Source organism: Alteromonas sp. AWM4_230, from assembly GCF_056158305.1.
On sequence record NZ_JBSWTB010000001.1, the window covers coordinates 3,738,061 to 4,608,574 of the forward strand.

At 44.7% G+C, this 870,514-nt stretch carries 734 protein-coding genes, 9 tRNA genes, 2 other RNA genes, 4 pseudogenes and 2 riboswitches; of the genes and pseudogenes, 303 read left to right on the top strand and 446 right to left on the bottom strand.

All coding sequences use genetic code 11. The features are described 5' to 3' along the window. Positions 1-335 precede the first annotated feature (335 nt). From ACXACS_RS16120 to ACXACS_RS16160, 9 genes are all read left to right on the top strand, one after another. Entirely contained in the window at positions 336-1,829 is a 1,494-nt protein-coding gene (locus tag ACXACS_RS16120; RefSeq protein WP_474808071.1) for a carbon starvation CstA family protein, read from the top strand. A 122-nt stretch (positions 1,830-1,951) separates the two neighbouring features. Further along, positions 1,952-3,640 carry a LytS/YhcK type 5TM receptor domain-containing protein gene (locus ACXACS_RS16125; protein WP_474808072.1) on the top strand — a complete coding sequence of 563 codons (1,689 nt, stop codon included), beginning with the start codon at positions 1,952-1,954 and terminating at the stop codon, positions 3,638-3,640. 2 nt (positions 3,641-3,642) lie between these two features. Next, positions 3,643-4,371, top strand: a complete 729-nt coding sequence (gene btsR / locus ACXACS_RS16130; protein WP_474808074.1) for a two-component system response regulator BtsR — start codon at positions 3,643-3,645, stop codon at positions 4,369-4,371. A 518-nt stretch (positions 4,372-4,889) separates the two neighbouring features. Further along, the gene (locus ACXACS_RS16135; protein WP_474808076.1) at positions 4,890-5,084 is read left to right on the top strand and encodes a hypothetical protein; all 195 of its coding nucleotides are present in this window, start codon (positions 4,890-4,892) and stop codon (positions 5,082-5,084) included. After that, positions 5,081-7,873 carry a TonB-dependent receptor plug domain-containing protein gene (locus ACXACS_RS16140; protein WP_474808078.1) on the top strand — a complete coding sequence of 931 codons (2,793 nt, stop codon included), beginning with the start codon at positions 5,081-5,083 and terminating at the stop codon, positions 7,871-7,873. Before ACXACS_RS16135 ends, ACXACS_RS16140 begins: the two co-directional genes overlap by 4 nt. A gap of 284 nt (positions 7,874-8,157) precedes the next feature. Then, positions 8,158-8,613, top strand: a complete 456-nt coding sequence (locus ACXACS_RS16145; RefSeq protein WP_474808080.1) for a MarR family winged helix-turn-helix transcriptional regulator — start codon at positions 8,158-8,160, stop codon at positions 8,611-8,613. Further along, complete coding sequence (locus ACXACS_RS16150) at positions 8,610-9,683, top strand: HlyD family secretion protein (protein WP_474808081.1); 1,074 nt, start codon at positions 8,610-8,612, stop codon at positions 9,681-9,683. The genes ACXACS_RS16145 and ACXACS_RS16150 overlap by 4 nt, the downstream gene beginning before the upstream one ends. Positions 9,684-9,713: 30 nt before the next feature. Further along, positions 9,714-10,745, top strand: coding sequence for a DUF2955 domain-containing protein (locus ACXACS_RS16155; protein ID WP_474808083.1), 1,032 nt, complete (start codon positions 9,714-9,716; stop codon positions 10,743-10,745). Between the two features lie 162 nt (positions 10,746-10,907). Then, on the top strand, positions 10,908-12,665 hold the full coding sequence (locus ACXACS_RS16160; RefSeq protein ID WP_474808085.1) for a diguanylate cyclase: 1,758 nt from the start codon (positions 10,908-10,910) through the stop codon (positions 12,663-12,665). Here the strand turns inward: ACXACS_RS16160 and ACXACS_RS16165 are convergent. Genes ACXACS_RS16165 through ACXACS_RS16180 form a run of 4 tightly spaced genes read right to left on the bottom strand, consistent with a single transcriptional unit; the run spans position 12,660 to position 16,602 of the window. After that, a complete protein-coding gene (locus ACXACS_RS16165; RefSeq protein WP_474808087.1) occupies positions 12,660-13,595 on the bottom strand; it encodes an alcohol dehydrogenase catalytic domain-containing protein in 936 nt (311 codons plus the stop codon). The genes ACXACS_RS16160 and ACXACS_RS16165 overlap by 6 nt on opposite strands. 30 nt (positions 13,596-13,625) lie before the next feature. Continuing rightward, positions 13,626-14,462 (bottom strand): 2,5-didehydrogluconate reductase DkgB, encoded by an 837-nt coding sequence (gene dkgB / locus ACXACS_RS16170; protein WP_474808089.1) that lies wholly within the window; start codon positions 14,460-14,462, stop codon positions 13,626-13,628. A 21-nt stretch (positions 14,463-14,483) separates the two neighbouring features. Then, positions 14,484-15,392, bottom strand: a complete 909-nt coding sequence (locus ACXACS_RS16175; protein WP_474808091.1) for a TIGR03571 family LLM class oxidoreductase — start codon at positions 15,390-15,392, stop codon at positions 14,484-14,486. Positions 15,393-15,402: 10 nt separating this feature from the next. Further along, positions 15,403-16,602 (bottom strand): MFS transporter, encoded by a 1,200-nt coding sequence (locus ACXACS_RS16180; protein WP_474808092.1) that lies wholly within the window; start codon positions 16,600-16,602, stop codon positions 15,403-15,405. A gap of 192 nt (positions 16,603-16,794) precedes the next feature. Here ACXACS_RS16180 and ACXACS_RS16185 point away from each other — a divergent pair, with 192 nt between their 5' ends. After that, the gene (locus tag ACXACS_RS16185) at positions 16,795-17,691 is read left to right on the top strand and encodes a LysR family transcriptional regulator (RefSeq protein WP_474808094.1); all 897 of its coding nucleotides are present in this window, start codon (positions 16,795-16,797) and stop codon (positions 17,689-17,691) included. Between the two features lie 7 nt (positions 17,692-17,698). Here ACXACS_RS16185 and ACXACS_RS16190 read toward each other — a convergent pair whose 3' ends face one another. The 10 genes from ACXACS_RS16190 to ACXACS_RS16235 all read right to left on the bottom strand — a co-directional run bounded on the left by ACXACS_RS16190 (position 17,699) and on the right by ACXACS_RS16235 (position 25,619). Continuing rightward, on the bottom strand, positions 17,699-18,628 hold the full coding sequence (locus ACXACS_RS16190; RefSeq protein ID WP_039226449.1) for a DMT family transporter: 930 nt from the start codon (positions 18,626-18,628) through the stop codon (positions 17,699-17,701). Between the two features lie 228 nt (positions 18,629-18,856). Beyond that, positions 18,857-19,153 (bottom strand): 2OG-Fe(II) oxygenase, encoded by a 297-nt coding sequence (locus tag ACXACS_RS16195; protein WP_474808097.1) that lies wholly within the window; start codon positions 19,151-19,153, stop codon positions 18,857-18,859. A 128-nt stretch (positions 19,154-19,281) separates the two neighbouring features. Continuing rightward, complete coding sequence (rimI, locus tag ACXACS_RS16200) at positions 19,282-19,782, bottom strand: ribosomal protein S18-alanine N-acetyltransferase (protein WP_474808098.1); 501 nt, start codon at positions 19,780-19,782, stop codon at positions 19,282-19,284. A gap of 8 nt (positions 19,783-19,790) precedes the next feature. Continuing rightward, entirely contained in the window at positions 19,791-20,456 is a 666-nt protein-coding gene (locus ACXACS_RS16205; protein ID WP_474808100.1) for an alanine acetyltransferase, read from the bottom strand. 343 nt (positions 20,457-20,799) lie between these two features. Further along, positions 20,800-20,876, bottom strand: a tRNA-Trp gene (locus ACXACS_RS16210). 187 nt (positions 20,877-21,063) lie between these two features. Then, positions 21,064-21,924, bottom strand: a complete 861-nt coding sequence (locus ACXACS_RS16215; protein WP_474808102.1) for a phosphotransferase — start codon at positions 21,922-21,924, stop codon at positions 21,064-21,066. Next, positions 21,890-22,534 (bottom strand): nicotinamide riboside transporter PnuC, encoded by a 645-nt coding sequence (gene pnuC, locus ACXACS_RS16220; protein WP_474808104.1) that lies wholly within the window; start codon positions 22,532-22,534, stop codon positions 21,890-21,892. Before pnuC ends, ACXACS_RS16215 begins: the two co-directional genes overlap by 35 nt. Then, positions 22,534-22,797, bottom strand: coding sequence for a hypothetical protein (locus ACXACS_RS16225; RefSeq protein ID WP_474808106.1), 264 nt, complete (start codon positions 22,795-22,797; stop codon positions 22,534-22,536). Before ACXACS_RS16225 ends, pnuC begins: the two co-directional genes overlap by 1 nt. 17 nt (positions 22,798-22,814) lie before the next feature. Next, positions 22,815-24,905 carry a TonB-dependent receptor gene (locus ACXACS_RS16230; protein WP_474808108.1) on the bottom strand — a complete coding sequence of 697 codons (2,091 nt, stop codon included), beginning with the start codon at positions 24,903-24,905 and terminating at the stop codon, positions 22,815-22,817. A gap of 55 nt (positions 24,906-24,960) precedes the next feature. Then, positions 24,961-25,064, bottom strand: a riboswitch (TPP riboswitch). Positions 25,065-25,193: 129 nt separating this feature from the next. Then, positions 25,194-25,619: an acyl-CoA thioesterase gene (locus tag ACXACS_RS16235; RefSeq protein WP_025254437.1), complete on the bottom strand. Its 426-nt coding sequence runs from the start codon at positions 25,617-25,619 to the stop codon at positions 25,194-25,196. 59 nt (positions 25,620-25,678) lie between these two features. Here ACXACS_RS16235 and ACXACS_RS16240 point away from each other — a divergent pair, with 59 nt between their 5' ends. Next, positions 25,679-27,955 carry a GNAT family N-acetyltransferase gene (locus ACXACS_RS16240; RefSeq protein ID WP_474808110.1) on the top strand — a complete coding sequence of 759 codons (2,277 nt, stop codon included), beginning with the start codon at positions 25,679-25,681 and terminating at the stop codon, positions 27,953-27,955. A gap of 152 nt (positions 27,956-28,107) precedes the next feature. Here ACXACS_RS16240 and ACXACS_RS16245 read toward each other — a convergent pair whose 3' ends face one another. The 9 genes from ACXACS_RS16245 to ACXACS_RS16285 form a co-directional block, all read right to left on the bottom strand. After that, positions 28,108-29,373 (bottom strand): tetratricopeptide repeat protein, encoded by a 1,266-nt coding sequence (locus ACXACS_RS16245; protein WP_474808112.1) that lies wholly within the window; start codon positions 29,371-29,373, stop codon positions 28,108-28,110. 2 nt (positions 29,374-29,375) lie between these two features. Further along, a complete protein-coding gene (locus ACXACS_RS16250) occupies positions 29,376-29,987 on the bottom strand; it encodes an energy transducer TonB (RefSeq protein WP_474808114.1) in 612 nt (203 codons plus the stop codon). A gap of 1 nt (position 29,988) precedes the next feature. Next, a complete protein-coding gene (locus ACXACS_RS16255; RefSeq protein ID WP_012517737.1) occupies positions 29,989-30,387 on the bottom strand; it encodes an ExbD/TolR family protein in 399 nt (132 codons plus the stop codon). 11 nt (positions 30,388-30,398) lie between these two features. After that, positions 30,399-30,923: a MotA/TolQ/ExbB proton channel family protein gene (locus ACXACS_RS16260; protein WP_012517736.1), complete on the bottom strand. Its 525-nt coding sequence runs from the start codon at positions 30,921-30,923 to the stop codon at positions 30,399-30,401. Position 30,924: 1 nt separating this feature from the next. Continuing rightward, the gene (locus ACXACS_RS16265; protein ID WP_474808117.1) at positions 30,925-32,283 is read right to left on the bottom strand and encodes a MotA/TolQ/ExbB proton channel family protein; all 1,359 of its coding nucleotides are present in this window, start codon (positions 32,281-32,283) and stop codon (positions 30,925-30,927) included. Positions 32,284-32,289: 6 nt separating this feature from the next. Beyond that, positions 32,290-33,051, bottom strand: a complete 762-nt coding sequence (locus ACXACS_RS16270) for a DUF3450 domain-containing protein (protein WP_118489934.1) — start codon at positions 33,049-33,051, stop codon at positions 32,290-32,292. Between the two features lie 322 nt (positions 33,052-33,373). Next, complete coding sequence (locus ACXACS_RS16275) at positions 33,374-34,288, bottom strand: class I SAM-dependent methyltransferase (RefSeq protein ID WP_474808119.1); 915 nt, start codon at positions 34,286-34,288, stop codon at positions 33,374-33,376. Positions 34,289-34,392: 104 nt separating this feature from the next. Beyond that, the gene (locus ACXACS_RS16280; protein WP_474808121.1) at positions 34,393-37,035 is read right to left on the bottom strand and encodes a TonB-dependent receptor domain-containing protein; all 2,643 of its coding nucleotides are present in this window, start codon (positions 37,033-37,035) and stop codon (positions 34,393-34,395) included. Between the two features lie 497 nt (positions 37,036-37,532). After that, complete coding sequence (locus tag ACXACS_RS16285) at positions 37,533-38,624, bottom strand: tryptophan 2,3-dioxygenase family protein (protein ID WP_474808123.1); 1,092 nt, start codon at positions 38,622-38,624, stop codon at positions 37,533-37,535. Between the two features lie 323 nt (positions 38,625-38,947). Between ACXACS_RS16285 and ACXACS_RS16290 the strand changes: the two genes are divergently transcribed. Next, positions 38,948-39,253, top strand: coding sequence for a late competence development ComFB family protein (locus tag ACXACS_RS16290; RefSeq protein ID WP_179982700.1), 306 nt, complete (start codon positions 38,948-38,950; stop codon positions 39,251-39,253). A gap of 15 nt (positions 39,254-39,268) precedes the next feature. Here the strand turns inward: ACXACS_RS16290 and ffs are convergent. Both ffs and ACXACS_RS16300 read right to left on the bottom strand, forming a co-directional pair. Next, positions 39,269-39,365: signal recognition particle sRNA small type (gene ffs, locus ACXACS_RS16295), an RNA gene on the bottom strand. An 86-nt stretch (positions 39,366-39,451) separates the two neighbouring features. Beyond that, positions 39,452-40,510: a Glu/Leu/Phe/Val dehydrogenase dimerization domain-containing protein gene (locus ACXACS_RS16300; RefSeq protein WP_474808124.1), complete on the bottom strand. Its 1,059-nt coding sequence runs from the start codon at positions 40,508-40,510 to the stop codon at positions 39,452-39,454. Between the two features lie 319 nt (positions 40,511-40,829). On the opposite strand from ACXACS_RS16300, the gene ACXACS_RS16305 reads away from it, so the two are divergent. Continuing rightward, on the top strand, positions 40,830-41,297 hold the full coding sequence (locus ACXACS_RS16305; RefSeq protein WP_014948689.1) for an Lrp/AsnC family transcriptional regulator: 468 nt from the start codon (positions 40,830-40,832) through the stop codon (positions 41,295-41,297). A gap of 44 nt (positions 41,298-41,341) precedes the next feature. Here ACXACS_RS16305 and maiA read toward each other — a convergent pair whose 3' ends face one another. The 7 genes from maiA to pspA all read right to left on the bottom strand — a co-directional run bounded on the left by maiA (position 41,342) and on the right by pspA (position 47,745). Then, positions 41,342-41,995, bottom strand: a complete 654-nt coding sequence (gene maiA / locus ACXACS_RS16310; RefSeq protein WP_474808126.1) for a maleylacetoacetate isomerase — start codon at positions 41,993-41,995, stop codon at positions 41,342-41,344. A gap of 174 nt (positions 41,996-42,169) precedes the next feature. Then, positions 42,170-43,180: a fumarylacetoacetate hydrolase family protein gene (locus ACXACS_RS16315; RefSeq protein ID WP_474808127.1), complete on the bottom strand. Its 1,011-nt coding sequence runs from the start codon at positions 43,178-43,180 to the stop codon at positions 42,170-42,172. A 348-nt stretch (positions 43,181-43,528) separates the two neighbouring features. Continuing rightward, entirely contained in the window at positions 43,529-45,085 is a 1,557-nt protein-coding gene (gene tyrR, locus ACXACS_RS16320; RefSeq protein WP_474808129.1) for a transcriptional regulator TyrR, read from the bottom strand. A 214-nt stretch (positions 45,086-45,299) separates the two neighbouring features. Then, a complete protein-coding gene (phhA, locus tag ACXACS_RS16325; protein ID WP_474808130.1) occupies positions 45,300-46,100 on the bottom strand; it encodes a phenylalanine 4-monooxygenase in 801 nt (266 codons plus the stop codon). Between the two features lie 203 nt (positions 46,101-46,303). Then, positions 46,304-46,750, bottom strand: coding sequence for an envelope stress response membrane protein PspC (pspC, locus tag ACXACS_RS16330; RefSeq protein WP_474808132.1), 447 nt, complete (start codon positions 46,748-46,750; stop codon positions 46,304-46,306). Continuing rightward, positions 46,747-46,986 (bottom strand): envelope stress response membrane protein PspB, encoded by a 240-nt coding sequence (gene pspB, locus ACXACS_RS16335; RefSeq protein WP_025254416.1) that lies wholly within the window; start codon positions 46,984-46,986, stop codon positions 46,747-46,749. The genes pspC and pspB overlap by 4 nt, the downstream gene beginning before the upstream one ends. Before the next feature lie 75 nt (positions 46,987-47,061). After that, positions 47,062-47,745 carry a phage shock protein PspA gene (pspA, locus tag ACXACS_RS16340; RefSeq protein ID WP_474808134.1) on the bottom strand — a complete coding sequence of 228 codons (684 nt, stop codon included), beginning with the start codon at positions 47,743-47,745 and terminating at the stop codon, positions 47,062-47,064. A 221-nt stretch (positions 47,746-47,966) separates the two neighbouring features. Between pspA and pspF the strand changes: the two genes are divergently transcribed. From pspF to ACXACS_RS16370, 6 genes are read left to right on the top strand one after another with little or no spacing between them, the layout of a single operon-like run. After that, entirely contained in the window at positions 47,967-49,088 is a 1,122-nt protein-coding gene (gene pspF, locus ACXACS_RS16345; RefSeq protein ID WP_474808138.1) for a phage shock protein operon transcriptional activator, read from the top strand. A 3-nt stretch (positions 49,089-49,091) separates the two neighbouring features. Beyond that, the gene (locus tag ACXACS_RS16350; RefSeq protein ID WP_474808139.1) at positions 49,092-50,795 is read left to right on the top strand and encodes an ABC transporter substrate-binding protein; all 1,704 of its coding nucleotides are present in this window, start codon (positions 49,092-49,094) and stop codon (positions 50,793-50,795) included. Next, entirely contained in the window at positions 50,792-51,823 is a 1,032-nt protein-coding gene (locus ACXACS_RS16355) for an ABC transporter permease subunit (protein ID WP_474808141.1), read from the top strand. Before ACXACS_RS16350 ends, ACXACS_RS16355 begins: the two co-directional genes overlap by 4 nt. Then, entirely contained in the window at positions 51,810-52,703 is an 894-nt protein-coding gene (locus tag ACXACS_RS16360; protein WP_474808142.1) for an ABC transporter permease subunit, read from the top strand. Before ACXACS_RS16355 ends, ACXACS_RS16360 begins: the two co-directional genes overlap by 14 nt. A gap of 1 nt (position 52,704) precedes the next feature. Continuing rightward, the gene (locus ACXACS_RS16365) at positions 52,705-53,700 is read left to right on the top strand and encodes a peptide ABC transporter ATP-binding protein (protein ID WP_179982689.1); all 996 of its coding nucleotides are present in this window, start codon (positions 52,705-52,707) and stop codon (positions 53,698-53,700) included. Beyond that, on the top strand, positions 53,700-54,503 hold the full coding sequence (locus ACXACS_RS16370) for an ATP-binding cassette domain-containing protein (protein WP_118489956.1): 804 nt from the start codon (positions 53,700-53,702) through the stop codon (positions 54,501-54,503). The genes ACXACS_RS16365 and ACXACS_RS16370 overlap by 1 nt, the downstream gene beginning before the upstream one ends. A 52-nt stretch (positions 54,504-54,555) precedes the next feature. Here the strand turns inward: ACXACS_RS16370 and ACXACS_RS16375 are convergent, their stop codons facing one another. The 9 genes from ACXACS_RS16375 to ACXACS_RS16415 all read right to left on the bottom strand — a co-directional run bounded on the left by ACXACS_RS16375 (position 54,556) and on the right by ACXACS_RS16415 (position 62,622). Further along, a complete protein-coding gene (locus tag ACXACS_RS16375) occupies positions 54,556-55,686 on the bottom strand; it encodes a sodium ion-translocating decarboxylase subunit beta (RefSeq protein WP_214993825.1) in 1,131 nt (376 codons plus the stop codon). A gap of 3 nt (positions 55,687-55,689) precedes the next feature. Then, on the bottom strand, positions 55,690-57,504 hold the full coding sequence (gene oadA, locus ACXACS_RS16380) for a sodium-extruding oxaloacetate decarboxylase subunit alpha (RefSeq protein WP_474808146.1): 1,815 nt from the start codon (positions 57,502-57,504) through the stop codon (positions 55,690-55,692). An 18-nt stretch (positions 57,505-57,522) separates the two neighbouring features. Next, on the bottom strand, positions 57,523-57,798 hold the full coding sequence (locus tag ACXACS_RS16385) for an OadG family protein (RefSeq protein WP_474808148.1): 276 nt from the start codon (positions 57,796-57,798) through the stop codon (positions 57,523-57,525). A gap of 260 nt (positions 57,799-58,058) precedes the next feature. Further along, positions 58,059-58,135 (bottom strand) — tRNA-Arg (locus tag ACXACS_RS16390). A gap of 53 nt (positions 58,136-58,188) precedes the next feature. Beyond that, positions 58,189-58,265: transfer RNA gene (locus ACXACS_RS16395), tRNA-Arg, on the bottom strand. A 37-nt stretch (positions 58,266-58,302) separates the two neighbouring features. Beyond that, positions 58,303-58,394 (bottom strand) — tRNA-Ser (locus ACXACS_RS16400). Between the two features lie 554 nt (positions 58,395-58,948). Continuing rightward, on the bottom strand, positions 58,949-59,140 hold the full coding sequence (csrA, locus tag ACXACS_RS16405; RefSeq protein ID WP_012517705.1) for a carbon storage regulator CsrA: 192 nt from the start codon (positions 59,138-59,140) through the stop codon (positions 58,949-58,951). 134 nt (positions 59,141-59,274) lie between these two features. After that, complete coding sequence (gene alaS / locus ACXACS_RS16410) at positions 59,275-61,872, bottom strand: alanine--tRNA ligase (RefSeq protein WP_474808150.1); 2,598 nt, start codon at positions 61,870-61,872, stop codon at positions 59,275-59,277. A 300-nt stretch (positions 61,873-62,172) separates the two neighbouring features. After that, positions 62,173-62,622, bottom strand: a complete 450-nt coding sequence (locus ACXACS_RS16415) for a regulatory protein RecX (protein ID WP_474808152.1) — start codon at positions 62,620-62,622, stop codon at positions 62,173-62,175. A 119-nt stretch (positions 62,623-62,741) separates the two neighbouring features. Between ACXACS_RS16415 and ACXACS_RS16420 the strand changes: the two genes are divergently transcribed. Beyond that, the gene (locus ACXACS_RS16420) at positions 62,742-64,031 is read left to right on the top strand and encodes a GNAT family N-acetyltransferase (RefSeq protein ID WP_474808154.1); all 1,290 of its coding nucleotides are present in this window, start codon (positions 62,742-62,744) and stop codon (positions 64,029-64,031) included. Continuing rightward, entirely contained in the window at positions 64,021-66,093 is a 2,073-nt protein-coding gene (locus tag ACXACS_RS16425) for a M13 family metallopeptidase (RefSeq protein ID WP_474809313.1), read from the top strand. Before ACXACS_RS16420 ends, ACXACS_RS16425 begins: the two co-directional genes overlap by 11 nt. A gap of 240 nt (positions 66,094-66,333) precedes the next feature. Here ACXACS_RS16425 and betI read toward each other — a convergent pair whose 3' ends face one another. The 4 genes from betI to ACXACS_RS16445 all read right to left on the bottom strand — a co-directional run bounded on the left by betI (position 66,334) and on the right by ACXACS_RS16445 (position 71,961). After that, positions 66,334-66,909, bottom strand: a complete 576-nt coding sequence (gene betI / locus ACXACS_RS16430) for a transcriptional regulator BetI (protein WP_474808155.1) — start codon at positions 66,907-66,909, stop codon at positions 66,334-66,336. A 72-nt stretch (positions 66,910-66,981) separates the two neighbouring features. Then, complete coding sequence (locus tag ACXACS_RS16435) at positions 66,982-69,405, bottom strand: TonB-dependent receptor domain-containing protein (protein ID WP_474808157.1); 2,424 nt, start codon at positions 69,403-69,405, stop codon at positions 66,982-66,984. A gap of 256 nt (positions 69,406-69,661) precedes the next feature. Then, positions 69,662-71,296, bottom strand: a complete 1,635-nt coding sequence (locus ACXACS_RS16440) for a SulP family inorganic anion transporter (protein WP_474808159.1) — start codon at positions 71,294-71,296, stop codon at positions 69,662-69,664. A gap of 11 nt (positions 71,297-71,307) precedes the next feature. Continuing rightward, positions 71,308-71,961, bottom strand: a complete 654-nt coding sequence (locus ACXACS_RS16445) for a carbonic anhydrase (RefSeq protein WP_474808160.1) — start codon at positions 71,959-71,961, stop codon at positions 71,308-71,310. A 159-nt stretch (positions 71,962-72,120) separates the two neighbouring features. Here ACXACS_RS16445 and ACXACS_RS16450 point away from each other — a divergent pair, with 159 nt between their 5' ends. Both ACXACS_RS16450 and ACXACS_RS16455 read left to right on the top strand, forming a co-directional pair. Then, complete coding sequence (locus tag ACXACS_RS16450; RefSeq protein ID WP_474808162.1) at positions 72,121-73,089, top strand: hydrogen peroxide-inducible genes activator; 969 nt, start codon at positions 72,121-72,123, stop codon at positions 73,087-73,089. A 16-nt stretch (positions 73,090-73,105) separates the two neighbouring features. Next, on the top strand, positions 73,106-74,002 hold the full coding sequence (locus tag ACXACS_RS16455) for a LysR family transcriptional regulator (RefSeq protein WP_474808164.1): 897 nt from the start codon (positions 73,106-73,108) through the stop codon (positions 74,000-74,002). Between the two features lies 1 nt (position 74,003). On the opposite strand, the gene ACXACS_RS16460 is transcribed toward ACXACS_RS16455, so the two are convergent. The 38 genes from ACXACS_RS16460 to ACXACS_RS16645 form a co-directional block, all read right to left on the bottom strand. Next, on the bottom strand, positions 74,004-75,014 hold the full coding sequence (locus ACXACS_RS16460) for a M48 family metallopeptidase (protein ID WP_474808166.1): 1,011 nt from the start codon (positions 75,012-75,014) through the stop codon (positions 74,004-74,006). A gap of 5 nt (positions 75,015-75,019) precedes the next feature. Then, complete coding sequence (locus ACXACS_RS16465) at positions 75,020-76,243, bottom strand: YjgN family protein (RefSeq protein ID WP_474808168.1); 1,224 nt, start codon at positions 76,241-76,243, stop codon at positions 75,020-75,022. 90 nt (positions 76,244-76,333) lie between these two features. Further along, on the bottom strand, positions 76,334-76,618 hold the full coding sequence (gene ppnP / locus ACXACS_RS16470; protein ID WP_474808170.1) for a pyrimidine/purine nucleoside phosphorylase: 285 nt from the start codon (positions 76,616-76,618) through the stop codon (positions 76,334-76,336). A gap of 300 nt (positions 76,619-76,918) precedes the next feature. After that, entirely contained in the window at positions 76,919-77,509 is a 591-nt protein-coding gene (locus ACXACS_RS16475) for a DUF938 domain-containing protein (RefSeq protein ID WP_474808172.1), read from the bottom strand. A gap of 23 nt (positions 77,510-77,532) precedes the next feature. Beyond that, positions 77,533-80,157, bottom strand: coding sequence for a methionine synthase (gene metH, locus ACXACS_RS16480; protein WP_474808173.1), 2,625 nt, complete (start codon positions 80,155-80,157; stop codon positions 77,533-77,535). A 9-nt stretch (positions 80,158-80,166) separates the two neighbouring features. Next, positions 80,167-81,234 carry a homocysteine S-methyltransferase family protein gene (locus tag ACXACS_RS16485; RefSeq protein ID WP_474808175.1) on the bottom strand — a complete coding sequence of 356 codons (1,068 nt, stop codon included), beginning with the start codon at positions 81,232-81,234 and terminating at the stop codon, positions 80,167-80,169. Between the two features lie 3 nt (positions 81,235-81,237). Continuing rightward, the gene (gene metA, locus ACXACS_RS16490; protein ID WP_474808177.1) at positions 81,238-82,176 is read right to left on the bottom strand and encodes a homoserine O-succinyltransferase MetA; all 939 of its coding nucleotides are present in this window, start codon (positions 82,174-82,176) and stop codon (positions 81,238-81,240) included. Between the two features lie 120 nt (positions 82,177-82,296). Then, entirely contained in the window at positions 82,297-82,731 is a 435-nt protein-coding gene (locus ACXACS_RS16495; RefSeq protein WP_474808179.1) for a DUF2802 domain-containing protein, read from the bottom strand. A gap of 59 nt (positions 82,732-82,790) precedes the next feature. Beyond that, on the bottom strand, positions 82,791-83,282 hold the full coding sequence (locus tag ACXACS_RS16500) for a chemotaxis protein CheW (protein WP_136780770.1): 492 nt from the start codon (positions 83,280-83,282) through the stop codon (positions 82,791-82,793). A 17-nt stretch (positions 83,283-83,299) separates the two neighbouring features. Then, a complete protein-coding gene (locus ACXACS_RS16505) occupies positions 83,300-84,106 on the bottom strand; it encodes a chemotaxis protein CheW (protein ID WP_474808181.1) in 807 nt (268 codons plus the stop codon). Positions 84,107-84,113: 7 nt separating this feature from the next. Further along, a complete protein-coding gene (locus tag ACXACS_RS16510; protein WP_474808183.1) occupies positions 84,114-84,878 on the bottom strand; it encodes a ParA family protein in 765 nt (254 codons plus the stop codon). Positions 84,879-84,906: 28 nt separating this feature from the next. Further along, positions 84,907-86,037: a protein-glutamate methylesterase/protein-glutamine glutaminase gene (locus ACXACS_RS16515; protein WP_474808185.1), complete on the bottom strand. Its 1,131-nt coding sequence runs from the start codon at positions 86,035-86,037 to the stop codon at positions 84,907-84,909. 28 nt (positions 86,038-86,065) lie between these two features. Continuing rightward, entirely contained in the window at positions 86,066-88,342 is a 2,277-nt protein-coding gene (locus ACXACS_RS16520) for a chemotaxis protein CheA (RefSeq protein ID WP_474808187.1), read from the bottom strand. Between the two features lie 12 nt (positions 88,343-88,354). Beyond that, complete coding sequence (locus ACXACS_RS16525) at positions 88,355-89,110, bottom strand: protein phosphatase CheZ (RefSeq protein ID WP_474808188.1); 756 nt, start codon at positions 89,108-89,110, stop codon at positions 88,355-88,357. 34 nt (positions 89,111-89,144) lie between these two features. Beyond that, on the bottom strand, positions 89,145-89,528 hold the full coding sequence (gene cheY, locus ACXACS_RS16530) for a chemotaxis response regulator CheY (RefSeq protein WP_025254383.1): 384 nt from the start codon (positions 89,526-89,528) through the stop codon (positions 89,145-89,147). A 36-nt stretch (positions 89,529-89,564) separates the two neighbouring features. Beyond that, positions 89,565-90,296: an RNA polymerase sigma factor FliA gene (locus tag ACXACS_RS16535; protein WP_118489982.1), complete on the bottom strand. Its 732-nt coding sequence runs from the start codon at positions 90,294-90,296 to the stop codon at positions 89,565-89,567. Then, a complete protein-coding gene (locus ACXACS_RS16540) occupies positions 90,293-91,159 on the bottom strand; it encodes a MinD/ParA family protein (protein WP_118489983.1) in 867 nt (288 codons plus the stop codon). The genes ACXACS_RS16535 and ACXACS_RS16540 overlap by 4 nt, the downstream gene beginning before the upstream one ends. A 5-nt stretch (positions 91,160-91,164) precedes the next feature. Continuing rightward, on the bottom strand, positions 91,165-92,574 hold the full coding sequence (flhF, locus tag ACXACS_RS16545; protein WP_474808192.1) for a flagellar biosynthesis protein FlhF: 1,410 nt from the start codon (positions 92,572-92,574) through the stop codon (positions 91,165-91,167). A 29-nt stretch (positions 92,575-92,603) separates the two neighbouring features. Beyond that, positions 92,604-94,703: a flagellar biosynthesis protein FlhA gene (gene flhA, locus ACXACS_RS16550; protein WP_474808194.1), complete on the bottom strand. Its 2,100-nt coding sequence runs from the start codon at positions 94,701-94,703 to the stop codon at positions 92,604-92,606. 166 nt (positions 94,704-94,869) lie between these two features. After that, entirely contained in the window at positions 94,870-95,994 is a 1,125-nt protein-coding gene (gene flhB / locus ACXACS_RS16555; protein WP_474808196.1) for a flagellar biosynthesis protein FlhB, read from the bottom strand. Between the two features lie 6 nt (positions 95,995-96,000). Further along, complete coding sequence (fliR, locus tag ACXACS_RS16560) at positions 96,001-96,780, bottom strand: flagellar biosynthetic protein FliR (RefSeq protein WP_269915974.1); 780 nt, start codon at positions 96,778-96,780, stop codon at positions 96,001-96,003. Positions 96,781-96,792: 12 nt separating this feature from the next. Further along, complete coding sequence (fliQ, locus tag ACXACS_RS16565; RefSeq protein WP_012517675.1) at positions 96,793-97,062, bottom strand: flagellar biosynthesis protein FliQ; 270 nt, start codon at positions 97,060-97,062, stop codon at positions 96,793-96,795. Positions 97,063-97,070: 8 nt separating this feature from the next. Continuing rightward, positions 97,071-97,826, bottom strand: coding sequence for a flagellar type III secretion system pore protein FliP (gene fliP / locus ACXACS_RS16570; protein ID WP_474808199.1), 756 nt, complete (start codon positions 97,824-97,826; stop codon positions 97,071-97,073). After that, complete coding sequence (gene fliO / locus ACXACS_RS16575) at positions 97,819-98,268, bottom strand: flagellar biosynthetic protein FliO (RefSeq protein WP_474808201.1); 450 nt, start codon at positions 98,266-98,268, stop codon at positions 97,819-97,821. The genes fliP and fliO overlap by 8 nt, the downstream gene beginning before the upstream one ends. 28 nt (positions 98,269-98,296) lie before the next feature. Beyond that, positions 98,297-98,704, bottom strand: coding sequence for a flagellar motor switch protein FliN (gene fliN / locus ACXACS_RS16580; RefSeq protein WP_012517672.1), 408 nt, complete (start codon positions 98,702-98,704; stop codon positions 98,297-98,299). 17 nt (positions 98,705-98,721) lie between these two features. Next, positions 98,722-99,780 (bottom strand): flagellar motor switch protein FliM, encoded by a 1,059-nt coding sequence (gene fliM, locus ACXACS_RS16585; RefSeq protein WP_118489991.1) that lies wholly within the window; start codon positions 99,778-99,780, stop codon positions 98,722-98,724. Between the two features lie 27 nt (positions 99,781-99,807). Then, positions 99,808-100,347 carry a flagellar basal body-associated protein FliL gene (fliL, locus tag ACXACS_RS16590; protein WP_461851373.1) on the bottom strand — a complete coding sequence of 180 codons (540 nt, stop codon included), beginning with the start codon at positions 100,345-100,347 and terminating at the stop codon, positions 99,808-99,810. A gap of 227 nt (positions 100,348-100,574) precedes the next feature. After that, the gene (locus tag ACXACS_RS16595) at positions 100,575-102,920 is read right to left on the bottom strand and encodes a flagellar hook-length control protein FliK (protein WP_474808204.1); all 2,346 of its coding nucleotides are present in this window, start codon (positions 102,918-102,920) and stop codon (positions 100,575-100,577) included. 349 nt (positions 102,921-103,269) lie between these two features. Next, positions 103,270-103,716, bottom strand: a complete 447-nt coding sequence (fliJ, locus tag ACXACS_RS16600) for a flagellar export protein FliJ (protein WP_461851375.1) — start codon at positions 103,714-103,716, stop codon at positions 103,270-103,272. A gap of 72 nt (positions 103,717-103,788) precedes the next feature. Continuing rightward, positions 103,789-105,123 (bottom strand): flagellar protein export ATPase FliI, encoded by a 1,335-nt coding sequence (gene fliI / locus ACXACS_RS16605; RefSeq protein WP_474808206.1) that lies wholly within the window; start codon positions 105,121-105,123, stop codon positions 103,789-103,791. Continuing rightward, complete coding sequence (gene fliH, locus ACXACS_RS16610) at positions 105,116-105,898, bottom strand: flagellar assembly protein FliH (protein ID WP_474808208.1); 783 nt, start codon at positions 105,896-105,898, stop codon at positions 105,116-105,118. Before fliH ends, fliI begins: the two co-directional genes overlap by 8 nt. Positions 105,899-106,016: 118 nt before the next feature. Further along, positions 106,017-107,057 carry a flagellar motor switch protein FliG gene (gene fliG / locus ACXACS_RS16615; protein ID WP_025254367.1) on the bottom strand — a complete coding sequence of 347 codons (1,041 nt, stop codon included), beginning with the start codon at positions 107,055-107,057 and terminating at the stop codon, positions 106,017-106,019. 12 nt (positions 107,058-107,069) lie between these two features. Next, positions 107,070-108,764: a flagellar basal-body MS-ring/collar protein FliF gene (gene fliF / locus ACXACS_RS16620; RefSeq protein WP_474808211.1), complete on the bottom strand. Its 1,695-nt coding sequence runs from the start codon at positions 108,762-108,764 to the stop codon at positions 107,070-107,072. 12 nt (positions 108,765-108,776) lie between these two features. Continuing rightward, positions 108,777-109,112, bottom strand: coding sequence for a flagellar hook-basal body complex protein FliE (gene fliE / locus ACXACS_RS16625; protein ID WP_474808213.1), 336 nt, complete (start codon positions 109,110-109,112; stop codon positions 108,777-108,779). A gap of 243 nt (positions 109,113-109,355) precedes the next feature. Beyond that, complete coding sequence (locus ACXACS_RS16630) at positions 109,356-110,693, bottom strand: sigma-54-dependent transcriptional regulator (RefSeq protein ID WP_474808215.1); 1,338 nt, start codon at positions 110,691-110,693, stop codon at positions 109,356-109,358. A gap of 16 nt (positions 110,694-110,709) precedes the next feature. After that, entirely contained in the window at positions 110,710-111,849 is a 1,140-nt protein-coding gene (locus tag ACXACS_RS16635) for a sensor histidine kinase (RefSeq protein ID WP_474808217.1), read from the bottom strand. Between the two features lie 136 nt (positions 111,850-111,985). After that, on the bottom strand, positions 111,986-113,449 hold the full coding sequence (locus tag ACXACS_RS16640) for a sigma-54 dependent transcriptional regulator (RefSeq protein ID WP_474808219.1): 1,464 nt from the start codon (positions 113,447-113,449) through the stop codon (positions 111,986-111,988). A 163-nt stretch (positions 113,450-113,612) separates the two neighbouring features. Continuing rightward, the gene (locus tag ACXACS_RS16645) at positions 113,613-114,407 is read right to left on the bottom strand and encodes a flagellin N-terminal helical domain-containing protein (protein WP_474808221.1); all 795 of its coding nucleotides are present in this window, start codon (positions 114,405-114,407) and stop codon (positions 113,613-113,615) included. A 174-nt stretch (positions 114,408-114,581) separates the two neighbouring features. Between ACXACS_RS16645 and ACXACS_RS16650 the strand changes: the two genes are divergently transcribed. The 12 genes from ACXACS_RS16650 to ACXACS_RS16705 all read left to right on the top strand — a co-directional run bounded on the left by ACXACS_RS16650 (position 114,582) and on the right by ACXACS_RS16705 (position 127,532). After that, complete coding sequence (locus ACXACS_RS16650) at positions 114,582-115,037, top strand: FAD synthase family protein (RefSeq protein ID WP_474808223.1); 456 nt, start codon at positions 114,582-114,584, stop codon at positions 115,035-115,037. Positions 115,038-115,102: 65 nt separating this feature from the next. After that, entirely contained in the window at positions 115,103-116,197 is a 1,095-nt protein-coding gene (locus ACXACS_RS16655) for a hypothetical protein (RefSeq protein ID WP_474808225.1), read from the top strand. A gap of 22 nt (positions 116,198-116,219) precedes the next feature. Continuing rightward, positions 116,220-116,924, top strand: coding sequence for a pseudaminic acid cytidylyltransferase (gene pseF / locus ACXACS_RS16660; RefSeq protein WP_474808226.1), 705 nt, complete (start codon positions 116,220-116,222; stop codon positions 116,922-116,924). Further along, entirely contained in the window at positions 116,921-118,003 is a 1,083-nt protein-coding gene (gene pseG / locus ACXACS_RS16665; protein WP_474808228.1) for a UDP-2,4-diacetamido-2,4,6-trideoxy-beta-L-altropyranose hydrolase, read from the top strand. The genes pseF and pseG overlap by 4 nt, the downstream gene beginning before the upstream one ends. A 2-nt stretch (positions 118,004-118,005) precedes the next feature. Further along, positions 118,006-119,055: a pseudaminic acid synthase gene (gene pseI / locus ACXACS_RS16670; protein WP_474808230.1), complete on the top strand. Its 1,050-nt coding sequence runs from the start codon at positions 118,006-118,008 to the stop codon at positions 119,053-119,055. A gap of 1 nt (position 119,056) precedes the next feature. Then, a complete protein-coding gene (locus ACXACS_RS16675; RefSeq protein ID WP_474808232.1) occupies positions 119,057-119,965 on the top strand; it encodes a LicD family protein in 909 nt (302 codons plus the stop codon). A 27-nt stretch (positions 119,966-119,992) separates the two neighbouring features. Next, positions 119,993-120,943 carry an ATP-grasp domain-containing protein gene (locus tag ACXACS_RS16680; RefSeq protein ID WP_474808233.1) on the top strand — a complete coding sequence of 317 codons (951 nt, stop codon included), beginning with the start codon at positions 119,993-119,995 and terminating at the stop codon, positions 120,941-120,943. Further along, positions 120,940-121,596 (top strand): HAD family hydrolase, encoded by a 657-nt coding sequence (locus tag ACXACS_RS16685; RefSeq protein ID WP_474808235.1) that lies wholly within the window; start codon positions 120,940-120,942, stop codon positions 121,594-121,596. The genes ACXACS_RS16680 and ACXACS_RS16685 overlap by 4 nt, the downstream gene beginning before the upstream one ends. A 211-nt stretch (positions 121,597-121,807) precedes the next feature. Continuing rightward, positions 121,808-122,806, top strand: a complete 999-nt coding sequence (gene pseB, locus ACXACS_RS16690; protein ID WP_474808237.1) for a UDP-N-acetylglucosamine 4,6-dehydratase (inverting) — start codon at positions 121,808-121,810, stop codon at positions 122,804-122,806. Next, entirely contained in the window at positions 122,806-123,972 is a 1,167-nt protein-coding gene (gene pseC / locus ACXACS_RS16695; protein ID WP_474808239.1) for a UDP-4-amino-4,6-dideoxy-N-acetyl-beta-L-altrosamine transaminase, read from the top strand. Before pseB ends, pseC begins: the two co-directional genes overlap by 1 nt. A gap of 120 nt (positions 123,973-124,092) precedes the next feature. After that, complete coding sequence (locus tag ACXACS_RS16700) at positions 124,093-126,249, top strand: polysaccharide pyruvyl transferase family protein (RefSeq protein ID WP_474808240.1); 2,157 nt, start codon at positions 124,093-124,095, stop codon at positions 126,247-126,249. After that, positions 126,249-127,532 (top strand): glycosyltransferase, encoded by a 1,284-nt coding sequence (locus tag ACXACS_RS16705; RefSeq protein ID WP_474808242.1) that lies wholly within the window; start codon positions 126,249-126,251, stop codon positions 127,530-127,532. The genes ACXACS_RS16700 and ACXACS_RS16705 overlap by 1 nt, the downstream gene beginning before the upstream one ends. On the opposite strand, the gene ACXACS_RS16710 is transcribed toward ACXACS_RS16705, so the two are convergent. From ACXACS_RS16710 to ACXACS_RS16775, 14 genes are all read right to left on the bottom strand, one after another. Continuing rightward, on the bottom strand, positions 127,529-128,290 hold the full coding sequence (locus tag ACXACS_RS16710) for a phytanoyl-CoA dioxygenase family protein (RefSeq protein ID WP_474808244.1): 762 nt from the start codon (positions 128,288-128,290) through the stop codon (positions 127,529-127,531). The genes ACXACS_RS16705 and ACXACS_RS16710 overlap by 4 nt on opposite strands. After that, positions 128,277-129,053, bottom strand: coding sequence for a sulfotransferase domain-containing protein (locus ACXACS_RS16715; protein ID WP_474808246.1), 777 nt, complete (start codon positions 129,051-129,053; stop codon positions 128,277-128,279). Before ACXACS_RS16715 ends, ACXACS_RS16710 begins: the two co-directional genes overlap by 14 nt. 4 nt (positions 129,054-129,057) lie before the next feature. Next, positions 129,058-130,026, bottom strand: coding sequence for a GDP-L-fucose synthase family protein (locus tag ACXACS_RS16720; RefSeq protein ID WP_474808248.1), 969 nt, complete (start codon positions 130,024-130,026; stop codon positions 129,058-129,060). Positions 130,027-130,028: 2 nt separating this feature from the next. Then, positions 130,029-131,156 (bottom strand): GDP-mannose 4,6-dehydratase, encoded by a 1,128-nt coding sequence (gene gmd / locus ACXACS_RS16725; RefSeq protein WP_014978579.1) that lies wholly within the window; start codon positions 131,154-131,156, stop codon positions 130,029-130,031. Beyond that, positions 131,156-132,184, bottom strand: a complete 1,029-nt coding sequence (locus tag ACXACS_RS16730; RefSeq protein WP_474808251.1) for a glycosyltransferase family 2 protein — start codon at positions 132,182-132,184, stop codon at positions 131,156-131,158. Before ACXACS_RS16730 ends, gmd begins: the two co-directional genes overlap by 1 nt. Before the next feature lie 31 nt (positions 132,185-132,215). Continuing rightward, positions 132,216-133,238, bottom strand: a complete 1,023-nt coding sequence (locus ACXACS_RS16735; protein WP_474808252.1) for a glycosyltransferase family 2 protein — start codon at positions 133,236-133,238, stop codon at positions 132,216-132,218. Between the two features lie 3 nt (positions 133,239-133,241). Continuing rightward, positions 133,242-136,517 (bottom strand): motility associated factor glycosyltransferase family protein, encoded by a 3,276-nt coding sequence (locus tag ACXACS_RS16740; protein ID WP_474808254.1) that lies wholly within the window; start codon positions 136,515-136,517, stop codon positions 133,242-133,244. 104 nt (positions 136,518-136,621) lie between these two features. Further along, positions 136,622-136,936, bottom strand: a complete 315-nt coding sequence (locus ACXACS_RS16745) for a hypothetical protein (protein ID WP_474808256.1) — start codon at positions 136,934-136,936, stop codon at positions 136,622-136,624. Then, entirely contained in the window at positions 136,933-137,361 is a 429-nt protein-coding gene (gene fliS / locus ACXACS_RS16750; RefSeq protein WP_474808258.1) for a flagellar export chaperone FliS, read from the bottom strand. The genes ACXACS_RS16745 and fliS overlap by 4 nt, the downstream gene beginning before the upstream one ends. Positions 137,362-137,383: 22 nt before the next feature. After that, a complete protein-coding gene (fliD, locus tag ACXACS_RS16755; RefSeq protein WP_474808259.1) occupies positions 137,384-138,814 on the bottom strand; it encodes a flagellar filament capping protein FliD in 1,431 nt (476 codons plus the stop codon). A gap of 11 nt (positions 138,815-138,825) precedes the next feature. Then, on the bottom strand, positions 138,826-139,311 hold the full coding sequence (locus ACXACS_RS16760) for a flagellar protein FlaG (RefSeq protein WP_474808261.1): 486 nt from the start codon (positions 139,309-139,311) through the stop codon (positions 138,826-138,828). A gap of 94 nt (positions 139,312-139,405) precedes the next feature. Further along, the gene (locus tag ACXACS_RS16765) at positions 139,406-140,245 is read right to left on the bottom strand and encodes a flagellin N-terminal helical domain-containing protein (protein ID WP_474808262.1); all 840 of its coding nucleotides are present in this window, start codon (positions 140,243-140,245) and stop codon (positions 139,406-139,408) included. 711 nt (positions 140,246-140,956) lie between these two features. After that, positions 140,957-141,802: a flagellin N-terminal helical domain-containing protein gene (locus ACXACS_RS16770; RefSeq protein ID WP_071950965.1), complete on the bottom strand. Its 846-nt coding sequence runs from the start codon at positions 141,800-141,802 to the stop codon at positions 140,957-140,959. 775 nt (positions 141,803-142,577) lie between these two features. Continuing rightward, a complete protein-coding gene (locus ACXACS_RS16775) occupies positions 142,578-143,429 on the bottom strand; it encodes a flagellin N-terminal helical domain-containing protein (protein WP_474808263.1) in 852 nt (283 codons plus the stop codon). Positions 143,430-143,679: 250 nt separating this feature from the next. Between ACXACS_RS16775 and ACXACS_RS16780 the strand changes: the two genes are divergently transcribed. Continuing rightward, positions 143,680-144,645 carry a hypothetical protein gene (locus ACXACS_RS16780; RefSeq protein WP_474808264.1) on the top strand — a complete coding sequence of 322 codons (966 nt, stop codon included), beginning with the start codon at positions 143,680-143,682 and terminating at the stop codon, positions 144,643-144,645. Between the two features lie 5 nt (positions 144,646-144,650). Here ACXACS_RS16780 and flgL read toward each other — a convergent pair whose 3' ends face one another. The 13 genes from flgL to ACXACS_RS16845 form a co-directional block, all read right to left on the bottom strand. Next, a complete protein-coding gene (gene flgL, locus ACXACS_RS16785; RefSeq protein WP_474808266.1) occupies positions 144,651-145,874 on the bottom strand; it encodes a flagellar hook-associated protein FlgL in 1,224 nt (407 codons plus the stop codon). A 7-nt stretch (positions 145,875-145,881) separates the two neighbouring features. Then, complete coding sequence (gene flgK, locus ACXACS_RS16790; RefSeq protein WP_474808268.1) at positions 145,882-147,924, bottom strand: flagellar hook-associated protein FlgK; 2,043 nt, start codon at positions 147,922-147,924, stop codon at positions 145,882-145,884. Between the two features lie 40 nt (positions 147,925-147,964). Beyond that, positions 147,965-148,915, bottom strand: coding sequence for a flagellar assembly peptidoglycan hydrolase FlgJ (gene flgJ / locus ACXACS_RS16795; RefSeq protein WP_474808269.1), 951 nt, complete (start codon positions 148,913-148,915; stop codon positions 147,965-147,967). A 60-nt stretch (positions 148,916-148,975) separates the two neighbouring features. After that, positions 148,976-150,088, bottom strand: a complete 1,113-nt coding sequence (locus ACXACS_RS16800; protein ID WP_474808271.1) for a flagellar basal body P-ring protein FlgI — start codon at positions 150,086-150,088, stop codon at positions 148,976-148,978. Between the two features lie 20 nt (positions 150,089-150,108). Next, entirely contained in the window at positions 150,109-150,789 is a 681-nt protein-coding gene (gene flgH / locus ACXACS_RS16805; protein ID WP_474808273.1) for a flagellar basal body L-ring protein FlgH, read from the bottom strand. Between the two features lie 11 nt (positions 150,790-150,800). Further along, positions 150,801-151,589 (bottom strand): flagellar basal-body rod protein FlgG, encoded by a 789-nt coding sequence (gene flgG / locus ACXACS_RS16810; RefSeq protein WP_039223165.1) that lies wholly within the window; start codon positions 151,587-151,589, stop codon positions 150,801-150,803. A gap of 46 nt (positions 151,590-151,635) precedes the next feature. Continuing rightward, the gene (locus tag ACXACS_RS16815) at positions 151,636-152,379 is read right to left on the bottom strand and encodes a flagellar basal body rod protein FlgF (protein ID WP_474808275.1); all 744 of its coding nucleotides are present in this window, start codon (positions 152,377-152,379) and stop codon (positions 151,636-151,638) included. 225 nt (positions 152,380-152,604) lie between these two features. After that, positions 152,605-153,990: a flagellar hook protein FlgE gene (gene flgE / locus ACXACS_RS16820; RefSeq protein WP_474808276.1), complete on the bottom strand. Its 1,386-nt coding sequence runs from the start codon at positions 153,988-153,990 to the stop codon at positions 152,605-152,607. A 14-nt stretch (positions 153,991-154,004) separates the two neighbouring features. After that, positions 154,005-154,691, bottom strand: coding sequence for a flagellar hook assembly protein FlgD (gene flgD, locus ACXACS_RS16825; protein ID WP_474808278.1), 687 nt, complete (start codon positions 154,689-154,691; stop codon positions 154,005-154,007). A 31-nt stretch (positions 154,692-154,722) separates the two neighbouring features. After that, complete coding sequence (gene flgC / locus ACXACS_RS16830; protein WP_118490030.1) at positions 154,723-155,145, bottom strand: flagellar basal body rod protein FlgC; 423 nt, start codon at positions 155,143-155,145, stop codon at positions 154,723-154,725. Between the two features lie 2 nt (positions 155,146-155,147). After that, positions 155,148-155,582, bottom strand: a complete 435-nt coding sequence (gene flgB, locus ACXACS_RS16835; protein WP_474808281.1) for a flagellar basal body rod protein FlgB — start codon at positions 155,580-155,582, stop codon at positions 155,148-155,150. Between the two features lie 203 nt (positions 155,583-155,785). Next, positions 155,786-156,616, bottom strand: a complete 831-nt coding sequence (locus tag ACXACS_RS16840; protein ID WP_179982625.1) for a CheR family methyltransferase — start codon at positions 156,614-156,616, stop codon at positions 155,786-155,788. Positions 156,617-156,631: 15 nt separating this feature from the next. After that, positions 156,632-157,561, bottom strand: a complete 930-nt coding sequence (locus ACXACS_RS16845; RefSeq protein ID WP_179982624.1) for a chemotaxis protein CheV — start codon at positions 157,559-157,561, stop codon at positions 156,632-156,634. A gap of 274 nt (positions 157,562-157,835) precedes the next feature. Between ACXACS_RS16845 and flgA the strand changes: the two genes are divergently transcribed. From flgA to flgN, 3 genes are all read left to right on the top strand, one after another. Beyond that, entirely contained in the window at positions 157,836-158,567 is a 732-nt protein-coding gene (flgA, locus tag ACXACS_RS16850; RefSeq protein ID WP_474808284.1) for a flagellar basal body P-ring formation chaperone FlgA, read from the top strand. A gap of 103 nt (positions 158,568-158,670) precedes the next feature. After that, positions 158,671-159,000: a flagellar biosynthesis anti-sigma factor FlgM gene (gene flgM, locus ACXACS_RS16855; RefSeq protein WP_474808286.1), complete on the top strand. Its 330-nt coding sequence runs from the start codon at positions 158,671-158,673 to the stop codon at positions 158,998-159,000. A 71-nt stretch (positions 159,001-159,071) separates the two neighbouring features. Further along, the gene (gene flgN, locus ACXACS_RS16860) at positions 159,072-159,503 is read left to right on the top strand and encodes a flagellar export chaperone FlgN (protein WP_474808288.1); all 432 of its coding nucleotides are present in this window, start codon (positions 159,072-159,074) and stop codon (positions 159,501-159,503) included. Positions 159,504-159,644: 141 nt separating this feature from the next. Here the strand turns inward: flgN and ACXACS_RS16865 are convergent, their stop codons facing one another. After that, on the bottom strand, positions 159,645-160,130 hold the full coding sequence (locus ACXACS_RS16865) for an LPP20 family lipoprotein (protein ID WP_474808289.1): 486 nt from the start codon (positions 160,128-160,130) through the stop codon (positions 159,645-159,647). A gap of 295 nt (positions 160,131-160,425) precedes the next feature. On the opposite strand from ACXACS_RS16865, the gene ACXACS_RS16870 reads away from it, so the two are divergent. The 3 genes from ACXACS_RS16870 to ACXACS_RS16880 all read left to right on the top strand — a co-directional run bounded on the left by ACXACS_RS16870 (position 160,426) and on the right by ACXACS_RS16880 (position 164,395). Beyond that, positions 160,426-161,607, top strand: a complete 1,182-nt coding sequence (locus ACXACS_RS16870; protein WP_474808290.1) for a flagellar assembly protein T N-terminal domain-containing protein — start codon at positions 160,426-160,428, stop codon at positions 161,605-161,607. Positions 161,608-161,773: 166 nt separating this feature from the next. Beyond that, positions 161,774-162,454, top strand: coding sequence for a transglutaminase-like cysteine peptidase (locus ACXACS_RS16875; RefSeq protein ID WP_179982619.1), 681 nt, complete (start codon positions 161,774-161,776; stop codon positions 162,452-162,454). A 6-nt stretch (positions 162,455-162,460) separates the two neighbouring features. Continuing rightward, complete coding sequence (locus tag ACXACS_RS16880) at positions 162,461-164,395, top strand: bifunctional diguanylate cyclase/phosphodiesterase (RefSeq protein ID WP_474808292.1); 1,935 nt, start codon at positions 162,461-162,463, stop codon at positions 164,393-164,395. Here ACXACS_RS16880 and ACXACS_RS16885 read toward each other — a convergent pair. From ACXACS_RS16885 to ACXACS_RS16900, 4 genes are all read right to left on the bottom strand, one after another. Beyond that, positions 164,370-164,966: a helix-turn-helix transcriptional regulator gene (locus ACXACS_RS16885; protein WP_474808294.1), complete on the bottom strand. Its 597-nt coding sequence runs from the start codon at positions 164,964-164,966 to the stop codon at positions 164,370-164,372. The two genes, ACXACS_RS16880 and ACXACS_RS16885, sit on opposite strands and share 26 nt — an antisense overlap. After that, positions 164,966-166,333, bottom strand: coding sequence for an HlyD family type I secretion periplasmic adaptor subunit (locus tag ACXACS_RS16890; RefSeq protein ID WP_474808296.1), 1,368 nt, complete (start codon positions 166,331-166,333; stop codon positions 164,966-164,968). Before ACXACS_RS16890 ends, ACXACS_RS16885 begins: the two co-directional genes overlap by 1 nt. After that, positions 166,330-168,429 carry a type I secretion system permease/ATPase gene (locus ACXACS_RS16895; protein WP_474809315.1) on the bottom strand — a complete coding sequence of 700 codons (2,100 nt, stop codon included), beginning with the start codon at positions 168,427-168,429 and terminating at the stop codon, positions 166,330-166,332. The genes ACXACS_RS16890 and ACXACS_RS16895 overlap by 4 nt, the downstream gene beginning before the upstream one ends. Before the next feature lie 77 nt (positions 168,430-168,506). Then, on the bottom strand, positions 168,507-170,453 hold the full coding sequence (locus ACXACS_RS16900; RefSeq protein ID WP_474808298.1) for a TolC family outer membrane protein: 1,947 nt from the start codon (positions 170,451-170,453) through the stop codon (positions 168,507-168,509). A 248-nt stretch (positions 170,454-170,701) separates the two neighbouring features. Between ACXACS_RS16900 and ACXACS_RS16905 the strand changes: the two genes are divergently transcribed. The 4 genes from ACXACS_RS16905 (at position 170,702) to smrA (ending at position 192,469) form a co-directional block, all read left to right on the top strand. Further along, on the top strand, positions 170,702-191,197 hold the full coding sequence (locus tag ACXACS_RS16905; protein WP_474808300.1) for a BapA/Bap/LapF family large adhesin: 20,496 nt from the start codon (positions 170,702-170,704) through the stop codon (positions 191,195-191,197). Positions 191,198-191,389: 192 nt separating this feature from the next. Beyond that, a tRNA-Arg gene (locus ACXACS_RS16910) sits at positions 191,390-191,464 on the top strand. Positions 191,465-191,596: 132 nt separating this feature from the next. Then, positions 191,597-191,722: a hypothetical protein gene (locus ACXACS_RS16915; protein ID WP_474808302.1), complete on the top strand. Its 126-nt coding sequence runs from the start codon at positions 191,597-191,599 to the stop codon at positions 191,720-191,722. A 159-nt stretch (positions 191,723-191,881) separates the two neighbouring features. Beyond that, entirely contained in the window at positions 191,882-192,469 is a 588-nt protein-coding gene (smrA, locus tag ACXACS_RS16920) for a DNA endonuclease SmrA (protein ID WP_474808304.1), read from the top strand. 170 nt (positions 192,470-192,639) lie between these two features. On the opposite strand, the gene ACXACS_RS16925 is transcribed toward smrA, so the two are convergent. Together ACXACS_RS16925 and purL are read right to left on the bottom strand one after the other, a co-directional pair. Then, positions 192,640-192,780: a hypothetical protein gene (locus ACXACS_RS16925; RefSeq protein ID WP_162889815.1), complete on the bottom strand. Its 141-nt coding sequence runs from the start codon at positions 192,778-192,780 to the stop codon at positions 192,640-192,642. 257 nt (positions 192,781-193,037) lie between these two features. After that, on the bottom strand, positions 193,038-196,925 hold the full coding sequence (gene purL, locus ACXACS_RS16930; protein WP_474808305.1) for a phosphoribosylformylglycinamidine synthase: 3,888 nt from the start codon (positions 196,923-196,925) through the stop codon (positions 193,038-193,040). Positions 196,926-197,101: 176 nt separating this feature from the next. On the opposite strand from purL, the gene mltF reads away from it, so the two are divergent. Beyond that, positions 197,102-198,505 (top strand): membrane-bound lytic murein transglycosylase MltF, encoded by a 1,404-nt coding sequence (mltF, locus tag ACXACS_RS16935; protein ID WP_474808307.1) that lies wholly within the window; start codon positions 197,102-197,104, stop codon positions 198,503-198,505. 524 nt (positions 198,506-199,029) lie between these two features. Here mltF and tadA read toward each other — a convergent pair. Further along, positions 199,030-199,569 carry a tRNA adenosine(34) deaminase TadA gene (gene tadA / locus ACXACS_RS16940; protein WP_474809317.1) on the bottom strand — a complete coding sequence of 180 codons (540 nt, stop codon included), beginning with the start codon at positions 199,567-199,569 and terminating at the stop codon, positions 199,030-199,032. Between the two features lie 544 nt (positions 199,570-200,113). Between tadA and ACXACS_RS16945 the strand changes: the two genes are divergently transcribed. Next, the gene (locus ACXACS_RS16945; RefSeq protein WP_474809319.1) at positions 200,114-200,341 is read left to right on the top strand and encodes a hypothetical protein; all 228 of its coding nucleotides are present in this window, start codon (positions 200,114-200,116) and stop codon (positions 200,339-200,341) included. Between the two features lie 70 nt (positions 200,342-200,411). Here the strand turns inward: ACXACS_RS16945 and ACXACS_RS16950 are convergent, their stop codons facing one another. Further along, positions 200,412-202,379, bottom strand: coding sequence for a monovalent cation:proton antiporter family protein (locus ACXACS_RS16950; RefSeq protein WP_474808309.1), 1,968 nt, complete (start codon positions 202,377-202,379; stop codon positions 200,412-200,414). Between the two features lie 268 nt (positions 202,380-202,647). On the opposite strand from ACXACS_RS16950, the gene ACXACS_RS16955 reads away from it, so the two are divergent. Then, entirely contained in the window at positions 202,648-203,547 is a 900-nt protein-coding gene (locus ACXACS_RS16955; protein ID WP_474808311.1) for a GGDEF domain-containing protein, read from the top strand. A 169-nt stretch (positions 203,548-203,716) separates the two neighbouring features. Here the strand turns inward: ACXACS_RS16955 and tilS are convergent, their stop codons facing one another. From tilS to rpsB, 17 genes are all read right to left on the bottom strand, one after another. Next, positions 203,717-205,042, bottom strand: a complete 1,326-nt coding sequence (gene tilS, locus ACXACS_RS16960; RefSeq protein WP_474808313.1) for a tRNA lysidine(34) synthetase TilS — start codon at positions 205,040-205,042, stop codon at positions 203,717-203,719. Between the two features lie 293 nt (positions 205,043-205,335). After that, on the bottom strand, positions 205,336-206,292 hold the full coding sequence (gene accA, locus ACXACS_RS16965; RefSeq protein WP_012517579.1) for an acetyl-CoA carboxylase carboxyl transferase subunit alpha: 957 nt from the start codon (positions 206,290-206,292) through the stop codon (positions 205,336-205,338). A 68-nt stretch (positions 206,293-206,360) separates the two neighbouring features. Beyond that, positions 206,361-209,825, bottom strand: coding sequence for a DNA polymerase III subunit alpha (dnaE, locus tag ACXACS_RS16970; RefSeq protein ID WP_474808315.1), 3,465 nt, complete (start codon positions 209,823-209,825; stop codon positions 206,361-206,363). 4 nt (positions 209,826-209,829) lie between these two features. Further along, entirely contained in the window at positions 209,830-210,402 is a 573-nt protein-coding gene (rnhB, locus tag ACXACS_RS16975; protein ID WP_474808317.1) for a ribonuclease HII, read from the bottom strand. Next, positions 210,395-211,543, bottom strand: coding sequence for a lipid-A-disaccharide synthase (lpxB, locus tag ACXACS_RS16980; protein WP_474808319.1), 1,149 nt, complete (start codon positions 211,541-211,543; stop codon positions 210,395-210,397). The genes rnhB and lpxB overlap by 8 nt, the downstream gene beginning before the upstream one ends. Before the next feature lie 2 nt (positions 211,544-211,545). Then, complete coding sequence (gene lpxA / locus ACXACS_RS16985) at positions 211,546-212,316, bottom strand: acyl-ACP--UDP-N-acetylglucosamine O-acyltransferase (protein ID WP_269915916.1); 771 nt, start codon at positions 212,314-212,316, stop codon at positions 211,546-211,548. A gap of 1 nt (position 212,317) precedes the next feature. After that, positions 212,318-212,767 carry a 3-hydroxyacyl-ACP dehydratase FabZ gene (gene fabZ, locus ACXACS_RS16990; RefSeq protein ID WP_118490056.1) on the bottom strand — a complete coding sequence of 150 codons (450 nt, stop codon included), beginning with the start codon at positions 212,765-212,767 and terminating at the stop codon, positions 212,318-212,320. Positions 212,768-213,002: 235 nt separating this feature from the next. Next, a complete protein-coding gene (locus tag ACXACS_RS16995; protein WP_474808322.1) occupies positions 213,003-213,518 on the bottom strand; it encodes an OmpH family outer membrane protein in 516 nt (171 codons plus the stop codon). Positions 213,519-213,579: 61 nt separating this feature from the next. Beyond that, positions 213,580-216,057, bottom strand: coding sequence for an outer membrane protein assembly factor BamA (bamA, locus tag ACXACS_RS17000; protein WP_474808324.1), 2,478 nt, complete (start codon positions 216,055-216,057; stop codon positions 213,580-213,582). 58 nt (positions 216,058-216,115) lie between these two features. Beyond that, a complete protein-coding gene (gene rseP, locus ACXACS_RS17005; RefSeq protein WP_474808326.1) occupies positions 216,116-217,468 on the bottom strand; it encodes a sigma E protease regulator RseP in 1,353 nt (450 codons plus the stop codon). Further along, positions 217,462-218,649, bottom strand: a complete 1,188-nt coding sequence (gene ispC / locus ACXACS_RS17010; RefSeq protein ID WP_474808328.1) for a 1-deoxy-D-xylulose-5-phosphate reductoisomerase — start codon at positions 218,647-218,649, stop codon at positions 217,462-217,464. The genes rseP and ispC overlap by 7 nt, the downstream gene beginning before the upstream one ends. Then, entirely contained in the window at positions 218,649-219,512 is an 864-nt protein-coding gene (locus ACXACS_RS17015; RefSeq protein WP_474808330.1) for a phosphatidate cytidylyltransferase, read from the bottom strand. Before ACXACS_RS17015 ends, ispC begins: the two co-directional genes overlap by 1 nt. A gap of 54 nt (positions 219,513-219,566) precedes the next feature. Beyond that, entirely contained in the window at positions 219,567-220,349 is a 783-nt protein-coding gene (gene uppS, locus ACXACS_RS17020; protein ID WP_474808332.1) for a polyprenyl diphosphate synthase, read from the bottom strand. A 9-nt stretch (positions 220,350-220,358) separates the two neighbouring features. After that, positions 220,359-220,916 (bottom strand): ribosome recycling factor, encoded by a 558-nt coding sequence (frr, locus tag ACXACS_RS17025; protein ID WP_014948555.1) that lies wholly within the window; start codon positions 220,914-220,916, stop codon positions 220,359-220,361. A 23-nt stretch (positions 220,917-220,939) separates the two neighbouring features. Then, on the bottom strand, positions 220,940-221,677 hold the full coding sequence (gene pyrH / locus ACXACS_RS17030; RefSeq protein ID WP_069943865.1) for a UMP kinase: 738 nt from the start codon (positions 221,675-221,677) through the stop codon (positions 220,940-220,942). A 238-nt stretch (positions 221,678-221,915) separates the two neighbouring features. After that, entirely contained in the window at positions 221,916-222,788 is an 873-nt protein-coding gene (gene tsf, locus ACXACS_RS17035; protein WP_012517564.1) for a translation elongation factor Ts, read from the bottom strand. Between the two features lie 121 nt (positions 222,789-222,909). Continuing rightward, positions 222,910-223,641 (bottom strand): 30S ribosomal protein S2, encoded by a 732-nt coding sequence (gene rpsB / locus ACXACS_RS17040; protein WP_015066407.1) that lies wholly within the window; start codon positions 223,639-223,641, stop codon positions 222,910-222,912. Between the two features lie 411 nt (positions 223,642-224,052). Between rpsB and map the strand changes: the two genes are divergently transcribed. From map to dapD, 3 genes are all read left to right on the top strand, one after another. Then, a complete protein-coding gene (gene map / locus ACXACS_RS17045) occupies positions 224,053-224,847 on the top strand; it encodes a type I methionyl aminopeptidase (RefSeq protein ID WP_179982597.1) in 795 nt (264 codons plus the stop codon). A gap of 248 nt (positions 224,848-225,095) precedes the next feature. Beyond that, positions 225,096-227,747, top strand: coding sequence for a [protein-PII] uridylyltransferase (gene glnD, locus ACXACS_RS17050; RefSeq protein WP_474808336.1), 2,652 nt, complete (start codon positions 225,096-225,098; stop codon positions 227,745-227,747). After that, positions 227,744-228,568, top strand: coding sequence for a 2,3,4,5-tetrahydropyridine-2,6-dicarboxylate N-succinyltransferase (dapD, locus tag ACXACS_RS17055; RefSeq protein WP_474808338.1), 825 nt, complete (start codon positions 227,744-227,746; stop codon positions 228,566-228,568). Before glnD ends, dapD begins: the two co-directional genes overlap by 4 nt. A gap of 96 nt (positions 228,569-228,664) precedes the next feature. Here dapD and ACXACS_RS17060 read toward each other — a convergent pair whose 3' ends face one another. The 3 genes from ACXACS_RS17060 to ACXACS_RS17070 are packed head-to-tail and all read right to left on the bottom strand — an operon-like array spanning position 228,665 to position 230,365. Then, positions 228,665-229,114: a flavodoxin domain-containing protein gene (locus tag ACXACS_RS17060; protein WP_474808340.1), complete on the bottom strand. Its 450-nt coding sequence runs from the start codon at positions 229,112-229,114 to the stop codon at positions 228,665-228,667. 53 nt (positions 229,115-229,167) lie between these two features. Then, positions 229,168-230,028 carry a tRNA pseudouridine(65) synthase TruC gene (gene truC, locus ACXACS_RS17065; RefSeq protein ID WP_474809320.1) on the bottom strand — a complete coding sequence of 287 codons (861 nt, stop codon included), beginning with the start codon at positions 230,026-230,028 and terminating at the stop codon, positions 229,168-229,170. Then, positions 230,021-230,365, bottom strand: coding sequence for a YqcC family protein (locus tag ACXACS_RS17070; protein ID WP_474808342.1), 345 nt, complete (start codon positions 230,363-230,365; stop codon positions 230,021-230,023). The genes truC and ACXACS_RS17070 overlap by 8 nt, the downstream gene beginning before the upstream one ends. 238 nt (positions 230,366-230,603) lie before the next feature. Between ACXACS_RS17070 and ACXACS_RS17075 the strand changes: the two genes are divergently transcribed. Together ACXACS_RS17075 and ACXACS_RS17080 are read left to right on the top strand one after the other, a co-directional pair. Then, positions 230,604-231,656 carry a DUF3549 family protein gene (locus ACXACS_RS17075; RefSeq protein WP_474808344.1) on the top strand — a complete coding sequence of 351 codons (1,053 nt, stop codon included), beginning with the start codon at positions 230,604-230,606 and terminating at the stop codon, positions 231,654-231,656. Continuing rightward, entirely contained in the window at positions 231,657-231,959 is a 303-nt protein-coding gene (locus tag ACXACS_RS17080) for a DUF3301 domain-containing protein (RefSeq protein WP_474808346.1), read from the top strand. It abuts the gene before it with no gap. 981 nt (positions 231,960-232,940) lie between these two features. Here ACXACS_RS17080 and ACXACS_RS17085 read toward each other — a convergent pair. Both ACXACS_RS17085 and ACXACS_RS17090 read right to left on the bottom strand, forming a co-directional pair. Next, positions 232,941-233,588 carry a GNAT family N-acetyltransferase gene (locus tag ACXACS_RS17085; protein ID WP_474808347.1) on the bottom strand — a complete coding sequence of 216 codons (648 nt, stop codon included), beginning with the start codon at positions 233,586-233,588 and terminating at the stop codon, positions 232,941-232,943. A 215-nt stretch (positions 233,589-233,803) separates the two neighbouring features. Further along, positions 233,804-234,169: a DUF3192 domain-containing protein gene (locus ACXACS_RS17090; protein ID WP_474808349.1), complete on the bottom strand. Its 366-nt coding sequence runs from the start codon at positions 234,167-234,169 to the stop codon at positions 233,804-233,806. 373 nt (positions 234,170-234,542) lie between these two features. Between ACXACS_RS17090 and ACXACS_RS17095 the strand changes: the two genes are divergently transcribed. Then, on the top strand, positions 234,543-234,854 hold the full coding sequence (locus tag ACXACS_RS17095) for a hypothetical protein (protein WP_474808351.1): 312 nt from the start codon (positions 234,543-234,545) through the stop codon (positions 234,852-234,854). Positions 234,855-234,916: 62 nt separating this feature from the next. On the opposite strand, the gene syd is transcribed toward ACXACS_RS17095, so the two are convergent. Next, positions 234,917-235,459: a SecY-interacting protein gene (gene syd / locus ACXACS_RS17100; RefSeq protein WP_474808353.1), complete on the bottom strand. Its 543-nt coding sequence runs from the start codon at positions 235,457-235,459 to the stop codon at positions 234,917-234,919. A 162-nt stretch (positions 235,460-235,621) separates the two neighbouring features. Here syd and queF point away from each other — a divergent pair, with 162 nt between their 5' ends. The 7 genes from queF to ACXACS_RS17135 all read left to right on the top strand — a co-directional run bounded on the left by queF (position 235,622) and on the right by ACXACS_RS17135 (position 243,711). Then, complete coding sequence (gene queF, locus ACXACS_RS17105; RefSeq protein WP_474808355.1) at positions 235,622-236,482, top strand: NADPH-dependent 7-cyano-7-deazaguanine reductase QueF; 861 nt, start codon at positions 235,622-235,624, stop codon at positions 236,480-236,482. 74 nt (positions 236,483-236,556) lie between these two features. Continuing rightward, entirely contained in the window at positions 236,557-238,113 is a 1,557-nt protein-coding gene (locus tag ACXACS_RS17110; protein WP_474808357.1) for a GGDEF domain-containing protein, read from the top strand. 10 nt (positions 238,114-238,123) lie between these two features. Continuing rightward, positions 238,124-239,485: a nucleotide 5'-monophosphate nucleosidase PpnN gene (gene ppnN, locus ACXACS_RS17115; RefSeq protein ID WP_474808359.1), complete on the top strand. Its 1,362-nt coding sequence runs from the start codon at positions 238,124-238,126 to the stop codon at positions 239,483-239,485. A 197-nt stretch (positions 239,486-239,682) separates the two neighbouring features. After that, positions 239,683-240,057 (top strand): DUF3192 domain-containing protein, encoded by a 375-nt coding sequence (locus ACXACS_RS17120; RefSeq protein WP_269918820.1) that lies wholly within the window; start codon positions 239,683-239,685, stop codon positions 240,055-240,057. 11 nt (positions 240,058-240,068) lie between these two features. Continuing rightward, on the top strand, positions 240,069-241,679 hold the full coding sequence (locus ACXACS_RS17125; RefSeq protein ID WP_474808361.1) for a histidine kinase: 1,611 nt from the start codon (positions 240,069-240,071) through the stop codon (positions 241,677-241,679). A 373-nt stretch (positions 241,680-242,052) separates the two neighbouring features. Then, a complete protein-coding gene (locus tag ACXACS_RS17130) occupies positions 242,053-243,060 on the top strand; it encodes an isocitrate dehydrogenase (protein ID WP_012517475.1) in 1,008 nt (335 codons plus the stop codon). Between the two features lie 339 nt (positions 243,061-243,399). Further along, entirely contained in the window at positions 243,400-243,711 is a 312-nt protein-coding gene (locus ACXACS_RS17135) for a ComEA family DNA-binding protein (protein WP_474808364.1), read from the top strand. Between the two features lie 131 nt (positions 243,712-243,842). On the opposite strand, the gene galU is transcribed toward ACXACS_RS17135, so the two are convergent. The 4 genes from galU to wecA form a co-directional block, all read right to left on the bottom strand. Then, positions 243,843-244,736, bottom strand: coding sequence for a UTP--glucose-1-phosphate uridylyltransferase GalU (gene galU, locus ACXACS_RS17140; RefSeq protein WP_118490083.1), 894 nt, complete (start codon positions 244,734-244,736; stop codon positions 243,843-243,845). 296 nt (positions 244,737-245,032) lie between these two features. Next, the gene (locus ACXACS_RS17145; protein ID WP_474808366.1) at positions 245,033-245,905 is read right to left on the bottom strand and encodes a glycosyltransferase family 2 protein; all 873 of its coding nucleotides are present in this window, start codon (positions 245,903-245,905) and stop codon (positions 245,033-245,035) included. Further along, entirely contained in the window at positions 245,902-246,789 is an 888-nt protein-coding gene (locus ACXACS_RS17150; RefSeq protein WP_474808368.1) for a glycosyltransferase, read from the bottom strand. Before ACXACS_RS17150 ends, ACXACS_RS17145 begins: the two co-directional genes overlap by 4 nt. Before the next feature lie 113 nt (positions 246,790-246,902). Continuing rightward, positions 246,903-247,964 (bottom strand): UDP-N-acetylglucosamine--undecaprenyl-phosphate N-acetylglucosaminephosphotransferase, encoded by a 1,062-nt coding sequence (wecA, locus tag ACXACS_RS17155; protein WP_474808370.1) that lies wholly within the window; start codon positions 247,962-247,964, stop codon positions 246,903-246,905. Positions 247,965-248,483: 519 nt separating this feature from the next. Here wecA and ACXACS_RS17160 point away from each other — a divergent pair. From ACXACS_RS17160 to galE, 8 genes are all read left to right on the top strand, one after another. Next, a complete protein-coding gene (locus ACXACS_RS17160) occupies positions 248,484-248,882 on the top strand; it encodes a hypothetical protein (RefSeq protein WP_474808372.1) in 399 nt (132 codons plus the stop codon). 4 nt (positions 248,883-248,886) lie between these two features. Next, positions 248,887-250,716 carry a polysaccharide biosynthesis/export family protein gene (locus tag ACXACS_RS17165; protein ID WP_474808374.1) on the top strand — a complete coding sequence of 610 codons (1,830 nt, stop codon included), beginning with the start codon at positions 248,887-248,889 and terminating at the stop codon, positions 250,714-250,716. A 2-nt stretch (positions 250,717-250,718) separates the two neighbouring features. Further along, a complete protein-coding gene (locus tag ACXACS_RS17170) occupies positions 250,719-251,498 on the top strand; it encodes an ABC transporter permease (protein ID WP_474808376.1) in 780 nt (259 codons plus the stop codon). After that, positions 251,495-252,169 (top strand): ABC transporter ATP-binding protein, encoded by a 675-nt coding sequence (locus ACXACS_RS17175; protein WP_474808378.1) that lies wholly within the window; start codon positions 251,495-251,497, stop codon positions 252,167-252,169. Before ACXACS_RS17170 ends, ACXACS_RS17175 begins: the two co-directional genes overlap by 4 nt. A 12-nt stretch (positions 252,170-252,181) precedes the next feature. Further along, the gene (locus ACXACS_RS17180; RefSeq protein WP_474808380.1) at positions 252,182-253,300 is read left to right on the top strand and encodes a KpsE/RkpR family capsule polysaccharide export protein; all 1,119 of its coding nucleotides are present in this window, start codon (positions 252,182-252,184) and stop codon (positions 253,298-253,300) included. Between the two features lie 214 nt (positions 253,301-253,514). After that, positions 253,515-255,035: a peptide MFS transporter gene (locus ACXACS_RS17185; RefSeq protein ID WP_474808382.1), complete on the top strand. Its 1,521-nt coding sequence runs from the start codon at positions 253,515-253,517 to the stop codon at positions 255,033-255,035. Positions 255,036-255,148: 113 nt separating this feature from the next. Then, positions 255,149-255,451, top strand: a complete 303-nt coding sequence (locus tag ACXACS_RS17190) for a DUF6170 family protein (RefSeq protein WP_474808384.1) — start codon at positions 255,149-255,151, stop codon at positions 255,449-255,451. Beyond that, complete coding sequence (gene galE / locus ACXACS_RS17195) at positions 255,448-256,470, top strand: UDP-glucose 4-epimerase GalE (RefSeq protein ID WP_334057312.1); 1,023 nt, start codon at positions 255,448-255,450, stop codon at positions 256,468-256,470. Before ACXACS_RS17190 ends, galE begins: the two co-directional genes overlap by 4 nt. 190 nt (positions 256,471-256,660) lie before the next feature. Here the strand turns inward: galE and ACXACS_RS17200 are convergent, their stop codons facing one another. From ACXACS_RS17200 to ccmA, 10 genes are all read right to left on the bottom strand, one after another. Beyond that, positions 256,661-257,593: an MlaA family lipoprotein gene (locus ACXACS_RS17200; protein ID WP_474808386.1), complete on the bottom strand. Its 933-nt coding sequence runs from the start codon at positions 257,591-257,593 to the stop codon at positions 256,661-256,663. 2 nt (positions 257,594-257,595) lie between these two features. Beyond that, positions 257,596-258,885: a c-type cytochrome biogenesis protein CcmI gene (gene ccmI / locus ACXACS_RS17205; protein WP_474808388.1), complete on the bottom strand. Its 1,290-nt coding sequence runs from the start codon at positions 258,883-258,885 to the stop codon at positions 257,596-257,598. Further along, positions 258,882-259,433: a cytochrome c-type biogenesis protein gene (locus ACXACS_RS17210; protein WP_474808391.1), complete on the bottom strand. Its 552-nt coding sequence runs from the start codon at positions 259,431-259,433 to the stop codon at positions 258,882-258,884. The genes ccmI and ACXACS_RS17210 overlap by 4 nt, the downstream gene beginning before the upstream one ends. 2 nt (positions 259,434-259,435) lie before the next feature. Further along, entirely contained in the window at positions 259,436-260,092 is a 657-nt protein-coding gene (locus ACXACS_RS17215; RefSeq protein WP_474808392.1) for a redoxin family protein, read from the bottom strand. After that, entirely contained in the window at positions 260,092-262,149 is a 2,058-nt protein-coding gene (locus ACXACS_RS17220) for a heme lyase CcmF/NrfE family subunit (RefSeq protein ID WP_474808394.1), read from the bottom strand. The genes ACXACS_RS17215 and ACXACS_RS17220 overlap by 1 nt, the downstream gene beginning before the upstream one ends. A gap of 3 nt (positions 262,150-262,152) precedes the next feature. Then, positions 262,153-262,647: a cytochrome c maturation protein CcmE gene (gene ccmE, locus ACXACS_RS17225; RefSeq protein WP_179982566.1), complete on the bottom strand. Its 495-nt coding sequence runs from the start codon at positions 262,645-262,647 to the stop codon at positions 262,153-262,155. Positions 262,648-262,720: 73 nt separating this feature from the next. Next, positions 262,721-262,930: a heme exporter protein CcmD gene (gene ccmD, locus ACXACS_RS17230; protein ID WP_474808397.1), complete on the bottom strand. Its 210-nt coding sequence runs from the start codon at positions 262,928-262,930 to the stop codon at positions 262,721-262,723. Between the two features lies 1 nt (position 262,931). After that, the gene (locus ACXACS_RS17235) at positions 262,932-263,720 is read right to left on the bottom strand and encodes a heme ABC transporter permease (RefSeq protein WP_334048302.1); all 789 of its coding nucleotides are present in this window, start codon (positions 263,718-263,720) and stop codon (positions 262,932-262,934) included. Beyond that, the gene (gene ccmB, locus ACXACS_RS17240) at positions 263,720-264,385 is read right to left on the bottom strand and encodes a heme exporter protein CcmB (RefSeq protein ID WP_474808399.1); all 666 of its coding nucleotides are present in this window, start codon (positions 264,383-264,385) and stop codon (positions 263,720-263,722) included. Before ccmB ends, ACXACS_RS17235 begins: the two co-directional genes overlap by 1 nt. Next, complete coding sequence (ccmA, locus tag ACXACS_RS17245; protein ID WP_474808401.1) at positions 264,385-265,008, bottom strand: cytochrome c biogenesis heme-transporting ATPase CcmA; 624 nt, start codon at positions 265,006-265,008, stop codon at positions 264,385-264,387. The genes ccmB and ccmA overlap by 1 nt, the downstream gene beginning before the upstream one ends. 257 nt (positions 265,009-265,265) lie before the next feature. Between ccmA and ACXACS_RS17250 the strand changes: the two genes are divergently transcribed. Together ACXACS_RS17250 and ACXACS_RS17255 are read left to right on the top strand one after the other, a co-directional pair. Continuing rightward, positions 265,266-267,776 carry a flagellar hook-length control protein FliK gene (locus ACXACS_RS17250; RefSeq protein ID WP_474808402.1) on the top strand — a complete coding sequence of 837 codons (2,511 nt, stop codon included), beginning with the start codon at positions 265,266-265,268 and terminating at the stop codon, positions 267,774-267,776. Positions 267,777-267,787: 11 nt separating this feature from the next. After that, positions 267,788-268,105, top strand: a complete 318-nt coding sequence (locus ACXACS_RS17255; RefSeq protein WP_025254245.1) for an EscU/YscU/HrcU family type III secretion system export apparatus switch protein — start codon at positions 267,788-267,790, stop codon at positions 268,103-268,105. A gap of 60 nt (positions 268,106-268,165) precedes the next feature. Here ACXACS_RS17255 and ACXACS_RS17260 read toward each other — a convergent pair whose 3' ends face one another. The 4 genes from ACXACS_RS17260 to ACXACS_RS17275 all read right to left on the bottom strand — a co-directional run bounded on the left by ACXACS_RS17260 (position 268,166) and on the right by ACXACS_RS17275 (position 272,179). Next, positions 268,166-269,362, bottom strand: coding sequence for an ABC transporter permease (locus ACXACS_RS17260; protein ID WP_474808405.1), 1,197 nt, complete (start codon positions 269,360-269,362; stop codon positions 268,166-268,168). After that, a complete protein-coding gene (locus ACXACS_RS17265) occupies positions 269,346-270,167 on the bottom strand; it encodes an ATP-binding cassette domain-containing protein (RefSeq protein ID WP_474808407.1) in 822 nt (273 codons plus the stop codon). Before ACXACS_RS17265 ends, ACXACS_RS17260 begins: the two co-directional genes overlap by 17 nt. A gap of 305 nt (positions 270,168-270,472) precedes the next feature. Continuing rightward, entirely contained in the window at positions 270,473-271,519 is a 1,047-nt protein-coding gene (recA, locus tag ACXACS_RS17270; protein WP_179982559.1) for a recombinase RecA, read from the bottom strand. Positions 271,520-271,639: 120 nt separating this feature from the next. Further along, positions 271,640-272,179, bottom strand: coding sequence for a CinA family protein (locus ACXACS_RS17275; RefSeq protein WP_474808409.1), 540 nt, complete (start codon positions 272,177-272,179; stop codon positions 271,640-271,642). A 144-nt stretch (positions 272,180-272,323) separates the two neighbouring features. Between ACXACS_RS17275 and mutS the strand changes: the two genes are divergently transcribed. From mutS to eno, 3 genes are all read left to right on the top strand, one after another. Continuing rightward, positions 272,324-274,945, top strand: a complete 2,622-nt coding sequence (gene mutS / locus ACXACS_RS17280) for a DNA mismatch repair protein MutS (protein WP_474809322.1) — start codon at positions 272,324-272,326, stop codon at positions 274,943-274,945. A gap of 156 nt (positions 274,946-275,101) precedes the next feature. After that, entirely contained in the window at positions 275,102-276,733 is a 1,632-nt protein-coding gene (locus tag ACXACS_RS17285) for a CTP synthase (RefSeq protein WP_461851445.1), read from the top strand. Positions 276,734-276,792: 59 nt separating this feature from the next. Then, positions 276,793-278,085 (top strand): phosphopyruvate hydratase, encoded by a 1,293-nt coding sequence (gene eno, locus ACXACS_RS17290; protein WP_014975823.1) that lies wholly within the window; start codon positions 276,793-276,795, stop codon positions 278,083-278,085. 194 nt (positions 278,086-278,279) lie between these two features. On the opposite strand, the gene ACXACS_RS17295 is transcribed toward eno, so the two are convergent. Continuing rightward, on the bottom strand, positions 278,280-281,234 hold the full coding sequence (locus tag ACXACS_RS17295) for a TonB-dependent receptor (protein ID WP_474808412.1): 2,955 nt from the start codon (positions 281,232-281,234) through the stop codon (positions 278,280-278,282). 521 nt (positions 281,235-281,755) lie between these two features. Here ACXACS_RS17295 and ACXACS_RS17300 point away from each other — a divergent pair. From ACXACS_RS17300 to ACXACS_RS17325, 6 genes are all read left to right on the top strand, one after another. Further along, entirely contained in the window at positions 281,756-282,511 is a 756-nt protein-coding gene (locus ACXACS_RS17300) for a hypothetical protein (protein ID WP_474808414.1), read from the top strand. Between the two features lie 430 nt (positions 282,512-282,941). After that, entirely contained in the window at positions 282,942-284,501 is a 1,560-nt protein-coding gene (leuA, locus tag ACXACS_RS17305) for a 2-isopropylmalate synthase (protein WP_474808415.1), read from the top strand. Next, positions 284,502-285,599: a 3-isopropylmalate dehydrogenase gene (gene leuB / locus ACXACS_RS17310; RefSeq protein ID WP_474808416.1), complete on the top strand. Its 1,098-nt coding sequence runs from the start codon at positions 284,502-284,504 to the stop codon at positions 285,597-285,599. A gap of 9 nt (positions 285,600-285,608) precedes the next feature. After that, complete coding sequence (gene leuC, locus ACXACS_RS17315) at positions 285,609-287,009, top strand: 3-isopropylmalate dehydratase large subunit (RefSeq protein WP_474808418.1); 1,401 nt, start codon at positions 285,609-285,611, stop codon at positions 287,007-287,009. 3 nt (positions 287,010-287,012) lie between these two features. Next, positions 287,013-287,618, top strand: a complete 606-nt coding sequence (gene leuD, locus ACXACS_RS17320; protein WP_474808420.1) for a 3-isopropylmalate dehydratase small subunit — start codon at positions 287,013-287,015, stop codon at positions 287,616-287,618. A 345-nt stretch (positions 287,619-287,963) separates the two neighbouring features. Then, the gene (locus ACXACS_RS17325) at positions 287,964-289,160 is read left to right on the top strand and encodes an HD-GYP domain-containing protein (protein WP_474808422.1); all 1,197 of its coding nucleotides are present in this window, start codon (positions 287,964-287,966) and stop codon (positions 289,158-289,160) included. 77 nt (positions 289,161-289,237) lie between these two features. Here ACXACS_RS17325 and ACXACS_RS17330 read toward each other — a convergent pair whose 3' ends face one another. Both ACXACS_RS17330 and ACXACS_RS17335 read right to left on the bottom strand, forming a co-directional pair. Next, complete coding sequence (locus ACXACS_RS17330; protein WP_474808423.1) at positions 289,238-290,413, bottom strand: general secretion pathway protein GspB; 1,176 nt, start codon at positions 290,411-290,413, stop codon at positions 289,238-289,240. After that, on the bottom strand, positions 290,406-291,317 hold the full coding sequence (locus ACXACS_RS17335) for an ExeA family protein (RefSeq protein WP_474808425.1): 912 nt from the start codon (positions 291,315-291,317) through the stop codon (positions 290,406-290,408). Before ACXACS_RS17335 ends, ACXACS_RS17330 begins: the two co-directional genes overlap by 8 nt. Before the next feature lie 219 nt (positions 291,318-291,536). Between ACXACS_RS17335 and ACXACS_RS17340 the strand changes: the two genes are divergently transcribed. From ACXACS_RS17340 to hemW, 5 genes are all read left to right on the top strand, one after another. Then, entirely contained in the window at positions 291,537-292,667 is a 1,131-nt protein-coding gene (locus tag ACXACS_RS17340; protein WP_474808427.1) for a tRNA nucleotidyltransferase/poly(A) polymerase-related protein, read from the top strand. Positions 292,668-292,680: 13 nt separating this feature from the next. Next, on the top strand, positions 292,681-293,715 hold the full coding sequence (locus tag ACXACS_RS17345) for a WD40 repeat domain-containing protein (RefSeq protein WP_474808429.1): 1,035 nt from the start codon (positions 292,681-292,683) through the stop codon (positions 293,713-293,715). Between the two features lie 239 nt (positions 293,716-293,954). Then, complete coding sequence (gene srmB, locus ACXACS_RS17350) at positions 293,955-295,181, top strand: ATP-dependent RNA helicase SrmB (protein WP_474808431.1); 1,227 nt, start codon at positions 293,955-293,957, stop codon at positions 295,179-295,181. A 219-nt stretch (positions 295,182-295,400) separates the two neighbouring features. Further along, positions 295,401-296,003 (top strand): XTP/dITP diphosphatase, encoded by a 603-nt coding sequence (locus ACXACS_RS17355; protein WP_474808433.1) that lies wholly within the window; start codon positions 295,401-295,403, stop codon positions 296,001-296,003. Next, on the top strand, positions 295,996-297,135 hold the full coding sequence (hemW, locus tag ACXACS_RS17360) for a radical SAM family heme chaperone HemW (protein ID WP_474808435.1): 1,140 nt from the start codon (positions 295,996-295,998) through the stop codon (positions 297,133-297,135). Before ACXACS_RS17355 ends, hemW begins: the two co-directional genes overlap by 8 nt. A 124-nt stretch (positions 297,136-297,259) precedes the next feature. Here hemW and ACXACS_RS17365 read toward each other — a convergent pair whose 3' ends face one another. The 9 genes from ACXACS_RS17365 to ACXACS_RS17405 all read right to left on the bottom strand — a co-directional run bounded on the left by ACXACS_RS17365 (position 297,260) and on the right by ACXACS_RS17405 (position 305,017). Further along, the gene (locus ACXACS_RS17365; RefSeq protein ID WP_474808437.1) at positions 297,260-298,054 is read right to left on the bottom strand and encodes a YggN family protein; all 795 of its coding nucleotides are present in this window, start codon (positions 298,052-298,054) and stop codon (positions 297,260-297,262) included. A 268-nt stretch (positions 298,055-298,322) separates the two neighbouring features. Next, positions 298,323-298,859 (bottom strand): Lcl C-terminal domain-containing protein, encoded by a 537-nt coding sequence (locus ACXACS_RS17370; RefSeq protein ID WP_474809323.1) that lies wholly within the window; start codon positions 298,857-298,859, stop codon positions 298,323-298,325. A 38-nt stretch (positions 298,860-298,897) separates the two neighbouring features. Beyond that, a complete protein-coding gene (locus ACXACS_RS17375; RefSeq protein WP_474808438.1) occupies positions 298,898-300,676 on the bottom strand; it encodes an Lcl C-terminal domain-containing protein in 1,779 nt (592 codons plus the stop codon). Positions 300,677-300,788: 112 nt separating this feature from the next. Further along, positions 300,789-301,301, bottom strand: coding sequence for a PAS domain-containing protein (locus tag ACXACS_RS17380; protein WP_474808440.1), 513 nt, complete (start codon positions 301,299-301,301; stop codon positions 300,789-300,791). Continuing rightward, positions 301,301-302,296, bottom strand: a complete 996-nt coding sequence (locus ACXACS_RS17385) for a response regulator (RefSeq protein WP_474808441.1) — start codon at positions 302,294-302,296, stop codon at positions 301,301-301,303. Before ACXACS_RS17385 ends, ACXACS_RS17380 begins: the two co-directional genes overlap by 1 nt. 278 nt (positions 302,297-302,574) lie before the next feature. After that, a complete protein-coding gene (locus ACXACS_RS17390) occupies positions 302,575-303,285 on the bottom strand; it encodes an LrgB family protein (RefSeq protein ID WP_474808443.1) in 711 nt (236 codons plus the stop codon). An 8-nt stretch (positions 303,286-303,293) separates the two neighbouring features. After that, entirely contained in the window at positions 303,294-303,683 is a 390-nt protein-coding gene (locus ACXACS_RS17395; protein WP_474808444.1) for a CidA/LrgA family protein, read from the bottom strand. 84 nt (positions 303,684-303,767) lie between these two features. Further along, on the bottom strand, positions 303,768-304,553 hold the full coding sequence (locus ACXACS_RS17400; protein WP_474808446.1) for a LytR/AlgR family response regulator transcription factor: 786 nt from the start codon (positions 304,551-304,553) through the stop codon (positions 303,768-303,770). Positions 304,554-304,690: 137 nt separating this feature from the next. After that, the gene (locus tag ACXACS_RS17405; protein ID WP_474808448.1) at positions 304,691-305,017 is read right to left on the bottom strand and encodes a DUF3718 domain-containing protein; all 327 of its coding nucleotides are present in this window, start codon (positions 305,015-305,017) and stop codon (positions 304,691-304,693) included. A gap of 315 nt (positions 305,018-305,332) precedes the next feature. Between ACXACS_RS17405 and ACXACS_RS17410 the strand changes: the two genes are divergently transcribed. Then, on the top strand, positions 305,333-306,052 hold the full coding sequence (locus ACXACS_RS17410; RefSeq protein ID WP_474808449.1) for a hypothetical protein: 720 nt from the start codon (positions 305,333-305,335) through the stop codon (positions 306,050-306,052). A gap of 47 nt (positions 306,053-306,099) precedes the next feature. Here the strand turns inward: ACXACS_RS17410 and ACXACS_RS17415 are convergent, their stop codons facing one another. Together ACXACS_RS17415 and ACXACS_RS17420 are read right to left on the bottom strand one after the other, a co-directional pair. Beyond that, positions 306,100-306,429: a hypothetical protein gene (locus ACXACS_RS17415; RefSeq protein WP_474808451.1), complete on the bottom strand. Its 330-nt coding sequence runs from the start codon at positions 306,427-306,429 to the stop codon at positions 306,100-306,102. Positions 306,430-306,618: 189 nt separating this feature from the next. Then, a complete protein-coding gene (locus ACXACS_RS17420) occupies positions 306,619-307,428 on the bottom strand; it encodes an MbnP family protein (RefSeq protein ID WP_474808453.1) in 810 nt (269 codons plus the stop codon). A 479-nt stretch (positions 307,429-307,907) separates the two neighbouring features. Here ACXACS_RS17420 and ACXACS_RS17425 point away from each other — a divergent pair. Beyond that, a tRNA-Ile gene (locus tag ACXACS_RS17425) sits at positions 307,908-307,984 on the top strand. 109 nt (positions 307,985-308,093) lie between these two features. Further along, positions 308,094-309,032: a hypothetical protein gene (locus ACXACS_RS17430; RefSeq protein ID WP_474808455.1), complete on the top strand. Its 939-nt coding sequence runs from the start codon at positions 308,094-308,096 to the stop codon at positions 309,030-309,032. Here the strand turns inward: ACXACS_RS17430 and ACXACS_RS17435 are convergent. From ACXACS_RS17435 to ACXACS_RS17455, 5 genes are all read right to left on the bottom strand, one after another. Beyond that, positions 309,026-309,217 (bottom strand): hypothetical protein, encoded by a 192-nt coding sequence (locus tag ACXACS_RS17435; RefSeq protein ID WP_474808457.1) that lies wholly within the window; start codon positions 309,215-309,217, stop codon positions 309,026-309,028. The two genes, ACXACS_RS17430 and ACXACS_RS17435, sit on opposite strands and share 7 nt — an antisense overlap. A 313-nt stretch (positions 309,218-309,530) precedes the next feature. Next, complete coding sequence (locus tag ACXACS_RS17440; protein WP_474808459.1) at positions 309,531-309,794, bottom strand: hypothetical protein; 264 nt, start codon at positions 309,792-309,794, stop codon at positions 309,531-309,533. 103 nt (positions 309,795-309,897) lie between these two features. After that, entirely contained in the window at positions 309,898-310,467 is a 570-nt protein-coding gene (locus ACXACS_RS17445) for a LemA family protein (protein ID WP_474808461.1), read from the bottom strand. Beyond that, complete coding sequence (locus ACXACS_RS17450) at positions 310,467-311,450, bottom strand: hypothetical protein (protein ID WP_474808463.1); 984 nt, start codon at positions 311,448-311,450, stop codon at positions 310,467-310,469. The genes ACXACS_RS17445 and ACXACS_RS17450 overlap by 1 nt, the downstream gene beginning before the upstream one ends. A gap of 175 nt (positions 311,451-311,625) precedes the next feature. After that, the gene (locus ACXACS_RS17455) at positions 311,626-312,300 is read right to left on the bottom strand and encodes a site-specific integrase (RefSeq protein ID WP_474808465.1); all 675 of its coding nucleotides are present in this window, start codon (positions 312,298-312,300) and stop codon (positions 311,626-311,628) included. Between the two features lie 840 nt (positions 312,301-313,140). Here ACXACS_RS17455 and ACXACS_RS17460 point away from each other — a divergent pair. From ACXACS_RS17460 to ACXACS_RS17470, 3 genes are all read left to right on the top strand, one after another. Continuing rightward, positions 313,141-315,573 (top strand): YfaP family protein, encoded by a 2,433-nt coding sequence (locus ACXACS_RS17460; RefSeq protein WP_474808467.1) that lies wholly within the window; start codon positions 313,141-313,143, stop codon positions 315,571-315,573. 325 nt (positions 315,574-315,898) lie between these two features. Continuing rightward, positions 315,899-317,086 carry an MFS transporter gene (locus ACXACS_RS17465; RefSeq protein WP_474808469.1) on the top strand — a complete coding sequence of 396 codons (1,188 nt, stop codon included), beginning with the start codon at positions 315,899-315,901 and terminating at the stop codon, positions 317,084-317,086. 174 nt (positions 317,087-317,260) lie between these two features. Beyond that, a complete protein-coding gene (locus ACXACS_RS17470; protein ID WP_474808471.1) occupies positions 317,261-317,839 on the top strand; it encodes an outer membrane beta-barrel protein in 579 nt (192 codons plus the stop codon). 150 nt (positions 317,840-317,989) lie between these two features. Here the strand turns inward: ACXACS_RS17470 and ACXACS_RS17475 are convergent, their stop codons facing one another. From ACXACS_RS17475 to ACXACS_RS17490, 4 genes are all read right to left on the bottom strand, one after another. Continuing rightward, positions 317,990-319,096 (bottom strand): mechanosensitive ion channel family protein, encoded by a 1,107-nt coding sequence (locus ACXACS_RS17475; RefSeq protein ID WP_474808473.1) that lies wholly within the window; start codon positions 319,094-319,096, stop codon positions 317,990-317,992. A gap of 283 nt (positions 319,097-319,379) precedes the next feature. Continuing rightward, on the bottom strand, positions 319,380-319,787 hold the full coding sequence (locus ACXACS_RS17480; protein WP_474808475.1) for a hypothetical protein: 408 nt from the start codon (positions 319,785-319,787) through the stop codon (positions 319,380-319,382). Between the two features lie 79 nt (positions 319,788-319,866). After that, positions 319,867-320,796 carry a PA2778 family cysteine peptidase gene (locus tag ACXACS_RS17485; protein ID WP_474808476.1) on the bottom strand — a complete coding sequence of 310 codons (930 nt, stop codon included), beginning with the start codon at positions 320,794-320,796 and terminating at the stop codon, positions 319,867-319,869. Between the two features lie 4 nt (positions 320,797-320,800). Next, the gene (locus tag ACXACS_RS17490; RefSeq protein WP_474808478.1) at positions 320,801-321,181 is read right to left on the bottom strand and encodes a PA2779 family protein; all 381 of its coding nucleotides are present in this window, start codon (positions 321,179-321,181) and stop codon (positions 320,801-320,803) included. A gap of 580 nt (positions 321,182-321,761) precedes the next feature. Between ACXACS_RS17490 and ACXACS_RS17495 the strand changes: the two genes are divergently transcribed. Beyond that, a complete protein-coding gene (locus tag ACXACS_RS17495; protein WP_474808480.1) occupies positions 321,762-323,363 on the top strand; it encodes an esterase/lipase family protein in 1,602 nt (533 codons plus the stop codon). A gap of 99 nt (positions 323,364-323,462) precedes the next feature. Further along, positions 323,463-325,055, top strand: coding sequence for an ABC-F family ATPase (locus tag ACXACS_RS17500; RefSeq protein WP_474808482.1), 1,593 nt, complete (start codon positions 323,463-323,465; stop codon positions 325,053-325,055). 107 nt (positions 325,056-325,162) lie between these two features. On the opposite strand, the gene ACXACS_RS17505 is transcribed toward ACXACS_RS17500, so the two are convergent. Continuing rightward, positions 325,163-326,059 carry a hypothetical protein gene (locus ACXACS_RS17505; RefSeq protein WP_474808484.1) on the bottom strand — a complete coding sequence of 299 codons (897 nt, stop codon included), beginning with the start codon at positions 326,057-326,059 and terminating at the stop codon, positions 325,163-325,165. A 409-nt stretch (positions 326,060-326,468) separates the two neighbouring features. Between ACXACS_RS17505 and ACXACS_RS17510 the strand changes: the two genes are divergently transcribed. Next, entirely contained in the window at positions 326,469-327,236 is a 768-nt protein-coding gene (locus tag ACXACS_RS17510; RefSeq protein WP_474808486.1) for a MipA/OmpV family protein, read from the top strand. Between the two features lie 155 nt (positions 327,237-327,391). Here the strand turns inward: ACXACS_RS17510 and ACXACS_RS17515 are convergent, their stop codons facing one another. The 4 genes from ACXACS_RS17515 to hutC all read right to left on the bottom strand — a co-directional run bounded on the left by ACXACS_RS17515 (position 327,392) and on the right by hutC (position 332,176). Further along, complete coding sequence (locus ACXACS_RS17515; RefSeq protein ID WP_474809325.1) at positions 327,392-327,913, bottom strand: CreA family protein; 522 nt, start codon at positions 327,911-327,913, stop codon at positions 327,392-327,394. 90 nt (positions 327,914-328,003) lie between these two features. Continuing rightward, positions 328,004-329,596, bottom strand: a complete 1,593-nt coding sequence (gene hutH / locus ACXACS_RS17520) for a histidine ammonia-lyase (protein WP_474808488.1) — start codon at positions 329,594-329,596, stop codon at positions 328,004-328,006. A 2-nt stretch (positions 329,597-329,598) separates the two neighbouring features. After that, positions 329,599-331,353, bottom strand: coding sequence for a urocanate hydratase (gene hutU / locus ACXACS_RS17525; RefSeq protein ID WP_474808491.1), 1,755 nt, complete (start codon positions 331,351-331,353; stop codon positions 329,599-329,601). A 100-nt stretch (positions 331,354-331,453) separates the two neighbouring features. Beyond that, positions 331,454-332,176, bottom strand: coding sequence for a histidine utilization repressor (gene hutC / locus ACXACS_RS17530; RefSeq protein WP_474808493.1), 723 nt, complete (start codon positions 332,174-332,176; stop codon positions 331,454-331,456). A 165-nt stretch (positions 332,177-332,341) separates the two neighbouring features. Between hutC and hutI the strand changes: the two genes are divergently transcribed. Continuing rightward, positions 332,342-333,601, top strand: coding sequence for an imidazolonepropionase (gene hutI, locus ACXACS_RS17535; protein WP_474808495.1), 1,260 nt, complete (start codon positions 332,342-332,344; stop codon positions 333,599-333,601). Continuing rightward, a complete protein-coding gene (gene hutG, locus ACXACS_RS17540) occupies positions 333,594-334,562 on the top strand; it encodes a formimidoylglutamase (protein ID WP_474808497.1) in 969 nt (322 codons plus the stop codon). Before hutI ends, hutG begins: the two co-directional genes overlap by 8 nt. Before the next feature lie 11 nt (positions 334,563-334,573). Here the strand turns inward: hutG and sstT are convergent, their stop codons facing one another. The 4 genes from sstT to ACXACS_RS17560 form a co-directional block, all read right to left on the bottom strand. Further along, positions 334,574-335,794 (bottom strand): serine/threonine transporter SstT, encoded by a 1,221-nt coding sequence (gene sstT / locus ACXACS_RS17545; protein WP_474808498.1) that lies wholly within the window; start codon positions 335,792-335,794, stop codon positions 334,574-334,576. Between the two features lie 127 nt (positions 335,795-335,921). Then, a complete protein-coding gene (locus ACXACS_RS17550; protein WP_474808500.1) occupies positions 335,922-339,659 on the bottom strand; it encodes an AAA family ATPase in 3,738 nt (1,245 codons plus the stop codon). Positions 339,660-339,663: 4 nt separating this feature from the next. Further along, the gene (gene sbcD, locus ACXACS_RS17555) at positions 339,664-341,160 is read right to left on the bottom strand and encodes an exonuclease subunit SbcD (RefSeq protein WP_474808502.1); all 1,497 of its coding nucleotides are present in this window, start codon (positions 341,158-341,160) and stop codon (positions 339,664-339,666) included. 259 nt (positions 341,161-341,419) lie between these two features. After that, positions 341,420-342,712 carry a TMEM143 family protein gene (locus tag ACXACS_RS17560; RefSeq protein WP_474808504.1) on the bottom strand — a complete coding sequence of 431 codons (1,293 nt, stop codon included), beginning with the start codon at positions 342,710-342,712 and terminating at the stop codon, positions 341,420-341,422. A 208-nt stretch (positions 342,713-342,920) separates the two neighbouring features. On the opposite strand from ACXACS_RS17560, the gene ACXACS_RS17565 reads away from it, so the two are divergent. Then, entirely contained in the window at positions 342,921-344,219 is a 1,299-nt protein-coding gene (locus ACXACS_RS17565; protein WP_474808506.1) for a methyl-accepting chemotaxis protein, read from the top strand. 151 nt (positions 344,220-344,370) lie between these two features. Here ACXACS_RS17565 and ACXACS_RS17570 read toward each other — a convergent pair whose 3' ends face one another. Then, entirely contained in the window at positions 344,371-344,688 is a 318-nt protein-coding gene (locus ACXACS_RS17570; protein ID WP_136780592.1) for a DUF3718 domain-containing protein, read from the bottom strand. A gap of 328 nt (positions 344,689-345,016) precedes the next feature. On the opposite strand from ACXACS_RS17570, the gene ACXACS_RS17575 reads away from it, so the two are divergent. Next, complete coding sequence (locus tag ACXACS_RS17575; RefSeq protein WP_474808508.1) at positions 345,017-345,634, top strand: YigZ family protein; 618 nt, start codon at positions 345,017-345,019, stop codon at positions 345,632-345,634. 135 nt (positions 345,635-345,769) lie between these two features. On the opposite strand, the gene ACXACS_RS17580 is transcribed toward ACXACS_RS17575, so the two are convergent. The 3 genes from ACXACS_RS17580 to ACXACS_RS17590 all read right to left on the bottom strand — a co-directional run bounded on the left by ACXACS_RS17580 (position 345,770) and on the right by ACXACS_RS17590 (position 349,181). Continuing rightward, positions 345,770-346,306: a redoxin domain-containing protein gene (locus ACXACS_RS17580; RefSeq protein WP_474808510.1), complete on the bottom strand. Its 537-nt coding sequence runs from the start codon at positions 346,304-346,306 to the stop codon at positions 345,770-345,772. Positions 346,307-346,533: 227 nt separating this feature from the next. After that, entirely contained in the window at positions 346,534-348,480 is a 1,947-nt protein-coding gene (locus tag ACXACS_RS17585; RefSeq protein WP_474808512.1) for a M1 family metallopeptidase, read from the bottom strand. 272 nt (positions 348,481-348,752) lie between these two features. Continuing rightward, a complete protein-coding gene (locus ACXACS_RS17590; protein ID WP_474808514.1) occupies positions 348,753-349,181 on the bottom strand; it encodes an organic hydroperoxide resistance protein in 429 nt (142 codons plus the stop codon). A gap of 138 nt (positions 349,182-349,319) precedes the next feature. Between ACXACS_RS17590 and ACXACS_RS17595 the strand changes: the two genes are divergently transcribed. The 3 genes from ACXACS_RS17595 to ACXACS_RS17605 all read left to right on the top strand — a co-directional run bounded on the left by ACXACS_RS17595 (position 349,320) and on the right by ACXACS_RS17605 (position 351,110). Continuing rightward, positions 349,320-349,760, top strand: a complete 441-nt coding sequence (locus ACXACS_RS17595) for a MarR family winged helix-turn-helix transcriptional regulator (RefSeq protein ID WP_474808516.1) — start codon at positions 349,320-349,322, stop codon at positions 349,758-349,760. A 153-nt stretch (positions 349,761-349,913) separates the two neighbouring features. Beyond that, positions 349,914-350,570 (top strand): PAQR family membrane homeostasis protein TrhA, encoded by a 657-nt coding sequence (trhA, locus tag ACXACS_RS17600; protein ID WP_474808518.1) that lies wholly within the window; start codon positions 349,914-349,916, stop codon positions 350,568-350,570. 24 nt (positions 350,571-350,594) lie between these two features. After that, the gene (locus tag ACXACS_RS17605; protein ID WP_474808520.1) at positions 350,595-351,110 is read left to right on the top strand and encodes a protein-tyrosine phosphatase family protein; all 516 of its coding nucleotides are present in this window, start codon (positions 350,595-350,597) and stop codon (positions 351,108-351,110) included. Positions 351,111-351,168: 58 nt separating this feature from the next. Here ACXACS_RS17605 and ACXACS_RS17610 read toward each other — a convergent pair whose 3' ends face one another. Next, positions 351,169-352,077 (bottom strand): LysR substrate-binding domain-containing protein, encoded by a 909-nt coding sequence (locus ACXACS_RS17610; RefSeq protein ID WP_474808522.1) that lies wholly within the window; start codon positions 352,075-352,077, stop codon positions 351,169-351,171. 311 nt (positions 352,078-352,388) lie between these two features. On the opposite strand from ACXACS_RS17610, the gene ACXACS_RS17615 reads away from it, so the two are divergent. Further along, a complete protein-coding gene (locus ACXACS_RS17615; RefSeq protein ID WP_474808523.1) occupies positions 352,389-353,366 on the top strand; it encodes a universal stress protein in 978 nt (325 codons plus the stop codon). Positions 353,367-353,452: 86 nt separating this feature from the next. Here the strand turns inward: ACXACS_RS17615 and ACXACS_RS17620 are convergent, their stop codons facing one another. The 5 genes from ACXACS_RS17620 to ACXACS_RS17640 all read right to left on the bottom strand — a co-directional run bounded on the left by ACXACS_RS17620 (position 353,453) and on the right by ACXACS_RS17640 (position 360,387). After that, entirely contained in the window at positions 353,453-354,724 is a 1,272-nt protein-coding gene (locus tag ACXACS_RS17620; RefSeq protein WP_474808525.1) for an inorganic phosphate transporter, read from the bottom strand. Positions 354,725-355,064: 340 nt separating this feature from the next. Then, complete coding sequence (gene phoU / locus ACXACS_RS17625; protein WP_014948403.1) at positions 355,065-355,781, bottom strand: phosphate signaling complex protein PhoU; 717 nt, start codon at positions 355,779-355,781, stop codon at positions 355,065-355,067. A 54-nt stretch (positions 355,782-355,835) separates the two neighbouring features. Continuing rightward, entirely contained in the window at positions 355,836-356,642 is an 807-nt protein-coding gene (pstB, locus tag ACXACS_RS17630) for a phosphate ABC transporter ATP-binding protein PstB (RefSeq protein ID WP_179982483.1), read from the bottom strand. A 15-nt stretch (positions 356,643-356,657) separates the two neighbouring features. Further along, positions 356,658-358,217, bottom strand: coding sequence for a phosphate ABC transporter permease PstA (gene pstA, locus ACXACS_RS17635; protein ID WP_474808528.1), 1,560 nt, complete (start codon positions 358,215-358,217; stop codon positions 356,658-356,660). Then, positions 358,210-360,387: an ABC transporter permease subunit gene (locus tag ACXACS_RS17640; protein ID WP_474808530.1), complete on the bottom strand. Its 2,178-nt coding sequence runs from the start codon at positions 360,385-360,387 to the stop codon at positions 358,210-358,212. Before ACXACS_RS17640 ends, pstA begins: the two co-directional genes overlap by 8 nt. 209 nt (positions 360,388-360,596) lie before the next feature. Here ACXACS_RS17640 and ACXACS_RS17645 point away from each other — a divergent pair, with 209 nt between their 5' ends. The 3 genes from ACXACS_RS17645 to ppx all read left to right on the top strand — a co-directional run bounded on the left by ACXACS_RS17645 (position 360,597) and on the right by ppx (position 364,930). Beyond that, positions 360,597-361,103 (top strand): glycine cleavage system transcriptional repressor, encoded by a 507-nt coding sequence (locus ACXACS_RS17645; RefSeq protein WP_474808532.1) that lies wholly within the window; start codon positions 360,597-360,599, stop codon positions 361,101-361,103. A gap of 175 nt (positions 361,104-361,278) precedes the next feature. Further along, positions 361,279-363,351 (top strand): polyphosphate kinase 1, encoded by a 2,073-nt coding sequence (gene ppk1 / locus ACXACS_RS17650; RefSeq protein ID WP_474808534.1) that lies wholly within the window; start codon positions 361,279-361,281, stop codon positions 363,349-363,351. A 16-nt stretch (positions 363,352-363,367) separates the two neighbouring features. Then, positions 363,368-364,930 (top strand): exopolyphosphatase, encoded by a 1,563-nt coding sequence (ppx, locus tag ACXACS_RS17655; protein ID WP_474808536.1) that lies wholly within the window; start codon positions 363,368-363,370, stop codon positions 364,928-364,930. 112 nt (positions 364,931-365,042) lie between these two features. On the opposite strand, the gene ACXACS_RS17660 is transcribed toward ppx, so the two are convergent. Continuing rightward, positions 365,043-367,184 carry a S9 family peptidase gene (locus tag ACXACS_RS17660; protein ID WP_474808538.1) on the bottom strand — a complete coding sequence of 714 codons (2,142 nt, stop codon included), beginning with the start codon at positions 367,182-367,184 and terminating at the stop codon, positions 365,043-365,045. A gap of 299 nt (positions 367,185-367,483) precedes the next feature. On the opposite strand from ACXACS_RS17660, the gene ACXACS_RS17665 reads away from it, so the two are divergent. Then, positions 367,484-367,933, top strand: coding sequence for a hypothetical protein (locus ACXACS_RS17665; protein ID WP_474808539.1), 450 nt, complete (start codon positions 367,484-367,486; stop codon positions 367,931-367,933). Between the two features lie 85 nt (positions 367,934-368,018). Here the strand turns inward: ACXACS_RS17665 and ACXACS_RS17670 are convergent, their stop codons facing one another. The 4 genes from ACXACS_RS17670 to tkt form a co-directional block, all read right to left on the bottom strand. Further along, positions 368,019-368,918 (bottom strand): fructose bisphosphate aldolase, encoded by a 900-nt coding sequence (locus ACXACS_RS17670; protein ID WP_474808541.1) that lies wholly within the window; start codon positions 368,916-368,918, stop codon positions 368,019-368,021. A 321-nt stretch (positions 368,919-369,239) separates the two neighbouring features. Then, positions 369,240-370,415 (bottom strand): phosphoglycerate kinase, encoded by a 1,176-nt coding sequence (locus tag ACXACS_RS17675; protein WP_348669537.1) that lies wholly within the window; start codon positions 370,413-370,415, stop codon positions 369,240-369,242. Positions 370,416-370,532: 117 nt separating this feature from the next. After that, positions 370,533-371,543: an erythrose-4-phosphate dehydrogenase gene (epd, locus tag ACXACS_RS17680; protein ID WP_014948384.1), complete on the bottom strand. Its 1,011-nt coding sequence runs from the start codon at positions 371,541-371,543 to the stop codon at positions 370,533-370,535. Positions 371,544-371,561: 18 nt separating this feature from the next. Next, entirely contained in the window at positions 371,562-373,553 is a 1,992-nt protein-coding gene (tkt, locus tag ACXACS_RS17685; protein ID WP_474808543.1) for a transketolase, read from the bottom strand. Between the two features lie 396 nt (positions 373,554-373,949). On the opposite strand from tkt, the gene metK reads away from it, so the two are divergent. Both metK and ACXACS_RS17695 read left to right on the top strand, forming a co-directional pair. Next, a complete protein-coding gene (gene metK / locus ACXACS_RS17690) occupies positions 373,950-375,095 on the top strand; it encodes a methionine adenosyltransferase (protein WP_014948382.1) in 1,146 nt (381 codons plus the stop codon). Between the two features lie 243 nt (positions 375,096-375,338). Next, complete coding sequence (locus tag ACXACS_RS17695) at positions 375,339-375,809, top strand: hypothetical protein (protein WP_474808546.1); 471 nt, start codon at positions 375,339-375,341, stop codon at positions 375,807-375,809. Between the two features lie 76 nt (positions 375,810-375,885). Here the strand turns inward: ACXACS_RS17695 and ACXACS_RS17700 are convergent, their stop codons facing one another. After that, on the bottom strand, positions 375,886-376,389 hold the full coding sequence (locus tag ACXACS_RS17700; protein WP_474808547.1) for a 3'-5' exonuclease: 504 nt from the start codon (positions 376,387-376,389) through the stop codon (positions 375,886-375,888). A 317-nt stretch (positions 376,390-376,706) separates the two neighbouring features. On the opposite strand from ACXACS_RS17700, the gene ACXACS_RS17705 reads away from it, so the two are divergent. Genes ACXACS_RS17705 through ACXACS_RS17715 form a run of 3 tightly spaced genes read left to right on the top strand, consistent with a single transcriptional unit; the run spans position 376,707 to position 381,548 of the window. Continuing rightward, positions 376,707-377,882: an ABC transporter substrate-binding protein gene (locus ACXACS_RS17705; RefSeq protein ID WP_474808549.1), complete on the top strand. Its 1,176-nt coding sequence runs from the start codon at positions 376,707-376,709 to the stop codon at positions 377,880-377,882. Further along, positions 377,882-380,773 carry an ATP-binding protein gene (locus ACXACS_RS17710; RefSeq protein WP_474808551.1) on the top strand — a complete coding sequence of 964 codons (2,892 nt, stop codon included), beginning with the start codon at positions 377,882-377,884 and terminating at the stop codon, positions 380,771-380,773. The genes ACXACS_RS17705 and ACXACS_RS17710 overlap by 1 nt, the downstream gene beginning before the upstream one ends. Positions 380,774-380,783: 10 nt before the next feature. Next, positions 380,784-381,548, top strand: a complete 765-nt coding sequence (locus ACXACS_RS17715; protein ID WP_474808553.1) for a substrate-binding periplasmic protein — start codon at positions 380,784-380,786, stop codon at positions 381,546-381,548. A 19-nt stretch (positions 381,549-381,567) separates the two neighbouring features. Here ACXACS_RS17715 and ACXACS_RS17720 read toward each other — a convergent pair whose 3' ends face one another. Continuing rightward, on the bottom strand, positions 381,568-382,512 hold the full coding sequence (locus tag ACXACS_RS17720) for a DMT family transporter (protein WP_474808555.1): 945 nt from the start codon (positions 382,510-382,512) through the stop codon (positions 381,568-381,570). A 369-nt stretch (positions 382,513-382,881) separates the two neighbouring features. Between ACXACS_RS17720 and ACXACS_RS17725 the strand changes: the two genes are divergently transcribed. Then, positions 382,882-385,278 carry a TonB-dependent receptor gene (locus ACXACS_RS17725; RefSeq protein WP_474808557.1) on the top strand — a complete coding sequence of 799 codons (2,397 nt, stop codon included), beginning with the start codon at positions 382,882-382,884 and terminating at the stop codon, positions 385,276-385,278. Positions 385,279-385,442: 164 nt separating this feature from the next. On the opposite strand, the gene rnpB is transcribed toward ACXACS_RS17725, so the two are convergent. The 5 genes from rnpB to ACXACS_RS17750 form a co-directional block, all read right to left on the bottom strand. Further along, positions 385,443-385,793: RNase P RNA component class A (gene rnpB, locus ACXACS_RS17730), an RNA gene on the bottom strand. Positions 385,794-385,830: 37 nt separating this feature from the next. After that, positions 385,831-387,294 (bottom strand): potassium/proton antiporter, encoded by a 1,464-nt coding sequence (locus ACXACS_RS17735; RefSeq protein ID WP_474808559.1) that lies wholly within the window; start codon positions 387,292-387,294, stop codon positions 385,831-385,833. Between the two features lie 154 nt (positions 387,295-387,448). Further along, positions 387,449-390,013 carry a protein translocase subunit SecD gene (gene secD, locus ACXACS_RS17740; RefSeq protein ID WP_474808561.1) on the bottom strand — a complete coding sequence of 855 codons (2,565 nt, stop codon included), beginning with the start codon at positions 390,011-390,013 and terminating at the stop codon, positions 387,449-387,451. An 82-nt stretch (positions 390,014-390,095) separates the two neighbouring features. Continuing rightward, positions 390,096-390,410 (bottom strand): hypothetical protein, encoded by a 315-nt coding sequence (locus ACXACS_RS17745; protein ID WP_474808563.1) that lies wholly within the window; start codon positions 390,408-390,410, stop codon positions 390,096-390,098. Positions 390,411-390,644: 234 nt separating this feature from the next. Continuing rightward, positions 390,645-391,301, bottom strand: coding sequence for an NAD(P)H-dependent oxidoreductase (locus tag ACXACS_RS17750; RefSeq protein ID WP_474808565.1), 657 nt, complete (start codon positions 391,299-391,301; stop codon positions 390,645-390,647). 322 nt (positions 391,302-391,623) lie between these two features. Here ACXACS_RS17750 and ACXACS_RS17755 point away from each other — a divergent pair, with 322 nt between their 5' ends. The 4 genes from ACXACS_RS17755 (at position 391,624) to ACXACS_RS17770 (ending at position 396,382) form a co-directional block, all read left to right on the top strand. After that, positions 391,624-393,522: a putative bifunctional diguanylate cyclase/phosphodiesterase gene (locus ACXACS_RS17755; RefSeq protein ID WP_474808567.1), complete on the top strand. Its 1,899-nt coding sequence runs from the start codon at positions 391,624-391,626 to the stop codon at positions 393,520-393,522. Positions 393,523-393,682: 160 nt separating this feature from the next. After that, a complete protein-coding gene (locus tag ACXACS_RS17760; RefSeq protein ID WP_474808568.1) occupies positions 393,683-394,927 on the top strand; it encodes an APC family permease in 1,245 nt (414 codons plus the stop codon). A gap of 56 nt (positions 394,928-394,983) precedes the next feature. After that, entirely contained in the window at positions 394,984-395,931 is a 948-nt protein-coding gene (locus ACXACS_RS17765) for a DUF3034 family protein (RefSeq protein ID WP_474808570.1), read from the top strand. Between the two features lie 16 nt (positions 395,932-395,947). Continuing rightward, positions 395,948-396,382 (top strand): group I truncated hemoglobin, encoded by a 435-nt coding sequence (locus ACXACS_RS17770; RefSeq protein ID WP_474808572.1) that lies wholly within the window; start codon positions 395,948-395,950, stop codon positions 396,380-396,382. A gap of 73 nt (positions 396,383-396,455) precedes the next feature. Here ACXACS_RS17770 and ACXACS_RS17775 read toward each other — a convergent pair whose 3' ends face one another. Together ACXACS_RS17775 and zapE are read right to left on the bottom strand one after the other, a co-directional pair. Beyond that, positions 396,456-397,184 carry a YebC/PmpR family DNA-binding transcriptional regulator gene (locus ACXACS_RS17775; RefSeq protein ID WP_024015752.1) on the bottom strand — a complete coding sequence of 243 codons (729 nt, stop codon included), beginning with the start codon at positions 397,182-397,184 and terminating at the stop codon, positions 396,456-396,458. 305 nt (positions 397,185-397,489) lie between these two features. Next, on the bottom strand, positions 397,490-398,587 hold the full coding sequence (gene zapE / locus ACXACS_RS17780; protein ID WP_474808575.1) for a cell division protein ZapE: 1,098 nt from the start codon (positions 398,585-398,587) through the stop codon (positions 397,490-397,492). 255 nt (positions 398,588-398,842) lie between these two features. Here zapE and ACXACS_RS17785 point away from each other — a divergent pair, with 255 nt between their 5' ends. The 3 genes from ACXACS_RS17785 (at position 398,843) to ACXACS_RS17795 (ending at position 402,107) form a co-directional block, all read left to right on the top strand. After that, positions 398,843-399,280 carry a ZapG family protein gene (locus ACXACS_RS17785; protein WP_118490195.1) on the top strand — a complete coding sequence of 146 codons (438 nt, stop codon included), beginning with the start codon at positions 398,843-398,845 and terminating at the stop codon, positions 399,278-399,280. An 88-nt stretch (positions 399,281-399,368) separates the two neighbouring features. Beyond that, positions 399,369-400,730 (top strand): DegQ family serine endoprotease, encoded by a 1,362-nt coding sequence (locus ACXACS_RS17790; RefSeq protein WP_474809327.1) that lies wholly within the window; start codon positions 399,369-399,371, stop codon positions 400,728-400,730. 306 nt (positions 400,731-401,036) lie between these two features. After that, entirely contained in the window at positions 401,037-402,107 is a 1,071-nt protein-coding gene (locus ACXACS_RS17795) for a trypsin-like peptidase domain-containing protein (RefSeq protein WP_179982451.1), read from the top strand. A gap of 147 nt (positions 402,108-402,254) precedes the next feature. On the opposite strand, the gene murA is transcribed toward ACXACS_RS17795, so the two are convergent. The 7 genes from murA to mlaF form a co-directional block, all read right to left on the bottom strand. Next, on the bottom strand, positions 402,255-403,517 hold the full coding sequence (gene murA / locus ACXACS_RS17800; RefSeq protein WP_474808578.1) for a UDP-N-acetylglucosamine 1-carboxyvinyltransferase: 1,263 nt from the start codon (positions 403,515-403,517) through the stop codon (positions 402,255-402,257). Positions 403,518-403,529: 12 nt separating this feature from the next. After that, positions 403,530-403,787, bottom strand: a complete 258-nt coding sequence (locus tag ACXACS_RS17805; protein WP_012517351.1) for a BolA family protein — start codon at positions 403,785-403,787, stop codon at positions 403,530-403,532. A gap of 29 nt (positions 403,788-403,816) precedes the next feature. Continuing rightward, positions 403,817-404,125: an STAS domain-containing protein gene (locus tag ACXACS_RS17810; RefSeq protein ID WP_118490198.1), complete on the bottom strand. Its 309-nt coding sequence runs from the start codon at positions 404,123-404,125 to the stop codon at positions 403,817-403,819. Further along, entirely contained in the window at positions 404,122-404,787 is a 666-nt protein-coding gene (locus ACXACS_RS17815; RefSeq protein ID WP_474808581.1) for an MlaC/ttg2D family ABC transporter substrate-binding protein, read from the bottom strand. The genes ACXACS_RS17810 and ACXACS_RS17815 overlap by 4 nt, the downstream gene beginning before the upstream one ends. A gap of 118 nt (positions 404,788-404,905) precedes the next feature. Further along, the gene (mlaD, locus tag ACXACS_RS17820) at positions 404,906-405,379 is read right to left on the bottom strand and encodes an outer membrane lipid asymmetry maintenance protein MlaD (protein ID WP_012517348.1); all 474 of its coding nucleotides are present in this window, start codon (positions 405,377-405,379) and stop codon (positions 404,906-404,908) included. Between the two features lie 9 nt (positions 405,380-405,388). Further along, positions 405,389-406,165: a lipid asymmetry maintenance ABC transporter permease subunit MlaE gene (gene mlaE / locus ACXACS_RS17825; protein ID WP_179982447.1), complete on the bottom strand. Its 777-nt coding sequence runs from the start codon at positions 406,163-406,165 to the stop codon at positions 405,389-405,391. Next, complete coding sequence (mlaF, locus tag ACXACS_RS17830) at positions 406,162-406,962, bottom strand: phospholipid ABC transporter ATP-binding protein MlaF (RefSeq protein WP_474808584.1); 801 nt, start codon at positions 406,960-406,962, stop codon at positions 406,162-406,164. The genes mlaE and mlaF overlap by 4 nt, the downstream gene beginning before the upstream one ends. Positions 406,963-407,544: 582 nt before the next feature. Here mlaF and ACXACS_RS17835 point away from each other — a divergent pair. From ACXACS_RS17835 to mgtE, 12 genes are all read left to right on the top strand, one after another. After that, complete coding sequence (locus ACXACS_RS17835) at positions 407,545-408,501, top strand: calcium/sodium antiporter (RefSeq protein ID WP_118490202.1); 957 nt, start codon at positions 407,545-407,547, stop codon at positions 408,499-408,501. 2 nt (positions 408,502-408,503) lie between these two features. Next, positions 408,504-409,484: a KpsF/GutQ family sugar-phosphate isomerase gene (locus ACXACS_RS17840; RefSeq protein ID WP_474808586.1), complete on the top strand. Its 981-nt coding sequence runs from the start codon at positions 408,504-408,506 to the stop codon at positions 409,482-409,484. Beyond that, on the top strand, positions 409,485-410,033 hold the full coding sequence (gene kdsC / locus ACXACS_RS17845) for a 3-deoxy-manno-octulosonate-8-phosphatase KdsC (RefSeq protein WP_474808588.1): 549 nt from the start codon (positions 409,485-409,487) through the stop codon (positions 410,031-410,033). Then, on the top strand, positions 410,030-410,608 hold the full coding sequence (lptC, locus tag ACXACS_RS17850) for an LPS export ABC transporter periplasmic protein LptC (protein WP_269917291.1): 579 nt from the start codon (positions 410,030-410,032) through the stop codon (positions 410,606-410,608). Before kdsC ends, lptC begins: the two co-directional genes overlap by 4 nt. Further along, entirely contained in the window at positions 410,577-411,122 is a 546-nt protein-coding gene (gene lptA / locus ACXACS_RS17855) for a lipopolysaccharide transport periplasmic protein LptA (protein WP_474808590.1), read from the top strand. Before lptC ends, lptA begins: the two co-directional genes overlap by 32 nt. Positions 411,123-411,124: 2 nt before the next feature. Beyond that, positions 411,125-411,850: an LPS export ABC transporter ATP-binding protein gene (gene lptB / locus ACXACS_RS17860; protein ID WP_118490207.1), complete on the top strand. Its 726-nt coding sequence runs from the start codon at positions 411,125-411,127 to the stop codon at positions 411,848-411,850. Positions 411,851-411,923: 73 nt separating this feature from the next. Beyond that, positions 411,924-413,405, top strand: coding sequence for an RNA polymerase factor sigma-54 (locus tag ACXACS_RS17865; protein ID WP_474808594.1), 1,482 nt, complete (start codon positions 411,924-411,926; stop codon positions 413,403-413,405). A 30-nt stretch (positions 413,406-413,435) separates the two neighbouring features. Next, positions 413,436-413,723 (top strand): ribosome hibernation promoting factor, encoded by a 288-nt coding sequence (gene hpf / locus ACXACS_RS17870; RefSeq protein WP_012517338.1) that lies wholly within the window; start codon positions 413,436-413,438, stop codon positions 413,721-413,723. Between the two features lie 13 nt (positions 413,724-413,736). Next, positions 413,737-414,180, top strand: coding sequence for a PTS IIA-like nitrogen regulatory protein PtsN (ptsN, locus tag ACXACS_RS17875; protein WP_474808596.1), 444 nt, complete (start codon positions 413,737-413,739; stop codon positions 414,178-414,180). Between the two features lie 83 nt (positions 414,181-414,263). Then, positions 414,264-415,109, top strand: coding sequence for an RNase adapter RapZ (gene rapZ / locus ACXACS_RS17880; RefSeq protein ID WP_474808598.1), 846 nt, complete (start codon positions 414,264-414,266; stop codon positions 415,107-415,109). Continuing rightward, positions 415,109-415,381, top strand: a complete 273-nt coding sequence (locus ACXACS_RS17885; RefSeq protein WP_474808600.1) for an HPr family phosphocarrier protein — start codon at positions 415,109-415,111, stop codon at positions 415,379-415,381. The genes rapZ and ACXACS_RS17885 overlap by 1 nt, the downstream gene beginning before the upstream one ends. Positions 415,382-415,554: 173 nt before the next feature. Continuing rightward, positions 415,555-416,913, top strand: coding sequence for a magnesium transporter (mgtE, locus tag ACXACS_RS17890; protein WP_474808602.1), 1,359 nt, complete (start codon positions 415,555-415,557; stop codon positions 416,911-416,913). A gap of 54 nt (positions 416,914-416,967) precedes the next feature. Here the strand turns inward: mgtE and ACXACS_RS17895 are convergent, their stop codons facing one another. Continuing rightward, positions 416,968-417,720 carry a response regulator transcription factor gene (locus ACXACS_RS17895; protein ID WP_474808604.1) on the bottom strand — a complete coding sequence of 251 codons (753 nt, stop codon included), beginning with the start codon at positions 417,718-417,720 and terminating at the stop codon, positions 416,968-416,970. Between the two features lie 224 nt (positions 417,721-417,944). Between ACXACS_RS17895 and ACXACS_RS17900 the strand changes: the two genes are divergently transcribed. Further along, positions 417,945-418,760 carry a spondin domain-containing protein gene (locus ACXACS_RS17900; RefSeq protein WP_474808606.1) on the top strand — a complete coding sequence of 272 codons (816 nt, stop codon included), beginning with the start codon at positions 417,945-417,947 and terminating at the stop codon, positions 418,758-418,760. A gap of 12 nt (positions 418,761-418,772) precedes the next feature. Next, a complete protein-coding gene (locus ACXACS_RS17905) occupies positions 418,773-419,621 on the top strand; it encodes a spondin domain-containing protein (protein ID WP_474808608.1) in 849 nt (282 codons plus the stop codon). 274 nt (positions 419,622-419,895) lie between these two features. On the opposite strand, the gene ACXACS_RS17910 is transcribed toward ACXACS_RS17905, so the two are convergent. From ACXACS_RS17910 to rplM, 12 genes are all read right to left on the bottom strand, one after another. Next, positions 419,896-420,369 (bottom strand): ClpXP protease specificity-enhancing factor, encoded by a 474-nt coding sequence (locus ACXACS_RS17910; RefSeq protein WP_474808610.1) that lies wholly within the window; start codon positions 420,367-420,369, stop codon positions 419,896-419,898. Beyond that, on the bottom strand, positions 420,366-420,998 hold the full coding sequence (sspA, locus tag ACXACS_RS17915) for a stringent starvation protein SspA (protein ID WP_012517332.1): 633 nt from the start codon (positions 420,996-420,998) through the stop codon (positions 420,366-420,368). Before sspA ends, ACXACS_RS17910 begins: the two co-directional genes overlap by 4 nt. 167 nt (positions 420,999-421,165) lie before the next feature. Beyond that, complete coding sequence (locus ACXACS_RS17920; protein ID WP_014948333.1) at positions 421,166-421,900, bottom strand: cytochrome c1; 735 nt, start codon at positions 421,898-421,900, stop codon at positions 421,166-421,168. Next, positions 421,897-423,162 (bottom strand): cytochrome b, encoded by a 1,266-nt coding sequence (locus tag ACXACS_RS17925; RefSeq protein ID WP_110288466.1) that lies wholly within the window; start codon positions 423,160-423,162, stop codon positions 421,897-421,899. Before ACXACS_RS17925 ends, ACXACS_RS17920 begins: the two co-directional genes overlap by 4 nt. 5 nt (positions 423,163-423,167) lie before the next feature. Continuing rightward, positions 423,168-423,797, bottom strand: a complete 630-nt coding sequence (petA, locus tag ACXACS_RS17930) for a ubiquinol-cytochrome c reductase iron-sulfur subunit (RefSeq protein ID WP_118490220.1) — start codon at positions 423,795-423,797, stop codon at positions 423,168-423,170. Positions 423,798-424,147: 350 nt separating this feature from the next. Then, positions 424,148-425,665, bottom strand: coding sequence for an amidohydrolase (locus ACXACS_RS17935; protein ID WP_474808612.1), 1,518 nt, complete (start codon positions 425,663-425,665; stop codon positions 424,148-424,150). Between the two features lie 2 nt (positions 425,666-425,667). Beyond that, positions 425,668-426,864 (bottom strand): M14 family metallopeptidase, encoded by a 1,197-nt coding sequence (locus ACXACS_RS17940; RefSeq protein ID WP_474808614.1) that lies wholly within the window; start codon positions 426,862-426,864, stop codon positions 425,668-425,670. Positions 426,865-426,939: 75 nt separating this feature from the next. Further along, on the bottom strand, positions 426,940-430,065 hold the full coding sequence (locus ACXACS_RS17945) for a TonB-dependent receptor (protein WP_474808616.1): 3,126 nt from the start codon (positions 430,063-430,065) through the stop codon (positions 426,940-426,942). 67 nt (positions 430,066-430,132) lie between these two features. Continuing rightward, positions 430,133-431,122 (bottom strand): FecR family protein, encoded by a 990-nt coding sequence (locus ACXACS_RS17950; RefSeq protein WP_474808618.1) that lies wholly within the window; start codon positions 431,120-431,122, stop codon positions 430,133-430,135. Next, on the bottom strand, positions 431,122-431,685 hold the full coding sequence (locus ACXACS_RS17955) for an RNA polymerase sigma factor (protein ID WP_025256472.1): 564 nt from the start codon (positions 431,683-431,685) through the stop codon (positions 431,122-431,124). Before ACXACS_RS17955 ends, ACXACS_RS17950 begins: the two co-directional genes overlap by 1 nt. Positions 431,686-431,825: 140 nt before the next feature. Continuing rightward, on the bottom strand, positions 431,826-432,218 hold the full coding sequence (rpsI, locus tag ACXACS_RS17960) for a 30S ribosomal protein S9 (RefSeq protein WP_014948330.1): 393 nt from the start codon (positions 432,216-432,218) through the stop codon (positions 431,826-431,828). Positions 432,219-432,230: 12 nt separating this feature from the next. Beyond that, entirely contained in the window at positions 432,231-432,659 is a 429-nt protein-coding gene (gene rplM / locus ACXACS_RS17965; RefSeq protein WP_012517329.1) for a 50S ribosomal protein L13, read from the bottom strand. Positions 432,660-433,153: 494 nt separating this feature from the next. On the opposite strand from rplM, the gene ACXACS_RS17970 reads away from it, so the two are divergent. Together ACXACS_RS17970 and ACXACS_RS17975 are read left to right on the top strand one after the other, a co-directional pair. Beyond that, the gene (locus ACXACS_RS17970; protein WP_474808621.1) at positions 433,154-433,804 is read left to right on the top strand and encodes a tetratricopeptide repeat protein; all 651 of its coding nucleotides are present in this window, start codon (positions 433,154-433,156) and stop codon (positions 433,802-433,804) included. A 209-nt stretch (positions 433,805-434,013) separates the two neighbouring features. Next, a complete protein-coding gene (locus ACXACS_RS17975) occupies positions 434,014-435,180 on the top strand; it encodes a hydroxymethylglutaryl-CoA reductase (RefSeq protein WP_474808622.1) in 1,167 nt (388 codons plus the stop codon). A gap of 79 nt (positions 435,181-435,259) precedes the next feature. On the opposite strand, the gene ACXACS_RS17980 is transcribed toward ACXACS_RS17975, so the two are convergent. The 12 genes from ACXACS_RS17980 to djlA form a co-directional block, all read right to left on the bottom strand. Continuing rightward, positions 435,260-435,628 carry a YbaN family protein gene (locus ACXACS_RS17980; protein WP_474808624.1) on the bottom strand — a complete coding sequence of 123 codons (369 nt, stop codon included), beginning with the start codon at positions 435,626-435,628 and terminating at the stop codon, positions 435,260-435,262. A 301-nt stretch (positions 435,629-435,929) separates the two neighbouring features. After that, complete coding sequence (gene mazG, locus ACXACS_RS17985) at positions 435,930-436,880, bottom strand: nucleoside triphosphate pyrophosphohydrolase (RefSeq protein ID WP_474808626.1); 951 nt, start codon at positions 436,878-436,880, stop codon at positions 435,930-435,932. Beyond that, complete coding sequence (gene relA / locus ACXACS_RS17990) at positions 436,858-439,041, bottom strand: GTP diphosphokinase (RefSeq protein WP_474808627.1); 2,184 nt, start codon at positions 439,039-439,041, stop codon at positions 436,858-436,860. Before relA ends, mazG begins: the two co-directional genes overlap by 23 nt. A 12-nt stretch (positions 439,042-439,053) precedes the next feature. Beyond that, complete coding sequence (rlmD, locus tag ACXACS_RS17995; protein ID WP_474808629.1) at positions 439,054-440,514, bottom strand: 23S rRNA (uracil(1939)-C(5))-methyltransferase RlmD; 1,461 nt, start codon at positions 440,512-440,514, stop codon at positions 439,054-439,056. Between the two features lie 146 nt (positions 440,515-440,660). Next, complete coding sequence (gene acpS / locus ACXACS_RS18000) at positions 440,661-441,038, bottom strand: holo-ACP synthase (protein WP_474808631.1); 378 nt, start codon at positions 441,036-441,038, stop codon at positions 440,661-440,663. Positions 441,039-441,065: 27 nt separating this feature from the next. Continuing rightward, positions 441,066-441,803, bottom strand: coding sequence for a pyridoxine 5'-phosphate synthase (gene pdxJ, locus ACXACS_RS18005; protein ID WP_474808633.1), 738 nt, complete (start codon positions 441,801-441,803; stop codon positions 441,066-441,068). Between the two features lie 276 nt (positions 441,804-442,079). Then, positions 442,080-442,793, bottom strand: a complete 714-nt coding sequence (gene recO / locus ACXACS_RS18010) for a DNA repair protein RecO (RefSeq protein WP_474808635.1) — start codon at positions 442,791-442,793, stop codon at positions 442,080-442,082. 104 nt (positions 442,794-442,897) lie between these two features. Beyond that, positions 442,898-443,179, bottom strand: coding sequence for a hypothetical protein (locus ACXACS_RS18015; RefSeq protein WP_474808637.1), 282 nt, complete (start codon positions 443,177-443,179; stop codon positions 442,898-442,900). Between the two features lie 99 nt (positions 443,180-443,278). Continuing rightward, entirely contained in the window at positions 443,279-445,000 is a 1,722-nt protein-coding gene (gene recJ, locus ACXACS_RS18020; protein ID WP_474808639.1) for a single-stranded-DNA-specific exonuclease RecJ, read from the bottom strand. A 249-nt stretch (positions 445,001-445,249) separates the two neighbouring features. After that, positions 445,250-445,972: a bifunctional protein-disulfide isomerase/oxidoreductase DsbC gene (gene dsbC / locus ACXACS_RS18025; protein WP_474808641.1), complete on the bottom strand. Its 723-nt coding sequence runs from the start codon at positions 445,970-445,972 to the stop codon at positions 445,250-445,252. Positions 445,973-446,348: 376 nt separating this feature from the next. After that, a complete protein-coding gene (gene xerD, locus ACXACS_RS18030) occupies positions 446,349-447,275 on the bottom strand; it encodes a site-specific tyrosine recombinase XerD (RefSeq protein WP_474808643.1) in 927 nt (308 codons plus the stop codon). After that, positions 447,276-448,145, bottom strand: a complete 870-nt coding sequence (gene djlA / locus ACXACS_RS18035; protein WP_474808645.1) for a co-chaperone DjlA — start codon at positions 448,143-448,145, stop codon at positions 447,276-447,278. It abuts the gene before it with no gap. A 400-nt stretch (positions 448,146-448,545) separates the two neighbouring features. Here djlA and lptD point away from each other — a divergent pair, with 400 nt between their 5' ends. From lptD to ACXACS_RS18075, 8 genes and pseudogenes are all read left to right on the top strand, one after another. Beyond that, on the top strand, positions 448,546-450,804 hold the full coding sequence (gene lptD / locus ACXACS_RS18040; protein ID WP_474808647.1) for an LPS assembly protein LptD: 2,259 nt from the start codon (positions 448,546-448,548) through the stop codon (positions 450,802-450,804). A 49-nt stretch (positions 450,805-450,853) separates the two neighbouring features. Next, positions 450,854-452,146: pseudogene (surA, locus tag ACXACS_RS18045) on the top strand (peptidylprolyl isomerase SurA); the annotation flags it as partial. Between the two features lie 13 nt (positions 452,147-452,159). After that, a pseudogene (gene pdxA, locus ACXACS_RS18050) lies at positions 452,160-453,145 on the top strand (4-hydroxythreonine-4-phosphate dehydrogenase PdxA). After that, the gene (gene rsmA / locus ACXACS_RS18055) at positions 453,142-453,969 is read left to right on the top strand and encodes a 16S rRNA (adenine(1518)-N(6)/adenine(1519)-N(6))-dimethyltransferase RsmA (protein WP_474808649.1); all 828 of its coding nucleotides are present in this window, start codon (positions 453,142-453,144) and stop codon (positions 453,967-453,969) included. Before pdxA ends, rsmA begins: the two are co-directional and overlap by 4 nt. An 8-nt stretch (positions 453,970-453,977) precedes the next feature. Continuing rightward, positions 453,978-454,352, top strand: a complete 375-nt coding sequence (gene apaG / locus ACXACS_RS18060; RefSeq protein WP_474808651.1) for a Co2+/Mg2+ efflux protein ApaG — start codon at positions 453,978-453,980, stop codon at positions 454,350-454,352. A gap of 7 nt (positions 454,353-454,359) precedes the next feature. Continuing rightward, a complete protein-coding gene (locus ACXACS_RS18065) occupies positions 454,360-455,187 on the top strand; it encodes a symmetrical bis(5'-nucleosyl)-tetraphosphatase (RefSeq protein WP_474808653.1) in 828 nt (275 codons plus the stop codon). A gap of 283 nt (positions 455,188-455,470) precedes the next feature. Continuing rightward, positions 455,471-457,495 (top strand): HAMP domain-containing methyl-accepting chemotaxis protein, encoded by a 2,025-nt coding sequence (locus ACXACS_RS18070; protein ID WP_474808655.1) that lies wholly within the window; start codon positions 455,471-455,473, stop codon positions 457,493-457,495. 196 nt (positions 457,496-457,691) lie between these two features. Then, the gene (locus tag ACXACS_RS18075; protein WP_474808657.1) at positions 457,692-458,258 is read left to right on the top strand and encodes an SOUL family heme-binding protein; all 567 of its coding nucleotides are present in this window, start codon (positions 457,692-457,694) and stop codon (positions 458,256-458,258) included. Positions 458,259-458,336: 78 nt separating this feature from the next. Here the strand turns inward: ACXACS_RS18075 and lysC are convergent, their stop codons facing one another. The 6 genes from lysC to ACXACS_RS18105 form a co-directional block, all read right to left on the bottom strand. After that, entirely contained in the window at positions 458,337-459,686 is a 1,350-nt protein-coding gene (gene lysC / locus ACXACS_RS18080; protein WP_474808659.1) for a lysine-sensitive aspartokinase 3, read from the bottom strand. Between the two features lie 58 nt (positions 459,687-459,744). Continuing rightward, positions 459,745-460,194, bottom strand: a complete 450-nt coding sequence (locus ACXACS_RS18085; RefSeq protein ID WP_474808661.1) for a DUF192 domain-containing protein — start codon at positions 460,192-460,194, stop codon at positions 459,745-459,747. Between the two features lie 72 nt (positions 460,195-460,266). Further along, a complete protein-coding gene (acnB, locus tag ACXACS_RS18090; protein WP_474808662.1) occupies positions 460,267-462,879 on the bottom strand; it encodes a bifunctional aconitate hydratase 2/2-methylisocitrate dehydratase in 2,613 nt (870 codons plus the stop codon). Between the two features lie 380 nt (positions 462,880-463,259). After that, complete coding sequence (locus ACXACS_RS18095; RefSeq protein ID WP_474808664.1) at positions 463,260-464,234, bottom strand: DNA ligase; 975 nt, start codon at positions 464,232-464,234, stop codon at positions 463,260-463,262. A gap of 140 nt (positions 464,235-464,374) precedes the next feature. After that, entirely contained in the window at positions 464,375-464,632 is a 258-nt protein-coding gene (locus ACXACS_RS18100; RefSeq protein ID WP_474808666.1) for a DNA ligase, read from the bottom strand. A 129-nt stretch (positions 464,633-464,761) separates the two neighbouring features. Next, on the bottom strand, positions 464,762-466,474 hold the full coding sequence (locus ACXACS_RS18105) for an ATP-binding protein (protein WP_474808668.1): 1,713 nt from the start codon (positions 466,472-466,474) through the stop codon (positions 464,762-464,764). A 232-nt stretch (positions 466,475-466,706) separates the two neighbouring features. Here ACXACS_RS18105 and ACXACS_RS18110 point away from each other — a divergent pair, with 232 nt between their 5' ends. Next, complete coding sequence (locus ACXACS_RS18110) at positions 466,707-467,711, top strand: 5'-methylthioadenosine/S-adenosylhomocysteine nucleosidase family protein (protein ID WP_474808669.1); 1,005 nt, start codon at positions 466,707-466,709, stop codon at positions 467,709-467,711. 192 nt (positions 467,712-467,903) lie between these two features. On the opposite strand, the gene ACXACS_RS18115 is transcribed toward ACXACS_RS18110, so the two are convergent. Further along, positions 467,904-470,714, bottom strand: coding sequence for a bifunctional aconitate hydratase 2/2-methylisocitrate dehydratase (locus tag ACXACS_RS18115; RefSeq protein ID WP_474808671.1), 2,811 nt, complete (start codon positions 470,712-470,714; stop codon positions 467,904-467,906). Between the two features lie 392 nt (positions 470,715-471,106). Further along, positions 471,107-472,342 (bottom strand): PQQ-dependent sugar dehydrogenase, encoded by a 1,236-nt coding sequence (locus tag ACXACS_RS18120; RefSeq protein WP_474808673.1) that lies wholly within the window; start codon positions 472,340-472,342, stop codon positions 471,107-471,109. Positions 472,343-472,493: 151 nt separating this feature from the next. On the opposite strand from ACXACS_RS18120, the gene ACXACS_RS18125 reads away from it, so the two are divergent. The 4 genes from ACXACS_RS18125 to ACXACS_RS18140 all read left to right on the top strand — a co-directional run bounded on the left by ACXACS_RS18125 (position 472,494) and on the right by ACXACS_RS18140 (position 478,853). Beyond that, entirely contained in the window at positions 472,494-472,973 is a 480-nt protein-coding gene (locus ACXACS_RS18125) for a hypothetical protein (protein ID WP_474808675.1), read from the top strand. A 107-nt stretch (positions 472,974-473,080) separates the two neighbouring features. Beyond that, on the top strand, positions 473,081-474,649 hold the full coding sequence (locus ACXACS_RS18130) for an AMP-binding protein (protein WP_474808677.1): 1,569 nt from the start codon (positions 473,081-473,083) through the stop codon (positions 474,647-474,649). A 252-nt stretch (positions 474,650-474,901) separates the two neighbouring features. Further along, positions 474,902-477,790, top strand: a complete 2,889-nt coding sequence (locus ACXACS_RS18135) for an ATP-binding protein (protein ID WP_474808679.1) — start codon at positions 474,902-474,904, stop codon at positions 477,788-477,790. Further along, positions 477,774-478,853 (top strand): response regulator, encoded by a 1,080-nt coding sequence (locus ACXACS_RS18140; protein ID WP_474808681.1) that lies wholly within the window; start codon positions 477,774-477,776, stop codon positions 478,851-478,853. Before ACXACS_RS18135 ends, ACXACS_RS18140 begins: the two co-directional genes overlap by 17 nt. A gap of 151 nt (positions 478,854-479,004) precedes the next feature. Here the strand turns inward: ACXACS_RS18140 and ACXACS_RS18145 are convergent, their stop codons facing one another. The 11 genes from ACXACS_RS18145 to phoB form a co-directional block, all read right to left on the bottom strand. Beyond that, positions 479,005-480,330: a tetratricopeptide repeat protein gene (locus tag ACXACS_RS18145; RefSeq protein WP_474808683.1), complete on the bottom strand. Its 1,326-nt coding sequence runs from the start codon at positions 480,328-480,330 to the stop codon at positions 479,005-479,007. Between the two features lie 6 nt (positions 480,331-480,336). Continuing rightward, positions 480,337-480,945: an energy transducer TonB gene (locus tag ACXACS_RS18150; protein WP_014948290.1), complete on the bottom strand. Its 609-nt coding sequence runs from the start codon at positions 480,943-480,945 to the stop codon at positions 480,337-480,339. A gap of 3 nt (positions 480,946-480,948) precedes the next feature. Continuing rightward, positions 480,949-481,356, bottom strand: coding sequence for an ExbD/TolR family protein (locus tag ACXACS_RS18155; RefSeq protein ID WP_012517280.1), 408 nt, complete (start codon positions 481,354-481,356; stop codon positions 480,949-480,951). A 32-nt stretch (positions 481,357-481,388) separates the two neighbouring features. Beyond that, the gene (locus ACXACS_RS18160) at positions 481,389-481,907 is read right to left on the bottom strand and encodes a MotA/TolQ/ExbB proton channel family protein (RefSeq protein ID WP_014978335.1); all 519 of its coding nucleotides are present in this window, start codon (positions 481,905-481,907) and stop codon (positions 481,389-481,391) included. A gap of 2 nt (positions 481,908-481,909) precedes the next feature. Beyond that, positions 481,910-483,274 (bottom strand): MotA/TolQ/ExbB proton channel family protein, encoded by a 1,365-nt coding sequence (locus ACXACS_RS18165; protein ID WP_474808686.1) that lies wholly within the window; start codon positions 483,272-483,274, stop codon positions 481,910-481,912. A 13-nt stretch (positions 483,275-483,287) separates the two neighbouring features. After that, the gene (locus tag ACXACS_RS18170; protein WP_474806290.1) at positions 483,288-484,046 is read right to left on the bottom strand and encodes a DUF3450 domain-containing protein; all 759 of its coding nucleotides are present in this window, start codon (positions 484,044-484,046) and stop codon (positions 483,288-483,290) included. Between the two features lie 176 nt (positions 484,047-484,222). Continuing rightward, complete coding sequence (locus tag ACXACS_RS18175; RefSeq protein ID WP_474808688.1) at positions 484,223-486,871, bottom strand: TonB-dependent receptor domain-containing protein; 2,649 nt, start codon at positions 486,869-486,871, stop codon at positions 484,223-484,225. 117 nt (positions 486,872-486,988) lie between these two features. Next, positions 486,989-489,769: a hypothetical protein gene (locus ACXACS_RS18180; protein WP_474808690.1), complete on the bottom strand. Its 2,781-nt coding sequence runs from the start codon at positions 489,767-489,769 to the stop codon at positions 486,989-486,991. A 424-nt stretch (positions 489,770-490,193) separates the two neighbouring features. Next, positions 490,194-491,174 (bottom strand): PstS family phosphate ABC transporter substrate-binding protein, encoded by a 981-nt coding sequence (locus ACXACS_RS18185; RefSeq protein ID WP_474808692.1) that lies wholly within the window; start codon positions 491,172-491,174, stop codon positions 490,194-490,196. A 67-nt stretch (positions 491,175-491,241) separates the two neighbouring features. Continuing rightward, positions 491,242-492,543, bottom strand: coding sequence for a phosphate regulon sensor histidine kinase PhoR (gene phoR / locus ACXACS_RS18190; RefSeq protein WP_474808694.1), 1,302 nt, complete (start codon positions 492,541-492,543; stop codon positions 491,242-491,244). 101 nt (positions 492,544-492,644) lie between these two features. After that, on the bottom strand, positions 492,645-493,334 hold the full coding sequence (gene phoB / locus ACXACS_RS18195) for a phosphate regulon transcriptional regulator PhoB (protein ID WP_118490259.1): 690 nt from the start codon (positions 493,332-493,334) through the stop codon (positions 492,645-492,647). Positions 493,335-493,600: 266 nt separating this feature from the next. On the opposite strand from phoB, the gene ACXACS_RS18200 reads away from it, so the two are divergent. Continuing rightward, a complete protein-coding gene (locus tag ACXACS_RS18200) occupies positions 493,601-495,331 on the top strand; it encodes a sensor histidine kinase (RefSeq protein WP_474808697.1) in 1,731 nt (576 codons plus the stop codon). A 136-nt stretch (positions 495,332-495,467) separates the two neighbouring features. Beyond that, positions 495,468-496,379: a recombination-associated protein RdgC gene (gene rdgC, locus ACXACS_RS18205; protein WP_474808699.1), complete on the top strand. Its 912-nt coding sequence runs from the start codon at positions 495,468-495,470 to the stop codon at positions 496,377-496,379. Between the two features lie 202 nt (positions 496,380-496,581). Here rdgC and ACXACS_RS18210 read toward each other — a convergent pair whose 3' ends face one another. Continuing rightward, on the bottom strand, positions 496,582-497,151 hold the full coding sequence (locus ACXACS_RS18210; RefSeq protein ID WP_474808701.1) for a helix-turn-helix domain-containing protein: 570 nt from the start codon (positions 497,149-497,151) through the stop codon (positions 496,582-496,584). A gap of 185 nt (positions 497,152-497,336) precedes the next feature. Between ACXACS_RS18210 and ACXACS_RS18215 the strand changes: the two genes are divergently transcribed. Then, a complete protein-coding gene (locus tag ACXACS_RS18215; protein ID WP_474808703.1) occupies positions 497,337-498,527 on the top strand; it encodes a benzoate/H(+) symporter BenE family transporter in 1,191 nt (396 codons plus the stop codon). Positions 498,528-498,656: 129 nt separating this feature from the next. Here ACXACS_RS18215 and ACXACS_RS18220 read toward each other — a convergent pair whose 3' ends face one another. Next, positions 498,657-499,493 carry an HDOD domain-containing protein gene (locus ACXACS_RS18220; protein WP_474808704.1) on the bottom strand — a complete coding sequence of 279 codons (837 nt, stop codon included), beginning with the start codon at positions 499,491-499,493 and terminating at the stop codon, positions 498,657-498,659. A 445-nt stretch (positions 499,494-499,938) separates the two neighbouring features. Between ACXACS_RS18220 and ACXACS_RS18225 the strand changes: the two genes are divergently transcribed. Continuing rightward, positions 499,939-501,633: a dipeptidyl-peptidase 3 family protein gene (locus ACXACS_RS18225; RefSeq protein ID WP_474809329.1), complete on the top strand. Its 1,695-nt coding sequence runs from the start codon at positions 499,939-499,941 to the stop codon at positions 501,631-501,633. Positions 501,634-501,732: 99 nt separating this feature from the next. On the opposite strand, the gene ACXACS_RS18230 is transcribed toward ACXACS_RS18225, so the two are convergent. From ACXACS_RS18230 to folB, 4 genes are all read right to left on the bottom strand, one after another. Continuing rightward, positions 501,733-502,104, bottom strand: coding sequence for a histidine triad nucleotide-binding protein (locus tag ACXACS_RS18230; protein WP_118490265.1), 372 nt, complete (start codon positions 502,102-502,104; stop codon positions 501,733-501,735). 120 nt (positions 502,105-502,224) lie between these two features. Beyond that, entirely contained in the window at positions 502,225-503,025 is an 801-nt protein-coding gene (locus tag ACXACS_RS18235) for an undecaprenyl-diphosphate phosphatase (RefSeq protein ID WP_474808706.1), read from the bottom strand. 8 nt (positions 503,026-503,033) lie between these two features. Then, positions 503,034-503,528, bottom strand: a complete 495-nt coding sequence (gene folK / locus ACXACS_RS18240) for a 2-amino-4-hydroxy-6-hydroxymethyldihydropteridine diphosphokinase (RefSeq protein WP_179982380.1) — start codon at positions 503,526-503,528, stop codon at positions 503,034-503,036. After that, positions 503,528-503,881, bottom strand: coding sequence for a dihydroneopterin aldolase (gene folB, locus ACXACS_RS18245; RefSeq protein WP_179982379.1), 354 nt, complete (start codon positions 503,879-503,881; stop codon positions 503,528-503,530). Before folB ends, folK begins: the two co-directional genes overlap by 1 nt. Before the next feature lie 291 nt (positions 503,882-504,172). On the opposite strand from folB, the gene plsY reads away from it, so the two are divergent. After that, positions 504,173-504,775 carry a glycerol-3-phosphate 1-O-acyltransferase PlsY gene (plsY, locus tag ACXACS_RS18250; protein WP_474808709.1) on the top strand — a complete coding sequence of 201 codons (603 nt, stop codon included), beginning with the start codon at positions 504,173-504,175 and terminating at the stop codon, positions 504,773-504,775. Here plsY and ACXACS_RS18255 read toward each other — a convergent pair. Continuing rightward, a complete protein-coding gene (locus ACXACS_RS18255; protein ID WP_474808711.1) occupies positions 504,765-506,084 on the bottom strand; it encodes an alkaline phosphatase family protein in 1,320 nt (439 codons plus the stop codon). The two genes, plsY and ACXACS_RS18255, sit on opposite strands and share 11 nt — an antisense overlap. 193 nt (positions 506,085-506,277) lie before the next feature. Beyond that, entirely contained in the window at positions 506,278-507,303 is a 1,026-nt protein-coding gene (tsaD, locus tag ACXACS_RS18260; RefSeq protein ID WP_474809330.1) for a tRNA (adenosine(37)-N6)-threonylcarbamoyltransferase complex transferase subunit TsaD, read from the bottom strand. A gap of 521 nt (positions 507,304-507,824) precedes the next feature. On the opposite strand from tsaD, the gene rpsU reads away from it, so the two are divergent. The 4 genes from rpsU to rpoD all read left to right on the top strand — a co-directional run bounded on the left by rpsU (position 507,825) and on the right by rpoD (position 512,945). Then, positions 507,825-508,040, top strand: coding sequence for a 30S ribosomal protein S21 (gene rpsU / locus ACXACS_RS18265; RefSeq protein ID WP_012517258.1), 216 nt, complete (start codon positions 507,825-507,827; stop codon positions 508,038-508,040). A 179-nt stretch (positions 508,041-508,219) separates the two neighbouring features. Beyond that, a complete protein-coding gene (locus ACXACS_RS18270) occupies positions 508,220-508,666 on the top strand; it encodes a GatB/YqeY domain-containing protein (RefSeq protein WP_118490272.1) in 447 nt (148 codons plus the stop codon). A gap of 220 nt (positions 508,667-508,886) precedes the next feature. Next, positions 508,887-510,665, top strand: coding sequence for a DNA primase (gene dnaG, locus ACXACS_RS18275; RefSeq protein WP_474808713.1), 1,779 nt, complete (start codon positions 508,887-508,889; stop codon positions 510,663-510,665). 444 nt (positions 510,666-511,109) lie between these two features. Beyond that, positions 511,110-512,945, top strand: a complete 1,836-nt coding sequence (rpoD, locus tag ACXACS_RS18280; RefSeq protein WP_474808715.1) for an RNA polymerase sigma factor RpoD — start codon at positions 511,110-511,112, stop codon at positions 512,943-512,945. 173 nt (positions 512,946-513,118) lie between these two features. Here rpoD and ACXACS_RS18285 read toward each other — a convergent pair whose 3' ends face one another. The 5 genes from ACXACS_RS18285 to ACXACS_RS18305 all read right to left on the bottom strand — a co-directional run bounded on the left by ACXACS_RS18285 (position 513,119) and on the right by ACXACS_RS18305 (position 521,182). Beyond that, a complete protein-coding gene (locus ACXACS_RS18285) occupies positions 513,119-514,738 on the bottom strand; it encodes a methyl-accepting chemotaxis protein (RefSeq protein ID WP_474808717.1) in 1,620 nt (539 codons plus the stop codon). 157 nt (positions 514,739-514,895) lie between these two features. Then, complete coding sequence (locus ACXACS_RS18290) at positions 514,896-516,077, bottom strand: topoisomerase IV (RefSeq protein WP_474808719.1); 1,182 nt, start codon at positions 516,075-516,077, stop codon at positions 514,896-514,898. Positions 516,078-516,111: 34 nt separating this feature from the next. Continuing rightward, positions 516,112-516,516 (bottom strand): type 2 periplasmic-binding domain-containing protein, encoded by a 405-nt coding sequence (locus tag ACXACS_RS18295; protein WP_474808720.1) that lies wholly within the window; start codon positions 516,514-516,516, stop codon positions 516,112-516,114. A 495-nt stretch (positions 516,517-517,011) separates the two neighbouring features. Continuing rightward, complete coding sequence (locus tag ACXACS_RS18300) at positions 517,012-520,119, bottom strand: efflux RND transporter permease subunit (RefSeq protein WP_474808722.1); 3,108 nt, start codon at positions 520,117-520,119, stop codon at positions 517,012-517,014. Between the two features lie 13 nt (positions 520,120-520,132). Continuing rightward, complete coding sequence (locus ACXACS_RS18305; RefSeq protein ID WP_474808723.1) at positions 520,133-521,182, bottom strand: efflux RND transporter periplasmic adaptor subunit; 1,050 nt, start codon at positions 521,180-521,182, stop codon at positions 520,133-520,135. 318 nt (positions 521,183-521,500) lie between these two features. Between ACXACS_RS18305 and ACXACS_RS18310 the strand changes: the two genes are divergently transcribed. From ACXACS_RS18310 to ACXACS_RS18320, 3 genes are all read left to right on the top strand, one after another. Next, on the top strand, positions 521,501-521,965 hold the full coding sequence (locus tag ACXACS_RS18310; RefSeq protein WP_474808725.1) for an NUDIX hydrolase: 465 nt from the start codon (positions 521,501-521,503) through the stop codon (positions 521,963-521,965). 65 nt (positions 521,966-522,030) lie between these two features. Beyond that, complete coding sequence (locus tag ACXACS_RS18315) at positions 522,031-522,798, top strand: class II aldolase/adducin family protein (protein ID WP_474808727.1); 768 nt, start codon at positions 522,031-522,033, stop codon at positions 522,796-522,798. Positions 522,799-522,853: 55 nt separating this feature from the next. Continuing rightward, the gene (locus tag ACXACS_RS18320; RefSeq protein WP_179982367.1) at positions 522,854-524,038 is read left to right on the top strand and encodes a mandelate racemase/muconate lactonizing enzyme family protein; all 1,185 of its coding nucleotides are present in this window, start codon (positions 522,854-522,856) and stop codon (positions 524,036-524,038) included. A 172-nt stretch (positions 524,039-524,210) separates the two neighbouring features. On the opposite strand, the gene ACXACS_RS18325 is transcribed toward ACXACS_RS18320, so the two are convergent. Together ACXACS_RS18325 and ACXACS_RS18330 are read right to left on the bottom strand one after the other, a co-directional pair. Then, positions 524,211-525,086, bottom strand: coding sequence for an amidohydrolase family protein (locus ACXACS_RS18325; RefSeq protein ID WP_474808729.1), 876 nt, complete (start codon positions 525,084-525,086; stop codon positions 524,211-524,213). Between the two features lie 152 nt (positions 525,087-525,238). Then, the gene (locus ACXACS_RS18330) at positions 525,239-526,030 is read right to left on the bottom strand and encodes an SDR family NAD(P)-dependent oxidoreductase (protein WP_474808731.1); all 792 of its coding nucleotides are present in this window, start codon (positions 526,028-526,030) and stop codon (positions 525,239-525,241) included. A 276-nt stretch (positions 526,031-526,306) separates the two neighbouring features. Here ACXACS_RS18330 and ACXACS_RS18335 point away from each other — a divergent pair, with 276 nt between their 5' ends. Next, complete coding sequence (locus tag ACXACS_RS18335) at positions 526,307-528,067, top strand: acyl-CoA dehydrogenase family protein (protein WP_474808732.1); 1,761 nt, start codon at positions 526,307-526,309, stop codon at positions 528,065-528,067. A 95-nt stretch (positions 528,068-528,162) separates the two neighbouring features. Here the strand turns inward: ACXACS_RS18335 and ACXACS_RS18340 are convergent, their stop codons facing one another. Together ACXACS_RS18340 and ACXACS_RS18345 are read right to left on the bottom strand one after the other, a co-directional pair. Then, a complete protein-coding gene (locus ACXACS_RS18340; protein WP_179982362.1) occupies positions 528,163-528,708 on the bottom strand; it encodes a DUF3016 domain-containing protein in 546 nt (181 codons plus the stop codon). A gap of 118 nt (positions 528,709-528,826) precedes the next feature. Continuing rightward, positions 528,827-529,192 (bottom strand): hypothetical protein, encoded by a 366-nt coding sequence (locus tag ACXACS_RS18345; protein WP_474808734.1) that lies wholly within the window; start codon positions 529,190-529,192, stop codon positions 528,827-528,829. 481 nt (positions 529,193-529,673) lie between these two features. Between ACXACS_RS18345 and ccoG (ACXACS_RS18350) the strand changes: the two genes are divergently transcribed. The 5 genes from ccoG (ACXACS_RS18350) to ACXACS_RS18370 all read left to right on the top strand — a co-directional run bounded on the left by ccoG (ACXACS_RS18350) (position 529,674) and on the right by ACXACS_RS18370 (position 536,131). After that, positions 529,674-531,104 (top strand): cytochrome c oxidase accessory protein CcoG, encoded by a 1,431-nt coding sequence (ccoG, locus tag ACXACS_RS18350; protein ID WP_474808736.1) that lies wholly within the window; start codon positions 529,674-529,676, stop codon positions 531,102-531,104. Further along, positions 531,101-532,084 carry a serine/threonine protein kinase gene (locus ACXACS_RS18355; protein WP_474808738.1) on the top strand — a complete coding sequence of 328 codons (984 nt, stop codon included), beginning with the start codon at positions 531,101-531,103 and terminating at the stop codon, positions 532,082-532,084. Before ccoG (ACXACS_RS18350) ends, ACXACS_RS18355 begins: the two co-directional genes overlap by 4 nt. 104 nt (positions 532,085-532,188) lie before the next feature. Then, a riboswitch (cobalamin riboswitch) is annotated at positions 532,189-532,452 on the top strand. A gap of 91 nt (positions 532,453-532,543) precedes the next feature. Continuing rightward, a complete protein-coding gene (locus ACXACS_RS18360) occupies positions 532,544-534,466 on the top strand; it encodes a TonB-dependent receptor plug domain-containing protein (RefSeq protein ID WP_474808740.1) in 1,923 nt (640 codons plus the stop codon). Between the two features lie 363 nt (positions 534,467-534,829). Then, the gene (locus ACXACS_RS18365) at positions 534,830-535,462 is read left to right on the top strand and encodes a thiol:disulfide interchange protein DsbA/DsbL (RefSeq protein WP_474808742.1); all 633 of its coding nucleotides are present in this window, start codon (positions 534,830-534,832) and stop codon (positions 535,460-535,462) included. 78 nt (positions 535,463-535,540) lie between these two features. Continuing rightward, a complete protein-coding gene (locus tag ACXACS_RS18370) occupies positions 535,541-536,131 on the top strand; it encodes an HD domain-containing protein (RefSeq protein WP_474808743.1) in 591 nt (196 codons plus the stop codon). Between the two features lie 69 nt (positions 536,132-536,200). Here the strand turns inward: ACXACS_RS18370 and ACXACS_RS18375 are convergent. The 11 genes and pseudogenes from ACXACS_RS18375 to ACXACS_RS18425 form a co-directional block, all read right to left on the bottom strand. Further along, a pseudogene (locus ACXACS_RS18375) lies at positions 536,201-537,392 on the bottom strand (alginate export family protein). 166 nt (positions 537,393-537,558) lie between these two features. After that, a complete protein-coding gene (locus ACXACS_RS18380; protein WP_474808744.1) occupies positions 537,559-538,434 on the bottom strand; it encodes an ABC transporter ATP-binding protein in 876 nt (291 codons plus the stop codon). A gap of 16 nt (positions 538,435-538,450) precedes the next feature. Continuing rightward, entirely contained in the window at positions 538,451-539,446 is a 996-nt protein-coding gene (locus tag ACXACS_RS18385; RefSeq protein ID WP_474808746.1) for an ABC transporter permease, read from the bottom strand. 86 nt (positions 539,447-539,532) lie between these two features. Beyond that, entirely contained in the window at positions 539,533-540,942 is a 1,410-nt protein-coding gene (locus ACXACS_RS18390) for a CmpA/NrtA family ABC transporter substrate-binding protein (protein WP_474808748.1), read from the bottom strand. Positions 540,943-541,520: 578 nt separating this feature from the next. Beyond that, positions 541,521-542,837 carry a methyl-accepting chemotaxis protein gene (locus ACXACS_RS18395; protein ID WP_474808750.1) on the bottom strand — a complete coding sequence of 439 codons (1,317 nt, stop codon included), beginning with the start codon at positions 542,835-542,837 and terminating at the stop codon, positions 541,521-541,523. A 436-nt stretch (positions 542,838-543,273) separates the two neighbouring features. Continuing rightward, positions 543,274-544,260, bottom strand: coding sequence for a glycosyl transferase family protein (locus ACXACS_RS18400; RefSeq protein ID WP_474808752.1), 987 nt, complete (start codon positions 544,258-544,260; stop codon positions 543,274-543,276). Beyond that, positions 544,244-545,221 carry a uroporphyrinogen-III C-methyltransferase gene (gene cobA / locus ACXACS_RS18405; RefSeq protein ID WP_474808754.1) on the bottom strand — a complete coding sequence of 326 codons (978 nt, stop codon included), beginning with the start codon at positions 545,219-545,221 and terminating at the stop codon, positions 544,244-544,246. The genes ACXACS_RS18400 and cobA overlap by 17 nt, the downstream gene beginning before the upstream one ends. A 12-nt stretch (positions 545,222-545,233) precedes the next feature. Beyond that, positions 545,234-548,158 (bottom strand): nitrate reductase, encoded by a 2,925-nt coding sequence (locus ACXACS_RS18410; protein ID WP_474808756.1) that lies wholly within the window; start codon positions 548,156-548,158, stop codon positions 545,234-545,236. Positions 548,159-548,246: 88 nt separating this feature from the next. Further along, a complete protein-coding gene (nirD, locus tag ACXACS_RS18415; protein WP_474808757.1) occupies positions 548,247-548,615 on the bottom strand; it encodes a nitrite reductase small subunit NirD in 369 nt (122 codons plus the stop codon). Between the two features lie 77 nt (positions 548,616-548,692). Next, positions 548,693-551,242 (bottom strand): nitrite reductase large subunit NirB, encoded by a 2,550-nt coding sequence (nirB, locus tag ACXACS_RS18420; RefSeq protein WP_474808759.1) that lies wholly within the window; start codon positions 551,240-551,242, stop codon positions 548,693-548,695. A gap of 314 nt (positions 551,243-551,556) precedes the next feature. After that, on the bottom strand, positions 551,557-553,122 hold the full coding sequence (locus ACXACS_RS18425; RefSeq protein WP_474808761.1) for a SulP family inorganic anion transporter: 1,566 nt from the start codon (positions 553,120-553,122) through the stop codon (positions 551,557-551,559). A gap of 445 nt (positions 553,123-553,567) precedes the next feature. Between ACXACS_RS18425 and ACXACS_RS18430 the strand changes: the two genes are divergently transcribed. Together ACXACS_RS18430 and ACXACS_RS18435 are read left to right on the top strand one after the other, a co-directional pair. Continuing rightward, entirely contained in the window at positions 553,568-553,855 is a 288-nt protein-coding gene (locus ACXACS_RS18430; protein WP_014948232.1) for a hypothetical protein, read from the top strand. A 307-nt stretch (positions 553,856-554,162) separates the two neighbouring features. Next, positions 554,163-555,503, top strand: a complete 1,341-nt coding sequence (locus ACXACS_RS18435; protein WP_474808763.1) for a nitrate- and nitrite sensing domain-containing protein — start codon at positions 554,163-554,165, stop codon at positions 555,501-555,503. Between the two features lie 88 nt (positions 555,504-555,591). On the opposite strand, the gene ACXACS_RS18440 is transcribed toward ACXACS_RS18435, so the two are convergent. The 6 genes from ACXACS_RS18440 to ACXACS_RS18465 all read right to left on the bottom strand — a co-directional run bounded on the left by ACXACS_RS18440 (position 555,592) and on the right by ACXACS_RS18465 (position 558,994). Beyond that, positions 555,592-555,795, bottom strand: a complete 204-nt coding sequence (locus tag ACXACS_RS18440) for a helix-turn-helix transcriptional regulator (protein ID WP_014948230.1) — start codon at positions 555,793-555,795, stop codon at positions 555,592-555,594. Further along, positions 555,788-556,270 carry a hypothetical protein gene (locus ACXACS_RS18445; RefSeq protein WP_474808765.1) on the bottom strand — a complete coding sequence of 161 codons (483 nt, stop codon included), beginning with the start codon at positions 556,268-556,270 and terminating at the stop codon, positions 555,788-555,790. The genes ACXACS_RS18440 and ACXACS_RS18445 overlap by 8 nt, the downstream gene beginning before the upstream one ends. A gap of 375 nt (positions 556,271-556,645) precedes the next feature. Beyond that, positions 556,646-557,287 (bottom strand): nucleotidyltransferase family protein, encoded by a 642-nt coding sequence (locus tag ACXACS_RS18450; RefSeq protein WP_474808767.1) that lies wholly within the window; start codon positions 557,285-557,287, stop codon positions 556,646-556,648. A 2-nt stretch (positions 557,288-557,289) separates the two neighbouring features. Next, entirely contained in the window at positions 557,290-557,982 is a 693-nt protein-coding gene (locus ACXACS_RS18455) for a phosphatase PAP2 family protein (RefSeq protein WP_474808769.1), read from the bottom strand. A gap of 32 nt (positions 557,983-558,014) precedes the next feature. Next, on the bottom strand, positions 558,015-558,335 hold the full coding sequence (locus ACXACS_RS18460; RefSeq protein ID WP_474808771.1) for a BolA family protein: 321 nt from the start codon (positions 558,333-558,335) through the stop codon (positions 558,015-558,017). 5 nt (positions 558,336-558,340) lie between these two features. Beyond that, entirely contained in the window at positions 558,341-558,994 is a 654-nt protein-coding gene (locus ACXACS_RS18465; RefSeq protein WP_474808773.1) for an alpha-ketoglutarate-dependent dioxygenase AlkB family protein, read from the bottom strand. Positions 558,995-559,300: 306 nt separating this feature from the next. Here ACXACS_RS18465 and ACXACS_RS18470 point away from each other — a divergent pair, with 306 nt between their 5' ends. Together ACXACS_RS18470 and ACXACS_RS18475 are read left to right on the top strand one after the other, a co-directional pair. Next, positions 559,301-560,533: a methyltransferase gene (locus ACXACS_RS18470; RefSeq protein ID WP_474808774.1), complete on the top strand. Its 1,233-nt coding sequence runs from the start codon at positions 559,301-559,303 to the stop codon at positions 560,531-560,533. 74 nt (positions 560,534-560,607) lie between these two features. Beyond that, positions 560,608-561,216, top strand: a complete 609-nt coding sequence (locus ACXACS_RS18475; protein WP_474808777.1) for a peptidylprolyl isomerase — start codon at positions 560,608-560,610, stop codon at positions 561,214-561,216. A gap of 78 nt (positions 561,217-561,294) precedes the next feature. Here the strand turns inward: ACXACS_RS18475 and ACXACS_RS18480 are convergent, their stop codons facing one another. The 7 genes from ACXACS_RS18480 to efp form a co-directional block, all read right to left on the bottom strand. Then, positions 561,295-562,476, bottom strand: coding sequence for a dipeptidase (locus ACXACS_RS18480; protein WP_474809331.1), 1,182 nt, complete (start codon positions 562,474-562,476; stop codon positions 561,295-561,297). A gap of 60 nt (positions 562,477-562,536) precedes the next feature. Beyond that, complete coding sequence (locus tag ACXACS_RS18485) at positions 562,537-564,882, bottom strand: TonB-dependent receptor (protein WP_474808778.1); 2,346 nt, start codon at positions 564,880-564,882, stop codon at positions 562,537-562,539. 335 nt (positions 564,883-565,217) lie between these two features. Then, positions 565,218-565,730, bottom strand: a complete 513-nt coding sequence (locus ACXACS_RS18490; protein WP_474808780.1) for a GNAT family N-acetyltransferase — start codon at positions 565,728-565,730, stop codon at positions 565,218-565,220. Between the two features lie 39 nt (positions 565,731-565,769). After that, positions 565,770-566,393, bottom strand: a complete 624-nt coding sequence (locus tag ACXACS_RS18495) for a gamma-glutamylcyclotransferase (protein WP_474808782.1) — start codon at positions 566,391-566,393, stop codon at positions 565,770-565,772. A gap of 189 nt (positions 566,394-566,582) precedes the next feature. Further along, positions 566,583-569,072: a TonB-dependent receptor gene (locus ACXACS_RS18500; RefSeq protein ID WP_474808783.1), complete on the bottom strand. Its 2,490-nt coding sequence runs from the start codon at positions 569,070-569,072 to the stop codon at positions 566,583-566,585. Positions 569,073-569,250: 178 nt separating this feature from the next. After that, positions 569,251-570,219 carry an elongation factor P--(R)-beta-lysine ligase gene (gene epmA, locus ACXACS_RS18505; RefSeq protein WP_474808785.1) on the bottom strand — a complete coding sequence of 323 codons (969 nt, stop codon included), beginning with the start codon at positions 570,217-570,219 and terminating at the stop codon, positions 569,251-569,253. Between the two features lie 102 nt (positions 570,220-570,321). Next, positions 570,322-570,891: an elongation factor P gene (gene efp, locus ACXACS_RS18510; protein WP_179982333.1), complete on the bottom strand. Its 570-nt coding sequence runs from the start codon at positions 570,889-570,891 to the stop codon at positions 570,322-570,324. Positions 570,892-570,927: 36 nt separating this feature from the next. Between efp and epmB the strand changes: the two genes are divergently transcribed. After that, positions 570,928-571,953, top strand: coding sequence for an EF-P beta-lysylation protein EpmB (epmB, locus tag ACXACS_RS18515; protein ID WP_474808787.1), 1,026 nt, complete (start codon positions 570,928-570,930; stop codon positions 571,951-571,953). A gap of 1 nt (position 571,954) precedes the next feature. Here epmB and ACXACS_RS18520 read toward each other — a convergent pair whose 3' ends face one another. Then, on the bottom strand, positions 571,955-572,146 hold the full coding sequence (locus ACXACS_RS18520; protein WP_179982331.1) for a hypothetical protein: 192 nt from the start codon (positions 572,144-572,146) through the stop codon (positions 571,955-571,957). A gap of 278 nt (positions 572,147-572,424) precedes the next feature. Here ACXACS_RS18520 and ACXACS_RS18525 point away from each other — a divergent pair, with 278 nt between their 5' ends. Continuing rightward, on the top strand, positions 572,425-572,757 hold the full coding sequence (locus ACXACS_RS18525) for a hypothetical protein (protein ID WP_179982330.1): 333 nt from the start codon (positions 572,425-572,427) through the stop codon (positions 572,755-572,757). 98 nt (positions 572,758-572,855) lie between these two features. Here ACXACS_RS18525 and ACXACS_RS18530 read toward each other — a convergent pair whose 3' ends face one another. The 3 genes from ACXACS_RS18530 to ACXACS_RS18540 form a co-directional block, all read right to left on the bottom strand. After that, a complete protein-coding gene (locus ACXACS_RS18530; RefSeq protein ID WP_474808789.1) occupies positions 572,856-573,422 on the bottom strand; it encodes a hypothetical protein in 567 nt (188 codons plus the stop codon). Further along, positions 573,359-574,150, bottom strand: a complete 792-nt coding sequence (locus ACXACS_RS18535; protein WP_474808791.1) for a hypothetical protein — start codon at positions 574,148-574,150, stop codon at positions 573,359-573,361. Before ACXACS_RS18535 ends, ACXACS_RS18530 begins: the two co-directional genes overlap by 64 nt. Positions 574,151-574,339: 189 nt before the next feature. Continuing rightward, positions 574,340-575,044, bottom strand: coding sequence for an HAD family hydrolase (locus ACXACS_RS18540; RefSeq protein ID WP_474808792.1), 705 nt, complete (start codon positions 575,042-575,044; stop codon positions 574,340-574,342). 235 nt (positions 575,045-575,279) lie between these two features. Between ACXACS_RS18540 and ACXACS_RS18545 the strand changes: the two genes are divergently transcribed. Beyond that, positions 575,280-575,954: a hypothetical protein gene (locus ACXACS_RS18545; protein WP_474808794.1), complete on the top strand. Its 675-nt coding sequence runs from the start codon at positions 575,280-575,282 to the stop codon at positions 575,952-575,954. 107 nt (positions 575,955-576,061) lie between these two features. On the opposite strand, the gene parE is transcribed toward ACXACS_RS18545, so the two are convergent. The 5 genes from parE to nudF form a co-directional block, all read right to left on the bottom strand. After that, entirely contained in the window at positions 576,062-577,957 is a 1,896-nt protein-coding gene (gene parE / locus ACXACS_RS18550; RefSeq protein WP_179982326.1) for a DNA topoisomerase IV subunit B, read from the bottom strand. Positions 577,958-578,076: 119 nt separating this feature from the next. Beyond that, positions 578,077-578,658 (bottom strand): YqiA/YcfP family alpha/beta fold hydrolase, encoded by a 582-nt coding sequence (locus tag ACXACS_RS18555; RefSeq protein ID WP_474808796.1) that lies wholly within the window; start codon positions 578,656-578,658, stop codon positions 578,077-578,079. Between the two features lie 40 nt (positions 578,659-578,698). Then, a complete protein-coding gene (locus tag ACXACS_RS18560; RefSeq protein ID WP_474808798.1) occupies positions 578,699-579,526 on the bottom strand; it encodes a metallophosphoesterase in 828 nt (275 codons plus the stop codon). Continuing rightward, entirely contained in the window at positions 579,523-579,963 is a 441-nt protein-coding gene (locus tag ACXACS_RS18565) for a DUF1249 domain-containing protein (protein ID WP_474808800.1), read from the bottom strand. Before ACXACS_RS18565 ends, ACXACS_RS18560 begins: the two co-directional genes overlap by 4 nt. After that, positions 579,960-580,586 (bottom strand): ADP-ribose diphosphatase, encoded by a 627-nt coding sequence (gene nudF, locus ACXACS_RS18570; protein WP_474808802.1) that lies wholly within the window; start codon positions 580,584-580,586, stop codon positions 579,960-579,962. Before nudF ends, ACXACS_RS18565 begins: the two co-directional genes overlap by 4 nt. 296 nt (positions 580,587-580,882) lie before the next feature. Here nudF and tolC point away from each other — a divergent pair, with 296 nt between their 5' ends. Next, positions 580,883-582,280 (top strand): outer membrane channel protein TolC, encoded by a 1,398-nt coding sequence (gene tolC, locus ACXACS_RS18575; RefSeq protein WP_474808804.1) that lies wholly within the window; start codon positions 580,883-580,885, stop codon positions 582,278-582,280. A gap of 127 nt (positions 582,281-582,407) precedes the next feature. On the opposite strand, the gene ACXACS_RS18580 is transcribed toward tolC, so the two are convergent. Continuing rightward, on the bottom strand, positions 582,408-582,560 hold the full coding sequence (locus tag ACXACS_RS18580) for a hypothetical protein (protein ID WP_474808806.1): 153 nt from the start codon (positions 582,558-582,560) through the stop codon (positions 582,408-582,410). A 189-nt stretch (positions 582,561-582,749) separates the two neighbouring features. On the opposite strand from ACXACS_RS18580, the gene ACXACS_RS18585 reads away from it, so the two are divergent. Continuing rightward, positions 582,750-583,586, top strand: coding sequence for an ion transporter (locus ACXACS_RS18585; RefSeq protein ID WP_474808807.1), 837 nt, complete (start codon positions 582,750-582,752; stop codon positions 583,584-583,586). A gap of 164 nt (positions 583,587-583,750) precedes the next feature. Here ACXACS_RS18585 and prsT read toward each other — a convergent pair whose 3' ends face one another. Then, a complete protein-coding gene (gene prsT, locus ACXACS_RS18590) occupies positions 583,751-586,525 on the bottom strand; it encodes an XrtA/PEP-CTERM system TPR-repeat protein PrsT (RefSeq protein WP_474808809.1) in 2,775 nt (924 codons plus the stop codon). 305 nt (positions 586,526-586,830) lie between these two features. Between prsT and ACXACS_RS18595 the strand changes: the two genes are divergently transcribed. The 3 genes from ACXACS_RS18595 (at position 586,831) to ACXACS_RS18605 (ending at position 591,375) form a co-directional block, all read left to right on the top strand. Further along, complete coding sequence (locus tag ACXACS_RS18595) at positions 586,831-588,612, top strand: DEAD/DEAH box helicase (RefSeq protein WP_474808811.1); 1,782 nt, start codon at positions 586,831-586,833, stop codon at positions 588,610-588,612. A gap of 129 nt (positions 588,613-588,741) precedes the next feature. Continuing rightward, positions 588,742-590,127: a siroheme synthase CysG gene (gene cysG / locus ACXACS_RS18600; protein ID WP_474808813.1), complete on the top strand. Its 1,386-nt coding sequence runs from the start codon at positions 588,742-588,744 to the stop codon at positions 590,125-590,127. A gap of 270 nt (positions 590,128-590,397) precedes the next feature. Continuing rightward, positions 590,398-591,375: a hypothetical protein gene (locus ACXACS_RS18605; protein WP_474808815.1), complete on the top strand. Its 978-nt coding sequence runs from the start codon at positions 590,398-590,400 to the stop codon at positions 591,373-591,375. A 7-nt stretch (positions 591,376-591,382) separates the two neighbouring features. Here ACXACS_RS18605 and ccoG (ACXACS_RS18610) read toward each other — a convergent pair whose 3' ends face one another. The 4 genes from ccoG (ACXACS_RS18610) to ACXACS_RS18625 form a co-directional block, all read right to left on the bottom strand. Next, on the bottom strand, positions 591,383-592,756 hold the full coding sequence (ccoG, locus tag ACXACS_RS18610) for a cytochrome c oxidase accessory protein CcoG (RefSeq protein ID WP_474808817.1): 1,374 nt from the start codon (positions 592,754-592,756) through the stop codon (positions 591,383-591,385). A 232-nt stretch (positions 592,757-592,988) separates the two neighbouring features. Continuing rightward, entirely contained in the window at positions 592,989-594,386 is a 1,398-nt protein-coding gene (locus ACXACS_RS18615; RefSeq protein ID WP_474808819.1) for an aminotransferase-like domain-containing protein, read from the bottom strand. Between the two features lie 93 nt (positions 594,387-594,479). Continuing rightward, on the bottom strand, positions 594,480-595,877 hold the full coding sequence (locus ACXACS_RS18620) for a PhoH family protein (RefSeq protein WP_474808821.1): 1,398 nt from the start codon (positions 595,875-595,877) through the stop codon (positions 594,480-594,482). 308 nt (positions 595,878-596,185) lie between these two features. Then, complete coding sequence (locus ACXACS_RS18625) at positions 596,186-598,261, bottom strand: extracellular solute-binding protein (protein WP_474808823.1); 2,076 nt, start codon at positions 598,259-598,261, stop codon at positions 596,186-596,188. A 193-nt stretch (positions 598,262-598,454) separates the two neighbouring features. Between ACXACS_RS18625 and ACXACS_RS18630 the strand changes: the two genes are divergently transcribed. After that, a complete protein-coding gene (locus ACXACS_RS18630; protein ID WP_474808825.1) occupies positions 598,455-599,822 on the top strand; it encodes a gluzincin family metallopeptidase in 1,368 nt (455 codons plus the stop codon). Between the two features lie 9 nt (positions 599,823-599,831). Here ACXACS_RS18630 and ACXACS_RS18635 read toward each other — a convergent pair whose 3' ends face one another. Beyond that, positions 599,832-600,623 (bottom strand): DUF4019 domain-containing protein, encoded by a 792-nt coding sequence (locus ACXACS_RS18635; RefSeq protein WP_474808827.1) that lies wholly within the window; start codon positions 600,621-600,623, stop codon positions 599,832-599,834. A 335-nt stretch (positions 600,624-600,958) separates the two neighbouring features. On the opposite strand from ACXACS_RS18635, the gene rapA reads away from it, so the two are divergent. The 6 genes from rapA to ACXACS_RS18665 all read left to right on the top strand — a co-directional run bounded on the left by rapA (position 600,959) and on the right by ACXACS_RS18665 (position 609,817). Next, positions 600,959-603,820: an RNA polymerase-associated protein RapA gene (gene rapA / locus ACXACS_RS18640; RefSeq protein WP_474808829.1), complete on the top strand. Its 2,862-nt coding sequence runs from the start codon at positions 600,959-600,961 to the stop codon at positions 603,818-603,820. A 50-nt stretch (positions 603,821-603,870) separates the two neighbouring features. Then, on the top strand, positions 603,871-604,587 hold the full coding sequence (rluA, locus tag ACXACS_RS18645) for a bifunctional tRNA pseudouridine(32) synthase/23S rRNA pseudouridine(746) synthase RluA (RefSeq protein ID WP_474808831.1): 717 nt from the start codon (positions 603,871-603,873) through the stop codon (positions 604,585-604,587). A 145-nt stretch (positions 604,588-604,732) separates the two neighbouring features. Beyond that, positions 604,733-605,620, top strand: coding sequence for a DUF3530 family protein (locus ACXACS_RS18650; RefSeq protein WP_474808833.1), 888 nt, complete (start codon positions 604,733-604,735; stop codon positions 605,618-605,620). A 142-nt stretch (positions 605,621-605,762) separates the two neighbouring features. Next, positions 605,763-606,086 (top strand): hypothetical protein, encoded by a 324-nt coding sequence (locus ACXACS_RS18655; protein ID WP_474809332.1) that lies wholly within the window; start codon positions 605,763-605,765, stop codon positions 606,084-606,086. Between the two features lie 101 nt (positions 606,087-606,187). Further along, positions 606,188-607,534 carry an AmpG family muropeptide MFS transporter gene (locus tag ACXACS_RS18660; protein ID WP_474808835.1) on the top strand — a complete coding sequence of 449 codons (1,347 nt, stop codon included), beginning with the start codon at positions 606,188-606,190 and terminating at the stop codon, positions 607,532-607,534. 105 nt (positions 607,535-607,639) lie between these two features. Further along, a complete protein-coding gene (locus ACXACS_RS18665) occupies positions 607,640-609,817 on the top strand; it encodes a response regulator (protein ID WP_474808836.1) in 2,178 nt (725 codons plus the stop codon). 11 nt (positions 609,818-609,828) lie between these two features. On the opposite strand, the gene ACXACS_RS18670 is transcribed toward ACXACS_RS18665, so the two are convergent. From ACXACS_RS18670 to rppH, 7 genes are all read right to left on the bottom strand, one after another. Next, a complete protein-coding gene (locus ACXACS_RS18670; RefSeq protein ID WP_474808838.1) occupies positions 609,829-610,803 on the bottom strand; it encodes a GGDEF domain-containing protein in 975 nt (324 codons plus the stop codon). Beyond that, positions 610,800-611,870, bottom strand: coding sequence for a response regulator (locus ACXACS_RS18675; protein WP_474808840.1), 1,071 nt, complete (start codon positions 611,868-611,870; stop codon positions 610,800-610,802). Before ACXACS_RS18675 ends, ACXACS_RS18670 begins: the two co-directional genes overlap by 4 nt. A 9-nt stretch (positions 611,871-611,879) precedes the next feature. Then, positions 611,880-612,713, bottom strand: a complete 834-nt coding sequence (locus ACXACS_RS18680) for a thymidylate synthase (RefSeq protein WP_474808842.1) — start codon at positions 612,711-612,713, stop codon at positions 611,880-611,882. Positions 612,714-612,721: 8 nt separating this feature from the next. Further along, the gene (lgt, locus tag ACXACS_RS18685) at positions 612,722-613,534 is read right to left on the bottom strand and encodes a prolipoprotein diacylglyceryl transferase (protein WP_474808844.1); all 813 of its coding nucleotides are present in this window, start codon (positions 613,532-613,534) and stop codon (positions 612,722-612,724) included. Between the two features lie 4 nt (positions 613,535-613,538). Beyond that, positions 613,539-614,345, bottom strand: a complete 807-nt coding sequence (locus ACXACS_RS18690) for a sulfite exporter TauE/SafE family protein (RefSeq protein WP_474808846.1) — start codon at positions 614,343-614,345, stop codon at positions 613,539-613,541. A gap of 3 nt (positions 614,346-614,348) precedes the next feature. Beyond that, positions 614,349-616,640 carry a phosphoenolpyruvate--protein phosphotransferase gene (gene ptsP, locus ACXACS_RS18695; RefSeq protein ID WP_474809334.1) on the bottom strand — a complete coding sequence of 764 codons (2,292 nt, stop codon included), beginning with the start codon at positions 616,638-616,640 and terminating at the stop codon, positions 614,349-614,351. A 133-nt stretch (positions 616,641-616,773) separates the two neighbouring features. After that, on the bottom strand, positions 616,774-617,316 hold the full coding sequence (rppH, locus tag ACXACS_RS18700; protein WP_474808848.1) for an RNA pyrophosphohydrolase: 543 nt from the start codon (positions 617,314-617,316) through the stop codon (positions 616,774-616,776). Between the two features lie 113 nt (positions 617,317-617,429). On the opposite strand from rppH, the gene mutH reads away from it, so the two are divergent. Then, a complete protein-coding gene (gene mutH / locus ACXACS_RS18705) occupies positions 617,430-618,107 on the top strand; it encodes a DNA mismatch repair endonuclease MutH (protein WP_474808850.1) in 678 nt (225 codons plus the stop codon). Positions 618,108-618,135: 28 nt separating this feature from the next. Here mutH and ACXACS_RS18710 read toward each other — a convergent pair whose 3' ends face one another. After that, positions 618,136-619,215 carry a helix-turn-helix domain-containing protein gene (locus ACXACS_RS18710; RefSeq protein WP_474808851.1) on the bottom strand — a complete coding sequence of 360 codons (1,080 nt, stop codon included), beginning with the start codon at positions 619,213-619,215 and terminating at the stop codon, positions 618,136-618,138. A 59-nt stretch (positions 619,216-619,274) separates the two neighbouring features. Next, the gene (locus ACXACS_RS18715) at positions 619,275-620,780 is read right to left on the bottom strand and encodes a CYTH domain-containing protein (protein WP_474808853.1); all 1,506 of its coding nucleotides are present in this window, start codon (positions 620,778-620,780) and stop codon (positions 619,275-619,277) included. 172 nt (positions 620,781-620,952) lie between these two features. Between ACXACS_RS18715 and ACXACS_RS18720 the strand changes: the two genes are divergently transcribed. Then, positions 620,953-621,555 (top strand): TIGR04211 family SH3 domain-containing protein, encoded by a 603-nt coding sequence (locus ACXACS_RS18720; RefSeq protein ID WP_474808855.1) that lies wholly within the window; start codon positions 620,953-620,955, stop codon positions 621,553-621,555. Positions 621,556-621,702: 147 nt separating this feature from the next. Here ACXACS_RS18720 and ACXACS_RS18725 read toward each other — a convergent pair whose 3' ends face one another. The 6 genes from ACXACS_RS18725 to putA form a co-directional block, all read right to left on the bottom strand. Next, positions 621,703-623,037 (bottom strand): sensor histidine kinase, encoded by a 1,335-nt coding sequence (locus ACXACS_RS18725; RefSeq protein ID WP_474808857.1) that lies wholly within the window; start codon positions 623,035-623,037, stop codon positions 621,703-621,705. After that, positions 623,031-623,771, bottom strand: coding sequence for a response regulator transcription factor (locus ACXACS_RS18730; RefSeq protein ID WP_474808859.1), 741 nt, complete (start codon positions 623,769-623,771; stop codon positions 623,031-623,033). The genes ACXACS_RS18725 and ACXACS_RS18730 overlap by 7 nt, the downstream gene beginning before the upstream one ends. After that, positions 623,743-626,970 carry an efflux RND transporter permease subunit gene (locus tag ACXACS_RS18735; RefSeq protein ID WP_474808860.1) on the bottom strand — a complete coding sequence of 1,076 codons (3,228 nt, stop codon included), beginning with the start codon at positions 626,968-626,970 and terminating at the stop codon, positions 623,743-623,745. Before ACXACS_RS18735 ends, ACXACS_RS18730 begins: the two co-directional genes overlap by 29 nt. Next, the gene (locus ACXACS_RS18740) at positions 626,960-628,462 is read right to left on the bottom strand and encodes an efflux RND transporter periplasmic adaptor subunit (RefSeq protein WP_474808862.1); all 1,503 of its coding nucleotides are present in this window, start codon (positions 628,460-628,462) and stop codon (positions 626,960-626,962) included. Before ACXACS_RS18740 ends, ACXACS_RS18735 begins: the two co-directional genes overlap by 11 nt. Then, positions 628,459-629,907: a TolC family protein gene (locus tag ACXACS_RS18745; RefSeq protein WP_474808865.1), complete on the bottom strand. Its 1,449-nt coding sequence runs from the start codon at positions 629,905-629,907 to the stop codon at positions 628,459-628,461. The genes ACXACS_RS18740 and ACXACS_RS18745 overlap by 4 nt, the downstream gene beginning before the upstream one ends. A 274-nt stretch (positions 629,908-630,181) precedes the next feature. After that, positions 630,182-633,979, bottom strand: a complete 3,798-nt coding sequence (gene putA, locus ACXACS_RS18750; RefSeq protein ID WP_474808867.1) for a bifunctional proline dehydrogenase/L-glutamate gamma-semialdehyde dehydrogenase PutA — start codon at positions 633,977-633,979, stop codon at positions 630,182-630,184. A 452-nt stretch (positions 633,980-634,431) separates the two neighbouring features. Between putA and ACXACS_RS18755 the strand changes: the two genes are divergently transcribed. The 10 genes from ACXACS_RS18755 to rpoS all read left to right on the top strand — a co-directional run bounded on the left by ACXACS_RS18755 (position 634,432) and on the right by rpoS (position 644,038). Further along, positions 634,432-636,054, top strand: coding sequence for a methyl-accepting chemotaxis protein (locus ACXACS_RS18755; RefSeq protein WP_474808868.1), 1,623 nt, complete (start codon positions 634,432-634,434; stop codon positions 636,052-636,054). A gap of 331 nt (positions 636,055-636,385) precedes the next feature. After that, entirely contained in the window at positions 636,386-638,101 is a 1,716-nt protein-coding gene (locus ACXACS_RS18760) for a TIGR03545 family protein (RefSeq protein ID WP_474808870.1), read from the top strand. A 98-nt stretch (positions 638,102-638,199) separates the two neighbouring features. Continuing rightward, positions 638,200-638,490 carry a cell division protein FtsB gene (ftsB, locus tag ACXACS_RS18765; protein WP_179982290.1) on the top strand — a complete coding sequence of 97 codons (291 nt, stop codon included), beginning with the start codon at positions 638,200-638,202 and terminating at the stop codon, positions 638,488-638,490. 5 nt (positions 638,491-638,495) lie between these two features. After that, positions 638,496-639,254, top strand: coding sequence for a 2-C-methyl-D-erythritol 4-phosphate cytidylyltransferase (ispD, locus tag ACXACS_RS18770; RefSeq protein WP_474808872.1), 759 nt, complete (start codon positions 638,496-638,498; stop codon positions 639,252-639,254). Continuing rightward, the gene (gene ispF / locus ACXACS_RS18775) at positions 639,254-639,727 is read left to right on the top strand and encodes a 2-C-methyl-D-erythritol 2,4-cyclodiphosphate synthase (protein ID WP_474808874.1); all 474 of its coding nucleotides are present in this window, start codon (positions 639,254-639,256) and stop codon (positions 639,725-639,727) included. Before ispD ends, ispF begins: the two co-directional genes overlap by 1 nt. Further along, positions 639,724-640,809 carry a tRNA pseudouridine(13) synthase TruD gene (truD, locus tag ACXACS_RS18780; RefSeq protein WP_474808876.1) on the top strand — a complete coding sequence of 362 codons (1,086 nt, stop codon included), beginning with the start codon at positions 639,724-639,726 and terminating at the stop codon, positions 640,807-640,809. Before ispF ends, truD begins: the two co-directional genes overlap by 4 nt. 82 nt (positions 640,810-640,891) lie before the next feature. Next, positions 640,892-641,527: a protein-L-isoaspartate(D-aspartate) O-methyltransferase gene (locus ACXACS_RS18785; protein WP_014948160.1), complete on the top strand. Its 636-nt coding sequence runs from the start codon at positions 640,892-640,894 to the stop codon at positions 641,525-641,527. After that, on the top strand, positions 641,524-642,102 hold the full coding sequence (locus ACXACS_RS18790; protein ID WP_474808878.1) for a YqaA family protein: 579 nt from the start codon (positions 641,524-641,526) through the stop codon (positions 642,100-642,102). The genes ACXACS_RS18785 and ACXACS_RS18790 overlap by 4 nt, the downstream gene beginning before the upstream one ends. Before the next feature lies 1 nt (position 642,103). Continuing rightward, on the top strand, positions 642,104-642,973 hold the full coding sequence (locus ACXACS_RS18795; protein ID WP_474808880.1) for a peptidoglycan DD-metalloendopeptidase family protein: 870 nt from the start codon (positions 642,104-642,106) through the stop codon (positions 642,971-642,973). A gap of 72 nt (positions 642,974-643,045) precedes the next feature. Continuing rightward, positions 643,046-644,038 carry an RNA polymerase sigma factor RpoS gene (rpoS, locus tag ACXACS_RS18800; RefSeq protein ID WP_118490355.1) on the top strand — a complete coding sequence of 331 codons (993 nt, stop codon included), beginning with the start codon at positions 643,046-643,048 and terminating at the stop codon, positions 644,036-644,038. A 130-nt stretch (positions 644,039-644,168) separates the two neighbouring features. Here the strand turns inward: rpoS and folA are convergent, their stop codons facing one another. Further along, a complete protein-coding gene (gene folA / locus ACXACS_RS18805) occupies positions 644,169-644,666 on the bottom strand; it encodes a type 3 dihydrofolate reductase (RefSeq protein WP_474809336.1) in 498 nt (165 codons plus the stop codon). Between the two features lie 163 nt (positions 644,667-644,829). Here folA and ACXACS_RS18810 point away from each other — a divergent pair, with 163 nt between their 5' ends. Continuing rightward, a complete protein-coding gene (locus ACXACS_RS18810) occupies positions 644,830-645,195 on the top strand; it encodes a hypothetical protein (RefSeq protein WP_474808881.1) in 366 nt (121 codons plus the stop codon). Positions 645,196-645,353: 158 nt separating this feature from the next. Here the strand turns inward: ACXACS_RS18810 and cgtA are convergent, their stop codons facing one another. From cgtA to rplU, 3 genes are all read right to left on the bottom strand, one after another. Then, positions 645,354-646,532 (bottom strand): Obg family GTPase CgtA, encoded by a 1,179-nt coding sequence (gene cgtA, locus ACXACS_RS18815; RefSeq protein WP_474808883.1) that lies wholly within the window; start codon positions 646,530-646,532, stop codon positions 645,354-645,356. Between the two features lie 256 nt (positions 646,533-646,788). After that, entirely contained in the window at positions 646,789-647,046 is a 258-nt protein-coding gene (gene rpmA / locus ACXACS_RS18820; protein WP_012517170.1) for a 50S ribosomal protein L27, read from the bottom strand. 15 nt (positions 647,047-647,061) lie between these two features. Next, positions 647,062-647,373, bottom strand: a complete 312-nt coding sequence (rplU, locus tag ACXACS_RS18825; RefSeq protein ID WP_012517169.1) for a 50S ribosomal protein L21 — start codon at positions 647,371-647,373, stop codon at positions 647,062-647,064. Positions 647,374-648,357: 984 nt separating this feature from the next. On the opposite strand from rplU, the gene ispB reads away from it, so the two are divergent. Continuing rightward, positions 648,358-649,332 (top strand): octaprenyl diphosphate synthase, encoded by a 975-nt coding sequence (gene ispB / locus ACXACS_RS18830; protein WP_474808885.1) that lies wholly within the window; start codon positions 648,358-648,360, stop codon positions 649,330-649,332. Between the two features lie 111 nt (positions 649,333-649,443). Here ispB and ACXACS_RS18835 read toward each other — a convergent pair whose 3' ends face one another. From ACXACS_RS18835 to ACXACS_RS18845, 3 genes are all read right to left on the bottom strand, one after another. Beyond that, on the bottom strand, positions 649,444-650,160 hold the full coding sequence (locus tag ACXACS_RS18835) for a ZIP family metal transporter (RefSeq protein ID WP_474808887.1): 717 nt from the start codon (positions 650,158-650,160) through the stop codon (positions 649,444-649,446). 296 nt (positions 650,161-650,456) lie between these two features. Then, a complete protein-coding gene (pepQ, locus tag ACXACS_RS18840) occupies positions 650,457-651,788 on the bottom strand; it encodes a Xaa-Pro dipeptidase (protein ID WP_474808888.1) in 1,332 nt (443 codons plus the stop codon). 172 nt (positions 651,789-651,960) lie between these two features. Further along, positions 651,961-654,024 (bottom strand): transglycosylase SLT domain-containing protein, encoded by a 2,064-nt coding sequence (locus ACXACS_RS18845; protein ID WP_474808890.1) that lies wholly within the window; start codon positions 654,022-654,024, stop codon positions 651,961-651,963. A 495-nt stretch (positions 654,025-654,519) separates the two neighbouring features. Between ACXACS_RS18845 and fadB the strand changes: the two genes are divergently transcribed. After that, entirely contained in the window at positions 654,520-656,670 is a 2,151-nt protein-coding gene (fadB, locus tag ACXACS_RS18850) for a fatty acid oxidation complex subunit alpha FadB (protein ID WP_474808892.1), read from the top strand. Positions 656,671-656,688: 18 nt separating this feature from the next. Continuing rightward, a complete protein-coding gene (gene fadA / locus ACXACS_RS18855) occupies positions 656,689-657,852 on the top strand; it encodes an acetyl-CoA C-acyltransferase FadA (protein ID WP_014948145.1) in 1,164 nt (387 codons plus the stop codon). Between the two features lie 80 nt (positions 657,853-657,932). On the opposite strand, the gene ACXACS_RS18860 is transcribed toward fadA, so the two are convergent. Further along, positions 657,933-658,901, bottom strand: a complete 969-nt coding sequence (locus ACXACS_RS18860; RefSeq protein WP_474808894.1) for an integron integrase — start codon at positions 658,899-658,901, stop codon at positions 657,933-657,935. A 659-nt stretch (positions 658,902-659,560) separates the two neighbouring features. Here ACXACS_RS18860 and ACXACS_RS18865 point away from each other — a divergent pair. From ACXACS_RS18865 to ACXACS_RS18895, 7 genes are all read left to right on the top strand, one after another. Beyond that, complete coding sequence (locus ACXACS_RS18865) at positions 659,561-659,908, top strand: hypothetical protein (RefSeq protein WP_474808896.1); 348 nt, start codon at positions 659,561-659,563, stop codon at positions 659,906-659,908. A 281-nt stretch (positions 659,909-660,189) separates the two neighbouring features. Further along, positions 660,190-660,456 (top strand): hypothetical protein, encoded by a 267-nt coding sequence (locus ACXACS_RS18870; protein WP_474808898.1) that lies wholly within the window; start codon positions 660,190-660,192, stop codon positions 660,454-660,456. 459 nt (positions 660,457-660,915) lie between these two features. Next, positions 660,916-661,275 (top strand): DUF2513 domain-containing protein, encoded by a 360-nt coding sequence (locus tag ACXACS_RS18875; RefSeq protein ID WP_474808899.1) that lies wholly within the window; start codon positions 660,916-660,918, stop codon positions 661,273-661,275. 676 nt (positions 661,276-661,951) lie between these two features. After that, entirely contained in the window at positions 661,952-662,347 is a 396-nt protein-coding gene (locus tag ACXACS_RS18880; RefSeq protein ID WP_474808901.1) for a DUF2750 domain-containing protein, read from the top strand. A 131-nt stretch (positions 662,348-662,478) separates the two neighbouring features. Further along, on the top strand, positions 662,479-662,790 hold the full coding sequence (locus ACXACS_RS18885) for a hypothetical protein (protein WP_474808903.1): 312 nt from the start codon (positions 662,479-662,481) through the stop codon (positions 662,788-662,790). 131 nt (positions 662,791-662,921) lie between these two features. Further along, positions 662,922-663,347: a hypothetical protein gene (locus tag ACXACS_RS18890; RefSeq protein ID WP_474808905.1), complete on the top strand. Its 426-nt coding sequence runs from the start codon at positions 662,922-662,924 to the stop codon at positions 663,345-663,347. A gap of 109 nt (positions 663,348-663,456) precedes the next feature. Continuing rightward, positions 663,457-663,846 carry a hypothetical protein gene (locus ACXACS_RS18895; protein WP_474808907.1) on the top strand — a complete coding sequence of 130 codons (390 nt, stop codon included), beginning with the start codon at positions 663,457-663,459 and terminating at the stop codon, positions 663,844-663,846. Between the two features lie 27 nt (positions 663,847-663,873). Here ACXACS_RS18895 and ACXACS_RS18900 read toward each other — a convergent pair whose 3' ends face one another. Further along, positions 663,874-664,824: an IS110 family RNA-guided transposase gene (locus ACXACS_RS18900; protein ID WP_474806474.1), complete on the bottom strand. Its 951-nt coding sequence runs from the start codon at positions 664,822-664,824 to the stop codon at positions 663,874-663,876. A 344-nt stretch (positions 664,825-665,168) separates the two neighbouring features. Here ACXACS_RS18900 and ACXACS_RS18905 point away from each other — a divergent pair, with 344 nt between their 5' ends. The 11 genes from ACXACS_RS18905 (at position 665,169) to ACXACS_RS18955 (ending at position 671,611) form a co-directional block, all read left to right on the top strand. Then, a complete protein-coding gene (locus ACXACS_RS18905) occupies positions 665,169-665,510 on the top strand; it encodes a hypothetical protein (protein ID WP_474808909.1) in 342 nt (113 codons plus the stop codon). Between the two features lie 1,072 nt (positions 665,511-666,582). After that, positions 666,583-667,038, top strand: a complete 456-nt coding sequence (locus ACXACS_RS18910) for a hypothetical protein (RefSeq protein ID WP_474806093.1) — start codon at positions 666,583-666,585, stop codon at positions 667,036-667,038. Positions 667,039-667,149: 111 nt separating this feature from the next. Further along, a complete protein-coding gene (locus tag ACXACS_RS18915; protein ID WP_170870521.1) occupies positions 667,150-667,452 on the top strand; it encodes a hypothetical protein in 303 nt (100 codons plus the stop codon). Between the two features lie 118 nt (positions 667,453-667,570). Continuing rightward, positions 667,571-667,933: a hypothetical protein gene (locus ACXACS_RS18920; protein WP_474808911.1), complete on the top strand. Its 363-nt coding sequence runs from the start codon at positions 667,571-667,573 to the stop codon at positions 667,931-667,933. Between the two features lie 126 nt (positions 667,934-668,059). After that, on the top strand, positions 668,060-668,428 hold the full coding sequence (locus ACXACS_RS18925; protein ID WP_474808913.1) for a hypothetical protein: 369 nt from the start codon (positions 668,060-668,062) through the stop codon (positions 668,426-668,428). Positions 668,429-668,545: 117 nt separating this feature from the next. Beyond that, complete coding sequence (locus ACXACS_RS18930; protein WP_474808915.1) at positions 668,546-668,842, top strand: hypothetical protein; 297 nt, start codon at positions 668,546-668,548, stop codon at positions 668,840-668,842. A 566-nt stretch (positions 668,843-669,408) separates the two neighbouring features. Further along, positions 669,409-669,888 carry a hypothetical protein gene (locus tag ACXACS_RS18935; RefSeq protein WP_474808916.1) on the top strand — a complete coding sequence of 160 codons (480 nt, stop codon included), beginning with the start codon at positions 669,409-669,411 and terminating at the stop codon, positions 669,886-669,888. Positions 669,889-669,997: 109 nt separating this feature from the next. After that, positions 669,998-670,381: a hypothetical protein gene (locus ACXACS_RS18940; RefSeq protein WP_474806097.1), complete on the top strand. Its 384-nt coding sequence runs from the start codon at positions 669,998-670,000 to the stop codon at positions 670,379-670,381. Between the two features lie 138 nt (positions 670,382-670,519). Then, complete coding sequence (locus ACXACS_RS18945; protein WP_474808919.1) at positions 670,520-670,978, top strand: hypothetical protein; 459 nt, start codon at positions 670,520-670,522, stop codon at positions 670,976-670,978. A 149-nt stretch (positions 670,979-671,127) separates the two neighbouring features. Further along, entirely contained in the window at positions 671,128-671,364 is a 237-nt protein-coding gene (locus ACXACS_RS18950; protein ID WP_474808922.1) for a DUF4160 domain-containing protein, read from the top strand. Next, positions 671,345-671,611, top strand: a complete 267-nt coding sequence (locus ACXACS_RS18955) for a DUF2442 domain-containing protein (RefSeq protein WP_474808924.1) — start codon at positions 671,345-671,347, stop codon at positions 671,609-671,611. The genes ACXACS_RS18950 and ACXACS_RS18955 overlap by 20 nt, the downstream gene beginning before the upstream one ends. An 85-nt stretch (positions 671,612-671,696) precedes the next feature. Here the strand turns inward: ACXACS_RS18955 and ACXACS_RS18960 are convergent, their stop codons facing one another. Continuing rightward, entirely contained in the window at positions 671,697-671,999 is a 303-nt protein-coding gene (locus tag ACXACS_RS18960; protein WP_474808925.1) for a type II toxin-antitoxin system RelE/ParE family toxin, read from the bottom strand. Beyond that, on the bottom strand, positions 671,996-672,238 hold the full coding sequence (locus ACXACS_RS18965; RefSeq protein ID WP_014978218.1) for a type II toxin-antitoxin system ParD family antitoxin: 243 nt from the start codon (positions 672,236-672,238) through the stop codon (positions 671,996-671,998). The genes ACXACS_RS18960 and ACXACS_RS18965 overlap by 4 nt, the downstream gene beginning before the upstream one ends. 226 nt (positions 672,239-672,464) lie before the next feature. Here ACXACS_RS18965 and ACXACS_RS18970 point away from each other — a divergent pair, with 226 nt between their 5' ends. The 6 genes and pseudogenes from ACXACS_RS18970 to ACXACS_RS18995 all read left to right on the top strand — a co-directional run bounded on the left by ACXACS_RS18970 (position 672,465) and on the right by ACXACS_RS18995 (position 675,418). Beyond that, complete coding sequence (locus tag ACXACS_RS18970) at positions 672,465-672,641, top strand: hypothetical protein (protein ID WP_474808927.1); 177 nt, start codon at positions 672,465-672,467, stop codon at positions 672,639-672,641. Between the two features lie 100 nt (positions 672,642-672,741). Next, positions 672,742-672,969: a hypothetical protein gene (locus tag ACXACS_RS18975; protein WP_474808929.1), complete on the top strand. Its 228-nt coding sequence runs from the start codon at positions 672,742-672,744 to the stop codon at positions 672,967-672,969. A 935-nt stretch (positions 672,970-673,904) separates the two neighbouring features. After that, the gene (locus ACXACS_RS18980; RefSeq protein WP_474808931.1) at positions 673,905-674,189 is read left to right on the top strand and encodes a hypothetical protein; all 285 of its coding nucleotides are present in this window, start codon (positions 673,905-673,907) and stop codon (positions 674,187-674,189) included. 119 nt (positions 674,190-674,308) lie between these two features. Further along, positions 674,309-674,743, top strand: coding sequence for an energy transducer TonB (locus tag ACXACS_RS18985; protein ID WP_474808933.1), 435 nt, complete (start codon positions 674,309-674,311; stop codon positions 674,741-674,743). A 117-nt stretch (positions 674,744-674,860) separates the two neighbouring features. Further along, positions 674,861-675,064: pseudogene (locus tag ACXACS_RS18990) on the top strand (GNAT family N-acetyltransferase); the annotation flags it as partial. A gap of 24 nt (positions 675,065-675,088) precedes the next feature. Continuing rightward, the gene (locus ACXACS_RS18995; protein WP_474808935.1) at positions 675,089-675,418 is read left to right on the top strand and encodes a zinc ribbon domain-containing protein YjdM; all 330 of its coding nucleotides are present in this window, start codon (positions 675,089-675,091) and stop codon (positions 675,416-675,418) included. Positions 675,419-675,506: 88 nt separating this feature from the next. On the opposite strand, the gene ACXACS_RS19000 is transcribed toward ACXACS_RS18995, so the two are convergent. Continuing rightward, a complete protein-coding gene (locus tag ACXACS_RS19000) occupies positions 675,507-676,364 on the bottom strand; it encodes a LysR family transcriptional regulator (protein ID WP_474808937.1) in 858 nt (285 codons plus the stop codon). 246 nt (positions 676,365-676,610) lie between these two features. On the opposite strand from ACXACS_RS19000, the gene glyA reads away from it, so the two are divergent. After that, positions 676,611-677,867, top strand: a complete 1,257-nt coding sequence (glyA, locus tag ACXACS_RS19005; protein ID WP_474808939.1) for a serine hydroxymethyltransferase — start codon at positions 676,611-676,613, stop codon at positions 677,865-677,867. An 11-nt stretch (positions 677,868-677,878) separates the two neighbouring features. On the opposite strand, the gene ACXACS_RS19010 is transcribed toward glyA, so the two are convergent. The 4 genes from ACXACS_RS19010 to ACXACS_RS19025 form a co-directional block, all read right to left on the bottom strand. Then, positions 677,879-678,346 carry a hypothetical protein gene (locus ACXACS_RS19010; protein WP_474808941.1) on the bottom strand — a complete coding sequence of 156 codons (468 nt, stop codon included), beginning with the start codon at positions 678,344-678,346 and terminating at the stop codon, positions 677,879-677,881. 246 nt (positions 678,347-678,592) lie between these two features. Beyond that, a complete protein-coding gene (locus ACXACS_RS19015) occupies positions 678,593-679,864 on the bottom strand; it encodes an NRAMP family divalent metal transporter (RefSeq protein ID WP_474808943.1) in 1,272 nt (423 codons plus the stop codon). A 181-nt stretch (positions 679,865-680,045) separates the two neighbouring features. Next, complete coding sequence (locus ACXACS_RS19020; RefSeq protein ID WP_474808945.1) at positions 680,046-680,843, bottom strand: substrate-binding periplasmic protein; 798 nt, start codon at positions 680,841-680,843, stop codon at positions 680,046-680,048. A gap of 19 nt (positions 680,844-680,862) precedes the next feature. Further along, positions 680,863-681,981, bottom strand: a complete 1,119-nt coding sequence (locus ACXACS_RS19025) for a hypothetical protein (protein WP_474808947.1) — start codon at positions 681,979-681,981, stop codon at positions 680,863-680,865. Positions 681,982-682,324: 343 nt separating this feature from the next. On the opposite strand from ACXACS_RS19025, the gene ACXACS_RS19030 reads away from it, so the two are divergent. The 4 genes from ACXACS_RS19030 (at position 682,325) to ACXACS_RS19045 (ending at position 684,361) form a co-directional block, all read left to right on the top strand. After that, positions 682,325-682,579, top strand: coding sequence for a Rho-binding antiterminator (locus ACXACS_RS19030; RefSeq protein ID WP_239636104.1), 255 nt, complete (start codon positions 682,325-682,327; stop codon positions 682,577-682,579). Between the two features lie 45 nt (positions 682,580-682,624). Then, on the top strand, positions 682,625-683,014 hold the full coding sequence (locus tag ACXACS_RS19035; RefSeq protein ID WP_474808948.1) for a VOC family protein: 390 nt from the start codon (positions 682,625-682,627) through the stop codon (positions 683,012-683,014). 88 nt (positions 683,015-683,102) lie between these two features. Beyond that, positions 683,103-683,414, top strand: a complete 312-nt coding sequence (locus ACXACS_RS19040) for a hypothetical protein (protein WP_179982234.1) — start codon at positions 683,103-683,105, stop codon at positions 683,412-683,414. A gap of 233 nt (positions 683,415-683,647) precedes the next feature. Further along, positions 683,648-684,361 carry a YitT family protein gene (locus ACXACS_RS19045; RefSeq protein ID WP_474808951.1) on the top strand — a complete coding sequence of 238 codons (714 nt, stop codon included), beginning with the start codon at positions 683,648-683,650 and terminating at the stop codon, positions 684,359-684,361. Between the two features lie 438 nt (positions 684,362-684,799). On the opposite strand, the gene alr is transcribed toward ACXACS_RS19045, so the two are convergent. Continuing rightward, positions 684,800-685,876 (bottom strand): alanine racemase, encoded by a 1,077-nt coding sequence (gene alr, locus ACXACS_RS19050; protein ID WP_474808953.1) that lies wholly within the window; start codon positions 685,874-685,876, stop codon positions 684,800-684,802. 188 nt (positions 685,877-686,064) lie between these two features. Here alr and murQ point away from each other — a divergent pair, with 188 nt between their 5' ends. Continuing rightward, complete coding sequence (gene murQ, locus ACXACS_RS19055) at positions 686,065-687,060, top strand: N-acetylmuramic acid 6-phosphate etherase (protein WP_474808954.1); 996 nt, start codon at positions 686,065-686,067, stop codon at positions 687,058-687,060. Positions 687,061-687,115: 55 nt separating this feature from the next. Next, positions 687,116-688,582, top strand: a complete 1,467-nt coding sequence (locus tag ACXACS_RS19060; RefSeq protein WP_474808956.1) for an exo-beta-N-acetylmuramidase NamZ family protein — start codon at positions 687,116-687,118, stop codon at positions 688,580-688,582. A 146-nt stretch (positions 688,583-688,728) separates the two neighbouring features. On the opposite strand, the gene ACXACS_RS19065 is transcribed toward ACXACS_RS19060, so the two are convergent. Continuing rightward, positions 688,729-689,799, bottom strand: coding sequence for a mechanosensitive ion channel family protein (locus ACXACS_RS19065; protein WP_474808958.1), 1,071 nt, complete (start codon positions 689,797-689,799; stop codon positions 688,729-688,731). A gap of 89 nt (positions 689,800-689,888) precedes the next feature. Further along, on the bottom strand, positions 689,889-691,991 hold the full coding sequence (locus ACXACS_RS19070; protein ID WP_474808960.1) for a glycoside hydrolase family 3 N-terminal domain-containing protein: 2,103 nt from the start codon (positions 691,989-691,991) through the stop codon (positions 689,889-689,891). 220 nt (positions 691,992-692,211) lie between these two features. On the opposite strand from ACXACS_RS19070, the gene ACXACS_RS19075 reads away from it, so the two are divergent. Together ACXACS_RS19075 and ggt (ACXACS_RS19080) are read left to right on the top strand one after the other, a co-directional pair. Then, positions 692,212-693,588, top strand: a complete 1,377-nt coding sequence (locus ACXACS_RS19075; RefSeq protein ID WP_474808962.1) for a Na+/H+ antiporter NhaC family protein — start codon at positions 692,212-692,214, stop codon at positions 693,586-693,588. 76 nt (positions 693,589-693,664) lie between these two features. Beyond that, the gene (gene ggt, locus ACXACS_RS19080; RefSeq protein ID WP_474808964.1) at positions 693,665-695,383 is read left to right on the top strand and encodes a gamma-glutamyltransferase; all 1,719 of its coding nucleotides are present in this window, start codon (positions 693,665-693,667) and stop codon (positions 695,381-695,383) included. Positions 695,384-695,616: 233 nt separating this feature from the next. On the opposite strand, the gene ACXACS_RS19085 is transcribed toward ggt (ACXACS_RS19080), so the two are convergent. From ACXACS_RS19085 to ACXACS_RS19110, 6 genes are all read right to left on the bottom strand, one after another. Continuing rightward, complete coding sequence (locus tag ACXACS_RS19085) at positions 695,617-696,087, bottom strand: LabA-like NYN domain-containing protein (protein ID WP_474808966.1); 471 nt, start codon at positions 696,085-696,087, stop codon at positions 695,617-695,619. A 118-nt stretch (positions 696,088-696,205) separates the two neighbouring features. After that, on the bottom strand, positions 696,206-696,622 hold the full coding sequence (locus tag ACXACS_RS19090) for a VOC family protein (RefSeq protein WP_474808968.1): 417 nt from the start codon (positions 696,620-696,622) through the stop codon (positions 696,206-696,208). 11 nt (positions 696,623-696,633) lie between these two features. Beyond that, a complete protein-coding gene (locus tag ACXACS_RS19095) occupies positions 696,634-698,040 on the bottom strand; it encodes an aldehyde dehydrogenase family protein (protein ID WP_474808970.1) in 1,407 nt (468 codons plus the stop codon). Between the two features lie 314 nt (positions 698,041-698,354). Beyond that, positions 698,355-699,653: an adenylosuccinate synthase gene (locus ACXACS_RS19100; RefSeq protein ID WP_025256721.1), complete on the bottom strand. Its 1,299-nt coding sequence runs from the start codon at positions 699,651-699,653 to the stop codon at positions 698,355-698,357. A gap of 282 nt (positions 699,654-699,935) precedes the next feature. Next, on the bottom strand, positions 699,936-700,118 hold the full coding sequence (locus tag ACXACS_RS19105) for a DUF2065 domain-containing protein (RefSeq protein ID WP_071816877.1): 183 nt from the start codon (positions 700,116-700,118) through the stop codon (positions 699,936-699,938). A 145-nt stretch (positions 700,119-700,263) separates the two neighbouring features. Next, on the bottom strand, positions 700,264-701,442 hold the full coding sequence (locus ACXACS_RS19110) for an aminotransferase class V-fold PLP-dependent enzyme (protein WP_474808972.1): 1,179 nt from the start codon (positions 701,440-701,442) through the stop codon (positions 700,264-700,266). Between the two features lie 264 nt (positions 701,443-701,706). On the opposite strand from ACXACS_RS19110, the gene ACXACS_RS19115 reads away from it, so the two are divergent. Next, on the top strand, positions 701,707-702,126 hold the full coding sequence (locus ACXACS_RS19115; protein WP_474808974.1) for a hypothetical protein: 420 nt from the start codon (positions 701,707-701,709) through the stop codon (positions 702,124-702,126). Positions 702,127-702,184: 58 nt separating this feature from the next. Here ACXACS_RS19115 and trxA (ACXACS_RS19120) read toward each other — a convergent pair whose 3' ends face one another. Then, complete coding sequence (gene trxA, locus ACXACS_RS19120; protein ID WP_461853283.1) at positions 702,185-703,054, bottom strand: thioredoxin; 870 nt, start codon at positions 703,052-703,054, stop codon at positions 702,185-702,187. A gap of 252 nt (positions 703,055-703,306) precedes the next feature. Here trxA (ACXACS_RS19120) and ACXACS_RS19125 point away from each other — a divergent pair, with 252 nt between their 5' ends. Beyond that, positions 703,307-703,639, top strand: a complete 333-nt coding sequence (locus ACXACS_RS19125; protein WP_474808976.1) for an Mpo1-like protein — start codon at positions 703,307-703,309, stop codon at positions 703,637-703,639. Positions 703,640-703,948: 309 nt separating this feature from the next. Beyond that, entirely contained in the window at positions 703,949-706,057 is a 2,109-nt protein-coding gene (locus ACXACS_RS19130; protein WP_474808978.1) for a S9 family peptidase, read from the top strand. Positions 706,058-706,140: 83 nt separating this feature from the next. Here ACXACS_RS19130 and ACXACS_RS19135 read toward each other — a convergent pair whose 3' ends face one another. From ACXACS_RS19135 to purE, 6 genes are all read right to left on the bottom strand, one after another. After that, positions 706,141-707,310: a PQQ-dependent sugar dehydrogenase gene (locus ACXACS_RS19135; protein WP_474808979.1), complete on the bottom strand. Its 1,170-nt coding sequence runs from the start codon at positions 707,308-707,310 to the stop codon at positions 706,141-706,143. Between the two features lie 187 nt (positions 707,311-707,497). Next, positions 707,498-707,971: a Dps family protein gene (locus tag ACXACS_RS19140; protein ID WP_118490413.1), complete on the bottom strand. Its 474-nt coding sequence runs from the start codon at positions 707,969-707,971 to the stop codon at positions 707,498-707,500. A gap of 185 nt (positions 707,972-708,156) precedes the next feature. Further along, positions 708,157-708,702: a copper chaperone PCu(A)C gene (locus ACXACS_RS19145; RefSeq protein ID WP_474808981.1), complete on the bottom strand. Its 546-nt coding sequence runs from the start codon at positions 708,700-708,702 to the stop codon at positions 708,157-708,159. Between the two features lie 66 nt (positions 708,703-708,768). Beyond that, positions 708,769-708,844 (bottom strand) — tRNA-Thr (locus ACXACS_RS19150). Between the two features lie 60 nt (positions 708,845-708,904). Next, positions 708,905-710,041, bottom strand: a complete 1,137-nt coding sequence (locus ACXACS_RS19155) for a 5-(carboxyamino)imidazole ribonucleotide synthase (RefSeq protein ID WP_474808983.1) — start codon at positions 710,039-710,041, stop codon at positions 708,905-708,907. Then, the gene (purE, locus tag ACXACS_RS19160; RefSeq protein WP_474808984.1) at positions 710,038-710,532 is read right to left on the bottom strand and encodes a 5-(carboxyamino)imidazole ribonucleotide mutase; all 495 of its coding nucleotides are present in this window, start codon (positions 710,530-710,532) and stop codon (positions 710,038-710,040) included. Before purE ends, ACXACS_RS19155 begins: the two co-directional genes overlap by 4 nt. A gap of 276 nt (positions 710,533-710,808) precedes the next feature. Here purE and nhaA point away from each other — a divergent pair, with 276 nt between their 5' ends. Then, positions 710,809-712,083 carry a Na+/H+ antiporter NhaA gene (nhaA, locus tag ACXACS_RS19165; RefSeq protein WP_474808985.1) on the top strand — a complete coding sequence of 425 codons (1,275 nt, stop codon included), beginning with the start codon at positions 710,809-710,811 and terminating at the stop codon, positions 712,081-712,083. Here nhaA and ACXACS_RS19170 read toward each other — a convergent pair. From ACXACS_RS19170 to trxA (ACXACS_RS19185), 4 genes are all read right to left on the bottom strand, one after another. Then, the gene (locus ACXACS_RS19170; protein ID WP_474808987.1) at positions 712,045-714,861 is read right to left on the bottom strand and encodes a hybrid sensor histidine kinase/response regulator; all 2,817 of its coding nucleotides are present in this window, start codon (positions 714,859-714,861) and stop codon (positions 712,045-712,047) included. The two genes, nhaA and ACXACS_RS19170, sit on opposite strands and share 39 nt — an antisense overlap. Positions 714,862-714,883: 22 nt before the next feature. After that, on the bottom strand, positions 714,884-716,152 hold the full coding sequence (locus tag ACXACS_RS19175) for an amidohydrolase (protein WP_474809338.1): 1,269 nt from the start codon (positions 716,150-716,152) through the stop codon (positions 714,884-714,886). Positions 716,153-716,423: 271 nt separating this feature from the next. Beyond that, the gene (rho, locus tag ACXACS_RS19180; RefSeq protein ID WP_014948094.1) at positions 716,424-717,689 is read right to left on the bottom strand and encodes a transcription termination factor Rho; all 1,266 of its coding nucleotides are present in this window, start codon (positions 717,687-717,689) and stop codon (positions 716,424-716,426) included. Between the two features lie 271 nt (positions 717,690-717,960). Then, positions 717,961-718,287 carry a thioredoxin TrxA gene (gene trxA / locus ACXACS_RS19185; RefSeq protein ID WP_118490421.1) on the bottom strand — a complete coding sequence of 109 codons (327 nt, stop codon included), beginning with the start codon at positions 718,285-718,287 and terminating at the stop codon, positions 717,961-717,963. Positions 718,288-718,387: 100 nt separating this feature from the next. On the opposite strand from trxA (ACXACS_RS19185), the gene rhlB reads away from it, so the two are divergent. Together rhlB and ACXACS_RS19195 are read left to right on the top strand one after the other, a co-directional pair. Continuing rightward, entirely contained in the window at positions 718,388-719,677 is a 1,290-nt protein-coding gene (gene rhlB, locus ACXACS_RS19190) for an ATP-dependent RNA helicase RhlB (RefSeq protein WP_179982212.1), read from the top strand. Between the two features lie 36 nt (positions 719,678-719,713). Beyond that, positions 719,714-721,225 (top strand): Ppx/GppA phosphatase family protein, encoded by a 1,512-nt coding sequence (locus tag ACXACS_RS19195; RefSeq protein ID WP_474808990.1) that lies wholly within the window; start codon positions 719,714-719,716, stop codon positions 721,223-721,225. Positions 721,226-721,316: 91 nt separating this feature from the next. Here ACXACS_RS19195 and hemB read toward each other — a convergent pair whose 3' ends face one another. From hemB to tatA, 7 genes are read right to left on the bottom strand one after another with little or no spacing between them, the layout of a single operon-like run. Further along, complete coding sequence (gene hemB / locus ACXACS_RS19200) at positions 721,317-722,327, bottom strand: porphobilinogen synthase (RefSeq protein ID WP_474808992.1); 1,011 nt, start codon at positions 722,325-722,327, stop codon at positions 721,317-721,319. Further along, complete coding sequence (locus ACXACS_RS19205) at positions 722,324-724,222, bottom strand: sensor domain-containing diguanylate cyclase (RefSeq protein ID WP_474808994.1); 1,899 nt, start codon at positions 724,220-724,222, stop codon at positions 722,324-722,326. Before ACXACS_RS19205 ends, hemB begins: the two co-directional genes overlap by 4 nt. A gap of 12 nt (positions 724,223-724,234) precedes the next feature. Continuing rightward, positions 724,235-725,011, bottom strand: coding sequence for a TatD family hydrolase (locus ACXACS_RS19210; RefSeq protein WP_474808995.1), 777 nt, complete (start codon positions 725,009-725,011; stop codon positions 724,235-724,237). Continuing rightward, the gene (locus ACXACS_RS19215; protein ID WP_474808997.1) at positions 725,012-725,566 is read right to left on the bottom strand and encodes a hypothetical protein; all 555 of its coding nucleotides are present in this window, start codon (positions 725,564-725,566) and stop codon (positions 725,012-725,014) included. A 25-nt stretch (positions 725,567-725,591) separates the two neighbouring features. Then, positions 725,592-726,347 carry a twin-arginine translocase subunit TatC gene (gene tatC / locus ACXACS_RS19220; RefSeq protein WP_474808999.1) on the bottom strand — a complete coding sequence of 252 codons (756 nt, stop codon included), beginning with the start codon at positions 726,345-726,347 and terminating at the stop codon, positions 725,592-725,594. Next, positions 726,348-726,647 (bottom strand): Sec-independent protein translocase protein TatB, encoded by a 300-nt coding sequence (tatB, locus tag ACXACS_RS19225; protein WP_012517066.1) that lies wholly within the window; start codon positions 726,645-726,647, stop codon positions 726,348-726,350. Next, positions 726,647-726,892: a Sec-independent protein translocase subunit TatA gene (tatA, locus tag ACXACS_RS19230; RefSeq protein ID WP_232091269.1), complete on the bottom strand. Its 246-nt coding sequence runs from the start codon at positions 726,890-726,892 to the stop codon at positions 726,647-726,649. The genes tatB and tatA overlap by 1 nt, the downstream gene beginning before the upstream one ends. A gap of 177 nt (positions 726,893-727,069) precedes the next feature. On the opposite strand from tatA, the gene ACXACS_RS19235 reads away from it, so the two are divergent. After that, positions 727,070-728,131 carry a hypothetical protein gene (locus tag ACXACS_RS19235; protein WP_474809001.1) on the top strand — a complete coding sequence of 354 codons (1,062 nt, stop codon included), beginning with the start codon at positions 727,070-727,072 and terminating at the stop codon, positions 728,129-728,131. Positions 728,132-728,138: 7 nt separating this feature from the next. Here the strand turns inward: ACXACS_RS19235 and ACXACS_RS19240 are convergent, their stop codons facing one another. Next, positions 728,139-729,749 carry a cyanophycinase gene (locus ACXACS_RS19240; protein ID WP_474809003.1) on the bottom strand — a complete coding sequence of 537 codons (1,611 nt, stop codon included), beginning with the start codon at positions 729,747-729,749 and terminating at the stop codon, positions 728,139-728,141. 502 nt (positions 729,750-730,251) lie between these two features. Between ACXACS_RS19240 and ACXACS_RS19245 the strand changes: the two genes are divergently transcribed. The 3 genes from ACXACS_RS19245 to iadA are packed head-to-tail and all read left to right on the top strand — an operon-like array spanning position 730,252 to position 735,939. Further along, positions 730,252-733,227, top strand: coding sequence for a TonB-dependent receptor domain-containing protein (locus ACXACS_RS19245; RefSeq protein WP_474809004.1), 2,976 nt, complete (start codon positions 730,252-730,254; stop codon positions 733,225-733,227). A 45-nt stretch (positions 733,228-733,272) separates the two neighbouring features. Further along, complete coding sequence (gene yfcC / locus ACXACS_RS19250) at positions 733,273-734,772, top strand: putative basic amino acid antiporter YfcC (protein ID WP_474809005.1); 1,500 nt, start codon at positions 733,273-733,275, stop codon at positions 734,770-734,772. Beyond that, entirely contained in the window at positions 734,773-735,939 is a 1,167-nt protein-coding gene (gene iadA, locus ACXACS_RS19255; protein ID WP_474809007.1) for a beta-aspartyl-peptidase, read from the top strand. A gap of 120 nt (positions 735,940-736,059) precedes the next feature. On the opposite strand, the gene ilvN is transcribed toward iadA, so the two are convergent. The 10 genes from ilvN to orn form a co-directional block, all read right to left on the bottom strand. Then, entirely contained in the window at positions 736,060-736,557 is a 498-nt protein-coding gene (ilvN, locus tag ACXACS_RS19260) for an acetolactate synthase small subunit (protein ID WP_014975513.1), read from the bottom strand. After that, positions 736,557-738,275: an acetolactate synthase 3 large subunit gene (locus tag ACXACS_RS19265; protein WP_474809010.1), complete on the bottom strand. Its 1,719-nt coding sequence runs from the start codon at positions 738,273-738,275 to the stop codon at positions 736,557-736,559. The genes ilvN and ACXACS_RS19265 overlap by 1 nt, the downstream gene beginning before the upstream one ends. Positions 738,276-738,548: 273 nt before the next feature. Beyond that, on the bottom strand, positions 738,549-738,941 hold the full coding sequence (locus tag ACXACS_RS19270; RefSeq protein ID WP_474809012.1) for a MaoP family protein: 393 nt from the start codon (positions 738,939-738,941) through the stop codon (positions 738,549-738,551). A 216-nt stretch (positions 738,942-739,157) separates the two neighbouring features. Then, the gene (locus ACXACS_RS19275) at positions 739,158-739,619 is read right to left on the bottom strand and encodes a hotdog fold domain-containing protein (RefSeq protein ID WP_474809014.1); all 462 of its coding nucleotides are present in this window, start codon (positions 739,617-739,619) and stop codon (positions 739,158-739,160) included. A gap of 155 nt (positions 739,620-739,774) precedes the next feature. Next, the gene (locus tag ACXACS_RS19280) at positions 739,775-741,343 is read right to left on the bottom strand and encodes a tetratricopeptide repeat-containing sulfotransferase family protein (RefSeq protein WP_474809015.1); all 1,569 of its coding nucleotides are present in this window, start codon (positions 741,341-741,343) and stop codon (positions 739,775-739,777) included. A gap of 93 nt (positions 741,344-741,436) precedes the next feature. Further along, positions 741,437-743,908, bottom strand: coding sequence for a TonB-dependent receptor (locus tag ACXACS_RS19285; RefSeq protein WP_474809016.1), 2,472 nt, complete (start codon positions 743,906-743,908; stop codon positions 741,437-741,439). A gap of 471 nt (positions 743,909-744,379) precedes the next feature. Continuing rightward, entirely contained in the window at positions 744,380-745,165 is a 786-nt protein-coding gene (locus tag ACXACS_RS19290) for a hypothetical protein (RefSeq protein WP_474809018.1), read from the bottom strand. Between the two features lie 104 nt (positions 745,166-745,269). After that, positions 745,270-745,345 (bottom strand) — tRNA-Gly (locus ACXACS_RS19295). A 53-nt stretch (positions 745,346-745,398) separates the two neighbouring features. Beyond that, positions 745,399-745,474: transfer RNA gene (locus ACXACS_RS19300), tRNA-Gly, on the bottom strand. A gap of 101 nt (positions 745,475-745,575) precedes the next feature. Continuing rightward, entirely contained in the window at positions 745,576-746,121 is a 546-nt protein-coding gene (orn, locus tag ACXACS_RS19305) for an oligoribonuclease (RefSeq protein WP_474809020.1), read from the bottom strand. 86 nt (positions 746,122-746,207) lie between these two features. Here orn and rsgA point away from each other — a divergent pair, with 86 nt between their 5' ends. The 4 genes from rsgA (at position 746,208) to ACXACS_RS19325 (ending at position 750,113) form a co-directional block, all read left to right on the top strand. Beyond that, the gene (gene rsgA / locus ACXACS_RS19310) at positions 746,208-747,251 is read left to right on the top strand and encodes a small ribosomal subunit biogenesis GTPase RsgA (protein ID WP_474809022.1); all 1,044 of its coding nucleotides are present in this window, start codon (positions 746,208-746,210) and stop codon (positions 747,249-747,251) included. A 280-nt stretch (positions 747,252-747,531) separates the two neighbouring features. Next, complete coding sequence (gene asd / locus ACXACS_RS19315; protein WP_474809023.1) at positions 747,532-748,509, top strand: archaetidylserine decarboxylase; 978 nt, start codon at positions 747,532-747,534, stop codon at positions 748,507-748,509. A gap of 3 nt (positions 748,510-748,512) precedes the next feature. Continuing rightward, positions 748,513-749,388: a DMT family transporter gene (locus ACXACS_RS19320; protein ID WP_269918211.1), complete on the top strand. Its 876-nt coding sequence runs from the start codon at positions 748,513-748,515 to the stop codon at positions 749,386-749,388. A gap of 32 nt (positions 749,389-749,420) precedes the next feature. Continuing rightward, positions 749,421-750,113: a glycerophosphodiester phosphodiesterase gene (locus ACXACS_RS19325; protein ID WP_474809024.1), complete on the top strand. Its 693-nt coding sequence runs from the start codon at positions 749,421-749,423 to the stop codon at positions 750,111-750,113. A gap of 106 nt (positions 750,114-750,219) precedes the next feature. Here ACXACS_RS19325 and ACXACS_RS19330 read toward each other — a convergent pair whose 3' ends face one another. Further along, positions 750,220-750,648 (bottom strand): MerC domain-containing protein, encoded by a 429-nt coding sequence (locus tag ACXACS_RS19330; protein WP_474809026.1) that lies wholly within the window; start codon positions 750,646-750,648, stop codon positions 750,220-750,222. A 158-nt stretch (positions 750,649-750,806) separates the two neighbouring features. Then, positions 750,807-751,751, bottom strand: a complete 945-nt coding sequence (locus tag ACXACS_RS19335) for a divergent polysaccharide deacetylase family protein (protein ID WP_474809028.1) — start codon at positions 751,749-751,751, stop codon at positions 750,807-750,809. A 254-nt stretch (positions 751,752-752,005) separates the two neighbouring features. Here ACXACS_RS19335 and ACXACS_RS19340 point away from each other — a divergent pair, with 254 nt between their 5' ends. Beyond that, a complete protein-coding gene (locus tag ACXACS_RS19340; RefSeq protein WP_474809030.1) occupies positions 752,006-752,344 on the top strand; it encodes a hypothetical protein in 339 nt (112 codons plus the stop codon). Between the two features lie 22 nt (positions 752,345-752,366). Here the strand turns inward: ACXACS_RS19340 and ACXACS_RS19345 are convergent, their stop codons facing one another. Further along, positions 752,367-753,530, bottom strand: a complete 1,164-nt coding sequence (locus ACXACS_RS19345) for a murein hydrolase activator EnvC family protein (RefSeq protein ID WP_474809032.1) — start codon at positions 753,528-753,530, stop codon at positions 752,367-752,369. 265 nt (positions 753,531-753,795) lie between these two features. Here ACXACS_RS19345 and ACXACS_RS19350 point away from each other — a divergent pair, with 265 nt between their 5' ends. From ACXACS_RS19350 to gpsA, 4 genes are all read left to right on the top strand, one after another. Further along, positions 753,796-754,221 carry a rhodanese-like domain-containing protein gene (locus ACXACS_RS19350; RefSeq protein ID WP_179982192.1) on the top strand — a complete coding sequence of 142 codons (426 nt, stop codon included), beginning with the start codon at positions 753,796-753,798 and terminating at the stop codon, positions 754,219-754,221. Positions 754,222-754,233: 12 nt separating this feature from the next. Further along, on the top strand, positions 754,234-754,494 hold the full coding sequence (gene grxC / locus ACXACS_RS19355; protein ID WP_014948069.1) for a glutaredoxin 3: 261 nt from the start codon (positions 754,234-754,236) through the stop codon (positions 754,492-754,494). A gap of 61 nt (positions 754,495-754,555) precedes the next feature. Continuing rightward, positions 754,556-755,065, top strand: coding sequence for a protein-export chaperone SecB (gene secB / locus ACXACS_RS19360; RefSeq protein ID WP_269918203.1), 510 nt, complete (start codon positions 754,556-754,558; stop codon positions 755,063-755,065). A 10-nt stretch (positions 755,066-755,075) separates the two neighbouring features. After that, positions 755,076-756,113 carry an NAD(P)H-dependent glycerol-3-phosphate dehydrogenase gene (gpsA, locus tag ACXACS_RS19365; RefSeq protein ID WP_474809034.1) on the top strand — a complete coding sequence of 346 codons (1,038 nt, stop codon included), beginning with the start codon at positions 755,076-755,078 and terminating at the stop codon, positions 756,111-756,113. Between the two features lie 58 nt (positions 756,114-756,171). Here gpsA and ACXACS_RS19370 read toward each other — a convergent pair whose 3' ends face one another. The 5 genes from ACXACS_RS19370 to ACXACS_RS19390 form a co-directional block, all read right to left on the bottom strand. Continuing rightward, the gene (locus ACXACS_RS19370) at positions 756,172-756,564 is read right to left on the bottom strand and encodes an NAD(FAD)-dependent dehydrogenase (protein WP_474809036.1); all 393 of its coding nucleotides are present in this window, start codon (positions 756,562-756,564) and stop codon (positions 756,172-756,174) included. 171 nt (positions 756,565-756,735) lie between these two features. After that, positions 756,736-757,200 (bottom strand): tRNA (uridine(34)/cytosine(34)/5-carboxymethylaminomethyluridine(34)-2'-O)-methyltransferase TrmL, encoded by a 465-nt coding sequence (gene trmL, locus ACXACS_RS19375; protein ID WP_474809038.1) that lies wholly within the window; start codon positions 757,198-757,200, stop codon positions 756,736-756,738. A gap of 65 nt (positions 757,201-757,265) precedes the next feature. Continuing rightward, positions 757,266-758,234: an alpha/beta fold hydrolase gene (locus tag ACXACS_RS19380; RefSeq protein WP_474809040.1), complete on the bottom strand. Its 969-nt coding sequence runs from the start codon at positions 758,232-758,234 to the stop codon at positions 757,266-757,268. Positions 758,235-758,300: 66 nt separating this feature from the next. Then, on the bottom strand, positions 758,301-759,659 hold the full coding sequence (locus ACXACS_RS19385; protein WP_474809041.1) for an ATP-binding protein: 1,359 nt from the start codon (positions 759,657-759,659) through the stop codon (positions 758,301-758,303). Beyond that, positions 759,659-760,402 (bottom strand): response regulator, encoded by a 744-nt coding sequence (locus ACXACS_RS19390; protein ID WP_474809042.1) that lies wholly within the window; start codon positions 760,400-760,402, stop codon positions 759,659-759,661. The genes ACXACS_RS19385 and ACXACS_RS19390 overlap by 1 nt, the downstream gene beginning before the upstream one ends. A gap of 211 nt (positions 760,403-760,613) precedes the next feature. Between ACXACS_RS19390 and ACXACS_RS19395 the strand changes: the two genes are divergently transcribed. Further along, positions 760,614-761,444, top strand: a complete 831-nt coding sequence (locus ACXACS_RS19395) for a Spy/CpxP family protein refolding chaperone (protein ID WP_474809043.1) — start codon at positions 760,614-760,616, stop codon at positions 761,442-761,444. A gap of 60 nt (positions 761,445-761,504) precedes the next feature. On the opposite strand, the gene ACXACS_RS19400 is transcribed toward ACXACS_RS19395, so the two are convergent. Beyond that, positions 761,505-762,734: a flagellar assembly protein T N-terminal domain-containing protein gene (locus tag ACXACS_RS19400; protein ID WP_474809045.1), complete on the bottom strand. Its 1,230-nt coding sequence runs from the start codon at positions 762,732-762,734 to the stop codon at positions 761,505-761,507. Between the two features lie 13 nt (positions 762,735-762,747). Then, positions 762,748-763,497, bottom strand: a complete 750-nt coding sequence (locus ACXACS_RS19405) for a flagellar basal body L-ring protein FlgH (protein ID WP_474809047.1) — start codon at positions 763,495-763,497, stop codon at positions 762,748-762,750. A gap of 161 nt (positions 763,498-763,658) precedes the next feature. Here ACXACS_RS19405 and ACXACS_RS19410 point away from each other — a divergent pair, with 161 nt between their 5' ends. Then, positions 763,659-764,597 carry a hypothetical protein gene (locus ACXACS_RS19410; protein WP_474809049.1) on the top strand — a complete coding sequence of 313 codons (939 nt, stop codon included), beginning with the start codon at positions 763,659-763,661 and terminating at the stop codon, positions 764,595-764,597. A 53-nt stretch (positions 764,598-764,650) separates the two neighbouring features. Here the strand turns inward: ACXACS_RS19410 and ACXACS_RS19415 are convergent, their stop codons facing one another. Then, entirely contained in the window at positions 764,651-765,061 is a 411-nt protein-coding gene (locus ACXACS_RS19415) for a methylglyoxal synthase (RefSeq protein WP_461853264.1), read from the bottom strand. Between the two features lie 420 nt (positions 765,062-765,481). Between ACXACS_RS19415 and ACXACS_RS19420 the strand changes: the two genes are divergently transcribed. The 8 genes from ACXACS_RS19420 to ACXACS_RS19455 all read left to right on the top strand — a co-directional run bounded on the left by ACXACS_RS19420 (position 765,482) and on the right by ACXACS_RS19455 (position 773,591). Next, complete coding sequence (locus ACXACS_RS19420; RefSeq protein WP_259462663.1) at positions 765,482-765,607, top strand: hypothetical protein; 126 nt, start codon at positions 765,482-765,484, stop codon at positions 765,605-765,607. Positions 765,608-765,715: 108 nt separating this feature from the next. Then, positions 765,716-766,729 (top strand): N-acetyl-gamma-glutamyl-phosphate reductase, encoded by a 1,014-nt coding sequence (gene argC / locus ACXACS_RS19425; protein ID WP_474809051.1) that lies wholly within the window; start codon positions 765,716-765,718, stop codon positions 766,727-766,729. Beyond that, positions 766,726-767,571, top strand: a complete 846-nt coding sequence (gene argB, locus ACXACS_RS19430; RefSeq protein ID WP_474809053.1) for an acetylglutamate kinase — start codon at positions 766,726-766,728, stop codon at positions 767,569-767,571. Before argC ends, argB begins: the two co-directional genes overlap by 4 nt. After that, on the top strand, positions 767,568-768,479 hold the full coding sequence (locus tag ACXACS_RS19435) for an ornithine carbamoyltransferase (protein ID WP_474809054.1): 912 nt from the start codon (positions 767,568-767,570) through the stop codon (positions 768,477-768,479). The genes argB and ACXACS_RS19435 overlap by 4 nt, the downstream gene beginning before the upstream one ends. A 37-nt stretch (positions 768,480-768,516) precedes the next feature. Continuing rightward, positions 768,517-769,722: an argininosuccinate synthase gene (locus ACXACS_RS19440; RefSeq protein WP_474809056.1), complete on the top strand. Its 1,206-nt coding sequence runs from the start codon at positions 768,517-768,519 to the stop codon at positions 769,720-769,722. 74 nt (positions 769,723-769,796) lie between these two features. Then, the gene (argH, locus tag ACXACS_RS19445; RefSeq protein ID WP_118490460.1) at positions 769,797-771,179 is read left to right on the top strand and encodes an argininosuccinate lyase; all 1,383 of its coding nucleotides are present in this window, start codon (positions 769,797-769,799) and stop codon (positions 771,177-771,179) included. Positions 771,180-771,197: 18 nt separating this feature from the next. Further along, on the top strand, positions 771,198-772,508 hold the full coding sequence (gene argA / locus ACXACS_RS19450; protein WP_474809058.1) for an amino-acid N-acetyltransferase: 1,311 nt from the start codon (positions 771,198-771,200) through the stop codon (positions 772,506-772,508). A 186-nt stretch (positions 772,509-772,694) separates the two neighbouring features. Next, positions 772,695-773,591, top strand: coding sequence for an alpha/beta hydrolase family protein (locus tag ACXACS_RS19455; protein ID WP_474809060.1), 897 nt, complete (start codon positions 772,695-772,697; stop codon positions 773,589-773,591). 65 nt (positions 773,592-773,656) lie between these two features. On the opposite strand, the gene ACXACS_RS19460 is transcribed toward ACXACS_RS19455, so the two are convergent. Further along, positions 773,657-774,769: a DUF2855 family protein gene (locus tag ACXACS_RS19460; protein ID WP_474809062.1), complete on the bottom strand. Its 1,113-nt coding sequence runs from the start codon at positions 774,767-774,769 to the stop codon at positions 773,657-773,659. A gap of 16 nt (positions 774,770-774,785) precedes the next feature. Further along, complete coding sequence (locus tag ACXACS_RS19465; protein ID WP_474809064.1) at positions 774,786-776,201, bottom strand: NAD(P)-binding protein; 1,416 nt, start codon at positions 776,199-776,201, stop codon at positions 774,786-774,788. A 124-nt stretch (positions 776,202-776,325) separates the two neighbouring features. Between ACXACS_RS19465 and ACXACS_RS19470 the strand changes: the two genes are divergently transcribed. Next, the gene (locus ACXACS_RS19470; protein WP_474809066.1) at positions 776,326-776,904 is read left to right on the top strand and encodes a TetR/AcrR family transcriptional regulator; all 579 of its coding nucleotides are present in this window, start codon (positions 776,326-776,328) and stop codon (positions 776,902-776,904) included. A gap of 51 nt (positions 776,905-776,955) precedes the next feature. On the opposite strand, the gene ACXACS_RS19475 is transcribed toward ACXACS_RS19470, so the two are convergent. Beyond that, positions 776,956-778,431 (bottom strand): catalase, encoded by a 1,476-nt coding sequence (locus ACXACS_RS19475; protein WP_474809067.1) that lies wholly within the window; start codon positions 778,429-778,431, stop codon positions 776,956-776,958. A 509-nt stretch (positions 778,432-778,940) separates the two neighbouring features. Here ACXACS_RS19475 and ACXACS_RS19480 point away from each other — a divergent pair. Continuing rightward, positions 778,941-779,468 carry a hypothetical protein gene (locus ACXACS_RS19480; RefSeq protein WP_474809069.1) on the top strand — a complete coding sequence of 176 codons (528 nt, stop codon included), beginning with the start codon at positions 778,941-778,943 and terminating at the stop codon, positions 779,466-779,468. 136 nt (positions 779,469-779,604) lie between these two features. Here ACXACS_RS19480 and yghU read toward each other — a convergent pair whose 3' ends face one another. The 4 genes from yghU to ACXACS_RS19500 all read right to left on the bottom strand — a co-directional run bounded on the left by yghU (position 779,605) and on the right by ACXACS_RS19500 (position 785,741). Beyond that, entirely contained in the window at positions 779,605-780,462 is an 858-nt protein-coding gene (gene yghU, locus ACXACS_RS19485) for a glutathione-dependent disulfide-bond oxidoreductase (protein ID WP_179982168.1), read from the bottom strand. Positions 780,463-780,742: 280 nt separating this feature from the next. Further along, positions 780,743-781,000, bottom strand: a complete 258-nt coding sequence (locus ACXACS_RS19490; RefSeq protein ID WP_474809071.1) for a hypothetical protein — start codon at positions 780,998-781,000, stop codon at positions 780,743-780,745. Positions 781,001-781,307: 307 nt separating this feature from the next. Then, positions 781,308-782,999, bottom strand: a complete 1,692-nt coding sequence (locus ACXACS_RS19495; RefSeq protein ID WP_474809073.1) for an NAD-dependent malic enzyme — start codon at positions 782,997-782,999, stop codon at positions 781,308-781,310. Between the two features lie 78 nt (positions 783,000-783,077). Next, complete coding sequence (locus ACXACS_RS19500) at positions 783,078-785,741, bottom strand: penicillin-binding protein 1A (protein WP_474809075.1); 2,664 nt, start codon at positions 785,739-785,741, stop codon at positions 783,078-783,080. Positions 785,742-785,877: 136 nt separating this feature from the next. Here ACXACS_RS19500 and pilM point away from each other — a divergent pair, with 136 nt between their 5' ends. The 9 genes from pilM (at position 785,878) to ACXACS_RS19545 (ending at position 795,061) form a co-directional block, all read left to right on the top strand. Then, positions 785,878-786,945, top strand: a complete 1,068-nt coding sequence (gene pilM / locus ACXACS_RS19505; protein ID WP_474809076.1) for a type IV pilus assembly protein PilM — start codon at positions 785,878-785,880, stop codon at positions 786,943-786,945. Beyond that, on the top strand, positions 786,933-787,511 hold the full coding sequence (locus ACXACS_RS19510; protein WP_474809078.1) for a PilN domain-containing protein: 579 nt from the start codon (positions 786,933-786,935) through the stop codon (positions 787,509-787,511). The genes pilM and ACXACS_RS19510 overlap by 13 nt, the downstream gene beginning before the upstream one ends. 2 nt (positions 787,512-787,513) lie before the next feature. Next, complete coding sequence (locus ACXACS_RS19515) at positions 787,514-788,125, top strand: type IV pilus inner membrane component PilO (protein ID WP_474809079.1); 612 nt, start codon at positions 787,514-787,516, stop codon at positions 788,123-788,125. Continuing rightward, positions 788,122-788,649 (top strand): pilus assembly protein PilP, encoded by a 528-nt coding sequence (locus ACXACS_RS19520; RefSeq protein ID WP_474809081.1) that lies wholly within the window; start codon positions 788,122-788,124, stop codon positions 788,647-788,649. The genes ACXACS_RS19515 and ACXACS_RS19520 overlap by 4 nt, the downstream gene beginning before the upstream one ends. A 2-nt stretch (positions 788,650-788,651) precedes the next feature. Next, positions 788,652-790,427, top strand: a complete 1,776-nt coding sequence (locus ACXACS_RS19525) for a type IV pilus secretin PilQ (protein ID WP_474809083.1) — start codon at positions 788,652-788,654, stop codon at positions 790,425-790,427. A gap of 269 nt (positions 790,428-790,696) precedes the next feature. Continuing rightward, complete coding sequence (gene aroK / locus ACXACS_RS19530; RefSeq protein ID WP_118490478.1) at positions 790,697-791,212, top strand: shikimate kinase AroK; 516 nt, start codon at positions 790,697-790,699, stop codon at positions 791,210-791,212. Between the two features lie 30 nt (positions 791,213-791,242). After that, positions 791,243-792,310: a 3-dehydroquinate synthase gene (gene aroB, locus ACXACS_RS19535; protein WP_474809085.1), complete on the top strand. Its 1,068-nt coding sequence runs from the start codon at positions 791,243-791,245 to the stop codon at positions 792,308-792,310. A 121-nt stretch (positions 792,311-792,431) separates the two neighbouring features. Next, positions 792,432-793,949, top strand: a complete 1,518-nt coding sequence (locus ACXACS_RS19540) for an SPOR domain-containing protein (protein ID WP_474809087.1) — start codon at positions 792,432-792,434, stop codon at positions 793,947-793,949. A 227-nt stretch (positions 793,950-794,176) separates the two neighbouring features. Next, entirely contained in the window at positions 794,177-795,061 is an 885-nt protein-coding gene (locus tag ACXACS_RS19545) for a Dam family site-specific DNA-(adenine-N6)-methyltransferase (protein WP_474809088.1), read from the top strand. 73 nt (positions 795,062-795,134) lie between these two features. On the opposite strand, the gene ACXACS_RS19550 is transcribed toward ACXACS_RS19545, so the two are convergent. From ACXACS_RS19550 to ACXACS_RS19560, 3 genes are all read right to left on the bottom strand, one after another. Continuing rightward, entirely contained in the window at positions 795,135-795,332 is a 198-nt protein-coding gene (locus tag ACXACS_RS19550) for a DUF2970 domain-containing protein (RefSeq protein WP_474809090.1), read from the bottom strand. A 9-nt stretch (positions 795,333-795,341) separates the two neighbouring features. Further along, a complete protein-coding gene (locus ACXACS_RS19555) occupies positions 795,342-795,650 on the bottom strand; it encodes a hypothetical protein (RefSeq protein WP_039217648.1) in 309 nt (102 codons plus the stop codon). 175 nt (positions 795,651-795,825) lie between these two features. Then, on the bottom strand, positions 795,826-796,554 hold the full coding sequence (locus ACXACS_RS19560; RefSeq protein ID WP_474809092.1) for a TorF family putative porin: 729 nt from the start codon (positions 796,552-796,554) through the stop codon (positions 795,826-795,828). A gap of 397 nt (positions 796,555-796,951) precedes the next feature. On the opposite strand from ACXACS_RS19560, the gene rpe reads away from it, so the two are divergent. From rpe to ACXACS_RS19600, 8 genes are all read left to right on the top strand, one after another. After that, entirely contained in the window at positions 796,952-797,629 is a 678-nt protein-coding gene (gene rpe / locus ACXACS_RS19565; protein ID WP_269918168.1) for a ribulose-phosphate 3-epimerase, read from the top strand. Between the two features lie 37 nt (positions 797,630-797,666). Continuing rightward, positions 797,667-798,674 carry a tryptophan--tRNA ligase gene (trpS, locus tag ACXACS_RS19570; RefSeq protein WP_179982153.1) on the top strand — a complete coding sequence of 336 codons (1,008 nt, stop codon included), beginning with the start codon at positions 797,667-797,669 and terminating at the stop codon, positions 798,672-798,674. Between the two features lie 92 nt (positions 798,675-798,766). Continuing rightward, on the top strand, positions 798,767-799,351 hold the full coding sequence (locus ACXACS_RS19575; RefSeq protein WP_474809094.1) for an anthranilate synthase component II: 585 nt from the start codon (positions 798,767-798,769) through the stop codon (positions 799,349-799,351). 292 nt (positions 799,352-799,643) lie between these two features. Beyond that, on the top strand, positions 799,644-800,810 hold the full coding sequence (locus ACXACS_RS19580; RefSeq protein WP_474809339.1) for an HDOD domain-containing protein: 1,167 nt from the start codon (positions 799,644-799,646) through the stop codon (positions 800,808-800,810). 518 nt (positions 800,811-801,328) lie between these two features. Continuing rightward, positions 801,329-802,537 (top strand): aspartate aminotransferase family protein, encoded by a 1,209-nt coding sequence (locus tag ACXACS_RS19585; RefSeq protein ID WP_179982152.1) that lies wholly within the window; start codon positions 801,329-801,331, stop codon positions 802,535-802,537. Between the two features lie 20 nt (positions 802,538-802,557). Then, positions 802,558-803,595 carry an arginine N-succinyltransferase gene (gene astA, locus ACXACS_RS19590; RefSeq protein WP_474809096.1) on the top strand — a complete coding sequence of 346 codons (1,038 nt, stop codon included), beginning with the start codon at positions 802,558-802,560 and terminating at the stop codon, positions 803,593-803,595. A gap of 13 nt (positions 803,596-803,608) precedes the next feature. After that, positions 803,609-805,078 carry a succinylglutamate-semialdehyde dehydrogenase gene (gene astD / locus ACXACS_RS19595; protein ID WP_474809097.1) on the top strand — a complete coding sequence of 490 codons (1,470 nt, stop codon included), beginning with the start codon at positions 803,609-803,611 and terminating at the stop codon, positions 805,076-805,078. 117 nt (positions 805,079-805,195) lie between these two features. Then, positions 805,196-806,002: a 2-oxoadipate dioxygenase/decarboxylase family protein gene (locus tag ACXACS_RS19600; RefSeq protein WP_474809099.1), complete on the top strand. Its 807-nt coding sequence runs from the start codon at positions 805,196-805,198 to the stop codon at positions 806,000-806,002. 63 nt (positions 806,003-806,065) lie between these two features. On the opposite strand, the gene ACXACS_RS19605 is transcribed toward ACXACS_RS19600, so the two are convergent. From ACXACS_RS19605 to parC, 3 genes are all read right to left on the bottom strand, one after another. Then, entirely contained in the window at positions 806,066-808,234 is a 2,169-nt protein-coding gene (locus ACXACS_RS19605) for a putative bifunctional diguanylate cyclase/phosphodiesterase (protein WP_474809100.1), read from the bottom strand. An 11-nt stretch (positions 808,235-808,245) separates the two neighbouring features. After that, positions 808,246-808,785 carry a heme NO-binding domain-containing protein gene (locus tag ACXACS_RS19610; RefSeq protein ID WP_474809101.1) on the bottom strand — a complete coding sequence of 180 codons (540 nt, stop codon included), beginning with the start codon at positions 808,783-808,785 and terminating at the stop codon, positions 808,246-808,248. Between the two features lie 63 nt (positions 808,786-808,848). Then, on the bottom strand, positions 808,849-811,134 hold the full coding sequence (gene parC, locus ACXACS_RS19615; RefSeq protein ID WP_474809102.1) for a DNA topoisomerase IV subunit A: 2,286 nt from the start codon (positions 811,132-811,134) through the stop codon (positions 808,849-808,851). A 359-nt stretch (positions 811,135-811,493) separates the two neighbouring features. Between parC and ACXACS_RS19620 the strand changes: the two genes are divergently transcribed. Beyond that, positions 811,494-814,613 carry a hybrid sensor histidine kinase/response regulator gene (locus ACXACS_RS19620; RefSeq protein ID WP_474809104.1) on the top strand — a complete coding sequence of 1,040 codons (3,120 nt, stop codon included), beginning with the start codon at positions 811,494-811,496 and terminating at the stop codon, positions 814,611-814,613. A 29-nt stretch (positions 814,614-814,642) separates the two neighbouring features. On the opposite strand, the gene ACXACS_RS19625 is transcribed toward ACXACS_RS19620, so the two are convergent. The 3 genes from ACXACS_RS19625 to ACXACS_RS19635 all read right to left on the bottom strand — a co-directional run bounded on the left by ACXACS_RS19625 (position 814,643) and on the right by ACXACS_RS19635 (position 819,800). Continuing rightward, the gene (locus ACXACS_RS19625; protein ID WP_474809106.1) at positions 814,643-815,350 is read right to left on the bottom strand and encodes a DUF2982 domain-containing protein; all 708 of its coding nucleotides are present in this window, start codon (positions 815,348-815,350) and stop codon (positions 814,643-814,645) included. A 164-nt stretch (positions 815,351-815,514) separates the two neighbouring features. Then, a complete protein-coding gene (locus tag ACXACS_RS19630; RefSeq protein WP_474809107.1) occupies positions 815,515-818,661 on the bottom strand; it encodes an efflux RND transporter permease subunit in 3,147 nt (1,048 codons plus the stop codon). Beyond that, on the bottom strand, positions 818,661-819,800 hold the full coding sequence (locus ACXACS_RS19635; protein ID WP_474809109.1) for an efflux RND transporter periplasmic adaptor subunit: 1,140 nt from the start codon (positions 819,798-819,800) through the stop codon (positions 818,661-818,663). The genes ACXACS_RS19630 and ACXACS_RS19635 overlap by 1 nt, the downstream gene beginning before the upstream one ends. Before the next feature lie 129 nt (positions 819,801-819,929). On the opposite strand from ACXACS_RS19635, the gene ACXACS_RS19640 reads away from it, so the two are divergent. The 4 genes from ACXACS_RS19640 (at position 819,930) to ACXACS_RS19655 (ending at position 824,275) form a co-directional block, all read left to right on the top strand. Beyond that, positions 819,930-820,583: a TetR/AcrR family transcriptional regulator gene (locus ACXACS_RS19640; RefSeq protein ID WP_474809110.1), complete on the top strand. Its 654-nt coding sequence runs from the start codon at positions 819,930-819,932 to the stop codon at positions 820,581-820,583. Between the two features lie 150 nt (positions 820,584-820,733). After that, positions 820,734-821,747 carry an aspartate carbamoyltransferase gene (locus ACXACS_RS19645; RefSeq protein ID WP_474809341.1) on the top strand — a complete coding sequence of 338 codons (1,014 nt, stop codon included), beginning with the start codon at positions 820,734-820,736 and terminating at the stop codon, positions 821,745-821,747. 4 nt (positions 821,748-821,751) lie between these two features. Next, positions 821,752-823,032 carry a glutamate-1-semialdehyde 2,1-aminomutase gene (gene hemL / locus ACXACS_RS19650; RefSeq protein WP_474809111.1) on the top strand — a complete coding sequence of 427 codons (1,281 nt, stop codon included), beginning with the start codon at positions 821,752-821,754 and terminating at the stop codon, positions 823,030-823,032. Between the two features lie 166 nt (positions 823,033-823,198). Further along, positions 823,199-824,275, top strand: a complete 1,077-nt coding sequence (locus ACXACS_RS19655; RefSeq protein ID WP_474809113.1) for an adenylate/guanylate cyclase domain-containing protein — start codon at positions 823,199-823,201, stop codon at positions 824,273-824,275. An 85-nt stretch (positions 824,276-824,360) separates the two neighbouring features. Here the strand turns inward: ACXACS_RS19655 and ACXACS_RS19660 are convergent, their stop codons facing one another. From ACXACS_RS19660 to glnK, 4 genes are all read right to left on the bottom strand, one after another. Beyond that, positions 824,361-825,287: a Dyp-type peroxidase gene (locus ACXACS_RS19660; protein ID WP_474809115.1), complete on the bottom strand. Its 927-nt coding sequence runs from the start codon at positions 825,285-825,287 to the stop codon at positions 824,361-824,363. 181 nt (positions 825,288-825,468) lie between these two features. Next, on the bottom strand, positions 825,469-827,160 hold the full coding sequence (ggt, locus tag ACXACS_RS19665) for a gamma-glutamyltransferase (RefSeq protein ID WP_474809117.1): 1,692 nt from the start codon (positions 827,158-827,160) through the stop codon (positions 825,469-825,471). A gap of 252 nt (positions 827,161-827,412) precedes the next feature. Next, the gene (locus tag ACXACS_RS19670; RefSeq protein WP_118490503.1) at positions 827,413-828,660 is read right to left on the bottom strand and encodes an ammonium transporter; all 1,248 of its coding nucleotides are present in this window, start codon (positions 828,658-828,660) and stop codon (positions 827,413-827,415) included. A gap of 32 nt (positions 828,661-828,692) precedes the next feature. Then, a complete protein-coding gene (glnK, locus tag ACXACS_RS19675; protein WP_012516988.1) occupies positions 828,693-829,031 on the bottom strand; it encodes a P-II family nitrogen regulator in 339 nt (112 codons plus the stop codon). A 215-nt stretch (positions 829,032-829,246) separates the two neighbouring features. Between glnK and ACXACS_RS19680 the strand changes: the two genes are divergently transcribed. Next, a complete protein-coding gene (locus ACXACS_RS19680) occupies positions 829,247-830,128 on the top strand; it encodes a hypothetical protein (RefSeq protein WP_474809119.1) in 882 nt (293 codons plus the stop codon). 75 nt (positions 830,129-830,203) lie between these two features. On the opposite strand, the gene ACXACS_RS19685 is transcribed toward ACXACS_RS19680, so the two are convergent. Next, positions 830,204-830,944, bottom strand: a complete 741-nt coding sequence (locus ACXACS_RS19685; protein WP_474809120.1) for a helix-turn-helix domain-containing protein — start codon at positions 830,942-830,944, stop codon at positions 830,204-830,206. Positions 830,945-831,110: 166 nt separating this feature from the next. Between ACXACS_RS19685 and ACXACS_RS19690 the strand changes: the two genes are divergently transcribed. Beyond that, entirely contained in the window at positions 831,111-832,034 is a 924-nt protein-coding gene (locus tag ACXACS_RS19690) for a DUF808 domain-containing protein (RefSeq protein WP_474809122.1), read from the top strand. Between the two features lie 416 nt (positions 832,035-832,450). Then, entirely contained in the window at positions 832,451-832,735 is a 285-nt protein-coding gene (locus tag ACXACS_RS19695) for a hypothetical protein (RefSeq protein WP_474809123.1), read from the top strand. Positions 832,736-833,002: 267 nt separating this feature from the next. Here the strand turns inward: ACXACS_RS19695 and mrcB are convergent, their stop codons facing one another. Beyond that, positions 833,003-835,354, bottom strand: a complete 2,352-nt coding sequence (mrcB, locus tag ACXACS_RS19700) for a penicillin-binding protein 1B (protein WP_474809125.1) — start codon at positions 835,352-835,354, stop codon at positions 833,003-833,005. Between the two features lie 268 nt (positions 835,355-835,622). On the opposite strand from mrcB, the gene ACXACS_RS19705 reads away from it, so the two are divergent. Further along, on the top strand, positions 835,623-836,897 hold the full coding sequence (locus ACXACS_RS19705; protein ID WP_474809127.1) for a lytic murein transglycosylase: 1,275 nt from the start codon (positions 835,623-835,625) through the stop codon (positions 836,895-836,897). An 88-nt stretch (positions 836,898-836,985) separates the two neighbouring features. On the opposite strand, the gene ACXACS_RS19710 is transcribed toward ACXACS_RS19705, so the two are convergent. Beyond that, positions 836,986-837,798, bottom strand: a complete 813-nt coding sequence (locus tag ACXACS_RS19710) for a DUF4198 domain-containing protein (RefSeq protein ID WP_474809128.1) — start codon at positions 837,796-837,798, stop codon at positions 836,986-836,988. A 179-nt stretch (positions 837,799-837,977) separates the two neighbouring features. Beyond that, positions 837,978-840,701 carry an ATP-dependent RNA helicase gene (locus ACXACS_RS19715; RefSeq protein ID WP_474809130.1) on the bottom strand — a complete coding sequence of 908 codons (2,724 nt, stop codon included), beginning with the start codon at positions 840,699-840,701 and terminating at the stop codon, positions 837,978-837,980. A 186-nt stretch (positions 840,702-840,887) separates the two neighbouring features. Between ACXACS_RS19715 and thpR the strand changes: the two genes are divergently transcribed. Both thpR and purU read left to right on the top strand, forming a co-directional pair. Then, a complete protein-coding gene (gene thpR, locus ACXACS_RS19720; protein ID WP_474809132.1) occupies positions 840,888-841,541 on the top strand; it encodes an RNA 2',3'-cyclic phosphodiesterase in 654 nt (217 codons plus the stop codon). Between the two features lie 237 nt (positions 841,542-841,778). Next, complete coding sequence (purU, locus tag ACXACS_RS19725) at positions 841,779-842,633, top strand: formyltetrahydrofolate deformylase (RefSeq protein ID WP_474809134.1); 855 nt, start codon at positions 841,779-841,781, stop codon at positions 842,631-842,633. A 77-nt stretch (positions 842,634-842,710) separates the two neighbouring features. On the opposite strand, the gene ACXACS_RS19730 is transcribed toward purU, so the two are convergent. After that, a complete protein-coding gene (locus ACXACS_RS19730; RefSeq protein WP_474809136.1) occupies positions 842,711-843,190 on the bottom strand; it encodes a hypothetical protein in 480 nt (159 codons plus the stop codon). A gap of 22 nt (positions 843,191-843,212) precedes the next feature. After that, positions 843,213-843,731 (bottom strand): YgjV family protein, encoded by a 519-nt coding sequence (locus ACXACS_RS19735; protein ID WP_474809138.1) that lies wholly within the window; start codon positions 843,729-843,731, stop codon positions 843,213-843,215. 255 nt (positions 843,732-843,986) lie between these two features. On the opposite strand from ACXACS_RS19735, the gene ACXACS_RS19740 reads away from it, so the two are divergent. Both ACXACS_RS19740 and ACXACS_RS19745 read left to right on the top strand, forming a co-directional pair. Then, on the top strand, positions 843,987-846,176 hold the full coding sequence (locus ACXACS_RS19740; protein WP_474809140.1) for a M3 family metallopeptidase: 2,190 nt from the start codon (positions 843,987-843,989) through the stop codon (positions 846,174-846,176). A 383-nt stretch (positions 846,177-846,559) separates the two neighbouring features. After that, the gene (locus ACXACS_RS19745) at positions 846,560-848,470 is read left to right on the top strand and encodes a methyl-accepting chemotaxis protein (RefSeq protein ID WP_474809142.1); all 1,911 of its coding nucleotides are present in this window, start codon (positions 846,560-846,562) and stop codon (positions 848,468-848,470) included. 58 nt (positions 848,471-848,528) lie between these two features. Here the strand turns inward: ACXACS_RS19745 and ACXACS_RS19750 are convergent, their stop codons facing one another. Both ACXACS_RS19750 and ACXACS_RS19755 read right to left on the bottom strand, forming a co-directional pair. Continuing rightward, a complete protein-coding gene (locus ACXACS_RS19750; RefSeq protein ID WP_474809144.1) occupies positions 848,529-849,116 on the bottom strand; it encodes a hypothetical protein in 588 nt (195 codons plus the stop codon). Positions 849,117-849,307: 191 nt separating this feature from the next. Continuing rightward, a complete protein-coding gene (locus tag ACXACS_RS19755) occupies positions 849,308-850,162 on the bottom strand; it encodes a hypothetical protein (RefSeq protein ID WP_474809146.1) in 855 nt (284 codons plus the stop codon). Positions 850,163-850,375: 213 nt separating this feature from the next. Between ACXACS_RS19755 and ACXACS_RS19760 the strand changes: the two genes are divergently transcribed. Further along, on the top strand, positions 850,376-852,184 hold the full coding sequence (locus tag ACXACS_RS19760; RefSeq protein WP_474809148.1) for a cation:proton antiporter: 1,809 nt from the start codon (positions 850,376-850,378) through the stop codon (positions 852,182-852,184). A gap of 270 nt (positions 852,185-852,454) precedes the next feature. Here ACXACS_RS19760 and ACXACS_RS19765 read toward each other — a convergent pair whose 3' ends face one another. Then, positions 852,455-853,765, bottom strand: coding sequence for a 3-deoxy-D-manno-octulosonic acid transferase (locus tag ACXACS_RS19765; protein WP_474809150.1), 1,311 nt, complete (start codon positions 853,763-853,765; stop codon positions 852,455-852,457). Positions 853,766-853,894: 129 nt separating this feature from the next. Here ACXACS_RS19765 and ACXACS_RS19770 point away from each other — a divergent pair, with 129 nt between their 5' ends. Then, positions 853,895-854,968 (top strand): glycosyltransferase family 9 protein, encoded by a 1,074-nt coding sequence (locus ACXACS_RS19770; RefSeq protein WP_474809152.1) that lies wholly within the window; start codon positions 853,895-853,897, stop codon positions 854,966-854,968. Between the two features lies 1 nt (position 854,969). After that, positions 854,970-856,076 (top strand): glycosyltransferase family 4 protein, encoded by a 1,107-nt coding sequence (locus ACXACS_RS19775; protein WP_474809154.1) that lies wholly within the window; start codon positions 854,970-854,972, stop codon positions 856,074-856,076. A 95-nt stretch (positions 856,077-856,171) separates the two neighbouring features. Here ACXACS_RS19775 and rpsQ read toward each other — a convergent pair whose 3' ends face one another. From rpsQ to rpsJ, 11 genes are read right to left on the bottom strand one after another with little or no spacing between them, the layout of a single operon-like run. Continuing rightward, the gene (rpsQ, locus tag ACXACS_RS19780; protein WP_012516966.1) at positions 856,172-856,429 is read right to left on the bottom strand and encodes a 30S ribosomal protein S17; all 258 of its coding nucleotides are present in this window, start codon (positions 856,427-856,429) and stop codon (positions 856,172-856,174) included. Then, the gene (gene rpmC / locus ACXACS_RS19785; RefSeq protein ID WP_012516965.1) at positions 856,429-856,620 is read right to left on the bottom strand and encodes a 50S ribosomal protein L29; all 192 of its coding nucleotides are present in this window, start codon (positions 856,618-856,620) and stop codon (positions 856,429-856,431) included. Before rpmC ends, rpsQ begins: the two co-directional genes overlap by 1 nt. After that, complete coding sequence (gene rplP / locus ACXACS_RS19790; protein WP_012516964.1) at positions 856,620-857,030, bottom strand: 50S ribosomal protein L16; 411 nt, start codon at positions 857,028-857,030, stop codon at positions 856,620-856,622. Before rplP ends, rpmC begins: the two co-directional genes overlap by 1 nt. A 2-nt stretch (positions 857,031-857,032) precedes the next feature. Next, complete coding sequence (rpsC, locus tag ACXACS_RS19795; RefSeq protein WP_014947978.1) at positions 857,033-857,737, bottom strand: 30S ribosomal protein S3; 705 nt, start codon at positions 857,735-857,737, stop codon at positions 857,033-857,035. Positions 857,738-857,746: 9 nt separating this feature from the next. Continuing rightward, positions 857,747-858,079 (bottom strand): 50S ribosomal protein L22, encoded by a 333-nt coding sequence (rplV, locus tag ACXACS_RS19800; RefSeq protein ID WP_474809158.1) that lies wholly within the window; start codon positions 858,077-858,079, stop codon positions 857,747-857,749. An 11-nt stretch (positions 858,080-858,090) separates the two neighbouring features. Continuing rightward, positions 858,091-858,366, bottom strand: coding sequence for a 30S ribosomal protein S19 (gene rpsS, locus ACXACS_RS19805; protein WP_012516961.1), 276 nt, complete (start codon positions 858,364-858,366; stop codon positions 858,091-858,093). Positions 858,367-858,381: 15 nt separating this feature from the next. After that, entirely contained in the window at positions 858,382-859,206 is an 825-nt protein-coding gene (rplB, locus tag ACXACS_RS19810) for a 50S ribosomal protein L2 (RefSeq protein WP_012516960.1), read from the bottom strand. 14 nt (positions 859,207-859,220) lie between these two features. Next, entirely contained in the window at positions 859,221-859,520 is a 300-nt protein-coding gene (gene rplW, locus ACXACS_RS19815; RefSeq protein ID WP_012516959.1) for a 50S ribosomal protein L23, read from the bottom strand. Next, positions 859,517-860,122 carry a 50S ribosomal protein L4 gene (gene rplD, locus ACXACS_RS19820; RefSeq protein WP_118490523.1) on the bottom strand — a complete coding sequence of 202 codons (606 nt, stop codon included), beginning with the start codon at positions 860,120-860,122 and terminating at the stop codon, positions 859,517-859,519. Before rplD ends, rplW begins: the two co-directional genes overlap by 4 nt. A gap of 18 nt (positions 860,123-860,140) precedes the next feature. Further along, positions 860,141-860,779, bottom strand: a complete 639-nt coding sequence (gene rplC, locus ACXACS_RS19825; RefSeq protein WP_014947975.1) for a 50S ribosomal protein L3 — start codon at positions 860,777-860,779, stop codon at positions 860,141-860,143. A gap of 18 nt (positions 860,780-860,797) precedes the next feature. After that, a complete protein-coding gene (rpsJ, locus tag ACXACS_RS19830; protein WP_010179497.1) occupies positions 860,798-861,109 on the bottom strand; it encodes a 30S ribosomal protein S10 in 312 nt (103 codons plus the stop codon). Between the two features lie 430 nt (positions 861,110-861,539). On the opposite strand from rpsJ, the gene ACXACS_RS19835 reads away from it, so the two are divergent. Together ACXACS_RS19835 and ACXACS_RS19840 are read left to right on the top strand one after the other, a co-directional pair. Continuing rightward, the gene (locus ACXACS_RS19835; protein ID WP_474809162.1) at positions 861,540-863,756 is read left to right on the top strand and encodes a GspE/PulE family protein; all 2,217 of its coding nucleotides are present in this window, start codon (positions 861,540-861,542) and stop codon (positions 863,754-863,756) included. A gap of 42 nt (positions 863,757-863,798) precedes the next feature. Continuing rightward, on the top strand, positions 863,799-864,293 hold the full coding sequence (locus ACXACS_RS19840) for an SEL1-like repeat protein (protein WP_423078750.1): 495 nt from the start codon (positions 863,799-863,801) through the stop codon (positions 864,291-864,293). 52 nt (positions 864,294-864,345) lie between these two features. Here the strand turns inward: ACXACS_RS19840 and acnA are convergent, their stop codons facing one another. Further along, a complete protein-coding gene (gene acnA, locus ACXACS_RS19845) occupies positions 864,346-867,063 on the bottom strand; it encodes an aconitate hydratase AcnA (protein ID WP_474809164.1) in 2,718 nt (905 codons plus the stop codon). A 474-nt stretch (positions 867,064-867,537) separates the two neighbouring features. Between acnA and ACXACS_RS19850 the strand changes: the two genes are divergently transcribed. Further along, positions 867,538-867,999, top strand: a complete 462-nt coding sequence (locus tag ACXACS_RS19850; RefSeq protein ID WP_179982112.1) for a cupin domain-containing protein — start codon at positions 867,538-867,540, stop codon at positions 867,997-867,999. Positions 868,000-868,175: 176 nt separating this feature from the next. Next, on the top strand, positions 868,176-868,922 hold the full coding sequence (gene gpmA / locus ACXACS_RS19855; protein WP_474809166.1) for a 2,3-diphosphoglycerate-dependent phosphoglycerate mutase: 747 nt from the start codon (positions 868,176-868,178) through the stop codon (positions 868,920-868,922). Positions 868,923-868,992: 70 nt separating this feature from the next. Here gpmA and ACXACS_RS19860 read toward each other — a convergent pair whose 3' ends face one another. Next, positions 868,993-869,994 (bottom strand): branched-chain amino acid aminotransferase, encoded by a 1,002-nt coding sequence (locus ACXACS_RS19860; RefSeq protein ID WP_474809168.1) that lies wholly within the window; start codon positions 869,992-869,994, stop codon positions 868,993-868,995. Positions 869,995-870,514 lie beyond the last annotated feature (520 nt).

Below are 870,514 nucleotides of genomic sequence, written 5' to 3' on the forward strand. Positions count from 1 at the left end.
TTCGTTATCTATTATCCCTGTAAAACAATTATTTACAGGCGCGTTTTATAACGGATAAGCAATGCTTTTCCGCGCAAATTTAGTATTGCGGCAAAACGCTTGATACGGCTTGGTAGTTAATTGCGCGGATTTTAGCATTTTACTGCTCGTAACAGTAGAGCGAAATTACATACTCCCTACCGCTTAATTTGCTATGCGACCGCTCACTGCTTTTTTTCATGCATACACACTTTCATATCGTTAACCTATTTCAAACATTGTTGTACACAGCGTTTACAACATAAGCAACAGACTCATTTTATAAACCCTATTTATAAAAATAAGGACAATGCCCTGTGATATTGTTTTTGATTTGCGTAGCCGCGCTTATTGCTGGCTACTTTATATATGGCGCCTTTGTCGAAAAGGTATTTGGCGTCACACCTGCACGCCCTACTCCTGCACATAGCCAAAAAGACGGTGTAGATTTTGTTCCTATGTCTACGCCAAAGGTGTATCTCGTACAGCTACTCAACATTGCTGGTGTAGGCCCTATTTTCGGCCCTATCATGGGGGCGCTATATGGCCCGGCAGCAATGCTTTGGATTGTATTAGGCTGCATTTTTGCCGGTGCTGTTCACGACTACTTCTCTGGCATGCTGTCAGTTCGCAACAATGGTGAGTCAGTGCCTAGCTTATCTGGCCGTTATTTGGGCCGAGGCGCTAAACACTTTATGAACCTGTTCGCTATTGTGCTACTTCTGCTGGTGGGTGTGGTTTTTGTCTCAGCACCTGCGGGTATGATTACCAATTTAGTCAATGACCAGACATCATTGCAGGTTGAAGTTGGCACCATGGTAGCTATTATTTTCGCCTATTACATACTGGCAACCATAGTTCCAGTAGATAAGATTATTGGCCGCTTCTATCCGTTTTTCGGTGCACTTCTAATCTTCATGTCAGTAGGTTTATTAGCCGCAGCCAGCTATTCTGACCAGCACTCAATTTTAAGTCAGTTTTCAGCAAGCGATATGCTAACTAACCTTAACCCTAACGATATGCCGCTGTGGCCAGCGCTTTTCATTACTATTGCTTGTGGCGCTATTTCCGGGTTTCACGCTACCCAATCTCCACTAATGGCCCGCTGCATGGAAAACGAGAAAAACGGACGTTTCGTGTTTTTTGGTGCAATGATAGGTGAAGGCGTGATTGCCCTTATCTGGTGTGCGATTGCCCTTTCATACTTCGACAATTTAGAAGCGCTGTCTTCAGCCATCAGTGACGGTGGCCCAGGAAACGTTGTTTACGCTTCATCATTCGGACTGTTGGGCGTTGTGGGTGGCATACTTGCCTTTCTTGGTGTGGTAATTTTGCCTATCACGTCAGGCGACACCGCTTTTCGTTCAAGTCGCCTAATTATGGCTGAGTACTTTAACGTTGAACAAAAAGGTATACGTAACCGGTTATTTATGGCTGCCCCTTTGTTTGTTCTGGGCGGCATCCTCACCCAAGTCGATTTCGGTGTTATCTGGCGCTACTTCGGGTTTGCCAATCAGACAACTGCCGTCATGATGTTGTGGACTGCGTCTGCGTACTTACTTAGACACAATAAGCTGCATTGGATCACCACGGTGCCGGCTATCTTTATGACTGCCGTATGTGTAACTTTTATTTTAAATAACGACACATTGGGTTTCGGTATGGCGATGAATGTATCGACAATCATCGGGCTTGTTGCATCATTGATTACCGCAGTGTATGTCATTCGAATTTCTAAAGGGAAAGGCGAAGCCCCACTTGAACCTATGTCTGTAAGTACTGAAAAGCCCACCCAACCCGCGGACGCGTAACTTAATAATCGAAATACAGACAATATGATGAGCCGCCCTTTATATAGGGCGGCTATTTATTTTGTACTTCTGACATGGGTTATAATGAGGCTCACCTTTAACTGGCGGTAATATTGGCAAGCATGGAACTCATACTCTCACTACTTCAACAAATGTGTGTGTATCTTGTACTGGCGTACATGCTCAGTAAAACACCGCTTTTCCTTCCTATTCTCAGTATTTCCTCCCACCGCAAGCACCGCTATTTGGTGTACGTAGTTTTTTCTTCATTTTGTGTGTTGGGTACCTATTTTGGCCTGCAAATAGACGATGCTATAGCGAACACTAGGGCCATTGGCGCTGTCATAGGTGGGTTGCTAGGCGGGCCAATAGTTGGCTTTGCCGTAGGGTTAACCGGCGGCCTACATCGTTATTCATTGGGAGGTTTTACTGATGTTGCCTGCGCTATCTCCACCACACTAGAAGGCTTGATTGGTGGCCTAGTGCACGTTTACTACGTCAAAAAGAATAAGAGCTTGGATCTGTTTAATCCATGGAAAGTGGGCGTGGTTACCTTTGTCGCAGAGCTATTTCAGATGGGTATCCTACTTACTGTTGCAGAACCTTTCGAAAAGTCTTACGCACTGGTTAGTGCTATTGCCGCACCTATGATAATTGCAAATACTGTGGGGGCCGCACTTTTTATCAGTATCTTATCTGACAAGAAAACAATATTTGAAAAGTACTCTGCTACTTTTTCACGTAGGGCACTGTCCATCGCAGACCGCTCAGTGGGTATACTTACGTCTGGATTTACTCCGGTAAACGCAGAAAAAATTGCGCGCATTGTTTATGAAGAAACCAATGTAGGCGCAGTGGCAATTACCGATAAAGAAAAAATTTTAGCATTTATCGGAACGGGAGCGGATCATCACCTGCCAAATACGCCCATCTCATCGGCAAGTACCATGGAATCTTTGAACAATAACAAGATAGTGCATTTAGACGGCGCTGAGCTTCCTTATCAATGCACCCTAGACAAAAACTGTCCGCTGGGTTCCGTGTTAATTATACCGCTCCACTCTGGTTCTGAAGTTGTGGGTACCATCAAGCTTTATGAACCCAAACGGAAGTTTATGTCGACGGTTACGCTATCTATGGCAGAAGGCATCGCTCAATTACTGTCTAGTCAGATAGTTTACGGCCAATATCAACAACAAAAAGATCTACTCTCTCAATCAGAGATAAAGCTGTTACATGCACAGGTAAACCCGCATTTTCTTTTTAACGCGCTCAATACCATTAGCGCTATTATCCGCCGCGACCCCAAAAAGGCCAGAGAGCTCGTGCTAAGCTTATCGCGCTTTTTTAGAATAAACCTCAAGCAAAATACAGCAATTGTTACCCTCAAAGAAGAGATTGACCACGTTAAGGCTTATTTGGCGATTGAGAAAGCGCGTTTTGCGGAGCGTCTGCAAGTCACTGTAAAATACGACGAAGCAGCAATGTCAGCACTTTTACCTAGTTTTACGCTACAGCCATTAGTTGAAAATGCGGTCAAGCACGGCATCGCTCAGTGCATAGAGGGGGGGCACCTATCTTTAAATATACGATGTACAGCAGACGACCATATTCACATTCTTGTCGAAGATAATGCTGGCTTATATAAACCTAAGAAAGAGCAAAACGCGGGTTTAGGAATGGATATTGTAGATAAACGGCTTATTCATCAGTTTGGCCAACAAGCAGGCCTGGTAATCGAGTGTCGGACTAACCACTTCACCCGCATGTCTTTCTCTATCCCACATACCCTTCATTCTTATCAGAGCTAACCATGACCAAGAATTCAGTATTTCGGGCAATTGTTATTGATGACGAACCTCTCGCCAGAGATGAGCTTTGCCAGTTGCTAAACGAAACCAATGAGGTTCAAGTCTTAGCCGAGGCTGCAAACGCAATAGAAGGGTTGGCTTTAATAAAACAATACAATCCAGACGTTATTTTTCTAGATATAGAAATGCCTCAGCTCTCGGGGCTAGATATGTTAGCTATGCTTGACATAGACACCATGCCTTATGTTGTATTGGTTACCGCGTTTGAGCAGTATGCTCTTCAGGCATTTGAGGATAATGCGTTTGATTACTTACTAAAACCAGTAGAACCAGAGCGGCTCAATAAAACACTTACAAGGCTGAAAAAGAGAAGTTTTCCCCAGACTGGTATCGACACAATCGCCTCACCTACGTTGATACATATTCCCTGCGTGGGCCACCAGCGCATTTTGCTATTACCTGAATCAGATATTCATTTTGCATATAGTGATGTGGCGGGCGTACACGTAAAAACTTTAGAGCAACTAGCAGACACGCAACTCACATTAAAGACCTTAGAAGAGAGAACCGCGCTTGTAAGATGTCACCGGCAATACTTAGTGAGGTTATCATGTGTTGCGGAAATTAAACTCTTGGATAATGGCCTTGCTACGCTTCTAATGGCGACGGAAGATTCGATACCCGTTAGCCGTCGATACCTCAAAAAGCTGAAATCGTTGTTGGAACTATAATCTCTGTAAACAGTTCTTCCAAAAGCCAGTTAAGCTATTACCTGATGCTTTAAAACCCTGAAGTTACTTTAGTCAGGTAGATGGGACGTTACCAAAATGAATTTCTGAACACTACGACTTCTGACGCCATTTGTCAGAACTTGTCCGAATTTGTTAGTCATTTTCACTGAATTAGCGCTTAATTTATCTTTGACGCTGTTATGCAAAACAGCGAAAAAATTAAACTAGAGTATGAAGAATTAAATTGCCATTACTCTTTCCACTGCGCCACACTCGATAAAATTCTCGATTTCAACGACTTGCCTCGACCAAATAACTGTGCAAAAAAACCACAAAGCATAACGAAAAGTTAAACTTTTAATAAAATAACAATAAATATTTATTAAAAAGAACCGCTTCTTAGATTTTACGCATATATGCTATTGATAATATTCAAAAGTTGTGCAATACATAATAAGTGTCTAAAAAACACACTAAAAATAATTAAAGCAATAAAATTAAAGTCTAGGGAGACTACAATGTTTAAAAACCACAAACTGGCAAAGTCGGTGAGACTTGCCTGCGCCTTTGGCGCTGCCGCATCGTTGGCATTTTCTGGTAGTGTCTACGCCCAAGAAGAAGTTGAGTCAGAGGAAGAACCGGTGAAAAAATTGAAGTCACTGGTTCACGTTTACTTTCAAACCCCAATGTCGCAGCAGCCACACCTGTATTGAGTGTATCAGGCGCTGAAGCAGCCGCGCGCGGTAACTTACGTGTAGAAGATTTCGTTAACGTACTTCCACAAGTATTCGCGGGACAAGCATCAGAAGTTTCCAACGGTTCAACGGGTACTGCAACACTAAACCTCCGTGGTTTAGGTGCGAACAGAACGTTGGTATTGATTGACGGCAAGCGTCTCCCATATGGTTCTTCGGGAACCAGCGCAGCTAACGTCGACCTAGTTCCAACGCAAATGTTAGAACGTGTAGACATCCTAACGGGTGGTGCATCAGCGGTATACGGCTCTGATGCTGTTGGTGGTGTTGCAAACTTCATTCTTCGCGATGATTTTGAAGGCGTTGAATTTGGTGGTCAGTTCAGCACAAACTACGCAGATAACGATAATGGTTTGTATGAAGGCGTGCTTAACGCAGCCCAGCAGCCTATCCCTGGTTCAACCATGGACGGCGACGAAACGCTTATCTATACAATGTTTGGCGCATCTTCCGCCGACGGTAAAGGCAACGTAACCATTTATGCGTCATATGAAGATCGCGAAGAGATCGTCCAAGCTGATAGAATTTTTTCAGCGTGTACACTGGGCCAAAGCAGCGGTTCAGCAAGTTTCGAAGGGTTTGGTTGTGTAGGTTCAGCTAACTTCCGCTTGTTTGGTGGCCCTGGTGGCTTTGCGTTCCAGGAAGAAGACGGAAATATTATTCCTTACGCGGGCGGCCCGACTCAAACCTATAACTTTGGTGCAACCAACTTTTTCCAACGCCCTTCTGAGCGTTATCATTTCTATGCGAAAGGCAACTACGAGCTTGCAGACGATTTAGAAGCCTACGCTGACTTTTCCTACATCAACAACACCAGTGATGCTCAGATTGCACCAAGTGCCTCGTTTGGTATCGGCGCATACGACATCAACTGCGGAAACCCATTCATCCAAGGTAACAGCGGTTTAGCGTTCACTGATATTTTTGGTTGTTCGGCTGACGATATTGCAAACGATGTAATCGTAAGTGGAATCACAGCATCTCACCGTAACGTTGAAGGTGGCTCGCGTAACTCTCGTCTTGAGAACAGCGCATGGCGCTTCGTTGGTGGTCTAAATGGTTTCATCGATGATATCTGGGCGTGGAACGTATTTGGTCAAATCTCAGAAACTCGTGACCAAAGCTCAGCTACGAACGATTTCGTCGTCGCTAACCTACAGCAAGCGCTGTTAGCAACCACTGACGAAGATGGTAACGTAGTCTGTCTTGACCAGTCTGGCGGCTGTGTACCTTACAACATCTTCCAACGCCCTGGCGGTGAAAGCTCTGTAACGCAAGATCAATTAGACTTCATCCAAGGTATTGGTATTGTAAACGGTGAAACGTCACAAAAAGTATTTGGTGCTGATATCCAAGCTAACTTAGGCGATTACGGCATTAAGATCCCTACTGCTGATGATGGTATTGGCGTGTTATTTGGTATTGAATACCGTAAAGACGAACTTGCTTCGTCACCAGATGAAATTAGCCAAGTTCAAGGTGGTGGTTTCACTGGTGTAGGCGGTGCAACGCTAGCAGTAGCAGGTAAAATTGAAGTTCGTGAATTCTTCACCGAGGTTCAAATACCTCTTATTTCTGGTGCAGAGTTAGCTGAAGAGTTAGTGTTAAGTGCACAATATCGTTTCTCCGACTATGACGCGGACGGTAACGGCACGACAAACAGCTTTGACACGAATGCTTACGGGTACCAGTTAGCGTGGACACCAGTAGATGACGTTAAACTACGTGCGCAATACCAGCGCGCTGTTCGAGCGCCAAACGTAATTGACTTATTTACAGGTCAAAACACAGGTCTACCTAACCTAAGCCCAGCAGGTACCGATGCTAGCGGCGAACAGCTATACGATCCATGTGCCGGCGCCAACCCAATCGCGTCACTTGAAACTTGTGCGCGTACCGGAGTTACAGCTGCGCAATACGGCAATATTCTTGACGTTATCTCGGGTCAAACACAATCTCTAACAGGTGGTAACCCACAACTATCTCCTGAGACTGCAGATACTGTAACCTTTGGTGTTGTAATTACGCCAGCAAGTATTGAAGGTCTTTCGATTACTGTGGATTATTTCGACATCGAAGTAGAAGATGCGATTTCTGCTGGTATTCCAGCTCAAACTATCTTCGACAACTGTCTTGATTCAGGTGACCCAACCTTCTGTAACCTAATTACCCGTTCTTCTGCGGGTTCACTTGCAGCAGGCACATTTGGTGTTGGTTTCCAACAAACAAACCTAAACATTGCTACGCTTAAAACTTCGGGTGTGGATGTTCAGGTAGGCTATAACTTCGACACAGAGCTTGGTGATGTAAGATTCGACTACGCAGCTACGCTACTAGATGAACTAAGCACAGTACCATTCCCTGGTGGTGACACTGTTGAGTGTGCTGGCTTCTTCGGAAACGCGTGTGGCGCACCTAACCCTGAGTATCGTCATAGATTTATGGCAACATGGAATACCAACCTAGACGTTGATATTACTGCGACTTGGAGACACTTTGGTACAACTGATAACGATGATGACGGTGATACACTTGAGACTGGATTCAAAGCTATCAACTATCTTGATATCTCTGCCACTTATTTCATGAACGACAATTTAGAGTTCACGCTAGGTGTTCTAAACCTTCTTGGCGAGCAACCTCCAGTTTACTCTGGCGCAGGTCCAGCTCTTGGTAACGGTAATACGTATCCAACAGTTTACGACACTAGCACAAACTGGTTTGCTTCGTTTAGAGGTAAATTCTAAATCCAAATCTCCCTTTGGACCTAAGCCAAAAGCCGTTTATTCTTAATAAACGGCTTTTTTATTTTTTATGAATATTCCACTTCACCCTGTACTTGCTCAGTGCTCAACAGCACTTAGTTAAAGCCTATATATCTGTTACAAACACAGCTTTATATAATTATCCATTTACGCTTTTCCTAATAAGCGCTCAGCTTACAAAATATCATCCTCATCTCAATATTATTTACTTAGCATGCTAAACAATTAAACTAGTTAGCATGCTAAGTAAAATCAAGGATGCCGATATGTCATTTTCAGAACCCATGCCACTTCATCTTATTGCGCTTTTTGCCCGTACAGCGCAAAAGTGCAGAAGAGCTGTCACTGAATCTGTCGCACACCTCGACCTTACAGAGTCTAGATGGCGCGTAATGATTCATATGTCGTTACTTGGTGAAGGCTGTACACAGCAGATGGTGGCAGAAAGCTTGGAAATAGAAATGCCTAGTTTAACGCGCACCATCAAGCAGCTTGAAACTACGGGTTTAATCAAACGCGTTACAGATGATAACGACAAACGAAGTCGCTTGCTTTATTTCACAGATATGGGCAAAGGCCGAATGAATGATATCGAAAGTACGTTAATGGCACTTCGAGATGAAGTGTACGCAGGAGTATCGGACGAGGAATTACGCACTATGGCTAGATGTGTTCAGAAAATTGAAGCCAATGCAGCAAAATTGTTGGAGTCATTTAAGTGAGTCAACGAACACCAGATCAGGAATTTGCTAGGTATATAAAACTGTCTTTGGTCGGTTTCGCCATCTGTTTTGTCTACTTCATTATTGCAGATATACGCATGCCTATGACGCCACAGGCGAGGGTTTATCATCAGGTCACACAAATCTCACCCCAGATAAATGGGCCAATAAATGAGGTGCTTGTCAAAAATAATCAAACCGTAAAAGAAGGACAGGTTTTGTTCACTATTGACGAAACACCTTACCTAATTGCGCTTGAGAAGGCGCAGATTGCTTTGGCAAATGTTGAACTAGAAAATGCTCAAATTGATGCCAAAGCAGAAGCGATAAGAGCCAAATTAGAGGCAGCATCCGCAATTTACGACGAGCGTAACAACGAATTTCAACGGCTGCGTTCCCTAAAGCAGACCAAAGTGGTATCTCAACAAAACGTAGATAAAGCCTACGCTCAGCTTAAAAGCGCCGAAGCTGAAATTAGTACGCTTGAAGCCGAACTAAACCAGCAAGTTGTTGCTAGAGGTAAGCAAGGCGACAAAAACCTGAAATATTTAGACGCGGTAAATGCGGTCAAACGGGCAGAATTAAACTTAGCCTATACAAAAATTAAAGCACCGCATAACGGCGTCATGGCAAACATGCAGGTAACTCAGGGTACTTATGCTAAACAAAGTACGCCGCTTGCCTCGGTAGTCGATAACACGTTAGATGTGGTTGCAGACTTTCGAGAGAAATCGCTAATTAATGTAAAGAAAGGGATTCAAGCTAATGTGGTTTTTGATGCGCTACCTGGCAAAGTGTTTAAAGCGAAAGTGGCTGAGTTTGAAGCTGGTGTAAGTGACGGTCAACTCGCTGCCAACGGCACTCTTGCAAGCGTTGAGAAATCGAACCGATGGGTACGCGATGCGCAGCGCCAACGAGTCCATATTAAGCTTGATGAACAAAAAATATCGTTAAAACATCTCACCAGTGGTGCTCGCGCTACCGTACAAATTGTGCCAGACAATCCTGTTGAAAGGGCGGCAGCAAATATTCAAATTCACTTTATAAGCTTACTGCACTTTATTTATTAAACTTAAATTATGGTTTACTAGACATAAAATATGGAATCACAGCTAAGTAAAAATGATGTTCAGCAGATGCTTCGGATCGCGTCAGGTGCCACGTTAGGGTTTGCTATATCGAAAGCGTTGGATTGGCCTAATCCGATATTTTTCACCTTGTATCCAATTCTATTGCTTGGACTGGTGGCCGTTATAAACGGTCACATTGTTCGACAATTTCTTGCAGCAACCACCTTTCCTGCGGCTACTGTTTTAGTGATCTACGGCTTGTTCGGCAGCCACCCATTGCTGATCACACCGCTAATTGCCGCCACTTTTGCTTTTTTGTTTTGGCAGATGAGTAAAGGTACGCTGTATTTATTCGGGGCCTTTTCCCTTGTAGGACTATCGCTGCAACTTCATTTTGCCAGCTACAGTAGTGATGGAATAGATATCTATGCATTGGTCATATCAAACATAGGTGCAATTCTGTTGGCATTGATAATTGCATTCGCCTTGCATATTGTTTTTCCCGATGAAGCGCCGCGCACGCCTTTGCCCAAAGCGACAAAAGATAAAGCGAGTATTCGTCACGAAGTTATCTTATGTACGACAGTCGCCACATTATCCTTTGCTGTGTTTCAAACCTTTGACTTAGTAGATTCGATATCAGCACAAGCTGCGAGCGTCTTGATACTATTTCCACTTTGTTGGAAAGGCGCAACGATGAGTGGATGGCAACGGGCACTGGGTACACTCATTGGTTGTAATCTTGCCCTGCTCGCCCAGCTTATTTTGCTCAATTATAGTGATACGTTATTTTTCGCTAGTTTTAGCCTGTGGATATTGGTGTTTTTCATTAGCCGCCAACATGTCTTAGGCGGAGGTGGTGCTGGTACTGGCTTCGGTGTGCTAACGACCTTTGGCATATTGTACGGCCAGTCACTCTCACCTCAGCAGGATATTATTTATAGTGCGCTGTATCGCTTTTCATCGGTAGTGGTTGCCATTGCACTTAGCCTGTGTGTTATTTACGTTGTACATCGCGCTCTCAACGCCTATCAAGTGACACGACATCACACATTTTATTAGCTTCGAGTTCTCTAACGACCTTAATTAGTTATCCACGCTAAAAACGCAACAAGAAATAGGCGATTTACCTATAGTTATGTTTTATTTAATGCGTACTAAATTTTTGAAACTATGTGCTATATTGAGTTGTAGATAAAAAAACCAATAAAACAAGGACGGTGAATGCTGCGAATATTGCTCGCATGGCTTGTGATAGCATGCTGTTGCCAAACGGCCAACGCAGCTAATTTCAATAACTCACAAACTATGCTCTCTTTAGACAGCGATGTTGTTTTTGCGGTAAGTGACTCAGCTAGCATTAGGGGCGATGAAGAGTGGTTTTATAGCGCTGATGTTATTGATAGATCGCCTTCACAGTACTTGCATTTTAAAGTTCGCGTTTACAACCAATTAGATACGCAAGTTCCTGTCTGGTTTTCAATAAGCTTTCCTGCAATAAAAACACTAGTTGTCACCGACGGAACCCATCAATGGGAAACAGGAGACGATACACCTTACAGCACTCGTGCGGTTAACACGCCCAATTATCACTTTCCGTCTGTATTACCAGCTTCATCTTATACGGAATTTAGCGGCACCATGTCTGGCGAGATACTTAGATACAGCTTCTCTGTGGCTACACCTGAGTTTTATAGCAACCTTTACATGAAAACATTGCAGCGGGATATGGCATTTTTCGGCGCGATGGGGCTGCTTACTGTTCTTTGTACATTGGGTTTTATTGCAAGCCGCAATTTAGTTTTTCTTAGCTTTGCTTCGTTTATCTTTGCCACAACGTTTTGGTTCTTCCGAGTTTTTGGCTATGCATTTGAACTACTGTGGCCTAATACACCAAGTTTGAACGACATTAGCTATGCCGTAAGTATTTACTCTGTTTTGATTACCGCCTTTTGGGTATTGTTTCAGACACTGGCCAGAGACAACCATGAAGTGTACGGGGCAAATACGGTTAAACGTTTTTGCATAGTGCTGCCTTTTATGGGGATTTTACTTTGGCAAACGGTGGGGTTAGATATTGCTTTAAAGCTTCCTGTTGTCCTCTTTTTCCCTTACATACTGATAGCGGGTATTGTTATCGTCGTAGAGCACAAGCGGGGCTCTGATAGAGCCAAGTGGCTTGCTGCCGCTATGCTTCCCGTAACCTTCAGTACGCTAATTTTGACCGTCATTGCACTTTTTGAGGTCGAGCTTTATTTAGAGCCCATCGCCACTTTTATGTCTGGGCTAGTTATGACATGCCTATTTATGGTCGCACTTACTGCCAGCTATATGGTGAAAGTTGTTCAAAGAGAACGAGACGCACAGAAAGAAGCTGCACAATTAAAAAGTGAACAGGCATCTAAATTAGAAGCACTGGTAAAAGAACGTACCCTTGCGCTCGAACAAACGAATAGCACTCTAGCAGAACTGGCTTCCAAAGATAGTTTAACGGAGTTGCCCAATCGTCGTACGCTGGATATGTTCGTGGACAATACGTTTGATAAAAGCTTACACGATCATGATGCGCTAGCCATTGCGCTAATCGACTTAGATCACTTCAAAAGTATCAACGATACATTTGGGCACGATGTAGGTGACGAAGTACTAAAGGGCATTGCTAACATTCTTGCGCCGCTTAATGATGAGGGACAAGTAGCAGCGCGCTATGGTGGAGAAGAGTTTGCCATTGCAAAGCGCATTACAAAGCCTAATGATAGCCAGTCTAGTGAAGCCGAGGAATTTGCAGAGCAATTGGAAGCCCTCCACTGTGCCATCAACCAATTAACCATTGCATCGATTAATGACAGGAAGTTGGGAGCCTGCATTGGCTGGACATTATGTAAAGGCTCCGACGATATTGTCGAAGCCTTCAGGCGGGCTGATAAAGCCCTTTACGTAGCCAAAGATAAAGGAAGAAACCTAATCGTTCCGGCTCTATGACACGGTTACCACCGCCTTTCGCTTATCTTCTTTTGAAAATTGCAGCGCCTTGTTTAAATTATCAAATTCAAACAGGTTGGGGATCTCAACCACCAAAGATTGCGCAGCAACTTGTTCAAGTAGAGCCTCACCATCTTTCACCAAGCGCTGCCACTGTGGCAAATCGCCATAATCATGCAGCGCACCAAGGGCTATTTCATGATAAGAAATAGTGCGCGTAAAAGGCGCATCAATAGGCTCTTCGATACGACCTAAAATACTTACCACATGCCCATTAGCTTCGAGAAGCGGCACGAGTGACGCCGCATAGTCTGGACCATTTGCATCGAAAAGCGCGTAAAAGGTTTGCCCTTCAGGCTTATTGCGATGAATGGCTGTTACCCCCATCTCAGCAGCTTGCTCTTGAGTAAAGCTACCTGAGATAACATGCACACTAAAACCTGCTTGTGAAAGCATTTGTGCCAGCAGTTTGTTTACTGCTCCCATACCACTAACTAGCACGTCAGCGCCCTTTCTTACCGGTACTTTGCTGAAAGCTTGCCAAGCAGTAAGCATTGGACATGGCAAGGCAGCGGCCAATGCAAAATCCACACTTTCTGGCACTAGCATTACGCGACTTGCGTACACTTCACTGTGGTCGGCAAAGCTTCCGTTTTCACCTAAGCTATGATGGTAAGCCACACGCCTACCCAATAGGCTGTTATCAACGCCCTCACCTACAGCAACAACAACACCTGCGCCGTCTACACCAGGAATATGCCCTTTTTCCCAGTCGCGAGGGTTATCATCGATGAACTTCCAGTCTACTGGGTTAACGCCTACGGCGTAGTTGCGCACCATGATACGACCAGCTCCCGGTTCAGAAAACTCGTGAACGTTTTGTACCAGCGAAGCGCCAGCTTGTTCAAATTGCCAAACGTTAGCTTGCATAAAAGCTCCTTAACACAGTGATTTTTCCGATTAGTCCCACGCAGGTGAGAAATCTGGGTTGGCTTGACGGTCGCCACAATCTAGCGCGTCAATCTTTGCGATATCGTCAGCGTCTAAGCTAAGTTCAAGCGCTTTGAAATTGGTTTCCAGATTCTTGCGCTTAGTCGACGATGGAATAGTGACTAAACCATGGGCCAGCTCCCAGGCTACAACTACCTCAGCAGTGCTCACGTCATGCTTATCTGCAATTGCAATGATGGTCTCGTCTTTTAGCACTTTACCCACAGCAAACGGCATATATCCCGTCACTGTGATACCGTGTTTCTCGCACGCTGCACGCACTTTTTCATTAGTAAGATAAGGGTGCACCTCTACCTGATTCGTGGAAATAACGCCCTCGCCCAAGATACTCACTGCTTCTTCAATTTGTGCAACGGTAAAGTTAGAAATACCAATTTCTTTTGTCAGGCCTAGCTCTTTAACGCGCAGCAATTCACCTAGATACTCTTCCATGCTTTCGCCATTTTCCGGTGACGGCCAATGAATGAGTAGCAGGTCAACGTACGACAGTTGAAGCTTTTCCAAACTATCTTTTACGCTATCCACAAAGCTTGCTTTATTCAGCTTGTCGTTCCACACCTTGGTGGTGACGTAAAGGTCTTCACGTGCAACAAGATTGTTTGCAATAGCGTCTTTAATAGCGCGACCTACCGCTTCTTCATTGCCGTAAATTTGCGCCGTATCAATGTGACGGAAACCCACTTCAAGTGCCATTGTCACGCTGTTATAGGCTTCATCGTCTTTTAAGCGAAACGTGCCTACACCTAGCGAAGGAATTTTAGATTGTGACTGATTTACATTCGGCATGATGCCTCCTTGTTGGTTCTGTTATTTATGAAAGTGAGGTAATACGTTTTCAGCAATGCGCTGCATCGCGTCTTCTACTGGTTGCGTATTACGTCTGAAGTGCAGGCCAATATGATCAACCCCCGCTTCTTTCATCGCATTGAGTTCTTTGATAAGCCCGTTTACACCAGTTTCAACCCCGAACCGGTGGCGTTTTATGGGCGCTTCATCGTCTTCAACCAAGTTGAGATGAATAAAACTAACGTAAGGCTTATTGCCCGCGACATTTCGCCATAGTTCTACGCGCTTTGCATGGTCGTTTGGTGTACCTGGATACGCCAACCAACCGTCCATATTTTCTCCAACCCACTGAGGGCTTTGCTGAGCGAGCCCTGCAACGTACAAAGGCGGCGTGGTTGAGCGCGGTAACAGCGACATGCCAGGCTTAAGGGCATTCTCACCGTGCTTTACAATTTCAAGTGACTGCCTGAATTGCTCGCCGCGACTGTCAAAATCGACGTCGAACAACGGATATTCAACCGGTCTATCCCCACTGGCTACACCGAGTATAAGGCGGTCGTTACTTAGCTGCTGCACCGTTGCTGCCGCCTTTTTAACAAGCCATGGCTGCCTAAGAGGTAAAACAACAGCGGCTGTGCCTAATAAAATATTGTCTGTGATACCTGCTAAATAGCCCAAGTAAGTGAAGGTTTCGAAAACCTGAGCCGCGTCACCAAAGCTAGGATCGTAAACTGGTACATCTCGTACCCACGCTGCTTTAAACCCCAGCTTGTCGGCTAGCTGAATACGGCTGTGATGCTCGGTCATATCAGGTACGCCAAACGGCGTACCTTTTGTGGCGTCGAAATGCGCCCAGTCGTTATCTAGCGGAAGCTCTACACCTACAGAGAACGTATGTTGTGCAAGCTTATCAAAGGTATTTGTCGTCATTGTGACCTCCCTACGCGCTCGTTGCATTACTCGCCGTATTCGCAGTGCTAAGTGCGCGCTTGTCTAAATAGCCGCTGTAGCGAGTAACAAGTAACGCTGAGACAGAAATAAGCGCACCAATCCATGCGGTATCTGATAGCTCCATGCCATCGACAATTGCGCCACCTAAGATGGAACCCACTGCTATGCCAATGTTAAATGCCGCAATATTTAAACCTGATGCCACATCAACGGCATTAGGGGTAAACTTCTCTGCTAATTGAACAACGTAAACCTGTAGCCCTGGCACATTGCCAAAGGCAAATGCCCCCCACACTAAAACAGTAATCACTGCGGCAACTTTACTGCCCATGGTAAACGTCAGGGCAAACAAGATGACTGCAAGGGCTGAAAAGATGATTGTTAGCGCGCGGATTGGGCCTTTGTTGTCAGCAAGCTTGCCGCCATAAATATTGCCTACCGCGACAGATACACCGTAAACCAGCATAATTAAGCTAATGGCTGAAGGCGCAAAACCCGCCTCTTCCTGCAATATAGGAGCGAGGTAGGTGAATGCCGTAAACGTGCCGCCGTACCCCAAAATCGTCATTAGATACACTAATACCAGACGAGGCTGAACCAACACTTTCATTTGTTCACCCAAGGTGGCAGGCTTACTTTGTTTAAGATTGCTCGGTACCAACAACGCACTACCAATCAACGCAAGCGTACCTAGCGCAGACACCACGAGGAAGGTTGCTCTCCAACCGAAGTTTTGACCAATCCAAGTTCCCAAGGGTACACCGGTCACAAGAGCTACGGTTAAACCCGTAAACATAATGGCAATAGCACTGGCCTCTTTTTCTTTCGCCACAAGCCCAGTAGCAATAGTGGACCCTATGGAGAAGAACACTCCGTGGGCAAGGCCTGTCAGTATGCGGGCTAAAATTAAGCTCTCGTAGCTAGGGGCTTGCCAGGCAAGAATGTTACCTGCCACAAATAGCGCCATTAAGCTAAGCAGAACGTGCTTTCTATTCCACTTCCCCGTAAGGGCGGTAAGAACCGGTGCGCCAACGGCAACACCAACGGCGTACAAGCTTACCAATAAGCCTGCGCTCGGTAACGTAACGCCAAGATCGGTAGCAATGGTAGGCACAAGCCCCACTATCACGAACTCTGTTGTGCCAATAGCAAACGCACTTAACGTTAACGCAAATAATGCAATAGGCATTTCAATTATCCTCAAAAAGTAATTAACGAGATGGCTTGATTAACAACGCCACCATTGGCTTCTAGAACGAACAACTACACCGTTTTTTGAAAGCCATTAATAAAGTGCGTACAGTTTGACGATAAATTTATTTGCAAAAAACAGCACTAATGACAAAATACTTTTGCGATATTTGAAAATATAAGGTGTGCGATGCCAGTCTCATCAAAAACTGAAGATTTAGAAGCGTTCTTAACCGTTGTGGATACAGGTAGTTTTTCCAGTGCTGCCAATCTACTCAATCAGCAGGTTGCAAAAGTGAGTAGAGCGGTTACCCGTCTTGAAGATGGCTTAGATGTAACTCTATTGAATCGCACTACCAGACGGCTAGAGCTAACAGAAGAAGGTGAGCTTTTCCTGCAATATGCCAGAGACGGGCTAAATATATTAGAAAAAGGTGAAGAAGCATTACGACTATTAAAGCGCGCCCCTTCCGGAAAACTTCGGGTCGATGCTGCGAGCCCGTTTGTATTTCACCAGCTAGCGCCGTTAGTAGGCGAATTTCGAGAAGCATTTCCTGACATTACACTCGATATCACCAGTCACGACAGCATTATCGACCTGTTGGAGCATAAAACCGATATCGCAATACGTATTGGTGATTTAAGCGACTCTAACTTGCACGCTAGACGTTTAGGAAAAAGTAAGCTGCATATTGTGGCGAGCCCACAGTATCTTGAAAAATATCCTATATCTGAAGGTGAGGATGGAATTAGCACGCTAAACAAACACAAACTGATTGGTTTTAGCGACTCACCAAGTCTAAATAAATGGCCGCTCAAGCAAGATATCAACTTGCAATACAGTCTTCGTGCGTCAAGCGGCGAAACTATTCGCCAGCTGTGCTTGGCAGGTCAAGGTATCGCGTTACTTTCTCACTTTATGGTACACAAAGATATCAGTGCAGGTTCGCTGGTAGTGCTATTTCGCGACGATATTGTCAGTCCAAACCGCAGAGAGTCGGTACAAGCGGTATACTATAAAAATAGTGCAGTATCGTCTCGTATCTCTGCGTTTTTAGATTTTATACAGCCTCGACTAACCCTTTAACTTACCTTTATTTCGCGTGGCCTTTACCTAATATTTTTTTAAGTGTGCTTTGGGGGAGGCCATTTACTATTAGCGCGGCTATCATCAATATTGCACCGGCCATAACCATAGGCAGTAGCGTTTCTTTAAGCAATATCACAGAACTTACATAGCCCACTATCGGAGTGAGTGTACTAATAAGAACAATTTTATCTGGGGGTAATTTAGGCCCCGCCGCTACCATAAGGCCAAAACCGAGACCCGTTGCCACTGGCCCAATGTACGCCAATAGTAACCAATCGCTTATATCGTAAGCCCCAAAATTAGGTATTGGTTCAACTATCAGTGCAATAGCAAGCATGGCGAAACCTGCGATGGTAAACTGCCAGAAGACAGCTTCAATGACGCTTCCCTTCCACTTGTGAAAAGACACTCTTCGAATAGCGACCGCCCACAATGCAGATGCCAGCAACATACCAAAGAGCGGTAGCCACGCGCCCGGTTGTCCCGAAGCAAATAAAATCATTGCACAGCCAATGGTAGATATACCGGTTAGAATTAATCGCTTAGAAGGCGGGCGTTGCCGATACCATAGGGTGTCGATAAGCAGCATCCAAAGCGGTGTGGTGTAAATAAGAATACTCGCCGTGCCCGCGGGAATAAACTGCAGAGAGACAGTAATAAGCCCCATTGATAGGATAAACTGGAAAAAGGCAACGACAAACACCACCGAGCGATCTTTACGATTGAGCACCGGTAAACGTTTTTTGGTGATAAGTACAAACAGCGCGAGTACGGGAAGGCTTAACAAGAAGCGCAAGCACACCATCCATACAGGCCCTACAATCTCAAGCCCTAATTTCATGCCTGGCCAGTTAAGTCCTAAACACAACACCGCAACCAAAAGCATTTTAATGCCTTTTGATTGCTCTTTTTCCGCCACCGATGATGAAGACATGCGTTTTAAAAAATCCAATTAAACGAACTACGTTAAGAGAAGTTTCTGCCGCCCGGTAAGCTGAATGTAGGCGGAGAATTTTGAGGGCGCAAATATAAGTGAATTAGCAAGGGATTAAAACCTTCCTGACCGTGCAAACACGCCAATTTATCGACCAAATGGTCAACCTTTTAAAACCTTGTGGAAACTTTGCTATACGGGTGGCTAATCAATGATAAACACTATGACTTACAGGTACAATGCAACAGACAGCAGCTTCCGCTCCCCTTTTTCTATTTTGCTAACGCTGTGCATGTACTTATCTGGCCGAAAAAAGTAAATGCGATTAAAGAGGTTAAAGATAACTTTCTCTGCCCAAAATTGACCGCCACGCTTCGGCTTTTTTAGTACCACATTAAATTTAAAGTAACGCCCGCTGCCCATAGGGTCATTATGTTCTAACACTCTATGACCCTCTTTGTAGGTAACCACATTTATAGCAAATCGTTTTGAAGAGATTAAAGCCCTGTTGAGCACTTTAGCCATGCTATTTCTACCTTTACTGATGGGAACGTATCCTAATTTAAACACGCGAGGCTATGGTCTGGAAGCGTATGCTGAGTTCGGATAATGCTTTGATATACGCGAAACGTATATGCCTAGGAATACAAAAGCTAGGCTAAGGTGGGGTTTGTCCACTTCATGATTTTAGCGTTTTCTTTTTGCGCGCTGTTTCCATTACTTTTGTCTTTCCCGTCAACATTACTTTTTATGGTGTAATAATTTTTGCGGGTTTCTATATGCTCAAACCCCGAGCTCTCGTAAAGCGCAATAGCAGTATGGTTACTTTCACGTACTTCTAGCCACATTTCACGCATTGCATTTTTCACTGATGTCTCAATGACAAAATCAACTAAAGCGCGACCTATACCCTTGCCTCTAGCGCCACTGTCTACCGCAATATCCATCAGTGTAGCTTCATCAACAACTTCAAGCATAATGGCATAGCCAACAATCTTGTCATTATCAAAGGCAAACACCCCGTAATAGGGTTTGGTGAAACAGTCTGCGAAGGTACTTAGTTTCCAAGGCGACACTTGTGCCTCTTGATGGATAGCATGCGCAAGTTCAATGTGCTCGTTAAAGCCTTGTGGCGGTACGATTGTTAACTTCATCGACGCCACTACTGGCCGTTAGCGGAGTGGTTTAATGCGCGTGCTGCGCTGATAAGCTGCGCCCACAGCTCCCTTTTTTGCACAGTTGTGAGTTTTAGCGGTGTGGCTGGCAATATAATGGCCGTTTCGGATACCGATAGCGTACGGCCAATCATTATGGTGCTAGCCCACTGTGACGGTATACCCAACTGAACACAGGCTAGCTGCAAGTCTTTTAGCCATTGCTGTGATTTCGCTCTTTGCTCGGCGCTTAGTGGAATGCCTTCAGGTGATACTGGCCCTTTTGCTTCGCCGTGCACGAATTCTGATTTATTCGCGACACTTTTCTCAGTTGCCTCATTTGATGGCGCGTAACGAGTGGGCGTATTGGCAGTGACAGCATCTTTAGGCTTAGGTTTGTCTTTTGCTCCACTGCCTACATTTGCCCTTAATTGGGCAAGACGTGACTGTTTTTCTTCTTGTGAGATTGGCGCTGACGGCGGCTTATGTTCCTGACCGTTTTGGCTAAAAGATGTTTGCGGCGATGTACTAGCAGCTGCGCCATGCTTTGACGCTGAGGTACTGCCTTCTTTTAAGCCTTCCTGCTTTTTCATCTTCGCATGGGCGTCTTTAGTGATCCACACTGGGATCCCCATTTCCTGTAATACCGCCTGCTGATATGAAGTAAGAGACATTGCGTAAAAGACCTAAAGTAAATAAACCGTTGTTTGCCCAAGTTTACTAAAGTTGCTGAGCTGAATGAATAACTATCGCATTCTTTTACCTAAAGTGCGCTATGTAGTAAGCACACAAAGTTTAAGAAACCCTACCGTGAGTCCGTCAAACACCGGCACCTTTTACTTTACAAGTATTAGCTGGCGCATAGACTCTTGAGTATTTAAACCCAGGTTACAAAACACTAACGGTAAGCATTGCAAATCAAAATTACGAAAAGTAACTATGTAGAAAGAACTAGATAAGAAATTTACAAAGGAATATTTTTTATGTTTGAACTAAATTGTTCATAAGAAGAGAAAGTGGCAGGGGTGGAGGGACTCGAACCCCCAACCATCGGTTTTGGAGACCGCTGTTCTACCAATTCGAACTACACCCCTAGCGCGCTGTGCATTATACGGATGACATTAAAAAGGTAAAGCCTTTTTATCACTACCATGCACTGCATGCTTAATTAACACGCAATACGCTGTTTTTTCAATCGAATAACGTCAAATATGCCTGTTTAAGCTGACCATTGAACTAGCCCTACGCAAAGGCAAGCCTAAAGCGCTTCACGCTTTGCGTTTAATTACTTTTATTCGCATTGAGCGCAGCAAACCACAGGTCGTTTGTTATGTGAACAATGTCGGTATGTAACTCAAACTTACCCAATGCATCGCCTTCGTCTATATTCATAGCTTTTGCGTAGTGAGCAACTAATTCTTCGCTTTCATTCTTATTAAGTTTATTGATAAGGCAGCAGCTTGCTAAATCGAAGTAACGATTTCCCATTGCGGCATACTCCCAATCAATGACTTTTATCGAGTTGTTGGTACCAAGCAATAGGTGATTAATCAATAAGTCGTTGTGGCACAACACGCAGTCTTCATCGTCTTGCTCACTATGAATTACGTTGTTTTGAAATGCTCGTGCCCTCAAGTAAAGGTCACTGCTCGAATCAAGCTTTGCAACATCACAATAATGCTGCCATCTCGCAACTAGATTTAGTGGCCTTGCGGTAATAGACAACGAATGAATACGCGCGAGGGTTTCAGCCAACGTAAGTAAAGGAGGTTTAGTTGAAGAAAGCCCTGCGCTTGCACTATGACTTTCCCACTGTTCTACCCAGATTGTTTCATCATCGCTTAGCCAGATTGGCTGCGGCGCTATCCCAACTTCATATAATTGTTGCTGTAAAGCAAACTGATGTCTGCGTTCCACACCACTGAAATCATCATCGCCCAGCCACTTAACGGCTAAATCAATGGGGACATATTCAAGCTTTTGATGAACGGTTATTTGACGGTTGCTTTCACTTAAACTTGATAGGCTATTTGCTGGGTCTTGAACGCGATAAACACGGTTTACCGCGCCAGCAGGATGTACCGAAACATCTGCACTGTCGCTAAGATTAAGCGCCTTTTGCAGCGTGGCTTGGATATCCAACCTGTTCACCTTGTTTCTTATATTGAATAAGCCATTGATAGTATCCAAATACAGCAAAGCCTACGTAACCTAGGAACAGGCAGGCAGACAATGCATAGCCCACTTGCAGGTATAAATATGCCGAAGCTAAATTTATGAAAAACCAGTAAACCCAATTTTGCAGTATCTTATGGGCCACCATAAATGTGGTAACCACACTCAATAAATTGATACTCGCATCTAATAGTAGGTACTCACTATTGAACTGTGAGCTTGCCACTTCAGACAGAGCCCAAGCGAGCAGTAACATACTCGGCACAATGAGCAAATGAACCCACAGCGGCCAATGAAGCACTGGCTTTACCTCGCCATCTTCCGCCCCTTTAGACCACTGATAATAACCGTATCCCGCCATTATCATGTAAAAGAAATTAAGCGCAGACTGAAATGGCAACGTCACCTGCCAAAATAACCAGGTGTAAATTGCGGTACTTACAAAAGCGCACAGCCAACACCAGCTGTTCTGTTTCGCAGCTAACAACACATAGGCAACAGCGAGGACAACCGCTACCCACTCTAGCAGTGAAGTAGCGGCAATTTGAGAAGTGAACTCAGAAAAGAAGTTAGCCATTAAGATGACTTTCTAGAATGCATAGCGTCGAAGTTTAAAAACTTAGCAACGAAAATAGCCTGCCCTACTTCTTCATGGGTCCTTTGCATTTCTTCACCAAGTACTTTCATAACCACACCATAGTTACCTGTAACCTGCGTGCTGGTAGAACACGTTGTTACCGTGATATCACTATAGCTATTTAACCTATCGATAAAATCTTGAATAGGTGGAATATATTCGTTAACCAAAGGGTACAACGACAGTTCAACCATAACTTGCATGTCTGTTTCCTTTTATTTTAAAACGCGTATTTAACAGTGATACCAAACTGGCGACCGTTACCTATTTGGTAATATGGTTCGTTAAACGCATACTCATCGCGAGGGTCATTGCTGAAACCACCAAACCCTCGAGTGTAATACTCGCGGTCAAATGCATTTTGAACCCACAGCGAGGTCTGCCAATCACCGTGTAACACTACAATTTCAGAATTAACCAGTGTTGTGCTTGGCGCGGTTACATCATGGCCGTCAGAAAAACGGTATTCGCTTTTATAGTCTATATCTAAGCGCCATAGCATGGTGTCTGTAAGTGCGTACTCACTGTAAATGTTTGCGGTCCACTTTGGTGACTGAGCCTGTCTTTGCTCAGATACTTCAGTACCGTCTGCTAGTGTATATCCTTCAAATGTAGCGCTTAGGTAACCAACGCTTGCATCTAACTGCCATGCATCGCTAGCAAACCAACTCAGTTCTAGCTCGGCCCCTTTGTTTGTACCCAAATCAGCATTATCGATAATATCTACAAAACCTGCCGTGCCGTCATCGCGAGTGATAACGTCAAAATCACTTACCTGCGTATCTGTTCTATCCATGTAGAAAATTGCAGCGCGAGCAACTAAGTCAGGCGTTAGCAAGGGGCCTTTTACACCCACTTCATAGTTCCAGTTGTATTCTTCATCAAAGAAACGTTGATTATCGTTTACTCGGCTGTCGGGATTAAAGCCTGCGCCTTTAAAACCCCGTGAAATGCTGCCGTAGTAGAAGTGGTCGCCTTGCGTATACTGAAGCGCTACCTTTCCGCCAACCATGGTGGTGTCAAACGCGCGTGTAAGTTGGTTGTTATCGGCGTAATCGAAATCGTAGTTTTCTACTCTCAACCCGGCTACAAGCACTAAGTTGTCCTTCAAACGGCTTTCCGTCTGAGCATAGATAGCAGTAGTCGTTGGGGTATATTCACTGGCAAAGTCACTATCAAGGTATGTGTACTGACGCAGTAATTTTTCTTCTGTGTTTTTATAAAATACGCCTACCGTCCAATCTGTCATTCCATCGAAAAGCGCTGCACTGTCTGATGACACAAAACGCACCTCACCGGTTTGGGTTTCAACATCGCGGTAGTACGCATCAAAAGACGTGTAACCCCAAGGGTGAAAACCATCGAATGTCCAATCTTCATCGTAGCCATAAGCGATGTTATGAGCCGCATGAGTGGCAATAAGTATGAAGTCGCCCGCGGCTGTACTGGTTGTTGAACGTGCGCTTACTGCATGCGTTTGGTGTTCGTCAAAGCCTGGCTCGTCAGACAGTGTTTTGTTATCGTTATCGAGCGAAAATGCATCGTAGCCGTTGTCAATATCATACCAGCGGTAGGTAAGTGCAAGCGTGGTTCGTTCGTCTACGCTGCCTTCAACGGCAAAGCGCAATGCGGTCTCATCGATATTGTTAGTGTCGCTTCTATCTAGAAAGGTGTTTTCTACAAAGCCATCGCTACGGTTATGCACAAGTGCAACGCGATATCCCCAATCCGAATTAATTTCATCACCCGTTGCCCCTTCAATACGGTAGCTCTCTTTGTTACCAATACGGGCTTCTACGTAGTCTGGCGCGTCGCTACCTACGTTATTACTAGAAAGCTTAACCGCACCAGCGAGTGCGCCTGTGCCGTAAAGCGTAGCCTGAGGTCCGCGATAGACTTCTAGTTGCTTTGTATCAAAAATGATACCTGCTGCGGCTAAACCTGAGAAGTCGAACTCATCAACGATGAAACTTACCGAAGGGTTGATTGGTTCAGCGAACTGGCTACGCTCGCCAATACCGCGAATTTGCACAAAGCGACCACGAGAAGCACCCGCTGCAAAATTAACGTTTGGAATACTGTTTAACACACTGTCGATGTGACTTGGCTGCCTGCTGCGAAGACGCTCTTGATCTAAAATTGTCGCGCTAGCACTTAGCTGGTCAAGTGTAGTTTGTCGAAAGTCACCAGATACGACGACTCGTTCAATATCAGAAGGCGTGTTTTTTGACGTGTTGTTTGCTGCAGATTCTTGCGCAAAGGCAGCAACAGAACTTGCTAGCAATGATAGTGTGAAAAGTGTTTTATACATGGGATCTCTTGTTCTTATTTAAGAAAAAAGATCCGGGTCTAACGGCAGGTGATAAGGCTATGCTGTGAACCATCCCTACGCCGGTATTATCCGGATCAGGTGTAAGGGTTCCCACGTGTGTGGATCTCAGACCGTAAACGGACACCCCTTGGTATAGTGTTGGGCTACGCAAATAGCAACCTCAACGTATGCGACGGAGTCTACCAGTTAGATACACGCCGTCAAGCAGATAAGACATTAAGCTAAGATCATAATTTTTATATGATATAAGGCATTCAATGCCCAAAGCTATTCAGCGTTAATATTCATATTAAGTCGACGTACTTCATCGTCAGTCTGTGCTTTTAAGCCTTCTAACGTTTTGCCGTGAGCCGTTGGTTGGCGAGTATCTGGGTCAACCTTTACGAACACAATATCATCTGCAAAGCAGATAGTTTTCTTAGTGGCCTTGTTGCGCACTAGACAACTTACGGTAATAGATGACCGGCCTACGGCTTTGGTTTCCAGACCAAACTCTACAATATCACCTTGCATCGCTGGTGATTCAAAACTAATTTCGCCAATATGCTTAGTCACTAAACAATTGGTCTCTAACTGACAGATTGCCCAAATGGCAGCCTCTTCGTCTATCCATTCTAACGCGCGGCCACCGAACAAAGAATTGGCGTAATTAAGATCATTTGGCATAACTAAACGCCGAGAAAGAAAGCGCATTCGAATTCCTCACAATAAATCGCTACTATAGCGTTAGATTATACCGAAAAAACTGATTCATGGCGCTAAATCAATTACGCGAATGGCTTCTTGCCCCCTATAGTAAAAAAAGCTGCGACAATGCCTGCGAAAACAGCTCACTCTTATCAGACGTAACTTACCCACTTCACCGAAGAATGCTGGTAATTTCTGGTTATGATACGTTCTGTGAAGCCGCACTATCCATTATTCAAACTTTAGCTGATGACACTTCCACTTTAAGCGTAGCGACCTTTACTAGTGCAGAGCTAAAAGGAAAGAGACGGAAAAAAGTGCTTGGCAGCGAGTACGATATTGCGACATTGGATTGTAGGGATTCTTTTAAGCCTGGTGATGCAATGGCAGTGGCAGGCATAGTAAAACACCACGGGTGTTTAATACTTATCTGTCCTGAGTTGGAACAGTGGAGCAGCAATGCTTCAGTTTCTTTTCTTTCAGAAGGCTTTACACTCGCCCATAGCCGATACCTGGCACGCTTTATTGACTGCCTGCATGCCGAAACTGGAATAGCAATACTTACTGAATCCACAGCTAGACTACCGGATTTAGCAACCTATCGAGTAGAGAAGCCTCCCTTAGATAATGCCTATAGAGGTTCGCTATTTCGTTCCAAAGAGCAAGAAAGCGCATACGGCCGTTTGTACCAGTCTTACTCACTAAATAAGTTGAACGCCTTGATCACTGCTCCGAGGGGGAGAGGTAAATCTTCTTTGCTAGGTATATTTATTGACAGCTTAGTGAGGAAAGGTAAAAACGTGTTGCTTACTAGCGAGCAGCGTGAAAACGTTGCTAACGTAATGTCTCATCTTCACCACTTTGATGACAGCAAGAATACAGGCAGTCAGTTTCATCATACCGACTCTGTGAATCAAGAACACCGAGCGGTTGAAAACGGAAGAGGGTCCTTAGGCTCTTTAAAATGGGTACCGCCTGACAGCGAGCTGCTATACAACAAAAACCATACAGCGTATGACCTTGTTGTAGTCGATGAGGCCGCCTCAATGCCCCTTCCAGCCATAAACCGTATCATAGCAACAAACCCTCAGTGGATTTTAAGCACCACGCTGCAAGGCTATGAGGGTTCAGGAAACGGGTTTATTCATAAACTCGTTCCTAACTTGCCTAACGACAGCATTCATTTAACCCTGTCGACCCCCCTGCGATGGTTTGAGAACGATCCTGTTGAAGCATTTTTTGACAGCGCATGTTTATTTGAGGGCAGTTCTGCCGACGATAACATCACAGGTATTGAGTCAGAAGACAGCCTTGAATTAATAGAGAGATGCAAATTCTGTATAAGTTCTTTTGAAAACTTAAACGAAAGCACGCTTCAGCAAGTTATGTCTTTGCTTGCACTGGCGCACTACCAAACCACGCCAGACGATTTTATGCGTTTACTGGATAGTCCTGACGTAATGGTTGCCACACTGAAGTTGGGCACTTTTGTGTTAGCAGCCGCGATTATAAATATTGAAGGTGGGATTAGATTAACCCATGTATCAACCGGTATTGCTTCGGGACAGCGCCGTCCTAAAGGCCATTTAGCCGCGCAAAGGCTTACCCTGCTTTCTAGTACTCCTAAAGTTGCCACGTATAATTATTGGAGAATTAACCGTATTGCTGTACATCCGAAACTTCAGGGGAGAGGCTTGGGTAGTTATGTAGTTAATAAAGTCGTTAACGCAGCCCGTGAACAGTCCATAGATGCAACATGCACGTCCTACGGGACCACATTGAAGCTAGATAACTTTTGGACTCAAAATAGTTTTGACATAGTTGATTATGGCCGAAAACCTAACAAGGCCAGTGGTGAGACGAGCGCGTTAGCTGTGCTGCCCCTTTCCCCTAAAACAACTGAACTTGTAGCTAACCTTATGTCATTAAAAGCAAGTTTTGACGCCGCCAATGTGCATGAACTTTCCAAAACCGTGCTCGAAATCTATATAGCAAAGCTGAGTCATTTTATTCAGGGTACAAGAACGTTAGAAGATGTTTGGCCAATTTTGCATAAGTTGTCGAAAGAAGCGCAATCTAACGCTCAGTTTAAAGCGCAAAGTAATGCCCGAGATTGCCGCAATATGCCTAGAATAACTGGGGATACGCAGGAAAAGTTAGACCTACTGATAGAGGTGGTAAATGCAAAAAGCTACCTAACAACCCTATTCAGCAATTCGTTCATAGATATAAAGCGAATCGAGGGTGTTTTAATAAATAATGGCTTTAACGTAAATGGGTTGAAAGAAGCTACGTCATTAATAAGAACTGAGTTGCGCCCTGCTTTTGACCAGTTAAAGTAAAACCACTAAGCCTAACTATTAGTTTTTACAGGCGTGTTTTTTACTATCCTGTAGCCTTTTACCTTAACTCTCGTCTTACTTATCTTTTAAACACTACAAATTACTAGGCAAAAAAAAGCCTCCCGAGGGAGGCTTTTGGCTAAATCCGAATATTAGATATTAATACCGCGGTTTTTAGCTTTTTCCTTGATGTAAGGTTCCCACGCTGCCGCGTTACGGCGTAGCGAGCGATCTTTCTTAGCTTCTTGTACATGCTTGTATGCAGATCTAAAGTTGCCCGCGTAGAAATTCGCTTCCATAAGTGTGAAGTGAATCTTCTCAGGGTTCTCAGCGCCACGCTCTAGAGCATTCTCTAGTGCTTTGATAGCGCCTTTATAGTCTTCTGCTACAAGTAAAAGCGTACCTTGTTTACGATAATGCTCAGGGTCTGAACTCTTAGCCGCAGCTTGTGCATACAAGTTTGCCGCTGTTTTAAAGTTTTTAGCCTGGTGATATGCATTAGCAATGTTTGCAATCATATCAGCATCGTTCTTCAACAAGCCTTCTTTCATGTGCTTTTCAAGAAGCTTAGCAGCCTTATAAGGCATACCGTTACTTTGATAAAGCTGAGCAAGCGTTTTGATTTCTGAATCTTTTTCTAGATAACCCTGCATGTATGCAAGTTCTAGCGTTGAAAGACCCTTTTTGTAGTCTTCAACCAAGATATAGAAAAAGCCAAGACGCGACCACCAAGTCTTTTCCTGAGGGAAAGTAGTAACAAGATCTTCCGCTACAGAAACTGTTTCAGGGTACATCTTACGCTCGTAGTAAGAAGTTAGCTTAAGAACATAAGGGTTCTTGTTTGGCTCTTCATACAAAGCAATTGCCTTGTCTGCTGGCTCAATCATTTTAGCTAACTGCTTAGACTCAAAATAAGCTTGCGCTAGGCGAGTGTACACATCAGCATCTTCCTTACAGGTAAATTCCATCCACTTGTTATACCATTTGATGGCATCAGTGTACTTCTCTTCCTGCATGCTCAAATCACCTATCAGTTTAAGTGTTTGAGAGTGCTCTGTGTCGTTAAGTACTTTTGGCTCAACAGAGTCGACCAAATAGTTTAACGCCTTAACGCCCTGACCTTCTTGTGAAGCCAATAAGTTACCGATGAAACGTTTAACGTAAGCTTTATCAAAATCGTCTGAAGGGTCGATTTCATAAAGTACATTTAACGCTTCGGTAAGCTGGTCTTCATTATAGAATTCAAAAGCTTTTTGAACTTTCTTACCGGTACGCTCACCTACTAGCGTTGTTTTGCCCTTTTCATATCCAGGGCAAACAACAGGTGCCGACTGCGCTAGAGCAGCGGGTGCTGAAAGCACCGCACCTGCGCCTAGCACTAAAGCAACGGCTGACATTTTGAATGTACGTTTCATCATGATCATTGCTCCAGTTTAAAGTCTAGCTGTACGAACATGCCTGTCTGTCTAACTGGCTTGCCATCAACGATCTTAGGCTTGTATTTCCACTTACGTAGAGCACGACGTGCTTCACGGTCGAATACGCGCTTAGGTTCAGCTTCGATAACTTCGATATCTTCAACACCACCAACTTCGTTGATAGTGAAAGACAGTCTTACCCAACCTTCACGGCCATCACGGGCTGCATCAGGTGGATATTTCGGGTCGATACGAACGATAGGTGTAGCTTCACCGTCACGTTGCATTGCACCAACACCACCGATGTTTACACCAACACCACCTGTGTCGATAGCTGGAATAGCTAAGCTAAAGCCATCTGCATCAGGTTCCGCTGTTTCCGGCTCTACTTGCTCCATTTTAGGAGGCTGTGGAGGCGGAGGCGGTGGTGGTGGTGGAACACGAGTACGCGTTTGCGTCTGGTCGTCTGGTTCCTGCATTACAATATCGATAACCGGTGCAGGCGGAACTTCGTCTGCTGGTCTAGATGAGTTTTCAATCAACTTAGCCATTAGAACGAAAAGGGCAAATGCAACACCAGCACCTAAAAGTATAGATACAATTATACGTAACATCTTATCCCCTTGCCGCTACCGAGACTCGGTTAACGCCAGCGGCTTTAACCTGATCCATAATCTCAACTACTAAACCATGCTTTGCTTTAACGTCAGCTTGAATGATTACGTAGTCAGTTGGCTGCTCGGTAAGCAGTCTTTCAATATTCGCTCTTACGCTGTCCGGCGCTACTTCACGCTTATCTAGCCATACATTTCCGTCTTCAGTTACGGCGATGAAAATGTTTGCATTTTTGTGAAGAATCGCCTGGCTCGCATCTGGCTTGTTGACTTCGATCCCTGCTTCTTTAACGAAAACAGTGGTAACGATAAAGAAGATCAGCATGATAAACACGATATCCAACATGGGCGTCATGTCGATCTGTGCATCTTCTTCCTCGGTTCTGACTTTTCGAGCCATAATCTCTCTCTCTAATGATGTGGCAGGCTATCAACTAGCCCTTCTCTTGCCAGCTTCACTTTCGCTTCAAGACGCGAACTGATGAACAGTCCAGATAGCGCGGCTACCATTCCCGCCATTGTCGGGATAGTCGCCATAGAGATACCAGCCGCCATTAGACGTGCGTTGCTGGTGCCCTGTGTTGCCATTGTCTCGAAAACACTGATCATACCGGTTACTGTTCCAAGTAGACCGATTAGTGGACACATTGCAATAATGGTTCTGATAATCAGCATTCTAGCGTTTAGATCGTCTGACGCTTGAGAAATCCACGCGTCACGGATTCTATGCGCATACCATGATGTGGTATCTGCTCGGGCATCCCAATTCGCGATGATGTTTTTCTTCACCTTTGGGAAGACCGAGGTTAAATACCAGTAACGCTCAATCATTAAAACCCACATGAGAAAGAGCGCGGCAGCAACGAAGTAAAGTACGTCACCGCCGGTAGCGATAAAGTCCCTGACCGATTCGAATAATCCAATCAGGTAATTCATATTACGCTTTCTCCGACTCTGAGTGAGCAGCTACGATACCCGCAGTTTGCTCATCAAGAATGTGGATGATTGACTTGCTTCGAGAAGCTACGATGCTGTGAGTAAGGATTAGAGGCAGAGCCGCGATAATACCTTGAGCAGTAGTTACAAGAGCCATTGAGATACTTCCTGCCATCATACGTGGGTCACCAGTACCGAATAGTGTGATAGTTTGGAACGTCTCGATCATACCTAGTACTGTACCTAGTAGACCTAGTAGAGGAGCAATCGCTGCGAAAATCTTGATTACGTTGATGCCGCTTTCAATTTTAGGAAGCTCGCGAAGAATCGCTTCATCAAGTTTAAGTTCAAGGTTTTCTGCATCAGCAGTTTTGTTCTCTTGGTAAACTTTAAGAATACGACCTAGAGGGTTACCTTCAGATGGGCTGTTCACGTTTTTAAGCTGTGAACGCATTTTACCACCAGTGATGGTAAGCGTGATCATCTTATAAAGACCAATTAGTAGACCAACAGCTAGCATTAGCGTAATTGTGTAACCTACTGGACCACCCGCGTGATAACGCTCAGACATTGTCGCTTTTTGCTTCAATAGACCAAGGATACCGCCTTGAGAAGGGTCAGCGTAGAAAGGTGTGAAACCTGAAGTCGCGTCGATTAGATCTTCAGCAGACGCTACGAAGTGACCGTCTGGTTGACGACCTAGAGGCTGAACAACTTCAGACTCGGCGTCGTATGCTAAGTAACCATCTTCACCAACAAGGTTGAAAGTACCAATACGAACAACTTCTTGCTGTGAAGAACCGCCGTCTAGGTTAACTACTTCAGTAGTAAACTTAACAACTTCACCACCTTCAGTCATTTCTTTTTGAAGTGCGAACCATAGGTCTTCTAGTTCTTTAATGTTAGGAAGACCTTTAGAGTCTTCTGACATTTCCGCTAGGAACTGGCTGCGGCCAGGGAACTGTGCACTAACGATTGATGTAGAGATACGACCGTAAGCTTCAGAAGATGCTTGACGTACCACACCAAACATTTCACCAAGTGTACCAGTAGCTTGGTCAAGCTCAGCGGCTTTTTCGTTTAGTGCTACTTCGTTGTCTGAGAATTGCTTCTGTAGACGATCGCCACGGTCTTGCTCAGCTTTAAGGTTTGCTTGAGCTTTGCGTAGAAGCGCTTGCTTATCAGCACGTGCTGATTGGAACTCAGCTTCACGCTTTTTGTCTAGACGAGCTTCAGAAACACGGTTCTGTTGAACCTGGTCTAAAAGATCTTTCAGGCTCTTTGCTTCCTGAGCTTGCGCTCCGGTTGCCGCAACTGCAACTGTCGCAGCGGCTAAAAGAGATTTGAATACTGGTTTCATTAACAATTACTCCGCTGCGCTAATTGGTAGTTTAACAAGAGCCGCAGGAATGGTGCCGTTAGCCATTTTTACTGCGTCAATAGTTGAAGAAAGGTACTCATCACCTAGCTTCTCCCAAGTGCGGCTTTCATTGTTCCAAACCCATGCGTGCGTTTGGTCAAGAGAAAGAGCTAGTAAAGCTGTACGACCTAGGTTAAAGAAGTCAACAGTTACTTCAGTACCCGCATCATCGATAGTACCTTGGTAAGAATTGATCTTAGTGCCGTACTCAACTTCTACTAGGTAAGCTTCTAGTACCTGACGGAACTGCTCAGAAACAGTAACGTTAGAGTTAGCCATTAGGTCACGAAGACGCTCAACGCGCTGCAGACGCTCTTCCAAACGAATTGGACGGTCTAGCTTGATGAACTGCTCTAAGCTGTCAATCATACGGAACATAAGAGGAACGATGCCCTGCTTAGTTTGTTCGATGCTGTCGATTTGACGCTGTAGAGAGTCGATTCCACGCTGCTGGTCTGCAACAAGGCTAGCGATGTAATCGTTGTAGATTTTAAGGTTTTCTGTCTCATCTACTGTTTGACGATACTCAACAAGTAGTTCTTGAGACTGTTCAAACAACGTGTTGATTTTTTCTTGAGATTTCGCTGCAGCCGCGTGGATTTTCGCTTCTTCTTTATGAAGATCTTCAAGCGTATCTGCAGAGACTGCACTACCTGTTAGTGCGAAAGCACCCATAACAGTAGAAGCAATAAGAGTTCTCTTGCTCATTTTGGACATAGTTCCCAACCAAATTTCTTATTTGAATCCTCGCCGATAAGGAAAATATTCGGGCAAGGGGCGTATAAAACTTTCACAATTTTGTTTCAGGAATGTAGCTCTGACATTAATAGTCAGTACTACGAACGTGTTATATTCACATGGATTGCTCGGTAGAGTCAAGCTAGCAAAGTACTTGCAGCCGAGAAGTGGAGATTAATTGTTCACTCAGCGTCCAATTAATCACCTTTTATGCAATCTGTTTGTTAATAAATTAACCTGAAGGACATAATGCACATTAACATGCACAGCTAGCGGTTAAAAATACAACAAGTTACTGCCTTTTTATAGCACTAATAACTGTGCCTATTAAACCTCTTTTATCGGATATGTCTGAAACACTTATATCAACAAAATCGTTACACGTTAATTTACTTTTGAGTAACTTAATTTCTTCGGAATCGCTCGCAGCGTCGATTAAATCCGATAGTCTTACACCATGAGATGCTAATTCTTTATCGTACTCGACAAAAATCTTCTCTTTTTGTGCAATTGAAACTTTCGGATTTAAAACCGTCTTCAAAAGCTTCGGGAAATTTGTATCGTACAATGCTTGTTTATATTCACTGACGAGTTTTCCCACTTTTTCATTTAACTCTAACCGAATAGCTTCTTTATTCTGACTTGGCTTAGAAGATTCGTTTAACGCAGCCACTAATCGCTTTAGTGCCTCTAAAGGGCTACCCTTTTCTTGAAGTGTTTGTATAACTTTAAGAATTTGAAAATTTGGCTCAACAATAGCACTTTCTTTTCGGTGAACCACTACTCTTAATTTCCCACCCGGCCGTAATACCCGACTTACCTCATTTAATGTAAGATCCAAATTGCTGTATTCGATACCAAATTGGGAAACGACAGCTGTCACTTCATTATCTGAAAATGGGAGTGACTCAATATTCTGTTCTTGCAGGAAGGTGATATTAGTGTGTTTAAGACTATCGCCTATTTTTAAGGTTGCGTAATCAACACCGATATATTCGGGTTCGCGGAAATTACCTATATTTACGGCAAGATCGATAAGCGCGCCATTGCCTGTTGCAAGGTCTACGACTCTACCACCTTGAACGTTTGTCTCATCAAAAAACCTCAGCCATTGTTCAGCAAGCTCGCCTTCATAATTTTGACTTGTTGAATCGGCAAACGAGTTAACGTGACCTTGCTGCCAGTATTCACTCCAATAACTACTCATGAGAAGTACTCTTTAATCATATTAAAGACAGGATAAAGCTAATTTTCTTCCACCAAAATAAAAAAAGGCCGATTGCTCGGCCTTTTTTAAACTAGATTCTATGCTTAGAAGCTAACTTGGTAGTTAAGACGGTAGTCACGACCAAAGTTGTTGTACAGGTCTTGGTTATCCCATGTACCGCTTGATGAGAATACTGGATCTTCATCAGTTACGTTGTTAACAGCTAGCGTGATTGAACCGTAGTCAGCCATATCGAACGTATAAGTTACGTTATGGATTAACCAGCTATCAAGCTTACCGTTGATGTCGTATGGACCTACGATAGTGTTGCCGTCCGCATCTACAGGCGCTGTCTGGAACTCAGACGTGCTGTCTGTGTAAGTCATGTTCCAAGCAAGTGTATGCTCTTCAAAGCTCCAAACTGCAGTTGCAACTGACTTAAAGTCTGGGCTACCAGACCAACCAGCAATATCCTGAACGATGCCACCAACTTCCTGATCGTAAGAAAGTACAAAAGAGTTAACATTCTGGAAGCGGAAGTTACCGAATTCAGTTTCTAGGTTCGCATTAAGGGTGAAATCGATACCTTCAATTTCAAAACCTGCACCGTTGAAGTATGAAGTACCAGCTTCAACTAGAACACCAGATGCTGCACGCTTAAGGTAGAAAGTCTCGTCTGAGGTGTCTGTATCTACAGAAACCGCAGTGATTAGACCTGCAGCTTCGTCAGAAAGTAGATTCTGAAGCGTTTTCGCTTGAATTACGTTGTCAATCGATAGATTGAAGTAGTCAAGTTTAACACTAACGTTATCGTTAACGTCATATACAACACCAAAGTTTAGGTAATCAGACGTTTCAGCATCTAGGTCAGCGTTAGCTGTGTAATAAGTGTCGTACTGACGCTCAACAGTTGAACCGTTGTTATAGTCAATCGCATCTTCTGCAGAGAACGTACGAGCAGCGTTTAGAAGGTCAAGACCTGGTGCACGGAAAGACTCAGAGTATGAACCACGAAGTACTAGGCCATCAGCAACTTCCCAACGAGCAGACACTGCTGGTGACAGCTTGCTACCGAAGTCAGAGTAGTCATCGTAACGCGCTTTAATGTTTACTTCTACAGTATCAGATACTGGAAGAACAGATTCGAAGAAGATTGCTGTTACGTCACGGTCACCTTGAGATGAGTTACCTGCAGAACCACCGATTAGACCAGCTTCAGACTGACCGTCATAGATGTCAGCATAAGTTTGTTCAAAGAACTCAGCACCGAAGTAGTGAGCAACCATACCACCAGGTAGTTCGAACATGTCGAAACCGATACCCGCGTAGTATTGGTGGAAGCGTGAGCTAGACTCTTGAAGGGTCGTTGCTTTCATGTTTGCAACACCTTCGTCTGAACCTAGGTCGATACCATTTTGTTCGTTATATGCAAGGCCTGAGTAAGAAAGGTAGTACTGACCAACTGATTTGTTATCAGCCATGTTAAAGTGGTAGTAAACTTCCCACTCAGCATTGTTCCAGTCTAGCATGCCGCGAAGACCAGTTGTGTAGTCTTGGTTGTAGTCGTCTACGTTACCGTCTCGAGTACCGATACCAACCCAGCGGAATAGACCGTATGCACCGTCAACACCGTAAGGGTTGTGAGGGTTGTCAGCATCCATGTCAGTCCATGCAGCAGCAGGTGGAGCGTAACGACCAAATGATGAGTTTTGAACAACCATTGCTTGACCAAACCACTCAACATCTTCCATTACTTCGTAATCAGCACTTACATATAGTGTATTACGGTCAATTGATGCAGTGTTGTAAGATACGTTAGCGTACGCATACATACAGTACTCAGAACCTTCGCCCCAATCTTCATCAGCGTCTACACGGCGGAATGTATCTTCACCGTACTCAGAGATTAGGCTATCACAAAGAGGTGAAGCTTGAGCTTCTGCGAAGTCTGGAGACAATACAGTAGCACCGAAGTAAGACCAACCTACAGTATCAGCAGTGTATGCTTGGATATCGCCGTCGCCGTCGAAATCACCAATTTTTGCTTTGGTGTAGTCACGGTCTGCATCAGAAATACCTTCACGACGCTGGTGATCGAACGAGAAAGTTACGTTACCTTTGTCGTTAGAAATACCACCAACTACTGAGAACTCAGCAGAAGTTGTACCTTCGTCCTGCTCACGCATACCTGCGCCGATATTGAAAGTCAGGCCTTCGAAGTTGTCTTTAAGAATGATGTTTACAACACCAGCCATTGCGTCAGAACCATAGATTGAAGAAGCACCTTCAGTCATGATATCGATACGCTCAACCGCAGCCATTGGGATAGCGTTAAGGTTTGCAGAAGCACCACCTAGTGTAGGTGAACCTGGGAAGCGACGACCGTTAAGAAGTACTAGCGTACGACGAGAACCAGCACCGCGAAGGTTGATAGTTGCTTGAGACTGTGCAGAACTACCTGAACGCTCTGAGAACGAGCCGAAAGAGTTCAGTGAGCTTGAGCGAAGCGCGTCAGCAACAGTAAAGTCACCTTCAAGTTTAATATCAGCGGCTGTAATAGATACAACAGGAGCAGCGCCTTCTAGGTCACTACGCTTGATGCGTGAACCTGTTACTTCGATTTTTTCAACAGCAACAGCTTCTTGCTCTTCTTGTGCATTAACAGCACCTGAGAATGAAAAAGCGGACGCAGCACCAAACGCGCACGCTAGCTTGACTGATTTAGCCAGCTTAGAATTTGTAAACATGTATTGTCTCCCTGGACTTGAAAATACGTTTTAGCATTTCAGCATCGTCTTTATAACGATTTATTATTAGTAAGGTTTGGACCTCATAAAGATAATAAACATAAGCTCAATTCAGGGTCAATAAGGATCAGATAAACGGTTCTGAAAAGTTCAATTTTTTTTTCGAGGCCATAAAGAAAGTTGTAACAAAATAGCTACAAAAACGAAATAAAGTCTTTTATTACAATTAGATAAAATGTAAAAAATGCACCCAATTTATTTCTGATTATTTTTCATACCGCCCACCCAAACTGGTTATTATTTAACCTTCATAAGGTTAAATTTCGTACCGGAATTTAAATCCACAAGACAATTGAAAGGACACTTTATTTTTACTTAAAAACTTAAATTCAAATTTATTAGGCTAGACAACCCCAGATACTTCTTTTTACTTGGTCCCTACACGAACAGAAAAATGCTGAAGAAATCATAAGATAAAGTTAATAAATTAAGTTTGCTCATTGCTGTAAATAAAACCCCAAGTATTTACGTACCGCTTCAGGCAATTCAGGCAACGCACTTTTAGGTAATAAAAATGTTGCCATGTTGAAGAAATCTAGAAAGATACGATTGGACTCGGTGGTTTTCTTTAAATAGTGGTGACCAGAAGAGCCGCCCGTCCCTATTTTAGTACCTAGCATGCGCTGGACCATCATTGCATGCCGATAGCGCCATATCGTTAATTGTTCATCTACTTCAGTAAGTGCTGTGATAAGTTGAAAAGGAAGATTGAATATCGGCTCTTCCGAGTATTGCTTAATAAATAAAGCTGAGAGCATGGCCTTATGGCTTAAACGAAACTTATCTCCACCTCGAAGTTTTTCAAATCTAGTTTCATCAAACAAGGCATCGAAGTTTTCTCTAGTGGCTTTTAGGTCTTTCAGCTCCTGACGCTTTTCTGTCTGCGACAACATATCACTAGTAGAAATAGTGCTATGGTCATCTTTCAACATCTCGTCGGCAGCATTTTTATAGTATTGCCAAAAATCGAACCCTTCCGTTTTTAAAAGGGGCATGCGAGAAAGCCAATCATCGACCAATTCAAACAAGCTTGGTTTGCTTTCTAAACTTTCGAGCAGTGCCCGGTCCTTGTCAGTAAGCCGGTTATAAAAGCTTTGCTTGTCAAAATCGATCCTAAAGTCACGTTTTAAGCCGAGAGAAATTTCTAAACGTTTGAACTGGATACTCTGAAAGCCCGATGCGGGCACAAGATAATCTCGAAACGACAGAAATTGCTGCGGTGTCATGGTTTCCATAATGGCAATTTGGTCGTTCATAAGTTTTTGAATTTGTATGATTCGCTGCAGTCTGTGTACAACTAACGTTAACTGCTGATCTTTCACCGTTTCTTGGTTAAACGTATCAATAACGGCATTGAGTTCGTGAAGGACCTGTTTAAACCAAAGTTCGTAAACCTGATGTACGATAATGAACAACATCTCTTCGTGGGCCGCATCGCCGTATTTCTCACTTTGCAATTCTTGCGCGCCTAGTACCTTATCTAAATGCAAGTAATCGCCGTAGTAGCAGGGCTCTATATTTTTCTTCATTTTATTATTGCCTTATTACTGATTTGAACCGTGTAATACTAACACTGTCACCTCGACATCCCCAGAATACAAGCTATACATTATAAGGCGACATAGCTGAAGGTAATGTCGTATCGCTGTGGGCGTAAACGAATGTATCCATTACAAGTGTAAAGGCTTTATCTGAGCTAGAGGTTTTAATTAAGCTAAGGGTTTCTTAAAAGCTCAAAGGCTTTCTTGATCTGGGGCTCTTTTAAGCTTAAGGCTACTTGTGTAACGTATTGCTTGCATACTATTCAAAACGCTAAAGCACGATGCTTACAAAAACTATAAGGGGAACGAAGGTGAAACTAGACGACGATATTCACAATTATTACGAGCACTTGGTCTTAGAAAGAATTAGCAAACTTGGTCTTGATACGACCAAAAGCCCCGATTATTTGGCAGATTTGTGCTGTCTTGCGCTCAATCAGGTGCCGCCGCGTTATATTCGATACGAAGTTGATATGGCATTTTACCTGCCGCAAAGTGAACGCAATCAAATGGAAATGAATGTTGAGCACGCGATTAGCAAAGCACTGAAATATTTAGACGAAGCAGATAAAAGTAAGAAAGAAAATACGGAAGAAGGTATAGAAGAAGTAGAATAAGTGATTTGGGTGGCGGGCCTCCAGCCACATCCCGGCACATGAGTCGTCTGCTGCGGCTGCTCCCTTCCAGGCCTGACCGGGTTCACAGAGTATCATTGCGGGAGGACCAAAAGCCCACCATAGAAAATCGCATTCAAAGCAAAGTCATTCGCCCCTGCCTGAGTGCGGGGCGCATTATGACTATTTGGCCAAGAGTTTTCAACCCTTTATAGAAAATCTCTCTTCTGCAATTACGTTTGCGACACGGTTAGTTGCCGCCCCCTCTTGCTCAGCGCGGGTATAAATTTCTTTCAGCGTTTCGCCAATTTGTTCAATATGTGCGCGTAATGCTTCGTTCGAACTCGATTCCATACGCTGATGGAAGATATCAATAACACCGCCTGCATTGATCACATAATCTGGCGCATACAATATGCCGCGCTGTTGAAGCAGCTCTCCGATGTCTTCACGGGCAAGCTGGTTGTTAGCTGCGCCTGCAATCACTTTAGCTTTAATTGCCGGTAGCGTTTGGTCGTTTATTGCTGCCCCTAATGCACAAGGAGCAAGTACATCCACATCTAAACTTAAAATTTCCTCTGGCGCTACCGCAGTTGCGCCGAACTCACTCACCGCTTTCTCCACGCCTTCAGGATAAATATCTGCCACGTAAAGTTTAGCGCCATGTTCATGTAAATGCTTAGCAAGACGATAGCCAACGTGCCCCATTCCTTGAATGGCCACACTGACCCCATCCAAGCTGCGCTTCAAACCATATTCTACGGTAGCCTTTAAACCTACGAAAACGCCATACGCCGTGGATGGTGCTGGGTTTCCATCAGGAACTTCACCCGCATAGTGATACTGTGCTTTGACCCCCGCTATGTAATCAGACTCAGTTGCCATGGTTTGTAAATCTGTTACCGAAATACCCGAGTCTTCAGCGGTGAAGTATTTTCCACCCAGTGACTCGACAAATTTACCCATCGCTTTCATCATTTCCGGCGATTTTGCTTTTCGAGGGTCACCGATTATTACCGACTTGCCACCGCCAAGTTCTAAATTTGCCATTGCAGCTTTATATGTCATCCCTTTAGATAGTCTCAATACGTCAGTCAACGCCTCACCACTGTTAACATAGGGCCACATCCTACAGCCGCCAAGGGCTGGGCCGAGGTTAGTGTTGTGTACAGCAATAATGGCACTCAGGCCCGCTTTTTCCTCGTGATAAAACGCAACGTGTTCGTGGTTATCGAACTCTGGGTGATCAAAAACTGACATATTTTCCCTATTAATACTGTGATGAATTAAAACTTATCCAAGTCTGAGCTGTCACGAATTCTAGACGGTGCTCATTTGGAATGATGTGAGAGTCTGATAACAATTTGCGATACACTTATTGGTCTAGCGGCGGTACTGCAAAGATCATCGACATTTTGAAAAGTGTATCTGATAGTTCTGAGGACATGCCTTGCAAAGTTTGTTAATGAATTTTACAAACTGAAACGCAATAGAATTGAATACTATTTTTCTAGGATAGCTATCCTAGAATTTTTTTTGATATATAATAAACATCATAAAGACGACGGAAACAGTGTTAATGAAATTGGATAAGTTTGACCGTGAAATTTTGCGCGTCCTTCAGCAAGACGCCACGGTATCAATGGCAGATTTAAGTCAACGTGTTGGTTTGTCGCATACACCATGTTGGCGTCGCGTAAAGAGAATGGAAGCCGATGGAATCATCCTAGGTAAAGTTACTCTGCTAAACAGTAAGAAGCTTAATTTAGGTGTATCAGTTTTTATCTATGTCACGCTCAAAAACCATGACGGTGACTCGCTGACCGACTTTGAAAATGCGGTTCAAAACATTGATGAAATAGTAGAGTGCCACACCACAAGCGGTGAAAAAGACTATTTGCTGAAAGTGATAGTGGAAAGTATTGAAGAATACGAATTTTTACTTAAAACGAAATTGACCCACCTTCCTCTTGTGGACCACTTAAGTTCAACCTTCGCATTGAAGCAAGTGAAAAACACCACAGAGCTACCAATAAAACGTCAATAGCAAAAAGTTATGGGGTCAGAGTCATGACTCTGACCCCATACCATTCAAACTGCGTCGGTTTGACTCTCAGGTCTCGCCTTTTCAAATGCATTCAGCTCATTACAGTTGTTCGCTATTTTACTGATTAGCGGATAGCGGGTCATATCCACGTTAAAGCGCTGTGCGTTATACACTTGCGGTACTAAACAGATATCAGCAAGGGTAACGTCGAAGTCGAAACAATACCTACCAGCTTGGGTTTGCAGGCGCTTTTCAATTCCATCAAACCCTAACGCAATCCAATGCGCAGCCCAATTAGCCACATCATCCTGAGAGGCCTCAAAATTACCTTTAAGTGCATTTAACACTCGAAGGTTGCCTATGGGTTGAATGTCACAGGCAATATCTTGCGCTAACGCTCTTACTCTAGCACGCTCTGTTAAGTGCTCTGGCACTAGCCTGTGCTCACTCTCGTATCTCTCATCGAGATATTCAATGATAGCTAGCGATTGATTAAGAATGATATCTTCGTCTTCATCAACAAAAGTGGGGACAAGGTGTGCAGGGTTCAGCCGTGAATACTCACCGCTATGCTGCTCCCCGCCGTTATTGACAAGATGCACTGGCACATACTCGTACTCAACACCCTTTAAGTTAAGTGCAATTCGTGTTCGATACGTGGCGGTTGAACGCCAATAACCGTAAAGCTTGATGCTCATGGTAATACTCCATCAGTCAAACATGCAGCCGAGGAAAACGCTAATTGTTGCTATGCAACAACGCTTTACCCTCTATTAATGATTGGACGAAACACAACGACCAGCTTTACATATAAAAGCCTGTCAGTGAACAAAAAGCCGTTGCCCCTTTCGCCCCTTATCGATGCTTATTCTTTAGCTTAGCGGCTTTACCTGCTGCTCGATAGCACCGAATACTGAGTTACCCTTTGCATCTAGCATCTCAATTCGAATACGGTCACCAAACTGCATGAAAGGCGTAGAAGGTTTGCCATCCCGTATCGTTTCAATCATACGCACTTCGGCAATACATGAATAACCTACCCCACCCTCAGAAATAGCCGAACCATGATCTGTACCTTGCTTATTTGACACTGTACCAGAGCCAATAATTGCTCCCGCGCCCAAGTTTCTGCTCTTCGCTGCATGTGCAACTAGCTGACCAAAATCGAAGGTCATATCTTGTCCCGCTTCGGGCTTGCCGAACAATTCTCCGTTATAGGTTGAACGTAGCGGCAGATGAACTTTATTATCTTTCCAAGCATCACCTAACTCGTCTGGTGTTACTGCAACCGGCGAGAAGCTAAAAGCCGGTTTAGACTGAAAAAAGCCAAACCCTTTCGCTAGTTCACCAGGGATTAAACCTCGAAGGGATACATCGTTAACCAGCATAATAAGGCGGATGCGCTCTGAGGCTTGTTCTGGTGAACATGCCATCGGCACATCATCGGTAACAACGGCAACTTCGCCTTCAAAATCAATGCCCCAGTCGTCACTTGGCAGAATAATGTCATCAAAAGGCCCAATAAAATCGTCTGAACCACCTTGATACATGAGAGGATCGGTCCAAAAACTTTCGGGCATTTCTGCATTTCGTGCTTTTCTTACCAATTCAACGTGGTTTACGTAAGCACTACCGTCAGCCCATTGATACGCACGTGGTAAAGGAGACTCGCAGCGAGAAGCGTCGAACGGAACGCTTTCACAGGTGTCGTCATTAAGTGCTTGGTATTTCATTTGAAGCTGAGGCGCTATCTCTTTCCAATTATCCAGTGCGTGCTGCATTGTTTTTGCAATGTCCTTTGCACTGCAAGCGCGAGAAAGATCTTTTGACACTACCATCAGGCAGCCATCGCGGGTTTCATTTTTATAGGTCGCTAGTTTCATTGTTCGTTCCTCGACATATCTCTTTTGCTTGGCCCATTTGCCTAAGCTCTCGATTTGTATAATTTGAAATGAGAGTAGTCTTAAAGCGCCAGCAGATTGTAAGTATTATGTGAATACTGTTATGCCACTAGTTGGTACAACTTGAGAAGTGTTTGAGCTACGAAGTTTTGTTTGGCTGTAAGAAAGGGTGTACGCACAAAGTTGTTAATCGGTAACGAAAGGCGCGGATAGTCTGCTCTGCAAGCAATGTAAATTAATCGTAACGGATGCGTAGGGTTACTAGAAAGGCTCAAACTGTATTGCCCTTTGCCATTATGCGTGAACCAAAGGGCAATACTTTTTAGTTTGTTATAGTTTAACAGTCGCTTTGTTGATGCCATACTCTCGCAACTTATTGGCGATGGCAGTATGACTCAATCCTAGCTTTTTCGCTAATTGGCGTGTACTTGGATAGGAAGGGTATAAGCGCTTGAGCAGGTCCTTTTCAAACTTCTTCACTTCCTCATCTAGTGTTCCCTCGAAGTTCTCATCTATATAGGTAACACTAGGTGCACAGCTTGGCAGTTGAATATCTTCTTTGGTAATTTCCTTTCCATCTAGCAGTGATAATGCACGGTAAAGGGCATTTTGAAGCTGTCTTACATTACCAGGCCATGGATACTGCTGAAGGAAATCTACGCAAGACTTGCTAAGTTTTGCGGGACGGCGACCCAGTTTAGTACTGTGCTGTACAATAAAAGATTCGGCCAGCGGCACAATGTCCTGCCTTCTATCTTTTAAAGACGGCATTACTAAGCTCAACACGTTTAGGCGATAATACAGCTCTTTTCTAAATCGCCCCTCTTCCACCAGCTGACCTAAGTCTCGGCACGTAGTACAAATAAATCGCACGTCGACTTTCACCGGTTCCGAGTCTCCCACGCGTCTAAACTCACCGTCCTCTAAAACCCGAAGCAATTTGGCCTGAAGTTGTGAAGACATGTCGGCGATTTCATCAAGTAAAAGCGTACCGCCTTTTGCCTGTTCTAATAGCCCCACCTTAGCGCTTGGCTGGTTAAACGAACCAGCAGCGTAACCAAACAACTCAGTCTCTGCCACACTGTCGGGTAGCGATGCGCAATTGAGTGCTAAAAACGCCCCTTCACTGCGGCGGCTAGACTGATGACATGCTCTGGCAATCATCTCTTTACCCGTACCTGTCTCGCCGAAAATTAAAATAGGTGCGTCTAAATCTGCTATGCGCTTGGCTTCGTGAACCACTCGCTTCATAAAAGGTGACTGAGCAATAAAGCGGTCGAAACTGTCAGTTGGCGACTGGTGGAAAGCAGTAAACTGCTGGCCAAGGCGCATTTCCGATTTCAATATAACTACGGCGCCTGCCATAATCATATTTTGTTCACCATCTGGTACGGTGATCGGCAGCATATCGGCAAGATAATCCTGCTGAATAAACTTCACTTTTGAAGACTGTGGGCCTGGTGACTTTCCATCCATCCATTTAGTAAAGTTAAACCCCTTAACAATTTCACTAACTTCGGTACCGATGATTTCAGTGCTTGGCATTTCAAGCCCTGCGCTCACCGCTTCGTTACACAATAAAATATTGCCTTTTGCATCTATAGAGAAAACGGGATCAGGTAATGTTCTTAAAATTGCAGAAAGTTGGTTTTTCTCTCGCTCTCCCGGCATGAATAAAGTTGTTTTTACATCATCGATACCGTCGATGCGACGTATCTGAGGCATAAGATGCTGAAAATCAGCAAACTCAATGTTGGGAAAATTGAGGAAAATTTTACCTGCGGGATCAATTTCAATACCACGCAAATCTATTTCTTTGGTAACGAGGATATCTAAAACATCTTGAGTGATACCAAGACGGTCCTGACAGCTTATTTCTAGACGCATAGGGTGTTATAGCTTTATTGTAAACATATATGTACAGGATATCACACTTTTACAAAAAGATAACAAGATAAATGTTACAGAACTTTAAAATTGCGATAAGCAGCTTAGTTTGAGGCACAAACTACACAAGGACAAAGGACTAAACCCCAGAGACAAAAAAATGCCGCTTCGATGAGCGGCATCCTATATAAAACACATTTAATTAACAATAGCGTTAGCTGGCTTTTTTCTCTTTCGGTGGGAAAAGTGGGGAAAACAACCCTAACGATTTTGCTTTTTCCACGAGTGCCATGATGTCCATTTCTGCTAATTCAAACAAATGGTCGAATTCCGGCAGGATATAATAAAGAGGCTGCATAATATCGATACGATAAGGTGTTCGCAGAGCGTCGATAGCAATTAGTGGATTGCGTAACGGTGTGTCGCTGTCTAACGCATAAATAGTTTCGCCTGGTGAGGACAAGATACCCCCGCCATATATTTTTAACTTATCTTTGGCTCGCACTAGTCCGAATTCTACCGTGAACCAATAAAGACGCGCTAAGTAAACACGGTCTTCCTTACTGGCCGCTAGGCCCAACTTACCATATGTATGGGTAAAATGAGCAAAAGCTGGATTTGTTAAAAGCGGACAGTGTCCAAATACCTCATGAAAAATGTCGGGCTCTTGAAGATAATCAAACTCTTCTCGAGTACGAATAAAAGTAGCGACAGGAAATTGCTTGTTTGCCAGCAACCTAAAAAATTCACCAAAATTTATTAGCGCAGGCACTTCAGCAGTTTGCCACCCCGTTTTCTCCATCAGAACTTTATTGATGTCTGGCAACTGAGGAATTTCTTTTTCGTTCAATTTCAACAAATCAAGCCCGTCCAAATATTCTTGGCACGCTCTTTCTTTTACCAGTGGAATTTGTCTCGCATAAAGCTCCGACCAAATTTGGTTTTCTTCATCTGACCAATGAATAATGCCATTTTCATCAGATTCTCTCGACTGGTATTGCGTTGATTTTGGCATAACTTCTGTAACCAATAGGTGTGAAATAACTTACCTTTTAGTCTAATGAAATTCACGGCGCCGAAAAGTGGATGACCTCATGACAACTTCATATTTGCTGTAACAGGAATTTTACATAGGCAACTAAAGCGCTTGATTTAGATAATAAAAAACCGCCCATTGCGAGCGGCTTTCTTTTAGATTCTTGTGAGCTGTAAGGCCAGCTATAGACGGCTGATTTCTTTATTTAGCTGATATTCACGAGACGTCACATAGGTTTCCATTTTACGTAGACGAACTTCTGCTTTTTCAAAGCGATTGCGAATATCGTGAAACGCCTGTTTCGGTGGCTCTCCAGCCTGCCAAACTTTGGTTTTCACCTCAACTTTAGGGCTTTTTACCTGTCCAGCGTTTGGATTCGTCCAGCCTTTACCTTTTGAAAAAACCGGTGTTGTAGGCTTATCATCAAGGCCAGCAGGCTTCTTATCTAAAATGAACCAAGCGGCTATGTAGGCGACAAAGATAAACGGACCTGCAAGTAGAAAGAAACCGGTAACGACTAAGATTCTCACTAACCAGGTTTCCAACCCAAAGTATTCGGCTATACCTGAACACACACCTGCAATGCGTGCATTTTCGGGGTTGCGATAGAGCTGCTTACCATTTCTCATGCTCTATTCCTCCACTCTGGCGCCTCACTATCTAGAATGGCCTCTAATGTTTCAATACGCTCACTCATTTTTTCTGCCTTTTCAGCAAGATCTTGTAAAGAGGCGTGCTCCTCAACACTCAATCCTTGATTGACCTGCTTTTTGCTTCGATAGTGTAAAATTAGCCAAATGGGAGCAACAAATATTGAGAACACCACAAGGGGCATAACCAACACTGCAATTGTACCTTCGTCCATCTCAATGTCTCCTACAAACTCTGATGTAACTACCCTCTTCACGGTTTTCCATCAAGAGGGTATACCTTATTTTTATTATTCTGATTTTTCAGTGCTTTTATTTGCACCTTTTACCTTGGCTTTAAGCGCAGCTAGTTCGTCTTCCACTTTGTCACTGGCTTCTAGCTCTGCAAACTCATCTTGCAGCGTCTTTTTACCCAAATCATAAGCTTCCACCTGTGATTCAAGGTCATCGATTTTACGCTCGTATTGCTCAAAGCGCCCCATTGCATTATCTACTTTCGTACTATCTAGTGTCTTTTTGACTTCTAGACGAGAGCTTGCGGTTTTCTGACGCATAATAATGGCTTTCTGACGGCTCTTAGCATCGGCAAGCTTTTCTTGAAGCTGACCAATTTCATCCTGAAGCTTGCTGATTTGTTCTTCAACAACGGCCAATTCTTTACTTAGCGCTTCAGCAGCTTCTGCAGACTTTTTCTTTTCTTGCAGCGCAGCGCGCGCCAAGTCTTCTCTATCTTTGCTTAACGCAAGTTCTGCTTTTGCTTCCCAATCATTTGCATCGCTTTCATACTTTGCAATTTGATTAGCAATTTCCTTTTTATTCGCTAGCGTCTTTGCAGATGCAGAGCGCACCTCAACCAACGTGTCTTCCATTTCCTGAATGATTAATCTAACCATTTTCTCAGGATCTTCGGCTTTGTCTAAAATCGCATTAATATTCGAATTCACAATATCTGTAAAACGCGAGAAGATACCCATAATAATTACCTCTTGCTAAAAATGGTAAGTGTTAGAAAACACCACACTTGATAAATAGGTTACTCTTGGTATAGGTAGCATTCAATATACTTGCCAACTTTATTCAGATGCTAACCTATTATTTTATATACATTTTCCATGCGCTCAAATAATGCTCGTTTATCAATATCTTTTGTTCTACACTATTAATTGGTCGAAATGACTAATTTTTGAGGGATTTAATGAGTAGGTATCGACAGCAAGACAATTTACTTGGCCAAGCAAATAGTTTTCTAGAAGTTTTAGAGCAAATTTCACAGATTGCACCACTAGACAAACCCGTTCTCGTCATTGGCGAACGAGGCACTGGTAAAGAGCTGATTGCTGCGCGTCTGCACTTCTTATCAAAGCGCTGGGACCAAAACTACATTAAGTTGAATTGCGCGGCACTAAGTGAAAGCCTATTAGAAAGTGAGCTTTTCGGTTATGAAGCTGGTGCCTTTACCGGCGCTTCGAAACGTCGCGAAGGTCGCTTTGAAGTGGCGCATAACGGTACCCTATTCCTTGACGAACTCGCTAACACATCGGGTCTTATTCAGGAAAAGCTACTGCGGGTAGTGGAATATGGCGAATTTGAGCGCGTAGGTGGCAGTAAGTCAGTAAAAACCGATGTACGCCTTATCGCAGCTACCAATGAAGATTTGCCAGCCCTTGCCGATGCCGGTGAATTTCGCGCAGACCTTCTCGATCGTCTTGCTTTTGACGTTATCACCATCCCGCCCCTTCGCGAGCGTCGAGAAGATATCATGATGTTAGCTGAAAACTTCGCTATTAATATGGCCCGTGAAATGGAAATGGAACTGTTTAGCGGCTTCACTGAAAAAGCAAAACGCACTCTGCTTGATTATGATTGGCCTGGTAATATCCGTGAGCTTAAAAATGTGGTCGAACGTGCAGTATACAGAACGAATAACCCCCACCTTCCCGTCCATGAAATAGTGTTAGACCCCTTCGAGTCAGCCTACCGTCCGAAAGGTAGAGTTAAAACAAATGATAGAGTGAGCGCCACAGATTCGCCTAACCTTGTTGCGCAGCCAGACACGCCAGTGGTAGGTAAACGTGTTGAAAGTGCTGACGTTACACCACTCACCCCTGCTAAAACGCAGGAAATTGTCGAATATCCCATAGATTTGAAAGAACGCTCTCAACAACATGAGATAGATATGATAAAACAGGCACTTGCTGACAGTCAGTTTAATCAAAAGAAAACCGCTGAAAAATTGAGCCTGACTTATCATCAGCTGCGAGGCTATCTCAAAAAATATAACTTACTAGATTCTTCCGCTGAAAACGTCGAGGCGTAGAGCATGTCCCATGGTTTGGTGAAGCGTTTGTCATTATGTTTATGTACAGCGCTTCTTGTTGCATCCTGTGCTAAGCAGAATAAACAAGCGTTTTATAATACGGGTATTATTTATTGTTCAGAAAGCAACCCAGTAACTTTTAATCCGCAGCTTGATACATCGAGCACAACCTCTGATGCATCATCTCACCAACTGTACGATAGACTACTTGATTTCGACCCCGATTCTGGTCGCATTGTGCCAAGTCTTGCTAGTAGCTGGCTAGTCAGTGATGACGGGCTCACCTACGCCTTTCAGCTTCGCAAAGATGTTTGGTTTCACACAACGGACTATTTCAAGCCAACACGAAACTTCAACGCAGACGATGTTATTTTTAGCATCAACCGATGGCGTTTGCGCTCGCATCCCTACCATTATGTGTCGGGTGGGCGTTATCCGTATTTTGAAAGTATTGGTCTTGCTCAAAATATTGCGTCAGTTGAACGGGTAAACGGCTATCGCGTTGAAATTACGCTTAAGCGTCGTGACAGCTCATTTTTGTCTAATTTAGCCACAGACTTCGCCGTTATTCTGTCAGAAGAATATGCCGAACAACTTGCTGAAGCTGGAACACCTAGCAAAATTGATGAACTTCCCGTTGGCACTGGACCGTTTAAATTCAACAGCTATCGCAAAGACCACTTTATTAAATATTTACGCCATGAAAACTATTGGCGCACACAGTCATTTGGAGAAGGTGACAACAGCGATAGCAACATAACATCAGAGCTACAAAGTTTAAGCCAACAAAAAAAGCTAGAAACGCCCTTGGTTGAGCAGCTCATTTTTGACATCACTCCAAGAAGTTCATTACGACTAGCTAAGCTGATGACTGGAGAATGTGATGCAACTGCATTCCCGGCACAAACGGAACTTGAAGTGATTCGAACAGAGGACGATCTGACATTAGCGGAAAAACCTGGGCTAAATGTAGGCTTTTGGGCCTTTAATACTCAGCGCCCGCCGTTTGATAACCCCGATGTAAGGCGAGCGCTCGCCGTAGCTATTGATAAAAACACATTATTAGAAGCGGTTTACTTCGACAGTGCAACACGAGCAAAAACCCTACTGCCTGCGGCTAGCTGGGCATTTCAAAACGACGCCGATGATACAGCTTACAACCCTGTTCTAGCGCGTAAGTTATTGGCCGATGCAGGAATAGCCCCAGGGTTTTCAATGACAATATGGGCCATGCCGGTCGAGCGCGCTTACAACCCCAACGCAACGAAAATGGCCGAGCTGATTCAGCGATACCTTCGCGATGTGGGCGTAGATGCAACTATCGTTAGTTACGATTGGGCTACATTTAGACGTCATCTACAAGAAGGTCTGCACGACTCCGTATTAATCGGCTGGTCTGCCGATAACGGCGACCCTGACAACTTTTATCGCCCCTTGTTGAGCTGCGGAGCAATCCCATCTGGAACGAACCGGGCAATGTGGTGCAATGATAGTTATGACAAGCTACTTAACGAGGCGCTTCAAACCGATGACATTGACGAGAGAACGGCTATTTACAAGCAAGTAAATAGGCTATTATACGAACGTCTTCCTGTGGTCCCCATTGCACATGCCTATCGCTATCAAGCATATAGAAATGAGTTAGAAGGCATGACTATTAATCCCTTTGGCGGTGTGCGTTTTGGCGGGGTAGAGAAAGCACTGTGATCCAAATTCTCCTTAGATATTGCACATTATTCATATTAACGCTTTTAGTGTTGACGATTATTTCGTTCTCGCTGGCCTACCTTTTTCCAGGCGATACGTTGGAAAACCTGACCGGGCTTGTGCCACAAAATGAGATGCAGCGGGCCGCGTTAGAGAAACAGTTTAAGCTAGACCAGTCCTATATTTTTCAGTTTATTTACTATGTAGGTAATTTGCTGACTGGTGATTGGGGCTATAGTTTCACATCCGGTCTGCCCTTAAGAGAGGAAGTAGGTATAGCGATGCCAGCTACAATAGAACTGGCCACGTACGCAATGCTGATGGCCTTATTTATTGGCATCCCCTTAGGCTATTACGCCGGCATTCGCTGTTATTCAACGTCTGACCACTTAATAAATAGTGCGAGCATTACTACCTATTCTTTCCCTGTTTTTTGGTTCGCTCTGCTGCTTATTCTGGTATTTAGTTTGGAATTAGACGTGGCCCCATTGTCTGGTCGAATAAGTTTAATTTACGACATAGAGCCAGTAACCGGCTTTATTCTATTTGATGTTTTACTGTCGGATATCGAAAACAAATCCTTAGCATTTAAAGATGCACTATCACACTTAGCGCTACCTACATTTGCTATTGGCGCCATAACCACGGCCTCGATGGTACGCATAACTCGGCGCTCAGTTATAGATGTAAAACATCGCCCCTATATTGCTGCAGCCGTGTCTCGCGGGCTTTCTAGTTGGCAAATATTCTTTCGCCATATACTACGTAATGCACTACTTCCCATTTTGCCGCTGATGGCGATTCAAATTACTACGCTTATAACCAATGCAATGATTGTTGAAACCTTGTTTTCATGGCCAGGAATTGGCAACTGGCTAATTCAAGCCATCTATCAACGGGATTACCCTGCTTTACGTATTGGTATGATGGCGGTATCCACGGTAGTAATTACCCTGACGATTCTGGTCGATGTATTAAACCGTATGATTGACCCAAGTAGAGAGAAATACGAGCGTGCCACAGTTTAGTTTGTACGAAGAAGAATTCCATCCTTCCCCTTGGCAACGGACCTGGGCTTCGTTCAAGGCTAGCCACATTTCTATGCTGGGTTTAATTCTGCTAGCGCTATTTGTGGTGTGCGCCTTATTCGCCCCTCTCATTACCCCTTATGACGCTGTTGAACAGAACATCGACGGATTGCTAATTCCGCCTAGCTGGTTAGCGAATGGTTCTATTACCCATTTGTTCGGCACAGACGCGTTAGGAAGAGACTTATTTACCCGTATTATTTACGGCTGCAGAACAACGCTGGGCTCGGCCTTCTTAACCGTAGTACTTGCGATGCTAGTTGGTGTAAGTTTAGGTACGCTTGCTGGTATGTTACGCGGGGTTCGCTCAAGTGTTGCGAATCACTTACTCGATGCGCTTATGGCGATCCCTACCCTACTGATTGCTATCATCATAGTTGCAATACTTGGTACGGGTTTGGTCAACAGTATGTGGGCTATTACCCTAGCCCTTATTCCTCAATTTGTGCACCACACGCGCAGTTTCGTGCGCGCAGAAATGAAGAAAGACTACATTGTTGCGTCAACGCTTGACGGTGCAAGCAAATGGCAGCTCTTTGTTCACTCTATTCTACCTAATATGACGGAAATGCTTGTGGTTCAAGGAACACTGGCTCTTTCTATCGCAGTTATTGATATCTCGGCGCTTGGCTTTTTAAGCTTGGGGGCTCAATCACCGTTACCTGAATTAGGTGTAATTCTAGCTGACGGATTAGACGTTACTTACCTAGCGCCTTGGAATGTAGCGGTACCCGGTATGGCGATATTTTTTATTGTACTGTCTATCAATATCGTGGGTGACGGCTTGCGTTCATCACTGAGAAAAAGGGTGAGTCACTAACATGCCAATGCTTGATATCAAAAACCTCACCTTAGAAATGCAAAACGGTGACAGCACCATAAAGGCTCTGGACAAGGTAAATTTGTCAGTGAGTTCAGGCGAGATTCGTGCACTTGTGGGCGAGTCAGGTTCTGGTAAAAGCCTTATTGTATCGGCGATATGCGGAGCGCTTCCAAACCAGTGGAATTTAACCGCCGACCGCATGAGCTGGAATGGAGAAAACCTATTAGGTATGTCGGTTCAACAGCGCCGTGAAGTGATGCGCCGTGAAATTGCGGTGGTTTTTCAAAACCCGCAAGCGGCGCTTGACCCGTCGGCCACGCTTGGTGAACAGCTTGAAGAAAGCATTCCTGATGAATTTGTTGAAGGTAGCTGGTTTTGGCAACGTGCGCAGCACAGAAAGAAGATAGCGATAAGTACTGTACATAAGGTGGGAATAAAGCATCACAAGCATTACTTAAGTGCATTCCCTCACCAAATTCCCGCTGATATTGGGCAAAAGTTCATGATAGCGATGGCGCTAGTGTCTCAACCCAAATTACTTATCGCAGATGATCCCACTCGAGGTATGGAGCCCACAACCAAGACGCAGATCCTAAAACTCTTTACGCGTCTTAATCAAACTCGCTCTCTATCGATTTTGTTTGTCAGCCATGATTTGCTTGCCATTGCGAGTATGTCACATTCAATGACAGTTCTTTACGCGGGGCAAACGGTAGAATCGGGAAAGATGAAGCACATTAAAAAGCGCCCTCTTCACCCTTACACTAAAGCGCTATTAGACAGTGCGCCAAGCTTTAGAAAAGACTTACCGCCTAAGTCTGCGCTACCTACGTTAAGCGGCTCTATACCAACGCTACAACATTTGCCTATTGGTTGTCGTTTAGGCCCCCGCTGTCCACGAGCTCAGCGCGCTTGTGTGCAAACGCCCGCCGTACGCAAAATTCACGATCATAGCTACAGCTGTCATTACCCGCTACATATGGAGAAGCTGTGATGGACATTTTGCAGGTAAAAGACCTCACGTTTATACATAACGAAAAGAAGCGCTGGTTAAAGCGGCCTGAGGTATTTCAACTTGGTCCGGTTAATATGAGTGTTAAACGGGGGGAAACTATTGCCATCATAGGGGAAAACCGTTCGGGTAAATCCCTTCTTGCTAAATTATTAGTTGGCGCCCTACCTGCCGATGCGGGTGAAATTGAAATAAACACTCACAAGTATTTAGCCAAGTACCAGTCGAAAGACGGCCAACGCAAGCGGACCCACGACATTCGAATGATTCTGCAACACAGTGCGGAATCGATGAACCCATCGGTTCCGGTAGGAAAAATCCTAGACGAACCCTTGCGTTTGAATACAGGTCTTAGCGAAGCCGAACGCAAGCCTATTATCGAAGATATGTTGGTAAAGGTAGGGTTACTACGCGAGCATTATTATTTTTACCGGCACATGCTTTCTGACGGCCAACAGCAGCGCGTGGCATTGGCTAGGGCTATAGTACTAAAACCCAAAGTGCTTGTTGCAGATGAACCCTTTGCTGCATTAGACCCTACTATTCGCTCGCAGACTGTGAACCTAATACTGCAACTACAGCAAGAGCTGGGCTTAGCATTTATCTTCATCAGCCATAATTTAGGGATTGTCCGGCATATTGCAGATAGAGTTGTGGTGATGGAAGGCGGCGAAATTGTGGAGGAAGGTAAAACTGAAACTATTTTCAGGTGGCCGCAGCACACCCGCACAAAGAAACTGGTTACCGCTTACCAGTCGCTAGTGCCGCAAAATACAATCCGTTAAAGCGCTGAGGGCAGTAAACTGCCCTCTCAATATCAAATTTGCGTTACGCTAGTTAGCCAACCAGTGCTAGCAAAATACCTGCAGCGACCGCACTTCCTAAAACACCGGCTACATTAGGCCCCATTGCATGCATCAACAGGAAGTTATGAGGGTTTGCTTCTAAGCCAACCTTATTCACGACTCGCGCCGCCATAGGCACGGCAGATACACCCGCAGCACCAATGAGCGGGTTTATACTCCCGCCCGATAGCTTACTCATTAACTTAGCCATTAACACGCCAGCAGCGGTTCCTATACCAAATGCAATTGCGCCTAGGCCCAGAATACCCAAGGTTTCCACTGTAAGGAATGCCTCAGCTGATAGCTTAGAACCCACGGCTAAACCGAGGAATATGGTCACGGTATTGATAAGTTCGTTTTGGGCTGTTTTACTTAACCTGTCTACTACGCCACATTCTTTCATCAAATTACCAAAGCAGAACATACCTACGAGCGGCGTTGCGGCTGGTAAAAACAAAATCGTCATAAACAACACGGCGAGCGGAAAGATAATTTTTTCACGCTTTGATACAGGCCGAAGTTGGCCCATTTTAATTTCGCGTTCCTCTTTTGTGGTCAGCGCTTTCATAATGGGCGGCTGGATAATAGGCACCAGCGCCATGTAAGAATAAGCGGCAACCGCAATAGCACCTAGTAAGTCAGGAGCTAAACGTGAAGCAAGGAAGATAGCCGTGGGCCCATCTGCGCCCCCTATAATGGCAATAGCACTTGCATCTTTTAGCGTAAATTCGAAACCAGGAATAAGGTTTAACGCAATAGCGCCAAATAGGGTTGCAAAAATACCGAACTGTGCGGCTGCGCCAAGCAGCAACATTCTAGGGTTTGCAATAAGCGCGCTGAAGTCTGTCATTGCGCCTACTCCCATAAAAATGAGCAATGGGAAGACGCCTGTATCAATGCCAATTTTATAGATGTAGTGCAGTAAGCCACCCGCTTCTGAAAAACCAGCAATTGGAATGTTCGTAAGCAGTGCTCCAAAACCAATGGGTAATAAGAGCAGTGGCTCAAACTTCTTAACAATGGCTAAATAGAGTAAACCGAAGCCTACCGCCATCATGATGAGCTGGCCTGCTTCAAAATGCGCAAGTGCGGTGCTATCCCAAAGCACCATTAACTTATCCATGTATTACCCCAATAAGATTAACGGTTGACCGCTAGTTACAGCATCGCCTTCACCCACGGAAATGTCAGTGACCGTACCGGTATACGCCGAACGGATCTCTGTTTCCATTTTCATGGCTTCGAGGATCATCACTACATCACCTTCAGATACACTATCGCCAGTTCGTACTAATACTTTGAATACGTTACCCGCTAGTGGAGCATCAATTGACTGCGACGACGCAGCGGGAGGTGAAGCTGTGCTAACAGTTTGTGGCTGGGGTTGAGATGTATTGGCTGGCGTAACGCTTGTTAGCGTACCTGAGGGTGCCACTTCTACGCGATACACCTTGCCATCTACGTTTACATCATATGATTCAGCCGAGGTTGCACTTTGCGCGTTCGACGCTGTGCTAACTGGTTCTGGCGCAAGGGTATCACTAGCCTCTTGAGCGCCCGGTGCAGGTTCAAACGCATCAGGATTGCCGCGATTTTCGATAAACTTAAGGCCGATCTGGGGAAATAGAGCATAAGTCAGCACATCATCAATTTTATCATCTGACAGCGAAAGTTGTTTTTTCTCGGCCAGTTCATCTAGCTCTTTGCTCAGCGCATCAAGCTCAGGCGCAATGTTATCAGCAGGCCTGCCTGTTACAGGCTCTGCACCATCTAGCACACGCTCTTGCAGTTCCTTGTTTACTGGCGCTGCAGTAGCGCCATACTCGCCTTTAAGTACACCAGCAGTTTCTTTAGTGATACTCTTATAGCGCTCGCCTGTTAGCACATTAAGTACCGACTGCGTACCGACAATTTGCGAGGTGGGCGTTACAAGAGGGATAAACCCAAGATCTTCACGTACCCGAGGAATTTCTTTTAACACCTCTTCAAACTTATCTTCAGCACCCTGCTCTTTTAGCTGACTTTCCATGTTGGTTAGCATGCCACCTGGCACTTGGGCCAGCAGAATACGTGCATCTACACCTTTAAGGCTTCCTTCAAATTTGCTGTATTTCTTTCTGACTTCTCTAAAATAACTCGCAATTTCTTCCAGTTCAGGTAACGCAATACCCGTGTCGCGTTCTGTGCCTTCAACGATTGAGACCATAGTTTCCGTTGCGCTGTGACCGTAGGTCATGCTCATTGATGAAATAGCTGTATCGAGCATATCAATACCGGCATCAATGGCCTTTTGGTAAGTTGCCGTGCTCAACCCTGTTGTGGCGTGGCACTGCATGGCGATAGGCACATCGACGGTTTCTTTTAACCCTGTAATTAACGCTTCGCACTCATAGGGTTTTAAAAGCCCGGCCATGTCTTTTACACAGATAGAATGCACGCCGAGGTCTTCAAGTTGTTTAGCCATACCTAGCCACAGCTCTAGATTATGCACAGGGCTTACTGTATAAGAAATCGTGCCTTGCGCGTGAGCGCCGCTGTCTATGGTAGCTTTAATAGCAGTTTTCAAATTTCTGATGTCATTCATGGCATCAAAAATCCTGAAGACGTCTACACCGCTTTCGTGAGCGCGCTCTACAAAGCGAGTAACGACATCGTCAGCATAGTGGCGATAACCCAATAAGTTTTGACCACGCAATAACATTTGCTGTTTAGTATTGGGCATGGCTGCCTTTAACTTACGAATGCGCTCCCATGGGTCTTCTCCCAAGTAACGGATACAGGCGTCAAAGGTCGCACCGCCCCAAGATTCAACAGACCAAAAGCCTGCCTTATCTAACTTTTCAGCAATGGGAAGCATGTCCTCAATACGCATACGCGTAGCAAGAAGCGATTGATGGGCATCACGCAGGACCAGCTCGGTAAGGGCCAGAGGCTTAGACATGGTAACTCCTGATATGGATTATTTTTTAGAATTTTGGCGATGGGTATGAATTGCAGCAGAAATAGCAGCGATGACATTACCGTCTATTCCTGGTTGTACCGCTTGATCGTTTCGGCTCAACTTAGCTGAAGTAGCTAAAGGCTCTGATGTTTCACCTGGAAATGCTTCACAAAAACGTGCAATCAAATGAATGCCGACAATAAGCAGTCCCAAGAATGAAAAGACAAATACCATTCCTATGAGCATAAGAGAGCCTGCTTCAATGAGCAAACTAGCGACGGATTCCGAATTCATATTCAATCCTGTTGTTATTTTGTACCTGAATAAGTATCACGAGGTTTTTCAAAACACAACAAAACAGCATAAAAAACCACTTAAAATTGAATAAACCCCCACAATATGAAACTTAATGCATTATTACTTAATAAATTTGCAACATATGCATTGTATTTATATGAAGCTGGGGCTTTATGCGAAAGTAGCTTAGAAAGAAAAGAAGAATTGAAAGATTTAAGAAATGAAAAAGCCCACCTAAAAAGGTGGGCTCTTCAATATGGCGCGTGTGGAAGGATTCGAACCTCCGACCGCCTGGTTCGTAGCCAGGTACTCTATCCAGCTGAGCTACACACGCGTTAACTTGTTTACTTTTGAATATTACCTCAAAAGGTGACGCTTTAAAATAAGTGGCGCGTGTGGAAGGATTCGAACCTCCGACCGCCTGGTTCGTAGCCAGGTACTCTATCCAGCTGAGCTACACACGCGCAAAACTTGTTGTTGGCCGTCACTGCCAACGAATAATGGCGGAGAGGGAGGGATTCGAACCCTCGATACGCGTATATGCGTATGGTTCCTTAGCAGGGAACTGGTTTCAGCCACTCACCCACCTCTCCTTGACTGCGGGGTGCATTTTACGGATTCATTGGCCTGAGTCAAACCTTTTTTATAAAGAAATTGTTCACTCGCTGCCATTTTAAACGATTCGAACAAAAAACCAGTAAATTGTTCGCAATACAAACAATTAAATCAGATTTCATTTGTCACTATTAACCAATTTGTATTTGAAACTACAAGGCCCCTTTACCTTTGTCACCACTTTTTCTTTGTTAATGTGCTCAAATTATCAAAAATAATGTCAGTAATTTTTAAATTTTCTCGCCTCAATTCAGCTGCACTGCTGTGTATTGCTCGCTTGAGTTCTACTTACGCGCTTTAAGGCCGCTGATAAAAAGCTTTAGCAGGTTTTCTGTATCGCTTCTAGAAAAGGTATAGGTTAAAAAGCAGGCCATGCAAAGTGGACTGTCCAAGTTGCTACCTTTATGCCTAAAACGCTTGCTTGATGATTTTATGTTTTTCAATCGCTTCAAAGTTTTTGTTAGCGGGGAGTGCTAGAAAAACAAAAAAGGCCAGCAATAGCTGACCTTTTCCTATGAAGCGTATTATGCAATTATTCTGCAGAGCCTGGCTGACCGCCTTTTTCTGCCTGAATGCGCATATATATTTCTTCACGGTGCACAGAAACTTCTTTTGGTGCGTTAACACCTATACGTACCTGATTCCCTTTTACGCCTAGTACGGTAACGGTTACATCGTCACCTACCATAAGCGTTTCACCAACTCGACGAGTCAAAATAAGCATTCGCTTGCTCCTGTTCCTTAATACTGAACATCATCCATTAATATTTGCCAACCCAACGGCACGACCCGATGGTAGCGACAGTGATTCCCTGTTCCTGTGTCACTTCAAAAACTCACTGTTATACACAAAAATAATTATAGCTTATCTTGTAACCAAGCGTTAACCGAATCTAGTGCCTGGTTCAAGTTTTCAGGCTGATCACCACCTGCCTGTGCCATGTCAGGACGTCCGCCTCCTTTGCCACCCACTTGTGATGCAACAAAGTTAACCAACTCGCCTGCCTTTACTTTACCTGTGAGGTTTTTAGTAACACCAGCAATAAGATTCACTTTCGCATCGTTGGCCACACCTAGTACTACGATCCCTTCGCCAATTCGGTTTTTAATGTCATCCATCATTGAACGCAATGACTTCGCTTCAACACCTTCCAAATTCGCAACAAGAACTTTAACGCCATTTATCTCTACTGCATTACTAAGCATATCAGCACCTTGCTGACTCGCCAGTTTTTGTTTCGCAGAATTGAGCGCTTTTTCTAGTTCTTTAGTCTGATTTTGTAAAGAAACTACGCGATCGAGTACATTTTGGCTGTCAGTTTTTAGTAAACCAGACAACGAAGCCAAGGTAGCCTGTTGTGCTTGCACAACTTCAAGGGCTTGCTCACCTGTAACCGCTTCGATGCGACGAACGCCCGATGCAATACCCGCCTCACTGGTAATTTTAAATAACCCAATGTCACCTGTGCGCGTAACGTGTGTACCGCCACATAGCTCTACTGAGAATGGGCCCATGGTTACAACGCGAACTTTTTCATCGTACTTTTCGCCAAATAGCGCCATTGCGCCTGATGCTTTGGCTTCATCCAAATCCATTAGTTCAGTTGCTAACGTGTGGTTTGCACGTATTTCTTGGTTAACTCGCCTTTCAATCTCAGCAAGTTGCTCAGCCGTTACTGCCTCAAAATGCGAGAAGTCAAAACGCATGCGCGGCGCTTCAACCAATGAACCTTTCTGAGTTACGTGCTCACCTAAAATTTCACGCAGTGCTGCATGAAGTAAATGGGTAGCACTGTGGTTCTTTTTAATGGCTTCACGATTTGCTGCATCAATCGCTGCGGTTGCCGTATCACCTTTAGATACCGAACCTTTAGCAATACCTTTGTGTGCAAACGCATTACCCATTTTTTGGGTGTCGGTAACGATGAATTCACCGTTTGCCACGCGAAGTACACCTTTATCACCTGCTTGACCACCGCTTTCAGCGTAGAACGGTGTGCTATCTAATACCACAACGCCTTCCTGACCGTCTTCTAGCTTTTCTACGAATGCATTGTCGGCAATAAGTTCAACCACATTAGCCTGCCCTTCTACATCGGTATAACCTGTGAATGAGGTTGTGTGGTCAATGGCAAGTTTGCTGTTGTAGTCTGCACCAAAGTTACTTGCCTGCTGTGCACGAGCACGCTGTGCTTGCATAGCAGCCTCAAAACCTTCTTCGTCAATCTTAAGGTCATGCTCACGAGCCACATCGTTTGTTAAATCTGTAGGGAAACCATAAGTGTCGTAAAGCTTAAACACTACATCACCTGGTACTGTATCGCCTTCCAGGGTTTCCAGAGTATCGTTTAGAATAGCCATACCACGAGCTAGGGTTTTGCTAAACTGCTCTTCTTCAACGCGCAGTACTTTTTCAATAACAGGCAGCTGGTCTACAAGTTCTGGATACGCCTCGCCCATTTCTTTAGCCAGTGATGCCACCAGCTTATAGAAGAAGATATCGTTTGCGCCTAGCTGGTAGCCATGTCGAACCGCACGACGAATAATACGGCGCAACACATAGCCTCGCCCTTCATTGGTAGGCATTACACCATCACAAATTAAGAAGCTGCACGAACGGATATGATCGGCAATAACACGCAAAGATTTGTTTTCTAGGTCGTCAGTACCAACAATTGATGCCGCTGACTTGATCAAGTTTTGGAACAGGTCAATCTCGTAGTTACTGTGCACGTTTTGCAAAATAGCTGAAATACGCTCAAGGCCCATTCCCGTATCGATAGACGGTTTTGGCAGCGGCTCCATGGTACCGTCAGCTTGCTTATTAAACTGCATAAATACCAAGTTCCAGATCTCAATGAAACGGTCGCCGTCTTCTTCAGGCGTTCCCGGAGGGCCACCCCAGATGTGTGCACCGTGGTCATAAAAGATCTCAGAGCAAGGACCACAAGGACCAGTATCACCCATTGACCAGAAGTTATCTGATGTGCTGATACGGATGATTTTTTCTTTAGGCACACCGATGTGGTTTTCCCAAATGTCGAACGCTTCGTCGTCGTCAGAGTAAACGGTAACGAGTAACTTTTCTTTTGGTAAACCGACTTCTTTAGTTAGAAAGTTCCATGCAAATTCGATCGCTTCTTTTTTGAAATAATCGCCGAAACTAAAGTTACCCATCATTTCGAAAAAAGTATGGTGACGGGCGGTATAACCTACGTTTTCAAGGTCGTTGTGTTTACCACCGGCGCGCACACAGCGCTGCGAAGAGACTGCTCGAGTATAACTACGCTTTTCTGCACCTAAGAAGCAGTCTTTAAACTGGTTCATGCCCGCGTTGGTAAAAAGAAGTGTGGGATCATCTGCCGGCACCAGTGACGAGCTTGCCACTGCCTGATGGCCATGGCTTTTAAAATAATCGATAAACTTGTTACGTAAGTCAGCAGTTGATAATGTCATTGAAAACCTAACTTCCTTTATTCTATTTTTGAAACGTGCGAATTGCCTGTTTGATAAGACTTATAATCGGGACATTTCGTCATTACTCAATGTGCCACACCTTATTACCATTCTTTGAATAGTAAAAATGCGCACAAATTTGCGCAACAATACCACGGAAAGCGCAATTTTGTTAAGTGGCAAGGGCACGAGATACCGCCAAATTTTACCTTAATTTAGTAAAAAATAGCGGATATTCGTTTGGCTGATTAGTATGAAGGTGCGGAGCGTGGCAAAACTAGCCGAAAAGAAACGTTTAGTTTAATTAGCACTAACCGCATATTCGATGTGTTCCTGGTAAAAACCACGGTATTGCAAAAATTGTTTTTGCTTTTGCCTTAAGGCGAATTCTGTTTCATAAAACTCGCCAAACTTTTTTTCTTTTACTTTTTTCGCACTTTCAAACCAGTCAGCATCAATCTCTGCCATTGCATGCTCAGCGGTACCCTCGTCTACACCATATTGCTGTAAGTCTAGTTTTATTGCACGAGGCCCCTTTCCTTTTAGATACAGTGCGCGCGCTCGGCTTTCAGCAAACCTAGCGTCACTTTGAATATCAGCGTCTTTAAATTCCTCCAGAATAGGCATGAAAGCCTCACTCGCTATTCCTTTTTGCTGTAGCTTACGCACTACCTCGTTAAAGCTATGCTCTCGTCGTGCCAGCATGCGAGTAATCGCGTCGGTAATGATTTTTCGATCGAACTCTGACATTTTTGTGAACTTACTCTTCTGTATTAAACGTAGAAACCGCGTTATTTTAGCGCTAAATACTCGTATATTGCGACTATCTAAGCGTTTTACGCACAAAACCTCTACATGATATTAACTGCATGACAGCACCTGACTATCGCATAACAATAATAGATTCTATCGAAAAGCTTTCGAAAGAGCGTTGGCAACAACTTGCAAAAAATGCGGGCCCTTTTCTTTCCTATGAGTTTTTGCATGCATTGGAAAGCAGCGGTTCGTGTAAAAATGAATCGGGTTGGCAACCTTGTCATCTTGCTTTAAGTCATGATCAGGAAGAAAAAGTCAGCATCATTATTCCTGGCTTTTTGAAAACGCATAGCTATGGCGAGTATGTATTTGACCATGCATGGGCCAACGCATATGCGCAGCACGGGCTCGACTATTATCCTAAATGGATATCAGCAATTCCTTTCACCCCTGTTACAGGCCCAAGGATACTTTGCGATGATAGCGTTACTCTAACTCACACGCTTATGGAGAAACTGGAGCATACTTTGACAGAGTATGTAGCATCAGCGTTTGGGGAAGAGCTTTCTTCTTTTCACTACCTATTTCCCAATGAGAGAACGTCGGCACAACTTTCGGTTAACGGCGAAACGCAAGCTTCGGATTTAATCCATGCTGCAAGGCGATATTTAACCCGTTACGCCGTTCAGTTTCAGTGGCATAACTACGGGTATGGTGACTTCGACGATTTTCTTAACGCACTGACCTCCCGCAAAAGGAAAGACATAAAAAAAAGTCGCCGTAAACTCAGTGACCGAGGCGTTCGATTTACCCACCATACGGGAAGTGAAATTAGCCCAGAAACTCTGCAGTTTTTCACAAAGTGTTACAAAGCAACCTATTTAAAACGCAGCGGTCACGTGGGATATTTAAATGATGCGTTCTTTGAGCAACTTGTCGACACCATGAGTGACAACATGCTTATCGTGACTGCAATAGAAAATGAAGTTGCGGTAGCCAGCGCCCTATTTTTCTATGATGAAACAGGGCTGTATGGCAGATACTGGGGAGCACTTAAAGAAATAGACGGGTTACACTTTGCCTGCTGTTATTTTGAAGGCATCGAATTTGCGATTTCGAAAAAGCTAGAGTTATTCAACCCCGGAACCCAGGGTGAACATAAAATACTTCGAGGTTTCGAGCCTATTTATTGCCGTTCACACCACAAATTAAGACATGCATCGTTCCACAGTGCTGTAGCAGACTTTTTACAGCGCGAAACGCCGCATATCGCAAGCTATTTTAATCAGGCACGGAATGCTTTACCGTTTAACAAGGAATTTGTGCCTACTTTAAAAACAACGAGTGTCACTGCACCTAACGAAGACACTTATAATCACAACGAGAAAAATGATGAAACATAAACTTTTAGCCGTAGCGATTGCGGCATCTTTAGGCCTTGCAGGCTGCGGTCAGCCTGAGCAAGCAAAAGAACAAACTCAGGAAAGCACTGTTGAGGCGAAAGGTGAAGCAGAGCTAGGTTCTTTCGGCGTTGATTTAAGCGCGCGCAACGAAGCAGTAAAACCTGGTGACGACTTCTTTATGTACGCCAGCGGAACATGGTACGACAACTATGAACTTCCTGCAGATAAAACCCGCTATGGCGCGTTTACTGGTCTAGCGGAACGCAGTGAAGAGCAGGTTAAAAACATCATCGATGGGCTTATGGAGAAAACGTCTCTAAATGAAGAAGAGCAGCTTGTTCATGACTTCTTTGTTGCCTATATGGACACCGATACCATTAATGAAAAAGGTATTGAGCCAATTCAGGACGTACTAACTTCGATAGAAAGCATCGAAAATAGAACTGACCTAACCAAAGCGTTTGGTAATAGCTGGCTGGTGGGTTCAAGTACTCCTATTTATGGTGGCATGTGGTACAACCGCCTTGATCCGAACGAATACCAGCTAAGCGTTGGTGTAGGTGGTTTAGGCCTTCCTGATCGTGACTATTACTTAAGCGATAGCGAACGCTTTGTTAAGATCCGCGAAGCTTATGTAGCACATATTGAGGAAATGCTTAATTTTGCAGGCGAAGAAAACGCAGCAGAAAAAGCAGCGAACATTCTTGCTCTTGAAACACAAATTGCAGACATTCAGTGGCCTCGCGAAAAACGCCGTGACCGCGACCTAACGCTTAACCAAATTGAGCGTAGTAAATTGTCTGACGCATACCCAGGTTTTGATTGGGACACGTATTTTGCTCAAACCGGCTACAAAGTGCCTGAGCTGAATATTTCACAGCCAGAGCCTGTAAAAGACGTTATCAAAATTATTAACGAGGCTGACTTAGCTGACTGGAAATCCTATTTGAAGTATCACACTATTTCAAATAACGCTGGCTTCCTTTCAGAAGATATTTACTTAGCTAATTTTGACTTCTTCGGTCGTACACTTAGCGGCCAGCAAGAGCCTCGCCCTCGCTGGAAACGTGCGGTAAGCCAAATGTCTGGCACTGAATCTCTAGGTTTTGCTATTGGTAAGATTTACGTTAACGAATACTTCCCAGAAAGTTCAAAAGAGCAAATGGCGGAATTGGTTGAGAACTTGCGTACCGCGCTAGGTGAGCGTATTGAAAACCTAGACTGGATGAGCGAAGAAACCAAAGTTAACGCCAAAGAAAAGCTAATGGCGTTTAACCCTAAAATTGGCTACCCAGATGAATGGCAGTCTTTCGATGGCGTAACCATTAGCGACAAAGACTTAGTGGGCAACGTGCGCAACCTGCGTACTTTCTTCCAAGACCAGTCGGTAGAGCGCGAGCTAGAAAAAACTGACCGCAACCGCTGGGGTATGACACCGCAGCGCGTTAACGCCTACTACAATAGTTCGTTCAATGAAATTGTATTCCCAGCGGCTATTTTACAACCGCCATTCTTCGATCCTAATGCCGATGCAGCTGTTAACTACGGTGCTATTGGTGCGGTAATTGGACATGAGATGGGCCACGGTTTTGACGACCAAGGTTCAAAATCTGATGCAAACGGTATTCAGCGCAACTGGTGGACAGATGCCGACCGTGCAGCATTTGAAGAAAAAGCAGACATGCTAGCCGAGCAATACAGCCAGTACGAGCCTATCGAAGGTAACTTCGTAAACGGTCGCAACAGCTTGGGTGAGAACATTGGCGATGTAGGCGGTCTAGCAATGGCCTACCACGCCTACAAGCTTAGCCTTAACGGCAAAGAGGCGCCGGTAATTGACGGCCTAACAGGCGACCAGCGTTTCTTCCTTGCATGGGCACAAGTGTGGAAAGAAAAACGTACTGAAGAAAGCATGCTGAATCAACTTCGCGCAGGTACACACGCGCCAGGTCGTTATCGTGCACAAGCACCAAGAAATCATGATGCTTGGTATAAGGCATTTGATGTGAAGCCAGGTGATGCACTTTATCTTGCGCCAGAAGAGCGTGTAAGAATTTGGTAATTCGTTGAGTTAATCACTTAGTGAGCTCATGCTAGATTCTCGCGCCGGATAGCGACTTGTATCTGGCGCCAGCTACGCTAAAGCTCATTTAGAAAGTGTAGTTAATTAAAAAGGGCGGTTCGATTTATCTCGAACCGCCCTTTTTTAGATTTTCTACTCAGTATTCGCTCAGTGGTTTTTCTAAAGTAACAGCAAGTGCTTATTTATCTTGCGGTTACTTTTTATCTTCTCTATACGTGTTTATTTTCCGTATTGAGCCACTAAATCGCGAACGTACTGCTTACAGCGCACCACAGCTTCCGAAAAATCCCCGTTTCCTACGCTTCCCATAGAATAGCGCAGCCAATACCCATCAATGAGTGCGGCGGTGGACGCAGCAGCATTTTTAACCTGTTCCGGTTGAAGTAACATGCGGTAGCTAAACGCTAAGTTACGTTCTAAGCGTTTATGGTTAATAGTTTGCAAACGGTGCAGGCCTTCATTGTGTAGCGATAGCGCCCAAAAGTTAAACCAAGTATTGGTGGCTGAACTTGCCCCTTGCGTTTGCGAAAAGTTGTTCTCAATGATGAAGTCAATACGCTCTAGCGGATCATTAATGCGCTGCGAGATTTTAAGCGCATCAAGAAGGTGACGCATGGTTGCTTCAATTAACCCTTGCTTATCACCGAAATAGTGACTGATTATCCCTGAAGAAAGCCCAGCTCTTTTACTAATTAAGCTAATCGTTGTTCCGTGATAGCCCACTTCTGCCATCACTTCTAGCGTTGCTTCAATTAATTGCTTCTTACGAACTGGCTCCATTCCCACCTTGGGCATGCTACAACTCCAAACCTTAAATCTAAAAATAACCTGCAACAGCGCTATGCTGTCGCAGGTATGATATCACGATTAAAAGGTTAAGCGTGCGTTGACTGCAACAGCGCGAGGTGCGCCAATCCAAAATGCACCTGGGGCGATAGTAGACGCATAGTCTTCATCAAACAGATTGTTTACTGTTAAACGCACTTCCAACTCTTCAACACCTGGGCCAATGTTTTCGATAAAACCGCCAATATAGAAGTCGCTAACTATGTAGTCATCTACTTGTGCGGCATTATCAATATCCAAGTAGCGACTATCAACGTACTTTGTAGACAAACCAGCAAAGTAGTTATCGCGTGCCCAATCAAGGCTAATTACAGCCATAGTGTCAGGCGTACCGATAACCGTATTACCTTCAATAGCTACCAGTGACACTTCTGGGTTTTCAGGGTCAGCAATGGCTGCCAGCGCATCGTCAAGCGTATCGTATTCCGTGCCTGAACTTCCTACCGTAGCAACGTATTCAGAATCGCTTAGAGTGATAGAGGTAAACAATGAGAACTCATCGGTTAGCATAACGTCTGCTGAAATTTCAAAACCGCTAGACTCTATACCACCCACGTTTTTGTAACCACCAGCGGCCGCTTCAAGAAAGTCTATTCCCTCTGAAGTTTCGTTACTGGTAAATTGGATACGGTCGTTAAACTCAATATTGTAGTAGGTCACACTGGCATTGAAGCCTGGTGATGCATAGCGGAAACCCACGTCGATGTTGTCAGCGGTTTCTGGCTTTATAAAACGAAGGTCGGTATCGTTGCGCTCTAGCTGCGCGTCTTTAATTGCCGCAAAGTTTTCACCGTAACCAGCAAAGACTTCTAATCCTTCAAATGGCAATGGTGCGACAATACCGGCTGAAAACAGCGTATCTGAATCAGTATTCACCGATAAATTGTTAGCTGAATCAAAGTTGTCCGTTTTTTCAATATCGACGTTAAACTTCTTAGCACCCGCGCGGATGCGCGCAAAACCTAGGTCTAACTCGTCTTCCACATAGTACATTAATGTATCAACCGGGAATGTTCTGTCGTACTGCACCCAATAAGGTACGTTGTCATAATCTACACTGATAGATGAGTTGGTAATTTTGTGCCAGTCACGTGACTCATCACGATCGTAATCTTCCCACCAAATACCAAATCGAACCGTATTATCAAAATCACCAATCTTTGTGTACCAAACGGCATCAGCGTTAAGGCCTATACGCTGTTTGTTATAGTGGGTGTGACGATAAGAGCCCACTGGGATAGCCCCTTGTTCGTGACAGCCAGGATCGTACTGTGCACCCGCACCACCGTAAGGAAAGGTTAGTGAACTTTGACAACCTTCAATAGGACTTAGCTGATTACCTTGTCTATCCACAAAGTAAATTTGTCCGAGTTCTTGCCCGCCAAATACCGTGTTGCCAACAACTAGCTCTGAATGGCCTTCTGCGCCGTCATCAGTAACATCAACGATATATGGAGGCACCCACTCACCACGCCCTTCATTGTCGTGATAATACACGTTGGTCATAAAATCGACCTGACCAATCGTAAATTCTGCCTGTAAATAGGCGAATAAATTTTCGCGTAGCGTAGACCAACCGCGGCGATATGCCTGATCTTGATAAGGCACGCCTGTCCACTCGTCAGTTAACTGATCCCAGTCTGGGTTTTGCTCATACTGCGCTAAACCATAAATGCGCTGGTAGTTGTCTTCGTGGGTATCGTCGTAAGATAGATAACCAGTAAGTGATACATCGCTAACGGTAGAGATAAACTTCATAGCTAAATGGTCACGGGTATTTTCCGCCGCCTGCTGCATAAAGTCAGAGCTTTCTTGACTTGAAAGGCTAATCCAAGCGTAAGTGTCTTTAAATATTTCACCCGTTTCATAACGAACATAGTATTTTGACGCATCAAACTCACCAGCGGTAACGCTAGCGACTAAACCCTGCTCCATCGACGGGTCTATGGTGGTGAAGTTTAGTGTGCCGCCTAATGCTTCATGAGAACGAGAAGCGATGTCTGCAGTACCCTGTGACACTTCTACACCATTTACGTTTTCAGTATCGATATAGCGATTTGCTTTAGCGCCACCGCCGTAATTTGAGTTACCGTTGGCAATGCCATCTACCGTCATACCTATTTGCTGTTCGTTTAGGTTGACCTGAAACCCACGAATAACGATAGAGGTTGACCAATCATCAGCGCCAAAGGTATCGCCTTCGTTAATGAGTACGCCGGGTAAATTGTCCACCGCGGCTAAAACACTGCTAAGATTTGCCTGCTGTTTAAACATGTCGTCGCTGGTTGCGTTATTCGCGTAAGAAACGCTACGACCGACAACCGTAATCTCTTCTATGCGCTCTTCTTCTGCACGTTCCGCCTCTTCCGCCAAAACTTGTGACGATGCAGCCATAGATGAAAGGGCAGCAAGTATTGCTATAGATAATTTATTGTGTGATTTCATGTGTTTCCCAAAGTAGTTGTGTATTGTTTGCACACTACTTTAGGTGGGTATTGTTACACCTAGGTTAAATTTAATTGAACAATCAATTAATTAAATTGCAATATTCTTCCTGGAAGGCTGTGCTCAATTCGACTTGGAAGTTGTAAACTTTCCTTAATAAATCGCCGTGCTACAGGAAAAATTAAGCTATGGGCATAAAAAAGCCCTCCAGAGGAGGGCTAAAAAAGGGAAAGGTTTTGTTTACGTCAAACTCTTATTACGATTGCGTTGCGGCTTGAAAACTCGTGTTGCTTTCAGTCCCGGCTACTTGCTTTTTTGCATAAAGCAAAGCGTCGTGAAGAGTCTCGAAGTTAGGTATACCTGGATGGGCTTCATTTACGCCCTCAAGCACTTTGTTAACTTCAGCATTAGCTCCGCAAATTACAAGCTGTCGTCCAGCTGCAAGTGCGTCTGATGTTACCGTATCAACTGCCATTGCTGCCGATACATCCATAAGTGGAACACGCGAGAAGTCTAGTATGGTGACTTTAGAACCCGGCTTCACGCGCTCACGAACGTGGTGACCTAAATCGGCGGCAGCACCAAAGCTTAGTGGTCCACCAAAGCTAAAGATTGAAACTTTGTCTTTAAGTGACTCTAAAAGCTCATTCTCTTTAGGGTCGTTTAGCGACTCAGGGATCTTTTTAAGTTCTTCAATTTGAAGCTGCGCAATTTGCTTAACGTATGCAAGTGCAGCAAATACAACGCCCACACCAACCGCTGTAATCAAGTCTACAAACACCGTTAGTGCAAGCACCATAATCATTAGGCCGAAGTCCCAGCGCGGTCCTTTGTGTGCACGTTTCAGGTAGCTCCAGTCGATGATATCTAAACCAACTTTAACCAGAATACCAGCAAGTACTGCGTGAGGAATTTGCGCTGCTAACGGGCTAAGTCCTAATACGATTGCAAGCAATACAAGCGCGTGAACCATACCTGAAATGTTGTATTTACCACCGCTGCGGATGTTAACAACCGTACGCATGGTCGCGCCCGCGCCCGCGATACCGCCAATAAGACCAGCAAAGGTGTTACCAATACCTTGACCGATTAACTCTTTATTACTGTCGTGACGAGTACGTGTCATGTTATCAGCAACAAGTGACGTTAATAGACTATCGATAGCGCCCAGTACAGCAAGAATGAACGCTGCTTCAAGAATTAGCAGTGCCTTACTTTGGTCAAAAACTGGTAGGTGAAGACTTGGTAAACCTGTAGGAATATCGCCAAGAATTGGTACTGAAAGCGCCAAACTTACTAGCGTGCCTATGATTAACGCAGCAAGTGCACCTGGCACATACTTGCCTAATTGAGGTGGCCATTTGTAGGCAATGACTAATGTACCTAAACCTAATGCAAGGGTAGCAAAGTCAATATCAGCAAGGGCTGTAGGTAGGTAAGACAGTGCGCCAATGGTACCGCCCGGAGGCTCATGACCCAATAGTCTTCCTAATTGAAGGATAATAATGATGGCACCGATGCCCGACATAAAGCCCGAAATTACTGGGTATGGCACTAATCGAATGTACTGGCCTACGCCAAGTACACCAAAAACAATTTGGAAAATACCTGCCAATATCACCGCTGTGAATATAAGACTGGCATCGCCAGAAAGGCTTGCAAATAGACCTGCAAGTACCACCACCATTGGCCCTGTAGGACCTGAAATTTGCGCAGGCGTTCCACCAAACAGTGCAGCAAAAAAGCCAACGGCGATAGCACCGTAAAGACCAGCCATTGGGCCAAGACCTGACGCTACACCCAGCGCAAGCGCCAGTGGCAAAGCAACGATACCGGCTGTTAAACCGCCGGTAAAATCGCCTCGTAAATTAGAGAGATTAATTTTAACCATAGTGTTTGACCTTATTCACCGCGCGAAAGCTGTGCTTCAGCAGCGCTCTGGTCCATGGCTTCAAACTCACCGCTTTCAGCGTTGTAGCAAAGCACATCACCTTCGCCGATGTTGTAAACCCATCCGTGTAGCTTAACCTGGCCTGTAGCGATTTTCGCAGCAACAGACGGGTGAGTACGAAGATGCTGAATTTGTTGAACAACATTTTCTTTTGTTACCGCTTCTAAATCTTCTAGCGACAAATCTGAATGACCGCAGCGTTCTTTAACTACGTCGGTTGCCACACGACAATGGCCTAGCCACTCTTTAACGTGTGGCAATGAGCTCAAACCTTCTGGGTTAATCGCACCTTTCATCGCACCACAGTCGGTGTGACCACAAATAACAATGTGAGAAACGCCCAGTGCAGCAACTGCAAATTCGATAGATGCTGTCATGCCACCGGTTTGATTACTGTGAGGAGGAACGATATTGCCTGCGTTACGGCAAATGAAAAGTTCGCCTGGGTCAGTTTGTGTTACGAGGTTAGGGTCGATACGTGAGTCTGAACACGTAATGAAAAGCACTTCTGGGTTTTGGCCGTTTGCTAACTTTTGAAACGTAGCCTTTTTGTTCGGATAAACTTCTTTCTGAAATTTAGCCACACCAGAGATAACGTGATCCATATATAACTCCCAATTTTTTTAATAATTGTAATGATTATGTAATTACGCCAGTTTCACCTGATAGATTAATAGTTTAATATACTAACTCGCGATAGCTAAATACTATCACAACCAAAACATCATCAATTATAAGTCTAGTAAGAGAAGGCTATTTTCACCATGCAATTTAACGGAAAGACCCCGTCAATAAACCAAATCCGCTATTTTGTAGCTGTGGCTAAGTACTTGAGCTTCAGACAGGCTGCGGGAATACTAGGAATTAGTCAGCCTACTCTGACCAGTCAAATTAGTGCACTGGAAAACCTTTTAGGCTTAACTTTATTTGAGCGCTCACGCACCGGCACGCTTTTATCACCACAAGGTAAAGCGCTGCTAGATGCGGCTGAAGAAGTATTACAGGCCTCTCAGAGGTTCGGCGAAATTGCTCGTGACTTGTCTCAGGGGGAAACGGTGACATTCCGATTGGGTATTCCCCCAACACTTGGCCCTTATTTGCTCCCTTTCGTTTTGCCCGATTTACACAAACGTAAACCTGGCTTGCGTTTTTACGTACGTGAAGGCGCGCCTAATGCCCTACAGCATGGTCTTTTGCGGGGCGAGTATGACTTAATTTTATCGCCACTTTCGGGTGAGAACTCACAGTTGATAACCCAGCCACTTTTCAAAGAGCCGTTGAAATTTGTCACACCATCCGATCATAAATTAGCGGGTGAGGCCTATGTTAAACCAGAAGAATTAAGTGGTGAAAAAGTACTAACGCTAGAAGACCGTCATCATTTTCACCATCAAGTACAGCGTATTTGCGATGAAATTGGTGCCGATTTACAGCGTGATTACGAAGGAACCAGCCTAGATACTTTGCGCCAAATGGTAGTAATGGGGATGGGTGTGGCTTTTTTGCCTGGTCTTTACATACATTCAGAGCTACACAAACCTGAAGCACTGCATGTGTGTGAAATCGCAGATATGCCCATAGAGCGTCAGCACTCTTTGGCATGGAGAAACACGGCGCCAGGCAGGAAAACCTTTAGAGAGATCTCTATTATCATAAAGGAGATCATCGAATCTCGTCTTTCTGACGCAGTCACTATTGTTAGCTCCGCGTCTAGTTCACCTCAGAAACGTTAATCTAAATATAGCCACTATGATTGATAGACACCATTTAAAAATAGTACGAGCGATTGACGCTGAAGGTACCATGACGGAAGCAGCAAAATCGCTTTTTCTTACCCAATCAGCGTTAAGTCACGCGATGAAGAAATTAGAAGCGCATTTTGACGTGCCGCTTTGGAAAAAAGAAGGCAGAAGGCTAACGCTCACCCAAGCCGGTCAAAGTGTTTTAGGTCTTGCCCACAGGGTCTTACCACAGTTTGAACACACCGAAGCCCAGCTTCAAAAGTTTGCCGACGGAAAACAAGGCATATTGCGTATTGGGATGGAATGCTACCCATGCTTCGAATGGCTGTTAAAAGTTGTCGCGCCGTTTTTAAAGGCCTTCCCCGATGTTGATGTTGATGTACGCCGTGCATTTTCGTTTGGCGGATTACAAGCACTACACGGGTACGATATAGACATTTTACTTACGCCAGACCCACTGCATCTAGACACTATTACCTACACCCCCGTATTTGAATACGAGCAAGTACTGGTTATGGATAAACATCATAACTTAGCAGAAAAGTCATTTGTAACGCCAAAAGACTTAAGTAATGAAACCCTTATAACTTATCCGGTGGAGCATAGTCGCCTAGACATATTCACGCACTTTCTTACTCCCGCCAACTGCACGGCAAAACAGCACAAAACCATTGAAACCACCGAAATTATTTTGCAAATGGTAGCTGCTGGTCGCGGTATTACCGCTTTACCAAAGTGGCTTGTTGAGGAGGCAAAGGAAAGTGAATTGCTATGCACAAAATCTATGGGTGAAGCGGGCGTGACTAAAACTCTATATTTAGGCCATCGCAACGCTACTGACGCGCTGGGGTTTGTAGATGACTTTATCACGATGTCTCAAACACTTTCGCTTAGCACCTCATAGGTTATTTTGCCATTCGTGCATTATCAATACGGTCTTGTACAAGTGGATGGGAACTAAACCAGCTATCAACGTCTGACTGCTCTGTGGCTAACGTTTGGAATGCTTCCATAGCAGCCGCGAAGTCAGCGGGATCTTTACCCAATGCTTTTAATTGACCAATAGCGTAGTTGTCCGCTTCCCATTCATGAGCTTTGCTAAATTGATTTTGAACTACACTTGTTCCTACGCCTAGAACACCATCTAAAACGCCACTCAAGTCGCCAAAAACATAACTTATCGCAAGGGTTGCGAATAGTGATTCTGCAATAAGCTGCATGGAATGATTGTTTTCTACATGCCCTACTTCATGCAGAAAAATAGCATTTAATACGTCTTGATTTTCCTCAACCAAAGCGATGAGTTGGTCGGTAAACACAATAGTGCCATCAGGTAAGGCAAAAGCATTGGGACCTAGTACGTTAGAGTGGCGAAAGTGCACGCGGTAATTTTTATTTTCCGTATCTATTTGAGCTAATAGTGAATAAAAACTGTTAGCGTGCAATTCCTTTGATTCGGTACTAAGTTCGGATGGCTTAAGCAAAGTGCTATCGAGCGCGGCCAAGGTATGTTGAGAACCGATTTCTTTTATGCTGTAGGGAACATATTGAGAAAACGACACGGCAATTCGAGGAAGTGCTTGGGTGAATAGCCCATAAAGAAGTAAAGGCACAAGTATTATACTTGCCATTAAATACGACTTTTTCGACTCTAATTTACTCACCCCTACCAATTGATTTTTATCAAGCCAGGCATCTTCCTCTGGGCTAGACGACCACATAAGTAAATCACCGCCATCCAAAGACACTTCTCGTGGTAACCCCGCAAGTTTTGTGCGAGTTGTTATCTCTGACCTGTGTACCCGTTTAGAAGTGCCATTTTGGTCAAAGAAAATAACCAGCTCGTCGCCCTCAATATTACAGGTCACAATATCTGAACTAACACCGCTTGCGTAATAGTAATGTGATACCGACACGGCATTTAACCTAAAGCAACGTCTACATCAAATAAAGTCGCAGCTTCCTCTGCCACCGCACCAGCAGAACCAGAACTACCAACAAGTACCTGCTCAAAACCTTCAAGCACTTTTACTTCAGTGGCGTCGGCGAATAATTTTGCACTTCTCACTTTTGCCCAAGGAAGCGCCATTCCTAAAGTTAGAACAATCGCTAGCGCATTGACTAAGCGCAGTTTGATGAGTGCACCTGCTGCCAGCGACGAATTAAACTGAGCAACGTTTTCAAGTTGTGTGTTTTGGAAAATGTGATTCCTAATTCGAGCATTGTAGTAACCTGATACTACAGCGTAAGTTACTAAGTAAAACAAAACTAACAGTATTGGTGCTAAAGCTGAAACAGACGACGGTTCACCGTTAGACATTGCCACAGCGCCAATTCCTAAAACAAAAGACGAAATTAGCATTAAACAAAGAGAGATAAACAGCACACCAACTGATGTTCGATAGTATTTGCCCGTATCCAGCGTGGTGGAAAAGGACTTATTGCCAAAACATGATTCGTTTACTAAAAACGCATCAATCTTCTTTAATACCCAAGGCATAAGCAAGTACAGGGTAAATATGCTTGCAATAGGCAAGAGTACAAATAACGCAAAGGCTTCTCCCCACCGGCCTTTAAAAGAAAATCTAACGTTTCTATATGCCGTCATACGAAGCCTAAAACGCATACTCATAATAATTAAAGCAGGCGTTAACGCCATGAGAATAAGTGCGAAAATAAGCGCAGCAGCGGGGTTTATCGTAGTTAGAAAAAAATAACCACCGAATAAAATTACGGCAATTATCCGCCCCTTTAAAATTTGTAGCGGTTCAGCAAGGTAAGAAAAGCGATGACCATCAAGCTCTGTATTGCTATAGAAATAGCGTTTGGTACGCACCGTCGCCCATGCAGAATAAATACCTAAGGTAACAATACTTAGAAGTAAATTAACTATCCATATAGAAAAAAACTCACCCGCTTTACCATGAAACTTAATCTGCTCGGTACGGATTATTTTATCATTCGCTTTACTGATTGCTTCGTGTGATGCGTGCAACTTACTTTTTCTTTCAGCGATTAAGGCCGAAATCTTGGCAGCGCGTTCTGGATACTCAGCAGCGTCTATGGAGTTTAACGCTTGGGCAAGTTCTTCTAGACTATAACTTTCGTAGTCGGGCATGGGGGTATATGCATTGTCATCCGTCATGGCAACGTTTCATCCTTGATTTGTTTTTTTATAAAGCTACGCAATAATGAAGTAGATGGCAAGATCGCGTAGCTAGTTAATCATTAACGTCTAACTGTAAAAGCAAAGATAAGCGGTAGGCGTAGACACTTTTACGTCAAAAGATGCATCGGCAGGCACATTAAAACTGGTACCCGTTGCGAAAGATTGCCATTCGTCACTTCCCGGTAGCTTCACCACTAGCTCGCCTTCAACCACTTTCATCAGCTCTTTTTGAGAGGTAGAAAATGTGTATTCACCTGGTGACATTACCCCTGACGTACAAGGGCCGTTTGCAGATTCAAACGCGATCGAGCTCACTTTGTTGGCGAAATAATGGGGTATACCAATCCGCATAGATAATCACCCACTCAGAAGGCGCTGGCAAGTTTCCTAGCGAAGCGTGGGAATGCAGGAATGGCTGTTCCCTTTCAAATTCCCAGAATGAAGCTAGGAAGCTTGCCAGACCTTCCCGAAGGGCGAGTTTAAAATGTCCGTACTCTTTGTTGTGTCACCTTGATGTAGAACCACTATACCTGCGGTAACACGCCGCGATTACGAACATTTTAACTCTCGCTGAGTGGGTAATTAGCTATGCGGACTGGTATTGATTTAAAGCTCATAGCTACTCCTTTGATTGATGCAATTGATACTTCTTTAGCGCTTTTCCCAAATAAGCATATGGTTGTTGGCGGGCATATCGATAATATCTTGCAAGCTTAACTCGCCTGCCCAAGCGGTAAGCTCATTGATATCGCGGTAACCACCATAGCCGCGCGCTAAGAGCGAAGCGTGGAAGGCTTGGTTACTTTCAGAGGTAAATTTACCGCTGTGTGTAAAAGGGCCATACTGACAAAATATGCCCCCTTTAGGTAAGTGCAACGCTACTGATTCCATTAGTAGCTTTGCCTCTTCTTTCTGCATGATATGTGCGGTGTTTGCCGTAAAAACGCCGTCTACGTCGAGGTTGGGAAATTCATCTTGTCCCACAATGAATGCAACAGGGGGCTTCACATTACCCACATTTGCATCACTCAGCCAAGCGGCAATACCCTCGTGGTAGTGAGGTTGATCGCTTGTGTGCCAAATAAGATGGGGCAAGTGTTCAGCCAAAAATACGGCGTGTTGCCCCGTACCGCTTCCTATCTCTAAAACTTGTCGGCAGTTAGCAAATGTACGTTCAAGCACGCTCAAAATAGCGCGCTTGTTGTTTTCACAGGCCTGACTAAAAGGCTTTTCGATTTGCATATACCTTCCCTGCCTTATTAGTATTAATCACTTAGGTTAGGCCCTAACCACTTTTCAGCTTCTTCTAGCGTCCAGCCTTTACGTGTGGCGTAATCTTCTACCTGGTCGGCTTGAATTTTAGCAACAGCAAAATATTTCGAATCAGGGTGAGCAAAATACCATCCGGATACCGAAGCTCCCGGCCACATAGCATAGCTTTCGGTTAGCTTCATACCTGTGTGCTGCTCTGCTGATAGCAGATCCCAAATGAGCTGCTTTTCAGTGTGTTCTGGACACGCCGCATAACCTGGTGCCGGTCGAATACCCTGATACTTTTCGCGTATCAACTCTTCATTGCTTAGAGATTCGTCTGCGGCGTAGCCCCAGTAGTGCTTACGTACTTGTTCGTGTAGATATTCTGCAAACGCTTCGGCTAATCTGTCTGCCACCGCTTTAACCATAATACCGTTGTAGTCATCGCCTGCTTGAATATAGCTATCAGCAAGCTCGTCTTCCCCTATACCACCAGTAACGGCAAAAGCGCCCACATAGTCGTTTATGCCGCTCGATTTTTCAGCCACAAAATCTGCTAAACAATAGTTAGCGAATTTGTCTTTTAGCGTTTGCTGACGCAAGTGATGGGCAACGCCCTGAACCTCACTTCTAGATTCATCGGTATAAATCTCAACATCGTCATCAACGCGGTTAGCAGGAAACAAGCCGATAACGCCTTTCGCCTGAAGACTGTTCTCTTCGATAACTTTATCTAACATGGCGTTGGCGTCGTTAAACAGTGACTGTGCCTGCTCCCCCACCACCTCATCTTCAAGTATACGCGGGTACTTGCCTGCTAACGACCACGTTAAGAAAAACGGCGTCCAATCAATGTAGTTACGCAGGGTAGCTAAATCGGCGGTTACCGGTGTTACACCTAAGCTCGCAGGTTTTACTGGCAAAGTCTTAAAATCTGGCTTAAAAGCGTTTTCTCTGGCCTGAGTTAACGTCACCGGCTTGCTACGCGGTTTTTTACGGGCGTGCTGTTCACGTACCATATCGTATTCTTTTGCCAGTTCTTCTGCATAAATATCGCGAGACGCTTTGTTTAAAAGACGCTGGCACACGCCTACAGCTCTACTTGCATTTGGAACATAAGCTACAGGCGCATGGTAATTTTGCTCAATTTTTACTGCGGTATGCGCTTTTGATGTAGTTGCACCGCCAATAAGAAGCGGAATATCAAAGCCTTGACGCTCCATTTCTTTAGCAACGTGAACCATCTCATCTAGAGAAGGTGTAATAAGGCCCGACAGACCTATCATATCAACGTTTTCATCTTTAGCGGTTTGTAAAATTGTTGCCGCTGGAACCATCACGCCAAGATCAATCACTTCAAAGTTATTACACTGAAGTACCACGCCTACGATATTTTTACCAATATCGTGAACATCACCTTTTACCGTAGCGAGAAGAATTTTACCGTTGCTTTTAGCATCGTCTGACTTTTCTTCTTCAATGTATGGCTGTAAGTGGGCTACCGCTTTTTTCATAACGCGAGCCGACTTTACCACCTGCGGAAGGAACATTTTACCTTCACCGAACAAATCCCCTACCACGTTCATGCCATCCATTAATGGCCCTTCGATAACGTGTAACGGACGCTCAGCTTGCTGACGCGCTTCTTCGGTGTCTTCAATAATATAATCGGTGATGCCTTTAACAAGCGCATGCTCTAAGCGTTTATTCACTTCTTGCTCGCGCCAGCTTAAATCTTCTTTCGCGGCAGCCTTACCATCACCTTGATAATTAGGGGCAATATCAAGCAAGCGCTCTGTGGCATCACTTCTGCGATTTAGAATCACGTCTTCAACCGCATCTCGAAGTTCAGCGGGAATTTCGTCATATACCTCTAGCTGACCGGCATTAACGATTGCCATATCCATACCGGCGCGAATTGCGTGGTACAGAAACACCGAGTGCATAGCCTCACGCACTGGGTTGTTGCCCCTGAACGAGAAAGAGATGTTAGAAAGGCCACCAGAAATATGGGAATACGGACAGGTTTTACGTATCTCACGGGTAGCTTCAATAAAATCAACCGCGTAGTTATCGTGCTCTTCAATACCCGTCGCTACTGCGAAGATGTTAGGGTCAAAAATAATATCTTCAGGTGGAAAGCCGACTTCTTCTGTCAGCAGCTTGTAGCTACGCTGACAAATCTCAACTTTGCGGGCTTGTGTATCGGCCTGGCCGGTCTCGTCAAACGCCATCACTACGGTTGCAGCACCATAGCGCTTTATTAGCTTGGCTTGGTTTAAGAAGATCTCTTCCCCTTCTTTTAAGCTAATCGAGTTAACAATCGCTTTGCCCTGCACACACTTAAGCCCGGCTTCGATAATCTCCCATTTAGACGAGTCGATCATAATGGGAACCCGGCTAATATCTGGCTCAGAGGCAATCAGGTTTAAAAAGGTGATCATGGCCTGCTTTGAATCAAGCATGGCCTCATCCATATTAATGTCGATGATTTGAGCACCGTTTTCTACCTGCTGTCTTGCGACATCAAGTGCGGTTTCATAATCACCTTCAAGAATAAGACGTTTAAAGCGAGCAGAACCTGTAACGTTAGTGCGCTCACCGATATTAATAAATGTTGAAAATTCTGCGCTCATAATGCCCTCCTAGTGTACAAACGGCTCTAGGCCTGACAAACGCATTTTAGGTTTAAATTCGGGAATCTTGCGTGGCGCGAGACCTTCAACCGCACTGGCTATATCGCGAATGTGCTCTGGGGTACTGCCACAACAGCCCCCTACAATATTCACTAGCCCCGATTGCGCCCATTCTTTGATATGTTCGGCCATCTCTGGACCTTCCATATCGTATTCACCAAATTCGTTAGGTAAGCCTGCATTAGGGTGTGCGGATATAAAGCACTCACTAACATTGGCTACTTCATCTACGTATTGACGCAATAGGTCTGGACCAAGTGCGCAATTTAAGCCGAAAGAAAACGGGCTAATATGTCGCATTGAGTAATAAAATGCTTCCGCGGTTTGCCCCGAAAGCGTACGTCCTGAAGCGTCGGTGATAGTACCTGATACCATCACAGGTAACGACTTTCCGAGCTTTTCAAACACCGACTCTACGGCAAACGCTGCCGCTTTCGCGTTTAATGTATCGAAAATAGTTTCAAGCATGATTAAATCAGCACCGCCTTCAATAAGGGCTTCGGTAGATTCGCTATACGCCTCCACTAGTTCGTCAAACGTGACGTTGCGCTTACCTGGGTCATTGACATCAGGTGAGATTGAAGCGGTGCGGTTTGTTGGACCTAGTACACCGGCAACGAAACGGGGCTTCTCGGGGGTTTTAGCTGTGAATTCATCGGCAGCTTTACGCGCTAATTTAGCCGCGGCTAAATTGATATCGCGTGATTGAGCCTGCATATCATAATCGGCCATAGCGATAGTCGTGGCGTTAAACGTATTGGTTTCTATAATATCTGCGCCAGCTTCAAAATAATCACAGTGAATCTGATAAATAATGTCTGGCTGGGTAAGTACTAATAGGTCGTTATTACCCTTTACGTCGCAGTGCCAGTCTGCAAACTGTGTCCCGCGGTAATCTTCTTCTTCCAACTTGTGGCGCTGGATCATGGTGCCCATGGCGCCGTCTAATATAAGAATGCGTTTTTTAGCGGCTTCTGTAAGCGTTGCCTGCGCGCTAGAAATTTGTCTTTGGCTCACGTGCTACCTCTTTGGCTGTGACTTTTCAGCAAGCTGACTTAAATCGTAAGGCGTGGTCTGATAAACATAATAATTCAGCCAGTTTGTAAACAATAGGCTGCCGTGCGAGCGCCACTGTACTATAGGAGACTTGGCTGGATCATCCCCTTCAAAATAGTTTTTCGGCATTGCTGGAGTTTGACCCGCGGCAATGTCCCGTAAGTATTCGTCTTTAAGCGTATCAGGGTCATATTCTGGATGGCCTGTTACAAACACCATTCGCTTGTCTTCAGATGCCACAATATACGCACCTACATCATCAGATTCTGCCACAACACTCAGCCCATCAACACTGTTATACAGCGAAGTATCGATATGCCCATAACGAGAATGGGGAGCGTGAAACGTAGGGTCAAAACCTCTTAGCAGTTCATTGTTAGGGTCGTTCACTTTATGTTGAAAAACACCAGAAAACTTTTCGTCTCTGATCTCTCGGGTTATGCCATAGAAGTGATACATAGCCGCATGGGCAGCCCAACACAGGTATAAAGTAGAGTTAACGTGTCGCTGTGCCCACTCCAATATGGTGGTCATGGTGTCCCAATACTTCACTTCCTCATAGTCGATAAGCGCTAGAGGCGCACCAGTAACAATAAGGCCGTCGTATTTCTTATTCGCGACTGCTGAAAAGTCGTGATAGAAAGCATCCATGTGTGACTGGGGAGTATTTTTGGGTGCTTGATTATCAATGCGAATCAAGTCTACGTTTATTTGCAGCGGCGTATTCGATAACAGGCGAAGTAACTGTACTTCTGTTTCTATCTTGTTCGGCATCAAATTAAGAATGCCGACTTCAAGAGGACGAATATCCTGATTGGCAGCCCTGTCCATGTCCATGGTAAAAATATTTTCACCTAGTAGTACATTCTGCGCGGGTAACTGCTCAGGAATACGAATTGGCATAGAGGGCTCCAGTGATAAATTACAATACCTGTATTGTGTCTATAACTGGCAATATGTCAACATCTTTACGTCTAGACGTCTAAACGTTTCTTTTAAAGGCGAGCCTATCGATACAAACAACTAGCCGTTTTGCTTATGCACCATAACTAACATCTCAGCTTCAGCGCGAGGAATGTCACAGGCCTCAATAATTTCGTCGATGCTGGCACCTTGCTTAACTAAGTCTGCAGCACGTTGATATAGGCGTAGGGAAGGATCTTGAAGTTTGAGCTCTCGAAGCTGATTTTCAATATCAGTTTGTTTTTCGTCTAGCTCTTGAATGTGGCGAGTAATGACCAATGTGCGTGCTTGCGCCTCGGTTTGTTGGTTATTTGCATCTTTAGCGAGCGCTTCTGCTCGCGCAATTGCAGAAGCACTATTTTGTTCACTATCGCTTAAAGCTGTACGTAACTGCTTAACGTGCGAATATAGAATGCTTACCGTAACAGCAAGCACAACGATAAAGCCGCACAAAATAAGTTCAATTAAGGTAGGTGCAGCAAGCTGCCATTCCATGGACATAACCCTTGGGGAAATGGAGGCGACATAGACAATACATGCCGCCTAATCATTATTTAGATATTGCTAAGCTCATCCCACTCTTCGTCGCTGAGCAATTTATTTAAATCAACAAGAATAAGCAGTTCGCCATCACGATTGCTAACCCCTTGGATAAATTTAGCGCTTTCTTCAGTACCAACGTTAGGGGCGCTGTCGATTTCTGAAGATTTTAAGTACACCACTTCTGCGACACTATCCACTAAGATACCGACAACCTGTTCGTCCGACTCTATGATCACTATACGAGTGTTGTCTGTGATTTCCGTTGGTGGTAGCCCAAAACGCGCACGGGTATCAATGACGGTTACCACGTTACCACGCAAGTTAATAATACCAAGCACATAATCAGGCGCACCGGGTACAGGGGCTATTTCGGTATAACGCAGTACTTCTTGTACTTGCATTACGTTAATACCGTACGTTTCTTCACCTAAGCGATACGTCACCCATTGAAGGACTTCATCGTTACTGTCGCTAGCGTTATTATTCATTCTTTCATCGCTCATGAACCTGGCTCCCAATACTATGGCGTCTGGTCGTTACTGCCTAAGCCTTTGTTAAGCATAGATATTAATTCTTCAACGTCAATTAACGCACACATTTTTTCTTTAACCATCCCTGCTAACCAGGGACGTTTACCTGTGGACTCGCGCCATTTTACGTCATCGGTAGTCAAATTGACCGTGTTTACAAGCTTTTCGCTTGCTAGTCCCCACGCACTCTCTCCTAACATTATAAGATATCGGTAGTTGAGCGATTGTGCGAGATTTTCGTCGTATTTTTCTGGCATTACCCATTTTGCAGAGTCAACAACACTTAGTTTAGACTCTCTGTGCAACATTACACCCATAAACCAGTCAGGTTTTCCAAATAAAGGGCCTATTTTTTCAATTTGATGGATTCCCCCTAGCGAAGTTAAGGGAACCGCAAGCGTTAGCCCTGCAACCTCAAAGAATAGCGCCTGAAAGCGGAAACCGAGAGTATCCTTTAGTGGAGTTTTTAAACTCTTAGGAGTACTAACCTCACTTTCTTTTTCTGCCTGAACAGGTACGTCAACGTATGACTGCTGCTTTTCGCTATCAATTGTCTTTAAATTTTGACTTTCAATTAACGAAGAAACCTCTTCAGCTAACACTTCTTCTTTGTCGACGTGCGCTTCGCTATCGCTAGCCGTTGAGACAAGGGCTGACTCAGCCATCTGCTGAGAGGCCTGCTCAAGCAATTTTGCCGTGCGCGCAGTCACATCTTCCGGAGTTTCGGGCTCTTTCAGAAGACTGTCTAGGTATGCCTCCATCACTTCTTCACGGGCAAATGGCGATTGCTTGCTCATGGTCTTGTTATTTCTCCAATACGGCTAACAGTTTATTGTAGGCATTTACACCTCTTGTCTTTGGATACGCAGCAGAGATAGGAAGCTGCACCAAACTCGCATCCCTAAAATGAGTATCCACCGGGATAACACCTTCCCACACACGTTCACCGTAATCACTCATTAAGCGCTTTCTCGATGCTAATGCGGCGTTTGTTCGTTTATCGAACAAAGTAGGAATGATCAGAGTATCAAAAGACTTATTTAATGAACGCCCCATTATTTCCATAGTGCGTATCATTCTATCTAAGCCTTTAAGCGCCAAATATTCTGTCTGAGTCGGAACAATAACCTTATCGCATGCCGCTAAGGCATTAACCATTAACACGCCCAATACAGGCGGGCAGTCGATGATAGCAAAGTCGAACTCATCGGCTATTTTAGCAAGTGCTTTTTTTAGCACTAAGCCCATCCCCTGCTCGCTTCCCATGGTTCGGTCTAACGTCGCCAATGCCATGGTTGCGGGTAGCACATATAAATTGTCGAGTTTTGTAGGACTGAGACAGTCCATAACATTATCGGCAGTAATCTCGTTAGACTTAATAAAAATGTCGTAAACAGAATGGCTTGTCGCTTCTGCATCAATACCAAAATAGTAACTAAGCGATGCGTGGGGATCGGTATCTATCATGAGCACTCGCTTGCCCTTTTGAGCTAGCAAGCCGCCAAGGCTTACGGTTGTGGTAGTTTTACCTACCCCGCCTTTTTGATTTGCCACAGTCCACACTTTCATAATTACTGTTCCATTACTGTTCAAACTGCTATCGCATTTCGGTTTGAACGCAACTGCTTATATCATCGATATTAATATTTTTACTCGATATATTAGCCACAGCGACAGCCTGAGGCATACCGTAAACCACACAGGAGTCTTGGTCTTGCGCCCAAATAGTCGCCCCCTTATCCTTGAGTATCCGACAGCCCTCTCTACCGTCTGCGCCCATACCCGTTAAGATGATACCAAGCACGTCGCCACCATAAACTTTAGCCAACGAGCTAAAGGTCAGGTCTACGCTTGGCTTATAATTCACCTTATCAGACTGGCTTGCATCAACGATGGAAATTCGCTTGTTGCTACCGATAGATTCAAGCAACATTTGCTTTCCTCCTGGGGCAAGATAAGCGTGCCCTGGTGCTAAAATATCGCCATGCTCTGCTTCTTTCACTTTAATTTTACAGTTGCTATCTAAACGCTGTGCAAATGCAGTAGTGAAAGTCCCAGGCATATGCTGCACAAGTAAAATAGGATAAGGAAAATCTGCAGGTAGTGGAGAAAGCACTTTTTGAAGTGCAACAGGCCCACCTGTGGACGCCCCAATAGCTAAACATCTGTATTGCTTACCCGTTGCCCTCACTGAGGAAACGGTAGGCTGTTTGTCGGCGCCTTTATGGCCTGAAAGTAAACCCGATGTTTTGAAAAAAGCCTGTTTGGGCGCATTGTCAGGGAGTTTTCTCGTCTCGGCGGTGCGAAGAGATGGGCGCTTAACGCCTAACCCTCTTCGCGCGATCAACCTGACTTTAGTGCAAAGTAACCGCGAAGCATCTTTTCTATCTTGGGCTATATCTTCGAATTTCTTGGGTAAGAAATCGAGCGCGCCTGCTTCTAACGCATCTAGCGTTGCCTGAGCGCCATGATGCGTTAATGATGAAAACATTAAAATTGGCGTAGGACGTTTATCCATAATTGCCTTAACGGCGGAAATACCATCCATAACAGGCATTTCAACGTCCATTGTTATTACATCAGGCTTAAGAGCTTCCGCCTTGTCTAATGCATCACGTCCGTTTCTTGCTTCACCTACAACCTCAAGCTCTCTATCTCCTTCGAGAATTTCTCTTACTCGACGGCGATAGAAAGTCGAGTCGTCCACGACTAGGACTTTAAAGACCATGGATTATCATTCCTGTTAATTCATCGCCTTACTTTATAGGTTTACGCGCGTACCGTTTGAGCAGGCTAGGAACATCTAAAATTAATGCAATACCACCGTCTGAAGTAATTGTTGCGCCAGCCATACCAGGCGTACCTTGCAACAATGCATCGAGTGGTTTAATAACCACTTCTTCCTGGCCTATCAGCGCGTCTACGACAAACCCTACTTGTTGAGTACCAATTTGCACCACAACAACATGCCCCTTTTCTTTATTTATATTTTTGGGGCCTCGGATTAACCATTCACCAAGGAAGAACAACGGAATTGCTTTTGAACGAACTATCATTGTTAGCTGGCCATCTACCGTATTGGTCTTCTTGATGTCCATGTTTATTATTTCGTTCACCGCACCTAATGGTAACGCAAAGGTCTGTTTTCCTACAACAATCATTAACGTAGGTAGAATCGCGAGCGTTAGCGGTACCTTGATATCTAATCGTGTACCTTTTCCTAACTGCGAGTCGATATTGATGGTACCGTTGAGCTGGTTAATCTTGGTTTTAACCACGTCCATGCCCACACCACGACCTGAAATATCGCTGATTTCGGTTTTAGTAGAGAAGCCAGGTGCAAAAATAAGATTAAACGCTTCAACGTCAGACATGCGTGCTGCTGCGTCTGCGTCCAATACGCCGCGGCTAATTGCGATCTCTTTGAGCTTTTCGGCGTCCATACCCTTACCGTCGTCTTCGATAGTAAGAAGAATATGGTCGCCCTCTTGAGATGCTGATAGCTGAACCGTACCCATGCGAGGCTTACCGGCCGCTGCACGATCATCAGGCATTTCTATCCCGTGGTCGACAGAGTTTCGCACCAAATGCACGAGCGGGTCGGCCAATGCTTCAACCAAGTTTTTGTCTAAGTCTGTCTCTTCACCTACAAGATCTAAGGTAATTTCTTTCTTTAAGCTTCTAGCCAGGTCACGTACAACGCGAGGAAAACGGCCAAACACTTTCTTGATAGGCTGCATGCGGGTTTTCATTACCGCACCTTGCAAGTCTCCAGTCACTACATCTAGATTAGCAATGGCCTTTGACATGCTCTCATCGTTGCTGTTGATCCCCAAACTTATCAGCCGGTTTCTAACGAGTACGAGTTCGCCGACCATATTCATAATTTGGTCTAAACGCTTAGTGTCTACACGTACTGTTGTCTCAGCAGGTGGTGGAGCAGGAGCCCCTTTTTTATCATCTTTCTTGGCAGGCGCTTTTGGCGCAGCTGCTTTGCTCGTTTTAGCTGGGCTCGCTGCACTAGGTTCTGGCTTCGCCTTAGGCGCAGCCGGGGCACTCGACGCGGATTGCTTTGCTTTTTGAACAGCTTCGGTAGCCGCTTTGTCTACCGGAGGTTCAGGGGCCGCTGGAGCAGAGCCTTGTTTAGTTGGACCTTGACCAGAGCCGTGAAGCTGATCAAGCAGTGCTTCAAATTCATCGTCGGTAATTTCTTCATCTCCGGCACTACTTGCCGGAGCAGCTGCTGATACTGGTTCTGGAGCACTTTTTTCGTCCCCACCAAACTGACCTTTTCCGTGCAGATCATCTAACAGTGCCTCGAACTCTTCATCAGTAATGTCATCACTGTCAGTGCTCGCCGCTAGTGCTGACGTTTGCGCAGGCTCCGGTTTGGCGGGTTCTGTATTGGTTGATGCAGCTTGTCCTGGAGCACCACCTCCATGAAGCTCATCAAGGAGAGCCTCAAACTCATCTTCGGTAATTTCTTCTATACCACCGCTACTTTCACTGGTACCTGACGCTGCTGGCACTGGTTCATCTATAGCTAGTTCCGGCTCTTCTGCAACGACCTCGGGCTCAGCCGCGACAACTTCTGGCTCGGCCGCAGGCGCATTTGCATTGTCGAAAATGTTTTCATCTGGAGATTCTGGGCGACTGAGTTTGTGTAACAGGTCGACGAGGTGTGCATCTGCCGGCTCTAGCGGCTCTTGCGCTTTTACTCGTTCAAACATTTCAACGACCACATCAGTGGCTTGCAAAATGATATCCATTAACTCAGGCGTTAGCGTTCGTTGGCCATTGCGCATGACGTCAAAAACGTTTTCAGCACCGTGACAAATTTCAACTAACTCAGTAAGAGAAAGGAAACCCGCTCCCCCTTTTACTGTGTGATAGCCGCGAAAAATTGCGTTAAGCAAGTCCGCGTCTTCAGGATTGTTCTCAAGATCAACGAGCTGTTCTTGTAATTGTTCAAGTATCTCCCCAGCTTCTACTAGAAAGTCCTGTAATATTTCCTCGTCAACATCAAACGACATGCACCCGCTCCCCTAAAAACCTAAGCTAGACAGAAGATCATCTACATCATCTTGACCTGAAACGACGTCATCTCGTTTGTCAGCATCAATGATTGGGCCTTCTGCCTCTACACCATCAATCTTATCGGCCTTAACGCTGGAAGGTTTAGATTGTTCTGCACCGTCCCGTTCGCCAAACATAGTAAGCATGTTTACAAGGCTATCTTCGACTTCTTTAACCAAGTCGATAACGCGACGAATAACCTGTCCAGTCAAGTCTTGATAACCTTGTGCCATCAAAACTTCAGTAAGTAACTGTGTAAGTTTAGCCGACTGATTCGAACCGTCTTCCAACAATTCGTCTAAGTCTGCACATAAAACCTTAAACTCACCCAACTCGATTTGGCGGTTCATCAGCTTTTTCCACTCTGGCATAACCTTTTCGATCCGCTCCGATAGCAGTTCAGCGATGGGCATACTCGCCTCAACGGCATCCATAGTAGTATTAGCAGCTTTTTCGGTTTCTTCAATTACGTAGGTAAGGCGGGACTGGGCATCAGGGATATCGTCTGTAGCTAGATTTTTGATGCGGTCGTCTATTTGAAAGTTGTTTAATGCGTCGTGGAGTTGACGCGTTAACTTGCCTACTTCAGCGAATAGCTCAACGTTTTCTTTCATTGAGACGGCTTCAAGTAGTGCGTTAGCTGAAGCCTTGTCACCTTCTTCGAGAAAAGTGACAAGCTGCTTTGCTTCTTCTAACGATATTGGAACGTTTACATTCGTTGACATCCAGTAAACCTCATTTATCTGGTGAGCGTCTGGATCAACCTAAACGTTCGAATATTTTATCTAATTTTTCTTTAAGCGTTGCCGCGGTGAAAGGTTTAACAACGTAACCATTCACACCCGCTTGGGCGGCGGCAACGATCTGTTCCTTCTTCGCTTCAGCGGTCACCATAAGTACTGGCAAATGCTTAAGTTTGTCATCGGCTCTAATCGCGCGGAGCAAATCTATACCCTGCATACCAGGCATGTTCCAATCAGTAACAACAAAGTCGAAATCGCCTTGTTGTAACATAGGTAATGCAGTGCTTCCGTCATCCGCTTCCTGAATGTTGGCAAAACCCAAGTCTTTGAGTAGGTTTTTGATGATACGTCTCATGGTTGAAAAGTCATCGACCACGAGAATTTTCATGCTTTTGTCCAAAATAGCCTCCACTGAGGGGTTAATTGTTTTTAATTTCTATTCTTCGTCAGCTTGCCACGATTTCATTCGTGATTTGAGTTTTAACATGGCTTGACTATGAATTTGACTGACTCTCGACTCACTTACGTCGAGAACCTCGCCTATTTCTCTTAAGTTTAGTTCTTCATCATAGTAAAGTGAAAGAACAATCGCTTCTCGCTCGGGTAATGTCGTTATTGCATGGGCCAGCGCTTTTTGAAATGCGCCCTGCATTAAATCTTCTAACGGTGCATCACTGCCTCGACTTTGCTCGGTAGTGATCACATCTTCCGACACACCTAAATCTTCAATGCCGACCAACTTCCCGGCATTTACTTCATTGAGCATCTGGTGATAATCCTGCAAGCTCACATTAAGCTTGTCAGCAATATCGGAATCTCGTGCGTCGCGCCCAGTTTCACTTTCTACCTGAGATATCGCTTCTGTTATTGCGCGACCATTTCGGTGAACAGAACGTGGCGTCCAATCACCTTTGCGTATTTCGTCCAGCATGGCACCGCGAATGCGGATACCTGCGAAGGTTTCAAAGCTTGCGCCTTTTGACCCATCAAAGTTTCGAGCGGCCTCTAACAAACCAATCATGCCTGATTGGATAAGGTCATCAACAAGTACACTCGCAGGCAGGCGCGCCATCAAATGGTGCGCAATACGCTTAACCAGAGGCGCATGTCTTTCGACTAACTGCGATTTATCTGTTTGCTGTTGATAAGCGGCTGCCTTGCTGTTCAACGTTGACTTCCTACGGCTTTTTCTGCAACTAATTGTTCAATGAAAAATTCTAAGTGACCTCCAGGCTGCGCTGGAATAGGCCAAGTAAGCGCCCTGTTTGCTAGCTTGGTTATCGCTACGGCTGCAGGAGAGCCTGGAAAAGCATCAACAATAGCTGTTTGCTTACGCACAGCTTTGCGAATATTTTCGTCAAATGGCACCGTCGCCACTAATTCTAGTGCAACATCAAGAAAACGCCCTGTCACTTTGCTTAATTTGCTAAATAATTCCTGACCTTCTCGCACATCGCGAACCATATTGGCCACAACTTTAAAGCGAAAAACACCGTGCTCACGGTTAAGGATTTTTATCAGCGCATAGGCATCAGTTAGTGATGTTGGCTCATCGCAAACCACCACCATGATATCTTGGGAGGCTTTAGAAAAGCTTAATACCATATCTGAAATGCCAGCAGCGGTGTCGACTATTAATACGTCTATTTGAGAACGCAGCTCGCTAAACGCTCTTATCAAGCCAGCGTGCTGTGTGGGTGAGAGTTCCGCCATTGACTGCGTACCAGATGTGGCGGGCGCAATCTTAATACCGTGGGGGCCGGTTACTAAAACCTCGTCCAACGTACACTCGCCAGAGAGTACGTGAGATAGGTTTTTCTCAACTCGCAGGCCTAGCATCACATCTACGTTTGCAAGACCAAGGTCCGCGTCAAGAACCATTACACGCTTGCCCTGCTTCGCCATGGCGATAGCAGTGTTAAGCGTAATGTTTGTTTTACCGACGCCACCTTTACCACCGGTGACGGCGATTACTTTGATTAACCGTGATTGCTTCATTTTTCTTAAGCTACTCGCTTGATCGTCAATCATACTGCTTATGCTGTTTTAATTGCGTTGTTACCACTAGTATGATTCAAACCGTACTTTTTATAAAGCTTTGCAGCAGCGGAAACTAAAGATTTCGCTTCTGCAATCTTAATGTCTTCAGGCACTTTTTGACCATCGGTGACATAACTAACCGGTAGTTGGTATTCAACCGCTGCACTAAGTACCTCTCCTAAAGAGTAGCACTCATCTAACTTTGTGAAAATACAGCCACTTAGTTCAATATCGTCATACGCTTGAATGATTCTCTGCAAAGCCGGATATTGCGTATTGGCTTGCGCTACCAAATATTTTTTAACTTTTGGCATTTGGCCATTGTCGAACTGCTTAATTTGCTTAATTAATCGACTATCACGCTGACTAAAACCTGCTGTATCAATCAATACTAGTCGCTTATGACGAAGTTGGAACAATAAATCTGCTAGTTCTTCACTAGTTTGCGCTTTTCGCACAGTACAGCCAATAATTTTTCCGTATGTCGCTAGTTGCTCATAGGCTGCAATTCTATACGTATCAATAGTTATCATAGCTACCGATTCTGCACCGTATTTTTGCGCGTAGCGGGCGGCCAACTTTGCAACCGTGGTTGTTTTACCTGTACCAGTAGGCCCGACTAATGCAACGGCACCTTGTGAGCTTAGTATATCGTTTCCGGTAACATTTATGCGATTAGCCAATAGGTTAAGAAGATATACCCACGCGTCACGTTCGTTGTAATGAGCCGGTGTATAGCTAATCAACTGAGTTGCTAGTGCACTACTCAAACCCATATCGGTTAATCGCGTGACCAAGTATTGATGAACAGGTTTTTGACGCTTGTTCTTCGCTTCCATTAGGTCTGCAACTTGATACTGCAATACGTCGCGAAGTGAAGCTAACTCTTCTTTGATTTGAGCTAGTTCAGCAGACTGGGATACAGGAGTTTCACCCATACTTGACGCTTGATGCTCAGGAAAAGTCTGTTGCTCGATAGCATCTTGTGCTGGTGATTGTGTTTCAAGGTCGTCGATAAACGCTTCTGAAAAATCTAAGTGAGATGCAATTTCGTTGGCGTGCTTAGCGTTCGCTGACATTGGCTGTGCTGGTTGTGCAGAACTTTCTGCAACTGGGTTTCCACCATGCTGCTTTTCCAGCAAGGCTTTTAAGCTATCAGGGCCATCGTCGCCAATAATTTCACTTAAGCTAGGCACAGCCTTTTGGCTAGGCGTTTTAGCAGCGGTCTGTGGTGCCGCCTTAGGCGTGAAAAGCTTGGCTTCAGGCTCTTTGTCGTAGGCTGCTACAAGCTCGATACCGTCTGCGACTTTGCGATTTGACATGATCACTGCATCACTGCCCAACTCAGCTTTAACTTGGCTTAGCGCCTCACGCATATCTTTGCCGAAGAAACGTCTAATTTTCATTGCAACCTCTCCAATCACCCAGTGTCAGATTATTGACCGACCGAACTGACTATTTTTATTTGTTTGTCGTCAGGCACTTCTTGGTATGAAAGAACATGCAGCCCAACAACAGAATACTTTAAGAAGCGAGACAGCACGGGTCGTAGCATGCCTGAGGTAAGGAGTACTGCAGGTTCTCCCTCTAACTCTTGCTGCTGACTGGCTTGCTGCAATGATTTCTGCAGCTTGTCTGCCAGACCTGGCTCTATACCAGCACCGTCTTCGCCACCTGCTTGAAGAGACTGGTGCAACATCTGTTCCAACTCTGGCGCCAAGGTTATGACAGGTATCTCTTTTGCCCCCTGAGTAATTTCCTGAACGATTAAACGTTTGAGTGCTATACGCACCGCAGACACCAATACATCTGGGTCTTGGCTCCGTGTGCCGTACTCGCTAAGCGTTTGCACGATGGTGCGCATATCGCGAATAGGCACGCCTTCAAATAGTAAGGTTTGCAGCACTTTCACAACGGTACTAAGCGGCAGAATATCGGGCACCAAACCTTCGACCAATTTAGGGTGCTGTTTGGCCAGCATATCTAGAAGCTGTTGCGCTTCTTCATGCCCAAGTAATTGATAGGCGTTATTTGAAAGTAACTGACTTAGATGAGTCGCAACAACCGTAGCGGCATCAACAACCGTGTATCCAAGCGTTTGCGCGTGCTCGCGCTTATTAGGCTTAATCCACACCGCATCTAGCCCGAAAGCAGGGTCTTTAGTAGCCCGCCCCTCTAGCTTGCCAAACACTTGCCCTGGGTTAATGGCAAGCTCTTCGTCGTGACTTATAACGGAATCGCCAATTGTGACGCCGAGCATAGCGATGGTATAAGTGTTAGGCTCTAAGTCTAGATTGTCGCGTATATGAACAGGTGGAATAAGGAAACCCAGCTCTTGCGATAGTTTCTTACGTACGCCTTTAATTCGTGTCAACAACTCACCACCTTGAGATTTATCAACAAGCGGAATTAAGCGATAGCCCACTTCTAAGCCAATGGTATCCACCTGCTGAACGTCGTCCCATCCCAGCTCTTTAACTTCAGGTGCAACAGTTTCATCTTTTGAAATGTTCTCTGGCAATTGAGGTTCTTCAGCTTTCTTTTTAGCTTGAACGGTCTGCCAATATGCAAAGCCCGCAATCAAAAATGAAAAACCCAAGAATGCGATATGAGGCATACCCGGAATGATACCCATGACGAAAAGCACGCCTGATGCTATATAAAGCGCTTGATTATTTCCTAGCTGACCACGGATCTCTTTACCCATTTCTTGGGTTTCGTTTTCTCGAGTAACGATAATCGCCGTTGCTACAGAAAGTAGTAATGAAGGTATCTGCGCCACCAAACCATCACCAATGGTCAAAATAGTGTAGATCTCTATGGCACTTCCAAATGAAAGACCGTGCTGAATCATGCCTATGAATAAGCCGCCAACAATATTGATAAGCATGATAAAAAGGCCGGCAACTGCATCGCCTTTTACAAACTTTGATGCACCGTCCATCGACCCGTAAAAGTCAGCCTCTGCGGTTATTTCTTCACGACGCTGACGCGCCTGGTCTTGGTCGATATAGCCTGCATTTAAATCAGCATCGATCGCCATCTGCTTACCAGGCATAGCATCCAAGGTAAAGCGAGCACTTACTTCTGAAATACGTCCCGCACCTGCGGTTACTACCTTGAAGTTGATAATAAGAAGGATAGCGAAGACAACAATACCCACAGCATAGTTACCGCCGATAACAACCGCACCGAAGGCTTCAATCACTTTACCTGCCGCATCTCCCCCTTCGTGGCCGTACAGTAATACAACCCGCGTAGACGCAACGTTAAGCGCCAAACGCAGAACTGTCGCAATTAGGAGTACAAGTGGGAAAATACCAAAATCCACAGGGCGTTGGGTGAGTACCGCTACCAAAATGATGACGAGAGAGAGCGCGATATTAAAGCTAAACAATACGTCGAGTAAAAACGGCGGCATGGGTAGTATTACCATTCCCATGATTGCCAAAAGGACAATAGGCGCGCCTAAACCACTGGTAAAATTTTGCAGCTGATTTTTATCGAATCGCTGAAGATAACCGGATAACTGCATGGCTGGGTGTCTCTCTATCAGAAAATTGACGCTTTATGTAAATCTTCAATAGAGTTTTCAACTAACGTGCCAGCTTTATACGAAGCGGCATTTATGTACACCAATAGAGCTAAAGAGTATGCGGAAGGCATAAACTGGCCACAAAAAAGCCTGGTAAAAGAGTCACTTAGCGACGGTATTCTGGAGGGATAGGCAAATCTCGTTTAAGTGGTTTAGGACGCTTCCCCTTCCCTGCCCTATGTGCTTTAAGCTGATAAACATGTGCTAGCACCTGTGCTACCGCCATAAATAAGGCGTTCGGAATTTCATCGTCGACTTCTGTCGAATAAAAGATGGCACGAGCGAGCATAGGAGAAGGTATTAAGGGTACGTCATTGGCGGTAGCAATTTTTCTGATATGCATAGCCAATTCATCAGCCCCTTTTGCCACCACGACAGGTGCTCTTACACCCTGTTCGTCATACTTAATCGCTACTGAAAAGTGAGTCGGGTTAGTTACTACCACGTCTGCCTGTGGTACTTCCTGCATCATGCGCTTAGTTGCCGCCTGATACTGCAAGCGACGAATACGACCTTTTACCATAGGGTCGCCTTCCGCATTTTTCCGTTCGTCTTTCACCTCTTGCTTGGTCATTTTCATTTCTTTGTTGTGCTTATACATTTGATAAGGCACATCGATGAGCGCGATAGGGATCATGCCGCACACCAGAATAAGAAATGCCCACTTAAGCATGTCGAGCGCGTGAAAGATGTTTCCCGGATATAGCTCCATATCTAAATGCAGTGCTTCATCTTCGAAGAACAACAGCGCTCCTATGGCCATGCTGATGATAACCACAACTTTAGCGATGGATTTTAATAGCTCAACTAAGCCGTTCATGCCGAACATTCGCTTAAAGCCCTGAATTGGACTCATCTTGGAGCCCTTAGGCTTTGCACCTTCCCAGGTAAAATTAAAACCACCAAGTGCAATAGAGCCATAGATGCCGGCTATCATAGCTACCACCATATAAAGCAACACGGCAGGACCTACCGCTGAGAAAGCTTCACCCCATGCGCCAAACATGTGGGTGATATCATAGGTTTCGTCGCGAGAGAGAATAAACATTCGCTGGGTAAGTTTGAAAACAGATTCAGCAATCCAACTGCCCACAAACAAAAACATGAAGGCGCTGACAATAAGCACTAAAGTTGTGGATAGTTCACGGGAACGGGCCAGCTGCCCTTTTTTTCGGGCATCATCGAGTTTTTTCCCCGTGGGGTCTTCTGTTTTTTCGCTTGAATCTGCCATTTTTTCCTAACCACAAATGTTCAATAGTTCACACATAAACTGTTCGGCTCTAAACCATTGGGTTTCAAAGTGCGCAGTAAAGTTATCTAGCGTTATCCATATAATCAGTAATCCCATTACCTGAGCAATGGAAAAACCAATACTAAAAATGTTTAGCTGCGGCGCAGCTTTGGTCATTACACCAAATGCTAAATTCACAATAAGTAGTGACACTATGGGCGCTAGAGACAAGGTTACTGCCGATATAAACATCCAACCTCCCCAATGAGCAATATCGCGAAACTGTTCACCTGTCCACCACGCTTCGCCTATGGGAAACGCCTCGAAACTCATTACTATCATTTGGATCATGGACAAATGCCCATCCAAGGTCCAAAACAATAAGGTCGCTAATATTAGATAAAACTGACCAACTGCAGGTACGTTTATACCGTTTACGGGGTCAACAATAGACGCGAACCCTAAACCAGTTTGCATGGCTATGATTTGGCCTGCGAGCACGAAGGTATTGAGCACCATCATAGAAATAAAGCCAATAGCAATACCAATAAGCAGCTGCTGAATAACAATTAAAAATGTGCCCACATCCACCAAGTTTTCAATAGGTGATGGAGGGACTACTGGCATGATGATGAGCGTTAGCATTATACCCAGCAGGGCTCTTACCTGCGGGGGAATTGATTTTGCACTCAATCCAATCATGGCTACGAACAAACCGCTAATGCGCATAAAAGGCAGCAGCATGTCTGCTAGGAATTGATTGATGGTGGCGAGTTCTACTTCCACAGCGTCAGCCTTCTACCCCACAACCTGCGGGATCATATCAACCATTCTGAAAGTAAAGTCCATAAGCTGTTGCACCAACCAGTTGCCTCCCCAGCTTAGCGCGAGAAGCGTTACCAGTAAGCGGGGCAGGAAACTCATGGTCTGTTCGTTGATACTGGTGGCTGCCTGAAAAACAGCAACGACCAGACCTACAATCAAGCTTGGAACAATCACCGCAGATACCAACACGATAACCATAAACATGGCTTCTCGCAGTATTTCTACAAAGACTTCTGGTGACATAAGCCCTCCTAGACGCCCATACCGAAGCTGGTCGCCAACGTACCGAAAATCAGGTTCCAACCATCAACCAACACGAACAACATGAGCTTAAACGGCAAAGATACAATCATAGGTGAAAGCATCATCATACCCATGGCCATCAATATAGACGCTACCACCAAGTCAATAATAAGAAAGGGAATAAATAGCATAAAACCAATTTGAAACGCGGTTTTAAGTTCACTGGTTACAAAAGCCGGAATTAGAATGGTTAGCGGCACTTCATCCGTATCGGCATATTTTCCTTCATCTCCAGCTATCCGTACAAACGTTTCTAGGTCTTTTACCCTTGTTTGTGAAAGCATAAATGCGCGCATGGGGCCTTTGGCTTGCTCAAGAGCGTCTAAACTGGTGAGTTGCTCGTTAAGGTAAGGCTGTAAAGCTCGCTCGTTCACCTCTTCAAACACCGGCGCCATAATAAACATGGATAGAAACAAACTTACGCCAATTAAAATCTGATTTGATGGTGATTGCTGTAAGCCAATAGCTTGGCGCAAAATAGACAACACCACAATTATACGCGTAAACGAGGTCATCATCATGATAAACGCAGGGATCAGGCTTAGCGCTGTCATGATAAACAGCGCTTGAAGCGTCATTGTGTAATCTTGCGAACCGTCTTGGTTGGTCGTAACCGTTACTGCAGAAATCCCCTGCTGAGCATAAACAGGCTCCACAAGCAGCAATAACGGTAGGATAAAAAGTAGCCAGGCAAACTTACGCATCTTTCGACTCTTCCTTTTTTTCTTTTTCTAAGCTGGGGTTAAGCTTTCCCGCCATGGCAGCTACAAGCTTTTGTTTAAAAGCATCGGCACCATTTTGCTGCTCGCCTGTGGTTTTGTTTACACCCTTTACAGGCATATCGAGGTTTTTATCTAATTTACTCAAATGGGAGATATTGTGGCTGGTAACACCAATAAGGTGCTGCTCTTCGCCCACCTGAATCACCATTATTTTTTCTTTTGTGCCAACAACCATGCTGGCCGCCACTTTCATTTGGTTTCCGCCCATCGCAGTGACATTAAATCGACGCATTACGTACGCTAAGGCAAAAATAACGCCTACGACCACCAGCAAGGAAAGGAAAATTGACAGTATTGATGTGGGGTTGGTGATTGATTGGGTCGACTGTGCAAACGCAAGCTGACTAAATAAAAGGGGCAGCATTGCGCAACCCCTTAGTTTATAAGAAGTTTTACCTGAGCTTCTTGATTCTCTCAATTTGACTAATAACATCCGTTAATCGAATACCGAATTTGTCGTTGACCACTACTACTTCTCCATGAGCAATCAACGTGCCATTAACTAATACATCTAGTGGCTCACCGGCAACGCGATCCAGTTCCACCACAGAACCCTGGTTCAACTGTAGCAGATTTCGAATACTAATTTGACTACGACCGACTTCCATCGAAATAGTCACTGGAATATCTAGAATGGTATCTAGCTTTTTCTTCTCTTCTTGCGTAATTGGCGCATCATCTGTTAGCTCGTCAAGTTCAGCAACTTGCACGTCTTCGTTATCGCCAGCCTCTTGATCCGCTTCAGATTCGGCTTGCTCGGCCATTGCCGCAGCCCAATCGTCCATACCGTCTTCACTCATGGGAACTCCCCTCTACCTTACAGGTCTTCTTCGAGTACTTGCAGCTCTGCGTCATTATCAATAATGCGCCCACCGCGGGTTAATAACTGTAGCTCAGACTTCACTGAAGTCGGTCTTGCAATTTTCTCTACTATTTTCAGCGCCAAATTATCGCGACTACGACCTAGTTTGGCTCTGAATGTAGGTAAATCCTCAATTAATACTGTGATGGTTTCCGGCATTTCCACAGGAATGATATCACCGGGTTTAAACTCCATCACATCGCGAAGCGGTACATCCACATCTAGCATGTGCGTGGTTAAACCCACTTTCACATCCATAATTTCGTCGCGAAGCGCCTTACTCCAACGTAAATCTGTATCTTCTTTATCGCTTTGAACACCTGCGTCTAGGAGTTCGCGAATAGGCTCTAACATTGAGTATGGTAATGACACGTGGAAGTCTCCACCGCCACCATCTAGCTCGATATGAAACGAACTTATGACCACCACTTCAGTCGGACTCACAATGTTCGCCATGGCCGGGTTTACTTCTGAGTCTAAATATTCAAACGACACGTCCATGACAGGCGCCCAGGCTTCTTTATAATCTTCAAAGATTATTTTAAGAAGCATTTGAATAATACGACGTTCCGTGGGCGTGAATTCACGACCTTCGATTTTCGCATGGTATCGGCCGTCACCGCCAAAGAAGTTATCTACCAGAATAAACACCAAGCGAGCTTCCATGGTGATTAGCCCCGTACCTTTAAGTGGACGGAAACGCACCATGTTCAAACTCGTTGGAACGAACAGTGTATGAATATATTCGCCAAACTTGATCATCTGAATACCGTTAATCGATACTTCAGCTGAACGTCGCATCATGTTAAATAGACTAACACGCATGTGACGGGCAAAACGTTCATTCACAATTTCGAGCGTAGGCATACGCCCACGTACAATTCTATCTTGCGAGGAGAAGTCGTACTCGAGCGTAGAAGCATCAGAGTCGCTACTGCCGACCTCTTCCTCTTCTACATCATCTACCCCGTGTAACAGGGCATCGATTTCATCTTGAGATAATAAATCACTCACCGTCTTCTACCTTACTTAGTCGATGCATTACTGCATGACAAAACCTGTAAACAATACGCGCTCTACAACGTCGCTGCCCGTAATGTCTTTCAATGCTTTTTGTACTTCAGTTACCGCTTGCTCACGAAGCTCAATTTTACCTGCCTCGGTGACAAGATCATCTGCATTTGACGTACTAAAAGCTTGCAAAAGTGTACCTTCAATAAGCGGTATATGCGTCTTTGCTAACTCTTCGTTATCAGAACCACGTACTAATAGCTGTACTTTAATTTGGACAAGTCTGTCTCGTCCTGATCCGGGCACATTGAAGACGAAGGGTCTTGGCATAGCAACGTAAAGCGCCGTACCTATTTCAGCATTACCCGAACTCGCTGCCGGTGCACTCTCAGCGGCCGCCGCAGCGTCAGCTTCAGCCAGTTGTTCGGCCGCAGGTTCATCCCCTCCTGCAAACAGTAAGAAATAAGCGGCAGCTCCACCACCTACAAGAACCACAGCGATAATGATGATCAGCATCATTTTGCCTTTCTTTTTACCGCCTTCTTCTACCTGTAACTCTTCATCAGCCATGTGTAACTCATCAGTAATATTAAGAAAAAACGTATTATCAATGTTCCATCGCAAATGGCAATGCCATTATTCGTATCTACATCCACTTGATATCGTAACCGCAGCCATCAATTACTATTGAGCGGCGTTACATCGACCTGTTTAATCGGATTCAATTGAATACATCAAACATAGCAGTCTTAAAATAATCTCACCATGCTACCTATTGATAATAGTTTTGCTTAATTTTAAGCGTAGAAATCAATTCCACCCTTGGCTGCTCGCGTCACTGATTGCTCGATAATCCGCGTTTCGCCCATGTCGTCTAAACCGTCATTTTCTCCACGGTTTTCGGTGCCGTTTCCTCTGCTATTGTCGTTTGCAAGTTGCTGGCCATTTTCGTTACCTGACGAATTATCTTTTCTTACTTCAGCATCACCTAACTCAATGCCTTGTTCAGAAAGCATATCTCTTAACTTAGGCATGGCATCGGCTAGCGCTTCCTTTGCTTGTTGAGATTGAACAACAAAGCTTACGCTTGCTGCGTCACCTGCAACGTTTACTCGAACCTGCATGCTGCCCATTTCCGGCGGGTCGAGTCGAATCTCAGCCATGGTGTTGCGCGCATTCACCATCCAGCGAATTTTTTCGTTTAGCTGCTGCTGGCCTTCTGGCTTATGAATGTTGACCGCTTTATCAAAGCCTTCAAACTGCTGCTGAGATTTTGACGCTTCAGCGCGAAGCTGGGTGTTTTCCTGTATCACCGTATCGGTTTGTCCTACCATACTTGCGAAAGCTTGTTGGGCGCTGGCCTGTGTTTGCGTCATCAAGTTAAAGAACTGACTCGCTTGGCTATCGACCCTGGCAGTCATCGAAGCAATAACGTCGGTATTTACTGCTGCCTCTTTGGCGGCATCAGTCACAATAGCCGTTAAATCAATGCCAGGCTCTCTGCCTTGCTGAACTTGTTGCTGGAATTCATTAATACCAGCAATAATGTTTGTCTTCACAGCTTGTTGTTGTGCACCACTTGGCATTACTGTAACTACACGTTCAGCAAACGCCTCGGTAGCTTTTTGTGCAGTTTGTGGGGAAAGTTCACTTAATGCAGTTAATAAGTCGCTTTGTGGATCACCGGTCATTTCAAAGCCATTGTTTGAAGGTATAGCACTTTGGATATTCATCACTGGTGCTTTGTCAGTTACCTTATTTTTGTCTGCCCCGTTAGTATTTACATCACCATTTTCTAAGACAGCTCCGTCAACGGCTACTTCAGTGGTTGCGTCAGAATACAATGCTTCTAACTTAGAGTTGGTTTCATCTGTAGATAATTGTTGCATCGCTTTAAGCTCATCAGATAACAGACTTAACACGAGAGACTCATCTGATGCGTTTTTACTATCTGCCAGCACTTCCTCAGCTCTATTGCTTACACTTTGATCTGCATTGCTATCGCTTTCTTTTTGCTGCATGAGTTGGGTAATTAACGCAGAAAGTTCACTGACATTTGAATCTAATTTATCATTGGCAAGGATTTGCGATTGCTCAACGTTTGCTTCGCCGTTAGCACTATATTGTTCGCTGCCGGTACTATTTTGTTCGCTGCCGGCACTATTTTGTTCGCTGTCGGCACTATCTTGTTCGCTGCCGGCACCACTCTGCTCACTTTCAGCGCCGAGCAGTAGTGCGGTTAAAGCACTCAGTGTTTGTTGTGCGTCAGTCGAAAGGGATTCTATGGCGATTTCGCCCTCTTTGCTGTCACCATTAAGCTGAGAAAGTAGATGCGCCATCACCGAGGGCGCGTCGCTGGCATCAACACCGTCTGGGATCTTCCAAAGCTTTCCGTTTTCTTTTACAGAAAGAACATTCACCGTCTCATCTGAAACTTCAGAAATACCATTGGTTGTTCTGTTACCAGTTTGCCCTTGAGTTTGCTCTCTGTTATCAGTGTTACCAAAGCGATCGGCTAGGGTTTCAACATAGGCAACCCAGTCGGGTTCTTCATCAGTCTTGTCCGGGTTTCCATCAGGCGTACCAGGTGTGGTAATAACGCCTGCCTCAGCATCTTTTTTGCCGCCTTCTCCAATAACAAAATCTGCTTCGGTTACAGCTTTTTGCTCAATATCACCTTGAGCGTCATCTGCTTTCAAACTGGTCTTTTCTTCACCGTCTAAGTTGCGATGCGCTTCTATAGCTTCGGCAATATCTTTTTGGGCAATGGCAGCGTTTTCTTCTTTTGTACTGGGCGTAGACTCTGCTGGATTGTCTGTCACTTTCTTATCAACAGGAAGATCGGTATGGCCCGCATCCCGGTCTTTTCCCTTCTTTACCGTTTCATTAGAAACTGAAGTGTTAGCAGGTGAGCTGGTCGAACGGCTTCTATCCCGAGACTGAGAGTTAAATGTTTCTTTGTCATTTAAAACAAAATCTGATTTGCTTGACTTTGCTTCCTGATAAAGTCGATTAAATGCTTGGTTGTTTTCGCTATTCGCTTGCTGTTGCGTACCAATACCTGTTTCAACCGCTTTAGCTGTGCTAGAAGCAGAAAAAGGTAATGCGGCAATGTCTGTTTTATGTGCGGCAACTTGTTGCATATTGTCCTACCGTCCTACATTTATCTCGTCTTTCACCAAAAAGACGTTATGTGATGCGAATCAATCACTGGGCGTTATTTTTATACAGACCGAGAGAAGTAAATCGCAAACCCACCAACGCTTATCTAAATTTCAATCACTTAGCTCTACGCAGATAACCTTTATGGCTATCGTTTGGCATTAGGTTTTATGCTCGCTTTCGTTGAATTTCATACTTTGTAATAAGTGTAGAACTTCAAAAAACACTGTTAGAGCGTAATAACCATTGCATTAAAACTAAGGCGCGCTGTTACATTTCATATTGATTTAGCAAGGGTTGAGCCAAAGTGGCTTGAGAACATACTATTTATTAGAAAGGAGAGCGCTTAGCTCTGAAAAATCGTTGTGTGGCAAATTCATCCATCATGGCCTGCTCGGCTTTGGCTTCTTTTTTCTGCTCAGCCAACTTCTTCTTATCAAGCAACAAGGTAACAGCTTTGACTTTCTGCTGCTGCTTTAGCCATATTTGCTTGCGCTGATCCGCTGCCATCTGCGCACGAGCAATCACTTGCATCTGCTGCTCACACGCTTTATCTAATTTTCCGACGAAAGATAAGTGTTGTTGATAATAAGTCGCCGTAACGCCAGCTTGACCGGTTTGCTGAATACCTTTGATATAGTCAATACGGTACTGCTCGAGGCTGGTTAGCTTTTGCTTTTGCTGATTTACGTTTTGCTGAGCCTGCTGATAATAGCGAGCTTCTCGCTGCTCTTTTTCTTGCTCGAACTCGGCTAGACGCTCTAGTTGTTTAGACATTTTTAGCGCCCTTACTCAAGAGTTCTGATTTCTTCTTCACGAGCGTTTTATTACCTTTTACTAACAAAGCCATCATCCCTGCCCTAATCCTTTGGCTAGTGCTGCCATACCTTCTAGGCTTTCGTCATAAGGAATGACTTGCTTCATTCCTTGCTGCAACAAAGCATTGATTGCGGGCTCTGCACGAATTGCTAGATCAATGCGAGGGTCGGAGCCTTTTGCATAAGCGCCAATAGAAATAAGGTCTTGGTTTTGTTTGTAGTTTGAGTAAACCTGGCGAATACGACGAGCCATTAATTGATGCTCTTCACTTACCACCATTGGCATTACTCGACTTATCGACGCCTCAATATCAATTGCCGGGTAGTGGCCGCTATCGGCAAGGGTTCGCGATAAGACCACGTGACCGTCTAAAATGGCACGAGCCGCGTCAGCAATGGGGTCTTGTAAATCGTCGCCTTCAGTGAGTACCGTATAAAAGGCCGTGATAGAGCCTTGCCGCTCGCTGCCATTACCAGCTCGTTCAACTAATGCAGGTAACCGAGCAAAGACAGATGGCGGATAGCCTTTTGTTGCAGGAGGTTCTCCCACAGCCAGCGCTATCTCGCGCTGCGCCATGGCATAACGAGTTAACGAATCAATGAGCAGCAGCACCTTCATGCCTTTATCGCGAAAATATTCAGCAATGGTGACTGCAGTTTCACAACCCTTCAAGCGCATAAGCGGTGAAGTATCGGCTGGTGCAGCTACTACAACTGCACGTTGGCGCTCTTCTTCTGTGAGGATTTCGTGAATAAATTCTTTTACTTCTCGGCCACGCTCCCCGACAAGCCCCACAACAACCACATCGGCTTCGCAGCCCCGGGTCATCATACCTAATAACACACTTTTACCCACGCCACTTCCTGCAAAGAGCCCCATGCGCTGACCTACACCCACCGTATTAAGTGCGTTAATGGCGCGTACGCCTACATCCATCGGGGTATTTATGGGACGGCGGATAAGCGGGTTCATTGGCGGTCTAGTCGTTGGCGCGCGGGCCTCGGCATTTATCTCACCTAAACCGTCAAGGGGCTGACCATTGCCATCTACCACACGCCCTAAAAGCCCCATACCTACTGGCAAACCACTTTGTCGGTTTAACGGCATCACGCGGCTTCCAGGCACAATACCGCGCACCGCTTCAGTGGGCATTAAATAAGTTATATCATCGCCAAAACCAACCACTTCGGCTTCTATCTCACCTTCAATGGTCTGTACTAAACATTGACTGCCAACGGGTAGCTGACACCCCACCGCTTCGAGAGTTAAACCGATACCACGAACTAACTTGCCGGCAGCGACTACCGGCGGAGAAGAGACCTGTTTTGTGAGGGATTCAAAATGCGAATGCCAAGGGCTAGTCATCTGACAAACCTTGGTTTAGTAAAAATTTATCTATAACGTTACGACACCGGCGCTCAACAGACACATCTACAGCGTTTTGTGCAGTGGTAATATCGCAACCGCCACGTTCCATTGCTGGGGCTTCAACCAAACTCCACCCTTTTTTGGCAATTTCTTCGTCGCCGAAATGCGCTTTTACCAATTCAATATCGTCTGGGTTCATGTGAATTTGATAGTCTTCTTGATTAATGGGTAACGCCTTAATGCCTTCGCTTAACGCTTGAAGTACCACCTGTTGGTTAGTGCTAACTTCTGTTTTAATCACAGCTTTTGCAAGTGTTACGGCAAGTTTAACCAACTGGTCACGGGTTTCATCGTTAGCCTGAGAAAGTGGGTCGTGGAATTTTTCAGCAAGCATTTGCCACACTTCGGCTTGTTCAGCCATCTGCTGGCGACCTTCTTCTAAACCTTGTTCCAAACCTTCGTTATGACCTTGTTCTTTACCTTCGACCAAGCCTGTTTCAAGACCTTCAGCTTTACCTTCTTCAAAACCTTTTTCCTTGCCTTCCTGAAAACCTTCATCATAGGCAGCCTGGCGAATAGCTTCTATCTCTTCAGCAGTAGGAGGCTTGATTTCCTCTTCAACTTCAGGGGGCTCATACTTCCAATCTGAGCGTTTGTTCAGTGCGTTGGTTGTCTCGTCTTTTCTAGCTGCCCTTGGATCATCGACAAAAGGTAGATCCCACGCTTTAGCTTCGTTTATTTCGTTTTCACTGAAATTTTTATTACCAGACATTTTTAATTACCAGAGACTTTTTATTACGAGGCTATTTATTACAAGGCTCTTTATTACAAAGTTCTTTATTACGAGACTTGGTTCTACCTCAGCTACAGCGCTAAGGGCATCAGAGCGCTTACAAGAACTCTTCACCGCCACCGCCGCCAAGCATGATTTCACCTGAGTCAGAAAGTCGACGGGCAACAGAAAGAATTTCTTTTTGTGCGGTTTCCACTTCACTGATACGAACAGGGCCAAGAGCTTCCAAGTCATCGCCAAGCATTTCAGCAGCACGCTTAGACATATTGCGCATAATTTTATCTTTAAGCTCTTCGTCAGCACCCTTAATGGCCTTAAGCAGCGCATCTTGCTGCACTTCGCGCAATATTGCCTGAATGCCTTTGTCGTCTACATCGACCAAATTGTCGAAGACAAACATAAGGTCCTGAATTTGCTGACTCATCTCTTCGTCTTGCTCGCGAATAGCGTCCATTAGCTGGCCTTCTATCGCGGTATCCAAGTAGTTCATGATGTTCGCTGCAGACTTCAAGCCGCCCATTTTCGCCGCTTGCGTTCCCGCTTGACCAGCGAACTGCTTCTCCATAATTTCGTTTAGTTCTTGCAATGCTGCTGGCTGAACCTCTTCTAGATTCGCAATACGCATCAACAGATCAAGACGTACTTTTTCTGGGAATTGCGCCAAAATTTCAGCGCTTTGCTCAGGCTCTAGATAAGACAGTACAATGGTTTGGATCTGCGGGTGTTCGTTGCGAATAATGCTCGCCACCTGCTTAGAGTCCATCCATTTCAGTGAATCTAGACCTTTTGCGCCACTGCCCATTAGGATCTGATCGATTAGGTTTGCCGCCTTGTCTTCACCTAAGGCCGCAGTTAGTGCTCGCTTAACAAAGTCTTGGCTCTGGAAGCCAATAGTGCTGTAGTTCTGAATCTCTTCAATGAAGTGTTTGTGAACTGACGTGATTTTGGTTTGCGTCATATCGTCCACTTTCGCCATTTCAGAACCCAGCTTCTGCACTTGTTTTGGTTCAAGGTGTTTTAATATCTGCGCCGCATCTTCTTCAGATAAGCTAAGTAGTAAGATGGCAGCTTTTTCTACGCCTTCTAATTTACTGACGTCGTATGACGGTTCTTCAACATTGGCAAGTTCTTCAGCCATAATCTTATCTCACTACTCGTCTTGCATTAACCAGCCCTTAACTACCTGGGCTGATAATTCTGGTTCATTGGCCACTAGGGCACGTACGGCTTTAAGTACATCTTCGTCTTTGTGCAAGTCAGGTAGCATAAGTGAGCCATCTGGCGCAAAGCCTACCTGTCCTTCGTCAAAGTCAGACGTTAACATGCTAATTGTGTCATCGCCTAAGTCTAAGCCTTCATCAGCATCAAATTCATCTGCCTCGTTAGACTCATCTGGGTTGATAAGACGACGCAGCATAGGTCGAATCACAAAGATGATAAGTACTATTATAACCAAGCCACCAACAACTAGCTTAAGAATTGGCAGAAAACCAGGCTGTTCCCACAAAGGCGCATCTTCAATTTCGCCTGCATCCATACGGGTAAAGGGTACGCTAACCACTTCTAGCGAATCGCCGCGGGTAACGTCAAAGCCAATACCGCCCTGCAATAGTCTGCGAATATTAAGAATCTCTTCTTGTTTACGCGGCGTCGGTGTCATCGCGCCGTCTTCACCCGCCACTTGGGTATAGTCCACTGCCACCGACACACTTAGTCTGCGGATTACACCTGTCTGCTTTTTGGTATGACTAATGGTGGTATCAAGCTCGTAGTTGCGCGTCGATTCTTTTGCCGTGCGCCCTGGCATGCTTTGTTGACTGCCGCCCACAGCATTTTCTGGAATATTAGAATCAAGCGGAGGCTGATTTGATAATGCGCCAGGAATACCACCCACGCCGCCACCCACGCTGTTCTCTTCGACGATCATTTCACTGCGAACCGCAGGTAAGTCTGGGTTGTAGCTGCGCTGGGTTTGCTCCATTGCCGTGAAGTCCATTGTAACGTCAGCTTGCGCCGTGTAGTTACCTATGCCCAAAACTGGAATTAGTATAGCGTCAATTTTTTCAAGATACTCTTGCTCGCGCTGACGTTCAATTTCGTACTCTTTTCTTGCACGAGCACTCATTGAATCTTGCGAGCCGGAGTTAAGCAGACGACCATTGCTGTCTGTTACCGTTACTTTAGACGGCTCCATGTTTTGTACGGCAGACGCCACGATATCAACGACCGCATCAACCTCTTCACCAGCAATGACGGCACCACGTTTAGCCGTTAGCACAACGGTTGCCGACGCTTTCTTCTCTCTTCGAGCAAAAACGTTCTCTTTTGGCATAGCTAAAAGAACACGTGCTTTTTGAATACTTGCGATATCTTCAATGGTCGAGGCAATCTGCTGTTCACGAGCGTGTTTTAAACGCTCCATTTCAACACGCTGACTTACACCAAAACCCATATCCTTCATGATGATATCGGTACCTGCATCTGAGGTTTTAGTTAACCCCTGGCGTGTCATACCCAGGCGGATATTTTGGAATTCGTCACTTCTTACATAAACAATATTGCCTTCAAGCTTATAGTCGATTTGATTCGCATCCATATAATCGAGAGTTTCGATAAGCTCTTGGGTTTCCATTTTCGCAAGGGGGCGATAATCAGGTTCTTGCGACCAGATAAGAATAAAGATTGCGATGGCAACGCAGATGACCAAAACAACCACAAGGGCCATTTGGCGCATCATATCTGCACTGCCTAACGTATCCATGAAACCAGATTTATTCTCTGGCTCATTGTCCACTGCTTGATTTTGATCAGGAACCGTAAGGTTTGTACCTGTAGCTTCAGCCATAACCTACTCCACCTACACCGGCATATTCATTATTGTTTTATAGGCTTCAAGTACTTTGTTACGCACTTGAACAGTCGCTTCAAACGCAATGCCTGCCTTTTCTTTTGTCAACATGACTTGGGCTAAACTTAGGCTTGGGTCGCCCATTTCAAAGCGCTGTTGAGCATCTTTTGACTCAAGCTGCATACCGTTTACACCATCTACCGCGTTCTTAAGCATGGTCGAGAATTCGCTTGCCGAGCTATTAACTTCACTAAGCGGCTGTTGCTGAGGCTCGTTAACTTGAAGACGAGTTTGCCCAATCATGTTCTGCATTTCTTGATACAAACTATTGGCTTTAACGTCCATAACCACTCCTAGCGTTTCTTTGAAAACCGCCTGAACACCGGCGAATACATAATCTATAAGAGTGATTTAGCAAAGGTCTTGCCAACTTTAAAAAACCTTAAATTTCAATACGATAACAGCCAAATGAGAGGGTGAGCCAAATTTATGGCGTTTGATTTGAAGGGAGTAACAAAAAACCGCCGCCTTCTTTACTTCAGAGGCGACGGATAACGGGGATGAAACGAGAGATTCAAAACAGCAGTACTATGCTGGTACTTCAATACCATCTTCACGCATACGCGCTAGTTTATAACGAAGGGTACGAGGGCTTATACCTAGCTTTTCTGCTACGTCTTTGCGCTTACCATTACACGAGACTAATGTATCAAGAATAATTTGGTGCTCCTGATAACGAAGCTCTGAGCCCAATTTGTTATCTTCAACCTGCTCTTGTGTAACTTCAAGCGGGGCCGACATGTCTTCATCAATCATTAAATCGCCGGCATCTATTTCATTGTTTTCACATAAAATTAGCGCTCTCTGAACCACGTTCTCTAACTCTCGAACGTTTCCTGGCCAGCTGTATTGCGACAATTTATTGCGTGCTGCAGCACTTAACCTGATAGTACCCAAGCCCTGTGAACTGGCGTGACGCTGAACAAGATGCTCGGCAAGTGGCACAATGTCTCCTGGGCGTTCCGATAGCGGGCGCCATTCAATGGGAAATACGTTTAAGCGGTAGTATAAGTCTTCTCTGAATTCGCCAGCATCTACTGCTTTTCTCAAATCTCGGTTACTCGTGGCAATAACACGCACATTAAGTTTAACGGTTTTACGTCCGCCAAGGCGCTCTACTTCACGCTCTTGTAACACGCGCAGTAATTTAGCCTGCAGTGCCAAATCCATCTCAGTTATTTCATCAAGTAACAGGGTGCCGTCTTGGGCTTGTTCGAACTTACCCGGACAGGCCTGAATAGCACCGGTAAAAGCCCCTTTCTCGTAACCAAACAAAGTCGCTTCCAACATATTTTCTGGAATAGCAGCACAGTTGATGGCAACAAAAGGCGCATCGCTTCGCGGAGACTGGTCGTGAATATAGCGGGATAGCACTTCTTTACCCGACCCACTTGGGCCCATGACCATAACGGTAGCTTCAGACTTCGCAACTTTCCGCGAAAGCTCAAGTAGCTTCAAACTTGAAGGGTCGGCTACGATTGGTGTACGTGACTCAATTTTTTGTGCAGGCGCGTAGCGCCCCACTAAGTTAAGCAATACTTCTGGCGCAAAAGGCTTTGAAAGGTAGTCCGTTGCGCCATCGCGCATCGCCTGAACCGCATCATCAATGGTGGCGTAGGCCGTCATTAACAGCACTGGCATATTAGGGTATTTAGCTTTAATGCTTTTTAGCAACGTTAAGCCACTCATTTCGCCCATTTGTATATCGCTAACCACTAGGTCTACATTCTGAGACGACAGCATCATTAACGCTTCTTCTGCACAATCAGCGGCAATCACGTTGTAGTTACCTAATAACAGGGTGTCTAGGAGCGCCTCGCGTAAACCCGCGTCATCTTCAACAATTAGTATGGTAGTTTTAGACATTATTCTCTCCTATGACTTACGCGACATGAGTCAATGTTTGTGAGGTTTTAGCATTCGCTGAGCACGGTAATGACACGCTAAAGCATGCCCCGCCCTCGGGTACGTCAATTACATTGAGTGCGCCGCTATGCGCACTTACCACCGACTTCACCACAGCAAGACCCAAACCGGTACCGTGAGTTTTAGTTGTAAAAAAGGGTTCAAAGATTTTGGTTTTTAACCGTTCTGGTACACCTGGGCCTTTATCAATAACTGAAACATGTAAACGCTGATCGCTTACCGATGCCTGAACATGTACACACTCACCTTTCGGGGTGACTTGGCTTGCATTATGTATGAGATTTAACAATGCCCCCTGAAGAGCAGTTAAATTCCCAGTTATTGCTGCGTTTTGCTCAAAACCTGAAAACGTTAGCTTTTGCTGCGCTTGAGCTGTCATGCTTTGAGCATTACCCTCAATGGCACCGAATAATTCAGCGAGACTAATTTTGCTTACCACTTGCTCTTCGCCAGATTTAGCAAAAAGCAGCATGTCATTAACCTGACTTTCCAGCTCTTTAAGTCTGTCTGTTAGTTTGTTCGCAAACTGTGTTTGTGCTTCTTCCCCTAGCCCTTTACGCGTTAAGTTCGACGCATAAAGCATGGCTGCAGAAAGTGGAGTTCTGATTTGATGGGCTAGTGATGCCACCATTTTTCCAAGAGAAGACAACCGTTGCATGTGGCTAACCCGCGCTTGCAGCTGACGGGTTTCAGTTAAGTCTGTGATAACAATTAGCTGACCTGGCTCGTTGTCTAGTGGGGTAATTGAAAGCTTCACTCGTCTACCATCAACCAGCGATACTTCATGACCATCGTCTGCGCGAGGCTTGAAAGAGCGAGTAATAATACTGCGCCACACTTCCTCTTCCAGCGGTTCGCCTAACAATGCTTTTGCCTGCTCGTTGGCTTGGCGAACAATGCCCTTTCCATCAATAACAATAACACCCGCTGGCATCACTTGAAGTAAATGTTCGAGTCGACTCGCCTGCAATCTCAGTGATTCAATATCATCATTTTGCGACGTTTGATAATCATCTTGAGCTACCGCCGAGCCGCCGTTAAGTGCATAGGCAGATGCGAAATACTCTGTAGAATGTTGTGTGCTGTCGAAAGCCATATTATCCTCGTCAAATTGCAGACGCTGTTTAACTATGACTTAGATGAAGCAGAAGATATGCCAACTTGATATTGGCTTATTTATCAGTAGGATAGATGGTATTTTCAAAGAAAAGCATAACGTCAATTAGCTGACATTATGCTTCTTCAGTACGCTGGATATCGTATTTCCGCATTTTTTCAACGAGCGTGGTTCTGCGCATTCCAAGCTTGTCGGCGGCACGTGCTACCACCCAATCTTGGTTTTCCAGGGCTTGTTTTATGAGATTCACTTCAAGCTCAGAAAGGTACTCTTTGAGGTTAACACCTTCTGCAGGTAACGAGGAGGACACCATACCGTTTAGGCCGTCGTGACTCTGCTCGCTAACGTCTTCTTCTGGCTCTTGCGCTGCAGCCTCGGCAAATAGTTCATTAAAGGCTTCACGCTCAAGCATTTCTTCTGGATAGTCTGGTTCGTAAGCCTGAACATCACCGTACTGATACTTTTCCGGTAAATCAGCAATATCAACAATCTGCCCAGGGTAAAGAATGGTTAATCGCTCAACTAAATTTGAGAGTTCACGAACGTTCCCCGCCCACTCATGCTCCATTAGCGACGCAATGGCTTGCTCGGTAAAACGCACGCTTTCAACGCCATCCCCTTGAATTCGGCTATTCAATTCCTGAAGCAATAAGGGAATATCGTCTTTTCTTTGTCTAAGCGCAGGACTGTCGATTGGGAAAACGTTGAGTCGGTAGTACAAGTCTTCTCGAAACTTGTCTTCGCTGATCATGGTTTCCAAGTTGCGGTGCGTTGCCGCAATTATGCGCACGTTGCATTGAAGGGGCTTATTCCCGCCTACGCGTTCAAACATACGTTCTTGCAACACACGTAATAACTTAACCTGCATTTGAAGCGGCATATCACCGATTTCGTCGAGGAATAATGTGCCGCCCTCAGCTAACTCGAAGCGCCCTTTACGCGCACTGATAGCGCCTGTGAAAGCGCCTTTCTCGTGACCAAACAATTCACTCTCTAAAAGCTCGCCGGGAATAGCGCCGCAATTTACCGGAATGAATGGACCGTCTTTACGTTCAGATAAGAAGTGAACATTGCGCGCAACCACTTCTTTACCGGTTCCAGACTCACCTAAAATCAACACGGTGGCATCGGTAGGCGCGACTTGCTCAACTAAGCGCCGCACAATTTGGATTTGCTCACTTTTACCAATTAGGCTTCTAAATAACCGCGTTTTTGTACCTGCCGCTCGAGATAAGCCTGGTTTACGTCGAGAGTATTCTTGGCAACGATGTATAGCCTGCGTTAAAACAGGGTACGTTAACGGTGTTGCAATAACACTAACCAGATTACAGCTTGCAGACGCCTGTGTATTACTTTCAACTAAAGCGACAAACGGTATGTGTGGAAACTTTTCTACCAGATTACTTACAGCAGTGGGCGAGCGGTACTCGATAAGCACGGCGTCTGCACCACTTTCATGGAGGTATCGCTCGCATTCACTGAAGCCTCGTGACTGGCACGACTCTCCCATGAAGGTAACGATAGTTTCCAAGTTTTGAATAAGTTCCTGATTATCACTAATCAGCAAAATGTTCTTCATCAATTCCCCGAGAACGCTTTGTTATTATTTACAGTTTAGCGCATTTCTAAATTGTAACGACAAAAGATCGGAGCGCAACCGCTGTTTTGGGAAATATATCAATAAAAAAAGCAGGTTACCCTGCTTCTTTCGATTAAATTTAGCCTAAGCCACACCATCTAGTCTAGCTTAATAACGATAAAACTTGGCTTTGTTGTTGGTTCGCTTGGGCTTGAACGGTAAGTGCAGCCTGACCTATTACGTCATTTGATGCTTGTTGCGAAGTCGCTTGCGCAAAATCTAAATCTTGAATACGACTTCGCGCTTCCGCAGTATTTACGTTAGCTTGCGTGAGTGAGCGTGCTGCACTTTCAAATCGATTTTGCGTAGCGCCTAAATCGCCCCGTGCACTGCCGAGAGTTTCTATAGCCGCGTCTGCTGCCCCTAGCGCATCTTCAATACTGGTGCCTGAGGTAATATCGATAGATAGAACATCGTTTAGCTGCGCCGCAACATCCTGCGTGTTAACACTAATTGATTGACCAGGGCTAGAACCTGACTGAAATTCAAGTGAGCCATTTTCAGATAATAACGGCTTGCCAGCAAAATTTGTTTGCTCGATATTTTGCGAGATATTTTCTTGTAGCTGGGATATTTCAGACTGAATAGCACGGCGATCGCCACTGCTAAGCACACCATTACCAGATTGCAAAGTAAGCTCGCGAATACGGTTGACGTCGTCGTTTATGCTTCCGAGTCCGCCTTCTGCAACCTGCGCGACAGAGATGCCATCGTAGACGTTGTTTAATGATTGACGATTTCCCTCTACTTCCGAGGTCAGCCTATCGATAATTTGTTGGGCTGCTGCGCCGTCAGATGCATTGTTAACTTTTTTACCGCTGGCAAGCTTCTCCATCAAGGATTCTTGCTTCTCTTGTACTTGGCTGAGAAGTGAGGTCGTTGAGCTATTAACTTGCATGACAATTTCCTAAAATTCGTAACACACTAAGTGTAGCAGAAAGCTGAGCAAAATGTAGTCAGCCATTTGTATAACAGTCGATACGTTCAACCTCAACTCTATACGCTCATGGAATAGTTTGACTTGCCGATAAGTTATGAGTGTACAATTTGTTTATTTTCAGGGATTAATGCTATGACTACTGTGGTGACGTACGGCACCTTTGATCTTTTCCATATAGGGCATGTTAGGCTTTTAAAGCGATTACACAGCTTAGGCGATAGATTAGTGGTTGGCTTGTCCTCTGATGAATTCAATACGGTAAAAGGTAAAAACGTAGTTATACCTTATGAAGACAGAAAGGAAATTTTGCTCTCCTGTCGTTATGTTGACGACGTCTTTCAAGAAAACTGCTGGGAACAAAAGCGGGAAGACCTTGAACGAGAAGGTGCTGAAATATTTGCAATGGGTGATGACTGGATTGGCAAGTTCGATGACCTACAAGATATCGTTAAAGTTGTGTATTTACCCCGTACACAAGATGTTTCAACCACTGAACTTAAAACCGTTATCAGCGAAATTCAAAATGAGAAAATTCGCGAAGTGCAGAGTTTGACAGAGCATTTACGCACATTAGTACAAAGACTTTAGCACCTCTAATTAATGCTCCAATATTGTTATTCAAACGGACATAAAATCTACAAAGGAAAAGCACAATGCGAAGCTTAATACTTCTAACCCAAAACCAATATTCAGTGGTTTCGCATTTTTTTAGTGGTATTAAACTCGCCCTAGAAAACATGGGTTACGCCGTCGATATTCTTTATTGCGATAATCCAGAAACAATTGCTAAAGGGTTCGTAAAATTAGCCCCCATAGAAGCGTATGATCACATATTTAGTTTTAATGGTAACGGCTTAGGCAAAATAACGGATTCTTTCAACACGCTTGCATTTGCAAAGTTAAAGCCTGTCTACGTTTATTGTGTAGACAATCCAATTCACGTTATTCCTCGCTTTTATGGGCATCCAGTTACCGTGCTATGTGTAGCAGAAGAGCACGTGGCACTTATGCGGCAATTTGGACACAAGGCATCCTACTTTCCCCATGCAGTAATGGACAGCAAGAAGTGTTATCCCGCGCCAGAGATAGACAATAAAAACGAAAATATTCTTTTCCCGATATCTTTTATGAGCAGTGAAAGCGCAAAAAGTGCATTAACTCCCGTCTGGGAGCAATTAGGCGAAGGGATCGATGCATCAAATTCCGTAACAGACTTTTTACGAGTGATTGGCGTTGTGCCGACTGAAACATCGCCAGCGAGGACTAAATTTGACGAAAATATACGCCGAATTACCGTATTGGTTGATCGATTTCTTCGAGCACGTGAACGAGAACTGTGCTTGCTTTATTGCGCATCACGAAAAATAAAACTAAATGTAGTAGGTCGTGACTCGCTAAAATTTAGGGCACTCACTGATTATCACGACTATAACGAAGCCATCAATTTCTCAGATTTACTCAAAGAAATGTCTTTATCCCGGTGGGTTTTACACCAATCTCCAGGTTTCGAGGAAGGATTGCATGAACGTATTGTATACCCGCTTGTATGTGGGACTCCCGTTGTCGTATGGAAATATCCTCATGTACTAAGCGCGATGAGAAACAAAGGGGTTGTTGATTTTGCCGATTATGATGCGTTGAACAAAGAGGATTCTTACATTCAGTTACTTACCAAAGGAAAGCAAGAAGTCCTAGACCACCATACGTGGTCACAGAGACTATCTGCGTTATTGACCGACACCAAATAACATTCGACGATTGGAAAAAGAAATGAACGTAGCCATAATCCCCGCAAGGGGCGGAAGCAAACGCATTCCTAAAAAAAATATAAAACCGTTTTGCGGTAAACCTATGGTTGCCCATGCAATAGAAAATGCGTTGGCAAGCCCCTACGTAGACAAAGTCGTGGTTTCAACAGATGATGAATCAATTGCAAACGTCGCAAGAAATTATGGTGCTGAAGTGCCATTCATGAGACCTGCAGAATTGGCAGATGATTACACAGGCACTAGTCCTGTGGTTCGCCATGCATTGAGCACCCTGTTAGAAAAAGGCTGGGATATAAACTATTGCGCCTGTGTTTATGCAACATCGCCTCTTCTGACCACATCATTAATTAATTCTTGCTATGAAATGCTAATGAACGCTGACAATACAGACTACGTATTTACAGCGGCAAGATTCTCATTTCCAATTCAACGGGCGATATTACAAACCGAAAATGGCGGCGTAAAACCTTTTGACGAGTTTGGCATTACTCAGCGCTCACAGGATTTACCACCAGCCTTTCATGATGCAGGACAGTTGTATTGGGGCCATCACAAAACCTGGCTTGATACTACCAAACGTATTTTCGGTGCCAACTCTAAAATGGTAGTAATGCCAGACCACTTAGTGCAAGACATTGATACACCTGAAGATTGGGTTAGAGCTGAACTGCTTTACAAGCTTTTGCAGAGCGAAAACGTAAAGTGAGGATTGTTTTTAGGGTCGATGGTACGGCCCAAATAGGACTCGGCCACGTTATGCGTTGCTTAACCTTGGCCACACAATTACTTCCCTTACACAGCATAACATTTCTGTGTTGCGCGCTGCCTTTAACTTTACAACAACGGATACAGCGTGCTGGAATTACATTATTGAACACGCCACCGCTTCATAAGGGCGAACGGGAAAGTAATGCTTCGGCGGTCTTAAATGAAGTAGAACAAGCCTCTCATGCTGCTCACTGTATAGCGCTTCTTGACGATATTAACGATGAGCCTATCGACATTCTTATAGTGGACCACTATCAGCTATCGGCTTCGTTTAGTAAAGTAATGCGCAGTCGCTGCAAACATATTGCTGTCATTGACGATTTAGCGAACCGCCAGCACGACTGTGACGTGATTTTAGACCAAAACCTCTTTGAGGACTTTGAATTCCGATACGATCAGCTTGTTCCTCCTCATTGCCAAAAACTCTTGGGACCCGAGTTCGCTATTTTGAGAAATGAGTTTTACGGCTCAACACCAATGCCTAGAAATGACAGCCATATTCTGGTCTGCTTTGGCGGCAGCGATCCTATAAATTTAACGGAGCGCGTTGTTGATGTTTTAATTGAATTAAAGTCTTTAACTTTTTCTGCCGATATTGTTGTCGGAGCGGCTTATTCCGGCGTTAATGCGCTTAAAGCAAAAGTTAATTGCCTACCGAACGCGAAGCTTCACGTCGCTTGCGGTCACATATCCGAGCTTATGAAAGCGGCCAATACAACGATTGGCGCTGGAGGTTCGATGCACTGGGAGCGCGCAGCATCGGGGGTAGCAGGCATAATTATTACATTGGCTGATAATCAAGTTGAAACAACGCGGTGCCTGCACGAACGGCATTGCTGTTTGTGGCTAGGAGCATGTGACGAGGTCACTAACGAAGATATTAGCAAGGCCGTTGAATTTGCGATAAATTCGCCGCAAGAAATGCGTAAACTAGCAAACAACGCGGTATCTTTGGTGAGCGCAAACAAAAATCCATCTTTTGTAATGGATACTATATTGAACATTGTTACGAGGTAGTCATGAAACCAATCACAATCGGTGATATTCAAATTGGTCCGGGTCTCGCTCCCTTTATCATCGCAGAAATGTCTGGAAATCATGGACAATCATTGGAAAAAGCCTACCGACTCATTGATGCAGCTGCAGACGCTGGCGCACATGCCATAAAATTGCAAACCTATACGCCAGACACGATCACTTTGGATTGTCATGAAGGCGAATTTTTTATTGAAGACCCAAGTAGCCTTTGGAAAGGAAACTCTTTGTATAACCTCTACAAAGAGGCGATGACGCCTTGGGAATGGCACAAGGAGCTATTCGACTATGCCAAAGAGAAAGGCCTATTGGCATTTAGCACGCCCTTCGATTTAACCGCTGTCGACTTCCTAGAAACATTGAATCCACCTTGCTACAAAGTAGCGTCTTTTGAAAATACTGACCACGCTATCCTAGCGGCTGTAGCAAAGACAGGGAAACCCGTTATTGTCTCTACAGGCATGGCTAGCCAAGCAGAAATAGCCGAGTCTGTTGAAGTACTCCGTTCCAATGGGTGTGATGACATCATATTACTCAAGTGCACCAGTAATTACCCAGCAAACCCGGTAGACGCCAACTTAAAGACAATTCCTCATTTGAGCGAACTTTTCGACTGTCAAGTTGGACTTTCCGACCATACACCGGGGGTGGGGGTAGCTGTCGCCGCGGTGGCACTTGGCGCAACAGTAATTGAAAAGCATTTTGTTTTAGACAGAAGCGGTGGAGAGGTAGATGCAGAATTTTCTCTTGAACCCCATGAAATTAAGCTGCTTGTTGAGGAAACGGCGCGGGCAGCGGTAGCCATTGGCAAGGTGAGTTATGGCGCCACCGAGCGAGAAAAGGCCTCGTTGGTACACCGACGCTCTTTATACATTGCCAACGATATGAAAGCCGGCGATACATTAAATGCGGAGAATTTACGCTCTGTTCGCCCAGGGCTTGGGTTGCCTCCCAAATACCTTCCCCTTTTGCTTGGGAAGCAAATCAAGCGCGACGCACCAAAAGGTACCCCTATGAGTTGGGAGCTACTGTGAGATGAGAGCCATTCTGTTCGGTGCTAGTAAGGCCGGAGAAAACTACATTTCTAATCACCCAGATATAGAAGTCGTGGCATTCACGGATAACGATAGTGCGAAACACGGAACTCGTTTTATGGGTTATCCCATCATTGCACCCGCAGATATCAATACTCACGATGTCGACAGCATAATTATCACCAGTCAGTGGGTTGATCAAATCTATTCCCAACTTACCGAAGAAATGGGTATTGATGAGTCGAATATCATTGTACCGACTAAGCAGTCGGTAAAAGCTGCCCTGCCTTTCGAAGACCATGAAACGTTAGCCTTTGCCCAGTCCGTAATGCGTACGCTAAATCAATACTTCGTTTCCCACAACATTTCAGCGTGTCTAGATTCTGGAACTTTGCTAGGTGCTGTGAGAAATAAAGGGCTCATTCCTTGGGATGACGATATAGATTTAGCTGTAGATAAAGACAATTACGAAAGGTTACAGGCATCGCTACCTGAGCTTTATAAATTATTAAACACAAACTATGACATAAAGTGGAACATCGTCATCATCACGGTCAACGATATAGACTGTTGTATCAACCTAGAGTTTAGCAATTCATCACACACCCAATTAGTCCCTTTTGATATAAGCATACAGCGCAGAGAGTCGATAAGTGGTCTATCTGAGCTCTTGTCCTCGGGCGGGCTGTTTTTTGCCCCCGCTAAACATTTCGACAGCTACGAGCCAATCGAGTTTTTAGGTGAAACCTTTCTTGCCCCATTCGATGCAGAAGGCTTTCTCACATTTATGTACGGACATTGGCAAACGCCCAAAAAAACGACACAAATTACGGAATACGAAAATAGAAGAGCATCGATGTCAGCACCTAGAACAGGTATAAGCGTGCAAAAACGCACGCTTTCTCAATGAGCGTTTATACTAAGGTGTCAAATTAACGTGAACGTATTACTTTCAAGCGCCAGCAATAAAGTTCCACTATTAAAAGCGCTTCAATGTGCCGTCAAGCGTATCGATAAGAAGGGCATAGTTACGGCAGGCGATTTAAGTAGCCAAGTACTTACACGGCACTTTTGCGATGTATTTTGGCAAATGCCACCCACAAATCAAGACAACGTAGATGAGATTATTGCCCAGCTCAAGCATCGAAGAATTACTCATATTCTCCCAAGTAGAGACGGCGAACTGCTTTTTTGGGCAAGGCTAAAAAACGACCTAAAAAGCGCTAACATTCACGTACTTGTTTCTGATGAAAATGCAATAGAGCTTTGTTTGGATAAATTAAGATTCGGCCAATGCAGTATTCCTTTTATCATCCCTTCATTTGAAAGCATCGAAGAGGTGAAAACGGTTATTCAGGGCACTCCGCCATTGCACTATGTGGTCAAAGAACGTTTTGGTGCGGGTAGTAAAGCTGTTGGCCTTAATCTAAACGAAGACGACGCAGTGCAGCACGCCAAAGGTCTATCCTCCCCTATTTTTCAATTATACAAAGCAGGTCAAGAAATTAGCGTAGACGCTTGGCTAACAAAGGACCATTTGGTTAAAGCGGCGGTGTGCCGAGTGCGAGACCTAGTTGTTAATGGTGAATCCCAAATTACCTATACTTTACCGAATTGCCTTTTTACAGCACAGGTGACACAGACACTTTCCAAACTAGCGCTGTCTGGCCCCGTTGTATTACAAGGCATCATAAATGATGGAGTACTTCACATCATTGAATGTAATTCGCGATTTGGAGGCGCTTCAACGTTAGGTATCAAGGCGGGTGTTGATAGTCTTTATTGGAGCTTGTGCGAGAGTATAGGCGAAGATATTGACTCGTTGCCGGTAGATCTCGCATCCCATAAAATAACGCAGATTAGAGCTGCTACCGACTATTACCTATGATTTATATCTTCGACCTAGATGATACCCTTTATGATGAGCGCCAATACGTAGAGTCCGGCCTTGCAGCCGTTGCCTCATTTGTGGAAAAAAGCTGGAATGTTGATAAGCGAAGTGGCTTTCAAGAATTAGTTACTCTGCTTGATCGAAATGGTCGTGGCCGAATTTTCAATGATTACTTAGCTAACCACGGCATAGCAGTCAATAAGCGAAATGTACGTGCCTGCGTTTCAGCATATCGCTTACACCAGCCCACTTTGACTTTGCCCGACAATCACCTAACGTTGCTAGAACGTTTGCCCAAGCCGCTTTATCTCGTAACTGACGGAAATAAAGTGGTACAAAGTAAGAAAGTGGAAGCACTCAACATAGCGCACTACTTCAAGCGCGTGTTTGTCACTCACCGCTTTGGAGTGAAACATGCTAAACCTTCTACTTACTGCTTTGAAAAGATTAAACAAGCAGAGCAATGTCAGTGGCACGAAATGGTTTACATTGGTGACAACCCCGCAAAAGACTTCGTTAATTTAAATAAACTTGGAATGCCGACCGTTCGAGTGCTAACTGGGGTTCACAAAACAGCACTTGCCAAGCCAGGTTTCGATGCAAAGTTTACAATACAAAATCTGAATGAACTTCCAGCCCTCAGGCTTTGAACCTTATTAGGCAGCATCCCAGCATATTTAATAAAATAAAATCAATGCTTAACCTACCTACTGATAAACAACAAGTTCTACCTAAACACGAAGAAATCTACACCTTTAGGACTAATAATCCTCAGCTAAGCGCATAGATTCTAAAGCTTTATGGCAAAAATGCCGACACATGATATATTGTGTTTATAACCATAAAAACAGCGAGCAAGCTATGTTCGATGGAAAATCGATTCTCATAACAGGTGGAACGGGTTCATTTGGCCATAAGTACACTGAGACTCTGTTAGCGAGATACAAACCAAAGCGCTTAATTATCTACTCACGCGACGAACTCAAACAGTTCGAAATGCAGCAAAAATTTAACGCGCCGTGCATGAGATATTTTATTGGCGATGTTCGAGACAAAGAACGACTTAATCGCGCCATGCAAGGTGTTGACTTTGTTATACATGCAGCGGCCATGAAACAAGTCCCTGCCGCAGAGTACAACCCGACCGAATGTATTCGTACGAACATCGATGGTGCCGAAAATGTAATTAACGCTGCCATTGATAATAACGTTGAAAAAGTTATTGCGTTGTCTACAGATAAAGCCGCCAACCCGGTTAATCTATACGGTGCTACCAAATTAGCTTCAGATAAATTGTTCGTTGCAGCCAATAATATTGTTGGCGCTGGTGCATCTCGATTTTCTGTAGTTCGTTACGGCAATGTAGTGGGTTCTCGTGGTTCTGTTGTGCCCTTTTTCAATAAGTTGATAGCGGAAAACAGCGATCATATTCCTGTTACGCACAAAGACATGACCCGTTTTTGGATTACTCTTCAACAGGGCGTCGACTTTGTGCTTAAAAACTTTGAGCGCATGTTGGGTGGAGAGATCTTCGTACCTAAAATCCCATCTATTCGAATTACTGACCTCGCGACTGCAATGGCACCGGATATTCCAACCAAATATGTAGGGATTCGTCCAGGTGAAAAGCTTCATGAAATGATGTGCCCTGGCGACATGTCTCTGCATACATTTGAATTCGATGATCACTTTGTGATTGCCCCAGCTATTAAGTTTTTCCACCGAAGTAATAACTTTACTAGCAATGCACTTAACGAACAGGGAAAACTTGTAGACTCGGGTTTCGAATACGTTTCAGACACTAACGAACATTTCCTTAGTATTGAAGAAATAAAGAAGTTCAATGAGGAAGCGCAATAGTGATTCCTTATGGGCGACAACACCTAGATGAAGATGATGTAAAAGCCGTTGTCGAAACCTTAACATCAAATTGGTTAACGCAAGGCCCGGCTATTCCTAAATTCGAAACCGCTCTTGCTGATTATTGTGGCGCTAATTTCGGGGTTGCAGTTAATAGCGCAACGTCAGCTCTACACATTGCCTGCCTTGCACTAGGTGTGAGTGAAGGCGATAGAGTATGGACATCTCCGAACTCATTTGTTGCGTCGTCAAACTGCGCGCTTTACTGTGGTGCCAAGGTCGATTTTGTAGATATTGACCTTCACACCGGTAACATGTGCGTTGATGCTTTACGAAACAAACTTGCCCTAGCTGAATCCACCAACGCCTTACCAAAGGTGGTTATTCCCGTTCATTTTGCAGGTCAGCCCTGCGATATGAAAGAAATTCGTGCACTTTCAAAAAAATATGGCTTCTTTGTTATTGAAGATGCATCACATGCAGTAGGCGCAAAATACCAAGAGAAATTTGTAGGCAGCTGCGAATTCTCAGATATTTGTGTGTTTAGTTTCCACCCGGTAAAAATTATTACCACTATGGAGGGGGGAATGGCACTTACAAATAACAGTGAATGGGCTGAAAAGATGCGTATGTTGCGCAGTCACGGCATAACCAATGATCCAGAAAAGATGACTGAGGACAGTCATGGCCCTTGGTATTATCAACAGATAGCATTGGGCTTTAATTACCGTATGACTGACGTTGAAGCTGCGCTTGGTTTAAGCCAGCTAAAAAAATTGCCGGGCTTTTTAGAAAAGCGGAATACATTAGCTGCTCATTATAATGAACGTTTTGGTTCGAAAGAAAACGTCTCACCACTTAAGCAATCTAGTAATAGATATAGCAGCTATCATCTCTACGTTGTACGTGCTTCTGGACTTACTCGCAAAGAACATGCTTTTGTCGTCGAGCAGCTTCGCGATAAAGGCGTTTTTGCACATCTTCATTATATCCCGATTCACTGCCAGCCCTATTACAAGAATCTGGGCTTCAAGATAGGTGATTTTCCTAATGCGGAGCGTTATTACGAACAGGCAATAACACTTCCCCTTTTTCCCGAGTTAACTCGTGAGCAGATTAACTTTATTGTAGATACACTTTCTCGCATCCTAGATAGCTTAAATTAACGGTTGCTCTGGCGTTTTTTTTCCATCCATTAAACCTCAACATCTAAGTTAAGTTTTTTCGTTCAAAGCCGATAGGAGCAAAGATGTTTTTTAAAAGTCCAACCTTCGAATTACCGGTATATGTTAAAGAAAAAAGATATTCGTCACATCTACGATAGCTACTCGCAACTAAGAAAAATGAAGCGGGTGAATGAGCTTCGACCAGATAGTAAGCCGAAGGCCCTAAATCTAAATATTATCGATAGCTGCAATTCCAAATGCACAATGTGTAATATTTGGAAGAATGAAGAAAGCGTAGACATTACCCCTGAAGAACTCGGCCTAATTTTATCTGACCCGTTGTACAGTGAACTACAGCATGTAGGTGTAACTGGCGGTGAGCCAACTCTGCGCGAAGACTTACCCGATATTTATAGAACCATTATCGATACATTACCCTCCCTCAAAGGCGTGAGCATGATAACCAATGCCATTGAAGAGAGAGATGTAAAAAATCGAATTACGGCTATTTATGATATTTGCAAAAGCAGAAATATGAGCTTTTCTGTCATGGTTTCTATAGATGGCGTTGAGGGCGCTCACGACAGGGTACGTGGAATAAAGAACAACTTCGCGTCCGCTATCGCTATTTTCGAATTTTGCCGAACCACGTTAGAGATTCCGACTACGTTCGGGTGCACTATTTCTAAACAGAATGTATGGGAAGTGGATGACTTCCTTTATTATGCTAAAAAACACGACATGTATGGTAGGTTTCGTGTTGCCGAGTTTATCAACCGCCTATATAACGGTGATAGAGATAAGGTTATACGCAATTTCGATGAAGATGAAACCTATAACCTCTTATTATTTTTTGAGAAATTAAAAAGACAATACGAGCCTGGTTCCACGATCAAACGAACATATCGCAGTATTCAAAACATGCTACAAGGCGGCGAACGCTTGATAGGTTGCCCCTATCATAACGATGGTGTCGTTTTAGGTTCTAAAGGGCAGGTCAATTACTGCGCGCCTAAAGGTAGCGATATTGGCAACGCATTAGAAACCTCCTCGCAAGTTTTGTACAAAAACAACTTTGCGCAAAAAGAGGCTATCGCAGAACGCGACTGTAAAAACTGCATTCATGACTATCACGCAGGCATTACCTATGCAGAAAAACAAACGCAGCTTACCGAATTAACTCATCACAGGCTTCTGAATATTGACAATATTCACCTGATTAAATGGTTAGCGAAAACATTAAAAACCCCACATAAAAGGAAACCCTACCAAGTATTTATATTTGGCTGGTATGGCACCGAGACCGTGGGAGATAAGGCAATATTGGGCGGAATCGTTGATGAATACACGAAATTGCACGGCGACAATATTGAGTTTGTATTGGGAAGCTTATATCCATTTGTAACCAAAAGAACATGCAAAGAGCTCAAAATCAACGCTAAGGTTGTTTCTACAAAATCCCTTGATCTATTGCGACATTCGAAAAGTGCCGACGAAGTTGTTATGGGTGGCGGCCCCCTTATGGATCTACACGAACTTTATATCCCTTTGCTGGGATTTAAGGTAGCCAAAGACAATGGTAAGAAAACCGTAGTTTATGGCTGTGGCCTTGGCCCACTGCATGAAGATAAGTATAAAAGAGCAGTAAAGCAAATACTGGCGTTATCATCTGATATTAAACTGAGAGATAGAAAAAGCGTAGCCACTGCCAACGCATGGGGATTTGAAAAGGCCTCCCTTTCAGGCGATTTCGCGAAACCTTACATAGAGCGCCATTTTATTAAGCAGTCAATAAAATCCAACACGCCATTTATTGCTTGCTTCTTACGCGAGTGGACTTACGAATACTCTCGTGAGTTGACACTGGAAGAGTTTGAGGTTCATAAAAAAGCGTTTGAAGCCGGTATAGCTCGATTAATAAAAGAAAAAGTAAAGGAGCTGGGCGTAAATACGGTATTACTCGATCACATGCATAATTTTGATGTAGGTTATGACGATAGAGATTTCAGTCGTTACTTTATTGATACTTATTTCGCGGACGAACCTGATATCGATATCTCCTTTAACAAACGTTTATCGACTGTAGCGAGTGTTGTCCACACGATGCAGAGTGCGTCATTTAACATTTGCATGCGATTCCACTCAGTCTTGTTTGCGCATACGTTAGAAACTGATTTTTGTGCGATTGATTACACTAAGGGCGGTAAAATTACCAATTACCTTACTGACAACGACGAACTTAAGCGTATGTATTCGCCCCAAGAGCTTGCTCGCTAATGAATGTTTTACTTGTTAATACCTATGATAGAGGCGGAGCAGCGAACGCGTGTATCAGATTACATCTAGCATTGATCGATGCCGGGCATACTAGCCACCTTCTGACGCTAAATAAGACTAGAGACGATATCCCTTTCCATTTCGATTACAAATCATTTACTGGTATGGAGGCTGGAAATATCCTGAATCGTGTTTCCCATATTACTGTAAATAGCGTACACGAATATAAGACTCAAGATATCAAAGATATTTGCACTGCAGCGTCTAAATATACCGATGTATTCTCTTCAATTTATAGCGATTTCAGAATTGAAAATGCGCCGCAGATTAGTGAATATGACGTGGTAAACCTTCATTGGACTTCTCGGTTCTTGAACTGGCCAACCTTTTTCGCTTCTAAAAGTATAAAGCGGGTCATTTGGTCATTACATGACATGGCTCCGTTTACGGGTGGATATCATTATAGTGACGGGTTTGAAGGATATAAAACCGATGACAGTAATCCACATTTTTTAAGACAAACCAGTGATCCTGACTTTGCTAAAAAACTGTTGCTCTCGAAACAAGCCATTTTACGGAGCAGCGATATCCCAATTGCCGTAATTTCATTGTCGAATTGGTTACACGAATGTGCGGCATCTAGTACACTTTTTAAACACTACCCGATAAAGCGGATTGCCAATAGTGTCAATACAGACACGTACCGTTATATGGACAAGCGAGGATCCAGGAAACATTTAGGACTACCTGAGGATAAAGACATCGTCCTTTTTGTAAGTGACAGTGTTAATAATAAAAGAAAGGGTTTCCACTTGCTTGAAAAAGCAATCAATGAAGCAAATAACAGTCGAATTATGTTGTGCAGTGTAGGGAAAGATTTAAATAGCAACCTCCCCGAAGTTCATGACTTTTCCGAGGTTCATGATGAACATAAGCTTGCGCTAATCTACAGTGCAGCTGATGTATTTGTGTTACCAGCTTTAGAAGATAATTTACCTAATGTAGTTATTGAATCGTTATGTTGCGGCACTCCTGTGGTGGGTTTTAATATTGGAGGCATGCCAGATATGATTGAGGACAGAGTAAACGGAAGGCTTGCAAAAGATATCAGTGCAGAAGGGTTGCTAGCATCGCTTAACGACGTGCTGAATAACGGCGTGTCAAAAACATCAGGGCAAATATCACAACACGCGCGAAACACTTACTCTCAATCTCATCAGGCAGAGATGTTTAACCTATACCTCAATGATTTAAGAAGCAACACATCTTCCCGCAAACCTTAGTTTCTAGGTAAAGGCACGGCAGTGTAAAAATCTTCTGACTCAGTATGTATCATGATCATCGAGCCTCGCGGCAATGCATCGTCATCAAGTGCTTTATAGACAAACCGCAATGCTCGACGCGGTAAATCAGAGCTATTTTGAGCAGAGCTATGTATCAAGTAATTGCTAAACAATACGATGTCTCCAGGCTCAGTCTCAACAAAAACTTTATTACTCTCCTCATTTTTATCTAACACAATACGGTCATGATGCGTTGCACCTTCAACGTGAAACCATTTTCTAAATCCGCGCTTATGAGAGCCAGGTATAACCTGTAAACATCCATTTTCTTGCGTGGCGGAATCAAGAGAAACCCACGCTAACACTTTCTCGGTTTCATTAGGTCGATTAAGAAAATCTTGGTGCCATGGCACCTCATTGTCTTTGTCTGCAGGCTTATAAAGATAGGAGTTAACATACAGGTAAACGCTCCTATTAAAGTAGCTTTTCAAGAATGCCGTGACTTCAGGCACTTCAGCCGCTTTTCTAGCTTCTGGAAAACGCTGATAAACGTCGTAAAGCACGCCGCTATCAGTGCGATGAGTGAGGTACCATCGATTAGTAATATCTCTTGAAGACTGCGCTGAAATAACCTCTACGGCACGAGACAGCGTGTTACCTATCTCTTGGCAGACAGCTGGAGAAATTTGCCGCTTTAAAACAACAAAACCATCACGTTTGAATTGATTAATTAATTGGGGGATATCAATATCGCTCATAGCGTGCCTTCAATATTGCTGAACTACGGTCCCAAATATGTGTAGCTTGTTCTGGAGACATTTTGTCTTTCCATTGCGCTATCGACGCATTGCGAACAAACGTGAAATCTTCGTCAAAATTCACCGAGTGATTTGGTCTGGAATTCTCTTTTTCAGCCGCTTTTAATTTGTCAGGTTGTGAAAATAGAAGTGCTTTCTGAAGTAGTTCTCTTTGTATGTTAATTCCTAGGTCATCAAATACGTTGAGAAAACTCGCTAAAGGATCTTGCATTAGCGTTTCATAATCGAAAACCCAAGAAGCTTTGCTATACCAGCTTTCTATGTGCTTGTTGTAGGCATCAATACCAAAAGTATTATTCTCAACAAACTCGTCAAATGTACCTTCAAACCTGCCTTTTTTTCGCTTACTCGCATAGTAGTAAAACGAAATCATTGTATCTCTGGGATCTCTTAAAATATAGAGTGCTTTGGGTTGAGCATATAGCGGATTATCTTCAGCAAGTTGGTGAGTTTTCACTAGTCGCGGTAAGGGATCACCCTTCCAACAAAACTCGATAAGGTTATCTTTAAGACACTCCGGCATTATTTGCCCAAGATTGTAAAAATCAACAGGTTCCGAGTTTTTGTTGAGTAAATGAACAATATTGGCAAAAACAAAGCGTGTAAATGTAGAACCTGTCTTAGGAAACGAAACGATAAGAACATCTTCACTAGATAAGCCCTCCAACCGGTTCTCTGGGGGAATGGTCATCGTATGTCTCATTGCTCTAAACCCTACAATTGTTACTATTTTCTTGAAACCATTTCCAAGTACTGGATAGGCCATCGCGAAGTGAAATACTAGGTTTCCAATTGATAAGAGATTGAGCCAATGAAACATCCAGCCGTTTAACCGGCGTTCCTTCCGGCTTACTCGTGTCGAAAATAAGTTTCCCCTTAAATTCGGTTACTTCGCAAAGTAATTCAGCTAACTCTCGAATTGAGCAGTCTGTACCTGTCCCCATATTAATGTGTGAACTCATTGGTGGAATTGCCCCATTAAACTCAGCGTTTGGAAGGTTTGCTATTTGGATAGAGCCTCGAGCCAGATCAGAAACATGTAAAAACTCTCTTCTAGCCCTACCACTACCCCAAATGTTTACCGATGAAGCATTATTTTGCTTCGCCTGTGCGAACTTATTGATGAGCGCAGGAATAACATGACTGCCATTAAGCTCGAAATTGTCATAAGGGCCATACAAATTAGTCGGCATCACGCTTCGGTAATCTCTACCATATTGCCTGTTAAAGCTTTCGCAAAGCTTAATACCTGCTATTTTGGCAATAGCATAAGGCTCATTCGTTGGTTCAAGAGCGCCTGAAAGAAGCGACGACTCGTTAATAGGTTGCTCCGCAAATTTCGGATAAATACAGCTTGAACCCAAAAATAACAGTTTATTAATATCACTTTCGTGTGCCGCTTCAATCACATTTGCACTTATCATCAAGTTCTCGTAAATGAAACTCGCAGGCAAAGTATTGTTGGCGTGTATTCCCCCCACTTTTGCAGCTGCCAAGTACACCTCATCAACGTCATGACTTTTGAAAAACTGCTTTACCGAAAGCTGATTTGTAAGGTCAAGTTGATCACGACTTGCTGTCACTATTTCAATATTGCTATTTTTAGATAGCTCGCTAACTAGAGCACGCCCCACCATTCCCTTGTGGCCCGCTACATAAATTCGTTTAGCCGACATTATCAACCTTCCCCACTGATAGGGAGTTCAAACCCGTTCGCTTTTAAAAAAGCTAACCTACGCGCCTCTTCAGCATCTGACGCTACCATTTCTTCGCACATTTCTTTAGCTGATATTGTAGGTTCCCAGTTCAAGGTTTCTTTTGCCTTGGTAGGATCACCTAACAAGGAATCAACTTCGGCGGGCCTAAAGTACTTTTTATCTACCCTGACTATCACATCTCCTACACTCAGTGCTGGTGACAGTGCTTTGTCGACAGAAACTACCGTAGCAATTTCGTGAACATCTGAACCAGAAAACCTAAGCTCAATGCCCAACGCCTTTGCCGACCATTGAACAAATTGTCGAACTGAGTATTGCTCCCCAGTTGCTACAACAAAATCTTCAGGTTTATCTTGTTGCAACATTAGCCACTGCATGTAAACGTAATCTTTGGCGTGCCCCCAATCTCTGAGCGCATCTAAATTTCCTAAATGTAAACAACTCTCTAGGCCCTGAGAAATGTTGGCTAGTCCACGCGTGATTTTTCTCGTTACAAAGGTCTCTCCGCGGCGAGGTGATTCATGGTTAAATAAAATCCCATTACACGCATATAGACCATATGCTTCTCTATAGTTAACGGTTATCCAATACGCATACAATTTGGCCACGGCGTAAGGTGAGCGCGGATGAAAGGGCGTGGTTTCTCTTTGCGGCGTCTCGGCAACTTTGCCATAGAGCTCTGAAGTAGAAGCCTGATAGAACTTAGTTTTGTCTTTTAAACCCAGTAACCTAATAGCCTCTAGAAGCCGTAAGGTTCCCATAGCGTCGACGTCTGCAGTATATTCAGGCGAATCAAAACTCACCGCGACATGGCTCTGCGCTCCTAAATTGTAAATCTCATCAGGTTGGATCATTTGCACTAATTTAATAATGTTGGAGCTATCGGTTAAGTCGCCATAATGCAATATGAAGTTCCTATTCGATTCGAAGGGATCTTGATAGATATGATCTACACGCTGCGTATTAAATGATGACGCTCTTCGCTTAATCCCGTGAACCTCATATCCCTTCTCTAACAGGAGTTCGGCTAAATAGGAACCATCTTGACCGGTGATACCTGTTATTAAAGCCTTCTTTTTTTCAGGCATTACATATCTCTCCAACTTATCACTTTCGTTCCTTCGAGCTTATCCCTCAGCACTTCACTAATATCAAGTTCATGCTCACCTTCCACACCATTTATCACCATGGATAATGCTAAATCACGCGCTTCCTCTATGGATTTTACTGGCACGTCCATTATCTCATTTATACTATCTCGAGTGGATTGCAGGAAACATGAAACGAGGGCGCCATTCTGTCTGAGCGCATTTGCAATTAATATCGACAATTGCCGTGTACCAAATACGCCAACTTTCATTCCAGCATAACTTGCCAAAAGCTTCTCTTGATTGAGAACCTTCTCAAGAAGCAATTTTAAATCAATAACATTCTTATCAAGCTGAACTTCCTTACTAGAGGTCGTTTCTCCAAGCAATTGAGCAACAGCATCAGCTTCTCTTTTTAGTAGTAACCTACTGGCGCTGCTAGAACTTGCGCCTCCCTGGCGAAAATTAGCGGAAATCGCATCAATATAAGTTCCTTGATACCGTGTGATCGCAGTCTTCATGAAGAAACTGTCAGCATATAACTTAAAACATTCGCTAAAAGGGCCTATCTTGTTGAATAACGAGGATTTGCAGAAAAACCCCTGATGACAGGTATTTGCACGATTCGATATCTCAGTGTTAGCAAACCATACCTCCCCAGATTCCTCATCGAAACATCTGACTTTTGTTACCGCATAATCAATATTTTCACGCCCAAAAGCATCGAGAATGGTTTCAATAACCCTCGCTTCATAAAGCGAATCGTCAGCACCGAGAAAATAAATTATGTCGCCTGACGCTAATTCAACGCCACGGTTAAATGCATGATAAATACCTCTATCTGGCGCCGAAAAGACCTTAGCGACGTGTGGGTACTTACAAATAGTGGACAATGTTTTGTCAGTAGAGCCGCCATCGATAATTATATGTTCAATTTTATCTATTGCGGTTTGCTCGGCAACACTGCTAAGACACTCTTCTATTAAGTGAGCACAATTGTAGGTTGCCGTTATTATGGATATTTTCATTTCATTCTACGTTCATTCTCAGATGCCACTATTAGGCAAGGATCAAAAAATCTTGCCCATTATGCAGATTCTCACTTTCAAGAAGCTCGGTTAGCTCTTCCCTGACAGGTTGCGCAGCCACCACTAACGCGGCTTGGGAAACAGCCATATAATTAGCTAGTGAAATGACAGGAGTTTTCGTTCCGTTATCAGTTACTATATCTTGAGTGGGCGAAGTTTCTACAAACGCTTTCACCGTAATACCTCGATGCATCATTATTCTAGCAAACGCTTTTGCCATTTGGCCTGTTCCAAATACAAAGAGCGACTTGCCTGAAATACAATATGAAAGCCTACTCCACTTTTCTTCAACGACTAGAGACAGGCCATGCTCAAGATCTCGCGCTGATAAAGAAGCCGTGGTAGAGGAATCGCTTACCCTCATATTAACGAGCACTTTTTCAACGCACCCAAACTTAGCCTTAGCATTAAGCAGCCGCAAAAACAAAACGTAATCTTCAAACATTCTTAAGCAAGGATAACCAACGTTTTGCAACGACGTTGTTTTTGCAAAATAGGTAGTGTGAGGGAAACAGGGCCAATCTAATAGTGTTTTTTGGATAACACTTGGCTCAGATACGCTATTTAGTAATCCTTCTTTCTTAGCTTTAAACTGCTTAAAGCGCGCTGAGTCACGCACGTTTTCGTCATGAGGAAAATAAGAAAGGAAGCATTTAACCAAGTCAAAGCCACCTTCCTCAAGGTGATTTAGCTGCTCTTGGAATCGGGTAGACGAGCTGATGTCGTCTGCGTCCACTTTTGCAATGTATGGCGTGTTTACAAGGGATAATGCTTGATTTAGGCAATAGCCCACGCCTTTGTTCTGGCTGTTTGCAACAAGCTTTATGCGAGCGTCATCGAAACTATTAATAACATCTGTTGTGTTATCGGAAGAGCCATCGTCTATGATAAGCAATTCAAAGTCTTCATAAGTCTGAGACAGAACAGACGCAATAGAGGCGCCAACCCACCTTGAAGCATTGTAGGTTGTCATTAGCGCCGTCACGGTTGCCACTACCTATTGACCTCTAGCTAGTCTAATTTGATTTACTTTGGCCGCTTTTCGTTTGGAATATTCATCTTCACTAATAAACTCTCTACGCATGTCTATTGGCTTTAATCGTGGCATCAACACTAAGCGATCACCACTTTTTAAGACCAGCGCTTTCTCTGAAAGTGGTTCATCGCTAATAATAATGAAATCAGGCCCACCGTAACAATGCCTTCCCTCTCCAACCACAGTAAATTGAGATAGAAACGCTAAATCTAAACTAGGATGCTGCGTGTACTTCTGGAGGAAAATAACGTCCTCTAAGCCAGACATAATAGCAATTACAGCCAAGTCTACTCGAGACAAATCATTTGCTTGTAACGGCTCAAGCGGATTTTTAAAAGCCCCCGGAGATAGTACTGTTACTCCTTTTATAGGCTGCCCAACACACTGGGCTACATCCATCGCAATATTGCACACTGAAGCATCGGTTTTAACTTCTTCATTGTTAATAAGCCAGTTGATGACTATCGGTTTAGCATCCGTCTCTGCTCCCTTCTTAGCTAAATCAAACAAGGGACTAGAGATAAAATAATGAGCCGGCTGCATTTGTAGATTCAAAGGAGAACGACTGAATTCATTTGCTAGGATTTTCTGGCGACGCACTCCAGACAGAGACGAGACAGCATCCTGACCATATTGGTCGTCAGAAATAATCGTAAGGATATCATCAACGTATCGCGCCCAGATATCACTAAGCTCGTTTGCTGCACGTGTCGCAACTTGTTCGTCTGCAAGGTTAAGTAGCTTACTAAACATGCTGTTAATATAGTTGAACGTGCCGTTGAGGTAATAAAAAGCCAATGACTTTTTTCGTTGAAACGAAGAAACAATAAAGTCCCTTTGTTTCAATATGAATTCGTCTATGTCTTCCATAGTCGAAAAAGTCTTTTTTACGACCCCAGTCAAGGCGTTTAATTCCTCAATTAAGCTTTGTGTACTGTATCGATTTCCAAATTCATTGATAAACCAATCACTGTGCTCACTAGTAAATGCAAGGGTGTTTAAAGCAAACTTCGCATTAGCCTTCATTTCAGGAGCAGAGACAAGTAGCACATTCTCCTGTTTCAGTGGTTTGGCTCCAAGTATTCTCGCACCGTCGTTAAGGTTGTAGACCTCGCTAGAGGAAGAAGCAAATACTTGCTCTAAAACGCTTTTCGAAACTTTGAATTCGTATTTGGTTTTTACCCAAGGTTTAAAGTTGCCAGGAATCGCTAATGACATTGCATGGTTAGCTGAATAATCATATAACTCATTACCTTCTACATCGTAATATCCAGAAGACTTTGAGTGATGGTATGAATCACTAACAAAACCCATATCGGTACCAAAAAGATATATTTGGTTGAAACCGATAGTAGTGGCGATATCTGCAGCAAAGTTTGTAACTGTGGGATAGGAAAAGTTCAACGTTGTAAAACCGTGATCCTTCTTAAGCTCTGTGAAGGCCACAGTTGATGCCTCACCCTGCTTAAAGGCCAATAAGGTTTTTCCAAATAGAGCAGCTGCATCGGGATGAACACCGTTACAGCTTAGCAACGTAATTCGCTTTAGATAGTCATGATCATCAACTCTAGTGAGCCAATCGAAGGTAGAACGGTTTGTCTCAATTTCAGCATGATAGTCTGGGCAAATTCCCTGCCGATGTAGTGCTTGAAGCGCTGTTCCACATGATATTATGATCGCCCGTTCAGACTCTTCCTTTAGCGTACCCATTAGTCCGTCTAACGAAGGTCCATTCCCAACAATAAATACCGGAACATCCAACACTTCGGTCGGCAAGAGTTTCTTAACTCTTTTATTAAGAAAAGGGACTTTGTTTTTTAATGCCCATAAAGTATGAGAAATACCGTACTTTGCATTATCAAAGTAATCCCCCATCGCAATAATAACAAGCAATTGCTCACGCAGTTGGGCTACTGCATCAGTAAGCTTCTCATTTACATAGCTCTGATAGAAGAATGTATTTGCCAACACATAAGGGCCAACGGACTGAAATTGAATCAATAAATCATTGGTGAGGTTTGAGCCATCGTCACCAATGTTTAAGTAAAGGCGCTTTTTTCCATCATCAAACGAAGAAATGATATTTGCCCAGTCAATGGAAAATAATGAGGCATAAAAGAAATCTCGATTTGGCTCACAAATAAATAGCATACCAATATCGTGTTCTTTTACTAAGTAGTTAAGCCCATAACCACTGCCAATGCCAAACTGGATGATAGACTTGACCTGAGTGGGTAACGCACTTTGCTTTTCCTGAACATCTTTTAGTACAGACTCACACTCTTCGACAAGCTGATAGTGTAAATACCCTTTTAACTTCTTTCCTTTGTAGCTTAAAAGTAGACCATCTTTGTTCGGCTTTGATGCAAAGGATTTAAAATTTGTTTTCGCATCATCAATTGGTGCACTGGAAAACAGCGCATTAGTTGACTTGTGATAAAGATAAACATCCCCGTCAACGTTAGCGCTTGGCGCCCACTGCTGAGGCTCATAATTTACAAACTCTTCGTATAGGTTCGGGAAGTACTTTTTTAAAGCGACGAGATTACTATTCTTGCGCTCCTCATCTAAATTTGAAGAACGCAACTCCTTGTCATCTTTTAGCGGTGCCCACTGATGAAGGTAACTCTCGCTAATTGAAGTAGTGTTACGAGCAGGTAACCACGACTGCAGTTCATGCCAATCTGATGTCATTAGTTTGCTTTCGAGGTTATTGAACACCGGATTATGCAAATGCTTATAAAAATCTAGTTTATCTACTCCAATATGCTTTTTAAGCTCCAACATATCTTTAGCGAAGTTTGCGCCGTCAGAACCAATTTGAAGATACAAGGCGATGCTTCGTTCTTTCGCGATATTGAGCAATTCTCTCCAATTGAGACTAGACAGCGAACACACAAAATAATCAATATTAGGCTCATAGACCACTATATGTTGATAGCGGCCCTCTCTAATCAAATTCTCAATGTGGTAACCTAACCCCAGCCCCATAACAACCATCGCAGAAACAGATTTCTCATTATCACTAGATAATGAAATGGGAGCCGTGCGAGCGATGTATGCATTGTAGTGAGAGAGAACTTCTAGTTTTGGATGCTCACCATACAACACCTGCCCGGTGTTGTAGTTAATAATATTTAGCTCGCCAAATTTATTACACAGCAAGGTAGATACTGACGAATCATGTTTCTTAATTAGGTCTGCAAGGGTTGGAATAAACCGCTCAAATGCACTCATACTGAGTCGATAGTTTTCCCTAATCTCTTGCGCAAGCGCTCGCTCAATATTTTGCTGCTGTCGCTCATCTTCATGAACGTGAAACTGGATCTGCTGTAACATGGCTATTTATATTTCTTAACGGCTGCACGGCCTCTGGAAAATTTGACCGCTTCTTTTTTAGCGTTATTAAGCAAACCTTGCGCCAGCTCTTCAAGCTTTTGATTTATTTCGAGTTCTTCTTTAGCAAATTTCGATTTTGAGTCGTCGTCTAATCGACGCAGCGCTCGAACAACAACTTTATGGCGTATCTGGGAGAGGTAACGAAAGCGTTCTGTGGAGAACTCTTCACTGGACGACGACAAGCAAGCAGCTAACTCTGTGTTAACTGCCTGAAGGAAAGGTGGAGTTTCGCAATGGTTTAATATTGAATTTTTCAAACAGCTTGTCGTTTTTGACGCTGGGCCTCATACGCTTCCTGTTTCGCTTCTTCAGGAATCTGTACCCATGCATCGCGTATTGGTGTTAATAGGCTAGACACTTCATCCAACATATTCAAGTCGTTGTTAAAATGTGCCTCATTCAAACGTTCTACCATGTAATTGTATAATGCAAACATATTTTCAGCTACTTCACCACCAACCTCTACATCAAGCGTATCTCGCAAATGCATGATTATAGCGCTTGCTTTAGAAATGAAATCCGCCTTAGCCACCAGCTCTTTGCGCTCCATCGCCCCTTTTGCGTAAGCAACTCTATCAAGTGCCCCCTGCAAAAGCATAAGGGTAAGTTTATGCGGATCTGCATTTGCAACGTCCTGTTTTAAGTTCCCTTTACGATAGGCGTTTATACCTTTGAGTGACATAACAACTCCAACTCTACTTTATTTACAACGACGCTAATAACGCTGAACCAGTTTGGTTTAACTGTGCAACGGTTTGGTCGAGGTTTAAATATTTATCCCGAAGAATCTCTTCATAGTTAAGCATACGTAATTCGAGTGTTTCACGCTCATCGTACAGCTCTTCTCGCTCATCTTTAACAGAGCGCTCACGCAAGCTGATTAAACCACTATAAGATGTATATTCTTTTGAAAACTCGTATAAGCGAGTAGCAATACCTTCATCAGAATCAGTAAACAATTTGGCAATCTCGTCGAAGTTATCTTCTAGTGCATCTTCTAGACGATCTTCGCCTGATCCTAAACCAAAATCAGTCGAACCAATTTCTAATTTGCCTTCATCATCGAATTCAATACCAATCTGGAAAAGCCCACCAAGAGCAGAGGAGCTGACGCTATCACCAACAATTGATGCCAATCCGCTCTGGATCCCTCGTAGTAAAGAGTCACCAGCGAGTGCGCCGTCATCTTCTAGCTCAGATTCACCGTATTTGGTTAACGTACCTATTTCATCAATAAGCGCGTTATAGTTATCGACAAAGTCACGGATTTTTTTATCTAAACCTTCTTTGTCATAGCCGATGTCTAGTTTAGTTGCTTGAAATTCTCCAGCTGCGTCTTTCGGAGAAACCTCATTAACATCAAACGAGACGTTTTGAATAGTATTTTCAAACTCATTAGAACTGCTTTGAACTTCAATACCATCAACGTAGGCAATAGCATTACGGGCACTTTCTATATTTGCAGCGCTAATATTGTTAGTGCCACCCGTTGTTGATAGTCGATCTAACTCAGCGGCGCCTGTATCATTTGTGATGACAAGGTCATTACCATCGCCTGTCTCATCTGAGGAAAATACTAGACGAGGTCCAGCGCCTGTTCCGGTGTCAATAATATTGGCCGTAACACCAAAGTTATCATCTGCACTATTAATTTTTTCACGTAACGCTGTAAGTGACATACCTGCAGTAACATCAACAGTGAAACTTTCGCTTCCGCCAACGTCAAACGTAAGCGACCCCGTCCCAGATGTTAGTACTGGATCGCTGCTTGAAGAAAATGCACCTGCATCTGTTGTGATTCTGCTTCCAGCAGCAAGTTGTTCGACAACAATTTCATAGCTGCCGCGAAGCGCTGAATTTGATGCTTCTGCTGAGAGAACATCATCATCTTCGGAAGGATTAGTTATTGTAGGCTCACGACCATTAATTCCGTTGTCACTGCGTAACTCATCAACGGCATCTTTGAAGTCAGAAAGCTTGGATTTAATCTGCCCGAGGCCAGATATCTCAGCCTCTATACGTTCTTCTTTTGCGTTTAAACGCTCCTCTTTGGGCTGACGTTCTGCAGTAAGAAGTTGCTGTACAAGATCGTCAAGAGCAAGGCCTGACCCTACACCTAGAGACTGAATTGTCATACTTTACCTCGTTAAACCTGGTTGTTGATAAACACCCCTACACTGTTCCCAACATCCTGTTGCAGCTCTTGAATGCGTTCGGCTAGTTTTAACACTTCTTCTGAAGGTATCTGCCTAATAACATCACCAGACTGTGAGTCTTTTACCGTTACTACAGAGCGTTTTGTTTCATCGTCTATGGTAAAAGCTAAATCCCTATTCTGAACTTTAAGGAATGATTCAACTTTGGCGACAGCATCATCTAGCTGAGCACCGTTCCTCTCTACTTCCAGGTTATCGGCTTGTTGACTAGAAGCTTGAGCGTTATTTTGTTCGTCAAAATTTACACCTGAAGACTGAGCCTGGTTAGCTTGATTAGCAAGTTGACTTTGTTCTCTAGGTTGCTGCCCATTGCGATTAGCATTCAGTTCAGAAACCGAAGGCGATTCATTTCTCACTGGTGCCAATGGCGTAGTCGATGCAAAAGCTTGGCCACTTTGGGTATTTTGAATTTCCACGTAATACCTCCTTCCTGAAACGACAAAACGGGTCTTTGCCTATCATAGCAAACACCCGTTACATCTCAATCAAGGTAACTAATTAAAGTATAGCTTATCCAAGCAAAGACAGCGCTGTTTGAGGACGCTGGTTTGCCTGACTGAGAACAGAAACAGATGCCTGCTGAATAATCTGATTTCTGGTAAGTTCTGCAGTTTCTGCCGCAAAATCAGTATCACGAATTTGTGAACGAGCAGAAGACAGGTTTTCACTTATATTACTTAGGTTACGAATAGTAGACTGGAAGCGATTTTGCAGCGCACCTAAGTCGGCTCTCACGGCCCCGATTCCAGAGATAGCACCATCAATATCACTAAGTAGTGAAGAGGCGCCAGCTGCAGTCGTTACGTCGTTAGTCGTAATCCCAAGGCCTGTTGCACTAAAGCCGCTAATAGAGCCTAGGTTGCCTGAAGACAAATTAACCGAAATGGTTTGGCCCGCGTTTGCGCCAACTAAGAATTTAGCAGAAAAGTTACCGTCTAGGATGTTCACGTTACCAAACTGTGTGTCTGTAGCGATACGTGAAATTTCTGTACGAAGTGCAGAAACTTCTTTTTGAAGCGCCTGACGGTCGGCTGAACTGTTGATACCATTTTGCGATTGAACTGCCAGTGTACGAATACGCTGTAAGCTTGTAGTTACCTCGCTTAGGGCACCTTCAGCCGTTTGAGATAAAGAAATAGCATCGTTCGCGTTACGAACGGCTTGGTTCAAACCTTGAACCTGAGATGTTAGACGATCTGAGATCTGCAAGCCAGCAGCATCATCTGCTGCACTGTTGATACGGAATCCCGATGAAAGTCTTTCGAACGACGTGTTTAAGCGATCGCTTACGTCAAAAAGCTGACGCTGCGCGTTAAGCGAAGACACATTAGTATTTACAAATAAAGACATTAGATTACCTCCTAGGGATTCGATGGCAAATTTGCTATCATCAAATCCTTCCAGTTCAAATTAGCTGGGTCACTACTCCCAACTAACCCCTCTCTTAAAAGTAAAGTAGATTACCCCTCAACAATAGGTATCGGCAAAGTCTTTAGGTTCTTTAGCTTTTTTTTGTATTTTTTACTCCAATTTTCAAAATAAAAAGTAACTAATTGTTTTAAAAAGAAAAAAATCATCTAGAGCGTTTGAAGAAAATTAGTAATTTTTCGATACATAGCTAAAAGATATCGATAATTGATACTGTAAATAATGTCGGTAAGCGTTAACTAAGATTTCGAACGTGCAATTCAGGATATGAGGAAAGAACCATCAAATTTGCAAGAATGAAAAAGCTGGCACTGTAAATGCTTTAGGAATATCGAACCAACGGCGTTGCTCTACCGTAGTTTGAAATTGGCGAGATGTTTCGGTAAAAATAAAAAAAGGCCGAGACATTCAAATCTCGGCCAATTTGCTCATGTTAGGAGATTGAGCAAATTCAGTTTCTGTCGGCTGGCAGGGTTTAGTAGGATAAACTGGCCTCTCAACCAACACTTCTACACTCTCAGTTCTGTTAGTCGGCGTTTTCTCTAAGGGGCGGCCTAATTGGCCGCTTTCCTTGCTTCAGGGGATGGCCTCTCAACTCCTTCCCAAATTTACGCCTAAAACATGCTTAACGCGTTAGCCTAGTAGAGACAATGCTGCTTGGGGGCGCTGGTTCGCCTGGGCTAAAATTGTTGTACTTGCCTGTTGTAAAATCTGATTACGGCTTAACTCTGCCGTTTCTGTGGCAAAGTCAGCATCTTTAATGCGAGATCTTGCCGCTGAAACGTTTTCTGAAATGTTACTTAAGTTTCTGATGGTAGATTGAAAACGATTCTGTAATGCCCCCAAGTCAGCGCGTAAACCGCCGACAGCAGATATTGCAGTATCGACCGCAGTTAGAAGGCGAGAAGCGCCCTGCTCTGTAAGTACATTATCATCCAAAATTCCCATGCCAGTCGCACTGAAACCATTTATGCCGGCACGTGCTAGTGCTGAACTCGATAGGTTTACAGAAATTGTTTGACCGGCATTAGCGCCTACCAAAAACTTAGCCGAAAAGTCACCTGTTAGAATATCCACACCAGCGAATTGCGTTGTTGTTGAAATACGCGAGATTTCTGTACGCAGTGCAGAGACTTCTTTTTGAAGTGCTAAACGGTCTGCAGAGCTATTAATACCGTTTTGCGATTGAATCGCTAGCGTGCGAATACGTTGAAGTGCTGTCGTCGTTTCCGCCATTGCACCTTCCGCAGTTTGAGCAAGCGAAATACCGTCATTTGCATTACGTACAGCTTGGTTTAAGCCCTGAACTTGCGAAGTCATACGGTCAGTAATCTGAAGACCTGCAGCATCATCAGCAGCGCTGTTGATTCTGAAGCCAGATGATAAGCGCTCAAATGCAGTGCTTAAGTTGTTGCCAGTAGTGAACAATTGACGCTGTGCGTTTAACGATGACACATTGGTATTAACAAATAGACTCATGGGTCTCTCCTAACAGTTTCGAGTGTTGCGCTATTGGTTTTATTATCTGCGCGGTAGTTTAAAATTTTGGCATAACCTGTGCTTTATATAGGTGTCAGAGTAATCTGACGTTTTATCGGCACACTAACCGATGAAACTTGCTATATAGAGAAGTTATTTCTCTTTGCTGGCTGGCGAGTTTGATGTTCCAAACCTCAAACCTCTCACTACCTCCTGGCTTCATTCTCGCCTGTCAGCAGCTCCACCCTTAGCAAACCTTCCTATTTATCGCCACCCAAATCAATTTACTTTAGAACTTTTTGAAATTAATTTTTACACCGATAAAATATTGATTTTAATCACTTTAAAAATAAACAATATAAAATCATCTAGAAGCTTTACCCTTACAAAACCTGAGTTAACTAAGTTTTTTAAGGGATGGAGGATAATTAACAACTTTATCTCCCCTTTGTAATAGTTATCGTCACTTAGGGAAATTTCCTTTAGCTTTTTTTATAAAATTTTTAATTCGTTTTATTTACTTTACAAAAAGATAACTAATTCAATGAGATAGAGGGATTCTTCAATTGCTGGGTGCGTGTTACTAAGCGTTTCTATACTTGGAAGGGTTTTGAAGAATTTAGTAAAATAAAAGCTGTCGTTAAGTGAAAATACCTCTACAAAGTAGGAAGACACTGTGCTGATTATGATAGGCAAAAAAAAGCCGACAATTGTGTCGGCTTTTAGTAAATTAAGTTGAACTAGAGCACTACCTCCTGGCTCCATTCTCGCTTTTTTAACCTAGAAGAGATAGAGCTGCCTGTGGGCGCTGGTTCGCCTGAGATAATACGGTAGTGCTTGCCTGCTGTATGATCTGGTTACGCGTCAAGTTCGCAGTTTCTGTAGCGAAATCTGTATCTTTAATCTGCGAACGTGCAGCAGATACATTTTCTGAGATATTGCTTAAGTTACGAATGGTAGATTGGAAACGGTTTTGAAGCGCACCCAAATCAGCACGAAGGCCACCAATCGCTGAGATAGCGTTGTCGATAGACGCCATCATTGAAGAAGCATTCTCACTAGTTAATACGTCATTCCCTGATCCCGTGATCCCTAAACCAGTTGCACTAAAGCCATTTACGTTGGCTCGAGTTAACGCTTGACTCGATAGGTTTACAGAAATCGTCTGCCCTGCGTTTGCACCTACAAGGAATTTAGCAGAGAAATCACCTGAAAGGATGTTTACACCTGCAAACTGGGTAGTCGTAGAAATACGCGAGATTTCAGTACGTAGTGCAGATACTTCTTTCTGCAGAGCAACACGGTCAGCAGAGCTGTTAATACCGTTTTGTGATTGTACCGCTAGAGTACGAATACGCTGTAACGCAGTCGTAGTTTCAGAAAGCGCACCTTCAGCAGTTTGCGACAGTGAAATCGCATCGTTTGCGTTACGTACAGCTTGGTTAAGTCCTTGGACTTGTGAAGTCATTCGGTCGGTAATCTGTAGACCTGCAGCATCATCAGCAGCGCTGTTGATACGGAAGCCTGAAGAAAGGCGCTCAAAAGACGTACTCAAAGAATTACTAACATCAAAAAGCTGACGCTGGGCATTCAATGAGGATACATTGGTATTAACGAACATAGACATAAAGTCTCTCCTACACTCTCAGTCCAGCGTGCGCTGGCTGTCGGCATTGCCGACGTTTTGTTTTAGTAGTCATCAAGACCTGAGGGGTAATTGATGAACTGGCTCTCTCAGAGACTGTATCGACAAGATGTAAATTCCCTTTAGAAAAAATTACGTTTTTTGCCGATAAGCGGTAAGATATTGCCGCTACATTGAACACAATTCATTTATAAGTGGCGGATTTTTAAAGGAGATTTAGAGTGCAAAAAAAATGAAATTATTCGATTTAAAACGTATCTCTAAGCCTGCTGCGCATAGTGCCTTTACAGATCTCATAGAAAACCCCTTCGACGAAAGTAGAAAGACGTTACTGTGTTGCTATCGCCAAGCGACTAATCATATTAGCGCAGACGGTTTGCTGGTGGTGCTAACTGTCGATAAGAAAACTTTCCGAGTTTTAGCAAGAATTCGTATACAAGAACACAATGCTGATCTTAGAGATCCAAAGTTTTCATTTGATGGCAAACGGCTAATACTAAGTACCTACGCGAAAACCTATTTAGATAATGGAAAAATGGTGTCTAAAATGCGGACCTATTTTTCCACCACGGGCCTATCTTGGTCTGGAAGTAATAGTTACGGTAAAAGCGGTTGGTGGCTTTGGAATCATAATTGGTTGGGTAATGAAGCCTATGGATTTGCTTATAATCGACCATCCAATAAGTTGTCGCTCTACAAAGGCGATCCTACACGTACAATGCAACTGCATAAAGATGATGTTTTCAACTTGAACAAGCAAGGCAAAGGCTATCCCAACGAAAGCACCATTTTGTTTGATAATGAAGGTAATGCCTCTGTATTTTTAAGACGAGACGCCGATTCATTTAGCGCGCAATTTGGAACGTCTAAACCACCTTACACTAAATGGACATGGCATGATTTAGGGATATATATCGGTGGACCAGTGGCTGTAGCACTTAGCGCTAACATGTTTATTGTCGCTGGAAGACATGTCGACTGGGTGACTCGCAAGTTTTCCACCAAGATATGGTTATTTAACAAAGAATCAAAGGAACTCAAAGAACTACATACACTACCGAGTGGTGGGGATACGAGCTATCCTGGGCTAGTAGTAGAAAACGACAATCTGTATGTCTCCTACTACTCTTGCCATATCGACAATGAAGCGAGAGTGTACATGGCGCATCTAACAGGCGTTGATACATTAACCAATTAACACCTCTAGATATAATTAAATAGCGATAAGTTACTTACTTGAGGGAATGTCGCTAATGCAGCACTCAACGCAGTCTCTTGCTTCGCAAACTCTGTAGATGCTTCAGCGTAGTCCACATCTTGAATGGAAGATCGCTGTGCTTTCGCTGCGATTTCCATATCTAAATTACTTTCGTAGGTACTTTCTGCAATATTCAAGCGACTACCTATCGATGCGCGCTCTAAGGAAAGCTTTTCAAGCCCGTTATCTAGACCCACTAAGGCATCGGCTATCGATTCCTGAAGTGCTGAATTATCAATAGTAGAGTCCATTAGAATGGTTTGGATTTCGTGGATTGATTGCGCCATGCTTTTTTTCTCTGGCGCATCGAATGACAAGTCGATGCTATCACCAGGTGCTGCTGTAGCATTAAACTCCATTCCTTTAATAGTAAAGGGCTGCCCTGAACTATAGGCGACAGAATCAACTACGACACCGGTTCCTTGGTTGACTAATTCTGCTTGACCTGTAGCAAGAAAATTAATGCGATAATCATTATTTGCCGCATTGACCGGGTCGTAATTCTTGTCAAAAAAGGTATCAAATGTTCCTTGCTGCTTCACCTCAGCTGTATTTACAGTAGCACCGGTAGTGCCATCAACTGAAAACTTGAATCGCGATAGCACGTTTTCAAAAACTTCATATCCGTTACTGGTTGATTGAATCTTAGAGCTATTCGATAGCTGGACAAAGCTCACACCTGGGTCACCTGCAAACGTTATGGCATTTCCCGCTGCAGCAGGGTTATATTCGAATGCTTGATTACCCGACTGGTAACCTGCATACAGGTAATTTCCGTCGGCATCTTGTGTGTTCATTAAATCAAACACCTCAAGCTTAATTTGTTCTAATTCTGCACCAATTGCGCGCTTATCTGGATCAGACAAGATACCATTACCGGACTGAACTATCAGTGTGCGGGCGCGATTGATAGAGTCGGTAATGTTTGTAAGCACAGCCTCTTGCTGCTCAAGCGACCCGGTTACCAAATCATTATTACGTTGAAACTGGGTAAGCTCATCAATTTCTTCGGTTAAGCGCAGTACTTTCGCTGCCCCGACAGGGTCATCGCTGGGCGTGATTATGCGCTTACCTGAAGCGAGCTGCTCTTGGGTTTTCGCCAAGTCGCCCTGATTTTGCATAATCGAGCGCATGTTTTGATCATAAATTTGATTCGTTGATATACGCATAAATCACCTACCTTGCTGACTGCAAAATGGTATTAAATAATTCTTGAGCCGTAGACAAAATACGTGCTGCCGCCGCATAGCTTTGCTGATACTTTATCAAGTTAGCAGCTTCTTCGTCTAAGCTAACGCCCGACACTGACTCAAACCAATTTTCAGACTGTACTTTCATCGCTTCAGCCGAAGCCAATGAGACGCTAGCCATTGATGCATCTTCACCAATACGCCCAACCATAGACGCATAGGCATCTTGAAACGTTCTTGGCGTATTGGTTGCTTCACTACTCACCTGAACTTTGTTTTCATTTTGAAGAGCAGCTAAATTAAGCGCATTGCTGTTATCGTTGAAACCATCTGTATTATAGCTAATAGAAAAGCTATCGCCTGCTTTTGGCACACCGTCTAAGCTTAGATCAAAACCGGGATCAGGACTTATTCCCGCTTGACTGATAAGGTTCGTTAAATCCGTTGTACCCGTTACAGTAGCTAAAACCGTCCCGCTTCCATCTAACACTTCATAGGTATCTGCAGCCGTAAAGCTAATTTGAGCGGGCGCTGAATTTAAAAGGCCACCCGCTCCATCAAAAGCAGAGGTTCCCACTTCCGTATTTGAAACAGTTACATCTATTACGTTAGCGCTGCCTAGGTTTGTGCTGTCAGCCCCTGCTCTCATCGGATTAGCGAAGGCTAAATCTTCTGGGCGATTTGTATCTAAACTTATATTTGAAGCCACATCTTTAGTTGGTTGAATCAAAAACTCGTTACCCACGGTGTAGGGATCGCTTCCTGAAAAATCTATTTCAATGCCGCCAGGGAGTTCATTAAAACCGGAGGTTACTGCAAAGTTAGAGAAAATAATGTCATTGCCAGAACCGTCTTTTTTAGGCGTGCCGTCTGGGTTTAAAAACGTAATTTCAATTTCACTGGGTACACCAGCGGCAACGGCGGTGACTTCGATTTTATAGTCGGCGTCAGTTAATTCAGCGCCCTTGCCTTCAGTTATCTGTGCTGTAACTACGTAATCGCCATTGGTGTCTTCGTAGGCTAAGCCTCTGAATGAAGGAATGTCGAAAATGTTACCGCCAATTTGACCATCTAAATCCATACCCAGTTTATTTTGCGTATTCATTGCATCGGCAAAAGCGACAGAGAGCTGACCTACATCACGCATTGTTGGCCCTAACACTTCATTACGGTACTTGAACAAGCCACCTAAGGACCCGCCTAAGTCATCTTCTATTACACGTATCGACGTATCGTTTTTGGTTTGTGAGCCGAAATTTGTTTCCAGCTTGATTTCTTTGGTTGTTAGGTCTGCATTAGAACTTAACTCAAAAAGATTAAATGCACCGTTTTCAAGAACAAGCGACTCGCCCGATGTTAGGTTAATAGTAACGGCGCCATTTTGTGTAGTGCTCTCTTTAACCGTAATCCCCATAATTGAGGCAAGTTCGTCTATGGCCTGATCTCGCTCATTAAGTAAAGCGGTTGGCTGATCGCTCGTATTATTGCCATTTGCAATAACGATATTGCGATTCAGATCGCCAATATTTCCAATTAGCGTATTGGCTCTATTTACCATTGAAGTGACCTCTAAATTGAGCTCTTCTTCTTTTTCCAGCATGTAATCCGACAAGGTTCTCATGCGGTTATAGAGGGATTCAGATTTGCTTAGTACCTGTTCACGAGATGCTAGGTTTGTTGGATCATCAGCGGCGGTTTGTAGGGCTGAAAAGTATTCACTCAGGCCTTGAGAAATTGAGTTCGCTTCACTGGCTAGTAGGTTATCAATTGCTGTAGTTTTATTAGAAAAAGCTTCGAGTTCACCTACTGCGGTGATATCGCGGCGTAGCTGATTTTGAGCAAATACGTTGATAATACGTTCAGTATTGCCAATCTCAACACCAAATACTTGGCTATTTTGAAGCTCGGTGCGTTCGCGAACATAGCCAGGCGTGTTGACGTTGGCGATATTGTTACTTGTCGTTTGCAACAGCTTGCTACTAGCGTTTACGCCGCTTGTAGCTAATGAATATAAATCAACAGAACTCACTGTATTCTCCTCACCTATAACCCCTAACTATGGCTTTAAACTATGGCATCAACGAACTAAGACGTTCGCTGTTATACACGGCCATTATTTTGCTCGCGTAGTCAGGGTCGGTAGCGTAGCCCGCTTCTTGAAGCGCACTTGTATAGCGCGTAGCATCAGAAGCATTTTCCACAGCATGGCTATAGCGAGGCTGTGTGGTAATAAAACGTCCGTAATCTTCCATCGCATCTTCTACCGATGAGTAAGACCTAAACGCTGCTTTTTGTTTTTGAGGCAGCCCATTGTTAAATTCTAATGTATCCACCACAGCTTGCTCGCCTTGCCAACCTTTATTGGCCTTTATGCCAAACAGATTATGCGAACTAGTGCCATCGGATTTGTGAATAACAAATTTTCCCCAGCCTGTTTCTACAGCAGCCTGGGAAATGATTGCTTTTGGATCCATGCCGTATTTCTCCGCCACTTTCTCGGCAATAGGCATAAGGCTCTCAACAAACTGTTCTGGGCTTTCGAACATGGCGTCTTTTTGTGCCGACTGGCTTTTTATCGAGTTAGAGGAAAGCGCTATGTCTTGTGCCTCAGCAACCTTGTATTCACGATTCCTATTTAGCGATGAAATATCACCGTCACTTCTTATGACACTCGCTGGCGTATAGCTATCTTCGGTCTGACCCAGCTGTTTCACAATTACATCAGCTAAACCCAGGCCCCCGCCTGATGTTAAATCTGTAGCCAGCTGCTGGTCGTGCATATCGCGGTAAAACTTCACTTGTTGAGAATTGAACGGGCTATTCTCATCGGCAAGCGCATCTTGCGCTTTACGCATAGATTTCAACATCATTTGCACAAATATCGCTTCAAACTGCTGGGCAGCTTCTTGCAATACCGTCTCATCGCCTGACGCAATGGCTTCGCGCATTTTGTTAATACTGCCCATATCATGGACATTGCGCGCCATATCAAGCTGATTTTTTGTGCTAAGTGATTCCATCGTATTTATTCCGTTGTAACCCGTTTTATTCCCACCAGATGCTGTTAAAAACTGTTCGCTTTAGATAATTACAAGTTCACCGCGTAAAGCCCCCGCTTGACGCAGTGCCTCTAAAATTGCCATCAAGTCGCCCGGTGCCGCGCCTACTTCGTTAACTGCACGCACTAACTGGTCGAGGGTAACGCCAGGCTCAAACTTAAACATTCTGCTATCAGCCAAGTCCACATCAACAATAGATTGGGTGGTTATGGCAGTTTGGCCATCTGCAAATGCATTAGGCTGCGTCACCTGTTGATTCTCAGAAATAGTCACCGTTAAGCCGCCATGGGTAATTGCTGCTGGTAATAAGCGAACGTCACTACCAATCACAATGGTGCCTGTTCGGCTGTTTATCACTACGCGCGCTGGCGCATCAGCTGGTGTAAATTCAAAGTTCTCCAGCGTTGCCAAAAAGCCTACACGCTGACCTACATCCCGCGGGGCTGTAACCCGTACAGATGCGGCATCAATAGGCTTTGCAATGATGTAGCCATTTTCAGGTTGTGCGCCTAAGCGCTCGTTAATAGTGTCAGCTAGCGCTTTTGCCGTTGAAAAGTCTGGATAATGAAGGTTGAGGGTTAGGGTATCGCCATTGGCAAACCCGCTAGGAACCGATTGTTCAACCATGGCGCCGTTCGGAATCCTGCCAACCGTAGGTGTATTCACAACAATGCGAGAACCGTCTCCACCCTGTGCGCCGAAACCGCTCACTACCAAGCTTCCTTGTGCTACCGCATAGACTTTGCCATCTACACCACGAAGAAACGTTTGAAGAAGTGTTCCACCTTGAAGGCTTGATGCTTCGCCTACTGACGAAACCGTGATATCAATAGTTTGACCTGGTTTTGCAAACGCAGGCAATTCAGCATGAACAGCCACCGCCGCAACATTTTTGATTTTGGGTTTAGTATTAGCATCTAAACTAATACCAAAGTTACTCAGCATAGTTCTAAAACTCTGCTCGGTGAATGGACTTTGCTCCCCAGTACCAGGTAAACCGACGACAAGACCATACCCCACTAATTGGTTGCTACGTACGCCCTGTATGCTCGCTAAGTCTTTAATACGCTGCGCCGCTGCTTGCGAAGATAAAAGCAGTGCAAATACGGCTAATACGACTGAAAATAAACGCATGTCCACTCTCCTACCAAAGCCTAAAGAGGCCACCAAGTTGAATCAAAGAACTTAGTTAACCAGCCCTTTTCCTGTGCTCTTGCAAAAGTACCCGTGCCTGAATATTGAATGCGAGCATTGGCTACCTTCGTAGACACAATTTCATTTTCCGGGCTGATATCTGCAGGGCGAATAATGCCAGTAAGGCGAATATACTCATCACCATGATTCAGCGTTAGCCACTTCTCACCGCGAATAACTAAGTTACTGTTTGGCAGCACATCCACCACCGTAACTGAAATAGCACCGTCTAAGCTGTTGCTTTGGTTTGCTGCTGCATCACCGGTAAAATCGCGTGACGAGCCAATTCCTAATTGGATAGATTGACCGCCAATATTTACCGCTTGGCCGCCAAGCCCCGTTATCGTATCTAGATTTACATTGGTATCTTTGGCAGTAGAAGTATCTGCAGATTTACTCGCGGAAGTACTCTCGTTAAGGGTGACAGTAATAATGTCGCCTACTCTTCTCGCGGTAACATCCGAATACAAACTGTTAGCCATGTGGGAGCGGAATAGCGAGCCGTCTTCTACCACTGTCTCACGCGGGTAATCTGGCACTACTGGCGCAAACGAGGGATCATTTGCCTGAACAGGAGGCTCGTTTGTACTGGCGCAACCGCCAAGTAAAAGTAATGCAACAGATAAACCTAAAATACGCATGGCGCTACCTACTAAAGTTGCTGAATAACCTGACCAAGCATTTGGTCAACTGACGAGATAACTTTTGAGTTCATCTCATACAAACGCTGGCTTTCGATCAGGTTTACTAGTTCTTCGGTCACGTTCACGTTAGATGTCTCTAACGTGCCTTGAGAGATATAACCCAAACCTTGTAAGCCAGGGATCCCCTGAATAGGCGCGCCGCTTGACGCTGTCTCTACATAAAGGTTTTGTCCGGTAGGCTGAAGCCCCGTCGGATTCACAAAGTCAGAAATATTTAACTGCCCCAATACCTGAGGTTCAGCTTGACCGCGGATGCTCACGCTGATTTCACCATCTTGAGAAATAGTAATTTGCTGTGCATCTTCAGGAACTGCAATTTCAGGCTGAAGCAAGAAACCAGCGCCAGAGGTAACAATTTGCCCTTGGTCGTTTAAGGAAAATTGACCATTTCTTGAGTAAGCAATCGTGCCGTCGGGCTGCAAAATTTCAAAATAACCACGACCTTGAATTGACATATCCAACGCATTTTCAGTGGTGAGTAAGTTGCCCTGCGTATGTGCTTTTTGCGTAGCGACCACTTTTGAACCTGAACCAAGCATTAGTCCAGATGGTAGTTCGGTGTCAGCAGAAGAACGACCGCCTGGCTGATTGATATTCTGATAAAGCAAATCTTCAAATACTGCGCGGTCTTTTTTAAAGCCTACAGTTGATGCGTTTGCTAAGTTGTTAGACACCACTGCCACATCGGTTTGTGCGGCGTCTAGTCCGGTTTTACTTATCCATAGTGCTGGATGCATGTTAACCTCCGACGTTGCTCAAAGGGCAACGGTGTTTAAAATTCATTTACAGTATGCGCAGTAACTGGTTACCGCGAGTATCAAGCTCTTCCGCTTGCTTCATCATTTTGACTTGTAGTTCGTAGTGACGTTGAAGACTTATCATGTCTACCATCTCTTCAACGGCATTTACGTTAGAACCTTCAAGCATGCCAGACATTACTTTGACGTTGGCATTGGCTTGCGCTATTGAGCCATCTTCCATTCTAAATAAGCCATCGGTGCCGCGCTCCATATCCGCGTAGTTTGGAGAAACTAGCTTGAGACGTCCTACTTCCTCGATAACATTGGCTGGGGCGCCTAGCTGTCTCATGGACAAGGTGCCATCAGCGGCAATGTTTAGGTTATCAAGAGGCACAGGTAAAAAAATCGGCCCGTTGTCGCCTAGCACCACACGGTCGTGAATGTCTGTCAAAATTCCGTCATCGCCTAGTTTGAAGTTGCCATCACGGGAATAAGCTTCTTGACCATTTTGATCTTGTACCGCAAACCAACCATCCCCTTGAATGGCCACATCTAAATCTCGCTCCGTTTTAATCATTGGACCCGACTCATAATTGTTAGACGGGCTTTCAGTCATAGAAAACACGCGGGTTGGCAAACCTTCACCGTAAGCCGGCATCGATCTCGCTTGCTCTAATTGAGCTCTAAACCCGGTTGTCTGTGCGTTAGCTAAGTTATTGGCCCTAATCCCCGTTGCTAAGAGATCTTGGGATGCGCCACTCGATGAAATATAGAGAAGTTTGTCCATGACTGACTTTTGACTCTGATTAAACCTTAAACAAGATTTTGCAAAGGCGATGCCAATCTGTGGATTTTTAACTCAGGTAGAAAATATGAAAGGTATTAAATTGATATTTAAAGAAAAATAAAAGAGCCGCTGTTGTGCGGCTCTTGTAAATATCGGCAATAATGGAGGCCTTATACGCCAATGTATTGCCGCTTTTATATTCTAATAAACGGCGCTTTACCTTAACTATCGAATATTCAGAATAGTCTGGTTCAGTGAGTTATTAACTTCGAGCGCTCTTGAGTTAGCCTGGAAGTTACGCTGAGCAATGATCATGTCAATAAGCTCGGTTGTCAGGTTAACGTTGGCTTGTTCAAGGGCCGATGAATTAATTTCACCGAAAGTACCGGTGGTTGCTTCACCCGCTAGCGCCTCACCGGAAAGAATACTCTCTTTCCACTGCGTGCTACTTTCTTGCGTTAGTCCCTGCTCATTAGAGAAACGAACTAGCGCAACACGAACAATAGGCTCAGAGGTTCCGTTAGAGAAGGTAGCGCGAACTAAGCCATCAGGGCCGATATCGATACCTGTTAGGCGGCCCACTGGCAGACCATCTTGTTCTAGTGAGGTTACTTCAAAGGCTGAAGCAAACTGAGTCGGTTCATTAGGTGTAGCGCTATTTACATCAAGATTAAAATCTATGCTTATCTGCTGCGTAGGATCCGAACCATTTGCAAGAATACCCGCACCTAGTGCTTCAGTTTGCATTTTAAAGTCTAGCGTAGGTAAGCCATCTGGCGTTTCCATCCCAGAGAAATCACCACCTTGAGAGAAAATAAGTTTAGATGCGGTTACGGCATTGCCTGTATTACCGCCCACCGAGTTAACTGCTGTAGTAGGGTCAGTATCAGCGCCTGTAGAATCTGTCATATCGACGAGGGTATCGTCTATTGCAGTCGCAACGTACCACTCGTTATCAACCCCTACCGTGTTGTCTTTAATGAAGTAATACGTCATTACGTGACTATCACCTAAAGAATCATATACCGTCACCGATGTTGCGGCGTTGTAGGTAAGTGGATCTTCCGGGTCAAAATCTTGCGGATCTAACGCAGCATCCCCTGCAGGTAAGTTCATACGAATATCAACTTCTGTGGTTTGCGCAGGTGAACCTGATGAATCTGGAATTCGCACTGGTTCAGTCGTACTTAGTGCAACTGATGCGCTTGTACCGTCAGAGTTTACTGGGAACCCCAGAAGGTTGTCACCGTTACTGTTAACCACAAAGTTATCACTATCTAACTTAAACTGCCCGGCACGAGTGAACGAGAAATCCCGTGACGTAATTTCAGGTACGGTAGCAAAGAAGCCGTTACCCGTAATCGCAAGGTCAAGCGATGTATTGGTAAACTGAAGGCTACCTTGGGAAAATTGCTGTGCAACTTCTTGAGTAAGAACACCGTCACCCACTTTGGTTTTACCACCTGACAGCAGTGATGCCGCATAAACGTCGCCAAATTCAGCTCGTGATTCTTTAAAGCCAACCGTATTAACGTTTGCGATGTTGTTGGCGGTTACATCCAAATCTTTTTGTGCGGCCGATACGCCACTCAGTGCAATATTAAAAGACATTATTGATTCTCCTACTAACTGCCGATTTGGATGACGTCATCAAGATTGATACTGACATCACCATCCAAATTCAAAATTACGCCCTGACCACTGCCGGCCAAGCTGACACTTCCAACGTGACGATTGACGGCAGTATTCAGCTGAACACCTTCACCGTTTAGTTCGCCAGTGGCGCTGATAACATATTCACCAGGTTCCATTTGGTTGCCATGTTTATCTTTGCCATCCCATTCAAACTCAATGTTGCCTGCACTTTGTGTACCTGCATCAATGGTTTTAATTACTTCTCCAAACTGGTTCTCAATGTTTATTGTCATGTTTTGAACCGTTTGCTCGTTTACAATAACGCCTGAGAGCCCTTCCCCTTCGTTCGCCATGTAACCGACATTACCTTGAACTAGCACGTTTTGTCCGATGAGACTCGATGCCTGCAGTGCTTGATTAGATGTCATTGAAGCCGCAAACGATTCGAATTTCTCGTTAAGCTGGGAGATGCCGTCAGCCATCGTAAATGACGTCATCTGGGCCACCATCTGATCGTTATCAACCGGTGCCGTAGGATCCTGATTGGCAAGCTGTTCCGTCAACATCGAAAAGAAATCTTCTTGGGTTAGCTGCTGCTCGGTACCATCGGCAACTTTTACAGTTTCTTCCTGCCAGTACAGGTCCGTATTTAAGCCGGTGTTATTTATGGTGTTCACTGATTAATCCTCACATTATTCAAGCGGCAAATTACTGCCCTTGACCTAACTGAAGTACGCGGCGGAAGATTCGTTTGGTGGTATCCGCTACCTGTACGTTTGTTTCATACGCTTTAGACGCTGACATCATATTCGCCATTTCTTCCACAATGTTGACGTTAGGTTTGTAGATATAGCCCTCTTCGTCTGCCATTGGGTTATTAGGCGCATATTCCACCTGAAGTGGTGCATCACTTTCCACTATGCCCTTAACTTGAACACCTGCGCCCTTCGACTGATCTCGCATAGCGTCTTGTAATGCCGTTGCAAAAACTGGGTGGCGAGCTCGATAGGTTTCGTCATAGCTGCTGCTTACCGAGTTTGCATTAGCAATATTACTCGCCGTGGTATTAAGACGGACATTTTCCGCCTCCATACCCGTACTCGAAATTTGCATTACGTTAAATAAACTCATGACTATTGACCTCCTGAGCTAAGTGCTTTTTTCATGCCTTTAATTTTTCCATTCAAAAATTCAAGGCTTGCTTGGTAGCGCAATCCATTGTCTAAAAATCGGTTTCTTTCCGCTTGGACTTCTACCGTATTACCGTCGCCGGTATCCGGCTGGGTGGGAACGCGGTACTGCATGTCAAAATTTGCCGCAACAGACGAAGAGTTGCCGCCTAGGTGGCGTTCATTTGTCCGGACCAATCCGGAAGAAGCATGTTGTTTGGTTCCACTAGATGCTTCGCTCATTGCTGACTGCATGGCTTTGTTAAAATCAATATCTCTGGCTTTGTAACCAGGGGTATTCGCGTTAGCTAGATTCCCCGAAATAACCTCCATACGCTCTGTGCGTATCTTCAGTGCTGACTCGTGAAAGCCCACCAGCTTATCTAGGTTAATAGCCATAACATGACCTCTGACATACTTTAAAAACGTTTCGTGTAGACAAGCTAAACGGAAATATAAGCGTTAAACTTTTGCCGATTTACTGTCGTTTGTTTAAATAGTTAGCAAGGCAGATGCCACAATGGGATTTTGACGGAAAGTAAAGGGGTTGGTAAATCGGCTTGAGTTTTAAAAAACTTTATTTATCAAGCCGATAAGTTAGATCATTTTTTTTGGTAGTAAAGACCAGGGTGGCACTTCACCATGCTGTAGATATCACTGGCGGCACTTATAGACTCTGACGCGCCAAGAAATAGAACGCCGTTAGGCTGCAGTTGTCCGGCAATTTGTTGCAGGATCCGCTGCTTTACTTCTGCTGAAAAATAAATCAACACGTTGCGGCAAAACACAATATCAAACCGACCGAGCGCGGCATAACTTGTAAGCAGGTTCAAACTTCTGAAGCTTACCATACGGCGAACCTCTGGCTTCACCTGCATAAGTCCCTTTTCGTTTTGTTGGAAAAAAGCTTGTCTTCGCTGTGGAGATAACCCTCTGGCAAGAGAAAGTTCGTCATAAATACCTGATTCACATTTTTGCAGCATTTCTGATGATAAGTCGGTGGCCACAATCTCAACGCCCGCTCTCAAAGCGCCTGGACGTTGACGTTGATACTCAAGCACGGACATTGCGATGGAATAAGGCTCTTGCCCCGACGAACAGGCCGCACTCCAAATGCGAACCTTCTGATTTTTGGTAGATAAGGATGGCAATAGGTCCTTTAAAAGAAGATCAAAGGGATAGTTATCGCGAAACCATAATGTTTCGTTGGTCGTCATTGCATCGATAACACTTTGTAACAAGGTGCGATCAAAACCGCGTACAACAACGTCTATCAGTTCATCTGCAGATTCGTACTTATGCTTAAAAAGCAATGAAGCCAAACGGCTGCGGACGAGGTATTGTTTATTCTCCCCCAAAACTATACCGCATTGCTTTTCAAGAAACTCTCTGAACTTTTGGTAGCTCGCGGGCGAAACGTCTTTATTAGCCAATCCTTTCCTGCTCCGTTATTCGCACTCGGTCATCAGCCACTTCTGTACAGCAGTCGCTAATTCGTCTGGGTGAAACTTCGCTATAAAGTCGTCTGCGCCAACTTTTTGTACCATTGCTTGGTTAAATACCCCGCTTAATGACGTGTGTAGAACAACGTGGAGTTTTTGAAGTTCAGGAGTATTTTTGATTTCTGCAGTCAGGGTATAGCCATCCATTTCGGGCATTTCAATATCAGAAACTAGTACACCAACGCGGTTGGTTACGTCGCCATACTCTTCAGCAATTTGTTTAAGACGATTAAGTGCTTCAAGACCATTTTTAGCAAGCTCGATTTCAAGGCCTAATGACGTAAGCGCCTTTTTCACCTGATTTCTCGCTACCGCCGAGTCATCCGCAATGAAAATAATCTTGTTTTCTTGGCCTTCTGTGGTTAGCCCCTCGGCCACGTCAGCACTCACTTCAGCGTTCAGCGGAGAAATCTCATTGAGAATTTTTTCTACATCTAGTATTTCAATGAGTTCGTTTTCAACCTCAGTAACTGCCGTCAGATAGCTGGCGCGCCCCGTGCCCTGAGGTGGTGGCATGATGGCATCCCAGTTGGTATTGATAATGCGCTCAACAGCGCCAACCAAAAAACCTTGCACCGAGCGGTTGTATTCAGCAATAACGATAAACGCGTTAGAGAGGTCTTCAATTTTACGACCACGCGTAGCCATACTCAGGTCAATAACCGAAATAGTTTGGCCACGAATGTGTGCCACCCCACGAACTAGTGGATTTAGTTTTGGCATTGCCGTAAGCGGAGGACACTGCAATACTTCGCGCACTTTAAACACATTAATCCCAAACCGCTGACGGCCGTTCAGTCTAAACAGCAACAACTCTAAGCGGTTCTGCCCAACAAGCTGCGTTCGCTGGTTTACCGAATCCAAAATACCCGACATAGGTCACCTCTAAGTAATACTGGGCATGATCATTGCCTCTTATGATAAGAATAGACAATATCACTAAATTTTTGCAGGTCAAACGACAGAAAAATGACACTTAAGGTTTAATTAAGCTTTACTAGCGTTTTGTTTTAATACTGCCTATTAAATCTTGTCATGTTGAAGCGTGTACTTTTACACCTTGAACTAACTATTGTTGTAAAACTCGCTGTTTACAAACATAGATTTCACTAAGCATAGTCAATTAATCGCAAACTGAACACGAAATGTCATGATGAAAAAGATAAACGAAAAAATACGTACCAGATTCTCTCACTCATTCACCTGTTTAGTAGTTGGTTTGCTAGTCGGTTTACTAAGTAGGCACTGCTATGCGGCGGCGTCCAACCATGAACAAGTTGAAAGCGGTGCCAAGAAGTACTTATTGAACCAGCTTACTGATAACGCGCAGGATACTAACATTGATGTGGATATTGTGAAGATAGACGATCGGATAAAAATCCCAGACTGTCCAACCGGTTTCCAATATAATGCTTCACAGGAAGCGTTGAGCCAATCCTACATATCTGTTCGTGTAAGCTGTAAAAATAACGAGTGGTATTTGTTTACCAGCGGCCAGGTGACGCGAACTAAAGAAATTGTGGTGACTCAGGGCGCAATTAGCCCTGGAACTGTATTAACCTCATCGAATTTAACGAAGGCAAAAGTAGATGTGAGACGTTTACGCTATACCGCGTTTACCGATTTAGAATCGTTAATTGGCGCTAGAATGAAACGCCGCATTACCGATGGACAAGCAATACAGTCTAATATGCTATGCTTTGTGTGCAAAGGCGATAGAATAACTATTACCGCCGAGGTTGCGGGAATGGAAGTTAAGACTGCTGGAATAGCGCAGCAAGATGGTGTGGTTGGCGATAATATAAAGGTTATCAATGCCAGTAGCCAGAAGGCCATTATTGCCAGAGTCGCAAGCCCTGAAGAAGTCGTGATACACTTATAAAGGTGAGCGTAAAATATCTACTATTTTGTTCTCAATTTAGCTAAAGATATTAGTCTAAAGGCCGATATATATTACAGAGGCAAGAGAGTAGTGAGGACTAGATATGGCAATTAACAATATAAACAATGGGTTACCTAAAACGCCCGTTGATAATGGGAAAGTAGCGCAGCAGAACCAGACGCAGCAATCTCAACAACAAGCTTCAGCGCAATCGGCACAAACGGCCGCAGCGCCGAGACAAGATTCGGTTTCATTGACGCAATCTGCTCAGCAGCTGAATCAAGTCCAGAAAAAAGGGACTGAGGCTCCTGTGAATCAGGAAAAAGTTGATCGCCTTAAAAAAGCGATTCAAAGTGGTGAGTACAAGGTTAATCCTGAAGTGCTTGCTAATAAAATCTCGAAGCTAGAATCCGAGATTTTTGGTACTAAATAATTCGGCACTAAATAATCTGGTGTCAAATAACTAGTTAGAATTTATCAGACACGTTCAATGAGACAAGTATAGTGACAGAACAAGTAAGCCAGTTAACACAAGCATTATCACGTCAAGTGGAGCAAATGACTTCACTTGCGTCGCTGCTTGAAAAAGAACTGCAGCTTATTAGCTCGCGTGACGCCGAATCATTGATGAATTTGTTAGACGAAAAAACAGCCCTTCTGGGTTCTATTCAATCACTGGATTCAAGTATCGAAGATGCTATTGCTAACGAAGATGCGATGTCGGAAGACGATGAAGCATTAATGGCTAACGCCAAGAAGCTTCTGGAAGATTGCAAATATCGAACACAGGTTAATCAAAAAGCCGTAGAGCAAGGACAGCTACGCCTCACACATTTGCGGAATTTGATGATGGAAGTTCGAGCAAAAGAATCACTTACTTACGACAAAAAAGGGAAGCCGAAAGGCGGAACCTTAGGCTCTGGAGTAAGTGCATAGGCTTTTAAATAGCCTTGTATCGCCCTAAAGCGTTAACTACGCTGTGCATAAACCACATCACCAGTTATCCCACTCGATTATCGCGTATTTTTTAGCATCCCGCTGCAAAGTAATTAGCGCGAATCGCCTTTAACTTACTTCCTAGTAATACTTTACATCTTTTACTCGACGCGGCTTAGCAGTCGACAAATAAATATCGTAGACTTGCTGCATATCTAAAGAAAGCTCCGTAACGTAGGTATCCTCACCCACCGGATAAGTCTTAACGACCTCGGCGCCTCTTATTACTCCTTCCACAGACGCGCGTAACGTTTCACTGTCAACAACAAGACGTGATACAGATTGACTACCTTCGATTTTTTGACCATACACCTGCTCGGTTAACTCGCGGTATGCATCTAATTTTGACGCTTTCATCGCCATTATCAGCTTCATACTGTCAGACTCGCCTTTTTGTGATGAAATTGGCGCGTAACCAACCGCCTTTAAAACTGGGTAAGTTTCAGGCTCAACGGTTTCCCACTCGACGTGCTTATCGATAATGCCACATCCACTCAAAGAAACTGCCAGGCCAAACATAGAAGACCGCAAAAGTAGCTTTGAATTTTTTAGTCTATTCAACCACATAATTTAAAACCTCTGTGTGCATTAATAACGACTTAGTGACGTCTGATTGTTTACTTTCATTACCTATGTAGGCTAATAACCTTTGAGCAAAGCGTTATGAGGCGACTAAACTTTCATAACACATTTTGCAGTTTTAGACCTTGGTTAGAAGGAAATAAGCAATATATGCGCCCGTTTGCTTTTAAAGATAGCTTCCCACTTTAATTGGCACTTTTTTCGCATAGAACTCGCGTAGGTCTCGCATAGATTACGACATTATTTAACCGCAATAACTAAACAACCACAGAGGTGTCACGTGCGACAAGCAAGCAAAACAACGCTAATGGCATGTTTAAGCAGAGCAATGGCCGCTGTTTGCCTACTTAGCCTAATCGCTGGGCAAGCCCATGCCGTTTGGTATGAAGCCACAGGACAGGCTGTGGTAATGAACGGTAACAAGGAAGCAGCAAAGCGCGCAGCAACACAGGATGCGCTCAAACAAGCTATGTTATTTGCTGGGGCGTCAGTGCAAAGTGTAGCCAAACTCACTAATGGGCTTCTGAAAAACGAAGAGATGACAATTAGTTCAACGGGCGAAGTCGAACAGCTAGAGCTTGTGAGCGAAACTTACAACGGTGATGTAGTCACTGTTAGTGTACGTGCAGACATTTTTCCTAAAGGGGAAATATGCTCAGCACAGCAGGACCAAAAGCACTTTGCGACTACTCACTTTAGAATAAGAAACAGAGCACAACTGACTGAAGGAAATATTCCACACTTTGATAAGGCGTTTACGCAGCGTTTAGCTAAGGCAATGCAGGAACAGACAGACAATCTCAGTATTACTTACGTTGCTCCCCATACTGCAAAGTTTGATAGCCGATATACCGACAAAAACGTACGTACACTATCAGATCAAAGTAACACGCAATTCGTTATTGTCGGCGTTATTGATGATTTAAGCGTTACACAAAAAGAAGCATCCATGTTTACACCATGGCGAAGCAACACTTCACACCGTGCTTTTGCAATGTCTGTACAAGTTTATGACGGAATAAACGGCGGCCTATTGTTCAGTTCCTCTTACAATGCTAATGAAGAGTGGACGTTTGACAGATTTGAAGACATCGATGAATTTTCGTCCACTTTTTGGCAATCACGCTACGGTCAGGCGATTGATGGCTCAATCAGCCAATTAATAGAAGATATTAAAGAGTCGACAGCCTGCCAACCTGTAACGGGTCGTGTTATCAATATTGCGAACAATAAAATTTCGATATCTCTTGGACGAGATAATGGCATTTCTGAAAAAGATGAACTATATCTTTATCAGGCCAAAGAGGTGGTCGACAATCGCGGTAGAAAATATCTTCAATATACGCTCTACCCCGGTACGTTTGTTGTTGATAGTGCTTATGGCAATTCATCAGTGATAGTCAACGCTGAGTCTGGAATTACTGCTAACATTCAGGAAAATGATTTTGTAGTTAAGAAGTAAATTAGTTTTCACTTTATCAATGTAAGTCACTGGGGTTGAAATAACGGGGTTGGAATATCAGCAATGCCGTGATATATCTATAAGTACGTATAATATTCAATACTTAAACTTTAGTCAGAGGCAAGTACTCTTTCTTATACTTTAGTATGACCTACATAATAAAAATATGACCCTTTCTCTGTTTGCGTCGCACTGCTTAGCATTAGTGGCCTTGCTACTGGCTGGACAACAACTGAGGGATCACTATGTCATCGAGTTTCCAAAGCTCGAACAGGAAGTTAAAAATAATTTTGGGGCTGACAAAGCGTTACATGTCAGCGCACTAGAAACTAAACTTCACGACCTTGAAAATAAGGCTGTTAAAGAACAGCTTATCGGTGTAAACGCTTTCTTTGACGAGCATATCCAGTACGCTACCGACGATATCGTATTCAAACAAAAAGACTATTGGGCTACTCCTTCGGAGCTTTTTGGTCATTCTCGCGGAGATTGTGAGGATTATGCCATTGCAAAATACGTAGCTCTGCTACACTTAGGTATCGATAGTTCTAAACTTCGCCTAATTTATGTAAAAGCGAAAATTGGTAGAAGCCGAGTAACGCAAGCACATATGGTACTAGGATACTATGATTCCCCTTCATCGGATCCTTTGGTGCTAGATAGCTTAGTGTCTAATGTGTTGCCAGGTTCTCAACGAACGGACTTAATTCCTGTATTCAGTTTTAATGATTCGGGTATTTGGCAGCCGGGTAAAACTGCACAAGTTTCTTCGTCTACCAGCAGACTATCAAGGTGGCGTGATGTTATTGAGCGCATGAAGCAGGAGGGGATTAGCAGAAGGTCTTAGGAGTTTATGTCAATAACAAGAGAATTATGGCTAGCCATTGTAGTCGTCGTCCTTGTTGCAATTGCAGGTAGTGTCACAATTCATGGAATAACTACCAAGCAATACGTAGAAGAACAGCTATATTCAAAAAACTTAGACAACGCGAGTATGCTTGCTCTTACCCTAAGTGGGCTTGATAAAGACCCTGCTTCGCTCGATCTCTTCATAATGTCACAATTTGACATTGGTCACTACGCTTCCATTGTACTTCAAAAATCTGACGGTGAAATAGTTTCTGAATACACTCATGAAGTGCAGTTGGACGAAAATACGCCAAAGTGGTTTTCAGATAACTTTTCTCCCATAGTCAAACCAGGTATCGCTCAAGTAAGCGAAGGTTGGGGTCAGTACGGTACGGTTTATGTCGAAACAGATACCAGCTTTGCCGTTGCATCAATGTGGCGCGCCACTAAACGACTTATTTTTGGTTTATCTCTTGTTGGCATATTTTCAGGCTTTTTAGGGGGGTGGGCTCTACGCTTTATAATTCGTCCACTAGACGGTGTCGTGCGCCAGGCTGAATCATTTCAACAAATGCAATTTATTCAGCTGAAAGAGCCTCGTACGTTAGAGCTTAAGCGTGTAGTGCGCGCCATGAACTTTCTTGCTACCAATTCTAGAAAGATCATGGATGAAGAGAATACGCGCCTTGATCTCATGCGCTATAAAACCCAATTTGATGACGAGTCTGGCGTTGCTAATAGGGATTACTTCATTTCAATTTTGAAAGGGCAGCTGGCTTTTAGAGATACTGAAGGTGTGAACTGCCTTTTCTTCGTCAGATTTACCGAAGGCAAAGGCTTTTTGCGCTCACCGGCAAATATCAGAAAAAAGCGTATTCGAGATTTTGTTGAAGAAATTAACGATTGCCTTGCGTTACATCATCATCAATTTACTGACAGCCGAATTGCTAGAATGCAAAAAAACGAGTTTGCTATTTTGCTTACTGAAACCCATGATGCCGTAGCTATATCTGAAGCGGTTCATGGCGCCTGCCTAAGTGCATTCAGCGAAGTTGGCGATCCCAAGGTATTTCAGTCTGTTGTTAAACTTCGCCCAGATGATAGTTTCTCTGCTTTACTAATGCGTGCAGATGCGATGATTGATGAAGCAGAACTACTAGATATGGATGAACCCTTTATCGAGTCGACCCTTAAAGAATTTATTAGCTTGGTAGAGCAAAAACGCTGGGAAAAAGAGTTACAAAATACTATTGACGAATGTGGTGTAGAAACCTTTAACTTCCCGGTTTTAGATATTGACCGCAATTTGGTTCACTATCAGAGTTGGGCGGGCGTTACAATAGATGGTGAACTAAGAAAAAGTGGTTATTATACCCATTGGGCTCGCTATCTCGGGCTTCTACCCCAATTAGAGCTAACAACAATTACTAGCCTGATCAACTATATTAATAACACTAAAACAAACTCTAAATTTGCGTTTCTCTGTTCTGAGCAATTCATGCTCAACCCAGAGGTTCTTGCTCAACTTTATTATCAAATCGGTACCAACGAAAAGGCAGCGAAACAGTTGTGTTTTGAGGTGCGAGAATCTACCGCGACGCGCTTCCCTGATGAGTTTAGAGACTTTTGTACAACGCTAAAAGCCAAAGACAGCGAAGTGGGCTTGAAGCGAGTTGGAGAATCTTTCTCGCAACTGTTGAACGTGCAGGAAATGGGTTTAGATTATGTAAAAATCGATTCAGCGTTTATGGCAGATATCGATTTCAATCCTGCCAATCACGCCTTTATACGTGGGTTCTGCTCCCTTGCGCATACTTTTGGTATAAAAGTTTATGCAGACGGCGTTAAGCGCTCAGACCATCAAGAACTATTCATTGAATTAGGGATAGATGGTGTGGTTTCACACATTGAAGTTATAGAGCATCTTTTAGATGACTAAACTCACCTATACGAAGTAATAAGCTTATCCTGTCTTTCGCTTCAAACTTATGAAGGAGCGTACCAACATATTCTTTAACGGTACGCTCAGTAATGCCGTGCTTCCTTGCTACCTCCTTGTTGCTTAACCCCTCCAAAATACCATTTAATACATCTTTTTCTCGGTTGGTTAGCTCTCGCAGCACAGGGAAATTCCGTTTCGTCTGCAAATTAGCAGCGACATTTGATGTAGTCACTGTTAATAACTCGTTGGGCAACCACATGCCTCCAGCTTCTATAACACGGGCTACAGAAGATAGTAGAGATTGGGTTCCTAATGCATGACAATATGCTCTAGCACCCAACATTAGTGCTGTTTGCATCTCTAGGCGGTCATATTTGTAGGTAAGTAAAACAAGATTTTCAGCTTTTTGTTTTGCCTCAATCAGTAACTGACGCCAGTTATTATCGCTTGCCATAATCCATACGCAGTCACTACTATCGCACTTCAGTTCATTGACACTACTATAACTAGACCAAGAGTATTGAGTAAGTGCCCCTTGTAAGTCTTTTTCTGCAATGAAATGTCTCATTAACGCTCCCTCAGCGCAGAGGCTGTCACATTAAACAAAGGCGATAAAATGTAATTAAGAACGGTTTTCTTGCCCGTTAAAATATCTACTTGCACAATCATTCCGGGCAGAATATCTAAGGATTCATCTGCAATGCTTCGCTTTGTTTCAAGTCTGACAAGGTAATAGGTTTCATCTTTTTCATTGGTAATGGCATCTGCACTAATGTGCTGAACCTCAGCCGACATGCCACCATAAATAGTAAAATCGTATGCACTAAATTTCAGGATGGCCGGCTGCCCTTCTCTAATAAAAGCAATGTCTTTCGGTGAGACTTTGGCCTCAACAATGAGCTGGTCGTCTTGAGGTACTAGCTCGACAACAGCGCTACCAGGTGTAATAACGCCGCCAACCGTGTTGATAAGTAGCCGTTGAACCGTTCCATTGATAGGCGAACGCAAGTCCGCTTGCGACACCACATCTTCTAAACTTGTTTGAGACTGCTGTAGCATAGCCATTTCACCAGTTGCATCGGTCAATTCTTGATTCCATCGATTAACTAGCTTGAGGCGGGCTTCTTCCTTCTTAATAATTTCTTCTTCAATAGCATTTAACCCACGCTCTATTGCCACTTTAGATTTGCTGATGTTGCCTTCAAGCTCAACAATTTGGCGCTCTAATCTAAGAATTTCGATTTCCGACACAGCTCCTGATGCTAATAATGGTTTAGTCACCGCAAGCTCTTTTTTAGAAAGCGTCAGCACGTTTTGATATTGGGATAGATTAGCGCGCTCTTCTTCAACATCTTGTCGGCGTTGTAAAATGCGAGAGTCAGAACCTGCCGCGATTTCATCAAGCTCAGCTAAATTCGAGTTATAGAGTTTTCTCTCATTATCAACGATGGTAGGCGCTTCTTCTTGAAGCTCTCGGTTAAACCGCAACACCTCGCCCTGGGTAAGCGCAGATAAGCGCTGAACCTTTGCGGCAAGTGCTGCAAATTGCGTGGTATTTTCTTCCAAACTAGATAGGAAACGTGTTGGATCAACTTTTAATAGCACCTGTCCCGCTTCAACGGTTTGTCCTTCTCGTACTAAGATTTCTTGTACTATTCCACCATCGTATGATTGAAGTACCTGCAGCTGCTGTGACGGAATCACCTTCCCATCACCTTTAGCCACTTCGTCAATTTCGGCGAAATAAGACCATACCACTAACAAAAACAATACTATTAGCACGACATAAAGCAGGCCACGGGCTTTTACCGGCGTTTGCATAATGCGCGACCATTCTGCTTCTAACACCCAATCTTGACCTGGGGGCGGCGCAAGCCAGCCTCGCATTAGCCGCTGTAACCAGTCCTTTTTTTCACCATCACTTTTCAAAATCATGGCGCCCTCTTCAATACTTGACTGGGTTGTCTAAACTGCACGAGTACCTCTTCCTTTTTTCCATCGGCAATCACTTTTCCGTTTTCTACAACAATGACCCGTTCTACCAAGTCGAGTAATGTGGTTCTGTGCGTATTAATGATAAGAGTTTTACCTGCCGTTGCCGCCTTAATCGTTTCCTTCATCTGCGCTTCATTAGTTGAATCCATGGCTGAAGTTGGTTCATCCATAATGTAAATTGCTGGATCTCGCACTATGGCCCTTGCCATCGCCACAGCCTGACGCTGCCCACCTGAAAGCAAGCAGCCGCGCTCCCCCACATTTTGCTCTATGCCACTCGCACTTCCATTAACTAGCTTTGCCAAACCACATTGGGTAATGACTTCCCAAAACTCAGCCTCGTCAATATGTGTATCCTCTGGCAAAATATTGTCTTTTAATGAGCCGTGAAAAAGGCTCACATCTTGCGGTACATAGCCTATTTGTTTACGTAACAGCGTTGGGTCATACTGCTGAAGGTCTATCCCATCCAACAAAAGTTGTCCCGATTCAGGGCGATAAAAAGCCATAAGAAGCTTGTTTAACGTTGACTTTCCGCACCCGTTTTTGCCCAAAATAGCAACGTGTTCCCCTTGTTTAATAGAGAAGTTAATGTCTTTTAACGCGAGTACGGTTTCATCTGGATACTTGAAGCAAAGCTGGCTAGCGTCAATATTCCCTTTTAGCACGACATTGTTTTTAATCTGTTTGTTGCTACCTGTTTCACTTGGTAAAGACATAATGTCATCAAGGGCATTCTTTGCGGTTTCAGCGTGATGGAATTGCGCAAGCAATGCGGCAGCCTGAGAAACCGGCCCCATAGCTCGGCTTGATAATAAATAAGCGGCGATTAGTCCACCTTGTGTTATCACGCCCTCAATAATGAGGTAAACACCAGTGAGGATAATAACCACACCCACAGATTGCTGGATCCAGAGCGCAGCGTTATTAACCGACATTGATACTAAACGTAGTTTGGCGTTGACTTTGGCAAGGAAGATAGTCTGCTTTTCCCACGCACTTTGATTTCTACTTTGATAACCAAACGCTTTAACGTCCTCTAATGAGGTTACGCTTTCAGTCACAAGGGAGCTTTTACGAGAGCTGATTTCCATCGATTCTTCAGAAAGAGAACGCATTACCCGCTGCGCCTTCATCGCATAAAGAAAAAGCGCAGTAGCACCAATGAGTATTGGAATGATCAGATAAAAATCAATCATGGCGATAATGACTACAAACAGTAGGCCAAAGGGTAAATCAACCAGAGCCACTAAAGTGACTGAACCGAAGAACTGCCGAATACTTTCAAAAGACTGTAGGCTATTTATGAATGAGCCACTTTTAGCAGGTTTGCTGGCTAAATTTATAGACAGCACTTTTTCCATTATTTTCGCCGATAGCGTGACATCTAATCGACTCGCAGCTAACTCTACAAAGTACTGTCTAAGCATGCGTAATAAAAAATCTGCCGCTAGCACAAGCAAAACACCAATAGCGAGTGCCCACATGGTTTCTAGCGCAGCATTTGGCACTACCCTATCGTAAACATTCATCACGAAAAGGGGTAATGCGATAGAAAGCAAACTGATAAAAACGGACGCTAAAAGAACATCGCGATACAAGCCTTTTGCCGTTCTGATGGACGACCACAACCAATGCCCTACGGATGACTTGTCAATTTGCGCATTCGTTTCTTGTGCATTCATCTCGGGGCGAGCGAAAATGACATACCCTGTATAGCTAGCACTTAGCTCATCTCTTGGTACTTCGACCACAGCATCATCGAGTTCCGGGTATGAAACTCTGGCATGCGTTTTGTCAAGCCCATGTAGAACGCAGGCTTGCTTATCACTGAGCACTAAAACCGCGGGTAGTATTGCAGTATTGATATGATCTAGATCGCGTTTTACTGTTCTACTGGCGAGCCCCGCTCGTTTTGCTGCGCGTTCAAACCCCGTAGGAGACAACTCACCGTGGTCTAAAGGCAGTCCGCTAAGCAGGCTAACTCTAGATACATCCAAATGGTGGGCATGGCAGATTGTTATTAAACAATCCATCAATACGCCACCTTGTTTCTCAAGATATGATATGTCGCTGTCGACCTTTTTTTCCTTCATATAGGCCTACTACACCACTATTGCGTTGAAGGAAGCTGGATGATAGCCGCCTCAATTCTGCGATTACGGGCATTAGCCGCTTCTGACTCTTCATCGACAAGCGGACGAGTTTCCCCATAACCGACAGCGGTGATCCTTCTAGCCTCTATGTTTGCTTTTGTCATAAGCATTGATGCGACAGCTTTCGCTCTGCGTTCAGACAAACGCTGATTGTAGGCGGCGTCTCCATCTAAAGATGCATGACCGTGAATGATTACCCCAGAATTAGCGTCACTATTAAGCGCATCAATAACCTCTTGAAGCGAGTTCTCATACTCAGGTAAAACCTCGGTAGAATTAGAGGCAAACTCAATGTTTACGTTAAACGACTCTATTATATTTGCGTTGTCCAAAGTGAAGTCAGCAGCACTTGGTTCTGGCGCCAATTCAGGCTCTTTAGCTTCACAACCAAAGTCATCGACCATAGCGCCCGGCGTTGAATCTACACAGTCATCCCATAAATCAACAATACCGTCACCATCAGAATCGCGCTTTAGAATATTCAGTTCATCTTCAAAGTTAGTGCGAACTACAGGGCATACGTAATTAGGGTCGTAGCTAATTTTTTCTTCTGCTTTGCTTAGCACATCAGGTACGCCTTCCTTCGTTATACCTAACGTTTGCGCTAAGCTTCCCGATGCTGCAAGCAGTCTTACCCGTGCTTTTTCTAGCGTATATTGCGCTTCCAAGTAAGCACGACTCGATTCGTAGTACTCATTTTCTGAATCGAGCAAATCCAATAGAGAGCGTTCACCAATAGTGAATTGATCCATATATGCAGATTTCACCCTGTCCGAAGATAGTCTATGTGCATTTAGTGCAGGAAGTTGCTCTGTAATATTGATGATGTCGTTGTAGGCAATCTGTACCGTTTGTCTCATATCGATACAGGCTTTATCTCTTAAGTCTTTTGCTAAGTCCACCTGTGACAGTGCCTGTCTTATAGCCGCGCTATCCGACCCACCGTTATACAAGTTATAAGAAAAATTAACGCCGACACTCGCCTCGGTAATGGTATTATTCAATGCAGCTTGGTCTCGTGTTTGCGCACCATAACTTGCGGTCAAATTAACCTGAGGATGGTAGAGACTCTTTGCACTATCGACCGCATAACGCTGCGCATCTATGTTATAAATAGCAGCATTAAATTGTGGATTAGTGCCATACGCGCTAGTGAGTAAAGATTGTATATCTGTGACGTTTGCATCAACGAAAGCAGAGTTTATTGATACTGACTGTAGGTTTTGAGCAGGCTTTTCACCCACCAACCGCAAAAAGCGTGCGGTAACATCGTGCAAATTCGATAGCTCAGTAAGCACGTTAGACTCGGCAAGGGAAAGACGGCCGCTAATTTGCTCTAAGTCAGCTCTACGACCTACTCCAGCTTCAACGCTTTCTTCAATTTGTTTGAACACATCAACATGAGTAATCAGGTTTTCTTCAGCAAGCTTCAAAAGCTCTCGAAACAACTGTACGTCCATATAAGCAAGGGCGGTATCTAATGACTTCTGCTCAATTTCACCCATTAGTTCAAAAAATCGTACAACTTGTGCTTGCTTAAAACGCTTTACCTCACTGCTTGTTAAAAAACCGTCATATAACATCTGGGTAAGGGTGATTTGAGCAGTATGGCCCATGTATTCTCGATCTAAGCCATAATTTCTATCGGTGTACGCGCTGGACGCCAATACATCGACCTGTGGCCGAAAACCGCCTCTCGCGATGTCGACATCAGACATGGCCACTTGAAGTTGACGCCAGCTGGCTTGTACTTCAGGATTTTCGTTTACTACCTTGCGAACATAATCTTCCAAACTCACAGGCGAGTTATTTACACCATTGCCTTGAGCAATAGCAGTATGAGTAAGCACAGCGCTAGTTACTCCAAAAACAACTTTGGTAAGCACTGAATTAATCAACTTCATATATGCGTCTCACTATATAAAAACTAGGCGACATTTGTGTCGTTTCCTACATTTAAAAAGTAGACGCTATATGTATTTCTGCAAACCTAACCTTCAATTAAATAGACTAAATATTAATAAATTAGGGGTAACTACCTAGTCTTTATACCAAAGAATAAGTGCTCTCCGTACCACGGTCCGGTAACCGAACAAAAAACCTCTGCTACGCTTTTTGGTATAGCGTGATATTTATTGATTGAGAGGGAAATATGGCTGAAGTAATCATTGCAGAAGTAAATGGTGAAGCTTCTATTGTTCGTGGTGACACAGGCGAACAAGTTATTGCTACTGTCGGAATGACTGTTTATGAGGGAGATGTATTAGATGTCTCATCCGATGGTTATGTCACCGTTAGTGTGGATGGCGAACTTCGCACACTTCCAGCCGGACAAAGTGTCACTTTCCCGCTGCAATTAGATTTTACAGAAAGCAATTCTGACGATGAATTTGCCGTCTTCGATGAGAGTGTCGATGAGCTTGCCGCATTACTAGACGGTGTTGATGGCGCGGAGAGTGTCGAAGGGGAGAACCAAGCAGGCGATGCTGATTTTCTTGACGCGCTTGCTGGTGACGGCGACATCTTAGAGTCATTGGAAGCTACCGCTGCCGGCCTTGATGGAGGTGATGGAGCTGGCGGAAGTAACTTTGTTCGTGTTGACCGCATAAATGAAGATGTTGACCCAGCCGGTTTTCAGTTCGATCAAAATGCAAATGGCAATGACGATGTCACGCCCGTTGAGTTTTCTGAATCAGGTGAACAAGCACAAGATATTTCACTTACTCTTGACGCAATCGGGTTAACGAACGACACCACGCCAACCTTATCCGGTATTACTTCAGCTATTCCGGGTAGTACAGTCACACTAGCCGTTACCGACAGTGCTGGGAATATCCAAACTGTTACTGCTATCGTACAAGGCGATGGCACATTCAGCGTAGACGTACCAAACGCATTGGCCGATGGTGAATTTACTGTAGACGCTACAGTATTGGAACCTACGGGTAATACTGCGGATAGCTCTACCACTGGCGAAATTGATGCTACTGCCCCGACAATCACTATTAATGCGCCAGGTTCTGACAACGACACCACGCCTACCCTTTCAGGTACTACTGATGCCGTCCCTGGTAGTACAGTTACGTTAACCATTACCGATAGTGCAGGTAACACGCAAACTGTGACTGCAATCGTGCAGGCTGACGGCACGTATAGTGCGGACGTACCCGCTGAATTAGCCGAAGGCGAGTTTACGGTTAACGCCAGCGTTAGTGATGAAGCAGGCAATACCGCAACCGCTGATACCACAGGGGAAATTGATACTACTGCGCCATCAATTACTATTGATGCGATAGCTACTGACAACGACACCACGCCAACCCTTTCAGGTACCAGTGATGCCGCCCCCGGCAGCACGGTTACGCTAACCATTACCGATAGCGCAGGTAACACACAAACCGTGACCGCTATTGTGCAAGCGGACGGCACGTATAGTGCGGACGTACCGGCTGAATTAGCCGAAGGTGAATTTACCGTTAACGCCAGCGTGACCGATGAGGCTGGCAATACCGCAACCGCTGATACCACAGGGGAAATTGATACTACTGCGCCATCAATTACTATTGATGCGATAGCTACTGACAACGACACCACGCCTACCCTTTCAGGTACCACTGATGCTACACCGGGTAGCACGGTAACGTTAACCATTACCGATAGCGCAGGTAACACACAAACTGTAACCGCTATTGTGCAAGCGGACGGCACTTATAGTGCGGACGTACCGGCTGAATTAGCCGAAGGTGAATTTACCGTTAACGCCAGCGTGACCGATGAGGCTGGCAATACAGCAACCGCTGATACCACAGGGGAAATTGATACCACAGCGCCGTCTATCACCATCGACACCATAGCCACTGACAACGACACCACCCCTACTCTTTCGGGTACCACTGATGCTACACCGGGTAGCACGGTTACGTTAACCATTACCGATAGTGCAGGCAACACACAAACTGTAACCGCTATTGTGCAAGCGGACGGCACCTATAGTGCGGACGTACCGGCTGAATTGGCCGAAGGCGAATTTACCGTTAACGCCAGCGTGACCGATGAGGCTGGCAATACAGCAACCGCTGATACCACAGGGGAAATTGATACCACAGCGCCGTCTATCACCATCGACACCATAGCCACTGACAACGACACCACCCCTACTCTTTCGGGTACCACTGATGCTACACCGGGTAGCACGGTTACGTTAACCATTACCGATAGTGCAGGCAACACACAAACTGTAACCGCTATTGTGCAAGCGGACGGCACCTATAGTGCGGACGTACCGGCTGAATTGGCCGAAGGCGAATTTACCGTTAACGCCACCGTGACTGATGAAGCAGGCAATACCGCAACTACAGATACAACAGGCGAGATTGATACTACAGCACCGTCAATTACTATTGATGCTATAACAACTGGTAACGATACAACACCTACCCTTTCAGGTACCACTGATGCTACACCGGGTAGCACAGTTACATTAACCATTACCGATAGCGCGGGCAATACGCAAACCGTGACTGCCACTGTGCAAGCAGACGGTACTTATATTGCGGACGTACCGGCTGAATTGGCTGAAGGTGAATTTACCGTTAACGCCAGCGTGACCGACGAAGCGGGCAACACAGCAACTACAGACACCACGGGCGTGATTGATACTACCGCACCTTCGATCAATATCGACACCATCGCGACAGGTAACGACACCACGCCTACTATTTCAGGTACAACCGATGCCGCCCCTGGTAGCACGGTTACGTTGACCATTACCGATAGCGCGGGCAACACGCAAACCGTGACTGCTATCGTACAGGCTGACGGCACTTACAGCGCTGACGTACCGGCTGAATTAGCCGAAGGCGAATTCAACGTTAACGCCAGCGTGACCGACGAGGCAGGCAATACGGCGAGTGCCGAAGCACAAGGTGCTATCGACGTGACGGCGCCTACCATCGCATTAAATGATCCAGGTATAAATGGCGACGCTACACCCACACTTTCAGGGTTAACGGATGCCGTGCCCGGAAGCACAATAACGCTTACTGTTACCGATAGTGCTGGCGTTACTCAAACCTTTACCACCAATGTGCTTGCCGATGGTACCTTTACCGTTGAAGTTCCAAATGCGGTGGCAGAAGGTACATACAGCGTAACTGCCGAGGTGACAGATGGTGCGGGTAACACCGCACAAGCAACAGCAAGCGGCGATTACGATTCTACGAGTCCTTCGACCACCGTAAATCAACCTGCGCCAACGAACGATACTACACCAAACGTGTCTGGTGAAACCGATGCCCCTCCTGGCAGTGAAGTTGTCATTGTGGTAACAGATAGCGAAGGTAACGAGCAGACAATAGTTACCACTGTTGGCGGAGACGGCACATTCAACGAAGATGTGCCAGCGGAGCTTAGCGAAGGTGAGTACACGGTAGATGTTACTGTAACAACACCAGCAGGCAACAGTTCGACCACTACAGTGATTGGCGAAATTGACACCACGGCGCCGATTATCAGCCTTGATCCTATTGGCTCAACCAATGACGAGACGCCAGTGATAAATGGCGACACCGACGCAGAACCAGGTGCGATAGTAACGCTAAATATTGTACATTCAGATGGTACTACGCAAACCATTACTGCAACAGTGCAAGAAGACGGTAGCTTCAGTGCTGAAGTTCCGCAAGCACTCGCAAACGGCGACTTCACGGTAACCGCTACTGTGTCTGATGTGGCGGGCAATACTGCTTCAACGTCAATCGATGCGGTTATCAATACCCAAGGCCCTAATGTTGTTATTGAAACCGGCTCTCCTACCAACGGTAGTGAAGGTATAGGGGGTTCATCGGATGCACCTAACTCGGAGGTTGTGGTTGTTATTACCGATAGCGACGGCAACAGCCAAACAATAACGGGGACAACCGATGAGAATGGCAACTTCAATGTAGCATTCCCTCCTGGCTCTGAAGAGGGCGAATACGAGATTGAAGTGACGGTGACTGACGAAAATGGCAATAGCTCTACTGCCACAGCCACTACCGTACTTGATACCACGCCACCAGTTGTGAATATCGACCCGCAAACGGATACTAACGACACAACACCGACTATCTCAGGTAATACAGATTTACCCGCTGGCAGCGAGGTCGTTATTACCGTCACCGATAGTCAGGGTAATACGCAGACCGTTACCGCCATTGTTGATGAAAATGGTAATTTCAGCGCTGATGTCGAAGACGCGCTAGCAGAAGGCAACTATGAGGTTTCTGTCGAAGCAACTGATGCAGCGGGTAATACAACTACCGCGGTCGACAACAGTGGCAACATAGACACTACTGCACCAGCGCTTTCTCTAGACCCGCAAACTGACGGTAGCGACACCACGCCAACGATTTCAGGCTCTAGCGATTTACCGCCTGGTTCAACAGTAACCATTGTGGTGACCGACAGCGCTGGCAACACACAAACTATCGATGCCATCGTTGATGAAAATGGTAACTTTAGCGTCGACGTGCAAACACCGCTAACTGAAGGTGAATATTCCGTAGAGGCCAGTGCTACAGACGAGGCAGGCAATACAACGACTGCTACTGAAAATGGCGGCAACATTGATACGCAAGCCCCCACCATTTCACTAGAGCCACTTGGCACAGGTAACGACACAACACCTTCGATTAGCGGCGCTACAAACTTAGAAGCAGGCAGCACGGTTACACTTACCGTTACCGATAGTGCTGGAAACAGTCAAACGTTTACTGCCACAGTAGACGCGAACGGCGAATTTAGCGCAGACGTGCCTGCTGAACTCGCTGATGGTGACTACACGGTTGAAGCAACAGCCACCGATACTGCAGGTAATAGTGCTTCAACGTCACAAACTGGCACCGTGGACAGCAATGCGCCAAGCTTGACCCTTGATCCACTGGGTGATGACAACGACACCACGCCTACTATCTCAGGCACTACCGATTTACCCGCTGGCAGCACTGTTACACTGTCTGTTACCGATGCGCTTGGCAATACGCAAACATTTACGGCAACGGTAGATGGTTCTGGTAATTTCAGCGCCGATGTGCCCAACCCATTAGCGGAAGGTGAATATAGCGTAACGGCTACAGCGACCGACGCGAACGGCAATACCGCAACGGCAACGGAAACTGGCGGTAATATCGATATTACATCGCCGCTGGTTAATCTAGATGCTCAAGGCAGTACTAATGATACTACGCCAACCATCTCAGGTAACACAGACCAGGCACCGGGTAGCAGTGTATCAATCACAGTTAATGACAGTGCAGGCAATACGCAAACCTTTGACGCTCTTGTCCAAAATGATGGTACTTTCTCTGTTGACGTGCCGGCAGAGCTTGCCGACGGCAACTTTACCGTTACCGCGACGGTCACTGACGATGCGGGTAATCAAGACTCTGCATCGACACAGGGCAATATTGATACCGCAGCACCAACGCTATCGCTTGACCCACAAGACATTGGCAACGACACCACGCCACTTATTAGCGGCACGACAGATTTACCACAAGGTAGCACGGTAACACTAGTAGTCACCGATAGCTTAGGTAATCAGCAAACTATTGAAACCATTGTTGATGAAAACGGAAACTTTAGCGCTGAAGTACCTAGCGCATTAGCGGAAGGTAATTACTCCGTTACAGCAACCGCTGTCGATGAAAATGGTAATACCGCAAGTGTAACTGAAAATGGTGGCAGTATTGATACAACGGCGCCATCGCTTTCCCTCGACGCTGTGGGTTCTGGCAACGATACCACACCAACTCTATCGGGCAGCACCGATCTGCCTGAAGGAAGTGTTGTCTCGCTAATAGTCGTTGATAGCGCTGGTAACACGCAAACTATCAACACCTTAGTCGATGCTAACGGTAATTTCTCTGTCGACGTACCGCAAGAACTGGCTGATGGAGACTTTACGGTTACTGCTACAGCAGAAGACGAAGCAGGCAATGAAGCGTCAGACAATGCAACCGGTAATATTAACACCAATGCCCCAACGTTAGTGCTAGATGGACAAGACGAAACGAATGACAGCACGCCCGCTATTTCAGGCACTACCAACTTGCCTGAAGGAAGCACGGTTACCTTAACCGTGACGGATAGCACAGGTAACACGCAAACGATTACCGCGACAGTAGGTGCAGACGGAACATTTAGTGCGGATGTTACCACCCCACTCGCTGATGGCGCTTACACCGTTACCGCCAGCGCAACTGACGGCGATGGCAATACGACAACAGTAACCGACAATGGCGGCGTTGTAGATACCACCGCGCCTACGCTTACCTTAGAAAATCCTGGCAGCACGGGTGACACCACACCTACGCTTTCAGGCACCACTGACCTTCCTGAAGGAAGCACGGTTACCCTTGTCGTAACAGATAGCGCTGGAAACACGCAAACTATCAATGCCTTGGTCGATGTAGATGGTAGCTTCAGTGTAGATGTGCCAAACGCACTAGCTGACGGCGACTTTACTGTTACTGCCAGTGCAACCGATAGTGCGGGCAATACCGCGAATGCCAATACAACAGGTAATGTAGATAGCGAAGCGCCGCTATTAACCCTTGATACACAAGGCGCTACCAGCGATGTTACCCCAACTATTACAGGTACTACCGACGTAGCACCTGGCACACTGGTTACCATTACTGTGGTAGATGCCAACGGTAACTCGCAAAGTTTCCAAGCAGCCGTGCAAGCAGATGGAACATTCAGCGCGGACGTGCCTAACGCACTGGCCGAGGGCGACTTCACCGTTACGGCAACAGTAAGCGATGCACAAGGCAACACCGCGACGGCAAACGAAACAAATGGAACAATTGATACACAAGCGCCTATTGTTAACGTTAACCCGTTAGATTCAGGTAATGACACTACGCCGGTTATTTCAGGTAATACAGATTTACCTGAAGGCGCTGTTGTTGTGATCACCGTGACCGACAGCAATGGTGACACGCAAACCATTAACGCATTAGTTGATGCTGACGGCAACTTTGCAACAGAGGTATTGTCTCCACTACCTGAAGGAGATTACAGCGTCGAAGTTACTGCAACAGATGATGCAGGTAATTCAACAACCGCAACTGAGGACGGTAGCAATATTGACACCACCGCCCCTGTACTCACCCTAAATCCGCAGGGCACAGGCAACGATGAAACGCCTAACATATCGGGCAGCACTGATTTAACACCGGGAAGCACAGTCACGTTAACCGTCACAGATAGCGCAGGCAATACACAAACCTTTGACGCCATTGTGGACGCAAACGGTGACTTCAGTGTGGATGTTCCAAACGCTATACCAGACGGCAGTTACACGGTAACAGCAAGTGCCTCAGACGATGCAGGTAATACAACCACCACCTCTGATACCGGTACGTTAGATACCAGTGCCCCTGCGCTGACACTAGATGCGCAAGTTACGGTTAGCGATGATACACCAACCATTTCAGGTACGACTGACCTACCCGCGGGTTCAACAGTGACGCTTTTTGTCACTGACAGTGCAGGCAACACACAAACCTTTACTGCACTTGTTGATGCAAGCGGTAACTTTAGTGCTGATGTCCCCGCGCCTCTTGCCGAAGGTGATTACTCAGTAACAGCTACCGCTACTGACAGCAACGGAAATAGTGCATCTGTCACCGACAATAACGGTATCGTCGATACTGTCGCCCCCATTATTTCACTAGATGCCCTGGGTTCAAATAACGATACTACGCCGGCCATTTCCGGCTCTACGGACTTAGCAGCAGGTGAGAGCGTAACGCTATCGATCACCGATAACGCTGGCAATACACAAACTGTGACCGCAACGGTTGATACAAACGGCAACTTTACTGTGGCTGTACCAGCTGCACTCGCCGAAGGTGACTATACGGTTACCGCAACGGCCACCGACGATGCTGGTAACAGTGCGTCAGCCAATGAAACAGGCACCATAGACACCACAGCGCCTACCCTAACCTTAGACCCTCAAGGATTAGGCAACGACATAACGCCAACCATTTCGGGAAGTACAGATTTAGTCGAAGGCAGCGTGGTCTCTTTGGTTATCACTGACAGTGCAGGCAATATTCAAACGGTTACAGCAACAGTTGATGCTGCAGGAAACTTCACGGTTGATGTACCCGCGGCACTTGCTGAAGGCTCTTACAGTGTTGAAGCTACTGCCACTGATGAAGCAGGCAACAGCACGTCGGTTCTCGATAATTCAGGCGTTATCGACATCACGCCACCTGATCTAAATCTCGAAGAATTAACACCAGAGAATAACCTAACGCCAACTATTTCTGGCACCACAAACCTTCCTGCGGGCGCTATTGTCACACTAACAGTGGTCGACAGTTTGGGTAATACGCAAACCTTTGCCGCAACGGTACAAACCGACGGTAGTTTTGCCGCCAACGTACCTTCACCACTAGCTGAAGGAGACTATACGGTTACCGCAACGGCTCAAGACGCGGCGGGCAACCAAGGCTCTGACTCTGAAACGGGTGGTAGCGTCGATACCACAGCACCAGTGATTACCTTAGATCCATTTGGTACAGGTAACGATAACACACCAACTATTAGCGGTAGCACAGATTTGGATGCAGGCAGCACAGTAACTATCACAGTAACTGACAGCGTTGGTACTGTGCAGACGTTTACTGCAACTGTTGATGGTAATGGCGACTTCAGTGCAGATGTGCCTAATCCTATGGCTGACGGAAACTTCGACGTTACTGCAACGGCCACTGATGCTGCAGGCAATACTGCTACAGATACAGTGAGCGGCGACATAAACTCAGCCGCGCCTACCCTATCCCTCGAGCCTCTTGGTTCGGGCAACGACACGACGCCGACCATTTCAGGTAGCACCGACTTAGCGCCAGGTAGTACTGTAACGCTAACTGTGACTGACAGTGCTGGAAACACACAGACATTCAGTGCCATAGTGCAAGGTGATGGAAGCTTTACGGCTGATGTTCCTGCAAGCTTACCTGAAGGTGACTATTCTGTTACTGCGACCGCCACAGACGGCGCCGGCAATAGTGCATCGGTAACCGAAAATGGCGGTAACATCGATACCACAGCCCCATCAATAACCATCGATACACAAGGGCTTGGCAATGATGCAACGCCGTCTATCTCTGGCACCACAGACCTCAATGCTGGCGACACAGTTAGCATAAGCGTGACAGACAACGCTGGAAATACCCAAACATTCACTGCAACCGTTCAAAACGATGGCACTTACAGTGCTGATGTTCCTGCCGATTTATCTGAAGGCAGTTTCAGCGTGACTGTCACTGCGAATGACGATGCGGGTAATTCTGCAACGGCAATAGATAACAACGGTGTCATAGATACTGCAGCCCCCACCGTAGCGTTAGATGCACAAGGCCTAACTAACGATGCCACACCGACTATATCGGGAACCACCGACTTGGCTGCGGGCAACACTGTAAGCATCAGCGTGACCGACAGCCAGGGCAATACGCAAACTTTCACTGCCACCGTTCAAGCGAATGGTAGCTTTAGCGCTGATGTGCCCCTTGACCTTGCAGAAGGCGATTACACAATAGAAGTGACGGCGACTGATGATGCAGGTAATCAAAACACAGCGGTTGATAATAACGGTACAGTTGACACCACCCCACCTGTTATCAACTTAGATCCAGTGGCCAGCGGCAATGACGCAACACCAGTATTAAGCGGTACTACCGATTTGCCAGAGGGAGCAACAATTACACTGGTTGTCACCGATGCAGGCGGTAATGTACAAAACCTTACAGCTACGGTAAACGCGGATGGCACTTTCTCAGTTGAAGTACCCAGCGCGCTTGTTGATGGCGATTACGATGTAACAGCCAGTGCGAGCGATGCTGCGGGCAATAGCACGACAGTGTCAGATAGCGGCAATATTAATGCAAGCGCCCCGGACATTACCTTAGATGCCCTTGGCCAGACAAACGATGCTACGCCTCTTATTTCGGGCACAACTAACGCGCCAGTTGGTGCCACCGTCACTTTAACAGTGACAGATAGTGCTGGAGCAGTTCAAACCTTTACTACAACCGTACAAGGAGATGGTACCTTCAGCGCAAGCGTACCGTCAGACCTGGCCGAAGGTAGCTACACAGTTGTCGCAGAGGTGACTGACGGAGCCGGAAATACAGGCTCTGACTCTGAAACTGGCGGTGTGGTAGATACCACATCACCAGCTATTGATGTTGCAGATCCGGGTGTTGGCAATGATGCTACACCAACCATTAGCGGAACGACAGACCAGCCAGCCGGAAGCACAGTTTCAATTACCGTCACCGATAACGATGGCAATATACAAACCTTATCAGCAACCGTACAAAGCGACGGCTCTTTTAGCGTAGACGTACCCACCACTTTGGCTGAGGGTAGCTACACAGTTCAGGCTACCGTTGTTGATGAAGCAGGCAATACAGCGTCCGACGCTGAAACCGGCCTAATCGACACAATTTCACCTGTTATTACGCTGGACGAGCCAGGTACAGTTAACGACTCAACCCCAACCATAAGCGGTACTGCAGATTTACCGCAAGGTTCTACAGTGCAAATAACTGTTGTTGATAGTGCGGGTAATACCCAGGTGTTCTCTGCATTGGTTGGCGCGGGCGGCGTATTCTCTGCCGATGTACCAGCGGCGATGGCTGAAGGAAGCTTCACTGTATCAGCAACCGCCACTGATACAGCAGGTAACAGTACAACCGATAACGACGCAGGCGTAGTTGATACACTAGTACCTACACTTACTATAGATGTTGCCGATACCACTAACGACGCGACGCCACTCATTACCGGTACAACCGATGAACCTGCGGGCTCTGTGGTCACTATTTTGGTAACGGATAGCGCTGGTGCAACCCAGATCTTAAGCGCAGTGGTGCAGGGAGATGGGACTTTCTCTATATCCCCTGGTACCGATTTAGCTGAAGGCGACTTCACGATAAGCGCTAGCGTCAGTGATGAAGCAGGTAACACTGCAACAGCAAGTGATACAGGAAACGTAGACACTACAGCGCCATCTCTAACCTTAACACCACTTGAGGAAGGCAATGACACAACCCCTACTCTGTCTGGTAGCACTAACCTAGAGCAAGGCAGTGAAGTTACGCTTGTGGTAACCGACAGCGCAGGAAATGTACAAACCCTCACAGCGATTGTTGATGTAAATGGAAACTTTACAGTGGATGTGCCTGCGCCTTTAGCAGAAGGTGCATACAGTGTTGAGGCCACCGTAAGTGATGATGCGGGTAACAGCACCAGTGTTGAGGACAATACAGGCGTCATCGATACAACAGCTCCAACCCTATCGTTAGACGCACTTAACTCGGAGAATGACACCACTCCGACCATATCGGGTAATACTGACCTGCCTGCAGGTGCTACTGTAACGATTACGGTTGTCGATAACGCAGGTGTAAGCCAGACCTTCGATGCAACCGTTCAGGGAGACGGCAGTTTCTCGGCAGATGTGCCCAACCCAATGGCCGAAGGAGGCTATACCGTCACAGCCGTGACCCAAGACCCAGCAGGCAATGAGACTACTGTCACTGAAGAAAACGGTAGCGTAGACACTACCGCGCCGACGATCAACTTAGATGCACAAGGCACAGGTAACGATACCACGCCAACAATTACTGGCAGCACCGATTTAAGCCCAGGTAGTTCAGTGACCATAACCGTCACCGACAGCGCAGGAGCAGAACAGACATTTACGGCTATTGTCGATAGTAACGGAGATTTCAGCGCCGACGTGCCCAATGCAATGGCAGACGGAAACTTCGATGTTACTGCAACCGCCACTGATGCCGCTGGAAACTCGGCGTCTGATACTACCAGCGGAAATATTGACACCGCCGTGCCAACCCTAACCTTGGACTCGCTTGGTACAGGAAACGACACAACACCAACCATCTCTGGCACTACGGATGTTGCACCGGGCAGCATCGTGTCTATCAGCGTTACTGATAATGCTGGTAATACGCAAACCTTTGACGCCATTGTTCAAGCTAATGGCACCTTCTCTGCAGATGTGCCAGCGGCCTTATCTGAAGGTAATTATTCTGTCACTGCAACTGCCACTGATCCCTCGGGCAATACGGCAACTGCAAATGAAAATGGTGGAATTATCGATACTACTGCGCCTGCTGCACCTACTATTGATGCGGGCAATGGTACTGAAATTACCGGCACTGCCGAAGCAGGTGCTGTCGTAAACGTAGACGTTGACGGTGATGGCACACCTGATTTCACGGTGACTGCTGATAACGATGGTAACTGGTCAGTAACACCCACTACACCGCTAGCCGATGGCGTGGTTGTGACGGCAACAGCTACCGATGAAGCAGGCAATACAAGTAGCCCAGCGACTGACACAGTAGACGCTGTTGCGCCAATCGTTGTCTTTAATGACCTAACGACTAACGACACCACGCCTGCACTTACCGGTTCGGTAGACGATCCAACGGCCACGGTGGTCGTTAACATCAACGGTACAGACTATACCGCGACAAACAATGGTGATGGCAGCTGGACATTGGCTGACGATATCGTTGCCGCGCTGGCTGAAGGTAGCTATACCGCTACGGTTACTGCTACTGACGCCGATGGTAACACCGGAACTAACTCTGGTACTGTGGTTATTGACACCACTGCTCCAGCAGCGCCTACCGTCGATGCAGGTAACGGCACTGAAATTACGGGTACTGCGGAAGCAGGGGCAACTGTAAATGTAGACGTGGATGGCGACGGCACGCCAGACTTCACCGTCATCGCTGATGGCGATGGAAATTGGTCAGTAACACCCACTACACCGCTGGCCGATGGCGTGGTTGTTACGGCGACGGCGGTTGATGAAGCTGGCAATGTCAGTGCACCAGCGTCAGATACAGTAGATGCTGTTGCGCCAATCGTTGCAATTGATGACTTAACCACTAATGACGCTACACCAGAGCTAATCGGTACGGTTGACGATCCAAACGCTATCGTAGTAGTGACTATTGATGGCGTGGACTACACCGCAACTAACAATGGTGATGGAAGCTGGACCCTGGCTGACGATGCAGTGGCTGCACTTGCAGATGGTAGCTATACCGCTACCATTACTGCCACGGATGCCGATGGCAATGTGGGCTCAAATTCAGGAACGGTAGTGATTGATACTACTCCACCTGCCATACCTACTGTGGATGCAGGCAACGGCACCGAAATTACCGGTACCGCTGAAGCAGGCACAACCGTAAATGTGGACGTTGATGGTGACGGCACGCCTGATTTCACCGTCATCGCTGATGGCGACGGTAATTGGAGTATTACGCCTGATACTCCGCTTGCCGATGGCGTAATTGTGACCGTAACGGCAACTGACGCAGCAGGTAACATCAGCAACCCAGCCTCAGACACGGTTGACGCGGCTGCACCAGTAGTTGCCTTTAACGATTTAACAACAAACGATACAACGCCGGCACTTACTGGTTCAATTGACGACCCAACAGCCACGGTGGTTGTTACCATCAACGGTGCCGACTATACCGCCACCAATAACGGTGATGGCACGTGGACACTGGCTGACGATGCGGTGGCGGCACTTGCTGAAGGTAGCTATACCGCAATAGTTACTGCAACCGACCCAGAAGGTAATGTGGGTACGAATACTGGTACAGTGGTTATTGATACCACAGCACCAGCTGCGCCTACCGTTGAAGCGGGCAACGGCACTGAAATTACCGGCACAGCCGAAGCGGGCGCAACGGTAAATGTGGATGTAGACGGAGACGGCACGCCAGATTTCACCGTGATCGCTGATGGCGACGGCAATTGGAGCTTAACGCCAGATACACCATTGGCAGATGGTGTTGTAGTAACGGCAACAGCAACCGATGAAGCGGGCAATACCAGTGGACCTGCATCTGACACGGTAGACGCCGTGGCACCTGTCGTAACCATCAATGATGTAACGACCAACGACACTACGCCTGCACTAACGGGTACGGTTGATGACCCAACGGCTACTGTAGTAGTCACCATTGATGGCAACGACTATACCGCTACAAATAATGGCGACGGTACGTGGACACTGACTGATGACGTAGTGGCTACACTCGCTGAAGGTAGTTACCCAACATCTGTTACTGCAACTGACGATGCGGGTAATACCGATACCGACACTGGTACTGTAGTAATTGATACCACCGCGCCTACGGTTGCAATAAACGATCTGACCACCAACGACACCACGCCTGAGCTTACCGGTACGGTAAACGACCCGAATGCGGTTGTGGTGGTGACCATTGACGGCAATGATTACACCGCTACCAACAATGGTGACGGTACCTGGACACTGGCTGATGACGTCGTCGCTACGCTAGCAGAAGGCAGCTACCCCACGTCGGTAAGCGCAACAGACGCCGCGGGTAATACTGTTACCAATACAGGAACAGTGGTAATTGATACCACCGCGCCTACCGTTGCAATAAACGATCTGACCACCAACGACACCACGCCAGAGCTTACCGGTACGGTGAACGATCCGAATGCGGTTGTGGTGGTGACCATTGACGGTAATGATTACACCGCTACCAACAATGGTGACGGCACGTGGACGTTGGCTGACAACGCAGTTGCTACGCTAGCAGAAGGCAGCTACCCGACTTCGGTAAGCGCGACAGACGCCGCGGGCAATACTGTCACCAATACAGGTACGGTAATAATTGATGTCACCGCACCTACGGTTGCAATAAACGATCTGACCACCAACGACACCACGCCAGAACTTACCGGTACGGTGAACGACCCCAATGCGGTTGTGGTGGTGACCATTGACGGCAATGATTACACCGCTACCAACAATGGTGACGGTACCTGGACGTTAGCTGATAACGCAGTTGCTACGCTTGCAGAAGGCAGCTACCCCACGTCGGTAAGCGCAACAGACGCCGCGGGTAATACTGTCACCAATTCGGGAACAGTGGTAATTGATACCACTGTACCTACGGTAGGTATTGACGATCTCAACACCAATGACACCACGCCAGAACTTACTGGTACGGTGAACGACCCGAATGCAGTTGTGGTCGTTACCATTAACGGTACAGACTATACCGCTACAAACAATGGTGATGGCAGCTGGACACTGGCTGACGATATCGTTGCCGCGCTGGCTGAAGGTAGCTATACCGCAACGGTTACTGCTACTGACCCCGATGGTAACACCGGAACTAACTCTGGTACTGTGGTGATTGACACCACAGCACCAGCTGCGCCTACCGTTGAAGCGGGCAACGGCACTGAAATTACCGGCACAGCCGAAGCGGGCGCAACGGTAAATGTGGATGTAGACGGAGACGGCACGCCAGATTTCACCGTGATCGCTGATGGCGACGGCAATTGGAGCTTAACGCCAGATACACCATTGGCAGATGGTGTTGTAGTAACGGCAACAGCAACCGATGAAGCGGGCAATACCAGTGGGCCTGCATCTGACACGGTAGACGCCGTGGCACCTGTCGTAACCATCAATGATGTAACGACCAACGACACTACGCCTGCACTAACGGGTACGGTTGATGACCCAACGGCTACTGTAGTGGTCACCATTGACGGCGTTGACTATACCGCTACCAACAATGGTGACGGCACGTGGACGTTGGCTGACAACGCAGTTGCTACGCTTGCAGAAGGCAGCTACCCGACTTCGGTAAGCGCGACAGACGCCGCGGGTAATACTGTCACCAATACAGGTACGGTAATAATTGATACCACCGCGCCTACGGTTGCAATAAACGATCTGACCACTAACGACACCACGCCAGAGCTTACCGGTACGGTGAACGATCCGAATGCAGTTGTGGTGGTAACGATTGACGGCAACGACTATACCGCTACCAATAACGGTGACGGTACATGGACACTGGCTGACAACGTAGTCGCAACGCTTGCAGAAGGCAGCTACCTTACATCGGTAAGCGCGACAGACGCTGCTGGCAACACGGTAACCAATACAGGTACAGTGGTAATTGATACTACCGCGCCTACGGTTGCAATAAACGATCTTACTACCAACGACACCACGCCAGAGCTTACCGGTACGGTGAACGACCCGAATGCGGTTGTGGTGGTGACCATTGACGGCAACGATTACACCGCTACCAACAATGGTGACGGTACCTGGACACTAGCCGATGACATAGTTGCCACGCTAGCAGAAGGAAGCTACCCCACGTCGGTAAGCGCAACAGACGCCGCGGGTAATACTGTCACCAATACAGGAACAGTGGTAATTGATACCACCGCACCTACGGTTGCAATAAACGATCTGACCACCAACGACACCACGCCTGAGCTTACCGGTACGGTGAACGACCCGAATGCGGTTGTGGTGGTGACCATTGACGGTAATGATTACACCGCTACCAACAATGGTAATGGCACGTGGACGTTGGCTGATAATATCGTCGCCCTGCTTGCTGAAGGCAATTACACGGCTGTGGTTACCGCCACAGATGCTGTAGGCAATGTTGCAACTGACACTGGTACAGTCGTTATCGATACCACTATTGATGAAAACAATAATGGTCAAACAGTAACGTTCGACAGTATCTCAAACGACTCTGGCGTAGCTGGCGACTTTATTACTAGCGATAGCACACTTATCTTTAATGGTACGGTGGACCTTGGTGACAATACTACCCTAACCGTTACCGTTGATGGCACGTCCTATACCTTTGGCACTGATCCTGAACTTACCATTGATGGCAGCGGCAACTGGAGCCTTGATTTAACAGGCACAACGCTACCAGCAGGTACCTACGCGGTGGTAGCAACAGTCACCGACGAAGCAGGTAACTCGGCGAGTACAGCAAGCCAAAATGTTGTTGTACAGGCTCTTGATGCTATAAACGACGGCAACACCGTCGATATGGGCGAACCTGTGGTCACGGTCAACCCACCGGAAACTACTAGCAACGTAGATGTTATCGGCATAGCCGAGGCTACGGGCGGTGTTGATGCGAGTGCATCCTTTACCGTTTCCCCTAACCATGTAGGTGAAGTGCTAGTAGAAGTTGACCAAATAGCACTGGTTGCTGTTGCCGATGCCTACATTGTTGAAGTGTATGACGAGAGCGGTCAACTTGTTTACAAAGGAGTAAGCGCAAGCTCACAGCTTGCCGATGTCGGTGGCCTAGACATTTTTGATGTTACCGGCGACGAGACCATTTCGTTCACGTTGGCAGGCCTTGATGCTGGCAACTACAGTGTGGTGGTCCGCAATGATGAGAACTTACTTGAAGACTTGTTAGACAACGACAATAGTAACGATGTTAACCTTCAAGAACTTGGTTCAGCTGGCGTTGTACTTGGGCCAGACAATCAAGCTGTCGTCCTTGATACTATTGAAACAACGTTAAATACCGGCGTTTTAGGTATTCCAATTGGTACGGTTGGCACGCAAGTAAGGGGCGTATTAGAAGTACTTCTAGATACAACCACAGTAATTGGCGCAGGACAGCTTGTTAATTTACTTACCGCGCCTCTTGATGCGATTGGTTTAACTGGCTTCCTTGATGACATTCTAAGTGTCATTGCCGATGCATTGCTCAGCAATACATTAACCCTATTGCAAGACACTGATATCACCACCACATTAACCGAATACACCTATACGGGTGATTTGGTGGCCCAAGGCAACCTAATCGACGGTGATATTAGCGGCGTAGGTGCCGACACTATCTTAGACGGTGCCCAAGTAACGCTTGTTACCAACGCTTCTGGTGATAGTGTTGCTGTTCCTGCTACCGGTACCGTTACTATTCAAGGTAACTATGGCGTACTGGAAATTGCCGCAGACGGCACATACACCTATACCGCCGATGGCGATCGTAGTGCGATTGGCCAGGACGAAGTGTTTAACTACACCCTATCAGATGGTGAAACTTCTGATATTGCGGCGCTTACCATCAACATATCTGGCAGCGACTTCCCGCCAGTAGTAGCTCAAACCGATAACAATGACATGGAGTTGGGCGCACAAACGGCCATTGTAAATGCACCAGTTAGCGACAGTGACTTCCAAGTGCTTGGCTTAACTGAAGGCTCGCCAGCAGCGGGCTCGCCAGAGGCTAGCACAACGCTTACCGTTGATGCTGGTTTCTTTGGCGAAGTGGTTGTAGAAGTTAGCCAAACCGCCTTAGTCGCCGTCGCTGATTCGTATCGTATTGATATTATAGATGCCGATGGCAACGTGGTCGCCTCAGCTATGACTCCGGACAATCCGTTAATAGGTGATGTAGCTGGCGTAAACCTAATCGGAGTAACCGGTGACGATACACTGGTTGCGAAATTCTCTGGGCTACCTGCGGGTGATTACACCGTGGTCGTGCGCAATGATGAAAGTGCCCTTGAGACACTATTCGATCAAAATAGCGACGGCTCGATTACGCTAACAGAATTAGGTGATGGCGGCGTAGTGCTTGGCGAAGAAAACCAAGAGGTGGTGCTAACTGCTGTTGAGGACGCACTAAACGGCACTGAAGCCAGTATATTAAATGGACTTGGTTTGGGTACGGTTGTGCGAAACCTTGTGCTTGAGCCAGCCTTAAGCACCGCAGACGCTATTGGCGCCGGCGATTTAGTGAGTACCATTACCACGGGACTTAATCTATTAGGGTTAGGTGCACTGGTAGATACCGTATTAGATGCTGTTGCAGCGGCACTGCTAAGCAATACACTTACCTTGCTTCAGTCTACCGATATAACTTCAACACTAACGGAGTATCAGTTTGAAGGTAGCACGACAACATCGGGGAATGTTATCGATGCCGCTAATACTGGCGACGTAGCGGACAGCATTGCTGAGGGCGGCGTAGTGACGCAAGTTACCCATACCAATGGTGAGTCGGTGACTGTATTGGGCACTGGGCTATCGGGCATTACTATTGAAGGTGACTATGGCGACCTCACCATCTTTGAAGACGGTAGCTACACCTATGTAGCCAACGGCGTGCGCGACGGCTTAGGCAATACAGATAGCTTCAGCTACACCATTTCAGATGGTAGGAATACCTCTACTGCAAACTTAAATTTCAATTTATCAGGGCAAGGGGTATCGGCTGATTCAGCCCGCGCTGAATTAACTTATGACTTTGCTACTGATGCAGGCCTTAACGAAACTGATGCGCTTTCTCATGGATATTTATTGGGGCTAGGTGGCAGCTTTAACGATACCAGCAATACATTTGCCGTAGCGTCAAATACAACTCAAGATATAACGTTAAACGTTGACAATGGCAGTCTACTGTCACTGGTTTCAAGCCTTACTGTTACCGTAGAAAAGTTTGAAAACGGAGCATGGGAAGCGTACAGGGTTTTCCCTAACGGCGAGCTAATTAGCTTATTAGGCATTGATGGCGATACCGTCCTCACTGTCGACGGATTAACTGAAGGTTTGTACCGTTTGTCGATGAACGGTACGACTGGCCTTGGCGTAGCTGGCAGCATTAGTGTAGACCTATCCTCGACCATCAATTACCTTGACCAGTTTGAATTTAGCAGCGCGCAAACAGCTACAGGTAATTTGTTCGAAAACGATATACTGTTTGGCCCAACGTACGACGTTACCGTATCTGCTGATGGAACAATCTTCCAAGATGCCACTGGCGGCATTACGTTAGTTGGTGATTACGGTACGCTGCAAATTGACCAAACGGGCGCGTACACTTATACCCCGGACAACACGCTAGCCGTATTTGGCGGCACCTTAACGGATACCTTTACTTACCGTATCGAGTATCCAGACGGTACTGTCGAGCAGGCAGAGTTTAATGTGTTTGTGACGGCATCGGGTGAAGGTGTACCTGAAGTAGTAACAACCACTTCATCTGAATCTGTAAGTGCATCAGATAGCAGCGGCACCGTTGTAACTGACGAGCCTACAGCACCTGACGTTATTGACCTAACAGGGCAAACGCTTCAAACAGTTGACCTGAATGCTGGAACTCGATTGGTAACGCCAGAAAACGAGACTACTGCGCCGCTATTGAGTACAGAGCCTTCAGCGATAACCGAACCCGTAGAGAGCACGCCTGAAATCATTACGCTACCTGAAGAGGAAGTGAGCACGCTTGGTACTAATGTGGGCGATGGTTTTGGCGGTGGCGACACTATCGACCTGTCTGGTACCAAGCTTGATACGGTTGATATTGGCGGCCCTATACCCACCGCGCCGGACGAGGGTACAAGCCCGCTTTCGCCTGAAGCTTCATCGCCTGAAAGCACAGCGCCAGAACCTATCACCTCTGGAACATTACCAGAAGACACAATTACCCTTCCAGAAGAAGGCGATATTGTAACCGCTGGCCCAGTGACAGAGGTAACAGTTGATGTTGTAGATATAGATCTTCCACCAGAAGATTTAATTCTACCTTCAACTGAGCCTACATCCACTGATTCGGGCAACGAAAATACATCGTCTGATACTGGTAGTGACTTAGTGGGCGATTCGTCTAGAGAAGGTAGCGCTGATGTGACAACAGCTTCTCCGACAGAGTCTGAAGTGCTGAAGACAGCAATAGATAAACTTCCACCAACGGATATCTAGTTAACTCATGAAGTCAGCCTTAAGCCCTCGTCTTTAACGGGGGCTTTTTTATTATGTGCCTAGTATCACAAGATATTTAACAAGACATTTTAGCTGCATAAGCGCAGCGTGATAAACCTCTACACCTTGTTGATTAATCAAAGGGTTTCGTATTTTCTGGAACTACGTATAATAAAGCTTCCTACGCATTAGGTCCCCATAGTTTAATGGATAAAACAAGGCCCTCCTAAGGCTTAGATGTTGGTTCGATTCCAGCTGGGGACGCCATTTTAGCTGGCTTAAACCCAAAATAAAGTAAACCTTCCTATACATTTCACTCCCCTATCATCATGTTTATTTCTTCTACTTTGGTTGTAATTTAATCGTATTAAGCAATACTCTTCTAAACAGGAGAGCACAATGACTTTCGATTCGTCCCCCGAAGAAGAAACTGGCGATGATGTTGAAATACCTATCGATTCAACATTTACCGAAGAGGAATGGTTCGCCATAGAGGCACTATCTGAGCCCGGTGCCATCTTCTAACCGATGAAATTTCAAAATTAATCCCCACTTTTATAGCCGTTGCCTATTTTAAGCGTCGTCTTTCTGCGCATTTAGCTTTCCAATAAGTACACTTCGCATAGACCATCAGGCAAAAAATAACGTATAAATAATGATGTAGTAGTTAATACGGGGAATAGTATGAGCCAATTTGAAAACGACGATATCGATTCGTTTTTTGCTGAAATGCAAGATGTAAAACCCATTGCTTCAGATGATAAGGCTTTATTACACGATCCTGAAAAGGCGCTCGCCGAAAAGCAAAAACGAGCAGCCTTGAAGGTAAGTGTTCGCGACAAGCTTGCTAACCCGTTAAGCATGGAAGGTGTGAAGCCGGTACCGCCTGATGATTTTATACATTTCCAGCAGCCAGGCATACAAGACGGTGTGTTTAAAAAACTGCGTCTTGGCAAATATCCGTTGGAAACCAATGTCACATTATCAGGAAAAAACCTAGAACAAAGCCGCGACCTAATTTATAGCACCATTAAATCAAGTCACGAACGTGGGGTTCGTGCCCTGCTCATTAAACATGGAACGGGTGAAAATAGTAAGCCATTTCCTGCGCTGAAAAAAAGCTACGTAAATCATTGGCTACGTGAACTTGATGAGGTGATTGCCTATCATACAGCACAGCCTATGCACGGCGGATTTGGCGCTACCTATGTGTTGTTGAAAAAGCACCCTCAGCAAAAACTAATAAACAGAGAAAAAAATAAGAAAGGATAAAATGAGAGGCAAGAACTCGTTGAGTCAGCTTTGCTTTTTTGGGCTTCTCTTTAGATATAGCTTTTAGGCTTTTCTCATGAAGCGCTATATGCTGAACGTTTTTATTGTCCCCCAATGATTAACGCCCGTATCAAGTAACTTGATACGGGCGTTAGAATTTTTCTTTCAGACTACTTAACTGAAGACTGCACACTTAGCGTTGTTGGAGCTTCGGCAGATTTCGCAGATGTGCTAAAAACAGCAGTTACGAACATCAGCACTACAGCTACAGCCACTCCGGTTAAGCCAAACCCTTTTGAAGAACGATTCATTGGTCGTCTCTTATTATTAAAACCAGTAAGCAATTGCTAAACACTGGTACAACCCTAACTCAACTCCTGTAACCTAATTGCAATCCTTGCTTGCACTACAATAGATCAGTGACAAACTGATGACAAGGGCAAAAATCAGATTTTTGACACTTTGCCAAAGCTTTGACACCTATTTAAGGTATGCGCATTTATTAAACAGTATTTTTATAGAAAATAAACAGGGGTTTCCCCCTGTCTATCAAGGTCACACTGAAATATTAACCAACAAACTTACGGGCATTTCTAAAGATACGCATCCACGCACCATCTTCTTGCCAATCGTCCGGGCACCATGAGTTTGCAACTGCCCTAAACACACGTTCTGGGTGAGGCATCATAATAGTGCTGCGCCCATCTACAGACGTTAAACCAGTAATACCTTGCGGTGAACCGTTCGGGTTAGCCGGGTATTGCATTGTTGGCTTGCCATAGTTGTCTACATAACGCATGGCTACCTGACCGCTAACCTGCGATAGCGCGTTTTCATTTGCAAATTCAGCCTGACCTTCCCCGTGCGATACAGCAATCGGCATACGCGAGCCTGCCATACCATCTAGCAGCACAGACTTTGATTCCATCACTTCAACCATTGCAACGCGAGCTTCAAAGCGCGCTGACTGGTTAGTGACAAAGTGCGGCCAGTGCTCAGTGCCAGGAATCAATGATTTTAGGTTCGATAGCATCTGACAACCGTTACACACACCTAAACTGAACGTGTCATTGCGGTTAAAGAAGCCTTCGAACTGATCACGAGCTATACTGTTGAACAATATAGACTTCGCCCAACCTTCACCTGCACCTAATACGTCGCCGTAAGAGAAACCGCCACAAGCAGCAAGACCCGCAAACTGTTCAAGGGTAATGCGACCCGCCAGCACGTCACTCATGTGTACGTCGATAGCATCGAAACCTGCACGTGTAAATGCTGCTGCCATTTCAAGATGTGAATTAACGCCCTGCTCTCTTAAAATCGCCACTTTTGGCTTAACGCCTTTGGCAATGTAAGGTGCGGCAACGTCTTCGTTAACATCGTAAGATAGTGCTACATGCAAACCAGGGTCGGCAGCATCTTGCTTCGCTGCGTGTTCTTGTTCAGCACACTCTGGGTTATCACGAAGCTTTTGCATTTCAAACGTAGTTTGCGCCCAAGTCGTACGCATTGATACACGGCTATCCGCAAGTACAGCTACACCATCGCGATTAAACTCAATCATATCTGTGCTATTTAATGTACCGATATCGTGAGTCAACTCAGTTAAATCGAATTTAGCCAGTACCGCGTTCACGGCGTCTAGGTCGCTTTCAAGTACCTGAATAACACCACCTAATTCTTCATTGAATAGTACAGCAATGTCATTACCTTTAAGGCTATCAAGGTTAACGCTCACACCTGTTTTACCGGCAAAGGCCATTTCTGCCACTGTCGTAAATAGGCCGCCGTCTGAACGGTCGTGATAAGCACGCACCAAACCTTTTTCGATAAGCGTTTGCATAGCATCAAAGAAGCCTTTAAGGCGGGTAGCAGAAACCACATCTGCCGGGCTATCGCCAAGCTGTGTATAGACCTGAGCTAAACAGCTAGCGCCTAAGCGATTTTTACCTTCGCCCAAATCTAGTAGCAACAAGCGGCTTGCACCTTTGTCTGTACGTAGCTGAGGCGTTAGGGTTTTGCGAATATCTTTTACTGCACCAAACGCAGAAATAACCAGTGACAGCGGAGAGGTTACTGCTTTATCTTCACCGTTTTCATTCCATGCGGTTTTCATCGACATAGAGTCTTTACCTACAGGAATGGTTAAACCTAGCTCTGGGCATAGCTCCTCACCCACGGCTTTCACCGCTTCATAAAGACCTGCGTCTTCACCTGGATGTCCAGCTGCTGCCATCCAGTTAGCAGACAGTTTAATACGTTTAATATCACCAATGTTTGCCGCGGCAATGTTGGTTAGCGCTTCACCTACCGCAAGGCGCGCAGACGCACCGTGAGATAAAAGTGCCACCGGGGTGCGCTCACCCATAGTCATCGCTTCACCGTGATAAGTGTCAAATGCCGAAGCGGTAACTGCTACATCAGCCACGGGCACTTGCCATGGCCCAACCATTTGGTCGCGACTTACAAGACCAGTTACCGAGCGATCGCCTATAGTGATAAGAAATGTTTTCTCTGCCACAGTAGGCAATGACAGAATACGCGTCGCTGCATCACTTAAAGTAATGCCTGCGTCGTCTAATGCGGGTGAGCTAACCTTGGTTGAGCTCACGTCGCGATGCATTTTAGGTGGCTTGCCTAAAAGTACATCTAGCGGCATATCAATAGGTTTGTTGTCAAACTGACTGTCGTTCAGGTTTAGGTGCTGCTCGGCAGTGGCTTCACCCACTACCGCAAATGGCGCGCGTTCGCGGGCGCAAATCGCTTCGAATACCGGCATGTTTTCCGGTGCCACAGACATAACATATCGTTCTTGCGATTCGTTACACCATAGCTCCAGCGGCGTCATACCTGGCTCATCAGACAATACTTTTCTAAGCTCAAAGTTACCGCCACGGCCACCGTCATTAACCAGCTCAGGTAGTGCGTTTGAAAGACCACCTGCGCCCACATCGTGGATAAACTGGATAGGGTTGTTATCCCCTAGCTGCCAACATGCATCAATCACTTCCTGGCAACGACGCTCCATCTCAGGGTTGTCACGCTGCACGGAGGCAAAGTCTAAATCTTCATTTGACTGACCAGATGCCATTGATGACGCTGCACCGCCGCCAAGACCAATGTTCATTGCAGGGCCGCCAAGAACAATAAGCTTAGCGCCTACCGTGATTTCGCCTTTTTCAATATGGTCACGGCGGATATTGCCTAAACCACCGGCTAGCATGATAGGTTTGTGATAACCTCTCACCTCTACGCCGTTAAAACTATTAACTTCTTGCTCGTACGTACGGAAGTAACCCAGTAGCGCTGGGCGACCAAATTCGTTATTGAACGCAGCGCCACCTAAAGGGCCTTCAAGCATAATATCTAGAGCGCTCACGATGCGCTGTGGCTTGCCGTATTCGGCTTCCCATGGCTGCTCAGCACCAGGAATACGTAAGTTAGATACGGTAAAACCAACTAAACCTGCCTTAGGTTTTGAGCCACGACCTGTAGCACCTTCATCACGAATTTCACCGCCAGAGCCTGTTGCTGCGCCAGGGAACGGTGAAATTGCCGTTGGGTGGTTGTGGGTTTCTACCTTCATTAAAATATCGATATTTTCATGATGGTATTCGTATTGATGGGACTGAGGATTCGGGAAGAAGCGCCCTGCTTCCCAGCCTTCCATTACCGCTGCGTTATCTTTGTAAGCTGAGTAAACGTGATCAGGTAATAACTCGTAAGTGTTTTTGATCATTTTGAAGAGCGATTTTTCTTGTTCTTCGCCGTCAATGGTCCAGCTTGCGTTGAAAATCTTATGGCGACAATGTTCAGAGTTTGCTTGTGCAAACATATAAAGCTCAACGTCGGTCGGGTTTCTGCCTAGCTTGGTAAAGCTATCAAACAGGTAGTCAATCTCATCATCAGCTAATGCAAGGCCTAACGACACGTTTGCATTAACCAGTGCTTCTTTGCCTTCCCCTAATACATCTACACTAGTGAAAGTATTCGCTTCGGTTTGAGCAAATAGCACCGCTGCATCATCAGTATCGGTAAACACTGATTCAGTCATTCTATCGTGTAAGAAGCTAGCGATAAGTGCAAAATCATCGTCACTTATTGTATCTTCTGTTTCGATATAAAACGCGCATCCACGCTCTATGCGATTGATACTTTTTAAACTACAGTTGTGAGCGATGTCGGTGGCTTTAGAAGACCAGGGAGAGATAGTGCCGGGGCGAGGAGTAATAAGGAAGAGGGTTCCAGAAGGTGTTTGTGCTTGCCTCGCGGGGCCGTAAGTGAGCAGCTTCTCGAGTATTTCTATTTGCTGCTTAGATAAGTCACCTTGGGAATCGACTAGGTGAACATATTCGCTATATAGGTTTTTAACCCTAACGCCGGATTGACCCAGCTTTGCAATCAGTTTAGTTTGGTTAAACTCTGATAGTGCAGGAGCGCCTCGAAGGACCAACATATTGATTTACCTGGTTTGTTAGAAACAACGACCACCAATGCGACGCGTTGTCTCTTGGATTGATGAGTATTTCGGCGCGGATTATAGAGCAATTATGCACAGTAAGTAACCTCATAACGCGCTTACATGAACTTTTTTTTAAACTTAGACGGTTTAATAACAACAAGTAAAGGTCTATGCAGTCACAAGACTATAAAAAACGATTAAAACTACAATTAATAATCATTTTATCCATTGCTGTTATGAGTTGTGGCGTGCCCTCAGTCCCCACTGCCCTTTCCTCATTATTAGAACGGGAAACCATCCGCGTAGGAACCGTATACGGTGCAGGAACCTTTTATAACGGCGCTGAAGGGCCCCAGGGGTTTGAGTATGAGTTGCTGGCAGGGTTCGCCGATTACCTTGGCGTCACTCTCGATTTATACCCTTTTTACAGCTATGAAGTCATGCTCGAACAATTAGAAGAAGGTAACCTGGACATTGTCGCCACGGGCGATGCGGTGACACCTTCACTAAAAAACCGCTTCACTTATGGCCCTGCTTACCAACATGTCAAACAGCAGCTAGTATTTCAAGCAGGCACATCTAGACCTAGAGACCTTTTAGACCTCGATTCCCCTATAATTGCAGTAGCAGAAAGCAGCCAGGCTCACTTACTTTCTGATCTTTTAAGCGATTTAGGTGACGAAGCAACTGATACTGAAAAAGTAGCGATAAAGACCGAGTTAGTTACCACCGAAGATTCAGATTCTGAAGAACTGTTGCAACAGGTTGCTAATGGTGACATTGCTTATACGGTGGCCGACAGCAATCGCCTAGCGTTACAACGTAGACGCTACCCTAACCTCGCCGTAGCCAAAACACTTAACGAAGATATGCCGATGGCATGGGCCCTTCCTTTAGATCAAGACGACTCAGTGAAAGCAGCGCTCATTGAGTATTTTGGTACAGTGCATCAATCAGGCTGGTTTACGGTGTTAGAAGACAAGTACTTTGGACATATTCGCCAGTTCGATTACGTTGACAGTCGCGCATTTAACTACGCAGCTGAAAGTGCATTAGCTCAATATAAACCGTTATTCCAACAATATGCCGGTGATTTAGACTGGCGACTACTTGCCGCAATGAGCTACCAAGAAAGCCACTGGGACAGTGATGCTATTTCAAGAACCGGGGTTCGCGGCCTTATGATGTTGACACTTGATACAGCAAGTGATTGGGATGTGGATGACAGAACCAATCCAGAGCAAAGTATTCGCGGGGGCTCACGTTATTTTGCCAGTTTGCTAAGTCGCATACCTGCACGAATCAGCGAGCCAGATAGAACCTGGATGGCTATGGCATCATATAATATTGGGATGGGGCACTTGGAAGATGCAAGGGTGCTTACCGAGCAACAAGGGGGAAACCCTGATTTGTGGGTAGATGTTAAACGACGCTTGCCACAGCTAAGGCAAAAAAAGTATTACCGTACCACCCGCTATGGCTACGCGAGAGGTGATGAGGCTTTGCAATACGTAGAAAATATTCGCCGCTACTACGACAGCCTAGTTTGGTTAGATGAACAAGGAAAAATTTAATCTCGTTCGCTTTGCTTCTCTCTTGAAAACTGTCATTTCGGTGTCATCTTTACTCTGTACCCTTTGAACGAGTTAGTGATTAACTAACTCGCTTTCTCAGAACCTTAATTTTTCTAAAAGATTATTAACTCTAAAAGAACAGTGACTCTCGGAAAATGAGCGCTTAGTTCAAATGACAGAGCATTTTTCTTAATTGGAAAAATGGTCACAACGAGGGGAAAAATAGCCTCGCTGTGAGAAAGGAGAATAAATGAAAAAAAATCGCTTTATGAAAAAAGGAATAAAATTGAAAAACAACAACAGACGCAGACTTATGCTTAAGCGTTGCCACCAGAAAGTACTTCAACGTCGTAAGCTATTTGTAACGAGCGACATGTTCACTCAGTTGACTCGCAAGCCTAGCTAGAATACATATAAGCTGGTTGCTTTTATTGATAGGCATCAATTTATTGAGAACTCTCTTTGCAACCCAGCAAACCAAATAGGCGAATAAAGCACACCCCTTCAAGCCAGCAAAATAAGCATTAGCTTGAAGCATCCCCCTCTAGATGTTTTTTCGCCTTTTTGGCTGCCTTAATCTCTTTCCTGCGCTTGCGAAAAAAATCTGACAGTTTGTTAGCACACTCGTCTGCTAGCACATTAGAACCAATCTCAACCTGATGATTTAGCGCAGGATGTTGTAATAGATTCATAACCGAACCCGCAGCACCTGTTTTCGCATCTTTAGCACCAAACACCACCCGCTTTACTCGTGCATGCACAAGCATACCTGCACACATAGAGCAGGGCTCTAAAGTGACATACAAGGTAGCGTCAATAAGCCGGTAGTTTCGCAGTTTAGAAGCGGCCTCTTTGACAGCGCGCAACTCTGCATGGGCAGACGGGTCGTTATCCGATATTGGCGTATTGTAGCCTTCTCCGATAAGCTCACCGTTTAATACTACACAGGCACCTACCGGCACTTCCCCTATGGATTCTGCTTTGTCCGCCAGGGTTAATGCATGCTTCATCCACATCACGTCTTCTTGAGTAACCGTTTCATTAATAAGATTTTCCTGGCTAATGCCCTCTTTAAGAGGGTTCTCTTTAATTGCGTTCTCGTGGGGAATGCTTTCTTTTGAAGCGCTTTCTAATGCCAACTCCTCTTCAGCGGTAAGCTCCTCAGGCGCTTGCGCTGCGACATGTTCGGTGTTTTGCTCCAGAGCCTGTGTTTTTTCAGTGTCGATCTTTGATGCCGGATGGTCGCTATTTTGGTCACTCATTAGTCAATTTTGCTACTTTATTTAGTGAAATTAGTTAACAACAATTCTGCATAAACCTAGGTAAACATTCTAACTAACTAGAAAGTAATGACTTTTGTCACTTGGCAACCTACTTGCAATTTTTCATTATAACACTGCTGGTGTTAAGGGCTTAACTGGTTACACTTTTTATAGAAAACTTAGCGTAATAACCGTTATAGTACTCCAAGCGCAGCAGTTATTTTACTAATAAGTATTTAGCCTCTGTTTATTAGATATGGAAACTAAATACTAGGTGAATTAGGCAACTGACCACATTTTCACCTAAACTCTTTTTAAACCATTTGTGAGGGATACCACCGTGGACATGACAGCGATTGCAATAGTAGCCATTTGTGCTTGGGCGTTAGTTACCATTGTCGAAAGTGCGAAAGACAAAAGCAAAAAGAAACTTAGTAACAAAGAAACTGAAGCGTATAAACAAGAAATTGCAGATTTGAAAGAGCGCGTATCTGTACTCGAAAAAATTGTAACTGATGAACGCTACGACCTAAAAAAGCAGTTTGCCGATTTAGAGAAAGACCGCGTTGCTTAAGTTTAGTGAACTTAATTCCTCTGCCAGCGCAACCTATGCCTAAAGCTTAACCTGCGCTGGCAGTAAAACATCAATTCCCTTCTAAGAGTTTGCGCTCAGCTCGCTCTACTCGTCGGGGTTTACCTGCGATGACTAGTACATCATGGGCCTGTAAAATAGCGTCTTGGTCTGGATCTTTCACTTCATTACCGTTACGTCTTAAGCCTTTAATGGCCACACGCATTCTTGTGAAGTCGATATCTTTTATTGCTTTTCCAATGCAAGAGGCGCGTTCAGATAATACTACTGCATGAATAAACTCTAGCTTATCTTCCGTCCCGTAAGTGATTTCTGTCGTTTCTCCAGGATAAAAGCCGTGCATATGATCATAACGGCCTTTTCGCTCGGCCCGCACCCGCTTTAAAATACGTGACATAGGTACACCGGCGTAATGCAACACTTGCGAGACCAGCATCAAACTGCCTTCTTGTAGCTCGGGCACCACTTGGTTTGCTCCTGCGCTGTACAGGCTTTCTAACTGGTAGTCACGTTTGGTACGTACCATAACATCTGTAGTGCTCGTTATACTTCGTGTCTGCGTTATCACTTGTTTCGCCTTATCGACCTGATCAAATGTTACAAGCACAAGCTTAGCATTTTCTACATTAGCACTGCTCAGAATATCTTTTTGACTGGCATCGCCGAAGATTACGGGTTCACCCGCATTTCGGCTTTCATGCACCCTGACAGGGTCCATATCTATAGCGACAAAATGAATACCTTCAATTTTTAGCATGCGCGCTACCGACTGGCCCACCCGTCCAAACCCACAAATAATGACATGGTTAGTCAGCTGCCCGACATTGCCAAAGCTAGCGTTATCATCAAAGGAGATATCATTATTCACAATGCGTTTAGCGATAGTCACACTGTTGTTCATAAGCCAAGGCGTTAACGCCATACTTATCACACCCATACATACTATTAGCGATGATTGCTCAGTGGTTAATACGCCGTGGGTGGTGGCAAGCGCTGCGATAACGAAACTAAACTCTCCTATTTGGCATAGTTTTACGCCTGCGGACCAGCCGTCAATAGCGTCAGTTTTGACTAACATGGATGCAACTCTGACTAAGATAACTTTAACTATCATTAGCGCGAAAACACCAAATACGATTTCAAATAAGCTGTTCCAGAGCACGGTAAGTTCCAACTGCATACCCACGGTCACAAAGAACAAGCCCATCAAAATGTCGCGAAACGGGCGGATGTCGGCTTCAAGTTGATATTTGTATTGGCTTTCCCCTAACATCATCCCAGCTAAAAAAGCGCCTAACGCCATCGACAAACCAAAATAATAGGTAAGGCCGCCGGCTAACAGCGCGATCAAAATAGTGGTCAATACAAACAGCTCATCAGTTCTGGTTCTCGCAATTTCTCGAAACACCCAAGGAAGTAACCACTTACCTACTGACATTAAAAAAGCAATAACGAACACGCCTTTAAGAAGCGCTTCCCCTAGAGCAAGTGCAATACTCACCTCGCCTGTTTGGGCTAAAAGAGGAATAGCGATAAGAAATGGGACCACGGCTAAGTCCTGAAAGAGCAAGATACTGACGGCGAGCTGTGTACGCCTGTTATTGAGAATACCCATTTCGGTTGCTTGTTTAATAACAATAGCGGTAGAGCTTAGCGCAAGCGTACCGCCAATAATGATAGATGCACTAATTGGGATCCCCAAAAGAAGTGGTACGCAGGTAAATATCGCTGTAGTAAACAACATTTGCCCTAACCCCACGCCAAACACCAAAGAGCGCATAGCCAATAATTTAGGAAGGGAGAATTCTAGCCCGAGTGAAAAGAGTAGAAAAACAATACCCACTTCGGCCAATAAGTGCATTTCTTCGGGGTGAGCAAACACAGATAGCAGCTGTGGGCCAGCGAGTACTCCGGCAAAGAGATAAGCAAGGATAGGTGGAAGATGAATTCGTTTAAATAGGGCGACTGCGCATACCGATATGAACATCAATATCACAATATTTAAAAAACTCGTCCCCACATAACCTCCTAGAGCAACATCAACTTACGATTGTTAAATAAGCACAGTAATCAACTCTGCTTAACACTTAAACTAAAGACTAATGCGACAGATATCTTGTTGGCATTCAGTTTGCAAAATCCCCTATGTAAATGCAGATCCGGCAAGTTTTGCCGCTGTGATCGTCATAAATTTCGCGAAAATGCGGTTATGACCACAGAAACGTCAGAGCTTTGACACTGGTTTCATTTCTGCGGCATATCAACGCATTTTGTATAGGGGCACTACTGTGGATTTTTCAACGTCAGTCTACGATAGCACACAACACAACAATTTTTATCCTGCTGAGAGCACAGGTAAATCACTTTCTTTTAGTGAATTATCGGGCTTTGTAACACAGCTCCTGACTACGCTTGAACTTCAAGAGTTAGGAGGCGTGTATTTTCAGCAGCTTAATATGCTATTGCCTGTTGTCGGATTCAGTTTATCTGACTTCGACTCTCGTTGGGTCTACGGTAACGCAAAGATATCGTCAACGCTGATTGATTTACCACTACAAGGGGCGCGCTCTGTTAATGGCGAGCAAGCCCATGTCTATTATTACATTAGTTCACCCTTGTCGTTATCGCAACGGGAGAGCCTATTCCAACTTCATGATTTATTTGGAAAACAAGTAAAACACGCGTTATCTTTAATGCGTGTTCAGCAAATGGCAACCAAAGACGTGTTGACGAGTTTAGGCAATCGTGCGGGATTTCAGCAGTCTATGACAAGACAACTGGGGTGGGCGCAACGACACGATGAACCATTTGCACTTTTAGTTATCGACCTAGACAACTTCAAATATGTGAACGATAACTTTGGGCACGGTGAGGGCGACAAAGTACTGGTTCACGTGGCAACACATCTTGAAAATGTACTGCGCGATGAAGACGAAGCATTTCGCTATGGCGGCGATGAATTCTGCTGTTTATTAGACTGCCAAACACAGCAGCAATTAGCATGTGCTGCTCAGCGAATTCAGATGAGTATAAATAGCTCTGCCTACTTATCACGATTAGGTGTATCGGCAAGTCTCGGTGGCGCGATTTATCGAGACGGTGACAGTGTTGATAGTTTATTTAACCGCGCTGATAACGCGCTATATCGGGTGAAAAACTCAGGCAAAAACAGCTATGACGCTGCCTAACTAATCCCTTTTGCTTGTTTCCAAAAAAAGCGGCAATTCAATGCCGCTTTATCAATACATTCTGCCGAAAAAAATTGAAAACTCTAATGACTGGCTTTTCTACGCCGACTGATAAAGTGTTTTTGGCACTTTAAATCTTATACATAGTAATGGTAAGGCTAATTAGTGATTAAATTGGTTTAAAGGCTATATTGATACGCTCAACTTTTGGTTGTAGATAAACAACTTTCTCATCAATGATGATTGCCACAGGTGTTTCATTTAAAAAGATAGTAGGTACGCCATTTCGTTTCCATCTAGGTACACGCCATACTTTAAACCACTCTTTCAATAGCTTTGATACATTGGCGCCTTCAGGTTTCATTCGCAAATTACGTGCATTGGTTTGCAAAGAGACTGTATCGTTATTTTCTTCTTTCGTTACTGTTACCCTCACCTGCCCGTGTAACCAAGGAAGAGAATTGTACTGGTCTAACACTAACGCAAGACGCTCTGGAATCTCGCACGTGTCATTAACAACCCAGTAAAGGTCGTGGTCAAAACGTATAACCCTGCCCCACTTAAAGTTTACTTCAGGGGTAGCATCATGTTTCGCCCCCAGCATAGCAAGTACTTGGTCTGTCTGCGCTTTTGAAGGTGCAAGCTGCCCCTGCGCTTTAAACCAGGCGCGAATTACCATAGCCTGCCAAGGGATAGACAATGCAGCAAGCTTTTGTCCATCTAACCTGATATCAGCACGTTTACAGTCTTCGAAGTATTGCTGTGCAGATTCGCTGACTAGATCACTTTGCTCTGCACAAAGCTCAGCGCTTCGCCCCACTGTCTTAGTTAACTGGGGCCACCGCTCAAGCAAATGAGGTATTATCTCGTTTCTCAAGAAATTCCTGTCAAAGCTGTTTTGCTGGTTAGATTCATCCTCTACCCACTGCAACATTTCCTCTTCGGCATAAGCGATAATGTCGCTTTTCTCAAGAGCTAGCATAGGTCGCATTATTAACGTATCGCCGCGGTACTGCACTTCTCCCATACCCGCTAATCCCTGAGGGCCAGCACCGCGTTTAAGCTGAAGCAATACAGTTTCAAGCTGATCTTCGGCATGTTGCCCCAAAAGCAGTACACCGCCAATTTGTTCGCACACTTCTAATAGTGCGCTGTATCGAACTTTACGCGCCTCAGCTTCTAAGCTCTTTCTAGAGCTGGTATCAACGGCAACACGATATTGATGAAACTCAACATCTTCAAGACGGCACTGCAGTTCACAGTGGCGTGCCCAGTCATCCGCATTTTCGCTTAAACCGTGATGTACATGTACAGCATGTATCGGGCTATCAAACTGCTCCCTATACGCGACGACGGCTTGAAGCAGTACGGTGGAGTCCACACCACCGCTGTAAGCAACGACGAGTGGCGTTTGAAGTGGTCGCTTTACATTAGTCAGTGACGTGGCTATGCGGTTGACGATATGTTCAATAGTGGGGGATTGTAGAGGGGTCACAGACCAGTAATACCTTATTGTTTCAACTTTATGTTTTATTAGGGTTCAGCTTTGTATCTGCTGATTACTCGTTTTCTAATAACGCAAAAGGGTTGGTTACCAATGGTAAACAACCCTCTCGAACTAATCTGAATCGACATGAACTAAGCAAAGGCTTAATAGACGTTTACAACAAACATTTTTGCTAATCGTACACCGCTTCGCCTAATCGTACACCGCTTCGCCTAATCGTACACCGCTTCGCATCAAAACTTTACTATTCGCAGTTTTCGAACTCGTAGCCCTAACTAGAATTAGCAATAACCGAACGACATTAAACGCTCGTAGCGCTCTTCCATTAGTTTTGTTTTATCAAGCTCTTTAAGTTGATTAAGCTGCTGCTTAATGACGGCTTTCAAATTAGCTGCCATACCATTGTGGTCGCGGTGAGCGCCACCTAATGGCTCTTCAACAATGCTGTTAATTAGACCCAGTTCTTTAATTTGTGGCGCACTTACACCCATCGCCTCAGCAGCGAGTGGAGCTTTTTCTGCACTTTTCCACAAAATAGACGCACAACCTTCCGGTGAAATAACCGAGTAGGTAGAATATTGAAGCATATTAACGCGGTCGCCAACACCAATAGCTAATGCACCACCTGAACCACCTTCACCAATTACGGTACACACGATTGGAACAGTAAGCTCAGCCATTTCGAATAAATTTTTCGCGATTGCTTCACTTTGGCCGCGCTCTTCAGCGCCCACACCTGGGTATGCCCCTGGCGTGTCGATGAAGGTAATAATAGGCATGTTAAAGCGCTCAGCCATCTTCATAAGACGTAATGCTTTACGGTAGCCTTCTGGTTTAGGCATACCAAAGTTACGCTTAATTTTTTCGTTTGTGTCACGGCCTTTTTGATGACCTATAATCATCACAGGCTGGTCATCTAGCATTGCTGGGCCACCAACAATTGCCTTATCGTCCGCAAACGCGCGGTCGCCAGCAAGCTCGTCGAATTCTGTAAAAATACGAGGAATATAATCTAGCGTGTATGGACGCATTGGGTGACGTGCAAGTTGAGAAACTTGCCATGCGCCAAGATCAGAAAAGATCTTTTTAGTTAGCTCCGCGCTTTTGCCGCGAAGCTTATTGATTTCTTCTTCAATACCAACGTCAAACTCGCCACCTTGATTCACCAACCTAAGCTCTTCAATTTTTGCTTCTAGTTCGGCTATTGGCTGTTCAAAGTCCAAAAACTGTATACTCATTTCATGTCCTATTCGTACTACGCTCGTCTATGCAAACGCGAGATGTCCAATCTATCGAACTCTTAACCCTAATGGTAGAGAATTGAAACGGCTTTGTCTCCCAAACATTGCTTGAGATCGTGTAAAAGTTGGTCTTCAGGGGTAACGTACCATCTTGCGCCACACGCCAAGGTTACTTCAGCGTCTGGATGGGTTACCGCTAACTGAACAGGACAACTTCCACCGTTAAATGCCTGCAGGATAGATTGCATCTGACTCATTTTCTTCGGTTCAAGCAACTGGGTATCAATATTAAGTGCCAGCGCTCTCGCGTTTTTCTCTCGTGCCTGAACAATGTCCATTACATCACGGGCGGTGATTGTATTGCCCCCAGAGAAATCATCAAAGCTGACCTGTCCCTTTATAAGCAATATTCTGTCAGTTTCTAACACACTTTCGAACTGCTCGTACATATCGGGGAAGAAACGTACGTCTATTCTGGCACTCTTATCATCCAGTGTCACTATGGCCCAGCGACGACCCCGCTTGTTCGTCATAACACGAACGCCAAGTACCAACCCTACAGCACTGGCCATTTGGTCTTTGTTGGTTGGTTTTAAATCAACTAATCGACCGTCGGTGTAGTAACGCAGTTCTTCAGCGTACTGATTGATGGGGTGGCCGGTTAAATACAAGCCTAGGGTATCTTTTTCACCTTCTAGCCACACTTTCTCAGGCCATTCAGGCACGTCAGCAAATGCTTGCTTCACATCTTCAGGCTCGGTAGTCAGTAGGCCAAACATGTCTGACTGACCAAAAGACTCGGCTTTTGCATGCTGTCCAGCGGCGGCAAGGGCTTCGGGTAAACTCGCCATAAGACTAGCCCGATGCGGACCTAAGTTGTCCATTGCCCCCGCTAACACTAGCTTTTCTAGCACTCGCTTGTTTACCCGTTTAATGTCTATCTTGGCGCAGAAATCAAAAAGATCTTTAAATGCCCCTTGGGTCTCCCGCGCTTCAATAATCGCTTCAATTGGGCCTTCACCTACCCCTTTAATCGCACCGATACCGTAAACAATGCGACCTTCGCTATCGACGGTAAATTTGTATTTACCCGCATTTAAATCTGGCGGCAGTATTTCGATGCCCATGCGCTCACATTCATCGACAAGCGTCACGATTTTATCGGTGTTGTCCATATCTGCCGACATTACCGCAGCCATGAATTCCGCTGGATAATGTACTTTCAGCCAAAGGGTTTGGTAAGACACCAATGCATAGGCTGCAGAGTGAGATTTGTTAAAACCGTAACCCGCGAACTTTTCTACCAAGTCGAAGATTTTCATCGCAAGGTCCGGGTCAATATTATTGCCCTTCGCACCCTCAGCAAAGGTGCCGCGCTGCTTCGCCATTTCTTCAGGCTTTTTCTTACCCATAGCACGACGAAGCAAGTCAGCGCCGCCCAGTGAGTAGCCCGCCATTTCCTGGGCTATCTGCATTACCTGTTCCTGATACAAGATAATGCCATAGGTAGGCTCTAGAATTTCTTTCAAGCACTCGTGCTGATATTCAGCATCGGGGTAGGAAATTTCTTCACGTCCGTGCTTACGGTCGATAAAGTTATCTACCATGCCTGACTGCAATGGACCTGGGCGGAATAGGGCCACAAGTGCGATGATATCTTCAAAACAGTCTGGTTTAAGGCGTTTAATCAGCTCTTTCATGCCGCGAGATTCCAGCTGGAATACGGCTGTGGTCTCTGCGTTTTGTAACGTTCTAAAGCTCTTTGGATCTTCAAGCGGAATAGCGCTGATATCGACATCGACGTTCTTCCCTTCCTTGATCATATCTATCGCCCACTGAATGATCGTCAGCGTACGAAGACCTAAGAAGTCAAATTTTACAAGCCCAGCGGTTTCAACGTCGTTTTTGTCAAACTGGGTTACCGGGTTATTACCTTCGTCATCACAATACAGCGGCGAGAAATCAGTAATAGTGGTTGGCGCAATAACAACACCACCGGCGTGTTTACCCGCGTTTCGGGTGACCCCTTCAAGAATACGCGCCATATCGATAAGGTCTTTCACTTCCTCATCGCTTTCATAAACTTCTGGCAGCTGAGGTTCGGCTTTAAACGCCTTTTCTAACGTCATGCCAGGGTCAGGTGGTATTAGCTTTGAAATTCTGTCTACAAAACCATAAGGATGACCAAGCACACGGCCTACATCGCGCACTACTGCTTTTGCCGCCATAGTACCGAATGTAATGATCTGAGATACCGCTTGTCGCCCGTAGAGCTCAGCAACGTGGTCGATTACCTCGTCTCGTCTATCCATGCAGAAGTCGACGTCGAAGTCGGGCATAGATACACGCTCTGGGTTCAAGAAACGTTCGAATAGCAAGTCGAATTCTAGCGGGTCTAGGTCGGTAATTTTTAGGGCATAGGCCACCAATGAACCTGCACCTGAACCACGCCCTGGCCCTACAGGGATACCGTTATCCTTACTCCACTGGATGAACTCCATTACGATAAGGAAGTAGCCCGGGAACCCCATTTGGTTAATAACTTCAAGCTCAATGCGAAGTCGGTCATCGTACTCTGGCCGTTTGGCTTTGCGCACTTCCTCATCGGGGAATAGAAATTCTAGACGTTCTTCCAAGCCTTCCTCAGACACCTTAACTAAGAAGTCTTCGGTGGTCATACCGCCGGTTGGAAACTGAGGCAAGAAATATTCATTTAGCCGGACAGTAACGTTACAGCGCTTGGCTATTTCAACCGTATTTTCTATGGCTTCGGGGATATCGCTAAATAACTCAACCATTTCCTCGGCAGTGCGCAGATATTGCTGATCGCTGTAGCGCTTAGGGCGACGGTTATCATCTAAGGTATAGCCATCGTGAATACACACACGAATTTCGTGCGCGTCGAAACCCTCTTGGTCAATAAAGCATACTTCATTAGTGGCAACCACGGGTAAACCGCGCTGCTCAGCAAGCTCTACGGCATGGTGTAAATAATCTTCTTCGCCTTGTCTACCGGTTCTAATCAGCTCTAAATAAAAACGGTCGGGAAAATGGGTTTGATAAAACTCAAGCGCATCTTCAAGAAGCTTGGCGTTATTTTTCATTAAACCTACGCCGATATCGCCATGCTGTGCGCCCGATAAAACAATAACGCCTTCGCTATGCTCTGCTAACCATGCTTGATCAATGACTGCGCGGTGCGCCAAGTGTCCGCGAAGGTAAGCCTTGGAGATAAGAATAGTAATGTTCTTATATCCCTCATTATTCATCGCAATAAGGGTTAGTCTGAAAGGTTCATCGCCAAAAGCTTCATTAGTCACCCAAAAATCGGTGCCAATTATGGGCTTGATACCTAAATTATGTGCCTCCGAATAGAATTTTACCAAGCCACACATATTCATTTGATCTGTGATTGCCACGGCAGGCATGCCAAGCGCGGCCACTTTACCTAAAATAGGCTTAACCTTATTCAGGCCGTCCATCATCGAAAAGTCGCTGTGAACACGTAAATGAATAAATGGCGATGACATGATGTTATTTCTCTTCGAGTAGCGCTTTTACGGGTTTAAAACTTTTGCGATAGCAGTCTAAGATGCCATATTCGGCGATAGCTTCAAAATGTGCTTTTGTAGGGTAACCTTTGTGCCCGGCAAAGTTATATTGTGGGTAGGCCTCATGCAACGAAATCATATCGTTATCTCGCTCTACTTTGGCAATGATTGATGCTGCTGAAATTTCAGCGTGTAGGCTGTCACCTTTCACTACCGCTTCAGAGTCAAAATTCCAAGCTGGGACGCGGTTGCCGTCTACACGCACAAAGTCAGGTTTTACAGGTAAACCTTCCACTGCGCGGATCATAGCGAGCATGGTAGCGTGCAGTATATTAAGCTTGTCAATTTCTTCAGGGCTTGCTCTACCGATATTCCAGTAAAGCGCCTTCTCACGAATCTCTTGAGCAAGGGCTACACGTTTCTTTTCACTCAACTTTTTAGAGTCGGTAAGTCCTTCAATGGGGTTTTCTGGGTCTAGTATAACCGCAGCAGTAACCACATCTCCAACTAAAGGGCCACGCCCTACTTCATCAATACCGGCAATTAACTTATGCAAACAATTCCTCCACGACAGCTTTTGCTGCTGTTTTATCAGCATTGCATTTTAGCGTATGGTGGAGGCTGGTGAAACGGGAAATAAGCGCTGAATTATCACTTTCGAAGAAGTTAAGTAACTGATTGCTCATATTCTCTGCGTTTACCTCGTCTTGGAGTAACTCAGGAATAATTGCCTCGTTAGCCAAGAGGTTTGGCAACGTAAAGTAAGGCGCTTTGTACAGGCGCTGCATGATTTTGTAGGTGAGCGGCGCAAGTAAATAAGCGGCTACCATTGGGCGCTTACACAACATAGCTTCTAACGTCGCTGTACCTGATGCGAGCAAGATAACATCGCTTGCTATCATAGCATCACGAGAAGTGCCTTGAGTGACCTGAATGGGTAAGCGTGCTTCAGCATTATCAGCTTCAAGCAAGAGTGCTTTAATTTGCGCAAGGCGATGCTCATTTGCCGCAGGGATAAGAAATTGAATGTCGCTGCGTTTAGCATGAATAGCTTCTATGGTCTTCAGAAACACGGGAAGCAACGTATCCACTTCGCCTCTTCTTGAGCCGGGTAGTACAGCCAATATGGGAGCATTGCTATCTACACCTAATGCCTGCCTTGCCGCATTTTGGTCGGGCTCAATGGCTATAGCGTCAGCCATTGTGTGCCCCACAAAGGTGTAGGGAACGTTATATTTATCGTAAACCTGCTGTTCGAAAGGGAACAACCCCAGTACGCGATTAGCCGCTTTCGCTATCTTGTGAATGCGTTTCTCACGCCACGCCCACACCGTAGGACTTACATAGTGCATGGTTTTGATACCGCGGGCTTTGAGGGCTTTCTCTACTCTCAAATTAAAATCAGGCGCGTCAATACCTACGAAAATATCTGGCGGATTTTGCTCAAAATGAGTAAGAAGCTGCTTTTTAACTTTTAAGATGGCTGGAAGGTGGGATAGGACTTCAACAAGCCCCATAACCGACAAGGTTTCCATATCGAATAGACTATGGAAACCCGCTTTTATCATGTTTGGACCACCAATACCTTCGATAATAGCATCTGGGTATTGGCGTTTTAACTCGGCAACCATTCCAGCGGCAAGGATATCACCAGAGGGCTCTCCGGCAACCATGCCGATACGAATTGGTTTAGACATAATTAGCGAATAATGCCTCGCTTGGAGTCTTGTAAGAATTGAACCATTAGCGCCACACCATCAAACTTTTGTGCTGGTTCAGCAAGCTTGTCCACTGCTTCGTCAATAGTATTACCTTCACGATAAATCGCTTTATAGGCGCGCTTGATTTCAAGCACTTCTTCTTTTGAGAAACCACGGCGTTTCAAGCCTTCAGAGTTGATCCCCTGAGGAATATTCTTCTGACCACTCACCATAACAAAAGGCGGGACGTCACGCAGAATAATACCGCCTGCCCCTAAAAATGCATGGGCGCCGATTTTACAGAACTGATGAATGCCTGTAGCGCCGCCAATAATAACGAAATCATCAATATGAACATGGCCAGCCACAGCCACATTGTTGGCAATTATGATGTCATCGCCAAGAACGCAGTCGTGGGCAACGTGTGCATTAGCCATAAATAGACCACGAGAACCGATAATCGTTATGCCGTTGTCTTGGACTGTGCCACGGTGAACGGTAACCCCTTCTCTAAACTCGTTATCATCACCAATAACTAATTCGGTAGGCTCACCCGCATATTTTTTATCTTGGCAGTCTTCACCAATTGAAGAAAACTGATAAAACTTGTTGTTTTTACCGATACGCGTCGGGCCGCGTACCACCACATGTGATTTCAGAATACAGCCGTCGCCTATGGTGACGTTGTCGTCTACCACACAAAATGGACCTATGGTGACATTTTCACCAATCGTTGCACTTTCTGAAATTACCGCAGTAGGATGGATCACGTTACGCTATCTCTCTCATCGCACACATAAACTCTGCACTACAAGCAATATCGCCATCGACACTTGCAGTACCTTTAAATTTCCAAATCCCTCTGCGCTCTTTTACCAGAGCAACATCAAACTCAAGCTTATCACCCGGAACAACTGGACGTTTAAAGCGTGCGTTATCAATCCCTGCATACAAGTATAACTTATCATTGTTGCCCATGGTCTTAAAACCTAAAACACCGGCAGCTTGCGCCATGGCTTCTAGAATTAAAACACCCGGAAAAATTGGCTGTCCAGGGAAATGCCCCATGAAACATGGCTCATTGATCGTAATATTTTTGTAAGCCTTTACAGACTCACCCAGAACATAATCAGTAACACGATCAACAAGTAGGAAAGGATATCTGTGTGGTAGCAGTTCCAATATTTCCTGGATTTCGATGGTATTTAGTGAATTGGCCAAAAACTTTCTCCTGTATACAAGCATGACCTTTAGCTATTTCATACCAATACAGATGATACATTGGTATTTGGGTCAAACTCGCCGTAAAAACTAAAAACGGCGGCAACCATACGCTGTTAAACGCGAAAAACAAATCAGACCAACACCTTTAGAGGGGTTGGTCTGACAAATTTTATAACTGACCAGCGCCTGCTGAACTTTGATGAACAGCGAAGGCCGACACGTCTTAAGTTAATTAGTTAGTTTTGCTTACTTGCTGAAGTACCTGCTCAGATAAGTCGTGCTCTTCTTTAGCAAAAGCAACTGCACCCGCATTAAGTACTAAGTCGTAACCTTGCTTTGATGCAACAGAGTCGATAGCTTGCTTGATAAGGCCAAGCAGTTTGTTACGCTCTTCGTTGCTACGACGCTGAATGTTTTGTTGTAAAGGCTGACCTTTCTTAGATAGCTCTTCACGAACTGACAAGATTTTTTGTTCTAGTTCTTTCTTCTCGGTATCGCTCATTGTAGCTGCATCACGCTGAAGACGCTCTGCGTAGAACTGACCGTCACGCTGCAGCTGATTCACTTCTTCAAGCTGGTCTTTAAACTCAGCTTGAATAGCATTTTGAATCTCAGCCGCTTGAGGCATCGCTTGAAAAATACCTTGCACATCAACAACAGCCACTTTCTGTTCTGCCATTACAGATGTACTTACTAAAGCGCTACCCAACATTGCTCCTGCAACGATATGTTTAACCAACTGTTTCAAAGGGAACTCCTTTTGTGAATCTTATTATAGAGCGCGGTTAAAACGCGCTCGTTTTAATGTCTTAGAAAGTTTGACCAATATTGAAAGTGAAGAATCTAGCATCATCACCATCACGTTGCTGTATCGCTTTCGAGAAGCTAAATACCATCGGCCCCATTGGTGAAATCCACTGGACCGATATACCTGCCGAACTACGATACAGACTCCAGTCAGAATAGTCCAATAGCTCACCATTTTGAGTAGATGCTATATCAAACTGACGGTAGTAGTCATAATCAAACTCAGTATCCCATACGTTACCCACATCCACAAACAAACTTGTGCGAACAGAGTTATCCATTTCTTCTTCAACAAACGGCGTAGGCACGATTAGCTCAATACCACCGAGTGCCATAGCGTTACCACCTAGGCTTCGCGTCGACCAAGAAAGTGCAGCGTCAGCTGGGTCCGCCGGGAATACTTCCCCATCAGGACCAGAAATGGTGCCAGTGTTACCGAGGAAAATACCTCGAGGACCAACCGTATTATTCTCAAATCCACGCAGTGAATCTGAACCACCTGCGGTAAAGTTCTCAGTGAACGGCAATATTTGTTCGTTGCCATCGATATCACCGTAACCGTTACCGTATCCGAGACGAATTCGTGTTAGGAACGACCAGCGTTGATCACGTGATAATGGGAAATACCATTTACCATCGAATACAGTTTTAAAGTAGTTAACGTCAGAGTTTGGCGTAGTAATGCTAAAGGATGCACGTTGAGACGAGCCCGCCGTTGGGAATAGACCACGGTTTAGCGTGCTTCTACTCCAGCTTACGCTAGCAAGATAGCTATCGTATTTAATAGCCGCATCCGGATCTTCGCCATTGGTAAACTGGTTATAGAACTGCTCTGTTTGCTCATAATAACCACGGTTAAATAGCTCTACATTGCTATAGGTTAAACCGAAGTTGATACGATTAAATTCGTTAATTGGATAACCAATGTTCGCACCAATTGACCAACGTTTTGAGTTGTACTGGATTACGTTAAAGTCAGAGCCGTCGAACTCGCTATAACCAATGCTTCCACCCAAACTGATACCGTCAATGGTGAAGTAAGGATCGTTATAGGTGATTTGCGCACTGCGCTGATACGAAACCGTACTTAGGTTAAGGCCAACACGTTTACCTGTACCCAAGAAATTATCTTGTTGGATACCCGCCTGTAAGCTTAACTTGGTTCTGTCACCGTAACCGATACCTGCGTTAAACGAGCCCGAAGGCTGCTCTTTAACATTATAGTTAACATCAACCTTATCTTCAGAGCCTGGAATACGTACAGTTTCAAACTCTACTTCTTCCATGTAGGTAAGACGAGAAAGCTGATTTTTTGAAGACTCTAGCAAATTATTAGATAACCAGGTGCCTTCCATCTGACTTACGTTTTGACGAAGTACACTGTCGGCGGTTACCACGTTACCGTTAAACTTAATACGGTTAACATAAATACGCTTACCCGGGTCTACAGATAGCGTCAGCTTAACCGTTTTATCTTCGTCATTAATTTCAGGTACTGTGGTTACCGTTGGATAAGCATAGCCGAAGCGACCTAGGTATTTACTAATAAACTCTTCTGTGTAGGTGACTTCCGCTTGGTTGTATAGCTCGCCTTCTGTTAGCGGCAGTACGCGCTCGATGTATTCTTCATGGCCAAGTACATCACCTACGAGTTCTACTTCAGAAATGGTGTATTGCTCACCTTCTGATACGTTCATAGCAATGTAGATACCGGACTTTTCAGGGGTCATCGACACTTGAGTAGAGTCAACATTAAATCGTAGGTAACCACGATTTAAATAGTGGTTACGCAAGGTTTCCATGTCACCTTGTAACGTTTGTTGCTGATAGCGAGTCTCTGATAGAAAGTCCCACCAAGGCGTATCGTATTGTAGCTCAAACGCTTCCATCAGCTCTTCGTCTGAGAAAATTTCGTTACCTACAATATTAATTTGCTCGATTTCAGCGGCATCGCCTTCTTCAAAAAGTAGCTTCAAATCGACACGGTTACGCGGTAACGGCGTAATAATAGCCGTTACGTCAGCATTGTACTTACCTATGCTGTAAAAGAAGTCTTTAAGGCCATTCTCAATAGAGGTTAGTACGGTCTTATCAAGTGGCTCACCGATGCGAACACCATTGCCATCCAAACTTTCTTGAAGCTGCTCATCTTTAATATCATCATTGCCGTCAAAAATAATATTACTGATGGTTGGGCGCTCCGCCACACGAACCACAAGGGTATTGCCGTCGCGAAGAATTTCTACATTTTCAAAGTGAGTTGAAGAGTAAAGCGAGCGAATAAGCTGCGTTACCCTGAATGTATTAAGCTCGTCGCCAACTTGAACGGGCAAGTAGGTTAAGGCTGCACCAAGTGCAACACGTTGCAAACCCTCTACGCGAATGTCTTCAACAACAAATTCACTGTCTTGCGCCGCAGCATTGGCAAAGCTAGCACTGGAAAAAATGGCTCCGGCTGCTACTAACTGTTTTAACTTCATCTATTTTTCTTTTCCTGGCCGCGTTTTGTATTAGCTGTTTTGTACTTCCTGATTTGTATCAGGTTATGCGAGCGATATCGTTAAAAATTGCGATACCCATGATCATAAACAGAAGCACGCCACCTATTCTGTAACCCCATTCTTGCACCGCTTCAGGCACAGGCTTACCAGTGATCCACTCCACAATGAAAAACATGAGGTGGCCACCGTCAAGCATGGGCAAGGGTAATAAATTTATTATGCCTAAATTTACGCTTATTAAGGCAAGAAAACTCAAAAAGTACGCAAGTCCATACCCAGCACTTGTTCCCGCACCTTGAGCAATTGAGATAGGACCGCTCAAATTCTTCACCGAGACATCGCCGGTGATAAGCTTTCCTATCATTTCGACACTCAGTGTCATTAGACGCCACGTTTTGTCTAGCGCCTTCCCAATAGCCTCTATAATGCCATATTGATGAGTAAACACATACCCTTCAGGCCAAGGCTCGAATGTTGGGCTCACACCTAAATAACCACTTTGCCCTTGTGGTGTATCGCGGCGCGCTATCGTGGCATTTAACGTTAGTTGCTGTCCATCCCTTTGTATATCAAGAGAGATACTTTCACCGGGGCTTTCAACAATAACGTCAACCAAACCTTCCCACGACGTCAATTTAGCGCCATTTAGTGCGACAAGTTCATCACCGGGTTTCAACCCTGCTTCCTGCGCCGCACTTCCCTCACCAACAAACCCAACAGTTAACGTTGCATCCGGTCGGTATGGGGTTATGCCTAAGCTGCTTAATGGAGACTCACTATCTGGGTCAAAGTTCCAAGAACCCAGTGTAAATGTCAGTTCTTTTTCGACATTTGATGCATTTTTAACCGTAACAGTGGTTTTTTCTGACCCTATGTTAGAGACAACTTCTAAATTAACCGCTTCCCAGTCCGGTGTAATTCTGTCGCCGACCTTAATGATTTCATCACCAGGTTGAACGCCTGCTACAGCTGCAACACTTTGTGGCTCGACAGCTTTAACAACAGGTTTAACGGTTTCTAAACCGACAAGGTACATTAGCCAAAGAGCAAAAAATGCAAATATGAAGTTTACGCCAGGGCCCGCTGCAATTACCGCCATGCGCTGCAATACAGGTTTTTTATTGAAGGCTTTATCTTCTAACTCAGGCGGTACGTCATCAATACGCCCATCGAGCATGCGAACGTAACCACCAAGGGGAATCATAGCGATAACATATTCTGTACCGGACTTACTTAACTTTCGCCAAATTGGCTTGCCAAATCCAATTGAGAAACGCTCTACCTGTACACCGCATTTGCGAGCAACGTAAAAGTGCCCCCATTCATGTACGGCTACCAAAATACCTAAGGCGACAATGAATGCCCCAAGGCTCCATAAAAATGCTAGCACTGAAATTTACCTCGAATAATCTCGTTAGCTTTGGTTCTTGCTAGTGCGTCTTGTTCTAATATTTGTTGAATAGAACTTACCGATACGTGCGGCATAGCATTGAGCGTAGCGTCGTTTACTTTAGCAATATCACAAAATTGAATTTTGCCCTCTAAAAAAGCGTCTACAGCCACTTCATTTGACGCATTGACTCTTGTCGTTGCGCATTGCCCTTCCTTACATGCATCAATAGCCAACTTCAAATTAGGGTAACGCTCAAAACAAGGGGTCTGGAAACTGAAATTAGCCATATCCGAAAAGTCGAGGGGCTTCACACCTGCTTCAATTCGATCTGGGTGAGCCAAACCATATGCAATAGGTGTTCGCATATCTGGGTTACCCATTTGCGCTATTACAGAGCCATCAATGTACTGCACCATAGAATGGATTATGCTTTGTGGATGTATAACAACATCAATATCTTCAGCGCCGGCACCGAATAGCCAACAGGCTTCTATGAACTCTAACCCCTTGTTCATCATAGTTGCCGAATCGATTGTTATTTTTCGGCCCATTGACCAGTTAGGGTGAGTACTGGCCTCATCAATGGTAATTGAAGAAAAGCTACTAAGTGGTCTTTCTCTGAATGGGCCACCAGAACCCGTTAATAAGATTTTGTGGATACCTGATGCAGCAAAGTTACCATATTCGTAATCGTGCGGGAGACACTGGAATATGGCATTGTGTTCGCTGTCAATTGGAAGTATTTCAGCGCCACTTTGGTTTGCAGCTTCGATAAATAAAGCGCCAGACATGACCAAGGCTTCTTTATTCGCAAGCAAAACTCGTTTTCCTGCCTTAACCGCCGCCATTGTAGGCAAAAGGCCTGCTGCCCCTACAATTGCAGCCATGACAGCGTCAACTTCAGGTGCGCTTGATACCTCCTCCAATGCTTTGGTGCCTGAAAGAATTTCAGCATCTACACCGTATTGAGAAGCTAACTCGCAGGCGGCTTTATAGTGAGCATCGTTGGCGATCACTACATAACGGGGCGCGCATTTTTGCGCTTGCTCCATAAGCAGTTCAAGCTGAGAGTTACCAGTAATAGCAAAAACGCGGTATTTGTCTGGGTGGCGATTTATTACGTCGAGTGTATTACAACCAATGGAGCCTGTGGCCCCTAACACTGTTACTGTTTGCATTACGCCATCCAAGTTACATAGCAGAAGGCAAATACTGGAAATGCTGCAGTTAGGCTATCAATTCTATCTAGCACACCACCATGGCCAGGCAGTATTTTACCACTGTCTTTAATGCCAGCGCATCGCTTCAGCATGCTCTCGTTCAAATCACCAAGCGCAGAAACAGCAACGGTTATACCGCCAATTGCAAGGTGTAGCCAAATGCGCGACGGCTCAACCTGATAGTGCAGTGCAGCAAAAGCAATAATAGCGAACGAGGCAGCAATACCGCCTAACAAACCTTCTAAACTTTTACCTGGCGATACGTTAGGGCGTAACTTGTGTCGACCAAATTTAACGCCTACGAAGAATGCGCCTATATCAGCCGCCCAAACGATACCCAATACATAAAAAATCAGCGATGCGCCATAAAATGGATCAACATCATGCAGGCTAGTGCGAAGTGCAACTACCGCTACCCATGTTGGTATAAGCGTAAGTGCGCCAAATAGGGTTCTTACACTGCGACTGTCTTTCCAGAATCGTGAGTATTTCGGATAGGCAAGCACCATAAATAAAGAGGCTATCCACCACAACACAGCGATGGTTAAAATTGCGCGATACAGGCCATGCAATTGGCCCTGATACCAAATGGTGCTGGCATCAACGGTAAGCGATAGAGCAATACATATTGCAAAGGCTCCCGCCATGTAAATAAGTTTTTTAGGACGCTCGCACACGCCTGACATATTCGCCCACTCATAGGCACCAATGCCGACAACACCGGCTATGGCTATTTCAAACCAGAAAATAGGAAGAAAAAGAATAGCGTAGAGCGCCAACGGCGCGAGAATTAATGCAGTTATTATCCGTTGTTTTAGCATAATTTGCCCTTGGCTTTGGTTACCAGGGCTAGCCTGATAATTGCCTGCATGGTATTAACCATCGGCTGTGACTACCTGTTCACCGGTTAGACCGAATCTTCGTTGACGAACATTGAAATCATCTACGGCTAATTGAAACACGTCTTCATTGAAGTCGGGCCATAGTACATCGGTGAAATACAATTCGGCATAAGCACACTGCCACAGTAAGAAATTACTAATTCGGTGCTCGCCACCAGTGCGAATAAGAAGATCTAACTCTGGAAGGTTAGCTGTAGAAATGTGCGAACCAAGAACTTCTTCACTGATGTTATCTACATCAAGCTCGCCGCTTTTCACCTGCGATGCGAGTTGCTTGGCCGCATTTACGATGTCCCATCTACCGCCATAATTTGCTGCGATATTTAAGACCAAATCTTTGTTGTCTTTAGTCATGTCTTCGGCTTTGCGAATTTTTTCGACTAGCTTGGCGTCGAAAGCCTCAACATCACCAATAACCTGCAAGCGTACACCATTTTTGTGTAAGCGTTTTGCTTCACTATTGAGGACGAGATTAAACAACTCCATAAGGACGCTGACTTCTTCCTCAGGACGTTTCCAGTTTTCACTTGAAAACGCGAATAGCGTTAGTGATTCGATACCGTTTTGACGTGCAAAGCGCACAACAGAACGTACAGACTCTACCCCGGCTTTGTGACCGAAGGTACGAATTTTCCCTTTCTTTTGCGCCCATCGACCATTGCCATCCATAATGATTGCAACATGCTTCGGGCCAGCAGACTCTGCTGGCACCTCGGCTTTTTTCGATTTGGCTGCGCTTAAACGCTTTCCAATCATAATACTTACTTATACTTCCATTAGTTCTTTTTCTTTGTCAGCAAGCATGCTGTCAACTTTCTTAATGAAATCGTTAGTAATAGATTGAATGTTCTCTTCCGCTGCGCGGCTCTCATCTTCACTGATTTCTTTTTCTTTTAGAAGATCTTTGATGTCACCGTTAGCGTCGCGACGAATATTGCGGATAGCAACACGACCACCTTCCGCTTCGTTGCGTACAACGCGGATAAGGTCTTTACGACGCTCTTCTGTAAGCGGCGGAAGAGGAATGCGAATTGAACCGCCCGCACTCATTGGGTTCAACCCTAGGTCAGACTGCATAATCGCTTTTTCAACTGCTTGGATAGCGCTTTTATCGAAAACAGTTAACGCTAGAGTACGGCTGTCTTCCGCAACGACGTTAGCGACTTGCTTTAGCGGCGTGTCTACACCGTAATAAGGTACCATGATGCCATCTAGAAGGCTTGGATGCGCACGACCAGTGCGGATTTTGCTGAATTGGCCTTTTAGAGAAACTAGGCTTTTTTCCATGCGCTCTTGCGCATCTAATTCAATTTCATCAATCACGTTTTGTATCCTATTGTTCTTAATTAATCGTTGTCAGCGTGGCAAATGACGGTACCTTCTTTTTCCCCCATCACAACACGCTTAAGGCAACCCGGCTTATTCATGTTGAATACGCGAATTGGTAAGCTGTGATCTCGTGCTAGAGTGAAAGCTGACAAGTCCATTACTTTTAATTCTTTTTCCAGAACTTCCTGGTAAGACAATTGATCATACAATGTCGCTTCAGGATTTTTTACTGGGTCATCACTGTATACGCCGTCTACTTTAGTGGCTTTAAGTACCGCATCGGCTTCAATTTCGATACCCCGTAAGCATGCCGCTGAGTCGGTAGTGAAGAAAGGGTTGCCAGTACCGGCAGAAAAGATAACAACGCGGCCCGACTTAAGAAGGCTAATAGCTTCTGCCCAGTTGTAAGCATCGCACACGCCGTTTAATGGGATAGCAGACATCATACGCGCGTTTACAAATGCACGATGAAGCGCGTCGCGCATAGCTAGGCCGTTCATTACCGTAGCCAACATGCCCATGTGGTCGCCAACAACACGGTTCATTCCCGCTTTTGCTAGGCCTTCGCCACGGAACAAGTTACCACCACCGATAACAAGACCAACTTGAACACCAAGTTCAACCAGCTCTTTTATTTCTTGTGCCATTCTATCTAGCACTTTAGGGTCTATGCCAAAGCCTTCTTCGCCCATTAGGGCTTCACCACTAAGCTTTAACAGAATGCGTCGATATGCTGATTTTGGTGTGATACTCATAGTTTGAATTGTCCTCGTAAACCCGTTTTGTCCTATGTCTTTCAATAAAGCATTGACGTAAAAAACATAGGACAAAGCGCTTTCGTTTGTTTGGCAGGCGCACGCTTGTAACTCGCCTAGCTTCACACTTGCGCACTGCATTAGCAATACTAAAGAAATGCAGCTATAAAAAAGCACCTCCTAAGAGGTGCTTTGTAGTTTATCTAACTATTGCGTAATGCAAAAGATAAACGCTCAATTATTTCTTAGCAGCTTCCATTTGAGCAGCTACTTCAGCAGCGAAGTCTTCAGTCTTCTTCTCGATACCTTCGCCAACTTCGAAACGTACGAAGTTGATTACGTCTGCACTGTTGTTCTTAAGAAGCTCAGCTACAGAGATTGAAGGATCTTTAACGAAAGGCTGACCAGTCAAGCTCACTTCGCCAGTGAACTTCTTCATGCGGCCTGCAACCATTTTCTCAGCAATTTCAGCTGGCTTACCAGACTGAATAGCGATTTCGATTTGGATTTCTTTCTCTTTCTCTACAACTTCAGCCGGAACATTCTCTGGCTTAACAAACTGCGGGCTAGCAGCTGCAACGTGCATTGCTACGTCTTTTGCTAGCTCTTCGTCGCCACCAGTAAGGATAGAGATAACACCAATACGGCCGCCATGTACGTATGCACCTAGCGTGTCGCCTTCAACGTTGATAACGCGACGAGGAGAGATGTTTTCACCGATTTTAGCAACAAGTGCGTCACGAACTTCGCTTACTTTAGAACCGTTAAGTTCTGCATCGTTAAGTGCGTCGATGTCGTTGATGTTGTTAGCCGCTGCTACTTCTAGAAGCTCGTTACCGAACTTAAGGAAACCTTCGTCACGTGCTACGAAGTCAGTTTCACAGTTTAGTTCAAGCATGGTCGCGCGACCACCTTCAACTTTAGTAAGGATAACACCTTCAGCTGCGATACGACCTGCTTTTTTAGCCGCTTTCGCTTGGCCTGATTTACGCATATTTTCAATGGCTAACTCAATGTCACCATCCGTTTCAACCAGGGCTTTTTTACAATCCAGCATACCTGCGCCAGTACGTTCGCGCAGTTCTTTAACTAGTGCTGCAGTCACTGCCATTTTTCAATTCCTCAGCATTAAATATAAATTCGTTAGGTAAAAGGGGCGATATCGCCCCTCTCAATACGTTTCGTATTGTAGTACCGCCATATTATCTAGATATGACAGTAAGCAATCAGAATTACTCTGCCGCTTCTACGAAGTCGTCTTGCTCAGCTTGTACTTCAAGGTTGCTTTCGCGACCTGAGTTGATAGCGTTTGCAGCAGCATCCAAGTAAAGTTGGATAGCGCGGATAGCATCGTCGTTACCAGGGATGATGTAATCAACACCGTCTGGGTTAGAGTTAGTATCAACAACACCAACAACAGGAATACCTAGGTTACGAGCTTCTGTTACAGCAATGTGCTCGTGATCTGCGTCGATAACAAAGATTGCGTCTGGAAGACCGCCCATGTCTTTGATACCGCCAAGGCTGTTTTCAAGCTTGTCCATTTCGCGCTGAAGCATAAGTGCTTCTTTCTTAGTTAGCTTCTCAAACGTACCGTCTTGAGCTTGTTGCTCTAGATCTTTAAGACGCTTGATTGACTGACGTACTGTTTTCCAGTTAGTCAGCATACCACCTAACCAACGCTTGTTTACGTAGTACTGGTCGCACTTAAGAGCGGCATCTTTTACTGCTTCGCCAGCGGCGCGCTTAGTACCAACGAAAAGGATTTTACCTTTCTTAGACGCAACACCTGAAAGGTAGTTAAGTGCGTTGTTGAAAAGTGGAACCGTTTTTTCAAGGTTGATGATATGAACTTTATTACGAGCACCGAAGATGAAAGGCTTCATCTTTGGGTTCCAGTAACGAGTTTGGTGACCGAAATGCACACCTGCTTTCAGCATGTCACGCATAGAAACATTAGCCATTTTATTTTCCTCTTGGGGTTAGGCCTCCATATACCCCTTGTATCGATTCAGGCCAACTTACGTTGAACTGAACACCCCGATACGAAGTGTCGGTATATGTGTGTTTTAATAAAATAAATTTACCCTCTAAAACGGTGCTTGTTGCACATAGCAAAATGAGCTTTCCGTCAGGGCGCGCGCTTTATATCACAATACCACCACAGCCTCAAGTTTTAGCGTTAAAAAGCCAGGCTTTTAAGTATTTTTGCCAACCTTTATTAAAACGACCCACCCCATTGCTATCAGCCTTGGAAATCACCAATTAAAAACCATGAATATCAGCACCTTACTAAGAATGACCTGAATAGTGTTATACTGCGTAAGTAATTTAAATTCTTCACCAAACTAGTTTCAAACGATTTGAGAGGCGCTGTGACAGCTATTATCAAAACCCCAGAAGAAATCGAAAAAATGCGCGTAGCCGGTAAACTGGCTGCCGAAGTACTTACTATGATCGGGCCTTATGTGAAAAAAGGCGTAACCACCGATGAACTGAATACTATTTGTCACGACTATATAGTAAACGAGCAAAAGGCAGTGCCCGCTCCGCTAAACTATGGTCACCCACCATTTCCAAAGTCTATTTGTACTTCGGTGAACCATTGTATATGTCACGGCATTCCTTCTGACAAGAAGCTAAAAGACGGTGACATCATCAATATTGATGTAACTGTTATAAAAGACGGTTATCACGGTGATACTTCGAAGATGTTCGTTGTAGGTAAGCCATCTATTCTTGCCGAGCGCCTTATTCGCGTTACGCAAGAGTGCCTATATAAAGCGATTGAACAAGTGAAGCCGGGTATGCGTCTTGGCGACATTGGTCATATCTGTCAAACCCATGCTGAGGCGCATAACTATTCAATAGTACGTGAATACTGCGGTCACGGCATTGGTGCAAGCTTCCACGAAGAACCGCAAATTGTTCACTATGGAAAGCCAGGTACAGGCGACGTTTTAGAGCCTGGTATGTGCTTTACCATCGAACCTATGGTTAACGCAGGCAAACGTTACTCAAAAGTTTTGCCAGATCAATGGACTGTTGTAACTAAAGACAGAAGTTTAAGTGCCCAATGGGAGCACACTCTTTTAGTTACTGAGACCGGTGTTGAAATTCTAACGCTTCGCGAGGAAGAAAGCTTAGAGCGTGTTATTTCACACGGTTAATTTTTACATTGCGGCTGTTAAGCAAACGGCCGCTTTGTTTCCCCTTTGCCTCATCCAAAACCGCATACAAAATCTTTATTTTTAATTCTCATACGATGCGCCTATTTAACGGGCTACACACCTATAACAAAAAACCATAAATATTCACAATTCAACCTAACTTATGCATAAATTTGCTACTGCGAACTACTATCAATTCATGCTATTGTTCTTAGCGTTTTAATAGAAGTCTATTTCAAAGGTGCATTTTGACGCTGCAATCACTGATAAAGAATATCGACACAATTAACTCTGTTGATGAAATCCCCGTCATTAAATCATGCGTGGAAGCCAGTTACACTTGGATAACAGAGTCTTTCGACGCTACGCCAGTTAATCAGCTCGTTACCGGTCGTGCGCAGTTTGTCGACGCATTACTTTGTCACCTTTGGCAACTTTACGGCTTAGATACCGTGGACGAGCTTTCTCTTTGTGCGGTGGGTGGATACGGTCGCGGCCATTTACAACCCCACTCAGACATCGATTTGCTCATTGTCAGTAAGAAGAAGCTAAAGCCTGAAGTGCAAGAAAAAATTGGCATGTTCATCACCCTTTTATGGGATATCAAGCTAGATGTTGGACAGTCGGTACGCACCATTAAAGAAACGGTTAAACTGGCGAAAGACGATATTACTATTGCGACGAATCTCGTTGAAAGCCGTCTGCTTTGTGGCAGTGAAACTACATTCGACAAACTGTGGGATGAGGTAAACGGTCGCAATTCATGGTCGAGTAAATCTTTCTTCTCGGCTAAATATGACGAGCAAAAGAAGCGCCACGCCAAGTTCAACGGCACTGCTTACAACCTTGAACCAAACATTAAAGAAAATCCAGGATGTTTGCGAGACATTCAATCTATCGGTTGGGTAGCGAAAAAGCACTTTAAAGAGTATGACGGATGGAACTTGGTGGGACACGGTTACTTCACCGAGCAAGAACACAGTGAGTTAATCGCCTGTCGTATGCATCTGTGGAAAATGCGTTGTGCGCTACACTTGGTTGCTGGCAGAAGCGAAAACCGACTGCTTTTCGACTATCAACCCGATGTCGCACACATGATGGGATACGGTGAAGAAGGTAAGGCGTCTGTAGAAAAAATGATGCGTGACTTTTTCCGCACCGTAGCGCGCGTGTCTGAACTGAACCAAATGCTGCTTCAGCGCTTCAAGTACGACATGCTGAATCAAAGCGTGCAAAAAAGCGTAATCATAAACGAAGATTTTGAACTGCTCGACAATATGATTTCGCCACGTCACGAAACCGTATTTTCATCACCAGAGGCAATTTTAGACTTTTTACATTTGGTGGCAAACACGCCAGAAGTAAAAGGCTTAAGTACTATCTGTATTCGACAATTGCGTAACGCGCACCGGGCCTTTGAGGCCGAATATTACGTAGAACGTCCTCTATGCCGCGATAAATTTATGCGATTAATGAAGCAGCCTGAATTTTTCGATTTTGGTTGGGACATTATGCACCAGTACGGTATTTTACAAGCCTACCTTCCAGAATGGGATACCATTGTAGGTATGATGCAATTTGACTTGTTTCATGCCTACACGGTGGACGAACACACTCACCGATTAGTAAAGCATGTAAACTACTTTTTCTCGAAAGAGAACAAAGATTTTCCACGCTGCGGCAGAATTTGTCGAAACCTAGACAAACCCGAAATACTTTACATTGCTGCAATTTTCCACGACATCGCGAAAGGTCGTAATGGCGACCACTCCACCCTAGGCGCGCAAGATGTCGCTAAGTTCTGTGCACAGCACGACGTACCTAGTAAAGATGCAGAACTGATTGCATGGCTTGTAGAAAACCACCTGCTTATGTCAGTGGTTGCCCAACGCCGCGACATTTACGATCCTGATGTAATTAGTGAGTTTGCTGGAGCGGTAAGAAGCCACAACCACCTCAATTTACTTTATACGCTGACCCTTGCCGATATTCGCGCCACCAACGATAACCTTTGGAATGACTGGAAAGCGTCTTTGCTTCGCGAACTGTATTTAATGACGCAAAAAGCGTTAGATAATGGACTACAGTGCCAAGTTACACTCAACGAGCGAGTAACCACTCACAAACACCAGGCAAGACAGATTCTGCAAGAGCGCGCTATAGACCCTATAGCCATTGATGCGCTGTGGGCAAGACTTGATGATGATTACTTTGTTCGCTTTAAGCCTACACAAATTGCATGGCATACCGATGAAATTATTAAAGCCCAAGATGAATGGCTTACGCCAGAACATGATGGCCTCTTAGTAAAGGCTAACGATAACAGCGCTAAAGGCGGCACTGAAGTCTTTGTATATGGCAAAGATAGAAAAGCCCTGTTTGCTCAAGTCGCATCTGTACTAGATAGCCGTAATTGTTCAATTCACGACGCCCACGTTACCGTCACTAAAGATGGCTATGTGTTTGACAGTATGCTTATTCTTGAAAATGACGGCAGTCGTATAAGCTCAGAGTCGCGCATTGCATCTATTGAAAATGCTATTTCTGCACAATTAGAAAAGCCGGGACGCTCTCACGAAAACAAACGAAAGTTACCGCGCCAAATGAAACAATTAGACGTGCCAACCAAGGTTCGTTTTTTCAATATCAACGATGAAGCCACGCTTATCGAGTTAGAAGCCCTAGACGCACCGGGCATTTTAGCTAAAATTGGTCATGCATTCGTTGATACTAATATGACACTAAAGCTTGCAAAAATTGCCACCATTGGCGAGCGAGCCGAAGATATTTTTATCGTCAGCAATGAGGCTGGCATCGCATTAACCCAAGAACAACAGGTAAACCTTAAAAAGCGTATCCTGTTTAAACTCGACCAACTTGAAGATATCACAATACCATGAATGAATTGAAAGCCATTATTGAAGACGCCTTCGAAAATCGCGACAGCATTAGCCCGTCATCAGCACCTGATGAAGTAAGAGATGCGGTAGCGCAAGCTATCGACCTACTTAATAGCGGAAAAGGCCGCGTTGCAGAAAAAATTGCTGGCGAATGGGTAGTACACCAGTGGCTGAAAAAAGCGGTTCTACTTTTCTTCCGCCTTCACAACAATGATGTTATCGAAGGCGCAGAGAGCAAGTTTTATGACAAAGTACCACTTAAGTACACTGACTATACAGCTGAGCAGTTTGCAGCGGATGGCGCTCGTATTGTTCCTCCTGCAGCAGTACGCACAGGTACTTTTGTGGGCAAAAACGCAGTTGTTATGCCTTCTTACGTAAACATTGGTGCATTTGTTGATGAAGGCACTATGGTTGATACGTGGGCTACAGTAGGCTCGTGTGCGCAGATTGGTAAAAATGTTCACCTTTCTGGTGGTGTAGGCATCGGTGGCGTATTAGAGCCACTTCAAGCAAACCCCACCATTATTGAAGACAACTGCTTTATCGGTGCCCGTTCTGAAATCGTAGAAGGTGTTATCGTTGAAGAAGGCTCAGTAATTTCAATGGGCGTTTATATCGGTCAGAGCACGCGTATCTATGACCGTGAGACCGGTGAAGTTCACTACGGCCGTGTTCCAGCGGGCTCTGTAGTCGTTGCGGGTAACCTTCCTAGCGCAGATGGTAAGTACAGCCTATACGCAGCAATCATCGTGAAAAAAGTTGATGCAAAAACCCGCGCTAAAGTAGGTATTAACGCTCTACTTCGCGGCGTTGAGTAATAATTTATGCGTCGTTAGGTAATTAACGACGTTCGCAGATACTAAAAGAGGCGTCTTAGCGCCTCTTTTTATTTTTAACCCATGAGTCATCAACGCTTAAGACAAAAGCTTGTCCTTGATGGTGTTAACCCACTCCACCACGTCTTTTTCTGGCTCTAGGGTTTCAATAGCATCAACTTCTAACATATCAGCAACCGCGTTACCTTGCAGTTCAGCAAGTAATTCTTGGAATTGTTTACCAGCACCACAAAAGCTTTCTCCATAGCTGCTATCACCCAGCGCTGCAACAGCGAACGGCTTGCCCGTTAGCATAGGTGATTCGTCTTTTAAATCTGAAAACACAAACTCTAGGTTAGGTGGAACATCGCCCTGACCTGTCGTTGAGGTAATAATTAACAGTGCGTCAGCATCAGTAAAATCGGCTACTGAAGGGTCGCTTTCCAGTGAGCAATCAACTCCCTGCTCAGCTAAATTTTCTTCCACCTGCTCAGCTACGTGTTGTGCGTTACCGTATACTGTACCCGCAATAATTTTCAATGTTGCCATTTTTACCTCTTAAACCAATGATCGTCGCCCATGTCGACAGGCGGAAAGTATTTCTATCTTATCAAACTAAACGGTTTTAACCTGTTTACGAATTGTTGCATTTCATTGTGCATCTCACCATTAATCGTTATCCATTTACCACTAACAGGATGAGAAAAGCTCATATGGGTACAACTTAAGGCCAAATTATTAAAATTAAAGTGCTGCTTAGCGAATTTGTTTTGCTTCCCATCACCGTGAGTTGTATCGCCAATAATGGGGTGACGAATGTGTACCATGTGTCTTCGAAGCTGGTGCTTACGCCCAGTGCTGGGAGATAGTTTTACTAACGAATATCTAGCACTTTGGTATCTACCTACAGGCTCGGGCACTTCAAACTTTGCGAGCGGCTCATACATGGTGGACGCTGGCTGAGGTGCTTGCTGTGGTCTTTTGTGTTTGTCTGCAATTTTGTCATAACGATATTTAAGGGCATAATCAATAAAGCCGGTATGGTTAACGAAGCCTCTAACCACAGCGTGATACCCCTTAACCACCTGCTTATCCATCATTTGTTGGCCTAGCTTTGCCGCAACTTCTGAGCTAAAACTAAACACCAACACGCCTGATGTTGGCCTATCTAAGCGGTGAGCTGGGTAAACGTGCTGACCTATTTGATCTCGAAGAGTCTGCACCGCAAACACAGTTTCGTGTCTATCAATCGGGCTTCTATGCACTAATAGGCCTGGCGGCTTCTCAATCGCAATAATGTGTTCATCTTGGTACAACACAGGTAAATGAAGAGCGTTAACGCTATCTTCCTCAACACTGTCTTCCTCACCAATGTCTACCTTTCCTATTATTTGCTCATCTGAATGCACAGTTAATTGGCCTTTTAAATCATTCTTCATAGTGCGTTGTGTTTGCTCACCCAATGTTTCCACTGGCAATGTTATCAATTCTTTGTAGCTGAGACAGGGTGCGCTGATTCGCTGATGATAGGTATATTTCTGCTGCAGGCGTAATTTGCATAGGCGGTAGAGACTGTTCCTGTGTCAACAAAACGCGCATTTTTGGAATAAAAATAAAAGCCAACCAACTCTCAAACGCTAAACAGTCGACCGCAAAAGGAACCGCACTTTCCATAGCATTTTTTAGGTCGTGTTCCGCAGGCTCTTCATTTGGCCAAATGCCATCCTGATACATGTCTGTTTCTAATTGTAACAATGCTTTACTTAATGCTATGTGATGAGTGCTATTCGTTTTAATCACATCCTCTTCCCAATTCACAAACGCTTTAATTTTGAAGCGCGCAGTATATCAGGGGCTTAAGGTCAACATAAGTCTGCGTGTCTTATCGTTGAAATTCTTCTGCTGTGATACCATTAACGAGGTTTGCTGATGGCACAGAGCAAATATAAGTACACCTTAAATGCGGTTGATCTTTACTGAACATCGACGGCCGACGGGCCTAGCAACATTTAATTAAAGCAGTATTTTGGAACGAGTTATGAGCGCTAACAGTATCAATTCTATCAGTGAGTTTTTGTTACACGCAGGCACTGAATATCATGTTTTTGATTTAGGTCGACGTATTGAACCCACAGATAATCAAACGTTTCTAGAAATAGAAAGTGGCAGTGCTTACGCGCCCTACCCTCGTCAACAACATGCGTGGTTCGGTATTGTTTTTTGGAACAAAAATGCATCTTCGCAACACTATATTTGGTTTATAAAGCTGCCACTTGATGAGCAAGGCTTGGTCGTTGCCGCTGCTAGAAATCATTTTCTAGAAATTATTGTGGATGCATTAGGGAAGTCGATTGCAGAAGATACCGAAAATGCACAGCAATTGCCCGACAACCCTTACTCCTTCGTTCCGAACCAATCGCAACTTGCTCAGTTTAATGCGCTAGTCAAAAGCACCTTAAACCACCCCTTAAGCGAAGAAGCGCAGAAAGTTGAAGCTTACATCCAAGCCCCGCAGCTTGTGGATTGGCAACAAATATCTATGCAAAGCGTGGCAGATTTTATACATGGTTTCAGCAGGCACGCAAAGCGAGACGTGTTAGAAGAAGCAATTAAAGCCAATGTAGCACTTTACTCAGATGTGTTTGTTAATACGCTTATGGAAACAAGCGAGAGCGTTTCTTTGTCAGAAAACTTATTGGCGATGTATTTGAGCAAAATTGATGATGGCGACGACATCAATCTAGCGGCTTTGAGAGGCACGTCAGAAGGAAACTTCAACCCAGCGGTAAATAGTAAGCTACTAGACTTATTGAAGAATGAAAAAACGCAGCGCCTCGATATTTTAAGTGTTATTGCGGCACGGCATTTCGAGCAAATGGAACCGCTATTGCTGAGCATCTTTTTAGAACAAGCTGCAAAAGTTGATGAAAAAGAAGGTCATCAGGGTGCCTTATTTGCTGGTTTCTTTTCTGATTTAGTCCAAATCCCGAAGTTGCGTAGACAAGTACTTACGCTGCTGCACTCGGATGCTAACTCGGATGATATTCTCAGCAAGGCATTTCAGCGATTATTTGCGCAGGCGAGAAAGTAGATGACGTTACTTGAATTAGTCATATGGTTAACGATTGGTTTTACCGGCTATCAATTTTGGCGTATTCGGGCTATTTCAGAACGAACAAACGCTTATCTAAAGCAATATTGCGATAAGCATGGTTTGCAGCTGTTAAGTGTGGCTAGGGCCAAAACTCGGTTCTCATTTAAGTTTGGCAAACCGGACTGGCACAGCTTATTTAATTTTGAGTTTTCAAGTAATGGTGAAGACAGGTATACCGGCGAAGTCGAGTTGATAGGCGTGAGAGTTATGCGAACCGAGGTGCCGCCGCATAGGGTGTAAATGCTTACGCCCGGGGTTTTACAGGCTTTTTAGTACAAAGAAATAATTCTGAGAAAGCTGAAAATTAGGTTCCCCAAAACCACCAAAAAAAAGGGGAACCTGACGGCTCCCCTTTTTCCTGGAATTTTGAGTATCCTTCTCCGCGATCCTTTGCGACTAAAATCTTCCCGATTAAAATCCGTATACACCCCTTTCCATCTACTCTCGCGACTTCCTGTGCGAGCTACACTTCCATGCGTAGGTCCCTTTCCTTTTTTCCTTTATTACTGCACATCCTTCATGCAGTGTTCCTCATCCTGAGGCTGTCCTTGTCAGTCTCCGCTGACCTTCCCTTCCTTCGTCCTTTGTTCGCTGCACATCCTGCTACAGCTTTGCTAATCCTTCAGCATGTCCCTCTTTCATCCTTGGTTTGCTCGTCCATGCAAACTAGAAATTCCTTAAAGGCCGCCTTGCCCTTGGCTCCTTGCCACTAGCTCCCTGCTAGCTTTGTCCTTATCCATGCTACGTCCTGTCTGTGACATTCCTATCACACGTACCGTCCATGAAATCCGTTCGTTCCCTTCAGTCCTTTGTCACTTCCTTGTTTCGCAATTCCCTACTGCGTCCCTTCCTTTTACTCACAACCTTATGAGAATCTCTTCCTTAAGTTGTCCTAATTCATTCCTTTAATGAATTCCTGACTCAATCCGTGACTCGTCGTGTTTCCTTGTGACATGTTCATAGTATCCCTTCCAAATATTACCGCCATATTGAATTACAGAGATTTAAGAAAAGTTTTTGTACGACTTTTGGCTAACAAGAAAAAATCCTTAAAAAACAAAGGTCGTATACTTTAGTATGACTAATTCTTTCAGAATTTAGGTAAGATCACTCACAGCATTTGTAGGACATGTCTTACAAGCGCTGTAGTAAATTTGGCGTAAAGATTGGAACTGTTTTTGGCGATGTTCTGATAGGTACATTTTTTTGAATAAAAAAGCGTCACTTCTGTCTGAACATGACTTCCCCCTGAACATGGGAAAGGCTTAGTTGTCCGACAACCTGATAGTTATCATCGTTAAAAAAAGTACGATGTTTATCTACAGTCACAAATACCGAAACGCCTTCGCTTTTGTCGTCTTCTTCGACAACACTATCGATGGCGCCTAGCAATATATGCCCGAGACCGTGGTGTTGATAATCAGGATGCACCGCAATGAAACTCAGCATATGGAAATTATCTGCAGGTACTAGCGCTCTTACTTTCTCTTCTTTTTCCAGCATTTGTTTGGTGCCGAACAAACCTGCGGTTAGCAGCATTCTCAATCGCCAGTGCCAGTAACGCCCTGCACCAAAAGCCGCATCCGGTGCGGTAAGGCATGCCACCGCAATCAATCTATCGTCGTCAAATAAACCAATCATGGGCTGCTCTGCTACCCAAAATGCGTTAAGTTCCTCGCGAATGGCTGACCGAAGGCGACTTTCATAACCTTCTTTTTCCGCCTGAAAGATATCTATGAATAGGGGGTCATCTACATACGCATTGTAAAGTATAGACGCGGCAACTTTGAGATCGTCGACTGAAAGGTAAATCGCTTTGACAGTGTCTTGCAAGGGGGCCAACGCGTTGTTGTGGGCATCGGTGTTCATAGGGGCTCCATGTACGCAAAGCTGTTTAGTTACTCATACCTAGTACGGTAAAATAAGAAAAAGTGGGCAGTGGGGCACTCGCTTTATTTCCGCGCCCCACACACCCTGTCTAAACTTTAGCCTACTTGAAAACCCCTATCATGTTAACTTTTAATTAACATTTAGCTTTTTGACAAATTATCCATCGCTATACATTTGCCAGATCACACATTAAATTAATTCATCAGGCTGTATGCGCTATCGCCCCACCCTACTAAGCTGCTATTTCTAAAAACAAGAGGCGTACACTCATCTTTCGTCGTTATACCATCGCCCATTGTTTTTTGGGTGCGGTAATACAGTACGCGATATGTACCGTCTTGCTTTTCAAACAATTCGTTAAAGTCTGCAACGCCCATTTTTCTTAAAACACTTTCATAGCTCGTGCCCGTCTCAAGATTTGCGATATGTTTGCGATTATTAAACTCTCTATCTTCCCAATCAGCGCCATAGTGGCTATCTGACCCGCCCCCTACAGATACGACACAGCCAGAAAGCAAAACAGAAGATGCTAAAGCTACAGAAAGAAGAACCGTTTTCATGTGAATTCCTTAAATATGTGTGTTGTTTTTTATTTTTAAATTAAGAGCCTGATGGCCTTTCAGTTGCAAACCTTACAAATGCAAACATTGTCGATACATATAACCATGCAGAGTATTACGCCTACTATGTGAATCGACACTGAATGCAATGCACTGTCTATGTTTCATCCACTTAATGGTGTAAACAAACGTGATTCAAAACTAAGTAAACAAGAATAGTACCAAAAGCATATCCTTTTGATTTTTATAAACTTTATTTACCACTCAACTTTTTCACATTTGAAAAATAGTGAAATCAGCAACTTATTAGTGAAATTGACTATGTGAACAAGCTACACTAGCTATATTCGCGATTTAAAAACTCTTTACTCTTATGTCAAATTCGAACTTGCAGCAGCTTCACGTTTTATGTCTTCAAATGTATCAGGAAGGCAAAACGCCAACGGTAGGCATTTTAAGGTCTAAAGCCCCATTTAAAGTGTCAGTAACAGAAGCTATTGAAGCAATTAAACGATTCAATGCACATAAGCCTCAGCTTGACGCCACCGGCAAAGAAGCCCAATCTGCACAAAGTACTTCGTTAAATACACATCGACCAGACAGCCTTCAAGCGCGTGTGGAAACATTAGAAAAGGAAGTCGCTGAATTAAAACAGGCACTACTTAAATTGATGGATGCTCAGTAAACACTAATGCGAACAAAGAAAGTAATGACTGTTTGTAGGTAGGTTATATAAAGGCGCTATTTTCAAGCACGAGGAGTAAGTTGCTCAAGAAATACGGCTAGAGACGGGGCAAGTATTTTAGCAGGCTCTCTTCCTACTTGTTCTAATGCCACTTCACCGCTTTCGTTGACAACCGTTAATATAAAATCCTCTTCGTCTGTTAACCCGAAAAACAACGTAGGTGCTTGTTTGAGCCTTTGCTTCATTAACAAGTGGCCGATTAAATTCTGTTGTAGCCTTTCAAAGTCTTCGCTATTAAACACTTGAAGCAATTCGCAGTTACCTTGAGGTGCCACTGCCTTTAAATTGTCACTGTAATAACGAGTGAAAAACTGACAATAATCTGGGTTGAGCGTTAAGGTCAGTGCTTCTTCAACATTATCGAAAGAGTGTGGAGGAGATTGCAGCACGGGAGTCCAACTGACGAGCTCACCGTCATTCGCACTATTTTTATAGCAAGGCGATGGCCACTCTCTGTCAAATGCGATTTCTAATCCCTTACCTTCAGCTTGCTCGACATAAGATGATACAAATTTATCTAATTGTGCAGGAATTGTTAGAGCCATTTTGACGTTACCCTCGTATTTTTGGGGTACACTATACAACTAAACAGTTAAGTCAATACTCGGCTTGCTTAGGCTGTACTGCTAGTTCATAACGTACCCTTGTAAAATAACGCTGTAGCAGCACACCGGTTAGCACTTTAAGTAGATAGATGAAAGGTTCTTATGTCGACTGACAATTCGCCTCAAAAAATTATTATCTCCGCACCTGATGACCTATCTCTGGGCAAACAGGTTGACTATGAATTTGAATACAACCCAAGCTTATTGCAAGGGGTACCTCGCAGTTTAAGCCGAGATACGTTATCCCTTAACGATTCTGAATTACCGTTTGACGGAATAGACACTTGGACGGGATATGAACTTTCTTGGCTTAACGAAAAAGGAAAGCCTAATGTGGCAATTTTGGAGTGTCACGTTCCAATTACTTCCCCAAACCTTATTGAATCAAAATCGTTCAAGCTATATTTGAACAGTTTCAACCAATCAAAGCTTGCTTCACCAGAAGAGGTTCAAAAAGTTCTTCAAGCTGATTTATCTAAATGTGCAGGGGAGCAGGTTCAGGTAAAACTCATTCTTCCTCAACAGTTTACCGCATTGCAGTTTAAGGAATTCGAGGGAATTTTATTAGATAACCTTGATGTGGAAATCGAGCAATACTCACCTAACACACAATATTTAGCGGTTACCGAGAATAATGTCGATACCAAGGAGACTTTGGTTTCTCATTTACTTAAATCTAATTGTTTAATCACAAGTCAGCCAGATTGGGCTAGTATTCAGATTAGATATGAAGGAAAAGCCATTGATCGCGAAGGGCTTTTAAAATATCTGATTAGCTTTAGGCAGCACAATGAATTTCATGAACAATGCGTTGAGCGTATTTACAATGATATTATGCAGCATTGTAAGCCCGCTAAATTAACAGTGTGTGCCCGTTATACCCGACGTGGGGGGTTAGACATCAACCCATTCCGTTCGAATTTCGAAGCACCTTATGCTAACCATCGTCAGGCGCGTCAGTAATACAGCGATGAAGCACACAAACAAAAGCTAACTAAATCGCAACGGTAATTGCGAGTTAGAACAAAGACGAGATTATGGAAGCAAAACAACTACAAGCCCTAAAACAAAATAACGCGCTTCTTTGTCAATTTATCGTGAGGCTCTCAGCATTCTACGAGGGCTTTTCCGATAAAATAGATTCCGAACTCAAAGTGCTGCGCGGTCATCTTTCAGGTACGCCTAATTTTAGCCTTGCCGCTGTAAGCATTGAAAAGCTCAACAAATCTCTTCAGCGTCAAGAAATTACGTTAAGAAAGTACAGTATTGACACCGTTTCGACGCTAGAAGGTGCAATGAAACAGCTGCAAAAAGTTGTTTTTGAAGACAATGAATTGAAAGGCCTTACTACACAAGAGCTAATTAAACTTAACCAACCTGTAGGCGATATCTTCAGTATCTATAAGCTTTACGCCAAAGCCATTGCTCTTCATCGCATTGCGCTTAATAAAGAAATGATAGGCCTTGAGCCACCTGAACCAGTAGAAGCAAAACCAGAAAACAAAGAAAGCGCTACAGTTGGCTCAATTAAAGATGAAAACCCTCACTACCGTTCTATTTTAGTCGAGCTTAACCACCTAATTACTTCTTATGCTCAGAAAAAGCCGAGTGATCAGCAGCTCAATGATATTAAGCAACGCCTCGATGAAGGTATGGATAAAGAGCAGCTACTTAGGAGCTGCGTTGTAATTTTACGCATGATCGTGCAAGACGCAATGTCAGAGGCGAGCTTAACAGGGAAAGTGATTCAAAGCCTTCATCGCTCGCTAGGCGAAATCAGTAACGACGTAAATATAACCATTGAGGGTAGCCAAGCACAGTTTGAGCAGCGGAAAGCCGGTACAGAGCAGATAAAACGACACATTAGTCATATCGAAGAAACCGTATCAGAGAGTGACTCATTAGAATCACTGAAAGAGCAAACCCAACTTCGCGTAGAAAAACTTGTAGCAACCTTAAGCGAACAGCAAAATAACGATGAACAAGGGCAAGAAGCGCTTTTGGCGTTGCTATCGTCTATGCAATCGCGCATAGACACGTTGCAACAGCAAACCAGCGCTTATAAAAAGAAACTGGCAGAGCAAGCAATGCAGAGCCGCACCGATCCACTCACTCGCCTACCAAATAGACAGGCTTATAACGAGAAATTGGACGCCGCTTTTGCTGACTACAAGGAAAGTGGAACAACACTCGCCGTTGCCGTTTTAGATATTGACCATTTTAAATCGATCAACGATAGATTTGGTCACGCTGCCGGTGACAAAACCCTTCAAGTAGTAAGTAAGTTTTTGAAGCAGAACCTTTCTGAAAACGAGTTTGTCGCACGGTGGGGTGGCGAGGAGTTCGTGATGCTACTGCCTGAATCGCAAATGACAGAAATTGACGAAAAGCTTAATGAAATTAGAACTAAACTGGCTGCTATGCCGTTTAAGTTTAAGCAAGAAAAAGTCAAAATTACTGCTTCATTTGGCGCGACCTGCTTTGGTAAAGAAGACACGACAGAAACAGTTTTCGAACGCGCGGATGAATACCTCTACAAAGCGAAGCGAAACGGCCGCAATCTTGTAGTAACTGATTTAAGCACTGACTTATAAGGTGTGAAGTATGAAGAAAGTTCAGCTTAATCCCGTTGGCTCAATGAGTCAGCTTTCGCAAGTGGAAGTCTCTCGCCTCCAAGATGCAACAAATAGCGAGCTCTTCTCTATGTTTAGAAACTGCAGCCTTGCAGTATTGAACAGCGGAGTGGATGAAGACAATTTTGAAGCGCTTTTCGCCCCTTTTGAGAATTTTGAAATTAGACTCATCCGCCGTGAGCGAGGCGTAAAGATCGAACTTGTTAATCCGCCAGAAGTCGCATTCGTAGACGAAAAACTTGTTCGCGGTGTTCATGAACACTTGTTTGCTGTACTGCGTGATTTGCTTTACATGGGCAATAAGTATGCATTTCTTCATCAAACAGCGCCCGCTGAAGGAAGTGAGATCACCGACATGGTGTTTGACATGCTACGCCACGCAAAAGCCCTTGAAGGTAACGATAGCGTGAATACTATAGTGTGCTGGGGCGGTCACTCTATCAATCAAGTCGAGTATAAATACACCAAAGAAGTAGGCTATCAGTTAGGCCTGCGCGATATGAATATTTGTACTGGCTGCGGACCGGGCGCAATGAAAGGCCCAATGAAAGGAGCGACTATAGGTCATGCCAAGCAGCGTCACAAATCAGGTCGATACATAGGTATTTCTGAACCTAGCATTATTGCCGCAGAACCACCTAATGCGATTGTGAACGAGCTTATTATCATGCCAGATATTGAAAAGCGTTTAGAAGCCTTCGTTAGATTAGGGCACGGTATCATTGTATTTCCAGGCGGCGTAGGAACTGCTGAAGAACTGCTTTATTTACTTGGCATATTGATGAATGAGCGCAATGCGCAACAACCATTTCCTTTTATATTAACCGGTCCTGCAGGCAGCGAAGAATATTTCGAAGCCATAGATACCTTCGTAGGGGCAACGTTAGGCGCCCAAGCTCAATCAAAATATCAGATTATCGTGGATGACCCTGAAGAAGTCGCCCGTACTATGAGCAAACACCTTGAAAAAGTCAGAAAATTTAGAGGGGCAATGGGTGATGCTTTCAGCTTTAACTGGTCACTTAAAATTGAACAGGACTTCCAACAACCTTTCATTCCCACTCACGAAAGCATGGCAGCATTACAGCTACATCTAGATCAAAGTGAAAGCGATCTTGCTGCAAATTTGCGTAAAGCATTTTCAGGCATCGTTGCTGGAAATGTAAAGGCCGAAGGCATCGCACAAATCAAAGAACACGGTCCCTTCGAGCTTACCGGCGATAGTACACTTATGGACAAAGTGGATACATTATTAGAGTCATTCGTAAAACAGCACAGAATGAAGCTTCCTGGCAGTGCCTACGAGCCTTGTTATGTTGTAAAAAATGGCTAATTAAGCAAAATGAAAAGGTGACGCATTTGCTTACGTTTACTACTTATGTTTAATAGGCGTTTTAAGGTACACTTGCCTAGAGTATTGTTAAACAGAAAAATGTTACGAGCTGCAAGTTTACCTTTTTAAATGGTCATGCTTTTGGGCACTAATGTCCATCATTAACATTTTAGTATAGAAAACGAGAAGTAACGGTCATGAATACCAAGGTTATTCGTCTAATATTAGCTGGCGTTGCGTTATACGCGGTGTTTGTTTTTATGGTTATCGCCTTTTACCCTGATAAACCTGAAAATATGGATTGGAAAGACCGTGAAGAGTACAACCGCGTTCAAATTACTAAATTGAAATTGGGCAGTACTAGAGAAGAGGTACTTGCTTTACTGGGCTCGCCTGACATTACAGAAGCAAAACGGCAAGGTGCTACAGCGATTCAAGTTATGTTTTTTAGAACTCAGCACGTACGTGCAGACGGACTTACAACACAAGATGAGTGCACACCTTTGCTGTTCGAAAACGATAAGCTTATAGCTTGGGGTGAAGGGGCTTACTCTAGCTATCAAAAAAGTTAAAAGGATGGGGAGTGACCGACATCATTTCCACACTTAAACGCCTTGTTCATATAGGCGAAGCTGAGTTATCAGTCGAGCAGCGTATTAATCATTGGTTAAAAAACGCAAAACGCATATTGACGTTAGTTAATGCAAACCCAGCCCTAGCTGCAGCCACGCTTCATATTGATAACGACTTACCTAAAGACACGCAACAACTTTTGCTGCTGGCACTATTCGGCAAGCTGTGTCGATTCAACGATCATTATTTACAGCACGTTCTTGCGTCTTTACTTGCCACTTTTTGGCTATCAAGCGCTAAAACACCACGAGATAGCATTCCTGAAGTCATTCGCTTTTTGCGTAAACATAATCTGGCCATTTGGCAAGATACGGTAAAATTGCAAAAAGCCTTTCAGACGGGAAAATACATTAACTTTATTGCAGATAACCGACTAAATTTAGCGCAGAGGCTCAGTCTTCTCTCGGGTGTTTTCGCCTCAAACGCAAAAAAAGCCGATTACCAAACGGTGTTTACTCACATAGCCTGTCGCCTGCCTGCCCATCATCGCCATCATATCGCACCGCTTATTCAGCTATTCGAAGGTTTGCTTCCTGGAGCAAAAGTTTTTGCTAAGGGTGTACCCGGCGCTTTGGTAGATGTGCAGCAAAATCACGGGTATGTATTTACGCTCAGCAAGGATGACGAAGATGGCAAATGGCTTCCTTTATCGGCTATTCAAGCTCCGGTGCCTTTATCATTACCCTTTGAGCATTTCATAGCGCTGTATACAGACACCGCCAATGCCAGAGTGAACCAGGGCGGCACACCATACTTGCCTTCAACATTCGCTATCCAGCATCCTCCCAAAGCGCTTACTACCATTATCGATGAATTGCAAAAGCAAGATGTCGTGATTGAACAGCTGTGTGAAAAAATTGAAAAAGTCCCTACTTTTAACCACTTTTTGATGCACACAGCGAGTCAAGACAACAGGCTGCAACTGCCAGTGAAAAGTATCAAACAGGCAGTATTAACCTATGGTATAGAACGGGTGGGCGACATGCTTATTCAGTTTGCACTTTTAGAGCGGCTGACGCAGAATCACTTTCCACTGATGGGAATGTGTAAGCAAATAACCTTACTAGCGTGCTCATTTTCTAGCTACTTTGCACAAATTGTAGATTCGAAATTTACGCCGCAGTCGGCAGCCTTAACGATGACCTTCGTTTGCACTCCGCTATTTACTCTTCCAGGTTTCAAAGTATCAAAATCCTTGCCTGTCGACCTCGACAAAACCGTATCTATTAATAACGCGTTTAAAGTGAAGTCCGACACGCCTTGGCTAGCAATAGCGTCGGAACTCGCTGGTAGTTGGCATCAAAGTTCTACCTGGCGCGCGGTAATACATCAATGCGGAAAAGCGAGTACTGAGGTTCCAAAATCGATTCAAAAAGAACAGGCGATTTTAGTATTAAGTTTTGCTCTCGCGAAAGCATGTCTATTTCACCAAGATGTCTATTCGTTACTTCATGATATTAATGTGAAAACACTCATCAGCATTTTAAATATACAACCTAATGATGTTCATAATGCACTTGAGTCCAATGGACAGCTGCTCTATTGCCCTCTTTATCTTTAGTTACAAATAAGAGCTTTTAACCACACTCAAATCAATAAAAATGCTTTATTAGCCCTTGGTCTAGCAAGTGTGAAATAGTACACGTATCCGACTTATTAACTCATACCCTATGCCCGCTTCAATACTATTTAATAACTGGATCTGCGCGTAACGACAGATTAATCGCCCTATCACCTTAATTTATCTTTACGAATGGCTATAACTTGCGCCGGCTATCGTATAAAATACGGCAACTTTTGCGGTGCTTTATCCTTTTTCCCTACAATTTCAATTATAATAAGTAAGCAAGCAGAAATTGGCACCTCACGCGCCAAACCAAAAATTGAATAAACCTAACGATTTTGATAACAGAATTACCAGAGGATCCCTCCACATGACTCAGCAACGTATTACAGTCATTCGCGGTGACGGCATTGGCCCGGACATTATCGATGCGACCACAAAAATTCTAGATAAGGTTGGCTGTGACTTTGCCTATGACTATGCCGATGCGGGCTTAGTTGCACTGGAAGAACATGGCGAGCTTCTACCTCAAGAAACACTAGACCTTATCGCAAAAAATAAAGTTGCGCTTAAAGGCCCTTTAACTACGCCAGTTGGTGAAGGCTTTACGTCTATCAACGTTAGTCTTCGCAAGCAGTTTAAACTGTACGCTAACCTTCGCCCGGTAATGTCTTTTAAAGGCACAAAAGCACGTTACGAAGATATTGATATCATCACTGTACGTGAAAACACGCAGGGTATGTACTCTGGTCTTGGGCAAGTTGTTTCAGAAGACGGCAACGAAGCTGAAGCAATGAGTAAAATTACTCGTGACGGCGCTGAGAAAATCGTAACTTTCGCTTATGAGCTAGCACGTCGCGAAGGCCGTAAGAAAGTAACAGCGGTACACAAAGCAAACATTCTTAAATCGACGTCAGGTCTATTCCTAAAAGTTGCTCGTGAAGTTGGCGAGCGTTACCCAGACATCGAATCTGCTGAGATGATTGTAGATAACTGCTGTATGCAGCTTGTGATGAACCCTCACCAGTTTGACGTTATCGTAACCACTAACCTTTTCGGTGACATCCTTTCAGACCTGTGTGCGGGTCTTGTTGGTGGTCTTGGTATGGCACCAGGCGCAAACATTGGTGAAGACTGTGCGATCTTTGAAGCGGTTCATGGCTCTGCACCAGATATCGCGGGTAAAAACCTTGCGAACCCAACGTCTGTAGTACTTGCTGCAGCGCAAATGCTTGAATACCTAAACATGGGTGATAAAGCAGAGAAAATTCGCGCAGCATTGAAAGACGTTATTGAATCTGGCGACCGCACCACTCGCGACCTAGGTGGTGAAGCCGGTACAACAGAATTTACCCAAGCGCTTCTTGATCGTCTATAAGCGCCTTGTGCTGTAGCACTGTTATTATTTTAAAACGGGCTTTATAGCCCGTTTTTTTATGCATTACTTTCCACTTCCCGACTAAAAACTGTACTAAAACTGGACTACCGCTTTTTCAACCCGCCTCTATTATCTTGTTTGTACACACTAAAGTGCTTTGCGCTTTGTTACTAATCGCTACATCGAATAGAGTCTAATAGTTATGGACGAGTTAGTTTCGATAGTACTAAGACTAGAAAAAGTCAGTGCACTCTGGGTACATAAATTTAATCCCATTTAGCTAAGACGTAATGCCTCAATATTGGGTAGCGTACTTAGCAACACTTACAAGGAAAGATGATGAAAAAATTAATATCTGGCTTACTCGTTCTATCAGCGTTAGCTATTCAAGCTCCTGTGGTTCATGCTGAAGTAGAAAGTAGTAAGCAAACACAGCATAAAGAAACAAACCTGCAACAGCGCATCGACTTAAACTCAGCGACTGTGGAGCAGTTAATTTCGCTACCAGGTGTTGGTCAGTCTAAAGCAAAAGCGATTATTCAGTACCGTGAAGAAGTGGGACCGTTTCTTGAAGTCGCGCAGCTAACCCAAGTAAAAGGCATTGGCGAAAAAATGCTAAGCAAGATAGAAAATCATGTGCGTGTGAAGTAAATGACATTAGCTTAACGGCTTTAGATAACAACTTAATGGTTTGTCTAGCAGCGTACAAAAAAGTGGTTAAAAACAAAAATGCGCCAATATTGGCGCATTTTTATATTACTTGTAGCTTCCGAAATACTCTATTATTTCACTACAGACGCTAGGTATTCTTTAAACTCATCACCTAAAGAAGGATGGCGCAATGCGTATTCCACATTAGCCTTCATGTAGCCTAGCTTACTTCCGCAATCATGGCTCTTACCTTTCATGTAGTAAGCATCTACTTGTTCAAGCTTCATCAATGCATCAATAGCATCGGTAAGTTGAACTTCGCCGCCCGCACCTGGTGGTGTGAACTCTAGCAAATCCCAAATTTTTTCTGAAAGCACATATCTACCTACTACAGCTAGATCTGAAGGCGCTTCGTCACGAGGCGGTTTTTCAACCATTGCGTGAATTTTCGCTGAATCACCTGGAGTGATAGCCGCTCCATCAAGATCAGCAATACCAAACTTAGAAATATCTTCTTCTGGTACCTGCTCAACCATAACTTGGCTTACACGGCTGGTATTGAATTTAGCTACCATATCAGCAAGGTTATCCTTTTTAGGATCGCTTGCCACATCGTCAATGATCACGTCAGGAAGAACTACAGCAAAAGGAGCATCACCGATTAAAGGGCGTGCACACAATACCGCGTGACCTAATCCGTTAGCTACGCCTTGACGAATATGCATGATAGTTACGTCTTTCGGACAAATCGACTGAACTTCTTCTAAAAGTTGACGCTTAACACGCTTTTCAAGCGTTGCTTCAAGTTCAAATGAAGTATCAAAGTGGTTCTCAATGCTGTTCTTACTAGCGTGAGTTACTAGAATAATTTCCTTTACACCAGCCGCAACACATTCACTAACAACGTATTGAATTAGTGGCTTATCAACCACAGGTAACATCTCTTTAGGGATAGCTTTCGTTGCCGGAAGCATTCTCGTCCCAAGACCTGCTACAGGAATTACCGCTTTTTTAACCTGACTCATAAGTTAATATCCTTTTTTAAAATCCTAGTTACTCGCTCAAGTCGGCGCCTTGCCGTCAGTTATTTCTTAAGCTTATCTATATTCGCTATTATACAAAAGAGTAATGCAATCGATGTTCCAATTACCCTTTTAGAGCATTTATGTCTTGAAAATGGGCATTACGGTTATTTTCCACTCATTAATGCACAAAATTTGGGATAAATAATATCTAATGCACCAATTCAGTGAAAGAGCAGTGAGTATATTTTTCACTTTACTTACGATCCAATCGGTTAGAAGTAGCTGATTAGCGACGCTTATTTAGCCCACTTGTTTGATCGAATAGGACCGCCGTTACGCATAAAACCATCTTTTAACCCGTGACGCATATATTGACCTCTCGCTTTTCCCTGCCCAAAGCAAAATCGATTAACAAGATACCTTACGGGTATTGCACAAACATGACGGAGCTTCCAATAAAGCGGAACGTAGCTACGTCGGGCGAGAATAAGTACGTTGCGAAACTGATAGTAGAGTCTAATGGGAGCACCTTGCTTAAACATAACACCACATACCTTCACTCTATCGTCGCCTTGCCGATGAGGCATACAAGCGCTCAACGACTGGTAAATGACCATACCCTTAGCTCGAGCTCGCCAGCACCATTCATGATCGACACCATCTATGAAAAGTGCCTCTTCTTTTCCGCCCACTTTCTCAAAAGCACGACGAGAGATAAGCATGCCTGAGGCAATAATTTGTTTCACTTCCTTCAAGCTATCGGAGACCTTTTTACCCTTTTGAAGCACACCCTGATCAACACAATCAGAAAATTGACAGTAAATAGAGGGACCTATAGCGGCGATAGGCACTTCTTGCTCCAAAGTAGTAAACTGGCCTAATAATTCATTAGCAATGGTAGGTGTAAACTGGCTATCTTGGTCGAGCAGGAAAGCGTATTCAACACCTTTGTCAAAGAGCTTTTCCAAACCTATGTTTTGAGCTTTTGCAATACCTAGATTGGTTCCACAATGAATGTAAGTGCAGCTAGATATATTCAAACGTTCATCAGCATTGGCTGAATTATCAACCAGCACTAAATCCCATTCTGGCGCCGAAAAAGCCTGAATCACACTGGTAAGGTGGCCAATATCGGGGTTATAAAGTATTACGACAATCCCTGTTTTCAATGCTTACCAAACCTCTCTAACAAATGTCTGTCGAGCTTGTATGCTAATTTGACCACTTTCCCTGGCATCAATCGCAGTGATAAGACACCGCAAGCATAAAAAAAGTTATAGGGTGAAAACTGTTTTAATTTAGTGATCGCAAAGATGCGCGCTCTAAACTCATTGAGAGACTTGCTCAGCCCACGCCGCTTATAGAAGTTATTCACTCTTCTAAACTTTAATAATCTGTCCTTCAGGTTTCTAAAGATATAACCTTGTGAAGCTAGTGAAACCCAGAAAAAATAATCTTGTGTGTTAAGTAAGTCGCCATTGTATCTGTGTCCATCATGAAACACGTTGTAACGAATCACCACTGTAGGGTGATTAAGCGAGCAGCGCCTAGGTAGTATTCGGGTTATTTGTTTGTGTGAAGCAGGCATTACTCTCGCTCCGACTTTTTTCCCGCTTTCATTTATTTCAGTGAGCGCTGAGCCTAGAACCGAAATATTGCTATGCCGATTAAGGTAAGTGATTTGGCGCAAAAGTCTGTGTTCTTCGGAGATATCGTCTGCGTCCATTCTCACAAAATAAGAGGGGTTAAACTGCAAGCCAAAATCGATGGCAGAATTCATACTACTTGCAAGGCCGATATTTTGGCTATTTTGCGCCAATATAATTCTATCGTCATTTTTTGCAGCGTGTTGAAGTACTTGAGTAATGGGTCCTGGAACCGGCCCGTCGATAACAATGATAAAGAGAAAATCGGTATAAGTTTGGCCTGTTATACTCTTGATAGCCTCTCGCAACCATTTCGCATTGTCAGCTTGATAAACGGCCATTGCGACAATCGATTCAACATGCTTTTTTTTGTTTTCGTTGTGAATGACGGAGAATTGATTTATCAAGAATTATTTACCAGCAATAAAAGTAACAGAGGAAATAAAAGCGCTTTTACGCGCTTCTTTTTCGACAGTATGTTACAGAGATTTTATGCAACCTGCTATGGGTTTTACCGAATCTAGGTCCTGACTTGCTTAATAAAGCGAAGTACGCTCCATATATGCTGAATCACAAGACTATAGACGACTAGAAGCCCAATAAAACCATAGAACATAAACGCTTCAGGTACTTGATAAACTTCGCCTAATATACCGATAAAGCAATAGCACGCGCCTAGGCACAATATTGCAACCAGTGACTGCCTACTGCTTAACCCTGCTCGCATGAAAATGTTGTGAAGGTGCTGCCTGTCTGGTTTCAACATAGACTGCCCCTTGCGCGCTCGACGGTACATGATTGCAGCCATATCCATCAAGGGAAGCCCAACAAGCCACACCGCCGTTATAGGTCTAAACGCAGCCGTTTCACCTTGGGTGTGATCAACAAGTAGCCATACAATGGTGAGGCCGACAAACATACTGCCTGCATCGCCCATAAATATCTTGTTCCCTTTGAACCCTTTCCAACTCAGGTTAAACGCCAAGAAAGGAACAATAGCAGCCACAATAATAAGTGGCTCCATAATAGAGACGCCATTGCCAGTGAAAATTAAAAAACCTGCCACGGTAAGCAATATAACCAGGCTCATACCGCCTGCAAGACCATCAATGCCGTCTATCATGTTAAATGCATTGATAACACCGACAACACAAATGATGGTGAAGAAATAGCCTCCGAGGTCGAGAAGCACCTCGCCAGTGCCAAAGATATTGCCTAACGACGTAATATAATTTTGCGCGCTCCATGCCATAATGGCGGCCACACCAAATTGACACATGAGGCGACCTTTCGCACTTAAGTCAAAGCGGTCGTCCAGCATACCAAGCAAAACTACAAAAGCAGATGCGGTAAAGAACAACGGGTTATTCTTCATCCATACATCGGTAGCGACGCTTGCAACAAGTACGGCCATGAATATCGCCACACCACCGGTTAAGGGAACCAATCCAGCATGGCGTTTACGTGCTGTAGGTTGATCAACTAAACCAAACTGATGCGCTAGAGGCGTCATCACCACTAAAAGAATTAGGGCTACGAAAAATGCAGTAAAAAGCGGGACGAACTGCAAGTACGCTAGCATAAAACACACAACCTCTCGTCACCGGTTACCGAAACACGCGAGTTTTCCAGCCTGACCAATGCACTTGTAAATTTGTTTAAAAAGCTCAATATCGATTCCATATTTGTACAACTTCCATTTCTTCCAGCGCGGTGAGGGTTTATCGTTATAACTATGCGGGTCGAAAACTGCCATATGATATAAAACATTTGTTTAAGTAACCACCCCAATCGCAAAATTATCGTTTCAAAACATTTCGTAATAGTTACAGTTTTAACTGCGCTTACCACGCACAAATATTTCGCTAACTGCCACATGAAGCCGTTTCGTGACATCTCAGTTACTCGCAAATACAAAATGTAGACGTACCACAAGCGCAATTATTTCACTAACTATTAAATTTCCTACTCATTGTGAACTTTCCAATAACAATATAGTCATTTTGAAGTCTTAAACCTTAGCGCCACTGCGATAGCAAACATGCTTTTTTTAAAACTTATGTTATCCTAGCGCGAAATTGCTATATGGATATGAAAGCTAATGTTCAAACAATTCCAACGTTTAATTTTGCCGTTTGCACTAATTGTGAGCGCCGCAGGGTGTACTAACTCACCTACAGTTACCGAAGCCGACATACCCTTGGTGCACTCTTCTCTTGCATATTCCCTAGCACCGGAAAAAGAGTCTGCAATAAATATTCCAAAAGCCAATATTTATTTTGATAAAAAAGAATCTTTTTCAATACGCTTTGGTGGCTATGATTACGCAGCCACCAAACACTACGTTTCAGCCACCGGCAATAAGTGTATCCGCTTTTCTTTACAAGACAGTGACTCTGTTCAGACGGGCGCGCAGCGCAAAGTAACCACTTGCCAGCGGGATGGGCGATGGAAAGTCGTTTCTCCTCTCGTAGTTTCGGCAACCGCGCAAGGTGAATAAGTTAATGAAGTTTATGGATATAAAAAACACAATCAAAACGCTTTCAGTAACAGCATGTTCAGCAGTAGTTGGCTGCCTTCTTTTGCAACCTGTTTTCGCACAAAGTGTCGAACAACTACAGCAGCTAAGAGAAAGGGCTCAACAATCGCAAAGCGGAGGCGCTGCGCAGTCAGTCTCTCCTCTTAGTATCTCGACACAGCGAACTCTGCCGGGCGCCACAGGTACTGCAAACTCGATGGGGCAATTTTCCACTCAGCCGCGAAACGGTGTAAATTTACCTGGAGAACCTACTATTGAAACGGTTTTCCCTGCCCAACCCCCTATGGAAAATCCGCCATTTGCTGCGAACCTATTTATTGGTGGCTTTGAGTCAGAGCGCAGTTCAGGCTTGAACGACAATTATTTAGTGGCGCCGGGTGATAAAATAAATATTTGGCTATGGGGCGCGGTCAATTTCTCTAGCGTAGTTACCGTAGATAACCAAGGCAATATTTTTATTCCTAATATTGGCCCTATCCGAGTCGCAAATACACCAGCAGGAAGCGTTAACCAAACGGTTACAGCAAAAATCAGGCAGGTGTATACCAACGATGTGAATGTTTACGTAAACCTTCTTACATCGACGCCAGTGTCTATATTTGTATCAGGGCCAGTATTGCGCCCCGGTCAATACGCCGGCCTTGCTTCAGATAGCGTGCTTTATTATTTAAAACGTGCAGGCGGCATCGACTTCCAGCGCGGCAGTTTTAGGCAAATAGATGTCGTTCGCAACGGTAAGGTCGTCGCATCTGCAGACTTGTATGCCTTTTTTAGAAGCGGAAAGCTTCCAGAAGTATCCTTCAAAGACGGCGACACCATTTTAGTGCACCCAATTGGCAACACTATCGTTGTTGAAACCGGTGCTCGCAATAGCTTTACCTTTGAATTTTTAAATGAAGAGCTTAACGGTGGCGTGGTTAATTACTTTGCACGACCTGGTGAATTCGCTTCTCATGCCTCAGTATCAGGTGTTCGCAATAATAAACAGTTCGCACGCTACCTAGATTTAAAAGAGTTCGCTTCTTTAGAGCTAAGCGCAGGCGACACGGTAGAATACATTGCGGATCACGAGCCGCAAATATATCGAATTAATGTTGCTGGCGCCTTCGCAGGTGCATCGCAAATTATGGTTGATAAAGGCACACGCTTACTTGACGTGTTAGACCACATTGAAGCTGATACCACGCTCTCTGACACGCAAAATATCTACCTACTTAGAGAAAGTGTTGCCGTTAAGCAAAAGGAAATCATTGAAGAAGGTCTACAGCGTCTTGAGAGAAGCATGTATACCGCACCGATAAGCTCGACGGGTGAGGGTGCTATACGCGCTCAAGAAGCACAGCTTGTTGCAGACTTTATAGCTCGAGCAAGGCAAGTAGAGCCCCAAGGCCGTGTTGTTGTATCTGAAAACGGCGACATAGCGAATATTCTGCTTGAACCTAATGACACAATCGTCATTCCAGAAGTGACTGACTTGATACATGTAGGCGGTGAAGTACTACTACCGCAATCTGTAGTATTTAACCCAGATGCAACTACTGAAGATTACGTAGCTTGGGCTGGCGGCTTTACTGAACGCGCTGAAGACGAGCGTATACTTATTGTTCGCAAAAATGGGAACGTTACTTTTTCAAGCGTGAACGACTCATTCCTTTCAAGCGATGAAAGCAAGCTTGAGCCAGGGGATCAGATTATCGTTCTGCCTGCAATTGATACCAAAGTACTGCAAGCTGTTAAAGATATCACCCAAATCGTTTATCAAATTGCTATTGCAGCTAACGTTGCTACTAACTAAACATGGTAACGTTTAAAGACCAGCTCTACGCATGGAGAGGCGTGATATTCGCGCTTTTCCTGCGTGAGCTTCAAAGTAAATTTAACGATAAATTTGGCTTAGGCTGGGCATTTTTAGAGCCCTTTGCGTTTATTTTCGCGCTGTCCGCAATGAGAGGAATTGTAAGTGGTAACGAGATTCACACCATACCACTGTTTATATTTATGATGATCGGTATGGTAGGTCTTCAATCGCTCAATACATGTCTACAATCTGTGTCAACATCTATAAAGCGGAACAAACCCTTATATGCTTTCCGTCAAGTCCAACCGATAACATCCGTATTGACCGCTGGTTTTCTTGAGTTTTCAATCAAGGTTGTTGTAGTTTTATTATTAACGCTGTCTCTATTCCTGATGGATCAGACTTTTGTTATCTACGACCCTTTACTTTTATTAACTTTATTTTTACTTCTCTGGGTATTTTCAATTTCAATTGGACTGATTTTCGCTATTGCCTCAGCTTTCATTCCCGAAGTTGATAAAATTAAGTCAATTGCAACACGCCCACTCATGTTTATTTCGTGTGTATTTTTTAGTTTGCAGGACATACCTGAAGAGATGTGGCCATTTTTAACATGGAATCCGTTAGTTCACTTTATCGAATTGGCACGCTACGCTTGCTTTGAATCTTACGGCACTAAAGGCGTGTCTTTCAGTTTTGTCGTTGAAGTGACAGTGGTATTTCTTTTTCTAAGCTTGTCTATGTATCACATTACGTGGAAGAAGGTATTGTCTCGATGATAAAAATTGAGAATTTAACTAAGAGCTATCCCAGTAAAATGGGCCCTCAATATATCTTCAAAAATTTGAATTTTGATTTTCCTACGGAAAATAATGTCGCGATCTTAGGTAAAAATGGGGCGGGTAAGTCCACACTATTTCGGATGCTAGCCAAAAGCGAATATCCTGACAGAGGTCGTGTTTTAACCAACAAATCTATGTCCTGGCCAGTTGCGCTACAAACCGGCGTTCATGCTCAAATGACGGGGCGTGAGAATACGCGCTTCGTGGGGAGAATTAATAACGTCAAGTCGCTCGCAGAATACGAAGAAAAAGTGCAAGAATTTGCCGAACTCGGCGCACGTTTCGACCTCCCTGTAAAAAATTACTCTTCAGGCATGCGGGCCAAACTCGTATTTGCGTGCTGCATGAATATTAATTTCGATATTTATCTTATCGATGAAGCGACATCAGTAGGCGATCCGCTTTTCAGAAAAAAAGCACGGTTATCGCTCAAGGAGAAGAGTGAGCAGGCCGGGGTCATTATGGTTAGCCATGAACTTGACCAAATTCGCGAATTCTGTACTTCTGCCGTCATCATTGACGATGGAAAACTCACTTATTATCACGATCTCGAAGAAGGCATCGACGTTTATACGCAGGATGCAGACAATAAGAAATCACTTAAATAGGTTCAAATCACAGTGGAAAAATCTCTTACACAGCTCAATGCCCTTCTAAGTAAACACAAAATGCTGTTGCTTGTACTTCCATGGGTACTGTATGCCGTCTACCTTGTTCTATGGGCGGCACCACAATACGAAAGTAAAAGCCAACTTATCGTTAAATCAAGCGATGGCGGCAGCAGCTTTGACCCATCTTCCCTATTGATGGCTGCTGGTGTTTCTGGTGCATCAGGCGGCACAGAAAGTCAGCTTGTAGAAGCTTATATTCAATCTGCCGATATGATTAAGTATATAGATGAGACTATTGGCCTTCGAGAGCATTACATGTCAGACAAAGCTGATATGTTTAGCGGCCTGTCGTCTTCTCATAAGCAAGAAGACTTTTACCAGTTTTACTTAAATCATATTGAGGTAAGCGTCGATTCAGCGTCTTCTGTAATTAGCCTGCGTACCCGAGCTTTTGACGCAGAATATGCGCAAATAATCAACCAGGCTATTGTTGATAAGGCAGAAGAGTTTATTAATAACATCAATAATAACTTAGCGAAGTCTAAGCTTACGTTTGCCAAAGGTGAACACGAGATTGTTGAACAAAAGCTTCAGCAAGCAAAGACTGAAATTTTAGGTTTTCAATCTAAATACAACGTGCTTGATCCTACAGCTGAAGGCGCAGCGTTTCAGCAGATTGCTTTTTCATTAGAAGCAACCCTTGCCCAGAAAAAGGCTGAGCTAAGTACCATGTCGACCATGATGTCTAACGTTGCACCTGAAGTGATTAACATTAAGCGTGAAATAGCTGCACTTCAAAAGGAAGTAGAAAAGCAGAAAGAGCGAATCAGTACTGCTGAAGGTGAAAGCGAGGCACTGTCAGTGAGTGAGCTTATGGCACAATACAGCAACCTGCAGGTTCAGCTTCAGTTGGCTATTCAAGCTTACTCGTCATCGCTTATCACCCTTGAGAATGCGCGCGTAGAGGCATATCAAAAACTGCAACACTTGGTCACGGTAGAATCGCCTACCCTTCCAGACGATAATGCTTACCCAACGGTTATCTATAACCTGGTTCTTTTCGGTGTGTCATTGCTGCTTATTTACGGAATTGTAAGAATTGTAGTGGCGACCATCCGCGAACTTTAGGGACTCCTTTTCAGCAAACCCTTTTGTCAATTGGCTAAGTCGATTAAGACTTGGTCAATTGACACCGCATTAATGTAGTTTGTCGCCCAAATCTTGTGTCTTTAAGCTAGCTCTAGTATAAGAAGCTATCCGCCTTACGGACTACTATCAAAGAGCCTATCCTATAAGTGCTCTACAATAACAACCATAAGCAATATGGAATTAAAATATAATTATGAAACCATCTAACGATACTAGCTTTTTCGGCCATCCAGGGGGCCTAAGAACGCTATTCTTTACAGAAATGTGGGAGCGCATGAGTTACTACGGCATGCGCGCGCTACTTGTTCTTTTCATGACAGCAAGCTTACAAACCCAAGGGTTAGGTTTTACCGTTGCAACGGCTGGCGCTATCTACGGCCTATACACTGGCGCGGTATACTTTTTAGGGTTGCCAGGTGGTTGGCTAGCTGACCGCTTGATCGGTGGTAAAAGCGCTGTATGGTACGGCGGCATTATCATTTTCGCCGGTCACGTAGTGCTTGCGATAGACTTACAAAATTTATTTTTCGTAGGCCTAATTCTTGTAGCTTCAGGCACAGGCTTACTTAAACCCAATATTTCAGCCATGGTTGGTCAGCAATATGGTGAGGATGATGGCCGTCGTGACAGTGGCTATGCGCTGTATTACATGGGTATTAACATTGGCTCTCTTATCGCCTACCTAGTGACTGGTTATTTACAGGAAAATTGGGGCTGGCACTATGCATTCGGTGCAGCTGCTATTGGTATGGCTATTGGCCTAATTCAATATTACTTCAGCAACCGTTCGCTTTCGGCTGATTCTGTTGCGCCTGCCAACCCATATCAAGGTGCCGCTAAACAGCGTGCATGGATGAGCGTATGGGCAGTAGTTGCACTCGCAGTTGTTGTCATTGTACTTGCGCACATGGGTACCATCGTTATTGAGCCTGTTGCCCTTGCTCAACAGGTTGCCGTTGCCTTTACTGTTATCTTCTTCCTTTACTTCGGCTTTATTTATTTTAAAGGCCAACTAAGCGACAACGAGAAGAAGCGTATGTGGGCGCTGTTCTTAGTGTGTGTTGCATCAGCCTGTTTCTGGTCTGGTTTTGAGCAAGCAGGCTCTTCGTTAAACCTATTCGCACAGAACTATACCGACCGTGTGCTTGAAAGTGGTTCGCTTATTACGTCCCTATTCGGAATGGATGCAATTCCAACCGTATGGTTCCAGCTTTCAAACTCGCTATTCATTATCATTTTGTCGCCTTTCTTCGCCGCCCTTTGGATTAACCTTGCTAAGCGAATGATTGACCCGTCGTACACCATCAAGTGTGCTATTGGTATCGTCATCATGGCATCGGGCTTCTTGGTAATGTTTATGGCGTCACAATACGCTGCTCAAGGCCTTAAAGTTGCGCCTATGTGGCTTGTTACAACATACTTCTTGCACACGGTTGGTGAGCTTTGCCTAAGCCCAGTTGCACTAAGCGCCGTAAGTAAGCTTTCGCCTAAGCGTTTTGCAGGACAAATGATGGGGGTGTTTGTACTAACCTACTCTATCGGTAACATTATTGCTGGCCTGCTTTCTGGTAACTTTGATCCAGAGAAGGTTGAGCAGATGCCAGACCTGTATCTTCAAATTGCCCTATTTAGTATTGCCATTGCTATTGTGATTGGCTTAATGAGCTTTAAGTCTCGTTTCTGGGAAAAAGCAGGTATTGAAGAAAAAGCGTAATTTGTTGTTAGCATGTTTTAAGTGCTGACCAATTACCCTACAATAACCGCCGCAACGTAACGTTCCGGCGGTTTTTTATTTAAGGTTTCGAAATAAAGGCTTAGAGCAAACCTATGAAGTTTTATTTTTCTACGAGAGACATTCCTGCCTTACAAGGTCTTCCTTTAACAGAGCGCGTTAAGTTGCTCGACAAGGCAGCTAAACGGCTTACTGTTCCAGAAAAGACCTTACTGAATGTTCTAAAGCTACTTGTTATCGTGCCTGTGTTTGCTCTTATTCTTCAAACCGCATCAAATTGGACCTCGTTACTCTGGGCTTTTGTGGTATTTTTAGTTTATCCATTGGTTATAAAACCTATTCAATATTCCATATGCGCTAAATACATTGCGCAACCGTCTAGCAAGGAGAATGCATGAAGACCATCCTAGTCACTGGTGGTGCCGGCTATATAGGTAGCCACACAGTTCTACAGTTACTTGAACAAAACTACGGCGTTGTCGTACTGGACAACCTAGCCAATTCAAGTGCTGAGTCGTTGCGTCGCGTAGAAACACTGACAGGCAAGTCAGTGACATTTGTTCAAGGCGATATTCGCGACACTGCAGTCTTAGATGACATCTTCAGCGAGCATAATATTTTTGCCGTCATTCATTTTGCAGGGTTAAAAGCCGTAGGCGAATCTGTGCAAAAGCCCCTTTCGTATTACGAAAACAACGTGTACGGCACGTTGACGCTATGTAAAGCCATGCAGAAGCACAATGTAAAGAATATTGTATTTAGCTCCTCTGCTACGGTTTACGGCGACCCAGCATCGCTACCGCTACGCGAAGACATGGCTACAGGCCAACCGACAAACCCTTACGGTATGTCTAAGCTAATGGTTGAACATATGCTTAGCGATCTTTACGTATCGGACAACGAATGGAACATAGTATTACTTCGCTACTTTAACCCAGTTGGCGCGCATGAGTCTGGCCAAATTGGTGAAGACCCTAATGGCATTCCAAACAACTTAATGCCTTATATCTCTCAGGTAGCCACCGGTAAGCTAGAGCAGCTAAGCGTATTTGGTGATGATTACGATACTGTTGATGGCACTGGCGTTCGCGACTACATCCATGTTGTAGATCTTGCAAACGGTCACTTAAAAGCGCTCGATCGACTTAACCTAAATATGGGGCTAGATAAATACAATCTAGGTACGGGTCAAGGCTATTCAGTCATCGAAATGATTAAAGCTTTCGAAAAAGGTTCGGGTAAAACTGTATCTTATAAGATTGCCCCGCGTAGAAGCGGCGATGTGGCAGCCTGTTATGCCGACCCAACGAAAGCGGCCACAGAACTTAACTGGCATGCTGAAAAAGGCTTAGAAGACATGTGCGCAGACACATGGAACTGGCAGTCGCAAAACCCTATGGGCTATCCAAAGGACTAGTTTGTCGTTTGAACGCTGCTAATAAGCTTGTTCACATACCAATAATAACAAAGCCATGCTGTTGAGCATGGCTTTTTTGTTTGAGCATTATAGCTAGGATGACGTTGAAGTTGAGGTTGAGATTAGATAATACTAAATAACCCCTTCCCCCGAATTTTACCCGAATTCGTCCTATTTATTACTCTACTCTCTAATTGCCGTCTTTCGACTTCGAGTCTTTTTCTTTTAGCTTAGCTTTTTCACTGTCATCAGCTGACGCATCTTCTGAATCTGTAGGCTCGTCGACAGCTTCCTCTGACGCTTCTTCATAGCTATCAAAGTCATTGCCTTCCAGCATTGCTTCAAAATCAGCAAAGTCGTCTAGCTGCTCATCATCAATAGCTTTATCGCCGCTTTTTCCGTCGGTAACGCGAAACTCCAAGTTTTCAAAGTAAGCATTTTTCACAAAAGCATAGTCATCAACTGACTGCTCTAGCTGCGCCTCTTGATCAAGTAATTGCGCTCTTGTTTCCAGTACCGAAATACCAATGCGCGCTAAGTTTACGGAACCTTCGAGTAACGACATTGGAAACGCAAAACCGTCAACATAATCACCGGTAAAGCTTCGCGGATCGCTTGGGCCTAAAAAGGGCAGCATTAAGAAAGGCCCTGTATCAACACCCCACACAGCCAGAGTTTCACCAAACTGCTCGCGTTTACGCTCAATGCCAATTTTTGACGCGACATCAAAGGTGCCAACTAACCCTACTGTGGTGTTAATTAAAAAGCGAGCCAAGCTATCTAAGCCATCATCAACCTTGCCTTGAAACATATTATTCAAAAAGTTTGCAGGCTCTTGTAGGTTATCCGTGATGTTCACCAAACCAGTTCGTGCAGGCTGAGGCATCACGGTAACGTAGGTAACTGTGATAGGGCGTAAAATATAGGCATCCAATACATCCCAGTTGACGTCCCAAATCTCTCGGTTAACCGGTTCAAGCGGATCTCGTGGGTCTGATGTATCTACTACAGCAGTATTTGACTTAGCCTCCTGCGATTGAGACTGCGCATCATTGGTCGCACAGCCTCCTAGAAAACCTGCGGCAATAATCAACCCGGTCGCGAGTGATTTAGACAAGTCCATACTTATAATTCCTTATCAATAATAATGCTTAGTGAAGATAGCTGATTGGCAGTAACGCTTGCGTTTACACTTCCCTGCCACTCTCCCTCAGCTACCGCAACATTGCCATCTTCCGATAGCCTTGCGGTAACCACTACATCAGAAAGCGCAGCAAGTGTAAATTGTGGCATCATAGCGTTTTCGGTAGATAATGTTACAGAAACCGGAAAGTCATCTATTGGCAACTTAACCACTGCAGCAGGCATTCTATTATCTGAGTTGGCATCTTGAGCAAACACAATTAAAAAGCCTTCTTTAGGCGCGCTTGCTTCAGCGTTATCGGACAAATTAACGGTGATGGCAAAACCTGTAAGGGCTTGCTCGTTATCGCCTTGTATATCCGTCTCATCCGTAGGTTCTGCATCCGAGCGTTGTAACGCTACCATTTCGGTGGTATTTCCCTCAAGCTCTCTTATACGCGCAACTAAACGCTGGGCCATATCGCTATCTGCTGGCAGTTTACCTTCAACTTGCTGATAAAAACGGCGAGTATTATTAAGATCACCAAGTTGAGCCGACACCACTGCCATCATAAGCGCGAGATTATCATTCTCAGGGTTATCATTAAGCAAGCCTAATAAGATAGATTGCGCACGTTCCAAGTTATTTACATCACCCGTGGTCATTAAAGCCTGAGCAAGTGTAATACGGTTAGCTGAATTAGAAGGTGCCAAGCTCACAGCTTTATCAATAGCCTCAATAGCCTGCACTTCTTGCCCAACACTCAGCATCAATCTGCCAAAATACATCCAGCCTGTATCGTCTTCGGGCTCTTCTCGCAAACGCTGGCGTATAGCTAAGGCAAGGCTTGCGATATCTTGCTGAGTCAAATTGTTCGCGTTACCGCTGGCAAGTTGCTGACTCAGCTCGGGTAGCGCTTCAATAGACTGCTGGGCTTTCGCAACACGTTCCATCTGGTTAACTTGCGAATACACAATTGCTCCACATAACACAGCAAGTAGACCACCTATTGCCAGTGGCAATTTAGCGTTACCGGTTTTGTTTTGGTGAAATGCACTTTCATCCACTAGCGCCAGTTTAAGTTCATCAACCGCCTGACGCTTGTCGTGCTCACTAATAAGCCCTTCTTGCACCTCGCGGTCAAGTTCAGCAAGGCGCTGCTTAACAATTTGCGTATTGCTTAAACTGTCTTGTTTTGCGTGATTTTTATTGCGAAGCCATGGAAAAGCAACAATTAAAAGAACAAGCGTGATTAAGCCTGAAACAATAATATAAAACTCAGACCAACTCATTCTTTCTCTTGCTCCAACATTTTGTCTGCTTTGGCTAACTTAGCGGCCATATCTTCAGGTGGCGTTACCGATTTCCGGCGAATTACAACCAACAAGGCAATGAATATAAACAATACGGGGCCAGCCCAAAGCCACAGTGTCGCAGCCGTAACAGGCGGTTGGTAATGGACAAAGTCGCCATAGCGCGACTTCATAAATTCAATGACTTCCTGCTCTGTTTTGCCCTGTTTGAGTAAGGTGTATACTTTTCGGCGCATGTCGTGGGCAATCATGGCGTCGCTATCGGCAATATTCTGGTTTTGACACATAGGACAACGCAGTTCAGCGGTAAGTTTTAAAAAGTTCTCACGTTGCGCTGAAGTGTCAAAGGTAAATTTATCTTCAGCGGCGTGCACCGAGAAAGCGCCAACTATTAGCAAAAGGGCAAAAACGCTAGACACTAGCGTTTTGAAAATGGAAAAGTTGATAGTTATATTGTGAACAACGCGCACATCTGTATCAACCTTGTAGGCTCTACAAGGTATATGAGTAGCATTTCTAGCTAACATCCTCACTCACCTCCTTGAACACGTTGGCCATCACTCATTACAGCATCAACGTCCACTTTCCTATCCTCACTTACTTTGCCAGACGCTTCGGCAACAAGCTTATTGTAAAGCGGACCAATTTTTGAATTCCACACGCGCTCATTAATATCGCCTATGTGATGCATACGTATAATGCCTTCAGCATCAATCACAAAGTGCTCTGGTGCACCAGTAACGCCAAGATCAAGGGAAGTATCGCGATAAACATCAAAGATATTGTATGCGTAAGGGTTGCCATAGCGGCTGAGCATGTCGGTGACTTCTTGCTGAACGCGACTAAGTGTTTTTGTGCCAAAATCCGGGTCTAAATCCTGGTCGAAATACAACCCCACAATGTGAACATTTTGCTCATTCTTAAGCTGGGTAAGATACGGCATTTCGACAGCGCAAGTCACACACCATACACCCCATACATTCAAGATAGTCACCTTCCCTTTTAAATCTTCTGGGGTATAGGTTACATCTGGCTGCATAAGATCTGGCAGTGAGAAAGCAGGTAATGTTTTATCTTGAACTTGAGAGTCTAGCTCTCTAGGGTCAGAAAAAAGCCCTTTGAATAAGAAAACAACCAGCAAAGAAAACAACACTAATGGAATGGCAACAAGTGGAGCTTTTTTCATTACGCGTCTCCTTTCACTGAAGTATTTGAAACAACGGATGCTTGCTCATTGCCTGTCGATGAGTTCACGTCATTATTGCCACCAAATACTCGCTTTATCTTTTTCACCTTAGCCATACGGTAACGCTTGTCGCTAATGGAGAAAATGCCGCCTATCGCCATTACTACCGCACCCGCCCATAGCCAGATAACAAACGGTTTAATGTAAATACGAATAGCCCAAGCACCGTTATCTAACGGTTCACCCATAGCAATAAATAAGTCTCGTGCTAGGTTTGAATGGATAGCCGCTTCTGTCATTGGCATGCGCTGAACAATATACAAACGTTTCTCAGGCTCTAAATGCGCGATTAATTCGCCGTTTTTATAAACGTCGAATACGCCCTTGTCCGCTTCAAAGTTCGGGCCCTGTACTTTACGTACGTCTTTAAAGTTAAAATCATAACCACCTAGAGAAACGGTATCGCCAATGTCCATGCGAACATCCCGCTCCATTTCGTAGTTTGAAACAAGGGTAATACCGATAATGCAGATAGCAAAGCCAACGTGGCCCAACACCATGCCCCAGTGGCTTGGTGTAAGTTTGCGAAGTTTAGATAGTACCGATGCATTATCAGAGCTATTTGAAGGCATAGCTGATAAACGCTGCATGACTTCTTGCACTGTGGTGACGAGGATCCAAAACACTAAGACCATGCCCAACACGCCCATGTAAGTTGGCTCGTCGTAGGCAAAGTTCACTAGTACACCTGCGCTTAGCGCAATTCCACCTGCAACTAACAGTTGTTTTTGCAGTTCACTGGCTTTTTGCTGCTTCCAACGCGTTAGCGGACCAAGCCCTAGCATCAAGACAAAGGGCACAATCAACAAGGTGAACATTTGGTTAAAGAACGGCGCGCCTACAGAAATACTGCCTAAGCCTAATTCTTTGTGAACAAGAGGCAGTAGCGTACCGAGAAGAACAACTAATGTTGCTGCACATAAAAAGACATTGTTGCCCATTAACAGCACTTCTCGAGAAAAGGCTTGGTAGCGTCCAGGGCTTTTAAGCGAAGCCGCACGCATGGCATAAAGCAGCAATCCAAAACCGCTAAGTACAATCAATATGCCTAAGATGAACAAGCCTCGAGTAGGATCGCTTGCAAAAGAGTGCACCGAAACGATGACCCCAGAACGTACTAAGAAGGTACCTAATAAACTTAAACTAAATGCGGCAATTGCAAGTAGCACTGTCCATGATTTAAACGCCTTTCGCTTTTCGGTCACGGCTAGCGAGTGCATCAGGGCCGTACCTACCAACCAAGGCATAAACGAGGCATTTTCTACTGGGTCCCAGAACCACCAGCCGCCCCAGCCAAGTTCGTAATACGCCCACCAGCTACCTAGTGCAATGCCTACAGTCAGAAACGCCCAGGCAGAGATAACCCAAGGCCTTGACCAACGCGCCCAGGTTGAATCTAACTGACCCGAGATAAGCGCCGAGATAGCAAACGCGAAAGCGACAGAAAAGCCTACATAGCCCATATAAAGCATAGGCGGGTGAATGATCATACCAAAATCTTGCAGCAGCGGATTCAGATCTCGTCCGTCAACTGGGAAAAACGGCAGCATGCTGTTAAAAGGGTTTGAGGTAAGCAGCATAAATAAGTAAAAACCAATGCCTACCATGCCTAATACCGACAGTACTCTAGCGACCATAGCAAGAGGTATTCCCTTGCTGAATATCGCAACAGCCACTGTCCAGATTGAAAGCATCAATACCCACAGTAGGAAAGAGCCCTCATGACCGCCCCATACAGCGGTAATCTTATAATAAATAGGAAGCCGGCTATTTGAATGCTGCGCAACGTAAGCCACACTGAAATCATCGGTTACGAACGCATAGGTCAAGCACACATAGGCAATAAGCGTAAACGTAAACAAGCCAATGGCTAACGGTTTGGCGGTAGCCATTAACGTTTCATGCTGACGATGCGCCCCCCATAGAGGATAAACGGCTAATAAAATAGACAATACCAATGCTAACGTTAGCGCTATATTTCCAATCTCAGGCACCATAAATTATTTGCCTCCAGTGCCGTTAGACGACTCGTAAGAAGGCATGTTGTCAGGTTTAACGTGTTTAATGCCTTTCATTTTTTCTGCCAGCTCTGGCGGCATGTATTCTTCGTCGTGTTTAGCGAGGACTTCCTGCGCTTTGATATTCTTCTCGCCGGTAAGTATCCCCGTAGCCACAATGCCCTGACCTTCGCGGAACAAATCAGGCAAGATCCCCGTATAAGTTACAGTAACCGTTGGACCGGTATCGATTAGGTCGAAGCTCACAGCCAAACTCTCTTGATCCCGCTTCACACTGCCAGGTACCACCATACCGCCTATACGAAGACGCTGGCCAACCTGTGGTTTTTGTCCATTTTTGCCTTCAATAATTTCGCTGGGCGTATAAAAAAGGTCAATACTGTCGTTTAGAGCGTAAAGCATCAATCCAATTGCACTTACTACTAAAAAACCGATAATTCCTACTACGGTCAATCGCTGCTTTCGTCTCGGGTTCATGCAACTCTCACTTCGAAAAAACTAATAAACGATAAAAACGCAAATAGATGCCAAGTTAACTTTTAACGTTAAACTAGGCGTTGTTTTGCTGTTGCTGTCGCGCTTTTTTAATGCGCGCTTTGCGTTCTTTTTCCACCACCACCTGCTTTAAAAGGCCGCGATGCTTTATAAAACTTTGTACGGCGATTATGGCCATTGCCACAAAAGTAACGCCAAACGACAGCCATACGTAAAACGCATAGCCACCCATAGCTAAAAAATCGGCAAAGGACTCAAACTGCATCTTAATTGCCCTCTTTCTCAAATGTACTTGCCGTATCGCTTTGATGCTTTGACATTGCTTTCATTGCCAACGCTTGTACCCAAGGCCTGTGCATTTCTCGTAATACAATTTCATTGCGTAGACGCACTGTGGTTACAGCACCAATAAAGAAAGCAAAACCCAGTAAGTTAATTAACAGCGGCCACAACATTTCAGGCGCAATCGAAGGGTTGTCAAATTTACTGATTGTTGCGCCTTGATGTAACGTGTTCCACCACTCTACTGAGTAGTGAATAATGGGGATATTTACAACACCAACAAGCGCCATTACGCCTGCGGCTTTACCAGCCTGCTGTTTGTCTTCAAATGCACCGTAAAGGGCTATAACCCCCATATACAAGAAAAGTAGAATAAGCTCTGACGTCAGTCGCGCATCCCACACCCACCAAGCGCCCCACATAGGTTTACCCCAAGCCGCCCCTGTAAACAAAGCGATAAAGGTCATTACTGCGCCAATGGGCGCCATGGCAATCATGCTCATATAAGCAGTACGCCACTGCCAAACCATACCGACCAGGGCTGCAATTGCCATAGCAACATAAGTACCCATAGACAAAATGGCGCTAGGCACGTGAATGTAAATAATACGAAACGAATCACCTTGCTGATAATCTTGGGGTGCAAAGGCAAGCCCCCATACGGTACCTATGCTTAAACACACTAAAGCACCAACCCAAAACCAAGGCTGTAAAGTTAAACAAAGCTGGTAGGCTCGCTCTGTTTTTGCGTAGGGGTGTAACCACTTCCACATTAGTTTTGACTCACTTTTAAAGAATACGCGATGGCAAACGGTGCCAATGCCGCAGCCAATAAAAGCATGGCGGCAATAATAGCAAGTTGCGCATGATAAGGTAATTGCAGTGCGGCAGAATCCACAGCCGACGTGGCAAATATCAGTAAAGGAATAAAGACAGGGATAAGTAACAGTGCTAAAAGTACCCCTCCCTTTTGCAATCCAACGGTAAGTCCTACCGCAATAGCACCAATTAGAGAAAGTAGCGGCGTACCCAGCAGCAACGTTAAAACAAGCGCGATATACATATCTACTGTCAAATTCAAAAACATCGCTAATAAAGGGGAAAGCAAAAATAAGGGCACGAAGCTAACCAACCAATGTACGGTCACTTTCACCGCGCTTACCGCTGGCAACGCTATACCAGAAAGCATGTATTGCTCTAAAGAGCCGTCTTGAAAGTCATCGCGAAACAGCCTTTCCATCGCCATGAGAGAGGACAGTATGGCGGCAATCCAAATTACCCCTGGTCCAATGCGCTGAAGGGTATCGGGAGACGGACTAACGCCTAACGGAAACAAAGTCACTACCATGGTTAAAAACATCAGTGGTTGCACTAATTCCGCTTTTTGCTTGAACGCAATCTGCATGTCGCGCTTAAAAATACCTTGATAAAGTGACATTAGAAGCGGTACTCCAAGTCGAATACACGGTGTTCCCCAGCGGTTTCTGAAAGGGGTTGATGCGAAGTAGTAATGATGAGACCGCCGCGACCTACGTGCTCTTTCATGCTAGTTTCAAGCATGTGCACTCCTTTTACATCAAGTGCTGTAAAGGGTTCATCTAATATCCACACCTTTGCTGGCTTAAGCCATAGTCTTGATAGCGCTACACGACGTTGCTGACCTGCCGACAAATACCTAACAGGCACGTCTTCAAGACCAACTAACCCCACTTTTTCTAATACGTTATATAATGTATTAACTGGCACCGATACCTTGTGCTGAGCTAACCAGAACGACAGGTTGTCTAATGCCGAAAGGCTACCATTAGTGCCGCTTTTGTGACCTAGATAAAGGAGATCATGGTAATAGTCTGACTTGTCCTTAGATACGTCTATTCCTTGATAAAAAACGGTACCTAAATCAGGTGAGCTTAGCCCTGTGAGAATGCGAAGCAAGCTGGTTTTCCCCGCGCCATTAGGTCCACGCAAATACAGTAATTCACCAGCACTAACGGCAAGTGAAAGCCCCTCAAAAAGGGTTCTGTCTCGTTTGCTGCATGTTAACCCGCGCGCCTCTAACACTGCCTAGCTACTCCAACGTTCAGAAGAGGTTGTAAAAAATGGCGCTAGTCTACCACATGAACGCTTTTTCGCAGTCGCGAATTCCAATTAAATATGATTTACTTCAACGACAAAGGCATTTTCACTCAGGTTATCTTACCTTTATTGAAAGTTTCTCTCTTTCCTGTTGGTGGCATGCGTAAATTGAAAACAGCCCTTAATAGCTTCGCTATACTTTAATTAGTAAGGAAAAGCGCCACCGTGCCGATATTACAATCATGACAACACCATTATCATCAATATTGGCAGCCACTTCGAGTCCATCTTCTGGCTCGGCTTCAGCATCCTTATCACATACAGGAAGTGTAAACGCTGCGACTCAAGGGCAAAAAGGTGGTACGTCTCCCGCAATTACTAATGCCACGTTATCTCAGGCGGCCGCGTTAGATAATGCGGCAAAAGTAATAGTTGAACGCTTGCCCGAACGGGTATTAGCGATAAGCGCCCCGGTAAATAATATTCCATCAAGTAGTGCTGTTTCAGCTTCACAGACACTAAATATTGTTTTACCCGCCGAGACAGTTGCAAAACTGCCAAAACAAGTAATTAACAATGCTCAGCTTGCTCTTGTGCCTAAAAGTACCCTATCTGATCAATCTAGTGCTCAGCGCGCGTTACTGCTTTTTACAAGTTCCTCGCAACAGAACGCCGTATTAACGCCCCCTGATAGAGCGGATTTGTTCAAAGCCGTGGCAAAGGCGCTCGCTGCAAATAATGCTGCCGTGATCCTCAAAGGTGAACTCACTATTTCAACAAAAAGCGAGAGCTTCGGGCAGCTTCAAATTAATACCTCCAAAAGCGACGTTCTGGCGCTTAACGACATAAGCACTGCAAGGCTTGATAGTGCAGCTAAAACCGCACTTCAAAAGCTGCTTGGACAGCAAGTTGTCTTAAGGCTAAGTAGAGAAAGTAATGGCCATATCACACTTCAGGTTTCTCAGGGGCTTTCTAAAGCAGGCAATGACCCAAGAGTTAACGCCGGTAATCTCGCCACCATTACACACAAAAATATAAGTGCTAATTTAAAACAGCAGGTTATCGCAAGTTCGATTAGGCAAGGTGGCGTTGCCATTGAGCACAATTCTAATAACCCGCCAAGTCTTAATGCTGTTATAAATAGTACAGGCACCAAACCCGATGCATTAAAAGCAGTATCTGCGCTAACCTTGATTGATAGCAAGCTTTCAATACGTACAGTGCAACAAAGTCCGTTATTACAAATAAGCTTGCCTCAGAGTAGCTCATCTTCCTTAGCCATTCCCTCTTTAAACGCAGAGCAGGTAAACAAACTCGATCTGTCACAACTTCCCAAAGTAAACGCAAAAGGGGTCGAGACTGTCTCAGATAGAGGTGCTGGAAGTATCACATCTACTGTCGCACACATTGATAAAGAAGCCCCCACATCACTTAAAGGCTCGGATGTGCACAGGGCGATCACCGCCCTTTCTCGAGTCTTACTAAGCCAGACGGGCAATACAAACCAAGCGTTAAGCCAACTCGTCACTATTGTTGAAAATGGAAAGTTATCGCAAGATGGCGGTGCGACAAAAATAACCGAAGTACAGCATATTGATAAAATATTGCAGCAGCTAAAAGGCCTTGATGCCCTTAATGCCAAACCTTCGCAAGCCAGAGCTATTAATGGTGACTTTATCGGGCCTCCTAAGCCTACTATTGAGCAATTAATGGCGTCGGCAAATGCGTTAAAGCAACCCAAGAGCAATGGGTCTGAAGAAACGGTGGGAATCCAAGGAAAGGATAGTGGAAGTAAATCGCCCTCTGTATCACAGGTTTCACTTGCCTCCCTAGCTCAGTCCCTAAGCACACAAGCAAAAGGATTATCGAATAGTTTACTGAATAGTATTGCTCAACAATTGACTGCTATACAAAGTAAGGGCGCAGAAGTCCCTCCTATTATTTCTGATACCGATAAGCCTCTTGGCGACGTTAATAACGAACCTAAAAAACTCGCACTAGACATGAACGACCAAGGTTTATCCCAACGCTTGCAGCAGCTTATCTCAACACAAGCATTGGTGACGACTCCAATTAATTTAACATCGCCTGTAAGTTCATCAAGTTTCGTACAAGGCATGGTTGCGTTAATTCAGCTAGCGCTAGCAGGCCGTGCCATGCAAAGACAGCCTAGCTTAAAAACCCAAATAGATGCACCCGACTCTATCGTTTCTAAGACGCTATCGAATATGGGAGTGACCACCCAACCAAGTCGTGTTAGCCAAGACATGAACCAGTTAGACGGGCGACAGCAGTTGCTTTCTCAACTTAAAACCTTACTAAGCAGTCATCAGCAAAGTAAAGTAGCGAGTGTCGATTCCCGTATTCAAGGACAAGATAGTTTCTATTATGTGTTACCGTCGCTTTCACAACATCACAGTCCGCCTGAGCTCTTGATAAAGCGTGACCAAAGTGGGCAACACAATAGGCAAACACAAGCGGGTCAGCGCTCGCTTTGGAATATCACGATGAAACTAGACATTGGCGATAGCGGGCAAGTATTGGCGAAGTCAAAGATCGATAAAGACACGATTAACTTAGACTTATATGCATCGAACGATGAAATCCTTAGGCGTATTGGTGATACGCTACCCTACCTGCATAAACGCCTTTCCTCTCTCGGACTTGTGGTTGAAAACACAAGTTACCAGCGAGGCCATATTCCTGAGACGTTAAACACACGCCCCCATCAGATATTTGAAACTAGGGTATAGGTAGAAGGAGTATGACTGATTCTCAAAAGACAAAACGCGCTATTGGTCTAAAATATGATGGCGGCGACAAGAAAAATGCACCTAAGGTAGTATCTAAGGGGTATGGAGACTTAGCTGAAGCAATAATTGCCATGGCTGAAGAAACTGGGATACTTATTCATGAAGACCCTTACTTGAGTGAAGTTCTCACTACATTAGATGTAGGGCAAGACATACCCGAGTCACTTTATTACGTCATCGCTGAACTTCTTGCTTACTCATATGTTTTGCAGGGGAAAATTCCTCCTGGGTGGGAAGGTATTATCAAACGGGTAGATTTTGAAGTGTGAGGGTAAAAAAAGAGCCCGCGTTAAGCGAGCTCTTTTGCTATTTACTCAATACTTTTCAGATTATCTAAACAGTACTTTTTCTTTGTTGAACCAATGGATACAAAAGAAAATAAGACCTGCCGCGATGACTGCCGTAGACGTAAATATGCCAAATAGCGCGAAATAGTCCATGGTACCTTTAAACAGTTCTTTCATAGCAAGGGCAACGTTCGTCAGCGGTACCCAAACCCAGCCACCTTTAAGCTCTACGCCCGGCATCATCGCAATGATTACGGGGAAGATAACCACCATAATCAGTGACCCCATGTAGCTTTGCGCTTCTTTAAAAGAGCGAGCATAAATAGAAAGCGATAACAATACCGCCGCAAATACTGCGACCACAGGCACTAACATCAAGAATATCAGTAAGAAGTCTACAAGACCTATCATTGACATGATCTCTACCACAAATTCAACGGCCATGCCTTGGGATAGCACTAGCCCCCATATGGCCATGGAAGACACCGTTATTAGCGCAGTAACAATGCCTGCGGTGGCTACCGTAAAGAACTTACCCAATACCAATTTGTGGCGATCCATTGGCGATATAAGTAAGGTTTCTAAGGTACCACGTTCTTTTTCACCTGCGCCCAAATCTGAAGCTGGCGCCATTGCACCTTGTAGGCACAAGATGAATATAAAGTAAGGCAGCATACCGCCTAAACGTTCACCCCACACTTCGCGATCATCCGCCACATTTTGCTTTTCTATTTTGATTGGTTTTAGTAAAGCCTCTTGCTGAGTTTCGTCAAGGTTTAGCTGTGCAAACGCGCTTTGCTGAAACGCGTCTGTATATTCATCAATAATATCAGAAACACGCCCCATAACTTTGTTAAGGCCTGCATCATTTAAATAAAGCTGAATCTTATGTTGCCCTGAACTTAATACGTCACTATCGAAACTCTCTGGTATAACCAACACAAAGTCCAAGGTTTCGTTTTTAATGAGTTTGGCATAGTCAGTCTCATCGCCAATCGCAACCGATTCGAATTTATCAGAGGCATCGTTAAAAGACTGTACAATTGCTGGCGCATAAGCTTCACCAACTATCGCGTATTTCAACACTTCATTCTCTGCTTTATCCGCCGCTGAACTCATGAAAAAGAACGCGACACCGAAAATAGCTGGGAATAATAAAAGCGGTAAACCAATCATAAATATGATGGTCTTTTTATCCCTTAATAGCTCTTTGAACTCCTTTTTAAAGATTAACCACATTACCCATCTCCTCAGAATCCATTGAAAGTGTTTTTAGGAAGCTCTTATGCATTTGCCCTGCCTCTGCACCATTACCAGAAAGTGCACTAAAGGCGGCAAGCGAATCGTTAAATACTGTTTCTCCTTGATTAATGACGGTTACTTTGTCACAAAGAGTTTGTACTTCGTCGAGGTGGTGGGTAGAGAAGATTACCGGTGTACCTTTATCCTTAAGACGTTGAATGAATTCCATTACCGTACTGGTTGCCATAATATCAAGGCCAGTTGTAGGCTCATCGAGAACCACCAACTCTGGTTCGTGAATAACCGCACGGGCAATCGACACTTTTTGTTTCATGCCTGATGAAAAATTCTCCGCTCGTCTATCAAGGAAGGTTTGCATGTCGAGCAAATCAGCTAACTCTTCAATACGTGCATTAATTACATTTTTTGAAATGCCGTGTAGCTCACCGAAGTAGCTAATATTTTCACGCCCACTTAAACGGCCGTATAGACCTGTTGAACTGGAAAGAAAACCAATTTTCTTTCGCGCAATGTTGGGGTTAGAAAGTACGTCCTCGCCACCTATAAGCACTTTACCGCTGTCGGGTTTAAGCGCTGTTGAAAGCATACGCAAAGTAGTGGTTTTACCTGCGCCGTTAGGCCCTAGCAGTCCCAGAACCTGACCTTTTTCGCAAGTAAAAGACACATCCCTTACTGACTGAAAATAACGCCCTTTTAAACGCGGGTCCTTCTTCTCTTGTTCGCTAAGCTTTTTCGGGTTCTCCACCGTAAAGCGTTTAGCGAGACCTGATATTTCAATCATTCCCTTTTCCCTCTTGATGTAAGCTATTCTCAATATTAATTGTTGTTTAAGGCATTGTTTGCTGTAGCCGCAAATTTTCCTTATTTATATTCTGAAACGTTGAACCTTGGAAATACACCAAAAGCCAACCTTTCTTTGTAGTCTTCGCTTATCGTACTTTATTACAGCATTCCCTGTTTTTATTTTTTGTACAAGTTTCAAGCGGATATTAAGTGTTAGTAAATATTTCTTAATATACCCTATGTAGCAAGGGCATAAAAAAACCCACCTTTCGGTGGGTTTTTAAGATACTTGTAAAACCTATCTTATTCAGGAAGTACGTCGTCTTCGCCCTGTGGCAATGCTTCTTCAGCCTGCATGGTTTTAGAGAGCAATAGCTCTTGACGGATCTTTGTTTCGATCTCATTAGCCGTTTCAGGGTGTTCCTTAAGGTACTTCATTACGTTCGCTTTACCTTGACCAATGCGGTCGCCCTTGTAGCTGTACCAAGCGCCGGCCTTATCAACAAGCTTCTGCTTAACACCAAGGTCGATAAGCTCAGCTTCTTTACTAATACCTTCACCGTAGCGGATCATAAACTCGGCTTGCTTAAACGGAGGCGCAACCTTGTTTTTCACTACCTTAACGCGAGTTTCGTTACCTACTACCTCGTCGCCTTCTTTCACTGCACCGATACGGCGAATGTCTAAACGAACAGAAGAGTAGAACTTAAGCGCGTTACCACCAGTAGTGGTTTCAGGGTTACCGAACATTACACCAATCTTCATACGAATTTGGTTAATGAAGATACACAGCGTATTAGAGCGTTTAATGTTAGCCGTAAGCTTACGCAACGCTTGCGACATAAGACGTGCCTGAAGACCAACGTGAGAATCACCCATGTCACCTTCAATTTCCGCTTTAGGTGTAAGCGCCGCTACCGAGTCAACGATAACAACATCTACCGCACCTGAACGTACTAGCATGTCGCAAATTTCTAGCGCTTGCTCACCAGTATCAGGCTGAGATACCAATAGTTCGTCGATGTTTACGCCAAGCTTTTCAGCGTAAACTGGGTCTAGGGCGTGCTCAGCATCGACGAACGCACAGGTTTTACCTTTCTTCTGCGCTTCAGCAATAACCTGAAGTGTTAGCGTGGTTTTACCTGATGATTCTGGCCCGTAGATTTCAACAACACGTCCACATGGCAAACCGCCTATACCTAGAGCGATATCAATGGTAAGTGAGCCAGTAGAAATCGCTTCAATGTCCATGGCTTGGTTATCGCCTAAGCGCATGATAGCGCCTTTACCAAATTGCTTTTCAATTTGGCCAACTGCGGCGGTTAAAGCTTTTGATTTGTTATCGTCCACGTATATATCCTCTAGGATTTGCGGTTAAATTCTGTTTTGGTACTTTCAATATTTTGTATGAAGTTACCAAATAATGATCACATTCTATACTGTACAAGCATACAGTTTCAACCAGTGTTTTTAATTTTCACTCAAGATTTTAATTAACTGAGTAATAGCAAAGCTAATAGCGTGTTGCCGAACTTCGTCGCGATTGCCGCTGAAAACCTGTTTGATTTGCGCTTCTTGCTCTCCACACAAAAAACCAAACCACACAGTGCCCACCGGTTTTGCTTCGCTGCCACCGCCAGGCCCGGCGATGCCACTTACGGTCACAACTAGCTGAGCACCACTATCGCGTCGCACGCCTTCTGCCATTTCTTTTACCGTTTGCTTTGACACTGCACCATGTTCTTTAAGCGTCTGCTCGGTAACGCCTAATATGTCTTGCTTCGCATCATTCGAGTAGGTCACCCAAGATTGATTAAACCAGTCAGAACTTCCCGAAACACTGGTGAAAGCAAAAGCAATCCCCCCCCCTGTACAGGATTCTGCACTAGATACACTCCAACCTTTTGCTCTAAGTGCATCTCCTAGTGCCTGAACTTGCGCAGATAATGCGCTATCAAGCTTTAAAGGGCTGGCGTTTACCGTCGAATCAGTTGAAAATGTTGTGCTCATTTGGATATACCTAGTTACACCTGTTGTGCTTTATCAGATCTTCGCTTGATCTTAGTGGGCGTGAGTTTATCATTTATTCCCCTTAACAGGCATTAAACCCAGCAACAAATTCATAGAGGCATTTTTTTGGAATCACATACTCCTATGATGCGCCAGTACCTGACTATTAAGGCGCAGCATCCGAATATTCTACTATTTTATCGCATGGGCGACTTTTATGAGTTGTTTTACGACGATGCCAAAAAAGCTGCGGAATTACTGGATATATCGCTAACAGCAAGAGGGAAATCTGGCGGCGAGCCTATCCCAATGGCGGGTGTGCCCTATCATGCAGTGGAGAGCTACCTCTCGCGCTTAGTCAAGATGGGCGAGTCGGTTGCCATTTGTGAACAGGTTGGCGATCCTGCCACCAGCAAAGGCCCTGTTGAACGCGCAGTACAACGTATTGTTACGCCTGGTACAGTGACCGATGAAGCGCTACTAGAAGAACGTCGCGACAATATTCTTGCGGCAGTCTGCGGTCATAGTATGCATTATGGTTTAGCGACATTAGATGTTACAAGTGGCAGGTTCGTTATCTTTGAAAGCGATAGTGATGAAGGCCTATTGGCAGAGATTCAGCGCATTAACCCAGCAGAACTTCTTTATCCTGAAGGGTTTGAAAGTTTACCTCTTGTTGAAAACCGCAAAGGGCTTAGACGCCGTCCTGAATGGGAATTTGACATAGACACCGCCACAGAGCAATTAAACGCCCAGTTTGAAACCAAAACATTAGAAGGCTTTGGAATAAAAGGCGTCACTAAAGGCTTAGGCGCAGCGGGCTGTGTTTTACAATATGTAAAGGATACCCAGCGCACTGCTCTGCCCCACATTCGTCGCATTCAAACCGAACAGCAAGACAGCCGTGTGCAGCTTGATGCTGCCACGCGCAGGAACCTAGAACTTACCCATAATTTGTCGGGTGGGCAGGAAAATACGCTGTTTAGCGTGATGGATACCACCACCACGGCCATGGGTAGTCGTATGCTACAGCGCGTTATTCATTCGCCTTTAACAGACCAACATGAATTGCACAGCCGCTTAGATGCTGTTGAAACTTTCATTAACGACGACCCTGAAGATATTCGCACCGCGTTAAAGCACATTGGTGATATAGAACGTATTATGGCGCGATTAGCTCTTCGCTCTGCGCGTCCTCGTGACTTTGCTCGCCTAAAAAATGCGTTTAATGCATTGCCTGATTTACAAGATGCCTTAGCTAGGTTCGATACAGGGCAAGTCAGAAGTATCAGCGAAACCATTGGCACTTACCCTGAGCTTCAAGCCTTATTAAACGATGCCATTATTGATAATCCGCCAGTAGTAATACGGGATGGTGGCGTAATTGCCGAAGGCTACAACGCAGAGCTTGATGAGCTACGCAAGCTATCACAAGGCGCTACTGACTACCTAGACGCTATGGAGCAACGAGAGCGTGAGCGCACCGGCATTTCTACGCTAAAAGTGGGCTATAACAAAGTTCACGGTTTCTTTATTGAAATTAGCCGAGCGAACAGTGCTTTAGCGCCCGCTGAGTATATTCGAAGACAAACCCTAAAAAACACTGAACGTTATATAACACCAGAACTGAAAGAGCACGAAGATAAAGTATTAAGTAGCCAAGGCGCTGCACTCGCCCTTGAAAAGCAACTTTATGAAGCACTGTTCGACAATTTTGCGCCATACTTAAATAACTTAATTGAGACCGCCGCAGCGCTTGCCAAGCTTGATGTGCTGTGCTGTTTTGCTGAACGTGCCGTGTCACTTGATTGGTATCGCCCAAATCTAAGCCAAGAATGCGCACTTACCTATGACGCTGGTCGCCATCCTGTGGTTGAAAACGTAATGAAAGACCCTTTCATTGCCAACCCGCTTAAGCTAGATACCGAACGTCGCATGTTAATCATTACGGGTCCGAACATGGGCGGTAAATCAACTTACATGCGACAAACCGCGCTGATTGCGTTACTAGCTTGTATCGGTAGTTTTGTGCCTGCTGAAAACGCCCATATAGGAAAGCTTGATCGCATATTTACGCGTATTGGGGCATCGGATGATTTAGCCTCTGGTCGCTCAACCTTTATGGTTGAGATGACAGAAACGGCAAACATTCTAAACAATGCTACAGAAAACTCGTTGGTATTAATGGATGAAATAGGACGCGGTACCAGTACCTATGATGGTTTATCACTGGCTTGGGCCTGTGCAAGTTACTTAGCAAAGCAGCTCAATGCTTATACGCTTTTTGCCACGCATTACTTTGAACTAACTGAACTTCCAGAAACGCAAAGTGGCGTAGTGAATGTGCACTTAGATGCGATGGAGTTTGAAGATACTATACGCTTCATGCATACCGTATCAGAAGGCGCTGCGAGCAAAAGCTTTGGTTTACAGGTTGCCCAACTTGCAGGCGTACCGAAGGCGGTAATAAAAGCGGCACAACAGAAGCTTGCGGTGTTGGAATCATCACATCTTATGACCAGCACGGAAGATGGATCAGAGAAAGCCAACGATAAGTCTTTTGGAGCGAAGAGCTCGGTAAAAGGTGGAAATAAAACAAGCGCATCAGGTAAAGCCACATCAAATACCAAAGGCCAAGCTGAAATGCTATTCCCTGATAAGCCACATCCGGTTGTAGAAGCCCTTGAAAACTTATCGCCTGATGAGCTATCACCGCGCCAAGCGCTAGACCTTATCTACACACTAAAGCGTCTAAGCCAGTCTTAAACCAAGCTTAAGCGCGTATAAATTGCGCATCATGTGGGCAAATTGATTGTCTGCCCACATGATTTTGCGTATACTATCGCCCCGTCCAAAGTGTAGCTGGTTTTGTTCTAAACTCAGCCTATATTTACCATACAACCCAAACGTTCTAGGTTTCGCATGACAAATTATATTTTCGTCACAGGTGGTGTAGTTTCATCGCTAGGTAAAGGTATTGCTGCAGCATCGCTGGCCGCAATTCTGGAAGCTCGCGGTCTCACCGTAACCATGTTAAAACTCGACCCTTACATCAATGTCGACCCGGGCACTATGAGCCCTATCCAGCATGGTGAAGTATTTGTTACTGATGACGGCGCTGAGACCGACCTCGATCTTGGTCACTACGAGCGTTTTATTCGCACCCGCATGACAAAGCGCAACAACTTTACTACCGGTCGCGTGTATGAAGAAGTACTTAAGCGCGAACGTCGCGGTGATTACTTAGGTGCAACTATTCAGGTGATCCCGCACATCACAAACGAGATTAAGCGCCGCGTAATTGAAGGTGCTGAAGGTCACGATGTGGCTATTGTTGAAGTGGGCGGAACCGTAGGTGACATCGAGTCACAACCATTCTTAGAAGCAATTCGCCAGCTTGGTACAGAAGTGGGCCGTGAGCGCGCTATGTTCATGCACTTAACGCTAGTACCTTATATGCCAGCGTCAGGCGAAGTAAAAACTAAGCCTACTCAGCACTCGGTAAAAGAACTCCGCTCTATTGGTATTCAGCCAGATATTCTTGTGTGCCGTTCAGTGGGTGCATTACCAGCTAGCGAACGTTCTAAAATCGCGCTGTTCACCAACGTTGCTGACAAAGCGGTTATTTCACTTAAAGACGTAGACAGCATTTACCGTATTCCTGCTGCACTTAAAGCGCAAGGTATGGACCAACTGGTTGTAGACCGCTTTGGTTTAGAGTGCAACGAAGCAGATCTATCTGAGTGGGAACAAGTACTTTACGCTGAGTCTAACCCGACGGCTGAAGTAAACATCGGTATGATTGGCAAGTACGTTGAATTACCTGATGCCTATAAGTCGGTAAATGAAGCGCTTAAGCACGCTGGTCTTAAAAATCGTCTTACCGTGAACATCCATCACATCGACTCACAAGACGTGGAAAGCAAAGGCACACAAATTCTAGAGCAGTTAGACGCTATCTTAGTACCTGGCGGCTTTGGTGAACGCGGTATTGAAGGTAAAATTGCAGCAGCCCGTTATGCTCGAGAGAACAAGGTGCCTTACCTAGGCATTTGTTTAGGTATGCAAGTCGCACTTATCGAATATGCACGTAATGTGGCAGGTATGGAAAACGCGAACAGTACTGAATTTAATCCAGACACGCCTTATCCTGTTGTGGGTCTTATTACCGAATGGTTAGACGCTGCGGGTACCACTGAAGTACGTACCGAAACGTCTGATCTGGGCGGCACTATGCGCTTAGGTAGCCAGCTTTGCCACCTTATTGAAGGTACAAAAGTTCACGAGATGTATGGCGATGCAGAGATTTATGAGCGTCACCGTCACCGTTACGAAGTAAATAACAACCTGCGCGATCAAATTGAAGCGGCGGGATTAAAGGTAAGTGGTTTGTCCACTGACAAGCGACTTGTAGAAGTGGTGGAAATCCCTGATCATCCATGGTTCATTGCGGGCCAATTCCACCCTGAGTTCACATCAACTCCTCGGGATGGACACCCACTATTTACTGGTTTCGTTGCTGCGGCAGGAAAATACCAGAAAGAAAATCACTAATTTCTAATAAAAGGGGTGCTCTCTCCCGTTGCACCCCATTCAATTGTTGAGGAAAAAACATGGCGAAAATTAGTCGCATTATCGGACGCGAAATCTTAGATTCACGCGGAAACCCTACCGTAGAAGCAGACGTATATTTAGAATCGGGCGTAATGGGCCGAGCTGCAGCACCATCTGGTGCCTCTACTGGTAGCCGCGAAGCACTAGAACTACGCGACGGCGACAAGTCTCGTTACCTAGGTAAAGGTGTAACAAAGGCAGTTGCAGCAGTTAACGATACCATCGCGCCAGCACTTATCGGCAAAGATGCACTAGCACAAGCTGATATCGACGGCATCATGATTGACCTTGATGGCACAGAAAACAAAGAGACCCTTGGCGCAAACGCGATCCTTGCTGTTTCTCTTGCTGTTGCTAAAGCGGCAGCGGCTGAAAAAGGCGTAGCGCTTTACGAGCACATTGCAGACCTTAACGGTACATCTGGTCAATACTCAATGCCTGTACCTATGATGAACATCATCAACGGTGGTGAGCACGCTGACAACAACGTAGACATCCAAGAGTTCATGGTACAGCCAGTTGGCGCGAAGAGCTTCAAAGAAGCACTACGCATGGGTGCTGAAATCTTCCACGCACTTAAGAAAGTACTTTCTGCAAAAGGCCTTAACACAGCAGTTGGCGACGAAGGTGGTTTTGCACCTAACCTTAGCTCAAACGCTGAAGCACTAGCAGTTATCGTTGAAGCCGTTGAAAATGCCGGCTACAAAATGAATGAAGACATCACCCTTGCACTAGACTGTGCGGCGTCTGAATTCTACAAAGAAGGCAAATATGTACTATCTGGCGAAGACAAGAGCTTCGATTCAGAAGCGTTTGGCGACTACCTTGCTGACCTTTCTTCACAATACCCAATTGTATCAATTGAAGATGGCCTAGACGAAAGCGACTGGGACGGCTGGGCAAGCCTAACTAAGAAGATTGGTGACAAAGTACAGCTAGTTGGTGACGACTTATTTGTAACTAACACTAAAATTCTTAAGCGCGGTATCGATAACGGTATTGGTAACTCAATCCTTATCAAGTTCAACCAAATCGGTTCACTAACTGAAACCCTTAACGCAATCAAAATGGCGAAAGACGCTGGCTTTACAGCGGTTATCTCTCACCGTTCTGGCGAAACTGAAGATGCGACCATTGCTGACCTTGCAGTAGGTACAGCGGCGGGTCAAATTAAGACTGGTTCACTGTGTCGTTCTGACCGTGTTGCTAAGTACAACCAATTGCTTCGTATTGAAGAAGCACTTGGCGACGCAGCTACCTATAAAGGCCGTAGCGAAATTAAAGGTCAATAAGCTTAAGCCAAATATGGTTTAACTAGCTTTGTTGAAAGGCACCAGCGTAATTCGCGGTGCCTTTTTTGTTTGCCCAGCGATGCTGACAAACAAAAAAAGCCCTAACTGGCGTTAGGGCTAATGCACACATCACAACCACACTTTGTGATCCAGGGTGTAGCAACTGCCGCGTGTCACGGCAGTTGTTTTACAAATTAAAAACGATAGTTTGCACCTACAGTAATTCTTCGGTCAGTAAGACCTTGGAAGCACAGAAGTGAGCCTTCGTTAACACAGTACTGCTCTACTTCGGACTCAGTAATGTTTACTGCCTCAACACCAATATTAAGGTTTTCGTTAACATCGTAAGTCACGCTTGCATTTAACTGACCACGGTCAGCTTGTACCGCAGGGAAACCCCATGGGAAACTAGACGTACTACCGAAGTCATCGGTGCGATACGCTTCACGCCACGTGTAACGCATACGAGCAGATAAGCCAAACTTTTCGTAGTAAAGTGTAATGTTGTAGGCGTTCTCTGAAAGGTTTAGTAAGCCTTGAACTGCGCTAACCTCTTCATCGCTTCCAGTAGTAGCAGCAAAAACGTTAGCTGCACGGCTTGTAGCCGTATTCTCAGCTTCACCACCATCAAATTCTTGAATGGTATAGTTAGCAAGCACACCAAAGCCTGAAGCCCAACCTAGCTCACTTTCAAAGCCAGATAAATCATATTGAACCGCAAATTCGATACCTTTCTGGGTTGTTTCACCCGTATCGTTAATTTTCGTCTCTGTCCCTACACAAACGCCTGTACCAAGCTCAGGGCCAAACACGTTAATATCAGCAATTGGGTTAAAGACACCACCACCTTCACAAGGGTCAGTTAGGTCGCGATAGCCTGTCGTCGGGTCTTCAAATGGGCTTACAATTTGATCTACGAACAAATCTTTACGAGTTTTGTGGAAGATACCCACACTTACTACACTGGCTTCAGCAAAGTACCACTCGGCCGCTAAGTCATAAGAAATAACTTCTTCTGGCGTTAAGTTTGGGTTACCAATAGCCACATTAGGGTTAGGGCTTGTGCTGAAGGTCACTGACGTTGATAAGTCATTGAAGTTAGGACGACGGATATCTTTACCCGCACCAAATCTTAATACTACGTCATCAGTAACATCTGCCACTAAGTTGAAACGAGGTAGAATGAAGTCGTAATCGCCAGTGTTAGTCACTCGAGAAACCAACTCATTACCTTCATCGTCTACGGTTATTGAGTTACCTACAGACGTTACGTCTGTTTGCAGATAACGAACACCAAAGTTACCGCGGAACATTTCATACTCGAAGTTAGCCTGTGCGTACAATGCATGGGTTTCTTCTTCAATGTCAAAGAAGCCTGATGAGCTTGCCGTAGGAGCACTTAACGAACGTGTAGAACCATGTGCTTCCATTGCCGCTTGAAGCGTCGCTAGTACCGCATCAGGGTCAGATGACACTTGCTCTGGGTCAATTAACAGGAAGTCACTGACATAAAGCTCACGTCCGTCTGCATCGTTGAAGTTATCAGGGCCCGCAACCAACAAGTCACTAAATAAGCTGCCTCGAGGACTATCTTCCATTGTACGCAAGCCAACGCTAGTACCAATATCCTCACGTTTGCTACCAGATTTGTTGTAGCGGTAACCAAAATCCACTGACGTAATCATAGTATCCACGTAATACGTAAAATCTACGCGGAATGCATCTTCAAAGTTTTCGGTAGTATCACGACCAATATTTACATCACGAAGCACTACATTGTTCGGGTCAAGTAATTGTTCAACCGTAGGAGCATACTCAGCGCCTTCAGCAATACCAAACGTCAATGCGCCGCCTGTCAGGTCATAAGCAAAAGGAACAGAGTTATCGTTTGCACCTCCGGCATCTAACGGCGCGTTTGGATTGATAAAGTTAAGGGTTGTATTGAAGCTTGGCGTTGTAGTGTCAGATGTTGTTGATGCAACTTCCGCAAACACGCTCCACTTTTCGCCCTGCCATTCTCCACCTAGACGGAATATCTCGCTTTTAGTTACACGTGAATTAGTATCGCTTGAGAAACGTAAGTTAGGATCGTCGTCGTCGTTTTCCAAATTCACAGGGATAACACCACGCAGTGCTGCCTGTATAGAACCTAAGTTTGTACCACCTAATGAACCAAAGTTGATAGTTTCAAACTCATCAGGAACAGAAATGTCATTAAGCGCGCTTACCCCTGACGCTTGAACACGAGAACTCTCTTGCAGACGTTCTTGATCATTAATAATAGCGTCAAAGAAAAACTTGGTGTTGTCATTCGGCGCCCATTCAATGGTACCTACAAGGTTTTTAGTTTCGTACTCAAAGTTATCGTAGTCTTGAACAAAGAACTGGATAGGTAAAAAATCAAAAGACTGAGCACTTGCTACACCGCTATCTGAAGCAACTAGGTTATCTCTGTCTGCGCGAGGTCGAAATGCCGTTACGTCTTGCTGAGCATAACTACCACTTATTACCACACCAATGGTACCGTGGTCGGTATCCCAATTATCGCCAAACGTACCCGAAATACGAGGCTGAAAGTTACTGTCGGTGGTTAAGCTGCTGTTCTCACCTTGTACACGAAACGCTGCAAGCTGTTCATTAAGCTGTAAGGGACGGATTGTTTTCAAGTTAATCGTACCACCCACTGAACCTTCAATGGTTTTAGCGTCGGGCGACTTAGTCACTTCCAAGCCAGCAATAATCGCAGCTGAAACGTCCTCAAAGTCAATACCGCTTCGACCTGCACCAGAACCAACGGTGGAAACACCGTTAATTTCTGTACGGTTAGCATCGGTACCACGAATTTGTACGCCTGTACCAACACCTGCTTCACGAGTAATTTGAATACCGGTAATGTTTTCTAGTACTTCTGCTAAGTTTTGGTCTGGTAACTTACCAATGTCCTCTGCTTCGATAACTTCAACAAGGTTATTTTTAAAGCGTTTTTCATTCATTGCGCTAGCGAGTGACGCTCGGATACCCGATACCTCAATGACTTCAACATCTTCGTTTTGTTCTTGCTGTGTTTCTTGTGCGTTTACTGATGCGGTTAGGCTTAGTGTCGTAGCCGAAAGTACCGCAAGTGTAATCTTTGATAATTTGTGTGCCATGTGTGTTTTCCTCTTAAGGATTGAGGAATGTCTAATCACTCATTCCTTACCACTTAATTGATTTGCAACTTACCCGCCCTGCAAATTTGCCTTACACCTACTTTACAAGACAGTTACAAAAGTAAGACAAGTTTTTACATTGGTCAACACAAAATGTTAAAAAATGGTCAATTATATTTATATTTTTGGCATTACCAATATTGATAAAGGATGACTCAATAAGATTAAACGCCATAAGAAACAACAAATAACACTTAAAATACAGAAGCTTATATATTTAAAATGTATTTTCCGTCGTTTTTAACATTACTTACACAAGCGGTAAGCTTTGCAACATAATTGGTCATACAGGTTAGTTATCAATAAGTAGTATGCCAATCCATTGTTTAAAAAAAGGATGAAACTTAAATTTGGCGTTCGCTCAGCTCATTGGAGACAATACCTATTGAAATCGCTATGTGGCGCTTTTTGCCGTTTCTTGATACGGTTAAACAATAATCAAACACATGTGCAGATAAGTAATGACATCAGAGAAACCTTCTTCTCGATCTCAAACAGGCTTTTTCAGTGAATCGGGTGAATTAGGGGGAAGCCATGCGCAGTTCACCGAAATTTGTACTGCGCTCTATGAGAGAGAATTATTGACACTTGCTCATTTGAACACAAACAATGCTTCGATGATAAAACGTCGAATGGGTGGCCTGCCCTATCATATTCGAAGCGTTGCTCGCTTTATGGTTACACAACTTCAATTTTCCCCTCCGCTGAAAGTCGATACGCACAATGGAAGTTGGTTTGCTAAGCAACCGGGTAAGTGTCCTGGTTCAACGCAAGATAATGAAAAATGCGTGCAATGGTTCAAGAAGAATACGGATTACGGTTTAGTTGTTCCTGTACTCGTTCAAAGCATTGAAGGACTTACGATTGAACTTGATTCTATTGATATGTTTCGCGAGTCTAGGGATAAGATTCATTTAAATAAGCATGGTTGGTTCGATGTAGGCAAAGGCCAATTAACTAAAAAATGCGCGTCACAAGATGCTATTAACATTCAACCGATTGATGAACTATCAAAAAGCGTATTCTCTTCGTCCCAACTATCAAGCACAACACTTACGTTGCTAAAACCTACTAAAGCTATAATGAGTAGTGCTTGCTGCGGTCATATGTGGAACTATAAATCAAAATCTAGCCCGCGTTCTCTTTCGTTACGAGAGATGCGCTTATCCACTCGGCTCAATTGGAAAAATTTCACTTCAACACGCAGCAGGCAATAATTATTCACTTTTACTGCATGGTATTTCACTAATCAGAAAACCATCTTTTTAAGTTTTTTAGTATATGCATCCTAACAACCTGCTTAAGCGATATTAAGATTTACTTAATATTACGTAAAGTGTGAGGCACCTTAAACCTAAAGAGCGAATATTAGGATATCCATCCTAAATAATTAAAAGATAGCTTTTATATACGAAAAATATACTCATTATCGTAAACAATGGTTGACCTCTCCCCGTCACATGGGTACATTGTCGCTATCAACTTGGTCAGCAAAGAAACAGCAGCAAATGCGTATTCGTTTTCTTCTTCTATCTCTACTCCTTATGGCAGCCAGACTGCACGGGTAGATTGCGACCAGCGATTTAATTTCACAAAAACCCGTGCTCAGCACGGGTTTTTTTTTAACTATTCAACTGAGAGAGCGTCATGACAAATCAAGTGAAGATCTTTGATACCACATTGCGAGACGGTGAGCAGGCCTTACCTGCAAGCCTAAGTGCCAAAGAGAAATTACAGATCGCGCTGGCGCTCGAACGCTTAGGCGTAGATATAATTGAGGCGGGTTTTCCCGTGTCTTCTCCTGGTGACTTCCGCTCTGTACAAATGATTGCAAAAGAGGTTAAAAACTCTGTTGTTTGTGGCCTATCTCGTGCTTTGCCAGGCGATATTGATGCCTGTGGTCAAGCGCTAAGCGTTGCCGAACAATTCCGTATTCATACCTTTATTGCTACCTCCGAAATTCACGTTGGCGCTAAGCTTCGCAAGTCACAAGATGAAATTGTTGAAATGGCGGTGAAGGCGGTTAAGCATGCACGTCAGTACACAGATGACGTAGAGTTTTCGTGTGAAGACGCTGGTCGTACTCACATCGACTATCTATGCCGCATGGTAGAAGCTGCGATTAATGCCGGTGCAACTACCGTGAATATCCCAGATACAGTGGGCTACACCACACCTACAGAGTTCGGCGGTATTATCCAGCAATTATTCAATCGCGTTCCCAACATCGACAAAGCCACAATCTCCGTTCACTGTCACAACGACTTGGGCTTAGCGGTAGCAAATTCATTAGCTGCTGTTGAGCAAGGTGCAAGACAGGTAGAATGCACGATTAACGGAATTGGTGAGCGTGCTGGTAATGCATCGCTTGAAGAAATCGCGATGATCTTGCAAACCCGTAAGAGCATGTTGGGCATTGATACCAATATCAACTCAACCGAAATTTCTCGCACCTCTAAATTAGTTAGCCAGCTTTGTAATATGCCGGTTCAGGCCAACAAAGCCATTGTAGGTGCCAATGCGTTTAGTCACTCATCAGGTATTCACCAAGATGGTGTCTTAAAAGCGCAAAATACCTATGAAATTATGACGCCGGAAAGTGTGGGCATTAATAAGAATAATCTAAACCTAACGTCTCGCTCTGGCCGCCATGTAATTAAGCACCGCTTAACAGAGTTGGGTTACAAAGCAGAAGACTACGATTTAGAAGCCGTGTATGACGCATTCTTAAAGCTAGCGGACAAGAAAGGTCAAGTATACGACTACGACCTTGAAGCATTATTGTTCTTCGATAAGCAAAAGCACGACCAAGCGCACTTCCAGTTGCTTTATCTTCAAGCAAACTCAGGCCGTGAAATCATTCCAAGCGCTACGGTCAAAATGAAAGTGGGCGATGAAGAAATTACCCAGTCTAGCATTGGAAACGGCCCGGTAGATGCGGCTTATAAGGCCATCATGTCTATACTGGGTCACGAAGATTTAGAAGTTGTCGACTTTAAACTAGATTCAAAAGGTGAAGGTGCCGATGCCTTGGCGCAAGTGAGCGTTATTGCTACATATAAAGGCCGCCGTTTCCACGGGATCGGGCTTGCTACAGACATTGTAGAAGCCGGCGTAAAAGCTTTGATCTTCGTATTAAATAACACTTATTTAGCCGATCAGATTGATCAGCAGAAAAATCAACAAGAACGCGTTGCAGGAGTATAAATGAGCCAGTATTCAATTGCCGTATTAGCCGGAGACGGTATCGGCCCAGAAGTTATGCAGGAAGCCAATAAGGTTTTAGATGCTGTTGAAAAGAAGTTTAACGTTAGCTTAAACCGTACTGCATACCCTGTAGGTGGCTACGCCATTGATACTGAAGGTGAAGCTCTGCCCTCTAAAACCTTGCTGGGCTGCGAACAAGCCGATGCAATTTTGTTTGGCAGTATCGGCGGCCCTAAATGGGACACATTACCGCTAGAACAACGCCCTGAGCGTGCCGCATTGCTTACCCTTCGCAGCCATTTTGACCTGTTCAGTAACTTACGCCCAGCTCGCATTTATCCGGGCCTTGAAAGCCTGTCTCCCCTTCGTGAAGACATTGCTAAATCAGGCGTAGACGTTTTAGTTGTGCGTGAGCTAACCAGCGGCATTTACTTTGGTCAGCCAAAGGGCCGTGAAGGTGAAGGCGAAGAAGAGTTCGCGTATGACACCATGCGCTATAGCAAACGTGAAATTCGCCGTATTGCTATTGCAGCGTTTGAAGCAGCACAGAAGCGTCGCGGCAAAGTGACTTCAGTAGACAAAGCCAACGTACTGGTAACCAGCCGCTTATGGCGTGAAATTGCTGAAGAAGTCGCAACAGACTATCCAGATGTAGAGCTAGACCACATCTACATCGACAACGCCACTATGCAAATAATGAAGAATCCGGCGCAGTTCGATGTGATGCTGTGTTCAAACCTTTTTGGCGATATCGTTTCTGATGAATGCGCCATGATGACAGGCTCTATGGGCTTGTTGCCATCGGCAAGCATGAACGAAGAAGGCTTCGGCCTTTATGAGCCAGCAGGCGGTTCGGCCCCAGATATTGCAGGGCAAGGCATTGCTAACCCTATCGCACAAATTTTATCGGCCGCTATGATGCTTCGTTTCAGCATGAACTTAGGCGATGCAGCAGACGCTATCGAAAAAGCAGTGGTAGCGACACTAGAAGCAGGTGTACTTACAGGCGAGTTATTACCTGCCGATAAACGCAGCCAAGCGGCAAGCACGTCGCAAGTAGGCGATGAAATCGTTAAACAATTAATGGCGCAGGAGTAAAACAACCTCATGGCCAAGACCTTATATGACAAAGTGTGGCAAGCTCACATTATTGACCAAATCGGTGAAGACAGCTTAATTTATATCGACCGTCACTTAATTCACGAAGTTACGTCACCTCAGGCATTTGCTGGCCTTAATGAAAAAGGTCGTAAAGTACGACGCCCTGATCGCACGGTTGGCACCATGGATCACAGTATTTCAACTCGTTCATTAGCAATCGATGCCTGTGGACCAGCCAATGCACTTCAGCTACAAACCTTGGCAAAAAACTGTGAAGATCACGGCATTCAGCTATTTCCAGTGGGTCACCAAAAGCAAGGTATTGTGCACGTTATGGGGCCTGAATTAGGTTTAATTCAGCCTGGTATGACGGTGGTGTGCGGTGACTCACACACTGCGACTCACGGTGCATTTGGTGCGCTGGCGTTTGGTATTGGTACCTCTCAGGTAGAGCATGTTCTGGCTACGCAAACGTTGAAACAAAGCCGTGCGAAAAGCATGCTTATTAACGTAAATGGCAAGCTTCCTGTCGGTATTACCGCAAAAGACATCATACTTGCCATTATTGGAAAGATTGGCCACGCTGGGGCTACTGGCCATGTTATTGAATACGCAGGTGAAGCTATCCGCGGTTTAAGCATGGAAGAGCGCATGACAGTGTGTAACATGAGTATTGAAGCTGGCGCGAAAGCTGGCCTTGTTGCACCAGACGAAACAACATTCGCCTACCTTGAAGGTCGCGAATACGCACCGAAAGGCCAAGACTGGGAAGACGCAGTCGCTTATTGGAAGACCCTTTATACCGAAGAAGGCGCAACCTTCGACACTGTGGTTGAGCTTGAAGCAGCAGATATTACTCCTCAGGTTACTTGGGGTACCAACCCAGGCCAGGTCATTGGCGTAAACACACCGGTACCAGCCCCTGAAGATTTCAGCGACCCGATTGAAAAAGAAAGCGCGGTAAAAGCACTCGAATACATGGGTTTGAAGCCAGGCGAAAAGCTAGCTGACATTCCGGTAAACCACGTATTTATCGGCTCATGTACCAATGGACGCATTGAAGATATGCGTGCAGCAGCACAAATCGCCAAGCGCGGTAAAGTCGCCGATTCAGTAACAGCTATTGTTGTTCCGGGGTCTGGTAATGTTAAGCGCCAAGCAGAAGCTGAAGGCTTAGATAAAGTCTTTATCGATGCTGGCTTTGAATGGCGTTTGCCAGGCTGCTCTATGTGCCTTGGTATGAATGACGACAAGCTAGTAGCAGGCGATAGATGTGCCTCTACCAGTAACCGTAACTTTGAAGGCCGACAAGGCCGTGGTGCGCGTACTCATTTAGTAAGCCCTGCAATGGCTGCTGCTGCGGCAATTACCGGTCGCTTTGCTGACGTTAGAGATTATCAGGAGTAATTTATGTCTGAACAAGGTTTTACACAACACACAGGCATTGCTGCGCCGCTTGATCAGGCGAATGTCGATACCGACCAAATTATTCCAAAGCAGTTTCTAACCGGCGTAACGCGTGCTGGCTACGGCAAGCACTTGTTTCACGACTGGCGTTATTTGGATTTAGAAGAGAAAGAGCCAAACCCAGCGTTCGCGCTGAATAAGCCTGAGCACAAAGGCGCAAGTCTATTACTAGCTCGCGAAAACTTTGGTTGTGGTTCAAGCCGTGAGCACGCGCCGTGGGCACTTGCCGACTTCGGTTTTAAAACGGTTATTGCCACCAGCTTTGCTGATATTTTTTACGGCAACTGCATTAATAATCAGCTAGTGCCAGTGGCATTATCAAGCGAACAAATGGACGCATTATTTGCAGCTGTTAAAGCAAATCCAGCAACCCAAATTACTGTTGACCTTCCCGCGCAAACGGTAAGTTTTAACGATACAAGCTTCAGCTTCGATATTGCTGAGCATCACAAAAACAACCTTATTAAAGGCTTAGATGCTATCGGTCAAACGCTTGAACTCACAAGTGCTATAGAAGCCTTCGAAGATAAACAGCCCGCGTGGTTGTAAAGCGTGGGGCTTTAGCGCTTAACAAAGCCCTAGCATGACACATGGGTGCTGTCGCGAGATGGCACCCTGTTTATTTCTCTTATCTATGCCTTCACCTTAACTTCGCATCAAGACGCCTAATACCAATCCGCAATAAAAATATCAGTTCACCTGATTTGAGCCATAAGTAACTTCTCGGCATATTTACACGTCACACGTTTTCTCACGAATTCGGTAATCCTACATTCGCCGACTCTAGCTATACTAAAGACTAATAAACTCCTCACTTTTTTCACTGGAATATCGTACTATTCGTTTCTATTGTAATTGAAGGCTATGGCAACGTTGTGCCTCACAGGAGAGATAATGCTAGAACAGGTACCCATTGATGATTTGCAGCCAGGAATGTACGTCAATCAAGTACTTGAACAAACAGGTTCACTTAAAATGCGCTCTAAAGGCATTGTGAAAACTCAAGCCATTATTGATAGTCTAAAATCGAAAGGTATTTTAAGCGTCGAAGTAGATCTTGCGAAGTCTAAGCTGCCCGAGCCAACTGTGCCACCCGAGCCGGCGAAAGACAAAGAGCCTGAAGTGACTAAACCGGTTGTTAAGCCAGTGGGTCGTGATTCAATTAACGAAGCCAACGAGCTTTACAGCAGCGCAATTGCCATTCAAAGCAGCTTTTTAAAGTCACTTAAAAATGGGGCGGTAAAAGATTTGTCTCCCATGGAGTCGCTGTCGCAAAGCCTGATCGAAAGTGTATTTGATAATAAAGATGCGCTGAGCTGCCTGACTATGATCAAGGATACCGACCAGTACCTTCTTGAGCACAGTATTAATTGCAGTGTACTAAGCGGCATTTTCTGTGAGTTTCTTGGCTATGACAGAGATACCACAGAGCAAGTGAGTTTAGGTGCCCTATTGATGGATATCGGCATGTCTTCTCTGCCAGATGAAATTCGCAATAACACAGGCGAATTTTCCAGTGATGATTGGGAAGTGATGAAAACCCACGTTGAAATTGGTGCAGACCTAGTTGAACAGTGTGGCGATATTTCTGACCTATCGCTGCGTATCATTGAAGAGCACCACGAGCGCGTTGATGGAAGCGGCTACCCGAGAGGATTGGTTGGTGACGAAATTTCAGAGTTCGCGCGTATTGCTGCCATTGTGGATGCATACGATGCCATGACATCTAATCGTACGCACAAAAACAGTATCACGCCTACTCAGGCGCTAAAGCGACTAACTGCGACAGAGAACTTAGACCAAGAATTGGTAAAACAATTTATCCAGTGTATTGGCGTGCACCCTGTTGGCTCCTTAGTGAGGTTAAAGAGCGGTAAATTAGGTATTGTTAGCAAAATCAACCCTAAAGACCCCGTAAGCCCTCACGTTATGACCTTTTACAGCGTGACGTCGCAGCATTTCAATGAAGTGAAACGCGTTGATTTAAGTCAGTACGACGACGAGATTGTGTCAGGCGTTCGCCCCGAAGAGTTTAGTTTGAACTTACCAAAATTCTTTAAAGACGTTTTCATCAATCAGATGCCGCTGTAGAACACAAAGTATAACCAGCGAAAAGGCCCTTTTGTCAAAGGGCCTTTTTAGTGTTTTTTGGAACTAACAGATAGTAATTACCAATCGGTTAATGCTGCCATAGTAAAAATTTCATCTTCAAAAGAAAGTACCACGCGCTGCGCTTCAATATTCACAATTTGCACTCTATCGGCAATCCAATCGCCCTCGCCTATCTGACGGCCATTGACTCTCACCCACCTATCGGCAGGACGAGACGCATACATATGTGCACTAAAATTCATTGTAGGAAGGCGCGTTAGCAAGCGAACGGGCAATTGGTCAACACGAGGCAGGTCGTCCTTAACTGTAACTTTTGTTTCTTCTTCGGTGGGTTTATCGTCTTGCGCTTTCGAGTCTAATGCCGCCACAGCAGCGTTAAAGCGCGCCATAAGCTCCGGCGACACCGATACGTCAGATTGAGCTTCGGATTCGTTTAACACTTTGCCTTCGTAATCTTGCGAAGACAGAGTGTCACTTGAATTATCACCCTGTGTAGCTGCTACATTGCCACTTGCTTTATTGCTTCGCGTAATGTCGGGCTGAGTATTTGGCTCAATGGCAGCTTCGCTAGAAGCGGGCGTATTTGCAACTATATCCACAGCTTCTTCTTTAGGAACATTCGAACTGCCACTTTGTGTACCCGTCTGGTCTGTAGGTTGTGTTTGTTCACTTTTATTTTCCGAAGTAGCGGGCATTTCGCTACCGCTTTGCGTAGCGACAAGCTCCGAAGTGTCCTCGCTTTTGTCTTCCTTTTCAGCGCTGGTTTCGGATGCTGTCGTAGGTGCCGCCGTGTGCGCCGTTAACATCGGCCACCAGCGCTTGGCTGTGGCTGCGGAAAAGCCAATGCATAAGCCGCCAAGTACAACCACAGCAAAGAGCACTAGTTGCTTGGTGTACAGCTTCCACGCCGACGGTAACCCTTCTACTGTTGGCAAAAACAAGCTTCGATTAAACTGCTCGTTAAGGGATTTATCAAATTTGGCGGTAGTATCGTGCTCGCCTCGCAGCAAAGCTTGGGTTTGCGTTCTGTGGTGCGTTGTTGCAGGCGCTATTTCCACGGTTTGCTCAGGGTCTATTTCGACCTCTTGCACACCCATTTCAGAAAGGCCCTGCACCATGGCGTCGCTGGTCACTAAGCCCGACTTTCTAATTTTAACCGGCCCGTTCTGCTTGATGATTTGGACAATCACCATGCCGGGCGTTAGATTTTCAATGGCAACGATATTAGACATACAAGCTCCCTAACCCGTAACCGAAAATAATGGCCAAAACAAACGCCGATGCCAGATACCATTTACGCTGGCTTTGCACGCGCTGACTGACTACATCTTCACCTAGAATTTGCTCCGCCGCGGCCAAAAAAATAGGCTTTTGCACAACCGCATGCTGCTTCGTGAAAGATAAGGTTAACGCCCGGTCGCACAGCAAATTAATTACCCTTGGAATCCCACCAGTAATTTGATGCACCGCGCGCAATGTAGACTTACTGAAAATGCTGATGTCACCTTCAGCGACGCTTAAGCGGTGTGCTATGTAAGCACTAACTTCTGGCGCAGTTAAGGGCAGTAAGTGATACCTAGCAGTAATACGTTGAGCCAGCTGACGTAATTCGTTACGCTTTAACAACTGCTGTAATTCAGGCTGACCTATCAATACTACCTTTAACAGTTTTTCACGATTAGTTTCTAGGTTGGTCAATAAACGAAGTTGTTCTAATACTTCGGGCAGTAGATGCTGCGCTTCATCTACCATAAGCACCGTGTTGATACCTGCTTGGTGATTTTCGGCCAGCTTAGACAAAATCAAATCAGTAAAATACTTAAGGCTGGCTTTTTCAGGCGTATAAGCCAAGCCTAGTTCATCACAAACCGTTGCTAATAGCTCAAGGGCGGACAAGGTAGGATTCAAAATCATGGCTACCTGCGTATTATCGGGTAGCTGCTGCAACAGTTTTCTCGATACCGTTGTTTTCCCCGTGCCAACTTCTCCGGTGAGCATTACAAAACCACCGCTTTCTCTGAGGCCAAAGGTCAAATGGGCCAATGCCTCTTTGTGCCTTGGGCTCATATACAAATAATCGGGGTTAGGCGCAATCGAAAAAGGATTGTCATTTAACCCGAAGTAGTTCAAATACATGGTTGCTGAAGCGCCTATCTGTTTTAATTTTTAACGACGATTAAACTACCAGACGCAACCTTGAAGTGAAAGCGCATAACGATGTGGCGACGAATTTTATTTGTAACATTGCTATACTGCGCCTCTGTTATCTTGGGAAGGTTGATTTTCGTTACACGTCAAAAGTCGATGCATTCCCAATCTAAAAAGTATTACTGACTAAAAAATCGTTGGAAGAGCATGCAAGTATATCTCGTTGGTGGCGCAGTACGTGACGCACTGTTGAACAGAAAAGTTGTAGAACGTGACTATGTAGTGGTGGGCGCCACACCGCAAGAAATGCTTAGCCAGGGTTATACCCAAGTAGGCAAAGACTTCCCTGTTTTCTTACATCCAAAAACACAGGAAGAATATGCGCTAGCTCGCACAGAACGTAAATCAGGGAAAGGCTACACGGGCTTTGTGTGCGATGCATCAAGCACCGTAACTCTGGAAGAAGACTTATTGCGCCGAGATCTTACCGTTAATGCAATAGCCCAAGATAACCTTGGTAACCTTATCGACCCTTATGGTGGTAAAAAAGACTTAGAAAACCGTATACTTCGCCACGTATCAGAAGCCTTTAGTGAAGACCCTTTACGCGTATTTCGCGTTGCTCGGTTTGCAACCCGCTATGCTTATTTGGGGTTTACTATCGCCACTGAAACCATGGCTCTTATGCAGTCTATGGCGCAAAGCGGCGAGCTAAGCACGCTAAGTGCAGAGCGCGTATGGCAAGAAACAAAGCGAAGTCTTTTAGAGAAAACACCCCATGTTTTTTTCACTGTATTAAACCAAGCCCATGGCCTTAATGACTGGTTTGCTGAACTTGAAAGTCACTTAGATTCTGCTTTGGCAACATTAAAAACGGCGGTAGCGCTAGAAAAGGCTGAAAGCAGCGATTCAGAAACCGCTAGGCTGATAACAAGGTTTACTGCCCTGCTCACTCACCTCAATGAAGAAGAAGCGAAACTGTTATGCAGTCGGCTCAAAGTGCAAAACCAAGTTAGTGAAATTGTCAGCCTTGCCTGCAAATTTAAAGATCTTCTATTAAATACGCAGAACTCGCCCGCCGACTTACTCGCCTTGTTCAATGGCTGTGATGCGTGGCGAAGAGAGGAACGTTTCACATTATTGCTACGTGCTTTTGCGCCTTATGCACACAACAAAGGCGTAGATTGGCAACATCAACAGAAGCACATTAAAAATGCGTTGGCAGCCGCCAACCAAGTAAATGTGCAAGACATCATTGCCACAGGCGTTAAAGGCCCCGAAATAAAAGACGCACTCAACCAGGCAAAGCTATTCGCTATTGCCTCTATTAATACATAATTGTGCTAAAGCAATGATCGAAAGAAAAATGAACGGACGCTTTCTCTCACCTTTAACGTCACCACTTTCTTATTTACTTTTCATCGTACTCCTTATGCTTACTGGTTGCACTGAAGAGACGCGCGTATTACCTGTTCACGAGTTTCGCTTTACCCAAGAGCCAGTGAGGAAAGCTGCGCTTTCAGACGATGCCCGTCTTGCGGCATTCATTTTTGACGATTCCTCGGTGTCTGTTTGGGATGTTGATGAAAAACGAGAGCGCTACAAGTGGCATAATGACGTGTTTGATGAAGAGTCACTGCACCTCATTACGTTTTCCAAAGACAAGGCATGGTTAGCGCTCACAGGCTATTGGAGCACTACACTGATTAACTTGCACTCAGGTGATGTGGTAGGTAGTTGGCATTTTAGTGGTAAAGATCCCGGTGCCACAGCGTCATCAACTTCCCTATCCCACCATGGTGACAGCGCACTAGTTGGTATGACCGACGGTACCGTATTGCTACTAAATTTTGATAACGGTACTGCATTGCAATACCAGCACAATACAATGAAAGTGCTTCATGTAGGCTATTTTTCTGATGGCTATGCGTTTTCTGGAGGGATAGATAAACGCTGGTTTCTATGGGATTTAGACAAAAACGATGTGTTGCTGGAAAGGCAATATCGCAGTCGAGTTACCGCTTCAGTGCTAGACAATAGAGCTCAGCGAGCTTTTATATCCGATGCGCTAAACAGCCACGAAATTATTGATCTCGCCACCCATGAAGTGATGTCTGAACTGCAATTTATGGAACGTTTCCGCTTTTTCCGAAAAGGGTTATTTTTAGAAAACGGTGACTACCTAATGACAACATCACCCAAATCAGTGGTGACGCTATGGCATGCTAACTCTGGCGAAGAGATAGCCTCATGGGAAATTAAACGCTACTCAAGCGAAGCCACAACTCACGCTATTACACTTAACGAGAATGGTGATGTTGTTACCCTCTCCTCTGATGGCGTGCTTCAAAGCTGGGATTACCGCGCAATAGCCAACCCTCTTTAATTCCATTGGTCCAGAACTGTAAACTGACTACTACTTCGAAATTTCACGGGTTGAAAGTGAGGATAAAGTGAGTAAGCTCGATTTAACCCACTTGCATTTACTTAACGCCAACAGTGCCAACCCGTTAGCGTCAGAATATGTATTTACCTACGGTGTGCGAATTTAACGCCAGTTTTTCTCAATGTTTTGGTATAGCAATGCTACAATACGCCCCATTCATTTAGAGCGTTTTTTATACTATGACTTTCGAAGAACTCGAATTAGACGAAGCACTGTGTCACGCAGCTGCCGATATGGGGTTTGAAACTCCAACTAGCATTCAAGAACTGGTTATCCCGCATGCGTTGGATGGACGAGATATCTTGGCCTCTGCGCCTACAGGTACTGGTAAAACAGCCGCATTCTTATTGCCTGCGTGCCAATTTTTACTTGATTACCCGCGCAGACAGCCTGGTGCTACACGCATTTTGATCCTAACACCTACCCGCGAGTTAGCGTTACAGGTTTACGAACAAGCCCTAGCCATAACAAAGCACACGCAAATTGTGTGCGGCGTGATAACCGGCGGTATTAACTACGGTACCGATAAAGAAACCTTAAGCAAGAATCTTGATATTCTTGTGGCTACACCAGGTCGCTTGCTTGAGCATATCGAAAAAGAAGCCGCAGATTGCCGAGATATCGAGTGTTTAATTCTTGATGAAGCTGACCGCATGTTGGATATGGGTTTCTCAACGGTAGTTAACCAAATTGCTGCCGAAGCGCGCTGGCGCAAGCAAAACCTACTGTTCTCAGCCACGTTAGAAGGTAAAGGGGTTAAAACCTTCGCCCACGACATTCTTAACAACCCTGAAGTTGTGGAAGCGAACCCGTCACGCAAAGAGAAGAACAAAATTCATCAGTGGTATCACCTTGCTGATGACATGAATCACAAGCAAGCCCTGCTGGTAAATATATTAAAGCAAGAGACGACTACATCTGCTGTTGTTTTTGTAAAAACTCGTGACCGCTTACAGATGCTAAAAGATTTCTTAGCGTCTAAAGACATTCCAGTGTGTTGGCTACAAGGCGAAATGCCACAAGACAAGCGTAATGCAGCCATGGCTCGCTTTAAAAGTGGTGAGGTACCAATCTTATTGGCAACTGACGTTGCAGCTCGTGGTATCGACGTACCCAATGTAAGCCACGTTATTAACTTCGACATGCCGCGCAAAGCTGACATATACGTACACCGTATTGGCAGAACCGGTCGTGCTGGTGCCAAAGGTACTGCAATATCGTTGGTAGAAGCCCACGATTTTGACATGGTAGCCAAAACCGCACGTTACATGGGCGAACCGCTTAAAGCTCGCGTTATTGACGAGCTACGCCCCAAAAACAAAACGCCTAAGATTGGCCCCAAAAAGAAGAAAGTGAAGGCCAAAGACAAAGCCAAGGCAAAAGCTAAGCCTAAAAAGAAAAAGTAAAACTTGAGCACGTTAAGGGTGAGTGATGCGATGGCCGAAGGTTGGGAGTGGCTTTCGCAAACACGCGGTAAACACATCCATGTGCGCTCCACTGCCGCATCCCTGCGGCAGAGGGTTTGCTCAAACCACTCCCAACCTTCGTCCTGAATAGTCTCAAGCACTCGTTTAATGTATTCGAGCTTATTTCAGGAATAAAGAAAGAACGAGGAGTCTGGCACAATGAAGTTCCCAGAAAAAATTGTTTTAGCCACAGGTAATCAAGGTAAGGTGCGTGAGTTTGCATCCTTGTTTGCAGATTACGGTGTAGACGTTGTGGCGCAAAAAGAATTAGGTGTATCTGATGTGCCTGAAACAGGCACAACGTTCGTTGAAAATGCCATTATTAAAGCGCGTCATGCGGCAAAAGTAACTGGCCTTCCTGCTATTGCCGACGACTCAGGTTTAGTAGTCGACGCTCTTGGCGGTGCACCTGGTATTTATTCAGCCCGCTATGCTGGCGCTGATGCAACTGACGATACCAATATCGACAAGCTATTAACTGCCCTTGATGGCGAGAGCCAGCGTAAAGCGCATTTCTTCTGTACATTAGTGTTTATGCGCCATGCTGACGACCCAGTACCATTAGTTAGCCAAGGTAAATGGCAAGGCGAAATCTTAACTGCTCGCTCGGGTAACGACGGTTTTGGTTACGACCCTGTTTTTCACGTGCCAACTCATGGATGCACTGCGGCAGAACTAGAAAAAGCCGAAAAGAACCGCATTAGCCATCGCGGCAACGCCCTAGCGATTTTGCTTGATAGTATGAGAGCGACTTTTGCGTAATCCTCCGCTTAGCCTCTATATCCATATTCCTTGGTGTGTTCAAAAGTGTCCGTACTGTGATTTTAACTCTCACGGGCTTAAGTCTGACTTGCCCGAAAAAGAATATGTGGCGCATCTGCTGGACGATTTAGCCATTGATGCCAAACGCATTGGCGACCGTACTGTCGAGACAATCTTTATAGGCGGTGGCACGCCCAGTTTGTTTTCAAGCGAGGCCATGGCAGACATCTTAAACGGCGTTAAACAGCGGGTTAACTTAAGCGACACAGCTGAAATAACCATGGAAGCCAACCCAGGAACCGTTGAAGCCGGTAAGTTTGCAGGCTTTTATCAGGCAGGCGTAAACCGAATATCGGTGGGCATTCAAAGCTTTCAGCCGAAGCATTTAAAAGTCCTAGGCCGTATTCACAATGAAAGCCAAGCTGAAAATGCGGTAAAACAAGCACACAGTGCGGGGCTACCTACGTTTAATTTAGATCTTATGCATGGTCTACCTGAGCAAAGCGTAGAGAATGCTATGGCAGATTTAAAGCAAGGTATTGAGCTCGATCCTTATCACCTGTCGTGGTACCAGCTTACTATCGAGCCAAATACGCCTTTCTATTCCAAGCCGCCGGAGCTACCTGACGACGACATTCTGTGGGAAATACAGGAAAAAGGCCACAGCCTTTTAGAGCGTGCGGGCTATCACCAGTACGAGATTTCAGGCTACGCTAAAGCAGGGCATCAATGCCGCCATAACCTTAATTACTGGCGCTTTGGCGATTACTTAGGTATTGGATGCGGTGCACATGGGAAGATTACCGATGCCGCTAACGGCACTATTCATCGGACCGTCAAAGTGAAGCATCCAAGAGGCTATATGGAAATGAGCCGCCCGTATTTAGATACGCAAACGCTGGTTAGTGCAGACGATCTGCCGTTTGAATTCTTTATGAACAGGTTTCGTTTAGTTGAGCCTTGCCCGATGAGTGATTTTAATGACTTCACAGGTACTGAGTTAACGGATGACGTTAAGCGCGCATTGTCTGATGCTCATCACCAAGGGCTACTTTCTATTTCAGATAGTCACTGGCAGGTAACTGCTAAAGGACGTAGATATCTCAACTCCCTACTGTCGTGCTTCGTTTAAACCCGCTCTTTTAAGCTCTTTGCTTTCCTGGTTTCTATAAGGACTTAGAACGAAAAAGCCTGCTCGCGCAGGCTTTATTATTCTAATGATCTTTTAATAGATAGTATTACTCTTCTAACTGCGTCTAGTTTTCGCTTTCGTCGTGACGAGTAATGATATTGTAAGGTTTAAAGGCAGGTACGCTAGCGCGAAGGTTTTCTTCTGCAACGTCTAAGCGTTTGAGCTTTTCACAAAACCACTCTGCTTTTTTACGCAAGGTGGTGGCTTTGTCGCCTACATCCAGGTGCTCGCCCACGTTATTTAGCTGACGAGTAATTTCCGCTACTTTCTCTTGGTTAACCTCACCGCTTCCCGTATTAATGCCGCTAATTGCCGATAATATACCGCCTACTGAGGTAGAAATTGCTTCCTCAAGCTGTGCTTCTATTTCACTATCAACAAATTCGTCAACGCTTTCCAGTGACCCGGGGCCGATAAAATAATGATTACTGGCGTGCCTGAATTTATCTTTCACGCGATTTTGCACGCGCTTCATAGCAGCGTTTAATCGTTCATAGCTATCGTGGTCGCTACCAACTAAACCTAAATACACGTGTTCAATGGTGTCAATCGCCAAGTCGACACCTTCGGTAGCCAAAATAATCATTTTGGGAACCACATAGTGCAAACCTGAAGAATACTCGTTAAGCCACTGCTTTTCTTGTTCGCTTAAGGTTTGCCAACGCCCGCCTATGAACAGTTGGTTTTGGTCATTAATCTGAACTACGGTGCGGGTTTTATCCATTACACGAAGCTGCGCATTGTTTACGGCAATACCGTAGGCAAAATCGATGTTGCACGTATATTCAGCTTGCGCCGATGTACTGAGTCCAGCGAATAAACAAATTGTGAAGAGAAAAGCCTTAAGGCGCGATATCATTTTCATACCATCATTGTGGCTAGCTTACTAAGAAATAAAAAGCCATCATGAGTCTAACGTGCTAAAAATCAGGTTGAACATGTCGAGATGATCATTTTACGCAACGCGCAAATGGGTCATTAATGAGAACGATAAACATCTGTATCTTTAACGTTCAGACCTAAAACAACAAAGCACGCATTATAGAGCGTGCTTTGTTGATAAAAAGTCTCAGTATCAGATACTAGACGAAAGACTAATAAGAAAGGATGTAGATCTTTACCTACACCTATTCGTCGGTGTAGGTGCGTACCAAACGTACATATATGAATCGGTCTTTTTCTTTAATGGAATGACTAGCATTAAAGAACGCAACAACCCATGCTCGGTCTGGATCGTCCGCTGAAGGGGTAGAAGTCCAAAAGTCATCTGGCGGCGTTGCCGGAAAAAGTGAGCTATTAATGGCGGGTCGCACGCAGTCTCGTTCTGTTAACGTTGCCAACTCTTTAACGTTAGGCAAGCGCCACCCCAATAAATCATCGTTGCTCGCCTGCTGCGCAAGCTGTAAGGCCTGCTGCCACGTATATTTTACCGCTTCACCACTACACGTAGAGCCATCCCACGTTTGCCCTTCCGAACAACGCATCCACACCAAATCTGTTGTGGTATCTAGCAAGGTATTAGTGGTAACCGCTTCAAAATTATCGTTTGGCGTGGTTTCAAGCCCATCTGATAGACATTCTTGGGCATGAACTGAGGCCGAACCAACTAAAAGCAATGCTGATGCAGCGAACAGATTAACTGAAGTAATCATTGTTTTTTTCATCACTTTTTTGACGATCGTATTTACTAGCTTATTCATGACTATCTCCCCGCTCTTACTAAACGAACACGTGCGGCTGACGACTTGTTAAGAAAGTTATCTACGCCCGAGTCAAAATCTAAAGCCCAGGCATTTTGCGCATCGTCGCTATTCACCCCGTCTGCACTAGGCACGGATGTCCAATACCAAAGCGGTTCGGTAGAGACTGCGCCTGTATTAGGGAAATAATCTTCATCAATAGCAACATCGTCGGCAATGCCTAAGTGCATTAAAGAAAATAGTTCATGATGAGTAGGTAAACGCCAGTCGTAAAAACCACACAAGCCTTGCGCATTTACAGCTTCAACATACGCAGATGTATTGCAGTTAGTTAATAAGCACGTAGCATTCGAACCTGTTTCATCACCTTCAAATCCACCATTTACCTCGTCGCTATACCAAGAGTATGTATAGTCTTTGTCTTGAAATGCACCGTCGTCGGTTTTCACTTCCCATACTAGCCCGGTTACATTATCTCGAACGCACGACCATGTATCAGCACTGGCATCCTGCTCATCACCGTTAGCGTTTAAGCGCGTGAAGTCAAACCCAGCTTTACCACGCCCTGCTTTTTCTATTAAGCCGTTCTGCTCAATAATATCAGCGCCTCGTTGCCCGTCCTGCCCAGGAAAGTCGTTTTGCTGCGCTTCGGTTAATGCATTATTGGTCGCTTGCTGCAAAAAGCCTGTATCGTTCAAAAGCGGCGTTGGCATTGGGCGTATATTTACGTTAATCGTGTCTTCAACGCTATTGCCGTTGGCGTCGGTGACAGTAAGGGTATAGGCCACAACAGTAGAGGACGATACAGAAGGTGCTATAGCAAATGTGGATAGTGCATCATTGTCATCTACTGCGCTAATTTCAGCATTTGAAGCTAGCGTAGTGCTTGAGGAAACGTTATTACTGCGCTCCCATGAATAAGTAAGCGGCAAAGCACTAGGAATACTAGTGCTGGCCTCGCCATCTAAAATAACCACTTCTCCACTAAATACGCCTTGAGAATAACCCGCATCAACAACTGGTAAGGTTTCAGTTTCAGATTGAACAGAAATGGTGACGGTATCGGTATCAGTAGCCCCTTCACTATCGGTCACTTCTAGCTGAAAGGTAAGCTGCTGTGCATCGTTGGCGATGGGCGTTACGATAGTCAACGTAGAAAGGTTAGTTTCTACACCGGTTATCACATTGGTCCCGCTGGTTTGAGTCCACGTGTAATCGGCTATTTCGCCCTCTGTGGCAGTCGAATCTGAGTCACTACTACCAGTACCGTCAAAGACAATTTCTACCCCTCCAGGGAATGTATTAGCCGGCAAATCGTCCCATTCGGGCACTTCTATACTGGCTTCAGGGGCAATATTTACAGGCGCAACCGTAATTACTGTAAAGTCACTGGCCGTATTACCGCTCTGATCATTAACCGACACGGTCAGCGTATATTCAGTGGCACTATCCACCAGCGGCGCTTCGAAGCTAGCGGCAGAAGAACTCGTGTCTTCATGGGTGATGGTTAGTGACGGAGATGCGCTCCAATTATACGTGTAAGTGCCATCACCTCCGCTTACCTCCGCGCTAAGTGAGTAGGTTACGCCTTCTGTCACTGTGGCATCAGGGCCAGCATTTATCACTAAATTACCGTTACCCGATCCCCCATCGCTCGAGTCACCATCGCCGCCTCCGCCGCCACCGCAGGCAGCTAAAATAAATGCGCCGCCCAAAATGGCTAGTCCACGCGCCACAGTACGTGGTAAATAGCCTGAAAATGAAGACTTAATTAATTGCATACATACTCCCATCGCACTTAGTGCTGAAAAGCCCAGACGCAGCGCGTGAAAAAACTCGATATAGATGGATTCGCTAAGCGGCTTATGGCCTCTGTTGCGTTACAAATAGCGGTTAAGGTAAGGTGTGTTTCAATTTATTCGCGACTAATCTCGCTTCTTGCTCTTCGGACATCGTAACTTGCAGAGCCTCGAGTTGCTTTTTACCTACCGCCACATCAGTCATGTCGTAAATCATCATGCTAATGAAGTCCACCGTTCCTGTTGTGGAGGTAAGTGGAGATAGCGTGATGTTTTGATACATAAATGACTCACTACCTGTAATCGGCCGGTAGTTAGGAAACTTGAACAAATACGGGCGCTGCTCCCAGGTCATGAAAGCGCGAGTTTTTAAGTCGAAGACAGGCTTAGCTTTTTTCATAAACCAGTCTTGCTTAATTGAAGGGAAAAGCGAGAATAACGTTTTGTCTCTTACCTCACTCGGCAAAAGTCCACTGTGACTTTCCATAAAGCCATTCCATACCTGTACGGTAAAATTACGATCAAGTACAACGATCCCCACATCTACCGTTTGTAGCATGTCCATCATCCAATGGAATTCTTGTAACTCATCTAGATGCTGGCTCATTAGAAATCCTCCAACAAGTGGGCAAGCTTTGAATTCATCATTTTCATGGATTCTTCAGTGAACAACAAAATCAAATCGCATTGAACATTGTAGCCTTCAAGCCCATAGCTAAGCTCTATCGCCAATGTTCGCTTCCACTTAATTTGATTCATACCAATAATTTCAGTGATGGCACGGTGCTGACCAAGCACAATAGGGTGGCCTTGGCTGAAGTTAATATCCATTTGGTTTGCTAACCCCGTCAGGCAGGTTCCAATAAGAATACTCGCCGCATCCATAAGCAGCTCTAATTGAAGTTGGTCGTCTACTTCACCTTCAACGTTTAAAATCTTAGCAACATCATCAAAACTTGAATCACTTAAAATACACAGTGCTTCACCACTTACTCCGGGCCCCAAAAATCCTTGGCAAACAGCGGTAACCTGCTCGTGGCTTTCAATATCAGAAAGCATCATGTGAAGCTCTGAAACTTCAATGAGATTAACGTTAGGTATGGGAAGTTCTACGAACACATTCATGGTGCGCGCGAGGTGGTCGCCTGCTTGGCCCATTGCGATATTCGTTATCTCTTGGTAACAATCGCGAATATCAGGGTCAAGCGGCGTAATTTCTTCTCGCTCTTCTTCCTCGGCGTGAAGAATATTATATTTATCAAGAACCTCAGTAAGCTTCTTGGGGTCGACAGGCTTGCGGATAAAGTCTAACGCCCCCAATGATGTCACTCTTTCGTGCGCTTCCGGCTGAATATCGCCAGATACCACAATAACTTTGGTTTTAAGACCACGCTGTTTAATTGCCTCTAACGTACCGTATCCATCAAGAACAGGCATGTTCAAATCTAAGAGTAAAAGATCGCCTTTACCATCGGCGAGCGCAGTCAAAGCATCTTGGCCATTTTTTGCAAAGTGCACGGCTACGTCCCAATCTTGGGGGAGGCACTTAGCCACTTGCTTGCGCGCAACTAACGAGTCGTCACATACGAGTACTGAAAACATTAAGTTCTTTTACCACCTAGCTTTTACAACCAGCTGCCGCTGATATTTTCTAGTAATTTCAACTGTATCGGCACAACTACTGTGAACTGAAGTAATGATTTCTGCTTCAGGTACAGTAAGCGGTAGTGCCCTATCGGCGTTATAAACAGATAACCTGCATATGGTGATACGAAACACCTCACTAAGAAATAGCACTTTTGGGGAATATTGCCAGCGTGTTTTACATTTAACTATAAGCTTACAACATAGCTATAGGTTTGAAGTCTCGGACTGAAAGTTTAAACAAAAACGCCAAAGATTAGGGGGAGTATCAAAGCCGTAAATATTCCATTTACACAAAGCCCAAGGGTAGCCATAGCGGCGACGTCCTCACCCATTTGTATTGATTTGGCGGTTCCAATAGCATGTGCAACAGTACCTAAAGCAATGCCCTGCGCCTGTCGGTCACGTACGTCAAATACAGAGAACACGGCGGTCGCAACAATAGCACCCACAATACCTGTAGTGATAACAAAAACGGCTGCTAGCGCGGGAATTCCGCCGATGTGAGCACTGGCTTCCATCGCAAGAGGCGTGGTGATTGATTTAGCTAACATGGTCATTTTTAGCGCCGATGGTGCATCCAACGCAAAAAGCGTGAGCCATGCGGTAACAGGCGCAATTATTCCACCAAAGCCAATACTGACTATTAACCTCCATCCGTAGTGCTTTAAATACTGCCATTGCCGATAAATTGGTAGTGCTAGCGCAACAGTAACAGGCCCCAATAGCCAATGAAGTAATGATGCCGAGTTCTGATACTCAACAACTTCAGTATTGGTCAAATAAAGGAGTACAGAAACAAACGCAGCCGTAAAAATAATGGGATGCGCGATTGGGTGACCGTTACATTTCTTATTAACCCACAATGCGATAACGTAACCGACAACCGAAATGTAGAGCCACAACAAACCATTTAAAGTAAACGCTTGATTTAATGCATCAATCATTCAAGCTCCTATTCCTTTTGTGAAGCGCTGGAAGGTTTATTCAATTTGCTACAAAATAACTTCTGTGCAAACCAAGCGGTGACACCTAAGCTTAATGAGGTAGTAAGGATAATGGCAATGGAGATTGCCAGCGCATTGGCTTGAATATCGTCCCAGTAAATAGACACACCTAGTACTGCTGGGACGAAAAACAATGACATATGTTTTAAGGGAAAGGTGACAACCCTAGCTGTAGGTACTTCCAGTTTTGGAAAAGTGAAGAGCACAACAAGTAGCAGACAAAGCCCAACCAACGGCCCTGGAATAGGTAACGCCAACATGGTAACGGCGAAAAGCCCAGCATAATACGCAGCGAAAACCACTATGGCCCCCACTACTGCGTTACTAACATTTCGCACTTTCTGTCCTTGCTTTCAAGTATAAAGTACTAAGTGTAACGATTAGCGAGTTCTACCACCAGCGGGACTATGGTCTTATGGGCCTTATGTTCTTTCTTGATTTTCTTGGCCCTCGACATGCCAAAACTGATAGTAGTACTTGTGGGTTATTTTAAAGATCTCGCCATCTTGCATAACCACTCTTTGCTGATTTAGCCTTTGATCTAAATGCGCGACGTGCTTGGCATTTACTGCTACTGAGCGATTACAGCGCTTAAAGTACTGCTCGCCAAGACGCTTCAGTAATTCACACAAAGTTGTGCGAACTACATAACATTCAGACAGTGTTTGTACACACATGTAGTCTCCTGCCGCTTCTATCCATTTAATATCAGCGGGATTTAAGCAACACCACCCATTCTCAGTTCTAATACCGACCACATTAGGTTTGATACTCTTGCTTAACTGCTGGCGTAATGTCGCTAACAACGCGGGCTTAGATACCCCGTACTGTTTGCACAGCCCTTTTACCATTGTGTTAAATTGAAAATCACGTTCGAAACAGTCAAATTTGCTTTTAACGTATCCGATAGCACGTATTAGCTGGTCCTCTTCAAAAGGCGCTGTAATAAAACCAGATGCGTTGTACGAGAACGCCAGAAGTGCCTCTTCATCCTTGTCGCCCACCGCCAACCAATACTTTGAAGCAAGATTACGGCATGACTTTGAAACCGAATAGAAACCGATTGATTGAGGGTACTTTTCAGCCAAAGCTAAACAGTGACCCACCGACTCAGCTCCAAAAACATGGCTAAACAGATTTAGTTGCTTCAAGATTTTGCAAAGAGCGGCTTGCTTAGATGCAGATTGTAAGAATACTAATGAGATCATCTGCGCTCCCTTGCAATTTAATTGATGCTATGACTTTTTAGGCTTTATACCGCAGCTTTTTAAAGAACTAGCTGAAGAAAGATGGAAAAAAGGGGCTATGCATCACATAGCCCTAAGTCCAGGGCAAAAAACTCAAATTAGCGTTTAGCGGTCAATACGCTTGGGTTTGCATTTACTCGGCGCGCGATATGCTGAGCATTCTTAGAAGCGTTATGAGTAGCCGCAAAGGTCAACATATCTTGGCCATTACAAACCAAACCTTCGTGCAGGTCTCTCATATTTAAGCCTGTTGCTTTTACCGCGCGATGTAGTTTAAAGCGGCTATCGCTCTTTACGGCTTCACATACAGCAATTAGCTTATCTTCTATCTCAGCTGGGTAAGAGCCAGCATTAGCAGCAGTAGCAGTTAAAGAAAGTGTGGTTCCTAGTAAAGCGATTTGGGTAACACGGCGTAACGTAAACATAACAATTTCCTCTGATAGTATTAGGCAACGCGGTGACGACCTCTACTTGTCGCCGCACCCATAACCTAGTTAAGTTTTATGATGTTTACGCTACAGAAGCGTTAAAATACGGTTACCTGAGTTGTAGCGATAAGCGCACAAAAGATAAGGTTTAACTATCTGCCTAAACTGTTATTAGTCGTGCTTAAAACATATTTTGAAACAACCTAAAAATTTTAAAATTGCTAGCTATAGTTAAGACGCGCTAAGATATTATAAAAATAGAATTTAAAGTAGGCATGTCGTAAGCCAATAGCATTAATTCAAGGAAGAGAAATGTTAGAGCAGCAGCACTATCACCATATAAGAGAGCATATGCAGCCAGGCGACATCATTGCGTTTGGCGGAAACAGCGTGTTTTCCCGATGGACAAAACTTACTACGCGCTCAGCCGTTACCCATGTTGCCATAGTTACACAAACCAAAATTACACACACTAAAGCTACACATACAAAAGCTACGCATACCAAAGCTACACACACCATGCCGCACGACCAGGAAAGAAGCCGATATTACAATCACGTCATGGAAGCTACGTCGTTCAAGGGCAAGCGGGGCGTTATGACAAACCGGCTAAGCGAGCGTGTTGCATCGTACGACGGCGATATTTGGTGGCTGCCCTTATCAAACGCATCGCGCAGTATTTTCGAACAAAACAAACGCAAGTTCTTTGACTTTATGTGCGAGCAAGAAGGAAAACCCTACGACATACTTCAGCTATTCGGTTCGGCTGTAGACGCACTCGACGAGCACCCTCTATTTAGTAGTATTAGCTATAATAACGAGGATTTTAGCAGTTGGTTTTGTTCAGAGCTTATTTCTGAAGGGCTAAAGACCGCGGGTGTGGTTACAGGTGTAAACTCATCCGAGGTAACCCCAGTTGACATCTGTCGGTTCAATATCTTTAAAAAACGTTATGTGCAGCTTAAAGGGGAAGGCCGAGTTATCGCAGGCTTTAATTCTTTAGTGCCAGACAATTGGGGTCAGATTGCCTAACCCCACATAGCTAAAAGCTCGTTTACCTGCAAAAGGTAGTTCTGCCTTTAGAAAATGCTGTCTTGGTGAATTTTAATAAACATACCCGTACCAATTTTCGAGTAGTCAATTTTATATTCTTTTCCGTTTAGCGTTTGAATGAATACTAAAGTTTTTTCGTCGCCGAAAACATCGCTAGTCGTTACATCGACTAATTCCATATCCATCATTTTTGCATCACGCTTATTCTCAGGTACTTTACCTTCGTATTGCTTAATGCCTTTGTAGGTCACAATGATAGGCGGGTTTTCATCGCCATTGATAACCAATAGATCTAACTTTCTAATTTTATGAATGATGGTGTTTCGACCACTTGTAATGAAGGGTTTTTCAGTCATTCTCATCTCCGCGACCGCTTACCTGCTTTTTTTATAATTAACATAGATTGTGAACGTCGAGTCTATCACGATGTTAATAATCAGCACATAAGCATTTGGTTGATATATGTGTGCAGAGTATAAACATAAATTGCGAAATGTGAGCAATAAATCGCTAATTTTTAGTGTTTAATTATGTTTATTTCAATTTTACTGCCATTTTATCCACGGTCTATAAACGAGATTATGGATAAGCTTCTCACAGGGCTTAGTTTCTGGAGACTTAAAAACACAGCTTTCAGCTTCGTTTATATCAACTTGTGCCACTATGTTAGAAACAGAAACCTCTAAGTCTAAGTCAGTATCTAACTGATTCATTGGCAAAATAAATTCAACGCGATTAGTGAATGCACATGACTTTGCAGGTGGCGCAGACGCTGACTCAGATGAACACCCTACGCTTCCCAAATGATAAGACCATTTACGGGTTTCTTTACCACTTTTTGAAACATCCAGCCTTAAAAACTGGTGCCCATTTTGACGACTTGAAAACATCGTCTTATCATTCAAAGGCGTTTGTTGAGTAAGCGGGTCAGCATGGTTAACATCAAAAGGTAACCCCATAGTAAAACGGAGGTTAGTTGCTAACTTTAAGAGTTCCTCTGACACATCTAACACTATTTTGCTGTTAGCGTCGTCTGGGTTGCTACACTTATTGTGAAATTTCAACAGTGCTTCATTTGGCGTTTGCCATTGAGTTTGCTTGAACTTCACCCGTTGCCATTTTCCATCTATGCGCACTTCGGGTTTGCTAAGATAGAATCCGAAATAATCGATATTCCAACGCTGCGGGCCAATGCTCATAATCATTGGGCACGCGCCTGTGTCTACACCCACAAGTTTAAAGGGTATTTCTCCCGCTTCGCGTCCTTTAAGATTAATCACGTCGCATCCTACTAACGTAAGCAATGTAGAGAAAAGCAACGTATATATAGCTTTCATGCGAAAAGGTATTTTCATTTACTTCAATAATTCCTTCAAATATTTTGCAGCCAGAAACCGCTGCACTTTCACTCACCACATAATCGATAAAATGAGCGCACTACTATTAAACGCAATAGTGCTGCTTTTAGCGTTCGTGAGTCAAGGCGGACTAACATACAAAAAGAGTAAATAAGCGTTATTGGGCAAAGAAAGTATTAGCTTTTCTTCCAGTACTTTTCAGTAATGCTTTTTTCTAGCGCTTTCTTCTAGCGCTTTTTTCTAGTACTTTCTTCTAGTAATTAGGGGGGGTGGGAAGTATTGGATTTCGAATAATGTTTGCTAACGCTATTCATAAAACAAGCAAAACAGGAGCAAAATGAACAAAAATAAAGCAAACAATTCACAAAGCCATCAGCTAGGCGTGACAAGGTAAATAAAACTGCTTATACTTGCGCTCGCTTGTGGTTGTTATGCAAAACAATTTGCAGACAGAATTACACAGCACATCTCAAAATGGCCCCATAGCTCAGTTGGTTAGAGCATCCGACTCATAATCGGCAGGTCCCCTGTTCAAGTCAGGGTGGGGCCACCATTTCCCTCCATAGTTATTCCCTTGAACCATCATTTATATTTAGGTTTTTTACTGTCGTGTCTGGTGGTACTTTAGTTACTTACATTTACGTATCATATTCGGATAAGAAATGGATTTAACTCCCGATAAACTTGACTCTCAATTACAATTGGCCTTGTTGATAGATCTTATAGAGGTAATTCGTAAAGCTGCGGAAAAGAGTATATTTTTTGACAAGATATTACCTTTACTAATCACCATACTGATCGCTTTTATTACAGTGTTCTTCACCCATAAATTTGCAAAAAAGCAACAGGATCGGCAGTTCAAGCTAACTCAAAACATCGACCGCGAAAATAGAAAGATAGGGGCAATTAATCACACTGTACTGTTAGCCGAATCTTGTTTTACAAAGCTATTGTCGATCAAAGATAACTACAGAGGTTCACTTTCGAAAGATTACCCTCAAAGAATAATGGACTTACCAGAGATTATTGCGATGCAAGCGCAGCCAGTAGATTTGCATTTCATAGACTCTTTGACTTTTTTGTTGCCAAAGAACGATGGTGAAGATGAATCAAAATGGAGACAAATTAGCCAAGTTCACGCCCTTTTCTTTAATTACAATCATCTTTTGGCTGTATGGGAGAAGAGAAACGTGATGCGGGGACAAATAGAGGTAATGATTTTTGAGTCAGAGAAATTTGTAGAGTTTCTTGAGGTTAAAAATGATAGCCCTGTTCCTTTCCACCTTTTAATGAAATGCGCTCAATTAACAGAATACGTTATAAAGTTAACGGATGACTTAACTTATCAATTCAGCAAATTTCTTAGTGAGTTTCCAGTAGCCGCTCACGCATGTCTACGGTCTGACTTAGACAAAGAATTACTAATAGAAAAAGTTCATTTCCCAGAAGACGCCAATTACCATCGACTTTCGGGCATAACATACGAAATGCCAGGAAATATGAACCAGCTATTACAAAAAGTCTCGGACAAATTTGATACTTCAAAATTTGAGGAAAAATCCCAGTCCCCTTACAGAAAATCAAGATCTGAAAGTCAATAACAAACTGGCGCACCAGTCTTAACATTCGCTTTCAGGTGAGCTTGCATAGGTGCAGCAAGTAGTTCCCAATCTTCAAGTGACTTCCTAACAGGAAAAAGAGCATAAGGCTTGTTCAAGTCCTTATGCTGCTGATTTTCAAGTGCTGCAATTCGTTGCAGTACTTTTGTTTTAGCACTATGCCGCATTATCTTTACTCGGGAAGTAAATATCAGTAAGCATACATTTCATCTCCACAAGCTGGTTGTGATGTGGATAGCGAACAGCAGTAAAATTGGCAACCCCAAGCTCTGGTTCCGTAAAACTAGCAAGCTCATTTGCAGGTACATCACAGCGAATACAAGTAGCTGGAATGGTAATATCGCTGTAATCAAAAAGCGCTTCTATATGTTCCCGACACACCAACTTAAAGAGTAACTCTCACTTCTGGTTGAGATAGTACCCATGAGCAATTATCCTAAACACGATAAGTTAAGCTCGTCGTATTATACAGTTAAGCTTTTACGCATCTTGTTTGTTACTTTGATTTACCCAGAAATAACCGCTGTCTTTGCCAGAATCGTACTCAAACCTCGTTTTATACATACCGGCAACAACCACCATTACTGCGTTGGAAACGTTTTCAACCGCTATCCTTTTTTTGTCGTTACCAATATGCGTTGTCCAATCGTGGGTAAAATATTCACTGCCATTTAGGTATTTTATTGTGATTGAACCAACATTCTTATTTTCAAAGTCAGTTTTTGAAACAAGGGTTCCTTTCATCTCTAAAAACTACAAGCATAGTCAGTTTCTTTTGCAATAGAACTAAACCCTAGCGCTAAACTTAATAGTGATAAGTATCTTTATAATTTCACGAGTAATCCTTTTATGAAAAGTTCGGTTTATAGTCGTACTCATCTGTCACTCCAGATTGCGTGAAGGTATTAAGTTTGTCTTTCTTAGCTAATAGACCGTTAACAATGTTAATTGGAAACATTTCAACAGAATTATTAAACTGTTCAACGCTTCGGTTATAAATTGTTATTGCAGCTGCAACATTTTCACTCTTGTCTGCTATTTGACTAAGTAAATCTCTTACTACTTGAGTTGAACCAAGTTCTGGATAACTTTCCGCTGTAGCTTTAAATGTACTAAAGACTTGGTTAGATCGCGCTTCAATTTCGTTCAATTTTTCGATATCAATATCATCCTTAGAGATTGATGATATTGCCGAGCGCATAGCTGTAACCTGCTCTATGAAGTCTGATTCGAAAACTTTAAATTCTTCAGTAAGGCTTACTAATTTTGGTATCAACTCACTTTTTAGTTTTTCATAGGTTATTACATCCGACCATGCTCGCTTCGCCCGATTCATTCTTCCTATAATTGTGTTGTACATTACGATAATTGAGATGACAACTATCGCGATTATTACGTATGGGGCTATATTATCCATTAAACCGCTTCCTTTTTCATAACGCTTCTTGAGTTCGAATAATCAACAAAGTCTCTTAATACTCTAAGGGCTTCTATTTTTGGAGGGACTGACAAATACGATATGTACTCATCAGTTTTCTTGATATGAGGTACACCAAAGCTTTTCGGGAATATATCCCTTTTAGCAGATATACAAACATATGAAGAGGGAGTCATATCTAGGTAACGTATATTCTTAAATGACTCTTCAAATTTAAGTACACAAGCAGGATTGAAAAACTTTGCTGTTTCTACAGGATTGGAGCACCTTATCTTGAATTTTTTGTTGAATTCTTTGCTCGCCGAATCCCATTTTTCTTTGAACTGACCTCTCGTATTAATAGTCATCAAAGGCAAAGATGGCATATGGATAAGGACACCATATTCATAATGCGTAGTTCTTTTTTCGGTAGTTGTTTTGTTTCCGTCTGAGTCTTCGTCCTCTTCCTCTGTGACATCTACGTACTTGAATTCAAACAATTGGAAGAATGCTCCGTCTTCTGTCTTCCCGTCGTACAAGGCTGTAATCTCCTGACTTTCGTCGCCAGCTCTAAACACGCGGAATTGTCTTTTTAAATCTTTCCATAATTCTCGCCCGTTAAAAGCTTCATTAGGAACTAAATTATTCGCTAAAGCTAAAGCCGTATGCCCTAGGTTTCTTCCTACGTTTTTTACTTGCTTTTTCTTCGAGAAAAACGCAAAAACACTACCTATGAATACTATAAATGAAGCACCTGCTAGCATAAGCCCTTCATCAGAGGATGAATTTGCATAAATAATTAGGGTAAGGAAAAAGGAGATAAATAATAGATAGATAACAAACGGTTGTTGAAAGGTATAGGAACCTGATTTGGAATATTCTTTTATTTCTTCCACAACACTAGCTATATCATCCCTAGACTTTGCTGATATTCGCAAGTCTTCCAGTTTTGCTAGATGCGTTTTCAAAGCTTCATTGCTCATACTACTTCCTTGTTCTTGTTAGCGCTGATAAAAAATCTAGTTTTTTTATACGCACTTTATTATTTTCGACGAAGATTACAGATTTTTACATAAGGTGTCTAGTGCCCAAAGCTGACAAGATTGAACACGAAAACGCGCTATTTTCTAACGTTACTTTAGGGCACTAGCAGCTATTTTAATTTACATTGAAATTGTCAAACGCTCCGACAACTGAGTTTCTAATTTGATCGATATTGGCATATGCATAAACCATTGTATGTTTTAACGATGTATGGCAAAGAGCCTTCGAAACCACACTAACATCTGCGCCCGACTGAATCTGCCATGTTGCAAATGTTCTTCGGAGGTCGTGTGGTCTGGGGCGAATATTAGGGTTATCATGATACAGGCCTGCTCGTTTAATCGCCGCCTTCCACACCGAGTCGCCTCCTGTTATGTAGCCGTATTTTGATTTCTGCTTGAATGGAAATACAAAATGGTTACCTAGACAATTTCTTTGACTTTTTCTAAGAAGAGAAACTGCCAGCGGGTGAAGCGGAATTTCGTAAATCTGATTGTTTTTTGTCCGAGTCGCAGGTATTAACCAAACAGCGTTACTTAAGTTGATATCTTGCCATTCCATAGTCTTCACATTTGTCAGCCTAGCACCAGTGAAAAGTGCCATACGATATATATCAGCTACGTCTTGATTTGAGGCATGTTCTAATGCTTTCATCAACTGTCCAGCCTCTTGATGAGTAAGGTATCGGGTTCTCGTTACACTTGGCATCTTTTTAATGCGCTCAAATGGATTAAGTATTAATCCTGTATCTTCAAAATCGATGACATAATTACACGCTGCTTTTAACACTGATACCGCTTTGTTGTGAGCGCAATATCCCTTATCTTCGAGTTCTCGGAAGAACGAACTTCTTTTCTATCCAGCTGTGCAACAACAAGATGGCCGAGACTGGCTTTGACATGAAGATTATACGCAACTTCAAGAGCATGTTTTCTGCCAGCAACTGTGTTCTTCTATGTTTAAGTTCATTCTCTCGATACAACTCAAACATACAGTTAACAGTAAGACTTTAAAGACTGGTCGGTACTGCCCCCCTTTTTGGCTCTCGTTTTTGAATCCGGAATGCTGACTATCTGCAATTAACCTTGCTGTTGCTAAACTCATGGTCGAAGCATCACCTATCTTCCGCTTTAGGTCTTTCCCATTTTTTTTTTGCTCTGTAGTAAAAACTCTTAGCGCCGCTGGGCCGCACAACAAATTTCAAATAGGTTCTGTGCTTATCGCGAAAAATTTGGCTCGATGACTTCGGCTTGATATCACATAAAAACTTATCGGTTAGGTTCTTAATTATTTCTGGCATGTTCCACCTTTGTTCCACTTCGATTATTTAAATTGAGGTGGAACAGAGTGGAATAAAGACTGATAAAACGGGGGTTCGAGTGGCCCTCACACCGTTAAAAATGCCTAAATGGGCATAATTCTAGGAAGGGTGGGGCCACCATTTTTCCTTCATAGCTAGTCCCCTTGAATCGTCAGGCTCTACCCCATAAACGTGTGTCAGAATTCATCTTACCCTTTTGAAAACACCAACTGGTCACTTAGGCATTAGCGAGTAGTTTGACAGTCGACAAAGCATTGCTTATAGTTTTGTCAATAAACGGATTTATACTCAGAAAAAGGAAGTACTATATGAAGTACCCTCAGACCAGCTGTGCCTCATTAAAAGGCATTGCTTTACTAACTGCTGCTCTGTCTCTCACAGCTTGTGGTGGATCAGACAGCGACTCACCTGACCCAGAACCTAATCCTAATCCTGGCGGCACGACAACCTATAATGTATCTGGCACCATCGACAATCTGAAACGTGGTGACCTTACTGTAAGCGGAACTGCTAGTGGTTCAACAGAAAGTCATACCTTTACTGATGAGACGACATTTTCATTTGATGCCGATTACTCGGCAGGTACAGAGGTAACTTTTGAAATCACTCAACAGCCTACCGGTCAGGAATGTGAATTAAGCCAGACATCACTGATATTGAACAGTGATGTGACCGATCTGGCAATTACCTGTGATGACATAGAGTATAGCGTAAGTGGTACGTTTACAGGTGATGCGCCTGCTGAATTTTCTCTTATCGTTAGCGGTGACCGAGATATAAACGTATCCTTGGATGGTACAAGCGTGTTTACTGTAGCAGAAGACTTTATCTACGCGCAGTCCATAACACTTGCTATTAGCGATACTCCCGGATATGAATGTGAAGTGACACCAGCCGAGCTGACGATAACCGGTGATGTGACCGACGTGGCGATTGCCTGTGAGGCCATAGAGTATACCGTAAGTGGCACGGTTACCGGTGATGCGCCGGCTGACTTTTCTCTTATTGTTAGTGGCGACAGAGATATAACCGTACCGCTAAGTGGTTCAGGTCCGTTTACTTTAGCAGAAGACTTTATCTACGAGCAGTCCATCACGCTTGCTGTTGGCGATACTCCCGGATACGAATGTGAAGTCACACCAACTGAGGTAACTGTAACTGCCGAGATTGCTGATATCGCGGTCAATTGTTCCAGCATTGGTTCAGTAAGCGGTCTTGTTACTAATTTTATTTCGGGTGAAGTAGCTAGTGATGTAACGATTACAGCCTATAGCCTAAGCAATACCGGTGAGACCGAGTTTGGTTCGGTAACTACAGACGAAAACGGTCTGTACGAGATGATCGGCGTCGATACCACAGACATCTTTTATATTCGGCTGTCCAGTGCGGATTATGTAGTGGATGTTGAGCGTCATATTGCAAATGGAGAAACCGAACGTGTTCTGAATTTGAGCCTCCTGCCAATTGATTATTCAATAACTTTTGCTGCGAGTGATCCTATCAATATGGGCGAAAGCGCAGAAGCAACAGTCAACATCGTCGAGATCCCCGCGTCGACGCTGGAAACTGCTGACGGCAATGCTCCAAGTGGCGTCATCACCGCGACTATCACTGTGATCGATCCTTCGTTGTATGTTGAGGCGATGCCGGGTCTGTATACAACGTCTAACAGTGAAACGGGCGACATCGAGCCGATAGAAAGCTTTGGAGCTTTCTCGTTAACCCTAACCGACGAAGATGGAAACGACCTTGATTTAGTTGATGGCACAACCGCGACGGTGAGAATTCCTCTGGCGAGCGGCGTAACAAATCCTCCGGAAACAATCCCGCTGTACTATTTTGATGAATCGACAGCATTATGGGTAGAAGAAGGAGAGGCAACCTTAACAGCGATTGACGGTGCCTCGTTCTACGTGGGTACAGTAAGTCACTTCACCACCTGGAACGCAGATCAGGTATATAATACTGTCGAACTGTTCGGTTGTGTAGTTGATACTGAAGGTTTGCCAGTCGCCAATATACAGGTACTATCCGAAGGCACCAGCTACATTGGACGCAGTAGCGCTTACACTGATGACGAAGGCGATTTTGTCCTACCAGTGAGAAGAGATTCTTCGCTGTTGGTATTTGCTCGTGCCGGAAGTCAGACGAATACTGTTGTGGTTAATACCAGCGATGTTGACAGCGAGTTAGATAATTGCCTTGTAGTTGGCGAAAGTTCTGCCATTGTAAAGCTTACATGGGGTGCTAATCCTCGTGACCTAGATACTCACTTGACCGGACCTCAGGAAGGAACTGATACCCGATTCCGAGTGTATTACGCCAATAAGGACGAAACCATTGGCAATGTAACTATTAATCTAGATGTTGATGATACATCGAGTTACGGCCCGGAAGTACTCACTATTCCAAGCTTCGTATTACCTGGCCGTTATCGTTACAGTGTGTATCATTATTCTGGTTCAGGTACGATCTTCTCGTCGCCGACTCGTGTAGAACTGCGTCTGAACGACAGAACCTATGTGTTTAACCCTGCTGACGATGTAGATTCTGGGTCAAATAGCTTTAGAATGTGGGTGGCATTCGATCTAATCGTTGATGATGATTTCAATGTTGAGGTTGTTGAGATTAACCAGCATACAACGTATTCGGACGCTGAAACACTTGGTGTGGAAGCATTTAATGGGACTAAATTCTCTGCCGAAGCAGCGCAACCATTGCCACAAAAACAATACAAATAAGCGATAAATAGTGAAAACCCGGCCTATTTGGCCGGGTTTAATTATTTCTGCGATTAAATACAACAACGGGTTGCAAAAAGCTATTTGTTGGCCTATCGCTTCCGCCATTTTGTATCGTTAGACCCTGTTCTAATATGAGGTTAACTTAAGGAAGGGAAAGGACCACCATTTTCTCAGCGTCACCTGCTGATAACACCGCCCCTTCTCTAGGCTCTCCGTTGTGCACTACTACTTAAATTTGAAAAAGCGCCTTTATTTAAACTGTAATACCTCATCTGTAGCCTATATTTATTGTCAGTTCACCCATTTACCGGTTTCTAATTAGATGAAGCACACCATGTCGCGCCATGCGTTTTACTCGCTAACGGTTACCTTCACTATTTTGTCTGTTCTGGGCCAAGTCTCTACCAGCATTTATAGCCCCTTCTTTTTTGACTTAGCGACAATGTATGACAGTCAATTGAGCGTGATTGAGCAAAGCGTAGCTGTGTTTTTAGTCGCCTTCTCACTTTCACAGTTAGTGTCTGGCATAGTGTGCGACTACATAAACAAGAAAAAATTTTTGTTCTACGGAATCATAGTATTTATTGCAGGTACACTTATGGTGGCGCTTGCCAGTGAAGAGTCTACTTTTCTTATAGGTCGTGTGGTGCAAGGCTTGGGTGGTGGCGTTGGCGTATCAGTATCGCGAGGGTTGTCACGTCAAATATTTAGCGAAAAGCAGCTTAACACTTCACTTTCACTTATCAATATTGCCTTTGCTGTTGCCCCAGCAATAGCGCCTCTAGTAGGTACAATAATTGGCGAGTCTTTGGGTATTTCCGCTATTTTTTATTTCGTGGTGGTAATGGGGCTGATCGCCCTGTTTTTGCTATTCTCAGTCTCTACCATTCTTAGTCATTTTACGCCGCCGGTATCTGACAATGTTTTTAGTCACACGTTAGTACTTATAAAAAGCACAATAGTGAAGCTTGTCTCGGTAGGCATGGCCAGCGGGCTTCTGTATGGCATTGTGTTTTGCTTCATAACCATCGCGCCCTCTATGGTAATGCAGCAGTTTGGGCTTTCCAAAACCCTGTTCTCGGTATACTCACTGCTAGCCACCTTGTCTTTCGTTGTAGGCAGCGTATTTAATATTTGGCTGAAGTCTTTGTCGCCTTTGCAAAAATTCAGGGGATCTAGTCTTTGTTTAGCGGTATTTTCCGTGCTTTTTGCATTGACCGTCTTCTTAAACATAGATAGTGGGTTAGTCAGTATTTTGGCTTACTGCTATATCTCGTTCTTCTTCATCGGTATCGCTATGCCTTGTAGCGTAACTATTATGCTGGGCTATTCTGAAACATCTGCCGGTTTTTTAGCTGCTCTCACTGGCTTTTTTCATCTGACCGGGGCTGCCATAGGCGCTTACGCAGTAACGATGTTAACGCTAGAGCCTACCGCGTCTTTTAGTGTAGCGGCTTGTGCGCTAAGTATTGCCAGTATCGCTATTTGCTTCACATTGAAAAAGGACTAGTTAATCATTCTTTCGATAATGCAATTGCAATCACGCGTTAAAAACCGCGTGGGCTATAGCCAATAAACGAAAACTTCTTGTACTAACCTATTTGGTTTCTCAAAACTCATCCCCATAATGTTGAAGCTTCCAAAAGTGGTTGGAAGTTTTTTTGTTAAAAGGATATTAGAAACAATGAAACGTACTATTCTCGCCAGTATCTTTGGCGCGCTTTCTTTAAATGCATTCGCAGCTTCGCCTTCATATGACTTCGTTAAAGCTGGATATGTACAAGCAGATATTGAAGACGCAGGCGACTTCGAGCCAACAGGTTTTCAAATTCAAGGCTTCAAATCACTTAATGAAAATGTATACCTGACAGGTCGTTATGGTCAGTTAAGTGAAGACGAATATGGTGTTGACGGTGAACTTGACTATATCTCTGCAGGGGTTGGTTACCGCTATGGTTTAACTACAACAACTGACTTTTTTGGTGAGTTAACGTATGAGTATGTAGATGTTGACCTAGATTCAAGCTTCGCTTCTGCGGAAGCTGACGATAACGGCTATGGCATTACTGCCGGTATACGCTCAAAGCTTACAGAGCAGTTTGAGCTTCGCGGTGCGATTCGCTATATCGACATTGAAGAAGATGATACTGCTTTTGAAATTGGCGCAGACTATTTCTTTACGCCGCAGTTTTCACTCGGCGCAACTTATGTCATCGCTGACGAAGTAGACCTACTAGGTGTATCAGCGCGTTACACTTTCTAATACGCTAACAGTAAGAAGGCGTAAACGCATCAAAGCCACGTTTTTTGAACGTGGCTTTTTTATGCTTATCGGTTATTGACACTCACCGATGACATAACGCGATACGAATCTGCAATTTACAAAGTGCAACGTTAACACCATTGCTTTTGCTCAGCCTTGCGGCCTTCCTTGCTCATGTGCTGTCGACAACACATTAGCCGCGCCTTCTTGCTCCATATTAAGCGCAGTAATTGGGAACGGTATTACAATACCCTCTTCATCAAATCGCTTTTTCAGCATTTTGATAAAGGCGCTTTTAATAAAGAAGCGGTTAAAATATTCGCGGGTTCTCAGCATTACGGTTAAGTTAATACTCGAATTGTCGAAGGTGTGAAACAACACAAAAGGTTGATAGGTTTCAACACCAAACTCATGCTGCTCTAAAATAGTATTGGCCACCTCTAAACAGACCTTTTCAACATGCTCTAAATCAGAGCTATAGTGCACGCCCACTTCAACGGGTACTGAAAGTTCGCGTTCAGGATAGTAGTAGTTAATCAGTTTGGAATTAGAGAGCTTGCTGTTCGGCATAATAACGATGTTGTTAGGCAGCATTCTTACCCACGTAGAGCGCCACCCTATTTTCTCGACAAACCCTTGTTCCCCTGAATCCAGTTCAATGAAATCGCCTATACGAATGGGCTTATCCATCACTAGTTGAATGCCTGAAAAGAAGTTTTCAAGCGTGGGCTGAAGGGCTAGAGCTACTGCAAGTGACGTAATACCTAATGAAGCAACGATGGGCGTTATCGATACTCCCATTGTGCTTAAAATGATTAAAATGGCGAGTACGGCAAACACTGCTCTTACTGCACCACCAGCAATAGCGCTGGTGTTTTTTACAATGGTTGATTGGTCGCGATAACGACTTAGAGAATAGGTAACAAAGCGCTCGAAAAAGAGAAACAGGGTAATTATAAGACCTGCTTCAATAACAATAGTTAACGCCTCAATAGCCCTTTCATCTTCTATCTGAAACACTGAAACAATACTTTTCACTAACAGCAGAAAGATAACCCAAATAAGCAAATTCAGCGGGGCATTTAGCGATAGAACTAGCACGCGATAAATATCAGACATGCTGCTGCTTTCAGAACGCGCCTTGGCTTTTAAGCGCACCAATATAAGGCGCTTAATGATGAAAAGCACAATAACAACGCCGATTAATCCGGCTATTGCAAGTACCTGCTTATTTTCAAGAAGTTGGGTGCTATCCACGGCTGACGATGCTCCTGCGTAAAAAATATGCTGCTTTTTTAATTAGCTATACGCTAATACGGCAAAGAAGACGCAAAAGGTACACCAGTTATTTACTCACAATGCTCATCCAACTTGACAGCAATCAAACTAACGCCATAAAAAACGTGCGATTCTCACAACATAGGGCTTGGTTTTATAGGGCTCTAGCAAAGCGCCTATTTACAGTTAGTGGTTAACTGCACCAACCAAATTTGAGAAATGAGACAGTTGAGCGTGTGATTAGCTTATTTCTGGCTTAGTACTAATCAGAAAGAAGAGTTAATTTGCGTTCATGTTCGCGAGACAACCATGAAGAAGCGTCTTCAATATCCGTAAAAAACAGATAATCCATATTTTTGAGTTCGGGGATCCTCTGAAACATTATTCCGCGTATAACAGGTCCTCGATAGACATAAGCTTTCGCTATTAACCCCATTTCAGGGAGGCGTTTTATAATACGTTTGAGTATGTCGAAGGCCTCAGGAGTCGCCCCCTCGACTTGGCTGATGTCCGCCAGAAGGGAAAAGGGCTTTTTATTAAGTCCTACGACTAATTTAAACAGACTTTCACTATATTCTTCGGCACTTTTTTCATTGAAAGCGCCATGGAGTCGACTGAAGATTATTCCATTTTGATATGAGATTGTTGATGAGCTTAGTTTTTTCGACATTGCCTACCTTCACGGTTACTTCCTAAATTAATAGTAGCCGATAAATTGTAGGAAATGCGAACTCACTCGAGATTTAAAATTACTTATCAGTCAATTTCAAAAGTGCTTCATTGTTAGGAAATCGCTCAAGCCCTTGCTTTAAAATAGCATTTGCTTCTGTTTGCAGATTATTTTGTCGCAAAGCTAATACGTAGTTGTGAACATAAACATGTTGGTTCTGCCCCACTTCATAGCCTTTCTTAAACCAAGCCACTGCTTGGTTGTCGTTTTGCTCTAAGTAATAATTGGCAATCAAGAAGTAACTTAACCAGTACGTTGGCCATGTATGCGACGCGGTTTCCAAAAACGCCAATGAACGCGATTTATCTCCCACTTTAAGCATGTCGTAAGCCGCACTTACATAAGTGAACGGTGTCATCTCAGGCGAGGTTACATTAGGAGGAACTGGTGCCAAATACCAGTAATTTCCCCTCGCCCACGTTCGTTCAAAAAGTTCAAGCGACATTTCGTGATTAGGCGTAAGGCCCGTATGTAAAGTAACCGTTCCCTTATCACTATCGAACCCGATAACAACGGCGTAGTGCCACTGGGGTATTAATTGAATGGATAAATTTTGAAAAACAATCACTGGGATATCGTCTTTAACTAACGACATAATAGACGATAATGTTCCTCGCTCAGTGTATGGCAAGAAACCAAATTGTCGGGTAGCGCTGATCATTTCGAGCTGCAGACTTCCTTCTTTGTTCGGAATGAACAACTTAGGCGCAATGTCCTCTGGAGAGGTACTTTCACCATAGTAACCAAACACTTCAGACAGTGTAGTTGGCCCGCAATAAAACTGTTCTTGGGGGAAAAATGGTACAGATTGAATAGTGTGTGATTCCGGCAAAGAGGCAAGTCCCTCTTGCCTTAGCTTGTCAGCTTGAGGTGTGGACTGACAGCCAGAGAGTAAGAACAAAAAAGCAAGGCCTGCTAACACGCAGACCTTTTTAACAATACTTTCCATTCAATTAGCTATTTACTGGACGAATAAACGGGTAAACGTCAGTGACACCAATAAGATCCAGGATTGCGACGATAGCAAGTACGGTAAGTACCGCACCCACAACACCACCTGCTGGCGCTTGGTTGATTTCATCATTTAGTTGCGCGATCTCACTGTCAGTCATGCCGTTGATTCTGGCGATCGCTTGATTGCTATCTACACCTAAGCTAACTAGTTTACTTTGCACGTCTGCTCGGTTAACCATGTCAATAAGCTGCTGCTTATTGTAGTGAGCGGCTTGAGTTTGCATTACGGAATCTGAGCTAATTGCTTCTGCATGCACGCTGCCAGACATTAAAACCGTTGCCGAAAAGCAACCAATCGCAATTTTTTTCAAAAATTTCATGATGTTTCCCTCTTTAAAATGCCCAGTTTTATTCTTCTTTTGCGTTACCTAACTCACGATAAACTAGAGTGAAATAAAACTTCGCACTGATTCAGCAGACGCATATCGCTCTGCGGTTTATTTTCAGTAGATAAGCACAGCAAGATTAAGACCAACTAAAAAGGCCTTTTTTTCATAATAGACAAGGTTCCATTTTTCTCTTTAAAATAACGATTTAAGTGACCTTTATACGAAGAATGCTGCTCAAAGCTTTGTTCGTTAATTCTGCATTGATGCATCACGGCGCGCTGACAGTTATGTAATATTTTCTTTATGCTGGAATTATTTGCTTGCCACTAATATAAAAGAAGCAACAAACAAAAAGGGGCAATCTGTAGAATGAGCGGGGGATTCGAAACGCTTGTTTCACGCCTCATACCATATGGAGTTAAGTTTCAGGTGCAATTTTTGACAAAAACACGCTATAAAAGGTTAATACTTTTTTTAGCGTTTGGGTGAAATGCGCATCAAGCAGAATCTCATTTATTGGGTATTGGTAGCGACTGTCTGCTGTATTAGTGCATGCAGTTCAGATAAGTTTATGCGTAAAAAAGTATCCCCTTTGTCTTTGCCCGGTGCATACGGATATGGCTATTTGCCCGACTTAAGTCACTTCGACAACATACAACTAGCTGCTCGGTGCACGTCGTACGAGCAAAGTACTACATTAGATATCGCGCTTGCGCTCGATTGCTACATTACCTTGTTAAAAAGAGACAGTCTTTCCGATGCGCATCGTGCTATAGGGATCGACGGGTATAACCTCGCAGTAAACAAGTTATTCCGTCTTAGACATACAACTGACAACTTAATTCAGGTTAACTACTCGGGCCCAAGCGAGCTCGATTTAGTTTCAGAAATAGAAGCCTTAGACGCTCGCCTCTCTCCTAAGGTATTTGGTGAACTTGGCGGTGCTGCAGTGGCTCGAATTAGCAACCAAGCACAGAATGGCCGTAGCCTTGACCTAAACTATCCACTAGAAGGTATCTACTCGCCTTACACCCTTCAAGTTGAGTCGGTTGCATTGAAAGGGCTTAGAATTCACATATCCTTGCAAGCCCAACACGTCGATGTGCCTACCGAAATACTGATTGGAAACAACACATACACGCAACGGTACTCACCTGCTGCCGCTTACCTTTTCCTATTACAAAATGCCGACATCCACAATTTCAGCTGGCTAGGATTTATTAATGCACAAGACGCTGAAAAGAGAATGGGAGTCTTTAGTATTGGAGAGCTTTCTTCAGTCAAAACCCCGATTATTATGATTCATGGCCTCAATTCAGACCCGCTAATTTGGCGGTATCTCACAATGGCTATTTTCAATGACGAAGAATTATCTCAACACTATCAGATATTGCACGTGTACTACCCATCAGGCCCTCCTCCTTTCTATAACGCCATGCGAGTTCGCAATTTACTGTACAAGCTAAACCAGCGGATAGCATCACCGGAAGGCGCTTCTTCATCTGCGGTATTGATAGGGCATAGTATGGGCGGCGTAATCGCAAAGCTGATTTCAACGCATTCAGATAACACGTTATGGGATACTACTTTCACAGAGCCTCCAGAAGCGCTACTTGCTAAAGGCGATGAAATGTTGCGAGATATATTTATATTTAATCCTGTGTATAAAGAGAATACGGTGTTTTTTCTCGACACGCCACACCGAGGCTCAGAAATAGCTAATAGCCTTATAGGATCGTTAGGCTCTTCACTCATCACACTCCCTTTTAGTTTTAAAGCGCTATTTAAAAACTTTATCGAAAAAGTAGGCGTGAGCAGATTAACCGCTGCTATGCTTCCTTTCTTGCAAAACTACGGGCCAGATAGCGTCCAAGTGTTGCGCCCCAATCACCCGCTGATGACAGCGTTAGCCGACATTCCTGTAGAAGGCGAGAGCTATTCTATTATTGGCTCAACCAGTACCTTGTATTGCCAGTCAGAAACAGAATGCGCTGCTATAACTGACTCTGTCGTCAGTTATAGCAGCGCATATTTACCTGAGGCAAAAGACACAACAATTGTTAACTCGTCACATAACTCATTCAAAAGCCCTCAGGCAATCGAGTTTATACTTGATAAGCTTCGCCAAAAGCACATCAGCGCAAAAACTGTTCAAAATTCCCTCGACATGTAGCCCTCAATTCCTTATAGTGCGCGCGCTTTTATATATTAGTGAAGTGACAACCGCTGTCGCTACTATCTCTTCTCATCGTTTTACCCCTGGATACCTGTTTTGATTACCACCGCAAATATCACAATGCAGTTTGGCTCTAAGCCATTATTTGAAAATATTTCCGCAAAATTCGGCAACGGCAACCGATACGGCCTGATTGGCGCAAACGGTTGTGGCAAGTCTACCTTTATGAAAATTCTAAGCGGTAAACTAACGCCAACCTCGGGCAACGTCTCAATGGCTCCGGGTACGAAACTAGGTATATTAAGTCAGGACCAATTTGCGTTCGAAGAGTTTAGCGTAGTCGATACCGTGATCATGGGTGACCGTGAATTATGGGAAGTTAAACAAGAGCGTGACGCCATTTACAGCAAGGCTGAAATGAGTGAAGAAGATGGTATGCGCGTAGCAGACTTAGAAACTCAGTTTGCCGAAATGGATGGTTATACAGCTGAAGCCCGCGCAGGAGAAATACTTACATCTGCCGGTATCGACGAAGACTATCACTTCGGGTTGATGAAGGAAGTGGCCCCAGGTAAAAAAGTACGTGTACTTTTAGCCCAAGCCCTATTTGCCGAGCCTGATATTCTGCTTCTAGACGAACCAACTAACAACTTGGATATTTACACCATCAGTTGGCTTGCAGAAGAACTTAATAAGCGTAAATCGACCATGCTTATTATTTCGCACGACAGACACTTCTTAAACTCTGTGTGCACGCATATGGCCGATATCGACTACGGTGAGCTGCGCGTTTATCCAGGTAACTACGACGACTACATTCAAGCTGCCATGCTAGTTCAAGAACAGCTTCATGCAGAGAATGCTAAAAAGTCAGCAGAAATTGAAGAGCTACAGAGCTTCGTAGCGCGATTCTCTGCCAACGCATCGAAAGCGAAACAAGCTACTTCCCGCGCACGTCGTCTTGAGAAAATTGAACTCGCTGAAGTAAAGGCGTCTAGCCGTCGTAAGCCTTATATTGTGTTTAAGCAGCACAAGAAACTACATCGCCTTGCAATCACCCTTGAAGACTTAGGACACAGCTATCCAGACCTTCCGTTATTCGACAATGCGAACTTACTGTTGGAAGCGGGACAACGTTTAGCCATCATCGGTGAAAACGGCGCAGGTAAAACTACGCTGTTAAAGTGCCTAGTGAATGACATTGAGCCTACCGCTGGTAGCTATAAGTGGGCAGAAAATGCCGCAATTGGCTACATTCCACAGGACAACGCCAAATACTTTGCTGAAGATATCACTATGTTTGAGTGGATGAGCCAATGGCGCAGCCCGAAACATGACGACCTGCAAATTAAGGGCATGTTAGGCCGTTTATTGTTTACTTCTGATGATTTCAATAAACGTGTTCAGGTATGTTCTGGTGGTGAGAAAAACCGTTTGTTATTTGGAAAGCTTATGCTTGAAGACATCAACGTATTAGTAATGGACGAGCCTACCAACCACATGGATATGGAATCGATTGAAGCGCTGAACAATGCACTCTACAAGTTTGACGGCACAGTGATTTTCGTTAGCCACGACCGCGAGTTTGTTTCATCACTGGCTACACAGATCATTGAAATAAAAGACAAACAGCTGAACCACTTCGATGGAAACTACGAAGAGTTTTTGGCCCATAAAGAAAACGCGTAAAAAGCGCGTACGCGCCGCTAAGGTCACCTACACACCCTTGAGGTTTTGATAGTAAACCTAAAAAAACGGGCACTTGATTAAGTGCCCGTTTTTTGTTTTTTTGAAACTTATTGATTGGAAAAATACTTAGCCGCCGTTTCAGCTAAACGTTCAAAATAGCTCATTATTGAATTTTTAATAGGCGCTAGTTCTTTTTCTGTAACTTCATCAAAGTCTTCGGGTGGAACGAACTCTTCAATGCGCACGTTCTTCATGGCGTCATCTTGTAACTCTTTAAACAAAGGTTTCGAAGCAATGTCTACGGGCTTGTCTAAGCTTTCAATGCTGATATCAAAACTTGCGGAGGCGATGTAATAATCGGTTCCCAAGAAGCTCCGAGTAAATAGACCAAACCCTTCACTTTGATGGTCTGAGCAACCATAAGTGCCGCATTCTGTGATGGCTACTGTTGGTGCCTCTTGAACGATAATAATTTTTATAACACCGTCAGCTAACAGCGATTTTCTAAGTGCATTTTGATTTTCATTAAAAGACCAATTATTGTCTTGCTTCACCACGAAATCAAGCTGCCATGCTCCTTTAACTTTGGGTGATACGTCCACCACTTCAAAGCGGCTTGATTGTTCTATTGCCGTTTTAAGTTTAGTAAAAAGCGTAGATGCTATCTGCCAGTCGTATGCATACTCCTTCGTGAAGTTATTAAACTTAGTCGTACCAACATGGGTGTGCGATGGGAAACCATTCGCATTGATAAAAACGCCTATTTTTTGCTTTGGTACTTCTATCGGTTCTTTAGCTTCATCGGCTTCGTCCTCGCTCGCTTGCTCTGAACCATCAACCTTCTTATCTACCGCATCATTGTTTGTTTGATTACCTGAACTTGATTTATCGTCATTAATCTCGGTAGGAACACTTTCACTTGAATCCATACCTCTTTGCGTTACGCACCCGGTTGCCAGCATTGATATAGCAACCAGCACACTAAACTTTGTTACAAACTTCATAACATTTCCCTATTTCAAAGCTAATGAGCTTAATACTGAATTTAGACTATTATGGTTTTGCACTAAACCTCCTCTCAGTGTATTACAAGCAATCTTCCCTATCGATAAAAAGTTACGTTAAGCATTCTCATGCACAGTTTAACTTTCCAAATCACTTTAAATTTACCTGTAACAAACAACCTTCACACTGCTTCCAGTGATTTCTTTTTCTCATGAAAGAAAAGCTAATAATAGAGATGATTACCGCTGCGATTTGTAAACGGGGTTAGTTGGCCTACTCACTACACGCTTTAAAAAATATAGCCCTTTTGGGTTACACCTTTGAATAAGCACTGTATGTGAAGAGCGGGCAAAGAATTGATCGAACCTGAAGTTTAGTCTGTATTGTGATTAAAAAGGAAATTAATTAATGACTCTATTAAAGTGTTTAGGCTCAGTAAGCCTGTCAACATTACTCGTGTTCTCCTCCACCGTTTCTGCACAGCAGTCAGCAAGACCACAACAGCCTCAAGGCTGGATGTGGGGTTTTGGTGTTGCAGCATCTCAAGACGTTTATACCGACTTCGATAACCGCATTGTGCCTATTCCTATTATTGGCTATACAGGTGAAAAGCTTAGGGTTTACGGGCCATTCATAGGCTACGAGTTATACAGAGAAAAGGGCCTCACCCTTGATGCCCAACTTGTGCCGGTATTTGCAGGTTATGAAGAAGATGACAGCGCCGTGTTTACAGGTATGGAAGATAGAGACTTTAGCTATGCGGCTGGCGTTGGCCTCAACTATAATGCGGGCAGCTGGGTATATTCATTATCAACCAATGCGGATATTCTGGGTAAGTTCGACGGCTATCAAGCGTCTGCTCGAATAGGCAAACAGTTTAGAGTAGATAACTTCATGATAGAGCCATCGGTCGGGGTTACCTACCAAGACAGTAATTATGTCGACTACTATTACGGTGTACGTCCCGAGGAAGCTACTGCGTTTCGAAACACATATAACGGCGATAGCGCACTTAATACAGAAGTCCGCATTGCTGTTTCTACCCGCCAGTTTTTAGGCGGTATGACGCGTTTAGAGGTTGGCGCTACTTTCTTTGACGATAGCATTAGCGATAGCCCGCTAACCGACGATGACACCGCATTAAGTGCCATGCTGGTTTACACGCGCTTTTTCTAAGCGATTGCCACCTTCTCACCAAAGATGTGTAAAGTTTCATAGCTGAGCTTCCTTTACTAGTACATAAACGCTATCACGCTTAGCCTTAAAAGCTATGAACATCATTAAAAATGCCCTCACTTTCGAGGGCATTCGCGTTATTTACACATTAGTACTTACGTTGACTTTTTAAAGGCTAGCGTCTCCCACAATGGAACAGTAGAAAGGCTGTGTTTATAGCTGCCTGATGTTTCTTTAGTGCTGTAAGACAGGTAAATCAGCGTTTTTGAATCGGCGTCATAAATTCGTCGAAGCTTCATGTTTTTAAAAAACACGCTTTTAGATTTTTTGAATATCACTTCACCGGAATCTGACTTATCAATAGCCTCTAGCATCTCTTCTGTGATTGGGCCGGTTTGTCTGCACGCAATAGAACTGTCTGATGGATCAGACAAATCTAAATTCGCTTCAATACTTGAAATATGACAGGTAACGCCAGTGACAACAGGGTCTTGAAGCGCATCAATTTTGATGTCTTTTGTGGTAAAGAGCCCAAGTGACACGTCGCCAACTTCGCTATCACTACAGCCTGCTAGCGTAAAAAGCGAAGCAGTGAGTAGCCCAAGTACAGAACCTTTGAAAGCGGTGCTTTTTATTGAAACCTTATTTGAAAAAGCACGGTGTTTTTTGAGCTTCATCCAACGTCCGCTTGTTTTCATACCTTTATCGCCTCTATGCTAATTATAACCTTTTATGTACCTACTCGAATTACCGAGTCTGTGATCATTTTAGCCTAACAGGTTAAGCTGTATTTTATCCATAAGCGCATGCTGTTTTATAAGTTGCTTGGCTTTTTCAATGTCCGGCGCGAAATAGCGATCTTTGTCGTAAAAAGGCACTTGCTTTCTTAGCAACTGCATTAATTCCTGCAGCTTTTCACTCGTTGTTAACGGTTTTCTAAAATCTAAACCTTGGCAGGCCGCTAACCATTCAATGGCTAAAATGCCCGCTACGTTGTCAAAAATGTCTCTTAATCGCCTTGCCGCAAATGTAGCCATAGACACATGATCTTCTTGGTTAGCAGACGTAGGCAAAGAATCGATGGATGCTGGGTGCGCCAAGGTTTTATTTTCACTAGCAAGTGCCGCACAGGTCACCTGCGCAATCATAAACCCTGAGTTTACACCACCGTTTTCAACCAAAAATGGCGGCAAGCCGCTTAAGTGAGTATCTATCATTAGCGACATTCTACGCTCTGACAGTGCGCCAATTTCAGACAGCGCAATAGCCAGCATGTCTGCTGCCATCGCCACCGTTTCCGCATGAAAGTTTCCGCCAGACAAAATATCGCCAGCGGTAGCATCGTCAACATTCGAACCATTACTGCTTTCAACAAAAACTAGCGGGTTATCGCTAACGCCATTTGCTTCAGTCACTAGAATATCTTGGGCGTAGCGCATTTGCTGTAAACAAGCCCCCATTACTTGTGGCTGGCAGCGCAATGAATACGGATCTTGCACTTTTTCACATCTTTGATGTGAATTGCCAATCTCTGAGGTATCTAGCAATGCTCTAAAAGCCGAGGCTACATCGCACTGGCTTTTATGGCCTCGTACTTCGTGAATGCGCGGGTCGAAGGGCACCCGAGAGCCTAACGCGGCTTCAACCGTAAGCGCACCAACACCGATAGCACTATGAAGTGCATTTTCAGTGTAAAATAACCCCTGAAGTGCAAACGCTGTTGATGCCTGTGTACCGTTTAACAGTGCTAAGCCTTCTTTGGGTGCCAGCGCAATTGGCTCCATGCCCGCTATTTCTAATGCTTTAGCCGCACTTATACGTTCTCCTTTGTAGAAGGCTTCACCTTCCCCTAAAAGCACTACACTCATGTGTGCTAAAGGCGCTAAGTCTCCACTAGCCCCTACCGACCCTTTTTCTGGAATGGCTGGATAAACCTGAGCGTTAAATAAAGTAATCAGCGCCTCTATTACGCTCAACCGAATTCCCGAATAACCCCGTGATAGCGAATTAATCTTTAGCAGCATAAGCAAACGCACTGTATCTTCTTGCATAAATTCACCAGTACCGGCCGCATGAGAAAGTACTATACTGCGCTGTAATAATTCCAATTCATCGACATTAATACGGGTATTAGCCAATAACCCAAAGCCGGTATTGATACCATAAACAGTACGATTTTCTTTAATCACGTTAAGCACTGCTTGCTCGGCAGCGTTTATGGCAGGTATCGCATTTTCCACCAGCGACAAGTGAATGTGGTTTCGATGCACTTCTCTTAACTGTTCTAGGGTCAATGTGCCAGGGACCAGCATTAGCTTTTTAATACCTTCTTGCTCAGTGAAAAAAGACGTTTGGGACATAACTACGCCTCCCCGTCTAAGCTTTGGTGTGAGCTATTTTCGAGTGAACTATAATTTGAACCTTCATTGCCAACCCCTTGATTATTAGCCACGGAACTCATCATAGGGAGGTCAAGGTCATGTTTGGCGGCACAATCTTTTGCAATGTCATAGCCAGCATCCGCATGACGCATTACGCCTGTGGCGGGGTCGTTATGAAGTACCCGAGCTATACGTTCGGCCGCTGCATCAGTACCGTCACAAACAATAACCACGCCTGAGTGTTGGCTGAAGCCCATTCCTACACCACCACCATGATGTAGGCTCACCCAAGTCGCACCACCTGCTGTATTTAATAGCGCGTTTAATAACGGCCAGTCCGAAACCGCATCTGAACCATCGAGCATAGCTTCAGTTTCTCTATTTGGTGACGCTACCGAACCAGAGTCGAGATGATCTCGACCGATCACTACCGGTGCGCTTAACTCGCCACTGCGCACCATTTCGTTAAAGGCAAGTCCAAGCTTTTGTCTTTCACCTAGACCAACCCAGCAAATACGCGCAGGCAGGCCCTGGAATTGAATGCGTTCTTTGGCCATATCTAGCCAGTTATGTAGATGCGGATTATCGGGTATAAGCTCTTTAACTTTAGCGTCCGTTTTATAGATATCTTCTGGATCGCCAGATAAAGCTGCCCACCTAAAGGGGCCAATGCCCTGACAGAACAGCGGACGAATGTAGGCGGGTACAAAACCCGGAAAATCAAAAGCATGCTCAACGCCTTCTTCCAGGGCCATTTGTCTAATGTTGTTGCCATAATCGAGTGTTGCCGCACCTGCCAGTTGAAAGCCCAGCATGGCTTTAACCTGTAATGCCATCGACTGCTTCGCTTTTTTAACCACGCAAGCTTCGTCTTTTGTACGCTGCGCTTCAGCTTGATCTAGCGTCCATCCAATCGGCAGATAGCCATTAAGCGGATCGTGAGCACTGGTTTGATCGGTTACGACATCAGGAATGATCCCTTTATCTAGCATATCGGGAAATACCTCAGCAGCATTGCCGAGCAAGCCTATAGAGACTGGTTTGCCGTTTTGTTTGGCTCTCTCTAATAGTTGCATAGCTTCTTCAAGGGATTGGGCTTTTTTATCTAAATAGCCTGTGCGAATTCTGAAATCTATGCGGGTTTCATCAACTTCCACTGCCACCATTGAAAAGCCAGCCATGGTAGCCGCAAGTGGCTGTGCTCCACCCATACCGCCTAAGCCGCCCGTTAAAATCCAGCGCCCATTAGCGTTGCCGTCAAAATGGGTTTTGGCCACGCTCACAAAGGTTTCATACGTGCCTTGCACAATGCCTTGCGAGCCTATGTATATCCACGACCCTGCCGTCATTTGCCCGTACATCATCAAGCCTTCTTTATCCAGCGCGTTAAAGTGCTCCCAGTTAGCCCAGTGCGGAACAAGGTTAGAGTTTGCAATTAATACTCGAGGTGCGTTTTCATGGGTTGGAAATACGCCGACCGGCTTGCCTGACTGGATAAGCAATGTTTCGTCAGTATTTAAGCGCTTAAGCACTTCAACAATTTTGTCGTATGACGCCCAATCTCGGGCCGCTCGCCCAATGCCGCCGTAAACTACCAAGTTTTGTGGATGTTCCGCCACTTCTGGATCTAGGTTATTCATTAACATGCGAAGCGGCGCTTCGGTTTGCCAACTCTTTGCGTTTAACGTACTGCCTCTTGGGGCACGAATTTCTCTTGTAGGGTCGAGGCGTTTCATAAACTTCTCCTAGGCATCTTTTACTGAAACATTTTTGTTATAAGAAGCTGTATCTTTATAAAAGGCGCCTTGAGAGCTAGCGTCTTAGGCGCGTTTACACTTAAAACTCCAAGTGTCCTCCCAGTCGGTATCTACTGCCAGGGTGGAACAACACAGCGTGGCTAACCACAGCGGCTGACCCATTTCCGTTCCCCGTCACCTGGGAAAATGTTCTTCGAGTAATCTTCAGGCACGGCTCTTTAGGCTTTATCAGTAACGCTTGTGCAATATCTTTTTCAACAATTACAGCTTCAACGCTGTGGTCCGCCTGAGAAAGCGGCGCGACTTGATTCAGATAAAAGTTTGCGGTTTGCGCTTTAAAATCCTTATCTAAGTAGTCGTTAATCCAAGCTGGATTAACCCACCTTTCTTCATACTGAACGGGCAAGTTGTTCTCGCAATGCACAATAATGCTGTGAAATACAGTTTCTCCCACATCAACGGCTAGGCGCTGTGAAATAGCATCACTGGCAGGCGCAGTTTCAAGCACCAATATCTCGTTAGTGTATCTATGCCCCCGCCTCTCAATTTCATCGCGAATACTTTTGATTTCTAACATTGAACTCATAGGGCGGCTGTCTGACACAAAAGTGCCTATTCCCTGACTGCGCATTAAGATTCCTTCATCTACCATCTCACTTAACGCACGCCGCGCTGTCATTCGGCTAACACCATGTTGCTGGGCAAGTTGGTTTTCTGAGGGCACCTGACTACCCGGCTTCATTTCACCGCTTTCAATGGCATCCAAAATTGCCGTTTTGATAATCCTGTATCGAGGTTGCATATCGTGGGTTCACAACTAAATTGTTAATAATATGATAACAGCATACTTGTATATACAAGTATGCACAAGTACACTGACTTTTAAAATTGCACTATGTTTCAGTGAAGACACTGGGTAAAACTAGGCAAAGAGCTAGACAGTAGGTGACTTAGGGTTGAGCACATTATGGGTTATCAGTACGACACGCTTATTTACAACGTTCGCATTGCATCTATGCAAAACAATGGGTTGCCTAATGGCGAATTACCTTCACATGCCATTGCCCTAAAGGACGGGAAAATTGCTGCACTAATTCCCTGCGATAACTCATTAAGCGAAGTGCTTAAGCAAGCTAGTAGCGTGATAGATGCCACTACCCTAGTTCCGCAAAATGAAGGTACAACGCCCAAACACCCGTGGCTATTGCCTGGCTTCATCGATTGCCATACGCATCTAGTGTACGGCGGTAACCGCGCTGAAGAGTTTGAGATGCGTTTGCAGGGAGCAAGTTACGTTGACATAGCCCAGCGAGGCGGCGGCATTAAAGGTACAGTGGAAAAAACTCGATGTGCTGATGAGCGCACTTTGCGTAATACCGCGATAAAGCGAGCAAAGCGACTATGCGAAGAAGGCGTTACCACCATTGAGGTGAAATCAGGGTACGGATTGGATTTAGACACTGAAGTGCGCATGTTACGCGTGGCTAAATCCCTTGAGCAGCATCTTCCTGTAAGTATTAAAACTACCTATTTAGGCGCTCACGCCCTGCCCAATGAATTTGCTGACGACTCAGAAGGATATATCGATTTCGTTTGCAACGAGACACTTCCTTACATTGCTTCGCAAAACTTAGCTGACGCCGTTGATGTATTTTGTGAAACTATCGGATTTTCAACTTCACAAACAGAACGGGTGTTTAGCTGCGCACAGCAGCACGGTTTACCCATTAAAGCTCATGTAGAACAGCTTAGCGACAGCAAAGGTGCTGTTTTGGCGGCTAAATACGGTGCACTATCGATAGATCACATCGAATACTTAGCTGACAGTGACATCCCCTTACTTGCCCAAAGTGGTACCGTAGCCGTATTGCTTCCAGGCGCGTTTTATTATCTGAGTGAAGTGCAAAAGCCGCCGGTAAATGCACTTCGGGCCCATAATATTCCAATGGCGATAGCGACAGACTTTAACCCTGGCAGTTCACCGTTAGCCTCTATACTTACCGCGATGAATATGAGTTGCGTGTTGTTTCAGTTAACCCCAGAAGAAGCACTTCGCGGTGCCACGATACACGCGGCGAGCGCACTTGGGCTACATGACCGAGGTGTTATTGAAGCAGGCAAGCTTGCTGACTTAACACTGTGGGATATCGAAACGCCCGCTGAACTTGCTTACTGTATTAATGGTCATCGCCCTATTGCTGTGTTTAAGGAGGGGAAACATGTTTAAGTGGCAAGGCAGAATAGACAGCGAAGATGGTGCTGGTGGAATGCGCTGGCATCAAAAAGTTAACGAAATTGAGGATGGTGAAGATAGCGACTTGACCAACACCACTACTCTTATTGGTTTTGAAAGTGACTTGGGCGTGGCATTTAACAAAGGCCGCGTAGGTGCAGCCGCGGGCCCAAATGCTATTCGCCAAGCACTTGCAAACTTGCCCTGGCACTGGCCAAGCGCAGGATTGGCTGATTTAGGGAATGTTACCGCTAAAGAGAACTTAGCCCAAGCACAAACCCAATATGCCGACGCCATTTGTTATGCGCTCAAGCAACATGATGGATTGGTCATTGGGCTGGGAGGGGGACATGAAATTGCATGGGGTAGCTATCAAGGCGTTTTTAATGCAAGCCCAAAAACGTCTCGTATTGGTATTATTAATTTCGACGCCCATTTTGATTTAAGAAAACCTTCTCCAAACACCAGTTCAGGTACGCCGTTCAGGCAAGTGTATGAGCACTGCCAGTTACACGACACACCGTTTCATTATGCCTGTTTGGGCGTATCGAAAGCAGCCAATACACCAGCACTGTTTGACTTTGCCAACACGTCTAACACGCGCTATTTGACCGACGTAGCATTAAGTGATGAATCGCTTTGTATGCAGCGAATAGATGAGCTGCTATCTCCGATGCTAAAAGACATCGATGAGCTTTACGTCACCATATGTTTAGATGCATTTCCAGCAGCACAAGCACCTGGTGTTAGTGCACCCTGTGCATTGGGGATTTCTCCGGCTCTTGCTATCAACACGCTCCACTTTTTAGCTCAGCACCAAAATACTTACGGGTATCAATGGAGGCTGTGTGACGTTGCGGAAATGAACCCGAATTATGATATTGATAGCCGTACAGCAAAGCTGGCTGCACGGCTAATTTTTGAGGCGGTAGATGCAATAAGCTCGCACACTTAACGATTTAACATTTACTTGCCACCCGCCCTTTCACACGCAGCGGCGGTAAACAAGACATCAGTGGAGCTATTTAGTGCGGTTTCAGCAGAGTCTTGCAATACGCCAACAATAAAGCCCACCGCAACCACCTGCATAGCCACTTCATTCGGTATATTAAACAGGCTACAGGCAAGCGGAATAAGCAATAGCGAACCGCCAGCAACACCTGAACTTCCGCATGCTGATACCGCAGCAATAACACTTAACAGTACAGCAGTAGGGAAATCTACAGAAATACCTAAGGTGTTAACCGCAGCTAGTGTAAGCACCGTGATGGTGATCGCAGCCCCAGCCATATTAATGGTGGCGCCTAACGGAATGGATACCGAGTAGGTATCTTCATCTAGCTTTAAGCGTTTGCACAACGCCATGTTTACCGGAATATTGGCGGCAGAACTACGGGTGAAAAATGCCGTGATACCGCTTTCTTTTAAGCATTTAAACACCAAAGGATACGGATTCTTTTTCGTTGCCAAAAAGACTAACAGCGGGTTGGTCACAAGTGCGATAAATAGCATCGCGCCAATGAGTACCGTTAATAAATGAGAGTAGCCAAGCAAAGCTTCAAAGCCCGTTGTAGCAATGGTATTAGCTACCAAGCCGAAAATACCGAAGGGCGCGAGTTTAATAACAAAACCTACCACGGTTGTTACGCTATCTGCCATATTTTGCAGCAGTGCTTTCGTTGCCTCGCTAGCGTGTCGAAGGCCTAAACCTAGACCTACAGCCCAAGTAAGAATACCGATGTAGTTTCCATTTACTAGCGCATTCACCGGGTTATCCACCATGTTATAAAGTAACGTGGTAAGCACTTCCGACACCCCTTTTGGTGCAGCTTGGCTAATGTCAGAGGTCACTAAACTTAAACTTGTGGGAAAAGCGAAGCTTGCCAATACGGCGGTGAGTGCGGCCAGTAGTGTGCCCAACAGATAAAGCACAAGCACGGGTTTGATAAAAGTTTGCTCGTTTTGCTTGTGGTTGGCAATGGACGCCATGACCAAAACAAAAACTAATAGAGGAGCAATCGCTTTTAGGGCCTTTACGAATAAGCTCCCCAACAGCCCTACTGATTGAGCAGCTGAAGGTGAAAAACTCGCTATCGCAATACCGCATACGATACCAATGATAATTTGCAGTACCAAACTGCCATTCATGTAGCGCTGAAACAGACTAGGGCGTGACGTTGAATCCATAAATGTTGGTCCATTATTATTTTTGACGACGCACCATAAAGTATTACGCCCAACAAATGAACCAGTTTGGTCTTAGTTACTCGCAAATTACCGTGTGCTTGCCGTTTATAAGGGTTTACGCGGTGGGTCACCCCACCGCGTAAGGCTTTTCTAGTGCACTTAAGCCCACACCGTTGCGTTTAATCACTTTAAGCTGAGTAGGAATACGCTCTTTCATGGCTTCAATATGGCTTATCACGCCAATCATCTTTCCGCTGGCATTTAGGTTGTCTAGTGCATCAAGGGCCACATCTAAGGTTTCAGCATCAAGGGTGCCAAAGCCTTCATCCAAAAACAGTGAATCGATACTGGTTTTGTGGCTGACTAGGTCAGATAACGCCAAGGCTAGTGCAAGGCTTACCAAAAAGCTTTCTCCGCCAGACAGGGTCTTGGTGTCTCGCACTACATCACCTTGCCAGGTGTCTAATACACTTAAACCCAACCCTTCGTTTTCTTTTCGCATTAGCTGATAGCGACCGTGCAATTTATCAAGCTGCTGATTTGCAAGCTGCACTAAGTTGTCTAACGTAAGCCCTTGGGCAAACCGTCTGAATTTGTCGCCGCTTGCCGAACCAATTAATGAATGCAGATAAGTAATATCGTCATAATAGGCCTCAAACGCGGCCATCTCATCCACAAGCTGCTGCTGCTTTTCACGGGCTTGATTGTTAGCGCTTAGCTGCTGTTCAATTTGCCCTAAAGAAGATAACAGCGCGTCACGCTGCTGAGCTTGCTGGGTAATTTTCGAATCGAGCCACTGTGCACCGTGCTCTTCTAACTCGCTCTGCCACTGCGCTGCATTAGCATGGGATTTTAGCGATTGTTCGGTAGCTAGCGCGTTTTCTAGCTTTAAGTCCGCTTGTTGTTTTTGCTGAGCTAATCGCTTTTGCAGTTCAAGCAGGGTGTTGCGAGTTTCTTCGTCTAAAAGTGCATTGCTGAACGCTTGCTCATCGGCAAATGGGCTGCTCGTCAACTGACGGTTAAAGTGCTCTGTTGCCTCTGTAAGTGCCAGTTCTTTCTCGTTTAGTTGCTCATTAAGCTGGGCAATTTCGGCCTCTAAACGAGACAAAATAGTGTCCGTTTGTTGCAGGCGAGTTTTGCATTCATTTACATTTCGCTCAGCGTGGTCTTGGGCTTCGCTTGCGTTATTTCTGGTTTCAGCAATATCACCTTCAGGGAATACGGTTTTGCGTGAGTCTCGCAGCGCCTTTAAACTATTATCTAGCTGCACAAGCTCTTCGGATACGCCCTTAAGTTGGTTCTCAGCGCTTTCGATATCACGATTGACCACAAGCAAGGTGCTACTTACCCCTTGCAACTCATCTTTAAGTTTGGCGTGTAGCTGATGATTGTGTTTATAGGTTTTAAGCGCTTCGGCTTTTTCATTTAACCACGTGGCAATTCCATCAATAGACAGGTTGTGAATATCAGCACCGTGCGCCGTCATAGTCTCGCTGAGCGCTAAAATACCATCGTTAACCCCTTTTGTTTTATTCTCTAACTCTGCACTACGTTCGGTAAATTGCTTTTCCAAGGTTTCGCGCTGCTGCAGAGAAACTGCAAGTTCTGACTGCTTGCCTTGTAATGCCTGTTGCGCTTCATTTTTAGCCTGCAAAGCAGCATTTAGAGCTTGCTCGCACTCTTCTAAACGGGTTAATTGGGCACTAATATCATCGAGACGAGTTTTAAACTCCTGGGTAAATTGGGCGACGCTTTGCGATGTATTCATGTCGACGTTTTCAAAGCTTGGTATATCAGCGCTAAGTACGCTTGAGATCTGCTGCCACTTTTCTAACAGCGTATCTCGTTGCCCGCTTGCCTGTTCCAACTGCTTATTAACCTGAGCAAGAGTGAATTCAGTCTGTGCAACGCTTTCTTTTGCTCGCGCCCCTCGCTGCTCAATATCATCTAACTGCTGCTTTAGGCTATCTCGCTTTTGAATAGTTTCAGGTACATCAATAACCACGCTAGACGTGGTGTGCTCGTTTGCCCCACAAACAGGGCATGGCTCGCCATTTTTTAACTGTGCGCGAAGGTGCGCCACTTCAGCATCCAGGGCGATAATCGCTTCTATGTCTTTTAAATTACTACGAACTTGCCTGTAAGCATCAACCAAGGCTTGACGGTCAGATTGCTGCTGAGCTAGTTTCTTCGCTAAGTTTTCCTTTTGCGCACCCAGCGATACTCTGTCTTGCTCTAGTGCTAAATATTGCTGTTGAATATGCCCTATCTGTAACACGTTATCCCAATGATGGAGCTTGGTATCACGCTCTTGCTGAAGGCTTGCTTTGCTGGTTGCATTAGCACTATTAGTATCACTTGGTTTGTCAGATAGCGCGGCCTGAAGTGCCTCTTCGCACTTGGCCACTTGCGCGTTTTTGTCATCGAAGGTCTGCGTTAACGCGCTTAACGACTCATTTGTTTTTGCGATAGCGTCATCTAGGGATGAAAGCGCCTGACGATGATTATTTACGCTTTGTGTCAGTGTTTCTAACTGCTTTTTATCGTGTTCAATATGACGCGCCGTTTCGCTCCAGCCACTTATAAATTCAGCTATGCCGCTAAGTGAGTGATGTTCATGTAAGTAGGTTTCCAGTTCAACAAGCTTGGTCTTGTTATCTGCCGAAGCGTTTTCGATTTCTGTGCGCTTTAGCGTTAGCGCGTTTATTGACTGCCTTAAACGTGCCGCGTTTTCGTTTGCTTTTTGCTGTTCAGTAGTGAGTTGCGCTATTTGGTTATCTAGCGGAACTACCTGCTCATTTATGCGCTTTTCAAGCTTACTGCTTTGTTGCTTTGTAAGAACTAACGCTTGTTCGGCGTTGGTCACTTCTAAACTGAGCTGTGCCTTTTGCGTTTTTACGTCGGGCAACTGGGCTGCTTTCTCTTCAAGTTTTTCTTTATAACGGGTTACATCTTGCTGAAGCCCGTTTCTTTGCAAAAATGGCAGGCGAAGCTTTTCAGCTGGCTCGCTTTGGGTTAGGAGTTCAAGCTCATGCTTTGCCTCATTGATGGCGCTATTCGCAGCCTGCTGTGCTTCACTGGCTTCGTTAATGGCTAGCTCGTTTGTGTTAAACGCATGTTGCCACTGCTGTTGCTTTTGTAACTGAACAAGTGTTTGGTTAGACGTTGCGACTTGGCTCTTGGTTTGTGCTTGCTCTTCTTCAAGCTGGGTAATTTGCTCGTCGCTAAGCAAGGTTACGCCTTCCAGCTTTATCGCAAACTCTTTTTTCTTTTGTTTAGCGTCACTAAATTGCTGATGTACTGCCTGTGATATCTGCCCGTAAATTTCGGTACCGGTTAACTCTTCAAGCAACTCGGCTCGATCGGCCTCGTTAGCATTTAAAAACGCAGCAAAATCCCCTTGCGACAACATCATAGACTTGGTGAAACGAGCAAAATTAAGGCCAGTCAGCTTTTCAATCTCTTCGCTTTTCGGCCTAACTTGGGTAGCCAATACCTTGCCGCTTTCAACTTCGGCCAGCTCAACATCGGCACTTTGCAGGTTACCGTCAACTTTCCCTCTGGCCCGACGCATACTCCAAAACGCACGGTATGCTTTCCCCTTAATATCAAACTCAACCTCCGCCAAACACTCCGCCGTGCCGCGGGTCATGATGTCGTTGTTAGACGTTGAAATTGGCCCCAAGCGAGGGGTTTGGTGATAAAGCGCTAAACAAATGGCATCAAGCAGCGTGGTTTTACCCGCCCCCGTTGGGCCTGTGATAGCAAACAGCCCATTGTCGATAAACGGAGACTGGGTGAAATCTATCTTCCACTCCCCTTTTAGAGCGTTTAGGTTTTTAAGGCGTAAGGTCAATATTCTCATTGTGTTACTCGCCTTTGTTTTCTGTCTTGTTTGCCAATGATGCCTCTACTGGCGCTTCAGCATCTTCATCATTGGTATGCACTCGTTCTAGCGCTTCATTAAACAGCTGCCTTATCCGGTTGATGCGTGAAGCGCTTTTCTCTGTCCCTGCTTCTACCTTTCCTCTGGCGCTTTGGTCATCATCTAGCAGGGTTTCTTGTGCCGACTCACTTGTTGTATTATCTTCTATGCTCTCCAATGCCAAACGCGCTTCAAATACATCGTTTACTGATAGTTCGCTAAGCTGGACGTTTTGCTTTTCCGTTAAGCTATTTACTGTTCGCTTACGCTTGCGTTTCAACTGTAAAATCTCAGCGTTTTTTCCTTCTAACAAGCCCTGAATACGCTGTTGCAAATCAGTTAGGTAGTCTTGTGTTTCAACTTCAATGCATAACCACACAGGATCTTTAGGACTAATGGCGTTATCCGTTGCGCTAAGGGGTTTATTTACCTCGCTAAGGGCTTTATCCACTTCGCTAACGGCATCACCTGTTTGAGAAGAAGCTAGCGCGATGGCTTCGCTTTCATTAATGTCCGCCTCAATCGCTTTTAAATCGCCTTTTATTACTTCCATGGCCTGAAAGCGCGGTACCGGAAGCGTTGAGATAGTTGGCGTTGTGCTTTCAGATTCAAACGAGACTAACACCACTTGTTTTTGTGTGTTTAGTTCATCAAAACTTAGCGGTATTGGCGAGCCTGAATAGCGAATGTGTTCTGTCTTTGCGACTTTCTGTGGCCTGTGAATATGCCCAAGTGCAATATAATCAGCAGGCGGAAATCCCTTGGCGTCAAAGCCTTCAAGGGTGCCAATGTAGATATCGCGCACACTTTCTGACTGACTCACGCCTAAAGCGGTTAAGTGCCCTGTAGCAAGAATAGGAATGGCTGCGCTATTTTCACTCCCCTCTTTTATTCGCTTTTCTTCAATTGAGGCGCGCAGTGACAGGGCTTCATTGTAAAGCTTTCCGTAATGCTGCTTTATCGCGTCGCCCAGCGCTCGGCGCTTGTCAGTGCCGCTTTGTCCTGCCTCACTAACAAGCACATCACGTGGGCGAATGAACGGTACGGCACACAGTACGGCACTGGGCTGCCCCTTGCGATCGTTAAGCGTAATGACTTGTTCACTTAATTCGCCATAGGTACTGGCTATTACGTGGCTATTTAAGTATTTCAGTAGCGCCTTACTTTCGTTTAACACCGACACTGAATCGTGATTTCCTCCCAGCACCACCAATGTGCACTGCATGCCCTGTAGTTCACCGATAAACGCATGGTAGAGCTCTCTGGCGTAGCTAGGCGGCGTGCCCGTGTCAAACACATCACCCGCGACAATAATCGCATCTATTTGATGCACTTCTACTTGTTGAAGAAGCCATTTAAGGAAAGCGGCATGTTCGTTTTTGCGACTTTTCGTAAAAAAACTCTGACCTAAGTGCCAGTCAGACGTATGCAATATTTTCATGTAGAAGTGAACCAGGCTTGTTGCATTGGAGATAAAGATGCGCATTCAGTGCAATGCGGTTGCTGCCAAGGTGTGTACATAGCTCTACACACCTTAAGGCAACTATAGAGATTTTGTGCTTTTATGACAACGGTTTGAAACTTCCGTTGCCGGTCTTATTTTTTTCCTTAGCCTCGTTTATTTAAAACCAAAGGCGTCGCAAAGGATACCAGATGAAATAACCTAGCTTGGGCAATCTGCTAGACGGTACAAGAAACAATCAAACAGGCTGATAAATATTATCCCAGTAGTCATCAAGTATCTTCACAGCATCGTTAAGCGCCCGCGCCACAAAAATATCGCCGTATTGTTCGACTAGTTCCATGTCCACCAGCTTATTAATAGCGTCAGTAACGTCGAAATCGAGCGCACAATCAAGCTCTTTTGAAAAGTAACTTTCTATTACACTATCGAGCGTTGCCAATGTCATTCCACCAGCGGCAATCTCGCGCTCTGCACGCACCGCGCAGAATGCAGCACCACCTTCTACAGACACTTCACTACATTTCAGCAAAAATGTATAAGCCAACAAAGCCTCTTTGCAGTCTTCTTCCTCTGCCGCGTCAATTAACGTATGAAACACGCCAGCGTTATTGTCCAAATTCTTAAAATACAGATTGTCAGACAAGGCCTTCATAAACCGAATTTTTCGGTTTTTAAACTTTGTCCATTCCTTAAAGATAAAGCTGCCGAATACACCCATGCCAATACCAAAAGTTATTAGGCTTTGCTTAGTCAATTCCACTTCTTCGTCTTTAAAGCCAAGCCAAAAGGCCAGAAAAGATGCCATGAGAAGTAGCGATGCGCCTAATTTAGTCACTAGCACCACGGTGCCACCTATTGCCGCCGATGCACTAATGATCAACTTATCTAGCGGACGCATTTTGACTTCGCTATTGGGAAACAGCATCTCCAAGTCTGCTTTAGGTACGTTTTGGAAAAGCTTTACTATGGTGGAACCAGGTTTAAAGGTAACTGGCGTTTGCCCTTTCTCTTTGAAGTAGGCTTCATCTTTAAAAGTGATATAAACAGCCACTTTGTCGTAATTTGTAAACGACACCTGCTTTTTGCGTAGTCCGAAAAAGGTACGTACGGTTTCCGTTTTTACCGACTCGCCCCGTCGATAAAACACCACATCTTCAAAGTCATTGAAACTTACCGCGAGACGCACTTTGAACAAGGATTCCTCATTCATTGCAGCTTCCAAATCATCATCTGTGACTTTCTCAAAATTAGCTGCGTTTAAGAGGCTGGCAAACCCCTTGGCAAACGCTTTTTGGTTCTGTTTGAGTGCCCTTTCATCTGAAGGCTGCAATTCACGTGTGTCTTTATTTGGATCGAAATGGCTATAGCTATTTTTCAGCGCTTCTAGTTGTTCGTGGTACTGGTAATGTATACGGCTGAATAACAGCGTAGAGAGAGTCCGCAAACCTTCGGAATCGTAAAAAAGTAACCCCTCACATAAAGTAGCGACATCATGCTTACGAAAAGGAATAAATCGTTCTAATGGCATCAGGTGGTCTTATCAGTTTTATTAATTCTTGTTCAATGCGGATAGTTACTGCACTGTAATAAAAATACAACCATTCTTGGCGGAATTAAGCCCAATGGATAATACCTAGCTCGTGAAATCCGCTAAATGTTTAAACGAAATATTTCTTCAACAAAGAGCATCTATACTGCGCGCATTTAAAAATATGCATGTAACTTAAGGAGACATTATGTTTGTATCAAGCTCTCGATACAATAATGACATATCGGCTCTTAGGGACGAGAGTCAAGGTTTGCTTGGTACGCTGGATGCGTTTAAAAATAATACGGCTTATGCCATCTACAATACTGATGGACAGTGCACCTATGCCTCTTCAGCATTACTTTCCATTTTGAATTATCCAAACTCCACAGTAGCATCGTTTTCTCATGCCACGATGCGAGTTGAAGGGGTTGAAGCTGAACCCCAATACAAAACGTTTTGGCAACAGCTCGTTAATGGTGGCAGTTTCAGCGGAACGGTTGCAAGAAAATCAGCGCTCGGTGAAACCAAATGGCTTAAAGCAAGCTATGTTACTGCAAATAAAAACGGTAGTGTGGAAGTACACGCTATTTATCACGATATTACTGAACACGAAACGGCGTATTTTGAAGGTAAAGCAGTCACTGATGCGTTAAACAAATCGATGGCGGTTATCGAATTCGAGCCAGACGGCACTATTATCACAGCGAATGACAACTTCACGGCCACAGTCAAATACAGTTTGACTGACATTCAAGGTAAACATCACCGCATGTTCTGCCGCGATAAGTTCTATCAAGAGAACCCCAATTTTTGGGATAACCTTGCTCGAGGCAATTTCTCTTCGGGTCAGTTTGAGCGCGTAGATTCAAACGGTAATGCACTGTGGTTAGAAGCAACCTACAATCCCGTGTTCGACGCTTCAGGTCGAGTAGTGAAAGTGATTAAATTCGCATCTAATATCACCGATGCAGTGAATGAGAAAGATGCCATTGCACAAGCAGCTGAATTAGCAGTATCAACCGCTGAAGAGACTTCACAAATTGCTGCGGATGGCGCCTCTTCTTTGCAGCGTAGCGTAGAAACTTTCGACGCTGCTCTTTCTGAAGTTGAAGAAACCAACCAGCTAATGCATGAACTCAGTGAACAGTCACTTAAGATTGAAACTATTGTGACAACCATTAGTGGTATTGCTGAGCAAACCAATCTGTTAGCACTAAACGCTGCCATTGAAGCAGCACGAGCTGGCGATCAAGGCAGAGGTTTTGCCGTTGTAGCCGATGAAGTAAGACAGCTTGCGCAGCGAACTAGTGACTCTACAGTGGAAATAGAAAGCGTGGTTGCAGAGAACAGAAAGCTTGCTGACAAGTCGACGAAGAAAATGTCAGGCGTAAAAGATAGCGTAGACCAAAACAGTCAGCAAATTGCACAAGTTCAAAGCATAATTGATGAAATTCAAAAAGGCGCATTAAATGTATCAGAAACCGTTTCCGGTATATTGCGTTAAGAGACCTAGATAAAGATTAGAGAGGGCTGTCATTGTACACAGCCCTCTTTTCTTTAACCTGCTCTTCTAAATTTATTGTACTTCTCTAAATTTACTATAATTTGAAGGTATACAAGCACTTAGAGCAATCTTCTGAATTGGCGCTTTCGCTCTATTTAGTGTGAGCTACATTAGCAATGTGCTGCTGTTGAATATTCAGATATTTTTTAATGCTATCTCCATTTTTACCGTACTGGTCTACAAAAGCCGAGACCGTAAGACCATTACAAGTCATCTCTTCTGCTACGTATTTTTTATCTAACGCTGACGCTTTAATCTGGTTGTGAAACTTCCATTTATTTCCAGTTGCAGCCGTTACACAAAGGTTAGACGTTACTGAATCGTCAGTAGGGATGAATTCGACAGAAGCGAGAGCACTTCCAGTGAATAGTGATGCAAGAGCAACAATAGCAATAGTACGTGATTTCATAGCATGATTTCCTTATTGGGACGAAGTTACCTGTTAGTGGCATTACGTCTTAGCCACATTCACAATTAATATTGTTATTACAATCACTACGCCAACTTTAAAAAAACCATTGAACTTAATAACTTAACGACAAACACAACAGAAATCACTTATCTGTAGCGCATGAGAAAAACCACCTTTCAAGATAATTAGCCAAATAGTAGCATTTTTGACCACCCTATTTTTATAGGTGCCTATTGCTATTGAAACAATCCGTTATTTAGCGATAGATTGCTTCATCTGACTGATTAAGCTTAAATAAAAAATGCTCTTGGCTTACAATGTGCCAATGACTTATCCCGTTCCCGCCAAACAGGTTGAAACCCTGTACGAAATTAAGAAAAGCAAGTTCATTGCTTGCGCCGGCTTTGCCAATTCTCGTGAAAGTGCAATGGCACTTTTAGAAAGCGTCAAACAACAATATCCCGACGCCAGACATCACTGCTGGGCTTATGTGTTTGGAAACCCCAATGCGCCCAGTAGTGCAGCTATGGCCGATGACGGCGAACCTAGCGGCACAGCAGGAAAGCCCATATTGAATGTGCTTCAGCACAAAGATATTGGCGATATTATGGTTATTGTTACGCGGTATTTTGGTGGCGTTAAATTAGGTGCAGGAGGCTTGGTTCGCGCGTATTCCGCTGCTGCTCAGCAAGCCATTGACGCTCTTGAAGTAAGACAAGAAATAAAACTAGAACCGGTTTGTGTAGACATTGATTTCAAACATGAGCAGTTCGTCCGTCATTTAGTGGAACAAGCTGATGGCAAAATTGCCAACTGCAGCTATGGAAGCAGTGTTGAAATAGATATTGAGCTGCCCTTAAATGCACTAAGTGACTTTAGAAAGCAGATGACGCCCATTGCTTTTTCCGTATCTGCGGAAAACGAGCAAGCTAAAGAAAATTAAAAGGCCTGAGTCCGATACAATATCGAAATCAGGCCTTGGTTGCCGTTTAAAAAATGAGTCCAACTGTATGGGGTCATTTCATAAACACTAGAGCCTCACTTTTGAACGACATATCACTATTACTGACTCGCAATCTTAGCCTTTAAACGTACCGCGAATAGGATAGTTATTCTCTGGGTTGCGAATAAACTCTAGACCCGATACTAGCTGCTCTAAGTCTGGACGAACGAACGGCGCGTTGGCGATTTCAGCAATGTGAATTTCGTTATCACCGTTAAGCACAAACAACGCGGGCTCTGCGAAATTGTGATCGGTTTCTTTTTCTGAACGGGGCTCAGAAATATATAGACCTAGTTTTTCCATGTCGCTTTGCGACAACCCGTAAGCAATCGGGAAGTTGATAGACAAGTCGTTTAAGTGTTCTTCAAGCTGCTCTTTACTATCGCCGCTTACCGCGACAACATCAATATTGAGCTCACGTAGTCGACCTGTGAAATCTTCAAGTTTGTTTAAGTATTTGGTACAAATCGGGCAGTGCTTGCCACGATAAACAACTACCATCTTCCAGTCACATCCTTCGCCCTTGTCAGCCAGCGATATTGTCTCGCCAGTTGATAACGTCGCTTTTACTTCAGGAAAAGTAGTAGCTGGGTGCATCTTTTGTGTATACATAAAAACTCCTTAACAATTAATTCGAATCCTTCAGCGTGCGGCTAGCAAATAAGCTGCTCAGCTGCACTTTAATTACAGTTAAATGTTGATACGCTCGTCCTAACTTTAAGATCGCCTTTCTGAACAATCGTTCAAATTTTCGTACAAATAATGCGCTTGGTAAAAATAAAAAAGCAGCGCCTAATGCGCTGCTCTACTTGTCACTAACTTAACAGAACGACTGATGATTAATTCACATAGCCTTCATTCGCTTTCACCGTAAGTGGGTGATAGCCCGGTTTAGCTTCTTCAAATGCGCGTTTAGCAAACGCCTTGCCTTCAGGTGTTTTTGATAGCTCGCGATAAAGGGGCTTAACAAGCTTATTGCGCCCTATCGACACCAAGTAGCTATACAAACGATCATAGGCAGGCTGATAGTTATTCTCTACTGCGATCATCAACCAGCTATGAGCAATTTCGTTGTTTTTAGTCGAGGTGAGTGAAAACGCTGAATCTAGCTCAGCAAGCTGAGCTTCGCTTAACGTTTCAGGCATGTTGTTTAGAAAATATAGCCACTCGTGTACAGTCCACTGCGCGGTTTCAATATCCGCCGCTTTCACTTCGCCAGAAAGCCAAGCGCTTCGTGTGTCATCGATTTTAGTGAACGCATCAGATTCTGGCTGTGGCGCTCCCTCGGGAATGCCTGGTTCAAAAATCCACGTTTGGATGCGCTTCGCGTCTAGCTTATCTGGATACTGCTTCAATAACGTATCGTCTAAGTAGGTGATAAATGTATCAGTGGTAATACTCTTAAAGGCAAAGTCTTTGAAGTATTGCATTAAGAACGCGTCAAAGTTCTCTCGACCAATCCTTTGTTCAATTTCACGTAAGAAAAGAGCGCCTTTTTCGTATGGTATGTTGGAGAAAACATCGTCCGGATTACGACCACGAAGATCGATAGCAAGGATTTCATCATTCTCATCTAAAGCTGCAATATCCTTTTCTAAGTCTTGATAACCCAGCACGGCTTCTTTTTTGAAACGATCGTGGCCGTAGATCATCTCCATAATGCGGTAAGTTAGATAAGTCGTGAAGCCTTCGTTTAACCAAAGGTCGCGCCATGTAGCATTGGTGACGGTGTTACCAGACCAGCTATGCGCCAGTTCGTGAGCTATTAACGAGACCAAGCTTTTATCCCCTGCGATAACTGTCGGCGTGATGAACGACAAACGAGGGTTTTCCATACCGCCAAACGGGAACGACGGCGGGAGAATAAGAAGGTCGTAACGGTCCCACTGATAAGGACCATAAGTTTCTTCAGTTACCTCCAACATGGCTTCAGTATCTTCAAATTCTTTTGCGGCGCTTTCAAGAAGTGCGGGCTCTGCATACACACCCGTACGCTCGCCCATGCCTTTAAATTTCAAATCACCTATTGCTAACGCAATAAGATACGAAGGGATAGGTTGCGGCATGGTGAACTCATATTCTCCATCGCGCGCAGTGGTAGGGTCGTTCGACGCACTCATCACCGCCAATAGCGCTTCAGGTGTTTTAATGGTTGCGTCATAAGTTACCCGTACTTGTGGAGAATCTTGAAGCGGAATAAAGCTTCGCGCATGCACTGCTTGTGCTTGAGTGAACAGGAACGGGTGCTTTTTACCCGCAGTTTGCGCAGGCGTTAGCCATTGTACGCCAGACGCGTCGGGCGAGGTTGAATACGCTACCGTCACCGAGTCTGCCGCGCTAGGTAGTGTAATTGTAAGAGGCGTACCTAGATCAGCGTCCGTCTCCCCCATTTCAAAAGGAACGATTTCACCGTCAACGGTTACACTCTTAATATCTAGAGCGCGGGTATCTAGGACCAATGTATTGTTTTCAGGCTCTGTTCGCTTTATATCAAGAGTCACATCACCAACTAGCTGCTGGGTCTCAAAGTTTGCTGTTAGGTTTAGACTGAGATGGGTAACCCGAATCTCATTAGGGTTCGCGAAGGAGTGATAATCTACCCCAGAGGCAATGGCTGCATCGGCGTGATTTTCTACCGAAGCTGTTTTTGCTTCAGTGTTTGAATCTGAGCTTACGCTGACGGCTTGATCATTGTCTGTCTTGGCTGCGTCTACATTGCTGTTATCGCTGCACGCAAACAATATAGGCGCACATACGAACGTAGCCAGTAATCCGTATTTTTTCATATAACTTCCTAAAGGATGATTGATACGATCTCAGTGTATCAATCTGTTATATGACTGGCGACTCTAATTCGAAGAACTGCTATTTACATGCGCTATAATTTAAAACCTTATATTTCTATAACCGTACAGTGAAATTTGATGCATCATTTCAGTATCAATTGCTTTAGCCTAACGCTGGAAACTGCCGCATAGCTTTTAAAGGGTAGCAGTGTTCAACACATATAATTGCGCCCGCTAAGGCGGGCGCAATTGCTGAATCTGCTATTTTATGATTATGCTAAGCTAATATCTACTTCAATGTTGCCACGGGTCGCGTTTGAATATGGGCATACCTGATGGGCAGTATCGACTAAGCTTTGTGCTTGTGCTTTGTCCATATCACCTAGATCAACTGTTAGTTTAACCGCAATAGCAAAGCCTTGCTCGATAGGGCCAATTGAAACGTCGCCCGTTACGCTAATGTCATCAGCTAGCTTAATTTTTTGCGATGCTGCCACATGCTTTAACGCACCAATAAAGCACGCCGAGTAGCCTGCCGCAAACATTTGTTCAGGGTTAGTACCTTCACCACCAGCGCCACTCAGTGCTTTAGGGGTAGACAATTTAAGATCTAAATTACCGTCGCTGGATTTTGCTGTACCTTCGCGACCACCGGTTGCTGTTGCGGTTCCGGTATAAACGACTTGTTGAAGCTTATGCATGTTGCTCTCCTCAATAATGAACTGCTAATTTACTTTGCATGCAAAATAAATTAACACCAAACTCAGTTGCGGATCAAGTATTTTGTATGCAAAATATAAATAGCATTCGGAGACTAGTATCAACAAGGGTTAAGTGTCATGTCAGAATTATTAAAGTTGGAAAATCAACTTTGTCATCGTTTTTATACGCTGTCGAATGCATTCACTCGCGCTTACCGCCCACTTCTTAAAGCGTTAGATATTACCTACCCTCAATATGTAACTTTAATGGCCCTGTGGGAAACCGATAACATCACTATTGCTCAGCTTCTGGACAAAACAGTGATTGACGGTGGTGCCATGTCTTTGATCTTAAAGAAGCTGGAAGAAAAGGGCTTTCTAATTGTTACTAAAGACGAAATCGACAAACGCGTTAAGCGCGTACAGCTTACAAAAATGGGTAAGGAACAGAAAGCCGTAGCAGAAGAAGTGCCCGCGCAAATGCTTTGCAAGTTCAATGGTATGAGTACAGAAGAAAGTCGCACATTAAAACACCTTCTGGATAAATTGGGCGGCTGCTTCGAAAACACCGATTTATAAGTTCCTTTGTAATCTTATCGTCATCAGACTATCGGCGTTTTCTGTTAATATTTTCATATTGAGCGAACAAGTGTGCGCTATAATTGTCATAGATATGCGGAAAGATAAATAAGAGGTGTGCATATTTCTACTGATTGCAAAACAGGAAACGTGATGACAGACGTGAAGGAACAAACAAAAGCTATTTCTGCCAAAGCTTACTCCGTTTTAGAAGAGTGGTTGAATAGTATTACTCACGGCATTGGCTTTATAGCGGCTATCGTGGGTTTAATATTTATGCTGTACCGCGCTGAAGATACATTAGCGCTAACCACAGCCGCCATTTACGGGTCTACCCTAATTCTCGTTTTTTTAAGTTCTACGCTTTATCATGCCATTTCGCACCAAAAAGCTAAGGGGTGGCTTAAGTTATTCGACCACAGTGCAATATATTTATTGATAGCAGGTACTTACACACCATTGTTACTGGTTTCGATTGGTGGCGTCTTAGGTATTACCATGACTGCTATTATTTGGAGCTTAGCGCTAGGTGGCGTCGCGTTTAAACTTATCGCTCAGCACAAGTTTCCAAAAGTGTCGGTAATGACCTACCTATTAATGGGCTGGATTGCTCTAGGCCTAATTTACCCGCTCTATGTTGCCCTGCCAGGCGCTGGACTCTGGTTACTGGTAGCAGGTGGGCTGTGTTTCAGCGTAGGCGTGTGCTTTTACGTGGCAAAAAAGGTAAAGTACACCCATGCAATTTGGCACTTGTTCGTTATTGGCGGATGTAGCTGCCATTACTTTTCTATTTATTACTTTGTCGTTTAACAATAGGTTTTAGATAACGCAGCTATGCAAGACGCTGAGAAAAAAGAAGACAGCACAACAGCAAAACCGAATATCGCGTGGTTTTCACTACGCGCAGGTCAAATATGCTTGGGGAAAAAGCCCGTAGAAAGCGATTTTAAACGGCTTAAGTCACTGGGTGTTACCCATATTGCAACGGTGCAAACCAGTGAAGAAAAAGCTCCGGTTATTCGCGATAGCTCGAACGCGGCAGGGTTAGAATGGTTATGGGTTCCCTTTTTACACCCGTCGTCAGAGTCACCCACCGAAGATGTACACCTTCATCAATACCTTCATGAGCTATCTCAAATGCTGACTGAGGGAGCCAAGATATATCTACACTGCGACGGTTCACAGCACCGCTGTAGTCTTTTGTTCTATGCGCTTTGCCACTATTGCCGTGTTCCATCTAACAGCGCTTACAATGCGCTGCACAGCTTTGGCGCTAGTGCGGCAAATAATCTTAAAAGATCCGAACTCACCTGGGCTGCAGAATTAGGGCATATCGCACCTAAAATGTAGGCCATTAAAAACGCGCGGCAATAAAAATTACTAAACCGCGCGTGTTGTTAAGCAAAAACTATTTCAACGTAGGCTTTGGCAGCAGAGGCGAGATGATTTCACCAATACGACGAAACAACTGCATACGCGTTGTGCCTGAACGCCATACTAACCCAATCTCTCTAAAGCCCTGTTCTTCGGCTGGGAAGCTTTTAAGTCCAGTGTGCTCAAGAATGGATTGATTGATCGCGAGCTCAGGTAAAAAGGTATAGCCCATTTTGCTGTTCGCTAGTTGCACCAAGGTATACAGGCTGCTTGCCGCCACACTGCTAATTTGGTCGCTATGCTGAAGGTTACACGCGCTTACGGCGTGTCCTGTCATACAATGTTCTTGCTGTAATAAGAAAATACTCTTTTTAGGCAAGGTCGAAATATCCACTGGGTTAGGCAGTTGCTCGGCCATATCTTCGTGAGCGATGAGGTGGAACGGGTCGTGCCCCAAAACCATTTGTTTACACCCTGGGGTTTCCATTGGAAGCGCTAAGATCAGTAAGTCTAATCGGCCGTCAGTCAATTGCTGTAGCAGTTTTTCGGTGGTGTCTTCCTGCATCTCTAAATTGATCTCAGGTAGAAACGTAGAAAACGCACCCATCATGCCTTCAAACAAAAACGGTGCGATGGTAGGAATAACGCCTAACTTTAAGGTCCCTCGTTGCCAGTTGCCCGCGTTTTGCGCGTATTCAACTAGCTCACCGGCTTCTTGTAGCAGCACCTTACTGCGCTCAACAATATCTAAACCTAGTGAAGTAAACACAAACGTTTTGTGTTCACGTTCTAGAAGCTGACTTCCAAAATGTTCTTCTAAGTTCTGAATGGCCGTACTCAGTGTTGACTGACTTACATTACAGCGCTGGGCAGCACGATGAAAATGTTGCTCTTGATGTAGCGTCACCAAATAGTGCAGGTGCTTAAGATTAGGCCATTTCATGGATATCTCACAATGATTCAAAAAGGGATTAAAAAATATTGGATTAATCTAACATAAAGATTAAATACAGCCTAGGGCTGTTGCTTATGCTTAACCACACTCACAACCTATTATCTAGGGTTGCGTTTATTTATTCGTCCGTTTACTTCGTTTTATAAGAAGCTTTTAAGAATTTGCCATTCCCAACTGGAAAGCCTTTATAAGTAGCGTTAGGATCAAAAAAATGCATCAATTACCACATGTTTTTACAGCAAAGTAAGACCCGCTCTTGTATCATTCAATCAATTAAGCGAACTACTATTGAGGGCAGTATGAAAGGACATTATAAAAACATTTTATGTGTGTTGAGCGACTCACATCGTCAAGATGACACAGTTGCTCAAGCACTGCATATCGCCAAAGCTCACCAAGCCTCGCTTACCATAATGCTTTCTCTTGAATCACTACCGCCTAATGCGAGTATGGTCATGGAGTCATTCTCTTACGTGGACTCTCAACAAACCATGGAAACTCAGGCTCAGCTTTGGTTGAAGCAGCAGGCTGAAAGCTGGAGTAAACAATATGAAGTGTCGACAGCCGTAACGGTGGGGCACCCGTTAATTGATATCGTTCGCTATGTAATGAATAACAATATCGACTTAGTCATAAAGCGAGCAGAAGAAAGCTTTTTAGATAAACTGTTTGGCAGTTTGGATATGCAGCTGTTTCGCAAATGCCCCTGCCCTTTGTGGGTTATAAACCACAAACCTCGCAGCCAATACAAGAACGTAGTAGCCGCACTAGATCTTAACTATCATTACCCGAACCACGAGGTTTCAATAAGACGCGACCTTAACCGCGATATACTGCGACACGCTAGCCAAATAGCCTTATTAGAATTTGCCCAGCTGCATATTGTTCACGTGTTTGATGCGGTACCGGAAAATATAGCCAGAGATGGCTTTATTACCGTTGATAACGATAGAATGGAAACTGATCTAGCGAAAATTCACGCAGAGCGTGAAAAAGAATTAGAGAAGCTACTTTCTGAGCTTTCTGATGAACTCGACGACAATGTCTGGGAATACTTACAGCCTAAGAACCATATTGTGCATGGTTACCCACGTCGAGAAATTGCAGCTACAACTACATCGTTAGATACCGATGTAATCGTTATGGGCACAGTATCTCGTCTTGGCGTGCCTGGCTACATCATGGGAGATACTGCCGAAGAAACTATTCACCAGTTGAAGTGTGCTGTGGTAGGTGTTAAACCAAGAGGATTTGAATCGCCAATCTCACGAGATTGATACGGTTAATCAGCTATCGATTTATACTAAAAGGCCGCGCTTCATTGAAGCGCGGCCTTTTTGAATATAACAATAGGGCAAGCTTACTAAGCTACGCCAAATGCTGCCTTCAGTATAAAGAAGAAAACAATTGAAAGCAGTGCACCTGCTGGCAAGGTCACAATCCAAGACACAACGATATTTCTAACAATACCTAAGTTAAGTGCTGAAACACCACGTGCCAAACCTACACCTAAAACTGCACCCACTAACGTTTGCGTCGTTGAAATAGGCAAACCAGTACCTGATGCAATAACTACCGTACACGCTGCAGCTAGCTCTGCGGCGAAGCCACGGCTTGGCGTTAAATGTGTAATGCCTTGGCCGATGGTTTTAATAACGCGATGACCAAATAAAGCAAGACCTGCAACAATACCTAAACCGCCTAGTGGTAAAATCCACCAAGCCAGTGTGGCGCTTGCGTTAATCTCACCGCCACTGGTGACAACACTTACTACAGCCGCAAGAGGACCAATTGCGTTCGCTACGTCATTAGAACCGTGGGCGAATGCCATACAGCACGCAGTTACTACCATAAGCAAAGCAAATACTTTTTCAACGTTTGCTGCCTGTAAGTCTGCATCTTCAGAACCGCTGAATTTCATACGGCCTATGAACCATTTACCCAAGAAACCAAGTGCTACAGCTATCCCAATTGCTAGCAGATAACCGTTAAGAGCGCTAAGTTCCAAGCCTACGTGCTTAAGCCCCTTCTTAATAGTAACAAGCGACATCACAAAGCCCGCTAATGCCATATAAAACGGCACATAACGCTTGGCATTGGCAAACGGAGAAGCAGTTTGGAAGATGAGCTTATGAGCGCTCATAAAGATAAGGTAAGCAATGATGCCCGATATAGCCGGTGTTACTACCCAACTACCTACAATACCACCCACTTTATCCCACGCTACTGCGTCCATACTGACGCCAGTTGCCGTAAAGCCGATGATTGCACCAATAATAGAGTGCGTTGTAGATACAGGCCATCCCAACCAAGACGCTACCGCTAGCCATATTCCAGCCGCAAGTAGTGACGAGATCATACCTAATACTAGGTATTCAGGTATGTCTATAAAAAAGGTTGAGTCGATAATCCCTTTTCGAATGGTAGACGTTACTTCGCCACCTGCTAGGTAGGCGCCAGCAAACTCAAATATCATTGCAATGATAATGGCTTGTTTTATGGTTAAAGCTTTAGAACCCACTGACGTACCCATTGCGTTGGCAACGTCATTCGCTCCAATACCCCATGCCATGACGAAACCGACGCCGGCGGCAAGGATTATAAGAATTAGGCCATAACTTTCAAAAAATTCCACGGATAATCGCTCCCGATCTAAACGCGATTTAGGCTGGACGCTACTTGAGTAAGTAGCATGATCTCTTCACCCCAAAGGTTAGAGAAAGAAGTTAAAGACAAATTGTGTTTTATCATAAGGTTCGATTAAATTTTGCACGATCTGTTCTTGGCTGCGGCGCATGATAACGTAATCGTCATAGAAGCCATAGCGAAAATCACTGAAAAACGATAAAAGTATACGGAATTATTTGAATGCGATGATAAATCCACCAAATATTGCATTTTTATGACAAATAAATTTCACAAATATTCATATTTATTCACTGATACGCAAAATAACACTGACCATTTGGACAGGATTACGTCAAATCTTCCAGTTTTTGCTGCATGTTTTCCAGCGGCGTATGCCTTACGTCTGTACCGCGAGTAAGATAAACCACATATTCGCACACGTTTTTACATCTATCACCAATGCGTTCCAACGAGCGCATTGCCCACAACACATCTAGCCAATCCTGCATATCGTCGGTGCTTTTCTGCATTTCTGAAGTGGTATACGACAGTAGCCGCTTGTACTCACTGTCAATGCGATTGTCTTGGTCGTACACTTCTAATGCAGCAGCTTCATCCTGACGGGCAAAGGCGTCGAATGTGCCACGCATCATAGCCGCTACCCTTTCACCAATAAGCAACATACTGCTTTTAATAGTATCTGAGCTTGGCAGCTTATTGCGCGTTACTAATTTGGCAATACGTTCAATCTCATCACCCATTCTTTCTATATCGGTAATGGCTTTTGAAATGGTCATAATTAAACGTAGGTCGCTGGCGGTAGGATGACGTTTTGCAATAATACGCAGGCATTCTTCGTCAATTTGAATTTCCATGGAGTTAATTTTTAAATCATTTAACACCACTTTTTCAGCCAGTGCGGCATGGTTGTGCTTTACCGCTTTTAACGTATCCACCAACTGCTGTTCAACTTCACCGCCCATGGTTAATACCGAGTTACGCAAGTTTTCTAACTCAATATTAAACGTACCTGAGATGTGCGTATTTAAGGCTACTTGTCGCATGGTGAATTCTCCTCGCGGCATAATTCGAAATTAGGACACCCGTTCACTGATACTTTATCCATATCGCCCCGTTATATAATCTTCGGTTTGCTTTTTAACCGGCATAGTAAACAGAGTGTCACTGTCGGCATACTCTATCAGCCTCCCCTGATGGAAAAAGGCAGTATAGTCGCTTACCCGAGCCGCTTGTTGCATGTTATGCGTCACAATAATAATGGTGCACTGCTTTTTTAGCGAGTCCATCAGCTCTTCGATAAAGAGTGTGGTTAAGGGGTCAAGCGCTGACGTGGGTTCATCTAACAAAAGTATGTCAGGTTTTAGCGCCAACGCTCTGGCAATCACTAAACGCTGCTGCTGTCCGCCCGATAGAACATGGGCAGATTCAAATAAGCGATCTTTTACTTCATCCCACAATGCAGCTTGTTTTAATGCGCCTTCAACGGCATCGTCTAAGTGTCGGCGAACCTTCACCCCTTGAAGCTTGAGCCCGTAACACACGTTTTCATAAATGCTCATGGGAAATGGGTTGGGGCGCTGAAATACCATACCCACATTAGATCTAAGGCGTGATACGTTTACTTTACGGCTATTGATATTTCGACCGTCTATTATAATCTCACCCTCATATTTACAACCGTCATACAAGTCGTTAAGGCGATTAAAACAACTTATTAGGGTTGATTTGCCGCAACCACTTTGACCAATTAACGCCGTAATTTTGTTTTTGGGTATTCGCATGCTGATGTCATTTAACACATGCTTATTACCAAACCATAAATTGAGGTTTTTCACCTCAACTGCAGTTTGTGCTTCACTAATATCATTAACGTTTAGCGTATTGTGTTCAAACAACTTCAACATGTTATAAAACCTGTATTATCCTTTGATATAGCGTTTGCGCAGGCGCGCTCTAAGTACCACTGCCAGTATGTTTAATACAAAGACCACGACGAGTAAAAGCAAGCAGGCAGCAAACATCATACTTGCACTTTTCCCATCGGTTTGGCTGTGGAAAGCACCGTCATAAATAAGCACGCCCAAATGCATAAACTGTCTATCAAGGTGAAGATAAGGAAATTCACCGTCTATGGGCAGCGTTGGCGCAAACTTAACCGCCCCTACAAGCATTAAAGGAGCAACTTCTCCTGCCGCCCTTGCAATAGCTAAAATTACGCCAGTCATAATGCCAGGAGACGCAATAGGCAAAACGGTACGCACTATGGTTTCAATTTTAGTTGCACCTAATGCGTAGCTGCCTGCTTTCAACCCTTCTGGTACACGGCGCAAGCCTTCTTCTGTAGCAACAATAACCACAGGCAAAGTCAAAATTGCCATGGTCAACGCCGCCCAAAACACACCTGGACTGCCCATGGTTGGCGCGGGTAGTGTTTCGCTAAACAATAGCTCATCAATACTGCCACCTAGGGTATAAACGAAGAATCCAAGTCCGAATACCCCGTATACTATCGAAGGTACCCCCGCCATATTACTTACGCTCACACGAATAATGGTAGTTAGCGCGGTATTGGGCGCATACTCACTTAGGTAAATAGCGGCTAGCACCCCAAAAGGCGTTACAATTATGGTCATTAAAAAAACCATGAGGACAGTGCCAAACAAGGCGGGGAATACGCCGCCAGAAGTATTAGCTTGCTTAGGGGAATCAGTAAGAAACACGCCAATTTCTGAAAACACTACCTGCCATTTTTCGAATGTACTCAAACGGCTTACGAAATCCACATCTTGAATGCTTGAAATAGGGATAACAAAGGGCGCACCATCTGCGAAACTCACCAGCAAGGTATATTCAGCTCGAGTGTCTTCGAGCGCTTCTACTCGTTTTTGGTACTCGTTAAATGAAGCAACTAAGCGCTCTCTTGCCGGCGCGTCTTCCACCACGTTACGTTTATCAAACTGAGACAGCGCTTCGTGTATAGGCGCAAGATGACGGGTATTGAGCGCTTCAATTTGTGCACTAATCTGTGCTACTTCTTCGATTACTGTATCAATATTATCTAGGGCTTGAGGCGGCTTGGACGGTACAACGATATATTCAGGTACCGCCAAAACACGCCTACCATCTATCAGCTTAATTTCCGCGCTCTCTTTCGCAAGTCGCGTATCATTCACCTGACTGCGGGATAACTGAACTTGAAAACCATAAGGATGCTGAGCATCCGAATACTTAAGGGTAACGTTGTTATTTGATTGCTCTTCAAAGAGGTTCGCGAGTACTGAGAACGTGGAGCCGTCTTGATACTTGCCCTTCACAGTGTAGATAGGCTCTGGCCAAAAATAAGCGGTACCGCGAAAACTAATCAGTATAAGTACACTCACGAGAGCGATCAGCAATAGACTAGTGAAAAAAGCGGTTAAGCTGATGACTAGCGATTGGCGTTGGACCGGATTAAATCCAAAAGATGCTTGATTAGCCATAGTACGCCCTTCTTCTTATACGCTGCCGCAAAAGCTCTGCTACTGTGTTTACTATGAAGGTAAACACAAACAAAATGCATGCAGTGAAGAATAAAATCTGGTAATGCGCTGATGAAACATCAGCCTCAGGAAGTTCAATTGCCAAGTTAGCAGTAAGCGCTCGCAAACCTTCTATAAGTCCCCAGCTGGAGATTGGTGTATTTCCCGTTACCATAAGTACTATCATAGTTTCGCCAAACGCGCGCCCGAAGCCTAACATTATTGCGGCAACAATACCTGGTAGGGCAACATGTAGCACAACATACAGCAAAGTTTGTAGCCGGGTCGCTCCCAATGCGAATGAAGCATGTTTTAAGTCGTTAGGCACACCATTGATGGCATCTTCAGCTAGCGAGTAAATACTGGGTGAAATAGCTACCCCCAACGCTAGGGCTACCACTATGGTCGTTTTTCCAATAGGACTATCTGATTCCGCCGCTAGCAACGTAAACCCATCAATCCCCATCAGCGAGAAGATGAGCGATGGCGCATATTCCACACTGACATAACCTAAAAGGAACACACCACTAATAGCAAAAAACAGCTCTGCACCATGCCTAAACTTCTTTGGTAAATGTTCTGCAACGGGGCGCTGCACTAGAGCAACCGCGATAAGCACAAAGGGAATAACAATCAGAAAAAATGCAAAAGAAAACAAAAACTGTTCAGCCTTTGGCGATAACCAAATGGCCGCAATGAAACCAATAAGAACACTGGGGATAGCTTCAAGCAATTCGATGGCAGGTTTAACGATGTTGCGCAATCGGCTTTTAGCGAAAAACGCGGTGTAAATTGCAGCGCCGATAGCAACAGGTATCGCAATAAGCAGCGCTAAGAGGGAAGCTTTGATACTGCCGATTAAAAGCGGGGTTAAGCTGAATTTTGCCTCTTGAAAGTCAGAGGCACTGGTAGTTTGCCATACAGTTTCTTCCGTTTCATATCCCTCATAGTGCTGAGGTTCAAAAAGCGATGCCCACGTAGTAATACCACTTAAATGCTTGCCCTCCCACACCGACAAGGTGTTGTCAGAGTAGCTGTAAAGCTTATTCCCATACCAAATGATATTATTAGCGGCCCGTTCTATTTTTTGAGAAGCCACCACATCGCCAGATACCCGATTTACTAGCAATACACGTGCTTTGTCAGTTAGCACGGCCACTAAGTTCATACTGGCATGTTCTGTCACCGCTTTTACTTTTTCACCTGGAACCGCTATCTGATAAGTCTGCTCAAAGGTGAGACCTTTTTCACTTTTACTGAGCACCCAACGTGTCAGTGTTTGATTTTCTGAGTTCATTAGAAAGAAGGTGCGGTCTTTGGCTAGAGGAAAAATAATCTTTTCATCTAATGACGCAGAGATGCCACCAGCTATGGGAAGTAGTAAAGTGCCTTTATCATCAAGTCTGTTAAGGTAAAGGGCGTCATCTACTTGAAGCAACACACTCTCGCTGCCCGGTAGCAACACTAGCCTGTCTATATTATGAAATCGTTTATCTACCACCTGCGTAGGGCGATGCCGATTAACCCAACGGATGAAAAAGCTGTCGTCTTGAGCGATAGAGGCTACAGCCCACTTAGAAGACAGTGCTATGTTCCAGCTACTGCGTTTATCCCACTCATCTTTGGGAAGCGCGAACGTAATGCTGTTCGACAGGGCTGTTTGTGGAGCGTTAGCGGCGATATTCACTTCGCTACTGCCTGTCAGATTAAAAGACCTTACCGGTAAGACCCGTACCTGCGCATTGGGCGAAACGTCGACAATATAGTTCTCCCCCATCACACTGTGAGCCGACAATCTATGCTCGCATGGACGAATATATTCGTGGTTACTTACCAGATCTTTGCCTTGGAGCAATTTAAGACCTAATCGACAGTCTGATTTTCTAACCAGCATAGGCTGGCTATTGATAATGTCACCTGCACTTATCACCTTTTCATCGTCTGGTGTTTCAACACTTAACTGATGATGTAAGGTAGGAGTGTAAGCTAGGGGAAGCGCTTGGCTAATGAGATGGGTAATAAGAATAACCAGGGTCAACAAAACAAGGCCGCCAAAGCCCGTCACTACATAGCGTGACCAACTATCTCTGCGCTGGCGTTTCTTGTTTATGCTTTTGCTGTCGAAAGTCATGGGGCTGTTTAATAATTCTTATTTTCGAAATTCTTCTTTTTTAAGAAGAATAACCCTAAATTGCACTGGTGAGCAGTGTAAGTTTTGTTATGCTAATAGCAAGTGAAAGTTTATGGCATTACCTTCGCGCAACCTATTCTGCGCCTATGGTATTACCCTACAGGAAGACGATCAAAGTTTTTCTCTACACGCCCAATAAGGAGCATTACATGCAATCATTGGTTATCAGCATTATGGGTAAAGACAAGCCTGGTTTGGTAGACGCACTCGCGAAGTGTGTATACAAGCATGAAGGCAACTGGCAAGGGTCAAGCTTTGCGCATATGGCGGGTATGTTTACTGGCTTTGTAGAAGTACATGTTGCCGACGAGAATAAACAAGGCTTAATCGATGCACTAGACGCCATTAAAGATTTGTCGGTGCAATCAGTAGCGGTTGCCAACAATGAAAATAACAACAATACCAAATTAACGGTTGATGTAATGGGCAATGACAAAACTGGCATCGTCCAAGAACTCACATCTGTTCTCAACCAATTCAACTTGAATATTCTCACCTTTGCTTCTCATTGTGAAAGCGCGCCTAACTGGGGTAGCCTAATTTTCAAAGCAAAAGCTGAAATTGCGGTAACGGAAGACTTCGACGACGGAGCATTACAAGATGCACTAGAGTCGTTAGCTAATGACTTAGTCGTAGATATTACTGCAACGCGATAAATATAGGGGCATGAGTGCGCGAGGGACTATCGCAGTGTCTCATAGTCATGCCCATAGGTAACGGAATCACCGCAACGTATTACGTAGGCTTTAGTGCCAAAATACGTGTTGTCACAGTAGTGTCACTGACTGGTGGCAGTCTTTGACCATTTTTATGAACGTGAATTGAGACATTATGGATAACGACGTTTTATATTATCCCAAAGAGCTAAGCTGGCTATCGTTTAACGAACGCGTATTGCAAGAAGCCGCGGATAAAAATAACCCTGCAATAGAACGCATTCGCTTTCTTGGTATTTACTCTAATAACCTTGATGAATTTTATCGGGTACGCGCGGCAGATGTTAAACGCCTTATCACTATCGCCCAAAATGACGGAAACGAAGAAGAAGCAGAGCGCCTCACCGAACTTATGGCGCAGATACAAAAGAAAGTAGTACAGCTTTCTGAAAAATTTGACCAAATCCATAAAGACGTCGTCAAAACCCTTGCCCGGTACAATATTCATATCCTGCGTAAAGATGACTTAGACGATTATCAGAAGCAGTGGGTACGCAATTATTTTATCAACAAAGCATTGCGCCATATTGCGCCTATTCTTATTGATAAGAAAACAGATCTGCTAAGCCGCTTAAACGGAAACTCTGTCTATTTGTATGTTGCGTTACGAAGAAAAGAACGCAACCCTAAATTCGCCGTTATTCAAGTTCCCACTTCTGAAATGTCGCGCTTTATGCTGATCCCTCCGCAAAAGAGCCGTAAGAAAAAGAGCATTGTTATGCTCGATGACATGATTCAGCTGTGCATTGAGGATATTTTCCGCGGTTTTGTGAAATTTGACGAAATTGAAGCCTTTTCATTCAAAATGACCCGTGACGCAGAATATTCGATTAACGAAGAAATTGACGAAAGTTTCGTAGAGAAAATGTCAGAAAGCATGAAGCAGCGTCTCATTGCTGAACCGGTGCGCGTTATCTACGACACTGACATGCCAGAAGATATGCAGTCAGACCTTCGCAAACGTCTTAAAATAACCAAACTTGATACCATGCACGCTGCGGGACACTACCGTAACTTTAAAGACTTCATTGGCTTCCCCAACGTGGGTCGAGAATATTTAGAGCACACTCCACTGCCGGCCATCGACAGCAAAGCGTTCTCTCAATACAACACGGTATTTGATGCAATTACTGCACGGGATATACTGCTATATTACCCGTATCACCGCTTCCTGCACTTCACCGAATTCGTTCGACAAGCGGCTTTCGACCCAAATGTAAAAGCTATACGCATCAATATTTATCGAGTGGCGAGTAACTCCCGCATAATAAACTCGTTAATTGACGCGGTAGATAACGGCAAGAAAGTAACCGTAGTGGTAGAGCTTCGCGCACGTTTTGACGAAGAAGCAAACATAGAATGGTCTAAGCGCATGACAGATGCGGGCATTCGTGTAGTGCTTGGTGTGCCCACCCTAAAAATTCACTCTAAGCTGTGTATTGTAACCCGCGAAGAACGGGGCAGTTTGGTGAATTATGCCCATTTCGGTACAGGTAACTTCAACGAGAAAACCGCGAAAATTTATACCGACTACAGCTTATTCACCCGCAATCAAGAATTGGCCAATGAAGGGGTAGCGGTATTCGATCTTATTCAATACCCTTATAGACGTTATAAATTCCAGCACCTACAAATATCGCCGTTAAACGCGAGAACCAAAATTCAGTCGCTAATTCGCCAAGAAATTCAGCACCTAAACCAAGGTCAAAAGGCTCAAATCACCTTCAAGATTAACAACCTTGTTGATAAAGAACTGATTGATGATTTGTACCGAGCCAGCCAGGCTGGCGTCAAGATCCGCGGAATAGTCCGTGGTATGTGCTCGCTTAACCCTGGGATAAAAGGAATAAGCGAAAACATCGAAATCATTTCTATTGTTGATAGGTTCCTCGAACATCCTCGCGTAATGATTTTTGAAGGCGGCGGCGAGAGAAAAGTGTATATTTCATCTGCTGATTGGATGACCCGAAACATGGACAACCGCATAGAAGTAGGCTGCCCGGTTTACGATAAAGGTCTTCAACAGCGCATTGTTGATATAATGGAACTACAATTTAAAGATACCCTGAAAGCTCGAGTGATTGACAAGGATCAGAGCAACAAGTACGTTGCGAGGGGAAATCGTAAAAAACTTCGCTCGCAAATAGAAATATACGACTATTTGAAGAAGCAAGAAGACACTATGTAGGATATAAGATTAGTACATGACCCAGCACGAATCAGTTTTTAATGACGTGGAAACCCGCGAAGTCAGTAAAGTCGCAGCACTCGATATTGGCTCGAATAGTTTTCACTTAGTAGTAGCACGTATTGTTGCTGGGTCTGTGCAAATTCTGCATAGAGTTAAACAAAAAGTTCGCTTGGCCGAAGGGCTCAACGAAGACGACGTATTGTCTGATGAGGCAATGGAGCGCGGGCTGTCTATGCTTAAGGTAGTAGCAGAAAGCCTTAAAGGGTTTGAGCCTGATTCAGTCAGAATCGTTGCCACTCATACGCTGCGCAAGGCCCGTAACGCACGAGACTTTATCAGCGCAGCAAGAGACATCCTTCCCTACCCTATAGAAGTGATTTCAGGCGTAGAAGAAGCGCGTCTTATTTACTCTGGCGTTGCCCATACTAATCACGCAGACGGTCAACAACTGGTCGTTGATATAGGCGGTGGTTCAACAGAATTTGTTATTGGCGAAGGGTTTACCCCTTTGCTTTGCCGCAGCCTTCAAATGGGGTGTGTTAGCTATACCAAACGGTTTTTCCCTGACGGTGAGCTAAAGTCCAAAGCGTTCAATCGCGCCATAACTGCTGCGCAGCAAGAACTTGAGTTAATTGACAATAAGTATCGCAGACTTGGCTGGGTCCAATGTATTGGTACGTCAGGAACTATTCGTTCGCTGTTCACTCTTTGTCAGCAAGACAGGCCCAATGGCCACGATATCCCGGTAACGCTTAAAAGTTTACGCAATTTGATGAAGCAGTTCATAAGCGCAGGCCATATAGACAAATTAAGCTACCCAGATTTAAGTGAAGACCGTCGTGTTGTTATTGCAGGCGGTCTCGCTATTCTTATTGCTGTTTTCAGAGCGCTAGAAATTGAAGGCTTGGTTTACTCGCCTGCCGCCTTGCGCGAAGGCGTACTTTATCAGATGGAAGATGAGTTACATCACGCTGATATTAGAGGCAGAACCGCGAGCAGTTTGGCCACCCGCTACGATGTAGATACGTCACAAGCAACCATGGTGCTTAATACAACGCTGTCACTTTTCAATGATGTTGAAAAAGAATGGAAACTTAAAGGGCGTGACTTTAAAAGTATGCTGGGTTGGGCTGCTTTACTTCATGAAGTAGGCATGCAAATTAACTCTCGGGGTATTCAAAAACACAGCGCCTATATTCTTGGCAACGTGGACATGCCTGGATTTACGCAGGAACAACAGTTACTGCTAGCTACACTCGTGCGTTTTCACAGAAAGAAAATTCGAACCAATGAACTCCCCACGTTCAACCTTTTTGATGAGCAGTCGGTAAAGCATTTAATTGCACTACTGCGTTTGGGTGTGCTGCTTAATATTAAACGCCAAGAGGGTTTTGTACCTGATCTCGTTGTTAAGGTAGAAAAGAATGAACTGGCCATTACCTTTCCTGAAGGCTGGTTAGATGAAAAACCTATAATCTCTGCTGACCTACTACGTGAAAGTCACTACTGGAAATCCCTTGATTTGAAGCTTTCTGTTTTTCCTGATATCGAGCAACTTCATCCCACGATAGAATAAGAAAAACGTCAGGCTCGGATTATAAAAATGGGGCATTGAACCGATTGGCTCGGAACAATAGCCCCATTTATCTCTAGCCTTGCGAAACTAACGTATCTAAACGTTGATTCAATTACTCGGCTTTGGCTTTGGTATCATCAAAGTGCGCGCTGTCGTATTTTTTGAACCACGCCAAAATGTTTTCCACTTTACCAATCATTCTAGAAGGTTTAGAGGCAATACCATGAGGTGAGCCGGGTACTTTCACGAGTACACTATCAACCTTTTGAAGTTTTAACGCTTGATAGAACTGCTCAGTTTCAGACATTGGCGTGCGTTTATCTTCCACTCCAGTAATCAACATGGTGGGGGTAGTTACATTGCCCACGAGCGATAATGGCGAGCGCTTCCAATAGTGTTCTACGTTATCCCAAGGCTTGCCAGGGAATTGGAAAGGTATCTGGTACAGGCCCGAATCGGCAGTCAATACCTTCGATAACCAATTAATAACGGGTTTTGCAACCACGGCTGCTTTAAAACGGTTTGTAAGTCCAATGGCATAGGCTGATGCAATGCCACCTGCAGAGCCACCCGTTATAAATAAACGCTCTGGATCGGCAATGCCTTTTTCAATCAGCGCGTCTACTCCAGACATATGGTCGGCAAAGTCGTACTCAGAGCTATATTTCCCCTGAAGTAGCAGTGCAAAGCGCTCACCATAACCCGTACTGCCTCTGTGATTATCATAAAACACCACATATCCCTCGGCTGCCATGCGCTGAAGTTCAGCCGTAAAGACAGGGCCATAAGCGAGATTAGGTCCACCGTGAATTTCTAAAATTAGCGGATAGGTTTTCGAGCTGTCATAGTTTGGCGGAAGAATATACCAACCTTGAATTTCTTCGCCGTCGATAGAAGATTGATAGACTATTTCCTTAACTTCACCTAATTTTTTGTGGCCTAAAACATCTTCATTAAGCGAAGTAAGCTGTCGCTCGCTTCGGGTGGTGACATATAAATCGGCGGGTCTGTCTGTACGCCCTTTAGTATAAGCCACAACATCGTTAACAGCGTGATAAGTACCAAATACGTAAGGACGCCCTAACGTGGTGCCGCCAAGCCCTCTAGCTACGGCTTTTACACTGCCAGAAAGCGATACCACATCCACCTGCGCTAAACCGCGAACCGACTGCTGAAAATAAACGTGCTTATTATCTTTCCAGTAAAAATTAGACACCGAGTTATCAATGTCTTTCGTTATGTTTCTTTGGTCAGAGCCGTCGCTATTCATTACATACAGATAGCTATTTTTGTACATCACTTTTTCGTCGTCACGGTACGCATAAGCAATATGCTTTCCGTCCGGCGATACAACAGGTGACGATTCTCGCCCTTTATCCTGCGTCAATTGTTCAATATTCCCCGTCATATCAACAGAAAATATATCGGCCTCAACTGGTTCATACTCCCAGTTATCACTGCGGTTAGCAGAGAAATAGATTTTGTCACCATCGAGGGAGAAGCTTAATCGCCCATTGTGGTGGTAGTTACCTGAAGTCAGCTGGCGTGCTGTGCCTCCATCGGCAGGAACGATAAAAATATGGGTATAAGCTGGCTCAAGAACACCGCGCCCATCGGCTTGATAGCGCGCCTTAGTGATGTATTGGAATTTAGGCGACCACTTTGCGCCTTCCGGCTTCTTCGGCATTTTAACGTCAAGCGGCTTTTCCTTTGCATCAACGCTCATGGTGAAAGCAATGTATTTACCGTCAGGCGACCACGTAATGTTACTGGGACTTGAAGTAACGTTGGTAACTAACGCCGTTTGCCCCGTGTCCATCCAGCGCACATAAAGCTGAGGTTTGCCCTCTTCATTGGATAGATAAGCCAATCGGCTTCCATCAGGTGACCAGCGAACAGAGTAGTAATTCTTTTTTGATGAAAGTAAGGGGCGGTTTGACTTGCCATCAACCGACGCTAGCCACACATTTGCCCGGCTACTGTCTGACATAATGTCGTTTGAACGACGCACATAGGCGATATTTTTACCGTCTGGAGATATCTGAACATCACTCACGTATTCCAAATTAAAGATATCTTCCGATTTAAAATACTGGCTATCGTCTGTATCGGTAATTTCAGCTTCAGTATTGGCAAAGACTGTACTGGGTAACACCGTATTTGATAAAGCAAAGGCGCCCCCGTAAAAAAGTGCAGTTAATACTGCCTTACGCATCATTACAGACGAGCATCTGAGACTGCTATTTCTAAACATACCTCACCTTATTTTTCGTTATATGGACCCGTAAACCTTTGCGGAACACTTTAAATCAGGTCCTCTCTTTTTGCTTTTTGGCGTAATCACTTTTGCGTGATGTTAGTGTTATTCCAGTATTACTGAATAAATATTCTCAATAAAGAGTAAACGCTGAACGCCCTCAACAAGACGACTAAGCGCAAACTAATAGACCTAACACCACAAATATTACATGTTAGTACATTTGTTAGCCTTATGGTTAGTTGCAGATAAACGTCAGAATGCTAACGTTTATACATGGCAAAAAGGTATTAACCATGAATAATCCACACGGTGAATTTAAAAGTAAAGCGAACGGTCAGTTACTGATGTTCGCGGCGCGCGGTCCATGGAATGATGAAACCATGAGAAATGGCGTGATTAAGATGTCGTCCGATATCTCTACATTCGAACAAGGTAGACCATGGATACAGTTAAGTTGTCTTTATGGTGAAAGCCTGATGCCTCCCTCCACCTTTGATATTTTTGTAAAGCAAACACGCGTAAGGAAAGCCCGCGGCCTGTCATTTCTTGCTGTGGTGATATTAGATACCGATATTATGCTGACAACTAAGCAACAGATCTCTCAGTGTTATGACGCTGCTGAGGTTCCTTATTGCTTTTATGATTCTGTGGAAGATGCTTTACAAGCGCTAACGAAAATGGGCTATGACTTTGGTAATAAAGACGCTGAACGCTTTTTTACCAAGTTTGACTTTACCCGCTAAAAAATCAGCAAAACAGTGAATAAATAGAAAGAGCGCCAGTGGCGCTCTTACAACTTTATAATGAAGATTGTACCAATGCTTTTTGTTACGCTTTAGAAGCTTGGTAAATACCTTCAATCGCTTTATCTAGTGTTGCTTCAAACTCTTCTTGAGATTGCTGTGCAGATACGCCTTCGGTCAATGCTCGAGAGAAGCTCGCGATCATTCCTTGGTTTTCTGCCAGTTTCGCGTTTGCGTCGTCACGGCTGTAGCCGCCAGAAAGTGCAACCACTTTAAGTACGCGAGGGTGATCAACAAGCTCTTTATAAAAGTTGGCTTCGGTTGGTAGCGTTAGCTTAAGCATCACTTCTTCACCTTCGCTAAGAAGATTAAGCTGGGTTAGGATCTCTAACTTAAGTAGCGCTTCAGCTTCTGCTTTTTGCGGGCTGTGTATATCAACCTCTGGCTCGATAATTGGAACCAGGCCAGCAGCTAAAATTTGCTTACCAATTTCAAACTGCTGAGCAACGACATCTTTAATACCTTGATGATTCGCAAGCTTTACAACACTGCGCATCTTAGTGCCAAATACGTCTTGTGCTACCGCTTTAGCAAGCAGTGCATCAAGCCCAGGCATAGGCTTCATCACTTGAACGCCATTGCTCTCTTCAGCCAATCCTTTATCAACTTTTAGGAAAGGAATAACACGCTTTTTCTGCCACAAGAAGTGCGCAGTAGACATGCCTTCAATTTCTCTATCAAGGGTGTTTTCAAATAAGATTGCGCCAATAACGCGCTCGCCGCTAAAAGGGGTGCTGGTGATAATGCGCGTACGCATTTCGTGAACTAGATTAAACATCTCTTCGTCTGAGCTGTATTCAGACTCTTCAATGCCATATAAGCGTAACGCTTTCGGTGTACTACCGCCGCTTTGATCTAACGCTGCAATAAAACCGGTTTGTGTTTTCAGTTTATCCAACATTGCCTGCTGAGCTTGTGATGCCATTGCAACACTCCTTTTGTATATTACTGCCTTAATAGACAGGTGTAGGGTTTATTGTTATACCAATTCTATTAAAGATCTGTTTGTCTCAGACTCGGCACGCCGACACCTTAAGTAAACACATCTGTAATAAGATTGGTATTTATGCCTGCGTACTTCACTGTTTCGCAGGTGTAATCGTTTCCGATTATAGGGTCACGCTCAAAAATGCTGTTACTGAGCGTGACGCATGTTGGGGCAACTTTGCACTAGGCCTTAGCTTTAATGAGCTTCTATGAACTCTTATTCGCTATAGCACGCTGCTTTCATGTGCAGCGCTTTGGCTTATTTGTTTTTTTCTTCTAGTACTGCTACCGCTGGTAGTGTTTTACCTTCCAAGAATTCAAGGAACGCGCCACCACCTGTCGAAATATAAGAAACCTTATCGGCAATTCCGTATTTATCAACCGCTGCTAGTGTATCACCACCACCTGCGATTGAGAATGCGTCGCTTGCTGCAATCGCTTCTGAAAGCGCTTTCGTACCTGCACTGAACTGTTCAAATTCAAAAACGCCTACAGGGCCATTCCAAACAATGGTGCCCGCATTCTTAATAATATCTTCTAACGCTTTTGACGAGTCTGGACCGATATCAAAAATCATATCGTCGTCTGCAACGTCACTGACTACTTTAAGCGTCGCTTCGGTATTCTCATCGAACGCTTTGCCTACTACTACGTCAGTCGGCACTGGAATATTACCGCCATTTGCTTGTGCTTCATTCATAAGCTGCGTAGCTTGCTCAGTTAAGTCCATTTCAACCAGAGACTTACCTACATTGTGTCCTTGCGCCGCAATAAAAGTATTAGCAATACCACCGCCAACAATCAGCTGGTCTACTTTTTCAGCCAATGTTTTCAACACAGTCAACTTGGTAGATACTTTAGAGCCACCCACAATAGCAACCATTGGGCGCTTAGGGTTGTCTAGCGCTTTACCCAGTGCATCTAATTCAGCAGCAAGTAATGGGCCAGCACAGGCTTTTGGCGCGAATTTAGCAACGCCATGTGTAGACGCTTGTGCACGGTGAGCGGTGCCAAAGGCATCCATGACGAAAATATCGCAAAGTGCTGCATACTGTTTCGCTAACGTCTCGTCGTCCTTCTTTTCGCCGTTATTAAAACGTACGTTTTCAAGGATAACCAATTCGCCTTCGCTAAGCTCAACACCGTCTAGGTAGTCTTTAACAAGCTTAACCGGTACGTCTAGGGCATCATTAAGGTAATCAACAACAGGTTGAAGAGAGAATTCGTCCGCAGGCTCGCCTTCAGTAGGACGGCCAAGGTGAGACATCACCATAACTGCTGCACCAGCGTCTAGTGCTGCTTTAATCGTAGGAATAGATGCTTTGATACGCGCATCTGAAGTTACTTTGCCGTCTTTTACCGGCACATTTAAGTCTTGTCTAATTAGTACGCGCTGACCATTTAGGGCCATATCGCTCATGCTTGGAATTGCCATCGTCTTTCCTATGTTAATTTAAATTCAGTAGAGCGTGTTTCAACAAGTCAAACACGCTCAAATTAACTGTGAAAGCTGCGCGGGCTGGTGCCACCACCCCTTGGCAGCATCAATGCTTTATTTTGCGTCGAACATCACTTTAGCGGTATCGAGCATACGGTTTGCAAAACCCCATTCGTTGTCACACCACACCAGTGTTTTAACCAGCTGTTTGTGACTGACTCTTGTTTGTGTGCCATCTACAATACACGAGTGAGGGTCGTGATTGAAATCTACTGACACCAAAGGCTCTTCGGTGTAGTCCAAAATGCCCTGTAAACGCCCCGCTTTTGCATTGCGAAGGGCTTGATTCACTTGCTCAATAGTTACCTTAGACTGAAGCGTTACACTTAAATCCATGGCAGTAACATTGATAGTAGGCACTCGAACCGCAATAGCTTCAAACTTGCCCGCAAACTTAGGCAGAATACGCTCTATACCGGCAGCGAGGCGGGTATCAACGGGAATAATCGACTGACTCGCGGCGCGGGTTCTGCGCAAATCTTCGTGATAAGCGTCGATAACTTGCTGATCGTGCATAGACGCGTGAATGGTTGTGATCGTACCACTTTCGACACCGAACGCAGCATCTAGCGCTTGAATAACCGGAACAATACAGTTTGTGGTACAAGAGCCGTTAGAGACTAATTTTTGTTCACTGGTCAACGTGTCTTCGTTGGTTCCAAAAATGACCGTATTGTCTAAATCTGGTGAACCGGGTGACGAGAAAAGCACTTTGCCAGCGCCAGCATCTAAATGCGCTTGCCCCGATGCTCTGTCATCAAATTTCCCCGTACACTCAAGCACAATATCAACGCCCAAGTCTTTCCAGGGTAGGTCTTTAATATCGCTTATCGCGAGCAGTGTAATATCGTCGCCTGCCACATTAAGCGTATTGTTTTCTAAGGCCACATCAAAACGGAACCGCCCGTGGGCGGTATCGTATTTAAGTAAATGTGCTATGCCTTCGGGTTTAGCAATGTCGTTAATGGCCACTACGTTGAATTCGTTGTTGCGCCCGCTTTCATACAGCGCACGCAACACGTTGCGACCAATGCGACCAAACCCATTTATGGCAATATTTACCATAGGCTTATCTATTACCTCTTACAGAGACAGTGCAGCCTCTACTACAGCGTCAGTGGTAATGTTGAAGTGCTTAAACAAATCGCCAGCAGGCGCAGACTCACCAAAGGTGTCCATGCCCACGATAGCGCCATTAAAGCCAACGTACTTGTACCAGCTGTCTTTAGACAGCGCTTCAACCGCTACGCGTTTAACAACGCTAGAAGGCAGTACGCTTTCACGGTAATCAGCAGATTGACGGTCGAATACGTCAGTTGATGGCATAGACACTACGCGAACGGCTTTGCCTTGCTCGGTAAGTTTCTCTGCGGCTTCAACGGCTAGCTGAACCTCAGAACCGGTACCAATAAGAATAAGCTCTGGCGTACCTTCGCAGTCTTTAAGTACGTAACCGCCTTTCGCGATATCGGCCACTTGTTGAGCCGTTCTTTCTTGCTGCGCTAAGCCTTGACGTGTGAAGATCAGCGTTGTTGGGCCGTCAGTGCGCTCAATAGCAGACTTCCACGACACAGCAGACTCAACCTGATCACAAGGACGCCAGTTATCAAGGTTAGGAGTCGCACGTAGCGCAACCACCTGCTCTACCGGCTGGTGGGTTGGGCCGTCTTCACCTAGACCAATTGAATCGTGGGTGTAAACGAAAATTGCAGGCTGCTTCATTAGCGCTGCCATACGTACCGCATTACGTGCATATTCCATGAACATTAGGAAGGTTGCACCGTACGCCTTGAAGCCACCGTGAAGGGCAATACCGTTCATCATGGCCGACATACCAAATTCACGTACACCGTAATAAATGTAGTTACCTGATGCATCGCTTGCTTCAACGCCTTTGCTGCCTTCCCAAATAGTTAGGTTAGAACCTGCAAGGTCGGCAGAGCCACCTAATAGCTCTGGAAGTAGCGGCCCAAATGCATTTAATGCATTTTGTGACGCTTTACGTGAAGCAATGTTTTGTGGGTTAGCTTGAAGTTCAGCAATAATTGCATCTGCTTTATCGCTGAAATCTGCTGGTAATTCGCCATTTACACGACGTTTGAATTCTGCTGCAAGCTCTGGGTAGGCGGCTTCGTATGCAGCGAAAGCGTCGTTCCACGCGCTTTCCGCTTTTGAGCCTTTCTCTTTGCCATCCCAGCCCGCGTAGATATCGTCTGGAATTTCGAACGCGCCGTGGCTCCAGCCAAGCTTTTCACGTGTAGCGACAATTTCGTCATCACCTAACGGTGCACCGTGGCAAGACTCAGTACCTTCTTTATTAGGCGAGCCGAAACCAATGGTGGTTTTACAACAAATAAGTGTAGGCTGCGCCGTATTCGCCTGCGCCTTTTCAATGGCAGCTTTTACTTGTTCAGCATCGTGACCGTCAACGCCTTCAATCACTTCCCAGCCGTAGCTCTTAAAGCGTGCTGGAGTATCGTCGGTGAACCAGCCTTCAACTTCACCATCAATTGAAATGCCGTTGTCATCCCAAAATGCGATTAACTTACCAAGGCCTAGTGTACCGGCCAGTGAACACGTCTCGTGAGAGATACCTTCCATCAAGCAGCCATCACCTAGGAACGCGTAGGTGTGGTGGTCTACGATAGTGTGACCGTCTTTGTTGAACTGTGCCGCTAACACTTTCTCGGCAAGCGCCATACCCACTGCGTTACTGATGCCCTGACCTAGCGGGCCAGTGGTGGTTTCAACGCCTGGCGCATAACCATATTCTGGATGGCCTGGCGTTTTTGAATGCAATTGACGGAAGTTCTTTAACTCTTCAATTGGCAGTTCGTAGCCTGAAAGGTGAAGAAGAGAGTACAACAGCATTGAGCCGTGACCATTTGAAAGCACAAAGCGATCGCGGTTAGCCCAAGATGGGTTTGCAGGGTTATGTGATAAGAAATCACCCCATAGTACCTGTGCGATATCAGCCATCCCCATTGGGGCACCTGGGTGACCAGATTTAGCTTGTTGAACGGCGTCCATGCTTAATGCACGGATAGCATTGGCGAGTTCACGACGAGAGGGCATGTTGTCTCCTGATTTATTTTGTATCTTTTGGTACCACGGTAGTAATTGATGTGAGCACTGGGGAACATCAATTGTCTGCTCTTGCTCTACTTCTAGGCACTTTTGAATGTGAGGCTATTCTTACCCATGCCACCTTTCAGTTCAATGGATTTTCATTGCCATTATCGAAAGTAAATCCAAAAACATCAAAGAAGCTTACAAAGCCCACGGCATTACCGATAACACTTATATGTCTTTGTCTTTGTTATACATCGAAATAACCCCAAAAATGATCGGGTTATGTCAACTATTCGTAACAAAGAGACTTTTAGACGTCTAGAAGTAAAGACTGGTATTTATAACTTGTTTTAGTACAATATACGACTATTTTGATAATTTAACGCTTACGGAGCATTTATGGCCACGCATTTATTCACATCCGAGTCAGTGTCTGAAGGACATCCGGACAAAATTGCTGATCAGATCTCAGATGCGGTTCTTGACGCTATATTAGAACAAGATCCTCGCGCTCGGGTGGCCTGCGAAACGTATGTAAAAACCGGTATGGTTTTAGTAGGTGGTGAAGTAACCACTTCTGCATGGGTAGACATTGAAGAACTTACCCGAAAAACTGTTAAAGAAATTGGCTACACGCATTCAGATATGGGCTTTGACGCCGATTCATGTGCGGTATTAAACGCAATCGGTAAACAGTCTCCTGATATCAATCAAGGTGTTGACCGCGCAAGCCTAGAAGAACAAGGTGCGGGTGACCAAGGCCTGATGTTTGGTTACGCGAGCGACGAAACTGATGTATTAATGCCGGCGCCTATCACGTACTCTCACCGCCTTGTTCAAAAACAAGCGGAAGTACGTAAATCTGGTAAGCTAGACTGGTTGCGCCCAGATGCGAAAAGCCAAATTACTTTCAAGTATGAAAACGACAAGCCTGTAGGCATCGACGCGGTTGTACTTTCAACTCAGCACTGTGATTCAGTAAGCACTGAAACAGTACGTGAAGCGGTAATGGAAGAAATCATCAAGCCAGTACTACCAAGTGAATGGATTGATGGAAATACGCGCTTTCACATCAACCCAACAGGTCGATTCGTTATCGGTGGTCCAATGGGCGACTGTGGCTTAACAGGTCGTAAAATCATCGTAGACACTTACGGTGGTATGGCTCGTCACGGTGGTGGCGCGTTTTCTGGTAAAGATCCATCTAAAGTAGACCGCAGTGCAGCATACGCGGGTCGTTACGTTGCTAAGAACATTGTTGCCGCGGGCCTTGCTAAGCGCTGTGAAATCCAAGTGTCTTATGCAATTGGTGTGGCAGAGCCAACGTCTATCAGCATCGATACCTTTGGGACTGGCGTTGTAGATGAGAAAACACTCGTTGCATTAGTGCGCGAACACTTTGATTTGCGCCCTTACGGCCTTATCCAAATGCTAGATCTTGAGCGCCCAATTTATCGCCCAACAGCTGCATACGGTCACTTTGGTCGTGACGAATTCCCATGGGAAGCAACAGATAAAGCGGAAGCGTTAAAAGCATCGATTTAATACGATAAGCCATTAACGCTCTTTGAAAACGCCGTTAGCTTGTTACGCTTTACATTGAAGCTATGCAACCTAGCGGTGTTTTTTGTTGAGTCTTTCAGGTGAGACAAGCTAGCCCCCTAAATTAAATACGGTAAAGCCTATTTCCATCCTTTGTTTTTGCAGCTATGCTTAAATAACGAACACACTATCGCTTGTAGTTTCTGGTTGTTTACAAGCCATGATAACAACAACTTGGGCTCTTCCATGAATGTAGTTTCCGGTACTCTTATAGCGTTCACGCTGGCTGTCTCAATAACAGCCTTACCTGTGTTCGCGAATGTAAATGATACCCTCTACAGCCCAATTCAATTTAAGAGCAAGAAGATAGCTCGGTGGCAGCTAAACAGTATGTACCGCGTTCAATCTACGACCGAAACCTACCTTTACGACAACAGTTATACCTATCCAGCGGGCTCACAAGGTATGTTTAGCGCCAGCCGGCGTTTTAACACCTGGGTGCCTCAAAAGGTTTATGCGACCTACAAAACAAACAATACCGCTTTTCAACATTATGCTGAGTGGCTTTATTTACCGCACGATGTGGGTACTTTTACGCGATTAGGCTGGCTACTTGGCCAAAGCGAAGGGTTAAATATGGCCGTTGAGATTGAGCATAGACAAGTTGGAGAAGAAGAGAATATGGCGCTTTCATTAGGTGTTAATTACCTGTTCTAGAAATATCACTACCTTTAGCTTTTCGAACGCCTCGATACCAAAATTGACGCACCCTAACAACAAATGCAATACAGAATCATTTCTGAGTGAGTGCCATTGTTTTAGCATAGGTTTGCTGAATTATCATTGCATCTGAACTCGCCCGATGACGCTTAACGTCTAGTTCAGCGGAAAGACTATTTTTTACGTCATGCCAGTTATCCATTTGAGACTCACTCAATATATATTCAAGGGCGCGGCAGGTGAACGACATTTCAATTTGCGCAGCCGAGAACAGCTTTATAAGCCAAGGGTTATCTACCACCCACCCGTCACTGTATACAACTGTATTCCCCAGAAAATTATTAAGCTCAACGCACACCTTATGAGGTTCCTCGCCTCGTGCTTGTAACATTTGTTGAGAGATGCCATGAAGCGATTCTGCTTTTGTATCCCAGTGTACCCAAGAGTCAAATGGCCTTAGTAGCTTGCACCACTTTGCACCATCATAGCGCACAATGCCTATTTCTATGGGGTAACTTGCCGCCCCAAATCCACTTGCTTCCACATCTATAATTGTAGGCAATGTTGTATTTCGCACTTATACTCCAAACTACTGTTCTCCTTAATTTGTGTTAGCAAAAGAGAATATCCTTCTCACTGGCACAGGTATTTTTATTTTTCATCGTGCTCTGCGCTCTCACATAGCTGCTCACCTAACAAACATTAAGCTTCACTCCTTGTGTTTAATAGCAGAATCGTGCCACATTGGTTATTCCAAAAAGGAGAGTGAACGCAAACTCATAGAAAGACTGCTTACATAACAAGCAAATTTAGACTAAAGGATAATGCGTAAATAATAAAACGCCCTGCACATTGCTATACACTTTTAAGAGTAGTCAATCAGGTAGCTAATTCATGCGTGTATATCTTCTTCTATCAGCGCTCCTCTGCTTTATATCCTTTAATTCATGCCGAGCTGACAGTACTCAAGAGCCTTTAATTATTGGTATTGATGCAGACCTCTCGGCGGTTGCTGTAGAGGGAGGCGTTGCTATTACTCGAGGCGTAGAGCTAGCCGTTGAGGAAATTAATGCGAATGGAGGGATACTTGGCCGTACACTCAAAGTGATTGCGAAAGATCACCGAGGAAATCCTGCTCGCGGTATTTACAACATTGAACAGTTTGCGCAAATGCCAAACTTGCTAGCCGTCGTTGGTGGGGTACATACTCCCGTGGTGCTTGCGGAAATTGATATTATACATGCTAAAAATATTCTCATGCTGGTTCCCTGGGCCGCCGGCACGCCCATAGTAGACAATGCTCACTCACCCAATAATGTTTTTCGAATCTCAGTACGTGACGCTGAAGCAGCGTCTGTACTGATAGACTTTGTAAAATCCAGAGAGTTATCTAATGTCGCTTTGATCTTGGAGCGAACAGGATGGGGACGTTCCAACCTTGAGTCTTTAACTAAAGCGGCACAGGAACAAGGGGTGAACATTAGCGCAACCTATTGGATTAATTGGCAACAGAAAGATTTTTCTGAAGATGCTAAGGCGATAAAAGATTCGAAGGCGGACAGTGTAATATTAGTTACCAACGTACCTGAAGGTGTGGTTGTTGTAGATGCATTGGCTGAACAAGGCCTAAGCTCGCTCCCTGTTGTTTCTCACTGGGGTATAGCGTCAGGTCAGTTCGCATCTCAATTAGCCAACCCTATCAATCAGCACGACATATCAGTTCTTCAAACGTTTCACTTCCACCATCAGAAAAATAACAAGGCTAAACAATTATTAGAAGCCTATTATAATAAATATGGGCTTATTGATGCAGCAGCTATTGAAGGTGTCACAGGTTTAGCCCATGCATATGATTTAATTCACTTAATTGCTATCGCTGCCGATAAAGCTAATAGCATACAAGTTAACGATTTACGCAATGCTCTAGAATCGCTTAAAGACATCCAGGGTGCTGTAAAATACTATGAAGCTCCATTCACTAAAGAAAGGCATGATGCACTTTGGTCAAAGGATTATTTTATGACGAAGATTAATGATAAAGGCCATTTGGTAACAACGGGCAAGAAATAATGCAGCATGAACCTATGAGGCTGCGTTCTTTATTGCTTTCAAGCATGATCCCAAGGCTAGCGCTATTAATAGCAGTGCTGTCTATTACGCTAGTTGCCCTTTCCTTTCATTTCATTGTTAAGCAAAGTAATGCCCTTCAGCAGCAGTCGGTAGAAGGGCTCGAGCAAGATATTAGCTTCATTGTTAGCGATACAACGCGTCAGTTAGCCGATCTAGCGGCAAACGACATTATTATTAATTCGCTGGTTGATTTACAGCAGCGAGATAATTACCTACCTATGTTTTTTCGCTCTTTAAATCTTACCCAGGCAAAAACTGTAGAATTTGCACTGTTTGATTTTGCAGGTGAGAAAGTTATCGACAAAAACTGGAGTGCTACGCTTCCTGAGTCGTTAAGCAGTGCTTGGCGTCAGCAAACGCTTGGCTCATCAAACACCTTTTCGTCCGTATCTAAATACGGAGTAGTCATCAGCGTCCCCGTTCTGCTCAATGGCGTCTCTGAAGGTGCCCTTGTCATGTACGTCGATAGCCTTCAATCATTGCTCGCGCCCTACCCTAGACTGACTAACCAGTTAGTCACAGATTCAAACGGAAACGTACTATTTAGTAGCGAGCCCTCTTTAATAGCGCCAAACTCAAGCTTTTTAGCGTTTAACCAAAGTGGCTATTCTATTAAGCAAACCAGCTGGAAGAACCTTCAGTTATATAGCGTTAAACCAACTATTACTGCATACAGAGAGGTTGCCTGGACAGGCATTGTTTTATTAGCAATGGTTGTGGGGTTCATTTTCATTATATTGCATATGGTGAGTATGACCGGAACCTTGGCCGAGCGAACCCTTTCAACACTGTATAAAGATATTAAAAATCGCCTTAATAGTGACAATACAACGTCTTTAAACAATGAGTCTCAAGTTGAGGCAAAAGAGTTAGCCGACATTCGAGCCGCTTTCGATAAGCTTATTTGGGATTTGACCGAGGTCTCAATGTCTAACGAACAGTTTTCGAATGTATTAGAATCGATGGGCGACATGCTGGTCGTGGTCGATCAGAATCAAGAAATTCTCATTTCAAACAAACGCTTCGACATTTTTTGCGATGACCAATACGGTGAAAAGAGTGCAATATTAAAGCTGATAGTACGGAAGCTAGCGACACAACTAAGCGATGAGCTGACGCACTTTTCAGTGAATTCGGGCAAAGAACGTTATATTCGCTGGACAAAAGCCTCCCTTGCCGATGCAAATGGCAATATTCGTGGTGATATATATGTAGGAAATGACGTTACCGAGCAGCGCGCATTAGAAAGCCACGTAAATGTGCTTACCCATGCCATGGATGAAGCAACTGTTTCAATTATTATTTCTGACGTTAAACGGGTCGGACAGCCAATTATTTATGTAAATAGTGCATTTGAAGAATTAACTGGCTACAAACGAAGTGAAATGATTGGGCACAACTGTCGCTCTATGCAAGGTGATGAAACCAGTAAGCAAACTGTTGAGCAAATTCGTAAAGCCATTGCGACACGTGAGCCTATTGAAACTACACTACTTAACTACAGAAAAGACGGCAGCGCCTTTTATAACCGACTAAATTTAACACCAGTTAAAACCAATGGCGAAGTGACTCATTACATCGGTTTTCAGCAAGATGTTACGCAGCAACGACAAACGGAGCAATACCTTCAAGAAGCGAGAGAGAAAGCCGAAGAGTCTGCTCGACTGAAGTCTAGCTTCTTAGCAAGTATGAGCCACGAAATACGCACGCCTATCCACGGTATATCTGGTGTTTTGCAGCTAATGGCAAACTCTGAACTTACCGAAGAGCAGAAGCATTACCTTTCACTCGCTAAGTTTAGTATTCAAGGCCTTTTACATATCGTAAATGACATTTTGGACTTTTCTAAAATTGAAGCAGGTCAGCTACAGATTGAAGAGAACCCTTTCGACATTTTAGAGTCCCTTGAGAACCTTCAAAGTCAGTACGCCATCATGTGCCAGGAAAAAGGTCTTGAGCTACACTTCCACTTTGATCTACAAGGGTTCCACGTTGTACAAGGTGATGATGTACGTTTCAGGCAAATTTTGTCGAACTTGCTGGGCAACGCCGTCAAGTTTACTGACTCTGGATGCATTGAAGTTACCACTAGCATTAAACAAAACGCAGACGACAGCCTTACACTTTTATGTAGCGTAAAAGACACGGGAATAGGTATTGCGCAAGACAAGCAAAGCACTATTTTTGATGTCTTCACGCAAGAAGACTTATCAACCACCCGCAAGTTCGGCGGAACCGGTCTGGGTTTATCAATTAGCAAACAACTTTGCGAACTTATGGGTGGCAACATTAAACTTGAAAGTGTAAAAGGTCACGGAAGTACGTTCTCTTTTACTATTTCTCTTGAGCCCGCGGATGAAACTTTGCTGGTCCCTGTGCACCACGCCTCTTCGTTAAAACGAGAAAAAGGTAAAAAACGTAAAGTACTTATTGTTGAAGATAACGATATTAATCAAATAATCGTGAAACAGCATCTCAGCAACCATACTACCCTTAGCGCCAAATCTGGTTTAGAAGCACTAGAGGCTCTGAATAAAATGAAGGTGACCTTTGATGTCATCTTGATGGATTGTCAGATGCCGGAAATGGATGGTTTTGAAGCAACTAAGCGCATTAGAAACGGTGAAGCTGGAGAGCGTTACCTCAACGTTCCGATTATCGCCCTGACCGCAAATGCAATGAAAGGTGATAAAGAGCGCTGTGTTGAAGCGGGAATGGACGATTATTTAAGTAAGCCCTTCGATGCTGAAGACCTTATCGATAAAGTCGATCATTGGGCAAGTATTGAAAGAAAGACTAAAGAAAGCGTAGTTCATAACCTATTATATTAGGACATCTTGAGTGTATGCATTAACAGTATTAACACCTCTTATCCAAATAGTTGTTTCGTTAAGTTTATTGGTTAACGTTTCGTTTTTTTGCGGTGGCGCGACTGCCGATGAAGTATTGAGGTATAATCTTGGAACATCAGGCAGCTCTATCCCGTACGAAAATGCTGTCGACGAAGATAGGGCCGGTATTCTAGTTGAAATTCTCCCCCTTATTATGAATAAAGCAGGTATTAAGACGGAAAAAGTCATGCTGTCTACCAAACGCGCCATGCTTGCATTTAAAACAGGCGATCTTGATTTCGACTTCTTCAGTCCAAGCTGGCTGTCTAAAGATGAGCCCGCAGCCGACTTCACTTTCTCAGATCCCATTATAGACATCACAGAACACTTTATTACTCTGCCTGAAAACCATAGCCGATACCAAACCGTCGCCTCTATCTACGGTGAAACTGTAGGGATGATCTCCGGCTATGTGTATTTTGATTCTGATAAGTTCGTCAGAATGGATTTTCAAGCCGAGAGCAACCTTATCTTAGCCCTAGGTGCAAAAAGGGTAGATGTCATCATAATGGAGGAGGCATCGGCCCGTTACTGGTCTTCAATTCACGAAATGAAAATTGCCTTGGGGCCCATCCATACCGCGGGCAAAATGGCGTTGCGTGTTCACAATCGACATAAAGATAAGCTTCCTGCCATAAACCGTGCTATCGCTGAACTAAAACAAACGGGTCAAATTGATAGAATACTTGGAAAGTATTCTGACTTCTCATTATAAGCTGCACGCTATTTCGACATTACGCCGCTGCTTTTCTGCCATAGCGCTTTAGAGCAAAAGGAAATTTAATCGACTGGATTAAAAGGCAAAGACACACTAGCGTCATGCCAACCCACCCCACCGGCTTGAACACTTCACCAATCAGGAAGATAGCGAAAAGTGTCGCAACCAGTGGTTCTATTAGTGTAATAAGCGTAGCTTTACTGGCTTCAGTAGTGCGAAGACCATAACCAAACAGCAAGTATCCAAGAAACATGGGTACTACGGCCATATAAAGTGAAACACTAGTGTGGATAGCGTTAGTAAACAGGTTATGACCGGTAAACCAAAGTGAGGGCAGTAGGACAATTGCAGCGCAGCCGAACAGCCCGGCCATAGCAGACTTTGAGTTTGCGCCAGTGTCAATGTGTTGTTTTGCAGCCCACGAATATCCCGCATAAGTTAAACCAGCAATTAACCCCAAAATAACGCCGAATACCTGATTATTTTTAGATGCTGATAGCTCCACTGCCCCCTCTGCTTTGCCCATAGCTAACAGGCCAATTCCCAATGCGCCGAATATAAAGCTTATAAACCATTTTAAAGATACAGGCCTTTTACTTAGAAAATATTCTAAAAGCGCCGCGAATAAAGGTGCGCTAGCGATAGAGACTACAGTACCTATGGCTACACCTGACAAGCGCATAGCGCTGTAAAAAGCGAGCGGATAGATTGCTACGCAAGCACTACCAAACAGAAAGGTAAGTGGTTTAGCCAATAGGACTCGGGCATCTTCTACTAGAGATTTTCTAGCACTTAAGCAAAGCAGAACGCCACCTATTCCCATTGCAAATGCACCGATGGCCAATGGGCTGATTTCGGGCGCAAACTGTGCTGCAGTACCTGTTGTCCCCCACAGAAAACTTGCAACAACAATTGCTAGCATACCTTTTAGTAGTTCATTGGCTTTTACTGGCTTTTCCATTGCACCTCTCTCGTATGACTTTCGTTTTCGCTCTTCTGCTTAGGTAAGGGGTTTGCACTTTGAATATCTTTTCATCAGCCGTTTGCTAGAACTAAGATATTTTTATGTAAAAGCTAAACCTCATCTAAGCGGGATCATACCTAGATTACTTACGATGTAATTAGCCTGATAGACACTTATTTTGACCTTTTAGACGCATTTTCAGGTCACAACAACAGTTAACAAAAAAGTAACACGAGAAAATTGAAATCACCCCATACTACTAAAGTAGAAATATTTGTTTCTCCAGATATAGAAAAAGACAACTTTTTTTGCCACATTACACCCTTGCCTAATAACAAAATAGAAACAACCACCTTGGATGGACTTATGTTTAAAATAAAAAAACCTTCGTTTAGACGAAGCACACTTAGCATTGCGGTAATGGGGCTGCTTAGCTCTGGTGCAATTGCACAGGACACACAACAAGCGGATGACGATAACTTTGAGCAGATTATAGTAACCGCTACAAAGCGCGCTGAATCCATTGAAGACATTCCTTTTTCAATTAACGCACAAACCCAGCGAGACTTTGAACGCAGCGGCGCGGGTAACTTAGAAGATGTAGCTAGAAATGTGGCAAGCGTCTCTATTCAAAATTTAGGGCCAGGCCAAAGCCAGGTTTCAATGCGTGGCGTATCGGCAGGGCAAATAGTGCGTGACCAACCTGGCGTTAAAGAGCAAGTAGGCGTCTATCTTGATGAAAGCGTTATTTCGCTATCGCTGTTTACCCCAGATCTCGATCTTTTTGATCTTAACCGCATAGAAACTCTACGTGGACCGCAGGGTACACTTTTCGGATCTGGCTCTATCGGCGGGACCCTTCGTTACATTACCAACCAGCCTGAGTTAGACACATTTGAAGGTAAGTTTGAAGCTAACCTTAATAGTGTGACAGACGGCGGCGTGGGCGGTCACGTAAAAGGCATGGTAAACGTGCCAATTTCAGATACAGTTGCTATGCGCGCAGTGGTATATCGTACCGATTATGCGGGGTTTATTGATGCGTTAGGTGAAAATGGCGCGTTTAACGAAGACGTTAATGACGGTGACAGAACCGGTGGACGCGTAGCGTTTATTATCGCACCTAACGATAAACTCACCATAACACCGCGACTAATCTACCAAGAACTCGAGATGAACGGGTTTAACAGGGAAGAAGTCTATAACGTGTTTGCAAACCCTTACACTACGACTCGCCCTGCTATTCAATTGGGTGAGCGCGAACAGTACTTACTGCTTGAGGAAGGGTTTACTGACGAAACCTTGATAGCTGACGTAACCGCTGAATATCAAGCTGATGTTGCCGACTTTACTTTTGTTTATAGCTATACCGACCGAGATATATTGGTGAGCCGTGATGCCAGCGCGCTTTCGGGCTCAGTAAGTATCGACTTAGGTTTTCCGGATGCAGCCGTATTATTACCGTCGAACCTATTAGACAGAACCGAAGTAGAGCAAGACACCTTTGAGCTTCGCGCCGCGTCTAATGGCGATGGCGCACTAGACTGGTTAGTTGGCGCTTTCTACTCTTCAACTGAACGCGTTTACGATCAATCACTTCCTACCCCCGGCTATGATGCGTTTACAGATGCTACATTAGGTGAAGGCACGTCAGCAGCGGTTGCTAATGGCTTTGAGGCCGATTCGCCGTACAACGCTTATTTACCTTACGACTTAAAGCAACTTGCTGTGTTTGGTGAAGTGAATTATCAAGTTAACGATGACTTCAAAATGACCGTGGGCTCTCGCTTTTACGATTATGAAGAAGAGCGTCAGTTTATTTCCGGCGGCTTATTCGCCAACGGCGACAACCAAACTGATTCGACAGAGTCAGACGGCTTCACATCACGCGTAATTGGTCAGTATAGCCTTAACGAAAACGTGAATTTAAATGCCCAAGTATCGCAAGGCTTTAGACTTGGTGGTGTAAATGACCCGCTAAATAGAAGCTTGTGTACCGACCAAGACGAAGCCATCTTTGGTTCGTTCCAAGACTATGACGATGAAAAGCTCACTAACTATGAGATAGGCATGAAGTCGTCAGGACGGGGCTGGACAGCAAACGTTTCAGCTTTCTATAACGATATTGAGGATCTTCAGGTTACATTGGATGCCGGTTCTTGCTCGTCACGTGTGTCATTTAACGTACCTGAAGCGCATACTCAAGGTATTGAATTTGAACTTACGCGTCAGTTTACTGACCAGCTCTTTTTCTCATTAACTGGTAGCATCATTGAAGCTGAGTTCGATTCAACCGTCGTTGACGGTGATGGTGCGGTGCTGGGTGGCGTTGAAGATGGCAACCGTTTGGCGTCAGTACCAGAAGAAAGCTTCGCTATCGCATTTACCTATGATTTAGCGCAGCCTTTATTCTCGTCAAACAGCACCTACTTCCAAGGCTCTTACCAGTATGTAGGTGACCGTATTACACAACCTAGTGACCAAGTTGCGGGTGCAGGTATATTCACTTCAGGACTTGCCTTTGGTGGTGCAACCGGCACTGAAACAACGGAGTTAGATTTATTGCTAGACGACTACGGTACAATGAACATGAGCTTTGGTCTTACCTACGATGACTACGAAATCTTGCTATACGCCAACAACCTGTTTGATGAAAACGCACAGCTTTCGTTTGATAGAGAACGTGGTGGACGTGCTCGACTTGGGTTTACGGTAAACCAACCTCGCACAGTAGGCGCAACGTTCCGCTATTTCTTCCAGTAACGAGCGATATATGTCTCTGCCTGAGGGAATGTCCCTTCAGGTAGAGGCTTCACCCGTTATAGAAATAACCTTCACCTGCTAAAGGAATAGCCTTCATTTACTTTAGGAAAAGTATCGTCTAAAAGCGGCACAATAAACATGCTTTGAGAAGCTATCAAAGAAAAGAGTGGAGTTGGCCGTAAGCCGGGTTCTGTCGTGGGCAACCATTCCTCTAGATCAGCAATCGCTCACTGATTCAAGCAACCTACCCGATCCCCATGCGGGCCACACGTTGAGGGATCCTATTTGGTCTTGCTCCGGGTGGAGTTTACCTTGCCACACTCTGTTACCAGAGGTGCGGTGCGCTCTTACCGCACCCTTTCAGCCTTACCGGCATGTAAACATGCTTAGGCGGTCTTCTCTCTGCTGCACTTGTCGTCGGCTCACGCCGCCCAGACGTTATCTGGCACCCTGCCCTTTGGAGCCCGGACTTTCCTCCCCTTTCTTACGAAAGCGGCGATTGCCTGGCCAACTCCGCGGCGCATTCTACATGAAGTGCCCTACAATAGCACCCTATTCCTGCTCGTTGTAAAAGCATTGTTCAACGGCGTTTTTATCGAGCAGTTTTGTGATAATAAAAATCTGATCACCCGTTTCTATCTTAGTGCTTCCTTTGGGTATAAGAGTTTCTTCACCACGGGCAATCATGGCCACTACAGTATTGTCAGGAAGCGATAATTCACTGATAGTTTTATCTAGCGCCGGTGATAACTTAGAAACTTCTATTTCTATAAGCTCTCGTTTACTTTTGGCAACTTTCACAATTTCCAGCGTGCTCGATTCCTTTATCTGGTCTTCTAATACTAAACCTAACTTGCGCGCCGCGTAGGGCAAGGTTGAGCCCTGTAGCAGGGCTGAGATCAGCACAATAAAAAACACCACATTGAAAATTAGCTCTGCGTAAGGCATACCGAATATCAGCGGGAAAATAGCCAAGATAATTGGCACCGAACCGCGCAATCCTACCCATGATATGAGTAATGATGCTTTGAACGAGAATTTTGAGAGCAACAAAATAGGCATAACCACCAGCGGACGGGCAATAAAAATAAGCACAAACGCAATGAGTAAGCCTTCCTTCCAGTTTACGAAAAGCTCAGTGGGTGTAACGAGCAAGCCGAGAATAACAAACATGGCAATTTGCCCCAACCAAGCCAGCCCGTCGAGAAACACAAAGGTATTACGCTGATACGCAAAACGACTGTTGCCCACTATTACGCCAGTAATGAAAGTAGCGAGGAAGCCACTGCCGTTTAAATTCGCAGCAAGGCCAAAAGACAATACACCAAATAACATCACAAAAACGGGATACAAACCTATCGCCATTAAGGTGACTCTTCTGAAAAGCCACACTGCGATCCCGCCAATGGTTAGGCCCACTATCGCTCCCACCCCCATTTGACTGGCAAACAGGGAAAGTAAGTCCACTGGCTTAGTGGTGCTGTCTTGAATAAGCGTAATAAGACCAATAGTGAGGAATATGGCCATAGGATCGTTCGACGCACTTTCAAGCTCCAGCGTCGACTTTATCTTAGCGGGAATTCGTATTCCTGCATTGCGCAAAACCGAAAATACCGCAGCAGCATCTGTTGACCCCACAATAGCGCCAAGCAATAAGCCTTTATAGAGCGGTAAATCAAGGATAATCATGGCCGCCACACCAGTAAGCACCGCTGTACCCACAACGCCAAAGGTAGCAAGCAAAGCTGCTGGCTTCCACGCTTGAATTATAGACTTTTTGGATGTTTGAAGACCGCCATCAAATAGAATAAGGATAAGCGCGAATGTACCTATAGCATGGGCGGCATCGGCATTATCAAAGAAAATTCGGCCTATACCATCTTCACCCGCAAGCATACCTACACCGAGGAATAGCACCAAAACAGGTACACCAAAGCGCGGAGATAGCTTACTGGCCAGCACACCTAAGATGGCAAGCACTGCGCTAAGTAAAATAATGTGATCAACTGCAAACATTATACGTTCCTTATTGCCACTAATGCATGCTTACGAAAAGCTGGAAGCACGTATCAAGGGTTCCTGTTAATACTGCTACCTTACCGCGTTTTTGTTCCAAAGTATTGAGGTGCAAAAACGCGGCAGGGTAATAAAGTTAAGGAACTAGTGTCGCCTAAGGGATGTGCGACAACGAAGCCTTAATTTCTTCCGCAGTGGGCTTTAACTGTGCTTTCCCCTGTTTCTCTCTTCTACTACCCAACAAGTACAATAATGTAGAGGTGATGAACAAGGTTGAAGACGTTCCAATTACGACAGCGAAAACCATAGGCACTGCAAAACTTTCTACTGCGTCACCACCAAATAAAGCCATTGGAAGCAGCGCTAACAGCGTGGTAACGGACGTAAATACCGTTCGACTTAATGTGCTGTTTACCGCTTCGTTGATGGTATTTGCTAAAGGTTTGGTTGGGTCTAAACGTAATAGTTCGCGGATACGATCAAGCACCACCACTTTATCGTTTATCGAATAACCAATCAGCGCCAATAACGCTGCAACCGCTGTTAAGTTAAACTCGATACCGGTTAACGCAAAAAAGCCTATGGTTTTGGTTAAATCCAGTAACACGGTAAGCAGTGCTGCCGTCGCGAAATGCGCTTCAAAGCGCGCCCACAAGTACATCAACATGCCGCCACCTGCGATAAGCAGCGCAAGAATTGATAGCTCTGCGAAGCCTCCGCTGACTTTGGGTCCAACCATATCAATTTTATCAAAACTTACCTGCTCGTCAGCCTGTGAAATCGCACGTTTTAGGGCATCAGTCTGCTTTGCATTACTATTTTCAAGCTCGCCACTGCTATCCAGAACAGGAGCTCGCAACAAATAGTGATGCTCACTGCCGTATTCTTGAATGGCTATCTGATCAAAGCCATTACTTTCAATGACATTGCGCAGCTCATCGGTAGAAAGGCTTGGTGCGGTCAACTCAATCATGGTGCCGCCGGTAAAATCGACACCATAATGTAAACCTGGTTTGGCAAATAAACCAATTGAGAGCACTGTTAGCACTACCGAAATAGCTAATGCAATCTTACGTTTAGCCAGAAAATTAATACCGCTTAGCTTATCACTCAACCGCAGTAGCGGTGATGAGAAGCGCATGGGCGTGCGATCTCTCGTGTTTCTTTTTTTCAACTTAACCGCTTTTAGCATCAACATTTTAGTTAAGGCAACTGCAGTAAATACTGAAGATACAAGACCAAGGGCAATGGTGATAGCAAACCCTTTGATAGGCCCACTACCAAACATAAACAACAAGCTTACCGCTATGAGCGTAGTGAAGTTTGAATCTACTATTGTCGCGAAAGCTTTTTCAAAGCCCACTTCTATTGCACTGGCTGCAGTGCGGCCTTTTTTACTTTCCTCACGAATACGTTCATTAATCAAAATGTTCGCATCTACCGCCATACCCATGGTCAGAATCAAGCCTGCAATGCCAGGTAGAGTCAGCGTTGCACCAAATAAGGTTAACGCGCCAAACACCAATGCCATGTTTATACACAGAGCAAAGCTTGCAATAGCCCCCCACCTGCCGTAAATCGCTACCATAAATGCTAAAACCAGCAACGCACCTGCTATGCCACTTTCTACACCGGTTTGAATAGCGTCGCTACCTAAATCAGGCCCAACCGTACGCTCTTCTATAATATTAAGGGGCACAGGTAACGCACCAGTGCGAAGCATTAATGCGGTATTACCAGCCTCTGGCAGCGTAAAGTTACCGGTAATTTCTCCACGACCACCTGGGATCACGCTGTTAATAACCGGGGCGGTCACCACTTTATCGTCAAGAACAATAGCAAGCACTCGGCCAATGTTGTCACGGGTCATAGTAGCAAACTGCTTAGCACCTGCACTGTCTAAACGAAACGTCACTACTGGCTGACCGGTTTCGCTACTTAAAACACCGGTCGCATCAGTGATATGTTCGCCTTCTAGCGCCACTTTTTGTTCTAGACGGTAGGAATTACCCGCCGCATCTTGTTTGCTCATTACTTGTTCTGAGCGACTGTTTGCAGCCCAATGAAAGGTCATTTGTGCTGTAGTACCCAGTAGCTTTTTAACTTGGGTCGGGTCAGACATACCTGGCATCTGCACTAAAATCGCATCTTTACCCTGTAAGGTAACACTGGGCTCAGTAAGCCCCGTTTCGTTTAAACGCTTCCTTACAACCTCAACACTTCGGCTTAATGTGTCCTTAACTAATTGCTCTGAATAGAGTTCGCTAAGTGTAAGAGTGACGGTGTTTTGCTTAATCGCAACATCAAGTGCGCTTGAACCATTTGGCTGAGCGGAAATTTGATAGGCAATATCGTTAACCTTTCTAGCATCGCCTGCATTGCGCAAAGTAAATACAACGCTTCCAGTACTATCTTCACTACTCGCCTTTGAAGAAAGCGAGTGAGATGTTCTGGTATAGCGTACGTTTTGGGTACGTAATTCGTTAAGTACATCGCTGGAAAAACTGCTGAGTTGCTTCTCAAACAACGCGTCGGTGTCTGCGGCTAAGAGCAGATGCGAGCCACCTTGCAAATCTAAGCCTAGAGATAGTGTTGATGTGGTGTACCACGAAGGTAACTGCTGTTTAACTGATTGTGGCAATATGTTGGGCGCAGCGCTCAGTAAACCGAGCATAACGATGAGCACATACACAAAGCCACGAAATGAAAATCGTGCCATTTTAAATCCTGAATAATTAAGTTTTAAAGCGCTTTAACGAGAAACAAGAGGTTTTGCTTTCACGTTAGCGGGTGTAAAAGGGTTAACTCAGGATGGAAGGTGGACCTCGAGGGCTCGCTTTTACCCACGTTTTATCAGTAAAGAAAGGGCCTGCTGATGGCACCTTGGTGGATGACAAGTTGTAAAAGGCAAAGTTTAGCAATGCCGATATTAAACCTGGCGGCTCTGCGTCGGTAGGCTTTTCGCCTTTATCACCGGTTAGCTTAGTTGCGCTAAACCTAAGGGAGTAGCTTTGCGTACTGTGAACAAACTTGGCCAGCGGAGATTGCGAGGTAACTTCAGCATCACTCGCTACATCAGATGTCTGAAAACCCGTGCTAACAATTAGATACGACAATACCCACGCCACAAAAAACGGCGTAAATGAAGAAGGGTAAAAGCGTTTTATAAAAGCGCGCACGATATTTAGGCTGGTTTGATTAACAATACAATTTCAGACAAGCCAGTGAGATGGGGGCAAACAGATTACTTTCAACGCTATCTTGGACGAGCATTACAAATAAAAAAGCGCCGTTAAAGGCGCTCTTTTGCAATTTATACTTATTTGAAACAGCTGACTGTTCTATGAGGGTTAAACCACTGCAATCACGTCTTCTTTTGGTAAACGTGCTTTGGGTAAACCGTGGTTCCAGTCTTGCTCAGTGTCAGGGTACCCCATCGCTAACGCGACTTCACAAATGTGACCGTCTAGCTCGTCAGCGAACAGTTCACCTAACATATCAGGGTCAACCCCTTCCATCGGTGTAGACGCAATGCCCAAACGAGCCAACGTGTGCATAACATTGCCGAGAGCAAGATAAACCTGCGCTTTAGTCCACGCTGCGTTGTTACCATTTTCATCGGTGTTCGCTTCAGCGAAGGCATAAGCCCCCATAAAGTTTTCACGCATATCTTCAGGTAAATGACCAGAAGCGACTTCTGCATCTACGCGTTTAACAAACTTTTCTTTGGTGAATTTAGGGTCGTAGGCAAACAAAATAGTATGCGATGCTTCTTTAGCGTGATGTTGGTTAAACTGATGCTTATTTTCAAAGCTATCGTGCAAACGCTGCTTTGCTTCATCGCTTTCTACTACAACAAACTTCCAAGGCTGAGAGTTGATAGAAGACGCTGATAGACGCAAAGCTTCAAGAATGGTAGCAAGGTCGTCCGCTGAGATGCGTTTGTTTGCATCGTACTTCTTAACCGTATAACGCTTGTTTAAATCTTCAATAATTGGATGAGACACAACTAACTCCTCAGAACATTAAATAGGGAAAACTCAAAAGTTGTGTGTATGGTATAGATTCAGCTTTTCAATGATAAGCCCGATAAAAAATGAATCAGTTTCAAAATATTTTTGAAACTGAACTGGCATTGTAAAAATTCGTTCAAGGTTTATACAGCTAAGCTAAGTGGTCGTTGTAATTCCAGCCCAATTAGGTAGCGCACTTTGTTTCATTTTGAATTGCTTAGTTTTGTGGTCTATTATTTTGATAATTGTAATTTTTCGCCAGTTAGATTCTTATAAGCCTAAAAGCCGATATTCTTACCATGGATCCTAGGTAACCTTGACAACCACTTCATCATCTCAACAAACCACTGCGGGACATCAAGAAATGAGGGCAGTACGCCAAAGTAGGCGTTACACACTGTGCTATGTTCTGACCACCATTGGCGTTATTTTTTTATGTGCATTAGGCGGATTCAGTTTATACGATGGGTCTGTACTGTTAGGTAGTATCCTCCTTGCCAACGCGGCAGTTGGGTTATTTAACCTTTATCTATTAAAGCGCAGCAATAATGTTGAACGCGCAGCTATTGTTTTAAGCGGCATTTTATTTACTCTATCAATGACCCTGCTGATTACGGGGGGTAAGGATAATACAGGTTTACTTTGGGTTTACCCTATTGCTGCAATTAACCTTTTTATCAACCGCTTTTGGCCTGCAGTCGCTGTATTTGCTATCTTCACTGTGACTAGCACTTTACTGTTGTTTACACCATTATCTGCGTTGCTAGTAACTAGTTACACACTTGTTGAATCTATTCGTTTCATCCTTACTACACTGGCTCTTAATACAATATGTCTCGCGGCATTGAAGTCTGAAGAACAATCTTATCAAACCATTATGCAGCTTCATGATGACGATATTCGTCAGATGGCCTATTACGACACATTAACAGGTCTACCTAATCGCTGGAGTTTTAAAACAAATTTAAATCGAATGCTAAGCCGGGCTGAAAAAGATAAACAGCGTATAGGGTTGTTATACATAGACCTCGATAATTTTAAGCAAGTAAATGATCAATATGGTCATGACGCGGGAGATCGCTTGTTACTCAAATTTAGTGAACGCCTGTGGGAAGCGATTCGCTCAACAGATCGAGTATTCAAAAGTAGTTCAGAAAGTCTAGCTAGGCTCGCTGGGGATGAGTTTGTAGTATTATTGCCTAACATCAAAGAACCTACAGATGCCGCAACCGTTGCCTCACGTATTTTGGAGGTGTTCAATGGAGGCTTTGAAGTTGATGGTATAAAGCATATGACTTATGCGAGCATAGGAATCGCTGTTTACCCAGACGATGCTACTGAACCTTCAGGCCTGATCAATCACGCTGATGCTGCTATGTATAACGCAAAACACAGTGGTAAGAATTGCTTCAGATTTTTTACACAAGATATTGCAGATAGCTTACGAGATCGCCAACAAATAGAGCAGGGTCTCAAACGCGCGTTAAGTGAAGAACAATTTTCTTTAGCATTTATGCCAATATACGACTGCCGAAATAGCTCGATAGTTGCTGTTGAAGCCTTGCTTAGGTGCCATACGCCAGACCTCAAAGGAATAGGCCCCGATCGCTTCATCCCTGTCGCGGAAGCAACTGGGCTTATAAAAGATATCGACCTTTGGGTCATCAATAATGCGTTGAGGGCACTCGTTAATCTTCAGTCGGAACATGGCTTCAACGGTAAAATCTGTATCAATATTTCTGGCGTAGAGTTACATAACGAACTTTTCCCTTCCCAAGTTAAAGCCTTACTGGAAACCTACAATGTATCACCCGAATACATTGAGCTTGAAGTAACAGAAACTGCTTTTGTTGCAGGAGATACCGCCTGTATAGCAACGCTAAAAGCGTTAGAAGCACTGGGAGTGTCACTAGCGTTAGATGATTTTGGAACCGGGTACACTGCGTTTAGCCAATTGATCAATTACCCTGCTGACTGCCTGAAAATAGACCGTTCATTTGTGAATGATTTATTCTCTGAGCGAGAAGCCAGACAAAAAATGGTTATGATCATACAGAGTTTAGCTAAGTTGTATGGGCTACGTGTAATCGCTGAAGGCGTTGAGACTGAAGAACAACTCAAATATCTAAAAGAAAGTGGCTGTGATTGGGCACAAGGTTATTACTTGTCTAAACCGCTTAACTGGAACGATTTGATAAAAACGTTGAGCGTGTAGGTAAACGATTGCATCAATACAATTAGCTCAGTCAAAAATTTCACCAAATATCTACTTCCATGAGAAAAGAGATACGTCGATGGATTAACACTATCACACTTTTCAGCTTCAATTCCTACTCAGCGCAGCCTTCTATCTTTTAAACGGGGTTCAATATTTAATGACACAAAACACTCACACCATGCTTTCAAAAACCACAGGGTTGTGGGGCGCATTGGTAATCGGGCTAGGCTCAATTTTAGGCACGGGCGCTTATGTCAGTGTTGGCCTAAGCTCAACCTTCGCTGGACATTTTTTAGTACTTGCCATAGCTATAGCCGCATTAACGGCATTGTGCAATGGGCTATCATCTGCGCAGCTTGCCGCTGCACACCCTGTAAGCGGAGGGACGTATGAATATGGCTATCGCTACCTTAACCCGATTAGTGGAAAACTTGCTGGCGGGCTTTTTGTGGTAGCGAAAAGCGCATCGGCGGCCACCGCTGCGCTTGCTGTCACAGTGTTTACTTTACACGTTTTCGAACATGTTATGCCCTCTACAGTAAATCTAAACACTGTTTTTGTAAGTGCACTGTCAATTGGGCTGTTACTACTTTTTACCTTTCTTGTGCTAAATGGTGTTAGACGTACCAACTGGCTCAATACGCTACTTGTCCTTATTAGTGTCGCTGGGCTGCTAACCTTCATTATCGCTGCAATGTCTTTAGATCTTCGCACCGCATCACATCAGGTCACTGGAAGCGATAATACGGTACATGAGCACTTAGAGGTCTCTTGGCTATCTGTTTCTCACGCCGCGGCCTTAATGTTTGTCGCATTCACAGGATATGGACGCATTGCCACCATGGGAGAAGAGATTATTGCTCCTAGACGCAATATCCCCCGAGCTGTGGTTATTACCCTGACCATCATCAGCTTGCTTTATGTTCTACTAGGGCTAGCCATTCTGCGCATCGACACTGGGCAACTTGTCAATAATAACTACAACATCGCTTATTTATTACCTGATAGTATTTGGCAGAAAATTGTACTCTTCGGAGGCATCACTGCCATGTGTGGGGTCATCTTAAATCTACTATTAGGAGTGTCGCGGGTAATCTTAGCCATGGGTAGACGAGGTGACTTACCCAACACGTTTGGCAAACTAAGTAACGACAATCAATCTGCGCCCGCTGCAACCTGGGCTACTTTTGCCGTTATTTCTGTAATCGTTGCCTTGGGAGGTATTCAATTTGCGTGGACATTAAGTGCGCTTACGGTACTTCTGTACTACGGCATTACAAACCTTGCTGCACTTAACGTTGAGAAAAGTAAGCGTTTTATTCCCCGGTGGGTATCGGTAATCGGACTATTAAGCTGCTTCAGTTTAGTAGTCTTATCAATAATTTCACAATTATTTGTCTAGCCGCTATGCTTTGAACTAGTGGAAAGAATCACACAAAATAAAATTAGGACTTTGTTATGAAAAGGCTTTTGCTGCTACCGCTACTTTTTACTTCATCGTTCGCGTTAGCAGACAGTGGTTCTCGCTTAATCGCCTCGGGTGGAATTACCGGCTTTGAAGGTACCGCAGGTGGCGGCATAACCCCTTGGGCATTTATCGGCGGATACACGAGTAAAGAAGAAATCAGCTACTCTGCCAATATTCAATACTTGAGCCTTAACGATTACTCTCTCACTACCGCTGGTGCAGGCATAAGTCTTTTTGACCGCGTTGAAATTAGCATACAGCGTCAGCGTCTAGATATTTCAGCCGGGTTAACCAGCAATGTTTTTGCGCTACTGACTGAAGGTGCGGTGACCAATGCTAACAGTACAAATATCGAGCAAGATATTGTGGGGGCAAAGGTTAAATTGTTCGGTGATGGCGTTTTTACCCAAAACTCATGGGCCCCGCAAATCGCTTTAGGCGCCCAGTACAAGAAAAATAGAGATGTTGATAGTTCGCTTTCATTACCAGATGGCACCGTTCCACTTCCTGAAATAGGAGTACCTTTACTGTTAGGTGCGAAGGACGACAGCGGTACTGACATCTACCTTTCGGCGACTAAATTATGGCTAGGCATACCGTCAGGCTATAATTTACTCACTAATTTAACCGCTAGGTACACCAAGGCAAATGTGTTTGGTCTATTGGGTTTTGGTGCTGAAGGTAACGACAGTGAAAAAGTTGAGTGGGAAGGCTCCGTTGCAGTATTAATCAGCCCCACCACGGCAATTGGCACTGAGTTTCGAACGCAAACGAATCGGTTAGGTGGGCTAGCCGAAGAGGACACGGTTATTGATGCTTTTATTGCTTACTTTCCAAATAAGTCTATTTCAATTACCGCTGCCTATGTGGATTTAGGTAATTTACCGCTGCAAGAGAGCTCAAGTGGCTTCTACCTAACGGTAAATGGCAATTTTTAATGGGGAGATATCACATATGAAATTGTTGAAAAGTATTCCTATTGCAGCACTAGCGCTACTAAACATTTTGCTTTCTGGTTGTGCAAGTACTGAAAAGCAAAGTCTGTATGATGAAATTGGTGGCCATAAAACGCTGAACACTGTCTATGGTGTAGCTATCACCCGTATTTACACTGACCCTGTAATTGGTCACTACTTTAAAGGGGTGCCAAAAAAGCATCTACGAGACCAGCTCGTCTTGCAAACCTGTGAGCTTATTGGGGGCCCTTGCGAGTACGATGGTAAATCAATGTTAGAGTCTCACAAAGGTCTTAACATCAAAGAGCGTGAATTCTATATTTTGGTTGAGTATGTTCAAGGCGCTATGCGCGATGTAGGCCTTACCTATCAACAGGAAAATCGTATTTTGAAAAAGTTAGCGCCGATAAAGTACGAAACGGTTTATCTTTAAACGCCGTTAAACGTTTGAGCACATAAAAAAACCTCGCATTGGCGAGGTTTTTTGTTCATGGGGTTTGCGCTTTTTAGTTACTGCTCGGCGTAATCGCGTTGTGGTAAACGTCTTGTACGTCGTCACAGTCGTTAAGCATGTCCATGAATTTTTCAAACATCGGCATATCTTCTTCGCTGATCTCAGTTTCAGTCTGAGGCATCCAGCTCATCTCATCGGCAATGAACGTGATATCTGGATAAGCTTCTGTTAGCGCTGTTTTTACTTGATAGAATTCAGTATGCGGCGCATAAACCGTCACTTTGCCGTCTTCAACTTCAACATCAGTTACGTCTACGTCTGCTTCCATTAGCACTTCTAAAATGGCGTCTTCGTCGTCACCTTCAAACTGGAATACCGCTTGGTGATCGAACATGTGCGATACCGCACCCTGCGCACCTAGCTTGGCATTGGTTTTCGTGAAGCAGTTACGAACTTCAGTAATAGTGCGGTTTGCATTGTCAGACAAGCAGTCAACAATAACCATACAGTTACCCGGGCCAAAGCCTTCGTAACGCATAGGCTGGAAGTCTTCACCAGCACCACCAGCGGCTTTATCAATGGCTTTTTCAATAACGTGGCTTGGTACTTGGTCTTTCTTCGCCTTTTCCATTAAACGACGAAGTGAAAGGTTAGTGTCTGGGTCGGCACCACCATTTTTTGCGCACACGTAAATTTCTTTACCGTACTTAGAATAAACCTTTGTTTTTGCGCCGGCAGTTTTTGCCATGGCGGCTTTACGAACTTCGAATGCTCTTCCCATCTTAAAATTCTCTTTCTCGCAATTAGAAATGCTGCGTTGGGTTTTATCGGGGTACTATTTGCCTGAACCTTTTTCAGGCTGTGCCGCTTTGTCTTATCTGGAGTTAATGCGAAACGAAGCATTGCAAAAATTGCTGACTGCTATCTTTCACAAACTAAACGCTGACTTAGCGACACAGAAAAATTGTGCGAAATTCTACCTTAATTTTCGTGTAATACCAATGTGAACGCCCCTAGAAAGGGTTTAGGTTGGTATCTTTCACATTTTCGATGAGGTCAAAATGTACTCTGACCCCATATTTATGCTTACGGTAGATGTTCGGTTGCCAGGTAATCGTGTGACTGCATTTCCTTTAAGCGGCTAAGGCAGCGTCTGAACTCGAAGTTAAGAAGTCCTTCGGTATAAAGGCTTTCCAGTGCAACTTCTGCCGAAATGATGAGTTTCACGTTACGCTCATAGAACTCGTCTACCATAGCAATAAAGCGGCGCGCCACATCGTCGTTATGCTGGCCCATTTCCGCGACATTGGCTAAAAGCACCGAGTGATAACAGCGGCTTAACTCAATGTAATCGCTCTGGCTACGGGGCCCGCCACACAAAGCTTTAAAATCTATCATCAATACACCGTCAGCGTTTCTAAGCGTTGGTATTTTGCGATTATTCACCTCAATTTCTTCGCTTTTGGTGCCTTCTTCTGGCGCTAATTGAGAAAAGTAGCTATGTAAGTTTTCTGTGGCTTCCTCATCAAGTGGATAGTGATAAATTTCGGCTTGCTCTAACGTTCTTAGACGATAATCGATACCGCTATCAACATTTACCACGCGGGTATTCTGATTTAGTAAGTCGATGGCTGGTAAGAATCGCGCACGCTGCAATCCGTTTTTATACAAATCGTCAGGCACTATGTTAGAGGTTGCCACCAGCACAATACCGTGACCAAATAACTCTTCCATTAACGTGCCTAAAATCATGGCATCAGTAATATCGGATACGAAAAACTCGTCAAAACAGATAACTCGTGCTTCTTTTGCCAGCTTTGCCGCCACCAACTTCAAAGGATCTTGTTCGCTTTTAAGCTGCTTAAGTTCGTCGTGCACGCGATACATAAAGCGGTGAAAATGCACGCGCATTTTCTTTTCAAAAGGCAAGCAATCGTAGAAGGTATCTACTAAATAGGTTTTACCTCGCCCTACCCCGCCATAAAAGTAAATGCCTTGAATACCTGGCTTGGCATGTCCTTTCCCAAATGCTGATTTTAACTTTACCCGCCAAGTCATTTTCTTTTTGGGCTCGGTCAGTTCATCGTACAAACGCTGAAGTTCTTTAACTGCATTTTCTTGTGCCTCGTCATAATGAAAATCAGACGACTGAAGATCTAGCTGATATTTTTCCCATGGCGTCATCGCCGAAACCACTCCGTACAAAAGTCAATAGCGGCGCTTGCTGCACCGACCTGCTTGAATTTCTCAATTATGACCTTAATTTTAATGGAAATCACGGTAGAATCTCACATTGAAATTCGACATACACTGAATAAATGAAACTATGTATGCGCTTTTCGGGTTTGACCTTGCTATATTCAGCATATGGTCGAAAGCAGCTTTTAGACCGTAGAAAGAAAGGTCGGCTGCACGACGTAGATTTATTCGGAGAATATAATGGAATTGTTAGTATCTCTTGCTTTGTTAGTTGTTGGTTTAATTATTGGCTTTTTCGCTGGTCGCTTTCTTCAACAAAAGCAAGGCGCAGGTAATGCTGCACAAACTGAGAAGCAAGTTAAAGAGATCCTCGCACAACAGGCGCAGCATCATATACATCAAACTCGTCAAAGCTTAGAAAGCATTGAGAGTCAGTGTGAAACGCTAAAACAACAGATAGAAGAATACGAAATGCTGCTTGAACAAGGCAGCGATGAAGAAGACAGCAAAGTTCCTTTTTATGGGGAGCAAGCTACCACCTATTTACGCAATAATTTGAAAGGGACTGACAAATCTAAAGTAAATCGTGTTTCTGATACTCAACCAAAAGACTTTGCGAATACAGGGTCTGGGTTGTTCGTCGGCGGTTCTGAGCAGAATAACGCAGAAAAACAGTAACATCGGGAACTTTATTCCAGCGTCAGACTCTTTTAGTGAAACCATGCTATGTCGCATATAACATGAAGGAGTGTAAGCGAACATGAAAATGTCTTTCCGCCATTGTCTATTGGCGTCTGCCGTTGTTGTAAGTTCACTGGGCTTTACTGCTAGTACGCAGGCGGCGTTACCGTTCTTTTCTGATTCAAAAGACGAAGTGCCGTCTTTAGCCCCTATGCTCGAAGAAGCGACACCTGCGGTAGTCAGTATCGCAGTGGAAGGTACGCAAACTTCTACACAGCGCGTACCAGAAATGTTTCGCTACTTCTTTGGTGCACCGCAAGAGCAAGTTCAAGAACGTCCTTTCCGTGGTCTTGGTTCTGGTGTCATTATTGATGCTGACAAAGGTTACGTAGTTACCAACAATCATGTTGTCGATAACGCGGACGAAATCACCGTTAAATTAACAGACGGACGCGAGTTCAAAGCGAAAAAGTTGGGCTCTGATGAGCAAAGTGATATCGCTTTGCTTAAAATTGAGCCGGATGATTTGAAAGCGTTGCCGCTTGCCGATTCTGACGTACTACGGGTTGGTGATTTTGTAGTCGCCATTGGCAATCCTTTCGGTCTCTCTCAAACGGTAACCTCAGGCATTGTAAGTGCTTTAGGCCGTTCAGGCTTAAACATAGGCGGTTACGAAGACTTCATTCAAACTGACGCAGCAATTAACCGGGGTAACTCAGGTGGCGCATTAGTTAACCTTCACGGTGAGTTGGTTGGTATCAATACCGCTATTTTTGGCCCTAATGGCGGCAACGTGGGTATTGGTTTTGCTATCCCTGCCAATATGATGAAAAGCCTTGTTGATCAAATTGCTGAATATGGTGAAGTACGCCGTGGTCTTCTGGGTATTCTAGGTAGTGATATTGATGCGGGCCTTGCTGAAGCTATGAATGCCGAAGTTAATATTGGTGCGTTCGTAAGCGAAGTACAGCCTGACTCGGCTGCAGAGAAAGGCGGTCTTCAAGCAGGTGATATTATTACGGCGATTAACGGTCGCAAACTTCACAGCTTCCAAGAACTGCGTGCAAAAATTGCGAGTATGGGGGCTGGCGCAGAGGTTGAGCTAACCGTTATGCGTAAAGGCAAGAAAATGAACGTAGACGTTGTATTAGACGATGCTACTGATACCACGGTGACTGCGGCTCAGATTCACCCAGCCCTAGAAGGCGCCACACTGTCTAATGGCACAGACGATGCTGGCAATGCTGGTGTAGTCGTATCTGAGATTGAGCGTGGTGCACCTGCCGCGCGTATCGGCCTTCAATCTGAAGATGTGATCATTGGCGTTAACCGCGTTCGCACATCAACGGTTGCGGAGTTCAGAAACGCGCTAGACGAAGCCAAAGGCGTTATCGCACTTAATGTAAAACGCGGTAACTCTACCCTTTACTTGGTTATCAGACAGTAGAGCTCAGTTCTCAAAACTATTTATTCCTAAGCAGGAATACATGTTGAACGGCGCTTTTAAAGCGCCGTTTTTTATTGAGCTAAACTATCCCCTTAGCCCTATCCACATTAGCTTACTTTCCAACCATCTTTTCTTTCGTATTGAGTTACACAAAATTTGCGCTTCATTACGGTAGTTTAGTGAATAAAGTGATATCCTTTACATTAATAACGATAAATTCAGATTGTTGCGCTTTTAATTTGTGAAGTAGTACCTCAATAACGGTACGTATGGAGTAAGTGCAACAGACAACAATAAGTGTGACTTGTGACTGGCCGCTCAATATTTAACTTCTTACTAAAATCTATCATCCTAGGCGTTGCCGTTGCGGCTCTACTGTTGATTTTTTTGCCAGAACTTAGGCAAGGTAAGGGGCTCGCCCAAGGCTTTTTTAATGAGCCATCTGTTAGCGCCAGTCGCGAAAGCTATTTTTCAGCGTTGAGCCGGTCCGCACCAGCTGTCGTGAACATTTATAGTGTTAGTATCGAAAACGGCTCAGGTCTATTTCGAAATCAATCTCGTGGGCGTACCAATTTGGGCTCTGGCGTTATCATGACAGAGAATGGCTACCTGCTTACCTGCCACCACGTTGTAGCCAATGCCGACAGTATTTACGTGGCAGTGCAAGACGGTCGTATTTTAGAAGCACAAATTGTAGGTACCGACCCACTCACTGACCTTGCCGTATTGAAAGTCACGGCTGACAACCTGCACATTATTCCTCAAGTTTCAGAACCCGATACCCATGTCGGCGACGTAGTAATGGCAATAGGCAACCCCTTCGACTTGGGGCAAACCATAACTCAAGGGATCGTAAGTAGAGCAGGTCGCAATGGCCTTTCGAACTATGTGGATTTCATTCAAACCGATGCTGTATTAAACCAAGGAAACTCGGGTGGTGCTTTGGTAGATAGTAATGGCATTTTACTGGGTATCACCAACGCCAATTTCCAGGTGCTAGATTCTAACAATCGCGCACGCAATGTAGATGGAATTAACTTCGCTGTTCCTTATGAACTGGCTAAGCGCGTTATGGATGAAATTATCAGTAATGGCCGGGTTGTGCGCGGTCAGCTTGGCTTTGTAGGCGGAGAGAACCGCAACCGACCAGGCATTGATGTACAAGCGGTAGCTAAAGGCAGTCCTGCCGACATCGCAGGTATTCGCCCGGGTGACATCATAGTAGCCATTGATGGTGTGCGTTTAGAAAGCGCATCAAAAACGCTGGATATGATTGCTGAAACAGAGCCTGGTACTGAGCTTGAAATTGAACTTAGCCGCGATGGGCAATCAATCACGTTGACTGCAACTGTCGGAGAACTCCGAGCGGGGCAATAGCCTTAGTAGCATTTACCAACAGTTAACGCTTAAACTTCTATAACGCTTGTAGAAAGCATCTGCGAAAAAATTAGGTAGTAAATTTTTATATATAAAAAAGCGCCGCATTGACAAATGCGGCGCTTTTTCTTGTGCAAGGTATAAGGTTTACTCTTTAACTCGCTCGATGATGGCTCCTAAGCCACCCAATTTCTCTTCTATCGATTCATAACCACGATCTAAGTGGTAAATACGATTTACGTGAGTCTCACCGTCTGCGATAAGGCCAGCGATAACCAAGCTTGCTGAAGCGCGAAGGTCAGTAGCCATTACTGGCGCCCCTTTCAAGCTTGAACTACCCTTAGACACGGCTGAGTTAGCTTCAAGTGCGATTTCTGCGCCCATGCGTTGTAACTCTGGCACATGCATAAAGCGATTTTCAAAAATCGTTTCGGTAATTACGCCTGTACCTTCGGCTACGCAGTTTAGGGTAACAAACTGAGCCTGCATATCAGTAGGGAATGCTGGGTGTGGTGCAGTTTTAACACGCACAGCCTGAGGCTTACGCCCTTCCATATCTAGCTCAATCCAGTCTTCGCCTAAGGTGATTTTCGCACCAGCTTGCTCTAGTTTGTCTAGTACTGCATCTAACGTATCTGGTGCTGCATGGGTACAGCGAATTTTGCCGCCGGTTACGGCAGCCGCTACCAAGAAAGTACCGGTTTCAATGCGATCTGGCAGTACGGCATAATCACAACCGTTTAAGGTTTCTACACCTTCAATGGTAATTTTATCGCTTCCTGCACCTTTGATTTTGGCGCCCATCTGAATAAGACAGTTAGCCAAATCAACAATTTCAGGTTCACGCGCGGCGTTTTCTAAAATAGTCGTGCCGTCTGCCAACGCTGCTGCCATCAGAAGGTTTTCGGTAGCGCCTACACTCACCATATCCATAAAGATACGAGCGCCCTTTAGACGACCATCAACTTCAGCACGAATATAGCCTTCGTCTACTTCAATCTTTGCGCCCATCTTTTCAAGGCCAGTTAAATGAAGGTTTACAGGGCGTGCACCTATGGCACAACCACCGGGCAAAGACACATTCGCTTTACCCTGCTTAGCTAACAATGGGCCAAGTACCAAGATAGACGCACGCATAGTACGTACTAACTCATAGGACGCCGTAACGCTTTGTAACGTACTCGCATCGATAACGATATCGTTAGGTGCGGGTAGTGCGACTTCAACACCTAACTCACGCAAAAGCGCCGTGGTAGTGTTGATATCACGAAGCCGAGGAACATTAGTATAACGACAAGGGGAATCGGTAAGTAGGCTGGTCATTAACAGCGGCAATGCCGCGTTCTTGGCACCTGATATACACACTGTACCGTTAAGCGCAGGGCTCTTTTTAATTACGAGTTTATCCACGAGCAGCGCCTATTATTGAGGAATGTTGAACTGGCGCTCGCGCTCCCAGTCTTTTACTGAAAACGTCTTGATGGTAATTGCATGCATGCTGCCGTCTGCAATTTTATCAGCTAAAGGCGCGTACACTGCCTGCTGGCGCTTCACTCGGCTCATTTCGTTGAATGCATCGCTTACCGCAATGATATTAAAATGCGAACCTTCACCTTTTACGTGGACTTCGTGAAGATCTAACGCATCTTTCAAGATTTTTTCAATTTCAGACAATTCCATAACTTACTTCTTAATTCGCTTAATGGTGTTTATTCTACGGGTAAAAAGCTATCCGCGTCGCTAATTTTCGCAAGCTTTTGTAGCTTCTCGGGCATTTTATACAGGGTCATGCTAACACCATTTTGCTTTGCATCCCTAACAGCATTAATAAGCCATGCTAAACCTGCACTGTCTGCACGCTCCACATCGCCTAAATCAACTTGGCACTTTTTATTACTAACCAATGTGCTACGTTGGTTGCCGCTCAAACTTTCCCAAAAATTTTTCGACAGCGTTTCACGGTCTAATTGACCGTGAACCACTATTCTACCCGTATCATTTACCTCGAACAGGCTCACTCAGCCTCTCCTTCGATTTCAATTGGCTCACCTTGCTTTAGCTCTACCGGCTTGCCAATTTTATCGCGCATTAGTGCGATAACTGCATCAATGCCATCTTGTCGAAGAATTGATTCAAACTCACTGCGCTTACTGTTTAGCATGCTGATCCCTTCGGCAACCATATCATAGGCTTTCCATTCGTTTGTTTTGCTATCTTTACGAACCTTAAACGCAATTTTAATTTCAGGGCGGCTTGGGTCTTGAACGACCGCGCGCACGGTTACTGATTTTTTGTCATCAAAAGAAGACTCAGGCTCAAAGATAACTTCTTGATTGTCGTAGTAGCCCATTGCTACAGCATATGTAGTTACCAGATATTGACGGAAAACACTGATGTACTCACCCATCTTTTCTTGAGGCACAGATTTAAAATGTTTACCTAGTACCATAAATGCCGCGAATTTGTAGTCAATGTGCGGCACCAACTCTTCTTCCATAATAGTGCGTAGCATTTCAGGGTCAGCTTTAATTTCAGCCTGATTCGCTTTAATTCGCTCAAATGTGCGGTTAGCCACATCCTGAACCAACTCATAAGGGTTTTGTTCATTAACTTCTTGCGCATTAGCCATACCGGCTATAGACATCATAAAAATGCCAATTGCTACGAAAAACTTTTTCAAAATAACTCTCCTAACTTCAAACTCTTTTAAGCAGACCTGATAATGAGGTATTTAGTTTCATCAGGCCGCTGGAATTGATTGACGACTTCGTTATATACGCTCAGTCGCTATGTTGCGATTAGTCTTCGTCGCTACCGCGGTTAAATAAGAACTGCCCGATAAGGTCTTCAAGTACCAACGCTGACTTCGTATCCTGTAGGTAATCACCATCTTGTAAATTGGCGACACCGTCAAAAGAAAACCCTGGCTGGAAACCTACGTATTGCTCACCTAATAAACCCGAGGTCAAAATAGACACCGAGCTTGTTTCAGGGAAGCCGTTGTATTCATTTAAAATAGATAGCTCTACTACCGGTGTGAAATCTTCTTGATCGAGAGAAATAGATGACACTCGACCTACGGTTACGCCACCCACTTTCACAGCAGAGCGAGGCTTTAGCCCGCCAATGTTGTCGAACTTCGCATATAAGGTATAGGTATCGCCTTCGGTTGCGACCGTTTGGTTTGCAACTTTAAGTGCTAACAATAACAAAGCACCTATAGTAAGCATGACAAACACACCAACCATTACTTCCGTTTTATACTTACTCATTCCAATCCCCTACTCGATACCAAACATAAGGGCGGTAAGCACGAAGTCCAGCCCTAATACTGCTAATGATGAATAGACCACCGTCTCGGTAGTCGCTTTGCTGATCCCTTCCGATGTTGGAATAGAATCGTAACCTTTAAATATGGCAATCCACGTCACAACCAAGGCAAAAACGAGGCTTTTTATTACGCCGTTTATAACATCTTGATTCCAGTCAACGGTTGACTGCATGATTGACCAGTAGCTGCCTGCATCAACACCTAACCAGTCTACGCCAACTAAATGACCGCCTAAAATACCAATGGCACTAAAGATAATGGCTAGCATAGGCATAGCTAACATTCCCGCCCAAAAACGAGGAGCAACTATGCGCCTTAGTGGGTCTACTGCCATCATTTCCAAACTACTTAACTGCTCGGTGGCTTTCATAAGGCCAATTTCAGCGGTCAACGCTGACCCGGCACGCCCAGCAAAAAGCAATGCGGTGACTACCGGACCAAGTTCTCGTAAAAGAGAAAGCGCAACCATGGGGCCTAAGCTACCCTCTGCACCGTAATCCACTAGAATGGTATAGCCTTGCAGCGCCATTACCATGCCAATAAATAGGCCAGAAACCATGATGATCAGTAACGACTGAACACCCACTACATAAAGCTGTTTGATAACCAGCGGAACATTTTTAACTCGGGGAACAGCGATGAGTGCGCCAAACAGCATGAGTGCTGCTCGACCAATCGCAGTAACTTTCCCTATAGTTTTAGCGCCTAATGATTGGAAGAACTTCATTTATCTGCCCCCAGAAAGCTTGCTTTCAGGTCTGGCGCTGGGTAATGAAATGGAACCGGGCCATCTGCTTTACCTTTTAAGAATTGCTGAACCAATTCGGAATCGCTTTCTTTAATTTGCTGCGCAGTACCTTCACCAATGACGCGTTTATCCGCCAATATGTAAATATAATCAGCGATGGTCAGCACTTCCGTTACGTCATGGGTCACGACAATACTAGTTAAGTTAAGAGCATCATTGAGCTCTCGGATAAGCTTTACCAGCACCCCCATGGATATGGGGTCTTGTCCCGCAAAAGGCTCATCGTACATAATTAAATCGGGGTCTAGCGCTATTGCCCTAGCGAGCGCGGCCCTGCGCGCCATTCCACCAGAAAGTTCGCTCGGCATTAATTGCGCGGCGCCTCTCAGACCTACGGCCTGTAGCTTTAAAGCGACAATAGTAGCTATCAAGTCTTCAGATAGCTCAGTATGCTCGCGAAGCGGAAACGCCACATTGTCGAACACGCTCATGTCAGTGAATAGCGCACCACTTTGAAATAGCATGCTCATTCTACGACGGGTTTCGTAAAGAGACTTTCTCGACATAGAGACAATTGAATCGCCGTCGAATTTTACGTCGCCCTCATCTGGCGTTAACTGCCCGCCAATAAGGCGCAGCAGCGTGGTTTTACCTATTCCGCTTGGCCCCATTACCGCAGTAATTTTGCCCTTAGGTACCTTCAATGAAATCCCATCATAAATGATACGATCTGCGCGTTTGAAGGTTAGGTTATCTACTTCAACTAAATGATCCATAGTTACTTAAATGTCGACCCCTGACGCTGGATTAATTTCGTTTTTAACGGCAAAATCAATCCACTTAGAAAATATTAAAAGTGTATGAGCGATGTGCATATTCAATTTCTATGCCTTCACACACATAACTCATAAAGTTTACTGAACAGTTTACTTTTAAGAGCCAACAAATTCAAAAAAGTTTACTCTGCAGTGTAGTTTTTTATGTTTACAGGCTGGCTTGTCCAGTAGACATACCTTATGGGCCGTGTAATTTGGAGCCATTGTACGCTTTTTCAAGAGCCTCGCCAAAGTCAAAAAGTTACAAGTTATGTTCGATTAAGACGAATAATAGGTATCCCGCGCTGAAGTGATGCCAGTGCCTTAACTAATTCCCACGGGTAGTTCCAGTCCCCATCCTATTTCGTTGTTTATTAACTGAAACTGAATGCTGACCAGCAGTATGTTCAAACTGCAAGAGTGCTTGATAAGTGGAAATTCACAGCAAATAGCAATTTTTGGTGAAAATAAAGCAACGCTAGCATAGGCAAATGGCACTCTTTTTGCGACAATCTATCGAAATACTAACTATTACAGGTTGTTGTGCTTTTAAACATTGTCATTTTTCTGGTTGGGCTGATTGTCTTAAGTTGGAGTGCAGACCGTTTTGTGTACGGTGCTTCCGCACTAGCAAAGAACATCGGCATCTCTCCTATGATGATCGGATTAACGATTGTCGCTATGGGCTCTTCGGCACCTGAAATTGTGGTTTCCGCTATTGCCTCTGCCAATGGCAATATGAACACAGCCGTGGGTAATGCCCTTGGTTCAAATATAACTAATATCGCGCTGGTGTTGGGTGTAACCGCCTTAGTGAAACCACTGCTTGTTTCGTCTACAACGCTTAAACGTGAACTTCCTGCGCTTCTCATTATCTCATTAATCGCAATCGGCTTTATGTTCGATGGCGAGCTGAAGTCTTACGAAGGGATAATTTTACTGGGCCTTTTTATTTTTGTTTTGGCAATGATGGCTTGGTTATCGCTACAAGTAGATAAAGAAGACCCGTTGGTAGCTGAGACCGCAGATGAAATCCCTAAAGGCGTTTCTAATACCTCAGCGCTTATTTGGATTGGTGTTGGCCTTGTCGTATTGCCTTTAAGTGCCCACTTTCTTGTAAACTCAGCCGTTGAAATTGCCAGATACATGGGCATTTCTGATTTGGTTATTGGGTTGACGATTATCGCGTTTGGCACAAGCCTTCCTGAATTAGCAGCAAGTGTCGCAGGTGTGCTTAAAGGTGAAGATGATTTAGCACTTGGTAATATTATCGGCTCTAATATTTTCAACTTGCTAGCCGTACTTGGTATGCCAGGTTTAATTGCCCCAGGTCTGCTAGACCCTGACGTTTATAATCGAGACATGTACGTTATGCTCGGTTTAACCTTGCTGTTGTTCTTGTTCAGCTTTGATTTAATTGGAAAGCGTACAATATCAAGAACCAATGGATTTATACTTCTGGCTTGCTTTATCGGCTACCAATATTGGCTGTTCGGATAATCATGAATACACAAACTCAGATGCACTATATCGAATCGGCAAAGCGCGTTATCGACATTGAAACGCAGGCTATTGCTAACCTTGCTGAGCGCTTAAATGGTGACTTTATCACTGCATGCAACATTCTCTTCAACTGTAAGGGAAAAGTGGTTGTAAGCGGTATGGGAAAATCTGGACATATCGGTAATAAAATTGCGGCTACGCTAGCCAGTACAGGTACTCCAGCGTTCTTCATGCATCCCGGTGAAGCCAACCATGGCGACTTGGGTATGCTAAGCAAGGGAGATGTTCTATTAGCCATCTCTAACTCTGGTGAAACCAATGAATTAGTTAACTTGCTGCCCGTTGTTAAGCGCTTAGGTATACTGGTAGTGGCAATGACCAACAGTGCCGATAGTTCGCTAGGCCAACACGCAGATGTAGTGCTGGATATTAGTGTAGAAAAAGAAGCGTGTTCATTGGGTCTGGCGCCCACATCAAGCACAACGGCCACACTGGTTATGGGTGATGCCCTAGCGGTAGCCCTACTTGACCAAAAGGGTTTCACTTCAGACGACTTTGCGCTGTCGCACCCCGGCGGTAGCTTAGGTAGAAAGCTGCTGCTTAAAGTGAGTGATATCATGCTAAGTGGCAGTGATATCCCACTAGTAAATTTAAATGCAACTGTTGCTGATGCACTTTTAGAAATTTCCAAAAAGGGCCTAGGCATGACTGGTGTTATCGCACCCGATGGTTCGTTAACAGGCGTGTTTACTGATGGTGATTTACGCCGAATACTTGATGCCCGTATAGATGTGCATAGTGCGACAGTAGAAGATGTAATGACCAAAGGCGGCAAAACAACCACAGCAGAGCAGCTAGCTGTAGAAGCCCTAAACCTAATGGAAACCCATAAGATAAGCGCACTGATGGTTACCGATGAAAAGCGCAACCCTGTCGGAGCCTTTAATATGCATATGCTTTTGAAAGCGGGAGTACTCTAAATGACGACGACTCTATACACCGATTTAGACCAAGCGCTTTTTGAGCAGTTGGCGCACATTAAACTACTGGTGTGTGACGTGGATGGCGTATTTTCAGACGGTCGCATTTACTTGGGCAACGACGGTGAAGAGCTTAAAGCCTTTCACACCCGCGACGGATATGGCGTGAAAGCCTTGGTAAGTAATGGTGTTAACGTCGCCGTGATAACAGGACGACGTTCAGCAATTGTAGAAAACAGAATGAAGGCGCTAAACGTAGCACACATTGTTCAGGGTGAAGAAAACAAAGCTGACGCCCTCGGCGAATTAATGAAAAGCCTAGGGTTGAACTCAAGCGAAGTTGCCGCCGTAGGAGACGATATGCCCGATACAGGTATGTATCAGCACGTAGCGGTAAAAATTGCGGTTGCCGATGCTCACCCTTTTGTTGCAAAGCAAGCGAACTGGATCACCACACTTCCGGGCGGATTTGGCGCAGTTCGAGAAATATCAGACACCATTTTGCAAGCTAAAGGCGTTGCAAATGATATTTTCGGAGCTAGTGTATGAGCCAGTTTGGCTTCAATCGCTTAGGTTTAAGTATATCGGCGCTATTTATCTTAGCTATGCTTATGTACATCCCAACGTGGATGGAAGAGCAGCCTGAAACTCAAGGTAGTAGCGAAAATGATGCGCTCAAGCCTGCCTACAAGGCCAAAAACTTAACAACAACCTTGTACAACCAAGACGGTGAGTTAAATCACAAAGTCTTTGCAGAGTCGATGGAGCATTACGACCAATTAGGCTTTGTTTTATTCCAGCAACCTAAATATACCCTTTATACAGAAAGCGCTTCATCACCTTGGGTTGTAACTGCCGAGGAAGGAACGCTTTATAACAATGAATTAATTCAGCTTGAAGATAGCGTTGTTATTGAAAATCAAACCAGCGATGATTTTGTCAAAAGTTTATCCACGGAATACATCCAGATAAATTTAGACACGAAACAAATGACATCTGATCAACCCGTTGAGATACTGGGTACGCAATATCTTATTTTAAGCAATGGGTTTAACGCGAATTTACGCACACAAGAATACGAGCTTTTAGATCATGTACAAACGACTTATTCCCCTAGCAACTAGCCTTCTACTTGCCATCGCTAGCGGTGCGGTAATAGCCAGTGAAGAAGATTTTTCACAACCCATTAAGATAGGGTCAAACACCCAGTTTATTGATGGTAAAAACAAAACCGCGCTGTACAAGGAAGATGTACTTATTACCCAAGGTTCACTCCTAATCGAAGCTGATGAAGTAGAAGTAATAGCTACAGATGGCAGCGGCCGTGAAATATTTATCGCCCGTGGCAACCCTGCAAGCTATTCTCAATCACTAGAAGACGGTACACCGGTATCAGCGAAAGCCAATGAAATTCGCTATGAAGTAATTAATCGCACTATTTCTCTGGCGGGTAATGCTGAGCTACAGCAAGATACCAGTAAAGTGCAAGGTGATAAGATTACGTTCGATATGATTACTGAACAATTGCTTGCAACGGGTGGTGCCGGTGAAGATGGTGAAGGTCGTGTAACCACAGTATTTACTCCTGACACCATTCGTAAAACATCGTCTAAGAAAGACAACGAGGACAATGAATAGCAATGGCAACTTTGAGCGCTAAAAACCTTGCTAAATCGTATAAATCGCGACAGGTTGTTCGCGATGTAAGCCTTTCAGTGTCTACCGGTCAAATTGTTGGTCTTCTCGGCCCTAACGGCGCTGGTAAGACCACCACTTTTTACATGATTGTAGGCTTAGTCAACTTAGACAAAGGCAAGATCGAAATTGATGATAATGAGCTTACTCACCAGCCAATGCATGAGCGCGCTCGCCGCGGTATAGGCTACCTTCCGCAAGAGGCATCAATATTTAGAAAGCTTACGGTACATGAAAATATCATGGCCATTTTGCAAACCCGTAAAGATTTAAATTCACAACAGCAAGAAGAAGAAGCAGACGCCCTACTTGATGAATTTAATATCAACCATATACGTAATAGTACGGGGATGAGTTTGTCAGGGGGAGAACGGCGTCGCGTAGAGATTGCCCGCGCTCTGGCAGCAAAACCACAATTTATTTTGTTAGACGAACCATTTGCCGGTGTTGATCCAATATCAGTTAATGATATAAAGAAGATAATACAGCATCTGCGAGATAGGGGTATTGGTATCCTTATCACGGACCATAACGTACGCGAAACATTGGATGTTTGCGAAAAAGCGTACATTGTGAGTCATGGCGAGCTTATTGCGCAAGGAACTGCGGAACAGGTTTTAAGTAATCAAAAAGTAAGGGACGTATACCTAGGCGAACAATTCAGGCTATAGTTAGTGTAACCTAATTGTCATTTTTCAGTTTCGCTCTGGTATATTTAATTTAGAGCATTTAAATAAGACGTAGATGAAACCATCTTTACAGCTAAAATTTAGCCAACAACTTACAATGACACCTCAGCTTCAGCAGGCCATTAAACTGCTGCAGCTTTCTACGCTTGATCTCCAGCAAGAGATACAAGAAGCCCTCGATTCTAATCCGCTTTTAGAAGTGGAAGAAAGTAACGACGAGCCACAAGTAGAAAAGAACAATGTCGATAGTGACGATAGCGCTGCTGAAGCGACCGCTTCTGCATCAAGCGATACGCTAGAAGCGGGAGATGCACTGGAGAAGAATGATCTTCCCGATGAGCTACCTATCGACAGTACTTGGGATGAGTATTATTCGGCTTCTTCCGCGCCTGCACCTGGCCCATCTAATGATGATGAACAAATCTTCCAAGGTGAGACCACAGAAGACATTCAAGAACATCTTCTTTGGCAAATGCGCCTCACTCATTTTTCAGATACTGACCGCGCTATCGCTACAGCAATCATCGACTCAATTGACGAATCAGGTTATTTAACCGTTACTCTTGACGACATCTTAGAAGCGGTCAACGACGATGATCTAGAAGAGCCTATCGAAATGGACGAAATAGAGTGTGTACTTAAGCGCATTCAAATGTTCGACCCCATTGGTTCAGGTTCTCGTACACCTCAAGAGTGTCTTATGGTGCAATTGCGCCAGTTTTCAGAAGACACACCGTGGCTTGCTGAAGCGAAGCAGCTTATTGAGGAATATTCAGACTTACTGAGCAGTAAAGACTACCGCACGCTAATGCGTAAGAGCCGATTGAAAGAAGATCAGCTGCGCGAAGCAATGCGTTTACTTCAAACCTTGAATCCTCGCCCAGGTAGTGCTTTAGTTACTAAAGAGCCTGAGTACGTTATTCCTGATGTCTCAGTAACCAAGAAAAATGGCCGTTGGGTGGTTGAGCTGAACCCCGACAGTCTGCCTAAATTAAGCGTAAACCAACAGTACGCAGCGATGAGTCGTCGTGCCAAGAACAGCAGCGATTCACAATTCATCCGCTCACACATGCAAGAGGCCAAGTGGTTCATAAAGAGCCTTGAATCTCGCAACGATACCTTAATGAAGGTTGCAAATTGCATTGTGCAGCAGCAAATGGGCTTTTTTGAGCACGGCCCGGAAATGATGAAACCAATGGTGCTAAATGATGTCGCAGAAATGGTAGATATGCACGAATCGACTATTTCGCGTGTAACAACGCAGAAGTATATGCATACGCCCCGTGGCATCTTCGAATTGAAGTATTTCTTCTCAAGCCACGTAGCAACAGAGTCAGGTGGTGAGTGTTCATCTACAGCGATTCGTGCATTGATCAAGAAGTTAGTGGCTGCGGAAAATCCTAGCAAGCCGCTAAGTGATAGCAAGATTGCTTCATTGTTGGCCGAGCAAGGCATAAAAGTCGCTCGGCGAACAATAGCAAAATACCGGGAATCATTGTCGATCCCGCCGTCGAACCAACGCAAAAGCCTTATTTAAACGGGCTTAATAATATAAGGAAGACGAAATATGCAAATCAACCTTACTGGTCATCATGTCGAAATCACCGACTCTTTGCGTAATTATGTCGATACGAAGTTCAGCAAACTTGAACGTCACTTTGATCACATTTCTAATGTGCATGTCATCCTGAACGTTGAAAAATTAAATCAAAAAGCTGAAGCGACTGTTCATTTAAGTGGCGCTGAAGTATTCGCATCCTCAGAAAATACCGACATGTATGCGGCGATTGACAGCATGGTTGATAAACTCGACCGGCAGGTAATCAAGCATAAGGAAAAACTGAAAAAACATTAGTAGTTAATTGAGCATGGATATACAAGCCATCGTAAGTCTGGACCGCACCGAGTGTGCGGTTCAGTGTAATAGTAAAAAGCGAATTCTTGAGATCATCGCTGATATCGCTGCCAAGCATAACGACAACATCGACCAGGCAACGGTTCTAAATAGCTTGATGGCTCGAGAACGTATGGGTAGCACGGGTATTGGTAACGGGATAGCACTGCCTCACGGTCGCTTGGCTGGCCTTGAGAAGGTAATAGCAATCGTTGTAACAAGTACACCAGCTATCAACTTTGATGCCCTAGACGAAAAGCCCGTAGACATATTCTTTGCTCTTCTCGTTCCCGAAGAGCAAACCGAAGGACACCTTCAGACACTGGCTACCGTAGCCGGTAAGCTAAGCGACAAAGAAACGATTAAAACAATACGTCGTGCAACAACCAGCGACGAAATTATTTCTGCATTAAGTTAAACAATAAGTGCCTACACCTCATAGGTAGGCGCTTTATTTGACAACTCGCATGTGATGAAACCAGAATATAAGGGAGAATTTAGGTGAAGCTGATCATAATCAGTGGTCGTTCGGGGTCTGGTAAGTCTGTCGCACTTCGCGCATTGGAAGACTTAGGTTACTACTGTGTTGATAATATCCCAGTAAATTTGCTTCCCACCCTCACCCATACTGTTGTTGATGAATACGATCAAGTTGCGGTAAGTATTGACGTTAGGAACCTACCCAAAAACCCTGACGACTTGGTAGAGATTCTAGACTACCTGCCTTCTTCTTGGTCGATGACTATAGTGTACATTGACGCAAGCGATGACGTTCTGGTTAAGCGTTTTAGCGAAACTCGCCGTCTTCACCCTTTAGCTAAGCTAAATAAGTCTCTATCGGAGGCTATTAGGGCGGAGTCTGCGCTTCTTGCGCCAATTACTGAACGCGCTGATTTATACCTAGATACAGACAAGCTAACAATACATCAACTCGCCGAACTGATCCGTGAACGTATTTTGGGTAAGAAAAGTTCACGCCTTGTTCTTGTCTTTGAGTCGTTTGGTTTTAAACACGGCATACCTAAAGATGCTGACTACGTTTTTGACGCGCGTTTTTTACCTAACCCGCATTGGGAGCCAGACCTTAAACACTTAACTGGGTTAGATGCCCCCGTGGAAGTATTTTTAGGCTCACAACCCGTAGTAACCAAATTTATTTGGCAGATTCAAAACTTGATGACTACATGGCTTCCTCACTTAGAGCGCAACAATAGAAGCTATGTGACTGTGGCTATCGGTTGCACTGGCGGCCAACACCGCTCTGTCTATATTGCCCAAACCTTGTCGAAAACCTTCAGCGAAATACATCCTGATGTTCAAATTCGTCACAGAGAGTTGAACCAGTAATGACTATTCAAAAAACGCTTACAATCGTCAATAAACTAGGCTTACACGCGAGAGCAGCCACCCAATTAGTTAAGCTTGCTAATCAGTTTCATGCCAAAATCATTTTGAAAAAAGGCGATAAAGAAGCCGATGCAAGCAGCGTATTAGGCTTGATGATGCTGGAAAGTCACCAAGGTGAACAGGTAGATGTTATTGTCGATGGTGATGATGCGGTCGATGCACTTGCTGCCATTGAAGAGCTGATTGAGGGCAGATTTAACGAAGACGAATAGTCTCAACCCGAATATCTCTTGACGAATTAATCAACAGCTAGCTTAGTAATTCCAAATTCTTGCGTAAAAGCCACGCAATTATCATGACAGACTTAATATAATTGCGATATTCTACGCACACTTAGGCTACACAGCCTTTATTTTCCATATCAGCTTAGTAGGAATAACGCCTTATGGCAGAAGCGCTTGTTTCTAAATACGTACAAACCCAATTACGTGCACTTAACGCAGCGTTGATAAACGGTCAATTTGTATCTGTACGTAAGCTTCTGCTTGAACTTCCCCCTTCAGACGTTGCGCATATTCTCGAATCTAGCCCTAGCAGGACCCGTGATGAGTTGTGGGAGCTAATTGATAGCGACTTTCACGGTGATATTTTAGAAGAACTCTCTGATGATGTTCGAAACGGTATTATCACAAAGATGCTCCCCGCCAATGTGGTTGATGCACTTGAAGAAATGGATACCGATGACTTGGCAGAAACGCTGAGTAGCCTTCCTGAACCTGTGCTGGCAGACATTCTCGATTCAATGGATGCACAAGACCGCGTACGTGCAGAGCAGGCGCTGTCTTACGGTGAGGAAACCGCTGGTTTCATCATGAACACCGATACCATTACCTTGCGTCCTGATGTAACCATTGATGTGGTTCTTCGCTACATTCGCTTAAAAGGTGAGTTACCGGAAAATACAGACACCTTCTATGTGGTCAATAGAACCGATAATCTGGTCGGTATCATCCCGGTTGCCCGTCTACTCACCGCGGATACCGACGACAAGGTGTCTGATGTTATGGACGAAGAGTCAGAGGCCATTCCGGTAAACATGCCCGACGATGAAGTGGCAAGCCTGTTTGAGCGTTATAACTGGCTTTCAGCGCCGGTAGTTGATGAAAATCATCGCTTAGTTGGGCGAATTACCATTGATGACGTGGTTGATATCATTCGTGAAGACGCCGAACACTCAATGATGAGTATGGCGGGTCTTGATGATGATGAAGATACCTTTGCACCGGTTATGCAAAGTACTAAACGCCGCTCCGTCTGGCTGGCAGTAAATTTAGTGACTGCGCTAATGGCAGCAATGGTAAGTGACTTATTTGAAGCCACGCTAAGCCAGCTTGCCGTATTAGCTATATTAAATACTATCGTACCGAGCATGGGCGGCGTGGCTGGTAACCAGACACTAACCCTTGTTATTCGGGGTATGGCGCTCGGTCATGTAAATGCCAGTAACTCGCGTTGGCTTATCAGTAAAGAAATCTCGATTGGCTTTTTAAATGGGGCAATTTGGGCAGTGCTTATTGCCTCTGTTATCGCACTTTGGAAGCAAGATTACATGCTGGGCGTTATTATCGCCTTTGCGATGATGGTAAACATGATTGCGGCAGCGCTTGCCGGCGCAACTTTACCCATGATCATGAAGCGCCTTAAAATAGACCCAGCGCTTGCTGGAAGCGTTATTCTAACTACGATAACAGATGTAGTTGGTATCTTTGCCTTTTTAGGTACGGCAACGCTGTTTTTAATTTAAGCCTAAAAAATAATCATCCTTAATTAGGATCTAGCGATTTTTGATATTATGCGCTCAGGCAATTAACGAATTGGCTGTATACCCATTAATATTCAGTTTGTATCCGACACCCCATACGGTTTGTACTAGCTGTCCGCCATTTTCAATACTGTTAACCTTATCGAGTTTACTGCGTAGACGATTGATATGGGTGTTTACCGTATGTTCGTACCCTTCGTGATTATAGCCCCACACCTCGCTAAGTAGTTGGTTGCGAGAAAAAACTTGATTGGGATGACGACAGAAATAATTCAACAAGGTAAATTCTCGTGCTGTTAGTGTCAGCAATTGCCCATTAATCGTCACGCTGTGATAACGCAAGTCGACGCTAAGCGGGCCTATCTCGATACGCTCGTCACTACCACCGGAAGCTCTCGTGTTTTCATGGTTAGGCATACTTCTACGCATATGAGAGCGAATACGTGCCGAAAACATGCGTTCGTCAAACGTACCAGTAAGGTAGTCATCAACACCCGCTTCATAATAATTTGCTTCATCTACCTCCGAGCAGGCCGTATCTGTTGTCGACATCTCACTTTCGACAGCCACTACCCAGCTTTCGGAGTTAGCGTCTACGAGAGTTTTAATACGCTGCAGGCACATCTCGTTTCGTACTGATTCAACGATTATAAGTGAATAATGTTGTGCTTTTAGCAAGGATTCTGCTGATTGAAAATTAGAGACTGCGTCATAAAGAAAACTATGCTTGCTCAAACATTGCGATATGTTTTGTTGAAACTTATTCCCGCTGTAGATGATAAGGATCATAACTCGCTCCTAATTCGCCGATAAAAAACAAGACCCGACCCTCCGTGTTTTTATTTCACATTAATAACAATTTTTTTGATTGATAAATAAGCACTAAAAATTTCTAACAATAGTGTTATTCATCGATACAAATCTGTGCGTTTTTTGTGATAGTTCTGTGATGAATTAAAAATTTTACTGCCCTAAATTTTTATGCGAATTAAGCCATAAACAAGGACAATAAGATGAAATTCACTAAACTTGCTAGCGCTACCCTACTGTCGCTAGCAACAATTTCAGTAAGCCAAGCCGTTACCTTAGATGTTGAAATTACTAATTTAACCCAAGCGCAAAGCTTTACGCCGCGCCTAGTTATTGCGCACGATGACACCGTTGACGCTTTTGAAGTGGGCCAGCCAGCTTCATCGGCGTTAGCCTGGCTTGCTGAAGCGGGGGTTATTGATGATGAGCAAAACGCTGATTCAAGCGGCGCTAACTTTGAGGCGTTATTGGGTCCTGTCGATACAGACAATGGCTCAAACACATGGCATCGTTTTGGCGGTCTTCTAGCCCCGAAAGCAACATTAAGTTATCCCTTCGACACAATGGACAAGCCTTATCTTTCACTGCTGTCTATGCTGATACCGACCAATGATGCCTTTGTAGGTATGGACAGTATTGAAATCCCTACTGAACCTGGCACCTATACGTATTATTTAAATGCTTACGATGCCGGTACTGAGTTAAACGATGAGCTAAATAGTGCTCGTACTGACGTTGTTGAAGCTGGGACAGGAAATGCGCTTGGTGGATATGGTGTTCCTGGTGTTGCCGGTGGCGGTGCACCTACTCGTATCGTTGATTTAGGTACAGGTGGCACTGGTGTGGGGGCACAGGTAGTTAATGGTGAAATAGAAGATGGTGAAGATGGCCCAGTGCACATTCACCGCAATGCGCTTGGCGATACTGATAGCGCCGCTGGTGCCAGTGATCTGGACTCTACCGTACACCGTTGGTTGAACCCAGTAGCACATATAGTTATTACTGTTCCTGCATCTTAAGGAGCCAATACAATGAATAATCCAATAATTAAACTCAGTACGTTATTGATGCTATCAGCTCTTTTAGCGGCGTGCGGCGACGATGGTGATACAGGCCCTCAAGGACCCGCTGGCCCACAGGGGGAAGCAGGTACTGACGGACAGGATGGCGCAGACGGCCAAGACGGTTCGGACGGGCAAGATGGTATCAATGGTAATTCAGCGGTTTATACCGTACAAATTACCAACTTAACTTACTCTCAGCCCTTTGCTCCTGCCGCCGTCATCTTGCATGAGTCAGGCTTCCATTCATTTAGTGAGGGCGAGCCAGCCAGCATGGGCATTGAAATTATGGCTGAGGGCGGTGACCCGTCTATGGTCATTACTGAAGCCATGGACTCCACGGACTTTTTGGATGCGCAAAACTCTGGGGGCATATTGGGCCCTCGTTCAATGGGCACAGAACTAACCCTTGTGGTTCCAGAACTCGACGCTGACGACCTGCGTCTTACAGTAACGACCATGTTGGTTAATACCAACGATGCGTTTACTGGCTTAAATGCAGCTAACGTAAGTAACATGGCAGTGGGTGATGCGAAAACATTCATGACAGTGACTTGGGACGCAGGTACAGAGGCCAATACAGAAACAGCAGCCACAATGCCGGGCCCTGCCGCAGGAACAGCAGGTGGTGGCGGAGAGGCAGCGGGTTATGATGTAGTTAGGGACGATCTCGCAGATGCAGTAAGGCTTCATCAAGGTGTGGTAACTAGTGCAAACACGAATGACCCAAGCCGTGAAGGGTTGTCAACGTCTGTACTAACCGAAGCCCATCGCTTCGATTTCCCGACAAGTCGTGTTGTGATAACGCGAACTCGTTAATAGATCGATAGCGAATCAGCCGCTTTAGCGCCCTATTACCTATGAGTAATGGGGTGTTTTCGTTTTTAATTAGGCACGATTTTTGTAAATAGACACTTAATTGCGAGGTAACAAATACTAGCTTCGAAGTGAGAGTAAAGCATTAGGTGAGGCGAGTGTGAAGATAATAGCTGGCTCTGCTTAAGCGAACAGCTTTGCAAAGCCAGACTACGTCAATACACTGAAAGTTTTTAAATAGCGGCCATGAAAATGGCCCAGTTAGCTACTTAATTAGCTATTTAATAACCTTTAGGCTCGGCTTGCCTTTTTTAGGCGGAACCGGCGCATCTTGAATGTCGCCTGAGTCAGCATCTTCTAGCGGCGTTGGTCCGCTCGGTTGAGACACATCTTCAGATGTTTCAGTACGCTCTTGCTGCGCACGAGCCACATCTTCTTCGGTGGCAAATACAGTACCTGCACCGTTTTCCCTTGCGTATATAGCCATCACAGCTTCACAAGGCATACTCAATCTTCTGGGCTGCCCAGAAAAACGTGCTTGAAAAGACAAGCCGTCTAAATCAAGAGAGAAGTTCACACATGCGCTTGGCGATACGTTTAAAACAATTTGGCCGTCTTTAACAAATTCTTGCGGCACTTCAACTAATTCGTTAGTTGCATCAACCACAATATACGGCGTTAAATCGTTATCAACAATCCACTCATAAAAAGCCCTAAGCAAATAGGGCTGGTTAGACGTCATAGATGTCATAGCGGGTTGTGGATCTCACGCTCTTGGTCAGTCAAAGACGCTTTAAATGAGCTACGAGAGAAAATGCGGTTCATGTAAGCGTTAATTTCTTTGCTGCCGGCTCCGTTTAGTTCAATACCTAGTGCAGGTAAACGCCATAATAGCGGAGCAAGGTAGCAATCAACTAAGCTGAACTCTTCGCTCATGAAGTAAGGCATCTCACCAAATACAGGCGCAAGTGATAGCAAGGCTTCACGCAGCTCATTACGTGCTGCTTCTACGTCACCTTCACCACGGAAGATACGAGCAGCAAGCGAGTACCAATCTTGCTCAATGCGGTGCATCATAAGACGGCTTTGGCCACGTGATACAGGGTAAACCGGCATTAGTGGTGGATGAGGGAAACGCTCATCAAGGTATTCCATAATGATATGCGACTTGTAAAGTACAAGCTCGCGATCAACTAGAGTTGGAACAGTACCGTAAGGGTTAAGCTCCAACAGATCTTCAGACAGGTTGCTAGGATCTGTGTAGCTGATTTCAACACCCACACCTTTTTCTGCCAACACAATGCGCACCTGGTGGCTATAAATATCAATTGTGTCAGAGAACAACGTCATAATAGAACGTTTATTCGCGGCTACGGCCATTCAATTTCCTCCGTCGAGAAACAAGTTTACGCTTACAAACGGTAAGCTTATTACGATAACTCGTGCTACCTGAACACTCTATACAAAAGGGTTTTCAGGTAGCACGAGTAAATACCAAAAAAGGGGGCGAGAAGCCCCCTTTTCATATTATACATAAATCTGTGCGATTAGTGCACTTCTCGCCAGTATTCTTTCTTCAGTAAGTAAACAAATACAAACAATACTGCGATAAAGATAAGTACCCACTTGCCGATTTTGTGAGATTCAAGTTTTGAAGGCTCACCCGTGTACTCTAGGAAGTTCACGATATCGGCAACAGCTTGGTCGTACTCGTCAGGAGACATTGCGCCAGTACCATCTGACTTAATGCCTACATAACGCTTAACCATCTCGCCATCAACCATTTGCTCTTCATATGTACGCGTTGGCGTGCCTTGAAGTGGTTGAAGTACGTGTGGCATACCCACTTCTGGGAATACTGTGTTGTTCACACCAAACGGGCGGCTCTCATCTACATAGAAAGAACGCAAGTAAGTGTAAATCCAGTCTTCACCACGAACACGCGCCACTAGGGTTAGATCTGGTGGAGCAGCACCAAACCAGCCAGCAGCAGCTTCTTCAGGCATTGCACGAGTGATATAGTCAGACACTTTTTCACCCGTAAACTGCAGGTATTCTTGGCCTAGTTCGTCAGGAATACCCAAATCTTGGAATGAACGCTGATAGCGCTGGTACTTCATTGAGTGACAGCCTAAGCAGTAGTTCATGAACAATTGTGCACCGCGTTGTAAAGACGCCTTATCGGTTAAATCGATAGGCGCTTTGTCTAGGTGTACGTTCCCGCCTGCCGCAAGCGCTACGCCAGGTAGGAAGAAGGCTAAAAAGCACATCATTTTTTTCATTTAGAAATCCTCTCTGGCACAGGTTTAGTGTTTTCGTTTTTGCTGTACAAGAACAATGCAATGAAGAAACCGAAGTACATTACTGTAGCAACTTGCGACGCAATGATTTTCCAGTTTTCTTGTGGCGTACCACCTAGGTAACCTAGGAAGATAAACACAATTGCAAACACAATAAGGTTTACTTTGTGCAGACCACAGCGATAGCGCCATGACTTAACGCGACCACGGTCTAACCAAGGCAGAGCGAATAGCGCAGCAATTGCACCGAACATAGCTAGTACACCGAACAACTTATCAGGTACCGCTTTCAAAATTGCGTAGAACGGCGTGAAGTACCACACTGGGAAGATATGCTCAGGTGTTTTCAACGGGTTAGCAATTTCAAAGTTAGGGTGCTCTAGGAATTTACCGCCCATTTCAGGGGCAAAGAACAGCACATAAGTAAATAGCGCTAAGAAAATACAGAATGCCACAAGGTCTTTAAGTACGATGTGTGGGAAGAACGGCAATACGTCATCAGCAATGTCGTACTTGCTTGTGTAGTATTCATGAATTTCATATTTAGTCTTTTCAGACTCTGGCAGTGAACCTTTCTTGTGCTTGATAGCAATACCATCAGGGTTGTTAGAACCCACTTCGTGAAGTGCGATAATGTGAAGGAACACAAGAATAACGATAACCAATGGCAACGCAATAACGTGTAATGCGAAGAAACGGTTTAGAGTTGCGCCAGAGATAACGTAGTCACCCTGTAGCCAGATTACCAAGTCAGGACCTACAACAGGGATAGCACCAAATAGCGATACGATTACCTGCGCCCCCCAGTAAGACATCTGTCCCCAAGGTAGTACATAACCCATGAAAGCTTCTGCCATGAGTGCTAGGTAAATAAACATACCAAACACCCATAAAAGCTCACGAGGCTTCTGATAAGAGCCGTAAATCATGCCGCGGAACATGTGTAGATATACCACAATAAAGAACGCCGATGCGCCAGTACTGTGCATGTAACGAATGATCCAACCGTAGTCGATCTCACGCATGATGTATTCAACAGAAGCAAATGCACCTTCTGAAGATGGAACGAAGTTCATGGTCAACCAGATACCAGTAACAATTTGGTTTACCAAAACGATAGTAGCTAGAAAACCGAACACATACCAAAAGTTCATGTTCTTTGGAGCAGGATATTGAAGAGCGTGCATATTCGCAACGCGCATCATTGGGATGCGTTCTTCAATCCAACCTAGGAAAGCATTCATAATAATTAAGCCTCCGCTTCTGAACCGATGATGATGTTATTGTCATCAACGAATTGATATGGCGGTACAACTAGGTTTAATGGTGCCGGTACGTTTTGGAATACACGTCCTGCCATATCAAACTTAGAACCGTGGCATGGGCAGAAGAAACCATCTGGCACACCCTCAACCACTTCTTCGAAAGCGCCGTCTTTAAGGTGCTGTGGAGAGCAACCTAGGTGCGTACAAATACCCACTAGAATCAGGTATTCTTCTTTCATCGAACGGAAACGATTTTGAGCAAAAGTAGGTTGCTGCTCAGCTTCAGAGTTAGGATCTTTCAGCTTATCTTCGTGTGTGCCTAGTTCTTCAAGAATCTCAGGCGTACGACGTACAATCCATACAGGCTTGCTTCGCCACATTACACGTACTAATTGTCCAGGCTCAATCCCGCTGATATCTACTTCAACGTCAGCACCGGCTGCTTTCGCTTTGGCGCTTGGATTCCAGGACGCAATAAAAGGCACAGCAGCACCAACGACACCTACACCACCAACTACCGACGTGGCAACGGTCAAGAACCGACGACGAGTGTTGTTTTCTGGCTGGTTTTCATTGTGTGCAGACTCTGTTGCATCTACAGATACATTGCTCATCCACATTTCTCCAGGTTTGGATAATTATGATGTGTAACCCAAGCTTATACTGGTTTTATCACGCTTGCGTCATGCATCATATGGCTTGTCATGACAGCAACGTAACAGCAAAAATTTACTGGTTTACGAGGTCACGAAAGTTTTCAAAATTTTCGACCGCAAATGATAAAAGAAAAGCCCTTATAAACACAAGGTTTTACTGATATTTAAGCGATAAATTAATCTGGGGTCACCGTTAAAAATTAGCGAGTGATCGGAATAGAATCAAGAATTTGACCGAGATTCGGCCAAACCTCTTAGTTACATTACAAGATTGTTATAAACCTCTGACGCAGTACTACGACAATATTCTACTTACGATAATCAAGTGCTGGTGCTCTCTGCCCAAGCATGGATTCATAGTTCAACGTACTTTTTCGTTGCTGAAACTCTTGCTTCGCTTTACTGATATTTTCAGGTTCAGAGAAAAGGGATATCGCAGTTTGCGTGATGACCTCACTGGCCAAGTACATACCTTTGTAACCAATATCAGTACCACTCATTGCTGAAGCCTGCCAAGTATGGGGTGGCGTTCCTTTTACCCAGGTTGCGCTAGATACTCCTACGGTAGGCACTTGCCAACTCACATCACCAACATCAGTTGATGCCGACCAAACAGTAATCTTTTCATCGAAGGGCTCTGGTGTGCTGTGAGCATTGTGGTCAAAAGCCTGCTCGCGGGTGCGACTTATTTCGCTAGCAAACTGTTGCTCGCTTTTAGTCAAAATAATCGGAGGTGCGGCGTCAATATGCTTGTGCATTAATTTTGATAAGGTCACATTAGGTAATACATTCCACACACCACCAGTGACTTCCCAATTAACACGGGTTTCGGTGCCAAGTGCCGCTCCCTCCGCCGCTTTTTCCAATCTTTCCCACAGTGACAGCACAACAGCTGGCTGTGCTGAACGCACGTAATAGTATACTTCGGCGAAATCCGGCACTACGTTGGGCGCCGTTCCGCCGTTAGTGATGACATAGTGAATTCTCGTGCCATCCGGTACATGTTCACGCATTAAATTTACCATCATATTCATAGCTTCTACGCCATCTAATGCCGAACGCCCTTTATCTGGCGCCGCAGCAGCATGCGCGGCAGTCCCATAAAAGCGAAACTTACCACTTTTGTTGGCCAGCGAAGATGATGGTGAAGAAGTCGTGCTATCCGATGGGTGCCAATGAAGGGCAACATCTACGTCTTCAAATACGCCAGCTTTCACCAAATAAACTTTCCCTGAGCCTCCTTCTTCAGCGGGTGCGCCGAAAACCTTCAGAGAGCCTTGATTTGGATGGGAGTCGAGATAATCAGCCAAGCTAAGCGCAGCGCCTATTACCCCGCCGGCAAACAAGTTGTGTCCACAAGCATGACCTGCGTGAACATGACCGTTAGTGCTAATCGGCTGTTTATCAGACGTATTTAAGACCCCCATGCTGGGTAAGGCATCCATTTCGGCAAGCAAGCCGATAACCGGCTTATGCTCACCATCTTCTGTCTGGCCTACTTGGTTGTATTGCGCAATGAATGCAGTGGGCATACCCGCAATACCGGCCGTTACTTTGAAGCCACGCTCAATCAGCGTCTGTTGCATTAATGCGCTACTGTTGTACTCTAGAAAACCCAGTTCAGGTTTTTCCCACATAGTTTTAGCAATATGCTTCATTGTGCTTTGATGAACAAAAGTAAACGCGGCTTTAGAGTCTATCGCCGAAACATCAGTTTGCTCTATACTTTGAGCCTTAACAGTGCCTGCAACACTAATCAAGGACATGAGTACTGCGATAGCAAGTTTATGGCGAAGCGCTTTGGGTTTATTTGTGCGTAAATGCATAATCATTGCTCACAACTTGCTGCTTCGTCTGCACACGCTTTAATATAAAATTCTTCAGCAGGGGTGGCAATTAACGTATCGATAAGCGTATTGGCAGCATGTTTAGCAACGTAGCGAGTTTTCTCATTCGGCTCATTATCACCGACTTCATAGGTAACACCATGCACGTGATAAACATCAGCAAAAAACTGTTTAAAAACGCCTTTCCCTGGCGAAGTGCCAGGTTTGTCTACGACTTTAAATACGCCTTTGGTTTGCGTTTGCAAGTCGGCCAACCAACCTACAACCATGTCCCTAGGGGCGATATTTTCATCTACCGGAATGGTATAAAAAACATTATTGTGGGTAGAGTGAAAGTCCATACCCATTACAATTTTCCCACCAGCATTCGTTATTTTATCTAGATACGTTTTCACGGCCTTGGTCTCTGGTTGAGAGAATACATTCCAATCGCGGTTTAGATCTTTATGCCCAACACTATGTCGCCAATGACCATTGGCTACACCATCAGGGTTTATGTTCGGAACAACCAGCACATTAAAGCGCGACAAAAACGCACTGTTTTCAGACGTAATAGTTAAGAATTGATTTAGAAAAGAGAACATGGCTACCGCGCCTGTTACTTCCGGTGGGTGTTGACGACCAACGAAAATAACCCACTCGGTGTTCTCGGGCTTTTCAAGAGCAAATGCAGAAAGCGTGCGGCCTTCGGTAGATTTGCCAATCGTAAACGGCTTAATGCTAAAGTCTTGCTCTGCTTGTTTTAGCCAGTTTGTGTAAACTGAATTTGGAATAGGACGCTGGGCTGCCACATACAGTGGCTGCTTTGATACCGGCAAAGTTAGTGTCATTCCCTGCTCTGTGGTATCAAACGCGGTTATCTTCCAGCTTTTTTGATCGTAACTCACTTTAGGTAAATACCTTGGAGCATAACCGTCAAAGGTCAGCACTACGTCTACTTTTTCAGCTTGTTTTGACGATGTATCACCTGCTGCGGTAACACTAAAGTAATACCAAGGGCTAGGATTTATGGGCTTATCTTCTGGTAAGAAGCTCAATACATAGGTGCCGTTTTCGTCGACTTCACAGGAATCTAACTTACCGGCTTCAAAATCTGCAGAAAAAGTAACGCCTTCGAATTCACACGCCAATGTAAAAGGGGAAGCAAATGCCAGTGCAATGAAAAGTAATCGGAACATGATATCTCCATGAAATAAGCGCCCACCTAATGGTAAGCGCCTTTTTATGATGTGAAAATAGATTTAGTGTTTAACTTAGAATTTATGATTTAGAGTTACGTAGGTATAACGGCCAATTGATGAATGAAGGCTACTGCTGAAACCAAAAGTTTCATCGGCAAACGGCGGTTCTTCGTTAGTCAGGTTACGCATGCCTACGGTCACTTTCGTTTTTCCGCTAAACAATGCATCTTTACTAAAGCGGTAACTTACGTACGCATCTAACGTTGACCAATCATCAATGACGTAAGTCACTAAATCACCTGAATCGTCGGTATAATTTAAGCTAGTGTCTTCAACATCACTAACGTAACGATATTTAAGACCGGCACGCCATGCATCTCGAGAATAGGTTAGCGATAAATTAGCCCGCCATTCTGGGCGTTCGTTTTGACGAATAAGGTCGCCATCGCTACCAAATATGGCAACTTGCTCACCTTCGTACAATAACGCTTCGTTTCCAGCTTCTTGCGCTGCAACCACTAGGTCTGTGATATCGTCAGATCCTTGATCAAATTTTCTTAAATTGGCGGCATTGAGCTTAATGGAAAAATCACCTACTTCAGTTTCAAAACGGTAATCAGCACTGTAATCGATACCAGAAATGTCTCTTGGTAGTAAGTTAGTGTAATCATTTCGAATATATATAATTTCGTCATTTTCATCACGAACCACATTTTCATTCGAGCTACCCTGGCTACGTAATAGCGCATCATACAAGATTTGTGTTTGGCTATTTAAAATACCCACCGTATTCTCTTGTTTGATTTGCCACCAATCGACTGTGAGGGTTAACGCTTTGGTAGGGGTAAGTACTACGCCAAACGAGTAATTTTCACTTTCTTCGGGGCTTAAGGTATCGCTACCATTTCGAAGTTCTAGCGTACCACGATTCGTTTGTGTCAACGGATCGGTTCTGGTATTAGAACGGGCAACATCTACTGCTGTGGTTTGTGGCAATCCTGGCGCTTTAAAGCCCCCTGAATATGCACCACGAATTAATGCGTTTTCATTTACCGTCCATGCAAGGGCAAATTTAGGTTTAAATACACTGCCTACGTCAGAGAAATCTTCGTAACGCCCGGCTACCTGTAAATTTAAACTTTCAACAAACGGTTTATCGGCCAACAATGGAATAGCAAATTCCGCGTACGCAGATACCACATTACGACTTCCGCTAGCATCTGGCGTAGGGCTGCTTCCTAATACTTGGCTAGCAATTTCGGATGAAGTGCCACCCACTAAATCACTGAAAAACAATGTGCCATTCAAATCATCGGTACGTTTGTCAAAAAAGCTTTCATAGCGATATTCAATACCTGCGGCAAAACCTACATCACCGGCGGGTAAACTAAATAAATCTGATCGAGATACTTTGGCATCAATTGAAGCAAGTTCTGTTTCTGATTCCCGCTCAACATCCACCATAAAGCTGTCGATAACACTTTGAGATACCGGCGTTTCATCGACCGTATTTGGGTTAGTTACACTGGCGCCGCTAAAAATATTGTAAGCCGTGCTTTCGTCAGTACTATTAACCGCTTGTTGGAACAAGGTGGTGTTAATTCGATTTGCGGTATCGATAGTATTGGCTTTTGAATACAACACGGCGGAATCGAAGTCCCAATCGCCGATATAACCACGAGAGCCTGCTAATAAACGATAGCTGTAATCATCGACTTCGATATTTCGAGGGCCTGTATCAATGGGACGATAGCGACGAACAGTCACGTCTTCACCAAAAGGGTTGTAAAATGCATCAGCAGAAACTGTAAAACGCTGTGCTGTTAAATTGCCCGATTGTTCACGAATACGTTTTGCTGTTGCTGAGTAGTAAAGGGCTTCACCGTATATCTCAACATCATCATTAATTTGGTGATTCACCAAGGTGTATAGATTGAGCCTATCAACTTCCGAGCTCAAGCTACGCTGTGAGTTTGAGTCGAAGCGCATATCTCGAGGCGTTGATCCAGAAGACGCGCACACATCGCCATTAACTTCCGCAACACAATCGTCGTATGACGCTGGCTCAAGGTGAAAGGTGCCTAGACTGTCTGAGGAAAATTCACCCCATGGCGTTACCGTTGAGCGATTATCTAGTTGTGTATCGCCAACAAAATCAGCAGGCACTTCGCTGTAGTTACGTAAGTCAGAACTGGCAGAATAATCCCGCTCACTCGCCATAACCATATCCCGATGATAGTACCCACCACTAAAAGTAACGTGGGTTTTATCATTGTTAAATAACCAACCACCAGCGCCTGATAAATTGATTTGGTCACGACCTGTACCCTGACTACTGCCATAGTGGGCTTGAAGCTCACCACCCGTATACTTGTCGTCTAAAACATAATTTACTACACCTGATATGGCATCAGTACCGTAAATAGCCGCAGCGCCATCGCGTAACACTTCAACGCGTTTTAGTCCTTTAACTGGGAGCGTATTTGAATTCACGGTAGTAACAGGTACTAAGTTTTCGGCTTGCGTACCTGGGTGTAGCACTAATCGGCGACCGTTCAACAGCGTAAGCGTATAACCTGTGCCTATACCACGTAGGTTTACTGATGAGACATCGCCACGTGCGTCGTTAACACCACCAACTACACGCTCGCTGTTAAAATTTACAGCACCTTGTTGCGGTAACTCCGCTAAAATTTCAGCGCCACTGCTTAAGCCTAAACCGTCAATATCTTCAGACGACATCATGGTGACGGGCAATGCGCCAGTATCTTGCATCCCACGGATGTTTGAGCCAGTAACCTGAATACGCTCTACACTTGCTTCTTGTTTCTGAACGTCAGCAGTAACGGGAACGGCAGAAGGGTTTTGTGGTTGGTTTTTCTCTTCGCTACCAATCGGTGTAACAATATAGGTACTTTTAGAGGTTTGCTTGTAGGTGAAGCCAGTGCCTTCAAGCAAGGTAGAAAGTGCATCTTGCACATCCATACTACCTTCTAGCTTAGGGGCTAGTTTTTGCTTTATTCTAGCGTCTGAAAACAAGATTTGAACTTCACTGTGCTGTGCCAGTGAGAGTAATGCGTTATCAAGTGTAGTAGCTTGAATTGAAAGGTTATCTATTTGCTGTGCTTTTAAGCCTGAGCTTAGTGACAATGCGACACACAGGGCTAACGTACTTGTTGTGGTTTTTGGCAACTTCATGGCTGCTCCTATAGTATTTTAATGTGTTCCCTTTTAGTTAATACGCAGCCAAAAACAAAACCCTCCGCTATTTCTTCACTAGTTTTATATTTTCTTCATCTCTTTTCGCTTCTATCGGCAAGGTTGCTTCAAGTGCCGTTAAAATCGCATCTCCATCTGACAGCTTAAAAACGCCACTAATACGCAAATCGGCTACATCCTGACTAATCACTATTTTTTTGCTTCTATAGCGGTTAAAACTGGCAATAACTTTATCTAACCGTTCTTCATCAAAACGTAAGTAACCCGTACGCCAACTTTGCGCTTTTACTACACTGTCCACATTTTCTTTTGCGATAAGTGCACTGGTATCATTGAATGATGCAACTGCGCCGGCTTCCAATAACACTTGGGTATCACCTTTCGCTGGTTTGTCGGTGTTCGACTCTGCCTTTTCTTCAATGGCAACGATACCTTCTTCTACGGCTATATCAAACCCAGACTGTGACAGCTTAATATTAAACTTCGTCCCTACGACTCTCACGGTTTTATTTACGGTATGAATTAAAAATGGACGGGAGCGATCTTTAGCAATATCAAAAAATGCCTCACCGTGTTCTAGCCAGAGCTCTCTGTGCGCTTCGCTAAACTTTATATTAATGCGGGTATCTGTATTTAACGTAATGGTAGAGCCATCTGGTAATCCAACATTGCTCACCTCGCCGATGGCAGTGGAATAACTATTGGCAAGCTCACTGTTAGCAATACGTTGGTCAGGCGCATCATAATGCGTGATGAGTAAAAAGCAGAATGCTGCTACAACAATAGATGCGGCTAGATAGCGCATGCGATAGAAACGTTTTTCCAACTTTTGGCGCCACCCTATATGAGGCGCAATGTGAGCAGAGCTCTCCCATACTAAAAGCGCATCGTCAAAAGCTGCTTGATGGGCGGCTTTTGCATCGCACCATGCAAGGATCTCACTTTCTTCTTTAGCTGTCAGTTCACCAGAGTAAAGACGCACAACGTAATCACTTGCACGTTTATTGATTGAATGCTGGTTCAAAGCCGTAGCCATTAATCTTGCACCTTATTTCGAATAGCCGTCAATGCGGCCGAAATGTATTTTTCTACTGTACTAACAGAAACGCCTAATATATCGCTGATTTCCCGATAAGCTTTACCTTCAACACGGCAAAGTACAAACGCAGATTTGTGATGAGGATTAATATTTTCAAGCACACTTTCAATTTCAATGAGTTTCTCAGCTATCCCTGCGTGCTTCTCGGGTTCATTGCTCCACGTAGAGTATAGGGTATCAGAAAATGGTTCATGCGCTTCATGAGCACGTACCTTTGCTCGCCGTTCTCTATCGATGATTAAATTGGTGACGACGGTAAACAAAAAACTTCTAAACGTATCTTGGCGCGCTTCAATCTTTTGAGCCATTCCATCTAGTGAAAACAGTTTGGCGTACATTTCTTGGAGAATATCTTCCACTTCCGAGGAATTAGCTCGTGCCCTTACTCGAATAAACCGACGAAGTGCCGGTTCATGCTCAGAAATGAGGTGGTAGAGCGTAGCGTTGTCGCTTTGAGATTGCGCTATAGCTGATTGAGTATTTAAATAAACAACTTTCACACTGATTCTTCATTCATTTCTGGCCTACTTATTAATACGCAGTGAAGCATAAATCCCTCCACCTTTTTTCATTTTATTTTCTGGCTAGAAATAAAAAACCCGGCATAAGCCGGGTTTTTGCAATACAAAAAACGTAAAAATTAACGCTTTGAGAATTGTGGACGCTTACGCGCTTTGTGTAGACCAACTTTCTTACGTTCAACGCGACGTGCATCACGAGTAACGAAGCCAGCTTTACGAAGTGCTGGACGTAGTGCTTCATCATACTCCATAAGAGCACGAGTAAGACCGTGACGGATTGCACCCGCTTGACCGTTAGAACCACCACCTTTAACAGTGATGTATACGTCAAACTTTTCAGTCATTTCAACAAGTTCAAGTGGCTGACGAACAACCATGCACTCTGTTTCACGACCAAAGTACTCGTCAAGAGCGCGTTGGTTTACTTTAATGCTACCTGTGCCTGGACGTAGGAACACACGAGCAGTAGAACTTTTGCGGCGGCCTGTGCCGTAGTATTGAGTATCTGCCATGTTAATAGCTCCTTAAATGTCCAAAACTTGTGGTTGCTGTGCTGCGTGAGAGTGTTCTGCACCAGCGTAAACTTTCATTTTACGGAACATTGCGCGGCCTAGAGGGCCTTTTGGCAACATGCCTTTAACTGCTTTTTCAAGAACCATTTCTGGCTTGTGAGCAATTAGTTTTTCAAAGTTTGTCTCTTTAAGACCACCTGGGTAACCAGAGTGCGCATAGTACATTTTGTCTTGCGCTTTACGGCCTGTAACCGCAACTTTTTCAGCATTGATTACGATGATGTAATCACCAGTGTCCACGTGAGGTGTGTACTCTGGCTTATGCTTACCACGAAGGCGTAGTGCGATTTCAGAAGCCAAACGGCCTAGAGTTTTGTCTGTGGCGTCTACCACATACCAGTCACGTTGTACCGTTTCTGGCTTAGCAACAAAAGTTTTCATTTTCAAATTCACCCGAATAATATCGTCGTTACTGATTTCTGAACACCAGAAATCACCTTAAAATCAACACAAAGACCCCTTCGAGCCGGCTGATTCTTCCACCTTCCCAAAGGTGGGCGTAACTGGGCAGGGCGCGAATTATACAGGAATTGAAGGAAATGCGAACCCCTAACAACAAAAAACATGGATAAAATTCCATCATCAGCCGATGACACAGAAACTGAGTTAATGTACTGTACGTCCGTTGCATTCAATTCTTCTAATAACTCTAATGAAAAGACCCCACTTTGTAGCTTCAGTTTTTATGCTGCTCACACTAACAAACCTATCGATCAGTTATTCCCTCCCCTCTAGAAAACGGGACAAGCAAACCGATATTGTTAACAATGGGTTGAACCAACTTCAGTATTAAATGCAGCCTTTCTTCACCTTTAGTGGCCAAGCACTAATGGCCATATTATTTATCTAATTAAACTCTTTTATCTGGTATTTTCATGACAATAAAAAAACGACTTTCCCCACTTGTTATCGCAGGATTAGCATCAGCGGCACTTATCACTCCGGTAGCGGCGTCAGCCGACGAACTGCTTAAGCTTCAACAACAGTGGGCATCCGTGAACTATCAATTAGAGGGCGACGCGCAACTTAGCGCCTTTTCAGAACTTATCGAACAAGCTACAAAACTCGTGGAGCAATCTGAGAATAGTGCAGAGTCTCTTACTTGGCTGGCTATTACTCAATCCAGCACAGCAAGTGCCAAAGGAGGATTGGGCGCCTTAGACTTTGCTAAAAGTGCGAAAGAAAATTTAGAGCGCGCCATTGAAAAAGAAGAATCAGTTCTAGACGGAACGGCATTAACCGTATTAGCCGCGCTTTATCACAAAGTGCCGGGCTGGCCTGTGAGCTTTGGTAGTGACAAAAAAGCTGAAAAGCTATTTAAGCGTGCACTGGAAATCAATCCTCAAGGGATGGACCAAAACTTCTTTTATGCCGAGTTTCTTTTCGACGATGGAGAATATGAAGAGGCCCAAGCGTTTTTAATCCGCGCTCAAAACGCGCCTGAAAAAGCCAACCGCCCTCTAGCAGATAAAAAACGCCGAGAAGAGATTGCTGTACTTCAAGCAAAATTGACTCAAAAAGCATAGCATCATCAGCAGTATGCGGCGCAGTCTCGCGTCGCTAGTGAGTTCGAAATAAGCAATGTCCTCTGTTTTTTTTGCGTGTAGAAAGGTGAATTTACTGCCTTTCTACATAAAAAGCGCATACATAGGCGGCACTTATCGCCATGTATAAATTGTAAACAGTTCTCATTCGGTATCAGCACTCCTATTATGAAAAAAAAAGGAGTGGCCCAATGCCTAAAATCCCACGTTCCTCAGACAACGACTATACCGATGACATGAGCCGAACACGCCGCGAATTTATTGCGCGCGAGACCGGCACTCAGCTAAACCACTTAGGACACTATTCCATACCGCCCGAAACCTTGTCGGGAAACATAGAAAACTTCGCAGGCGTTGCACAGGTCCCTATCGGCTTTGCAGGCCCGATGCTAGTGAACGGAGAGCACGCCAAAGGCGAGTTCTACGTTCCAATGGCTACAACAGAGGGTACACTAACAGCCAGCTACAGCAGAGGCATGCGCTTAACGAGAGAAGCGGGCGGCATAACCACCACAGTTATTGACGACGCTATGCAGCGAGCGCCTATGTTCGCGTTTTTTAACGCAAGAGAAGCCCTCGAATTTGGCAAGTGGGTTGAGCAAAACTTTGAAGCCATTAAACAAGCCTGTGATAGTACCACCAGCGTAGGTAAACTTCGGGATATAGAGCAATATGCCGCCTCTAAGCTTCGCTGGCTTAGGTTCAACTTTACCTGTGGTGATGCTGCTGGGCAAAACATGGTAAGCAAAGCTACCAAAGCAGGCTGCGAGTGGATACAGACAAACTATTCGGGCCCTATTGAGCACTTTGTGCTGGCAGCAAATCTTGATACTGATAAAAAGCACTCTCACTTAAACTCGCTGCATACCCGCGGTAAGCGCGTTGTCGCAGAGATAACCTTGCCTAAACAACTTATGACAGACATTATGCATTGCCCGCCAGAGGCTTTGTTTAAACAGCGTCAATATTCAAATATGGGCGCGTTGATGGCCGGTAGTGTTAACAATGGTGCCCACTTCGCCAACGGCATTACCGCTATCTTTATTGCTTGCGGGCAAGATGTTGCTAACGTAGCTGAGTCGTCGGCGGGGTTTACCTACGCCGAAATTACGCCAAACGGCGACTATTACTTCTCTGTTACTATTCCATCGCTAATCGTTGCTACGTACGGTGGTGGAACCGGCTTAGCTACACAAAACGAATGTTTAAGCGTACTTGGCTGTACAGAAAGAGGTAGCGTTAACAAGTTTGCGGAAATTGTTGCGGCGACCGTGCTATGTGGCGATCTGTCTCTGGGCTCTGCTGTGGTAGCAGATGAATGGGTAAGCAGTCACGAGCGACTAGGTAGGAACCGTTAGAGCTAATGGATTGTCACAATTCGATTTCTTCAATTACGGGATATTCACTTGTGAAGGCTTATTGAGCTTCGGTACAGCTCTAGATCGCTGGGATACTGGGGCGCGTAACTACGAAATATGCGCCTATTCCCATAAACATTGCGATGCCTATGTAAGCGGGGATCGGCATTGATGCAAATAGACAAATAAGAATAAAACTTACCAGCATACTGCAACAGGCTATGCATTTTACCTTTTTAGATATTGCACCGTGTTTACGCCACGCAACCAGACTAGGCCCATATTTGGGGTGCTGAATAAGCCAACTCTCAAGGCGCGGTGAAGATTTAGTAAAACAAAAAAGCGCACCTATCAAAAATACCGTGGTTGGCATTACTGGTAGGAAGGCACCAATAATACCCAAACACGTTAAAAACAACCCTAACGATAAATACAGTACTTTTTTCATAAAACGGTTGCGCCCAATTCAGTCCAACTCCTTGGTCAGTGTTGTCTGTTAACACCGGCTAAGCACCATTCCAACGTGCTAGTTTAGTACACAGATTATAGACAAAATGGATCTATATGCCCTTGTCGTAAATCAAACCTACTTACTAAACATATGACAAAATGGCAAAGTTTCCATCTACATTGGTCTAATTTTTTGACCTTTGTGCGTGATGTATTTATACACAAGTAGCCCAAAATCTTTGAGACAAACTAGACGTTGAATAACCTGTTACTGTGTTTTTAAAGCGTAGCTAAACAATTCACTTAGTATTAGAAGATTGTTTAACCTGCTGCCACAGTGCTTCCATTTCATCTAAAGTCAATGCGTCAAGCTTCTCACCCTGCTCTGCCGCTAAACGCTCTACGCCTTTAAAACGGTTGGCAAACTTGTTACTGGCGTTGCGAAGCGCAGTATCAGCATCTACCTTGCAGTGCCTTGCCAAATTAACCATGGCAAAAAGCGCATCGCCAATTTCTTCTTCGATAGCCAGTTGGTTATCATGCATAACATTGCTTGAAGGCTTTTTGTCAGTACTGTTTTCACATAGAAGGCGTTGCTTCGTATCAAGCTCTTGCTGAATCTCTTCTACTTCTTCGCGTACTTTATCAATAACAGGTGCGGCGTCAGGCCAGTCAAAGCCTACCTTTGCACAGGCTTTTTGCAGCTTTTGCGCGTACATAAGTGCCGGCATACCTTTGGGTACGTTATCTAAAATACTGGTATCTACTGCTTCGCCGACTTGCTTTAAGCGCTGCTTTTTAAGCTGCTTTTCTTGAGCTTTAATTGCATCCCACTGCGCGTTTAAAGCGCTGTCGTTCAACTGGGTACGTTCGCCCGTGACGTTTTCAGTTGTATCGCCAGCGCTCTCAGATGCAAGCTGATTAGCAAAAACATGAGGATGGCGACGCACGAGTTTTTCGCTAATGCTTTGTGCCACATCGTCAAAAGAAAATGCACTCGATTCACTAGCGATTTGCGCGTAAAACACCACTTGAAACAACAAATCACCGAGCTCATCTTTGATATCGTGCATATCACCAGCGGCAACAGCATCAGCCACTTCGTAGGCCTCTTCTATGGTGTAGCGAGTTAGGCTTTCCATGGTTTGTTTCACATCCCACGGACATCCAGATTGCGGGTCGCGCAGCTGCGTCATAATGTCCAGCAGCCGCTGCATTTCGCCAAGGCTAGCTTTGCTTGCGTTTTGCATCTGTCACGCCTTTAAGTTGTCGCAATTGGGTTAACACTTTTGACACTCTTTCAAGGTCATTAACTTCGATAGATATGGCAATTAGTGCCGTCTGCCTGTTTTTATCACTTAAGCTGTTTACGCCTAAAAGCGGTACGTTTTCATTTGCCAACACAGTAGTAATGTCGCGCAACAGGCCGTTTCTATCGTGGCAAAATATATCAATGCCCGTCTCAAAACCCACTTTAAGCTCATGTGACCAATTCACTTCGATCTGACGCTCAGGGTGCTGTGACAACAAGTGCTGCAGCTGACTGCAACTTTCTTTGTGAACGCTTACGCCACGGCCTTGCGTGATATAGCCTAAAATAGCTTCGCCCGGAACTGGCTTACAGCAGTTAGCCAGCTGACTCATTAAGTGCCCCACGCCCTGCACGACTACGGCGTCTTTTTTGCCCGTGCCTGCCGCAGTCTTGCGTGTTTTCACCTTAGGGCTAATTTCAGGCTCAGGGGCTGGAGGTTCTTGCAAGTGATGAATAAAGTTAATCACCTGCATAACGCGCACATCACCGGCACCTACCGCAGTGTACAAGTCATCAAGGGTTTGTAAGTTAAACTTCTCAAACGCCTCGTTAGGTACTTTGGCCGGCAAATGAGCACGCTGAAGTTCGCGCTCTAGCAGTTCTTTACCGGCTGCAAGGTTTTTATCTCTGTCCTGCTTTTTAAAGAAGGAGTGGATAGTGGCGCGCGCTCGCGAAGAATGGACGTAGCCAAGGCCCGGATGCATCCAGTCCCGACTTGGATTCGGCTCTTTCCCGGTTAATACTTCTATTTGGTCGCCACTTTGCAGCAAGTAAGTAAACGGCACTATGCGCCCATTCACTTTTGCGCCAATACAGCGATGTCCCACATTACTGTGAATATAGTACGCAAAATCAAGGGGCGTAGCGCCTTGGGGAAGGTCAATTACGTCGCCTTTCGGTGTGAACACGTACACTCTATCGTCAAACACCTGGCTGCGAAGTTCTTCAACCAAATCGCCAGATTCCGCTACTTCTTCTTGCCATGCAAGTATGCGACGAAGCCAGTTTATACGCTCGTCATAGCCTGACTGCTTGCCCGTACTGCCTTCTTTATATTTCCAGTGCGCAGCCACACCAAGTTCGGCGTCTTGATGCATTTTCTGGGTACGAATTTGAATCTCAACCGACTTCCCTTCAGGCCCCACAATAACTGTATGAATTGACTGATATCCATTGGGTTTAGGCGTTGCGATATAATCGTCGAATTCGTTAGGTAAATGTTTATAGCTTGCGTGAACGGTACCAAGCGCTGCGTAGCAATCTTGAAGTCGCTCGGCAATAATACGCACTGCACGAATATCAAAAAGCTGCTCGAACGTTAGGCGCTTTTTCTGCATTTTCTTCCAAATGCTGAAAATGTGCTTTGGGCGGCCATAAACTTCAGCGCGGATCTCTTCACCATCAAGTAGGCCTTGCAAGTCGCCCACAATAGTTTCTATATACTCAGCACGCTCTCTGCGTTTACCGTCTAACTGCTTGGCAATTTGTTTGTAGGTAATGGGGTGTAGGTAGCGAAACGCGAGATCTTCAAGTTCCCACTTTAACTGTCCGATACCCAAGCGGTTTGCCAATGGCGCATAAATACTGGCGCACTCGCGAGCCACCATAACACGGGTTTCTTCGTCAGCTTTTTTAACCTGTTGTAGTGCACAAATACGCTCGGCCATCTTGATAACAACGGCGCGTACGTCTTCTACCATCGCCAGCAGCATGCGGCGAATACTGTCTATATGCTGCTCGTCTGATCTTTCAGCAAAGCCAGAGCCGTTCACTTTACGGGCATGTAACGACTTGATGGCATCCATTCGACGCACGCCAACGATAAGGTCTCGAATCTCCCCACCAAATTCATCAACAATATCTTCTTCACTTAAAGCGTGCTGTTCGCAATAAGGAAACACCAAGGCAGCCTGAAGCGTTGCATCATCCATATTAAGCTGACACAAAATCTCAACCATTTCTTGACCAACCAATAGTCGCTCAGGAATGGAAGACACAGCACTTAGCTTATCTTTTGTTTCTGCACTCAGCTCAAGACTGTCTAGCCAGGCTTCAAAGGGGGGCCGGTCTGCTTCGTGGACCTTTCTTGTTGATACCATATCCTTTACTCGTTACTGCTGCTTTCGCGTAAACAAGGCCATCATTTCCATGTGATGGGTGAAGGGGAACATTTCTGCTATGCCCGCTTTTTCCATTTCATAACCTCCGTCTATCAACACTTTTGCGTCTCTAGAAAACGTACTTGGATTGCAAGAAACATACACTATCGTTTTTGGTAGTGCTTTTACAAGCGCATGACAAACGGTCAATGCCCCTTCTCTTGAAGGGTCAAGCAGTACCTTAGCAAAGCCCTGCTGTAATGAAGCCTCGACGTTGGTCTTATCTGCCAAATCTAAATGCAGCCACTCGACATTTTTAATGCCCTGTCGCTGTGCATTGTCTTTTGCGCGGCGCACCATTTCTGCCACACCCTCTACCGCTTGTACCCTTGCACCTGACTTAGCAATAGGTAAGGTAAAATTGCCCAGCCCGCTAAACCAATCGGCAATACGTTCGTTGGGCTGTGGGTTTAGCCAACCTATTGCCTGCTTAATCATTTTATCGTTAACCACTTTATTTATTTGAATAAAGTCATTAGCACTAGGGGAAATAGAACAGTCATTTATCGTGTTAATGACCATATCAGTACCACGCCCCACACTGCGTATTTGCCCTTGCTTATTTTCAAGCTTTAACTCAATACCGTGGTCGCCAACCGAAGAACTCGTGTTGACCAATTCGCTCACCGCATCAATAAGCTCTGCCTCAAGGGCTTTAATATGTTTAATAACAAGGTGCGAGATATTATCACCGGCGATAAGGCTGATATGTCCAATGTGTCGAGCTGACTCGAAGCCTGTAAGCGCGTTTTGTAAAGGGCCAATGATATTAGATAAAGGGTCGACCAGTATTGGGCAACTTTCTATATTAACGACGTTGTTGCTATTCGCTTCACGAAAGCCTAGTTTAATTTGATTCGGGTTGCGGGCATCGATAGCCAACCTTGCTTTTCTGCGATATTGGGGGCGAGGACCCACTAAAGGAGCTTGCCAAACATTTGGCTTCATCGCCAATTGACGTTCCATCACCACTTTAAGGGCATTGTCTCTTTGCGTAAGGGCCGCATCGGGCTTTATATGCTGCAGCTGACATCCACCACATGAATCAAACACTGGGCAAAAAGGCGCTTGTCTTGCTTCACTTGGCGAATGAATGTTTGTCGCCTTCGCGTTAATCACTTTCTTTTTGCTAGATAGCACCTCTATGTCGCAGGTTTCCCCAACAAGGGCACCTTCAACAAACATCATGGGGTTACCGCGCACTATCCCATGGCCCATCCAGTCGATATCTTCAATGGTAACCGTATTGGAATTTTGGCTTTTATTGCCTTGTGAGGCTTTATTAGCTTTTCCAAATCGAAGTCCTGCGACTTGCGCGTTGGCGCTAGCATTACCTTTCTTTGCATTGCCACTTAGGCGTGAAGACGTTTTGCCTTTTTGCTTGCTGCGTGATTGTTTAAAAAGGTTTGCCAAGTGTGACTCCGGTAACTTGCTTTGCGTGGTTTGATATTTGTAGCGTTTTTTATAAACGCAGACCAGATAGATGTCATCTACCTGGGCTTCATTGAGTCTGCGTTTTCGTAGTGCGCGTTTTAGTTAACGCCCGCTTTAGTAAATGATTAGGATTCTAGTATAACGGTGGCGACGGCGTAATGCTGCTCATCTGAAATACTGATCACGCTTCGAGTAATGCCCCGTGCCTCACACATAGCAGCAAATTCACCAGAAAAATGAAGTTCTGGCGCCCCTAGGTCGTTGTTACGCACCTCTATGTGTTGCCAACTAATTCCATTCCCAATACCGGTACCAAGGGCTTTCACCGCGGCTTCTTTCGCGGCGAAACGTTTTGCTAAAAAGCGCACTGGTGTAGCGTGTTCACTAAACGTCTGCCATTCGAAAGGCGTAAGTACACGCTTGGCCAAACGTTCGTTAGCGCTCTCGCCTTTACCAAGGCGAGCAATTTCTACAATGTCAGTACCTAGCCCTGCAATTGCCACGTTATCTACACCCTTTTGAATCTAAGCTTAAATGCCCGCGCGAGCTTCAAGCATCAGCTTACGCATATCAGCCACTGCTGTGTGAAGACCGTCAAACGCGGCGCGAGCGATGATAGCATGACCAATATTAAGTTCGATTAGCTGAGGAATAGCGGCAATTGGTTTAACGTTGTGATAGTGCAAGCCGTGACCCGCATTCACTTTAAGCCCTAAACTGTCAGCATACTCAATACCTTCAACTAAGCGAGCCAGCTCTTTTTGCTGCTCATCTTCACTGGTAGCTTCTGCGTATTGTCCGGTGTGAATTTCAATATAAGGCGCGTTACATGCTGCCGCTGCATCAATTTGCGCTTTATCTGCGTCGATAAACAAAGACACTAGGATGTTTGCATTCGCAAGACGCTCGCACGCTGCTTTGATGTTCTCGAAATTGCCCGCTACATCGAGTCCACCTTCGGTAGTCAGCTCTTCGCGCTTTTCTGGTACTAGACAGCAAAAAACAGGTTTTACTTCTTCTGCAATGGCCAACATTTCATCGGTTACTGCCATTTCCAGATTAAGTCGGGTGTTAATGGTTTGCGCTAAAATACGTACGTCGCGATCTTTGATATGACGGCGATCTTCACGTAAGTGAACGGTAATGCCGTCTGCACCTGCACGCTCAGCAATGTCAGCAGCATGCACTGGATCTGGATAATGTGTACCGCGCGCATTGCGAAGCGTTGCGATATGGTCGATGTTAACGCCTAATAGAATCGTGCTCATTTCACCACCTAACCTGTAAGAGCGAAAGAAGATGCCTGCTCTTCATGTTTAATACATTATTTAAAGGGCGCAAACACCCTTCCTTAGAAAGTGGAGATTGTAGCAAATTTTTTTATAGAAGGTGCTGTTTAAGCATTTGAGTTAAGAGAAAATAATTTAGAGAAACTGACAGTGATGACAGGTTTACTCAAACACATAAATACTCATAGAACAGTGCGTTTGAAAGATAAGTTCTCAAATGCGTTAGGATGTTAGCGATTTTAACTTATTTATGCCCTAACGTGGTTTTGGCATAAATAGTTCGCGGCTTTTAAGCGGCTTGTCGCCAATGAGCGGTTTAAGCAAGTCGCGACAAAGCACTTTAGCAACCTTCTTGCTAAGCGGGGTAAACTCTCCCTGTGACAAACTAAGCAATGCTCGCCCGGGAAAGCCTCGCATACCCCTCGTGCCAGCCATATCTTCGGGAATAGGCACAAAGCCCGCATCTATTTGAAAGTTATAGCTACCTGTTTCTTCTATTGGCATTTCGTATTCTACGTCAGTAGTGAAGTCGGGAAGTAACCCCATTTCATCAAGTAGTGCAAATTCGAACTGTCGCAAGGTCACTTCTATGTCGTTATTATCACGAAGGGACAGTAATGCATTTTCATAAGCGTTGTGTACGCCATCGCTGGCAAGGCCGGCGGGCATAACGCGATTGGTTAGCTCGTTTACATACATGGCACAAAACAACGCTGTGCCTACAAGATTGATGGACGGGGCGACGCTTTCAACGTGACGTAGGTTTTTTAACTCTGACTTTCCACTTAACTGTAGGCGAAGATGCTGGAAAGGTTGAAGCAGGCTCTTTTTATCTGATTTACTGTTTTTCACGCCTTTAGCTACCGCACTAACACGCCCCTCTTCCAGGGTGAAAAAGTCAACAATATAGCTGGTCTCCCTGTAAGGGCGTCTATGCAGTACATAGGCATTTAACCATTCATTATTCATTGTTGTTCACTATGGTTTAGCACCGAATCGGTAGCTATTTAGGTGCAAGTTAAAAGGTGTAAGTCAAAAAAGGTTTATCTTAGCGGCAAGGGCTAGTTAACAATTTAGCTGCGTTTAATTCTTACCACTTTCATGGTTTCAAATTCAATGCCGGCCACCTCTTCTACATGGCGATAATAGGTTACGTTTACTCTTGCCCCTTTTAAGCTTTGATATTGCTGCTTTCGCCGGTAAATAAAAGGGACATCAATGCCTTCAAGCATAATAGTATGGCGTATCCAATCGCTGTCTTTTTCTTCACGCTGAACGTGAGAAATTACTTTAACGTTATCGGTTTGATTAAGCTGACTATGCTTTTCCACCAGCTTCTGTCGTTCGCTTTTCACCCTTGCCTCTTTTTTCTTATTTTTTAGTTCTTTAACACGTATCGCTTTTTGACTAGCTAGGTTTTCTAAGACTCAATGTTGTACCTAAATCAACTTCGCTTAAACCGCTTCTATTTGCTCAATAATAAGCTGTACAGTTTCTTGCCCTCTGAAAACATTGATATCCAGGCGGTAAGCGATATGTACACGCTTTACCATGGCATTAGGCCATGCTTTTAAATCAACGTTAAACGCAATAGCGTCTACTTCATTGGCGCCGTCACTTTTCAACACCATCTTAAGGTGCTTTTGTCCCACTAGGCGCTGATCGAGAAGCGTAAATTCTCCATCAAATAACGGTGATTCAAAGCCCTGCCCAAACGGACCAGCCTGGCGCAATAAATGCGCAAAAGGCAAACACAATTCTTCTGAAGATAAATCACCATCAGAGAGCAATGCATGATTGCCATCAAGCTTTTCCATATGGGTACGAGCAACATCAACAAAAGCTCGTTCAAAATCTGGAAGCTTTGCGACAGGCAAGCTCAATCCTGCGGCCATGGCGTGCCCACCAAATTTCTCGATAACGCCAGGGAAGCGTGTGTTTACTTCATCAAGTACATCGCGAATGTGCACACCAGGAATTGAACGCGCTGAGCCTTTAATAACAATATCGTCTTGATGGGCAAAAGCGATAACGGGCTTAAGATACTTCTCTTTCAAACGCCCTGCCACAATCCCAATCACGCCTTGGTGAAAGTCTTCGCGATAAACTACCAGCGCGCTTGGCATATCGCCTTCATCCAGCGCCATTTGCTCTAGTAAAGTCTCGGCTTGCGCTTTCATGCCGGTTTCAATTTCACGGCGCTCCTTGTTAAGAGCATCGAGCTCTGCCGCTATCATTCGCGCTTGAATGGTTTCATCTTCTAATAAGCAAGCGATGCCTTGCGACATATCGTCTAAGCGACCAGCGGCATTAAGTCTTGGGCCTACTACAAAACCCAAGTCGGTCGAAGTTAGATGGGCACAATCGCGGCTTGCCACTTCAACTAGTGCCTTGATACCAGGTCGACACTTACCAGCCCGAATACGCTGAAGCCCTTGATGAACTAAAATTCGATTATTTTTATCTAAAACCACCACATCGGCCACGGTGCCAACAGCAACAATATCTAACAGAGACGCTAAGTTAGGTGGTGCAATACCTACTTTCTCAAAATACCCTTGTTGCTGTAGCTCAGCTTTAAGCGCGAGCATGATATAAAATGCCACACCCACGCCCGCTAAGTTTTTAGACGGGAATTCACAGCCAGGTTGGTTAGGGTTCACTATCGCATCAGCTTGCGGTAATGTATCACCTGGCAAGTGGTGATCGGTCACCACAACCTGCATACCTAAGGATTTTGCATGGGTCACACCGTCAATACAGGATATGCCGTTATCCACGGTTACAATAACCTCGGCACCTAGTTTGGCTGCCTCATCGACAATAGGTACGCTAAGCCCATAACCAAAATCAAAGCGGTTAGGTACCAGGAAATCAACGTTGTAATAGCCCATGGCTCGAAGCGCCAGTATACATACCGACGTACTGGTAGCACCATCGGCATCAAAATCGCCCACTATGATAACGCGCTTATTTTGCACAACGGCATTAGCAAGGATTTGCGCGGCTTGGGGCATCCCTTTTAATACGTTGAAATGCGTAAGCCCTTTAAGGCCATTCTCCAAGTCATCCATATTCGCAATATTGCGACCGCGATAAATTCTGTCGATAACAGGGTGTAAGTCGGAACTTAACGAGGCGCCGGAGACCTCACGGCGAACAATAGGCAAAATCATGAAATACCACTAAACCATTACTGTGATTGCAGTTGTCTTAAACAGTTAATACGAATCAAGTTTAGGCAAACTTAAATTGAACATATTCGATAAAGAATGAAAATTTTCAAATAGAAGTTCTGCGCTAACTGCAAAGTGAAACCATACGAAAGAACGTAAGAAAATAACGCGATGAATCATACCGCAGAAAACAAAAAAACGCACAGTGCGTGCGTTTTTTTCATGTCAGAAACTATGGAGTTTAGATGACTACTCTTCGCCTTCCAACGCTTTTGCGAGCAATGCGGCTGGCTGGTAACCAGGAATCAACGAACCGTCGGGCAACACGATATTAGGTGTGCCGTTCACCCCTAGCTTTTGACCTAGCATATATTGCTCTGCCACTTTGTTTTTGCAGCTTGCGCTTGCCACATCACTGCCTGCCTTAGCTTTAGTTAACGCTTTTTGCGGGTTTTCAGCGCACCATACTGACACCATATCTTCATAATTCTGGCTATTTAGCCCAGAACGTGGAAACGCAAGGTAATGAACCGTAATACCGGCATCGTTAAGCTCGTCAATTTCGTTATGGAATTTGCGGCAATATCCGCAGGTGATGTCTGTAAACACGCTAATTTCGTGCTTTTCGTTTTCCGCTTTAAACGTAATAGACGACGATTCCATTGATGCAACGCCCTCTTTACGCAAGCCTGAAAGGGCCATCTCTGTTTCGTTGCGCATTTCTTCATCAATGTTAAAAACGCGAGCCTGAAGCAAATATTGTCCATTTTCACTTACATAAAACAAGCCACGGTTTGTAGATACTTGAACTAAGCCAGATACAGGAGAATCGGCAATGGTTTCTACATCTAGCCCAAGCATTGACGTTAATTTATCGCGGATAGCGGCTTCGTCAGCAGCTTGCGCGCTTAACCCTAATAGAGAACCTGCCGCTACTACGCTGGCAAACAAAATTTTCTTTACTGCTTTCACTAAATACTCTCCATTTTGCCATTTAAGCTTGTTTGTACTCACTTGGCTTAGATTGTAGCTGCCTAAACATGTATTTTTAGGCAGCCACTAAACATTTTCATACTCATTACTTTCAGACCGACGAACTTAGCAAAAAATTGCACTTTTCACGCTAATTTTTTGCTTATCTGTGCATTACGCCGCGACAAAATGCCATTAAGGTAACCACGAGGTTAATAAACTACACACCTCAGTATTAGCCTACTACGCTTAATCTAAAGTAATTCTTCGGCTATATCCTATCACACCCCTTTTCATTTGATATATGTATAAGCAGAGGCTCGTCGTACACAAGGCTCAGTTTGTAGCATTCTCACTCAATGTGTTTTTTGACTCGTTAGCCTCGGGGGTGATGACTATGAATAAGCGTCTGCAGTCGCTCTGTCGCTACATGGGTATAAATTTGGGTTGTCGATAAATCGCTATGACCTAACAACATTTGCACTACCCGTAAATCTGCACCGTGGTTTAACAGATGCGTAGCAAAAGCATGGCGTAATGTATGGGGGGATAGATGTTGTTCAATACCTGCTTTCACTGCATAGTATTTAATGCGATGCCAAAATGTTTGGCGCGTCATTTTTTGTCCGCGCTTGCTTAGAAAAACGACGTCAGAAGTCTTTGTGGCAAGAATAGGCCGCGCAGTTTTTATATAGGTTAATAACCATTCAATTGCATCTTCCCCCAGAGGGACTAAACGCTCTTTGTTTCCTTTACCTACCACTCTTACCACACCTTGTTGAAGGCTAACTTGATCCATCGTTAACCCTATTAACTCACTCACACGCAGGCCCGTAGCATAGAGGACTTCAAGCATACTTTTGTCTCGGCATTCAATTGGGTCGTCAGTTAAAGGGACATTAAGTAAATCTTCAACCTGCTGCTCGCTTAAAGAAGAAGGTAAGGCCTTTGGTGTTTTGGGGTTGGACAACGCAGAAACAGGACTATCTACGCGAATTTGTTTACTTATAAGAAACACAAAAAAGGCGCGAATGGCGCTAAGCGCGCGTTGCGTACTGCGAGTAGACAGGCCTTTATCATGGCGATAGGCAAGGTAATCTTGGAGCTGTTCAGTAGTCAGCACAGCAATATCCTTAACACCTTGATTGTTGCTGTAAATGGCAAGCTTAGTGAGGTCGGTGCGATAGCTTTGCTGAGTATGTTCTGACAGCCCTTTTTCGAGCCACAACATTTCAATAAAACCATCAATATGTGCCTGACTTGCCGCAGGCACATAGGTTAACTCACGTTCACTTTTTGCCATTTAGAAGCCACGCTTTTGCTTAATCAACTCGTAAGCTGACTGAATATCTTGCGCTTTCTTTTTGGCAATCTCCATCGCCTGTTCCGGCAAGCCTTTAGATACAAGCTTGTCTGGATGATGTTCAGCCATGCGCTTTCTGTAAGCTCGCTTTATCACTTTCTCATCGTCAGATGCAGCTACGCCTAGAATGCGATAGGCATCATCTAAGCTTTGCTGTTCTGAATAGGCCGATTGCTGACCACGGTGCCGCTGTCCTGATCCCGAGTGAGCACGTTGCCCCGCACCTGAGTGTGCCCGCTGCCTGAATCGAATTTCAGCTTCATACATTGAAATAAGATAATCTAAATCACGACGCCTGAAACCCAGTGGTTTCGCCACTTTTTCCAATACATTGTATTCTTCTTGAGAAAGCTGACCGTCGGCAAACGCGGCTTGAATAAGAATTTCCAAGAACACTTGCAGAATATCCCGACGACCGTGGCTGGCATCATAGAAGCCTTTTAACGTATCAACTAGTGGGAAGTCTCGTGCTTTGCCCTCTCTGAATGCATCTTGCGCTTCGCGGCGGGCATCGCCTGTCAGGCGCATTTCGTCCATTAACGCTGTAGCAATTTGAATTTCTTTATCAGTCACTTTACCGTCAGACTTAGCAAGATGACCTAATGCGCTAAACAAGCTATGGAAGAAAATGGCTTGCTGCTTCAAATTGTCCTGATCAGTAAAAAAGCGCCCAAAGCCACCTAGCTGATTAAAGTCTTGGCGGTAGGCTTTATCAAAAAAGTGTCCGACTATCAGCCCTAGGATCGCTCCTGGTATTTTTAAAAACATAAAGCCGAACAAGGCGCCGAGGACTTTTCCCCAAATTGACATCGCGTCATTCTCCGTTGGTGCACTGTTTAGAAAGTTGATGTTACTGTCGTTAGTTCACGCCGTGCACTGCGCGTTAAGTACATCATCATATCAAATACATAAGTTAATTAACTAGGGCTTAAGCAGAACGAAATCAAGCTTACTGCCGCTGTCTTTGATGTGTTGACCATATAAAAGTGCATTTTTTTACCTGAATGGTTGGTAATTGCGACAGAAGCGCTTAGAATTGAGCGCTTGAATAAAATAGTAATAGCTAGTGAGCTCGACGCTTTATTACAGTGAAAGAAATAAAGAGCGCGATCACTGGTTTTTTTAATCGTTATGTCGAACTAACCGAGACGCACGTCGTCTTACTTGGGTTTAAAAGCAACATACAACAAAACAGGCCACCCATTTACGCATGAAAAACACCTGCGCCATGCTTGTTTCCGCGACTCTTTTGCCTACGGTCGCGTTTGCACAGGAAACGACAGCTTCAAATTCTCAATCAATCTCAGATGCAGCCCCTCTCGCATTTTGCTCAGTCGAACCTGTTACTTTTAGTAGCCAAGCATTGATGCCTAAAGGCCATGTTAAAGTTGAAGCTAATCGTACAGAAATCATTCAAGACACTGTAGCCTTGTTTTCTGGCAATGTAGACATAACGTCAGACACCGCAATAATTAGTGCCTCTCAGGCACAAGTTAATGGAACCGGTAGTGGCCGCGACCTTATAGCAAAAGGCGATGTAACCTACCAAGATGCGCAGCTGAAAGTGGAAAGCGATGCGGTAACCTTGCGTTCTGAAGAAGAGCGTTTGGAGATGCAAAATACCCGCTATAAGCTGACTGGGTTTGTTGGACAAGGTGCAGCCGAAGATATTCTATTAGATACAGATACCGGCATAGTACTTAAAGAGGTAAGTTTCTCTACTTGCCCAGAAGGTGATGAAGACTGGATGATTCGCGCCAGCGAAATCAGCTTGGAAAAAGGGACTGTATGGGGACAAGCCAAACACACCCGTTTCTACATTGCCGATGTGCCAGTATTTTATCTGCCTTATTTTGCGTTTCCAGTAAGCAATGAGCGACAAACCGGCTTATTATTTCCCGAGCTGACAAGCTCTAGTCGAACTGGCGTAGACTACACTCAGCCTTTTTACTGGAATATTGCGCCTAACTACGACATGACCATTTCCCCCCGGTTAATGTCATTGCGCGGCCTTCAGCTAAATACCGAGTTTCGTTACCTAACAGAACGCAGTCAAGGGACCGCCTACGTTGAATATTTACCTAGCGATTCGGATATTTCAGGTAACCCAGACCGATATTTTTACCGCCTTGAACACCAAGGGTTAATTGCCGACAACTGGTTGCTCAATATTGATTTTAATGGCCTAAGTGACGACAACTACATAGTAGATCTTGGGTCAGACTACTACAGCCGCTCCGATACCCATCTATACCGAAATATTGGGTTGAGTTACTACTCTCAGAACCTTTCAGTCAGTATGCAGGTTAAAGATTTTGAAGTATTGGGTGATACTGCCGACAGCTATCGCGCTGTTCCAGAAATTAAAGTTAACTACAACAAAGCACTAGGCGAATACTTTGAGTTTAACCTTGATTCAGAAGTCGCTCATTTTGACAACACATTAGATACTGCGCCAACCGCAACGCGATTTCACATTGCGCCAACGCTTGCCATGCCATTTCGCGCGGCATGGGGAGAATTTGTTGCAGAGACTTCATTATTTCAAACTGTGTATCAGCAAGACAATGTGGAAGGGACTGATTTAGAAGAAGATGTAGAGCGTACCCTTGGTCAGGCTCGCCTTTACGGTGCACTGTACTTTGAAAGAGATACATCTTGGTTTAGTGACGATATGTCGATGACCCTTGAACCAAAAGTTCAGTATCTTTACACGTCTTATGAAGACCAAACTGCCATCGGCTTTTATGACTCAACACCTCTGTTAACTGACGTTGAAGGCTTGTTTCGAGGACAGGAATTTACTGGTCTCGATAGAATTAGCGACAACAACCAGATTACCCTTGGTGCCACCACTCGCATGTTAGATAAAAACAATCGGGAACAATTCGTTCTTAGTGTGGGTCAGATATTCTATCTTGAAGATAATAAAGTGGTTGCGGCAACTAAAAACCAAGATCGATCAGCCCTTGCCGCTGAGGTAGATTGGCGCTTTAACCAAAATTGGTTTTTCCATTCTGATGTGCAGGTCACCACTGACACAGACAAAGTTGACCTGAGCAGCGTGGGCATTGAATACCGTAAAGATGACGCGCGCTTTATTCAATTAAGTCATCGCTACGTTCGCGACCTTAGTGGTGAAACCATTAATCAAATAGGTATTTCAGCAAGCTGGCCAATTTCTGAGAATTGGCAATGGGTTGGCCGTACTTACCGTGATTTAGAGCGCCATCGAAGTGTAGAAACCTACGCAGGTATTCAATATGAGTCTTGTTGCTGGGCAGTTCGACTTGTCGCCCAGCGCAGTTTGAACAACCGCTACAACGACAGTGGCGTTCAGACAACGGATGATTTCGACTCTGGTGTGTCGCTACAGTTTATTTTCAAAGGTATAGGGTCATCTGGAACCCAAAGAAGCATGCTTGAAGACGGTATGTTTGGCTATCGCCAGCCTTATAGTTTAAATTAACCCGCAATTGAGCGCCTAGCAGCGCTTAAAAGCATTAACCAATAATAAAAGAGTGTGTATGAAGTTCATTATCCGTGCATTGATGTTAGGTGCCCTACTCTCGTTTAACAGCCTAGCACAAGAAGTGATGCTAGACCGCGTAGCTGTGATTGTTGATCAAGGCGTTATACTTGAGAGTGAAATTAAAGCCCTTGTACAAGACGTTAAGCGCAACGCTGAAGCTAACAACCAACAGCTACCTTCAGACCGCGCGCTTCGTACACAGGCTATTGAGCGTTTAATTACGAAGAGCCTTCAGCTACAAATGGCTGAGCGTATGGGTATTCGTATCAGTGACCCTCAACTTGAGCAAACCATTGGTAATATCGCGGCCAATCAAAATGCGACCGTAGAACAACTTCGCGCTCAATTGGCCGCTGAAGGCATTGCATATGATGACTACCGCGAAGATATACGCGAAGAAGTTATCATGGGTGAAGTGCGCCGCGCGAACGTACGCCGCCGCGTTTACATCACACCTCAAGAAATAGATACGCTGATTGATCTTATGGAGCAACAGGGTGCAACGCAGGCCGAATACCGTTTAGGTCATATCCTTATTGGCTTCCCACCTGAACCAACAGACGAGGACATTCAGGCAGCACGTGAACGCGCGGACAAAGTAATAGCCTTGTTAGAATCAGGCTCTGATTTTGCTAAAATCGCCATTGCCTCATCATCGGGTAACGAAGCGTTAGAAGGTGGTGATATGGGCTGGCTTAATATTAACGCTATGCCAACGCTTTTCGCAGAAGCAATTCAGGACAAGGATAAGGATGCGCTTGTTGGTCCTATCCGAAGCGGCGCAGGCTTTCACATACTTAAAGTACTAGATACTCGCGGTATTGAGAAAGTTACCGTTGAAGAAGTGAACTCACGTCATATCTTGGTTAAGCCATCAATTATTTTGAGCGAAGAAAAAGCAAAAGAGATGCTAGTGCGCTTCAAAGAAGAATTGAAAAACGGTGAAGCGGACTTTGCAGAGTTAGCTAAAGAATATTCAGAAGACCCTGGCTCGGCCCTTCGCGGTGGCGAACTAGGTTGGTCTGACCCAGGTAATTATGTACCTGAGTTTAAAGAAGCATTATCACAGCTTGAACCTGGCGAATACAGCGACCCAGTGCGCACTGTTCACGGCTGGCACTTAATTCAACTTAACGACCGTCGCATGGATGACGCAACGGATAAACGTAAAGAAGATAAAGCATATCAGCTTATCTTTAACCGTAAATTTTCAGAAGAAACCGAAAACTGGTTACGTGAGATGCGTGATGCCGCTTACGTCGAAGTTGTCGAATCTTAATAATAAGTTATTCATGAGCACACCAATTAAAATAGCAATAACGCCGGGAGAACCGGCCGGTATCGGGCCAGATTTGATCATTAAACTGGCCCAAGAAACATGGCAAGCCCAGCTTGTCGTGTTTGCCGATGGCGACATGCTAAAAGCACGAGCAAGCGCCTTAGGGCTTCCGTTAACACTAATCGATTACGATGCAAATAACCCGCAGATTCAAGATGCGGGTTCGTTGTTTATAAAGCAGATAGACAAAACCGCTGATGTTATTCCCGGAACTCTTGATAGTGAGAACGGGCTTTATGTAGTCGAAACCTTACGCCAAGCGTGCCAGGCCAATATGGACGGCGACTTTGACGCTGTTGTAACTGGCCCGGTACACAAAGGTATTATTAACAAAGCAGGGGTGTCATTCAGCGGACATACTGAGTTTTTCGCTTATCAGTCTAATACCATTGATGTGGTTATGCTGTTAGCTACAGAAGGTTTAAATGTAGCGCTAGCTACGACTCACATCCCTCTTGAATACGTGGCAAAAGCGATAACCCGTGAGCGCCTACACAAAGTTATTCATATTATTAATACTGACCTGAAACTTAAGTTTGGCATCAATGAGCCTCACATTTACGTATGCGGATTAAACCCGCATGCGGGTGAAGATGGCCATATTGGTACTGAAGAGATCCACACTATCGTCCCAGCGCTAAATGAGCTAAGAGACGAAGGCCTTAAGATCACCGGCCCCTGCCCGCTGACACTATATTTCAGCCTAAATACCTAGAAAATGCCGACGTTGTGCTAGCTATGTATCACGACCAGGGCTTACCCGTGCTAAAATACAAGGGTTTTGGGGCGTCAGTGAATATCACATTAGGATTACCTTTTGTTCGCACTTCAGTCGACCACGGTACTGCATTAGATTTAGCAGGTACAGGTGAAGCCGACGCCGGTAGTTTCAGAAAAGCATTGGAAAAAGCCATTGAGCTTGCACATCATCAACAATGAGTAAAACACATTTAGGCCATACGGCCAGAAAGCGATTCGGGCAGAATTTCCTACACGATGACTACGTGATAGGTAAAATTGTCGCAGCCATCGCGCCAAAAAATGAACAAAACCTGGTAGAAATTGGACCCGGTTTAGGCGCATTAACAGACCCTGTTTGTGAAGAAGTTGACGCACTAACGGTTATTGAACTTGACCGCGACCTTGCCAAACGTCTGCGACATCACCCATTTAACGGCGAAAAACTAACCGTTATTGAACAAGACGCGATGACGATGGATTTCGGCGCACTATGCAAAGAAATGCCAATAAAAGACAAGAAGCTTCGCGTATTTGGTAACTTGCCTTACAACATTTCAACGCCGCTAATGTTCCACCTTTTTGATCATGCTCATTGCATCGAAGACATGCATTTTATGCTTCAAAAAGAGGTGGTGAACCGACTAGCTGCTGGACCGGGATCTAAAAATTACGGCAGGCTTTCAGTAATGGCCCAGTACTATTGCCACGTGATCCCTGTTTTGAATGTTCCGCCAGGTGCCTTCAAGCCACCTCCGAAGGTAGACTCGGCCGTTGTAAAACTAGTTCCACATCAAGCTCCACCCGTTGATGTTGAATCAGTAAATACCCTTGAGCGCGTTTGTGCACAGGCTTTTAATCAACGCCGAAAAACTATTCGTAACTCACTGAAAGACAGCTTAAGTGAGGAAGAAATCCGTGAGTTAGGGTTAGATCCAACTTCTCGCGCAGAAGTGTTATCGCTTAACGACTTTGCCACTATAGCTAACGCTGTATCGGCAAAAGAGCACCAACAAGAGCAATAAGTTCCTCTATGGATGTACTTGATATAAAGGTGCGGGTGAAAACCCGTCACCTTCCTGACCACCTGCCCTCAGATTCTAAGCAGTTCGCGTTTGCCTACCAGATTACTATTGAAAACAATAGTGAGCATACCGTCCAACTGCTTAGTCGCTATTGGAAGATAACCGACGCTAACGGTAAAACGTCAGAAGTAGAAGGTGATGGAGTGGTAGGAAAACAGCCTATAATGAAAGCTGGTGAACATTTTGACTATACCAGTGGCGCAGTCATTGACACACCGGTTGGCAATATGGAAGGCTACTATGTAATGGAACTAGAAAGCGGTGAGCGTTTTCGCGTTCCTATAAACGTATTTCGCCTAGCCATTCCAAGCATTCTTCATTAAGGTTTCTATGTCTAAAGGTAACACCTACGTCGTTGGCGATATTCAGGGCTGTTATGACGGTCTTCGTCGCGTATTGGATAAAGTAAAATTTGACGAGACAAACGACAAGCTGTTTGCTGTCGGTGACTTGGTTGCAAGAGGAGAAGATTCGCTTAGCACATTGCGCTTTCTGAAATCTCTTGGCAGCCAGTTTAATAGTGTTTTAGGTAACCACGACCTGCACTTACTTGCCGTTGTAAACGATATTCGCAAAGCCAAAAAGTCAGATAAGTTAGACCCGCTTCTTAACGCTTCGGATTTAAACGAACTGGTTGATTGGTTGCGGCAGTTTCCTCTAGCGATGAATTTAGATGAAAACTCTGTGATGGTCCACGCGGGACTTTATCCTAAGTGGTCTATTGATGAATGCGTTTCACTTAGTGATGAAGTTAGCAACATCCTTAAGTCCGCTGATTACGCCACTTTTCTTTCAAAGATGTACGGTAATACACCTGACAACTGGTCAGATAAACTCGAGGATGACGAGCGACTGCGTTTTATTGTGAATGCCTGTACGCGCATGCGGTTTGTTCATACCGATGGCACCCTCGACTTTGACAATAAGTCTCATCCTAGTACTGTTTCTAGTAGTGCTAATAGCACCCTAAGGCCTTGGTTTGAAGTAGACAATACAAAGATCACAGCTAGCCAGCGAGTTATTTTCGGACACTGGGCCGCCCTTTCAGGCCAGACAAACAACTCGCAGTTTGTTGGGTTAGATACTGGCTATGTATGGGGGCAAAGTATGACGCTATTGAATTTAGATACCTCAACTTTGGTTAGCGTACCAGCGTAGAATCATTGTTATATTCACGTCTTCAGATATGAAATTTGCCCGAATAAGAGCCAGCTTATCCCGCTCCAACTGGTTGTACCAGTAATAACAATTAGACTTAAGTGCTAAATAAAATAAACATTAAGTCACTGTAGCCGATACACTTACTTGTGAAAGTAACGATGATGTTTCGTTACCTGCTCAGCATTCAAGCATGCATCACTTTATAAGTGCTATATTTTGTTAGCTGAGGCGGGTAATATCGTTAGGGATAAAAATAAAAAACACTCATCCAGGAGTTCCGATGAAAATAACGGTAGCCACACGCGTAATCGGGGGGTTTGTAGCGATTAGCGCACTTCTAATCGTTATAAGTGTTGTGTCACTTTATAACCTCAATTCTATAGGCTCTGCAACAGAGGAAGTAAACGACGTTGCCTTGCCCACCGTAGCAGGCAGTAATGCACTCAAAGCAAGCTTCCTAAATATGGGTCGACTTACCTTCGAAAGCTATATCGAAGAAGATTTAAGTGATCTTAAGGACAAGAGAGCGTCATTTGGCACTGCCAAAGATACCTTTGAAAATGAGTACAATAAGCTAGCACAAGCCGTTAGTAACGAGCCAGAGCTTAGAAACACGCTAAACAGTGTTCGTGAATCTTATGATGCGTATATTACCAATGTTGAGGCTATGTACAAAAATCACCAAATGTACCTCGACTTGCGAAACAATATACAAGACAAACTAGGTGATGCTGAAGATAACGCAGACGATGCCTCTACTTACCTTCTGGATTTTTCAGACCTAGACGAGGTTCAGCGCGATCCCAACCTCAGACGTGCTGCTGAGATCGGTGGTCAACTTGAAACTTCGCTTCTCTCTCTTCTTACTGTTTCATACGAGTACATTAAAACCGAAACACTGGTGCGTTCACAGACGCTCGGTAACGAGGTCGACCTTGTAGTTGAAAAAGTAGTTACCCAGCTAAGCGAAATGGTTGAAGCTGCGGGGGGTCGTGATGACTCAGGTACACTTGATGATATTAACGACTTAGTTAATGACGCCATCAACGCCATAAAAGCTAACGACGGCGTTGTGCAGCTTCATGTCGACCGACTAGAGCGCAGAAATGACGCTGAACAAGCACTTAACGCATCTGATTCAAATATTACGCAGGGTGTTGTCGCACTTGAAAACCTGCTGAATCTTGCTGATAAGAAAGCATCTCATATAGAAAATCAGGTGAACGGTGCTATTACAACAGGCAACACCTTTGTTATTGTTGTTGTTCTCATCTCTATTGCAGTAGCAGCCTTCATTGGCTACGTCACAGTTCGCGCTATTACACGCCCGCTTTATCGCGTAAACGAACTACTTACTGTTGCGTCATCAGGTGACCTTACTCATCGCCTAGACGATTCAGCGCAAGACGAGTTTGGGCTACTAGCAAGAAACTGTAATACGCTAATTGGCAACCTGAAAGAGCTGATTACTGCCATTAACGTTCGCGCAGAGCAGCTAGCTGCAGCGTCGGAACAAACGTCGGCAGTGACGGCACAAACCACCCACTCTATTCAGGATCAGAAATCACAAATTGGCCAAGTCGCAACGGCGACAACGGAAATGCACTCAACGTCGCAGCTTGTTGTGCAAAATGCCGAAGATACGCTTAGCCAAATTCGTCATGCAGATGCCGAAGCTGAAAATGTTCGCCAAATCTCGTTAGAGAACAAGAACACTATTGAGATCTTGTCTCGGGATGTTCAAGAAGCAGCCGACGTGATTAATAAGCTTCACCAAGATAGCGCAAGCATTGGCGGCATTCTTGATGTTATTCGCGGTGTCGCCGACCAAACTAACTTACTTGCATTAAATGCCGCGATTGAGGCTGCACGCGCCGGTGAACAAGGCCGAGGCTTTGCGGTAGTTGCAGATGAAGTAAGAACCCTCGCGAGTCGCACACAGGAGTCGACACAAGAAATCAACGCCATGATTGAAGTGCTTCAAGCTGGGGCTGAAAAAGCGGTGTCTGTGATGGACCAAGGTAAAGAGCAAACCGCCGCCTGTGTTGCACAAACCGAAAAAGCCACGCAAGCGCTCGATATCATTACTGATGCGGTTCACAAAGCTCATGACGTTAGCTCTCAAATTGAGCAGTCAGCCCGTGAACAAAATACAGTCTCGCAAGAAATTAGTGAAAAGCTTGAAACCATTGTGGGCATTGCTGAAGAGACGACAGCGGGTGCCCAGCAAACGTCTGAATCTAGCCATGAAGTGGCACGTCTTGCCGAAGAGCTACAGCAGTCTATCAGGCAGTTTAAAGTTTAAACACTGCTTACACACTATTTATGAAAGGGGCTCACGCCCCTTTTTTTATGCCTGTTCCGAAAACACTTAGCAACACTAAACTGAGCATTAAGTGGCTTTTTTACGTATAAGCAGTACAAATAACAAACTTAAAAATTCTATGCTTACTAACTTTTACCGTCTGTCACTTTTTATTGCTACGATACTGATATCCACCATGAGCCAGTCTGAACCAACATATTACAAAGATACAGAAACACTGCCCTATACAGTTACCAAAACACTGGCTGATGATATAGAAATCAGACATTACAACCAAGCTGTTGGCGTTATGTCTAAAGGAAACGAAGATACAGGGGCATTCAACCTACTTTTTAACTATATCTCTGGTGAGAACAAAACGAATAGTGATATCTCTATGACTTCCCCAGTGGAAGTTGGTAAGGGTTCACAAGAAATTGCGATGACTTCGCCTGTTGAAGTGTCGTCATCAGAAACTATGATGTTTTTCTTACCCAGTAAATATGACATGCAAAGTGCACCTACCCCCACCAACGAAAATGTATCTCTTGTTGCCGTACCTGAGAGAACAGTGGCGGCTATCCGCTATTCAGGCTTTAGTAGCGATAGTGATAAAGAGGAATATACCCGTAGACTGCGCAAAGTATTGGAAGAAAACAATATCGAAGCAGCGGGTTCACCTAGCTACATGGGTTACGACTCTCCATTCACCCTGCCTTGGAATAAGCGCCATGAAATTATTATTCCGGTAGAAGCTCCCTAGCTACTTGTACTTGTCTCAAAACAAAAACGGCCGCCCTAGGGCGACCGTTTCTTTTTACGCTTTACGTAAACCTAATACTTATTCAAACAATGCCGAATGCAGCTTGCGAACCACGTCATCACTGTCGGTCTCGTTAACCAAGAACGATAGGTTGTGTGGGTTAGCCCCAAAGCAAATCATGCGCAGGTTAAAATCAGAAACCGCAGATAGAATCTTACTTGAAACTCCAATAGCCGTTTGCATGTTATTACCTACAACGGTGACAAGGTCATAACCTTTTTCTACTTTAACGTCACAGATAGTTTCAAGCTCGGCAATAGTCTCTTTATTCAAACGCTGGGCTACAGAGTTCGCGGGGTTATCAAGAGTAAAAGATACCGAGATTTCCGATGTTGTTACCAAATCAACACTCAGCTTATGCTTAGCGATGATAGCAAATACCTGCTGTAGGAAGCCTTGCGCGTACATCATTTTCGGTGTTTTCACTGTCACCATTACTTGCTCTTTACGGCGAGTAATAGCACGGTACGGTGGTTCGTGCTCACAATCACGCACAATCCATGTACCACCCTTTTCAGGCTCTTTGCTTGACCCTACAAACACTTTAATGTCTTTACGCAGGGCAGGCTCCATAGTGGCAGGGTGTAGTACCTTGGCTCCAAAGGTGGCCATTTCCGCCGCTTCTTCAAAGCTCAATTCAGGCAGCGGATGAGCAGCAGGAGTAATGCGCGGATCAGTTGTGTACACACCCGTTACATCAGTCCAAATCTCGCACGATTCTGCATCAAGCGCTTCAGCAAGTAGTGCAGCCGTAAAATCAGAGCCACCACGACCTAACGTTGTAGTGCGGCCTTCTTCATCTGCACCAACAAAGCCTTGTGTAACTACAATAGCGTCTTTAATTTCGGGCGCCAGCAACTGTTTGGCAAGTTTTTCAATTTCTTCTATTTGAGGCGCGCCTTCACCGAATTCGCTGTCAGTACGAAGTACTTTGCGAACATCAAAGTTCATGGTTTTCACGCCTTGCTCTGCAAGTACTGATGAGAACATCAATGATGACATTCGCTCACCCATAGATAGCAGCTGATCTTTCAAATCATCGCGGTGAAGAATTTCTTCGTGAAACGCTAAGCTACGCATTTCTTCTAGCAAATCGCTAAGTTTAGGCTCTACTGCATCTTTGTCATTAAGCTTATTGAGAATAGCCTGTTCTATATCCACAATGGCTTGGCAGGTTTCTTCAATTTGCTGTTGCGTCATTGGCGTATGCGCTAGGCTAACAAGGTGATTTGTAACCCCAGCTGAAGCACTCACTACCACGATGCGTGTTTTTTCATTACCGGCAACAATTCGGGCGCAGTTTTGCATTACTTCGTAATTCGCTACGCTAGTTCCACCGAACTTAGCTATCGATAAGGCATTTGTCACTATATTTAACTCCAGAATAAAACTAGCTTTTCGCTAGCAGCAACCGCGCTCTGCGCGGTTAATCAATCGTTATTTGGTCGCCTACTTTTATATTATTCTCGGCAAACCACCCTTGGTTCATTTCCAACGCGTAAAGTACCTCTTTCGAAGATCCGACCGACTCCAAACTATGGGGAGTGAGAGGTTTTATATCCGTTATTACGCCATTTCTGTCGATAAATGCTACGTCTAGGGGAACAAAGGTGTTTTTCATCCACATGCCCGCAAATTTGGGGCTAGAAAACTTAAAAAACATACCACAGTCTTCGCACAAGGCTTTGCGAAACATAAGGCCCTGCGCGCGTTGTTCAAAGGTTTTGGCATACTCAACTTCATATTGCTTGCCGCCAATCTCCAGTGTAATAGATTCGAAGTTCACTGAATTCAGCGACGATACAGGGTCTACCTGCGCTTTTGCACACCCTAAGGTTAATACAAGTGCAGCAACAATAAAGAAAGATTTTCCCATTAGACATTCCTTTTCGCCATAAAAAAAGCCGGTCACCACTAAGGCAACCGGCTTTGTAGTTTATACACTATTTTAAGCAACATTCAACGTTGGAATAATGCGCGCCTTAGCTTCTTCTTCCGCCTTTTTAAAGCTAGGCATTTTGTCGAAGTTTAAGTAGCGGAATACTTCACCCGACATTGCATTAATTTTGCTGGCGTATTCCATGTACTCTTCGGCAGTTGGAATGCGCCCCACTATTGCACCAACAGCGGCAAGCTCTGCTGAGGTCAAATAAACATTCGCCCCATCGCCCAAGCGGTTAGGGAAGTTACGAGTAGACGTTGAAAGCACAGTAGCGCCTGCATCAACTCTTGCTTGGTTACCCATACAAAGTGAACACCCCGGCATCTCGGTGCGTACGCCTACGCGTCCGTAAATGTTGTAATACCCCTCTTCCATTAGCTGGGCCTTATCCATCTTAGTCGGTGGCGACATCCATAAACGTGTTGGAAGTGTTTTATTGTATTGCTCTAGCAATTTGCCGGCTGCACGGAAGTGGCCAATGTTTGTCATACACGAGCCAATAAAGACTTCATCTACCTTATCACCTGCAACGTCAGATAAAGTTTTCGCATCGTCAGGATCATTCGGGCAGCACACGATAGGCTCTTTTATGTCGTTAAGGTCAATTTCAATAACCTCGGCATATTCAGCATCCGCATCGGCGCGCATTAATTCGGGGTTAGCTAGCCACTCTTCCATTTTCTGCGCGCGGCGCTCTAGCGTACGAGGGTCGCCATAACCTTCATTAATCATCCAGCGAAGCATGGTAATGTTTGAACGCAGGTATTCAGCTATCGACTCTTCAGAAAGGTTGATAGTACAACCTGCAGCTGAACGTTCTGCCGACGCATCCGATAACTCAAACGCCTGCTCTACAGTAAGGTTTTCCAACCCTTCGATTTCTAAAATACGGCCAGAGAATGCATTAATTTTGCCTTTTTTCTCTACCGTTAATAGCCCTTGTTTAATGCCATATAGCGGAATGGCATGTACAAGGTCACGTAAGGTAATGCCCGGCTGCATCTCGCCTTTAAAGCGCACCAATATAGACTCAGGCATATCCAGTGGCATAACGCCCGTTGCTGCTGCAAACGCCACCAAGCCAGAGCCGGCAGGGAACGAAATACCTAATGGGAAACGAGTATGCGAATCACCACCAGTCCCTACTGTGTCAGGCAGCAGCATGCGGTTTAACCAGCTATGGATAATGCCGTCTCCGGGACGAAGCGATACCCCACCTCGATTCATAATAAAATCAGGTAGCGTGTGCTGGGTTTCAATATCCACCGGCTTTGGATAAGCAGCAGTATGACAGAAGGACTGCATAGTTAAATCGGCAGTAAAACCAAGACAAGCAAGGTCTTTAAGCTCATCGCGGGTCATTGGCCCAGTGGTATCTTGCGAGCCCACGGTTGTCATTTTAGGTTCGCAGTAGGTGCCTGGGCGAATACCTTCAACGCCACACGCTTTGCCCACCATTTTTTGCGCTAGCGAGAATCCCGCGCCGCTGTCTTTTGGCTGCTCAGGCGTACGAAATAAATCCGTTGGGCCTAAGCCTAGTGTCTCACGCGCTTTCTCGGTAAGACCGCGCCCGATGATCAGGTTAATACGTCCGCCGGCACGAACCTCATCTAAAATAACTTTCGACTTATAGCTGTATTCAGCAAGTAACTCACCAGTCTCGTGATTAGTAATTTCTCCTTCAAATGGGTAGATATCAATCACATCTCCCATATTCATTTTTTCAACGTCGGCTTCAAATACTAATGCGCCCGCGTCTTCCATGGTGTTAAAGAAAATAGGTGCGACTTTGGAACCGATACATACGCCACCACCCCGTTTGTTAGGCACACCCGGCAAGTCCTCACCAAAGAACCACAAGACAGAGTTAGTCGCCGACTTACGCGATGAGCCTGTACCTACTACATCACCAACAAAAGCTACGGGGTAGCCCTTGCTTTTGACTTCTTCTATTTGCGCCATTGGCCCTTTAACACCTGGCTCCTCTGGCTCTAGCCCTTCACGAGGCATTTTGTAAGCTGCAAGAGCGTGTAACGGTATATCTGGGCGAGACCATGCGTCAGGGGCTGGCGACAGATCATCAGTATTGGTTTCACCTGTAACCTTAAACACCGTGTAAGTAATTTTATCGTCCATTAACTTGCGCGATGTAAACCACTCGCCTTCAGCCCAAGATTTAATGATGTCCGTGGCGTACTCATTACCCGCCTTGTGCTTTTCTTCCACATCGTGATAAGCATCAAACATCAACAACGTGTGTTTTAATTCTGTGGCAGCCAATGACGCGAGGTTTTCATCGTCAAGTAGCTCTACTAACGTTGCAATGTTATAACCGCCGTGCATATTTCCCAGCAATTCAACAGCTTTCTCTTTTGAGATAAGTTCACAACTGTCTTCGCTTTTTGCAATAGCACTTAAAAAACCAGCTTTGACGTAAGCCGCCTCATCAACCCCCGGTGGCACACGCTCTGAAAGCAACTCTAATAAGAATTCTTCTTCACCTGCTGGCGGGCTTTTTAACAAATCGACAAGGGCTGCTACCTGTTCTGCATTAAGAGGTTTTGGGGGGATATTTTGGGCTGCACGTTCTTCAACGTGATTGCGATAGTCTTGTAACACAGTCTCTTCCTCTAAGTTAGCTTGCGCAATGGGAGTAAACGGTCTTGTACGCACTTGACGCAAGGAGTGTTTAATTAATCATCAACAGTATAACTTCACGGGCTAAAATTTAAAATTTCTAGCCCCTATTTTCCGCTTATAATCGCTATTCATAACATTTCTTTTGAACGCAAAAAGCGATTAAAGGACGGTGCATAAAGTGACAAAAACAATTACTGGTTAAGTAAGTTATAAGGTTTTATATGCTGAAGACAAGGGGGTAGCTTTATGTGAGATTTGCTCAACTGAAGCGCATCGTAAAGGATAGATAACAGTTATTTAAAAGTTCGATACTGAGGCTATTTCGCTTATTAATAACCGTACTATTTTGATAAGTTGAGCTATTTTGATAAGTCGGCGTCGGGTCTAGTTCGAAGGTAGCTGGCAAATCTTGGCTTACCGTTTTTCGTTACACCGTAAAACTTGAAAGTTACCCAGCTACCTACCGCCGGAGGCGCTTGCCGGTCTTTCTTAGAAAACCCCGTTCCCAGTTTAAATCGAATGCCGGCAGATGTTTCTACCAGCAGTGAACCCATCATGCCTTTAAATTTTCCTTTCCCTGGAAGTTGCGCCAATACTTTCGCTTCAGCATCTTCAAAATGTTTTACCTTTAGTAGGTTGTCACTACGCCCTGTTTGGTAAAACGCCCTCCCGTGATGAAGCATCAGCCCTTCACCACCGTCTTTAGTTACTTGTTTAAGTTCTTCTTCAAGCGCGGTTAGAGACGAAAGCTTAAACTGGGGGATCACGGCAAATGTAGGATTGGGTGTGGCCTTTCTAAGACTATTAAGCTTGTTCAGTCTGCTGTCAAAACGCTGGCCTGCTACAGGCATGTCGAAGGCCATAAACCTAACCTTAGCCCAGCGTGTGTCTGATATAGACGCTGCTGCAATGTCGTACGCGGTAGTTTCGGCGCTGTTTTCGGCGCTAGTTTCTGCCCCAGACAAAGAATTAGCGACAAGGTGCGACTTCCCTTCCGTTAACTTAGAAAGCACGATGGAAGCAGTAAGTTCAAATTGCCCTCTTTCTATCCAAAGTTCACCGTCGATAGTCGCTTTAGGCCAATGGGCGGTAAACCAAGCTGGCGCAAATATTTTGTTGTTGTTTCGGGTCCTAAGTTCAGTGCCATCCCATCGTGCCCGAATACCGTCTAACTTTTCGCTCACCCAGTAATCGGTGATGTTTATATCTTGGCGGCTGCGTTCATACTGCTTGGCACGCTGCAAACCGTTCACAATATCAAGCTTGCTCTGTGCACTAACGTGAGTAACTGCAGTAATCAAAAACACACAGACAAATGTCAGAATATAACGCATTGGCTCTTTCCATAAGTTATTAAACGGAGTCCGTTAAAGCCATTAAAAAGAGACTAAAACGACAAAGGCAGAGTAAATTACTCTGCCTTTGGATGTTTTTTAACTGTACGTAAGAAGGTTTTTATTTGGCTAAAAAAATCTTAGTCAGTGATGATATCAAGAACAGAGATGAGCACATCCTCGGCTAATGCCTCACCAAAAGTTCTCTCTTCGTCACGTCTCTTTTGGTAGGTCTCTAAACATGCGTTTAGCCGCTCATCAGCAGTATTCACTTCATAAACTTCAGCGCGATTAGCTTGCTCAATACAGTGTTCAGTTTGCGCTGTTGAAACCGAACTGCATCCGCTCGTTAAAGCAAAAAGCAGTAGGGCTATAACAGTCGCTATTTGTGAGTTCAAACTTAAATCCTTTTATAAGACGCTCTTCTTTTCAACGTAATACTATTCACTTAATAGGAGCAAGCGCGTTTTAATTTTAATTTTTCTAAAACAGGGGGTTATTTGGAATCTCGACACCTTTAACCCACGTTACTCTGTATAAGCCTCTTTAGCAATATAGGAACTTTCTGTAGACATTTCTCCGCCCAAATATTTTGTCAGTACAGCGTGTAGTTCCGTTTTATTGACGGGTTTTGTGAGATATCCATTCATCCCGTATGCTAGTGCTTTATCTATTTCTTCGGCAACTACCGCGGCAGTGAACGCTATAATGGGAATAGTGATGTTTGCTTGTCGCAACGCTAGAGCGGCTTCAGAGCCGTTCATTTCAGGCATGTGTAGGTCCATTAAAATCAGGTCGACTTGCTGCTTTTGTGCGACTTCCACTGCCTCTTTGCCGTTATCTGCTATCACGACTTTTAATCCTGTGTCTTCTAACAAGGATTTTGCGACAACTTGGTTAATGTCATTATCTTCTGCAACCAAAACAGTAAGGTTTGAAAACGACGGTGTGCTGTTCTGTTCTTTAGTGCCAATTACACTATCTGTAATCTCAAACGGTAATTCGAAGTAGAACTCACTCCCCTGGCCAACAGCGCTTTTTAGATACACGGTACCGCCCATTGCTTCAACTAAACTTTTTACTATCTGTAATCCAAGTCCAGTACCTCCGTGTACGCGATTTATGCTGCTGTTCGCTTGAGTAAATGCGTCGAATACGCGCTCTTGCTCATCAACGTCAATCCCCTCTCCCGTGTCTTTTACCGAAAATCTTATAAATTGGTGGGTCTTCGAAGCTTCACCTTTCGATAGCCCGAGGGTTACACTGCCCTTATGTGTAAACTTGATCGCGTTACTCACTAAGTTGTTTAACACTTGTGAGAGGCGAGTAGCATCACCCACCACATTGGTATTCAATGCCTTGTCTACGTTTATTCGTAATGAAATTCCTTTGTTCTGCGCCAATTGCGCATAAAACGCCACACAATCTTTCGCAGTACTTTTTAGATTAAAAGGAATGTTCTCCAGCGCAAGCTTACCTGCGTTCAGTTTAGAGAGATCTAATATGTCGTTCAAAATACGGTTAAGCGATAACCCTGAACGCTGAATCTTCTCCAGATTAGGCCGTGCACTTTCCGATACCTCATGAGATAGCACTACATCGGTTAATCCCAAAATACCGTTTAATGGCGTGCGAATCTCGTGTGACATGGTGGCAAGAAATCGTGATTGTGCAGCCGACGCTTGCTTTTCGTTCTCAAGCGCCCTGTTTAACTCGAGGGTTTTCTTTTTACTTTCTAGTAAAGCTTTCTCCAATTGGCTCGCTAAAACATAGATGATTAGGGAAACAATCACGTTTGTTAGACATAACCTTAACCAAAGACCTTCATCGTAGGGTTTATCGTAGAAAGGGACCAGAAAAGTGCAGCTTGCGAGCACCACCATTGCAACACCTCTCCAGCTATTAGAAAGCAACAAAATAGGAAATATGGTGGCAATAGGTGCAAGGGCTGCGGGCATAAGTCCATTGCTTATGACCAAATAAGGGGCCACTGGAATCGTGAGTAAGGCCCATAACTTTGCTAATAGCTCCTGTTTTTTAGGAAAGGTGAGACCTACTACAGATATAACACACCACGAGAGACCAAAAAACGACGCCACATAAACGTTATCGGGTTGTTTAATAGCAATAACCACGAGTATCAGTAGAGAAAAAACCAGCAAAATTTTAAACCCTGCGCCTCGCAAGGTCATGGTGACTTCGCCAAAAGATTCAGTTGCTGTGGTGTACTGCTGCGACATTAGCGTTCTAGAGATAAACAATTGATAAGACAGTATAAGTACTAAACAGCGATTTTGCATAACAATAATAGGGTCAGAGTCGCGACTCTGACCCTATTATTGGCCCGAACCTTGCCAACATATTTAATATTGTTGTCTTGAGCCTTGCCTATAGCACTCCAAGGCCTTTAGACTCGTTCTTTTTTCATTGTCCGCACCTGTTTGGTGCATAAATAGGTTAAATAAGGTCACTATGCGCTTAAGTAGTTTTGTTTTATTCGTGTGTATATCATTTTCGTGTCTCGCTAAAGAAGATAGCAGCCAATATGGTCCAAAAGATTTTTCCAATGTTACAAACAAATGGACAGCCGTGGTTGCTGCTTACGAGCCAGAAATTGAAGCCATTGACACCGCGTTTGCGACTATGGACGACGCTCAAATTACGCAAACGGTTTATATTAAAGGGGTTAAGTACCAGCTAGGCACCTACAAAGGTGAGCCCATTGTTGTATTTAGTACGGGGGTCAGTATTACCAACGCAGCAATGACTGTGCAGATGGCGTTGGATTACTTCCCTATTGATAAGCTGGTTATGATGGGTATCGCAGGGGCCATAAACCCCAAATACACGCCTGGCGATATCGCAGTACCTGAACGTTGGTATTTTCACGACGAGTCAGTCTATATCAACCCGAAGAAAGATGACGCCAACGCCTACGAGCTTCCGGACTATTACGCTAAACAGCTTGAGTATTACAAAGCACGACGGGAGTCAGATAAGCACGCACCCAACTACAAAAACATTGGTTTTATTCACCCTACCGAGGTGGCAGTAGTTAAAGAGGGTTGGGACACCCGCAGACGAATGCCTTATTTCACTGCCGATAAGGCATTGTTAGAGATGGCAAAACGCGCGCTCACAAAGATCTCGCCTATCACTATGCCATCAGGTAAGGAAATACTGGTTGATATAGGTGGAAATGGAGTAACAGGTTCAGTATTCGTAGACAACGCTAAATACCGTGAGTGGCTGCGTGACGTTTACACGGCTGATGTTGCGGAAATGGAATCAGCGACCGTTGCACAGGTGAGCTTTGTTAACGACGTAGACTGGTTAATTATCCGATCAATTAGCGACTTAGCGGGCGGTCAGCACGGTAAAAATGTTGAGAATGTATTTGACGCAATAGCCTCTGGCACCGGCACCAAACTACTACTTGGCATACTTGACGAACTCGTAGCAACCGATGCCGAATAACAAATAAATAGGGTCAGAGTACATTTTTCGGCATTTAAGCAGAGTAGGTTTCAAAGAAATGTACTCTGACCCCAATCTTCTTAGTTTATGTACTCTGACCCCATTATTTTGTACTTTGACCCCATTATTTCGGGTATAAAAAAGCCCCAACCATGGTTGGGGCTTTTTAATGTCTTGTTTAGCGGTAAGTGCTTATACGCGCTTAACGGCTACATCTGCTTCGAACTTAGGCTTAACTGCCAAGTCTTCAGAAGGTGGAGCAAACTTAGTTAGGTCAATGCCTGCAACTGCTTGCTTGTACTCTTCTGTCGTTGGGAAACGACCAAGAACCGTTGAAAGTACTACTAGCGGCGTAGAGCCTAGTAGTGATTCACCTTTCTTCTCAGCAGAGTCAGCTACAACACGACCTTGGAAAAGGCGTGTAGAGGTAGCAATTACGGTATCGCCCGGCTCAGCTTTTTCTTGGTTACCCATACATAGGTTACATCCAGGACGCTCTAGGTAAAGAATGTTGTCGTACTTAGTACGCGCTGCTTCTTTAGGCTTAGCATCGTCGAATTCAAAGCCTGCGTATTTTGCAAGTACTTCCCAGTCGCCTTCTGCTTTAAGCTCGTCAACGATGTTGTATGTAGGTGGCGCAACAACAAGTGGCGCTTTGAACTCTACAGAGCCGTTAAGCTTCTCTAGGTTACGCAGCATTTGCGCGATAATTTGCATGTCGCCTTTGTGCACCATACAAGAACCCACGAACCCTAGGTCTACTGGCTTACCATCGTAGTAAGAAACAGGACGGATTACGTCGTGGGTATAACGCTTAGATACGTCTTCGTTGTTTACGTCTGGGTCAGCGATCATTGGCTCATCGATTTGGTCTAGGTCGATAACCACTTCTGCGTAGTACTTAGCGTTGTCATCTGGTGCAAGCGCTGGTACTTCGCCAGACTTGATTTCAGCAATACGCTTGTCAGCAAGGTCAATTAGACCCTGAAGCATGTTCGCTTCGTTATCCATACCCTTGTCGATCATGATTTGGATACGGCTCTTAGCAAGCTCAAGTGACGCAACCATAGTCTCATTGTCAGAGATACAAATTGACGCTTTCGCTTTCATTTCTGCAGACCAATCAGTGAACGTAAACGCTTGGTCAGCAAGTAGAGTACCGATTTGTACTTCAATTACACGACCTTGGAACACGTTCTCGCCAGCGAATTGCTTAAGCATTTGAGCTTGAGTAGCGTGAACCACATCACGGAAGTCCATGTGCTCTTTCATGCTACCTTTAAAGGTCACTTTCACAGACTCTGGAATTGGCATTGCCGCTTCACCCGTTGCAAGTGCTAATGCAACCGTACCTGAGTCGGCACCGAATGCTACACCTTTTGACATACGAGTGTGCGAGTCACCCCCAATGATGATGGCGCGGTCGTCTACGGTGATGTCGTTAAGCACTTTGTGAATAACGTCAGTCATTGAGTGGTAAACACCTTTAGGATCACGTGCTGTGATTACGCCAAAGTTGTTCATGAATGACATTAGCTTAGGAATGTTAGCCTGTGCTTTCTTATCCCATACTGACGCCGTGTGACAACCAGACTGGTATGCACCGTCAACAGTAGGTGAAATAGTTGATGCCGCCATAGACTCTAGTTCTTGGCAGGTCATTGGGCCAGTAGTGTCCTGAGAACCCACAATGTTTACTTTAACGCGAACGTCAGAGCCCGCGTGAAGCGGCGCATCTGAATTTACGCCTACTGCATTGCGGTTAAAGATTTTCTCTACAGCAGTAAGACCTTGGCCTTCGTGTGAAACTTCTTTCGATTGCGCGTAAACTGCTGGCGCTTCAACACCAAGTGTACGTGCAGCAAAAGATTGTAGCTGCTTACCGAATACTACAGCGTAAGAACCACCCGCTTTCATGAACTCCATTTTCTGAGGTGTAAATGAGGCAGATACGTCAGCCAGTTCTTCTGAACCGTTGAAAAGCTTCTTCGCTTTGGTATCAATAGTCAGTACCGTACCAGTTGCAACAGAGTAAGCTTCTTCAAGCACTGGGTCGCCATTTGCATCGCGAACCACTTCGCCATTTTCGTCTGTTTTCTTAACCCAGTTTTTAAGGTCAAGACCAATACCACCAGTTACGTCTACAGTAGTAAGGAAGATTGGCGCGATACCGTTAGTACCAGCAACAATTGGCGCTTTGTTTACAAAAGGAATGTAAGGGCTTGTTGGCTCACCGGCCCAAAGTGCAACGTTGTTCACACCAGACATACGTGAAGAACCTACACCCATTGTGCCTTTTTCAGCAATAAGCATAACTTTTGCGTTAGGGTGCTTTTTACCTAGCTCAACAATTTCTTGCTGCGCTTCAGGAGAAATCATGCACTGGCCGTGAAGTTCACGGTCTGCACGAGAGTGCGCTTGGTTACCTGGAGAAAGAAGGTCAGTTGAGATATCACCTTCAGCAGCGATATAGGTCACTACTTCGATTTTCTCTGGAACGTCAGGAAGCTTGGTAAAGAATTCAGCTTTTGCGTAGCTTTCTAGCACGTCTTTAGCAATCGCGTTACCTGCTTTAAATGCCGTTTCAAGACGCTCAGTATCGGCTTCGTATAGATAAACCTGAGTTTTCAACACTTCAGCTGCAGGCTTGGCAACGGCTTCATCATCAGAAAGAGCAAGATCTAGAAGTGCTTCTACAGACGGACCACCTTTCATGTGTGAAAGTAGCTCAAGTGCAAACTCTGGCGTGATTTCTTCTACTTTTTCTTCGCCAAGTACAATTTCTTTCAAAAATTGTGCTTTAACACCAGCGGCAGGCGTCGTTCCTGGCAAGGTGTTATAGATAAAGAATTTTAGAGAGTCTTCGCGGTGCTCGTTTGTTGTATCTTTGATTTGAGCAATAATTTCAGACAGCAGTTCTGCACTGTCAATTGGCTTAGGGTTAAGACCTAATTCCGTTTTACGGGTTTCGATCTCTGCCAGATATTCTGAATACAAACTCATATAGTTCTCTCGGTCTTAGTTTTACTTGGGCGTAGTGTTAAGTCGGTCTTAGCTATACGCATATAAAAATGAGGGATATTTTAACTGATTTTTAGCAGTTACGTAATGACTGAAAGTAATCAGTTGGTTATACAGCCGCTTAAACCAAAGTAAAATAAACCTCAAAGAGCATAGGTGCAAAAAATGACTTTTTGAAAAAAATGCGCAATGATTATTAAATTCAGTTACTTACAAAGATAAAGACTGAAGTACAAAATCATTTTTAATAAGAATGGTTTGACCAATAAAGATAAATAATAGTGTTGCACTTATGATAAAGATTCATTCTATTTATGGTGCTACCAGTACAAATTACCTTCAAATTTGAAACAAAATTTCAGTTTATTGCTTTTTTATTGTGCATTGTTCTGTTTAGGTGAAACTTTTACTACCTTGGCATTCTCACCGTCAGTTAAAAGTAGAAGGTTACCTTGGTGATCAACCGCTATATCTCTTAATCGCACTTCTAGTTCCTCATAAATTTTCGTAGAAACATATTTATTCGGTATTTTATGGACCGCATACAAGGCTTTCGCTTTCAAACTGGTAACTAGTAATGTATTGGTCAACATTGGATACTGATCATGCGCGTAGTAAACCATAGATGACGGCGCGATGGACGGTGTCCAGTCCACAATGGGGTCTGTCATATCTGGGTAAGTTGAAAAAGGTGAAATTCTTGCACCTGAATAGTCTTTCCCTAACGTAACGACTGGCCAACCGTAGTTCGCGCCTTTTTGAAGTAGGTTCACTTCGTCGCCGCCATCAGGTCCGTGTTCATGCAGAAATATTTGCCCTTTAGGCCCCTGCACTAACCCTTGAGGGTTGCGATGTCCCAAAGTGTATACATAAGGGCTTTTAGAGAAAGAAGGATTCGTTAACGGTTCACCTGATAGTGTAAACCCTAGCACTTTACCTAACTGTGAGCTAACAACCTGTGCTTGCTCTCGGTAATCAAATCCGTCACCGGTAGTGACTAGGAAGCCCTGTTCTTGGCTTGCATCACTAGTTCTAAGCTGAAGAAGCTTCCCGCCATAGTGCACAGGCGTATCTTTTGTTTGCGCTACTTCAATTACGGGTTCAATATTATTAATGCCATAAGTGAGAGAAAGCTCACCTTTTACTACAGCAAGACGGTTAGCATCATCACTACCCTTGGAATAACTAAGCAATACAGTGGAATTGGCGGGGAACTGGGAAGGGATAAGAATATCTAGCACACCTCCCTGCCCTTTTGTATATAAGTTATCAAGAGCCAAAGAGAACTTAGATGCTTCACCGTTATTATCAACAATAACGAGTTCACCGTCTCTTGTTACTATTAATAGATGCGTAGTTGCTTTCTCTTGGTCTACAAAGGTTGTTAACGCCTTTGGAAACGCTAACGAGGTTACCAAGTTTTCGGTTACTACGTTACTAGCAAAACGTTTTAAAGACGCCGGCACATCGCTTATATCTGCATGCTTTTGGGAATTACGTGTGGGCTCAACTTCAGTGTCAGAAACGATAGTTGACGCAAGAGCATGCGAAATAGCCCCACTAGCTAACGCGAAAACCAAAAACTTTCTTACGATACGCTCTAACTTCATTGTTATTGTCCTCGAAGACCTTAGCTAAGCTAATTTAAGCTATAAAGATATGCTTGGTTATTAAGCGCAATATAACTACATTCAGTGTTCTTGTTGCGCTTTGTTGATAGTTAATACATGGTAATAAAAGACGAACCTCGGAATGTGATACATGAGAAACCTAACTCGCCGCGCTATTTTTCATTTTGTCCCATCTTGGGCAGTCGGTTTCCTACTTGCAAGTCTATTTCATTCAATTTCTGTTTTGATGGGCTTGGTTCAAATTGGCGTCGAGTTAAACGTTAGCGATTGGCTTTCCATGATATGGCAGGACGCTTTAGGTCTTTTACCCACTTACGGTGCTATTATCGCCATAACTTTGCTGTTAGCTTTTTCAATAACACATTTTATCGTTAAGCAACTCAACCTTAACGAAGCAAAAAGTGCGAACAGCACTAGTCGAACGGTTCTCTTCGCTGCTGCAGGCGGCCTTTCTTTCCTACTGATGTTGCTAGCCATGCAGCCTATTTTAAATGTCACCCTTATTGCAGGTGCTCGCTCGACACTAGGACTTGCAGCACAGTGTTTTGCAGGCGTCTGTTCAGGGTTTCTCTATCGCCAATTCAGTGATAGTTTCAGCCACCATCAATAACCAAAACTTATACTACTAAATAAGCCAACACTGATGTAAATAAAAAGTTAAGTTTGCTAATGTAAGGAGCATACCTTACATCTTTTGCCTTATTAGGAATAAGCAACATGATAACTTACCCAGATAATGTGACATGCCTAGCCGACTATATTGAAAGTGTTTTAAAGAAGTTCGCAGATAGACCTGCATATACGGCTCTTGGACAAACTCTCACGTTTGCCGATATCGACAGTAAGTCGTCTGCGTTAGCACGTTATTTCGTACACGAAGCAAAACTGACTCCTGGTACAAAAGTGGCCATTCAGCTTCCCAATCTTATCCAAAACCCTATTGTCGTTTATGCCGCACTCCGTGCAGGTCTTGTCGTAGTAAATACTAATCCGCTATATACTGAGCGGGAGATGAAGCATCAGTTTACCGATAGCGGGGCAAAAGCCTTAGTTATCTTAAGTGACTTACTTCCTAAGTTTACCAACATTAAAGATGACACTGGTATCGAGACAGTCATTACGACTTCGGCAACAGAGTTGCTAGACCCTAGTACAGCGCCAACGCTTGACGGGACGGTTTCTTTTAGCAAAGCAATTGAAGTAGGAAGTGCACTGCCTTCGTTCTCTCGTCCTTCAATAGCGTTAGACGAGCTCGCCATGCTGCAATACACCGGAGGTACGACCGGCGTCTCTAAAGGCGCAGCACTTAGCAATAAAAATGTAATGGCTAATTGTATTCAAATGCTTGATCGCATTGGTGAAGGCTTTAAAGACGGCGAAGAAGTGTTGGTGTGCCCGTTGCCGCTCTATCATATTTATGCGTTCACGGTCGGTATGATGGCGCTATTTGCGAAGGGCACGCACATTATTCTTATCCCTAACCCGAGAGATATCGACGGTTTCATTCAAACACTCAAGCCCCATAAAATTTCCGCCTTTATGGGGATAAATACGCTATTTGTCGGTCTTGGACGACATCCAGAATTTGCAAAACTCGATTTTTCTAATCTTCATCTCACTATGTCTGGCGGTACAGCGCTCACCCAAGCAGCTGTGTCAATTTGGCGAGATGTAACGGGTAATACCATCACTGAAGGCTATGGCCTGTCTGAAACCGCCCCCGTCGTTTCATTCAACATTCCAGGAAAAGAAGAAATAGGCACAGTGGGCCATGAGCTAGAAGACACTGAGGTAGCGCTTCTTGATAGTTATGATAAGCCAGCTTCAGAAGGTGAGTCGGGGCAAATAGCAGTGCGCGGACCGCAGGTTATGATGGGCTATTGGAATCGAGATGATGAAACGGCAAAGGTAATGACCGAAGACGGCTTCTTCAAAACCGGTGATATCGGTATTCGCACAGAATCTGGCGCAATTAAAATTGTAGATCGCTTAAAAGACATGATTATTGTTTCAGGCTTCAACGTTTATCCGAACGAAATAGAAGATGTGCTAACGTCGCACCCCAGCGTGATGGAAGCCGCCGTTGTTGGCAAGCCTGATGATAAAACAGGAGAGCGAGTGTGTGCTTACATTACGCTATCTGGTGATGTATCGACAGAAGACGTTATCGAACATTGCAAGACGCAGTTAACTAACTACAAAGTTCCGAAGTCAATCACAATATTAGAAGAGCTACCCAAATCAACAGTGGGTAAAATACTCCGTCGAGAACTACGTTCTGCCTAAAAACACAAAACAGCACAAAAAATAGCAACTGAAAAAAAAGCGCATAGTGTCAAAACCTATGCGTTTTTTTATTTTAAATATCAGACAACTGCTACCAAAGAATAAGCTTAACGTGTTGAAAAAATCGCGGTTCTGTCATTAACTTAAACAAACCCCAATCACTTTCGTTGCACTTATGCAATTTACGACATTACCTGTCTACCCGCTGTCTTGCTCTAGATTAACTTTACGCCTTCCAAAGGGCTTTTGGTTGTGAACCGCCCGTTGCTAGAACGTCAGGCTATGGACAAGCATGGCATGGTTGCAACTATGGATGTAAAAGGGAATATCCTTAGTGCTAATGAAAAGTGTTGTGAATTCTCAGGGTTTTCTGAGAAAGAAATAGTGGGTGAGAATATCACCGCCTTCGACATCACCAATATTACAGCCGATGAAAAGCAAGAGATCTTCAGCTCACTTTCACTAGGCAAAATATGGCAAGGCGAAGTTCACAGCATAAGAAAAACGGGTGAACCTTGGTATGTATTTGCCACTGTGGTTCCAGTTGTTAAAAAAGCAACCCTTGTCGACCACCTTATTGTTATTGGGACAGACATTTCTCAACAGAAGCGTTTAGAAAAGCGTCTCTCTGAAGGACGCGCTTTTTACCGCAGCATTACCGATAGTATTGGAGAAGGGGTTTATGCAGTAAATGCAGCGGGTCAAACACAATTTCTCAATCCTGCCGCTTCTCAGCTTCTAGGGTGGACTTTAAAAGAACTTCAAGACCGTCGTTTTCACGATACCGTCCATTACCAAAAGGGAGACGGCACTCTCCTCCCTAGAGAGCAGTGCCCAGTAAACCTCGCTATTCGCGAAGGAAAGTCTTATACCTCATATGAAGACTTTTTTACCGATAAGCGAGGTAGGCTATTCCCCATTTCTATCGTTGCGGTACCGCTGATGAATAACGAAGGTGAACCAGACGGGCATGTGGGTGTATTCAACGATATTAGTGGTCAAAAAGCCATTGAACAGAAGCTGCAAAAAGCCTATGACGAAGCGCAAAGTGCAAACAAAGCTAAAACCGACTTCCTTGCTACAATGAGCCACGAGATAAGGACGCCGATGAACGCCATCATTGGTTTGACGCATTTGGCCTTAGAAACAAACGATAATGAACAGCGCCAGCAATACTTAGAGAAAGTTCAGCGAAGTTCAAATGCGCTGCTCGAGTTGATGAATAGTATTTTGGACTTTTCCAAAGTTGAAGCCAATAAAATAGACATTCTCGATGAACCGTTTACTTTAAGTAGAATGATAGAAAAGCTGGCGCAGGTGTTTCAAGTAAAAGCACAGCAAAAACATCTTCAGTTACTTTTTGATATTCGCTGCAATACCAACACACCATGCAAGGGCGATAGCGAAAAAATCTACCAAGTTTTGTTGAATCTTTTAAGTAACGCTATCAAGTTTACAGAAAAAGGTTACGTTCTACTTAAAGTTGATAAGCGGAATAATCACCTTTTCTTTAGTGTAAGCGATACCGGAATGGGAATTAGCGATGCGGGCAAAGCAAAGCTTTTCAATGCCTTCGAACAGGCTGACGCATCCATTTCTCGAAAGTTTGGTGGTACTGGGTTAGGGCTTGCAATTTGTAAGCGACTTGTAGAATTCATGGGCGGAGAGCTGACCCTTGAAAGCCAAATCAATGAGGGAAGTTGCTTTGCATTCTCGCTTCCCGTTTGCCTTGATGACGAGAAGCCTGCTGAGGCTTTACTTCCTGTCTCGGTCCCCTCGGAAGTACTTTGCATTCAGACACACGAAAGCGTGGAGCAAGGATGTCAAATTCTTTGCCAAACGTTAGAAAGACTCAACATCAACTGTCAAATTGTAGATCAGGCAGAAGGGCTATTACCACAGCAGGCGCCCTTTAGCATCGCTTATTTACCTATTGATGAATCGAGCTGGAAACGCTTTGCCAATCACATGCAATTTGGTGAATACCGCGACTTAAACGTCAATGTTCTGATCACCCCATTTTGTCGAGAAGACGTTTGTAAGCGATTCGGAAAAACCTTTCCTAGCGATGTTCGAATTATTGAACTTCCATTTACAGAAAGCGAAATCATTTCCGCTTTATCACCTTTGCAAGTGCCAACAAATCAGGAGGCAACCGAAGGTCTTGAAAGCAAAAAGTGGCGAACCAATCGATTGGCAGGTAAACGAGTATTAGTAGTAGACGATGACCTAATAAGTGTGGAAATAAGCCAACAAATCCTAACTGACTTAGGCATAAAAGTGTTAACGGCAACAACGGGAGAGTATGCGCTGGCACTGTGCAACTCGAATACCTTTGACGCCATCTTACTTGACTGCCACCTACCAGACATATCTGGTTACGACATCGCAGAAACACTGACGCAAAATGGAAACTGGTTCACGCCAATTATCGCGCTAAGTGCTGATGAAACCAATGAAGCGTCAGAAAAAGCGCTAGCGGCTGGTATGTGCCATCACTTAGTCAAACCCGCCACAGCAAACGAAATTGTTCATACCATTGATATTCATATTCACTCTGGCTACGTTGAAATCATGCGGTTGGACGGATCCAATAAGTTCTTCACTGCACTACTAGATTTCTACAACAAGTATAGTCAACGAAGCGTAATGTCGGACCTGCTCAATATTCTTCATACGCCGTCCTGCACAAGCCAGCTATTAATAAATTTAACCGCAGATGCTCAGAGGATTGGGGCAAGTACGCTAGAACGACATTTACAATGTATTGCAGACGTTCAACAACGTCCGGATTCGGTTATTGCCAAGTACATTGCAAAGCTTTCTTTCGAACTAGATGCGACGCTGCGTTTAATTGCACATACCATAGATAAAACGGGCACAATCAATAGGTCGATTGAAAGTAACAATTTGGGAGCAGCGACACTGTTCTCTTCGTTAAAACAGGTGAAAGCTTTTCTTGAAGCGTATGATGCAAAGGCGCTTGACCATATTACTAAAGTTGCGGCTTGCCATTGTGATTCAATTCATTCACACAGCATAAATCAATTAAAACAGCTCGCCTCTGTGTATGATTTCGAAGGTGCTTTAGCTGTCGTACAAAAAATCTTAGATGAAATAAAGCATGAACAAGCAGAATAAAGTAGCACAAAAATTCAGTATCCTGGTTGTAGACGACGAGCCAGCCAATATTGATATATTGCTTGGAATACTAAGCCCTTATTATGATGTTAAAGTCGCGCCATCCGGCGCGGTTGCCCTCAAAATAGTTCAGCAGTTTACGCCAGACCTAATACTGCTAGATATTATGATGCCAGGTATGGACGGGTTTGAAGTATGCAAACAATTAAAAACTGACAGATTGCTAAGCCAGATTCCGATCATTTTTGTCACAGCGTTGACCCAAGGAGAAAACGAGGAGAAGGGTTTCAAGCTTGGCGCCGTCGACTACATAACCAAGCCAGTATCTCCCAGCATTACACTAGCGCGCGTGAAAACACATATTAGTCTTGCTCATCAAATGCGTACTACCGAAAACTTGGTGTCAAAACGCACTGAAGAGCTTAGCAAAAGCCAGCAAAGTGCCATTACTATGTTAGCGGCAGCAGGACACTACAATGACACAGACACAGGACACCACATTTGGCGCATGGCTGCCTACAGCAAATGTTTAGCTATTGCCTGCGGCTGGTCCTATGACGACGCTTGCTTGTTGGCGCAAGCTGCGCCTATGCATGACACAGGTAAAATCGGTATTCCCGATGCAATTTTGAAAGCGCCTCGTCGCCTTATAAACAGCGAAATGGAGGTGATGCGCACCCATGCACAAATTGGCCACAAAATTCTTTCGCAGTGCGATACACCTTTGTTTAACCTTGCGGCGGAAATAGCATTATGTCACCACGAAAAATGGAACGGTACAGGCTACCCCGAAGGCTTGGCGGGTGAAGACATTCCCGAAAGCGCGCGCATTGTCGCCATTGCCGATGTATTCGACGCCCTTACGATGAAACGCCCTTATAAAAAAGCATGGTCTGACGAAGAAGCATTTGAATATATTCAGAAGGGGGCAGGGAAACATTTCGACCCCAAACTAGTAGAGTGTTTTTTTTCAATCAAACAGGAAATACTAGATACTAAAAGCCATTGGAATCAGCTAGAGGCAGAAGGCCAAATGGCATCAGTATCAGATCTAAACCCCTAATTACTTCTAGTCACTTATAGCCACTATAAAACGCTATCTGACAAACCAAAAGATTCGCGACTTCTAATTAAAGATATTGCGCATGAAGATATAAAAAAAGGTCGATATTTTATCGACCTTTTCAATTAACGCTTGCATTCAACCGCTAGCTTTAACTGGCACCAAGCTCGGCAGCGATAGCGTCAGCTTGGCGTTTTTCGCCCTGCACAAACTGCTTCCATTGCTGTGCCATAGCACGGCTTTTCTGATGCTTTTCAGCTTCTGCAAGCTGATTAAGCGCAAGGGCATATTGCTTTTTATTGTAAAGTGCCATGCCTTTTATCAAGTAAACCAAACCAGGGTTTCTTAATTCGCCTTTTTCAACAGCACGGTCTGCAGCAGCGATTGCATCGTCAAAACGCTCTTCATTAAGAAGAATTTGCGCTAACTGTGCATCTAACTCACCGTCTTCAGACAGTTCAGCCGCTTGCATCATAACGGGAATGGCTTTGTCTTGCTCTTTAGCAAGTGACCAGCTTTGACCTAAGAACTTAAGGTTGCGCAAGTTTTTCTCAAGCACACCGTCGTTCATTGCCTGTTCCATCAACTTAGCACCCTTATAAGGTACACGGTGATAGTAATAAAGCTGTGCCATGTTAAATACATCAGCTGACGTATTAACAAATCCACGTTGGTAAGCGGTTTCCATGATGGCCAATTGCTTGCGCTCTTCACCTAGCTCACCGTACATGCCAGCTAGCTGGATCCAATACTTAGGCTCGTCAAACAACTTAACCATTTTAATAAGAACGTCTTTAACCTTTTGAGGCTGCTTGAGTTCGTAAAAAATAGCACGTTGAAGAATTAACCACCCTTCATCAGGGATCATGCCTTCTGCTTCGTGATCGGCAACGGCTTCAGAAATCCACATTGCAGCTTCGTCGTACTTCTTATTCTGATAGTACGCTTGGGCTTTTATCACTTTATTTTTAACCGGTACAGGGCCTGTACTAAGACTTTCCCAACGCTCTAGGTAAGTAATGGTGTCGTCGTAATTACCCTGCATAAGGTTAAGCTGGGCCAGACTGAAAAGCGTGGTCATTTCGAACTTTTCAGGAATTGGCTGCTGCTCTACCACTTTGGCAAACGATTCCAATGCTTTTGCATAGTCTTCGTTGTTGTAATAAATGAAGCCGAAAAAGTTGTACATCATGGCTTTTTCATAAGCGTTCATTGAGTCAGCCTTATCTTCTACTTCTTTCAAAATAGCGATAGCTTCTTCAATATTACCCGCTTCATCTGCTGCCGTTTGGGCCCGGGCTAACTGCTCGTAAACCTTGCCGCGAAGTGTAGGTACACGGCGAGTTTTCTTCTCGCTGGCTTTTTGCTCTTGCGCAACAGCATCATTGGCAACCAACATGCTAGGTACAGATACCGTGGCCGATGCAAATGCAAACGCCAGTGCACTAAGCAATGTATTCGTCTGTTTTTTCATCATGTTCTGTTACCCGTCAATTTGGAACGTAATACGGTTTTGTACACCAGACACTTCCGTTGCTTCGCCATTTACTACTCGAGGCTTATATTTGAACTTCATTGCCGCATCTATCGCCGCTTGTTCAAAAATACCAGAAGGGTTAGCTTCAACAACAATCGGGTCGCGTACTGCGCCTTGCTTAGTTACCGTAAATTCAACGATAACGAAACCTTCAATACCCCGCTGAAGAGCACGTCGTGGATATACCGGCGCAACTTTAACAATAGGCAGATATTCACCGTCACCAGATTCAAGAGCCAAACCGCCCTCTAGCGAGATGTCGTCTCCCACTTCAGCACCAAAGTCCATTGATGTACCTTCTGCATCTGGAGAAGGCGAGTCCATTTGAGGCTGCTCCATTTGCGGTGGCGGCTCTTCTGGCTTAGGTGGCTTCTTCGGCTTACGATCTTTTTTCTCAACCTGTTCATCCTGCTTAACCCTTACGAAGTCAAGCACGCTTCCTTTAGGCGGCTCAGTTAGTGCGCTGCCACCCATCTTGATAAGCGATTGCATCAAGAAGAACAGGCCTAACGTGATCGCAAGGGAAATAACAAATGCGATTAAATATCGTGGCATGATTTATTGCTCTTGGGCTGCAATCGAAACATCGTAAACACCAGCGGCTCGCGACGCGTCCATAACCTTAATTAAGGTTTCTGTTGTGGCCTTTTTGTCAGCCTGAATAACAACAGTACCCTGTGGGTTTTCAGCGTGTAGGCGCTCGATGTTCGCCTGTACTGCGCGAACGTCGATACGACGTTTGTTAATCCAAATTTCACCTTTATCTGAAATAGCGATAAGGATATTAGCGCGATCCTTTTTCACAGCGGTGGCTGCTTCAGGACGGTTAACATCGATACCGGCTTCTTTCACAAATGACGCAGTCACGATAAAGAAGATCAACATGATAAATACAACGTCCAGCATGGGCGTCATGTCGATGTTTGCTTCTTCCTCATCGACTAGGTTTTGAAAGTGCTGCTTCATAATAAATACCTTACCTTAACGCTTAGCTAGCATTAACGTTGAATAATCAATGCATCCTCAAGATGCGTGCGTTCTGATTTCACCATACGAGTTAACCAGGTAGCGGCGAATACGCCTGAAAGTGCGCCAACCATGCCCGCCATTGTCGGGATAGTGGCTTTCGATACACCTGATGCCATTGAACGAGCATTACCTGAACCCGCAATCGCCATTACATCGAACACTTCAATCATACCGGTAACCGTTCCCATCAAGCCTAACAGCGGACAAAGCGCTACCAGTGACTGGATAATTGGGATGCTGCCGTTAAGGCGCATGGTCAACTGTGAAATTGTTTTCTGACGAACTTGCTCAGCGAACCAAGAAGAGCGGTCGGTACGTGCTGTCCACATTGCTACCGCTTCTTTCTTGGCTTGCTTGTGCCAAACCATCAGATACATCGCACGTTCGAGGATCAAAAGCCACATAACGAATATCAGCAGACCGATGACCAGGAGAACCTGGCCCCCTGTTTCTGTGAAATCGCGAATTGCTTCTAGAAACTCGATCATGATTAGCCTCGCTCAGCGCGCTCTGCAATTACGCCAGACGCCTGTTCTTGTAGGATGTACACAATGTTCTTAGAACGTGTGTTTAGCATTGCGTAAAGCAGTGTCATTGGAATCGCTACAACAAGACCTAGTACTGTTGTTACAAGTGCTGTTGAAATACCACCAGCCATCAGTTTCGGGTCACCTGTACCAAACAAGGTAATTGCTTGGAAGGTGTTAATCATACCCGTTACCGTACCTAGTAGACCCATAAGCGGCGCAACTACTGAGATAATCTTAATGATAGTTAAGTTACGACCTAGCTTAGGCACTTCGCCCAAAATCGCTTCTGTAAGGTGAAGCTCAAGCGCTTCAACGTCAGCGTCTGGGTGCTCGTCACGGACTTTAAGTACACGGCCAAGCGGGTTGTTAGTGTTAACTTCTTTGCTCTTAAGCTGCTTGTTCACTTTCATGCGCGTTAGCGTAAGCGTTACAAGACGCTCTAGAGCAAGTAGTAAACCAAACGCACCAACGATAAGAATGATATAACCTACAACACCGCCCTGCTCTACACGCTCTTTAAGGTTTGGCGCTTGAACAAGAAGACCTAGGATAGAACCACCTGTTGGGTCGATACCAAATTGAACTAACTCGCCATTTGATGCTTGAAGCTCTGCCGCAGAGTCATTGTAACGATCAGCAGGCTGACGTACTAGTTCAGACACTGTGCCGGTTACACCGTTGTAGTCTAGGTATTTACCGTCGGCAACTAGCGCGAACGGACCTACACGCACAACAGATTTGTTCACTTTCTCGCCACCAGCTTCAACAACGTCAGTGGTAAAGGTAGTCACCTTGCCTGATTCAGTCATTTCACGCTGCATTTCAAACCACACGCGCTCAATCTCTTCAATTGAAGCAAGTTTTGAGCTTGAACCCATATCTTGTGCCATTTGGTCAAGGAACTCTGAACGGCCTTGAATTTGCGCAGATATTACTGAGTTATAGAATTTGTTTTTGGTGTCGCCCGCGATTTGCTGCAGCACACCGAATAGCTCTTTTAGTGAACCAAGACGCGTGTCTAGTGCACCGTTTAAGTCAGCCAGTTTGAATTCGTTTTCTTCAAACTGAGTTTCAAGCTGCTCAGATTGTGCAAGCATTTGGTCACGCTTTTCACGGGTTTCGCGAAGAATGCGATCTTGCTCTGCACGTTGTGATTGGAAATCACGCTCGCGCTGTTTGTTTTGCTGAGACTGTGCGAACTGACCTTCTTCTAATTGCTTTAGAAGTGCATCTAAGTCCATCGCACGGTCGCTTTGTGCGAAAGCACCAACGCTGATGCTAAGGGCTGCTAGACCAACAGCGATACGTTTTACTGTGTTAAACATTCTCATCAACCTCTTAGTCTGTAATTGCCACTGGCAGCATTAGCAAGTCTGGTGCAAGTTGCTTCTTCGCCATGCGCAGACCTTTTGTAATTTGTGTACGGTAGCTGCTATCAAGCTCTTCCCACTGACGGGTTTGCTTGTTCCAAACACCCTGCATGCTAGCATCACGTGTTTGATAAATTAGCGCTGTACGACCAAGGCGTAGGAATTCTACATCACGCTCTTGACCGTTAATTGAATGAATACCGCTATACGCTTCCATAGTGCGGCCGTAATCCATCTCTACTTGATACGCTTCCATAACGCGGCGGAATTTTTCAGATGCAGCAACATCGGCGCGGTCCATCATGGCGCGAAGGTCAGCGACGCGGTTAGCGCGCTCTTCTGGAAGGAAAGGTACATCTAAAGCAACAAACTGCTCTAGGCCGTCAATCATACGCATCATAAGTGGCGTGATTTGGCGTTCAACAACAGACACTTCGTCAATAGCTGAGTTCAGATCTGCCATTTCTTGTTCTTGGTTATTGATTTGCTTACGAAGCTGAGTGTTATAAACCTCAAGGCCTTCGATTTCTTTCATCAATGTTTTGAACTGTTGAAGTTTGCTGTCAATTTGATCGGTAATACCGTTTATTTTTTCTTGCGATTTTGCCGCTGACTCATTGATTTTCGCTGCCTCATCGACAACGGGTTTTAAGACTTCATCGTCTTGTGCCAGTACCGGTGTCGCTGTAAGCGCACCTGCAACTAACAAAGCATTGATAAGCTTCATACATTCAAACCTTTAAAGTTAAAAGAAATCGGTTGTATCCGACTATAAATTTCTGCGCGTAGGATAGAGTTTTTCTGTGACAGTTTTATTACGAAACTGTCATATTAGAACCGAAAGTGTCATGTTTAACTCATAAAAAAGGCCGCATGTAGCGGCCTTAAGGATAAGTTCAGTTTTTAGAAGTCATATTTAAATGACAATCTAATACCTGTACCTCGTGTCTCAGACCTAAGCAGGGTATCGTTAAATTCAATTTCACGATCTTCGCCTAGAATATTCTGAACACGTAATGTGACAGTGCTATTAAAGTCTGGGTAGTACTTGTATACCATATCCAATGAATGAAATGGTTGCTCGAAGTTATCGTCGAAACCATCAATACCCGGAATTAGAATACGCTCACCGAATACGTTATAGACTAATGATGCAGTGTGTTCACCGTTATCAGAGTCATAACCCAACTGCATGTTAAGTACATACTGAGAGTGGCCGGTCATTCGGCGCTCAACATTAGTAATTGCCGCAGAAACACCCGTTTGTTCAACGATATTCTGACGATCTAATACGATTTCAGAATCACTGACAGTGATGTTACCTGTAGTAAACAAGTTGTCCCAAATACCGTCGCCAATAAAGGCTAAGTCTTGTAGGAATTCAACTTCAACTCCGTAAACCTCGCCAGATTCAGCGTTAGCAATACGAATTAGGGGTGGACCATCCTGAGCCGGAGACTGTACCGATTCAATCGGCGCCTCCATGTCTTTATAGAATAGGCCTACAGACACGTTGTTACCTGCTTCGCGATACCACTCCCAACGTAAATCATAGTTAATGATATCTGTTGTGCTTACACCAGGTGTACCAGCAATCGGGAAGTTAGTTAACGGGTCTAAGTAAGTCGCCGAAGAAACCTCACGAAGATCGGGACGTACAACCGTTTGACCGATACTTGCACGTAGCTGCATATCGTCTTCTAAGAAGTAAGTCACTGCAAGTGCTGGATAAAAACCGTCTTCTTGGAACGCAAGCTGCGAACGATCCGCTTCGTCACTCAAGTCAAACTGGTTTGTGCGCGGGTCTAGCGGCGCCACTACCTGACGGAAGTCTTCATAACGTGCACCACCAGTGAAACGCCACTTGTTGTCATAGAAGAAATCAGCTTCTAGATAGTAAGCATCAATTTTCTGGCCCGCTACATAGTCATCACCGGCAATAGTCGTATCACGAATAATGGGTCGGCTAGACAAAGATAGGGTGTCTAGAACACTGTCGCTGAAAATTTCGCTAAAGTCGTTACCGTCTAGAATTGAACGGTCTTCAACACCAAGTGTATTGATGTCGAAACGACGGTTTTCAGCAGTACGTGTTTTGGTTACAAAGCTTGCACCCACTTTGTACTCAGTTTCCCACTTACCCATTGTCATTGGGTAAGTCACGTTATAACCAAAATTCTCCAAGCGGTCGTGAAGGTCTTGAAACGTATATCGAGCCGCAGTTTGTGCATCTGACAAGAAGATTTCGTTTTCATCATCGAAGATGCCGTCTTGGTTCACGTCTTCCATTACGAAACGCGCATTGAAGTTACCCGGCGCATGACGTACAGAGCGACCCAACGAGTAAGTCCAGTCAATACCCATGAAGTTTAGTTCTGGGATGGTGTGCTGACCTTTAATCTGATTGGTATAAAGCGAGCGTTCTTCGTACTGAACGTCGATATCGCGAATACGCAAACCTTCTGCTTGGTTTAAGTTTTCCGTGTTACCAAACATTTCGCGAATTTCATCGCGAGTGTCGTTTAGTACAATAAGGCTGTAATCAATACGATGTTGACGGTTGTAGTCTACACCTAATGTTAATAGTGAAGACCAAGTCACCGTTTGCTCAGTACCTTGAATATCGTCAAAGAAGCGTACATTGATAATGTCATCGCCCACTAAGTCAGGGTCTTGTAGCTCGTATTCTTCAGAAGAGCGAGTTTGGGCTGAGTAACGTGAAGTTACCAAAAAGCCAAAGCGCCAGTCGTCATCGTAGTCGTAACTGTCACCATAGGTAACGTTAACGCGCATATCTGGGTCAGCAGATTCTCTCTCAAGCCCATATTCTCTGTTAACGCCCTTGAACAACTCTAGCGCTTCCTCGGGCTCTAGGTCGTCTAGGAAATTCTTTGAATCCCAACGCTCTTGGATAGCAGCAGAGGCTGCGCGGGTTCCGTCGTCTTCACCTGTCCAGTCGCGTCCGCCACCAGCATAATCCAGGACATCGCCAGAGTTTTCCGTATCGATACCAACCGCAGCTGATACGTTGAAAACACGCTGTGAAGGTATAGATTTCAATCGGATATTTACGTTACCGCCACCGAATGCCGCAGGCATGGAAGGCGAATACGATTTTTGAACCGCAAGGCTTTCTATAATGCTCGACGGGAACAAGTCGAGAGGTATTACGTTACGCGTTGGATCTGGGCTTGGCACGATTGCGCCGTTTAATTGTGTTGATGAGTAACGCTCACCAAGACCACGTACGTAGATGAAACGACCATCTACCAGTGTTAGACCAGTTACACGGCGAAGTGCACCCGCAGCATCACTGTCACCAGTACGAGCAATCTGCTCAGCACCCATGATATCAGCTACGAAGGCTTGATTTTTACGTTCTTCCATTACTGCTGTCGCGGTGCCTTTTAAGCGCGTACCGGTAGCGACAACCTCCTCAATCACTTCGTCTTCATTTGATTGAGCGTTGGCTATAGACGCTGGAAGCAAAATACTTGCTGCAACGGCTAAGCTAATGGGCTTTAGAAGAAACCTGTTAGCAGGTCTGTTCATGATGAACCTCTTTAGAAAGGAATACATTCACGAAAATAATTCGTGTCTTACAAACTTAAAAGCAAGTGCGCCACTTTTGCAACGCACTTGCTTGTTTTTAGCTATGCGAACTGGGTCTTATTCAAGACCAACAGTCCATCCCGCAGTCCAGTCGTTATCAGCGTCTTTAACTGCGCCGATAAAGTCTACTGAAGAGAAGAAGCTGTCTAGCGTCGATACGTCAGTCGCAGCAGTTGCGTCTACTGTGTAGATACCGTTAAGTACTGTCGCAGTATTATCAAGTAGGCTGTTACCTGTTTGTGCGGTGAACCAGTCTTCTTGGCTAAAATCACCAGAATCTTTGATGTTTTCCGCACATGCTAGTACAGACGTTTCAAAAGTAAGTTGTGGGTCGTTAGTGCCGTCCATGTTAGCAAGTAGCGTAGTGTCGCCATCGCTTAGGTCAGCTTCGAAACATTCACCCATACCCGCTGGGCCAGTAACTACGAAGTTATAAAGCTGTGCATTTGTCTGGTCGCGAAGAAGAACGCCTTCAGAATCAGAGTCAGCAGTATCGAACTCGTTACCAATGATAGTCATGTTAGCAACCATTGGGTTAGAGAACGCAGTACCGTCACCGCCGTCACCGTCGCCTTCAATTGCGCGGTTAGCATCAGAGTTGTCTTCTGCGTGCTTAACAAGAACAAATTGTAGTTTACCTTTGTAACCGTTATCCCAGTCTACAGAGTCATCTTGGATGCCTGTTAGCGTAAGATATTTAACGTTTACTGCGCCACCGAAGAACTCAACACCGTCGTCTGCGTTTTTGTGTACTTGTACATACTCAACAGTAGTACCAGAACCCACACCACCAAACGTAATACCGTTTAGTTCGTTATCTGGGGCGATTTCGAAACCACCGTGCATTACGCGAACGTAGCGAAGCGTACCTGAACTGTCAGTGTTATCTGTACCACCGAACACTGCACCTTCTTGTGCACCTTCAACTTGAAGTGAACAGTCAGTACCGTCTTGAGGGCACTTAGTAGATTCGCCGTTACCTAGAACAATCATGCCGCCCCATTGACCAGCTTCACCCGCTTCAAGACCGCCAACAACGTGGTCACGTGAAGTGAATGTGATTGGGTCTTCAGCAGTACCGTTTGCATTAATTTCTGAGTCACGGCTGATTACTAGGTAGTCGTTACCAGATGCGCCATAAACAGTTACGCCTGGCTCAACAGTAAGCGTTGCGCTGTTTTCTTTGTCGCCACCTACAAATACTGCACCTGAAAGCGCGTAGAAGTTACCTTCTGTAAGCGTTAGGTCAGACGTGATGGTGCCAGACACTTCACACGTAGTGGTTGAACCGTCTACTGGTGTGATAGAAGTAGTACCCGATGGGCAGCCAGAAGCAGATTGTGCTAGTTCGATGTTACCGCCACCGAAGCCAAATGCCCAACCTTGACGCCAGTCATCTTCACCGATAGCACCGATGAATGTGTTTGCTTCAAAGAAAGTATCAAGCAACGTAGATGCGTCGCCACCGGCGGTAAGAAGGTCGCTTTGAGCTGTTAATGTGCCATCTGGGTTAAGACCAAGATTTGCGCGGTCTTCAAAGGCGATTAGCTGGTTGCCTTCTTGACCTGTAAACCACGCTTCTAGGTCAACTGCACCTTCTGGCGTGTTGAACGGCTCAGAACAAGCGATAGCTGAGTAAGTCATGGTTAGGTCACCGTCAGAAAGGTTAGCTTGAACCGTTTCGTCTGTGTCCATTTCTAAACACTCGCCCATTGCTTCTGGACCAGTGATAAGGAAGTTCATTAGGTTTGCGCCAGTTTGGTCGCGAAGTAGTAAACCTTCAGAATCTGCGTCAGCTGTGTCGAAAGTGTTACCGATAACTGTCATGTTTGCGATCATTGGCTTAGAGAATTCTAGGCCGTCACCACCGTCGCCGTCACCTTCAATACCGCGGTTTGCGTCAGAGTTGTCAGCAGCGTGCTGAACGTAAACATACTGAAGCTTACCTTTGTAACCGTTGTCCCAGTCTACTGAGTCATCTTGGTTAGCTGTTAAAACTAAGTGTTTCGCGTTTACCGCGCCACCGAAGAACTCTACACCGTCATCAGCGTTGCTGTGTACTTGTACATAGTCAACTTCTGTACCTGAACCAACACCACCAAAAGTGATACCGTTAAGTTCGTTGTCTGGCGCAATTTCAAAACCAGCGTATTTAACAACTACGTATTTAAGGATACCAGAGCTGTCTGTATCGTCTGTACCACCAAATACTGCGCCCTCTTCTGCACCTTCAACCTGAAGCGCACAATCAGAACCGTCTTGCGGGCATTTAGTTGAAGTACCGTTACCAAGGATAACTACACCACCCCATTGGCCTGCTCCAACTTCGTCACCTACAACGTCGTTGAAAGATGTCATGATGATTGGAGAAGATGCTGTGCCTTCTGCTTCAATTTGAGAGTCACGGCTAACTACAAGGTAATCTGCACCAGTGCGACCAAAGATGATTGTACCTTCTTCGATTGCTAGCGTTACGCTGTCTGCTTTGTCGTTACCAATAAATACTGGACCTTCAAGTGCCCACACTGTGTCATTAGTTAGCGTGATAACGCCTTGATCGTCAGCATCATCAGCTGTTAAACGACCAGAAAGAACGCGTACTTCAACCGACTGGCCGAACGCATCAGAAACTTCACCACTTAGGAAAGAGCTTACTTCACCTGGAGCTGTATCATCTGAACCAGTATCGCCACCAGTATCGCCACCAGTGTCGCCACCATTGTTATTAGTTACGCTGTTATCAATATCACCTTCACTGATATTAATATCGCCACCACAGCCAGCTAGCACAAGCGCTGTAGCAATAGCTGAAGCTTTGAAAAGTTGCTTAAGTTCCATGTGTTTCTCCAAGTACGGTATAATTATGGATTTTAAAAACGCGGAAACTTTAACTGAGGTAGATGACACATTTGTTACATTAAGGCACTGTAACAAAAGTTTCACATAAAAAGTTCAATTTTGAGCTAAAAAATCACACAATTAATGCTTAAAGCTCTATGGGACTTTATTTTTTGCTTATTTTCAGATAGTTGCAGAACTCACATTGGCCAAATTGGCTGAGATAAGTCTTTTATTCTTCATTGAAAATTGATCTTTTGTCTAAGATAAACCTGGTATTCATGAAGTTACATTACTGTTTTGTGACAAAATCATGACCACTCAAGGTTATTGGCACATGTGTTTTGGATAGTGCTTATTCAGTGAATAACCATGAAATCGTACGGCAACGCCGAAACGATTTCATCACATAAATTTGGCTTATTTATTCACCAAGTAATCGACGCTGGCGCACCAATACATCTTCACGAATAGGGAAATAGCCATCTCTTAACACCTGCTGCTGCCCTTCCTGTGACAAGATATAGCGCAAAAACTCCCGTTCTAAAGTAGGTAAAGGCTCGCCGGGCTTTTTATTTATCACTAAATAAAGAAAACGGGCAAAGGGGTAGGTTTCGTTGCGCACAGTGTCAATAGAAAGAGGGATTAAGCTATCTAGCGATTCACCTAGTGGCAGAGCGCGAACCCCGGCGGTTTTGTAACCGTAAGCGGCATAGCCAATAGCGCCAGTTCCACTAGCAACAGATAACACCACCGATGCAGAGCCAGGTTGTTCATTAACCGTATTTTTAAAGTCCCCATCACACAGCGCCATCACTTTAAACAAGCCATAAGTACCCGATACTGAATTCCGGCCGTACAGCCTGATGGGAGAACGGTAGCCTATATCGTTAACGCCGAGTTGAGACCAATTGGTTATGGCGGTATTGCTGCCACAAAACTGGGTTTCAGAAAATACGGCATCTACTTGCTCTAACGTCATACCTGGAAGTGGGTTTCGTCTGTCCACAAAGATTGCGATGGCATCCATCGCAACTTTTAAAACAGTGGGTGGGTAACCATGAACTCGCGTGAAGTCGCGTATTTCACTGGGTTTTAATTCCCGGCTCATGGGACCTATGGTGGCAGTACCTTCAATAAGTGCCGGCGGAGCGGTAGATGAACCAGATGCCTGAATTTGAAAGCCGACCTGAGGGTAGAGAGTTTTGAATTCCTGTGACCAAAAGGTCATCAAGTTTGCCAGTGTATCTGAGCCCACTGAGGATATTTTCCCTGCAACACCGGGCTTGCGTTCATAGGCGGGCACTTGATAAGTGCTTGGAACAGAAGAAGAGCTTTGCATAAGCTGAGTGCTGGCGAGTAATTTAAGTGGCATCAACAAGCTTATTACCAACAATAAGCTCATGAAACTATGGCATAGCCCATTCACTATGTTATGACGTTTGCTCACCAAGGTTTACTGCCTCTTAAGATTACAGCTGCTCTGCAATTAACTCGTTATCCAACACGAAGGAGAAGTTACTGCCCTCGCCCAACGTACTGGTTATCTCTAATCGAGAATTATGATGACTTAGCACGTGTTTTACAATGGACAACCCCAAGCCTGAACCACCGGTTTTACGGGAACGGGCTTTATCCACACGGTAAAAGCGTTCTGTTAAGCGATTAAGATGGTTCTGTTCAATGCCCTCACCGTTGTCTACAACAGAAAACTGCGCGCCACTCGTACCGCGGCGCCAATATACGTTTATCTCGCCACCAGCGGGGGTGTAATGAACGGCATTAAACACCAAATTAGAACAGGCACTGCGTAGTTCGGTTTCCACACCAAAGACATATAGCTCTTTGTCAATATGGAAGTTTATCGTGTGATTTTTTTCTTTATTCAGCGCTTGAGCTTCTCGTTCCACTTGCGCGAGGACCACGGGTATATTAACGGTATTTTCATAAATACGTTCCGAACTTGCTTCAATGCGCGATAGCACTAATAAGTCTTCAATTAAGTTTTGCATACGCTGGGTTTGCGATGTCATTTCTTTCATCGCTTTGTGCATAAACGGGTCTGACGCTTCATCAACCGGAAGAATTTCTAAGTACCCATTTATAACCGTGAGCGGCGTGCGAAGCTCGTGAGATACGTTCGCCACAAAGTCTTTACGCATTTCTTCAAGCTGAGATACACGCGTTATATCACGAGCAATCAGCAGAAGGTGCTCGTCGCCATAAGGCATTATCCGATATTCGAAAGTTTTATTGGGGTTCGTTGGCGACGGTACTTCAATAGGGTATTTATAGTTACCCGCGTGAAAATACTGAATAAATTCTGGGTGACGCAATAAATTGTCGATTCTACGGCCTGAGTCTTGAGGCCATTTCAACCCAAGATCTAAACGTGCAAGACGATTACACCAAATAATACAAGCCTTTGAGTCAACCACTACCGCTGCATCTGGTAAGGCTTCAGACCCCTCTCTAAAGCGTTTTACTAACTCGCCAAGCTCTTTACGCTTGTTGCGATTTCGACGCTGAAGGTAATAGATACCTTCATAAATATGCTCCCATACACCTCGCACGGTAGGAGGAGACATTTTGCGACTATGCCACAGCCAGCGATTCAGCTTATAAAGGTGCCAATAGTTAAACAGCAGTAACAAAGTCGCACCTATGGCGACAGCGAATAACATATCATCCAGGTACCACCCGACCAGCGCAAAAACCACAAGGAATAGCACTAAGCGCAAAGTACTTCTCAACCAAGAGAAAGGGTAATACATGAAATAGCTCGCGTTGTTGAAAGTGGAAATAGGCGTACGTTCAGATGGCACACAGACGTGAAGGGAATGGCGTCATACCACTCCCTAAACACCATATCTTATTAAAGCTTAGTAGAAAAACGGTAGCCTGCACCGCGTACAGTTTGGATCATAGCATCATGTCCGTGACGAGAGATAGCTTTGCGCAAGCGTCGAATATGTACATCTACCGTCCTGTCTTCAACGTAAACATTGGTGCCCCACACGTTATCAAGAAGAAGCTCTCGGCTGTATACTCGCTCTGGATGAGTCATGAAAAAGTGCAATAGCTTGAACTCTGTGGGCCCCATATCTAATGGCTCTTCATTGGCCATAACGCGATGCGATACAGGCTCAAGTTTAAGTCCGTTAAACTCAATGGGCTCTTCGTTTGATGTGGGCGTGACTCTGCGCATTACCGCTTTAATTCTTGCCACTAGTTCCTTCGGCGAGAAGGGCTTAGTCACATAATCGTCGGCACCAGCATCCAAGCCGCGAATTTTATCTTCTTCTTCACCACGGGCTGTTAGCATGATAACGGGAATGTCACGAGTAAACTCGTGTTGCTTTAAACTTTTAGCCAGTTGTACACCGCTTCCACCCGGTAGCATCCAATCCAGTAGAATCAAATCTGGGTAAGGCTCGCAAATTTTTTCTTGCGCGATGTCGAAATCTTCGGCTTCAATAATATTAAAACCAGATTGCTCAAGTACGAACTTAAGCATCTCACGGATAGGCGCTTCGTCCTCAACCACCAACACTGTACGAGACATCGTAATATTCCTGCTCATTTATAAACGCCGTTATTATTAATGTGGTCTGTGACAGTTTTATTAAAACGATTACATTAATGTGTCAAGTTTAATACGGTTTTAAAACACGCTTCGTCCAAAGTTTATACATACAATCTTGTTTATTCATACAATTGCGCATATTCTTGAATTGTCAAAAATATCTACATGTATGTAATTCAAAATGGTGCTTTCACCACAAGTGGGAGAATCATGCAAAGTCCGAAGTAACAGGGGTGTGTTTTTCTATGGCTGCGGTCAAGACAGGGTTATCAAGGAAGCTCTTAGCAAGGGTATTATCGGTATACTTTGCGCTCACACTTATTGTGACAGTAGGACAAATTTTCACAGAATATCTCAGCACCAAAAATCACGTTGAAAGCGAGCTTCAAACGTTAAAAAACACCTTTTCTTCTAGTCTTACTCGCGCGCTATGGGAGCTTAACAATGATCAAGTCCGAGCCATCGCTGAAGGGTTAATGTCGCTCCCAATAGTTGAAGGTCTGCAAGTTCGTGGTGAAAACGGTAACTACATTGCCGAGTACGGCATTCGGGTCCAGCGCTCTCCCGCGCCTGTCGACCAAGAGCTGATAGAGGATCATCCCGGAGGCGTTTTTAGCTATAGCTTCCCGCTTGTTTTCAAATTCTCTGGCCGTGAGTCTACCGTCGGCGATGTTACTTTATACTCAAGCTTCGACACTATATTTAGCCGTATTGAAGTAGGTGTTTTCTTTCTTATCGGCAACGCGATAGTGAAGACAACCTTCCTTGTTTTCTTATTTATGACAGCCTTTCGCACCATGCTCTCTGAACCCTTACAGTCCATCACTGAGCAAATGGGCAATTTCAACCCTCAGCACCCGGAAGAGAGTAAGTTCAACATCAAGCTGGATGATGATAACGAGCTATTGCAGCTTAAAGAATCGTACAACAATGTTATTGATGACCTTATCGCTTCAAATAATAAGTTGAATAATGCGCAAAGCGAGCTAACGCTTGCCAATAAAAAGTTAGATGATCAAAACCTTATTTTAGAACAGGAAGTGGCAAAAAAAACCGCGTCTTTGTCGCAAATCATGCTTGATTTAGAGCAGCAGAAAGATGAGCTTGTTGCTCACCAGCGAGAGCTGCGCCAGGAAAACGAAAATCGCCAGTATATAGAAGCAGAGCTTCGCAAACGTAACCAAGAACTCGCAAGCTCAATGGATACCCTTCACCAAGCGCAAGAGCAGTTAGTAGAGTCAGAGCGCATGGCTTCACTTGGCGGCCTTGTTGCCGGTATTGCACACGACGTAAACACGCCGTTAGGGGTGAGCGTCACCGCAGCCAGTTTTCTGCAAGAACGACTTAATAACTTAAAGACTGATTTTGAAGATAAAAGCCTGACCAGTAAAAATATGGCAAGCTTTATTGACGAAGCCGAGCAAACTGCGCTTTTACTTTTGAGTAACTTAGAGCGCGCATCAGACCTTATCGCCAGCTTTAAACAAGTGGCCGTTGACCAGACCAGTGAAACCGAACGCGAGTTTGTATTAGGCGATTACATCAACGAAATCATCCAGTCCCTAAAGCCGAGTTTCAAGCAAACCGAACATCAAATTAACCTAACCTGCCCTGACAATTTAGTAGTAACCTGTGCCCCCGGCGCTATTGCACAGATTGTTACAAATATGGTCGTTAACTCGCTTATGCACGGCTTTGAAGGCAAAAACGCAGGCACGGTAACCCTCGATGTAAAAGAAGAAGGTGATAATGTTGTTCTTTACTATAAGGATGACGGCAGGGGCTTAAGTGAAGAAGAATTAAGTCAATTGTTTGATGCTTTCTTTACTACTAAACGAGGCCAAGGTGGCAGCGGTTTGGGCACACATATTATGTATAATCTAGTTACGCAGTCCCTGCATGGCCATATTGAAGCCGACAGTACACTCGGCAACGGCTTACAGTACATCATTCGTTTTCCCAAAAAGAGTGTGTAAGCCTTTTTACTATTTTCAATTTGGGGCGCGCACTGCAAGCGCCCTTTTATGTATTTAACAACCCTTTATTCAATTGCACCGCAAGTCTTACGTTGGTACGCTTGCGCCCTATTTTTATTAAGAGAATGCTTACACTATGTGGTTTAAAAATGTAAAAGCCTATCAAATTACTCAGCCGCTATCGCTAGACGAGGGTGATTTAGAGCGAGTCTTAAACGAACATGCTTTTCGCCCGTGCGGCAGCCAAGATTTGGCAACCATGGGGTTTGCCTCTCCGTTTTCTCAGGCTGGTAAGCAAGGCACCATGTTTCATGTTGTTCAACAGCGTTTTTGGATAACGCTAAAGAAACAAGAAAAGATTTTGCCCGGTGCTGTGGTCAATGCCGAGCTTGACGAGATGGTAGCTAAAATTGAAATGGAAACCGGTTCACCAGTTGGCAAAAAAGCCAAAGCTGACCTTAAGCAAGAAATTCAGACACGCTTGCTGCCACAGGCCTTTACCAAAAACACCTACACCCACGGTTTTATTTCGCTTTCCGACAACTTGGTAGTGGTTGATGCGTCGTCTGACGGCAAAGCCGAAGCCTTTTTGGCCATGGTAAGAAAGGCCATAGGTTCACTTCCAGTAGTGCCGTTTACGCGTAGAAGCCTTCAAAGCGAACTTACGCATTGGGTTACTGAGTCAACACCAGAAGGCGTTGGGCTACTTGAAGAAGCTGAGCTTAAATCTACCGACGACACGGGCAGTGTTATTCGCTGTAAGAACCAGCCGCTTGATAGCGAAGAAATCAGTATTCACCTAGATGCCGGTAAGCTGGTTCAAAAAGTCGCGTTTGAATATGCAGAAACCCTAACGGCTATTATGTGTGAAGATGGCGCCATTAAGCGTATTAAGTTCACCGACCGCATTAAAGAAGAAACTGACGACGTACCAAAGGATCAGGTAGAAGCTCGCCTTGATGCAGAGTTTGCGCTAATGTCAGCAGAGATTTGTACGCTGCTGAACTTCCTTCGCGGTGCGCTTAATCTTAACGACGATAGTTTATAAGCGAACGGTAAGTAAATAATAAGCAAATGATAAAGGTAGCCTAGCGCTATCGAAAAGCCTAATTACCTAAGGGTCGTTAGGCTTTTTATTAGGGCCTGTTAATTAAGTTGCATGTTTGAACTGGCAACCGTCTCGAAGCGCAAATACTTCCTAGCTTTTTTAGCCCTTTTCCTAGCCTTTGCAAGAAAGTTGTCCAACCGCTTTAGGTGTAAGTTGGATAGTGAATTACCACAATAAAGCTCGTCTCTCCGGCTTCGTCTCGATAACCGTGGGGCTGGTCTGCACGCAATATACATTGCTCCTGAGCCTGATAGCTTTTCCACTGTCCATCTTGCAAAACCCCTAACTTTCCTTGTAGTACGTGAATATGTTCGGTGACACCAATTTGGTGAGCTGAAGAGTGCTGCTCATGAAAGCCTGTTAAGCATAGTTCGAACATCTCAAACTGAGTAGCTGAGTTAAACGGAAATAGCGTCTTTATGGTTACGTTTGGGTCGTTAGCGAACTTGTTATCGGCGTGTTGAGACGAAGGTGCTGTTTCGTCACCAGATAAGAAAGAAGAAAATGAACACGCAAGACCTGTGGCTATTTTCCACAGGGTAGCGATGGTTGGGCTAGACTCACCTCGTTCTATTTGCCCAAGCATAGCTTTCGATACCCCCGTCAACTTCGCTGTTTTATCAAGCGAAAGCCCCCTTGCTTTGCGAACAGACTGCAGGTGCTGTGCAATACTCCTTGAAATAGCAGAAGGCTGCCCATTTGCTTTTGTCATGTAATGAAGGCCTTTTATTTTGTCGCTGATGTTAATAAAGCAGTTGTGCGCTATAACGCACAAATGTTAAGTTATCCATTGTGCGTTATAGCGCACGAATAGGTAGAGTAGCACATTCGAAAGACGCTAAAAGCGTATTTTTATCGCTCAATCGTTTCCAATCGAATTCCATCACGAGGGTTTTCATGAATAAATGGAAGTTAAGTCATATCAGCGCAGGGCTTACCGCCGTTACGGTAGGTTATAGTAGTTCTGTTGTCATTATCATTGATGTTGCGCGCAAAGCCGGCGCTAGCGATGACATGGTAATAAGTTGGTTATTCGCGCTTGGTCTAGGAATGGGCATTACCTGTATTCTGTTTTCGTGGCTATCCAAACTGCCCGTTGTTACCGCTTGGTCTACCCCTGGTGCGGCTTTTTTGTTAACCAGTATCGGCGACTATAGTTTAAGTGAAGCCATTGGTGCATTTGTAATATGCGCAGTGCTTTCACTGATAACAGCGCAAAGTCGGACTTTACTTAAACAAATTAGTCGCATTCCTCCGGCCATTTCATCTGCACTTTTAGCCGGTATTCTTCTGCCTATATGCCTTGCTATATTTACCGATGTTAATGAAGCGCCGCACCTAGTCGCGTTATTTATTTCCGCTTATCTAATAGGAAGCCGACTATTCCCCCGCTATCTGATGCTGTTGTTACTGATTATGTCGGTGGGCATTAGTTTGTTTATGGGTAGTGCCAGCGGTGTTGTCGCTTTACCAAGTACCTCATCAGGGCTGCCATCAATAATTACTCTGCCCGAGCCGATTTGGGTAACGCCCACTTTCTCTCTCAGCGCCGCCATTGGCTTAGCCTTTCCTCTTTTTCTTATCACCACGCTTTCTCAAAACTTGCCCGGCATAGCTATTCATCACGCCCACGGCTATGCACCCGACCATAAGCCTATCTTATCAGGCATTGCCGTTATACAAGGTCTATTAGCACCGTTTGGTGGCTTTACTTTTAACCTAGCCGCTATCACAGCAGCACTTTGCATGGGTGAGCAGGCGGATAGAGAAAAATCACAGCGCTATAGAGCTGCCATAGCGGCCGGCGTGGCGTATTTATTTATGGGGCTGTTAGCGTCTGTGATCGTTACGTTATTTGTTAGCATGCCCAGTATCATTATTCATCTACTTGCAGGGCTCGCACTTTTAGGTACGCTGCAAGGGTCGGTGGTTCGCGCTATGGAAGTAGAGCATCACAGAGCCCCAGCACTGCTCACCATGCTGTGTACGGCGTCAGGCTTTAGCTTATTTTCTATGACTTCAGCGGTGTGGGGATTGGGTCTAGGTTTACTATTGCTGTTTGTTCAAAAGAAACCTGCTAACGCATAGTGTTGCTTATTATGCGCTGTACGTGTAGCTAACCTATATAACAAAAAGGCCGATACGTTTTGAGGTTTCACTTCTGTATCGGCCTAACACTACGGTGTAGATCTGAGGGGTAGCTTAAAAGCTTAACTGCTATAAGAAAATTTGCTTCGCGGCACTTGTGAGCTCTTCGAACTCATCAGAGTGAAGCTCGCCCATATCTTCGACCACACCACGCTGAATAGCTAAGTTTAGCATTGCGTCTTTTTGACTACCTGCCGCTCCCGAGACTGCCGCACCTACGCGAACAAAGTCAATATAGCTTAGCTCATCAGGAAGATAGCTTAAGTCTTTCCAGTTTTTCGCTACATTTACGAAGCTTTCACCAAAGCCCCATTCTCTCATTATGCTTGCACCAATGCGGCCCGCTAGTTTATCGATTGCCACTTCAAGGAAAGAAGGGTTTGCAAAAACTTCAGGGTGGCGCTCAGCTTCGGTCAAAATAGGCAGTACACCAATATTATGTACCAATGCAGCTAAAGTCATAGTATCCATGCTCATTTCCCGCTTTTTAGTGCGGGCTATATAAAGCTGTAATACCGCCATTGCACTGGCAACTATGTTTACCGTATTCGCCCATTCCTGTTGCAAATAACGAGCAACTACATCATTTTTAGATACAAACAGCTGCTCCATTGCTAGCGCGGTAGAGATATTCTTAATTTGTCGCAAACCAATACGGGTTACCGCCTGACTGATAGAGGTTACTTTAACACTGCGCCCCATATAAGCACTGTTTGCAATTTTGATCATTCTTGCACTAAGTGATGGGTCTTGTCCGATTACCTCGCCCATAGCATTAAGGTTAATGTCAGGGTCATCTGCTGCTTTACGGACTTTTAATGCGATAGCAGGAAGTGTAGGAAGGACCAGTGTGTCGTTGTTTATCTTTTCAACCAAGATGGTTGAAAGCGCGTTCTGTGTAGACATATTTCTACCCTTAGAAAGTTCCAAATTGCCTTGATAAGGCGATAGTTTGCGTTACCCGTTATCCACATAGCTAACATCAATCCTGATGCGCCAAATAAATCGAGTATTTGTGCGTTGCATTCCCTGCGCTTATTCACATAGGCCTCTATGTTTCACGCTAAAATACAAACCGTTTATTGTTTTATTATGGTATTTCTATCACCATACTATAGTAGCTCTTTAGTTTCGACCAACTAAAAAAGACAGGCTTAGTGCGAATGTTTAACGACCGCAGAAGCACAAGAGCTTAATCAAAGTATAGACAACAAGCAGCAAACCACTATTGATATTAAGCAAATAATTTTCATACTTTTGTATAAAATCAAAAGCATAGCTATAGTGAGTTACGCAAACACCTCCCCACATACTTAAATCAATACGGGAAAACGACACGGTAAACCTTATGATTAAAAAAACGACTTCAACTTATTCGCCTATTGCTGCTGCAGTAGCAGGGCTATTTATGCTGACCGCCTGCAGCAAAAGTGCCGATACAACGCAAACTCAAACGGCAAAGCCTGAAACCGATACAGCGCAAACCTTACTTGTAGACGAGTCCCGCTTGTCTATTTATCACGGTGTAGACCTTACCAGTGATTTATCACACCTTAATGACAACCAGCATAAAATGCTTTCGCTTTTAATCGATGCGTCGAAAATTATGGATGACCTGTTTTGGAAGCAGGCATTTTTTGAAGATAAAGATGCATTTCTTTCCTCGATAAGCGATGAAAAGGTACGTCACTTTGCAGCGATTAACTATGGTCCTTGGGATCGCCTAAATGGCGACACGCCATTTATTAGCGGCTATGAAGATAAAGCCCTAGGCGCTGAGTTTTATCCTCACGACATGGAAAAGGAAGAATTTGCTACGGCTGAGTTTGCCGACAAGCAAGGCTTGTATTCTATAGTGAAGCGCGATGAAGCAGGTAACCTTTATTCAGTGCCTTACTCTGAAGCCTTTAAGAGTGAGTTAATGAAAGCATCTGACCTACTAAAAAAAGCGTCAGAGCTAGCTGAAGATGAAAGCTTCAAGCAATACCTGCAACTGCGTTCTGAGGCATTGCTGTCTAACGATTATCTTGCCTCTGATATGGCCTGGATGGATATGAAGACTAACCCAGTAGAGCTGGTTATTGGCCCTATTGAAAGCTATGAAGACCAGCTATACGGCTACCGCACTGCCTTTGAAGCCTACGTGCTTATTAAAGATTTAGCATGGAGTGAAAAGCTGGCGAAGTACGCTGCTTTCCTACCTGAGCTTCAGCAAGGCCTTCCTGTTGCCGACGCTTACAAAGCTGAGATGCCAGGTTCTGATGCAGACCTTAATGCTTATGACGTTATCTATTACGCAGGCCACTCTAATGCTGGTAGCAAAACCATTGCGATTAACCTGCCAAATGACGAGCGCGTTCAGTTAGAAAAGGGAACCCGCCGTCTTCAGCTTAAAAACGCAATGCGCGCAAAGTTCGATACTATTTTGGTACCTATTGCAGATACGCTAATTGTGCCTGAGCAACGTGAGCACATTACGTTTGACGCCTTTTTCGCCAACACCATGTTTCACGAAGTGGCTCACGGTCTTGGTATTAAAAACACCCTAGACGGTTCGGGTACCGTGCGCGGTGCACTTAAAGAACATGCCTCAGCCCTTGAAGAAGGTAAAGCGGATATTCTAGGTTTGTACATGGTACAAAGTCTTCTTGAAAAAGGTGAAATTACCGAAGGTACACTAGAAGATTATTACGTTACCTTTATGGCCGGAATTTTCCGTTCTGTGCGTTTTGGAGCAAGCTCTGCTCACGGCAAAGCGAACATGATTCGTTTTAACTTTTTTGCACAGCAAGGTGCGTTTGAGAAAACAGAAGACGGCATGTATCGCGTAAATATGCAAAAGATGGGCGCCGCGGTAGAAGCACTTTCTGAATTGATCCTTACCCTTCAAGGCGACGGCGATTACGACGGTGTCGCAAAACTTGTAGAAACTATGGGTGTGATTAAGCCTGACCTTGCGTCAGATTTAGCGCGCTTAGAAGCAGCCAGCATCCCGGTTGATATTCACTTTAATCAAGGTAAGAAAGTGCTTGGGCTTGCTGAATAAGTCAATCGATTTCACTTATTTACCTCATTTATCTGCAGCGTAAATAAAAATGCCGCCCTTTGAATAAAGGGCGGCATTTTTTATCTTTAAGCGCAAACGTTACTCTACGTGTTGCTTCATATTTTCAGTATACGGAGGCCAGCCTAGCGGTTTGCCCGCCAACACGTGAAGGTGAATGTGATATACGGTTTGCCCACCGTATTCGTTACAATTCATGACAGTACGAAAGCCTTGGTCGGCAAAGCCTTGCTCCTTGGCAATTTTTGCTGCTACATATGACAAGTGCCCCACTACTTCGCGGTCTTCTTCAGCAATATCGTTTACCGTGGCAATTTGCTTTTTCGGAATAACCAGAAAATGAGTCGGAGCCTGAGGGTTTATATCTTTAAACGCCAGCGCCAGTTCGTCTTCGTACAAAATCTCTGCTGGAATTTCCTTGCTGATAATTTTATCAAAAATTGTTTCTGCCATGTCTCACATTCCTTTTTAATTAGGTGTTTAACTATTGCGTTAGCGAACGATGATGGTTCTCTCACCAACGCAATTACAAAGTCTTAACTACAGTGTTTTTACTCGGCTCGATGCCTTGTTTTATGCAAAAACAAACCATAGAAGTATTACGCCTAACGCTAAGCGATAGATAACAAAAGGCAGCATGCCTATACGGGATATCCAGCTTAGGAATAAATAAATACAAAGGTAGGCACTTACGAATGAAAATGCTGCACCATACAGCAATGCATACCAGTCGACGGCTTCATTTGCTTTAAGTAAATCTAAGGTGGCTAGCAACCCTGCACCTAAGATGACAGGTATAGACAGTAAGAAAGAAAAGCGCGCACAGGCTTCGCGTTTTAATCCTAGCATCAAGCCAGCGGTCATCGTTATACCCGAACGAGACGTCCCAGGAATCAACGCTAACACTTGGGCTAAGCCGATATAAATGGCTTGTTTTAGCGTTAGGCCTTCAAGTTCTTGTTCCCGCTTTGCTGTCGAGTCGGCATACCATAAAAGCAAACCGAAAATGATGGTGGTACCTGCGATCACCAATGCTGTACGTGCATTGTCTTCTATCCAGCTTTTCATCAAAAAACCAATGATGACCGCAGGAATAGTCGCCACAATAACGTACCACGCCAGTTTACTGTCGGTAGATTGCTGCTTGCTGAAGCCTTGAGTCACCCATGCTACTGTCATCTGCCCTATTTCTTGACGAAAATAGATCATAACTGCAAGAAGACTTCCCACATGTACTGCTACGTCAAACGCCAAACCTTGGCTTACCCAACCGAAAAGCTCAGCGGGTAGCAGCAAGTGCCCAGAGCTACTGATTGGAAGAAATTCAGTCACGCCCTGAATAATTGCTAAAATAATGATTTCGAAAAGTGTCATTCCTTTGCTTAACTCCAAGTAAAGTCAATTGGCCATAATTGCTGTTTCTGTTTATCAAAGTTTTGCCACATTTGGGCATAGGTTTCTTGCGTTTCAGGGTGAATGTCGTCGGGAACAAGTTCAGCTAACGGCCAAAGCACAAACGCGTTGTAACAAATCTCTTCGCGAGGCAAAACCACAGGGGATGTGGTTACCTTACTATCATAGGTAAGCAAATCGAGATCAAGGGTTCTTGCGCAGAATTTTTTGTCGGTATGCACTCTTCCATTGTCTTTCTCAATTGCCTTTAGTATTGCACACACCTCTTCAACATTTTTTGATGTTGTCGCCCGTGCGGCAGCATTATAAAAAGGACTGCCGTTGAAGCCTACAGCTTCGCTTTCATAAACGGAAGACACTGAAACATCTGAGAAGTGTTGTTTTAGGGCAACCAAAGACTGCCTAGTGTAATGCTCACGCTCAATATTGGAACCAATGCTGATTAAAATGGTATGTTCAGGCATTAGTTGCGCTCTTTTCGCATTTCAACGGCAACAGTTTGCGCATTAGGAAGAATATTAGGTTTAACGATTTTAAGCGTTATTGTTGAAACCGAGAAGTGAGCAAGTACGGTATCCATAACCTTGCTTCCGAAAGCCTCAAGTAGTTCGAACGTACTCTCTTTACCTACTTCCACGATGCACTCGGCTACTTTGGCATAATCTACCGTATCGGCAACATCATCACTTTGCATCGCCGCGCTTAAGTCAACATCAAGTGTTACATCGAGAAGTAGCTGGGTGGTTCTTACTCGCTCCCAGTCATAAACACCAATCAGGGTGTCTACTTCAAGCCCTGTTATATAAATTTTTCCCATGGAATTTTTTCATCTTGTCTGTTATCAACCCAGTTTATTGCCTTACTTTCCGGCTTCAATACTGGTCTTACTACTGCGCTTTCAACCACATATTGCTGGTAAACGGTGGTATATCGCGTTTGGATGGAGTAGCTTTACGCTTGTGTGGCACAACTATACCGCTGTATGACAACTGGGGGCAACCAAGGTTTTGTAATTTAATAGGACACAAGCCTTAACCCTCCTACAGGAGAAGTAAAACCCGACAGAAGGTAGTGCTTCTAAAACGCTTTTGATAATTAGAATGAAAAAATGATTTCGCTAACGCTTTTAATGGCTGCTGTTGCCTACCTCTTCGGTTCACTATCAAGTGCAGTGGTTATAAGCCAATTATTTGGTTTACCCGACCCAAGGACCGCTGGCTCTAAAAACCCAGGAGCAACCAATGTGTACCGCTTAGGTGGTCGTATTCCTGCGCTACTTGTACTTGTTATGGATATACTAAAAGGCACTATTCCCGTTTACGGCAGCTACTTTTTGGGTATAGAGCCAATAATGCTGGGCATAATTGCTATCTTTGCCTGTTTAGGCCATATATTTCCGCTTTATTTCGGTTTCAAAGGCGGTAAAGCCGTCGCTACCGCTTTTGGTGCCATGCTGCCTATCGGGCTCGATTTAGCAGGGCTGCTTGTTCTAAGCTGGGTAGTAGTGGTTTTTCTTACCGGCTATTCTTCGCTAGGTGCGCTCATTGCAGTGTCGCTAGCGCCACTTTTCACATTATTAATCAAACCTTTGTACACTGTGCCGGTAGCTATGCTCTCGCTGCTTATTATTTTACGTCATAAAGACAACATTGCCCGCCTGTTAGCAGGCAATGAAAGTAAGGTATGGGATAAAGGCAAAGTTAAAGAGTAAGTGCCTGCTGTAGTACATCCAGCTTTCCGTCTATAGGCGTAACAGGCGAAATACCCAATATTTTAGCCAGCGCTGGATAAACTTCTAGGTTGCTAAATGTAGGAATAGTGGTGTTCGTTTTAAACGCCGGCCCCACTGCAACAAAGGTCGCTCCCATATCGGGTACCGTATTTACGTAGCCATGGCCACCTTTACTCACATGCGTACTGTTAGCGTTTTTGAAACGGGCCGGTGGCGCAATTTCCAAAATAATATCGCCCGTTCTGTTTCCCACTTCCATGTGCCGCTGAGCGCGCTGGGTATCATTAAGCACAATGAAGCGGTTTTCGGCTATATGGGTAAGACGTTCTATTTCTTCGTTGATTTGTTTATCAGACACACCTTCTTTGGCATACAAGTGTACTTGGGCCCCTTCATTTTCAATAATGAAGCTATCAGGAATGGATAAAGACTCAACCTCTATAAGCTGGCTTTCATCAATAGGCGTCATGCCGTGGTCAGACACCACTACCAGATTTACTGGTAAGTCTAATGCATTAATACGCTTATAAAGTTGACCGATAAGCGCATCCACTTCCTGCACCGCATCATTGGTTTTATCGGCAAAAGGGCCTTCATCGTGTCCTACCGAATCGGTAAGCGAAAAATAGCTCGCGATAAAACGAGGGCGCGATACCTCGGGCAATTTTAGCCAGTTGATGATCTGATCAATACGCATCTGGTAGTCAGCATATTTTGAATAATGATAGAAATAAGTCGGAGAAGCACCCGATATGCGTGCGTCAGACTCTGGCCAGAAAAAGGTAGCAGCCTTCATCCCATGGTATTCCACTAAATTCCATAGCGGTGTTGCCGTGATCCAGGTGCTATCCATTTTGCCATAGCCTAACTGATATTTTGCATAACCGTCTTTTGTAGGACGTGATTTATCATAAAAGCGGTTATTCACAATACCGTGGTGTTTAGGAAGCAGCCCTGTGATCAACGAAATATGGTTGGGAAAGGTATTCGACGGATAAACAGGGGTCATTGATGACGCCCTTACGCCTTGCTTTGCAATGGTGCCAAGGTTCTCGGCGTTGTGTAACTCGATATAGTCGTGGCGAAAACCGTCAAGAGAAATTAACACGACATACTGGTCTTGCTGACTCCGTCGCTTTGTCTCTTTTGCTGATTCATTTGAAGGATTTTTACTTGAGGCAAGTGCATTAGGCGTGGCGAGCGCTGCAAAGAAAATCAAAATAAATAACGACAGCGCTAAAAATAATAGCGATGCATTTTGTTTTGTACCGTCTGTTGCTAAGCGCATGGTTTTTTTACGTCCTTACTCAAAGTTCATTTTGGTAAAATAAAAGGCAATGGGACGCGCTCCCATTGCCTTTACTTTTTGTTTGTCTATTTTGCCCGCTTGCTATGCTTGATATCTGCCTTTTGCACATCTTATGCATACGTTGATAAGCAGTATCAATTTCACAACATCATTTAAAACCCAGTCGGCGTTTTTAAATTGCTGATAAGGTATCAAGAGGCCATCGCGGTTTGGCTTGTGACGATAACGCCAAGGTTTCGCCTGCTTTTAGACGCTGCATTCCCGCATAGGCAATCATGGCACCATTATCAGTACAATACGCTAAGCTAGGGTAAAACACCTCACCTTTTAGCTCTTGCATCAGGGCTTTCATCTCACTGCGCAGCATTGTATTTGCACTTACGCCGCCAGCAATAACCAAACGCTTCATACCCGTCTGCTTCAATGCTCGCTTACATTTAATGATAAGCGTATCCACTACGGCTTCTTGAAACGCGTAGGCAATATTCGCTTTAATTTGCTCTGCATCATCACCGGTTAGGTCAGCATCGCGGATGGTGTTCGCTGCAAAGGTTTTAAGACCGCTAAAGCTGAAATCTAGCCCTGGTCTGTCGGTCATCGGGCGAGGAAACTTATAATGCCCCGCTTCTCCCTTTTCGGCCAATTTTGCTAAGAGAGGGCCGCCAGGATAATCAAGACCAAGTAACTTGGCGGTTTTATCAAAGGCTTCACCAGCGGCATCATCGATAGACTCGCCGAGTACTTCATACTGGCCAATGCCTTCTACTTTAACCAACATCGAGTGACCGCCCGACACTAATAGCGCAACAAAAGGAAATTCTGGCGCATCGTCTTCAAGCATAGGCGCTAATAAATGCCCTTCCATATGATGAACGCCCACAGCAGGTACATTCCACGCATAGGCCAATGAACGCCCTACTGACGAACCCACTAATAACGCCCCTACTAAACCTGGGCCTTGAGTAAAGGCAACGCCGTCGATATCTGATGGCTGGGTATTCGCATCTTCCATGGCTTTTTCAATTAAAGGAATGATCTTTCTTACGTGATCCCGTGAAGCAAGCTCGGGCACCACACCGCCATAATCAGCGTGTAGCTTTACTTGGCTGTATAGTTCGTGTGACAACAAGCCTTTTTCATCGTCATAAACGGCGATGCCAGTTTCGTCACAAGATGTTTCTATTCCTAAAATACGCATGGGGAGCAACCCTTTTACTACTAACTTCAATGCCTAGTTTCTGAATTTGCTGTCATCTTTTTATCACAACAAGTGTCCACACAATTGTTGTGAGTCAAGATAACTAAGCGAATACCAAAAACTGAGAAAATAATTCTGGCGATCTGTGGCGATCATCTTTATGATCCCGCCGCGATCATAACACTACCCTAGTCAGGATCGTTTGCTTTCTACTTTTGATCACAAAAATATATCAGAAGAAACATGAGCAAAAAGCATTCTGAAAAGGGCGCTTATACAAGCCGCGTTAAACAACACGGTGCTTAACGAGCGCAGAGTTTACCTTTTATCCTGCATTCATGGAATGCCAGTGAACAGGTAAATGAACGGTAAATGCACAATATTGGCTATTTTTTGGCAATTCATCCTTTACTTTCTCTGTAGATATGATTAGAATTTCGCACCATTTTTAACCCGGGTGGCCTTTTTAGCGCACAATTTTACCCGGATTTACACAGTAAAAGTTTTGAGGTGAGTGTTTAATGCCTATCGTTAAAGTTAGAGAAAACGAGCCGTTTGATGTGGCGCTGCGTCGTTTTAAGCGTTCTTGTGAAAAAGCAGGTGTTCTTTCTGAAGTTCGTCGTCGTGAATTCTTCGAAAAGCCAACTTGGGAACGCAAGCGCAAGAAAGCTGCCGCTAAGAAGCGTCATCTTAAGAAGCTAGCTCGTGAAAACGCACGTCGCGTAAAACTCTACTAATATAGGGTTAAGTAACGAGTCTGAAAGGTGTTGCAATTGCAGCACCTTTCGCGTTTCTGGGCCTCTATTTTTTTGGCCTTATTCTTAACGACTCCATTTTTTCCTTTTCAAATGGTTGCATTTGATTTTCAACCTGGGGCTTAATAAGCTCAATCTACTAATAAAAATCAGGAAACATCATGGCACTAATTGATGATTTAAAAGCAGCGCAAAAAGATGCGATGCGTGCAAAAGAAAAAGTACGTCTTGGTACTATTCGCATGGCTATGGCTGCCATTAAGCAAAAAGAAATCGATGAACAAATCACGCTAGACGATAGCGCAATCTTAGCGGTATTGACCAAAATGGTTAAACAGCGTCAAGACGCGGCAGCGCAATACGACGCAGCCAATCGCGAAGACCTAGCGAGCAAAGAGCGTGAAGAAATCACTTATATTGAAGATTTCTTGCCACAGCCTTTGACTGACGATGAACTCAATGCCCTTATCGACGAAACCATGGCTGCGACTGGCGCGTCGGGTATGCAAGACATGGGTAAAGTCATGGGCGCATTGAAGCCTAAAGTTCAAGGCCGCACCGACATGGGCGCTTTGAGTGCAAAAATTAAGGCGCGTTTGAACGCTTAAGTACTGCCCACGTGTAACAGTGAATCGCGCAGAAGGTGGGCATTGTCTCACCTTCGTTATTCTCATTTAACCACTTCCCTGTTACAGTACTTCACTGTTTTCATGATGTTGTAGCCTGTCGTTTAAAGCGCAGCTAAGACTATGCTTTTCTCTTTATTTTTGAACTCATTCTTTTTTAACTAACTCTTTTTTTTAACTAACTTTTGTTGAAAGTACCCTCATGGCTGGAAAGATACCTCGCGATTTTATAGATGACCTGCTGTCACGTACCGATGTGGTAGAAGTGGTAGATAGCCGAGTCAAACTCAAAAAAGCAGGTAAGAATTACCAGGCGTGCTGCCCTTTTCATAACGAAAAGTCACCCTCTTTTACTGTTAGTCAAGATAAGCAGTTCTATCACTGTTTCGGATGCGGCGCTCACGGTAATGCTATCTCATTTATTATGGAATTCGACCGCTTAGAATTTGTCGAGGCGATTGAAGAGCTAGCCCGTTATCACGGGCTTGAAGTACCTCGAGAAAAAGGCAGCCGGCCTGCCATGAGCGAAGAGAAAAAACAGCAACAGCAAGACGACTATGCAGTAATGGAACAAGTCACACGCTTTTTCCAGCATCAGTTGCGCCAAAACGGTAATAGTAAAAAAGCCATCGACTATTTAAAGAACCGTGGGCTCAGTGGTGATATCGTCAAGCAGTGGGAAATTGGCTATGCCCCTGACAGCTGGGACGCACTGCTAAATACCTTTGGTAAAGATCCCCAACGCATCAAGCAGTTGGTCGATTTAAAACTGGTCAATAAAAACGACCAAGGACGTACCTACGACTTCTTCCGCGACCGCATCATGTTTCCAATTAGGGATAAACGGGGTCGCGTGGTCGGCTTTGGCGGTCGAGTATTAGATGACGGCGGTCCTAAATACTTAAACTCACCAGAAACTCGCATTTTTCATAAAGGCAGCGAACTTTTTGGGTTTTATTCAGCGCGCCAGAACAATCGCACTTTAGATACGGTTGTCGTTGTTGAAGGCTACATGGATGTGGTGGCATTGAGTCAGTTCGACATTAATATTGCTACCGCTGCCTTGGGTACGGCTACCACACCTGAACACATTCAAATGCTGGTTCGCGCTACTTCGCACATTGTGTGCTGTTATGATGGTGACCGCGCTGGGCGTGAAGCTGCATGGCGCGCGCTAGAGAACGCCTTACCGGCGTTAAAAGACGGCGTGCGTATATCTTTTTTATTCTTACCCGATGGCGAAGACCCAGATACCATGGTGCGTCAGGTGGGCAAAGATACGTTTATGGAAATGCTCGATAGCGCGACGCCTTTGTCTCGTTTCTTTTTTGAGAACTTGCTAAAAACTCACAACGTGGGTACGCCAGAAGGTAAGATTGCCCTTAAAAAAGCGGCTATGCCACTGATTGAAAGCACCTTAGGTGATGACCAAAAGCAAATGTTGCTGGAAGAGTTAGCCAAGCACACTGGCGAGTTCGATAGGTTTAAACTTCAACAAGATATTACCAAAGCGAATCAAGGTTCAAAGCAAGCTTACTCCCCTAATCGCAACCAGGTAAACAAACCTAAACTATCGCCACTTCGCATGCTGATACGCTTACTGCTTGATAAGCCAGAGTTAGCCGCACATTGCGAAGATGTGCAGATAGATATATTCGCCGGTAGCAATGCTGCCGGTATGGATTTGTTGCGCGATATTCACAGCTATTGTGTCAATCACCCTCACGCAAAAACTGCGCAGCTTGTTGAAAATTTCCGCGACCATCCCCATTCTTCTACTATCGCGAAATTATTGTTGCAAGAACACTTAGTCAAAGATGAGGATGCTGAGCGTGTATATAACGACAGCTTCGCTCGCTTACTAGACGGGCATTTCGATAGCCGCATTGAAACCTTAATTTCACGCTCGCGGGTTCAACCGCTGACTCAAGCGGAAAAACAGGAATTGAACCTGCTTATGAGGGAAAGACAGAAGAGTTAACCCAGGGGAAAATGAACTTTGGGTTGGTCTGTTTTTGCGTAGTAAGCTTTACGTTTAGCTCGCCTTCGCCTTGCAGTTGTGCACTATGCAAGTAGTAAAGGCGGAAATGTAAAAAGCATTGACTAAAAAATCGGCCGTCAATCTGGTAAAACCACCGCTTATTCTGCTATACTGGCTAATTCGCTGCGGGCATGTTTGAACATGGTTCACACTTTTCATGTGAACAAAAATGCAGCAACACGAGTAGCAAAGATATAGCCGAACATAACGGGCAGAACCGAACCCGAGCAGATGTGCATCGTAAATATATTGGTTTACACCAGCGTGGCATCTAGCATTAACGGCCTTGATACAAATGCAGTACTACAGCAGAACAGGGAACATACTTAGGCGTATGTTGTCTTTTCTATTGCAAACTAATTGAATGTGAGAAGTGTAGGTTATATGGCGCAAAGCAAGCAGTCTCAGATTAAACTCCTGATTGCAAAAGGTAAAGAGCAAGGTTACTTAACCTTTGCAGAAGTAAACGACCACCTGCCGCAAGATATTGTCGATTCTGATCAAATCGAAGACATAATCCGCATGATTAATGACATGGGAATTCAAGTTTCTGAATCAGCTCCTGATGCAGATGAACTTCTCATGCAAGAAGCGAATGCTGATGAAGATGCTGCAGAAGCGGCAGCTCAAGCACTTGCTACTGTAGAAAGTGAAATTGGCCGTACGACTGACCCAGTTCGCATGTATATGCGTGAAATGGGTACCGTTGAACTTCTTACACGCGAAGGCGAAATTGAAATCGCTAAGCGTATTGAAGACGGTATTAACCAAGTACAGTGCTCGGTTGCTGAATATCCAGAAGCGATCACTTATCTGTTAGATCAGTGGGATTTATACGAAGCCGAAGAAATTCGCCTAAGTGACATTATCTCGGGCTTTGTTGATCCTAACGATGATCAAGATCTCGCGCCAACTGCAACGCACGTAGGCTCTGAGTTATCTGAAGAAGAGTTAGATGACGAAGATGGCGATGATGATGATGACGACGACGAAGATGAAGACGATAGCGGCGTAGACCCAGAGCTAGCGCGCGAACGTTTCGCAGAACTTCGTGAACAGTACATCAAAACTCGTGATGTTATCGAGAAGAAGGGTCGTTCACATGCTGATTCTCGTACACAAATCAACGCACTAAGCGACGTATTTAAAGAGTTCCGTCTAGTTCCTAAGCAATTTGATCGCATGGTTAAAAACATGCGTGCAATGATGGACAAAGTACGTATCCAAGAACGTCTTGTAATGAAGTTCTGTGTTGTTAATGCAAAAATGCCTAAGAAAGACTTTATTAAAGCTTTCGCGGGTAACGAAACGTCTACTGCATGGTTACACGAAGCAGTTAAATCAGGTGCGCCTTATGCAGCTGAACTTGCAGTTAACCAAGAAGAGATTGAGCGCTGCATTAGCAAGATGAATCAAGTTGAGCAAGAAACTGGCTTGGTTATCGCTGATATTAAAGATATTAACCGTCGCATGTCGATTGGTGAAGCGAAAGCGCGTCGTGCGAAAAAAGAGATGGTTGAAGCTAACCTTCGTCTTGTTATCTCAATTGCGAAGAAGTACACCAACCGCGGTCTTCAGTTCCTTGACCTTATCCAAGAAGGTAATATTGGTCTGATGAAGGCGGTAGATAAGTTCGAATATCGTCGTGGTTATAAGTTCTCAACTTACGCTACATGGTGGATTCGTCAGGCGATTACTCGTTCAATTGCTGACCAGGCGCGTACTATCCGTATTCCTGTGCACATGATTGAGACGATTAACAAGCTAAACCGTATCTCTCGTCAAATGCTTCAGGAGATGGGACGTGAACCTACACCTGAAGAATTGTCAGAGCGCATGCTAATGCCTGAAGACAAGATTCGTAAGGTACTTAAGATTGCTAAAGAGCCAATCTCGATGGAAACACCTATCGGCGATGATGAAGATTCACATCTTGGCGACTTTATCGAGGACAGCACTATTATTCAGCCCCTCGATTCAGCAACTGGCGGTAGCTTAAAAGGCGCAACACAAGAAGTACTAGCAGGCCTAACGGCTCGAGAAGCGAAAGTACTACGTATGCGTTTCGGTATCGACATGAATACCGACCACACGCTTGAAGAAGTAGGTAAGCAGTTTGACGTTACCCGTGAGCGTATTCGTCAGATTGAAGCTAAAGCACTTCGCAAACTTCGCCACCCTAGTCGTTCTGAGCAGCTACGCAGCTTCTTAGACGAATAGAAAAGCATTGCTTTGTTTATAAATCCCCGGCCTTGGCTGGGGATTTTTTTGTCTTAACTTCCCGAAGTTCTCTCCATAAAAAGCTGCACCTCGTTGTTTCAATATTTTGCTGCACACATAAAAAAGCCCCCGTCAGGAGGCTTTCAATACGCTTTAGAAAGGTTAGTTAGAGCTTACACTCTAAACTGCTTAGCGATTGATTCAAGGTGCTGCGCAAGGTCAGCAAGCTCATTACACATAGTCCCAAGTTCGCCTGAACGGCTTGCAGTTTGCTCTGTTCGCTCATGAATTTCATCCACGTGACGTACAATATCGACCGCAACGGTGCGCTGGTCTTCCGTATTGTGAGCAATCTGTTCATTCATTTGGTTGATGCGACCGATAGTACTGGTAATGGTCTCTAAGCTGCTGCCCGCTTTATTGGCGGTTTCAACGCTATTTGTGGCTTGTTCGGTACCACGCGCCATTACTTCAACTGCTGAATGCGCTGCGCTTTGAAGCTGCTCTATTGTGCTTTGAATCTCTTCTGTAGATTGCTGCGTGCGCGACGCTAGCGTTCTAACTTCGTCAGCGACTACTGCAAAGCCTCGCCCTTGCTCACCGGCCCTTGCAGCCTCGATAGCCGCGTTAAGTGCAAGCAGGTTGGTTTGTTCCGCTATGCCCTTGATTACATCTAGCACTGAACCGACTTTGTTTGAGTCAGATTCTAAGCGCCCAATAACATCAGCTGTCTCACGTACGTTTTCAGCAAGCTGCTGAATGCTAGTTACGGTTTGCTGCACAATTTGACGACCTTCGCTCGCCGCTGTGGTAGCTTCATTGGCATCGCTTGCCGCTTGCGCTGCACTGTGTGCAACACCATCTACAGAGCCGCTCATGGTATCTACTGCACTCTTAGCATTAGTTGCAGACTTTTGCTGTACATCAATGGTACGCTGAGTTTCTTCTGTAACGCCGCGTAGGTTTTGCGCTAAGTTCGATAGCGGTAAACTCGCCTCAACCACATCACGCACTACGCCTTGTAGCTTATCCATAAATTGATTGAACCAGTAAACCAGCTCACCAATTTCGTCTTCACTTTTCGTATCAATACGTACCGTTAGGTCGCCATTTTCTTGCGCAATATCTTTAAGAGAGCGAACAACATCATCAATACTCTGCTTTATACCGCGAACAATAGGTACTGCGGTTGCAAACAATAAAATGGTTACAACAATAGCTAAAATAACGCCCGTACTAATAAGCGATGTATTTGCGCTATCTGTGTTTTCAAAGGCTTTCTCGAATGCAGCTTGCTGTGCATCACGAAATTGTGACATAGCGGCAATAGCCCCATCGTAAGACTGATTCATTTGAGCAGACAGTTCACCTAGGCGACTAAAGTCAGCTGTGCCGTCTACCATGGATTGTGAAACTTCGTAGGCGACGTCAAAGTATTCGTCGAAACCTGAGGATATACGCGAGATATCTGAACGAAACTCCGGGCTGATATTCGCGATTTGATTAAGCCCTTTCTTCGCTTCTTCTGCCAATTCTTGCGCCACAGTAAGGGTATCTTGATCACCTGTTGTTACTGCACTTGCTAGGGTGTCACGCACTTTTTGCATGTCGACCAGTGTCGATGCCGATAGCTGTAATGCTGGGAACTGAACTTTCTGTACTTTTTCTAGCGTTGCGCCATTATTGAGCGCGGTGTAGATAGTGATAAGCAAATAAATAATAAAACTTAGCGCTGCGATCCCCGGTATAAGGAAGATCTTAGTCGCAATTGGCATTTTCTTTAGAAAGTTCATCAACTATCCCACTATTTTTTATGATCGTGCAACTGCCTTTCACTTAACTTTTCAAAAAGCGCTGCACTTTGTTTGGTCTACCTAATTTATCTACCTATTAGTAAAAAACTTTAACGAAATTATGGCCTCGCACAAGTACAAGGCCATAGATAGGTAGTTAGAACGTATAATTTACGCCAACTTTAAGTAGTGTTGCATCATTCAGATCATTTAGGTCGTCTGAGTACCAAGTTACATCGGTTTTAAGTGCGAAGCCTGGCTCCACGTCGTAGCGTAGGCCCACAGTAACTGCCGATACATCTAGCTCTTGTTGAGCTGCAATGCCAGCAGCACCTTGATAGATAGAAGCCCAAGTCGCATCAGTAACCGCGTCTCCAGTAGAGATAGTTGATGGAAGTGCTGCTACATGGCCAAGCTGATTAGCGTTATCCGCTTCTTCTACTTCATATGTGATGTGCGGCGTAAACTTACCGAAGCGCATGCCTGCAGTTACGTACCACGCTTTATTGTCAGCGATAACAGAACCATCAACTTCTGTCTGAGTAAATTCTGCACCTACAAACCAATCATATTTGTCGATATCAACCGCTACTTCAAAGAAGGTTCCCGTGTCGTCATTAACGCTGAAACCTTCAGCTGAAGTGGCTGCAGTTGGAATAACCGCGCCAAACGCAGACATGCCATCTATAAACGTATCAAAATCTTCGTTTGCAGCGCTAGTCGAACCACGTGCAAATAATGTACGAGCACTGAACCAGTCACGCGTTGCTTCAAAAGAAACAGCCACTACATTCTTTAATTCTAGCGCCGCAGGCGTACCTGAAATCGTCGTGTCAGCCTCTACACGACCCATGGTAAGCTGAGCGCCATACTCCCAATCACCAGAGTAATTCATATAGTCAATACGTACGCCATCGATGTTGTTAAAGTCGATACCGTAAACAGCGTCAGGTGGCGTTAGCCAGTGATAAGAATAACCAATATCAAGTGATGCAGAATATTTGAAAAGAGGCATACGTAGGCGACCGGCACTGATGTTGACGTTGTTGTTCAACATGTAAGTCATGTAAGCCCACTCGAAATCTGCGTCGTAGTCTTCACTTCCGCGGCCAACTAGCTGCGCAGTTGCAGAAAGTTTATCGCTAACGTCACCGCGAACCTGTAGACCAAAGACGCTGGCTGGGTCGAAGTTAAAATCACTGTCGTAGCCGTATACTGACTCGTCATCATCTAGCGTCATTCCGCCAATAAGGTTTGCAAAGCCGTTAATTTGAATGTCGGCAAGTGCTGGAGTAGCTAAAAGGCCAGCAATAGATAAGATAGCTAATTTGGTTTTCATGCGTGTTCCTTAAATTCTTTGTATTAACGGTAGGTTAGAAGGTAGCGACAACACGTACGCTATCGTTTACCGCGCCAGCGTCGACATAGCCAATAGCGCCTGGGTTGCTTGCAACTGCAGATATAACGTCTGCGTCACTACCTAACGCTTCAGGAGGTTGACCTTTACCCGTAAAAACAAGTTTTGACCAAAACGCAGTAAGTTGAGCTGCAGTTTTGTTTAAGACCTTGCCGTTGAATTCGTCTGTAGCAGATTGACCTTCAGCTAACGCAACAGGCTCTGCTTTTGTACCGCTAGGGAATGCTTTGGCCTTGTTTAAGAAAAGACGGCTTATACTATCTTTATCTAGTGAATCGCCATTGCTAGGATGCACGATGACTGCTACATCAGCAATCGCCACGTTACAGCACAGTCCGGCTGCAAGTATCCATTTTTTCATCATATGTCCTCTGGAGTCTTTTTGGATGCTAGCCCATCGCTCTTCACTTTCTTTGAAGGCGCTAAAAACGACATTTGCGTGTTAGAGCGATATGAAGCAAACAGGTGCTTGTGTGTCCAAACATTTACAACGAGATAAGTATTGGTCACAAACGCAATATTCGCCACTTTGAGCTTTAAATATTTATCTTATATAAATTAATAGCTTATATAAGTACTTGGGAATGGCGCGCAGTGTAGTGAAAGTAGAAAGTTAAACAACTATACGATTGTCTAATACATACCGTTAGCGCTTATAAGTATCAATAAAAAAACTAAATGCATAGCAAAAAAACTTAACTAGCCTATATATATCAGCCACTTAAAAAAGTTAAGCATTGTGATGGAAGTGATAGAAACTCATATTAGAGTATGAAAGAAGATACCTGAACTTTTGAACCCGCCCAACTGGCATTGGCGCGGGCCCAAGAGTAAACAATAGTCTATAAGCGAATACCTATGACTCACCTTTCTTGTAAGGAATCGTTTTTTCCAGCGCTTCGATTTCGTTGGTTCGCTGCATTGGAGAGCCTGTTTTCCTTGCAAGCCAGCTATACGCTGTAGGAACAACATAAAGGGTCATAAATGCTGAAACAAGCACACCTGAGAAGATAACCATACCGATTACCATCCGGCTTTCAGCGCCAGGTCCTGATGCAAGCACCAAAGGTAAAGAGCTAAACACGGTGGTAAACCCTGTCATTACGATAGGGCGCAAACGCTGTGCGGCAGCACGCTTAAGTGCGAGTTCAAACTCCATACCTGCATCACGAAGTTGATTAGCGAACTCTACTATTAAGATGCCATTTTTTGCGGCAAGCCCGATAAGCATAACCAAACCAATTTGGCTGTAGATATTAATCGTCATGTCACTAAAAAACAGCCCGATGTATGCCCCAACGAGAGCTAAGGGCACGGTAAGCATTATAACTAAAGGGTGCACCCAGCTTTCAAACTGCGCGGCCAATATTAAGTAAGTGACCGCAAGCGCTAGCATAAAGACATAAACAAAAGAGTTGCCTGCTTCTTGATAAAGCTGTGACTCACCTTTGTAATCGATAGATACGTTATCGGGCAGTTCAGTAGCCACAATATTTTCTAAGTAGGAAAGTGCCTCACCTAGTGTATAACCATCTGCTAAGTTAGCCGATATAGTAACGGCCCGCATTCTGTTATAGCGGTTTAGTCTTGCCGAGGTAGCCTGCTCTTCAAAGGTGAGTAAGTTGTCCATAGGGATAAGCTCACCGGTACGAGATGACCTCACGTATAAATTTTCAATACTGTTAGGGCTTCTAAAGTCTTCTTCTATGCCTTCCATAATAACGTCGTACTCTTCACCTCTATCGAGGAAAGTAGACACCCTACGCTGACCAAGCATGACCTCTAACGTGCCGCCAATATCGCTAATTGATACGCCAAGGTCAGCCGCTCTGTCCCGATTTATTTTGACCAACAGCTGTGGTGACGTTTCCTTATAATCGGAGTCTAGGCGAATTAATCCCGGGTTTTGCGCTGCTTTTTGTAACACTATGTCGCGCCACTCTACAAGGTTCTCATAGGTATCACCTTGTAAGACGAACTGAACAGGACGCCCTAGCCCACCTCCTGATATCCCGCTTCGCATGATCGCAAACGCGCGAACATCAGGTACGCTGTTAAGCTTGCCGCTGATTTCATCCATTAGTGAAAATGTACTGAAATCACGCTCATCCCAATCTGCAGAACCGACGATTGCTATCCCCGCGTTTCCGCCGAAACCCGGTGTTCTCACCAAAAGACGATTAATTTTACCGCTCTCGCGATAGGGCATTAATATGCTTTCTATTTGCTCTAAATTTCTTGCGTTACTTTCAAAGCTCGCCCCTTCTTGAGCGTTCATTAAGATGAAAAAGTTACCTCTATCTTCTTTAGGAACGAACTCACTAGGTACTTTCTCTGAAAGTTGGACTAACGCAACAACCGCAATAATAAGCATGATCAGCATAAGGAAAGGTTGGTGTAAGGTTTTACCCAACGTATTGAAGTAACTGCTTTCAAGCTTTGAAAACCGCTTATCCATCCAGCTTCCGAAGCCTGATGAACGAGGGCGTTTTTTAAGTATTTTTGACGCCATCATGGGCGACAAAGTAAGCGCGGTAAAGCTTGAAAATGCCACTGCTGCAGCAATGGCCAACGCAAACTCGGTGAAAAGTCTGCCTATATTGCCTTCAAGGAAAACCAAAGGAACGAACACAGAAATAAGTACCAGAGTAGTGGCAATTACGGCGAATCCGACCTCTTTGGCACCGCGATAGGCAGCCAAAATAGGCGGTTCTCCCATCTCAATGCGCCGATATATGTTCTCAAGTACAACAATAGCATCGTCTACCACTAGGCCAATCGCTAATACCATAGCAAGCAGAGTTAGCAGGTTTATTGAAAAGCCCAGCGCATACATCACAATAAAAGCAGCAATAATAGAAACAGGTACGGTAACCGCAGGAATTAGCGTGGCGCGAATATTACCTAGGAAAAGGTATATTACGATCACTACCATGAGCATAGCGATCCCCAAGGTCTCATACACCTCAACAATTGATGCCTCAATGAAAACTGATGAGTCGTAACTTGGCACAATAAAAATGTTATCTGGAAGGGTCGCTTCTATTTTTTCAATCTGCGCTTTCGCTGCGCGGGCTACTTCGAGAGTATTGGCTTTAGACTGCTTGATAATGCCTAGGCCTATCATATTGACGCCATCACCCCGAAACTCTGTCTCGTCATCTTCGGCGGTTAGCTCAACGTGGGCTATTTCGCCTAGACGCACCAGATAGCCGTTATCCCCTACTGCAACGGTTAGCGCTGCAAAATCATCCGGCGTTAGAAACGTTCGCGCTACCCGTACTTCAAAGTCACGATCTTTACTTTCTACTTCACCAGCAGGCAACTCTACGTTTTCGGCGCGGATCACTTGCTCTACATCGCTAACTGTTATGCCTCTAGCCGCCATAGCATTGCGGTCTAAAAACACTTTCATGGCGTAACGTCTTCCACCACCAATTTGAATTCTAGCCACACCGTCCACAATGGATAGCCTGTCAACCAGCACACGTTCTGCGTAGTCGGTCAACTCCATAGTATTGAGGTTGGTGCTTCGTAAGTTGTACCACACCACGGCACTTTCATCTGAGTTCGCTTTAGATACTTCAGGGGGATCGGCTTGATCGGGCAAGTTATTTAACGCGCGACTGACGCGCTCGCGCACATCGTTAGCTGCCGCATCAATGTCTCGAGAAAGTTTAAACTCGATTGTGATGTCTGAACGACCATTGCGAGATGTAGAGGTAACATTCTTTATGCCTTCAATACCCGAAATTCTGTCTTCAAGAAGCTGGGTAATTCGGGTCTCGACTATGTTTGCCGAAGCCCCTGTGTAGTTTGTATTAACCGAGACAATGGGTGGGTCGATGTCGGGGTATTCCCGTAAACTCAACATGGAGAACGCGACAATACCAAAGATAATCAACAGTAAATTGAGTACGGTTGCAAAAACCGGGCGCTTTACAGAAACGTCTGACAATAGCATAACTGTATACTCCCTAGCGGTTTAATACATTAACCGGAGATTGGTCACGTACGCGAAGTGTACCTTCGGTTATTACTTCATCTCCTTCACTTAAACCGCTGACAATCTGCACTTGTCCTGGCCGACGCTCACCAATTTTTACCTCAGTTTGATGTGCGACATTATCTTTAACCACATAAACAAACTGTTTGTCTTGCACTGGCACCAGTGCCTTTTCTGGCAAGACTAAAGCGCTAAGTACACGTTTTTCTACCACAACGGTTAGCAGCATACCCGGGCGTAGACGACTGTCTTGGTTATCAATAGTTGCGCGCACGCGAATGGAGCGACTAATGGGGTCCAAGCGCGTATCAATATTGGTAATTTTTCCTGTAAACTCTTCTCCAGGGTAAGCAACTGACGACGCACTTACGAATTGCCCTTTAGCCAGGCTAGCCAGGTGGTTTTCAGCGATACTAAAATCAACTTTGATTTGGCTAATATCATCTAACGTGGTGATAGAGTCGCCTGGCTGAATTAGTGAACCGATACTGATCTCTCGGTTGCCTAGCAACCCATTAAATGGAGCGCGTATTTGAAGGTCGTTAAGCTGAGCTAACGCGACATCTAACTGGGCTTGTAATGCTTTCACTCGAGCTTGCTGCTCATCGAGAAGCTGTTCAGAAGTAGCATTTGACTGACGTAAGTCGGCTATGCGGGTAAACTGACGCTTAGCCTCGTCAATGTTCGCTTTTAGCTCTTCTACCCTAGCACGCTCTTCAGTGTTATTAAGCTGCACCAAAAGCTCGCCTTCTACGACTTTATCGCCATCATCGAAATTTATCGTTTTTACCGTATCGGTAACTTGAGCGGTGATATTTACAGACTCGTTAGCAGTAGCTGTGCCGAGCGACTCGATAGTGATAGGAAATGCCTGTGACGAAACAACTGCTGTTTTTACTGGTGTGGCTCTAGCGCCAGCGCTTGCTTTACTTTCTTCCTGTGGCATATTTAAATATGCAACAACACCTGCAAGCAACAGCACGCCAAGTACTAAGGGCGATAACGAGAATCGAGAAGACATAACCTTTCCTATTGGTAAAATAGCATTGCGCTGAGCGTGAACTTTTTTAAAAACTCATTGAATGCTTCAGTACACAAAGTTCGCTTTATTTAAGCGCAAACTTTCCCAAACATTTTTTTGTGTACCGCGTTATTATTGTTAGTTGTGTTATTTTTATTTTTGCGTAGAGTCTGCTTGATAATATTGATTACTTTTAAAGCAATCGCAAACACCCGCTAGAGTATTTTACCCAAATCAATGGTCATCTTATTTCGCTTATCAGCTATATTCGCTGTTTTAACGCTTTTCGCATGTTCACCGTCAACGCCTAGTTCCCCAATGTGCCGTGTTTCTGATGCACTGTTATCTAAGTATGTTCACGATGAAGTAAACGCTCAAGGTTCCCCCGTTGGCGCGGCCTGTTTGATAAAAACTGAGGGCAAAGTGTTGCTGGTAAAGCACCGCCTGTCTGGCAAATTAGACTTCCCCGGCGGAGGGATAGTCGAAGGTGAATCACTTGCCTGCACAGCCCATAGAGAAACGTGGGAAGAAACAGGTTTTAACGTTGAAGTAAAAGAATATCTATCGACGACAGCTAATGGCTTAGTCATATTTGGCTGTCATGTAGATGCAGGAATTGAAAAGTTTCCTAACACTTTCGATGCACCACCGTGGGCAAAATTAGAAGTTGTCAGGCTCGTTAAGGCAGACCCATTTATGCTCGACCATGATGCGTTGCGTTATGCTGATGATCTTATTCCCTTGCGCGATGGCTACACCCAATTCGTTATAAAGCAGCACTGACAAAGCATTGTTCAATGTGTCGGGGATTGGTAAATTGTCCCAACTGAATAAACAGGAGAAGTGGCTTGTTTTCACTGCCAACATTAAGCCTAAAAGGCAAAGTATCTGAACTAGAATGGCAAACCCGTGTTGATTTAGCGGCGTGCTATCGGTTAGTTGCCGATATGCGATGGGGCGATCTTATCTATACCCACATTTCCGCCAAGGTACCGGGCACAGACCATTATCTTGTTAATGCCTTTGGGCTTACCTTCGATGAAGTTACGGCTTCTAACTTGGTAAAAGTCGACTTAGACGGCAATATACTTGACGACACACCCTATGGAATTAACCCGGCCGGATTCACTATTCACAGTGCCATTCACGAAGTGCGCCACGACGCCCAGTGCGTCATCCACCTACATACATTAGCTACCATCTCTGTGGCTTCGGTGAAAGGCGGATTGAAGCCGTGGAGTCAGTATTCAATGTTTTCGCTTCCTTCGCTTTCTTATCACAGCTATGAAGGCTTGGCCGTAGACGATAGCGAAAAGAAGCGTTTGCAAGACGATCTTGGTGATACGAATCATATGCTTTTGCCTAACCATGGCGGTTTAACCCTTGGCCCAACTGTTGGCGACGCCTTTATGCGCTTTTACGATTTACAGCGTGCGTGCGAAATTCAGCTTGCATTAATGCAATCTAACGAATCAGTTATCGAAATACCGCAAAGCATTATTGATGGTATATATGCTCAGGCAAATGTTGTTCACAGCGGCGAGACTGGCGGTCAAAAAGCATGGCCTGCTATGTTGCGCAAAGCCTATAAATTAGATCCAAGTTTTTGCGAATAATTAAGCCTATTTAGCTAAACGCCAACTCATTTTTAAACAGGAATTGTTTTAACACATGAAAGTCACCAAAGTAGAAATTTTTGATATCGAATGCCCTAAACGCCCCCAGTGGAACCCTGTTTTTGTGCGTGTTTATACCGATGAAGGCATTACTGGCGTAGGTGAAGCAGGGCTTGCTTATGACTGGGGTCACAGCGCCGCAGCGCATATGATTAAGGAAATTGCCGAAGCCATGCTAATTGGCTTTAACCCTTTCCACACTGAGCTGCTTTGGTCGAGAATGCTGCGCGAAGGCTTTTGGGGACTAGGCGGCGGCCCGGTAATTTATGCCGCAATGAGCGCCATTGATACCGCGCTTTGGGATATTAAAGGCAAAGCACTTGGCTTACCTGTTTACGAACTACTTGGTGGTAAAACAAATGGCAAGCTCCGCAGCTATGCCAGCCAGCTACAGTTTGACTGGGATAAAGAAGTCACCAAACTTAATGACCCAGCAGATTATGCTCGCGCTACTGAAAAAGCCCTGAAAGACGGTTACGACGCCGTGAAAGTTGATCCCATCGTTTACGATAAAGATGGCAACACTCACTTTGACAGAACTAAGCTGTTTACTAAGCCCGAGCTTAAACTTTTCAAAGCTCGCCTTCAGGCAATTAGAGACACCATGGGCGAAGATGGCGACATTATCTTTGAATGTCACAGCTTGTTAGGTGCATCAACGGCCATTCAGCTCGGCGATATCGTAGAAGAAATTGGCTGCTTGTATTATGAAGAGCCGGTTAATTACCTTAACTCTAAACTTCACGACAAAGTGGCGAAGAACGTCAACGTGCCGATTGCGGGCGGTGAACGCTTGTATCACCGCTGGGACGTACGCCCGTACCTTGAAGACCAGTCTCTTGATGTACTTCAACCTGACGTTGGCCTTTGCGGTGGATTCACAGAAGCGAAAAAGGTATGCGACTATGCCGACATTTACGACGTTCGCATTCAGGCTCACGTTTGCGGCGGCCCAGTTGCTACGGCGGCAAGTCTGCATCTAGAAACGGCTATTCCAAACTTTTTAATTCACGAGCATCACACCTATGCCATCAAAGACTGGAACCGTGAGCTTTGTATTCAAGACCCTCAGCCAGTTAACGGCTTTATAGAAGCGCCCGACACGCCTGGAATCGGTATTGACCTAAACGATGAGGTGGTTTACCGCTCGCCACATATGACGGTAACGGAACTTAAATAGCAAAGTGACATACAGGCACACTGGTAAGCCTGCACGGTCCCTACGCAAAGCACCTGTGTAAGGTATCTGTGCAAAGTATCTGTGCTAGGTATCTGCGCTAGGTATTTATGAAAGATACCTGCGCAGATTCACAACGCCGAAATAAGCTGTGAAGTTTGTTTCAGGTTAGCGCTTAAGCGATGTCATACCATTGCTTAGCGTTTATAGATAACAGCGCCGCTTTTTGAGTTTCAGAAAGCGGCGTTATCATATTCGAGAACCCTCGCCAAAGCGCTGCATAAGGCATTCGCCACTGGCACAACGGGAAGTTGCTCGCAAACATGACCTGATTTGTGCCAACTGTGTTCAATAAGGTTTCAAAAATATAGTTGGCTCGCTGCCAGTGCCACCTCCGCTCTTGCATTTCTAACCCTGAAAACTTAAACGCAACCTGCCCGGTTTCATTCAAGTCGCGGATATTCTGCCGCCATGTTCTAAACGCAAAGCTATTTATATCAAGTGGCGCAATAGCGGCGTGGTTGATTGCTACTTTCAAAGCTGGGTTTTGTTCTAATACATTAAGTAATGCAACTACGGCGTTAGTATCCGCAATATTTAACTGAGCATCAAAAGACAAGCTTTTAGAAGCCATGTGACTAATCGCCCATTTTACTCTAGGGGCGCGCAAAAGCGTTGCAGCGTCGTCATCTAAAATATGGCGAAGTCCACGTACAGAGGGGTAAAGTTCTAGCTTGTCAATATGACTGCCAACACTATAGCCAGCTAAATCTATGCAACCAACCGAGCGAAATGGCAGCGTACAATGACGCTCTAGAAAGGCAATTTCTCTCCACGGTCTACTGTTATCGTAGCCAGCTTCAATATGCACAAACCCATAAAGCTGTCCTAGAGAAGCCCGATGAAGCATCGCCTCTGTGGTATTTTTGGCAATATTTTTCTTATCAGCCCAAAAAGGCGCATTAGTGGGTTTTAGCCAATCGTACTGCCCTTCATCTAAAGCAAAAAGATGAATATGAGGGTCTACCCACCTTTGTGAATGCTGAATCATTTTTTATTCTTTAACCCAAAGTTTGTACGGTTAACTGTGGCGTTTTTTACATCACCTACTTGCTGTGTTCCTATTTCGCTCTCACTAGTGAGCTGCGCCTTCTGTGCCTCTTTTTGCGCCGCTTGTGTTGAGCTCTATTTATCTCGCCCTTTCTATTGAGCCGTGTAGCCCCCATCCACAGCATACAAACTTCCTGTGATGAAAGACGCCTTGTCGCTACATAAAAAATAGGTCAGTTCCGCTACATCCTCTGGCTGACCTAATCGCCCAATGGGCTGGGCTGCAGCTTCTTCAGCTACTACATCGCTTTTATTTACACCAGAGCGAGCTACATAATTGTCAATCGCGTTATGAAATAAAGGGGTTTCAATGGTTCCTGGGCATACCGCGTTAACGCGAATGTTGTATGGGGCATAATCAAGTGCCGTGGTTTTTGCGATAGACGCCAGCGCACCTTTACTTACCCCGTAGGCAAAGGAGTTTCGCTTTCCTACAAACGACTGATCAGATCCCATCACCACAATGGCTCCACTTCCCTGCTTTTTCATCGTCGGCAAGCAAGATTTAATTGCGCCATAGGCGCCTTTAACGTTCAGGCTAAGCACCTTATCAAGCAAGGTTTCGTCGGTATCCTCAATAGTTGCAGACACGTGGATACCAGCATTACACACTAACGCGTCTATGCGTTGATAAGCCGTCATAACTTCATCGATTGCAGCTTCAACGTTACTTACCACGCTTACATCACAAGGCTTCCAAATAGCGTTAGGCACAGCTTGCTCAAAGTCTCTTATATCTAAGTTAACCACTTGATAGCCGTTTTCGCTAAACAACTTGCATACTGCAAAACCGATACCCAAGCTTCCCCCCGTGACTATACAAACCGGGGCCTGCGCTTCATTACTACTATGCTCAAGGTTTTTCTTCGCGCTATCTGAATTCATGACTTTATGTACCGTGTTGCTGGTGCGTATGTGTTATTTCAATGTAGGCTAAGCATGCCACTGAGTATGTGAATTGCAAGCAAGCTAAGCATTTGTGTTCACCATTCTATATTAACAGTGGCACACGAGACATCATCACCAGCATTTCCATGGGCTGCTCTCATTGCCACATCATCCAAATTTATTATTAACTTTCCTTTAACGGACTATTCGGACTACGCTTTTTGTGACTATAATAGGCAAAATTAAAACACTTGTTTGAAAAAGGAGTCATCCATGCCTCTGTACCACGCCCCTACAACTGATTTTCAGTTCTTATTAAAAGACTGGCTTGGACTTGATGCTCACTACGAAAAGCTCGGTATCAGCGACTTTGATAGCGAACTAGCCAATGAAATTATTGCGCAAGCCGCAAAGTTTGCCTTGGATGTGGTTGCCCCTCTTAACCGTGAGGGCGATGAGGAAGGCTGTAAGCTTGAAAACGGTAAAATTACCACACCTAAAGGCTTTGCAGATGCTTATCAGGAATATGTTGCTAACGGCTGGAACGCAATGCTAGGCACTGCCGAGTACGACGGGCAAGACTTGCCGTACACTATGGCGGTGCCTGTTCACGAAATGCTAAACGCGGCGAACTTAAGCTGGCGCTTAACCACCATGCTTACCGAAAGCGCCACGCTTGCTGTTACTAAGCACGCCAGTAAAGAATTGAAAGATATCTACCTTGCTAAGCTAATCAGCGGTGAGTGGACAGGTACAATGAACCTGACCGAGCCTCACGCGGGAACCGATTTGAGCTTGCTTAGCACTAAAGCTGAGCCACAAGGCGACGGTAGCTACAAAGTAACCGGTAACAAGATATTTATTACTGCTGGTGATCAAGACTGGAGCTCGAACGTTATTCACCTTGTGCTAGCTCGCCTTCCTGACGCACCAAAAGGTGTTAAAGGTATAAGCCTGTTTTTAGTGCCTAAATTCCTTCCAGATGCTAGCAATGAGCCAGGTGAGGCGAACAGCCTTTCAGTAGGAAGCATTGAACACAAAATGGGGATCAAAGCGAGCCCGACATGTGTGATGAACTTCGACGGCGCAACAGGCTACCTTGTCGGTGAAGAAAACCAAGGTTTAGCATGCATGTTCACTATGATGAACGATGCTCGGTTCCAAGTAGGCCTGCAAGGCTTAGGTGCAGCAGAAGCCTCGTACCAGGGCGCGCTAACCTACGCACGCGAACGTGTGCAGTCTCGCGCACCTCAGGGTATCCAAAACCCAGAGGGCAAAGCAGACCCAATCGTTTTTCAACCTGACGTAGCGCGTATGCTACTTACACAGAAATCATTGATTGAAGGTTGCCGTGCACTTTCACTTTTCTACGCTAAATTTATGGACGTAGAAAAACTTGGTGAGGGCCAAGAAAAAGAAGATGCCGACAAAATACTTCAGTTTTTAACGCCTATCTGTAAAGCCTTTATGACCGATATGGGCCTTGAAACGACTAGCCTCGGTGTACAGGTATTCGGTGGTCACGGTTTTATTCGTGAGTGGGGCATGGAGCAACTTATGCGCGATGTGCGCATTGCAATGCTGTACGAAGGAACGAACGGTATACAGGCCCTAGACCTTATCGGCCGTAAGCTTACCCGCGATGGCGGACAAATGATGGAAGCTACTTATAAAGCGTTTAGTGCATTAGTTAGCGACATTCAAGACAGTGAAGCGAAAGGTCTCGCTCAAGGTATTCTTGATGATTGGCGTGCATCTTCAGCCGATTGTTTAGGTATGGATGCAACTACCGCGGCGGCAGCTGCCTGTGATTACTTAGCATACAGCGCCTATTCATTGATTGGTGTACTTTGGTACAGCATGGCTGATAAAGCTCAGGCATCGGGCAATATGGTACTTGCCGCCTCAAAGATGAAAACACGTGACTTCTATATGGAACGTATTTTAGTACGCCGTGACGCACATAAAGCCGCTTACAAAGCAGGCCCTGAAAGCACACTCGCTATTTCGGGCAATGAATTTGATTACCTGTAAGCTATACACGCTTTCTTAGCCCAACAAACCTGGACTAAAAACACAAAAAAGGTCACTACACGTGACCTTTTTTATTACCTTTTTAAAAAGGTGTATTAATCGTTTGCCGCGACTTGCGTGGAGAACGTATCAGCAAACCAGTCGTTTAGCATGGCTTTCTCGTACGATAACGACTCGGTGCGGTTGTGACGGATATTCGACTCCATAAAGTCCATGTCTTTAAGCTTCACATCCTCACCACTTAAAATGACCTGACCATCAGAATTAGATAGCGAGTAGCTGAACGTCATTCTTGGAATATCTATGCGTTTAATTATTCGCACATCGCTGCCAGCCCCGCTGCCAAAACCTACAAACTGGCTCGGCCAAACTTGACCAGCCAAATCAACGTTTGTCACCGTCATCGACAGTACCTGTGATTCGGGCAGGTCGCTAGCTAATTCTGTAATGTGTTCTTCTAAGTCTTTTAAAGTTCGCTCACGAAAGCGTTTACGAGATTCATTGGCTGGCCTGACATCGCTGTAAGATTCTGGCTCTTCCCATGTTATCTCTACCTCAGCGGCTTGGGTTGGCGCAAAAACAACTAGAGCCCCTACGGCTGCGGCGCAACTTAAACAAGAAAAAGTACGTAATTTATTCACTTTCATGCTCCTAAATTCAGTCGTTTAACCTTAAGTTAGCAAGCGTTGAGAAAGTTATTAATCAAAAAAACATTAGAAAAGTTTTAGATTTAACTTTTTCTTACTCAAAAAGCTAATGTCACTTTGAAACTTGCATAACCGGCGACTGCTTAATGATTAGGCACAGTTTTGCGCGTTTAGTTCCCGTAAAATTAGGGTTTATATCATCGTTTTCACAATAGGTGTGGTGAAAGCGTTTTACGCTTGCAGCATCGGCGGTAATTAGTTTAACGTAGCTTTGCTGGTAAGGTTTCAAAGGGCTTAGTTCAATATTTATTTTATCTTGCAAACTACGTAACTCTTTTCGCTCTGGAAGGGTGGCAATGGACACCAGCCAGTCAGAGACAGAGTTTTGAATATCTTCAAATAAATACTGGACAAAAGGAGAGCGCAGCACTATTACCAAAACAATAATTTCCGCAGCGATAATAAAGAACCGTAACATAACTTCTCAGCTAACTTTGATAGGGGTTTACAACAAATAGCGCCTACTTTGTGCGCTTTTCACCAACAATATACTTAATAAATGCTTTGCTAATTTGTATTACAACAAGGTTCACTGTACATGATTTGGACACTTATTGGCCACATAATTGCGCTGCATGGTAGTGTGTTATCTAACTTACTGTAAACACGATAGTTTATACTAAGGTATAACTTGTATACTTTTTCGACCGACACTTTTTAGGGCTAACCATTTATTCAATTTTACGCTTATTAGCCATGTCGCTGTATGTAGAAATTTACAAAATGACATAATGCAAAAGAAAAATAACAAGCCACCAGCATTATTTTCTGAACTTTCAGTATTGACTGAAAGTTTAAAAAGATAGACCATACGCCGCATTATTGATCTATATTAAATATGACGTGTTGAACGCGGTTATACTGCACAAGCAGTTTGTTACGTCACATAAGGTTAAGCTATGAATGAACAAATACCGGTCAAAAACGTAACACCGGTAAAAGTACATAAACCCAAAGGAGCCACAGAGGGTAAACGTCACGACTCCCGTAGCCGTATTTATGTGCGCGCCGTAAAGGGCCCCTTGGAAACGTTTAGACGTTTCTTCGGTCTTTTCTTTTTAGCCCTTTTTGCCATCATTCCATGGATTCAGTACAACGGCCATCAGGCCGTACTGCTTGATATTGGCGAGCAACGTTTTACTATTTTCTCGCTTACCTTGTGGCCTCAAGACCTTACCTTACTGGCCTATATATTCATTGTTTCCGCTTTTGCATTGTTTTTTGTCACCACCTTCGCAGGTAGAGTGTGGTGTGGCTTTATGTGCCCACAAACGACATGGGTATACATATACACATGGTTTGAAGAGAAGTTCGAAGGCCCGCGTAACAAGCGTATAGCGCTAGATGCGCGTAAAATGGATGCAGATAAATTTTTGCGTAAAACGGCGAAGCATACCGCTTGGGTATTGGTAGCCCTATTAACTGCGCTAACCTTTGTCGGCTACTTCACGCCAATTGATGCTCTGTTTGTTGATTTCGTCACATTCGATACCAGTTTCTGGGCAGGGTTTTCTGTTATTTTCTTTGCAGTTTGTACCTACGGGAATGCAGGCTACATGCGTGAAATCATGTGTACCCACATTTGCCCTTATGCACGATTCCAATCTGCCATGTTCGACAAAGATACATTTACCGTATCTTACGATGCAAAACGCGGCGAACAGCGCGGCCCACGCCCTCGAAAGCTCAGTCACGAACAGGTGCAGGAAAAAGGCTTAGGTGACTGCATTGACTGTAATTTATGTGTTCAAGTCTGCCCTACCGGTATTGATATTCGCAACGGCCTTCAATACGAGTGCATCAACTGCGGTGCCTGTGTTGATGCCTGTAATGGCGTAATGGATAAAATGGGCTACCCCAAAGGCTTGATAAGCTTTACCTCAGAGGAAGAACTTGCTGGTGGTAAGACTCACGTTTTTCGACCTAAACTAATTGGTTACTTTGTCGTTCTTCTGGTGATGACAGGTTTGTTGTTCGCCAATATTTGGACACGCAGCCCAACTGAAGTCGACATCATCCGCGACAGAAACTCACTGTACCGCGAGACCAATGAAGGGCTTATTGAAAACGTATATACCATAAAAGTGCTCAACAAAACCCAGCAAGAGCAAACGTATACTATTGCTGTAAAAGGTCTTCCTGACTACGAATACATAGGCGAGCAAGAAGTAACAGTTAAAGGTGGTGCGGTTTACAGTACGCCGATTTCTGTTGCAACGGACGCTTATAATCTGGAAGATACGGTTACCGATATTTTTATCAGTGTAACCACCACTATTGATGGGGAAACGGTTACGGTTGATGAACCAACGAAGTTCCTTTATCGATGACAGATTTTTCTTTTTCTGGGCTTAGCCCAGACACCATATTAGATGCCCTGGAAAGTCAGGGCATTTTTCTTCAAAGCGGCCTGCTAGCGCTCAACAGCTATGAAAACCGCGTTTATCAATTTTTGGCTGAAGACGGTCAGCGCTATGTGGCAAAATTCTATCGCCCAGGTCGATGGACAGATGCGCAAATTCTTGAAGAACACGCGTTTGCTGCAGAGCTAATGGATAACGAAATCCCATTGGCTGCACCTTTAGCTTTAAACGGTAAAACACTCCATCATCATACGGTGGCAGAGACTGACTATCGATTTACGCTATTCCCTTCGGTAGGCGGTAGACAATTTGAAAACGACAACCTTGATCAGCTCGAATGGATGGGGCGTTTTATTGGTCGTATCCATCGCGTTGCGTCAGCTAAAGAGTTTGCAGATCGCCCCTCAATTGACATTGAAAGTTACCTTGATGAGCCCAAACAGGTTCTGTTGCAAAGCACACTGCTACCCGAGCATTTAAAGACGGCCTTTTTTGCCATACTCAATCCAGTTATTGAGGCCACCCAACAAGCGTATAAGCCAACATCGAATATTCGTTTACACGGTGACTGCCATCCAGGCAATATACTATGGCGCGACGGTCCAACCTTCGTTGACTTAGATGACTGCCGTATGGGACCCGCTATTCAAGACTTATGGATGATGTTAAGTGGCGACCGCCAACAGCAGCTTTTGCAGCTAGATACCCTAGTAGAGGCCTACGAAGAATTTCACGAATTCGATACGGCTCAGTTAGCGCTTATCGAACCGCTTAGAGCAATGCGCATGGTGCATTACATGGCGTGGCTTTCTCGTCGGTGGGAAGACCCTGCGTTTCCTCGTGCGTTCCCTTGGTTTGCTGAAGACAAATATTGGGAAGGCCAAATACTTGCCCTTAAAGAACAGCTATCTGCACTCCAAGAGCCCCCGTTGAAACTAGGTTACTGATCCAACTTTTACATCACTTATCAAAGCGCTTTTTCGATATTTTTATACAAATCGAAAAAGCGTAATTTATAAGAAACCGTATTCGCTATCACTTTTTAAGTTCTATATAATCGCGCTGTGTAGGTGCTTTTGTCGCGCTCCATAACTACTACTGTGACAATAGTTAAACGGGAAATCAGTGAAAAGCTGATGCTGCCCCCGCAACGGTAAACTCAACGCATTGTCGTTTTCTTTTCATTCGCCACTGTCTTTTATACGTCAACGCGCTTCAGCGCAATCAGACGCCACTAGATGGGAAGGCAAAAGAGCCATTACCTTATCGGTATTGGCGAGTAAGCCCGGATACCGGCCTGTACTTCATGGTGTCGTTTTTTGCTCCTATTCAAAAGAATAAGTAACAACGTGCACTTTCACTCATCATGTGCTCGGGTGGAGCGCATCAAAGATAATATAAAAACCATGCGTACACATTTTACTAAAGCAGCCCTTAGCGCTGCAGTTATTTCGTGCTTAAGCACATCTGCCTTCGCGCAAACTTCAAACCAAGATATTGAAACGCTAACCGTCACCGGCACCCGTTTACCTATTTCGCTAACTAAACTGCCTGGCTCAGTATCGGTGCTAACTGAAAGCGACATTAAAGCTTCGGGCGCACTTCAACTTACTGACCTCATTCGCGGCCTACCGGGCGTTAGCTTGTCTCAGTCAGGCAGTCCTGGTGGCTTAACAGAGCTGCGCGTGCGCGGCGGTGAAACCAACCATCTACTTGTTTTAATTGATGGTGTTGTTGCCAACGATGTAGGCCAAGGGAGTCTTGTTGACCTTGCTCATCTTACTAGCGCCAACGTAGTGCGCATTGAGCTACTTCGCGGCCCGCAAAGTGCGAGGTGGGGTAGCGGTGCAATTGGTGGTGTACTGAGCATTACCACTAAATCTGGCCAGTTTGCCGACAATGGTTCTCACGTAGATTTTTCAGCTGGCATTGGCTCTCAAGGTACCCTTCAGGGCAGCATGAATGCGCGCTCACAGAGCGATGACGTGGGAGTGTCTGCCTACGCGAGCTATATTAGGACTGACGGAGATAACGTATCTCGCGTTGGTAACGAAGACGATGGCTATGACAATATGACTGCTGGCATAAACCTCAATTATGCCGCCACCACCGAGCACACCTTCATCGCGAATTTACGTACTGTTCAATATGAAAATGACTATGACGGTACTGACTTTGTCATAACCGGCCTTCCCGCTGATACAGATAACGTGACAGATGGCACACAAGTTAGTGCGAAATTAAGATGGGAATTTGCCCCTGAAAACACAGGCTACCGTTCGGCATTAAGTGCACACTATCGTAAAGATGAAAACGATAATACTGAATCGGGTACGGATACAGGCGGCACCACGGGTGAGCGTATTGAATTAAACTGGACCGGTTTTTACACCATCGACAATTGGGATTTTGCAGGCGGCGTTGAATATCTACAGCGCCTTTTTGACCAGCGCGGCCCTATTGTATTTGGCGATCCTAACCAAAAACAACACGACAACACCTACAGCGTATTTGCAGAAACAAACAGTCAGTTTACCGAGTCGCTAACGGCAACATTAAGCGCAAGGTTCGACAACAATAGTGAGTTCGACAATGCCGTAAGTTATCGCGGCGGTTTGACATGGCAACTTAACGACCACTACGCTGTTTTCACAAGCTATGGTAGAGCCGTTAAAACACCAACCTTTACTGAACGCTTTGGTTATTTCCCAGCGAGCTTCATCGGAAACCCTAACCTAGAGCCTGAAACCAGTGAAGAGTGGGAAGTAGGTGTTAAAGCCAACTGGCAATCGCTTTCTGGTCAAATCAGTACCTATACCACCGATCTTGAAGACGAAATTAACGGCTTTGTTTATGTTTCTGACTTAGGTGCGTTCAGTGCGGATAATATCGATGGTGAAAGTTCTCGGGAAGGCATCGATGTAGAGCTAGACTGGGACAGTGGCTATGGGGACCTTACCGCCGCCTACAGCTACCTAGACGCTGAGCAAACTGACAGTGGTATCACAAGCACAGAGTTACGTCGTGCTCGCCATCAAGGCTCGATAACTTATACCACTGACTTTGGTACAGAAAAGTTTAGCTTTTACACCAAGCTGGCCTACACCGGAAGCCGTTACGACACTTTCTTCCCACCATTCCCTGAGCCGTCTCAAACGTTAGCGCTTTCAGCTTATACCCTTGCTACCGTTAACGTAGGTTATCAAATCGATAGTCAGTGGCAGGTCTCGCTGAAAGTCGACAATGCATTCGATACCGACTATGAAGATATTGTAGGTTATGCGGGGCAGGAGCAAAGAGCACTGCTTTCTGTTAACTATACTATGTAGTTAATTTAGGCCAAGCCTAGCAATTCAATCGGCTACACAGTGGTGTAGCCGTTTTTCGTTCAATAGTTTGGCGTCTATTTTATTATTGTAGCTTTTACTTCTACTTATCATCGCCCTTCTTTGCCGCAGGCTTAAACTTCGGCACATTTTTTTATCTCCCCCTACTCTAGCCGTATCAGTAAATGCTATTCATATTCTATTCATGGTAAGAGGTTTATTCTGCGACAATCGCTTATCCCATCGCAGGTAATGTTAACCCCATCGCGTACTAAGACTTTGTTGCGAAACAGGTCCTAGTTAAGCAAACAAGCCTGTGATAATCTCAACATCGATAATCGTTTTTTTAATACAGGATCATAATCCATGAAAAAGTTTGCAGTAATGTTTGTCATGGCAATGCTTTTGCCATTAACAGCTTGCGCTCAAGAGCCAGCGTCTAAATGGAAAGAAGGCACGCACTTTAAAGTGCTTGATAAAGAAGCCACAGATAAACCCGTAATTACTGAGTACTTCTCATTTTGGTGCCCGCACTGCTTCCAGTTCGAGCCAATCGTTGCACAAATTAAAGAAAAGAAAAGCGACGGTACTAAGTTCAATAAAGTACACGTAAACTTTATGCGCTTCACCGGCCCAGAAGTTCAGGACGATGCGACTAAAGCTATGCTAATTGCCCGCGCAATGAAGCAAGAAGATGCAATGAACGGTGCTATCTTTAACTACATTCATAAACAGCGCGCGTCTATCACAGGGCTGAAAGACCTTCGCAACATCTTCGTGGTTAATGGCATAGACGGTGCAGAATTCGATAAAATGGCTAAGAGCTTCGGCGTTAATAGCATGGTGCGCAAAAACCAACAGCAAATTGATGAGTACCGTGAGCACCTAACAGGTGTACCTAGCTTTATTATTAACGGTAAATATCAGCCAACGTTTACCGCTGATATGTCATACGATGACATCGCTGACCTTATCGTGTGGTTGTCAGAGCAGAAGTAATTTGGTTTAACAACCAATAACACCTTTAATTATGAAATGGGCGCTCTTGCGCCCATTTTTACGCCTAGGAGCCCCCGAATGCGAGCAGTAAGCAACTTTGCCGAATTCATTTGTGAACTTGATCAACTCAAAGCGGTTAAGCGTCAGATTACGCTTCCAAGTGATAACTATCGCCAAGAAAACTCCGCAGAGCACAGCTGGCATGTTGCGTTAATGGCAAATATGTTGAGTGAATATGCAGCCAAGCCAATTGATATCACGCGAGTTATTCGCATGATCCTTATTCACGATATCGTGGAAATTGACGCTGGTGATATGTTCGCGTTTAACCAGCAAGCCGACCATGACGCACAAGCTGAGAAGGAACTCGCGGCCGCAAAGCGCATTTTTGGTTTATTGCCAAGCCCACTTGATAGCGAACTGCTCAATTTATGGCTTGAGTTTGAAGCCGCAGAAACCGCCGATGCAGAATTTGCTAAAGCCATGGACCGAGTACTTCCTGTATTTCAAAATATGAAAGACAATGGAGGAAGCTGGAAGCGTCACGGTATTGCAAGAGAGAAAATTGAGGCGCGAAATGCACACTTGAAATCGTGTGCGCCAGCACTGTGGGACTATGTTATGCAGCAGCTAGATATAGCCGTTGAAAAAGGCTGGCTAAGTCAATAACGACTTAGCCAATCTAGTTTCGTGAAGCTATAACGCTAGGTTAGATCTGAGCGTTAATTCGCATAGCAATTAAAAACGCGTACCAACCCACATCCAAAAGCGATTAGCGTCTACTTTTATATCGCCCGCGTCGTAAGTACCGTACTTGATGCCGAAATTGTACTTACCCGCAAATTTCTTGGTGTATTGAACATTGAATTCACTACCTAAATCATCAACGCCATTGCTGCTGTCGTCAGCGCTAAAATCATGATAAGCCAAAAGCCACTTACCACCGGCTGAGGCCGCCAGAAAGTGAAAACTTAAGGTCTTGTAAGCCTTGTGCTGGTGTCCCCAAAAACTGATCGGTCCAACCGTTGAACTTGTGTAGAGTAGCAAGAGGTGTAGCAAACCCGTACAGTCCATCATCTGAACCGAGTACTTCATAATCGACTTTAGCGGTTACACCAGAGAAGGTTGCGGCTAGATAGGCGTTTAGGTAAGACGTGTCGAAATCAGTGGCTGTCTCTCCTGCGCCAGCTTCGCTCGATTGCGTAGCAAACTCAGCGCCATAAGCCCAATTTATGCTGTCACCTTTCATTTTACCATCGTAGCTTACGCCATACGTATCCAGTGCATTGTCTGTATCATTATCTACTTCTAATAAATACGCGTAGGCCACAAACTTACCTATTTTCGACTTATAAGTAGCGTGAAGGATATGATCTTTTGAATCTAAATCAGCAGCTTCGGCAAAAATACGGTTACGCTTATATAAGTAGCTATAGAAAAGCTCTAGATTGTCAGTTGCCGCATATTTTGCGCTTATGGCATCAAAGGTCTGACGGTCTTGTCTCCAACCAACGTGACCAACAAATCTGTGGTCATCTAGCGTAATAACCTGGCGACCAACCTTGGCGGTAAAGTCATCTGTTTTGTATTGAATAAAGGCTTGGTCAACTTCCGTTGTTTCAGGGTCGGCAATTACCGAGTATTCACCCACATTGAAGCCAGTAGGCCCTACGGTGAACTCATCTTGCCCCATTACAATGCGGCTATCTTCAACTTCGGCGGTAAACGAGAAACCATTAACACTCCCCGAGCTAAAGCCTAAACGGGTACGTAAGCTCAGTGCGCTTGCATCTTCTAGCGCGTTGTCTTGATCTACGGCCTCATAACGCAAGTTTAGATCTGCCCATGCTTTTGAGTCGCTTAGCGCGGTATGAATATCAGCTGCCATTGCGCTGCCACCTAAAACTGCCATAACAGAGGCAGCTAACATATTAATGCTTAGTTTTTTAAACGTGTTCATGCGTGTTCCCTATCGGTTTTGATTTTAATTTTTTATTAGCCAACACTTACCCAGCCAGCATGAAAATGCCGGTTAAAAAGTGAAAGTTATACGTTGTAGGCGGTAAAGCTACCGCTCTTATCAGATGCCGATAGTGCTAGGCAGCATCTGATTTTTTAGTGTCTTTTTTTTCAGATGTCACCCCGCTGGGTTTTGATGATGCGTTGTTAGTACGTGAAGTAACGGTTTCAACCTTCTTCTGTTTGTCGTAAAGGAAGGTTAATACCTCATGTCGGTAGTGGTTATATTGTTTGTTGTCGGCAAGCGCTAATCGATCACGCGGGCGAGGCAACTCAATATCTAGAATTTCACCAATGGTGGCGGCGGGCCCATTGTTCATCATTACGATGCGATCAGATAGCAATACTGCTTCATCCACGTCATGGGTAATCATGATGACGGTGTTACCCAAATCAGCATGAATTTCCATTAAAGAGTCTTGAAGGTGTGCACGAGTTAATGCGTCAAGCGCGCCAAACGGTTCGTCCATCAATAACACTTTAGGTTCCATTGCCAGCGCGCGCGCAATACCTACTCGTTGTTTCATACCCCCGGAGATTTCACTTGGCAATTTGTCGAGTGCGTGAGTCATGTGTACAAGCTCTAAGTTGTGCATGATCCATTCGCGCATCTCGCCTTTACTCTTACCTCGCATGGTGGATTTAACGGCCAACTCAACGTTCTTATATACCGTAAGCCAAGGCAATAGCGAATGGTTTTGAAATACTACGGCGCGCTCTGGTCCGGGCTGCTTCACTTCAGCGCCATCTAATATTACGCCTCCTGAAGTCGCTTGGTGTAAACCCGCGATAATATTCAGCACTGTCGATTTTCCGCAACCAGAGTGACCAATCAATGAAACAAATTCACCTTTGCTAATTTTAAGATTTACATCTTGAAGCGCAGTAAAGGGGCCCTTTGGAGTTGGGAAGTCGATACCTACCTGCTCTAATTCTAAATGTTTAGTATGCATAAATTTCTCCTCAAAATTAGCGTAATACGCTCGACTTATCCCAGCTTACCGCGCGCTGAATTGATAACATTAGACGGTCCAATACAAAGCCGATGACACCAATAGTTAATACTGCCACCATGATTCGGGCTAAGGATTCTGAGCTTCCGTTTTGAAACTCATCCCAGACAAACTTTCCTAACCCTGGGTTTTGGGCAAGCATCTCTGCTGCTATGAGTACCATCCAACCGATACCAAGCGATAATCGAAGCCCAGTGAAAATCATTGGAATTGAAGATGGCAGTACTATTTTCGTAAGGTGCGCAAAAGGCGTAAGACGCAGCACTTTGCTCACGTTAATAAGATCTTTTTCAATGTTTGACACCCCTACCGCTGTGTTAATAAGGGTTGGCCATAGGCAACAAAGCGAGACCGTGAAGGCAGAAGTCACAAACGACTTTGAAAACGCTGGGTCTTCACTGACATAAAGCGCACTTACTACCATAGTAACTAGTGGCAACCAGGCTAGTGGCGAAACGGGCTTGAATAACTGAATAAGTGGGTTTATAGCCGTGTATGCTGATTTACTTAAACCACACAAAATACCCAATGGAACTGCGACTACTGATGCAATAAAAAATCCAACCATAACGGTGTAAAGGCTGGTCCAAATTTGATCGAAGAAAGTGGGTGCACCGGTAAAGTCTCGTATCTTAGGCTCATAAGTAGGGTCTTGCGCCACACGCGCTGCATTTCGTTCTTCCTGACGTTGATAGAAAGCATCTGCCTTTTCACGCTGGGCGACATGCTCGTCTATTAAAGCACCCGCTTGTTCAAAAACTTGTGCAGGGCCTGGAAATTGGCCTAACGATGTATCGATACTTTTTGCAACGCCATTCCAAATGGCCAGAAACATCAGCAAGCCGATTACAGGCAGCAACAACGCAGGCGTGGATTGATATAAACGACTCAATAAAGAGTTTGCGTTTGACGGCGATGATGGAAGGCGAAGAATGGTTGTCATCTTGCTCATTGCTTGCTCCTGATATTTAATGTGCGCTATTGCGCTTTGAATGCCCCGTCTCACCTGAGGGTCGACGAGGCAACTTTACGAGACACTTACAGAACAGTGTCGCCTTTAAGACCAATATCAAATTGCTCTAAGTAAGCGTTAGGCTTGCTTCCATCAAACGTTACGCCATCAATAAACTCGCTCTGAGGCGGCTTATAACCTGTTTCCGTTCCAAACTCAGGGAAATCAGATGCCTTTGCTTTACCCTCAGCGATAAGCGCTTTAGCAGCTTGGGCATAAACTTCTGGCTTGTAGACCTTTTTGGCCGTTTCCTTGTACCAATCGTCAGACTTAGCTTCTGAAATTTGTCCCCAGCGGCGCATTTGTGTGAGATACCAAATTGCATCACTGTAGTACGGGTAAGTAGCGTTGTAGCGGAAGAACACATTGAAGTCTGGCACGTCACGCTTGTCGCCTTTTTCGTATTCAAAGGTGCCCGTCATGCTGTTAGCCAGTACGTCTTCGTCTGCGCCAACGTAGTTGCTTTTAGCAAGAATTTTTACTGCTTCAGGACGATTAGCATTGTCGTTTTCATCCAACCACATTGCTGCACGAATTAAGGCTTTTACCACGCGTATGTGAGTATTTGGATACTTTTCAGCCCAACCTTGGCTTACACCAAACACTTTTTCAGGGTTGTTTTTCCAGATCTCATAATCGGTAATTACAGGTACACCGATACCTTTAAACACCGCTTGCTGGTTCCATGGCTCACCTACGCAGTAGCCATAAATAGTGCCTGCTTCCATAGTCGCTGGCATTTGTGGTGGTGGCGTTACAGACAATAGTGCTTGTGCATCGATTTGGCCTGCGGTATCACCTTTATGAGGAGCGTAATAACCTGGGTGTATGCCACCTGCTGCTAGCCAATAACGCAGCTCGTAGTTGTGGGTAGAAACAGGAAATACCATGCCCATATTGAAAGGTTTACCGGCGTTGCGGTATTCATCAACAACCGGTTTAAGATAATCAGCTTTGATTGGGTGTACAGGCTTGCCATCTTCCTGTGGAATGTGCGCCTTCATTTTCTCCCAAATCTCGTTTGATACGGTAATGCCATTTCCGTTTAGGTCCATGCTAAACGCAGTAACTACATGGGATTCCGTACCAAAGCCAATAGTCGCGCCAAGCGGTTGACCTGCAAGCATGTGAGCGCCATCTAGCTGGCCATCAATAACCCGGTCTAGCAGCACTTTCCAGTTTGCTTGCGCTTCTAATGTGACGTATAGCCCTTCATCTTCGAAAAAGCCTTTTTCATACGCCACAGCAAGCGGCGCCATATCAGTCAGTTTAATAAAACCAAACTTCAGTTCTTCTTTCTCTGGCCAACCTACTGCGGGCGCTTGTGCTGAAACAGATGGTGAAAATGTTGCTACAGAAACGACAAGTGCAGCACAAACGCTCGCGCCCACCGTTCTAAAGCGTTTTAGTAATGATGTTGTCTTTAACCCAGTCATACGTGTTCCTCGTAGCCAAAAAAAAACCCACCAGCTATAGACATTTGCATGTCTAGCACGGTGGGCTTCGTTGCCGTGTTAGTAACATCGGAGTAATTACTAACGCATCAAGTTGTTATTGGTAAGTCAGGAATTCCCGCTCACACACCTCATCTTAAAGGGAGGTTATAAAAAAGCTTTAGCTTAATAAAACCATCTTTTCTTATTATTATCATTTGCCATAAATGCTGGAGAAGTAGGAGCTTCCTTACCGTTCTCCACTGATTCCTAATAATTTTTCTTATTCACACTATGGAAAATGTTGTGCATTACACGATGCATAAGCAGTCGTGTCGCATTCGCAGCCTTGTATGGCAACGTTGTTTTGCACGTATGTATTTGCAGCCAACGTGCCAAAAATTTAACCATATGATTATTAAAGGAATACTTAAAAATATAGCTAGGCACTTTCAAACTAAAGAAAGGTTTTGTGCACCAAAACGGGGGAGGTGTTCAACCATGGTGCGAGCAAACAAGCACCACGATTGAGTATATTTAAACGTATAAACACGCCTAACACGAATGATAGACGCTTTGCTCTATAGACGTTTAGTGAACTGTCCGATAGCGTTGACTACCTCATTCGCTCCACTTTGAATTTCACCCATCGCGTTACCTGATTGCGTTGAATATTCAAGTGCATCGCGGGCTTTTTCCTGTCCTGCTTCAATAAGCTGAACGGCATTTTCAGTAAGTTTTCTGTTCTCTACAACAACGTTGACTATTTCTTCTGTAGCACTGCTTGTTCGTGAAGCTAACTGCCTTACCTCATCGGCAACAACAGCAAACCCTCTACCTTGGTCACCTGCGCGAGCGGCTTCAATAGCGGCGTTAAGCGCGAGCAAATTGGTTTGATCAGCAATTCCACTGATACTTTGTACCAAATCGGCAACTTTTTGTGATTGCTCATCGAGGTCTTTGATGCCTTCGCTCGCATTGCCCATTTGAGTGGTGAGCTCATTCATTGCTTTCACTGTGGCATTAAGCACTTCATTTCCTTTGCGGGCTTGCTCTCCTGTCTCTTGCGAGATATTAAATGCCACATTAGCCGCTTCAGAAATTGCAAACTCACGCTGCATTTGCTCAGTAATGACGGTGGCAAACTTAACGACTTTATAAAGGTTTCCGTCTTCATTTCTAATTGGGTTATACGACGCTTCTAACCAAACTTCGTTGCCCCGGCTATCTATTCGCTTAAACCTACCTGATTCTAATTTCCCTTCAGCTAAGTCCCGCCAGAAATGTTTATATTCTTCTGAATTAGCTTCTTGTTCGGTACAAAACATTCTGTGATGCTTACCTTCTATCTGCTCTAGGGTGTACCCCATACCTTTAAGAAAGTTGTCATTCGCTGTTATTATCGTTCCATCTAAATTGAACTCAATCACAGCAGATGAGCGGTGAAGCGCAGCAATCATATCGCGCAGTTCGTTGCTAAGAGTGATGTTTCGCGTTTGTTCTGCCATGTAGAAGGCGATATATTTTACGTTACCGTTCGCGTCATCAACGGGCTGCACAATACCGCGTACCCACATTTCTTGACCTTTCGCATCTAAAAAACTGACTGCTCCATGCCAATGACGATGCGTTTTAATCGCACCGAGCATATCCTGTCCAGCAGGTTTTCTAAGCGCACTTTGGCTCATCAATCTCTCTAGAGACTTTCCCTCTAATTCACCTATTGAGTAACCAGTTGCCTGAGAACACAAGTCGTTGATAGCATTAACCCTACCGTCAGGGTTTAATTCTATATAAAGCATCTCTTCGCGCAGCTCCTCCTGAACTGTTTGATATGCCTCAATCTCCTTTTTCAAACGTGAGTTTTCAGCTATTACCTCTTTATTTTTGAAAAACATCCTCTGCTCCTGATGAACTAAGCGCGCTTATTCGTCAGCCAGTAACCCTTCGGCGATGCAGCACATTTGAAATAGTACGTGCTCCGTCACTCGCAATTACGGTTAGTGTCAGGAACGATAAGCTAATTTTTTCGGTTTTGATTAAAGATAGCAGAGGAAATCGAGATTATTAGGAATTAACAAAAATAAAAGCATTAATATTTGTTGGTCTATGAAAGATCTTACCCTGTGAACCAGAACAAGCAAACTCTGGGCTTGCTCAGCCTCACTTTACGGAAGCGATGTATATACGCAGCGATTAAGACAATACGACGATTGGCAATTTTTCGTCAATCAACAAGCTTTTTATGCTCTGATAAATTTCATGTTTAAGCTGGTAGTTCGCGATCAATTAAGCGTGGTCTCTAATAAAGTAAATGGTCATTACACCAAGTCATTAGAATGGCGATGCGTTCTTATCTCGCTGCGCCCAAAGCTGTCGTGCTTGCGACAAGGCATCTGCAGCATCACAATTTTGAAGGAGCACCAAATAACTGGCAAGTGTGCTTAAAATAGCCTGTTCACCGTAAAGGCTGTTCGCTTCACCCTTCCACACGTCGAGCATATCGTCTACGTTCATATCTTTGTCTTTTAGCGCCCACTTGTCAGCAACCACCGGCATTATTACTTCGTCAGTTTTACCATTACGGGTAATGAAAAGTTCGGTTTCTCGTTCTCCGTTAACCTCGGGGTCGCCACCATCGCCGCGAAAACAAAGGGCGTTTATTGACGGGTAATTTTCATTAACGCGACAATGCTTATGGTCAAGGTGCATGTGGTAAACCCCCTGCACACAAAACTCTGCGCTGGTGGGGTTCAATAGCCTGGCTAGGGTGTTGGCACAAGAGCGTAGCCCAAACACTTCGCGTAGCTTAATGATGGTATCTAGCGAAGGTAATAAGTAAGATAAATCGAGATAGGTTACGCTTTTATCAGCAAGCTGCTGGTTTGCCTCAGCGATACTGGTGACTTCAGGTAGTCCCAACTTTGGCAATGCTATACTTGCATAAAGACGACCCGAACCGGGTTCATGGGCACCGTGAAGCATAATGGAATAACCGTTGTTGGCTAGTACGGCTACGGCCAGTAAGTACCAAGGAAGCTGACGACGTTTTCCTGCATAACACCCAATATCTAACGTTGGGGTAAGTGTCTTAACCTCTGGCTCAATCAATTCTCGACATGCATCAACAAAACCAATTACTTCTTCTGGTGTTTCTTCACGGGTGCGAAGTAACATAAGAAATGCGCCCCGTTGATCGCCGGTCACTTCATTGGCCAATACCATTTTCATGGCATGATAAGCTTCATCACGGGTGAGGCTACGCCCCCCTTTTTGACCCTTACCAATAATTTTTATGTATTCGCTAAATGGTTGCTGCATGCTCGGATGAATGTAGTAGAAGTGTATTTACCTGTTGACGAGACTCTACCACCTTTCCAAATATAAGTAACGTAGGCCCAGTTAAATTTGCAGCCTTTACTTTGCTATGAATATTAGCAAGCTCGCCAGTAATTACGCGCTGTTGAGGCGATGTAGCATTTTCAATTGCCGCTACCGGCCACGTGCTTTGCACCTTGTGCTGCATCAAGCCTTTGCAAAGCCCCTCAAGGCGGCTTAGCCCCATATAAACCACCATGGTTTGCTTTAATACATTCTGCGCCATCGGCGCCATTTCAGGCCATTGTTCAGCATCTTTAAAATGTGCAGTCATAAAACTCACCGATTGGGCACAGCGCCTGTCGGTAAGAGGAATACCCGTATAAGCAGACACGCCCGATGCCGCAGTAATACCAGGAACAATAGCAAAAGGAATGTTAGCTTTTGTTAGCGCATCAGTTTCTTCGCAGGTTCTCGCAAACAAGGCTGGGTCGCCACCTTTTAGTCGCACCACGGTATGGCCCAAACTGGCAAGTTCAACCACCCGCTTACAAATAGCGTCTTGGGTAAAACTATGCTTTTTGCATCGCTTTCCTACGTACTCTTTCGCTACACTAGATGGAATAAGCGAAAGAATATCTTCGCTTACAAGTGCGTCAAACAATACCACATCGGCTTGCTGTAAAAGGCGAAACGCTTTTAAGGTAAGTAGCTCTGCATCGCCAGGACCTGCGCCTACAATAAATACTTGGCCCTGTTTTTGACGCCCATCACCAAGGTTTGCTGTTTTCAGCCACTTGTTGAGGTACGCATACTTAGCTAATGATTTAAAAGTGTCGTTACACTTACGAGTTGTCGAAGCCTTATTCGAAGTTGCATCGCGATAAAAAAGATTAGACAGAGGTTTCTGCTGTTTGAATAAGGTGCGCAAAAACGGTAAAGACCAACTAGATGCAATTGACATAATTTAACGCTCCTAAACAGATTGGGTTTCTATAACTAAATGCTTGTCTATAAGCTCGGACAAGGCGGGCTTGCAAGAACCACAGTTAGTGCCGCATTTTAACTGCTTACCAAGTTCGCTTACCGATAAACAGCCTTTGGTGATGGCATCTGTAATCGTCTTTTCACGTACTTCAAAACAGCTACAAACTACATCGCCTTTTAGAAATGCGTCATCCACTTGTCCTCGCAATAAATTGCGTTGTGACTCAGTGGAAATCGCCGTATTTAATAGGCTGGCAAGCCACGCATTCGGAACTGACCAAGTGCTTTTTGTCTGTGCCGCCACATGAGCCGAGCCTGTTTTTTCTGGCTCATCGCCCAGAAATGCGGCGAAGCACAGTAGGTCATCGACAAGCGCAAGGCATACTGAAAAAGTGTGATGGTGAAACTGTAATAGCACCGCGTTTTGCGGTAACTGTGGTATCAAGCTTTGCGTAAATTCTCGACGTCCTTTGTTCGACGCTACGTTTAATACTGATAGCGCTTCTTCAGAACTACTTCCGCTTGATGTAGCGCCTTCGGCCTCAAGCGGTGTTTTATTCCAGTAATCACATACTTTCTTTAGCGCATCGTGATTTTCAATACTGGGATTATCGATGCTAGGATTATCAATACTGGGGTTATCAATGTTGCTTTTTGAGTCGTGTGACGATTGTATTTTTGATGATAAAAAGAGCTTTCCATACGTAGCGTAACGTACAGGTGCAATAGCCACTGCAGCGTGTTTTAGTTCGGGCTGCCCTGAAATCGGGTCTACCGCGCTCGCGTAAAGTGCACCTAGCTTACTGTGAGAACCCCATTGCGCCGACCAGTGTATGGGTATAAACACTTCTTTTTTGCGCATGTCCGCATCTGTTTTTACCGGATAGATAGCTGGGGCGTCTTGACACACCGCACTTGCCAAAGAAACGAGGTCATTATTTGCAACACCTAACTCAGCAGCGTCTTTTGGGTTTATGTAGACAGAGGCGCTCGGCATATGGGCGAGTAACTTTGCGGCTTTACCCGTGCGCGTCATGGTATGCCATTGATCTCGAGCTCGACCGCTGTTAACGACAAAAGGGTATGCATCTGAAGTAACCTGCAGTGGAGCTTTATAGGTTACGGGAATCAGTTTAGCCTTACCGCTAGGCGTCGAAAACTGCTTATCTTCAAAAGGACGCTTACTGATAAGGTTGGGCTTAGTGTTTGCGTTAAGCTTGGTACCGGATGAGGGAGTATTCAAAACCGCGCTCTGAAAAGGCCACTGGATAGGTGATAGAGCGTTGTACTGCGCTTCACTTAGCATTTGCAAAGGTGATAAGTCTAACTGGCGTTTGCCATTATTGTGATAGCCAGTTAAGCCAGCGTATTCGCAGAATATTTGCGACGGATGAGTAAAGCTAAATGCCTCGCCAAAACCCATTTTAACCGCCACGTCGCACATGATTTGCCAATCGTGTTTTGAATTTCCAGGCGGGGGCAATATGCCGCGCTGACGTGATATACGGCGCTCTGAGTTTGTCACTGTGCCGTCTTTTTCCGACCACCCTGTGGCAGGAAGGGCAATGTGGGCGTAGTTAAGCGTATCGTTAGATTCAACAATATCAGACACCACCACCATGTCACATTTTGAAAGTGCGCGCTCAACTTGGCCGCGATTGGGCATACTGACAACAGGGTTAGTCCCCATTATCCAAACGAATTTAACCTTGCCACTCTCTATTGCGTTAAAGAGGTCTACAGCTTTTAGCCCCTGACCTTTGGGCATAACGGGTGCATGCCAGTAGGCCTTTACTGCTTCGATATGCTCAGGGTTTTCTAAATCCATGTGGGCAGCTAGCATGTTAGCTAAGCCACCAACTTCACGCCCCCCCATGGCATTAGGCTGACCTGTGATAGAAAACGGACCACAACCGTCTTTGGCAATTAAATCTGTAGCCAGGTGGCAGTTAATAATGGCTTGGGCTTTATCTACGCCAGCGGAAGACTGATTAACGCCCATAGAATAAAAAGTAATGGCGCTGGATGCTTCACAGAATGCGTCGAAAAAAGCCTTAACCTTGCTTTTTTCTATATCGCATACGCTAGCCACGTCATCCAGCGTTAAGCCACTTGTACTTTCAAGCGCTTCATCAAGCCCCTCGGCATAGGTTTCGACGGTGGTTCTATCTATTCTACCTTGTGCGTCTGCATAGCTAAGTAAGCCATTAAACAGCGCAACATCGCTACCTGGTTTTATAGGAAGGTGTAAGTCGGCTATCGTACAGGTTTCAGTTTTGCGCGGGTCGACAACGATGACCTTCATATTTGGGTTTTTCAGCTTTGCTCGCTGAATGCGCTGAAAAAGCACAGGATGGGCCCACGCCGTATTACTTCCCGTAATTACCAATAAATCTGTACACTCTAAGTCGGTGTAATCGCAAGGCACCACGTCTTCACCAAAGGCGCGCTTATAAGCAGCTACCGCTGATGACATGCAAAGTCGAGAGTTGGTATCTATATTGGCACTGCCGATATAACCTTTCATAAGCTTATTGGCAATGTAGTAGTCTTCAGTAAGAAGCTGGCCTGAAACATAAAAAGCAACGGCATCCGCGCCATACTGCGCAATGGTAGATGTGATCTTATCCGCAATCACATCGGTGGCCGTGTCCCAATCCACCGATTGACCTGCTATGGTTGGGTGAAGCAAACGTCCATTTAGGTCGTTTGTTTCAAGCAGGTTTGTTCCTTTAACACACAATCTTCCATAATTGGCGGGATGCTCTGGCGTGCCTTTAACAGTGTCCAGGGTTGTGGCACGCTTGCTAACGTTGCAACTGATATCTACACCACACCCTACGCCGCAGTATGGGCATGTTGTTTGTCTTAATTGTTCAGACATCATGTCGGGTTGTCGTGTAGCCATATTCATTTCATTACCTTTTTCGATTTCGAAATAATTGAATGCGTTTTTGCAAGAAGGCTTTATTCATGTGGGCATTCAAATACTGGCAGTTCGCTTAAACGCCTACAAATACCTTCTCACCCTCTACTTTCACAGGGTAAGCCGTGACGAATACATCATCGCGTTCTTTACACAGCCCGGTTTCCAAAAAGTAATGCTCTTTGTACAACGGCGAAGCGACAACTGGCGCACCGCCTATCGACCCCAAAAGGCCGCGATAAAGCACATTTGCTTTACCAATAGGGTCGTAGTTACTAATGGCAAAAACCTGAGTTTCGCCCTTTATTTTCAAGCAGAAAATGGCCACTTGCTGTGAGTCAACAAGGGCGCAAACGCCGCTGTTTGTCACAAGGTCCTTCGTCTCACAAACAAGGTGCCATTGCACTGCCTGTTCTGACGCTATTACGTTTTGCGCAGCTGTCATAATTTGTATCTCCTAACAAGGTTGATAAGCCAGTGGCTACACCATTAAATCAGTGGCTACACCATTAATTTTGTGAACTACACCATAGAGATGGGAATAAACTGATCTTTCCCTGCTACTTTTTCAGCTTCAGTAGCTGGACGAACCTGCCCCCGCTCTGAAACAAACTGAATATTGGTGTCGCTGGCACTACTGTTTACAAATTGACGGAAACGCTTGCGCGACTCAGGATCTTCAATGGTGGTTTTCCATTCGCACTGATAAGCGTCGACCACAGCATCCATCTGTGCTTCAAGCTCTTCATTGATGCCAAGTGCATCGTTAATCACAACATCTTGCAGATAAGCTAACCCACCTTCTAAGTTGTCCATCCACACTGATGTACGCTGTAAGCGGTCGGCCGTTTTCACATAAAACATCAGCACGCGGTCGATGTATTTAACTAGCGTTTCCGTATCTAGGTCGGTGGCGAACAAGTCTGCATGTCGTGGCTTCATACCGCCATTTCCGCACACATAAAGGTTCCAGCCTTGCTCGGTAGCGATAACACCAATGTCTTTGCTTTGAGCCTCTGCACACTCACGGGTACAACCCGATACGGCAAATTTGATTTTGTGCGGTGCACGTAGGCCTTTGTATCGGTTTTCTAAATCAATAGCCGTGCCTACTGAGTCCTGCACACCGTAGCGACACCATGTACTTCCCACGCACGATTTCACTGTACGCAGCGCTTTCGCATACGCGTGACCGGTTTCAAACCCACCGGCTACTAGCTTTTCCCATATATCAGGTAAGTGCTCTACGCGTGCGCCAAATAAATCGATGCGCTGCCCACCAGTGATTTTGGTGTAAAGGTTGTATTCTTTCGCCACTTCTCCTAACAAAATGAGCTTATCGGGCGTAATTTCTCCGCCAGGAACGCGAGGCACTACAGAATAGGTACCGTCTTTTTGCATGTTGCCAAGGTAGATATCGTTGGTGTCTTGTAGAGGAAGATGTGAAGCTTTTAGGATGTAGTCGTTATAAACTGATGCCAGAATAGAACCCACAGCAGGCTTACAAATTTCACAACCTAAACCTTCACCATGCTGTTCAAGTAGCTCGTCGAAGGTGCGAATGCCGTTTACCTTAACAATGTGAAACAGCTCTTGTCGGGTGTAATTGAAGTGCTCACAAATCGCTTTTGATACTTCAACACCGCGCTTTTCAAGCTCGCTATCTACTACGTTTTTAAGTAGTGCGGCACAGCCTCCACAACCAGTACTGGCTTTAGTTTCACCTTTTACATCGCCAACGCTGCAACAGCCACCTTCAATAGCTGAAACAATGTCGCCCTTAGTCACGTTTAGGCATGAACAAATAGAGGCTGTGTCTGGAAGTGCATCGGCACCTAATGCTGGTGCAGCATCAGAAGATGGCAAAATCAGGCTTTCTGGGTGTTCAGGTAATTCGATGCTGTTAAGCGCATATTGTAATAGCGTGTCGTAGTCGCTGGTATCGCCAACGAGTACAGCACCAAGCACGTACTTTTGCTCGCTATCTACCACCAGCTTTTTGTACACGCCTTCTGGCTGATTTAAATAGGTGTAGCTAAGCGCACCGGCTGTGCGTTCATGAGCATCGCCAATTGAGCCCACTTCCACACCCATTAGCTTGAGTTTGGTACTCATATCTGCGCCAGCGAACTCGGCATCGCCGCCGGTTATATGACTTACAGCTGTGCGCGCCATGGTATAGCCCGGTGCTACCAGGCCAAAGATTTTGTTATCCCACAGCGCACATTCGCCCACCGCGTAAATGTTTGGGTCAGACGTCACGCAGTGATTATCAATGACAATACCGCCGCGCTCACCCAATGTTAGCGCTGACTTTCTGCCGAGCTGGTCGGAAGGTCGAATACCGGCAGAAAATAAAATCATGTCAGTTTCTAGCGCAGTGCCGTCTGCAAATACCATTTTATAGCGGCATGTATCACCAGCTTCAATAGTTTGGGTTGCTTTTTGGGTATGAACGGTTACGCCTAAATCTTCAATTTTGTCTTTAAGTACGGTACCACCGGCTTGGTCTAGCTGCACCGCCATAAGCTGTGGCGCAAATTCGACCACGTGAGTGTCTAGCCCAGCTTGCTTTAATGCGTTAGCGGCTTCTAAACCCAACAGCCCACCACCAACAACAACCCCTACTTTGCTCACTGCTGCTGACGCTTCAATAGCGAGTAGATCGTCTATGGTGCGGTACACTAAGCAATGCTCTTGGTCGTTGCCAGGGATGGGTGGCACAAATGGGTATGAGCCCGTAGCTAACACAAGCTTATCGTAGCTAAACACCTGCCCTTCAGAAGTCGTCACTTTATTATTGTCACGGTCAATATCGGTCACTAAGGCATTGGTGACTACGTTTACGCCCCATTCGGCGTACTGAGCGGGTGTAGTAAGCGCTAGGTCATCAGCACTAGCGCCACTAAAAAATGATGACAGATAAACGCGGTCGTATGCGAGGCGAGACTCGCCACATAAAACGGTTATTTCTACATTGGCATCGCTTTGGTGAAGCTGCTCAACAAAATGATGCCCCACCATGCCGTTGCCTACGACGACAATTTGCGTTTTTGAGTCCAATGAAGTCATGGTATTCCCCTTTTTTCGGGACAAAAAAAAAAGCCCGCTTCAACTTTCGTTGATGCGGGCTTCGTTGCCTATTTTGCCAACGGATTAGGTCGGCTAACACATTTTACGGAGTGTTATAAATCACACAATTTTCAGCGATTGACACAAATCACCAAAACACACTTTACGCTAATAGCTATCCAAGTTCAGTGCCAAAAACGTAATCTATTGTTTTTATTTGATTTACTAAAAAATAGGCATTATTCAAATTTCATAACTGCACCAAACAAACGCAAATCTGTGTTCACTTGGTGCATTAAGCGCTATCAAATAACTTATGCCAGTTTATCCGTTGCTACGCGGTAGCGAGGGTCTTCAACTACGTTAATTTCAACAAATTTGTCGGCCTTGCGAAGCAGTGAACGACACTCATCGCTGATATGACGAATGTGTAGCTTCTTACCTTGCTCTTCATATTTATCTGCAAGGGTATCTAGTGCGTCGATACCTGATGAATCCCAGATACGAGAGTCTTTAAAATCGATAACTACATCTTGTGGGTCGTTAGCGATATCAAACAAGTCTTTGAAATGCGATACCGAGCCAAAGAAAAGCGGGCCGTCTAGTTCATAGACTTTCCAACCGTCGTTATCAATGTGCGACTTCGCTTCGATATGACGGGCGTGTTTCCATGCAAACACAAGGGCAGAAACGATAACACCGACAACCACCGCAATGGCAAGGTCAGCAATAACCGTAACGCCTGTCACTAGAAATAGTACAAAGGCATCTTCTTTGTTTACGCCGCGTATAATTCTGAATGACGCCCACTCAAATGTAGCGATAACCACCACGAACATAACGCCAACAAGAGCAGCAAGCGGGATCATTTCAATAAGCGGTGCTGCAAATAGAATGAAGCCCAATAGTACAAGTGCGGCAGTAATACCGGATAAGCGACCACGGCCGCCAGAGTTAATATTAATCATACTTTGACCAATCATGGCACAACCGCCCATACCGCCAAAGAAACCGTTAACGGTATTTGCAACGCCCTGACCAACACACTCTTTATTACCACGACCACGGGTATCGGTCATTTCATCAATTAATGAAAGAGTAAGAAGCGATTCAATAAGACCCACCAAGCAGAGAATCACTGAGGTTGGTAGTACTATCATGAAAGTTTCCCAGGTGAACGGCACCATAGGAATAGCAAAGCTAGGAAGCTCTCCCGCTAAGGTTGCGGTGTCACGCTGGTCAGCCGGTAACAGGTCACGAACAAAGTCGATTACCGTACGTGCTTCTAAGTCGAGGCCGTGTACTAATGCTGTTACCGTAACAATCGCTACTAGCGACGCAGGAACAGCTTTGGTTAGCTTAGGCAGTAAATAGATAATGGCCATGGTTAACGCCACGAGCCCTAGCATCCAGTATAGCAGCGTACCTTCCATCCACTGTAATTCTCCAGCAGCGTTAGTCACTTTAAACTGGCCTAACTGAGCTAAGAAAATAACGATTGCAAGACCGTTTACAAAGCCAAGCATTACCGGATATGGCACTAAACGAATAAACTTACCGAGCTTGAATATACCGCACATAATTTGCAGTAAGCCCGCTAAAATAACCGCGGCGAATAAATATTGCACACCGTGCTGGGCAACCAGTGCCACCATTACAACGGCCATGGCGCCGGTAGCACCAGAAATCATTCCAGGGCGACCGCCAATAGCAGAGGTAATCAACCCCATCATAAAGGCCGCGTATAGACCAATCATTGGTTCTACGCCGGCTACAAATGCAAATGCGACGGCTTCAGGGACCAGGGCTAGTGCCACTGTAATACCTGATAGCACGTCGTTCTTAACGTTGCTGTCTTTACTGGTAATTAAATCGAACATGTTCTCTCAGAAGCTAAGATGTTAAACACAACAACCCACCGTGGCGTAAACCGCGTGATAGCAGTACACCAAGTAGGCAGGATGATTTTTCGGCGATTCTACCACCATTGTAGCTTAAAATCTTTTAATAGATTGTTACTGACGCACAAACACAGTTCAGAGGGGGCAGCGGCAAGACAACAAAAGCAAAAGCCATTTAGTTTCTTGTTAACGCCGCTTCTTGGTTTAGTTTCAGATGCGCTAAATTTTGGGGCCTTTGCTGACAAAAGGCATCTTACGTGGCATCGTATTGCAGTATTTTATTAACCTAGCCCATCGTTGCGCTTAGCTCTTAGCAGGAGCCCGTAGCATTAGCTCGTATTATTGGCCCGCTACTTCGCGCTAATTTGCACTTAATGATGTGGCAATGATGTAAGGCATAGGTCTTATTTAACGAGGAGTTTACGTGGTACCTTATATTCTTACCATTTTGTGCGTGCTAGTTGCAGGCGCTATTCATTGGATGTCGCCAAAGGCTTATTGGAAAGCCACCATTATGTCTACCGCCGTTATCTTACTATTTTCTGTTGCGGCTCTGTTTATCTTCAAGGCTTCAGGAATGCTGGTAAGCGAACATACCGGGGAAAATGCAGACTTCTCAGGACAGATGCTCACCATAACTACGATGATTGCCTTCTTCGGCTTCTTGATTTCTCTCTTTGTCGGTTGGTTTCTTCGCGTAGTAAGAAACTAGCTTTTGAAATTAAATCTAAGTATCTACAGGCGGATTGCACCACTAAAGTGCAATACCGCTTACGATCTCTCCTAAAATGCCCGTCATTTTTAACTCATCAAATAGTAATTAATTTTGCGTTACACCTATAAAAGTCACGTCTGTTAAGCATTCGGCGCATTACTCCCCCATCCAGGCTTTGCCTAACTCCATTCTGATAAACAGGGCATAAGTGTTGCTTAATTCAACGTGCTTTAATGCAATACTTCGCAAAAAAACTATCAATAAAAAAGCGAATTGCGTAAACCAACATTTAGCAGGGCCTCTTATGCTACACGAACCTGAACAAACCATTGCGCTTTGTAGCGATGCCACGAAACGTTTTTTGCTGGCCGCAAAACACGCAGAAATCACTGTGTTAGAACAGCTTTCTAGTAACTGTCGTATTGTTATTGCGGTTCGTGAGCTTATACATGAACTGCAAAAAGAGCGCGGAGCCAGCAATATCTTTCTTGCGTCTAAAGCCGAGCGCTACAAAGCTGAGCGAATGCAGTATGTCAGTGCTAGTGAACAAGCTGAGTCAATGCTAAAGAGTCATTTGAAATCTCTTTACTTAACTGATGAGATTACTTCAGGCAACCCACGTTTATTGAGCAGTATCACGCTTGCCATGCAGGCTACTGACTACCTACCTCGCTTAAGAGAACAAGTCAGTAAGCAACAGTTAACGCCACTGGAATCAACACGAGCCTACAGCCGCTTAGTGGCAAGTTTACTTACTGTCATTTTTGAAGCAGCAGACATAGCAAGCGACCCAACCATTACCCGTTTGCTGGTTGCTTTGTTCAACTTCATGCAGGCCAAAGAGTATGCTGGGCAAGAACGTGCGTGGGGTGCAATTGGTTTTGCAGAAACCCATTTCGACGCGCGTCTATGTGAAAAGCTTGCTGCGCTTCAGCAAGCCCAAGAACATCACTTCAATATATTCTGTGAGTTTAGCTGTAAGCCGCATAAGGACGCATTGGATGCTTTAAATAAAAGCCCAGCGGCAATAGATATTACCCAGCTTAGAAATATGATTGCACAACTAAGTGACGGCAGCCCTATTTCCGGTGAAATATCCGAAGTTTGGTTTGATGTTGCGACCCGTCGTATAGATGCAATGCAGGATATCGAAGTGGCACTGACCGAAGCCTTAACACAGCAAGCTAACAGTAAAGTTGCCAATGCAAAAAATGAAATGGCCAATCATCAACAGTTGCTCACGCGCTTTAACGATGAGCACGCCAATGATGGCTCGCCGCTCACCTTACTGTTTGACCCCAGCATGCCCGGCTTAGCAGAAGATACAAAAGACGACGAGATTAAAACGCTGTCACTCGATGAGCAGACTAAAACCTTATCGGCCCACCGCTCTTTTTACGACTTACTGCGTTCACAAGCCCAGCATATAGAAGACATGGGGCGAGAGCTTGAAGAGGCTAAACGTGCAATTCAAGATCAGAAGCTGATAAGCCGAGCAAAGCTGGTAGTCATGGAACAATTTGGACTAAGCGAAAACAACGCGTATCGCCGACTACAAAAACAAGCTATGAGCGAAAATACGACCATAGCGTCTATTTCCGCTAAAATCGTTGATATTGCATCGAAAAACTCGGCCAGAAGATAAATTCCGGCTCGTACTAATTCAACCGTATAATACAGCGCTATCTAATATGACAATCATTACACTATAATTCCAGCATAACGCTACCTATTTACTTAAGTGCGAATACTTGCTCAACTGGAATGGCAAAATATTCGGCAATTTTTAGAGCAATAACTACCGATGGTGTAAAGCGTCCGGTTTCTACTGTGCTAATAGTCTTCCTGGAAACACCAATAGCGTCAGCTAATTCTTGCTGAGATATTTTGTGTTGCAATCGTAGCTTATGAATGTGGTTATCTAAATCTTCATTCATCTAGGTCTTCCTCACGCAGCTTCCATAAAATGGATGTTCCATGCGCAGCCGCGGCTACACCGAGCAAGACTTGAAGAGCATTGGTGATCTCAAAGGGGGCCATGAGATCTACAAACCATCTGCTGTCGCCCCAAAAAGCAAGAACCAACGCACCAAATAACATGATGTGACAGGTAATGCGCAAGCTAAACGAACTGACATAGTCCACATACTCATCGTTAAATTTCAGTGTCCAATAACCCAAACGCGATATATTTTTTGTGAATTTCATCGTTTTAACTGATAAAACAACGCAGTAAATCGCACTTGCCGCTGCTATCAGATCTAGTAGTAAGTTAACCACTGAGCCAGTGTCGTTGACCACAGCCAACGCAGCCTTACTTAGTACAATAAGAGCAAGGCAAATACTAATTTTTCCAGTTATTGTTAAATACTCTTGCTCCGTCTCTGGTGTTACTAAAATTGATGTTGCCATTTTTAAATTCCTTATTATTAACGGCGCATTGATGCCGTATAAAGCTCACTGCGTTTTTTTGTCTCGTTTGATACCTAAACAGATCATATGTAACCCATAGGTATCAATAATAACCAAAGGTTACACAAGTGCAAGTTTTTTGTGCAACTCAAGTGTTACGCGTTTACTGTGACAGCGCTCTTTCGTAACTTTATGGATGATAGGTACAAAGGCAATACCGAGATAAAATGGTTATTGAGTAATGCTTTGCTGCTGGTATAAAAGCAGAAGAACAACGAATTGTTGTGCAGAAGAATGTTTATTATGGCTTTGATTAACTAAAATATAGTCTCAAACATTGCGTGCCGATTCTTACAAGTACGTACTGTTTTCCAGTTATTTCTGAACTGTCAGCGAAGGCCAAACAGTAAGCCAATTCTTAGAAGCAAGTCGCTGTTTAAAAACATCAGGTCTTGGATATTTTGGGTTAATACTTATGATGCCGACGAAGTTTGCTTCCAAACCAAATGGCGCGAGTATGTCTAAATCATCGTTGGCTAAAAGACGAACCGCAACACAGGTTTCTCGTTCTATCCAATAAGAAATAGCGTCGTGGCAATTTTGATAGGGAGCATGTCCGTGAGACAAATGCATACGTGCTTGGTTTTTCACCTGCCAATTAGCTTGGGGCACTATTTGGGTTAACTGGCGTTCAATGGCCTTTTCTTGGGTTTTTATTTCTGATTTAGCGTCTGCAGTTATTAATGAGTGCTCTTGTTGTTGAAATGCTAGTTCTGTTGAAGTCTGGGCTATTACAACATTCTTAGACGCTGTGACTTCATTACTAAAGTAAATCACATCAATATCGTTAAGCGGCGTTGGTTTAACCCTTTCGTGCAAATCATCCCATATAGCATTTCGCACAAATCCTGCACCTATGTGGCCTTGTGGTAAATCGAGCGACCGCAAGGCATGAAGGCAATCCATTCTGAAAGGATCACGCTTGATAATATCACCAAGCCGTTTAGGTTCTTGCACGCTTAACCTTTGTCTTTAATACGCAGCTTTCGCTTCCACTTAATCACGTAAAAGCAAAATGCAGCCATGCTTCCGCCAGCAAACCAGCCTGCGATAATATCACTAGGCCAGTGTACACCCAGTAAGACACGGCTAAGGCCAATGCAAAATACCAGCAGAGTAGTCGCAAGGTGTATCCATACTCGTACCCGCGTACTTTGCGTTAAATGTGTAAGCAAATGAGCTACATAAAAGTAAACCAAGGTTGATAGCGTGGCGTGAGCCGAAGGAAAACTTTGGGTATACACATCAACATGTTGCATGTTCAGCGATGGACGCGGCCTGTCGATCCCCGCTTTAAGTAGAAAAGTCATCGCAATTCCCGCCGCAACGGCAATGATAAAGGTAACAGCCTTTTTCTTCTCTCCCGCCATACCCAAAGCACCAGCGACTGCTGCCACAACAAAAACTAGCACCGTATTACTACCTAGCGCTGTGGCATCTCTAAGCACATCACGCTTCCAGCCCGACACATTGCCTAGCTCGCTAATTGTGTTAAACAATGCTTTATCAAATGACGTTAAAACGCCCATGTAAACAAACAGCATCATTAACAAAAAGCCTGTTCCAAGTAGTAAAACCTGAATAGCGGGTGTTTTTATCATGCTTAGATAATCGGCGATGGCGCCATTTTTTGTCTTTTTACTGCTTGTCATGTTTCTACTTCCATTTAGTACGATTGAGGGTACTACTTATCGTGCTTGCTGCCGCCTAAACAGTTAGGCGATGCTAGCGCCTCTCCACCTCTCGCTTCCCACTCGGCCGGTGTATACGTGTGAAGCGCCAAAGCGTGAACAGGCCCTTGAAGCGCTTCTGCCGCAAGCCCGTTAATTTCCCTGTGCCTTGCTATTAAACGTTTACCTTCAAAGGCGTCGCTCACAACTGTAACTTTAAAGTGACTCTGCGCACCGTCTGGCACATTGTGCATGAAGCTTTCATCTACCACCTCGAGATAACTAGGGCTAAGTGCCGCTTCAATCGTAGTTTCTAGAAACGCTTTTACTTGCATTTGGCTTACCTTGCTCTTTGAATAAGATGTCGAAATGTAAGATTAATTCTACCACCGATAGGCTTAGCCGTCTTTGCAATACCGTGCACATAATGGCTTTGTGTTGTGCCTGCCATAATCAGTACGCTACCGTGTTCAAGTACCTGCGTATGCTTTTCCTTTGTTTCTTTATGCTTAAAAACAAAGGGTCTTGCCTCGCCTAGGGTAACTGATGCAATCACGGGGTTGATGCCTAACTCGGGCTCATCATCGGAATGAAAGCTCATACTGTCTTGACCATCTCGGTACCAGTTGGCTAGCACGCTGTTGAACCTTGCTTTGTACTGTGACGCGCACGATTTTTCACACAGTTGCTCACAGCGCGCTTTAATGTCTGCAAGACTTTCCGTCCAAGGGTTCGGTGACATGGTTAAATTTGAATAGGTGTAAGTACATTCGGGATCGCCGTGCCAGCTTTGAAGCCGAGGAATTTTTACCGGCTTGCCAAACAGCCTAATCGTATCCTGACGCCAGGGTAACTCTTCTTGCAGTTTTGCAAAAAAGGTATCTGCAGTAGCCTGCGATAGCGCGTTAGAAAAGTAAGTGACATCACCTTCAACTAACGGGAGCTTATAAGACGTGCGCTTGTCTTCAGCCGTGTCGAACAGGGAAAATTGCATGTGTAAAAACTATAATTCCTTTGATATTCAATACTAACTATCTACATAGTGGTTGACGGTGCCAATGCCCCCTTTAGAGCTTGTGTAATTACACCTTATTTTCAATGAGTACGCATGCATTTCCAGTGCGGATTGCTCTGTCATCGTTAAATATCGTGCTTCATACAAGGTGCATCCAATACCGAAGAATAACGGGTTATTCGCTAGAGCCAAGTGGTTGATATGATAAGATAGACATTAGCACGTAAATTAAATGAGCATTCCCTAGTAGATAATGCTTTGAGCCTTCTCTAAAAACAGACCCCAATGAATACAGAATTTATATTTGCCGACCGCCAGTTCTCGCTGATTCGCTACCCTGAAAAGCACCAGCATGTAAGTCTTCAAGCATGGGATAGCGCAGATGAGCTTGCTATTGAGCACATCGAAACTTTATTAAGTGAAACATCACTCTCAGTTGGCAGCGATGAGAATGATGGGTCAATGATGATCTTCAATGATGACTTTGGTGCGTTAGGCTGCTGGTTTTCCCATTTAGCGCCTTACTGGGTGTCCGATTCGTATATTTCATTGCGTTCACTGTCTGAGAACTTGAAAGCCAATCAGTTACTCAATGCATCAGTAGATGACAGTACAAGTGAGCTAGCGACCGCACCGCTGCAAACGCTAACCAGTGTGCAAAGCTTAACGTTTAAACCAGAAACTGCACCTAGCCTTATCGTCATAAAGGTCCCTCGCGCCCTCGCTTTGCTAGAACAACAGCTTATCGATTTACAGAAATATGTTACGCCTGATACTCGCATCGTCGCAACGGGTAAAGTGAAGGCCATTACGAAGTCGGTACTTAACCTGTTTGAGCGATATATTGGCCCTACCACCACCTCCCTTGCTAAAAAGAAGTCTCGGCTTGTTTTTGCAACGCCTCGTGAGTCTCTGAAACTCGCTGACTCTCCCTACCCTACGCGCTGGCAGTGTAAAAGCACCATGGGCGTAGAGCTTACTATCGATAACCTTGCCAACACATTTGCTCGGCAGTCGCTGGATATTGGCGCGCGTATTATGCTTGAGCACATGACGGTGAGTGCCAATGACGTTGTGGTAGATTTAGGCTGTGGTAATGGTGTACTAGGTGTAAACGCGCTGTCTCTCGCTCCTGACGCCAAAGTGATATTCGTGGATGAGTCTTACATGGCGTTGGAAAGTGCCCGACTCAACGTGTTAAACAACTTTCCGGATAAAATCGACCAGTGCGAGTTTGTGGCAAGTAACTGCTTAGAAACACTCTTAAATCGCGAAAACAAACCAGCTGTTACTAAGATTTTGTGTAACCCTCCGTTTCATCAGCAAAACGCGATCACCGATCATATTGCATGGCAAATGTTTACAGATTCTCGTGAATTGCTGATTAAAAGTGGTCACTTGGTAGTGGTTGGCAACCGACACCTCGATTACCACATTAAACTTAAAAAGCTGTTTGGTGGCGCCAAGGTACTTGCGAGTGATAAAAAGTTCGTTATCTTAGGCACTGCAAAACGCTAAGCGCAAAGAAAAGTGCATAAAGAAAGCTGCGCAAAAAAGCGCTCGAATCAAGGAATACATTTAAAGGCATTTTTATGAAGAAAATACTTTTATCACTCATCACCGTTGTTATGCTGATTGGCAGCAGTTCGTCGGTTATGGCTAAGAAAGATGATGGGTCTCAGGTTCAGCCAGATAACTATTACCCACGGGTGAAAATAGAAACGACCATGGGCGATATCGTGGTTGAGCTAGACAGAAGACGCGCGCCAATTACGGTAAATAACTTTCTTCGCTACGTAGATAAGCGCGCTTATGAAGACACGATATTCCATCGCATCGTGCCCGGCTTTGTTGTGCAAGGTGGAGGCTATACTGCTGACTTCAATGGCAAATCAAACTTCCCCGATATTTTCAATGAATCAGGTAACGGTTTAACCAACGACCTACACACCATTGCAATGGCAAGACAAAATGACCCACATACCGCTAACCGACAGTTTTTCTTTAACGTGAACGATAACAGTAGCTTAAACCCAGGAAGAGACTGGGGCTATGCAGTATTTGGTGTGATTGTAGAAGGCGAAGATATTGTTGATGCTATGTCGGAAGTAGAAACTGAATACTCGATTCGCCTTAACGCGAATAACGTCCCCATTGAGCCAATCATTATTAAAAAAGTGACCGTTTTACCACCGCTTTAAAGCTCCCAACTAAAATTAGCGTTAACTTTGAAGACATTAATGTCCCTATCTTGTAAAGATAGGGACATTATTTACGGTTTATTCTAAAGATTCGGCGTAGTCTTGTGCTTGAGAGAGCAATCGTAAAACGTTGTTTCCCCAAATATCTGCTAAATCTTCTTTGGTATATCCTTCGGCCAGAAGCCTTTCCGTTATAAGAGGCAGTGCAGCAACGTCCATCATGCGCTCAACACCTCCCCCTCCGTCCCAGTCTGCACCTACACCAGTATGCTTAGGCCCCGCTATCGCTAGAATGTGAAGGAAATGCGCCATATAATCTTCGAAGGTAGCTCGAACCGCTGGGTGCTCCATATCAATTTGTTTTCGCTTAAGCTTTAACGTCGAGACTTCTTCAGCAGTCATCTCGGCAATATTACCCATTTGCTTAAACAACTCTCCATATGCTTTTTTGCGTTCTGGGTCGCTGGGTAGCTCTGTAAGGTAAGACCCATAAGCGTTTACATGAATAACACCGCCGCTTTCAACTAACTTTTTAAGTAGCTCGTCGTCAATATTTCGCGGATGGTCATAGACCGACTTAGTGCCAGAGTGAGAAAGAATCACTGGTGTTTTGGACAATCGAATCATGTCTTCTAAGAGTTCATCATGAGCGTGCGAACCATCTAGGATAATTCCTAGCTCATTTGCCTTTTTAACCAACTTCTCTCCCAAGGGAGATAAGCCTCCGTATTGTTGGCCATTGGGGTCGGTTGAGCTATCGCCAAATTGATTATTCTTAAAGTGCACAGGCCCAACCATTCTCAAGCCCATCTTGTAGAAGGTTTCTAAGAGACTTAAGTCTTCTCCTAGTGGGTAGGCGTTTTCCATACTGATATAGACAATCTTCTTCCCTTCATCAGTAATCGCTTTTGCATCGCTCGGGTTAGTAGCAAGAGCAAAAGTGCCAGGGTTGGCTTCGACCATTTTATGAATTGCCATCGCTCGCAGCAGCGCCGTATCTCGAGCAGACTTGAATCCTTCTACAGTTACGGGCCCTTGTGGTGTATATATAACCCAAAAACCACCATCTAGACCTCCGGCATCCATCCTTGGCACATCGACCTGAGAGAAGTCTCCATCCACCGTATGGGCATGCATAATGTCAAAGCCCGGCTGCACGAGTAACGCTGGCGTGTCTAAATGGGTGTCCATTACAACCATGGATTCATGAAACGCTTGAGTTTTAGACTCATTACCAGGCGACTGTGCATAAACATACATTGAAGATATGGATAAAGAGAAAGCAATCGCACTTAACTTCATACTTTTAACACTCATCATTTAAAAATCCACCGTTACTGTTGCTTGGAATGTACGGGGGCTTAAAGGTCGTCCAAACGAAGAGCCCGTAAAACCGAAAGACATCACTTCTTTATCAAACACGTTATCTACATTAAAACGCAGTCGAACATTTTCTGGCATCCCAAAATTATTCGGGCCTCCAATATCAACGTAAGCTTGCGCCACCAAATAGCTTTCTAGCTCATACGTTTCACTGAAGTCGGTATAGCGGATATCTGTATACTTCGCTGAGAAGTTAGCAACCAACCACTCAGTAGGTTCATAAGTTACGCCACCTGTCATTAGCCATTCAGGGCTATCGGGTAATTGACTACCAGCAGGATTGCCTGCAAAACCATCCACTAACTCTGCTTTTTTATACGAAACATTTGCATTGAAATAGAGTTTTCTATCGAACATTTCTGGCTGAAAAACACCACTAAACTCAATACCATAAGCTTTCGATGCACCAGCATTCACATAAAAGGTTTCTGGCTGACCTGTAGCAGGATTGATGACGCTACTTGCAATCAAACGATTATCGAAACGTGTGTAAAACAGCGCAACAGCCCCGTTGTAATGCTCGCGATTAGTTCTAAAACCCAGTTCATAGTTGTCTGCTTCCTCACCTTGTGGTGCTTCCACATCAAAGCCTACCGCGTTATCAAAGATGTCGTCGGTTCCCGCAGGCAATGCGAAATTTTGCGCATATGATGCAAAAAGCTGATCAGTATCGTTAAGACGGTATACAGCCCCCACCATTGGTAAGAAATTATCGGTGTATTCAGCGTCTACTGACTGTGGCCCATAGCCAGGCTCTCCATCAATTTCATAGTCGTCATAATCGCGATAGCCATCTAATGAATAATTTATAGACAGTGACTTAAAGCCAACCTCCAACAAAAGGTCGTCATCCATCATGCTAAAGTTATCTTTTATAAAGAGTTGCGTAGTATCACGAACTGCAGTGTAGTCGCGACGATAGTACGCTACCTCATCATAAATAACTTCACCATCAGCACTCCCCCCGGTTTTATTGAGGCGGGCTTGTGTTCGGTTATAAGTATCCTCTTCAATCCAACCACCTGCTTCTAATTTATGATCTCCCATGAACCAGGTCACACTTCCAACAAGACCTTCACGCTCACCACCAACTGTCGATAGGCCGTACTGGACTCCCCTAGGGTGAACTACATCTAGACCTGCGGCAGCTTGGTCAGTATAAATACTTAGTGTGTTGGTGTAGCTATCAGGCGAAACTCCATAGCCATTTTTATCTTCATAGTAAGCGGTAACTTCAAGCTGTACTTCGTCAGTTAAGTAAGTACCAAAGCCTAATGAATAAAGCTTGTCGTCGCGTATATTAATTCTGTCTTCGTAATAGCTAGTGCAGTTTGAGCCTGTGAACACAGGCGTAAAATCAGTATCGTCTATAGTCCCATCGCCATTGAAGTCATATACTTCAGGCTGCGCTTCTATACACCCTTCAGGGATGCTGTCTAAGTAACTATAGTAATAGTTATCTTCGAAGACTGACGCAGGCGCAGAAGGAGAGTCGTAATCAAAGAAATCATTGGCAACATAGGTAGCTTGTATATAGCTGCTGCCAAACTCGTAGAGCGCTTTAGCTTCAATGTGTTCACGATCAATTGTGCCAGGGCCGCGCCATAACTCTGAATCGGTTTTTGAGCGGCTTACGTAAGCTTTAAATCCGTCAATGTCACCAGTTTCTAGTTTCACGAAAGTTCGCTGTAAATCGAAGTCTCCTGCGGTCACGGCTACCATGCCGCCCATTTCATCTGAAGGTCTTACCGTATTGTATTGCGCAATAGGTCCAAGTGATGCGTAGGTTGGAGCAGATACATCCCCCGCCCCTGGAGAGGCAATTACAGCCCCTAAATTTTCGTTATCAACATAACGAAAGATAGGACTACCCCCGAAGGCATCAGAACGTCCCATAGGAACACCATCAAGAACAAAACCCATCTGACTGAGTTGAAAAGCCCTTACCTGCACTGAGTTACCGAACTCATAAAGGCCCAGTGCACCATCAGTTTGCACGTTAAAGCCTGGTAAGCTTTCTAGCATTTTCAAGCCTGATATACCCGATGGCGCTGAAAGCAATTCTTCGCGGCTTACCGCAAGTGTATTAGTTGCTTCATCAGTACCAATAGCGATATCGGTTTGTGAAACGCGACGCCCAGTTACGACGATTTTCTCTTCAGTTTCGGTTTGCTGAGCAGTTGGCGCTTGCTGCGCGTGCACGTGCGGTGAGACTAATACTTGGCCGATGACGCCAGCTAGAAGTGAGTATTTAAAGCTTTTTTGTGTACGTCTTGTGTTCATAGTTGCGCTCTTCTTTATCTGTTTTATTGTCTGATTAGCAACCCTATTTTTATTCTACGCGCTTCCTTGTGCGGTGATGACTAAGGTGTTTTCAACAGCTGTACCAAGACGAAGTTAGGAAGATAAAGATTGGACGAAGTAACATTAAACGGAGATAAGTGACGTTTTAAGAAAAGCTAGATGGAAACAATGGAGGATTAATAACGTTTTCATAACAAAAAGATGAAAAGGGATATTTACAAAAAGGGCACTTCAAAAAGGCAATGCACCAAATTAGACAAAAGTATAAGGCTCTTTAGGTGGACTGCCCGATTCTGTTAGATCGCCGCCAAGTTTTACAGCTCAAGTCTAAACAAATGCTGTTTTGGGAACGTTTTGTCGAAGTAAAAGCCCTGCTTGTTAAATCCTAAGCGCTGTAGAAGCTTCTGCGACGCCTTATTGTCTGGGTGCGTCATAGCGGTTAAAAAACCATACCCTTCAGCAGTAGCCCAAGCTATAACCTTCTTGCATGCCTCGTGGCACAAGCCGCTTCCTCTTGCTTCAGGCAACATGGCGAAGCCCAAGTCTGGGCATTCAAATGCAAAGCGATTAAATAACCCACAAACTCCTAACGGTTGTTTAGTGTCATTTAACTCAACAGCAAGTAAACCGTAACCCCACTCTTCTCGTTGCGCATTGGTTTTTCCAATGTAGTCGCAGGCGTCATCTAATGTGTTTACATTCTTACTTCCAATGTACTTAAGCCACAGCTCGTCTTGCTGTAATGCTAGTACCCAATGTTGATCATCAAACGTGAGCGGTCTTAAAGTAATTCTATCCGAGGTTAAAATTGATTCTTCAGTATTCACACTAAACTCTCTGCCTAAAGGCGTTTGTTACTGCTAAAACTAGCGCTTCGCTAGAATTCTGTCTATATGCTCAATAGTTTCATTATTTACTTTTGCCGCACGTGGGTATTTTGGTTGTGCTCTGTCGTTTACTCTCGGGTGTTCCCATAGCGACGTGTGCATTACAAATCGCTCCGCTTCTTCAATGCCACCGTGTTCTAAACAACCGGCTATACAAGTATCAACATAGGTTTGGCTAACAGGAAAAGCTTCGCTTGCTGGCTCGCAGGCGAGTGTTTCACAAATCCAGAAAGTGAACTGCGCCAATCGCTCATTTAACGCGTCTGTTACCTCACCTTGGTGAAGTTGAAAACTAAGCGCTTTAGGACTAACTTCCACAAATCGATAGTCTTTCTCGCGTTCTTGTAATGCGGGGTTAATTTGCGTGGGGATAAGCTGAGCGTTCAGCTGGCTATGAGCGTTGGCTACGGCACCTACATAGGTTTGTTCTTCATGGATACTGCGCGTCACCCAAGCTCGCTCGAACCCTGATACGGTTACAGGGATCCCTTTTGTGAAAATGTTCGAGTAGCGCTCTCGACTATCTTTGCTGAGTAAGCTTCCGTAACCTAAAACCATATGTTGTTCGGTTTGCGTACTTAGCCAATTCGCTATCTCATTCATTTTCACCTCTACTTCATAGCTGCTTCATCATCACTATTTTAGGGCTGTTTATCTTTACTTTGTATAGCCCTAAGAAAAAATTGCTTTACGCATTTTTTCAAACTGTATAAATATTTTTTCACGCTTCATAAATGATAAAGGCGGTGTAACACGTTACACCGCCTTTGCTTACTACAGTAACGTCGCTAATTAAAACAAGGCTCGCACACCCATAGTAAAGTTTCTACCTGGAAGCGGTGCTTGGTCTTTCAAGAAAGATGTATGAACACGAGCTTCTTCATCAGTCAGGTTTTCACCACGAGCAAATAGCACCCAATCGATACCTTGCGAACCAAATTCGTATTGAACGCTAGCATCAACCAAGGTGTAGCCATCGGTTGAGGTTTCGAACGACGCCACTTCATCTTGGTCGTCGTACCATGTAAAGCCCACGTCAGCACTTAAACCATCGTTCACATAGCTTATTTCACTACCAAAGCGCATAGGTGGCGTGCGTGGAAGGTTGTCATCTTCTACTTCTGCGCGAATATAGTCGCCAAATACAGTCAAGCGTAGCGTGTCTGTTAAGTCTACGTAAGTTTCTGCTTCAAAGCCCCAGATGTCAGCGTCAGCTTGTTGGAAATAATAAACCGGCGTGCCCTCTTCATCGCTGTGTTCTTCATGTTCGTCATGCTCTTCTTCAAGCTCGTCGTGCTCTTCCTCATGTTCGTGCTCGCTCAAGGCAAGTAAACCCGTACTCGACTGGAAGATATAGTCATCAGCCTGATTGTAGAAGAAAGATGCGCTGTAACCCCAGCTTCCGGTAAATTTACGGAAAGTAATATCTAGGTTGGTGCTAACTTCTTCGTTAACGCTTCTTAAGTCTTCTTCAATATGGCCTTCTTCGTCCATATCGAATACCAGACCCACTTCGTAGCTTTGAGTTGCTAAGTGCTGACCTGCAGAGAAAAGTTCTTGCTGGCTAGGCGCGCGTTCGCTGCGTGATAAGGTCACTGCAATTGAGTGGCCTTCCTGGTATTCCCAATTGGCGCCCGCTGAAAGCGACAGGCTGGTGAAGTCATAATCAGGGAAGTTGAAAGCCACAGCGTGCTCTTCGTGCTCTTCCCCCTCATGCTCTTCGCCTTCGTGATCCTCGTGCTCTTCGCCTTCGTGCTCCTCATCTTCATGTAAAACGTCAAGCTCTACTTCGCTTGCTTCAGCATCCAAGGTTGTGCGTTCAAGTCGGCCACCCAACTCAAAGGTAACGTCACCTACTTTTTTCTGCTCAACGACATAAAGTGCATAGCTTGAGGTGGTATTGGCTGGCGTGAAAGCTTCTTCGCCGACAGCATTGTAATCGCTATGGTTAAACTGTAGGCCGAATACGCCGTGCCATCCGTTTATTTCTTCATGATAAGCCGACAAGCGAATGTCGCTTGATTCGTTTGTGAATACAGTACCCGGCTCGCCGTCTTCAATTTCTGCGTGCTCATAATCGGTATAAGCCGCGGCAAATTTAAGGTTAGTTAGCCCCTCGAAAGGAGAATGCCATTCACCGGCTGCTTGGTAGCGAGTCATATCTACATCAAGTAGCACGCCTTCTTCTTCATGATCGTGATCGTCTTCGTCGTGATCACCATCAAGCTCATCATGCTCGTCTTCGTCATGCTCTTCTTCGTGCTCATGGCTGTGGCCTGGCACGCCATATTCGTTGTCTAGTTGCTCAACCGCAAAACCGAAGTAACCTTCTTCTGCCACGTAAGAAAGACCTGCAACAACGTTACGGGTCTCCATGGCGCTGCTTTCTAATTCACCGTAAGGTTCATCTTCATCAGGTTCGATAGACGCGAAGCCTGGGATGTCAGCATTATCTGTGTCGCGATAGAAACCGTCTACATGCCACACAATATTGCCACTACCGCCAGTCACATCAGCGCGAGTGTACGAACCATTGTTAACCGTGCTGTAGCTAGTTTCTGCTTCGCCTTCTACGCCGTCTATTTGGTACTGGGGAATGCGTTTATCTACTACGTTAACCACACCACCGATAGCACCGCTGCCGTATTGAAGTGTTGCTGGGCCGCGAAGCACTTCTACCTGGGTTGCGCTTGAAAGCGTAGTCGCTACGTTATGGTCTGGCCCAACGCGCGATACGTCAGAAACATCTAAGCCGTTTTGAACTATCTTTACGCGAGGACCATCGTTGCCGCGAATAACTGGGCTACTTGATACTGGACCGAAATACGTGCTGTGTACACCCGGCGCGTTTTTAAGGGTCTCGCCTAGGGTTGGCGCTTCAATTTTACGTAGTTTATCAGCTCCGATAACAGTTACAGGTGTAACCGATTCAAGTACCGATGATTGAAGCGCATTAGCAGTTACAACAATATTTTCAACAGATGCGGGCTGTAAAACAAAGTCGACGTTTTGATCTGCGTTTACGTCGCCTAGGTCGTTATCACCATGAATGTAGTTAGAAGAATAAACATGTAAATGAATATGTGGCTGCTTAACATCGTCAAAACGGTAAACGCCATTTTCATCGGTGTAAGCCACGCGACGGCTACCTTCAATTTTAACTTCTGCACCAGCAACTGGTTGGCCAGCAGTATCTGTTACTTTTCCCGTTACTGTAGTGGCATACACAGGCGCACTTAAAAGCCCTGCTATGGACAAACTTAGCAGCGAACGCATTTTCATGAGGTTTCCTTCAAGGAAGTTATAACATTATCTAGTGATGTTATAACATTTTTCAGCATTGACCTGCTTATGTCAACCGCGGGCTAGCGTAACTTCCCTTTGTTCTAACGTAATTTAATGTTTTGTGACTATTTAGGTGCTTAGTTAACACTTTTCGCCCCAACATACGCAAAAGTGCTTAAGCTCTACTTACATTAAAGTTAATGACTTCTTTAATATGTGACGCGCCTGTTTTCAACATCAGTAACCTGTCGACACCTAAGGCTACGCCTGCACATGCAGGCAACCCAGCATCAAGGGCACTTAAAAAATTCTCATCAATGGGCTTTGTTGGCAACCCGTTTTCTTTGCGCTTTTCGTTATCTGTCTCAAAGCGAAGCCTTTGCTCCTTCGCCGCACTTAGCTCATGAAAGCCGTTGGCCAGTTCGGCGCCTTGGTAATACACCTCAAAGCGTTCAGCAACCCGCTCATCAGCAGAACTTAACTGTGCAAGCGCAGCCTGAGAGGCCGGAAAGTTGTAGACAAAACAAGGCCGTTCAATACCGATTTCAGGCTCGATAACATAGCTAAATAACAGTTGTAATTTGCTGTCATAGCTAAGGCTTTGTGGCGCATGAATATCTATATGGTGCTGCTCCATTGCGCTTAGCAAAATTTCATCATCAGCGCTTAGTGGGTCAATATTTAGATAGTGCTGAAAGGCTTGCTGATAAGTCATTTTATCGGCTGAGGCGGTGTTTAAGGTTTCTTGCAATAAGGCGTCAACCTCGTCCATTAAAGCGAAGTGATCAAAGCCTAAGCGATACCACTCTAGCATGGTAAATTCTGGATTGTGCCAGCGCCCTTCCCCTTCATGGCGAAACGCTTTACAAACTTGATAAATACTGCCGCTATCAGCGCACAGTAAACGCTTCATGGCGTATTCTGGCGAGGTCTGAAGATACAACTTACTTGGCTTACCAGATGAGGCAAAATTAAACCGTGTATCAAACGCATCTAGGTGTTCGTCAGTAACTGTGCCGTTTGAAAGTAAAGGCGTGTCTACCTCTAACACGTTTCTTGCGTAAAAAAACTCTCGGATGGTTCTGAGTAATTCTGCACGCGCTACACGCGCATCATGTGTGGTAGTCGGCTGCCAAGGTTGCATGTATTAAAACCTAAATAGTAAAGCTTAAACAAAAAACCGGTACACAAGGCACCGGCTTTTATACGTAAACAATATGCGCGTATAGCGCTTTAGTTTTCGCTATTATTTTTGTGCACGAGACACATATTCGCCAGAGCGCGTATCAACGCGGATAACTTCACCTGTTTGTACGAATAGAGGAACGCGAACAACTGCACCAGTGCTAAGTGTCGCTGGTTTACCGCCCGTACCTGCTGTATCACCTTTAAGACCTGGGTCCGTTTCAGTGATTTCTAGCTCAACAAAGTTAGGTGGCGTTACCGTAATAGGAGAACCATTCCACAGTGTAATAGTACAAACGTCGTTTTCTACCAACCACTTTTGGTTCTCGCCCACCGCTTTTTCGTCTGCAGCGATTTGTTCGAATGTATCGTTGTTCATAAAGTGGTAGAATTCGCCGTCGGTGTACAAGTAGGCAAGCTCTGTATCCATTACATCAGCGCCTTCTACTGATTCACCTGAGCGGAAAGTTTTTTCTAAAACTTTACCTGAAATAAGCTTGCGGATTTTTACGCGGTTAAACGCTTGGCCCTTACCCGGCTTTACGTATTCGTTTTCTAGAATGTTGCAAGGTTCGCCGTCCAGCATGATTTTCAGGCCGCCTTTGAACTCGTTAGTGCTGTAATTAGCCATAATTCCTCTGTCTAAACATAAGGTACAAAAAGTTTCGTGGAACAAATAATACCTAAAAAACCGATTTCTGTAGAGCATAACTGGCAAAAAGAATTAGCAAGTAGCTACACCGATCCTGCAAAACTGTTGCAGCACTTAGGTTTAGACCAAGAAAAATACGCTCAACATATTAAAGCGCGCCGTCTGTTTCCTATGCGTGTTCCACGGCATTTCGTTAGCCTTATGGAAAAAGGAAACCCTAACGACCCTCTGTTTCTACAGGTCATGCCGCTTAGCGACGAATTTCTCACTTCACCGGGCTATAGCGAAGATCCGTTAGATGAGCACGACACAGCAGGTAAAGGCATACTGCACAAATACGATTCTCGCGTGTTGTTAATGGTACGCACTGGCTGTGCTGTAAACTGCCGTTACTGTTTTCGTCGCCACTTCCCGTATGCCGACAATTCGGTAAGTAAACATCAGTGGCTTGATGTACTTGAATACCTTCGCAGTAACAGCAAGATTAACGAGGTGATTTTTTCCGGCGGCGACCCTCTTATGGCGAAAGATGATCATTTGGCGTGGTTAGCCAATGAAATTGCAGCCATTCCCCACATAAAACGCCTGCGTATACATAGCCGCTTGCCTGTGGTACTGCCAGAAAGAATTAGCCATGACTTTATTGAATGGTTTACCGCATTGCCTCTTCAAAAAGTGCTGGTGCTGCACGCGAACCACGAGAATGAAGTCTCTGAGCCCTTAAAAAGGCGACTGCACACATTGCGAGACAAAGGTGTGACCTTGCTCAATCAGTCGGTATTACTTAAAGGCATTAACGATTCTGGCGAGGCCATCAGTAACTTAAGCGAGTCACTTTTTGAAGCGGGTGTCCTGCCTTATTACTTACACGTATTAGATAAAGTGCAGGGTGCAAGCCATTTTTATGTCAGCGACGATGAAGGTCGCCTGATTATGGAAGAAGCGATAAAGCGTCTGCCAGGCTTTTTAGTGCCAAAACTGGTGAGAGAAATTGGCGGTCAACCTGGCAAAACGCCTATCGACTTACATTTGCATCCGTAACTTACGCGTAGGTATCGATGTTGGCGCCTAACGCGGGGTTTGAAGATGACGGTTTTGGTACGTCAGCGGCTGATTCCAGCAGCTGAAGCGACGCTTTACCCTCTTGCTCTTGTTGGCTTTTTGCCAACTTAAGAGAGGCCAACTCAAGTGACGCACCGGACGCTCCAGAGGCACTAGCACCTTGTAGATCCATACCATTTTCCTTTGTTGCTTGTAGCAAAGTAAAAAAATGGGCAGAATTGCCCACCCTTACGATGTGTTGAGCATTACGTAACCAACATGTTCTTTAGTGAACCGTAGGTTTTGTAATTTACAACATCGTTAAGTTATCGGCCTTGAAAGGCGAAACTTTAACCATTATTTACCGTAATACATTTTACGTGGCAAAAAATAATTGCGACGCAAACCATATAAACTTAGGTGTGCAGGTAGTAAGCACACCTAATCACATTAGAAATAAAAGGCGTGACTATGCAACAGAGCCAAGAGATGCAAGCTGTCCATCAACAACTTCAAGAAACACTTCAAACGCTGCACCGCAAAGCCGTTGATGCCGACCAAGTTTTAGATAACTTACAGCGCGATCAAAAAGGTAAGTTTGCAGCCGTATTCGCTGACGATAGCGGTTTTACCACATCAGCCAAGCGCTTTGGCCCCTATGTACAAGAGATTGCGAATGACTGGCAATCGCTAAAGGAACTGGATGATGATGCGGCCAAACAAGCCCTAGCGCCATTGGTTAAAAAAATAGAGTTGGCTCTAGTAACCATTGCACAGTTTCAGCAGTCTCTTGCTAAAAAGTAGCGTAGAACGGCAAGTGAGTAAAACAAAGCCCGCTTTAACAGCGGGCTTTTTTATAGATTAGCGTCTTAGTTTCGGCGCACTCTTACATTCCTTAGCGCTTATTTTTGGTAAAGCGGCAGCAAGCTGATTCTACGCTTAATTTCCTTTACTTCTTTTAAATAGGCTTCACTGTCCACGCGCTGATATTGTTCAGTGAAGGCTTGCTTACTCAAGCCTTCAGGCAGACCTTCAATAGGCGGGATGATTTCAAGTTCACTTTGAATGCGCGCCATGGCGTTTTGTACTTCCATTGCGGTGTTAGGATTTGTAGCAACCTTCGCAAACTCAGTACCCGACATATCTGCGGCTAAATCTACAAAGCTATAGCCCGAACCACCGTTGCCCCTGTCCATTAGCTCTTTAAACTCGCCGATTGCCAAAGACATACCTTGTTCAGCCATTAGCTCTAACGCCGCAGAAATAATAAAGTGGCGAGCCAAGTCATTGCGATTATGAAGTACCGCGCCCCTGCGCGGCTTTAACGCCCTATCGGGATCTGGCTGGATATCGCCAACCAGTGCACCCACGCGGTGATGACCCACGTAAACCGCTAGCGCGAGAATTACAGCATTGTTGTGGAGTACGGCATCTTGCGACGTTTGACTTTGCTCTCGCGCTCTAGCCATCCCTTCACGCAAGTATTCAGTAAGAGAAACCGGTTGTTTGATAAAGCTATTTCTCTTCCCGATAAATAACGAAGGTAATAGGCTGATAGTTGCTGAAGCTCGGTTTGTTCGCTGACTGACATATTTGAAGTCACAACGTTTAGCTCACTTAGTAGCTCGTCTAAGCGCCCAACATCAAGGGTTAGTTCACCACGCCCCATTGTTACTCGCTCTACCCGAGACAGCGCAATAGTGGCTATTTCTGATTGGGTATAAGAGTTCACCGTGCGTTCTAAAAAGCCAAGTAAAAAACGGCCTGGAATGGTTAAGTCACCTACTTGAACTTGCTCTATACGCAAGCTATCTCCGGGTAATACTAATGCCGAGGCATTAATGTAATAGCCTGTATTATCAATGGCGTAAGTAACATTTACAGTACCACCCAATGGGGTGATGTTTACTACGCCTTTAAACTCCGGTAAGGCCCGCTGTAACACGCCCACCAGGCTTTCGACTTGCGTTTCGGTAAGCGTAACTTGATGACCTTCTTCTCGGCGTGAAAATGCCTGTTTAAGCTGACCGAGCAGTTCGTTAACACTGTCAGCACCATCTAGTTGTGTGGGCGCTGTCGATGCTACCAAGGGCGCTTTTTGTACAGCCATAACGGTAACCGTAGCCACGCCTACTACAAGCAGAACAAGGATGATGGCGATAGTTATTAAAAGCCATTTGAGGCTACGCAAAATCATAAGAAATCAGCTTTACCTGTAATTACAACTAATAAAAAGGAATTAGCGCCTAAATGCGTTGTTGTGAAACGGAACACAATAGGCGCTAAGATGCTGGTTATACTACGTTATCTATTTTCGCGCCACCAGTGACAAGTGGAATGACAAGTTGGTCGTATATAACCTTTTTAATTAACGTATCTTTATTAATCAACGTGTCTTGAGCTCACTATCGCTCCACTCTTTCAAGCTATCGTAACGCACAGTAGCACGGGATAAATCGTGATGCTGCGATAAGTCTGTAGGTATTACAATACAAGCCAACTTTGCCTCAAGTGCCGCTGTCATGCCGGTTTGCGTGTCTTCAATGGCTACACACTCGCTAGGCGATTTACCTAACTTATCCATTGCAAGGGCATAACAATCTGGGGAGGGCTTACTGTTTTCTACGTCCTCTACGGCCACCACACAGGAAATATAATCACTCAACTCATATTGAGATAACGTTTTTTCTACTGCCTTTTTACTTCCCCCAGTCACAATACCAATAGTAAATCCCTTGTCTGCACATTGTGTAATGGTCTCCCTAGCAAATGGCATCAAAGGAAAAGCTTGCTTATCGAGGTAGTCGCTCACGCTTTTATGTTTCTGCTGAGCCAGCAACTGCGGTTCTATATCAATATTAAAATGCTCAACCAAGTCCACTGCGTTTTGTTTAACCGGTATCCCGGCCATTACTTCGCAATAAAAATCCTTGCTTAGCTCAACATCATATTTCAATAAAATGTCTTTCCAAAGGTCAAAATGTATGGTTTCTGAGTCAATCAGGGTACCATCGTGGTCAAATAATAGCGTTGTGGTGTTATCGCTCACCGCTAACTGGCGTGTAGATGAAGAAACTGAATGCAATGCCAAAATAAACCTCCTTGCTATTAAAACTAAATTTCGATGTTGAGAATACATAGAACGCTATCGGCACCGAAAAACCGATATCATCCTGTCTCTGTCTATTGTCCGTTATTTCATTTCGAGAAGGTGAAACAACCTAGTCATTACCAATGACAAATGATGCAGAGACTAGGCCAGCTACTCCTGTGGTACACTGAGAGCCTCTCACCAGTTTGAAATTTTTTTACGTGGAGCTAACTGCGTGCTTTACCACATTTTAGGCTTTGCCAGTGCCGCGCTTTTTTTACTGACATGGTTAGGCTTATGGTCACAAATTAAAGCTATGACGCACCACCAAGTGCACGTTGCGAGCGAGCAAAGTGATGCGAACCACAGCCTGTCGCTAAACCAGTTTGGATCTAGCTATTTTGCGTTTTTCTCTATTTTCCTTTTCGGCATTTCGGTAGAGCCTTTTAACCATTACTTGGTTTGGACGCGTTTTGGCGCGCTCATTCTTACGCTCATAATAATTTGGAAGATATGGCAACATAGGCGCACTACTATTTCAGGCTACGTTGCCGCTATTGCTTTGCTTGCGCTTGTTGGCGGTACCCTTTCCATTGCTTTTCGCCCCTTCCCAACGTTTGCGCAACTTGGCGCAAACACGTTGATGCTGGTAGTCACCGTCATCTTATTTCAAGGGTCACTGCATCAGTGGCTTGTGTTACAGCGCAGACAAAAAGTAGGCTCGCTGTCCTTTGCGTTATTTCGAAACATCTTGATTAAAGACGTTAGCACCTTAATGTTTGGCTTAACAATGCCGTTAAGCCAAAGCTGGCCGCTACTCATCTTAAACGGCACCAGTGTTATAATGCGTGGCAGTATTTTGTTGCAGATGCACAAACTAAAACGCCGAGAACTCCATGTTTCAGGATAGTCTCTCGGCGTTTTCTATTCACTTTTTGACGTTTTGCTTTTTGACTAACTTTCAAAGCATCGACGTTTATTCTGCGCGTTAGCTCTTACAAGCGCTAGAGCCGTGCGCTATAGCGCAACTTCTGCCATATTTCCTTTGCTTTCAAGCCACGTTTTACGATCGCCAGAACGCTTCTTAGCAAGCAGCATATCCATTAGCTCCATCATCTCTTCAGCATCTTCAATAGTCAGCTGAACAAGGCGACGGGTGTTCGGGTCCATGGTCGTTTCGCGAAGCTGTAGCGGGTTCATTTCACCCAAGCCTTTGAAGCGCTGTACGTTCACTTTTCCGCGTTTCTTTTCCGCTTCAATACGATCCAGAATCCCCTGCTTTTCACCCTCATCTAAGGCGTAATACACTTCTTTGCCTACATCTATTCTAAATAGCGGCGGCATAGCGACATACACATGGCCTTGCTCTACTAAGGTTCTGAAATGACGTACAAAGAGTGCACATAGCAAGGTTGCAATGTGTAGCCCATCCGAGTCAGCATCGGCAAGAATACAAATTTTACCGTAGCGTAAACCAGACAGGTCTGTTGAATCTGGATCTATACCCAGCGCCACAGAAATATCGTGAATTTCCTGTGATGCCAGCACCTGAGAAGAGTCGACTTCCCAGCTATTTAAGATTTTACCGCGCAGGGGCATAATTGCCTGAAATTCTCGGTCACGCGCTTGTTTAGCCGAGCCACCTGCCGAGTCACCCTCTACTAAAAACAACTCAGAGTAAGAGATATCTTGTGACGAGCAGTCGGTTAATTTACCCGGTAATGCAGGGCCTTGAGTAACCTTTTTACGGGCGACTTTTTTCACCTGTCGAAGACGACGCTGTGCATTGTTAATACACATTTCAGCCAGCGCTTCAGCAATTTCAGTGTGCTGGTTTAGCCACAAACTAAATGCGTCTTTCACCACACCCGATACAAACGCACTGGCCTGACGTGAAGATAAACGCTCTTTGGTTTGACCGGCGAACTGAGGGTCCTGCATTTTAGTTGAAAGGATATAGGCGCAGCGGTCCCAAATATCGTCCGGCGATAGCTTGACGCCACGGGGCATTAAGTTTCTAAATTCGCAAAATTCGCGCATCGACTCCAGTAAGCCTTGGCGCAATCCATTAACGTGTGTACCACCTTGCGCGGTAGGGATAAGGTTAACGTAGCTCTCGGTGACCAAATCACCACCTTCGGGCAGCCACATCACAGCCCAATCCGCGGCTTCCGTATTGCCACTGAACGTGCCTACAAATGGCGTATCTGACGGTAAAGTTTCGAACTCTTCCACCGCTTGGTAAAGATAGTCTTTTAGGCCATCTTCGTAATACCACTCTTGGCTTTCTTTGGTAATTTTGTTGTCAAAGCGAATACGTAAGCCAGGGCTTAATACCGCTTTAGCACGCAGATTATGAACAAGACGACTAACCGAGAACTTTGCAGAATCAAAATATTGCGGGTCGGGCCAAAAATGAACACGGGTACCTGTGTTGCGCTTGCCACAAGTATCGATAACCTGTAAATCTTCTACCTTGTCGCCGTTTTCAAAGGCGATTTGATATACGTTACTATCTCGTCTTATCGTCACCTCAACGCGGGTTGAAAGCGCATTAACTACCGAGATCCCCACCCCGTGAAGACCACCAGAGAAGGCGTAGTTTTTATTTGAAAACTTACCGCCTGCGTGAAGCTTACATAATATAAGCTCTACGCCTGATATTCCCTCTTCAGGGTGTATATCCACCGGCATACCACGACCATCGTCAATAACTTCTAACGATTGGTCTTCATGCAAAATAACTTTGATATTAGAGGCATGGCCGGCGAGCGCTTCATCCACACTGTTATCGATGACTTCCTGCCCTAAATGATTTGGGCGGGTGGTGTCGGTATACATACCAGGACGGCGTTTTACGGGGTCAAGGCCGTTTAAAACCTCGATAGCTTCTGAATTATATTGATTTGACATAGTTATGGTTGTTATTTAAGCCAGCGATAAGGAAAGAAAGCACGCACTACTGTCAGTAATTACAGCACTGCACGGCGTATATTTGATGTTAGCAGGGCTAGTAAAGACTGGCAATGCGCTTATTTTAACAAAAACTCTGCGATAGCAGGTAAGTGGTTTTCGTAACCAACAAAGCTGTGATCACCACCCTCTTCAATAAGTAAGTGACTTTTCTGGTACTTCTCTGCAGCCAAGCGATAGTCTAGGGTTTCATCTTCAGTTTGAAGCAGCACTTTGTAACTAGATGGCTGTTTAATTGAAGCAGCCTCTAAGGCTTTTATCACCCCCATATCGCTTTCTACTATCTCAAATTTTTCTCTGCTGTATGGGTTCTCATGAGAGCCTATGAAGTTTTGCAGCAGTTCATAGGGGCGTACCGCTGGATTTATTAATACGGCTTTACCACCGAACTTCTCAAGTAAAAAGGTAGAGAGATAGCCGCCCATTGAGCTACCAATCAGTTTAAGCCCGTTTTCAAGCAGTGCCGGGGTGCTATCAATAAGCTCAAGCAGCTGACTTTCAACTTTACTTGGAAAGTTAGACAGTTCAGGAATATGTAAGGTGACGTTTGAGTGATGCTGCTCAAAATATTGTTTAGTGGCTTGGGCCTTGATGGACTTCGGCGAGCTCAAAAAGCCATGGAGATATAAGATGTGCTGCATACTGTTCTCTACTGTGTTGTTCTCTGTATTTTGGACTATTTCAAACCCAGACCTCGGCAACCCTAACGTCTACCGTTCCATTATCCATTAAGTTAATCAGCTGATACCCAGGTGAGTCTTCGCTTACACCGAATTCAGCACGCATTTGCCACTGCCAGCAGGTAGAAGGGCTCCCGTAAGAAGGCGTGCTATTCGTTCCTATTTCTTGGCGCAATGGCGAATGAATATGACCGTGAATTAACGCCTTTATTTGCGGATATTCATTAATAAGCAATTCAAGGTGCTGCGCATTAGCCAAAAAATGTTTATCCATCCAGCTTTTCGAAGGCAATATATGGTGATGAAGCGCAACAAGATGATTAACGTGAGAAGATGCATCTAGCGATTGCTTTAACGCAATTAAATCGCCGCTTTTTACTTCGCCCGCCGCCGTGTGCATATTGCCTGAAGCGCGGGTATCCATACCGTGTATTTGCCAGTTTGAAAAGCTTATCGGGTTGGTGCTTTGTAAGTGACGGCTACCAAGATAGCTTTCGAAATGCGGATTATTGTCGTGATTTCCAGCAAGAACGAACCAGTCTACATTTTCTGGCTCGATGTATTGCTCCATCAATGCGGTAAAATGTTGATAGCTTTCGGGGGAGTTATCGCCGCTGATATCACCAGTAACCAACACTATCACTTTCTGTTCTTGCCCGTTGTTGCCTTGATTAGCGCTCTGTTTTTTTGAGTCAGCAATATCAGTAAGGTCCTCTCGAACAGCGACAAGCACTCGCGTCAATGAATGATAAGGCGCTATACCTGCGTAACCAGTCTTGTCTTTATCCTTAAATAAGTGGCAATCACTTATCTGTATTAGTGATATCACGCTTCAGAGGTAACGTTTGTTGAATGTTGCAGGCAAAAGTTTAGCCACTCAGCTAAAAAGATATTTACCATATGCTTTTCGTTGCGCTGGCGCATCTTCAAATTAGGGTATTCGTAGGAAGGCTCAAGGGCCCCTGTATTTTGGCTGTTTATCACTTCAGCCATGCGCGCATCATGATATAGGCGAACCGTCATACTTGGCGTTAGGTACGTCGGCATGTCTTTAGTGGTTTGTTTTATGCTCAACGTGCTGGTGTAGCGAGCAGAGTCCACTATCCTGATCTCATAGGCTAATCCCACGCCAACAGAAAATTCATAACTCAAATCTTCCGTATCGCAGTCAGGTAGCATTCTAAGAACATAAGCATAGTTCAGTTCGCAAAGCGCCTGCATTGACGGAAGATGAGGGATGTATTTTCGTTGATTGCGTTGTGTCACGATGTCTGCCACTGCTCCAGAAGTTGTGTTTTATGCATAAAGAACCATTGTAGCGCAATTACTGCTGCGGCGTTGTCTATATGGCCATTTTCCAACCATTCAAGAGCGGTATTCTCTTTTACGCGATGCACTTTGATATCTTCAGACTCGCTTTCAAGCCCGTGAATTCCTTTTGCCAAGTTAGCATCAGTCTTTGCTATAAATATATGTAATCTTTCCGTGGTACCACCTGGACTCGATAAATAGCTTAAGGCCTTAGTCAAGTTTTGTAACTCTATTCCCGCCTCTTCCATGGACTCTCTATGGCATACATTTTCTGGAGTCTCACCTTTATCTATCATGCCTGCGATAATTTCTATTAACCAAGGGCTTGAAGATGTAGCTAACGCCCCAATTCTAACTTGCTCAATTAGCACGAATTCTTGCAGAATAGGATCGTAGGGCAAAACGCCCACCGCATGACCGCGTTCAAAAATTTCGCGTGTAACCGTGTCGCTCCATTCTCCATTGAAACACTTGTGCTTAAATTGATACTGATTCATGGTAAAGAAACCACGATACACTGGCTTAATGTCGGTAATTTCGACGTCATTTGAGGTAAATGAAAGGAATTCCTTGCTCATTTGCTGACACTTATGGTTCAAATAGATTTATCATACATAGTACATTTACACACCAGCCATGTATACGCATGAAAAATGCGATGTTGAGTGTGTACGAATAACAGAAAACTCATATTACAAGTCGTCTATTACTATAAAAATTGCGTGGGTAGATCACATATTCTGTTACAGTTAATCGAATACTGTTACGAGTTTGGACTTTCGGTTTGTGGTTGAATTTTCATACACTTGGTTTTAATAAGTCGTCTTAACGAATAAATGACGACGCAACTTGAAAACAACAGGAAGACGTAAGCATGAAACGAACACTTCTGTCGCTGGTTATCGGTGTTTCGATGACAACTGGTGCACTAGCCGATGACCTAATGCAGGTATATCAACAAGCACTGGCGAACGATCCATTGGTAAACCAAGCGAAAGCGCAACGTGATGCTGCGTTTGAAGGAATTAGTATTAGCCGTGCAAGTCTACTACCGCAAATATCGGGCTCTGTGGGCTACACCATGTCAGATTCTGAACGCTTTCAACAAGCTGCTGGTGACAACGGCCTTCAGGTTTTTACCACAGATACAGAAGTAGACACCATCGATTACGGCTTAACGCTTTCGATGTCGCTGTACGACCACGCTAATTGGTTGGGCTTAGACCGCGCTGAAAAAATTGCTGAACAAAGCGATGCGCAGCTTGCAGCAAGCATGCAGGATGTAATTGTACGTACAGTTACTGCTTACTTTGACGTATTGCGTGCCCGTGACAACGTAGAGTTTGTAGGTTCAGAAAAACGTGCGATTGAACGTCAACTTGAACAAACACGCCAACGTTTCGAAGTGGGCCTTACGGCGATTACTGACGTGCATGAAGCGCAAGCAAACTACGACAGCACAGTCGCTCAGGAAATTCAGGCTAAAAACGAACTTGAATTTGCCCTTGAAGCGCTGCGTGTGATTACAGGTAAATATCACGACCGTCTTTACGGATTAAACAAAGATAATTTCTCAGCCACTATGCCGGTACCTGAAACCGTAGATAGCTGGCTAGAAACCGCCCAAGACAAAAACCTAGCATTGTTGGTAGACCGTTTAGCCATGGATGTGGCGAAAGAAGACATCGCAATCGCACGTTCGGGTCACTTGCCAACGTTATCTTTGTCAGGCAGCTATGGCCGTTCGAAAGACGATGTAGACGCCGAGATTCTTAACGACGATGGCTCAACGACCCCATTTGGTTATGAAACGCCGTACTTAAACAGTCAGTCTATTGGCGTGACATTGAGTGTACCTATTTACCAAGGCGGCAGTGTTAGCGCACAAACATCGCAAGCGAAGTACAACTATGTAGCAGCAAGCCAAGTTGCTGAGCAGACGTACCGTCAGACCGTACAGTCGGTTCGTAGCTCGTTTAACAACGTAAAAGCGTCTATCTCTACTATTCGCGCTCTAGAGCAGTCTGTTGTGTCGGCAGACAGCGCCCTTAAAGCAACAGAAGCTGGATTTGATGTAGGTACACGTACTATCGTTGATGTACTTGATAGCACACGTAACCTGTTTGATGCGCGTCGTAACCTTGCTGGTGCTCGCTATGACTTCATTCAGTCTGTGATTACACTTAAGCAAGCAGCGGGAACCCTTACAGGTGAAGATGTAGCTATGATCAACCGCGGTCTCAAGCCGGTCGAGAGCAATAACGACCAATAGGTTGTTTTATACCGCTAAGTAAGCATTTGAGTACGACATAAAGAGGGTGGCGACTGGCTGCCCTTTTTTGTGCCTACTCCGGTATTTGAAAATTGGTGATTTGAGGTTTAGCAGGAATATCTACTCGCTATTTTGCGCAAGAGAACTTCTTTAATGCGCCCAACAACTGCCGATATTCATCACATAATGCTTCAGCGTTTTGTTTAGTCATTACAAAATTAGATAAACGCATTGAAACGACGCGTAATTTCTCTTGCAACAGCTGTAACTCATCATCCATGATTATGCCCTTTAGATTTGTCTCTATTTTTAATGATGTTGTTTTTGCCGGGTTTAAGGCTTTAAAGTCGCCTTTTTGCCCCTACATTTTGGCGCATAAAGTGTGCGAACAACAACTTTAGTATAACGCCAAGTAAGCTTACGACAAGCCTCTTGGTTTATTGTTTTTTTTCTTGAGTGATAAATAAAAATGCAAGCCTCTGAACTACAAAATAAATTTGAGCGCATAAGAGCAAATAAATGGTTTGAAGCCTTTGTTATCAGCGTCATCGTGATATCGGCGCTATTAGTCGGTGCGAAGACCTATGAACTACCTACCGGCATGTCATCTGTTACGTTGTTTTTAGACTGGTTTATCAGCGCTTTCTTTCTAACTGAAATCACAATTCGCTTTTTAGCGGAAAAGCAAAAGCGTTACTTTTTCAAAAGTTTCTGGAACTGGTTTGATACCCTCATTGTAGTTATAAGTCTAATCCCGGCAGACGACACTGAACTTGCGCTGATTGCGCGTTTAGTGCGGGTCTTCCGCGTGCTTCGTATGATTTCAATCATCCCAGAGCTTCGAATATTACTTGTTTCTCTAGTGAAAGCTCTCCCTCAGCTAGGCTATGTCATGCTGCTGATGTTTATCATCTTCTATATATATGCAGCGGTAGGCAGCACACTATTTGAAAACATTAATCCGGTGCTGTGGGGCGATATCACTATTTCTATGCTGACACTCTTTAGGATCATGACCTTCGAAGATTGGACAGATGTGATGTACGAAACTCAAGAAGTGTACTCACTCAGCTGGATTTTTTACTTAACCTTTATCTTCTTTACCGCTTTTGCTTTCCTCAACATGGTCATTGGTATTGTGGTCAATGTGATGGAAAGAGAAAACGAAAAGGCAAGAGCAGAAAAAGAAGCTGCCTTACTTGAAGAGCAAATCGCACAAGGCAATATCGAACCTACACTGCATGATGTGCTCAAAGAGTTGCGAGAGCTAAAAGCGCAGGTCGCGTCACAAAATAGCAGAGAATAACTGCCAGAGGCTGTCTAGACACAGGTAGTAAATCAGAAGCTACCCAAGCAGACAGGCAACCATAAAGAGAAGGCCACGATAAGTGGCCTTCTTTCATTTCAGTTTTTGTTACTAACTAAAACTAACAGCGTCAGATAAATAGCTAAAACCTTTATCAAAGCGCCTTACACGCCGTACTGCTGCTTTAGGCTTTCTACTCTTTGCTTTGCAGCTTCAGAGGTGAACTCCCTACTTGCTAGGCGTCGCTTCGCTAAGGCCTTTTTATCGAGTTCAAGCAACAAAGCTACGTGATTTAAATACACTTCATCGCTAGCAATGGGGCCTGTTGATATTTGCTCATACAGGGTTAGCGCTTCTTCTTTCTCACCTTTAGCGATATAAATCTGCGCTAATGTGTCTACAGCATCAGCATTTTCACGCTGCAGCGATACCGCTTTTTTCGCTAGCTCTTCAGCTCGCTGAAGGTCTTTATCTTCAAACGCTAAATACGCCAGGTTGTTAAGCACTACAAAATTATCAGGCGTTTTAGTAAGTATAAGCTCGTAGGTATCGATGGCTGCGGCTCTATCATTACCAATTTGACGCTCAGCTAACAACATTGCACTTTGTACGTCGTTATTGTGCGCATTTACGTGCTTTTGTAGAAAACTAAACGCTTGCTCTTTTTTACCTGACATCTCAAGGGCGGCAACAAGCAGCAAAGCATTGTCTGAGTTTGAAGTAGCATCATAAGCGGCCTTCGCGTGGTCAACGGCCTGCTCAGGGGCTTTATCGATAAGATGTAAGCGGGCGATGACGCCTCTTACAAACGGCAATGCCTTAACCTCGTCAGAGACATTGTTGATGATCTCCCATGCCGGTTTTGACTGACCAAGACGGCTATGAAAATAAGCTTTCAACAGCGTTAATTGAGCGTCTGGGCGCTTAGACAATACCTTGTTTGTTAACTCTAATCCTTGCTTGAATTGCTTTTGAGAGTCGACGATAAGTAGCTTGCCCAATACCGCATTTTTATCTTGTGGGTAAAATGATAACCAGCGATCAAAGAAGGTCGTTGCATCTTTTACGTTATTAGTAGCAATAAGTGCCTGGCCTTTTAGATTCCAAAAGGTCTGAGGCGATGACTCGTCACCTTCAACAGCCGTCAACAGCGAGACAGTTTTATCTAGCTGGTTATTAAGCGAATACATTCTTGCAAGTAAAAGGCGCAGGTTAATATTGCCCTTATTGGTATTAAACTGTGCTTGAGTATGTTTAACAACGTCGTCGGCATCACCACTTTCCATTGCCAACGCAAACCACAGCGCCAGTGCTTGGACGTCAGCAGGGTTCTCGTCGATAAAAGCGCGAATAAACGCAACTGCATTTTCTTTCTTGCCCTCGGCAACAAGCAATTTAGCTCTCGAGTACGTAACCTCGTTACCAGCGTCGCTAAGCTCACTCGCTTTGTCTAAGTACTGCGCCGCTTCTTGATAAGCGCCTTCTGCCGTTGCAATGTTTCCCAAGTAAATTAAGGGAGCGGCAGTCTGTGGCGACGCTTCATGCCACTCTTTTGCCGCACTTTTCGCCTTATCGAGTTGGTTAGTCGCTATGTAGGCGCGCAGTAAGGTTGCTTGTGAAGTAACAGACTCAGGCGCTTGCTCAACCGCCTGTTCAAGATTTACTAATCCATCAATGTCGTTTAATGAAAGTTGTAACACACCTAAACGAGATAAGTCTTCGGCTGTAGTGCTGACCCCTTCTGATTTTTCTACCATTTGCTGAGCGCCAACGACGTTGCCTTCTCTAAGCAATTGGTAACTGGCTTTCGAAAACAACGCCGCATCAACACCCTGCTCACCTTCAACTCTTGCTAATACTTCAAGCGCCTCATCGTTTTCACCTAGTTGGAGCATACTGTCTGCAAGCATTCGAAGGCCAGGGTGATTATCAGGCAAGCTAGACGCTACCATGGTTAAGTGGCGCTGGGCCGCTTCGAAGTCTTGAATTTGATACGCACTAAAACCCGCAACCAAACGCACAACCTGATCGCTCCTACCGTTTTGAACGGCAATTTCCAAGTGTTCAAGGGCTTTCGCGTAATTTTCGTTGGCCGACTCAATAATGCCTTTGAAAGTATTTAGCAGCGGATGGTTTTCGTTTAGCACCAACAAATCATCCACAATAGGCTGAGCTTTATCTAGATCTCTTATTTCAATAAGAAGCGCGGCATACGCAAATTTACTGGTAACGTCATCTGGAAACTGGCTAACATAAACGCCGTATACCTCTGCGGCTTTTTCAGGTTCGCCATTTTGCAGGTAAATTTTGGCAAGCTGTTGCAATACGTCTTTGTTGGTTGGCGCTTGCTCACGCAAGGCTTCTGTTGCGGCTAATGCGCCTTCCATATCGTTTTCTAGCACAAAGGCGTAACTATCAATAAGGCCTTTGTAAACCGAACTGGTATCTAGGGTGGAAAGATCGGCTAGAAGTGCTTGCGCCTCTTCATTTTTACCAAGTTGCATAAGGGCTTGAAGCTTATAAAATCCCACTTCTGCTGATTCAACCGCGGTCATTCCTTCTGCGCGATAATCTACTTCAGCGAGGGCGTTTTCTGCTCCTGACTGTTGATAGGCCACAGATAACAATGGAATAACTTGGCTCACGGGATGGCCTAAATCCATTGCCTTGTTAAGTTCTTTTTCTGCCGCCGCATAATTGTTTTGCTGTAGATACAGTTTTCCTAGCTCGAAGCGAGGCTCTGCCGCATTAGGCCCCTTTTGAATAGCGTTTTTGTATTCAACGATGGCGGCATCAAGCTGCTGTTGAGAGGCATAGTTTCGTGCATCAGCCAAATGGCTTTCCATCGACTTCTCGCTACACCCTGACAAAAGTGCACTGGTTAACATAACGGCTAACGTGGTGCGTTTAATTAATGTATTAGTTCTCTGCTTTGTCATTGTAATTCCTTGCCCTTCCTCAGATTTTTGTCGTCACATTCCTGCTCTTTGTCAAAAGCACTGACCAAACTGCTTATTATTTCATCGAATTTGTGCAATTTCGTGGCAACCTGTCCATTATTCGAATATAATACTGTTTTTTGCAACACTGCTGGCAAGCATATCGCGAAATACGCTAAGAATACGCTTCATTAACTCGCCGGACAGGCCAGTTCAACGCTGTATAGCGTCTTGCGATAATAAACCGAAAAAGTACGGTTTAGTCGTATGCCGCACCCTCCTTACTTAATGCACCAGGACCCTTAATGACAACAACTGTCGACATGACATTTAAAGACCTCAATTTACCAGAACCAATCTTACAAGCCCTTGAAAAAGTTGGCTACGAGAAACCGTCTCCTATTCAGGCTGAGAGTATTCCTCTTATTCTAGAAGGACACGATTTACTCGGTCAGGCACAGACAGGGACAGGAAAAACCGCTGCGTTTGCCCTGCCTATGTTGGCAAATATCGATCCTGAGCAACGTAAGCCGCAATTACTGGTATTGGCCCCAACCCGTGAACTAGCTATTCAGGTTGCAGAGGCGTTTCAGGTTTATGCGAGCTTTAGTCAAAAAATTAAAGTACTTCCAGTATACGGCGGTCAGTCGTACGACAACCAAATTCGCCAGCTTAAGCGCGGCGTTCAAGTGGTTGTGGGTACACCAGGCCGTATCATCGACCATATAAAGCGCAAAACACTAGACTTAAGCGAACTTAAGTTCTTAGTGTTAGATGAAGCTGACGAAATGCTTCGCATGGGCTTTATTGATGACGTTGAACTTATTCTTAGCCACGCACCAGAAGAGCGCCAAACCGCGCTGTTCTCGGCAACTATGCCTGGTCCAATTAAGAAAATTACTCAGCGTTACTTAAAAGACCCTAAGCACGTTAAAATTGCGTCTAAAGTAAGTACAGCTAGCACTATTCGCCAGCGCTATTGCCAAATTGCACCACACCATAAACTTGAGGCGCTAACCCGCATCATGGAAGTGGAAGTGTTCGACGGCATGATCATTTTCGTACGTACGAAAACCGCTACTGTTGAATTAGCAGATAAACTGTCTGCGCGTGGTTACGATGTAGAGCCGCTAAACGGTGATATTCCTCAGGCCGCCCGTGAGCGTACTGTTGAAAAGCTTAAACAAGGTAAAATTGATATCCTCGTTGCTACTGACGTAGTAGCCCGTGGTCTTGACGTTGAGCGTGTAAGCCACGTTATCAACTACGATATCCCATATGACAGTGAGTCATATGTACACCGTATTGGTCGTACCGGTCGTGCGGGTCGTCAAGGTGATGCAATCTTATTTATCTCTCACCGTGAAAAGCGCTTGTTGTTCTCTATCGAGAAAACCACTAAGCAGCCTATTGAAGCGATGCCTATTCCTTCAATTAGCGAAATCAATGAGACCCGTTTAAGCCGCTTTAAGCAGTCAGTTGCCGAAGCAACTCAAGACGATAGCATTGAATCATTAATGCCTATTGTTGAGATGATTAAAGAAGAAAACGAAGCATCGCCTGAAACCATCATGGCTGCGCTACTTAAAATTGCGCAAGGCGACGAGCCGTTAATTCTTAAAGAATCAGATCGACCAGACATTAATAGCAAGCCTCCGCGCGAAAACCGTGATAGAAACTCTCGTGATGGCCGCGAAAGAAAGCCAAGAGTACCACGTGGTAACCGCAAGCCAGAAGAAGGCATGCAGCGCTTCCGTATTGAAGTAGGTCATGTTCACGGCGCTAAGCCTGGCAATATCGTAGGCGCTATTGCGAACGAAGCAAACATAAACTCGAAGCACATTGGCGCTATCGAAATTTATGACAACTTCAGCACGGTAGACCTTCCTGACGGCATGCCTAAGGAAACCCGCGATACGCTTCAAGGCACACGTGTTGCAGGTCAGCGTTTAAATATTCGCGAATGGTCTGATACGCCACCAGCTAAGCGTGAAGGTCGTGGTAATCGCGGCGACAGAGCACCTCGCGGCAACCGTGAAGACCGAGGCAATCGCGGAGACCGCGAAAACCGTAAGCGTAAGAACTAAATAGCAACACATTCAGCCTTTATATAACTAATTGCAATATGAAGGCTGTTTTCGTTGTTTTCTTATTAAAAAGAATTGGCGCAAAATAGTGTCAGTTCTTTTTTTGTATTTAAAGCTAAGAAAACCTTTATGGATTACTTTCCGCTATTCCTAGACGCTAGAAAACTCAATGTCCTTATTGTTGGGGCCGGTGAAGTGGCAGCCCGTAAGCTAGAGCTTATTATGAAGACGCCTGCAACCATTACCGTGGTTGCACCTTGGGTTTGTGACACGGTTAAGCAACTAGCGTTAAATGAGAAAGTCACGCTGATAGAACGTGAGTTTGAAAATAGCGACCTTACCCATAAAGACATGGTGTTTATTGCCACCGACAAAGGCGATGTTAACCAGTATATTCACGACTTAGCTCGCGCCAACAAAGTGTTGGTTAATGTGGTAGATAACACGCCACTATGCCAATTTATTACCCCTTCTATTGTTGACCGTTCCCCTATTATTATTGCTATGAGTAGTGGCGGTGTTGCGCCGGTTCTGCTGCGTTATTTACGACAAAAATTAGAGACTGTTCTGCCGGCCAATTTAAGTCGATTGGGCGCGTTTTCTGAAAAATTCCGCGAAAAAGTGAAACAGACGCTTAACGGTGTAACTGCAAGACGCTACTTCTGGGAAGACGTGCTCGACGGCGACATTGCAGAAATGGTTGAAAAAGGCCAAGACCAAAAAGCTGATGAGGCCTTTGAATTGGCACTACAAGCCGCCGCCGAAGACAAAAAAGTAGAAGGCCAAGTATATCTGGTGGGGGCTGGCCCTGGCGATCCAGACTTACTTACCTTTCGCGCCCTTCGCTTAATGCAAAAAGCTGACGTTGTTGTTTACGACCGCTTAGTTTCCCCACAAATTCTTGAGCTTGTGCGTCGCGATGCGGAGAAAATCTATGTAGGTAAGGCTAAAAGCAATCACACGCTTCCTCAGGACGATATTAATCAGCTGATGGTTGATGAAGCAAAAAAAGGTAATCGCGTGGTGCGTTTAAAAGGCGGCGACCCCTTCATATTTGGGCGTGGTGGAGAAGAAATTCAAACTCTTATTCAGCACGGTATTGAGTTTCAGGTTGTTCCCGGCATTACCGCAGCAAGCGGCGCATCAAGCTATGCAGGCATTCCACTTACTCATAGAGACCATGCGCAGTCTGTCGTGTTTGCTACAGGCCATTTAAAAAACGGCACTATAGAACTTAACTGGCCTGCTCTTGCCCAGAGAAATCAAACCGCTGTGTTTTATATGGGGCTAACAGGTTTGCCTATCATTTGTGAAAAAATGATTGAACACGGACTTGATGCCTCAACGCCAATAGCACTGGTTCAGTCAGCCACCACTGAGAAGCAGCAGGTGTTAACCGGTACACTTGAAGACATTGTCGTTAAGCAGGAAAAAGCGCAGCTTCAGCCACCTACACTCATTATTGTGGGTAGCGTAGTAAGCCTTCACGATGAGTTGAACTGGTTTCAAGAATAGGCGACATAAGTCACCTCAGATTGATGATAAACCCCTTTTTTCCGGAGGGGTTTATTTGTTTTAGCAGCCGAAGGCTGCGTTTTATCCAAAGAACACCTTAACGTGGCTTCGTCTCTCAATCCCCTTAGACCAAATTCAGCATAAACTTGTTTTTTACACATAGGCGCGCATACTCAGTAATGTGATGAATATGTGGGAAATGATGTGGTAAACAATGTGAAGGGTGGTGCACATACAGCGATTAGAAATGCGTTGAAAAGATATGTATTCGTGTCTCAATTTCGCGCGTTTAGCACATTAAAACCAGCCAGCATGCTTATGCTGTTTTCTAGCCTCTGTTTAGTAGCTGCTGCACACGGCGAACAACTCCAATACAGCAAAGTTAACACGGATACTGGGGTAAATTTTAGCTACGAATGGCTGGATAACAATGACACGCGACAATCTATTTCTTTTGAGTTATCTAATAGTGCATTAAAAGAAGCCCCCTCTCAGCAAGCTAATTACAAACCGAAAATAGCACAGCGATACATCATTGTTGCATTAACCAAAGAAGCCAAAAAAATAGACCCTAAAGTTGCGCGTGTGAAGATAACACCCAAACGAGAGTCTATTGATATTCAGGTTACAGGCTCAGATGAAGAAAAAGTTGAAGAAATACTCAGTAAACTAAAAGCTATTCAGCAGCAAGAGTACGATAAGTACTTGCGAGACCATTACTTTACCCGCTTTACAACCTTGTTTAATCAACAGGCAATAAAACCCGATCATGTGCGATATGTTGCCGAGTCGGTAAAGCCTTTAATAGCAGCATCGCAGGCGTTTTATGAAAAGGTGAACGTACAGTCAGACTACAGAGAATATTTTTCGCTCATTCTTAGCTGGCTTCAAAGTATCCCTTACGACACCTTAGAAGATAGAGTAGTGAGTAATGGTTCTGGCTATGCGCCGCCTGTCAGCGTACTTATGCAGAACCTGGGTGATTGCGACAGTAAAGCAGTATTGGCATCGTCAATGGTGCGTGCATTTTTACCGTCAACCAAAATGATCATGGTATTTTTACCTAATCATGCCCTGCTCGGGGTTGCCTTGACGCCCATGGCCGATGACAGAACTATAGAGCACGAGGGCGACACCTACGTGCTTTACGACCCCACTGGCCCGGCACTTATTCCATTTGGACAAGTATCTAAAGATACCGAACGCCACATTGTCACCGGGCGCTATCAAGTGGAAGTAGTAGAGTAAGTTCCATCTACATTTGCCTGTTATTCCCTGAATAGAACATCACTTCATTGCCAATCACACTGTTGGTAGATTTATCGATAATAACAAAGCTAACAGATTGCATGGTATTAGCCATTGGCGATAATGCCTCAACTGAAAACGGCACATTTCGCTTTTCGCCTGGTGCTACGTTTATAGTCGGTACGTTAATAAGCTGCATATCAGATGGCGTATTTATAGCAATATCATAGGTTTTGGCCACGCGGGATTTATTTAAAACGGTTAACGTATAAGTGTTTTCAATGTGTCCCGCGTTGTTCTCTCTGTAAAGCGCGTTGCGGTCACGGCTAATTGAAACCTCGAAGTCCTGCCTGTCGATAGCCCACTCAACCATTGCGAGCAGTATGGCAATGATTGCTGCGCCGTAAAGGTAGTTAGTGAATTTACGCCCAGAACTTCTGCCGGCTCGGGTAAAGTTTATAAGTTTGAGTGGATAGCCAAATTTGGCCATGACCTTGTCGCATGCGTCAATACACAGGCCACAGTTAATGCACTCGTACTGAATTCCTTCACGAATATCTATGCCGGCTGGGCAGACTTGTACGCATAAATTACAATCGACACAATCGCCCAGGTCTTCGTGCTGTGAAAAACGCTTCCTTGGTCCGCGACTTTCTCCTCTCGTTTCGTTGTAAGTGACCAATGACGTACTGTTATCAAACATCGCAGCTTGAAAGCGAGAATAGGGGCACATATGCGTGCACATTTTCTCTCGAAGCCAACCTGCATTGGCATAAGTGCAAACGGCAAAGAACATTGTCCAGCCTGAGATTAACGCTGGCGCAGAGAAAGTGAAAAACTCCGTATATAGACGAGATGCCGGATAGAAGTAAGACATAAAAACCAGCGCAGTAATTAGGCTCAATGCTAACCATGCACTGTGTTTTGCCCCCTTCACGACTACTTTTGTTAGTGAGCTAGGCTGCTTATCTAAAGCCTTGCTTTGATTGTGCGTACCTTCAATACGGCGCTCTACCCAATTGAAAGCGAGAGTCCATACGGTTTGAGGGCAAGTAAAGCCACACCATACTCGCCCGTAATGACGGGTTACTAAAAACAAAACAAAAGCCGCAAGAATAAACAGAAAGGCAAAAATCATGAGGTCTTGTGGATACAACACCCATGCAAAAAGCGTGAGGGTTTGACGCCCCACATCAAACAAAATCGCCTGCTGTCCTTGGTATTGAATAAAGGGGAGCGCAACAAACAGCGTCACTAATACTACATTCAAGTATCGACGTGTTTTTTGAAAGTGCCCGGTTTCCTCACGGATATAGATTTTTTTGCTTTCTACGGGTGTACAAGCAATGATGTCTTCTTGCCGAATTTTAACTGCCGTCATTAGCTTTCTCCGAAAATTTTGCGCTAATGGTAGGGATTTAGGGCCGTTAAAATAGAAACAGATTAGGAGTTTCTTTATAGATCAGTTGCTATACTTTTTAAGGCGTAGATATTTAAGGTATAGGCTTTGAAGGCGCAGGTTTTTAGGTCTATGTTTTTCTTATTTCAAACCTGCGTCCTATACAGAATGTAGAAAAACTTCGTTTGCGTTACACATAGAGATAATGCGTTATTTATGAAAGGCTTTTTATAAACAAGGAAAGCTTTAGCAGTTGATTGTGCTTCGCTTCATTCAGAGCAAACGACGCGTTTAGACGAAAGCAATGGTTAAACTCATTGGTTAAGCTAAACAGTTTTCCAGGCGCAATGGTGATGTGTAAACGCAACGCTTCTTTATAAATAGCCATTGCATCAACATTCCCTCGGCATTCCACCCACAAAAAATAGCCGCCGCTATGTGTATGAATAGTCGCAACGCCTGATAGAAGGTCGATAAGCAAGGCCGTTATCGCCTTCTTACGAGCGATGAGTTTTTTTCGCAGCTGCTTTAAATGAGACTCGTAATTTTTTGTGGATAAATAATCTACAAGCGCAAGCTGGATCGGTGCGCTGGTTGCCAATGTACTCATGAGCTGCTGCTTTTGAATTTCAAGGGCACGCTTACCTGCGGCGACCCACCCTATTCTGTATCCTGCCACTAAAGACTTGGAGAACGATGAACACAACATGCTATCTCCCTCTTTCATAAAATGCTTAATAGGTAGTGGTGGACGCTTATCAGCATAAAGCTCGGCATACACATCATCTTCAATAAGGGCAACATTGTACTTATCGAGTAACGCGGCCACCTGCTGTTTTTCACCGTCACTCAATGAGTATCCAACAGGATTTTGAAAATTGCTCATAAGCCAGCAGGCTTTCACATTATGATTTTTAAATGCTCGCTCAAGTGCAGCTACATCCAGGCCAGTGTTGGGTGATACCGTTACAGTAATCACTTTTAGACCTAAACGTTGAAGCGCCTGCAGCGTTCCATAAAAAACCGGCGACTCGACCACCACCCAGTCTCCTGGTGTGGTGCACGCCTGCAAACTCAAATTCAGCGCCTCTAGCGCACCAGCGGTAATAATGATTTCATCAGGCGATATATTCACACCTTTGGCGGCATAGCGCTTAGCGATAATTTTTCTAAGGTCCAGGTTACCTGGAGGCAAGTTATCCATGGCGCTGGTCAAGGAAATTTGCTGGGCGGCAGCTGCAATAGACTTATTTAAATGTTGCCTTGGATAAAGGCTTGGGTCGGGGTAAGCAAATCCTAAACTGAACATATGAGGGTCGCGAGAGGCCTGCAGCACTTCATACACAAAGTCGTTAATGCTGACGGCTTCTGTGGCCTGTACACGCTCTTTTGAGGCATTGTTCGCTTTAGCTGTTACCAGAAAGCCCGAACGTTCTTGGGAGCTTACTATGCCTTGGCTTTCTAACATCTGATAGGCGTGCAGCACTGTCATTAGGCTGAAGCCAGTTTGTGCTGCCTGTTTGCGAAGCGATGGGAGTTTTTCATTTTCTACCCACACGCCGCGCTCAATCTGCTCTTTAAGTTGGTGAGCTAAAACTTCGTATTTAGCCACGTTATACTCCGATAGTTCCCACCAGCGGAGTATAACAGTGAGGACAGTTTTCTGTTATAAAAACAATACTGCCAATTTACGCATTATCTTAGGTTATAGATTCTCTTCAGCAAAGCTCGCTAGTCGACTTCTTACAACGCCATCTAGATTAATGGTGGCACTGCCCGAGAAATCTTTAAATTTCTCAACTAGATAGGTCAGGCCCGAAGTCACAGCACTTAAGTAGTTACTGTCTATTTGCGCCAAGTTACCACCTACAATGAGCTTCGTTCCTTCACCACAACGGGTGATGATAGTTTTAAGCTGTGATGCCGTTAAGTTCTGCGATTCATCCAAGATTACGATCGCGTTTTGAATGCTTCGCCCCCGCATAAAGTTTACCGACTTATACTGGATATTGGCCTTTTCCATGATGTAGTTCATAGAGCCTTTGGTGTTTTCATCATGCTTGTGAAGCACTTCAAGCGAATCAGTAATCGCCGCCAACCAAGGCAGCATTTTTTCTTCTTCAGTACCCGGTAAGAAGCCAATAGACTCAGCGATTTCTGGCGTGCTTCGCGTAACAATGATTTTGTCATACATGTTGCGCTCTACCACCATTTCAAGGGCAGCCGCTAGCGCAAGTAACGTTTTACCGCTGCCTGCAGGGCCTGTGAGAATAACCATATCAATATGCGGGTCTAGCAAGGCGTGAAGCGCCATTGCCTGTCCTATATTTTTTGGTGTAATGCCCCAGGCATGGCGACCCATTAAGCGTTCGTAACCTAAATCCAGTACTTCTAAATGATCGTCGGTGATCTCTTCCACAAGGCCTGCAAACTGTTTTGTTTCATCGAGTAAGAACTCGTTTACATACGCCTCGGGCAACATGGATTTTGGTATGGTGTGAATGGTGTCTCGACCTTCACTGCGGCTATCCACGCTTTTTACGCTGTCCCAGAAATTTCCCTCAAAGGTATGGAACCCGCGAGATAAATATTTGATATCGGTAATAAGCTGGTCGGTTCGATAGTCCTCAACATGAGCAAGCCCTGCCCCTTTCGCTTTAAGGCGCATGTTTAAGTCTTTGGTTACCAACACCACTTTTTGCGGCGCAAAGGTCTTTTGCAAGTGCAGCGCTACGTTAATAATGCGGTTGTCGTTCTCATTGCTGGTGAAGACTTGCTGGGCTTCGACCATATTAAGGTCGGCAAAGATAGATAGGCTACCTGTAGGTGCCGTTTGCCCCGCGCCCAACCCTTCCATCGATACACCCGCTAGCATATCTTCTGGCGTTGCGTCGTGGAGTAAATCCTCCATCGCCCGAATGGATACCCGTGCGTCGCGCGCCACGTCTTTCTTACTGTCTTTTATGTAGTCGAGTTCTTCCAATACGGTCATTGGAATAACAACATCATGTTCTTTAAAGGAGAGAAAAGCGTGAGGTTCGTGCAGCAGAATATTGGTATCGAGGACGTAAATCTTAGTATCGGTAGAATTTTTTTTTGGCATCCTTCACTCCGGTAAATAAAGCCAGGTTAGGCGTATAGTTCGTTTATGAACCCGCGCACTAACAAGCTACAGTTACGGTTGTAGGAGAATGCCGCTCGAAACAGGACTTCTTCCCCTACTCGCGTCGACTGAGAAGCAGTACTACACTTTCTGCCTCAAAGGTTCGTCAGTTGAATTAGCGAACCCTTAATTCCACCATAATCCAGTTTTTAAGATTTAGCACTGTTTTTTCTTTTTTTATTTTCATTTAGAACAAATGTAAAGCGCAATCGTCTTAGCCTTTTTTCACATACGCAATGCTAAACAAGCTAGTTTCCTTTGTTCGTGAAGTACCCAGCGCGCTCTAAAATTATCTCTGTTTGGTTTTGGGCATTGTCTAATGCCGCCTTCACGCTTTTTTTACCGGTAACCACGTCATTAATTTGTGCCCCTACTGCGTAGCCAATAGCAGTAAACTCTGGGATAGGGATAAACTGACTGCCTATCATAGAATTGCTCAAGTCATCGCTTGAAAGTAACTTCAATGCTTGGTGTTCAAAAGCTGCATAAGGCACAGCTTGCTGATAGGCATTCGAATACGTAGAGTGCCTAGTACCTGAAGGGGCCGCGTATTCACCGCTAACTTTCTTGAGGTCATCAATAAAGGTTTTTGATGTTAAAAAATGCGCAAGTTGCTGGGACTCCTTCACATAGCGCGATTGTTTTGGAATGGCAAAATTCCATGACCAAAACCACTGCGCCCCTTTCTGTTGCGTTCCGAGCGGCGCATAAGTAACGCCAGTGGATTGAGTAACCTTAGAGAAGTTTTTATCAAATAGCGCCCCGCCTAAAGAAGAGGCATCAATGAAAAACGCTAATTTGCCTTGAGCAAAAAGTTTTTGGTTCTCTTGCCACCCCATATCTTCATTTCTTGGGGGGCCAACGTTCTTTGCAAGGTCAGCGTACATATTCACGGCATTAAGCCACGCTGTGCTGTCTAAGGTAGGTCGCATTTTTTCATCTAACCACGATGCCCCATAGGTATTAGCCATGGTACTCACTAATGCCATATTCTGTCCCCACCCCACACGCGTTCTAAGCCCTACGCCGTAAATTTCTTTTTCGGGCATATGTACTTGTTGAGCTAGCGCTTTAACGTCGGTATATGTAAGCACTGAGGGAAGGCTTAAATTAAACTTATCAAGCAGATCCTTTCGGTAGAAAGTCAATGTTGTTTCAGCGACAAACGGTAACCCGTAAAGTTTTCCGTCAACGGTGTTTGCATGAAGAGCAGCAGGAATGACGTCATTAATGTCATAATCGTCAGGATGCGTGTTAAAAGGAACGAGAATATCCCGCTTCGCCCAAATAGGAAGCCCGTAATTACCAATGAGTACCAAATCAAAGCTATTTTCATTAACTGAAAAATTACCGAGCAATCGGCGGCGTAAAACGGTTTCATCCATTATTCGCCATTGGATATTTGACTGTGATAGAGGGGAGCCGTATTTATCCAGGTATGCTTTTGCATTAAAAACACCATTAATATCTGGCGCGCCAACAATTAATGCATCTTCGTTTTGTGAGGTGTTATATACACCATACTTTTCGAGTGTGTGCGCCAAAAGCCCATTCTGTTTTTGTTTCTGTAACGCTAGGTTGAACTTCTCAATTAGCTTGGAAGACTTAGGGTTTTGTTTTGAAAGCGCTAGATGAAAAGAGCTTTGCACTTCCTCCCCAGGGATAAATATAAACTCACCTTTGAGGCTAGGTCGCTCGTTAACTAATGCTTCCTTGGCGCTATACTTATCAATAAATAAAACATCAATTCTCTCTCTTCCAAGTAAATCTAATAGATTAACCGTAGACTTTCCTGGGTACATATTGAAAAACGCTTCATTTGATAAAAATTGCGGCGCTACTGTGCCTCTGAGGTACCCAATTCCTCGCAAGTTTTGTCGTTTGAGCCATTCAACTAGATTAGGTATTTCACTTCTATTCTTAAAGTCTTTCGTCCTAATTAGGAACCCACTTGCTCCCGCTGGGATAGCATCAGATAGAAGAAATGCGTCATTAAAACGCTCGTAGTCATGAACAGGAAAGACACCGTCTACGGCGCCCTTTTTCGCCAACATTAAAGCCCTAGCATGAGGGTAACGCTCTACATTAAGCGGCTCGCCGAGCTCTTCAAAAGCTCTTATTACCACTTCATTCACATAGCCTTTCGACACGTCTTGGCTGTCGCTAAAGGGGCTTACCTCTGATGTTGCAAGCGTAACAGGGCGTGCATAGGTGAAATTGGTGCCAAGTAGAAAAACCAAACATAGTAAGTACAACCCTATCGCCTTTTTAGGTACCCACGTACGGGTAAAAAGGGAAACAACATCACCCGCTATATTTGGCATTATATAAGTTCCATTATTCATTAGATGTAAGTTTAAATAGCAGATAAAAACAAAACGTGCGTTACTATCAGTAAATAAATTAACATTATTTTAACCCTGATTGCGAAACACACGCGTAGACGCTGATATTAGCTAAAGTTGAAATACGCGAAAGTACGCCTTTATCACTGCACTTAAAAAGGATCTTTTAGTTGTGACAAACGCCCTAAGAACTATAGCTCATCCCTTTCTTACCCTTTTAGTGTTGATAGTCACTAACTTTACGAGTGGCGTAAGTCTCGCTAACCAGGTCGACACCGTAATTGAAAAAATTCAGACAGAAAGCGGTGCTACTTGGGAGCTAAGCTATACCCTTGACAAGCCTTCACAACAGCTAGTATTCGTCCGAAATCCTGACGCTTCTAGAACCACTCGCTGGCTACCAAAAAATAGTGACATTGAGATTGCCTACGACACCACTTCACAACAAGAAATTGTGCGATCTAAAACGGGAAAACCTATTGCTAAGGTTTCTTTTGTACTCACCCCCACTTACAAACATTTGGGCAAAGACTATGCGCCGTTTTCGCCCTTTTCGAACGGTGGCAATGCTTTTCATTCTGGTCGTCTGTTTGCTTGTGCTAATACTTGTGAAGAAGAACATAATGAATGGCCTATCACCCTTATAGTGCCAAGTGGCGAACACATCGTTTTAAACGGAAAAGTACTTAGAGGCAGCGCTTCATGGGTGGATAAAAATAATGGCAGACAGGTTTATGAAGGTACGCAGCAACCTATTATCACAGACAGCGCCGTTGCTCTTATTGACCCCGCCCTACCTGAGAGCATACAAGCGAAGCTTAAGTACGACATGCCCAATCTCATGGCTTATTTCTCTCACTCTCTTAACTCACTTGCCACTGAGAAACCTATGCTATTTGCTTCTTACGCCATGGTTGACGGTCATTCCTCACAAGGCGGCACGTTGCCAAATCAAATTTTTATGCACTGGAACCGAAATGACTTGGACAAACGCGCTGAGAATATCGACTTTGCCAATAAGACGTTGTGGTTCTTTGCCCATGAAGCAGCACATTTATATCAGCCAGGTAATACCGACGGCGTCTCAGAGAATGACGAACAGTCATGGTTACATGAAGGTAGCGCCGACTACTTTGCGGCACTAGCCATGAACTACCTTTATGAAGATGCCAATAGCTATGTGGATAGGCGTATAACCCACGCCTTTGAAAGCTGCACGCAAGGTTTAACGCAAAGCACGCTAGCCAACGCTTATAAGAACGGACGCTTCAATCTTTATTACTCGTGCGGAATGGTAATGCACCGCGCCATCGATAGCGTGGTGCAGCAAAAAACGTTAGGTGAGGAGTCGCTGTTCACCGTATGGAAGCGACTTCAAAAAGTAGTGAATAGTGGCATGCCGCCTGGCACAGCGACCTTCTTAGCATTACTTGAACCTTATAACGCACCTGAACTTATTGACGCCATTAACAATGCAACTAGCGACAACGATAAAAAGGCGATACTGGGCTTACAGACCCTGTATCGCATGGGTGAGTGATAAAAGGGTCTACTTGATGAAGTACCCTATTGCTTTATATTCACCATTTACCTCTACCATAGAGAGTGTTTCTACATTCATAGAGGTACTTTCAGTGAACTGGGTGCTGAATGATAAGATTAGGTAATTGCCTTTTGGCAACCCTGGCAGTGAAGAAGGCGCTTGAGCTAAAGAAAGCTCTCGATTTTTTAGATCGCCTAGAGGCTTTCTAGCAAGCTGAAGAGCTTCAGCCCATTTCGCTTGGGAAATATTACTTCTGAATATAGCCGCACTCTCTTGCCAGCTTTGTTCATATTCACCGCTATCAATCAGCTGCAACCAATTTGTAGCATTTTCAAGGGCTTCGCTACTTACATTCACTGGTTTGCCAGCTTCGATTACTTGGTTACTACCGTTATTTGCATTGACTGTTTGTGCATAGTAAATAGCTACAAACAAACTGATAGCGAGCGCTAGCGTGATCCAAAGAACATGTTGGGGATTCAACGACGTTGGCCGGTCAAGCTGCTGTTTAATTGCATGATGAGCTGCGGCATTCTCGCCCGCAGTAGAAGTTTGCGAGGTTGGCTGCCCTTGAGCATGACTTGTAGTGGCGAGGGGTTCACCCATTAAAAGTGCATCGGGCGTCGTTTCGAAAACCGAAGCAAGTGCGCCTATTGAATCGTGTGATGCAGATTGTGTTTTCTCAATTCGCTGAATAGTACGCAAACTCAATCCGGACACATCTGCCAGATGCTGCTGACTCCATGCCTTAGCATTGCGAAGTTGTATAAGCTTTTGACTGTCTACTTTCATATCCATCTCGCGCTTCCTCCTGTTAGCTGCGCTTCACATACGTTAAAAACGTAACGCGGTTAACAGTAAGAAATATCCATGGTCAGTGATACGACAGTTTTACGTCAACCCTGTGACAAAGCAAGCCTGATGGATACGTTAACGTTCTTATTCTTTTGCTAACCAGCATTCTCGCTGTGAAGTAATGAAGGCACTACTCGTGCTCATCGTCTTATTGACGCAGAGGCATAGTTACTCAATCACGTCCCCCACCTGCAACCGTAAATCAAATAAGCTAGTATTAATGACTTATCACAACGCAATGCGTACAATACCGCCCCCGAAAAACAGGTTGGTGATTTATGAGTTCAGATAGTCAATTTTTAGTTGGTCAGCGTTGGTTAAGCAACACCGAAATAGAGCTGGGGCTGGGCGTGGTTATCGGTAACGATTTCCGCTCAGTTGAAGTGTTGTATCCGGCAACAGGCGAAGCGCGAAAATACACAAAGCAGGACGCGCCGCTTACGCGACTAATATTCGAAATTGGCGAAACGGTCAAAAGCCAAGATGGCTGGGAAATGACCATTACTGAAAAAGAAGAAAGCCAAGGTTTATTTATATATCACGGGCTTCGTGAAGATACCAAGGCCCAAGTGCGTTTACCTGAAACCATGCTAGACAGCCACATTCGCTTAAACCAACCTGAAAAGCGCCTGTTCAGCCAGCAGCTAGACAATCCGAAATGGTTCGACTTACGTGAACGCGCCCTAGATCATCAATACGAATATTTGCGTTCAAGAACTATCGGCCTTGCCGGTGCCCGTATATCGCTTATCCCGCACCAGCTACACATAGCGTCAGAGGTAGGCGGAAGACACGCGCCTCGCGTATTGCTTGCCGATGAAGTAGGTCTTGGTAAAACTATTGAAGCCGCGTTAATTATTCACCAGCAGCTTAAAACAGGCCGTGCAGAGCGCGTGCTTATCTTGGTTCCAGACTCGCTCATGCACCAATGGTTAGTTGAAATGCTGCGCCGTGTAAATCTTCCCTTCGCCATTTACGATGAGAGTCGCTGCGAAGCGATAGAAGAGAGCGAAGGTCTAGAAGATGACGATACAGCTGACACAGCCGCTGTAAACCCATTTGAAAGCGATCAGTTGGTACTTTGCAGTATCGACTTTCTCAGTAAGAGCGAAAAACGCCAGCAGCAAATTCAAGCCGCAGGTTGGGATTTAATGGTTGTCGATGAAGCCCACCACCTTGCGTGGTCAAGTGAAGCTCCTTCTGCCGAATACCTATGTGTTGAAGCACTAGCGAATCAAACGCCTGGCGTATTGCTACTTACCGCAACGCCCGATCAACTTGGTCACGAGAGCCACTTTGCACGCTTACGCCTACTCGACCCGGCTCGCTTCCATAGTTACGACGCTTTCTTAGATGAAGAATCGAAATACAGCCAGCTCGCCGATGCGGTAGCGCCATTACTTTCAGACGCCGAGCCGAACGACAAACAGCGCAGCAAACTCGCAGAATTTGCGCCTGACGTAATGGAACATGCGGGAGACCTAAACTCGCCGGAAAATCGTCATGCGTTGCTGCATCAACTTATCGACTGTCACGGTACAGGTCGCATGCTGTTTAGAAACCGTCGCGCCAATATCGAAGGCTTTCCGGAGCGTAAACTAAGTGCATATGAATTGGCGTTGCCGGAGGTTTATTCAGAGGCAGTGAGCGGCGGCGACCTAACCTATTCACTATACCCTGAGCGTATGGCAAGTGTTGTTAATAGCTGGACTAAGCACGACCCTCGCGTTGAGTGGCTGCTAGATTTTATGCAAAGCGTTAAGCCAGAAAAAATTCTGCTTATTTGCGCCAGCGCTCGTACTGCACAAGAACTAGGCGAAGTCATTCGCACGCAAACCGGCATACGCCACAGTGTATTCCACGAAGGCATGAGCATCGTAGAGCGCGATAAAGCGGCCCATTACTTTGCTGACGAAGAAGACGGCGCACAAATTCTACTGTGTAGTGAAATTGGCAGTGAAGGCCGTAACTTCCAGTTCGCTCACCACTTGGTTCTGTTCGACTTGCCTATTACGCCAGACCTGCTTGAACAACGTATTGGTCGACTTGACCGTATTGGCCAAACTCAAACTGTACAAATTCACGTTCCGTATTTAGCGAAAACCGCGCAGCACGTCTTACTAGATTGGTATCACGAAGGACTTAATGCCTTTGAGAAGACCTGTCCGACCGGCTCTGGTGTGTTTGACGACGTTAAACCTTTGCTTATTGGTGCCTGCTTGCACCCTGACGATATGAGTGCCCGTGACGAGCTTGTAAACATGAGCGTTACGCTAAATAGCCAACTGGTGGCTCAACTTGAAGCCGGTCGCGATCGACTTCTTGAGCTTAATGCTTCTGGAGAAGGCCGTGTAGAGCAACTGCTTGAAGACATTATTACACTTGATAGCGAACAAGATTTGTCGCGCTTTATGGGCCGTGTATTTGACGCTATCGGTGTTCAGCAGGACGAAAAAGGCAATGACTGCTTTATCCTTATGCCAACCGAATCCATGGTAAGCCAGCTTCCAGGGCTTGACCCCGAAGGCATGACGGTCACTTACAAGCGCCGTGTTGCCACCACGCTTGAAAACGTACAGTTTCTTAGCTGGGACCACCCGCTAGTACATACCGCGATTGATGTAGTACTCACCGACGTACACGGAAAAAGCAGCATGGGCTTTATTGCCGAGCCATCTTTACCGAAGGGCGCCTACTGGATAGAAACCCTTTTCGTGCTGCATGCACAAGCGCCGAAAGCGCTTCAATTAGGCCGTTTCTTGCCACAAACGCCTGTGCGGGTATGTTTAGATGCGCAGGGCAATCCTTCTGAGCTAAGTTTTGATGTTAAGCGTAAAATTGGCCGCAAAATTTCTTCTCAACTTCTAAAAGCACTGCAACAGCCGCTTGAACTTGCAATCGAGAAAGCACGTAAGCTTGCCCATCATGAGGCTAACCAAAAGCAGCATGATGCCCTTAACGATATGCATAGCACATTGAATGATGAAATACAGCGCTTGCGCGATCTTCAAAAGCGCAACCCTGCTGTGCGCGATAGCGAAATTGAATTTATTGAAACGCAAATGAATGCGCTCGATAAGGTCATTCAGGAAGCTGATGTTCAGCTAGACGCAATACGTATTGTGGTGAACAACCCGTAAATGCAAAATGTTAAGCACTGAAAGAGCAACGTTGAAGTAACGAGTACATAATGGCAAACCCGAGTTTTGTTTATAACCCGCCTATGACGCCTTATCTTGATATCCTGTATCAAGATGAGGATATGCTGGTAGCGCACAAGCCTAGCGGGCTGTTAAGCGTGCCAGGAAAGGCCTTAGAGCACCGAGACTCGCTCATTAGCCGTGTTAATTGTGTTTACCCCACCGCCACTGTGGTTCATCGGCTAGATATGGCAACATCGGGTATCTTAGTGCTGGCACTGAATAAAGAGAGTCATCGCCATATATCAAAACAATTTGAGCTTCGACAAACTAAAAAGCGATATTTTGCCCGAGTACATGGGCATGTAACACAAGACAGTGGAGAGGTGAATTTACCCCTTATTTGCGACTGGCCGAACAGACCTAAGCAAATGGTAGATTTCGAGCGCGGTAAGAAAGCAGTGACGCATTTTGACGTTGTCGAGCGTAATCATGATGAAAATGGATTGCCCTACTCTTTAGTTGCCCTTTATCCCATCACAGGTCGCTCTCATCAACTGCGCGTGCATATGCTTGCTTTAGGCCACCCTATTTTAGGGGACAGACTTTATGCCCATGAAGAAGCGCTATCCATGGCCTCTCGCTTACAGCTACATGCAGAAAGCTTAAGCTTTTCCCATCCTACACTCGGACATTGGCAGCATTTTCACATCCCTATCCCCTTTAGCCAGTACCAACCCAGAGCCCTTTCTGAAAGTATTGAGTAGTTAGCGGTTCTTTATTTTATCTATGGACTTCATTTCAGTTTTATAAGGTTCTGCCGATAACCTTCGTAGAATAATTGGTGTATGAATTGATTTGATGCTGCCGTAACCGCGCAAATCAAAAATAGGTAAAGGCAAACCGTTTTTTATGAAAAGGCACGCTCTTCTTATAACATTTGCAGTTATCGTATCGCTGCTGCCTGTAACGGCGCATTGTGATTTTTTCACAGATGTAAGTAATGCCTATTTGCCCGGAGAAGTGGACGCGTTAATGGTGGGCGAAGAGAAAGCCCCTGTTATTATGGTTGAGGCACAAACGCCACTCCCTTTGGGTGTTGCAGTGGTTCTCACTGAGCCCTTTCCATCTAGCTTGACCCTTGCAGAAGGTAACAGCCTAGCGAGTATGCTTGCTGAAAAAGGATGGAGCGTAGTTATCAGCCCATTTAATTTGGCGACAAACTCACCATCGGCTCTAACTAGTGAAGAACAAACCCGTGAAGCCCAAGCAGAAAGCGCACCTTCATCGATGGAAAGCGAATCAGTCATCCACCCTAGAAGTGATCAACTGACTCAGTACCTTGATTTTAAATCAACAACGACTGCACTAACGATGCAACTCAGTGCTTTAGATAATTATTTGCAAGATAGAACCGGGTACCGCATGGTCATTGCGCAAGGAATGCTTGCAACGGCCTACTTGTCTGCAGTAGAAATGCAGCCTGGTTTACAACCAGACTCGTTTGTCGCTATATCGCCATTTTGGCCACAAGAAAAAACAAATAACTTAGTGATTGATACTATCGCGAAAGCCAGCTTTCCTGTGCTCGACTTATCCCTCAGCGACTTCAATGACTGGGAGGGCATCACCACAATGAAAAGAAAAGTTAGAGCAAAAAATGAACTAAAGTTGCACTACAGGCAAGTTATCATTCCAAATAATTCTTCAACCTTTAGTATAAAGGCGATTGAAAAAACATCTTATATTCAAATGGTTGCAAATAGAACCATAGGCTGGACACGGCATCTAGGCTGGTAATTACGTCATCTTGAGATTACGCTAAATTAGTACCCAAAACAGTTACCTACCCGCAATAAAGCGAACAGCGGGCAAATGCAGTCAATGGTAATTATGTAATGGACTATACTAATTTAAGCAAACAAAGATGGTTGAGTTACTCGTGGATGTTCAGGATTTTGTAGATAACAAAGCGAAGCAGCTGTGTTTCTATTTGAGAGCATTTTGGCAAGGAGAGCTTCCGGTCGAGGAGATCGAGCTATTCTTTTGGGATAGCATGGAAGAATGGGGTCAAATTGAATGCACATTAACACAGCCTTATACGCAAAAGGAACGCGTATTTTGGCACTTACTGCACCAAGTGCATTACTGGAGTGAAGAAAAATTGACAAAAGATCAGTTTCTCGTTGACGAGCTTACTAACTGCGTCAATTTCCTTGAAGGTTTAGGGCACTGTCCTCTGGATTGCGTCGGGATCCGCCCCTAACTTTCACTCACTTACAGCGTTATTCTCTCCCTTTGGGTTATAAACGTTTCGCTTAAAAGTTCATCATGCCTTCACAGTTTTATTGCTAATCACAGTGGTTCGTGGCTCAATGTACTTTTGAGTTACCGCTGAAGGCCGAAGTATTGCTTACTGCATTAAAAACGTTTAACGACAAACGCTACCTAACGATTTTTCTGTTTGGCATTTCCAGTGGCTTTCCTTGGATCATGATTGGTTCAGTGTTATCGGCTTGGCTAAAAGATGAAGGTTTATCGCGTTCGGCTATTGGTCTTTTCGGTATCATCTTCGCCACCTACTCATTTAATTTTCTATGGTCGCCCCTTGTCGATAAGCTTAAGCCACCGCTGTTAGGGCAAAGACGCGGTTGGATCTTTTTGATGCAAAGCGTTGTTATTTTACTGTGTCTGGCCATGTCCCAACTTACCGCAAACCAAGACCTATTCTACGTTGCCCTAATTGGTTTACTCATTGCCATTGCTTCTGCCACCCAAGATATTGCTATTGATGGCTTTCGTATTGATTGTATTGAAAAAGAAGATAAAGATGGTATGTCTGCTGCATCATCAGTAGCAACAGCTGGATGGTGGACGGGCTACGGTGGCCTTGGCGCTATCCCCTTTTTCTTAGCAGACCTCACTTCCTGGACTTGGCCAGATATTTACTTATTACTTGGCGCTATCATGGCCTCTTTGGCAATAGCTACCTGGTTTGCTAATGAACCCGCAGTTAATAGGGAAGCTTTGCTTGAGCAAGTAACGGATGTAGACGCAAACAGCTCTGCAGCAATTAACTGGATAAGAACAACTCTCATAACACCATTTTCGGAGTTCTTTAACCGCAATGGCATCAAGCTGGCTGCTTCATTCTTACTGTTTATTTTTCTTTTTAAAATTGGAGAAGCGTTTTTAGGTCGTATGAGCATCGTCTTCTATAAAGAAGTGGGTTTTTCAAATAGCGATATCGCCACTTACTCAAAGTTACTTAACTGGTGGGTGACCATTATATTCTCTTTACTTGGCGGGTTAGTGAACATCCGCTATGGTATTTACCGAGGACTGATGATTGCTGGTGTTGCCATGGCAGCCTCAAACCTTCTGTTTGCTCTTATCGCACAAACAGGACCTTCAACTTCACTTTTAGCCATCACTGTAATTGTCGATGGTTTTACCGGAGCATGGAGCACTGTTGCCATGGTCGCCTTTATATCGCTTTTATGTAACCGCGCTTTTAGCGCAACTCAATATGCACTTATGGCCTCTCTGAGTGTTGCAGGACGAACATTAGTTGCTTCTAGCAGTGGTTTAGTTGTTGATAGTCTTAATGGAAACTGGAGTTTGTTTTTTGTTTTGACGGCTGTCATGGTGATCCCTAGCCTTTGCTTTTTATACTCCATAAGAGACCACATAAAGCGCGTCGAAGCGCCATAAATTCCTTACTCTCTGTTGCAGTCTGCATTTAATTACCTTGCAAGTTTGGATTAGTTGCCTACATTTAAAGAAGGTAGTTAATGCAAACTCTTGCAAGGAAGAAAGTTGAGCGTAAACAAGGCTGATCCACCGCAACGCAAGTCATCTTTGGTATCCACCGCTTTTACCTTTTCAAAAGTAAACGCCACGGCTATGTTTTTCGCTGCCATTATTATCTCAGTCTTGTTTGTGTTAAACACCAAACAGCAGTCTTCCATTACTAACCTTAAGCAAAAGAGTGATTTAGTAGACAGTATAATTACCGCTGAACATCGAATTCACCAATTCAACAGGCAAACTCAAAGCGATAATGGCAATCATACCGCTCTAGCCCATCAGTTACAGGTAACGTACCAGGGGTTACATCGATATTTACAAGACAGATGGAGGGTCAGCGACGCTCCTGCGCTCGTTTCTAAAGAAGAGTTTAAAAAGGCATATAAAGATTTACATAGAGCCGCAGCAGAAGAAAGCGCCAAAACAACGCGAATATTGCTTTATACACTTGTGGCGCTCCCCCCTACAGAAATAAAGCCCTATATCGATGATGGCTTTAGCCTTCTTCCTCTTCTAAGCACTTTACAAGCGGAAGAAAATTCGGCGTTACTCCGTGTACAAGCACTGCGGCAAAAGATGTTGATAACCACTTTATTTGGCGCAGTTGTTCTGGTTCTTTGGTATCTTGGTGCGTGGACTATTAGTAAAAGCTCACCCAAGAAATCTCTGCGAAAACTCAACAAGTCAAATGTACGGCTTGCTATTGCTGATAATGATCAAGACCTACAGAACAAAGAGTTTTTACAGCTTATCAGCCATGAGTTTAGGGCCCCGATTAGCGCCATAATTAGTGCCTTAGAGCTTATTCCTAATTTGGAAGATCAGCGTACTCGGTTAATTCAACAAGCTGAGCAATCAAGCTATAGACTGCTAAATTTAACCAACAACCTTACTGATATACTCAATAATCACATAGAGGATGACCTTCAACTTTCAAAGGTGGACTTGATCAGCTTGTTAGACGAATGCATATCCCCTTTTTCGGTAAGGATTAAAGACAAAAAGCTCGAATTTAACATGCACTGCAGTCATAGCGTGCCAAGTTATGCTGAAACCGATGCTATGGCCCTTTCCAAAGTCATAATGAATATTCTCGATAATGCCGTGAAATTTACTTCAACGGGTTTAATTGACGTGACCGTTACAACGCTAGTTAAAAACAAAAAAGTTTTTCTAGTAATCATTATTAACGACACCGGCATTGGCATTGATGATAGTACGCAAAAACGTATGTTTGAGCGCTTTTATAGAGGAGAGCATTCGCAAAGTCAGCGCTACCCAGGGGCGGGAATTGGGCTATCGGTTGCCAAACGCAGTATTGATAGACTTGGCGGTACACTTCAAGTCAACAGTACCGCTGGCGTCGGATCTGAATTTAAAATATCGCTGCCCATTAAGCCAGTAGAAGATTCTCCATTGGTGTCGTCTACCCCTTCATATGCCAAATTCGCGGTTGTCGACGATTTAGAAATCTCAAGACTTCACCTACAGTCCATTATTACCAACGAAGGGTTTAGCGTAAGAACGTTTTCGTCTGGCGCTAACCTTTTGAACCTCCACGAAGAACTGCTTCAATTCTCGGGCATCATTGCCGATTTATATATGCCAGGGATGAATGGACTTGAACTTGTAAAAACACTGCGCGCCATCTATGGAGAACGAGTGCCACCAGTCATCGTATTGTCTGCAACACCGGATATCGCCAATATTATCGCCAAAAGTGAGCTACCCATATATCAGAGCTTTGTTAAACCTATCGACCGAAACCGGTTTGTAGACGCCATTCATCAACTAACGGCAAATAATGCAAAAGTCATAAAAGATGTAGCCAAGGCCAACATATTAGTTGTTGAAGATGAGCCGATTAACGCCGAGATGGTGGAGTATATGCTACAAAGTATGGGTCACAATGTGACGGTGAGTTATACCGGCGACGATGCAATTAGCCGAGTTAACGAAACCGACTTTGACTGCGTGTTGCTCGACATTCAATTGCCAGATATTAACGGCTTGGAAGTAGCAAAAATAATGAAAGAAGGGCACCCTAACCTCCCTATAATTGCACTTACCGCTAATGCCCACAGAAACGATAAAGAAGCTTCACTGCAGGCAGGTATTCGATATCACCTTGTGAAGCCCGTTACCTTTCAGGAACTCAAAAATACCTTACGTCTTGCACTTTTATAGATGGTGTTTTTCTAAGTATAGATACGGTACTGATTTCGACCGTTTTCTTTTGCCTGATAAAGCGCTTGGTCGGCACACTCAAGCCATGCCATCGACTCCTTAAAGTCGGGAGAAAACTGGGCAAGCCCAAGGCTTACAGTGAAGTTTATCGATTCGCCCTCATGCTCAACCACCAAACGCTGTGCAAATTGTCGAATACGCTCGGCCACCGCTTTCGCATCGTCTACCGTTGAATCGTTAAGGATAATTGCAAACTCCTCACCGCCATAACGCCCCGCCAGATCGGTTTCCCGCACACAACGTTTAATCAGGGCAGCAAGCATTTTTATGACTTTGTCGCCAGCTTGGTGCCCGTAGGTATCATTAACCCGCTTGAAATGATCGATATCTAGCATGAGTGCGGTACTGGGCTTTCCTCGTCGAACGCATAGTTTGTGCATTTCATCAAAGCGTTCTTGCCAATAGCGGCGGTTAAATAGGCCTGTAAGCCCATCGACTCGGCTTGCAGTTTTCAACTCTTCGTTAAGATGCTGCATTCCCAGTTTGCCCAGGGCCTGCTCGGTCACATCGTAAACCAGCATACAGAACCGCTCTACACGTCCGCTTTTATCTACAATAGGGAACATGGTCACGTTTTGGTACATAAACTCAGCGGCGCAGGTAACCGGACGATTACAATCGAACTTCAATAAGTAAGGACGCTGCTCCCAAATGATAAACACCGGACTTTTTAAATTAAATACAGGGTCAACTTTGGTTCTGAGCCACTTCTCTTCTATTTCTGGGAAGTGTGTAAACAAGCTAGTTCCAACCATAGCTTTCGCTTTCTTAGCGCTATGATCCTCAAGAAATTTATTCCAGACCTGCACGTTGAAGTTGCGGTCAATTACCGCAATTCCTACTTCAATTGAGTCGAGTAATCCTGCAGGCACGTGAGGTGAACTAACGAGAGCTTCTGCAGCGAGTGTACCAGTTGAAGCATTCATAGACTTTCCTTGTCTTGTTTTATCGAACCATCATCGAACAACCGTGCATAAATGTGATTCATAGCATCACCGGGAAACAACAATAGAAGGTCGAAGGAAATATTTCTCGACTTTATCGCATACCCAATTTCAATGGCCATTAATTTTCCCCAGCGCTGTACGTTATCACTTAAAAGGGTTGATAGGCCTTGGTGCTGTCCCAGTAGTACAGGATGCGTATGGCTAAAGGCAACATTAAGCTGTTCTGACAAACCGTTCAAACAAGCGCCTATAAGAATATTTGAAACGTCCATGAGAGCTTCAAGAGCAAGCTTGTCTGACGATGCCGACGAAGGGTATTTCAACAATTCAACAATATTTTGCGTATTTGTATCGTTAAAGATAACCAGGGCTTCACCACTTATACCTTCGCTAATAAACCCTTTTGAAACCGCGGACACGCTGTCATTACGATTAATCTCGGCAATCGCCATAGACAATTCGTTGCTTTCAATTAAGTTAACATTAGGTATGGGTAAGTCAATAAACTCACCTAGCAGCTGGGCTAGATTTTCTCCTGCGCGCCCCATGGCAATATTGACCATTTCACGGCATGCGTCTAACTGCTCTTCATTACTCGCTGGGCCCTTGGCTTTAGGCGCACTTGACTCACTTTGCCCCTGGGCCTTTTGTAAGTTAGCCCCTGATGAATGGCTCTCACCGCTATAAATGCCGTAGGAAGATAAGATATGACTAAGCTTATCATTATCAATTGGCTTTCGAATGAAATCTAAAGCACCGAGTGCGAGCATTTTTTCCCGCGCTTGCGCCTGAACATCACCAGACACTACCACCACTAAGCACGGCAAGTCCTGTTGACGAATGGCTTCCATAGTTTGATAGCCATCCATTATCGGCATGTTTAAATCGAGAAAGACCACGTCGCCCTTACCTTCTTTGATAAGAGCTAGGGCTTGTTCACCATTCTCGGCAAACGAGACATCTACATCCCACCCGTCGGGTAAACTGCGCGCCATTTGCCGCCTTGCGAAGCCCGAGTCATCGCAAATCAATATTGGAGTACTCATGGTAACTCCTTAAATAGCGACAGGGGCTTTAATATGTGGGTGTGACTGGTAATTCTTTAGCGTGAAGTCATCGTATGAAAAACCAAAGATATCTTTAATATCTGGGTTAATTTCCATCGTTGGACGGGCAAACGGTTCGCGACTAAGCTGAAGTTCTACCTGTTCAAGGTGATTTGAATACAAGTGCGCATCACCTAGCGTATGGATAAAATCACCCGGCTCTAGGTCGCATACTTGTGCAATCATCATGGTAAGCAGTGCGTAGCTTGCAATGTTAAACGGAACGCCAAGAAAAATATCACCGCTACGCTGGTAAAGCTGGCAGCTTAGCTTGCCTTCTAAAACGTAAAACTGAAAAAGCGTATGGCATGGAGGTAACGCCTGCTTGCCCATTGCCGCATTTTCTTTGGGTGAATAGCTAGTATCAGGTAAGACCGCAGGGTTCCAGCCGCTAACGATAAGACGACGTGAATCAGGGTTATTTTTAATTTGCTCTACCACTTCGGCAATTTGGTCAACCGAGGTACCGTCACCGCGATCCCAACTACGCCATTGATGGCCATATACAGGGCCAAGCTCGCCTTCATCGGTAGCCCATTCATCCCAAATTTTGACGCCATGCTCTTTTAAATAGGCAATATTTGTTTCGCCTTTTAAGAACCAAAGTAGTTCGTGAATGATTGATTTTAGGTGACACTTCTTTGTTGTCACCAAAGGGAAACCTTCCTGTAAATTAAAACGCATCTGATAGCCGAATACACTTAATGTACCTGTACCAGTTCGATCTTCCTTTTTCACACCCGTATCACGTACATGGCGCATTAATGCGAGATATTCTTTCATCGTTATTCTTATATTTTTTGTTGTTCAACACGGTCTTTTCCGCGCATGTAAGCACGGACCATTAATCCTATTCCTAAAGCTATCATAGGTAAACAAAGAAGTTGCCCCTGGCTTAGGCCCATTTGGTATAAGCCAATATGAGCATCAGGCTCTCTGAAGTACTCAACGATAAACCTAAAGCTACCGTAACCGAACAGGAATAAGCCACTGACCGCCCCTACCGGGCGCTTTTTGGCAGAATAAAGCCATAGGATAATAAAGAGCAGTACGCCCTCTAAAGCAAACTCATAAAGCTGTGAAGGGTGGCGAGGCACATAGCCTGCGTTAGGGAAAATGACAGCCCAAGGTACGTCAGTGGTGCGCCCCCATAGTTCTGCGTTTAGGAAATTGCCAATTCGACCAGCCCCCAAACCAATGGGTACAAGTGGCGCAACGAAATCTCCTAAACGTAGGAAGGTCGTATTCATACACTTTGCGCGCCAAAACAGGGCTGCTAATACCCCTAACAAGCCGCCGTGGAAAGACATTCCACCCTCCCAAATTTTAAACAGATACAGAGGGTCGTCTAAGAACATGCCAAACTGGTAGAAGAACACATAGCCAATGCGCCCCCCCAAAATCACGCCCACAAAGCTCCAGAAAAGCAGGTCGCTTAACTGTTCTCTGCTCCAGTTAGTTTGCGATAGGCGCTTTTGTGCTAACAGATACGCTGCAATAAAACCTACCAAATACATTAAGCCGTACCAGCGGACACTTAATGGACCGACACTGAAGATAACGGGGTCGATACTGGGAAACACCAGATAACTGCTCTGTTCCATTATTTTATTCAATTCCTAAAATCATTCTAATGCTTACTAAAACAAGTAAACATGCCAACATCGCTTTTAACACACGTATATTAACGCGCTGCCCAAGCTTCGCACCTATGTTTGCGGTAAACATGGAGGTTGCAACAATACCAGCTGTAGCAGGCAGATAAACATAACCCATACTGTATTCTGGTACATCTATCTCACCCCACCCAGCGATAATAAAACTGGTGGTACCAAAAACGGCAATAACAAGCCCGCAAAAAGCGGCGCAACCTATAGCCGCGCGTACATTAACACGAAACCACACTAAAGCGGGTACAAGTAATGCGCCACCGCCAATACCCATAAGCGCACTTAGCATGCCTGCTCCACCGCCAACAGCAGCCAGTGAACCTTTAGAGGCTTCGTTCTCAGACGCTTTTTGTTTGCCAAAAATCATTTGCAGCGCTATCAATATAACCAGTACGGCGAACACATCTTTAAGCACTTCGCCCGAGATATGACTTGCCACCTGCGCACCGGCAATTGCACCAAACGCGATCCCTAATCCCGTATAAAGCACAATATGACGCTGAATATTACCCAGTTTATAATGTGCTAAAGCCGACGACATACCCGTGAAAATAATGGTAGATAAGGATGTTGCGATAGCGACAGGCATAACCGTTTCGGTGGTCATGCCCAAAAAGTGGATAAGCAAATATGACAGCGCGGGTACGATAATTAAGCCGCCACCGATACCCAACATACCTGCAAGAATACCGACAACAGAACCTAAGATCAGACAGCTGGCAACAATTACAACGAGTGGATCCATTTTTTAAGCACCTGCTCGGATAAGGCCTCCTAGGCCCTTAGTTTCAAGATACTGATTCAAGTGCACAAAAACTTCTTCTTGGCTAACAGAAGTTAGCGCTAGTGAAAGTAACTGCTTACACTCATCAAGCGTTACTTTTCGAATAAGCCAGTTTATCTTTCTTAAATTGAAACCATTCATACTCAAACGGCGATAACCCATTCCCATTAGCAGCAGTGCCCCTGCTGGCTCCCCCGCAATTTCACCGCAGATAGTCACGGGCACTTGATTTTGGTTAGCTTTTTGAACCACATCGTAAAGCGCGCCTAGTACGGCTGGATGATAGCTATTGTAAAGCCCAGCCACCCGCGTATTGTTTCTATCGACTGCTAATAAGTATTGGGTTAAGTCATTGCTGCCAACTGAAAAGAAATCAACATGCTTGGCGAGCTGAGGTAGTTGATAAAGTACCGATGGCACTTCAAGCATAATGCCTAGTTTTGGTTTATTAAGGGTTTGCCCTGATTCTGCAATTTCGTCAGATATCTCATAAAACGCCTGATTGATAAGACGCTTAGACTCCTGCACTTCAGATACCGTAGATATCATGGGCAGCATAATTTGCAGGTTGCTTAGCCCTACGCTTGCCCGAAGCATAGCGCGAACTTGAACCAAGAATATTTCGGGATGATCAAGGGTAAGTCGAATACCTCGCCAGCCTAAAAACGGGTTCTCTTCGTTAATAGGAAAATAGGGTAGCGGCTTATCGCCTCCCACATCCAAAGTACGCATGGTGATGGGTAACGACGGCGCAGCCTCAAGGACTTGGCGATACAGCTTTACCTGCTCTTGTTCCGAAGGGAATCGCTCACGCAGCATAAAGGGAATTTCGGTGCGGTATAAACCCACGCCAGCCCCAATCTGCTCGGCGTTTAGCTCTACTTCAGCAGAAAGGCCCGCGTTGATGTATAAGGACATTCTGCAACCATCAACGCTTTCACACGGTTTATCCGCCTCTGCGTCGATTTTATCCGCAATGGCCGACTCTTCTTCAATAAGCTGAATAAATTCGGTCTTAATGTTGCGCTCTGGCGAAATAATGACTTCCCCAGAATAGCCATCAAGCAGTATTTCTTTGTCTTCAAGTAGCGCTGGTGTAACGTTTTGACAGCCCATTACGGCAGGCACGCCCATAGCCCTTGCTAATATGGCTGCGTGAGAGTTGTTCGAGCCCCGAATAGAGATAATGCCTTTGAGCTTATCTCGCGGAAACTCAGCAAGCATGGGGGCTGACACTTCATCAGCGACTAAAATACTTGCCTCAGTAATAACCTGCTCAGAAACTTTTTGTCCGTTCGCTTCATACAAAATATTGGCTAATATACGATCTGATAAATCGACAATATCAATAGCACGCTCTTGCATGTAAGGGTCGTCCATAGCCTGAAAACGGGCTGCGTAGCTTTCGACTACCATTTTCAACGACGAGGCAGCGTCCCAACCTTGGCGAATTTTTTCTTCTACCTCACGCCCTAAACTATTGGCATCTAAAAGGTGATGATAGAGCTGAAAAATTGATTTAACGTCGTCGGGGATTCCGTCATCCAATCGCTGAGACAGGGCGTCAACATGGCCTCGTGTTACCTCAACACCTTTGCGGTAAAGCTGAATTTGCGTTTGTGGTGATTGAGTGCGCTTAACCACCCAGTTTTTGAGGTTGATAGACTTATCGGGTGAGACCCCTTTACCTATAGCTAAACCAGGCGAGCCTGCAATGCCACGCACATTTTTTTGCCGAGCAATGTTGTCGGTGGAGTTAGAGAGAGTTAAAGCACCGCGTATATCAGCATTAGTGATCTCTAGCGCTAACTGTGCAGCGAGGGTAACCAAAAACGCCTCTTCATCTTCGCTAAAGCGTCGCATCTGAGATTGCTGAAGTGTGATAACACCCAGTACGCGCCTTTGATTGATAATGGGCGTACCTAAAAAAGCATTATACTTTTCTTCTTTTACTTCGGGATAGTGTTTGAATCTAGGATGGTTGTGCGCGTTTACGATATTAAGCGGTTCTTCCCGTTGACCAACTAAACCGATAAGACCTTCCGAAAAACCAATGCGAACTTGTTCTACCGCATCGGGGTGAAGGCCGTCAGTGGCTTTAAGGATAAATTCTTGCGTATCGTAATCGGCAAGGTAAATAGAACATGAGTCAACACTAAGCGTATGCTTTACACGTGAAGCTAGCCTAAACAACGCGGTATCAAGTGCAGGAATTTGATTCATTTCCTGCACGATACGTTTTAATGTAGTTAACATTGCGCCTTGTTGGCTCTGAGGGCTCACCGGTTTATCCTTGTGTAATTGCAGTTTGCTCGTCGCTTACTGTTGCACATCGCTGCCTCTAACACCTTTAACATCTCTGCCCCTTTACACTTTTTCCATTAGCGGCTTAACCGCGCCTGCGTTTTTTACCACGCTTGTGCGGGGCTACATTTTGGCGCTGTTGAGGTCGATGTTGCGCAGATATTACTACAGGCGAGAACTCTTTCATTACTCGTCTGTATACATCTCGCTTAAACGATACAACATTTCTAATGGGATACCAGTAACTTACCCACCTCCAGTCATCAAATTCAGGATGGCCTGTTTTAAGCACATTAACGTCGCGCTCGTTGCAGTCTAGCTGCAACAAGAACCACTTTTGTTTTTGCCCTATACAAACAGGGTTGCTGCCTTGTCGAATTAATCGCTTTGGTAGCTTATATCTAAGCCAGTTACGGGTAACACTTAAAATGGTGACATCTTTCGGTGTCAGTCCTACTTCTTCGTGAAGCTCGCGGTACATAGCTTGTTCAGCAGATTCCCCTTCATCAATTCCGCCTTGAGGGAACTGCCATGAATGTTGACCATAACGTCTTGCCCAAAATACTTGACCCATTTTGTTGCAAATCACTATGCCCACATTCGCACGGAATCCATCGGCATCTATCACATAGACTCCCGGGCACACTATACTTGTATATGTTTTCATTCTTCCACAAACTATGCTCCAATCATAGTCTTAATGTTCGCCTTCGCTTTCAAACAGGAAATTAACCACTTTTTATGCAGCCTCCTTCATCGCCTCCATCTTCGCCAGATAGTCTTTTAGCGCGGTGTCACGCTATTGCAGGTTTAACCTTAGGAGAGTTAGCTGACATGGCCAATGTTGCCATCCCAGCCAATTTGCAGCGTCACAAAGGATGGCCAGGCATGCTTATTGAAAAATGGCTTGGCGCCAGTGCAGGTTCAAAGCCTCAACAGGACTTCCCCGAGTTAGGTATAGAACTTAAAACCATACCCATCGATGCTAATTTTTCCCCACTGGAAACCACGTATGTCTGTTTTGCGCCCCTTTTGATGGCGCCGGGTATCACGTGGGAAACATCCAATGTGCGAAACAAGCTACAGCAGGTGTTGTGGCTACCCATTGAAGGTGACAGAGCCATTCCTTTAGCGCATCGTCGGGTAGCTACGGGGTTTTACTGGCGACCAAATGAGCATGAAGACGCCATGCTTAGACACGATTGGGAAGAATTGGTAGAACAAATTGCCACGGGACAGGTGGAATCGATTACCTCTCGACAAGGAGAGGCGCTTCATATTAGACCTAAAGCGGCCAACGGTAAGGTGCTTACCGATGCGCTAGGGCCAGAGGGCCAACGTGTTAAAACTCGCCCTAGAGGCTTTTATCTGCGCAAGACCTTCACCCATCAAATACTGCGCAATGCATTTGGTGTTTGAAGTAAGCTGTACGAAAAGAAAATGTTTTTCACTTCGTAGGAGCAGCATTCAAATGTTTAACAAGGTATTCGCTTAAGAACTTTTCTGAATTAACGCCTAGTCGTTTTGCTACAGCCTCTAATTTAGCATCGCTATGGAGCAGCACTTTTTTCGCATACTCCAGGCGGTAGTGAAATATAAACCGCCTAAAGTTTTTCTTTTCAGTAAGCTGAAGCGCAATAGCCAAAGATGTAGGGTCGATATCAGCCCCTTTGCAAAACTCACTTAGCGTAAGGAAACGGGTTTTATAGGCTTTTGACTCAATGGTATAGCGTTCTGCTTTAGAAATAATACTGCTTATTTCATACGGTGTGGCTTTGCCTTCGTCCAGTCGCTCGTAGTTCAATGGCGACGGCGCTGTTCGGCGAATAAAGGTTAGTGAAAACAATACCACTAACAGTGCACAGCCAATCATTAAGTGATGAAAGCTTTCCCAAAAAGGTACGGGGAAAAAACCAAAGGTTGCGGCGGTAACAAGTAAAATACTCATAAAGGCAACACCGACCAAGCTTCCCATTACTCCGGCAAGCTTAGGCATTTTTAAGTTTTTAATGTCCACCGCCTGCTCAGGTAAATGTCGGTGGTACATTTGAATGTGTTCGGTAATAAGAATACCAATGAGCAATACACTAAAGCCTGTAAGTAGCGAGGCACAATAGGCTGGCCATAGCAATAAAGGCTCGCCGCTCGGCGACGATGAAAGCCATTGTTGTTTGTCACCCACTGGAATAAGTAAAACGGTACATTGAAAAATTGCCGTTACCACGGCAGGCCACCATAGCCGCTTTCTTGCCGTAGGATAAGCCAATAACATGGGCTTTATGGCACGATAACAACAAGTAATTGCGATGACGGCAAATACATCTGATAAACCATACAAGATAGCTAATGAGCTCGCTTGTGCTATTCGCAGCCATTCATCTAGCATAAATAGTGGCCAGCAGATAAAGGCACCAACTAGCCAGCGCATGCTGGTTAAGTTTACTTTTTGAACGAACAGACGCGCAAAACAGAAAATATAAACGCCTAGTAGCGAATAAAGAAAATAATCATAGTAGCTTGAAGTCATCAGCGTCCTCCTTCCCTGAGATAAAATTTGCTAACGCAATACGTGTCCACCGACATGGGTTACCAGTAGATTTCACGTTGCATAGCCACAGTGCGCGTTCGCTCCATAATTCGAATTAACGTACTGAGTTTCTCTGCTGTCCATTTGCGTACCTCATCGTGAGAGTCCACTTCCGCATCGTCTATTGATTGCTTCAGCATGAGCAATGCGTTTAATTCATCAATGCCAGTAAGTAAATCTAACCAAGGCGCACGAAAGTTACCTCGCTCTTCAACAAATAGGTCACCAAGCAAAAAACCACTCCACAGGGTTTGTCTTAGCATTATTTCCGCTGCACTGTAATTAGCTGGCCCCATGGTTTTATTGAGGGGCATACTCTGCTGCACGGTTTGCCACCCTTGCGATAACCATCCTTTTGCATGGTCAAGTACAGGGTGATCAAACCCCGTTGCTACCTTTTGCCAAGGCTTATTCTGTATAAGACTTATAGCGTGAAGCTTAATGTCTGTAGCATCATTGTCGAAAAATAGTTTTTCAGGCTCATGGGCCTGCATTAAACCTGTCTGGCGCCCTTGCAGGTAGCTTACTACCGCTGGGTGCTTGCTTAAGGTTTTGTTAAACATGCTCTTTTTAGAGAGCAAATAGCGCAAACTTTGTAAATCATCTTGCCAGCCCCACTTTTGCGCATGGGTTACCAGTTTTTTGTGCAAGGCTAATAGCTCTGGGCACTGCAATACGGGTAGATAAAGCGACACACTCTGCAGTAGCAACCTAACGCTTTTAGCAACCTCAGCCAGCGTTTTTATAGAGCCACTCTCGCAGAAGACATGCTCGTGATGCTGCCAATGTGCCAAAGCGGTTTGCACTGCTTGGCCGAATGCCTCTTCTGTGGTGGTGGTCTCTTCAAGGGCTAGAAAGTCTGGTAGGTGGCGAACTTTAGCGTTAAAGCCGTGTAGCAACTGATAGCCCTGAGCGGCTTTTGATACATCGCTTAGTCGCACCGGCATATTGTCGTTTATAAGCACAGCCAACGAAAACAGACTGTTGATGTCACCTGACATCAATTCAAGCTCAATCTCATTGATGGGGGAGTTGGCTTTATCCGTACTAGCTTGACCGCAGTCTAAGACAATTTCAACTTGGCTATCGCCTAAAGCAACCACATAGGCATTGCGCGTAAAGTGTGTACTAAACTGTTTAGAAAGGCTCGCATTCTTTGTTGTAATGTCCCAACCTTCGGGCCACACATTCGACTCGAATAACGTGAGATCCGGCCTTGCGTTATCAAGACTTACGTTATATTCCATGCGTTTGTGCAAGCCACCGCTTACTACACCGTTGGTTTTTAAGGTTTGTTCGTACTCGCCATTATTACCACGTACTCGAAAGCCCATTTTATTGTTTTGAAAATCGAGCTGATCCGTATCGTAATAATCGTTCTCTAAGCGCATTTCGCGATGAGAGTTAACCTGGATATTGTGTTTTTCAAAAAGAGGGAGTACACGTTGGGTAAACGCCTGGTGAGCATTGTCACCCGTTACAAATTTTAATTCTATTTCTGACATGGTTGCGCTAAGCACAGCTTATGATGCTGACACCTTACCCTTGTCGATCACTTTTCGCAATGTTGCTGCTGTTAAACAAGTCGCTTAAATTAGACAAAAGTGGAACAAACTTGCCTTTATCGCGGTCAACCAATACCATCTTCACGTTTTAAATTCTAAAATTGGACTCCATATGATTCGAAAGTGGTTAGCAGCAGCCCTTATTGCATGCTCTTTTCAAGCATTTTCGCTACAAGATACCGCTGATTTAGAAGCGTCTTCTTCGCACTACATAAGAGATGACTTGTTTATCTTTATGCATACTGGACCTGGTCGTAACTATCGTATCCTAGGTTCAATTGAAGCTGGCACCCCTATTACGGTAATTTCGCGCGACAATGATGCTGAATTCACGCAGATTACCGACGATGAAGGACGTAAAGGCTGGGTGGAAAGTAAATTTGTGTCTAACACAATGTCGCAGGCAGAGCAGTTGCCTATAGTTAGTGAGAAGCTTGCTGAGAGCCAAAGTGGTCTGCAAGCTGCACAGTCAGAAAACGCCAGACTTCGTCAGCAGCTTAACGATGCTCGTCAAAAGGTGTCTAAACTTACCACTACAAACGACGAACAAGCGTCTCAAATCATTCGTTTAACCGCCAAGGTTGAAAGCGCGAATAAAGATGAGCTTGTTACTTGGTTTACGCGCGGTGGCATAGTGGCAGGCGTGGGGATATTGCTTGGTGTAATGCTCACTTACCTTCCTAAGCGCAAACGTAGAAACAGCGAATGGATGTAGTGCTAGCATTTATAAAAAATGCTTAAACAGAAAAAAACGCCGATGTTAAACATCGGCGTTTTTTGTAGATGCATTTAGAGGGTCTAATACAATCTTTCTAAGAACAGTCCAGCAATAATAGTATATTAACTCTGCCCTGTTTGCAGGCTACTGCAGCTCAAGCACAACACTATACCCCTTCGCCACAGAGTCCATATATTCTCGGTTACTCGGTGTATCGCGAGCAATGACCTTCTTGTGTGAATAACCCCATTCCAACTTCGTACATAGCTTATCGATAAGCTTTAAGCCTATTCCAAAACCGCCATCTAACTCACTATTTGGCGTTACCGATAATGAGGCACTTTCGTTTTGCTCAATGCCACCTTCTTCATTAAGTACGGTAAGCGTTGCACCTGAAAGCGTGATAGTGACGTTACCTTGCTGGGTATGCTGGTAAGCGTTTCGAATTACGTTTCCAATCACTATTTCGCTTGCGGTTTTAGGCAGCATCAATTCACACTCATTCAGGTACAATTGCACATTCACATTTTTGCCTGACAGCAAATACATTAAGTCTTGGCTAAGTGCCTCAACCATAGCTTTTAGATTCACTTTTTCTTTAGGCAGCGCAGTCTCTTCATTTCTTCCTAACCACAGTAATGTTTCTGTCAAATCCGCCATGGTTTTTGAGGCATGGTCCACCCGCGCTAGAGCGTTGTTGCCTTTGGTATTCTCACTATCTATCACTCTATGCAGCAAAGCCGCACTGCTTCTAATAACGGCAATAGGCGTTCTAAGCTCATGGCTGGCATGATTAACAAACTCCCGCTCTCGGTTAAGCGTAGTACGTACGTTTTGCAAGCTACCGTGAATTATCGCCGCAAGCGCGTTAAGCTCTTTGTAGCGAAACTCAGGAATAGGCTTATCGAGCTCTTTCTCATCAAGAGAGGCTGCCCAGCGTTGTAATGATTCTATAGGACGAGACACGCTGCGCATTAAAAATAGTAGTGCGACAGAAAAGGAAATAAGTGCGACAAAACCTACAATAGCACTGTAGATAACATGGTTAATTCTAAAGTGCTTTTGACCATCTGAGGGCGGCGCTCGGAACACTTGGGAAACGTATCGAAGCCTTCCATCATCCAGAGGGACCAACACAGCAAAGTGCGCCGAAACTGGGCGAGAAAACCAATCTGGCTTGTTGATATCTTTTAATAGGATATATGGCTCAAAGCGCTCTTTGGAAAAGCTTTGCTTCACTTCATCAGGCAAGTCATTGTAATGAGCATAAACATGTAAATCGAGGATCTGCGCATGATTACTTTTATCAAGCTCTGCACTTTGTGCCGCCCGAACCATGGTATTTCTGAGCATGCCGTCCATACCATCAAAAAAGCTATCGCTACTTTGTATAGAAAACAGCACAATAACTATTGTCGCTAAACTTAGTAACGACCATAAGACATAGCGTCTTAAGCTGATGCGAAGGCCGTTTACCATTGGTCAGTGTCCTTACTTTTATTTGACGACAATGTATTATCAAAGCCCTCGCTCGACGTTTGGTCACTTTTTAGCGCAGCACAAAAACCTGCGCCTGGTACGGCTTTAATTTCTATGTTTGCCTTAGCTTGAGCCAACGATTTGCGCAAATTGTGAAGGTGGACTTTTAGCGCATTACTTTCGGGCGCGTCCTCCCCCCACACCGCATTGAGTAAACGCTCCCGTGGCATAACCTTTCCTTGCTGCTGCAATAAGGATTTTAGCAAGGTAAAGCCAGTAGGACTTAGCTTAATTGGCGTGTTATCAACACTTGCCACTTCACTACCTAATTCTAAGCTCATATTACCGAAGTTTAGCCTTTTCACTTGCGATGAGCGCCTGTGCGCCAACACGGAAACTCGTGCTACCAGTTCAGGCATATCAAAGGGTTTTACTAAATAATCATCAGCACCCTTTTGGAACCCTTCGAGCTTATTTTCTAGCTGGTCACGGGCCGTTAGCATAATGATAGGTGTATCGTTGCCGTCACCGCGCACTTTTTCGCATACGCTTAAGCCATCAAGTCTTGGTAAATTGATGTCTAAGACCACAACGTCATACGGATTAGTTTGCATAAATGTTAGTGCTGCCACGCCATTAGCAGCGTGGTCGCACACCATATCTTCAAGCTCTAAATAGTCAATGATATTGCCGGCTAGGCCCATATCATCTTCCACTAGTAACACGCGGATCATTAACCGTACTCTCCGTTAAAGGTTTTACCAAATACTTTGCCATTAAACGGCTTACATCTTCATAAATTAACAGCAATGCCGGAATTAATAAAAGCGTGATAAGAGTGGCGAACAAAATACCGTAACCCAATGAGGCAGCCGCCGGAATTAGGAACTGCGCCTGTACCGAGGTTTCCCCTAATATGGGGTATAAACCTACAAAGGTAGTAATTGAAGTTAAAAGCACAGCACGTAAGCGACTGGTGCACGCTTCAATAACCGCCGCATGCGCAGGCATGCCATTTTCACGTAACGCATTAAATCGCGAGACCAATAACAAGCTATCGTTTACCACTACGCCGCTAAGCGCCAATATGCCGTTTAACGACAGTAGGCTTATCATAAGGTCATTTGACCAGTGCCCAAGAATGGCTCCCACAATACCAAAGGGAATTGCAGTCATTATAATGAGCGGCTGCACATAGGATTTAAGCGGTATCGCTAATAATGCAAAAATAGACAATAAAGCAAGTATGAACACGCTCTGCATTGAGCTTTGCGTTTCCGCTTGCTGCTCGGCTTCACCGGCAAAATAAAGCGATAAGTCTTGGTATTGACGTTCTAACTGGGGTACAAAATCACTATTGAGATAGTTAACCAATTCTGTAGAAGTAATAACATCGCTATCCACCGAGGCACTTACCGTTAAAGCGCGCAATCCATCAATACGTACTACCTGTTTTTCTTGTACATCTTGAATAACATTCGCCACTACGGAAATTGGTACCACTGTGCCATCATCCAGGCGCACCTGGGTATTCATTACATCTGACGGGTTCATCCTATCCTTTTCAGGGTAACGTACCCGCACTTTCACTTCGTTTTTATCGCGCAGGTAGCGCTGAACAATTTCTCCACCGAACGCTTTTAACAGCTGCTGCGATAAGCTTTGGGTATTTAATCCCAAGGCTCGTCCTTCGGGAGTAAGTTCAAAGCTCATCATGGCTTCGCCGGGTGTAAGCGAGCTTTCTACTGCATATACGCCATCAATATTGTTAAGCACTTGAACAAAAGCGTCATTCGCCGCCGTTAAGGTATCGTCGTTAATGCTTTTTATTTCAACATTGAACCCGTCGACCATTTCTCGTCGAGAGCGTATCTTTAAGCTTTTTACGCCTTCTAAACTGCCAGTTAAGGCATTCCAGCGTGCAGACAACTCATCCAAAGAATAAGGCGAGTCTTCATCAAGTGATATGGTGATTGTGCCGCTTTGATCGCCACTTGCCGTAACCTGTAAACTACTAATCCCGCTTTGATCTACGCCATTTTCTTCGGTTAGTTGGCGATCTGCTTCAAGCGCATTTTTCTCTAGCAGCATTAAGTTGCGTTCGTTTTGCCCGTAGCTAGCATCGCTGTAAAGGGACATATTCGCCGAAACAGTATCACCTTGCATGCTGGGGAAAAAGCTTACTCGTACTGCGCCCGTTAGCGGTAAACTAACAACGATGACGAAAAGCGCGATAAACAATAAAACGGCTGCATAGCGGTAGGCTACCGTGACCTTCAACATGCGTTGATAGACTCGGTAGTTAAACCATTGAAGTCCACCATCTGCTTTTTGCTGCACTTTGTTCCACATGCCGCCTATCCCCTTTCGGGTTTTCTGTTTGGTTGGAAGGTGGGCTAAATGCGACGGTAGAATTAGCTTTGATTCCACCACCGAAAGCAGTAAACACAAAGTAACAATAGTGCCAAACTGCGAGTACAAGGTACCTAAGCCGCCCGATACGTTCGATAGCGCGAAGAAGGTTGCCACCGTTGTCAACACCCCAAACAGTGTGGGCACCGCCACTTTATGCGTACCTAAAATGGTATTATGCAACGTATCACCGTGCTGTTTTCGCGTGGCGTAAACGCTCTCTCCTACCACTACGGCATCGTCTACCACTATGCCAAGTGCCATTATAAAGCCGAACGTGGTCATCTCGTTTAGCGTCATTCCCGTGTAGCTATCGGTCATGAAGTACAAGGTGCCGAAGAAAATAAACGGCAAGCCAGCCGCCACCCAAAATGCCACACGCAAATTAAGAAACACAGCAAGGGTAACAAACACCAACACAATGCCCATTAGTGCGTTACTGGTAAGCAATTCCAAGCGCTCGGTAATGAGCGTGCTTTTGTCATACCAGGTTTCGAGTTCGACACCTTGAGGTAGTAAACCTTTATCGTGCCACGCATCTACTACCTCGTGGGCCTGTTGCACCATTTTCGTTACGTCGCCATATTCATCCATTAGCACCTGAATACCATATCCATTGGTTCCGTTGTAACGAGACAAGTGATAGCTGTCATCGGCAAAAGTATCGCGTACCGTCGCCACATCGCCAACAGAAAGTATTACGCCACTGGTATCGGCAATAAGGGGGATGTCAGCAAAATCTTTCGCCCAGTAAGACTGCTCAGAGGCTTTTAACCGAATTACTTTTTCTTTGTTACGCAAACTGGTTGTAAGGGCGGTATTAGACTCTTGGTTTACCGCATCTGCCACATCAGATAGCGTTAAACCATAGGCCTGAAGCTTGCCCTCGTCTATTTCAATAGACATCATGGGGTCAACAAAACTACCCGCGCTGACCTCCCGAATATCCTCTTTGGCCAGTAAATCTCGCTCTAATTGCTCTCCCAAGTACTGCAGCGTAGCGTGGTCGACATCACCATAAAGCTGCACCCAAATAGCATGCTCTTGACGGCGCGCTTTGCTGATAACCGGGTTTTCAGCATCTGACGGGAAGTTAGAAATACTGTCTACTTCGGTTTTGATGTCGTTGAAAAGCGTGTCTAAATCGTATTCGGTTTCCTTTTCTACCTGCACACTGGCGCCGCTGGCATTTGAGGTAGACGTAATTCGTTTAATACCGGGAATGGCCTCTAGCGCAGTTTCAATTTTGATGGCAATGCCTTCTTCGGCTTGCTTGGGGTCACCGCTATCATATGTCATCGATATGGTAACAAAGCGTGGCTCCATGCTTGGAAACGCCTCTTTGCGGATATCGTTCATGGAAACTAAACCCAGTACGATAAGACTGACCATCAGTAAATTGGCCGCCACCGAATTTTGTGCAAACCAAGCGATAATTCCCCGAGGACTTTTCCCATTATGTCTATTACTTTTAGGCTCTTCGCTGCCATCAAAAGGCCCGCCGTTTCGGTTATTTGTCATTGGCTTGCCCTCCCGTTTGTCCTTCCACAACAGGCTTAACTTTCGTGTTGATCAGGTAACTGTTTAAAGGGCGCGCAACGACCATCGCTTGGCGAATTTCCCCTTCAAGTTCCGGCTCGGCTTCACTGCTCGTATTGCTCCTAGACTCATTGGTAATGTCGCCAGTAATATCACTCGCCTTAGGTGGAGTGATGTAGGCATAGCCATCGCTTTCAAAAAGCACTGAGGGAGTAAACTTCGCTAGCTGCCCAGTGGCCGGCATTACCAACCATACTTCTTGTTTTTGTGAAATGGCAGAAGCCGGTAGTTTCCATACATTTTCGAGCTGTCTTCCTTCAATTTCTGCCTGCACAAAGCTGCCGAATAAAAGCGGATTTGCTTGATCTAATGGCTTTTCAATAACCGCAATAGCGTTGCGCTGGCGCGTTGTATCGCTTTGATGCCATTCAGCGCGGACGATATTGGCACTCCATTCATAACCTGTGGTGGTATCGGTCAGCGTTACCGACCAATTGAGAGGAGTATCATTAGATAACTGCGCTCCAGAAACCGAAGGTAACTGAGTCCATTGGCTTGGAGACAGCCCTATCGCTACTTCGGCAACATCAGTAGAATAAAGTGTTGCAACAGCACTGCCGGCCTGAACAAAGCTTCCCTGCGCAATATCACGATTAACCACCAATGCGTTAAAAGGGGCACGTAACGAGGTAAACGCCAAGTCTCGCTTGGCTGAGTTTACCGACTGCTCGGCTTCATCCAAGGTCGCCTGCGCGGCTTTAAGCTGTGGCTCTCTTAAAACCAACGCGGATAGCGGCTCGCCTTCAAGCCCCGAACGTGTCCATTCATCTTTAGCTTGTGTTCCCTGTAAGCGCTCTTCTTCTAGGCTTACTACAGCTGCCTGATAGGTCGCATTGGCACTTGCTAATGCCTGCTGATAGCTGGTGTCATCAATGCGCGCTAAAACTGTGTTACTTTCAACTAACGCGCCAGTCTTAAAAGTTGATGATACGTGAGTAACTTGCCCGCTAACCTGTGCGACTAAGCTCAAGCTATCTTGAGGAACTACCTGACCATACCCCTTTACTTTGGCCTTGTAGCTGTTGGCGGTTACCTTAATAACCCCTACTTGAGCTAGCTGAGAATCAGCACTTTGTTCTACTTTTTGGCTTCGGTAAGAAGGGCTATCTGCAGATGGCCTTTTACCTGATTCTTTAGCTACTTCATTCTCATTTCCCCTAGATGGACGAAGCTTAGTACCTTCAGCCGTGTCACCTCTTGACGGTCTTCCACCACCTGCTGGTCTCATTGTTGAAGCGTCACCTTTTAATTGCTCAGCATCATCGGGTAATGGCGAAGCTGGCGGGGGTGATTCAGAGGCCCCTTGCGGCCTAGCGCCAGGATGCTGAGCCCCCATGTTCATCATGGTATACATGACTGCCAGCGCAATACTAGCAGCAGCGATTAAGGTTACGATAATTCGTTTATTTCTCATTGCGACACTCCAAGGCCAAGAGCCAGACCTAAGTCAATTCGGTTTTGTAATTTTTGGGCGTGAAGCTCAACAGCTTGAGCTTGTAAGTCAAAGTGCGTGTCATACACAGAAAGTAAGTCCAAGATATCAGCAAGACCTTGTCGATATTGACCTTCAATGGTAGCTACACTGCGCTCTGCATTAGCAAGTGCCACATTTGAATGGCCAATTCGCGCGCTGTAGGCAGTTTCATTATCCAGTGCGTTTTGGGTTTCCTGCACCGCAGTTAATAGCGTTTCGCGATACTGCCACCAAGCATTTGCTGCGGTAAGTTTTGCGTCTTCTACTTGGGCCCTCAATGCGCCTCCCTGAAAAAGAGGTGCCGTCATCTGTCCAAGCAATGTCCATACAGGGTTTGTAAACAAAGCTTGTGAGGGTGTAGAGGCAGAATCAGATAGCGATGCCGATAAACTAATACTGGGCAGTAAAGCTTTATAGGCCACATCAACTTCAAACTCTGTTGCTTGTATCGTGTAGAAGGCCGCCTGAAGGTCAGGTCTGCGGGCAAGGTCTTGTTTTGGCAAATTAGTAAGCGGCAACAGGATATCTGGAAAATTCACCTGCGTATCAAGCTCGCTTAGCGATTGGTCCTGCCTGCCTAGGAGTACTGCCAATGTGCGCTTGGCTGATGACAGAGTATATTCATACTGGGCAATAGAAGCTCGGGTATTTGCACTGCTTGTACGCGCGGTATCTAAATCGTCTAGGCTTCCAAGCCCGGTGCGATAGCGCGTTAAGATCACTGCTTCGTTGTTTTCTAGTACCGATAACCGAGCCTGTTCGATATTTAGTAATTGCTGTTGAGTAAGTACATCGATATAGCTTCTTATTACGCTAGCAACCAATGAATCTCTGGCCGATTGATAGCTGGCTCTGGCGCTCGCGGCATCTAAGTTTGCAGCACTTATGCCATCGCTAATTTTCTGCCACAAATCGAGCTCCCAACTAACGTTTAAACTTGCGCTATAGCTTGGGTTGTTTAGCTGATCACTTGTATTTACGTCCGTATTAGTAGATGAACTGCTGCCTGTAGTTTCACTTTTTGATGCTGAGAAACTTGTGTCCACATTCAGGTTTCTGTCTGCTTTTGCACTATCAATGGCAACTTGTGCTTTACGAAGTGTAATTAGCGACTGCTGCAGGTTTGCATTGGAAGACAGGGCCTCTTCAATAAAGTCTGCTAAATGCGGAAGCTGATTGAGATCTATTACGTCGGTTAACCCAGTGTCTGAATTCAACACTAGGGTTTGCGCTGAAACTTGTTGCTGCGCTTGGGACTGCCACACAACATCATTTCCCGTTGTAAGGGATGCTGATTCACTTAACGCTCTGTCATCAGTACTTGTGCATGCAGACAATAAAATACAAAGGGTAATACTATTTACCGTCAGTTTTATCTTGCCCATTACTTATGCCTATTGCTTGGCGCATAGCTTACTTTTTAAGGCCTATACGCAACTTGTTTAAATTAACTGACGCTAGTATTACAAACGCAGGGTTAAGGCAGGGTTAAGGCAGGGTTAAGGCATGAGAAAGGGATAAGAAAAAGAGGAGAAAGGCATGAAAAGGCTTAGATGAAGCCCAGAGTAAGTCAAATAAAAAAGGCCAGCGTCAAGCTGGCCTAAGATATTGGTACAATAGCTATTTAATGAATTAGCTATTTGCAGCGAACGCTACCGCTTATTCATCATCTTCAACTAAGGTCATCAACGACGTGTTGCCGCCTGATGCCGTTGTATCAATACTAATAGTTTTTTCAGTCATCAAACGCTGAATAAGGTTATCGTTATATTCCGCGGTAATTACCGGCAAAATAGCCCCTTCACGAGAAGACAGCATGGCCGAGATTCTCGCCGTACGTTCAGTACTCGAATCTACTACAACACCCGATAAATCTTCATCCATCAACAGGGTATCTAAGTGGGCAAGGCGCGCTACTTGGAATAAGCCTTTTGGTGCGCCTGTCGATTCAAATTTGTTCTGAATTTCTACGGCTTCATCATAGAAGATTTCAGACACAACTGACACTACAGGGTTGCCGGTTGAAAGTGCTGTTACAACAGAGAGTAACCAATATTCAAAGGTTACTTCTTTATCGGCAAAACATACCAAGATACCGCGCGGCTCTAAGTAAAGTTTGTTCGACTCACCTGTTGGCCCCGGCAGAACTTGTGGTTTTGCTAACTTGCGCTCAACGCTGATCAGCTGCTGACGCGCCGTCGCAAGCGTACGATTTAAGTCGTCGGCTAGCTCGTCAACAATGTCTACTTTCGCAATTTTCGCTAGAAGTTGGCGTACCATAGAGATCCGGTCGTTCAACGGCGTATGACGCCACTGCACTTCCACTGCCTTTGCTCTATCCATCATAACGTGTGCACGTTCGGCAATCTTTTCATCACCTACAAGTGCAGTATCAGTACCGTCTACATCGTCAATATGTGAAGGCTTAGGCGTAGCACGCTCCATCATCAAGCGAGACAAATAGTTAGGACCACCTGCTTTTGGACCCGTACCAGATAGCCCACGGCCACCAAACGGCTGAACACCCACGATAGCGCCAATGATATCGCGGTTAATATAAACGTTACCTGCGCGACTTTTTGCTGCAATTTCATTAGCACGCTCTTCAATGCGCGAGTGAACACCCATTGTTAATCCATAGCCCGTGCCGTTAATTTGCTCTAGTACGCCATCAAGCTCTTTCGACTTAAAGCGCACAATATGAACTACTGGACCGAATACTTCCTTTTCCAACACATCAATGTTCTTGATTTCATACAAAGTCGGTGGGAAGAAGGTACCGTTTTCGAATTGCTCAGGCAATGATGAGCGATAAAGTAGCTTTGCTTTATCTTCCATTGCTTTTTGATGGTCTGTTAGGCTTTTAAGTGCCTTCTCATCGATAACAGGGCCCACGTCGGTTGCTAGCTGCGTGGGGTCGCCTACTGTTAACTCCTTCATTGCACCAATAAGCATTTCAGTAAGGTCATCTGCAATCTCTTCTTGTACATAGAGCACACGAAGCGCAGAACAGCGCTGACCAGCACTCTGGAAGCCTGAGCGAATGACATCGTCAACAACCTGCTCTGGCAGTGCCGTCGAATCGACAATCATACAGTTTTGACCGCCCGTTTCTGCAATAAGCGGTACCTGTTCGCCTCCGCGCTCTGCAAGCACTTGTGAAATCAACGTACCCGTTTGCGTTGAGCCCGTAAACATTACCGCTTTAATGCGCTCATCAGGCAATAAGGTTTCACCCACTTCTTTACCTGGCGATACGATAAGCTTTAATGCATCTTCCGGTAAGCCTACTGAGTGCATAATGTCGATTGCACGCTGTGCAACAATGCTGGTTTGCTCAGCAGGTTTAGCAATAACCGTATTGCCCGTTGCTAATGCCGCTGTAACCTGTCCAAGGAATATGGCCAATGGGAAGTTCCATGGGCTAATACAAAGTACTACGCCACGAGGCTTTAAGCGCTGGTCTTCAGCAAGCTCTTCAGCGCGCACTGCATAATAGCGACAGAAGTCTACCGCTTCGCGTACTTCATCAATGCTGTCTTGCGCAACTTTACCCGCTTCGCGCATACAAATGGCAATAAGCTCAGCCATATGGCGCTCAAGCGCATCTGCCGTACGATTCAGGATCTCTGCGCGTTCGCTTACATCACGCTTAGACCAGGCATCAAAACCTGCATCAGCGTCATCTAACGCTTTACGCATTTCGTCGGGCGTTGCGTAGTGGTGGTAGCCCACAATATCGTTGTGATCTAGAGGGTTTACAACAGGTGTAGCGCCTGCAGGAATGTCGCCTTTCGCCTTGTAGTAATCCTGCCAGCGTTCAAGTTCATGTTTAAGTGCTGTTACCGCATTAGTGTCGGTAAGGTCTAAACCGCGCGAGTTGTCGCGCTCTGGCGCATACAGCCCACGTGGCGTTTTAATTAACTTGTTATAACGCACCTTCAAGCGCTGCGTTTTCTCTACAGGATCTTCAAGCAAAGCTTCAACTGGCTTTTCATCATCAACAATGGCATTCACGAATGAAGAGTTCGCACCATTTTCAAGAAGACGGCGCACCAAGTAGGCCAAGAGGTCTTCGTGTTCACCAACTGGCGCGTACACGCGACACTGAATTTTATCTTCGGTTACCACCTGGTCGTAAAGCGTATCACCCATACCGTGCAGGCACTGGAACTCGAAGCCTTCTTTGTCATCGCCAGCAAGCTCAACAATAACAGATGCTGTGTAAGCATTATGCGTAGCAAACTGCGGATAGATGGTATCGCGGTACTCAAGTAAGCGGTTCGCACAGGCGTGGTATGACACGTCGGTTGAAGACTTACGGGTAAACACAGGGAACTCTTCAAGACCCGCCTGTTGGGTCAGCTTAATCTCAGTATCCCAATATGCGCCTTTAACCAAACGCACCATTAGCGGTCGACCTACTTCGAGAGTAAGCTCACGCAAATGTTCGATAACATGGATTGCACGCTTTTGGTAAGCCTGCACCGCCAAGCCAAAGCCCGTCCAACCGTTTAAGTCTTCGTCGCGAAATACTGCTTCGATGATGTCTAAAGAAAGCTCAAGACGGTCGGCTTCTTCCGCATCTACCGTTAAACCAATATCGTATTCCTTCGCCATCATACACAGTGCTTTTAAACGCGGCGGTATTTCTTCCATGGCGCGTTCGCGATGTGAAAATTCAAAGCGCGGATGAATAGCAGAAAGTTTTACCGAAATACCCGGTGAACGCTTAGGCCCACGACCATTGGCCGCTTTACCGATAACTTTAATGGCTTTCACGTATGCATCGTAGTAGCGCTCAGCATCATGCATGGTACGTGCGCCTTCACCAAGCATATCGTAAGAATACACATATCCTTTGGTTTCTTTCTCTTTGGCGCGATCCACCGCATCTTCAATGGTTTCACCCATAACGAACTGACGGCCCATAACGCGCATGGCAATGTTCATTGCACGGCGAATAACCGGCTCACCTAAGCGGCCAAGGGTTTGTTTTAACAAACCAAACTGTTCTTTCTTACGCTTGTCGGCATAGTTCACCATATTGCCAGTGAACAACAAGCCCCAGGCAGATGCGTTTACAAACAACGACTCTGAATTGCCAAGGTGTGGCGTCCATTGACCTTGAGACAATTTGTCACGAATAAGCTCGTCTTGAGTGGCTTTATCTGGAACACGCAAAAGGGCTTCAGCCAAGCACATCAATACCACGCCTTCGGCAGTAGACAACGAGTACTCGTTTAAGAGTGCGTCTACGCCACCGTGACCTTCTTGTTCACGACGAATTTGAAGTACCATCTTGCGAGCGCGTTCCCATGCACGACTTCGTGCACGCGGGTTGACCTCGGCGATAGGAAGAATTTGATCCACAGCCACCGACTCACTAATGCGATAGTAGTCTCTTATACGCTGGCGTAGGGGTGAAGTTGTATGAAGTGTGTCATTAATGAGCATTGCAACCCTTTCATAGAAATAGCTGTAACAAAAAGCGTTCCCGCCGTGTATGACTGCCCACGGTTACATGGAAGCGGCTAAAAAACAAGCAAAGTCGAAACCCTGCGTTGATCTATCGTTATTCTTTTAACTTTATACTTTTGGATGAAGATCACGACAGAGCCAAATTTGCGTGGATGGTAGCACACAAAAGCGCCCTGCCAAGCCCCGTCAGCAAAGTTTTTCAATTTCTCTGTCAAGCTACGTATTCAGTGCGTTAGATGACATATACTACCCTTTCAAAGCTCCTCCAGCTTTAGTTAATCAGTCCGTTAACTCACTACGCCAAAGCTCGTAGTAAAAGCTCGTAGTAAAAGCTTGTTGAAAATGATGTATTTTTAATCGCAATAAAAAGCGGCTAACTAAAAACCGACTACACTATAAAAAAACAAAATAATAATTAGGTATTGCCAATGTGGTTACGAAAATTTAGCTTAATTCAACGACTGGGCATTATTGTTGCTCTAATTACTCTGCTGTTTGTATTGCTAACTGCTGTTGTTTTAAACAGGCACTACGAAGCTTTAAAGCAAAAGTCCTATGACGAAAACCAACACTTGGTCGAAGTGGTTCATACCATGCTAAGTAGCTTTGAAGCGCGTACCGACGTAGATGAGGCTACGGCTAAACAACAAGCGCTAGCAGCGGTAAAAGCGCTGCGATATGACGGCAGCAATTACTTTTGGATCCAAGACCAAACCCCTTCTATGGTTATGCATCCCATCAAGCCGGCGCTCGACGGTAAAGACCTAAGAACGTTTAAAGACGGAAACGGCAAAGCCTTTTTTATAGAAATGGCGCAGAAAGTTAAAGCGCAAGGTGACGGCTTTGTTGATTACGTGTGGCCTCTTCCCGGCGAAGAAACCCCTACTGACAAAATTTCTTATGTAAAAGAATTTAAACCGTGGGGCTGGACTGTAGGTTCTGGGATCTACCTTACAAACCTTGAAGAAGAGTTCGCACACCTTCGCAATCTAATTTTGGTATTTTGCCTAGTAAGCATTGTGTTGGTTGTATTGCTGGTTTACATAATAGGTGGAAGCATTGTAAAACCTGTCCAAGAAGTGTCTGAACGGATGAAAGGTATTTCTCAGGGAGAAGGCGATCTGACTCGCTCTCTTCCTGAAACTGGGCAAGACGAAGTTACTCGGTTAGCCCGCTACTTTAACGAGTATACCGATAAAATGCGTCAGTCTTTACTGGGTATTCGCGAAAATATTAGCTCTCTTACCCAGCAAGCTGAACTCGTAGAGTCATCCAGCCAAAATAGTAATGCACAAGCGCAAACACAAAACGAGAATATGCTCCAAGTTGCCGCAGCAATGGAAGAAATGACAACACAGATTAACGATGTCAGTAGCAATGCGGATTCTGCGGAAAAGAGTACAAGTAGTGCTCGAGGGAACGTTCAAAACGGCGCAGCTGTAGTAGACAGTACGGTGCAAGATATCCGCTCGCTGACCTCTAATATAGAAAGCGTGAGCAACGTAGTGACTGAACTTGCTGCGCAAACAGACAGTATCGGAGCTGTGCTTGACGTAATTCGAGGCATTGCGGAACAAACCAACTTACTCGCCCTAAATGCTGCGATTGAAGCTGCTCGAGCCGGTGAACAAGGAAGGGGCTTCGCCGTTGTCGCTGATGAAGTTCGCACCTTGGCAAGTCGAACTGGACAAAGTACCGATGAAATTCAAGCTATGATAGAAAAGCTACAGACTAATGCCAAAAGCGCAGTAGATGCTGTGAAAGTCAGTCAGGCTGCGTCAGCCACAACAGTAGACAATGCTATTCAAGCAAACCAGAATCTTCAGGAGGCTGACCGTTTAATGACGGAAATTGCTGACATGAGCAGTGAAATTGCCCGGGCTACTGAACAGCAAGCAGAAGCCGCCACTGAAGCGAATATGCGAATAAATGCATTATCGGGGGCTGCAGATAGTAGCTTGAAAACAGCAGATGAACTGGCTGCTGCAAGCCAAGCACTAAAAAGCAGTTGTTTGGCAATTATGGATATAGCTAACCGTTTTAAGCTGTAAACTTCTTACCGACCGCGGCCTAAAGAACCCGTGAAGCAATTCGCGCGTGTTCAGGCCGCTTACACCTTTCTTTATATCCTTCCTTGTTTTAACTCAAACTTTAAATGCGATTGTTTTCGATACTAATAACGAAACTTTGTAGCATTTAGACGCTCTTAAACCATCAGCGACAAGCTCTGCCTGTGGAACAAAATGCCTGAGTGCATTACACTCAGAATCACATTAAGTGGCCGAGTGCCGATTTCTTCTAGGTAATCGGCTGTGCTATCGCAATTTGGCAATGGCTTAAGCGCTTGTAACGTTAGACGCGTATCAAATCAAGGAGTTGAATATGAGTAGTGGTTCTAAGGGGAAGCCTATTTTAACATGGGTAGCCGGTTTTTTTGTGTTGTTATTCTTGGTGTACTTTTTGTTCGCCAACACCATTATAAAATCTATTCTTGAGTCAAAATTAGGTGAGTCATACGGCGCAGAAGTGAACATCGACGAGTTCGACCATTCTCTTTTCCCCACTACCGTTACGCTGAAAGGCATCGCGCTAACCAACCCAACCAAGCCATCTCACAACCAAGTTTTTGTGGGTGAAGCGAATGCCGACGTAGAGTTAAAGCCACTGCTTGATGATCAGGTTATTGTTAATAACCTAAACCTACTTAAAGTACAGTTTGATACTGAGCGTGAGTCTGAAGGTGAAGTGTATCGCGTCCCAGAACGCTCCCTGTCGTTTGATGAAATCAAAACGAAAGCGAAAGAGGCCGTGCCTACGGTTGATGAGCTTCTTGCACGCAACCCGCTAAAAACGACCGCAGCCATCGAAAATGCAAAGGCTGCTTACGATACCTATGGCAAAGGTTTGAAAGACGACTATGAATCTTTGCCTGATAAATCACGCATTGAGTACTACAAAACACAGGTCGCTGAGCTAAAAGAAACGGATTACAAAGATCCTCAAGCGTTGGTTCAAGCCAAGTCAGCATTCGATAAACTGAAAGAAGAGATGCAGGCAGACCGCGCGCTTATCAGCAACTTCACTGAAAAGGCTAGCGATGCAAAACAAGCTTTAAGTGAAAGTGTTGAAGCGCTCAAAAAAGCACCTCAGGAAGACTATGCTTTACTTAAAGGTGTTATTGCTGGCGATCAGGCCGCCCTTTCTCAGGTAACCTATTTTGTATTTGGCGATAAAGCAGCGGAATACACTGAGTATTTAATGGCCGCAATGCAAATAGTTATGCCGCTTATTCAGGGCGAAGAAAAAAGCGAAGCGCCTGCTGACGTACCCTCAATTTTAGTAAAAGAGGCTAATGTCTCTGTACTATGGCAAAACGAATCTATCACTAGCAAATGGAACAATATCACTAACGTTCACGAAGTATTTGGTAACCCAACCACCTTCACTATTGAAGCGGCTGGCGAGTTATTAAAGTCGTTTACTTCTAGCGGTGAGTTTTGGATTGATGGTGAAGGTGTTGATGCTAGCCAGGTATGGGAACTAGCCGGCGTGAATATGTCTGACATTTCTTTTAGCGGCAATGAAACACTTAATGCGGTGCTTAAATCAGCGCTAATGAAAACAAACGGGTCGATGAAAGTCACTGATAACATGCTTACCGGTACCGGCGAAGTCGATCTACAGCAGCTTGTCATGGAAGCAACGGGCACCAGTGATATTACCAGTGCTATAGCCCAGGCATTGCAAACACTAACCAGCTTGAACATGACTATGCTGCTTGATGGTACCCTTTCGGACCCTGGCTTTAATATCAAGTCTGACCTTGATAATAAGTTAGCTAAGGCGGCGCTTTCCCAGCTAACTGACAGCCAGAAAGACAAACTTGATGAATTAAACAATAAGCTCAATAGCATGATAAGTAGCGAGCAATCACTACTGTCTGGTGAGCTCGTTGACGTTAACAGTATGCTAAGCGCAGCCCAAGGCGACAGTGCAGCCCTTCAGGAGCTACTTCAAGCTCAGCTTAACAACGTTGTAGAGCAGCAAAAAAGTAAACTGTTTGATAAATTGAAGGGTAAATTTGGTCAGGGTGAATAATGCACCTTTGACTCGGCGCTGCTTCGCGGCATAATACAACACAGCAGAGGCATAGCGCCTCTGCTTTTTTCCGCTTAACCATATTGTCAGGTGAATCTGTGTTACAAGGTAAATGGCTTCCCATTGTGTTAATAGTACTTCTTGGTCTATTGCAATACAGACTATGGTTTGGAAAAAATAGTATTCCCGATTACTTCAACCGAAAACAAGAAGTTCATACACAAGCCCTTCAAAACGCAAACCTTGCTCAACGCAATGCGTTACTTAAAGCTGATATCAGCGATTTAAAAATTGGTTTAGAAGCCATTGAAGAAAGAGCGCGAAATGAACTCGGTTTGATTAAAAAGGGAGAAACCTTTTACCGTATTTTGCCCGCAGATGCTAAGTGAATAAAATGACATCGCCCCGCGTTGTTGCGGTTATCCCCGCAGCCGGAGTTGGCAGCCGCATGAAAGCCGACCGTCCCAAACAGTACCTTACCTTAAACGGTAAAACCATTCTTGAACATACCATAGACGCTTTGTTAACCCACCCATTAGTTAACGAGGTTGTAGTGGCCATTAGCCCAGGCGACGCATATTTCGATACCTATGGACTGCGGGAAAAACCGATTCACGTGGTAGACGGTGGCAAGGAACGGGCAGACAGCGTACTCAATGGTATCATGTCTTTAGGAGAGCATGACTGGGCTTTGGTGCACGATGCAGCTCGCCCCTGTATTGAAAAGAGTGATATTTCGGCGCTTATCGCCTTAATAGACAATAAGTCGGTTGCCGGCGGTATTCTGGCAACGCCTGTTAGAGATACCATGAAGCGAGTTGCGCTTGATACCAATACTGATACCAGTATCATTTCTCACACCGAGGACAGAGACGGCCTATGGCACGCACTAACGCCACAGTTCTTTCCCGCAACACTTTTAAAGCAGGCCCTTCAGGACGGTTTAGCAAAAGGCGCAGCGATTACTGACGAGGCGTCGGCTATGGAACTTGCTGGCTACAAGGTAGCTATGGTTAATGGAAGCCCAGCAAATATAAAAATAACTCACCCAGCCGATCTTCCTTTGGCAGAATTCTATCTTAAGCAAAAATTTAGCGCGCAAGGCAACAACCTACAAAGCCATAGCGCACAAGATCAAAAGGCAAACTTATAATGCGAATAGGACACGGTTTCGATGTACACAAATTTGGCGGCGAAGGTCCCATCACCATAGGTGGCGTGCGCATCGACTACGAACAAGGCCTAGTGGCACATTCTGATGGCGACGTATTGCTTCACGCACTTTGCGATGCAATGCTAGGTGCAGCAGCACTTGGTGATATCGGCAAACATTTCCCGGATACAGACGATGCCTATGCAGGTGCAGACAGTCGCGTACTGTTACGTCACGTTGTGAATGTAGTAAAAGAAAAAGGCTACAAGCTAAGTAATGCTGATATGACCATTGTGGCGCAAGCACCTAAAATGGCACCGCATATTTCTGCTATGCGCGAGATTATAGCCGAAGACTGTAATGTCGCGCTTGACGACATCAACGTAAAAGCTACGACGACGGAAAAACTCGGTTACACCGGCCGCAAAGAAGGCATTGCCTCTCACGCTGTCGTGCTATTGGAAAAACTATGAAGCCCTTAAACACTGATCACTGGCAGTACTATTTCACAAAGCCTGTATCTACTGGCATATTTAAATTCCAAGCCGACGACTTTCAAGTTGTCGAGGATTTGGGCTATACCCCCTGTGGAGAAGGCGAGCACCAGTTTGTGTTTATTGAAAAAACCAACACAAATACCGCATTTGTTGCTGAGCAACTGGCGCGCTTCGTTAACCTGCCACTACGCCAAATTACTTATGCTGGTCGTAAAGATAAATACGCAGTAACACAACAGTGGTTTGGCATACACGCCCCAGGCAAACCAGATTTCGATTTTAGCAATTTCGAACTGGAAGGCGTTAAAGTACTCAAACAAATGCGTCACAACAAAAAGCTGCGTACGGGTCAGCTTAAAGGCAACCACTTTACTATTACCTTGCGTCAGGTCTTGCACCCAGAAGCTATTGAAGAGCGTTTGCAAGAAATAGCAGCACACGGGGTACCTAATTACTACGGCGAGCAACGCTTTGGGGTAATGCGCTTAAATGATATGGGTGAAGTGCAGCGTGGCGGAAACCTGGTAATGGCCGAGCGCATGGTCAATGGCGAAACCATTAGGCATCGTAACAAACGCTCTATGGCGCTTTCAGCTCTGCGCAGCTGGCTATTCAATGAAATGCTTTCTACGCGCCTTGAAAAAGGCACATTTGATAAAGTAAACCATGGCGATGCACTGGTGCTTTCCGGGTCTAATAGCTTTTTCATCAACGAAGGTGCTGAAGGCTCAGAACAGCAACAAGATGCTCAACGTCGCTTTGCTGCCAAAGACGTGTGTCCTTCAGCGCCGCTTTGGGGTAAAGGTACACTTGTTACGCAAGCAGATTCCTTAGCTTTGGAACAGTCCGTTGCTGCGCAAAATAGCGAAGTTATCGATTTTCTAAGTCAATGCGGGTTCGAACAAGAGCGCCGAGCGATAAAAATTTGGCCTTCGCAGCTTGAATGGCAGAGTAAGGGTGATACATTTACTATCTCGTTTGCGCTTCCAAGCGGCTGCTTTGCAACCTCGGTCCTTAGAGAGTGCGTGGAGACCTTATCCCCCATTAACCGGGTTTAACAGTATTGATAGAAAAGTGTGGCGCGCAACAGTTTTAACCTCGCGTAGCTGTGAATAAAAATAAAGGAAAGTACGCAACATCATGAGAGCTTCTAGAAAAGGAGACGCGTTAGCACAACTGCTTTATAACGAGGGAATACGTTCGCAAGCAGTATTAAACGCCATTGCTGGTACGCCGCGGGAGAGCTTCTTGCCCGACGCGCTAAAACATAAGGCTTATCAAAATACGGCATTGCCGATAGGCCAGGGCCAGACAATTTCGCAGCCTTATATCGTTGCGAAAATGACAGAGCTATTGCTTGATAGCCCAAACAAACCTGAAAAAGTGCTGGAGATAGGCACAGGCTCAGGTTATCAAACGGCTATTCTTGCACAGCTTTTTGCGAAAGTTTTTAGTGTAGAACGTATTAAATCATTGCAGTTTCAAGCGAAGCGTCGAATGAATCAACTCGACCTTCACAATATTGCAATGAAACACGGCGATGGTTGGAAAGGCTGGGCGTCAAAAGGCCCATATGACGCCATTATTGTTACCGCTGCCGCTGCTAGCCTTCCGCAAGACTTGTGCGATCAGCTAAAAGAAGGTGGGCGACTTATAATTCCCGTGGGTAACGAACAACAATCGTTGCTGTGTATTGATAGGATTGAAGGGGAACTAAAAACGTCGACCATTGAATCGGTTCGATTTGTTCCTCTTGTAGCAGGAGAGCTAATGTGAAGCTTTTTGAGCCGTGTTATGACATGGCGTTACGCTGGGCGAGGCATCGCCACGCAACTAAATATTTAGGTGGGTTAAGCTTCTCAGAGTCAGTTTTCTTCCCCATTCCCCCTGACGTGATGCTTGCACCAATGGCCTTGTCGCAGCCTAATAAGGCATGGCAGTTTGCTCTAATTACTACCATTGCCTCTATTTTGGGTGGTATTGCTGGCTACTGGCTTGGTTACTTCGCGTTTGATGCTTGGCTAGCTCCGCTTATAGAAAGCTGGGGGTATACCCATAAAATTGAAACTGCAATGCAGTGGTTTAAAGATTATGGTGTATGGGTAGTCTTCTTAGCGGGTTTCTCACCCATTCCTTATAAGATCTTCACCGTTAGTGCCGGTTTTTTACAGATGGCTTTTCTTCCCTTTGTGCTTGCATCCGCCATTGGGCGCGGCGCGCGATTTTTCTTAGTTGCAGCTCTTATGCGCTGGGGAGGAGCCGCAATGGAGCAAAAGCTAAGACAGTACGTAGAAGTGCTTGGGTGGGCAGTTGTCATCCTTGCAGTAGTCGCCTATTTACTGCTGCGATGATATGCATAAGCCTCTTTTTTATATAGGTTTTTTGTTATATTTTTGTGTACTTATCGGGGGATGCGCAGGAAGAAGTGCTCCTGCCCCCGTTGTTTTATTAAATAGTCAAGTTTCAGATGGAAGCGAAGAGTACACAAAAAAAACCTATAAAGTACAACGAGGCGATACACTTTACGCAGTAGCTTGGTACACCGGAAACGACTATCGCGATTTAGCAAAATACAACCAGTTATCAGCCCCTTACACCATTTTTCCTGGTCAAATTTTAAAGGTTACACCACCCTCAAATGTAGCCGTAGCCCCCGTAAAACCTAAGGCGAAGACCAAACGGTCAACAACTCCGACCACCTCAAATGTAGACAAAAGTTTGGTTGACCGCCCATCGCCACCAGCGTATCGTGAAAGTGAAAAAGTTGTTAAGCCACAAAAAGTTACGACTGTCAAGAAGCCGTCACAAAGCGTCAAAGAACAAACGCCAACGAGCTTCCCAGGCAAAGTACAAAAGTGGGTTTGGCCTGCAGAAGGTAAGTTAGTTGGTACCTTCAGTAAGTCAGAGTCAGGCAATAAAGGAATTGATATCGCTGGTGCCAAAGGCAGTAAAGTCGTCGCAGCAGCAGATGGAAAAGTTGTTTACTCAGGGAGTGCCTTAAGAGGTTACGGTAAGTTAGTTATTATCAAACACACCGATACTTTCTTAAGTGCTTACGCCTACAACGACACTATTTTAGTTAAAGAACGAGAATGGGTGTCAGCGGGGCAGCAGATTGCAACCATGGGTGATAGCGGAACAAATTCGGTAAAACTTCACTTTGAAGTTAGGTATAGAGGGAAATCATTAGACCCGATGAAATACCTGCCAGTATTAAAATAATAAAAATAAATAACAATAAAAAAAGACAAAGGAGAAACGTCATAAGGTAAACCTTGTAGCAGGAGATTCATGATGGGTAAGTCAAATAAAGCCTTGGAATCAAAACCGCAAGATGACTTAGATGTCATCGATATGCCAGCTGATATGAAAGCTGACGAAACCTTAACCAACGACGCTGAACTAGAAAATGACGATGCCATTTTCAGTCAGGATGACCAACCTAAAAACCTAGATGCCACACAGCTTTATCTAGGCGAGATTGGTTTTTCACCACTGCTAACCGCAGAAGAAGAAGTTTATTTTGCGCGCCGCTCACTGAAAGGCTGCGAAGCCTCTCGCAAACGTATGATTGTTAGCAACCTTCGCCTTGTTGTAAAGATTGCTCGCCGTTATAACAACCGTGGATTAGCACTTCTCGATTTAATTGAAGAAGGTAACTTGGGTCTAATCCGTGCCGTAGAAAAGTTTGATCCTGAACGCGGATTCCGCTTTTCAACGTATGCAACCTGGTGGATTCGCCAAACTATCGAACGCGCTATTATGAATCAAACGCGTACTATTCGTTTGCCAATCCACGTAGTAAAAGAGCTAAACGTTTATTTACGTGCTTCTCGTGAACTTTCACAAAAGCTTGACCATGAGCCAACTGCAGAAGAAATTGCGGCGGCGCTTGATAAGCCAGTGGAAGATGTAACAAAGATGCTTCGTTTAAATGAACGCATTACCTCTGTCGATACGCCTATTGGCGGAGAAAATGACAAAGCACTGCTTGATATAATTGCTGATGAGAAAGAGTTTAGCCCTGAAGAGAGCTTACAAGACTCTGATATCAAGAGTAATATCGTAACTTGGCTTGAAGAGCTAAATCCTAAGCAGCGCGAAGTGCTCGCTCGCCGTTTTGGCCTTATGGGATATGAGCCTTCAACCCTTGAAGATGTTGGTGCAGAAATTGGCTTAACACGTGAGCGTGTTCGTCAAATTCAAGTAGAAGCACTTCGCCGTCTTCGCGATATGCTGGGTCATCAAGGTCTTTCATTAGAAAACTTGTTCGACCAAATGAAGTAGCTACTACTCATATTGCAGAGTAATGCTAAAATGCCAGTGTTGTGACGCTCTTAAACGAGCGTTTCAACACTGGCATTTTTTTATTTTAAATTCAAAGTAACCTAGCAAGCTTCTACTAGTTCTGACTATATTAGTTCTTTTCAAGCGTCACAAAAGTATAATCATGCGCATTCTTTTCATCGGCGCTATGTGCTTCTCGCGATACTTCATTCCAACTTGCTGCTGCCTCATAATCTGGAAACTGGGTATCTCCCTCTACTGAAAGATCAATATGTGTAAGGTACAAGGTATCCGCTCTATCTAAAAATGACTGGTAGATAGTACCGCCACCAATAATCATTACTTCGTCATTCTGTCCATTACTGTTACTTAGCGCTTTTGCGACCTCAAATGCTGATTCCGGCGAGTCGACCACAGTAGCGTCAGATAAACTGTAGTTAGCATTAGTGGTAATGACGATATTTGGCCTACCCGGAAGCGCCCTACCGATTGATTCGTAGGTTTTGCGCCCCATGATAACTGCCTTGCCCAAGGTGATAGCTTTAAAATGCTTCAAGTCAGCGGGTAAATGCCACGGCATATCATTGTCTGCACCGATAATTCTGTTTTTTGCCATAGCAGCAATCATCGCTATTTTCATTTTTTACACCTTCAGACTAAGTTCTAATTCTTCAAGGCAAAGTATATCAACATCAGATAGGAAATGCGCCAACACCTTAAAGCAAACAATAACAATTATCATTTGCATGCATTGTAAAAGTAATTTAGTGTAGAGTTAGGAGGTGGCTACCATGCTTATAAATTATTTATGCCCTAAACATGCAGACTGGGTTTACAACAATCCAGAGCAAGCGCTACACGTAATGGCACGGGACGAAATGCAGGGCACTATGCTTATGCAAAGTGGCCAGTTAAGTGAAGCGATTCCCTATCTTGGTTGTGCATTTGATATCGCCGTCATATTGCTTGAAGTTGATGGTGGCGAAAACAGCGCTATGACGACTAAAATTATGAGTTTGACCAGTTTACTTGAAGATATTTATTTTCATTTAAGACTTACCCATCACAGAAATGCCATAGTAGACAGAGCCCACACAGTAATAGAAGCTTCTAACAATATTGTAAACAACGAAATACCGCTGCGATTTGCGGTGTAGAAATGGTGTTCACCTTACAAAAAAGCTCGCACTTTGCTTTGGCAAATGTACGAGCTTAATGTTTTGTGAGTTGATTGCTAGTGACTGCTTAAATCACTAACTCACAGAAGCTATCTTCGACCAGTGCTTCTGAATGGCTGTTAGTCAGCGACTGTTTCTCAGCGACGATACTCAACTTCCACGTCGTAGTCGTCTTCGTCCCAGTCGTCATCATCGAGATCGTCACCCAAGTCGCCTTCGAATTCATCATGAGCTTCAAGCGTATTCTTGTGGTAGGTGTCCCACTTGAACTCCACTTCTTTCTTCTCTTCTTCTTCTTCCAGTTCTGCTGGAAGGGTCTCGATGAAGTCCATAATGTCATTACACAAAGGATCTAGATTCATCTTTTGGAACGCAGAGATTTGGTAAACTGGGCCTTCCCATTCTAATGCGTCAATAACATGCTGACAGCGCTCTTCAGCTTCTTCTTCAAGCAGCAAATCGACTTTATTAAATACCAACCAACGGGGCTTTTCTGCCAATTTAGGGCTGTATTTTTCAAGCTCTTCAATGATCGCTTTTGCATGTTCGGCAGGATCGGTTTCATCAACAGGGAAAATATCTACCACGTGAAGCAAGATACGACAACGCTCTAAGTGCTTTAAGAAGCGTATGCCTAATCCAGCACCATCGGCTGCACCTTCAATCAAACCAGGAATATCAGCGACAACGAAGCTACGCTGTGAGTCTTGGCGAACCACACCTAAGTTAGGCACTAGCGTAGTAAACGGGTAGTCAGCCACTTTAGGTTTAGCTGCCGATACAGAGCGGATAAAAGTTGATTTACCCGCGTTAGGCATACCGAGTAAGCCAACATCGGCTAGAAGCATAAGCTCTAGCTTAAGGTTGCGAATTTCACCTGGTGTACCATTGGTCTTTTGGCGTGGGGCACGGTTTGTGCTGCTTTTAAAGCGAGCATTACCTAAACCGTGAAAACCACCTTGTGCCACTTTAAGCTTTTGACCATGACGAGTTAAGTCGCCTAGCACTTCACCCGTATCGCTATCAGTGGCGCGTGTTCCCACAGGCACCATTACAGTAAGGTCTTTGCCTTTCTTACCGATACAGTTGCCGCCTTGCCCATTTTGGCCGCGCTCAGCACGGTGAAAGCGCTCGAAGCGATAATCGATCAATGTATTTAGGTTTTCATCGGCTTGTAAGAATACGCTGCCGCCGTCACCACCGTCGCCACCGTCTGGGCCACCTTTAGGTACGTATTTTTCCCTTCTAAAGCCAATGGTACCGTTGCCGCCGTCACCGGCTTCAACGCGAATTTCAGCTTCATCTACAAATTTCATTTATCACTCCGGGCTGTAATGCCGTGGGTTGTTAACTTTTTAATGCGAATACTAAGTTTACACCAAATTACCCATTGGCGCTTTTGTGTCTGCTCAGCATTCTAAAAAACGAGAAGTAAAACCTTGCCTAGCGTTAATTCGTTCTAGAATTTACACGCTACAAATAAGAACAGTAAAAGAAAGAAAGGTTTCACAAAACAAAAAACCCCGCTTGCGCGGGGTTTTTCTAAGCCTGTTCGGCGAGAAGCTTTCGCGCTTACTCAGCTACGATGCTTACAAATTTACGGTTCTTCGGTCCTTTAACGTCGAACTGAACTTTACCGTCTTTTAGTGCAAACAACGTGTGGTCTTTACCGATACCCATGTTGTCACCAGCGTGGAAACGAGTACCACGTTGACGAACAATGATGTTACCAGCAAGAACAGATTCGCCACCAAAGCGCTTAACACCTAGGCGTTTACTCTCTGAATCACGACCGTTTTTGGTACTACCACCAGCTTTTTTGTGTGCCATGTGTTCGTGCTCCTATTATGCGTTGATACCAGTGATTTTCACTTCTGTGAACCACTGACGGTGACCCGCTTGCTTACGAGAGTGCTTACGACGACGGAACTTAACGATTTTTACTTTATCGCCACGACCGTGTGTAACAACCTCAGCAGTCACCTTACCACCAGCAACGATTGGTGTGCCGATTTTTACGTCGTCACCGTTGCTTACCATTAAAACTTTGTCAAATTCAACCGTTTCGCCTGGGGCTACTTCGATTTTTTCAAGACGAACGGTTTGGCCTTCGGCCACACGGTGTTGTTTACCGCCACTTTGGAAAACCGCGTACATAGTTAACTCCGCTCTGCGTCCACTGACGCTTCAATTCAAAAAACAGGGCGCGAATTGTACGTGAAACATCCGTAAATCACAAGCCCGATTCGCAGAAAAAATGATTATTTTTCCAACATGGGGCGAATTATGCCTCAATTGCTTATTTGATGCAGCTTCAAATGCTCAGAAACTATTAAAATTTCACAAATTATTTCGAGAAATCAGCAAAAAGTAGGATCGCTAACTATAAAAACTTGGGCTATTTCCAAAGAATATTGACAAAAAGTGCGAACAAGACGACAGCGAACTCATAAAGGCCGCTGGCGGTTTGACTTGCAGCGCTAGCGATCAGGCAAAAAGCAATAAGCGATCTAATAGAGGCATTTGCGATCGCCCAAGTGAGATCCTGAATAGTTCGGCACTATCGGTAAAAGGATAAAAGAGCGTTTCTTACCAGATAAGCTGCGCTCCTATTTACTATCTAGTCCTAGTACTACTTTTGTAGTTTGGCTTTTCGATTGTCTATTGGATCGCAAAGTTAGATCGTCACGTTCCCTTATCGGCTTGATGTGGGATCCGTGAATTTCTGTAACTGGTCATCCGCTCTAGTTGCTTGGCTAAATAGCTAGCTTTAGTAGCTAGTAATGCGCATTACATCTGCACGTAAAAAGTAAAAAAATCGCCCTTTGAAAGGAAAAACAATTAAGAGTGCCTATAATTACAATTAATTGCATAAGGAAGTATTAATGGGCAAAGCTCAAGTAAGCGAATAACGCAAATTGAACACTATTGAAAAAACAATGTTTAAAAGAGTTTCGAATCTCTGATGAAAAATGCTTTTGTGCAATTTCTAAAACAAGTTTAAGCGTAATTAAGAAATTACACGTAAATACGTTAAGCCGTCATTTTTTAAGACAATTTGGTGGATAGTACAGATGATTAAGGTACAATCGCCAGCAACCATTGCCCAAGACGTAAGAGTAAGTATTTATTGCCATGCCTATGGATATAGATCAAATCCGCGCCCTGTCTAATGATGATATGCAGGCGGTTAACCAACTGATTCAACAACAAGTCGATTCTGATGTTGCCCTAATTAATCAGCTTGGCTTTTATATTGTAAACAGTGGCGGCAAACGCTTACGCCCTCTACTTACCGTGCTAAGTGCGCGGGCAATGGGCATAGGTAACAACGACCATCATACCCTTGCAGCCATTGTAGAATTCATTCATACCGCAACCCTGTTGCACGACGATGTGGTTGACGAGTCGACCATGCGCAGAGGTCGAGAGACTGCGAATGCTATCTTTGGTAATCAGGCCTCAGTATTAGTAGGTGACTTTCTTTACACCCGCTCTTTCCAAATGATGGTAAGCCTAAAGCGCATGCGCGTTATGGAAATATTGTCGGAAGCCACGAACCAAATAGCCGAAGGCGAAGTGTTGCAGTTGATGAATTGTAACGATGCCAGCACTACAGAAGCACGTTACTTTGATGTTATCTACGGTAAAACGGCACGTTTGTTTGAAGCGGCAACACAGTTAGCGGCTGTTTTGACTGATCAAGACGAGCACATTGAGCACGCTATGCAAGAATACGGTAAACACTTAGGCACAGCCTTTCAGCTTGCTGACGATATTCTGGATTATATGGCTGACAGCGAAGAAATGGGTAAAAATGCTGGCGACGACTTAGCCGAGGGTAAACCTACCCTGCCATTACTGTACGCTATGTGGCACGCTAAGAATGACGACGATAAAGCACTTATTCAAGAAGCCATTGAGCAAAGCAATGGCCTGCCACATTTAAACCGTATTCAAGGTATTATGGAAGAAACCGGCGCTTTGGACTACACACGAGAATGTGCCCAAAAAGAAGTGCAAATGGCCATTGATAGTCTAAACGCTGTCGAAGATTCTGAATACAAAGAAGCGCTTATTGCACTGGCGCATATTTCAATTGAGCGTACGAGCTAACTAGCGATAAATAAACAATTGTCAATAAGTGATATGAGTAGGCGTGTTGTAAGCAACACGCCTTTTTTATTGGCGTTAACCAATTACTAAAACTAACTACTTATTGAAACGCTAACCTTCAAGCATAAAACCTACAAGACCAACTAAGAAGCCAAGAATACCGCCTAGGGGTGGTAACCAATGGTTTTCCATACGAATTTGCGGTGCTATATCCTGGAACACTGAATAAAGAATACCGCCTGCAGCAAACAGCATAATCCCGCTCATAATCACTGGGAACTGGGCTAAGTAGTAAAAGCCTAGCAAACTGAATAACGGCCCGAGTAACGCCATCAGAACAAAGATAACAATGAGTTTATTGCTGCGCTGTTTGTTTTTGGGCAACATTTCTCTGTAGGCGTTAAACCCTTCAGGTAAATTTTGAACCGCAATCAATAGGCCTAATAGCATGGTACCTCCGCCTAAAGCTGCCGTGGTACCAAGGGCGATAGACTCTGGCACAAAGTCACTGAGCATAGCGGCTAACTGGCTGCCTGCGGTTTTCTTTTTCGCTAAATAAATATCAAGGGCCATAAAAGCTAAGGCGCCACCAATAAAACACAATATGGCAGCAAATACCGATACGTCTTTTATCCCTTCTGGCACAAGCACAAGACCTACCGCCGAAATAAGCGCCCCTGCCCCAAGCGCTAAAATGCCGTGGCGTAACTCTTTTTCTAACCACTTAGGTTGAATACCTTGGTACGTTGCTAAAATAGCGCCCGCAGGCATGGCAAGGCCTGCTACCGTTGCCATTACCAGTAAACCTACAATATCGCTTTGTGACATAAAGACTCCTTTCTCGCTTTTGTCAGTACATGTTTATTTATTAATTACTTCACACAGCACCATTGGTTTACAAGTAATTCCAATCCGCATAGATAATTGCCCACTCAGAAGGCGCTCGCAAGCTTCATAGCGAAGCGTGGGAATGCAGGAATGGCTGTTCCCTTTCAGATTGCCAGAATAATTTAAAATTCAGAGCCTTTTTCTAAACGCGTAACAAAAAAGAGCAGCCTAAGGCTGCTCTTTGCATTCATGAAAATAGTTTGAGGTTGCCGTTAGCTATGCTCAGAAAAGCCCGATTAATTTAAATCTAAATCTCGGGTCATATTTTCGTTCTTATCGCGATGCACAATAATATTGTCTTCAATACGAATACCGCCAAACGGCTTGTATGCATCAATAGTATCCCAGTTAATGTATTTAGACGCAGGCGTCGCTTTTAGGTCTCGAAGCAAGCTTTCGATGAAGTACAAGCCAGGTTCAATAGTGAAAACCTGACGGGCTTCAACCATACGCGTACAGCGCAAGAACGGGTGATCATCAGGAGCAGGCTTAGGCGTACCGCGATCGTCGTTTACAAGACCGCCAACATCGTGCACCTGAAGGCCTAAGAAGTGACCAATGCCGTGTGGGAAGAACGTGCGCGTAATCCCCATTTCTACGATTTCTGGCGGCGTTAAATTCACCATGCCGGTATCGTGAAGAATTTGTGCAATGCCGTCATGGGCTAGCAAATGAATGTCGGTATAAGCTACGCCAGGTTTCAACGAATCGACCAAGGTCAGCGTTACCTTGTCTACTGCCTGAATAAGGTCGCGAAACATCGCTGAATTCTGAACACCGTCTTGAGCATAAGTACGCGTAATATCTGCCGCATAGCCATGGTAATTCGCACCCGCATCAATCAAAAACGAACGGGATTCTTTTGGCGCTACTGTATCGCACTGCATATAGTGAAGAATTGAAGCATGCTCGTTAAGTGCCACAATACTGGTGTAAGGCACATCGTTATCGCCTTGTCGGCTTGCCGTTGCATAAGCAAGGTTAATATCTAACTCGCTTTTTCCTTCACGGAAGGCTTGCGCAGCCGCTTTATGCCCTGCTACCGCTAACTTGTTAGCTTCGCGCATACAATCTAGCTCGTAATCGGTTTTATAAGCACGTTGATAGTGCAAATAATGTAACACGCGGTCTGGGTTTACGTTATCAAAGCCCAGCGCTTTGGCCACCTCAATGTATTCGCCTACATAAGCCAAACGGCTTTTGTCATAAGGCAGGAATTTCTCTACTGCATCGGCCTGTTGAAGCAATTTAATGTCGAAGCTGTCAGTCCAGAAATCATTTGGCTCTGGCGGCACTTTGTGCCAGAAGTCTTCGGGACGGTAGAAAATAAGCGTAGGCTTGTCTACACCGTTCACCACCAGCCAACAGTTAGGGTTATCAATAACTGGCACCCATGCTTTGAACTGCGGGTTTACCTTGAATGGGTAATGATTATCGTCTAAGAAAAGGCGCTTGCCTTGCCCCGAGTGAATCACTAGCCCGTCGAGTCCTTCTCGCTGTAATGCTTCGCGAGTACGAGCTTGAAGCTCTTCGATATGCTGTTGGTAGGTTGCTTGATGTTGCGACATAGCCCCTCTTATCTTTTTAGTCGTTAGATGTAACACTTTATAGTGTATCACGAGGTCAGTATAACGTGCATGCTGACCCCGACCACTGCGCTGTGGTTTACGTTAAATCGCCAGTGCTCGCCCCCACGCAAGGTAAACCCAGGCGTACCTGTGTACGCCCACCCTCACGTTACTAACGTGGCGCTAGTTGAAGAGTTCCTGTTACTGGGTGTGTACTTACCGCGTCTGCGGAAGGGATCATATCCTGGGTAAGTTGAGGGAAGATATTCTCGTTTCCACCTAGCTGGTGGTCGTAGATATGCTGGTACGCCATTACCGCTTTTACGTAGGCGCGAGTTTCTTTATAAGGGATATTCTCAATCCAGATATCGACCGGAAGCGCTTCATCAGCAGGCAGCCATTCCAACACTTTACGCCATCCCGCGTTGTAAGAGGCAGAAACCAGCACCGGGTTATTATTGAGCTTGTCCATTAAGTAACGAAGGTACTGCACACCATAATCAACGTTGTCGTCCACTTTGAACAGCTTGTTTCTACTTACTTTCTCTTTTGCCACGTAACGCGCTGTTCCTGGCATTAGCTGCATTAAACCTGCCGCTCCAACAGGCGAGATAGCGTCACTTCTAAACGAGCTTTCGCGGCGTGCAATAGCCATAGCTAGCGACTTCGAAATGCTATAGGCCTGAGATTTTTCGCTGAATACATCGCTAAACGCTAGTGGGAACCGGCGCTCAACGTCGTCCCAATAGCCGCTTCTTGCGAAGCTGGTAATTGCTTGGTCGTATAACCCCCACTCGTACGCCAAAATACCCGCATCGGTTACTTTTGATTTGGGTAAATGTGACAGTAAATAGAACCACTCACGGCGCGCTTCTGTGGTTCTGTCTAACCTGAAAAATTCTACAGCGCGCATGGTAGCGGGGGTTTTAGCCACACTGGCTATAGCTGCCGTGTCTCTTGGCGCTGGCGTATGCGCAAGCGATGGAATTTCGCCTACATGTGCACTGGCCATAAAGCCATAATAATGGCGTTCTTGCGCAAGTTCTTTGTACAACACTGTAGCCTGCATAGTTTGACCAAGCGCTTCTAAAGCACGGGCCTTCCAATAACGATAGTTTTCTTCTTGCTGCAGGCTGGCGGGGGCGCTTTCAATAACATTCACCACTTCCTGCCAATTCTTCATGCGCAACAAATGAGAAACGTGCCATAGCTTTACATCATCACTGGCGCCGTTAACATCAGCTAGCTCTAGCCACTGATGGGCTTGGGGAAGGCGGTCTAGTGTGTAGCTAAGCGCTATTGCTCTTCGCATAACGTGTTGCTGGGCTTTGGAAAACACGTTCTTATCGTTGTAGCGGTTAAATACCTTGCCCGCTAAATCAGGGTTTCGCCAGGCTAGTTTTTCTATTGCCCACACTATTACCTCAGCTTCATGCGAAGTATTTTTAAGTGGGAAAAGCGCGGTTTTATTAACGCGGCTGGTGTCGCGGGTTACCGATAACCATGCGTCTGCAATGTATTGCTTATCGCTGGGAAGTTGGCGTTTTAGGTAAGAGATAATACTTCGGTTGTCTTCTTTTGCCGCAATTTCAATGCGTTTTATCACCATGTCTGGTGTCATCATGCCCGCTTTTTTCCACTTCGCAAAAAGCGGATCGCATTCGTCAGGCTGGGACTGACCATGAAGCCAAAGCGCATCCACTTCATGGAGAATATCTTGTTCGCTTTCACCTTCTTTTAAACGGTAATTAAGCGCAACACAGGTAAGCCGCGCGCCCATACCGGGGCGATAATTTTCTAGAAAGGTGCTGCGGTAATCTTTTTTAGCTAAGTAGTTGAGCCACTTGTAGCGCACCCCGTAGCTTACTGGCTGACCGTTAAAGTCGTCCAAAAACTGACTAACTTCGCGCTTTGTTTTGATTGACATGGTGCGCTCTAGTTTAAGCCGTAGCAGATACGGATAAAGTGGATAATGCGCTAACTCATAAATGTCGTTATCAAGGTGTTGAAGGCGGTGTTTCGAGTAAGTAAGTAGCTTCTTTTCAACTTCTAAATAGCGGGCACGATCGCTTTCGAAAATATCATTGGGTAGCGTTAACGGCTGTGCAGCCCATGCGCTGATAGAGAAAACTGAAGAAAGCGAGCAAACTAGTGCCCCCACTAGCGTGGCGAGTAATTTATTGTTTTTTGTCAGCGAGCGCTGACCTAACCTCGAACTAAAATTAAAACCAGACACAATAGAACTCCTACCCTGCTCTACACTCGAACGCTTATGAGCGCTGGCAACTTTGCCTAATCGAGCTGATTGTAAAATGTTGCTGATAAAGCAGCATTACGACTGACCCACTACATTTGTTTTATAAACAAAGGGAAAATTTCAGTCTGGCTCCGTGCCAAAGAAGATGTTGTGCCAGCTGTCGTTAGCTATGCTTTACAAACATAGTTGACATGATTGTAGATTATTCTTTTGCTGGATTGGCGCTTTGGGCCAATAACGCTCATTATACAACCACCAATACCGAAATGAAGTGTGAATTCGATATTTAGACTTGAATTTAAGTCATCGGACCACTACCTTAGACAAATTGAAACGCTTGTTTGATTTTTTGTTGAAATTTTGTGTGGCTTTGTAAAGAATCTAGCCACCCTAACGCGTTAGTGAATGCATACGACCCTACAAATTAGTTGGATTACTTCACTAACATCCTGGCCAATGCCGAAGGAGATGATAATGATATACACAGGCAAAAGTCTTTCCGTCAGCCTGTTAGATGACGGCTTTGCTGAGCTGGTATTCGACGCCGAAGGTTCAGTAAACAAGTTCGACCGCCAAACCGTGAGCGAACTTGATGAAGCAACTCAAGCCCTACTTGCTAAAGGCGATGTTAAAGGCTTAGTAGTACGCAGTGCAAAACCTGCATTTATCGTAGGTGCAGATATCACCGAGTTCACTGGCCTTTTCGCTATGGACGATGCCGAAGTACTACAGTGGGTTGCCAATACGTCACAAGTATTCGACCGCTTTGAAGACCTACCTTTCCCTACCATTGCTGCTGTTAATGGCTTCGCGCTTGGCGGTGGCTGTGAAATGGCATTGGCGTGTGACATGCGTATTGCCGACACCACCGCTTCAATTGGTTTGCCAGAAGTTAAGCTAGGCCTTATGCCTGGTTTTGGTGGTACGGTTCGTCTACCTCGTCTTATTGGTGCAGACAATGCCCTTGAGTGGATGACCACTGGCCGCGACAGAAAAGGCGCGAAAGCCCTTGCTGAAGGTGCAGTTGATGCAGTTGTAGCACCAGAGGCGCTAGTTGAAGGCGCGCTTTCAATGGTGAAAGATGCCGCTGACGGTAAATTTGATTGGCAAGCACGTCGTGCGGTTAAAAAAGCCCCGCTACAGTTAAACAAAAACGAAGCCATGATGAGCTTCTCGACAGCTCAAGCTATGGTATTTGCGCAAGCTGGCAAACATTACCCAGCTCCTCACAAAATGGTTGAGACTGTTCAAAAAGCAGCGGGCCTAGACCGTGAAGGTGCGCTTAAGCTTGAGAACGAAGGCTTTGTAGCCCTTGCGAAAACCGACGCAGCGAAAGCGCAAATTGGTATTTTCCTAGCCGACCAGCTAGTTAAAAGCAAAGGTAAAAAGCAAGCGAAAGCAGCGACTAAGCAATCTAAGCTTAACGCTGTGCTAGGCGCAGGCATCATGGGCGGCGGTATTGCATACCAAAGCGCAGTGAAAGGCACGCCGGTAATTATGAAAGACATTAACCAAGGTGCACTAGACCTTGGCCTTTCAGAAGCTGCGAAAATTCTTGGCAAAGGTATGCAGCGCGGTAAAGTTGATGCGACTAAAATGGCGCAAACACTTAACGCTATTACGCCTACCCTTGAGTACAGCACACTTAAAGATGCAGACCTTGTTATTGAAGCGGTTGTAGAAAACCCGAAAGTAAAAGGTATTGTACTTAAGGAAGTAGAAGACAATGTAGCGGACGACGCTATCATCACTTCAAATACTTCTACTATCTCTATCAATCAGCTCGCTGAAAGCCTAGACAAGCCAGAACGCTTCTGTGGTATGCACTTCTTTAACCCAGTGCATCGCATGCCGCTTGTTGAGATTATTCGTGGCGAAAAAACGTCAGAAGAGACCATCAATGCAGTAGTAGCGGCAACCCTTAAAATGGGTAAAACCCCGATTGTGGTTAACGACTGCCCAGGGTTCTTGGTAAACCGCGTATTGTTCCCATACTTTGCGGGCTTCAGTAAGCTACTTATCGACGGCGCTGACTTTGTTGCTGTTGATAAAGTAATGGAAAAAATCTTCGGCTGGCCTATGGGCCCGGCTTACCTAATGGACGTTGTAGGTATCGACACTGGCGATCACGCAGCAGACGTTATGGCAGCAGGTATTCCAGAGCGTATGGCTCGCCTAGACAACGACCCTGTAACCTTGTTCTACAAAGAAGATCGTTTAGGTCAGAAGAACGGTAAAGGTTTCTACAACTACGGTGTTGATAAGCGCGGTAAGCCTAAGAAAACACCTGCTGAAGAAGCATACGCACTAATGGCGCCACACGTAGCTGAGAAGACAGACTTCGAAGCTGACGACATTATTGCACGCCTTATGATCCCTATGGCAAACGAAGCAATTCGCTGCCTGGAAGAAGGCATTGTAGATAGCGCAGCTGAAGCAGATATGGCGCTACTTTACGGCTTAGGTTTCCCTCCATTCCGCGGTGGTATTTTCCGTTGGATTGAAACCATTGGCTTGGCGAACTTTGTTGCGATGGCAGACAAGTACGCTGAACTTGGTCCAATTTATCAGATTTCAGATGGCGTTCGTGAAATGGCCGCTGCTGGTAAATCCTATTTCGCATAAGACCCGGAGGAAAAACTAATGAAAGAAGTGGTCGTAATCGATTGCGTACGTACCCCTATGGGTCGTTCAAAAAACGGTGTTTTCAGAAATGTGCGTGCAGAAGACTTATCTGCTGCGCTAATGACCGCGCTACTAGAGCGTAACCCTGGCGTAAACCCAGCGGAAATTGAAGACATCATTTGGGGCTGTGTTCAGCAAACTAAAGAACAAGGCTTCAACGTTGCACGTAACGCGCAACTACTAACACAAATTCCACGCACAACAGGCGCGGTAACAGTTAACCGTTTATGTGGTTCATCAATGCAAGCCCTTCACGATGCAACAAGTGGCATCATGAGCGGCCGTGGTGACATTTACATGATTGGTGGTGTTGAGCACATGGGTCACGTACCGATGAACTACAACATCGACTTCCACCCTGGCCTTGCTAAGTACACAGCAAAAGCGTCGGGTATGATGGGTATGACTGCCGAGCTACTTGGCCGTCAAAACGGTATTACTCGTGAGCAACAAGACGCATTTGGCGCGCGTTCGCATCAGCTAGCGCACAAAGCACACCTTGAAGGCCGCTGGGCTAACGAGATTGTGCCTGTTGAAGGTCACGATGCAAACGGCGTATTAAAGCTAATTGACTACGATGAAGTAGTACGCCCAGAGAGCACTGCTGAGAGCATGGCGGCGCTTCGCCCAGTGTTTGACCCAGTAAACGGTACAGTTACTGCGGGTACGTCTTCTGCGCTGTCTGACGGTGCATCTGGCATGCTGCTTATGTCAGCAGACCGTGCGAAAGAGCTTGGCCTAACGCCACGTGCGAAAATTCGCTCTATGGCAGTGGCTGGTTGTGATGCGGCAATTATGGGTTATGGCCCAGTTCCAGCAACACAGAAAGCTCTTAAGCGTGCTGGCCTTACTATGGACGATATTGAACTTGCTGAGTTTAACGAAGCGTTCGCGGCGCAGGCACTATCGTGCATTAAGCAACTAGGTTGGATGGACCACCTAGATACTAAGATTAACCTTAACGGTGGTGCGATTGCACTTGGTCACCCACTAGGTTGTTCTGGTTCACGTATCTCGGGTACGCTTATCAACCTAATGGAATCGCAAGACGTAAGCCTAGGTTTAGCGACTATGTGTATTGGTTTAGGCCAAGGTATTGCTACCGTATTTGAGCGCGTATAAGCGTTTATATAAGCGCTTTTAAAGCTAAATTTTGAAAGGGCCTTCGGGCCCTTTTTTGTTGGCTTTAATTACTTTTCAGGTTACTTCAAAACACGAGATAAAGGACTTACCACACCCTGCGCACCTTGCTGAAGCACATGAGTATAAATTTGCGTAGTTTTCACGTCTGAATGACCTAACTGTGTTTGCACCGTTCTAATGTCAGCACCCGATTGCAATAAATGCGTTGCAAAAGAGTGGCGCAGCGTGTGAGGCGTTACTTTTTTCTTGATGTCGCAGGCTTTAGCCGTGTTTCGAATTGCTTTTTGTATACTCGATTCATCAATATGATGCCTTCGCACTTTTTTGTTTTCAGGATCGACAGACAATCGAGAAGATGGAAATAAATACTGCCATCCTAACTCTCTGGGCGCGTTTTTGTATTTCAAACGTAATCGGTGAGGTAGATAAACGCCTGCGTATTTAGGATTTTCTAAATCAGCCGCCAAGAAGCTTTCTACCATAGCGATTTGTCGAGTAAGACCCGGTTTTAGTTCCGCAGCCAAGGTTACAATGCGATGCTTACCGCCTTTCCCATCCCATATGCGAATAGCGTTGTAGTCAAAATCAATGTCTTTAACTCGTAGTCTAACCGCTTCCATTAGTCGCAGCCCACTTCCGTATAGCAAAGATATGGGTAATTTTAAGTTGGCAGGGATTTGCTCGAAAAGAGAAACGACCTCTTCCTGCGTTAATACAACTGGAAGCTTGGCTTGCCGACGACTTGAAACAAAGTTGAGTTCGCAAGAAAGTGGACGTTCTAATATATCGCGATACAAGAACGCCAGTGCATTTAGCGCGCTAGCCTGAGTAGCTGGAGCTACGTTTTTAGCGTTAACTAGGTGAGACAGAAACACTTCAACTTCTTGGTCTCCCATTTCAGATGGGTGCCTATTGTTGTTGAAGCGAATAAAGCTAATTATCCATTTACTATAGAGTTCAATCGAACGCTTCGCATAGCGACGGTTGTGCATATGCTCTATCACCATTTGCATGAACATTGATTTCATTTTTTTGATTTTAATTACTGTAAATAAATACAGAATTACGGTTTTTGATGCGACCGTAAAATGAAAAGGAAAGATTCCGTACTTAAGTACAGCATTTTCAGATACTAAGTGTAGGTTATTGATGAAAGGGTATTTACGTGCGAAAGTAAGAAAACTATAAATGTGATATACGGAAATTATCCACCTTGCATAAAGGATTTTTTCCTTACACTAAATTGTTAGAAGGCGTCAGCCTAAACTACGTTTGGCTTTGTAAAAATCTCAGTCCAACTACCCTCACCTGTTTTTACCAGCATCGCTTTAGCTTTTGGTAGTTTTAATATCGCCGCATTAACTTCAAAGGTTGCGCATTAGGCGCTTTATCGCCAAGTTCTTATTCTCAGTCAGCAAGCGCCAATGCGTTTCTTAGTTCAAATGGCGGCTTACTTCAGTCAAATCAAAAACATTACCACGCTGTCGTTTTACTTGTTTGTGTTAATAATCAATCGTATGCTGGCTGCATTACCTTTTAAAAAGGCCAACGGAACAGGCTCTGCTTCTAACAAAACGCTCAAGTCGTTCCCTTCGGTCACTGGGACGCTTACACGTGGGGCCACTTCGTTATTATGCCCCACGCGTAACCGCCCCTTAGCTTAAAGTTAGGTTTCAGGAAGAAAATTTTGAAGACAAAGGCTGTTTACATCTCTTTTTCGCTAATCGTGGCATATTCGATATTTTCTTATTTTGCTCCCGAATACATTGCAGATAATGTTCTTAGGCTTAATGAAACCAGAAAGCAATCACAAGTGGTTTATGAAGAACTAATCAAAGTAATTCAGGAAGCAGGCGAACCATTGACTGAAGATATGGCAATAGCTCTAGTGACTGAAAAGTTAAACTCTGAAACAGCAAGAATAGATGATACATACGCGCTCGTTGACCTTCTCAAATCAAAAAATTTAATATTGTTTGGACTCCTACTAATTCACATTTCAGCGTTGGTCAATGCACTTCGGTCAAGCAAATGAAACCTAACAACCCAATCAACACACTCACTTCGTTCGCTGGGACGCATACACGCGGGGCGGCTTCGCCATTATGCCCCACATGTCTGCGCCCGTTATTGGAAAGTTATAAGGCGTCAGCCTAAACTGCGTTTGGCTTTATAAAAACCCCAGTAAAACTACCCTCACCTGTTTTCATTAACATCGCTCTAGCTTGTGGCAGGTTTAAATCCGCCGCGTTCAATTCAAAGGTTGCGCATTAGGCGCTTTGTCGCCAAGTTGTTATTTGACGTCAACAAGCGCCAATGCGTTCGACAGTTCAAATGGCAGCTTGCTCCAGTCAAATCAAAACCATCACTGCTCAGTCGTTTTGCTTGTTTGTGTTAACAATCAATCGTATGCTGGCTTTAACAGTTTTTAAACAGACCAAAGGAACTGGCTTTGCTTATAACAAGGCGCTTAAGACCGCTCCCTTCGGTCGCTCGGACGCATTTACGCGGGGCGGCTTCGCCATTATGCCCCACGCAACTGCGCCGCTTAGCTTAATGTTAGGTGACAAGTGGAGAGTCTAAGGACAATTCTTTTTTTATGTGGCGCTTTCTCTTATTTGTATTTTTTGTATAAGTACGTCAATGCACTCGACCTAGTTTGCAAAGAATTAAAGTCGCAAGACAATTTAAAGGTTTTTGGTATAACGGTAGAGCCGACAAAGTTAATTTTACTTGCAACTCCCAAGCTGACTTTTACATTGATAAGCCGATCGTATATGAAAGGTCGACAAAGTGATTCGAGTTTTGTGCACGCTCATAATTTGGCAAGGAAATACTTTTTAGGTATGGCCTTCTCTGCGCTTGCTTCGTTTTTATTGTTAGTTTTGATCAAGGATGTTTGAGATGTCACCTAACAAAAAAATTAAGTCGCTCGCGGGCTCGCTGGGACACAAACATGGCGGCTGTGTCACTTCGTTCCGATTATAGCCGCCATGTTTGCGCCCCTTATTTAGGTGTTAGGCATCAGGGAGATATCGAAAGATGAAAAGAGACTGGGACATCATCAGAGACTTATTGCTTAAAACAGAAAACCTAAATCCAAATGAAACACTTTCATTAAAAGACTTTGAAACGAACACGCAATTTGAAATATCTTATCATGTCCAACTTTTAGAAAGTGCTGGGCTAATTAACGCCTCAATCTCAAACGAAATAAGCCAAAGTCCCACTCACTTCTTTCTACGTTCTTTAACATGGGAAGGCCATGAATTTTTAGATTCAATAAGAGTTAAAAGTACATGGCAAAAGGTTAAATCAATTATCGCAGAAAAAGGAGGTGTCATGACTTTCGATGTCATAAAAGCCGTTGCTACAACACTTGTTAAATCAAGTTTGGTGTAAATGCCTAACAAAAAAATTAAGCTCGCCCGCGGCGCGGGCTGGGACGCAAACATGTGGGCTGCTCACTTCGTTCGAATTTTAGCCCACATGCCTGCGCCCCTTATTTAAAAGTTAGGTACTCATGAATAAATTTCAATTCTTGAGTGAAACAGAAATCAAAAATTTCAGACTGATTTTTGTTGGAATTTTCGCTTTCTGCTTTCTCATGTTTATAGTAGCTGGGCTTTATAAAATTTATTACTTTGAACAAGCTTTCAATAGTCACGAGCGATATAACGTTAGCGGACCAATAACTGATATATTTGGTCCAAGTAGCTACACCTCATTTAATGTGTCTGGGGTGATTTTTCGATCTGAGTTTATGTTTGGCCCATGCTTGGATATCAGGGGTGAAGTTCAAACGAATAGAATAGTTGATATTGAATATATAATGATCGAGGATTGGTTATACACTAAGCGGGACTATGGCTGTATCCTAAATATCAATTATCTCAGCCCCAAAATTAATAGGTATCGTGGACAAGCATCGAGGAATAATTAGCACGTACCTAACAAAAAAATTAAGTTCGCCCGCTGCGCGGGCTGGGACGCAAACATGTGGGCTGCTCACTTCGTTCGGATTTTAGCCCACACGTCTGCGCCCCTTATTTAAAAGTTATGTTTCAGGGAGAGTTCAGTGCCCTATAAGATGAATGAAAAGCAGTATGAAGCTGTTTTGGCATTAGATAGCTTTGATAGATACGATCACTTCATCAGTAAAGTCGCGGACTGGCAGCAACTATGGGGTGTCAAAAGTGAGGAAGGCTGGCTCGTCCCAGTCGCACCTGAAGACTTTGAATATTTTCCATTATGGCCACATTACGAGTATGCCCAGAAAATCACAGATGAGAATTTTCCGGGCCACACCGCAATAGAAATTAGCCTAGAAGAATTACTTGATTATTGGCTTCCGCTATTTGAGCAAGATGACATGAAAGTTGCTGTCTTTCCGAATCAAGAGTGGACCTTTTGGTGTATTGAGCCGCAAGACCTAAAAGAAGAGTTGCTAAATGAAATGGCCAAATACGAGTAAAAACATAACAATCACATTAAGCCGCTCGCAGGCTCACTGGGACAGTAACACGTGGGCTCTGTCGCTTCGCTCGGATTTTAGCCCACGTATTACTGCCCCTTATGTGGGTGTTATGTTTCATATGAATTCAAATGACTAAGATTCGTAAATCAGGAATTGCCCTTTATCTCGCACTCATTGGTTTTTCTCTATCTAAAATCATTGGTTTGTTTTTGGGAGCTATAATTGGTGCCTTAGTGGCAGCGGCAACCGCTGAAACAAATAGTCCATCAATTATCGAATATTTTGTATGGTGTGGTGGCTTTGCTTTGTTGGGTATTTTTGTAGGCTCCATCGCAAATATGCCTCATAAGAATCCGGATAAATCAAAGAGTGACGTAGGTTCAGCCGATCCCAAAATGTCAGCCCCAGATGACTTTGGCGGAGGCGGTGGTTGTGACTAAGCAACATAACAAAAAAATTAAGTACGCCCGCTGCGCGGGCTGGGACGCATACATGCGGGGCGGCTTCGCCATTATGCCCCACATGCCTGCGCCCCTTATTTAAAAGTTAGGTAACGGTGTAGGGATTTGACTTGTTTAAGATTGGTTTAGCGTTTTTTATCTTTGGCCTAGGCTCTCTAACAGCAGATGTATTTAGCGATTGGACGCTTTTCTCTGCTTGGATTAACGGCAAAGAAAGTTCTTTTCAAGTGTCCGAGAAAGCTTTTACGGACCCTAATCAAGGGTTTCGCGCCAACGGCCCTGAATTATTCATCCACCACACTAACCCACCAACTGGTATTTTGGTTTACTCGCAAAAACTATTGCCCGCTCAAACCACTGTAGAGTGTAAGCTTTCTGGTAATATCTGCTTTTCAAATACTTATTCTACTCTAAGCTTTCTCAATCAAAGTGTTGTCACTGGTATTTATTTGCATATATTGTTGTTAGCTCTTGGTGTTGGTTTTATCGGTGCTCACTTTCTTCGTAGAAAGCCGTCACCTAACAATCCGCTGTAGTCGGTCGCAAGCTCCCTGGGACAATAACACGTAGGCTCCCTGCGCTTCGCTTGGTATTTTAGCCTACGTGTTATTGCCCCTAAGCGGGGCGTTAGCTATTTTGGTGAACATGCTATTTTCATTTGCTATTTTTTTACTCTATTTGTCGCCAATTGCCTTTGTATTCCTTTACTCAAAATATGAATATCAGCATTCATTAGCGACCAGTTTTAAAAGGTGGAGAAACTCCAAGATTATTGGCATTGTATTCTTCACTGTGTTGACCTTTTTCATAGCTACAACTGAAGGGACTAGCTGGAGATTATCAACTTATTGGTATTTACTATGGGAACCAGGTTTAAGTATTAGTCTTATCGTATTTTCCAAACCTGCCAGTGAAATTATAGAAGGCTTTTCGTCACTAGATTATTTCGGCGAGGACTTTGGGCATATTTTAGGGTGGTTCGGCCTTTTATCCGTATCATGTGTACTTGGGGTTGAAGTTTTAAGGCATAGCTAACAAACGACTATGGCGTCAACCCTGATTTTAAGCTGCTTTTTCTTCCCACACGACACCATCTCTTACCATCGAATTGAGGATGATAATCATCTTCCTGACGCAGGCAATTATGGCGACTTTCTTAGGTTTGCCTGCCTCGACTAATCGGTTGTAAGTACGCTTAAAAACCGGATTACACTGCATCGCTGACATCATTGCCATGAACAGTACGGTGCGAACCTGACTACGCCCACCCTGGATAGCCTGCTTGCCTTTGTACCTACCACTTTCTTTGTTCATCGGTGCAACACCTACCAGGGCTGCGATTTCTTTGCTGTTGAGCAGTCCGAGCTCTGGCAGGTAACTAATCAGCGTCGCGGCTGATACTTTTCCTATTCCCGGCATGCTTTGCACAAGATCGCTTTTGGCTTTGTACTCTGGACAACTTTCTATCAGTTTGCCCAGTTCATCATCCATTTTTTCTATTTGCTTTTTGATAGTCAGGAGTACAGATTTAATACTAGACTGAGTAGCTTTCGGCATAATTTGAAGTCTGTTCTTCTCGCTGGTCTGTATGTCTAAAAGCTGGTTCCGTCGTGACACCAAATCTGCCATAAGCCGCATTGTTTCCGGCTTCAGAGATGATAGAGCAGGTTGTATGGCCTCACTGTAATGCGCGATAAGTTCAGCATCCAGCTTATCTGTTTTGGCTTTTCTGCCAATTGCGCCGGCGAAGCGTTTTACATGTATCGGGTTTACCATACTGAACGGTAAATTGGCTTTCGCACATGCTGTAATAAATGCGGCTTCGTAACGGCCGGTGGATTCAATCACAATGCGTTCAGGGCTTATTTTTTTCAGCCGTTTAATTGCTTCAGATATGCCTGTTTTATCGTTACTGACCTGAAAATATTCATGTGACGGACGAACATGGATGTCCAAGAATTGTTTGCCTGTGTCTACGCCAACGTTAATTCTTTGCGCTGCTGATTTATTCATAATAAGCTAACTCTGGTTTGCTAAATGCGAGCTCGGGGCCCAGTCGACTATTCGAGTATGTTGCTTGGAGCACTGTGTGGTGTTCATGTTTGTTAACGGTCTCTCAACTGAGGAGCCATCGCATAATCGAACTGCCACGCAGCCAACTTTGGTTGCAGCCAAAGTCTGGGCCTCACTTTACCCATTTTTGAAAAAGTTGTGGGAAATTTAAGGAAGAATTATCCATACAAACGCATAAACTCGCTCGCGGGCTCGCTGGGACAAAAACACGTAGGCTCCCTTCGCTTCGCTCAGTATTATAGCCTACGTATTTTTGCCCGTTATGCGGGCCGTTAGGTACTTCAATGATTGTCAAAGGCTTTCAATTTATCGGCTTACTATTTCCTATCTTTGTAGTCGCGCTTGGTAAGTACTTTTTTAGAGATATATCTGCCGATACGCCTCTTTATGCTGGTGCTGCGGTAACCATGGGATTTTTAGGTATGCTTGTTATAGTTTTTGCGGTGTATTCCATTACCGTAATTCCTACTTCATTGATATTGCTAGAAAAGCAGAATAGAGAGCACTTTAGGTTTAAATCTATCGGTTGGCGGGCAGTAATGTATTTTAATTGGGCGGTTATAGCTATTTGTGGTCTTTGTGTTTTTTTAATTGCAGTGCTTGGATTCATAAAAACTCTCATGTAGTTTTATTGAGAAACTACCAGTCTCCGATTCTGCCAAAACAAGTATGGCTCTTTTAGACACGTACCTAACAAAAAAATCATGTCGCCCGCAGGCGGGCTGGGACACAAACAGGCAGGCGGCTTCGCCATTGTACCCTCCCTGTTTGTGCCCCATATTTAAGTGTTATATTTCAAAGTTGGAGATGAGCTATTTTTCGCAGTTTTAAGATAATCGCTTGGATTTATATTACGTTTGGTAGCATTGCTGCGTTGACTGGACTCGGCTACGTACTAGCTGCTACTCATAATGGTTTCGGTAACCCTACAGGTGCTTTGGTGCAGGTTGCATTGTCTATCTGCTTGGTTATAGCCAGTATATTCTTCCTTAAAAAATCAGCGCGCGCACTGTTAGCTTTAAAGCTTCTCACTGCAGTAACTATTGTATTTCTGGTATATACCTCTGCCGCATCAGAGTTCATATCAATTCCAGCTAGTATATTTGGCTTAATTTTCTATATTGCACCTCTAGCGGTAATAATGTTTAAACTCTGTTCTTCGAGCGCTAAGCTCTTCGTTGACACAAATGAAATATAACAAGTCAATAAACGCGCTCACTTCGTTCGCTGGGACGCATACACGCAGGGCGGCTTCGCCATTATGCCCCACGTGCCTGCGCCCGTTATTGAAAAGTTATGTGCCAGTCGGATATTGAGTAAATGAGCTTTTATGAGTTAAAAAATGTTTCTAAAAAGGCCTTGTGGGCCGCAGTCACATTTTACCTAAAAGTGCTGGTCATCTTATTGCCTTTGTCTCTGTTTATGTATTGGCCAGAAAGTACAGAATTCAGCATCGAACTACTGTCTAAAATCTTAGTGGCATTTTTCATAAACCCATTAACAGTCATCATGCCCAGTATTTTATTTTTCTTATTCTTGTTTATCGGTATAGCAGGTAAAAGGGCTAATCAGTAATGTCACATAACAAAAAAATTATGTCGACCGCAGGCGGGCTGGGACACAAACAGGCAGGCGGCTTCGCCATTATCGCCTACCTGTTTGTGCCCCATATTTAGGCGTTAGAAGCCAAGGAGAATCATGGCTCGTCGTTCAGAGTTCAAAGGAATCGTAAGAAACTTTGCTCACATGCTAAATAACCGCAATAACGATCATCTTGGTTACTGGGCTACAGGACAACTATGCTTGCTCGCACAGAAACAGAACATCTCTTCTATATCAATCAATCTGTTAGAAATAGAGCATAACAGCGTAATAAACCACCTCGAACCTTTTGCTAAAAGCATTCGAAAATCACTCATTAATATGCTGAACTCTCATAAAATCCCCTCATCATGGCTTACGTCAGCTACTGTTACTTTTAGCTTTAATGAACAATATCAAAAGCAGTATCACTATTGGCGTTCGGCTCTGGGCTCACCCTATCTGGTAACGTTGGAAATCAAGTCAGACTTGGGCAAGGTGTATAAACAAACATTTGGTGGTAATGTAAATCCACACGATCCTCTTAAGGAACAACGGCGTGCAGGCTTCTAACAAAAAAATTAAGTCACTCACTTCGTTCGCTGGGACGCATACACGCGGGGCGGCTTCGCCATTATGCCCCACATGTCTGCGCCCCTTATTCAAAAGTTATGTGTCATCACTATGAAGCGAATATTTATAGTTTGGTCGCCAGCAATATTGGGGCTCTTTTTAATCATTGTCGCAAAAGTTGACCTTTATCAGTTTGAAAGAGAAGCAATTGATATTCACACTATGCTTTCCCGTGAATTACCGATTCTCGTTGCTGGCGGTTTTCTCTCAGTTGCTATATTTTTTAGTAGCTTTTATTGGTTATATAAGAAACACTGGTCAATAGCTATACAGTCATTCTTAAGCTCAATGATATTTGTACTGTTTTTCATTATTGGCGGCGCTATTGGTGCGTCTTATTTAAATGCCACATAACAACCCAATCAACACACTCACTGCGTTCGCTGGGACGCATACACGCGGGGCGGCTTCGCCATTATGCCCCACATGTCTGCGCCCGTTATTGGAAAGTTAGGTGCTAAAAGGAAAAATTGTGAAATCATGGAATGAATTAACTAATCTACAACGCGCAGTTATCGGCATCGCAATGGTTGTTGCGGCCGCAGTTTTGCCAGAGATAGCCTTCTTAGTTCAATTAGGCGGTGTGGAAATCGCATTTGCTCTCGTTTTTGCTAGCCTTGCTCCCATCATTTCTTGGTTCTCAGCTAAATACCAAGCGATTAAAGAATGTTTAAAAACCTCAGTAGTAGCTCTTAGGCATAGTGCATCCGCTAAACCTTCCGTCTTTTTCGTTCAAGCTTCTTTTTGTGCAACCGCACTTCTATTTACAGGTTCGGGCTTATTGGCTTTTTACTTTTTTATGCCTAGTATGCTGCTAAATGGGGTCTTGGCATGAGCGCACCTAACAACCCAATCAACACACTCACTACGTTCGCTGGGACGCATACACGCGGGGCGGCTGCGCCATTATGCCCCACATATCTGCGCCCGTTATTGGAAAGTTATAGCCTTCAGGTAAAGAATGGAATTTATTGAACTGAACCAAATTCTTAATACCGATACTGATATAGAGCTTTCGGTTAAAAATTCTGATTGGTCAAAAGTAATCCGCTCAATTACTTCTTCGACAGGGTGGCTCAACAAAAGTGAATTCAACTCCCTTTTTTCGCCATACCTCAACCAACAAGTTTTTGCCTTCGAAACATTTGAGCGTGTGTCAAAAAAAACAGGTATAAAAAAGCGCATTAACTCAAATTTTTCTCTAACTTGGGATAACTTTGACACGTTTCAAAAGAGTACAGATATTTTGTTTTTGTACTTAGTATCCAGTAAGTTAAATTGGGTGTTTTATGCCAACAGAGATCAGTGGGAATTTTCGGCGCGGCCATAACAAGCCAATCAACTCACTCACTGCGTTCGCTGGGACGCAAACACGCGGGGCGGCTGCGCCATTATGCCCCACGTGCCTGCGCCCGTTATTGGAAAGTTATATTTACAAGGAGGTTCAGTGTTCCATTTTAAGCTGTATGAAGACAAAAGATTAAAGAATCTCAAGCACAGTAAGAAAGTTGAGATTGTGAATAATGCTGTAAAGCTCTATCGACAAGACGCACCGTTGAATGTGAAAAGTCGAATACTGACAATTTTAATTTGGTGCGGTATTCCCGCTTTAATTCTATTTTGGGTATTCAACTATGGTTTTGCTATTGGTTGGTTTGCTCTTTCTATCTTCATTCTGGAGGTTAAATCAGCTAATGATGAAAGCGGAAATATAGAACCGTACTTAAGCCAAGTATTAGAGTAATGTAAATATAACAAGCGCATTAACTCAGTCGCTGGCGCTCCTTGGGACAAAAACACGTAGGCTTCCCTCGCTTCGCTCGGTATTATAGCCCGTTATGCGGGTGTTATGCACTACAGAGTCTTCTAAAAGGAATTATTGTTTTTAATGCCAATTAAATTTAGCAATTGTCACACTTTCTTTGAGCAAGCTATCTTTCTAATCGCAGTTCTGGGAATATTGCTAACAATTTTCAGTGCTTTCGCAGTTTTCTCAAATGAAAGAAAACAAGAAAAATTTGATTGGTATATCGAAGTTCTTGGTCCTTTTCACATTCTAATAAGCTCCAAGGGGCTTAACTCGGTTGGGACAAAATGGAGGCCAGTTCTTTTGCTCGCAATTATCGCAACAATATCTTCGTTTATTGCTTTAAGCTATGGAGATCTGTGTCATGCACGTGCATAACAAACCACTCAAGGCTCTCGCTTCGCTCGCTGGGACGCTAACACATGGGCTGCGTCACTTCGTTCCTAATTTTAGCCCATGTGTTATCGCCCCTTAGTGGGGCGTTATGTGCCAAGGGAGTTAACGTGAGAATTATTTTTTTAGCTCTTATACTGTTAAGTGCCAAAGCTTATTCGGAACAAGATAGCCATGATTCATTTACTGTTTCCTCTTTCAGCTTTCAAGAACCATGGGAACACTACAGGGTTTCAATTTTTGGCGATGGTACCACCGTATTAATCATAGAAAACGAATCTGCAACAATTCGCAGTTTCAAACTGCCAAACACATCGGAAACGTTTATCGAAGTTTTAGAGTTATTGGACAGGTATCAATTTAGTACCTTTTCGGACAGCTATGGTCTTGAAGAGGATGGCGTAGATCCTCAATGCCAAATTCAAAGAACTCACCATGGAATCAGTATATTGTCACTTCAATATGCAGGGGAGCATAAAACTGTTCGCATAAATCATGGATGTAAGGGTTTTATTAGGGAAGAGGAACTCAACATTTTAACTAAAAGAGCTAAAGACATATTAGGTTTAATGGACTATGTTGGCACATAACAAGTGCATTAACCACTCGCTGCGCTCGCAACGGACACAAACGCAATGCGCCTTCGGCATTATCGCATTACGTTTGTGCCGGTTATGCAGAAGTTAGGTGCCTTTGAGTATGGATGAACCAAATTTCGCATCTTATACATTGGAAGAACTAGAAGATGTCTTGACGCAAATAGATAAAGCTCAGTTCCCCGATAGAGTTTTAACAATTAAGAAAGAAATAGCACGAAGGAGAAGCGGTGTTCCTGCTGAAAATCACAGCCCATTGGATACTACCAACTCTTCACCGCACAACACCAAAAATGGAAAAAAATCAGCACGAGGAATAGTGCTCGCTGTATGGCCTGCCACTGTTGTTTTTTCAGTTTATTTTGGAAAAATCCCTTCGCGAAACGGCTTTATTTATTACGCTGAAGAACCTCGCTTATTCATAATATGCTTATTAGTTTTTATTGGCGTTGGGTTTTACTTTTATCATAGTAGGGACGACACCTAACAAACCACTCAAGGCTCTCGCTCCGCTCGCTGGGACGCTAACACATGGGCTGCGTCGCTTCGCTCCTAATTTTAGCCCATATGTTATCGCCCCTTAGTGGGAAGTTATGTTCAATCAAGGATGAATTAAATTCAGAATATGAAAAAGATAGCTTTAAATTTTGTGATATTGGCCTTAAGCGTTCTTCTTGCATACTTCTGCCTTGAATCCATTGGAAATAATGAAGAGTATTTTTCAAGACACAACTCTCCGACAACCATATTCATCACTTCGTTGGTAGTAGCCAGCTGGTCCGGATTCAGCGTGGCAACAAGCCTGTTTAGTGTATTTCTGCCCGAATCAAATTGGTTAAACAGAGAGCTTTCAGAGATACTAAGACTATCAGAAGGTCAGCGGCCGTATTTGGAAGCTATAGGATATATTTTTCTTGGCGTATTTTTTATCTTTGCTTCGGCGCCATTTATGGGCGATAGCCACTCATTGTTTATAAATCAGCATTTGATTCTGGCCTTTGTCCTAATGGTTGGAGTAGTTTGCTTTATCTGGGGTTTGCTAAAAGCCTTTTTGACATTAATAAGGTTACCCGATGAAAATTGAACATAACAACCAAATAAAGTCACTCGCTGTCGCTCGTTGGGACGCTAACACGCAGGGCCGCTTCGCCATTATGCCCCACATGTCTGCGCCCGTTATTGAAAAGTTATCTTCCAATTGGCATATGTGCTCTTCTGCGATAATCTTACTGTATGCCGACAGTATTAAGATTAGGGCCTTATCGTTTCTTCTTTTATAGTAATGAAAACGGTGAACCCGCACACATTCATATTCAGCGAGAGAAGATGCTTGCTAAATTCTGGTTAAAGCCTGTTGCTTTAGCTAGCTCTACTCGTTTTCCACCGAAAGAGTTAAGAAAACTCGAGCAAATGGTGGTCGAAAATAAAGAAACATTTTTGGAGGCTTGGAATGGCTATTTTAGCAGTTGAACATCACCCTCTTGCTCACTCAGTTAGTTTTGACTCAGATTCACTTATTATCAGTCTAATTGATGGCCGCTCTCTTTCTGTTCCTTTAGCTTGGTTTCCATCGCTTTCATCTGCGACTGCAGATCAACTTAAAGATTGGGAGATACTGGGTGATGGCGAAGGTATTCATTGGCCTCAATTGGACGAGGACTTAAGTGTTAATGGTCTTCTTTTGGGCAATCAAGGAAAGAAGATAACAAATCAATAAACACACTCACTGCGTTCGCTGGGACGCATACCCCCAGGGCGGCTTCGCCATTATGCCCTACGTGCCTGCGCCCGTTATTGAAAAGTTATGCGCCAAAGCGTACAGGATTTACATCCATACTTTTATGAAGGATTCTTATGATCAGAATTTCCTGACTGCCCGTTTGTTTGTAGAAAATAACATGGCTACCTTGAGGAAATTTTCTGTATCCATCTCTTATTTCGTCGCAGCTTTTACCAATATCAGGATTTTCTGACAACATCCAAAATGAATCGTCGAATTGTTTAAGATATACATTACGCTGTTGTCGGCCCCATTTCCGTTGAGTAAACAATGCAATATCTTTGAGATCTGATTTTGCTAGTACGGTTAACTTAACCGGTTTCACTCTTTTAATTCACCGTCTAGTTCTGATATCAGATGCTCAAGGTCGTATTCAGCTTCGCCGCTTTCTTCACCTGCTACAAGTAATTGACGCAGCGTGTTTAATTTGGTTTCCTGTGTTTCTAGCAAGCGAAGAGCTGAACGAATCACCTCGCTTGCTGAACCATACCGACCAGTTTGAATTTGGCTAGCAATGAAGCCATCAAAATGGTCTCCAAGGGTAATGCTGGTGTTTTTAGCCATCTGCTTTCTCCAAGTACCAATATATACCTAATTATGGTACTTACGCGTTGTAAGTCAATAGCGCATAACAATCACATTAAGCCGCTCGCAGGTTCGCTGGGGCGCATACATCTGGGAAGGCTTCGCTATTATGCCCCACATACCTATACCCGTTATTTAAAAGTTAGGTACTTCTTGGTTAACCCCAAAAATCATTTTCATTATTTAAGAAAGGGAGCCTATTTAAATGGAACATAATTTTGCAACTCAGGGCATGGTCAGTTTCTTATTTGGTATTTTTTGCGCATACTGGGCTCAAGAGACTGGCAGGAATGCTTGGCTCTGGTTCTTCTTTGGATTATTTTTGTCCCCATTGCCGGCATTGTTTTATGCATTAAAAATAGCAGTGATAAAAAAGAAGTAATCTCGTCTTTGCCACCGCATTTGGCTCAAAGAATCAAACCACGAGAAAAGGCGATGAAGTAATGTGCTACCAAAATTATCACAAGTAGAAGGAATTATTTATGAATATCAACGCGACACTTTTCGGTCAAATCATAATCGTTTTAGCAATACTCATGACTGTAGCTGGCTATTATCTCGGAAAGCGTAAAACCACCACACCTGTCGTAACCTCCGTGATTGGTTTTTTCACGGCTTTTATCCCGCCCCTATCGCTAATATTTTTAATTGTTTTGGTTCTTAAGAAAGATGTAGAAGAAAACGGTCATTTCATGAGTTCACCGAAATAAAGCAATCGACACACTCGTTTCGCAAGCGGGGAGATGTACTCGTGGGGCGGTTTCCCCATTATGCCCCACACGCCTACGCCCGTTATTTAAACGCTATGTGGCTATGAAGCTTTGCATTATGTAGAAGGACTTTTTATGAAACTTTACCCTTACCAAACGATACAAACTGTAAACCTACCCACTCTTTTATTCGCAGCTAGAGCTCTTGGTATTTTCGCTTATATATTCTCTTTTTTTACTGTTCTACTATGGGGCGCAGCTTTTGTCGTCGACCCTAGAGTTAGAGAAACTTGTTTATTCGTTAGCATAGGCACATTTTCCGCTACTATTTGCTTTCTAGTTGTTAGCGGCTTATGCGCTGCGGTTGTTTCTTGCGAACAAAAATACACTCAAGGATAGAAGGCTACATATCAAATCAGTTCTGCGGGGCATTAGCTGTATATGGAAGATCCTATAGTCTCAATTCATCGCACTATGTTAGATGGTTAAGAGATCTTCAATCTATACATAACTGCCCCTTAGTGGATGTTATAAGTGCTATTAGGATTTATTCGCAATGGAATACGAAGCAATTAAAGTCCAAAGGGCTGCAATTTTAATCAAAGTAGCTATAGCAGCCGTAATTCTTATAGAAGCAGTCGCTTACCAAAACACTAAGACACTGAACTTCGGTTCTATCACCATGACATAGGGCGTCTTATGTTTATTACGCGGATTGTTGTTATCGCCGTATATGTTAACCATGCCAGTAAAGGTTTGGTTTAAACAAAATGTAAGCTTCAACTCAGTGAGTAGTAAATATTTTCTTTGCGCTTTTTTACTTTTGTGTGCTGGCTCAATAATGTATGCATAACAAAAAGCCTAGTTCCCCCTCTTTGTGGGCTAGGCGAAAATATGTGCTAATCTGTGTGACGAGAGATAAAAGGAATTATTTGATGAAATTACTCGCGTTTTTAATTTTAAGCATGCCTTTGCTAAGTGCTTGTGTAGTCGTTCCAGAAACCGATACGGCTAAAGTGAACAAGTGTGAGATATCATCGGACCGCAAAACCCTTAAAGTTATTAATGGATTTAAGGATACCAATACCTTCTATTCAATTAGTGGCCTTGTACTACTCCCCATAACGGGTGTTGTTTCTGGCACATACGTAGCTATCAATAATGTCTACCATCTGGGTGAAGAAACATTTGTCTGTGGGTCTGACAATGCACGCACGTAACAATAAAGTCTCTTCGTAAACTGACAAGCTACATTAGACTTCGCCCCATCGCTCCAACCATAGAAGCCGTATTTGAGTTTTTTATGCGAATGTTTTTTGAACCCACTAAGGAAGGTTGTATGAACTATAAGAATTTACTCTTCGTCATCTATTTTTTATCTACTGGCACACTCGCAGCAGTTAATTATGCTTCTGTGGAGTTAACACATCTAAAGCCAACAATTACTGAAACCACTTGGTTGAGAGAAAAGCAGTTTATGCCACGCTACCCCGTTGAATTAGCAAGAAAAGGCATTGTTGGCTGCGGAGTATTTAAAGTAATAGTGGACGAAAGTGGTTTGACCGAAAGCATTGAGCTTATAAGTTCAGTACCTAAAAAGGTTATTTCTAAGCCGGTAACGAAAGTTATTCAAGATTGGGAGTGGACATTGGCTAAAAGCAAATCTCCGACCCGCGAAGAAAAGCTATTGAGGTTAGATTTCTGCATGGGTGGTAATACAGAGGCAGAATCTATTTCAAAGTGTAAGAAACAAGCCGCAATGGCTTGCGAATAGCGACTGGAGGATATACCGATGTTTATCGTTATGTTTGAGTTTGTAGTAAAAGAGGAATTTGAGGTGTAGTTATAACTATGAAAATTACTTTCTTTCGAACTACAAACCTTCAGAGGATGTGGTGTGGCGTCTCAGTTATTACTTTTTGCCCTAGAACATGCGAAAATGAAAGGGTTTAGTTCGGTAAGTTTAGAAACAGGAACGCAAGACTACTTTTTAGCGGCCAGAACCCTATACAAAAAGTTTGGTTTTGTTGATTGCGGTCCATTTGGCAGTTATTCAATCGATCCCAACAGCCACTTTATGACCCGAGCGCTTTAATTTAGTATTTTAAGAGAATTCCACATGTCGTTACCTCCTTGCCCGCATTGCCAATCAGAATATGTATACGAAGACCAGTCTCTACTTATTTGCCCTGAATGTGGACACGAGTGGAACCCGAACGATGTTGAAGAAGAAGTCTCTGCAAAAGATTATAACGGTACGCCGCTAGTTGCTGGTGACAAGATAACGTTAGCAAAAGATTTGAAAGTAAAAGGCAGTTCGCTGGTACTTAAAATTGGTACCAAAGCGGTTATCCGTCATGTGAAAGATGCCAAAGACCACCAGCTAGACTGTAAAGTAGATGGCGCTGGCGAGATGATGCTTACCGCACAGTTTGTAAAAAAGGCATAAACGGCGCTTTATTGAAAAGCTTCATTTCCTTTTAGCGCGCTTACTTTTTTGTTAACCAAGCGCGCTAGCTAAAGCAATCTATCACTTTTTAAAAATTTGCGACCTCATTAGTAATGGTTTCAGTGAGCAGGCTAATCGCTTTAGATGACACTTTTTGAGGGTTAACTAAGCAAACGCCTACATGTCCAAGTTCGGGCAAGTTTTCTGAATTAGATAAAATGTGTAATCCTGACGGTACTGAGCTTTTTGCCAGTACCGTAATGCCTAGCCCCTCATTAATAGCAGTTTGAATACCGTTTAAATCTGCAATGGTGTATACCACCTGCCACGGCTTTTTGATTGCGGATAAAAGGTTAGTGGCGCGTTTGCGATAAATACACGGTGAGGGGGCTGCAATAATAGGGAGCTTAGCAGGCACACTGTTAACAAAGCGCTGACTGCCTACCCATACCAGTTGATCTGAGATGATGAAGCCATCCTGCTGTGGATCTGGTGTTTCCTGTAATGACAAAATTAAGTCGAACTGGCTTTTCAGCGGTTCGCTCAACAAATCTTTGCTTAGCGCGCAATGCACCTCTAGCGATATTTCCGGGTAAGTTTGAGTGAACCGCCGAATGATTTTAGGCATAAGCGTGGTGCTAAATTCACTGGGAATACCTAACTTAATATTTCCGGTCACTTGAGGCTTACCGAACTCAGCCATAGCTTGGTCATTAAGCGCTACTATTTTCTCACCATATGACAACAAGCGACTACCAGCGCCAGTAAGCGCTAAACGATTTTTGTCGCGAGAAAATAACTTCTCCCCAATCATTTCTTCTAGTTTTTTAATTTGAAGGCTTATTGCAGGTTGTGTCCGTTGCAGCTGCTCGGCGCACTGTGTATAGCTTCCCGTCTGTGCGATAAGCACGAACGAGCGTAGGAAATCTATGGACAAGTTCTTCATTACTTTGCTTTACACCTTCTTTATAGCGTCAACTATACACTGACCTTTCACTAGTGAACTTTAAAGGCTCACTCTGTTAGCCGCTCTATTACAGACAAACACAAACGCGCCGTGCTGTGCTGTGCTGTGCCAAAAATGCAGCCGCATGCATTTAATAAAATTATAACACCATATTTTTTATTAATTTTATTTATTCATTTTGCACTTCTAGTATCGAATACACAACAATGAAAATTAGGAGGCAGCATGAATACGCTAAACCAAAACCTTAACCAGCAAGACCCAGATATCGCCGAATTTATTGCGCAAGAAGACAAGCGCCAAGAACATCACATTGAACTAATTGCTTCAGAAAACTACACCAGCAAAGCCGTTATGCAGGCGCAAGGTAGCCAACTGACGAACAAGTATGCAGAAGGCTATCCGGGTAAGCGCTATTACGGTGGCTGTGAAGCCGTGGATAAAGTTGAACAGCTTGCTATCGACAGAGCCAAAGCCCTGTTTGAAGCTGATTATGTTAATGTTCAGCCCCATTCTGGTTCGCAAGCGAATACTGCGGTTTACATGGCGTTGCTAAGCCCTGGCGATACCATACTCGGGTTAAGTCTTGATCATGGCGGTCACCTAACCCATGGCGCAAAACCTAATTTTTCAGGCAAGCTATACAACGCCATTCAATATGGGTTAAACACCGATACCGGTGAAATTGACTACGACCAAGTACAAGCGTTAGCTAAAGAGCATAATCCAAAGATGATTGTGGCAGGGTTTTCAGCTTATTCTCGCGTTGTCGATTGGCAAAAGTTTAGAGACATCGCCGATAGTGTAGGCGCGTATTTGCTGGTAGATATGGCACACGTTGCGGGTCTTGTGGCTGCGGGTGTCTATCCCTCTCCAATTAACGCCGCGCACGTGGTTACTACCACTACCCACAAAACACTACGTGGCCCTCGAGGCGGGCTCATTATGTGTAAGTCAAACCCTGAACTTGAAAAGAAGTTTAACTCACTTATTTTCCCGGGGATTCAAGGCGGCCCGCTGATGCACGTTATCGCGGCTAAAGCTGTTGCGTTTAAAGAAGCCATGACAGCCGAATTTAAAGCGTATCAAAAGCAAGTGGTTACCAATGCACGCGCTATGGCAGACGTATTTATGAAGCGTGGATTTGATGTGTTATCTAACGGAACTGACAACCACATGTTTTTACTAAGTCTGGTTAGTAAGGGGATGACGGGTAAAGAGGCAGACGCTATTTTAAATAGTGTGAATATCACTGTTAATAAGAATACTGTGCCTAACGACCCACAGTCGCCCTTTGTTACAAGTGGCATTCGGATAGGTACGCCAGCGGTGACTTCTCGTAATTTTAGCGAATACGATTGTGCCCAGTTAGCTAACTGGATTTGCGATGTGTTATCGGAACCTGAAGACAGTAATCTTATTCAGCAAGTTAAAGATAAGGTTGCTACGCTAACTGCTGCCCGCCCTGTTTACACTCAGTAAAACCTAGCGGTTTACAAAGAGCGAACTCGTGCGTTGCAGGTAGCGACCATTACCCGCCACACGAGTTTAGCTCGTTCGTTGAACTCAATAATTTGAACGCCCCACGCTTCTTCCATTGCGTTTTGCCACACGTCACAGGTTTCGATTGTGTTGCTATACAGTGGTGCTAGCGACAAACTTATTCTTAATGACTCTAGCCATTCGGTAAATAGAGGGTCGTGCTGCCCTGTCTTGCGAAGCTGGGATAGCTTAAGCGATGCTTGCTGTTTAATGCCCTGCAAACGCTTATAAATTTCTCTCGGGTCATCCTGCTGCCCTAAAAGGTGAAGCTCCCTTTCAATATCATAGGCATTGTTCCATTGTATGGATTTCGGCTCATCTTTTGTGCATCCCCACATCGTCATACATACGAAGCAAAGCAATACAAAGCTTATGTATTTACCTGAATGTAGTGTTGGAAATAATTTTAGTTTACGCACCGAATAGCCCACTCCTTTAGCAGCGTCGCTTTTAGTATAGATGAGTCTTAAATGAATACTTGCATTGGTATAAGTAATTAAACTAATTTACTACTGCTTGAAGAAGTGAAGCGTCAACCTAGGGCTCTCATGCCTTTAGGCGCTTTCAAAAGATTCGTATTAAATTGCGGAAGTGGGCCGGCTAGCAATAGCAGTAACCGGCTGTCAAAGGTGGGGGCGAGTGAGGCTATGTTCTGGGGTAAGCCGTTAGCTAAACCACTTCCACCAAACAAATACCAAAAGAAACCCAAACAGGTAAATTAGGCCTAGCAAACTAAGTAACTTTACTACCTTATTAGGCGCGGCATCAGGGTGCAGCTTAGTTTGTGCCACCAGCTTATGATTAAGCCAAGCAAACATGGGCGTGGTTACAAAAGCTAACGTCATCGCAAAGCCTAGCATGGCTAATAAAGCGGACTTGAAAAAAAGCACGATAATAAAGCTGAATATTGCCATGAAAAGCAATACTGGTGTTACAAGTGTATTTCGGGCGGCTTTATCCTTGTTAAACAATAGCGCAATTGCTTCGGCAACCACTCGCGCATAACCGTCATATACCGTCAACGCCGAGCCGAAAATACATAGAAACGCCACTATCGCGATAAGCAGATGCGCCCACTCCCCGATGGTTGACGAGTACATGCTTATAAGCTGATGAGAGAAGCCAATTCCACTAGTGCTGAGCTCTGTGCCGCTGCCATACAGAATTAACGCACCTAGCCCTAAAAACAGCAGAGCAAGTAATACGGTTACCGCATAGCCCAAGTTAAAATCGAAAAGGGCCGACTTCGGGGTCACCGCTTGACCTTTGCACTGACGCTTTAACCAAAGAGAAGTAATAGAGGATATTTCAATAGGTGCAGGCATCCACCCCATTGTTACCACTAAAAAACCGAGCGTGGCGAGCGTCCACGGCGAAGGCTGCTCTTCGGCAGGCACCATTGGCGCAGTATAATTACTAAGTGCAACGATAAACACTGCTATGGTTGCCACCACAAGCACGCCCATTATGCCTTTGGCAATGTTGTCTAGCCCTTCAAAATGCCCTGCCAGTAAAATCAGTAATATGAGCGCTAAAACTACTGAGGCAGATACCGCTATGGCTATATCAAATGGAATAAAATACGACAATAAACTTGCTGCAAACAGTAACAGTGCCGCAGCATTGACTACCGATGCGATAGTATTTAAGCACAAGGCAATGGCTAGGTAGCGTTTCCCCATCTCTAAATAGCCTTGCTGCAGGGTTTGCTTCGTGCTGATGGTGTAACTTACGCCTGCCCTGAAAAACGGGTATTTAAGTAGGTTGACCAACAATATGAGAAGCGCTAACTGCCATCCGAACTTTGCACCCGCCTGAGTTGAGGCCACCAAATGGCTTCCACCTACCGCCGCCGTCGCCATAAGCACACCAGGACCGAGTAATTTTAGTAAGGCGGTAATGCGAGCAAGGAATGGTGTTTCAGCTGAGTACGACAAGGCAACCTCTAAATGGGCATTAGAAAATAGCCGTTAACCATATCAGTTTAGTAATCAGCAGAAAAGACACTAAGTGATGAGAAAGTGGCATGAATAAAGGTTGCGAACCGCGTTTGGCTCGCAACCTTTTTTTCAAATTGAAAAGTCGTGGATTAGCACGCGTTTAGAACACGGTTGTGTGTTAGCGTCGGTCGAAATTTACCTTCTTCTGCGGGTGCTGATAATAGCCTTCTTTTAGCAGTCGCTTAAAGCGAGTTAGTTTACCTTCCAACGTTAGCTCTTCTAGTCCTTTATTGAATAAGGACAAAATAAGCTGGCTATCGCCTTGCCCTTTAGGCACTAACAAATGCGTGGTTACCGTAGAGATAAAAGGTTTAATAGGCATAACATCACGACGGTCGCCACTGTTGAAGTCTCGCTGTAGCAAATACCAACCGGTAAGTTCATCAATGGGGAAAACATCGATATCACCGTTTATTAGCGCTTCTAGGTTCGCTTTATCAGTCTTGCGCTCCTCTACGCTTTCGTTACCTTTAATGAAAGCAGCAAGCTCATCGTTATATAAATACCCTTCTGTGATCCCCATTTTTAGACCTTGCATATCGCTAAGGTCACGCCAACTATCGGGGCCTTTTTCGGCGTTAACATAAAACACCAGGCTCTCTGCGCTTATTGGGTTACTGTGAAAAAACTCGCTTTCTCGAGAACGTACAAAGTTGCCGTAAGAAACTGCGTCGTATTCACCTTTTAAGGTTGCTTCTAAGGCTTCTTCCCACGGTAAAGATACAAACTCCACTACAACGCCCGTCTCTTTGAACGCATCGGCGATAATATGGTTTATGTAACCTTCGTGCTGCATGTCGGTTGACGTGTAAGGCGCATACTCTGTGGTCGCTATACGCAGTTTCATCCATGAATGGGCAAAACTTTGCATTGGAATTAGCGCTAGTATCAATGTCGCTATAAGTAGTAATCGCATGTCAAAGTCCTGTTATTAATTAGAAGTAAATACCAAGGTTTATGTTCAACCGGTGGGTAGTTTCTTGTCTACCGCCTAAGTCTAGCCCTACGCCAGGGCCGCCTGAAAACCACATGTTTTTGCCTTGGATACTATCTACATATACAAACAATTTATCCCAGCCAAAGCTACAGCCATTTATCCACTGTGAAGAGTTTTTCCCTTCATTTCCTTCGCCTTTGGCAACACTGTATTCTGAATAGCAGGTAAGTGATTCTATATGCGTAAACTTATAGGGCACCGAGTACACGAGGTTTGCTGAATAAGTTTTGCCGTCAGCAGCCGCCAGAAATGGAAAGGTAAAAGACGATAGTGCTATACGGTCGTCAGCCTGCCCTTCAGGTGCAGCCAGGTCGTATTCATAGTCGATATACTGTAGCTCAACTTTTACGTCACCTTGGGTATGACGCATATGAACGGCATAAGCATTCATATCACCATCGTCTAACGTATCTAAGTTTAGAATGTTACCGTACTGATACGACACACCGATATCGGTAGTCGCACCGCGTATAAAATTCGCTGAGTAGTTAGCACGTAGATTGTACTGCCCGTCTTCTTTATTTCGGTATTCCCCGTCATCTGCCACATCAAATGAGTAACGACCAAACTCAGCTGCGTCATTGTACTCATCGTTCATAAAGTAAGCGGCTTGAAAATCCCATTTACCCCAGTCGTGATTAATTTTGACCCCAGCATCGTAGTCATCTTCGAAGCCAAGATAGTAGTTAACTGAAAACCAAAAGTTGTTACTGGCAAAGGGCTGTAGACCAAACGGGGTTTGCGTTATACCTGCGGTAATTTCGGTTTTATCGTCAAAATGATAAGTAAGATCAGCGAAGCGAACGGTATCAAAATCAGTATTTTCGTACCAACGGTATTCAGCTTTGTAGCTAAACTGGTCTGACTCGCCCGATACGCCAAGCTTGAATGATTCAAACTCAAAACCATCTCTAAACTCGGGAATTTGCCAATCTTGATGTCCGTAATTAACCCTCACGTGACCGCTTAAATTAAAGGGGAGTTCGTCGGCTTTTACGCCGCTCGAAGCGCATGTAGCAATTGAAACTAAAGAAAATGCGGATAGTAGCTTGTTCATTACTGTTCCTGTATTGAATTTTCGGCGGGAACCCTTTGCTAAAAATTGCCTCTAATGAGTAAAGGGGCGTTTAAGCGCTTAGGAATTTCGTGCACCAAAATAAATCCTTCAGTACTTACAATACTGAGCAAACCTTAAAAAAAGATCATTTGTTAAGGTCAGACTTCTGTGAATTAAGCTGAGAAACTTCGCCGCCCCGATAGGCGGCGGCATTTAAACATTGGCAGTCGAATGTTTAAAGTGAAGTGGAATGAATGTACGGTAAATAAAGAAGTTTTTGCCGTGAACGCCAGGGCTTATCTAAAATTTGAGCAACGCTTTAAAAGCAATTATAGGAAAACCTGTGAATATAGCCTGTCAGCTTTATGACTACATAGAAATAGCCTGCATGTATAAACTTGAGGTAAGCGCCGTATTAAAAAGTGGGGAACTAAAAAACGGCAAGGCACTAAATACAGTTATAGATAAACGCAATGACGCGCCAACAGAATGTATACAAATGCGCATTAACGGTAATGTAGAAAACATTGCCCTTAATGAAATCGCTCAACTTCATGCAATAACTGATAACCCGCATTTCAGCTCGGTGAGCTTTTAGGTAGTATGCCAAGTTCACTTAACCATTTTGGACTAAACCACATTTATGACACAACACCTTTCGGCGATTACCTTCTTCGTAGACGACTACGACAACGCAATTAAGTACTTCACAACGGTTTTAAATTTCACCTTAACTGAAGATAAAGCAACCGGTGAAGACTCGCGCTTTGTGTTAGTAACGCCGCCAAACAGTTCAGCCAGCTTGCTGCTAGCGCAAGCTAAAAACGACGTTGAATTAGCGCTTATTGGTAACCAAGCCGCAAACAAAGTATTTTTAATTTTAAATACCAATGACTTTTGGCGCGACTTTAACGAAATGCAAAGTAAAGGCGTGGTGTTTTTAGAAACTCCCCGTGAAGAAGTTTATGGTACGGTAGCCATCTTTAAAGATAAGTTCGGCAATAAGTGGGATTTGATTCAAACCACTGAATAGCACTTTATACAAGTGCACCTTGCTTATAGCGCATTCTGTATCACAAGGTTTAATCACCCACAGTAAAGACGTAGAGGAGAAGTAAAACGTGCAGGCCATGAAACGTTCTATTATTGCAGATGTTGTTGCAATAGCGGCGATAGCACTGTTGATCACCACTACCTTTTACTGGATTGAAGCAAGACGTGAGGTCATTATTCTTTGCGACAACTTTACGCCAGGGGTTTCGAAAAAAAGCGTTGAACGCCAGCTTAACACCGCAGACTTATTGTTGTGGGATACTGAGTTTGTTGCAAATGGCAGCAAGATTGAAGCATATAGTCCACTGCACTTAGGTATCATGAAGTGCAGTGTAGAATTTAATAAGCAAGATATTGTGGTGTTCTCTATTGTGGAATAATCATTCAACCTTCAAATATTAGGAACGCATTAAGCTCTTGTAGCCATAAAGCTGAACCACCTTAGTGCAACGTTTACATCGCCGCAACACCTTATTCACCGAAGCGCTAAAAGTCGTAAAGGCAAACTTACCTTCTTACTTTTATCATGCTGAGTTAACTTTTCATCTTGCTGTCACCGAATGTGCTGTAAACGTATAATTACGCTGTGTCTTCTTAACGCAAACTCTTTTTTATGCAAAAAACAAAACACAGTGTCGTCGAGGATGTTTTCGCCCTGATAAGCGCCGGCTTGTTTGTTGCTTTTGGCGTATATTTGTTTCAGTCGCAAGATCTAATGGTAGGTGGCGCAGCAGGTCTTGCGCTATTAGGTACCTATGCTTTCGACATGGACTTCGGCTTGTTATTCTTTTTGATTAACCTACCTTTCTATACCCTAGCGTGGACTCAAATTAGTAAACGTTTCACCATCAATACGTTTATCTCTGTAACCACTGTTTCGGTGTTAACCGAGCAAATTCCGGCATTTGTAGATATCAGCCACGTTAACCCGTTTTTCGCAGCGGTATTTGGCGGAATTTTAATTGGTGTAGGCATGCTGATGATGTTCCGTCACAGCTCTAGCCTAGGCGGCGTTGGTATTATGGCCTTCTACTTACAGCAACGCTTTAATATCAGAGCTGGGACTTTCCAGTTAACTGTAGATAGCTGCATATTGCTTAGCGCACTGTTTTTTATTTCGTGGCCATTAGTGCTTATCTCGATACTCGCGGCGTTTTGTTTAAATATGGTAATTTCGCTTAACCATAGACCTGAGCGTTACTTCCCAGTACTCGGCGAAGACAGTTCAGACAAGGCTAAAACAGAATCAAAAAAGGCTGACGCGAAGCGTGTGGATAGCAATGAGCACAGCAGCATAGACAGCGAGCTTCGCGCCCAAAATGGCTAAGTTGGTAGTCAGCGCCTAAGGTTTTACGTTTAGGTTTAAAGGCTTGGGCGTCTAAACAGATACTGGCAAGCTGAAAGTACTTAACCGTTCATATAAGTAGTTAATAGAAAGCCCGGTTAGGCAAACCTAACCGGGCTTTATTGTATCTTTTATTTGTATTCCTTGACGCCTACAACAAACCTATTGCTTCTTTTGAACAGGTCTTGACGGTCGACTAACTACTCCACGATTCACTCTCGGACGAGAAAACGAAGTACGCATACAAACCTCACTTATGAGTTGATGCTCAGAACAGTTGAAGGCGAAATATTCGCCGCAATCCCATCACTAAGCCACAACAGTAAAGCCCAGATTAGGGGTAAAAGTCTCATTCTTTTAATGAATAGTGCTTTATTAAAACTTATATAAAATTTAGCCAAACTGGCACTGCGTTGATAACTAAAGGTATTTCACAATGCGCGGTACACGCTGAGAAACTCGTGTCATTAATTCGTAGTCGATAGTGTCGGCATTGGCTGCAACTTCCTGAATAGATACATTCTGTCCCCACAGCTCTACTTCATCGCCCACTGCTACGTTGTCGATATGGGTCACATCAATGGTGATCATGTCCATAGATACGCGGCCTGCCAAATAAGCGCGCTTACCCCTAACCATGACTGGCGTACCGTTTTTGCAGTGCCTTGGATAGCCGTCGGCATAACCAATACCTACGGTTGCAATTTTGCTGGGTTTATTCGCCACCCAGGTTTGCCCGTACCCGACCCCCTCGCCTGCGGGTATAGTTCGCACAGCCAGTACGCTTGAGCGAAGGGTCATGGCTGGATACATTTCAACATCAATGTTTTGCGAGGTTGAAACCGCACCACCGTAAACGCCCACTCCCAACCGGTTCCACGCATTTCGACTTGCGGGCCAATTGACCGTAGCCGGAGAGTTAGCCACGCTAGTAGGTAGGCCCAGCTTTCCAGCAACCTGATTAAACCCATTCATTTGAGCATGGGTGAAACTGTTATCCACGTCATCGGCACACGCAAAATGTGTAGCAATAACCGTGTTATCACTTAATAGGTGTCGATATTTGTCAGTAATCTCTTCGATTTTTGTAAGAGCAAAGCCCAAGCGATGCATACCGCTATCTACTTTCAACCAAATGTGGGGGCGTTGCTGTTCAGGGCATTTTTCTAGCCATGCAAGCTGTTCTTCACAATGCATAACCAAAATGCAGTTATGCTGAAACGCCATTTGGCACTCTTTTGCCTGATGAGCCCCTTCTAAAACAACGATTGGCGCGGTAATTCCCGCATCGCGAAGGGCAATAGCTTCTTCGATAATAGCGACAGCAAAACGCGAAGAAACATGCTGAAGAATACGCGCCACATTTACGGCTCCATGACCATAGGCATCAGCTTTCACCACCGCCATAGATTGACTTGATGGTGCTAAAGCGGCAAGAGCTTTGAAATTATGTAAAATGGCGTCAGCATGAATAATAGCTTGCGTTTGTCGGCTCACTGAAAAACACGTTCCTTAAATGTTTAATGGGGAAACATATAAAACCGGAGTGTACCACGAGAAACGCATTGAGGGCGCAGGATTAATATTGAAAAAACGACTGTCTAACGCAAGGTTTCTTATGGTTTAAAATACCGTTATGCTTTGCGCTCGCTTGTTATAACAATTTCGTCGCTTCAAGGTTTATCATGTCTTCGCACAACCCTTCTACTTCAGATTCGCCCGCAAACAGCCGTATTAAAAACAACGCGGCAGATAATGCTCCCACCGTGAATGAATTAGCTAAATCACTGAATAAAGTTGTCTCAGAAGGCAGAAATCCCAATACCTTGGATATAGACACGTTAAGTACCCAAGGCATTCTTACCCGCCTTAACAACGAGGATGCTAAAGTCGCAAACGCGGTAGCACTTCAAATACTCCAAATAGCGAAAGCGGTAGATGCCGCTACTACTAGCATTAAAAATGGCGGAAGGCTTATTTATATTGGTGCTGGGACCAGCGGCAGATTAGGCATACTAGACGCTGTTGAGTGTCGCCCTACCTTTAGCGTCCCCGATGAAATGGTTGTGGGTGTAATAGCGGGCGGAGAGAAAGCCGTTCAGCACGCGGTTGAAGGTGCGGAAGATAATTTTGATGCAGGTCGCACCGACCTTGAGAATTTATCCTTAACCCAAACCGATACAGTTATTGGTATTTCGGCCAGCGGCCGCACGCCCTATGTAAGTGGAGCATTGGAATATGCCCGTTCCCTTGGCTGCTTTACCGGCGCCATTGCTTGTAGCCCTAACGCTGCTATTTTTGAGAATGCTGACACGGCCATATGCCCCATTGTCGGCCCTGAAGCACTTACCGGCAGCACACGCATGAAGTCGGGTACGGCACAAAAGCTTATACTTAATATGATTAGCACTAGCGCTATGATTAAGCTGGGGAAAACCTACCAAAATTTGATGGTAGATGTGAATGCTACTAACGAAAAACTAAAAGCTCGTGCCCTTCGCATTGTTATGCAGGCTACCGACTGTAGTGAAGATGCCGCTTTAGCAGCACTTAGCGCATGCAACAACAAAGCAAAGGTCGCCATTCTAATGGTACTAACAGGGCAAACCGCAGAGCAGGCAGCCGCACAGCTAAGTGCTAACGATGGCTACTTACGTAAAGCCGTAGAAGAAAGTGAATAGCTAAGGCGCTTCTCTGCAATAAGGGACTGCAATAAGGGGGTTCGGTTTAGTCACTATGAGCACAAATATTACACGTTATACAAAGAGCGTATTAATCATCGCGTTTATCTTGTTGGTCAGTTTTTTCTTCTTGACCTCATGTGCGAAAAACAGCTTATCTACACATGTATATACAACCAATAGTGACAGTTTAAAAGCAAAACAAAGTGGGCTGGTCAATGAAGACTTAAACGCCAATCAACTTGCTGTAGGTGCTGAACGCTATTCAAAATACCTCCCTTTGTTAGAAGGTAAGCGAGTTAGTTTGGTAGTGAACCAAAGCTCTTTAGTTAGAAATGATTTGGTTAGAAATAACCAGATAACTGGGCATTCAGGACAGATAAAAGCAAACCAACCCTATCAGCATTTGGTAGATGCCCTATTGCAACGTAACATTGACCTAGTAAGCATTATGTCACCCGAGCACGGATTTAGAGGTGATAAAGGCGCAGGTGAAAAGGTAAATAGCGATATTGATGCTAAAACAGATTTACCTATTCATTCGCTTTACGGGGCAACTAAAAAGCCCACAACGGCTATGCTGGAAAATACCGACGTAATTGTTTTCGATATTCAGGATGTGGGCGTACGTTTTTACACGTACTTAAGTACGTTGCACTATGTAATGGAAGCTGCCTTTGCCGAAGGCATTCAGGTTGTGGTGCTAGATAGACCAAACCCTAATGGTCGATATGTCGACGGCCCAGTGCTAAAGCCAGCATTTTCATCGTTTATTGGCATGCACCCTATTCCCGTTTTGCACGGCATGACATTAGGTGAACTTGCCCAAATGATCGTGGGAGAGCGCTGGTTAGATATCGAGGCAACTAACTACAACCAAGCAAAGCTTACCGTAGTGCCGGTAGAAAACTACAAACGCACTGCGCACTATTCCCTGCCGGTGGCACCCAGCCCTAACTTACCAAATGATTTGTCTATCCAGCTATACCCCACGCTATGCTTTTTCGAGGGAACCGATGTGAGCATTGGCCGTGGCACTGATTTTCCATTTCAGCTTATTGGTCACCCTAATATTGCATTTGGTGAAAACCAAATACCGGTAAAAGCAAATAGTGCAGCGCCCCACCCTAAACATGAAAACACCGTACTAAATGCACACGTTTTTACCCGCGCAGATCTTATCGACGCTGAATATATGGACTTGGAAAACTCAAGCCTTAAGTTACAGAATCGAGAAGGTTCACCAATTAGTGGATTAGAAATAGAAACCTTGATTGATGCCTATTCTCGCTTTTCTGAAGACAACCGTATTGCCACCGCCAGTGGAAGTTCTACAGAAACATTTTTCACCCGCCCAGAATTTTTCGATAAATTAGCGGGTACTGATGCACTACGAAAGCAAATCCGAACCGGGAAAACATCTGCTGAGATTCGCCACAGCTGGCAAAAAAGTTTGAGTGCGTTCAGAGGAAAAAGAAAGCCATATCTACTTTATGAAGACACCGAACGACGTCAAGAATAACTCATGTAGGCTTGCCAATTTAACGAACTGGTAGAAAGACAAAATGGAGAGGAACTGCTATTAACCTTTGGATGATTAAAGGTGAAAGTAAACACTTACTCAGCTTTTAGAGCTTATATCATAGGTCCCAAAAAAGTTAGTAAAAACTAACCTTCCTCTGTTTTAGTTTTTACTAGTGTTGCAAGTCTAGCTTCTGCTGTGGCTTTTTGTTGCTTTAGCTCATCTCTATTTTCACTTTCAGCCTCTGCGATTTTTGCATCAATATCGGCAATGGTCTGCATCAGCATTTCTTTATTCTTTTCTTTCTGCTCCGCCTCTTCAGCCTTGTCAAAAATCACGTCTTCTGGAGACGCTTCTTCTTTGGTGGTTTGGCTGGGCGATTTAGCAATCATTTTCAAACCATCGGCCTGAGGACGCTGGTTCATGAAACTAGGCGAAACAATTTCAATATCAGAATTGTGCAAGGCATCAAGTACAGCTTTATGCAGCCTTGAGCGAGCGCTCAGCAAGCTCTTTACTTCGGTTAGCAACCCGGAAATACGATAGCTTACAGAGAAATCGCCTAGCCCCATGACCTGTACAAAAGGCTCTGCCAGCTTTGCATTTTCGGCAGCAGCAAGTAGATGCTTTTCAATAACGCTGTGGTGAATATCATAGCCTAAGCTAATATCCACGCTAACAATTGCACCAGAAGCACGCGTGACCGAAACAGGCGAATTCACCATAAGCGTGTTGGCGAAGGCAATAAGTTCTCTGCTCTCGGTTTGAATTTCAACATCAAGCAACCCCATTTCGGTAACGCGACCACTATAGCCTTCTACTTTTATGAAGTCACCGACCCTAAAGGGGCGGTTTACCCGAAGTACTATTCCTGCCATCAAATTACCCACCATTGTGGTAGATGAAAATGCAATGACACCAGAAATGAGTACACCGATAAGTGCTATAACTTGATTTCGCGTACTTTCACTTACTGGAAGAGTCATTGCTATAACAACCGCCCCAATGATAGTAAGCACTAACATGCCAACTTGACGAGGCAGTTTCTGTTCGCTGGTAAGGTGGCTTTGTTTAGCAAGCAAAAGGTAATGTAGAGTAATGAGTGTACTTACAACCAGTGCTATAGCAACAAGTAAAGGAACAAATGTAACGAACGCACTTAACACAGAGTCCATTAGTGATGCTCGCGTAGTACCTGATAAGTTTTCTGTATTCACATGTTTTCCTTTAAGGTTGTCTAAAGAAGCACCTTTAAACTAGCCTTTCACATTGTCGGTCAAACTGGCGCTTTTAGGTATAGTGAAAGCTACTCTAACGAAACGGGTGCACGACCTTCAGCAACTGAATTACCAACTAAAACATCAGCCAGTGCGTTCAGACTATAGCTGGTAACTTTGTTACCGTCCTTATCACCTTGACTGTCTATGCTTATTGCATAACTAAATGTCGCAATAGCAATGTCTGCCACATTTTTGAGGTCATTTGCATCATACGGCATACGTAGGGGAGCAAAAACCACGGTTTTGTTCTGTGTTTTCGCAGCAGTCATAATCATTTTGCTAAATTCCATCACATCAGTTTCACTTGCGCGCTGCTTCACATGTTCAGGTAGATCAAGCCCACCTAACTCATAGTTCGCGTGAAGCGGACTAATATTACCCACCACTAGCACTTCTGCCTGTTTTAAAAGCATCATAGCAAGCTGTTTTTTTGGCAATGCCGTCAAGGCTAAACAAGCAAATTCTAGGGGCTTATTAGTACTCTTTGAACTTGCTCGTATCAGTGCACTTTCAAAGGCTAAACACCTTGCGGCATCAGGCATTAGCGCAAGCCAACGCGTTGATGTTAGCGGAAGTTTCCCCTTTCCGAACAGCACCGAAACCGAAGCCTTAGAAAGCGCTTTCTCAATTTGAATTCCTTTATTTTTTAGACTGTTAGGGTTATCAATCGATGCGTTTTCTTTTGCTTCATTAAGCCACCAAGATACAGGCTTGGATACGAATTTTTTTAAAGTAAACTGTTGTTTTACTTTAAGAATGCGGTTATAGGAAGACATCAAGAAAGCGCTTTCCAAGAATGGGTCTGATGACTTATTTACAAGTCTTACTGCCACATTATCTAAAAGCTTTGAGAATGCGTTGATATCTGTTTTATTTCTTATGGTGAAAGGCATGAGCGCAATATCCGCACCGGCACTAAATGCGCGAACGAGAGCTTCTTCATGTGAGAAGAACTGAGTAATACCAGCCATATCTAAAGCATCTGTAACGACCAGGCCTTTATACCCTAGCTGCTTGCGAAGCATGTCGGTTAAGATCTTTTTCGACAAGGTAGCGGGAACAATTTGTAGCTTGCCATTTTTATCTGCAATTTCAGTATCATCTAACGACGGATATTGAATGTGTGCGCTCATAACCATTGCAGGCGGGGTTGCACTGTTTATGATATTAGCAAAAGGAAGAATATCCCCCGACATAGCCTGAGCTTTGGTATGGGTGACTTGCGGTAAGCCACTGTGGCTGTCCACATGGGTATCACCGTGACCTGGGAAATGTTTAATAGCAGCCAAGACTCCCGTACTTTGCATTGCACTTACAAACGCTTGTCCGAGTGCCGCCACCTGCTCTGGCTTTTCAGAAAAACTGCGTACGTTTATAACCGGGTTCTTTGGCTCACTGTTTACATCCACTGACGGCGCAAAATTAGTATTACCCCCTAGAGGTAACAGCGTTTGGCCAATGTGCGATGCTACGCTTTGGGCAAAGGCATGGCCCCGCTGATGAAAGGTAGCACCTATAGCCATGTTACCTGCAAACGGCGAAAGCATATCTGAAGGCAATCTCGCTACTCTTCCTCCTTCTTGGTCTACAGCAATAAATAGCGGCTGGCGACCTGCTTTTACCATATGCTGCTGCATGGTGTAATTAAGCGTAATTAACTGCTCGGCATTTTGAATGTTTTCCGAAAACAAAATAACACCGCCTATGTTGTGTGTACTGAGCACACTTAAAAGCGAAGGAGGAATTTCGGTCATAGGCGTGCGACAGCGCGATGATGGTGTGCCGTCTTCACAAAAATAGCGAAAATCCAAAATAATCTTTTGCCCAAGCATGTTCTTTACTGCACTAATAGCTTCGGCACTAATAGCTTCGGCACTAATCGTTTTCGCGCTAGTCAATTCCTCACTAGCCCCGTCATCGCCAGCCTTTTTAGCGCTGACCTTCTTGGTATTAATTTTGGGCAACGCTGTATTTACGGCACCCGGATTTGATGCGTCAACGCTTAATGAGTTTGCCGTTGCGCTAGCAGCAAAAATGCCGACACTAAATAAAACTAAAATGCCTGAAAGAAAATGACTTAAGCCCAATACAGAAGCACGCTTTTTACAAATAACTTGCTGGAATAACAATGTTTATCTAATCCTTGGTAACACAGAGCACAATACGGTACGCTAGCATAAATGAGAGAAGCATGTTCGCCAACTTTGAACTGTATTCACTCCTTCTCTTACGCGTTAGTTTATATAATATGCGACGTGAAAAGACATACCTGTAGGACACGCTGAATTTAAGAAAACAATCTAAAGCAGCAGGTCCTAAGCACACATAAATTTAAGTTTGGAAAGAAGTATGGATTGGATGTCAGTCATCCCCCCTCTTGTGGCTATTGCCGTCGTTTTTTGGAAAAAAGAAGTTATCTTAGCATTGGCGCTGGCCGTACTGTCTGCTGAAGCCTTAATTTTGGTCAATGCTGATATCGCAACTAGCTATATGGCCCCTATTAATGCCATAGAACGTGTGGTTGATACCGCTGCTAGCCCAGGTAACACGCGGGTGCTTATTTTCTCTGTTCTAGTAGGCGCATTACTGGCTTTTATTCGTGATTCTGGTGGCGTAACGGCAACCGTTAACTTTCTGGTTAATAAGGGCGTAGCGAAAAGCCGTAAACAAGTAGGCGGTTTAACCATGTTTACTGGTATTGCAGTATTCATAGAATCGAATTTGAGCGTTCTTACTGCTGGTATATTCGCCCGAGGGTTATTTGATCGTTTCAACATGAGCCGCGCACGTTTAGCTTACATCATTGATTCCACCAGCGCGCCTGTTTGTATTTTGATTTTATTAAACGGTTGGGGCGCTTTTATACTCAGCCTGCTAGATGCCTACGAACTACCCGCTTCGTCAGCTTCCATTTTATGGGGCAGCGTATTTTTTAACTTTTATGCTATTTTCACCTTACTTATTGTGGCTTATACAATTTCGGCTGATAAAGTGCACGGCCCTATGGCTGAAGAAGAAAAAGCACTGTCTCATGTTGAGGTAAATCACACGACTGAGCCTGCCACTAAAGCGCGATTTATGCTGGTTCCGCTGCTAGTGATGGTATTGAGTATGGTTGGCTTCATGTTCTGGACAGGCAACGGCGTTTTGTCTGAAGGCAGCGGCAGTAAATCAGTTCTTTATGCTACGGCTCTTGCCACTGCTATTGCCTACGGTCTGCTTCTCGTCCATAAACGTTTTACTCATAAAGAAGCGGTAGACATCGGTTTTAAAGGGATGGGTGAACTACTCCCCCTAGTTACCATAGTGTTACTTTCATTAACCTTAGGCAATAGCCTTAAGGTGCTAGGAACAGGCGTATTCGTGGCAGGAATAGTGGGTGAATACCTTCCAATGGTGCTGATTGTTCCCATGTTGTTTATTGCTGGCGGGATCATGTCGTTTACCACAGGCACGTCGTGGGGTACGTTCGCCATCCTTATACCTATTGGTGTACCACTAATTCAGAGTTTAGGGTTGCCTCCTTCTTTGGTTATTGGCGCTATATTGGGTGGCGGTATATTTGGCGATCACTGTTCGCCTATTTCCGATACCACAGCCGTATCTTCGCTAGCTGCGGGTACTGACGTATTAACGCACGTTAAAACACAGTTCCCTTATGCACTATTTGCCGGCGCACTTACGCTTATTGCCTATTTTGTTGCAAGCTTAGTCATGCTTGGCTAAACACGTGACTAACGTTTGTTGGTAGCCGATTGCTAATATCAAGGTGTTAGCAATATCTGTAGCAAGGAGTTTTTTAATGAAAAGACGGATAGCAAACATCGGGTTTATCTCGATGATAGTGGCATTTATTTCAGTAGTGGCAGCATGTTCACATTCGCCAAACGACACTGTTAATACTGTTGGAGAAAATGCCGTAGGCTTAAGTCAGCAGGCCGTTGCCATGCCTGACAGCTATAGCGCCGATGCTGCGATGCAGGTACTTCAGGAAGGCGGCAACGCCGTTGATGCGGCTATTACTGCTCAGTTTGTTTTAGCCGTAACATTGCCAGAGGCGGGTAACGTTGGCGGCGGCGGCTTTATGACAATAAAGTTTGAAGATAGTACCGACTTTCTTGATTACCGTGAAATGGCGCCTGAAAAAGCTCACCGCGATATGTATCTTGACGAGCAAGGTGATGTAAAACCGTATGAGTCTTTGTTTGGGGCTAAAGCGTCTGGCATTCCTGGTACCGTTGCAGGTATGTGGGCCGCGCATAAAAGATACGGCACATTGGATTGGGAGCGTCTACTCGCACCAGCCGTTGATTTGGCTGAACAGGGCTTTGTGGTGCATGAAAAATTAGCAAACAACATTGCCCGCTATATTTCGCGCACCCAAGAAAAAGGCATCGACAACAATTTCAGTGAATACTTTGCAGATGCAAAAGCGGGCGCTACTTTTAAGCAGCCTGAGCTAGCAAAAACACTTAAAGCTATTCAGCAACAGGGAAAGGATGGCTTTTATAAAGGCGATGTAGCAAAACATATTGTTGATTTTATGCAGCAAAATGGCGGCCTTATTACCTACGAAGATTTGCAAGCTTACAAAGCCGTGTGGCGCAAACCTCTTCACCTAAACTGGCAAGGTTATGAGCTGGTGACCGCACCTCCTCCAAGTTCGGGTGGTGTTGCCGTAGCGCAATGGATTGGCATGCTAGAAGCCTATGATGCAAACCACGATTTGCCTGCGCAAAACAGCACTGAATATATTCACGTTATGTCTGAAATAGGCAAGCGTGTGTTTGCCGATCGCGCTGAATACATGGGCGATCCTGACTTTGTTAGTGTTCCGGTAAAAGCGCTCACTGACGCTAACTACATTATCGAACGCGCAGCAGATATTCAGCCTGACAGCATTTCTGATACGCCAAGCGTTAAGCCGGGCTTGAAAGAGAGCGAAGATACTACTCACTTCTCGATTATGGATAGATGGGGTAACGCTGTTGCCAATACCACAACCATCAACCTTACTTTTGGTAGTGGCGTTGTTGTGGCTGGTGCTGGCTTTTTGTTGAATGATGAAATGGACGATTTTAGTGCTAAGCCTGGTGTGCCAAACTTTTTTGGTGCTGTAGGTGGTGAGGCGAATGCTATTGAACCTTACAAGCGCATGCTGTCTTCTATGACGCCAACACTGGTCACTAAAGACGACCAAGTGGTACTGGTAACAGGCTCTCCTGGCGGCACTACCATTATTTCGTCAGTAACTCAGTCGCTATTGAATGCCTTGCTTTACGATATGAGCGCTGAAGAAGCCGTGAACTCACCACGTTTTCATCACCAGCTATTGCCCAAAGACACCATTCGTATGCACGACGGGTTTACAGAGGCAACGGTAAATGAGCTTAAAGCAATGGGCTATACCATAGATAACCGTCGCTTTGGTGATGTGCATTTAATTAAGCGTACTAAAGAGGGTGTAGAAGCCGCATCTGAAAAAAGCGGACGAGGTAAGAGCCTTGTCCAGCCTTATTAGCACAGCAGTATTAATGTAAGCCATATTAGGGTAAGCCGTATTTGCTCAGCGCTTTAAAGGCGAAGCAATGATGACTGAGAACTTATGGCTACTAGCTAAAGGGCTGATGGAAATGTGGAACTTCAAGTGGTTTCAGTATTCATACAGCCCTTTTTCAGAGGAGATAGCTGTGGAGTATTCCACAGTTGGCCTATTTAAATATCGCATCAACTCTGGCGAAACTGCTAGTGTGTTTACAGCAATAATGCAGCGTCGATTGGAACATACTTAGACGCCACTTTTTGAATACTTTCAGCCGTTAGTGCAGGAACACCGTACACCGTTACGGTTTTCCCTTTTCCTTTAAGGGCGTTTACAAGAATATCGAAATCGCCGTCGCCCGACACCAGAATGATCTCATCAACATCGTCGGCGTGTTCAAGTGCATCTACCGTTATACCCACATCCCAGTCACCTTTTGCCGAGCCGTCGGCGCGCTGAATAAAAGGCTTTAATTTTACTTCAAATCCAATAGCGCGAAGAATGTTTTGAAATTCTCGCTGCTTGCTGTCGCCTCTGTCGATGGCATATGCAAAAGCATGGGTTATATCTAAGTTGTAGCTAAGTTCACGCCAAAACTGGTTGTAATTAAAGTTACGTTTGTACGCCTGACGGCACGTGTAATACACGTTTTGTACGTCTACCAGTACTAAAGCTTTTTTCAAAACCACTCTCTTTATCGATTTACTCGGTTAATGTTTTCTGATGTTATAGCCTTTTGCTAGTAAAACCAAAAACCAAAGTGGAAAAAGCGCTAGCTTTTTCTAAACGAAGAGAAAAGTTTTACTTAGCGAAAAGCTGAGAAATATCGGCGAACGCTTTGAACTCTAACGCGTTGCCGAAAGGGTCTTTGAAAAACATAGTGGCTTGTTCACCGGGCTTTCCTTTAAAGCGAATATAAGGTGCAATAATAAACTCAGTATTTGAGGCCTCTAGCTTACTTGCTAGTGCTTGCCAATCATCCATGGTTAGCACAACGCCAAAATGCGGCACCGGCACGGCATGATCGTCTACCCCGTTATAGGCAGGCGGCGACGGCATAGCTTCTACACAGTGGGTCACTAGCTGATGTCCGAAGAAGTTCCAGTCTATCCACTGGGTGTCACTGCGGCCCTTTTCACACCCCAACAACTCACCGTAGAACGCTTCTGCGTCGGTTAAATTAGTGACCGGAATGGCAAGGTGAAAAGGTTGAACCATGAAAACTCCTGTTATAAAAACTTCTTAAGTAACGATAGCTTAAACTTTGAAAACGGCGCATATCGAAAGAATACATCGAGGGCGAATGAACGTTTCATTACCGTTTTAATATGACTGAATGTATCAAAACCTGCTTGGCCATGATAGTTACCCATGCCGCTATTCCCTACGCCACCAAACGGCAACTCAGGATTAGTCATAAACAGCATAGTGTCATTAGTACACACACTGCCTGAACTGGTTTTGCTGATAATATTATCAAGTACATCGTCCTTATCACTAAATGCATAAAGGGCAAGTGGCTTAGGCCTGCTGTTCACAAACTTAATGCCCGCCTCCATGTTGTCGACAGTGATGATAGGTAGGATAGGGCCGAAGATCTCTTCTTTCATTAGCGGGCTATCTAACGAAGGCTCTAGTACAAGGGTAGGCGCCATGGCTGGACGAGACTCATCTAGCTCGCCGCCATACACCACATTGACGTTTTCAAGGTAACTTTCAAGACGCTTTAAGTGACGATGATTAACGATATTGCCGTAATCTCGTGACGATAAAGGCGCTTTGCCGTATTGCTTTTTCAGCTCTTTTTTAACCGCATCAATAAGCTTTTGCTCAAAGCCCTTTTCAACAATGACATAGTCAGGCGCAATACAGGTTTGCCCTGCATTCATCCATTTACCCCACACTAAACGGCGCGCGGTAACGGCAAGATTTGTATTCTTATCTACAAAGCAAGGGCTTTTACCGCCAAGTTCAAGGGTTACAGGCGTTAAATGTTTGGCCGCGGCGCTCATGACAATTTTGCCCACCACTTCACCACCGGTGTAAAAAATATGGTCCCATTTGCAGGCAAGAAGCGCCGTCGCTTCATCTTTACCGCCTTCTATTACTGCAACGCATGAATTATCCATATATTGAGGGATAAGCTTAGCCACCAGCGACGAGGTTTCTTCAGCCAATTCAGAGGGTTTCAATACTGCACAGTTCCCCGCTGCGATGGCAGCAATGTAAGGGGCAAGCAGTAACTGGAGCGGATAATTCCATGCTCCGATAATAAGCACAGTGCCAAGGGGTTCTGGCTTTCGAAAGCTTTTGCCTGGCCACGCCACCATAGGCGTAGATACTTTGCGCGGCTTTGCCCATTTGTCCAAGTGTTTAAGGGTATGCTTAATATCAGAAAGCAGAAAGCCTTGCTCAGCCACCATAGCTTCGGTTTTACATTTGCCCAAGTCATTTTTAAGGGCCTGTAAAATGTCGTGCTGGTTGTCTTTCAGTAAGGTTTCCAATGCCTTTAACTGGCTTTTTCGCCACTCAAGGGACTGAGTTTTCCCTGTATCGAAACTATCATTAAGTTTATGAACAACATCAACGAAACACACACCGGTTTCCACTGCGTGAAGAGAAGGTTTATTTGGCATAAGAAGGCTCCGATAGCATAACACCCACTGCAACAATTCGATGACTCTCTTTGATATTGTTGACGGGTAAAGCAGCGTAATAATTAACTGATACTATCTTATATTAATAGGGATGTTCGAAGACAACGCAACTAAATTGTTAATTAATGTTTAATGCGACTACATATTAGAGGGTACAAGTAGATTTTATATGCGTGAAATGCAGGCGCCGAAAAATGAGGCGTGATAGAGGCAAGTGAAAAAGAGGTAAATTTTGTCAGCAATAAAAAAGCCCAGTAAACACCGGGCTTTAGACAGTATATAACGCTTTGCTATTACGCGTCGTAAGGGCTGCGTAAAACGATAGTTTCGTTTCTGTCAGGGCCTGTTGAAACGATATCAACCGGCACACCTGTTAGCTCTTCAAGACGCTTAATGTAGTTTTTCGCCGCTTGTGGAAGGGCTTCAAACTCAGTTACACCAAAGGTGTTGTCTGTCCAACCTGGCATTTCTTCATATACTGGCGTTACTTTTTCGTAACCGTCAGCGGCCATAGGTGGAACGTCTTTCACATTACCGTCTGCATCTTTGTAGCCAACACAAATTTGAAGGCTTTCAAGACCGTCTAGTACGTCAAGCTTCGTTAAGCAGAACCCGGTAATAGAGTTAATTTGTACTGCGCGCTTCATTGCAACTGCGTCGAACCAACCAGTACGGCGCTTACGCCCTGTAGTTGCACCAAACTCGTGGCCTTTAACACCTAAGTGTTGACCTACTTCACAATCTAGTTCCGTAGGGAAAGGGCCTGAGCCTACACGCGTAGTGTATGCTTTTACGATACCCAATACGTAATCTAGCTTAAGCGGACCGAAACCAGCACCTGTTGCGACACCACCAACGGTAGTATTAGACGAGGTTACATAAGGGTACGTACCGTGGTCGATGTCAAGAAGTGTGCCTTGAGCACCTTCAAACATGATAGGTAGACCTGCATTGTGCGCTTTGTCTAGTTCGTCAGTTACATCAACGACCATTGCTTTAAGAATGTCAGCAACTTCCATTGCACCTTTCAAGGTTTCATCAAAGTCTACTGCTTCTTCGCCATAGTATTGGGTAAGTGTGAAGTTATGCACATCTAGTACTTCTTTCAGCTTTGCAGCGAAGTCTTCGGCGTTGAATAAGTCGCCTACGCGTAAACCGCGACGAGCTACCTTATCTTCATAAGCAGGACCGATACCACGACCCGTTGTACCAATTGCTTTTGCGCCACGGGCTTTTTCGCGCGCTACGTCAAGTGCAATGTGATAAGGAAGAATAAGCGGACAAGCTTCACTAATCTTTAATCGCTCGCGCACTGGAACGCCACGCTCTTCAAGCATAGTCATTTCTTTCATTAGTGCGTCTGGGCTAAGCACGACACCGTTACCAATAATACAGGTAACATTATCGCGTAGGATGCCTGATGGAATTAAGTGAAGTACGGTTTTTTCACCGTCGATTACTAGAGTGTGACCTGCATTGTGTCCGCCTTGGTAGCGAACAACATATTTTGCGCGATCAGTGAGTAGGTCTACGACCTTGCCTTTACCCTCGTCACCCCATTGAGTGCCGAGTACCACAACGTTCTTTGCCATGAATCATATGTGTAAGAAAATTAGGCGGGGATTCTACAAAATTCTAGGGCAAGGATCATCTCTTTTTCGAACAAAAATACGACTATTTGATTTTTATTTTTGAAAACATAAAGATGCCCAACCGTCGCCGGCGGCTTTTTAAAATAAGGCTTGGCTTATTGTTTTATAAAACATATTTCCTAAAGCGCTAATTTTTATAGCATTCTAAAGTTTAGCTAGCGCAAAACCTGAACAGGCGGTCAACCTTAAACTGCGCAGCTCAGAAAAAAGCTTCTTCCAACATTAACTGAAATAAAAAAGCAGTAGCGCGCCAATTATCACAAGGGTACCGCCAATTTGACGCAATTGATTACTCGGTTGCTGACTAATTTGAAGCAAATAATTACGCCACTTATTCGGAAAAAGCAGCGGTCCTATTCCCTCGATTATAAGTACCAAAGCGAAAGCGGGTAATAGCCACTCCATAAATTTATCCTTAAAGCCGTGAAAGTACTGTGCTCTTAAAGAGCATGCTTTCAATGAGCATGTCGTTGATAACTGCGCTGTTAATGAGTTCGCCACATCTTTCGCGACATTGTTTGCTGCCTTTCCTGTAACGAACTAACACCTTTTAAGGTATTTCCGAAAGCGCGCGTAAATCAATGTATTCGGGTGTATGGTATAGGCCAAAACCAAAGCGTAACCGGTTACCTCTGAAGTCAGTAAGAATATGATGTGCTTTAAGCTTTGAAGCAAGGGCTTTTGTCACATCGGCATTATCTAATTCAAAGGTAAGGAAATGACCCCGATTCATTTCATTGTTAACGGCTAAGTGCTTTTCATTGAGTAACGGATGATTGCAGCCAGCAAGCTTTTTTAAAAATGTTCGCTGCATGCGCATTACGTAATCATTTATCGCGGCAACATCTAAACTATTTTCTTCAAACATGCGAAGTACAGCTCTTAACCTGTAGAGCGCCGTAAAATCCATAGTGGCACCGGCAAAGCGCATACCATCTAAACTATATTGAACGTCATTTTTACCGCCCGTCTCGCGGGGTTTGTCTAACTCGCCAAATTCGGCAAACCAGCCGGTATACGTGGGTCTTAGCTTACAGCCCAACGGTACGTGGGCAAAGCACGCCCCCTCTCCCGCCTGTGCGTATTTGTAACTACCTGAAAGATAGAAAATACGATGAGCAATATCGGCAAGGTCAGTAGGCTTTGCCATAAAGCCGTGATAGCCATCAACTACTACGAGGGTACTGTCGTTAGTCACACTATGTACAATATCTGAAACGTCGTTTACCACATAACCAGAATTGAAAAAGACCTGACTAAAGAAAACTAGCTCGGGATCGTGTTCGGCAATGGCGGCCTTAAAGCGCGACGCAAACGTATCGTAGGGTTTAGTAGATACGGTAATAAGTTCTATCGCACCCTGCTCTTGCATCCTACTCGCTTGGCGCTGAAAACTGTGAAACTCGCTGTCTGTCGACACCACTTTATAAGGGGCAGCACTATCGATGCAGCTCATAATACGATAAAGCAATTCATGAGTATTTGGCGCAAAAACGATTTGCTGAGGCGCGCCAGTATTCAGTATTTTGCTAATGCGCTGCTGTAGTTCCGGTACTAAAGTTTGGAAAAAATACCCCCACTTTTCGTCTACGTATTTAGCGCTGTCATCCCAATAATCAAGCATTGCCTCGCGCGTACAGTCTGGCCAAAAATAATGGCTGTGACACGCATAATGCTGTTTACCTTTGCTAGCGTTGAGAAATCCTGTATAAAACTGCTGATATGCCATGCTTTATTGCCTAAAATAAAAACCGCTTAAACCCTATCAAACTTCAGCATACTTCGCATGAACCTGCGCCTACAGCAAAACATTTATTTACAAAATAGGTGTAAATAGTTTTGCCCAAATCCTTGCGCTTAATGTTATTTCTTATATACATACGCCCACTGCAAAACTGGAAAACTCTGCTATACCCTATAGAGGTGAGTTAGTTTTGTAAGTCTAGTTAGCAAGCTCCATCTGTTCCACGCAGACACACATTAAAGGTACTTTATGCGTTTCCCTAAATACGGAAATTATTCATTGGATGTCTCAGGTAACGTTCTTGAGGTGTTTGCTACTGGGGCGTGGAACCTTAAAACAACCGAGTATTTTATTGAAGAGATGCATGCGCTTATTGATAGGTTCGACAATAAGCCTTGGGCTGCCTTAATGGACGGACGCCGTTGGGTATTATCTACGCCGGAATGTCAGACCCGTTTAGCGGATGCAATAAAGGTGAATATTTCGAAAGGGCTTAGTCGCTCAGCGTATGTGCTAGATAGCGGAATGGTCAAGCGTGCTCAGCTGGAACGCACCCATCCATCAAACCAACGTGATTTTGAAACGAGCAACTATGAACGGGAGTATTTTGAAAAATACTTCGAGGCACTTAACTGGCTGCATAAAGAAGGGTTTTCACCTATTTGCTAGTTTTCTAGCCCAAGGAGATGGTTTTAGCGTTACGGTGAACGCTAAAACCCGAATAGGCTTAGTACAACAAGCTATAGACTTTACGACGATACTCTGACTTAAGCGGGTCGCCGTCAGCGAGTGCGTTCATCATATCCATCATTAACTTTCTGGCATCGCCAAAGCCAAGCTCTTTCTTTAATACAGTATAAAGAAGCTCTAGGGCATCTTGTGCTTTGTTCGCTTGCTGCAACTGTACAGCTAAGTCAACCTTAAGCTGCAGGTCATCAGGGTTCGCTTCTACTGCCGCTTGAAGCTGGCGTATTTCAGGCGTATCTGCAGCTTGTTCTGCAAGTTCAATTTTGCCCGCCAAACTCTTATAGCGAGAGTCTTGATCTACCAGCTTAATCTCTTCAAGCAAAGCTTTAGCTGCATCGATAGAGCCCGTCTCAACGTAGCAATCAATAAGCATATACTTAGCGTTTACGTTATCAGGGTTAAGCGTTAAGGCTTCTTTTGCCGCTGGCAATGCTTCTGCATAATCCCCTTGTTGGATTGCCTTGCCTGCAGTGGCAAGTAGATCATCTTCTGGGTTTGGCAAATATTTATCCAGCATTTCACGAATTTGCTGCTCAGGTTGTACACCTGCAAAGCCATCGACGGGCTGACCATTTTGCACCACCATTACCGTTGGTAGGCTTCTAATACCAAACTGAGCAGCCACTTCTTGCTGTGCTTCGCAGTCTACTTTGGCCAAAATCAAATGCTGGCTATATTCACCTGCCAGCTTTTCTAGTATGGGCATTAGGTCTTTACAGGGTTCGCACCAGTCAGCCCAGAAATCGATAAGCACTAGTTTTTCTTGCGATGCTTCTACAATAATTTGCTGAAAGTTTTCTACCGTAATATCCACGATGGTTGCTTGGCTATTTGCAACGAGATTTTCCATAACGCAGGCCTTTAATTTCTTGTATTGAGAGGAATATGGGGCAGGCGCTGTAAAATTACAAGGCTATTGGAGGTTATCTTTAGCTCCGAAACGAGCGGCATACCCTTTTTTTGTAATAGCGGTCATTTCGCCTTTGTCGCTTTCACGACAATCTCTACCTTCAAGGAATGTTAATGTGGTGTAAAACTTCTCTATTGAGATACTTTATTATTAAGCCACCTAATTTCTATAAGATTTGGCTAAGAAGGTTTTATGACTACACAAACCAGCACAGACACTCAGTTTGCTTCGTTCAAAGAGTTTTACCCATTTTATTTAAATGAGCATAAAGACGGCACATGCCGCACGCTTCATTTTATCGGCTCTTGGCTAGTACTTAGCGTTATAGCGCTAGCGGTATTTATGGCGAGCTGGTCGCTACTGTGGTTTATTCCGCTAGTAGGTTATGGCTTCGCTTGGGTAGGTCATTTCTTTTTTGAGAAAAATCGTCCCGCTACATTTAAACACCCCCTTTATAGTTTGATGGGCGATTGGGTCATGTTTAAAGATATTCTGGTGGGCAAAATTAGTCTTAAAGGCGAATAAGGCTCAGGAAAGTTACACAAGGGCTACCCGTGCGGTAATAACGATAACACCCGCTGTTAGCGCCCCCGTTGTTATACATTGCGTAATGTGCTGCGATACATGCAGCAATTCGCATTTTTAACGGACAATCCACACCCTTCACCGCACAACCTTTACATAATGGAAACGAAAGCGATATGGTTGAGATTAAGGTTCGCAGTTTACTAAATTAACCCTAGCGTTAACGTTAAGAACACGACTGCGAACACATTACCTTGAAAAACGCCGCCTATCGCGCATAGCGCAAAAAGAATAACAAAAGGAACAAACATGTTTGTGTCTCGTTTCCCCCTTCGCCCTATACAACAAGGTTTATTAGCTACCTCGACAGCGTTATCACTTTTGGTTTTAGGCATGAGCCAAGCTAGTGCATTGCAAAACTCTGACTCTGATTCAGGTAGCGTAAATGCGCTAACGTATGAAGATACCTTTAACTTAGAGTTTGTCACTAACCCTCAATTCCTCGATAAGGAAACGGTTATTTATTCTCGTCAAAGCATGGATATCATGACTGACGGAAGACAAAGCCGATTGTGGCAGGTAAACATTAAATCCGGTGAACATCGCCCGTTTATTGGGGTGGACGAAAACTTGTCACAGGCTACCTTATCGCCCAACGGTAAAATGGTGGCATTTACAAAATCGGTCAACGGCCGCGCACAAATCCATCTCTATTACTTAGATACCATGCAGTCTGTGCGCTTGACCAACACCAGCGAAGCACCTCGTCAGTTAACCTGGTCTCATGACAGCAAAACCTTAGCCTTCACACAGTTTACCGAAGAAAAGCAAAAGCCATTGTTTACCGGCATGCCGAGCAAACCTAAAGGAGCAAAGTGGGCTGACCAGGGCACCTATATTGATGCGGTGCAGTATAGAGGTGACGGCAGAGGCTACTTGCGTGAAGGCTTTGACCAGATATTTGTTCTGCCTGTTGAAGGCGGCACGCCGCGACAGTTAACAACGGGGAAATTTCCAAGCGGCGGTACCCTTGCCTTTTCTAGAAACAATGACTGGATTTATTTCGCCACACCGCAGCGAGAAGACTATGCGCTACACCCATTGTCTGGCGATATCTACAAAGTAAACGTAAGCACAGCGGCAGTTGAACAAGTTACCGATATGGAGGGGCCTGAAGGAAGGCCAACCTTGAGCCCCGACGGTAAGTACCTTGCGTTTACTCAGCTTAACGACAGAAAGCTTTCATATCAAAACGGTGACCTCGTTGTACTAGAACTTAAAAGTGGTGATATTACCCGCTTAACAACATCGCTAGATAGAAGCTTAGGTAAGTTCACGTGGCGTAAAGACAGTCGCGGATTAGTTTTCTCTTACCTTGATCATGGCGAGACTAAGCTTGCTACAGTGAACCTTAAAGGTGATGTAAAAACTATCGACGTGAGTGTTGGCGGTCAGGCCTTTGGACGCCCTTACACGTCGGGCGACTTTGCCGTTAGTGACAAAGGTGACATCGTTTATACCACTGCCAGCCGCACCATGCCTGGTGACTTGGCGCTTTACAGAAAAGGTAAAGACGACACACAGCTTACCGATTTAAATAACGACGCACTTGGCCATAAGACCTTGGCAGAGGTGCAAGACCTTTCCGTCGTATCAAGTGTTGACGAGTTACCTATCGACGCATGGATTGCATTGCCCCCAGGGTTCGATAGCAGCAAAAAATACCCGCTGATACTAGAAATTCACGGCGGTCCTCATGCTGCCTACGGCCCTCATTTTGCTATGGAAATTCAGCTAATGGCCGCGCAAGGTTATGTTGTGGTATGGGCTAACCCAAGGGGCAGTAGCTCTTACGGTGAAGACTTTGGTAATTTTATCCACCATAACTATCCGTCAGAAGACTACAACGACTTGATGGACGTGGTAGATGCGGTTGTTGGCCAAGGCTATGTAGATTCAGAGAACTTGTTTATTACTGGTGGCTCAGGCGGCGGTACACTTACCGCCTGGTCCATTGGTAAAACTGATCGCTTTAGTGCAGCCGTTGTGGCAAAGCCGGTTATTAATTGGATGAGCTTTTCCTTGACCGCCGATGCGTATCCTTATTTTAGCCAATATTGGATGGCTGATATGCCATGGAATATTGCGGATAAACTCTGGCAACGCAGTCCTTTGAGCTTAGTGGGCAACGTAGTTACGCCAACCATGCTGCTTACTGGCGAAGCCGATCACCGCACTCCCATCAGTGAGACCGAGCAATACTATCAAGCGTTGAAACTGCAAGGTGTGGATGCGGCTATGGTACGAATTCCAGGCGCGTCACACGGTATAGCAAGCCGCCCTTCGCGATTAATTCAAAAAGTGGGGAATATTGTGGCGTGGTTTGAACGCTACAAGAAAGACATCGACAGCGAATAAATCGTTTTAAACTCACAGTTCTTTTTAAGAAAAAAGGCGCCCTTCAGTGAATGAAATGGCGCCTACCTTTTTTATCATCGACCTTATTTGGTCAGCTTCACTACTTTGCCATTAGAGGCGTCGGTCAGTAAGTAAATGGCACCATCTGGCCCCACTTCTACGTCGCGGATGCGGTCGTGATTGCCTCGAACATATTCAAACTGCTCACTAGGCTTTCCATCTTCTACCTTGATACGGCGAAGGTGGGTAAATTTTAAAGAACCCACTAATATATCGCCTTTCCACTCTTTAAACATGTCGCCTTGATAGAAGGTTAGGCCGCTTGGTGCAATGGACGGGTTCCAGTACAACCAAGGCTGCTTCATACCATCCATATGAGTTTTATCGCTGATAATATCGCCGCTGTAATCAACGCCATAAGTAATCTCTGGCCAACCGTAGTTCGCACCGCGCTCTAGGATATTAATTTCATCACCGCCTTTGGGGCCGTGTTCCATTGCCCAAACTGCGCCAGTTTCAGGGTGAATAGTGACGCCTTGCACGTTGCGGTGACCATAGCTGAATATTTCAGGGGCATTGCCATCGGTAAAAGGGTTATCTTCTACTGCGCTGCCGTCACGGTTAATACGCACAATTTTACCAAAATGGTTATCGGTGTTCTGCGCTTCTTTCATATACTTATAGCGGTCGCCCATGGTGACGTATAAGTGCTTTTTAGCATCGAATGCTAAGCGACAGCCAAAGTGAAAGCCGTTATCGACAATAGAGTCGGCACTAAAAATAACGTCAACATTTTCAAGGCCCGAACTAGTAAGCGTGGCTTTTGCAACACTACTGCTACTGCCAGGTTTGCCTTCTGTCTCACTCGCTTTGCTGTAACAGAAATAAATCGTGTTGTTGCTGGCAAAGTCTGGGTCGATGGTAATGTCTAACATACCACCTTGGTTCTGCGCGACCACTTCTGGTACGTTATTTAGACGCCCTGACAATTTACCGTCTTTAGACAAACGTTGGATACCACCCGCTCGTTCGGTTACCAGCAAGTCGCCATCAGGTAAAAACACCATGCCCCATGGATGTACTAAACCTTCAGCAAACGTGGTTACGGTTATATCGCTGTCGGTGATTTCATGGTCTTCGTCATGCTTGTGATCGCCATGAGCTAGGGCAAATTGACTTACTGCTAGCGCCATCGCACATACTACTGAACGCGCTAGTATGCTTACAGGTTTGGAAATAACTGCTGGTTTCATCGTTAGAAGCCTCTTCTACAGAAGCTGTGTTTGGTTGCACAGACTTCTTCTATTATTTTTTAAGTTATAGCAGTATACAAAAAAGGGTACAGCGCTGCTGTACCCTTTTTGATAGTTTTACTCGCTAATGCGATAAAGTTAGTTTGTCGTCTAAATGACGCGAACCACCTTCACCACGTCGCAGTATTTATTTTGGAAGCGTTGCGCGAAGCATCCACGCTGTTTTCTCGTGAACACGCATGCGATCACCAATTAGCGCTGCAGATGATTCATCGTCAGCATCTTGCGCTAACTTTAATGATTCGCGGCACGTTTTCACTACTTGCTCATGACCATGAGTCAGTAAGCGAACCATTTCGTTGGCCTCAGGCACACCTTCAACTTCTTCAATTGAACTAAGTTCAGCAAATGACTTATATGTGCCCGGTGCTGAAACACCTAAAGTACGAATACGTTCTGCAATTTCATCTACCGCTTCGGCAAGCTCTGTGTAGTGTTCTTCAAACATAAGATGCAATTCACGGAACTGCGGTCCTTCTACATTCCAGTGGAAGTTATGCGTTTGAAGGTACAAAGTGTAAGAATCGGCCAATAGCTTTTTCAGGCCTTCTGCTACTGCGTTACGATCGCTTTCAGAAATACCAATATCAATCTTGCTCATGTCACACTCCTTAACGTTGAAACCCTTTTTGAGATTTTCGTTCAACCAGTTTCTTGGCCATCAAAAATCTAGGTCTTGATAATATAAGTTAATAGTACTACAGAAATATTGATTTAGATTAACGGTTTAGTTAATTGCTTTCATCGTATTAATCGATGACTTTATCCATTCTGCCTCATGCTGTATTAATGGTGGTGATGGTGACCTTCGCCCGCTTCTTTTTTAACCGGTAGCGAAACCTCCAGCTCGCTTGCATCGCTAAATGTGAGGGTTAGCACTACTTCACTGCCCTCTTCCAATCCCTTAGTCAGCCCCATCAACATGATGTGACGGCCACCTGGTTCAAAAGCGACCATCTCGCCCGCTTCTACTTTGACGCCTTCAGTTAGCTCACGCATTTTCATGACATCTTCTTGCATCACCGTTGTGTGAATTTGCGCTTCACTTGCTATATCTTGGGGTACTGAAACAGATATCAGTGTTTTGTCGCTTTTACTTTGATTATGTAAAGTAAAGTACACTGCGCCGGTTTTTGCCAAGGCAAAGGTTGCTCTGGCGTAACCATTCATCACCATAACGTCAGTTTGCTTACTGGCGTGCTTGTGCTGCTCTTCTGGCTTGTGGTGGTTATCATGATCATTGCCATGGGCAGAAATAGTCCCAGACAAGCTTAAAGAAAATAAGCCAGTAACGATAACTAACGGTTTAAGTGATTTGGAAAAAAGTGACATACAGTCTGCTCCGAATGAGTATTCGTAAGCAAGTGTACGTAAGTTTGGCATAGGAAAAAAGAAAAATGGTGCCGACTGCCGGAATCGAACTGGCGACCTACTGATTACAAGTCAGTTGCTCTACCAACTGAGCTAAGTCGGCACACTTTAAAAACCGCTGCCTAGACAGCGGATGCGTATTCTAGCGATAAACGCGTGGGAGTCAACCTTTTAATCGCGTTGCTTCACCAACTAATTTCGGGAAGTACTCAAGTGGTAAATATTTGCTCAATGCCATGAGCTTTTCACCTAAACTTTCATAACTATTAGTGGTGACATTGATGTGTCCCATTTTGCGTTTTTCACGAACAGACTTTCCGTACCAATGCAGGTGACTTCCATCAATACTTAGCAGGTCTCGAGAAAAGCTGCTGCATCCAATGATGTTAACCATAGCACTTGGACCAATAGCTGACGTATCGCCAAGAGGCAAGCCGCAAACAGCACGCAAGTGATTCTCAAATTGACTGGTGACCGCGCCTGACTGGCTCCAATGCCCAGAGTTATGTACACGCGGCGCAAGTTCATTTACAAGCAGTTTATCGCCAACTTGGAATAACTCCACTGCCAGCACGCCTATGTAGTCCATACCCTCAGCTAGTTTCACGAAAATATCGTGAGCTTGAGCCTGAAGAGCGTCATCTACACGAGTCGCAGGCGCGACCGACACATGAAGCTGACCTTGGTGATGCAGATTTTCAGCAAGTGGATAGGTTCTCACGTCGCCATTAGCATTGCGTACACCGATTAAAGACAGCTCTCTATCGAATGCCACCATTTTTTCTACCACTAATGGCACGTTTTCTAAGTCCAAGCCTTGTAGCGAGCTTCTTAGCGCTGGCAAATCAGCTTCATCACTTAAACGCCACTGTCCGTAACCGTCGTAGCCATCGCGGCTCGCTTTAAGAATAAGTTTGCTACCAAGCTGTTTTACGCAATCATCTAACTGAGCAAGGTCGGTCACTATCTGGTGATCACAGTTTGCAACCTTCATGCTTTCGAGAAGCTTTTTCTCGCGTACGCGGTCGGCACCAACTAGAATACTGTCGATATTCGGCATCAACTTGTTAGTTTTAGCCGCTTCTTCAAGCAATCTTTCAGGTACATGCTCAAACTCTACCGTTAACGCATCGGCGTCTTCTAGCGCTTGCGCTAGTGGTGTATCGAGTGGGGTTTTGCTAACTGGATGTACAACGGTATCGTTGTTTACGTCCACAGCTTGAACCTCAATACCTAACGGGCTTCCCGCTAAGTACATCATTTGAGCAAGTTGGCCTGCGCCGTAAACAACTACTCTCATTCATCTAGCTCCAATGTGTTACTTGAAGCAAGTACGGTCTCAGTCTGAGACTTTCTAAAAGCGATAACAGCTTCTCGCACACTCTTCTCTTGCAGCGCAACGACTTGCGCCGCCAGTAGACCTGCATTTGCTGCACCAGCTTCACCAATGGCTAATGTGCCTACTGCTACGCCTTTCGGCATTTGAACGATAGAAAGCAATGAATCTAACCCGTTGAGCGCTTTTGATTTCACCGGGCAACCAAACACCGGCAGATGGGTGTGTGCGGCAATCATTCCCGGCAAGTGTGCTGCGCCGCCCGCGCCAGCAATTATTGCGCTAAAACCTTCATCGGCAGCGCCTTCAGCAAACTCTACTAGCAAGTTAGGTGTACGATGTGCCGACACCACCTTCGCTTCAAATTCAACACCAAACGACTTCAGCATTTTTGCGGCCTGCTGCATGGTAGGCCAGTCTGAAGTTGAACCCATTACAATCGCGACTTTTGCCATCTAGAGATCCTCGGAGTAGGTAAAATGGACAACCTTGGAAAGGCCGCGATTGTAGCTTAAAACCGTTCAAAATCCCACCGTAAATGGCGTGAAATATAGTGCTATAGAGTACGAGCGAATAAAAGCACTCTACCTTGACCGGTGATCTATCTAAACCTAATAACCCGTATTAACTATAATTAATTTGTGAAGAAAAACTGCCGTATAACACGGATTAGCAACCGCTACGTTATAAGCTTTGCGGTGTTAGTAGTTAAATGGCGCAAGAGGTTATTGATGACAGATAAGCATGAACCCGACGTACTTGACGAAGTCATAGAAGAAGTGCAGGACGTGGTCTCTGATTTCTTAAACCGCGAGGCTGCTCCCGGTATTTTGCTGATGGCAGCGACAATACTCGCACTCATTATTGCCAATTCCCCATTAGATACCCTTTACGACCATTTAATCAGCATGCCAGTTCAAATATCCGCTGGGTCGTGGGCTATTGATAAACCATTGCTGCTATGGATTAACGATGGCTTGATGGCAGTCTTTTTCTTTCACGTAGGCCTAGAGCTTAAACGGGAAGTTTGTGAAGGTGAGCTAGCAAACCCTAGAGATATTATTCTACCTGCTGCTGGTGCCGTGGGCGGTATGGCACTGCCAGCATTAATCTATGTAGGTATAAACTGGGATAACCCAGTGGCGATTGCAGGGTGGGCCATTCCCGCTGCCACAGACATTGCCTTTGCGTTGGGTATTTTGGCGCTACTTGGTAGTAGAGTACCTACTAGCCTAAAAGTGTTTTTAGTTACGCTAGCCATCATCGACGACATTGGCGCTATTGTAATTATTGCTTTGTTCTACACCGACAACATTACAGCTGGCGCATTATACATGGCCGCTGGATGCTTGTTGCTGTTATGGCAAATGAACAAGCGAAATGTGGTGGATATTCCAGCCTATGTTTTTGTAGGCCTCATTTTATGGGTAGCTATGCTGAAGTCGGGTGTGCACGCGACGTTAGCCGGTGTGGTACTGGCTAGTTTTATTCCCATGCGAGATCAAAAAGACCCGTCATACTCTCCAGTAACTCGACTTGAGCACGGTTTAAATAGTTCTGTAAGTTTTGCCATTTTGCCTTTGTTCGCCTTTGCTAATGCGGGCATTAGTTTTGGCAATATTAGCCCAGAAGGAATTTTTCACCCTGTAACCTTTGGCATTTTCCTTGGCTTGGTTGTGGGAAAACAAATAGGTGTATTTGGGTTTTGCTATTTAATGGTAAAGCTGAAACTAGCAAAGTTACCTGACGACCTGAACTTCAAGCATATTTATGGCTGTGCGCTGCTTTGCGGCGTTGGTTTTACCATGAGTCTGTTTATAGGAGGCCTTGCTTTTGAACAAACCGGGATTAATCAAATCTTTGATGAGCGGGTCGGAATTTTAGCGGGCTCTCTCGTGTCTGCGTGCTTGGGCTACATTGTATTGCGCCTGGTAAGTGATGCACCGAGTGATGACACTGACGTAGCCTCAAACGCTAGCAAGCTCACGGGCAATACAGTCAAATAGCACTTGCTTGCGTATAGGCTTACTTAAATGCGCATTCATGCCTGCTTCTAAGCAGGCATTTTTATCTTCGACAAATGCGTTGGCCGTTAGCGCTATAATTTTAATCTTAGTTTTATTTCGACCTTCTTTGCGGATAAGTGTGGATGCAGCTAATCCATCCATTATGGGCATCTGACAGTCCATTAAAACTAGATCGAAATCATGTTTTTTCTCTGCCTGAACGGCATCTCTGCCATTCTTGGTTCGAATACATTTGATGTTCGCTGATTTAAGCATATCCATCACGATGTCAGCGTTTATATCATTATCTTCTGCAAGAAGTACGCGAAGACCACTGGGGAGTGTTGCTGAGGTCTTACGTTGCTCCTGCTTATCACTATTACTCGTAGTGGCCGGAATATGGAAGGTAAAATTAGTTCCCTTACCCAATTCACTTTCAACGTAGAGTTCGCCGCCGAGCAACTCAACCAGTCCTTTGGATATGGCCAAGCCTAGACCGGTTCCTCCAAAGTGGCGGGTGGTTGAGGTGTCAGCTTGTTCAAACTTTTCAAAAATAAGGTGTATTTTTTCAGGAGCGATACCGATGCCGCTATCCCGTATCGAAACTTTAAGCCCTTGGTGCGCGTAATCAACGTCAACTGAAACTTGACCTTCATTGGTAAATTTAATCGCGTTACTAAGAAGGTTATTAATAACCTGAGCTACTTTTCCAGCATCAATGTTTAAGGCATGGGGTACATGGTCACTAATATGAAGCGCAATGTCGTACCCCTTAACCTGCGCCGTATGGCGATAAAGTTCACAGGAAGCTTCAAGCAATTCACGAATGTCACAGCGCTGGATATCACGGAGCATTTTGCCTGATTCAATTTTCGACCAATCTAAAATACTGTCCAAAATAATCAATAAATTAGTAGCTGAACGAGAAATCGTTTTTGCTCTCACTGCGATATGTTCAGGAAGGTCGTTGTCTAACATCAATTCGCAAGAACCAACGATACCGTTCATTGGCGTTCTTATCTCGTGACTCATATTGGCGAGAAATTGCGTTTTGGCAACGTTAGCAGCTTCAGCTTCTTTTAACGCTTGTGCTAGATGCTCAGTCTTTTCCTCTATGCGCTTTTCCAAGGACTGATTTAACTCATTAAGTTCTACGTTTAGACCCTGCTCTATCTCTCTCGCTTTCTTAAGCTCATCAAAGGCACCTGACAAGCGGGTTTCTAAGCGCATAAACTCATCGCTTAGTAACGATAGTTCTTGAATGTGGAGTGCTCTTTGCGGCGCTTTTTTTCCTTGTTGCTGTGTAGGTTCGAAGTCTGCAATATAGCGAACGAGACGGCGAATGGGTGCTCCCACCATTTTCGCTACTACATAGCCTGTAAAGGTCCCGAACGCAGATAAAGCCAGCAATAAAAGTAAATCTTTGAGTAAATAACTACTCATTGATGCCATCAAAAGCCGTTTGTCGAAATAATAGCTAACCTTCCAATTGGCAAAAGAAATGTTCTTGGTAAATCTAAGCCACGTCTTACCTTGAGGACCATCATCAACTTCAATGGAACATTTGGGCTCACATGAATAAAACGGTGCTTTAGTTAACGGCTTTAACGCTAACGCCTCTGAGGCGTAAATTACCTCACCCTTTTGATCTTCGATTAACATCGAGAATCCACCGAGACTAAGGCTATCAATAGCATGAAAGCTCTTCAGAGATAATGACCCTTCTACAATACCTTTAGGCGCCCCATTGCTATCTAATATAGGCGCAGATAGCGCTACAATTGGGTCGTTACCAAAGCCACGGCCTTGGAAAACGTTAGATAAAAATGGCACGCCACTTTGCATAACTTCATAAAAATAAGGCCGATAAGACACATTGGGCCGCCCATTTCGCTTTGCTTTTTCCAACATGCTTGGTGGATAGGCATGCGTAATATCACCATCTTCATTGGCTACCAGAAAGGTTAAAAATTCAGGGTTATGAGAAGCCACAATTTGTAGATTTTTGGCTGCGATGTTTTCGGCATTTTTTTCCGAACCACTATTAGAAAGTACTTTCGCTGCGGCGGTAATAGCATTTTGATGATGACGTAAAAAGTTTGAAAGCTGGAACTCCAGCACTTTAACTCGCTGGGCCATATAACTGTAAATTTGCCGCTCTTGTTGATGCTGAAACAAGCTGACTGACAGATATATCACCGCCATAGAAGCAACAAAAAAGCATCCAGAGAAAAAATACCCGAAGAGAAAGTGAAGCGTGACCCGCTCGGATTTGTAAGAAGTTTGCCGCTTCAGGCCATAAATAGCTAAGTAAGCGAAATGGCCGATGATCAAACCAAATACACCACTGACCCAAGTAACTAAAACACCAGAGAACACCATGTTCACGTTGCCATCATCGAACAGAGAGTGTTCTAACAGCAAAATGGGTAAAAAGACGATAGACCAGAAGCCTGCGCCTACTTTAATCACTTGCTTTAGCGATTTATCATAGCCGAAAAAGCTAAGTACTATTGGCAAAAGAGTGAGACTTTCTTTGCCTACAATGCTGCCTTCGTTTAGCCAAAGTGGCAGACTGATTAGAAGTCCAATGGGAATTGAAATAAAAGGGGAAAAGCGAAGGGAGGCGTAAACTGCCGCTCCTATACCAAATGCGGCTATTCCATTGCTGTCAAAAGGTGGAGAGAGGGCATTTAAACTTGCCCCCAACACACAAACAATTAATGCTTGGAAGGCCAGAGACCATGAAATGGAAAACGAATTACTACCAATTTTCAACACATGTCTCCAGCCGCCAGTGTTAGTGTTGCGCCATATAATCTAAAGTAAAGTTAGTAAGTAGCTTCACACCCAGCTTCATTCCCTCATCATCAACGTAGAACTCTGGCGTGTGATGAGCAGGGCTGTCTTCTTCTGATACATCTAGCGGCTTACCGCCTACCCAAACGTATAAGCCTGGAACTTGCTCCTGGAAAAATGAAAAGTCTTCAGCCCCGGTTACCGGCTTAGAAAGCAATGTGTTTTCGACGCCAGCGGTACGCTGCATGGTAGGTAGCATGGCTTTTGTAAGCTCTGGGTCGTTATACGTAATTGGGTAATAGTAATCTAGTGGTAACGTGAGTTCTGCCTCTGCTCCCATACTCTCTGCAATCGCTTTTACTTTACGTGGAAGTGACTCGTAAATATGATCGCGAGCGGCTTCGTTAAGAGTACGGATAGTGCCTACCATTTCGACTTCATTTGGAATGATGTTAGAGCGATTACCACCGTGGATTGAGCCAATCGATACCACTGCCGCATCGTCAATCAGTTTTAATTCACGACTTACAATGGTTTGAATAGACATTATCATTTGCGCAGCAGTAACTACTGGGTCTACGCTTTTCCACGGATAAGCGCCATGCGCTTGCTTTCCGTGAATAACAATTTTGAACGGATCTACTGCGGCCATAGTGCCACCGGCGTTATAGCGCACTTTGCCCACATCAGTGTTGGCATTAATATGCAAACCAAAAATAGCGTCGACGTCAGGATTCTTTAATACGCCTTCTGCCACCATAACTTCAGCACCGCCTTTTTCTCCAGCGGGGGCGCCCTCTTCTGCAGGCTGAAAGATAAATTTCACTTTACCCTTTAATTCACCCTTTATTTCAGTAAGGATTTTTGCGGCCCCCATTAGCATAGCCATATGCGTATCGTGACCGCAGGCATGCATCACTGGCACTTCTTTACCATTATACTCGCCTACTTGCGTAGAGCGATATGCTAGGTCGTTTTGCTCTTTGACCGGAAGCCCATCCATATCTGCTCGTAGGGCAACAACAGGGCCAGGCTTGCCAGAGTCTAATATTGCTACCACCCCGGTTTTAGCTACACCGGTTTGAACTTGTAAGCCTAGGCTTTTAAGGTAATCAGCCACATACTCAGCGGTTTTGAACTCGCGGTTAGACAGTTCTGGAAACTCATGAAAATGATGGCGCCATTTAATAACGTCTGGCTCTACTTTGTTAGCCAGTTCATCAACGTTAATGGGGTTAGCGCTAGCTGTAAAAGAGGCTAGGCCTGGCAAATACAAGTGACAGCAACTTCCGATTCATATCTTTTATTTCCTTTGATGTTTTTAGACAGAGTAAATCATCTTAAAGGAGAACACACCAATGCTTCTACAATTGCAGTAAAGAATTAGCAGGCATTTGAAAATACCCCATTCGTGCAGCCGTGAATATTAGACGGAAGTATAAGGTAAGCCACTGACTAATTTGGGAAACAAACTAACCTGGAAAACAAAAAGGCGCCATGAGGCGCCTTAATGTATATATCAACTTATTGCTAAGTCGCGATTAGCTCTTTTGTCTACGCATTGCGTCAAAGAACTCATCGTTAGTCTTGGTCATCGACAGCTTACTGATAAGGAAGTCCATGGCATCAATTTCAGACATTTCGTGAACAATTTTGCGAAGGATCCACATTTTCTGTAGTTCGTCTTGCGCAGTAAGTAGCTCTTCACGACGGGTACCTGAGCGGTTAAAGTCGATAGCTGGGAATACACGTTTTTCCGCAATCTTGCGGTTAAGGTGAAGTTCCATGTTACCTGTACCTTTAAACTCTTCGTAGATAACTTCATCCATCTTAGAGCCGGTATCAATTAGCGCTGTTGCGATAATGGTTAAGCTTCCGCCTTCTTCAACGTTACGTGCAGCACCGAAGAAGCGCTTAGGCTTATGTAGTGCGTTTGCGTCAACACCACCGGTAAGTACTTTACCTGATGAAGGAATTACCGTGTTATACGCTCGCGCCAATCTTGTGATTGAGTCAAGCAGGATAACCACGTCTTTTTTATGCTCTACAAGACGCTTCGCTTTTTCGATTACCATTTCTGCCACTTGTACGTGACGGCTTGCAGGTTCATCAAAGGTCGATGCAACAACTTCACCCTGAACAAGGCGGTGCATCTCGGTTACTTCTTCTGGACGCTCGTCGATAAGCAATACCATTAACTCACAATCTGGGTGGTTAGCAGCAATTGACTGAGCAATGTTTTGAAGAAGAAGGGTTTTACCGGCTTTAGGTGGTGCAACGATAAGGCCACGCTGACCTTTACCGATTGGCGATGCTAAATCGAGTACACGAGCCGTGATATCTTCCGTTGAACCGTTGCCGCGTTCCATACGCAAGCGGTCTGCTGCGTGAAGCGGTGTAAGGTTTTCGAAAAGGATTTTGTTACGTGAATTTTCAGGCTTGTCGAAGTTAACTTCGCGAATTTTAAGCAGAGCGAAATATCGTTCACTGTCTTTTGGTGGACGAATTTTTCCAGCAATTGTATCACCTGTACGCAAGTTGAAGCGTCGGATTTGGCTTGGCGATACATAGATATCGTCCGGCCCTGCAAGATACGAAGAGTCAGCTGAGCGTAAGAAGCCGAAACCGTCCTGTAAAATTTCTAGTACCCCATCACCAAAGATATCTTCACCGCTTTTTGCGTGTGTCTTTAGGATTGAGAAAATGATGTCTTGTTTTCTGGCGCGCGCCATGTTTTCCAGGCCCATTTCCTCGGCCAGGTTAACCAACTCGCTTATTGGTTTGTTCTTTAATTCAGTTAAATTCATACTGGTGGGTCTTTGTGCTTGAACTTCGCTTACAGGACTTAAAGTCACTCTGTTCTAGTTTAGATTTGATATCACCCGGATGTGGGCGTAAGCAGAATGCTGCTCGGATGAGCGCTGAGGAAAAGTTAGCACTATATTTAATCAACGTCCAGCGTTTTACCACCGAAATGTTAAATAAATTGATATGCCCTTTTCTAAAACAATTTGTAAGTACCTGTGATGCAAATAAAAACCGGTGCTTTATTCGCACCGGTTTTTTATTTTGTTTCAATTACAGATTTTCGTTTAGGAATTCTGTTAATTGAGCTTTTGATAGCGCGCCAACTTTAGTGGCAGCAACGTTACCATTTTTGAAAAGTAGCAATGTAGGAATACCACGAATACCATATTTAGGTGGAGTTTCGTTATTTTCATCGACATTCAACTTGCCAACTGTTAACTTGCCTTCAAACTCGGTCGCAACTTCTTCTAAGATTGGTGCGATCATTTTACACGGGCCACACCATTCGGCCCAGAAGTCAACCAGTACAGGACCTTCAGCATTGATAACATCTGCTTCGAATTTATCGTCAGATAACTGGATAATTTTGTCGCTCATTCTTTTCTCCATTATTGGTCTGTCGCTGATTTGTCTCAGCCCGACCATAAGTGTTATATAGAAACTGTTTTTTAATGCAAGCACTGATAAGCTATAAGCTATGCCTACTCACTTAACTGATACTCATTTTTCCGACCTGCCGATTAACGGCAAGGTTGTTGACGCCTTAGCGGCAGCTAATTTTTCACATTGTACACCAATTCAAGCACTTGCACTGCCTCCATTATTGGAAGGTCACGACATTGCAGGTCAGGCTCAAACAGGAACCGGTAAAACCATTGCCTTTTTGGTGGCTACATTTCACTATTTGCTAAGCAAAGCAGAAAATGCAGATAACAGCAAATCAAATGGCCCTCGCGCAATTATTATGGCGCCGACCAGAGAACTCGCTGTTCAAATCTATAACGACGCCAAACTGCTTAGTGAGCATACCGGATTGTCGCTTGGTTTGATTTATGGGGGCGAAGGTTACCAAAGTCAACGTGAAACTTTAGAAGAAGGGGTGGATATTATAATTGGTACGACAGGACGCATTCTTGATTACTATAAACAGAATGTGTTTACTCTGAATAATATTCAGGTTGCCGTACTTGATGAAGCCGATCGCATGTTCGATTTAGGCTTTATTAAAGATATTCGCTTTTTATTCCGCCGTATGCCACCGGCAAGCGACCGCCTAAGCATGCTGTTTTCAGCTACGCTAAGCTATCGCGTACAAGAACTTGCCTATGAGCATATGAATAATCCGACTCATGTTCAGGTTGCTCCGGAACAAACCACGGCGACTCGCGTTTCACAAGAGTTATTTTACCCGTCTGACGATGACAAGATGTTGCTTCTTCTTACGTTACTTGAAGAAGAGTGGCCAGAAAAAGCGATTGTTTTTGCCAACACTAAAAATAGCTGTGAAAAAGTCACTGACTGGCTTACCGCTGATGGACATCGCGTAGGCTTACTAAGCGGTGATGTACCGCAGAAAAAACGCCTGGGGATATTAGAAGGCTTTACCAAGGGTAACCTTGATATTCTGGTTGCAACTGACGTTGCAGCACGAGGTCTTCATATCGACGCGGTTACTCACGTATTTAACTATGACCTTCCTGATGATGCGGAAGACTATGTGCACCGAATTGGTCGTACTGGTCGCGCAGGTCAAAGTGGCGTTGCGATTAGTTTTGCATGTGAGAAATACGCACTGAACTTACCGGCTATCGAGCAATACATTCAAAAGGCAATTCCGGTTACCGATTATGACCGCAGTGCCTTACTTGACGATGTGACGCCACCTAAGCCACGCAGAAGACGTACGCCTAACAACCGCAACTCTTCTCGCCGTGGTAACGGTAGAGGCCGAGGTAAGCCTCAAAACCGAAACAGCAGAGCGCAATAATAAGGCGCAAGGGTAGTCAATAAGAAACGAGATTTTATGCAGGCAGAACTCCAGCACGACGCACAAACTTACGGCGAGTATTATGCCGCCGTGGACTTGGGCTCTAACAGCTTTCATATGGTGATTGTGCACGTTGTTAACGGCAGCGTGCAAATAATAGGGAAAATTAAGCAAAAAGTTCGTTTAGCCGCTGGCTTAGACGATAACTTAGCACTTGATGATGTAAGCATGGAGCGCGGCTGGCAATGCCTGCAAGTTTTCTCGGAACGCCTGCAAGATATCCCTTCATCCAATATTAAGATAGTCGCTACTGCTACCCTACGCCTTGCGACCAACGCTCATGTTTTCATTCGCAAAGCTGAAGAGATCCTTAATCACAAGCTCAATGTGATAAGCGGCGAGGAAGAAGCGCGACAAATTTACCTAGGCGTAGCCTATACATCAGCTAACCAAGGTAACAGCCTTGTCATTGATATTGGCGGTGCAAGCACCGAAATTATTATCGGTAACGACATGCAACCTATTCATTTGAAAAGTTTGGATATGGGCTGCGTGACTTTTATGGAGCGTTATTTTACAGGCGGCACCATAACCGAAGACAACTTCGAAAATGCTAAAAAAGCGGCCCATGCACTGATTGATGATGTATCAAGCGCTTTTTTATGTTTCGACTGGGAGAATTGCTTAGGTGCGTCTGGGACGCCGCAGGCGATTACCGAGATTTTGGTAGCACAGGGTATCAGCGATGCCATTCGCTTAGACTATCTGTATCACTTGGAAAAACAGTGTATCGAATGCGGCAATATTAAAAGCCTTGATATCGACGGATTAGAAGACAATAGAAAAGCTATTTTCCCTTCTGGCTTGGCGATTCTTATCAGCTTGTTTGAAGCGCTGAATATCAAACATATGAATATCTCCGGCGGGGCGTTGCGCGAAGGGCTTATCTACGGAATGTTAGATAACGTTACTGAAAACGATAGACGCCAACAAACGCTCAACCAAGCAAAGCAGCGTTATCACGTTGATAAAAACCATGCTAATTCTGTTCGCCATGTGGCGTTAGCTTTATGCCATCAGCTTTGTGCTCAACAAAATATTTGCCATCTAGATACGGAAACTATTTTAGGGGCCGCTGCACAATTACATGAAATTGGTCTTCATATTGAATATAAACGCCATCACGAACACGGTGAATATATTTTAAGTCATATTGATTTACCGGGGTTTACGCGCTTGCAGCGATCAGCAATTCGCGACCTTGTTGCGCAGCATCGTTTAACGATTGATGCAGACATTTTTGATAAGTACCACGAAGACTATCGCCCTATGCTAAAAGGCATGCTTCGCGTATTACGCATAGCGGTAGTTTTATGTCTACGCCGCCAAAACAAACATATTCCAGAAGTTTCGCTACAATGTGATGACAGTAAGTGGACACTTACTTTCCCTGAAGACTGGTTAAAGTCTCACCCTTTAATTAATGCTGAGTTAGCTAACGAGTGCTGGCTACAGCACAAAGCAGGGTGCGAGCTTGTGTGTAAGTAAATACTCACACTCTTATCGTATCAATAAAAAAGCCGTGCTAAGCACGGCTTTTTGTTGGAATACGCAACTTAATATCATTTAATTTTAATGTCTATTGACCATTTTGCTTTGCTAAAAGCTCCGCAGCTTTAGGTGCAAAATAGGTTAAGATGCCATCTGCCCCAGCGCGTTTAAATGCAAGTAAAGACTCTAAAATTACTGCGTCTTCATTTAGCCAACCATTAGCAAAAGCAGCTTGATGCATGGCGTATTCGCCACTTACTTGGTAGGCAAACGTCGGCACTTTAAATTCGCCTTTGCAGCGTCGTACGACATCTAAATAGGGCATGCCGGGCTTCACCATTACCATGTCCGCGCCCTCTTCTATATCAAGGGCAATTTCATGAAGGGCCTCATCGGTATTCGCAGGGTCCATCTGGTAGGTTTTCTTGTTGCCGCCTTTGATGTTTGCGGCAGAGCCGACTGCATCACGAAATGGCCCATAGTAAGCCGATGCGTATTTTGCCGAGTAAGCCATAATACAAGTATTGATATGGCCTGCCTCTTCAAGTGCCTTACGAATGCTGCCAATGCGGCCATCCATCATGTCAGAAGGTGCAACAATGTCAGCACCAGCTTCGGCATGTGACAAAGCTTGCTTGATGAGAACCTCAACGGTTTCGTCGTTCATCACATAACCAGCCTCATCTAGAAGGCCATCTTGTCCATGAGACGTGAAAGGGTCTAATGCAATATCAGACATCAGCATGACTTCAGGGAACGCCTTTTTAAGCGCTCTCATTGCTTGCTGAGCAAGCCCTTCAGGATTGAACGCTTCGCTTGCACACTCGGTTTTAAGCGACATAGGTGTCACAGGGAAAAGCGCAATCGTTCTAATGCCCAGCTCTACCCATTTCGCCGTTTCTTGCACTAGCAAATCAATAGAAAGTCTTTCAACACCAGGCATAGAGGGTACGTCCTCCCTAGCGTTATCACCAGGCAACACAAAGACGGGGTAGATTAAATCATCCGTAGTTAGCCTGTGCTCTGCCACAAGCCCTCTTAACGCATCTTTGGCACGTAGTCTACGCATACGACGGAGAGGGAAAGGTGAAGACGTCATAGTTTTTCCTGTAAATGTTTGTGTATTACTGTGTTTCGCCCTGAAGCTTTCGCTTCGTACAGGCAGTCATCAGCATATTTAAATAAACTTTGCGCGTGCTCTTCATCCGCGATAATGGTTGTAGAAACACCTGCGCTGGCGGTTAGCTTAATTACTTGTCCCTCGTATTCAAGTGGACTGTTTTCTAAGCTATGTCGGATATTCTCAGCAACGTGGTACGCGCCGCTTAAATCGGTATTAGGCAATATAATGGCGAACTCTTCACCACCTATGCGACACAAATCATCTGTTGGGCGATGGATGAGTTTTTGAAAGACATTTGTCACGTGAATTAAGCACGCATCTCCACCGTCGTGTCCATATTCGTCGTTAATTTTTTTAAAGTGATCCACGTCAACAATGATCAGTGATAAAGGCGTTTGCTCACGACGGCTGCGCCTTCCCTCCGAACGCAATCGCTTATTAAAGTGGCGGCGGTTATGGGCCCCTGTAAGCGGGTCTATTGCGTTAAGCCTTTCTAGCTCTTGATTCACATCGGAAAGCTCACGCAGTGTTATCTCTAACTCGAGCGTTCGCTCCTGAACTTTATATTCAAGATCATCTTGGTAGCGCTTTTGCACTTCCAACAAATTTTCCTTAGCGGTATTCGCCTGCTTTTCTTGTTCAAGGGCAAACTGCTGAGCATTAATTAGGTCGTCACGACTGTGGCTGTAATTAATCGCTAAGATTAGCGCCAAAATAAGGGCTTCAACCGTCCCCCCGATAATCAGCAAGTTATTCGATGATATAGGTAGCTGAATAATATTTACATTATCTAAACTTGCACTCAGCCCGCTAATTAGTAGGAAGCCCCATGCAATAGTAAAGTAGCGAGCTACCACCTCTCCTTTAAGAGAAAGCCATACGCCCAGAGACAGAGTAAAAATAACCACTAGGCTTAGCAATAAAAGAAATGCTTTTATCATTAGCCAATAAGGCAGAACAAGACCTGCAACAATACTCAGGCCGCAAATCCAACTAATCGCTTTGGTCACGTTATCCAGTTTATTGCTGTAATTTTTAATAGGCAGAAGACTACGCGTAAATAACGCGGCAAACATAATGGTAGCGTTTGCAAATACGATAATCGCCTTACTCTGAAACCAAGTGCTCGAAGACCAAATATAAGAAAAGCCATAGCCATGAAGCGTAATTAGAGTAAACGCCAGGTTGATTACATAACCCGAGTAAAACAAAAAAGACACGTTTTTGGTTGTGACAGTTAAAAAGGCATTACTCACCCCCATTGCTAGCAAAACGCCGAAGAAGATGCCTAACACCAAGTTTCTCGTTGATGTGTATTCTATAAACTCTGTCTCTTCCCATATACGAATGGGAAGGCGTATGCTGCCCGATGTTTGCAGTTTAATAATAATGCGCAGAGATTGCGCACTGTCAGGTAAGGGGAATAAGGGTTTGACGTGCGCAATGGGTCTATCTTCAAAGCTTTGTCCGTCGCCGCCAGAGTAAGACACTATGGGTTTAGTGCCCACTTGGCTATATACAGCTACATCCAAGTTATCTAACAGCGGATAGTCTATATGTAAAAGAAACCGGCTTTGGTTGCTTTGAGTAGGCTCGACCACCATTGAAAACCAGTGCACATCGGTGTTCATTCCTAAATTTACTGGCGAAGAGACTTGCGTCCATTCGCTTGTTGGTGTTTGAACCACACTATTGAAATCTTGTGTCGTTCCTTGATTTTCTTTTAGATAGATTAACTGTGAAAACCGAGGGGAAAGGCTTGAGGCTGGTGAAAGGTTAAGCAGAACTAAGGCAAATGCTACAACGGCAAGGGCTGTAATAAGAATAAGACCCGCATCATACTTGCGGATCGCTTTTAGATTTGTCTGCATATAAACCCGTGTTTAGCTGAGAGAAAACAACTCACAGCTATTAGCATAACTGCTAATACGCAATTTATCAGTGTCAACTTGAAGATATTCACCTAATTGCTGAGCTATATGGGGCAAAAAAGCGGGCTCATTATTGCGTTTTCGCGGACGAAGTGTTTTTGGAAATAAATATGGGGCATCAGTTTCAAGAATAAGCTTATTCAGCGGGATATGCTTTACGGCATCACGTAAGTCAGCACCGCGCTTATCGTCACATACCCATCCTGTAATACCAATATAAAGGCCTAACGACAAATACGCTTTTACTTGTTCAGTTGTGCCAGTAAAGCAGTGGGCAATTCCCCCTTTTAAGCTCGGCATATACTGGGTTAACAAGCCTATCTGCTCGTTAAAGGCATCTCTTTCATGTAAGTACACAGGTAAGTTCAATGACGTAGCTAACTTTAACTGCGCTTCAAAAACCGCTAATTGAACGTCCTGAGGTGAAAAGTTACGGTTAAAGTCTAACCCGCACTCACCGACAGCCACACACCCTTTATGTTGAGCGAGCTCACGTAAACGCTCATAGTCGCTTTCAGTGACATCTTTTGCATTATGAGGATGTACACCAATGGTGAAACAGCACTGATCAGGATACTTTTCGTAAAGCGCTACCGCGGCATCCCACTCATTGGGATGAGTGGTAATGACACACAGTTTATCAACACCGGCTTCTTGTGCACGTTGTATGACTTCTTCGGCGTCAAAACGCTTATCAAGCAGATTGACGCCTGCGTCGAACCAAGACATTTACTTAACGCGTTTTACTTTCATGCGCTTGTTAACACCTTCTACGCTTAAATAGAATGACCCTAACAGACCTCTTTCAATTGAAACTTGCTGACCTTCTTCAATCTTCAAGTAAGCGCTATCGCTCTGCTTCCAAACTGAGCCATCGCTAAACGTAATAATCTTTTTACCTCGAAGAGAGTCTTTAAACGATGCGATAGTGAGTGAAATCTCAGAGGCTTCAGCAGATAAATCACGTTTATGTTCTAAACCGAAGTCATTTTCAGGCTCTGCTGCGCTAGCAGGTTTGCTTACGGCAGGACGTGTATTCGGTTCTGCTTGCAATTTTGGTTTAGCAACTGTTTGCGATTTATACGCTTGCAATTGGCTTACAGACGCATCTGCGCCATCATATTGATTCAGTGATTTCGCAATATTGTCGTAACAAATTAGACGCTTTAAGCTGTTGTCTGTGTTCCGGCATTTTTCCATAGCATCAGCTACAGTCTCGGCGTGAACGTTAAGCGCTCCAAAAGCACACAATAATGTGGCAATAGATATCAGTCGAGTTTTCATTCTTATTCCTTGCTCTTTTTAACTTTTATGTATTGTCAGTGACTTCTTCTGACTCATCGTCACTTGGCTTTTTACCTGCGTAGAAACCACCCACAATGACGCCGACTTCGAATAGCAACCACATTGGTATTGCTAACAGAGTCTGAGAAATAATATCTGGTGGCGTCAGTAACATGCCAACTACAAACGCACCTACAACCACATACGGACGTTTAGCTCTTAGCGACTTAGCATCAGTCACCCCAGTCCAACACATCAGAATAATAGCTATGGGTATCTCGAATGAGACCCCAAATGCGAAGAACAGTTTCAATACGAAATTTAAGTAACTCGATATATCTGTACTTACCGTTACTCCTTCAGGCGCCACACTGGTGAAAAATGCGAACGCAATAGGGAATACAACGAAATAGGCAAAGGCCATACCGGCATAAAATAGTAAGGTACTTGATAAAAGCAGAGGCGCAACAAGGCGTTTTTCATTTCGGTATAAGCCCGGCGCAACAAAGCCCCACACTTGATAAAGCACATAGGGGATAGCAATGAAAAACGAGAGCACCAAGGTAAGTTTAAAAGGCGCGAAAAAGGGCGATGCCACATCGGTTGCAATCATACTTGAGTTTTCAGGTAGTGTTGCAAGTAATGGCATTGCTAACAGCTGGTAAAGGTCTTGTGCGAAAGCGGCAAGACACACAAATACGATCAGCACGCTCAAAAGCGCTTTGAGAATACGGCTGCGTAATTCAATTAAATGAGAAATGAGATTGTTAGCGTCAGACATCTATTGCTTTTTATATGGTTCTTGAACCGACTCGGCGGCTTTTTTTAGCTCATCGACACTTTGTTCAAGTTCAGGTGAAAGATCTTTAAGGCCTTGCTGCTCTGCTTTTTTCAAGTTTTCATGCAACTCATGCACACGCAGCTGATGCTCAACTTCTTGCTTAAAGCCCGTTGCTACATTACGCACGCTGCGAATTGTATTTATAGTAGAGCGCATGGCACCTGGCAGTCGTTCGGGCCCTAAAATAAGGAGTGCCAAAACGCCTACTACCAATAGCTCCCAAAAGCCGATATCAAACATCAGGATTTTTCTTTAACGTCGCTCTGTGTTTTTGTCGAAACAGGCTCAGCCGCTGACTTTTCTTCAACTTGCTTCTTTTGCTCAAAGTCGGCGTCTTTGTCTTCTTCGCTCACAGCTTTTTTGAAGCCTTTGATTGCACCGCCTAAGTCAGTGCCGATACCTTTAAGTCGTTTTGTACCAAATAATAGCACTACGATAACCAGTACGATCAGCAACTGCCAAATACTAATACCACCCATAAAAATAATCTCCATTACATCGTTGTACACAGTATGCCATTGCCCGCCAATGCTTTCACCTGAATATTTACTCGAATGAATAAAGATTGACGTTTTAGCATCGACAATACATTCTCTGTATATCTTAAAAGCGAATAGTAAATACATTCAACTATTCTAATTTTTACAAGGAGTTAGTGAGCAATGCTGTGTCTTACCATTGTCTATTGTCATTTGTTGCTCTCTGCCCCTTCTACGCTGAATAATACTCCACACACGTTGAATCAACCCGTAAACACGACCAGTAGAAGCGCTGCTTACCACGACGCTATTAAACCTACGCATGCCCTTACTACAAATTCTGTCAATTCGAAAAATGACATACTGTCAGCCGCACAGGTGCAAGACGATGAGCAGTGGTTTGATATTTGGCAGCGCAGTTTTACTGACACTATGGACTTTACGGTAAAACAGCTCGATGGCTTGTTTATGAGCGACAGCCTTCCAATTACTTCCGGACGCAAAGAAGCAAGAGCGGAAGGCCGTATTCAACTCTCATGGGAGCCAAGAAGCAGTATGCTTACAGATACTGACTTACGCTTTCGTATTCGTGTTCGTTTGCCGGCTTTAAAAGAGCGCGTTGATTTACTATTGAGTGACAATGAAGACGAAACGCAGAACAATACAATACGGGCAGCAAGAGATACCGGAAATAACGACCGCGATAGGACGACTATTGCACTAAGGTTTCGCCCAGAACAAGATTCACATTATTCGTATAGAGTTGGCGCAGGACGTCGCGACCAACTTTATGCCATGACGCGATACAAAGACGCCTTCGCCTTTTCCAAACAGTGGGCCATGCTTTACGACGCAGAGCTTTATTATTACACCCGTGACCGATTAGGGGCTGAACTTGGGTGGGCAGTTCAATACGAGATGAGCAAAAAACATCTCATTCGCCAAAACAACCGCTTTTATTTTCGAGACAATACAAATGACTGGTTGTGGCGCCACGAAGTACATCATTTGTTTTCAGTAGATCAACATAACGCCGTTATTCCCCACTTAATGGTGGAGGGGCTGAGCCAACCTAACTATCGCGTAGAAGAAATTTACGGCGGGTTTAGATGGCGTAACAATATGTTACGCGATTGGCTTTTCTTTGAAGTAGAGCCCTTCGTGTTGTGGCTACGTGAAGAGGATTTTAAAACCTCTTATGGCTTAGCTTTGCGCGTTGAAGCTTACTATGGGCGAGATACTTAAACACAACCTAATCGTAAATTACAAACGGAACCTTGCTATAAGCACAATAACGCAGTTTGTGAAAGCGCGAGGCCTCTGAAGGCTGCAACACGTGTATATTCCCACCATTTTGCCAGCGAATCATGCCTTTAGAACGACAAAGGTTGCCCGATTCCTGTCGCCACTTTCCCTGCTCGTTGCGTTTGAAAGAAGCAGGCTTTTCCGATGATTCAATTGTGAGTTTCAGCTCACCCGATGTTATTTGTCCGGAAGTCTTAGCTGGTAAGTAACTCGCCTCACCTGCAATTATGCGTTTGGAGCCATTGCGAGAATGAGTGATATCTTCTTTACCTTTGCTCATATCTACAATAAACACCCCGCCTTCGCCCAATACAGTGAAAGACACGTTTTCAAAGGGCGCTTTTACGTCGACCATCAACGCCGTAGTTTCATCGACACCGAAGCCAAACGATTGGCCGCTTGATGCTGTGGCAGCGATCAGACGGACTTCGCGATCACGTTCTGAAAAGTGAGTATCAAGTAAGCCAAAATTGAAAAGCCCTAAACCTCCGGTAGGGTTGATAGTCATTGCGCCATCTGTTAATTGATTTTCACATTGAGCGCTGTCCTCACAGCGTTGTGATGTGGGAGCGACGCCATACACACCACCGGATAAGACGCCCATCGAATTTCCGCTTGTTAACATGGGAACAGGTCGATGATTGTTGTATCCACCAGCCTGTACTGCTGTTCCTGCACTGGTCCCCCCTACTACTAGCTGATCGTCTCGCCAGAGATCACGCAGTTCAATAAGAAAGTCGCTGGGTTTTCCTGTTGGGGTACTTAGCGCAGCAAGGGTTTTACTTTGGTCTCCGCCGTTGAAAAATAAGCCATCGAGGCTAGACAGTGTATTCATAGCCAACTGGTTATCTTCACACCATGAGCGTTGTTTACTTGTACGCTCTGGATATAGCCTCTCTTTATCAAACAGCGAATGTTGAGCTCTGAAAAACGCTAGATTGTTACAGCCTTGACCTCCCAGACTTTTGACATAAACGGCCTGCTGAAAAGCAGGAGTTAATGGGAGCCAAACCACTTCTACGTTGGGTTGCTGGAAAACACCTGTGTAGAAGTCTACCGCTTCAAATGGGTCGCGTGACGATGCCGTCACAATACCGATTGTCGTTCGAGCGCTTGTATCGGCGTTCCCCTTTTTCGCAATTTTAGCCTGTCGTTTAGCATGTGCAGCCTCAATAAACGCGTTATAGATATCAACTGACGCCCTAGCTTTTGTATTTGTTAAGGATACTTGCTCTTGTAATCGGTTGCCTAGCTCATCTGTTTGCTGCGCTTCTAAGGAGTCCAACAAAATGAAGTAGTCAGTATCAGAAAGGGAGCGAATATCGCTGTTTGATAACCCGGCATCATTGAGGGCATCTAGCAGCGCATTTTTTGTATATAACCTCTCACCTTCAGATGAATATATACTCACTAATTTTGAATATAAAAAATCATTGTTTTGTGAGTGTTTGTTCGCCAAATCCTGATATCTACGCAGTGATTGCTGATTTATTTCGTACAAAATTTCCGCTTTCCCAGACGCAAAGTTTGACGACGAACTGCAGTTTTTCGTTGACATACTCGAACATGTTTTTAATGCTCCGCCCGCCAAAACAAGATTAGGAGATGAGAAACAAAACATAGAAAATACAGAAAGATAAACATAAAAAAGCGATAGAATCGGTGCTTTTAATCTATCCTTAAAACAGTAAAAATTTGCGCGCAAAAAAATAACTTTCATTAAAACCAACGGAACATTTAATTGATTGACTTTTATTCACCGTAGTGTTAACTAATTATTAATGTCAACGGTAAAGTTCACGCCGTATAACAGTATTTGATTCAGACGAAGTGCATAATTCGTCACAACACTGGTTTTTATAAATGCTTAAGAAAGCTGCCAACCTAGGCAACTATCGCTATCAAAACTTTTACTTGTCGGAGTGGTTCGACGAGTAGCTCCTGCGCCCTTCAATTCATTGAAGCGGTCACGCTGCGCCTTGCAGCAAATTTTTATCTAAACAAGTGTTGAATCGCGCAAAAAGCGGCATTAGACCGTGCGCGTTATGGGGATCACAATAATGAAAAAATCGACGTTACTTCACAAAATAGGTGTGTCTGTTGGCACGCTAAGCTACCTATCGCTTTGTATATCTGGCGCTGTATTTTCCCAATCTGTATCGGCGCAAGCAGTATCAGTTCAGGAAGCAAGCGAGGAAGAAGTTGTAGAGCGCATTCAGGTCACCGGCAGTAATATACGCGGTGCGGATATGGAAGGTGCGCAGCCGCTAACTATTCTCACTTCAGAAGATATTGCACGCACAGGCGCATCTACCATTTCAGAGCTAATGCGCACGGTGACGCAAACCCGTGGCGGCGTTGGTACATTTGACACTACCCAAAGTGGGGCGACGTCTACCTCTACACCACCCGGTCAAGCGGCAGCGTCCCTTCGAGGCATTGGGCCCTCTTCAACATTAACGCTTGTGAACGGACGCAGAATTGCAGCAAGTTCATTTGCTTCTGGTACTGAGAATTTTGTTGATATCAATAGTATTCCCGCCTCTGCGGTAGAGCGTGTAGAAGTGCTAGCAACGGGTGCATCGGCGATTTATGGTGCAGACGCCGTTGCTGGTGTTATTAACTATATTCTTAAAAACGATTATGAAGGGCTAGAGCTTCAAACTAATTACGAGAATACTACCAACGGCAATGATCATGGTGCCTTCAATGTTCAAATGCTGTGGGGTAAAAATTTTGATAACGGCAGTAATTTAACGGCGTTCTTCGACTACTTCGACAGAAAAGCGATCCGCGCTACCGATTTTTCGCAAACCCGCGATCCTATTTTGGAAAGTAGTTACTCATATCTTTCTAAAGGGCAGCCCAACATTTACTTTGATAGCACACTAGACCGCTATGAAATGCCTGCACCTAACTGTCCTGATGAGCTTACAATAACGGAGCTAGATGAGGAAATTTGTGCATATTATGCCAATGAAGATGACTATTTCGAAACGCCGCTAGAAACCTTGTCAGGAGGCTTCACCTATACCTATCAAGGTAACGACATTACGTGGCGGACAGATCTTCTTGCCTCGCATACCAAATCAACGTCGTTCTCTACACCATCACCGATTAATCAGGTAAACGATGAAGAAGGAGCATGGATAGAACTCGATGCTCTTAACGTACTTGAGGACGACGCGCGTAACGCAATTATTGACAACTTGTTCATAGGCTCCTTTGATACTGTTGCAGGTCGTGAACTTGACGGTCTTCAATACGATGCTAGATTTGTATCCCCACGTACCGTCGAAATAGAAACTGACGCCATTCGCCTAGTTTCGTCTTTACAGGGGTACTTTGGTGAGTGGGAATGGGAGGCTGGCGCCCTTTACTCTCGTAGTGAGTCTGAACAGATTGCAACACAAGGTATCTACAACCGCTATCTATATACAGCCGCCGTTCACGGAGAGCTCTGTGATACCGTTGAGACTGCGCAGTATGACAGCACAAACGATATTTTAAGCTGTGGCAGCGGCGCGCTGTTACCTGCCTATAACCCTTTCCTAGTAGGCGATACGCAAAATGACGCTATCTTGGGCCTAACACAAGCACGCCCCACTCGTGATGGAACCAGCGAAATATTCGGCCTAGATGCCAAAATTAACGGTGAAATAGCGCAGTGGAATGGCAATGCTGTGTTGCTAGCTGCTGGGGTTGAACTCAGACGGGAAGACATCACTGACTTGCCGTCTTTAGACTCACAAGCGAGAGCGGAAAATAGCTTTCTTGTCGATGTTTTTGGATTCGGTTCAAGTGCCTCAGCGGCAGACAGAAATCAGATGGGCGTCTTTACTGAACTCTTTGTTCCTATTACCGATCAGTTTGATATTAGTCTTGCGGGTCGTTTTGACGACTACAATGATTTTGGCAGCACGTTTAATCCAAAAGTGGGCTTCACCTACCGCCCTATTGATGACTTAGTACTGCGCGGCTCGTGGTCTACAGCGTTCCGTGCGCCTTCTTTGACTCAAGCAGGCGTGCAGCTGCGAACGACTCGCGCGTCTTTCGACTGTTCAGCGAACGACGCCGTTGCAGATTTGTATTGCGAGGGGCAAGGTAGCGTTCGCGGCAATAACGTACTTGAACTTGGTAACCCAGCGCTGCGCGCTGAAGAGTCTGAAACGTACTCATTTGGCTTTGCCTATAGCCCAACTGACAACACCACGATTACGGTTGATTACTGGACCTTCGATCACGAAGACATTGTCGATACCAACATGACGGGGGTTCTAGACCGTGCCATTACCGATGCTTCACTTCGCCATTGCGGTGTATTGGATGAGGGAGAGGTTGGCATTTCTTACTTGGAAGACCTATGTTTAGTTACCGATAGCGCAGGGAATACCATTGAAGATGATGGCGCTAACTTAACTGAAATCCTAGATGCTTGGGTTGAATTTGACGACCCCCGCTTTGCTGAGTTACCGCTATTTAGAGATCATATTTTATTGCTTGATAATACGGGCACTCAAGAACTCGAAGGTATCGACTGGGACATAGACCATGACTTTCAGTTAGATAGCGGCACGTTGGAGCTAGGGTTTTCTGGCACTCACTACCTGACCTACGACCGCAATAGACCAGGTTCTGATGAAATTGAATCACTAGCGGGCACTTTCCTTTATCCTGAAACTGTTGCTACAGCTGAACTTTTCTATGTTCAAGAGGATTGGTACGTAGGTGCTTACGTTTTCTATACTGGCAGCTATGACGACGATATTATTCGTTTACGCAGCAGAGAAATTGATGAGTTAATCGAGTTGGGCGCCATTGAAGATGAAGATGATACCCGCGATGTAAGCAGCTGGACTACCGTAACACTCAGCGCGGGCTATTACTTTGAGAATGCTGACTTGCGCCTTACTGTCGACAACGTATTTGACCGAGATGCCCCTACGGCTTATGGCTCTGGTAGAGGTTTTGATGCCTTTAACCATGACCCATTTGGCACGCGCTACACGCTTGCGTTTAGTTACTATTTTCACTAAGTGATAACAGAGGGCGTTAAGCCCTCTTCATTTTCGGAGGTAAGGTTGCAACATTCACCTTCAACATCGCGAATGCCTGATGCATTCGTAATCTTATTTTTTGTAATACTGCTTGCAGGGCTAGTGGCTTGGCTTGTGCCAGCAGGCACCTTTGACACTAAAAGTATCACTACATCAGACGGTAACGTGAAAACCGTACTTGATGCCGATAGCTTCAGATATGTAGAAGAAAGCCATGGTTTTGTGTTATTCGATGGCACTGGCAACACAACAGGCATAGCCAACTATGCGTTTGACGGTATGGTTTCCGGCGACAAATGGGGCGCCGCAGTTGGTGTTATCGCTTTTATTCTAATTGTTGGTGGCGCCTTTGGCATTGTGATGCAAACAGGTGCAATCAACAACGGTATTATGGCGTTGATCAAGCGCTACCAGCACGCCGATAATCTCTTGCTCCCTGCTTTATTTTTGCTGTTCTCATTAGGTGGGGCGGTATTTGGAATGGGTGAGGAAGCCATTGCATTTTGTATTGTGCTAGTGCCGCTAATGACAGCCATGGGCTATAACGGCATCATGGCAGTGCTTGTCACTTATGTGGCTACGCAAATCGGCTTCGCTACAAGCTGGATGAACCCTTTCTCTGTTGCTATAGCACAAGGCATTGCTGATGTGCCGTTAATGTCGGGCCAATATTTTCGCCTGGCCATATGGGCTATGTTTACCGTTTTTGGCTTAATCTTCACTTTGCGTTATGCAAAGCAGCTAAAAAATAGTAACCAAGCATTTACCGGTGCAGCTTCAGTAAGCAAACAGGCGTCTTCTTTAGAGTTCACGTCATCTACCGCATCAACAAATGAGTTCACTGAGCCGCATTTTTCCGTTACCGACAAACTTATTCTGATCGCCTTTTTTGCTTGTATTTACTGGGTAATGTGGGGAGTAATTGTTCATGCTTACTATATTCCTCAAATTGCCTCACAGTTTTTTTGTATGGGAATTCTGATTGGTGCCATTGCATGGGTTGGTGGCCGTATGCGCATGAACGATATCAGTGCGGCGTTTGTTAGCGGTGCACAATCGCTGCTGCCTGCCGCCCTCATTGTAGGTATGGCCAAAGGCATTGTATTAGTGCTTGGCGGTGACGAGGTGACTTCACCTTCTGTGCTAAACACCTTGCTGCATCACACTGGTAATACATTAGCGCAAACCGGTTCTGTAATGAGCGCTTGGCTCATGCTGTTGTTTCAAAGCATCTTCAATTTTTTTATTGCCTCTGGATCAGGACAGGCTGCGATCACTATGCCTCTAATGGCGCCGCTATCAGATCTTGTGGGCGTGACTCGCCAAGTTGCGGTACTAGCCTTTCAGTTAGGCGATGGCCTAACTAACTTAATTATTCCAACTTCTGCTTCGCTGATAGGCTGTTTAGGTGTGGCTGACGTAAGTTGGACAACATGGGTAAAATTCATCGCAAAATTTTGCGCCGGCCTCTTCACACTTGCGTCGCTTACTGTTATCACCGCCGTTCTAATAGGTTTCTCTTAAATGCTAACGCTTATCAAAAATATAGAGTGCTACTCACCTTCACCACAAGGCACAGTAGACATTTTAATCGCCAACAATACTGTTGCACATATTGCCCCTAACATTTCGATGCATTCGCCTTCTTTAAACATTATCGACGGCAGTAATTTGATTGCGCTGCCTGGCCTTGTTGACAGTCTGGTGCATATTTCTGGTGGCGGTGGCGAGGGTGGTTTTCACACACGTACGCCGCAAATGTCGCTGACTGATGCTAGTTTACATGGCGTAACAACTGTTATTGGTGCATTAGGTACCGATGCAACTACGCGAACACTTCCTGATTTAGTGGCTAAGACAAAAGGCCTAAACATTGAGGGGATCAGTGCGTATTGTTACACCGGCTCCTACCACCTTCCGGCTCGCACCATTACAGGCAACGTTACTGATGACGTTGTGCTAATCGACTGTATGATTGGGGTCGGAGAAGTCGCAATTGCCGATCATAGAGCTGCCGAACCGACTGTCCAGGCGCTTGCAGAGGTTGCAGCACAAGCACGAACTGGCGGCATGATTTCTGGCAAAGCAGGTATTGTTTACATTCATACTGGCGACGGAGAGCGCCAACTTTCTGTATTGCACGACGTAGTTGATAACACGGATATTCCGGCAAGCCAGTTCTATCCAACTCACATCAATAGAAACCAAAGTTTATTAGATGCAGGAATCGCTTGGACACAGAAAGGCGGTGTTATTGATATGACCACCAGCACCAACGAGCAATTTATTGAAGAGGGCGAAATACCCGCTGCAGAGGCCATTGCCTACTGCTTAAATCAGGGTGTACCTGCAAGTTGTTTAAGCATGAGTTCAGACGGCAACGCTAGCCTTCCCGTTTTTGATGATAATGGCCTGCTTGTAGGCTTAGAAGTGGGAAAAGTAAGCAGTTTATTTGACGCATTTAAAGCTCTGGTTTTACAACACAACGTATCGCTAGAAAACGCTATTGCCGTTGTCAGTAGTACGCCAGCCAAAAGGCTCAAGTTGCATCACAAAGGAAAAATAGAGGTTGGCTGTGATGCTGACATAGTGCTATGCGATAAGGCAACGCTGGACATTGTGCATGTTATCGCTAAAGGCAGGCAGCTGGTTAAGCAAGGCGAAGCGTTGGTCAAAGGCACGTTTGAATAGCTAAACCTACACGACAAACTTTGCATCGCACTACGTTGCTCCTTAACAAGAAAAAGGGCGCAAGGGCCCTTTTTCGTTTATTAACTATGAAGTATTGAGTCGATGTTTACGCAACTCAATTTAAGGACGAAGCGCCCTATCACCTCGAGCAAGCCCACACACGCCGGTGCGCGATGATTCGATAATTTCAGCACACTGCCCCATAGTCGTGGCAAATGCATCTAGCTTATCTGTAGTGCCCGTAATTTCGATGGTGTAATTGTTTACGTTCACATCCACAATACGCGCACGGAAGATATCAGAGTTCCGCTTCACTTCAGCACGTACCGACTCTGTGCGAGTCGCAACTTTAATCAGCATAAGCTCGCGCTCAATGTGGGTACCTTCAGTAAGGTCTACCACTTTTAGCACATCAATAAGCTTGTTCACTTGCTTAGTAATTTGCTCGATAACCTTATCATCGCCGTGCGTGATAATCGTTAGACGTGAAAGGCTCGCGTCGTCGGTTGGTGCCACACACAGTGAGTCAACGTTGTAACCACGTTGTGAGAATACACCAACGATACGAGATAGTGCGCCGGGGGCGTTTTCCATTAATACAGAGATAATACGTTTCATCAGGTTCGCTCCGTCTTGCTTAAGCGCATGTCATCCATTGCGCCAAACTTAATTTGCATTGGATATACGTGTTCGTTTTGGTCTACTGCTATGTCCATAAACACTAAGCGATCTGTGTAACTGAAACATTTCTCCATTGCTGCGTCTAGCTCTTCGAGCTTGTCTACTTTAATGCCTACGTGTCCGTAAGCTTCTGCTAACTTCACAAAGTCAGGCATTGAATCCATATACGAGTGTGAGTGTCGCCCTTTATAAATCATATCCTGCCATTGACGAACCATACCTAAAGCACGGTTGTTCAATGAGATAATCTTGATAGGCAGGTTGTACTGCAAGCAGGTAGATAGCTCTTGAATATTCATTTGAATACTGCCATCACCGGTTACTACCACAGAGGTGGAGCCCGGGTGCGCAAACTGCACGCCCATTGCAGCCGGTAAACCAAAGCCCATAGTGCCAAGACCACCTGAGTTGATCCACTGACGCGGTTTATCATAAGGGTAATAAAGCGCAGCAAACATTTGATGCTGACCTACGTCAGAACTTACATAGGCTTTACCGTCGGTGTGTTTGTACAGTGCTTCGATAACGCGCTGTGGCTTAATGACTTCTTCGCCCTGTGTGTAGTTTAAACACTCACGAGCACGCCATGTTTCTATCTGCTGCCACCAATCGGCTAGCTTTTCGCTTTGCCCAGATAAATCTTTCTTATTTACCTGACTTAAAATTTGATCAAGTACTTTATCTACCGAACCTACCACAGGAATATGCGCATTGACGGTCTTAGAAATTGATGCTGGGTCGATGTCAACATGGATAATGTCTGCATGAGGGCAGAATTTATCAACGTTGTTGGTAACACGGTCATCAAAACGTGCACCTAGTGCAATGATGCAGTCGGCATTATGCATGGTCTTGTTCGCTTCAAGCGTACCGTGCATACCTAGCATGCCGATAAATTGCTTGTGTGTACCCGGCATAGCACCAAGGCCCATTAGCGTACAAGTTACCGGAGCATTTAGCTTCTCAGCTAATTCAATAACTTTTTCTGATGCGTCGCACGCTACTGCACCACCACCTACATATAATACCGGACGTTCTGCTTTGAGTAGCGACTCAACCGCTTTCTTAACCTGCTTGGGGTGGCCCTTTTCGGTAGGGTTATAAGAGCGCATAGTAACGTCGGCTGGATACACATAAGGGTGTTCTTCCGCTACGTTCACAATATCCTTCGGTAAATCTACAACTACCGGCCCAGGACGCCCTGTGTTAGCAATATAATAGGCTTTAGCAATGGCTTCTGGAATATCAACCGCGCGCTTAACCAAAAAGCTGTGCTTAACGATAGGACGCGAACACCCTACCATGTCAGTTTCTTGGAATGCGTCTTCACCAATGTGCTTCGACGGCACCTGCCCCGATAAAATTACCATCGGGATAGAGTCCATGTACGCAGTAGCAATACCTGTAATAGTATTCGTAGCGCCTGGACCTGATGTGACGAGCACTGTGCCGGTTTTGCCAGTTGAACGTGCATAACCATCCGCCATATGGGCGGCTGCCTGTTCATGACGTACGAGGACGTGTTTGACATCATCTTGCGCAAATAACGCATCATAAATGTCTAGTACGGCACCACCTGGGTAACCGAACACGTGTGTCACTCCTACATCTTTTAGCGCTTCAACCACCATGGCTGCGCCCGACATCATTTTCACAGTGCTTTTCTCCTGTAATGGGTTGGGGGGTTTGTCAGCGTACGTTGACGATGCCCCGACTATAACTAAGGTAATAGGAAGATAAAACACCAAATTGCGTAAAAGTGAGATATATATCCCAATATTCGTAATAAATAGGATGGATATTTCGACTGAAGGTTTATTTTGACAGAAAATAGGATATTTATTTACACAAAATTAACAGTGTGAACAATAAAGTTTAAGAATGAGAACGATGCGCCTTTATCCACTAACGTGCATAAAGGCATAAGCTTAATCGTCTAGATCAATATCAATGTCACTGTTATCGCTTATATCTTCATCATCGTCAACTTCTTCTGCAGCCGGGCGCTTAGAGCCATAAATGCTTGCAGTTTTCGGTCTATTAATTCGCGCTTGGTATTTTAACCACGCTTTTTCCTGTGGTGTAGCGGGTTCACGGTGCCCAAGTGCCGACTCCAAATAAGCTTGCTCTTCGTCGTTTTCTGGTGTGATCTTTCCGTCAACTAAAGCGGCAAACAAACTTCCATGAGTTTGTAGAAGTTTGCTTTCATTAATTGAAAAATCACCAGAGCGTGCGAAGCCGTAGGGATAGTTCTTCTTATCTGCGAAGGGTTTTCTTGTGACTTGTTCTTTTGTGATTACAGACATCTTAACCTCTTTCATTGCGGCCCCTCGTGTTGCTTAAAAGGAGGGCTGCCACTTAAAAGTTGAATGAAATAGACTTCCGATATAGCGCCTTAATCGCTTACCAGTCTATTCTTAGATGTGTTTTTGAATGCTGTCAATTAGAAATAGGCATGTCGTAAAAACTTAATATTGCAACTGTGACTAGGCATAAAAAAAGGCCGCAAAAGCGACCTTCAAGTATCACGGCATCGTTTAGCGTTTTTCGCTTACCCAAACCGTAATAATACCATCTACGACCACGGTCCCTTGGGCGTTGTAAGCCTTAACAGAAATAGGTAAATCACCCGGCTTCCACGCATCAGCTGGTACTTCAGCGACACAACGAATGTCTGAATCGGCCTTTGCTGGATACTTTACTTCCATGCCTTTTGGGATCCATCTCAAGTTTTTAGGGATTGACGCTTCACACATAAAGCCCATGGCCATTTCTAAACCATTACAAATAGCAATGACATGAACCGTGCCGATATGATTTTCTACCCCTTTGCGCTTTTTAATGAGCACTTCACAGTAGTTAGGTTCAATGTCTGTAATAAGGGGGGAAACTGTTGAGAAATAAGGCGCTCTGCGGGCTGAATACCAGCTAAACAGCTTTTTGCCAAAGGGCAGCTTCATAAATTTGTTATAAGTATTTAATACGTAATTCTTTGACATAATTGTTCACGCTCATTTTCTATAAAGTGCTATTGCAGAAAGCGGTGCCGATACTTCGGCTCTTATGCAATCCGTGCAATCTGGTTAGACCAGTAAATATAGCGTTAACATAATCGTTACGTTTAAAGGTTGCAAACGAATCTACGATTTTTCTATTAAATAATACCTAATGACTTCTGTAGCGCTTCAGTTTGCGAAGCGTAGCGTTTCCAGCGACCTATTGAGCGAGTATTTATTGGTTCTCTTACCTGAACCTTACTTGCTGTTGATACGGGAAGCTTGTTGTTTTCGACCTGTAGGCACTGCTCTTCCCAAGGCAAATTGCAAAATGCCAATAGCTCTTTTACTTCGGTATCCGGATGCTGAGCAAGTTGCTCGTATGATTGCAGGCGAATAGCATTCGGATATGTATCAGCAAATTTTCTCACCCACTTTTCGAAGCTTTGATACAGCTGTCCTATCACATCAAGGTCGTAAGCATAGGCGTAATAAGGGCTATGGATAGAAAACAACTGTCTAAAGTTACCCACGCAAGTATCCATAGGATCTCTTAGTAAGCACACTATTTTGGCGTTTGGTAGAGCCTGGCGTATTAGGTCTATATAGAAAAAGTTAAACGGCAGTTTGTCGACTAGGTGCTTTGAATTTTGTCGCAAGAATGAGGTGCGCTGAAGATAGCGTTCTCCAACCTTTCCTAAATCACTCTCATATGCCCGTTCAATGGTAGGCGTATCGAGCACCAGTTGACTACTAGTTTGAGTTACCTCTTTAACAGCAACGCCAAAATCTTGCAGTTCACCTCCAGAAGCAACTAACGAATGATGACTTAGAATGCGCTCAACCAGCGTTGTGCCACTGCGCGGCATACCGACAACAAAAATTGGCGCGTCGCTTTGTGAACCACGACTAGAAAAGGAATCGGAGTTTAACTGTGCCTGCAAATTACTATGAAGAGTGCTGAATATAGCCTGATAATCTTTCAGCGTGCTTTCGCTACGCGCCTTTTGGGGTGCTTTCGCGTGATTTAGCGCGTCGAAAGCACGCCTGTAATCACCTAAAGCTTCATACTCCTTGGAGAGCGCATGCCCTATATGAAGACGCGCATCAAAATTGTCCTTTACTCTTTCAACTAGGGGGTCAAGTCGTGCTAGATGATTATTTTCATCTGAAACACCGCCGAGATCAGACAAAGCAAAATGTGCCTGAAAAAAATGTGGTTCGCTGTCTATGGCTTTTTCAAAGTGTTTTCTAGCCAGCTCAAACTTCCCCGCAAACTTGCAGCTGACAGCATAGTTGTAGTGATATTGCGGATTCGCTGGCGCTAGCGTAAGTGCTTTTTCAAAATAAGCGATAGCCTTTTCATGTAGGCCGACTCGAGACAGTGAAACGCCAACCGTATCTAAGTCGAGGGCACGAGTTAGGCTATCTACTGGCGCACACGATACAAGCTCAAGCGCTTGCTGCATATCGCCTTTTAACGCAAAGCATTTCGCTAGATAGGCAAAGGTAATAGGACGGTTTTCTATTTCGTTAGACTTCGTTAACAAGGCGATAGCCTTTTCTATTTGGCCAATTTCAATATGAATAATGCCAAGTAAAAAATAGGCATGGGCATGCGGCCCGTATTGTTGGATCACTTCAACGCAACAGCGGTGTGCTTGCTTAAAATCTCGTTGTGTTAAGAACCTAACGGCATCATCTAAGCGAGTTTGGCTTGTATTCATTGTTTATCTGTATTTAAACCGTCATTAAACAAATAAGGCGCTTACACGTTAAGCGTAAGCGCCCCTATATTCTATCGTACAGCAGTAACTATACTACATGCCAAATTGATACTTAAACATCAACCCTACAGTACGCGGTGTTAACACATAGTGGCCATAATTTCGCTGTAACTCGGTACCGTTTGGTTCTAGGGTATCGTTAAATTGCCCAAGACCAATATCACCTACGTTACGACGTGTTGAAGTAAACGCATACTTATCAAATAAGTTGTCGATATATAGCGTTACCGACCAGTCTTCATCTGAAATAGTGGCGTTTAAATTACTTACAGCATAACCAGGTAGCGCCTCACCATCTTGACGAAGACCAACGGTGGTATACACATCGCTCTGCGCAGTGATACCGTAGTTTACGTTTAACATTTTATCGTCGAATACTTCTTGGCTATACGTAATACCGAACGAGAACTGATGTTCTGCAGTTCCTGGTAAACGATCACCATCTTTACCATCGTAAAAATCTTGAAGCTCTGTGCCTTGGTCATCGAACACGCCGAATAAGAAAGGTGCGTCTGCAGTTAACTCTGCTTGTGTGTAGGCATATGTTGCATAAGTCGTGATATTGTCGCCAATTATGCCTCGAACAGAGAATTCAGCGCCTTTCGACTCTGCACCTTCAGCGTTAACGATGATCGGCTGCTGGCCATTAATGGTGGCACCTGATACCTGAGGGTCCTGCCAGTCAACATAGAATAATGCTGTATTTAATTGGAGCTTATTTCTAAAGAAACTGGTTTTAACGCCTAGCTCGTAGTTAGTTGTAGTGTCAGCCTCATAGAGTTGCTCTTCAGGCGTAGCACAAACTATTTGGTTATTCAGATCGTCAACATTATCAGGACAAGCACCAACGCTATTCGCGCCACCAATTCTGAAGCCTTCGCTGATGGTCAAGTAACCCATAGTACTGTTCGTAAACTGATAGCTAGTGTTGAACTTAAATAACGTGCCGCTATCGTCAGCCTCTGTCTCACCATAATCAAGCACAATAGAATCAGACGCTCGGCTTTCAAATACAGAATTATAAAGCGGTAAATCTACTGCAGAACGCGAATAGACATCATATTGGTATGCGCGCAGACCTAATGTTACGTCCCAGTCTCTTGTTAACTCGTAAGTAAGTTCACCGAATAGTGCTTTTTCCGTCACTTCGCTTTCGTCTACTGAAAAGTATTCAAGGGAGTCTGGGCGATAGTTACCCTCTACGCCCCACACTTCGATAGCATAAACATCAAAGTTAGGCGTAAATTCCTTACTGCTGCCTTCACTGTCTAAATCGTAATAAAAACCACCTACTATCCAAGATAGAGGGCCGCCAGTTTGCGAAACTAGGCGAAGCTCTTGTGTAAAGACTTCGCGTTCTGATTCTTCTTCGGTGTAAGCAGAAAATGCTGGAAATTCTTCATAGCTATAGTCTAAGCGAATCAGCAGGTCTGTTTGATCACGCTGGCCATTAGCTTCAAAATTAGACAACCCTGTTGCAGACACTAATTCAGCAAAGCCCAGATCGGCATTCATTTCTAAGCTCAGAAGTTCGTCTTCTTTTTCGCGAGGCTCTTCATAGCGATACGCTGACTCATACTCACCAATAACTTCGCTCAAAGGATTTTCAGAGGAAAGTGAGTCGTAGTGGGTAATAGAACGGCCTTCAACGTCTTGCTTTTGATAGAAGTAAGTCAAAGTGCTGTCAAACCAATCGTTTGGCGCCCAGCGTACTGCAATACGGCCTGTTAGCGTATCTTCACCGTTAGCATCTTCAACCTGTTTTAAGTTGCTATTTACTTCTTCTTCGTTAGACCAGTCTGGATCAGGCAACGATACACCGCCTTCTCTTACTACATAGTTGTAGTCAAGGAAGCCAGGGTTATTGAAATAGTTTAGTGACGCACGTACCGCTAATTCGCCATCAATAATAGGTGCATTAAAGACAATACTGCTTTCTCCGCCTAGCGAGTCACTTTCGCTGATGTTGAATACATCACCTGTCACTTCACCAGACATAAACTCTAGGTCAACTTTCTTCGGAAGGTAGCGAATAGCGCCACCTAAAGTACCGGCTCCATAAAGCGTACCTTGCGGGCCAATAAGAACTTCAACTCGATCCACGTCAACAAGACGCATGTTTAGGAAAAGAGGAATGTCACCAAAATAAGTGGCTACCGTGCCCCCATTTGATCCGGGGCCTGATGAATTAGTATTTAGACCACGTACGATAATTGGAGAGTCGTTTCGCCCGCCCTGATCAGTCACAGTAAGACCAGGTACCCAACGGGCTACGCCGTCAAGATCTTCAATATTCTGTTGGTCTAAAACGTCTGACGTTAGCGCTGAGATATTAATAGGTACTTCTTGTAGCGTACCGCTTCTGCGCGTTGCGGTTACTTCTACTTTTTCGATTTGTTTTTCGTCTACTGCAACCGTTTGGGCGTATGCGCCTTGGCTTGAGCAAGCGGCTAACACGGCACCTGCTACAGCGGAAATATGGAAAGGAGCATTCTTAATATGCATGTTCTCTCTCTTTAAATGGACATTACTAAAAAGTCACTAGCCCATTCCATTGGAAAAACAGAGTCCTTCTGATTGAGTGTTTCTAGCGTGAATTGGGTAATTATGCGTACCGGCTCGGTCTTGATCGCCTTACTCTTATCTATCGTTACTATTCACTGAAAAGGGTCTAGAACCTATGGCTCAGCAGAATACGTGCCGGAATTTGCGCGCATTCTAATATAAAAACAGGTAAAAGCCAGATCAAAACAGGGTATTTATTCATATTAAGTGCAATTATTCTCAAAGAATGACACAAGAAGAGGCAGGCGCACTGTATAAGAACCCATAAGGAAATGGCTTTTTAATTTATATTTCAACTATTTATAGAATTTAATCTACAACCTAACCATGAACGCACCAATTTGATGCAAATACGGTAGAATTAATATCCAGAACCAGAGAATAATGTAATGTAAACGAGAAACGTAAAAGTCATTCGTTATTTAGTCGACGATTAATATAATCATTGAATCGACTGTTATCTCTACACTTTACTGTTCCCTGGACAGCTATAGAGTCGGGTGAAGAAGGAAAATCGCGATCTTCAATCGTAATTCCCTTATTTTTACTGAGGGCGCTGAATAACTTTCCTTTTATTGAACTGCAATCAACGACTATTTCAATGCTTTTTAGAAAATCTTCGTTTTCAGTATTGAAGGAGCTAGAAAGCTTGGTGTTTCTTTTCACATTCGAGTGGGTTTTGTTTGAGGGTGATTGATTGGCGATGTCATGCAATCGTTGTGCGTTCAGACGATTGATATAATCTTGTGTGGCATCCCGAATTTTAAGCTTGGTTTCTTCTGTTCTTGCTTTAAATTGTGGTGAAGGTTCTTTAACCAAAAGTTTCTGTGGCTCTTTAGATTTGCCAACCACTTTGCTAGCGCTCGATACTTTCTCACCTTTTTTCGCTTTTTTAATGACAACGCTATGTTCTAGGTCGCTACCTTTCTCATTCACTGGTTCTGAATCAATTTCGGTCTTTTGAGGGGCAGTCGTTGGCCTTACTAATACTGCCTTTAACAATACGGGCGTAGAGTGTTTTTGGCTTACAGACTCGTTACCAGTGGTGAATGCCAACGCGAGTAACAGTGCCCCATTGATACCTAGAGAAAGTATAAACGCACGGAGTGCAGAAGCGTTTGGCAGGCTTATTTGAGTAAAACAGTTCCTCTCAAGCTCATACCTATCAATCCTTGGCTCTACCATTAATGCATCCATCCATAAAAGCACCTAATAGTTGAGCATTGCCAAAGCAGAAAGTTCAGATAGCTTTCGCTTACAAAGTAACTGCGATTATGGGATATGAATACTGAAGAAAAATTTGGAGCGGGAAACGAGATTCGAACTCGCGACCCCGACCTTGGCAAGGTCGTGCTCTACCAACTGAGCTATTCCCGCATAGAGTCGATGCCTGGCATCTTATAGGCAATCTAGAGAGCTAGATTAAAATTTGGAGCGGGAAACGAGATTCGAACTCGCGACCCCGACCTTGGCAAGGTCGTGCTCTACCAACTGAGCTATTCCCGCAACAAAAGAGGTACTTCGTTTGAAGTGGTGCGCATTTTACAAAAATTTTGGGGTAACGCAACCTTTAATTCTACTTTTTTTGCACCTCGATGTTCGAATGCTTAAATCGTAAACACTTTCTCTCGATAATAGCGCATTTCTTCAATAGACTCGCGAATATCATCTAAGGCTAAGTGTACGCCTTTCTTTTCAAAACCATTTAATATTTCAGGCTTCCAGCGGCGCGTTAGCTCTTTTATTGTACTTACATCAATATTTCTATAGTGGAAGTAGGCTTCAAGCTCGGGCATGTACTTAACCATGAAGCGTCTGTCTTGCCCAATGGTGTTTCCACACAGCGGCGATTTACCTGCATCTACCCACTGCTCTAAAAAGGCAATGGTTTGTGCAGACGCTTCTTCTACACTTATTTTACTTTCTCGGCAACGTGCAGTTAATCCGCTTTCTCCGTGAACGCGTGTGCACCACTCGTCCATATTATCTAACACGTCATCACTTTGATGTACTGCAATCACAGGGCCTTCTGCCAAAACATTAAGCTGTGCGTCGGTAACAATGGTCGCGATTTCCATTACTACACAGGTTTCAGGATCTAACCCTGTCATTTCCATGTCTATCCAAACAAGGTTACTGTCGTGTTTACTCATTACTTTCCTCTTTGCGCTACAGGCATGGCAACCATGCCCTACAAACGGTATTATTGACATAGTATACGTGAAACTAGAAAAGAATCGTGGCGAAAAAACCAAAACTTACACAACGACAGAAACGACAAGTTGCAGCTAACAGAAGCAAACGCTTGCGTGAAAAGCACGCCACTAAAGGCGCAGCCAACCTAGATGAAAGCACGTTAGAAAGTGGCACTGTGATTGGCCGTTTCGGTAAGCACGCTGACGTTGAAGATGCCAGTGGCGACGTATCCCGCTGTCACATTCGCCGAACAGTTGACTCTGTAGTGTGCGGAGACAAGGTGTTTTTCAGCAAAGGAGATGAAGCTGAGTCGGGTGTAAGGGGTGTTATTGAAATAGTAAAAGACAGGCATTCTGTACTTACACGCCCAGATTATTACGACGGCATTAAGCCCATTGCGGCAAATATCGACCGAATCATTGTGGTCAGCGCTATATTACCTACTCTTTCACTGAATATTATCGACCGCTATCTCGTAGCCTGTGAAGATATCGGCATTACGCCCCTGATTGTACTCAACAAAGTCGAGTTGCTTAGCGATGAAGAGCGCGAAAACGTTGCAGAGCAGCTTAAAACTTACGAAAAACTGGGCTACGAAGTACTGTTCACTAGCTGTAAAACTGGCGAAGGGATCAACACACTCAATAAATACCTTAACGATAATATCAGCGTTTTCGTAGGACAGTCGGGCGTTGGTAAATCGAGCCTTATTAACCAAGTTTTGCCAGACGCGGATGAGTTAACGGGTGACATTTCAGATAACTCAGGACTGGGGCAACACACAACCACAGCGGCTAAACTGCTTCATTTACCGGCTGGGGGGGATTTAATTGATTCTCCAGGGGTACGTGAATTTGGCCTGTGGCATATTCCTACCGAGAGAATTACATGGGGTTTTATTGAGTTCAGAGATTATTTGGGCGGCTGCAAATTCAGAGACTGCAAGCACTTAAATGACCCCGGCTGCATATTAAAAGAAGCTGTAGAAGAAGGAAAAATTAGCGCTGAACGCTTCGATAGCTACCATAGAATTTTGACGACTATGGAAGAGCAGCGTCCTAGCCATAGTCAGCCACCTGGGGCATAACAAATGCTCTAGGGTTTTGACGTTGCTGAAACGCCGAACCTGCAGAAGCGTCTGAATAGCACCTCACTTATTACTGACATTGAATTTACTAACATTGAGCTTACTGGCATTGAGTAGCGAGGCTAAACCAGTAAAGAAAATGTTGCAGTGTGAACCATATGCTTATGCTTTTGTGTAAGCACTCATAACCCTAAAGTTACTCTTACTACCACAACTTACTATACAATAACGCTATCTATGCAATGCGTTATTGCTTGCATAAAAGAAACGGAGATATTTTGTGTTAGATTGGCTTAAAGTTAATTTACAATACGTTACACCCAAGCATCTGCTTTCACGCCTTGTGGGCAAACTTGCAGAAGCGGAAATGGGTAGCGTGACCACCTTTTTCATCAAGCTGTTTATCAAACAATACAATGTTGATATGACTGAAGCGCTGCATGAAAAGCCCGAGCATTACCGAAGCTTCAATAAGTTCTTCACGCGTCCTCTAAAACCTGAAGCACGTACGATTGATGAAAACGATGACGTACTTATCCATGCCGTTGACGGTACGGTAAGTCAGTTTGGCGATATTCATAGCGACAGTATCTTTCAAGCCAAAGGTCACGACTTTAGCTTAACTACGTTGTTAGGTGGAAAACCTGAAGTAGCAGCACCATTTAAAAATGGTAAATTTGCTACTATTTACCTAGCTCCTCGCGATTATCACAGAATTCATATGCCAGTTGAGGGCACCCTAACTGACATGCTGTATGTGCCTGGCGAATTGTTTTCGGTAAATCCGCTTACGGCACAAAATATACCTGGGCTATTTGCACGTAACGAACGTGTTGTGGCGCTGTTTGACACTCCTGTGGGCCGAATGGCAATGGTTCTTGTTGGCGCAACGATTGTGGCCAGTATCGAAACCGTTTGGGCTGGCACTGTTACGCCACCTGCAGGTAAAAACGTTCAGCACTGGTCATATGAAAAAGACACAGAAACGTCAGTTTTCCTTGAAAAAGGTGACGAACTTGGCCGATTCAAACTGGGCTCTACCATTGTGGTATGTTTTGAAAAAGACATGATCAACTTTGAAGATATTGCCCCAGGTATGGTTACTCGCCTAGGTGAACCTATGGCTTCAAAACTATCTTCACAAGAGATAGTTTCCCAAGACCTTGCTTCGTCTGAGCCTGAGCAAAGTAGCGATGAGTTCGATGACGATGCAGGTGAGACAAAAAAAGAAACACCATCTGAGGGCGCTGACAGCTAGTTTATGGATGCTGTTAAAAAAAGCCTGATTTCGCTTCATCTCACGGTCATTTTGTTAGGTGGTACAGCCCTTTTCTCTCGGCTTGTACCACTTAGTGCCAGTGACATTACCTTGGTGCGTTCAGTATTTGCTTGCATCGCCCTGCTGGCATTTTTGAAACTGGCCGGAAATAAAATAAAGCTAAATTCCAGAAAAGATTATGGCGTCGCTCTTGGTCTAGGGCTTTTAATGGCGCTACATTGGGTTACTTACTTTGCCGCAATGCAATATGCTGGCGTATCTGTGGGCATGATTGCGCTGTTTACCTTTCCTGTCATTACAGTGCTTATTGAGCCTTTTTTCGAACGAGTTAGGCTGGTGTGGCAGGACATTGTATCTACGTTAACGGTAGTTATTGGTGTTTATTTAATTGTGCCTGAAACGTCGTTGGAAAATGACGTTACCCTTGGGGTACTTATCGGTATTGCATCTGCCATATTGTATTCGTTTAGAAACCTTATTCACCGTAAGCATTTTAAGCACTACAGCGGTGCGCAAGCTATGGCATGGCAAACTTTGGTTATCAGTGTATTAATGCTGCCAATAGGCAGTGCGGAAATAGCCTCGGCGTCAACGAGCTCTTGGCTAATGCTGTTGCTTTTAGGCACAGTATTTACCGCGCTTCCCCATGCTTTAATTGCGGCGAGTCTGCGCCACTTGCGGGCAAAGACATTTTCACTTATTGCCTGCATGCAGCCACTTTACGGTGTCTTTCTTGCCATAATTTTGCTTAATGAAAAGCCCGGTTTAAGCGCATTGCTAGGCGGCATTCTTATAACGTCGGCGTCAGTCTATGAAACGCTTAACACCCATAAGTTACACAGCGCGAACGATAAGTAACATTCGCGCTGAAATTTAAGGAAGGAATGTCGATGCTAATTTTTGCCCACCGAGGCGCCAGTAAAGCCGCCCCAGAAAATACACTAAAAGCGTTTAAATTGGCCTTCGAGCAAGATGCCGACGGCATTGAGTTTGATACTTATCAACACGAAAGCGGCATTATTGTTTTTCACGATAGAACCCTTACACGTAGAGCCCGCGAGACAGGTTATTTGTTAGATACGCCGTGGCAATCCCTCAAACAAATGGACATTGGCGATGGAGAACGCATACCTTCACTTTCCGAGACCTTGGCATGTGTTCCAAATGATAAGTGGTGCAACATTGAAATTAAGCACTTGCATGACGTAGATAGCTGGGTAAAAGATGTTAGAGCGGCGGTGCAGCAAAGCGGCGTTAGTGTTAATAAGCTACTTATCTCTTCGTTCAATCACCATTGGCTTAAAGCGATTGCACACCTGTGGCCCGAAGTAAAATTTGGCGCTTTAACCGCAAGCTATGAACTAGACTGCACGGCAAGCGCAAGGGCCCTTAGTGCTTACTCGGTAAATATTGCGCTAGACGCGGTTAATAAGCAGTTCGTACAAACTGCGCTGCAGGAAGGCTTTGATGTATTCGTTTATACAGTGGACGAACCCAGAGATATGCTAATGCTTAAAGAGTGGGGGGTAACCGGCATATTTACTAATGTGCCTGATGTTGCGCTTAAAGTGTTATCAAATTAAATAACAGTTTTTCAATACGTAAAGTGTGTAGAACACACATCTTATGTACACTCATTAGATAAAAAAACGAGCCATTGGCTCGTTTCTTAAAACTCTGTTTTACTGGCTACTTAAACTCAGTAGATAGGTGGTCTGAAAACACTGTATTTTTGCAGCACTTACACTGTCGACACAGGCGCATATTGATCCAGTGACCCGCTACAATTAATCCTGCCCCTACCGCAATAGTAAATGGCTCGTAATGATGCCCAAAAATATCTTTATGCCAGTAAATTGCGCCACCAGTAAACAGTAGTGCCAGCGGGTAATATTTGCCGTGGTAGCGAATGGCACCGCTAATCAAGGCTACCGCCCCAACAATCAGTGAGAACGTCAAAATAGTTCTTTCAAACCATACTTGGGCAAAAAAGCTAGAACCGATAAGCGGTAACAGAGGCACCAAAACAGGTAGCGCAAGGCAATGCAGCGCACACAAGCTCGACACCCAGATGCCAAGTTTGTCTAGTTTTGTTGGATTCTCGTCAATTGGAGTCATTACTCTAATTACCACCGTGCTTGAAAATGTATACGCGAATTATTCGCCAGAGACGTTATATTATAACAGACTCACGAAAATGAGAAACGTTCCCACATTAAATTTTGATCTTATTGAGATGAAAATAGACTAATTAAGTAAGAAAAAAGGCGAGGATTTTACTCGTTAGGCGCCGTAGTCGAGCGTTCCGTAACCTCTTTAGATTCAGTATTCTCTTTGAATTCAGTTATCTCTTTATATGAGGAACTCTGCACAAACCCTCTGCTAACGAACCTATCCTGTTCACTTATTTCTGAGCCGGTTTTGTTTTCATCTACCCGAGTGAGTTGAGCAGTCTGGTTCCATTCTTTACCAAACTGTTTAGCCACTTTAGGTGCGTGTGAAAAATAGTCGGCTACGGAAGTAAGGGTAAAACCTTCTTTTTCAAGTGAGGGTAAATGGGTTTTCAAGAACTCGACCGTTTCAGGATGAGGGTGACCAATCACCACAACATGCCCATTCTTTTCAGCGATGCGTTTCATTTGATTAAACTGTTTCAACAAGAACGAAGGCTCTAGTTTATGGTCCAGAAATACCTGCCTGCTTGCGCTAGGCACACCCAAACGTTGCGCAATTTCTTCACCTTTAGTTAGCACAGTAGTTCTGCTATCTACAAAGAAGAGACCTTGGCGCTTTACCTCTTTTAACAGCGCTTCCATTCCTTCTTGCTGACCGGTAAAGGCACTGCCCATGTGGTTGTTTACACCTACTGCGTTTGGCACACTTTTCATCGCTTTGCGCAGATTATAAGTAATAGCCCCGGCAAACATATCCGTGGTTAACCCCAGCGGTCCCATGTTTTTACCATTTTGGGCTTGCATAGGCATATGAAGCATAACCGCCCTGCCCTCTTGCTCAGCACGGTGCGCAATTTCAGTTGCCAATGGGGTTTGTGGAAGTATAGAAAACGTAATTTCTTTAGGGAGGGCAAAAGCAGCGACGTCGGACGGCCTGTATCCCAGGTCATCTAATATTATTAATATGTCTGACTTTGCGTTTACTTTAGGGCTAATTAGCCCGCATAAAACAAAGATTATACAAGGCAGTAGCAGACGCAAAAGCATCTAGTTCACATCCGTTTTTCATCATTATTATTAAGCGCACTGTGTGAATGAATTCACTTTAAGGTTAAGCATACCAACAACAAGCGCACTTTCAACAAAACTAGGAGTTTTATTACTGTCTTATTACAGGTAAGTCATAAACAGCTTTTGTAAAGGGAAGTAAATATTGCGTAAATCTAGCGCTACACACTAAAAATATCAGAGAGAGGTCGATACTTTATGGTAAACAACTACTCATCATTTAAGGCTTCACTATGATTTCAGGTATTAATGACTCTTCGACAGCTCAACAACTAAGACCAAGTTCTCCACCACCGCCACCAAAAGGGCAGCAAACATCACTTACTGACGAGCAAACGCAGACTTTGCAATCCATTTTAGAGCAATATGACGCTGATTCACTAACCAGTGAAGACGCAACATCTATTGTTGAACAATTGAAAAGCGAAGGCATCGAGCCTGGAAAAGCATTAGAAAGTGCACTTAGCAGTGCGGGTTTTGACGCAAAACAAATCGGCGAACTCGCTGGTTTAGGTGAAGGTAAACCTAAACGTCCACTGCCCGATACAGCAACATTTGAAGTTACTGCCTAAATTTTATCGTGACTTTAACGGTTTAATCCAGCCAAGCTTTCGGGTTTAGCGCCTTGCCTTTGTGGCGAATTTCAAAGTAAAGATTAGGATATTCCTGACCACCGCTTCGACCCACAAGAGCAATGCGTTCCCCTTGCCGAACCTCATCACCCGACTGTTTCAGCAATGCTTGATTGTGTCCATAGACACTCATATAACCCTCGCCATGGTCGATGATGGCAACCAAACCAAAACCACGCAGCCAGTCGGCATACAATACTCGTCCGGGCGCAATGCTGTTAACTGGGTCGCCCTCAGCACCATCAATTACAATACCTTTCCAAGAAATCTGCCCTTGGCGGCGACTACCAAACAAATGACGTATTTTGCCTTTCACAGGTGCGGGAAGTTTACCCTTTTGCTTAGCAAGTCCATTCATGCTGAACTCAGCGGCACGCGCGGCCCGCTCTGCTGCAATGCGGGCTGCCTCTATAGCACCTTTTAGCGCTTTCTCATCGGCCTGCAAAGACGCAATTCGCTGGTTTTCTGAAGCAATGGTTTTATTTATCTTCTTTAGCGTAGCTTTGCGGTCGGCTTGCCGGGTGATAAGCACTGCCCGCTGCCCTTCCTGCTCCTCTTTAAGCGCGACTAGCGACAATGCTTTTTCACTGAGTTCGGCGGTAACGTCTTCAAGTCTTGCAACATTACTTCTAAAACTTTCGATTTCTTTTTGGCGCGCTTTCGCCACGTATTGATAGTAGGTAATAACACGCTCAAAAGTACGCGCATCATCTTGATAAAAAAGCATCTTAGCGTAGTCGTAGTGACCAGCCATGAAGGCACTTTTGAGTTGACTTGCCAGTAAAGATTGCTGTTTGCGAATAGCAACTTTCAATGCATCTTGCTCTTCTTTTAGCGTAGCTTCTTCTTGCTTAACGCTTTTAAGCGTTTGTTCAGTGGTAGATAACGCTTTTGCTACTTTCGCTATATCTAGCTCTGACGCCTTTAGCACAGCTTTTAGCTCTTCTGCGCTGGCTTTATTGTTTTCGAGCACTTGCTGCCTCGCACGCAGTTCGGCCTGCAGCTTTGCTAACTTTTCTCTTTGCGCACTAGCTTCGCTGTCTTGGGCTAACGCATCACTTCCAATTGGCATAACAGCCAGAGCTACTATGCATCCGATAACTGAAAGAAATGAACGTGCTGACATAACGTGCGCTTAAAACCTCTACTTTTGCAATGGTGATAACTGCCTGACCAGCTGTATTTCACCACCACTATTAATAACAACATCCAGTGTATCTGACGGCTTCCCATATGCCCAGTGCAATTTATCCGTAATATCAATCATCTAAAGTATTTAAGATCAAAGCATGGTGAAAGTCTCTTAGCTAACTGAAAGGTAAGCTGGTTTCTCGCCCATTTTTCTATATACTTTGCACTCTTTTCATGGTCTGTAGACAGGGTTAGAGGTAATGGATCAACTAATAGAATTTGCTAGCAACAATATTATTCTTGCTGGTATTTGGGTTGCGCTGATTGCCATGTTGATATTTAGCTATATCAGTACATGGACATCTTCGGTAAAAGAATTAAGCACACACGAAGCAACGCTTTTAATTAATAAAGATGATGCGATAGTGTTAGACACACGACCTGCAAAAGAGTTTAAAGCTGGCCACATTTTAGGAGCCAGACAAATTAAACCTGAAGAAGTGCGTGAGAAAAACTTCAAGAAACTTGAAAACAGCAAAGACAAACCCATTATCGTAGTATGCGCTATGGGTAATCAGGCTCGTGGTACAGCAAATGCGATGCTAAAAGACGGCTTCGCGAATGTGAATGTATTAAAAGGCGGAATGAACGCGTGGCAAAGTGCCAGCCTTCCCGTTTCTAAATAACAGGTAACCTTTATGAGCAAAGTAGAACTTTACACCAAGGGGCATTGCCCTTACTGCCACCGTGCAAAAGCACTGTTAACGCAAAAAGGTGTAGAATTTATCGAATACCCAATAGACGTTAAGCCTGAGCTACGTGACGAAATGATTGAACGCGCAAATGGCGGCTGGACTGTCCCACAAATTTTCATTGACGATCAGCACGTTGGTGGCTGTGACGATATGATGGCTTTGGAAGCACAAAGCAAACTAAACCCAATGCTGGGTTTAGCGTAAGCGTCAGCGCATACGGCAACGCACTACATTAAATTAAAACGACAATTAAATAGGAAATACCATGGCTGACGAAAATCAGACAAACCCAGGTGAAGCAGCAGGCGCACAAGCGCAACAAGGTGCTCAGTTCAATATTCAGCGTATCTACACAAAAGATATTTCTTTTGAATCGCCAAACGCACCGGCTATTTTCACTAAAGAGTGGAAGCCAGAAATTAAACTAGACATCGACACTAGTACTAACAAGCTAGAAGAAAATACGTTTGAAGTTGTACTTTCAGTTACCGTTACTGCAACGCTAGGTGAAGAAACAGCCTTCCTTTGTGAAGTTCAACAGGCAGGTATTTTTGCTATCGGCGAAATGCCAGATCAAAACAAAGCGCATACACTAGGCTCGTTCTGCCCGAACATGCTTTTCCCATATGCGCGTGAGACTATTTCTAACTTGGTTAACCGTGGTACCTTCCCTCCACTTAACCTTGCACCTGTTAACTTTGACGCTATCTTTGCGGCTTATGTGCAAAAACGTGCACAACAAGCGCAAGGCGAAGCGCCTAAAATGGACGCCTAATTAGGTGACCATGGAGCAGGTGAACATGAAGTCGAACTTGGTTTCTGAGTCGGTTTCAGTTTCAGTATTGGGGGCGGGGTCGTATGGCACCGCCCTTGCTTTTTGTCTTGCCAGAAATGGTAACCCAACACTGCTTTGGGGTCGTGATGAAAAGCACATTGCTGAAATGGGAGCGAACCGAGAAAACAGCCGATATCTTCCTGGCGCAACTTTTCCCGATTCACTTATTGTAAATGCCAACTTAGAAGAAGTGGTTGCTGCAAGCCGAGACATCTTGGTAGTGGTTCCTAGTCACGCATTTGCCGCTATGCTTCAAAGCTTGAAGCCATTGCTTAAACCGCATCAACGAATCATTTGGGCGACTAAAGGGCTTGAACCTAAGACTGGGCGCTTGCTTCGCGATGTGGCGGAAGAAATTCTAGGGACAGATTACCCCTTAGCAGTTTTATCCGGGCCTACTTTCGCTAAAGAAATGGTAGAGGGATTACCTACTGCAATTTCATTGTCTTCTACCGACGATACCTTAAGTGACGAGTTTGCAGCAAAGCTTCATTGCGCAAAGTCTTTTCGGGTATACAAAAACTCAGATTTTACTGGTGTGCAGTTGGGTGGCGCAGTTAAAAACGTTATCGCTATAGGCGCGGGCTTAGCAGATGGTCTAGGCTTTGGCGCAAACGCGCGTACGGCCCTTATTACCCGAGGCTTGGCAGAGCTTACCCGTTTGGGCGTAAAGCTAGGTGCCAATCCAGAGACGTTCATGGGTATGGCAGGCCTTGGCGATTTAGTATTAACCTGTACTGACAATCAGTCGCGCAATCGTCGCTTTGGTTTGGCGTTAGGCCAAGGCAAAAGTGTAGATGTGGCCATCGAAGAAATTGGTCAGGTTGTTGAAGGTTACCGCAATACAGAAGAAGTGCATGTATTATCTAAAAAGGTGGGTGTAGAAATGCCTATTTGCGAACAGATATATGCTGTACTTTACCATGGTAAATCACCGAAGGAAGCGGCCTTAGCCCTGCTTGGGCGAGATTTGAAAAACGAAGCGTAATTTCTCATTACGCTTCGCTTTAATTCCTGCTAACGACCTTACCATTCAGACCCAATTATTAACGCCCTTCCCTTACTACGATAACTTTCTTGTTGCCTTGGTAGCTGTGTTGGTTGCGCTTATAACGTTTAGCTTTTTTCGCGTTTTTATAGGGTGAATCTACAACCACATAGCGGTTTCCATGTTTGCGGTAGTAGTGGTTGTTCGCAACGTAATAGCGGTGGTTGTCAACAACCTCAACCCTATGTGCGCTTGGTAACACGTTAACGAATACCCCAATCTCAGGCACGCTAATAACTACGTCAACCAAAGAACGGACGGGCTGCGAGATAACAGTTACTGTTTTACTGCCGCCTCTTTTACCATGAGAGTGATGGCCTGAGTGCGCGCTAGCCTGCCCGGCCACTAGTAAACAAACGCCAGTAATGATACTCAGTGTTATGCGTTTCATAATGCTACTCCTAACTCATTTGTGTATATTCAATGGCTATACTAATGAGTGAAGCTGAACGAAAACTGACTCTGGCGCGCTTTACACTGTCTTTACATTAGGCATAAAAAAGCCCTTGTTACAGGGCGTTTTTAACATGTGTATTTTCGGGCAGCTTTGGCCTACCTTCTACTATCGGGCACCTTCGTAGCCAAACTGGCGCCAGCTTTCATATACAAAGACAGATACGGCATTAGATAGGTTCATGCTGCGACTGTCTGGCAACATAGGAATACGAACGCGCTGCTCTGGAGGTAATGATTGAATATACTCGTCCGGTAAGCCGCGAGTTTCAGGGCCAAATATGAGTGCATCGCCTTTTTGATACGATACGTCACTATGAAACGCTTTACCTTTTGTTGTACAAGCGAATACTCGCTTCGGTTTTGCATCTTCAAGGTAGGCTTCTAAGTTTGCATGGCGCTTAACGTGAGCAAATTCATGATAATCTAAACCTGCACGTCGTACTCGCTTGTCGTCCCACTCAAAACCTAAAGGCTCGATTAAATGTAGTGTGAACCCACTGTTTGCGCATAGACGGATAATATTTCCCGTATTTGGCGGAATTTCTGGCTGATAAAGTACGACATCAAGCATGTTTTTAAACGACCTTCACTGTTAATAACCGACGTATTCTACAACGAAACACGGAAATTCATCACCTACTCTGCGATCAAGAAGTCTAGAATTGTCGAAAGAGAGCGCTCGCGAATGTCGTCTGACTCGGTGAATAATTCATGATAAGCCCTTGGTATAATTTCGAGCTCAGCATTTGGCATTAGGTGTGCCACCCGCCGTTGGCGCTTATTATCTATTATGGCGTCATCGTCTGCGCTTAAAACTAGTGAAGGGGTAGTGATTGCCCCCGCACTAGTTTCAATCCTATTCATGGCCTGATGGGCTGCGGCCAACCACTCAGTCGTTACGCCCCCAAGCTGGATATCTTGCTCTTCATCATAAAGCTCACGAAACAATGCGTAGCGGGATTTGCTATGGGTAAGCTTATTCAAAGAAAAAGGAAACGCGATATACGGGGTTTGCCCAAAAAAGTAGCCTGCATCAGCTTTTTTCATTCTATTAACCGCAAGACCAGTGCGAATTAAACCGTTCGCCAACCAATTGGGCAATGAAGGTTTAATACCGAACATGGGGGAAGCCAAAACGGCTTTAGAAAACAAGTTGGGCAAACGCAACAGCGTAAGCGCGCCAATAGCGCCGCCCATCGAATGACAAACCAACAACAGAGGACCTTGTTGCATAGGCTTAACGATAGACTCAACGAAGGCAACGAAATCGTCTACATAGTCATCGAAATGCGCAACATAGCCGTGTTGGGGATCCCGTGTCATTCTGTCTGAGAGGCCTTGCCCTCGGTGATCAAGAATAAAAACCGCAAAGCCATTTTGATAGAGGTCGTAAATAAATTCTTTGTATTTTAAATAAGACTCTATACGCCCAGAACAGATAACAATGGTTGCTCGCGGCGATTCAGGAATACAGTAGGCGTAACGCACCTTTATATCATCTTTGCCGGTGAAGTGGTTTTCAGTAACACTTTCCTGCCAAAACGGGTTGATGTGAGTGGCAAAGGTGCTGGCTAAATTCTCTTCCGACGTGAACGTCCAGTTCATAAATACCCTATAACGGTCAATTTGCGCTCGTTGTGAAGCTACATACTACTGTCAAAGTATAGGTTACTACTTCGGGAATGACAGAGTGACTCGCAGCCCACCGCGCTCAACAGGTTCAGCGATAATGCGCCCATGATGCAACTCAACCGCCGCTTTTGCAATGGATAAACCTAGCCCAACACCTCCTGACTCTCGCTCTCTGGCAAGCGTAGCGCGGTAAAAAGGTGAAAATATACGTTCGCAATCCTCTGCAGTCAGTCCCCTACCGTCATCGGTAATATGAATGCACCATTGCTTCGCATCTTCGCTAAAAGAAACATGTGTTAAAAACTCGCTATGTCGTATAGCATTGCGCAGAACATTCTCAACCGCGCGACATAGCATCATACTGTCGATAACTACACGCTTTGTGGGAATATCATCAATTTTAAGCTGCTTGTTTTTATTTGCCGCCTCAAAATTCGCATCGGTAAAGACATCGTTGAGCACTAGCGATAGTAATTGCTCTTCCATTGTCGCTTCGCCAGCTTCAGCACGGCTTAGTGTAAGCAACTGACTTACCAGCGCTTCCATGCGATCAGCCTCTCGCTCGACCCGAGATAGCGTTTCAGGATCTACGTTTTGTTGATGGGCAAGACCAAGCGCCATTTGCAAACGCGCGAGCGGTGAGCGCAGTTCGTGAGAAACGTCGGCTAACAAGCGCTTTTGCGATCCCCACATGGACTCCAATTGCTCAGCCATTTTATTAAAGTCGCGCGAAAGCTGTCCTAGCTCGTCCTGACGCTTAGCTGCTCTGCCTACTCGCGCCTGCCAATCGCCATTTGCTATGCGTTTCGCTGAGCTTTGGATTCGCAATATGGGGTTAGTTAGTGATTTCGCAAACAACCAACTCAACAAGATGGTGGTGATCAATGCGATACTAAGAAACAGTAAGACAGGAGGCGTTTGTTTTTCAGGCATTTCCAATCTTACTGAAAAAAGCGCAAATCGAGTGCCGTTGCGCTCAAAGAAAACTGGGCCCAAGATTTTAAACGCCCCTCGCTTAACCGCTATGGGTGATGTTTGACTCACTAAGCGGAGCAAATCTTCTCGATCCTCATTACGAAGCGGTGGGCCTCCACCTGAAATGACGCGATTATCACTAATATCGACAGCCACCATTCGACCTCTCCCTCCCCGAGAATGGTGGTCTAGCGCACCGCGTAATGGCGCATCTTGAAAACGGTCGTTTTGAATGCGCTCCACCACTTGATTAAGGGCAGATACTTCACGTGGCTTTATTGGCACGATTTCAAGATCTTCAAAGAAAAGGCGGCTGCCCCAAATAGCCAACAGTGCGGTAACGAGGAATGTTGCCCAAAACCAAAGAAACAATCGGCCCATAATGGCCCGGGTTGGGCTTATACTGCGTAACAGGTTTACCATTAGTGGCTTCCAACAAGTAACATATACCCTACACCACGGATGGTTTTAATTTTTTCATCTCTGGCCACTACACCGATTTTCTTGCGCAAGTTACTCACGTGCATATCGATACTTCTATCAAAAGCCTGAAGTGGCTTACCTAGTATCTTTAAGCTTATCTCTTCTTTCGTAACACGTTGAGCAGCATTGAGCATTAACAGTCGCAGAATTAAAAATTCCGTTGTTGTAAGCGTTAGTTCGACATCATCCACTTTCGCCAGCTGACTGCTAGGGCTTAAAAAGATCCCGTTGACAAATAAATCTTGTTCAACAGCTCCGCCCGTTGATGACAAATTATGACGGCGAACAATAGCTTTTATTCGCGCAACGAGCTCCCTGTGATTAAAGGGCTTAGGTAGATAGTCATCAGCCCCCATTTCGAGGCCCAAAATGCGGTCGTAGTCATCGCCTCTCGCGGTAAGCATAAGCACAGGGGTACTGTGACTTGCTCGAAGCTTTTTTAATACGTCAAACCCATCCATTTTAGGCATCATCACATCAAGCAATATCAGGTCGTAATGACGCCCAGAGATCGCTTCGGATAACCCCTCTTCGCCATCGTTGCGCACTTGCACCTGATAACCCATACCTGATAGGTAGGTGGAAAGCATTTCTGTCAGCTCTAGGTCATCATCAATAACGAGGATAGACTGCAAGTGAAAATCTGTACTCATGGTATTAAACTCTTTAACTGCTAGATTCATGAAAATGCCTGTAAATTAGATAAAACTCAACCTACGCTTTCGGGGTGCTTCGCCTTAAGCTTACAAACAACACTGACAAAACGCGTACTATATCTTTTCAGACCTTTACAATCACAAATCGGTCTTACCTTTACATAAGCTTTACACTGCGTTGACTGCATTTTTAGACGCGCACGCTAGAGTTAGCATGTCCGAAAAAAAGGAGACGACAATGAAAAAGTTATTAATTGCTAGTGTAACAGTAGCAGCAATTGGCTTAGGTGGCCTCGCACTTGCGCATCCTGCCGGGCCTGGAATGCGTCACCACGAACCGGTAAAAGAAATTGTTAAACATCTTCGCGGCATCAGCTTAAGTGACGCGCAGCGCGAAGAAATAAAAACACTCGTAAGCGCATTTAAAGACGCTAACCCTCGACCTGAATTTGGTGATATTGAAAAACCTAACTTAGATTTTGCTACCGCCACTGAAGCCCAGATCAGCGCTTTTATCCAAACCCAGATTGAAGAGCGCGAAGCAACGCATTTTGCTTTTGCTCAACTACGCCACGACATCTACAAGGTGCTGAATGAAGAACAGCAAGCAATTCTGTTAGCTCGAGACGCTAAAAGAGAAGTAGATAGACAGAAACATCATGATACTTTCAAAAAACAAGAAGCACGCTTTGCCAAACGAATGGATGGTGAGGGTCAAGGTCCTAAACCCAAGCCTAGGGAGTTTTTGTTCGAAGGCATTGAATTAACCGACGCACAAATAGCAAGCCTTGCTGAGCTTCGCGAGTCGTTCAAAGAGACATCGAAAACAAATAGAGAGACGCTACGCAATTTTAAAGACGCCCAGCGAGATTTAATTCGAAGCCAGTCTTTCTCTGAAGAGGCTTGGGACGCGCTTATCGCTCAATACAAAGATAGCCTTGTTAATGCCGGCGTGGAAAAAGCTAGACAGCATCAGGCCATGTTTCAAGTCCTAACATCAGAGCAGCAAGCGCAACTAGCAGCTCTGCGCGAAGAAGAACGTAAGCTACACGAGCTATTTAAGCTTTAACGCTTAGCTTTTTTAACCTTTTTACCCACCGTAAAAAGTGCTGGCTTCGGCCAGCCTTTTTTATGGCTGAGCCTCAGACAACTTTTGTGTTACGGATAAGGTCAGTGGCGTCACAAAATCACCAAGATGTACGCTATCACTCCCTCGCTCAGCCTTAAGCAAGCTAACCTCGTCAGCCACTTCAAATACTTCTAAAGTAAGGGTATTACTCGAAAATAAACCCGATTTTCTTGATAACCCTAGGGTGGGTAACGCGCGTTGCTTTACGAGTGAAAATTTATCTCCTGCCGTCAAACCGCTATTTTTACCTAGGTCGATTGCAATATAGTCAGGCGATATATCTATAACTTGCGCATAGGTTGTTTCGCACTGTAATGCCCCATGAATATCGGTAATGGCAGCGTGTATAGTGTTTAGCACCATTCGACCAAAATCACTTCGCCACAAAAGGCTATTGTTACTATCTATAGAATCGTGTTGAGAGAACGGCCAGTCCGCTTCACTGTGATAGCTATCGTTGAAAATAACTTTTGCTTTAAACGTATCGAGTACGTAAACCTGAACAGTAAAGTTTCTGCGAAGTGCTGTACTATCGCTTTCAAATACCGACGTTGCTTGTGACACTTGTTCAAAAAGCGAAATGTCTTTAACAAACCCAAATACCACAAATTGCTGACCATACTCATTTCGAAGGTACGTGGACATCGCCGTCAAATCGACATCAGAGAGACTAGACGTTAGCCAAGTATTTACGTTAATGAGGGAAACGGGAATTTGGCTAACACTATTGCCGTTATAAAGCCCATTGAGCTGCTGTGTAAAACGTTGAGATACATGACTACCAAATGAATAAAGCATACCGGTAGCAGCTTGCTGCGGTGAAGTTAGAGAAAATTCAGTTACTAGTATCCGATGGGCTAATCCATTATTAGTACAGTTAAACAGAGGCGTAATATTAACGTTCACCACTACAGTAAGCAGGTCGTCTTTAAGTGTTTCACTTATAATTTCTACACGCTGTATTCTTCCCTGAGAGCGAATTTCTGCCTTACTAGAAAGCAGTAAACCATCTACCATAATATCTTGCGCTGATATCGTGCTGCCACTATGAAAAGCCGCATCTGCGATAGCGTTTTGTATGGCACTGGTTCTTATATCGCTTAACTCTGCCCCTGCGAGGGCTACAGTAGATTCGCCTTGTACCCATTGAGCACAAGCTAACTTAGTCACCATTAGAAAAGAGAATAAAACTAACCCAGTAAGCGTTTTACGTAATCGGCTCTTGTACATGTAATTCTCGTCACTAACCAAAAATTGAAAACAGTTTACCGATTACCGTAGGCTGCTGATTTTCCTGTAGATCACCTGTACCGCTGTATTCAATTAATGCGTTACCGACTTTAGATGACAATACTGTGTTGCTTTCATCAACGTCCTTTTTGCGTACTTCTCCGGAAAAACGAATGTATTCTTTTCCCCTGTTCATGGTTATCCACTTTTCTCCGGTAACAAGTAAATTTCCAGCAGGGGTTATACCGGTTACGTATACAGTAATGCTGCCACTCATAGAATTTGATTGTTTGGTTTGAGCTGAGCTAGCAAATTCGCTGTCTTGCTCATGCTCTACTTCAACATCGTCGCCTTCAACACGAATACCACCTAGTTTCAATGTGACGGGCGCCAAATCGAACGAAGTATTTTTGTCGGTATTAAAATCAAGAGACTTCTCTGATTGGGTCTGCTCATCGAGCTTAACCAATATCATATCCCCTACTTTAAAGTTCGCATGGCGCTCATAAAGCCCTATTGATTGCTCAGGGTTAAATAAAGAACCGGTAGGCACATGTAAAGTGGGTGTGGGCTGCGCTCTGGGTGGTGAATAGCGCGGATGACCAGGTTTCGGTTCGTCTTCTATTTGGCTAACTGCCCGTTGCGACACATTGGGGTTAGTAGGGCTATTTTGAACAACCTGCTCTTCTTCAGTAATTGTTTGGGCGCAACCCCCAAGTGTAAAGATTGCGATAAGTGTGTGTATATGGCATCGAACTTTCATGACATTGCTCAGTATTATTTTTTATGCAGTGTGTAATTTAAGTGCCATCCATGACCTGACAGGAGCAAGTTTAAACGAACAAATCAGAAGAAATCTCGTTCACTTTCTCTATTTGCAAAACCTTTACAAATCAACTATATGCCTGCGGGTAAGGGGATGTTATGGCCTTAGAAAACACAACCACCAGCTCTGTTGGAACTGGCTTCAATGCACTGTTATCAAAACTTGATTTAGCGTCAGGTTTCAATGACAGTAAAGCTGCAAATTCGACAAATTCTTCAACAACATCAGATAATGAAGCGGCAAAAAGCGGCGAGTCTTTGCCGTCTATTTTCTCATTATTACTTGACCAACAGAACCAGACGAATGAACCAGTGGGTACATCGGATATTGTTGCGGATATCAGTGCGGATACTATTGCAGATAAAGAAGAGGCTATCAGTGCTGCAAGCCTTGCAGCAGATGCACTCTCACCACTGACAAACATGAGCAATGCACTTTCAGATGATGCTATAGTCGCTATGCAAGGTACGCTATTAACTGCATTGCAAAACAATATATTTCAAGCGTTATCCTCCAATAGCGACACCACTAATACTGCTACTACCAGCGCAACTTCTGACATTGACAATACTAGTATTAATCAAAATGAAGCCAGCCCAACTTTATTCGACACCCTATACACAAACGCATTTGGTGATGACGGGCTTAACCTTAAAGATGGCTTTGATGTCTTAAATATTGCAAACCACCTGCCTATAGTTTCTGATATTTACGAGGCAACTACTTCTAGCCACACTGCTGCCGCGGCAAGTTTGGCTGGTAGCTTTTTATATGGGGGCGTAGGTGGCCTTATGTATAACGCTGTAGACTTAGCCGTTGAAAACGTTACTGGGCAAAGTATTTCAAATAACCTGTGGTCAATGGGCCAAGCTCTAGTGTCATCGTCCCTCAGCGAAATTAATGCAGATAGTGCTTCACAGGTTTCTGATGACAATGCACTGGCCTCAACGTCTATCGAGACTACTGATATAAAGGCGGGAATAGCCAATAAGGCCGCGGACGCTACTTACCAATTCGTTCAACGAGGCTTAAATTAAAGCCTCTACTTTGAACAAGCGCACGTAGAGAAAATAGTGTTTGCCCGAAGGCCTTAGAAGTTGGGTTTAACTGGCTTGTATTCAGGAGATAGGAAGAGCGGTGATGTGATCACTAAATCTGCTGTGGCTGGTGTGCAGGCTACTGGTACGTTCCACACTGAGCACAGCCGCAATAGCGCTTTTACGTCGGGGTCATGGGGCGCTGGATTTAAAGGGTCCCAAAAGAAGAATAGCGCGTCTAGCTTGTTTTCTGCAATCAACGCGCCTATTTGCTGGTCCCCACCAAGCGGGCCACTTTTATAGCGTGTGACGTCTAATCCTGTTTCGCTAGCAATTAAGCCGCCCGTTGTTCCTGTCCCCACCAAATTACACTGCTTAAGCACGTCAATATGCTGTTTAACCCATGCTAGCAATTCGGGCTTCTTATGATCGTGCGCAACCAGCGCTAAAGTAAGTTTGCTCATTTTATTTTCCGAGTTCAATCCCAATAACCTATTTTCACAGTCTTCTGCTTAGGCCTATAGCAACCTATCACTTATCACTGTCTGATTTCATGCGCTACTTGCGCTTTACAATTTGGGCCCGTTTTCCTTTGCAGAAACAGACTACATTCATAGCTTATTAAGCAGCAACGCTGCCATAAATAAGTACAACTACTACTTATTAGGTGCCAAATATAAATATTCAGTTCTATTGAGCTTGTTGTCAACTTACTGTCATAACTATAAATATATCATTAAGTATCTTTTTACAGACGAAACAGCATAAATATAAGATAAAATATTTATACATTTTTATTGCATAAACATTCAAATTAGATACACTAGTCCACGGTTAAAGCATCCAACCCGTAAATTCGGGTTGTAACTTTATAGGAATTGATGATGACACAACCAACTCGCGTTGTTGGTTCAACCACTAGCAACGATAAAGAGTTTATCTCTCCCCTGGCTGGCTACACCATGCATAGCGCACGACGATGCGTGTGCACATCTATGCTTATTCAGTAGCACACTTTTTACCTTTGTAATGTGGTCGCGGTTAGGCAAGGATATTCGCCCAACCAGTTTACAAAGGTAAAAAGTGATTTTTTTCTCCTTTTATTGAATTTTTAAATTATGTATAGCGTTTCAATTATTGGTGCCAGTGGTTACACAGGTGCACAACTTGTTCAGTTGGTTATTCAACATCCAAAACTTAAGTTAGCGGGTACTTATGTATCTGAGAAAAGTAGCGATGCGGGTAAAAATATCGCACAGCTTCACGGCAATTTGGCCCATGTCAACGCTACGCTCACGCCTATCTCAGATGCAGCCCTGAAAGAGATGGCTAACGATGTTGATTTTATTTTTCTGGCAACACCTCATGAAGCAAGCCACGACTGGATGCCTGTTCTATCTTCAGGTAAAGCAAAGGTACTTGATTTATCGGGCGCTTTTAGGTTGAAAGACACCCAAGTTTTCGAACAGTTTTATGGCTTCCCTCATACGCAGAAGCAAAGTCTAGCTCAAGCCGTTTACGGTCTTGCCGAGTGGCACGAAGCACAGATTGCCAGCGCAGATGTAATTGCTGTTCCGGGTTGCTACCCCACTGCGAGTCTTAGTGCACTTAAACCACTTGCTGAAAATAACTTGCTTGATGCAAATGTACGCCCTGTAATTAATGCCGTTTCCGGCGTATCGGGTGCAGGTAGAAAAGCCAGTTTAACCACCAGTTTTTTTGAGGTCAGCCTTCAGGCATACGGCGTGTTAGGTCATCGTCATACGCCTGAAATTGAAGCGTATCTAGGCACGCCTGTTATCTTCACGCCGCACCTTGGAAACTTTAAAAGAGGTATCTTGGCAACGGTCACCGTGAAGGTTAAAGCTGGTACCACCAGCGAGCAGCTTGAACAAGCGTACACTGACGCCTATGCTGATAAACCTATTGTGCGTTTGCGTACCAGTTTCCCAAAAATTGACGACGTTGCTCATACCCCTTTTGTTGATCTTCACTGGAAGCTAGATGAAGCATCTGGGTATGCAGTGGTTACCGCTGCAATTGACAACGTAATGAAAGGCGCAGCCTCTCAGGCTATTCAGTGCCTTAATATAATGACGAAACAACCAGTAGAAACAGGGTTAGTACTATGAGTGTTTCACCTATCGTAATTAAAGTTGGTGGTGCATTGCTTGACGATGCAGCAGCAATGACACGCTTATTTTTAAGCGTAAAAGAAGTTCAAGCCATACGCCCCGTAGTGGTCGTGCACGGTGGCGGCCCGTTGGTTGAGACCCTAATGGCAAGCCTAGGTCTTCAAAGTACGAAAATTGATGGCCTTCGCGTTACGCCCGATGAGCACATGCCTTATATCTGTGGCGCACTTGCAGGCTCTGCGAACAAACAGCTTTGTGCAGCGGCACTTGCCACGGGTATTACGCCAGTTGGTTTATCTCTGCTAGATGGAAATATGGTGGTATGCGAACCACTAGCTGATCAATATGGTGCGGTAGGTGTACCTTCAACAGCTGATGCTTCTTTCCTAAAAAGCGTACTAGCGCAGTCTACACTTCCCGTAATTAGCTCTATTGGCTCAAGCCCACAAGGTAGGTTACTGAATGTAAATGCTGATCAAGCAGCCACGGTTATCGCTGAACTTCTTAACGCGGAACTTTTATTACTTTCTAATGTTGAAGGTGTACTAGACGGCGACAAAGCGCTAGTTAGCGAACTTAACGCTGCAAGTATTTCAAAGTACGCTGAGGAAGGCGTGATCACGGACGGAATGAAAGTAAAAGTAGATGCGGCACTTGCGTCTGCAGAAAGCCTAGACCGCGCGGTTTACATCGCAAGCTGGGCAGCTGATATCAACGATATTTTAAATAAGAAAACGGGCACACAAATTCTGCCCGCAGCGCTGGCAAACTCAGAGTCGACAAACGCTGACTTACACCACACCGACGTAACAAAAGGCAATGCCGGAGAAGTACAATGAAACAGGACCTACTTACTTTTGCAGACTGGACACCAGACGCAATGAAAAACTTGCTGCAATTGGCTGTAGAAATTAAACAAGCACCGGCAAGTTACAGCAATGTGCTAGCGGGAAAATCAATCGTTGCCCTGTTTGAAAAACCGTCTTTGCGAACCCGCGTAAGCTTTGATATTGGAATTAATAAGCTTGGCGGTCATATGGTGTACTTAGATGCACAGTCGGGCAAATTAGCAGGTCGAGAAGATGCAGTGGATACAGCAGCTAACCTAGCCTGCTGGGCTGACGCTATTGTCGCTCGCGTGTTTTCTCACGAAACCCTAGAGACCTTTGCTAAGGCAGCAAAAGTGCCAGTAGTTAACGCACTGTGCGATAAATACCACCCATGTCAGGGCCTTGCCGATTACCTCACTATGTTTGAACGCTTTGGCAAGACCGAAGGTCTTACCATGGCATACGTAGGCGATGGCAATAATGTGACCCATTCACTATTAATTGTAGGTGCGCTTTTAGGTTGCAACCAAGTGGTAGTAACACCAGAAGGTCACGAAGCGGCTCCTGAGATAGTGGCGCAGGCCAAAGCAATTGCTGAGAAAACGGGCGTATCGATTGTTGAAAGCACCGACCTTAGTGCCGCTAACGGCGCAGACGTTATCTATGCAGATACATGGCTTTCAATGGGTGACGATACGCCGCTTGAGGTGATCAAAGAGAAGTTCATGCCTTATCAGGTAAATGAAGCGCTGATGGAAGCAACGGGGGCTAGCTACGTAATGCACTGCCAGCCTGCCCATCGCGACTTAGAAATTACAGGCTCGTTAATTGATAGCGATAAGTCTCTATTAATGCAGCAAGCCGAAAATAGAATGCATGGCCAAAACGCCATTCTTACTCAATTACTTAACGCCTAAGCAGGCGCCTAAAAAGACGCTTAAAAGGATTACATAGATGCAAAACGTAAAAAAAATCGTGCTGGCCTATTCAGGCGGGCTTGATACATCAGCCATCATTCCTTGGCTAAAAGAAAACTATGGCTGTGAAGTTGTCGCATTTGCGGCAGATGTGGGCCAAGGTGATGAAGAGCTAGAAGGCCTTCATGAAAAAGCTATCGCATCTGGCGCAAGCGAGTGCCACATTGTTGATTTGAAAGAAGAGTTCGTAAGCGAATATATCTTCCCTACTATCACGACAGGTGCGGTATACGAAGGTGAATATTTACTTGGTACGTCAATGGCGCGCCCTGTGATCGCCAAAGCGCAAGTTGAGATTGCACGTAAAGTAGGTGCTGACGCACTATGTCACGGTTGCACCGGTAAAGGTAACGACCAGGTGCGTTTTGAAAGCACCTTTGCCGCCCTAGCCCCTGATCTTACCGTTATCGCGCCGTGGCGTGAGTGGGACATGGTAAGCCGCGAAGACTTACTTGCTTACCTAGCTGAACGCAATATTGCGACAACAGCGTCAGCGACAAAAATTTATAGCCGTGATGCAAACGCATGGCACATTTCACACGAAGGCGGCGAGCTTGAAGACCCATGGCAAGAGCCTACCAAGCAAGTGTGGACCATGACGGTTGACCCAGAAGATGCACCAGACACGCCAGAGCGCGTCACCCTGTCTTTTGACGAAGGTAAGCTGACCCACGTTGATGGTGAAGCATTATCGCCTTATCAAGCACTCGTTAAGCTAAACACAGTCGCAGCAGCGCACGGTGTTGGACGTATCGACATTGTTGAAAACCGCCTTGTAGGCATGAAGTCTCGTGGCTGTTATGAAACACCTGGCGGTACTGTATTACTTAAAGCGTATAAAGCGCTAGAAACTATGGTGCTAGATAAAGCGGCGCTTAAATACCGTGAGCAGATTGGCCTTGAGTTCTCACACGTGATGTACGACGGCCGTTGGTTCACCGCCCTTAACGATGCGCTACTTGCAGGCGCCGCGTCTTTCGCTAAGAAAGTGACAGGCGATATCGTGGTTAAACTGTACAAAGGCCAAGCTACTGTTACCCAGCGTAAATCGCCCAACAGCCTTTACTCTGAAGACTTTGCTACCTTTGGTGCAGACGATGTTTACGACCAGAAGCACGCTGAGGGCTTTATCCGCCTATTTAGTCTTTCTAGTCGAATTGAAGCACTAAAAAATCAAGGTTAATTGTATACCGCGCGTAGCTTTTAGCAGCTACGCGCAGGTAGCAAAGGCAACAAACAGTATTTAAGGAGCATCGCATGGCGTTGTGGGGTGGCCGGTTTGAATCCGGTGCAAGTAGTATGTTTAAACAGGTTAACGACTCGCTGCCGTTTGACCAAGTTATGGCAAGCCAAGATATTCAAGGCTCTATCAGCTGGTCTCGTGCGCTGCAAAAGGCAGGCGTACTAACTGCTGACGAACAAGCCCAGCTTGAAGCAGCACTTAGCGAGTTAAAAGCGAAAGCCGATGCAGGAGAGTTAGACTTTAACGCATCGAGCGAAGAAGATATTCACAGCTTTGTAGAAGCTGCGCTTATTGAAAAGCTTGGCGATATTGGTCGTAAACTACACACAGGTCGTAGCCGAAACGACCAAGTGGCTACTGACTTTCGCTTGTGGGTAAGAGAACATATTGCCTCACTTCGCGCTGATGTTTTAGGTGTTATTAAATCACTTCTAAATGCCGCTAGCCGTCATCAAGAAGCCATTATTCCAGGTTACACCCACTTACAACGTGCACAGCCTATTCACTTTGCGCACTGGTGCTTAGCTTATGTTGAAATGCTAAAGCGTGACTTAAGCCGTTTGGACGATCTTAAAGTGCGCATGAATCAGTGCCCTTTAGGCTCTGGCGCATTGGCAGGTACCACGTTTCCTGTAGATCGTCATGCCATTGCTGAAGAACTAGGCTTTGACTCTCCATGCCTAAACAGCTTAGACGCTGTATCAGACAGAGACTTCGTTCTTGAACTTTTGTTTGTGGCCAGCACCAGCATGATGCACTTATCGCGTCTTGCTGAAGATATGATTTTCTATAACTCTGGCGAAGCGGGTTTCTTGCAGTTGGGCGATAGCGTAACTTCTGGTTCGTCGCTTATGCCGCAGAAAAAGAACCCAGATGCACTAGAGTTAATGCGTGGCAAATGCGGCCGAGTATTTGGCTCGTTACAAGCACTTTTGGTTACCATGAAGGGTCTTCCACTTGCATATAACAAAGATATGCAAGAAGACAAAGAAGGTGCTATCGATACGGTAAACCAGTGGCACATTTGTTTGTGCATTGCTAGTGAAGTGCTCGACTCACTGCAGCTTAATGAAGAACGCTGCCGTACTGCGGCAACTCAAGGCTTTTCTAACGCAACCGAGCTTGCCGATTACTTGGTAGGCAAAGGTGTACCTTTTAGAACAGGCCACGATATTGCAGGGCGTGTTGTGCTTCAGGCCATAGATAAAGGCTGTGCTATTGAAGATTTACCGCTAAGCGACATGCAGGCGATTTGCGATAAAATTGAAGACGACGTATACCCGGTACTACAGCTAGAGTACGGCGTTAATCAACGCAATATCTTGGGCGGCACCAGCAAAGAAACAGTCACCAAAGCACTGTATCAAGAGTTGGAAGACTTGGATAAGCAAGGGTAGCGGTAAGGAACTACTTAGATGGTACTAGCGCAGCAAGATGGCATAAAACTGTTTCGCAGTTCACTGCCATACATTAATGCTCATCAGGGAAAGACCTTTGTACTGATGTTCGGTGGCGAAGCCATTGAACATCCTAATTTTCCCAACATAATTCAAGATATCGCTCTATTGAACAGCCTTGGTGTACGTGTGGTAGTGGTGCACGGAGCCAGACCGCAAATAGACCAGCGTGTTGCGTTACGCAGTATAGAAGGCCGTTTCGAAAACGGCGTGCGCATTACCGATAAGCAAACCCTTGAATGTGTAAAAGACGCCGCAGGTTCGGTTCGTTCACAGGTAGAAGCCCTACTTACTATGGGACTTCCAAATTCCCCCATGCACGGTGCACAAATACGGGTGTGCTCAGGCAACTTGGTGGTGGCCAAACCTATGGGCGTACGTGGCGGTGTTGACTTTGAAAACACCGGTTTAGTGCGTCGTATTGATACTACTGGCATTAACGACCATCTTAACGACGGCTCGATTGTGCTGCTATCGCCTATGGGCTATTCATCAACAGGTGAAGTGTTTAACTTATCCCATGAAGACGTGGCCACACAGGCAGCTATCGCCCTTAAAGCTGACAAGCTTATCGTATTTTCAAACTATGATGGCGTATACAACCGCGAAGGTCGTTTACTTCGCACCATTGAACGTCCTCAGCTAGAACAGCTAACTCTAGCAGGTGACATCACCACCGAAGATACGGTGTTAAGCGCCCTTACCACCAGCGTAGCTGCCGGTGTGCCTCGCGCTCACTGTATCAGCTTTGAAAAGGACGGTGCTTTACTTCAAGAATTGTTTACCCGCGACGGAACGGGCTCGCTAGTTATGGAACACCATTACGAGCAATTACGCGCAGCGACCATCGAAGATGTGGGCGGGATCTTAAAGCTAATAAAACCGCTAGAAGAAAGCGGGGTGTTAGTGAAGCGTTCTCGTGAACGTTTAGAAAGCGAAATTAACCAATTCATAGTAATAGTGCGCGATGGCATGATCATCGCCTGCGCAGCTTTGTATTTATACCCTGAAGATGGCTGTGCCGAATTAGCTTGCGTGGCGACCCACCAAGATTATCGCGGCAAAAACCGTGGCGAACGGATTCTAGATGAAGTACGAACGCGTGCTAAAGAAGCTGGTATTAACAGCATATTTGTATTAACAACGGTAACAGCGCACTGGTTCTTAGAGCAAGGGTTTGAGCCCGCAGACATTAGTGCTTTACCTGCCGTGAAAAAAGAGCTGTATAACTTCCAGCGTAATTCTAAAGTGTTTACCCTTACGGTGTGAGACCTATCTATTTAAAAACGTGAATGCTATCGCTTACTTATCCCAGCTAAGCGATAGCATTTGCGTTCCCCTTGCACTTCACTCATTACTCAGCACTAACTATCAACAAAATAAATAGTTAGGATATTGCATTTTATTGGTGCAGAAGGTTTACTGGTTAGACCAGATGAGTTTTCGAGATTTTCCATGTCGAGCAAAATAAAGCAACAAGACACCCAAAAGAATACGAGTGTTAAAGATATCACTGTTGCCTGTGCTGATAGTACTCCGCTTGCAGCTTCTCTTTTCTCTCCTGTCAGCCCTGCTAAAGCAGCCATAATGATTGGTCCTGCTACGGGTATTAAACGTCAGTTTTACAGCGCATTTGCCACTTATTTGTGTGAGCAAGGGTTTGGCGTTATCACGTTCGATAACCGAGGTATTGGCGGGTCGGTAAAGGGCAGCGTTAAACAAAGTGATGCATCACTAGTAACATGGGGTGAACAGGATATGCCGGCGGTGCTAGAGACACTAAAGATTCATTTCCCTAATGTCCCCTATTTTCTTGTTGGTCATAGCGCGGGTGGTCAACTACTGGGTTTGATGTATAACGTACACGACCTCACTGCTTTTTGTAACTTTGGCAGTTCATCAGGTAGCTTACGGAACATGCGTAAAAGCTATTTGCTAAAAGCGCATTTCTTTATGAATTTCTATATCCCGGTGAGTAATTTACTGTTCGGCCATACGAAATCTCAGTGGGTAGGCATGGGAGAGCCACTGCCTAAAAAAGTGGCGCGCCAATGGCAGAAATGGTGTAACGGTAAAGGCTACGTAAAAACAGGGTTTGGCAGTGATGTAAACCAGCACCACTACGACACCATTCAGATTCCTTCTAAGTGGCTACTCGCCAATGACGACGACATTGCTAATATTCACAACGTTCACGATATGATTAGCGTTTTCCCCAATATGGAAGCTGAGGTGGAGGAACTCGACCCTCTGGCTCATAACGTAAAAGAAATAGGCCACATGAAGTTTTTCTCACGGAAATGTCAGCACCTATGGCCTAAAGTTACCGATTACTTTAATCAATACGTGTGATATTACCTTCGAACGAGCGCTTTTTATCAAAGCGCTCGAACTCAACGAAGGTGACGAGCTCCACGCTAAACAAGCGTATAAATTCTTCCTTCGTCTGAGGGAATCTGACCTTGTTGGTGCTGGCTAAAGTCATCTTGTAATGCGCTCAACCCTTCACGCTCTTTAACGTTTAACCAACCGGCACTCCACGCAATGGCTTTTGAGACAAACCCGCTACTTAACTTCTGGTACTCAGCAGCCCCAATCTCAGACATGCGCTGCTGTATATGGGCAGGCGCAAAGAAGAACTCTTCATCGCTTGCGGGCTTAACATCCTGCCAGTGAGTAAGCCCAACGTTGATGTATCTTGTTAGGTGCGCACCAAGTCTATGTTTTATTGAGTCTTTAACCTTGGCATTGCCGGACATGTCGACCACAACGGTGCTTTTTAGTTGCAACATTTCCAGCTGTTCATAGCTAATAACGGTGCTGTAAACATTTAACGCTTCAAGTGATGCAATGCGCTTTTCAGAGGTGACGCCTATCGCGCTAATACCGGCTTCATTTAATGCAAAGGCAAGCCCTAAACTGGTTTTGCTTGAAGCACTTAATACTAATAACTGCTCTCTTTGTGCCCCAGGTATAGCATCGACTACTTCTGATAGACAGTAAGACGTTGCGTATAGCGGCCACAGCAACATCTGAAAATTTTCTTGGCTGTGCTGCTTAGTGTTTACTTCAGCGTTAGCACCAGCCGCTAATGCAGGAAGTGGCCGGTAGACATTGTACCCTTGGGGCAACTTCAAACGATGAGGGCTACAGTCGATAAGGTTACTGCTACTAACTGTAGTGTTACTCATCACCAAATATTCAGCGGGTGGGAAGTAACCCAAAAAACGACTTCCTACTTCTACCGCATCGTTATTAGATCTAATTACTTGCCCCACGCCCCATACTGGAATAACGCCCCAGTTTTCGTCGCTACTTATATTAAAAGGTGGAAAAAACTGCCAATAACCTAGCTTGTCACCCACCATATAATAGGTCAGGTTATTGGCAGTAAACGCGAACCTTTCAATTTTGATCACTAGGCTTTTCGCCTTTCCAGCTTCCTCTATCTGCGCGTTATCATGACTATCTTCTGCTTGCATTATCCGAAAGCGGTTTGGGTTCGTTTTGTCTATTTGAAACTGTTTCATCGTTATTTATAACCTTTTAAAGTTGCCCGCTCGCTTTTAAGCCGTGTATGTAAGTCATCAGCTTTTGCATGGCAGGTACCGCAGCTTCTTTCAAACGCCCTAATACCTGCATTTTTTGCATATCGTCTTTTGCAACGCCGTGTACTACTTTTGAAAAGCCATCCAGCCGACAATGGTAGATCCAATCTTTAAGCGCTGTGTCTTCACCCCAAATTTGCATATTTCGCAACATGGCGGCGGTCATGGGTAACCAATCGACGTCGCGATTAGGCAATGGGACCACTTGTGTCAGCATTTGCTTTTGTTGCTCATCGCTATAGGCCGCCTCAACGTGGGCAATAAGCGCTGCACTAAAAACGGGTTGATAGGCACGTACTGTTTGAGGGGTGATGGTGTCACCATCAAATACCGCTTTCATCTCTAAGTTAGTAAGCGCTGAAGCCGAACAATCAATAACAAGGGCGTTATCTGGCATACTCCACGTTGTATCTTCAAATTGAAGCTTATCGCGGCTGATATGCTTAACCCGACCTTCTCTAACGATAGACGGAAGCGTTTGTAAGGCTTTTAGCTCTAATTCGCTCACCGTTGCGCCGTGGAACATACTCGGTCTTACTTCCTTATCAATGCGCAGTAAAACACCGCGCTCTTCCAATTTGTCGAACATATCTTCAATGGAAGTTGACGCAGCAATAGCTTCCATCTGATTCGCTTGCGCCCCAATAGAATCAAAGAAGAAGTCATCCAAGGGCTGGGTGTTTTTACGGTTAAGTAACCACGCATCGCGCGATACCACCCAATGAATATTATGAGGGGCGACGTGATTTTCTAGCAGCCATAAGCAGGTATCAATACCCGTTTTACCACCACCGACCACCACGTAGTTATCAAAGCCTGCGATATTTTCAACCACGGTATTAACAGGCGTAAATGCAACATCGTTGTCGCGAGTAAAGCTTGGAGTATGGGTAAGTGGAATATTGGTATTTAAATAAGTGGCATCAACAATTTTCTTGTTCACAGTCACGTTATACTGCTTGCCACTTAAGGTAGAAATAAACTGTTTATTTCCTTTGTATTCGCATAGCGGGTAATACTGCACTCGATTTGAAGGCAAAAAGGTTTCGTTCATTACCGCATCGAAATACGCGCTAACTTCTTGGCCTGAAGCTAACCCCATTAGGCCTTCATTCATTCCACACTTGTCGATTACGCCCCGATTTAGCTCTTTTGAGCATACGCCATAGAACGCTGAAGGCTGGTGTAGGGTGACGAAGGGGTAAGCGTAGTTCCAATGCCCGCCGGGCTTCGCATTTTTATCTACAATCAAAATGTTGGCGTTTGTTTCGTGGAGCAGTACATCGGCGAATGCCATCCCTACCGCGCCAGCGCCTACAATCAAATAATCGCAGGTTAATTGCTCAGTTTTCATATATAGTGTCCTTATGAATAACCTGCGGGCAGGCAGGTTGAATGTTAAACCAAGAGATATAACAGCGTTATAAAACCACTTTACATAACGGTGTTATATTGCGCAACATGTAAATGATGTGTAAATGAAAAAAGATACCCGACAAAAGATTTTAGATGCTGCTTCAGCACTGTTTTTAAAAGGCGGTACAAATGCGCTGAGTGTGCGCGCTATAGCCGAAGGCGCTGGTATGTCTACTATCGGCATTTATAGCCATTTTAAAGGTAAGCAAGGCATCCTAGATGCGCTCTATATTGAAGGTTTTGAACTAGTGGAGCGTGAAATGTTGGCAGCGGATGGCAATACTGCGGCGGAAAAAGTGATTAATGGCTGCGAGCGTATTTTAACGTTTTCAGAAACTCATGCGGCTCATTATCGACTAATTTTTGCTTCTAATTTGAAAGACTATACCCCATCAGATGAGGCGATAGAGGCAGGTGAAAAAGCCTTTATCACGCTAACTAAGCTTACCGCGGCGCTGATTAAAAAAGATTTGTCTGTCGAAGAAAAACAAGATGTGGCTATGCAGGTTTGGGCGCTAAATCACGGGTACATTACCTTAAACCAGCACGAAATTAGCAAGCGTATTACTTGGAACAATTGGAAAGAACGCGCACTTCAGGCCATTCGTTTGCACGTTTACGCCCTAGTCGCAACCCAGTAAAAAAGCGGGGTCAGAGTACATTTTCCAAAATTAACTCTGACCCCATTTACTTTATCTGCTGGCTACCGCCTTTCTAACACGAGCCCCGTAGTCGCTATCTGCTAGGTCGTATTGAACGAACATGGCTTCTTGAACATCTTGAGTCGCTTGGCTTAAACCATCAGCGATATTGTTTACCAACTGCTGCTTTTGGTCTTCACTCATAATGCGGTACAGATCACCTGCCTGTGAGTAGTTGTCTTCATCACGGTTATCATAAATGTCTAACCATGCATCTTGCTCTAATGGCATCGGTGGCTCGTGCACCTCTGGCATTTCAGCAGGCTCACCAATGCGAGCACGGTTATTTGGATAGAAGTTTGCTCCACTTCCCGCAAGTGCTGGGTTAATCCCTGCAAAAGCGCCATCTCGCTGATAATTGTGTACTGGACAACGTGGTGCGTTTACCGGTATCTGGTTGTAGTTTGCACCAATGCGGTATCGGTGTGCATCTTGATATCCAATTAGTCGCGCTTGAAGCATTCTGTCTGGCGATGCACCAATACCCGGTACCAAATTGCTCGGCGCGAACGCTGCTTGCTCAGTTTCTGCAAAGTAGTTATCAACATTACGGTTCAACTCCAACTGTCCTACTTCAATTAATGGGAAATCGCTGTGTGGCCATATTTTGGTCAAATCAAACGGGTTGATATGATAATTGCGGGCTTCCTCTTCGGTCATGATCTGCACGTTCACTGTCCACGTTGGGAAATCACCGTTATCAATACTTTCAACCAGGTCTTGTTGCGCACCAAAGGCAGGCATTTTCGCTGCTTCTTCGTTAGTGAGCGTTTTAATACCTTGATTAGTTTTAAAGTGCCACTTCACCCAATAGCGCTCACCTGCATTGTTCCAAAAGCTTAAAGTATGTGAGCTATAGCCATTTACGTGGCGATAGGAAAGTGGGATACCACGGTCAGACATCAAAATCGTTGATTGATGTAATGACTGAGGGTTGTTTGCCCAAAACTCATATACCGCCTGCGGATCTGGCAAGTTAGTACGTGGGTTCTTCTTCTGGCTGTGTATGAAGTCAGGGAACTTAATGCCGTCTCGCAAGAAGAATACGGGCGTGTTGTTCCCCACCATATCCCAGTTGCCCTGTTCGGTGTAAAACTTCACAGAAAAACCACGTGGGTCACGCGCGTAATCACTTGAATCTTGACCACCACCTACCGTAGAAAATCGCAAGAACACATCAGTCTTTTGCCCTTCTTTTTGCAAGAAGTCGGCAATAGTATAATCAGACAAACTTTTAGTTAGTGTAAACGTACCATACGCTGCGCTACCTCTGGCGTGAACTACACGCTCTGGAATTCGCTCGCGGTTAAAGTGCGCAAGCTTCTCGAACAAATAATGGTTGTCGAAAGTAACTGGGCCGCGAGGACCCGCGGTTCGACTTTGATTGTCATTGGCAACGGGCGCACCATTGCTAGACGTTAGCGTGGTAGGGTTTATAGCTGTACCTGAAAATGGACACTTACTCATTGCGAATTCCTTCTAGTTCTTTTCTCGCCCTCTTTTTAGCTTTACTAATTGTCTCGCCAAAACTGGGCATAACATAAGTAACCAACAACGTTTTTGTTAATCACCTTTTTCGTTTAAAAAGATAATCGCCAAATCACCCAAACAATTAAAGTAAACAAAATAGATAATGATAATCGTGTTTTTAAATCACGCTAAAACACTTATCGTTAGGTGAATTTTTTGTATATCCGTTTTTGCTGCTGGAACATCGTTCGATGAGGGTAAGCGTCGGCGAGCTTTGTATAACTGGAAGGAGCGAAAGCTACTCATCGCTATTGTTTGGCATCGTGGATAGTTGATTAAGCTTACAGGTCCGATGGATTTTTTGGGCTCAAGCGTTGGTTAACGGAAGTCAAAAAAGCTATACAGAAATAAGGTAAAGCGAATTACTTTTTTGCAATGAAGGTCTAGCATTGTGCTTTTTTCGTAGCAAAGAACTAAACATTCGTAATCTACTAGGGGCTTGTGCCATGACAAAGCCACTCATATTCATCACCGGTTTTATAATGTTGTGCATCATTGCCTTTGCGTCTTGGAATACCTTTGAAACGCTTTGGCGTATTAACAATAAAAACAACGAGTTAACTTTTATGGGCAGTTCAGGTTGGCAATGGCATAACAAATCAAAAGGGCTTCAGATTAAGCGAGTTGATGGCTATTTGCCGGCGCTGAGAAAAGTGTCCGAGAGTAAAGAATATGCATCACTCGTTACCATTACCGAAAAGGGAGGGTACCGGGGTTTTGTATTTTTTGACCAAGACTGTGAAGAAGGCGCTATTGTCTCTGAGCATGTAACTTACAGTGCGGCAGAAGCACCAAAACTTGAAGTGTTACATTGCCTGCATGGAAAGTTAGTGTATATGAAAAACTGGTCTGCAGCGCCTAACGAACGCTGGCGAGGCCGTGTGGGCAACTTTGAATTTAATGAGGCCCTGAATGAGTGGGATTTCACACCACTTCAACAAGCCTATTTAAAGAGTGTGGCAGAACTCATTTGAAAATTGGGGTCAGAGTACTTTTTGATCTCGCTTTTTGTCTATCCCCCTCCTTAGCCATTCTGATGCTAAAAAGATGACAAACATAACTAAAGTACTCTGACCCCGTCATTTGAGTAATGTACTCTGACCCCATTATTTAGGTGTTAGCGAGGGCGTCGTCGATATCTTTTGCGCTGTGGCGGTTTGCTAGCTGGCCGTCATCGCCCCAGGTTTTGTTGACAATACGACCTCGTTTGACGCCTTCTCGTTGCTCTAGCTGTTTAGCCCATCGTACCAAGTTGGTGTACTCATGTACTTGAAGAAACGTTGCTGCGTCGTATAGGTTGCCAAGCACTAAATTGCCGTACCATGGCCATATAGCCATATCTGCAATGCTGTATTCACTTCCCGCCATAAACTCATTATTTGCTAAGTGCTTATCTAGCACGTCTAGTTGACGCTTAGTTTCCATAGTAAAGCGATTGATAGGATATTCCATTGGGTAAGGTGCATAGCTATAGAAGTGTCCGAAACCGCCACCTAAGTAAGGCGCCGAACCTACCTGCCAAAATAGCCAGTTGAAACACTCTGCTTTAGCATGGGCGTCTTGCGGTATGAACTTACCGAACTTTTCTGCCAGGTAAACCAAAATTGAACCGGATTCAAAAAGCTTGGTTTCTGGTGACGTTGTAGTATCGACCATTGCCGGAATTTTACTGTTGGGGTTTACGTCAACAAACCCTGAAGAAAACTGCTCGCCCTCACCAATATTTATAAGCCAAGCGTCGTACTCTGCTTCACTTACACCTGCTGCCAACAGCTCTTCTAGCATGATAGTCACTTTCTGACCGTTAGGCGTGGCTAACGAGTAAAGCTGCAAACCATGTTCGCCACTCGGACGATCCTTTTCGTGGGTAGCGCCAGACACAGGACGATTAATACTTGCCCACTTGTTACCATCATCTTCAGCTTGGGTCCAAACTTCTGGCGGTGTGTAGTTATCTTCTGTCGACATAGCAAATCCTTATAGTTTCTTTATTTATTAAGTTACTGCAATACATAGCTATTAAGAACAGCATTTAAAGACTTATAGCTCATCACTGTCGACTAATAAACGGAGATATACGGTTACTGACATAAAAAAAGCCGCACTTTGCAGAGATACAAAGCACGGCTTTAATAATAAAAGGCGAGCAGTCCATTGCCCGCAAACTGGTACTAATCGATACCCACCGATAAGATTTAACAGCAGAAACGGTGGCTATATCGATAGCATGTAAACGTATAATTTCGAGTTACTTAACCTTGTAGTAGGCGTCAATTAGGTCGGATTCATCCAAGTAAACAAACATTTCACTTTGTTCATCAACTGGGCTTTTCGAAGCAGGTTCGATAGCTTTTTCCGTAGCCTTTACATCATGTGATACAGCATCAACGTTAGTTGCATCACAAGCAGAAAGTGTTGCAAGCGCTGCCATAACTAACGACGTAGAGAATGAGCGCTTAATAACTCGCGCACAGAAAGGACTTACCTTGTTTTTTAACTTTGTCATCAATAACATCTCTTGCTCCTTGTGTAACTGATAAGAGGAGTATCAATCATTGTGCCAATTAAAATTAATCTTTAAATATCAGAATCTTAATAAGAAATAGATGGTAAAGTGAATAAGAGAAATGAAGGAAATGTTGCGCATAGGCAACACCATTCTACATTGGTTAACGATTATTCCGAAAGGTGGATAAAAACCAAACAGATTGCGTTTGGTTATGCCTGCTAGTGGTACAGAATTATTAGTGTGAACGTAATCAACAGGCACAAAAAAAGCAGGTTTCACCTGCTTTTTTAAAGTTTTGTGCAGATTAAATACTTACCCGCTTATAAGGGCGATATTCAGCTTTCCAGAAGTTTCGCTCAATGCTGGCGCGCAGTGCGTCGTCAGACATTTCCAAGGCTAGCCCCTGCTCCATCGCTACTTTTCCTACTTCAAAAGCGATTTCACGGCTAATTTCCGCGATAGCTGCAAGTGGTGGCAATAATGAACCTTGACCGGTGTTGACTAATGGCGACGCTGCCGCCAGAGCATTACTTGCTGCCATTAGCATTTCATCGCTAATTAACTTCGCTTTTGATGCAACAACACCAAGACCAATACCAGGGAAAATATAAGAGTTATTACACTGAGCAATAGGGATGACATTGCCATTGTACTCAACAGGCTTAAACGGGCTCCCGGTTGCAATAATAACCTCACCTTCGGTCCATTCAATTACTTGCTCTGGACGCGCTTCAACCTGGCGAGAAGGGTTGCTTAACGGGAAGATAATCGGCAGTTCACAACCTTGCTTCATGGCACGGATAACTTGCTCAGTGAATAGGCCTGGCTGACCTGAAACACCAATAAGTACGTCTGGTTTCGCGCAGTGCATCACATCTAACAAAGAGGCGTAGTCACCGCTGAATGTCCAATCTGCCAAATCGGCATTCTTCTGCTGAAGTTTTTGTTGAAAGTCGCGCAAACCTTCCATGCCTTCAGTTACCAAACCAAAACGGTCAATCATAAACACTTGCTTACGCGCTTGTTCGTCGGTAAGGCCTTCGAATACCATTTGCTGAATTAGCATTTCAGCAATACCACAGCCCGCAGAGCCCGCCCCAACGAACACAACTTTCATGTCTCTTAGCTTTTGCTGCTTGGTTTTACACGCCGCCAGAATAGTGCCAAGAGTAACTGCAGCGGTGCCTTGAATATCGTCGTTAAAACAGCACACGTCGTTGCGATAGCGGTTTAATAGCGGCATAGCATTTGGCTGTGCAAAATCTTCAAATTGAATCATCACGTCAGGCCAGCGTCGCTTCACCGCATTGATAAACATATCAACAAATTCGTCGTACTCTTCCTGCCCTATACGCGGGTGGCGCGCGCCCATGTACATAGGGTCATTAAGCAGTTTTTCGTTGTTAGTACCAACGTCTAACATCACTGGTAAAGTGTACGCAGGGCTAATTCCCCCGCAAGCGGTGTAAAGCGATAGCTTTCCGATAGGAATGCCCATACCACCTATACCTTGGTCACCCAAGCCTAGAATGCGCTCACCGTCAGTCACAACAATCACTTTCACTTTGCGCTTTGTCGCATTGCGAACGATGTCATCTAGCTGATGACGTTCTTCATAAGACACAAACAAGCCGCGTGAACTGCGATAAATGTCAGAAAACTGTTCGCATGCATCACCTACAGTTGGGGTGTAGATGATAGGCATCATTTCATCGATGTGCTTTTGAATGAGACGATAAAACAAGGTTTCGTTGTTATCTTGAATAGCGCGCAGATAAATATGCTTGTTTAGTGCTTCGTCAAAGCTGCTGTACTGCATATAAGCACGCTCAACCTGCTCTTCAATCGTTTCATACCGTGGAGGCACTAGACCAGTTAAGTTAAAGGCCGCACGCTCACGTGCAGTGAAGGCACTGCCTTTATTCAGTAGGGGTGTTTCCAGCAGTGAAGGGCCGGCATGAGGAATATAAAGATATCGCTGTGAATCTTCTGACATTGGTTTTCCGATAATGAGTTCAGGGCAAATACATCGCCTTCGCCTAAAGCAGCACGCACACAGCGTGCTTTTTTATAATTAGAATATTTCTTCTGGCTCTGGCGCGGTAGTCTTGTCCTGCGTGGCAGGATCCAACACTTCGTCATCGCGAACGTAAGTGGTTGGTTCCGTACCTTGCAGGAAGTATTCGAATAGTGTCGTATGGTCTGTACGTCTGGTCAACTTTCCACTGGTACGATCAATGCGAACACGCACTATATTCTCTGGTACGGGCATAGGCGTATGCGGTTTATTTTCAAGGGCGTGCTGCATAAATCTTATCCATGCAGGCTCCGCCGCTTTCGCGCCATCTTCGATACCAATCAAAGCGTTACCAATCCAGTTGAACTTCTCAGGGTCCTTATTAATCAAATTTTGATTACGTGTGGCACGTCCCAGTTGACGGCCCATATTGTCGAACCCAACCCAGGTTGTTGCCACTAAGTCCTTATGGAAGCCACTAAACCAGGTATCGCGAGAGTCGTTGGTAGTACCTGTTTTACCAGCAATATCAGTACGCTGTAGGATGTTTCGAGCACGCCAACCTGTGCCTAACCAATAGGTCTTTTTGCTCCAATTTCCATTTGCTCGAACAGCCGTACGCATCATCTCTGAAACTAAGAAGGCATTTTGAGCCGTAATGACCCGAGGCGCTATCGCTTTTTCAGTGTTTTCATCAAGGTCGGCGTCACCTAGTAAGATATCTTGGTTTAACTCAGCGGCTAGCAAGGCTTCAATATCCGCTTCTTCGTCTTCAGGCAGCATTTCTTGCTCGCTTTGGTTTTCGCAACGATTACATGCCCACACAGGGTTTGCTTTCCAAAGTTCATCGCCGTTTTCGTCAAGCACCTTGCTAATGAAATGAGGGTTTACTAAGTAACCGCCGTTCGCGATGACCGACATACCTCTTACGACTTCAAGTGGGGTGTGTGAACTCGAGCCAAGAGATACGGTTTCATCTAATGGAATGTCGTCTTTATTAAAACCAAATCGGGTTAAATAATCTGCCGTTTCTCTTAGACCAACACCACGAAGTAAACGAACCGATACCACGTTTTTAGATTTGCCCAAGGCTTTGCGCATCCTAATTGGGCCATCGTACTCTGCTGGTGAATTTTGCGGTCGCCAAGCAACGCCGGTAGCGGCATTCCATTGGTTTATAGGCGCATCGTTTATAATTGACGCGAGTGTGTAACCACTGTCTATTGCTGCTGAATAAACAAAAGGCTTAATATTCGAACCCACCTGTCGTTTTGCCTGGGTCGCCCTATTAAATTGACTTTGGTAAAAGCTATAGCCGCCAACCACAGCTTCAACAGCGCCATTTTGAGGATTAAGCGCAATAAAGGCACCGCTTACTTCTGGAATTTGCGCAATACGCCACTGCCCTTCTTGCTGCCTGATATAAATTACTGCGCCTTCTTGGGTTACATCTGAGGCGGTTTTAGGGTCACTACCCTGCCTAAAATCCGTAATGTAGCGACGAGCCCAGTCCAAGCCGTCCCACTCTACCGTAATGGTTCTTCCATCAACGGCAAGCACATCTATCGACTGTTCATTTACCTTGGTAACTACAGACGGTAATAAGGGTTTGATATGAGGAATTTCTTCAAGCACACGCATGAGTGATTCGTTGTTCCACTCTTCTCGTGTTGTTTTATTACTTACGTCAAAGCTTAAGGAAAGCTGGGGAATGACGTCATCTTTACCTTCTTGCTTAGGAATATCCCATAAGTATCCCAACGGGCCTTTATACCCATGACGCTCATCGTAATCATGAAGGTTTCTCACCACTGCGCGTTGTGCCGCAAGTTGCAGATCAGAAGTTGCTGTAGCGTAAACCTGGTAACCGCCCGTTTCCGCTTCTTCTTTTCCATAAATTTCTACCATTTCATTGTAAATGGTATCTGCTAAATATGGCGCATCAACTTCAATTTCAGCGCCGTGTTTCTTCGCTGTAACTGGCGCATTAGCCGCTTCATCGAACTGGGCTTTGGTTATGTATTCTTCATCTAACATTCGAAGAAGTACAACACGTCGACGCTCAACCGAACGCTCTGGCCCGCTTACGGGATTAAGTAACGAGGGAGCTTTGGGCAGACCAGCAATAGTGGCAATTTGGGCTAGAGAAAGCTCGCCTAGCGGTTTGCCATAATACACTTGGGCCGCAGCACCGAATCCAAACGCCCTGTGCCCTAACTCAATTTTGTTTAGGTACAGCTCTAATATTTCTTGTTTGGAAAGCTCTTGCTCCATGTGCAGCGCAATGAAAATTTCTTTAATTTTTCGAATGTAGGTCTTTTCACGACTAAGAAAGAACCCTCTTGCTAGCTGCATGGTTAATGTACTTGCGCCCTGACGCTTTTCGCCCGTAAGTACTAGACTTACTGCAGCACGTACAATACCAATGGGGTCAATGCCGTGATGTTCGTAGAAGCGGCTATCTTCAGTAGCCAGTATGGCGTCAATTAATTCTTGCGGAACTTCCTCAAGTTTTACTGGGATCCGCCGTTTAACTCCATATTGTGAAATAAGTTTTCCGTCTTTAGTGTATATCTGCATAGGGGTTTGCAGTTGTACATCCTTAAGTACAGTAACACTTGGTAGGTCAGGTTTGATATAAAAGTAAATACCTACCAGTGCTGCAAAACCAAGAAGGCCTGATAGAAAGCTAAATAAAATAAGTGGTTTAATGTACTTCACTGTAACGGATACCAAGACATTTTGTTGAAATGACGTATATTCTATACGTATGTGTTATCTGTAGAACCATACGCACAATACTAATAGAGTAATATTGTACTTTAGAGCAACTACCTTTGAAACTGGACACTTGTAAATGAAATCGCTGTTCCAAAAAAAGCTGCCGCCCATTGTGGGCTTAGACATAGGCACGCGTCAAATAAAAGCGGTGTGGCTAGAACAATCAAAAGACGGGTTCGTCCTTCAAGGGTATGCCTGCGAACCCATCTCAAAGATCGCTTTTTCAGAGCGAGATATTAAAGATTATGAATCGGTTAGCGTTGCGCTAAAAAAAATCCGTAAATCGTTAAAAACAAAGTTAAAGCTGGCAAATGTCGCGGTGGCAGGCACGTCCGTTATTAGCAAAACAGTCTATATGGACCCTGAGCAAAATGATTACGACCTTGAAAATCAAATAGAGATAGAAGCAGACAGTCTTATTCCCTACCCCCTTGAAGAAGTCTATTTAGATTTTGAAGAAATGGGGCCAAGCGCGACTCACACTGGTAAGGTCAATGTTTTATTAACGGCCGCTCATAAAGATCTCGTCGACAGTAGGTTATTGCTAGCAAGAGAAGCTAACTTCGAGCCTAAGATTGTTGATATGGAAAATTACGCTATTGGCAATGCATTGGATTTTTTCCACACTCCGCAAGCTGAAGATGAGCCACTTTGCTGTATAAATGTGGGCGCCTCGTTGCTTCAAATATGCGTGATTAAAAACGGTGATGTGATTTACACGAAAGAGCATGCATTTGGGCTTAACCAACTGATCAATGATATTAGTGCCATCCATATGGTCGAAAGAGAGGTGGCAGAGCGTCAGTTACTAGACGGGACGCTTTCAGGCAATTGGGTAGAAGACACCCTTCCCATTTTTGCAGCTAACCTTCAGCAGAATATTAACCGCGCTCTTCAGATGTACATGAGCACCTTGCATGCTGAACGACCAAAGAAAATTCTGTTGAGTGGTGGCGCAGCGACCATCGAACCACTGGTAGACATTCTGAAACAAGACTTAGGCCTTGAAGTAGATTGCTTCAACCCATTTAGTAATATGACTATAAACCCAAAACTCGATACTGCACGACTTAGTAAAATTGCACCTCAGCTTGCAATAGCAGCGGGTCTGGCGAGCCGGAGCTTTACGCCATGGCACATGTAAATTTACTGCCTTGGCGAGAAAAGCAGCGCCAACATCAAAAGCAACAATACTTGGCAGGCCTAGTTGCGGTTGCCGCTATTGTGGGCTTAATTTTTTGGTTTATTGGTCAAGCTATCGACCAGCAGATTAATAACCAAAACTCACGTAACCAATACCTTGAACGCGAAATTGCTGTTCTTGATGCGCAAATTGGTGAGATTAAAAAAGTAAAAGAAAGAAAGAGCGCGGTTGAGCAGCGTATGGCACTCATTGAGCAACTACAAGCAAACCGTAACGTCGCCCCTATTGTATTTGATGAGCTTGCCAAGCTGGTCCCCCAAGGGGTGGCTTTCGAATCTATGACAAGAACCAATAACATCATCACGATAGAAGGGATTAGCGACTCAAACAACCGCTTATCAGATTTTATGCGCGCACTAGATAATTCAAAAGTATTCGTGGGCGCAGAGCTTTCTACCATAAAATCTGACAGCAGTGCGGCTAGAGCGATTAGCAACTTTACGCTTACGTTTTCGATAAACCCGAACGTTGCTACCTTAGAAATTGTCAGTAGTGAGGCGAAGTAATCATGAAGTTTGATGTCTCGAAACTAAAAGAACTCAACGAACTCGACTTTGAACAAATCGCAATTTGGCCGAACGAAGTCCGCATAGTTGTCGCTGCGTTTCTTGCCATATTGGTAGGTGCAATAAGCTACTACACCTTGGTAAGCCCCAAACTACCGATTATGGATGCCGCCGAGCTAAAGGAGCAAGAGCTGAAACTGCAGTTTGAGGCTAAATACCGCATTGCGGCTAATTTAGAAGCGTATGAAGAGCAACTTGCGAAGATAAAGGAAGACTTCTCTTCTATGCTTAAAAGTCTGCCAACCAGTAACGAAACGCCAGGACTGCTTGACGACATCACATATGTGGGTACGTCAGCTGGGCTGACGTTTGAACTCCTTAACTGGCAGCAAGAAGTACCAAAGGAATTCTACACCGAGCTCCCTATCGAAATGGAAGTAAGCGGAGGTTATCATGACTTCGGCGAATTCGTGTCTAAAGTGGCCGACTTACCCCGTATTGTTACGCTACATGACTTTGATATTAAGCGCGAAGTAGGCGGCTTGTCTCTTAAATTGCAAGCTAAAACCTATCGTTCTGAAAATGCTTCAGATGTTGAAGGAGATGAACAATGATTCGTTCGCTTTTATCTCTTTTAATTTTACTACTTATAACAGGCTGTTCGCCTAAGCTTGACGATCTTCAGGCCTACACACAAAGTGTTAAGGAGCGAGCACAGCCTCAAATAGAGCCCTACCCAGAATTTAAAACACACCCACCATTTAGCTACACTGCGAGCACGCTTAGAAGCCCGTTCGACCGACCGCGAAAGAATACGGCGCCGGTAGCTAAAGCAAGGGTAGAAAACTGTCTACAACCCAACTTTCAACGCACTAAGGAAGCATTGGAGGCTTATGGTGTAGATGCCCTTGCACTTGCTGGCAACTTTGCCGTTAAGGGGGAAAAGTGGGCATTATTAAAAAGCAACGATGGCGCGTTACATAAAGCTAAAGTAGGGAGTCGTATCGGGCTGTTTTATGGCAAAATTATGCAAATTAGCACCGACTCAATTACTATTGAACAATTATTACCTGATGGTGCAGGCTGCTGGCAAAGGAAAACAACAACAATGACTACAGCATCGAAGGCGGGAGAGTAAGCATGGCCGAACGATACATTTTTAATAAGTCTCTCACTCGAAGAGCACCTAGATGGTATTGGCTGGCTTTTGCTGTCGCTGCAATATTCTCATTTACTTTTTTGGTGTCTCACCCCGTTAGAGCACAAGAGCCTCTATTAGTAGACCCTAACGCTAAACAAAATGAAACGGCGCCTACTACTACGGTTACGAATATAGACTTTACCCAAGCGCCCAATAGTACGGCAGTAACCTTAGTGGAGTTCGTTGGTACAGCTCCCAAAGTGCAGCTTATTGAATCGCAGGGAAAAGTGTCTCTTACGCTCACCAATACCGCTTTAGCTGAAGATCAGCTCGTTGAGCTTAGCGTGGCCGATTTTGGCACTGTTGTTTCAACCATCGAAACCTTTGAAGATGAAAATGATGCACGTATTGAGATTAACTACTCTGGCCAAGTTACCGTTAAGAATACGGTAAAAGACAGTGTACTACGCGTAGCAATTTCGCCGATGGACATCGAGCAACAAGAAGCGTTGGACGCAGAGCAACAATACACAGGCGACCCGATTTCTCTAGACTTTCAAGATGTTCCTGTAAGGCAGGTTCTACAAATTATCGCGCAGGTAAACGGTTTTAACTTAGTCACAACGGACACAGTTTCAGGCAACGTCACTATTAGCTTATCTGGCGTGCCGTGGGATCAGGCGCTAGATATGATTTTACGCGTTAAAGGCTTAGACAAGCGTTTAGAGGGCAATATCTTGTTGATTGCGCCTGCCGAAGAATTATCTGCACGCGAAACACAAGCGCTTCAGTCTAAGAAACAAGTGTCGGATTTAGCCCCACTACATACGGTAAATATTTCGGTTAACTATGCTAAAGCCACAGCGTTAGCCACTATATTGAAATCTACCGAAGGTGGAATCCTTTCCGATCGTGGCGGCGTTACCGTGGATGAACGAACCAATACATTACTTATTCGCGATACCTTAGCGTCTATTGATGAAGCTAGAAAAACCATCAATGCTTTAGATATTCCCGTGAAGCAAGTGCTGATAGAGAGTCGCATGGTTACTGTACTTGATGATGTTGACGAGCAGTTAGGCGTTCGGTGGGGCTTCAGCGACCGCCAGGATGATAACGGCGTATCAGGCACCCTTGAAGCGGCCGATACCATTGCCGGAGGGGTGGTGCCTAGCATTGATAACCGTCTTAATGTGAACCTTCCAGTGACCAGCGCAGCGGGAAGTATCGGCTTTCAAATTGCAAGTTTAGTAGACGGTACCATTCTCGATCTTGAACTTTCTGCGCTGGAATCAGAGAACAAGGGTGAAATTATTGCAAGCCCTCGTATTACCGTGGCTAATCAGCACGAAGCGTATATTGAACAAGGTACGGAAATTCCTTATGTTCAAGCAACGTCGAGCGGTGCAACATCGGTAGAATTCAAAAAGGCCGTCCTATCGCTTAAAGTTACTCCGCACATTACGCCAGACAATCGCATAATTTTGGATTTAGTTGTAACCCAAGACACCCGCGGTGAGACTGTGTCTACATCAACCGGTGATGCGGTAGCCATAGATACCCAAGAAATCAAAACCCAGGTATTGGTAGAAAATGGTGAAACTATCGTACTTGGCGGAATTTTCCAACAGACCAGTTCAGACGGCGTATCAAAGGTACCTTTATTTGGTGATTTACCTTTTATAGGCGCTTTATTTAGAAATACCTCGCAGCTTCAACAGAAGCGAGAGCTACTTATCTTTGTTACACCTAAAATTGTAACTGAAAGGCCATAAGTAAAATTTCACCTCCCAAAAAACGCGCATTTTAATGCGCTTTTTTTGTTTTAAGGCTTTTTTTGTAACTAAATTTACAGGTATACGCTATTTGTTAGTAACAAAACTTGCATCGCCTTGCATGAAACTGAGATAATCCCCGCCTCGAAATTTAAGCGAGGTTTAAGGAGTGGTGCTTATTGGACACTAAATAGGCACGAGTCAATGGGTAGGCTGGTAAGGCAACAGTGCACTGCCCCTAACATGATTAAGTTGTGATATAAGCAAATATGGCTGAAAAACGTAATATCTTTTTAGTTGGCCCAATGGGTGCTGGCAAAAGTACCATCGGTAGACATCTGGCAGACGAACTTCACCTAGATTTTTTTGATTCGGATCAGGAAATTGAGCGCCGTACAGGTGCAGATATCGCTTGGATCTTCGACTTAGAAGGCGAAGACGGTTTCCGCAATCGTGAAGAGAACGTCATTAACGATTTGACAGATAAGCAAGGTATTGTACTTGCCACTGGCGGCGGTTCTATTGTAACTAAAGCGGTGCGTAATCGTTTATCTGCTCGCGGCATTGTTGTTTACCTTCAAACCACAATCGATAAGCAAGTTGCACGTACACAACGCGACAAACGTCGTCCTTTGCTACAAAACGAAGATCCAGAACAAGTTCTTCGCGATCTTGCAGAAATGCGCAACCCGCTTTACGAAGAAGTAGCTGATTACATTGTTGATACAGACGACCAAAGTGCGCGTGCTGTAGCAAATCAAATTATCAGTAAAATCGGTCTATAAATTAAATATGTAATAGGAGGTGCTACGCCAATGTCAACCTTAACTGTGGAACTTGGAGAACGTAGCTATCCTATACAGATAGAGGCTGGGCTGCTTTCGCAACCCGGCCTTTTTAGTGCCTACATAAAAGGCCCGCTGGCGGTTATCGTAACAAACGAGACCGTTGCGCCCCTTTACTTAGAAACCGCTAAAGCAGCATGTGGTGACGTTCAAGTTGAAACCATTATTCTGCCAGACGGCGAACAGTATAAGAATTTAGAACAGTTCGAAGTGGTCATGACCCGTCTTCTCGAGCTTAATGCAGCAAGAGATACAACGCTGATTGCCCTTGGCGGTGGTGTGATAGGAGACCTCACAGGCTTCGTTGCAGCGACTTACCAACGCGGTGTACCTTTTATTCAAGTGCCCACTACCCTGCTTTCCCAAGTTGATTCCTCGGTAGGCGGGAAAACAGCGGTAAACCACCCTCTAGGTAAAAACATGATTGGTGCGTTCTACCAACCTGTTTATGTTGCTATCGATACCGACTCGCTGGCAACACTCCCCCCAAGAGAATTCGCTGCTGGTATGGCAGAAGTTATTAAATACGGCATTATTTACGACGCCCCGTTTTTTACGTGGCTTGAAGAAAACGTTAATGCACTTAAGTCACTTGATACTGAAATCCTTACTTACGCCATTTCTCGCTGCTGCGAAATAAAAGCAGACGTTGTTGCGAAAGACGAACGGGAAGGTGGCTTACGCGCCATTCTTAATCTTGGCCATACCTTCGGTCACGCCATTGAAGCCGAACAAGGCTATGGTAACTGGCTACACGGCGAAGCGGTAGCCGCTGGTACTATAATTGCTTGTAAAGCTGCTGAAGCATTAACATGGTTTGAAGCGTCAGAAACACGACGCGTGACAGCGCTATTTGAAGCTTTTGCACTGCCTATTGCAGGGCCTAGTAGCATGACGAAAGACGACTATGTTAAGCACATGAAGCGCGATAAGAAAGTGGAAGCCGGCAGTATTCGATTTGTACTTCCTCAAGGCATTGGCAAAGCGGTTGTTACTAAAGACGTCACCGACGCCATCCTTACTGACATTCTCTCTTAATCAATCGCGTTCACGACAAACTGGCAGCGTGCCCTTTCATTATTCCCGAGATTTGGGAAGCTGAGAATAAGGTCCGTTGCTAGACTAGTTTTAAAGCAACGTTGAATAAGGGCAAACTCCCATGCAAAGTGAACTGCATGAACGTTTGGAATATCTGGTTAACTATTCCTCTCAGCTGATCTTTGTCAGCGGTGAGTCTATTGCTCAACAACAAAAAACCCTTGAAGCCTTTGTCTTTCAACAGCACGACGATACCGAAATTGCGTATTTGACCGCGCAAGATAATATGGACCCTTCTGACTATCGTAGACAGCTTTGTCGGCAGCTGCTCGGTCAAGTAGTGGGAAGCTTTGTTCGTCCCCTCAATGAGTTACTTTCTGATTTGAATAGCCACGAAGGCCCAATTCTAATTTCTATCACCCAAGCCCATAACCTTCCTGATGCACTGTTACAAGAACTGTGGGATTTGGTATTACAAAGTCGATTTGCTGGAAACAAACAGCATTTAAATGTGCTTTTATTTGCAAATAACGCATGGGCTGAGCGCGCTAAACAATGGCTTCCAGCTAAAAATACTGAAACACCGCTTATTATTAGCAGCCAGTCTGTGATTAGCGAGCAGCCTAATTACGAGTCAGATCTCGATAAAATGATAGCTTCCCGAAGAGAAGCGTTTCAGGCTCATTTAGAAAATAGACAGCGTGAAAATACTAAGACATTCACTAACCCGCTAAAAACAAAATGGTTTTATGCTGGTGTAGCTCTGGTGTTTCTAGCCACATTCTCTGGCCTTATTTATTGGCAGTACGGTGAAAAGCTCGCATCAATTTTCTCTCCTATTAGCCAGCAAACTGTTGAAACTAAGGAAAATCAGGTTGAACCAGGTTCAGCCTATAACAAGCTAATTGCTGACGGCGATGGTGACGAAAGCCTCAATACCGGCGAGAAAAAAAGCAGAGAAGTCACCGTTGCTGAAATGCAAAGTGACGTAAGCGCACAAACCGGTAATGTGGAAATTGTCTCGACACCAAGTGCACCACCTGAGCTAACCGGTCAATCAACCCTTGATAAGCCAGTGGAAAACGAAATAGCAGAGAATGACTCGCTAATTACCGACTGGGAAAGCGCAGTATCCTCATTACCTGATGCAGGTTCTTTGTCTGAAACAGAAGGCGACAATAGTAGTATTACTTCAAGGGCGCAAAGCAGTAACTCTTCCTCTGTCGAGGCTAGTCGAGGTGAAAGTACTGAGCAAACGGCTGCAGAGAATACACAAACAGCACTAACGAACACGCAAAGCACTGATACGGCGCTAAGAAACGAAAATGTGAACCAAACATCACTGCAAGCAAACCAATGGATTGACGCTAACGATTACGCCATTCAAATGTTAGCCATGAAAAGCGAATCGGTGCTCAATGCGTTCTTGCGTGACAACAATCTTGTAGAGCAAACCCACATTTATAAAACTAAACGCTACGGCGGCGATTGGTTTGTGGTTGTGTTCCGAGAAGTTTATCCCTCACTATCACAAGCACAGCAAACTCGCGCAGCGTTACCTGAATATCCAGGCAGACAAAATGCGTTTATAAAGCGAGGTAGTCAGATCCTAGCTGAAATAGATAAAGCGCAAAATTAAGCCGATTCAAAGTCAAAAGCACCTAATTAGTTCTGATAATTTAGCTAAATTCCACTCTTGCGACACTTGCTGGTTGTCCGTTTTACTGATGAAAGTTACAATCTACCTTTAGCGTGGTGATATCTGATACTGATCAGCATAAAAGTATAAAGACGACCCTTTCCCTTGGAACGGCGGCGCAAGGAAAAACCACCGTCTTCATTCCGTCTAGGTAGTAACGTTTAAGCATGATGCAGAAAAAGAACCGTGCCTTTTTAAAGTGGGCCGGTGGCAAGTACAGCTTGGTTGAGCACATTCAGGCCAGATTACCGCAAGCTAACAAACTCATAGAACCGTTTGTTGGTGCTGGATCTGTATTTCTGAATACGCAATACAAACGCTACCTGCTTAATGACATCAACCCTGACCTCATTAACTTATACAACTTCTTAAAAGCGCAACCCGATGCGCTTATTAACGATGCGCGTGCGTTTTTTGACGGGAGCCGCAATGAAGAGAAGATGTACTATGACCTGCGTGAAGAGTTCAACGGCACGCAAGACGAATACTATCGCGCTATTCTTTTTCTCTATTTGAACCGCCACGGCTACAACGGTTTGTGTCGATATAGTCTTCAAGGTCGTTTTAATGTGCCTTTTGGCCGGTACAAAAAGCCCTACTTTCCAGAAGACGAAATGTTTGTGTTTTCTGAAAAATCACAAAAGGCCACTTTTACCTGCCTACCGTTTGAGAAGGTTTTTTCAAGGGCTAGGCGAGGCAATGTTATTTATTGCGATCCTCCATACGCACCTATTAGCAAGACAGCAGCCTTCACCAGTTATGCGGCGCGAAGTTTTGGGCAAGAATCCCAAGAAAAACTGGCAGAATTGGCCACCCGAGCTTCTAAAAAACGTGGTATACCGGTTTTGATATCGAACCACGATTTACCGCTAACTCGTGCTTTATATCAAGGTGCAGACTTTAGCATGCTGTCAGTTAAACGCTCTATTAGTCAAAATGGCGCGAAGCGACAGCCAGTAGATGAAATATTAGCTTATTTTCCACCCGCGAAAGTCGTTGTGAAACGGAAAACACGCAAGAAAAAAGTAGCTCAGTCGGCTTCTGCTGAATAATTATTGCGAGATAAAAGGTTAGCAAACACCTATTTGAAGCAATGAAGCGCTTTTACTCAGTGTGAGGGGGCTATCAGCCGTAGCCTGTATACCACTTTACAAACATGAAAAGTGATACGACAAATACCACGACTAAAATAACACCTATAACAGCAAAGCTGATAAAGGTACCTTTAGTAAAGTCACGTTCATAATTTTTATGGCTTTGAACACCAAACAAACTTGCCACTACACTACCTAGAACTGACCAAAAACCAGTGCCAGATTGCATAATATCCCCTTAAGAGTCGTTTGAAGGTGAAGTGAAATCCCGATTACCATCGTCACTGTGAAGCAACTCTAGTAAATCTAAAAAGTGAAATTGAAAGGACGGTGATTTTCCTGCTATCCATGACAGCCAGCTAACCTCTTCAACTCCCTCTTGATGACGGGCGCACTGGTTTTGAATGTGGCTTGCAGGAAGCTTTGGATTAAACTCGGTAACAGGCTGAAATTCACAAACAGACGAGCGTGAGCTTGGCGGGTTTGTAACGGCCACGCTAACTAGGGCGACGGCTCCGCAAATCGCAAAAAAAGGAAGAACTTTCATCCTGAATACCCCTTACACTCGTTTAAAATTTAATCTCATTATAATCAAAAGCAAGTAACGAACAAGTTAAAAATGCGTTGCGTTTTAAATTGAAAAGCCTAATGCAAATACATTAGGCTTTTACTACTCAACGTTTAGGTTAAGAGGCCTATCCTTCGGCCTCTTAGATTAATCTTTAAAGCTCGAAATCTACTGAATAAGCTACAGTAAATTTAACTGCATCGTTATCATATTCGTCGTCACCGCCCATATCATCAAGATCAGTGCCTGTAATTGCAAAGCTAAATCCGTCTTTTGCGATTGAAATACCGTAGTCCATGTAACCTTCTACGCCGTTAAACGCTTCAGCGAAATCACCTTCGTGATAACCAACGTGGAAACCAAGTTCAGTGCCATTTAAAATTTCAGTGGTGTAGCCAAGAGTCGTATAAGACGCTTGCGCAAAACCAAAGTCCTGTCCTTCGCCCTCATCAGCTTCGGTGTGAGCTAGCAAGTAAACGGTAAGGCTTAAACCACCCATACCTACCGAGCCGTATAATTCTGCGAAGTCGAAGTTCGCTTCATCATCGTAGTTGTAATAAAGGTAACCAAAATCATACGCAATGCCGTCAGACTCGCCAGCAAAACCAAAATACATATCGTGCTCGTATGAATATACGTCACCTGCACCGTAATTCACGTTAGACGCCCACGTACCTGCATAGAAGCCGCTTTCGTGTGCGTAGTCGATACCGCCCTGTACAGCAGCTTCGTTAGTTGTCTGTGTTAGACCACGCCAAATGTAGTTGCTGGTTGCACTAGCATTGGCAGTAAACTCGCCTTCAGCATAGCTAGGCATTGCAGTTAGTAGACACGCTGAAGAAATAGCAGCGGCAAGTAGGGTTCTTTTTGTAGATGTTTTCATGTGTGTTCTCCAGTCAAATTCAAACTTGTTGTAATTCGTTTTTTCTGTCTGTGTTTTCTTTTTGGACTGGATAACGCAAAGTTGATGCCCATTTATGGTTCATTAAAAAAGCTTGCCGAAAAAACCATAAACTATTGATAGGTAAGAACTTAAACAATAAACACTTAATACTCCCGAAATTTACTCAGTGGGAAGACCGCTTAAAAACGCACCAATAAAACGCAGTCTCACCAAAATTGGGCAGCGACACGCTTTACCGTTGTCTGTCTTAAATTTATGTCAAATCATCCTTGATGTGCCCTTTACATAGTAAAAAAGCATGGTTTTGGGTAAACTTTCGCAACCTTATATCGTAAGTGGCAACGCACCTTATTGTTTTTGACTTGAAGGACACGTAATGAAACCCTTTTTAATTGCCCCATCAATACTCTCTGCCGACTTCGCCAGACTTGGTGAAGACGTAGAAAAAGTATTAGACGCAGGCGCCGATGTGGTGCATTTCGATGTGATGGATAACCACTATGTGCCAAACCTTACGTTTGGGCCAATGATTTGCGAAGCATTGAGAAAATACGGTATAACCGCGCCGATTGATGTTCACCTTATGGTAAAGCCAGTAGATGACCTTATTGAGAAATTCGCTAACGCGGGCGCAAGCTACATAAGCTTTCACCCAGAAGCGTCTGAACATATAGACCGCTCTCTTCAGCTCATTATTGATGCAGGCTGCAAACCCGGTTTGGTATTTAATCCGGCTACGCCGCTACACTACCTAGATCATGTTATGGATAAACTACACCATATCCTTATTATGTCGGTGAATCCTGGGTTTGGCGGCCAGAAGTTTATCCCCAGTACCCTAGATAAGGTACGTGCGGTGAAGCAGCGTGTACTAGAAAGCGGCTATGATATTCGAATTGAAATTGACGGTGGCGTAAAAGTCGATAACATTCGCGCAATAGCAGAAGCTGGTGCAGATATGTTTGTGGCTGGTTCGGCCATTTTCTCCCAACCCGATTACAGCGATGTGATTGCGCAAATGCGCGATGAACTTTCGTCGTTGTCTAAAGCTTAGTTTTTAACAGAATTTAACGTATTACAGGTAAATAGAAATGAGTAATAAACCCGTTGTATTAAGTGGCTGCCAGCCTTCAGGACAACTTACCCTTGGCAACTATATGGGTGCACTTAAACAGTGGGTTTCCATGCAGGACGATCACGACTGCTTATACATGATTGTCGATTTGCATGCGATCACCGTAAGACAGGATCCAAAGCAGCTTGCCGAAGCCTGTCTAGACGGCCTTTCTCTTTATCTAGCTTGCGGTATTGACCCGCAAAAGAGCACGCTATTTTTGCAATCACATGTGCCTGAACATGCGCAGCTGTCGTGGGTATTAAATTGCTATGCTCAAATGGGCGAGCTAAACCGCATGACGCAATTTAAAGATAAGTCTGCGAAAAACGAGAACAACATCAATGTGGGCTTGTACAGCTACCCTGTTCTTCAAGCAGCTGATATTTTGCTTTATCAAGCGGATAAAGTCCCTGTGGGTGAAGATCAAAAGCAACACCTTGAGTTAACACGGGACATTGCTACCCGCGTGAATAACTTATATGGCGACGTATTCCGTTTACCTGACCCTTATATTCCAGAGTTCGGTGCTCGTATCATGAGCCTGCAAGAACCAGAAAAGAAAATGTCTAAGTCAGATAACAACCCCAATAACTTCATTGGTCTGTTAGAAGATCCTAAGAAGCTAGCTAAGAAGATTAAACGCGCGGTAACCGACTCTGACGAACAGGCCAATATTTACTTCAATCCAGCCGAGAAACCAGGTGTATCTAATCTACTTACCCTGCTTTCATTAGCAACGGGTAAAACAGTAAAAGAGCTTGAGCCTGAATATACAGATAAAATGTACGGCCACTTAAAAGGTGATGTTGCAGATGCGGTGGTATCTTTACTAGAGCCTATCCAAACCCGCTATGCTGAAATTCGTGCGGATAGAGCGTACTTAGACGACGTTATGCGCCAGGGTGCGGAGAAAGCATCAGCACGCGCAGCAGAGACGCTGGCCAAAGTTTACAAAGCAGTGGGTTTTATTCCAAAGCCGTAACTTAAATACTGTACGTAAAAGACATGAAGCGTTAATAAAGCGCTTCATGTTCTAACCGTTGTTTTATAGATATATCAAGGATTAACACTGCTGTGTTGCTGTTAATTGATAACTTCGATTCGTTCACTCATAACCTTGCTAGGTATTTCACAGAACTTGGTGCTGACGTTGAAGTAGTGCGAAACAACGCCCTCAACCTTGACGATATATCGCGCTTAGCACCTTCTCAGCTTGTTATCTCGCCAGGCCCTTGCACGCCTAACGAAGCGGGTATTAGTTTATCTGCGATAGAGCATTTTGCCGGTGAAATTCCCATAATGGGCGTTTGCTTAGGTCATCAAGCCATAGGACAAGTTTTTGGTGCAGAAGTGGTAGGCGCCCAAGAAATAAAACACGGTAAAGTTTCAGCATTGTCCCATCACAACACAGGGCTATTTGAAGGGCTACCAAACACCTTTAACGTAACCCGCTACCATTCATTAGTATTAAGCCCTGAATCTTTACCTCCATCACTACGCGTCGATGCTTGGTGTGAGACAGCGGCGGGTACAAAAGAAATTATGGCAGTTTCCCATAATCGCTACCCTATATGGGGTGTTCAGTATCACCCTGAATCATTACTTACCGAACACGGTCACAGCGTGCTTGAAGCTTTTCTTCATCATAAAAAGGTTTAAGTCTACAGGCGTATTGCCGATACCCTACATAGTGTAAAAGGTTGCGCTTGAAGGCCGTTAAAATTCGCAATTCACTGATTTTTCGTTTAACTTTTCATAATCAAGTTTAGCCAAGCGCTAACTGAGCGTTATGTTGAAAACTACATAAGCGATATCAATCATTGCAGGGTGCTAACTGTGCTTTTAAGTGGTAGCTACATTTTAATCATTACCGTAGCTAACGTTATAAAGGCCCCTAATGTACGATAATATCGCCGTTCACCAAAAAGTTATGAGCAGGAGTGCTTTTAATATGACCATGGGGGCAACCACACCGCCGACGATAGATGATCGATTTGAAAATATGATCGTATCACCCGAGCGCGTGCTTGAAATGCTAGGAAAGCGTAAGGTGGGCCAAGTCAGCTTCGAACAGTCAGAACAGGGTGACGCACGTAGGCTTTTACTTCACGTTGAAAAAGTCGCAATTGAAAATAAACGCCTACAGGAAAAAACAGAAGCCTCTTATTTAGAATCGGTTAGCCACCACCTTCACGAGATTTTGCTTGGTGAACTTACTGAACAACTCAGCTATACCGATGAACTCGTTCAGAAAGTGCTTAACTTGCCTGAAAACATTGGTGAGCTATTAGATGCCTTATCTGTCAAAGCATGCTCAGTGTCAAAGCTAGAGCCAATAGTCGCCACTATGCCGTGGCTTTACGACGAACTTATTGTAGTAGTAAATACGCCCAGATTTAGGCGAAAAGACTCGCGAGGGCGTATTATTGTGGTTGAAACCTTACGTACGGCTTTAAGCTTTTTAGGTATCGAAAACTTACGTACGCTAATCCCGTCGTTGATATTAAAGCGTGCAATGCCTCAAATTACCGATCCATACCCGTTGATAAAACAAAAACTAACGCAGTACTCTACGGGCATTGCGCTGACCGCTAAGCGCCTTGCTACATTAAGCGACCTGAATAAAAATCAAGCCTACGTGTTGGCAATGGTAAGTAACTTAGGCCGTTGCGCCGTGACGAGGCTTTACTTTAAGCTGTTTGATAAAATTCAGCTGCACCTGCTGCAAGAGTGTCAAAAAGATAAAGAACAAAAACGGCACGAGGCTTTGCTAAAAATTGCGCCATCAGCAAACCACCTTATTGCCTTACAGCAAGAATTTGCTGATGCAATAAGCGCAGATATTTTGGAGTGGATGCACTTTACCCGCCTGCCAATTGCACAGCCAATGCGTGCATGTGCTGATAAACAGCCTGCGCAGGCCAAGACCTTGAGCAAAATACTGCACCAAGCACGTGCTTATACGCAAATACGCATGTTGCATCAGTTAAAGCTTGTCGACATTAAAGAAGTTAAACCACTTTTCGCTGAACAAAAATACCCTGCGGGTGCACTTGAGGCACTTAAAAGCACGGATATCTTCACCCTTCCGTTGGTGAAAAATGAAGATAGTTACTAGAGCTTTTAGCTACACACTACTCATTTAGAACACCAATCACGCAAAATAGTGCACTAAACGTGAAATATTTTATGGATATTCATGCATTGGTTATGCACTTTTTTCGTAGTTGATGTCTGATACTCAAAAATATCGGCCGTACCTCAGTACTTTGCCTGTTTTCAGCACGAGTAAACAGGCAAGTTTGTCACGGCGCATTACTCCCTTTTATTCTGTTAAAGCACCACAAAACCACCACGCGGCGCTTTTCTTAACGTAAAAATTGATTATTACTTAATGATATAGCCCAGTAGTTAATAGTTATTCACTTTTCCTGCAAATTAAGCCACAGTCCTTATAAATAAAGGGCTGCAGCCCTTTACATAGAAGACAAATGTTAAAAAAAATGGCATACTGTAAATCAAATCCGATTAGTTTTTATGCGCCAAATTAGTGCTTATCGACTCACGCAGCACGTATGAAACGTGCGCATTGATTAGACAAGCAGGCGATTGGCGCCCAATGCAGAGGTAACAAAGATGAACGTAACTCGCGCTACATTTGATGATGTAATGGTTCCTAACTATAACCCAGCAGGTATGGTACCTGTTCGAGGTGAAGGTTCACGCGTATGGGATCAAGATGGAGCTGAGTACATCGACTTTGCAGGTGGTATTGCAGTAAACGTTTTAGGTCACTGCCATCCTGAGCTAGTTAAAGCACTTAATGAACAAGGCAGCAAGCTTTGGCATTTAAGTAACGTATTTACCAACGAGCCAGCGCTTCGCCTTGCTAAAAAGCTTAACGATGCAACTTTCTCTGACAAAGTTTACTTTGCCAACTCTGGTGCGGAAGCTAACGAAGCGGCACTTAAGCTTGCTCGTCGTTGGGCACTTGATAAGCACGGTGAAGACAAGAATCAAATCATTGCTTTTAATAAAGGTTTCCATGGTCGTACGTTCTTTACCGTAACGGTAGGTGGTCAAGCGGCTTACTCTGACGGCTTTGGTCCTAAGCCAGGCGCGGTTGATCACTGTGACTACAATGACCTAGCTGCTTTTGAAGCCCTAATTTCGGATAAAACTTGTGCTGTAATGATGGAACCGCTTCAAGGTGAAGGCGGGATCATTCCACCGGACGCCGACTTTGTAAAAGGTGTACGTGAGCTATGTGACAAGCACAATGCTCTGCTAATTTTCGATGAGGTACAATCGGGCGTGGGTCGTACCGGTCACCTTTACGCATATATGGGTCTTGGCGTAACACCTGATATCCTAACAACCGCTAAATCTCTTGGTGGCGGCTTCCCAATTGGCGCCATGCTAACAACGAATGATATTGCAGCACATCTTAAGCCAGGTACCCACGGTAGTACTTACGGCGGTAACCCACTGGCTTGTGCGGTTGCGGAAAAAGCGTTAGATATCGTGAACCAGCCAGAAGTGCTTGAAGGCGTGCTTAAGAAAGAAGCCCTTTTCCGTGAACTACTTGGCGCTATCAATGACAAGTACAACGTATTTGAAGAAGTACGTGGTCAAGGCATGTTGTTAGGTTGTGCATTGAATGAGAAATACCAAGGCCGTGCACGCGACTTCATGATGGCTGCAACTAAAGAGAACCTTATGTGTCTTGTTGCTGGCATGAACGTTATTCGTTTTGCACCTTCACTGGTTATTCCTGATGAAGACATTAAAGAAGGTCTTGCACGTTTTGAACGCGCCGTTGCTGCCGTTGTAAACGCCGAATAATTACAACACGAGTAGCGAACATGAATATCATTCGCCCTATCACGAAGGCCGACTATAACGCGCTTAAAGAAATCGCCGTTGAATCAGGTATTGGCTTTACGTCTTTACCTGTCAACGACGAGTTGCTGCAGCGTAAAATTGATCGTGCAGAAACCGCGTTCAACAAGCCAAACGTAACTGAACCTGGCGATGAGTCATACTTGTTTGTAATGGAAGATACCACTACCGGACAGGTAGTGGGAACAACAGGTATTGAAGCGGCTGTTGGTATAGATGATGCGTTCTATCATTACCACCTTAGCAAAGTCGTGCATGCCTCGCGCGAGCTGAACATTCACAATACGGTAGACATTCTAACGTTTTGTAATGACTACACTGGCGTTACTGAGATATGTACCCTGTTTCTTCGCGAACAAGCCCGTGGCGGCATTAACGGCCGCTTTCTTTCAAAGGTTCGATTCTTGTTCATGATGGAGCACCGTGAACGCTTTTCAGAGACAGTCATAGCTGAAATGCGCGGTGTAAGTGATGAAGAAGGACGCTCACCGTTTTGGGAGTGGTTGGAAACCCACTTCTTCTCAATGGATTTTCCTACTGCCGACTACTTAACTGGCATTGGTAATAAAGTGTTTATTGCTGAGCTTATGCCAAAGTACCCGATATACGTAAATCTGCTTAGCAAAGAAGCGCAAGAAGTCATTGGCGAAGTCCACGACAAAACACGTCCTGCACTTCAGCTTTTAGAAGAAGAAGGCTTTTCTTGCCGCGGCTACGTAGACATTTTCGACGCAGGCCCAACGGTAGAAGCAAACTTGAGCCACATCCGCACGGCTCAGTCGAGTTTAAAACTGCCTGTTTTGATTGACGATAGCGCTGCTGCCCAAGGGCAAACGCACTACATCATTAATACATCAGTATCTGATTTTCGTGCAGTCGCCACCGAGATGACGGTAAGCGAAGAAAAGCAAGTTGCCGTGCTATCTCGCCAAGCCGCTGCTGCATTGAATGTCAAAGAGGGAGAGCACGTACGCTTTGCCCCCGTTACATTCAGAGATTAAAAGGACACCCACTATGCTACATACACATTTTATCAACGGTGAATGGGTTGCCGGACAAGGTCACGACTTAACGTCAGTTGACCCTGCAAAAAACGAAGTAATTTGGGAAGGTAAGTCTGCGACTGCCGCTCAAATTGATGACGCAATTAACGCCGCTCGAGCTGCACTTGTAGCGTGGAGCATGAAAACCGTTGAAGAGCGTCTAGAAATCATCAAGGTTTATGGCACTAAGCTAGAAGAAGCGAAAGCGCATCTAGCCAAAGTTATGGCTAAAGAAACGGGCAAACCAGAGTGGGAAACTGCCACTGAAGTGGGCGCCATGATGGGCAAAATTGGTATTTCTGAAAAAGCCTATTTTGAACGCACGGGTAACGTTGAAAACCCAATGCCTGTAGGTAAAGCCTTCATTCGACACAAGCCTCACGGCGTTGTTGCTGTATTTGGCCCATACAACTTCCCTGGCCACCTGCCAAACGGACACATTGTTCCAGCCCTTATTGCAGGTAACACAGTTGTGTTTAAACCAAGCGATTTGACGCCTATGGTTGCACAAGAAATGGTGAAGCTATGGGATGCTGCTGGCCTGCCAGCGGGCGTACTTAACCTAGTACAAGGTGAAGTTGAAACAGGTAAAGCGTTGGCGTCGCATAACGATATCGATGGTCTTTTCTTTACGGGTAGCTCACGCACAGGGAAAATCCTTCACGAGCAGTTCGCAGGTCACCCAGGTAAAATCTTGGCTCTTGAAATGGGTGGTAACAACCCACTCATTGTTAAAGATGTGGCTGATGTTGATGCTGCCGTACATGACATCGTTCAATCTGCTTTCATTACGTCCGGTCAGCGCTGTACGTGTGCACGTCGCCTATTCTTACCAGCCGATGCACAGGGTGATGCAATCCTTGCTCGCTTAATCGAAGTGACCAAGAATATTAAGGTGGGTGATTATGACGCTGAAGATCAACCATTTATGGGCGCAATGATCTCAAGCAACGCCGCTGCACTTATGGTAAAAGCACAGCAAGAGCTTGAAAACCTTGGTGGTAAAGTACTAGTTCGCCTTGAACAAAAAGATGAGAACAAAGGTTTTGCTACGCCTGGCATCATTGATGTGACTGACATGCTTGCTTCACTGCCTGACGAAGAACACTTTGGTCCACTACTTAAAGTGATTCGTTACAGCGATTTTGACGCAGCTATCGCAGAAGCGAATAACACCAGCTTTGGCTTATCAGCAGGTCTTCTAGGCGACAACGAAGAAGATTATCGCTACTTCTTCGCACGCATTCGCGCGGGCATCGTAAATTGGAATAGACCTATTACAGGTGCAAGCAGCGCAGCGCCATTTGGTGGCGTGGGCGACAGCGGTAACCACAGAGCAAGTGCGTTTTATGCAGCCGACTACTGTGCGTACCCAGTTGCTTCAGTTGAGCTTGATAAAGTTACTATGCCGGGCAAATTAAGCCCAGGCTTGTCGATGTAACCCAAGCTTTTCACGTTACAAAAAGGCCGACACGATTTTTGTGTCGGCCAGTTTAGTACCAACCCTATACGAACTATTCGTTTAAAAATAGTCAACGACAGAAAGGACCCTACCACCATGCATAGCAACATCGATACGTTGTTTAGCAACATGTGGGACGATTACGTTACCATCACTCCCTCAGCGCATAAAATTCATGCACTTTTGGCGGGTGAAGAAAACACGAACGACATCGTTAACGACCATGTAGCTTTTCGAACTTTTGCTCTTGATAAAACCCGCTTAGACAAGCTTGCTGCACACTTCTTAGCATTGGGTTATGAAGCTAAAGGCGACTATGACTTCGAAGCGAAAAAGCTTACTGCGAAGCACTTTGAGCACCCTGACGATACTAAACCAAAAGTATTCATTAGTGAGCTTCGTGTAAACGAGCTTTCTGAGACAGCTCAAACAATTATTAAAAAGCTTGTAGCTCAAATGCCTGAATCTGTTGTGGATGCAGACAACTTTTTGTATTCGGGTAAACACTGGGACGTTTCAAAAGCAGAGTACGACACACTGCTTAACGAATCAGAATACGCTGCGTGGATGGCCGCGTGGGGATTCCGCGCTAACCACTTTACGGTAAGTGTTAATCACTTGACCCGTACTGACGAGCTTACCGACGTAAATACATTGCTTAAAGAAGCAGGATTTGTGCTAAACACCTCAGGCGGCGAGATCAAAGGCGGTCCAGACGTATTTTTAGCGCAATCGTCAACCATGGCTGACCGTGCTGACGTAGCATTTAGCGATGAGACTGTGGCTATTCCAAGCTGCTTTTACGAGTTCGCACAGCGTTATGAAATGCCTGACGGTAAACTTTATAAAGGCTTTGTAGCTGCATCGGCAGATAAAATCTTTGAAAGTACAAACGCTAAGTAACGCGCTTGCTTAGTCATAAAAAAGCCCGTTAGGGCTTTTTTTGTTTACGCTTTACAGAAGACGTTAACGATTAGGCTCAGTAGTATGCCTGGCAAGAAACTGGTCATAAGGCATAGGTTTATCAAAGTAAAAGCCCTGCATTAATTTAATATCTGCTTGCTCCATAAAAGGTAGATAAGACTCTAATTCTACCCCTTCAGCCACCACATCTATTTGCAGGCTCTTCAACATAGCTATCAGACCATTAAAAAGCGCGTTTGCTTTGCTATCTTGATGTATACCTTGAATTAAGCTTTTATCTACCTTGACCACCTCAAACTGAAAACTCCTCAGGTAGCTAAGTGATGAGAAGCCACTGCCAAAATCATCTAAAGACAATCTAAAACCACTCTCTCTAAGTGTATTTAATGCTCTTAGAGCTGATTTTTCGTCCCGAATAAACACCGACTCAGTAAGCTCTAATTCTATAAATTCCGGGGATATATTGTTATCCAAACAAATAGAGGCTGCTTGGTCAGGAAATTCTGGGGCGAGCATTTGGTTAGCACTAATATTTACCGACAGCGGAATAGCTTCGCCTTGTTGCGACTCCATTATCGAAATATAGTCACAGGCAGCCTCTAGCGCTTGTAAACCAATGGCGCTATCTAACTTGTGCTCTTCTGCTATGGGGATAAACACTGCTGGCGATACCACACCGTGCAGTCCAGAGATCCAGCGGCACAACACTTCACCACCCTTTAATACGCCATTTAAGTCATATTTACCCTGAATATAAAAATCAAGAAGGTGGTTTTCTACGGCCTTGCGCAAGTCGTTCACCATACTGACCTGCTGTGTCATGCTTTCATAAAGCCCTGGCTCATAGACAAAGGTTTGCCCTTTCCCAAGCTCTTTGGCGCGATACATTGCTGCATCGGCACACTGCACTAAACCTTCAATGTTGTTGCTGTGTTCTGGAAATTCTGCAATACCAATGCTGGCCGACAGCCTTAGCTCTGTCCCTTTTACAACAATGGCGTCTTCTTCAATTTGGCTAATAAGTTCCTGTGAGCGCTCGGCAATTTCTTCAATATTTTGGTTAGGTACTACGGCAATAAACTCATCGCCTCCCCACCTGCCAACTTCCCCAATGGGGCCGAACATACCGGTAAGTAATGCTCCCATGCGCTGCAACTCGGCATCGCCTCTTTCATGCCCCGCATTATCATTTATGGCTTTAAACCCATCTAGGTCGATAAACACGAGAGAAAAAGGCTGCACTTTTTTCACTAACACTGAAATAGACTCACGTAGCGAGTTACGATTAGAAAGACCGGTCAATTCATCGTGCAAGGCGAGTTGACGTAGCTTGGCCTCGTTGCGCTTTCTATCGCTAATGTCGCGCATTGTTGCGATTAAATAAGTAGAGGTTTGTTGATAGGTTTCGAACAAAGCCACAGAAATATCTACCACTTTCATTTCGCCGCTTTGGTTTTTTATCTTTGACTCAAATCGAACCTGCTTATCGATGGCCAATTGCGCTTTATTAACTTTCTCTGCGATGAATATTTGATTGAAATCCAACCCTACACACTGCTCTTTTACTGACATACCAAGCAATTTGATAAAAGCATCATTGCATTCTGTGATAACCAAGTCGGGAGAAAGGACTAACATAGGCTCTCTTGAACTAGCGAACGCAGAGGCCATTAGGTGAAAAGATTGCTCGGCTTTACGCTGCTGGGTTATATCTTTGGTAGTTCCGACAATGTGCAGTGCTTCACCCGCGCTTCCCCGCTCTAGTACGCGGCCACGTAACCTTACCCATTGATAACCCTTTTCTAACATTAAGCGAAAGGAAAACTCAACACGATCGCGATTGCCGTGAAGTGCCATGGTCCAGTGAAACTGAAGCCCTTCTAAATCGTCTTCATGTACGCGATCAGAAAGCTGAATTAGGGTACCCGACCACGTAGATACGCTTTGTGAGTGAAGAGAAAAAGAGCGAATCTCCATTATGTCGCTTTGCGCCTCCCAACTCCAAAATGACTCTTGCGAAGCCCAAAGGGCAAGTTCTAGGTCCTTTTGCGCACGTTGGCTTTCTTTCAGCGAAGCATACAAATTTTGTGTTTTTTCTGTCAGCAACCTTTCAGCTTGCGCTCTGGCATTTCGCTCTCGTTTTAAACGACGCTCAATTAAAGCTAAAGCGTCGTTGTTAACGGATTTGCCAATGGATGTATCATTTGACATTACATCCCCCGTTAAACAACAAGAGATATACTAAATTCGTACGTGTGAGGCGTTTCTAGTTGATGGGTTTCCCTTTCAAGTTTGCAGTTGTAATACGCTGCAGCGGCGTCCATCAAGCCCTCAGCTAGAGGATATAACTCTCTTTCAGAGTAATATTGAAGGCGCATGGTGGTGTCTGTGCGTGACAGCACTTTAAAACGAGGGAGGTCTGCATCAGGATAAAGCTTTTTAACCTGGACATGGATATCGCCGTCCAGGTGCTCCAGCATGTCTAGCATGCTATTGGTATTGGCCAACACGTCACCGTGTACGGCGCCTAACTTGCCAAATAAATAAAAACCAAAATCGTATAAGAGTTCGTTAGCAGATTTACCCGTTCTCTCTACCAGCACACCTACCAGGCGTTGCATCTGTTCAAACGGGTAATAACCCACTGCGGTATAAGCTCCGTCGTTCTCTAAACCAGCTTCCATGATGACATCATCAGCGAACTCGGGAGAAACCTTCTCCTCAAGCATATCGATTAACGATGTAAAAACTATGCCTAACATGTAAATTCCTCATTCATTAATATAATGAGTGTAGTTCACCTAAGCATAAGAACAACCTAAACTTTATGATAAATCTTCAGGTGCTTCGCCATTATTCGTTGGCACAACGTCCACGCTATCAACACGCTGTAGACCACGTGGCAGTTTATTCCCTCTACGGCCCCTTTCCCCCTGATAATGCGTGAGATCTTCAGCAGTCAGAGTCATGCTGCGTTTCCCTGCTCCAACCTTAATGGCTGCGCCATCAGGCACGACAGCCAGAACTTTGACATACTCTTCACGGGACTGAGATTTTGCTGAAGGAATATTGATAAGTTTGTTTCCTTTTCCTTTACCAAGACTTGGTAAATCCCGCAAAGGGAACATAAGCATGCGCCCTTCGTTAGAAATACTTAAACACCAATCAGAGTCAGGGTTAGTCACTGGCATTGGTTTCATTACTTTCGCTGCTGTAGGCAATGACAAGTAGGCTTTACCCGCTTTATTCTTGCTAACCATATCTTTGAATGTGCCGACGAAGCCATAGCCCGCATCAGAACCCACCAAGAACTTACTCTCGTCTTGCGCCATAATCACGTGCTGGAAGGATTCCCCACCAACAATACTAAAGCGCCCGGTTAAAGGCTCGCCTTGACTTCGTGCAGAGGGAAGTCCGTGAGCGTCGCACGAGAATGTTCGCCCTGAGCTATCCATAAATACGGCAGGCTGATTACTTTTGCCTTCAGCGCTAGATAAATAAGCATCACCCGCTTTATAGCTTAGCCCTTCAGCATCAATATCGTGACCTTTTGCACAACGTGCCCAGCCTTTTTCTGAAAGTACAACTGTAACTGATTCCGCAGGCACTAACTCTTTTTCAGACAGCGCTTTAGCCTCGCTACGCTCGACAATAGGTGAACGCCTGTCGTCACCGTATTTCTCGGCGTCAGCAAGGATTTCTTTTTTAATGAGGGTTTTAAGGCGACGGTCTGAGCCAAGCAGTTGCTGTAACTTGTCACGCTCGGCAGCTAGCTCGTCCTGCTCACCCTTAATTTTCATTTCTTCTAATTTGGCTAAGTGGCGAAGTTTCAGCTCTAAAATGGCTTCGGCCTGTTTATCACTTAAATCAAAACGCGACATCAGCTCAGGCTTGGGTTTGTCATAAGTACGAATAATTTCGATAACTTCATCGATATTTAAAAACGCAATTAACAAACCTTCTAAAATATGTAGACGCGCCAATACTTTATCTAAGCGATACTGCAAACGTCGTGTCACTGTATCTTTTCGATACTGCAACCACTCAGATAAAATAGTACGCAAGTCTTTAACCTGAGGGCGACCGTCTAGGCCTATCATGTTCAGGTTAACGCGGTAATTTTTCTCAAGGTCGGTAGTTGCAAACAAATGCTGCATTAATTGAGTAACGTCAATGCGATTTGAACGAGGAGTAATAACTAAGCGAGTTGGATTTTCATGGTCCGATTCATCGCGAAGGTCACTTACCATTGGCAGCTTTTTCGCCTGCATTTGCGAAGCTATTTGCTCTAGGATCTTGGCGCCAGACGCCTGATGAGGTAGAGCAGTAATGACCACATCCCCATTCTCTTCGCCGTAGACAGCACGCATTTTTATTGAGCCACGCCCAGTCTCGTAAAGCTTTTTAATATCGGCTTTTGGCGTAATAATTTCGGCTTCAGTGGGGTAGTCTGGCCCATTAACATGTTCTAGGACGTCGCTAAGCTCAGCTTTACTGTTGTCCAGCAGCATAGCGCATGCGTTAGCCAACTCTCTTACATTGTGCGGTGGAATATCAGTGGCCATGCCTACTGCAATACCTGTCACACCGTTAAGCAGAATATGCGGTAAACGGGCAGGTAATACACTTGGTTCTTCTAACGTACCGTCGAAGTTGGGCACCCAGTCTACTGTGCCTTGGCCAAGTTCGTTTAACAGCACTTCCGAGAATCGAGAAAGCTTAGCTTCGGTATAACGCATGGCTGCAAACGATTTAGGGTCATCCGGTGCGCCCCAGTTCCCCTGACCGTCAACCAAGGGATAGCGATATGAGAAAGGCTGCGCCATAAGCACCATGGCTTCGTAGCAGGCAGAGTCACCATGTGGGTGAAATTTACCAAGTACATCACCTACGGTTCTGGCAGACTTTTTATATTTTGCATTCGCGCTTAAGCCTAAATCGGACATCGCATAAATAATACGTCGCTGTACCGGCTTTAAACCATCGGAAATATGCGGAAGAGCACGGTCCATGATGACGTACATGGAATAGTTTAGATAAGCGTCTTCGGTGAAACGTCGAAGAGGAAGTTGCTCTACCCCATCGCGATTAATGATGATCTCGTCACTCATGATAGTTTTTTCGTTTTGTTATTAATACCAATGCGCTCGTAATAGAAAGGCCGCCATTCTCGTTGTGTTGTAGCGCACTACTTACTGAATGTACGCGAGCGTTTAGGCTATTGTGGGGTAAACCGCATTTGTGTGCAATCTTTGAAAACAATTGTCATCACTTTTCAAATAGCCAATGCCTCACCGTCTTTACTATTTAGCAAAGAGCCTTGCAATGTAAACGCTATCAATGTGTTAATGGTTTGCTTTGTTATTCTGCAAATAGAGTGTTTAAATAGATTGGGCTGAATTTTGCGTTCAACATTCGCCTTAAAAATAATAAAACCCTTATTTAAATGGTAGTTAAAGTACAGAATAATATGGCAACCTTTCGCGCACTTTCTTTCCTATTTATTTTGCTAGCTAGCTTCTGGCCTTCTTGTTCCCAAGCGCAGCATATCGAGCAGCTTTTTGACGAACAAAGTACGCTAGATTTATCAGACTCCCTGTACTTTCTGTTCGAAACCGATTACCAGCTTACCATTGGGGATGTATCAAGAAGACGAAATGATTTTCTTATGCATCCTCACGGAAACCCTAACTTTGGCTTTCGCAATAATGGTATGTGGTTGCTAACATCCGTTGCCAATGTTTCAAACGACAAGAACTGGGTGTTTTCAATAAACTTTAGTCAGCTCGATAACGTTGATTTCTATTTAGTACAAAATGGAAAGGTGATTAGTCAAAGTCATCAAGGTAAGGCGCAAAAAGAGCAGCGTTTTCGCGTTCCTACCTTTCGAGTTGAACTCGCTAACAGCGACCCCGTTGACCTTTACATACGCATTGAGAGTCATTCATCAAGCCTCATCGCTCCACTTCGCATACAAGCTGAGCCTTTACACAGCAGTTATTTCCAAATGGACAGTTTGCTCTGGGGCTTTTTTTACGGTGGCTTACTCATACTTGCCATCTATAATTTGGCCTTATTTTTCGGCGTAAAAGAGAAAAGCCTGGTTGCTTATGTTGGATACATATTAGCGGTGATCTTATGGCAATTCGTGTGGGGCGGTCATACACACCTCTTATTCACTCAAGGAATTCCCTCTTGGCTAGTCGGTCATTCGGAATTGATATTCGTCATTATCGGTATCACTTCAGGTTTGTTTACCATGACCTTCTTAGAAACCGAAAAGCACTCGCCCACTGCTCATCCTATTATAAACTTATTATTGGTGTGCCAAGCGCTCACTGGACTCGTGTGCTTTGTCGATCTTCTTCCCTCTATCTGGAAGAACAACCTGGTATATGGCGTAGGGCTGGTAGCGATTTTGAGCTACATCTACGCAGGGGTGGAGGCCTTCCTCAATAATTTCAGACCTGCACGCTACTTTATTTTTGCATGGGGTATGCTTGCTACCGGTGCCATTATTGGCATGTTAAGCCTTATCGGTGTGCTGCCCTCTAACGACTTTACTACCTACTGCTTCCAAGTTGGCGTTTTCCTAGAAGCTGGACTTTTTTCTTTTGCACTCATGGAGAAAAGTCGAAGCCAGCTTGAAAGCGAAGTAGAACAAGCAACCGATGATTTACGCAATAATGTTGAGCTTATTGAAGAGCAGAATGCACGCTTAGACATTGCGCGAAAAGACGCCATCAAGGCCAGTAACGTAAAATCTCAGTTCCTTGCAAACATGAGCCATGAGATACGCACGCCGCTAAATGCAATATTGGGGTTTAGCAAAGAACTTAATAACGCATTGCTACCTACGGACCAGCAAGAGCAGGTTCGGATCGTCAATACTGCAGCTGAAAACCTGCTCACCATTGTTAACGACGTACTCGACTTTTCAAAAATTGAAGCGGGCAAACTTCAAATAAACAACCAACCTTTTTCACCTAATAAACTACTCGAAGAAATGGTCACTATCATGGCCAAGTCTTCGCATAGCAAGCGCATTGAGTTCGTTTTCGACTTAAATCCGCTGCCTGAAAAACTTATTGGTGATGTATTTCGCATCAAGCAAGTGCTTAACAACTTACTCAGCAACGCGCTTAAGTTTACCTCTAGTGGAGCCATTACATTCTCAGCAAGCGGGCGCTCGCTTCCTCATGGTATCCACGAATTAAATATTGTCGTTGAAGACACGGGAATTGGTATTAGTCGTCAAGACAGGAAAAAGCTCTTCAGCGCGTTTTCACAGGTAGACGATGCACTAAATCGAAATTACCAAGGTACGGGCTTAGGCCTTGTTATTAGCAGGGAACTCGTTCGCCTGATGAACGGAGACCTTTCGCTTAAGAGTGTGCTGGGCCAGGGCTCTACGTTTAGCGTCTCTCTTCGTATGAATCAGCTTAGCCAAAAGTATTCATTGACGAGCAGCGAAGACTGGAAAGATAAAAACGTGGTTATTTTCGACCCCATTCCCGCAACCCGCCGCTCCAGCGCTAATATGTTGTCTATATTGGGTGCCAAGGTCACCTCAGTGGAATCGTTAGACTATTTAGCTACGCTAAACGGTCAATATGACTTCTTCATGGCAACGGTACCGGTAAGCAAAATAGCATTGCGTGATACTTACCTAAGCCGATTTGTACAGTTTCCAGCCACAAAACGAATCCTCTGGTACTCTGGCCCCGAGCCGTACGCTCAATATCCAAGCCTATCGCAGCACTTCCATTCTCAGATACGTATGCCAATAACCTTGACTAAGTTAGATAGCTTGGTAAACCAGCACGCTACGCCTGCGAAAAATGCCATGCAAGAGAAGATCAGCAGTTTGCCTAACGTGAAAATATTGGCTGTTGATGACATGGAAATGAACCTGAAACTTCTGCATACATGGCTTGACCATTCACCTGTAGAACTCATTACAACGATTAGCGGGCAAGATGCGGTAAATCAGTGTCAGACACAAGAGTTCGACCTGATTTTAATGGACGTTCAGATGCCTGGGATGGATGGTGTACAAGCAACTAGGGAAATTCGTAAATCTCCTGTAAATATGGGTACGCCTATTATCGCTGTCACCGCTCACGCATTTAAGGAAGAACAGGAGCGATTACTCGCATCAGGTATGGATGATTATCTTCCTAAGCCTATCGAAGTAGAATTACTTATTAACCTAATTAAATCCTGGTGCCACAGCATTGAACCAGGGGAAATAGAGCTTCCCTCAGTTGACTGGCAGCTTGCGCTAAAACGTGCCAATCAAAACCAAGACACCGCGAAAGAAATGTTAGACGGCTTTATAGAGCTGCTCCCAGAAACCATTGTATTACTTTCAACGCTGTGGGAAGAAAAAGATTATAAAGAGCTAAAGACCGAGGTACACAAGCTTCATGGTGCATGTTGTTATACTGGCTTGCCGCGCATGCAGCATTTGGCGAATGATACTGAAAGCGCGCTCAAGTTAGGCCAGCATAAACTTGTTGATGAGCATTTACCTGCACTTATCGCTGAAGCAGAGAAAGTGTTACGGGAGAGTAAGCCTAGCGTATAACAAATTATTGGCCACGCATATAGCACTGGTTATTGCGTGGCGTTTTCCTTTTGGAAAAACTTCCGTGATTGCTGACAGTCAGCGATTAACCTAGCAAATTCGCTGGCGTCTCTATCTAACTCTGAGCTTGCTATAAAAATATCAAAACCGAGACGTTTTCGAAGCTCTACCATACGATGAGCTAACATGGCTTTTATTCCTTTAATGATAGTACCGTCTTCCATAACGTATTGCTTATCGTCAAACATTGATTGTTCGTAACAACTTCCCGACGCGCAGTTTTCGTCGGTATTTTGCATTAGCAGAGGTCGCTGCTCCATCAGTAAGTGTGTAGCAAGCCTAGGTGATATTGTATTTAAAAAATCAGTATAGCTTTTTATTTTGAAGCCGACTGTTTCTAAGGGAACGTGATCTAATCCATGGCGCACACGTGGGCAATCTGCACGCTGGAGGTTGTCCCAGTGAATTCGCCAACTGCCGAGGCGGTGGCGATAGGTGATGTAATCTCTGGCTATTTCTAAGCTGAAGTCTGGCTCGCGTACCTTAAAATAACCCACTAGTAAACACACCAGTGCCGCACTTGTCAGAAAAATACCGGCTAAAAACAACCAATCTGGCAAAAAGGCCAGCCACAATGCTGCGACAAAAAGTCCTACACAGCCCAATACTAGGCTAGTGATGCCGTTACTTTTTGACGCAGCTCGGATATAGATAGGTTCAACACTAGTGCCAGACATACAAGTACACCACCAACATAATTATGGCCCAAACGATATAGAGTCTGACCCGTTTACATTTCACGCAGTCAGTCTGCCACCAGCGCAATATTGGATGAGATTTTCGCATACGCTGATACACCCTTATTATACGCTCATTAGAAAGGGATAGTTTAACCGCAAAATCAAGCTAATGTGTGGTTTCTATAACGATATCGTTGAAATGCCGCCACTATAGTTGGCGTAAATACTAACGACAAGATAACCGAAAAACCAACTCCACCTGCGAGCACAACAGCCAATGGCGGCCAGAAGCTTCCCTCGCTAAATAACAACAGTGGAATTAAACCGCCTACCGTTGTAAAGGTTGTCGAGAGTATGTGGCGGCTACAACTCATGGTTTCTTCAACAATGGCCTTGGTATCGCCTTGCTTTGCTTTGGGATTAGCATTGATTGCAGCAATGACCACTATCGAACCGTTAATTGCAACACCAATAAGCCCTGCACAGCCAAGTAGAGGGTTGAATCCTACTGGCAAGCCTGAAATCCACAAACTAAACATTCCTAGTCCCACTGAAAGTATCGCGACAAGTGCGATAACTCCGGCCATACGCAGACTTGTGAACGTCAATATGAGCGTGGTTATCATTAAAACCAATAAAACAGGCGCATAAGTGGCAAGCTTGCCTAGCGCTTGCTGCTGTTCATCTGCATCGCCCGCCAAGTGAATTCTATAGCCCTCGGGCAGTTCAAGTTGGCTTTCAAGCAAGTCTCTTAACTGATTACTGGCATCAATTGCCGGCACACCTGGCAGTAAAAACGCCTGAATGCGGTTAAGCCTTTCTCCGTCAACACGGGTAATGCTGCTAGTTGCAGGCTGTAGCGTTAAATTAGTAACCGCCGCCAGTGGTGACCACGAGATTGCATTGTCACCGGCTACAGGTATGGGCATAGCATCCACACCCGTTACGTTTTGTCTGTAGGCCTCATCCAGCCTTACCCTAACCGGAATTTCTTCTGTGCTCTCCAGTACCGAGCCACCGGTGATCCCCGAGAAATTAACCTGCATTTGATTAGCAAGCTCAGAAAGGGTTAAGCCAAGGTAAGATAAGTTATCGCTATCGGCATTGATTTTAAGTTCGGGCTCGCCCATAGAGATACTGGTGATGGACTGAGATATGCCGTCAACTTGTGACATCAACATACGAACTTTATCGCCTAGGTCATTCAGTATATTAAGATCTGGGCCAAATATTTCGACTTCTACCGGCGCGGCAATTGGCGGACCTTGCCCAAATGCTCGTACTACAATTTGTACCTCAGGATATTCGCTATCGAGAGAATGTTGTAACTCACCCACCAGCGCTACCGCTTCATCTACCGTGTGGGTAGAAACCACGGCATTAGCAAAATAAGGCATGTTATCGCGAGTCATCATTTGATTGTAATACACCGAAGGGGCAGAGCCGCCCACCAACCAGCTAACCTGCTTTACACCTTGCTCGGAGCGAATAGCGGCATCAATTTCTTTAACGTAGTGGGTAGTGTTGTCAATGCTGCTTCCTTCTTTCGTCCACAGATAAACTTCAAACTGGTCTCTATCTGCGCTTGGGAAGAACACATTGGCCAATGTCGAAGACAGCACAAAGCCAGACAGGCAAAGTATGGCAACAACCGGTAGCACGAGAATGGGCTGTTTGACCCAACGACCTAACTGCCTTTTAAAAGCTAGGCTTAACTGCGGCGCTTGAAGACCCACTTTCCACCACGAATTGGATACGGCTTTACCTTGGGATGCATTGTCGTGCTTTGGTAAAAATCGTGCGGCTAGCGCGGCAATAATAGTCAGTGAAATAAACAAAGAGCCAATGAGCGCCATGACCACGCTTATCGCTATTGGCCCTACGAAATCACCTATATTTCCATCAAGAAGAAAGATAGGCATAAAGCCGAGAATAGTCGTAAGTGTTGAAGCTAAAAGTGGCGCAAATAAGTGAGAAACACTTTTTGCCATAGCTCCTACCCGCGTTAGGTTAGGGTCTTGTAAGTTAATGCGTATTTCATCGGTAATTACGATAGCATTATCAATAAGCAGGCCGATGGCGATGATCATGCCGAAGATTGACATTTGGTGTATTTGCTCGTTGTAAAAGCTCAATGAAAACAATGCAAAAGCGGCGCACAATGGCAGTGCTAACCCCACAATCCATGCTGCGCGAAACCCCATGAAAAGTAGAATAACCATCATGACAACCGCACATCCCATCAATAAGTTCATCGATAGGTCGGCAAGGCGCGTGGCAGTATATTCATTTTGCTCAAATGCCACCGTAGCAGTTAAGGTTCCGCTGAAATCTTTATTAAACTGCTCTACCACCGCTAATGCATTTTTTGTCCATACGTCAGAACGCAACGACGGCTGCATGCGGGCGGCTACAAAGATAGACTCTTCACCATTTAAAAAGGCTATTTCGCCTCGTGGAGTGGTGTAACTGCGTTCTACCGACGCAACATCTTCGACTCTCAAATAGCGCCCTTGTTCATTAACAAGAGGAATAGACGCTATCATGTTTACACCATTTAAGCCCTCTCCCACCGTAAAGCGCAGGTTACTTTGTTCGGTATTCAACATACCTGCAGGCAATTTGGGATCAGCACGACTGATTGTATTGCTTACCTGCTGCAATGTAAGGCCTGTAGCAGCAAGCTTAATAGGGTCTATGTTGACACTAATTTCTTCCTGCGGTGCGCCATATACACGCACTAACTCAGTACCGTTAACATTGCGAAGTCGGTCGGTAAGTTCCTGAGCCAAACGAGCGGTAAGTGTAATAGGTGTATTATCAAAATGGTCGGCACGTACAGAAAGCAACAAGGTGAAAGCAGTCGCGCCGCGTTTTTCATCGAATATTGGCGCCATTGCACCTTCTGGAAATGACTCAGCGGCAGCACCTATTGCATCGCGGATCTCGCTAAATAGCTGCTCGTTACTGGTGTTGTCTATCCAGTCCTGTGTTTCAATTAATATGATAGAAATCCCAGCACGAGAGGTAGATTTCACTTCCTTAATCTCAAATATCTCCCTTAACCTGTCTTCAAGTACGTCGCTGACTAAGGCTTCAACTCGCTCGGCTGATGCGCCGGGATACTGGGTGATAATTAGCGCATTTCTTGTATCAATTCGAGGGTCTTCTATTCGCGGTAATGAGCCCAAAGCCGATAACCCTGCGGTAATCAAAATCAATAGACTTAAAACCAGCAAATGGCCCCGTCGGTAAAAGAGCGTGTACCACGGGTAGGATTTATCAGTATCGAAGTTAAATGACGTCATTAACGCGCCCCAGCATGTTGTTGGCTAGGTATAGCTACCATTTGCCCCGGCGCTAATTTATGGGTGCCCTCATTAACATAGACATCGCCATTTTTGAGAGCGCCGCGAACGAACGCTTTATTTCCATCTGTGTACACCACCTCGACAACGCGCGCTTCTATGGTGGCGTTTGACTCACTGGATAAAACAAAAACCCTCCATAAGCCTCTTAGGCCATTACTTAGCGCGTTTACAGGAAGCCAAGCGCCTGTTTCAGAATGGGAGCGGAAGGCAGACAGAATTGCCATATCGCCAGGACGAACCTGTTCGTTACTATTAAGTGTGACCAGAATATCTACGGTTCGAGTCTGCACGTTACGTACTGGAAGCCGCTGAGATACCGTCCCGGCAACATCGATATCGCCAATACGCACAAGCACAGGTTCATTAACATCAAACTGCTCTACGACATCAGCAGGTACCGCAAAACGCGCTTGATAATTGTCGATACTTGTAATGCCAAATACAGGGCTTCCTGCACTCACCACACTGCCTTCATCAAAAAATCGGCGATTAACAACACCATCAAAAGGCGAAACGAGTGTAGTTTTTGCTATCTCTACATTGAGAGATTCGAGCGCGGCCTGCATTTCGCTAACCTGCGCTTTCGCTACATTTAAATTCGCTTTTGCTTCGTCTAGTCGTTGCGCTGACTCTAGCTTTCTCTCCACCAATGAGGTGGTCCTATCACTGTTGACTTTAGCAAGTGCAAGATCAGCGTTTGCTCGCTCTAGCGCTGCTTGTAGCTCTCTCTTTCTTGCATTTAGACGCTGCAAATCTTGGTGAGCAAGAATATCGCCTTGACTGACTACATCCCCTTCTTCAACAAGCATTCGGGTAACTTGACCAGCGACATCAAAGGATAAAGATGTGGCCTTGGGTGATTCAACTAAACCAAACACATTAATAGGCGTTTCAAAACCTGATTGAATGGTGACCGTACCTGTTGAGACCGCAACGGGTAGTCTTGCCTCCGGCGTTTGCGTTGCATTCCCCAAACCAGCAGTCATCAGTAATACCACCAGTGCAGCTGTAAAAACGGCAATCGAAATAAGTAACGTGAATTTGCCATTTTTAGATGGGGTATTTGCAGCAGTCATAACAGTTCCTTTAACCAATTAGGCGTGTGCTTTAGGCTATATTTGCATACTTATTGTGCTATGCTAGTATATAAATACTAGACCGTCCAGTTTGATATTTAAATATTCTGCAATAAAGTGAGAACGTACGTGGCTAACATCAAAAAGCAAGGCCGTCCCAAAAGTGAAGAGAAATATCATCTTATATTGCACGCCGCGTCTTGCTTGTTTTTAAAAGAAGGGTTTGCTAGTACGTCAATGGACACCGTGGCTAAGGCTTCAGGAGTGTCTAAACAAACGGTTTACTCTCATTTCGAGAGCAAAGATGCTCTGTTTAAAGCCGCTATCTCTTCAAAATGTCGCTCGTATCAACTCGACACTCAGCAGCTTATCGACGCCTCCTTAGGCTCGCTTTCACTGTTTGAATGCTTGCAAAAAGTGGGGTGTCAGTTTGTACGCCTGTTACAAGACCCTGAAGCTATCGCTATATTTCGCGTAATTATCGCCGAAGCGGTAAATAGCCCCCACGTAGCTACATTGTTTTATCAGGCAGGCCCTGAAGCGTCGCTCGCCACACTTAGCACAGTGATAGAGAGATTTGGACAAGGTAGCTTAAGCGCTGATGTTGCGCAGCAGCTAGCCGTGGATTATTGCGCTCTACTTAAAGGCGAATACCACACCATGATGTTATGCGGCATACAGTCTCCGCTAGAAGACGCCGAAATCACAGCCCACGTTGACAGTGCCGCTGAGAAAATTCTGCTGCTTTTTACTCATTACACGCAGCAAAGTGGTAAAAGCTGAAAATTATCCTAGCCATTTCAGACAGCACAAATACTATTTAACCAGGTGGTCAAACCGAGAAAAACGTTAGGTAAGATTAACCTTGCGCTAATGACTTAACCCCAGCGGTATTATAAACTAGCGGCGTTTTCGTTGATGATTGAGAAGCGCATGTCTGACTTTACCGGTAACCACATTCTTTCGGTTAATCAATTTGATCGCGAGGCCATTGAGAAAGTCTTCTCGGTCGCCAATTCCATGAAGCCTTATGCGAAGCGGCAAAAGCGCACTACCGTACTAGACGGCGCTATTCTCGGAAATCTTTTCTTCGAACCAAGTACGCGTACCCGCGTGAGCTTTGGTACCGCTTTTAATCTTTTAGGCGGCGAAGTAAGAGAAACTACTGGCATGTCTAGCTCTGCACTTGCTAAAGGCGAATCGCTTTATGATACCGCCCGCGTGCTAAGCGGCTATTCTGATATTATAGCCATGCGACACCCTGCAGCCGGCTCCGTCGCTGAGTTTGCAGAAGGTAGTCGAGTGCCTGTAATTAATGGGGGAGACGGCGCAAACGAACACCCCACCCAAGCACTTTTAGACCTATTTACCATTAAACGTGAGCTTGAGTACAACGGTCACGGTATTGATGGATTACATATCGCAATGATTGGCGATCTGCGATACGGTCGAACAGTACACTCTTTATCACGCCTATTATGCCTGTTTAAGAATATTCGCTTCACGCTGATATCGCCGAAAGAGCTGGCTATGCCTCAGCCAGTTATTGATGCCATTGAGAATGCTGGACACCAGCTTACTATTACCGACACGCTCGAAGGAAATATGGATGCGGATATATGCTATCAAACTCGTATTCAAGAAGAGCGCTTCCCTTCTCAAGAAGAAGCGAACAAATACCGAGGTAAGTTCCGCTTAAATCAGTCGATTTACACGAAACACTTTCAGTCGAAGACCGTTATTATGCATCCACTTCCTCGTGACTCACGTATGGAAGCCAACGAATTAGATAACGATCTAAACCTTAATCCAAACCTCGCTATCTTTAGGCAAACCGACAATGGTGTGCTTGTAAGAATGGCCCTGTTTGCGCTAACCCTTGGTGTAGAAAACCTTCTGACCAAGTATGAGCGCGATGTTGTTTGGTACAGCAATAAGAGTAAGTAATTACATGCAAAAATCTGAAGCCCTATTTACCCGCGCCCAAAGAACCATTCCCGGTGGCGTAAACTCACCTGTTCGCGCATTTAAAGCGGTAGGCGGCACACCCCGCTTCATTACCAAAGCTGATGGCGCTTATATGTGGGATGCGGATGGTAAGCAATACATTGACTACATCCAGTCTTGGGGGCCGATGGTACTAGGTCATAACAATGCAAAAATCCGCGAAGCAGTGATTGAAGCTTCATACAGTGGCCTTTCATTCGGTGCGCCAACCGAAGCGGAAGTGATCATGGCCGAACTTGTTAGCGAGTTGGTGCCATCTATGGAAATGGTACGCATGGTTAACTCTGGCACAGAGGCCACCATGTCAGCCATTCGACTAGCCCGCGGCTACACTAGCCGCAACAAAATCGTTAAGTTTGAAGGCTGCTATCACGGTCATGCCGATTCACTTTTAGTGAAAGCAGGCTCTGGCGCATTAACCCTTGGTGTACCTAGCTCTCCGGGCGTACCTTCCAACGTAGCCGAGCACACGCTAACGGTTGAATACAATAATCTAGATAGCGTAAAAGAAATTTTTGCAGCTCACGGCGATGATATTGCGTGTATTATTGTTGAACCAGTCGCTGGCAACATGAACTGCATCCCCCCAGTAGAAGGCTTCCTTGAAGGGCTTCGCACTATCTGTGATGAGTACGGCAGCGTACTTATATTTGACGAAGTGATGACAGGGTTCCGCGTTTCTCGTGGCGGTGCACAGGAACGCTACAACGTAAAACCAGACCTTACTTGCTTGGGTAAAGTTATCGGTGGTGGTATGCCTGTGGGCTGTTTCGGTGGTCGCCGCGACATCATTACTCATATTGCCCCAACCGGCCCTATCTACCAAGCCGGTACACTTTCGGGTAACCCTGTTGCTATGGCGGCAGGACTTGCTGCGTTAACCCAAATCAAACAGCCTGGTCTTTACGATTCTATCTTTGAGAATACACAAAAACTCGTCGATGGATTTCAGGCACTAGCTGACAAACACAATATTAGTCTAACTACTAATATTGCTGGCAGTATGTTTGGGATATTTTTCACAGACGTAGAGAAAGTCACTAACTACAAGCAGGCGATTAACTGTAATACCGAGCAATTCAATAAGTTTTATCACGGTATGTTAGAACAAGGTGTTTATTTGGCTCCCGCTTCCTATGAAGCAGGTTTTGTCTCGAAAGCACACGATGCCGAGGTCATTGAAAAAACTTTGGCTGCGGCAGATAAAGTGTTCTCCACCCTATAAGTTAATTGTCCCTTACCGTTAATTAAAACTCGGCGCTAGCACTTTTTGTAAATGTAATTAAAAGTAATGTGTTAACGCCGATTTATCCTTTATACTTGCTTTGCAGTATAATTACCAACCGCATTTTTGCTGTTTTTCTGTAGGAAATTGAAAGGTGTGATTAACAATGGATTGGCAAATAAGCGCGCTTGTTGCACTTACTGTTTATAGCACTGTTATAAGTATTCTTTATGTCAGGCGAAGCAGGCGCTTCAAATATCGACTGAGAAAAGCCCTATCCCGCAATTCGAGTAAGTATGAAGCAACACTGCAGGCTGCAGACGAAGCCCGGTTTCAGGCCGCTGCTGATGAAGCCTCAAAACTTACCCAAACTTTTCAGAAATTTGTACCCCGCCAGTTCGTTGAACATATGGCTACCACCGATGTAGATTCATTGGAACTGGGCTATGCTGCTGAAAACGATGTTGCCATCATGTTTTGTGATATTCGTGGCTTTGCAGGTTTTTCTGAGCGTATTACCCCGCAAGAACTGATGAATTTTCTAAATTCGTATTTCACGCGAATGAATGACCCTATTCACCAAAACCGAGGCTTTATCGACAAGTTTATGGGCGATGGCATCATGGCGCTATTCGACCATCAAGGCGGCACGCCCAAAGAAAAAGCGTTAGATGCGGTACAAGCAGCGTTGGATTTACGTAAAGCATTAACGATTTATAACGGGCACCGGAAAAACTGCGACTACGAAGCCATAAATATGGGGATAGGTATTCATTTCGGCCAAGTCATTATGGGAACCGTGGGCTCGGAGGATAGAATGGATACCACGGTTATAGGCGATAGTGTAAATATCGCCTCCCGACTAGAAGCCCTAACGCCTAAATACCAAGCAGATATTATTGTAAGCGCTCAGGTGCTACAAATTATCGGCCCTAACGACTCCCTTAGAACCCGCTTACTTGACTGGGTCAGAGTTAAAGGACGAAAATCGCCTATCGAGATATATGAAATTCTCAGCCACCTGCCAGAAAAAGAACAAGAGAAGAAGCTTGCGGTGCAAACGAAAATAGCGGCGGGTCTGGCATGTAGAATCAATCAGCAATGGGACGAGTCTATTGCATACTTTGAAACGGCCCTAGCCATAAGCCCCAATGACTCACTTGTACATCACCACTTAGATGTGTGCCGTATCTACAAAAACTTAGATCTTGCTACTGACTGGGACGGCGCCTTGGTTCTCTAGCATTAATCGTTCTAACGCTTCAAAACGGTTAATACCTGTTGGAGCATTCCCTTCTCTTGTGAGCAGTAGCATTAATTCAACACTCTCAGTTTTCCGAAAGCTTTGCTTGTTGCCGAATAAAGGTCACTGAGGGTGCGAAGAAAGCAGCGCCCGTTTCGGCACTGGTGAAGTCTAGCCAGCGGTCGTAGTCGCCTTCACCGTTGCCGTATATCTGGCTATGCAGCATTTGTTTAAAAGGCCGCGCGCTCGCACTACAACTTACAAAGAATAACCCCTGAGATATCATATCGCCGTAAGGCATGCCTTGCTTTATTAGTCTTGGCTCGTCGCCATCTGGGGCGACCGTACTTGCTCTTACATTGTGTGACGACTCTGACTGCTCACTACTGACTAAGTTATGCTCTTGCGTTGTACCCATAACCTGCTCTTGCTGGCGGCTCGAGAGGCTGTTCCAGCGCCTTAAATCATGGCGATAACGCTGAACATGAACATAGCTGCCACCGCTAAAATCAGGGTCATCTTCCCCGATAACGCCTACTTTTCTGCGCTTCATACCACGAGGGTTATCCGCGCCATAAAGATACCCATTGAGGTCACGCCCATCTAAATATCTAAACCCTCTTATCTGTTCAACAAGCTCTACATGAATACGCAACAGGTCCATCACTTCAATGCCAACGGCGTGGCAGATATCTAACCTATCAGCACGTATTTGAATAAAGAGATCACAGGGCATGGTGGGCGCACTTCGGTCTTCACACTGCATATCGGGAAAGGGGGCAAGTTCTACGGGTATCAAACCCGGATAGACTTCTGCCCAATAACCCGTACCTATGGCTACTACCCCTGTAACCATAGCCTCGTAATGCTCATTCTCGAAGTGCTCAAAAATATCCAGCACGCGAGACAATTTTGCGCGCACGGCTTGGCTATCATCGTCAATTACGTTCAGTAACAAATACTGTGCATGTAAGTTGGGCTCAGCGCAGAGACCTTTTTGTGGTTGTGTCATTGCCGCTCTTTTTGTTATTAACGTCTTACTATGACGCTTCGCTGCTGACGAACATTCGTCACGCTTTGTATTGCGAACCTTTTATCAATTGTAGCAACTACTTCAAACTTAAAAACCTTTTCAAGTGAAGCTAAGCTTTATTGAGCAGATAATCTATCGCTTAATATTTACTCTAGTGTGCTTAATAGCCCGCTGCTTGTCCATCTTTTCGCGTTTCTGATGCGCCAAAATAGACACCTTTTTGCTCATCCCAAGCAATGGCTTGGTAACCACCAAATGCGCCTACAACGCGCTGCAGCTTATGCCCTCGCTCCATGAGTTCTCGTTGAACGGTTTCACTAAAGCCAGACTCTAAGCTCACATAGCCGCCATCGGTCATAAGCGCCCCAGTTGGGCTACTTGAACCACTGTGCAGTATGCGTGGAGCATCACCCGCTTCCTGCAAATTCATGCCAAAGTCGAGAATGTTTACAATAATTTGTGCATGCATTTGAGGCTGAGTTCCACCTCCCATCACGCCAAAGCTCATCACTGGCTTACCGTTTCTTGTTACAAAAGCCGGGATAATGGTGTGAAATGGACGCTTTCCCGGGCGATATTCATTAAAGTGCCCTTCTTCAAGCGTGAACATCTCACCTCTATTTTGAAGAATAAAACCTAGCCCTGGAGGTGTCATGCCTGAGCCCATGCCGCGGTAGTTACTTTGAATTAAGGACACCATATTGCCCTCTTTATCAGCAACGGTCAGATAAATGGTATCTCCTTCATAAATACCTGCATCAACACGATTTGCTGCGCGTTCGTTGTCAATCAGCTTTTGCCGCTCAGCAGCATATTCTTTCGAAATCAGCCAATCGACGGGAATCTCATTAAAATCTGGATCCGCATAGAACTTAGCGCGGTCTTCAAAGGCAAGTTTTTTGGCTTCCACAAAGGTATGGATGTAGTCAGCTGAATTAAACCCCATTCCTTCGATATCGTAACGTTCTAGCACATTAAGAATCTGTAGTGCTGCGATGCCTTGTCCGTTTGGCGGAAGCTCCCATACATCGTAGCCGCGATAGTTAGCGGAAACAGGCTCTACCCACTCAGAGGTATGTGAAGATAAATCCTGGTATGACAAAAAGCCCCCTTGGGACTTCATATAAGCATCGATAGTACGGGCGATATCCCCTTTATAAAAGGCATCACGCCCCCCAGTTGCTATCTTTTCATAGGTCACGGCTAACCCGGGGTTTTTAAAAATGTCCCCCTTCTGCGGTACCTTACCATTGATAAGAAAGGTTTCAGCAAAGCCATCGTAATGGCCAATTCGTTCTTGATTCATCTGCCAGTAGTAAGCAATGACCTCGGAAACCGGAAAGCCTTCTCGGGCATATTTGATAGATGGCGTGAGCAACGCTGACATAGGCAGTTTGCCAAATTTCTCGTGTAGCGCGAACCAACCGTCTACAGCACCAGGGACAGATACGGGCAGAGGACCAAATTTGGGTATTTGATGAAGACCGCGTTCAGCAAAGACCTTTTTGGTTAGCTGTCGTGGTGATCGGCCAGAGGCATTTAACCCCACCAGCTTTTCTTCTTTTGCATCCCACACAATGGCAAATAAGTCGCCGCCAATACCGCTACCTGTTGGCTCAACCAACCCCAACATGGCGTTGGCCGCAATGGCTGCGTCAACCGCGCTGCCACCTTGTTTTAAAATATCCAAAGCCACTTGCGTGGCTAATGGTTGGCTAGTTGCCGCCATGCCGTTCTTTGCAATAACTTCTGAGCGACTTGCAAAGGGTTGCCCCGTTATTCTGTCATAGCCCAAACAATTGATACTGAAGAAAACCAATATCAAAGGTAGTAGTCGCACACTTGCAGTCATAACTATCCTTTTTGCAAAAACGTTGCCGTTGATAAATCTAGCCTAAACCCTTTAAAACCTAAGCTCTTGAAAACCTAAGCCCCTGAAAACATAGTGTAGCGTTATTGTCACATTACGCCTAGGGCCTTTTCCTTAGTCTTATAGCAACTAAAAAGTACATGACTTTAAACGAAAAAAGCCCCGCAACTGCGGGGCTTAAACGAAGTAATAAGGCATTGTTATTGTTATTTCATTTGCCTAATCAAGACTCTCTTACGAGCGGCCGCTTGTAAAGTCTGGGTATGCTTCCAGACCACACTCGCTCATGTCTACGCCGTCGAACTCTTCTTCTTCGCTCACACGTACACCCATTACCGCTTTAATCACTAGCCATACCACTAGGCTCACGACAAATACCCATACAAAGATAGTCGCGGCGCCAATTAGCTGACCAGAGATGCTTGAACCGTCATTTGTGAAAGGTACAAGGATTAGACCTAGTAGACCAACCACACCGTGAACTGAAATTGCGCCCACTGGATCGTCAATCTTAAGCTTGTCTAGTGCAACAATGCTAAGTACTACTAGGATACCGCCTAGACCACCAAATAGAGTCGCTTGAAGAGGCGTTGGCGTTGATGGCTCTGCAGTGATAGCAACAAGACCCGCAAGCGCACCGTTAAGTACCATAGTTAGGTCAGCTTTACCGAATAGAATACGTGCAACGATAAGTGCAGCAATTGCACCACCCGCAGCTGCAGCATTCGTGTTCATAAATACGATTGCTACTGAGTTTGCACTTTCAACAGTTGCAGTAGCCAGTACTGAACCACCGTTAAAACCAAACCAACCCATCCAAAGGATGAATGTACCTAATGTTGCCAGCGGCAGGTTAGCACCAGGGATAGCATTTACTTTGCCGTCTGCAGTGTATTTACCTTTACGCGCACCAAGTACAAGCACACCAGCAAGCGCCGCAGCCGCACCGGCCATGTGAACAATACCAGAGCCAGCAAAGTCAGAGAAACCTAGGTCGCCAAGCGTATACATACCGAATACCGCTTCGCCGCCCCATGTCCAAGCACCTTCCATTGGATAGATGAAACCTGTCATAACAACTGCAAATGCTAGGAATGCCCAAAGCTTCATACGCTCAGCAACCGCACCAGATACGATAGACATTGCTGTAGCAACAAAAACAACTTGGAAGAAGAAGTCTGCAGAAGGAGCGTATGTTGCTGGATCTTCAGCAACACCTGTTGCGCCGTCACCCATAATACCGCTTAGGAATGGACCCCAGTCGCCGCCGCCATACATAATGCCGTAACCGCAAATCATGTACATGGTGCAAGCAATTGCAAATAGTGCCACGTTTTTAGTTAGAATTTCTGTGGTGTTTTTCGCTCGAACAAGACCAGCTTCAAGCATCGCAAAACCTGCAGCCATCCACATAACCAGTGCACCGCAGATTAGAAAATAAAAGGTATCTAGCGCATACCCAAGTTCAAAAGTGATTTCCATTATGGTTTTCTCCGCAAATATATCGTTGTGGCTTACAGCGCGTCGCTATCCGACTCACCAGTTCGAATACGAACGGCGTGCTCAAGGTCGTAAACAAACACCTTGCCGTCTCCAATTTTGCCTGTTTTGGCAGCGCCAACGATGGCTTCTACCAGGCGCTCTACTTGATCATCCTGAACAGCAATTTCCAGTTTGACTTTAGGTAGAAAATCCACCTGATATTCCGCTCCACGGTAAAGTTCAGTGTGTCCTTTTTGACGTCCAAAGCCCTTCACTTCGGTCACGGTCAAGCCGTCGATACCGATTTCTGAAATGGCTTCACGAACATCATCTAGCTTGAACGGCTTGATGATCGCTGTGACTAGTTTCATGAGTTGCTCCCAGTTTGTTTTGGTTATTCTGTGATTTATGGTCGTGTTTCCAACTATGGGAAGATAAACCAAGAGCCATGCCACAAATGTTTCTTCATATAAATCATACATATACTTACAGGCAAGATAATCATGCACAAAAATAATGCACATTTATGGTGCACCCGTTGCAAAATGCCCAATTATGAAGCGGTCGAGAAAATTGCTGAGGTAAGGTGACTAATAAGTGCGATGAAATTAGAACGGAACTATTCGATAGCGTGAATGGTCTGTTGTTTACTATGACAACTATCACGCCTTCTTTCTTTGCGCCAGAACGCAGTACAGAGCACCACACCGTTGCCAAAAAAGCGGCGTGGCGACCGCTATTAGTTTCGGGTGGTGTTCACGTAATTGGAGTGATTTTGGTTGTCTTACTTTCTCAATTGAGTATTGATAATCAAAAAGCTCGTGTAAATGTTTCAGAGCGAACACCCGAGATTAGTGCCAGACTATACTACCCTCCAACTCCGCGCCCCTCAATTCAAGCCGAATTAGAAGACACTAAAGCAGTCGATACTTCCGCTAAAAGGAAAGAAATTGAGTTGAAGCCTGATGTCACTCAATCCACCGAAGCACCTGATAGTAAAACTAAAATTTCTGAAATTCCTGAAGCAAAGCAGCAGAAAGTTACTGAGCCAGAAATACAGCAAGCCCAGGTAGAAAATAAGCCAATTACTACGCCACCAACGCCGACTCTTTCAAAAGATGCAAATCGTCGCGCGGGTTCGTTAAATTTATCGGTCAAAGATGGCGCTGCGCTTTATTTTGAAAAATATAACAGTGAAAAAGTAGCTGAAGACGCAGAGCAAGCAGCAAGGAATTTCCAAGAACGAAAAGATAGCCCTATATTAAGCGGGCCAAGTACGCAAGAAATACAAGCTAGTGAAAATAGACGCCCGTCAAAACAAGTAAACTGTAGCAGTACGACCAATAAAACCTTGGCGATATTAAGCGGTTTTGCCGGTGGCACTTTAAAATGCACCAAAATGGACGATCACAAACGTTTTATAGATGCGAGAGTGAATAAACTGCCCAAAGATGAAGAGCGAAACTAGCGCGTATTGATTTTTGCCGTGCTCTTTTTTGCGATAGTCCGTAGCCGACTAGTGTCCCCCTTTAGCAAGGCGTGATTACTTTCTTTTAAAAGACTTTGGTGGTTGCCCGAAATAGGCTTTGAATCGGCGGCTGAATGCGGCAACATCTTCATACCCCGTTGATTGAGCTATGCTCGACATAGGCGTATCGGTGTTTCTAAGCAGTGCTTTGGCTTTCTCCATCCTTATCTTCACTAGGTAATCACGTAAGCTAACACCAGTGGTTTGTTTAAACCGAGTTTTGAACTGTGTGGTTCCCATACAGGCCATCTCTGAAAGCAACTGCAACGAATGCGATGCCCCTAAGTCACTATGTATATGGCTTATTACTTGGGTGATCCGCTTGTCTGTTCCCCCGCCCACCTCGCTTTTTGCCAGTAACACCTGAAATAACGCGGTCATTTCATCCTGTCCGTAAAACGCGTAATTCGTTAATTGCACTTCGACAAAGCTTAAGAAAGCTTGAAGGGCGGTATTAACCTGAAAAATAGGATTGTGTTTGTCTTGCAACTGTACCGGTACTGAAAGTAAGTCGGCGACCACAAACTTTGCATTTTCGTTTGCACTAAAACTATGTACCTCGAATGGCGCTATACACACTCCCTCCCCTACACCGACGCTGCCTGTAAAATCGTCTTGCGCTATTTCTATATGCCCATTTACAGGCAATACTAACTGATAAAATGGGTGAGCGTGACTGCGTGCTTTTCTGGTATAAGAACGAATTGAAAGTGAGGGAAGTGCTGTCTCTTGATTTATTTCGCTATCATTACTCACACTGATTTCAACCTTTTATCTGAAGTCGTACTATTCATAAGTTGCCAAAGGTAAGACCCTGCGCGTATTCTTTGTATGCCGCAACTACTTATCGCTTGCCGATTTGCTATGTTAGTGAAACATAAAAACAGCACACTTAATAACAACGAATACAAGGAAAATCACTGTGGCCGCAGCTAACTTACTTGCCCTACTTGATGATATTGCAACGCTAATGGATGACATCGCTACCATGTCAAAAGTTGCTGCGCAAAAAACAGCGGGGGTTTTAGGAGATGATTTAGCGGTAAATGCCGACCAAGTCCAAGGGGTTAAAGCAGACCGAGAGCTACCTGTTGTATGGGCAGTAGCAAAAGGCTCTCTTATTAATAAAGCGATATTGGTTCCTGCGGCATTAGCCATCAGTGCTTTTGTGCCCTCACTTATAACCGTCCTTTTGGTACTGGGCGGATTATATTTATGTTTTGAAGGTGCAGAAAAACTCCTGCACAAATATCTTCCCCACGAAGATGAAGAAAAAACACGAGAAGCCAGAATAGAAGCGCTCACCCACGAAGATGTTGACATGGTAGCTTTTGAGAAAGATAAAATCAAAGGCGCTATACGCACGGACTTCATACTCTCCGCTGAAATCATTGTTATCGCGTTAGGTACCGTGACAGATGCAACACTTACTACGCAAATTGGTGTACTAGTAGCACTAAGCTTAGCCATTACCCTTGGCGTATATGGACTAGTCGCTGGCTTAGTTAAAATGGACGATGTGGGCCTTTACATGCTTCGCAAGTCACTAACAGGTTCAATGAACACCCTCCAACGATTTATCGGCAGAGCATTGCTGGTTGCCGCGCCCGCACTAATGAAAACCCTCGCGGTAGTGGGTACTGTGGCCATGTTCTTAGTAGGCGGCGGAATTCTTACTCACAGCATAGGCTTTTTACATATTTTTACCGACTGGTTTACCACGCTGATCCCAAGCGCGTCGCTGATCATGTCGATACTGGCAGATGGCGTAGTAGGTATTGCCGCTGGTGTTATCGTTGCGTTAGTTGTGACAATGGTTACGAAGTTTAAAGACAAAAAGTCCTAGGGCCGTGCTCTATGCTTTATCTTTTTGTTTGATCTTTTTCCTTTGCTTTTTCACTTTTTCTTTTAAGCGAGGGCGTCGCGGCTTTCTGTAACGCGGCCCCTCTGTCTAGCTCTTTATCTGACAAAAGATGCCTTAGCATACGCTCGCAAAAATGTTGCGTTAGTCATTTTGACCACCCCCATATGAAAAGCACTAAATTTTAGCGTTTTTGTAATAGCTAAACTTTTCGCTCATTTCCCCAATAAAAATAAAACTCAACAATTTCAAAAAGATAAACAATTTAAACGAGTTGGCACATCCCTCGCTATAAACTAATTGTTAATTGATAACGACTTATTATCGAAACCTTTAGCAACATGATAGCTGCCACGCAGTATGTTCAAGTGCAGTGTCTAACTTAATTTTTGGAGATTACTATGTTTATCGGTCGCAAATTTTTCACTGCACTAACTTTAGCAACTAGCGTATTAAGCGCAGCAGCATTCGCTGACGACACTCAGAACAACATTGTTTCGCATACAGATTTTATCGTTGAAAGCGCCATGCATGACGTAAAGCAGAACTTAGCGCTGGATGTGACCTATGACGTGTTAACTACAAGTCACACATTTGAACCAGAAGTAGAAGAAGCGCGCTCATTGGTTGCAGAGATAACGATTACACCAATTGAGTCAGTCAGCTCAGACGATAACGACGCATAAGGAGAATGCACATGTTAACCGCCGCAACCCTGTTTATGATAGTACTCGGTCCGGTTATTGCGTTTATAGTCAGTGCGCTGGTGTTTTCAACAGCGCGCCTATTCCTTCAGAAAGGTCACTGAAAACGCAATAAAAACAAATAGGAACCTAACCGACTACCGCTAAAAGATTTGCCTTCCCTGGGCCTTTTACTCCAGAGGGAGATAGAAAGCACTGACAGTATCCCAGCCAAGTGATTGTGTTTTCTATCTTCTTACTGGAGTTTTTTTATCCGAATATCCGTTCCCACCAGCTTTTTTCATCTTTATCGCTATTTTCATCTACAGGACGGCCTGAGCAGTCTTGCTGCGGTGGAGGAAGCACATCCAAAATAGCCGGTACGCTCAAACTGCCCGCACAACCTGCAACCACTACCGCCCCGGTTTTTGCATCGAAATGCGCAATGCCCAGACCTTTCGGGAAACGTCTTGATAATGATTTAGGTGATTGAGACTTCATGTAATTAATGAACACGGGAAGCGCACCACCGGCACCGGTTAAGTTAACGGGTTTATTATCGTCGTTACCTACCCAAACCGTGACCACATTGTTTCTATCGAAGCCGCTAAACCAGCTATCGCGGTAGTCATCTGTGGTTCCCGTTTTACCTGCCATATTCACATTACCAAAGTTCCAACCGATGCGCTTCGCAGTGCCTTCTGTGGTTACCTTATACAACGCGTAATTAAGCAAATAGGTAGCAGCCTCATCAGTTCGCTGGCTAAAGAACTCCGCTTTTTTCCAAAGCAACGCATTATCCGCTGTCACTACAGATGTCACTGTATGGAGGGGGATATAGCGCCCGTCGTTAGATAGGGTTTGATACATCTGATTAGTGCTAAACGGCGTCAGTTCGAAGGCGCCTAGGGTTAACGACGGTACTTTATCTACCGGAGTGGTAACCCCTAAGCGCTCAATGGTATCGGCCAACGCATCTAGGCCTATCTGCATGCCTAAATTGACTGTTGGCACGTTCAAAGATTCAACTAGCCCTTGAAGTAAAGGCACTTGACCTCTGAACTCTTTATCGTAGTTTTGCGGTGACCACTCGGTTCCGTTTCGACTCTCAAGCGTTATCGGTTCATCTTCAAGAGGTGTTGCTAAATTAAACTGTGTAGGGTCTTCTAATGCAGTTAAGTACACAGCGGGCTTAATCAAAGAGCCTATCGGCCGCCTAGCGTCTAATGCTCGGTTGAAACCTTTAAACGCAAAGTCTTTTCCGCCAACAATAGCGCGTACTTCGCCACTTGCGCTGTCAGTCACAACCATCGCCCCCTGTAAGGGCACTTGTCTGTCTTTTTGCAGACCGTCTAATGTGCCTGACAATGCACTTTCTGCACGGCGCTGAGCTACGATATCAAGTGTTGTGAACACTTTTACGCCAGAGTCTCTTAAGCTTGGCTCTGCTAAAATTTCATTAAGCTCTCGACGTACTTGCTCCATGAAAGCAGGATGTTTGCCGCTTGCTAAGCTCGCACCACTGGCAAGCCCTAACGGCATATTCACGAAGCGTTCGTAGTCTTGACGGCTTATTTCATTTTCATCAAACAGCATGCGCAGCACTAAGTCACGACGCTCTTTTGTGCGCTCGGCATATTTGCGGGGGTTGTAATAAGATGGGCCTTTAATAATGGCAACAAGCGTGGCTATTTCAGGCGTGCTTAACTCGTTGGCTGGTCGGTCAAAGTAGAAATAGCTGGCAAGTCCAAAACCATGTACGGCCATGTCGCCGTTTTGACCTAAAAACACTTCGTTCAAATAAGCTTCAATTATTTCTGATTTGCTGTAGCGTGCGTCAATGATCACCGCCATGATAGCTTCTTTTGCCTTACGCACAATTGAGCGCTCTCGGGTTAAAAACATGTTTTTAACCAGCTGCTGCGTCAGCGTGCTGCCACCTTGAACCGTACGACCAGCAGCAATATTCGCCATTAGGGCGCGCAATATTGAAAGTGGTGCAACACCATGGTGGTTATAAAAATTGCGATCTTCCACCAGCGTCAGCGCTTTAGGTAACATTTCAGGAATAGTGTCTAAAGTCACCAACATACGGTCTTCTTGCGAACCGCTTGTCATACGCGTCACTAACCAAGGTTCAAGTTTTACAGAACCATAAGGGCGCCCTTGCGATTTGTCATAGATTTCCCCAATGCGTGCACCTTCCCACGTTATTACCAAGTGTCGAAGAGGCTCAGCGCCTTCAGGGAACTGAAACGCTCGGCGCTGCACGGTTAACACCTTGTTTTGATAGCTGTACTCACCGCTACTGTCAGCAAAAGTCACCTTGCGATAGCCCAGCAAATTAAGCTCATCAATGACTTCTTGTGGCGTGATCTCCTCGCCTTTACTCACTTCTAAAGGACGAGCGAAGATTTGCGCAGGTACTTCCCACTTGTTACCCGAGAACGCATGTTTAATTTGTGCGTCGAGATAAAACGCATAAGCCCCGAGCACCACTAAGCCAATTAAAGTGACTCGCCAGAACAGCTTGAAAAACCACGAGCGCTTGGCTGAGCTCTTATCCTTGTTGCTTGCTTTACTTTTTGAAGATGATTTGTTTTGTGTCTGTCTTTTTGCCACGTGAAAACGCCATGAAGATCATTGAAGATGACATCGCATTCTTTGCGATATAGATTTAACGAACGTTGCTTAAAACGTTAGTTTTAATAGTATCAACATTACCATTCGGGCCGCCGCTCAACAACTGTTTCCAAATATGCACACCTATTGCCCATTAACTACAGATGCGGGATAAAGTACGTCTATACGCACTACGAAAAGTGAATTTTACTCGCGTTTCACGGTCACAATGCGATAGCATGCTGGCAAGTAACACAGGAATCGTACTATGCGCTTAGCTTCATTTAAGTCTTCTTTTCTTTCTGACCGTTCACCTAAGAAGACCAAGTCTTACCCCTCATTCATTCGTACATCTTTGGCTCTGCTTATTGCTAGTGCGTCGATTAACTTCGCGTATGCCAATGAACAATTTGCTAGCTGCACCGCCGTACTTGCAGATAAAGCCAAGCAAGAAGGGGTTAGCCAGCAAACCATTGATGATGTATTTCCTCACCTTGTTCACCAGGACCGTGTGATTGAGCTAGACCGAAGCCAACCCGAATTTGTACAAACCTTTCCAGGATACTTTAGTAAGCGCGTTACCGACTGGCGTACTCAGAAAGGCAAAGAGATGTACGCTAAGCACGAGGAGCTTTTGCACAAACTAAGTGATAAGTACGGCGTGCCTCCTCACTACCTGCTCGCTTTCTGGGGCTTAGAAACAAACTTTGGTTCGTACAAAGGCAAAATGCCGGTACTTGATTCTCTTGCCACGCTGGCTTGTGATAAACGAAGAAGTAAGTACTTTACCCAAGAGTTCCTTGTGGCCGTGAAGCTAATGGAACGGGAAAAGCTACAAAAAGAAGATATGATTGGTTCGTGGGCTGGCGCTATGGGCCACACTCAGTTTATGCCTTCGGCCTATACCCACTATGCCATTGACGGCGATGGCGATGGGCAAATCAATTTGTGGGCAAGTGAAGAAGATGCGTTATCTTCTGCCGCAAACTTCCTTGCTAACCTTGGTTGGGAGCGCAGCTTCCGCTGGGGTCGTGAAGTGCAATTGCCTGAAAACTTTGACTATCAAGAGTCTGGCTATAAAAACAGAAAACCTCTTAGCGAATGGAACGCTCAAGGCGTGAAGAAAGCCGATGGTTCTGCGCTGGGCGAAGACGATACCACTGCTTATGTTATCGTACCTGCAGGACATAACGGCCCAGCCTTTATCGCTTACAAGAACTTCCGCGTTATTATGCGCTGGAACAACTCCGAGTTTTATGCCATCGCCGTAGGCGTATTGGCTGACCGCATAGCTGGGGCGTCTGGTATTAAAGCAACCTTACCTGATCTCCCCGCCTACAGTCGCAAAGACATTATTGCGCTTCAAAGTAAGCTGAATAATTTAGGCTTTGATGTGGGTAAACCCGACGGCATTATTGGCCCTGCCACTCGCGAGGGTATCCGCAACTACCAAATTAGCAATAATATGATCGCAGATGGGTTTCCAGGTCTGGAAGTAATGGCAGCCCTTAACATTGACCTTGCAAGCAAGGCTACCTCTTAATCTTGATTAAAACAGCGCCCTTTCAGGGGCGCATTAATCATTTGGTATTTTCAGTAACCGGTAAGGTAAAAACCGTTCAGATTATTGGTTACTGAACGTATTCAAACGTTAGGCTTGAAAAGTAAGTTTCAAAATCTGCTGCAGAACTATTTGTAAGAGGTACGCCCCAAACCGTATTAAGCATAACAGGCCCTTCGACATTAAGTTTAAACGTCGCCTTTCCTTCACTGTCAGTTTTAACCGCTTGCACTTCGGCGCTGTGATCAACCAAGGATGCAGCATCGATAAGTGCATTGCTTAAGGGCTTTCCTTTGAACAATACCTGAACAGATAGAGTGTTATCTGAGAGTTTATAGGGGTGTTCAAGGGGCACTATTTCTAGCGTATGGCCTATGGGTTTTAGCGCATTATCCGTTGTTGACTCACCCACTTGCACAATGGTTTTCGCTTTTCTTGAATAAAGCTCTTTTCCGGCAATATCGTTCCGCCCTCTCGCCTCGCGATGGGCTAGTATTTCTGTTAAACCTTCATCTTTCGCATACTGATTAAACTTCTTCGCTTTTAGTACACTAGTAGCATGGTAGCTTTCAAACCCTATAACGTGAGTGCCAGGTGAAAGCTCGACCGTTTTAGCCATGCCGGGTAGCATTGACGTTTTAGGTACTACGCTGGCGGCCATATCACTCACGCCGTCAGAAGAATAAGTGCGCAACGCGACTATCCTATCCCACGCAAGGTTCCAATGAGAGGTATCTTCTTTATGGCCTACTTTAAACTGCAAGGCAACAGCACTTGGTTCTTGTGAACGGTAGCTTGCTGGCTCTAACCAAAAATCGTGAGCCTGAGCGCTTAAAGATGTAGCAAACAGAAAGCCTGCTGTGGCTAAACGGGATAATTTCATAGCGTAACGTTACCTAAATAAAAGTTTGTAATTGCTACCATCAACTTAGCTTAGTTTTTAATATGTAACCACTGTCGTTAAAAACAGACTGTGTAAAAAACTGGCATATAAGCAATTACTGGTGTTTGAAATACACAACAATCAACTAAAAACCGTAAGAGGTATGGCCGTATCAGCCGCTACATATGCTTTTTTGTTTTGCTGGTCGGCAATGCATTGGCAGGGTCATCTGGCCAAAAATGCTTGGGATAGCGCCCCTTCATTTCTTTTTGTATTTCCTTATAACTGCCTTGCCAAAAGGCCGCTAAATCACTGGTAGTTTGCAATGGTCTACCAGCTGGCGACAGCAACTCGCAAACAACAGTAACTCTCCCGCCCGCTAACGTTAATGGGGCGTTTTGCGAATACAATTCTGGCATTTTGACAGACAGCACCACGTCACCATTATCGCGATAATCCAGGCTAGCCTCTCTGCCTGTTGGAATAGTCAGGTGAGTGGGCAAGAGCGTGGCCAACGCATCTTGCTGAGGCCAAGACAAACCATTATTCAAGGCCGTTTTCCACGGCAACTGCTTAAGGTTTTTGATGCTTTTACAGTTTTTTAAGACAGGCGCTAAACTGTCTTTGGCTTGGTGCACCAGGGCGCTTAATGACAACGGCCAGGGGTCGGGCTCATCGAAGGCTTTTTCTTGTGGTAAATTGAGCTTTCCTGCCATTGCCACTCTTCGCCACCATTGCCAATCGGCATCCGACAGTGGCCAATGGGATAACGGCAAGGTATCGAGATAGGCAAACCAGGCATCGCACATTGCACTGTCCCAAAACGCTTTTTCGCGACTTTTTTCCTGTCCGGATATTGGTGCACTATTTAGCGTTATGTCATAAAACCCTGTACTTACTCTAGCTTCCATCACGCCAGTTTCGCTGTTAAGAATAACACTACGCTTTTCGCTAAATGCGTCAGGGAAAGCTAAACGCAACCAGCGCTCGGGGACACGCTCAGCTAGGCGTATTGCCACTGTGCTTTTAATTAGCTGCCCCTCAAGCACCGCTATCCAGGGTTCATTGTCTTTCTCGCTTTCATTGGAAAATGTATTACCAGCTGTAGCGGTTAGCTCAGCCCCCTTCCCACTCGCCAACTTGTATTCAATAATATGAGACTGAGAAGCACTGCTTCGTGCAGCCCCTTTTGTTACGGTTTTAGAATTACCAGAGTTACCGCTATTACCGCTTGGCGCATTGCGCCTGTAGCCCACCTGCAAAGGAAATGCGATGGCGATACAAAGGCCAAGGGCGCGTTCGTCTAATGCATTGATATCGGGCGTGAAAGTCTGCGCTTTGCCCTGCCCGCTTTGCACATAGCGCGCATAACGGGAAGCTTGTTGTATAAGCTGATTGCGAGTGCTGCTATTAGCATGAAGCAGAGCATCCATTACGTTTGTGGCACCACTCACATTAATATTACTTTCGCTTATTGCCACAACAAACGGTGCAGCAAAGCGAAGCGCGCTATTTTCATCAGAACTTAGTCCGTCTATGCCTGTTTTTGCCGTTAGCAATAAATGGGCTAAATGGGGCTGACATGGCAACTGGGCCAGCGCTCTTCCATAGGGAGTAATGCTCGATTGAGAGATAGCATTAACCCGCTGAAGCTTTTGTTGTGCCACCTGCTGCTGCGCTTGTGTAGGCTTCGTCAACAATGCCAAGGACTCTGGGCTGCTACCCCACGCTAGAGTATCTAGCAAGAAGCTGCTTAAGTCCTCTTTTTCAATTTGCGCTGCATTGTGTTTCGCCAAACGCTCGAAGCTGCTTTTACTGCATAGCCTATAGCAGGTTCCGGCCATGACCCGTCCTGCTCGTCCGGCTCTTTGAATGGCAGATGCTTGCGAAATACGTTGCTGGGTGAGGGCGGTAATATCGCTTGAAGGGTGATACTGAGCACTGTTCTCCCACAGACTATCAATAACCACTGTCACGCCTTCAATGGTTAAACTTGTCTCTGCAATGTTGGTAGATAATATGATTTTTCGCTTTCCCTGCGGGTCTGGCGCTATGGCTGCTTGTTGCGCTGATTTTCCTAAAGCGCCATAAAGCATGTGAACGGCTATGTCCGCACTTTCAGCTACCCCTTTTATTTCTCTGGCAACAGCATTTATGCTTCCTCGGCCGGGAAGAAACACTAAAATATCACCATCGTGCTCGCTTACTGCCTGTTTTATGAGATTACTGGTTTTCGGTATCAACTCATAAGCCTGCACATCTTGGGTGTAGCGAACATCAACAGGAAACATACGACCTTGAGTTTCTAAGTTCGCTACTGGCAGTACGCTAAACGCATCAAGCAATGTTTGAAGTGGCGCAATATCCAAAGTAGCCGACATCACCACTAGGCGTAAGTCATCGCGAAGCCCAGACTGGACTTCAAGTGCCAGTGCCAAACCAAAGTCACTATGAATACTGCGCTCATGAAATTCATCGAAGACAATAGCATCCACACCGGTAAGCTCTGGGTCTTGCTGGATCATGCGCGTTAACACCCCCTCGGTTATTATCTCAAGCCGAGTGGCAGACGATGTTTTCGACTCGCCCTTTATACGATAACCAACTGTTTCACCCACACTTTCATTTAACTGTTTTGCTAAGTGGTCAGCAAGATTTCTTACCACCACCCGGCGTGGCTGCATAAGCAGTATTTTTCCCTTTAGCGAAGATTGCAGCAGTGACAAAGGCAGTACAGTAGATTTCCCTGCCCCCGGAGGCGCCCCTATGATGATGTTGTTAGTAGCTACGGCTTCTTGTAGCGGCGTAACAAGTTCATAAGCGGGTAGGTGAGAAAACGGCTGTAACATAAAGGGCATAAAGGTGTTATAAGTTGGTGGGTATAGTGTACCTGATGTAAACAATGCACTCGAACATCACAGCTATTTTTTTAAATTTGGTAAATATTCAATACGCGCGACTTGTTTTGGAACTCGTCCGCAGCGCCATGATAAACTTATTGTCGTACGGACGTTCGCTGCCTTCTTAAACTTGTGGGCTGCACTACTGTTTAATGTACATAGATAGGGCAAATTTAAAGGAGGAAAGCTATGCGAAGCTTTATTGGTTTAGATCTTAGCGCCACAGAAAAACTTGCTCTAGATTGCTGGCGTCAACAGGCGTTGCCTGAAGTAATGCCTCGTCAATGGGTGAAAAGCGAGGTGACTCGTACTCGTAAGTCTGGCAACAAGCGTAACGAACACATCAACAATCAAGGGCCCGCAGTACCTTATGCTGTACCGGCAGCAAACTTTCATATCACGCTTTGCTTTTTAGGCGAAATAAATCACCGTCAGCACGAAGCGCTTGTGTATGAACTCGACCAGCTCGTCAGTGAACCATTTTCTCTAACTCTTAATGCTACCGGGTTATGGAATGGACCTAAAATACTCTTTGCTGCACCCACTGAAACACCAAAGGCACTTAATGAACTCGCTAAATTGTCGAGAAAAGCGGCCCGTAAAGCAGCAATCGAAGTAGAAAGCAGAGAGTATAAGCCTCACGTCACTCTTGTAAGAAAGGCTACGTCGACATTGCCGCTACCGCTTTACAGCCCGAGCGTAGACGTTCACATTTCAGCATTTCACCTATTTGAATCTGTGACTACGCCGCAGGGGGTGACCTACCCTATTCGTCAATCTTGGCCGTTGAAACACAATATGTCGGTAAGAGAGAAACTTCGCCGCGGTATTACAGATGAGTAAAAAGAGGCTAGTAAAGAGCGGCGAATAAGGAAAATGTACTACCGAGCTGGGTTATCCGCATCTGTACCGCTATAGCAAATACCTTTTTATAGCTAAGCAGCCTTGATGACTGAGAGCAATGACCGAGTGTGATTATGAGTTATAGCAATTTAAGCTGGTTTTAAATTGCCTATAGCCTTTACAACGCCTAGCGCCACGGGTAAAAAGATAGCCTGTTTTTTTATTCACACTGCCCACATGCAACAAACATTTAGATTAGTTATAGACTGCCCTGACCAAATCGGGCTAGTTGCCAGCGTGTCGCAATTTTTAGCCGACCACAACGCAACCATCGTTGAAGCCAGCCATCATACCGATTTACAGACCGGCCGCTTTTTTATGCGCCATGAAATTAGTACCGATTCGCTTAAGTTAGATCACCAAAGCTTCGTTAAAGAGTTCACCCCACTTGCTAACGAGTATCAGATGAACTGGAAACTCAGTGACTCAGACAAAAAACAGCGCGTAGCGCTGTTAGCTAGCCTTGAATCTCACTGTTTAGTTGACCTGCTTCACCGCTGGCACACTGGCGAGCTGCACTGTGATATTCCAGTGATTATTGGCAACCACCCGCAAATGAAACAGTTTGCCGACTGGTATAAAGTCCCTTTCCATTGGGTAGACTTTAAGGCGTTAGGCAAAGACGCGGCGTTCGCGCAAATCACTACCTTACTTCAAGAATACAAAATTGATTTGACCGTGCTTGCCCGTTTCATGCAGATTTTACCTGATACGCTATGCCAAGAGCTGGAAGGTAAAGCCATTAACATTCACCACAGCTTCCTACCTAGCTTTGCCGGTGCTAAGCCATATCAACAAGCCTATGATCGTGGCGTAAAATTAATTGGCGCAACCTGTCATTACGTCACCAAAGATTTAGATGAAGGCCCAATCATTGAGCAAAGCGTTAAACGTATCAGCCATAGCGACAGCGCAGCTGATATGGTGCGCAAAGGTAAAGACTGTGAAGTAACCGCACTGGCTCACGGTGTGCGCTACCATTTAGAAGACCGCGTAATTATTCACAGAAACAAAACCGTGGTGTTTGCGTAAGCTTTTACAATTGCCTAATAAAAAAGCCCGACAGTAAAATTACTCTCGGGCTTTGATTTAGTCGAGTCTCGCTCTATCTAGACATTCTTTTTCACGTTATTGAACCCATCTTCACCAAGTACTTCTTGAAGCCTCGCTTTTATTACGGCTTCCTTGTGTGGATAGTGAAAATCAAATCCTCTGCCATTCCTATCTAAAATTACCCCTAGATATTGGTTAGAATAATTAAGCGCATAAATTGTGTCAGCGTTCACTTTTAGTGGCTGGCGGTCGTAACCGTGTAAATAGTGAAACACAACGCTCCCATTCTCTTTTTCTATTAAACTTTCGATAGAATATTTCTTGCTAAGGCCCCTGCTTCTGAAATAGGAAACATAGCCAATAAGAAGCCCTACACTACTAATAGTCATTGCAAGCTTCAGATCGTCTTCTACATTGAGGCGCAGGACAAAAAGCGCCAATAGAAAAGCAGGAACAGCGAAAAATAGAGCTTTGTCGATGGATTTACGTTGCATTTCCTTACCTGTAGACTCAATTCCGTTTGACCATAAATACATCACAAAACAACTATATATTCAACTAAATTGGGCTAATGCGCATGGCACGCCTAAGCTTCATGTAGTACCACAGGTTTGATGCTGCAAATAGTGCTTCAGTAATAGCTAATCCCCAGGTTTGGGTAATCACACCGTATGCCGTGAAGTTGATTGAACCTATAATCATACACACGCGAAGACCTGCTTCTTTGCAGTGCAGTTCACCAAAGCGATAAGCCATAAAAGTTAACACAGGCATAGCCTCAATCAGCGAGGTTTTACCGGTTAAGTTATTTACTGTCAGTACAATCACCATCATAGTGATTAAAGTAATGTAAGTTGCAATAGGCGAAAGTAGCTTATTTTTTATTATGCGATAGCTGGTACTCATTCCTGCTACCGTAATAACCACAACGCCTCCCCAAGCTTGCTCAAAAGCTAAAAGTGAGCCAATCGCAATACATAACCCTAAATTCAGCAGCAGTAATTTGCGTTCAGTATTCGACCAAAAGGAGGCCAAGGCGAATGCAACGGGAAACCCGTGAAGAAGTAATTCAAACATGGTGATCACAGTAAATAAGTCAGTGGTTTACACGCTGTGGGATACAGCTAATTCAGAACGGGCGCAGTGTAATTTCCAACCAGCGCAAAGCCAATCAAAATTTGTGCAATTTCGACGAATTGCATACCAGTACGATTTCCCCTCCAAACCGCTGTACTGCAAGGAATTACGTTAAAGAGCATTTAACTTATTTTTACATTATCTTAAGATGGTTTTTGTCAAAAAACCTATAGATAAAAACAGACAGGAAAACTCATGGGTAAATTTAAAACATCATTTACCGCGATAGCGGTTGTGGTTGCACTTGGTGCATGTTCAGAACAAAAGGCACCAGAAACGTCTAGCACAGAAGTGCAAAATACAACGGCATCTCAACAAGCACAGTTTGATAACGTTCTGCTTCAAGAGTTTAAAGGCCCGTACGGTGGTGTACCTGCTTTTGATAAAATGAATTTGGAAGATTTAAAGCCTGCGCTAGAAAAAGCTATGGAATTAAATCTTAAAGAAATTGAAGCCATCGCAAACAACGAAGCGCCACCAACGTTTGAAAACGTTATTGTAGAAATGGAGCGGGCAGGTGCAGAACTTGGCCGCGTATTCACCTATTACGGCATTTGGAGCTCAAACAAGTCTAGCCCTGAATTCCGCGAAATTCAGGCAGAGATGTCGCCTAAGTTATCGGCTTTCTTCACGCAAATTACGCAAAACGAAAAGCTTTTTGAAAGAGTTAAAACGGTATATGAATCTGACGAGTTAGATTCACTTACGCCAGAAGAGCAGCGTATAACATGGATGACTTACAATAGCTTTGCGCGCAATGGCGCGACCTTAGATGGCGAAGCGAAGAAGCGCTACGCTGAAATTAACCAAGAGCTTGCTACGCTACACACTAAGTTTTCTAACAATGTACTAGCAGACGAAGAAAACTACGTTACCTATATTACTGAAGACCAGCTTGACGGTTTGCCTGCCTCATTTGTTAAAGCAGCAAAAGCGGCAGCCGAGTCTCGCGGCGAAGAAGGTAAATATGCAATTACCAATACGCGTTCATCAATGGATCCGTTCTTAACATACTCCACCAACCGAGAGCTTCGCGAGAAAGTATGGCGTACATACTACAACCGCGGTGACAATGCTGACGAGTTTGATAACAGCGATATTATTAAACGTATCTTAACTCTTCGTGATGAGCGCGTTGAGCTATTAGGTTACGAGAATTACGCTCAGTGGCGCTTAGAAGATCGCATGGCAAAGAACCCAGAAAATGCCATGGACCTTATGATGAAAGTATGGCCTGCCGCTATTGCTCGTGTTGAAGAAGAAGTGGCCGACATGCAAGCCATTGCAGATGAAGAAGGTGCAGAGATTACTATTGCACCTTGGGACTACCGCTTCTATGCAGAGAAAGTGCGCCAAGCAAAATACGACCTAGACTCAAACGAAGTAAAGCAGTACTTACAGCTTGATAAGCTTCGCGAAGCGATGTTCTACGTTGCGGGTCGCTTGTTCAACTTCAATTTCACGCCTGTTGAAGAAGGCAAAGTACCCGTTTTCCACGAAGACGTGAAAGTATGGGAAGTAACCGACAAAGACAGCGGTGAACACATTGGTCTTTGGTATCTTGACCCGTTCTCACGTCAGGGTAAACGCTCTGGTGCTTGGGCAACTACATACCGCTCTTACACCACGTTCGATGGTAAGAAGACCGTATTGTCTTCAAACAACTCGAACTTCGTAAAAGGTGCTGATGGCGAAGCCACGCTTATTTCGTGGGATGATGCTGAAACCTACTTCCACGAATTTGGTCATGCACTTCACTTCTTGGCGTCTGATGTAGAATACCCGTCGTCGCATTCTGGTGTACGCGATTACACTGAGTTCCAGTCTCAGTTGCTAGAGCGTTGGTTAACTACCGATGAGGTTATCAACAACTACTTGGTTCACCACGAAACAGGTGAGCCTATTCCTTCTGAGCTGGTAGAAAAAATTAAAAAGGCTTCAACCTTCAACGAAGGCTTTAAAACTACCGAGTACATGGCTTCAGCCATTATGGATCTGAAGTACCACACTACCGATCCTAGCAAGATTGACCCTGACACTTTTGAGCGTGAAGAGCTTAAGAAGCTAGACATGCCGGAAGAAATTGTTATGCGTCACCGCTCACCTCATTTCGGCCACGTATTCTCAGGCGAAGGTTATGCAGCGGCCTATTATGGCTACATGTGGGCAGAGGTATTAACCGCTGACGCAGCAGAAGCCTTTATGGAAGCACCGGGTGGTTTCTACGATAAAGAAGTAGGCGATCGCTTAGTAAAATATCTATTCGCCGTACGTAACGCAATGGATCCAGCTGAAGCATATCGCAAGTTCCGCGGTCGTGACGCCAAGGTAGATGCATTGATGCGTGACCGTGGTTTCCCTATTCCTCAGGAACATAAAGAATAAGCGAAACGGCGGCAGCAGGCTAAGTTAACGCCTGCGACTAACCAATTCCGTTTCTGAAATGCTTAGGCTCTCGTATTTTTTATAACAAATACGAGAGCCTTTTTATTTATCCCCTACATATGTAAAGGCTAATATTTTTTTGTTGACCTGTTGATCAATTATGCCTCACAATCAATTTACCCTTTTTATTAGCAAAAAGTATAAACTTTGCAATGAATAGGTCGATAACTTCTCTGCGCGTTAAAAATAATAAAAGCATTAGCGTAAGAATCATAAAGTAGTACTGGCCCGCCTAGGATCCAGTATCAGACGTTGCTGTGCCTGCAATGCCACGTCACCTTTGATCTATTAATTTTCAGCATTAACTTACGTGGTCGAAAGTCATGACTTTCAGTATTAAACAAAAACTTATTATTTCTCTTATTGTGGCAGTACTTGCCGCAGCTATTCTTGTAGGTTCAATTAGCCAATGGATTGCCCGTGATCTCGTCAAAGAGAACATGGAAGAACTACAGCTCCCTTCTTTACTGAAACAGGTTGGCAACCGCGTAGACAGAGAGGCTAGCGTGATGCTTACCGTAGCACACAGCATTGCCTCTAACCCGGATATTCTCGCTTGGTCATCAGCCAGCGCCGATAGCGCTGGCGAACGGCGTTTACTGGGCTATCTAAATAATATCGTTGAATTTAACGATTTAACGGTAGCCTCGTTTGTAGACAGAAACACCTACAAATATTGGAATCAAGATGGCTTTTTGCGTGTACTAAAGAACGATGAGTTCGATGGGTGGTTTTTCGCTTACAAAAATAGTGGCGAACCCATCTCGCTGAGTTTGTACAACGAACCCGGACAGGGTTACCGCCTGTTTGCGAATTATCAGCAAGTAAACGGCAGAGGTATGTCGGGTGTCGCTAAATCGGTAGATGAGTTATTGGGTATTATCAATGCCGTTAAAATTGCACAAACCGGATTTGTCTTTCTTGTAGACGGTAGCGGTACTATTATCGCTCACCCCAATACCGAGTTACTGGGCAAAGCCAAATTAGCGTCAATAAGTGATCCGAACACAGCGGGGCAACTGCTTAATCGGCAGGGGTTCGCCATGGCCACCAGCGATTCAACAGGCGACACTCAACTGTTTGCCAGTACCTATGTGGAAAAGGCGGGTTGGTACGTAGTAGCACAAGTACCGGAGCACGAGCTTTATGCATCCTTAGATGCTGGTAGCCGCCAAATCATTATATGGGCGTTGATCATAGCCGGTGCGTTTGCATTTATCGGAATATGGCTGGCTGGCACCCTAACTAAACCACTTGAATCACTCGCGGATGTCTTTCAACAGCTTGGCAAAGGTCAAGGCGATCTACGCTCGCGAATTCCTATGCCTGAACAAAAAGAAATTGCCCGCTTAGTAGAAGGGTTCAATAACTTTATCGACCACCTTCACGGCACTATCTCTCAAGTCGCTAAAACAAGCCATGCATTAAAAGCATCGGCCCAGGATGTAGCAAAGCAGTCTCATCAAACTGAGAACTCTACGAAAAGCCAACGGGATCAGACGTTGCAAGCAGCGGCGGCATTAACAGAGATGGGCAGTACAGTAAATGAAGTGGCCCAGTCAGCTACTCATGCTGCGCAGAATGCGAATTTAGCAACCACTAACTCGGCTCATGGTCGCGAAATTACTCAGCGTGCGGTGCATGCGATAAACGGCCTGTCAGAGCAAATTCAAGATGTATCACGCGTTATTCAGTCGCTAGATGAACATACAGCAGCCATTGGCGGTATCCTTGATACGATAAGAGGTATTTCGGAGCAAACTAACCTACTTGCGCTTAATGCTGCAATTGAAGCCGCGCGGGCTGGCGATCACGGTCGAGGTTTCTCGGTTGTTGCCGATGAGGTTCGAACTTTGGCGCAACGTGCCGCCCAAGCGACTGATGAAATACAGGTTAAAATTGACAAGTTCCAGCAAGATTCTAAATCTGCGGTTTCGCAAATGGAGTCAAGCCGTACGCGCACCACTGATGTAGTAACCGCAACCACTGAGATTGACAAATTGCTTCAAGATATCGCCGAAGAGATTGCTCATATCAACGATGTGAATACGCAAGTTGCCACTGCAACCGAAGAACAAGCGACTGTGGTTGAAGATATAAACCGAAACATTAACGATATTAGTGCATCTAGTGAAGAAACTTTAAATGCAACGCAAATATTGGTGAACGTAAGTGACAAACTTGACGAGCTGGCGCAGGAACTTTCGCTAGAAGTGAGCAGGTTTAAACTATAAGAAGTCTCTATTACTTTACGCGCTAAGCGGTTCGTAACGAAACCTTGTACGCCATCATTTAGAAGGTGATGGCGTATTGCAACTTAACTTGATTATCGCGGCTTGAACGCCATGGTAGTTGAAGTGACGCACCACCACTCTCCCACGACTCTCTTAAGGCACCTACAGTAAGTAAGTGTTTATCTTCGTTAAACGGAACTTCAACGTACAGCCCAGCCGTTGTGCTAGTTGGTAGTCTGATCGTATCGGCGACAGGAATACGCATTTCATGGCGAGGGCGAACTTTGTGGCTCAATCCTAGGCGGTAGCCTCCTCTATCCCACCAGCTGACTACTTCAAATTCGTGGCTTTTCACGCGCTGAGATAGAACACCATAGTCAAGAAGCCCTTTATTGTAGTGCACAATAGCTTCAATATTAAACGTAGGCGCTAGTTTTTGGCTGAACGCTAATTGATATTGTTTCTGCTTGCAGCCTTTGAATTTAATCTTATTTTTTGTGAGGGTAAGAGAAAAGGTATCATCGCTATCTGAATATTTGTTGAGCCATTGCTGCGCCTTTTCAACCACGGAAGCATTAGCTGCCCCTGCCATTAATAAACATGGGCAAACACACATTGCTAAAAAGGACTGGTGTAAACGTCTCATTTTGGTTGCCTCTGAAATTGTGGTTGGCTACAACTTGTTCGATAACAATTTCAGTATAGACGCTAGTACGGCCAGTTGGGTATTAGCCATTTTACTAACAACAGCTAAAAGATAACTTAAAAAGAATGAATACTGTTAATGACAGTAGAACTGTTCACGGTCTTAACCAAGCAATAACGACCGAATTTCGCTTATCTTTGTGTTACTTCAGCGCTAGATAGTGAAGCTTTGCGTCCTTCCGTTGCTTCCTCACTAAACCAATAGGTGCCCTTGTTATCCACGCATACACCTTCAACTTGCTTGTATTGCTCTAATGGCCATATATCAAGAAGCGTATAGTCTTGTGAAATTTGCGCAATAAAGGTTGCGAAATTGCCAAAGGGATCTGATTTATACCCTGTGATAACGAACTTGCCTTGATGACGGTCGAAATCAACGCCCGTTACTACACCTGGTAGGCCTTCAATCGATGCAAAGGGGCTGATGCTTTGTTCTGCTTCCCCTTCGTTGACCTTGTAAACATGAGTAATGCCCGTTCTCCAGCTTTTTGAGAACAGAAGCAGTTCATTACCATACTTGACCATGGCCTCTGAATCGAAATCGTGTGCGTAAGGAATATTGCTCGAAGCATTATTGCCTGCATATTTTAGCGTGAAGGTAGTTATATCGTTTGTGTTACGGCGATTTACTTTGTGAACTTCAACCTTCTCTCTTTTTCCTTTATTGTTTCCGACATCTGCAATGTAAAACGACGTGTCGTCAGCGGTTATTGCTTCCCAGTCTCTATTAGTCAGTGGTAAACGCGTCCGCTCGGTTACCTCACCTTGGTAATTAATAAGGTAAATTACTGGTGCGTTGCCTGAGTCATTAAGCGAATACATACCATCAATTTCACAAAACAAACCCGACGTTTCCGAAAGCTCTTCAGGCAATTCCACAACACTCTCTACGTTAAACGAAGCAACTGACGCAGGGTATTGATTCGCGCATGAAGACGCTAGCAAAAGCGTTGACAACGAAAGTGCAAGTTTAGAAAAAGAGTTCAAAGAAGTCGCTCCGAAAAGGCCAGTAATCTTTCGCCATAATAACAAAGGTTTTAAACATCGAATATGCAATTAGCGCGCTAAAATTGGTCTATTGGTCTAAACTTCAAACCCAAGCGTATATCGCTATGGGCTAATGCTTGGCCTAAAGTCTCTATATGACAAATATTTAGGCTGATATAGGATGGATAAATAACAACGCGATAAGGATTCACTTTGTCAGACCCGCTTCTCTCACTCGTTGCAGTAGGACTGCTGTCAATAACATGCCAATACTTAGCTTATAAGGTACGGCTTCCTGCAATTTTGCCACTCTTAATAGTCGGTATTGTTGTCGGCCCGGTATTCGGTGTGCTTAATGCGGACGACTTATTCGGCGATTTATTGTTTCCCGTCGTTTCTCTTTCTGTTGCCATTATCCTGTTCGAAGGCTCACTGACACTAAAATTTGGCGATATTGCGGGCCATGGCAATATGGTGAGGAATCTGTGCTCTATAGGTGTATTAGTCACCTGGGTGGTTGCGGCCACAGCCGCACACTATAGCCTAGACCTTTCATGGCAGTTGTCCTTTTTGTTCGGTGCAATTGTTACTGTAACTGGACCTACCGTGATTGTTCCCATGCTAAGGACTGTGCGACCTAAAACCAATCTAGCCAATATCTTACGTTGGGAAGGTATTGTTATCGATCCCATTGGGGCCTTGTTAGCGGTACTGGTATTCGAATTCATCGTAGCATCACAAGAAACAGCTATCACACATACGCTCATTGCCTTCGGAAAAACCGTTGGTATAGGGTCGGTATTGGGGCTTGCCTCAGGCTATTTATTGGGCCTATCTATTCGTAAAGAATGGATCCCCCACTATCTGCTTAACACCGCTGTGTTAACCGTTATTTTAGGTGTATTTGCAGCCTCAAACTACGTAGCGCATGAATCGGGCCTTCTAGCGGTGACCATCTCTGGCATGGTGTTGGCCAATATGAAAGATGTTGATGTAGAAGACATCCTCGAATTTAAAGAAACCCTAAGCGTTTTACTTATTTCAGGCTTATTTATACTGCTTGCCACGCGACTGAACTTACAGTCTGTCATCGATGTAGGCTGGGGCTCTATTGTCGTGCTAGCAGCTATTATGTTTATAGCCCGCCCCCTGTCGGTATTAGCATCGTCCATTGGTACTGGACTTAAGCTTAATGAGTTAGCGTTGCTAAGTTGGATTGCCCCACGCGGTATCGTTGCTGCAGCAGTCTCAGCCTTATTCTCTCTTAAGCTTGAAGAAATCGGCTATGAAGGAGCGGGCATTATCGTTCCTATCGTCTTTATGGTGATTATCGCGACGGTTGTAGTGCAAAGTCTTACCTCTCGCAGTGTTGCATCTCTTCTTAAGGTTAGAGCGCCGGCTCCTACTGGCTACCTTATTTTTGGAGGTAGCAAATTCAATCGCGCCCTTGCGTGTGAGATGTTGAATCAAAAATTAGACGTGACTATTGCAGATACTAACTGGGATGCCATTAGAGAGGCGCGCATGATGGATATTCCGGTGTATTTCGGAAACCCTATGTCCGATCATGCTGCTCGACATCTCGATTTAAACACCTTTGGCACTGTATTGATAATGTCGCCCTACAAACAATTGAACCCGCTTATTGCTTATCACTTTGAGTACACTATGGGTAAAGACAAAGTGTGGGCGCTGACCAACAATGAACAGTCTACGAGACCTAGTCACCAAGTTAGCGAGCAGTATGCTAAAAAGCTTACGTTATTTGATGAGGGTGTTACCTATGGCTATTTAGCGTCAGCCATTGCCCGTGAATCTGCGGTTAAAACGACCCGGCTTTCAGAAGAGTTTACCTTTGAGCAGTATACGAAGCAGTATGGTGAACGGGCTACGCCGCTTATTGCTATTAACGCCGAAGGTAAAAGCTACACCTTTATTAACGGCAACAGCATTCAGCCTAAAGCTGGCTGGCGTATTATCAGCTTGATTGAGCCAGAGCTTGAACAAAAAATAGAAGAGTAAAAGTAAGAAAACCTCCTGCCTCTCGGCAGGAGGTCTCTCCCTGGAGAACACGTAACACAGTGCCCTTTTTTAAGGTGCATATTTATTTGGATTTTACTGCCGCTACGCTGTCGTAGGCTTTATAGCAAAGAGTAGACCAAATTAATAAAAACCATAATTTACATAACCTTACATTAATTTACGCGCTCTAGCTTTACTGCCACTTCTTAGAAAACCCCATTTAGGTGCATAAGGCGCACCATTTAGGGGTTCGTTTTTCAATCAAAACAATTAGTTAACGTATTTTCGTATGCACTGAACTGTAGCTTCAAGAGCACCACTATTTTCTTCTAGTACTTTACGGCCTGATTGGCCTGCTTTTTCTCGCTCATTCGGGTTGTGGAGCCATCTATCAAGAACTGTTGATATTGTTTCTCCGCTTTCCACTTTTACCAAGGCGCCACACTCTTCCAAGTAACTGCAGATAACCGGATTATTATAAGTGTGTGGGCCCATTATTATCGGAATAGAAAAGCTTGCAGGCTCTAGGGCATTGTGACCCCCTCTATCAGCTATGGAGCCACCAACAAAGGCAAAAGAAGCCACCGCATAGGCATCATTTAATTTTCCCATCTCATCGAGTAACACAACATTGGTATCTTCTGGTACAGATTGCACTTGAGAACTTCGAACAAAGGGTAGCGACCTAGCTTCAATAAGCTTAGCTACCGTATCGAAACGCTCAGGGTGACGCGGAACAATAATTACTTTGAAGGAAGGGCTTTGTTGCCACAACTCTTTTGCTGCTTGAAGTACCGCTTCTTCTTCAAGGTCATGGGTACTCCCCGCTACAAGTATGGGGTAATCTGCTCGATTCAAACCTAAAAAAGGATGCTCCGGCGCGGTAGCTGAAGCTACTTGGTCGAACTTAATGTTGTTAGTAAGCGTAAGCTTTTTATCGGGCACCCCAAGCCATGCGTAATTTTTGTAGTCGCGCTGCCCTTGGGCACAAATATGGTAAAGCTTAGCGAGCATAGGGTTAAACAACTTACCAATCTTTTTATAACGTCTGGCAGACCTATCGGTCATACGAGCGTTAACGACCATTACAGGTATAGCTCGTTTCCAGCATGCGTGGATAAGGTTAGGCCATAACTCTACCTCAGTAATTAGCACAGCTTTGGGCTGAATTCTTTTAAGCATTCCTGCCATAGCCATATGCAGATCGTAAGGTAAGTAAAAGTGATGCACGCTGTCACCGAAGATTGCGCGTACCCGCGCAGAGCCCGTAGGCGTAGTGGTGGTCACCGTAATTTGGCAATCGGGCTCGTCCGCCATGATGCGCTTAATTAAACAAGAAGCCGCAACCACCTCTCCCACTGAAACGCAGTGAAATAAGTATCCGTCTTTTTTAGGTGCATGTGCGACGAACCCAAAGCGTTCAAACCTTCTCCGGTTATAGTCTTTATTTCTGGTGGTACCTCTTAGCATTAACTGTAAAAAGGCGAAGGGAATAATGAACACTAATACAAGCGAATATCCCCATCGGCATATATCTTCGATAAGTGTGGGTTTGTAGCCGTTACGCTCGGCAGCAAACATAAATTGTCCTTAATGGTAAACATAAACGCATACATAACCGTTAATACAATGTGCGTCATTAAAGTGTCGTCAAACTGTGATGATATTGCTAGCTAGTTAGCTTCACGTGAATTTTGAAAGCCTATTCTAATGCCTAAAGACGTACAACAAATTCTTTTTATCAGGCTTAGCGCAATTGGCGATATTGTAATGGCTTCTGGCCTACCGTCTAGCATAAAGCAAAGTTATTCCCAATACGGTAAGCCTGTTGAATTAACTTGGCTAGTAGAAGCTCCCTATGTCGCACTAGTTAGCAGTCAGCCCTATGTAGACCACGTTATTGCATGGCCTAAAAACGAATGGCGAGCGCTATTAAAGGCTAAAAAGTACTGGGCGCTTTTTAAAACTATAAAAGCGTTCAGAAAACAGCTCAGAGAAAAGAACTTCAAAGTGGCAATTGAAGCGCAAGGTCTGTTGAAAAGTGCCTTTTTCGCTTACATCAGTGGTGCTTCAGAGCGCATAGGTTTCAAAAGCAAGGAAAATAGCCAAAGATTACTCACTCTCGCGCTAGATAAGCCAACATCACAACAAATTAGCAGCGAATATCGACATCTCGCTAAAACACTATATTCACTTTGCAGCGCTGAAAACAATGATAGCTCAGACTATGAAATGTGCATCAGATCAAGTCGCGCTGCTATGCAGTCAGCGATATCGAAAACTAGTCACTTAGGCTTAACACAACCCTTTATAGCCATAGCGCCTTTTACCACTCGCCCTCAAAAGCATTGGCCTTCTGAACACTGGCAAAGTTTAATTCACAAAGTACGCAAACACTCTAATTTACCTATAGCCATTTTAGGAGGCCCTGGAGATGCTGCAAAAGCTGAAGCCTTAACCTTCGAATGCTACGGGGTAATTTCGCTGGCAGGAAAAATTAGCTTAGAGGAGTCGGTAAGCGTGCTATCACTTTGCCATTCATTTGTTGGCGTAGATACGGGTCTTACCCATTTAGCTACAAGCTATAACAAACCAACAATTGCCATTTTTGGTTCAACGAGACCCTACACTATAACCGACAATGCAGATACCCATGTTCTGTTTAAAGACATGCCTTGCGCCCCATGTAAACGAAAACCCACGTGCAATGGCCGCTTTGACTGCATGAAGCTCGTTACACCTGAACAAGTGTTTAATCAACTTAAGCCATATATAAGTCACTAGTATGAGCAACCAGCATTCTTTCGACATTAACGTTTTGCATATCGAATTGGGAAGGCATTTATACGGTGGTGCGAAGCAAGTAACTTATCTTATCGATGCGCTAGATAAAGACAGTGGGTTTACCCAACAGCTTGTTTGTGCTGCTAACAGCGAAATCAGTCATTACAGTTTTGACCGCTGTAAAACTTTCTCTATTGACTACAAAGGCGATACCGACCTAATGGGCTTTAAGCGTTTACTTGACGCTATAAAGCGTATTAGGCCCGACATAATTCACGTACATAGTCGACGTGGCGCTGATGTATGGGGCGCATTAGCAGCAAAATTCACTGGAATACCGGCAGTATGTACCCGACGTGTAGATAATACTGAAAGTAAATTGGCCCGCTTTAAATATCGAGAGTACGAAGCGGTAATAAGCATATCGGAAGGTGTGCGCAAGGTTGTCTCAAAGCATTGCGAAAAAGTAAAATACCAAGGAGTTATTCACTCTGCCGTCGACCAGGAAGAATACGGACAGCCTTCTGACCAGCAGTGGCTGAAGAGTAAGTTTACTATTCCACAGCACCACTTCGTTATCGCTAATTTTGCACAATATATTCCCCGCAAAGGGCAAGCCGATTTAATATTCGCTATGCGCGAGCTAACCACGCAATTCAATAACCTTACTTGCCTTCTCTTTGGTAAGGGCTCTCAAGAAGAACACTATAAGTCGTTAATCGACAAGTACAACCTGCACAGTAGCGTAAAGCTGTGTGGGTTTACTAACGACGTCGCTAGCATATTGCCTAATATAGACGCGCTGATTCATCCCGCTTACGCTGAAGGCCTTGGCGTTATACTTCTACAAGCAGGTATAAGCAAACGTGCTGTTGTATCAACCCCCGTTGGCGGAATTCCGGAAATTATAAAACACAAGGAAACGGGTTTGATGGTAAGCCCTGGAGATGTTAACGGTTTAGTGCAAGCAGTAAGCTTACTGATAGCGGAACCCGAGCAAAAAATAGCGTTAGGCAAAGCACTTCACCAGCATGTGAAGACACACTTCAGCATAGAGAATATGGCAAGAGAGTATGCCGCGCTTTACCACCAGATTGTGAAAGCGTGAGTAAAACAAAGCGCGAACGCTTTTTTGGACAGGTCATAGAAAACAAAAAAGCCGCTCGAAAGCGGCTTTTTTAAGACTTTGAAAAAAGTTAGCGATTAAACGCCAGCTTTTTCAACAACGTCAACTAGCATCCAAGATTTGTTCTTAGATAGCGGGCGACATTCACGTACTGTTACTACGTCACCTTGGTTGCACACGTTGTTTTCGTCGTGGGCGTGAAGCTTAGTAGAGCGCTTGATGAACTTCCCGTAGATTGGGTGCTTAACAAAACGTTCAACTACAACAGTGATGGTTTTATCCATCTTGTTGCTAACCACACGACCTTGTACTGTACGAATTTTTTGCTCAGTCATTACGCATCAGCCTTTTGAGTCAGAATGGTTTTAACACGCGCGATGTTACGACGTACTTTTCTCAACTGATCAGTTTTTTCAAGCTGACCTGTTGTGTGCTGCATGCGTAGGTTGAACTGTTCGCGTAGCAGGTTAATCAACTCTGCGTTCAGCTCTTCTACGCTTTTGTCTTTCAGTTCAGTCGCTTTCATTACATCACCGTCCGAGTTACAAAGGTTGTTTTAAATGGCAGTTTAGCCGCTGCCAATTCAAACGCTTCGCGTGCAAGATTTTCAGGAACACCTTCCATCTCGTAAAGAACACGACCAGGCTGAATTTGGCATACCCAGTACTCAACGTTACCTTTACCTTTACCTTGACGCACTTCAAGAGGCTTCTCAGTAATTGGCTTGTCAGGGAAAACTCGAATCCAAATTTTACCTTGACGCTTAACGTGACGAGTCATAGCACGACGCGCTGCTTCGATTTGGCGCGCAGTCATTCGACCACGGCCAACTGCTTTAAGGCCGTAAGTACCAAAGGCAACAGTGCTACCCGCTGCGAAGCCGCGGTTGCGGCCTTTGTGCATCTTACGGAACTTCATGCGTTTTGGTTGTAACATGATTAGCCCTCTCGCTTAGCGTTGCGGCCTTTCTTCTTAGGTTGAGCAGCTGGTGCTTGCTCTTGAGTTGTAGGTAGACCACCTAGAACTTCACCTTTGAAGATCCATACTTTAACGCCGATGATACCGTAAGTAGTTGACGCTTCAGAGGTTGCGTAATCGATGTCCGCACGGAAAGTGTGCAGAGGAACGCGACCTTCACGGTACCATTCAGAACGTGCAATCTCTGCACCGCCCAAACGGCCGCTAACTTCAACTTTAATACCTTTCGCGCCTAGACGCATTGCGTTTTGTACTGCGCGCTTCATAGCACGACGGAACATAACACGACGCTCTAGCTGGCTAGAAATGCTGTCAGCTACTAGCTGACCATCTAGCTCTGGCTTACGTACTTCAGCGATGTTGATCTGAGCTGGCACACCGGCTAGCTTAGATACGTAGTTACGCAGCTTTTCTACGTCTTCACCTTTCTTACCGATTACTACGCCTGGACGAGCAGTGTGAATAGTCACACGGATGCTCTTAGCAGGACGCTCGATCACGATTTTAGAAAGTGAAGCGTTCTTAAGTTGCTTAGTCAGATACTGACGTACCTGATGATCGTTATACAGGTTGTCTGCATAGTCTGCAGTATTAGCGTACCAGGTAGAAGTCCATGGTTTGCTGATACCCAGGCGTATACCTGTAGGATGTACCTTCTGTCCCATTATCTACTCCTAGTTATCCGCTACAACCACAGTGATGTGACTGCTGCGCTTAAAGATACGATCAGCACGGCCTTTAGCACGTGGCTTGATGCGTTTCATAGTTGGACCTTCGTCAACGAAAACTTTAGACACGCGTAATTCGTCGATGTCTGCGCCTTCGTTGTGCTCTGCGTTAGCAATCGCAGATTCCAAAACTTTCTTTACTAGCGCTGCGCTTTTCTTCGGGCTGTACGCAAGAACTTCTAAAGCTTTCTCTACGTGTAAGCCGCGAATTTGATCCGCAACCAAGCGTGCCTTTTGAGCCGACGTGCGGGCAAAACGGTGTTTAGCTAATGCTTCCATCTTCCTACCCCTTAACGTTTAGCTTTCTTATCCGCGACATGGCCGCGGTAAGTACGCGTTGGCGCAAATTCGCCCAACTTGTGGCCGACCATTTCGTCACTAATAATGACAGGTACATGTTGGCGACCGTTATGGACCGCAATGGTCAACCCAATCATATCTGGGATGATCATAGAACGACGAGACCAAGTTTTGATTGGTTTACGTTCGTTCTTTTCCACTGCAGCCTCTACCTTCTTCAGCAAGTGAAGGTCAATAAAAGGACCTTTCTTGAGAGAACGTGGCATGGTGAATCCTCGCTATTACTTGTTTCGACGACGTACGATAAGCTTATCAGTACGCTTGTTGCTTCGGGTTTTCTTACCTTTGGTAGGAACACCCCAAGGAGTTACTGGGTGACGACCGCCTGATGTACGACCTTCACCACCACCGTGTGGGTGATCAACCGGGTTCATGGCAACACCACGAACGGTAGGACGAATACCACGCCAGCGTGTAGCACCAGCTTTACCTAGTGAACGAAGCATGTGTTCTGCATTACCAACTTCACCAATGGTGGCGCGGCAATCAGAAAGAACTTTACGCATTTCGCCAGAGCGTAGACGTAGGGTAACGTAGTTTCCGTCACGTGCTAGGATCTGAGCGTAAGCACCAGCAGAACGTGCGATTTGTGCACCCTTGCCAGGCTTCATTTCAATTGCGTGTACAACAGTACCTACAGGGATGTTACGCATAGGTAGCGTGTTACCAGACTTGATCGGAGCGCCCGAACCAGACTGGATTGCATCACCTGCTTTCATACCCTTTGGAGCCAGAATGTAACGACGTTCACCGTCTGCGTACAATACTAGAGCAATGTTTGCAGAACGGTTTGGATCGTATTCTAAACGCTCAACTTTGGCTGGAATGCCGTCTTTGTTGCGTTTAAAGTCGATTACACGGTAGTGTTGCTTATGACCACCACCAATGTGACGAGTGGTAATACGACCATTGTTGTTACGACCGCCAGATTTGCTGTTCTTTTCAAGCAAAGGTGCGTACGGTGCACCTTTGTGCAGGTCAGGATTTACGACCTGAACAACGTGACGACGACCGGCAGAAGTTGGCTTAGCTTTCAATAATGGCATTTCTAATCCCCTTCTTACTCAGCACCACCGACAAAGTCGATGTCCTGACCTTCTTTAAGAACCACGTAGGCCTTTTTCCAGTCGCTGCGCTTACCGAAAGACATGCCGTGACGCTTGGTTTTACCCTTAACGTTCACAGTACGAACACCTTCAACTTCAACTTCAAACAGTTTTTCAACTGCAGCTTTGATTTCAGCTTTGTTCGCGTCTTTAGCTACTTTAAATACAACTGTGTTGTTCGCTTCAGCAGCCATTGTAGACTTTTCTGAAACGTGAGGTGCTACTAGCACCTTCAGTAGACGTTCTTCTTTCATGCTAACGCCTCCTCAAGTTGTTTAACCGCATCAGCAGTAATTAGCACTTTTTCAAATGCAATCAAGCTCACTGGGTCGATGCCTGCTACATCACGTACGTCAACTTTGTACAAGTTGCGCGCCGCTAGGAACAAGTTCTCATCAACTTCTGGAGTAACGATTAGAACATCATTTAGTTCATATTCGTTAAGTGCAGAAATAAGAGCTTTAGTCTTAGGTGCGTCAACACCGAACTTCTCTACAACAACCAAACGGTCTTGACGGATTAGTTCAGACAGGATGCTCTTAAGTGCACCGCGATACATTTTCTTGTTAACTTTTTGGTCAAAGTCACGAGGCTTTGCTGCGAAAGCACGGCCACCGCCAACCCAAATTGGGCTACGGATTGTACCAGCACGTGCACGGCCAGTACCTTTTTGACGCCATGGCTTCTTACCGCCACCACGAACTTCAGCGCGAGTTTTCTGCGCTTTTGTACCCTGACGAGCGCCTGCACCGTAAGCTACAACTACCTGGTGTACCAGGGCTTCGTTGAATTCACGTCCAAAGGTCGCTTCGGATACTTCAAGAGCGCTTTGCGCGTCTTTCAATGTTAATTCCATCAGTTCACTCCCCAGACGTTACGCTTTAACAGCTGGCTTTACGATTACATCGTTGCCAGTTGCGCCAGGTACGGCACCTTTAACTAGGATAAGGCCGTTCTCTACGTCAACACGTACTACTTCCAAAGACTGAGTAGTCACTTGCTTGTTACCAAGCTGACCAGCCATTTTCTTGCCTTTGAATACTTTACCTGGTGATTGGTTTTGACCAATTGAACCAGGTGCGCGGTGTGACAAAGAGTTACCGTGTGTCATACGCTGTGAACTGAAGTTCCAGCGTTTGATAGCACCTTGGAAACCTTTACCTTTTGATGTACCAGTTACATCAATCTTTTTAGTGTCGTTAAAGATTTCAACAGTGATTTCACTGCCTACTTCAATATCGGCACCTTCGTTTTCTTCTAGGCGGAATTCTACTAGAGTGCGTCCAGCTTCAACACCAGCTTTAGCAAAGTGACCTGCTTCAGCTTTGTTGATGCGGTTAGCTTTCTTAGTTCCAGCAGTAACCTGAAGAGCGCGATAACCGTCAGTTTCCTCAGTACGAAGCTGAGTAACGCGGTTTGGGGTCGCTTCAATAACAGTCACAGGGATAGACGTACCATCTTCAGTGAAGATGCGAGTCATACCCACTTTACGACCGACTAGACCAATCGCCATTGTTATAACCCTCTCTTATTAGCCCAGGCTGATTTGAACATCAACGCCAGCAGCCAAGTCCAAACGCATCAACGCGTCAACTGTTTTATCAGTTGGCTCGATGATGTCTACCAAACGCTTGTGAGTACGGATTTCATATTGATCACGCGCGTCTTTGTTAACGTGCGGAGAAATCAGAACTGTATAGCGTTCTTTGCGAGTAGGTAGAGGAATAGGACCACTTACCTGAGCACCAGTGCGTTTCGCAGTTTCAACGATTTCAGCCGTAGACTGATCGATCAACTTGTGATCAAACGCTTTCAAACGAATGCGAATTCTTTGATTTGGCATCGATTAAGCTCCAATCGAAAGAACAAAAAAATTCACCTTTTCTCTTCCATTAATTCCGGAAAGAAAAGATGTGCGTAAACCGATGGTTCCCTATCGGAACCCTGTTCTTTTTTCTAGCACGCCAGCAACAGGCTAATCAGTAATGATGAATCCGTTACTTCGGCAACCACCCTAAAAGCAGTGAGGTTGCGGCTAAAAACTTCATACCCTAATTGGGCAGTGGGCGCGAATTATACAGAAAGCAGAGGGCAATGCAAGAGGCAGTTTGCTTTTTATACACATATTTTTACGCTATAACAGTGTATGTAACTGTCTATAAGTAGTATTGTTGGTTTTATGGTAACAGGATATCTTGATACCCTAGCGTAAAACATGCTTATAGCGTCAAAAGCGTAAAGGAATAGGCGCCAACATTATTAGTAGCGAGAATATGGAAGTAGTAAATAACCAGCAAACATTTGCACAAATAAAGCGCATCTTAAATAACCACTCTACGTTGTTAGATGCCTACAGCCTATTAGAACCTATGATACTTGGCTTGTTTGACGCCACACGCATGAGTATTTTTCAACGCCGTCGTCAACACCAAGACCTAGTCGCCAGATTTAAAACAGGTAAAGAAACCCTAGAGATAAAAGTACCGATTAGCCCCATGTCTATTGCTGGCTACGTTGCGCTTTCACAAAAGCCTGTTGTCATTGATGACCCGTACAACCCTACCCTACTTCAAAGCATTCACCCACGTCTTCGCTTTGCCGATAAATTCGATAAAGACAATGACTTTAGAACTCAAAACATTCTTTGCGTACCAATAATGAACGCTGGGGTGTTAATGGGTGTAATTCAGATCATTAATAAGGAAAGCGGCGGGTTCACCGAAGAGGACCTCAAGCGTGGGAATGCATTAGCGTTAATTCTTGGTGATAAATTCAGATTCGAGTTAGGCGGCACCAATAACCCGTTTGACCTATTAGTTCACAAAAGCTTGCTAGAAGAGGCCACCCTCGCCGATATACAAGCGACAACTCCAGATATACGAGCCTTAGTTCAACGGTTGATATCTGAACATCGCATATCAGAAGATGAAATTGGTAACTCTCTTTCAATCCACTATCAAGTGCCGTTCATTTCTTACCTGCCGGAAAAATATCACAGGTTCGAAAACGAAAGTCGTCTAAACGTTTCTTACCTCAAGCGAAACTATGTTGCAGTTATCGCCGATGCACACGATAAACCCATTGTGCTAATGGCTGAGCCAAACAATGCCGCGCTCTTAATGGAAATTGAAAGCGCTATGGGCATAGATAGCTACGAAATCGCGGTAAGTTTACCTAACCTTATTCTTCAATATTTAGGGGAGAATAGCGGTGGCGGCGGCCCTGGTGAAATGAGCGACATCCTTGATGAAATTGGCTCATCTACCGATGACAATGAAGACCAGATTGATGAGCTTTCAGACGATGCTCCGGCTGTTGTTCGTTTGGTAAGTCGTATCCTTCACGACGCTAAACGTTTAAATGCCTCAGATATTCATATAGACCCAGAAAAGAATGCGCCTACTCGGGTGCGCATGCGCGTGGATGGCGTATGTCGCGATATGAACCAGGTACCTCACTCGCATCATAACGCGGTGATTGCGCGTATTAAGATAATGTCGAATCTTAATATTGCAGAGAAGCGCGTGCCTCAGGATGGCAAGCTCGCATTCAGAATGAACGGTAAACTCGTAGAAGTGCGTGTGGCTACTATTCCCACCGTCGCCGGTGAAGGTGTAGTAATGCGTATTTTGGCATCAGGCGGTGCGATGCCTATCGACAAGATGAACCTCGCCCCCACCAACCGTACAAGGTTGGAAGAAATGATTAAAAAGCCTCACGGTATTTTACTGGTTGTAGGCCCTACAGGTTCCGGTAAAACCACTACGCTTCACGCTATATTGGGATATTTGAATACGCCTGAAAAGAAAATTTGGACGGCTGAAGACCCGGTAGAAATTACTCAACCTGGTCTGCAACAGGTTCAGGTAAGCCCTAAAATTGGCTTTAACTTTGCCGCAGCGCTTCGGGCATTCTTACGTGCAGACCCGGACATCATTCTTATTGGTGAGATGCGTGATAAGGAAACCGCTCATGCGGGTATTGAAGCGTCATTAACTGGTCACTTAGTACTTTCAACGCTGCATACTAACTCAGCACCAGAGACCATCACCCGTCTACTTGACTTAGGTCTTGATCCGGTCAACTTCTCAGACGCATGTGTAGGGATATTGGCCCAGCGTCTTATAAGAACCTTGTGTGGGAACTGTAAAGAGAAGTATGTAGCAGGCGAGAAAGACATGGCGTTTATTGAGCGCCAATATGGCAAAGAGCACCTGTCAGAACTGAACATTCAGGCCCCACTTGAACTCTACAGAGCCAAAGGCTGTGAAGAATGTGGAAACACAGGTTATAAAGGCAGAACAGGTGTGCACGAATTATTGGGGATGACGCCAGAGCTTCGCTCAATGGTATATAAAGAAGCCAGCGTAGCCGACATGAAGTCTCAGGCTGCTGCTGATGGCATGCGTACCCTCGTTCAAGACGCAATATTCAAAGTGCTTAAAGGCGACACCGACCTTGCACAAGTTCAAATTATCGGTGGTGATTAATCTTAAACTTACATTTTCAATAACGTTAAAAGAAGGGAAGCAATGAAACTAAAACAAGCTGTTGTTTTGATGATATCAATTAGCGCGTTTTCGACAACACTTCAAGCCAGGGATAGAACCATTGAAGATATGTGGAAAGATGATTATTTAGCGATAGTAAAGGATGGTGTTAGAGCCTTAAAAGATAAGGATTTCGACACTGCATTGGCTAAGCTAACGGAATCAGCTCATACAGGAAATAAGGAAGCTCAGTATTATTTAGCGCAGATGTACCTTTATGGTTGGGGAATGGAACCTGACTATCAAAAAGGTTGGGTGTGGCTCAACGTCGCGCTTGAACAGAAGCGACGCAAATGGGAACAAACTTACAGAGAGATCGACAGTGCGCTTCCCGAAGACTTCAAATTAGGTATGAAGCCAAAAGTCGATGAATACATTAGCTTATATGGCGCTGATGCCAAGGATCTTAAGTGCTTTCGCTACAAAGAAATTGGGTCGAACATAAAAGAGATTATTTGCGAAAAGCGCTACTACTAACTCGCAAATAAAAGGCAAGGGATGTGTCCCTTGCCTTCAACGTCTAGCATGCTTATTTCTTCAAGTATTCTCTGATCACGTAATGCAGAATTCCGCCGTTTTCAAAGTAGGTAAACTCATTTGATGTATCAATTCTGATATCCATCATAAACGTTGTTGTTTCTCCTTCATCCGACACGGCTTTTACTTCAACCTCGGTCTGCCCGCGTTCGACGGCTTCAATAGAAAAAGACTCATTGCCCTTAAGCTCTAAAGAACTCGCACTGTCACCAGACTTAAATTGAAGCGGCAGAATACCCATTCCTATTAGGTTAGAGCGGTGAATACGCTCATAGCTTTCCGCTAGCACAGCCTTCACGCCCATAAGAGACGGCCCTTTAGCTGCCCAGTCTCGACTTGAGCCAGTGCCATACTCCCTACCACCAATGACAACTGCTGGTACACCGTCATCTTTATAACGCATAGCAGCGTGGAAGATAGACATGCTGTCGCCACTTGGATAATGGGTTGTCGCACTGCCTCGTGTACCCGGCGCCAGTTGGTTTTGAAGACGAACGTTCGCAAACGTCCCTCTCATCATCACCTCATGGTTACCGCGACGAGAGCCATAAGAGTTGAAGTCTTTTGGCTCAACACCTTGTGCCTGCAGGTACTCTCCCGCTGGGCTATCATTTGCGATGGCTCCCGCTGGTGAAATATGGTCTGTCGTGATTGAGTCACCAACTTTCACTAGGCATCGCGCATTTTCGATTGCTGTTAAGGCTTCCGGCTCTTTACCCATTACTTCAAAGAAAGGTGGATGCTTGATATAAGTCGACTCTGGCCAGTCATAGACAGATGTTTTACTCACTTCTAGCTCATTCCATTCGCCGGCGCCTTTAAACACATCTGCATACTTTTCTTTAAACAAATCACCAGTAACGTTTTCAGCAATATATTGCTGAATTTCGTCTTCAGTAGGCCAGATGTCTCTAAGGTAAACAGGTGAACCGTCACTCGCTTGGCCTAGTGGCTCTGTAGTGATATCTACATTCATGTTCCCAGCTAATGCATACGCGACTACTAAAGGTGGTGATGCAAGATAGTTTGCCGCTACATCAGGGTGAATGCGACCTTCAAAGTTACGATTACCGGATAGCACCGAAGTAACAGTAAGTTTCGCCTTTCTAATAGCATCAGTAATGGCATCAGGTAGTGGACCAGAGTTACCGATACAGGTTGTGCAACCGTAGCCAACCAAATTGAAGCCTAGTGCTTCAAGCGGGTCCATAAGACCAGCATCTTCTAAATACTGAGTAACAACCTGCGAACCAGGTGCTAATGAAGTTTTTACCCACGGCTTACGGGTTAGACCCTTTTCCGCTGCTTTCTTGGCAAGCAAGCCTGCGCCTACGAGCACTGATGGATTCGACGTGTTAGTACAGCTTGTGATAGCAGCAATTACAATAGCGCCATCTTCAAGGTTAAACTTACTTCCTCTGAACTCCACGAATGAGTCGTGGTCTTCGTCGACCTCGTCTGTTGTGCCTAACCCCGCTTCTGCGATGAGATCGGTTTCTTCATCTAGTACTTTCACATCAATTTGCGAACGATGCCATTCATTAAATGCTTCTGCTGCCTTATCTAGGGCAATGCGATCTTGTGGGCGTTTCGGTCCAGCTAGTGAAGGAACAACGTCGTCCAAGTTTAGTTCAAGGGTCTCATGATACTGCGCATCTTTTGAATGGTCGTCGTGCCATAAGTGACTAAATTTAGCGTACTGTTCGACAAGGGCTATTTGATCTTCGTCTCGGCCGGTGAGCCGCAGGTAATCTAGCGCAACATCGTCTATTGGAAAGATACCGCACGTTGCGCCATATTCTGGTGCCATGTTTGCAATTGTTGCGCGATCTGCCGTAGTAAGATGCTTAAGACCCGGTCCATAGAATTCTACAAATTTTCCAACTACGCCATGTTCACGTAATTGCTGTGTAATAGTTAGCACCATGTCGGTGGCAGTGACGCCAGCAGGTAACTTACCTGAAAGTCTGAAGCCAACAACCTTGGGTAGCAGCATGGTAACTGGCTGTCCAAGCATTGCCGCTTCTGCTTCAATACCGCCCACGCCCCAGCCAAGTACGCCAAGACCATTAATCATTGTGGTGTGAGAATCGGTACCCACAAGGGTATCTGGATAAACCAAGGTCTCACCATCTTGCTCTTTGGTAAAAGCACAACGAGCCAGATACTCTAAATTAACCTGATGCACGATACCGCGACCAGGGGGAACCACCTTGAAATTGTCAAAGCTAGACTGCCCCCACTTTAGAAATTGATAACGTTCTTTATTGCGCTCAATCTCTATATCGGTATTCTTTTCTAATGCATTCTCTTCAGCGAAATGATCAACCATCACAGAGTGGTCAATGACCAGTTCTACAGGGTTTAGGGGGTTAATTGCTTGTGCATCGCCTCCCAAGCGATTGACTGCATCTCGCATTGCAGCTAAATCGACGATGGCAGGAACGCCGGTAAAGTCTTGAAGAATAACCCGCGCAGGAACAAATGATACTTCGTGATCAGCGTGGTTGTCAGTGTCCCACTTAGCCACTTGCTCAATATCACTACTAGTTACAAACTCTTCATCTTCATGTCGGATTAGGTTCTCGAGAAGAATTTTAATACAAAAAGGTAGCCGGTCGAGCGCATACTGATTACCTATACTGTCAAAATTGACCGCCTTGAAGTTTTTGCCGTTTACTTCAAGCTGCGAAAAAGACTTATATGTCATACGCTCTCATCCTTCTTTGCCTGTTTGTGAATATTGTGTACGTTTCAAGTTTACCAACGCAAGAAACGAACGACGTGTTTAATCCGTCGCGTTATTTTCAAGTTTGTACGGCATAAACATGAAAAAAAGTTCACCTATTATTAGTTATTCGTATCGCCGCTTTTCGTTTCGACATGTGCCTCTAAAGGGGTGGGCGGAAAAAGTGTTTCCTATCAGCGAAAAGCACCCAGTTAGAATAGTTAGCCTTTATGGACAAATAGAAGCTTTTGGCCTGTGGCGACAAGGAGGAAGTTATTACGAATGAAATGTCATATACCTCGTTCATTTACAAATATATAACATCCCTATTTTCTTATAATCTTGCAAGCGGTATGCTTATCACCACGCTAAACGCCTAATGCCTTGATACATGCTCAGAAAGTCATTGAAAAACGAGCACCGGTAAAAAAGCAATAACAACAATACGAAGTTATCATGACCCATCCGCTTATTAAGAAATACAACCTAGAACCTCATCCCGAGGGAGGTTTTTATCGTCAGGTTTTTCGTTCAGAAAATAAGACTACATCCTATGTCCATGGTGCCAGTCGTCCAGCACTCACCCATATCTATTTTCTTTTACTTAAGGGCCAAGTCAGTCGCTTTCATCGCGTTTTACACGATGAAGTATGGAATCACTATGAAGGTGCTCCTTTACAGCTATTCCAAATTCAAAAACAGCAGTTATGGGAACGCCGTATAGGTGGTGGCAACAACGATTATGTTGAAGTCGTTGAGGCGGGCAATTTTCAAGGAGCTGCAACTATGGGTGACTACTCACTTGTCGGTTGTACAGTCGCGCCAGGGTTTGATTTTGAAGATTTTAGCTTTATTGAAGAACCATCAATGAAAGAGTGGATAAAAGTTGCCCATCCAGACCTGACACGGTTTATTTAATAAATCTCTTAACTGAACGGCAAAGACACGTCTTACCTGCGATTTTATAACCGCTTAAACTGGATTTTTAAGCGCCAATCAAGGATGATAACAGCAGTTTTTAAATATACGTCTGAACGTCCAACTTCTGGAATTATCTCAGACTATTTCACTTTAACGCCGCAGGTAACCCAACTATGTATAAATTGGTACTTATTCGTCATGGAGAAAGTCAGTGGAACTTGGAAAATCGTTTCACGGGCTGGCACGACGTTGACTTGACCGACACTGGTGTAGCACAAGCAAAGACAGCAGGTCAGCTTCTTAAAGATGCTGGATTTACATTTGATCAGGCATATACGTCTGTACTCCTTCGCGCAATCAAAACGCTTAATATTGCCCTTGAAGAAATGGGTCAACACTACCTTCCAGTTGAGCGCCACTGGCGCCTGAACGAGCGTCACTACGGTGCTCTGACCGGTCTAGACAAAGCGGAAACTGCTGCTAAGCACGGCGAAGAGCAAGTGAAAATCTGGCGTCGTAGCTTCGATATTCCACCTCCGGCAGTTGAAGACGACAGTGAACACTTCCCTGGTCACGACGCTCGTTATAACAATGTAGATGCTGATATTTTGCCACGTGGTGAAAGCCTGAAACTTACTATCGAACGTGTATTACCTTACTGGCACGACGTTATTCGCCCAGACATCCAAGCTGGTAAGCGCGTAATTATAGCGGCCCATGGCAACAGCCTTCGCGCGCTTGTTAAGTATTTAGATGGTATGTCAGACGAAGAAGTATTAGGTCTTAACATCCCTACAGGTGTGCCACTAGTATACGAACTAGATGAAAACCTTAAGCCAATCTCTAAGGAGTATCTTGGCGATGCTGATGCAATTAAAGCAATGATGGATGCAGTTGCTAAACAAGGCCAAGCGAAATAAGCGTAAACCTTTTAAATACTAAAAAGCCTGCTTAAGCAGGCTTTTTTATGGGTATCTGATTATGACTAGTTTAGTTTGGCACTTTCACTAGCCAGTTATGGGTATCTTCGGCTTTACCCCATTGGATATCATTTAACGCCTGTCTAAGTTTCATAGTGACCGGGCCAGCTTCGCCGCTTCCAACCTGATACTCTTTGTCGTTATGAATAAAAGTACCCACTGGTGTAAGCACAGCCGCTGTACCAGACAGCGCCGCTTCTGTATTTGGTTTCGCAGCGCGTTCTAATAGCTCCTCAACTGTAATATCACGCTCACTTACTTTCATGCCGTGATCTTTAGCGATTTGAAGAACGGTTGCGCGGGTTACGCCATGTAAGAAGCTAGAGTCCAAGCCTTTTGTAATGATCTCGTCACCGTCAATTAGTAAGAAGTTTGCTGCACCGGTTTCTTGAACGTCACCATTGGGACAAAACAGGATTTGATCAGCCTGAACTTCTGCGCGGGCTTTCAGAATAGGTGGTAATGCACTGGCATAATTACCGCCACTTTTTACCATTCCCATATGCGGCGCACAGCGCATCCCTGTTTCGTCTAGTAACAAGCGAAGCGGCTTTGCTCCGCCCGCAAAGTAATCACCCACTGGAGACAATAATACGTATAGCATCGAATCTGCAGATGGTGCTGCTGCTTTGCCAATAGACGCTTCTGTACCAATGTGAGTAGGACGAATGTACATAGAACCAGGAGGCTCTGGAACTTCAGAAGCATACTTTGCAACAATATCGATAATCATCTTTTCAACTTGCGCTTTATCTATTTCAGGCAAATTTAAAAGGCGGCTACTTTTAGCAAAGCGCTCAATGTTCTTATCCATTCTGAATATATTGATGCTGCCATCTTCATGCTTAAATGCTTTTAAACCTTCAAAGCATGTACTTGAGTAGTGAAGCACGTGTGCACCAGGGTGAAGTGAAATACTGTCTGCACTGACAAATTCGGTGTCAGTCCACTTATCGTTGACAAAGGTAGCAAGCGCCATTTGTGGCATAAATACTGTACCGAATACGGCCATTAGTTCGTCCTATTTACTTCGACTAAAATGATATTCGCAAGAGTTTACCAAAAAACCTGAACATTGCTAAAAGTAAGTCGATTCTATTAAGGCTTTTATCGAATAAGAATGTCTATAAATACTGACAACACAAAAATAATGGGGTCAGAGTACATTACTTTTTTAAACGAAAGTGAGAGCCAAAAAGAACTCTGACCCCTTTACTCCTGAGTGAAAAGACTAAAGGTCTGTATCGGAGTTTGTGCGCCTTAAACTATTCGATAAATGAAACTTTCACAGTGACTAGAAGTAGGTAAAAAGAGCAGTCGCAGAAAAACACATTTTAATAATGGGGTCAGAGTACATTTCTCTGATTTAACGGCACTGGGGGTAAGGGAGTGACTATGTTTTAATGCTTAAAGTAATAAAGTACTCTGACCCCAATTTGAGGTTTTGATGGGGGGAGTGGCGATTAATGTACTCTGACCCCATTTTTTCTTTCTTCCAAACGCAAAAAACCCGCCGTAAGGCGGGTTTCTTC

What these genes read in the sequence shown, in the direction of transcription:
- ACXACS_RS16125 (WP_474808072.1), top strand. Translation starts at nt 1,952, where the DNA reads ATGGAACTCATACTCTCACTACTTCAACAAATGTGTGTGTATCTTGTA.
- btsR (WP_474808074.1), top strand. Translation starts at nt 3,643, where the DNA reads ATGACCAAGAATTCAGTATTTCGGGCAATTGTTATTGATGACGAACCT.
- ACXACS_RS16135 (WP_474808076.1), top strand. Translation starts at nt 4,890, where the DNA reads ATGTTTAAAAACCACAAACTGGCAAAGTCGGTGAGACTTGCCTGCGCC.
- ACXACS_RS16145 (WP_474808080.1), top strand. Translation starts at nt 8,158, where the DNA reads ATGTCATTTTCAGAACCCATGCCACTTCATCTTATTGCGCTTTTTGCC.
- ACXACS_RS16155 (WP_474808083.1), top strand. Translation starts at nt 9,714, where the DNA reads ATGGAATCACAGCTAAGTAAAAATGATGTTCAGCAGATGCTTCGGATC.
- ACXACS_RS16160 (WP_474808085.1), top strand. Translation starts at nt 10,908, where the DNA reads ATGCTGCGAATATTGCTCGCATGGCTTGTGATAGCATGCTGTTGCCAA.
- ACXACS_RS16165 (WP_474808087.1), bottom strand. Translation starts at nt 13,595, where the DNA reads ATGCAAGCTAACGTTTGGCAATTTGAACAAGCTGGCGCTTCGCTGGTA.
- dkgB (WP_474808089.1), bottom strand. Translation starts at nt 14,462, where the DNA reads ATGCCGAATGTAAATCAGTCACAATCTAAAATTCCTTCGCTAGGTGTA.
- ACXACS_RS16175 (WP_474808091.1), bottom strand. Translation starts at nt 15,392, where the DNA reads ATGACGACAAATACCTTTGATAAGCTTGCACAACATACGTTCTCTGTA.
- ACXACS_RS16180 (WP_474808092.1), bottom strand. Translation starts at nt 16,602, where the DNA reads ATGCCTATTGCATTATTTGCGTTAACGTTAAGTGCGTTTGCTATTGGC.
- ACXACS_RS16185 (WP_474808094.1), top strand. Translation starts at nt 16,795, where the DNA reads ATGCCAGTCTCATCAAAAACTGAAGATTTAGAAGCGTTCTTAACCGTT.
- ACXACS_RS16190 (WP_039226449.1), bottom strand. Translation starts at nt 18,628, where the DNA reads ATGTCTTCATCATCGGTGGCGGAAAAAGAGCAATCAAAAGGCATTAAA.
- ACXACS_RS16195 (WP_474808097.1), bottom strand. Translation starts at nt 19,153, where the DNA reads ATGGCTAAAGTGCTCAACAGGGCTTTAATCTCTTCAAAACGATTTGCT.
- rimI (WP_474808098.1), bottom strand. Translation starts at nt 19,782, where the DNA reads ATGAAGTTAACAATCGTACCGCCACAAGGCTTTAACGAGCACATTGAA.
- ACXACS_RS16205 (WP_474808100.1), bottom strand. Translation starts at nt 20,456, where the DNA reads ATGTCTCTTACTTCATATCAGCAGGCGGTATTACAGGAAATGGGGATC.
- pnuC (WP_474808104.1), bottom strand. Translation starts at nt 22,534, where the DNA reads ATGGCTAACTTCTTTTCTGAGTTCACTTCTCAAATTGCCGCTACTTCA.
- ACXACS_RS16225 (WP_474808106.1), bottom strand. Translation starts at nt 22,797, where the DNA reads ATGCAAGTTATGGTTGAACTGTCGTTGTACCCTTTGGTTAACGAATAT.
- ACXACS_RS16230 (WP_474808108.1), bottom strand. Translation starts at nt 24,905, where the DNA reads ATGTATAAAACACTTTTCACACTATCATTGCTAGCAAGTTCTGTTGCT.
- ACXACS_RS16235 (WP_025254437.1), bottom strand. Translation starts at nt 25,619, where the DNA reads ATGCGCTTTCTTTCTCGGCGTTTAGTTATGCCAAATGATCTTAATTAC.
- ACXACS_RS16240 (WP_474808110.1), top strand. Translation starts at nt 25,679, where the DNA reads ATGGCGCTAAATCAATTACGCGAATGGCTTCTTGCCCCCTATAGTAAA.
- ACXACS_RS16245 (WP_474808112.1), bottom strand. Translation starts at nt 29,373, where the DNA reads ATGATGAAACGTACATTCAAAATGTCAGCCGTTGCTTTAGTGCTAGGC.
- ACXACS_RS16250 (WP_474808114.1), bottom strand. Translation starts at nt 29,987, where the DNA reads ATGTTACGTATAATTGTATCTATACTTTTAGGTGCTGGTGTTGCATTT.
- ACXACS_RS16255 (WP_012517737.1), bottom strand. Translation starts at nt 30,387, where the DNA reads ATGGCTCGAAAAGTCAGAACCGAGGAAGAAGATGCACAGATCGACATG.
- ACXACS_RS16260 (WP_012517736.1), bottom strand. Translation starts at nt 30,923, where the DNA reads ATGAATTACCTGATTGGATTATTCGAATCGGTCAGGGACTTTATCGCT.
- ACXACS_RS16265 (WP_474808117.1), bottom strand. Translation starts at nt 32,283, where the DNA reads ATGAAACCAGTATTCAAATCTCTTTTAGCCGCTGCGACAGTTGCAGTT.
- ACXACS_RS16270 (WP_118489934.1), bottom strand. Translation starts at nt 33,051, where the DNA reads ATGAGCAAGAGAACTCTTATTGCTTCTACTGTTATGGGTGCTTTCGCA.
- ACXACS_RS16275 (WP_474808119.1), bottom strand. Translation starts at nt 34,288, where the DNA reads ATGAGTAGTTATTGGAGTGAATACTGGCAGCAAGGTCACGTTAACTCG.
- ACXACS_RS16280 (WP_474808121.1), bottom strand. Translation starts at nt 37,035, where the DNA reads ATGTTTACAAATTCTAAGCTGGCTAAATCAGTCAAGCTAGCGTGCGCG.
- ACXACS_RS16285 (WP_474808123.1), bottom strand. Translation starts at nt 38,624, where the DNA reads ATGAAGAAAAATATAGAGCCCTGCTACTACGGCGATTACTTGCATTTA.
- ACXACS_RS16300 (WP_474808124.1), bottom strand. Translation starts at nt 40,510, where the DNA reads ATGTCAGTTTTTGATCACCCAGAGTTCGATAACCACGAACACGTTGCG.
- ACXACS_RS16305 (WP_014948689.1), top strand. Translation starts at nt 40,830, where the DNA reads ATGAAATTGGATAAGTTTGACCGTGAAATTTTGCGCGTCCTTCAGCAA.
- maiA (WP_474808126.1), bottom strand. Translation starts at nt 41,995, where the DNA reads ATGAGCATCAAGCTTTACGGTTATTGGCGTTCAACCGCCACGTATCGA.
- ACXACS_RS16315 (WP_474808127.1), bottom strand. Translation starts at nt 43,180, where the DNA reads ATGAAACTAGCGACCTATAAAAATGAAACCCGCGATGGCTGCCTGATG.
- tyrR (WP_474808129.1), bottom strand. Translation starts at nt 45,085, where the DNA reads ATGCGTCTAGAAATAAGCTGTCAGGACCGTCTTGGTATCACTCAAGAT.
- phhA (WP_474808130.1), bottom strand. Translation starts at nt 46,100, where the DNA reads ATGCCAAAATCAACGCAATACCAGTCGAGAGAATCTGATGAAAATGGC.
- pspC (WP_474808132.1), bottom strand. Translation starts at nt 46,750, where the DNA reads ATGAGAAATGGTAAGCAGCTCTATCGCAACCCCGAAAATGCACGCATT.
- pspB (WP_025254416.1), bottom strand. Translation starts at nt 46,986, where the DNA reads ATGGACGAAGGTACAATTGCAGTGTTGGTTATGCCCCTTGTGGTGTTC.
- pspA (WP_474808134.1), bottom strand. Translation starts at nt 47,745, where the DNA reads ATGGGTATCTTCTCGCGTTTTACAGATATTGTGAATTCGAATATTAAT.
- pspF (WP_474808138.1), top strand. Translation starts at nt 47,967, where the DNA reads ATGAGTAGGTATCGACAGCAAGACAATTTACTTGGCCAAGCAAATAGT.
- ACXACS_RS16350 (WP_474808139.1), top strand. Translation starts at nt 49,092, where the DNA reads ATGTCCCATGGTTTGGTGAAGCGTTTGTCATTATGTTTATGTACAGCG.
- ACXACS_RS16365 (WP_179982689.1), top strand. Translation starts at nt 52,705, where the DNA reads ATGCCAATGCTTGATATCAAAAACCTCACCTTAGAAATGCAAAACGGT.
- ACXACS_RS16370 (WP_118489956.1), top strand. Translation starts at nt 53,700, where the DNA reads ATGGACATTTTGCAGGTAAAAGACCTCACGTTTATACATAACGAAAAG.
- ACXACS_RS16375 (WP_214993825.1), bottom strand. Translation starts at nt 55,686, where the DNA reads ATGGATAAGTTAATGGTGCTTTGGGATAGCACCGCACTTGCGCATTTT.
- oadA (WP_474808146.1), bottom strand. Translation starts at nt 57,504, where the DNA reads ATGTCTAAGCCTCTGGCCCTTACCGAGCTGGTCCTGCGTGATGCCCAT.
- ACXACS_RS16385 (WP_474808148.1), bottom strand. Translation starts at nt 57,798, where the DNA reads ATGAATTCGGAATCCGTCGCTAGTTTGCTCATTGAAGCAGGCTCTCTT.
- csrA (WP_012517705.1), bottom strand. Translation starts at nt 59,140, where the DNA reads ATGCTTATTTTGACTCGTCGAGTTGGTGAAACGCTTATGGTAGGTGAC.
- alaS (WP_474808150.1), bottom strand. Translation starts at nt 61,872, where the DNA reads ATGACATTATCAACTGCTGACTTACGTAACAAGTTTATCGATTATTTT.
- ACXACS_RS16415 (WP_474808152.1), bottom strand. Translation starts at nt 62,622, where the DNA reads ATGTCAGAGTTCGATCGAAAAATCATTACCGACGCGATTACTCGCATG.
- ACXACS_RS16420 (WP_474808154.1), top strand. Translation starts at nt 62,742, where the DNA reads ATGACAGCACCTGACTATCGCATAACAATAATAGATTCTATCGAAAAG.
- ACXACS_RS16425 (WP_474809313.1), top strand. Translation starts at nt 64,021, where the DNA reads ATGAAACATAAACTTTTAGCCGTAGCGATTGCGGCATCTTTAGGCCTT.
- betI (WP_474808155.1), bottom strand. Translation starts at nt 66,909, where the DNA reads ATGCCCAAGGTGGGAATGGAGCCAGTTCGTAAGAAGCAATTAATTGAA.
- ACXACS_RS16435 (WP_474808157.1), bottom strand. Translation starts at nt 69,405, where the DNA reads ATGAAATCACACAATAAATTATCTATAGCAATACTTGCTGCCCTTTCA.
- ACXACS_RS16440 (WP_474808159.1), bottom strand. Translation starts at nt 71,296, where the DNA reads ATGGTTAAAATTAATCTCTCTAATTTACGAGGCGATTTTACCGGCGGT.
- ACXACS_RS16445 (WP_474808160.1), bottom strand. Translation starts at nt 71,961, where the DNA reads ATGGATCACGTTATCTCTGGTGTGGCTAAATTTCAGAAAGAAGTTTAT.
- ACXACS_RS16450 (WP_474808162.1), top strand. Translation starts at nt 72,121, where the DNA reads ATGCAATTTAACGGAAAGACCCCGTCAATAAACCAAATCCGCTATTTT.
- ACXACS_RS16455 (WP_474808164.1), top strand. Translation starts at nt 73,106, where the DNA reads ATGATTGATAGACACCATTTAAAAATAGTACGAGCGATTGACGCTGAA.
- ACXACS_RS16465 (WP_474808168.1), bottom strand. Translation starts at nt 76,243, where the DNA reads ATGACGGATGACAATGCATATACCCCCATGCCCGACTACGAAAGTTAT.
- ppnP (WP_474808170.1), bottom strand. Translation starts at nt 76,618, where the DNA reads ATGCGGATTGGTATACCCCATTATTTCGCCAACAAAGTGAGCTCGATC.
- ACXACS_RS16475 (WP_474808172.1), bottom strand. Translation starts at nt 77,509, where the DNA reads ATGCAAATCGAAAAGCCTTTTAGTCAGGCCTGTGAAAACAACAAGCGC.
- metH (WP_474808173.1), bottom strand. Translation starts at nt 80,157, where the DNA reads ATGAGCGCAGAATTTTCAACATTTATTAATATCGGTGAGCGCACTAAC.
- metA (WP_474808177.1), bottom strand. Translation starts at nt 82,176, where the DNA reads ATGCCAATTCGTATTCCTGAGCAGTTACCCGCGCAGAATGTACTACTA.
- ACXACS_RS16495 (WP_474808179.1), bottom strand. Translation starts at nt 82,731, where the DNA reads ATGGAATGGCAGCTTGCTGCACCTACCTTAATTGAACTTATTTTGTGC.
- ACXACS_RS16500 (WP_136780770.1), bottom strand. Translation starts at nt 83,282, where the DNA reads ATGAGCGATGAAAGAATGAATAATAACGCTAGCGACAGTAACGATGAA.
- ACXACS_RS16505 (WP_474808181.1), bottom strand. Translation starts at nt 84,106, where the DNA reads ATGAGCAAGCAATCGCCATTTGCCCGTGAAGAAGTGATGGAGGCATAC.
- ACXACS_RS16510 (WP_474808183.1), bottom strand. Translation starts at nt 84,878, where the DNA reads ATGAAAGTGTGGACTGTGGCAAATCAAAAAGGCGGGGTAGGTAAAACT.
- ACXACS_RS16515 (WP_474808185.1), bottom strand. Translation starts at nt 86,037, where the DNA reads ATGGTCTTTAAAGTCCTAGTCGTGGACGACTCGACTTTCTATCGCCGT.
- ACXACS_RS16520 (WP_474808187.1), bottom strand. Translation starts at nt 88,342, where the DNA reads ATGTCGTTTGATGTTGACGAGGAAATATTACAGGACTTTCTAGTAGAA.
- ACXACS_RS16525 (WP_474808188.1), bottom strand. Translation starts at nt 89,110, where the DNA reads ATGTCAACGAATGTAAACGTTCCAATATCGTTAGAAGAAGCAAAGCAG.
- ACXACS_RS16540 (WP_118489983.1), bottom strand. Translation starts at nt 91,159, where the DNA reads ATGATTGACGATCAAGCGAGTAGCTTAAGAAAAATGAAGCAATCACGG.
- flhF (WP_474808192.1), bottom strand. Translation starts at nt 92,574, where the DNA reads ATGAAAATTAGACGTTTCTTCGGCAAAGATATGCGTGAGGCGCTAAGC.
- flhA (WP_474808194.1), bottom strand. Translation starts at nt 94,703, where the DNA reads ATGCAGTTATCCGGTTATCTTCAGCGATTCGATAAAAATCAGCTGCAA.
- flhB (WP_474808196.1), bottom strand. Translation starts at nt 95,994, where the DNA reads ATGGCAGATTCAAGCGAAAAAACAGAAGACCCCACGGGGAAAAAACTC.
- fliQ (WP_012517675.1), bottom strand. Translation starts at nt 97,062, where the DNA reads ATGTCACCAGAAGTCTTTGTAGAAATACTGCGAGAAGCCATGTTTATG.
- fliP (WP_474808199.1), bottom strand. Translation starts at nt 97,826, where the DNA reads ATGCGTAAGTTTGCCTGGCTACTTTTTATCCTACCGTTATTGCTGCTT.
- fliO (WP_474808201.1), bottom strand. Translation starts at nt 98,268, where the DNA reads ATGCTGCCCCTTTTATTTAGTCAGCTTGCGTTTGCACAGTCGACCCAA.
- fliN (WP_012517672.1), bottom strand. Translation starts at nt 98,704, where the DNA reads ATGAGTGAAGACGGTATGGACGATTGGGCTGCGGCAATGGCCGAGCAA.
- fliL (WP_461851373.1), bottom strand. Translation starts at nt 100,347, where the DNA reads ATGGCTGATGAAGAGTTACAGGTAGAAGAAGGCGGTAAAAAGAAAGGC.
- ACXACS_RS16595 (WP_474808204.1), bottom strand. Translation starts at nt 102,920, where the DNA reads ATGCAACAAGTTGCCGCACATAAAACAGACATTGCCGCATTACCTTTT.
- fliJ (WP_461851375.1), bottom strand. Translation starts at nt 103,716, where the DNA reads ATGTCTAAACAACTAGAGCGTCTAGCCGAGTTCGAGCAAGAAAAAGAG.
- fliI (WP_474808206.1), bottom strand. Translation starts at nt 105,123, where the DNA reads ATGACTAGCCCTTGGCATTCGCATTTTGAATCCCTCACAAAACAGGTC.
- fliH (WP_474808208.1), bottom strand. Translation starts at nt 105,898, where the DNA reads ATGTCTGGTAATAAAAATTTCAGTGAAAACGAAATAAACGAAGCTAAA.
- fliG (WP_025254367.1), bottom strand. Translation starts at nt 107,057, where the DNA reads ATGGCTGAAGAACTTGCCAATGTTGAAGAACCGTCATACGACGTCAGT.
- fliF (WP_474808211.1), bottom strand. Translation starts at nt 108,764, where the DNA reads ATGGCTGAAGCTACAGGTACAAACCTTACGGTTCCTGATCAAAATCAA.
- fliE (WP_474808213.1), bottom strand. Translation starts at nt 109,112, where the DNA reads ATGGACGTTAAAGCCAATAGTTTGTATCAAGAAATGCAGAACATGATT.
- ACXACS_RS16630 (WP_474808215.1), bottom strand. Translation starts at nt 110,693, where the DNA reads ATGTCTAAAACTACCATACTAATTGTTGAAGATGACGCGGGTTTACGC.
- ACXACS_RS16635 (WP_474808217.1), bottom strand. Translation starts at nt 111,849, where the DNA reads ATGGCTTTCGACAGCACACAACATTCTACAGAGTATTTCGCATCTGCC.
- ACXACS_RS16640 (WP_474808219.1), bottom strand. Translation starts at nt 113,449, where the DNA reads ATGAAGAACATTTTGCTGATTAGTGATAATCAGGAACTTATTCAAAAC.
- ACXACS_RS16645 (WP_474808221.1), bottom strand. Translation starts at nt 114,407, where the DNA reads ATGCAAGTTAATAGCTCAACGACCTCACTTCTCAGCCAAGTACAAGAG.
- ACXACS_RS16650 (WP_474808223.1), top strand. Translation starts at nt 114,582, where the DNA reads ATGACTACTGTGGTGACGTACGGCACCTTTGATCTTTTCCATATAGGG.
- ACXACS_RS16655 (WP_474808225.1), top strand. Translation starts at nt 115,103, where the DNA reads ATGCGAAGCTTAATACTTCTAACCCAAAACCAATATTCAGTGGTTTCG.
- pseF (WP_474808226.1), top strand. Translation starts at nt 116,220, where the DNA reads ATGAACGTAGCCATAATCCCCGCAAGGGGCGGAAGCAAACGCATTCCT.
- pseI (WP_474808230.1), top strand. Translation starts at nt 118,006, where the DNA reads ATGAAACCAATCACAATCGGTGATATTCAAATTGGTCCGGGTCTCGCT.
- ACXACS_RS16675 (WP_474808232.1), top strand. Translation starts at nt 119,057, where the DNA reads ATGAGAGCCATTCTGTTCGGTGCTAGTAAGGCCGGAGAAAACTACATT.
- ACXACS_RS16685 (WP_474808235.1), top strand. Translation starts at nt 120,940, where the DNA reads ATGATTTATATCTTCGACCTAGATGATACCCTTTATGATGAGCGCCAA.
- pseB (WP_474808237.1), top strand. Translation starts at nt 121,808, where the DNA reads ATGTTCGATGGAAAATCGATTCTCATAACAGGTGGAACGGGTTCATTT.
- ACXACS_RS16700 (WP_474808240.1), top strand. Translation starts at nt 124,093, where the DNA reads ATGTTAAAGAAAAAAGATATTCGTCACATCTACGATAGCTACTCGCAA.
- ACXACS_RS16705 (WP_474808242.1), top strand. Translation starts at nt 126,249, where the DNA reads ATGAATGTTTTACTTGTTAATACCTATGATAGAGGCGGAGCAGCGAAC.
- ACXACS_RS16710 (WP_474808244.1), bottom strand. Translation starts at nt 128,290, where the DNA reads ATGAGCGATATTGATATCCCCCAATTAATTAATCAATTCAAACGTGAT.
- ACXACS_RS16715 (WP_474808246.1), bottom strand. Translation starts at nt 129,053, where the DNA reads ATGAGACATACGATGACCATTCCCCCAGAGAACCGGTTGGAGGGCTTA.
- ACXACS_RS16720 (WP_474808248.1), bottom strand. Translation starts at nt 130,026, where the DNA reads ATGTCGGCTAAACGAATTTATGTAGCGGGCCACAAGGGAATGGTGGGG.
- gmd (WP_014978579.1), bottom strand. Translation starts at nt 131,156, where the DNA reads ATGCCTGAAAAAAAGAAGGCTTTAATAACAGGTATCACCGGTCAAGAT.
- ACXACS_RS16730 (WP_474808251.1), bottom strand. Translation starts at nt 132,184, where the DNA reads ATGAAAATATCCATAATAACGGCAACCTACAATTGTGCTCACTTAATA.
- ACXACS_RS16740 (WP_474808254.1), bottom strand. Translation starts at nt 136,517, where the DNA reads ATGAGTGCATTTGAGCGGTTTATTCCAACCCTTGCAGACCTAATTAAG.
- fliS (WP_474808258.1), bottom strand. Translation starts at nt 137,361, where the DNA reads ATGTCACTCAAAGGTATAAACGCCTATCGTAAAGGGAACTTAAAACAG.
- fliD (WP_474808259.1), bottom strand. Translation starts at nt 138,814, where the DNA reads ATGACAATTCAGTCTCTAGGTGTAGGGTCAGGCCTTGCTCTTGACGAT.
- ACXACS_RS16765 (WP_474808262.1), bottom strand. Translation starts at nt 140,245, where the DNA reads ATGTCTTTATTTGTAAATACTAATGTGTCTTCGCTTAACGCGCAGCGT.
- ACXACS_RS16770 (WP_071950965.1), bottom strand. Translation starts at nt 141,802, where the DNA reads ATGAGTCTATTTGTTAATACCAATGTGTCATCGTTAAACGCACAGCGT.
- ACXACS_RS16775 (WP_474808263.1), bottom strand. Translation starts at nt 143,429, where the DNA reads ATGTCTATGTTCGTTAATACCAATGTATCCTCATTGAATGCCCAGCGT.
- ACXACS_RS16780 (WP_474808264.1), top strand. Translation starts at nt 143,680, where the DNA reads ATGAAATTATTCGATTTAAAACGTATCTCTAAGCCTGCTGCGCATAGT.
- flgL (WP_474808266.1), bottom strand. Translation starts at nt 145,874, where the DNA reads ATGCGTATATCAACGAATCAAATTTATGATCAAAACATGCGCTCGATT.
- flgJ (WP_474808269.1), bottom strand. Translation starts at nt 148,915, where the DNA reads ATGGAATCACTTAGCACAAAAAATCAGCTTGATATGGCGCGCAATGTC.
- ACXACS_RS16800 (WP_474808271.1), bottom strand. Translation starts at nt 150,088, where the DNA reads ATGCGTTTATTTTCAGTCGTATTAGCCGTATTTGCACTGCTTTTATCT.
- flgH (WP_474808273.1), bottom strand. Translation starts at nt 150,789, where the DNA reads ATGCGTATTTTAGGTTTATCTGTTGCATTACTTTTACTTGGCGGTTGC.
- flgG (WP_039223165.1), bottom strand. Translation starts at nt 151,589, where the DNA reads ATGCATCCAGCACTATGGATAAGTAAAACCGGACTAGACGCCGCACAA.
- ACXACS_RS16815 (WP_474808275.1), bottom strand. Translation starts at nt 152,379, where the DNA reads ATGGACAAACTTCTCTATATTTCATCGAGTGGCGCATCCCAAGATCTC.
- flgE (WP_474808276.1), bottom strand. Translation starts at nt 153,990, where the DNA reads ATGTCTTTTAATATTGCACTGAGTGGCGTATCGGCCGCACAAAAAGAT.
- flgC (WP_118490030.1), bottom strand. Translation starts at nt 155,145, where the DNA reads ATGAGTTTATTTAACGTAATGCAAATTTCGAGTACGGGTATGGAGGCG.
- flgB (WP_474808281.1), bottom strand. Translation starts at nt 155,582, where the DNA reads ATGGCTATTAACCTAGATAAGCTGGTGGGCTTTCACGAGTCAGCACTG.
- ACXACS_RS16845 (WP_179982624.1), bottom strand. Translation starts at nt 157,561, where the DNA reads ATGTCGGGTATTTTGGATTCGGTAAACCAGCGAACGCAGCTTGTTGGG.
- flgA (WP_474808284.1), top strand. Translation starts at nt 157,836, where the DNA reads ATGATGAAAAAGATAAACGAAAAAATACGTACCAGATTCTCTCACTCA.
- flgM (WP_474808286.1), top strand. Translation starts at nt 158,671, where the DNA reads ATGGCAATTAACAATATAAACAATGGGTTACCTAAAACGCCCGTTGAT.
- ACXACS_RS16865 (WP_474808289.1), bottom strand. Translation starts at nt 160,130, where the DNA reads ATGTGGTTGAATAGACTAAAAAATTCAAAGCTACTTTTGCGGTCTTCT.
- ACXACS_RS16875 (WP_179982619.1), top strand. Translation starts at nt 161,774, where the DNA reads ATGACCCTTTCTCTGTTTGCGTCGCACTGCTTAGCATTAGTGGCCTTG.
- ACXACS_RS16880 (WP_474808292.1), top strand. Translation starts at nt 162,461, where the DNA reads ATGTCAATAACAAGAGAATTATGGCTAGCCATTGTAGTCGTCGTCCTT.
- ACXACS_RS16885 (WP_474808294.1), bottom strand. Translation starts at nt 164,966, where the DNA reads ATGAGACATTTCATTGCAGAAAAAGACTTACAAGGGGCACTTACTCAA.
- ACXACS_RS16890 (WP_474808296.1), bottom strand. Translation starts at nt 166,333, where the DNA reads ATGATTTTGAAAAGTGATGGTGAAAAAAAGGACTGGTTACAGCGGCTA.
- ACXACS_RS16895 (WP_474809315.1), bottom strand. Translation starts at nt 168,429, where the DNA reads ATGGATTGTTTAATAACAATCTGCCATGCCCACCATTTGGATGTATCT.
- ACXACS_RS16900 (WP_474808298.1), bottom strand. Translation starts at nt 170,453, where the DNA reads ATGAAGTTGATTAATTCAGTGCTTACCAAAGTTGTTTTTGGAGTAACT.
- ACXACS_RS16905 (WP_474808300.1), top strand. Translation starts at nt 170,702, where the DNA reads ATGGCTGAAGTAATCATTGCAGAAGTAAATGGTGAAGCTTCTATTGTT.
- ACXACS_RS16915 (WP_474808302.1), top strand. Translation starts at nt 191,597, where the DNA reads ATGACTTTCGATTCGTCCCCCGAAGAAGAAACTGGCGATGATGTTGAA.
- smrA (WP_474808304.1), top strand. Translation starts at nt 191,882, where the DNA reads ATGAGCCAATTTGAAAACGACGATATCGATTCGTTTTTTGCTGAAATG.
- ACXACS_RS16925 (WP_162889815.1), bottom strand. Translation starts at nt 192,780, where the DNA reads ATGAATCGTTCTTCAAAAGGGTTTGGCTTAACCGGAGTGGCTGTAGCT.
- purL (WP_474808305.1), bottom strand. Translation starts at nt 196,925, where the DNA reads ATGTTGGTCCTTCGAGGCGCTCCTGCACTATCAGAGTTTAACCAAACT.
- mltF (WP_474808307.1), top strand. Translation starts at nt 197,102, where the DNA reads ATGCAGTCACAAGACTATAAAAAACGATTAAAACTACAATTAATAATC.
- ACXACS_RS16945 (WP_474809319.1), top strand. Translation starts at nt 200,114, where the DNA reads ATGACAGCGATTGCAATAGTAGCCATTTGTGCTTGGGCGTTAGTTACC.
- accA (WP_012517579.1), bottom strand. Translation starts at nt 206,292, where the DNA reads ATGAGTATACAGTTTTTGGACTTTGAACAGCCAATAGCCGAACTAGAA.
- dnaE (WP_474808315.1), bottom strand. Translation starts at nt 209,825, where the DNA reads ATGTCATCGCCATTTATTCATTTACGTGTTCACAGCGACTTTTCGATG.
- lpxB (WP_474808319.1), bottom strand. Translation starts at nt 211,543, where the DNA reads ATGTCTAAACCAATTCGTATCGGCATGGTTGCCGGAGAGCCCTCTGGT.
- bamA (WP_474808324.1), bottom strand. Translation starts at nt 216,057, where the DNA reads ATGAAGTTAAAACAGTTAGTAGCAGCCGGAGCCATTTTTTCCAGTGCT.
- ispC (WP_474808328.1), bottom strand. Translation starts at nt 218,649, where the DNA reads ATGCAAACAGTAACAGTGTTAGGGGCCACAGGCTCCATTGGTTGTAAT.
- ACXACS_RS17015 (WP_474808330.1), bottom strand. Translation starts at nt 219,512, where the DNA reads ATGCTAAAACAACGGATAATAACTGCATTAATTCTCGCGCCGTTGGCG.
- uppS (WP_474808332.1), bottom strand. Translation starts at nt 220,349, where the DNA reads ATGATTGGAAAGCGTTTAAGCGCAGCCAAATCGAAAAAAGCCGAGGTG.
- pyrH (WP_069943865.1), bottom strand. Translation starts at nt 221,677, where the DNA reads ATGAGTATCACACCAAAATCAGCATATCGACGCATTCTGTTAAAGCTT.
- tsf (WP_012517564.1), bottom strand. Translation starts at nt 222,788, where the DNA reads ATGGCAGTGACTGCAGCACTAGTTAAAGAACTGCGCGAACGTACTGGC.
- rpsB (WP_015066407.1), bottom strand. Translation starts at nt 223,641, where the DNA reads ATGGCTAATGTTTCTATGCGTGACATGCTGAAAGCAGGTGTGCATTTC.
- dapD (WP_474808338.1), top strand. Translation starts at nt 227,744, where the DNA reads ATGAATGAATTGAAAGCCATTATTGAAGACGCCTTCGAAAATCGCGAC.
- ACXACS_RS17060 (WP_474808340.1), bottom strand. Translation starts at nt 229,114, where the DNA reads ATGGCAACATTGAAAATTATTGCGGGTACAGTATACGGTAACGCACAA.
- ACXACS_RS17075 (WP_474808344.1), top strand. Translation starts at nt 230,604, where the DNA reads ATGAGCGCTAACAGTATCAATTCTATCAGTGAGTTTTTGTTACACGCA.
- ACXACS_RS17080 (WP_474808346.1), top strand. Translation starts at nt 231,657, where the DNA reads ATGACGTTACTTGAATTAGTCATATGGTTAACGATTGGTTTTACCGGC.
- ACXACS_RS17085 (WP_474808347.1), bottom strand. Translation starts at nt 233,588, where the DNA reads ATGAACACCGATGCCCACAACAACGCGTTGGCCCCCTTGCAAGACACT.
- ACXACS_RS17090 (WP_474808349.1), bottom strand. Translation starts at nt 234,169, where the DNA reads ATGAAAACGGTTCTTCTTTCTGTAGCTTTAGCATCTTCTGTTTTGCTT.
- ACXACS_RS17095 (WP_474808351.1), top strand. Translation starts at nt 234,543, where the DNA reads ATGTCAAATTCGAACTTGCAGCAGCTTCACGTTTTATGTCTTCAAATG.
- syd (WP_474808353.1), bottom strand. Translation starts at nt 235,459, where the DNA reads ATGGCTCTAACAATTCCTGCACAATTAGATAAATTTGTATCATCTTAT.
- queF (WP_474808355.1), top strand. Translation starts at nt 235,622, where the DNA reads ATGTCGACTGACAATTCGCCTCAAAAAATTATTATCTCCGCACCTGAT.
- ACXACS_RS17110 (WP_474808357.1), top strand. Translation starts at nt 236,557, where the DNA reads ATGGAAGCAAAACAACTACAAGCCCTAAAACAAAATAACGCGCTTCTT.
- ppnN (WP_474808359.1), top strand. Translation starts at nt 238,124, where the DNA reads ATGAAGAAAGTTCAGCTTAATCCCGTTGGCTCAATGAGTCAGCTTTCG.
- ACXACS_RS17120 (WP_269918820.1), top strand. Translation starts at nt 239,683, where the DNA reads ATGAATACCAAGGTTATTCGTCTAATATTAGCTGGCGTTGCGTTATAC.
- ACXACS_RS17130 (WP_012517475.1), top strand. Translation starts at nt 242,053, where the DNA reads ATGACTCAGCAACGTATTACAGTCATTCGCGGTGACGGCATTGGCCCG.
- ACXACS_RS17135 (WP_474808364.1), top strand. Translation starts at nt 243,400, where the DNA reads ATGAAAAAATTAATATCTGGCTTACTCGTTCTATCAGCGTTAGCTATT.
- galU (WP_118490083.1), bottom strand. Translation starts at nt 244,736, where the DNA reads ATGAGTCAGGTTAAAAAAGCGGTAATTCCTGTAGCAGGTCTTGGGACG.
- wecA (WP_474808370.1), bottom strand. Translation starts at nt 247,964, where the DNA reads ATGCTAGCGTACTTGCAGTTCGTCCCGCTTTTTACTGCATTTTTCGTA.
- ACXACS_RS17160 (WP_474808372.1), top strand. Translation starts at nt 248,484, where the DNA reads ATGTTCAAACAATTCCAACGTTTAATTTTGCCGTTTGCACTAATTGTG.
- ACXACS_RS17165 (WP_474808374.1), top strand. Translation starts at nt 248,887, where the DNA reads ATGAAGTTTATGGATATAAAAAACACAATCAAAACGCTTTCAGTAACA.
- ACXACS_RS17170 (WP_474808376.1), top strand. Translation starts at nt 250,719, where the DNA reads ATGGTAACGTTTAAAGACCAGCTCTACGCATGGAGAGGCGTGATATTC.
- ACXACS_RS17175 (WP_474808378.1), top strand. Translation starts at nt 251,495, where the DNA reads ATGATAAAAATTGAGAATTTAACTAAGAGCTATCCCAGTAAAATGGGC.
- ACXACS_RS17185 (WP_474808382.1), top strand. Translation starts at nt 253,515, where the DNA reads ATGAAACCATCTAACGATACTAGCTTTTTCGGCCATCCAGGGGGCCTA.
- ACXACS_RS17190 (WP_474808384.1), top strand. Translation starts at nt 255,149, where the DNA reads ATGAAGTTTTATTTTTCTACGAGAGACATTCCTGCCTTACAAGGTCTT.
- galE (WP_334057312.1), top strand. Translation starts at nt 255,448, where the DNA reads ATGAAGACCATCCTAGTCACTGGTGGTGCCGGCTATATAGGTAGCCAC.
- ACXACS_RS17200 (WP_474808386.1), bottom strand. Translation starts at nt 257,593, where the DNA reads ATGGACTTGTCTAAATCACTCGCGACCGGGTTGATTATTGCCGCAGGT.
- ccmI (WP_474808388.1), bottom strand. Translation starts at nt 258,885, where the DNA reads ATGAGTTGGTCTGAGTTTTATATTATTGTTTCAGGCTTAATCACGCTT.
- ACXACS_RS17210 (WP_474808391.1), bottom strand. Translation starts at nt 259,433, where the DNA reads ATGTTAGCTAGAAATGCTACTCATATACCTTGTAGAGCCTACAAGGTT.
- ACXACS_RS17215 (WP_474808392.1), bottom strand. Translation starts at nt 260,092, where the DNA reads ATGAAAAAAGCTCCACTTGTTGCCATTCCATTAGTGTTGTTTTCTTTG.
- ACXACS_RS17220 (WP_474808394.1), bottom strand. Translation starts at nt 262,149, where the DNA reads ATGGTGCCTGAGATTGGAAATATAGCGCTAACGTTAGCATTGGTATTG.
- ccmE (WP_179982566.1), bottom strand. Translation starts at nt 262,647, where the DNA reads ATGAACCCGAGACGAAAGCAGCGATTGACCGTAGTAGGAATTATCGGT.
- ccmD (WP_474808397.1), bottom strand. Translation starts at nt 262,930, where the DNA reads ATGCAGTTTGAGTCCTTTGCCGATTTTTTAGCTATGGGTGGCTATGCG.
- ACXACS_RS17235 (WP_334048302.1), bottom strand. Translation starts at nt 263,720, where the DNA reads ATGTGGAAGTGGTTACACCCCTACGCAAAAACAGAGCGAGCCTACCAG.
- ccmB (WP_474808399.1), bottom strand. Translation starts at nt 264,385, where the DNA reads ATGTCACTTTATCAAGGTATTTTTAAGCGCGACATGCAGATTGCGTTC.
- ACXACS_RS17250 (WP_474808402.1), top strand. Translation starts at nt 265,266, where the DNA reads ATGACAACACCATTATCATCAATATTGGCAGCCACTTCGAGTCCATCT.
- ACXACS_RS17255 (WP_025254245.1), top strand. Translation starts at nt 267,788, where the DNA reads ATGACTGATTCTCAAAAGACAAAACGCGCTATTGGTCTAAAATATGAT.
- ACXACS_RS17260 (WP_474808405.1), bottom strand. Translation starts at nt 269,362, where the DNA reads ATGTGGTTAATCTTTAAAAAGGAGTTCAAAGAGCTATTAAGGGATAAA.
- ACXACS_RS17265 (WP_474808407.1), bottom strand. Translation starts at nt 270,167, where the DNA reads ATGATTGAAATATCAGGTCTCGCTAAACGCTTTACGGTGGAGAACCCG.
- ACXACS_RS17275 (WP_474808409.1), bottom strand. Translation starts at nt 272,179, where the DNA reads ATGAGCACAACATTTTCAACTGATTCGACGGTAAACGCCAGCCCTTTA.
- mutS (WP_474809322.1), top strand. Translation starts at nt 272,324, where the DNA reads ATGATGCGCCAGTACCTGACTATTAAGGCGCAGCATCCGAATATTCTA.
- ACXACS_RS17285 (WP_461851445.1), top strand. Translation starts at nt 275,102, where the DNA reads ATGACAAATTATATTTTCGTCACAGGTGGTGTAGTTTCATCGCTAGGT.
- eno (WP_014975823.1), top strand. Translation starts at nt 276,793, where the DNA reads ATGGCGAAAATTAGTCGCATTATCGGACGCGAAATCTTAGATTCACGC.
- ACXACS_RS17295 (WP_474808412.1), bottom strand. Translation starts at nt 281,234, where the DNA reads ATGGCACACAAATTATCAAAGATTACACTTGCGGTACTTTCGGCTACG.
- ACXACS_RS17300 (WP_474808414.1), top strand. Translation starts at nt 281,756, where the DNA reads ATGACATCAGAGAAACCTTCTTCTCGATCTCAAACAGGCTTTTTCAGT.
- leuA (WP_474808415.1), top strand. Translation starts at nt 282,942, where the DNA reads ATGACAAATCAAGTGAAGATCTTTGATACCACATTGCGAGACGGTGAG.
- leuB (WP_474808416.1), top strand. Translation starts at nt 284,502, where the DNA reads ATGAGCCAGTATTCAATTGCCGTATTAGCCGGAGACGGTATCGGCCCA.
- leuC (WP_474808418.1), top strand. Translation starts at nt 285,609, where the DNA reads ATGGCCAAGACCTTATATGACAAAGTGTGGCAAGCTCACATTATTGAC.
- leuD (WP_474808420.1), top strand. Translation starts at nt 287,013, where the DNA reads ATGTCTGAACAAGGTTTTACACAACACACAGGCATTGCTGCGCCGCTT.
- ACXACS_RS17325 (WP_474808422.1), top strand. Translation starts at nt 287,964, where the DNA reads ATGCTAGAACAGGTACCCATTGATGATTTGCAGCCAGGAATGTACGTC.
- ACXACS_RS17330 (WP_474808423.1), bottom strand. Translation starts at nt 290,413, where the DNA reads ATGTCTAATATCGTTGCCATTGAAAATCTAACGCCCGGCATGGTGATT.
- ACXACS_RS17335 (WP_474808425.1), bottom strand. Translation starts at nt 291,317, where the DNA reads ATGTATTTGAACTACTTCGGGTTAAATGACAATCCTTTTTCGATTGCG.
- ACXACS_RS17340 (WP_474808427.1), top strand. Translation starts at nt 291,537, where the DNA reads ATGCAAGTATATCTCGTTGGTGGCGCAGTACGTGACGCACTGTTGAAC.
- ACXACS_RS17345 (WP_474808429.1), top strand. Translation starts at nt 292,681, where the DNA reads ATGATCGAAAGAAAAATGAACGGACGCTTTCTCTCACCTTTAACGTCA.
- srmB (WP_474808431.1), top strand. Translation starts at nt 293,955, where the DNA reads ATGACTTTCGAAGAACTCGAATTAGACGAAGCACTGTGTCACGCAGCT.
- ACXACS_RS17355 (WP_474808433.1), top strand. Translation starts at nt 295,401, where the DNA reads ATGAAGTTCCCAGAAAAAATTGTTTTAGCCACAGGTAATCAAGGTAAG.
- ACXACS_RS17365 (WP_474808437.1), bottom strand. Translation starts at nt 298,054, where the DNA reads ATGATATCGCGCCTTAAGGCTTTTCTCTTCACAATTTGTTTATTCGCT.
- ACXACS_RS17370 (WP_474809323.1), bottom strand. Translation starts at nt 298,859, where the DNA reads ATGAAAAAAACAATGATTACTTCAGTTAATCTGTTCGCTGCATCAGCA.
- ACXACS_RS17375 (WP_474808438.1), bottom strand. Translation starts at nt 300,676, where the DNA reads ATGCAATTAATTAAGTCTTCATTTTCAGGCTATTTACCACGTACTGTG.
- ACXACS_RS17380 (WP_474808440.1), bottom strand. Translation starts at nt 301,301, where the DNA reads ATGAGCCAGCATCTAGATGAGTTACAAGAATTCCATTGGATGATGGAC.
- ACXACS_RS17385 (WP_474808441.1), bottom strand. Translation starts at nt 302,296, where the DNA reads ATGTTTTCAGTACTCGTATGTGACGACTCGTTAGTTGCGCGCAAGCAA.
- ACXACS_RS17390 (WP_474808443.1), bottom strand. Translation starts at nt 303,285, where the DNA reads ATGATTGATGCATTAAATCAAGCGTTTACTTTAAATGGTTTGTTGTGG.
- ACXACS_RS17400 (WP_474808446.1), bottom strand. Translation starts at nt 304,553, where the DNA reads ATGATCTCATTAGTATTCTTACAATCTGCATCTAAGCAAGCCGCTCTT.
- ACXACS_RS17405 (WP_474808448.1), bottom strand. Translation starts at nt 305,017, where the DNA reads ATGTTTACGTTACGCCGTGTTACCCAAATCGCTTTACTAGGAACCACA.
- ACXACS_RS17410 (WP_474808449.1), top strand. Translation starts at nt 305,333, where the DNA reads ATGTTAGAGCAGCAGCACTATCACCATATAAGAGAGCATATGCAGCCA.
- ACXACS_RS17415 (WP_474808451.1), bottom strand. Translation starts at nt 306,429, where the DNA reads ATGACTGAAAAACCCTTCATTACAAGTGGTCGAAACACCATCATTCAT.
- ACXACS_RS17420 (WP_474808453.1), bottom strand. Translation starts at nt 307,428, where the DNA reads ATGAAAATACCTTTTCGCATGAAAGCTATATATACGTTGCTTTTCTCT.
- ACXACS_RS17430 (WP_474808455.1), top strand. Translation starts at nt 308,094, where the DNA reads ATGGATTTAACTCCCGATAAACTTGACTCTCAATTACAATTGGCCTTG.
- ACXACS_RS17435 (WP_474808457.1), bottom strand. Translation starts at nt 309,217, where the DNA reads ATGCGGCATAGTGCTAAAACAAAAGTACTGCAACGAATTGCAGCACTT.
- ACXACS_RS17440 (WP_474808459.1), bottom strand. Translation starts at nt 309,794, where the DNA reads ATGAAAGGAACCCTTGTTTCAAAAACTGACTTTGAAAATAAGAATGTT.
- ACXACS_RS17445 (WP_474808461.1), bottom strand. Translation starts at nt 310,467, where the DNA reads ATGGATAATATAGCCCCATACGTAATAATCGCGATAGTTGTCATCTCA.
- ACXACS_RS17450 (WP_474808463.1), bottom strand. Translation starts at nt 311,450, where the DNA reads ATGAGCAATGAAGCTTTGAAAACGCATCTAGCAAAACTGGAAGACTTG.
- ACXACS_RS17460 (WP_474808467.1), top strand. Translation starts at nt 313,141, where the DNA reads ATGAAGTACCCTCAGACCAGCTGTGCCTCATTAAAAGGCATTGCTTTA.
- ACXACS_RS17465 (WP_474808469.1), top strand. Translation starts at nt 315,899, where the DNA reads ATGAAGCACACCATGTCGCGCCATGCGTTTTACTCGCTAACGGTTACC.
- ACXACS_RS17470 (WP_474808471.1), top strand. Translation starts at nt 317,261, where the DNA reads ATGAAACGTACTATTCTCGCCAGTATCTTTGGCGCGCTTTCTTTAAAT.
- ACXACS_RS17480 (WP_474808475.1), bottom strand. Translation starts at nt 319,787, where the DNA reads ATGTCGAAAAAACTAAGCTCATCAACAATCTCATATCAAAATGGAATA.
- ACXACS_RS17485 (WP_474808476.1), bottom strand. Translation starts at nt 320,796, where the DNA reads ATGGAAAGTATTGTTAAAAAGGTCTGCGTGTTAGCAGGCCTTGCTTTT.
- ACXACS_RS17490 (WP_474808478.1), bottom strand. Translation starts at nt 321,181, where the DNA reads ATGAAATTTTTGAAAAAAATTGCGATTGGTTGCTTTTCGGCAACGGTT.
- ACXACS_RS17495 (WP_474808480.1), top strand. Translation starts at nt 321,762, where the DNA reads ATGCGTAAAAAAGTATCCCCTTTGTCTTTGCCCGGTGCATACGGATAT.
- ACXACS_RS17505 (WP_474808484.1), bottom strand. Translation starts at nt 326,059, where the DNA reads ATGAAGTTTGTAACAAAGTTTAGTGTGCTGGTTGCTATATCAATGCTG.
- ACXACS_RS17510 (WP_474808486.1), top strand. Translation starts at nt 326,469, where the DNA reads ATGACTCTATTAAAGTGTTTAGGCTCAGTAAGCCTGTCAACATTACTC.
- ACXACS_RS17515 (WP_474809325.1), bottom strand. Translation starts at nt 327,913, where the DNA reads ATGAAGCTCAAAAAACACCGTGCTTTTTCAAATAAGGTTTCAATAAAA.
- hutH (WP_474808488.1), bottom strand. Translation starts at nt 329,596, where the DNA reads ATGTCCCAAACGTCTTTTTTCACTGAGCAAGAAGGTATTAAAAAGCTA.
- hutU (WP_474808491.1), bottom strand. Translation starts at nt 331,353, where the DNA reads ATGAAACGCCTCGACCCTACAAGAGAAATTCGTGCCCCAAGAGGCAGT.
- hutC (WP_474808493.1), bottom strand. Translation starts at nt 332,176, where the DNA reads ATGCAACCTCGATACAGGATTATCAAAACGGCAATTTTGGATGCCATT.
- hutI (WP_474808495.1), top strand. Translation starts at nt 332,342, where the DNA reads ATGGGTTATCAGTACGACACGCTTATTTACAACGTTCGCATTGCATCT.
- hutG (WP_474808497.1), top strand. Translation starts at nt 333,594, where the DNA reads ATGTTTAAGTGGCAAGGCAGAATAGACAGCGAAGATGGTGCTGGTGGA.
- sstT (WP_474808498.1), bottom strand. Translation starts at nt 335,794, where the DNA reads ATGGATTCAACGTCACGCCCTAGTCTGTTTCAGCGCTACATGAATGGC.
- ACXACS_RS17550 (WP_474808500.1), bottom strand. Translation starts at nt 339,659, where the DNA reads ATGAGAATATTGACCTTACGCCTTAAAAACCTAAACGCTCTAAAAGGG.
- sbcD (WP_474808502.1), bottom strand. Translation starts at nt 341,160, where the DNA reads ATGAAAATATTGCATACGTCTGACTGGCACTTAGGTCAGAGTTTTTTT.
- ACXACS_RS17560 (WP_474808504.1), bottom strand. Translation starts at nt 342,712, where the DNA reads ATGCCATTAGAACGATTTATTCCTTTTCGTAAGCATGATGTCGCTACT.
- ACXACS_RS17565 (WP_474808506.1), top strand. Translation starts at nt 342,921, where the DNA reads ATGTTTGTATCAAGCTCTCGATACAATAATGACATATCGGCTCTTAGG.
- ACXACS_RS17570 (WP_136780592.1), bottom strand. Translation starts at nt 344,688, where the DNA reads ATGAAATCACGTACTATTGCTATTGTTGCTCTTGCATCACTATTCACT.
- ACXACS_RS17575 (WP_474808508.1), top strand. Translation starts at nt 345,017, where the DNA reads ATGACTTATCCCGTTCCCGCCAAACAGGTTGAAACCCTGTACGAAATT.
- ACXACS_RS17580 (WP_474808510.1), bottom strand. Translation starts at nt 346,306, where the DNA reads ATGTATACACAAAAGATGCACCCAGCTACTACTTTTCCTGAAGTAAAA.
- ACXACS_RS17585 (WP_474808512.1), bottom strand. Translation starts at nt 348,480, where the DNA reads ATGAAAAAATACGGATTACTGGCTACGTTCGTATGTGCGCCTATATTG.
- ACXACS_RS17590 (WP_474808514.1), bottom strand. Translation starts at nt 349,181, where the DNA reads ATGCATAAGCTTCAACAAGTCGTTTATACCGGAACCGCAACAGCAACC.
- ACXACS_RS17595 (WP_474808516.1), top strand. Translation starts at nt 349,320, where the DNA reads ATGTCAGAATTATTAAAGTTGGAAAATCAACTTTGTCATCGTTTTTAT.
- trhA (WP_474808518.1), top strand. Translation starts at nt 349,914, where the DNA reads ATGACAGACGTGAAGGAACAAACAAAAGCTATTTCTGCCAAAGCTTAC.
- ACXACS_RS17605 (WP_474808520.1), top strand. Translation starts at nt 350,595, where the DNA reads ATGCAAGACGCTGAGAAAAAAGAAGACAGCACAACAGCAAAACCGAAT.
- ACXACS_RS17610 (WP_474808522.1), bottom strand. Translation starts at nt 352,077, where the DNA reads ATGAAATGGCCTAATCTTAAGCACCTGCACTATTTGGTGACGCTACAT.
- ACXACS_RS17615 (WP_474808523.1), top strand. Translation starts at nt 352,389, where the DNA reads ATGAAAGGACATTATAAAAACATTTTATGTGTGTTGAGCGACTCACAT.
- phoU (WP_014948403.1), bottom strand. Translation starts at nt 355,781, where the DNA reads ATGCGACAAGTAGCCTTAAATACGCACATCTCAGGTACGTTTAATATT.
- pstB (WP_179982483.1), bottom strand. Translation starts at nt 356,642, where the DNA reads ATGTTGAAGTTGTTTGAACACAATACGCTAAACGTTAATGATATTAGT.
- pstA (WP_474808528.1), bottom strand. Translation starts at nt 358,217, where the DNA reads ATGGCTAATCAAGCATCTTTTGGATTTAATCCGGTCCAACGCCAATCG.
- ACXACS_RS17640 (WP_474808530.1), bottom strand. Translation starts at nt 360,387, where the DNA reads ATGACTTTCGACAGCAAAAGCATAAACAAGAAACGCCAGCGCAGAGAT.
- ACXACS_RS17645 (WP_474808532.1), top strand. Translation starts at nt 360,597, where the DNA reads ATGCAATCATTGGTTATCAGCATTATGGGTAAAGACAAGCCTGGTTTG.
- ppk1 (WP_474808534.1), top strand. Translation starts at nt 361,279, where the DNA reads ATGGATAACGACGTTTTATATTATCCCAAAGAGCTAAGCTGGCTATCG.
- ppx (WP_474808536.1), top strand. Translation starts at nt 363,368, where the DNA reads ATGACCCAGCACGAATCAGTTTTTAATGACGTGGAAACCCGCGAAGTC.
- ACXACS_RS17660 (WP_474808538.1), bottom strand. Translation starts at nt 367,184, where the DNA reads ATGTTTAGAAATAGCAGTCTCAGATGCTCGTCTGTAATGATGCGTAAG.
- ACXACS_RS17665 (WP_474808539.1), top strand. Translation starts at nt 367,484, where the DNA reads ATGAATAATCCACACGGTGAATTTAAAAGTAAAGCGAACGGTCAGTTA.
- ACXACS_RS17670 (WP_474808541.1), bottom strand. Translation starts at nt 368,918, where the DNA reads ATGGCATCACAAGCTCAGCAGGCAATGTTGGATAAACTGAAAACACAA.
- ACXACS_RS17675 (WP_348669537.1), bottom strand. Translation starts at nt 370,415, where the DNA reads ATGGCAATTCCAAGCATGAGCGATATGGCCCTAAATGGTCAGCGCGTA.
- epd (WP_014948384.1), bottom strand. Translation starts at nt 371,543, where the DNA reads ATGGTAAATATTGCCATAAATGGGTTTGGTCGCATTGGTCGCAACGTG.
- tkt (WP_474808543.1), bottom strand. Translation starts at nt 373,553, where the DNA reads ATGCCCTCTCGTCGTGAACTCGCCAATGCTATCCGTGCATTAAGCATG.
- metK (WP_014948382.1), top strand. Translation starts at nt 373,950, where the DNA reads ATGGCCACGCATTTATTCACATCCGAGTCAGTGTCTGAAGGACATCCG.
- ACXACS_RS17695 (WP_474808546.1), top strand. Translation starts at nt 375,339, where the DNA reads ATGAATGTAGTTTCCGGTACTCTTATAGCGTTCACGCTGGCTGTCTCA.
- ACXACS_RS17705 (WP_474808549.1), top strand. Translation starts at nt 376,707, where the DNA reads ATGCGTGTATATCTTCTTCTATCAGCGCTCCTCTGCTTTATATCCTTT.
- ACXACS_RS17710 (WP_474808551.1), top strand. Translation starts at nt 377,882, where the DNA reads ATGCAGCATGAACCTATGAGGCTGCGTTCTTTATTGCTTTCAAGCATG.
- ACXACS_RS17720 (WP_474808555.1), bottom strand. Translation starts at nt 382,512, where the DNA reads ATGGAAAAGCCAGTAAAAGCCAATGAACTACTAAAAGGTATGCTAGCA.
- ACXACS_RS17725 (WP_474808557.1), top strand. Translation starts at nt 382,882, where the DNA reads ATGTTTAAAATAAAAAAACCTTCGTTTAGACGAAGCACACTTAGCATT.
- ACXACS_RS17735 (WP_474808559.1), bottom strand. Translation starts at nt 387,294, where the DNA reads ATGTTTGCAGTTGATCACATTATTTTACTTAGCGCAGTGCTTGCCATC.
- secD (WP_474808561.1), bottom strand. Translation starts at nt 390,013, where the DNA reads ATGGCACGATTTTCATTTCGTGGCTTTGTGTATGTGCTCATCGTTATG.
- ACXACS_RS17760 (WP_474808568.1), top strand. Translation starts at nt 393,683, where the DNA reads ATGACACAAAACACTCACACCATGCTTTCAAAAACCACAGGGTTGTGG.
- ACXACS_RS17765 (WP_474808570.1), top strand. Translation starts at nt 394,984, where the DNA reads ATGAAAAGGCTTTTGCTGCTACCGCTACTTTTTACTTCATCGTTCGCG.
- ACXACS_RS17770 (WP_474808572.1), top strand. Translation starts at nt 395,948, where the DNA reads ATGAAATTGTTGAAAAGTATTCCTATTGCAGCACTAGCGCTACTAAAC.
- ACXACS_RS17775 (WP_024015752.1), bottom strand. Translation starts at nt 397,184, where the DNA reads ATGGGAAGAGCATTCGAAGTTCGTAAAGCCGCCATGGCAAAAACTGCC.
- zapE (WP_474808575.1), bottom strand. Translation starts at nt 398,587, where the DNA reads ATGACGCCATGGGAAAAATATCAGCTAGATCTTCAGTCGTCTGATTTT.
- ACXACS_RS17785 (WP_118490195.1), top strand. Translation starts at nt 398,843, where the DNA reads ATGGAATTGTTAGTATCTCTTGCTTTGTTAGTTGTTGGTTTAATTATT.
- ACXACS_RS17790 (WP_474809327.1), top strand. Translation starts at nt 399,369, where the DNA reads ATGTCTTTCCGCCATTGTCTATTGGCGTCTGCCGTTGTTGTAAGTTCA.
- ACXACS_RS17805 (WP_012517351.1), bottom strand. Translation starts at nt 403,787, where the DNA reads ATGGAATTGTCTGAAATTGAAAAAATCTTGAAAGATGCGTTAGATCTT.
- mlaD (WP_012517348.1), bottom strand. Translation starts at nt 405,379, where the DNA reads ATGAGTAAGTATAAAACGGAAGTAATGGTTGGTGTGTTTGTCATGCTT.
- mlaE (WP_179982447.1), bottom strand. Translation starts at nt 406,165, where the DNA reads ATGAAGTTCTTCCAATCATTAGGCGCTAAAACTATAGGGAAAGTTACT.
- mlaF (WP_474808584.1), bottom strand. Translation starts at nt 406,962, where the DNA reads ATGGATCATTTAGTTGAAGTAGATAACCTAACCTTCAAACGCGCAGAT.
- ACXACS_RS17840 (WP_474808586.1), top strand. Translation starts at nt 408,504, where the DNA reads ATGAATACACAAACTCAGATGCACTATATCGAATCGGCAAAGCGCGTT.
- kdsC (WP_474808588.1), top strand. Translation starts at nt 409,485, where the DNA reads ATGACGACGACTCTATACACCGATTTAGACCAAGCGCTTTTTGAGCAG.
- lptC (WP_269917291.1), top strand. Translation starts at nt 410,030, where the DNA reads ATGAGCCAGTTTGGCTTCAATCGCTTAGGTTTAAGTATATCGGCGCTA.
- lptA (WP_474808590.1), top strand. Translation starts at nt 410,577, where the DNA reads ATGTACAAACGACTTATTCCCCTAGCAACTAGCCTTCTACTTGCCATC.
- lptB (WP_118490207.1), top strand. Translation starts at nt 411,125, where the DNA reads ATGGCAACTTTGAGCGCTAAAAACCTTGCTAAATCGTATAAATCGCGA.
- ACXACS_RS17865 (WP_474808594.1), top strand. Translation starts at nt 411,924, where the DNA reads ATGAAACCATCTTTACAGCTAAAATTTAGCCAACAACTTACAATGACA.
- hpf (WP_012517338.1), top strand. Translation starts at nt 413,436, where the DNA reads ATGCAAATCAACCTTACTGGTCATCATGTCGAAATCACCGACTCTTTG.
- ptsN (WP_474808596.1), top strand. Translation starts at nt 413,737, where the DNA reads ATGGATATACAAGCCATCGTAAGTCTGGACCGCACCGAGTGTGCGGTT.
- ACXACS_RS17885 (WP_474808600.1), top strand. Translation starts at nt 415,109, where the DNA reads ATGACTATTCAAAAAACGCTTACAATCGTCAATAAACTAGGCTTACAC.
- mgtE (WP_474808602.1), top strand. Translation starts at nt 415,555, where the DNA reads ATGGCAGAAGCGCTTGTTTCTAAATACGTACAAACCCAATTACGTGCA.
- ACXACS_RS17895 (WP_474808604.1), bottom strand. Translation starts at nt 417,720, where the DNA reads ATGATCCTTATCATCTACAGCGGGAATAAGTTTCAACAAAACATATCG.
- ACXACS_RS17900 (WP_474808606.1), top strand. Translation starts at nt 417,945, where the DNA reads ATGAAATTCACTAAACTTGCTAGCGCTACCCTACTGTCGCTAGCAACA.
- ACXACS_RS17905 (WP_474808608.1), top strand. Translation starts at nt 418,773, where the DNA reads ATGAATAATCCAATAATTAAACTCAGTACGTTATTGATGCTATCAGCT.
- ACXACS_RS17910 (WP_474808610.1), bottom strand. Translation starts at nt 420,369, where the DNA reads ATGACATCTATGACGTCTAACCAGCCCTATTTGCTTAGGGCTTTTTAT.
- sspA (WP_012517332.1), bottom strand. Translation starts at nt 420,998, where the DNA reads ATGGCCGTAGCCGCGAATAAACGTTCTATTATGACGTTGTTCTCTGAC.
- ACXACS_RS17920 (WP_014948333.1), bottom strand. Translation starts at nt 421,900, where the DNA reads ATGAAAAAAATGATGTGCTTTTTAGCCTTCTTCCTACCTGGCGTAGCG.
- ACXACS_RS17925 (WP_110288466.1), bottom strand. Translation starts at nt 423,162, where the DNA reads ATGAATGCTTTCCTAGGTTGGATTGAAGAACGCATCCCAATGATGCGC.
- petA (WP_118490220.1), bottom strand. Translation starts at nt 423,797, where the DNA reads ATGAGCAATGTATCTGTAGATGCAACAGAGTCTGCACACAATGAAAAC.
- ACXACS_RS17935 (WP_474808612.1), bottom strand. Translation starts at nt 425,665, where the DNA reads ATGCATTTACGCACAAATAAACCCAAAGCGCTTCGCCATAAACTTGCT.
- ACXACS_RS17940 (WP_474808614.1), bottom strand. Translation starts at nt 426,864, where the DNA reads ATGTTCCGATTACTTTTCATTGCACTGGCATTTGCTTCCCCTTTTACA.
- ACXACS_RS17945 (WP_474808616.1), bottom strand. Translation starts at nt 430,065, where the DNA reads ATGAAGTTGCCAAAAACCACAACAAGTACGTTAGCCCTGTGTGTCGCA.
- ACXACS_RS17950 (WP_474808618.1), bottom strand. Translation starts at nt 431,122, where the DNA reads ATGGCTACGGCTTTGAACCAGCATTCAATCAATAAACGTGCAAGTGAT.
- rpsI (WP_014948330.1), bottom strand. Translation starts at nt 432,218, where the DNA reads ATGGCAGATACTCAATACTACGGCACAGGCCGCCGCAAAAGTTCTACT.
- rplM (WP_012517329.1), bottom strand. Translation starts at nt 432,659, where the DNA reads ATGAAAACTTTTGTTGCTAAGCCAGAAACGGTACAACGTGACTGGTAT.
- ACXACS_RS17970 (WP_474808621.1), top strand. Translation starts at nt 433,154, where the DNA reads ATGACAATAAAAAAACGACTTTCCCCACTTGTTATCGCAGGATTAGCA.
- ACXACS_RS17975 (WP_474808622.1), top strand. Translation starts at nt 434,014, where the DNA reads ATGCCTAAAATCCCACGTTCCTCAGACAACGACTATACCGATGACATG.
- ACXACS_RS17980 (WP_474808624.1), bottom strand. Translation starts at nt 435,628, where the DNA reads ATGAAAAAAGTACTGTATTTATCGTTAGGGTTGTTTTTAACGTGTTTG.
- mazG (WP_474808626.1), bottom strand. Translation starts at nt 436,880, where the DNA reads ATGCAAAACGCAAGCAAAGCTAGCCTTGGCGAAATGCAGCGGCTGCTG.
- relA (WP_474808627.1), bottom strand. Translation starts at nt 439,041, where the DNA reads ATGGTATCAACAAGAAAGGTCCACGAAGCAGACCGGCCCCCCTTTGAA.
- pdxJ (WP_474808633.1), bottom strand. Translation starts at nt 441,803, where the DNA reads ATGAGCACGATTCTATTAGGCGTTAACATCGACCATATCGCAACGCTT.
- recO (WP_474808635.1), bottom strand. Translation starts at nt 442,793, where the DNA reads ATGAATAATGAATGGTTAAATGCCTATGTACTGCATAGACGCCCTTAC.
- recJ (WP_474808639.1), bottom strand. Translation starts at nt 445,000, where the DNA reads ATGATTTTGCCTATTGTTCGCCGTGAGGTCTCCGGCGCCTCGTTAAGT.
- xerD (WP_474808643.1), bottom strand. Translation starts at nt 447,275, where the DNA reads ATGGCAAAAAGTGAACGTGAGTTAACCTATGTGCCTGCGGCAAGTCAG.
- djlA (WP_474808645.1), bottom strand. Translation starts at nt 448,145, where the DNA reads ATGTCAATTTGGGGAAAAGTCCTCGGCGCCTTGTTCGGCTTTATGTTT.
- lptD (WP_474808647.1), top strand. Translation starts at nt 448,546, where the DNA reads ATGAAAAACACCTGCGCCATGCTTGTTTCCGCGACTCTTTTGCCTACG.
- rsmA (WP_474808649.1), top strand. Translation starts at nt 453,142, where the DNA reads ATGAGTAAAACACATTTAGGCCATACGGCCAGAAAGCGATTCGGGCAG.
- apaG (WP_474808651.1), top strand. Translation starts at nt 453,978, where the DNA reads ATGGATGTACTTGATATAAAGGTGCGGGTGAAAACCCGTCACCTTCCT.
- ACXACS_RS18065 (WP_474808653.1), top strand. Translation starts at nt 454,360, where the DNA reads ATGTCTAAAGGTAACACCTACGTCGTTGGCGATATTCAGGGCTGTTAT.
- ACXACS_RS18070 (WP_474808655.1), top strand. Translation starts at nt 455,471, where the DNA reads ATGAAAATAACGGTAGCCACACGCGTAATCGGGGGGTTTGTAGCGATT.
- ACXACS_RS18075 (WP_474808657.1), top strand. Translation starts at nt 457,692, where the DNA reads ATGAGCCAGTCTGAACCAACATATTACAAAGATACAGAAACACTGCCC.
- ACXACS_RS18085 (WP_474808661.1), bottom strand. Translation starts at nt 460,194, where the DNA reads ATGGGAAAATCTTTCTTTATTGTTGCTGCACTTGTATTAACCTTAGGG.
- ACXACS_RS18095 (WP_474808664.1), bottom strand. Translation starts at nt 464,234, where the DNA reads ATGCGTTATATTCTGACATTTGTCTGTGTGTTTTTGATTACTGCAGTT.
- ACXACS_RS18105 (WP_474808668.1), bottom strand. Translation starts at nt 466,474, where the DNA reads ATGTCGCAGCAGTACACCACAGCAACTGAATCTTTTGGCGAAGTCACC.
- ACXACS_RS18110 (WP_474808669.1), top strand. Translation starts at nt 466,707, where the DNA reads ATGCGCTTAAGTAGTTTTGTTTTATTCGTGTGTATATCATTTTCGTGT.
- ACXACS_RS18115 (WP_474808671.1), bottom strand. Translation starts at nt 470,714, where the DNA reads ATGAGTTTGTATTCAGAATATCTGGCAGAGATCGAAACCCGTAAAACG.
- ACXACS_RS18120 (WP_474808673.1), bottom strand. Translation starts at nt 472,342, where the DNA reads ATGAAGTTAGAGCGTATCGTAAGAAAGTTTTTGGTTTTCGCGTTAGCT.
- ACXACS_RS18125 (WP_474808675.1), top strand. Translation starts at nt 472,494, where the DNA reads ATGAGAAACCTAACTCGCCGCGCTATTTTTCATTTTGTCCCATCTTGG.
- ACXACS_RS18130 (WP_474808677.1), top strand. Translation starts at nt 473,081, where the DNA reads ATGATAACTTACCCAGATAATGTGACATGCCTAGCCGACTATATTGAA.
- ACXACS_RS18140 (WP_474808681.1), top strand. Translation starts at nt 477,774, where the DNA reads ATGAACAAGCAGAATAAAGTAGCACAAAAATTCAGTATCCTGGTTGTA.
- ACXACS_RS18145 (WP_474808683.1), bottom strand. Translation starts at nt 480,330, where the DNA reads ATGATGAAAAAACAGACGAATACATTGCTTAGTGCACTGGCGTTTGCA.
- ACXACS_RS18150 (WP_014948290.1), bottom strand. Translation starts at nt 480,945, where the DNA reads ATGCCACGATATTTAATCGCATTTGTTATTTCCCTTGCGATCACGTTA.
- ACXACS_RS18155 (WP_012517280.1), bottom strand. Translation starts at nt 481,356, where the DNA reads ATGAAGCAGCACTTTCAAAACCTAGTCGATGAGGAAGAAGCAAACATC.
- ACXACS_RS18160 (WP_014978335.1), bottom strand. Translation starts at nt 481,907, where the DNA reads ATGATCGAGTTTCTAGAAGCAATTCGCGATTTCACAGAAACAGGGGGC.
- ACXACS_RS18165 (WP_474808686.1), bottom strand. Translation starts at nt 483,274, where the DNA reads ATGTTTAACACAGTAAAACGTATCGCTGTTGGTCTAGCAGCCCTTAGC.
- ACXACS_RS18170 (WP_474806290.1), bottom strand. Translation starts at nt 484,046, where the DNA reads ATGAAGCTTATCAATGCTTTGTTAGTTGCAGGTGCGCTTACAGCGACA.
- ACXACS_RS18175 (WP_474808688.1), bottom strand. Translation starts at nt 486,871, where the DNA reads ATGAACAGACCTGCTAACAGGTTTCTTCTAAAGCCCATTAGCTTAGCC.
- ACXACS_RS18180 (WP_474808690.1), bottom strand. Translation starts at nt 489,769, where the DNA reads ATGGAACTTAAGCAACTTTTCAAAGCTTCAGCTATTGCTACAGCGCTT.
- ACXACS_RS18185 (WP_474808692.1), bottom strand. Translation starts at nt 491,174, where the DNA reads ATGAGCTTATTGTTGGTAATAAGCTTGTTGATGCCACTTAAATTACTC.
- phoR (WP_474808694.1), bottom strand. Translation starts at nt 492,543, where the DNA reads ATGTATTACCCTTTCTCTTGGTTGAGAAGTACTTTGCGCTTAGTGCTA.
- phoB (WP_118490259.1), bottom strand. Translation starts at nt 493,334, where the DNA reads ATGTCTCGTACAGTGTTGGTGGTTGAGGACGAAGCGCCTATCCGTGAG.
- ACXACS_RS18200 (WP_474808697.1), top strand. Translation starts at nt 493,601, where the DNA reads ATGGCTGCGGTCAAGACAGGGTTATCAAGGAAGCTCTTAGCAAGGGTA.
- rdgC (WP_474808699.1), top strand. Translation starts at nt 495,468, where the DNA reads ATGTGGTTTAAAAATGTAAAAGCCTATCAAATTACTCAGCCGCTATCG.
- ACXACS_RS18210 (WP_474808701.1), bottom strand. Translation starts at nt 497,151, where the DNA reads ATGACAAAAGCAAATGGGCAGCCTTCTGCTATTTCAAGGAGTATTGCA.
- ACXACS_RS18215 (WP_474808703.1), top strand. Translation starts at nt 497,337, where the DNA reads ATGAATAAATGGAAGTTAAGTCATATCAGCGCAGGGCTTACCGCCGTT.
- ACXACS_RS18220 (WP_474808704.1), bottom strand. Translation starts at nt 499,493, where the DNA reads ATGTCTACACAGAACGCGCTTTCAACCATCTTGGTTGAAAAGATAAAC.
- ACXACS_RS18230 (WP_118490265.1), bottom strand. Translation starts at nt 502,104, where the DNA reads ATGGCAGAAACAATTTTTGATAAAATTATCAGCAAGGAAATTCCAGCA.
- ACXACS_RS18235 (WP_474808706.1), bottom strand. Translation starts at nt 503,025, where the DNA reads ATGACACTTTTCGAAATCATTATTTTAGCAATTATTCAGGGCGTGACT.
- folK (WP_179982380.1), bottom strand. Translation starts at nt 503,528, where the DNA reads ATGCCTGAACATACCATTTTAATCAGCATTGGTTCCAATATTGAGCGT.
- folB (WP_179982379.1), bottom strand. Translation starts at nt 503,881, where the DNA reads ATGGGAAAAATTTATATAACAGGGCTTGAAGTAGACACCCTGATTGGT.
- plsY (WP_474808709.1), top strand. Translation starts at nt 504,173, where the DNA reads ATGATTTCGCTAACGCTTTTAATGGCTGCTGTTGCCTACCTCTTCGGT.
- ACXACS_RS18255 (WP_474808711.1), bottom strand. Translation starts at nt 506,084, where the DNA reads ATGCGCTTAGCAACAGACGGTACAAAACAAAATGCATCGCTATTATTT.
- tsaD (WP_474809330.1), bottom strand. Translation starts at nt 507,303, where the DNA reads ATGCGTATTTTAGGAATAGAAACATCTTGTGACGAAACTGGCATCGCC.
- rpsU (WP_012517258.1), top strand. Translation starts at nt 507,825, where the DNA reads ATGCCTATCGTTAAAGTTAGAGAAAACGAGCCGTTTGATGTGGCGCTG.
- ACXACS_RS18270 (WP_118490272.1), top strand. Translation starts at nt 508,220, where the DNA reads ATGGCACTAATTGATGATTTAAAAGCAGCGCAAAAAGATGCGATGCGT.
- dnaG (WP_474808713.1), top strand. Translation starts at nt 508,887, where the DNA reads ATGGCTGGAAAGATACCTCGCGATTTTATAGATGACCTGCTGTCACGT.
- rpoD (WP_474808715.1), top strand. Translation starts at nt 511,110, where the DNA reads ATGGCGCAAAGCAAGCAGTCTCAGATTAAACTCCTGATTGCAAAAGGT.
- ACXACS_RS18285 (WP_474808717.1), bottom strand. Translation starts at nt 514,738, where the DNA reads ATGAACTTTCTAAAGAAAATGCCAATTGCGACTAAGATCTTCCTTATA.
- ACXACS_RS18290 (WP_474808719.1), bottom strand. Translation starts at nt 516,077, where the DNA reads ATGAAAACCAAATTAGCTATCTTATCTATTGCTGGCCTTTTAGCTACT.
- ACXACS_RS18295 (WP_474808720.1), bottom strand. Translation starts at nt 516,516, where the DNA reads ATGAAAAAATGGATACTTGCAGCCGGACTGTGCTGTAACGTGGCGATT.
- ACXACS_RS18300 (WP_474808722.1), bottom strand. Translation starts at nt 520,119, where the DNA reads ATGCTATTGTCAGACGTTTCTGTAAAGCGCCCGGTTTTTGCAACCGTA.
- ACXACS_RS18305 (WP_474808723.1), bottom strand. Translation starts at nt 521,182, where the DNA reads ATGTCTTCTCGATTCTCGTTATCGCCCTTAGTACTTGGCGTGCTGTTG.
- ACXACS_RS18310 (WP_474808725.1), top strand. Translation starts at nt 521,501, where the DNA reads ATGTGCCGTGTTTCTGATGCACTGTTATCTAAGTATGTTCACGATGAA.
- ACXACS_RS18320 (WP_179982367.1), top strand. Translation starts at nt 522,854, where the DNA reads ATGAAAGTCACCAAAGTAGAAATTTTTGATATCGAATGCCCTAAACGC.
- ACXACS_RS18325 (WP_474808729.1), bottom strand. Translation starts at nt 525,086, where the DNA reads ATGATTCAGCATTCACAAAGGTGGGTAGACCCTCATATTCATCTTTTT.
- ACXACS_RS18330 (WP_474808731.1), bottom strand. Translation starts at nt 526,030, where the DNA reads ATGAATTCAGATAGCGCGAAGAAAAACCTTGAGCATAGTAGTAATGAA.
- ACXACS_RS18335 (WP_474808732.1), top strand. Translation starts at nt 526,307, where the DNA reads ATGCCTCTGTACCACGCCCCTACAACTGATTTTCAGTTCTTATTAAAA.
- ACXACS_RS18345 (WP_474808734.1), bottom strand. Translation starts at nt 529,192, where the DNA reads ATGTTACGGTTCTTTATTATCGCTGCGGAAATTATTGTTTTGGTAATA.
- ccoG (WP_474808736.1), top strand. Translation starts at nt 529,674, where the DNA reads ATGAATGAACAAATACCGGTCAAAAACGTAACACCGGTAAAAGTACAT.
- ACXACS_RS18355 (WP_474808738.1), top strand. Translation starts at nt 531,101, where the DNA reads ATGACAGATTTTTCTTTTTCTGGGCTTAGCCCAGACACCATATTAGAT.
- ACXACS_RS18360 (WP_474808740.1), top strand. Translation starts at nt 532,544, where the DNA reads ATGCGTACACATTTTACTAAAGCAGCCCTTAGCGCTGCAGTTATTTCG.
- ACXACS_RS18365 (WP_474808742.1), top strand. Translation starts at nt 534,830, where the DNA reads ATGAAAAAGTTTGCAGTAATGTTTGTCATGGCAATGCTTTTGCCATTA.
- ACXACS_RS18370 (WP_474808743.1), top strand. Translation starts at nt 535,541, where the DNA reads ATGCGAGCAGTAAGCAACTTTGCCGAATTCATTTGTGAACTTGATCAA.
- ACXACS_RS18380 (WP_474808744.1), bottom strand. Translation starts at nt 538,434, where the DNA reads ATGCATACTAAACATTTAGAATTAGAGCAGGTAGGTATCGACTTCCCA.
- ACXACS_RS18385 (WP_474808746.1), bottom strand. Translation starts at nt 539,446, where the DNA reads ATGAGCAAGATGACAACCATTCTTCGCCTTCCATCATCGCCGTCAAAC.
- ACXACS_RS18390 (WP_474808748.1), bottom strand. Translation starts at nt 540,942, where the DNA reads ATGACTGGGTTAAAGACAACATCATTACTAAAACGCTTTAGAACGGTG.
- ACXACS_RS18395 (WP_474808750.1), bottom strand. Translation starts at nt 542,837, where the DNA reads ATGTTTTTCAAAAATAAAGAGGTAATAGCTGAAAACTCACGTTTGAAA.
- ACXACS_RS18400 (WP_474808752.1), bottom strand. Translation starts at nt 544,260, where the DNA reads ATGCAGCAACCATTTAGCGAATACATAAAAATTATTGGTAAGGGTCAA.
- cobA (WP_474808754.1), bottom strand. Translation starts at nt 545,221, where the DNA reads ATGTCAATTGCATCTAGTTGGTCTTTACCGTTTTTGCGCACCTTATTC.
- ACXACS_RS18410 (WP_474808756.1), bottom strand. Translation starts at nt 548,158, where the DNA reads ATGAATATGGCTACACGACAACCCGACATGATGTCTGAACAATTAAGA.
- nirD (WP_474808757.1), bottom strand. Translation starts at nt 548,615, where the DNA reads ATGACAGCTGCGCAAAACGTAATAGCGTCAGAACAGGCAGTGCAATGG.
- nirB (WP_474808759.1), bottom strand. Translation starts at nt 551,242, where the DNA reads ATGACTTCATTGGACTCAAAAACGCAAATTGTCGTCGTAGGCAACGGC.
- ACXACS_RS18425 (WP_474808761.1), bottom strand. Translation starts at nt 553,122, where the DNA reads ATGTTCGATTTAATTACCAGTAAAGACAGCAACGTTAAGAACGACGTG.
- ACXACS_RS18435 (WP_474808763.1), top strand. Translation starts at nt 554,163, where the DNA reads ATGCTACACGAACCTGAACAAACCATTGCGCTTTGTAGCGATGCCACG.
- ACXACS_RS18440 (WP_014948230.1), bottom strand. Translation starts at nt 555,795, where the DNA reads ATGAATGAAGATTTAGATAACCACATTCATAAGCTACGATTGCAACAC.
- ACXACS_RS18445 (WP_474808765.1), bottom strand. Translation starts at nt 556,270, where the DNA reads ATGGCAACATCAATTTTAGTAACACCAGAGACGGAGCAAGAGTATTTA.
- ACXACS_RS18455 (WP_474808769.1), bottom strand. Translation starts at nt 557,982, where the DNA reads ATGACAAGCAGTAAAAAGACAAAAAATGGCGCCATCGCCGATTATCTA.
- ACXACS_RS18460 (WP_474808771.1), bottom strand. Translation starts at nt 558,335, where the DNA reads ATGCAAGTAAAAGCGTTTCTAGAAACTACGATTGAAGCGGCACTTAGC.
- ACXACS_RS18465 (WP_474808773.1), bottom strand. Translation starts at nt 558,994, where the DNA reads ATGCAATTTTCCCTGTTCGACACGGCTGAAGACAAGCGCACGTCTTAT.
- ACXACS_RS18470 (WP_474808774.1), top strand. Translation starts at nt 559,301, where the DNA reads ATGAATACAGAATTTATATTTGCCGACCGCCAGTTCTCGCTGATTCGC.
- ACXACS_RS18475 (WP_474808777.1), top strand. Translation starts at nt 560,608, where the DNA reads ATGAAGAAAATACTTTTATCACTCATCACCGTTGTTATGCTGATTGGC.
- ACXACS_RS18480 (WP_474809331.1), bottom strand. Translation starts at nt 562,476, where the DNA reads ATGTATGTTTATGCACAGTCGCCTGGTAATGAGTCTAAAACTCAAGCG.
- ACXACS_RS18485 (WP_474808778.1), bottom strand. Translation starts at nt 564,882, where the DNA reads ATGAACACAAGACGTACACAAAAAAGCTTTAAATACTCACTTCTAGCT.
- ACXACS_RS18495 (WP_474808782.1), bottom strand. Translation starts at nt 566,393, where the DNA reads ATGAATGAGATAGCGAATTGGCTAAGTACGCAAACCGAACAACATATG.
- ACXACS_RS18500 (WP_474808783.1), bottom strand. Translation starts at nt 569,072, where the DNA reads ATGAAAATGCGTTCGCTGCTAAGTTTGTCCATAGCAGGGCTTTTAAGT.
- epmA (WP_474808785.1), bottom strand. Translation starts at nt 570,219, where the DNA reads ATGCAACCTTGGCAGCCGACTACCACACATGATGCGCGTGTAGCGCGT.
- efp (WP_179982333.1), bottom strand. Translation starts at nt 570,891, where the DNA reads ATGGCTAATTACAGCACTAACGAGTTCAAAGGCGGCCTGAAAATCATG.
- ACXACS_RS18520 (WP_179982331.1), bottom strand. Translation starts at nt 572,146, where the DNA reads ATGGATCTACAAGGTGCTAGTGCCTCTGGAGCGTCCGGTGCGTCACTT.
- ACXACS_RS18525 (WP_179982330.1), top strand. Translation starts at nt 572,425, where the DNA reads ATGCAACAGAGCCAAGAGATGCAAGCTGTCCATCAACAACTTCAAGAA.
- ACXACS_RS18530 (WP_474808789.1), bottom strand. Translation starts at nt 573,422, where the DNA reads ATGGCTAGAGCGCGAGAGCAAAGTCAAACGTCGCAAGATGCCGTACTC.
- ACXACS_RS18535 (WP_474808791.1), bottom strand. Translation starts at nt 574,150, where the DNA reads ATGATTTTGCGTAGCCTCAAATGGCTTTTAATAACTATCGCCATCATC.
- parE (WP_179982326.1), bottom strand. Translation starts at nt 577,957, where the DNA reads ATGTCAAATCAATATAATTCAGAAGCTATCGAGGTTTTAAACGGCCTT.
- ACXACS_RS18555 (WP_474808796.1), bottom strand. Translation starts at nt 578,658, where the DNA reads ATGCAGCACATCTTATATCTCCATGGCTTTTTGAGCTCGCCGAAGTCC.
- nudF (WP_474808802.1), bottom strand. Translation starts at nt 580,586, where the DNA reads ATGAGCAAGGAATTCCTTTCATTTACCTCAAATGACGTCGAAATTACC.
- tolC (WP_474808804.1), top strand. Translation starts at nt 580,883, where the DNA reads ATGAAACGAACACTTCTGTCGCTGGTTATCGGTGTTTCGATGACAACT.
- ACXACS_RS18580 (WP_474808806.1), bottom strand. Translation starts at nt 582,560, where the DNA reads ATGGATGATGAGTTACAGCTGTTGCAAGAGAAATTACGCGTCGTTTCA.
- ACXACS_RS18585 (WP_474808807.1), top strand. Translation starts at nt 582,750, where the DNA reads ATGCAAGCCTCTGAACTACAAAATAAATTTGAGCGCATAAGAGCAAAT.
- prsT (WP_474808809.1), bottom strand. Translation starts at nt 586,525, where the DNA reads ATGACAAAGCAGAGAACTAATACATTAATTAAACGCACCACGTTAGCC.
- ACXACS_RS18595 (WP_474808811.1), top strand. Translation starts at nt 586,831, where the DNA reads ATGACAACAACTGTCGACATGACATTTAAAGACCTCAATTTACCAGAA.
- cysG (WP_474808813.1), top strand. Translation starts at nt 588,742, where the DNA reads ATGGATTACTTTCCGCTATTCCTAGACGCTAGAAAACTCAATGTCCTT.
- ccoG (WP_474808817.1), bottom strand. Translation starts at nt 592,756, where the DNA reads ATGACGGCAGTTAAAATTCGGCAAGAAGACATCATTGCTTGTACACCC.
- ACXACS_RS18620 (WP_474808821.1), bottom strand. Translation starts at nt 595,877, where the DNA reads ATGCCAAAAAAAAATTCTACCGATACTAAGATTTACGTCCTCGATACC.
- ACXACS_RS18625 (WP_474808823.1), bottom strand. Translation starts at nt 598,261, where the DNA reads ATGCCAAATATAGCGGGTGATGTTGTTTCCCTTTTTACCCGTACGTGG.
- ACXACS_RS18635 (WP_474808827.1), bottom strand. Translation starts at nt 600,623, where the DNA reads ATGGATATGAAAGTAGACAGTCAAAAGCTTATACAACTTCGCAATGCT.
- rapA (WP_474808829.1), top strand. Translation starts at nt 600,959, where the DNA reads ATGAGTTCAGATAGTCAATTTTTAGTTGGTCAGCGTTGGTTAAGCAAC.
- rluA (WP_474808831.1), top strand. Translation starts at nt 603,871, where the DNA reads ATGGCAAACCCGAGTTTTGTTTATAACCCGCCTATGACGCCTTATCTT.
- ACXACS_RS18650 (WP_474808833.1), top strand. Translation starts at nt 604,733, where the DNA reads ATGAAAAGGCACGCTCTTCTTATAACATTTGCAGTTATCGTATCGCTG.
- ACXACS_RS18670 (WP_474808838.1), bottom strand. Translation starts at nt 610,803, where the DNA reads ATGAATGCTTCAACTGGTACACTCGCTGCAGAAGCTCTCGTTAGTTCA.
- ACXACS_RS18675 (WP_474808840.1), bottom strand. Translation starts at nt 611,870, where the DNA reads ATGAGTACTCCAATATTGATTTGCGATGACTCGGGCTTCGCAAGGCGG.
- ACXACS_RS18680 (WP_474808842.1), bottom strand. Translation starts at nt 612,713, where the DNA reads ATGAAAGAATATCTCGCATTAATGCGCCATGTACGTGATACGGGTGTG.
- lgt (WP_474808844.1), bottom strand. Translation starts at nt 613,534, where the DNA reads ATGGAACAGAGCAGTTATCTGGTGTTTCCCAGTATCGACCCCGTTATC.
- ACXACS_RS18690 (WP_474808846.1), bottom strand. Translation starts at nt 614,345, where the DNA reads ATGGATCCACTCGTTGTAATTGTTGCCAGCTGTCTGATCTTAGGTTCT.
- ptsP (WP_474809334.1), bottom strand. Translation starts at nt 616,640, where the DNA reads ATGTTAACTACATTAAAACGTATCGTGCAGGAAATGAATCAAATTCCT.
- mutH (WP_474808850.1), top strand. Translation starts at nt 617,430, where the DNA reads ATGCAGCCTCCTTCATCGCCTCCATCTTCGCCAGATAGTCTTTTAGCG.
- ACXACS_RS18710 (WP_474808851.1), bottom strand. Translation starts at nt 619,215, where the DNA reads ATGACTTCAAGCTACTATGATTATTTTCTTTATTCGCTACTAGGCGTT.
- ACXACS_RS18715 (WP_474808853.1), bottom strand. Translation starts at nt 620,780, where the DNA reads ATGTCAGAAATAGAATTAAAATTTGTAACGGGTGACAATGCTCACCAG.
- ACXACS_RS18720 (WP_474808855.1), top strand. Translation starts at nt 620,953, where the DNA reads ATGATTCGAAAGTGGTTAGCAGCAGCCCTTATTGCATGCTCTTTTCAA.
- ACXACS_RS18725 (WP_474808857.1), bottom strand. Translation starts at nt 623,037, where the DNA reads ATGGTAAACGGCCTTCGCATCAGCTTAAGACGCTATGTCTTATGGTCG.
- ACXACS_RS18730 (WP_474808859.1), bottom strand. Translation starts at nt 623,771, where the DNA reads ATGATCCGCGTGTTACTAGTGGAAGATGATATGGGCCTAGCCGGCAAT.
- ACXACS_RS18735 (WP_474808860.1), bottom strand. Translation starts at nt 626,970, where the DNA reads ATGACAAATAACCGAAACGGCGGGCCTTTTGATGGCAGCGAAGAGCCT.
- ACXACS_RS18740 (WP_474808862.1), bottom strand. Translation starts at nt 628,462, where the DNA reads ATGAGAAATAAACGAATTATCGTAACCTTAATCGCTGCTGCTAGTATT.
- ACXACS_RS18745 (WP_474808865.1), bottom strand. Translation starts at nt 629,907, where the DNA reads ATGGGCAAGATAAAACTGACGGTAAATAGTATTACCCTTTGTATTTTA.
- putA (WP_474808867.1), bottom strand. Translation starts at nt 633,979, where the DNA reads ATGCTCATTAATGACACACTTCATACAACTTCACCCCTACGCCAGCGT.
- ACXACS_RS18755 (WP_474808868.1), top strand. Translation starts at nt 634,432, where the DNA reads ATGTGGTTACGAAAATTTAGCTTAATTCAACGACTGGGCATTATTGTT.
- ACXACS_RS18760 (WP_474808870.1), top strand. Translation starts at nt 636,386, where the DNA reads ATGAGTAGTGGTTCTAAGGGGAAGCCTATTTTAACATGGGTAGCCGGT.
- ispD (WP_474808872.1), top strand. Translation starts at nt 638,496, where the DNA reads ATGACATCGCCCCGCGTTGTTGCGGTTATCCCCGCAGCCGGAGTTGGC.
- ispF (WP_474808874.1), top strand. Translation starts at nt 639,254, where the DNA reads ATGCGAATAGGACACGGTTTCGATGTACACAAATTTGGCGGCGAAGGT.
- truD (WP_474808876.1), top strand. Translation starts at nt 639,724, where the DNA reads ATGAAGCCCTTAAACACTGATCACTGGCAGTACTATTTCACAAAGCCT.
- ACXACS_RS18785 (WP_014948160.1), top strand. Translation starts at nt 640,892, where the DNA reads ATGAGAGCTTCTAGAAAAGGAGACGCGTTAGCACAACTGCTTTATAAC.
- ACXACS_RS18795 (WP_474808880.1), top strand. Translation starts at nt 642,104, where the DNA reads ATGCATAAGCCTCTTTTTTATATAGGTTTTTTGTTATATTTTTGTGTA.
- rpoS (WP_118490355.1), top strand. Translation starts at nt 643,046, where the DNA reads ATGGGTAAGTCAAATAAAGCCTTGGAATCAAAACCGCAAGATGACTTA.
- folA (WP_474809336.1), bottom strand. Translation starts at nt 644,666, where the DNA reads ATGATTGCTGCTATGGCAAAAAACAGAATTATCGGTGCAGACAATGAT.
- ACXACS_RS18810 (WP_474808881.1), top strand. Translation starts at nt 644,830, where the DNA reads ATGCTTATAAATTATTTATGCCCTAAACATGCAGACTGGGTTTACAAC.
- cgtA (WP_474808883.1), bottom strand. Translation starts at nt 646,532, where the DNA reads ATGAAATTTGTAGATGAAGCTGAAATTCGCGTTGAAGCCGGTGACGGC.
- rpmA (WP_012517170.1), bottom strand. Translation starts at nt 647,046, where the DNA reads ATGGCACACAAAAAAGCTGGTGGTAGTACCAAAAACGGTCGTGATTCA.
- rplU (WP_012517169.1), bottom strand. Translation starts at nt 647,373, where the DNA reads ATGTACGCGGTTTTCCAAAGTGGCGGTAAACAACACCGTGTGGCCGAA.
- ispB (WP_474808885.1), top strand. Translation starts at nt 648,358, where the DNA reads ATGGATATAGATCAAATCCGCGCCCTGTCTAATGATGATATGCAGGCG.
- ACXACS_RS18835 (WP_474808887.1), bottom strand. Translation starts at nt 650,160, where the DNA reads ATGTCACAAAGCGATATTGTAGGTTTACTGGTAATGGCAACGGTAGCA.
- pepQ (WP_474808888.1), bottom strand. Translation starts at nt 651,788, where the DNA reads ATGTCGCAACATCAAGCAACCTACCAACAGCATATCGAAGAGCTTCAA.
- fadB (WP_474808892.1), top strand. Translation starts at nt 654,520, where the DNA reads ATGATATACACAGGCAAAAGTCTTTCCGTCAGCCTGTTAGATGACGGC.
- fadA (WP_014948145.1), top strand. Translation starts at nt 656,689, where the DNA reads ATGAAAGAAGTGGTCGTAATCGATTGCGTACGTACCCCTATGGGTCGT.
- ACXACS_RS18860 (WP_474808894.1), bottom strand. Translation starts at nt 658,901, where the DNA reads ATGAAATCAATGTTCATGCAAATGGTGATAGAGCATATGCACAACCGT.
- ACXACS_RS18870 (WP_474808898.1), top strand. Translation starts at nt 660,190, where the DNA reads ATGCGTTCGACAGTTCAAATGGCAGCTTGCTCCAGTCAAATCAAAACC.
- ACXACS_RS18875 (WP_474808899.1), top strand. Translation starts at nt 660,916, where the DNA reads ATGAAAAGAGACTGGGACATCATCAGAGACTTATTGCTTAAAACAGAA.
- ACXACS_RS18885 (WP_474808903.1), top strand. Translation starts at nt 662,479, where the DNA reads ATGACTAAGATTCGTAAATCAGGAATTGCCCTTTATCTCGCACTCATT.
- ACXACS_RS18895 (WP_474808907.1), top strand. Translation starts at nt 663,457, where the DNA reads ATGCTATTTTCATTTGCTATTTTTTTACTCTATTTGTCGCCAATTGCC.
- ACXACS_RS18900 (WP_474806474.1), bottom strand. Translation starts at nt 664,824, where the DNA reads ATGAATAAATCAGCAGCGCAAAGAATTAACGTTGGCGTAGACACAGGC.
- ACXACS_RS18905 (WP_474808909.1), top strand. Translation starts at nt 665,169, where the DNA reads ATGATTGTCAAAGGCTTTCAATTTATCGGCTTACTATTTCCTATCTTT.
- ACXACS_RS18910 (WP_474806093.1), top strand. Translation starts at nt 666,583, where the DNA reads ATGGCTCGTCGTTCAGAGTTCAAAGGAATCGTAAGAAACTTTGCTCAC.
- ACXACS_RS18915 (WP_170870521.1), top strand. Translation starts at nt 667,150, where the DNA reads ATGAAGCGAATATTTATAGTTTGGTCGCCAGCAATATTGGGGCTCTTT.
- ACXACS_RS18925 (WP_474808913.1), top strand. Translation starts at nt 668,060, where the DNA reads ATGGAATTTATTGAACTGAACCAAATTCTTAATACCGATACTGATATA.
- ACXACS_RS18940 (WP_474806097.1), top strand. Translation starts at nt 669,998, where the DNA reads ATGGATGAACCAAATTTCGCATCTTATACATTGGAAGAACTAGAAGAT.
- ACXACS_RS18945 (WP_474808919.1), top strand. Translation starts at nt 670,520, where the DNA reads ATGAAAAAGATAGCTTTAAATTTTGTGATATTGGCCTTAAGCGTTCTT.
- ACXACS_RS18950 (WP_474808922.1), top strand. Translation starts at nt 671,128, where the DNA reads ATGCCGACAGTATTAAGATTAGGGCCTTATCGTTTCTTCTTTTATAGT.
- ACXACS_RS18955 (WP_474808924.1), top strand. Translation starts at nt 671,345, where the DNA reads ATGGCTATTTTAGCAGTTGAACATCACCCTCTTGCTCACTCAGTTAGT.
- ACXACS_RS18965 (WP_014978218.1), bottom strand. Translation starts at nt 672,238, where the DNA reads ATGGCTAAAAACACCAGCATTACCCTTGGAGACCATTTTGATGGCTTC.
- ACXACS_RS18970 (WP_474808927.1), top strand. Translation starts at nt 672,465, where the DNA reads ATGGAACATAATTTTGCAACTCAGGGCATGGTCAGTTTCTTATTTGGT.
- ACXACS_RS18975 (WP_474808929.1), top strand. Translation starts at nt 672,742, where the DNA reads ATGAATATCAACGCGACACTTTTCGGTCAAATCATAATCGTTTTAGCA.
- ACXACS_RS18980 (WP_474808931.1), top strand. Translation starts at nt 673,905, where the DNA reads ATGAAATTACTCGCGTTTTTAATTTTAAGCATGCCTTTGCTAAGTGCT.
- ACXACS_RS18985 (WP_474808933.1), top strand. Translation starts at nt 674,309, where the DNA reads ATGAACTATAAGAATTTACTCTTCGTCATCTATTTTTTATCTACTGGC.
- ACXACS_RS18995 (WP_474808935.1), top strand. Translation starts at nt 675,089, where the DNA reads ATGTCGTTACCTCCTTGCCCGCATTGCCAATCAGAATATGTATACGAA.
- ACXACS_RS19000 (WP_474808937.1), bottom strand. Translation starts at nt 676,364, where the DNA reads ATGAAGAACTTGTCCATAGATTTCCTACGCTCGTTCGTGCTTATCGCA.
- glyA (WP_474808939.1), top strand. Translation starts at nt 676,611, where the DNA reads ATGAATACGCTAAACCAAAACCTTAACCAGCAAGACCCAGATATCGCC.
- ACXACS_RS19020 (WP_474808945.1), bottom strand. Translation starts at nt 680,843, where the DNA reads ATGCGATTACTACTTATAGCGACATTGATACTAGCGCTAATTCCAATG.
- ACXACS_RS19025 (WP_474808947.1), bottom strand. Translation starts at nt 681,981, where the DNA reads ATGAACAAGCTACTATCCGCATTTTCTTTAGTTTCAATTGCTACATGC.
- ACXACS_RS19035 (WP_474808948.1), top strand. Translation starts at nt 682,625, where the DNA reads ATGACACAACACCTTTCGGCGATTACCTTCTTCGTAGACGACTACGAC.
- ACXACS_RS19045 (WP_474808951.1), top strand. Translation starts at nt 683,648, where the DNA reads ATGCAAAAAACAAAACACAGTGTCGTCGAGGATGTTTTCGCCCTGATA.
- murQ (WP_474808954.1), top strand. Translation starts at nt 686,065, where the DNA reads ATGTCTTCGCACAACCCTTCTACTTCAGATTCGCCCGCAAACAGCCGT.
- ACXACS_RS19060 (WP_474808956.1), top strand. Translation starts at nt 687,116, where the DNA reads ATGAGCACAAATATTACACGTTATACAAAGAGCGTATTAATCATCGCG.
- ACXACS_RS19075 (WP_474808962.1), top strand. Translation starts at nt 692,212, where the DNA reads ATGGATTGGATGTCAGTCATCCCCCCTCTTGTGGCTATTGCCGTCGTT.
- ggt (WP_474808964.1), top strand. Translation starts at nt 693,665, where the DNA reads ATGAAAAGACGGATAGCAAACATCGGGTTTATCTCGATGATAGTGGCA.
- ACXACS_RS19090 (WP_474808968.1), bottom strand. Translation starts at nt 696,622, where the DNA reads ATGGTTCAACCTTTTCACCTTGCCATTCCGGTCACTAATTTAACCGAC.
- ACXACS_RS19095 (WP_474808970.1), bottom strand. Translation starts at nt 698,040, where the DNA reads ATGCCAAATAAACCTTCTCTTCACGCAGTGGAAACCGGTGTGTGTTTC.
- ACXACS_RS19100 (WP_025256721.1), bottom strand. Translation starts at nt 699,653, where the DNA reads ATGGCAAAGAACGTTGTGGTACTCGGCACTCAATGGGGTGACGAGGGT.
- ACXACS_RS19105 (WP_071816877.1), bottom strand. Translation starts at nt 700,118, where the DNA reads ATGGAGTGGCTATTACCCGCTTTCGCTTTGGTACTTATAATCGAGGGA.
- ACXACS_RS19110 (WP_474808972.1), bottom strand. Translation starts at nt 701,442, where the DNA reads ATGGCATATCAGCAGTTTTATACAGGATTTCTCAACGCTAGCAAAGGT.
- ACXACS_RS19115 (WP_474808974.1), top strand. Translation starts at nt 701,707, where the DNA reads ATGCGTTTCCCTAAATACGGAAATTATTCATTGGATGTCTCAGGTAAC.
- trxA (WP_461853283.1), bottom strand. Translation starts at nt 703,054, where the DNA reads ATGGAAAATCTCGTTGCAAATAGCCAAGCAACCATCGTGGATATTACG.
- ACXACS_RS19125 (WP_474808976.1), top strand. Translation starts at nt 703,307, where the DNA reads ATGACTACACAAACCAGCACAGACACTCAGTTTGCTTCGTTCAAAGAG.
- ACXACS_RS19130 (WP_474808978.1), top strand. Translation starts at nt 703,949, where the DNA reads ATGTTTGTGTCTCGTTTCCCCCTTCGCCCTATACAACAAGGTTTATTA.
- ACXACS_RS19135 (WP_474808979.1), bottom strand. Translation starts at nt 707,310, where the DNA reads ATGAAACCAGCAGTTATTTCCAAACCTGTAAGCATACTAGCGCGTTCA.
- ACXACS_RS19140 (WP_118490413.1), bottom strand. Translation starts at nt 707,971, where the DNA reads ATGAGCAAGATTGATATTGGTATTTCTGAAAGCGATCGTAACGCAGTA.
- ACXACS_RS19145 (WP_474808981.1), bottom strand. Translation starts at nt 708,702, where the DNA reads ATGTCACTTTTTTCCAAATCACTTAAACCGTTAGTTATCGTTACTGGC.
- ACXACS_RS19155 (WP_474808983.1), bottom strand. Translation starts at nt 710,041, where the DNA reads ATGAGAGTAGTTGTTTACGGCGCAGGCCAACTTGCTCAAATGATGTAC.
- purE (WP_474808984.1), bottom strand. Translation starts at nt 710,532, where the DNA reads ATGGCAAAAGTCGCGATTGTAATGGGTTCAACTTCAGACTGGCCTACC.
- nhaA (WP_474808985.1), top strand. Translation starts at nt 710,809, where the DNA reads ATGACAGATAAGCATGAACCCGACGTACTTGACGAAGTCATAGAAGAA.
- rho (WP_014948094.1), bottom strand. Translation starts at nt 717,689, where the DNA reads ATGAATTTAACTGAATTAAAGAACAAACCAATAAGCGAGTTGGTTAAC.
- trxA (WP_118490421.1), bottom strand. Translation starts at nt 718,287, where the DNA reads ATGAGCGACAAAATTATCCAGTTATCTGACGATAAATTCGAAGCAGAT.
- rhlB (WP_179982212.1), top strand. Translation starts at nt 718,388, where the DNA reads ATGCCTACTCACTTAACTGATACTCATTTTTCCGACCTGCCGATTAAC.
- ACXACS_RS19195 (WP_474808990.1), top strand. Translation starts at nt 719,714, where the DNA reads ATGCAGGCAGAACTCCAGCACGACGCACAAACTTACGGCGAGTATTAT.
- hemB (WP_474808992.1), bottom strand. Translation starts at nt 722,327, where the DNA reads ATGACGTCTTCACCTTTCCCTCTCCGTCGTATGCGTAGACTACGTGCC.
- ACXACS_RS19205 (WP_474808994.1), bottom strand. Translation starts at nt 724,222, where the DNA reads ATGCAGACAAATCTAAAAGCGATCCGCAAGTATGATGCGGGTCTTATT.
- ACXACS_RS19210 (WP_474808995.1), bottom strand. Translation starts at nt 725,011, where the DNA reads ATGTCTTGGTTCGACGCAGGCGTCAATCTGCTTGATAAGCGTTTTGAC.
- ACXACS_RS19215 (WP_474808997.1), bottom strand. Translation starts at nt 725,566, where the DNA reads ATGAAAACTCGACTGATATCTATTGCCACATTATTGTGTGCTTTTGGA.
- tatC (WP_474808999.1), bottom strand. Translation starts at nt 726,347, where the DNA reads ATGTCTGACGCTAACAATCTCATTTCTCATTTAATTGAATTACGCAGC.
- tatB (WP_012517066.1), bottom strand. Translation starts at nt 726,647, where the DNA reads ATGTTTGATATCGGCTTTTGGGAGCTATTGGTAGTAGGCGTTTTGGCA.
- ACXACS_RS19235 (WP_474809001.1), top strand. Translation starts at nt 727,070, where the DNA reads ATGCTGTGTCTTACCATTGTCTATTGTCATTTGTTGCTCTCTGCCCCT.
- ACXACS_RS19240 (WP_474809003.1), bottom strand. Translation starts at nt 729,749, where the DNA reads ATGTCAACGAAAAACTGCAGTTCGTCGTCAAACTTTGCGTCTGGGAAA.
- ACXACS_RS19245 (WP_474809004.1), top strand. Translation starts at nt 730,252, where the DNA reads ATGAAAAAATCGACGTTACTTCACAAAATAGGTGTGTCTGTTGGCACG.
- iadA (WP_474809007.1), top strand. Translation starts at nt 734,773, where the DNA reads ATGCTAACGCTTATCAAAAATATAGAGTGCTACTCACCTTCACCACAA.
- ilvN (WP_014975513.1), bottom strand. Translation starts at nt 736,557, where the DNA reads ATGAAACGTATTATCTCTGTATTAATGGAAAACGCCCCCGGCGCACTA.
- ACXACS_RS19270 (WP_474809012.1), bottom strand. Translation starts at nt 738,941, where the DNA reads ATGAAAGAGGTTAAGATGTCTGTAATCACAAAAGAACAAGTCACAAGA.
- ACXACS_RS19275 (WP_474809014.1), bottom strand. Translation starts at nt 739,619, where the DNA reads ATGTCAAAGAATTACGTATTAAATACTTATAACAAATTTATGAAGCTG.
- ACXACS_RS19280 (WP_474809015.1), bottom strand. Translation starts at nt 741,343, where the DNA reads ATGAATACAAGCCAAACTCGCTTAGATGATGCCGTTAGGTTCTTAACA.
- ACXACS_RS19285 (WP_474809016.1), bottom strand. Translation starts at nt 743,908, where the DNA reads ATGCATATTAAGAATGCTCCTTTCCATATTTCCGCTGTAGCAGGTGCC.
- ACXACS_RS19290 (WP_474809018.1), bottom strand. Translation starts at nt 745,165, where the DNA reads ATGGATGCATTAATGGTAGAGCCAAGGATTGATAGGTATGAGCTTGAG.
- orn (WP_474809020.1), bottom strand. Translation starts at nt 746,121, where the DNA reads ATGAGTAAACACGACAGTAACCTTGTTTGGATAGACATGGAAATGACA.
- ACXACS_RS19320 (WP_269918211.1), top strand. Translation starts at nt 748,513, where the DNA reads ATGGATGCTGTTAAAAAAAGCCTGATTTCGCTTCATCTCACGGTCATT.
- ACXACS_RS19325 (WP_474809024.1), top strand. Translation starts at nt 749,421, where the DNA reads ATGCTAATTTTTGCCCACCGAGGCGCCAGTAAAGCCGCCCCAGAAAAT.
- ACXACS_RS19330 (WP_474809026.1), bottom strand. Translation starts at nt 750,648, where the DNA reads ATGACTCCAATTGACGAGAATCCAACAAAACTAGACAAACTTGGCATC.
- ACXACS_RS19335 (WP_474809028.1), bottom strand. Translation starts at nt 751,751, where the DNA reads ATGCTTTTGCGTCTGCTACTGCCTTGTATAATCTTTGTTTTATGCGGG.
- ACXACS_RS19340 (WP_474809030.1), top strand. Translation starts at nt 752,006, where the DNA reads ATGATTTCAGGTATTAATGACTCTTCGACAGCTCAACAACTAAGACCA.
- ACXACS_RS19345 (WP_474809032.1), bottom strand. Translation starts at nt 753,530, where the DNA reads ATGTCAGCACGTTCATTTCTTTCAGTTATCGGATGCATAGTAGCTCTG.
- ACXACS_RS19350 (WP_179982192.1), top strand. Translation starts at nt 753,796, where the DNA reads ATGGATCAACTAATAGAATTTGCTAGCAACAATATTATTCTTGCTGGT.
- grxC (WP_014948069.1), top strand. Translation starts at nt 754,234, where the DNA reads ATGAGCAAAGTAGAACTTTACACCAAGGGGCATTGCCCTTACTGCCAC.
- secB (WP_269918203.1), top strand. Translation starts at nt 754,556, where the DNA reads ATGGCTGACGAAAATCAGACAAACCCAGGTGAAGCAGCAGGCGCACAA.
- gpsA (WP_474809034.1), top strand. Translation starts at nt 755,076, where the DNA reads ATGGAGCAGGTGAACATGAAGTCGAACTTGGTTTCTGAGTCGGTTTCA.
- ACXACS_RS19370 (WP_474809036.1), bottom strand. Translation starts at nt 756,564, where the DNA reads ATGAAACGCATAACACTGAGTATCATTACTGGCGTTTGTTTACTAGTG.
- trmL (WP_474809038.1), bottom strand. Translation starts at nt 757,200, where the DNA reads ATGCTTGATGTCGTACTTTATCAGCCAGAAATTCCGCCAAATACGGGA.
- ACXACS_RS19380 (WP_474809040.1), bottom strand. Translation starts at nt 758,234, where the DNA reads ATGAACTGGACGTTCACGTCGGAAGAGAATTTAGCCAGCACCTTTGCC.
- ACXACS_RS19385 (WP_474809041.1), bottom strand. Translation starts at nt 759,659, where the DNA reads ATGGTAAACCTGTTACGCAGTATAAGCCCAACCCGGGCCATTATGGGC.
- ACXACS_RS19390 (WP_474809042.1), bottom strand. Translation starts at nt 760,402, where the DNA reads ATGAATCTAGCAGTTAAAGAGTTTAATACCATGAGTACAGATTTTCAC.
- ACXACS_RS19395 (WP_474809043.1), top strand. Translation starts at nt 760,614, where the DNA reads ATGAAAAAGTTATTAATTGCTAGTGTAACAGTAGCAGCAATTGGCTTA.
- ACXACS_RS19400 (WP_474809045.1), bottom strand. Translation starts at nt 762,734, where the DNA reads ATGTACAAGAGCCGATTACGTAAAACGCTTACTGGGTTAGTTTTATTC.
- ACXACS_RS19405 (WP_474809047.1), bottom strand. Translation starts at nt 763,497, where the DNA reads ATGAAAGTTCGATGCCATATACACACACTTATCGCAATCTTTACACTT.
- ACXACS_RS19410 (WP_474809049.1), top strand. Translation starts at nt 763,659, where the DNA reads ATGGCCTTAGAAAACACAACCACCAGCTCTGTTGGAACTGGCTTCAAT.
- ACXACS_RS19415 (WP_461853264.1), bottom strand. Translation starts at nt 765,061, where the DNA reads ATGAGCAAACTTACTTTAGCGCTGGTTGCGCACGATCATAAGAAGCCC.
- ACXACS_RS19420 (WP_259462663.1), top strand. Translation starts at nt 765,482, where the DNA reads ATGACACAACCAACTCGCGTTGTTGGTTCAACCACTAGCAACGATAAA.
- argC (WP_474809051.1), top strand. Translation starts at nt 765,716, where the DNA reads ATGTATAGCGTTTCAATTATTGGTGCCAGTGGTTACACAGGTGCACAA.
- argB (WP_474809053.1), top strand. Translation starts at nt 766,726, where the DNA reads ATGAGTGTTTCACCTATCGTAATTAAAGTTGGTGGTGCATTGCTTGAC.
- ACXACS_RS19435 (WP_474809054.1), top strand. Translation starts at nt 767,568, where the DNA reads ATGAAACAGGACCTACTTACTTTTGCAGACTGGACACCAGACGCAATG.
- ACXACS_RS19440 (WP_474809056.1), top strand. Translation starts at nt 768,517, where the DNA reads ATGCAAAACGTAAAAAAAATCGTGCTGGCCTATTCAGGCGGGCTTGAT.
- argH (WP_118490460.1), top strand. Translation starts at nt 769,797, where the DNA reads ATGGCGTTGTGGGGTGGCCGGTTTGAATCCGGTGCAAGTAGTATGTTT.
- argA (WP_474809058.1), top strand. Translation starts at nt 771,198, where the DNA reads ATGGTACTAGCGCAGCAAGATGGCATAAAACTGTTTCGCAGTTCACTG.
- ACXACS_RS19455 (WP_474809060.1), top strand. Translation starts at nt 772,695, where the DNA reads ATGTCGAGCAAAATAAAGCAACAAGACACCCAAAAGAATACGAGTGTT.
- ACXACS_RS19460 (WP_474809062.1), bottom strand. Translation starts at nt 774,769, where the DNA reads ATGAAACAGTTTCAAATAGACAAAACGAACCCAAACCGCTTTCGGATA.
- ACXACS_RS19465 (WP_474809064.1), bottom strand. Translation starts at nt 776,201, where the DNA reads ATGAAAACTGAGCAATTAACCTGCGATTATTTGATTGTAGGCGCTGGC.
- ACXACS_RS19470 (WP_474809066.1), top strand. Translation starts at nt 776,326, where the DNA reads ATGAAAAAAGATACCCGACAAAAGATTTTAGATGCTGCTTCAGCACTG.
- ACXACS_RS19475 (WP_474809067.1), bottom strand. Translation starts at nt 778,431, where the DNA reads ATGAGTAAGTGTCCATTTTCAGGTACAGCTATAAACCCTACCACGCTA.
- ACXACS_RS19480 (WP_474809069.1), top strand. Translation starts at nt 778,941, where the DNA reads ATGACAAAGCCACTCATATTCATCACCGGTTTTATAATGTTGTGCATC.
- yghU (WP_179982168.1), bottom strand. Translation starts at nt 780,462, where the DNA reads ATGTCGACAGAAGATAACTACACACCGCCAGAAGTTTGGACCCAAGCT.
- ACXACS_RS19490 (WP_474809071.1), bottom strand. Translation starts at nt 781,000, where the DNA reads ATGACAAAGTTAAAAAACAAGGTAAGTCCTTTCTGTGCGCGAGTTATT.
- ACXACS_RS19495 (WP_474809073.1), bottom strand. Translation starts at nt 782,999, where the DNA reads ATGTCAGAAGATTCACAGCGATATCTTTATATTCCTCATGCCGGCCCT.
- pilM (WP_474809076.1), top strand. Translation starts at nt 785,878, where the DNA reads ATGAAATCGCTGTTCCAAAAAAAGCTGCCGCCCATTGTGGGCTTAGAC.
- ACXACS_RS19510 (WP_474809078.1), top strand. Translation starts at nt 786,933, where the DNA reads ATGGCACATGTAAATTTACTGCCTTGGCGAGAAAAGCAGCGCCAACAT.
- ACXACS_RS19515 (WP_474809079.1), top strand. Translation starts at nt 787,514, where the DNA reads ATGAAGTTTGATGTCTCGAAACTAAAAGAACTCAACGAACTCGACTTT.
- ACXACS_RS19520 (WP_474809081.1), top strand. Translation starts at nt 788,122, where the DNA reads ATGATTCGTTCGCTTTTATCTCTTTTAATTTTACTACTTATAACAGGC.
- ACXACS_RS19525 (WP_474809083.1), top strand. Translation starts at nt 788,652, where the DNA reads ATGGCCGAACGATACATTTTTAATAAGTCTCTCACTCGAAGAGCACCT.
- aroK (WP_118490478.1), top strand. Translation starts at nt 790,697, where the DNA reads ATGGCTGAAAAACGTAATATCTTTTTAGTTGGCCCAATGGGTGCTGGC.
- aroB (WP_474809085.1), top strand. Translation starts at nt 791,243, where the DNA reads ATGTCAACCTTAACTGTGGAACTTGGAGAACGTAGCTATCCTATACAG.
- ACXACS_RS19540 (WP_474809087.1), top strand. Translation starts at nt 792,432, where the DNA reads ATGCAAAGTGAACTGCATGAACGTTTGGAATATCTGGTTAACTATTCC.
- ACXACS_RS19545 (WP_474809088.1), top strand. Translation starts at nt 794,177, where the DNA reads ATGATGCAGAAAAAGAACCGTGCCTTTTTAAAGTGGGCCGGTGGCAAG.
- ACXACS_RS19550 (WP_474809090.1), bottom strand. Translation starts at nt 795,332, where the DNA reads ATGCAATCTGGCACTGGTTTTTGGTCAGTTCTAGGTAGTGTAGTGGCA.
- ACXACS_RS19555 (WP_039217648.1), bottom strand. Translation starts at nt 795,650, where the DNA reads ATGAAAGTTCTTCCTTTTTTTGCGATTTGCGGAGCCGTCGCCCTAGTT.
- ACXACS_RS19560 (WP_474809092.1), bottom strand. Translation starts at nt 796,554, where the DNA reads ATGAAAACATCTACAAAAAGAACCCTACTTGCCGCTGCTATTTCTTCA.
- rpe (WP_269918168.1), top strand. Translation starts at nt 796,952, where the DNA reads ATGAAACCCTTTTTAATTGCCCCATCAATACTCTCTGCCGACTTCGCC.
- trpS (WP_179982153.1), top strand. Translation starts at nt 797,667, where the DNA reads ATGAGTAATAAACCCGTTGTATTAAGTGGCTGCCAGCCTTCAGGACAA.
- ACXACS_RS19580 (WP_474809339.1), top strand. Translation starts at nt 799,644, where the DNA reads ATGACCATGGGGGCAACCACACCGCCGACGATAGATGATCGATTTGAA.
- ACXACS_RS19585 (WP_179982152.1), top strand. Translation starts at nt 801,329, where the DNA reads ATGAACGTAACTCGCGCTACATTTGATGATGTAATGGTTCCTAACTAT.
- astA (WP_474809096.1), top strand. Translation starts at nt 802,558, where the DNA reads ATGAATATCATTCGCCCTATCACGAAGGCCGACTATAACGCGCTTAAA.
- astD (WP_474809097.1), top strand. Translation starts at nt 803,609, where the DNA reads ATGCTACATACACATTTTATCAACGGTGAATGGGTTGCCGGACAAGGT.
- ACXACS_RS19600 (WP_474809099.1), top strand. Translation starts at nt 805,196, where the DNA reads ATGCATAGCAACATCGATACGTTGTTTAGCAACATGTGGGACGATTAC.
- ACXACS_RS19605 (WP_474809100.1), bottom strand. Translation starts at nt 808,234, where the DNA reads ATGTCAAATGATACATCCATTGGCAAATCCGTTAACAACGACGCTTTA.
- ACXACS_RS19610 (WP_474809101.1), bottom strand. Translation starts at nt 808,785, where the DNA reads ATGTTAGGCATAGTTTTTACATCGTTAATCGATATGCTTGAGGAGAAG.
- parC (WP_474809102.1), bottom strand. Translation starts at nt 811,134, where the DNA reads ATGAGTGACGAGATCATCATTAATCGCGATGGGGTAGAGCAACTTCCT.
- ACXACS_RS19620 (WP_474809104.1), top strand. Translation starts at nt 811,494, where the DNA reads ATGGCAACCTTTCGCGCACTTTCTTTCCTATTTATTTTGCTAGCTAGC.
- ACXACS_RS19625 (WP_474809106.1), bottom strand. Translation starts at nt 815,350, where the DNA reads ATGTCTGGCACTAGTGTTGAACCTATCTATATCCGAGCTGCGTCAAAA.
- ACXACS_RS19630 (WP_474809107.1), bottom strand. Translation starts at nt 818,661, where the DNA reads ATGACGTCATTTAACTTCGATACTGATAAATCCTACCCGTGGTACACG.
- ACXACS_RS19635 (WP_474809109.1), bottom strand. Translation starts at nt 819,800, where the DNA reads ATGACTGCTGCAAATACCCCATCTAAAAATGGCAAATTCACGTTACTT.
- ACXACS_RS19645 (WP_474809341.1), top strand. Translation starts at nt 820,734, where the DNA reads ATGTCTGACTTTACCGGTAACCACATTCTTTCGGTTAATCAATTTGAT.
- hemL (WP_474809111.1), top strand. Translation starts at nt 821,752, where the DNA reads ATGCAAAAATCTGAAGCCCTATTTACCCGCGCCCAAAGAACCATTCCC.
- ACXACS_RS19655 (WP_474809113.1), top strand. Translation starts at nt 823,199, where the DNA reads ATGGATTGGCAAATAAGCGCGCTTGTTGCACTTACTGTTTATAGCACT.
- ACXACS_RS19660 (WP_474809115.1), bottom strand. Translation starts at nt 825,287, where the DNA reads ATGACACAACCACAAAAAGGTCTCTGCGCTGAGCCCAACTTACATGCA.
- ggt (WP_474809117.1), bottom strand. Translation starts at nt 827,160, where the DNA reads ATGACTGCAAGTGTGCGACTACTACCTTTGATATTGGTTTTCTTCAGT.
- ACXACS_RS19670 (WP_118490503.1), bottom strand. Translation starts at nt 828,660, where the DNA reads ATGGAAATCACTTTTGAACTTGGGTATGCGCTAGATACCTTTTATTTT.
- glnK (WP_012516988.1), bottom strand. Translation starts at nt 829,031, where the DNA reads ATGAAACTAGTCACAGCGATCATCAAGCCGTTCAAGCTAGATGATGTT.
- ACXACS_RS19695 (WP_474809123.1), top strand. Translation starts at nt 832,451, where the DNA reads ATGTTTATCGGTCGCAAATTTTTCACTGCACTAACTTTAGCAACTAGC.
- ACXACS_RS19705 (WP_474809127.1), top strand. Translation starts at nt 835,623, where the DNA reads ATGCGCTTAGCTTCATTTAAGTCTTCTTTTCTTTCTGACCGTTCACCT.
- ACXACS_RS19710 (WP_474809128.1), bottom strand. Translation starts at nt 837,798, where the DNA reads ATGAAATTATCCCGTTTAGCCACAGCAGGCTTTCTGTTTGCTACATCT.
- thpR (WP_474809132.1), top strand. Translation starts at nt 840,888, where the DNA reads ATGCGAAGCTTTATTGGTTTAGATCTTAGCGCCACAGAAAAACTTGCT.
- purU (WP_474809134.1), top strand. Translation starts at nt 841,779, where the DNA reads ATGCAACAAACATTTAGATTAGTTATAGACTGCCCTGACCAAATCGGG.
- ACXACS_RS19730 (WP_474809136.1), bottom strand. Translation starts at nt 843,190, where the DNA reads ATGTATTTATGGTCAAACGGAATTGAGTCTACAGGTAAGGAAATGCAA.
- ACXACS_RS19735 (WP_474809138.1), bottom strand. Translation starts at nt 843,731, where the DNA reads ATGTTTGAATTACTTCTTCACGGGTTTCCCGTTGCATTCGCCTTGGCC.
- ACXACS_RS19740 (WP_474809140.1), top strand. Translation starts at nt 843,987, where the DNA reads ATGGGTAAATTTAAAACATCATTTACCGCGATAGCGGTTGTGGTTGCA.
- ACXACS_RS19745 (WP_474809142.1), top strand. Translation starts at nt 846,560, where the DNA reads ATGACTTTCAGTATTAAACAAAAACTTATTATTTCTCTTATTGTGGCA.
- ACXACS_RS19750 (WP_474809144.1), bottom strand. Translation starts at nt 849,116, where the DNA reads ATGAGACGTTTACACCAGTCCTTTTTAGCAATGTGTGTTTGCCCATGT.
- ACXACS_RS19765 (WP_474809150.1), bottom strand. Translation starts at nt 853,765, where the DNA reads ATGTTTGCTGCCGAGCGTAACGGCTACAAACCCACACTTATCGAAGAT.
- ACXACS_RS19770 (WP_474809152.1), top strand. Translation starts at nt 853,895, where the DNA reads ATGCCTAAAGACGTACAACAAATTCTTTTTATCAGGCTTAGCGCAATT.
- ACXACS_RS19775 (WP_474809154.1), top strand. Translation starts at nt 854,970, where the DNA reads ATGAGCAACCAGCATTCTTTCGACATTAACGTTTTGCATATCGAATTG.
- rpsQ (WP_012516966.1), bottom strand. Translation starts at nt 856,429, where the DNA reads ATGACTGAGCAAAAAATTCGTACAGTACAAGGTCGTGTGGTTAGCAAC.
- rpmC (WP_012516965.1), bottom strand. Translation starts at nt 856,620, where the DNA reads ATGAAAGCGACTGAACTGAAAGACAAAAGCGTAGAAGAGCTGAACGCA.
- rplP (WP_012516964.1), bottom strand. Translation starts at nt 857,030, where the DNA reads ATGTTACAACCAAAACGCATGAAGTTCCGTAAGATGCACAAAGGCCGC.
- rpsC (WP_014947978.1), bottom strand. Translation starts at nt 857,737, where the DNA reads ATGGGACAGAAGGTACATCCTACAGGTATACGCCTGGGTATCAGCAAA.
- rplV (WP_474809158.1), bottom strand. Translation starts at nt 858,079, where the DNA reads ATGGAAGCATTAGCTAAACACCGTTTTGCCCGCACGTCGGCTCAAAAG.
- rpsS (WP_012516961.1), bottom strand. Translation starts at nt 858,366, where the DNA reads ATGCCACGTTCTCTCAAGAAAGGTCCTTTTATTGACCTTCACTTGCTG.
- rplB (WP_012516960.1), bottom strand. Translation starts at nt 859,206, where the DNA reads ATGCCATTATTGAAAGCTAAGCCAACTTCTGCCGGTCGTCGTCACGTT.
- rplW (WP_012516959.1), bottom strand. Translation starts at nt 859,520, where the DNA reads ATGAAAGAAGAACGTCTACTGAAGGTGCTAGTAGCACCTCACGTTTCA.
- rplD (WP_118490523.1), bottom strand. Translation starts at nt 860,122, where the DNA reads ATGGAATTAACATTGAAAGACGCGCAAAGCGCTCTTGAAGTATCCGAA.
- rplC (WP_014947975.1), bottom strand. Translation starts at nt 860,779, where the DNA reads ATGGCGATTGGTCTAGTCGGTCGTAAAGTGGGTATGACTCGCATCTTC.
- rpsJ (WP_010179497.1), bottom strand. Translation starts at nt 861,109, where the DNA reads ATGCCAAATCAAAGAATTCGCATTCGTTTGAAAGCGTTTGATCACAAG.
- ACXACS_RS19835 (WP_474809162.1), top strand. Translation starts at nt 861,540, where the DNA reads ATGGAAGTAGTAAATAACCAGCAAACATTTGCACAAATAAAGCGCATC.
- ACXACS_RS19840 (WP_423078750.1), top strand. Translation starts at nt 863,799, where the DNA reads ATGAAACTAAAACAAGCTGTTGTTTTGATGATATCAATTAGCGCGTTT.
- acnA (WP_474809164.1), bottom strand. Translation starts at nt 867,063, where the DNA reads ATGACATATAAGTCTTTTTCGCAGCTTGAAGTAAACGGCAAAAACTTC.
- ACXACS_RS19850 (WP_179982112.1), top strand. Translation starts at nt 867,538, where the DNA reads ATGACCCATCCGCTTATTAAGAAATACAACCTAGAACCTCATCCCGAG.
- gpmA (WP_474809166.1), top strand. Translation starts at nt 868,176, where the DNA reads ATGTATAAATTGGTACTTATTCGTCATGGAGAAAGTCAGTGGAACTTG.
- ACXACS_RS19860 (WP_474809168.1), bottom strand. Translation starts at nt 869,994, where the DNA reads ATGGCCGTATTCGGTACAGTATTTATGCCACAAATGGCGCTTGCTACC.